Here is a 922,746-nt window from a genome sequence, read left to right as displayed (position 1 = left end):
GCAAACCGCTGTTGACAAAAGCACTGCCAAAGGTTCCAAGTTCAATATAATCAGTCAACAAGTTACTAGGTGAGGTCAAAATACGTGACATTCCTGACCATAAGATCCCTTGTGGTTCACTGAACAATCCAATAACAATTAAAATGAAACAATAGCCTATCAGAAAATAATAGCTAAAATTTTTTTCTTTCAAGTTTGACTGTTTTTTATCTGTATGTAAAAAAAGTGTCTGGCTATCATTTTTAGCCATAAAAAAATACCCCCGTTATCTATCATTAACTTAACTATAGCCTTTATAGCGTTCATTGGTCAATGATATTTCAACAAAGTTTTCAAAATTATCAGCTTTTTTCAAGATAGTGGTAATTATTGAAAAAATAAGGCGTTAAAAGAGTGTAAAATGAGTACTAGTAACCAGTAAAATGGATAAAGGTAACCGATAAAGGAGTGATTTTTTTGGTTAGAAAAAAAGTATACAAAAAACAACATATTTTAGCAGCTGCTCAAGAGCTATTGATTGAACAAGGATTTTCAGCAATCACTGCGCGAAATGTAGCTGAGTATATGGGAATTTCAACTCAACCTATTTATCTTGAATTCAAAAGTATGGAAGAATTAAAATTGACATTATTAAAAACAACTCATAAACATTTGGAAGCCAAATTCTTATCTAAGACGCAAACAGCAAATCAGATTGTTGATTTCGGATTAAATTATATCGATTTAGCAACTTCAAACAGCAAATTGTACATATCTTTATATATAGATCAACATTCGTACGGTCAAGAGTTACGTGAATTATCATTTTTAGCGTTTCAACAATCACTTCAAAAAGAAGAGAGATACGCAACCGCTACCAAAGAGCAACTTGAGCAGCTGCATTTAGATTTATGGATTGTTGTCACCGGAATAGCCTCGTTAAGTCTTTCTGGAATAGTAGATAGAACACCAGAGCAACTAAAGGTGATTTTTGAAACAATTGAACAAAATTGTACTATTTAACTAAAACAGTTGAACTAGATTGCCTTTTGGTTGATTTAGCTCAACTGTTTTTATATTTTTATATAAAGACGATCGCAGTATAACTAGCATCTATTTACAGCGACCGAGAAGTTTCTAAGCCAAAAGTATTAAATGAATGTCATGAATTCGACTGATTTATTTTGTTTCCTTTACTGCTAAAATAAGTTTATTAAATGAAACATGGAGGAAATAATGTGAAAACAATCAAAGCATTCGTTGTACTTATTCTACTTGGAGGAGCTGCTCTTTTCGGAGCAACAGTATATACAAATAATCAATCAGATGAGCTTTCTGGAACAATTGATCAGCTGAACCCACTTGTTAGCAAAGGGGAGGTATATGTTAAAACCAAAAAGGCAGATCAAATTATTGAACATGGCATTACGATCTATACACAAGAAGCTGTAAACAAGGATGGGAAAAAAAGAGCGATCACCTTTAAAGCAGATCATGAATTGATCACCGACCGTTACCTGAAAATATACAATAAAGGTGCGCACGTAGAGACGTACGAAGAGGTTTCTAGAGAAGCAGTTCCAGAGAAAGCATTGCAACTAATAGATTAAATAATAAAAAGACTGCATATATAATCCGACAAATGTCTCGATTATATATGCAGTCTTTTCTGTAATCAATTTGTTCAAATAGCCTGAGGTATAAAGTCAATTGTACATAAATCATTATAATGAAAATGAATCGTTGCCTTAATACGGCCATCTTCAATTAATTTTTGTGCAGTGTCTTTTACGTCTTCTTGGTCAAATTGCTGAAAATTGATTACCTTTGCTACGAAATGAGGAGCTTTCCGACTGGAAGCCTCAAGGATGAGCGTTTCTACTCGTGGATTGAACGTCATTAGCTTTCACCTCTTTTGTTAACAGTAACACTTTATTCGTAAATTGGATAGTCATTTCACTGTAGTATGAGGATATGGAAAGAAATAGTTTCACAATCTGTTTGGCTAATCGTTTGTTCTATAGGATGAAAAAGCATTATAACTTTTTAACACAGTTAGCTTTTTATGAGAAGAATCAGTTAGTTTTTGTAGTTCATAGATATTTTTTTGCTCGAAATGATGATTCCAAATCAACATCTTTTTTAATAAATGGAGAGAAGGTTGGTAATGTGCTTTTTCTTGCTTTGCGATTTGTTTGATATAGCGACTAAGGATTCGGTACACTCGAATAGAATAGGGAGGTAGCAATAAAAAAATAATATCAGCAGAATCTATTGCAGCCTTGATCCAGTCTTTCGTAGTAGTACCTTCGATAATCCAACGATCATTTGTTAAAATTACTTGTAATTTTTTTGAGGATTCTTCTTCAGAATATGGTTTATCTCCTGAGGGGTGTCGATTCCAAATTAAATTGTCTAGTTCATAATAAGGAACAGCAATTTTAGCAGACAATTGCTTGGCAAATGTCGTTTTTCCACTACCAACAGGACCTACAATCATTATTTTATTCAATTTAAACCTTCATGAAGAAAAAAAGAATGGCAACGAAGCACCATTCTTTTAACGTTTTACTTTTTTGCTTCCTGTAAAATGTTGATTTTTTCAATTTTAATATCTTTAACTGGAACGCTCTTTTCAGAACCAGATTCATTCATTTTTGTTTCAGTATCACTGATTTTGTTCACAATATCCATCCCTTTGATGACTTGTCCAAACACGGAGTAGTTAAAATCTAGGGCTGGTGTTCCACCATTTTTATATGCTTCGATAATTTTTTCAGGATACTCGTCTTTAAGCAGACCATCTGATTTATTCTCCTCATTTTGAACAATATAGAATTGACTTCCTTGTGTTTTATCCGTTACAGGACCGCCAGTTCTTGCCATTGCTAAAGCACCATTTAAGTGGTAAAGATTTGGTGAAATTTCTGGAGCAAATTCTTCATTCCAAATGCTCTCGCCACCAGTTCCATCACCTTTTGGATCACCACTTTGAATCATAAAGTCTTTCACGATTCGATGGAATGTTACATTGTCGTAATAACCATCTTTTGCATGTGTCATAAAGTTTTCAACTGCTTTTGGTGCATATTTTGGAAATAATTTGATTTCAATTGTTCCTTCAGTTGTGACCATTTCTACTAAATCTTCATCTTCACCGACAGTTTCTGACAACTGTGGTAAGTCTAATGCATTTAAATCGACCGATTCAGACGTCTTTGTTTCAGTAGCAGAAGAATCCGCTGATTTTTTCTCATTCTTAGGCCCGCAAGCTGCAAATAAGAGTAATGAAGTTACAAGCGCTGTAGCAGCAATGAATTTTTTTGTTTTCATAAGGTTAAGTCTTCCTTTCAAAAATAGGTACAATTCATAATAACAAATCCTTTATAGAACCGCTAGTCAAAACGGAAAATTTTTAAGATTTACAAAAGGTGTAGACCACTTTTTTTTATTCTGCTATAATGAAAATGGATACATTATAATCAATACAAATCTTAGGAGGCAGTAATAATGGGAAAATTAGGTATTTCTATTTATCCAGAACGTTCAACTTTTGAAAAGGACAAAGCATATCTCGATTTAGCACACAAGTATGGATTTAAACGTGTTTTTACAAGTTTACTTCAAATTACAGACGATAAAGAAAAGGTCTTGGCGGAGTTTAAAAAAGTTGTGGATTATGCTAATAGTCTAGGGATGGAAGTGATGGTGGACATTAATCCTGCCTTATTTGAACAATTAGATATCTCTTATGATGATTTGTCATTCTTTGATGATATGGGCGCTTATGGGGTACGTTTAGATGTTGGTTTTACTGGCGCAGAAGAAGCAAAAATGACACGTAATCCATATGGAATCAAAATCGAAATCAACATGAGTACTGGCACTAGCTATGTCGATAATATTATGAGCTATTCACCAAACACGGATAACTTATTGGGATCACATAATTTTTATCCACATCGTTATTCTGGATTGGGATACGATCATTTTGTTTTCTGTTCTGAAAAATTCAGAAAATATAATTTAAATACAATGGCTTTTGTTAATTCACATGACGCTACATTTGGTCCTTGGCCAACTCAAGATGGACTATGCTCTTTAGAAGATCATCGTGATTTAGAAATCGCAACACAAGTGAAACATCTTGTCTTAACTGGTTTGATCGACGATATTTTGATAGGTAATGCCTATGCTTCAGAAGCTGAATTAAAAGCCATGGCGGATGCATTCAACGCAGAATATCCTTCAATAAAAGTGGATACTGCGTCAGATATCACTGCTGATGAAAAAGAAGTATTGTTTACTAGTCTGCATAGCTATCGTGGTGATCGTTCTGAATATATTTTACGTTCTACGATGACACGTATTCACTTTAAAGACCGCGATTTCCCAGCTCATAATACAAAAGATATGACGAAAGGGGACGTATTAATCGATAATGTTGATTATGGACAATATAAAGGCGAAACACAAATTGCCTTAAAGCCAATGAAAAATGATGGACGTGTAAACGTTGTGGGTCGTATTTCAGAAGATGAGCTATTTTTATTAGACTTTTTGAAACCATGGTCTAGTTTTAAATTGATCGAAAATAAAAAATAATAGTAAAAATGAGCACAAGCTGAAATGATCTTCATTTTAACTTAGGCTCATTTTTTCTTTCTTAAGATTTTACCTAAAGTCTACTTTACAACTCTTTTTTCGATAAAATGGAAAGAAACGAGGTGAAACACATGGAAAAAGAATTAAGCATTTTGCTAACCAAGCTTCAAGGGATTGCTCAAACTGGAAAAAGATATGGAAAAGATGTCTTTGATCAAGAACGTTACGAAGAACTGTCTCAAGTAACGAAACAGCTGATGGCATGTCTTTATCCAACTGTCACAAAGCGAGAAATAGAGATTTTAGTTGACCGAGATGAAGGATACGCAACACCAAAAGTTGATGTTCGAGCGGTTGTATTCAATCAAGAAGGAAAGCTATTATTAGTGAAGGAGAAGAGTGATCACTCTTGGGCATTACCCGGCGGCTGGGCCGACATTGGCTACTCACCTAAAGAAATTGCAGAAAAAGAAACGCTGGAAGAAGCTGGAATCACTGTTAAAGCAAAACGCTTAATTGCAGTATTGGATAAAGCTAAACACCCCTATCCGCCATCCTTAACATATGTTTATAAATTTTTTATTCGCTGTGAACCTCTTGCGGGCACTATTCAAACAGGAATCGAAACAAGTGATGTTGGCTATTTTTTACTTTCAGAAATTTACACCCTTTCTTTATCAAAAGAGCGTACGATTATGGAGAATTATCAGATGATTTTTGCTGATTATCAAAAAGAAAAGAATGAAATAGTTTGTGATTAATATTGCGAAAACTCCTATAAAACATTATACTATTAAAGATTTGAAAAAAATCTGCATCATTTGTCAGTGAAATTGATACGAAATAAACGACATAGATGCTTTTTAACAAGGAGTAATTGGATGAATCGTGTAGTAAAAATCTTAATCGCTTTGGTGGTACTAATCGTTATCGTTTTGTTAGGAGCAGGAATGTACTTCTATAATTATGCAGTAGTTCCCTCACAAAAAGATTTTCTGGCTGGAGATACACCAGGAACAGATGTTGAAACGAAAAAGCCAGAAGAAAAATGGTTTCAAAATGAACATAATCGTTCTTATTGGGATTTGACCTCTAAAGACGGCTTAAAACTGAAAGCCATCTATCTACCTGCTGAAGCAAAAACTGATAAAAATGTTATTATGGCACATGGCTATATGGGGAGTGCTGAAACAATGGCAAGTTTTGCAAAAATGTATCACGACTGGGGTTATAACGTGTTAGTGCCAGATGCTCGTGGGCATGGTGAGAGTGAAGGAGATTATATTGGCTTTGGCTGGCCTGAAAGAAAAGATTATCTTCAGTGGATCGATAAAGTTATAACTGAAAATGGTAAAGAAGCCCAAATTACGTTATATGGCATTAGTATGGGTGGTGCTACCGTTATGATGACAAGTGGTGAAACGTTACCTAACAATGTCAAAGCAATCGTCGAGGACTGTGGTTACTCAACGGTCAATAGCGAACTTGCTTATCAATTAAAAGATATGTTTAATTTACCTTCGTTCCCATTAGTGCCAGTTACAAGTATGATCACTAAAATTCGTGCAGGCTATTTCTTTGGTGAAGCCAGTTCTGTTGCACAATTGAAGAAAAATACGCTTCCGATGTTGTTTATTCATGGTGATGCGGATAAGTTTGTTCCGTTTGAAATGCTGGATGACGTCTATAATGCTACAAATGGGCCAAAAGAGAAATATGTTGTTTCAGGTGCTGCACATGCTAAAGCCTTTACAGTCGATCCTAAAACCTATCAAGAAACAGTTGCAGCCTTTTTAAAAAAATATGTAAATTGACAATTATCGTCATTCAGTTGAAAAACTGGATGATGATCTTTTTTAATGCAAAATTTTCCTTATTTTGCCTAAAACTTCATTCTAACAATCTATTCTTATTAATTTTATGATTTTACTATACATAAGCTAGAATTCTTTGATATGATAATAAATAGAAATGAGGTAAAATAGATGGAAGAACAAATCATTGACTACTTGCATTTTTTACAAATAGAACGAGGCCTTTCTCTTAATACTAGGAAGAGCTATGAACGAGACTTAAACAAATATTTGGCATTTTTAAAAAATCAAAAAATCGATACTTGGCAGCTAATTGATCGCTATATAGTCATGGAATACTTACAACAGTTACATAATGAAGATAACTCATCAGCAACTATTATTCGCATGATTTCAAGTTTAAGAGGGTTTCACCAATTCTTAAGACAAGAACGAATCACCGACCATGACCCTATGCAACATATTGATTCTCCTAAAAAAGCGCAAAAACTTCCTAGTACACTTTCGGTCGAAGAAGTTACTTTATTGATTGAAACACCAGATACAACGAAACCTTTAGGAATAAGAAATCGGACGATCCTAGAAGTAATGTATGCAACAGGACTACGTGTCAGTGAATTAGTAGACTTGAAAATAGGTGATTTACACTTATCGATTGGCTTGTTGCAAACGATTGGTAAAGGAGACAAAGAACGCATCATTCCGTTAGGAGATTACGCAATTCAATGGATCGAAAAATACATGGAAGAAGCACGACCTATTTTGATCAAAAAAAATCAAAATGAGACCCGCTTATTTGTGAATCATCATGGGAAACCATTATCACGTCAAGGTGTTTGGAAAAATCTAAATCAAATTGTCCAAACTGCTGGAATCACTAAGAATATCACTCCTCACACACTCCGACATAGCTTTGCAACACATCTATTAGAAAACGGCGCCGATTTGAGAATCGTTCAGGAACTTTTAGGACATGCGGATATCTCGACGACACAAATTTATACTCATATTACGAAACAGCGAATGGCAGATGTTTATAAGCAACATTTCCCTAGAGCTTAATAATCAAAAAGCGAAAAGAAGGTGAGATCATGTTAAACTATTATCGAAAAGAGCAACGGAAGATTGCGCTCGGCTTATTGAGCTTTCATCAAAAAATGACAGAATACCAGTCGCTTTTAAAAGAACTTGATATGTATGAATCAGAAGAGAATTTACATCTACTTTTTTGGGTTCCGACCGGTGAACAAAATATTCAAGGAATCATTGGATTTGAAATAGAAACGTCTGAAGAGATGATAATACATGACATATCGATCAATCCTTCTTTTAGAGGTGAAAAATTTGGATTTGATTTGCTGGACGAAGTGGTAAAATTATATCCTGAAACAAAAGTTTACGGGACTTTGGCCACATCTAATTATTTATCTAAGTGGAAAGAACACAACACTTGATTTTTATGGTAAACTAAAGAGCTGAAAAAGAAAGTTGGATGAACTTGCAGGAAATTAATGTAAAATTAGATGTATTTGAAGGACCGCTGGATCTTCTTTTACATTTGATTCAAAAATTGGAAATCGATATTTATGATATTCCAATCGCTGCCGTAACAGAACAGTATATGACCTATATCCATACAATGAAAACATTGGAGTTAGAAATTGCTGGTGAATATTTAGTGATGGCAGCCACATTGATGGCAATTAAAAGTAAAATGCTCTTACCAAAGCAAGAGTTGGAAATGACAGAAGACGATGAAATTCTCGATGGCGAAGATCCGCGAGATGCTTTAGTTGCCCAGTTATTAGAATATCGTAAATTTAAATATGCGGCTGGTCTATTGCATGAAAAAGAGTCGGAAAGAAGTCTTTATTACACGAAAGAGCCGATGGATATTGATGAATATAAAGAGGACAACCCGTTATTAGAACCAAACCAATTAAATACAATTGATTTATTTTTAGCTTTTCATGCGATGTTGGAAAAGAAAAAAGGTCGCCAACCGGTAGAAACAACTGTTACTGGTGATGATGTGTCAATCGAAGAAAAAATTACAACGATTGCTAATAAAATGGCTCGACTCGACCGAGATACCCCGATAAACTTTGAATCGTTTTTCACAACGTATTCTAAGCAAGAAGTTGTGACCACTTTTATGGCTTTATTGGAATTGATGAAAAAAGGTCGCATTCATGTAGAGCAAGAAGACAATTACAGTACAATTTTATTATACAATAGATCTGAAGAGATTGAATCAAGTACGGAGGAAACAGCGTGACCACAGTTAGTCAAATCGAAGCGATTCTATTTGTTGTTGGTGAAGAAGGAATTGGATTAGAAGAATTATCTTTTCTATTAGGATTATCTACTGCCAAAACATACGAAGCATTGACCGCTTTAAAAGAACGCTATGAATCAGATAAACAAACCGCATTAAATATTTTAGAAGTCGGCAATCACTTTATATTGTCTACTAAAAAAACATTTGCGCCGTTACTCAAAAAATATGCGCAATCACCTATCTCAAATTCTCTATCTCAAGCTGCTCTTGAAACCTTGTCAATCGTGGCGTACAAGCAACCCATTTCAAGAGTAGAAGTAGATGAGATTAGAGGCGTGCAGTCAGCAGGTTCGATGCAAAAACTTGTTGCTCGTCAACTCATTGAAGAAAAAGGCCGGGTGGACGGACCTGGTCGAGCCATTTTGTATGGAACAACTGCTTATTTCATGGATTATTTTGGGTTGAAAAACTTAGAGGAGTTACCGGATATCCAGCAAATGGAAGAAGAAATCGCTGAAGAGTTACCTTTAGACCTCTTTTTCGACCGTTACAAAGAATTAAATGAAGAAGATGCAACAACGGACACAAACGAATCGGAGGAAAAAAACTAGATGGAAAGACTTCAAAAAGTAATTGCGCATGCAGGAATCGCATCACGCAGAAAAGCAGAAGAGTATATCGTCAATGGACGTGTGAAAGTAAATGGTAAAATCGTTCGTGAATTAGGCACGCAAGTCGGAAAAAGCGACAAAGTCGAAGTAGACGATGTGCCGATTTATAAAGAAGAATATGGGTATTATCTTTTTTACAAACCAAAAGGGGTCATTTCTGCTGTTTCTGATGATAAAGGTAGAAAAGTTGTTACAGATTTTTTCTCTCACATCAAAGAACGGATTTATCCTGTCGGTCGATTGGATTATGATACATCGGGCTTGTTATTGTTAACAAATGACGGTGAATTTTCGCAAAAATTAACCCATCCAAGCCATGAAATTGATAAAGTGTATGTTGCAAAAGTAAAGGGATTAGCGAAAAAACATGATTTACTTCCATTAACTAAAGGAATGAAGATCGAAGGCTATAAAACAGCACCCGCGGCTTTTGAGATTATATCTGTTGACCTTAAGACAAATACAAGTATTGTAGAGTTAACAATACACGAGGGACGCAATCACCAAGTGAAAAAAATGTTGCAAGCAGTGGGCTACCCTGTTCAAAAATTAAAAAGAGAAAAATATGGTGATCTCACCTTAAAAGGACTACGTCCAGGTGAATATCGTAATTTGAATAAAAAAGAAATTAGTGTACTCTTGAATCAATCAAAATAAGCATATGTTAAAGAGTATCGGCTAGCAATATAGTCTAATTTAGGCTGAGCAACAAAATGGATCGATTATTTTGTTGTTCAGTTTATTTAATTTTCAGATTCAGCTGAAAAACTAAAAGATTGCTTTTTTGTAATATCATTGTATAATGAACTTGTACAAAAATTTAATAAAGGTTCGTCTTCAGGGGCAGGGTGAAATTCCCGACCGGTGGTTATAGTCCACGACCTACTTCATTTGAAGTGGCTGAATTGGTGAAATTCCAATACCGACAGTAAAGTCTGGATAAAGAAGATAGGGCTTATTTGAATTGGCATTTTTCAGATAAGATAACTCTACTCTATTTTCCCTGTTGGAAAATAGAGTTTTTGCTGTGAATCACTACGACTGGCTTCGCCAGAGTAGATGATGAACAGTACTTGGCGAGCGTAGCCGAGCGAAGTGACCATACAAAAGAATCACAACCAGTTAGCTAACATTTCAAGAAATACGTGTTGAAAGGCATCATCAGAGTAGATGATGAACAGTACTTGCCGAGCGAAGTGACCATACAAAAGAATCACAATCAGTTAGCTAACATCTCAAGAAATACGTGGTTGAAAGGCATCATCAGAGTAGATGATGAACAGTACTTGCCGAGCGAAGTGACCATACAAAAGAATCACAATCAGTTAGCTAACATCTCAAGAAATACGTGGTTGAAAGGCATCATCAGAGTAGATGATGAACAGTACTTCTCAGAGCTAACATTCATACTAAAATACTGAAAAACTAAAAATGAGTGACTCTTTGGCACAATACACGCTCAATGGCTGTTGAACATTAGCCAAACAAACACAGCAAATCAAGAAGAATCAACTGAAAAAGTCAATTTAGAAAAGTTCGTTTGAAGATGGGTCCTTAACAGGAGGATTTCATATGCGGAACAACAAGGTACAAAAAATGGTAAGTGTAGCAATGTTAGCAGCAATCGGTGTCGTTTTACAATTTGTGGCATTTCCGATCATCCCTACTTTCAATTTTTTGAAAATCGATTTTAGTGATATTCCAGTGATGATCAGTATGTTTTTATTTGGACCATTAGCAGGAATTACAACAGCTTTTATTCGATCACTATTGCATCTATTCACTACAGGAGCATCACCGCAAAATTTAGTAGGAGATGTAGCGAGCTTTTTCGCAACAACTGTTTTCACCTTACCAATGTATTATTTTTTCAAGCGGGGAAGTAATAAGCTTTCCAACAAAGTATTAGGGGTTTTAACTGGGATCATCGCTTTGACAGTCTTTATGAGTGTAGCGAATTACTTTGTGATCACACCAATTTACTTAAAATTATTTGGCGCATCTGCTAGTGAGTACTTACAAATGTCTTTAGCGAAATATGTGACAATCGGTATTTTGCCCTTTAATTTGATTAAAGGAGCAATCGTAAGTGCTGTTTTTTTAGTTCTTCATGCCAAACTTTTACCATGGCTTACTAGAAAACAATATCAGCTAGGGAATAAAAATACGCTAATCAAATAACTTAATAATAAAATAAGGAAAGCGAGGCTGAGACAGAAGTGTTTAATCACGAGAAATAAGAAGGGATTCACGAAAATTGATCTTCAAATTTTTGTGAATTTCAGCTTTTTTCCAAAGGGATTGCTTCTGCTCCCACCGTTTATCCGGATTCTGTGTGAGTGGGATATGACTCAAAGAGTTATGTCCCACTCACGTTTTTTTAGGATCAAGTCAAAATCGTCTATCTCTTAGAGCATTTCTGATAAAATAGAAATGACGAAAAATTGGAGGGGAACTAAAAATGAAAAAATGGCAAAAAAGAGTACTTTGGCTAATCGGAGTCATTGCTGCGTTGATTCTAGTTGCACTTTTCTATATTAAAACGATTACCTACACGCCTACGACAGCTGCTATAGAGAGTGCGGAAAAAGCAACTGTCGAAAATGGAACTTTGGCTTTTAAAGGTGATCAAGAAAAGCCAGCTCTGATTTTTTATCAAGGCGCATTGGTTGAAAATACAAGCTACAGTATTTGGGCTAAAAAAGTAGCTGAGGCAGGTTTTTCTGTTTATCTGGTAAAAGAGCCGTTAAACCTTGCTGTTTTAGGTCAAAATAAAGCAGAAACGATCATTCAAAGCAATCATCTGACGAGTTACGTGATAGGTGGACATTCTCTTGGCGGAGTTATGGCTAGTCGCTTCGCAGCCGAACAAATGAAGGATAATGAATTGAAAGGGGTCTTTTTTTTAGCAAGCTATCCAGATGAAAAGGGGAGTTTGAAATCTTTTCAAGGCCAAGTTCTTTCATTAACAGGCTCTAAAGATGGTGTTTTAAATTGGGATGCGTATAACAAAGCTAAAAAATATTTACCTGAACAAACAATGTATCACGAAATTTCAGGAGGCAATCATGCTGGATTCGGTAGTTATGGTGAACAAAAAGGGGATAAATCTGCGCAAGTAAGTAACGATGAGCAACAAGAATGGATAGCGTATCAACTTATTGAATGGCTGAAAACAATCAACTAAAACACTGAGAAGAGAACTTCTGTATCTTAGGAGGTTCTCTTCTCAGTGTTTTATCCCATAAATTATTCGCTTTTCTTTATTTTTCATCGATCTCTATTGCACGAACAGGACATTTGCGGTACGCTGTTAACGCATTGTTTCTTTCTTTTTCAGGAACAAATTCTTGATAAGCAGAATGATCATTTTTTAAAATGACGATACCATCGTCATTATAATCAAAAATTTCTGGTGCATACACTTGGCATAATCCACAGGCAATACACTTTTCAGGTATTATTTTACATAACATATAAGCACATCCTATTCTATCATTGAAAGAGGTGAAGAGATGAAACCCACCTTTATTTTAGCGTTGTTACAACATGGATACAAGGTAAGAACATCAACTTTGTATCACTTATTAAAAGGCAAACGCACAAGTTCAGTGTTACTCTATGGTTTTTTATATGAAAATTTACGTTTTTTTCAATTCACTCCCGACTTGTCTGAAAGTAAATTTAATCAACTAATAACTCGTTTAATCGAGCAAAAACTACTCTACCAAACATCTGACGATAAAGTGCAGATTACGGCGCAGGGTGAGATGCTAGTTCAAGCTGCTGATAAAGATTTTTCACAGATCGATAATTACCGTTTCGGTAAAACCGATGAAGCAATTTGGCGCTTATTACAGTTCACTGTACAGGTCGTTTCTCATCTATCCTATGTAAATAAAGACTACATTCCACTAGAACAATCGCCATTGTATCAAAAGCAAGTGAAAATGTACATAAAATCAATGCCTAAATCACTACTGATCAAAAATGTTAAAGAAGAATGGCATTACATTTTTTCTTGTTTAGGCCGAAAAGATGCCAATTTTTTTGCGCAACAATTTTCTGGCTATGAACGAACAGGTAAAGCTTCTTTTCAATTGATGGAGTCCAGACAGAAAGCGTTTGAACAGTTCTTGATCAAAAAAGCAAAGTTACATCATTTACTATTTGTGATGGAGCAGCTACCAGAACGCAGTTTCCTAAAAAGATTGGTTGCACCGCTGATCAATCAAAATGAAAATAAAAGTATGGCAGAAACTAGGATGTATTTAAAAACAGAAAGTTCACTAGAAATATTAGCGCAACAAAGGGGCATAAAAGTCAGCACGATCAAAGATCATTTAATGGAATTGGCGTTGACCAACGATTTTCCTTTTGAGCGATTTATATCAAATAAGACTGGTCGCATACTAGCTGAGCAGTCAAAGCCTTATCAGGAATGGGAGTATCGAACGATCAAAAATATTTTTCCAGAACTAGACTACTTCGAATTTCGTTTGTATCAAATTCAAAAACTTCGGGAAGAAAGAGAATATAGCTAATGAAGATTGATTTAGAGCAATTATTATATGATAAATTTGGTTTCAGTAGCTTTAAACCAGGGCAAAAAGAAGTAATTGAACATTTGTTGGAAAAACACGACACGCTAGCCGTTTTACCAACAGGTACAGGCAAATCTTTATGTTATCAAATGGTGGGACAACTTGTCCAAGGAACAGTTATTATTGTTTCACCATTGCTGTCTTTGATGGAAGATCAAGTAATTCAATTACAAAAAAAAGGCGAAAACCGTGTGATTGCTTTAAATAGCAGTCTTTCATTTTTAGAAAAGCAATATGTATTGAATCATTTAAGTGAGTATAAATTTATTTTGATCAGTCCAGAAACACTCACACAAAAAGAGGTTCGCAACAAAATAGCGAACGTGAATATTGCCTTATTTGTAATTGATGAAGCCCATTGTGTGTCACAATGGGGAGTCGATTTTAGACCCGAATATACGAAATTGGCTAAAATACAGGAAGAATGCGGTTTTCCATTAACCTTAGCATTGACTGCGACGGCAACACCTAATGTAAAAAAAGAAATCCTCAAACAAGTATTTACTCAGCAAAAGGCTGTTTGTGAAGTGGTTTTCTCTGTGGATCGGCCTAACATTGGATTGATCGTCAATCGAACACTAGAAAAAAATGAGACGCTGCTTTCATACGTAACACAGTTGAAAAGCAAGGGAATCGTTTATTGTGCCACAAGGAAAAACACCGAAAAGATCAATCAACTGATTAATGAACAAACCGATTTGAAGTCTGCTTTTTATCATGGCGGCTTGACAACAAATGAACGGAGTTTGTTACAGCAACAATTTGTATCGAATCAATTAGATGTTCTTTGTGCAACAAATGCTTTTGGCATGGGCATCGATAAACCGGATGTCCGTTTTGTTATCCATTATGATTGTCCTGATAGTCTAGAAAATTATGTTCAGGAAATTGGGCGCGCCGGGCGAGATCAACAACCTAGCATTGCGGTTTTGCTTTATCAAAAAGGGGATGAATCGATTCACTATTATTTCCAGTCAGAAAGTCGGCTTGATCGCACGCTTTTAAATGATTTAGCAGTAAACCAAACAGAAGATACAAAAAAAATAATGCCAGAACTGAATGAAATTCAACAAAAATGGCTGCAGGGATATTTGGAAAAGGAATATACTATTGAGGAACTAGAACAGAGATTATTAAGAAAAGAGAAAGAACGTCAACAGCAGTTAAATGTTATGCTAAACTACATTAAAGAAGAAAAATGCCGTCGCACCTTTATTCAGAGGTATTTTTCTGAGGAGGTCACGAAATCATCACCAGAAAGTTGTTGTGATTGTTGTGGCTTATCCTTTGACAACTTCAAACGACAGATAGTACAATCACCAGAAGAAAAAGAAATCCCCGAACAATGGGAGGACATTTTGATAAGATTATTTAAAGAATAAAAATAATCTTTTTTTAGACTGCAGTTGATAAAAAGCTGTGGTATAATAGCAAACGAGAGAATTTTAGGAGGAACGATACGTGAGTAAAAAAGATAATAGAAAACCATCAGGTGCACGTGAACCTTGGGAGCAGTCAATCTATGATACAGATAAAAATACTGGGGGTTCCCGCTCAGAAAAACGTCAACAAAAAAAAGGGAATACGGTTTTCCTAACAATTTTAGTTATCTTATTACTGTTGATCATTACTCTGCCTGTCGGAACATACCTTTATGTGATGAGAGATAAACCGAGTGATAACAAACAAGCGAGTCAACCATCTTCTTCTGTTGTTGTTCAATCATCAACAAAAGAAAGTTCGGAACAACCATCATCAAGTACGTCACAAGAAGTTTCAGAGTCAAGCAATAGTGGAGTAGAAGAGACAACACCAACAAGTTCAGTAGAAGAGGCAGCAGCCTACACAGAGGTACTCAATGGTGAAGGACCAAATCAAGTTGCGACAAGAAATGGTATCTCAACTGAAGAATTATTACAATTAAATGGCTTGGGCTTGGATTCTGTATTACAACCTGGGCAATCACTACGTGTCAAATAACAATCAAGCAACAGTTGACTGATTACTTTTAAGGGTCTGAAACAAAACAATCAACGTTTTGTACCAGACTCTTTTACTATGTGACAAATAAAGGAGTTCAACATGAAAAAGATAAGCATTGCAATCGATGGACCAGCCTCTTCAGGAAAAAGTACAGTAGCGAAGATATTGGCTAAAAAATTAGGTTATATTTATTGTGATACAGGAGCAATGTATCGGGCATTGACCTATTTAGCAATTACAAAAAATATTGATTTTGAAGATGAAAAAGCACTAGTTGATCTGTGCCTTGAGCATAGGATTTCATTTGAGCAGACGGAAAAAGAACAATTAGTTTTCATTGATGGTGCGCAAGTTACAGAAGCTATCAGACAACCTGATGTGACGAACGCTGTTTCGATCGTTGCAAAACATGGTGCTGTACGAGCAAAAATGGTTGAACTGCAGCAAATGATTGGACGCGCAGGTGGTGTTGTGATGGACGGACGAGATATCGGTACAGCGGTACTGCCGGATGCAGAAGTCAAAATATTCTTAGTCGCTAGTGTGATTGAACGTGCGCAAAGACGTTACAAAGAAAATCAAGAAAAAGGAATCTCAACTGATTTTGAGACCTTAAAGAAAGAAATCGAACAACGTGATTATCTTGATTCAACGAGAAAAGTATCTCCTTTAAAACAAGCAGTTGATGCTGTTAAAATCGATACGACTGGGATGGGCATCGAGGAAGTTGTCAAAGCGATTGAAGAGATTATTTCAACCAAAAACTAAATGCTTTGTTCTAATTAACTTGCAATCAAGAAAGTATGACTCAAGTAAAAGTTATACTTTCTTTGTCTTAAAGCAAGAAAATCTCCTCTTATTTGCAAGAAAAAAAAGAAAATGAGAGAAATCGCTTTATTTTTCTTGCAAAATCCCTTACTATTAAAGGAGTAGGTCAGTTTTTTACGAATTTTTTGGTGGCATAGGAGGATAAGTATTCATGACAGAAGACAAAAAAGTGGAAATCAGCAATGAAACAATGGAAGATGCAATGAACAGTTTTCAAGAAGTGAGTGTTGGCGACATTGTAAAAGGTGAAGTGCTAGCAGTCGAAGACAAACAAGTAATTGTTGGAATTGAAGGTGCTGGCGTTGAAGGTGTGGTACCAGCAAAAGAATTATCTACGACACAAGTTGAAGATATCAATGAATTAGTGAGTGTTGGTGATACTTTAGAATTAGTTGTCATCACTTCAATTGGTAAAGATAAAGAGAATGGCAGCTATTTACTATCTAAACGTCGTTTAGATGCTAAAAAAGTTTGGGAAGAAATCGAAAAAGACTTCCAAGCAGGCAAAATCATCGAAGCGCCCGTTACAAACGTTGTAAAAGGCGGTTTAGTGGTTGATGTTGGTGTCCGCGGATTTGTTCCGGCATCAATGGTAGAAGATCATTTTGTCGCTGATTTTTCTGAATACAAAGGTCAAACCTTGACATTCAAAATCATTGAGATCGAACCTTCAGAAAATCGTTTAATTTTATCTCATAAAGCGGTTGTTGCAGCAGAGAAAAATTCTAAGAAGAAAGATATCTTAGCAACTCTTCATGATGGAGATGTTGTTGACGGAAAAGTTGCTCGCTTAACTGATTTTGGTGCGTTTATTGATCTAGGCGGCATCGATGGGTTAGTTCATGTTTCTGAAATTGCTCATCAACACGTCGGTAAACCAAGTGACGTGTTAACAGTAGGGGATGATGTAAAGGTTAAGATTCTCTCAATCAATCCAGATGAAGAACGTGTTTCTCTATCAATCAAAGAAACTTTAGCTGGTCCATGGGAAGATATCGAAAACAAAGCAGCTGTCGGATCTGTTCTTGATGGAACAGTGAAACGTTTGACTAGCTTTGGGGCATTTGTTGAAGTATTTCCTGGTGTGGAAGGTTTGGTGCACATTTCTCAAATTTCACATAAACACATTGCAACACCACACGAAGTGTTACAAGAAGGCGATGTAGTTCAAGTGAAAGTCTTGGAAGTTAATCCGGATGAACATCGGATTGCATTGAGTATTAAAGCGTTAGAAGCAAAACCTGAATCGCAAGAAGAACCAAAAGATGTGCAAGAATATGAGTTGCCAGAAGAAAATACTGGCTTCACAATGGGCGATATCTTAGGTGAGGCTTTAAAATCACAAGAGTCTGATTCAGAATGATTTGAATGAAATCAAATGGAACGAAGGGGAACCTTCGTTCTTTTTTGTTGCTTAGATAATAGTAAAATGGCTTGACTAAGCAGGTTTAGTCAAGCCATTTTACTCGATGATTAATTATAAATTACGCGCAAATCAGCTGGAGTATGCTCTCCTCGATAATATTTACGAAACTGATGAGGAGATTGTCCTACTTTTTTCTTAAATAATTTACTAAAATAGGTAGAATCAATGTAACCTACTGTTCCAGAAATTTCAGTAATAGATTCCTCAGTTTTCATCAATAGTTGTTTTGCTTTTTCAATTCGATAAGCAGTGAGATAGTCAATAAAATTCATACCAACTGCCTCTTTAAAGAAGCGGCTGACATAATGACGGTTTAAATGCATAATATCCGCTAATGTCGTCAAGTTGATCTCTTCATTATAGTGGTCATGAATATAATCCAAGATCGTATTGATTTGTTCTTTCGCTAAAACAGTTGGTTTATTGCTAAAGACATCCATTAAAGAGACTTGATTAAGAGCTTTCACACAACGATCGATGGCAAATTTTAGTTCATTAAAATCAATTGGCGTTAGTAAATAATCAATCACGCCACATCTTAAGGCTTGATGTATACTTTGAAAGTTATCTCGTTTTGTCAAGATTATCACCTTAATATTTGGCAGGTGCTGTACTATTTTACGTTTAACGACAAAACCATCGATATCTAAATGATCGATTGCTATCAAAAGAATTTCCGGTAGAAGCTTTTCAGAAATAGCCAAAGCTTCTTGTTCCGTTTCAGCAGGAGGTAACACTTTTATATTCATAAATGAATCATTGATAGAACGTTGCAATGTTTCTTGTTCGTTTAAATCATTACTGACAATCAATAATCGGCACATGAGCAAACCCTCTTTTCTTTGATATATAATAGTCTTTTGTTTGTGAAATTTCATCTACTACTCTATAATACCCTGAATAAAATCAGCTTTCAAGTGAAATTGTTTGTGAAAAAAATTCGTGAATAGGTAGATTTTGTCCATAATCTCCTTAAAATATTCCCTAACATATTGAATTAAATAGATTAAACTAGACTTGTAAGCGTTTAAAAAGAAAAATTGCTATCCCGTATACTTTAATAGCAGGTAGCGAAGAGTAACTCACAAAAAATAAAGGAGTGTTTGAAATGACTGAAGACATCAAAGTAAAAGAAATTGAAACACTAGTCACAACAGCAAAGAAAGCCCAAGCAAACTATGAAAACTATACACAAGAGCAGGTAGATGCTATCGTCAAAAATATCTATCAAAAAACACTTGATAATGCAGAAAAATTAGCTGTTTCAGCAAATAAAGAAACTGGTTTTGGTAAAGTTTCGGATAAAATAATTAAAAATACTTTTGCTAGTGAACAAGTATATGACAGTATTAAAGATTTGCCAACGGTTGGAGTGATTAATCGCCGTAAAGAGGATAAAATTATTGAGATTGGTATTCCTTTAGGCGTTGTAGCTGGTCTAATTCCTTCAACGAATCCAACTGCAACGGTTATCTTCAAATCGTTGATTGCGTTGAAAACTAGAAATGCGATTATCTTTTCTCCACACCCAAAGGCTCTAAAATCAATCTTAATGGCAGCAGAAATCATTGAGCAAGCTGCTGTTGAAGCGGGGGCGCCAGCAGGTTTAGTCCAAGTAATTCAGGAGCCTACCTTGGATGCTACAAGTGCGTTGATGAAGCATACAGATGTGTCCTTGATTCTTGCGACAGGTGGTAAAGCGATGGTTCAAGCAGCCTATAGTTCAGGCAACCCAGCCATCGGGGTGGGTCCTGGTAATGTTCCTGTATTGATTGATGCAACAGCGGATATTGCTCAGGCAATTGATTGCGTGGTCAGAAGCAAGACATTCGATAACGGAATCATTTGTGCATCAGAGCAGGCATTGGTTGTTGATGCTTCAATAAAAGCTGAGGTAATTGAGCAGCTGAAAGCGAAGAAAGCGTACTTTATGAATAAAGACGAATCAGCAAAAGTGAGTAAATTTATTTTGAGAGAGACAGGGGCATTAAACCCTGATATTGTCGGGAAAAGTGCATCAGACGTCGCAAAATTAGTTGGAATCTCTGTCCCAGAAGAGACAACTATTTTGATCTCAGAACAAAGTGAAATCGGCCACCATAATCCTTATTCAAGAGAAAAACTAACACCAATTTTGGGATTATTTACTGTAGATTCTTTTGAAGCAGGTGTAGAAACATGTAAAGCGTTACTAGTTAATGAAGGAACCGGGCACACCGCTGTCATCCACACTACATCGGATGTTAATGCCGAAACATTTGGATTAGAGATGAGAGCATCGCGGATTTTAGTCAATACCTTAGGTGCATTAGGCGCGATTGGTGCGACGACAAAATTAGCTCCTTCAATGACACTAGGTTGTGGAGCAATGGGTGGAAGTAGTACAACAGATAATGTAACAGCTCATCATTTAATGAATGTAAAACGCATTGCTTACGGTGTAGAATAAAAACAAACAGATAAACTATTTTGAATTAAATCAACGTATCCTGTAATTGCCGATGATCTGAAGTGGCAATTGCAGGATATTATTGTTGAAGTAAGTGGTTTAATTAACTTATTTCACTAGTTTTTCTTGCATCTTAGACAAGCTTTAGGTAAACTAGTAAAGATTGAAAACTTGTCAAGGAGGTAATTTGAATGGCAAATCCAACAATTGCAATTGTCGGGCGTCCCAATGTAGGCAAATCGACGATTTTTAACCGTATAGCTGGTGAGAGAATCTCAATTGTAGAAGATACACCAGGTGTAACAAGAGACCGTATTTACGCCACGGGAGAGTGGTTAGGGCGTGAATTTAGTATTATTGATACAGGTGGTATCGAACTCAGTGACGAACCATTTATGGAGCAAATCAAACATCAGGCTGAAATCGCAATCGAAGAAGCAGATGTGATCATTTTTGTAGCGAGCGGTAGGGAAGGGGTTACTGATGCAGATGAATTAGTAGCCAGAATTTTATACCGAAGCAACAAACCAGTGATTTTAGCTGTCAATAAAGTGGATAATCCTGAGATGAGAAATGATATTTATGAATTTTATTCTCTAGGGTTAGGCGATCCATTTCCAATTTCCGGAAGCCATGGATTGGGTATCGGAGATGTATTAGATGAAGCAGTTAAACATTTTTCAACCGAAATCGAAGAAGAAGATGACGAGACAATCAAATTTAGTTTGATTGGACGTCCGAATGTTGGTAAATCATCACTGATCAATGCCATTCTAGGTGAAGATCGTGTGATTGTATCAGAAATCGAAGGAACAACTCGTGATGCAATCGATACTCATTTTGAATCTGAAGATGGGCAAAAATTCTTAATGATTGATACGGCTGGTATGCGTAAACGTGGCAAGGTCTATGAATCAACAGAAAAATATAGTGTCATGCGTGCCATGCGCGCTATTGAACGCTCAGATATTGTTTTGATGGTTTTAAATGCCGAAGAAGGCATTCGTGAACAAGACAAGAAAGTTGCTGGATACGCTCATGAAGCAGGGCGTGGTATTATTATCGTAGTCAATAAATGGGATACAGTTGAAAAAGAAACGAACACCATGCGTGATTTTGAAGAAGAAATTCGAGATGAGTTCCAATATCTTGATTATGCGCCAATCATATTTGTATCTGCATTAACGAAACAACGGTTAAATAAATTGCCAGAACTAATTGAATTAGTTAGCATGAATCAAAATCTACGGATACCATCTGCGTTATTGAACGATGTTGTGATGGATGCGATTGCAATCAATCCAACACCGACGGATAAAGGAAAACGCCTAAAAGTCTTTTATGGCACACAGGTAGCAATCAAGCCGCCAACTTTTGTTATTTTTGTGAACGAAGAGGAATTGATGCACTTTTCATATGCTAGATTCTTAGAAAATCAAATTCGAAAAGCGTTCACCTTTGAAGGGACACCAATCAAGATTATCCCAAGAAGACGAAAGTAGAGCATTTTACCATACTTGTTTCAAATGTACAAACAAATTCATTGAGTTATAAAAAAAAATGATATTTTTAGAAAAAACTGGTTAAAACGCATCAAAAACCTTGCTATTACAAGCTTCCTATGATATCGTGATAACAGAATATTGATCCATTTCAATATTTGTACGTGATTTTTTGGACCACTCAAAAATAAACGTAAAGTAGATATCTTTTAGATATCCTATCCCTTGTGGAGGAGGTGAAATAATCCATGGCAAATAAAGCAGAATTAATCGAAAACGTTGCATCTTCAACTGGTTTAACTAAAAAAGACGCAACTGCAGCAGTGGATGCTGTATTTTCAACAATCCAAGAATCTCTTGCTAAAGGTGAAAAAGTTCAATTAATCGGTTTTGGTAACTTCGAAGTTCGCGAACGTGCGGCTCGTAAAGGACGTAACCCACAAACTGGTAAAGAAATTCAAATCGCTGCAAGTAAAGTACCTGCGTTCAAACCAGGTAAAGCCTTGAAAGATGCTGTTAAATAAGACAGTTCTTAGAACCCTTGACTAGTCGAGGGTTCTTTCTTTGTTTAGAAATGAGAAGACGTGATAAAAAGCCAATCTTTTTTAGATTGACTAAATGGATGCAGAATAACGAGCTATGTTAAAAATTGATTGACCTATGAACAATGTAAAATGCTCGTTATTCTGATTTGACTGAATCACTTATGTTTCTTAAAAATAGACAATTTTTAAAAAGTGCGCTATTTTTCTTAAAAATCAGCTATCTCTTGAAACAACCTTATTATACTTGCTAATTAAGTTTTTTTTACATATAAAATTGGAATAATACATATAGAACAGTGAATCAATAATGCCTGTTCTTTAAGAAAATTAAAAGAACAGGCATTATTGATTGACGATGAGTACTTTTTTACGAATAAAGTTCATCACCCTTTTGGTTTTCCTAGAACTAATGGTAAAATAATAAAAAGGAGTGTTGTCAATGGAATGGGTTTACCATAAAAAACAGCTACAAACAAGCATTATCTATGGTGAAACATTTGCTTCACAGCTGAAATCAATTTCAGTTAGCAATAAGCATCTGTTTTTGATTACGAATCAACGATATTATGATCTATTTTCAGACAAATTGATTCAGCTTTTTGATGACAAACTAGAATTAGATTGGTATATTTGTAAGAATGACTCTCGTTGTAATAATTTAAATGAATTGAAAAACTTATTAGACTTTATAACAGAGTTTAATCAGCAAGAGGAGTTCATTTTTTTAGGTGTTGGAAACGAAGGAGTCGTTCAATTGACAACTTTTTTGTATAAAACATCGATGCTACTTTCTGATTGTTGGTTATTACCGTTATCCGTTCAGGCATTGAGCAAAGGCCTAATTACAGAAGCTCAAATAGAATTCAAAAATCAGCCAGTCTTACAAAGTTCCGTACTTGCAGAAAAAATTATTTATGATCATACGTTAATGACTAACCAAGGAGAAGGGAAACTAGTTGATTTTCTTGTGTTTATCAGATGCGGATTAGTATGTAGCCATGATTTTTTACGAATGCTGTTTAAAAATTACAGTGATACAACACGATTAAACCAACAGTCGTTCAATGGTATGTTGGATGAAATGATTCGTTATTACGAAAAAGACGGTGACATGATCGATCAATTTGGACGTCTTTTTGAACAAGGGTTTTTAGAAACTGCGAATGGACATTTATTGTCCGCTCACATGAAACGATTTTTAGGCTGTTTATTACAGCTGCTTTGGTCTCAAGAGGTCAATGAGTTTTCATTTCACTATAAGAACTTTATAATATGGTTGATTCACCTAGGTTTCCCAGTTGATTTTCCTGAGCAGATCTTAGTTAGTGATTATGTAGAAGGTATGGTGAAATGTATCACTCGTGGTGAAACGGCTGCTCTATTAGAAGAAGTGGGGGAAGTTGCTCAGTACCAACAACCTAAAGTAGAAGAATTATTAAAGACCGTAGAAAAATATAAAACTATTTTAAAAGAGATTAGAGGATAAATTATGACAACCTATAGTGAAAAAATGCTACAAGCATTACATGAAGAAGAATTGGCTCAAGCGCAGTTGATGTTGGCAGAAGCGATTAGAAAAGATGACGATGATACGCTGGCTGATTTAGGGGAAGAATTGTTATCCCTCGGCTTTTTAGAGGAAGCTAAATTAGTTTTTGAGCATTTAGTGACGATTTTTCCAGAAGCTGACGGCTTAAATATTCCTTTAGCTGAAATTGCAATCGAAAATAACTTGATCGATGATGCATTCGCTTATCTAGAAAAAGTAGAAAAAGACAGTGATAGTTATGTTCAAAGTTTGCTAGTAACAGCAGACCTATATCAAGTGATCGGGATTCCAGAAGTAAGTGAAGCTAAATTGAAAGAAGCCAAACGTCTGATGCCAGACGAGCCATTGATTTCATTTGCATTAGGAGAGCTGTATTTTTCTAATGGACAGTTCCAAGAGGCCTCAGTTGCCTATCAAGAGCTACTTCTAGCCCAAGTATCAGAAATCTCAAGTGTATCGATCAATGAACGTTTAGGAAGCGCATATAGCATGTCAGGTGATTTTGAAGAGGCAATCTCATTTCTAGAAAAAGCCTTAAAAGAAGGGCAGACAGATGATCGTTTATTCCAATTAGCCTTCACCTATCTTCAATTACATGAAAACCAAAAAGCTATCGCACTTTTGCAACAGCTAAGAGCGTTAAATCCGCATTATCAATCTTTATATTTCTCTTTAGGTGCAGCATTACAAGAAGAAGAACAGCTTGAAGAAGCTAGAATTGTTTTAGCAGAAGGTATCAAGGAGAATCCGTTCCAAGTGGATCTTTATCAACTTGCATCTGAAAATGCCTATCGTTTACATGATACAAAACAAGCGGAGCAATTATTAAAACAAGCCTTAGAGCTTGGAGAAAAAACAGACGAGACAAGACTGACACTAAGTAATTTATATTTGAATGAACAGCGTTTTGACGAAGTGATTGATGTTGTACAACAAATGGAAGAACAAGGACATCCATATGGAGAATGGAACTTAGCACATGCATACAATGAACTGGAAGAATTTGATTTAGCTAAAGTACATTATGAACAGGCGTATCAAGAATTAGCGCATGAACCTGAATTTTTAAAGGAATATGCTGTTTTTCTTCGTGAAGATGGACAATTAGAGAAGGCTAAAGAACTGCTGCAACACTATCTTCAACACGAGCCAGGTGATAATGACGCGCAATCATTGTTAGATGATATTGAAGAAAGATAGGTGATCAAATGTTTGTTAATGTTGCTGATAAAAAGGAATTTTTAGTTTGGTTAGTTAATAATATTTCCTTCAGTCAAAGAGAAATTTTATGGATTTTAAATTATTTAATCAATCATGAAGCCATTTTAAATAATGTGCATTTTATAGAGCAAGCGGATAAAACAGTTCGAGGCTTAAAAATTACCTCAAAAGAAATAGAGAAGGAACCGATCGGATTGTTTTTAGCAGGAAAAAAATTTACGGACACAGATCAGATTTTCCATGAGATTCGTATGAATTGGAAAGAAGCACTTTACGTGGAATGTATTTTTGATGGATCTTGGCAAAACAGTCAATATTTATCGATTTTAGAAGATAATCCCTATGCTAGGTGGAATGAACAGGTTAGTGAAGAGGTGGTCGAAAGTATCAACGATTTCTTTGCACACGAAGAAAAACAGGCCAAAATCGATTTATTGTATAGTCAAATTGATTTAGCTTTAGAAGATAATAATTATGAGGCATTTTTAGAGTTAACAGACGAATTGAATCGTTTAAGCTAATAAAAAAGGGGAAATAGATCAGTAAGAAAGCTGTCTATTTCCCCTTTTTTATTGATTTCTAATTAAGTTTTTTTCTTTTAAAAAGCATTTTTGCTGGTCTAGCATAAGTAAACCCTTCTCCAATAGCTTCATGGACATTAATAACTGAAAGAAATGCCTTCTTATCCAGTTCATGGACGATACGTTTGATCTCTATGATTTCACTAGGGCTGACTACCACATACAGGACTTTTTTATCCACTTGGGAATACCCTCCTTGACCATCTAAATAGGTGACGCCGCGTTCTAATAAGGCCATGATCACTTCGCCAATATCGTCAGAATGATCCGAAATCACCAAAATTCCTTTGGCTGCATATGCGCCATCTAACACTGAATCGACAACTTTACTGAATACAAAAGAAACAATTAAGGTGTACATCATTCGTTTAACATCAATATAACTTAAAGACAAAATCAACACTAAAATATCAAAGATCAGCAAAGAACGCCCCATACTGATACCATAATTTTTTTCTAAAATCCGGGCGATCACATCGGTTCCACCGGTTGTTCCGCCCACACGATAGACTAATCCACTACCAATCCCTGCAGCTAAACCAGCGAGTAAAGATGCGATCAATAAATCATGATCTAAATTGACTTCGATGGGGAATCGCTGCCATAACCATAAAAATACAGATAAAGATACTGTACCTAATATAGTGTAATAAAATGAGTGCTTCCCTAAAACTTTCCCACCAATCAAAATCAAAGGAATATTGATAACTAAGGTTGAATATGCTGGATCAATATAAAAAAGCGCTCGTAAAATCAGAGTGATCCCAGTGACGCCACCTTCTGCTAAATCATTAGCGATATTAAACGTAACTAAACCAAACCCATAAAGACAGGTGCCTGCTAAAATCAATAAGACATCCTTCACATAAAATTTTTTTTCTTCAATCATAATCATCACTCCTAAAACATAGTGGGTCGCTTTTATACCCAAAAACCCATATCCAGTACTCACTCTATCATTCCTATTATGAAACAACAAGTAGAACCTTTTCAGATGGCGTAGTTTTTGATAAGATATGTAATAGAAAGGTTGGGGTAAAATGAAAGACGAAAATCAATCTCTGCATTCTATGCAAGCAGAAGTGGATACGTATATCCAGCAATTTAAAACCGGTTATTTTTCTCCATTAAGCCAAATGGCACGCTTAACAGAAGAAGTTGGTGAACTTGCCAGAGAAATCAATCACTATTATGGTGAAAAGCCTAAAAAAACAGATGAACAACCTAAAACCGTTTCTGAAGAATTAGGAGATGTATTATTTGTCACAATGATCATGGCAAATTCATTAGATATAGATTTAACTGAAGCATTTCAAAAAAATATGGAAAAATTCAATCAAAGGGATAAATATCGATTTGAGCGGAAGGATGGGCAAAGACATGATTAAAATTTTAGTCGCAGGTTTTAAAGGGAAAATGGGGGCTACTGCAACCAAAATGGTTTTAGAACATGATGATTTCGAGCTAGTGGGGGTTTTAGATCCATTTGAAGACAACACAAATCTTAAGCAAATGGCGGAGTATCCAGAAATAGATGTGCCGATTTTTAAACAAAAAGAAGACGTTCTTTCAGTTGAACCGGATGTTTGGATCGATTTCACCATTCCCAAAGTTGCCTATGAAAATACACGCTTCGCTATTGACCATAAAATTGCGCCTGTTGTAGGCACCACGGGTTTAACAGAAGAACAACTAGTTGAGTTAACCGCTCGGTCAGAATCCGTAAAAATTGGCGGCTTGATTGCGCCTAATTTTGCAGTGGGCGCCGTTTTGATGATGCAGTTTGCGCAAAAAGCAGCTGAATATTTCCCTGATGTTGAAATTATCGAACTCCATCATGATAATAAATTAGATGCACCTAGCGGAACAGCAATTAAAACTGCAGAAATGATGAGTGAAGTTCGTACACACAAAAAACAAGGACACCCAGAAGAACAGGAATTGATCAAAGGAGCTCGAGGCGCTGACTTTGAAGGAATGAAAATTCACAGTGTACGCTTACCAGGCATGATCGCACACCAGCAAGTTCAATTTGGCGGTGTCGGTGAAGGGTTAACGATCAGACATGATTCTTATGATCGCAGTTCGTTTATGACCGGCGTTGCCTTGGGCTGTAAAAAAGTTGTCCAATTAGAAAAACTAGTTTATGGACTGGAAAATCTATTATGAAATTAGATACAATACCAGATGAATTTACTAAGGCAGAAAGAGTTTTAAGAGAGATTCAAGCACAAGGATTTGAGGCTTACTTTGTTGGAGGAAGTGTTAGGGATGCCTTATTAAATCAACCGATCCACGATGTCGATATTGCAACAAGTGCTTATCCAGAAGAAATCAAAGAAATTTTCCATCGAACAGTCGATGTTGGAATCGATCATGGGACGGTTCTTGTTTTAATAGGGGAAGAGCAGTATGAAATCACAACTTTTAGAACTGAATCAACGTATCAAGACTTTAGACGTCCAGATACGGTAACATTTGTCCGATCATTGAAAGAAGATTTGAAACGTCGAGACTTTACGATCAATGCCTTAGCAATGAATGTCGATGGAGAAATCATTGACTTATTCGACGGTATAAATGATTTAGAGCACCAAATCATTCGAGCAGTCGGCAACCCTAGAGAACGTTTTCATGAAGATGCTCTGCGAATGATGCGAGGCTTGCGGTTTGCCAGTCAATTAGATTTTTCGATTGAGCCTGAAACACTATCAGCTATTGAAGATTTTCACTCATTATTAGATAAAATCTCGGTTGAACGAATTGCCGTAGAGTTTATAAAATTATTATTAGGAAAAAACAGACGTGCAGCATTACGTCCGTTCATTGAAACCGAATGCTATCAGTATTGCCCAGAGTTAAGAGGAAAAGGTGCAATGTTATTTGATTTTGCTGAACTTCCAAATAAACAAATCGAATCGGAAAGCCAGGCTTGGGCACTATTGATCAAAACAATCGGTCTAAAAGAAAATGCTATTCGCAGTTTTCTAAAATCTTGGAAACAATCTAATCAAATGATCTATGAGGTACAACAACTGGTTTATGGCTTAAATCAGCGTTTATTAGGTGATTGGGAAGTGATTGATTTGTTCAACTTAGGACTGGATGCGGTATTATCCGTAGAAAAACTATTGTTTTATTATGAGCAAAAGAGTAAACTTGAAGAAGCAAAAGAACGTTATTTAAGTTTGCCCATTCATAATAGAAAAGAGTTGGCTATTACTGGGAATGATGTATTAGCTTATTTCGATAAAACACCTGGCAAATGGGTAGGTGAAATGATCGAGATGATTGAAACTGCTGTTGTGAATCGTCAAATTATAAATAATAAGAAAGTGCTGCTTGCGTTTGCAAAGGACATGATTGATAAGGAGTGATAGCCATGGAAGAGTTTTTAAAAGAATTTGTTGTTGGTTCCAAGGATACCGCAAAAGAAATCGGATCTGGTGATTTAGAAGTCTTGGCAACACCGGCAATGCTTGCAATGGTGGAGAACACGGCTAAAGAACATTTACATCAAGAACTAGCACCTGAAGAAACAAGTGTTGGAACGTGGATCGAGGCGAAGCATTTACGTCCTTCTAAAGTTGGGGCGCAGATTGTTGTCAAAATAGAAGTTGAATCACAAGAAAAATCGAAAATTACTTTTTCATTCAACGTTCTGGATAATGAACAAATCATCGCTACTGGTACTCATCAAAGAGCTGTTATCTTAACAGATGTTTTTTTAGATAAATTAGCTCTTCCTAAGTAAAGAGGCGAATAGGATGACCTGGCGAAAAAGTTATGCTAAACTTAACGTTGTAGAAATTATTTTTAGATAAGGAGACTTATATTATGAGTAGAGAAATGACAGGATTAAAATTTTATTTTAGAAATGGTGAAACTTGGACGATTGGTCGTCGTTTTATTGGAGATTTATGGATCAAACAAATCACAACTAGTTTTGGACGTATTCACGGAAGTGAATTTATGGAAATTCATCCGTGTGAAGGGTTTAAAATCGAAATCTTCCAAGAAGGAGATCACGTTCAAACACATGATATCAATCTTGGGGGTCTTGAATTAGGCATGTTCGCCCGCGCTTTAAAATATGAAGATATTGAACGTATGGAAATTTTATACAAAACTGGTACACCTGATTTAGTATACTTCCCATACAAAGATAAGACTGACGAAGGTTTAGATAATGTTTACCAATCTACTAAAGTTAGCGAAAAAACTAAAAGCTTATATATCGTAATTGACCCAACGCAAACTGTTGATGATGTATATGGCGAAGAACTTTAATAAGTAAATTTTGACCGTGGATTTCTTTTAAAAGATTCTACGGTTTTTTATTAGAAATAGAAAGGCGTGGGAAGATGAAAGCAATAGAAAGAATAGTTTTTGATGAGCAAGTACGATTAAAACTGACCCAAGAGACCGAAGTGCCAACTAGAACGGAAAATCAACTGTTGATAAAAGTTGCTGCAGCAGCGATTAATCGGACAGATTTGCTTGCTAAAGAGACGGGCAGACTCCAACAAGGGAATTCTATTTTAGGAGTTGAAGTTTCGGGAATTGTAGTTGAAAGTGATTCTGAGCTTTTTCCATGTGGAAGTCGTGTGATGGGGCTTGTAAATGGTGGCGGTTATGCCGAGTATGCTGTAATGAACTCAGGTAATGCCATGATATTACCAGCTCAATTGACATTTGAAGAAGGAGCTGCGATTCCAGAAGTATTTCTTACCGCTTACCAGACGCTCTTTTGGCTTGGAAAACTGTCTTCTACTCAGAATGTATTGATTCATGCAGGAGCTAGTGGTGTTGGTCTAGCTGCAATTCAATTAGCAAAACAATTAACATCTGCCAAAATATTGGTGACAGCAAGCTCTCCTGAAAAACTTAAACTATGTGAAAATTTAGGTGCGGATGTTCTTATAAACTATAAGAAAGAAGCATTTGAAGAAAAAGTGTTGCAAGCAACATCGGGACAAGGCGCAGATGTTATTTTAGATTTTATTGGTGCTGCTTATTGGGAAAAAAATCTTACTAGTCTAGCTTACGATGGACGATTGATCTTAATCGGTATTTTAGGAGGGTCCGTTGTAGATAAGGTAGATTTGCTGACATTGTTAGAAAAAAGAATAACAATCAAAGGCACATTGTTGACACCGCGAAGTGATTCTTATAAAACGGATTTAACGAAAGAATTTTGGGACAAAACAGCAAACCTATTTGAAGCAGGAATACTAAAACCTGTAGTTGATTCAATCTTTTCACTTGAAAATGTTGAAGAAGCTCATCAATATATGGCTAGTAACAAAAGTAAAGGGAAGATTATTTTAAAAGTTACTCCATAATAAATTTTGACAAAACTGACTAAAGATAATAGTCAGAAATCTTTATTTTCAAGATTTCTCACTAAAAAAGATGATTATTTTAAATTTAAAAGAAAAAAATGGTTGACACTGGGCATTCTTAGAGATATACTGAGAACAATTCTTAAATAAATCAGTTACGGAGTGATTCATATGACAACGATGAAGCATAACCAAATACAACTGAATAATTATTACTTTAGCTATTTTAGATGAGTTTGTATTCATAACATTATGGATGCAAGCTAGCAAGTTTGTATCTATGATGGCTAGGGGATTTTGAGATGACTTTCAGCCGCGTAGATGAGAAAATCTATAGTGGCTTTTATATTACCAATTTTTGTGAGGTGTTCACTGTAGATTTTTCTGAAAATTTACGTGAATACCTTTTTTGTTTGAAGAAAAAAATCTTTGAGGAGGATTTTTAGATGGAAAATAAGATCACAGGTCATACCAAGCTAGCTGCGTTATTTGCTACACCAATCCGTCACAGTGTTTCACCTATGATTCAAAATACAGCCTTTCAAGCGTTAGGAATCGATGCTGTGTACCTTGCTTTTGAGGTAGATACACAAGGATTGGAAAAAGCCATTGATTCAATCAGAAATTTAGAAATGATCGGTGCGAATCTATCGATGCCCAATAAAATCTTAGCGGTTGAATATATGGATGAACTGAGTGAAGCTGCCCGTCTCATTGGAGCTGTCAATACAATCACGAATGAGCAAGGAAAATTAACTGGTCACAACACAGATGGCATTGGTTTTATGAGAAGCTTGCAAGATATAGAGGTTGATATCATTGGGAAAAAAATGACGATCATCGGTGCTGGTGGAGCTGCAACAGCTATTATCGTTCAAGCGGCTTTGGATGGTGTGAAAGAAATTACGGTGTATAATCGAAAAGATGATTTTTATGACAAAATCATGGAAAAACTAGCGTATATCTCTGAAAATACACAATGTATGATCACACTTCATGATTTATCTGATGACCAAGCACTTGCGAGAGATGTTGGTGAGAGTGCCTTATTATTGAATGCAACTGGCGTAGGTATGAAACCATTAGAAACTCAAACGCCGATTCAAGATTTTTCAATCATACGGCCAGATTTAGCGGTTTGCGATGTCATTTACACGCCAAGAGAAACAGAATTTCTCAAACAAGCTCGTCTGCGTGGTGCGAAAACAAATAATGGCTTAGGCATGTTACTTTATCAAGGTGCCGCAGCATTTGAAAAATGGACAGGACAAGAAATGCCAATAGAAATTGTTAAACCAATTATTGAAAATAACTAATTAGTATTTACTGAAGGAGAGCAAAATAATGATCGTAATTATGAAATCAGAAGCAACCAAGGCACAAATTAAATCAGTGATCGAACGAGTAAAAAAAGAAGGGTTGGAAGTGCACCTAAGTGAAGGGAAAGAACAAACCATCATTGGTTTGGTTGGAGACACACGAAAAATGCAGGATGTCGCATTTAATAGTTATGATGGCGTTGAAAATGCAGTGCGAATTTCATTGACATACAAATTAACTAGTCGTGAGTTTCATCCAGAAAATACAGTAGTGAATGTTGATGGTGTCAAAATTGGAGACGGTAGTATGACAATGATGGCAGGCCCCTGTTCAATTGAAAGCTCAGATCAGATCCGCGAATGTGCTAGAATCGCTAAAGCAGGAGGCGCAACAATTTTGCGTGGTGGGGCATTTAAACCAAGAACATCCCCGTATGCTTTTCAAGGATTGGAAGAAGAAGGATTAAAATATATTCGTCAAGCGGCCGATGAATTTGATATGAAAGTCATTACTGAAGTAATGGATGAAGCCCACATCGACATGATCGCTGAATACAGTGATATTTTACAAATTGGTGCTAGAAACATGCAAAATTTCAAATTATTACAAGCTGTCGGAAAAACAGGTAAACCAATTGGTTTGAAACGTGGTATTTCTGGTACAATTGATGAGTGGTTAAATGCAGCTGAATATATCGCTGCCCAAGGGAATTTTAATGTGATATTCATTGAACGTGGTATTCGCACATACGAAACCGCAACCCGGAATACCCTTGACTTAAGTGCTGTTCCACTGATTAAAAAATTAAGCCATTTTCCAATCATTGTTGATCCAAGTCATGGCGTAGGGATTTGGGATTTAGTTCCTTCGATGGCAAGAGCTGGTGTAGCAGCTGGAGCTGATGGATTGATTGTTGAAATCCATCCAAATCCAATCAATGCTTGGTCAGATGGACCTCAATCATTAAATGAAAAAACTTACATGCGTATGATGGAAGAAGTTCATATTATTGAAAAAGCAATGAAAGAAATCAATGCACTCGGCTGATCATATCAATCTGTTAGAATCCTTTTATAAAAAAACAGGAGTTGAAAAAAATGAAACTTACAGTAACTTTACCAAATCATGCTTATGATTTGACGATTGAAAAAGGGTTGTTGTCAGGTATTGGACAGTGGGCCAAAACATTATGGTCTCCGCAGAAAATCGTGATCATTACAGATTCCAATGTTCAACCTTTATACGGAAATAAAGTGAAAAAAAGTTTGGAAGAAGCTGGTTTTGATCCAACGACTTTTGTAATCGATGCAGGAGAACAAAGTAAAAGTTTAAGCGTTGCCGCTGAAATTTATGATTTCCTTGCCGATGAAGGGCTGACAAGAAGTGACGGCATCATCGCTTTAGGCGGCGGTGTTGTTGGTGATTTGGCTGGATTTGTTGCTTCGACATATATGCGTGGCATTCATTTTCTTCAAGTTCCAACGACCTTATTAGCTCAAGTTGATAGCAGTATTGGCGGAAAAACAGCCGTCAATACGAAAAAGGCTAAAAATTTAGTCGGAACCTTTGCGCAACCAGATGGTGTTTTGATTGATCCGGATACATTAAACACATTAGAAGTCAGAAGAGTTCGAGAAGGGATTGCTGAAATCATTAAATCAGCTGCGATTGCCGATGAAGAGTTATGGCAAAAATTAGAGATATTAACGGATGAACATGACTTATTAGTACATGCTACTGAAATCATCGCTGCTTGCTGTAAAATCAAACGGAAAGTTGTAGAAGAAGACGAACTTGATAATGGTGTTCGGCTACTACTGAATTTTGGTCACACAATTGGTCATGCTTTAGAGAATACTGTTGGCTATGGCAATTTAACTCACGGTGAAGGTGTTGCAATCGGGATGAGCCAAATCACAAGAATTGCCGAAAATAAGCAATTAACACCAACAGGTACAACAAAACAATTGAATAAAATGATTCAAAAATTTCAGCTACCGATTCAATCAGATCTTTGGGATCAAGATCAACTGTACTTGGCATTAACACATGATAAAAAAGCACGTGGCGGGAAAATCAATATTATTTTATTAGAAGCGATTGGAAAAGCCAAAATCGTTCGTATTCCAATTGAACAAATGAAGAGTTATTTAGACTAGGAGGAATTTAGATGCGTTTTATTACTGCAGGAGAATCACATGGTCCAGAATTAACAGCCATTATTGAAGGCTTACCAGCGGGCTTACCGTTATCACCAGAAGATATTAATTTAGAATTAGCTAGAAGACAAGGTGGCTATGGTCGTGGCGGGAGAATGTTGATTGAAAAAGATCAAGTAAGAATCACGTCAGGCATTCGCCATGGAAAAACAATCGGTTCACCAGTTACGCTTGTTGTAGAAAATAAAGACTGGAAAAATTGGACGTCTGTTATGTCAATTGAAGAAGTCACTGAAAAAGAGAAGAAAATCCGCCGTGTAAACAAGCCACGTCCAGGCCATGCAGATTTAGTTGGTGGTATCAAATATCAACATGCTGATCTTAGAAATGTATTAGAACGTTCTTCAGCACGTGAAACGACGATGCGTGTTGCAATCGGGGCGGTTGCTAAAAAACTACTAAAAGAACTGGACATTGAGGTTGCTGGGCATGTTGCCATTTTAGGTGGGATTAAGGCGGAGATCCCTGATAATTTAACTGTCGAAGAAATTAAAAAGATTTCTGAAAACTCAGATGTACGTGTACTTGATCCTTCCGTTGAACAAGCTATTCGAGACCTAATTGACAAAACTAAGAAAAATGGGGATACCATCGGCGGGGTTGTTGAAGTGGTGGTCGGAGGCGTACCAATTGGTCTAGGAAGTTATGTTCAATGGGATCGGAAACTAGATGCCAAAATTGCTCAAGCTGTTACCAGTATTAACGCGTTTAAAGGAGTTGAATTTGGGCTTGGTTTTGAAATGGGCTACAGACCCGGCAGTCAAGTTATGGATGAAATTGTTTGGGACAAAGCAACTGGTTATACAAGAACATCTAATAACTTAGGCGGCTTTGAAGGAGGTATGACAAACGGTATGCCAATCGTCGTTAGAGGGGTTATGAAGCCTATTCCAACCTTATATAAACCGCTGCAAAGTGTTAATATTGATACAAAAGAACCTTATAAGGCTAGCGTTGAGCGTTCTGATAGTACAGCAGTACCCGCTGCTAGTGTTGTTTGTGAGGCTGTTGTTGCAACTGAAATTGCCCAAGCAATGCTGGAAAAATTTGGTAGTGATGCCTTTGAACAAATGAAAGAGGAAGTTGAATCATACCGTCGCTATACTCAAATGTTTTAATCAAAAATATAAGATGGAGAGTGACGTGGAATGAATAAAAAGGTATTGATCATCGGTTTAGGCTTGATTGGTAGTTCGTTAGCATTATGCATAAAAAAAGAGCACCCTTTGGTAACAATTATAGGGATAGATAGTCAAAAATCTTCGGAAGATTTTGCCTTAAAACGAAAAATAATTGATGAAAAAGGTACCTCTATAAAAGTAGCTGCGATTGAGGCAGATATTATTATTTTGTGTACTCCTGTTAAAAGCATGTTGAAACAATTAAGCTTACTTGGAACATTGCCATTAAAAAGTGGCGTAATTATATCTGATGTCGGCAGTACTAAATTAGAACTCATTGAAGCTGCTCGAAAAGTTGGCTTAAAATCTTTCATTGGTGGTCATCCAATGGCGGGTTCACATAAATCTGGGGTGACTGCGGCAGATGAAAATTTATTTGAAAATGCCTACTATATTTTAACTTCTTCAGAACCGGAAAAACAAAAGCAAGTCAAGGAATTGCAAAAACTATTACAAGGAACAAGAGCAAAATTTGTGGTTCTTACAGCCAAAGAGCATGATCAAATTACAGGAATGCTTAGTCACTTGCCTCATATTATTGCAGCGGGCTTAGTGAACCAAAGTAAGATTTTTAATGAAGCGCATCCACGCTCACGACAGTTAGCCGCGGGCGGTTTTCGAGATATTACTCGAATTGCTTCTTCTGATCCACAAATGTGGACGGATATTTTATTGAGTAATAAAGAAGCCTTATTAGCATTGATGATATCTTGGCAAAAAGAGATGCAGCAAGTCACAACTTGGCTTCGGACTGAAAACAAGGAAGCGATTTTCCAATTTTTCTATGAAGCGAAAGAAACTAGAAATCAAATGCCTGTGCATAAAGAAGGAGCAATTCCAGCCTTCTATGATTTATTTGTTGACGTACCTGATGTTCCAGGGGTGATTGCAGAGATTACAGGCTTACTGGGTAAGGCAAAACTTTCATTAATTAATTTGAAAATTCTTGAAACTCGGGAAGATATTTATGGTATCTTACAATTAACTTTTAAAAGACAGGACGATTTAGAAAGAGCAAAAGAATTGATTGAAAAGGAAACAACTTATCTAACTTATGAAAAATAAGCTGAATGAGGCAACAAACATTTAAAATTTAGGAGGGATTTTTTGGAATTAGCAATCAATAAAGTGAGTTTAAATGGTAGTATCGATATTCCTAGTGACAAGTCAATTTCTCATAGAAGCATTATGTTCGGAGCCATTGCACAAGGGAAAACGACGATTAAAAACTTTTTACGTGGTGACGACTGTTTAAGCACGTTACAAGCTTTTAAAGATTTAGGAGTGGAAATCGAAGATGATGGGGAAGTTATTACTGTTTATGGAACTGGTTTTTCCGGTTTAAAGCAGTCAAAAAAAGCAATTGATGTCGGAAATTCTGGCACTACGATCCGCTTGATTATGGGGATTTTAGCTGGAACAACCTTTGTTACGGAACTGTTCGGCGATCATTCTATTGCAAAACGTCCAATGAATCGAGTGATGTTACCTATCAATCAGATGGGTGCAAGCTGTACAGGACATGATGGAACAGAATTTCCTCCACTTACAGTCAAAGGAACAGAAAACTTACAACCAATTGAATATCACATGCCAGTTGCCAGCGCACAAGTGAAATCAGCAATTCTATTCGCTGCACTACAAGCCCATGGTGAATCAGTCATTGTAGAAAAAGAAAAAACAAGAGATCACACTGAAGATATGATTCGTCAGTTTGGTGGTGATATTACTGTTTTAGGAAAAGAAATTAGGCTAAAAGGGCCGCAAAAACTAAATGGGCAAGAAGTGATTGTGCCAGGAGATATTTCTTCTGCGGCGTTCTTCTTAGTAGCTGGTTTGATTATTCCAGATAGTCAAATTATTTTGAATAATGTCGGCTTAAATCCGACACGGACAGGTATTATTGATGTTATTCAACAAATGGGTGGGAAATTAACAATCAAAGAAACTGGCAATAAAGCAAACAAAGCTGGTACTTTAACTGTGGAAACGAGTGTATTGAAAGGAATCGAAATCAGTGGAGAAATCATTCCTAGATTGATCGATGAATTACCAATTATTGCTTTATTGGCTACCCAAGCACAGGGGAAAACAATTATTCGCAATGCTGAAGAATTGAAAGTAAAAGAAACAAATCGTATTGATGCTGTTGCAACTGAGCTAAATAAAATGGGTGCCAATATCGAGCCGACGGAAGACGGTTTGATCATTCATGGTAACACCGCTTTACATAACGCAAAAGTTACGAGTTACGGTGATCATCGTATAGGCATGATGCTGCAAATTGCCGCCCTTTTAGTAAAAGACGGCACAGTAGAATTAGAAAAAGCAGAAGCAATTTCTGTTTCTTATCCAAGCTTTTTTGATGACTTGGCTAAACTATATCAATAAATGGAGGCACAAAGATGAAGGGGATTATTTTAATTGGTTTTATGGGAGCAGGAAAAACCACTGTAGGTAAATTACTCTCAAAAGAAACAGGGATGGAGCATATCGACTTTGATGATAAAATCGTTGAAGAAATTGGGATGACCATCCAAGAATATTTTGATTTACATGGTGAAGAAGCCTTTAGAGAAAAAGAAACGAATGTCTTAAAACGCTATTTAGATCATGATCAAGTAGTCTCAACAGGTGGTGGAATCGTGATGAGAGAGGAAAATCGAACCTTACTAAAACAAATGGCGCCTGTTGTTTATTTACAAACCAAGCCAGAAGTGTTCATTCCTAGGTTGAAACAAGATCACACGACAATCAGACCACTGGTTGTATCGAAATCTCCTGAAGAGATCAGAGAAGTGTTTGAACCCAGGATTCCTTTTTATGAAGAAAGTGCTAGCTTAGTAATTGCAACAGATGATCGAACACCAGAAGAAATTGTATCAGAAATTTTAGAGAATATTAAGTAGGTGAGACAATGAAAGTCGGTTTTTTAGGTCCAGAAGCTTCCTTTACACATAACGCCACTAAAACAGCTTTTCCTGATGAAGAGTTGGTATCGTATCATTCAATTCCAGCTTGTATCAAAGGCGTTGAGTTTGGCGAAGTTGATCTTGGGGTTGTCCCAATTGAAAATACAATTGAAGGATCTGTCAATACAACCGTAGACTATCTGTTTCACCAAACAACGATCCCGGTAGGGGCAGAAATTGTTTTACCAATCTATCAACAATTAATGGTGGCCAGAAGTAACAAAGATAGTTGGCAGGATGCAACAAAAATTTTATCTCATCCTCAAGCTTTAGCACAATCACAAGAATTTATCCGTAACGAGTTTCCAATGGCAGAGCTTGAAGCAACACCGTCTACTGCCTATGCTGCCAATTATGTTGCAAGTCATCCCGATCAAAAAATTGCGGCGATTGCACCCAAACTTTCTGCAGAAATGTATGATTTAGCTATTGTTGGCACAGATATTCAGGATGTTGCGATCAATCAAACGCGTTTTTGGGTAATAGGTGCTGAGAAAATTGAATTGCCTATCGGGTCAAATGAAGAAAAATTAACGATTGCCTTAACGATGCCCAATAATATTCCCGGTGCTTTGCATAAGGCATTAGCTGTATTTAGTTGGCGTGAGATTGATTTAAGCAAAATCGAATCTCGACCATTGAAAACAACACTCGGTGAATATTTCTTTTTGATCGATATCAATGTTCAAAAACCGCAACAATTAATAGAAAATGCTTTAGAAGAAATACGTTTGATGGGTGGTAAGGTGAAAATATTCGGAAATTATGCTATTCACCCAATTAACGGAGTATAAAGATCTGAAAAGGTCTTTTTATTTTTTGTTAAATTTCAACTATCTAATAGGAATTTCTAGTAAAATAAGGTATGCTTATAATTGTTGTTAATTTAAAATGAGGTGGACATAATGAGCCGTGTGGATCGCTATAAACATATACATGATAAAGCAAAACCAGTAGAAGAAAAAAATAAATTTAATCCTAGAAAAGAAAAAAATTATACAGAAGAACCTAGAAATAGTCATTATAACGAACAAGAAACATTAAATGAACCAAATCAGCAATTTGAGCAAAATAATAATCCAAATGGGCATCCCAACCCACTGTCTAAAAAAGGAAAGAAACCGAAAAAAATAAGAAAAAAACGACGGTTTAGTTGGCCTAAAAGAATTTTATTATTTTTCGTATTGTTGCTTGTTTTAGCAGTAGGTTTCTTTTTTAAAGGAAAATCATATGCCGAAAATGATAACTCGTTACCTAAAGAAGCACTTGAAACATTTAATGGTGTAAAAAGTGAAAATGGTGCGAATAATATTTTGATTCTAGGTAGTGATACGAGAGGTGAAGATTCTGGTCGAGCAGATACGATCATGGTTTTACAACTAGACGGACCTTCTAAAAAACCTAAGTTGATTTCCTTTATGCGTGATACTTTCGTTGATATTCCTGGATATGATGCCAATAAAATCAACGCTTCCTACGCACTAGGAGGAGCAGATTTAGTTCGTCAAACCTTAGCAGAGAATTTTAATATTCAGTGTAGGTATTATGCAAAAGTTGATTTTCAATCATTTGAAAAGATCATTGATTCAATGTTCCCGAGTGGCGTCAAAATGGATGCGGAAAAAGAGTTGAATTTAGATGGTGTAGATATTTTTAAAGGTGAGCAGAAAATGGATGGGCATACACTTTTACAATATGCTCGTTTTAGAAAAGATGAGGAAGGCGATTTTGGTCGAGTTCGTCGTCAACAACAAGTAATGACGGCTGTGATGAGCCAATTGAAAAATCCTTTAGCACTACTTCGGACTCCTGAGTCATTGGGCCGTTTAGTTGGCTACATGTCAACAGATGTACCTACTAGTTTCATGTTGAAAAATGGACCGTCATTGATCCTAAAAGGTGGTAGCGGGATTGAACGACTAACGATTCCAGTTGAAAATTCTTGGAGCAATGTTGACTATGATTACGCTGGAAGTGTGCTAGAAATTGATTTAGCAACCAATCAAACCGCTGTTCAAAATTTCCTTGGACAATAAGTATTTTATTTAATTCTGGATTGATTTATGCTATATTTAACTATACTGTGCAAAATTACTGAAACGAGGTTACAAAATGAAAATTGCTATTGTGACAGATAGTACAGCTTATTTACCTGAGCGAATCAAGCATTCGCCCAATCTCTTTATTATTCCCATCCCTGTTATTTTAGATGGTAAGATATATAACGAAGGTATCGATATCGAAGCTGATGAATATTACAACTTATTGAATAATAGCAATGAGTTTCCGACAACTTCTCAACCGGCTTTAGGTGAGGTTATTGAATTGTACAAAGATATTGCTGCTAAAGGGTATGATACGATCATTAGTATCCATCTTTCATCAGGTATTTCAGGTTTCGTGAATACATTATTTTCATTAACTGATTCGATTGAAGGGATAACACTTTATCCCTATGATTCGAAAATCACAAGCGTACCGATGGGGCATATGGTTGAAGCTGCGTTAGATTTAGTGAAAGAAAAGGCTAGTTTGGAAGAGATATTTGCTAAATTAGACATTATTCGCGATAACACCTACGCTTATTTGATTGTTGAAGATTTAAATAATCTAGTACGAGGCGGTAGATTAACAAATGGAGCGGCTTTGATTGCTGGATTATTGAAGATTAAGCCGATTTTGACTTTTGAAGATGGTAAGATCGTTCTATTTGAAAAGATTCGTTCAACTAAAAAAGCCTTTGCTCGTGCAGAAGAAATCATTGGCAAACGTGACAAAGAAATCAACAGACCTGTCAAATTATATGTCATTCATGCAAATAATTTAACGGTTGCTGAAGAAGAAAAAATAAAACTTCAAAAAAAATATCCAGATGCAATTATTGAAATTGGTCATTTTAACCCAGTTATCGGGACACATTTAGGTGAAAAAGCGATTGCGTTATGTATTTCAGCACAATAGAAATAAGGATGAAACAAAGTTACTTTTGACTTTTGTTTCATCCTTATTTCTTCTTCATCAAATGAGCAAAACAGAAAGCATGTTCGTAAAATAACCAAAAAAGCAATAATGTGATACAATAACAACTAAATCGGACCTTTTTGGTCGATTATTGTTAAAAATAACGATTCAAATGTCACTTTCTTTTAAAAGTAAGGTATACTTAAAGAAAAGGAGGCGAGTGGATGAGTCTAGCTGAAGAACGCTTACAAAAAGAAAAAATGAAACAAGTTCAACTACTCGCTGCATATTATCAAGTAGTTAATCGTTTACCACTTGGTGTTAAAAGAGATCAGATGATCCGTGATATATTAGCTTGTAAAGACAAAATAAAAAAAATCAATCAGCAATTGACAGAATTAAATAAAAAGGATTAACTAGTTCACCCAGTTATATCTGTTTTGTTTTTAGTGTAAACAAAAAGAGTAAAGTTCATTTTTAAAAGGAGTATATTTTGGTTATAGATTTTTTTACTTTATTACTTGCAGCGTTTGTTGTGATTATGTATATTTATTTGTATTTGGTCAGAGATAGTGTGTTGATTAAAAGTCTTAAAAGAACAATTTTTTATGCTTTAGTGATTGGGTGCAGTGGATTTATCCTAATCATCACAATAATAACAGAGCAGACAATGGATCAAAGAATTCGGGGAATTCTTTCTGGTTTGTTGATGTTGAGTTTTTTATTGGATACAAAAGGTCTTTCTGAAGATCGGCTTATTTTAGGGCCATTCGACAGGAACGGTGTGTTGTATCGAGATATAGATAAGATGGCTTTGTTACTTAAGAAGCAAGAAATCCGTTTAAATTATTTCAAAAATGGGCGTCGTGGACCGATGATGAAATTTTCTATACCCTTAGAAGATTTACTAGCTTTTCTTTCTGAACGCTTGAATGAAGAGACTGAAATCAGTATTTTAGTTGAAGAAGATACTTAAATCAAGACCATAGGAGGAAAATAACAGACAACACAAGAACTTTATTTTCACCTACTGTTTAATTTTTTTAGCAGAAATTCTATTCAAAAAGATTTTTTTAAATAATAGTCAATTTTAGTAGGTATTTCTTAAACTGTTTGTTATAATGTGCAGAGAAATTCTGAAAGGAAGTATTGTTGTGAGTAAAGAAATAGAGCAACGAATTGCTGAATTACGTGAAAAATATAAAGCATTACCCCCAGAGAAAAAAGCAGAATGGGAACGGCATATAAAAAAGAGAAATTTTTTGAACTATAAAAAAATAGAATTGATCAAATCTGAATTATTACGTTTAGAAGCCCGTCGTGCTCAGCTAGAGTTATGTGATAAAGAAAAAGAACTTGGATTAATTGAGAAAAAAATTACCTGTAAAAAAGAAAAATTATTACGGTATTTAGGAAAACAACTCAATCATTAATTTATAAGGGGGATACAAGATGGAGTTTGTTTCTTTAATTATTGTTTTTGTTTTAGCCATTACTTTTTCAAATGTCTTTAATCGAATTGTACCAATTATTCCATTGCCAATCGTACAAATAATTGTTGGCGTTTTGATTGGAGTAACAGATATGGGACGTGAAATAACGTTTGAACCAGAAATATTTTTGGTAATGATCATTGCACCATTATTGTTTCGAGAAGGAGAACGTAATGATATTTCTGCTACGATGAAGAATTTTAGTGTGATATTATTTTTAGCGTTCATAGGGGTTTTGATCACACTTGTAAGTGTGGGGTGGGCATTACATATGGTTATACCTGCTTTGCCGATAGCAGCTTGTTTCGCTTTAGGTGCAGCACTGGGGCCTACAGATGCAGTAGCTGTAGGTTCTTTATCTGGAAAGATTCAGATCCCGCATAAAGCAATGCATATTTTAGAAGGTGAAGGACTGATCAATGATGCTTCTGGCGTTACGGCTTTTCAATTTGCGTTAGCGGCTTTATTAACTGGTAGTTTTTCAGCAGCTGATGCTGGTATCACCTTAATTGTCTCTAGTATTGGCGGTGCGATCGTAGGCGCGATTTTAGTAATGATCAAACGACAAGTCGTGATGATCCTAGAAAAAGCATCTGCAAGAGATGTTACGGGTTACTTACTATTAGAACTATTACTCCCTTTTTTAGCTTATATGGTTGCAGAGCTGTTTCATGTTTCTGGAATTATTGCGGCCGTTGTAGCAGGTGTTATGCAAGCTGCTAGTTTTAAAAAGGTTTCATTATTCGAAGCAGAACTTTCAAATGTTTCAGAAAGTACATGGGGAACGATCACATTTACCTTGAATGCGTTAGTTTTTCTTTTCTTAGGTATTGAACTATCTCAAGTTTTTTCACCTATTTGGAATAGCGAAACATACTCTAATAGTTTCTTGATGGTCGTTATTTTGATTTTAAGTGTCACGTTATTCGCTGCTCGTTTTTTCTCTATTTTCTTGATTTATAGTGTAAAAAACGGCCTAAAGAATGTATGGCAATCAATGAACGAAATGCTGATACTAACATTTGGTGGTGTTAAAGGAACCGTCAGTTTAGCAACGATTTTTATTTTGCCATTGACAATTAATGGTAATGATTTTCCTGAACGTTCTCTGCTATTGTTCATTACTGCTTGTGTGATTTTGGTCACATTAGTTGGCGGTATTCTTGTTTTACCGTTTTTAACAGAATCTGACGAAGTAGAAAGCACGAATGTCCAAGGAATCACATTGTTGCAGGACGTGATTGAACGGCTTAAAAAAATCAACAAGGAAGATCCTCATGTCGAAATGAATGTTGTGATCGAAAACTATCAAGATCGTGTCAAAGAATTATATACCGAGCAATTACCATCGGAACAACGACAAGAAGTCCAAGAATTGCGAGCGCTAATTGTCTCGATTGAACGTGATGGTTTAGAAGAAAGTTTTCGTCAAAAGGAAATCGGAATCGAAGGCTATCGTTTGTATGAGCGCCTAATTTCCAGGATGGAACGTTCGATTGCGAGACAATTGCTCTCTATTATTGGTTTTTGGTTATTGTTTGTACGCCAAATTATAGCATTTTTTGTTCATCCTAAATTATCTTGGGCTAAAAAAGATGAAGAAAATCGGCGAGAATTTCAAATAGAAGAATTGGAAAATGTACGCCAAGTCTTTTTACAAAATACAGAAGTAATCTTAAAAAGTTTAGATAACTTAAAAGGTGTTTATGATGAAGAAATTATTCGTTTCTTCATTGAGGGACGATTACAACTTGCTCATCGATTGGAAGATGGTACCTTTATTGATTCTTTTCTCGTTCGTTCTCAATCCAATTATGTAAAAGAACTTATAATTGGCTATCAAGAGGAGCGGCGAGTGATCGATGAATATGAAATTTCTGAAAAAATTTCTTCTTTTGAAGCAAATGAATATCGAAAAAATGTTAACTTACTTGAATCTTATTCAATCAATGACATTTCTGGTGGCGTTCCATTGAGAAAGTTGACCAGAGAATTAAAAAAAGAAGCGGACTAAGAAAACTAGCTTCTTTTTTTTACATTTTTTTGATACAATAAGCAGGATGAAAAGGGCGTGAGCAGATGAATGAGTTAAAAGTAAATAATTTAACTAAAACATATGGAGAAAAAACATTATTTGATGCTATTTCTTTCTACATCCATGATAAAGATCGTATAGGTTTAATTGGGACAAATGGCACTGGAAAAACTAGCTTGTTGAATATTCTAGCTGGCAAAGATAGTGGTGATGGCGATATTTCTGCCATTCAACAACCAAGTGATTATCAAATCGGCTATCTTTCTCAAGACAAAGAATTTAATCCTGAATTGACAGTAGTAGAAGCTGTTTTCCAAGGTGATACACCGACTATACAGGCGGTAAAAAATTATGAGCTGGCATTGCTGGCACTAGGGGAAGATGGTCTTAGTGAGGCTGCACAAAAGCAATATGCACAAGCAGAAGAACGAATGAACACCGAAGATGCGTGGACAGCTGATACAGATGCTAAAATCATTTTACAAAAATTAGGAATCGAAACATTGCATAAAAAAATCGGCGAGCTATCCGGCGGACAAAAAAAACGGGTCAGTTTAGCCCAAGTTTTGATTGAATCGCCTGATCTATTGCTATTGGATGAACCAACGAACCATTTAGATTATGAGGCGATCAACTGGTTAGAAAGCTTTTTGAATGGCTATCGTGGCGCTATTTTAATGGTGACGCATGATCGTTATTTTTTAGATAGAGTAACCAATCGAATTTTTGAACTTTCTTTTGGAAAGTTACATGAATATAAAGGCAATTACGAAGCTTATATTATTGCTAGAGCAGAACGTGAACGTGTTGGTGTTGAACAAGAGGAAAAAAGAAAACAATTATATAAGCAAGAATTAGAATGGATGCGTGCGGGGGTCAAAGCTCGTGGCACGAAACAACAAGCCCGTCAAGATCGTTTTCATGATCTTAAAGAAAATCTTCACCAAGTACATCAAAAAGGCCAGTTAGAGATAGATATCGCGACACAAAGATTGGGAAAAAAAGTCTTAGAAATCAAAACCGGCAGTTATCAAATTGAACAAAAAACAATTTTAAAAGATTTTGATTTACTAATTCAGGCAAAAGATCGAATAGGCATCACGGGAAAAAATGGCGCAGGTAAATCCACTCTTTTGAATCTATTAGCTGGACGTTTGCTATTAGATAATGGTCTGTACTCTATCGGAGAAACGGTTCGTTTAGCCTATTACACACAGCAAAATGAAGCAATGGATCCAAATCAACGGATGATTTCATACTTACAGGAAGCTGCAGAACAAGTTCGGCGCACAGATGGCACAACAATTAGTGTTGCTGAATTGTTAGAACGCTTTTTATTCCCACGTTTTATGCATGGAACAGTGATTGGGAAACTTTCTGGTGGGGAAAAACGTCGTTTGTATTTATTAAAACTACTGATTGGACAGCCAAATGTGTTATTATTGGACGAACCAACAAATGATCTTGACATAGATACTCTAACGATCCTAGAGGATTATCTCCAAACCTTTAAAGGAGCTGTAATTGCCGTTTCCCATGATCGTTATTTCCTTGATAAAACAATGGACAAATTACTTGTGTTTGAAGGAGACGGTCAAATAGTGACCTATTTCGGTTCTATGAGTGAATACTTACTTGGAAATAAAGAAGAGTCGAAGAAAACTATTAAATATGAAACGAAACCAATTAAAGAAACTGAAAAAAAGAAAAAAAAGAAATTAACTTATATGGAACAAAAAGAGTGGGCAACAATCGAAGCTGATATTGCAGTACTTGAGGATCGAGCTGTTCTGCTTGCAAAAGAGATGAACCATCAAGGGGATGACTTTACTAAATTGCAAGAACTACAATCAGAGTTATCTATTGTAGAACAAGAACTTGAGGAAAAAATGGAACGTTGGGAATACTTGAGTGAATTTGCAGAAAATTAGGAGGCAGTAATTATGGAAGAGGCTTACTTAGCATTAGGTCGCAAAATTTTAACCGATGGTCACTTAAAAGAAGATCGCACAGGGACAGGAACACGAAGTATTTTTGGACATCAAATGCGTTTTGACCTATCAAAAGGGTTTCCTTTATTGACGACGAAACGAGTTCCTTTTGGTTTAATCAAAAGCGAACTTTTGTGGTTTTTAAAAGGCGATACAAATATCCGTTATCTCCTACAGCATAACAACCATATTTGGGACGAGTGGGCTTTTGAGCGTTATATTAAAAGTGATGACTATAATGGGCCGGATATGACTGATTTTGGTCGTCGTGTTTTAACGGATGAAGTATTTAAAGAAAGTTATGAAAAAGAGCACAAAGAATTCTGCAATAATATGTTGTCTGATGATGATTTTGCAGCGAAGTATGGTGAATTAGGTAATATTTATGGAGCTCAGTGGCGTCATTGGGAAACGAAAGAAGGCAACTTTATTGATCAACTTAAAAATGTTATCGATATGATCAAGCAAACACCTGACTCTAGACGCCTGATCGTGTCCGCCTGGAATCCAGAAGATGTCCCTTCCATGGCATTACCACCATGTCACACGATGTTTCAATTTTATGTAAATGATGGGAAATTAAGTTGCCAGTTGTATCAACGTAGTGGAGATGTTTTTTTGGGCGTTCCATTTAATATTGCTAGTTACGCACTATTGACTCACTTGATTGCTCATGAAACTGGTTTGGAAGTGGGCGATTTCGTTCATACTTTGGGGGATGCCCATTTATATACGAATCATATTGACCAAATGAATGAACAACTGACTCGAGACATTCGTTCGTTTCCTACACTAAAATTGAATCAAGATAAAAAATCAGTTTTTGAATTTGAAATGGACGATATTGTAATTGAAGGATATGATCCTCATCCAGCAATCAAGGCACCAATTGCCGTTTAATTCGAAAGGGGTTCTCCAATGTTAGCAGCCATATGGGCACAAGATGAGCAAGGGACAATCGGTAAAGAGAATCGATTACCTTGGCATTTGCCAAATGATTTGAAATTTTTTAAACAAATGACTGAAGACAACACCATTGTTATGGGAAGAAAAACTTTTGAGGGGATGGGCGCTCGGCCGTTACCAAATCGTCAAACGATTGTTCTAACTAGAGACAAAAGCTATCAGGCAAAAGGAGTCATTGTTTTTCATACTGTGGATGAAGTTCTTGATTATGCCAAAACGTTTTCTGGTATTACGTTTATTGCGGGTGGTTCAGCAGTATACGAGGATTTTTTGCAATATTGTGACGTATTGTATAGAACAGTTATCTATCATTCGTTTGATGGAGATACAAAATTTCCTTTTGTAGATTGGGATGATTGGACATTGATTAATTTAAGCGCAGGCGAACAAGACGAAGCAAATGGTTATGCGTATCAGTTTGAAACATATCAACGTAAGGTCACAGCGGATTAAAAGATCTTGTCTAATTCAAACGAAAAGATAACAAAAAAACATACTAATAGTTAGTATGTTTTTTTGTTATTTAAATATGATTGCGGTATAGGCCAACAACTTTGCCTAAAATGCTTACGTTGTTCAAAATAATCGGTTTTAATGCATCATTTTCTGGTTGTAAACGAACATGGTCTGCCTCTTTAAAGAATCGTTTACACGTCGCTTCATCTTCATCTGTCATTGCAATCACTATATCACCATTTGAAGCCGCGCTTTGTTTACGAACAATAACTTGGTCGCCGTCTAAAATACCAGCATTGATCATACTTTCACCTCTGATAGTCAGCATGAACAAAGCATTTTCTTCAGCCATTAAATCAGGTGGAAGAGGAAAAAAATCAGAAGCTTCTTCTACAGCTAAGATTGGCTCACCTGCTGTAACAACTCCAAGCATCGGGATAACTGTCGGTCTCACACCGATTCTTTCAAGTCCGTCTGCGGTCAATTCAATTGCCCTTGGTTTTGTAGGATCACGTAAAATGAGTCCTTTTTTCTCTAATCGTGCTAAATGTCCGTGAACGGTTGAGGTTGAGGAAAGATCAACTGCTTTTCCGATTTCTCTTACGGTCGGGGGATAACCTTTAAGCTCAACCTGTTCATATATATATTTTAATACTTCGATTTGTCTTGTGTCTGTACGTTTCACCACAACCCGCACCTTCTTTCGATTTATATTTTTAGTGTACCATAGTTTTATACAGGAATCAAACAAGCGTTCGTGTTTTTTTTAGAAAGTATATTTCTGTGAATCACAAGGGAAAATATATGAGGTAGGGAATCGGAATTTCTATAAATAAACACAATCGTTTCTGATTTTTAATAAGAATATAGTTGTATTTCTTGTGCTCATCTTATAAGATAGACATGGAAAGTAAACTTGTCTAGCTACAGGGCTAGTCTTTCAAAAAAGCTTGAAATATGCCGATTAAATTTTTAAAATAAGGAGGCCAAAATAGATGTTATCAACAGAAAAAATGAACCGTATCAATGAACTTGCTAAAAAAGCGAAAGAAAAAGAATTAACTGCGAAAGAAAAGGAAGAGCAAAAAGTACTTCGTCAAGAGTATTTGGCTGCTTTTCGTGGTGGGATGCGCCATCATATAGAAGGAATGAAAGTGGTCGATCCTAAAGGAAATGATGTAACACCAGATAAATTGAAAGAGATTCAAAAAGCTAAGGGATTGCATAATAGAAAGTAATTTTAGTTTTTTTTACTAAAGGTAATTGCTTTCATGAGCGAAATGCGATAAAATGTAGTTAATAAAGGTAAAAAAAACCTAAATAGGAGATGATTTTTTTGTTCGACAACACTGATCAGTTAGGCGTTAACACGATTCGTACATTAAGTATTGAAGCAGTACAAAAAGCAAATTCTGGGCATCCAGGATTACCAATGGGTGCTGCACCTATGGCTTATGCACTTTGGACAAAACACTTAAAAGTAAACCCAAAAACTTCAAGAAACTGGGTAGATAGAGACCGTTTTATTCTTTCTGCTGGTCATGGTTCTGCAATGTTATACAGCTTACTTCATTTAGCTGGCTACGATGTGACTATGGATGATCTAAAAAATTTCCGTCAATGGAATAGTAGAACACCAGGGCATCCAGAAGTACATCATACTGATGGTGTTGAAGCAACAACTGGTCCATTAGGTCAAGGTATCGCAATGGCTGTCGGTATGGCGATGGCAGAAGCACATACTGCTGCGACTTATAATCGTGATAGCTTTCCTGTAATAGATCACTATACGTTTGCGTTATGCGGTGATGGTGATTTGATGGAAGGTGTTTCTCAAGAAGCTAGTTCAATGGCTGGACACATGAAATTAGGTAAACTGATCGTGTTATACGATTCAAATGATATCTCTTTAGACGGTCCAACATCAAAAGCGTTTACTGAAAATGTTGGCGCTCGTTATGAAGCATATGGTTGGCAACATATCTTAGTGAAAGACGGTAATGATTTAGAAGAAATTTCTCAAGCGATAGAAGCTGCAAAGGCTGAATCAGATAAACCAACTTTGATCGAAGTAAAAACAGTCATCGGCTACGGCGCACCAAAAGAAGGTACTTCATCTGTACATGGCGCACCTATCGGAGCAGATGGCATTACCGCAGCTAAAGCTGTTTATGGTTGGGAATACCCAGACTTTACTGTTCCAGATGAAGTTGCTGCACGCTTTAAAGAAACGATGATAGAAGAAGGCGAGAAAGCAGAAGATCAATGGAATAAGATGTTTGCAAATTATTCAAAAGAGCATCCTGATTTGGCAAAACAATTTAAACAAGCTTTTTCTGATGAACTTCCTGAAAATTGGGATAGCGAGTTACCAACCTATGAAATAGGTTCGAGTGCAGCTAGTCGTGTGACAAGTAAAGAAACGATTCAAGCAATTTCTAAAACTGTACCAGGTTTCTGGGGCGGTTCAGCTGATTTGTCTGCTTCAAATAATACAATGGTCGCTGCAGAAAAAGATTTTGAGCCTGGTCAATACGAAGGTCGGAATATTTGGTTTGGTGTCCGTGAGTTTGCCATGGCAGCAGCGATGAACGGAATCCAATTACATGGTGGAAGTCGCGTTTACGGCGGAACATTCTTTGTATTTACAGATTATTTGCGCCCAGCAGTCCGCTTAGCTGCAATCCAAAATACTCCTGTGACATATGTATTAACACATGATTCTGTGGCAGTGGGTGAAGATGGACCAACACATGAACCTGTTGAACAATTAGCAAGTATTCGTTGTATGCCTGGTGTACAAGTCATTCGTCCAGCTGATGGTAACGAAACTGTTGCGGCTTGGAAAATTGCGATGACAACAAAAGATGCGCCAACGGTCTTAGTTTTAAGTCGTCAAAATTTACCAGTTATTGAAGGAACTAAAGAACATGCTGATACACTTGTTCAAAAAGGTGCATATGTCATTTCTAAACAAAAAGGCGAAAAACCAGAAGGGATCTTAATTGCAACTGGTTCAGAAGTGAATTTAGCAATTGAAGCCCAAAAAGCATTAGCTGAACAAGGGAAAGATGTTTCTGTCGTTTCGATGCCAAGTTTTGATTTGTTTGAAAAGCAAACAGCAGATTACAAAGAATCTGTTTTACCTAAAGATATAACTAAACGAGTTGCGATTGAAGCTGCTTCACCATTTGGTTGGGAACGTTATGTTGGAACTGCAGGCACAACTGTAACGATTGATCATTTTGGTGCTTCAGCTCCAGGTGATTTAGTCTTGAAAGAATTTGGTTTTACAGTTGATAACGTTGTATCAAAGTATACTAATTTATAAAATAAACTAGTTTTTAATAAAAAAGTAGACATTCACAAACTATGAATGTCTACTTTTTTATTTATGAAAAAATTGCTAAAATCGGATAAATTGTACTTTTATACAAAATAACTGCGTAATAAATGTAATATGATAGAAATATCCAGTAATGTTCTTAAAACGAATACATAAACAACAAAATAAAGGGATTTACCAAAAGAAACAGTTTGAATAACAGACATCATGTAAATTGATTGAAACAAATACAATTTAATTAATAAACCAAAAATTTCAACAGGATTACGCCCACTTTAAAACTTCAAAATTGAGGATCAAATAATTGTTTATAAAAAATTACCCGAGTAGAATGATGATATGATGTTCTATTGAGGAGGAACAAATGAATGAATGAGACAAAAACAAGAAGTAGCAGACACCAACAAAAAGAGTTGAAAAACAATACAAAACGAGTTGCATCTGTTATAGGTACTTCATTAGTACTTCTTCCGGTTGTGGGGAATTTGTTGCCACTAAGTGTTCAAGCCACAGAGACAGTGACCCAAGAAGCTATTTCAGAGCAAGCATTTATTGATTCTATTGGTTATTCAGCGGCTTCTGTAGCAGATGCTAATGATTTATATGCATCTGTAATGATTGCTCAAGCATTATTAGAGAGTAGTTATGGTACATCTGGTTTAGCAGCCGCACCAAATTATAATTTATTTGGCGTCAAAGGAAGTTATGGTGGACAAACAGTCTATATGCCAACTTCTGAATATTTAAATGGGCAATGGGTGACAGTGACTGAACCTTTTAGAAGTTATCCTTCATATACTGAATCTTTCCAGGATCATGCTAACGTACTTAAAACAACCTTAGCATCCAGTGGTGATTATCATTATTCTGGGGTATGGAAAAGCAACACGACTAGTTATATGGACGCTACAGCTGCTTTAGCTGGGCGTTATGCAACAGATCCTAATTATGCCAGTAAATTAAATTGGTTAATTGCAAATTACGGTTTAACTGCTTATGATTGGGAAATGGCAGGAACTGTATCGTCAGAGGAAAATATAACTGCAAATCAATCAACAATTGGTCAAAGTAGTGCGACAACAACTGTAACAGCCCAATCTTATACAGTTGTCTCAGGTGATACTCTTTGGGGGATTGCAGAAAAATTTGGACTTTCGGTTGATCAACTTATGGCTTTAAATGGCATAACAGCTGAATTGATTACTGTAGGACAATCGCTACAGGTTGCATAATAAAACAACGTTCAACGAATTGCCAATCTCATGACAAATCGTTGAACGTTTTTATCTTTTTCCTAAGCGTAATTCTTCTAAACGTCGTTGTCGGTTTTTAGTTAAATCCTTAACCCTAGGTTTAGGCAGAATCGCTTCAGCAGTTGTGGTTGAGCTTTTTTGATATGTTTCGGGATTCGTTGCATCGAATTTTTTTAAATAATCGATCACTTCACGAACGATTTGAGTAGGGGTAGAAGCACCAGCTGTGACAGCGACTTGCTCGACATCCAACAACCAGTTTGGATTTATCTGGGAAACGTCAGAAATACGATGAGCTGCAACACCTGCTTGTTCAATGGAAACTTGAGCTAAACGATTGCTATTATTACTTTTTGGATCTCCCACAACGATTGTTAAGTCACAACCTTGCGCTTGTTCAACGACAGCCTCTTGGCGGACTTGCGTTGCTTTACAGATATCTTTATGAATAATAACCTGAGGGTATTTAGCTACAATCAACTCCATTAGATCGCTGACATCCCATTGACTCATTGTCGTTTGATTCGTAACAAACACCTTATTTGCAGTTAGCGTCAAAGCAGAAATATCAGCTTGATTTGATACTAAATGAACATGGTCAGGTGAAACACCAAGTGCTCCTTCAGGCTCCGGATGATTTTTCTTGCCAATATAGATAATTTCATAACCTTCGGCTACTTTTTTAGCAATCAATTCATGTGTAATCAGAACATCTGGGCACGTTGCATCGATAACAGCTAAACCTTTTTCAATAGCTAATGTTTTAACTTTTGGAGAAGTGCCATGGGCTGTAAAGATCACCGTTCCTCGATCAACTTGGGCTAAAATTTCTTCACGATTTGTTCCGTCTAATGTATGGATCCCGATACTTTCAAAAGCGTCAGTTACATGTTTGTTATGAACGATCATCCCTAAGATATAAATCGGACGCGGTAAATTTTCATCAAGAGATGCATTTCTAGCAATGACCATAGCATCTACAACACCATAACAATACCCACGTGGACTAATATTTATAATTTTCATAAATGAGTAAACTCCTAATAATCAATTTTAAAGTCTCTTATACTATACAATATTTTTATTAAAATTGTGTTAAGAGAGGATAGTCCTTAATGTTCATTCATTTAGACATTGCTAAATAGCTTCTTGACGAGTATGATTAAGAAGCGAAAAAGATAATTGCACTTGCAATTATCTTTATATTGATACAAGTAGCGGGTCACCTAAAAAATTATCCGGTATTTCGATTGTAATTGGATTCCACATAGTGTCACCTTCTTTCCTATTTTAGCCTGATATGTAGTCAATCCGTTTTAATTTTGATTAAGGGAATGAACTTATGCTGTAATCCATTCAATGTAAAACATATAAGCATCTCCCTATTTCAACTATATCATATTTTAATCCCATTTTGTAATTCTGATCTTTCTTTTAGATAAAAATTAAGTGTATTTAATTTTTTTTGACTACTAAAATAACCACTCTTTATTGAGTAGGTATTATAGACAATTTCAAAAAGTACGCCATTAAAATATTTTGCAGCCATTTCTCCATGTTTTTGAATCACAAATCGGAATAAATTATGGTTATTAAGATTGTTTAAAAAGTATCATTGCAAAATGATAGCCAGATGACTTGATATAAGCTATTATAAACACAAGAAAGATTTTGCTTATACGAATACGAAAATGGAGGAATGGATCATGACTCAAATTTATAATTCAGTAACTGAATTAATCGGTAAAACACCGATTGTCAAATTAGGACGCATAATCCCAGATGGAGTAGCTGATGTTTTTGTAAAGCTAGAATTCTTTAATCCAGGTGGCAGCGTGAAGGATCGAATCGCATTAAGTATGATCGAAAAAGCTGAAAAAAATGGACAAATTAAAGTTGGAGATACAATCGTAGAACCAACTAGTGGAAATACTGGAATCGGCTTGGCAATGGTTGGTGCTGCTAAGGGTTATAATGTAATGATTGTTATGCCAGATACCATGAGTGTAGAACGTAGGAAATTGATGCAAGCTTATGGCGCGAAATTATTGTTAACGCCAGGTGCTGAAGGAATGAAAGGCGCTATTGCAAAAGCGACAGAACTATCTGAAAAAGATGGCTATTTTATGCCTATGCAATTTGATAACCCCGCAAATCCAGAGACACATGAAAAAACGACGGGCAAAGAGATCCAAGACATTTTTGGTCCTAGTGGTTTAGACGCTTTTGTCGCTGGAGTAGGCACGGGTGGAACAATTACAGGTGTTGGAAAAGAATTGAAGCGAGTTTATCCAAATATCTCCATCATTGCAGTTGAACCAACGGAGTCCCCAGTTTTAGATGGCGGAGCGCCGGGACCGCATAAAATCCAAGGAATTGGAGCGGGCTTTATCCCTAAAGTCTTAGAGACAGAAATTTACGGACGAGTCATTTCTGTTCCGAGTGAATCTGCTATGGAAACAGCTCGTCAATTAGCAGTAAAAGAAGGGTTGTTAGTCGGAATATCAGCAGGCGCTGCTGTGTATGCTGCGATTGAAGTGGCGAAAGAATTAGGGAAGGGAAAAAAAGTTTTGACAGTTATTCCTGATAATGGCGAACGTTATTTATCAACAGCTCTTTATAATTTTTCTGAATAAGTAGTACACTAAAAAGGAAGTCTAAATTTATGACTTCCTTTTTAGTGTAAACAAGTGAAGTTGTCAAAAAGCATATAATAGTGTCTTGTTTTGTCATAATTATAGATAAACTTACTCTTTTTAGTACTATTTATCTATTTATTCTTGTCAATACACATTAGAAATAGTATCATTTAAGAAAGAAGACTGGGAGGGGAACCAAATGGATAACATATTGGTAAAAAATGCACTTGAAGAATTAAAAGAAGCCAATATTCGTATTACTCCTCAAAGATATGCAATTTTAGAGTATCTAATTGAGAATCACAGCCATCCGACAGCGGATGAGATTTACCGCTCTTTAGAAGATCGTTTTCCGAATATGAGTGTGGCAACTGTTTATAATAATTTACGTTTGTTTACAGATATTGGTTTTGTACAAGAAATGAACTATGGTGATGCATCAAGTCGCTTTGATTTCAGTTCTAAAAAGCATTACCATGCGATCTGTCAAAATTGTGGTAAGATCGTTGATTTCCATTATCCAGGATTAGAAGACGTGGAGATGGCAGCAAGTAAATTGACTGGTTTTGAAATCAATGAGCATCGTTTAGAGCTATATGGTTTATGTCCAGAATGTCAGAAAAACCAAAAAAAAGGAAATGAGTGATCAGATGAAATCGATTCACACAGATAAGGCGCCAAAAGCAATTGGTCCGTATGTACAAGGGAACATTGTGAACGGCTTATTATTTACCTCAGGTCAAGTTCCTTTAAGTCCTGGAACCGGAGAAGTTGTGGGGACAACTATAGAAGAACAGACTTCGCAAGTCATGAAAAACATCGCAGCTATTTTAACTGAGGTTGGAAGTAGTTTCGATCATGTAGTAAAAACAACTTGTTTTTTAAAAAATATGAATGATTTTGCAGCTTTTAATGAAGTCTACGCACAATCATTTACAAATCAATTACCAGCACGATCTGCCGTTGAAGTCGCCCGTTTACCTAAAGATGTTCTGATTGAAATAGAAATTATTGTATCTATAAATGAGCAGTAGTTTAATTTCACAAGCTGAGAAACTAATGTTTCTCAGCTTTATTTATTGTTAAAACAGCATTTTAAAGTGAGAAATCATTAATCAAGATGGGGATATAGTTAAAAATAGAGAAGTTTGTGAAAAAATAAGTTAGTGATTCACAAGCAAAGAACTCGAATATGCTTTCTTACTTTGTTATATTTTTAATATACCAGTAACTTTATTCTAAATTTATTGGTGAAAAATTTAACTTGAAAGAAGGGATTTACAAAATGAAAGTCGTAGTCGTAGGATGTACGCATGCAGGAACAGCTGCAGTCAAAAGTATTTTAACAAATCACCCAAACGCGGAGGTAACCGTTTATGAACGAAATGATAATGTATCATTTTTATCATGCGGAATTGCCCTTTATGTTGGAGGAGTAGTAAAGGAGGCTGACAGTTTATTCTATTCAAGTCCTGAAGAACTAGCGTCTCTAGGTGCTACAGTTAAAATGGAACATGAAGTCGAAACAATCGATGTTAATCATAAAACAGTTACTGCTAAAGATTTGAACACTGGTAAAATTGAAACAAAAGAATACGATAAATTAGTCATGACAACTGGTTCATGGCCAATTGTTCCGCCAATCAAAGGAATAGAAGCTGAAAATATCTTACTATGTAAAAACTTTAATCAAGCAAATGTCATCATTGAACGCGCTAAAGATGCGAAAAAAGTTGTTGTTGTAGGCGGTGGTTATATTGGGATTGAGCTAGTTGAAGCTTTTGTAGAATCTGGAAAAGAAGTGACATTGATTGATGGTTTAGATCGTATTTTAAACAAATACTTAGATAAGCCATTTACAGATGTTCTAGAAAAAGAACTTGTAGATCGTGGTGTTACACTAGCGTTAGGAGAAAATGTTCAAGAGTTTCAGTCAAATGCAAGCGGACATGTGAATAAAGTAATTACACCAAGCCAAGAGTTTGAAGCGGATATGGTTATTATGTGCGTTGGCTTTAGCCCAAATACAGCATTGCTGAAAGATAAAGTAGATATGTTACCAAATGGTGCAATCGTTGTAGATAAATATATGAAATCAAGTAATCCAGACATTTTTGCTGCAGGTGATAGTGCAGTAGTACACTATAATCCAAGTAATACAACTAATTATATTCCTCTAGCAACAAATGCGGTTCGCCAAGGAATGTTGGTAGGTCATAATTTAGCTGAAGATAAATTAGCTTACCGCGGAACACAGGGAACCTCTGGATTGTATTTATTTGGTTGGAAAATCGGTTCAACTGGTGTTACTTTAGAAAGTGCCAAATTGAACAATTTAGATGTGGCAGCAACACAATTTGAAGATAACTATCGTCCAGAATTTATGCCAACTACTGAAAATGTTATGATGGAATTAGTATACGAAAAAGGAACAAATCGCATTGTAGGCGGACAACTAATGTCTAAGTATGATATTACACAATCAGCTAATACACTTTCGTTAGCTGTTCAAAATAAAATGACTGTTGAAGATCTTGCGTTGTCAGATTTCTTTTTCCAACCACACTTTGATCGTCCTTGGAACTACTTGAACTTATTAGCTCAAGCGGCTCTAAAAGATATTGCCCAAAGTAAATAAACAAAAACTAGAGTTGAGTGTAGATTCAACTCTAGTTTTTTTTATACAAAAAGATTTAATATTTTGCTTTTTAAGCATTTATTTGAGATGCTTAATAAGTAAAATTAAATGAGGTGTGAAAAATGAAAAGAAAAAGAACAAAAGAACTGGTCTTTCGCTCTCTTTATGCTTTCATAGGAGTGGCAATTTTAGCATTTGGTGCTGCAACATTACGAATCGGGCAAGTTGGGCTAGATCCGTATACAGCAGCGAATATTGGAATCGGATCTGTTTTAGGGCTATCACTCGGTGTCTATCAATTGATCGTCAACATCATTATTTTGGTGCTCGTTTTTATTTTTGGACGGCAGTATATTGGGATTGGAACAGTAATCAACATGGTGCTGACAGGTTTTTTCATCGATTTTTATACCTGGATTTATACAACGTTTATTCCAATCAAAATCAATGTTTTTTCCCAAAGTTTATTGCTGATAGTCGGGATCATCATCTTTACTTTTGGCGCATCGTTTTACATGTCTGCTAAATTAGGAAATGCCCCCTATGACGCTATTGCACCAATTATAGTCGAGCGGACAAAAGCATCTTATCGAGTGGTGAGGGTAATACAAGATATTATTTTTGTTATACTAGCTTTTATTTTTGGTGGACCAGTAGGAATAGGAACAATAATTAATGCTTTTTTCACAGGTCCTCTGATTGATTTTTGGAATAAAAACGTTAGTGAACCAATAATTGAAAAAAGTATTAAAGACAAAGTGTAAAAAAGTCTATCAGAAACTTTGATTCTGTAGTGGCCTTCAAAAGTTAGACTTGAAAACCTAACTTTTGAAGGCTTTTTTATTCTCTTATAACTCGCTTTGTGTTGAACAGGTCGTTTCATTATCGAAACTCCAATTGGATTGCCGAACCAAAAGAATTACTGTTTACAATTGCAAAAAGATAGTGAGGGTAACCAAAGTGAACCAGCTAACTTTAAACTACCTGCTGATCCTGCTGATGGAACTGGCAACGGCGGAAACTTAGGAAATAATGGAAGTACTGGTTTGCAAAACCTAAACGCTACACAAAAAAATCTTTCTAAGAAGAATAACAATGTAAAAAATAACAAGTTTTCTTTCTAAAAGTTGGAACATGAGGTGGTGGTTATCTCCTGCCTCATGTTTTTTAAGGTAAAATTTTATTATTAAAAGATTACTTATCGTTTTCTCAGAAAGAATCTTCCATTTTACTGTTTTCTATCGTAAAATGAAAGTAGACAAACAGAAAGGGAGGATATACGTATGCCGATTCGCGTTCCAAAAGAGCTACCTGCTATTAAAGTATTAGAGAAAGAGAAAATTTTTGTAATGGACGAAGATCGGGCCATGCATCAAGATATTCGCCCTTTAGAAATTTTAATTTTAAATTTAATGCCAAAAAAAGATGAGACGGAAGTTCAGCTCTTGAGACTCTTAAGTAATACACCATTACAAATCAATGTCGAATTTTTGCATATGAGTAGTCACGAAACAAAAAATACATCTAGCGAGCATTTGAACCGTTTTTACCATCAATTTAAAGAAATTAGAAATGAATTCTACGATGGTTTGATTATTACAGGTGCTCCAATTGAACAGATCCCTTTTGAGCAAGTTGATTATTGGAACGAGTTACAAGAAATTTTTGAATGGAGTAAGTCCCATGTCTTTTCAACATTTCATATTTGTTGGGGAGCACAAGCTGGATTGTATTATCATCATAAGATTGACAAGTATCTGCTAAATCAAAAACTAACAGGAATATTTGAACATGATGTATTGAACCATACGTGGAGTATCTTGAAAGGATTTGATGATATATTTTATGCTCCTCATTCGCGTTATACTGGAATTAAACGAAGTGATGTAGATAGGATAGAAGAACTAGAAATTTTGGTTGAATCAAGAGAAGCTGGAATTTTTTTAATTGGAAATAAAAATAATCGCGCATTTTATGCAACTGGGCATTTAGAATATGATCGTGAAACTTTAGAACAAGAATTTAAACGTGATCAACAAAAAGGGTTAAGTCCTAGGCTCCCTAAAAATTATTTCCCAAATGATAACCTAGCTGATCAACCAAAATTACGATGGCACATGGCTGCTTCATTGTTATTTTCTAATTGGTTAAATTATGCAGTTTATCAAAATACACCTTACGATTTAACTGAATTACTTGAAGAAAAAAATAGGAAATAGGCATAACTGAAACAAGATAGAATTCATATTTTGTTTCAGTTATTTTTTTGCTATTGCTATAAAGGTGAAATAGAAACGTTACCTTTTTTTGATCTTATAAATTATAGAAGCATTCTCGTTCCTTTTTTTTGAAAATGAACGTATTATATGAAGGAGAGAGGAGGCAGTAGCATTTTAATAGTTCTAAAGAAAATAATCTTTATGCAGTATTAATGGTTATTTATTAGAGATACAATTTAAAAAAACTGATTTCAAATGAGCAATTATTACTTGTTAAAAATGAACTGAGCCTAATTAGCCAAAGTTGGAGGAATAATTATGAAAATACCTAAAAGATTTTTAAGTGGGCTATTACTTTCAGCTCTATTTCTTTTTTCATTTGTACCCGCATTTGCACAAGAAATTGGCGAAATTACTGCGCCTACAGGAATAAAAGCTGTGATTGTAGTCATCCCGCTAATTTTAGTTTTGGTCTTATTGTTTATGAAAATAGATATGATCATTGCCGGGTTTGTTGGTGGTGTATTGGCTATGATTATCGGTGGAATCGGATTAGAGCAAGCCAATAAGCAACTATTAGAAACGATTCCTACAATGCTTGGCATTACTGTACCAATTATCAATTCGGCCATTGCAATGGCCGTTTTTAAATCGGGTGGATACTCGGCGGCTTTAACTTTAGCAAAAAGGGGAACAAAAGGAAAAGTTGAGTATGTCTCAGCTTTTATTGTGATTTTACTAGCTGCAGCGACTTATATGTCTGGCATTGGTGGTGGTAGTGCAATGGTGATTGCTCCATTGGCCTTTGTAGCAGTTGGAGCAGTTCCAGAGTTGATCGCTGCCATGTCATTGGCAGCAGCAGTTTCATTTACAACCTCTCCAGCATCATTAGAATCAAGTATTGTTTCCAAATTAGGCGATTTTAGTGTAGCTAAGTACGTTTCGGATATGCGTCCGATCTGGCTGCTATTTTGTGCGTTAGCTATTATTCTAGCATTCTGGGGAACGAAGCGGCGGAAGATTGGTTTTAAAGAAAATACCGACGATGAGTATGGAACTATGAGTAATAGTGCTCTATTTAAATTAACCATACCGGCCATATTTTTACTGTTTGCCGTCATTTTTGGGCCTGTGGTTAATGATTTCGTTGGATTCCCCCTATTAACACCATTAGTCTATATGGTCTTGACACTAGCGTTGATTTTTGTTTGTTCTGATTTCACGCTGAATCAATCAGTGGAAGCGATGGTAGATGGTTCTACTTATATTTTGACAAGATTATTCCAAGTTGGAATTTTCCTAGCCTTTATTAACATCATTGCTCAAACAGGTACATTTGCTGTTATAGCAGGAATTGCTAATGGTGCACCGACAATGATCATGGTACCAGTTGCAATATTAACCGGCATCTTAATTGGAGTGCCAGCTGGCGCATATGTAGGGTCAGTGTTGACTCTTGTGTTACCTGTGGCTGTTTCTTTAGGTTTTTCTTCTATCGGACTGGGATTAGTTGCAGTTGGCGTAGGGTTAGGAAGTCAGATGAGTTTTGTCAACATCACGATGCAAGCGTTATCTTCTGGTTTTCAAATTCCAATTTTAGATGTAGTAAAAGGAAATATTAAATGGATCAGTTTGGCCGCTGTTTTATTAATCGGTATAGGTTTCTTCATTTAATTTAAAAATAGAGAGGGTGCAGCAAGATGGATATTTTGATCAAACAAGCAAGATTAAGTGATAATGAAGAGTTACAGGATTTAGGGATTAAAGACGGAAAAATTGTTGCTATTTCAGGAGATTTAACGGATAAGGCTGTCACAGTAATTGAAGCTCAAGGCCGAGTTCTGATACCTGGTTTAGTAGAAAGTCACATTCACTTAGATAAAGCGCTGATTGCAGATAGAAGACCAAATAAATCAGGGACTTTACAAGAAGCAATCAAAGTGACAGCTGCTTTAAAGCCAACATTTACTGAAACTGATATTTATCATCGAGCAAAAACTGCTTTGGAAATGATTATTTCTCATGGTGTGACCGCTGTTAGAACACACGCAGAATTTGATCCAGCTCAAGGCTTTTCCGGATTTAAAACAATTATGAAACTAAAGGAAGAGTATCGAGATCTAATCGATATGCAAGTTGTCGCTTTTCCGCAAGAAGGAATTTTTAAAGCATCCGGGACAGAAAAAATGATGTATGAAGCAATGGAAATGGGGGCTGATGTTGTCGGCGGCATCCCCTATAATGATGCACCTGCGGATAAACATATCGATTTAGTTTTTGAGATTGCCAAGAAATATGATAAAGATATTGACTTACATCAAGATTTTAGTGACGAAGCCACAGATATTTCAATAGAATACTTGTGCAAGAAAACAATTACTGAAAACTATCAAGGGAGAGTTTCTGTAGGACACTTAACCGCACTTCATGCTTTGAAACCTGAGCGGTTAAAGGACATTTTAGTATTGATGTCTGAAGCACAAATCAGCGTGATGGCCTTACCAGCAACAGATTTACATTTAGGTGCTAGAAATGATGCATACAATGTTAGAAGAGCTGTGACTCCTATCAGAAAACTCCGTGATGCAGGTGTTAACGTTTGCCTTGCAACAAATAATATTCGTAATGCATTTACACCTTATGGAAATGGTGATTTAATGCAAATTGCAATGTTAGCCATTCCTGTAGGACATCTAGGGGGCGCAGATGACTTACCAACCGTTTTACCTATGATCACAGAGAATCCAGCAAAAGCAATTGGACTCTCAAATTATGGTATTCAAGTTGGTAATAATGCGGATTTAGTTTTGTTAGATACGAAAGTCATGGCCGATGCGATCATCGATATTCCTGAACGAAATTATGTAATAAAAAACGGAAAGATCACAGTTGAAGTAAAAAAAGAAGTGACTATTTTTAAATAATCATGAACAAACAACAATCTTATGAGCATTAGAAAAAATTAGCTTTTTGTTTTTCTAAACTTTCATTTAACGAAGTAACAATAATTATATTATGTAAACTAATTTTCGGATACTCCCGATTATTCTCAATTAAAGTATTTAATTGAGAATAATCACTCAAATCACTTGTTATTTCATACCTTTATATGATACTCTTTATTATATAATAAATAATATTGGAGGTATATGAAATGAAAGTTATCGTTTTAGGTTCATCGCATGGAGGTTATGAGGCTGTTGAAGAATTATTAAATCTACACCCAGATGCAGAAATCCAATGGTACGAAAAGGGAGATTTTATTTCATTCTTATCTTGTGGTATGCAGCTTTATCTAGAAGGAAAAGTAAAAGATGTAAACGCAGTTCGATATATGACTGGTGAAAAAATGGAAAGCAGAGGTGTGAATGTTTTTTCAAATACAGAAATCACTGCAATCAAAACAGATGCTCATCAAGTTGTAGTCAAAGATTTATTAACAGATACTGAGCGTATTGAAAACTATGATAAATTAATTATCAGTCCAGGAGCAGTTCCATTCGAATTAGATGTACCTGGTAAAGATCTAGAAAATATTTACTTAATGCGCGGCAGAAAATGGGCAATCAAATTAAAAGCAAAAACAGTTGATCCAACTATCAATAATGTTGTTGTTATCGGAAGTGGCTATATCGGTATTGAAGCGGCCGAATCATTTGCTAAAGCTGGTAAAAACGTAACGGTTATTGATATTTTAGACCGACCGTTAGGCGTTTATTTAGACAAAGAGTTTACTGATGTGTTAACAGAAGAAATGGAAGCGAACAATATCAATGTAGTAACAAATGAAACAGTTCAAAGTTACAAAGGTGAGGGAACAGTCAATAAGGTAGTAACTGATAAAGCCGAGTATGATGCTGATCTTGTCGTTGTAGCAGTGGGTGTCCGCCCTAATACAGGTTGGTTGAAAGATACATTAGACCTACATCCTAATGGACTAATCAAAACAGATGAGTACATGCAAACAAGCGCTCCTGATGTTTTTGCTGTCGGAGATGCAACATTGATAAAATATAATCCAGGTGAAACAGAAGTCAACATTGCTCTAGCAACCAATGCTAGAAAGCAAGGACGATTTGCAGTGAAAAATTTACTGGCGCCAGTAAAACCTTTCCCTGGTATTCAAGGATCATCTGGATTAGCTGTTTTTGACTATAAATTTGCTTCAACAGGAATCAATGAAGAAATGGCTAAGAAGTTAAATAAAACAACTAAATCAACTTTAGTTGTTGAAGATTATTTGATGGATTTCAACCCGGATAAACAAAAGGCTTGGTTTAAATTAGTATATGATCCTGAAACAACCCAAATTCTTGGGGCACAGTTGATGTCAAAAGCTGACTTAACAGCGAACATCAATGCGATTTCACTTGCAATCAAGGCGAAAATGACGATTGAAGACTTAGCTTATGCTGACTTTTTCTTCCAACCCTCATTTGATAAACCTTGGAATATCATTAATACAGCTGCCCTAACAGCTTTGAAAAATGAACAATAAATAATTTGAAAAAGTTTGCAGAGAAGTAATTTTCTGTAGACTTTTTTTATATCTTCAAAAATGGTATGATTTAGAAAATAACTAGAATTGGTGGATAAAATAATGGCAATTAAATTAAAAAAAATGACTGTAACTGATTTTGAAAAATACTTATCATTTGCGATTAAAGACTATGCTCAAGATAAAATCATAGCAGGAACTTGGAATGAAGCCGACGCAATTTCATTAGCCACAAAAAGTTTTAATGAGCTTTTACCAAAAGGCAAGGATACTAATAATGAGTATCTTTATTCGATTGAAGAGAACGCTCTCGATGAAAAAGTTGGTTTTTTGTGGGTTCATATCAATAAAACGTTGCAAGACTCAAAATTCTTTATTTATGATTTCATCATATTTGATGAATTTAGGAATCAAGGTTATGGTAGACAAACCATTGCTTGTCTAGAAGAAAAAGCCAAAGAGATGGACGTTTCACAAATTGATTTACACGTTTTTGCTCATAATGGGGGAGCTATTCATTTATATGAAAAAACAGGGTTTGTAGCAACTGATATCAGCATGTCTAAACAAATAAACTGAAAAGCGTCTGTTTATTTCAAAGGAGTTACAGTTATGAATCAACATCCAAGCCATAAAATCATGAATGAAATAATCAACAGACAATGGAAGGATCACTCCATTTATGCAGCTATAGTAAATGAAAAAATGGAAATCATCACTACTGGAAAAACAACAGTTTCTGAAGATCATGACCCAACAGCTCATGCTGAAATCAATGCAATTAGAAGTGCTTGTAAAATTCTAGAAACAGCCAGTTTACCAAGAGGATACTGGCTATATTCCACTTTCGAACCTTGTCCGCTTTGTTCTGCAGCAGCTGTTTGGGCTGGTCTTGATGGTATCGTTTATGCAAATGATCCAAGATTTAAAGGTTCTTTACCAAACTGGTCGTTTATTAAATGTAGGACTATCCTTAAACAAGGTAGAGACATTCATCACGTTCAACTGATTGAAAATTTTATGCTCGATAAAATAAAAGACTATTTTACAAGGCATTTATAAAAAACTTTTTCAATCTAAAGAAATCACAAAGGTTAGGAGTAGAAAACTCAATGTACTATGCGAATGAAAATATAAAACTTTATTATGAAATTATTGGTGAGGGACATCCTTTACTCATTCTTCACGGTTTTTCAATTGATCACAGGGGTGTGAAGGGAATTGTCGAAGAATCTATCGATCCTAATAAGTATCAGCGAATTTATATTGATTTACCAGGGATGGGACAGTCGCCTACTCCGACTAAAATGATCAATGCTGATGATTTAGTTACTAGTTTATTGGAATTCTTAGATTTTCTTATCGGTAATCAATCATTCTCATTGCTAGGATATTCTTACGGTGGTTATCTGTGCTTGGGGATGATGAAGAAGCTTTCCAATCAAGTAAAAAGTTTAGTCTTATTAGCTCCCGTTATAAAAGCAAATTCAGCAGATCGGACATTGCCAGAGAAACCATCAAAACAACTCCATTCATTTGAGATTGCTAATAACCCTATTTTCGATCAATATAAGCATTCAGTTGTCAATGTAACCGAAGAGGGATATGAAAGGTACATCAATGAAATTTATTGCGGACTCAACATTGGTGATCATGATTTTCAAAAGTCTTTTCAAGAGAGTGGGTATAGCTTAAGTTTCGAAAAAAGTCTTTTAGCTAATGCTATTGAATGTGACAGCTTGATTATTTTAGGAGCACAAGATATGACAGTTGGCTTTCAAGATATTTTAAACTATAGAAGTATGTTTTCAAAAGGTAGCTTTATTATTATTGAAACGGCTGGACATAATTTACAGATAGATGAACGGAAGCAAGTTAAAGAGCAGCTCAAACGTTTTTGGGTTGTAGATTAAATATTTTTGATACCCTGTTTTAAGAACTGAAAACTAGATAGATACTGGCTGCCAGTCGTGCACGTTATGACATAGTTTAACGAACTCAACCGACCTATGACTAAAGTGCTAAAGCACCATTTGGTAATCAGTATCACATAATTGCATCCGTTTCGACAAAACGAACACTGCTGAACTCCTTGGACAATAAAAAGTTCAGCAGTTATTCTTTCTCGTTTTATAGGAAATAAATAAATATACCTAAAAGACTGTTTTCCTATCATAAATATAGTTTTTTTCGAATTTTTTGATAAAAATAAACAGCTTGTTGTGGCAAACTAATCTAATAAAGAGCTATAATTTATCAAAACTAAAGAAAAAAACTGTAGAACAAATCAACAAGCAATTAAATGAAGTGACCCAAACTATAGAATAAAAACTATACTAGCCTATGGGCGTTGCCTTATGGTCTTTTTTAATCTGTAATGATATAAAATAAATTTCAACCTGTATAAGGGGAATCGTATTTTAAAAAAATATTCTTGTTTTTGGAGTTATTCCTATGATTGGAATAAGATGAAAGTGATAAAAGTTTATGGTTACTACATTCTATAGTCTAATCAGTACATCGGAAGATTCTAGGTTAGCATCAGAGGGGATGTTATTACGTATGAATCGAAATACCAGAAAGGCTAAAGAATTAGAACTCTAACTACTTTGTATAATGTATATTATGTCAACTAGAATAGAAAATAATAAAATGAATCCTATCACCTTCACGAACAAAACGAAAAATAACCATCACGTCTATTTTCACAGATGGTTATTTTTCGTTTTAAAATGTTATGACAGAACCGTTAAATATAGACATAAATACATAAATTATCAATAACACGATTATGAAAAGAAGATAATGAATCGTATCTTATTAGCTTTTCATCTCATAAAATTGGGGATAACAATCTTGAAAAGTTTTGTTTAAATCGTAACCAATGAGACTGTTCTTGAATAATTTTATCGGTCAACAAGGTGCTTTTGGCCATATCTTGTTCAACTATTTGAGTTAATTTCCAAGCAATTCGTGTATCGTAAATAAATGTACTCACTTCAAAATTCAATGCATAGCTTCTAATATCTTGATTGGTTGTCCCGACCATGCAGATTTCATTATCAATAATCATCGTTTTAGCATGCAGGAAACCATTCTCGTACATATAAATCTTGATTCCTCGTTTATGCAGATAATTTGCATAATATTGTGTAGCACGATAAATAAATGGATGATCTGGCATGCATGGGATCATAATTCGAACATCAATACCAGAGCGAACGGCAATCAATAAGGCATTGATCATACTATCATCAGGTATCAAATACGGCGTTTGGATCCAAACGGATTTCTCAGCTGATAAAATCATTTTAATAAAACCGCTTTTCAAAATTTCTTCTTCAGAGTCTGGGCCATCTGAAACAACTTGCAATGACAAATCGCCTAATTCATGATCTTCAGCAATCTGAAAATAGTTTTCTAAATAATCCATTTTATCTGTTTGAAGCTGAACCGAAGCATTCCAGTCCATAATGAAAATTTCTTGAAGTGAAAAGACTGAAGTTCCGACTAAGCGAATATGCGTATCACGCCAATAGCCAAATTTTTTACTATCACCTAAATATTGGTCTCCAACGTTGAATCCCCCAGTCCACCCTATTTTACCATCGATCACAACGATTTTTCTATGCAAATGATAGTTTAAGCGAGTTTTACTGATCATATTCTTCGAGGTGATAAAGGGAGTTACTTTACCACCTAAAGCAACAAATGAGGCAAAAAATTTCTTGTTTGCTCCTGGAGATCCCCACGGATCATAGATCAAATGAACAGATACTCCCTCTTTGACTTTCTCTCCTAATATGTCTAAAAACTGATTACCAATGCGATCGTTAAAAAAAGAATAGTATTCAACGTGAACGGTTTCTTTAGCTTGGCGAATATCTTCAAATAAAGCTTCAAATTTTTCTTTGCCATCAGTATAAATGTTTAAACTATTTCGTTTGCTTAGTGGTGATGCATCCATATTTCTAAAATATTTATTCAGGACACGTGCATCGGTTAATAAATTGATATCTAATTTTCCGTCAGACTTTAGATTATCTTGATCAACCATTCTTTTGATTTCAGAAATTTTTTCTTTGTCATGGGCTGTTAGGTTAAAAACTTTTTGCCCATTGATTCCTCTGCCACAAAATATATAAATGATAAAGCCAATCCCAGGTAAAAATAATAACGTCATAATCCACGCTAAAACACTTGAAATACTTCGTGGTTTCCTAAAAACAGTGATCAGTGCTGCTGTTGTATTTAATAACAATAAACCAACAAGTATGAAGATAAAAATTTGCATCAGATTTCATTTCTCCCTTAAATTACGTAATATATTGATTATAGCAAAAACTATTGATTCATCCAACAAATAACGATAGCTAAAAAGTTGGTAATCAGTATTCAACGATTTCATTTAATTTTAGCTTTCCCTATTCTAATTCTTCCAATCTTGTACTATAATATGCTGATACTTGGAAAAGAGGGATTAATAAAAATGGATATCAAAATGCTTCTTACAATATTTGTAGTTAACTTTTCTTATATTACGTTAAATACGATCCGTTTTATGCTGACTATGAAAGGGTATCGTTTGATTGCGCCACTAGTTAGTATGGCTGAAATAACTATTTATGTCTTAGGCCTTAGCATGGTTCTTAATCGTTTAGATAATCCACTAAATTTGGTTGTTTATGCTTTAGGGTACGCTGTTGGGATTAGTGTGGGCATCAAAATCGAAGATTATTTGGCCCTGGGTTATATCATGGTTACAGCCATCCTACCCTCTTCCACTGAGCAACTGAATTTACCGGAAATTTTACGTGATCATGGGTATGGTGTCACACAAAGCTTTGGTGAAGGTCGTGAGGGCGAACGGATGATATTAGAGATTCTTTCACCGCGCAAAAATGAACGTAGCCTTTATAAACTAATCAATGAAAAAGAGCCTAGAGCTTTTATTATCTCGTATGAACCTAAGTTTATTTCCGGTGGTTTTTGGACTAAGAAGGTTCGTAAAAGAAATACCTAATCAACTAACGTCTCTTCACTTTTAATACATCAAGAGACGTTAGTTGAGTTTCAAGTTTAAAGTTTACATAATAAATTTATTGTAACTTAAAACTTGAAATACTGAATAGATTTCTGATCTGGAAAACAAGTAGTAAAGAGAATACTATAGCATTGCATTTTATAATATTCACGTTGATTAACATCTTCAATTGTTCCCCACAATAAGTTCAATTCTACTTTTAGTTTATCCAAAGTATGTTGGGTTTCTCTTAAAATTTCGATAGCATCCAAACAAACTGCTGTTAATGATAATTGCCCATCCGCACCTCTTAGCAGATCTTCCGTTGTTAACAGCGCTTCTTCGAAAATAGTTTGTTTTCTTACTCTAGATGGATTTCGCTTAACGGATCGAATCACTTTTTGAATTTGAGTGATAAAATAATTGATATCCACATCGCCAATGAGACGTTGTAACTGATTAAACTGTTCAGGAAGTACTTGTCTTTTTGAGAGTATGTTGAAATAGTTTGCAAAGTCTAATGGAATCAAGTCGTCTTGGTATATAGAGACAAATTGTAATGCGCTGTTTCCTGCCTCTCTTTTGCGAAAAAGTGGAAAATTATCTGAAGAAGATACAACGCCAAAAAAATATTCTTTTTGTTCTTCTTCAAAAAACAACCTCCATAACCATTGCCCAAAAATAAAATAATTCGTTTGTAAGGTACTTTCATTTGTCAGGATTTGCAATGTATTTATTATTGAATGAGGAATTTGTATATTTTTTTCTGTGGAATAGATAGGAAATGTTAAAGTATATCTTCTATTTTTTCGTTCCACTAGACCATACTTGATTAATTTATCTAAATATAATTCTATGTTGTCATCAGTGGGAATAGTTGCTTTTATTTGGCGTAAAATAATTTCTGTATCTTTATGATCAAAAAGATAACGCACTATTTTTTTGAATAAAGGATCGAAAATAATGTTATCAAACTTGCTATCAAATTTTTTTGCTGAAAAATAATAGGTCGTATTTGTCACGGTCCACTCACTCTTTCTGTACATTAAATAAAATAAAACTACAGCTGGAGTAATTAAGACGCCACCTGTAGTTTTATTTAAAAGGCTAAATCAAATGTAACTTTCTAACTAAATGCTTCAGTTAATTGAGGAACAACTTGTTTTTTACGAGAAACGACACCATTCAAGAATGTGCGGTTGTTGTCTAGTTTCACGTTGAAAGCAGCTTCTACTTTGTCAATTGAATCTCCGATAACTAATAGCTCAGAATCGCTGTTTAAAATATTTGTAATGATCAATACGAACAGGTCATAACCATTTACAGCATTTGCGTTATTAATTGCAGCTTCTAGTTCTGCTTGGCGGTCTAGTACTTCATTTAGGTCAACTGTATTGATTTGAGCGATACGAACGTTTTTATCGCCCATTGGGAAACTTTTAGCATCTAAATCTAATAATGTTTCAGCTGATTTATCACTCAAATTCGTACCAGCTTTTAACATATCTAAACCATAGCCATCCAAATTGATGTCTGCGATGTCTGCTAGCTCATTGGCTGCGTCGATATCTTCTTGAGTACAGGTTGGTGATTTGAATAATAAAGTGTCTGAAATGATTGCTGATACCATCATTCCGGCAATTGGTTTTGGAATAGTAATATTGTTTTCTTTAAACATTTTTAAGACGATCGTACTTGTACAGCCTACTGGCTCGGCACGATAATACAAAGGATCTGCTGTTTCGAAATTTGCAATACGATGATGATCAACGACTGCAAGGATATTTAATTCAGAAATATCTGAAATGCTTTGTTGAAATTCATTGTGATCGACAAGCATTACTTGATTTGTTTCCGCTGCAGCACTTTCTACGATTCTTGGCACATCGACATTGAAGTAGTCTAATGCATATTGTGTTTCTTCGCTAGGTGTACCCAATGCTACTGGTTCTGTATCTTTCCCTAGTTCTTTTTGTAAATATGCAAAGCTAATTGCTGCTCCAATTGCATCTGTATCAGGATTTTGGTGTCCAAAAACAAGAATTTTTGACATAATTTTAATTCACTCCTTATTTTTTCTTCATTACTAATAATAACAAAAAATAGAAAAGAAACAACAATAATTGTCGCTCTTTTCTATTTTTCTAAACTATCTTGCTGCATATCCTTGATAGTCATTGACATGAAGCAGTTTCTTCGCATTTGCTACGCGTTCTTCTTTAGGTGGTTCGATCCCATCTAATGGATACTGTAAACCTAATTCATCCCATTTGTACTTACCCATTGTATGATACGGTAACACTTCAACCTTATCGACATTCTTCAGAGTTTTAATAAAGGTGTCTAAACGAATTAAATAGTCATCATAATCGCTACGCTCTGGAACTAGAACGTGACGAATCCAAACAGGCTTGCCAATTTCAGAAAGATATTGAGCCATTTCGAGAATATTTTCATTACCTAATGAAGTTAGTAACTTGTGCTGTTCATTATCAATATGTTTAATGTCAAATAACAACAAGTCAGTATAGTTCATTAATTCTTCAAATTCACTAAAAAAAGGTTCTTCTCTTGTGAATGGTTTGCCGCAAGTATCGATTGTCGTATGTATACCTTTTTCTTTGGCCTTTTTAAATAAGTCAGTTAAAAACTCTAATTGAAGTAATGGTTCGCCACCACTGACAGTGATCCCACCTTTTTCCCCCCAATAAGAACGATATTTAATTGCTTCATCTAAAACTTCATCAGTTGTGACTTCACGTCCACCAGAACCAATTTTCCAAGTATCTGGGTTATGACAAAATTGGCAGCGCATGCGGCACCCTTGTGTAAATACGATAAATCGAACACCGGGTCCATCAACGGTCCCAAAATTTTCTGTAGAGTGAATTCTACCGATAACTGGAGTTGTCATTGTTCGTTCCTCATTTCTTTTAAAAAAAGGGCTGACACGAGGTCAACCCTTCAATTGTTTGTTTATTATAGTCTGTCGTGTGAAGTTCTTGAAATAACGTCTGCTTGTTGTTCAGGAGTTAAATCACGGAATTTCACGGCATATCCAGATACTCGGATTGTTAAGTTCGGGTATTTTTCCGGATGAGCTTGTGCATCTAACAATAATTCGTTTGTGAATACATTAACGTTCAAGTGATAACCACCTTTATCAAAGTAGCCATCCATTACGTTACGCAAGTTATCGATTCTTGTATCATCGTCTTTACCTAAACCATTAGGATTGATAGTTTGTGTGTTAGAAATTCCATCTAATGCACTTGTATATTCTAATCTAGCAGTTGAGTTAAGTGATGCTAACAGGCCATTTTTCTCACCTAAGAATTTACCATCTTGGTAACTTGGGTTAGCACCAGGAGCTAATGGTTTACCAGCGCGACGTCCGTCTGGTGTGTTACCAGTTGCTTTACCGTAAACAACGTTTGAAGTGATTGTTAATAGTGATGTTGTAGGTTTCGCATTACGGTACGTATGTTGACGTCTGATTTGAGTCATAAAGTATTCAAGAATCCAGTTAGCCATTGCATCTGCTTCTTCATTATCGTTACCATAAGTTGGGAACTCATTTTGAGGAACATAATCAATTGCTAAACCATCTTCGTCACGAATTACTTGTACATTACCATGTTTGATTGCCATTACTGAGTCAGCAGCATGTGAAATCCCTGCAATACCAGTTGCAAATGTGCGTTGTAAGTTGCTTTCCATGAAGGCTAATTGTGCTGCTTCATAAGAATATTTATCATGCATATAGTGGATAACATTTAAAGTATTTACATATAATTCAGCTAACCAATCCATAATATCTTTATAACGATCAATGAATTCGTTATAGTCTAAAGTATCACCTGTCATCGGGCGGAATTTAGGAGCTACTTGCATTTTAGTTTTTTCGTCTACACCACCGTTGATTGCGTAAAGAACCGCTTTTGCTAAGTTCGCACGAGCACCGAAGAATTGCATATCTTTACCCATCACTGTTGCAGACACACAACATGCGATTGCGCAGTCGTCAGATCCCCAGTTAGCGCGTAATAAGTCATCATTTTCGAATTGGATAGATGAACTTTGTTTTGCGATTTTAGAGGCAAACGTTCTAAATCCAACTGGTAAATGTGAAGAATATAACACAGTCAAGTTAGGTTCAGGAGATGGACCCATGTTTGTTAGTGTGTGTAAGATTCGGAAATCATTTTTAGTTACTAATGAACGTCCATCCAAGCCCATACCAGCGATTGATAATGTAGCCCAAATTGGATAACCTGAGAATAATTGGTTGTATTCAGGTGTACGAGCAAATTTAACCATACGTAATTTCATGATTAAGTGATCGATCATTTCTTGTGCTTCAAATTCAGTGATCACACCTGCTTCTAAATCACGTTGAATATAGATATCTAAGAATGCAGAGATACGTCCGATAGACATCGCTGCACCGTTTTGTGATTTGATGGCACCTAAGTAACCAAAGTATAACCATTGAATTGCTTCTTTAGCGTTTGCTGCTGGTTTTGAGATATCGAAACCGTAAGTTGAAGCCATTTCTTTAAGATCGGCCATCGCTCTGATTTGTTCAGAAATTTCTTCTCTTAAGCGAATCACGTCATCTGTCATTACTTTATTACCAGTATTACTTAAGTCTTTTTTCTTCTCAGTAATCAAGAAATCCATACCATATAATGCAATACGACGATAGTCACCGATGATACGGCCACGACCATAAGCATCTGGAAGACCTGTGATGATTTTGTTTTTACGAGCGGATCTCATTTCTGGAGTATAGGCATCAAAAACACCTTGGTTGTGAGTTTTTCTCCATTCAGAAAAGATCTTAGACATTTCTGGGTCTACTTCGTAACCATTTGAAGTCAAAGAGTTGTTAGCCATGTTAATGCCACCAAAAGGCATGAATGCTTGTTTCAATGGTACATCTGTTTGTAAACCTACGATTGTTTCTTCTTCTTTGATTAAATATCCAGGTTCATGAGAAGTTACTGTTGCAGGAATATTTGTGTCCATATCGTACACGCCATTTTTTTCATGTTGTACTTCAAATAATTCCTGTAATTTTGTCCATAACTTGTCTGTGCTAGGTGCGATTGGCTCTAGAAAAGAATCATCACCTGTGTACTCAGTGTAGTTTCTTTGAATAAAGTCACGCGTGTCTACTGATGTTTGCCATTTTTCGCCTTTAAAGCCTTTCCATTGCTCCATTTTGGGGCCTCCTTAGTATGCTGAAATCTATTGTAACAGCTTTATGTGATTAGTATAACACATAGTCGTTTTTATGCAAGCCTTTCCTTAATAATTTTTGAGCTAATTAGCGATTCTTTCATTAAAATCCATCAGAAAAACCTATTTAACAGCGTTTTATCTTTGTGATGTATTTAACTAATTTATTATATAAAAAGATAAATAGTAAGAAATCTGTAATATAAAAAGAGATTTCTGTACTAGTACAGAAACCTCTTTTTGCTAATTCTATAGAACAGCTTACTTGTTTAATTAGAATTTTCTGCTGATTTTTGTTCTAATTCAGCAGTATGCATTTCATGAACTTCTAAAATTTCACCGTCTTGTTTTTCATCAAGCATGAAAGAACCATTGGATGTTCGATCATTAATTGGATACTTTTCAGAATCAAGTGTGTATTGTTTGCCGTTTTGTGTCGTAACTAATAATTCTAACGGGCTACTTTCTGACATAAAGGTTACACGATGGGGATTTTTTTTCAATTCTCTAAGAACCATTAGGCCACGTTTAGCACGACCTAATTGCGGTAATTCTTGGGCAAGCATCCGTTTGATGCTTCCTCGTTGAGTCAAAATCACAATCGGTGTATCTCCGTCTTCATGAACAAGCAATCCATTGACTACATAGTCTTGATCTTTTAGATTCATCGCTTTGACACCTGCTGCTTTTGCGCCCACTACGGGTACTTCGTCTAGTGGATATCGTAAGCCAAAACCACGATGACTAACTAAAAAGACATCTAAAACTTTCTGTTCATTCGTTAGGTAAACATTTACGATTTCATCGGAATCAGATTTCAATTTCATACAGTTAGTTGGACGACTCTTATAGGTTCTCCAAGGTTCAAAATCAGTCATCTTACTTTGCTTGATCATACCTTCTTTTGTCATAAAGACAAACGTTTTCGTTGGTGAAAGTTCTTTGTAAGTATAAACAGCGATGATTGATTCATCTACTGAAAGATTTAAAATGGCTTGAGAAATATGTTCTCCTATTTCCTTCCATCTTAGATCTGGAAGTTCGTGGATTGGTCGATAGATCACATTGGCTTTATTTGTAATTAATAAAATATGATCTAATGTGTTGACTTCACCAGTATAAAGAAGGAAATCTCCTTCTTTCATCCCGACTTCTTCTGGTTTTGATGCACTATAGGAACGTAAGCTACTGCGTTTGATGTATCCTTCATGAGTTACAGTGACAATTACATCTTCTTGGGCAATCAAAACTTTGGTATCAATCTTGATTTCTTGGATCTCATCTTCGATCTTAGTTAAGCGAGGATTGCCATATTGTTTTTTGACTTCACGCAATTCTTTTTTCATTACGTTGAATAATTCTTTTTCATCGCTTAGGATTTTAGTTAATTCAGTAACGAGCTGATTTAGCTCATCAGCTTCTTTTTCAAGTTGAGTGATATCTGTATTGGTTAAACGATACAATTGTAATGTTACAATGGCTTCAGCTTGTTCCTCTGTGAAGGCGTAGGCTTTCACTAAGTTCATCTTCGCATCTTTTTTATCTTTACTACCGCGTATTGTTTCGATCACTTTATCTAAAATTGACAACGCTTTGATTAAGCCTGCAACAATATGCTGCCGTTTTTTGGCTTTGTTCAGTTCAAATTGACTTCGGTTTGTGATCACTTGTTTACGGTGAGCAATATAGCTGTCTAAAATTCGTTTTAACCCAACTTGTTGGGGGGTCATATTATCGATTGCAACCATATTGAAATTATAATTGATTTGAAGCTCGGTATTTTTGAAAAGATAATTTAGAATCCCTTCAGCGTTGGTATCTTTTTTCAATTCGATAGCAATCTGTAAGCCTGTACGGTCACTCTCGTCGCGAACTTCAGCAATACCGTCGATTTTTTTATTTAAGCGAACTTCATCCATCTTTTTAACTAAGGTAGCTTTGTTGACCTCATAAGGAATCTCGGTCACAATAATTTGCTGTTTGCCGCCTTTTAAAGATTCGATTCTGGTTTTTGAGCGCAGAATCACTTTTCCACGACCTGTTTCATAGGCTTTTTTGATTTCTTCTTTTCCTTGTAAGATACCACCTGTTGGGAAATCAGGTCCTGGAATGAATTCCAGTAGTTTATCTAAGGTTGCATTAGGATGATCAATCAAATAAATCGTACCATCGATGATTTCTGCTAAATTATGTGTCGGAATTTCCGTTGCATACCCTGCTGAAATCCCTGTAGAACCATTGACTAGTAGATTAGGATATTTCGCTGGTAAAACAGTAGGTTCTTTTTCCGTATCATCAAAGTTCCAAACAAAATCGACCGTTTCTTTTTCGATGTCTTTCAGTAACTCGCCGCTTAATTCAGATAAACGAGCTTCTGTATAACGCATCGCAGCTGGCGGATCCCCATCCATACTCCCATTATTTCCGTGCATTTCGATCAGAACTTCTCGAAGTTTCCAGTCTTGACTTAAGCGCACCATCGCTTCGTAAATACTGCTATCACCATGGGGATGATAATTCCCCATGATATTTCCGACAGATTTAGCGGATTTTCTAAAGCTTTTTTCAAACGTATTACCATCTTTGTTCATGGAGAATAAAATTCTACGTTGTACTGGTTTTAACCCATCACGAATATCTGGTAGGGCACGTTCTTGAATGATATATTTGGAATATCTTCCAAAACGATCGCCCATTACTTCTTCAAGTGTTAATTCTTGAATATCTTGGCGTTTTTCCAAATTCGTCACTCCCTACTCTAAGTCGAATAAACTGATTTCTGCTGCTGCGTCTGTCTCTGCATTTTTACGTTCAGTTTCTTCTTTTTTTTCTTCATCTAATACTTCATTTGAAATGGATGGAGAAATCTCCGTCTCACCATCTTTTCGATCTAAGATACTACCATCTTCTTCTAGTGTGAATTGTACATGGCGTTCGATCCATTTTCTTCTTGGTTCTACTTTATCGCCCATGAGTGTCGTTACACGGCGTTCTGCTTGTGCAGCATCATCTATTCTAACTCGGATCAACGTACGTGTCTCAGGGTCCATTGTAGTCTCCCACAGCTGATCAGCGTTCATTTCCCCTAGACCTTTGTAGCGTTGAAGCATATAGCCTTTACCGACTTGTTCCGTCACGTTAGATAATTCTTCATCTGTCCAAGCATATTCTGTTACTGCTTTTTTGCCAACTCCTTTTGATACTTTATAAAGTGGCGGTAACGCAATATAGATTTTGCCAGCTTCAATCAGTGGTTTCATATAGCGATAGAAAAAGGTTAACAGTAAGACTTGGATATGTGCTCCATCGGTATCCGCATCGGTCATGATGATGACTTTGTCATAATTACAGTCTTCAATTGAAAATTCTGGACCAACACCCGCACCGATTGTGTAGATCATTGTGTTGATTTCTTCGTTTTTTAAAATATCTTGCATTTTGGCTTTTTCAGTATTTAGCACTTTTCCTCGTAAAGGTAAAATCGCTTGGAATTTTCTGTCGCGTCCTTGTTTAGCTGAACCACCGGCAGAGTCTCCTTCGACTAAATATAATTCATTTCTTTTAGGATTTCGTGATTGAGCCGGTGTTAGTTTTCCAGATAAAAGAGATTCGCCTTTTTTCCGTTTTTTGCCATTTCGACTTTCTTCACGGGCTTTGCGTGCTGCTTCACGCGCTTCACGAGCCTTGATCGCCTTACGGATCAATTGTTGACTCATTTCGCTGTTTTCTTGCAGATAAAAGCCCATTTGCTCTCCAACGACATTATCCACTGCATTACGCGCCATTGGCGTCCCAAGTTTTTCTTTGGTTTGACCTTCAAATTGTAATAAGTTTTCCGGAACGCGAATCGATAATACAGCAGCTAATCCTTCGCGGAAGTCACTACCCTCTAAATTTTTATCTTTTTCTTTTAGCAAACCGACTTTTCTTGCATACTCATTGTAAGCTTTTGTCATTGAAGACTTCATCCCTACTTCATGAGTACCACCATCTTTTGTGCGGACATTATTGACAAATGAAAGGACATTTTCTGAATAGCCATCATTATATTGATAAGAAAGCTCAACTTCGATGCCATCTTTTTCCCCTGAAAAATAAACAACAGGTGTTAATGTATCTTTTTCTTCATTAAGGTAGGCAACAAATTCTTTGATTCCCTCATCATAATGGAAGACTTCCTCTTTTGGTTCTTCTCCTCTAAGATCTGTTAGAGAAATTTTGACACCTTTTAATAGAAATGCAGATTCTCTTAATCGCTCTGCTAATGTATCGTATGAAAAATGGATAGTAGAAAAAATAGTATCATCAGGAAGAAAAATTACAGAAGTCCCATTTTTTTTATTCGTTTTTCCTACTTTTTTTAAAGTTCCAACGGGTTTTCCGCCATTTTCAAAACGTTCCATGTATTCAACACCGTCACGGACGATGCGCACTTCTAACCAACTAGATAACGCATTTACTACGCTGGCACCTACACCATGCAGTCCGCCAGAAGTTTTATAACCGCCTTGGCCGAATTTTCCTCCTGCATGTAAAACGGTAAAGATCACTTCTACGGTTGGGATTCCAGATGCGTGCATTCCAACTGGCATTCCGCGGCCAGAGTCAGTGATTTTGATACTATTGTCTTTTTGGATCGTGACACTGATTTCATTTCCATAACCGGATAATGCTTCATCAACTGCGTTATCAACGATCTCATAGACTAAATGATGTAATCCACGGCTGTCTGTGGAGCCGATATACATTCCTGGTCTTTTTCTTACAGCTTCCAATCCTTCTAAAACCTGGATGGAGGCGTCATTGTATTCATTGTTTACTTTTTTCGCCAAAGAAAAAACTCCTTATACTTGAATTATAGGGCCAAAGGCCACATCATTACAATAATACTCTAAAAGCTCTCAAAAAAAAAGAGCTTTCCTAAACGGCCACTCTTTCTTAAGATTATTTACATCTATTTAGGCATTTCGGCTAATTCAATTTTTATGCAACGATTCATTATAATAGCATTTCTTCCTGCATTTTTCAATATTTCCGAAGCTTCTTCACTTTCCAAACCTAATTGGGCCCAAAAGACTTTTGCATCAGTTTCTATGAAATCATGTGCTACTTCAGGTAAAAATTCACTTCGACGGAAAATATCGACAATGTCAATTTGACCTGGTACATCTTGTAATTTTTCATAGACTTTTTCGCCAAGGACTTCTTGCCCAGCTAAAATCGGATTTACAGGAATGATTTCATAGCCATATTCTTGTAGTAATCTAGCAATTTTATAACTTGTGCGGTCTTCTTTGGCACTTAGTCCAACGACTGCGATTCGTTTGGCTTGTTTTAAGTAATTAAAAATTTGTTTTTGTGATGGGTTTTCTATTGGCATTTTGATCATCCTTTCTAATTTCTCTTACTTTCATTATACAACGAATATTTAATTATTGTTAGCTGTTTCTATTCGTGATAAAATAAATGCTAGTTTGAACAGAAAGAGGTTGCTCAATGAAATTCTTTGTGTTATTGATTATAGCTTATCTACTCGGTTCTATCCCTTCCGGTGTTTGGGTCGGAAAACTATTTTTTAAAAAAGATCTTCGTCAATTTGGTAGTGGCAATACAGGAACGACAAATACATTTAGAGTATTGGGAAAAAAAGCTGGTATTGCAGTTTTGTTTATGGATATCTTAAAAGGCACATTAGCCACTAGTTTACCCTTTCTATTTTCTTTAAATGTCAATCCGTTGGTATTTGGTGTTGCAGCTGTTTTAGGTCACACATTTCCAGTTTTTGCACATTTCAAAGGAGGAAAAGCGGTTGCTACGAGTGCAGGGATGATCTTAGCTTACAATCCAGCATTTTTTGTTTATTCTGCCTTAATTTTTATTATTATGTTATACATTACTAGTATGGTTAGCTTAACTAGCATGATCAGCGCAGTATTGATCACTTTGTCAACAGTCGTTTTACCCTTTGCTATTCCAGCGATATTGCCTAAATTTGATTGGTTATTGACCACGATTGCTTTAGCTTTGACCATTTTTATTTTTATTCGCCATAAGGATAATATAAAACGGATCAAAGATGGCACAGAAAGTCGTGTACCTTTTGGACTAGGCTCTAAGCCTGAAAAAGAAACAAAAAATAAAAAAACTAGAATGTGAGGTTTCGACATCTCACGTTCTAGTTTTTTTATTTTTATTTAGCTGTAAGTGTGTAATGGGTTTTGAATACCTCTGATGCAGCTAATTTATTGATCCCTTTTTTATTCACAATATTTCCTGTTGCATTTACTTCGTCTGCAATACCACACCAAGGTTCAATACACACAAAGGGTGCATCTTTTTGGTAAGGAGACCAAATACCTACATAAGGCATGTCAGTATAGCTTAAGCTAATACTGTGGGAGCTTTCATCAGTTTCAATAGTGATCGCATTGGCCCCTTTGGTTTCGAAGATAATGGCATCCTCTTTAAACAATTCTCTTCGAATATCAAGGCTTGTATTTGTTTGACCCAACGTTTTGTGTTCAAAATCGGCAAACGGTCCAACTAGTGGGATCTGAGTACGAGATTTTTTAGGTGAAAAGCTTAAATAATAATCATCGAATGTTAATCCTTGTTCTAGTGGAACATTGAATGCCGGATGTCCACCGATTGAGAAGTACATATCATTAGATCCTGTATTTTCAACTTGGTAACCAACCACTAGGCTCTCTTCTTCTAAAGCATAAGAAAGAATCAACTCAAAATCAAAAGGATAAACTTTCTTCGTTTCTTTATTACTTTTTAAAGATAACGAGACTAGTTCTGTTCCATGCTCGATTACTTCAAAAAGAGCATCTCTAGCAAATCCATGCTGTCCCATGGGATACGTTTGATTCTCATAAGTATATTGATCATTTTTAAGACGGCCAACGACTGGAAATAAGACAGGTGCATGACGTCCCCAAAAAGCTGGGTCTCCTTGCCAGATGTATTCAATATTATTTTTCTTTGATTTCAAGCTGACTAATTCAGCACCATCTTCTGCGATTGTTGCAATCAGAAATTCATTTTCAATTTGTACAGTCATATTTGCTGCCTCCTATTTGTTATCTTTTTCCAATTCTTTGATAAATTGTTTATTTAAGACTTTCAAATAAGTTCCCTTCATTCCAAGAGATCTTGATTCTATGATACCCGCTGATTCTAATTTTCTTAAGGCATTAACGATAACTGAACGAGTAATCCCTATTTCATCAGCAATACTTGACGCAGTCAAGCGACCTTCTTCTCCGTCCAAGGCTTTAAAGATTGCTTGAACAGCTTTTAATTCGCTGTAAGATAATGTATTGATCGCCATTTGAACAGCAGTTGCGCTGCGAACATTGGCTTCGATGTTTCTAGATTGTTGATAAAGGATTTGCATTCCAACAACTGTTGCGCTATATTCAGCTAAAACTAAATCTTCATCGTCAAAGGATTGTTCTACTCTTGCCAAAATAATCGTGCCTAACCGTTCACCTGCACCAAACATTGGTACGATCGTAGTTAAGCCAAAGGGATATTTTTCACGTAACTCAACTGGAAAAGCAGTTAAGTCGCTGGTGATTGAAATATTCGCTTCTGTTTTAGTTAAATTGTCAGCTGCATCTGTATAGCTTTGGGGAAAACGTTTTTCTTCAAACATGTGTTTAACACGTGCATTATTTACATCTAATTTTTCGTTATACCCTAGCAGAACTCCTTCGTTACTGATGATGTAGGCATTACTGTCTAAGACATCCCCTAAAATGACTGCCATCTTGTCGTAGGGTAACTCTGCTTTTTGATCAAATGTATTTTTCTGTTGTAAAAGCTTATTGATTTGACGCGTTTTTTCTAATAAAGTAGCCATTTTTACTCCTCCTAATTTAAAAGCGTAGCTCGTGTAGCTAGATAACACATGGTAATACCATGACACCTTGCTTCCCCTCTTACCAATTAACATCCACTCATTTCTTCGTTGTGTTTCTCGGCCTATTTCAAAGCAACCACTGAAAGAACTGTCAGATCATCCTACAAAATGTAGCGGCTTAAATCCTCGTTTTGAACAATACTGTTTAATTTTTCATTTACGTATGCTTCTGTGATTGTTATTTCACCCATTTGCATATCTGGTGCTTCAAACAATAAGTCTTCCAATAAACGTTCTAAAATTGTATGCAAACGACGAGCACCGATATTGTCTGTGTCGCGATTGACATTGAAAGCAATATTGGCAATTCGCTCGATGGCTTCTTTAGTAAAGATTACTGTGACATTTTCAGTTCCGATCAATGCAATATATTGTTTGATCAATGCGTTATTTGGCTCAGTTAAAATCCGTATAAAATCTTCAGCTGTCAAATCATCTAATTCCACACGGATTGGGAAACGACCTTGTAATTCTGGAATCAAATCACTAGGTTTAGATAAATGGAACGCACCTGATGCAATGAACAAAATATGATCTGTTTGGATTGGTCCATATTTTGTATTGACCTGTGACCCTTCTACAATCGGCAAAATATCACGTTGAACACCTTCGCGAGAAACTTCACCGGAATTTTGCTGACTTTTTGATGTGATTTTATCAAACTCATCGATAAAAATGATCCCACTACTTTCTGCTAAACGAATAGCTTCGCTATGGATATCCGCATCTTTGACGATTTTTGCCGACTCTTCTTTTACTAATAATTCTTGTGCTTCTTTAACGGTTACTGTTCGCTCTACTTTTTTCTTGGGAGATAACGCACCTAACGTTTCGTTTAAGTCAATACCCATCTGTTCCATCCCGTTATTCATTGCAGGCATTGTCTTTTTTGGTTCTTCTATTTCAATTGTAACTTCGCGATTATTTAATAAGCCTTTTTCTAACTGCTCAAGAATCGTTTTGCGGTTTACTTTGATTTCTTCCGTTATCTCTTCTTGTGCTTCTTGCGGTTGTTGTGCACTATTGAACATTTGCATCATTTGTTCAAATTGATTGTTTGATGCTTGTTTGTGCTCTTTTTTGATACCAGGTACTAACACTTTTACCAAGCGATTGTTCGCTTTTTTCAAAGCTTGTGAATAAACACGGCTATATTGTTGTTTCTCAACGATTTGAATGGCTTGTTCTACAAGATCACGGACCATCGATTCGACATCGCGACCCACATAACCAACTTCGGTAAATTTCGTTGCTTCTACTTTGATAAAAGGAGCATTGACGATTTTAGCTAGTCGTCTAGCAATTTCTGTCTTCCCTACACCAGTAGGTCCGATCATCAACATATTTTTAGGCGTTACATCTTGCTGCATTTTTTCGTCGAGTTGTAGACGACGGTATCTATTTCTCAAGGCTACCGCAACAGATTTTTTCGCTGTTTCTTGTCCAATAATGTAGTCATCTAATTCTTTAACGATTTCTCTTGGTGTTTTATTTAGTTCGTTCATGGTTGTTGTCCCCCATTTATAATTCTTCTACAATGATATTGTGATTGGTAAAGACACAAATATCAGCTGCGATGTTCAATGCATTTTTTGCGATATCTTTGGCTGACATTTCTTTGTCACCATAACGTTTCATTGCTCGTGCCGCAGATAGTGCAAAATTACCACCTGAGCCAATCGCTAAGATGCCATCGTCAGGCGTGATCACTTCACCCGTGCCTGATACTAAAAGCATTTCTTTATCATTCATTACGATCAGCATTGCTTCTAATTTTTGCATAGATTGCTGAGTACGCCACTCTTGAGCTAATTCAACTGCCGCCCGAGTTAAGTTTCCGTTATATTCATTTAGTTTTCCTTCGAACTTTTCTTCGAGTGTAAATGCATCTGCTACACTACCCGCAAAGCCGACAACTACTTCATCGTTATAGATTCTACGAACTTTTTTAGCTGTGCCTTTCATAACAACAGATTCTCCCATCGTTACTTGTCCGTCACCAGCCATCGCAAATTTCCCATTTTTTTCAACAGCGCAAATCGTTGTTGAATGAAATTGTGATTCTACCATTACCATTCCTCCTGATTTCAAAGCGAAACAAATCGATTGTGAAAGATTTGTTTCGCTAGATAATTTAAAAAAATAAAACAAACTCGTTTTCAGATAGCTTGGGTCGCTGATCATTTTTTATGCACGAGGATGAAACGTTCGATAATTTTTTTGTAAACTTTCTTTTGTTACATGAGCGTAAATTTGTGTGGTCGATAAATCTGAATGACCTAATAATTCTTGAACAGTTCGCATATCAGCACCATGATTCAATAAGTGAGTCGCAAATGTATGGCGTAACATATGCGGATGGATATCGCTGGTCAATGAACTTTTTTTTATAAGTTGATTCAAGACATATTCGATTCCAGTTGGTGTGATTTGCTCACCATGATGATTCACAAAAACAAAAGCATGTTCTTGTTGGTACTTCTTCATCAAAACTGCTCGACCATTTTCCAAATACTCTTTAAGCGCATCTTGTGCAAAAGAGCCAAAAGGAACATACCGATCTTTATTACCTTTCCCGTGAATCAGTAATACATTAGCAGAAAAATCAATTGCCTGTAAGGTCAAATTCGTACATTCACTAACACGTATCCCCGTTCCATAAAGAATTTCTAGAAGTGCTTGATTTCTTAGCTCTAAAGGTTTTGTTCCTTTCGCACTTTCAAATAAGGCATCAATTTCCTTTTCATAGAAAAAACGTGGAAGTCGTAATTGCTTTTTCTTCATATGTACATAGGAAAAAGGATTTTCTTTCATTACTTCGTTTTTTAGTAAAAATTGATAGAAAGATCGTAGACTGGCAATTTTTCTACTAATAGAATTTCGACTATATTCTTTGTCATAAAGAAAACTGAGGTACGTCCGAATATCTAAATGATCGACGTTTAAATAGTCTGCTTCACCTGAATCTTTTAGAAAATCAAAGAAATTGAGGATATCTTCTTCGTAAGCAATTTTGGTTTTTTCAGAATAGCCTCGTTCAACGATCAAGTAACTTAAAAATAGTTCAGGCCAGTTTTTTTCTTGCATAGTAGGCATCCTCCAATAAATTACAACGTAACTTTAGCATAACCTTTTTGAAAAGACAAATGAATTGTCAGAATTTAATCAATATTTTCAAATTTGGTAACAATTTATTCATATTTGCCTTTAAATCCTCATAAATTATAGGTGTAATTTAATTTTTTTATCCTCTTATTTGTTACTTAATCAAAAGACCGAAGTAAACAGTTGTGCTTACTTCGGTCTTTTGATTAAGTTGTTTGATCTATAATATTTTGTTCTTCAATGACACGTGCTAATGCCGTTAATGCTCTATTTGCAATGGCTTCATAGCGTTCTTTTTTATCCCGAATTCTTTCAGGCATTTCAGGGAATAGTCCAAAGTTAGCATTCATAGGTTGGAAATGTTTTCCCTCAGCATGGGTAATATAATAAGCCATGCTACCTAAAGTTGTTTCTCTTGGAAAAATGATCGTTTCTTCTCCCTTTGCTAAACGAGCAGCATTCATGCCGGCCAATAAACCACTAGCTGCACTTTCTACATACCCTTCAACACCTGTCATTTGTCCAGCAAAAAATAAATTCTCTCTTTTTTGAGATTGATATGTCGGTTTTAGTAATTCTGGTGAGTTCATAAAACTATTTCGATGCATTACACCAAAACGAACAAACTCAGCGTTTTCTAAACCTGGAATCATTTGGAAAACACGCTTTTGTTCTCCCCATTTTAGATGAGTTTGAAATCCTACAAGATTGTATAGAGAAGCTGCTGCGTTATCTTGACGTAATTGAATCACAGCATAGGGACGTTTACCTGTCTTAGGGTCTTCCAAGCCAACTGGTTTTAAGGGACCAAATAGCATTGTTTTGATTCCACGTTTGGCCATTACTTCAATAGGCATACATCCTTCAAAGAATTTCTCTTTTTCAAAAGACTTGAGTGGTGCAACTTCAGCTGAAATCAAGGCTTCGTAAAATGCTTTAAATTCTGATTCGGTCATTGGACAGTTTAAGTAAGCCGCCTCTCCTTTATTGTAACGAGATTTTAAGTATACTTTATCCATATCGATCGTTGCTTTGTCAACGATCGGTGCCGCTGCATCATAAAAATAGAAACCATCCGAGCCGTTGAACTCCTTGATTTGTTCAGCTAACGCTTCTGAGGTTAGTGGACCTGTTGCGATGATTACGATTCCTTCAGGGATTGTTGTGATTTCTTCATTTTTTACAGTAATTAGTGGATGATTTTTTATCTTCTCAGTGATTTCTTGTGAAAAATCATCACGATCAACAGCTAATGCCCCTCCAGCAGGAACAGCTGTTTTGTCTGCACTATTAATGATGATCGAATTTAAACGTCGCATTTCTTCTTTTAAAACGCCAACCGCGTTCGTTAAATTATTTCCTCGTAGAGAGTTTGAACAAACTAATTCAGCAAAATTTTCTGTTTGATGTGCAGGCGTATTTTTTACTGGTCTCATTTCATAAAGTGTGACTGGCACACCCGCTTGGGCAACTTGCCAAGCGGCTTCACTGCCGGCTAAGCCAGCACCGATAACTGTTACAGGAGTAATCATCTATTTCCTCATTTCTTTAAAAAACCAACGGGTTTGTCCGCTGGTTTTAATTTTATTATTTTTGAACGTTTTCTTCATAATCACCGTTGATACAGACGACTTGTTTTCCACCTTTGACTTTCTTCTCAACAAGATATTGCCCACATTTGGGACACGGACGCCCGATTGGTTTATCCCAAGAGGTGAAATCACAGTCTGGATAGCGACTACAGCCGTAGAATAAGCGATTTTTCTTTGATTTACGTTCAATGACTTGACCTTCCTTACATACGGGACAAGTAACACCAATCTCTTTGACGATTGCTTTAGTATTGCGACACTCTGGGAAATTGCTACATGCATAAAATTTGCCGTAACGTCCTAACTTGATGACCATCGGATGGCCACATAGATCACAATCAAAACCAGCAGGTTCATCTTTGATTTGGATTTTTTCGATTTTTTCTTCTGCGTTCGTCAATTCTTTTTCGAAAGGACGATAAAAACGATCGACTACTTCAACCCATTTTTCTTGTCCAATACCAATTTTGTCCAAATCACCTTCCATTGAAGCAGTAAAATGAACATCTACAATTTGTGGGAAGAATTCAACGATCAATGAATTGACGATTTCACCTAATTCAGTAGGTTCAAATCGTTTATTCGTTAGTTTAACATAATAACGTCTTTGAATCGTTTCTAAAGTCGGCGCATAAGTTGATGGACGACCGACACCATTTTCTTCTAACGAACGAATTAATGTAGCTTCACTAAATCTTGCTGGCGGCTGAGTGAAATGTTGTTTTGGTTCAATATCAAGAGCGTTGACTTTATCGCCTTCAACTAGATCAGGTAAAATATTTTCCTTGTCTTCTTTACCATCATCGCGGCCTTCAACATAAACCTGCATAAATCCTTTAAATTTCACTTTGGCACCATTTGCAATAAAAATCACACCATTTTGTTCCAATGTCACTTTCATTGTATCCAAAACAGCAGGTGTCATTTGACTAGCAACTAAACGTGACCAAATCAACGTATAGAGTTTTAATTGATCTTTGTCCAAGTATTGTTTGATTTCATTTGGTGCACGTAAAACACTAGAAGGACGAATGGCTTCATGGGCATCTTGAGCGCCCTGAGCATTTTTCACTTTCCGTCCGCCGTGTGCTGAAAATTCAGAGCCATAATTTTTTTCAATGTATTCGGCTACTTCTGCTTTCGCTGAATCTGCAATTCTAGTGGAATCTGTACGCATATAGGTAATTAAACCTACAGTTCCTTGCTTGCCTAAAGCAATACCTTCATACAGTTGTTGTGCAACCATCATGGTTTTTCGTGTTCTGAAATTTAATTTTCTGGCTGCTTCTTGTTGTAAACTACTGGTTGTAAAAGGTAACGCAGGATTACGTTTCCGCTCTTTCTTTTCAACTTTTGTCACATCGTATTCTTTGCCATTGATTCGAGTAGTTACTTCTTTTACTGCTTCAGCATTCGGTAATTTTTTCTTTTTACCATCCAGCCCCCAGAAATTAGCCTTAAATTTTTTCTTTGCTTTTTGAAAATTACCATCAATGCTCCAATATTCTTCTGGAATAAATTTGCGAATATCATTTTCACGATCAATGATAATTTTAAGTGCTACAGACTGTACTCGACCAGCACTTAAGCCTTTTTTCACTTTGCGCCAAAGAATTGGACTTAGTGAATAACCTACTAAACGATCTAGAATACGACGTGCTTGCTGTGCATCTACTAAATCTAAATTAATCGTACGTGGTTCTTTAAATGCAGATTTCACTGCTTCTTTTGTAATTTCATTAAAAACAACTCGATTTTTATCATTTAAATCCAAGCCGAGAAGGAAAGACAAATGCCAAGCAATAGCCTCTCCTTCTCGGTCTGGATCGGCTGCGAGATAGACTTTTTCGGCTTTTTTAGCAGCCGTTTTTAAACTTTTAATAACGTCGCCCTTACCACGAATAGAGATATAGTGTGGCTCATAATTATTTTCAGTATCTACACCCATTTTACTTTTTGGTAAATCGCGAATATGCCCAACACTGGCAACAACCTTATAGTTTTTCCCTAAGTATTTTTCAATCGTTTTTGCTTTAGCTGGTGATTCCACAATAACAAGATATTTATACGCCATTCAACGTGTGGCTCCTTTCGGTTTTTGTGTTTCTTCTATTATATATATCAAAATGTAGAGAACTCACAAATCGTACTTCATCATATCTATTCGTTACAGGTTTGTCAAGGATAGATGCAGTTAAATCGAAAAAAGTTGAATTTCTTCTAATATATCTTGAGGACAAATAGTACATTTTGCTCCTTCTTGAATAAGGCGATGGCAGCCGTCAGATTGTGTATCAAATAGATTGCCAGGGACTGCAAATACTTCTCGTCCATACTCTAAAGCTGCCTGTGCGGTGATTAAAGACCCGCTTTTTTTACGTGCTTCAATTACACAGGTACCCAAACTCATACCAGCGATAATTCTATTTCGCATCGGGAAGTGATATTTTCTAGGTCCTGCCCCGTTAGGATATTCACTAATGACTAGCTGCTCTTCCATCATTTTTCGTTGAATATGTGCAGTTTCTTTTGGATAGCAAATATCTAGACCAGTTCCGATGACTCCGATCGTATTGCCACCATTTTGCATTGTGACTTGATGGCTGACACTATCGATTCCTTTAGCTAACCCGCTTACAATTGTCAACTCATTACAGATTATCTCTGGAAGTAGTTTTCGAACAACATTTATTCCATAAATAGAAGCCGCTCTTGCTCCGATAAAGGATAAACAATTTTTTTTTAATAGCTTGATATCTCCTTTATAAAATAATACTACTGGGCAATTATAAATTTGCTTTAAGTGATAGGGGTAATTGGGATCCAAAATCGTAATAAACCTGTGTTGAGATTGATATTTTTTCAACTTATCAGGATTGGTTGTCCAGTAATCCCATGAATCAGAAAATAATTTTTGGTAGGTTGTGATACCAGCAATCTGAATAATTTCTTCTTTCGTTAAATCAGTACAGTCGTTGTACTTCATTGAAAAATCCAAAACTTTTAGTATACCTAAGTTGCCAATACCGTTACAAACTGTCAATTTAAATAGTAGGGTTCGTTGTCTTACATCCATAAAAAAACCTTCTTTCGCAAATACTTGTTATAGTAAGTATCCGCAAAAAAAGGGGTTTTTCATTTTTTAATACATATCTTTGATAGGAGCAAAGGTTTTTCTATGGATCGTACATATTCCGTGTTGCTCTAGTCCTAATAAGTGTTCTTTGGTTCCATAACCAGCATTATTTTCAAAGCCATAGCCTGGATACTTTTTAGCATAGTCTTCCATTAATCGATCACGAATGACTTTAGCAACGATACTTGCTGCTGCAATCGATATGGAACGCGCATCACCTTTAATGATACTTTCTTGTGGGATGTCGACATCTAATTTCATCGCATCGATCAATAAATAATCGGGAATGAAGCAAAGGTCTTCCAATGCAATACCCATAGCTAGTTTTGAGGCTTGATAAATATTGATTTCATCGATTTTAGTGTGATCTACCATACCAATTCCAATTGAAATAGCTTGGTTTTGGATTTCATCATAAAGTTTCGCTCTTTTTTTAGCAGATAACTTTTTAGAATCATTTACGCCAAGTAATTGAAAATTTTCCGGTAAGATCACTGCTGCAGCAACAACCGGTCCCGCCAAAGGACCGCGTCCTACCTCATCTATACCTACAATTAATCGATGGCCGGTTGCACGTGCTCTTTTTTCAAACAGCTGCATTTCTTCAAATAATGCTACTTCTTTTTCGTGTCGTTGTAGCCTTCGATCCCATTGAGCAAGAGCTTGTTGAACCCCACTACGTTCATCAGCTTGCCATAACGATATCCGTACATCATCTCTTTTATCAATAGTGGCCAGTAGAGCTTTGATTTGTTGAATTGATTCAGTTTTCATCTTTTGTAGCTCCTAATTCTTCCCAACGATCTAATGTATAGGGTCCCAATTTGCTGCTGCGGATCTCTTGGATGATCATTTCACTCGCACGATCGTAATCATCACGAAATCCTCGTTTTTGACTGATCAACATCAAAAGTTCAGCTCCGGGTAAAAAGGTATCCTCTTTTGATAACTGATAGCGTTCAACTAAACGCTGTGGATAAAAACGTGAAAAAAAAGTTAATCCGTAAATAGCCAAATCATCTAAGTGAAGCAATTGATCTTTAATCGCACCAGTTAAAGCCAACTTTTTACCGATTTCTTGATCTTCAAATTTAGGCCATAAGATTCCTGGAGTATCAAGTAATTCTAAATCCGTTCCAGATCGAAGCCATTGCTGTCCTTTTGTCACTCCGGGTTTGTTGCCAGTTTGGGCAATTTTTTTACCAACTAAACGATTCATCAATGTGGACTTTCCTACATTAGGAATTCCAATGCACATTGCACGGATTGCACGCGGCTTCAAGCCTTTTGAACGTTCTCGATCGAGTTTTTCTTTTAGGGCTTTTTTCGCTTCGGGTATGATTTTATTGACACCTTTATTTTGTTGAGCGTTGATTACTAAAGTATGGTAGCCTTTTTCTTGAAAATAGTGCTGCCACTTCTGATTTTGTTCTTTGTCAGCTAAATCACCTTTGTTTAACAAGATCAAACGTGGTTTTTGCTGTACGATTTGATCCATCATTGGATTTCTAGAAGAAAGAGGTAATCTAGCATCAATCAACTCAAAAACGATATCAACGTATTTTATTTTTTCAGATACTTCTCTTCGGGCTTTCGCCATGTGCCCTGGAAACCATTGTATTGTCATTCTATCACCTATCTTGGTATAAATTTCATATGTGGTATTGGATAGTAAACGAATTGTGCCTTGCCTAAGATATACTTACTTTCAACAGCGCCAAAAGAGCGGCTGTCTTTTGACATTCGTCGATTGTCGCCCAATACAAAATAACTATCTTGTGGTAAAACATCTTCTGTAACAAGGTTGCTTAAATCAAAATTCGTTGTATAAGGAGCCAGCTCGTGGTCCTTTTTTATATTTTTTTCTAAAAAAGCTTCTTCGATTGGCTTTTCATTTATATAGAGCTGATCATCTTCGTAGCGCACAGCCTCTCCAGGCATTCCAATGACTCGTTTGATATAAATAGCTCCTGTTGGCAACTTAAATACCACGACATCAAAACGCTTGATTGCTGAGAACTTTTCCATCACGATCATGTCACCTTGACTAAGCGTTTTTTCCATTGAATTACCATCAACTTGAACAGGAATCAAAATAAAACCTCTTAATATAAATAAAAAGACTAAGGAAGGAACGAGTAATTTCATGAAAGAAATAAAGCAACCTATATAAAAATTTCGTTTTTCCACTCTTTTTCTCTCCCTTTCTTTCACTGATTCTATTATAAAGGAAACACGATAGAAAAAGCGACTAATTTAAAGGAAAAATTGAATCTGTCTGTGAAAAATTTAAAATTGTCATACACGTGTAACTTTTGCTATATCAATTTTACGAATCTATTTGTTTTCTTTTTTTAGTTCTTTTATACCAGCTTCATAAAAAGCATCGTTATCTTTGATTTTCTGGGCAATTGCTATTTCGATTAGAGTTGCTGTTTCATTGTCTATCTCACCTGTAATTGGCAGTTCACTATTTTTTTGGACGGACTCGACTGCTAATTTCGTTTGTTCAGAAAATTCACTGCTTTGACCATCGACCTCATAATCGAGTGCCTTTAATAAGGCATTGACATTTTTGACAACAGGAGAAGAATCTCCTTGTTTTAAAGTCTTATCTCTAGAAATTGGAGACAGGTATGCATAGTCAGGATAGTCGACTTTAATCGTTGGTTCTAAGCCTTTTTCATGGATCCATTCACCGTTTGGAGTTAGCCATTTTAAAACAGTTAATTTGATTTCACTTTTACCATTAAGATTTTTAACGGTTTGAACCGTTCCTTTACCAAATGTTTTCGTACCAATAATTGTTTTGTCTCCAGATTCCTTTAATGCTGCTGCGAAAATTTCCGAAGCACTGGCACTTCCTTCATCAACTAAGACAACCGTTGGTTCCGTGACTTTGAAGCCATTATCTAATTGAGTAGAGGCAACTTCTTCACTGGTATTGCCATTTTTATCTTCAAATTGGATGATTGGTTTGCCATCTTTAAGGAACATACTAGCCATTTGCTCAACTTGATCTAGTAGTCCGCCGGGATTTTGGCGTAAATCGATTACAAATGAAGTTGCCCCATCTTTTCTTAATGTTTTGATCGTTTTTTGAAGTTCTTTAAACGTATTTTCACCAAAAGAGGTAATTTTGATTGATCCAACTGAGGGATCTGTTTTGTCTAGCTCTCCTTTGACCGTTTCGATCGGAATTGTGTCACGAATTAGTTTTAATTCAAATGTTTCTTCCCCGCGGGCAATTGTCAAGCGGACCTCAGTTCCTTTTTTCCCTCGAATTTTACTGACGACTTGAGTAAGGGTTTTTCCTTGCGTTTCTTCATCATCGACTTTCAAAATTGTATCATTGGTTTTCATACCTGCCTTAGCTGCTGGTGAACCTTCAATCGGTGCTTGTGCTACGGTGGGAAGATCATCTGTCATCGTCATGGTAGCTCCGATTCCTTCGAAACTGCCAGCAAGACTTTGATCTAATTCGTCCGCTTCTGGTTCGTTTAAATAACTAGAATAAGGATCATCCAGCGCTTCGGTCATGCCTTTTAACGCTCCATCGACCAATTTTTTTTCATCGACTTTTCCTACATAATTATTGATGATTTCATTATATAGAGCATCGATCTTTTTTAAGTCCTCATTTTGAGTAGGACTATCCGCAAGCTGTTTTTTATATTGGTAGTCAAAATAAATGTAGCAGCTGCCGCCAGCTAAAAAGGCGACACAAATGATCGAAATAAGGTATTGGCGAAAAGGGACTTGTTGTTTATTTTTCATAAGGTCATCTCTTTCTATAAAATTATCATTGCGTATTTTCCAGTTTACCACGAAAAAAAAAGAAGGAAAAGCTTTCTTCTCCTTTCCTTCTTTTTATTTATTGTTTTCTAGATATTTTTCCCAAATTTCGTCAAAAATATGCATGTTTGTCAAATAATCTGCATTCATTTCTAAATAGCTCGATAATTCATGATAATCCTCAGATTGCTTAGGAAATTGAATATCTTTTGCTGCATCATTTGCGAATTGACTCTCTTCGGTTTTTCTAGGGGCTCTTAACGTCATTAAATAATGATAAAAGCTTCTTCTCATAGTTTCACCAATTCTCTTTTATAAAATTTGCTCGGTTTGCATGTGCGTCTTCATAACGTTCAGGATCTTTTTGATAAAAAGCTTGGTGATACTCTTCTGCTGGATAAAAAACAGTTGCAGGTTCAATGGTTGTGACAATAGGTTCACTGAATCGGCCGCTTTCTTGTAATTTTTGGCGACTCTTTTCAGCAATTTTTTTCTGCTGATCGTTCGAGTAAAAAATAACAGGACGATAGTTATCACCGCGATCCTCAAACTGACCTAATGCATCCGTTGGATCAGTCTGCTGCCAATAAATCTCGACTAATTTTTCATAGGGCATTACTGTTGGGTCGAACTCGATTTCAACCGCTTCTGTATGGCCTGTAGTGTGACTTAAGACTTGTTCATACGTAGGAGCGACAACATGGCCACCTGTGTAACCAGAAGTTATTGCGTGAATGCCAGGTTGTGTATCAAAGGGCTGGATCATACACCAAAAACAACCACCTGCAAATATTGCTTTTTCGCTCAATTTGATTCCTCCTCAGTGTCACTCTTGTTCGTTGCAGCATTGCTATCTTTTGGTAAATAAATGTTCATACGAATATCATCGTCTACTAGGTTGATTTTTTCTGCTCTTATGAATAGACCATTTTGCATTCTGAATTGATCCAAACGCAATAAAATAGTACTATCATCCGGATTTACTTCAACCCAACTAGGTAGCTTATAATCTCTTTGAACGAATTTTAGAATCTCTTTCATGGGCAGCCCTAAAGTTCCAATCGATAGGCTTTTCGCTTTTAGCTGCACATTGCCGTTATCCATGACGTAAGGATCAAAGTAAAGATAAAATTGAATGGGATGGCCTAAAACTTCAAATGTACCATTCAGCATCGCTTCATTTTCCAAATAGAATTTATAAGTGATATCTGATCCTTTTTGAAAATCAGCAAGATAAAAATCAATCAATGCATTGATCTGTTTTTTCTTTGATTGAATCGCGACAACAGGTGTTCCGTCTTTTTCTACTAGTTCCGGAACTGGTTTATAATTTGGCTCACGAACTTGCGTAATCCTTACAAAAACAAATGTAATACTTCCAATAATAAAACCGACTAAAACGATGAAAGCTACTTTCCAACGGTTGACCTTATTTTTCACTTCAGGTGTTTTTTTTCTGCGTTTGTTTATTTTTTGACCTTCTTTTTTTTCTTCTGATTCAGTTGTCATTGACGTCACTCACTTCCTTTTTCGAGCCATTTATCTTGTGTTTTTACTATCTCTTCACGAACAGTACTAGCCATGATTTGGTAGCCTAAGTTATTAGGGTGGAAATGGTCTTCTTCATATAAAGCATTATTTTTGATATCATGTTCGCCACTTGATGTAGTAGCTGCAGCGGTATCTTCGCTACTAACGATCCCCACTTCATCACCAGCACCTTTATAAAGCAAATCATTGATTGGAATAAAATAGGCATTCGAATCTGCATTAACTATTTCTTCTGTTCCCTCATTCCAATTGTCCACTATCTCCTGCATTTCAGTAATATCAGGAAAATAAAGATAAAAAGGATTGTAGATACCTAGAACATAGATCGGTGCATCCGCATTATATTTACGAATTTCTGTAAGTAACTTTTCTACTTCTTTTTGATAGTTTTTCAAAGGTTTTTTAAACGAATCCTTTGTCAGGCGGAAAACATCGCCCTTGATTACCTTCATTAAATCATTTCCGCCTACAGTCAATGTTATAATATCGGCTGAGGCTAAACCTTCTTGAATTTCAGAGTTTTTTTTGATTCTTTTAAGAATTTGATCGCTGCGATCGCCGTTTTTACCGAAATTATCCGTTTGTACCCCATTCAAATGATACTTTTCTTGTAAGTCTTTGGCAACTAATGGAACAAAACCTCCAGAATTTGTTAAATCACCGATGCCTTCAGTCAACGAATCACCAATAGCTGCATAATGAATTACTTCTTTTTTGTCATTTTTTACGGTCTGCGCAGTTCCTGTACCTAAGATTGGCTTAGCTTTAGGAACTGCCACTAACAATAGCAAGAATACACCAATGATTGTGATAAAAAAAAGTGCATAACCTGACCAATTTTTTTGTAAAAATAGTTTCATTGTATCCCTTCCTCTGTTGTAAATCACGAAGCGTTTGATCCCTCAGAGAAAAAACAGGCCTTGGATTTTTTTATTCTAATTAAATTATCTCTATTTTGAGTCTATTTGTACAGTAAAATCTTATTAAAAAAAGCAGATCAGTTTGATCTGCTCAAAACTCAGTCTGTGTAGTACATGATAGCAAAAGCACTTTTGCCTGTATGAGTGGCAATTACTGGATTCGTGTGTAATACTGGGATATCCATCTCTGGAAATAGAGCTTGTAGACCTTCCTTAAATCCGTTGGCTAACTCTAAACCATCTGCATGAGAAATCCCGATTTGTCGTACATTAGGCAAATTGCTCAATTCGTTTTTCAACTCCTCAAACCATTTGTTGAATGTTTTCAAGCCACGGCCTTTAGCAACGGGTATCAATTCTGTATGATCAAAATCCATGACTACTTTCATATTGAAAATGCTAGATAAAAGCCCCGTTGTTCGGCTGATTCTGCCACCTTTAACTAGATTATCTAATGTGGAGATCCCAATGAATAGTTTTGTATTTTCTTTGACATGATTGATCTCAGCTAAAATTTCTGGAACACTTGCACCATTTTTCGCTAATTTAGCTGCTTGGATAACTTGAAAGGATAATCCTTGGTCCGTAAAATCACTGTCAATTACAGTAACATTAGCTGAACTAAGGTTTCCTGCTTGTCTTGCGGCTTCTACTGTACCACTTAAACCTTTAGTCATGTGGATTGAAACGACTTCACTACCGTCAGCTCCCAAACGATCATAGAGCTCTACAAATTCACCGATTGGGGGTTGACTGGTTTTAGGTAAAGCTTTGGCTGTGCTCATCAGTTCCATAAAATGTTCGCCTTCTAAATGATCATCGTCAGCATATACTACACCATCGATCATCACAGATAAAGGCATCATTTGAATATCTAAATCATCGCGTACACTTTTCAGCATTGTGCAAGAAGAATCCGTCACAATTTTAACATTTGTCATAATTTTATCACTCTTTCTTTAAAAACAACCTCAATTCGTGGTAAAATACTTTTGAGGCTTAAATGTCTATTTTTATTATAACAGACAAAGAATTATTTTTCACCAAATTAAAATGAAGGAAGTTGATTTCTTGGAAAAAGCAAAATTCTCGAGAAAATATATGATTGTAAATGAGGTGCTCAATGCAGTGACACATGGGATCGGTGCTGGCTTAAGTATTGCAGGATTAGTAATCTTGCTTGTCAAAGGTGCCCGCCTTGGTTCTGCTGTTCATGTCGTTTCTTATGCGATTTATGGATCAACTTTGATTCTCTTGTTTTTGTCTTCTACCTTATTTCATAGTTTGATTTTTACTAAGGCTAAGAAGGTTTTTCAAGTTTTTGATCATAGTTCGATTTTCTTATTGATTGCTGGAAGTTACACTCCATTTTGCTTATTAAGCATCAAAGGTTGGCTTGGCTGGTTACTGTTTGTTCTTATTTGGGTCATGGCAATTAGTGGTGTGGTGTATAAATCATTAACACTACATAAGCAAGAAACAGTAAAAAATGTTTCAACGGTTATTTATATTATCATGGGTTGGCTTTGTGTGATTGCTGCGAAACCTTTATATGATTCTTTGGGGCCTATCGGTATTGCCTTACTAGTTGCAGGTGGGGTCTCCTATACGTTAGGGGCTGCATTTTATAGTTTAAAAAGTGTTCGCTTTATGCACGTAGTTTGGCATTTGTTCGTTATGCTGGGTGCGGGGTTCATGTTCTTTTCAATTTTATTTTATACTTAGCTCGATGAGTAATTCTTTATTCTAAAGGGTTTTTAGTCCTTCTTTTTGATTCATCAAAAAAGAAGGACTTTTTTTGTATTTATCTCTTTACAAACCGAACAAACATTCGTATAATAACTATACAAACGTTTGTTCGATAAAAATTATGAGGTGATCAAGAATGAAAGCAGTTCGTCGTGGTGGGTTATTATTTGTTGTATTGATTATTGGTATTTTCTTAGGAACATTAGGATTACGATCCGCTTTACTTATTGTCAGCCCTCTGTTTATTATATGGTTTATGTTGTGGGATGAAAAAAGATACTCTCATACACGAAAAAAAAATGAACATCAACATTATGTATATCGTAAGTACCCTTAGATTGAATCTTATATATTTTCCTTAACTAACTAAAAATGATCTTTACTTTAGATGACTCTAAAGTAAAGATCATTTTTTAATATTCCATCAAAGTCACGATTTCATAATCAGTAATTTTATCCCGACCATGTAAATCCATCAATTCAATCAAGAAAGCACATCCTACGACAATCCCGCCCAATGACTCAATCAGTTCGATAGTCGCTTTAATCGTACCACCTGTTGCTAATAAATCATCACAAATCAAGACACGTTGACCTGGTTGAATTGCATCTTTGTGCAACGTTAATGTATCTGTTCCGTATTCTAAGTCATATGTTACTTCAATCGTTTCACGAGGGAGCTTTCCCTTTTTGCGGACTGGCGCAAAACCAACACCTAATTCATATGCAACTGGACATCCAACAATAAATCCGCGTGCTTCTGGTCCTACAACCATATCGATTCTTTTTTCTTTTGCGTAATCTACAATTTGTTTTGTTGCTTCACGATAGGCTTCACCATTGGCCATCAACGGCGATATATCTCTGAAAATAACGCCTTTTTCTGGATAATCTGGAATACTAGCAATATAATTTTTTAAATCCATCTTTTATACTTCCTCCTCTTGCCACAGCCATTGTTGTAATGTCTCACGATCGCTGTATAACAAAAACTCTTCTGTTTTGATTCTTTTTAAGCGAGTTTGATAGACCTTGCTTTCCGTCAAAGGATGATTTTCAGGACTCTCAACTTTTCTTAAAACACCGTTTTCTATTGTAACAAATCCTAGATCAAAAAACACCTGAATCATAAATATTAATAATTTTTCTTGTATCTTGAGATGCTGTGCCACCACATTCAGCTTATAACGAACATCAACTTGCTCTTGTTGTCTGACGAATTTGTATAATTGTGCATATTGTTCTCTTGTTCCTGTTCCATTCAAATAAGCTTCTTCTTGGGAAATTGCCATCAGATAAACACGCTCTATTTTACCACCTTGCGTAATTTGTTTTAATACATTAAGATCATCAGGACAATCCACAAAGACAAGTTGCTGAGGATTAGTACTCTTGATCATTGCTATAGCCTCATCAGCTTGGCTGACAAGCAATTGCTGACTAGCCGGATCATCGATCAATTTTTTGCTCTCAGAATTGAAGTAAACATATAATGTATTTGAAACAGGTATTTCTTTTTGGCGGCCATTTTTCCCTCTAAGGTCAAACAGCTGAACCCCATCAACTGAAAAATCAGTGACCATTAGCTGTGGCTTCTTGTTTCCATTCCATTCGTTGATCGACAACTGACCAACAAGATTCGTCGTCCCTTGACCAAACTCGTCTACTTGATTGCCCATTTGAAAAGCAATAGCATCTAATCTAGTACTGCCTTGACTTAATTGAAATTTAAGATGACTTTTATCTGCGCCAATTTGCCGACTCTGTTCGATAGACACATTTTCAAATAGAAAATTGGGTACTGGATTATCTGTTCCAAAGGGAGCAAGAATTTTTAGTTGTTGAATAAACGTTAGTGTTGCTTCATCGACGTTCAGTGACTCATCAACGAGTAATTCTTGTCCTTGGGATAAGTCGATTTGGTTTATTTCTAGATAATTTGCTAGATGTTTCTTCACTGTATCAAGATTTGCTACAGGGAGTGTCATCCCTGCCGCCATATGATGACCGCCAAAATGAATAAATTCTTCACGAATTTCACTTAACGCATTGAATAAATTCAAAGCTGAAACACTGCGTCCAGACCCTTTAGCTGATTCATTTTTTTCATCAATCGTCAATACGATCGTTGGTTTTCCAGTATCTTGCATGATTCTTCCAGCTACGATTCCAAGAACCCCTTCATGCCATCCTTGTTTTGCGACAATGTGGATTTGATCAATCGGATCAATCAATTCGAACGCTTCTTTAGTAATTGTTGCAACAATCTCTTTCCGCTCATCATTTTGACTATTGATGAATGTTGCGATTCGTTCCGCTTCTTCTTCATCAAATGTTGTCATTAATTCAACACCTGGAGCGGCATCGCCTAATCTACCTAAAGCATTTAAGCGTGGTGCAATCGTAAAACCAATATTCTCTTCACTAATCGCTTCTTTTTTCAACTCAGATAAATGAATCAAAATATCCAATCCGATTCTTTCACCAGTTCGAATCATCTCCAATCCCATTTTTACAAGGACTCGATTTTCATCTGTCAATGAAACTAGATCCGCAATGGTTCCAATCGCAACTAAATCAAGAAATTCAGCAGGTAGTTCTCCCAATAAAGCAGTTGCGACTTTAAAGGCTACGCCAACGCCTGCCAATTCCCCAAAAGGATAGTGTCCTTTGGGATGTTTTGGATGAATGATCGAAAACGCGTTTGGTAGTTCTGGCGGTAATTCATGATGATCTGTAACTATGACATCAATGCCTTGTTCCATCGCATAATTAATAGCTTCATGACCTGCTACACCATTATCTACTGTGACAATCAATTGAACCCCTTTTTCGATCTGCTCTTTAAACACCGCTAAATTTGGACCATAACCATGAATAAAGCGGTTAGGTAAAAAGTAGTCTACTTCTCCACCAATCAACTCGATTGCTTCTTTCATCACAGTTGTACTCGTAATGCCATCAGCATCATAGTCACCGTAAATCAAGATTTTTTCGCCTTGCGCTACGGCATCTTGAATTCTTGTTATGGTCTTTTCCATATCATACAGTAAAAAAGGGTCATAAAGATTTTCTACGGTTGGACGTAAAAATGTTTCTAAGGCCTCTGTTGATTGGATATTGCGATGCCATAATAGTTGGCCTAGCAATGGATTTATTTGTTCTTGCGTTAGTATAGTTGAAAATTCTTCAGGCAACTCTGTTTTTTCACGCAATTGCCATGTATATTTTGCTTTTTTCACGACGTCACTCCTAACCAAGTAATTATAGCAAATAGAATGAGAAAACTAAAGAAAGTATCTTAAAAGAGTTGTAAATGAAAAGTCTTTGTTTGGATTTGAACAATCGGATCAAAATCCGAGGCTGAGACATAACTCTATGAGTTACATCTCAGCCTCAAGGAATCCGAATAAACGGTGTGAGCAGAAGCAGATCATTTGGAAACAAACTGAAATTCACAAAAATTTGAAAAATAATTTTCGTGAATTCCAGCTTATTTTCCGGGGTTAAACACTTCTGTCCCAACCTTGGGTTCGAAGAGCCTGGCTATTTCCACTTTTTAGTTATACTTCTTCATTATTTCTTGGTTTAGTAAAATGATCGATACGACTCCCGACAGGTTCAGTTTCTACAACAGGTTCAATAGGTATTTGAGCCGCTACTTCATCATATTTAGCCTGCAGTTCAGCTAATTGATTTTCATATGCACGTTTAACTTTTTCCACTTCTTCTTTTGCTAAGGTATCGGCATCGTTTTTATAAACTTCGAGTTCTTTGTTTAATTCTTTCACTTGTTTTTTTTGTTTCCACATAGTTGTTGTTGAGGTCAGTAAGCCAATCAAAGCCCCAACAATTGCAGAGCCCAGAATAATCAGAATCAATGGACCTGAAATTTTTGTAAAACCAAAACTGACTGGAACTGTCTGGTTATTCAACACTGCGAAAATGACCACAATCAGGACCAACAAAAGCCCTATAAACACACGCCACTGATTTTTCATGTTTTTTCCTCCAAAGTTAAATTATTTTTTATTCAAAATACCACCAGCTAAAAGATCTCCTATATGTGGAAACAGCGTGTATAAACGAGAAGCACCTTCCATGATTCGTGGACGATTGATCTCACGTTTATGAGTACCCATCACATATACGATTTCTTTGGCAAGTTTATTAGGTTCTAACACAAATACATCTACAGATGCTAAATAATCCCCTGATGGATCAGCTTTGTCAAAGAATTCCGTTTGAATCGGTCCAGGATTAACAGTTGTAACAGAAATTCCTAAAGGTTTTAATTCTAAACGTAAGGCATTTGAGAAACCTAAAACAGCAAATTTGGTTGCGGAATAAACAGTTGATTTTGCTGTAGCCATTTTTCCTGCCATCGAAGCTACATTGATGATGTGCCCTATTCCACGTTCCGCCATTTGTATTGCGACTTTTTGTGTAAAGACCATCATACCTAAAACGTTCACTTCAAACATATTTCTAGCAATAGCTAAATCAATATCCATAAAATTCTCAAAAATACCAAACCCAGCATTGTTAACTAATACATCAATTGGCCCAACTTCTGCCTTGATCTTTTCGAAAACAGTTTCCACATTTTCAGGATCTGCAATATCTAATTGAAAAGAAAATGCATCTTTTCCACTTAAAGCTTCACACGCTTCTTTCACCTTTCCGATCAAATTGATTCGTCTAGCACAAACGACAACGATTGCGCCTTTTTTAGCGGCCTCATAACAAATTTGTTCACCTAAGCCAGCAGAACCGCCTGTTACAACCACTACTTTATCCGTTAAATCTTGTCCAGTATACATTTTGTTGCCCCCTTACTCAGCTCTAAATGGTATTTCGACAATTTCCATGTCTTTCACAATTTTTGTGTTTGGGAAAATTTCTTTCGCTTCATTTTCCAATTGAATAATATCCCCAGTTAAATAACGAGCGCTGATATGAGTTAGTATCAGCTTTTTGGCATTTGCATTTAATGCAACTTGCGCTGCTTGGTGACTAGTGGAATGATAATATGCTTTTGCCATTTTTGCTTCGTCTTTGTTGAATGTACTTTCATGAACCAAAATATCGGCATCTTCCGCAAGTGAGACGCTGTTATTGGATTTTCTCGTATCGCCTAAAATCGTCACAATCCGTCCAAGTTTTTTTTCACCGACAAAATCTTGACCATTGATTATCCGTCCATCTGGTAACTCCACAGATTCACCACGTTTGATTTTTCCGTAAATTGGACCTGAAGGAATATTTAAGGCAGTCAGTTTTTCTACTTGCAACTCGCCTTCATGATCCGCTTCAATGATCCGATAACCAAAGCTCTCAATGCCGTGATCTAAGCGAGAGCAAGTAACTGTAAATTGTTTATCAGAAAATATCGTTCCTTCTTTTGTGATTTCAATAAACTTCAGCTCATATGAAAGTCGTGTTTGCGAAACTTTCAACGCCGTTCGAACATATTCTGCAATGCCGACTGGTCCATAAATTTCTAGTTTTTCATTTCCGCCTTGAAAAGAACGACTGCTCAATAAACCTGGAAGTCCAAAAATGTGATCTCCGTGCAAATGGGTAATGAATATTTTTTCGATTTTTCTTGGGCGAATCGTACTTTTTAGAATTTGTAATTGTGTGCCTTCGCCACAATCAAACAACCAAACGGCATTTCTTTCATCTAATAATTTTAGTGCGATACTACTTACGTTACGATGTTTTGCTGGAACGCCAGCTCCTGTACCTAAAAATTGTAATTCCATGGGCTACCTAACTTTCTTTAAACTTCTTCTATATTTTAGAAGAAAGTTCCCACTTTAGCAAATAATATTTATTTTACAGGAAAATGCAAAATAACGGTCGTTCCTTTAGGTGTGGTATCCGTTAATTCAATTTTCCCCTGATGTTCCTCAACAATCCATTTAGCAATTGCCAACCCAATGCCATACCCGCCTGTTTTACGGTTTCTAGAACTTTCGCCACGATAAAAACGTTCAAACACTGCTGTCTTTTTTTCATCGAGAATGCCAATACCCGTATCGCTGATTTTGATCAACCATTCATTATTTTTAACGCTGGAAAAAACAACAATTTTTTCTCCAGACTTAGTATATTTTAATGCATTATCTAACAAAATGATCAGTAATTGATGAATTCTTTTTTTATCGAAAACAACTTGTTGGTCCTCACCTAGATCGATCATAAACGCTTTATCTTCTGCTAGCGCTAGTTCTTGATATGGCAATAGTACATTATTTAAAAAGCAATTGATCTTTACTGGTGTTTTTTCTAGGGTCAAGGCATTCGAATCTGAGCGTGCTAATAATAACAAATCGCTCGTTAATTGGCTTAGACGTTGAACTTCATCTAACGATAAAGCAATCGTCTCTGATTCTTCTAAAATGGTATGATTGGGGTTTGTAAACAACTTTTCTAATTTAGCTTGGATAATCGTCAATGGTGTTCTTAATTCGTGAGAAGCATTTTCTACGAATTCTTGTTGTTTCTTCCAAGAGATCAAAATGGGTTTCATAAACCATTTAGAAAGAAAATAACTTAATCCGATGGATAACAGCCCAAAAACAACCATACAAATAATTAGGATTTGCTTAAAACGTTCAACCGTCCCTTTGATGGGATCCGTGTTTACCAGTAATTGGATATAAGCTATTTGGTCCTGATTTTCTATCGGTATTGTAATCGAATGAAATTGCAGTGAACGATCATTACTATCTTTCGTTTGAACGCTGGTAACTTTATGTAACTGATCCGTCGATAATTTTAAATTCTGAAAATCATAAAAACGAGAACCTAATTCAGATTCATTAACGATTTCACCATCTTTAGACCAAAGAATTACTTGTTGCTGGAAGTTATTGGGCGGTGGTGTGTCAAATTTACTGAGCTGGGGGGATTTCCCTTGCAGTCTTTCCGTTTGCAAAAGCTGATGTTGTAAAAATTTTTGATCATTAGCTAAACGTTGCAGATCGTTATCGACCGATTGATAAATCGACGTTTGGACTAATTGAAACACAATTAGCCCTAAGACTAGGAAAATACTTGCGAATGAAATCAGGTTGATCATGAAGTAATGGACTCTTTGTTTTTTACTTAGTTGCTTATTCATGAATCACTCTCCTTCTGATGCTTCAAAAAGATACCCTACATTACGTAAAGTTCTAATCCAGCGATCAAGACCAAATGGTTTTAAATTCTTTCGCAAGTTGCTCATATAAACTTCCACAACGGTTAACGTTGTATCTGATTGAAATCCCCAAATGCGGTCAAATAATTGATCTTTTGTGATGATCCGTCCTTGATTTTGCATAAGGTAATGTAGTAGATCAAATTCTTTTCCTTGCAGAGTTAACTCATTTCCTTTGTAGCTTGCGTGACGATTATCAAGGTCCAAACGGAGCTCATTGACGACTAATTCATTGTTTCCATTCATACCAAGTGCTCGTCGCGCTAGCGCCTGAACACGTAGTAATAATTCTTCTCTATGAAACGGCTTCGTCAAATAGTCATCTCCACCATTTTTAAACCCGTTAACTTTATCCTCTAGCCCATCTTTAGCAGTCAAAATTAGAACAGGCGTGTAGATATTCTTTTGTCTCAATGCACTTAAAACTTGTTCACCTGTCATTAATGGCAACATTAAGTCTAGCACTACTAGATCATAAATTCCTCGTTCTGCTTCGTATAGCGCTTCTTCTCCATCATAAACTTGAACGATTTCCCCTACTTCTGACAAAATTTCTAAAATACTGTCTGATAAAATTTCATCGTCTTCAACAAGTAGTATTTTCAACATTTATTTCACATCCTTATAATCAAAAAAGAAGACGAAGAGAAAGAATCTCTTGTTCACGTCTTCTAGTTTAGCCCTTAGTCTTATGATTCGGTCAAGGTAAAGACAATTTCAGTCTTCACCTTGATCTGCTCACTTTACTAATAAATAGCAATTAATTCTCGTTTGCGTTTTGTTTTTTATCTTGCCATGATTTTTCAGCAGAATCTTTTGTTTCTTTTTCTACAGCTTTGGCATCTGTGATTTCTTTTTCCACATCTTCAAAATCTAGACGAGTGATTTCTCCACCTAGTTCATTCATGATCAACTGATTTAACGGACGATTGTCATCTTCGTCTGCGATTAAGATCAAGCCAGTCTCCCCTTCACCGATTTGTTTCGTCACATGTTCGAAGACTGTTTGAGCACCTTGAATTTCTTTAGCATCTTGAGAAGCACCGAATAAGCTTCCTGCAAACCAACCAAGTAAAATTCCTAAAGGACCTCCTAAAATACCAATCAACATTCCGATCATACTATTTTTGGATGTGTGATCATTACCTGTGAAATCTAGGAAATCGTCAATTTTGAATTGATGAACGCCATCATTAATATGGGTCACAACAGCCATTTGTTCCCCTTTGATTTTTTTCTCTACGTACAATTTCTTTATTTCTGAAAATGCTTGGTAAGCTTGACTTTCTACTTCAAAGTGCATAATAATAACTCGTTTAGACATATAACCACCTCGTTCTATTTGATACTCTTATTCTATCAATAAACCAGCTGTTAAAGCAATAAAAATCAATTACCTCGGTGGTTGTCCCCCCCCCATTTGTCCGCCACTGACTTTTGCGCCTGATTGATCAACTGAAGTCATTACATTTTCCAGTGTAATTTTTGCCAATTCAGTTCCACTAGAGTAGTTGCTATTGTTGTATAAACCGTTTTTAACAGTGCCTGAATCTTTGCCATTGATTGATAAGGTAATTGTCTCCCCTACTTTTAAGTCAGGTGAGCTAATGGCAATATGAGAAAACGCCTTTTCAGGTGCAACTGAAGCAATTGTTTTGCCCGATTCATTTTTTAAATTGATCAATGTCCCTGCTGCTTTCGTATCATCAAAGTAAAGACTTAATGTAGCTTGTGCAGAAGAGTCACTACTAGCCATCGCCATCCCCGAACTGCCACTAGAGACTAACATACCACCATCCATAGTAAAGGTTCCATCATAATCTAGGGCCGCATTTCCATTATCGGTCGGTCCATTGACTATTAGTGTACCTGACGTCATCCGGACATCCCCATTGCTGTCAATGCCATCGCCATCTGCATTGACAAAGATATTTCCACCATTGATTTCGATGAAATTGGTGCTATCTCCATCACCGCCAGGTTCACCAAATGCATCTGTACCAAATTGTCCTGCTTGTTCTGACTCACCAGAACTACCCCCAGCAGCGTTGATTCCATCATCCGAAGCCAAAAGAGAGATCGTACCATTGTTAATGGTAACCGAAGCCCCTTCCAATCCTTCATACGAGTTGCTGATTGCTATCGTACCATTATTAATTACTAAATCAGTATCAGCATGTATGCCATCATCCCCACTTGCTAAAGAGAAACGACCATTATTGATGGTTACTGTAGCATTCGAATGAATAGTATCATCAGCGGCATTAAAATCAAAGTTTCCATCATCAATAATGATGTTTCCAGAAGCCTTGAGCCCTTTATAGCTAGCTGTGGTATCAATTGTGTGGTCGTCATAACCATTAGCTGTCTGAACGGTAATATTAGCAGTCGAAATGGATAGGTTCGTTTCAGCTTGAATACCATCATTTCCTGATTGAATGTTAAATTTTCCACCATCGATTGCAATCCAACCTTTATCTGCATCAGTGCTGTTATTCGCTTGGATTGCGTCACCTTCTGTTGTTTTTAAGGAAAAAGTACCACCTGCAATAGAAATCGAATCCTTACCTTTGATCGCGTTATTCTTAGCCGTAACGTTAATGGTGCCATTCGTAATAACTAAGTCGTCTTTACTACGAATACCATTATCATAAGAGCCCGTCACGTCTAGCGTACCTTTCCCATTGATGACTAGGTCATCTTTACTGAAAAAAGTTGCATCGGGTTCCGTTTCATCAGCAGAAGCAAAGGTGTAATTGCTACTATCAATAAGCGTATTTTTAGAGCCATCTGCTAAAGTTGTAATTACTTTTTTTGCTTGTTCTACATAAATTGCAGAGGATGAGGCATTTGTTAGTGACACTTCATTTAAAACTAGATGAACCTGTTCATTATTGGCACTGATTTTTATTTGCCCATCATACGTTCCAGAAATAATATAGGTACCACCTGCGGTAATGGAGATGATGTTATCTTTTTCTGAAGCGCCAGAACCATCAATTTCTGCACTCGTCTTTTTTAACTCAATTTTTGTTGCGGAGCTTTCATCATAACTTTCATCAAAGTCTTCCTCATCATAAGTACCATACTTATTTTCAGTAGATTTTTTTGCATCTTCGACAGTAATAACGTCTTCTGAATTTTTTGAAGATAACGTGTTTGTATTTGGATCTTCTTTCGTGCAGCCCGATAATAAAAAGACGAGCATTGTTAAGACTGTTAAACCTAATTTCGCTTTTTTCATGTTATTCACCTACAATTCTTCTCTATTTGTGGCTACCTTACCTGAAATAATTGTTAAATTTCCATTCCTTATGCGCATGGCATCCATCAACTCTTTTTCTGTTTGACTATCTTTTAATGTAATACGATAACGCAATTCATAAAGACTGCCCATATTCGTTGTTTTGACTGAGTCTAGAGTTGCAGAATAGGTATACTCTTGAAATAGGTCATCAAATAATCCTGGATAATCTAAATCTTCTGGGATCGTGATTTTTATTTCCCGTTCTGTCACCTTTTGCTTTTCACCAAAATGAACTGTGTTTAAAATCAATAAAAATAAAGCAATGATTAAAGAAAATAGTGTGACATAGCCAACATAGCCCATACCTGTGGCCAACCCAATTCCCATCGACCAAAAGATACTAGTGATTTCTCTAGCTCCTCCGGCTACTGAACGAAATCTGATTAAACTAAAGGCACCTAAAACGGCAACACCCGTACCTAAATTCCCATTAACTAACATGATGACTAATTGAACCAAGACAGGTAAGACAGCTAATGTGATCACAAAATTTTTACTATAAACATTTCGATACATATGAACACAAGCAACTAAAAGACCTAATAAAACCGAAGTCATAATACAAATCAAAAGTTCCTTGAACGATACTTCAACTGAACTTTCTACTAAAAGACTAGACAACATATTGAAAATCCTCCTTAATATAAAAAAACATTAAATAGTTCAATTTCTTCTCTTTACCCAAAATTCTTCCAATTAGAATGGGGCTCAAATAAGTAACGTTGATAAGTTTGCGCATATTTTGAAAAAGAGACCGGATAAATTTCTAGTGCTGCTAACATTTCTGAAAACCATAATGGATAAGCGCCCATTGCTTTGACTTCCATTAAAATATCGATTTCTGGTGCTACTCGTTCTCCTTGATCATCTATTGTACAAGTCAATCTATCTTGTCGATAACGGATATTAAAATCAAACGTGATTCGAAAATCTTCATTCTCTAAATCAAATAAGGCCCGCCTATCATACGCAATCATTACTTTTGGTTTTAATCTTTTTCGTGCAAACAACCAATCGATTTCCTGCTTGATTTGTTGTTCTTTAGCTGTTTGCAATTTAAATGAATATGGTTTTTGAACGTAATTTTGAGCCGCTTCATATGTTAGTGCTACTCTTCTTTTATAAACAACACCACTGATTTTCTTTTTTATTTCAAGAAAAACAGTGGATTCTTCTTTTGGAATCCCGTAACTTCTAATTCTAAACTTTTCTTTGTAAACTGGTTTTGTTATAGAGTTACGAATCATTTGATAGTCTTCCGTGTCGAAATAAATTGAAATTATCGTATGTAGCCCGTGCTCATCTTCTTGCAGATAAGGATCTATTTTTTCTCTTAATTGCTGATATATTCTATTCGTCAATATATATTTTTTTTCTTTTCTGTGAAAACTATTTTTTAGTTTAACCATTGTAATTCCTCCTTTAACTAAATTCATTGTATAAGAACAAACATAAATGAAGCTTAAAGTAAAAAAAATCATTTTATTGCATTTACAGCAATAAAATGATTTAATCGTCTATTTCTTAATTAAATGATTTGGAAACAGGTGTACATAGTTTGTTTTGATCTTTTGTGACTGCCTTCATCCTTATGTGCTTTTTATATGTGTTGATTCCAATAGCGATCGTAATAGTGTAGGAAATTGTCCTATTTGTAAAGGTGACAATTGAAGTTCTTTAAGTAGCTTAAACGACTAGTGTCCGCTCATTACTGAAATTTTCATATTTTTTATTTAAAGCAATATCTTCTAATGTTTCTACTAATGTGTACACTTCTTGATAAGTGTTATATAAAGCAATTGGAGCTAAGCGAATCACATTCGGTTCTCGAAAATCTGGGATGATATTTGCTTGTTTTAGTGCTTTACAAATTCTATATGCTTCTTCGTGTTCCAAACAAACATGACCACCACGTCTATTATCTTCTCGTGGGTTTCCTACTGCGTAGCCATATTTGGCAAGTTTTTCATCAATCAAATACATGAGGTACGCTGTAATAGATAACGATTTATTACGAATTTTATCCATCCCAACTTCATTAAAAATCGTTAAAGTTCCTTCCAGTGGAGCCATTGCCAAGAAACTTGGGGAGCCAATTTGCCAGCCGCTTGCATCTCTTTGATGGTCAAATTGATGGTTCAACTCAAATTGAGTATCATCCTTGTTCCCCCACCAACCTGCTAATCCTGGTATTTCTTTGAAATGTTTCTGATTCATGTAAAGACCAGCTATTGAGCCTGGTCCTGCTGATAAATATTTGTACGTACACCAGACAGCAAAATCAGGATCAATCTCTTTAAAATCCATCGGTATTGCGCCTATAGCATGGCATAAGTCCCAACCAATTAGAATTCCTCTTTGATGAGCAGCATCCGTCACTCGTTTCATATCCAATAGTTGAGAACTACGATATAAGACCGTTGGCAAAAGAATGATCGCTACATCATCAGTCATCGCTTCAATCACTGCGGATTCATCAATCAAGCGTCCATCCGCACTTTCCACCACTTTTACAGCGTCTTTGGGATCAAATCCTCGCAATTTTACTTGGCTATCGATAGCATAACGATCTGTAGGGAAATTTAAATCATCAACTAAAATTTTGTACCGCTCTTTTGTAGGTTTGTATAATGTACTGATACATTGATGAATATTGATCGTTGTGCTACCTGTGATCACTACTTCTTCGGGATACGCATTGATCAACGGTGCTGACATTTCACCTAATTTACCAGCATAATGGAACAATCCATCCCATAATTTAATGCCTTCTTTTTTCCAAATGTTCATCATGTTAAGTAAGGCTTCTTCAGCGTCTTTAGAAGCCAAGCCTAGTGAATTACCGTCCATATAGATTTCACCTGGCTGAACATAAAAACGATCTCTGATGCTTCTAAGCGGATCTTTCTTATCCATTTCCGTTGCAAACGCATGATCTGTCTGAAATACTCTTTCCATTATTTGTCACCTTCCAAGTTTTTATTTAAAAGAAGCATATCTAAAAACATGCTACTCTTTCGTGAATAATTTAATTACGATAAAACATTTTCATTATTCAATTTAACAAATCCAACTACTGCTAATAATGCAATGACACCAATACCACTAAGTAAATAGGTACTATTTTGCCATGATTGATCTCCTTCACTTAGTTTTGTAACAATCGGTGTTCCGACAAAAATGCCAACATAATAAAACAAGTTGATAAAAGAAACGCTTGCTCCAATCAAGCGGTCTTGTTTTACCACTTTTGGGGCCAAAATCATCACACAGGAAGAAGACAAACTAGCTCCCGCCGAAAGTGCAAAGAGTTGCATAATAAATGTCACGTTACTTGACAAGTACCCCATCCAAAAGGTTGCGGCTAACATTAACAGAAAAGAACAAAAGATCATTACCTGCCCTTTTTTGGTTCTATCAATCAAATAGCCTGCTAAAGCACCAAAAGGAATGCCAAATAGACCAAAATAGCCAGTGTAGCTATTTGCTAACGATTCTGATAAACCATATTGTTGCCTATATATCTGCGGATAAAGATTGATAAAAGCAAATAGTATAAAAGCCATACAACCTTGAGCAAGAGCTAACAACCAAATCGATTTATTCTCTATCGCCTTTTTAAATGAGCCTGACATTCTTTTTTGCTCAACAATAGATTGATTCTTTGGTTCATCTAATAGAAAGAAAAACAAACACAACAAAAGAACTGACAAACCTGCAATAAGAAACCAAAGTGAACGTAACCCATAGGCTTGTACGAGAGGTTTAAACAAGTTCATCGCTAGCATTGAGCCTAAAGCAGAAAATGTCCCCCAAAGTCCTGTGGGAATACCGCTATTACTTTCTTGAAACCAAAAATGAATGAAGACGATACCCACCATGATAATCATTGAAAAGGAAATCCCTTCGAGCGCTCTTGAAAGCAACAATGAGCAAAACCTAGTTGAAATTGCCCCCCAGATATTCCCAATTGCTAAACAGCCCATCAATCCGATTAGTAATTTTTTGGGACCAAAACGTGTGACTAAAGCGCCACCTGGAACAGCTAGAAAAATCCCGGAAACTGTAAAAATCGACATTAACAACGAAACTGTCGATAGACTTACACCTAATTCTGATCCCAATTCATTTTGGATCGGCACTAATTTCAATTGACTTAAAGAAACAAGCACACCACCTGCATACAGCAATAAAAACTTTAACCACCTGTTTCTCACCATAAAAAATGCTCCTTTGGTAGTCTTTTTAGATAAAAAAACATCTATTCACTAATAAATAACTAAATCCTCTTGAGATAAATTAATGATAACGAATTTTTTTGTTACTTGTATATAAAATTATGAATCAAATGGAAGCATTCGCTTTAAGATTCAGAAAAAGTATGTCATTTTTTTTAACAATATGAAACGCCATTCTCTAAATTAGCCATTTTGACTTTGTAATGATAAAACGGTCAATACCTCTATTTTTTTATGGAAAGCCATCCATTTATCCTCTATAATAAACATATCAAATGGTTTCAAGTGGAAAATAAAGGAGGTAGACTATTGGACAAAACTGACCGTAAACTTTTAGAAATCTTACATGAAAATTCACGAATTTCAATTGTTGAATTGTCTCAAAAAGTCAATTTGAGTCGCCCAAGTGTAAAGGAACGAATCAACAAATTAATTGAAAAAGGCATCATTACAAATTTTACGATTCAAATATCCAGCGAACAGTTCAAAGAGAATATTACTTTTTTCACTGAATTGAGCCAGGTTAGACTTCCCGTCGAAAAAACGTTAAATTTATTGAGAAGTAGTCCTTACGTTAATGAAGTATATATCGTCAGTGGTGAGGTTAATTATTTAGTGAAAGCAACAGTGAGTAATACTACTGAGATGAAAGATGTACTTGCAAAATGGATGCAATTTTCAAACATTAAAAGTTCAATTGTTTTAGAAACTGCGATAGATAACCAACTGAATCTTGATCTAATTGGCTTTTGAGAAATAACAGTTTCTTTCTTTAATTAAATAGCACATTAATTTGTGAAAATAATCACTTTAAAGCTGAAAAAAAGAGCCGATATAACATCAGCTCTTTTCTTATGATTCTTCATCTAATCAACAAATTCAAATTCATACTCACCAATTCGAACAATATCGCCATCTTTCGCTCCACGAGCTCGTAAAGCTTCATCGATACCCATACCGCGTAATTGACGAGCAAAACGCATAACACTTTCATCGTGTTCAAAATTCGTCATTTGGAACAGTTTTTCTAATGATTCTCCAGATAATATCCAAGTTGCATCAGAATCTCGATCAATCGTAAATTCTGGTCCTTCTGGTTGGAATCCATAATGAACTGTATCTTCTATTATTTCTTCCTCATATAATGGAAATTCTGGTGTTACATCAATTAAATCGGCAGTTGCATTAAGTAATGGTTCAATCCCTTTACGCGACACACCAGAAATTGGAAAAATCGGCAAATGATCTGCGTACTCATCAGTCCGTTCTTTTTCAATTTGCGCTTTAAATTTCTTTAAATTCTCTTCCGCTTCTGGCATGTCCATTTTATTTGCTACAATGATTTGGGGACGTTCCATTAAACGCATGTTATGAGATGCTAGTTCCTTATTGATAGCAAGATAATCTTCATAAGGATCGCGGCCTTCCATCCCACTCATATCAATCACATGTAAAATAACTCTGGTACGCTCAATATGACGTAAAAACTGTGTTCCAAGTCCAACACCTTGAGATGCGCCTTCAATCAATCCAGGTAAATCAGCTGCTGCAAAACTTCGTCCGTCACTAGTTGATACCATGCCAAGGTTAGGAACTAATGTCGTAAAATGATAGGCACCAATTTTAGGTCTAGCAGAAGAGATAACAGATAGTAAAGTCGATTTTCCAACAGAAGGGAAACCAACTAAACCAACATCAGCTAGCACTTTTAATTCTAATTCAATTTTTCTTTCTTGACCGGGTTCGCCATTTTCTGCGATTTCAGGAGCTGGATTTTTAGCAGAAGCAAAACGAATATTCCCGCGTCCACCGCGTCCACCTTTGGCTACAGTCAATGTTTGACCATTTTCAATCAAATCTCCGATCAGCGTCCCTGTTTCAGCATCCCGAACGGTTGTACCTGGTGGAACTTTTACAAAGGTATTTTCTGAGCCGCGGCCGTGCATGCCTTTACTCATCCCATTTTCACCAGGTTGTGCTTTAAAATGACGATTAAAACGAAAATCCATCAATGTACGTAATCCTTCTTCTACAACAAGAATCACGTCTCCTCCTTGACCACCATCTCCTCCGGCCGGTCCGCCGTCGGGTACATATTTTTCTCTACGAAAGGCAACCATTCCATCTCCGCCTTTACCAGCTTTGACATCGATTGTTACCTGATCTAAAAACATGGACATCTTTTGTCCTCCTATCTTAAAGACAATGACTAACGTGTTTCGTTTCCAAACATAAAAAGAAGCGATTCGATCTCATCATTGCTTTGGTTTACATTATTTACTGCTCTTTCACTTTTTAATACTGCGATTTCATTGAAAGCCTTTCTTATTGTAAAGGTTAAAGCTGAATTTGTCTAGCCAAACTCGTTTTTATGAACGAGAATCGATAGTCTTTAGAGCTATGACAACAGCACTACTACTTAGCTATCTCGAGCAATCATCCATGTCATCATGAAAAACAGAAATCACTACATTAAATGATTCATATCGTGTAACTGACTCGCTGATAAAACGATTCTCCTTCTGCAATAACTTGTTAATTGGTCTGAAGTACCTCTACAATTTGAGCTCTATTCATAGCCCCGACTCCATTACTTATAAGAAGACAAGATTTTTGACAAAAGTTTGAAAAGCGTTCATGCTATAAGTATAGCGTATTTCATCGTTTTTTTAAACAAACGATTCGATGATGCTGCTCATTTTTTATTACCCAACAATAAGCTTGATTAAGCTTATTATGTATCTAATTTAAGGAGGAAATTTAGTATGACAGTAAAAGTAGGAATCAATGGATTTGGCCGGATTGGTCGTTTAGCTTTTCGTCGCATCAAAGAAGTCTCTGATGATATTGAAGTTGTCGCAATCAATGATTTGACTAGCCCGACCATGTTGGCACAATTATTACAGTTTGACTCGACACATGGTACGTATCCTGGAAAAGTTACCGCGACAGATCATTCAATCGTCGTTGATGGTCAAGAAACTAAAGTGTATGCCGAAGCTGATGCAAGTAAGTTGAAATGGGTCGAAGAAAATGGCGTCGATATTGTTTTAGAGTGTACTGGTTTTTACACGTCAGAAGCTAAAGCTCAAGCGCATATCGATGCTGGAGCAAAGCGAGTTGTAATTTCAGCTCCAGCTGGTGATATGAAAACCATTGTCTATAATGTCAACGATGACACGTTAACATCAGAAGATAAGATCATCTCTGCAGGCTCATGTACAACAAACTGTTTAGCTCCTATGGCTTATTTCTTAAATAATGAATTCGGTATCGAGGTTGGTACCATGACAACCGTTCATGCCTACACCTCTACTCAAATGTTATTAGATGGACCAGTTAAAGGCGGCAATTTACGAGCTGCTCGTTCAGCCGCAGACAATACGATTCCACATTCAACAGGTGCTGCCAAGGCAATTGGCTTAGTTATTCCTGAATTGAATGGAAAATTGCAAGGACATGCGCAACGAGTGCCAGTCGTTGATGGCTCTTTAACAGAATTGGTATCGATTTTAAAAACAAAGGTTACTGCAGATCAAGTAAATGAAGCAATCAAAAAGCATACCATTGATAATCCTTCATTCGGCTATGACGATCGTGAAATCGTCTCTGGCGATGTAATCGGCACAACAGAAGGCTCAATTTTTGACCCAACTCAAACTGAAGTTACGACTTCTGGGGATTATCAATTGGTTAAAACTGTTGCATGGTATGACAATGAGTATGGTTTCACCTGCCAAATGATTCGTTTACTGGAAAAATTTGCTAATTTGTAATATCTGGCATTTTTACATTTAAAGAACAACACAATAAGCTTTTCACGAATGTACAGGTCTTCGTGAAAAGCTTGTTTTATATTGAATCTTCATTTAAAGTCATTAAGCATGTTCCGCAATATATTTCACTAATTCCTCTGTCTCCTCCCAACCTAAACATGGATCGGTAATCGACTTGCCGAATATTTTCCCATCCGCTTCTTGACGACCGCTTTCAAGGAAACTTTCGATCATAAATCCTCGCACCCAATTTTTCATATCAGTATTCCAAGTCCGATTGATTAAGGTTTCTTGGACGATCCTGATTTGTTCGGTATGCTTTTTACCAGAATTGTCATGATTTGTGTCGACGACAATAAAAGGATTTTGATACTTACCCGCTTTATAAAGATCAACTACTTTTACTAAATCTTCATAATGATAATTTGGAATATCCTCACCATATTCATTTAAGCCACCTCTTAATACAACGTGTGCTAAAGGATTTGAACTTGATTCGACTTCAAGACCATTAAAAATAAATTCTTGTTTCTGTTGTGCAGCATACAAAGAATTAAATAAGACCTTCAAATTCCCACTGGTCGGATTTTTCAACCCTGTTGGTTGGTCAATCCCGCTTGCGACAAAACGATGCTGTTGATCCTCAACAGAGCGTGCACCAACAGCGATATAACTCACTAAATCTTGTACAAATTCTAAATTTTCAGGATAAAGCATTTCATCAGCAGTTGTTAAACCAGTTTCACTAATAACACGGTTATGCAAACTACGAACTGCTGCGATTCCTTTGATCAGATTACTTTTTCCTTCGGGATTTTGTTGGTGTAATAAACCTTTGTAGCCGTCGCCATTTGTTCTTGGTTTATTGGTATAGATTCGTGGTACCATAAAGATTTTATCTTGGACTTTTTCTTGTAATTTAGCGAGTCGAGTGACATACTCCATTACAGCTTCTTCGTTGTGAGCAGAACAAGGCCCAATTATTAGCAAGATTTTTTTACTTTTTCCTTCAATGATTTCTTTTAATTCTTGATCTCTAATTGCTTTTAATTGTTCTTGTTCAGGTGTTAATTTAGATAGTGCTTTTACTTGTTCAAAATTGATTGGTTCACTCAATGCTTTAAAACTCATACGATAACTTCCCTTCATTTTATCTGACACTCAAACAATAAAAGACTGATCTAGTAAATAAAAAAGGCCTCGTCTTTTCCATTTCTGAAAAAGGACGAGACCGATCGATCCGTGTTACCACCTTTGTTTACAATTCGTTTGCACTCATTGACTTATCAGGTACAAAATTATACCCTGGCACAATAACGGGTGCACTTAGCCGTCACAGCCTACTTGATTCGGTGTGAAGTTCAAAGAGGAATTCGGATACCTTAGGATCATGCGCCTCTCAACAACCGGCTACTTTCTGTTCACCTGTACTATCTTACTAGTTCTTATCAAAACTTTTATTGTTTATTGAAGTCATTGTAAGAGATTCTTTCAAAATTGTCAATCTTTTTCAGAAAAAAAGTCACTGAGAAAAAGTTTAACGAGTTTTATCTAAGTGACACTTCAATTGGATCAGCATCATGTCATAGGTAATTTTATTATAGAACTATCCAGGATTTAAAGCGCTGATGCCACCTCGTCAGTTGATTGATTCTTTTTCTTTTGTTGGCACTCTTGGCAAATACCATGAAAAGTGAGACGATGATCCTTTACTAAAAAATGATAGCGTTGCTCCACCACTTCTTCCACTTCTCCTAGCAAATCTTCTTCCACCTCTTCGATGTTCCCACATTCTAAACATAACAGATGGTGATGGAAGTGTTTTGCTCCTTCTTTGCGCAAGTCATAACGAGCTAATCCATCATTAAAACTTACTTTGTCAACGACTTTTAAGTCAGTTAAAATTTCTAGTGTACGATAAACAGTTGCTAAACCAATCTCTGGGCTTTTTTGTTTTACTAAAAAGTAAATTTCTTCGGCTGATAAATGATCTTTCTCATTTTCAAGCAATACCAAAACAGTTGCTTCTCGTTGAGGCGTTAGTTTGAAACCAGATTCATGCAATTGTTGTTTTGTTTTTTTTAAAGCAGCAGTAGAATCCATAAATGCAGCCCCTTATTTATAATTATTTTAATCTAGATTTGAATTTCTATAGCACTAAATTATAATAAGTATAAAATAACTCGAATATTTTTGCAAGTGATTCTCAATTAGAATGAAAGATCTATTCTTTTTCTTGTTGTTCTTCTTTTAAAATTGTAAATCCTGCTTCTTGAATAATTTTTCCTTGTTTCAATAAATTACCGATTGCACGTTTGAATTGAGCTTTGCTGATCCCAAAAGTTTGTTTGATCTCTTCTGGATTTGATTTATCTGTAAATGGAATCTTATGCTCAGCAGAGCGTTCTAAGAATGTCAAAATCATTGCAGCATCATCACTAATTGCTTCGTAGCCACGAGGTTTTAAAGAGATATTCACAATACCATCAGGACGTACACCAATCACTCGACCATTGACGCGTTCACCTAATCGAGGTTCTTGATAACGTTCTGAAGGGTGAATAAATGCAATATAAAAGTCATCGGTCAAAACAAATGAACCGATCATCTTTAAGCGATACACGATACCACTGATATTTTCATTTTTCAGCTCTTCTGTTCCTGGTTTTGCCATCGCCTTAAAAATCTTCTCATCGGCTAGTTCTCCCCAAATTCGTTCCTTATTATCAACTTTTAAGGAAACCATCAGCTGGTCGCCTTTTTTAGGCCATAATTCACGCATTACAGGCAGTTCATCTAAAGAGACAACAACATCCTTATCTTTTAATCCAATGTCCACAAAGGCACCTAAATCGCGCCTAGTGCCTGTGACTGTTCCAAACGCATATTGCCCGACTCGAGCAGTTGGAATATTTGTTGTCATTTCAGGTTCTTGTTTTTGGTTCATATAACCAAAGCCTTCTACAGCTTCCCCAATTTCATGCGTTCCTTCTTCCTTAGATAAACGCAAAGTAATCCCATTTTTTTGTAAAAAGTAATGGGTCTCATTTTCATCGATCACTAATGCTGTAAAAATATTCGCTAATAGTTCGTTCATACTATTCTCCTTCTGGCACTTAGCCTAAAAAAATCCGTAATACGGCAATTGTAATGATTCCTACTACAACTGTTTTCATTAAATCTTTTGTACGAATAGCAACAAGTAAAGTAGGAATACAACTTAACGCTTCTAACGTTTTCACTTTAGGAAAGCCTGTCGCCTGAACTTCTAAAATACTCTGAAATAAGAGTGCCGTCAAGATACAAATTGGAATATAAGATAAAAATCGAAGAAACCAATCTGGGAAATCCACACGTTTTGAAATTAGAAAAGGAAGTATCCTCGGTATCCAAGTGACGATCGAACAACCTAAAATTGTTAATAATACATAATTGCTACTCATGATGATTCACCATCCCAACTGTACAACCTAAAAGAGTTGCAAATAAAACGGATAGTTCTGGCGAAAGAAAACCCATTAATAAATAAAGTGATACGCAAACTGTGCCTAAAACGATCAACGTTTCTTTCGTATATTTCTTTATTGGTCCATCTACTTGCAAAACAAATAGTCCAGCAAACATTGCCACCAAAGCAAAATCTAATCCCAATAAATAAGGGTCAGGAATCCATGTACCTAAAACTCCACCAACGATTGTTGAAATAATCCAAGCTAAATAAGCCGTTATATTCAATCCATGCGTCCAAGCTGAACTGACTCGATGTTCGTTACTCAAAGCCCCCATCAGAACACCATATGATTCATCTGTCAATAGTGTACCAATACCAATGCTAGTAATCAGCGGCTCTTTTTTAAAATAGGACGCAACAGACATACTCATTAAGAAATGCCGTAAATTGACTAAAAATGTTGTAAAGATAATAGCTGAAATCGGTGAATGAATCACAAGCATACCACAGATTATAAATTGTGCTCCGCCAGCATAAACCAAAATCGACATTAACGCTATTTCTAAAACCGATAATCCGACGTTTTTACCAACTACACCTGCTGCAATCCCGATGCCCAAATAACCTAAAATGGTTGGTATACAAGCATAGACACCTTCCTTAAACGTTAGATATTCTTTTTTTTCCATACTGTTCTCCTTGCTTCTAAAATCAATCGTCATCGATTTTTCCTTTTATATGCAGTGGAAGAAAAACGAGGGTGAAACAAAAGGAAAAAACACTTTTGTCCCAACCTCACTTTTATTTTCACAAAAATTAAATACTATCTTCCAGCATTTCTTGAAGCATTACCTTTAAACCAACCCGTTTTGGCATTGATCGTCACAAGATATTGATCATCAGCTCCATAGAGATTGTAATAACCTTCACCATTGATGATTCTTGCTGGTTGTAACGAGTAGGCTCCGGCTGTTATATAGCCTCGTTCGATACACGTAGCAATTACTTTCTCCTGAACACCAGGTGCCCAACTCCAAGCAGGATTGCTCAGATCACTGACATCGTTGGCATCCACCGAATAAACTGGAGCCGTATAAACTCCTTGTGCATTAGGAGCAGAAAAAGTATCTGAATCTGGTTGAACACCTGCTGTTGTTTGTGTATTATTTTCTAGATTATCAGAAACTGCTGGTGTTTGCTCTGGCACAACTTGTTGCGTTGGAATAGATGCAGCCTCTGCATCGGCCAATGATTTATCTGCCTTAACTAAAACATCACTCAAGGGCTTCCGTAATTCTACGTTTTTAACTTGATCTACTTCATTTTTTGCCGTTGTATAATTTTCTCTTGTCAAAGCTTCTGTCAATGCATTATCCTTATAAAAAACATCGACCGCTGCTTTCGCTTTTTGTAATTGATCATACTGGCTCACAGCTTGATCAGTCGCTTGATTTAATAATGTATCAAACGCATCTTGCTCTTCACGCTTGGCAAGATCAATTTTTTTGTCTGCTTTGATTGTTGCATCTTTTAGCTTGCTACCATCAATGATTGGCTGAGTAAATAGTTCATTTACTTTTGTGATCGCTGCTTGTTTATCAATGACTTTATTATATGTTTCCTCTAATGCCTTATAATTAGACGTTTCTTTTAATGTATCTAAATTTTCTTTGATCGTTTTTGTGCTAACACTTACCATTTCGGGTTTTAAAAACAATTGTTTATCATCGGTAAAATAGCTATTTAACTCTTTTTCGGTTTGTATTACTAATTTGTCTTTGTTTTGTGTTACCTGCCCTTGGTCAGCAGATTTGTTCTGCATTTGATTATACGCAAACCATGAACCTCCGGCTAAGACAACAGCTGCCGCTAAAACAATAGAGAGTTTCTTATAATTGTTCGTTACGGCTGGAGTAACAGCCTTATTTTTGTTTTCTTCTTGTATTTTATTTGTCTCGGTTTGCTTTTCAAATTGATCTTTTATGGCATTAGACACTTCAGGTTCTTTAAAGAAAATAGGTGCCGCATCCATCTCGATTTCCTCGGGCTTTTTACTTTTTGATGGAATCTCCGCTTGTTTATTCGGTAATGCTTTCGGACCAATCGGTGTTGTTACACCAGTTTCTGCAGGCTTAGTGAATTTTGTGATTTCATCTTTTGGTCTATCTTTTCTTATTTGTTCTGACTTTTCATTCGTTGAGCCATTCGTCTCATTTTCTAGTTCATTTGATTTCACTTCATCTTGTCCTGTATGATTTGATTCTGACGGCTCATCGATTTTAACCAATTGATCACTTGCTAATTCGTTATTAGATTCTTTATTTGTTCGCACTGGGCTGTCTGATTGCTCGTTTTTATGTTCATTGATATATTGATTCAGTGCTGCAGTATTTTCCAGTTCTTCTTTTTTTGAGATCACTGGGCTTGTTTCTTCTTTTGTAGAGGATGACTCCTTTGTGTTTTGTCTAGTATTTTCCTCTGGCGTTTCTGTTTTAGTTTCTGCTATTCCTTCTGTTGCTTTTTCTTCTGTTTTCTCTTCATTGAACATCGTCATTACATGACCGATGCTCATATCTTTCAATTCAGACCATTCGATATTTTCATTTTGTTCTTTATTTAGAAAACTAGAAGTCTCTGCTTTTTTGTCTTGTTTCTGTTGTGTCTGCTCTTCATTAAATGAGTAACCACATTCAGAGCAAGTTTCTGCTTGATTATCTATTTCGGTGCCGCAATTCGGACATTGTTTCGTCATTCATTCCGCCTCACATTCTACTGATTCCTAAATCTAATCTACCATAAAATCTTGTTTCTTCCAATATGTACTTTCTAACTTTTTTGTTACGATTGTTAAAAACAGCCCTTTCCGAAAGAAATCGAAAAGAGCTGTTCAAATTTTAAGAAAAACTTCTTATTCTAGAAAATCTTTTAATTGTTTAGAACGAGAAGGATGACGTAGTTTACGTAGTGCTTTGGCTTCGATTTGACGAATTCGTTCACGAGTTACACCAAAAACTTTCCCCACTTCTTCTAGAGTACGGGTACGTCCATCATCTAAACCAAAACGTAAACGTAAAACATTTTCTTCACGATCAGTCAGTGTATCTAAAACATCTTCTAATTGTTCCTTCAACAATTCATAAGCAGCATGTTCAGCTGGACTAGTTGCATCTTGGTCTTCAATGAAGTCTCCAAGATGAGAGTCATCTTCTTCACCAATTGGCGTTTCTAAAGAAACAGGCTCTTGTGCTATTTTCAAAATTTCGCGGACTTTTTCAGTTGGTAAGTCCATTTCTGCACCGATTTCTTCAGGCGTTGGTTCCCGACCTAAATCTTGTAACAATTGGCGTTGGATACGAATCAATTTATTGATCGTTTCCACCATATGCACAGGAATCCGAATCGTTCTTGCTTGGTCAGCGATAGCACGAGTGATTGCTTGACGAATCCACCAAGTAGCATACGTTGAGAATTTAAACCCTTTACGATAGTCAAATTTCTCAACAGCTTTCATTAGTCCCATATTTCCTTCTTGGATCAAATCCAGGAATTGCATCCCACGACCTACATAACGTTTGGCAATTGAAACAACTAAACGTAAGTTTGCTTCTGCTAAACGTTGTTTTGCTTCTTGGTCGCCTTCTTCGATTTTTAGTGCTAATTCGACTTCTTCCGCTGCAGTTAATAATTGTACACGCCCGATTTCTTTCAGGTACATACGAACAGGGTCATTGATTTTAACACCAGTAGGGGCAGATAAATCTTCCATTTGGGCTTTTTCAGCAACTTTTGCATCTTTTTTTAGACTATGTTCACTTGGATCACCATTCTCATCTACGACACTGATACCAGCATCTTCAACTTTTTGGATCAATTTTTCCATTTCGTCTGCATTCAATGTAAACGGCGTTGCTAATTTGTTTGTTAAATCATCATAAAGAACATTGCCTTTCGGTTTGCTCTCTTTGATAAAGGCCGCCAATGCAGCTGCATATTTTTTTTCTGTTTCTTTTTCCATGAAAGAAGGCCCCCTTCATTTTTCCATTCGATTAAATATATAAATAATAGTCAAATACATTATCTGGACATATTCATTATGACAATGTACGACTTTTTTGCAATTGTCTTACTAAGTTAATCATTTCGATCGCTAGTTCGTCTACCAATTGTTTATTCCCAAGACGTTCAGCTTCTTTTTTTTGCAATTGTTTTTGCTGAATCAAATCGTCTAAACTAGAATTTGCAATCACCCTTATCACATCCGCAATCTCTCTTTCAGAACTTTCTTCTGAAATCGTCTGTAACGAAATATCGATTGCCAATTTTTTTATCGTTTCTTCTTTTAAATAATCGATAAAATCTGCAAGTAAAAAGTCCGAGTGAACACTCATGTAGCTATCTAATAATAGGTAAAGCTCTTGATATTGATCATGTGCGAAATTAAACTCAGGTAATTGAATCAATTGATTTCGAACACTTTGTTCATTCATCAAACGATACAATAATGTACGTTCTGCTTTTTCTACTTGTGTTAACGGTAATTTATTTTGTGTAGAAGGAACAACGACTTCTTCAAACATTTCTGGCGGTTCCATTAGACCCGTCATTTCATCAAACGCTTGAGGCGGCGGTGCGACTTGTTGCTGTCTTTCCCTTCTCTTCGTAGAGCGTTGTTGTGTTTCCAGTTGTTTTAACTGTTCTTCTAAAGAGTGGAAGGACAACTGAAATTCTTGCGCCAACTGATTTAGATAACGATCACGCTCTAGAGGCGATTGAACTAGTAACAATTCCTGTAATAATTCATTGACATAATCAAGCTGCTCTTTTTCATTATTCATGTTTCTAGTCAAACGGTGATACTGCATTTTAAAGCTAAACACCGTTTCTCGACCATGGAGTGCTAACTCCCGAAAAGAGTCGTTGCCGTATTTTCTTAAATAATCATCTGGATCCAATTTTTCAGGAATACTTACGATACTTAATTGAAACCTGCTATGTTCACTTAATAATGAAATTGCTCGATTTGTTGCTTCTACTCCAGCAGTATCTCCATCATAGCAAACAACAAGTTCTTTTGCTACACGTTCAAGCTTACGAATCTGCTCATTAGTCAAACTAGTTCCCATAGAAGCAACGCCACTAGTGATACCAGCCTGCCATGCCGCGATCACATCCATAAAACCTTCAAATAAAAACACGGTATTTTCCTTACGGATTTCTTTGCGCGCTTTATCAAAGTTAAATAATGTCTCTCTTTTATTAAACAAGACGGTTTCCGGACTGTTTAAATATTTAGGCATATCGTCACCTAGAAAATCTTCTGTTTTAAGAAGTCTCCCAGAAAAGGCAATCACGTTTCCGCGATCATCGCTGATTGGAAACATCACTCGTTGATAAAAGCGATCTAAAAATTCACCATTATCTCTTTGGATAAACAATCCAGATTCTTTAGATAAATCTTCAGCGACTTCTTCATTTTGGAATACTTGACTTAAAAAGTCGCGTTTTTGAGGAGCAAAACCGATTTTAAATGTTTCAATGAGTTCTTTTGTTAACCCACGTTCCAATAAATAATTTAACGCCGGTTCACCTATCTGAGTATTCATCAAAACATGATGATATAAATCTGCTGCCTTTTTATGAAGTTCGATCAATTTGCGATTTTGTACGTTTTCCGTTGGGTTAGAATCCATCGTATTAGCCCAATCGATATTCACTGGTATCTGCTCTAACTCAGCAACTCTGCGGACAGATTCGGGGAAATTGATTCCTTCTATTTCCTGCAGAAAATTAAAAACAGTTCCACCTTTTCCGCAGCCAAAACAATGAAAAATTTGCTTGTCTTCTGCTACTGAAAATGAAGGGGAACGTTCTTCATGAAACGGACATAGACCCATATAATTCTTGCCGGATTTTTTCAATTGAACATATTGTCCAACTACATCAACAATATTCGTACGTTGTCTTACTTCCTCAATCACTTCTTGAGGGATTCTTTGTGCCACTGTTCTCACCTCCAAAATAGCGAAAAGCTAATTTATGCGATAGTCAGTAAAAAAGCACTGAAATCTTCAGCGCGACTTTTATAAAGACACAATTACACATATTTCATTGTATCATACTAAACATAATTTTCAAGTAAATTGCATCTTTATTTTCAAAACATTTGATTTCATCTGATTAGGTTTACATAATAATAATATAGTAACCTTTGTGTAATGAAAAAGAAAAAACAGATATACGTTCATCTGTCTTTTCTCTTTAACTTTTTCAACGTCTATCTCAAAATCACACTTTGGTTTGCGTATCTTGTGCAGTCCATAATTCTTTAACAACAGGAATATTTCCTAATTCTGTCATATTACTTGGTAAAATCACTGTGTTTGCATCACTGCTAACAACTTGTTTAAAGGCTTCTATTCCTAGGTAAGCCAACGCTTGTTCATTCAAATCACTATCTTTGATGGCTTGATTCAAAGCCAAAATACGTTGTCTTTCTGCTTCTGTTGTAATACGGATTCGTTCGGCTTCTGCATCAGCATCAATTTTCGTACGTTGCGCACGAGCTTCGGCATCGATTTTTGTTTGTTTTGCACGAGCTTCGGCGTCAATCTGCATCTGCGAAGCATTCGCTTCTGAATCCAAAATAATCGATTGCTTTCTACCTTCTGAAATCGTGATCGTCGATTCTTTATCTCGACTAGCTGTGATTAGTTTATTCATCGAATTGACAATTTCATCCGAAACAGAAATTTCACCAATATTGATTCGGTCGATCGACAAACCATAACCTGCCGTAATATCCTTTACACTTTCAAATAAACTAACATTGATTTCTTCTGTTCCATTCAGCACTTCATTTAAATCCATTTTACCGATGATTCCACGTAAGTTTGACTGACAATCTTGAATCATTGAGGTAACAGAATCTTCGTTATCATAGACAAACGCACGAACATCCGTCACGTGATATTTGATTGCTTCATCAACTTCAACAATTACATTGTCGCGGGTGATTACACTTTGAGATTCAATTTCTAAAGGTGTTTGTTTTAAAGAAACACGACCACGTACCTTATACAAAACAGGAATTAGGAAATGAAGACCTGGATCGATCGTTTTAACATATTTCCCAAAACTTTCAACGATTTTCACTTCACCCTGTTGAACGATAATCACCATTTTTGAAATAAGGACCAAAATCAAAACAAGAACGAGGATAAAAATTAGAATATTAAGGATTATCAATATAATTCACATCACTTTCGAATAAATAATTGTTCACCGTTACAAATAATTCAGTACTGGAAAAATCTACTACTTCCAGCATCGCCCCCTTTTCAGGGATACCATTAATTACACGATACATATAGGGACTACCATATATTCGAATTACGCCATTAAAATTATCTGTAGCAGATCGAAAACATTTTCCGATAGTTTTGCGCATTTGATACTCTCCACTCATAGATACCCCTCCCTATTTCCATACCTTTTATGCCATTTTAAAGATCCTTGATGGTTTTACCAGCTCGTTTCATTTGGAAAAGACCAATCATGATCCGAATCACGATATTAATAAGCATCATTACCGCAAATATCGGTAAGGTTTGCTGAGTTAAAAAGCCTACTTCTAAAATACTGTGGAACAGCATTGCCGCCACATAAATTCCACCTACGGTTGTGACTGCTAAGAAAATACGTAATGGATTGAACGGTAAACATGCCCGAACAACTGCCATACAACTAATTCCAATCAACAAGTAATACATTAGTGTTGTGGTATCCATTTGGCTAAAGCCTTGATTTTGTCCCATCAAATAAACTGTCACAATGTTTAATACAACTAAGACTGCATTAACGGATGCATTTCTTAGTGCAGTCGGTAAAAATTCCCCTTTAACTTTACGTCTGTCGCCTTCAAATGATAAGAAGAAGGCTGGATATCCTTCAATTGCCAAATCGATCAAGGTAATTTGGATTGGTATAAAAGGAAATGCGATTGTTGTAAAGACACAAATCATGGATAAAATAAATGAATAAATCGTTTTGATAAAGAAGACACTAGCAACTTTTGTCACATTGTTGACCACGCGTCGACCTTCAAACAAGACATCTGGCAGTGTTGTAAAATCAGAGTCTAATAATACTAAGTTTGAAATTTGTCTAGTAGCCCCATCACCTTCAGCCATAGCAATACTACAATCTGCTTCTCTCAATGCTAGGACATCATTAACTCCATCACCTGTCATTGCAACCACATGATCGTTATCCTTTAATTCTCTAACAATCGTTCTCTTTTGTTGCGGCGTTACTCGACCAAACACCGTATAGTCATGGACTGCTTGACGCACTTGCGCTTCTGTCTCCATCGTTGACATATCAACATATGATTCATAGCCAAATAATCCAGCACGGCGAGCGATATTAGAAACTGTCACAGGATTGTCACCAGAAATCACTTTCAAGTCAATCCCTTCTTCACGTAAATAGGCTAATGTTTCACTAGCATTTTGACGAATCGGATCATCAATTTCTAAAACTGCTAATGGTTCTAAAAAAGGTATCTTTTCTTCATCTAATGATGTATTTTCTGCAATTCCTAACATTAGCACTCGATATCCCTCTTCTTGCGCTTCAATCACTTCTTTTGGTAAGCGATCGGCAGCAACCAGTTTTTCGGGCGCTCCAAGATAGACTGTTCCTAATTCGTTAAATTCAATTGCCCCCCATTTTCTTTCAGAAGAAAATGGCAGACTCTTTACTGCTCCATAACGATTGGAAAGATCGAAGTGATTCCGAATAGCTTGCATCGTGATATTATTATCTGTACTTTCCGCTAAATAACTACCGATGATTTGCGGAAAGTTTTCATGATAACTTGCATGTAAGACTGCTACTTTTTGAACTTTCATTTTTCCTTCAGTGATTGTTCCTGTCTTATCCAAACACAGTGTATCAACATGAGCTAATGTTTCGATTGAGTACATATCTTGAACTAAAATCCGTTTTTTCGCTAGTTTTACAACACCTGTTGTAAGGGTGATACTGATCAACAAGACCAATCCTTTTGGCAACATGCCCAATAAAGCAGCAGCGGATGCCACTACAGATGCTTCAATTCCAGAGTTACGAATCATGAAACCTTCCACAAATAAAATGATCCCTAAAGGAATAATCACTAAACTTGTGAATTTAGATACTTTGCGAATTGAATTTACTAATTCAGATTGAATTGGTTTATGCACTTTTGCTTCTGCTGTGATTTTAACCGCATAATTATCTGCTCCAACATGAACAACTTTTGCATAAACTTGCCCGCTTGCTAGAAAACTGCCTGATAGTAACACATCGCCAGCTATTTTTTCGATTAAATCAGACTCACCGGTCAATAAGGCTTCATTCGCTTCTGCTTTTCCTTCTATAACTTCCATATCTGAAGGAACTTGCTCACCAGCAGAAATCACAACAATATCATCCAGCACTAATTCTGTTGTATCGATCTCTACTTCTTTTCCTTCACGAATCACATGAACGCTTTCTTTAGAAACAATTGATAACTTCTGAACTAAATTTCTAGCATGAATTTCTTGATAGATCCCCATCCCCATATTGACTAGAATAATAGCTAAAAAAGCTAAGTTAGAATACGCACCCACAAAAAGTAGGCAGAGTGCAATTCCAAAATTTAAAAAGTTGAACAATGTCATGAGGTTATCATAAATAATATCTTTTGTTGATTTAGCCACATTTTCTTCATAATCATTCTGTAAACCTTGTTTTTTTCGTTCTTCTACCTCTATTTGAGTCAATCCTTGTTTCAGGTCAAACTTATTTGTCATGAATTTAATTCCCTACTTTCTCCTTGTTGAAACTATATCTTCTTTAGTTTACTTGTAAATAGAAAGAAGTTCAAGAAAATCCTTAAGAATTCGTACCATTCAATAGACGACATTCTTAAGGATCACTAATTTAGCCTTTAAATTATTTTAACCATTTAATAAATTGCTGGTTCATCTTGACCAGATCAGCATAAAACATGTTCCCGCCATTACTATATAAGAATCCTCCATTATAAATTAGCGCTTGCGGACGATAATACCGATAGGTTTGTTGATTCGTATTTCCAAGTAATGGTGATAACACTTCTTTTGAATATTCTTCTGCCAAGCGAACTGAATTTTTACCTCCCTGCTCTTTAACAAAGGCAATATAATCTAATCCAAAATTATACGCTTGAACAGCTGTCCATATATCACAGCCCGCTTCATTTGATTTTTCGATTGCTTGGGCTAAAAATGCGACCCCCGCATCAAGACTTTCTTCCGTGCTACCGATCATTTGTCTTTTACCGTAAGCACTCTCGCTACTTTGCATCAAATCTTCTGAAAGTCCTTTTGATTCAGTATAAATAATTGCTAACACCAAATTTTTGTATTCAGGAATATTATTTTTCTTTACTACTCGTTCTACTTCTGTTTCATAAGTCATAACCTGTTGAACATTTTGGCGAATTTTAAAACCAAAGTAGCCCAAACCGATGATCAATAACAGAAGAAATAACCAAAGTATTCTTTTTACGATTTTCATCAATTTACTCATCTTATCATCCAAACTTTTTTTGTGTAGTTTTCATAATACGTTATTATTCAAAAAAAATCTAAAAAAAGGTTGATTCTTTATCATTCTTTAATAAAAATTTGCTACTATTCTTCTATCCATTTTAGTTTTAAATATTTTGAAAAACCGCTATACTAAACGAGATGGGTGGTAAGGATATGAAAAAAGAAAAGAAAGTTCTACTAACAACGGATAAAAGCCTCATTTATTATGAAGTTTCAGGTCACGGCACCCCTTTATTCTTACTTCATGGAAATGGAGGAAGTGGGCGCTATTTTGAAAAACAAGTACCTGTATTTAGCCGCTATTTCACAGTCTATACGGTTGACAGTCGTGCCCATGGCCGTTCAACAAACACCAGCATTGATTTAACCTTTGAGCAAATGGCTGACGACCTTTATAATATCATGGTTCAAGAACAACTCCCTCAAGCAGATATTGTCGGTTTTAGCGATGGAGCAAATCTTGCCATGGTTTTTACAAAGAAATATCCTGAATCTGTTCATCGTTTAGTACTGAATGCGGGAAATACAATTGTTCAAGGGGTTCATTTTCCTGTAAGAATTCTGACGGCAATTGAATATATTTATCTTCGATTATTGGCATTATTCAGTCAAAAAGCGAAACAGCGACTGGCGATTGTTCGATTGATGGTACAGGATATCACCATTACTGCTTTAGATTTAAAGCAGATTTCCCAAAAGACTTTAGTACTCGTCGGCAAACATGATATTATCAAGCGTAGCCATTCAATGTATTTAGCCAAAGAAATTCCACATGCTACTTTTGTGCTAATTCCAAGACAAGGACATTCTTTTGCTCGAAAGGACCCCAAAACATTTAACCAAGAAATTCTATCATTTTTAAAAGAAAAGTAGGTGCAATTAAATGAAGAAAATGCTCCAATGGATCAAAGATCATTTTAGCTATTTTAAAACAATTTTTATTTTTTCAGTCATAATCATCGTTTTTCGTGAATTATTATCAATTAGTAAAACAATTTCATTCCAGCAACTTTCGGATATTTTTCAAGATCTTGCGCTCTGGAAAATCGGCTTAATGTTTTTGATTGGGCTAATTGCTGTTGTTCCAATGATTGGTTACGATGTGATTCTTAATAAGATCTTAAAACAACAACTAGATAAGACTTTTCTTATTGAAAGTAGTTGGGTAATCAATACGATTAACAATGTTGCCGGATTTGGTGGTTTAGTCAGTATCGGATTGCGCTCTGAGTTTTATGGAAAAGAGAAAGATGGCAAAGCCGTCGTTCGTGCATTATCTAAAATTTTGATTTTTTTGATGTCCGGACTTTCTATTTATAGCCTTATGGCCTTCTTTCTTGTCATGTTTGTTCACACAAATCAATATTTACAGCAATATTGGATTTGGCTGATTGGCGGCGGTTTGTATTTCCCTGTTGTTTTGATTGTAAGTTTATTTAGAAAAGATGAATATATTGGGGATATTGATCGCCAAACACGCTTTGGGCTTATTCTAACTTCATTTTTAGAGTGGACAGGCGTTATAGGAAGTTTTTTACTGATTGGAATGTTGATGGGCGTTACAATGCATCCATTGCAAGTTGTGCCTCTTTTTATTGCAGCTTCCGTCATTGGAATCGTCTCGATGATTCCAGGTGAGCTGGGTAGTTTTGATATTATGATGATCATTGGTCTCTCAGCTTTAGGGATCAATCGAGAAGTCGTTGTTGCTTGGATATTACTCTATCGTCTTTTTTATTACATTGTTCCTTTTATTATCGGCGTTATATTTTTTATAAAGAATCTAAGTTATCGTCTAAATACACGTTATTCAGGAATCCCACGAGAACTGTCTACAGAAATAGCGCATAAGTTTGTTGTTTTCTTAATGTATTTTTCTGGAATCATGATCGTATTATCTGCTACTATTCCAGAAGCTTTTAGTCAGTTCAACTGGTTAAAGCAGCTAAATCCGCTTTCCTTTCATATTATTACGCAATTTCCGGCTATTTTATTAGGGTTTCTCTTACTCATTACAGGTCGAGGTATTGCCGCAAGGGTCAAGCGTGCTTACTTGCCCACAATTGGGTTGATTCTGGTAACTTTCCTTTATACATTTTTGAAAGATTTCAGCTGGGGTGTCCTTATTTTTCTTAGTTTATTACTTATTATTATTATTTTCTCCAAAAGAGAATTATTTAGAGAACAGTTAGTTTATTCTTGGGAAATGATCACAATTGATGGCATTATTTTCCTGACATTGACCATTTTATATCTTGTGATCGGCGTGTATAATTTACCTACCTTCCCTCATCATAATCGTCATTTTATTTCATTCTTTTTCTTTCCATCAGAAAAAATTTGGTTTTCCGGTTTTATCGGTATTTTATTAGTAACGTTGTTTAGTTATCTGTTTATCCGTTATCTTGAAGGGAAACGATACCAATTGGGCACTCCACTAGATGAAAAACGAGCCTTTACCCTTTTAACAACGTATGGTGGAAATACAGATAGTCAACTTATTTTTCTAAAAGATAAAGAGATGTATATCTATACCAATTCGGAAAACCAAGAGACTGTTTTGTTACAATTTAAGACATTCAATAATAAGTGTATTGTCATGGGTGATCCTTCTGGAAAGAAAGAAGATTTCCCAGAAGCAATTGAACAGTTTATTACCGAAGCAGATCGTTGGGGCTATCTTCCTGTTTTTTACGAGTCATCCGAAGAAGTTGTGATGTATTTACACGAATTTGGCTACGACTTTATCAAAATGGGGGAAGAAGCACATGTTGATTTAGCTAACTTCACTCTCTCTGGAAAGAAAATGAAAAGTGAACGGGCAGTCATGAACCGTTTTAAAAAAGAAAATTATCAATTTGAAGTCCTACAACCTCCATTTTCGAATGAATTAATGTCTGAGCTAAAACAGGTTTCTGATGAATGGCTAGGAAGTCGCAAGGAAAAAGGGTTCTCATTAGGCTTCTTTTCTGAAACTTATCTACAGCGTGGACAAATAGCTGTCGCTAAAAATCAAGAGGGGCGAATCGTTGCCTTTGCAAACATTATACCAACTTATACTACAGAAGAAGGAACGATCGACTTGATGCGTTATAGTAAAGAAGCACCTTCTGGCGTGATGGATTATCTATTCATTTCTTTATTCAACTATATGAACGAGGAAGGTTTTACGTATTTCAATTTAGGAATGGCTCCTTTATCTAATGTTGGTACTTCAAAAAAAAGCTTTATTCAAGAACGAATTGCTTATTTAGTATATGAATTCGGTTCACGTTTTTATTCGTTTCGAGGGTTACGTGATTATAAAGAAAAATATGCGGCGGAGTGGGTTTCACGATATACGTTATACTCTCGGGATAGTTTTATCGCCTACGTTATGATCGCCTTATTGATCATTGACAATGCACCGATTGAAAAACAGAAAAAGATACACGGTGTTCGTCGTATTCTTAGAAACAGATATCAACGTTAAACAAAAAAAGAGCTGAAGTCATTCAGTTCTTTTTTGTTTTATCATCACTTCAAATGAGTGATTCAGACAAGCCGTACCAGAGATACTGATTTCGTGGTCACCATTATTAGCCTTTACAATATGAACCAAAACTTTTCCTTCTCTTTGTACATGTTGTCCTTGGTTAACCTGGATCATTTTGCTATGATCATTTTCATAAACGTGGTTCAGCAAATAAGCTCCCATGACACCTGAAGCTGTTCCTGTCACTGAGTCTTCCGTTGTCCCAGAAAAGGGCGAAGAAAAGTGTCTAGCCGTATAAACCGCTTCATCTTTTGAAACAACAGCAAAAGGATGGATTGAAGATTTAGGGATTTCCTTTAAAATATCTGGAAATACTGTAGGGTTAGGAATCATTTTATCTAAAACTTCTGGCGCAATAACAGGTACTAGTAAAGTCCATGATCCAGTATTGCCATACTGAATCGGCCAATCAGCATGAAGATCTTCTAAGTTAATACCAAGACTTTGGCATAAGGCGGAGCGATCCCCTTTAAAATCGATAAATTGCGGTTGCGCTTGTTTCATTGTGATTCTCTGCGTTTCTTCCTCATAGATGATCGGCAAAATACCTGCACCGGTTTCGATTTCTAATTGACAGCTGCCTTTTTTGTTAAATAAAGCAAAGATGGCCCCGATTGTCGCATGTCCGCAAAGTGGCGTCTCATGACCAGGAGTAAAATACCTTAATTTGATGGCTGCACGATCACTTGAGCATACAAAAACAGTTTCATTAAAACCAACTTCTCTTGCAATTTCCTGCATTTGCTCTACACTATATGAATCACCGTTCAGTACCACACCTGCTGGATTGCCTTTTCCTTGAGTATTTGTAAACGCATCTACTCTTAAAACCGTACTTTTCATTCTCCTTAACTCCCTTTTCTTTTTAACAGATAGTATATCACAAATACTAAAAGTGTACTTTCCGTTGTTAACAAAAAAAGAATCTCTGATATGTTTATCAAAGATTCTCTTTTTGCTATTTTTCAATTTCAGTTACAATACCAGACCCAACAGTACGACCACCTTCACGAATGGAGAATGTTGTTCCTTGTTCTACCGCTATCGGATGTATTAATTCAACATCGATCGTAACGTTATCTCCAGGCATGACCATTTCAACACCATCTGGCAATTCTACTACACCAGTAACATCTGTTGTACGGAAATAGAATTGCGGACGGTAATTTGTAAAGAATGGTGTATGGCGTCCCCCTTCTTCTTTCGTCAAAACATATACTTCTGCAATAAATTTTGTGTGCGGTGTAATAGACTCTGGTTTTGCGATCACTTGGCCACGTTCGATTTCATCCCGAGTGATTCCTCTTAAAAGAACGCCGACGTTGTCACCTGCTTCACCATAATCTAAGGTTTTACGGAACATTTCAATTCCTGTCACTACAGCTTTTTGCGTATCAGGTTTGATTCCGACAATTTCGATTTCATCTCCAACACTTACTTTCCCACGATCAATACGTCCAGAAGCAACAGTTCCGCGACCTGTAATAGAAAAGACATCTTCCACAGGTAATAATAGTGGTTTGTCCGTATCTCTTTCTGGTGTTGGAATATACTCGTCCACAGTATCCATTAATTGCATAATTGCATCTTCAGCCGTAGGATCTCCTTGTAAAGCTTTCAAAGCAGAGCCTTTGATGATTGGTGTATCGTCTCCAGGAAAATTATATTCATTCAGTAACTCACGCACTTCCATTTCAACTAAATCGATCAGTTCTTCATCATCAACTAAATCGATTTTGTTAAGGAAAACGATTAAATATTTTACACCTACTTGACGAGATAACAAAATATGCTCACGTGTTTGTGGCATCGGTCCATCTGTTGCTGATACGACTAAAATCGCACCATCCATTTGTGCTGCCCCTGTAATCATGTTTTTAACGTAATCCGCGTGTCCGGGTGCATCAATATGAGCATAGTGACGAGCTTGAGTTTCATATTCCACATGTGAGGTGTTGATTGTAATACCTCGCTCACGTTCTTCTGGTGCTGCATCAATACTAGCATAGTCTTGAGGGTTTGCTAGGCCTTTTTTTCCTAATACTGTGGTGATTGCAGCGGTCAATGTTGTTTTACCGTGATCGACATGACCAATCGTGCCGATATTTACATGTGGTTTACTTCTGTCATAATGTTGTTTTGCCATAATTTACAAACCTCCTATTTTCTTCTAAAGGTTTCTGAAGAATCAACATGAATTGACCTTCTCTGACCTTCATAGTGTTATTATATTCCTTTTTTTAAAATACACAACTTATTTGCTTACTAATTATAAGTAAATGAAAAAGAGCAGAATTTACTCTACTCTTTTTGATAAGACATTCAACCTGTTACTCTTTCTTTGTAAAACTGATCCATTTTTTCCTCAACTGCCTCACCGCAAAGATTGGCAAATTCGGCGGATAATCGTCTAAGCTTAATTGCATCGTCTAAAGATAAGTCTTCCGTTTGAAATTTTTGGATCAAGCCTAATAATTGTTCAGTCTTCTCCTTCATACCACTACCACCTTTATTCTCCATCAACCACTTGTTCATATACCTTTTTGTCATAAACAGTTAAAATAAACTGTTCTTTGTAAGTCTCTGTTATGGCTTTTATTGATTCTATCAAGTGAGACTCACAATCAATGTAAAGAATAATCGCTTCAAAACGATCTTTCATCTCACTTAAAAAATGGGTTAAATCGTCAAGTGTATTGTGTTTTGTCATTGTTTCATAAGCAGGCATTTGCTTTGCACGAATAAAATTATGCGGAATTTCTCCAGGATACCCAACGATCGCAATTTTATTTCCTGTATGTTTCTTTTTTACTAAATCCCAAATCTTATCAATTTTTCTCGGATTGTTCCCTCTAATAATAATCATGTAATTTTGCTCCTTCATCTTTATCATATTTATTCAATATGACACAAAGAAACCGTATGATCATCAACTGGCACTTCTTTGTGTCCAGCCTTATTCATGCAAGATAATCTCCTCCTAAATTATAAAGTGATAAGAACTTATTCTATATTGTCAAAAAAACAGGAAAAAATGAAGGCGACGTTTGTTGTCACAATCATTTTTTATTTTTTCAAAAGGAAGTCCTTAAAACTTTAAAACATAAAACAAGTACACATTAACCATATCATAGAAAAAAAATAAAGCAATAGTACAAAAAAACTATCTGAGAATAATCTCAGATAGCCATTAATGATTATTTTACTGTTACTTTTCCAATCAAATTATTAGCAGAAACTGTTTGATTTGTTTTTGTTAAATCGTAGTTTTCTACAACATCTTGATTAGTGAAAACAACAATCAAGTCAGTTTTTTTACCAGCATTTGCTAGTGCTGCTAAATCGATTGTCGCTATTTTATCCCCTTGTCTCAGTACTTGACCTTCCTCAACGTGTAAAGTAAATGGTGCCCCTTTTAGCTCGACGGTATCTAAGCCCATGTGTAACAAAACTTCAATGCCAGAATCTGTTTGAATTCCTAAAGCATGTTTTGTTGGGAAAATACTGGTGATCTTACCTGCAACAGGTGTTGATACTTCTCCATCAGTCGGAATAACCGCAAAGCCATCACCCATCATTTTTGCTGAAAAAACATCATCTTGAACTTCTGAAATTGGAATAAGCCTTCCGTTTGCAACAGCATATAATTCCGTTTCTTTTGCAGTTACTTTTGGCGCTTCTGTTTTCACTTCAGGCTTGCTTACAGGTTCACCTGTGACCAAAGCTGCACCATTGTGTATTTTGTTCATTTCATCTGCTACGAATTGAACTTCTGTACCAACGATTACTTGAATATTTGTGCCATCAATTACTTTCACACCTGGAACGCCAGTTGCTTTGATTTTTGCTTGATCAACTTTGCTTGTGTCATTTACAGTTAAACGTAAGCGAGTTGTACAATTATCAATGGAAGTAACATTTGCATCGGCACCTAAACCTTGATAGATTTTATTTGCTAAGACTGCAAATTTGTTATCACCAGTAGTATCTAAATCAGGTGTTTCTTCGCCTTCACCTTCTTCACGTCCTGGAGTCATTAAATTGAATTTAGTGATGGCAAAACGGAACGCAAAGTAATAAATTGCCGCTACGACAACACCTTGAACAACTAACATCAATGGATGATTGGCTACTGGATTTTTTAGACTTAAGAAGAAGTCAACAAACCCTGCACTAAATGCGAACCCTGCTGTCCAATGCATAAAAGCAGAGAATGCTAAAGATAAACCAGTAAGCACAGCATGTACCACATATAACGGCCATGCAACAAACATAAATGAAAATTCTAATGGTTCAGTTACACCTGTAAAGAATGAAGCAAAACCGGCTGCTAACATTAAAGAAGCCGTTACTTTTTTCTTTTCAGGACGAGCACATTGGTAAATTGCGAATGCCCCTGCAGGTAATCCAAACATCATTACTGGGAAAAATCCAGCTTGATACATACCTGTTTGACCAATAATCGCTTTGCCTGAATCTAACGCTTGTTGTCCTGCTAAGAAATTCCCAATGTCATTGATATTGGCAACATCAAACCAAAATACTGAGTTCAAAGCATGGTGCAAGCCTGTTGGAATCAACAAACGGTTGAAGAATCCGTATAAACCAGCTCCAACAAAACCTAAACTAGAAATAGCTTCACCAAAAGCGACTAAGCCATTATAGACAACAGGCCAGATAAACAACAATACAAATGAAATTGCCAACATTGCAATAGCTGACATAATTGGAACTAAACGTTTACCACTGAAGAACGAAAGTGCCATCGGTAATTTCACATTCGAAAAGCGATTGTACATTGCCGCAGCTGTTAAACCAGCAATGATTCCAACAAATACGTTATTGCCCATACTGTTAAATGCTGGATTTACATCCGCAATGTCACTTAATCCCATAATTGCTTGCACAGAAGCTGTTCCTAACACTGTCTTCGGAACTAAATAAGCGACTAAACCAGCAAGAGCTGCTGCTCCATCTTTATCTTTTGACATCCCCAATGCTAAACCAACAGCGAATAATAATGCCAAGTTATCAAGAATAGCTAATCCACCATTCATTAAAAATGTTGTAGCCGCACTAGGACCCACTGTCCCCACGATCCAGTTTGCGATTCCTACCAATAGAGAAGCAGCTGGTAATACTGCTACAGGAAGCATTAACGAGCGTCCCATTCTTTGCATATATGCTTTCATTTTTGTCTCTCCCCTTGACTTTTATTTGATCATCTTCAACCGTTCGATATGAATGGCAAGATAACCTAATTCTTCATTTGGTACTTGATAGTGAAAATTTCTCATTAATAAAACTTGGACTTTTTTTGATACCTCATAACTTTCTGCGTATTTCTTACGCACGACATCCAAAATTTCATCATCCAATACAGCGTACTGGCTTTGCTGAAAGCGGTGAATAAACAAACGTAAATGATTAACCAGCCGCGAATAGCTCAAACTCATCTTTTCATCATGAATATTGATTCCTAATTCTTGCTCGATTAAATGAATAATTTCAGAAACAATTGTGACTTCACGAATACTTTTACTATTATCCGTGCGCCCACTACGAGCACTGTGAATATGGATTGCAATATAACCGGCTTCGTCATAGCTAAATGGAATTCCTAATGTTTGAGTCAAGTAGTCGACTGCCCATTGGGCAATCGAAAATTCTTCACTGTAAAGAATTTCAATTTCATTCAAAAGCTTATTTCTCACAATGATCTTATTTTGAATGTTCTCTGCTGCAAATGCAATATGGTCACTTAAACCAATATTGATATGTTCATTCAGCTTTTCACCAAGAATCGTTTCAGCATGTGCTATGATTTCTTCTGTGACAAAAAAATACTTTTCATCGATTTGCGATAATAAAACTTGAAGTTTTTTTAAGCCCTCTGGTTCCATTACAAACATTCGTTCCACTTGTTGCGGGAATAACAAATCATTTTTCTTCTTGTTAAAACCCACGCCTTTTCCAACTGCCACTTTTTCCTGCCCAGCGTCTATGACGAGTACAGCGTTTTGATTAAGCACCTTTTTGATTTTCATAAACATTCCTCTTCTGCAGAAGTAGATTGTCCGTTTTCTTGCTAAAGGACAACAAAAAAGCATAGAACAATCCCGCCAAAATATGAGTATATCATATTTTAAAGAAATTCTTCCATGCCTAGTATTATCTAGTCACATGAAAACGCTATTTACTTTGTTAACAATCATAGTTTACAAAGATATAGACCATTTGTCAATGATTTTATTTTATAAAAGTTGATTGTCTAAGGCAAAAATCAGAAAATAAAAGAAAATGCTCTCAAATCGAGAACATTCCTTCTATTCAATTACTCTTCTTCAGAATATTCATCTTCATCTTCATCATCAAAGTCATCATCGACATCGTCTTCATCAATGATTGTCAAATCTTCTTCAATTCCAGGTAATTCTTCCTCTTCATCGTCTGAATCTGCTCCGATTTCTTGAAGATCAGAGTTATATGCTTTGATCTCTACATCTTCTTCATCGTCATCATCATCATAAAGAATATCGTCGTCATCGTCCGTTAATTCAGCATCTTCCGGATCATCATCATTATAGTCGATCACGTCTTCGTCATTTGCATCAATAATGAACGCATTGACTTTCTTACGCTTTCTACGACGTGGCTTATCTTCTTCATCTTCCTCTAAGCCGTGCGTTACTTCTTCATTGATAGAATCAAATGGATACCATGAGCGCAAGCCCCAACGGTTATCTCCTAGTGAGATAAAACTGCCATCAATATTTAAGTCAGTATAAAATTGTGCTAAAGAGTCACGAATTTCGCTGTCAGATTTTCCAAGATAATTTTGGATTTGGTTTACTAAATCAGAGAAGTCCATCACATCTTCACGTTGTTCTAAAATTGCGTGCGCAACTTCGATCATGGATAATTCTTCTTTGTTCAACCCGTCAAATACATTAATTTCCAAACGGTACACGTCCTTTCACAGTCTACTCCTTATCATACAAAAACATCAAGAAAAAATCAATTGATTCTTGCATAATTAGGCAGTAAATTCTAGTTCTAAATGATATTCCCCTATTTTTTCGGCTTGAGAATACAAATCATAATCGATCAAAATACTACCTGCAACTGGCTGGTCCTTTAAACTAAAACGCAGATTACGCGTAAAAGTCGTGATTTGAAACAATCCATAAGGCGTTTTATAACTTGTATCCAACCTCTCTTGGTAGGCAAATTTCAAACGCATCCTCATACCACCTGAACGAATCAACTGGATTTTACCATCAGGCTCAACCTTGATCGTAACAGGGACAGGATCTCCTTCTTCTTGTTCTTCTTTATAACGAATGTATAATGTATCACCTATTTTTACGATTTGACCTTCTAGATCAAAATAAAAATTTTTCTTCTCACCTGCTTGATCGACAACAGTTTTTAATTGAATCGATACAGGTGTTCCTTGTGACAAATCCATTTGAAGCACTCTCCTTATTTTAAAAGTGTAACGGGCTTTTTCAGCTCTGTCAGAAAAAAAGGGAAATAACAGAGCGGCACTTTTTGCCACAATCATATTTCTTTATTTTTCTGAGGAACTAGCTTGCAATGCTAGATATGATTAAACACAGAACAAACTCATTTGTATTTTAACTTCATACTAATGCATCAGTCAAGGTTAAACCAAGGCTTCGGCAATTGTCTGATCAATAACTAAAATAGTCAAGCAGTTCCCCAGCAATAACGGCTTGATACTTTCAGCTTTTTCTACCCCACAACCAATGACCATCACATCAGGTATTTCCATTAAATCTTCCACTTTGACACCCAACATTCGTTTGCTTATTTCATTGTTTACTGTTTTGCCATTTTTGTCAAATAAGGAGGCTACTGCATCACCTTTTACCCCAGTTTCTTTTATCACTTGTAGTTCTTCTGTCTCGATATAACCAAGACGCATCCACGTAGAGCTTTCAATAGGATTGCCTACGCCAATGATTGCAAAGTCAACATTCTTTGCTTGTGCCATCGCACGACCAACTAGTTGTGACTTGTTTAGAACATTTGCTAATTCAATACTTTCTGCTAGGGCCGGTGCATAAAAATACTGACAACGGCTATAGATTTTTTCAGCTAATCGGAAGACTAAATGATTGGTGTCAAAATACAGATGCTCACTTGAAATACCTCCTACAAGCGGACAAACATTCATCGTTGGAAATGAGCAATAGGGCATTTCATCGATCATATCTGCTAAGGTCGTTCCCCAAGACAAGCCTACACTCATATCAGCTGTCAAACGGTCTTTAAAATAATATGCAGCTGCCCGACTTACTTCCTTTTGAATGGTTTCAGATTTTTTTTGCTCATTAGTTGGTATCACAATAACGTCACTAAGTTGATATTTTCGCTCTAAGCGTAAAGCCAAAGCAACTGCATAAGCAGATTCATCTTTGATTGAAACTGAAACGATTCCAGATTCCCTTGCCTGGTGTAAAATTTTTGAAACAACAGGTCGAGAAATGCGCATTTCTTTTGCGATCATTGCTTGAGTCAAACCTTGTTCATAGTACATTGTAACGATTTTTAAGATTTTTCTGCGATCTTCACTGATTTTCATCGTTGAAGCCCCGCTTTACTCATACATTGATTTATTGCAGCAACTAATGTATCGACTTGGGGCGTTGCACGCATCTCTAATAATTTTTGAGCAGGCATAGGAACAAACTCACCACCTAAGCGAATAATTGGGCTTTTCAACTTCATAGCAATTTTTGATTCAGCAATTATTGCTGTGATTTCTGCACCAAAGCCACTATTTTTAACCGCTTCAGTTGCAACGATCACTCGTTTTGTTTTTTTAACAGAAGCTAAAATCGCTTCTTTATCAAGTGGAACTAAGGTTCTTGGATCGATAACTTCGATTGAGACTCCTTTTTCTTTTACAATCTCAGCAGCTTGTAACGCTTTATTGACCATTATTCCTGTAGCAACGATCGTCACATCATCCCCAAGGCATTTAACATCTGCTACACCAATCGGAATAGTATAAGGAGTCGCTGGAACACTTCCTACAGTTTGGTATAATAATTTGTGTTCATAAAACATCACAGGGTTATTATCTTTTATGGCGGCATGCAGCAATCCTTTTGCATCGTACGCATTACTTGGCTGAATTACTTTTAGCCCAGGTATATGAGCCATCCAATTTTCTAAACTCTGTGAGTGCTGAGCGGCTGCTCCTGTTCCTGAACCAGCTGCAGTTCGCATCACTAACGGAACTTTGGCTTTTCCGCCATACATATAATGGATTTTAGCCGCTTGATTAACCAGTTGATCCATCGCAATAGTAATAAAATCTGAGAATTGTAATTCTATTACAGGGCGCATTCCTGTCATCGCAGCTCCCACTGCAGCTCCCGCCAGTGCGCTTTCAGAAATTGGCGTATCGCGAACTCGCTGTTTTCCAAATTTTTTCTGAAGGCCTTTGGTAGCACCAAAGCCACCACCATAAATACCGATATCTTCTCCCAAAAGAAAAACATGTTCATCTTGGCTCAACGCTTCATCTAACGCTTCATTGATTGCTTGTAAATAAGAGATTATTCTCATAAGGTATCCTCCGCGTAGACATGCGTCCACAAGTCTTCAACTGTCGGTTCACTATCATGTTTCACAGAAGCAAGTAGGTCTGCAAATTCTTTTCGAATCACCTCTTCCATTTGCCGAATCTCGTTCGCTTCAATTTCTCCATTTTGAATCAGTTTTTTTTCTAATCGTACAATCGGATCATTGTTTTCTTGCCAGTCTCGGCATTCAGCTTCGGATCGGTAAAGTAATTTATCTGATTTAGAATGCCCTTTATGACGATACGTCAGTGCTTCAATCAAGGTTGGTCCACTACCGTTTCGCGCCTTTTCTACGGCTTGCGCAACAGTTCTGGAAACCTCGGTCAGATCATTACCATCGATCGTTATCCCTTCAATACCATAACTTTTACCACGTTGCGAAAGATGGTCAATATTGACCATTTGCTCAATTGAGCTGCTCATTCCATATTGGTTATTTTCAATGAGATAAATCACAGGCAACTTCCAAATAGAAGCTAAATTCAATGCTTCATGAAAACTGCCTTCATTCACAGCGCCATCGCCAGCGTAACAAAGGACTACTTGATCTGTATTTTGCATTTGGGCACTCAGCGCAGCACCGGCGGCAATTGGAAAACCAGCTCCGACAATCCCGTTTGAACCAAGATTTCCTATATTCAAATCAGCGATGTGCATACTACCACCCTTGCCTTCATTCGTTCCAGTTTTTTTCCCTAACATCTCAGCAAACATACTTCGTATATCAGTTCCTTTTGCAATACAATGGCCATGATTTCGATGGGTGGAAACAATCCAATCAGTCTGTTTTAAGCTACCTGCTCCGCCAACTGCCGTAGCCTCTTGTCCGATACACAGATGCATCGTGCCATATAATTCACCTGCATCAAAAAGTTCTTGGATCATTTCTTCAAAAATTCGAATTTCCCACATTCTCTTCAAAGCTTCTGTAGCAACAATCGGTCTAGTCACTGGAATCTTGTCCACTTTTCGCTTCAACTCCTCACTCCTTTTACATTTGTTCTCTCCTGAATCATATGTAAATATTCTATAGTTTTCTTAGCTGGATAGCAAGATTTTCTCTTCAATTTTTTGATTTCCTTAAAAATTGCCTATTTCCTTGTTATTTCTATTCAGATAAGCATGATTTTTCTCATAAATCGTATATAATAGAAAATGGAGGTGGAACAAATGTTATTTCACGATGAAGAAGCGATGTTATTTTGTATGCATTGCCAAAAAGAAACACTCCATGATATTCAATACATGAATGAAATCATTTCTAGCATTGAATGTATCGAGTGCCATAATCAAATGAGCATCGATATTGATGCAATGAATCAATTTTATCATTACCTCTATGAACGCTTAGTCTCAAAACCTGGTCGCCTGACAGAAGAAGCACGGGAAGATTTCAGTAAATTTTTAGCCACCATGCCAATGAGAATTATTAGTAAGCCAATGCGTTTTACAAATGAATATAATCAAATGAATAAAGAAGTGAAGGATTACGTTTCTCGCGTAAAACAGGATGAAGAATACGATGACTAATTTAACGCAATTATTTACAACCAATACAGTCTTTTTATATGATCAGAATTGCTTAACAGCAAAAGACTACTTTTTGCCTTTTGCCTTAACAGATACCTTTACCACATTTTCTGGAATCAATCAGCAACCGTTGATCCATTTTTGGCAACTTGACCAAGCAATGATCTTGGGAATGAAAGATACACGTGTGACTGATCTGAAAAAAGGACTTATTTCTTTAAAGGAAAATGGCTATAAAACTGTGATACGTAATGCAGGTGGATTAGGCGTGATTGCTGATTCTGGTATTTTAAATGTTTCACTGATTCTGCCAAATGCTGGAAGTAAAAAAATCAACATCGATGAAGCGTATCATTATATGTGGCATTGGATCAAACGAGCATTCGGTGACATAACCCACGATATTGAAGCCTTCGAAATAACTGATTCTTATTGTCCCGGGACGTTTGATTTGAGTATTAACGGTAAAAAATTTGCTGGTATCGCGCAACGCCGTGTAAAAGACGGTATTGCAATCATGATTTATTTGAGTATCAATGGTAACCAACAAAAACGCGGTGAAATCGTTCGAGATTTCTATAGAATTAGCTTACAAGATGACTTCGGGAAAAATAGGTATCCTCCTGTTGATCCAACAGTTATGGCGAATTTAGAAGAGTTGCTTAACGAAAAATTAACAATCGAAGTGGTGAAAAAGCGATTGATCAACGTATTAATAGATGACACATCGGTTGTCATAGACAGTCAAGCATTACCAAAATTGCTTAAATCTGATTGCTTTACTGCCGAAATCGACAAACAATTAGAGAAAATGAAACAGCGAAATCAATTATTAGATGAAACGATTACTAAAAAGGAGTGAAAAAATGCCAACCCTGTATAAACATCAAATTTTACCGATTGAAAAGGTTTTTAGAGATCCAGTTCACAATTATATCCACGTTCAGCATCAGGTTATTTTGGATTTAATTAATTCTGCAGAAGTACAAAGACTACGTCGGATCAAGCAATTAGGTACCTCTTCTTTTACCTTTCACGGAGCAGAACATAGCCGTTTTGCCCATTCCCTTGGCGTTTATGAAATAACGCGTCGTATTTGTGATATCTTTCAGCGGAATTATTCAGCCGAACGTTTAGGCGAAGAAGGATGGGATGATAATGAACGTCTCGTTGCTTTGTGCGCTGCCTTACTTCATGATGTTGGTCACGGGCCCTATTCGCACACATTTGAGCACATTTTCCAGACGGATCATGAAGCAATCACAGTAGAAATTATTACATCTCCTGAGACAGAAGTTTTCCAAATATTAAATCGAGTTGCAGCTGATTTTCCAGACAAAGTTGCAAGTGTTATCACAAAAAAGTATCCTAATCCGCAAGTGGTTCAAATGATTTCCAGTCAAATTGACGCCGATCGGATGGATTATTTATTACGAGATGCCTATTTTACAGGGACAGAATATGGAACGTTTGATCTAACTAGGATTTTACGCGTAATCCGACCTTATAAAGACGGATTAGCCTTTGCGATGAACGGCATGCATGCGGTAGAAGATTATATTGTCAGCCGCTACCAAATGTATGTACAGGTGTATTTCCATCCTGTTTCTCGTGGTATGGAAGTTATTTTAGATCACTTACTTCATCGAGCAAAAGAATTATATGAACAGCAGCCTGAGGATTATCAACTGCATTCTCAACTTTTAGTCCCTTTTTTTAAAGGAAACTTCTCATTACAAGAATATTTAAAGCTAGATGACGGTGTCCTGAATACTTATTTTACGCAATGGACTTCCTTGCCAGATCCAATCTTAAACGATTTGGCAAACCGGTTTTTAATACGTAAACCATTAAAATCTGCGACATTTTCTGGAAATCGTGATTCCGTGACGATCCGACATTTACAAGCATTAATCGAGAAAGTCGGTTATAATCCTAAATATTATACAGCGATCAATTCAAGTTATGATTTACCATATGATTTTTACCGTCCAGAAAAAAATAGTCATCGTACCCAGATTGAAATCATGCAAAAAGATGGCACATTGATTGAATTATCAAAAGTCAGCCACTTAGTTGCAGCTCTTGCCGGTCAAACGCAAATCGACGAACGCTTTTATTTCCCAAAAGAAATGGTCGATCCTAAAAGGCAGAATCATTATGATTTGTTTGATGATACCTACCGTGAGTTTGCGTCCTACATTCATAATGGCGCATTGGTTGAAGTTGAAGGAAAAAATAAAGAATAGGTTTACAGGAGGAAATTATGACAGTTAAATTAGTGGCAATCGATATCGATGGAACATTACTTGATTCAAACAGAAAGATCACACCGAAAGTTAAAGAAACACTGCAAAAAGCAAATGCAAATGGTATGTATATCGTGTTATGTACAGGCCGTCCTTTGCCAGGCGTGACAGAACAATTAGTAGAATTAGACTTATACGGAGACAACGATTATGTGATCACTTATAATGGTTCTTTAGTTCAAGCGACAAAGTCAAACGAAATCATCTCTCAATATACCTTAAGCTATGATGACTTTTTAGAAATTGAATTGACCGCTCGAAAAGCTGGTGTGCATTTGCATACAATTGACGATAAAGCAATTTATACGGCAAATCGAGATATTGGTAAATACACAGTGCATGAAGCTTACCTTGTTGACATGCCTTTAAAATACCGTACGGTAGAAGAAATGACACCTGAATTATCAATTATTAAAATGATGATGATTGATGAGCCTGAAGTTTTAGATAAAGCAATCAGCCAACTTTCAGCTGATTTTCTTAATAAATATACAACTGTAAAAAGTACTGATTTTTATTATGAAATTTTAAATAAAAAAGCAAGTAAAGGGAATGCTTTAGCCAAATTAGCGGAACATTTAGGTATCTCCCAAGCAGAAACAATGGCTATCGGAGACAATGAAAATGATCTGTCCATGATCGAATATGCAGGAATTGGTGTTGCTATGGGCAATGCCACAGACAGTGTAAAACGTGCAGCTGATGTTCAGACTACGAGCAATGACGAAGATGGTGTTGCAGAAATTTTATTGAAATATATATAAATCTAAGAATCGCTCATTCACAATAAGAAAATAAGCAGAGATAAAACTCAGATTGGTTTATTCTTTGCTTATTTTTTTGTCTGCCATTTTTTCACTGCCCACTTGTGGCTACCTCTTTTTAGCAAATCAATTCCTGTATCTACTTGGACCCAACTAATCATATTTGTTTTTTCTAACGGAGCACATATTTGCCGCCAACTATCTGCAACAAAGAAATATCCTGGATTATAATAATCTGTATTTCGATGTCTGGAGTGGAAATATTCGTCGGCCTGCCCTAGGTACTGTCCAATGACTACTTCAAAGCCCAGCTCTTCGATCATTTCTCGATGAATCGCAAGTTCTTTCGTCTCACCTTGTTCAATTTCTCCGCCTGGTAAAAAGTATGCCCCATTAGGTGCTTGAACTAAAACTATTTCTGTTGCATTATGTCGTGATATCACAATATAAGCACCCATTCTTTTTTTATAAGTCAGTGTTTCTGATTTTTCACCAAATGACGGTGTTTCCATAAAAACAACTCCTTTTTCGTTTAAACTAATTTTACATGAGAATTTTCTCATGAACAAGTAATATCGTATCATTTCACTCACAATTTCATTAAAGTCTATGCTACTATAAAAATATCAGCAGATGAATTGATTCATTCTGCGATAAGATTCATTTATGAAAGGAAGATGACTCATATGAAAATGGCTCACACTTGTGTTCGTGTCAAAGACTTAGAAGCGTCGCTAGAATTTTATCAAAAGGCATTCAATTTTGAAGAAAGCCGCCGCCGCGATTTTCCAGAACATAAATTTACTTTAGTTTACCTTACTTTACCAGGAGATGGTTATGAACTAGAGTTAACGTATAACTATGATCATGAAGCCTATCACTTAGGAGATGGTTATGGACATATCGCTATAAGTACGGATGAAATCGAAAAATTGCATGAAGAGCAAAAAAACGCAGGATTTACTGTTACCGATATGAAAGGCCTCCCTGGAACACCACCATCGTATTATTTTATTACAGATCCAGATGGTTATAAGATCGAAGTTATTCGCGCTCGCTAAAAGATAGATAGCTACTCGTTTTAGGTTTCCCTAATAAATGAGTAGCTGTTTTTTATTGACATTTTAATCACCAAATCATTTTTACCCTATTTTTTAAAAAAAGTGATACACTGATATTCTACATATTAATTGAGGACGTGATCAGATGACAACCACTATCGGCATAGCCGGAAACCAAATTATTCAATCCGTTGATGTTTTCAACGGTAACCATGTATCTTATACACCACAAGGATTCGTGACAGCGATACAACAAGCAGGAGGCTTACCTATGATTTTACCTATTGGAAAAGCTGAAACTGCTGCAGGATATATTTCGAAAATCGATAAATTATTATTAGCGGGCGGGCAAGATATTTCTCCTGACTTTTTTGGGGAAGAACCTCATCCAAAATTAGAAGAAACTAATCGCAATCGTGATCTTTTTGAAATAGCCTTAATCAAAGAAGCAATCAAACAGCATAAACCTATTTTCGCTGTTTGTCGAGGGATGCAGTTGATTAATATTACTTTAGGAGGAACCTTATTTCAAGATCTTTCATTATACCGTGACTGGACAGTAAAACATGGACAACAACCTACCCAACCACAATTTGCAACACACGATATTCATGTAGAAAGAGACAGTATTTTATATCAACTTTTTGGATCTAATTATCGTGTTAACTCTTATCATCATCAGGCCATCAACCAATTAGCACCCACTTTAAAAATAACAGCAAAAGCATCTGATGGTATTGTAGAAGCTGTTGAATCCGTTACAAAGGAGCAACGGATTCTAGGCGTCCAATGGCATCCTGAGCTGCGTTTTGATATAGATGCTAAGGAATTCAAACTCTTTGACTATTTTGTCAATCAATTTTAAATAATAGTAAAATAGCAGGAGAACGTTTGATACAGTTCTCTTGCTATTTTGCTTTATTCATTTTTAAAAATCAAAGTTTTCTGGATCTGGACCTAAGCGTTCATTAGTATTTAATTGATCAATTTGTTTAATATCTTCTTGCGTTAATGCAAAATCAAAAACATCAAAATTTTGCTCGATTCGTTCTTGATGAACTGATTTTGGAATCACAATGATATCACTTTGCAAATGCCAACGAATGATCACTTGAGCTGCCGTTTTATTATATTTTTTGCCAATCTCAATTAAAGTTGGGTTCGCTAAAATCTTTCCTTGCCCTAAAGGAGACCAGGCTTCAACCGCAATCTTATTTGCAGCTAAAAATTTACGTAACGGTTCTTGTGTCAAAGTAGGATGAATCTCAATTTGATCAACCATTGGAACAATTTTGGCTGTTGTCAATAAATCTTCAATATGATGTTCGTGAAAATTAGATACCCCAATAGCTTTTGCACGACCAATTTGATAAATTTCTTCCATCGCACGCCAAGAATCTTTATATTTACCTTCAACAGGCCAATGAATCAAATACAAATCAACATAGTCTAGTTGAAGTTTGGCTAAGCTCTCGTCAAACGCTTGTAAGGTTGATTCGTAGCCTTGATCAGCATTCCATAGCTTAGTTGTTACAAATATCTCATCTCGCGGAATTCCTGATTGACGAATTCCTTCGCCAACACTCGCTTCATTTTTATACGCGGCAGCAGTATCGATTAAACGATAGCCTGTTTCTAAAGCCCATTTTACAGAATCGACTGCTTCATCTCCATCTTTTACTTGCCAGACACCCAATCCTAACCGTGGGATGCTAGAACCATTGGCCAATTTTTTTGTTTCTTCAAAAGACATTTGTTTCATTCCTTTCCTAAACAATTCCTACATTTATATTATACTCTTTAAAACACCCATTGGAAAACAACTGGCTTATCTCTACTGTGAGTTATAAGCTGATTATTGCATTAGTAGCGCAAAACTTTTAGCACATAAAAAAATAATTTCCTAATTAACTTCGAAACTTGTTGTATAATTCTCCATTTGTGTTTTGCGCCCAACTCAGTATTTATTATCCGCTTTATTGCATTGATTTTTACTGCAACATCTTTAATTGTTATTTCAGTAAAAACGCGCAATTTGCTTAGCACTTCTTGCTGATCAATATCATATTTTGTCAGCTGATAGACTTCGATCAAGCGGTTTAACTTTTCGTCATACTGGGTATCCGTTGCATATTTCCCAGTTAGCGATTTGGTAGCTTCTGGATAATTCTTAGTTTGACTTTTCCAGACACTTTGATAATATAAAGTGTTCCCAGTTACGCCCATTTTTAAAAGCATGGCATAGTCTTCCAAAGACTCCTTATAGGACGAATATTGGCGAAACTTTGAATCAATGGTGAACAAATTTCCTTGACCGTCGTCTTCTTGTGTTTTCATCACAACTGTGGCACCTTTATAATCTCCTTTGATTCCAAATAGATTATAATACGGTGGAATCGATAGAGCACTATTTCCTGCTTCTGATTCTAAAATTGCTTGTGCTATCATGACCGAGGCATACAAATCATGATAACTAGCTATTTTACTAGCTTGCTCTCCTATTTTATTGACAAATTCTTCAATTGATTGGCTTTTATCAGTCATCGTTTCTGAAAAATCAGATACAGTTTCTTCGCTCTTTATTATTTCATGAATATCATCAGAGATTTCTACAGACTGGGCTAAAAATCGTGCGTATTTAGATGATCGATTCTTCCTATCACTGATCGTGTCAGTCTTTATTATTTTGATTGTTTTTAATCCTGTTCTTTCTTTCAGTGTACTGCTAAGTTTTAGAGCTGGTGCAGCAATCATCAAGGTTGGCATTACTAAGCCTAAAATCATTATCAATAATACTTTATTGTTCATCCGCCTCTTCCCTTCGTGATTTTGTTCTCTAAATAACAATACGCAATTCTTTAGCTTTTTGATCATAAAAGGTTATATGCTTTTTTTACTTTTAATGAAAAAAAAAGAAAACAACGAGTTTCGCTCGTCATTTCCTTTTAGTAGTGAAATATATGATTAATTAATCTTCTTCAGGCAATTCTATTTTCTCGATTTTATTAAAATCATCCAATTCTGAATCAATACTAATAACAACCCGTCCTTTTTTATTTTCTCCAACAATTTTGATATTCATTTCTTGGACGTTGAACGTTTTTTTATCCGCACGTATATCCATCTCAATGGTTAAGTCTTCATCGGTATCAAAACCAGTAAATGAAACATTATAATATTTCTTTAATGTTTTAAATAATTTTTTATCATAACCTTCATAAACCAGATGATAATCCTCGTCCGTTGTCTCAAGATCTAATGAATCTGAAACAAGACTTAGTAATCCTAAAGGCACGCTGTAATCAATTTGCTTACTAAATTCTTTAGCATCCACTTTAGCGGTCTTTTTCCAAACCCCTGGGCGATCTTCTAAGTAAGCTTTCCCATCTTTTATAATAATTTCAAGCTCTTCCTCATCTGCATTCAATACATCAATATGGAAACTATCATTTTTGCGGTCAACTTCAGAACTCATTTCAACAGTTGAGCTATTTTTTTGACCTAACGCATTAATTTTTACACTAAGATCCATTTCCAATGAATAGCTATCCACTTTGGCCTCCTGCGTATCCATGCGCTTAAGTACATTTTCTTTTGTAAGTGGTTTATTACAACCTGATAACACAAATAATAAAGCAACGACCAAAACAATTTTTTTCATTTTAACTCTCCAAACTCTCATATTATTAGATTTAACTATATCCCCTAACAACCATTATACTAAAGCTAATTCAAAAATACGAGAGCTTTTATAAAGTTATGCTTTTATCTTTCTGATCCAACCAGCTGGTGCAGCTATATCACCAAACTGAATGCCTGTCAGTTCATCATATAATTTTTGTGTCACTGGTCCGACTTCTTGTTCACTATAAAACACATGGAAATCTTTATACGTTTGTATCCCGCCGATTGGTGAGATCACAGCCGCAGTCCCACAAGCACCAGCTTCTTTAAATCGATCTAAATCATCAATAAAAACATCCTCTTCAACTGCTTCTAGTCCAAGATTATGTTCTGCTAAATGAAGAAGAGAGTATTTAGTAATACTTGGCAAAATAGACGGAGATAGTGGCGTAACAAAGCGATCATCTTTCGTAATACCAAAGAAATTAGCTGACCCAACCTCCTCAATTTTCGTATGCGTAATTGGATCAAGGTAGATACAATCTGAAAAGTGTCTTTCTTTTGCTTCTTCTCCTGGTAGAAAACTTGCTGCATAGTTTCCTCCAACTTTAATCGCTCCGGTTCCTTGAGGTGCTGCACGATCATAATCAGAAAATATAAAGTTTGTCGGCGTTAAACCACCTTTAAAGTAGGCTCCAACAGGCATACAAAAAACAGTAAAAAGATATTCAGGTGCTGGGCTTACTCCTATACCTGCCCCGACACCGATTAATAACGGGCGGATATATAGTGTTCCGCCACTGCCATATGGTGGAACAAATGCTTCATTTGCTTTTACAACTTCTTCTATAGCATGAATGAATTTTTCTTCGGGTACTTCAGCCATCAATAAACGTTTAGCACTTCGATTCATTCGTTTTGAATTTTCATCAACTCTAAATAAATTGATGGAACCATCTTTACATCGATAGGCTTTTAACCCTTCAAAACATTGCTGCCCGTAGTGTAGTGCTGCCGAACCTTCATTGATATGCAACGTACTATCCTCTGTTAATTTACCATCATCCCACTGGCCATCTTTCCACATCGAAATATAGCGAAACGGGGTTTTTATATAATCAAAGCCTAAATTATCCCAATCAATTGTCATATGATCACTCCTTATTTTCAGAATATTGTAACACATTTCCAATGATTTTGTTAAGCTTTTTCCATAAAAGGTGACATCTTTTTTTAATTTCAAGTATAATGATAAAATGAATATAGATTAAAAAGAAAGTTGGGATCTCTTTGTTTATTTTCGGACAAGCACTATCCAGTTCCACCATTGAAAGTACCATGGATTCTACACTGGATATAAAAACGGTCACTGAAAAAAAAGTTAATGCTTTACAACGCTTTTGGAACGGCATCAATTGGGATCAAATTATTGCTACTTTGATTGAAAAAACAATTTATCTTTTATTTTTGATACTTCTTTTTGCCTTTTTAAATCGAGTAGGAAAGTCATTAATTGATCAAGCTTATGGAAATTACAGTAAGAAACAAACACTCAGTGAGAGTCGTTTGAAAACCTTACATACATTGATTAACAACGCTTTTCAATATACACTCTTTTTCTTTTTTGTCTATTCTTTGTTAACGGTAATCGGTGTACCTGTTGGTTCACTTCTTGCTGGAGCAGGGATCGCTGGTGTGGCTATTGGCTTAGGTGCTCAGGGTTTTATGAATGATATTATTACGGGTTTTTTCATTATTTTAGAACAACAAATGGATGTTGGCGATTATATTCGCTTGAGCGCTTTAGGTATTGAAGGAACGGTCACAGCGGTTGGACTTAGAACAACTCAAATGAAAGCTTTAGATGGGACGGTTCATTTTATTCCAAACCGAAATATCACAACCATCAGTAATCTTTCTAGATCAAATATGCAAGTCTTGATCGATGTTCGTATTATACCAGACGAAGGATATGATGCAATTATCGCTGTGATTGATCAAGTAAACGAAGAACTAAAAGAAAAATACACTGAAAGTATTCAATCGGGTCCTACAATTTTTGGAATGGTCGATCTTGGAAATGGAAACTTTGCAATTCGTACCACGATGTATGTTTTAAACGGAAAACAAGCCTTGGTCAGAGAAGAATTTTTAACACAGTATGTAAAAAAATTATCTGAAGCAAACTTCACAATTCCAAATACACCGATTACTATAAAGTAATCATTGAAAATATTCCAATCATACTAGATAAAAACAGACAGAAACTTCACTCATTGAGCGTTGTTTCTGTCTGTTTTGGATTGGCTTATTTTTCTTCAATACTTGCCAATAACTGTTCCATTGTGTCTTGATTTGTTTTTGCTTTGCTCTTGAATGTCCATGAGATACTTTGAACAAAATGTTCTTTACCTTCTAAAATATCAATATCATAGAAAAATTTAATTCCATCAACCGCTTGGTAAAACGTATAATTGGTTCCTTTAAGTCCGTTTCTAGTCACTTCTTTTTCTTGAACCTCATCAGGTTCATCGATCATCTGTTCTATAATTAATTCTTTATAGAAATCAAGGCTCTCGAAGTCCTCTTTATTTTCTCCAATGACAACATAATAAATAGTGTTTTTCATATTACTTAATGCAACGGAGGCATCTTCATGTACCTCTTCAACCTCTAATTCTTTCCAACCCTTGATTAAATCAACTGAGAACATCGCCTCTTCTATTTCAAAAGATATTTTTTTATCAGTTGTTCCATCGTCATTTTTTTGACTCACTCGATCGGTTATCCCTACTTCTTTTTTTCTATTATAAAAATTAGTAGTTGAGCAACCTGTTAATAATAAACTTCCTACAATAATTCCAACGATACTACCCTTTTTCAAATTTCCAACACTCCTAAATTAAAATAGCTATCAGTTACTTATCCAATGATTTCAGAAATTTACTGATATGCGTGACTGCAAATGGAATTGCTTCTTCTTTTGGATCGAATTTTGCCGAATGTAACCCATAAGGACTATCGACTCCCAACCAAAACATCGTTCCTGGAACCTTAGATAATAAATACCCAAAATCTTCACCTGTCATGGCTACTTCTGCCACTTCAAATAAAACATCTGGCTCATTTTCCATATAGGACATGAAGTTTTCTGTTGTCTGCTGGTCGTTGATTACCGGCAGATATCCTTTTTGCTCTAAAGAAACAGCTACTTCACAATTAAAAGATTTAGCGATCCCTGCACCGATTTCCCTGATTCTAATTTGAGTCAGCTGATTCATCGCATCTGTCAACGTTCGAATCGTACCAGAAATCGTCGCTTTTCCAGCAATCACATTTGTCGCAGTTCCTGCATTGAACGTCCCAAAAGTGACTACTGCACCTTCGATGGGGTTGACATTTCGGCTGACAATTGTTTGTGCTTGTTGCACGAAACTCATCCCTGCTATGATCATGTCATTTGATGCCTGAGGGAATGCTGCGTGGCCACCTTTTCCAGTTAAAGTAACTTGAACCTCGCAAGTTGCGGCAAAGAGTGTACCGACTTTCGTTGTAATCTTTCCTACTGGCAAATCAGGGTTGACATGAAGTCCATAAAACTCATCTGGTAACCAAGAACCAAATGCGCCAGCCTCATACATTAGCATACCTCCAGCTTCATTTTCTTCTGCTGGCTGAAAAAGGAATAGATAATTATTTTTTGGCTGATTCATCGTTAGCTGCTCCAACAATCCCAAACCGATTGTCATATGAAAATCATGCCCACATGCATGCATCGATCCTACATGTATAGATTGAAAATCAGAGACAACTTCTTCTGTTATTGGTAAGCCATCAATATCTGCACGCCATCCAATTGTTTTAGTTGGTGCAGTTCCATGCACAAATACTAAAATTCCAGTTTGCCATGTTTTCACTTCGATAAAGTCTTTCTCAATTGATGAAATGATTCTTAGCAAAAATTGTTGTGTCTTTACTTCTTCTAAGCCGATTTCTGGTATTTGATGCAGCTGTCTACGAATCTTGATCAATTGTTCTTGAATCACTACTTATCTGCCTCATTTCTATTTCTCTATGACTTATTGTTGAATAAAAACAGGTTTCTGTCAATCCTTCTTTATAATAAATTTCACAATTTTGCACTATTTTCCCAAAAATTTATATGTACTCGATAAAATTTTTAGCAAATTCACTTATTTTTTCTAAATCGATTCCTTTTAGTTTATTTTCCTCACTGATTGGAACCCATGACGGTTTATATCCACCAAAAGAAGTGATTTCAATCGATGCTTCTCTAACAGCTTTTGGAATACTATCAACAATTACTTGTTCTGTTGTTTTTGGTTTTGAATTACATAAGTAACATGCAACCGTTTTAGACAACAACTCAATTTGATTCTTCTTCAAGAAATCTCTGATTGGTTTATACATTTTATCGTTTCGGACACCAGCGCCAATAATAACATGACTAAATTCAGCTATATTTGGTTGCTGTTGCTCGATATCTAAAAGAGTGGCTCCACTTAACTCCGTACTTAAAAAATAAGCACATTCTTTAGACGCACCCGATTTTGTTCCATATACAATCAATAATTTCATATATTCTATCCTCGATTCTTCCTTTGCTTTACACAAAATACTCTGTTTGTTATGATAAAAATATTAAAATATATTTCGATTAAAAAGAATCTCGTTTAACGAGATATATTAAGCGTAAAGCGAGGAATCTAATTTGTCAAACAATGAAATTTCAAAAAATACTGATGCTATCAACCAACTTACCTCTTTATTACGAGGTTTCGGTTCACGTTCTATTTTACATCAACAAGCTATCATTCAGTCTTTAGGAATCCCCACAAATGATTACATTTCAATTGACTTATTAAATGAATCAGGTCCTATGACAGCTGGTGAACTAGCTGAAAAAACTGGCTTATCTACTGGAACTATCACGGCTTTAATCGACCGATTGGAAAAAATAGGTTATGCCCAGCGAAAAAAGGACCCTAATGATCGAAGACGAGTCATTATTGTACCTACATATGAAGATAAAGAGGAAATAAAAAAAGCTTACCAGCCTTTGGATAGTGCTATGAGAAATCTAGCTCATGAGTACTCCGAAAAAGAGTTGCAATTAATGAATGAATTTTTATCAAAAGCAATCTCAGTATTAGATAGTCAGCTACAACAAAAGTGATTGATCATTGGACCTACAAGCTACTAAAGGACGTATCAAACTTTTTATGTTAAAGCAACGTTTTTATTGTTGTTTCTCTTCGCTTACCTATGCTAGTAACAGTTGCTATTTTAGATAAAAATAAAGTGAGGGGGACATAACTCTTCGAGTCATATCTCACTCACTTAAAATTCGTTTAAACAGCAGAAGTAGAAGTCTTCCTCCATGTTTCTGGGGTTTGAGCATTTACGTGGTATCTAGTTCATTCTTTAACCATTTAAGCAAAAAGCTGTGGTTTATTACTATAATTTGCGTAATTCTTCCATCATATTCGTTTTACTTTTCGTCTTAGCATCGATATCTTTGATTTTTTTAGCTGGCACACCAGCTACAACCGTATAAGGTGCAACATCATCAACTACAATGGCACCAGCTGCAACAACTGCGCCTTCACCAACACGAATACCTTCTAATACAACAGCATTCGCACCAATCAAAACATTGTCTTCGATGATAACTGGCTCTGCACTAGGCGGTTCGATCACACCAGCTAGGACAGTTCCTGCACCAATATGACAGTTTTTCCCAACGGTGGCACGTCCACCTAAGATAGCCCCCATATCGATCATCGTTCCTTCGCCTATCACTGCACCGATATTGATCACAGAACCCATCATGATTACAGCATTGTCACCAATTTCTACTTGATCTCTGATAATGGCGCCGGGTTCAATCCGTGCATTGACCTCTTTAATATCTAACATTGGAATAGCAGAGTTACGCGAATCGTTTTCAATCACGTAATCTATGATATTGTCCTTATTCTCTTCCAAAAATTCTTTGATTATCTTCCATTCACCAAACAAAGTGCCCGTTTTACAATTAGTAAATGCTTGAATCTCTTCTGGAAATGTTACTTCCTTGAGCTTGCCTTTTAACGTGACCTTTACTGGTGTTTTTTTCTCTGCGTTTCCAATATAGTTAATGATTTCATATGCGTCCATAACATAACTCCCTTCAAATTAAGTAACAATGGTGCTACTTATAAGGTATTAGCTTATCAAAAAATCAAAGAAAAGTGAATAGTTATTTATCAATATTTAGATCACTTTCATTTCTATAGATTCATCATCTGATTTTGGTAAGATGATATTTTTTCTTTCTAATTCATGAGCCATGTGATTAATCGCTTTTAATAATTCTTTGCGCGTGATGATTCCTTTAAAACATTGATTATCATCTACAACAGGCAGAAACGCAGCATCTACAAGCAAATGTAGAACATCTTCCAATTCCCATTCTTCCCCGATGATCGGGACGTTGACTTCCATAACATCAGCCACTGTAAAATCTTTTAATTTATCGAAATCAACCGATGTGATATCAAACATTTTATCCACAACATCAGATAAACTGATCAATCCCACAAAACGATCGCCTTTATCTAAAACAGGGATTTTTGAATATTTCACTTGAGATAATACCAATAGAGCGTGACTTAGCGGATTCAAACACATGACGTTTGCAACATTTTCCGCAGGGATCAAAAAGGTATTTTCTTTTTCTAATAATAATTCTTTTACAGCAGTTCCAATCATTGGAGTGCCTCCATTTCATTTTCTTTGCCACATTAACCATTGTACCGAAAACGAATGCAAATGTCTTGGAATTCAAACTTTTTTCATAACTCTTAAAAAAAATTAAGGTTTGACCTTAGTTTCTTCACACTTAGTTTTTAACAACATTATCTAAAAATTGGTTGGCCTATAACTCTTTGAGTTAGTCCAATATTATGCGTATTTCAAATAAGAAGCAGAATTTCCAGCAATCTTCTAAAACCCACGTAATGCATTTTTGCATTGCGCGGGTTTTAGTCTAAACTCTCTTTAAAAAAACTTTTGAAACTATGATTTAGTAAATACAAAATGTAAGTCATTATATGGCTCGTGATTTCGACCATAATATTGAATAATCAACTGATTTTCTGTACTTTCAATGATCGCATAAGATTTCAATTGAATCATCCCTCTAGGTTGGCTGATGCTGCCTGGATTCAAATACAATACATTTGCTCGAATTTCACAGCCAATTTCATGTGTATGACCAAATAATACTATATTTGCCCCATGCTTTTCAGCTTGTAAAGCAAGAGAAGTCAATCCAGAGCGAACATTCGCCAAATGGCCATGGGTCATAAAAATAATGTCCAATCCAGTACGTTCTACGATTGAATCTGGAAACTCAGGATCATAATCACAATTTCCCTTTACAACAATGAAGTCTTTCCATAGTTCATCAGTAGGTTCCAATTCTGAATCACCGCAGTGAAACATTTTATCTACTTTTCCTTGATAGTTTTTTACTAAATCAACTAAAATATCACGATCACCATGATTATCACTTACAACTAGATATTTCATCCAAGACCTCCTAATTCTCCAACCAATTTTTCCATTCTTTTCTCAATTTTGCAACTGCTTTCCCGCGATGACTGATTTCATTTTTACGCTTATCTGATAGTTCAGCAGCTGTTTGTTTTTCTTCCGGAATGAAAAATAAGGGATCATAACCAAACCCGTGCTCACCACGAGGAATCGTCCCTATTTCCCCAGACCAGTCCCCTTCAACAACTAAACTTTCTTTGTTAGGCGCCGCAAAAACTAGGGTACAATGGAATGTTGCCGTTCGTTTGTCCTGCGGGATACCTGTCAATTCATGCAGCAGTTTAGCATTATTTGCAGCGTTATTCGTTGGTTCACCTGCAAAACGAGCTGAAAATATTCCTGGCATACCATCTAAAGCATCAACAATCAAACCAGAATCATCGGCTAAAACAGGTTGTTTTAAGATAGCTGCAATCGTCTCAGCCTTTAGGCGAGCATTTTCTTCAAAGGTTTTGCCAGTTTCCTCTACATCCGGAAGTTTGGGATAATCCAACAAAGTTTTAACCTGATAGCCCTTTTCAGCAAAAATTTTCGTAAATTCTTTTGCTTTGCCTGGATTTCTTGTGGCTATAACAATGGTGTTTTCTTCTGTACCATTCGTTATTTCAGGCGATTGGCTCATCAGGGCTTCTTTTTGATAGGAAATTAAATGTTCGATTCCTGTTTTCCCATAGAATAATAATGAATTTAGCTCATCACCAGAAAAAGTTGACTCTTCTCCAGTTCCTTGAACCTCAACAAAATTACCCGATTCAGTCATCACTAAATTCATATCCACTGCCGCAGCAGAGTCTTCTACATAATCCAGATCAAGCACACAATTTCCCTCATTTAGAATACCTGCACTTACAGCAGCTAGATATTCTTTGATGGGATTCTCTTGCAAGACCCCTGTATTTAATAGCTTATCTACGGCGAGTTTCATTGCTACAAAAGCGCCTGTTATGCTTGCTGTTCGTGTTCCTCCATCAGCTTGAACAACGTCACAATCGACTACGATACTTCGTTCTCCTAGCTTTTGCAAATCAATCACAGCTCTTAAAGAACGGCCAATCAATCGTTGAATTTCCATTGTCCGACCAGTTAGTTTTCCTTTTGCACTTTCTCGGATATTACGCGTATTCGTAGCTCTTGGCAACATACTATATTCCGCAGTCACCCAACCTGTCCCTTCACCTCTTAGAAAGGGCGGAACCTTTTCTTCTACAGTTGCAGAGCAAATCACCTTGGTGTCCCCAAAAGATATAACAACCGAGCCTTCCGGGTGCTTATAAACATTTGTTTCTATTGTGATTTTTCTTAATTCTTTTGCTTGTCTTCCGTCGTGTCTGATCATGCATAACGCCTCCTAAATTTGAAAAAATGTATGACTTTGTCTGGTATTGTTCTGAAAATAAAAACAGGAACATTTATTTTCATCCTATTAATCCTCAAAAGGAGATAGTTTAATTTGTTGAACATTGATTGCTTCTTGTTTTAACCAATCATCTGCTATTGCCTTAAACATTTTTGCTGATCCTGTTGTAAAAAATTCGTTTGGTTCATTTTTGAATTGCGGACTATTTGCAATGTCAAAATAATCTAATAACATACTAACTTCACTTACTGTTTCAGCACCAGAGTCAATTAATTTTACTTTACTTCCCATTACATTTTGAATCAACGGTCGTAGTATCGGATAGTGGGTACAGCCTAAAATCAATGTATCTAATTTCTTCAATTGAAGCTGACCTAAGGTTTCCGATACAACTTTTTTTGCCACAGACGAATGTGACTCATTACTTTCAACGATCGGAACAAATTTAGGACAAGCTAAGCTTGTTATAATTGTGTTTGGGGCTTTTCTTTTGAGTGCCGCTTCATATGCATGACTCTTAATCGTCCCTGCTGTTCCGATGACACCAATCCGATTATTTTCCGTAGCTTTTAAAGCCGCTCTAGTCCCTGGTAAAATGACACCCACTACAGGAATATCTAATTTTGCTTTGATTTCATCTAACGCAACAGCTGTCGCTGTATTACAAGCGATTACTAACATTTTAATATTTTTTTCTAAAAGAAAGTGAGTCATCTCCCATGTAAATTGAATGACTTGTTCACCTGGTCTTGGTCCATAGGGACATCTTGCTGTATCCCCAAGATAAATCAATCGTTCGTTCGGCAATTGCCTTAATGCCTCTTTTATCACCGTAAGTCCACCGACTCCGGAATCTATAAAACCTATTGCTTCATGATTACTCAAATCAATCAAACCTTTACAGTATTTTTTCAACACTCTTATTTTCTACTTTTTACTACTTTATTTCAAGTTTTATTGTCGTACTTCTTCTATTATAACATTTTTTGTTAAAAGTTTTCTTATGTTAGAACCTCTATTATTGTGCTTTTTTGCTCCTTGCTAAAAAAAAACTAGTATTCTCTTTTTTCATATGTTATAATTTCTAACATTAACAAACGAATAGATTTATGATGAATAGATTAAATATAAAAGAAAACTGTTTTTATAAAAAGACAATGTGAAATGGAATGATATTGCTATTAAAGGTTATTATATATATATGTATAATTTCTTAAAAAGACTCTTTCTATTTTCTCAGTTTAAATCAATGCTAGTGATTTTTTAATTTTTGATCTATCCTTCCACCTACTCACCAATCTACATTCATTGAATATGATGTGATAATTTTATACATAAAGGAGAATGACTATGATTTCGTTGGACCATGTTAATAAGTTTTTTGGGGATCATCATGTATTAAAAGATGTTTCCTTAAACGTCAACGAAGGAGAAAAGATTGTAATCATCGGACCTTCCGGTTCCGGTAAAAGCACTTTGATCCGCTGTATCAATCGTTTAGAAAAGGTCAGTGACGGCCACATATTGGTAGACGGTATCGATATTACCGAACCCAAAGCCCCCGTCCAAAAAGTTAGGCAGAAAGTTGCTATGGTTTTTCAAAGTTTCAATTTATACGCACACAAAACAATCATTCAAAATTTGACTCTTGCACCCATAAAGGTCAAAGGAGTCAGTAAAGAAGAAGCAACCAAAACAGGTATGGAATACTTAGAACGAGTCGGTTTAGCTGACAAAGCAAATGCCTATCCTGCTCAATTATCAGGTGGCCAACAACAACGCGTGGCGATTGCAAGAGCTTTGAATATGCATCCAGAAATCATTCTTTTTGACGAACCCACCTCAGCACTTGATCCAGAAATGATTCAAGAAGTATTAGACGTGATGGTCGATTTGTCCAAACAAAACATTACGATGATTTGCGTTACTCACGAAATGGGTTTCGCACGTCAAGTAGCTGACAAAGTTATTTTTATGGATGATGGGCAAATCATTGAAACGGGAACTCCCGAACATTTCTTTACCAATACTAAAAATGAACGCGCTAAAGAGTTTTTAAGTAAGATTATCCATAATTGATTTTTTAAATAGAACAAAACATTACTGAGGAGGAATTTTAAATGAAAAAAACAAAAAAATTATTAGGTGCTTTATCCCTTGCTTTGTTACTCGGTTTAATCGTCGGCTGTGGTGGTAGTGAAGACAAAAAAACGACAGCTTCTGGAACTGATCTTCAAAAAATCAAAGATGCTGGTGTAATTAAAGTTGGTGTTAAAGAAGACGTGCCCAATTTTGGCTATATGAATCCTGATACGAATAAAAATGAAGGGATGGAACCCGACATCGCTCGCTTAATTGCAAAAGAACTAACTGGTAGTGAAGATAATGTAGAGTTTGTCGGTGTAACTGCAAAAACTCGTGGTCCTTTACTGGATAATGGCGAGCTTGATATGGTCATTGCTACATTTACCATTACTGACGAAAGAAAAGAAACCTATAATTTCACCACTCCATATTATAAAGATGAAGTTGGTTTCCTAGTACGAAAAGATGACAAATTCACAGATACCGCAAGTTTAGACGGAAAAACAATCGGCGTTGTTCAATCAGCAACGACAAAAGAAGCCATTGAAAAACAAGCGAAAGAATTAGGTGTCACGTTTAAATACCAAGAACTAGGCTCTTATCCTGAGTTAAAAACAGCCTTAACGTCAAAAAGAATCGATGCGTTTTCAGTGGATAAATCGATTTTAACTGGTTATGTCGATGACAGTACAGAAATTCTTAAAGATGGTTTTTCACCTCAAGAATATGGCATTACTACAAAGAAGGCAAACACAGAACTAAATGAGCAATTAAACAAGTCCATTGAAAAATGGAAACAAGATGGTACTTTAGATAAAATTTACAAAACGTGGAATCTAGACTAACTCTTCTCGTTTCTATGTTATTTTGTTAAGGATTGGGAGGAAACTATATGTTCATTATAGCGAATGCAGGACCTTTTGCACTCTATCGCTGGGAAGCATTATTCAAAGATTGGCGATTATTTGCTGATGCTTTCCTATACACCATTTTATTGGCGATCGGTTCATTGATCGTTGCGATGCTATTAGGTATCTTTTTTGGTAGCTTATCAACAATGCATAATAAACTATTAAATTTAATTAGTCGGATTTACGTGGAATTTTTTCAAAATACCCCTTTATTAATTCAGTTCATCGTTGTCTATTATGGCTTTCCGTTAATTAGTCCGATGCTGACTTTTTCAACGACTACTATTGCAATTATTTGTGTTGGTCTTTATCATGGCGCTTATATTTCTGAGGTCGTGCGTTCTGGTATTGGCGCTGTTCCTAAAGGACAATTTGAAGCCGCTTATTCTCAAGGTTTTTCTTACGGCAAAACAATGCGTTATGTTGTATTACCTCAAGCATGGCGGATCATGTTACCACCATTGACCAACCAAATTGTAAACTTGATCAAAAATACATCCACTGTGGCCATTATCTCAGGAGCAGATGTGATGTTTACAGCAAATAGTTGGTCTTCCATTAATTTAAATTATATCCCAGCCTTTGCAGTAGCAGGATTTCTTTACTTTATCCTGTGCTTTCCTTTGGCTAACTTCGCTCGAAAATTGGAAGAAAATAATAAAAAAGCTTATACCAGATAGGAGGTTCGCAAAATGTCTTTCTCAGACCAAATGAGTCAACTTCTGACCGGCAATAATTTGCGCTTTTTATTTGATGGTTTGAAGCTTACTCTTTATATTTCTTTTGTATCAATTGTTCTAAGTACAATTTTTGGAACAGTATTAGCTGTTTTAAGAAATCAAAAATCAGGTCCTTTAAAATTTTTAGCTAGTTTATATATCGAAATCGTGCGGAATATTCCTAACTTATTGTGGATTTATGTTATTTTTTTGATTTTCAAAATAAAGTCTACTCCCGCAGGGATTGTTAGTTTCACCGTTTTCACTACTGCAGCATTAGCGGAAATCATTCGTGGCGGTTTAAATGGTGTTGATAAAGGACAAAAAGAAGCTGCTCGGTCGCAAGGATTTAGTAATTTCCAAATTCTTCTGTATATTGTTTTACCACAAGCGATTCGAAATGTGTTACCGGCAATTGTTTCTCAATTTGTGACAGTAATTAAAGATACTAGCTTCTTATATTCTGTTATTGCTTTGCAAGAATTATTTGGGAAATCCTATATCTTAATGGGACGTTATGCTCAAACTGGACAGGTTTTTGCAATTTACGGTTTAGTTGCTCTAATGTATTTTGTCATTAATTTTTCCATTTCGCAATTTTCCAGATGGTTATCCCGAAACTGGGCTTAATCAATTGATAGATAAAGAAAGAAGCCAAGCTATTTGTAGTGACCCCAAAGAGTTAGACTTTTTTCGGAGTAGAGAAATCTACTCCGTTTTTTATTCGTTATTAAGCTGCTTTACTTTCGGCTATTCGAAACTGTACAGGACTTTTCCAGTTCAGTTTCTTTTTCATTCGTTCGTTGTTGTAATAATAGATATAGTTATCAATTGCCGTTTTTAGTTCTTCAAAACTAGAATAGGTTTTCCCGTGATAAATTTCTTGTTTTAAAAGACTAAAGAAGTTCTCCATGATTGAGTTATCTAGACAATTGCCTTTTCGAGACATACTTTGAAAAATGTTCTGTTTCTTCAGTTTATAGCTGTAAGCTTTCATTTGATACGCCCAACCTTGATCTGAGTGAAAGGTGCGACGATAAGGACAATCATTCGTCAGTTTGATTGCTTCTTCTAATCCTTCCATTATTGCCAGTGCATTTGGTTTTTCTGAGATACGATAAGAAAGAATTTCACTATTATACATATCCATAAAAGGATCTAAGTATAACTTTCTTTGACGAATGATCCCTTTGGGATCACAATCAAAATACTTTAATTCTGTTGTATCTGTCGTTATTTTTTGATGACAAACACTCGTGTAAAAGCGACGTTGGATTCGGTTCTTGGCAATCGTTCCAACTTTTCCACGATACGAGCTATAGCGACGGGATTTCCGTGTATAAGAGCGGACTTCAATCCTTAGCTTTCGAATTAAGCGTTGAACTTTCTTTTTATTCACGTGGAATCCTCGGCTCCTTAGTTCGTTCGTTATTCGTAAACAGCCGTTATCTTTATGCTTTTGACGAATATGAAGCATCTCTGTTTCAATTTCCTGATTTGGATTTTTTCGGTCAAACCGTTTTTGCCAATACATAAAGGTTGATTTAGAAAAATTCAATGCTTCAAGAAGCTCAACTAATTTGAACTGTCCTCGGAGGCTTGCGATGATTCGCGCGATTGATTCACTCGTCGTTGTTGAGCTTCCTGTTTTCGCAGCTTCCTCAGTTCTTTTAAAAAGGCATTTTCAATTTGAAGAGTACGAACCTGCTTTTCTAATTCTTTGATGCGATTCTGTTCTTCTAGCGTTTCTTTCATTAAATGCTTCTTTGTCTGTTCTTCTTTTTTTGACACGGTAGATAGACGCCCTTTCTCTTTTGAGAGCCCATCGATTCCTTCTTTTCGGAATTTTCGCATCCAATTGGCAATAAGAGTTGGATTATTCATTTCAAGAATATTGGCAACTTCACGATAGGAGAGCTCACTTGTTTGATATAACTCTATCGCATTTAGCTTGAATTGAACAGAATAATTCTGATTTTGACGTTTTCGTAAAAGACCTTCTTCACCGAATTCTTGATAAGCATTGATCCACCTATGGACTTGTTCCGCCGCTTTAACCCCATGCTTATTTGCTAAAGCTTGTATTCCTCCTTTCCCTACCAGATATTCTTGAACAATTTTTAGTTTAAGTTCAAAGCTATATTTAGACATAAAAATACCGACCTCCAAAAAATTAGATTTTTGGTCTAACTTTTTGGGGTCGGTTCAATTTTTAGTTTGGCTTCTTTTTCTGTTATCTAATTATTACGTTAAATGCTTCAACCAAGGCTTTCTCAACTTTTTCCATCGATTGATTGATCTCTTCATCCACTAATGTCGCTTCAGGATTTACAAAAGTCAAACTATAAGCCATTGATTTTTTCCCTTCGGCAATGTTATCTCCTTGATAAACATCAAACAAATGGACAGTCTGTAAGAATTTTCCAGCGTGTTTTGAAATCGTTCCAATTAATTCTTGACTTGTTACCGATTCATCTACAAGTAAGGCAATATCTCTTGAAACTACTGGGAATTTTGAAATTTGTTGATAAACAAATGCATCATTTTCAGCTTCAACAATTGCCTGAAGATTCAATTCAGCAACATACGTTTCTGGTACTTCGTATTCTTTTGCAACTGTCGGATGAACTTGTCCAACAAACCCGATGATCGTCTCATTAAGTTTTATCAACGCTGTTCTTCCAGGATGCATCTCTGGGTTTGCTTTTGTCGCCTCATAAGAGATTTCATCTGCAAGCCCAACAGAATCGAATAAAACTTCCAGCATTCCTTTGATTGTATAAAAATCAACAGGAGTTTCTTTCGTTTCCCAATCCTTGACTTCTCGATTTCCAGTTAAAATAATCCCTAAATGGTTTTCTTCATAAGGTAAGTCTTTCTTGGGATCGTTGTCTTGATAAAAAATACGCCCAATTTCATAAAGAGCAACATTTGTATTTTTACGCGCCACATTATAAGCAACATCATCTAATAAACCTGAAATAAGATTCATTCGTAAAACTGAACGTTCTTCACTCATTGGCCATTGTAGACTTGTCGTTAGACTTTCTCTCATCATGAATTGACGAGATTTTTTCTCTGTTGTCAAAGCATAGCTGATTGCCTCACTAGCACCTGTGCCTTCTAATAAACTTTTTATTTTTCGAACCAACAGTTGTCTACTAGTTAAACTTCCTGCCACAGTTTCACCTTTTGGTAGTGTTGAGGGTAAATTATCATATCCATAGATTCTTGCTACTTCTTCGATTAAATCAGCTTCAATTGTAATATCCCAGCGTCTCGGCGGAACCGTTACAGTATATTTCCCTTGATCTAGTGTATAAGTAAACCCTAATGTATCGAATATTTCGCTAACAGCCGCTTCGTCTAAACTGGTCCCTAAATATTCATTGATACGTGGCACAGTCACACTTACAACAACCTCTTTAACCGTTAATTCAGAACCAATACTTCGACCAGAAACAACCGTTCCACCAGCCAATTTAGCAATCATTGCAGCAGCTACATCGCCTGCCTCTCCAATTGTCGCATGATTGATTCCTTTTTCAAAACGACTAGAAGATTCACTACGTAGATTAAATTTTTTCGATGTTTTACGGACAGCTAGTGAATCAAACAAGGCTGATTCTAGAGCAACAGTTGTTGTCTCCTCTGTAATTTCTGAATCGGCACCACCCATAACGCCAGCCAAAGCAACAGGAACTGTTCCATTGGTAATGACAATATTTTCCTCAGAGATTTTTCTTGTTTCACCATCTAAAGTTACAAGTTCTTCTCCCAATTTTCCACGTCTTACTAGGATATTTTTGCTGTCTAATTTATCATAATCAAAAGCATGTAACGGTTGTCCAAAAAGTAACAGAATGTAGTTTGTTACATCAACAACATTATTGATTGGGCGAATCCCCTCATTCATCAAACGTGTTTGTAACCAAAGAGGGCTTTCAGCAATTTTCACCCCTTTGATCACTCTGATTTGATAAGCGGGAACCTCTTTTTTATCTTCTACTTCTACAGAAATGTAATCAGCTGCACTTTCATTAGTATCTTCTTTTAAGACCTCGTCATTAAAATCAGGTGTTTGTCGATAAATTGCGCCTACTTCATAAGCAACCCCACGCATACTTAAGGCATCAGCCCGATTTGGTGTGATCGATAACTCAATGATAGAATCATCCATATCAAGATAAGAAAAGACAGCATCACCATTGACAGCGTCGTTTGGCATATAATAAATTCCTTCAGAGTAAGCCTTAGGGATCACACTGTCAGAATAACCCAATTCTTGTAAAGAACAAATCATGCCATTAGAAACTTCACCGCGCATTTTTCCTTTTTTTATTTTTTGATTTCCAGTAATTCGTGAGCCAGGTAAGGCTACGATTACTTTAATACCAGCTTTTACATTCGGCGCACCACAAACGATTTGGGACAACTCTTCTTCCCCAATATCTACTTGGCAAATCGATAGATGATCTGAATTAGGATGTGGAATACATTCTTTCACTTCACCAACGACTATTTTTTTTAAGCCTTCCTCAGGTACTTCAACACCTTCAACTTCTATTCCAGTCAAAGACATTTGATCGGACAACTCTTTTGCAGAAATTTTTGAAAGATCTAAATATTCACTTAACCATTTATAAGAAACTAACATCGTCGACTACTCCTTTACCTTGAACTGATTTAAGAAACGTAGATCATTTTGATAGAAATGACGAATATCATTGACGCCATAACGTAACATAGCCACTCTATCTGGCCCTAAGCCAAAAGCAAAGCCAGTATATTCGGTTGGATCAATTCCTGACATTTGTAAAACATCAGGATGAACCATCCCAGCACCAAGAATCTCAATCCAACCTGTTTGCTTACAAACATTACACCCTGCTCCGCCACATTTGAAGCAACTAACATCCACTTCAACGGAAGGTTCAGTAAATGGAAAATAACTTGGGCGCAGACGAATCTTACGGTCTTCACCAAACATTTTTTGCATCACAACTTCTAAGGTTCCTTTAAGATCGCCCATTGTAATATTTTTATCGATAACAAGCCCTTCGATTTGGTGGAATTGATGACTATGCGTGGCGTCATCAGTATCTCTGCGGAATACTTTCCCTGGAGAAATCATACGTAACGCACCTTTTGAAAAATCATGTTTTTCCATAGTTCTAGCTTGTACGGGTGACGTATGAGTTCGAATCAAAATCTCATCAGAAATGTAAAACGTATCTTGCATATCACGAGCTGGATGATCTTTTGGCAAGTTCATCCGTTCAAAATTATAATGATCAGATTCTACTTCATACCCTTCTATTACTTGATAGCCCATCCCAACAAAGATATCTTCGATTTCTTCCATAACTTGAGATAATACATGTCGTGTACCATGTACCATTTGTTTTCCTGGTAATGTTACATCAATTGTTTCATGCTCTAAAGCAGCGTTTAAAGCTTCAGACTCTAAAATTACTTTACGTGATTCAATCGCTTCAGTTAATAAATCACGAATCTCGTTAGCGAAGCTTCCAACAATTGGTCGCTCCTCTGCTGAAAGATCTTTCATTCCTCTTAATACTTCTGTGATTGGCCCTTTTTTACCTAATATTTCTACTCTAATTTGGTTTAGTGCTTTAAGATCCGCAACATGTTCAATGTTTACTAAGGTTTCATCTCTTAGAGCTTCTAACTGAGCTTTTAATGTCATTTTTCTATTCCTTTCTTTGGCTTAATATTAGAATTGCTTACAACGGCTAGGTGAACTAAAAAAACGATAGCCCGCTCCTCTATCAAGGAACGAGCTATCGTGTTACCATCCTACTTCATGAAAAAAAATCATGCACTCAATTCTTATAACGGCTTTCACCGGTCTGAACCTCTAGAACAAACAAACTCCGGAAGTGAACTTCATTTTTCGAATACGTAACCTGTTTACAGTCTAAGACAGGTTTTCCCTTGTTCGTATCAACCAAACTACTCTTTTCCATCATCGCTTTTTATTATTCAATTGACTACAGTTTACAAGAAATCAAGTCTGAGGTCAACCGCATTCTTCAGCTGTGACCCATTTTTCTGCCCATTCTTGGATTTGTTCCATTGCTTGTTGTAGGTCTTTGCCCTTATTTGTGAGGAAATATTCTAGACGACTACTCTCGTCACAGCGCACTGCTTTCGAGATGATTCCTTCTGCCTCTAGTTCTTTCAAGCGTTCTACTAACACTCGATCACTAAGTTCAGGAATCTTCTGTCTTAACTCACCAAATCGTTGAGGGCCATTTTCCAACAAGACGTCAATAATCAAACCATTCCATTTTTTTCCTAAAATCGCAAAAGCTTTCTCAAATTTAGGACATAATAAAAAGTCGGTTGTTTTTACTTGCTCCATTTTCCTCACCTCATGCATTGAGTATAGCACACAACTTACAATTTGTAAGTAGATTTGCTTTTGTTTTAATTCATTTTTTCAATGATCTTTTCCTGATCCATATCAATGATGATCCCAGCAGATAATAAGACTAAAAAGACTTTGGTCACTTCTTTATTCGTCGCTTGAGCTAATGCTTTTCGATATAAATTGAGCTGACCACGGTAACGTTGAATAATTTTTTTGATTTCTTGGGTATTTTCACTATCTTGAACAAAGTCCGTTTTGTAATCATAAAGTATACAATTTTCCTCTTGTTCAATATACCCGTCTATCATACCATGAATCAATAAATCATCTTGTGTTTCTTTTGGATAGTCTTTGATTAGTTCCTCTGCTTTTAACAACATTGAAAAAGGTTGCTCTCGTACTACTTGTGCTGATTGTTCTAGCAATTGCTTTCCTAAAGTTGTTTGATAAAATGATAGAACTTGATCGATATTGATTTGCTTTGCTACATTTTCTTGAATAATATTCGTTTGAATCAATTCTTCGATCAATTGAAGAATGCTGTTTTTCGTTGGTACCTTCTCTAAATCTAAGAGCTGTAATAGATAGTGTGTCGCAGTCCCAATTTCAACAGCAGATGGTTTGCGAATCGTCTCGATAAATCTCGGTTTTCCTAATTCACCATCACTCATTCGATGGATGATCATCGGTGTTGGCTGAATTTTATTTCTTTCATCGACTTCGATTTTCACAATTTCTTTATTATCAGGATCTTCAAATACACGCTTGATTTCTGATACTGACTGATAGTTTGTCGTTTGAGTTGACAGTTCATAAGGATAGGAAAAATTTAAGCGTTCTATTCCTTTTGCCAGTAATTTCGGATCATCATTTTTTATACTCTTTTCTATACTTAAACTTGAATCCACAAATTGAAGCGTAGCAAATTGTTCCTGAATGATTTTTTCAGTTATAAAAGTAATTGAAAAATTGGCTGGGTGTTGTGTAATTCCAGCAATCTTTTCAGTGATAAATTCCGTTTGGAACTCAGTCATTTTCTGGTGACGGATTAAACTCATCCCCACCCAATTCATTAGACTACTTTTTCCCTGCAAACGATTCTCACTTGGTAAAACTTTTGTTTGAACATCACTAACTTTGAGCCATTCTTTAAACGCCGCTTCCTGACTATTGTATGAACCAACGAGGTAAAGTTTTTGTTCTGCACGCGTCAACGCAACATATAATTTACGCATTTCCTCAGAAAGTAATTTTTTCAGCTTTGCTTGTTTGATAGCTAAAAATGGCAATGTTTCATAGAGCATTCGATCAATCTGATCGAGATAGCGGATGCCCACACCTAAACGATCATCAAAAATATAGCGTTCATTCAAATCTCCAAGATTAAACTCTTTCGTCATATCTAAAACGAATACCACTGGAAATTCCAACCCTTTACTAGCGTGAATCGTCATTACTCGAACAGCATCTTCCTCACTTAAAATCACAGGTTCAGCTAAGTCTTTATCTTTCTCCTGCATTTTTTCAATAAATCGGACAAATTGAAATAGTCCTCTGAAGCTTGTCTGTTCATAGCTGGCTGCTCGTTCCACTAAAGCAAATAAATTAGCCTGTCTTTGCTTGCCTGCGGGCATCCCGCCCACATAATCTAAATACGCGGTTTCTTGATAAATAGCCCAAATCAGGACAGCCAATTGATCTCTTCTAGCGATTTCTCGCCATTTATCCAATAGCGCAGCAAACTGAATTGTTTTATCTTGTAGTTTTTGCTGCTCTTTATCTGCAACTTCGGATTGATTAAATGTTAAAAATGCCTCATAGTAGGAACTCTTTTTCCCAGCTAAACGAATAGTCACAAGTTCATTTTCCTTTAACCCAACAATTGGCGATCTCAATACTGCGGCTAAGGGAATGTCTTGATACGGATTATCGATGATTTGCAGTAACGCAACCATCGTTTGAACTTCTGTCGCTTGGAAATAATTTTGAGCATCATTGACTTGAATCGGAATGCCCGCTAGTTTAAATATTTCTAAAATCGTTAGATTATTTTTCTTTGTTGGCGTCAATAATACAATGTCTTTATAAGTAAGAGGTCGATTTTCCTTGGTCGATTTATCATAGATCAAAAACTTTTGATCGATCAATTCTCTGATTTTTAAGGCAGTCATATATAACTCACCTTCTGTTTTATCTTCCATGATGACATGCGACTGGTCAAATTGAAGTGTTTGCTCAAGTTGCTCTGATTTTTTTTCATAAATCAACAGTTCAGTATCATAATTTTCAGCTTCTGAAAATTGATCAAAGCCATGAACTAACTGAGCCGCTTGGTCATAAGCAATTTGTCCTACTCGTTCATCCATTAATTGTTCAAAAATTAAATTTGTAAAGTCTAAAACATTTTTTCTAGAACGAAAATTCTCGGCTAAAACAATTCGTTTCCCCTCTTTATTTTGACCATACTGATTGTATTTTTCAATAAATAATGTTGGATCAGCTAAACGAAATGAATAAATAGATTGTTTTACATCACCAACCATAAATAAATTGCCTTCTTCAGCGGAAGGTCTTCTTAACCAATAGAGAATGGTCTCTTGCAGTCGGTTGATGTCTTGGTATTCATCTACTAAAACTTCATCAAATTTAGTGCGATAATAATTTGACGCTTCTGTAGCAAGCCACTCACCTGCTTCTTTTTTTGCTAAAATAGCTAAAGTGAAATGCTCTAAATCATTGAAGTCAACTAGCCCTTTTTTTAGTTTCTGCTTGCTGTAACGTTCAATAAAAGCCTGACCTACTTTAGCCATTTCTTCCACGACAGGTAGAGAACGTTTTAAGATCTCTTTCATTTCTTCTGGTGACAATGTAAATAAATTCGTCAAGATATCATTTATCGCTTTTTTGTTTTGCTCACGTAAATTTTTCGCTTGTGCTGAGATCTCTTTTAGTTCTTCTAAGCGGACAGTAGGATAGCGTTCAAATTTAACTGTTTTCGAAAGTTCAAATGCTGCTTCCAAATCATTATCAACTACTAGACTACTAAATGTTTCAGCGAATTCTTTTTCATTTCTTGCTAGATCAGCAATTTTTTCTAGTTTTTCTTCGCCTTCTGTTAATCGAATCATTTCTTGATAGCGATCGACACATCGCAATAAGCTTTCCATGATTTGCGGTTTCAAATAGTCTTGAAATAAACTGGAGTTGCCCAATTGTCCCGATATACGATAACTATCAGCTAAATGTGTTAGCCACTCTTCTGGATCTGGATTAGCTCTAGCAAACTCGTAAAGCGAAAAGATCAGCCGAGTTAAGCCATCATCACTGCGATCGTTAGAAAAGTTACTGGTCAGTTGATAAAAAGCTTCTTCATTCTCACTGTAAAATTGCTCCCTAAGCTCATCCCAAACATCTTCTTTTAGCAGTAGCATTTCAGTCTCATCCGTTAATAAACGAAACACTGGATCCATTTCGATCAAATAATAAAAGCGTCGGATCACTGTTAAACAAAACGCATGTAATGTGCTGATATGCGCTGTAGGTAGTAACGTTAACTGGCGAATAAAATGTTGTTTTTTCTCTTGGTCACTTTCGTTAGTGATTGCTTTTTGTAAAGCGACTTGAATTCGTTCTTTCATTTCCTTCGCTGCTGCTTCTGTATAGGTTACGATCAATAAACGATCAATATCAACACCACTTTTAAGCTTTTCAATGACTCTTCGGACAAGAACCGTTGTCTTCCCAGAACCTGCAGAAGCAGAAACTAAAATGTTTTCATCTCCGTCAAAAACAGCTTGCCATTGATTATCTGTAAATTGTTCATTCTCTGGACGTAACGGAATGATTTTACTCATCACCTGCTCCTCCTTCCTGTTCATTTTCAACCAAGCGATCCATCACTTCTTTTTTAGATAATGTTTCAATTCGATTATAGTTATTCTCTTTTAACATCACATCAAAATTACAAACACTTCTAAATGGGCAAAAACGACAAGCAATTCGCTCTTTCCCCTGATACGCTGGATTCAAATCAATTTCTCCACTCGTGACTTTGTTACCTGCTTCGATAAATTTACTACGATTATGGTTCAGTAACGCGTCTAGTTCAGGTTCTGTCACAAATTTATCTTCTTGACGACGTCCTGGTTTAATAATTTCTTTTGCCGATTCTTCAATTGGAAAGATCAATGAACTTTGTTTTGCCTGTAAACTTTTGTCTAGATTTTCAAGTAAAATCGGATCATTCAATAACAGACCGTCATACTGAAATTTCTTTAATAGCTGCTGTTCTTTTTTATCATTTGTCTCGAAGGGAAGAATCGGATTGTGAACATGTAGATAAAATGAACCAGCAGGCTTAGCAGGCTGACCAACTAAATTCACCGCATCCATCAAAGCAACATCCAAATACGTCAGCATCTGCATGGCTAGTCCATAATAAGCTTCTGTAATATTAAATTTTTTATGACTAGACTTATAATCGACTACGCCTAAATAAACAGATTCTGGTGTCACTAGCTGATCCAAACGATCTATTTTCCCTCTAACACTGATATTCCCACCATTTTTTAAAGGTAATTCCAGTCCTTTGATTCCTTTTTGACTAGCGATCTGCCCAAACAATACTTCGGTTTGAACAGCAGACATGCCGCTGCGTTCGCTTTGACGTCTCAAAGCCCAGCTAACTTTTTTGATCGTTTGCCCTAATTGATAGCGAATATAATTCATACGACTAGAAGAGTCTAGAATCGAAAATTTTATTTCACCAAAAACAACATTTAGGATCTGTTCCGTAAATTCACTGACTTCACGATCTGTCAATTCAGATAATTGTTTTTTTTGCATGATTAATAACTTAAAGAATTGATCCAGTGCTTCGTGGAAAAAATCACCTGTAGCAGCTGGAGATAATCCAAAAACATCTCTTTCTTTCAGCCCTAGACCAAAACGAGCAAAATATTGATATTGACAGCGATAAAAGCTTTCCATTCTTGACACAGAGGTATAGATTTGTTTGCCATATAAATCCTCTGCTAAAGAATCTGTTAAATTTTCTGGTAAATTTTGATGGCCTAAGCTTTCAAAAATATGTTGTGCCAATGATGCATAGGAGTGTTCCATTAATTCACGCTCTAACAGTAGCCATAATGGTCGTATGCCTTCATGCGTTTCCTTTTTTTGCCGCTTCAAATTGGTTAAATCACTGATCAAGGTTCTGTAAGTTCCCACATGTTCTAAGGACGCCTGCTCATCATCTGTGATCATAAGTGCATTTTTCGACTGCATTTTCACTCCTAAGTCATTTTGAATATTCACTAAATAACTAGAAACCTTCACATCTTTAGAGGTGTCTTTCACACTTGGATATGAGAAGTATAAACGTTCAGTCGCTGAAGCAAACATGATGTAGGCAATGAACGGTTCCTTGGCTATACTTTTTCGGGTATCATTCAGCAAGAATTGACCTTCCTCTAAATGACCATTGACGAATTGTCGCTCTTCATCTGAAAGTAATGTTTTATTATCAAATTTTTGTGGAAATACTTGGTCCGTTAAACCTATCACAAAAACAACTTTCGCTTGACCTGGCCTAGCTAAATCAATTGCTCTGACTTGAACCTGATCAATTGCTGTTGGTACTTTATTATACCGTAGCCCCTCTAAACCACTGGAAAAAATTTCTTCGAAAGTATCTAAGTCAAATAATTCGGCCCCATAGATCGTTACATACTCATCTAATAAGGTCATCAAAGCTTCCCAAGTTTGTTCATGGTTACGAGCAGCTTCTAATTGCCCACGTTCGATTGCTTGAGTACGCCACATCATCAATTGCTTTTCAACGCCATTACTTACTAAGAAACGATAAAAATAGTCAGCTGCTTCAATCCCCGTTTCAGCACTTTCAAGTTTCTTGAAAAAAGCAGGTATATGATTTTGAATCATCTGACGAACAATATTCGCATCTTTTTCGATAAGCTCAGTATTGTCTTGTTGATCTGCCTCAAAATCATAGCGGATGAAATGCCAGTCCTTATCTGTTTCCCAATGATATCCTTCATAACCATAGGCTAGGACGACATTTTCTGTTACATCAATTTTACGCCGCCATTCATCTCGTTCCGTTTGCCATTCTTCTAGAGAGAGTTGATCGGCAATCGGGAAAAATAATTCTGTTCTTAGAAAACGCAAAACATCCCGATAACGATAGTGATAATTGTGGATTGAAAATACAGATTGAATAAACTCAACTAGTGGATGCTGCTCCATTGCCATATCACGATCTAAATAAACCGGAATCTCGTGGAGCGTAAATAGTGGTTCAATCAACGTTTCATAGCTATCCAATTCTCTTGTCAGCAACTGAATATCTTTATATCGATAATTTTCTTCAACTACTAATCTTCTAATTTCTTTTGCGATGTGATTGATTTCTTCTTTGGGATTTTCAGCACACCAAAATTGTAAATGCTCATCAGTTACTTGTGCTTGTCTTCTTTTCGGATGACTTTCTTGCGCTTCTATCCAATAGTTTCCAAGCGTTTGAAGACTGTTATCGACAACTAAAAAATGATTCTTTTCTATATAATCAGGTAATATCGCTGTCGATGATTTTCTAGCTAATTGATACAGTTTGTGGTATGTCGTACCCGTTTCATAAAACAAATTCATCATCGTTGGTACTTCATTCGGATATTTTTTATCTACTACTAAAGATATCTTAACTTCTCCACCTCGACGCATCAACGTCTCGATCAACTTCAATTCTCTTGCTGAAAAATTATGATAGCCATTAATCACAAATAAAACATTACTAAGGTCTTTAGACTCTAAATATTCAGTTAAGTAATTAATGATCTCTGCAGACTTGATACCATATTGACTCATCATTACTTCAAATTTCGAAAATATTAATTTGATATCTTTGATTTTCAATTGTAAATCTTGCTCTTTACTATCAGAATTTGATCCTGATAACTGGCTAAATAGCTCCTCTAAATCAATATTTCCTTCTTTCATTTCTTGATATAAATCAAACAATTGTTGGATAAAACCAGATTTGTTAACTTCTCCACGGAAAACGTTCAACTCTTCCTCGTTTTCTGATAAAATCTTTCTAAAAACCATTGCCGCTCCAGCTTCGGTCAGAATCTCAGAGCTATAATACTGTGTATGTTGCAAATAATACCAAGCTAAACGATAAAAACTGAACACCTGAAAGCGCATGGTTGCTATCGAATCACTATGATTACTTTGGATATTTTTTAATCGCTTAAGTGCATTGATTTCTTGTTCGAATTTCATGTGGTTTGGGACTAAATAAAAAACTTCATGTTTGTCATCTGCCAATAACCACTTATTAGACGCTTGTAAAAGCTCTTCCTCTAAATCCATTTCAGCTGTTCCACGGATAAATTGTAAACTCACTTCTGTCACATCCTTTATAAATATCTCATACGCTTAGTTTATCATAAATCATTGTTGAATACGGCGCCCACCATCTAACAAAAAAACCCTCTTAATTAAAAGAGAGCTTTCTTAAATTATACTTTTTTAGATCGTACCAAAGCGATCTAGCGGCCATAAAACAAATTTAACATCACCTAATATACTATCTTTACTGATAAAACCAATCATTCGGCCATCTTTAGAATTCCGACGATTATCGCCCATCACAAAATATTCGCCTTCTGGTACTTTAGTTTCACCTGTCACTTCATTCAATGTGAAATCAAACGTCAGAGGCATTCCATCCGTCACTTCATCTTTAAACTGGTCTAAATAAGGTTCTTTTACTTCTTTATCATTGATATATAAAACATCGTTTTTGTACTCAATTGTATCACCTGGTAACCCGATCACTCGTTTGATGTAGTTCTTTTTAGGTTCATCTGGTGCTGGAAATGTGACAATATCAAACCGTTTGATTTCCGTATTTTTTAACGCAATCACTCGTTCACCATCAGCCAATGTTGGGTCCATCGAGTGACCTTTGACCACAACTGGGGTAAACACAAATTGTCTCAATAAAAATAGTAGTGCTGCTAATCCAATAAAAAATAAAATTGTATGTAATAACTCTTTAGATTTCAAATTCATTCCTCCAAAAACTTGCTTTCTATAGTTTACCACAAAGAAGTAAATTCCTACAGGATTCTTTTCTTTTTAAACAAACTTTTAAATTAACTTTTCGATAACCGAACTGATTTCTACCAAAATTAAAAAATTAGGTAACAATCACTTTACTAGCTTCTATGTTTTTCCCTATACTTGATTTTATTCTCAGGTATATTCTAATTTTATTACTAATATCTATGAAAAATAGATGACTGAACAACCAAGATTTGATAAACTGAATAGAAGCAGGATTAATGAAGGAGGATCTACCCCCATGTTTATTACATTTGGCATGTTCATTGGTTTAATTATAGCAACAATCATTATGATTGTGTTGATTATTTATTTAACTTTTACAGGTAGTAAAAATAATAAATCACTTCATAAGAACACTCATCAAGCTGAGGCAGAAGCAGAAGCTAAAGAACGTTTAGCTCAAAACAACAGAGCCATGTCACATCAGACTGATTACTTACATTCTGAAAACATGCCGGACCCAGATGAATTTAAGCAAAAAGAAGAAATCAATGATCCTTACCATCAAGAGCAAACTCAAGAAGAAACAATAGATGATGATTATTCATTAGATATTCTTCCTTACCCTAAAGATGATGACTTTAAGTGAAAGAGAATGATTAGATTTTCTAACTAAATAAAGGAGCCCTCAATTTTGAGAGCTCCTTTATTTCTTGTTTAATCAAAGATTGAGCACAATTCGTTAAATCCAATATTACAGACGTGCATTCAATTCTTTCGCTAAATCTTCAAAGCCAGGTTTACCAAGTAATGCAAACATGTTTTTTTTGTATGCTTCTACACCTTCTTGGTCAAATGGATTCACACCATTCAAATACCCAGAAATTCCCACAGCAATTTCAAAGAAGTACATCACATATCCTAATGAATAAGCATCCATCGCAGGTATTTTCACGATCATGTTTGGCACACCACCATCTGTATGTGCTAACAATGTTCCTTCAAATGCTTTGGTATTTACAAAGTCGATTTCTTTCCCTTGCAAATAGCCTAAACCATCTAAATCTTCTGCTAATTCAGGAATTGATACAACGTGACGCGGCCTTTCAACTTTCACAACAGTTTCAAATAAATTACGCATACCATCTTGAACATATTGTCCCATTGAATGTAAATCTGTTGAAAAATCGGCTGCTGCTGGGAAGATTCCTTTTTGGTCTTTTCCTTCTGATTCGCCGAATAATTGTTTCCACCATTCAGAGAAATAGTGCATTCCTGGTTCGTAGTTGATCAACATTTCAGTGGTTTTCCCTTTACGATATAAAATATTTCTTAATGCAGCATATTGATATGCTTGATTTTTGCTTAAATCTGTCGTTGCAGCATATTCTTTACGTGCATCATTGGCACCCGTCATTAGGGCATCAATATCTGCACCACTAACGGCGATTGGTAGTAAGCCAACTGGTGTTAGTACGGTAAAGCGTCCACCAACATCATCAGGGATCACAAAAGTTTCCCAACCTTCAGCGTCTGCTTCAACTTTAACAGCACCTTTGGCACGATCAGTAGTAGCATAAATACGCTTGTTCGCTTCTTTTTTACCATATTTCTTAATTAATAATTCTTTAAATACTCTAAATGCAATCGCAGGTTCAGTCGTTGTACCTGATTTAGAAATCACATTTACCGAGAAGTCACGCTCACCAATAACATTGATTAAATCAGCTAAATAAGTTGAGCTGATGCTATTTCCAGCGAAGAAAACTTGTGGTGCTTTTCTTTCTTCTGATGGTAATAGGTTATTAAATGAATGATGTAAAAATTCAATCGCTGCTCTTGCACCTAAGTAAGAACCGCCAATACCAATTACAACTAAAACTTCTGAATCAGATTGGATTTTTTCAGCCGCCTTTTTGATGCGGGCAAATTCGTCTTTATCATAATTTTCCGGTAGATCGATCCAACCAGTAAAGTCGCTTCCAGCTCCAGTTCCTTCTCTTAGTGCCTTGTCTACTGCAGTCACTTGAGTCTGCATGTATTCCAATTCATGATCCGCAATAAACGGTGTTAAATTGGAATAATCAAATTGAATGTGTGACATTCCTTCTCCTCCTTGAAATTAAACTTAATACAGTATCTACTTTACGTTCTTTTTATGCTTTTTTCAAGCAAATTATGACTGTCTGTACCAATTTTATTTTATTCCTCTTGAAATAAGGTATTTCTCATTCAAAATTGAAAGATGTCAAATAAAAAAGGGACTAGGACAATAACTCATTGAGTCAGACCTAGTCCCTTTTTAAATCTAAAACCGTTTTAAAAAGAGAATTAAACTAATCCTTGACTAAGCATTGCTTGAGCCACTTTTTCAAATCCTGCAATATTTGCTCCTAAGACAAAATTATTTGGTGCATCAAATTTAGTAGCCGTATCACGACAAGTTTCGTAAATATTTCTCATGATATCATCCAACATACTGTCTACTTTTTCAAATGACCAAGATAAACGCTCTGAATTCTGACTCATTTCTAAAGCAGAAACCGCAACGCCGCCTGCATTTGCTGCTTTACCTGGACAATAGAGAACGCCAGCTTTTTCGAGTACTGCAACGGCCTCCAACGTACAAGGCATATTCGCCCCTTCTGCTACGACTTTTCCACCATTTTTCACTAAAATTTCAGCTTGTTTTTCATTGATTTCATTTTGAGTTGCACAAGGCAGAGCAATATCATATGCTACTTCAAAGTCCCAGACAGATTGACCTTCATAATAAGTCGCATCTAAATGTGTCTCTACATATTTAGCAATACGTTCACGATTTTTTTCTTTCAGTTCTTTGACTAATTCAACATCGATTCCGTTTGGATCATAAACAAATCCACTTGAATCTGAACAAGTTAGAACTGTTGCGCCTAATTCTTTCGCCTTCTCCATTGCGTAGATTGAGACGTTCCCGCTACCTGATACCACAACTTTCTTGCCATCAAATGAATCGTCTGAATCTTTTAATAGATGTTTTACGAAGTACACACAGCCATAGCCAGTAGCTTCTGTACGAGCTTGACTACCCCAATACCCTAATGGTTTACCAGTTAATACACCTGCATCATAATTTCTCAAACGTTTGTACATGCCAAACAAATAACCGATTTCTCTAGCCCCAACACCGATATCACCCGCTGGTACATCTGTACTTGGCCCAATATGTTTCTGTAATTCGGTCATAAAGCTTTGACAAAAACGCATAACTTCAGCATCTGTTTTTCCTTTTGGATCAAAATCGCTACCGCCCTTGCCGCCGCCGATTGGCAGACCTGTCAAACTGTTTTTGAAAATTTGCTCAAATGCTAAAAATTTCATCACACTTAAATTCACGCTAGGGTGAAAACGCAAACCGCCTTTATAAGGTCCGATTGCAGAGTTATACTGCACACGATACCCACGATTAACTTGCCAATTACCAGCGTCATCTTGCCATGGCACTCTAAATTGTAAAATTCTTTCCGGCTCGATTAGGACTCCTAAAATATTGGCTTCAATGAATGCTGGATTTTCTTTCAAAAATACTTCAACCGTTGGTAAAAATTCGTCGACAGCTTGCAAGTATTCTACTTGCCCTCGATCATTCTCATGAATCTTCTTTTGAATCTCTTCCACGTACTGTTTTGCTTCCATCTAATCACCCTCTCATTGTTATAATCCTATTTTAACCTAAATTCAGAAAATTTCCACAACTTTTTACAGTAAAATGCAAAAAACTTAGAAAAAAAATTGAAAATTGTGTTAAACTACCATTGAACTGGAGGAGAATTTATGAAATTATTTGATGTGATTGTCGTTGGAGCTGGTACTAGCGGAATGATGGCAGCCATTGCAGCGGCAAAAGCTGGCAGTAACACATTGTTAGTAGAAAAAAATAAGCGCGTTGGAAAAAAACTATTATTAACTGGCGGTGGTCGCTGTAATGTTACGAACAATCGACCTGCTGAAGAAATCATTGCTCATATTCCTGGTAATGGAAAATTTTTATATAGCGCCTTTTCGCAATTTAACAATTATGATATTATGGATTTTTTTGAATCAAATGGTACTCATCTAAAAGAAGAGGATCATGGTCGGATGTTTCCTGTCACCGATCGTTCAAAAACAATTGTGGAAACCTTATTCCATCAATTGGAAACACTTGGCGTTACAATTTATACAGAAGCCAAAGTCGAAAAAGTTTTACGGAAAGAAGATCAAATTATCGGAGTCGCTCTAGAGCACGAAAAAATCTACGCTCCTTGTGTCATTTTAACAACAGGCGGTCGAACTTATCCATCCACTGGCTCGACTGGTGATGGTTATAAAATAGCGAAACGAGTAGGTCACACGATCAGTCCCTTGTATCCAACAGAATCTCCTATTATTTCAAATGATCTGTTTATTCAAAATAAAACTTTACAAGGGCTCTCCCTACAGGATATTTCTCTTTCTGTTTTAAATAGCAAAGGAAAAGTCGTGGTAGAACATCAGATGGATCTCTTGTTCACTCATTTTGGGATTTCTGGACCAGCTGCTTTAAGATGTTCTAGTTTTGTAAATCAAGAATTAGTCAAAAATGAGCAACAACCAGTTGTTCTGCTCTTAGATATTTTTCCTTCAAAAACAATAGCCGAATTAAAGGACGAGCTTAAAAGAAAAATTTCAGAGCAACCCGACAAATCAATCAAAAATGCTTTAAAAAATTTGGTTCCTGAACGCTTACTAGATTTCATTTTAAGTCAAACTGGCATTTCTGATCAACAAGCCAAACAAGTTTCTGCCCAACAACTAGATCAACTGTTGCTACAGTTAAAGACTTTTAAAATAAATGCTGAGAAAACATTACCCATCGAAAAGTCTTTTGTAACTGGCGGCGGTGTTTCCTTAAAAGAGATCCAACCCAAGTCAATGGAAAGTAAACTAGTCAAAGGGCTATTTTTTGCTGGTGAATTACTTGATATTAATGGGTATACTGGTGGCTATAACGTCACAGCTGCATTTGTCACTGGGCACGTTGCCGGAATAAACGCTTCGGCTATTGCGGAATATACCTACTTACCACCGTTAGATTAAGTATATCTCCTATTCTTCTATAATAATTAAAACTCTGGAGTCTAAGTTGGCACTCTCAGAGTTTTTTTACTATCTAACGTTATTTGTATTTCCAACTAAGACCTTAGCAGGATAAAAAGACTGAATTAAATCAGCCTTTTGCTTGATTTTTATTTTCTTAAAATATGTGAAAATAGCTTTAGGAGGTAATAATCATGAAAATAAAGTTGAAACGACAAACTACATGGGGCTGTGTCCGTCATTTTTCTGTATATAAAAATGGCACTTATCAAGGAAAACTATTTAATAATATTTCAACTGAACTAGAAGTCGCTGTTGGGGATACACTTGAATTCAGAGAAGGTATTTTCCGATTCTCACAAAAAATCAAGGTTACTTCGGAAACAGAAGAAGTTACTATCACAAATACAAATCATCTTCAGCAATTATTTACTCTATTCCTTATGCTATTTTTAGTCATATCATTAGCCAGTCTTACAATTGATTCTTTAAAGATTTTTCTACTGATTGAATTTATAACTTTTATTATACTAAACCAGCTCTTTCGTTACCGCTCTTATCAATTTAATGTGGAGACTCACCGCTCATTTTTTAAAGAGGTCGCGCCTACGAAAATTAGTTGAATTATCGCATTTGTACTGCCTACAAAAAACCTGATTTTGCCATTCTTGACAAAATCAGGTTTTTTTAATTTTAATTGCTCTTCATCAATTCTGTTACATAGGCAACTGTATCCGGTTGTTCTTTTTCGATTTTAGTGATTGCTTCAGTAAAGTTTGGTAAATGGTTCTTGTGCGCAATCAATAATTCATCTAACAAGGTTTTAGCCATGGAACCGCCTGGCACTAAAGGATTGATTGTAAATGCATGTAAGGCTGCGCCATAATCACCATCGATCGCTGCGCGAATCACAGTTTCTTCCATTCCTTTCATCACTTGAATAATGCCACGGGCAGCTGGAGGAAATGCTCCCCAGTTATAAGGTTCGTGTCCATGTGCTGTTACAGGTCCAGAAACTTCCACAACGCAATCATAAGGAAGGTCTGTGATCGTACCATTATTTTCTGTTGAAACAACCATATCCGTGCGCTTATCATTATGAATCGATGCAATCAATTCACAAGCTGCGTCGCTGTAATGCGTGCCGCCACGTTGTTCTAATTCTTTTGGTTTGTAATCTAAATTAGGATCTTTGTATAATTCAAACAAACGAGCTTCGGTTTCTTTTACTACTTGAGCTCTTGTTTCTCCTTTTTCAAATTCTTCAATTGAATGCTTCAACATTTCGTCTTCAATATAGTAATAACGATGGTAGCCACATGGCAACATACCTAAATCTTTGATTTGCTCATAATGAAATGGTGCGTTATGAATATTTTTCAAATGACTTTCAGAATCTTCTTGTGGACCATAGATTAAGTCGATCAATTCATGCGTTCTTTCATTTCCTTGTTTGTCCCAAACACGATGCCAATGAAAATGATTGATTCCCGCAAACTTGAAGAATAGATCATCTTCAGGAATCCCTAATTTTTCTGCTGCTTGTTTTCTGTGACCAATTGGCACATTACATAAGCCAGCCGTTTTTTTCCAACCACCGTGCTTAATTGCAGCTTCGGTAACCATTCCAGCTGGATTGGTAAAGTTAACTAACCAAGCATCTGGGCATAATTCTTTCATGTCTTCAATAATTCCAAGAATCACAGGAATTGTACGGAATGCTTTAAACATACCACCAGCTCCATTTGTTTCTTGACCTAAAACACCATGTGATAGCGGAATACGTTCATCCTTAATACGAGCGTCAAGTAAGCCTACGCGAAATTGTGTTGATACAAAGTCAGCATCTTTTAACGCTGCTCGACGATCTAAGGTTAAATGGACTTCCCAATCTAAACCAGCTGCTTTGACCATTCGTTTAGCCATAGCTCCTACTGTTTCTAACTTTTCTTTTCCTGCTTCAATATCGACTAACCAAATTTCTTTGATTGGCAGTTCATCTTTTCTTTTAATATATCCTTCGATCAATTCTGGTGTATAACTTGAACCTCCACCGATTGTTGCGATTTTCAGTGCTTCTCTAGTCATGTGTTTCCCTCCTGATTATTTTGTTCAGAATATGTTCTGACATCGTTTACATTCTTATCATAGTTTGTGGGAATGTTCCCATGTCAAGCTCTTTTTTTCGATTTTTTATGTTATACTTTATAAGGAAAGAAATTGTCACTCTACTCTGTCCATTTTAATTAGTGAGGTGTTGAAATGACTACAATTATTGATGTCGCTAAACAAGCGCAAGTTTCTAAATCAACAGTTTCTAGAGTGATTTCTGGTAATGGATATGTTAGCCAAGAAAGTCGAGAAAAAGTACTAGACGCAATGGAAGCGCTAGCATATTCTCCTAATTTGATTGCTCGAAATCTACAAAGCGGTGAAACCAAAACCATCGGCTTTCTCGCACATGGTTTTATCGATCCTTTAGGCATTTTTCTCGAAAGTTTTATTTCCATTGCTAAAAAATATAACTATTATGTAACCTTATACTTTACTGGTGGTGATAAGAAGAAAGAAATCGAAGCGTTGAATCAAATGAAATACAAACAACTCGATGGCCTTTTTATATTAACCAGAGCAAACAAGTGGGAAATAATCGAACCATACAGCATTTATGGGCCGATTGCTACCTGGCACCGCATCGATTCGGAAAGAATCTACTCTTCTTACGTTGATCATTATTCTGGCTATCTACGCTCTTTAGATTATCTTTTTCAAAGAGGATATCGCTCAATTGGTCACGTCTTAGGCAATTACGAAAATCTAAATACAAAAGCACGCATAAAAGCAATTGATGATTTCCATCAAACGAAAAATCTTTCTTTCAACGATGAATGGATTTTTTATGATAAATCAAGATTGGACAATGGCCTAAGCATTGCTCAACGCTGGCATAACATGACTGAAAAAACAGATGCTATGGCCTTTTATACGGATTCAGTCGCCGCAGGTTTTATTTCCGAGCTTCAAAACTTAGGCTACTCAGTTCCAGAAGATGTCGCTGTAATTGGCTTTGATAATAGTGAAATCAGTCGTCTGATGCATATCACAACAGTAGATTATTCGATAAAACGACAAGCTGAAAATTCGTTTATTTATATTCATAATCAATTGAATCAGGAGAAAATTCCCGAACAAGAAATGAATGTTAAGTTAATTGAGCGGCAAACCGTTCCTTTACGTAAACTGTAAAAAATGCTCTGAAACATAACTTTGTGTGTTATGTTTCAGAGCATTTTAGTTTAGCTAAATGATCCTAAAAAATCTCTACTTTTCTAAGTTAAGCTTTTTATTCAACTATATTTATTTTTTACGTTCATTTCTTAAAATCGAAATAGATTGTTTCAATGATTTAAGTACGCCGCCTTCACTATAAACCAGTACGTTAGATTTATACAGCTTCGCTGAAAACATTGTTAGTAACAGTCCGAAAACAACTAAAATCACTACAGAAATCATAGCTCCTGCTGTCGTGACTGTTTCACTTGCTAAACGAATTGGCATAATGAAAGAAGAAATCAATGGGATATAAGACGATACTTTAATCACAATATTTTGCGGATCTGTCGTTCCTAATGAAATCCCGATAAAATACCCGATCATTGCGATATAAATGATTGGCTGAACAGCTTTGGCTGTATCTTCGGGCTTGGATACCAATGACCCACATAAAGCTGCTAAAACTGAATAAACTAAGATTCCTAGCACGAAAAATGCTAAAGTGAAGTACAAGAAGCTTCCTAATATATTAGCGGATGAAAGTCCATCTAATAACCCTTTGACCATATCTAAATTCTTTAATTGCGTGTAACCAAGACCAATTGCCGCAGCATAAATTACAATTTGAGTAAGAGCCACTAAAATAACCCCTGTCAATTTGCCATAAAAATGAGTTTGGGCTTTGGTACTTGATAAGATGACTTCCATAATACGCGTTCCTTTTTCAGATGCGATCTCTTGGGCAATAATCGAAGCGTAGGTAATGATGATCACCCAAAGAATAATCGTTATCACAAAAGACATTGCCGACTGAATAGCTGTATTATCTTGTCCTGTCGTCATTTTTCCATCTTCATCAAAGCTAACTTTCGTTTTTTCAAAATTAGCAGGCTGGCTTAGGCTTGTCAATTGTTCGGGAGTCAAATTTAGCTTACTTGCATTCAATGAAGACTGAAGTCCATTGAGCATTTGTCCCATCATCAATTCAGTTGTTGTGCCTAAAGAAGATTCTGCATATAATTTCCCTTGAATCTGTTCTGTTTCAGTGTCTAATACCAGAAAAGCATCCAGCTCTTTGTTCTTCAATTGTTTTTCAGCCTCTTTTTGAGACGTAACAACTTTGAATGTATAATCATCAGTTTTTGATTTCGCTAACTGTTTAGATAATTCTTGATTATCTGAAACAAGACCAACTTTTGTATCTTCAGAAAAACCACCGGCTACCGAACCTGCAATATAAATAATGCCCATCACAATAAATGGTACCAAAATCATAACGACAAAAGAAACTGATTTAACATTCTTTTTATAAACATCACTTGCTATAATCCAAAATTTACTCATTTGGCTCACCTGCTTTCATCTTGAATATTTCTTCTAAGGTTGGTGGCTGTTGATTAAACATTGGAATATAACCAAATTGTGTTGCACGTGCAAAAATTTCTCCACCCGCTTTAGGGTCATTTAAAGTAATTTCAACAACACCGTCACTACGTTTTACTGCTGATTCTACACCGTTGATTCCTAAAATATCTTCTGGTGGTAATGGTGACTCCAAGAAAACTTTCGTACGTCCAAAGCTTTCCCGAATTTCATGGACTTTGCCGTTAAGAACCATTTTACCACTTCTCAACATTACAAGGTGATCACAAATCTTTTCAACATTGTCCATATTATGACTAGAAAAAATAACACATGAACCTTTTTCTTTCAATGCTATGATTCCATCTTTTAAAAGCTCTGCATTAACAGGGTCTAATCCACTGAATGGTTCATCTAATATGACTAATTTTGGTTCATGGATTAGTGTTGCAATCAATTGGACTTTCTGCTGATTCCCTTTAGAAAGTGATTTGACTTTATCCGTTTTTTTCCCTTTGACTTTGAACTTTTCCATCCATTCATCAATTTTAGGCTCGATCTCCTTTTTGCTCTTTCCCCTTAGTTGAGCAAAATAGAGCAGTTGTTCTTGAATCGAAACTTTCGGATATAAGCCGCGTTCTTCAGGTAAATAGCCGATGTCATTATAATCCTTCCCGCTTAACTGATGACCATTCCAAAGTACAACGCCGCTATCTTGTGTTAAAAAATCCAAAATCAAACGAAAAGTTGTTGTTTTACCTGCGCCATTTTGGCCAATCAACCCAAGTATTTTGCCATCTGGAATTTCAAACGACATATTATCTACGGCTGTATAATTCCCAAATGTTTTAACCAAATTCTTTACTTCTAACATTTTTTCTCCTCCTGTTATTCAATTTAAATCGACTTTTTTATATAAAAAGTAATTTACCTCTTTTATAGATCAATGTTTATTTTGATCTTTATCGAATCTTACCATGCCTCAGTATTTCTAAAAAGAATTCTTCAGCAAGATACTGATCAACACACCTATTATAAAACCGATCATTGCCAGAAACAGAGAATCTCTAACTATTTTTTGTCGTTTGGCAAATCGTTCTGGTTGATTGTAATATTTTGTACGATCACTATAAATAATTATTGAAAAAGCAACATTGATTGCCACTCCGATCGGTAATGCAATACATAACATCCCTATAAAAGCAAGTAAAGTCCGAATACCTAAGCTAGATAAAAAATGCTCCTGTAATGTTTTCGTTAAAAATAGTAAAATAAGCAAACCTATCCCTAGTGGGAAATAAAAAAGTGAACGAATTGATAACCAAATCCATTCTTTTTTCATACGAAGCCAATAACTTTCAGAATCCGAATAAATGGTTGGTGTATCACAATCAGCTTTAAAATAGAAATACTTTTTTTTATAATTTGCAATGTTTTCCCAACCAGCTTCTTGATAAATCACTAAATATTCAGACAATTCTTCTGGTAATCCATCAAAAAAATCAACTGAGAATGCTTTGTCTTCTGGCGTTCCCTTTTCAAACACAAGAAACCCGATATGACTCATTTTCTTGAAGTGCCATCCCTTACTTGCTTGTTTTTTCAAAAGCTGCATTTCCTTTTCAGGATAGAAGGCAATTCCCCTAGAAAAAATATATTTCTTCCCCTTAAACATGTTCATTCATTTCTCCTTTTTCAGCTAACAGACAGTTTCCAGCTTGATAAAGAAGTTTGCGGCGCTCGATATCTATCTTTAAGATATGAAGCCCTTTGTCTGTAATCAAATACGTCTTCTTTCGTTCACTACTCTCCTTTAATGTAATAAACTCGTTTTTTTGTAATTTTTTTAAAATAGTATACATACTTGCCGGACCAATATTTACCTGTCCCTTTGTTAAAGCGTTGACTTCTTTCATGATAGCATAACCATGTTGAGGTTTTAATAGTGCTAGCAGAATCAAATAAGTGGAATCTGTCAGTGAATCTTCCATGATAACTTACCCCTTTATATCAGCTGGTGATATATCATCTAATGATATAGTATCGTGAGTTCTGGACCATGTCAAATTTTTTTTTGCAAACCGAGTCTTTTTACTTGACAAATAATATATGATTAAAATTAAATAAAAAGAAAAAAGCTAAAATTAATCATGATTTTTTAGCTTTTTATTCCTATTTATCTAGTTATTTTAATTAATATCCGTTTCTTCTTGATGTAAGTGATCATAGACATTTTTCGCGACATTTTTGGGTAACCCTGATGCTTTCAATTCGTCAATTGAAGCTGCTGAAATATTTTTCAGCGACTTAAATTGTCTCAAAAGCTCCTTCTTACGCTTTGGACCTAAGCCTTCAATGTCATCTAATCGGGAAGAAAAACTATTTTTACTTCGCAATTGTCGATGGAATGTAATCGCAAACCGGTGAACTTCATCTTGAATACGTTGGAGTAAAAAGAATTCTTGCGAGTTCCTTTCCAAAGGAACAATGTTCAAATCAGAACCGAAAAGCAATTCACTCGTCTTATGCTTATCATTTTTTGCTAAACCAGCGATAGGAATATCTAAGCCTAACTGGTTGTCTAACACTTCTTTAGCTGCATCAACTTGGCCTTTCCCACCATCGATGACAATCAAATCTGGAAAGGGTAAATTCTCTTTAAGCACACGTGAATAACGGCGATAGATTACCTCACGCATCGAAGCATAGTCATCAGGTCCTTTAACAGTCTTGATTTTATATTTTCGATATTCTTTTTTATCTGGACGCCCATCGATGAAAACAACCATTGCTGAAACCGGATCTGTTCCCATAATATTCGAGTTATCAAATGCTTCGATTCTAACAGGGGCAGGAATATTCATAGCATTCCCTAGTTTTTCAACAGCGCCGATCGTTCGCTCTTGTTTGCGCACGATTAAATCAAATTTTTCCTGCAAAGCAACTGTAGCATTTTTTCCAGCCAACTTTACTAGTTTCTTTTTTTCTCCTCGTTGAGGCTGTAACACTTTTGTCGAAAGCATGGCTTCCACACTCACTTTATCGATATTATCTGGAATCAACACTTCTCTAGGAATAAAGTGTTCATTTTCTTGATAGAATTGTCCGATAAATGTTAAAAAATCTTCTTCTTCTTCATTGTAAAAAGGGAAGATAGAAACATCTCTTTCGATTAGCTTTCCTTGACGAATAAAAAATACTTGTACACACATCCAGCCTTTATCGACTGCATAACCGAAAACATCTCGGTCAACCAAGTCTGCATTTGTCATTTTTTGACGAGTCATTACCGTTTCAATCGCTTTGATTTGATCACGGTATTCTGCAGCTTTTTCAAATTCCATCTTTTCAGCCGCTTCATCCATTTTTCTTTGAATTTCTTCTTGTATCACTGGATGTCCACCATTTAGAAAACGTTTGATTTCCGCTACCATTTCAGTATAAGTTGATTTTGGAATATCAAATACGCAAGGCGCCAAACATTGCCCCATGTGATAATATAGACAGACCTCTTTCGGCAAAACACGGCATTTTCTTAAAGGAAAAAGTCGATCTAACAAGCGTTTGGTTTCATTTGCTGCTCCTACATCTGGGTATGGTCCAAAATATAAGGCTCTATCTTTTGATACTTTTCGAGTAATCAATAACCGTGGATAATCTTCATTTGTAATTTTAATAAAAGGATAGCTCTTATCATCTTTCAACATGATATTATATTTCGGATCGTTTTTATGAATCAAATTGATTTCTAAAAGTAACGCCTCAATATTTGATTCAGTCACAATATATTCAAAATCCTCTATTTCACTAACTAACCTTTCCGTTTTTGTATCATGGCTACCTGTAAAATAGGAACGTACACGATTTTTTAGAACTTTAGCTTTTCCAACATAAATGATCGTTCCATTTTTGTCCTTCATTAAATAACAACCTGGTTGGTCAGGAAGCAATGCTAATTTATTTTTGATTCTTTCGTTCATAATACTTCCTTTCATGTTCTTTAATAGATTCCATTATACCATCTTCTCTATCCTTAGGCATAAAAAATAGGATGAAGAAGGACTTCATCCTAAGAATTTACTACATATGTTTTTCAATTAAGGCACGTAATTGTTCTTTTGAGTGAACGCCTACCGCTTTTTCTACAACTTCTCCGTCTTTTTTCAAAAGAAGTGTTGGAATACTCATGATGCCAAATGAAGCTGGTGTTTCCGGATTTTCATCTACATCCATTTTAGCAATTTTCACTTCACTCTCATCATATTCTTCACTTAATTGTTCCAAAATTGGCGATTGCATGCGACAAGGACCACACCATGTTGCCCAAAAATCGATCAAAACAAGACCACTATCTGTTTCAGTTGAAAAATCTTTATCTGTAATTACTTGTGTCATCTTATAGACCTCCTACTTCTTATATCTGAATTAATTATATCACTTGATAGCTTATTCGACTAGTTTTCTGCTTACTAAAGGTAAGCAACCTATTTAAATTTAACGATCGTAGCTCCGTTGCCTCCTTGGTTTCCTGGAGCAAACTCATAACTACTCACACTACGATGATTCTTCAAATAATCAGTGATACCAGTTCGTAAAGCTCCAGTTCCCTTACCATGAACGATTGTTACTTGAGGATAACCGGCTAAAATTGCAGCATCTAAGTACTGGTCTACTTCTGCTAACGCTTCTTCATAACGCTTTCCACGTAAATCTAATTGATTCGCTACATGGCTACTTTCACTAGAACGAATAGCCGTCACTCGTTGCAGTGGCTCCTTTTCTGGAGCAACAGGTGTCATATCACTTTCAGCAACAGACATTTTTAAAATACCTAATTGTACTTGCCATTCATGGTCACTAGACTTACGAATCAAGGTTCCACGTTGACCAAAAGTATTGACGATCACTTCATCACCTGATTTTAATTTCTTTTGTTCTTTGGCTTTTTTCAACACTTTATTTTTTTCTAAATGGTTTTCTTCTTGATGAAGCTGTGACAATTTTGACTTGGCATCGATCAGTTGATGTTCTTTCACACCACCTTGATTTCCACCTGCCAACTGCATTTTACGAATATCAGAGATGATGTCACTGGCTTTTTCTTCTGCTTGGGAAACAAGTTCATTCGCTTTTTGACGTGCTTTGGCCATTTCTTTTTCACGTTCATCAAAAAAGTATCCGTAAGCTTCTTTTAGTTCTCTATATAGTCGCTCAGCTTCGTCAACATAATGACGCACTTCTAAATATTCCGTTTCCGCCATCTTACGGCGATTTTCCAAATCAGCAATCATTTCATTGAGATCTTGACTCTCACCATCCATAATATGTTTTGCTTCATAAATAATTGATGTATCCAAGCCTAAGCGTTTAGAAATTTCAAAGGCGTTACTTCTCCCTGGAACACCAATCAATAAGCGATACGTTGGACTTAATGTATCCACATCAAATTCCATACTAGCATTGATTGTACCTGCACGATTATACCCATATACTTTTAATTCAGGATAATGCGTAGTTGCCATCACGTAGGCACTTTTACTACCTAACGCGTCTAAAATTGAAATTGCTAATGCCGCTCCTTCTTGAGGATCAGTTCCTGCACCTAATTCATCAAACAACACTAAACTGTGGCTATCAACTTTTTTCAATACATCAACAATATTCGTCATGTGAGAAGAAAAGGTACTTAAACTTTGCTCAATAGATTGCTCATCGCCAATATCAGCAAAAACTTCAGAAAATATGCCCATTTGACTTTCTTCCCCCGCTGGTATTGGTAAACCCGATTGTCCCATCAACTGAAGCAGACCTAGTGTTTTAAGCGTAATTGTCTTACCACCTGTATTAGGTCCTGTAATGACGACAGCCTGATAATCCTTTCCAATAGTGATATCATTTGGAACAGCTTTGTCTTGATCTAAAAGGGGATGTCTCGCTTGTTTGAAATAGATCTGATTCTCTTCACTGATTTTCGGAACAACGGCTTTCAATTCCTTACCAAAACGGGCTTTGGCATTTATAAAATCTAATTTTCCTATAACATTTGCATTGTGCAGAATATCATTGCGATGAGGTACTAATTCAGCTGATAACTCAGATAAAATACGCTCGATTTCATTTCGTTCAGCAATTTGATGTTGACGTAAACGATTGTTTAAATCCACAATTTGTTTTGGCTCAACGAAAAGCGTTTGACCAGAAGCACTTTGATCATGGATTACGCCGCCAAAAACACTTTTATATTCTTGTTTAACAGGTATAACGTAGCGTTCGTTTCGCATAGTCACGATCGCGTCACTTAGATATTTAGCATTTTTCCCTCTAACTATCCCATCCAATTGCTCACGGATTGTCTGTTCACTTCTACGAATATTATTACGAATTATTTTTAATTCTGGAGAAGCTTCATCCGTTACACGGCCATCTTCATCGATCGACTCTTTCAATCTGCGACTAAGCTCTGGTAGCACAATCAATTGTTCAATCCAAGCATAGAGTCTCAGTAATTCAATTTCGCTATCCTCTAAATCGTTAAAGAAACCAATAACCTCAGAAGTCGTTGATAGTACACGACCAATCTGAGCAAGCTCAACACCATTCAAATCAGCGCCAATTTCAATTCGTTTCATGTGAGGACGAATATTCTCCAACTTAGGAATAGGGATTCCACCACGTAAACGTTGGAGTGTCAAGCCGTCTTCTGTTTCCTCCAGCCATGCTTGAATACGAGTAGCATCATTTATTGGCACTAACTGCTCAATTTCTTCTAAGCCTTGAGCTGTAACAATATATTGAGAGAGCAACTGTTTGACCTTGTCAAAGCCTAATGTTGTTAAAATACGTGTATTCATTTTTTCACCTTCTGTTCTTGTAAGACTTGGAACGAGTCATTACGGCTCAACTGTTTTGTCTGCTGAGCTGATATCTTTTTACTTAATCATCTGCTCGATCCATAGATGATAGATTTGTTTAGAAAAAATCGGCGTGTCTTTGATAATATATCGAGCTAATCCGCTATTTTTGAATTGATTTTGGATTGCATCAACGGGTAACATTGACAACGTACTTAAAACTAAAAAAATACCAACATAAATAACGATCAAACTAATAACGCCACCTGCGAGCCAGTTTGCCTGCTTTAATACTGGCACAAAAACTAGCCCATGAGCAAAAATAGCCAAAAAGCGTACAACTAACCAGCCTACCGCTAAAATAAGTAAAAATGCGACTGCTCCATAAAATGCTTGATCCAAATCAAGCGTAAGTTCTTGATTGAAAAAGACCAATTTAGTATCAGCTGTTGGTGAAGGATATGGGATGAATAATTCTAATTGGGCAGCTAGTGTCTTATAATAGGATCTAGCGATAAAATAAGAACAAAGATACCCCAATGTATATAAAACTTGTAGAATCAATCCGCGTCTAGCACCTGTGTAAAATCCAATCGCTAGTAATAGTAAAATGAGTAATGTTAACATCCTGTCATCCTCTCAGATTATTGGTCTTGAGTGCTTTTACTCTGAATTTGTTGTTTACGATTTTCGTTTAAAATTTGTTGTGCTTCCATATGATTATGGATTTCGACATCTTCTTGACCATTTTTTTTCAAGACATCTCTTGCTTCTTCTTCAATTGTTTCAATTCGTTTGATGCGATTTTCAAGTTCTGCTAAGCGGATCGTCCGTTTTTTTAGTTCGGCAACTTCCTGTTCTAGTTTAAGCACTTTTTCTTGTTTTTTGAGTTGATCTGAAATTGCATTGATCGCTAATAAAACAGAGGCTTGTTCGTCATTTGTTTGTGGTGAAATGTGTTTGATCTCAGCCAATTGTTCATTAACTAATTTTGTTACTAAATCCATATGTTGTTTGCTTTCTTGTCCGATAATCGTGTATGTATGATCGGCAATCACCGCTTTATATCTTGTTTTTTCTTTAACCATGATAGTGTTCCCTCCTGTAATGATCCATCACTTGTTATTGTACCATGAAAATCATTATTGTGTGTTTTCAATAACCCTTTCTTATTATATGCTACTGAACTCAAAAATTAAAGGTTTAGTGTTATTATTACGATTTTCATTAGACTTTTCTATTAAAAATCAACATGAACCTCTTGGCAAATAAACGAAGGTGACACAAAAGTACCCAGTACTTTTACATCACCTTCGATCCATCTATTTGACGAACTTCAATTTTATAACATATCAAATAATGATAATTGATTTTCATCTGGTAAATCTTTTAACACACCATTTTCAGTCATATACTCGATCAACGTTTTCGATACTTTACCTCTACTTGCAAGGTCTTCTTTAGATAAGAACGGCTCGTTTCTTGCCTCAACAATTGATTTAGCCACGTTAAGACCTAAACTTGGTACGGCTCTAAAAGGCGCAATCAATGTATCACCATCAATTACAAAGTTTTCAGCATCTGATTTATACAAATCGATCATACCAAATTTAAAGCCGCGTTCGATCATTTCATTGGCAAGTTCTAACACAGTCAAAAGATTTTTTTCTTTTGTCGAAGCTTCGAGCCCCTTATCTTGAATCTCTTTCATTCGAGCTTTTACAGCTTCTTTTCCTTGTGACATCGCAACCAAATCAAAATCATCGGCACGAACTGAAAAGTAAGCACAGTAATAAAGAATCGGGAAATAAACTTTAAAGTATGCAACGCGTAAAGCCATTAAAACATATGCCGCTGCATGGGCTTTTGGAAACATGTATTTGATTTTCGAACAAGAATCAATATACCAATCTGGCACATTGTTCTCTTTCATAGCGGTTAAATATTCGTCCCTAAGCTCATCAGGAATTTTATTCCAAAGTCCTTTACGTACAGTTTCCATGATTTTAAAAGCCATACCACTATCTAAACCAGCATGAATCAAATAAACCATGATATCATCTCGACAACCGATTACTTCTGCCAGAGTTGCTTCTCCTCTGCGAATCAGTTCTTCCGCATTGCCTAACCAAACATCGGTCCCATGTGATAATCCAGATATCTGTAGTAATTCAGCAAATGTAGACGGGTGTGTTTCTTCCAACATACCGCGTACAAATCGCGTTCCGAATTCTGGAATACCCAGCGTTCCTGTTTTGGAATAGATTTGTTCTGGTGTGACACCCAATACTTCTGGTCCTGCAAAAATACGCATCATCTCAGGATCATCTGTTGGAATCGTTTTAGGATCGATCCCAGATAAATCTTGTAGCATCCGAATCACAGTAGGGTCATCGTGACCTAGAATATCCAGTTTCAAAATATTGTCATGAATTGAATGGAAATCAAAATGGGTCGTTTTCCATTCTGAATTTTGATCATCAGCAGGGTATTGGATCGGTGTAAAATCGTAAACATCCATGTAATCAGGAATAACAATTATTCCTCCAGGATGTTGTCCGGTCGTTCGTTTCACTCCAGTCGAGCCTTTTGCTAAACGATCGATCTCAGCTCCTCTAAAATGTAGATTGTGATCTCGTTCATAGCCTTTTACGTACCCATAGGCCGTCTTATCTGCAACGGTCCCGATCGTCCCAGCACGATAAACATATTCTTCACCGAACAAAACTTTCGTATAATTATGTGCTTCCGCTTGGTAATCACCCGAAAAGTTCAAATCGATATCGGGCACTTTATCCCCGTGGAATCCTAAAAAGGTTTCAAATGGAATGTCGTGTCCGTCCTTAAACAATCGCTGACCACAATTGGGACAATTTTTCTCGGGCATATCAAAGCCAGAACCATAAGATCCATCATCGAAAAATTCAGAATGCTTACAGTTGATACAATGATAATGCGGCGCCAAAGGATTAACTTCCGTAATTCCAGTCATAGTTGCAACAAAACTTGAACCTACAGAGCCGCGTGAACCAACTAAGTAACCGTCTTCCATGCTTTTATGCACCAATTTTTGTGAAATCAAATAGATAACCGAAAAACCATTTCCGATAATACTATCGAGTTCTTTTTTCAAACGCTTCTCAACGATATCAGGCAGTGGATCACCGTACAATTCTTTCGCACGAGTATAACTCAAATTTCTGATTTCATCTTCTGAACCAGGAATTTTCGGCGTGTATAAGTCATCTTTAACTGGCGTGATTTCCTCACACATATCTGCAATCGCATTGGGATTTTCAACAACTAGTCGATGTGCTGTTTCTTCTCCTAAAAATTGGAAAGCCGTCAGCATTTCATCGGTTGTTCTAAAATGAACAGCAGGTAAACTATGACGATTCAATGGATTAGCGCCACCCATCGAACCCACTAAAATTTTGCGATAAATACTATCTTCTTCGTTTAGATAATGAACATTGCCAGTCGCTACAACAGGTTTTTCTAACTCATCTCCGATTTTAACTAAATTGGTGATGATTTCTTCTAGATCTGCTTCACTTTTCACTAACTCTTGTTCAAGTAAAGGTGCATAAACTTCTTTTGGCATAACTTCTATATAATCATAAAATTTTGCTCGATTTTTTGCTTCTTCAACGCCTTTTTGCATCATTGCCTCAAAAATTTCACCATTTGAACAAGCAGAACCGATAATCAATCCTTCTCGCAACTTACTTAACTGTGAACGCGGGATACGAGGAATTCTGAAAAAATAATTTATATTAGACATTGAAATCAACTTGAAGAGGTTCTTTAAACCAGCTTGAGTAGTTGCTAAGATAGTTGCATGGAACGGTCTTGCTCGTTTATATGAATCGCCTTCTCCAATATGCATATTTAGCTCATCATGATAGTTCATATTATGATTTTCTTTAGCATCTTTTAAGAAAATCCAACATAAATGCCCTGTCGATTCTGAATCGTAGATTGCTCGGTGATGTTGTTCTAAATTGACACCGAATTTTTTAGATAACGTATTAAGTCGGTGACTTTTAAATGTTGGGTTTAGGTATCGGGACAATTCCAATGTATCAATGACTGGATTTTCGGCTTCTGGGATATTATATTTTCCATAACTAGTATTTAAAAATCCCATATCAAAGGAGGCATTGTGGGCTACAAGTATGGTATCTTTCGAGAATTCTCTAAATAAGCGTAAAACTTCTTCTTCTGATTTTGAGCCCCGCACCATTTCGTCAGTGATCCCAGTTAAATTAATCGTCGTTTGCGATAATGGGTGTCCTGGATCGATAAATTGTTCAAATGTATCAATGATATTCCCTTTATGCATTTTAACTGCCGCAAGCTCAATGATCGTATCATAAACAGCTGATAAGCCAGTGGTCTCCACGTCAAATACTACATAAGTTGCTTCGCTCAATTCAATGTGGGCTTCATTATAAGCGATTGGCACACCGTCATCTACTACATTGGCTTCAACACCGTACAAAATTTTGACGCCTGCTTTTTTACCAGCGCTATGAGCATCGGGAAACCCTTGAGCCCCACCATGATCTGTAATAGCAATTGCTTTATGTCCCCACTTCCCTGCTTGGGCAACATAGTCAGCAACGTTATTTGTAGCATCCATTGTACTCATATTACTATGCAAATGTAGTTCCACACGCTTATCGCCTTCTGGTGCATAATCTTTACGAGGCGCATGTTTTACTTCCATTAAATCCTGACAGTTCATTACTAGATCCCGCATGAACGTATCTTCTTGAATACTTCCGCGAACTCGAATCCAACTATTTTTTTGAATAGCATCAAAAACTTGCTCATCTTTTTCACCATTTGAGAATTTTTTGACGATAAATGATGATGTATAATCGGTAATTTTCAAAATCAAAATTTTCCGTTTAGAACGTAACTCACGAACTTCTACATCAAAGACAAAACCTTCGATCGTCACTCGGCGTTCTTCTTCTAGAATGTTGCCCATCGGCATGATTGGTTCATCATTTGGAATATTTCGACCTAAACGGATTGGACCTTCAAGTGCTGGCCCTTGTTGTTGCTGTTGTTTTTTCTTTTGTTCATGTTTCACAAGAGATTCAGCGGCTTGTTGTTGAAAAGCAGCATCTTGCTCTTGTTTGCGTTCTTCAAATAGTGCCAATACTCGTTTAGCTTGTTGTTCATCCATTTTAGGTTCAATATGAAATTTTTGAAAACCGTAATGGCTATATAGTTCTTCAATAATTGGTAAATATTGTTGTTTCAAATAAGGAATCACTGCTTCGTTATCGACAGGTAAAATGATTTTTTTATCTTCTATGATTGGCGTTTGCGTTTTTATCACGCGTTGTACCAATGGTGTGTCACATTGACTATTTAATAATGCTAACTGCCAATAATCAGTTAATTGTTCAGCTGTAAATTCATTTTTATCTGCTGAAATCTTTACAGTGACACCTGCGATTTGCTGAAAAGCAAGTTCTAATTGCTGTATAAATGACTGATAAAGCATCACAGGTAAAATTTCAGAAAATCCAAGATGAAATTCCCATAAGCGGCTTTGTTGATGGACAACTACTTTGTCAATTCTCCCTTGCTGAATAAGCGGATGTTGCCGCTCTTGTTCATTTAATTGAATTTGATCAATCAACTTTGCAAATAACTCTTGTGCTTTTTCTGCCACTAAATGAACCTCCTTAAATTAAAAGTGCAGCGGACTTTATCCAATAGAAACACGCTAACTGTAAACATAATGTTTTCTGATACGATCAGATTTTTTCTCTTGACGATTAGCCACACCACAACTGAAGAATCGCTCACTATTCTCAGTCCGAATCCTTATATAACTGTCTATAGTTTAATCATTTGATAAGAAAGAGGCCCTTAGACATTTCTGCCAAGTGCCTCGCCACATTTAAGTATACTATTTTTTTATCTGAAATACAATGTAAACAAAATTACTATTAGTTATAATACGTCTATAATATTTGTTTGTTTGCTAAGAGAAAACATCTACGAAAACCGATCGATGATCTCTTTCGTAGACGTCTCCAATTTATTCTTTATCAGCATTCAGCAAGATAGATAATGTGCTTTCCAGTTCTTCTTTACGAACCTCAACCATTTCTCCAGTTCGTTTGATTTTTACTTCTACAATACCATCAACCGCTTTTTTACCGACCGTGATCCGAATTGGACAACCGATCAAATCAGCATCAGCAAATTTAACACCAGCCCGCTCGTTACGGTCATCAACCAATACCTCATAACCCGCCACTGACATTACTTCTTCAACTTCTTGTGCAAGTTTTGTTTGGTATTCGTCTTTTATGTTCATTTGAACGACATGTAAATCAAATGGAGAAATACCCGCTGGCCAATTGATGCCATTTTCATCAATATTTTGTTCAACGATCGCTGAAAGTAAACGACTAACCCCGATTCCATAGCATCCCATGATCACATGCTTTTCTCTACCATTTTCATCTAAGACAGTTGCCCCCATCGCTTCACTATAGCGAGTGCCAAGCTTAAAGATATGACCAATCTCAATGCCTTTAGTAAATTCTAATACACCATTACCATCTGGAGAAGGATCGCCTTCTTGAACAAAGCGTAAATCTTCGTAGCTAATTGGTGTAAAATCACGTCCTGGATTAACATTAGTTAGATGGAATCCTGTTTCATTGGCTCCAGTAATTGCATTTGCTAAATCTTGGACATGGAAGTCTGCAAATAATCTTACCTCTTCAGACAATTCAACTGGACCAACGGAACCAAAATCGGCACCTAAATAGGTACGAGCATCTATGTCAGTTGCTTCTTCTAAAAAGTCAACGCCTAAGAAATTTTTCAATTTAACATCATTTACTTCATGATCTCCGCGAACTAAAACCACTACAGGTTGCTCGTCCGCCATAAATAAAACAGATTTGATGATGCGCTGTGGCTCAACATTGAAGAAGGCCGCAACTTGTTCAATCGATCCAACATTTGGAGTAGCTACTTTTTCAATATCTAATTGAGTTTCATGTGACTTTTTAGGTGTATATAGGCTAGTTGCCATCTCTAGATTTGCTGCATAATCGCCATCTGTTGAGAAACAAATCGTATCTTCCCCGATATCAGAAATTGCCATAAACTCTTTAGAATCTTTTCCTCCCATGGCACCGCCATCACCAATGATCGCTCTAAAATCTAATCCGCAACGTTCAAAAATAGCGGAATAAGCTTTTTCATAATCACGATAAGATTGATCTAGACTTTCTTCATCAGCATGGAAAGAGTAGCCATCTTTCATAATAAATTCTCGGCCTCTTAACAAACCAAAACGCGGACGTTTTTCATCACGGTATTTTGTTTGGATTTGGTATAGATTTAAAGGTAAACGCTTATATGAATTGATTTCGTCCCGTATCAATTCGGTAAAAGTCTCTTCATGTGTTGGTCCAAGAATATAATCACGTTCATTGCGGTCTTTTAAGCGATAAAGATTCGGTCCATATGTTTCGTAACGTCCAGATTCTTTCCATAATTCTGCTGGTAGTAATGCTGGCATCAACATTTCGATGGCATCGATTTTATCGAATTCTTCACGCATGATTTTTTTCAGTTTTTCAAGTACCCGATTCGCTAATGGTAAATATGAGTAGATTCCAGCTGAGACTTGACGAATATACCCTGCTCTCAGCAACATCTGATGACTTAAGACTTCAGCATCATTAGGCACCTCACGTAAAGTTGGGATTAACATTTTTGACTGTTTCATTAGAACTCTCCTTTGTTTAAACGAATAATTAGAACTCCTCGAATGATTCGTTATGAAATCAAATTAATTAAAAGAAAAAACGTTGAATATCATTCCAAGTGACTAACACCATTAATAACATGATGAACCCAAAACCAATCAGTGTCAGTACACCTTCTTTTTCTTGACTCAAAGGTTTCCCTCTAAGTCCTTCAAAAATATTTAATAAAATTTTACCGCCATCTAACGCAGGAATTGGTAATAAATTAATGATCCCAAGATTGACTGATAACATTGCCATCAACCAAATAACGGTATTTAATCCTGCTTTTGATGCTTCAGCAGACATTTGGAACATCATCACTGGACCACCCAATTTATCTAAACTAAATCCAGTAAACAATGATTTTAGTGCTTTAAAAATTTGCATAGAGCTGCTTAATGTTGTTTGAATCCCACCGATCAGTTTATCTGCCAATCCAGTTTTTTTAGGCGGTAAGATTCCGATCACACCAATTTCTTTATTTTCAGATTTTTGACTTTCTGGTGTGATATCAACTTCTCTCGTTTTCCCGTCTGAATCAACCATTAAACTCAATTCTTTGTTCGGACTCTCTTTAATGATTTTGGTAAAATCATTCCAATCAGAAACAGCTTTTCCATCAATTGAAATAATTCTATCCTCTGCTTTTAAACTAGCTTTTTCTGCAGGGCTACCTGGTTGAGTTCCACCAATCAAATTCGTATTTGTATACGTTACACCACCTTGCATAAAGACATAAACTGTGAATAATACTAAAGCAAGGATAAAGTTATTCATCGGACCTGCAAAATTGGTCAGCATTCGTTGCCAAAGTTTTGCAGATTGAAACTGAACATCGATTGGTGCAATTCTAACCTCCGTTCCATCTTGTTCAATGATCGTTGCATCGTGATTTACTTGGTAAGTCATTTCTTGTAACTCATCACCATTGATGTAGCCTTTAATAAAGAGTTCTTTCTCCAAATCCGCCTCCAACATTTCCATTGGAATACTGTTTGTCAATTGAACCTTTTTGCTTGTATTGATTTTTACAACTTCTTCCTGTTCATTCAATTCAACAGAAAGAGTCATTCCGGGAGCTAACTCTGTTTCATCTTCACCCATACCAGCCATGCGTACATAACCACCAATTGGTAAGATCCGAATTGTATATGCCGTGCCATCTTTTCCTTGATGAGCAAAAATCTTTGGTCCCATACCGATTGCAAACTCCCGTACTAAAATTCCTGAGCGTTTTGCGAAGAAAAAATGTCCAAATTCATGCACTAAGACAAGAATTCCAAAGACAATAATAAAAGTAATAATTGTTTTCATAACCGACCTTCTTCCTTTATCCATCTTTCTACGATAGTTCTTGTTTGTTTATCAATTGCGATCACTTCTGCTAAAGTGATTTCAGTAGTTTCTTGGTAATGATCGACTGCTTTTTGAACGAATTGTTCAATTTTGAGATAGGAAATTTTTCCATCTATAAAAGCTGTTGCAGCAATTTCATTAGCTGCATTATAAACAGTCGGATATGCGCCGCCTTTTTTACCCACAGTATAAGCTAATGCCAACATTGGAAAACGGTCAAAATCCATCGGTTCAAAATTTAATTGAGCGATCTGCGTTAAATCAAACATTTTTTCATTTTTGATTGGTAAACGATCAGGATACGTCAATGCAAATTGAATCGGTTCTCGCATGTCGCTAGGTCCAAGTTGAGCCAAATATGCACCGTCCTCTAAGACGATCATTGAATGTACAATACTTTCCTTATGTAAAACAACTTTTATTTTATCATAATCTGTACCAAATAACCAATGGGCTTCAATAACTTCTAACCCTTTGTTCATCATTGTCGAAGAATCGATCGTGATTTTTTTGCCCATTGACCAGTTTGGATGTTGCAAAGCTTGTTCCAAGCTGACTGTTTTTAACTCATCTCGTGTTAAGTCTCTAAAGCTACCTCCAGATGCTGTAATGACTAATTCGCGCAAGTTCTCAACTTTTTGACCTTCTAAACATTGAAAAATAGCTGAATGTTCACTGTCCACGGGTAATACCTTAACGTTATTTTTTGCAGCAGCTTCCATGACCCATTGACCTGCCATAACGAGCGTTTCTTTATTGGCTAAAGCAATATCTTTGCCTGACTCGATTGCTTTCATCGTTGGCGCTAAACCCACGCTACCTGATATAGCTGTCAATACAACGTCAACCTCTTCAAGCGTTGCAGCTTTTATCAAACCTGATTCGCCAACTCCAAATTCTACTGTTGGAAAACGTTTTGATAGTTCTGCTTTAAGTTTTTGCGAACCCACACCAACAAATTTTGGATTCAATTGCTCAATCAACGCTGTGCCTTTTTCTTCATTAGAATGAAAAGTTAATGATGTTATCTGAAATAACTCTGGATATGCTGTAACAACCTCCACAGTATTTGTACCGATGGAACCCGTAGCACCTAATAATGCAATTTTCTTCATAGTAAAAAGAAAAACCCTGAACATTCAGAGTTTTCCACCTTCCCTTCTTGTCTAGAAATTAAAATAGTCCGAATAAATGCATGATTGGAAAAACAAAAAGTAAGCTGTCAAAACGATCTAATATGCCCCCATGTCCTGGCAAAATAGTACCGGAATCTTTGACATCGTAGTGTCGTTTAATCGATGATTCCACTAAGTCTCCAAATTGGCCCACAATTGAAAAGACCACTGTAATGAGTAACATAATTGGTAAATTATACGTAAACAATTCTTTGTTTGGTGTTAAGCTTAAAAATAAAAACGCTACAACCACTGCACATAAAATCCCACCTAATGAACCCTCTATTGTTTTGTTTGGTGAAACCTCTGGCCATAGTTTTCTTTTTCCAAAACGTTTTCCAATAAAATAAGCACCAATATCTGTTGACCAGACAACAAACAACGCATAAAGCAAGACGACTAAACCAGTTTGTCTAGCACTCACAAAATTTTGAAAGCCAACGCCTACATACAAACTTGTAATCACTGGAAAACCAGCTTGAGAGATGGTATACATATTTTTTGAGGCAACTAAGCCACCTAATAAGATCATAACGGTCAGGTAAAATAGAATAAAATTATCAGCTTTGTCTGGTAAGAAGAAAAACCAATGATCTTTTGGCAAAACTAAAAATACTGCACCTAACGCAGACAGCACTCCCTCAAAACTAGCGATTTCTAATCCTTTCATTCTAAATAGTTCATATACTCCCACAACAGCTAAAAGAGCTGCTGCTAACTCGATCACAAAACCTCCGTACCAGATGATTGGTATAAAAACGACTAATGCTACGGCGGCTGTAATAATGCGCTGTCTCATTTTTCTTCCTCCTTAGTTTCTTTTAAGCCGCCGAAACGGCGATTTCTATTTTGAAACGACGCTAAAGCAGTTTCTAATAATTCATCACTAAAATCCGGCCAAAGTGCTTCCGTGAAAAACAATTCACTATACGCGATTTGCCATAGCAAAAAATTGCTGATTCGCTCTTCACCACTAGTCCGAATCAATAATTCAGGATCTCTTAGATTTTCCGGTAAAAATCCTGTCATTAAATGCTCGGCAATTATTGCTTCCGTGATGTCTTCAGGCGAAAGTTCAGCTGCCGCCGTTTTTTGAGCAATCTCTTTTACAGCAGTGATGATCTCAGCTCTTGATCCATAGTTTAAGGCAAAGTTTAAAACCATCCCAGTATTATTCTTAGTTTGTGCAATTGCACGCTTCACCGCATCTTGGGTATGTTCAGGTAAAAATTCCTGATAGCCCATCACATGTACTTTAACGTTTTCTTTGATCAACTCTGGCACAAAGGTATCAAAGAAGTCAACAGGTAACTGCATTAAAAAACTCACTTCATCTGTTGGCCTTTTCCAATTTTCGGTTGAAAAAGCATATAAAGTCAAGACTTTGATTCCTAATTTACTGGCATGCTTCGTTATTTTCTTAACAGTGTTCATTCCTTCTTTATGTCCAGCAATTCTTGGCAATCGACGATTTTGTGCCCAGCGTCCATTCCCATCCATAATCACTGCAACATGCTTCGGTATTGGTCCTTCACTATTAAAAGTAAAAGAACTCTCTTCTTGTATGTATTTATTCTTTTGTGGAAAAAAACGTAACATATTTTTCCCTCCATTCCAAAAATCTATCTAGACTATTATAGCAATATCTTTCAGAAATGCCTATGCAAATGAAAAGATTTCGACATTATTTAATAAATTTTTTGCTGATTTGTTGTAATCTAACCAAAACCGAGGTGTTTTAATACTCATTTTCTGTGCCAAATACTCTAAAACGCTGAAAAAAGAAAAGACTAGGACATAACTCCATGAGTCATGTCCTAGTCTAGTCCCTTGTCATCCTAATCCAATAAAGTACAAAAGTTCATCACTCCGCTGCTTTATCGGCTGATTTATTTTCTTCTGGTTTCAAATTCCCTTTACTGATCCCAATTTGAACAACAGAATTAATTGGGATAAACTCATTATATTGACTCATTTTAACCACCGTTCCTTTGGTTACTGTAGAATCAACATAATAAACTTGATACGTGATATTCGCTCCTTTAGACTGATACTCATCATAGAAAATCTTTTGAAGATCACCTTCCAATGTATTATCACGCAAGTCTTTAATATAAGGTTTTCCAATCGAATAACTAACCTGAATCACCGGTTTTTCGTCTTTTTCAGTATATTTTTTGCCAATTTCTACTGATTGGCTGATGAAACGTCCATATGGTATTTCATCGCTAAAGAATTGTTTCACTTGGACTTGCAAGCCATTTGCTTTGCTTTCAGCTTCTTCTGCTGTATATTGAGAAAAATCTGGGACTATTAAAGCCTTGCCCGTTGAAACCGTAACGGCCATAGAATCCCTTTTGGCAACTTTCGTATCTTTTCCGATACTCTGTGAAATAATCTTTCCATTTTCAATGTTATCTGAATCAGATTCATTTACTTTTAGCGTGATTTCATTCTTTTTGGCCCATTCCGTTGTTTCTTCTTTTGTTTTACCTACAAAATCAGGCATTGCAATATCTTTTTCGAAAACTTCTTTTCCTTTAGAGTAATAAACTTTTGCTTTATCTTTGCGTTTGTAGTTTTCAGCTTTTACATCTTTGTTTGTAATTTCAAACTTGATATAATCCTCAGCTGCTAGTTTATCATTATATTCTTCAATGATAGCCAGATTATCCGCTTTTTGTTCATTGATCCATTTTTTTGCCTCTTTAAGTTTCATCGATTTGAAATCTGGTAGTGAAATAGCTTCTTCAGGATCTGCACCCAAGCTCGCATCAACAACTAATTCGTGCCCTTTTTTGATTTTTTTGTTTTTCACCGTTTGATGAATAATCACATTTGCTTCTTTATCAAAATCGTATTTTTGATCCACCTTAAGCTTCACACCATTATCTGCTGTCCATTCACGAACCTCTGATAATTCTTTTCCTTCAAAATTTGGTACTTTAACATGGCTCATTTGAAAATAAGCAAAGTATAATAGTGCTATTGTTAAGATACTTCCTAGAGCGATTAAACTATACTTTCTAATCTTCTTTTGTTGATAGGTTGGATCCGTTTCAATCACTTCATTTGGATTCTTAGTCTGGTTTTCAGAAACAATAGCTACTGGTACAGACTTTTTTTCGGATGTTCTTTTTTGTTCATTTTTTTTCTTTTTTACGCGTTTTTTGGTATAAATTAGGTCTTCTGGGTGTTTTTTTTCAGTCATCGATTCGTTCTGACTAACTTTTTCAGACATATTATCTGGACTGTTTTTAGGCCCCCATACTAATTCTGCAGAAGGCTCATTTTTCTCTACTACGGGAGATTCTTTATTTATTGAATTCTTGTCAAATTTTAGTTTCTTTTTTATGCTTTGATGATCAGTCTTGCTTTGTTGTTCATTTTTTTCTTGGCGGGTTTTTTCATAGTTTTCACCGCTGAAATTTGATAAGAAATCACTCATACTTTTTTAACACACCTTTTTTTAGGTAATAGGTTTCATCAGACTGGTCTGCAATATCATTTGAGTGAGTTACTACAATAACACATTTATTATGAACCTTGGCAAGATTTTGAAAGATGTCGACAATTTCTTGTTCCATCCCTTCATCTAGATTACCTGTTGGTTCATCTGCTAAAATAATGTCTACATTAGTCGCTAAGGCACGAGCAATCGCTACACGTTGTTGCTCTCCACCAGAAAGCTGATTGACAAGTCGATCTGCTTTCTCACTTGTAATACCAATATAATCTAGAAGATTATAGGCTACTTCTCTTTGGTTAGGTGGCAATTCATTATCCGTAATTGACATTGCGACCAACACATTTTCTAAAGCCGTCAAGTAAGGCACTAAATTGTAACTCTGAAAAATAATACTGATATCGTCACGACGATACTTTTCATAACCAATCGTTTTGATATCTTTGCCTTCCAGTAAAACTTGCCCTTCTTTTGGTGTATCTAAAGCACTAATCAAAGAAAGAAACGTTGTTTTTCCTGACCCTGATTGCCCTAAAATAGTGTAAAATTTTCCTTTTTCAAATGAAACATTAGTATCTTTCAAAATGAACCGACGTTGATCACCATCTTGATAGAAATAGCTAAGATTTTTTGTTTCTAAAATCGCCATTTATCTTACCTCCTACATCATAATTTTCTTTGGATTCAAGCGAACAATATACAACAGTGGTAAAATGGCTGCAAATAATACAGTACCTAACCCAACGACTAAATAAGTGACGATATAGCCTACTGAGAATTTCACTTCATATGCATTCATGATGTCATCTGCCGTAAGCTCAGTAGGACTTAAACTCTCCAAGCCCATAAGCATACCTGCTTGATCATTCGTAGTACTTAGGATATCGCTATTCAATAGGGACTCTGAGACTAGTTTTCCTAAAAAATTACCTGTGATCAATGACAGAATCAGCGCTATACCACTGATTATCAGCATTTCGATGATAATTTGACCCATAACATGACTTCGTTTATCCCCCAATGACAGATAAATACCTAATTCATGCTTACGATCACGCATAAACAATAAAACTACAAGAGAAATAATAAGCAAGGTTGCAATCACAGCAATCATGACAACATAACCTGAAATTTGCGACATTTTCTTCATGCTTCCGCCAATTTTTTCATATTGATCCGTTGAAGCTCTGACTGTATATAATTTTGGCAAAAGTGGTTCTGTTTCTTGTTTGAAAGCCTCTACATCATCTGGGCTTTTCAATACATAGATTGGTGTATAATATTCACCACTATCTTCGTCTGAACCTTCAAAATAGTGGCTGTCTGGAGCTACTTTTTTCATTTTTTCAAGATAATTTTTATTTGATTCGACGACCGTTTTATTGGGTAAATAAATCGTGTTGATTTGTTGCATCGACATAAATTGCTGATTTATAGTTTGATCTTCTGATTTTTTGTCATCAGTATCTTTCATTTCAATTGTGGTCGGTTCAAATATACCAATAATTTGAATTGGTACATCTAATTTAAATAATTCTTTAGTCCCGCCCTCTTCACCATAATCATTTCCACGCATATCTATAACCATCTGATCCCCTACCGACAACCCATTTTCATCGGCAACTTTAGATGAAATCAAGCCGACGTTCTTGCCATTATCGATGTCTTCTTGCGTAAATACTTTCCCATCCACTAATTTAATTTTCTTTTCTTCAACATCTGAAATTTTAGGATAATTTGATCCTTTTAATGAGAAGCCTTCCATCCCACCGAATTCCTCTGAATCTGAAATAACACTTTTCAAATCCTTTGTTTCGGCCCAGCCAGCTGCATTATAATCAAAATATTTTACATACGGTGATTTACCGATTTCCTTGATCAAATCAACTTTTAGTTGTTCAATTTCACTGCCAGCATTCATGATCTCTTCTTGATTGTTTTCATAATCAATTTCAACCGTTGCCATGGCTCCAAGCTGTTTCTTAACACTTTTTTCAACATTTTGTGTTGACTGTTGGATCGCAATCGATCCTGCAATAACATTACCTAACACAAATATCACTGCAAATAAAATCAGTGATTTCCCCTTTTTTCTAGTAACACTACATAATGCACGTTTAATAAAATTCACTTTCTCATCTCCCTTTAAGAAAAATATAGCTAGTATCATTATTCCATAACGCATAAGGTTTAACAAGATGTTTTTTCTAATCTCACTCAACCTTACAATTTCTATAGATTATAATTTTATAATTATATTTTTTTCATTTTAAATAACAAAATTCTTTAATAAAATAAAAAAAGAAACCCCTACTCGTTAAAGTATGATTTCTTCTTTTGGATTCCTATTGTTAAACTTCTAAAAGTTCTTTCTCTTTTTCAGAAGTGATAGTATCTATATTCTTAACACTATCATCTGTTAATTTTTGTGCTTCTTTTTCTAAACTACGTAACTCATCTTCTGTGATATCATTGCTCTTTTGCTGTTTTTTTAATTCATCAATCGCATCACGACGAATATTACGAACGGCAATCTTTGCATTTTCCGCAGCTTTTTTCACGTCTTTTGCTAATTCTTTGCGACGTTCTTCTGTTAATTGCGGAATTACTAAACGAATCACTGTTCCGTCATTCGTAGGGCTGATACCAATATCACTAGCCTGGATTGCTTTCTCGATATCTTCAAGTGAGTTTTTATCAAAAGGTGTGATCATTAAAACTCGTGCTTCTGGAATGTTGATTCCTGCTAATTGGTTAACTGGTGTAAGTGCGCCATAGTAATCTACTTGAATCCGATCTAACAAACTAGCATTGGCACGTCCTGCACGGATTTGACCAAGTTCACGTTGTAAACTTTGTTCTGCTTTACCCATCTTCTCTTTTGCTGTTGCTAATACAGTTCCACTCATTATTTATTTCCCCCTTACGGTTGTTCCAATATTTTCACCAAGACATGCTCGGCGGATGTTGCCTGTTTCGTTTAGATTGAATACCACTAATGGAATGTCGTTATCCATACTAAGAGAACTTGCAGTTGAATCCATTACTTGTAGACCTTTTGAGATAACATCCAAATGCGTTAATTCTTCAAATTTGACAGCATTCGCATCTAATTTAGGATCGGCAGAGTAAACACCATCAACATTATTTTTAGCCATCAAGATCACATCAGCATCGATTTCTGCTGCACGCAAAGCTGCAGTTGTATCCGTTGAAAAATAAGGATTACCTGTTCCACCAGCAAAAATAACAATACGTCCTTTTTCTAAATGACGCTCTGCACGACGACGAATATAAGGTTCTGCGATTTGGCGCATTTCAATAGATGTCTGAACGCGTGTTGGAACACCTAAATTTTCCAATGTATCTTGTAGTGCTAACGCATTCATTACAGTTGCTAACATTCCCATGTAATCTGCTTGTGCACGTTCCATACCCATTTGAGCACCGATTTGTCCACGCCAGATATTGCCACCACCAACGACGATTGCCATTTCAATTCCTAATTCATGAACTTCTTTGATTTCTTCTACAATCTCTTTGATTGTTGGAGGTTTAATTCCAAACCCTTCTTCTCCGGCCAAAGCTTCGCCACTTAACTTTAATACAACACGTTGATATTTAGGTTTTACCATTTTTGTTTTCCCTCCACCATTTGTCTAAGAACATTTTAACATACTCTAGGTATTCTGCCAGTCTATTTCTTTTGTTTTGCCTAAAAAAAGGGAGCGCATCTCAATGCGTTCCCAACTGTTACACAAGTAACAGATTTATTTTTTAATTTGGCTCATTACTTCATCAGCAAAGTTATCTTCACGTTTTTCGATTCCTTCGCCAACTTCAAAGCGGATAAATGATTTAACAGTTGCACCTTTAGAAGCAACATATTTTTCAACAGTCATATCAGGATCTTTTACGAATGGTTGATCCACTAATGAAATTTCAGCTTTGAATTTGTTTAAACGTCCGACAACCATTTTTTCAACGATATTCGCTGGTTTGCCTTCGTTTAGTGCTTGTTCAGAAAGAATCGCTTTTTCGTGCTCTAATTCTTCTTGAGGAATTTGAGATTCGTTTACATAACGAGGATTGATGGCAGCTACGTGCATTGCTACGTCTTTTGCAACTTCTTCGTCAGTTGTGCCTTCTAATACAGTCAATACTGCAATACGTCCGCCCATGTGTAAATAAGCACCAAATGCTGCATTATCATCTTTTTCAACCAATTCGAAACGACGGAAACTGATTTTTTCACCAATAACAGTTGTAGCTTCGATCAATTCAGTTTCTAAAGTTCCTTTATCTGTTTTAAGCGCTAATGCTTCTTCCATGTTCGCTGGTTTGTTCGTCGCAATTTCAGTTGCAATTTTTTTAACTAAGTCTTGGAACATTTCGTTTTTAGAAACAAAGTCAGTTTCAGAGTTTACTTCAACGATTGCTGCAAAGTTACCGTTTGAAGCAACGTTTGCTAAACCTTCAGCTGCTACACGGTCATTTTTCTTAGCGGCTTTAGCCATACCTTTTTCACGTAGGTAATCAACAGCTGCTTCCATGTTACCTTCTACTTCTACTAATGCTCTTTTTGCATCCATCATACCGACACCAGTCATGTCGCGTAGTTCTTTTACTAATTTTGCTGAAATATCTGCCATTTTTTGTTCCTCCTAAGTTTTGAAAGCTGAATAAGCTCGTCCAGTCTTTTTCCCGAAAGGCTAGCTCATGAAGCTAGACGATTTAAATTCTAAAATCCGTTTAAAAAAAGCTATCTCAAAGGAGAATCAGGCTTTTTTCGCCTAGCCTTCGAGACAGCTCCGTTATTTTAAATTATTCTGCTGAATCGTTGCTGCCTTCAACAACATCAACGATTTCTTCGATTGAAGTTGCAGCTTCAGGAGCTTCTTCAACAAAGATTTCTTCTACAGCTTGATCTTCACCTTGGTTTCCTTCGATGAAAGCATCAGCCATTTTAGCAGTGATCAATTTAACCGCACGAATTGCATCATCATTCGATGGAATTACTACATCGATTTCATCTGGATCACAGTTAGTATCAACCATCGCTACGATTGGGATGTTCAATTTTTGAGCTTCTTGAACCGCAATGCGTTCTTTACGCGGGTCAACGATGTACATTACATCTGGAATTCTGGGCATATCTTGGATACCACCTAAGAATTTTTCAAGACGTTCACGTTGTTTGTTTAAACCAACAACTTCTTTTTTAGGAAGGACTTCAAAAGTTCCGTCTTCTTCCATTTTATTGATATCTTTCAAACGTTTGATACGTTTTTGGATTGTATCCCAGTTTGTTAAGGTTCCACCTAACCAACGGTGGTTTACGAAATATTGACCTGAACGAATCGCTTCGTCTTTGATCGCTTCTTGTGCTTGCTTTTTAGTTCCTACGAATAATGCAACGCCGCCGTCTTCAGCAACATTTTTCATGTAATCGTAAGCAGCATCTACTAATTTAACTGTTTTTTGCAAGTCAATGATGTAGATTCCGTTTCTTTCTGTGAAGATGTATTTCTTCATTTTTGGGTTCCAGCGACGAGTTTGGTGTCCAAAGTGTACGCCGGCTTCTAGTAATTGTTTCATAGAAATTACTGCCATGGGTTGTTTCCTCCAATTTGGTTTTTATTTGTTCCCTCTCCAGTTCTCGTTTTTATAAGGAACTACTAACAGTAGCACCGCCTTACAAATCAAATCTGGATGTGGATTTAGTGTTTTCACACCGTTAACTAGTATAACTTACTCTAAGAAATAATTCAACAATAAAAAAGTCTTTTTTTTGATTCCGTTATTTTTTTCACACTCGCTATGATGCGCAACGAAAAAGAAAGGGGCAGAATACTAAAATTGTTCCGACAATTTCTAAAAATCCACTAGCAGTCTATCTATAGTAATAGTAATTTTTATTATCAGGAAACATGGTTTGAATATCAGTGATTTCATCGTCAGTTTGATTTTTCACGTCATCTAAAACTTCTTAAAAACCTTTATTTTCCTTACTTTATTCAAAAAAACACCAATTACAACAATGCGCCCATCTTGGGCCTGATTAACAAAGTACGCTGATTGATGAGAGCAGTACCAGAGTTAGTAAGTTGGATACTATATCATTTTTTTACTTTTGTGATTTACGAATTGTACTCTAGAATGATGTTTCCTTGATCAATCATGTCTTATGCTACTGATGCTGGAATATCAATTAGGTACCGCATTTTTTCTGTAACTTGTTCCCATTCTTCATGCGCATCGTAATCAGAGTGACTTGCTTCTTTTTTTGCACTTTCTTATGTGTGTGAAGTGTTTTCGCTTGTCTTAGTTTCTGTTTGCTGGCTTCAAGCTGTTACAATTAACAATGATGGCAACACCCATAACATTAGCAATGTTTTTTTCATATTGTTTCTTTCAACTTTAACGTATTTGATTTAAGTCATGTTTCAGTATAATAACCTAGCAGCGATGCTCTGATTATTCTTTACCGATTGCAGTATTATAAGGCTTTCGATCACATTTTTTATTCAATTTTATTGTGTAAAAAATGATACATTAAAATACCTGCCGCAATCGCAACATTTAACGATTCAGCTTCTCCGATAATTGGAATGTAAATCGATTGGTCCACCATTGTTAATAGCTCTGCTGAAACACCTTTTCCTTCATTTCCCATGATCAAAGCATACTGTTTCTGGCCTGGTAATGTTTGGTAGCTTACTGCACGTTTATTCAGTTCCGTCCCAAAAACTGGAACGTCATGTTGCTTAAATTGATCCACAATTGTTTTAAGAGGTAACTGGAAAATTGGTAGATGGTAATTACTTCCCTGCATGGCCCGTAACACTTTTGTATTATAAATATCAGCACTCCCATCACCTAAAATGACACCTGTCATTCCAGCTGCGTCTGCTGTTCGAATCATCGTTCCTACATTGCCTGGATCTTGAACATTATCCAACAGCAACCAGCGACCAGAATAGCCTAATGTCGTTTCTACATTAGGCATTTTTACTACCGCCATCATCCCCTGTGGTGTTGGGACTTCAGAAAGTGACGATAGTATCTCCTCAGTAACAAGTAAAAAGCGTTCATCCTCATGTGTAAAAACCCACTTAGACCATTCTTCTATCCCCCGCCGACTACACAATATCCATTCAATCTCAGCGTCCGCCTTGACTGCTTCTTCAACTAAATGAAATCCTTCAATTAGATAGCGCTTTTGTGCTTCTCGATGTTTTTTTATTTTTAATTTTTTGAGTTCTTTCACTATTGTATTTTTAGTAGACAGAATTTCTTTCATTATTACACCTCACTTGCCTATTATATCACGACTTTTGACCATCAAACAATGACTAGTTTTACTTGCCAGATGATCAAAAAATCGCTATTATTGATTTAATTAAAAGCGAGGTGTACGAACAATGAGAAAAGTGCGCATGAATGTGCAAGGACGAGTTCAAGGAGTTGGTTTTCGCTATATGACTAAAATGGTTGCGGATGAGTTAGGTATTTATGGTACTGTTTGCAATGAAGAAGATGGTTCCGTTTCTATCGAATCTATGGGTGAAGATGCTTCTATGATTACGTTTATCCAAAAAATTAAAGATTCTCCAAGCCCAGCCGGTCGAGTGACTTATGTAGACATTCAAGAAGTCCCAATGATGGAAGACTATACTAGCTTCAAAGTAACAAATTGATTTCGATGAAGAAGAATCTTACTCAGTCTTGAGACGGATTCTTCTGATTTTTATTGAAAAAAAACGCTTTTTCAAGTATAGTTAACCTTGTGCAAATTTTTTAGAAAAGGAAAGAATAAAATGAGAAAATTAAATAAGTGGCTTCTCGGTTCCGGTCTATTCACTTTAGCTCTATTTTTATCTGGATGTGTAAAAACAGGATCAGATGGTCAGCCAACAGGTGAAGGAATCATCTATAATTTTTTAGTAAAACCAATGAGTAATATGATTACATACCTCGTTGATAATTTCGATTGGAATTATGGCTGGGCAATCATCTTTATCACGATCATTGTGCGCTTGATCATCATGCCTTTAGGATTGAATCAATCCAAGAAAAGTATGATCCAAACAGAAAAAATGCAAGCCATCAAACCTCAAATTGATGCGGCCCAAGCAAAAGTGAAAGAAGCAACGACTCGTGAAGAACAAATGCAAGCTCAGGCTGAAATGCAGCAAGTTTACAAAGAAAACAACATGAGTATGATGGGCGGAATTGGCTGTCTACCATTATTAATTCAAATGCCTATTTTCTCTGCCTTATTCTTTGCAGCTCGTTATACTCAAGGAATTAGTGACGCTTCCTTTTTAGGTGTCAATCTTGGGCAACCGAGTATTATATTTGTCGTTTTAGCTGGTGTTGCTTATTTGATTCAAGGATATCTTTCGACTATTGGCATTCCTGAAGAACAAAAGAAAACAATGAAATCAATGTTGATTGTATCTCCATTAATGATTGTCTTCATGTCAATCAGTTCTCCAGCTGGTGTCACTTTGTATTGGGTAGTCGGCGGGATTTTCAGTAGTATCCAAACATTGATCACAAATCAATTCTTGAAGCCAAGAATTAAAGCCCAAGTAGCGGAAGAATTAAAACAAAATCCGCCGAAACAAGTGATTACACCTCGTAAAGATGTAACACCTACAGAAAGAAAAACAGTTGAAAATAGCGCAACGAAAAAAAATACATCAAAAAAAGGCAGAAATGCTGGAAAACAACAAAATAGATAAACTAAAAGCAGAAACGATCACTGATAGCATATGTGATCGTTTCTGCTTTTAGTTACTTTTTGATGAGACGCCATAAATAAAAAAATCTACAACTTGAGCAATAGACAACGCATGATTGCGTTGCTCTGTTTTAATATAGGGAGACAATGTATTAAGAAAATGTGTTGTTATCATTTCTGTTGATAATCCTCTTCGGATCGAAAAATCACTTTCTTCAAACAGTTGTAACAACGGAGCTTTATAAGATTTGTTCCACAGTACAAACAATTTAAGTTGAGTATCTTCCGTTAATTTAGTTTTAAAATCATGCATCATCAAGTCAAAATCAAAGGGATGTTTTGTTTTTAAACACTCGGCAAATTCGGTTAATTTACTAATAGTATCCAGTGCCTGATTTCCAACAATTTCCACTAATTCTTTATTCACATCACTTAATAACGCTTCAATAACCCCCACGTATACCTCTTCCTTATTTTTAAAATGATGATATAAATTGGGTTGCGTTACCTCAGCTAATTGCGCAATTTGTCTTGTTGAAGTACTTTGATACCCATTATCCATAAATAATCGTGTTGCTACTTGAATAATCTTAGTTCGCGTATTTTTCGTTTCTTTCTCCATTACCTAGCCACCTATAGTTGATTTCTTCACTATTTTAACAGAAATAGTAGCAGAAACATATATCAGATAACATTCTTTTGATTTTTTATTTCTTGCACTACTTCGTACAAACAAACAACTACTATGATCACCAAACTGATAATAACTGTTGTGATGATCATTGGGTATTTACTATTCCAGCCATCTGCTGCCTGATGTTTTAGCAAAATACCATAATAAGCCCACAGAGTTGCTAAGCCATAAGCTATATTATGATTACGAAGGATTGTTGTACTAATAATGACTAATCCGACAAGTAAAATAATGACTGTCCACAACACTTGATTATTTTGAAAAAGCGGTATTTCTTTATCAACTAAAAAGGCTGTGATATTTGCAATTGTTGCAATGGTGATCCAGCCAAAATAAATACCAAACGGCACTCTTACACAAATAAAACCAATTACTTTGAAAGACATTTTAGCCAATAAATGATTGATGTAAATCAATACACCCAAAAGTCCTAACATAATGATAACTGACAAGTCAATTTGAAGATACTGCCACGCAAATAGCCAAAGACTATTTAATATGGAAGAAAGAATAAATGTCAGTCTTAACGTTTTACGGTTCTTTTGATCTGAAAAAAATGAGCCAGCAGCTGGTTTTAACCATTGATACACCACAAAAGCACCTAAGAATAAGTAAATGACTGACCAAATTGCAAAGGTTAATCCTGCTGGTGCAAATAAGTTCGGATATGTGTCTGATACCTCTTGCGTTGTTAAGCCATTCAATGGTAATAAAACAGCCGCTGCATTTGTACCCAGCATAATAATATAGCTGAGTGTAACCAACCATTTTGCAATACTAGAATCTTCTTTGTTCATTATCTATTCCTCCTTTTATAAACCTTTTTTTTCAATAAATGGAACAACCTTTAGTGTTTTACTTGCATAGTCAATAAAATCAGGACGGTTCTTGTACTTTTTCTCTAATAACGGAACCCCTGATACAAACAACAGTAACAATGTGATTGTAATTGGTCCAATAATTCCCCACAAATTACGCAATTCATTCAGGCTTATAAGAAAAATGCCCCACCAACTAAATGCTTCACCAAAATAATTTGGATTTCTCGTGACAGACCACACACCTGTCGTTAAAAGTTTGCCTTGATTTCGATGATCTTTTTTAAACTGTGTCAACTCATAATCGCCAATCGTTTCAAAACCAAAACCAATGAACCAAACTATAACTCCCATACTATTCCACCAATAAAAATTTGTAGCTGAACTAGTCATTGTAAAAAGAATCGGCATTGAAACAACAAGTAAAAGAACCCCTTGTAGCACAAATACATTTAGATAGGCTTTTAGCCTTGCAAAATGTTTGCCCCAACGCTTTCTCATATTTACATATCGAAAATCCTCTGGTTTGCCAATATTTCGTTTCGCTAAATGTAAAAATAAACGGATACCCCAGATTGCTACTAAAACTAAAATAATCATACTTGTTAAAGTCTTGTCAGGCATCAGTAAATACCCTGTTATAGCTACGATAACAAAACCCAGGCCTCATGCTAAATCGACTATAGAATTGTTGTGAAGATACTGTGCTAAAAAAATAATGTCGTAAAATAAATTAAAACAACTCATTGGCATTCATTACTAGTAGCCCTTGTGCAGCAAAATTTTGCTTAGAATCAATCACCTCTACCTTTGTATTTTTTTTAGAGATTTTTCTAGCAACTTCTTTGACCATTTGAAAAGTACCACTTAGTTTTTGAGCTACTGTAATCACTAAAATCGACTCGTATTTTGTTTCTAAAAAAGAAAAAGATTCTCTACTGTTTTCATTGTTGGCTGAGAACTCGTTGCTCTTGCTCCTTGTTTTTTGTTCATTTAAAAAACTGACTACTTTGAATCGTTATTTTATCAATGTACCTTGTATCCTCAAGTAAGATATTCATCGGTAAGTCATGAATTTGATTGTCCAATAAATAATCAGCTGGCAAGTCTGCAACTGAATCTGTAACTAAAGCGATAGAAGCTTTTTTATGTTGATTGACTTGATATTGTAACAACATATCATCTGCTTTTTGCTGAATAGGTTGCCCAATCTGGCTTAAATAATTTAATACTTGATCAGGTTCATTGGAATGGATATGGATTCTAGCTTTCTCACGATTGACAGCAATAATGAGTGAATCACCATACACACTTAATCCTTTTTGTATTTCTTGTTTTGTTTGAGTAACATTCTCTAATAAAACTTCTGTACAAAAACTATAAGCAGGTTCTGAGTTATATATGTGTTCTGTTTTAGAAATGCTTATATTTATTGCATCATTTGAACCTATTGTTGATTGAGGAACTGTCGTATGATCGACAAAAGCACTAGTAAATCCTTCAATAAAAAGATAAAATCCTTTTGCTCCAGCATCCACTACTTGATTTTTTTGTAGAATTTTTAATTGTCCAGTTGTGCTGTCAAGCGCTATTTTGGCTTCAGCGAGCGCCGTTGGTAGGCTATTCTCCAAACTTGTCATCTGTTCGCTTCTATCAAGCGCTTCAGCCCAAGACCTAATAACCGTGATGATCGTTCCTTCAACTGGATTTTCAATTGCCTGATAGGCTTCATTAACAGCTGATTTTACACTTTTTATGAAACTGCGAACAGAATTTTTCTCCTCTAAAAGCAATAGATGATTATAAATCCCATTAAAATACTGCGCAAAAATAATGCCAGAATTTCCTTGAGCACCTAATAAAGAGGCTTCAGCAATTTTTTCAAAAACATCCGTCATCGAAGTTGAACGCGCTTTTGTTTCTTCAATGATCGTTTGCATCAAAGAAGCTAAATTGCTTCCAGTATCTCCATCTGATACTGGATAAACATTGATTTGGTTTAATTCTTGCTTTCCATTTGTCAACTGGATCGCACCTTGATGTACCGCAAACAACAACTTATCGTAATCAATCATCTGCTCCTTATTCGCTTGCATAAAGCACTTACCTCCAATTAAAAGTTTGTGCTGTAAAAAAGGTGATCCCACTTGTAGCAGCAGTCACGAATGCTCCCCAGACTAGGTCAATACTTGTGATTAAATATGGCAATCTTTGATTGTTGCAAGATTCGTTAAATCGTAGGTGCCATAACATAATAGCCCTAAAAAAGCGCCCGCCGACAACGCATATGACAAACTATTTTTTTCAAGTGCGGGATAAACAATGAAAAAGAGTATCCCGATAAGATACAAAATTTAGAACAGGGCTGCTGGAATTAGTTTTGTTTGACCTAACAAACCACCTAAATGCTCTTGATACATTTTTTTGGCAATCAAAAGTAACCAAGCAAAATCAAGTACTAACAAAGAAACTGCTGCAATGCTAAATAATTTCAAATAATTAATCATAGTATTCCCTCCAACTAAAAATATGGCACGATCACCTTATCAATCGATAAGGTAATCGTACCATGATTTAAAGAATGATGAAAAGATCTTGCTTGAGGTTTATTTAGACTACTATCTTCTGAGTATGAAAAAGGGCGAGTTCGCTACTTCTAACCGTGGAACTCCCCCTTCCCCTTTTTTTATTATTTTACAATCAACAGATCAAGACTTGCTAATGATAAAGCCATTTTAGCAATTCGATTGAGTTCTTTCAAACGATTCACCTTTATCTGTTCATCTTCGACCATCACCATCGTCTCTTCGAAATATCGTTCAATCAATGGACGTAACTCGACTAACGCTTGATAATTTTCTGACATTGTATTTTCAGTAAATTTTGCTTCAATTTCATTAACTGCCTGATGTAAAGCTTGCTCAACCTCATTTTCAAATAATGATGTATCAACAGGATTATCTTGGTTTACTAGCTCACGACCCTTTTTAGCTAAGTTGATCACTCGTGTCAAGGCTTCCATCGAAGGTCTAAAATCGTCATCCAACAGATGATTTTTCAGAATCGTCGCAGAAGAGAATAATTTTGCCAAATCTTTTTGCTCAGAAGAAATGACAGCATCAATTACATCATGACGTACATTTTTGGTCATTAATAATTGACGTAATCGTGCTTTTACAAAATCTATTACCTCCTCTTGTCCGCTAGTCAATTGAATTCCGTATTTTTGATTGTCTGCATTAACTGCTGCATCAATGTCCATTTGTAGCTGCACTAATGGGAACTGCCATCCTTTATTTTCGATGATTCTAATTACGCCATAGGTTTGACGACGTAGTGCATATGGGTCATTCGAACCGCTAGGAATCATACCTACTGCAAAAAATGCAAAGACGCTATCTAATTTATCAGCTAATGCCAATACCGATCCAATTACAGAAATCGGAAGCTCACCGTCACTTGATACTGGTAAATAATGTTCACGAATCGCTTGTGCTACAGCAGGCTTTTCTCCTTGCAGCAATGCATACGTTTCCCCCATGATGCCTTGTAATTCTGGAAATTCACCAACCATATTTGTAACTAAATCAAATTTATAAATTTCAGAAGCACGTGCTAAATCAGTCAATTCACTTTCTGATAAACCAACTTCTTTTCCAATAATTTGTCCAATGATTCCTACACGTTGCATTTTTTCATAAATAGTTCCGATTTTTTCGTGAAAAGTAACTTGTTTCAGTTTTTCAACACATTCATCAATCGTTAATTTTTTATCTTCACTGTAGAAAAATTCCGCATCTTCTAAACGGGCAATTAAAACTTTTTCATTGCCTTTAATGACATTTTCAATGTGAACACTGTCTCCATTTCTTACAGAGATAAAATAAGGAAGCAATAGTCCTTGATCATTTCGAACCTCAAAATAGCGTTGATGTTCCTTCATCGAAGTGACTAATACTTCATCTGGAACAGACAAATATTTCTCATCAAATGCACCGACAAACGCGGTTGGATATTCCACTAAGTTATTGACTTCTTCTAACAAATTAGCATCCAAATCTAGTTTCCAATTATTCTTTCCTGCCAGTTGATTGGCTTGATCGATGATCATTGTTTTTCTTTCGTTTGGATCAACAATCACAAATTGTTCTTTCAATTTTTCTTCGTATTCTTTTGAATGGTCCAAAACCACATCATCACCTAAGAAGCGATGACCGCGAATGCTTTTACCTGTTTTCACATCTAAAATAGAAAACGGAATGACTTCCTCATCAAGTAAAGCAACGATCCAATGAATGGGACGTATATATTCAAAATCATAATCAGCCCAATGCATGGTAACTGGAAAAGTTAAACTTGTAATTACATCTTTTAATCCGGCTAATACATCAATCGTTTTTTGCCCTTGATTATGTTTTGTTACATAAACATATTCGACCCCATTCAATTCTTTAAACGAGATTGCATCCGTCGTTAATCCTTGACCTCTAACAAATCCCTCAGCTGCTTTACTCCAATTTCCTTCAGCATCTTGTGCAATTTTTTTTGCAGGTCCTTTGACTTCTTCTTGAGTATCTGCCTGTTGGTCTGGTAATTGTGTCACACGAATCGCTAGACGACGTGGTGTCGAAAAGCTTTGGACTGTTTCATAGCTTAAATTATTTTCATCTAAAAATGCGATTACTTTATTTTCTAATTGTAAACGACTTGGGCTGACAATATGGGCTGGCATTTCTTCCAATCCAATTTCAAGTAATAGGTCTTTTGCCATGTTAGTTTGCCTCCTCAGTAGTTTGATTTTCTTTGTTTAGTAGTGGGAATCCAAGTTTTTCACGTTCTGCTACGAAAATTTTAGCGACAGCTTTCGCCAAATTTCTGATACGCGCTAAATATCCAGCACGTTCTGTTACAGATACCGCACCACGTGCATCCAATAAATTAAAGGTATGACTACATTTCAAAATATAGTCATAAGCTGGATGTACCAAATTTTCGTCAATACAGCGCTTCGCTTCTTTTTCAAATTTATCAAAATTTTCCAGTAACATTTCTTGATTGCTTATTTCAAACGAATATTTAGAATGCTCGTATTCAGGTTGATTAAAAATCTCTCCATATTTGACCCCATGCGTCCATTCTAAATCATATACACTTTCAACTTCTTGAATATAAGAAGCTAGTCTCTCGATCCCATAAGTGATTTCTGACGTCACAGGATAACAAGCTAGACCACCAACTTGTTGGAAATACGTAAATTGGGTGATTTCCATCCCATCAAGCCAGACTTCCCATCCCAGACCAGCACAGCCCATAGAAGGATTTTCCCAGTTGTCTTCAACAAAACGAATATCATGAGCTAATGGATCAATGCCTAATAACACCAAACTCTCCAAGTATAATTCCTGAATATTTTCAGGAGAAGGTTTCATAACCACTTGGAATTGATGATGTTGATACAACCGATTTGGGTTTTCGCCGTAGCGGCCGTCTGCTGGACGTCTTGAAGGTTCTACATAAGCTGCATTCCAGGGTTCAGGTCCGATAGCTCGTAAAAAAGTGTACGGGCTCATTGTTCCTGCTCCTTTTTCTGTGTCATAAGATTGCATTAGCATGCAACCATTTGATGACCAGAATTTTTGTAATGTTAAAATCATTTCTTGTACAGTAAGTTTCTTTTCCATTGTGATCCTCCTTATGTTAAAAGCGCAATGTTTTTTAAAAACAAAAAAGTCCCTATGTCTCTAAGAGACATAGGGACGAATAATCGCGGTTCCACCCTACTTCCGATATCAACTATCGGCAGCTTCGTTCAATCATACTCAAAAGCGCCTTTCAAAAGTTGCTTGTATCTGGCTCTCACTATTCCAGACTCGCTCTGACTGCCTCACTTTTTACTCTTCTTTTTCAACGTATTTATTTAATTCTTCTTTATGATAATCTTTGCAGCGTAAGTTGTCAAATCTTTTTCAGTTATTTTAGTGATCTAGAAGTTTTATTTGTTACTATCTCATTATTTCAAGTTAAATTATTGTCTTCAATTTCAGATTTTTTCTCTCTAATTGGTAATTTCAATGTATCTTCCCAACTTTTCATCTGGTCAATAAATTTTTTGCTCTTCAGCTGAATTCCAACATATTCATCGTATAATTCATCAATTGTTTTTCTAATAGCCGCTTTGGTCTCTGATTTAACATTGATATCTTCCACTTTATCATAGGAGACAGATGAGAAAAGTCGAATAAAATGAATAGCTCTAGGATCAGCATGGTATCGGTGATCATCAAGTGACCAATGACGTTCACACAACACACCACTATATTTTGACGAATAATCAAATTTCCCCTGCGTTTGTTGGCAAACACTACAATGTCTCCACTCGGGAGAAATGCCAAAACGACTTAGCAATTGGATTTCAAAAATATTGGTAACAATCTCTGCATCTTTATTCTCATTTAATAATTTGAGTGCTTGTTGTACAAATTGGTACAAATTAGGATCGTACGTTCGATCTTCAATTGCCGCATCAACTAAATTTAAAATATACGTCGCATATGCATTTATAAAGATATCCTCTTGAATGATTCTCAGTGGATAGACCTCTTTACTTCCATTCAAAAAAGATAACCCATCTTCCCTAAAATCACCGATGTAAACCGCTTCAGTAAAGGGTAAAATGGCGGAACTAATTGGATTGTTTTTGCGATGAGCTCCTTTGACAAAAAACATTAGTTTACCAAAAGATTCAGTAAAAATCTTGACAAGTTTATCTTTTTCCTTGTAGTCTTTCGTAAATAAAATAATTCCTTTTGTTTCTCCTAAGGCCATAGGCTCACCTCCTTGATGTTTACTTTTAGTTTACCAGAGATGGAAATAAAAGAACAATTCTACAATGATGCAGAATTGTTCCTTACTAACTCATTTAATAATCATCTTTACGATAGCCAAAATCCTGTAAATGAACTTTTTTATCACGCCAATCTTTTTGAACTTTTACCCAAAGCTCTAAATAGACTTTGTCATCTAATAAATGCTCAATGTCTTGTCTTGCTTTCGTACCGATCATTTTAAGCATCTTTCCGCCTTTTCCAATGATGATTCCTTTTTGACTGTCGCGTTCAACTATGATCGTTGCTTGAATATGCACTTTGTCATTTTCATTGCGCTTCATTGAATCAACCACTACCGCAACAGAATGAGGGATCTCATCGCGTGTAAGCAATAATACTTTTTCACGAACTAATTCAGAAACAATAAAATACTCAGGGTGATCTGTTACTTGATCATCTGGGAAATATTGCGGACCTTCTGGCATTTGATCAACCAACACATCCATCAAACGATCTACATTGTTTCCTTCAGTCGCTGAAATTGGTACAACCTCAGCAAACTCCATCTGACTAGCATAATCGTCGATAATTCCCAAAAGTTGATCTGGATGAACGGTATCTATTTTGTTGATCACTAAGTAGACTGGACTATTCATTGTTTTTAAACGTTCGATAATGAAATCGTCTCCCTTACCTCTTTTTTGATCAGCACTAATCATAAATAATGTCGCATCGACTTCACGTAATGCGCTGTATGCCGTTTCCACCATAAAATCTCCTAGACGATGTTTTGGTTTATGAATACCAGGTGTATCAATAAACACAATTTGCGCCTGTGGTACAGTATAAATCCCTTGGATTTTATTCCTTGTTGTTTGTGCTTTATCACTCATGATCGCAATCTTTTGTCCGACGATACGGTTTAATAATGTAGATTTCCCTACATTCGGTCTGCCTACGATTGCTACAAATCCGGATTTATGTTCTTCTGTCATCGTGTCTCTCCTCTATAAAAAATCTTGTAGTATTTGCCAAATTTTTGGAACAAACAGTAGCAAGCCAACAACGACAGCAAATCCTGTCGTTAAAAGTACTGCGCCGGCCGCCATATCTTTGACTTTTTTACCTATCGGATGAAAATGAAAATCTGTTACCATATCGACAACATTTTCAAATACTGTATTAATGATCTCCATGACTAATACCAGAAAAATCGCCAAGAGTAACCATAACCATTCCCAAGTAGCCAAATGGAAAACAAAGCCAATAATCACAGCGACTATCCCCATAACAACATGCGTCCGCATATTGTGTTCCTCTTTAAACACCGTTTTGATCCCTTGTATAGCGAATTCCAACGATGCTACGAAGTGCTTGTTTTTTTCAGTCCGTTTATCTTTTGAGTCCATAGGCGTCTAAAATCTCTTTCTGTAATCCAAACATTTCCTTCTCATCTTCTGTTTCCATATGATCGTAACCGTTTAAATGTAAAAATCCATGTACCGCTAAAAAACCAAGCTCACGCTCAAAAGAATGCCCGTATTCTTGAGCTTGCTCTGCCGCCCGTTCAGTAGAAATCATGATATCTCCAAGATTTCGTGGGAAGGCCGCATCTTCATCTTCAAAAATAATCGGCACCTCATCCTCCCCTTCTTCTTCCAAAGCAAAACTAATGACATCTGTAGGGACATCTTTTCCGCGATACTCTTTATTTATCACTTGAATACCTGAATTGTCCATAAAAGTCACAGACATTTCAGTATCATCTGATATTTTCAAATGACTCGCTGCAAACTGCAGCAAGTTTTCTACTTCTTCTAAATTATCCTGCGATAGGTTATTTGTTTCATCAATGAATGAAATATCCATTAGTCATCTCTCTTTTCTTGTTCATCTTTCATTTCTTCAGCTTCTGATTTCATTTTTGGATACTTGATTCTTGAATGGAACGTACTGCACAATCCATTGATAAGTGACTTTTCAATAATCCGAATCTCTTTCATTGTTAAACCACAATCGTCCAATTGACCATCAGAAATCCGATCTTGGATCACATTATGAACAAATTCATGAATTTTTTCGTTTGTAGGATTATCCATTGCTCGGACAGCTGCTTCACATGTATCAGCAATACTGACAATTCCAGCTTCTCTTGTTTGAGGTTTTGGTCCTGGATAGCGAAAATCACTCTCTGAGATATCCGAGTTTCGTTCCTTAGCTTTAACGTAGAAAAACTTCATTAAAGTCGTACCATGATGTTGACGACAAATATCGATCACCACTTCAGGCATATGATAGTCTTCTAAAATTTTAGCTCCATCTATTACATGACCAAAAATAATTTGTTTGCTATCTTCTGGCAACAAGAAATTATGTGGATTCTCCGCACCAGCTGGTAAATTCTCAACAAAAAAATTAGCATGTTTAATTTTGCCGATGTCGTGATAGTAACAGGCAACTCGTGTTAATAATGAGCGTCCACCGATTTCAGCTACTGCATTTGCACTTAAACTCGCTACCATCATACTATGATGGTAGGTTCCAGGCGCTTCTTCAAGTAATTGCTTCAAAAGTGGATGATTGGGATTACTCAATTCATTGAGAATAATCACACTGTCATCTGTTACGAGCAATTCTATATAAGGATGCAGTCCCATTGTTGCTAGGAAAGACAATATCGTTCCAGCTAACGCACAAATCATCATTGTCCATGATTTACCATCAAAAAAGTTCATGCCTTGATAAATCATTAAAACAAAGTCCAAACTCACTGGGAAGATGATCACCCAAAAAACAGCAATCAAACCTTGTTCACCAATCCGTGTTCGTTTCACAACTGTTGCTAGTAGACCAGAAAACATATAACTCACGAGAATGATCGTCAACGAGTTCGTTCCTATCGAATTATAAAAAACGAAAAGCGAAAAAATCACTTGGAAGACCGCTGCCAGAACTCCTGCTCTTCTACTGACAAAGTAATTTAAAACAAGCGGTGTAAATGCTGCTGGGAAGAACAACGAGATATACAGCATTTGTTCGCTCTGGAAAATTTGGAAAAACTTCATTAAAACCACACTTAACGACATGGCAACTACATAAAATAAAACAAAGTGTCTACGTCTGCCCTCTTCGGTTACTTGCTTAGTAAAAAACAATAAGACGAAAATTTGTAATACGATAGCTAGAGCTAAAGCAACCATTGGAAATAAGGATGTACTCTGATTTGTCATTCCTAATAATTCAAGTTTTTCCATTGCTTTGCTATCAATTTGTGTGCCTTCCCGAACAATGATTTCACCTTGATAGATCATTGAAGGAGGTACAGCATCCATTGCATTTTGGCGCATTTCTTTGGTTTTTTTATCATTGGCAAAATCGTTAGCCACAATTCCTTCATTGACAATATAGCGAATTTCTTGTTGCATCGTGCTAGTAACATCTAAAAATTGAATTTTTTCGATTGCATTTTGGCGAATCGAATCCAAATCAGCTTCCCGAACATGATCTTTCATCTTTTCATCGACGATTTTTAAGCTCTCTGTCTTCACTTGCTGAATTTGATTAGCATCTAAAGAAAATATATTTTGATAGAAAACATTGGGAAATTTTTGATAAAAAGAAACCTCATCTTGATCCAATGATTCGAATTGAGCTTTTAAATTGGCTACTCTTTCTTCGATTGTTGGTTTAGGGATTGTTTCATCTTTTTTGGCTTTGGCTTTTTTTTCTTCATACTCTTTATCTGTTTTTTCGTTTGCAGTGGTAATCAATTTAAATAATTTTTCAATTCTTTTATGTTGAATGTCTGCCGTGTCTTCTTGATAAATGTATTCAGGTGTGACCGCTTCAGCGGCTAGCTTTTTCTTTTGTGCTGTTTCGTAAGTATTTTCAATATTTTTATTTGCTCGAATCGTATTTTCAGCAAGTTGCCCTTCCTTGATTTCGACTCTTTTTTGGTGAACACTGCCAAACATGATCACAAATAAAAAACAAGAGAAAACGAGTAAAAGTATCGGAATATAAGCTTTCCCTAACCTATCGCGTAATTTCAATAATGAGTATTTCAACGGAATTTTCACTCCTTTCCGCAAATCTAAGACTATTGTTGATTTTCTTTTTCGTAAGCTCGAATAATTTGAGCGACTACTGGATGTCTTACCACATCACTAGCATCAAAATGAACAAAAGAAATTTTTTCGATGGACTGTAACGTTCTTTCGGCATGAATTAAGCCACTCGCTACACCCTTAGGTAAATCGACTTGACTTGTATCACCATTGACAATCATCCTTGAGTTAAAACCTAATCTGGTCAAAAACATCTTCATCTGAGCAACCGTTGTATTTTGTGCTTCATCTAAAATGACAAATGCATCGTCTAATGTTCGTCCCCGCATATAGGCTAATGGAGCAATTTCGATCACACCACGTTCCATCAATCGATTTGTATGTTCCATACCAAAAACTTGGTACAATGCATCGTAAACAGGACGTAAATACGGATCAACCTTCTCTTTCAAATCACCAGGTAAAAAGCCTAGACTTTCACCTGCTTCAACAGCTGGACGAGTCAAAATAATTTTTTGAACTTCGCCTTTTTTTAATGCAGAAACAGCCATAACAACTGCTAAAAATGTTTTACCGGTTCCCGCAGGGCCGATTCCAAAAATAATATCACGTTTTCGAACTGCATCGATATATCTTTTTTGACCGATATTTTTAATCCGAATTGCTCTACCGTGATGATCCTTAAGAATTTCTTCTTCATACATCACAATAAAGGCATCCAAATCATTACTTTTCGCCATTTTCAAAGCTGACACAACATCTGGCGTACTAATTTTGATGCCACGTTTAATCAACACCTGTAATGTACGTAAAACAGAAGCCACCAATTGTACTTCGTTTTCTTCACCTAACAATTGGATTGTTTCACCACGTGTGTTGATTGTGACCGCTGTATTTTCTTCTAAATATTTTATATGTTTATCGTGGTTTCCTAAAAGCATACTCACATCATCAGAATCATTTAGTTTTAATTCCAAAGATATTGGCTGATTTTCTGTCAAAAAATGCCCATCTCCTTTATTTTTTCATTCCTTATAATCATACCATATTATTTATTTATTAAAAAGAGAGTGGATTAAAACAACTATTTCTATCTAAACTTCTCAGGCTGTTATTTAGACAAAAAAACCAACGGAAATCCGTTGGTTTTTTCCTTTGACTAATTCTCTTGTAGTAATTCTTTTGCAATTGCATTGACTTGATTGCCGTCTGCTTTACCTTTTACTTTAGGCATTACAGCACCCATTACTTTACCAAATTCATTTGGTGAAGTTGCTCCAGTCTGATCAATTGCCGTCTGAACAATCTGACGAATTTCTTCTTCTGAAAGTTGTTTTGGCATATATTTTTCAACAATTGCGATTTCGATTTTTACTTTGTCAGCAAGATCGTCACGTCCCGCTTTTTCAAACTCTGACAAAGAGTCTCTACGCTGTTTCATCTCACGAGATAAAACTGTTAACTCTTCTTCTCCGTCCAAATCACGGCCAGCTTTAATCTGCTCATTTTGAATGGCTGCCTTCAGCATACGAAGAACGGATAAAGTCTCTTTATCTTTGGCCTTCATTGCTACCTTGATATCGTCATTCAATGTTGTTAGTAATGACATACAACCAGCTCCAATTCATCGAAAACTAGAATTTTTTACGTTTTCTAGCTGCTTCAGATTTTTTCTTACGCTTTACACTTGGTTTTTCGTAGAATTCACGTTTACGAGATTCTTGTAAAGTACCCGCTTTTGAAACGGAACGTTTGAAGCGACGAAGAGCATCGTCAAGAGATTCGTTTTTACGAACGACAGTTTTTGACATGTTAATTCCCTCCCTCCGAGCTTAAAAAGTAACCGTTTTTTATATTTATGAGTTATTCAACATAAATAAAATACCGTTCTTTTTACATTATATCGAATGGTTATTTTAACGTCAACCATTGTATTGAAAAAATGCATAAAAAAGTGCCAAAATGAGTAAAGTTTTACACACATTTGTAATATTCATGATTTTTTCTGAAAAAAAGGATCATTTACACTCTTCACAACGACCAAAAATCTCAAATCGATGGCCTTCTATTTCACATCCGCTTAATTGTTCTTTAAAAAAATCCATCGGACACATGTGGATTTCTTTTGTTTTTCCACAAACCGTACAAATAAAATGATGATGATGTCCCACTTCTTGACAGCAATGAAAACGAAACTTTTTTTCCCCATTCAAATCAGTGGTTTCTAACAGGTCTAAATTTTCAAAATCATGTAAATTTCGGTAGATCGTATCGTAGCTGACCCCTTGATATTCTTGATTCATGAATTCATATACTTCTCGCGCTGAAATATATCGGTTTCTTCTAATTAGATATGTAATCATTGCTTCTCTTTTTTTTGTGTATTTTAAGCCATGTTCCTTCATCACACTCAGTGATTGCTCTACTTTAGAGTTTGATTGTGCCATTTTATAGCCTCCACCCTTCAAATCAGAATCATTACGAATAAGATCGATGAAGATATGGTATAATAAGTAGATAAAAAAAGCAAGAGAGGAATCACTTTATGACAACTAATGAGCAAAAAAAATGTGTAACGATCTTTGTTATATCAGATTCAGCAGGAGAAACAGCTTCAAAACTAGCCGCAGCTTCGATGGCGCAATATCCCACCGTAGATTTTTCATTATTTAGACGAACCTTTGCTAAAGAGGAAGATAAGTTAAGAAAAGCACTCGAAGATGCAAAACGTGAAAACGCCATGGTTTTACATACTATCGTCAATGAACGGTTAGTAAAAATCGCAAATGATTTTTTTGATGAGCACGATTTATATCACTTCGATATATTAACACCACCTGTTGCAGAGATTGAACGATTGACTGGAATTGCACCTACTAGAGAACCTGGGGCACTCCATCACTTGAATGAAAATTACTTTAAACGAATCGAAGCAATGGAATTTGCTGTAAAATATGATGATGGAAAAGACCCTAGAGGATTTTTGGAAGCAGATGTTCTTTTGCTCGGTGTTTCAAGAACTTCAAAAACGCCTCTTAGTTTGTTTTTAGCCAACAAAAATTTGAAGGTTGCAAATTTACCTTTGATTCCAGAAGCACATTTACCAAAGCAACTATGGGAAACAAACCCTAAAAAAATCGTCGGCTTAACGAATGATCCTGACATCTTGAATGGTATCCGCAAGGAACGAATGAGAACTTACGGATTGCCAGCTGATACATCGTATTCAGACATTGAGAAAATTAGAAAAGAATTAGCTTTCGCAAGTGATTTATATACAAAACTAGGATGTGTTGTCATCAATGTTGCTTCTTTGTCTATTGAAGAAACTGCTTCAATGATTTTAAATGCCTTAAACTTAGAAGACCACAGCTATTATGCTACTGAGTCACCTGAAGCTTAAAAATAAAAAAACTAAAAGTGTTGAGATAATCATTCTCATTACTTTTAGTTTTTTATTCTTTAAAAGACTTGAATGCCTTCTTGATCGATCGATAACACGTGAATCGTTGCAGAAATAGATAATTTTCCTAATTTGCGAACCATTTCATCCGTCTTTTCTTCTGGTGACAAAATTAAAACAGTTGGTCCCGCACCACTCAAGAATGCTCCATACAAGCCCATTTCATGACTGAGCAAACGAATTTGTTCCAAGTGAGGAACTAGATTTTTGCGATATGCTTCGTGCCAACGATCCTTTTCCATCATCCGTCCAGCTAGCGGTAAATTGCCGTTTAAGATTGCCGCAATCATAACATTTGCAATCGAGCTTGCTTGTACTGCTTCTTTATACGGAATCGAAGTTGGTAAAACGCTACGACTCTCACTAGTCAAAAGTTGCATATCTGGGATAAAAGCTATTACATCACACATAGGAAAATGGTGTTTCACTGAATGAACTTCTCCATCAACATAGCTTGCAACAACGAAATCTCCGCATATAGCAGGCGCTACATTATCTGGATGTCCCTCCATCTCAGTTGCGATTTGCACCTTGTCTTTTTGGGATAAATTCAGATTTCCTAAACGATTGGCTAATTCAATACCACCAACGATTACACTGGAACTACTGCCTAATCCTCTAGCCAAAGGGATATCTGAGGTCATTTTCAACACTTTTGGTGAGAGATCAGGCGCTACTTTAAGAGCAGTCTGAATAAGTAAATTTGTTGCATCACTTGGAATATCTGAGCCTAAAGAATGAATGATTTTCCATTCTGCAGCATTTTCTAGTACTTCTATGCTCAAATATTGCGACAAGGCTATGCCACATGAGTCAAAACCCGGACCTAAATTTGCACTGGTAGCGGGGATCCTTATTTTCATAGTTCTGACACTCCATTACGTAAATGAATCCGCATTTCTTCTAAATCACTCATTTTAGATATTTTTACATCTGTTGCATTAATTGCTGTATCAGGATCTTTCAATCCATTACCAGTGAAAACAGCTACTACCGTTTCACCTTGTTTGATTTTACCGCTTTTGACATGTTGAATGATACCAGCTAAGGAAGCCGCTGATCCAGGTTCAACAAAAACGCCGTCTTGTGCTGCTACTTTGCGGTACCCATTTAATATTTCTTCATCAGTTACAGAGTCAATATATCCATTTGACTCGTCTCGTGCTGCTTCTGCTAACTTCCAGCTAGCTGGGTTTCCGATCCGAATAGCTGTTGCAATTGTTTCAGGCTGTTCAATTACTTCACCTTTTACGATTGCCGCAGCGCCTTCCGCTTCAAAGCCATGCATTCTAGGTAAAAGTGTTCCTTTCTTATCGTGCCATTCTTTAAAGCCTTTCCAATAAGCAGAAATATTTCCAGCATTTCCTACTGGAATCGCTAGGACATCTGGCGCTTTCCCAAGTTGCTCGCATACCTCAAAAGCAGCTGTTTTTTGCCCTTCTAAGCGATAGGGATTTACGGAATTTACTAATGCTACGGCTTCTGTTTTAGCAATATCACGAACAGCTTTCAAGGCTTCATCAAAATTCCCAGGAATTGAAATGATATCTGCTCCGTAAATAATAGCTTGCGCTAACTTACCCATTGCGATTTTGCCATCAGGAATAACAACATAGGCCTTAACACCTGCTCTTGTAGCGTAGGCCGCAGCTGCAGCACTCGTATTACCAGTTGAAGCACAAACGATCGCTTTTGCGCCTTCTTCTACTGCTTTAGCTACAGCCATGACCATTCCACGATCTTTAAATGAACCAGTAGGATTCAATCCTTCATATTTTCCATATAAATTAATCCCCAACTCTTTTGATAGGCTGTGTAGCGGGATTAAGGGGGTGTTCCCTTCTGCCAGTGAAATCATCGGTGTTTGGTCAGTGATTGGTAAATACTCTCGATATTGTTTTAGTAGTCCTTCATACATAGATTTAGTCCTCCAATACTTTAAATGTGTTTAATAGTTCGAATTCATCGGTCGATTCGATTTTTTTGGTTACTTGCTTCATTTGGTGTTTGGTGATCATGTGTGTAATTGCGACGATTCTAGCTCTCGTTCCATCAGATTTTTGCTGAACTAGTTGATCGAAGCTGACGTCTGCTTCTGTCATTATTTGCGTTAGTTTTAAAATTTGACCATGTCGATCTGGTACTTCGATCGAGAAATAATATTTCCCAGAAATCGTCTCGTCTTCTGCTAGCTTCGTATCATGTTGATATGCATTGAACATGTGTCCCGTTGTTCCTAAACGAATATTTTTAGCAATTGTGATCAAATCACTAACCACACTCGTTGCAGTTGGCTTAGCTCCTGCACCTGGACCGTAATACATCGACTCTCCTACACCTGAACTTTCAATGAAAACAGCATTAAATTCATTACGAACTGAAGCAATCGGGTGAGATTTTGCCACAAGCATTGGTCCCACTTCGACAGCAATACTGCCATTTTGATTTTCAGAAGAGCCAATCAGTTTCACTTCATAACCTAACTGAGCAGCCATTTCAACATCATCCAACGATAATCCACGAATCCCACGTGTATCTACTTGGTCTAACCGAATATTCATACCAAATGCAAACTGGCTTAAAATAACCATTTTGTAAGCCGCATCGATACCATCCACATCATTAGTTGGATCAGATTCAGCAAATCCTAAGTCTTGCGCTTCTTTCAAAGCCTGATCGTAAGATTTCTTCTCAGAAACCATTTGAGTCAGCATATAGTTAGTCGTGCCATTCACGATCCCTAAAACTTTCTGAATGTTATCTGCTGCTAAACTATTTGCAATCGTCCGCAAAATGGGGATACCACCCGCAACACTTGCCTCATAATATAGATCACAATGATTTTTTTGAGCTAATGCAACTAGTTCACTACCATGCTGTGCCAAGAGATCTTTATTTGCTGTTACAATATGTTTACCATTTTCTAGTGCTTTGGTAATGAAGGTTTTTGCTGGTTCGACTTTTCCTATTAATTCTACAATAATTTTGATTTCATCATCATTGATAATATCTTCAATATTGGTCGTGAGTTGAATATCAAACTTCTCAGCTAAGCGTCTTTTTTCTGCTTCATCACGTACTAATGCTTTTGAAATGATGATTTCCATCCCTGTCACTTGAGAAATTTTTTCTTGATGTTCTTGTAAAATTGTCGGTACACCTGATCCGACTGTACCCAGTCCAAGCAAACCAATCTTTAGTTTTTCCTTCATTCTTCTTCCTCCAACTATAAAATTAGAAACATTTCATTTTTCTCTAATAAAACATGTTTCTAGTATAACGAACTGTCGAAAAAAAAACTACCCTTTTCTGTGAATTTCCCAGAGGAACCATAGAAAAAGGTGAATTATTGGTGTTTGATATGTTCGAACGTTTGATTAAGGATATCAATAACATGATGATCATCCAATGTGTAATAAATTGTTTTACCCTCGCGTCGTGATCTCACTACATGACTGTCACGCAATAACTTTAATTGGTGGGAAACAGCTGATTGTTCCATTGTAAGTTTTTCTCCTATTGCAGTTACATTTAATTCTCCTTTTTTTAATAACAGTAAAATACGCAATCTTGTTGGATCACTCAACACTTTATATAACTGGCTAACTTTTTGAATCTCATCCATTTCTTTCATCGCTGAGCTCCCTTTCCATTGTTCCTCTTGCTTATTATAGCAAATTTTTTTTAAAAATGAATCATTTCTTTCATTAAAATTAAAGAAAGACGACTAGGAGATAAAAGCGTTCCCTACTCGTCTTTCCGTCATTTTAATTAACTATTGGCTTGGTTAACAGCATCGATCACAGCATATCTAAAACCATTTTTCTCTAAAGCTGCAACACCTTTGATTGTGCTGCCTCCTGGTGATGTTACACCATCTTTTAGTTCTCCTGGGTGTTTTTGTGTTTCAAGTGCTAACGTTGCAGATCCTAGCATCATCTGTGCGATCACCTCATAAGAAAGAGCACGAGGCATCCCTTGTGACACAGCACCATCAGCTAATGCTTCCATAAATATATCAACAAATGCAGGACTACACCCTGCAACAGTTCCAAACGTTCCAAGAATATGTTCATTGACCTCTTTTACTTTTCCTAATGATTCTAAAACGTTCAGAGCGTCCGCTTTTAACGCACCCGGCATATCATTGGCGAAAACCGCTCCAATCATACCAGCGTTAACACTTACAGGAGTATTTGGAATAGCATGAACCACATGGATTTCTTCACCTAACACAGCTTGTGCTTCTTCTACTGTATGTCCTGTTGCAACGGAGATAAGAATTGTATTTTTTGCCATAAAAGGAGCTGCTTGTTTTAAAATTTCTAAAACAATTTTGGCTCCTGTAGCAATAAAAATAACCTGACACTCTTTTAATGAAGTGTAGTCTTTGATCAATCGAAACCCCAATTTTTCTTGCAGAGCCTCAGCTGTACCGCTCGAACCACCTTTTACAAATAAGTTCTCTGGGGCTACTGTGTTAGCCTTTAAAAGTCCTTCGATCATTGCACTGCCCATATGCCCTGCTCCGATAAATCCAATATTCATAGTATCACTCCTTATGATTTTCGCAAACGAAGGGACTGAAATAAACTTTTTATTTAGTTTTCAGCCCCAGGTATTGCTATTCAGTTAATGCATTAATTGCTCGTTCAAAATTTTTAATTTTTTGGTCTGCTTCATTTCGTGAAACAGCCTTAGTTGCTAAATAGAACTTGATTTTTGGTTCTGTTCCAGATGGACGGATTGCAATCCAGCTGCCATCTTCCAAGAAGTATTTTAATACATCTGCAGGTGGTGTCGTTAAAGCTTCGACTTCCTTTTCAGCGGATGTTCTCGTTTGTTCTTTGAAATCTTCTGTTTGTATTACTTTGAAACCAGCAAATGATGTTGGTGCTTCTTCACGGAATTTTTTCATTAATGCTTTAATCTTTTCACTGCCTTCGATCCCACTTAATGTCACTGAAATCGTCTTTTCTTCAAAATAGCCGTACTCTTCAAAAATACCTTGTAGACCATCATATAAAGTTTTCCCTTGTTTCTTGTAGAAAGCTGCAACTTCTGCTAACAAAACAAGTGCTTGGATTGCATCTTTATCACGAACAAAGGACTTAACTAAATAGCCATAACTTTCTTCAAAACCAAACATAAATGTTTGAGAATGATCTTCTTCATATTGCTCGATTTTTTCAGCAATGAATTTAAATCCAGTTAAGACATCAACCATTTTGGTATTGTATTTAGTTGTGATTGCTGTAGCTAATTCACTGGACACGATTGATTTCAAGACAACTGCATTTTCAGGTAAGGTTCCTGCTTGCTTGTGTGCTTCTAAAATGTATTGGATCATGATTGACCCCAATTGATTACCCGTTAATACTTGATAAGTACCATTTGGTAAACGCACAGCCGCACCTAGACGATCTGCATCAGGATCAGTTGCGATCAATAAATCGGCTCCTTCTTTTTCGCCTAAACGAATCGCATATTCAAATGCAGAATGCTCTTCCGGGTTAGGAGACTTAACCGTTGTAAAGTCAGGATCAGGAATTGCTTGTTCTGGAACTAAAATAAATTTCTCAAAGCCCGCCTGTTTTAATGCTTTTTCACCTAGCATTTTGCCTGTGCCATGGAGTGGTGTATAAACTAGTTTTAATTCTTTACCCATTTCATTGATCAATTCTTGGTTGATAGTAACCGATCGAATTTCTTTCAAATATGCATCATCGACCTCTGCTCCAATGATTGTAATCAAATCACTAGATTTTGCTTGATCATCTGCTAAAACTTCAACTTTCAATGGGTTCTCAACTTCTCGCACAAATCGTGTCAAAGCATCTGCATCCGCCGGTGGCATTTGTCCGCCATCTGCGCCATATACTTTGTAACCATTGTACGCAGCCGGATTGTGGGATGCTGTGATCATAATCCCTGAAAATGCATTCAAATAGCGAACTGCAAATGATAGTTCTGGTGTTGGCCGTAAACTTTCAAAGACAAATGCTGGAATGCCATGCTGTGCTAACGTTTTAGCAGCCTCCATGGCAAATTCTGGTGACATGTGGCGAGAATCATAAGCAATCGCAACACCACGTTTTTTAGTATCCGCTCCTTCAGCATCCATGAAACGTGCTAAGCCTTCTGTTGCTTGGCGAATCGTAAAAATATTCATACGATTGATCCCCGCACCTAAGATACCACGCATTCCAGCAGTACCAAACTCTAGCGGCGCATAAAAAGCATCTTCACATTTCGCTGGATCTTCTTTGAGATCGTTTAATTCTTTTTTTAAATTTTCTGGTATATTTTCTTCATTTATCCACTGTTCATAGACTTGTTCCCAAGACATGTTCGCACCTCTTTTATCATTTGTTTTCTTACCCACTAGTAAGTATATCATTCCAAAGCTTTTGAGGAAAGTAATCCCTCAAATAAAGCCATGGGTATTTATTTTAATAGGTTTTGGTATCGCAATAACTGATCAGTAAGCATGGTTGGTTCAGTTGCAAAGTAATCAGCAAACTTTTGGCTCCAACGTTTTGTTTCCCTCGCTTCGCCAAACATATCCATTATTTTATTATATTGTTCAATCACCGTGTACTCATACGGCAAATATCTATCATAGTGAACAACAGCAGCTTCTGGTAAGCGTGGCTTGACCTTCATCTCAACGATTGGTTTTCCAATACTCAACCCAAATAAAGGGAATGTACTATCAGGTAACCCTAGTAATTGACTGATCTCTTGACCATGCTTGCGAATACTACCAACAACGACTGTCCCTAATCCCAAACTTTCTGCAGCAATCACAGCATTTTCAAGCGCTAAAGCGGCATCTGTTGTGGCTAACAGGATTGGTTCGATACTTTCGTTAATTGGATAAACACTGCCATGAGCTTCACTAACCATTTTCGTCCGATGAAGATCACCAACAAAAAGTAAAAAAGCTGAACTCTTCAACATATGGGGATTTCCAGGATTCCACTCAACGAGCTGTCCACGAATCTGCTCATCTTGGATCACAATAATACTGTAAAATTGCCCATTCATCCAACTTGGTGCTTGTCTAGAAGAATCCAATATCGCTTGTAGGTCTTGCTTTGGCAGAATGTAATTCTCGTCAAAATCGCGATAGCTTCGGCGGTTCTTCAATAGTTCGATTGTTTTGTTCATATTGATCTCCTCCATTTCCTTCTATTTTATCATAGTGTAACAGAATCCAAAGTAATTTTTTTAGTGATCGTCTTCAATTTGGTTTCAAAGTTAGGTATTTGCTCATGATCGATTCTAGAAAAATTAATCCTAATACTGTCTTGTTTTTCACTAAAAAAGAAACTTGGAGCGATCAATAATCCCTCCTGTAAAAAACACGCCCAATCTTTTTGTTTAAGCCTTCCTTGTTTCCATTTTGCCCATATGTAAAAACCACCTTTAGGCATACTTACTTCCCATTCCGGCATCTTAGCGAGTATATCGAACACCGCTTTGCCTCTTTGTTCCAAACATTGTGTTAAGTTTGAAACTTTTTTAGAAAAGTCTTCATCGGTCAGTGCTAAATTTGCTAATAATTGTGGAAAAATACTTAACGAAAAATCCATCATCTTTCTAGCTTCCGCTAATTGTCGAATCACAGTTGTTGGTGCACTTAACCAACCAATTTTTGTCGTAGAACCAAGAATTTTCGAGAGCGAACCAATGTACAAGACATTTTCAGGATCTATTTTTTTTAATGGTTGGATTTGTTCTGAAGGAATGAAGTTTAATTTTGCAAATACGTCATCTTCCAAAATCGGTATTTGATAATTTTGACAAAGTTTTACTAACGCTTTTCGTCGTTTCATCGACATTGTTTTCCCTGTAGGATTTTGAAATGATGGATTAACCATGACCATTTTCACTCGATGTTGACGGATCACTTTTTCAAGTGAGGTCAAATCGATTCCTTCTTGATCCATGTTCACGCCATACAAGCGAATTCCTGCTGCTTGAAAGATGGGCAGAGCATAAAGAAAAGATGGATCTTCGATTGCAACACTATCTCCAGATTGCAACAATACTTGTAAAATCAAAAATAATGCTTGTTGTGCACCAGAAGTGATCAATAAACTTTCAGAAGGCAAGGAAAAACCGGATTCTTTTTCGGCTTTTTGACTAATTGATTGCCGTAAAGGGAAATAACCTAAATCATCTTGCTGTTCTTCTTCTAAAAAATGTTTCCAAGTCAATGGTGGAAATGAAAAGCTTGGGATTAAATCTAGCGGTAGTTCTCCCGTATATAAATCTAGTGTCTCGTCACTTGCTTGTTTGATCATTTGTTCGATTTGTTCCATAAAAGGATCTACCTTTGCAAAAGCATTTTGTTCCAAATAACGCCGCCAATCTGTTCTTGGCGTCGTACTAATTCCCCATTTCCCTTCATTGACCATCGTTCCACTGCCCTGTTTTCTAACGATCCAGCCTAAAGCAACAAGCTCATCTAATGCATGAACAACGGTAGAGCGATTCACTTGAAAGTAATCTGCTAGTTTTCTCTCCGATGGTAAACGTTCTCCTGGAAGAAGCATTCCATTTTTGATGTGAGCTAGAATCAGCTCAATAATACTTACATAAATTGGAACGCCTTTTTCTTTATTTAGTGACCACATATATTCCCTCCTGTTTGCTGATGTTTTCTTTTGGTTAGTTCTTTTGAGCACCTCTGACTTTGCTCGTCTTGTACTGCTCAACATCAAATCTCTTCGTTCTTTGTGTTTCAAATAACGGAACAACTCTCGCTTTGCTCGTCTTGTACTGCTCAACATCAAATCTCTTCGTTCTTTGTGTTTCAAATATCGGAACAACTCTCGCTTTGCTCGTCTTGTACTGCTCAACATCAAATCTCTTCGTTCTTTGTGTTTCAAATAACGGAACAACCCTCGCTTTGCTCGTCTTGTACTGCTCAACATCAAATCTCTTCGTTCTTTGTGTTTCGCAGCAATTGGATGACCTGAAAATAACCCAATTGGCTGTTTTTGTCAACTGATGTTTGTTTTACAATACAGATATCAAAATATTTTTGAATAGAGGTTGGACAATGATTAAAAAAGTATTGACAGTTGCAGGTTCTGATTCAAGTGGGGGTGCGGGGATTCAAGCTGATTTAAAAACTTTTGAAGAATATGGCACTTTTGGGTTTTCTGCTTTGACTAGTATCGTGACGATGGATCCTGATGAGGGTTGGAGTCATTTGGTTACTCCAATTGCGGCTGAATTAGTAGAAAAACAATTGAAAACCATTTTTGCCGGTGGCGCGCTTGATGCGATGAAAACAGGTATGCTTGGTACTATCGAGGCGATTGAAATTACAAGAGCTTATATTGACAAGTTTGCCATGAACAACATTGTGATCGATCCCGTAATGGCTTGTAAAGGAACCAGTGAACTCCTGCAGCCTGAAAATGTCGCTGCAATGACTCGTTTACTTTTACCGAAAGCGACAATTACAACACCTAACTTAGTCGAGGCTGGGATTCTATCAGGCCTTGGAGATTTAACTTCTGTGAATCAAATGAAGGAAGCTGCAAAAAAAATCATAGATTTAGGCCCTAAAAATGTCGTGATCAAAGGTGGCCACCGCTTAAAAGCAGATAAAGCAATCGATCTTTTTTATGATGGAAATAAATTTACCATTTTTGAAGATGAGTTGTTTTCAACTGATTATAATCATGGGGCAGGATGTACTTTCGCAGCAGCTGTAACTGCTGGTCTCGCTAAAGGCTATTCAGTCGTTGAAGCTGTTGCTCTCGCTAAGCAATTTGTATCAGCCGCTATTAAAAACGGTCAAAAAATCAATCCATTTCTCGGTCATGTTTGGCATGGTGCTTATAATCACGCTGAGAGTCGAATGAACAATAAATAAGGAGTGATTCAATGAATCAGAAAAGTTCAACAAATTCAATTGTTTTCATTGGACTATTTGCAGCTTTAACTGTTTTAGGTACAATGATTAAAATTCCAATGCCGACTGGCGCTTTTGCTCATTTAGGGAATTCAGTTTTATTATTAGCCGTACTTTTGATTGGTTACAAAAAAGGCGCTTTAGCTGGAGGGTTGGGGTTTGCAATTTTTGATGTCTTAAACGGATTTGCTGCTGAGGCTCCTTACTTTATTTTGGAAAGCTTTATTGTTGGTGGAGCGGCAGCCTTAGCGATTTTGTTTTTCCGTCAAAATATTGATACTATTTGGAAAGTTGTAGTGGTCGCTATCGCAACTGGTATTGCTAAAATAGTGATGACTCAATTAAAGAATACTGTCATGGGTCTGCTTGCGGGCGCTGACTTTAACGTAGCTTTTGCAAGTGCTCTATCTAAATTACCAGCAACTCTGATTAATGTTGTTACAACTATTATCATTGTGACACTAGTTTATTTTCCACTAAAAAAAGCAATGACTATTATTTTTTCAAAGCAATCATTTTAACTTTTGATTAAAGAAACTCCGCTCATCTTGGTTATTTTCCAAAATAAGCGGAGCTTTTTTTATTCATCTTTGCTAAAGATACTTTCTAGTATCCAAAAGACGATTCCTGCTATAGGAAAAATCGTCCAGTTTGTTCCCCAATTTCCTAAGATAAATCCTTGGACTAAAAAGATTGCCACAACGATTGGCCAATAAATCTTTTCAAGCGCTTGGAACCAAGCTGGTCTCTTACTATCACGCTCAGCTTTTGCTCTAGGACCAGGCTCATCTTCATCAGAAATAAAATAAGTCTGATCGATCATTTTGGTGAAACTTCCCATAATAACACCACCAAAAATGAAGAAGAAAACCCCCAAAGACACTACTGCTAATAAAAAAGCGATACTAAACACTTCGGATGCTTCTGAACGATATAATTCTGAAAACACAATCAGAGGAATCACTGAAAGAATACACAATGCCACTCCAGTAACAATACAAAAGACAAACGATCGCTGAAAAAGTTCTTTTCTTTTTTTCATCTCATTTTTCACTTCTATTAAAATAAATCTGTCGTTGAGTTTTTTATTTTCATTCGACATACTTGTTCCAGCAATAATAAAGAGTGGTACACCAATCGCCGCCCCCAACAATACGAATGGTAATCCAAATATCCCACCTATATTTTCACCATAAAAACCCATTGTTGCAAAAAAAAGTGCAACACCTATCATAATTGCCATAACACCTAACCCTATTTGAGTAGCTCCTTTTCGGCGTTTATTAAGAAAAGCAACTGCCTCATCTACCTTAATCGCATCTATTTCAACTCCTTTTTCATCGATAAATTCTTGTTTTATATTCATTTCATCGACTAACTCATCGATAGATCCAAACTCTGAAATCACTCCACCAATGGCTTCATTTTCAGATTTCCCTTGGCTTTTTAAATCTTCGTATCGATCTTCTGCACTTGCTAATAAATCTTCTTTCAATTGTTTTGTTTGATTCGTTTCAGTTACCCCTAAAAATAAACTATCGATATAATTTTTGATGGTTTTCATTATCTTTCCTCCTTGATAAAACGTTCAACAACTTTTTTCGTAAGTGTCCATTCTGCTATTTTTTCTTTCAAATAAGAATCGCCAGAAGCTGTTATTTTATAATAAGTTCTTTTTTTTCCATGAGTAATCTGACCAGGAAATGATTCGATAAACCCATTTTTTTCTAAACGATTAAAGGCTGAGTATAATGTTGTTTCTTTAATTGAATAATTATTTTCAGAAATCTCTGTGATTCGTTTGGAAATTGCATACCCATAAGAATCCCCTTCTTGTAATACAGATAAAATGAACGTATCATTGTAGCCTCTTATTGCATCACTACCGATCATTAAAACACCTCCGATTACTCCATCTAACGTACTACGTCTATCGTTGTAATTATCATACCATGATTACCACGACAGGTAAAGTAAAAATCGAAATAAAAAAAGTCTGAGATATAACTCGTAGAGTTATATCTCAGACTCAAGGGATCCGAATAAACAGTGGAAGCAAAAGCAACTTATTTGGAAACAAGTTGAAATTGTTGCATAACACAACAACGAATGAGTTGATGTTGCACAGTACCTACTTGGTCACAAAAATTTGGAGAGCATCAATTAGAAATCATTCAACATCGATAGTAGAAATTTCATGTTTCTTGTCATTTTAGTAAATTCCCTCTTATTTCTCAGAGTTACTACACTTCTATCCCAGCTTCCTTTTTACAATTAAATTGTATCACCATTAAATATAGAATTCTTAACAATCACATAATCAACTTTGCGAATCGCTTCAAGATCGCGACCGCCTGCATAAGAAATCGAAGATTGTAAATCCTGCTGCATTTCAACTAGTGTATCCGCTAAGCTACCTTTATGCTGAATCCAAATTTTCTTTCCTTCGACGTTTTTCTTTTCACCTTTTTGAAATTCTGAGGCACTTCCAAAGTATTCTTTATAGACAATGCCATTTTCTACTTTTGTTTCACCAGGCGATTCTTCATGTCCTGCAAATAATGAACCGATCATCACCATTGTGGCACCAAAACGAACTGATTTAGCTACATCTCCTGGTGTTCGAATCCCACCGTCTGCAATAATTGGTTTTCTAGCGGCTTTAGCACACCAACGCAGCGCTGCTAGTTGCCAACCGCCTGTTCCAAAACCAGTTTTTATTTTCGTAATACATACTTTACCCGGGCCGATGCCGACTTTTGTCGCATCTGCTCCAGCATTTTCTAATTCACGGACAGCTTCAGGTGTCCCAACATTTCCAGCAATAACAAAGGTGTCTGGTAACAGTTGTTTTAAATGCTGAATCATATTAATCACAGCATTAGAATGGCCATGTGCAATATCGATTGTTACATAATCTGGTACTAGATTGCGCTCTGCCAGCTCTTCTACAAATCCATACTCGGCTTCTTTTACGCCTACACTGATAGATGTGATCAATCCTTTGGCATTCATCTTTTCAATAAAGGGGATTCTAGCCTTTTCATCAAAACGATGCATGATGTAAAAATACTCATTTTTTGCTAAAAACTCCGCAATGTCTTCATCAATAATCGTCTGCATATTTGCTGGTACGACTGGCATTTTAAAGGTATGCTTCCCTAATTTCACGACCGTATCACATTCAGAACGACTGTTCACGATACATTTATTGGGAATCAACTGGACATCTTCGTAATCAAAAACTTTCATACTTTATTGCCTCCTACTAATTTCTATTAAAACACGCAAAAAACGAACATTAAATAAAAAATAGTTCGTATTTTCGAACACCTATGCTAATTTACACTATTCATTTAGAAAAGTCAAAGGTAAATAACGAAAAAACAGCTAATTATTGTTAATAGTTCGTGTTTTCAACAAGAAATCTTTTTTTTATTTTTTATACTGTATTCATTTTCATTCACTTTCTCGCTAGGAAGCAAGCGATTCAATAGTATGGCCGCAATTGATGCGGTTGCAACAGATGAACTGAATAGATACTGCATAAATTGAGGTAATGATTGAATAAACTCTTTCGGAATCAAGGTTAGAGCTAATGTTAAAATCATCGGAATCGCAATCACATACATTTCCTTTTCACTGATTTCTACCTCTTTCATTACTTTGATGCCGCTGATTGAGATAATGCCGCAAACGATAACAAAGACACCACCAATTACGGGAGCTGGAATAGAAGAGATCAATGTTGATAATTTCCCTGACAAACCAAAAACGATAAACCAAGCACCAGCGGCTACAAATACTTTTTTACTAGCAACTCCAGTAATGGAAATGATGCCAGCATTTGTTGAATAGCCAGTGACCGGTGTTGTCCCTAGCATAGACGAAATAAGACAACCGATTCCTTCTCCGACAACACCTTTATTAATATTATCATCGGTCAATGGTGTTTCACAGACATTACTGACTGCAAACCAAGTCCCTGTTGTCTCTGCCATTAATACAACATAGATAATCATCATCGTTAAAATAGACGACCAATCAAATGAAAAATGAACATTCACAAACGGTAATTGCGGAACACTGATTAAAGAAGCATTACTAACTTGAGATAAATCAAGAATCCCCATAAATTGTGCTGCTAAACACCCAATAACTAACGCTAGAATAACCGATGAAATTCGAAAAATCCGACCTTTTCCTGGAAAACGTGAACCGATCATCGCGAATAATACAAGGGATGATGCTGCGATCATTGCTAATAAAATATTTTGTCCTAAATCGCCTGAAGCTGAAAAGATATTGTCATTCAATGCAACTGGCATTAGTGATAAACCAACAATAAAAATAATCGTACCTCCAACAACAGGAGGCACAAAAGCTTTGATCAACCGGTTAAAAATACCCGTTACCCCTAAAATAATAACCAAGATTGCACCAATCAAACTGGCGCCTAGAACTGTCGACCAGCCATTGCCGCTTTGATTATTCGCAAAATAAATACCGGCAATTGCACCAATCGGAATAAATGACGGACCTTGTGCCACAGGTAGCTTCATACAAAAATAAGATTGAATGATTGTTGCAATACCTGCTGCTATAAAAGTTGATTGAATCAAGACTGAGGATTCCTTCGTCGTCAAGCCAATAATTGAAGCAATAATAAATGGAACGACATAAACATCCATCGCTAAGACATGTTGAATGCCTAAAAAAAGAGACTGCGCATTTGATAAATCATCATTTGGACCTACTGTTAATTTTGATTTTTCCGCTTGAGTATTAGACATTTTACATTTGCACCTCTAATTCTTTCATAGATTTATCATGGACTTTTCTTCCTTGAACCCAGACTTCAACAATATTATCAGGTCGTGATAAATAGAGGAGTTTTTGAAAAATAGCCATTAACGGTTCTTCTTTTGAAAAAATAGGAAGTTCACTACTATCAATAATTTGGACATCCCAAGCGTAATCAACCGCTAATCTGCCAATGGGTAAACTCAGCGCTTGACCGCCACCGGCTGTGGCGAGATAAAAGGCCTCATTTAAGCTGATTCTAGAGTTTGATACACCACGTTTTTCGCTGCAACATTCTTTATCGACGCCATCTTCCAACATTCTTGATGACATGACAGCTTGCTTGATATTGTCAAACAAGCTTGGAGAGAAGCCACCAGAAATGTCACTGCCTAATCCTATTTCTACTTGATATTGATTTAACAGTTTAGCAATTGGCGTGACTGCATTACCAAAGTAGGCGTTCGAAATAGGGCAATGCGCCACTGCTGTCCCTGTTTCGGCAAATAATTTCATATCTTGATCTGATAGAAAACCACAATGAGCCATAACAGATTTTTCGGTCATCAAACCAAAATCATCTAAGGCAAAAGCATCATTTTTACCAAATCGTTTCCGAACAAAATCGTGTGCCCAATCACTTTCACTACAATGAGATTGGATATGGATGTCATATTTCGCGGCTAACGCGCCCAAGCCTTTTAATGAAGCGTCTGTACAACTTGGAATAAAGCGAGGTGTCACAACCGGATACACGCCTTGTGGTGTCCGTTTATTTAATTCAATTATTTCTTGAATGAATAACTCTGTTTCTGCAAGCGCTGTGCTCGGGGACTCATCACGATAATATTCAGGATTTTGTTCAGGATCGTCCATTACAACTTTTCCTACTAAACCTCTTTGGCCTTTTTCACTACATATTTCAGCTAATCTTCGGCTTGCTTGCCGATGAACTGTAGCAAAATACATAGCGGTCGTTGTGCCATTTTTTATTAATTGCGAAACTAAATCTGAATAGACTTGCTCCGCAAATACCAAGTCAGAAAATTTTGCTTCTAGTGGAAATGTATAGGTATTAAGCCACTCATACAAAGGCAAATCTAATGCCGTTCCTGCTTGCGCCCACTGCGGTGCATGAATATGAAGATCAATAAAACCAGGCAAAATGAATTGTCCTTTTTTAAGATTTTGAAATTGATTCTTCATAGAATAAGCTTGGATCGTTGATTGGTATTCTTCGTCCTCTGGTAAAATCACTTTAGCGATTGTTCCGGACTCTGAGATACAAAATAGAGCCTCTTCAAAGATTTCAACATTTTTTGGATCTACACTTGAAAAACCAGTTCCTTTTACAACAAATTTAAACAAAATAACGACTCCTTTCATAACAACTCAAGGACATTATATATAATAATTCGTATTTAATCTATATTTTTATTAAATAAAATAAAAAAACATTCCGAAATAAATCAAAACACGAACTTTATTCGAAAGAACCCCTTAACCAAAAAGATTTTACCTTTCTGTTCAAGGGGTTGCGTTTAAATAAACCGTATATTAATTTCCTATTGCCAAATGCTCTTTTGGATAATTTTGTTTTGGCTGGCTTCTTTTGATAATTTCACCTCAGAAATTTTTGCCTGTACAAACTGTTTTCTTCCGTTCAGAGTTCTAGAATAAATCAAATCACCTCGAACGGAAAAATAATCTTCGATCGCTTTTTGATATAATAACGCTGACTTTTTGTTTTTAGCAAAGACTTCTGGAACACTAAAAAAGCCAGCTTTTTGGGTATAGATAAAATAGCGTGGATTTTTTATTTCAGAAAGTGCTTCCGCCATTGCAGTATAAAATAACCGTTCCTCTTGGTAACTCGCTTGTGCTAGATAACAACTACATTCCTTTTCTGATACTGCCATACTTAATCGGTCCAACGCATCTGAAGCAACCATATTAAGTTTTATCATTGTCTCTGTAATACTAAATGCTAATTGACGAACATGTTTTATTTCTTTTTGCCAGGCTTTTTTTCTATTATACTTACTATATGCTTTAGAAACCTTCTTCTGATTTAATGTAAATAAAAGTGCTGCTCCATCAAGTCCTAGTAACATACTGCCTAAAGTTAAATTGAAGTATGCAACGACTAGACTAGCAGTAGTAAAAATCGAAGCGACAATCCATGGATTTCGTTTTCGTTTAATAGAATTTGGTGCTACTTCAGCTTTCACCACGAAATTCCAGCCTTCAATTGGACCAAGCCGCGATTCTTTCCGAACAATTAGCGGCATAGTTAAATGACTGCCTTTTTTAAGTGCTTGTTGCCAAAATGCTGCGAGTTGGCTACGTTGCCCGCTCCAATAAAGCATTTCTTGATTGTATACCGCTATCTCTTTCCCTGAATAAACACTTAACAAATCGAAACGTTCGATACCACTTTCAATGCTTGGATCTGTTTCAAAAGTCAATCCACAGACATAACTCATTCGCTGTATAATTCGATTGACATTAACTTGCTTTGAATAATCAACTCTTGGAATCACAACCGCCAAATGCCAAATATTGGTTGTCTTTCCTTCTTCATTGATTCGCAATCCCCGCCCTCTTAGTTGTTGCGTTTGAACAAAGGAAGCAGAGTGATTGGCTAATACCACAGTGTTTATCGCAGGACAATTCCACCCTTCACCAAGCAAACTGCTTGTTCCAATTAATAATTGAATTGTTTTTTCATTCACTAATTGAGTTAAAATAGTCAAAGCTTCCGACTGTTTTTTCTCATTTGGGTAAACAATAGCATACCCAGAGAAATAAGGGTGTTCGTCTATTTTGATAGAAATTGGTAAAAAATGCTCTTGCAATGTTTTAGGAATAATCAAAAATTCACCACAAATCACTCCCATTGCTATTTCTTCTTTAAAAAACGGCATTAAACTATCAAAGATAGGAATCAATCCATACTCCAATTCACCATTCTTTCCTAATAGGACCTCTTTTTTTATAAAATCTGTTAAGACCAATCCTGATAGCTCTCTGCCTAATTTCTCATACTCACAAAGTAAAATCTGAGAAATCGCAGTCTTCTTTTCAATTGGCGCTTGATTTAGTATATTTTCAGAAAAATCTGGAAATAATTGTAATTGATTTTGAGCTACCCAGCCTTGTGTTTCTAAGTAATTAAAAATTAGTAAATTAGGGGCTTTATCATATAAGTAAACTAACAAATCACTCATATGCTGTTTTTCAAACGTTGGAAATGAAATTTTTTCGCCTTGTGCTTTCGTTAGCCCAAGCAACAACCAATGTTCCTCGGTCAATTGATAGCCATGTAATTGCAAAAATAATAGCGCACTTAAATAAACCTCAAAGGATTGATAAATAAAGGCTGCTTGATTTTTTGGATCTTGTATAAAGGCTTGTGCTAATAAATAATCTGCTATTTCTACACTGGCTACAATTGCTTCGACCACGTTCGCTTGCTTTTGCAAAAAATTTTCATAACAATTAGTAATCTCACTAGGAGCAGAAACTAGATAGAGGTAATCCTGATGAGGCGCTAGCACTTGCTCTTTAATCAACTCAGGAATCGTGATTTCTTCATCGATTGGACCGTTTAACAATTGGTATTGTTGCCATTCCTGCACATTTGCATCATACGGAGGTGTTGCGGTTAGTGAAACAGTCAGTAGTTGCGGTACTGATGCCTTTAACTTTAGTAAAAATTCACCCCAGCTTTTCTTTAAATGATGTGCTTCATCCAGTACTAACACGTCAATTTTTTTTCTTTCCAAAAAACCTATATCGTCAGCTAGCCGACTGTACACGGTTTGGTATGTTTCAATCGTAATTTCTTTTATTGACTCGATTGAAGTGGATATCTGAATTCTATCAGACTTATTTTTCAAAAAAGCTGTCTGAATCGTATCTGTCCATTGTTGCTTTAATACTAAAGACGGAACTAATATCAACGTTTTCCTATTTAATTGTCGAACTATTTCTATCCCTAAATACGTTTTACCAGAGCCTGGTGGAGCTACTAGATGGATAGATAGGTTCTCTTTATATTTTGGTATTCTAGCAAGCAGCTTTTTTTGATATTCATGCCACTCAATGTTTTCATCTGTTAAAATCGTCATCTTTTGAATCTTAATCCTTTCCCTGACTTGACTGGTCTAAACGATCGATTTTTGCATGAAGTTCCGCAATCGTTTTTTGCATCTCTTCATGCATTGTATCATGTTTTTTATGCAAAGTTGATAGGCTATGGTGAATCAGTGTCCCGCTTCCTGCCGCTAAAGATGCACCTAGAGCACTTAAAACATTGGTATAATTTCCTAAGATTAATTGTACATTCGCAGATGGCTGAACATTTTTTAATGACGGAAGCCACATTGTCAGCACGGCAAAGACTACAAGATAGAAAAAAAGAAATAGATAAATAAAAATGGAGATTTTGCTAGCAAGCAAGGCTGGGATCTGCTCTAAAAACTGATTGATTTTTTTCATTTATGACCAACTCCTTTTCAGATCGATTCTTACTGAGAATCTCTCTTTATTATGAGTGATAGGAAAATAAAAGTAAAACATCCGTAATTTTAACTAACTCCACCTTTTGATTCTACTCTAAATTAGGTTATACTTAGAGAAGAATCTTATTTACTAGGAGGCAAATTATTTTGTTAAAAATCGAACGTATCCCAACTGGTACAATCCAGGAAAATTGTTACTTAATTTACAATGAAACAAGCCTTTTGATTATTGATCCTGGTGCTGAAGCAAAAAAGATTACGGAAATGATCGAGAAAACCGACACTACACCTGTCGCTATTTTACTGACGCATACTCATTATGATCATATTGGTGCAGTTGAAGAACTACGTCATCACTATTCGATTCCTGTATATGTCAGCCCACTTGAACAGGACTGGTTATCTAACCCAATTTTGAATTTATCTGGTTTAGGTCGGCATGATGATATTGCGGATATCATTGTGCAGCCCGCCGACGTAGAATTTGAATTGATTGATTATGATTTAGGCGGTATTCGTTTTTCCGTTGTTCCAACTCCTGGGCATTCGATAGGAAGTGTAAGCTTTATTTTTGACGACTTTGTTGTCACAGGCGATGCGTTGTTTAAAGGAAGTATCGGCCGTACCGATCTTCATACTGGTGATATGCAACAGCTTCTCCACAGTATCACTACGTATCTTTTTACTTTACCCGATGAATTTCCAGCCTACCCTGGCCATGGAGATGCTACAACCATCGAGCATGAGAAAAAGACAAATCCTTTTTTTAACTAAATTCAGACTATTATCAACGAACTTAAATTATTTAAGATGGTAAAAAAGCAAGTTGAAAAGAAGGAATCCTTGTTCTATTTATACTATCATGCTTAAAGGCTGATAGAATTTCTCAGCCTTGAGATTTAGGAGGAAAAATTATGAAACCGACAACACTATATATCATTCGCCATGGAAAAACGATGTTCAATACAATTGGCAGAACACAAGGTTGGTCCGATACCCCTTTAACAAAAGAAGGCGAAGAAATCATTCGCTATTTGGGGTTAGGTTTAAAAGATACGGTATTCCAAGAAGCATATTCCAGTGACAGTGGCCGTGCCATGCAAACTGCAAGGATCATTTTGCAAGAACATGAAAATGGTGCTGCCATTCCATACGGAACCGACAGTCGTATCCGCGAGTGGTGTTTTGGCTCTTTAGATGGTGGTTATGATGGTGAATTGTGGGGAGTTGTTCCTAGAATTCTAGCATTTAAAGATTATGAAGATATGATGACCAACAGAATAAGTTATAAAGACTTAGCAGATGCGATTATTGCGGCAGATACTGCAAATTGGGCTGAACCTTATGACAAAATTCGTGAACGTGTTTGGAGTGGCTTTGAAGACATTGCTCATCACCGAGAAAAAAATGGGGGTGGTAATGTCATGATCGTTTCTCATGGCTTGACGATTTCGTTTTTACTATCACTGATCGATAATCGTTTACCAATGCAAATTGGACTGGAAAATGGTAGCGTAACTAAACTCACCTATGAAAATGGGTCATTCACTATTGATATAGTCAACGATACTCATTTTATTGACAATGGACGTGGTATTGCTTCCGCTCATTAAACTCAAAAGAAGCATCTAGAAGAGAACGTAGCTGTTTTCTTCTAGATGTTTTTTGAATGGTTGAACAATAGTCTAGTTTAAATCGTTTTTTACGATCTGAACAGCTCGATTATGTGATTGCGGCTATAAGCTTTATCTTGATCACTGAACATTGGGTCGCTAAGATATAAACTCCTTCTCTTCTAAGCTCAAATAGTATATTTGAAACATGATTTCAAGTATGCTGTCATAAAAAGAAAAAAGGTAAGAAATAACCGTTGAAGTTATCTCTCACACTTTTTAAATCCAGATAGTCGATGGAATCATTGGCAAGAATTTCCTTTTTTAAAGTTACAACTTCACTTGAACAGAATGGGACGTCACCTGATTTCGTCCTAATTAGGCGTTAGCAATACCAATTTCATCTCCTGCACTGACATTACCTATCTTAGTAAGTTCAAAGCTTTTCACCGCATCCATATTCGTAATCACAACAACCATATCGATTGCTTTATCAGCTGACGTTATTGCTTCCAAATCAACTTCCGCAATTAAAGTTTCTTGAGTCACTTTGGCTCCTTCGCTTACTTTTATATTAAAAGGCTCTCCATTAAGTTCGACTGTATCAATCCCCATATGAAGCAAAATTTCTAACCCATTTGCCATTTTCATCCCAACTGCATGTTTTGTTTGAAAAACACTTAAGACTTCTCCAACAATAGGTGAATAAATATCACCTGTCTCAGGAATTACGGCAAATCCATCTCCCATCATTTTTTGAGAAAAAACGGGATCATTGACTTCACTAATAGGAATTAGCTTCCCAGTTGCCACAGCATAAAGCGTTTCATTTAATTGAATTGTTTCTTTCTTTTTTAAAAATCCAAACATTTCTTTTCTCCTCCAATTTTTATGAATAATAATAGTATAGAAAATTCTCAGAATAATTACAACAAAGAATTCATTGTAACTAAATTTTTCTAACACTGATGAAAAGTTAGTTGGTTTTTTTTATATGAAACGGTATACTATTAGTGATTTATTATTTTATTCTAGAAAGGATTGAACCTATGCTTTTATCAAATTTATGGAAAGCAATTATTCTAGGGATTATCGAGGGAATAACTGAATGGCTACCAATCAGCAGTACAGGGCATTTAATTTTAGTGGATGAATTTATTAAAATGAATCTCAGCAAAGATTTCATGGAAATGTTCAATGTGGTGATCCAACTTGGTGCGATTATGGCAGTTGTTGTGCTCTATTTTCATAAGCTGAACCCCTTTTCACCACAAAAAGATGCGACTGAAAAAAAGGATACTTGGATTCTTTGGTCAAAAGTTGTTGTTGCCTGCGCACCGGCTGCGATCATTGGGATACCGTTAGATGACTGGTTGGAGGCAAAATTCCACAACTTTTTTACAGTCTCTTTGATGTTGATTGTTTATGGGATTGCTTTTGTTGTGATTGAAAAACGTAATCGAAATCACATACCAAAATGTACAGATTTACGTAATTTTACTTATAAAGCTGCTGCTATCGTTGGTTTTTTCCAAGTACTCTCATTGATTCCAGGAACTTCCCGTTCTGGCGCAACCATTTTGGGTGCAATCATTATTGGTGCCTCTCGCTTTGTTGCAACAGAATTTTCATTTTTCCTTGGCATTCCTGTCATGTTCGGTGCAAGCTTTCTGAAAATAGGTAAGTTTATTATGAAAGGTAATTCATTTGGGTTCACCGAAACGTTTATTTTATTAGTCGGTTCGATTGTCGCTTTCGTTGTTTCGATCATTGTAATCAAGTTCTTACTAAACTATTTAAAACGAAACGATTTTACTGCATTTGGATGGTATCGAATTGTACTGGGTGTTTTACTGATTAGTTATTGGTTATTTTCATAGTTTATTTAGAACCGATTTTATCGGTTCTTTTTTTATTCTTCGTGTAGTCCAGTTGTTGGCTTATTTCTATTTCCAATGATAATGATTATCATTACTAATTAGAATAAATATACTTTCAAAAAAACATGAAAGCTTATTTAATAACATTAATGCCAATTGATAATTACTATCGTTCTCATTTAGACATTTCCATTATCATTTAAGATTTATTTATGCTATGCTCTATTTGAGGAGTGATAAAATGAAAATTTCAGAAGAAAAAAAAGCACTACTAGCCACCATACTTTGTCTAATATTTATGGTGATTGGATTTATTTTAGAAAAATCAGGTACAATTTTTTACCCTATTAGTTTTATAGTAGCTATCATTTTTGGCGGGTTTAAACAAACCAAAGCAGGTCTACTAGAAACTCTTGAAAATAAACGTCTCAATGTTGATTTACTTATGGCCTTAGCTGCTATCGGTGCCTGCATTATTGGTAATTGGTTTGAAGGAGCTATGTTGACGTTTATCTTTTGTCTTAGTGGTGCATTAGAAGAATATACGACAAATAAAAGTAAAAAAGAAATCTCCAGTCTAATGAATCTACAACCTGAAATGGCTTTGCTATTAAATGAGCTAGGTAAAACAACTGAAACGCCTGTGAAACAATTAAAAATCGGTGATTTACTGCTTGTTCCTAAAGGAGCACGCATTCCCATTGATGGTATTTTGACCAGAGGTTGTTCAACGATAGATGAGGCTGCGGTCACTGGTGAGTCTATCCCAACTGAAAAATCAATTAATGATCCCTTGTTTGGCGGAACAATCAATCTAGGCGAAGCAATTACAATGACAGTGAATACTACGAGCGAAAATACGCTATTTTCAAAAATCATTCGTTTAGTGGATGAAGCACAAAATACCCCTTCACAGACCGCAAGTTTTATCGAAAAACTAGAAAATACCTATGTAAAAATCGTTTTGATTGCAATTCCTATGATGATTTTAATTCCTTATCTATTTTTAGATTGGTCTTGGAATGAAAGCTTTTATAGAGGAATGGTATTGTTGGTCGTTGCATCTCCTTGCGCATTAGTCGCTTCTGCAACTCCCGCTACATTGGCAGCAATTTCCAATGGGGCAAGAAATGGTGTGTTATTTAAAGGCGGAATTTACTTAGAAAATTTAGCTTCTTTAAAAGCAATCGCTTTTGACAAGACTGGAACTTTAACTCGTGGTATTCCAGTTGTTACGGATAGTGTCTTTTTAAAAAATAAACAGGAAGGTTTAAATGTCCTTTTAGCAATGGAAAGACAATCCACACATCCCTTAGCTCAGGCAATAATAACCAGATTCGACAATGAGACAACTACACTCTATGATCAGATAGAAGTAAAGAATATCACTGGATTTGGAATGGAAACCACGATTGACTCAATAACGTGGCGGGTGGGGAAAAATACCTTCAACACACAAATAGGCGAAAAAAAGGAATTGGAAAACGAAGTTGCTCGGTTACAAAATGCAGGAAAAACGGTTGTTTATCTATTTCAAGAACAAGAAATCGTCGCTTATTTTGGACTTTTGGACATTCCTAAACCTGAAGCATATAAGGTGATTGCTTATTTTAAACGATCTGGGATTCATACTACAATGATTACTGGCGATCATGAAAAAACTGCCCTTGCTGTAGCATCACAACTTGAAATTGATGAAGTTCATGCTGATTGTTTGCCACAAGACAAAACAACAATCATCAAGCATCAAAAAGAAACTTATGGTGTCAACGGAATGATCGGTGACGGGATCAATGACGCACCCGCTCTTGCTAATGCAGCTATTGGCGTTGCAATGGGTGAAGGGACAGATATAGCGATGGATGTAGCTGATATAATCTTAATACAGAATGACCTAGAAAAGCTACAAATGAGTCATCTTCTTTCTAAAAAATTAAAACGAATCGTCACGCAAAATATTCTGTTTTCTTCTAGTGTCATCCTATTCTTGATTCTATCAAACTTCTTTCAAATCATCAATTTGCCACTGGGTGTTATCGGTCATGAAGGAAGCACAATTCTTGTTATCTTAAACGGATTGCGGATGCTAAAAACGATTCCTCTTGAAAAAACAACTATGTCTGAAAACAAATATTCTTCGCAAACAGCAGACTTTGTCCAATAATAAAAAAGACTGCAGCCCATGAAGTGAGCCCCCTAAGTTAGACCAGAAAATCTAACTTAGGGGGCTTTTTATAGTGGCTAAATATGATTATGACTTTAAAAAATCAGTAGTTGAAGCGTATCAGAGGGGAGAAGGTGGGTATGTGGATCTAGCTCGCCGATACGGTATTCCAGCTGATTCAACAGTAAGAAAATGGGTAAAGATTGTAGAAAAATTGGACTTTAATGCCTTAAACCGACGTAAAAATAAACAAACTTATTCTTCCCAATTCAAGCAAGATGTCATACACTATTATTTGACTAGCGGTGACTCTTACCTTAATGTCGCATTGAAATATGGATTGCCATCTGGAAATCTACTCCAACATTGGCACCAACTATTTCTGCGTGAAGGCATTGAAGGTCTCTTACCGAAACTGAAAGGAAGGCCTTCAATGACTAAGAAAAAGAAGAAACAAATACCAAAAAGGCCGTTAACGCGTGAACAAGAACTGGAACGAGAAAATGAACTGCTTCGTGCAGAACTGGCCTTCGTAAAAAAGCTCCGAGCTTTAGGGATGAATATCCCAGATCGACTCAAGAACGAGATGCACGAATCATCCACGAACTCCGAAAGGAGTTCCGATTAACGATTCTTCTTGAAGCGACAAAATTTCCTAAAGCGACATACATGTATTGGCAAAAGCGATTGAATCGTGGGAATCCAGATGCCAAGCTAGAGGAAACCATTCAAGAAATCTTCGAAGAAAACGATGGGAACTATGGGTATCGTCGGATTCAAATCGCCCTGAACGAACAGGGAGTAAAGGTAAATCAAAAGAAAATCCGTCGAATCATGCGTAAGCTTGGGCTGAAGAGCGTAAAGTTTACACGCAAATCACGTAAGTACAATTCCTACAAAGGGACTGTTGGACGAGTGGCAAAGAATCGGATTCACAGACGATTTGTTACCTCGGTTCCTCATCAAAAGATTACAACTGATACTTCTGAATTTAAGTATTATGAACAAGATACGAACGGAAAACCTGTCATCAAGAAGCTGTATTTAGACCCATTCCTAGATCTGTTTAACGGGGAAATTCTGTCCTATCGAATATCAGAAAAACCAAATGCAAAGGCCGTTCTTGATGCTCAAAAAGAAGCCATAGAACAAACCGCGGACTGCCCCTATCGTCGGACTTTCCATTCTGACCAAGGCTGGGCTTACCAGATGAATGGTTATAGAAAGCCTTTAGCGGAGAAAAAAATATTCCAGAGCATGTCCCGAAAAGGGAATTGTCTTGACAATTCACCGATGGAAAGCTTCTTTGGTCTATTAAAGCAAGAAATTTATTATGGTGTGATTTATACAAGCTTTAAAAGGTTGAAGAGGGCAATTAAAGAGTGGATTAATTACTATAATCATCACCGAATCAAAACAAGGCTCGGCTGCAGTCCCGTTCAATATCGCAAACGGATGACCGCATAAAAACCCGACCAAATTTCTTCGGTCGGGTTATGGTCTAACTATTGGGTCTCACTTCACCCATAATCTTTTGGCTGCAGTCTTTTTTTTACTCATTCCACTCTTTCATAAACTCTTTTAAAAATTCTTCTAAAAATACTTGGCGTTTTTGCCCAATTTTTTTTGCGTAATTTGTATTTAGTCCTGTATTTAGCCGTATGATCTTCTCGTAAAAATGGTTGATGACCGTGCTATCTTTTCGATATTCACTTTTTGATTGAAGTGTTCTAGGTAAAATTTTTGGATCATAGATAGGATTTCCTTTATGGCCGCCATAATAGATTGTTCGAGTAATGCCAATGGCTCCCATAGCATCTAAACGATCAGCATCTTGTACAATTTGGCCTTCAATGCTAAGCTTTTCTCTTGTTCCTGTCAGTGTTTGACTAAAAGAAATGTTTTCCACTATATGAATGATTCGTTCAACTACACTAACAGAAATGGTAAGACTAGCCAAAAACTCACTTAGTTGTTTATAAGCATCTTCTGGATCAGAAACTAATTTATCATCCACTGTATCATGAAGATAAGCCGCCGCGATAACAACAAAGTGATCACATTGTTCTGTATCAGCAATTTTATTTGCTAAGCGGACCACTCTATTGATATGATCCATGCCATGTCCCGTTTGGTCTTTTAGCATAATTGCCTTTGTATAGTTTTTGATTGCCTCTATATTTTGATCGCGCATTCTATTCCTCCAAACGATATACCTGTAGGGATGTCGAAACTTTTACCTCGAATTATCATCATTCTATGATTAATAACTCTTGGTTAACTATTTTTAATGACTAGTCCACCAATTACATTGACTACAGATTCACTTGCATTTAATAATTCTTCTAATTGATCATAGACATTTTTCCAGCGAATAACCTCAACTGGATTTTGCTCGTTAGTGAATAATTCTTTAAGAGATTCACTATATAATTTATCCGCTTTTCCCTCAATCTCACTTACCTCATTAATCATTGTATGCAGTGTTTTGGAATTCTTAAATTTTGCAAATTCTTTTGTAGCAGTTAAAACACCCGCCGTTGCCTCTACTCCGTAAGTAATAAATACCATGGCGTTATCATTTAATTCTTTCACAACTAAGCTACTTAACAAATAGGCAATACTGTTGATTGTATCCAAGACATCATCTAAGCGTTGTGTTATTTCAACAATATCTTCTCTATCAATCGGTGTAATAAACGAAATATATAATTCACTTAGAATTTTTTGAACAATTGATCTCCTTCTTTTTCCAATACGTGAATTTTTTCAGCTTCTTCCTCTAATTTTTCAAGTGAATAATCCATTGCAATCATTTCTAAAAGCTCTGCCGCTTGATGTGCGTTCATTGCCAAACGTTCTAATTCACCAAAATAATCGAATTGCTTTTTTCTAGCCATCTTATTCTCTCCTTAAAATACCGCCATAAATAGTTTCGCCATAACAAAGGCAATGATCCCACAACCTGGAAAAGTCAAAATCCAAGCAATCAGCATCTCTTTTACAATGCGCCAATCGACACTAGATACACGTTTCGAGGCACCGACCCCCATAATTGCAGTTGTCTTTGTATGTGTGGTAGATACAGGAATTCCAAAAATAGATGCTGCAAACAAACAGACTGCTGTACTTAAATCCGCCGCAAATCCTTGATAAAGTTCCAATTTCACCATATCCATTCCAACTGATTTAATAATCCTCATGCCGCCCACTGACGTACCAAATCCCATTGTGACTGAACACAAGACCATGACCCAAATTGGAATAATAAAGCCTGAACCTGACTTTTCTGCTAGATTATTATAATAAAGCCCTAACATAAAGACTCCCATAAATTTTTGACCATCTTGAGCACCATGTAAGAAGGCATTAGCCGCCGCACCGAACGCTTGACCATAGGTAAATACTTTATTAGCAGTTCTTCTAGCTACACCTCTGAAAAGGATTACAATTAGCTTCGTAACAAGAAATCCTCCACCAAATCCCATTACCGTAGAAACCACTAGTCCAACTAATACTTTGGCCCATTCAGTTCCATTGACAGCTCCAAGTCCTCCTAAAGCCATTGCTGATCCCGTCAGACCAGCGATCAATGCATGACTCTCACTTGTTGGAATTCCAAAATACCACGCTGCAACAGACCAAACTACGATCGAAAATAATGCAGCGGCTAACGCTACTTGCAATGCATTTCCATGCGCATCAAAGCTCACGATATTACTAATTGTTTCAGCAACTTGTGCATTAAAGTATGTCATCACCAACGCACCAAAAAAATTCATGACAACAGCCATCCAGATCGCAACATTTGGTTTTAAAACCCGTGTCGAGACAGCGGTTGCAATTGCATTTGGCGCATCTGTCCAGCCATTGACAAAAATAACGCCCATAACAAGAGTGACCGTTATAATTAAAGCAATATTCACATTGACACCACCATTTCATTTTTCCCCTGCTATGATAGCATATTTTTTATAAAAAGTATCTAGTTTTCTGATCAAACTTAAAGTCATTAAAGTTTTTCACATAAAGAAAACCGTAATTTCACTGTTAAGGAAAAAAACTTGTCATCTTTTATTGCAATGCCTGTTTGGATTAGGTATAATGATTAGTGTTGAATTACATATGGATTTTCCTGTGTAAGACCTTAATTTATCGGAGGTGAAAGAAATGCCAAATATTGAATCTGCAATTAAACGTGTACGTACTAACGCTAATAAGAATGCTCAAAATTCATCTCAAAAAAATGCTATGCGTACAGCTATCAAGAAATTTGAAGATGCTGTAGCTGCTGGTGCTGACAATGTTGATGCGTTATATACAGAAGCTATCAAAGCTGTTGATATGGCTGAAACAAAAGGATTAATCCATAAAAACAAAGCAGGCCGTGACAAATCTCGTTTAAGCAAAAAATTAGCAAAATAATGATTTGTAGAAGTTAACATTCGTGTTAACTTCTTTTTTATTAAAAAAAGACTGAATTATAAAGCTTAGCATTTTATCATCCAGTCCTTTAAAGCCGAAATTCACAATGGTGCGCACTTTTGTTTCAGTCACATTTCTATAAATTAAAACAGGTCAAAATTTCGTTTGACTCGTTTAAACTACTGCTACTCAATTAGATAAACCGCACTAGCTGATTGAATGATTGTTTCGTTTTTACTTGTTTGACCTGTCTGTCCCCATCTAACGTAAACCTTTTGATCGTCAGCCAGAATTTCTTGCATTTCTAATCCAAATTGTCCATAAAGTTCAAGTATATCCTTTACATGTTCAATATAATCTTGAGGAGATTTTGTTATGATATACTCATTTTCCGATTGAACTTGATGTGCAATAACCTGTACACGCATAAGATCATACACCACTTAAAGATTGCTCCCTGATCGAACCTCTCTGAAAAATATTTCAATGATTTTCTTCGATTCATTCATAATAAATCCTCCTATTTTAGCGAGTCACTTGCCCAGATAATTTGAGAATAAACAATTCAAAGAGCAACTCTTTGTCCATCTGACCTGTTTTCATTCTAAAATCATTTTCTACTAATTCGTCATAAATTGCTTGTAGACGATCTAACTCAAAGCGTCGCACTTGCTGTAAAGCAAGTTTAATACGATAAGGGTGAATTTTTAAGGTTTCCGCAATATTTGCTTGTTGATACCCTAATTTAGCTAAGATTTTTGTTTGTAAAAATAGGCGGATTTGATTTAATAAAATAGCATTTAATTTAATGGTCTCTTCCCCCTGAAGAAGTAGATCTTCATACAATTGAATTGCTTTCTCACTAGATCCAGATAAGACCTCGTTTGTTAAATCAAAGACATTATGTTCTAAAGATTTTGGTACGAGTTCTTTGACTCCATATAAAGAAATTATTTTATTTTCAGAAGCATATAAAAATAACTTTTGCAATTCACCCATTATTTTTGAAAGATTTAGATCTGTCAGCTGTACTAATAAATCAAATGCTTCAGGTCGTATTTCATACCCCTCACTTTGAATTGTTTGTTCTACATACTGCCTTACTTCACGCTCTCCCATGGGATTTACATCAATGACTTCTGCCTGTTTTTTGATTGCTTTCGTTATTTTTTTACGTTCGTCTAATTTTTCGACATTTGCAATAAAAACTAAGATAGTTGTTGGTGAAGGCTGTTCCAAATACTTAAGCAAACTCTCGATATCATGATCAAGTCCGTTCGTTCTTCTTTCCGCCGTTAAAAAATAAGGATTTTCTATAAATACCAAGCGATAGTCTCCAAAAAAAGGAATCGTCTCAGCTTCCTCTATGGCTATAGATAGGGGAACCTCCTCCATATCAAAAGAAGAATAATTGAACTGATCATCTTCTGTTTTGATTAATTGATCCATCAATTCTGTCTTAAATAACTCGCCCAAATAACTCTCTGTTCCTTGAATTAAATAGACAGAAGCAAACTGCTGTTGTCTTACCTGTTTCAATGCCTCTTGTAAATTCATAAATTCCCTCATTTCTCTTTTCAATCCTATCATGTCATTTTAAGAATTGCTAGTCTTCTTTCAGGATTGTTTTAGCTGGAGACATATCTGAAAACGGAGTCCATTCATAATAAATCATGCCATTTTTATTTGTTTGAAACTGTTTGATTTTAAATTGCTTTAATGTTTCTATAGTTTCTTTATGAGGATGATTAAATCTATTATTACGCCCGCAAGAAATAATGCTCTCCTTTGGCTCAATACTTTGAATAAACAAAGGAGTAGATGACGTTTTACTGCCATGATGTCCAACTTTAAGTACATCAACCTTCAAGGCTGGAAATTGTTTTACTAACTGTTCCTCTCCCTCTTTTTCTAAATCTCCTGTAAATAGGAAACCTCGCCCAGCAACTTTTGTATAAACTACAATTGAGTCTTTATTTTCTCCAGTGCCTAAATGATCTGGGGCAAGGGTTTTCAGTGGAATATGATCACTAACTGAATCTCCAATTAAAATTGGATAACATTTCGTTCCACTCTTTTTTAAGTACTCAATCATAGAGAAAAAAGCTATTTTCTTATCTGTGCCAACAGGAAAATAAATGGAACGAATTGGAATTTTCTCATTAATTGCTACTAAATCACCAAAATGATCGATGTGTCCATGAGTAATCAATACTTTATCTAGATACTTAACACCTTTACTTTTCAAATACGGAATTACTGAATAATCTGCATTGCTTGTTTGCTTTGTTTTAGTCGCCCACTTTTCCTTTTTATAGTCCAATTTCCCACCAGTATCAATCAATATATTTTCTTGATGAAAGGGGGTCTGTATAAATATGCTGTCTCCTTGTCCAACATCAATAAAGGCAATTGTACCATTTGGTGATACATATTTGCTATACATCAACAAGAATAGCGCAATTCCAACCAAATATACTTGTTTGGATTGGTTTAACAACATATGCAAAAATAGAAGCATCAGCGAAAGCATTACGAGAAAAAGTATAGGTGAAAATACCCCTGTAACAATGGTGTGAGTAGTATTTTGACTTAACCATTCAAAAAATGATTGTTGGACAGAAAAATAAATTTCCAAGGTATCAATGATAAAAGTAGCTTTCAGTAGGAATGAACTAAGTAAACTAATACTTAATACTGGCAACATAAATCGTTCAAAAACAGGCACTAATAAAAATGTATATACACTGCTCGTTACCTGCCATTCAAAAAATGTTAACCCCACCAACGGAATGATCGTCAGATTTAACAATAGAGAAAAATAATACGTTTGCAAATAACGATTGCTGACTTTTCTTACAATAGGATAGACAAATAAAATAAAAAAAGATAAACCATAACTTAATTGACCAGCTGCGGAAAAAAGAAGATACGGTTGAAAAAATAAACATAGCATCAAGGTTAAACTCCAACAATCCAATGCAGATAGCTGCCATTTAAATTCTCGATTACTCAAAACCAGCATACACTGAAGCAATGCTCTAACAACACTAGTTGAAAAGCCAGTGAAGCCTGCATACACAATTGAAAATAGTAATTGTAACCAAAATAATTGTTCTAAGGTAAGTCCACATTTTAAAAATATATACCGAAAACGTCCAATAAAAAAAGTTACATGCATTCCAGATAAACTGAATAAATGAAGAATACCTAAATTTGAAAACATTCCTTCTTTTTGAGAAAATTCACTTGATTTAAACCCAAAAATCAATGTTTTAAGATATAAGGTCGTCTCTTTTAAAAATGTTTTATCACAGTGATCGATTCCTTTTTTTCGATAGCTACTTAACCAAGCTAAGAGTTCATAAAATTTTGGTCTCTCTTCTTGAATTTTATGTATCTTCTCAATCGTCAATGTTTGATAGATCCCATTTTCTTTTAAATAGTTTCGATAATCAAACCCATTCAAATTTGTTTTTGACATAGGGGTTTCAAATTCACCTGAAATATTGACTTTCAATGGCTGATTTACTTTTTGCCAACTTTGCTTTTCTTGTTCAGAGGTCAATCGATAAAATGCGACAATCTTCCGCTTTTCTTTATTAGATATCGTAATATTCCCCTCTAATTGGAGGCGATCACCATCGATTTTAACTTGATCGGGTAATACAGATAAGTCTCCAATTATTTGGTGTGTTTCTGGAAATTTCTCTAGTTCTTCTTTTCTCAAAATCCTTACACAGGAAACGATCATAATACACATACATAAAAAACTAGCACCAATAATCCATTTGTTTCCAGTATAGAGGACTCGACTAATTATATAAAACCAAACAATTCCTGTTAATAGAGTTGGTTCTAAAACTAAAAAAACAGTTCCTATTATTACTAAGACTGGAAAAATCCAGTAATTATTGATCAGCTTGAGGTGCTTCTTCCACTGAAGCAATCTCATCTTCTCCTAATTGTAATTCAGCAAAATACTTCTTAGATAAACTGACTTGATCTACTGTAGCTCCTACTTGTTTGATCAAAGCTAAAGCATATTCATCATTGCGATAATCCTTTAAGTAATGAATTTTTTTGATTCCTGCTTGTAAAATCATCTTAGTGCATTGTAGACAAGGAAAATGCGTTACATAAATCTCAGCTCCCTCTGTCGGGATACCAAATTTAGCACACTGTAAAACGGCATTCATCTCTGCATGGATTGTCCTGACACAATGGCCATCAACAATATAACAGCCATCATCGATACAATGAACATCACCACTAACTGAACCATTATATCCGCCAGCAATAATTCGTTTATCTCTAACAATGGTTGCGCCTACTTCTAATCTTGTGCACGTACTTCTTAACGACAACAAAACACTTTGTGCCATAAAATATTGATCCCAAGGGATTCTCTCTAATGTCATATTTTACTCCTTTTTAATGATTATTTATTTTCTAAAATTCATTTTGCTGATTTCAATTTAATATTAGGTTATACAAATAGTAAATTATAGAAAAAGTCTCGTCAAGAACCTATACATGATATTTGTAAAATAATTATTTTCTCTTTTTTGAAAATCGTCATCAATTTTTATAAAGTAATCAAATCTTTTAGTTTTTCAAACGTTTTTTCACCAAAACCTGAAATGTTTTTTAAATCTTCGATCTTTTTAAAACCTCCATTTTCTTCCCGATAGCGAATGATTTCCTGCGCTTTTTTTTGACCAATACCTGGTAAATTTTGTAGTTCACTTTCGCTAGCTTGATTAAGATTGACTTTGCTTGTATCGTTCATTGCTCCATTTTGAGAGTCAGCTTTGCTTGTACTACTTTGAACTTCTTCCCCTACTTTTGGAACGTAAATCACCATCTGGTCAACAACCCGTTCAGAAAAATTGACGTACTTTGTATCAGCTTCATCACTGACCCCTCCTGCAAGCATTACCGCGTCCCAGACTCGCATATTTGCGTTCCCTTCGTACATCCCTGGTTTTTTAACAGCGCCCTTTATATCGACGTATAGTTGCTGAGAAGACGATTCAGCTTCTGATGAATGAGTTGAAATTATTGAGGTCATGGTTCGTTCAGCTTCGGAAACTTCTTTTTGATTTTTTTGAACAAACAAAAATAAAAAAACAACGCTAACAATAATAACAATCATGCTAACAGCAATTGTATAATACTTATCTTTATCTAATAACCTACGAAAATCCATCATTTCCTCCCTTCAAAATTAATATACGCGTTATTTCTATTTTTTCATGATAGAAAAGAACAAATTTGATCGTATAATAGAGTAAGAAGGTGATAAAGAGATGGAGAAGGAAATTGTAGCGTTATTAATTGGTAAAGATTTTTTGGGGTTAGAAAAATTGATTGATCTTTTAGGTACAGATATCGTTAAATGCATCCGCGCAATTTTGAATCATTCTGATGAGATAACTTATCGTAAAGAAGTTGAAAATGAGGTGTTTTATCGTATTTGGCAAAAAATTGATCACTATGACGCACAAAAAAGTAGTCTAAAAACATGGTGTCTGACCCTAACACGCAACATTTGTTTAGATAAAAAACGTGTGATCATCCGTGAACGAAATATTATTCCGATGGATCAGCTACCAGAAAACACTTTAGTCGAAGACTATTTTGAGAAAGAAAATTTCTTAGATTTATTAAAACATCTAACGGAAGAGGATCAATTGATTTTTCTAAAATACTATTATTATCAAGATAGTCCTAATGATATTGCCAAAGATTTAAAAATGGAGGTTTCACAGGTTTATAATCATCTGTCACGTGGGAGAAAAAAGATTAAAGAATTATTTTGATCCGCCCATCGGACTATCTGGCTTAAAAAAAGATAAAATCCGATTGTGGCAAAAGCACCTGCTACACTTTTATTTTAAGGAGGAATTTAAAATGGTTAATCCATTCAAAACAGTCATTAATCAGTTTAATAATGAAATAAATAATCGTTCAACAAAGGAACTTAATGCTCAACAAAAAAGGAATTTATTCAATCAAACCAAAATGTATATATTTCTTCAAAGCTTTATTGAGAAAATCAAGCCCTACCTTGAGGAAGGAGAGGAAATCCATGCGTACTTGCCAATGACAAATGATGGACAAAATGCTTCTGTCGTAGGCCTGGGTCTAATGGGAATGTATCATCCTGAATCGCCCGAAGCAAAAGCGTATGTAAAAGATTTTAATGATCTTAGGGGCAACAGGTTGTTGATTTTTACGAATAAAAAAATGATTTTTACAACAATCATTGAATTTTTAGATCAACGAACTTTTTTTAGCTATCCCTATTCAACGATCAAAGCCATCACACTTAAAGAAAATAAAATGACCTATTTTGATTGGGACGAGTCTTTTCCACCTAAACGTGTTGCTCTTTATACCTACACTTTCGACTTTGAATCTGAAAACCATATTTTTTCAGAGTTGTTAGGCCAACGTGATGCAGATATTTTAAAACGGCAATTGCTGGAAATTCCAGCACTGCAAACCATTCTGGTTACGGAGAAAATATATCGCAAACGAACATTTGATAGAGTTGTTAACAACCCTATCTTGGCGTATAAAGTCACTTTTTACTTTTTTAACATTTTAGCTGCAATCGTTTTACTGCTCTTTGCTTTAGGTGGCTTTTTTCATATTGGTCCGTTTAAATTTATCTTTGACCTTTCCACAGCTATTGTTATAAAAAGTAGCATGTTGTTTCATTTAATCTCATAGGCTAGTGTCAACATAAAAATAAGTAGTATTAGCTAGAATAGATTCTAGCTAATACTACTTATTTATTTTTCTTTTAATGTGGCTAGGTAATCTAGTGCATCTTGTACATTTTTTACAGGAACGATTTTCATTTTTGTGCCAATTTTCTCAGCAGCAGCTTTCGCCTCTTCATAGTTCGTTTTGATACCTGGTTCTGCTTTTTTCATTTCTTTAGTAATTTCATCGTCTGGAGCAAAGAAGATTTCTGTCTCGTTTTTGCTAGCAGTGACTACTTTCTTATCAATGCCACCAATCCGTCCGACAACGCCGTCAGTATTAATTGTGCCGGTTCCAGCAATCTTGTGTCCCTTACGAATTCCTTTTTGCGTTAGTTGCTCATATGTTTCCAAAGTGAACATCAGACCAGCTGAAGGACCGCCAATATCCCCAGCATCGATTTCAACCGGAATAGAAGAATTGATCTCAGTATGATCTGTCAAGCCAATGCCGATTCCAGCTTTTTTATCTGTCGACAGTTCGATCAATTTTCCTGTTGCTTCTTTAGACACACCATCTTGCGAATAGTTTACAGTAACTTCTTGCCCGATTTTCTGTTTCTTTACGTAATCGACAAACTCTTCACTGCTTTTAAATGTTTTTCCATCGATTCCTGTGACTGTATCTCCGACAGAAATTTTTCCTTTAAAACTTGAATTGTCATCAACTGCTAAAACATAAACTCCTTTAAATGCCATTTCATAAGGAACTTTAGCAAGTTTCAACGCTTGCTCGATTGCCGCATTTTTAGAAGAGTCCATATAATATTGCTGAATTCGTTCATATTCACTATTTGTACTTGATCCCATCAATTCCTCTTTACTGACCAGCTCTTGAAAATCTGAAAACTTTGCTTTTAAGGCAGAAGCCAACGTTGCTTTACGAACCCCAACGGTCGTTAAATAAAACGCACCCGGTTCTGAATCTTTTTTATTATCCACCGTCACAAACTCTTTTAAATTCTCAGTTGTACCAGGTCCTTCAATATAATAAGGAATTGGGAAAATCATAACAATAATTAATAAAATGATTGCTACAAAAGGTAGCATCGACTTGATTGATAATTTTTTTTCATGCGTATTATTCATCTAGGTTCATCTCACGATTCTTTTGATTTAGTGCTTGATTAACAGACTTAGGTAGATACTGCGAAACATCTCCACCAAATTTCAGCACTTCTTTGATTAAGCTTGAGCTCACGTGTGCATAGGGTTCATCTGCTAACAAAAAAACAGTCTCCAATTCAGGGGCTAAGTGACGGTTCATTATAGCAATATCTTTCTCATATTCATAATCTTTCACATTTCTTATCCCTCGAATTAAAAAAGCCGCGCCTAATTCGGTAGCACTTTCAACAGTGAGTTTGCTTTCTTGGACGATCACTTCAACATTTTTTAAATGTGCTACTGCTTCTTTTATCAGAATCAATTTTTCATCTAATGTAAACAGCGCTGTTTTATTTGTGTTGACAAAAACACCAACAATGACCTTATCAAACATCTTAGTACTGCGTTCAATCATATTGAGATGACCATTTGTCAAAGGATCAAAGCTTCCAGGAAAAAGAGCAATTCTAGTCATGTCTTACCTCCTGTTTGTAAATCGTTATCTGAGTAATCCCATAGGTTGTTTCTCGTGCTTTTTTCAGTATACTGATTCTTTCAGGAAGCTCAATAGATTTATCTGTCTCACATACAATGACTGCCTCTTGCTTTAGTAATCCACCGACAATCATTCGATCAATTTGTTTTTCAATTTCTTGTTTAGCATATGGTGGGTCTAGCAAAACTAAATCAAACGTTATTTTTTCTTCTTTCAAAAAATCTATTGCCTTATTCGCATCCATCTTTTTGACCATAAATTTTTCAGGTTCCTTTGTTACTTCAATGTTTTCTTTAATGATTTTAAGCGCCGCAAAGTTTTTTTCAATACAAACCCCTAGGTCCATTCCTCTGGATACAGCTTCAATTGCAAGTCCACCACTCCCTGCATACAAATCTAAGACTGTTCCACCCTCAAAATATGGTCCTATCATGTTAAAAATTGATTCTTTTACCTTATCAGTTGTTGGACGAGTGTTGTCACCATCTAACGCTTTTAAGCGTCGTCCGCCATATTCTCCAGAAATAACTCGCATCTTTTAACGCCCCTTCACTTGTTTCAATCTATTTTAACCATATAACAAATATACAGAAAAAAGATGAAAAATGTTTGAAGTTCGTTCACATTTTCCATCTCAATTTACACATTTTCAGCTAAACGAATTTTAGTACTTAATTCTTCTACTTCAAAACCTTCTTCTTTTTCATACTGATAGGCTTCTTTTGTACCGATCTTTTCAGCAAAGTTCATTTCTACATCTGGACGATACGAGCGTTCTACCTTACGAACAAAATGCAAGCCATTTATTTTAGCTTCTGAGCTTTCGATTGCTTCTTCATCCATATATATCACAACATATTTCATTCGACGAGAAACATAATGTATCAGTCCATAACGCTTTAATGTTTTTAATTGTTTTAGGCTGTATACCCAGACAATTAAACAACGACGTTTTTGGATGGTGAGTTCTTTTTCTTCACTAACTTGCATGACAACTACCCCCACATCCTGAATGTTTTCCTTTTTCAAAGAAAGGATTTCCAGCATCTACTTTGATATCATCTGAGATTGTTTTAGCGACAGCCATACCAACTAAATCAAGAATTGTCTGAATCTCTGTTTCAGCAAATCGAAACTCAGCAACTTCTTCGCTCATATCCAATGCTCTTTTAGCTTGGCGAACTGCTCGTTGCTTTGTTCGAAAATCCGGTGCATGATTACCATAGGCTTCAATCCGTTCAAAAGAATCTTTTGCATCTAAAAAAGCCTTTTGCTTTTCTCGAACATCTTTTGACTCGTACATTGACATACGATTCTTTTTATAAGAATCCATACTCTCACTTGTTAAAATCGCTTGAACAAGCTTTTCTGTCTGATCTTCTATTTCAAATAGTTTTTCTGTCACTATCATACTTATTCACTTTCCTCTGTTTGAGATATTTCTTTTTCAGTTTCTTGCATTAAGACTAACATACTTGCTTTAGAGAATGCAACGCCAATATTTTCCTTCTCTTCATGAGAAAACCTAGAGTGGTACAAAGAATCTGAAAACCAAGAAAGTACTGTGAATGTTGGATCATAGATGGGTTCAGCATACATACCTGTAGCCTTTTTCTTGTCTAATTGTCCAACTTTCAATAATTTTTGATACTCCTCATTTGTTAGTGTAAAAATAGCCGTTGTGGCCATTTGTTCTTTGCTGAATTGCCAACTTTCTGCTCTCTCAGATGATAGAATATTTTTCTGATTTTTGTTTAAAACTTCAAAAAGTTTTTGAGCATTTTTTTGACTTTCAGTGTTCACTCGATAGGTTGGCAGGCCTTCTTTGATTCTTAATAAATTGATGATTCGAATCACTTGATTGCTTTTAACTGCATCAAATCCCATTATTTGTTCCTCTGTAGAAAATGGGATTACTTCACCTTCAAGTAATTGATATGGCATCAAGGTCAATAAAGTTTCTTTATTTAAATAAGTCACTGCTGCAAGCTTACTTGTGCCATGGTTAAAAAATAATAATGCAAAAGTTTTATTATCAAAAGCAATCAATGGACGATAGTTCATATCTTCTTCCATCAGTTCAATGTTATACTTATTTTCTTTATATGTAAATGCAAAATTTGAATAGATCGTCATTAATTCTGATACATCTGATAATTTCATCCCAATTGAGAATGGTGCCGTTTCTTTTGAGTCATTGAAGGCTTTGATCATAGAAATTTTTTCATCTTTTACAGTTATCTCTAGATAGTCAGCATCTTTTTTTCCATATATCAGTACTTCATAACCCATACCAGATTTTTGTTGCTCAATTGGTTCCCCAAAATCAGCTGTAAAATCAACAGCCTTCTTACCTATGTATTCAGCATATCCTGATGTTGGAATTTCTTCATAAGGTAAAGCAGTATGGGAGACAGCATGCCTCCCACCCTCTACTTCTTGCCGTGTTTTTTCAGCAGGGAAAAAGACCGGTTGTAAATAACCAACTAGTAAGACTACTAAGAAAACACCTAGAAAAGCTAATACTCGCTTCATCTTCTTCCCCACTTTTCGTTTAATTTTCTTTAACTTCGATCAAGAGATCGCCTGACCGAATTGGCTCCTCTTCAAAAACATAAATATGTTCAACGATTCCATCAAAGCGCGCCTCAATCGTTGTTTCCATCTTCATTGCTTCTGTTACTAATAATGCATCCCCTTTTTTAACTTTATCTCCTTTATTCACTAACACTTGGAGAACAGAGCCCGACATTGTTGCACCAATTTGCTCTTTGTTTGTTGGTTCTGCTTTACGTTTAGCTTGAACAGATGATTTGATAGAAGTATCTTTGATAACAATTTCTCGACGTTGCCCATTTAAATTAAAGAACAATACTCTGTTCCCTTCAATATCAGGATCACCAACTTCATCTAAACGAATAATCAAAGTCTTTCCTTTTTCAATTTGGACTTCAACCGACTCGCCTTGACGAATCCCTTGGAAGAATGTTGGGGTATCTAATAATGTAACATCCCCAAAATTTTGATAAGATTGGCGGTAATCTAGAAAGACTTGTGGATACATCAAGTAGCTTAGTATTTCTTCAAGTTTCGGCTCATAGCCGATTTTTTCAGCTAATTCTACTTTTACTTTATCAAATTTTACTGGCGCTGCCAAACTTCCAGGTCTTTCGGTAAATGCTGGACGTCCTTTCAAGATGATTCTTTGCAAGTCTTTTGGAAATCCGCCAACTGGTTGACCCAAATCACCTTGGAAAAATGTCACAACAGATTCAGGGAAACTTAATTCGTCTCCCTTCTCATAGATGTCTGCTTCAGTTAAATTATTTTGGACCATAAAGAGTGCCATATCACCAACGACTTTTGAAGAAGGCGTTACTTTTACGATATCTCCAAACATCAAGTTTACTGTATGATACATTTTTTTGATGTCATCCCATTGGTGTCCTAAACCTACAGCTTTCGCTTGTTGTTGTAAGTTGGAATACTGACCACCTGGCATTTCATGCATGTAGACTTCTGTCTGAGGTGCGTTCAATCCATTTTCAAATGGTTGGTAATACATACGAACATCTTCCCAATAATGATTGATTTTTTGCGTATTATCAATATTAACATCCGGTGTACGATCACCATTAACTAGTGCATAATACAAACTACTCATACTAGGTTGGCTTGTCGCACCACTCATTGCACTGGTTGCTACGTCTACGATATCAACCCCCGCTTTTGTAGCAGCAGAGTAAGTAATGATGCCGTTTCCGCTAGTATCATGTGTATGCAGATGAATCGGTAAATCAATTGTATCTTTTAATTCACTGATCAATCGATAGGCTGCTTGGGGTTTTAATAACCCCGCCATATCTTTGATTGCAATGATATGCGCACCCATTTTTTCAAGCTCTTTGGCCATATTTTTATAGTATTCGACATTGTATTTTGCTCTTGAAGGATCATTGATATCTGCTGTGTAACAAATCGCGGCCTCTGCAATTTTCCCAGTATCTCGAACTGTTTGAATACTCTTTTCCATCTGTGGTAACCAGTTCAAGCTATCGAAAATACGGAAAACATCAATTCCTTGCCTTGCTGATTCTTTGATGAATTCCTCAATGACATTATCCGGATAATTTTGGTACCCAACAGCATTTGAGCCTCTAAATAACATCTGTAGTAAAGTATTTGGCATCAATTTACGAATTTTGCGAAGTCTTTGCCATGGATCTTCATTTAAGAAGCGATAGGCAACATCAAACGTTGCGCCACCCCACATTTCACTAGAGAATAACTCAGGTAATCCTTCGCCTGTTAAACGAGCGATTTCTTTGAAATCTTGTGTTCTGACACGAGTTGCTAATAAACTCTGATGGGCATCACGGAAAGTCGTGTCAGTCAGTAGAACATTTTCTTGTTTTTTGACCCAATCAACTACGCCGTGAGCTCCGTCTTTATCTAGAATATTTTTTGCCGTCACATACTCACTACGTAATTCTAAATCGGTTGGAATACGTGGTGCATCAAAATATTTTTTCGTTGATTTTTCAATACCTGGAAACCCATTAACGGTTACTTCCCCAATATATTTCATGGTTTTATTGCCGCGGTCTCTTAATTTTGGAAATTCAAATAATTGCGGTGTATTGTCAATAAACGTTGTTTTCGCTTCACCTGATTGAAATTCAGGATGACCGATTACTTTGTGTAGAAATGGAATATTGGTTTTTACTCCACGTATTCTAAATTCTCTCAAGCTACGTTCCATTTTTTGGATTGCTTTTTCGAAAGTAAAGCCATGCGTACAAACTTTTACTAATAGCGAATCAAAATAAGGAGTGACAACAGCCCCAGAGTACGCATTCCCTACATCAAGACGTACACCAAAACCACCTGGTGAACGATAAGTATCAATTTTTCCTGTATCTGGCATAAAATTGTTCAAAGGATCTTCAGTGGTGATCCGACACTGAATCGCAGCACCGTTCAATGCAATATTCTCCTGTTGTGGGATCTTCATATCTTTATGTAGATCAAGGCCTTGAGCAATTTGCAATTGTGATACGACAATATCGATATCTGTGATCATTTCAGTAATGGTATGTTCTACTTGAACACGTGGATTCACTTCAATAAAGTAGAAGTTTTCTCCTTCAACTAAAAATTCAACTGTTCCCGCATTAATGTATTTAACATGTTTCATTAATTGAACTGCAGCCTCACAAATTTCTTTACGTTTTCCATCATTCATTGATACACAAGGTGCTACTTCGACTACTTTTTGGTGACGGCGTTGAACAGAGCAATCTCTTTCGAATAAATGAATAACATTTCCATGTGTATCTCCTAATACTTGTACTTCAATATGTTTCGGATTAGAAATATATTTTTCGACATAAACTTCATCAGAACCAAAGGCCGCTTTTGCCTCACTTTTTGCGCGGTCATACCCTTCTTTCGCTTCTTTTTCATCATGGGCTACTCGCATTCCGCGACCACCGCCGCCAAGAGCTGCTTTGATCATGATTGGAAAACCATGTGTCCGGCCAAATTCTAAAACGCCTTCGACAGAGTCGACCGGACCATCAGAACCCGGTATTGAAGCAATACCTGCAGCAACAGCAGCTTCTTTAGCTTTGATCTTGTCTCCAAAAATATCCAAATGGTGTAGCGAAGGTCCCACAAAAATAAGTCCTTCTTCTTCACATAGACGGGCAAATTCTAAATTTTCTGAAAGAAACCCATAGCCAGGATGAATGGCATCAGCACCAGATTTTTTAGCGATTCGAATAATATCCTCCATATCAAGGTAAGCTTCGATCGGCTTTTTCCCTTTACCAACTAAATAGGCTTCATCTGCTTTAAAACGATGAACCGAATACTCATCTTCTGCTGCATAGATTGCCACTGTCCCGATGTGCATCTCTGTACAGGCTCTAAAAATTCGAATTGCAATTTCTCCACGATTTGCTACTAAAACTTTTTTCATTTTTTCACTCCTACCTGTTTATTAAAATTCTGTTTGATCGATTGTTCCCCTTCATTTATCGATTAATTACCAAGTACTTGGTATTCTTGGTCCATTTTTTGTTTCTTCTCATCTGCGCTGATATTCAATACAAATGCTACAGAGATTGAAATAATCAAAACACTATTTCCTCCTTGACTTAGAAATGGAAACGTTACGCCAGTCAAAGGAATGACCCCAGTAATTCCACCCAAATTGATAAACACTTGTAATAACAACATTGAACCAATTCCAATACACATTAATGAGTTGAATGGTTTCTTCGAGCGTACCCCGACTAAGATGATCCTAGCAATCATAAACATTAAAATCGCCAATATGATCAATGATACCAATAACCCTAATTCTTCAATGGTAATCGCAAAAATAAAATCTGAATGGGCTTCGGGTAAAAAACCTTTTTTCTGAATACTATTACCCAATCCTTTTCCAAACCAGCCACCATTGTTGATTGCGTAGTAAGAATTTGCTAATTGGTGCCCAGCATTTCGCTCATCTTTAAATGGGTTCAAAAAAATAGCAAAACGTTGATAAACATATTGATATCTTTCTGGGATGAAGCTGCCACCCGTTAAAAGTAACGCTTGGATAACTGCTATACTTCCTAAAATCCCAGCACCACCAACTAAATAGGTATACATATAATTAACGCCACTAGCAAGTACCATGATAATCACTAATAAAGTCAAAATTGCTGCATTCCCCAAGTCGGGCTGAATTGCTACAAGAAAAATTAAAAAACCAACCAAAAGCATTGGTCTAAATACAGCTTTCTTAAATTCTTTATCAATATATTTCTGTCTTCGTCCTAAAATATACGCCAAATACCAAATCACCATGATCTTTAGGTATTCCGCTGGCTGCATTGAAAAAGAACCGATTTGGATCCAGCCCTTTGCACCATTGATTTCTGCTCCTAATTTTGTGAATCTAACAGCTAAAAGTAGCACGGAAATGACAACGATCGCAAACATAATAAATCCTTTGATTTGAAACACGGATGTTTTCATCTTATAGATGAAAAACATTGCTACTAAACTCAAAAGCCAAAATTGTAGCTGTGTGATGACCATGCCTGTTGGCGGTTCACCTTTTGATACGAGCAAAGAAGAGGTTGAGCTGTACACCATGATCAAACCCACCGCACTAAGGACTAAGTAGGGGATCAAAATACTATAGTCTAACAAATGCCTCTTTTTTATCTTGTTCGGCAAAGTTTAAACCTCCTTGCCAATCTCTTTTTTTTCTTGAGTTTCCTCATAAACGTCACTATATAATTGATTGAGTTCTTTTTCTAGATCGCTTAACAATTGATGTCCTTGTTTTGAACTTAAAATGCCTAGACGAATAGCATAAGTCACTTGGCGAGAAAAACCATACATTTGTGTATCTACGACTTCCTCAAAAGCCTTACACTGGGAAATACATAGGCTATTTTTTTGATTGCGGATCAACATCATGATCCGTTGTGCATCATCGTTTAACAGCTGAACGGCAAAATCTTTTGAAATGGATTCCATTTGCACTAAACCTCCCATCTTAATTATGTAATTATAGCATAATTTGTCCAGTTATTAACAGAAATTTTCTGAAAATCTATTGTTTAAAATTTTTTTTAATTTTCAATAAACAGGAATGAATAAAAATCTCATTATTATAGCTCTAATCTCAAAAAAATATTCTTCTGGTTCCAGAGGCATGCCTTGTAAATTATAATCAAAGATCAATTGTTCTTTAACTTAAGCCATAGACAATCACGTAATAAATCACATAAACCCAACTTAGGACTCCATGAAATACTGCCCAAAGAATACTATGCCAATTCACATACGAAATGACTAATGCTAATGCACACCCAAATGAAATTCCTGCTTTTGCACTTTCTTTCATCACGTTTCCTCCTAAATAAATCTAAATCACGCTACGATTGTTGCTATTTTAATATTAATAGTAACAGAATCCATTTTAAGAAGCTATCAAAGCACTTATTCAAAATTCTAAAAATATTTATTATAAAAAAAGACCCTTAAAAAGTTAGATTCTGAGCCGACCCCCAAAAGTTAGACCCAAAAATCTAACTTTTGGAGGTCTTTTTGTATGGCAAAATATCGTTTAGAATTCAAATTAAAAATTGTTCAAGAGCATCTTGAAGAAAAAAGAGGAATAAATTGCTTAGCAAAAAAATATGGATTTAATTCTAACACTCAAATAAGAAAGTGGATCCATGCGTATAATGAATTAGGCGAAGAAGGACTACTTCGTAGTCGGAAATGTAGGAATTACTCTGTTCAATTTAAGTTAGATGCGATAGAGTTGTATTTAACTACAGAGTTGTCCTACCAAGAAGTAGCCAATCTTCTCAAAATGAACAATCCATCATTGATTGCGAATTGGCTTAAAACCTATCGTAAGATTGGTATAGATGGACTCTCTAAACAGAAAGGACGTCCACCTACAATGTTTAAGAAGAAACGAAATGAAATCCAACCATTACCAAGTGAACAATCTCAATTAGATAAACTAGAAAAAGAAAATAGAATGTTAAAAATTGAGAATGCCTATTTAAAAGAATTGAGGAGGCTGCGTATAGAGGACGAACAAAAAATGAACGAATCGCGCGAATCATTCACAGCCTCCGAGGATACTTTCGATTAAAAGATATTCTGGAAACCCTAAGGTTTCCAAAATCCACTTACATGTACTGGCAAAAACGCCTCGACAGAACAACTTCAACACAAATGATTGAAGAAGAAATTCAAGCAATTCGTAAAGAACATCAACATTATGGCTATAGAAGAATGACACAAGAATTAAAACGACGTGGATACCAAGTAAATAAAAAGAAAGTACAGCGATTAATTCAAAAGCTACAGTTACAAGTCAACGCATTTACCAAGAAATCTAGGAAATATAATTCATATAAGGGAACCGTTGGGAAAGTAGCTAAAAACTTGATTCATCGAAGATTCAACACTTCGGTCTCTCATCAAAAAATCACGACGGATACAACTGAATTTAAATACTATGAAACAGATGACGCGGGCATTCTTCGACTGAAAAAACTATATTTAGATCCGTTTATGGATATGTATAACAGTGAAATTCTAAGCTACAGCCTTTCTACTCAACCAAACGGTAAAACAGTTATGGCAGGGTTAGCAGAAGCAATTTCTCAAACAAATGATTGTCCTTATCGCCGCACCTTCCACTCTGATCAAGGCTGGGCTTATCAAATGAATACCTATGTACAGACATTAAAGGACAACCGTATCTTTCAAAGTATGTCTCGGAAAGGAACCTGTTTAGATAATTCTCCTATGGAGAATTTCTTCAGTATTCTAAAGCAAGAATTGTATTATGGCAAAGTCTATCGGAGTCAAAATGAGTTAAGACGAGCAATTGAAAACTATATTTATTATTATAATAATCATCGAATCAAAGAAAAACTTAACTGGAAAAGTCCAGTAGAGTTTCGACAGTTCGATCAAAAAACTGCATAAAAAATAGAGTAGAAAAATCCACTCTATAAAAAGTCTAACTTTTTGGGGTCACTACATTCACGCTTCCTTTTAAGGGTCTGTTCTATTTAATTTATTTTCACTTCATACTAACTTTATTTTTTTAGATCGACAACCATTCTGCCTTTGATTTTTCCTTGTTCCATTTCTTCAAAAATATCATTGACTTCATGTAAACAGCGTGTTTCTACGACAGGTACTACTTTTCCTTCTGCTCCAAATTGGAATGCTTCTTCTAAATCTTTACGTGTTCCAACTAAGGAACCAACGATTTGAATGCCATCTAAAACAGTCTTTACAATTGCTAAATCCATCGTTTCTGGCGGCAGACCAACTGCAACCACTTTTCCAGCAGCTCTCACTGAATCAACGGCTTGATTAAAGGCAACTTTTGACACTGCTGTAACGACTGCTGCATGTGCACCACCTACTTTTTCTTGAATCCAAGCGCCTGCATCACCATCAGTTAACGGGTTACAAACTAAATCAGCTCCTAATTCCTTAGCAAACGCTAACTTATCATCATTGATATCAACTGCAATTACTTTCGCATTAAAAACATTTTTAGCATATTGAATCGCTAGATTACCTAATCCGCCGATACCGTAGATAGCAACCCATTGCCCAGGTTTTACTTCTGAAACCTTGATTGCTTTATAACAAGTAACACCGGCACATGAGATACTGCTTGCTTGCGCTGGGTCTAATCCCTCTGGCACTTTAACAGCATAATCCGCTTTGACAATACATTGTTCAGCCATCGCACCATCTACTGAAAAGCCAGCATTTTTCACTTGACGGCAGAACGTTTCACGACCAGTAATACAATACTCACATGTTCCACAGCCCTCAAAAAACCAAGCAATGCTAACACGATCTCCTACTTTTAAACTCTCAACACCTGGAGCGATTTCTTTAACAATTCCGATGCCTTCATGACCAATCACACGCCCAGGAACTTCACCAAAATCGCCATGAGCAACATGTAAATCTGTATGACAAACACCACAGTATTCAACATCTACTAAAGCTTCACCAGCCTCAAGTGGTCTAATATCTACATCCTTAATTTCTACTTTTCCGTTATTTTCATTTGTTACAACAGCTGCTTTCATTCTATCACTCCTGTATTCAATATAATTTGGTAACATTTACATTCTACCATGTACGAAATCGTTTTGATAGCCCTTTCAGATAAATCGTTCTTAAATAAAGAAATTTTGTTCACATTCTATAAAAAAGAGTAGAAATGAATCACTTTGCATGATTCATTTCTACTCTCTTAACTGTATAATTAGTTGTTTTAGATTGCTGTTGTGGCACCACGATAAACAATGCCGCGACGAGGATCAACAGTAATTAGCTCATCATTGGTAATCAAGTTTGTTGCATCAGCTGCACCAACAATTACTGGAATATCTTTGGCAATTGCAACGACTGCTGCATGTGAAGTCAACCCGCCTTCTTCAACGACCAAAGCAATTGCTTTATCGATTGCAGGCATATAATCTTTATCCGTTGTTTTAACAACTAAGATAGAACCTTCCGTTGCGTTGGCAACTGCTTCTTCAGCTGTATTCGCTACAACTGCTTTAGCAATTACTGAAGCTTCACCAATCCCTTGACCTTGAACTAATTTTGAACCGATCATTTGGATCTTCATTAGGTTCGTTGTTCCTTTTTCGCCGACTGGTACACCTGCTGTAATGATGATCAAATCACCTTCACTTGCAAACCCTTCTTCTTGAGAAGTGTGTGTTGCTAAATTGAACATTTCATCTGTGCTTGATGGTTTCTCAGCAACTGTTGCATAAACACCCCAAGATAATGATAAGCTACGCGCTTTTTGTTCGGTGAACGTAATAGCAACGATGTGTGATTTTGGACGATATTTAGAAATCATACGTGCAGTGTGTCCAGATTCAGTTGCTGCAACAATAGTTTGGATACCCAAGTTACGAGCAGTGTGCCCAACTGATTGACCAATTGCTTCGGCCATATCTGTTTTGCTGTATAATTTCAATGCAAATGAATCTTGGTTGATCAATGCTTCTTCAGTACGAACAGCAATGCGAGCCATTGTTTGAACCGCTTCTAATGGGTAATCTCCAGCAGCTGTTTCACCAGAAAGCATTACTGCATCTGTTCCGTCATAGATTGCATTGGCAACGTCATTTGCTTCCGCACGTGTTGGACGTGGGTTGCGTTGCATAGAATCTAGCATTTGAGTTGCAGTGATTACTGGTTTTCCTAAAGCGTTACATTTTTTGATCAATTCTTTTTGAACAACAGGAACATCTTCAGTTGGAATTTCAACACCCATGTCGCCACGAGCAACCATCAAACCATCAGAAACTTTTAGGATCTCGTCAATATTGTCGATTCCTTCTTGGTTTTCAATTTTAGGAATGATTTGGATATGTGTTGCGTTTTCTTCTTCTAAAATTCTAGTAATTTCTAAAACGTCAGTTGCACGACGAACGAAACTTGCAGCGATGAAATCGACACCTTGTTCAATCCCAAAACGGATATCAGCAGCATCTTTATCAGTGATACCAGGAAGATTGACAGAGACACCTGGAACGTTTACGCCTTTTTTATTTTTTAATACGCCTTCGTTTTTCACTTCAGTAACGATTTCGTTAGCCTTGCGGTCAATATCTGTTACTTCTAAATCAATCAAGCCATCATCTAAAAGAATATGAGAACCAACGTTTACATCGTTAATTAATTCTGGGTAAGTAATTGAAAATTTTTCGTTTGTTCCTAAAACTTCTGTCATAGAAAGACGTACTGAATCACCCGTTCTTAAAGTAATTGCGCCATTTTCCATCTCATTAGTTCGGATTTCAGGACCTTTCGTATCAAGCAAGATCGCTACACGTTTACCTGTAATTTTTGCAGCTTCGCGAATATTTTTGATGCGGTTGCCATGTTCTTCAAAATCACCATGTGAGAAGTTCAAACGGCAAACATTCATTCCTGCATTCATTAAGTTTACTAGCATATCTACCGTTTCGCTAGCTGGTCCGATCGTACATACGATTTTCGTTTTTTTCATTACCAAACGCTCCTATTCCATTTTTGTTTATACGTCATGAAGATTATCTATTTTCCTCAAGAGCTTCTTTAAATAACACTCAATTTCAAGTGTATTCTTAAAAAGAAATCTCTTGATTTAAATCATAAAGTGATAAATCTGGTTTGTGTTTGTGGTTTTCTAATGTATCAACGATATCAGCTGAAACGACTTGATTGTCAAGCATCCCAATACATTGTCCACCTTTTCCAGCTTTTAATAATTCGACAGCATAAGAACCAAATTTACTTGCCAATACACGGTCACGGGCACTTGGTGAGCCACCGCGGACAACATGTCCTAAGATAGAAACACGTGTATGGAAGTCGCCATGTTCAGAAAGTTTATCGGCAAACTCGTTTCCACCCATAACACCTTCGGCTAAAATGATCAAACAATGTTTTTTACCGCGATCACGGCCTTCTCTAATTCGTTGTGCTACATTGACCATATCAAAATCATGCTCTGGAATGATGATTTCATCCGCACCACCTGCTACACCAGACCAAAGAGCAATATCGCCTGCTCCACGTCCCATTACTTCAATAACGAATGTACGTACATGTGAAGTAGCAGTATCACGAATACGGTCAATTGATTCTAATACGGTATTGATCGCTGTATCAAAACCGATAGTAAAATCAGTCCCTGGGATATCATTATCGATTGTTCCTGGAATACCTACGGCTGGAAATCCACGTTTAGTAAGTGCCATTGCGCCATGGTAAGAACCATCACCGCCAATAACAACTAAGCCTTCGATACCAAATTTTTTCAATTGTTCGATTCCTTTTAATTGTCCTTCTTCTGTTGCGAATTCTGGATAACGGGCAGAGTATAAGAAAGTTCCTCCACGTTGAATTTTGTCGCCAACATCTGCAATGTCTAAACGGCGGATATCGCCTGCTACTAGACCTGCAAAACCGTAGTTAATGCCGTACACTTCGATTCCGTCAAAAATCCCTTTACGTACCACTGCACGAATAGCAGCGTTCATTCCTGGGGCGTCTCCCCCACTGGTTAAAATACCGATACGTTTCATTCGTTCTTTCACCTCATAATAATATACTTTTAAGCTGCAACAAGATTTGCTACAGTTATTCATTACTCAAAAATATTACGTCACTCATTTTACCATTAATAGTGCAAAATGTCTTGATTTAAGAAGAAATAATTGAAAAAAGATGAAAACAATTAGTAGTTTTTACCGTAAATCATTTGAAAACAACATTTTGACTACCCAATATTGCCTCTAATTGTTCTTTTACATCTATTGTTTCACTTAACCAGTTCTCTTCACCTAAGACTAATTTCTTGTTGCTTTTTTCAAAGTAAATGATTACTGGCGTATTTCCTTTATGCTTTTGCAGCACTTCATGAATACTGTGTAAAACTTCTTTTTGGTCTCTTGCTTCTGAAATTTTTAAGTAACACGTTGTTGCACTAATACTAGTTTCAATGTCACTCGCTTTTTCTATTTGATTGACTAGTAATTGCAACTCTTGATTATAGTTACTTTTTTCTACTTTACCTTCGACGAAATAAACCTGATTTTTTTCAACAGTTTGACGAAGTGTTCTGAAAACTGCTGGAAAAAGTGTCAAAGATAACGAACCTGTTAGATCATCCCCTTCTACGAAGGCCATTTGTTCTCCTTTTTTGGTACGAATCACTCGGACATCTTTCACATAAATTAATAAACGCGCCGTTTGATTTTCAACCACATCGCTGACTAACATTACTTGTTTAGCTAAACGAGTTTTCTTAAACTCTTCAGTCGGATGCCCAGATAAATAGACACCTAAATATTGCTCTTCCTGTTCTAATTTCTCTTCTAACGAATAATCAGCTACCTCTACTTCTTTTAGTTTCAAAGTATCTTCTAAAAGGTTCATACTACCACCACTGTAAATAATGTTTTGAATCTCACTATCTAAACCGACTGCTAATTGCCGGCGATTCGCTTGTAATTCATCGAAAGCACCGATGGCGATTAGTGGCTGAATATTTTCTGCTTTTAACCATTTGCGGTCAATACGCAATAAAAATTGATTGAACGTTTTAAACGGACCATGTTCTCTACGTTCATCTAAAATATTCTGGATAAAATCTCTACGTATTCCTTTCAACGAGCTAAAGCCAAACATGATTTGATCATCATTATTTAGGTAAAAACTATACTGACTAGAATTGATCGCAGGTTGCATGATTACCATCTTACTTTTGCGAGCTTCACCGATGTATTCCTTGATTTTAGTAGGATTATGTCGAACAGAATGGAGTATAGCAGCATAAAAAGCTCCTGGGAAATGAACTTTTAGATAGGCCATTTGGAATCCAATAAAAGAATAGGCAAATGCATGTGAACGGTTAAAACCATAATTCGCAAAGCGTTCGATATAATCGTAGATCGTGGTTGCGACTTCCTCACTATGCCCTTGTTTCATTGCTCCCTCAACAAAGTGTTTACGTTCTTCATCTAGCACATCTTTTTTCTTTTTACTGACGGCTCGTCTTAAAATATCTGCTTGCCCTAAGCTAAAGCCTGCCATCGTTGAAGCAACTTGAATGATTTGTTCCTGATAGACAATAACGCCGTAGGTATTGTTTAAAATTGGTTCTAAAACAGCATCTGGATACTCAATTGGTTCTTGTCCTTTTTTTCTACGAATAAACAAATCAATATTTTGCATAGGTCCTGGTCGATACAATGCATTGACTGCTGCGATATCTTCAATACTAGTTGGACCTAATTTTCTTAAAACATTTCTGATGCCCGCCGATTCAAACTGGAAAACACCGCTTGTTTCACCTCTTCTAAATAAAGCCAATGTTTGTTCATCACCTAGTGGAATTTGGTTTAAAATCACTTCTTTTTTATAGACTCGTTTAACCGATTTGATCGTATCATCAATAATTGATAAATTTCTCAAACCTAGAAAATCCATCTTCAACAAACCGATTTTTTCAACATCATTCATCGTAAATTGCGTAAGAAAGATATCATTTGATCCAGGTTGCAACGGAACAATATCAATCAAATCAAGATCACTAATCACCACACCTGCTGCATGTGTCGATACGTGACGTGGCAATCCTTCTAGGCGAACTGCTGTATCATATAATAAACGGTTAGTATCAGAAGAGTTTACTAATTCAACGAGTTTTTTCGAATCGTTATAAGCCGTTTCCAGTGTCATTTTCAGAGCACTTGGTACCGAATTTGACCATCGATTGGATTCACTTTGTGATAATCCAAAGACTCTTGCCACGTCTCTTAGAACCATTTTAGCTGCCATCGTTCCAAATGTCGCAATTTGAGCCATATGATAATGACCATATTTCTCTCGAACATACTGCAATACTTCTTCTCGGCGATTATCAGGAATATCTAAATCGATATCAGGCATCGAATGTCTTTCGGGATTTAAAAAACGTTCGAAAAGCAAATCATACTTAATTGGATCGACATCAGTGATTGACAAGACATAAGAAACTAATGAACCTGCAGCAGAACCACGACCAGCGCCTGTCACGATTTTTCGATCATGAGCAAATGCCATCACATCCCAAACAATCAAAAAATAATCGTCAAAGCCCATCGTATGGATAATCGTGAGTTCCTTTTCCAGTCGTTGCTCATACTCAATTGAAGCATCAGGTATTCGCTCAGGTAATTTCTGCAGACACAGTTCTTTTAAGAATACCCCTGCTTGCTTCCCATCTGGAATGGGAAAATGCGGCAACAGACGCTGATGTAAGGGGATTTCTACAGTACAAGCAGCAGCCATATTTTCTGCATTTGAAATAGCTTGTTGGCTGACCTTTACTGTTAGTTGATCGACAGCATCATTTTGACTTCTTAGATAAAAAGGGCCTTCGATCTCCGTTTCTTCAGCATTCAAAGTCATCTGCTGGCCTTCATCGATATGTCTTAGCACTTTCAACGCAAAACCATCTTGTCGATTTAAATAACGTGTTTCTTGTAATGCAATCAATGGTTGGTTTTGGCTTTCATAAAATTGAAAAAGTAATGGATCTGTTTCTTGATTACAGGTAAAAGAAGCACTGGCAAAAAAGGAAGCTGGATCAAAATAATCGGTTAAGCGGTTTAAGCTCTCTGACGCTTCCTCCACACTTCTTTTCAAGGCAAAAGTAACTTCTCCTTTGTCAGAAGGCATTACAGCGAACAAATGACTCAAGTAGTTTTTCACTTCATCTAGATAGAAAATTTTTTCACTATTCATCTTAGCCGTTGAAATTCGCATCAAGTTTTGGTACCCTTCTAAATCTTTTGCATACAACAATAGTTGAGCAGATTGTTCAGACTTGTGAGGTGTATATTCTACTGTTAAGCCAATAATCGGTTTGAGCCCTTCCTTCATACAGGTTTCAAAAAACTCGATTGCGCCATGAAGTACGTTGATATCCGTGATTCCAACGGTTTGGTAGCCCAGCTTTTTAGCTTGCTGAACAAATTGTTGAATTCGTATTGTACTGGAAAGTAACGAGTAGGAAGTGATTGTATATAATTGTGGAAAAGACATAGGACATCTCCTTACTTACATAATGGTTTTAAATCAAAAAATGTAACTTTCAATTCCTTTACATTTAGAAAAATTGTGCTAAACTATAGCTAGAAAAGAGGTGCAATCCATGCGTTACATTCTTGTATTGTTGTGGTCTTTTTTACTTGGACAAGTCGTTGGCTATATCGGTGGTGCCTTAAATGGCGGAACTTATGATTTTATGCTGACAACCGTTATATCATTGATTACCGGCGTGATTATCTTATTGATTGGTCAATTTGCATTACCAAAAAAAGAAACCACTAAAAGTGTTCAATAACTAAAAGTAGTATTTAGCTTTTAACCTTAAAAAGCATCATTATAAAAAAACCAGTTACTACAAACATTGTAACTGGTTTTTTTATGTTTTCAACCGTTTAAAGTCTTTTATTTAAAATTTTGCGGAAATTAAACAACGATAAACAGATATTTCCTAGTACAAAACAAGCTGTCACAATAAATACAGCACTATAGCCCATTCCGTGTGCGACAGTTGAGCCAATCATAGGACCTAAAACTTGTCCGAAATTGCTAAACATCTGATTATAACTGTATATTCGGCTGACGCCTTCGGTTGGCGTGATCTTACTGATCAATGTATTAATCGAAGGCATTAAAGCACCTGTTGAAAAACCTAGGAAGAAACGTAATAGTCCTAATTGAAACGGTGTTTTAACAAAAGCCATCGGAATATAACAAATCATCGATAAAATCAATCCCGCTAGTAACACTTTATGATTGCCAATTCGATCTCCAAGTTTTCCTAGTATCGGAGAAGAGATCACTGCTGAAACCCCTGCAACAGAAACAATCAACCCACTAATAAATAATATATTTCCCGTATCTTGACTCAATGAGCGGATATACAACGTTAGAATTGGACTAATACTTGTCACACCAATTTGTAAAATCAACGTGGTTACAAATAAACCAATGAGAATTGAGACATGTTCCATTTTTGAAAAAATCTCTTTGGTACTTAATAAGTCTTTTTTCTCAACAGGCTGAAAATCTTCTTTCACCATAAAAATGGTCAATAATGTTGTGATCAGCAAGACGATTCCCGTAATAATGAAAACATTCTCCATGCCAAACCATTGAGCTAGGGCACCGCCGATCGAAGGTCCAATCAAATTTCCTGCAATAGCCCCTGTTGATAACGTACCTAATGCCCAACCACTTTTTTCCTTAGGTGCTTGTGAGGCGATCATTGCTGTTGCATTCGGAATATATCCTGAAAGAATTCCATTAAAAAAACGCATGATTAACAACCAGTATACATTAGGCACAAAAGCCAATGAACCCATCGTGATCGTCATTCCGGCAGCAGCCCGGATCATCATGACTTTGCGTCCTTTCCTATCTGCTAAATTCCCCCAGATTGGTGCTACGATCGCCGCTGCAAATGCAGTAACCGCGATTGCAAGACCTGAAAACAGCTCAACTTGACTTTTTGGCGTTCCTAATTGTTCAACATAAACAGGAATAAACGGCATCACCAAGCTAATACTGGCTCCTGTGAAGAAACAACCTAACCAAGCAACCATCAAATTCTTTTTCCAATCAATTTTCATTTTCACGCACACCTCACAAATTCTTCACTATTAACTATACTCCAAAATATGCAATCTCTCAAAAAATAATTGTCAAAAATGAAAAAAGCTCAACTATCAATCGATAGTCAAGCTTTAAAATCAAGTCATTTTATAAAATTGCTAAAATAATAAAGTTTAAAATAAACAAAGCATTGACCACCCAGAGAATCGGCGAAACTTCTTTGATTTTTCCTTTTGCAACTTTAACTACTGCGTAAAAAATAAATCCTGCAGCAATTCCGTATGAAATACTATAGCATAATCCCATAAAGATCGATGCAAAAAATGCTGGTACTGCTTCTTCTAGATTAGTCCAGTCAATATCTTTGAACGATGCTAACATCATCACACCAACTAAAATCAGTGCAGGAGCTGTTGCTTGTGCCGGGACAATTGCAATCAGCGGAGACAACAAACTGCTCAATGCGAATAAGGCAGCAACAATAACAGACGTTAAACCAGTCCGACCACCAGCACCAATCCCTGCAGCACTTTCTACATAAGTCGTGGTATTAGATGTTCCAAATACCGCACCGATCGATGTTGCAATCGCATCTGCAAATAATGCCTTATCCATTTTTGTAGAAAAACCTTTACTATCCTCTAAAGCCAATTCATCTTCTTTCGAGAAGATCCCCGTGCGACGGCCAGTACCAATAAATGTACCGATCGTATCAAATGTATCGGATAAACTAAAGGCAATGACTGTCATCAACACCTGAGGGATTTTCGAAGCATCACTAAACAGTGATTGCATACCATCAGCACCAAAAGCGGCACCAAAAGTCGTTCCTAAAGCACCAATAGAGTTTCCTAAAGAATTTTCCTGCCAGTTAATCGATGAAACATTGACCACACCCATTGGGATTGCAATGATTGTCGTTACAACGATACCGATTAGAATCGCTCCGCGAATATTTAAAACGACTAAAATCGTTGTAATCACTAAACCTATCACCGCTAATATAATTTCAGGATTATTAAAATTCCCCAAAGCAGGAACAATACTATCCCCATTAACAGCGCCATTTTTTGGCTCAGCTTGAACTGTAAAATCTAATAATTTTGCATTTTTGATCCCCACATACGCAACAAAAATACCGATACCTCCGCCGATGGCATGCTGCATACTCTCAGGTATTGCATTAATGATCAATTTACGAATTTTTGTAACAGTAATCAAAACATTGATCAAACCACAGATAAAGACCATTGCTAATGCCTGTTGCCATGTATAACCCAAACCAAAAACTACTGTAAAAGTGAAAAAAGCATTTAGTCCCATTCCTGGAGCTTGTGCATAAGGAACATTTGCAAAAAGTCCCATAATCAATGTTCCAATGATCGATGCGATAATCGTTGCTAGAAATACTGCTTGAAAAGGCATTCCTGTTTGAGATAAAATTGATGGATTAACGAATAAAATGTAGCTCATCGCAAAAAATGTGGTTACCCCTGCCATCATTTCAGTTGAGACGTTTGTTTTGTTTTCCTTTAATTTGAAAAACTTTTCCATGAAATTGTTTCGCTCCTCTTTACTAAAATTTCATCAGAATACTAACACGTTCGTTAAAATAATAAGTGCATCTTGCTTTTCCTGATGAATACTTTTAAAGTATAAGTTAGAGTTTAGTCTATTTCAACAAAATATTAACTTTAATCTCATTAATTGTTATTAATGTTCGTGTTTGTGTCTGTAGATGTAAAAAAAGCGATACAATCGCCAGTTCTCTCCAACGACTATAACGCTTTTTACTATTATAAAATTTTTCTTTTTATTAGATGAGTCCCACATATTCCCAAAATCACTATACCACTTAACATAATAGAAGCGGCTTCTTTTTCACCAGTCTTCGGTAATTCTTTTCCAGTGCTCGTTTTGGCAAGCTCTTTAGTGTTCGTTGTCTCTAGAGTCACTTCTCTTTTTGGTAAAATAGCTAATGAGAAAATTGCTTTATTTTGTTCTTCATCTAACACTATTACAGTCAATTTCTTTTTATCTTTGATTTTTAACGAAGTAACGTTGAGCTTGATCCGTCCTTCTGAATCCGCTTGTCCAACTAAATCACCTTCAGGCAGTGCGATGGTTCTAGTTTTTGTCTCTGGAAGTTCGCCAACATAAAGAACGATTTTTGCATTCGGCAACGTCACGCCTCTTAAAAGCTCATCATCTTCGTACAAAGGATCGAAAATCGTTGCTTTCTTGATTCTTTCTTCCGCCTCATTGGGCTCAATAATTGGTGGATCAACTGGATCTGTGGGATCAGCTAATTTTTTTCGATTTTCAATCGATGCTGCAATCAATTCCCCTGTAGCTTCCTGACTTTCAATATATCCAATAAAAGTCTCTGTATCTGGTTGCATCGCATTGACTAACGTTGCTTGTGTAAACCCAGCAAAACCGTCTCCTCCACCATATAAAAAGTCATTGATTACGACCTGATACGCTTGTTCTGCTTGCATTCGTGTACCGTCTTTTTCATACATTTCTTGTACTTTGAACGGTTGTTCCTTGTTATCAGTTGCTACATAGGTATACGTTAAACCAGAAATCTGTAAGAAGTAGCGTTCCTCTTCATCATATTGCTCATTTAAGACTTGTTCAATCTGAGAACCAGTCATTTCAACGACTTGCAGGATATTCCCAAATGGCTGAACAGCTTGAGCAGCGCCCCAAGTAATTGTGCGATCTTCGCCAACCACTAAATCAGCACGAATTCCGCCATTATTAGTCATGGCAAAATCAGCATTGATCCCTTGTGCATGAGCCATTGCAACTTGACTGTCCGTAATCAGATTTCCCAAAGGAGATTCTTTCGATCCATTAACCTCTCGTGTAATTGCAGAAGCTTCTTTCGCCGTTCCAATTTTTTTATTTGTTACCATGGCAACACGTTCTTCCGCATCTTTCACCACAGCATCTACTTTTTTATCTATTTTCGGAGCCGTTTTATTAGCTGGATCAACTGGTAAAACTCTCGCATTCGGTGTCTCTACAAAATCATTAGTCTTTGGATCAAGTGTTCCTTGTAAATCGATATATCCTTTTCCTTGAGAGGTGGACTGGACTACTCTCGTTTTATTGACTACACCGTTTGTATACTGGTGATTATGTCCCGCAAAAAAAGCATCTACACTGTTATCAGGATATAATTTATCGACTTGTTTGATGATTTCAGCTGCTTCACCATCAACCTTATTAGCCTTACTTGTTGCAGGTACATGAGCTAAAACAACAATGGCATTCACGCCAAGCTTCCTTAATTGACTTGAGTAATAAGCAATTGTTTCAGCTTCATCTAAAAAATCATACGCTTCATAATGTTCTTTTAAAACTAGGTTAGGAATTTCAGTTGTTACCACACCAATAAAGCCAACCTTCACCTTATTATTTGCTGTCCCTACCTCTTTGATCGCATATGGTTTCCACCCAAAAGGAATTTCTTCTGTTCCTTTTTTAACAACATTGCCAATCACGATCTGGGTTTTGGATTCTTCTCTTGGATACGCTGTCAGAATACCATACGGATCATTTTGCGGATTTTCTCCAAGCATAATTCGATTAAACTCTTGTAAACCTTCATCAAATTCATGATTACCTAATGTTCCTATGGAAAAATCCATTTGGTTCAATACCTTTATCGTTGGCTCATCTTGAAGCAGACCTGAACTTGCAGGACTTGCACCAACCATATCTCCTGCTTGCACGCGTATAGTTTGTCCCCCAGTATTTGCTATAGAAAATTGTTCCTGTGCATGATTCAAATAGGCAGCTAGTAACGGAGCGGTTCCTGTGTTTACCGTTTTTTTACCTTCATCGTCAAAAAACGAACCTGATGTATTCAAAGCACCATGAAAATCATTGATACCCAAAATTTGAAAGGGAATTTCTTCAGTTTGCGTCGGTTGTTGTTGCATCGATGTATTTGTTCCATTTTCTGTTTGGGCAACAGCAACTTCAGCCCCAACTGTAGTACTGCTAACGATACCAATCATCAATAAACTAGTTAATAAAGAGCTTTGCCACTTTTTCATGTATGTAACTCCTCTTCAATTATTTCCAAATATACTTAGTTAAAGAGTAACAATTTCCAAACACACTGTCAATATAGCTTTTCACCATCTACTTCTGAGTCTAACGCTCTTACTCCAATAATAGAAGCGAATAAAATAAGCTGCAATCCTGTCAATAAAATAATGAATAACCCTTTATCCACCGACCACTGAAGAAAAATAATTTGGATTGTTTGAATAGGTTTCGTCAATAAATGGACACTGTGCAAACGATCAAAACGTCCAACAAATATAGCCAAGCTAGATAATGCATTAATAACTATGACAAAAATAACACCGTGCCATCGGCTTTTAATTAGCCCTCTGCGATAACATTCCTTTATTATTGTAATCAATGTCGCCATACCTAAATAACCGTACACACAAATTCCGATAGTCAGCAAACTGAAAGATAACCACGCCGACAATGATTGCCCGAACAACTGATTCATCCCATGGTAAATAGGTAATTGTTCTAAATGAAAAAAATCAGTAAATAAGTATGGTGCATTGGGATAAAATAATAGCCAGAACATTCCTAACAGAAAAAAGAGTTGCTTGGTCGCTTTTTTAAAATGAAAGCTTAGTTCTAATGGAATATAGGCTAACAAAACATTCAGCGCCATAAAATGATACACCTTAGCAAAGAACAGCATATACAAGCAGTAGAACACCGTCCCTATTCTTACTAACCAACGATATCTTTGATTCAAATGATTCACCGTCCTTTTTTATCTAGTGTATCATATAGACATTATTTTCAAAAATTTTCTTGAAAACTTGTCATTCTGCTATTTTGTGCTAGACTAAGTGAAAGAAAACTTTCCGGGAGGAACGACTTTGAAAAAATTAATTGCAATCGATTTAGATGGTACAACGTTAAATGGACAGTCACTGATTAGTGACACGACTGAACAAGCCTTAAAAAACGCAATGCAACACGGGCACTATGTCAGCATTGTTACTGGTCGCCCTTATCGAATGAGCGGTCAATTCTATCGTCAACTGGGGTTAGCAACTCCGATGGTCAATTTCAACGGTGCTCTTGTTCATATGCCAGAAAAACAATGGTCTGACGAAAAAGAAACTGGAATCCAAAGAGATTTAGTTTTTGATATTTTAGCTCAAAAGAAAGCCTTAAATCTTGATTTTGTAGCGGCAGAAAATAAAGAAACATTTTATATTGATAGCTTAGATTACTTTGATTCAGGTTTCTTCGCCTCAGAAGCAACGCCTAGTAACCTTTTGACAACTAAAAATTTACTGACAGATCCAACTTCAATGATGGTTCGGACTTCCAAAGAGCAAGCAGAGCATGTTTCTGACTCTTTAATGAAACAATATGGTGATTATGTAGATGTTCGAACTTGGGGTGGACCCACACCGATTTTAGAAATCGTTTCAAAAGGCATCCAAAAAGCGAAAGGGGTCGAACAAGTCGCAAATTACTTAAACGTGAAACGTTCTGACATCATCGCATTTGGTGATGAACACAACGATGAAGAAATGCTCGATTACGTTGGTTGGGGTGTTGCAATGAAAAATGCAACAGATAAGATCAAATCTGTAGCCAATGATGTTACGGATAAAACGAATGATGAAGATGGTTTAGCTGATTATCTTGAACGATATCTAGACTTAAAAAAACAATAAAAAACGTGAGTGGAATGAAACTGATTTTTTAGTTTTATTCCACTCATATTTTTTATTTTCAGTTTTGACAAAATCAATACTTCTTGCTAAATTAGGAACATATGTTCCGTAAATTTTAGAGATGAGGGCTTGTAATGGATTTATCTAGAAAAATAGAAATTCTTGCTGAATCAGCAAAATACGACGTATCTTGTTCCAGTAGCGGGGTTACTGATAACTCGCGAAAAGGAACTGTAGGTAGTACTGCAACAGCTGGAATTTGTCATTCTTTCACGAGCGATGGCCGGTGCGTCTCGCTTTTAAAACTACTTTTTACAAATGCTTGTATTTTTGATTGTCATTATTGTATCAACAGAAAATCTAATACGATCCCTCGGGCCACCTTCACGCCAAAAGAAGTGGCTGATTTAACGATGGACTTTTACATGAGAAATTATATTGAGGGGCTTTTTCTAAGTTCGGCTATTATAAAAAATGTCGATTATACGAGTGAATTATTGATTAAAACATTGAAGATCTTACGCTACGAAAAAGGATTTAAAGGGTATATCCACGTGAAGGCCATTCCAGGTGCAGATGAAAAATTAATTGAAGAATTAGGCTTTTTAGCTGATCGTATGAGTGTGAATGTCGAATTGCCTTCAAAAGAAAGCCTGAAATTATTAGCACCTGACAAAGATCCTTTTGCTTTATATAAACCTATGAAACAAATCACGCATAAGAAGAAAGAACTTGTCCAAGTACCCGCTTTAAAAAAACAGTCCCCATTTGTTCCTGCTGGTCAATCGACACAAATGATTATCGGTGCTTCTCCCGAAAGCGATCATGCAATTGTTAAGATTGCCGAAAATTTATATAAAAAATATGAATTAAAAAGAGTTTATTATTCTGCATATATCCCTGTAAATCAAGATTCTTTACTACCAGCGATTACAACTGACCCCCCCTTATTAAGAGAGCATCGATTGTACCAAGCAGATTGGCTGTTACGCTTTTATCGATTTTCTGCCGATGAAATTTTATCCGAAGATAAACCGAATTTTAATTTATACTTAGACCCTAAAGCCAACTGGGCAGTCCAAAACTATGAGCAGTTTCCAATCGATGTACAATCGGCTTCTTATGAGCGTTTGCTAAGAATCCCTGGAATCGGACCAAAAAGTGCACAAAATATTTTAAAAGCTAGAAAGTATTATCAATTACATTTATCAGATTTAAAAAAATTAGGCGTTGTGATTAAGCGAGCGCAATATTTTATCAGTTGCAATGGTGTTCGCCAACCTGGATTGAACGACGATCCTGAATGGATCATTTCTTCTTTGATTTCTTCTCGCCAATACGAAACATTAAAAAAGAGCAACAGTCAATCGCAGCAAGAACAATTATCCCTGTTTGATGTTGAACGTTTTGAGACAACCAAACGAAAGGAATCCCGTTATGCACATTGAAGAAACCACAGAAACTTGGGAATATGATGGTAGTTTTTATGGTTTTTTAACGATTATTTATCATGCCTTTAAAAAACGAGTATTTCCTGAAATCATTGTAACGTCAGATAATGCGATCGAAAATTTATTTGCTAGTCATTGGATCGCAACAGACGAAGTACTGGCTCAAAGAATTCAAGCTCGCCTGACCGAACGATTACGAAAAGAAAATTGGCAATTTATTATTGATGGTTTTTATTGTTCATTGAGAGATAAAGAACGCTGTTTGCTAGACGCTGTTAAAATCAGCTTGACAACTGATAGTTTATTGACTAATCACTTAGGACACCCGTCCATTTTAGCTCTTCAAAATGCTTTAAACGCTTTATTTAGTGAAGTCCATGCATTAACTGGTTTTATTCGATTTGAGTATGTAGGTGATTCACTTTACAGTACTATTGCTCCTAAACACTTTTCATTACCGTACCTTTGTCCCCATTTTGCCAAAAGGTACCCCAAAGAGACACTTATAATTTATGATGAAACACACCGCTTACTGGGAATTATCGAAAATGGACAAATTAAATTTATTGAAAATAGTGCGCCACCAACATTTGATTCCAACGAAACTGAACAAGGGATTCAAGAAAACTGGCGTTTCTTTCTTAAAGCCGTTACGATTGAAGAAAGAAAAAATGAACGAGCTCAACTTTCTCATTTACCAAAACGCTATCGTGGCCATATGGTTGATTTCCAATAGCTTGTTCTACATATTTGAAAATAAAAGGAAAACGTACAAACAGTGGGAGCAGAAGCAATCGCTTCTGTCCCACCTTGGTTTTTTCTGATTCATTTGTACAATCTGAATATTTGATTAATCCACTCTAAGATGAATTTTTTTCACAATTAATTTATCTGATAAATGAGATTGATTACTTTGTTCCCCAATCACTTCAGCTAAAATGCTTGTACGATCTTCTTTTTTCTGAAAATGATAGTCAATTTTACCAGTTTCATTTAATTCATTCATCATTTCACTATAATCTTCTATTTCAATTTTCTTCGTAATAAATCCTAATGAGACCAAATGGTCATCTAAAATTTTAGTTGATGTTAAGGAGCCAAAAGCAATTTTTTGGCGAATTGCTTGATTCAATTCTGCCACTTTTACGTCCTGTCCTTGCTCTTGCGTTTTTTGCTTAATTAGCGCTTCATATTGTTCAGCCGTTAACATCACTCCGGCGATTTTTTTTCTATTGTAAATGTAAACACCTGTATTTTTCTCTTTTGCTGTTTCAAAAATGCTCATTGGTGATTGTTTTACATCTGTAATAGAAACTGATACATGTTTATTTAGTTTATCTTCCATTAGTCAACTTCCCTTCAAACTGATTATATCACACAGCTCAGCGGTGTGAAGGGGCTTTTAAGAAAACAAATCAAAAAGATCGAGTCTAAAACAACGGATAGACAACTAAAAGAGGAGGAAAAATCCCTCTTCTTTTAGTTGAACGTCACACCCTTAAAACCAATATCTCTACGGTAAAAAGTTCCTTCTGTATTGACCATATTTAGAATGCCATAAACAGCATTCTGTGCTGCTTTCAAGGTTTCCCCGCTAGCTTCTATAAGATAGATACGACCACCATCTGAAACTAATTGTCCAGCTTGCTCTTTTACACTTGCATAGTAAACTTGTCCTGTTTGTATCCGCGAAAAATCTGGAATTGGATAGTTTAATTCACTATTGCTTGGATAACCTTTCGCTGCAACAACTACTCCTAAGCTATAGCCATCTTTTTTCCACAGAACGGTTGGTTGTGTGCCTGTTAGTAAATCATCAATAATTTGAGCAAAATCACTTTCTAAACGTTGCAAGACAACCTGAGTTTCTGGATCCCCGAATCGTGCATTAAATTCAATTACTTTAGGACCTGTTTCTGTGGCAATCACCCCAGCATACAAAATCCCTGTGAACGGTCTGCCTTCATCCACTAGTCCTTGGGCAGCTGGTTTGATGATCGTCTCTATTGCTTCTTTGACGATTGCATCAGAAATTTGCGGAACTGGGGCATATGCGCCCATACCACCTGTGTTCGGACCTGTATCTCCTTCATATGCACGTTTATGGTCTTGTGAAATCACCATAGGAAAAACTTCATGATCACGAACAAACGCTAGTAACGAAAACTCTTCTCCGGAAAGGAATTCTTCCACCACGACTTTCGCACCGCTCAAGCCAAATTTATTTTCTTCCAGCATTGCTTTTAAAGCTTCTATTGCTTGTGCCTCACTATCTGCTACTACAACACCTTTTCCAGCCGCTAAACCATCTGCCTTAATCACAATAGGTGCACCTTTTTCTAATACATATGTTTTTGCCAATTCAAAATCAGCAAAGGTTTGATAATCGGCTGTTGGTATTTGATATTTATCCATAATTTTTTTTGCAAAATTTTTAGAACCTTCAATAAGTGCCGCAGCTTTAGTAGGACCAAACACTAGTAAACCCGCAGCGGTAAAATCATCAACTAAACCATTCAATAAAGGGACTTCTGGTCCAACGAAAGTCCAACTCACCTTCTTTTTCTTGGCAAATTGGATCAATTGTACATGATCATCTTCCGCAATATCGACTAATTGAATACCATCATTTATCATTCCAGCATTTCCCTTAGCACAATAAACTGTTGTAACTCTAGGACTTTGAATCAATTTTTGAGCAATCACATGTTCTCTGCCGCCACTTCCAATCACTAAAATAGTTAATCCCATCTGCTTCTCCTTTTAATGTCTAAAATGTCTATTATCAGTAAACACCATCGCAATACCATACTTGTCTGCCATGTCGATTGATTCTTGGTCTTTGATACTACCACCCGGCTGAATAATTGCTTTGATTCCCTGTTTGCCAGCATACTCTATGCTATCAGACATTGGGAAAAATGCATCACTCGCTAAAACAGCTTCCTCCACTTTTTCTCCTGCTTGTTTGATGGCTATTTGGACAGAACCAACGCGATTCATTTGGCCTGCACCAATCCCAAGCGTTTGCTGACTGTTGGCAACAACGATTGCATTGCTTTTAACATGTTTGACCGTTTTCCATGCAAATTCCAGCGCTGTTCGTTCAGCACTTGTTGGGTTTCTTTTCGTTACAACTTGCCATTTTTCGACATCTTCTTTCATAATATCTTGATCTTGGATTAGTAGTCCACCCAAGACTGAAACTTTTTCATCTTCTATCGCTTGAGATTTCTTAGAAAAATCAAGCGTCAACAATCGTAGATTTTTTTTACTACTTAAAATTGTAAGTGCTTCATCCGAGAAACTTGGGGCAATAATAATTTCTAGAAACAATTGGTGCAACTTTTCAGCTACTTTTAGATCAACTTCACGGTTTAAAACAACGATCCCACCGAAAATTGAGAGTGGATCTGCTTGATAAGCATATTGATACGCTTCATCAAGCGTCTCACCAATTCCCACTCCACAAGGATTCATATGTTTAACAGCTACTACTGCAGGTTGGTCAAACTCCCTAGAGATACGAATAGCTGCATCTGCATCTTTGATGTTATTATAAGATAATTCTTTCCCATGCAATTGTTTCGCACTGGCAATCGAAAATGAAAGTGGCAGAGCATTTTGATAAAATGCCGCTTTTTGATGGCTATTTTCCCCATAACGCAAGCTCTGTTTTAAATCATATGTCAAAGTTAGTGTTTCTGGTTCTTTTTCTCCTACTGCTTCAGTTAAATATTCTGCAATCAAAGCATCATAAGCAGCTGTATGTCGAAAGACTTTTGCAGCCAACCTCTGTCTTGTAAGAAGGGTTGTTTCTCCTGCGCTGGCTAGTTCCGATAATACCTCATCATAATCTTTTGGATCAACGACGACAGTGACAGATTGGTAATTTTTAGCGGCACTGCGTAACATACTTGGACCACCAATATCAATGTTTTCAATTGCTTCTTCTCGGGTGACATGCTCTTTTAAGATTGTTTTCTTAAACGGATAGAGATTGACACAAACAAAATCAATCGGCTGAATGTTATGTCTTTCCATAGCCTCCATATGCTCACTCAAATCACGACGACCAAGTAAACCACCATGAATCTTTGGATGTAAGGTTTTAACACGACCGTCCATCATTTCTGGAAAATCAGTCACTTCTTCAATCGAAATTGTTTGAATACCTGCTTGTTCAAGCATCGCTTTTGTACCACCTGTTGAAATAATTTCGATTCCCTGTTTCGCCAAGCCCTTGGCAAAATCTGCTACGCCTGTTTTATCTGACACACTGATTAATGCTCTTTTTTTTATCATTCAGATTTCTCTCCCTGTTTTGTTTGAATAAGCTGTGCTAGGACACTCGGATATAGCCTGTGCTCTACATTATGAATTTTTCTTTCTAAAGAATCGAGCGTGTCAGTTGGTTCAATCAAGATTTTTTCTTGTGCTATGATCGGACCTGTATCAACACCATCATCCACATAATGAATCGTCACACCTGTTTCAGAAACATTACCACAAAAAGCATCTTTGATCCCATGAAGACCAGGAAAACGAGGTAATAGTGAAGGGTGTATATTGATCAAGCGATTTGAAAAAGTTTCTAACAAAGTTGGGCCAATGATCCTCATGTAACCTGCTAAAACAACTAAATCGATTTGCTCTTCTTCAAGTAAATGAAGGATTTCAGCTTCATATAGTGCTTTTGATTCAAAATCGTTTGGTGAAAATGAAATAACTGGAATCAATAATTCTCTAGCTCTCTGAATCACATAAGCATCTTTTTTATCACAAAATAATAACGTAATTTCAGCAGCAATCAAGCCAGCTCTTGACGCTTCAACAATTGCTTGAAAGTTGCTGCCATTTCCTGAAGCAAATATTGCTAACTTCATTTTTACACCTCTTTAAACACAATCGATTGTTTCGATTTAGCCGTTATCTTGCCGAGAATATAACTTGGTTCATCGCATTTAGTTAACATCATTTGAACGGCATCAATTTTTTCTGGGGAAATAGCTAAAACCATGCCTATTCCCATATTGAAAATCTCATACATTTCCATAGCTGGAATTTCTCCGTATGTTTCCAATGCAGTAAAAATCGGCAACTGCGGCCAACTTCCTAATTTCACTTCTGCCGACAAATGATCTGGAAGCATTCTTGGAATATTTTCTATAAAACCGCCTCCTGTAATATGGGCGATTCCATTCACTAGTTCCTGTTTGATCAGTGGGAGTAATGATTTTACATAAATTTTAGTTGGGATCAGTAATTCCTCTCCTAATACTTTCCCCATGAGTTCTGGTAGTGCGCTCTCTCCAGTCAATCGATGGCTTTCAAAGAAAATTTTACGTACAAGTGAATAACCGTTTGAATGAAGCCCACTTGAAGGTAATCCTAGAAGAACGTCTCCTTCTTGAATCTTGTTTCCCGTGATTAATTGACTTTTTTCAGCAACCCCTACAGCAAAACCAGCTAAATCATAATGATCATCCTGATACATCCCTGGCATTTCAGCTGTTTCACCGCCAATCAGCGCTGCACCTGCTTGGATGCATCCTTCAGAAATGCCTGCAACCACAGATTCCAAACGCTCTGGTACATTTTTTCCTGTCGCAATATAATCTAAAAAATAGAGCGGTTCCGCGCCCTGAGCAACGATGTCATTTACACACATTGCCACACAATCGATCCCAATCGTCTCATGTTTATTTTCTTGGATCGCAATCATTAATTTGGTTCCCACACCATCTGTTCCTGAAATCAATACGGGCTCCTTCACATCTACCACACTTAAATCAAAACAACCGCCAAAACCGCCAAGCGCGCCCATCATACCCGCACGTTCCGTTCGTTCGACATGTTTTTTGATTCTTTCCACCACTTCATAACCAGCTTGTACATCAACTCCAGCTTTTGCATAGGCATTTGCCATCATAGTTCCTCCTTATTTAGAAAACTGAGCAGGCTCGTTTTATCTTGATAAAGAATAGTTTTCAATCGTTTTTCTGACTAGACAAAACTGATCTTCTCTTTAAAAGATGCTTGGTATTTCTCCTCATAATCATATAATGGCGTTGGATAGTCTCCATTGAAATAAGCCATACACAGTCCTGAATAAGGCGCATCATAGTTCAATCCAATCGCCTCAATCAAGCCTTGTTCACTTAAAAACTTTAATGAATCAGCAGTAATCAGCTTCTTGATTTCAGCTACCGAGTGATTAGCTGCAATCAATTCTTTTCTTGTCTGGATGTCGATACCATAAAAACAGGGAAACCTCAACGGCGGAGACGCAATTCGTACATGAACTTCTTTTGCTCCTGCATCTTTAAGTAACTGCACAATACGACGGCTTGTCGTGCCACGAACAATTGAATCATCTACCATGATCACTCTTTTACCTTCTACTACACCACGAACTGCAGATAGTTTCATCCTAACGCCTTGTTCTCTCAACTCCTGAGTAGGTTGGATAAAGGTGCGTGCAATGTATTGATTTTTCACTAAGCCCATCTCATAAGGAATACCGCTTGCCTCAGCGTAACCACTCGCAGCTGATAATGATGAGTTCGGTACTCCAACCACCATATCGGCTTCGATCGGTGCTTCTTTAGCCAAGCGTTTCCCCATATTTTTACGTGCTGTATGCACATTTATTCCGGCAATATTTGAATCTGGTCTAGCAAAATAAATATATTCCATTGAGCAAATCGCATACTGAGTATCATCTGTGTATTTCTCTATTTTATAACCCGTATCGTCGATAATGACCACTTCACCTGGTCCAACATCACAGACAAAGGCTGCCCCGCTAACTTCTAATGCACAAGTCTCACTAGCAATCACGTACGCTCCATTCTTCATTTGTCCGAGAGATAACGGTCGAAAAGCATTAGGGTCAAGCGCTGCGATCATAGCTGTTTCAGTCATCAGCAGGTAGGCAAAACCGCCTTTAACCGTTCGTAAACTTTCCTTTAGTTGTTCAATAAATGTTATTTGTTTGCTACGACGAATGAGATGCATCAAAATTTCGGTATCTGAGTTAGAATGAAAAATCGCACCTTCTTTTTCTAATTCTTTACGAAGGCTTTTCGCATTGGTCAGATTACCATTATGAGCTAAACCACATGCACCATCATAAAATTTAAACAAAAATGGTTGAATATTATCCACGCTTCCATTTCCAGAAGTTGCATATCGAACATGACCAATTGCAGAATTTCCGCTTAACGAAGCGAATGAACGATCATCTTTAAAAACATCTGAAAGCAATCCTAGCCCTCGATAGCCATTCAATTTCCCTTCATTATTAGAAACAATTCCCGCACCTTCTTGGCCTCGATGCTGTAAACTATGCAAACCAAAGTATGTCACCCGTGCGGCATCTGGATGTCCCCAAATGCCAAAAATTCCGCATTCTTCATTTAAACTTTTCATTTCATAAGACATGGAATTGCTTCCTCCCATAGTTCTTTGGCCATTTGCGTCATGATACTGATTTTTTGATCATTTGTTTGAATTTCAATTACGCCTGTATCTGTTACTTTTCCAAGGAACTGTGCATTTCTTTGACTCATTTCTTCAAGCAACGCTTGATTATCCGGCCTGATCGATACAATAAATCTTGACTGCGTTTCAGAAAATAGTAGTGCTGTTGGCGTATCTACAGCAACATCCATACCAAATTCATTTTTAAAGGCCGATTCAACTAATGCGATTGCTAAACCGCCTTCTGAACAATCATGGGCACTTTCAATCACTCCAGCTTTGATTGCCGTTAATACAAACTGCTGAATATCTTTTTCAATCGATAAGTCAAAATCCATCAATTTACCTTCTATAAAACCCAACATCATTTTTTGTAGCTCACTGCCATTGAAATCGGCTTTTGTCTCACCTATCAGATAGATCAAATCACCTGCATGTTTAAATTCTTGCGTTGTTATATGTGATAAATCTGTGATCAAACCAACCATGCCAATTACTGGTGTTGGGTAAATAGCCTTACCATTGGTCTCATTGTATAAAGAAACATTTCCTGAAATTACTGGTGTTTCCAATACTTCACAAGCCTTAGCAATGCCATCAGCTGAAGTCCAAAGCTCCCAGAAACCTTCTGGCTTATCCGGTGATCCATAATTTAGACAGTCTGTGATAGCTAAGGGTTGTCCACCGCTAGCTACAATATTTCTTGCGGCTTCCGCCACAGCAATTTGCCCGCCGATTTCTGGATTTAAATAAAGGTATCTAGCATTACAATCCGTTGTCATCGCAAGCGCCTTTTTCGTTCCACGTACGCGTAAAACAGCTGCATCACTCCCTGGTAATACAACAGTATTGGTGCGTACTTGGGCATCGTAGGTTTCGTAGATCATTTTTTTAGACGCGATCGTCGGCTGCTGTAATAAACGTAATAATGTTTCTGTACCATTGAGAATGTTTGGATGAAAATCAGCCTGTTTCTCAAAATTTTCAATTCTTGCTGGTACTTTTCGCTCCTTATTGTACACAGGGGCATCCTCTGCTAATGCATCGACTGGTAAATTTGCGACTTCAACACCGTTATGATTTAAGCGATATAATCCATCATCTGTAACGATGCCAATTGAGACAGCATCTAATTCATATTTTTTAAAAAGCGCAACGACTTCTGCTTCATGTCCTTTTTCTACACAAATCAACATCCGTTCTTGTGATTCTGATAACATCATTTCATAAGGCGTCATTCCTGTTTCACGCTGAGGCACATTATCCAACTCTAAAATCAAACCAGAACCTGCTTTAGAAGCCATTTCCGCACTTGATGAGACTAATCCTGCAGCCCCCATATCTTGAATGCCCACCAAAATATCCGCATGCTCTAAGATCAACTCTAAGCATGCTTCAAGCAATAGTTTTTCCATAAACGGATCACCGACTTGAACAGCCGAGCGCTGTTGTTCTTCGCCTGCTACAAATTCCTCTGAAGCGAATGTTGCGCCATGAATGCCGTCGCGTCCTGTTTTCGCACCAACATACATAACCACATTTCCAACTCCTTTGGCTTGGCCTTTTTGGATGTCTTTATGATCGATCAACCCGACACACATTGCATTTACCAAAGGATTATCTTCATAGCATGGATCAAAAGCTATTTCACCGCCCACTGTGGGAATGCCAATACAATTGCCATACCCACTGATCCCTGCTACAATTTCTTCTAAAAGATAGTTGGTTCGCTGGTTGGTTAGCTCACCAAAACGTAGCGAATCTAAAATGGCAATCGGTCTAGCGCCCATACTAAAGATATCTCTGATTATACCGCCAACACCCGTTGCTGCTCCTTCATACGGTTCAACAGCTGAAGGATGATTATGACTTTCCGCTTTGAAAACAACTGCTTGACCATCGCCAATATCTACAATTCCAGCACCTTCGCCAGGTCCTTGTATGACTTGAGGACCTGATGTAGGAAATTTTCTTAACACGGGCTTTGAGTTTTTATAGGAACAGTGTTCACTCCACATGACAGAAAAGAGTCCTGTTTCCGTATAATTTGGCATACGTTTTAAAATATCTTGTTCAATCATTCGATATTCTTCATCGGTCAATCCCCATTCAGCATAAATGCGTTGTTCTTTAATTTCTTGTGGTGTTGGCTCTTTTCCTTTCATCATGCATCTGCCCTACTCTTTCCATAATTTTTTACAATTGATTTGAAAAAGCGTAGCCCGTCATCCGATCCTAACAAACGTTCGACTGCGCGCTCTGGATGCGGCATCATCCCTAAAACATTCCCTTTTTCATTAATGATGCCTGCGATATTTGCAAGACTGCCATTAGGATTTTCATCCGCATAAGTAAAAACGATTTGCTGATTCTCTTTTAATTGCTTCAAAGTTGCGTCATCACAATAATAATTCCCTTCTCCATGAGCCACAGGGAGTTCAATCACTTCATTTTCTTGGTATTCTGAGGTAAAGTTTGTTTGATTATTTGCGACTTTTAGACGCGTTGTCTTACAAACAAAATGAAGCGATTCATTGCGAAGTAAAGCTCCAGGTAAAAGTCCTGCTTCTGTCAATATTTGAAAGCCATTACAGGTACCAAAAATTGGTTTTCCTTCATCTGCTAAACGGATCACTTCACTAATGACTTTTGAGAATCGAGCAATCGCACCACATCTAAGATAATCTCCATACGAAAATCCACCTGGAATCAGCACGCCATCAAATCCAGCCAAGCTGTCTGCATCATGACGAACATATTCAGCCTCTTCACCTAAAATATCCTTGACCGCCCATAGTAGATCCATGTCACAATTTGATCCTGGGAAAACGAGTACTGCAAATCTCATCTTATCTTTCCTCCTGGATTTCATATCGATAGGTTTCCATATTGACATTGGCCAACAACTTATCACAAATGGCTTCAATGACGCCTTCAATCGGTTGATCTGTTTTCATTACCTTCATTTCAAAATACTTACCAATCCGAACAGCATCAATCTCATCAAATCCTAGTCGATGAATAGCTCCTTTGACTGCTTCACCCTGTGGATCTAGTACTGAATCTTTGTACGTAACATAAATTTTCACATCATACATCATCGTCGATTCTCCTTTATTTTTAATCAAACCTTTTGTTTAAACGATTAAGAACTTCTTGATAGACTGGAACAAGATCTCCTAAATTTCTGCGATAAACGTCTTTGTCTAGATGTTCATCTGTTTGTTTATCCCACAAACGACAAGTATCAGGTGTAATTTCATCTGCCAATAAAACTGTCCCATCTGCTCGTCTGCCAAACTCTATTTTAAAGTCCACCAAACGGATATCAATTGCTTCAAACAAAATGCTCAGTGCTTTATTTATCTTATAAGCTTCATTTTTTATTCTCTCAATTTCTTGATTCGATGCAAGGTTCAAAATTTTAACGTGGTCGTCATTGATAAATGGGTCATCTAAATCATCATCTTTGTAATAAAATTCTAAGACTGGAAATTCAAGAGGCTTACCTTCTGGTATTGCCAAACGTTTCGCAAAGCTGCCTGCGGAAATATTTCGAATTACCACTTCTAAAGGAATTATTTCTAGTTTCTCCACTAATTGTTCGCATTTTGATATTTTCTTAATAAAATGATTTTGAAGATTTGCTCGCTTTAGCTGTTCGAAAATGAGAGCGGTAATTTCATTATTCAAACTGGCTTTTCCATCCATAGCATCTTTTCTAGCGCCATTCAAAGCCGTTGCTTGATTTAGATATTCTACCCATAAAATCTGTGGATCATCTGTTTCAAACAATCGTTTCGCTTTCCCTTCGTATAACAAAGACTTTGGTTTCACGGTACACAACGCTCCTTACGTACATTTTTTAAAATAAAACTAAAATAGTTCGTATTTAACTTGTTTACAGTTTAACAAGAGTTAAACTATCAGTCAACTTTTCGTTAACATTAATTTGCATAAAAATAAAGAACGTTCGTATTTAGACCTTTTTTGGAAATCAGCTAACGAATGTGGAAAACAGAAAAAGCTTGTAAGCATTTACAACTATCAAGAAAAATGATATGCTAAACAAAAATAGATTAAAAAAACTATTTTAATTTTTCCAGTAACGATTTTTGGGAGGGAATACAAGGATGACTAGCGATTATGACAATTTGGCGCAGGAATTTTTGGCAGGACTGGTACCGGAAGAAAGAACAAAATTATATAACGATTTACTAGCATTAGAAGAAGTCCACAAATTAAATCAGTATAGTTCTTATTACACATTTAAAAATTTGAAACGAGCGCTACATCGACATTCAGAAAGACGGAAACGAACTTTCCGCTATCTGAATAAGTTTAATAACGAATTAGTGATCCACCAAATACATGAGCAACATTTTTTCAAAAACAATTACTGTATCCATGTCTATTTCAACTCACAAGAATGTAATTATCTTTTTATTGATCACTTACTTTCTATGTTGAAAGCTCCAGTAAAAGCACCAATGCGAAATTTTCAAGAACTTACAGTTTGATAATACTAGAAGTTATCTAGAGCAATGGCTAAAACGCTTAACGTTTTAGTCATTTTTCAACTAAAAAAAGGAAAACACTATGGAGAAATTAAAAGTTAACGTAACAATTGACCGACCAATCGGCTACAAAGATTCATTCGGGACGATCTATCCAATCAACTATGGCTATATTGCTGGTGTGATCGGCGGAGAGGAGGAGGAACAAGATGCCTATATTCTGAACGCAACGTCCGATCCATTGAGTCATTTTATCGGTGTGATAACAGCCGTGATTCATAGAAATGACAATAATGAAACAAAATGGGTCGTAATTCCTGAAAAATCATCAATCACTGAAAAAGAAATACTTGAGCAAACTCATTTTATAGAACAATATTTTGACAGCTACATAGAGATGCTTTGAGCAAAAAAATAGCAGCAGGATCACACTAATGTGACTCCGCTGCTATTTTTCAGTTTACGATAGACCAACGCGATCAAAAATAATATCAACATTCTTTAAATGATAATTATAGTCAAATGCGTCGTCTAATTCTTCTTTTGATAAAATTGACGTGATCTTTTCATCGGCTTCTAAAAGTGGTCGAAATGCTGTTTGATGATCCCAAGCATACGCCGTTTTCGGCTGAACTAGGTCATATGCCGCTTCTCTTGTCATGCCATGATCGATTAACTTCAACAAAACACGTTGGCTGTAAATCAAGCCATAGGTCGCTTCCATATTTCGTTTCATATTATCTGGAAATACGGTTAAATGTTTAACAATGTTCGAAAAACGGTTCAACATATAATCCAATAAGATCGTTGTATCAGGGATAATGATTCGCTCTGCAGAAGAATGAGAGATATCACGTTCATGCCACAACGTCACATTTTCATAGGCTGTCATCATATGCCCGCGAATTACACGAGCAAGACCAGTCATATTTTCTGAACCAATCGGGTTGCGCTTATGAGGCATCGCTGACGAGCCTTTTTGCCCTTTAGCAAAGAATTCTTCCACTTCGCGAGTTTCTGATTTTTGCAGTCCACGAATTTCAGTCGCAAATTTCTCAATACTTGTCGCCACTAAAGCCATAGCAGATAGATATTCTGCATGGAGGTCTCGTGGTAACACCTGGGTAGAAATTTCTTGCGCCCGAATCCCTAGATGTTCACAAACATACTCTTCTACAAACGGCGAGATGTTTGCAAATGTTCCTACTGCACCACTAATTTTCCCAGCTTCTACACCTTTGGCGGCATGTTCAAAACGTTCTACATTTCGTTTCATTTCAGAATACCATAAAGCTAATTTCAACCCAAAAGTTGTTGGCTCAGCATGAACACCATGAGTTCTTCCCATCATTACAGTATGTTTATGCTCTCTCGCTTTTTCACCTATAATTGCAGTAAACTTGTTTAAATCTTCTCGCAATATATCATTCGCTTGTTTTAATAAATAACCATAAGCAGTATCCACTACATCAGTGCTAGTTAGACCATAATGGACCCATTTGCGTTCTTCACCTAACGTTTCTGACACTGCACGAGTAAAGGCCACTACATCGTGTCTCGTTTCTGCTTCTATTTCTACTATGCGCGCTACATCAAAAGAGGCATTGTCACGGATTTTTTGAACATCCTCTTTCGGAATATCCCCTAATTCAGCCCAGGCTTCATCTGCTAATATTTCTACTTCTAGCCAAGCATTGTAGCGATTCTCATCTGTCCAAATAGCACCCATTTCAGGTCGTGTATAACGATCGATCATTCGATTTTTTGCTCCTTTTTAATCCCAAATATTGGTTTGATATACCTCTTCTAGTGTTTCAAAAATATCCTCGGTCAAAATAGTGATATGTCCCATTTTTCGCCCTTTTTTCGCCTCTGCTTTGCCGTAATAATGAAAATGCCAATCCGGCTTTTCAGAAATCACATCCATCGTTTCATAAATCTCATTGCCTAAAATATTGACCATCACTGCCTCAGACAATAGCTCAACTTCTGGTAACGGCCAACCGCAAATCCCACGAATATGGGCATCAAATTGACTCATAGAACAAGCTTCAATCGAGTAATGTCCCGAGTTATGTGGTCTTGGTGCTAACTCATTTACATATATACCGCCGTTACTTGTCAGAAACATTTCGACAGCCAATGTACCAGCTAAATCGATCGACTCTGCAATCACACGTGCAATTCGTTGAGCTTCCTCAATAACTTCTTCATCGACTCTTGCCGGAGCAATCGTTTCATGTAGAATATTATTCCGATGAATATTTTCAACAACAGGAAATACAGTATACTCTCCAAGGCCATTTCCGCTAACTAAAACTGAAATTTCCTTTTCAAAAGGAATCCAAGCTTCTAATACACAAGTCCCTTCTCTAAGAATATTCATCGAAGGGGCCAAGTCAGAAGTGCTATATAAAACAAACTGCCCTTTACCATCATACCCACCACGAGTTGTTTTCAACACACAAGGATAGCCAATACCATCAATGGCATCTTGGATATCTGTCGGACTTACAATTGTAGCAAATGGTGCAATAACGATGTTGTTTGATTCTAAAAAAGATTTTTCTAGTAAGCGATCTTGTGTAATAGCCAAAAGATCCGTCCCTTGAGGAATGCTTACTAGATCCTGAACATGAACTAATGCTCCTACATCAACATTTTCAAATTCATACGTTAAGACTTGGGAACGATTAGCCAGCTCTTCTAAAGCCTCGATGTCATCATAATCAGCTAATAAATGCCAATCAGCGACTTGAGCAGCAGGACAGTCGACAGTTGGATCTAAGACGCCCACACGAAAACCCATTTCTCGTGCACTTAAAGCCATCATTCTACCTAATTGTCCGCCACCGATAATACCGATCATTTGTCCCGGTAGTAAAGGTTTATTCAAGTTCATCACTACTTTCCATCACAGTTTCTTCAAGAAATTGACGTTTTGCATCTAATTTCCCTGCTAACTCTACATCATACATGGAAAGCATCTGAACTGCAAGTAGTCCGCTATTAAGTGCCCCAGCTTTTCCTATCGCAGTCGTTGCAACAGGTACTCCACCTGGCATTTGAACGATCGACAGTAATGAATCTAATCCATTCAATGTTTTAGATTGAATTGGAACACCAATTACTGGTAAAGTTGTTTTAGCTGCAATCATTCCAGGCAAATGTGCCGCACCGCCAGCACCTGCAATGACCACTTTAACACCTCGTCCACGTGCCTGTTCAGCAAATTTAAACATATAATCTGGTGTACGGTGTGCCGATATTACTTTCTTTTCATAAGGAATACCAAACTCTTCTAAACAATCACAGGCATATTTCATTGTTGGCCAATCAGAAGTACTTCCCATAACAACTGAAACTATGACAGACATACTATTCCCCTCTCTTATTCTATTCTTCTTTATTTTAGCAATGGAATAAGAGCGTGTCAAAATAAAATCGAATATTAAATTTATTTTTAATATAAACGTTCGGAATAGAGCGACAAAAAAGAAAAACCGAAACAAACTCCGGTTTTTCTCTACACTCATTACTCGACTCACGTTTCACTTTTTAGACCGTTGAACAATAAATTTAAAATAATTGCTGTCAAACTACTCATCACGATCCCATTTCCAGTAAACATTCTTACCGTTTCTGGCATATGTTGGAATAATGTCGGTATCATATTAAAGCCTAGTCCAAAACCAATTGAAATCGCAATGATCAATAAATTTTTGTCGTTATTATAATCTACCTTCGATAACATCCGCATCCCCTGAACGGCTACCATACCGAACATCACTAACATTCCGCCACCCAATACTGGTTCTGGGATGATTTGAGCAACTGCGCCAACCTTAGGCAGCAACCCTAAAGCGATCAGAAAAAATGCCGAATAGTAGATGGGGCGTCGTGTTTTGATTCCTGAAAGCTGTACTAATCCAACATTCTGAGAAAATCCGGTATAAGGGAACGTGTTAAAGATACCGCCTAAAATAACAGCTAAACCTTCTGCACGATAGCCTTTTTTCAATTCTTCTTCCCCGATTCGCTTGCCGGTGATATCACCTAAAGCAAAATAGACACCTGTTGATTCCACCATGCTAACAATCGAAATAATGATCATCAAGATGATTGAAGAAATATCAAAAGTCGGTGTACCAAAATAAAAAGGTTGAGGGAAATGAAACCATGTTGCTTCTCCAACTGGTGCTAAATCAACTTGACCTAAAATTGCCGCAAGGACAGTCCCAGCAACTAAACCAACTAAAACCGCAATTGATTTGATGAAGCCTTTACCCCAAACCTGAATCACAATGATCAAAGCAATTGTTACAAAAGCTAAAAGTAAGCTCGTACTATCTCCAAAAGCAGGATCAGTAGCTAATCCTCCCCCCATCTTTTCAACAGCAACAGGTATCAGCGTTAAACCGATAACAGTAATCACAGTTCCAGTTACTAAAGGCGGAAACAATTTTTTGATTTTTGAAAATATACCTGATACTAAGACCACAAAAATACCAGAAGCAATGATCGAGCCGTAAATCGCTCCAATTCCTTTATCGCTACCGATCATGATCAATGGCGCTACTGCTTGTATAGCACAACCAAGCACTACTGGTAAGCCGATACCGAAGAATTTATTTACAGTCAGCTGCAGCAATGTTGCAATACCACACATAAAAATATCGATTGAAATCAAATAGGTCATTTGTTCGGAATTAAAATTTAAACCTGTTCCAATCAATAACGGTACTGCTACGGCTCCAGCATACATGGCTAATAAATGCTGCAATCCTAAAACAGCTGCTTTTCCATTTCCAGTTTCACTTTGCTGGATTTGTCCTTTTTGATTCTCTTTACTTTCCAAGTTTATGCATCCCCTTCAAGAAATTCAACTGCACCATTATTCAATGAGGCAATACGTGCTAACGACACAACACGTAAGTCCATTTTTTCTAATAAATCTCGTCCATCTTGGAAAGATTTCTCAATGACAATCCCGATCCCATCAACTGTTGCACCAGCTTGTTGGCACAATTCGACTAAGCCCTTCGCCGCTTGACCGTTCGCTAAAAAGTCATCAATGATCAACACATTATCTTCGCTTGATAAAAATTTTCTTGAAATAGAAATTTGGCTAGTTACTTGTTTAGTAAACGAATAAACAGAAGAAGTCAATAATTCTTCATCCATTGTTAAGCTTTTTGCTTTGCGGGCAAAAATCATTGGCACTTCTAATTTTTTAGCTGCAAAAAGCGCAGGTGCAATCCCCGATGCTTCGATCGTCACAACTTTTGTAATACCCGATTTTGCAAATACCTCTGCAAAGCGATAGCCGATTGCTTCCATTAGATTAGGATCGACTTGATGGGTAACAAAACTATCTACCTTTAAGACACCTTCTCCTAAAACTCGACCATCTTCTTTGATTCGTTGTACTAATTCTTCCACTTTTTCCGACTCCTTCATCAATTTTTATAGGGTTGATGCTTATAAAAAAACAAAAAGACCTTTTCTGCATAAGCAAAAAAGGTCAAAGACTCTTTTTCACTTATAGACCAACGTTTACGGTGTTGGGTAGAAACGGTCAACCATATTATGACCATATATAAGCTTCTTGTATTAGTATACAATAGTACAAAACTCTGAAAATTTCAATGAAAAAAATGAATTCCGTTGAAATTCTCAGAGTATCTATCGAATCCTTATTTGTAATCAATTTCATTTCCTACATTTTTATCACAATACGAACAATCTTAATGATCATTCTTTTTTTCCAAACTGCGATATTTGTCCATTTTATGACTGAAAAGCTCACCATTACTAGGCGGCGTATATGTAATTGCATTCGCTCCGGCAGCAATTGTTTCAGTGATTGATTCATCTGTTGGCCCGCCTGTTGCAATAATTGGTAATTCAGGATATTTATCTCGGAAAAACTTAACTGTTTTAGCAGTGTCTTTACCAGCACTAATATTGATCATCGTAACACCCGCTGTTATTTTTTCATCAATAGGCGTATGAATCGAAGTGACTGTACTGACCACCGGAATATCTACGACCTCACAAACCATCTCTACGGTCTCAATAGGTGTGGGGCCGTTTAACACGACGCCGATCGATCCTTGTGCTTCTGCAAACAAGCTCATATATGCAGAGCGTTGTCCTTGTGTCAGTCCACCACCTACACCTGAAAAAACAGGGATGTCTGCGGCTTCAATAATACTTTTAGTAATCGCTGGATGCGGTGTAAAAGGATACACAGCGATTACTGCGTTTGCATCTGTGTTTCGAATAATAGCAATATCAGTCGTAAAAATAATTGATTTGATTTTTTTCCCAAAAATCCGAATACCACTGGCCTTTTTGATTACTTTCGGTACTTGTACAATGTCTTGTTTCAAAGGTGTAACAATTTCTGGTACCCACTTTTCATCCATTCCCACCACTCCTTTTTACTTCATTGATCAATGATCATATTGATTGAGATCATAACTCTCGATCACGTGAATCACCTTATCTGCATACGTAGGATCTGTTGCATAGCCGGCCTCTTGTAATGCGCGTGCAGCCTGTTTATAGTTTTTCGCTAAAAGGACATTTTCATACAGTCGGGGATTCCATGTCACACCATTAACAAATAAACGCGTGTGATCGTCCATTGATTCTTCCCAGGTATTGTAAACTCTAAAATCTCCCTGAATCACAATCCATTCTTCATTGATGTATTCTCTAGTCTCAAGATTGATTTTTTTTTGGTCACCATACGCTTTGATCCCAAATAAGTTGTTATACTTTGAAGCAAGAGTACTCTGTCCCCAATTTGATTCTAAAATGCCTTGACCTATAATAATACTGGGTAAAACACCATAAGACGCTTGCAATTCTTTCGCATGAGGGCTTATTCGATCGATAAACTGTTCTTTTGATACTTCTTCTTTTTGCTGAGCAGTTTCTTCTATTGTTTTTGAGCTGTCTGATAATACATTGATTGAAAAAACAAACGCTATACCAACGATCAGTAATCCTGCAAAAAGCATTGGTAAATTAGTTTTTCTTATTTTTTTCTTCTTATACCTTTGACTATTCATACATTCCCTACTTTGTTTTGTATTCGTTTCCGTATTAATCCTTCTTAGTTTAGGATAATGGCTGACTGATTATATCAGTTTTTTTTCATACAATCAATCAATAGCTGTTGTAGTCATAGTTGTCGATGTTTTCATTTGTATTTCAGACGTAGATATACTGGTTGAAACGGTTGTACTTGTTTCTTCGGTGCTCTCATTTGTATTATTATTTTTATCTTTTGAGGCTGGATGACCAAATAAGACAAAAATTACAGCACCTAGTACTATGATAACCGATAAAATACCTAAAATTTGTTTCAAAAAAAAACTCCCTTACTTCCTTATTCACCAACGTAAGTACCCATCAAATTTTCATTTACCCAATCAAGCAATTCTACTTTTGAGCCTTCTAATTGTCCTTGTAAGGTAGCTGGCAATCGGAAAGTGACAATATCATCAAATCCCCATTCACCGTAAGACAGCGTGACTTTTAAATCAATAAATGCTTGTTCTTTTTCTTCATGGTTTGCTTTTGATGGAATCAACTCAGCAATACCAGCTCCTGATTGCAGCCATTTTTTAGCGATTAGTGTTTTTAAACGTTTGTATTCTGAAACAGCAATATTTCTTTTTTCTGGGAACAGAACGGTTTGACGTAATATTTTTTGTGTCAACATCCATTCATAATCAGAAAATAAGTTTTTTACTTTTTGCATTTGCTCACTCGTTAAATTGACTCTACCTTTTTTCCAGTTATCCCAATTTTCTTTTGAGGTTTGGAGATAGTCTGTATAAAATTTTTCTTCTGTTTCAAATTGCTCAATAATTGCATCAATAAGAATATCTATATACATTTGGTGCATGACTTTCGCCTCCTTTCCTTATTTTACTGAAAATATCCGAAAAATGCATCTCTTTGGATCACTTATTTCTATTTTTTTAAGAAACATTCAATTTTTCCCGATAAATAATCAAACATCTTCAGACTTCTAATCAAAATATCCCTTCATTTCCAACTTCTCATGTATAATAAAATTACTGAGTTTCCCAACCTGATACGTTTGTTCAGCATCAACCAAAAATTACTTTACTCAGTAGCTGGATTAAACCATCCGCTTCTAAAATTAGGAGGAATCATTATGAAACAATACAACTGGGGCATCATTGGACTTGGAGATATCGCAGCCAGCTTTGCGAATAGTTTCCACCAAGAGAACAGCCGTATCGCTGCGGTTGCATCTAGAACCTTAACAAAAGCGCAAACATTTGCTAAGGAACATGCTATTTCTACAGCCTATGGATCATTTGAAGAATTATTAGCTGACGACTTGATCGATATTATCTATATTGCTGTACCTAATCGACAACATATTTCACATATTTTAAAAGCATTGGAAGCTGGTAAACACGTTCTTTGCGAGAAAGCCATCACGATGAACAGTGAAGAATTGACCGTAGCAATAAGATTGGCTGAAGAAAAAGGGTTGATACTGGCCGAGGCGATGACGATTTTCAATATGCCTTTATATCACGAATTGAAAAGCCTGATTGATGCGAATCGTTTTGGTAAATTAAAAATGATTCAAGCACCTTTTGGTAGCTATAAAGAGCCTGACCCTAACAATCGCTTCTTTAATCCAGATTTAGCTGGCGGTGCTCTTTTGGATATTGGAACATATGCAGTATCTTTTGTTCGTTGGTTCTTTACTGCTCAGCCTAAGGTCATAGCTTCAGTTATGCAGCCATTTTCAACTGGTGTAGATGAGCAATCAGCAACGATTCTACAAAATGACGTACAGGAAATGGCAACTGTTTCCTTAAGTTTTCAAGCAAAAATGCCTAAGCAAGGGATTGTAGCTTTTGAAGAAGCGTATATTGTGATCAACGAATACCCACGCGCAGATGAAGCAAAAGTCTATTTTAATGATGGAACGGTGGAAACAATCATTTCAGGTGATACTAACGAAGCATTGAATTATGAAATTACAAACATGATCAAAATGATCGAAGGAACATTACCGAATCAATCACTTTTTTTAACAAAAGACGTCATCGATCTATTAGATCAAATGCAACAAACTTGGATAAATTAATATAATCGCCTCTAATTGTTGTATTCATTTACGACAATTAGAGGCGATTATTCTTAAATCAATCTTTAATCAATAGATCAGATTACATTTCATTTGGCGCATGTAAACCAAGCAATCTTAAATCTTCCTTGATAATTGTTGCCATGGCATAAACTAAAGCTAAACGTGATTCTTTTTGTTCATCGTCAGCTAAAATTTTAACATGAGCATAGTATTTGTTAAAGGCTTGTGCAACTTGGATCGCATGTTTTGCAATCACTGATGGTTCATATTTATCAGCTGCTTGGATAACAACTTCTGGGAATTTTTGCAATAACTTGATCACTTCCCAGCTCTCTTTATCATCTAAGGCATATTCTTTTGTCTCATCAATCGTAAAATCAGCTTTCCTTAATATACTCATTGCACGTGCATGAGTATATTGCACATAGGGGCCTGTTTCCCCTTCAAAACGAACAACTTCCTCTAAGGCGAAGTCAAAATTATTCAAGCGATCATTTTTCAAATCATGGAAAATAACTGAACCGATCCCCACTTGTCTAGCCACTTCTTCGCGATTTGGCAAATCAGGATTTTTTTCCATAATTTGCTGATTTGCTAGTTCAACTGCTTCGTTTAATACCTCTTCTAATAAAACAATTTTCCCTTTACGAGTTGATAATTTTTTACCACCTTGAGTAATCAATCCAAATGGAATATGATGCATATCTTTAGACCAATCAAATCCAAGTTCGTTTAAAACAGCTTTCAATTGTTTGAAGTGATTACTTTGCTCATTCCCTACAACGTAGACTGCTTTTGCAAAATCATATGTCCGTTTGCGATAAACAGCCGCAGCTAAATCCCGTGTAATATAAAGCGTGGCCCCATCTGATTTTTTGATCAATGCTGGATTCAAATCATAAGCAGATAAATCAACGATTTCTGCTCCTTGATTTTCTTGTAATAAATGTTTTTCTTCTAACATTGTAACGATTTCAGTCATTTTATCATTGTAGAAAGCTTCTCCATTATAAGAATCAAACGAAACTTCCAGCATTGCATATATTTTGTCAAACTCTTTCAACGATTCTGTACGGAACCATTGCCATAGTTCTGTTGCTTGTGCATCGCCTTCTTCTAGTCGTTTAAACCAAGCACGAGCTTGTTCATCTAGTTCAGGTTGTGTTTCAGCTTCTTCATGAAAGTGCACATATAGACGTAATAATTCAGTGATAGGTGCCGTTCTAACAGCCTCTTCAGAACCCCATTTTTTGTAAGCCACGATCAACTTACCAAATTGAGTGCCCCAATCGCCTAAGTGATTGATGCGAATCGGGGTGTAGCCGATTTTTTCAAGAATAAAAGCAATCGAATTCCCAATAACAGTCGAGCGCAGATGTCCCATCGAAATTGGTTTAGCGATATTAGGTGACGACATATCAATCGGGACGTTTCCCTTTTCACCGATCGAACTATCTCCGTAATGTCCTTTTTCTTTTGCAATTTGGCCGATGACTGTTTGACTGACCATTTTTTTATTCATGAAAAAGTTCAAATAAGGTCCAACTACTTCAATTTTTTCAAAGTCTGTTCCACCAATTTTCTCTGCTAGATCAGCCGCAATTTGTTGCGGTGCTTTGCGGTATACTTTAGCTAATGAAAAGGCTGGAAAAGCAACGTCTCCATGATCGGCAGATTTAGGATTTTCCAATAATTCTGTAACTGTTTCTAATGATAGGTCTTCTTTTACCACTTCAAAAATGGCTTTTGCTACGATTTCTTTGTTGTTCATAAATATCCTCCTGATGGTTGATTATATTGTTTAAAAGGTAACTTCTCTCACTTTATTTTTCAACTATTCTTCATCCTCCACTCTAGCTATGCCAATCGTACTCCTTCGATTTTTAGAGCTTTAGCTCTTATAAATTGATGAGATCACACAAAGTGGAGTGATGAACAACAAAAAAGTCTCTAGTGTTAAAAAACACCAGAGACGAGATTTTCCCGCGGTACCACTCTAATTGTTCATTCTTTGCAAAAGATGAACCCTCTTAATCTAGTAACGGTAGATAACCGTCTGCCTATGCAGATTCTCCAAAGTGCGTTTCCTTCATTTGATTATCTTCGGCTTTCACCCTCCCGAAATCGCTTGGTTAATTCTAATGAAGTACTCTCTTTTTCAATGAATCAATATGAAACTGGATTTATTATAGCAAATATTTATCGCTATGCCTAGTGTTTGGTTGTTGATTTTTACTCTTTAATAGTCATAAAGGTCAAACTAGGATCAGCATTTAATTGATAATCGGCAAAATGACCCTTTTCTGCTTCAACAAAAGCCGCAGCTCCGACCATCGCCGCATTGTCACCACATAATCTAAGCGGTGGCACAATAAAGGTTACTCCTGGTAGTTTTTTTGTAACTTCTGCTCTTAGCCGATCACGTAAGCCTTGATTCGCTGCGACACCACCGGCCATCACTAGCTGCTTAATTGGATACTCTTGGCAAGCACGAATTGTTTTGGCTACTAAAACGTCAATGACACTCTCCTGAAAACTTGCCGCTAAGTCTTGAATCACTAATTCCTCATCTCGTTGCTGCGCATTATGAACTGTATTGATGAAGGAACTTTTCAACCCGCTAAAACTAAAATCATAATTATCTTCCTTAATCATTGCTCGTGGAAATTGATAAGTATCTTGACCTTGATGCGCTAAGTTATCGATTTCTTTCCCACTCGGATAGCTTAATCCTAAAACTCTACCCACTTTATCATACGCTTCACCAGCTGCATCATCTCGTGTTTCGCCGACGATTTCAAATGAGCCTGTTTCTTTCATGTAAACCAGTTCTGTATGACCGCCACTCACTAATAGTGCCATTAAGGGAAATTGCAACGGTTCTACAAATTGGGCTGCATAAATATGGCCAGCCATATGATTCACTGGAATCAACGGTAAATCGTGTGCCCAAGCAAATGCTTTAGCAGCCGAAATCCCAATCAATAACGCCCCAACCAAGCCTGGGCCATAAGTAACACCAACCCCACTCAATTCACTGGGTTTGACATCCGCTGTTGTCAAAGCGTCTTCAATACATAATGTAATCTCTTCCACATGATGACGACTAGCCACCTCTGGCACCACACCGCCAAAACGCTGATGACTTTTGACTTGAGAAGCTACGACATTCGACAATATCAGGGAACCATCTTCAATAATGGCAACACTCGTCTCATCACAACTACTTTCAATAGCGAGTATTAATTTTCTTTCCTTATTAAAAAAAGTCATTGACTCATTTTCACTTCCTTAACAGTTAAACACATGACCACTCCGTCTTCTTTAGGATGACTATAATAATTTTTTCGACGGTTGATGGGTTTGAATCCTTTTTTTTCATATAATTTTTGTGCGTTTGAATTAGACACACGTACTTCTAAAAAAGCCTGAGAAACGTTTTGTTCAACAAAGCGTTGGATCAGTTGATCGATTAATCGACTACCATACCCTTGGTGTTGAAAATCTTTGTTGATCACAACATGAGTGATCTCCACTTCATCTAAAACCAAGTGATAACTGACAAAACCAAGCCATTGTTCTTGGTCGATCAGCACAAGATAATCACTCGTTTTTTGAGTTAAGTCAAGGCTAAATTGTTCTAGGGACCACGGCGAACCATCACTGTATGACTGATTGCTTAAAGTCCAAAGTTTTTCCGCCGCCTGATTTACTGATAATTGTTCTTTTGAATAATACATCTTTCACTCTTCTTTTAAGTGTAACATCATTTCTAATGCATCTTCTTTATTTTCCGAATAATAGGCTGGTTTGATCGTATTCGAAACAAAACCCAGTTTCCGATATACACGTTGAGCATTTTTATTGCTGATCCTTACTTCTAAAGAAATTGTTTGACAATCGTTGACTCTTGCAAATTCCTGGACCTCTCTGATCAAAAAACTACCAATTCCATTTCCTTGATATTGAGTCAAAACAGCGACATTTGTAATGTGCGCATCTTTACCAAATATCCGACATCCAACAAAACCAATCGTTTGCTCATCCTTTTGAATAAGTAAATATAAGTGCGGCTCTGCTGCTTGAAGTTCCATCAAAAATGCTGTTTTTGTCCAAGGTAATTCCCCAGCATAGACTTCTCTTTCAATCGAAAGAAGATCTTTGATATCATCAAGTACAATTGCACGTATAAAATATTCTTGCTTTGAAATTTCGACCGTTCTGGCATCATAGGGTCGATTTTTAAAGAATTTTCCTAGAATACTATGAAAAAGATTAAATTTTTTCAACATAATTTTCTACCTCTGATGTATGTTCTTTTAGCCAATTTTCTTCTGCTTCCACACGTTTTAAATAATTAGGCAAAAAGTGGTGAATTTCTGGTTCTGGCTCCGCTTCTCCACCAATTTCCGCAAGAGTCACACCACTGGGAATTTGCCACTGAGTAATTGGATTGATCTGTGCATGGGGTAATACTGATTCGATTTGAACACGGAATTTTTCAACATCTTCTCCAACGAAATAAACTTGTTCAAATTCTTTTAATTCTTTTAACCACACGTCTATTGCAATATGGCGATCTGCTTTGATCATCTTCAGCTTGCCATCAACATATTCATAAGCCCCAGTATAAACATTATTTCTTCGGGCATCAAATACTGGAATAATGGGGCCTTCAATCCGCACACAATTGGCAGCTAAGGTCTTTAAACTTGAAACACCAACTAATTCTTTCTTTAGTGTATACGCAAGTGTTTTCGCTGTCGTTACACCGATTCGTAAGCCTGTATAAGAACCTGGTCCTTGAGCCACAACGATTCGATCAATGTCAGTAGGTGTCAACCCAATATCTTTTACTAATCGTGTGATCGTAGGCATCAAGGTTAAGCTATGGTTTTGTTTTACGGTGATTGTATATTGTCCTAATAGTTTCTTCTCTTCACAAACTGCAACTGCCAACGTTTGATTCGAGGTATCGATTGCTAAAATCCGCACAAAAAAGTCCCTTTCTTTCATCATCTAGTTGGTCTATTGTAGCATATTTTTATTCTTTCGTAAAAACACGAAGGATTAAAAGCAAAAAGAGGCAAAATCGCTTGTTGCGCTTTACCTCTCGCTTGATTGATTAGTTGTTATTCGCTTCTAAATAATCAATCAACGGTTTGCTGATATTGGTTGCCGTATCATTTTTTCGAGAATCTTCTACCATGATCATCGCAGAGAATTTATTATTACTGCGATCCATCGCTAAAAGAAAGCTATTTTCTTTCCCGACTGTATCTTGCTTCTCTTTGATTTCGGCAGTTCCAGTTTTGGCTGCTAAGGAGAAATCTGGATTATACATATTATGAACGTATCCCGTTTCATCTTCTACGCTACCTAACAAATCAGTCACAATTGTATTCGCTGCATTTGCACTGATCACATTTTCTTTCACTTTTGTTTCTTTATTCAGTTCAATTTTCGGATAAACAAGTTTCCCTTCATTTTGGAAAACAGTATACATAGCAGCCTGTTGAATCGGTGTCACTAACAGTTGTCCTTGACCATATCCTGTATCTGCCAATAAAATTTCCGAATTAAATTTATCTTCATTTGAGATTTGTGCTGGATTCATCGGGATCGACAAATCTAGTTTTTCGCCAAAGATAAATTTGTCCAGACCTGTTCTAAATGTTTCTTCACCCATCCGTAAGGTTTGTTCTGCAAAATAAATATTATCAGAATTGACTAATGCTGTTCTTAAATTTACTGGGCTAGCTTCTTTAACTCGGGTCACGAAGTAATCCCCCCAAGATGCATCTTTTTGCCATTTCAAGCCATTGATTGCAATTTCTTCTTCTGGTTTTAAGGTGCCGGCATCTAAGCCAATTCCGCCGGTGATTGTCTTAAAGGTCGATCCAGGCGCATATCCTGTCGCAAATCGGGCAGTAAATGGTAAGTTTTCATTGGTTGCATATGCATCATAATCCGTTTGAGAAATGCCATTCGCCATCTTATTTGGATCAAAGGATGGTGAACTAGCTGCTGCTAATAAATCGCCTTGTTGAGGGGCCATGATCACAGCACTTCCTGGACGATTATTGAAAATGTTATAGGCTTGAGATTGTACATTCTTATCAATCGTCAACTGGATTTTTTCGCCATCCTTTTTATCCACTTGCTGAAGGACACTTTTTGGTGTACCGTCTTCCTGAGTAATCGTGATACTACCGCCGTCTTGTCCTCTTAATTGTTTATCATAAGCCTGCTCTAAACCAACTTTCCCAACAACGCCATTACTACTTAAAGTTGGGTCTTTCTCAATGTCCTCTGCTGTGATTGTGCCAACATAGCCAACCAATTGCGCAGCTGCTTCCTTCAATGGATAATAACGAACAGTCGCATCCTGAGAGGCAGCTCCTTTAGGCAAAGTCGTAACTGGTTCAAAAGAGACTGTTAACGGTACGAAAGAATCCGCTTGGACCCATGATTGCTTGAGTTTTTGTTCGATTTCATCTACAGAAATCTTGAACTGATCACTAAATGCTTTGATATTATTCGTTTTTTCTTGTCCGTCTCCTAGTTTCCCAGGTACAATGCCCACTTGATCAAAAGCTTGGTTGACAGCTAAGCCTTCTCCATTGCGATCGATGATTTCTCCTCGGTTTGCTGCATCTACCCCAATCGAAATTTTGTCTTGTCCTGTCATTTCAGGGAAAATCAGATTAGGCGCCCAGTTGATTTTATATGTGTCAGTATCCTTTTGGATCGTTGTTTTATAGGATAAATCTGTCAGATTGCCAAGTGGCGTAGTCATCTCTAAATTGTAAGTAAATGTGTATTTTCCTTCTTTTTCTTGGGTGACTTTGATGTTTTTGCTCTTGATTCCTTGCGCTTGAATACCAGAAAAAATCGTTTGGTATTTTTCTACAACTTTGGCATCATCATAACCACTTTCTTTTACAGAAGTTTCATTTAGTAATTCAGGTAATTGCTCAAATTCTTGTTTTGAAAGATAGTTTAAAAAAGACTTCGCCGATTTTTCTGCTTTATTCAACTCTTGATTTTTCTGCCACGAACTATAAGCAAAATAACCTCCCGCCAAAACTATTACAGCTGCGGCAGCGCTAATCACTATGATAACTGGTTTATTTCCTTTTTTTTTGGTTACTCTTTCCATTTTCCAATCCCCCAAATCTTGTTTCTTTCTATCTATTCATTATACCTTATTCATCTAAACCTATGATAGAAAAAAGAAGTATTTATCAAAATTATAAATAATTCGACTTTTTTTGCGCTGATAATTATTATAAGTACAATTTTATTTATAGTCAGCGATACAATAATGTTTTCATCTATTCATTTGCAGGTATAGTCAAAAAAATTATGGTAGCAAAAAACTTTATGAAAGCCATAGCTTTTAACCCTAAAAAAGGAAAGCCTCGTATTTTACGAATGACTTTCCTTGTATATTTTAAATTCTATTAAAATTCTTTAGTACATATTCTTCTGCTTCTTTACTCCAAATACCATCAGTCTTGTGAAGGATATCAGCTAATTGAGCATTATGGTTTTCCATTTCCGCTAATGGAAGTAATTTAGAAGACAAATGTGTGTAAACTAACTTCTTCCCTCCACCAATTTCTGGTTGATGCAAGGTTGTCTCGGCTACCGCATCCAACCCTAAAATATGCGTGACGACATTGGCAACTTTTACTTGTTTTGTTTCAATCAGTTCAACAGCCTTGCGCATGTCCTCTGTATTTCCACCTGAAGTTCCAACATAATGAGTGAATGAATAATGTACATCATAGAAATTGATTGGCGCTGAAAATGATTTGTCTTGCGGCCCTGCAAAGAAGTTCAGACAGCCATCTGGGTTCAGTAATTTAGAAGCATCCGCGACAACGTCCGAAACAGGAACCATTACAAAAATATCATCAAATCCTCCAGAAACCGTTTGTTTTAGCACCTCAACTTGATTTTCTAACTCTTTTACATTGAGATATGTCACTTCAATACCATTTTGACTTGGATATAATTTTTCAGCACGTTTTAATTTTTCGTCACTCATATCCGTGATCACAATTTTTTTAGGTGTGGTCGGCCCATGCAAGGCATAATCGATTGCTAATAAGCCCATTGGACCGGTACCGCCCATAATTAGTAGATGACCATCTGATTTGATTCCCATTCTATGTTCATAAGAGCCTTCAATCAAATGATAATTTGCTTCAAATGCGCCAATCACACATGATAAAGGTTCGATCAATGAGCCTTCAAAGTAAGTCTCTCCTTTATATGGAATTAAGCAGTCCTGCTCCATAACATCTCGCGATAAAATGATGTACGTTGCATCTCCTCCTGTATAGGCATAGGAATATCCTGGACAATCTGGACGATCTGGCAATTGAAGGTTTGCTTGTACTACGTAGCGCTCTCCTGCTTGGTATTTCCCTTGCCATTTACTACCCACTTCTAAGATCTCACCGCAAAACTCATGTCCAATAATAATTGGGTTGTTCTCTAAATCTTGCGGTGCCTTTTTGTGTTCTTGACCTTGATTAGCCAGTTTCCATGTAGACATGCAAATACTATCTGTCACAACAGAGGCCAAAATTTCATCCTCTTTAATTTCAGGTAATTCAAACGCTTCTAAGCGCAAATCTTTTTTTCCATATAAACGGACTGCTTTTGTTTCCATCCTAAAATACCTCCAACTATTTTAATTTAAAAGACCTAATCCATACCCTACAATTCCCACTGCGAATAAAACAAAAATCAATACAATCGGACTTACCTTTTTCTTCAATAATTTCATCATTAATAAGGTCAATCCTAAGGCTAACAGCCCAGGAACTAAATCATCCAACACATTTTGAACTGTCGTAACAATCATTTTTCCATCTTGTCCAGGTGTTTTTGACACAACTAAAGGGATATTGATCGTTGTCCACTTAGTCACAAGGACACCCATGATAAATAGCCCTAAAATGGTCGCACCTTCCGTCAATTTCTGCAAAAGATTACCTGACAGATCTTTAACGATGTCTAAACCTTTTCTGAATCCATAAGTTAAACCAAACCATTTCATGCTCAGACGAACGGCATTAAAAGCTATAAAAAAGAGAATAGGACCCAAAATATTCCCAGACAAAGCAAGTGAGGCACCGATTGCTGCTGCAATCGGACGCAGAGTCCCCCAAACTAAGGGATCGCCCACACCTGCTAACGGACCCATCAAGCCCACTTTTAAACTATTGATCGTACCATCATCGATATCAGCGCCACTTGCTTTGGCTTCTTCCATCGCAATCGTTACACCAATCACAGGACCACAGACAGCTGGTGTTGTATTAAAGAATGTTAAATGTCGTTTTAGCGCTTCTGACTGTTCTTCTTTTGTATAGTAAATTCTCTTGATTGTCGGAATCATGTCCACGCAAAAAGCAAGTGCGTGAATCCGTTCATAATTAAAAGATGCTTGTTGAAAGTTTGAAAAAACAAACGTCATCATTAAATCTTTTTTTGTGATGACGGATTGTAAGGGCTGCTCCTCAATCGTTTCGCTCACTATTGTCTCCATTTTTTTCCTCCCTAATCATCTAATTCATCGTCTGCAACAATTGCTCCTGAATAAACCATCTGTTCGTTTGGTTGTAAGGTGAGTGACTTAGTAAAATTAGGATTCAATTGAACATAAATCAATGCAATGATTAAACCAATCACACCAAATGAAAGCAAACTAAATTCCAAATAGCCACCTAAAACAAACCCTAAATAGAAAAATGGCATCAAGTATTTTACACTCATCATATTTAGAACCATGGCATACCCGACTACCACAATAAAGCCGCCAGCAACTGCCAGCCCACCTGTAACGACTTCTGGAATCATTGCCAACATTTTATTGACCATTTCCGCACTAACAAATATGGCAACAATCGTCGCAGGAATCGCTACACGTAGCGCTTGAACAAATAATGCACTAAAATGAAGAAAAATAATTTTGTTAAAAGCTGCCGTCTCGGCTTCTTTATCCGCAGCGTGTTGAAAAGCGACCGTAATCGTCCGAGCAATTACTGTTAAAACTTGGCCTGCTGCGGCCACTGGCAAAGCAATTGCAATACCGGCTTGAATGTCCTGATGCCCGACTACTACTAAGATTGTCGCAATCACACTTGCCAAAGCAGAGTCTGGTGATTGTGCCGCGCCAATATTCATCCAACCTAAAGCAATCAGCTCTAATGTTCCACCTAAAATAATTCCTGTTGTCAGGTCACCTAAAATCAATCCAACAATGGTACATGCAATTAAAGGGCGATGGGTTTGAAATTCATCTAAAACACTCCCCATACCCGCAACACATGAAAAGATAAAAATCAGTACAATTTGAATTATCGATAACGCCATTTTGCTCCTCCTTAATTCGTAACTGCTTCTTTTAATTTCCCTTCAAAATCGATTTTAGGATCTGTTGCAACAACACGGCAATCTAACGTAACTGCTAATTCTTTCAGCTCATAGAATGCCTCTATATCTCTTTGACTAACAGAGATGGCTTTCGTGATCTGTGTTTTACCATTTCTAAATTGCATACCGCCGATATTGATTGTCTTTAATGGGACCCCACCTTTAACTAATGCTACAACTTCGCTAGGATTCGTAAATAAATAGAACACTGTTTCTGTTTTGTATTTAGGATTTTGATACACTTTGATGGCTTTTTCTACGTCAACAATATTGACTTTGATCCCTGGAGGTGCGGCTTGTTTAACTAAGGTTTTGCGGATCTCATCTTCATTTACTTCTTTGCTAACAACGATGATTCGTTGAGCTCCTGCTTCTTTAGCCCAAACAGTTGCTACTTGTCCATGGATCAATCGATCATCGATTCTTGCTAATTTTATTTCCATCTCAAAATTTCTCCTCGTCTTTAATAACTTGTTCTTTAAATGATTTTACAGTTTCAGCCGCAGCTTCTTTCACTATGTTAACGACTTGACTGAGCGGTGTTGCATCAATCATAGCCGCTACTTCCAACACCATTGGTAATGACATACCTGAAATCACTTCGATCTGCAGTGTTGGTTCTTTCATACAAATACTACAGCTAGCATTGTAAGGTGTGCCGCAGAAAAGATCCGTAATAAGCAGCGTTTCTTCATTTGATTTTTTAAGGTCTTTCATTATTTTTTCAGACAAGCTTTCTAATCCATCATGCTTGGAAAATTCAATCGCAGAAAAATGAGATAATTGACCAAAAATCATTTCAGCAGAGTTTTTCATCTCTAAAGCAAGTTTTCCGTGCGCTACTAGCACTACTTTTGTCATTCAAGTTACCCCCTCGTCTTCCCACCAGCAACATTGATTGTCACCCCACTGAGATAACTAGAACGATCTGATATTAAATAAACGACTAAATCTGCCACCTCAACCAATTTTCCACTTCTCCCCAGTGGAATTGTACTTATTTGACTGTAGCCCGCTCTGATTTCGTCCACTGTCTTTCCTCTCGTATAAGCTAAAGCGGATTCATAACTTGCTGTCCGTAAGCCCGTTTCCTCCATAATACCTGGTGCAATCCCTACTACTCGAATGCCTAATTTGCCTAATTCTTTTGACCAAGAACGAGTAAAGCTATTGATTGCCGCTTTAGTTGCAGCATAACAACTTTGTCCTTCTGAACCCTCAAGTCCACTTTCAGAAGACATATTGATAATCACACCAGCTCCTTCTTTGATTAAGTATCGACTAACAGCTTGACTCATTAGATAAACGCCTTTTTGATTAATATTCACCATCTTTTCAAAAAGTGCGTCATTTAATTCATAGGGACTATCCAATTGATTTGTATCTGCCAACAGCGCTGGAATGTTAATTCCCGCATTATTTACCAAGGCATCAATTTTTCCAAACATATCTATAGTAGATTTAACAGCTTGTTCCACAGATACACGTGTCGTTACATCCGTTTGAATAAAAGAAAGGTTTTCATGCTCAAAAGTCCCTTCTTGCAAATCTGTATTTACTACTTTGACGCCTAAATGACACAATTCCTTGACTATCGCCGCACCGATACCTGAAGATCCACCTGTTACGATAACCGTTTTTTTCTCTACTTCTAACCAGCTCATCAGAACACTCCTCACATTCGTGATTTAATATTAACTTATGTGATATCACAAACTCATTATATGTATGTGCTTTCACAATGTCAAGCACTTTTTCACATTTGTTATTCCTAAATCACAAATAACGTCCTAGAGAACTAAGTTTTTTAGTTTTCTAGAACGTTATAAAGTTAGGGTTTCAACTTGATTGAACCAAATTTAATGAATTATTTTTTTCTTGATTGTGCCAAGATTTCTTTTGCTGTTTCTTCAGTAGTTACAAGGGTCGTCAAGAGTTGTCCTTTTAATGCAGCCACAATGCTTTGCGCTTTTTCTTTTGACTCAGCTATACCAATCTTTATTGGCGTTTCTCTCAACTGATTAATGGTGATGCCAATGATGCGATCATCTAATTCACTAGCTATTGGTAATCCTGCACTATTAAAAAAATGAGAAACAATATCTCCTGCGATATCTCTTTCTGCCAATTCACTAAGTATATCTTTACCATAAAATGCTTGCCAAATATCCTTTTTGCTTAAATGAGGGCTTCCAATACCGAAAACCGCTATATCCAATTGTTCCCATAACTGAAGCAATTTCTGATTAAAGGCATTTTTCATCAAAGCCTCTTTAAGTTCCAATGTTTCAGGAATAGCAGGTGCATCAATCATCAATGCTTTAGCCCCCATTTTTTTTGATGCAGTGTATGCAATAGTATTGACATGATACTCACTAGCTAATTTTCCTGATGGGCCGCCAATCATAGGCAGACAAACAATATCTTTTGATTCAGTATGCCCCATTTCGTTCACCATTGAAGCTAAAGAATGTCCCCATGAAAAACCAACATTCATCCCCGTTTCTAATTGCTCAAATAAATAATCGGCAGCAGCTTTTCCAATCACTTGTTCTTTTTGCTGTGTACTTGCCTCAATGGCAATTGGTACAACAATAGCTTTATGTAATCCAAATTGTTGCTCTAAGGCTTGCTCCAACGAATACGTCTCCGAAAGATCATAATTGATCGAAATTTTAACGATCCCTTCCTCTCTTGATCGTTTTAATAATCGACTGATTGTTGTACGGTGAATATTTAATTCTTTTGAGATCTGACTCTGATTTTTATCTTCTTGATAATACATTTCTGCTATCCTGATTAATAATTTTTCTTCATCCATGCAATTACTCCTTTTTCCCTTTTTAACAAAATATATCATAGGTATCACATTTGTGAAAGATAAAAGAACAATCATCGTACTTTTAATAAAGATAACTAACTATAAAATGGAACAAACAATAGACCGAAACATCAGCATTTTTTCAATTCTCACATTACTAGTAAAAGTCACCTTGTTATTTAACAAGATACAAGGTAGTATAGAATAAAATGTCCCTATAAAAAAGAACATCGCTTTTATTTTATAGGGTCTTCTGTAACTATTATTTGATAAAGTGAGGATATAAGAATGAAAAAATTGGTGAGTATAGGAGTCTTAACTCTATGTTGTGCAACCTTGGTTGCTTGTGGTGGAAATACAGCATCAACAGAGGATAAAAAAGCAGATAATTCTTCAAGTTCTGAAAAAAATATGGAAAAAGTCTATTTTAAAGATGACACTTTAAAAATCGATATGGCTACTCTTAAAATATTATCCACTGAAGTTTTACCTGCTGACGAAAATTTACTTAGAGAAAAACCGCAACTGGCCATTACCTATGAAGTAACAAACGATAGTAAGGATTTAATTTCAGCTTCAACTGTTTGGATTGCTTGTATGTCATTAACTCAAGAAGCTGAAGAAGTTCTCAATAAATTAACTGTTGGAATGACTCCACAAGATGAAAAATTTGCGCAATACACCGAACATCAACTAGACGACATTAAACCTGGCGGTACAGCCAAAGCACTTATTTCTTATGATCTAGATGATTCACAAACACCTGTCATTTTGAAAGCGACGCAAGGAATGGCTGGAGAAGAGCTTGGTGAAAAAACAATCAATTTGAAATAGCAAGTGCCTCCAAGTCGTTTTCTAGATTCAAAAAAAGAGCATCAGTCATTGAATCATGGCTGATGCTCTTTTTTTGTATAAAAACTTTCACGTATTTTTCAAAATAGTTTCATCTGTAAAAAACTATTTTCTTTCAAAAAATTAATTGACCTGAGGAAACAATCGTTTTAAATCAATATACGCGTATAAAGTAACTTCACTCATCCACACTTCTTCTGAAATAAAATGCCCTGAATCAGCCAGATCAGTAAATAAATCATAAGCCATACATTCCAGTTCTTTATTTGTTTCCCCTACTGGCTCGTTATAAAAGGAATGACTTTTGTAACCTGTTCTAATTCAACAACATCTTCTGCACTCAATTTTAACACGTCTATTCCCTGATCACACTCGTTATATTTTTCACTTTCAGACAAAAAAAAGGCCTATAAGCCTTGATAAATCGATCATCTAATCAGACACATGGCGACACCTACTTAATTTTAAATAACAAGTACATATAATTGCAAATCCTTAGAAAATCTGCCTTCCTTCGTCTTACCTATCTTAATAAAAAGAATATAATTACATATGGTTACAAATTTCTTAATTCTTTTATGCTTCCTAATTTCATTTTTAAAATAACGATATTATAGTTCAAATCCACTCTCTTAATATTTTATCTTTTTAACATATTTACTAATCATTTTACAACTGGTTAAGTATCTCACGCTAGACAAACGAGAACAAACGTTTGTATAATATACTTAGGTGATGATAATGAGATATGTAAAAACTGTACATTTAAAAGAGCATATACGACCAGCGCAATATTTTTACTCGTTGCACCTGGTCCCATTTCGAAAAGTATCCTCTAAACGCTTAAACATAGAGGGAACGATTTATAATCTATGGTCCTTTCCTAAGATAAAGAAAAAAGACTATTTAGCTGCTTTCACGCTTGAGAAGATCGACCACTTTATTGTTTTAGAATATACTGACCCCTATCAATATTTGACTTTATCAAGTAAAAAAGTTTATAACCTGGATGATTTTAAAATGGAAACAAGGCGTATGGAATATATATTTGACCAGTGGAATTATAGTGAGATGGAGTGATCTTGTGAATATAATCGATGAATACGAATCCGGTCTACTGACCTACCAAGAATTTCAAAAGTACATATGGGGTTGTGGTCAGAGGCTAATTAATGAGGTTGGGTTGGATGAATTTATATTTTACTTAAATGCTGAGGAGGGTGAATATCATGAACAAGAATAGCTATGTTGCAGTAGTAGATAAGATTAGGGTAATAAAGTTGTTCCCCGATATGCTAGTGCGTTTTACGTTGCATACCGCTTTCGCTGATGTCAATTGCCTTGTCAGTAAGAAAGAACTCGCTAACCTTATTCTTTTACTTGAGGACGGGAAGTTCGAGGTTGCTACCTTTGGTCATTATAATAATCGTCAGAAATTTGTGATCGAGAAATTTGCAGTAAAAAACCCTGATAGCTTTATACGCGAGTTTGTCTTAAAACCATTAAAATCAATTGCATAAAATAATTTCCTCCCCTCTTTGCGTATCTTAACGTAAGGAGGTTTTTATATGGATCAGATAAGTTTGCTATAATTTTCCCGAACACAATAAAAGACCCTTGCAAACACTAGGGTCTTTTCGCTTAAATTTTTATTTACTAAGTTCTTTTCTCACCTTGTTCGGAACTTCATTTTCCGAAATTTGAGTTGGATTATTTACTCTTTCTTTGCTTATTTCTGCTCTAATATATGCCCCTGATTCGAATGGTTTTGGGGTTTTCCCAGACAACTCAAAATCCATCTCTTGTTTGTCTCCGTTTTCTTTCACGAACGTGACTTTGTACTTATAAGAGTAAGTATCTTTTACCTTTTTACCATCAATATCCAAAGTATCTGACATTTCAGGAACCTCAGTTGGAACCTTCGCATACGCTACCGTAGTATTATATGTTTGATTGTAGTAATCAAAAGCAAAGTAACCAATAGCGCACAATGCAATAAGTCCGATCAATCCAAGTATTTTCTTCATAGTGATTCACCTCGTATAATTTAATTTAGTATAGTTTAGCACTACGGAAACAATTTTAACCATGTATTCTTCTAACAATTTTGTAACTTTATTCTATAAATAGCCTCACTATAGGTGTATCAAATTATAAATTTTTTACAAAAAACCGCCTCGATGAAAGGGCGGCATGATGATTGTAACAAACGCATAGATAGGTGTTCTGTTTTAGTTTTTAGTGGGTGGATGGAGTTGTCAAAAATACTGACCGGTTAGGGTCGGTATTTTCGCTATCCCATAAATAATTTTAAAGCCCCGATCATCACACTAGCCAAAGCAATAGTGGTGCGGCTCGTTGGGAGTTTGAGAGTTTAGAGGATGCTGCGGAGTTGTATAGGTTGCTGGTGCTTAGTGTGGATGTTGAGGATAGGATTGCCGATTTAGTAGGAAATAGTATATAATTAGTAAAAAAGGATATGATAAAATTGCAAAAATTAAAATCGTTATACTTTAAGGTTAAAAATAAACTTTCGGACGGTAGCATAGACAGCTATCATTACCAGATAATTTTTTATTGTATGTTTCCCTTCGCACTATTACTATTTCTTGCTCTGGAAGTATTTATTTTTAATAATATTTTAAATAATTTTCACTCTACAATACTTACAGTTTTTGAACTCTTCAGCGGAGTTATATTCTTTATAATTAATATTTACTTACTCTTTTTTTTTACAAGAAAAATAGTTTCTTTTTTCAAACATAAATATATACTATTGTTACTCTCGATTCTTCCAACATCTTTATTTCTTTTAATAGCTACTCTATTTTGGTTTAGCGTTGTACTTGTAGGTATTCAAAAAATTTTTACCCTTACTTTTAATTTTAATATGCCAGTTTTATCTCCATATGTATTTTTAAAACTTGTTGCTAACTTTTCAACTATAATTGCTCCAATCACGATCTTATTTCTTTTACCTATAGCTATTTCACTTTCACTGAATTCACTTTTACCTAGACCATTACAAAAAAAAGACATTTCAACAAAACAGAAATTAACTCGAATGAGTATAAAATTATCTTTTATACTTATCGCAATCTTTATTTCATATATATTTTCAATAATTAGTATAGAAACTTTTGCTTCTATATCTATGCTTACAACATTATTTACTTTTATATGTACTCCAAAAACAATTCTCCGTATTTTTTCTACTCAAAAAAATATAGAAGGTAAAAAAATTACTGATGATGTTCTTACAAAATTCGAGATGATAAAATTTGTTTATTATGAATTTGTTTTTGCATGGTCAATTTCTATTTATATTTTTAATCCTGAAAAAACCGAAGATAGAATTAAAATATTTTTTATTTCGTTCTTTATTTTAATAATTACATCGGCGGCTATTCAATGGTATCTAAAAAAAGAAAAAAGTGATTTTTTTTCAAAATGGATAGTTGATAACGAAGATGATGAGATTGAAAAGTCGAATGGTGAAAATATAAAATCTAATAAAGAAGTGAGTAAAATGATCGAAGCCATAAAACAATACTTAAACAAGGAAATCTTTATTGACGGATGTTATGCTAAAATTATAGATGCTTTGATATGTTCTGATGGTGATTTTTTTGATGTTAAATTTACTTCTGGTGATAAAAACGGGACTAAAAAAAGATATTCTGCTTCAGATGCTAATTTCATAAAAAGTTTACCAGACTTAAACAAGCCCCCGCAATCGTGAGGGCTTTTTCTTTGCACAAAAATACCGACCGATTAGGGTCGGTGTAAGTATTATGTATTTAACTTTTTTTGATTTTTTTATAATTATTCCTACGAAGAGGCTTGGGAAACAAATAGGAAAATGCGTTTCTATCCTTAAATCCAAGCAAAACAGCACCTTGATCACTACTGAAACTATTATTGACAACGACCTACCAATATTTTCGTAATTATAGTTTTCATTTATACTCTTTATAAAATGCTTAGTAATAAAGAACATCACAGCAATTCTATTGGAATAAGTATTCCTATTTTCAAACTGAAATAAATAGGGTTTCCACTCGTTACGTATTTTAGGTGTTGTAGTTAATTTCAAATCAATTACATTAGAATTATGCGCACAAATATTTCTAATAAATTTTAAACCTTACAGCCACGACATGAGTTCTTCTGCTGTGTAGCCATAGTAAGAAGCTAATTTCCTGAGGTTATTTTTAGACATCAATTGAAGCAAAACTAAAATATCCCCAAAAGTCAGCACATCCACCGTTAACCAAATAGTAGGAAATCCGTTTGCATTTAAATTTTTCTTGTCTTTAATATCATGGGAGCTTGATAATCTAATTTTCTCTTTTAAGTAATACTTGCAGTATTCTTCACGATTGCACCAACTACTAAAGTTAAGATAACCATATGCTTTATAATTTTTCCCTAAAATATAAGCAACTTTAGTTTTCAAGGAAACTTCTATTTTTTCAATGGCATGCATTAGGTACACTCTTAAATTTTTATCTTGGTAATATCTGGTTAATACATTATCGAACTCGACATTTTCGTACTGTCGTTCTTTTTCTCCATTTTCCAGAGTTACTACTTTTGATAATGGGAAAGCAAATTCTTTGAATTTATAATAACTAATCTTTTCAAGTTTTTAACTGCTTTTTCTCTGTTAGTAACTAACATTCCTCTACTCTCAAATAACGATAATTGATTTTCAAAACTTAGATGTTCCTGAACTTTATCCATGTTATTCTCCCTATAAAAAGAGCTCCCACATCAGAACGTATCTGGCCAATCGGCAGTGAGAGCATTGTCGTCTTATAAGTTAATAATAACAGAATTGTTACCGTAGTCAACAGAAAAGATTGAAATTCTTTACTTTTCTATCTCAACTCATATTTAAATTATAATAAACTTTAACAAGTATAATCAACCACTATTCTGTCAAATCCTTGTCACAACTCTCCCGTAATTCTATGTACAAGCCCTCCTTGATAGGAGGGCTATTTTAACATAAAAAACGCTAAAACAAATCAATCATTCTATCATATAAATTAAATTATTCAAAAGGAAAACTCTCATGAGCTTTGTATATGAAAAATTATTGTTTATAGCTTATACTTAAAAATATTAAAGAAGGAGGAATATATATGAAAGCTTTAGATTCTGTTGCATTAGCGTTGGTTATTGTCGGGGGATTAAACTGGTTATTAGTCGGACTTTTTGAATTTGATTTAGTAGCAACTATCTTCGGAGGATCAACTACAATACTTGCAAAAATCATTTATGTCTTAGTAGGTCTATCTGCGATTTATTGTTTAAAATTATTTCCATTGATTGCTAATAAAGATAGAATAGATACAATGTAAATATCAATCACTCTGCAGCAACTGCCAATAAAGGTAGTTGCTTTTTTATTTTCCAGAAAACAAAAAATCCCACCTCAAAAGAGATGGGAAAAGGAGTTTAGTACTCTGGGGAGTGAGTACCTTGAAAAAATGTTAGGGTCAGAAATTGGTAATTTCAATTTACTACTTCTTCTGATATTTTGCAAATAATATAATTATTTAATTAAAAAATCCTCTACCCAATGTCGTATCAATCTGTCCGTCATCAGGACCAACAGCAACATAACGGCGACTGTCACCGTAATCAATGTAACTGATCCGAACGTAGTTAGCAGATTGTACATAACTATCATAAACAATTGATTCGTACGGATCATACCAAGCTAATGCTGCACTATCAACTGTAGTATGTCTAGATACAGGCAAGCTTTGATTTGTTGTAAACACGCCTGACATCGCAACTCGTTGTCCTGTTTGAGGTTTTGTTGGTGCTGGTTTAGTTGGATTGGTCGTACCATTCTCTGTCAATCCATTAAACAAATCATGTTGCAACTGCACTTTACTAATACCCCAACTTGCCAAATAGCTATAAGGATCAGTGTGATCGCCCAACCAATTTTGAGTAACCCACAAGTGAGTTTTGATCCCATAAGGTGTACTATCATCTAAATCAAATGTAAATCCAGTCTAACTAGCAACTATATCTTTGTAGGTAAAACCGGCAAACTTATACAGGTCAATTCATTAAATAGATCTTTAAAAACAATGAATGCTAATTTAGGTAAGTATAGAATTAAGAATAAACAACTTTCTAGCCATATTTTTAGGCACTCTCATATCTTTTTACTTACTGAGTTAAACGTACCAATAAAAGCTATTATGGAACGTGTAGGCCACAGTGATGAAAAGACAACTTTACAGATTTATACTCACGTTACGACAAAGCAAAAAACTGACATTGTAGAGAAATTAAATAACATAGGTTTATAGCACAAAAGAAGCATTCTAGCAATGCTTCTTTTGTGCTTCCTAAGTATATTTTTTAATAAAAAAACGTCTCTAGCATCGCTAGAAACGTTGATATAATCACATTCAATTCAGACACATGGCGGCACCTACTTAGTGCTGCTTCCTTCCGGATCTGACACGCTTCGTAAGCCCACCATTGTCCTAGCCTTTCGGCAAGATTTAGTATACCGCATTTTTGGTTACTTGGCTAGTCTTTCTGTTGATTTTTTAAAAGTTTCTTTTCCTCCCGTAATTTTTTAAAAAAATTTGAAAGAAGTTGCCCGCATTCTTGCTTTAAAATGCCTGATTCTACATAAGCTACGTGATTAAAGCGTTCATCTTCTAACAAGTTCATTAATGTTCCCGCTGTTCCGCCTTTTGGGTCTACGGCTCCATAATAAACTTCGTTGACTCTAGAAAGGATCATCGCACCACTACACATCGGGCAAGGTTCTAAGGTGACAAATAACTGCGCTCGCTCTAAACGCCAATTATCAATTGCCTCACAAGCTTGCTTGATGGCAAACATTTCTGCATGAGCAGTAGCATCTTGACTTTCTTCACGAAGATTATGTCCACGACCTATGATTTGTCCATCCAATACAACAATCGCCCCGATAGGTACTTCTTTAATGGCTCCTGCCTTTTTTGCTTCACTGATGGCTTCTTGCATAAATCGTTCTTTTTCTGCTATCGTTAGACTGCTCGTCTTCTCACTCAAGTCATTTCCACCTTTCATTCACTTTAATCATTAAACCTTTTTCTCTTGTTCATGGTACAATAAAGTTGTGAGGTGTGTCTATGACTATTGAAGATTTAATCGAATTATATCCTACCGGAAGAATCCAGCAAACAAAAGCTTCTAGCGAATGGCTTTCACTACCGATTGCTGGAAGCTATTTTATCCTTGCTAAAGAAGCATTACAAGAAACAGAAATTCGTTTGTTAGAAACAATTTTCCCTTCAAAAGAATCAATTGTTGATCACAAAAAACATCCTTGGTATGACTATTTATTTAATCAAACAGCTCTAGAAAGTGACGGAACATTCCGCATCATTCAATTCCAAATCAAAAAGCCCAAAGATTTTTTACAGTCAGAATGGGAAAACAGTATACAAGAAATCTTTTCCAATTTTGAAGATTTTTTCTTTACTACCGAAAATGATGGCGCTTTAATTGAAAAATACTATAAAAATCATTACACTCTAGAAGATATTCAAAGTATCTTTTTAACTTTGGATGCTGACTTTGATTCATCCACAACTGCATTTGTTGGAAATTTTTTCCAAGCTAACGAACATTTGCCAAATTTATTTCAAGAAGAGCAGTATATTTTTAAACAAGAAGCACAAAACCTTCGGGGAAAATCTGCATTCTCATTACCCGATGTGGCTCTACATTATTTTACTAAAGAGGCCATGAACCAAAGCAAAATCATTACAACTTTTGCTAGCCAACTGGTTTTGACTAGTGAGATTCGACAAATCATTCTTGCTCTTTGGCATAACCAAGGAAATATTAGTTCTACTGCTAAAGATTTGTATATGCATCGCAATACCCTCCACTATCGCTTGGAAAAATTTTATGAACAAACTGGTCTTTCTTTAAAACGTATGGATGATCTTGTATTTTGCTATTTATTAATCACAAAATAAAAACACAAAAGGACTGAGATATATCTCAGTCCTTAATATCCATATACTCTCTGCTTTTTTACATCATTTCTTCTACAAAGGTAACCAAGCGATCTTTTAAATTCTCAGTATTGCCTTTTAATGATTCCCCGTAAGAAGAGATTTTCTTTCTGCCGTCTTTGACTTTGCCTAAAATATTCATCATAGAATCAAGCTCATCATCAGATAAATCATCTACAATTCCTAGCAATTTTTCATTTCCACCAAATTTATCGTTCACGAATTTTTTTGCCTTGAAACGATTCGATACATGGTAAACTTTTTTGACGATTTTCTCAGATGCGATCACGGCAACTGAAACACTTGCTACTGCTGCAATGCCTAAGCCAATACTAATTTTTGTTGATGTTTTCATTCTTTTCAGCTCCTTCTTACTATCTATCATAATGATAACACACTCTTAAAAATTGCGGTAATAAAACAAAATCGTCTACTATTTAGTTCCTACGATTGTTTCCTCCAAATAAAATAATCAGACGAAGCAGTTGTAAAAATGTAGCTAAGGCCGCGGCTACATAGGTTAAAGCTGCGGCAAATAGAACTTTCCTTGCCATCGGTACTTCTTCTTCTGTCAAAATATTTCCATCTGACAGAATCTTTAGCGCTCGTCTTGACGCATTAAATTCTACCGGCAATGTAACTAATTGAAAAAGTAACGCCAACGAAAAAGCGAAGATTCCAATATTGATCAACGTCTGATTCCAGCTAAACAAGACACCAATTAAAATAATTGGAAAAGATAACGAAGAACCAAAATTAGCTACAGGAACAATCGCCGCACGTATTTTTAACGGACTATAGCCAGTATGATCTTGTACCGCATGTCCACATTCATGGGCTGCAACACCAATTGCTGCAACAGAAGTTGACTGGGCTGTTGCTTCTGATAAACTTAAAGTCTTATTCCCAGAATTATAATTATCAGTTAAATTACCATTAATTTGTTGAACGCCAACATCGTTGATCCGTTCTTTTTGCAAAATATATTGAGCCGCTTTTGTACCCGTCACTTTATTTCGACTTTGGATTTTATCGTATTTTTTAAATGTACTATTTACATAAGCAGATGCAGCCATTGAGATCAGTAACCCAACAATAACTAGAATATAGGTTGGATCAAACATTGCATAAAAAGGCATCATATTCTCATTCCCCCTGTCTTTCTTCTATTGTATCACGAGTTTCTAAAAAAAGTGTAACTATACCTTGACGAATTTATGAACTCTCACAATTGCCACTCTAACAAAATTGTCACATTATTATAAGCCAATTCTATGGCATCTTGATTAAAAAAAAGGCATACTACATAATAAGAGGTGACGATAATGAAAAAAATACTACTTTTCATCCTACCATTCGTACTTTTGTCAGTTGCGGTTGGGTTTGGCTATAATTATTATTACGGTGGTAAAGACTACTATACTCGAGTGGGAACACCTGATGAAATAAAAACAGGGAAATTCGACAATGGCGAGAAATATACAGAATATGATTATACTCAAATTGCGTTTAATAAACAAGGTGAAAAAGACGTCCAAGTACTAAGAGAAATTCGTGAGAAACCCTTACGAATAAATGCTTATTTAAAATTGAAAGTCAATCCTAAAAAAGGTGTACTAAGCTGGGAAGAAGTGCCTGAAAACACAATCCCTAAAAAAGCACTTGAGCAACTAACTGATTGAACCCTATTGAATCATTAAGAAAGCACTTCATCACAAAGAATGAAGTGCTTTTTAGCTATAACTGATTACTGATTTTTTCGATATTTTTCAAAACGATCGAAACTGTTCCGTCTGGGTTATTTACAAATTCAATCAAATCCCCATTACGATAAACCTCAATTGGAACAATCAACTCAATACCATTACTCATTTTTAATTTTTGCTTCCCAAATTTTTTCTCTGAAATCTCTCTTGCTTCTCGAACTGGCGGTGTCTTATCAACAAATTTTGACTCATTGACTTCATCTTGGTAAGCCATCCGAGCTGAAATATTTTCTTTAAACACTAATTCAGCTATTTGTTCATTATCAATTGTGCCAGTTTCTTCAATACTTTCATACACAGCCTCTTTGACGGACGCAATTAGTTCAAACTCATCTTCATTAAATTTTTTTCCAATTCGTTTTACCGCTTTTTTTATTTCTTTCATGTTTTCTTCTATAGAAGGTGCTGGTTGTGATTCAATTACTTTTTCTGAAAAATACCAAATTTTTTCGCCAGAAAATTCATAACGCTTTTCTAGTAACTCATATGCTAAAGTATCTAGATTAACCGTCATACCTTCATCTGGTTTTTGTGATTTTGAAGGTAAAATCGCTCGATTAATGATCAATTTATTGAAGACAGCTTCATCTTCATAATCCACATAATGCGTGTAACTTTCTTTATAGTTCAATTTGATCATAGCTAAATGCATCACAGTATCCAACTCGTATAAAATAAACAGAACATCGGCACTTGGTGCATCTTCACTGCCTGAGTATACATCATACCAGTGTTGCGCTAATAGCTGACTTTTTTGAACAAAATCATTGGGAATTCCTCTCATCTTATCCACAAACATACTTTCTTCAGCTAAAATACCCGTTTTTGTTTGGGCAGTTGATAATTTTGTTATTTTACTCGTTAGATAGACCCGAATATACTCTGTTGTTAAATCTAATTCCTTTGCTGAAAATACCGGAGTTCCGGTTTCACGATCAATAATATGCAAAATAGCACTTTTTAAATAAATATCCATCTGACATTCTCCCTTTTCTTAAACCCTATTTAGTCTACCTGAAAGAAGAAAAAAAGCCAACTATTTTCTTAAAAGAAAAAAGAGATAACAAAAAAAGTAAGACAGTCAGACACCGTCTTACTTTTTAAATAAAAATAATTTTATTTCATTGACTAACTTTCTTTCACAAATAATTTACCTGTCACTTCATCCACAGGATCAAGCTTATTAAAAATACCTTTTCTTCTAAAAATATACGTTAAAATAAATGGAACAACAACGGCAATTATCATGGCACCAAAAAATGCTAGGTAATACTGTGGTACGATTGACAGAATTCCTGGTAGCCCACCAACACCGATACTGATTGCTTTAACATTCAAAAGAGTAGCGAATAGTCCGGCACAAGCAGAACCAATCATTCCAGCCACAAAGGGGTATACATATTTTAAGTTGATTCCAAACATTGCAGGTTCCGTCACACCAAGGTAGCAAGAAATCATCGCTGGAATCGACACTTGCTCTTCCTCTTTATTTCCTCTATGCATGAATACAACAGCCAATACGGCAGACCCTTGAGCAATATTTGATAGTGCGATCATTGGCCATAAATTGGTAGATTGAAAATCAGCAATCAATTGCAAATCGATCGCATTTGTCATGTGATGCAGCCCCGTAATGACTAATGGCGCATACATGAAACCAAATACGGCACCGAATAACCAGTTCAATGACGAAGTTAAACCTGCATTTACGATATCTGATATCCAACTACCGATGGCCCAACCAATTGGTCCTAAAATGACATGAGCTGCCATAACAGTTGGAACTAAAGCAAATAACGGTACGAAAATCATAGAGACTGCTTGTGGAATAACTTTTCTAAAAAATAGTTCTAAATAAGCGAGTAAAAATCCAGCTAGCATAGCTGGAATAACTTGCGCTTGATAACCGATCATACTCACTTGGGCAAATCCAAAGTCCCAAAACGGAATATCAGCAGCAGCTGTACTTGCTACGTCATAAGCATTTAATAATTGCGGTGATACTAATGTAATCCCCAAGACAATTCCCAAAATCTGCGTTGTTCCCATTTTTTTAGTAATACTCCAAGTAATACCAACCGGCAAGAATTGAAAAATTGCTTCACCAATCAGCCATAAAAACGAATTGACACCACTCCAAAATTGTGAAACCTCAACTATTTTCTGTCCATCTAAAAAGCTAAATGGAATCCCTTCCAACACATTACGAAAGCCTAAAATCAGCCCACCGATCACTAATGCTGGAATCAAAGGTGTAAAAATTTCAGCTAAAACAGAAATTGCTCGCTGAATCGGATTAAGATTTTGTTTAGCCGCAGCTTTTCCTTGTTCCTTGGAAACGCCTTCAAGTCCGGATATAGTTGAAAACTCATTATAAAATTGCGGTACCTCGTTTCCGATGATCACTTGAAATTGTCCAGCATTTGTAAACGTCCCTTTTACCGAAGGAATTTTCTCAATCGCCACAGTATCTGCTTTACTAGGATCATTTAACACAAAACGCATTCGAGTTGCACAATGTGAAACAGCAGCGATGTTTTCTTTGCCCCCTACATTCTCTAACAGTTTTTTTGCATCTTCTTGAAACTTACCCATTTCCTTTGCTCCTCTCAAGTAACTTGTATATACAATTAACTTTATGTTTGTATAATACTTTATAATTCAAATTTTTACAAGCGTTTTCTTTTGAAAAAATACTTTCTGTTGCCCCTCATTGCTATAGAATAGAAAAAGAATTTTCTTATTACTGGAAAATATTCCGTAAAATGGTACACTTGGATTTATCAAATAAAATAAAAAATACTGTACGATCATAGTATTTTTCCCGAGGAAAAGATGAAAAAAAATAAAATTGTGATTAAAGTAAAGAAACGTTTATCAGCGGTTCAAATTATAGCTCTGGGGTTTATTGTGTTAGTTTTTGTTGGCGGAACGCTGCTATCTTTGCCGATATTTTCACGTAGCGGCCAATCAACACCTTTTATCGACGCCTTATTTACTGCTGTTTCGGCTGTTTGTGTAACTGGTCTAACTACTCTCAATACAGCTTTGCATTGGAATGCTTACGGACAACTACTTATTATGATCTTGATTGAAATTGGCGGCTTAGGCTTTATGACAATGCCCGTCATTTTATATTTTATTCTGCGTAAAAAGATTACGCTGAGTACACGTATATTATTGCGCGAGGCTCTTAATTTAGACGATATGTCTGGTGCCTTCCGTTTGATGATGTATGTGGTTAAATTAGCTACTGTCATTCAATTAGCCGGGGCTGCGCTACTTGCAATTGAATTTGTGCCAGAATTCGGCTGGAAAAAGGGGTTGTTTTTTGGACTTTTCCATTCGATATCTAGCTTTTGCAACGCTGGTTTTGATTTATTAGGGGATAGCTTGACGCCTTATCAAGCGAAGCCTTATGTTTTATTCGTGATTGGTTTCTTGATTATTTCTGGCGGACTTGGTTTTATTGTTTGGCAAGATCTATTGCAGTTTAAAAAGAAACGAAAATTCTCTTTACACACGAAAATTGCACTCATTACGACTGGATCATTGTTGCTTGGAGCATTTGCCATCTTTTTCCTAACTGAACATAATGCCAGTCAGTTAACAACTGGAACAAATTTTTTTGATCGACTGGCCAATACTTTTTTTATGTCTGTCACCCCAAGAACTGCTGGTTATTATTCGATCGATTATATGCAGATGACTAACGCCGGATTGATTACGACAATCTTTTTGATGTATGTCGGCGGGACATCCGGCTCGACAGCTGGTGGTCTAAAAACAACAACATTTGCTGTATTGGTCATTCAGATCGTCTCTATTTTTAAAGGTAGAACACGAGCAGAATTTCAAGGACGAACAATCCGAAACAGTACCGTATTTCGCGCACTGACACTATTCTTTATCACATTGACTTTGTGTGTACTTTCAATCATGCTTTTAACAATCACCGAACACATCCCAGAAACTTCTGGGATTGAATATGTTGCCTTTGAAGTCTTTTCAGCTTTTGGTACAGTGGGTTTGACTATGGGGCTGACACCTGAACTTACTGGTATTGGAAAAGTGATTATCATGTTATTAATGTACATCGGACGTGTGGGTATCTATACTGTTGGCTTCTCACTATTAACGAAAGGACAAAAACAACAAGCGAAATTTAAATATCCAGATGAAAGTGTTATGATCGGATAAAAAAGATAAAATCCCAAAAAGAAATGCACTCAATTGATAAATTTTCTAGCGCATTTCTTTTTGAGTTTTTTTATTTCTTTTTCCAATTATTATAAATATATAAATAAAAAAATCCCACCTTCAAAAGAAGGTGGGAAAAGGAGTTTTACTCTAAAGAGTAAAATGAAAAAATAAAAAGGGTTGTTGTTGGTATGTATTTATAATACTATCCTTTAAAAAAAATATCAACTAATATCCCTCGATGAATTAACATTTTTTTTAAATAAAAAAAGTACTTTTTTTTTCTTACTAATGAAATAGAAAGTAGTTAGCCTAATCCACATCATTAATCCATTTTTTCATTTGTTGTTTTTCTCTAAAATATAATAATAATCAAAAAAATCCCATCTTAAAAATAAGATGGGAAAAGGAGTTTTACTCTAAAGAGTAAAATGAAAAAATAAAAAGGGTTGTTGTTGGTATGAATTCATAATAACTTCAAATAAATGAAAGTTCAAGCAATAAGACTCGAAGACAAAATTATTCAAAAGCAAAAAAAGAACGATTCAATTTAAATTGAATCGTTCTGAAATTTTAAATTAGTTTTTTACAATGTTTACTGCTTGTGGTCCACGTTGACCTTCTTCAATATCAAATGATACGCTTTGGCCTTCGTCTAAAGATTTAAATCCGTCACCTTGGATTGCTGAAAAATGAGCGAATAAATCTGTTCCGTTATCTTGAGTAATAAAACCAAAACCTTTGTCTGCGTTAAACCATTTCACTGTACCTGTATTCATAAATGTGTTCCTCCTAGTGCTTTTAGCACGATTAATTTTTGCAATACCTTTGTGATAAAAAAAGAGGAATTAAAACACCCTTACGAATGAAATGACCTATTAATTTAAATTACAATTATACTACATTTCCTATTATATGACCTTACTGTCTGAAAGTCTACATAATTCTTCAATTATGAGAAAAAACTCATTTTTATCCGTCACTCAATAGAAAATCCCATTTCATTTGAAATGGGATAAGGATAGTTATTTGTTAAGGTATTGATTTTTCAGACTTGTTAAGTCTACTATATAACAGCTATACATGCAAACATATTTTTCAAAAATCTATTTTTTTGTGTAATAAATACGATCTAACGCAATCGTTGTCAATAAGAAAGCTCTATGGTTTTGTGTGTCATCAATTTCAATATGGTACTCATCTCCACCTAACGTTAACTTTCTTTTATCAATATCGCAAAGAATTTTATCTTGCATAGAAATAATGTTTAATCTGTTGACATATTCCCACGTCAGCATACTAAGCACTTGTTCTATTGTTTCACGACTCCAATTTAAAACTATAGGGAGAATTTAAATCGCTCATCTATAGCTATCCTTGGAATTTGAACCCGAGTAGAGATCATTACATAAATTTTCTTAATTTTTTTAAATATTCTTTATTTCACCGACTCACTATATTAAGATTAAATGAAGCAACCAATTCAGAACGATAAAAATCAGTTATTTTAAACAGTAACTTTATTTAACGAAGGAGAGTTTCAGATGATTAAAAATATTGTTTTTGATATGGGAAATGTTTTGATTTCATACAAGCCTAAGGACATGCTAAAAAAAAAACTAGCGGATGAAGATGATCAAGAAATATTGTGCAATGAGCTATTTCATTCTGTTGACTGGCTTAAATTTGATAGAGGTACTATAAGAAAAGAAGCATTCAAGGTTAACGTTTCTCAACGTGTACCTGCCCATCTAAAAGAAGTAGCATTTGATCTTTTAGATAATTGGTATAAAGAGATTCATCCTATTAACGAAATGGAGTCTATCATACATGCTCTAAAAGAAGAGGATTTCAACCTATATATTTTATCCAATGCGTCTTCAGATTTTCATTATTTTAAAACTAAAATTCCAAATTTTAATCAATTTGATGGAGTGTTCTTATCATCAGACTGGAAAATGCTTAAACCGGAAAAAGAAATATATCAAGCATTTTATTCCCATTTCAACTTGAATCCATCAGAATGTTTTTTTATTGATGACATGCCTGCCAATATTGAGAGTGCTTCAAATACTGGTATGAATGGGTACGTTTTTAAAAATGATTTCCAGCAATTAACCGCTACTCTTAACGCTTTAAATCAATAACCAGAGACTTTAATCAAGTAATCAAAGACAAATAAAACGACCGAAAATCACAACAACTATTTTCGATCGTTTTATTTAATTTTATCGGAATTATTATCTTTATTTCTTCGGTTCGTCCTCGTCCATTTTCAGAACTGCCATGAACGCTTCTTGCGGAACTTCCACAGATCCAACTTGTTTCATACGCTTTTTCCCATCTTTTTGTTTTTCCAACAACTTACGTTTACGTGAAATATCTCCACCATAACATTTAGCCAAAACATTTTTCCGCAACGCTTTGATTGTTGAGCGAGCAGTGATTTTTTGACCGATTGCAGCTTGAACTGGCACTTCAAATTGCTGGCGTGGAATTAATTTTTTCAACTTCTCAACGATTACTTTGCCACGTTCAAAAGCAAAATCTTTATGCACAATAAAACTCAATGCATCGACTTTCTCTGAATTCAACAGAATATCCATCTTAGACAGATTACTCTTGCGGTAACCAATCATCTCATAGTCTAATGAAGCATAGCCTTTTGTACCAGATTTCAAACGGTCAAAGAAATCATATACGATTTCTGATAAAGGCATATCGTAAATAACGTTCACTCGGTATTCATCTAAATAATCCATCGTCACAAATTCACCACGTTTGCGTTGTGAGATTTCCATTACAGCACCTACATATTCATTAGGCACCATGATCGTTGCTTTAACGTATGGTTCTTCTACAAAATCAACACTGCTTTGATCCGGAAATTCAGCTGGATTATCTACTACGATTTTCGTCCCGTCTGTTTTAGTCACATGATAAATTACGGACGGTGCTGTCGTAATCAAATCAAGATTAAATTCTCGTTCTAACCGTTCTTGAATAACATCCATATGCAGCAAGCCTAAAAATCCGCAACGATACCCGAAGCCTAAGGCCTGAGAAGACTCCGCTTCAAATTGCAACGCAGCATCATTTAATTGTAACTTTTCTAACGCTTCACGCAATTCAACATAACGCGAATTGTCGATTGGGTACAATCCGCAATAAACCATTGGATTCATTTTACGATAACCAGCTAATGCCTCTTTTGCAGGATTATTGGCTAAAGTAACCGTATCCCCAACTTGCGTATCGCGAACTGTTTTGATAGCGGCAGTAATATAACCCACGTCACCAACCATTAGAAAATCACGACTGATTGGTTTTGGTGAAAAGATCCCTACATCTGTTACTTCAAACGTTTTGTTATTATTCATCATCATGATCTTATCACCAGGCTTGACAACGCCATCCATGATCCGTACATTCAAAATAACCCCACGATAGCTGTCATAAACAGAATCAAAAATCAACGCTTTCAAAGGTGCTTCAAGATCACCTGTCGGCGCTGGAACCAAATCAACGATTTGTTCTAAAATATCCTCAATCCCAATCCCCGCTTTTGCACTAGCTAAAACTGCATCACTGGCATCGATCCCGATTACATCCTCGATTTCTGTGCGAACACGCTCTGGATCTGCTGCAGGTAAATCGATTTTATTGATCACTGGAATAATTTCCAAATCATTATCCAAGGCTAAATAAACATTTGCCAACGTTTGCGCTTCGATACCTTGCGCTGCATCAACGACTAAAATCGCACCTTCACAAGCTGCTAAACTTCTTGATACTTCATACGTAAAATCCACATGTCCAGGAGTGTCAATCAAATGAAAGATATAATCTTCCCCATCTTTTGCTGTGTACGTTAATTCAACAGCATTCAATTTGATTGTAATCCCACGTTCTCTTTCTAAATCCATCGCATCGAGTAATTGGTCCTGCATTTCACGATCCGAAACAGTTTCAGTTTTTTGTAAAATCCGATCAGCTAGTGTGGATTTTCCATGGTCAATATGAGCAATAATGGAAAAATTACGAATTTTCTCTTGTCGTTGCTTCATTTCATTTATATTCATTAATAGTCCTCATTTCTTTTATGAAAAGCTGTATGAGCTTGTGATTTCATTCAATGATTTATTCGCTCATCGCTCAGATCATTTTCAATCAGCACTACCCATTATAGCAAGATTTCCACTAGAATTAAAGAACTTTCCTGTGCTTCCATGTGGCTTTTAATTATCTCATGATCTCTTTCATCATTTTACAACAAAGCAAATGAATCCATAATAGACAAACATTTAATCGCTCTTTACCATTTTTTAGTAAGTAATACTCTATTTATTCGACTTTTTTTGATATACTAGTCTTAGAAAAACTAATTGGAGATGGAAAAATGGACCAAAAAGAGTTCAAAGATAATTTAGAATTAAAAGTTGTCGACGAAAAATATGTTGATCAATTCAATGAATTGTTAAGCTATGTCTTTCAATTTACTGAAGCTGATTTAGAAGAAAGTGGCTATGAAAGTAAAAAGGAACTGATCAAATCAAAACAGCCGATTTTAGAACAGTCAAAAGTTTTTGGTTGGTTTTATGATAATCAACTCATTTCTCAAATAGCAATTTATCCTTGTGAGGTCAATATTCACGGTTCACTTTTCAAAATGGGCGGAATTACCGGTGTTGGAACTTATCCAGAATATGCCAATCATGGCTTGATGCAGGATTTGATTCATCTCGCACTAAAAAATATGCGAGAAGATAAACAATGGATTTCTTATTTGTATCCTTATAATATTCCTTATTATCGTCGAAAAGGCTGGGAAATCATGTCTGATAAGTTGTCTTTCAGAATTCGTGATACGCAGTTACCAAGACAAGTTAACATGCCAGGGATGGTAGAACGTGTAAGTGTCAGTCATGAAGATGTCTTTACTGTCTATGCAAAATTTGCCCGGCAAAATCATGGTGCCTTGATTCGCAGCGAATTTAACTGGGAAGAATACTGGCGCTTTGAAAATGAAGATGAACGAACTGCCGCCGTCTATTATGGTGCAAACCAAGAACCCTTAGGCGTCCTTTTTTACTGGGTCGCTGAAGATGTTTTTCACATCAAAGAAATGTTTGCCATCAATCAGGAAGCACGCAAAGGTTTATGGAATTTCATTGCAGCTCATTTTTCAATGATCGATTGGGTTGAAGGCGATATTTACAAAAATGAACCATTAGCCTTTTTATTAGAAGACAGTCAAATCAAAGAAACGATTGAACCCTACTACATGGCTAGGATCGTTGATGTAAAGGAAATGTTATTGGCTTACCCTTATAGCAGTACGGCAAAACCTTTTCATTTTGTAGTGAATGATCCCATTGCGGAATGGAATAACGGTGTCTTTAGTTTATTATGGGATGAAGATGATCAGGTTTCTATAACAGACGAACCGCTAGGACAAGCTGTGCATATCGATATCCAAACTTTGACTTGTTTATTGATGAATTATCGGAGACCTTCTTACTTGCATCGTATCGAGCGCCTAGTGACAGATAAAGAAACCTTGAATTCTTTGGAACGGATTTTACCCGATCAAGAAGCTTACTTTAGTGATTATTTTTGATTGGTCTCATTAACTCAATAATGTGAAAAAAATTTTGCTGGAGGAAATTGAACATGAAAATCTATTTTGCTGGACCGATGTTTGCAAAAGCAGACTTACTTTATAACGAATACTTGGTTAAAAAAATTCGTGACTTAGCTGATTCAATTGAGGTCTACTTACCACAAGAAAATGGTGCGATCAATGATAAGACAGCTTATGCTGATAGTAAGATGATTGCACTAGCCGATACTGAAAAAGTACTAGAAAGTGACCTACTGATAGCCGTTTTAGATGGGCTTACGATCGATGCAGGCGTTGCTTCTGAAATTGGTGTTGCATATGCCAAAAACATTCCAATGATTGGTCTATATACAGATACTCGCCAACAAGGTGCTGACAATCAAAAAAAATTGCAAGCTTTAGGGGATATAGCTGAAAATCAATTTCATTATCTTAATTTATATACAGTCGGCTTAATAAAATTAAATGGTTCCGTTGTAACTAATGAGCAAGATTTCTTAGACTTAATAAAAAAACAATTAGCCAAATAATTGAACGACATGATTTAAAATACAAATAGCGGAGGCTTTTATATGAAATTAGACTTTGAGGATAAACAAGAAAAAAGTGCTTTTTATTTTTTATTAGCATTTGGTTTTATTACATTACTCGTCAACATCGTCAAAACTTTTATAGTGCAACCAACAGAACAATATGTGCTATTGACTGTTGAAATGATTGCCGGAATTGCGGTAATTTTCTTACCCTTTGTGTTTACAAAATTTACTGGACTGGTTTTCCCAAAAATGGTCCGTCTTTATTATTGGTTTTTCATTTGGATCGCAGTTTTTCTTGGGACTGGTTTACGTTTGATTATTATTGTCCCCTTTTGGGATAAAATATTGCACGCCGTCAGTCCGATTCTACTAGTAGCTGTGGGGTATGCTATCATTGGTTATTGCCTTCGTGATGCCGATTTTACTAAAGTCAGTCCTTGGTTATTTATTATTATGGGCTTTGCTTTTGCTGGTCTAGCTGGTGTTTTTTGGGAGTTTTGGGAGTTTCTTTGTGATTCACTTGGAAATATGAATTTACAACGTTATATGACAGAAGCTGGTCAACCTTACATCGGACGAGAAGCGTTGATGGATACGATGGGTGATTTATTCACAAATACGATTGGGGCATTGATTTTAACCGTTTATAGCTTTACACAACGTCACAAGCCAGAGTATTTTAAAGCTTATGCTTTCAGAAAAGTGAAGAAATAAAGTGAAAAAGGGGGCTGAGATATAACTTTTCGAGTTATATCTCAGCCCCAAGTAATCCGTATAAACGGTGGGAGCAGAAGCAATCTCTACACTTCGCTTCGATCACATCAAATTCTAAGTGCTAAAGCACTAAGATTTGAAGGTTTCGGAAATAAGCTGAAATTCACAAAAATTTGAAGAGCAATTTCCGTGAATTTCAGCTTATTTCTCGGGATTAAACACTCCTGTCCCAACCTCTCCTAAAATTCGACTTAAGAGTGGTCAAAAAGCAGCCCTTACAGTTATTCTACTTCTAACTCAACAGAAATATTACCTCTAGTTGCTTTTGAATAGGGACACACTTCATGAGCCGCTTTGACTAATTCTTCAGCTGTTTCACGATCAACATCATCGATTTTTACTGATAACACGACGCCAACTTGAAACCCAGATTGTTCATCACTAAATAGTGAGACAGTCGCCTTCACAGTACTTTTAGAGGTGATCTGTTTTTGTGCCATTACAAGTTCCAATGCACTATTGAAGCAAGAACTGTAAGCTGCTGCAAATAATTGTTCCGGATTTGTTTTATTTTCTTGGTGTGGACCAGGAGATGTCACTTGATAACTAAAAGATTTGTCTGGTGAGAAAACTTCCCCTTCTCTTCCGCCTGTATTGATGATTGTTGTTGAATAGATTTTTTTCATGATTTTTTCCTCCAATTCCTATTATCATAACCGCATCGTACAATTAAATTGTACACAACATTTATAACGATGTACAATAGTTTGCTTCAAAAAAATTACAGTTACTAAAAACTTCAAAAAGTTGGCATTGGAACAATCCACTCTTTTTGAAGCCTTTTGGTTCATATACTAATGATTGATTTCACCAATTTGTTTACTTAGAGAGTTGATTTGTTCAATCAATAAAAAATAATCTTTTTCATCAAAATCAAGTTGATTTAAACACCCTTCTACTTGATCATAAATCTCCATTTCTAATAGACTCGCTTTTTCTGAAAGCGAAATGATCACGATTCGCTCATCTTCTGGCAATCGATCGCGATGAATGTACCCATTTTTTTCCATTCTTTTCAGCATGGGCGTCAATGTTCCTGTATCAAGCGCTAGTTTTTCACCAATATCCGAGATTCTTTGATCTGAGTATTCCCACAAAACGAGCAATACTAAATATTGGGGATAGGTTAAATGAAATGGCTTCAACGCCTTTGCATACATTCTATTGAATTGTTTTGAGGCTGTTTGTAAAGAAAAACACAGCTGTTCTTCTAATCTTCTACTTTTTTTATCCACTGGATCCCTCTTTTAAATTGTTGATATAATAGTTAGATTCTACACAATATCGGTTTTAAAATCAATTTTTTGTACTTTAAAAAAATTGAGATAGCTTTACAAAAAGCTACCTCAATTTCCAATTTATTCTTCTATCGGTTCATTTTTAAACACCAATTGTTCATTCAATAAACTAATCGTTACTTTTGTTTTTGGCAATACTCGTCCTGAAACGATTTCTTTTGCTAAAGGTGTTTCAACTTCTTTTGTAATGAACCGTTTCAATGGGCGTGCACCATATGCTGGATCATAACCACTCTCTGCGATCCAGGTTTTTGCCTCATCAGAAATGACTAATTCAATTTCTTGATGCTCTAAACGTTTCGCTAATTGAGCTGTCATTTTGCCGATAATGCCTTTGACATTTTCTAAGCTTAGCGGTGTGAATAAGATTGTATCATCGATTCTATTTAAAAATTCTGGTTTAAAGTTGCCTCTTAAAATCGTCATTACTTGTTCTTCAACTTCTTCTGGTATTGTCCCTTCTGACGTTACACCTTCAAGTAATAGTTGCGAGCCAATGTTACTTGTCATAATCAAAACAGTATTCTTGAAATCAACGACCCGTCCCTTAGAATCAGTCAGGCGACCATCATCTAATACTTGGAGTAAAATGTTGAACACATCTGGATGTGCTTTTTCGATTTCATCTAATAAAACAATTGTATAAGGGTTTCGACGAACGGCTTCTGTTAATTGACCGCCTTCTTCGTAACCGATGTAGCCTGGAGGTGCTCCGACTAAACGAGATACACTGTGTTTTTCCATATACTCACTCATATCGATTCGAACCATATGATCTTCCGAATCGAACAGATCTTCTGCTAAAGCTTTAGCAAGTTCTGTTTTCCCAACACCTGTTGGTCCTAAGAATAAGAAGGAACCTAATGGCCGATTCGGATCTTGTAAACCAGCACGTGAACGAATCACAGCATCGCTAACAGCATCTACTGCTTCATCTTGCCCAATAACACGTTTATGAAGGGTTTCATTTAATTTCATTAGTTTTTCACGTTCGCCTTCAACTAGTTTTGTTACCGGAATACCTGTTAAACGGCCAACCACTTGAGCAATTTCATTTTCAGTCACCGCTTCTTGTACCATGCGTACATTGTCTTTCGCATTTTTAGCTTCAAGTACTTTTAGTTCCTCTTCTAATTGAGGAATCGTTCCATGGCGGAGTACAGCTGCTCTTTCTAAGTCATAATTGTTTTCGGCATCTTCAAGTTCATGTTTAGCTTTATCAATTTCGCCACGCTTGTTGCTGACAGCATTGACTTCTTCTTTTTCAGTCTCCCATTGCATCTTCATCGCATTGGCTTCTTCACGAAGATCTGCTAATTCTTCTTGCAATGCGTTCAATCGTTTTTTGCTAGCATCATCGGATTCTTTTTTCAAAGCTGCTTCTTCGATCTCTAATTGCATCAATCGACGTGTTACTTGGTCGAGTTCAGTTGGCATAGAATTCATTTCAACCCGGATCGTTGCACTCGCTTCATCAACTAAATCAATGGCTTTATCTGGTAAAAAGCGATCCGTGATATAACGATCTGACAAAGTTGCAGCTGCGACTAAGGCATTATCGTGGATATTTACGCTATGATGGATTTCAAAACGTTCTTTTAAGCCACGTAAAATACTAATTGTGTCTTCAACAGTTGGTTCTTTTACTAGAACTTTTTGGAAACGACGTTCTAATGCTTTATCTTTTTCCATGTATTGACGATATTCATCTAATGTTGTGGCACCAATCAAATGTAGTTCTCCACGAGCCAACATTGGTTTTAATAAATTACCAGCGTCCATACTACCCTCTGTTTTACCAGCACCAACAATATTATGAATTTCATCGATGAATAGGATAATGCGTCCTTCACTTTTCTTCACTTCTTTTAAGACTGCTTTTAGACGTTCTTCAAATTCACCACGGAATTTAGCGCCAGCGATCAATGCCCCCATATCTAAAGAAAAGATTGTTTTGTCTTTTAAATTTTCAGGCACATCTTTACGGACGATTCGTTGTGCCAATCCTTCTACGATTGCTGTTTTACCCACACCTGGTTCACCGATCAAAACAGGGTTATTTTTTGTTTTACGAGAAAGAATCCGAACGACATCACGAATTTCTTCGTCACGACCGATAATAGGATCTTGATTGCCGCTTTTCACTTGTTGGACTAAATCTACCCCATATTTTTCTAATGCTTTGTATTGTTCTTCTTGATTTTGAGAAGTCACACGATCTCCCCCTCTCATGTCTTCGATATTTTTGTGTAGTTCTTTTTCAGTGATTCCTTGACTTGTTAGATATTTAGTCAAACGATAATTTTTTAGTTTCATCAATGCTAAAATCACGATTTCTGTTGCTAAAAATTCATCTTGAAATGATTCACGTAGCTTATCTGCTTCAGCTAATAAGTTGAACAGATTTTGACTCATACTTTGACCATATTGAACATTGCTGCCTTGTATACTTGGATATTCGTCGATTGCTTGATCTATTTCACGTTCAAAAGCTTCTACATCAACGCCAGCATCTGTATAAAAATTACGACCAAAATGATTTGGCTGTAAAAAAATCTTCCATAAATGAGCAATATCGATTTCCTGATGATGACGAGTAACCGCAACCTGTTGCGCCTCAGCAATAGCCTCTTGTAATGTCGTTGTCATTTTTTCGATGTTCATAGAATTACCTCCTAAATTTAAAAGCTGAACAGGCTCACTTAGCTCCGACTGAAAAATAGGAAAAATCGACTGTGACGTTTTTTGTCACATTCTATTTTTATCTTTTTTCTGAGGAGCTAGCCTGCGAAGCTAGATAGCGTTAAAAGCGGAACAAATCGGTTAATCCTGTAGAAAATTAGGAAATTAACATTGAAACGTTCTTTGTTTCACTGGTAATTTGTCTATTTTCATAGGAACTGATTTGTGCAGCTAGATAATGTTAAAGCGCAGCGAGCTCATCCAGCTCTGACAGAAAAATAGGAAAATATAACTGAGGTGCTTTTTGCCTCATTTATATTTTATCTTTTTTCCGAAGAGCTAGCCCGCGCAGCTAGATAATGTAAAGTGGAACAAGCTTGTCCAGCTTTGACAGGAAAAAATATCTATCAATCTCCACTCTCTAAATAGTATCCCTAATTTATCAAAAAGACAGTAGGTCTTTTGTACTATTTATTCAAAGTCTAAAGTCTGATTAATTTTGACCTTATGAATTTATTATACTCGATTGGTCAATAAAGGTCAAATAAAAACCATTGAATTTTGATCAATGTTTCTACTTAATTTTATAATACAACTTATTCATTTTTTCACAACTATTATTATCGCTCAAACAAAAGAAGAAGGTATAAAGTCTAACACGCTTTACTCCTTCTTCATCTATTAATATGATCTTTTTTATTTAATAAAAAAACCTTCTATTTTTTCTTTTTCATTGATCGAGATTGTAAAGACTCTTTTCTCTTTTTCATATTTGGCAACTAAAACAACCACATAAAAATTGTCTTTCTTTTCAACAGTACTTTTATCAATTGTTTCAAACGGTCCTGATTTTTCAAGAACTGGTGCAATAGCTTTCTCAAAATCCGCTCTATTCAATTGTTCTAGCATTTTATCAGAAAAGGATTCACTAGCTTTATCATAATTCCCATCATTGATCAATGTTACAATTTCCTCAGCTTTAGCTGTCATTTTATTTGAAGTCTCTTGATCGACTTTTTCTCCGCAAGCGGTTAAGATCGTCATTCCAATAAGGATCGTGATTACTGATGATAAGACTTTTTTCATTTTAGGACACTCCACTCTTTTTTTAATTTTCTAACATAAAAACCTAAGCCTATCACAATGATGCCAAAAAGGCTTTCCGTTAAGATGAGTGATAGACTCCCAGAATATTGTGCAATCGCAATCACTGAATCAATCAGTCCGTGTAAAACTATTGCAAACCAAAGATAGTGAAGCTTTTGTTCTTCAACACTTTTCATTACAATTATTGATAATTCTACATGGAAAGTTATTGCAATTATTCTTTCTAAACTCCCCCACAAAAAGTCACTAGTTGCAATCTCTGGATGCACTGGACTTATTAAATAAATGAGAGCGTTCATCCCTAAAAATAAAAACGCTTCAATTCCGCCATGCCCTAGACCAAAAAATACAGCTGTTTGAAAAGAAGCATACGCTTTTAAACAATAGTTCATCATGACATATCGACCCACTTCTTCAAAAAGTCCAGCAGTAAAAGCTAGAAAAAGAAGGTAAACAATTGGATGCATCGTTTGAAAAAGATTGAATTCTAAACTATTCTTTGACAAAAATTGTAATAAAGGAAGCCTAAGGACTAATTGGAAAATTATGAATGTCAAAACACCTAAAAGAAACGCTTTTACATAGCTACGTTTGACTAAACAATAGCTCAAGATAACTATTGGAAGAATCCCACCCACACTTAACGCTATCACAGCACTAAACAGTTCACTCACCTCTTTTCATGTACTTCTTCAATAAAAGTATACATCTTGGTGCGCATTCTGTAATAGTTCTGTTCACAAGTGGTTCTTTTTCGTTCACAAGTGGTTTTTATTGAGTTTCAATGTTTGAATCAAATAAGGGTGCTCTATACATGTTTCTATCATTAAATTTGGCGAGTGATTAACTATTTGCTCTAAGGAAAATAGTCCATAACCTCTTTGATTCCACTTACTTTCTTTGCTGGATTTAGATTTGCGAAACATTTGATCAATCGGCAGAATATTTTTTGGACAACTATTTTTTGCGACAAAAATCTGATTGTCTTCTACTTCAAAAAACGCAATGATCAATTCTCTCTCATCAGATGCTTCTGCGGCTTCGATAGCATTGTCCACTACGATTGAAATACTTCTGATAAAATCAAGCAGATCAATATAAATTTCTGTTATTTCTTCTGGTATATCCACTGTGACATTCAAGTTTTTTTGACAAGCATCTATAACTTTGACACTCAACACACTTTTGATTTCAACAATTTTTATTTTCGTTAATTTAGTCAATTCAAGTTCTTTATTAGAAATAATCTTTGAAGTTGGTTTGATTACTTCATAATACACCTGCTGAATCGAATCTAAATCTTTTGAACGGATACTTTCCTCTAGAGAAAGAAGCACGTTCGAATAATCGTGACGAAAAGTCGCCAATTCTTCGTGTAAGATTTCCAACTTCTCTGTATATTGCTTCATCTCATAATATTCAGATTCTTTTTGCTTTGCTAAGAGTTTCTTATTTGTTAATTTAAAACTATAATAAAAGAAAAAAAGTGCCAATCCAAACGCAACAAACAACAAAGGATAGGCTAATGGCTCAAACTGCCAAAAATAATGCTGGAAAAAAAATGATGCAGGATTGAATGCCATAAAAAGAAAAAAATTACAAATCAGGATGCAAACAATACTTAAATACAGCATTGGGCTTTCAACCAAATAAGCAAATACTCGGCTGATTTTCTTTCGGAGTATCATGATTAAGCAAAACATAAACAAAGCAACAACCAATGGGAGGACTATAAAACTTGAAAAATAGGTTGGAAATTGAGAATAGATTAATAACCACGTAAAGATTTTATTCAATTCACTTTGTAAAAAAGTAATCAAAAAGACCGTTACCCCAGAAAAATATATATTTTCAACGATAGATAGTTTATGTTGCTTTTGCCTTACCCCTAAGTAAAACAATAGTAAAAAAATAGTAACGACTGAATAGATATTGTATCCACTACTATTAAAAAAGCCTGTTACAATTGTCAAAATAGTATTCAAGATAAACAGTCTGCTCCAAGCTATTTTGCTATTGATCAACTCTAAATAAAATATAAAATAAACGAATCCTATTACTAAACTTGTACTTATTATTATCCCCATAACCATTGACCAACCATTCTCGATTTTTTACAAACCTGTTATCCAGTGATCACACACTGATTTCAACATTCGTCTTGAAACTGGAATTTTCATTCCATTAGATAAAATCAATTCCCGTTGAGTATGATCTATTTCCCCAATTTTATCTAAATTAACAACATAAGATTGATGACAACGCATAAATTGACTCTTGCTGGTTTCGATTTCTTTCAGTTCACCATAAAAGCGCAGCGATCGTTGTTGGGTGAAAAGGGCTAAGCGATGCGCATCTGTCGTCATTGCGTAATAGAAATCTGAAACAGGTACTTTTATTGTTGCATGACTGTTACTAACGATCAAATAATCATCGATCACTTGTTTTTGATTCAACTCCTGATATTTAATCAGACATTTTTCGATTTCTTCTTTCAAAATTGCTGGTTCAGTCATTTTTTCTATAAAGGCCAAGGCAGAAACCATATATTGATAGGATATCGGAGCAAATTCTGAATGTGTCGTTATAAAAACAATTAATCCTGTATCATCAATCATACGAATTTTCTTAGCAACCTCAAATCCATTATATACAGACTTTTTGATCTCGATATCGAGAAAATAAATGTTTGGCGATATTGAGTTGGGGATCTGTTCTAAGATTTGTTCGCCTTTTTTGGTAACAAATATAAACTCATAACTAACATTTTTTTCCTCACAAATGTCGGTTATGATGCGCTTTAACGCTTGTGCCTGAATAACATCATCTTCCAAAACAAAAATACTCATCTATTCTCACCCCTCGATCAATCAACGCTATAATTTTTTCAAACTAATTCAATTATACTAGCTTTTTTATAAAAAAACAGCGCAAGATAAACAAAATAAAAACAGAGAGGAAAATTTAGTAACCATTTCCTCCCTGCATTTATTTAGCAAAAATCTTCACTCATAAAATCGTTCTTACTATAATAATTCCCCAAAACGCTTCACATAGATTTTTTTTACGACCATAACCAATAGCAAATAACTTACTATTGTTAAACCTAGCCAAGCGAAATAATTTAATGGCAATCCTGTTAAGCCTAAACTTTCTCCAAAGCCTGTAAAGGGCAAAATTGTCCCGACCGCAATCCCTAATGAAGTAATTGTCGTTAGAATAAATGATGCGCGACTTTGTAAAAATGGAATCTTAGGTGTACGCAAGGTATGAATCACCAATGTTTGTGACCAAAGTGATTCAACAAACCACCCTGCATGGAAAATGGCAATAAAGGTTGCTTGTTGGGCTGGTGCTAAATCATGATAATTTCCGCCAACTAATTGGGGACAGATAACGAAATACATTAATAAGTAAGTCGTAATGTCAAAGACTGAACTAGTTGGTCCTAACCATTTCATGAAGGAACCGATTTTCGATGCATCCCATTTTTTGGGTTTTTCTAAATAGTCATCATCAACGTGATCCCAAGGAATCGACATACAAGAAATATCATAAATCAAATTCAAAAACAGCAATTGTAACGGTAGCATTGGTAAAAATGGTAAAAAGATACTAGCAACTACCACCGAAAACATATTACCAAAGTTTGAACTAGCTGTCATTTTAACATATTTCATGATGTTTCCAAATGTAGTTCTCCCTGCTAATAAACCACGTTCAAGGATCATCAAATCCTTTTCTAGCAAGATGACATCTGCCGATTCTTTTGCAATATCAACAGCCGTATCAACAGAGATGCCAACATCTGCTTCTTTCATTGCTGGTGCATCATTAATCCCATCTCCCATGAACCCAACAGTATGACCTGACTCTCTTAGAACTTGAACGATTCTTGTTTTTTGTTGCGGGGTTAATTTCACAAAAATATTATATTTTTCTGCAATCATTTTTAGTTCAGAATCATTCATTCGTGCGATTTCGCTTCCAGAGATCAACTCTTCATGGGCTAATCCAACCTGCTTACTCACTGATTTTGTTACTAATGCATTATCACCGGTTAAGACTTTGACCCCTACTCCGTGATTTTTTAGTGCTTCTAATGCAACTTTAGTCGTCTCTTTGGGTGGATCAAGAAAGGCAAGATAGCCGATCAAAACCATTTCATTTTCATCTGAGACAGAAAATTCATCGATTGTTGCAGGATTTGTTTTTTGGGAAACAGCAAGTACACGTAAACCGTCCTCGTTTAATTCTTCAACTGTTTTTAATAGCTCTTTTTTCAGCTCTTCTGTTAAAGGTGTTACTACGCCTTGATAGTCAACATAGCTAGAAATTTCCAGCATTTCTTCAACAGCACCCTTTGTGATCATTTGCGTTTTTCCAGTATTGTCTTCAATCACGACACTCATACGACGACGTTTAAAATCAAAAGGAATTTCATCTACTTTTCGATACTCAGAGGAATCGATTGAAAGTTCAGTTTTTGCTGCATCAATAATAGCGACATCCATTAAATTTTTCAATCCAGTTTGATAATAACTATTAAAAAAAGCATGGCGTAATACGCGATTGTCTTCTTTTCCATCACAATCTAAATGATATTCTAAGATAATTTTATCTTGCGTTAATGTTCCTGTTTTATCTGTACACAAAACATCGATTGCACCAAAATTTTGAATAGCATTTAGATTTTTTATGATCGTTCCTTTTTTGGCCATTCTTGAAGCCCCTTTGACAAGATTGGTTGTCACGATCATTGGCAACATTTCAGGTGTTAGTCCAACTGCTACTGATAACCCGAAAAGAAAGGCTTCAAACCAATCTCCTTTTGTTAAACCATTGATTAAAAAAACAGCTGGTGCCATGACTAACATAAAACGAATCAATAACCACGAAGTTTTACTAATGCCTAATTCAAAATTCGTTTGAGGATTTTTATCAGAAACATCTTGCGCCACTTTACCAAAAAGTGTATCATCTCCCACAGAAACAACTATGCCTTCAGCACTACCACTAATTACATTACTGCCCATAAATACAATATTTTCATATTCTGTTTCTGAACTGCCTGCTTTTAGTTTATAGTCTGCTCTTTTTTCTACAGGGTAACTTTCCCCTGTCATAGCTGATTGTGAAACGAATAAATCTTTCGTTTTCGTTAAACGAATATCGGCTGGAATCATATCTCCTGCTGATAATTTTATGATATCACCGCAAACAATTTCTTCGATTGGAAGCTCTACTGTCTGTTTTCTACGAACAACAGTGGCTGTAACCTTGACCAAATTGTTCAATTTTTCAGCCGCTTGATTTGATTTAACCGATTGAATTAGTGTCATTGTACCACTGATCAAAACCATTGCTAAAATAATCAAGACACCGATGAGATCCCGATCTTCAGGTGGTGCAATCACATAATCAGTGATAAATGAGATGATTGCCAACGTGAGTAAAACAATTGTGAAGGGTGTAAAATAAGCTTTGATTATTTGAACAATCAGAGGCGTTTTTTTACCATGTGAGATAATGTTTTCCCCAAACGTTTCTCTCGATAAGACTGCTTGTTGATGTGTTAGTCCTCGCTTTGAAGAATTGAAATAGGTTACGATATTTTCTGCTGAATTTCTTGCAAAATATTCATAAGATTGGTTCTTTTCTTTAGTTAATGTTATTCTTTTTTCCATTTGTTTTTCCTTCTTTCTAAACTCTTACCAATGAGATAATAGATGATCGCATAGCGATTTAAGTTATCTCAATGATCAGATATTCAATCTTTTAAGAATCGGACCAATGGAAAAAGAGGTATGCTTATCGGAGTAAGTTTCTGAACTGCCCTAGAAACAAATAGACAATAATAAACTTATCTTCTTTAAAAACAGGGTTCTTTTTACAAAGGTCCTTGATCATCTGACTACTGTCATCCATTTGTTTCCATCTCCTTTAGCGTTATATATCTAATAAATTTAAATGATTCGATTTTCTTATTAGTGTAGATTCTTTTCTCAAATGTTTTTAAGACGACATTTCCGTCATTATAGGCTTGTCCTATACTTTGATATCCAAAATGTTCATAAAAACCCCAAGCCTGCATACGCCCGTTTAGAATTATGATTTGGCACCCCATAAGTTCTGCTACTTTTTCAGCAAATTCAAGTAATTTTTTTCCAATACCAAAGCCTTGATGCACTTCATTAATAGCTACTTGTTTGATTTGTCCTATTGTTCTACTCTTTTTTGAAAGAATTAATGTTCCCACAACATTTCCTTCGATCATAGCTGTCATATGAATATCTTTTTCTTCGTTCAAAGGCAACTCTTTGATCCATTCTTTACCAGCACTAGACTTAAGCAATTCGTTTCTTAATTGGACTCCTGCCCAATAGGCTTCACTATTCCAATTGATAATTTTAACCATCACTGTTTTACCATCTTGATTCCTCCGTTCTTTTAGTTAGTCATTTGATTGATTTCTATAACTTCTGAAAGCTGAGACAACTCAGAAATAATCGTATTGATTACTAGACTACCATTTCTTGTAGCCTCAATTTCCAAAAACAACCGGACTTTTTTTCCAGCTAAATCTGTACAAGAAAATTTAGTGAATGTTAGACAGTACTTATCTAACAACTGGATAATCTCAGTTCTAAGCATGACTTCACTGCTGTTACTAGCAATAACAGAAAGATAATGAATTGTCTCTGTTTGATCGTCTTCTCTTTGAACTGTATAATCATCTATTTTGAAAGATAAATTTCTCAACAGGATGTTCACTAACATTAAGATAACAGCACAAACTACGCCTTCTGTTACAAATCCAGCACCAATCATACTGCCCACAGCTGCTGAACACCATAATGTTGCTGCGGTATTGATGCCAGTTACGCTAAATCCTTCTCGTAAAATCACTCCCCCGGCAAGAAACCCAATACCACTGACGACTTGAGCCGCAATTCGTGTTGGACTATTGTCATCTTGAATCAGCGATGATAGCGAAACGAACTGACATGAACCAAACGTTACCAAAGTCATCGTTCTCATACCAGCCAACTTTTTTCGCCATTGTCTTTCCGCACCGATGATCATTCCTGCAAAGATACTCGCAACAATATTAATTAAAAATGCATAGGCTTTCCCCTTTCTTCGATTTGTTTGTTTTCAGCTCGTTACGTCTCTCTCTTCGATCAACAAGTACTGTTCAACATCTGCTCTGCCAATGGCAATCGTTGGGTTTCAGTACGTCGGGCACTTCTCTCTCTTCGATCGACAAGTACTGTTCAACATCTGCTCTGCCAATGGCAATCGTTGGGTTTCAGTACGTCGGGCACTTCTCTCTCTTCGATCGACAAGTACTGTTCAACATCTGCTCTGCCAATGGCAATCGCAGTGTTTCACAGCAAAAAACCTTCCGCCAAAAACTCAGCGGAAGGTCATAAATAGGCGTACAAAAAAAAGCCTGCATGATCTAATCGTTGAGTTTTGGCACTATACAACGTAAAAAGCAGAGCTTTTAGCTACCTTATGAAAAGCCTTGTAATCGACAATCCCTGTTCTACCCATTGGCATCTCTCGATGTTTTTGGGCAGTAGCCTGTGTTTGTATAGGAGCCTCACCTAACAAATCTATTTAGTTGTCTTACAGAAAGAACTATACCACCATCACAAAACAAATGTCAATGTTTTTCCGTTTATTTTTTGAATAAGCAATAATCGTTTCACTACAAAATCAAAAAATCACTGTCAAAAAATACTTGAATAGAGCGTTTTTTACAGTGATTTTTGATAGATTAATTTTTTTCAACTTTGACTACTGAATTACCAACTACTTGAGGTGGGATCGACATTGTCATGGCAGGTAAACCAACTAAGGTAAATTGAATTTTATCTCCCTTTTTCAAATCATTTTCAGTAATACCATCTGCCAATTGTTCATTTGATACATTTAAGATTACGCCATCATTTTTCATCATACCGATTATTTTTTCTGGATCTTCAATTACTTCAACTTCATTTAAAACCAAACGTAGAGATTTGTCTACCGTCTCGTTTCTCCTAGCATCTTCCATTAAAGTGGCTATAAATACTGATTTTGCTTGTTCTTGTTCCACGTTATGAGATGTTTCATCTGTCACTTGATTTTGTTTACTACTCATAGATGTTTCTTCACTTCCTTTTGCAGAATCATGGCTATTTTTCGTACATGCTCCTAAAGAAATCAATGTAATGATAGTTAGCACTGCCAATGTGATTTTTTTCATAGGATATCCCTCCATTATTGATATCTAATTATAAGCTATATTTTTGATTCCAGTCTAATATCATCCTTAGTTCTCTTAAAAAAGTAAAAAATGATTGAGACAGAACTCTTCGAGTTACATCTCAACCACATGGCTTCCATAAAAGCTGTAGTAGTCTGACCACCTTTAACCATTTCTCCGGTCATTGCCTGACATCGTAATTTCTTGTGCTAAATAACGAATCCGCTCCATGATTCGACGAGCCTTCAACGGCTCTTGTTCCCCACGCTGAGTCACGGTCAAGTGCTTTTCTAAATCCTTTAAATTTAGATTCGATGAAAAAAAAGTCACTAATTGTTCTTGCATCCGATATTGTAAAATCACACTAAGCACATCATCTCGAATCCAAGACGTCATTGATTCCGCACCTAAATCATCAATCATCAAAACAGGGGACTTTTTAACGGTATCCAATTTTGGGCCTACCATATCTTTGCCGATTGCTTGTTTCATTTCGACAGTAAAGGTTGGAAAATGAACAATCGTTGTAACGAATCCCCGTTCAGCTAAGCTGTTGGCAATTGCACCTAGTAGAAAAGATTTCCCTACACCAAATGTCCCTTGTAAATAAAGTCCTTTATGAAATTCTTTTGGATTAGAAGTGTATTCATTTAGAAATTTCATTGTTTCGGCCATCGCTTGAGCACGACCTTGAGATGCTGTATCAAATCTACTTAGGTTCGCTTCTCGCACATCTTTTGGCATATCCATGGCCCGAACTCGTTTACGAATTTCATCTTCTTTTTGCTTAGCAATCAGAGCTTCTGTCGGCACATAAGTGACATCGATATAATGGAAATTCAAGGTTAGTTTTGGCTCATATCCGGGTGCGATCATTGTTGGATCATTCAAATTATATTTACGTTTTTCTTGAACAAATTCATATAGTTTTGAATAACTTTTTCGAATATCATCATCTGACAAACGTTCACGGTTTTCCTGAATAAATTGTTGAACATCCGTATCTTTCAATACAACTTCAACTAACTCATTGTACCGTTCGTTCATGTCTCTGTTTTGAATGATTTTTGACATTTCTTTCCCTACATCTTCCATTAATTATCGCCTCCTTTGCTTAAGAAATCTTGTATTTCTTTATCCAATCGCGCCTGCTCTTCTTTAGATAATTTTTGCTCCTCAACTGGATTGTCAACCCAATCTGGTAATGTTTCTTGGCGAATTGGTCGATTATTTTGACCATAGCGCTGTCTTGTTTGCTTTTGTTCTTTGCCTTTTTTAGCAATTTCTCGTACATGATCAATTGCTTTTTCTGGAGAAAAAATGCCACTTTGAGCCCATTCGTTTGCGATTCGATTCACATAATCGGCTTTCAATGTTGGTTGCTTTTGAATATTATAAACATAGTTGATCAAGACATTGATCACACTGTTTGGCAAGCCTGATTTGCTGACTAAATATTTAACTAAAGAGCGTTCTTGTGGAGTCGTATAGCCGCCACGCTCATTTTTCAATGCTTCCAAATAGTTTAGCGGAAAATTGTTCTCACTGTCCATGATCATCTGAATATCTTGCATTGAAAAGCCATTCATTTTTAATGAATTGTAACGGTATGTTTGTTGATCTTCAGCTGATAAATCAACTGTCTCATTTTTTTGAAACTGACTTGTTTTTTGTTTTTTATCAGGATCATAGGTCCTATAGACCGCACGCTCAAATTCTTTTGTGTCAATTTTTCCTGTATAATAGTCAAATGATTTAGAACAGAAATCGATCATGTCTAGTTCTGTAATTCCAAATAAATTATGAAAAACAAAAACTTCTTCTTTAAAACCAACATGATTATCTGGTAATTTGATACCCAGTTTTTCGATTCCTTGTATAAAATAGGACCAATCAAATTGTTCACTGACTGCACTTATTTTCTGTGCTGGACGTGGATCCTCAAAAGCTTGCTCCATTTGACTTAATTGGTTGCTTTGTGCCACAATTTGTTCTTCTTTAAATAGATAAGCATCTTTAAAGCCTACCGAAATTTCTTCAAAACCGTTCAAATTAATGAACTTTGGTTTGAACCGATCAAATAATTTATCTAATTTCCGCTGACCTACACTGTTTAAAAGTGTTAGCGATAATACTTCATCTTTAAAAAAACGTTCTGCTGTTTCAGGATGGTTCAAACGATATAAAAACAAAGTCCCCAGTTCAGCATCATTTTTTACAAAAGTACTTAATAAACCAATGCCTTCTAATTTCTTTCTAGCCAATTGAATTTGTTTAATACTCTTATCCATTATCGTAATCAATTCTGCGTGAAACAGCGACTCACTAATCCCAGTTTTTTCAGCTTCAGATAACAGTGTTAGATATAAACCAAAGGCATCCACACCGATAATAGGTTGGTATAAAAGGGTCAATATCTCTTGTTCCTGATTAGAAAGCGGACAAGCAATCGCCGCTTGAAATATACTTTTAGGATGGACTTCTTTCCAATTGTCTTTCAAGGAAAGACCTCCTTATTCATTTGTTGCATCGTCACTTGATGATTTCGCTTTGTCTACGATATCCTGCAATTCTTTTAGGAATACACTCATATCTTTGAACTGACGGTAAACACTGGCAAATCGAATATAAGCAATCTCATCTAGATTAACTAAATCTTCCATAACATATTCTCCGACTAACGTCGTTGAGACTTCGTTTTCACCTAAACTACGTACTCGATTTTCAACATTATCGACGATTTGCTCCATTTGTTCCATAGCAACAGGTCGTTTTTCAGCAGAGCGAATCAATCCGCGTAAAACTTTCTCTCTATTAAATTCTTCTCGATCCCCATTTTTCTTGATGACTAACAATGGCGCCGCTTCAATTCGTTCGAAGGTTGTAAAACGGTAATTGCAATTTTCACATTCTCTGCGACGACGAATTGCACGTCCATCATCTGCTTGACGACTATCGATCACTCGAGAATTATTATGATGACATCTTGGACAACGCATAGTGTTCACCTCGTTTATCTTATATTTTATAATATACATTATTTACGTATCTATATTATAACATGAAATGCTTGAGAAGCCATACATCTAGTAATAGTTCCACGATAAATTAATGCTCATTTAATCCTGGTATTCAAAAAGAAAGAGTTGGAATAAATAATGAAAATTCCAATATAAAACATATTCATTTTTCTTTTTTTATTAAAAAAATCAAAAAAAGCGACAATAAGATTTATTCATCGCTTTATAATTACTGCTATTTAAAAAAACATAAAATAGATAGAGAACTTATCATCTACTTAAAAGTTTTTTTCAGAAACCCATGCTTCAATTAACTTTTTTGTTTTTTCAATATTTTCTTGATTATCAAAAACAATATCCGCATTTTTTTTCTTTTCTTCAATCGATAATTGGCTTTGGATTCGTTGCAAAGCTTCATTTTCACTTAGATGATCTCTTTTCATCAAGCGAAGTAACTGGAGCTTTTCTGGAATATACACGACAGCCACTTGATCGACAAATTTGTCATAACCGCCTTCATAAAGTAATGGTATATCAACGATTATTAACGATGCTTTATCTTTTTTTGATTCGATTTCAGCTAAGATTCTTTCTTTTATAAATGGAGACAGAATTTTATTGAGTATTTTTCTTTTTTGTGCATCGGAAAATATAAGTACACCTAGCTTTTTTCTGTTTAATGAACCATCAGAATTGATAATATTTGTTCCGAAAACCGAAACAATCTCAGCCAGTCCGATGCTTCCAGGCTCAACAACTTCTCTTGCTATAATATCCGCATCCACGATGGGGAAACCTAAATTTTTAAATACATTAACAACCGTACTTTTCCCTGTAGCAATACCTCCAGTTAAACCTAATATCAGACCCATCCATCAATTCCTCACTTTCAAGGTTTGACATTTTGGACAAAAATGCGTTCCTCGTTGAGAAACCTTGATTTTTTTAATCGGTGTCCCACATCTCGAGCAAGGCTTTTCTGTTTGACCGTAAACATTTAAAGAAATTTGAAACGTTCCAGCTTCTCCGAGAGCATTTAGATAGCTTCGAATTGTTGTTCCACCAGCCTCAACCGCACGACCGAGAACGTCAATGATCGCATGATATAAGCGCTCAATTTCTTTGGCTTTTAAGGTGTCTGCTGGCTGCTCAGGATGGACCTTCGATTCCCACAGTGCCTCATCTACATAAATATTGCCCAACCCTGTCACTAGACGCTGATCCAATAATAATGGCTTGATTGCCTTATGATGCTTCTTTAGACCTGTGCGGAATTCTGATAATTTAAATTGAGAAGGGACAGGCTCAGGACCTAGAGCTAAAATCCCTTTATATAGCCCTGCTTGATTTTTTTCTACTAAAGTCATCCTACCAAATTTACGCACATCTAAGTATCTTAATTCTGTTTCATCAGTGAATGTAAAAATAACGTGAGTATGCTTATTTCGGTCATTCTGCGGATCATGGGTTTCATACTTTCCTTCCATTCGCAAATGAGAGATCAAATCATAGTTTGTTAATTTAAAAATCAAAAACTTGCCACGACGCTCCATGTTTTCAATTGTTTGCCCGATCAATTGTTGTGCAAAAACATCAACTTCTGGTGTTTCGATGATCCTTGGCCATAAAACAGTTACTTCTTTGATGGTTTTTCCAACGACTAATTTTTCTAACCCTTTTCTGACTGTTTCAACTTCTGGTAATTCAGGCACCTTTCATCGCTCCTTTAGAAAAAAAGACTGAAACCAACACAGCAATGTTTTTAACATTGTCGTTTAGTCAGTCTTTTCCACTTATTTTATTGCCTTATCTATTTAGCGTCATACCATGTTTTGCCCCAACTACTATCCGTTAGCAACGGTACGTGTAAAGCAACAGCATTTTCCATCACATCTTTAACTAAGTCATTTAATTTTTCTAACTCAGATTCAGGTGCTTCAAAAACAAGTTCATCATGTACTTGCAATAGCATTGTTGCTTGCATATTTTCTTCTTTCAAACGTTTTTGCATGTTGATCATTGCAATTTTCAAAATATCCGCAGCACTTCCCTGAATCGGTGTATTAATCGCTGTCCGCTCTGCAAATGAACGTAAATTAAAATTACGTGAATTGATATCTGGTAAATAACGGCGGCGATTATATAACGTTTCTACAAATCCTTTATCTTTAGCATCCCGAACAATAGCTTCCATATACTTTTTCACACCAGGATATTTTTCAAAATACGTGTCAATATATTCTTGTGCTTGCTTTCTAGTAATACCAAGGTTTTGCGACAACCCATAATCACTGATTCCGTAAACTATGCCAAAATTTACAGCTTTTGCTTGGCGACGCATATTCGGTGTTACATCTTCCGGTTTTTCAATACCAAAAACACGCATAGCTGTGCTAGAGTGAATATCTTGACCTTCAATAAAAGCTTCTTTCAAATGTTGATCATCTGAAATGTGTGCTAAAACACGTAGTTCAATTTGAGAATAATCGGATGAAAAAATCAACCAATCATTTTCTCTCGGTACAAAAGCTTGACGAATTTTCCGTCCTTCTTCTAAACGGATTGGAATATTTTGTAAGTTAGGATCAACTGAACTCAAACGTCCTGTTTGAGTCAATGTTTGAACATAGCGTGTGTGGATCTTGTCATCAGGTTGAATCACTTTTAATAGCCCCTCAACATAGGTTGATTGGATTTTGGCGATTTGACGATAGACCAAAATATCTTCGACGATCGGTGCTTGCTCTTTTAATTGTTCCAGCACGTCAACTGCGGTTGAATAGCCAGTCTTTGTTTTTTTAATAACAGGTAGACCCATTTTTTCAAATAAAATCACGCCCAATTGTTTAGGTGAATTCAAATTGAATTCTTCGCCAGCTTCTGCATATATTTTTTGTTCGATTTCACGTAGTCGATCTGAAAATTCGATACGCATTTCTTTCAATCGATTCGCATCCACACGAATACCTGTGATTTCCATATCACCCAATATTTTTGAGAGCGGTAGTTCCATTTTATAGAATAGGTCAGCTTGATTCTTTTCAACTAATTCTGCATCTAGTTTTTCAGATAGAAAATGAATAGCGTTGACTTTCCGTGCAAGATGGCTGAAAAAAGCCTCATCATCTTGTGGTAAGCCTTTTTTCGCACCTTTTCCATAAACTGATTCATCCGAGTGGATATCAGTATAACCATAGTGCTGCGCTACACCCTCAATATCCGCATTGTTATCATTTGTATCTAATAAATAAGCAGCTAATAAGACATCAAACGTAATACCTTGAGGTTTCCCAACGTAGCGGTTAAGAGACACATAGGTACGTTTTGCATCGTACACTATTTTTTTATATTTTTCTGATAACAGCCAATCAACAAATGGTTTGCTTTCAAATAATTCTAAACTGTTTGTTGTGTATACTTTGTTCCTTGTTCCCCACGCAACACCTACAATCGGTGAAGTATGGTAATTATCTTCCAACATTTCAACATATAAGGCCATATCATCGGTAAACATTTCTTCTGTGAATGTATCTACCACATCAAAATGAACATCTTCTAGCTCAACTACTTCTTCTTCAACATTCAATTTGCTTAGCATTTGTTTGAATTCCATTTCTTTATAGAAAGGAATCAATTTTTCTAAGTCTTTTCCTTCATATTTTAGTTCATCAATATTGATTTCAACTGGAGAATCGATATTGATCGTCGCTAAGCGCTTTGACATAAAAGCTTGTTCTTTGTCGTTAATCAAATTCTCTTTCATTTTGCTTTGCTTCAAGCTATCGATGTTTTCATAAACGCCCTCAACTGAACCGAATTCTTTTAACAATTTAATAGCTGTCTTCTCACCAATTTTTGTTACCCCAGGGATATTATCTGAAGTATCTCCGGCTAAACCTTTCATATCGATAATTTGACTGGGGGTCAACCCATCATATTTTTCAGCTACATGCTCTGGTGTATAGGATTCTAAATCACTGACACCTTTGATCGTAATATCTACTTTTACTGAATCTGTTGCTAACTGAGTCAAATCTCGATCACCTGATAAGACGACCACATCAAATTGGTCCTTAGGTACTTTAGTCGCTAATGTTCCAATGATGTCATCTGCTTCATAATTATCTAATTCATAATATTTTACACCTAAACCAGTTAACAATTCACGAATGTAAGGCATCTGCTCTTTAAATTCTCCAGGTGTTTTTGAACGTCCTGCTTTATATTCTGGGTAAAATTCGGTCCGAAATGTGGTTTTCCCTGCATCAAATGCGACTAAAACATGAGTTGGTTTTTCTTTTGTCATAACATTTTCAAACATATTATTAAACGCATAAACCGCATTTGTATGTAACCCATTTTTATTTTTAAAACGTTCTAAGGAATTGTGTAAAGCAAAAAATGCTCGAAACGCCACGCTGTTTCCATCAACTAATAATAATTTATTTTTTGTCATTCTTTTATCTCCTCATCTTAAGCAAACTGGTTTCCTATCTATTCTAACAAAAATTTGGTAACTTTGCAGTAGGAAGGAACTAAAGTTCGTAAAGTCTATTAGAATTATTAAATTAAGTGCAACACGCTCTTAAATACTTTAAAAATAAGAACATTTTAGTTAAGTTAATCGCCTTGAATTTATTTTTATAGTAGGTCAATCTTTCTGTTGGACATTTTTTAATGCTCTTTTCTTTCATTAGCTTCTTTGATAAAATAAAAAATGTATTTGACTATAACGATTCAATACAATGGAGAGCAGGAATAATTTTGAAAAAATTAGGTCAAGACTTAACTCAAAGACGAACAAGTGTAATTTTATTTACGTTTTTTTGTGTACAATTATCAATATATTCTTACAGAAGACTCTAACAGTGTCTGATTTAATTGGTATCTTTGTGGAGACAACAGTCATTGCCTTTGGTATATGGCAAGTGAGAAAAATGAAACATTACGTTAGGTAATATTTCTTTCTTTAATAGTTAGAATAGACTTGTTATTTTTGATTCCTTTCATTTGGTTAAAGCTAACAATTTATCATAAAATACCTTAGACTAGTAATTAAAACAAAAAGAAAACCCTCTCTGCACACTCAGAGGGGGTCAATTAGGAGTTCACACAAATGAAATTGATTTTTTGTAACTATTGTCTCTTTCTTCTATGTCTTTATACTACAAGGTAAATGTGAAAAATATATGAACGAAACATTTCTAAAGTGTAACTTTTTTAATGACCATCATCTTAATTCTTTATTATTCAACAGAATCAGTAACTGCTGATTTGTTCAAAAACATTCTCATCAAGGTAAAATATTTCCAGCTGCACAATAGATTTCATACCATTCTTCTCTGTTTAATACAATCTCAGAAGCTTTTGCAATTTCTTTAATTCGCTCTTTATTCATACTTCCAGCAATAACTTGCATGTTTGCAGGATGTCTTAAAATCCAAGCAGTAGCTAAGCCAGTGGCTGTGCAATTATGATTTGCCGCAATTCGATCTAAAACGCTGTTTAATTCTGAGAATTTCTCATTTCCAATGAATACCCCTTCAAAGAAACCATATTGATAAGGCGACCATGCTTGAATTGTCATCTGATTCAATCGTGAATAATCTAAGAGACTTCCATCTCTGTCAGTACTCGGTTCATCTGTCATGTTCACATGGATTCCTTGATCAATCATTCCTGTATGTTTGATCCCAAATTGCAATTGATTCACTTGTAGTGGCTGCTTCACTGTCTTTTTCAATAAATCGATTTGCATGGGTTTTTGATTGCTAACACCAAAATATTTTACTTTTCCTTGTGCTTCTAACTGGTCAAAAGCTGCTGCAACTTCTTCAGGTTCTACTAGTGTGTCTGGTCTGTGTAATAATAAGGCATCTACATACTCAACATCTAAACGCTTCAAACTGTTTTCAACTGACCCTACGATATGCTCTTTGGAAAAGTCGAACATTCCTTTACGAATACCACATTTTGTCTGGATAATGATATCTTCTCTTTTAATCGATGTTTCTTTCAACGCTTTTCCAAAAATAGTTTCGCATTCTCCTCCACCATAAATATCTGCATGATCAAAAAAATCGATCCCATTTTCATATGCAGTTTCTATAATCTCTCTAGGATTTTCAGCGCCATTCATTCTCATACAGCCGAGAATAACCGATGCTACTTGTAAATCGCTTGTTCCAAATTGAATTTTTTTCACTAGAAAACCTCCTCAAATTATATTGACTATTTTAGTTTAACACATTTTTATGAAAGGGTTTCATTTTCTAACTTTTTTTAATATCTTTTCAATTTTAATAAATCCCTCCTCAGAAAATTCTGGCTCAATAAGTAAGGTTGGTAAATTGTACTTTTGCTCCACTTCCTGACAAAGGACTGTTGTTAAAATGATATCTGAGTATGAGATGTTTCTAGAAATTCTGGCATAAATAACAGCTAAATTGAATTTGTTAAGAAAAAAAGTATTAATTCTCTTTCCTAGTTGCGTTTCGATTTCAAGTGGTAAATCCGTCATCAAACAGACCACAATTTTTTTCTCATTATAAACAGGTGGAATACGAGAACTTAAAATCATAAAATACCGATGGAATAAAGATTCTTTTGGTATATTGCGATAACACGGGGACTCTTTTACCAACTCACTTATCCCTTCTTCAAGTTTACTTGAAAAGCTAGGATAGCATTCTTGGAGAGCTTTAATTGGCTGATTCCTTTCAAATGAAATATTTGAAACTAATTCATAATGTAAATGGAATCCTAAAAATGCATTAACGCTTTCCATTGAATAGGTGAAATTATTATTCCAAAAGACTCGTCTAAATTTGTGTGCTGCAATCAATGTTTTATAAAAACAAGATGTCTGCCTTAAATAATGCTCTTCAATAATATAGGCCTGTATGCGTGATTCATAGTACTGAAAAAAATATGCTTGAGAAATTAAATACAAATAAGCTAATTCTTCAAAAGGCAAGTGCTTCGTCATTTGTTCCATTCTCATTGCCTTCATAAATTTCAAGAAAATAGAACTATTTTCAATATATTGCTTCCAGTTAGTTCTTATCTGAACTTTGTTCCCTTTTTGATAACGCCAGCTTGCAATTTGAATCATTCGATAAAGACCTTTTTTTTGAAGATCATTTATTTGTATTTGAAAAAATAAAATGAATTGTTCTGTTAGGCATTTGCTTCGATTTTTCCCATTAAGTAAAAACTTCGTTTCCGTCCCTTGATAAACAAACCAGTAAAAATGGAAAATCATCGCTCTTATCTGTTCCTCATTTCCTTTAAATTCGTACGTTCCTCGTGTCAACTGAATATTAAATTTTTTAAGCCACTCGTTGATCTTTTTCATACGTTTTCTCATACTTGACTCACCAATCAGCGATCTTTCTGCTAATTGTTTCATTAAAATATTCTCCTCTTCGATAATTGCTTTCAGAAAAACAATCTCAGGTAGATTGCTTAAATAGCGAACTAAAAACGTTTCTACATAATGTGCATTGTCTTTTTTTAAGTAAATATATTTTTTTGAATTAGCACAAATGGTTAAATGCTGATCCAATTGATATCGTTTGAATAATTTTTGTAATTTGACCAATGATCTTTGGATCGTTTTTGAATTGATTCCTACTTCATTTGAAAGTTGTTTTAATGAACAACTATTCTCATTTGATTTGAGTACATTAAACAGGTTAAGTAACTTGATTGATTCAAAATCAAGGATTTCTTTAAAGTCCATTCCAAACCTCCGCCATAAAAATGAGCCTCTATTCTATCACTCATTTTCACAAAAAAAGTAATGAATAGGCATATTAAATATACGCACTATTCATTACTTTTCATTTTTTTAATTATGGATACGTAAAGTCATAGCATTTGCTGCAACTATTATAGTGCTCAGAGACATCAAGATTGCTCCAACTGCTGGGTTTAGTATTATTCCCCATGGTGCTAGAATCCCTGCCGCTAGTGGAATCGCAATAATATTATAACCAGCGCCCCACCAAAGATTTTGAATCATTTTGCGTCGTGTTTGTTTGGCTAAATCTAGGAAACGGAGAATATCTTTTGGATCACTATCTGTCAAGACTACATCAGCTGAATCAATTGCAACATCAGTTCCCGCCCCAATCGCAACACCGATTGTCGCTCTAACTAAACTTGGTGCATCATTAATTCCGTCTCCAACCATCATTACTTTTTTGCCTTCGCTTATATATGTTTGAATGATTTTCTCCTTATCTTCTGGCAATAACTCTCCATGAAATTCATCAATCCCTAGGTAATGAGCGACTGATTCTGCTGCTTTTTTATTATCACCTGTTAACATTATAGGAACGATTCCTTGTATTTTTAACTCAGTAATAAATTGCTTTGCTTCTGATTTTACCACGTCTCCTAATGCAATCAACGCCACAAGTTGCTCCTCAACAATCAAATAACTTAAGGTATTTCCCTGTTCTTGATAGCTTTGTTTTAATAAACGGTCAAAGGTAAAATTTAATCGATCCACTTCTTTTTCATTCACAATTTTTACGGATTGTCCGTTGACCATCCCTGTTAAACCAATGCCGGAAATACTTTGAAGGTTCTCTGCCTTGTCTGGTATAATTCCTTGTTCTTTTATATACTTCATGATGCCTATCGCTAATGGGTGATTCGCATTATTTTCCAAGGCACCGATCAATTTTAGGGCCTTTTGTGTAGTCATCTCTTTGCTGAGCATTTCAACCCCAGTTACAGTAAATTTGCCTTCAGTCAGTGTTCCTGTCTTATCTAACATAACATATTGAATGTCATTTGCTTGTTCAAGGGCATTACGGTTTTTCAATAATAATCCATGTTTTGCTGCAATTGAAGTGGAACGTGCCACAACCAAAGGAATAGCTAAACCTAGCGCATGGGGACAAGCAATAATAAGGACCGTCACCATTCGTTCAAAGGCAATGCTTACATCTCTATCGATGATCAGCCAAGTAAAAAATGCGAACAGTCCCGCAGCGAATGCTATATAGAACAACCACTTTGCCACTCGATCTGATAACGATTCAAGTTTTGATTTTTCGCTCTGAGCTTTTTTTACCATCCCCATAACTTTTGAAAGATAGCCTGTTTCGCCAGTTCCTGTTACTCTTATTTCAATTGTTCCACTTCCGTTAACCGAACCTCCGATAACCTTATCCTCTTTATTTTTTGTCACAGTTTTTGACTCACCTGTAACCATTGATTCGTCCACTGATGTTTGACCGTTAATGATTACACCATCAGCTGGTATTTTATCGCCCGCCCGGACTACTAAATGATCATTTTCTTTTACTTGCTGCAATGCCACCTCTTCCTCGTTGCCGTCTTTGTTTAATCGTTTCACTGTGTTAGGTAACAGTTCAGCCATCTTTTGCAAAGCATCACTTGCATTGGAAATAGCATTCATCTCGATCCAATGACCCAACAACATAATAACAATCAAGGTGGCCAACTCCCAGAAAAAATCCATCATATGATTTTGCGGCATTAACTTATTCATTATGAATGCGTACACGCTATAAAAATAAGAGACAGAAATACCCATAGCGATCAAGGTCATCATCGCTGGACTTTTTTGTTTCAGCTCCATCTTAGCACCATTTAAAAAAGGTTCCCCTCCATAAAAAAATAAAATTGATGCTAAAACCAAGACGAGCCAATCAGAACCAGGGAAAGTAAACTGAAAAGACAAATCCACACCCATCATTGGTGAAATAAAAATAATCGGTATAGCAAGAATTAAAGAAAACCAGAACTTTTGTTTAAAATTCCCCATATGCATAGAATGATCCATACTAGACATATGTTCATGCGACTGATGCCCAAATGTACTGTGATCCATACTTTCCAAGTTATGCATTTGATGATCACTATGTTCTTCATCGTTCCTCTTCATTAAAATTCCTTCTTTCCTTCTTTTCAATTCATTTATGTCAGAGCCAATCTCTCATTTTAAGCATAGCACAATCTAGCATTTGGAAAAAATAAAGTAACTCATTTCATATAAACAAAAATTTCTTGCGTATTTTATATTAAGTCACTCTGATTAATGCCAAGTATAACTCTTAAAAAGCCAAATTGCATAATCTCTTTTTTCTTTAATCCTACTATATTTTCTTACACAAGATTCCTTAAAATATTTATACACGTTTTTTTCAGATTCTCGTTTTATTTCACTATACATTTGTTGGATTGCTTTTCGATTTGCTTTATATTTTTTACGGTTTCCACCAGTAAATCCATAAAAAATATCAATTCCTTCTGACTCTTTAGTAATGGGAGAATGACGAAATAATTCATTTTGAGTTTTTTTGAGCTTTTTTAGTATGTCTTCTGTTACACTTTGCTCAAAGCCTTCTTTGATGATCATCTTGCACAATCGTGTATATTCGATCTTTGCCACATGATTATATACATGGCTTGCATAATCTAAGCCTTTATATAAAACATTTGCGCTAAACGACATGTTGACTAGTAGCTTGTACTGTTGAATACACGTCTCTTCCATTCTTTCTTTATTTTCTTGGTAAGGAATCTCATTATTCAGTCTAACCAAGAATTGATATAAAAGATGATTTTTTTGCTCCTCAATTTTAGCTATTTTTTTCATGTGTACTTTTCCTCCTTAAATAATGAATGTTTTTCGGTATTTTTAAAAAAAGAAATTAATGGACTAAAGTAAATTTATTGGGTCTTATTTTTTTATTTTCTTAGTGGTAAAATTTACTTATACTCTCATTTTATAAAACAAAGAAAAATAATTGAATATATTTCGGTATAAAAATCATATCACTCCAAACGATTTATTGCAACAACAAATTGAAATAAATACGGTACATTTATTCTTAAATAATGATATAGTAAAAGAAAGAAATTTTAGTCAGCTTTACGACGAGCGTAGAGTATTCATACCAAGGAGGTATTATTTTGGAGATAGATTTAAAAGCAGCTGGTAAAAGAATCAAAGAAATTCGAGATCAACATAAGTACTCAATGGCTCTTTTTGCTAATTTAGTAGGAAATGCAAGTGCCAGCACAGTAAATAACTGGGAAAAAGGAAATAATCTACCTAAACCAGAAAGATTAGAAAAAATTGCGATTCTTGGCAACACAACAATCGATTGGATTCGCTATGGAGCGTTCAAAGATTATGTGAAACAATTATTGAGTGAAGCGAATTTACAACATCAACTTGAGAATGAACAGCTTGAACTATTAATACACTCACTAAAAAAACAGAAGATCAGCTATAGCCAAGATTTAAAGATACTGACTACTGCAAACGAGCTATTCCCAGATTTATTTGAAATAAATTATCAATCAGAACTTTCCGAACAATTCTCCCTTATTTCTGAAGATTCCACACTTTACAGAATCGAACAAAACGATCGTTATAGAACAGACTTTTTACCAATGATCGAAGAATTATTGTATCATTCTAACCAAAAAGAGATTAACGCTTCTGTCTTATTTTTAGTCTTTGATTTATTAAAACGATCAGAATCATGTAAACTTTTTCCAGAGGTTCCACAAATTTTTGCTTTATTATCAGAAGTTATCACTAACGATATAGTTTATAGAACGAAACACACAATGAAATCCATTGATTATAACAGTTCTATTAAAAAACCTAAGCAAGGTAAACTATTAACTGAGAAAACAGTGACAAAAAAATATGCTCAGGTAAAAAAAGAACTCATCTATTTACTTGATGAATTTTATGCTGATTATAATATTTAAAACGAAAATAAGCTTTTTTTTAACTATTACAATTATTTTTTCTTATTAATAGTAAGTTTCGCATATTACAATTAGATGTTACCATTATTGCCATATTTTAAATTTCATTTTTTTGATTGATCTGATAGTTTAAGCCTAATTATTCTTAAAAAATTATGGTATACTTTGTCTTGTATCATAAACGATGATGAACGGAGACAATATCTAAGCTGTCAAACGTTTAAAATAATCAATAAAAAAGCGAGGAACATCACTTGAAGAAAAAACTACTGATTACACTGTCATTTATTTTATTAGTACACGCTGCACCAATGAGCGTATCAGCAGAAGATATCGATCAAAAAATCCAAAATCAAACAAAGAAAATAGACGAAATTATTAAGACCGAAAAAGATGCGAAAGATTATCTAACTACTTTAGAAAAAGAGATTACGACGATCGAAACAGAATATCAGGCTGTTCTTTCTGAAAAACAAAAGCATGAAAAAGAAATGAATCAGTTAAATACTGATATTGCGAATTTAGAAACAAAAATTCAAAAAAGAAATGAGCAATTACAAGCTCAAGCTAGAGTAACACAAACAAACCATGAACAAGAATCTATGTTGACTGTGTTACTAAGTGCTGAATCTTTTTCTGATGCTATTTCAAAAGCCATCGCTGTGAATACATTAGTTACAGCAAATAATGACATCTTAACGGCTCAAAAAGAGGATAAAAAGGAACTGGATACTCTGAAAGTTTCATTAACTGAAACCCTAACAACTCTTGAGAAAAAAACAGAAGAACTTGAAGAAAAAGAAACTGCTTTGGCCGAAGCGAAGCTTGAGCAAAACGTAAAAATCAACGAAATTGCTGCAAGTCTTGCTACTGAAACAGCTGAAAAGGATAAATTTGTCAAACAAAAAGATGAAGCTGTAAAAAGAAAAGAAGTCCAATTAAAAGCAATTGCTGAAGAAAAGAAAAAAGAAGCTGCGGCTAAAGTTGTTGCTGAAAAGCAAGCTGCCGAACAAGCAAAAAGAGACGAAACAACTGTTCAATCGGCTCCTGTACAAACAACTGAAGAAGCTGTTACAGTTCCCGATACAACGACGAATACGAATAATACTCAACAAGCACCTACTCCTTCATTATCATCTGGCGGTTGGTCTGCTCCTGTAGCTGGTATGAGCATTACTAGTGGATTTGGTGGTCGTGAAGACCCTACCGGAATTTCTGGCTCATTCCATGATGGTATTGATTTTGGCGGAGCAAGTGGCACGCCAATTATGGCCGCTCGATCTGGTGAAGTGGTTAGTGCAAATTATGGTGGTATGGCTGGCAACCATGTTGTAATCAAACATGATAATGGCTACTACTCTTACTATTTACACATGAGTAGCTTAAGTGTAGCCGCTGGTCAAAACGTTAGTGCTGGTCAAACATTAGGCGGTATGGGCACTACTGGAAATTCTACAGGAGTTCATTTGCACTTTAGTATTTCAACCAGTTTATGGGGTGGATTTGTTAATCCGGCTCCCTTCCTTGGATTATAAATAATGTGAAACGATAAGAAAGTCAGAGCGATTCTGCTTTCTTATCGTTTTTTTCATCTAGTCAAGCTAGTCGTCACTTTTATCAATTTGTTTAACCTTTACTAGGGAACATGTTATAATAAAGGTAGATAAAGAAAGGTGCTGATTAAAATGATCAATAACTATTCTACTATTTTAGTTGCTGTTGATGGATCTAAAAATGCTGAGTTAGCGTTGCAACATGGTGTTGCTATTGCTAAAGAAAAAAATGCTACCTTATATTTATTATCTGTTGTTGACGAAAATGCAATCAGTCATAGTTCTTATGCTTATTCAAAAGTACTTGCACAAGAAAAAGAAGCTATTGAAAAAGAGTTACTAAAAAACATTTATTATGCCACTGAACAAGGTCTAGATGAGGTCATTCCAATAGTCGAAATCGGCAATCCTAAAGAAATGATTGCTACCACTGTACCTACGAATCAGGCAATTGATTTAATCGTTGTAGGTGCAACTGGTAAAGGGATGATCCAATCAAGCCAGCTTGGCACGACAACAAGTTATGTTGTACAGTTCGCTCCTTGTAATGTACTCGTTGTAAAATAATCAATGCTTTAAAAGCATGTGGTCCACTCGTATTCGGTGAACCACACGCTTTTTTTTCTACAAATCCATTAATTTTCCAACTAAAATAAACCGATGCTGCTGATTAGAAATGAACCCTTTTTCACATAATTCTTTTTGTCTATCGAGTAACGCTTCAAAATGAGTTTCTACAGAAAAATTTGGGTATTCCCATGGAATTCTTTTGATATAGTAAATGAGTCCCTCCATATCTAGGAAATGTTGTGCTAGAAAAGATTCCGCAGCAAACAAAATATCAAAATTTTCTTTTAGCAGCGCTTTTTTCGCTGTTTCTAAAGACCAGTCAATCCGTTGTCGTTGAACATTGTTGAATAGCTTTTGTGAAAGGGCACGTCCATTTTGATCGCCAACTTGCTGTGTAATAAATAACCCGCCCGGCCTCAATACTCTGCTCACTTCAGTCAAATCATAAGATTCATGACTATTTAAGACAATATCAAAAGAATCCTTTGGAAATTTCAATTGATCATCTTCCGCTACAAATACGACTTTTACGCCTAATGGTTGTAATGTTTCTTTTAATAAACGATAGTTGGGCTGCCAGCCTTCGGTTACGGTAGTTTGATGATACGGATGCTCAAATGTCAGCAGTAATTCTCCCCCACCAGTTCCCATATCTAATAAGTCCATTTCCTTAGATAAGTGTTCACGAACAAGCCTTGAATAACTCCAAGGTAATTCATCTTGACGCCAACGATTGCACATATAAGAAAAATCCCAGCCATTAAATGGCAATTGCTCAATCGTTTGCCAATATTTTTTTAAGTCTTCATTGTTCATAACTAACTCTCCCTTACACTGTCTAATTCTTCATTGTAAGTTGGATACAGTTATAAAGGTTGTCCTGATAGCAATCATCTTACTCTATACAGTTTCTATCAGCCCTCTAACTGTATCGAGTTGTTACTTCGTTGCATTTCACTCAACTCCTATCATTTTTTCACAAGACTTAATCCGTCCTAAACTTATAATCAAGCAAAAGTGATTCACTTAAATTCCATCTATACCAAAGATAATGCCAGTTAATGTACATACAAGCACTTTATCAAATTAGGCCATTTCGATCAACCACTTCTTTAAACCAATGTCCACTCTGTTTTAGAGTACGTTGGTCATTTTCCAAGTCTAATCGGTAAAAACCATAACGATTTTTATATCCGTTCAGCCAAGACCAACAATCAATAAATGTCCATGAATGATAACCAAAACAATTACTTCCTGCTTCAATCCCTTTATGCAGTTGCGCTAAATGTTCTTGCATAAATTCAATTCGGTAATCATCTTGAATCATTCCTGTTTGGTCCATGAATCGCTCTTCATCTGCCACACCCATGCCATTTTCAGAAACATACCAGGCAATATTTTTATATTCATTTTTAATCATCAGTGCCACATCATATAAAGCCTCAGGATAAATTTCCCACCCGCGATAGGGGTTGATTTTTTTACCTGACCAATCGTAATGCTCATAAAAATCAGCCGGGGAAAGAGCAGGCTGATTGATTTTTGTAGGTGCTTGAACCCGACGAGGTTGATAATAATTCATGCCAATAAAATCAACAGTATTTTTTTTGATCGTGTTTAAATCGTTTGTTTCTACTTTTGGCAGTAACTCATTCGCTGCTAAAAGTTCAATCAAATTTTCAGGAATTGTTCCTAAGACTGTTGGGTCTAAAAAGCTTTTTGTGTTTAATAAATCAGCCAGTTGAGCTGCTTCTAAATCTTCTTTGCTCTGACTTTTTGGGTAGCAGGGGGAAACATTTAATATAATACCAATTTGGCCAGAGTATTTGCCTTCTTTAAATGATTTGACCGCTAAAGTATGCGCCATCAACGTATGAAAACCTACTTGAATGGCCTTTTTCAAATCATGTATAGCTGGATAATGATAGCCATATAAATAGCCACATTCAACATGAACCATCGGCTCATTAAAGGTCGTCCACAGTTCGACTAAATCACCAAATAATTCAAAGCAAGTGTTGGCATAAAAGGCAAACGCTTCAACTGATTCTCGCGCTTCCCAGCCCCCTTTTTTCATTAACCACCAAGGCATGTCAAAATGAAATAAGTTAATGATTGGTTTAACACCATTTGAACGCAACTCATTAAAATAGCTCCGGTAAAACGCAACAGCTTCTGAATTCACTGTTTTACCATCCGGCAATAATCGCGTCCAAGCAATTGACGTTCTGAAAGAATTTAGGTGAATAGCGTTCATTCGTTTGGCATCCTCACAATAGGTTTCATACATATTTGAGGTATGTTCAGGCCCTTGATTTTTCGAGAATTTTTCTGGATTCATTTCATACCACTTATCCCAAGTTGAGGGTGATTTTCCGTTTAAAGAACCATGGCCTTCTGATTGTGGAGCGGATGTAGCTGCGCCCCACAAAAAATCTTTAGGAAATGTTTTCATTCTCTCTTCTCCTAGTTGGTTATTTTTAAATAATCTAAAAGTAACGTACAAAACATCATATTTGCCCAAGAAAACCATTCACGTGTATATTGAGCAGGATCATTCACATTGATCCCTTCGTGCATATGATTCGTACCTGCATCAGTTTGAACTAAGGTATTTAAAAGCTCGACTTTTTCCGTTTGATCTTCAGTTGTCAGCCCTTGAATACATAAAGCAATCGGCCAAACATATTCTTTTGGCGTATGCTCACTTCCGATTCCCTTTAACTTATTTCCTTCAAAGTAGTAGGGATTTGTATCGGATAAAATCAAGTCTCGTGTATTTAGATAAACTTCGTCCTCCATCGAACAATAGCCTAAATATGGTGCGGCTAACAAACTAGGGACATTGGCATCATCCATTAAAAGATAATTACCCAAACCGTCAACCTCATAAGCATAAACTTTTTTCCCTTGATATTCAACAACTCCCCATTCTATAATCCCCTGCTCAATTTCGTTTTTTAATTGTCTAGCCTTTTCAGCTAAAATAACATCATTATACATTGTCTCAAGAATCTCTGCCAGATAATCTAAGATAACTACCGCAAACATATTGGCTGGGATAAGATAATGGTAGGTACAACTATCATCACTAGGACGAAAGCCAGACCACGTCATACCAGTATAACCACAAGGTTCGCCTAATCCATTATTAGACAGAGTATCTTCTGGTCTTTCACCGAATCGTTCAAAGCGATAGCTTGAATTTTCATGATTCTGCTCTATTTTAAAAACATTGATGATTGTTTCAGCCGCTTGTTTAAAGTTTTTAGTGAAATGGGTTGTTTCCCCCGTTTTTTTCCATAATAAATAAGCAAGCTCAATAGGATAACACAAGGAATCTACTTCGTATTTTCGTTCCCAAATCCAGCCGTTCATTTCGGTGCTATCGTGATGATAACAATGCCCGTTTTCCGATTCATTAAAAGCATTCGCATAAGGATCTATCAAAATACACTTGATTTGGCGGTTAATTAATCCTCTAATCAATTGTTTGACCTGTTCATCTTCAGTGGCTATAGCGAGATACGGTTTGATCTGTGCGGACGAGTCTCTTAACCACATAGCAGGAATGTCTCCGGTAATCACAAATGTATCATCTGCGGTTGTTTTAACAGTTGTCTCTAATGTATTATCAAAACAATTTGCGAACACTTCACTCCATCTGGGATTGTCAACTTTCTCAGCGACTTGTTTTTTTAAATTTTTAATTATTTTTTTTGAATAACTGACCGTCATAAATAGGCTCCTCTTTATTTTCCTTTTAAAATCACTTCTGATTTTATCCAAGATTTGATTGTATCTTCATGATACATCGCTAATATCTCAGTATATAAAATATCGATTACTGTTAACACTGGAATTTGTGGAGAAATCCCGCCCATATCTTTTTTCCCCATGGAACTAGTTAAGCAAAATGCCTCAGAAAGCTTTTTATACGGACTTTTTTCATTCGCTGTAATAACGATTACTTTGGCATTTTTTTCAGAAACAACTCTGATTGCCTCCAAAATCGTTTCATTGTCACCAGAAATTGAGGACATGATCACAAGGTCTCCTGATTGAACGCCGTGAGCCATCATTGCAATTGAATGCTCGTCTTTGATCACATTAACAATTTTACCTAAACGAGAAAATTTAAACTGAAAATCTTCACCACAAAAAGCATTATAGCCCGTGCCCCAGTAATGAATGATTCGCCCTTTGTCAATCATCAGCGCAGCTTTTTTCACTTGTTCCTTATCTAGTTTCTCGATAATGTCATTGAGAAGCAAAGAATAATTTAAATTTACATAGTTGATGCTTGAATCCGTTTGCTTCTTAGTTCCTTTACTAGAATATTTATACAAATAAATCAGTTCTTTATAATTCGCTAAACCAATTTTTTTACAAAAGCGAGTAATCGAAGAATTGGAAACACTCAATTTTTGGGCAAGCTCTTGGATACCCAGCTCCTTATTTCCATCAAGAAAATAGTGCGCAATCACCCGCTCAACATCCGTAAATTTCTTTTCGTTTGCTTGAATGATCAGTTCAATATAACTTTCCATAATCAAGCCCTCCTTTCACAATCTGGAAACAAAATAAGAGATATTTGGATTGAAAATACGGTTGGGTCAAAAGTATTTAACTTCGAGAAATCAACAGAAAAGAACAAAAATGACAAGAAAAGTAGGATTTTTAGCTTTGATGTAGAATGGTTCCTACTGATTGCTCTTCAAATTCCTATGACCAAGTAGGTACTATTCTGCATCCGTTCGTATCCCATTTTATTTCACAATAATTTCAGCTTATTTCCGATGGAATTGCTTTTGTTTCCACCTTTTGATCAAAACCTAGAACTAATTTTGCGCGTTAAGTAATTGGCTTTCATCAAATTTCATATTCATCCGTACAAATGGTGCGTAGATGAAAATATCCAGTACAACTAACACGGCTGTTAAAATTACAGGACTAAGATGGAACGCACCTAAAATCCAAGTACTGATAAATATCGGCTCATTTCCAGAATTTAGAACGACCAACGGAACGACCCAACCAATTTTGGTTACAATATATGCGACAATTGCATTAAATACTGGTACAAATACAAATGGTATAAACATCAATGGATTTAGTACGATTGGAAAGCCAAAAATAATTGGCTCATTGATTCCGAATAATCCAGGAATAAATGAAAGTTTGGCTACTTCACGACCACTATAGGTTTTTGGTGTGAAAATCAAAATGGCTAAAATCAACCCAAATGTTGCACCTGATCCACCAATCATTGCGTAAACATTTGTCATTGTGTTCGGGGCAACAGAAATGTCCGCAAAACTTTTTGTTTCAGCAAATTTTGCCACGTTTTCTAAGAAGATCGGCAACCATAATGCTGACACAACGCCCCACACAATATTAAAGCCATGAAGTCCTAAGAACCACAAGATTTGCTCTAATAAAATAACTACAATAATTGCGGGCAAGCCTGTTCCAACTGAGGTCAATGGTTGCACAAATAATTGACTAACCATGTCCATGAAGGAATTAAAATCAAAGGCTTCAATCAAAACTTTCAAAATAGAACAAACCAATAAAACTATCGAAATTGGAATTAAGGCAAAAAAGGAATCAAACACGTTTGGTGGTACATTTCCGGGTAGTTTGATGGCAATTTTGTGTTTTGCCAGTACTGAATATAAGAAAACTGCTAGCAATCCGACGATCAAAGCTGTAAACATTCCTTCATAACTAAAGAAATTATTTGCATAACCTTGAACGATTTCAGCGGAATCATCTGCAAAGTTCACATTATTTGGTACCATAACAAAGTAGGCTGCAAAGGCAAGTAACGTTGCTAATAGCGGGTTGATATTGGCCTCAGGATGTTTTTTCATCAACTCTTTTGCATAATTATATGCAGTAGAAAATACAATCAATAACGCGACGATTCCCAGTGTTCCTAGATAAACATTGCCGAATATTGCAGAAGCTGTTTGACCGATTGCCGTTTCCCCAAAGAATGCATCAATCTGCATTTTGATCAAATTCGAAAATGAGCCAACTACAGTAAAGGGAATACTGCTAATAAATGCATTCTTAATTGCTTGTAAAACGCTGTTATTATCTACTTTATTTGCAATTTTTAATAATGGATCTTGAATCTTTTCGATATTTATTTTCATCTTAATTCGACCTTTCTACTGCGTTCTTTCTATTGCAACTGTTTTAATTTCACCTGGTTTAAATTTCCCTAATTGAATTTCATGCAGCTTTCCTAATGTTTCAATTGTATTACCATTTAAATCAACAAAATGGGTGTTGGATTTATTTTTCAACATTATTTTTTCGTTTTCAACACTCGACGCTAGCGATGGATTATACAAACGAATCTGGACCCATTTTTGATCTCTACTCAATTCTAATGCACTATATACCAAATTTGAGTCACTTAAATCAATAAGCGTGTTCAATCCATTTAATTGGTCTACTTTATTACTCTGGAAATATTGAATCGGATTGGTAAAACGATTCAATGTTTGGATTTGATAATACGGACTTTCGTTTGAATACAACTGATATTCTTTTTGCACCATCACTGGGTCAAACACTTCACTAATAATTAGTGATATATCCATCTCTAACTCACCTAACAGCTGACTGTCAGGCGTTGGAATATAGCGGTATTGATTCCCAGAAGCATCTCCTGGCCTCCTTAACAATTCGGGTCTGCCTAAGAATCCTACACCTCTGAATAAAGTAATATATAAATCACTATCAATTACTTGATATTCTTTGATTCCTCTACTTAAAATCGTCCAACTAGTCGTTGCATCATGAATAGTTGAATAGTGAATCATTGGATAGATTTCTGTTGGTTCTTCTTTCCAACCAAGCTTTTTCCAATCATGGATATGTGGGTCTTGATTCTTTCTTTCTACGATTCCAAATAACGTATCCGCATAACTGACTTGACTTTTTACTGGTGTTTTCACAACTAAACGCATCCGGTGGTCCAACACTTGATTATCGATTTTTAATTTCATATCAATACGTTTTGATTCTTTACTTAAGGTCACAACAAAGGTATAGTTGACTTTAGCGTTTAATTGCTCTTCTTTTCTAGATTGTAAATCTTTCGGCAAGGACCAGCTACCTTTTAAAGTCATAGTTGAAAGAAATGGCCCTGCCTGAACAACAACGTTACTCGTATCAAAGTTTAAATGATGAACTTTATCATGGTAGGCTGGTGAATAATCATAAGTATCTCCTTCATCACCGGATTCTTCCACATACAGGCAATTTTCATATGTTTTTTCTTGTCTTTTATCTAAAATACAGAACTGTCCGTCTGAAAAAGAAAGTTTGTACGCTTCATTTTCGATAACCGCTCGCTCATTGGTTATCATTTTATTATGAACCAGTTCAGCTTGCTCTTCTATTGTAACGATTGTGTATGCTAATGGATCTGTTTCCTTTATGAAACTAATTTTATGGATATAGTAGTATTTTGCTTCATCATAGTCACGTTCTAAACGTCTGACTTCACCTGCATAAACTTTTTCTGATGATAAAATTTGATGCTCTAATTCTTGATGATTGTCATCAAATAATTTGATATGTTTCAATTTTGTACTCACTTCAACTATATAAGGATCGCATCTTTTATATGGCAAAGTATTAAAGAGAATCAAATCATTTGGTTTAATTTCAGCTATTGATTCAGAAATTTTCCGTACGAGATAGTCAACTGTTGAGTATGACAGCTGATCTGCTTCTTTGTATCTAGCTAAAATCATTTCGTTTGTTTTGTCCGTATTACAACCGCCAATACTATCGTGAGCATGATTTTTTAATAATAGTTTCCAAATGTAATCCAGCAATTCTCGTTTAAACGGAATCCCTAAATCATCCGCCATCAGCATCAATGGTTCTAACTGAAAAATCAAACGGTTTTCGACCTTATCATTTAACTGTTTCAAGTCATATCTTGATGAATAAATAGAGCGGTGAATTTTTGAAACGCTACCACTCATAAATTCACCTTGAACAGTCGGTAAATTTTTGGTTTGTTTTCTTAATAAATTAAAAATATGAGGATAATTGCTTTCTTCAATGGTATATTCTTTTCCAAATTGCTCGTTCACTTCTTGAATAATCTCTTTTAGGTTTCGATCGACCGCTCGCTGATCTCCACCCACTGGTAATGTCACTACATCTGTTGAGCTATCTTGTGAGACAATATCAAGGATCTCTTTTTTCTGGTACAGCTCACCTTCAACAAGTGCTACTCCTGCATAGTAGCCATTGCGAATATTGATCGTCAATACTTTTGAACCATCTTCGGCTGTCCAATAGAATTCTCGACTTTTTGTAACTTCGTTTGGCATCCCCCGCCAAAATACAGCATCTTCAATGCCAAAACCATTATAAATTTTAGGCATATCTTTCCCTTGACCAAATGAATCTGGTAAATACCCTAATGAAGTATGACCACCCAAACGTTTTGACATTTCAATGCCGATTTGCAAATTTTTTACAACTGATTCACCGGCTACTACAAATTCATCCATCTGTGTATACCAAGGTCCAATAAATAGTTTGTTTACTTCCACTAATTTTTTAAGTGTTGCTTCTTGATTTGGATATACTTTTAGATAGTCATCTAGAATACTTAATTGCCCATCCAAATAATAGTAGTCGAGTTCCTTATTTTCTAATGAGTAAATCACCTCATCCATATGGTAAGAAAATTGAATAAATGCTTCATTATCACTAAAATACCACTCACGATCCCAATGGGTGTGAGCGACGATGTGTACCTTCTTCATCATCTTTTCTCCTTTCATCTCACTTCTCATTAAATATACTCTGGATTGTTTGAAAAGAAAACGATTTCGGTAATATTTTCAAGCATTTTCTTGAATCTAGAAATATCATGAAAATATTACCAAAAAAATACGCCGATTTTCTTTTTGGCAACTTCCTTTTTCCACTTTATTTTCTTTTGTTTGTCATACTAAATAAGAAGAAGATTCCTATCTATTATGCTAGACAGAAATCTTCTTCTTGATTAAACTATGTCAATACTTCGTATTCAGCGATCGTACTTGAAATAATCCCAGGACGTTTCTTTTCTTCAGCTACATCCTGTTTTGGTTCCTTTCTTTGATGCATATTTTTAAACGACTGGCTTTGTACCCAATTTTTTTGATGCTCTTTTGAGCTCCAACGGCTTAAAACAACAAGCTCGGTTATTTCTGGATCATGAGGCAATGTACGGTGCATTAATTGAAAATTTAAGAATCCATTGACTGCCTCCATGCTTTCCTTTGTATGAGCGGCTGTAAACTGTTGAATAATTCTTTGAGAATGAGCTGTTTCTGTTTGGATCGTATTTGTGACTATATACATAGTTGTTCCTCCATTTCTTTTTAGTGTGTTTCAATAAAGTAGTCTTCAATAATTTGTCCTTGATCAAAATGAAGAACTCGTTGACAGGTTTGATTCAGAAATTCTTTATCATGGGTGATTACCAATACTAAAATATTTGCCTGAAGCAGCCAACGAATTGTATTGCTGACTTCTTCCATATGCAATAAATCCAACCCACTGGTCGGTTCATCAAAAATAAGTAACTTTTTACCAGATAAAACAGCACTAGCAATTGCTACGCGCTGCTTCTCACCTCCCGATAGTGTTTGGGGATGTCTCGTCAAAAGAGATTCTAGGTTAAGCATTTTCACAACTTTATCAACGTCATGTATATTTTTGGCATTTAAACGAATTTCTTTTTCTACTGTTTCAAAAAACAACTGTAAATTGACATCTTGCATCACAACAAAACTTTCCTTGATCAAATCTTTGGCTGACATTACAGAGCCATTCAACTGGATCATTCCCTGTTTTACCTTGACCAATCCTGATAAAATCTTAGAAAATGTCGATTTTCCTGCTCCATTATGACCAATAATTCCTGTAATAGAACCACTTGTCAATCTTAGTGAAGGAATGTTCAACACAGAAGCTTGCTTGCGGTAATGAAAATCAAGACCTTCGCAGGTTAACACAACTTCCCCAATCTCTTTTGTTTCTACCGTACACTTTGTGAAATACGTCTGCTCAAGGGATCTTAATCCCATTGCCCGGATATCAGCTGGGGATTTTCTGTCCATTTCTTGTCTAGAATAACTTTTGATGATTTCACCTTTATCCATCACTAAATATCGGTCTGCAAGCTCGGTTAAATAATACAGCCGATGTTCAGAAACAATGATCGTCATTCCTTGCTCTTTTAATACTTGTAAGTAGGTTTTCAAGCGATCAATTGTTGCTTCATCTAAATTGCTTGAAGGTTCATCCAATAAAAATAGCCGATGCTTCAACATGCTAGCTGATGCAAAAGCGATCAATTGTTTTTCTCCACCAGACAAATGAAACATACTTCGCTCTAAAAATTCCTCTAATGAAAACAAACGAGTTATTTCCTTGATTCGTGCAATCATTTCATTTTGAGGAACACCATAATTTTCCATAGCAAAAGCCAGTTCAGAATACACATCACTCGTAAAAAATTGGGTCTTAGGATTTTGGAACACCACGCCGATTTCTCGAACATATGCGTTGAATTCTTTCGTCAATAGATCTTGCTCTAAGACAGTTCCTGTTCCCGTTAGATCACCAGCATACAATTCAGGTATCAAGCCGTTTAAAATCCTTAATAACGTCGATTTACCACAACCGCTTTTACCACATAATACAATAAATTCACCCGCTTTGACCTCTAAATCCACTTGTTGGATGATCTTAGCTTGGTCCTCATAAGCGAACCCCACATTATGCAAGTCAATCATTCAATCAACCTCCCAATAATTCCAGATAACACTAAAATACCGATCAAAACGTAATCTTGTATTTTCAAACGAATCTCATAAATACTTGTATGAGTCGTCGGATTAGCTAAGCCTCTTACTAAAGCGGCAGAAGATAAGTCTAGTGAAGTATTTTCAGCAGACATTAAAATTGGAACAATGATATACTCCATCGTTTGAAATGGATGAAGAAACAAATCCACAGTAGAAACTGCAATCCCTCTATATTTCATAGCATTACGAATACTTCTAAAATCTTGAAAAAGAGTGGGAAAAAAACGGAACAACACGGTTAATGGAATAATTAAACTAAACGGTATGTGACATTTCTTCAAAGCGGCGATCCACTCACTGATTTTAGTTCGATTCATTGCAAAAGCGGCTGCCATAATGGTGGGCAGCATCCGTCGATTGCCAACAAACAAGAAGTCAAAAAAAGCGGCAAAAGAGTTGTCGATATAGGGGAAAAGTAAATAGTCGCCTAAAACGAGCAACCAAAAAATACTATAAAAAATTGTTCCTTTTTTTAGGCTGCCATTTAAAATAAATAGGCTATATAACAGTGACACAAATAAGATCTCGGCTTTAAAAGGCAATGGGAACATCAACAAAAAACTGGCAAACAAAATCGTACATAATTTACTTCTGGGATCAAACGTTACGTATGTTTTTTCCATAATTTTTTCCTTTAGTTTTATCAAAGTGCTTTTCATAAATTTTTTGGCCAATCAATAGCCCTACAATACTACACAGAATTACAGAGACAACACACACATAAAAGGTCGTTGTTGTGATCGGCGCAAAAACTTTATCGATATAAACAGTATCTTTACCACGTGCTACCAGTGAATCAACATATGCATTTTTCATGAACCATAGGGGTAAAACTGGCCCCATTAAACCAAAACTAAAAACCGTATAACTAAGTAGCGTTCGGATTTTTTCCGATAATTTTGTACGATATTGAATCCAATCAGCTGCTACCGCACACACTATATTGGGCAAAAAGGATAACGGAAAGTGACCGGAAACTAAGAAGAACAGCCCCATTACACTACCCATGATTGTAATTGCCCCAAAACGAGGAATTCGATGGAGCACTAATAGATACACGATTCCAGCAAAAAGAGCAGTGGCACTTGGGATTAACACTGAATTAAATGCGGGAATCGTAAAACGTAAAATAACCATTGCAATTGTTACGACTAAAAAATAAATTGCTGTATAAATGCCAACTGAAATAAAATCTTGAATTTTTAACTTTTTCATTTTTGTATTGACCCTTCTTGTTTTAATGTGAATAAAAATAATAGCTGTCCATATGTTTCACTAATAATTTTTAACTGATAACGTCCCGCTTTTTCAAACTGCGCACTAGATAGTAAAAGTTCCTCTTCAAGTAACTCAAAGTCTAAAGAATAGCCGTTTTCAGAAATTTTCTTTGATTTGACTAATTCAAAACGAGCAGTTTGCTGTTCTAATTCTTTCACCAAGCCATTGTCGATCGATAGAGAAATCGTCTCGCCAAGTATATAGTCAGATTTAGATAGGTGTGGCGAGAATCGCATGGGTTGCTTTAAACGAGTCCTAAAATGAACATCTTCAAAGCCCTCCGCTAGGATATCGAGGCTCACTTCTTCCTCTTTTTCCCATTTGTCAAACAGTTGATACCTTAGTTGATTTGAATTCGCTAAAAGACCAAACTCTAAATGATTTTCTGGTTTGTGATACAAATAATCAGGCCATAAAAGTGGGACAGTCTTACCATTTTTAGTTATTGTAACACTATATATATATTTACCATAAGCTTCATGAAACTGATCATAAGTTGTTATCTCATATTCTGGTAAAAATTGAACCATTGCAGCATAACTATAATGAGAAAAATAATACATTTCATTCACATATTCAAGTTGACTTTGAATAGCTTTGCCATTTTTTTCCTGACTATTTTCAAGTAACTCTCTTGCCCCATAGGTACCATCCAGAAATAGCCGTTTTCTTTTATAGCTGCTGACAAATGTTTGTTCATCGTCATTCACAGGTTTTAACGAGTGAATCGTTTCTAGCTTTTCTTTGAACTCTGGATAAGCTTCAGGAGAATTACTGGCTAAGATATAGTCAGTAACCGTGATATAAACTGGTACATTTTTAATGCTATAGCTATTGTCATCAGTCAAAAGTATTTTTTGTTGATTTGTATGCGGAAATCTACTGATAATTTGCTGAAATTTTTCAGACAACGTATAATCGCTTTCTACAAAACCTGAGCAATCTGCTTGATAAAAATCAAAAAACGACAATGTTGATTCACCAAATAAATAACTTGGTAGCTGTTTATCCTCAATGTAGGTGTGCTCATCAAGCTTCACCGAACAACGCTCTGTTGCTTGTTTATCATATTTAAGTGAAAATGTTGCCAGATTTATTTCTTTCATTGAATCACTCCTTTCCTATTTCGTTAGTATAGCACAACAAAATGATAATGAGAATCATTATCATTGAAATATAATCATTTATACATTCTTACGTTTCATAATGAAAAAGGAAGAACAAAACAAGTGTTTTGTTCTTCCATGTTTGATCAGCAATGTCTCTAATGTGTTGTTCCAGTATTCTCTTCAATATCTTCTTTCGTTATTACTGCTGCTTCAATTGCATAGAGCAATGAATCGGCAATTGTTTGAATTGGCATTGAAGGTGTTCCAACCGGTCGATCGATGACTTGAGTCGGTTCAAACGGCACATGGATAAAACCACCTTTGATTTTTGGGAATTCTTTGTCGATCATATACAATAAACGATACATGATATCATTGCAAACGAAAGTACCAGCTGTATATGAAATGTAGGCAGGCAACCCGTGATTTTGAACATTCTTCATCATCGCTTTGATTGGTAAAGTCGTAAAGTAAGCAGTTTGACCATCCTCTTCAAGTTTTGCTCCAATTGGTTGATTTCCTTTATTGTCAGGAATTCTTGCTTCAGCTAAATTGATGGCTACTCGTTCAAAGGAAACAGCACTGCGCCCGCCAGCTTGCCCAACACAAATAACGATATCAGGTTGATGTTCTTTGATTGCAACTTCCAATACTTCTCCACTCTCTTTAAAAACCGTGGGAATCTCTAATTTGATTATTTTTGCTCCTGCGACTTCATCAGGAATCATTTTTACCGCCTCATACGCTGGATTGACAGAATCCCCGCCAAAAGGATCAAAACCCGTTACTAATACTTTCATAATAAAAACCTCCTAAAATTTAAAAGCTTAACAGGCTCGTTTTGCTTCGACTGAAAAATAGGAAAAATCTAAAGTGACGCTTTTTTTGTCACATTCTATTTTTATCTTTTTTCCGAGAAGCTAGCCTGTGAAGAGTTGTTTGACTTATTATTTAAATAAGATCATATAAATAACTTGAAAAACAAACATAAATAATGCGATAAACCATTGATTTTTAATTACACCATATTTATCCTTCATTTCTAACATTGCTACTGGTACGATATTAAAGTTTGCAGCCATTGGTGTCAATAATGTGCCGCAATAGCCACATGTCAAAGCTAGCATACCAATCAATGCTGTATTTGCTCCATAGGCTAAGACAAATGGTGCACCGATGCCAACCGTCATCACTGTAATTGCAGCAAATGCGTTTCCCATAATAATCGTAAACAACATCATGCCAAAAGCGTAGATGATAATCCCAACAGTGACATTTCCTTGCGGTACAATCGTACCCACCGCAGATGAAATCACTGTACCTACCCCAGCACTAGTAAACACCGCCCCGAGTGATGCCAGTAGCATCGGTAACATACTTAATGGCCCAACTGTGCCAAGCATATCTGCTGCATCATCCAAAAATGTAGTAGGTTTATTGTTTTTAGAATAAAGCATCAGGATCATAATTGCTACTAAAACACCCACGCCCACACCAACAAGTGCGCCAAGTTTTGTAAACAATGCAAATATAATGGCAAAAACCCCAATACTTAAAGCTGGAATAAAGATTTTCATTCCCAACTTATCAGACATTTGCTGCATATATTCTTTAGAAGGTAGTTTACTTTGCCCCTTACTAACTTTTTTCAAAATAGCTGGAATCGTCATTGAAAAAATTAGGATACCGCTGATCAAAGATGGGATAAAACGTCCACCACCAATTACGATCCCCAAAGCACACCAAAAATAACCTGTTCCATAACGATGAGGATTACTTTTATCTACTAAATTCTTCACGCCTGTGTATATCAAAATTAAGCCCATTAAAATATATAAAACTTCTAATAACTTCTCACCAAGCAAAATATCTGAGTTCATAAAATAATTCATGATAGCCCTCCTTTTTGTTTGGTAGTACCATAATATTTTTTCATCAAGCGACGATCCTTGGTATAGAAATAAATGCTTGCCGTAACTAATGCTACTAAGGCTACAGGAATTTCAACAGCTGCGAGTTGCACTAAGCTGACTTCATACCCTAATTCTTTTAAAGTTGATTGAACCAACAGTCCTCCAGAACCACCGATAAATAATACTTGACCAAAGAACCAGCAAATATTTTCCATTGCTGAGGCCATTCCTTTTAACTCTTCTTCATACTCTTTATTTAATTCTAAATTTTGAGATTCAACTGCTCCCAGCGACATTGGTAAGATAATTGGTCGAACAAATCCTGCCACTCCACCAAAACTAACGTTGAAAGCGGCAAAAATCATTCGAAAAACGCCATAAATATCAATGATCAATCCAGCTGAAACTTTTTTGAATCGTCTGATCAAAGAAGCTGCTGATTCTTTTAAGCCGTTTCTTTCTAAGGTTCCTGTTGCTAACATAATAATAATAAAAATAGCCATTCCTCTGTTACTTACAAAACTTGTACCTAGAATATCTAGCATCCCTTCCAAACCAATGCCGCCCACCAAAGCGGTAACAACTAAAGCAATCATTACAATCAAAATTGAGTCTAGTTTCATAGTAAAGCCAACTATGACAATTAGTACACCTAATAAACTAAGAATATTTTCCACTCGTCACACTTCTTTCTTCATTTGATAGTTTGGTTCATTTTTTGAAAGGTATCAGAGTTATCAACTCAATCTGATTCCCATACAAAGAATGACTTCTTTATTATACACATTTTTTGATTATTTTTTAATTTTTACCATAATAATGAAATAAAAAAGTTACTCTGAAATCAAGAGATGTTCAGATGTAACTTTCTTTCAATCTATATTCAATTAAAAAAGTTTATTATCTCTTCCTCAATGCTCTATCAGTAAACCCCCACTTCTTCTTCGGCTTTATCGTAAATCAGCTTGGTTTTATTCGCATCTAATTTTTCCCAGTTTTCTCCATAAATATGTTCCAAGCGTCCATAGGTGTCATAGGAGAGAATATAACGATGGTCGTGTTTTTCATCATTGATGATTGTGTATAGTTTGTCCTCATCATCTTGGCTGATCTGCCAAGTCCCCCCTTCGAACTCATCTGCTTTAGGCCTTTTACTATTTTTCTCCAACAATTGTTTGACATTATCTGTAACATATTCTGAATGATCTTTTAAATTTTGATCACGTTCATCAGATAATAAATAATAAACAACAAAAAACTTTTGCGACATTATTGGCCGAACTTGAATATCCGCCCACAATTCCTCGAATTTATCTTGTGGTAATAATTCCCAACCCTCTCCATAAACATTTTCGATTTTTTCATCATTTGTTTCTTGAAGAATGATGAACGGTTCCTCTTCATCTAGTAAATTCAATGCTGTGACAAAGCCATATTCTGAAACGTTATCTGGTGAAGAATAGAAATCATATTTGGATTCGATCGTTATTTTGGGTAACTCTGAAACTACCATTTGCTTAGCTTGTTCCTTGGCTTTTCCAACTAAATGTTCTTCTACAAACGTATCACGATCCGTATCTTCTCGATTGATAAAAAAGTAATAAAGAAATTGATCATACAAATTCTCACTTTCTTTTAAATCTGATACTTCATCTGTAAAATAGCTAGCTTTGGATTCACTTTCTCCACTGACAAAGGATTGAATATCAGAAGGAGTGGTATAAGAATTCCGTTCTTCAAGTCGAAACAAACTATTGCCAATTTTAAACAGTGCAAAGAGGATCAAACAAACAGCCCATATATTTCTGCCCACACCCTTTTCTTTTTTGAGAGGACCTTGGGGCGGTTCCATAACTTGTAACATAGCCAATTCTTTTGATTGAAATAATGCCGGGTCTTTTTTGGCTAATTCTGCCCAGCATTCTTTTACACGAGAATGACGTTTTAAGCGAAAATAAACATAGCCCGTTAATAAATCAATCGTTGTCGTTGGAATGGTTACTTCGCTTTTATCATAAATCAAGACAGCGTTGGCAGATCCTTCATTTTTGACCCATTCATAATAGGTTCTAAAAAAACCACTCGTATTCGTCTCATTCAAGGCAAGGACTTCAGCCAATAATTCATTCAATGAGCTGACCGTATGTTCCTGTTCTAGTCTAAAATCATTCATCAAAAGATGCGCAATTTGCAAATTGATGACATCTTGATCTTTTGTCATCACAGCGTGACATGAATTCAAACGCTCTTGCCAAAGAGCTTGATCTGGAAGACCATTGTCGAAAAGGTGAAAAAGTTCATACCGATCCGTAAAATAGGCAATCCGCTGTTCTAATTGAATATTCTGATAGATGTCAAATGAAAAAGATGGAACTTCCTTGATCGCTGCCCATGTATAACAAAAATAATCGCCAGATTTATAATCTTTTATCAACGAATCAAAATCAAAAAATTCACCAATATACTCAATAACTTGCTTGGATAATACACGATAATTTGCCAGTAAAAATCCCTTCATTATATCTGAAATGTCACGATGTTCATCAATTGACCACTCCAGATCATCTGAAAATAGCAACGTCCATTTTTCTACTTCAGAAAAGAACGCCATTTCGTTATAAAGTGCTGCTAATTTATGGTCAAAGTGTTCAACGTTGTTCGTTTGGCTTTGAGTGATTGTCTCTGGTTTCGTTATGCTTTGATTATTTCCCTTGAGCTCAAACGAGTCTTGTTCGAATGTTATTTCTTCATTTTTTTGAACAGTCTGTTGTGTCTTTTCATGTTCTAACTTACTTGTCTTTAGCTCGACTTTTTGTTCTATATCGTTCGGTGGCTCTTCATCTGCTGCTTCAATTGCGGCTATAGTTGTTGTTTTTTCGATAGGTCGACCACTTTCAATAATCGTTCCTGCTAGAAAAATAGCCGAATCAAAGGCTTCTTTTAGCTTTTGAAACGCAATCGCCTCATCTTCTACATTTATTGTTTTTAGTTTTGCAGCATAGGCCCGCTTTATCTTTTTTTTATCTGAAGTTGGTTCCAACCCCAATATTTCCCAACAATTCATAACCCAACGCACCTTCTCTTTCTCCAGAACCTGCTTCTATTTAGCTTATCTACCATTATGACAAAGAAAGAATGGAATAACAATACTAGAAATCCTTGAGATCAAGGTTAATTCAACATTTTTCCAGATAAAAAAACACGAATCAAAGAAAAACTTAACTGGAAAAGTCCAGTAGAGTTTCGACAGTTCGATCAAAAAACTGCATAAAAAATAGAGTAGAAAAATCCACTCTATAAAAAGTCTAACTTTTTGGGGTCACTACAGCAGACTCAAAATTATAAAGTGGAACTTCCTTCACTCCTGAAAAAAATCCTGTCTTATTAGTTGAACTCCCTAATTTTGCAACAAGGTAATCTAGTTCTTTTTTAGCCATTTTTTCATACACATTTTCAACTGCCGGATTATTATTTGAAACAATTGCAACAGATTTTTTATTCACTAAAATATTTGCAATGATATTTGAAATAGTTTGTGTTTTTCCCGTGACAGGAGGACCTTCAATAATACTAATTTGAGAGGAAAAGGCATTTTCAACAGCTTCTAATTGGCTCTCATTCAACCCAAATGGAAAAATAAAATGCTCTAAAGAATCTCTAGCTTCATTTTTACCATAGCAATAAGAGTGTAAAGCTGTTCCTTTATAAAGAGTAATTTTTTTCAATTGCCTCTCTATATTTTCGGCCATAGGTTTATTTGTTGGACTAGCATGACGAACACGTTCTTTTGCAATTTCAGTAAAATAAGAAAATATATTCTCATTTTTCAAACCAGAACTCGCAATAATTCTTACATTTCCCGACTTCATGACATACTTTTTTTGATCATTTGGATAGTTTACAACAACATACTTATTCCCATATTCAGTGGATTTATCTATTTGTTGATAAACGTTTTCTTCTCTAGATAAAAGACCTGCTTGTATTTCTTTTTGTGGTGTAATCTTGCAAAAGACTAACGGTTTTGTAAATAACTTACCTGATGGAAAACCTACAGTCACCATCATTTGATTTTCTTTACTCCAAAGTCTCCAATCTGTTATTTGGTTCGTTTTGTCCTGTCCATTCATGAATATCGAAAACATTGCATACCGTCCTAGTTTCAATTTTTTTTAGTTTATATATTATACTAAAGAACCTTACTACCAATTAAATTCAACTGTTTTAATACTAAAGAGCTTGTTTATTTCCGTTAAAAATCATCTAAAAAAATAAATTTCTAAATGATTAACACCTTAAAAATAAATATCTAATTCACTAATATGAATAAAAAGCATCATATAGATAAGAATGTAGGATTACATGATGCTACTCCACATCCTCAGAGATTCCATCCCTTTAACTTTCAGGACTATCATAGGCTATGTCTAAAATATCAGGATCAAGGCTTTTTATTTCTTCAAAAATCACACTTATATTTTGTCTTTCATTTTGTTGTAAATCTTCTGAAATATATATAATATACAGTTTTTTCCGCGCTCTTGAGCAAGCAACATATAGCAGATTTCTAACGCTATTAAATCTAAGGCTCTCTTCCTCCGTGAAATTTAAATTACCATAATTTTCAAAGAAAAATTGAATATAATCTTTCTTATTTGCAAAAGTATTTTCAAGAACAATAACTACATTATCAAATTCCAGACCTTTTGATCCGTGCAATGTATAGTAGTTTATACCTGTTTCTTTTTTATCAGTCTGAACATATTCATACCAACAAAGAAATTCTTTTAGCTCTAAATCAAAGAAGGAATTTATAATACTCATATCTCTTTCAGATTCATTGCTATCGTCATCTTCAAAAGTATCGCTTGAAGTAAAGTAAAAATAATCATATGCTCGTTTTTTTATTTGTTCTATATAATTGTTAGTAGAATCAATTGAAAATATATTTTTCAAAATCGATTCTACCTCAAAATTAGTATTAGTCTCCTTATTATTACTAATACTAATTTTGCCTAATTCATTTATATAGCCACCAATTTTTGTAGATTTAATAGAATTAACTTTTTTAATAAATTGAATAAAAACATCGTAAGTAATCTGTGTGGAGCCTTCTATAAAATTTGTAACCATCCTTACAGTGGAGTCCTCATTTTTCACCTTTGCTATAAAATCAATAAAGTTTAAAACTTCTCTTAAAAACCATCCCATATTTTGTAGATTATTTGACAAAAACTCTGAACCAACATTATTGTAATTCCCACCACTAAATCTTGGAAACTCTCTAATTTTGTTTAATAAATTCTCAAATTCTCTTTCCTTAGCTATTTTATCGTTCTTTAAAAGTAAAACTGCACAATCTTTATCAATTTCTTTTTGTGACAAAAAACTAGATAGACTTTCCAATTCAAGACTCGAATGATAAAACTGAATTTTACCGTCCTTGAAATTTTTATAGATACTTTTTTGTCCAAATCCGTCATTTCTTATTCTTTCAATGAGTTCTACTATCTGTGAAGATGATCTACGATTAAAAACCTTTTTTATTGGTATAAAGTCTTCAACAATAGTATCTAATTTGCCAACTCCTTTATCATAAATATTTTGCATGTAGTCACCAAAATACCCTATCAGAAAGTTCGTCTCTCTTTCTCTTGAATAATCTAGAATACTGTTAAAGATCTCAACAACCTTTCTATCCGTATCTTGATATTCATCAATTAGAACATAAGGATACTTGTCAAAAAATAATCTTTTTACTATATTGTTATTTATGATAATTGAGTAAGCATAGTCTAATAACGTATCATGACTAATAATAAATAAACTAAGATTGTCTCTATTACGAGTAGGATTGTAACGTACTTTACATTTTCTTTTATTAGAGTTACTTAATGCTTCTTTCAGTTTTTGCTCACTTCTTAACGCTGATACAACTTTTTTAAAATTTGAAACATTACTCAATAATTTTTCATCAATCTTCCCAGTGTTCTTTATTGCATCTCTAAAATCTGTTGCAGATTCACTGTAATATTGATAAAACAAATCAAGAAATTCTTGATTTAAAACTATCTGTTTAAAGCTTTCTTGATCATCACATTCGTTATAAAATTTTATCTCGGATAAAGTATCATCTATCTTTCCCAACTCTTCTTCTATCTTTTTTTTATGTTCATTAATTAGTAATGGCTGTTGATGCGCAATAAAACCCCATAAAAACTCATGAATAGTCGATACAACAACAAGTGAGTTCTGTCCTATTCTTTCCAAAATTTCATTTTTTGCGGCATTGGTATATGTTATGCACAATATTTTCTGCTTTACACTTAATAACTCATCTGTTCTGTTTTCTAAGATATATTCAATAGATTTTTGTAATGAATATGTTTTTCCGGCACCAGCACCCGCATCAAAATAAAAACATTTAAAATCCTTTATACTTTCATTTATTTGATTTTGTATCTTTCTCTCATTTTTTATGTTTTCTTCACTAATCAATTGAGTCATTTGTCTCCTCCGAAAAATGCGTCTTCAGTTCTTGTAATCCAATTTCAATATATTTTGGAATTCGCATTTCAAACTCTGATTCTGTTGTATTTAGAAAAACTAATCCTGTCGAAAATTTAGATTTTCCATCAGATAATTTAACTTGATACATATAAGAATAATCTACCATCTCGAATTCTCTATCAATACCTCTAAAGTATTTCATTTGTGGATGAACATATTGTAAAAGCTTTATTAACGACTCCTTATTTTCAAATTGGTCATCATTATCCTTACAATTAGTCAATACTATTGCTTCTTCAAAACTTGTTGCATAGTTCCCATTAATCTTTCCTTGAGTGAAAAGCGATATATTGCAACGAGATATTTTCAATGATTCCGTTTCACCGATACAATCTATGATAAAGCGATTAATTATTTCCGTTTCATCAGTAGCCTTCTCTTTTTTTATAAATGCTAGTAGCGACTGATTAGTAGTAATACAGGAATTAGGGGAAATCCTATTGTTTAAATCTGTTATTGGTTTAGGGATGATATCTTCTTCATCAACTTTACTCAATTTCACTGTTTTTTCTTCCTCAGACCTTTTCAAATCTAAGTCAGTAAAAATGATTGTTTTTATCTTCAATAAAGTCAATAAGGTTATAAATTGATGTGCATAAGCACCATCAATTCTATAAACTTTTAGATGATGTTTATTTAAAACTTCATCATTATCAATAAGATATCTTATATACGTTTCCTCAGATACCCCTTCAACTAACACTATTGCATCTGTGAAAAAAATATCCGAGGCTTCTAGCCTTAAATATTTTTTTATATATTCAAAAATTCCAGAATCAATTTTTCCTGTTGAGGTCAACTCTTCATCTTTTATATTTTGTACAATAATCTCGTTTTTACTATCACATCCTAAGTAGACAATATTGTTTAGCGTATTCCCAGAGTGAATTTTACTATTCAAAATAGCCGAAGAATGGGTTGTTATAATTATTTGAAAGGTCTCTAATTTATTCTTTCCCTTATTTCCTATTAGTTTAGCGATTGCCTTAGAAATATTTTTAATAAAGAGTTCTTGCATTTGAGGATGCATAAATGATTCAGGCTCTTCAATACATAAAATGTTGATTGCACCATTTATATCTTCTTTTCCGTACAACTCAATATAATCAACAATCTCAGAGATTATAACCATTAGATTTGTATATCCTAGACCAAATTGATTTTCTGGAATATAGTTTCCGTTTTCTTGGTATTCGTAAATGATCCCGTGATTGAAGATTGTTGGCAAATTAATATCTGGTTTTAAGTTCATTTTTAGATTTTTAGCCGATTCTATACTTGTAACAGCATCTTGTAAGATTTTTGTAATGTTATCATCAACAGTTTTTTTTGTTTGATAATTTAACTGGTACATAAAATTATCTAAATCTTCAGTTTCGTGATTTTTTATGTAAGTTGTTACGATTTTATTGTATGCATTGGTTAACGTCTTACCATCTTTTACTGTATTTGCATCAATCGTTTTTACTTTTAACAACGAAGATAGAGAAAAATCCTTAGCTGGCTCATCACTGCCCTCTGCATAGAAGTTTAGAATATAATATTTACCACAAAAATGCTGTAAATAAGCTCTAAAATTTTCTTCTTCAAAAAATTCAATAAATCTTTTTATTTTTTCACTACTACTAATTTTCTCTCTTAATTTAGCTATTGAAGTTTCGACACTATCTGTTGGAAAATTTTTTTCAATCTCCTCCATAGATAAGTCTAATTGAGACAATTTTACTGTTACATTTTTATTTAATTTAGACAATGAATCCAAGAACTTAATTTTATTATTAACTTCATATTTTATTTGTATATTTACATCCGCCACATCTTCCTTTTGTTGATCGGCTTCTTTTTTTATATCCCTTACGATTAAAATATCTTCAAATTTTCCAATTACATCATCTTTATCATTAATACCTATTTCTAGATTAAATTCCAACACTGGTAAATTTTGACCTGCGATGTCTTTAATATACTTCTGATCTTTCATCCAGATATTATCCTCATACCATTTACGTAAATAGTTTAAGTTAAAATCAGTATATTTAAAAACGTCTAATGAGCCACATTTTTTGTCTTTCAAACATTTCATTAAAGACAATACTGTTGTTTTCCCTGAATTATTTTTACCAACCATTAATGTAGAGCTTTTAGAAATATATTTTTCTGCAACCTCTTCACTCTCATCCTTCTTTACAGTATCCAGTTTGGTGTCTTCCTCCCAAGTTTCATGCGCAAACTCAATTCTTTGTAGCTTATCACCAAATTTCCTATAATTTCTAACAGATAACTTTTTTAGGTACATTTTTCTTCCTCCTTATAATTTGTTTTCCCAATATTTTCAATCTATTTTTACCTTTAATATATTTAAGTATTAACTAATGTATACATAGCTTATAATATATAGATATTTTAGTGCTGATATTTTTAAACAATAATAATTCAGAGAGACATTACCATTTAAATTTATTCCTTATATAATCATGATTAATTAGAGATTTCTGAAGATTTAGTTAACTCTCATTATATCCAAAAAACTACCTGTCTCCATATTCAAATAGAAATCCTCTTACAAACTATCCTAATTTGAATATACATCAACAAAATAGGTTAGTTTCTCTGCATACGAGTATCGATTCAATCTTTTTTCCGAATACGAAACAATTAATAACATTATTTTTGTGCATATTGATAACTGCCTCATTTATATAATACCATAATTAATATATTTTAAACATTATGAAATATACCATTATAAAAGATTTGTTCTAAAAAATGCTCATTGGTGCTAGTATTGATTCTACTTTTATTTTCAGACATCAAAAAAGCTAGGAATGCCTATATAAAAGCGTTCCTAACTTATAAATGACAAGCATCATCTTTCAACAGGTTTTTCCTTACTTATTCAGCGTAATAATTTGGGTGGCTATTTTTTTTAAGAAGACTTGATCGTGTTCCACTAAAAGCATGCTTGGTTTTATCGACAAAATCAATTGCTCTAATTGTTCTTGATTAAAGACATCCAAATAATTTAATGGTTCATCCCAAATATAAAGTTCAGCCGGCTGGGCCAATGATTTAGCGAGTTCAACTTTTTTCCGTTGTCCCATACTCATTTGTTCAATTCGATTTTGAAAGACTTCTCGTTCCATTCCTAGTTTATGCAAGTTATTGAGAAATTCTTGATGATCGAGGTTTTGTTCTTCAGAAAATTCCAGTAGCGTTCCTCGATTGTCTTCATAGTTTTGACGAACATAACTGATTTTTAATCGCTCTGGACGAATCACTGTTCCTTGACGCCCACCATCAAATTGATTCAATAAAAAGCGAATGATCGATGATTTCCCTGAACCATTTGGACCAGCTAAAGCGATTCTTTGGCTTTGGTTTAACTCAAATGATATTGCTCGAAACAAGGATTGTTCTTGATAATTTAACTGTAAATTCTCAACTGTCAATAATCGTTTGAGATGTCCTGGTTGATAATTCATCGTTAATAAATCGATATATTCAATATCTTTAAGTAGATTTTCTTTTGCCGTCAGCTTTGTTTCCATCCGATGTTCGATTGTTTTTGCACGTTTCATCGTACGAGCTGCACGTGCACCGATTGCACCAGTATCATAAATTGCTCCACTCCCCTTTTCAGAGGCTCTACCATATTTATCTTGTTCTTTAGAACGCGACCATTCTGCTTTTTCAGCAGCTGTTTTTTTCAAGCGGCTGACTTCTTTTTTTAATTTTTCATTTTGCGCCAGCTCAAACTCATCTTTGATTTTTTTCTGTTCTTCATAAACCGAAAAATTTCCGTGGTAAAGCTCTATCTGGCTTTTCTCAATAGATAATACATGATCTACCACTTCATCCACAAAGGAACGATCATGACTGATCACAATGAATCCTTGACGTTTCTTTTTCAGATAGTCCGCTACTTGTTTACGTCCAACAATATCTAAATGATTCGTTGGTTCGTCAATCAAGGGAAAGTAATGAGCATCAATAAACAATAAAGCTAATAAAACTTTTGTCTGTTCACCGCCAGAAAGGCTTTCAAACTCACGCCATAAGATTGCAGGATCTACTTGGAGAAGATTTAACTCACGTTCGATTTCCCATTGCTCAAACTCACTGATTTCTTGCAATACATAGTAAGTCAATTGCTTACTATCTTTAATTGGTTGAGGAAAATACAGAAATTCTAATTGATGAATAATTTTTCCACTATACACCAATTGATCCTGTAGAATTTTTAGTAAGGTTGTTTTTCCTCGACCGTTTCTGCCAATCAACCCTAATTTCCACTGAGTATCAACGTTTAAATTTGCTTGATCGAATAGTAGTGTTCCTTGAGTGTCATACCCGAATGTTATATTTTTTAGTTCAATTTTTGACATCGTCTCACCTCGTTTATGAAAAGCTGAAGGAAGTTCAATGATTCCTTCTGCACTTTTCAGAACTAGCAACGGGATTTCGAGTACACAAAAAATCCGTACCTTGAAAAATCATGCCAATTCTGAAAATCTGCACACTGCTCCCCTGAGATAGCTCAAGTTACAGTCTGAATGCAGCTTCAACAAATTGACTTAATTTTTCAATGCACGGATCCCTCACTTCGTCTTTTTATGCTTTTACTATATCATGATCTTTTTCTCTCTGTCAACAATGCTTGGTTCTCTATTCTAAAAGAAACTACTAAAATGAAGAAAGTAACGTATACTATGAAGTATAGTAGCTATTATTTATGATTATTCGCTGGGAGGTAAACACTTGAAAATAATAATTTGTATTCACGCTCATTCTTCTAACATCCCCTATTTGACTCAACTATTTCAAGATAAAGAAAATGTTATTTTAGAGCATTATGTCATGACAGATTTTTTTGAGATCATCACAAAAGAAAGACTCACTCAATTTATTGAAGGTAAAATAATAAAAAATGTCTGCAACGTCATTATTACTTGCACTATGTATTCCAACTTGATTCAACAGGAATCGATCAAAGGTGTGCCAATTATTCGTGTAGAGCATCCATTACTCGAACACATTACAACGAATCCTCATCAAAAACACTTGATTTTTTCAAATCCTAAAACAGTCGCTGAAACGGTTAAAAAAGTCGAAGCGTTCTACAAAAAAAAGCAGTTGGTTCCTGACTTTACTATCTCTGTTATTCCTGACGTTTTCGATTTAATCTTAACCAATCAAAAAGCAGCTTACCGGCAGTCCTTGATTAACTATTTGACCTTACATAAAGAAACATGGTCAGGTGATATTTATTTAATGCAACTTTCTATGGCAATCGTTTCAAAAAAAGATCTTGTCCCTCTGACTAATTCTGTATTCACGATTCTTGAAACTTTAGATAGAGCCATCAATGAGGAATTATCAAAAAATCTTGAATGAAAATTATCATATTTAGTCTTTAAGAACGAGCAATCTTGAGAAGATTCTTTCAACCTTCTAGAAAGTCTGCTTTTTGATTTCGTTTTCCTATATACTATACTCACAACTAACGATTAAAGGAGACTTTACAATGAAAATTGAACATATTGGCTTATGGGTAGCTGACTTGGAGAAGATGCGGACGTTTTATGAAACCTATTTTAATGCGCACTCTTCAGCTCTTTATCATAATAAAAAAACGAGCTTTCAATCCTATTTTCTGACATTTACGGATGGTGCAAGACTTGAAATCATGAGAAGAGATGATGTTGTTCAACACCTTTCTGAGAATGAGGGTTTAGGATTTGCTCATTTAGCAATCTCTTTAGGGAGCAAAGATAGTGTTGATAATCTAACCAATATCTTGGTTACGGAAGGATATGAACTATTAAGCCCTGCTCGTACAACTGGTGATGGCTATTATGAATCGGTCGTTGCCGATCCTGAAGGAAATCGTCTAGAATTAACAATTTAAAACTATATAATCGATGCTTATTGGAGGAAATAAAATGGACATAAAAGCAATTGTACTAGATATTGATGGCACACTCTTAAATGATGACAAAAAATTGATGAAAAAAACGAAAGAAGCGTTGATCAAGGCTCAAGAAAAGGGAATCAAAGTCATCTTAGCTTCTGGTCGACCTACTCCTGGAATGTTAAAATACGTGGATGAACTGCAAATGAACCAATACGACGGGATGATTGTATCCTATAATGGCGCTCACGTTCTTGATGTCTGTAGCCAAAAAGAACTTTTTAGTCAACCTCTTTCAATCGAAAATAGCAAGAAAATTTTAGAGCATCTAAAATCATTCGATGTAAAGCCGATGATTGCTAAAGATGAATATATGTACGTCAATAATGTGTTCGACGGCATGTTAGACTTAGGGGCTACTGACGGGCTATTTAATATTATTGAATATGAATCACGTGGCGGTAATTTCCAGTTGTGTGAAAAAGAAGATTTAGCAGCTTTTGTTGATTTCCCACTACACAAAATCCTAGTTGCTGCTCAGCCAGAATATTTAGAAGAACACTGGGAAGAAATACTTGCACCATTTAAGCAATCCGTTAGCGGCATGTTCTCTGCACCGATGTACTTTGAATTCACTGACCAAGGTATTGATAAGGCGAATGCTTTGGAGCAAACCTTGAAGCCTCTGGGCATTCATAGAGAGCACATCGTTTCATTTGGTGATGGGCATAATGATCTCTCTTTAATCAATTACGCAGGCCTGGGGATTGCAATGGGCAATGCGGTTGATGAATTAAAAGATGTAGCGGATAAGGTCACAACATCAAACAATGAAGATGGCATAGCAACGGCTTTAGCTGAATTACTTTAATCTGTTAGAAGTAGATCTGAATCAAAAAAACGGAGCTATCTTTTTATGATTCACACATTCAGTCATATTCAGGTATAATTCACTTATACAGACTGAATTGAAAGGTGTCTATCCCATGAATCTTATGCTTAAACTAAAAAATTTAGATAAACTCACAACGAGTGAACAAGTTCTTGTTGACTATATTCTTGATGCTCCTGAAAAAGTGATCCATTTTTCTCCAAAAGAATTAGCAGTACATTCTTATGTATCGATTTCGACGATCTACCGATTGATCAATAAACTTGATCTTGATGGCTTGAATGATCTTAAATTTGCACTAGTTACCTATCTGAATGAACACGGTACAGAGCCAATGATTGATATTGACTACCCCATTTCTGCTGAGGATAATCACTATGCTATGACCCAAAAACTCAAAACAGTTTATGAACAAACTATTCAGTCGACAATTGATACCAATGATGTTGAGATGTTAGCACTTAGTAGCGCTTTACTTGAAGAAGCAAATATTGTCGATATCTATGCATCATCAGCAAATATTTACTTTGCTCAAAATTTTCAATTTCAAATGCAGGAAATCGGTCGCAACATCAATGTACCAATTGATGATTATCGGCAAAACCTAACGGCTGCAAATAGCACACCTAATCATTTAGCCATTGTAGTCTCTTACGAAGGGCGTGGCTCAAGTGTCAAAAAAATTCTTAAAATCTTAAAAAAGAATCAGTGTAAAATTTTATTGATTACCTCATTGCATAGTCCATTGTTACAGGAAAAAGTGGACGGTGTCTTTTATTTTTCATCAATGGAAAATCATTACAATAAAATTTCATCTTTTTCCACTCGAATGTCTTTGATGTCCATCTTTGATCGTTTATATCTTAGTTTCTTCAACCAAGACTATGACAAAAATTTGGCTTATAAACTCGCTAACTATCAAAAAATGAACCCAAATTTAATCTAAGATGATTCTGCACAAAAGACAGCTCACTTTTTACACTGAGCTGTCTTGATTTTCGTTTATCCAAACAAGTTAAAGAGAACAATCGTAATCAACTGCGAATCACCTAATAATAAACAGGAAAAAGAAAGTACGATAAAAGAAAATAATAATAACAACAATGTCAAACTAAATCGTCCCAAAGCTCCCTCTCTTTTCCAAATATTATCTGTAAAAGATAAACTGACGATTAAAGCAGATAGGAAAAATAGCCCTGCAACAATCTGGAAAGAATTAGTTACTAGAAAAGCAATCAACACTGAAAATAGACTAACATATACCGCCAAACTTGCTGGACTAAAAAGCCACCCAAACGCAGTTAGGAACGATACATCCTTTTTCAGGAGCTTATTCATTATTAGGAAAAAGAGTAAGATAAAAACAAAAAAATAAGCAGTTAACAACAATACTATTTCTTTAGAATAACGAATTTCAGCAACACTTCGACTGATCGCAATACTATTAAGAACAATCAATAATAAAAAATTAACTACGCCAAAAATTGGTATTGTTTTTATTTGTACCGTGTTTTCCCCTTTTATCTGGGCATTTAACCAACGGAAATAATTTTTGCTCTCTTTTTTTAGCTGTTGAACAGTTTGATTCTTTTTTAATTGTTCATTTAGATTTTGTTGTAATTGAACGCTTTTTTCCAACACTGTTTCTCCAGACTTTGTTACACCAGATTCTGTTATTTGGCTTTGACCACAGGCTGGACAAAACTTAGCTTCCTTTTTAACTTCTTTTCCGCAACGATTACAATTATTCATTTTTTACACCTCTACCCTTTTATTAATCCTATCTCCATTTTCATTTTTAATACTCGATAAATGGACTGATCCAGCTCTTTCATCGTATAAGTACCTTGTTCGATTCCTTGTAAAACAAAAGGGATTTGTTCTTGAAACGAAGAAGATAAAATCAAATCATTCCCTGCCTTTAAAGCAGCTAAACCCGCTTCTTCTTGAGAAATAAAATTAGCTAAACCTGCCATATCCATATCATCTGTCATGATCACACCTTGAAAACCTAACTCATTTCGCAAAATGTCATGAATAGGCTGAGAAATTGATGCTGGCATAGTTGCATCAATACTCGTAATGATATTATGAGAAACAAGAACACTATCCGCACCCGCAGCAATACCTGCTTTAAATGGTAAAAAGTCATTTGTTCTTAATTCTTCCAACGTACGATCATCATAGACGATTTCTATATGAGAATCACGATTATTCCCATAACCTGGAAAATGCTTTAACGTTGATACTAATTTTCCCTTTTTTAATTCTTCTACACTAATTCTTACATATTCACTTGTTTGTTGGGCATCCAACCCTAAAGTTCGATCATAAATAAAGGCTTGGGGATCAGTTGCTACATCAGCATCTGGAAACAAGCCACCTTGAATACCATATGAGTGTAAAACTTCTGCTTTCTTCTGAATTTCTGAACGAATCCCTTCCCAACCTGCTTGTTGGTAGATTTCTTGGGGTGATTTAAACGCCTCCGGAATTAAATCGATTCCTCCACTTAAACGTGAAACTGTTCCACCTTCTTCGTCAGAAGCTATAAATAGTGGGAGTTTACTTACAGATTGGTAAGAAGCAATTTTTTCTTTTAATGATACTGGCGTTTCAGTCTCCATATCTCGACCAAATAAAAGATAACCACCTAAATGATAATTTTGAATGTTTTCCAACTGGTCTTCCATTGGGACACGAGCTAAAAATAATTGTCCAACTTTTTCTTCCACACTCATCGAAGCGATCATTTCTTCAATTACTTTATCTTGATTATTTTCAAGAATAATTTTACTTTCTTTAGTTGTATTCGTTGTTTCTTCAATCGTTTTAGTTAAAGAGCTTTCTTGATGATTTGTTCCTTCTTTTTGACTAAACAATAAAATCACCGCTAAACTAATGCCAATAATCACTAATAAAATGACTACTGCACTGATAATCGTCTTTTTATGATTGATAATTGTCCCTCCTAAAATTAAACGCTTTACACAAAAGCTGACAAAAATAGCCTGTAAGTCGTACTAATAAATCGTTAATCTGTTCATTCAATTCCACCATTATCAACGATTTCAAAGTTTTCTTTTCCGCCTGAACTTTGAATATTGAACTGCTTTTCTGTGTCATTATACCTCAGCGTTGCCTTTTGATAGCGAAAAATTTGTGTCACATCGTTTTGTTTATACTCTTTGTAATGGGTCTTATACTTGATCAAGTATTGCACATCATAACAATCTTTACCATTCATTTTAACAGATTCCACCGTAGGAGTTCCACTTACTGAACTCTTGCTTTTACTATCACGCACAGATTGAATGAATGTATCAAAGTCTTGGTACTCAACATTGCTTTTAGTATCTGTAAAGTAAGTAGAAAATGTTTGCTTGGTTGTTTCATCATACGTTGAATAAGATCCTGTATAACTAGAGACGTCTCCATAGAAATGGGACAAAAAGGCTTCAACCTCTGATTTTCCTTTGATTCCTGAGAAATCCAGCTCAATGATCGATGCATACGATTCGGGATCATATTCGCTAGCTTCAAAAGATAGCCCATCAATCGTGTGTTGTTTTGTTTCGATAATGCTTTTATCTGCTAATGTTTTTTTTAATCGAACAGTCATTCCCTGATTCCAAATTTGATTTTTTACTTCATATTCCCCATTAGAAAGTTGACCAATTTTTTTGTCATTGATAAACACTTCTGCATCAGAGATATTGGTTTTTACTTTAAATGAAAGCTTGCGAAAGTCAAGATCAACTTGATTCATTTTAATTAAGCCAGTATGGTGAGCTTGAATTAAATCAACTGTTGTTTCACTTTGCTCACCTAATAATTCTCCCTTGATAGTATATTCTGTCGGCGTTAAGGGGCCCCAGACTGTCTGAAATAGATCCTGATCGGTTCGTTCTTTTTCTTGGTCATCCAAAAATAACTGCATATCCTTCTGGTTTGCTGTAATGGTGATATACCCAGGTTTTAGTTCCCATTGATAGGCATCAAAAAGCAAAAACTTCCTGCCACTTCTTAATAATGATAACTCACCTGTCTGCTTATCCCCAGTTTCTAACTGCAGAATTAATTTAGAAAAGGCTTCTTTATGCTCGTTGTGTTCATAATAAGCGAAATATCTTTTTAATTCATTTTTTGTTATTTGATAATTAGGATCTGTTGAAACGGTCAATTTTTCCATCTGATTGATATCTTTATTCCTCACGATCTCTATCATTCGTTTTAGCTGGTTCTCTTTACTGTAATAATTTTTTGCTGTAAAATAGCTTCCTATAACTAAACAGAAAAGGATTGCAATGATTGCTAAGAAAACTCTTTGACTTTTTTTCATTCGCACTTTATTCTTACTCGTTTTACTTCCTTCTGATTGCAGTGAATTTGTGTGCGATACTGATTCACCACAGGCAGGACAAAATCGAGCCTCTTCTTCTATCAATGAACCACATGAACAAACTATTTTGCTGTCCTCTTCTACTTTTTGGCTTACTTCAAATTGTAGTCCACAGTTTTCACAATAGACTGCATCCTCGTAATTTTCATGCTGACATGACTGACAACTTTTCATGTTTATCTCCTATTTCTACAATTTTTACTCCCTACCTTATCATTCTATTTCGCAAACAAAAAGTCAACTATTTTTGTGATTAAATTGGAAATAAATGAAGATTTATAAAAAAAGAAAGCCTATGCCATCGATTTAAATAACAGTTTTCATTTAATCCGTTATTTTTGACAAAAAAATAAACACATGAGATGCTCTAGTCGTAATCAACAAAAAATGAGAGAAGGTTGGATCTTATGGCAACAATGGTTTTTGTAAATTTCCCAGTCACTGACGTAAAACGTTCTACTGAGTTTTATGAAAAATTAGGGTTTAAAAAGAATCAAGACTTTTCTACAGACGAAACAAGTTCGATGGTGTGGGATGATAACTTTTGGATCATGCTCTTAAATCATGCGTTTTACAGTAAGTTTATTAAGGATAAAACAATTGCAGATACTAAAACAACTAGTGCTACATTGATCGCTTTTAGTTTGGATAGTGCTGAAGCGGTGAAAAAATTTGGTGAAACTGCAAAGGCCAACGGCGGTGACTTTTACAAAGTTGATATGGGGATTCCAGACGATCAAATGTTTGGTCTTGAAGTACAAGATCCTGATGGCAACTCTCTAGAACCAACTTGGATGCAGATGTAAAAGGGAACGAATAAACTTGATTTTTACAGAGTAGATTTGTCTACTCTGTTTTTATTTTCTAACTAGTAACCAGCCTTATTATTTGGTAGAAGCAACTTCTAAGGTATCATTTAAGCGAGTAATGCAAAGTTAGGCTTAAATCTTAGTTGCAGGAGGAATAGTTAATGAAAAATTTTATAAAAAATCACTTGATGTTATGCCTAACCATTGTGATTGGAACCTTTTTAGTGTTTGTTCCAATTATCCATCAAACCGTTTCACCACATTGGATGCTTTATCAATCGATTTAATGGACAAAACATGGAATGAAATACAAGAGTTAGATAAGTTGAGTAAAATTAATTGATTTTCATCATAGAATATATTCAAGTACAGCAAAAATTGTAGCGATTATCCAACTAGGCTGGATAATCGCTACAATTTTTCATTACGTAAGACTTTAAGGTAATTTAACTAACGCTATGAACTCTTCTCAATCAAAAAAACGATTCTTACTCTTCGGACGAAAAGTGGTTTTTACATCCCTCTCCCCAAAATCAAATCGAACAACTGTTGTCTGTCTTTTATTCCTGTCTTTGATTGTATCCTGCATGTTAATAATGACTGATTTTACAACCTCTTGCAATTTAAGTATTGACGTACGATTCGTTGCATAACCTATTCTGATACTAAATATCGTTTCCGCTAGATCTTCATCCGAAAAATCATTTTCAATGATCTCTTTATAAATTGGTTTCAATTCATAAACCTGTTCTAAATCAACGTTGAAAATAGCTACTTTTAAACAACTAGACGTCACCTTTTCCAGTTCCTCAGGCAATCCATTTAACAACTGCTCATAACTCTTATTTGCAATCATATTTTCAACTAAATAGTCTGCTTGTTCTTGTTTTTTTACTATGACCTCTTTTGCTTCTTCATACAGACTCAGTTTATATTTTGGTATCAGCGAACACTTTGATTCTAAGACCTCGTCATCGATATCATATTCAGAAACAAACTGACTTAAACGACTAAGAAGGTTCTCAGCATAAGCGTCTGATACTTTTTGAGCATCTGTTATCATTAAGTTAAACATCAGGAAGGTAAATTGTTCATTTTCAAAATAATTAGCAAAAAGATTGTCTCCAATCTCTTGATTTGTTATCATCCTTTTTAGTATGTTCTTTCGTTGATCAGAGATAGTTCCTAACTGATTGATTTTTTTTGGAAAAAAATAATACATACAATAGTATTTTAACGCTCTGAGCGCTTCATTTTTATTAGAATATCTATTATAAACATTCCGACTGCTTTTTAACCAATGATCAAAGTCTTTTTGATTAAACAGTGCATCTTTCACTAATCTATTGGGCAGTATCTTGTGTAAGTAAAACTGTCTTTTCACACCGTTGTTCTTGTAGCGCAAATAGATGATATACGCCATCCCAATAAGAAAAACCACTGCGGCCACTATGATGATCCGTTTCATGTTCGCAAATTCTTTTTGCTTTTTTTTATCTGCTCTGATTTTATCACTGTCTTGCGTGATTTTTGCTAGTCCCTTTTCCGCATAAGCTTTTTTTACATCGGCGTAGACACGATCACTTGCTTCGATGACTGCTTCGTTATAGTTATCTGCTTTGATCAATTCTAATAATTGATGTTTCAGTTTTTCATCTTCATTCAACGGCTCAAATATTGAAGTAAGTTTTTCACCATGCGCAAAGTATACCTCGTCTTGCGCTAAAACAAAGATGAGAAGACTATTTACAGGAGCATTTCTAGTTTGAAAATCAAAATTTCTAAATTTATTGCCTAAATGTAATTCCAGGCTATTTCCTTGAGGTTCCACATCATGAGTGATGACAACACCATATTCCGGCTTACCATCTAGAACTGAAAATTTTTCTTGATTTAAGTTAGAAACATACTCTTTAGTTTCTTGATTGATTTTTCCAGTTTGATCTTCAATATAAGATTCTGCAGACACATGTTTGCCACCAATAATTAAAAAAAGCCCAACTATACAAATAAATAACAACCCATACCTAATTCTTTTCATTTACTCCCTGATCCTTTTTTATTTTTATTGTAACATAGACTAACGGGCTCTATAAAAAAATTTAATGAAAATAAGGTCAAGACAAATAAAAATCGAGCCAAAACGTACACGTTCTAGCTCGGACTATTCACTCAACTTTATTTTTAGCTCTTTTCAAATCGAGACATACTCGTAGGAACAAACAGCTTAGGATTGATCTTAAGCACCAATAGCAGAACTACTGATGTTGCAATTGCAGTAGCCAACCCGCTTAAGCCATTCATTATAAATGAAAACAACCAAGGATTCATCCCCCACAAAGCAAAACTGCCCCAGAAAATAACTCCAGCAAGAAAATGCCAAAAATAACGCATTGCCGTACCTAAAAATGTTGCATAAAGAATAATGCGACTGCTCTTTCTAAAGTCTCCTGCTTTGATCGTTTGTTGTAATTTCCCACTATAAAGCCCAGCAAAACCGGCAAAACCAAAAGCTAAGATATATTCAATTATGACTTGAAGTGGCGTTAAATAGTACACTTGGGCTGATGGAAAATGAAGTAATCCCCAAATGAAAGCAGAAAAAAATCCTGCTTTGGCTCCTCTTCGCAAAGCATATAATGTGATTGGAATCATGCCTAACGATATGGAAAAGCTACTACCAATGTTCATTGGAATAAATGACAAAACCATTGCGATTGCAGCAACTATCGTTCCTTCAATCCAAATTTGTAACGCTGCTTTTCTTTGCATAAAAAAATCCTCCCTGTAGAACGACCAATTCACAAAGGAGGAGTAAACGAATTTATTTACTCCATCACAATTCCTACGCTCGTACTAACGAACAGGTTCAAGGGTTTAGAGTGGTTACTCATTCTCAGCCATGGGCTCCCCTTTGTGATGGGTTCTATTTAATTTTTTGTGTTTATCTTCTTTTGAGATAACACTAGAACTTTAACATGATATCCTGAAAAAGTAAAGATGCACGTATGTTTCTATTTTAAGTGGAAAAATTCTTTGAGCTTAGCACATACATCCCAAGCTCAAATTTTATCATAAGTATTGTTTTACTTAATCTTATAAAATACCAAAATAGGTAGCGATCACTTTAGCAATCAAAAGAAAGATTATCGTTGCTGCCGTGTATTTTCCTGGGGTCTTTATATGTAAGGAAATAAGGATTGATAAATAATAGAACAGACGAAATAAAGTTTTAATCTAATTGTCTCATTCTAATCTAGAAAAAAGTTGTAAACTTGGTTATTCTTTATTATAGTTAGAATAAGAATGAGGCAAAATGCACCTCACTCTTCGTTTCCTATTTTTCTGTCAGAGCTAAACGAGTTCACTCCACTTTTAGTTTAGGGAGGTTTTAAGTTTGAAGATCCTTTATATATCAATATCTGGCAACACGCGTTCTTTTGTTAAGCGTCTTGCTGAATACGCTTCTAAGCAGTATGCTATACAAATTGACGTACAAGAAATTCATGAAAACTCTGTTTTTGAAGATGAGGAAAGTTCTTTTTTCACTTTTGTTCCAACTTATTTAGTTGGAGGAAATGGCTTAGATAATGGTGATACGGAAATTTTAACAGACACAATGCGAGAGTATTTGGACTTTCATGAAAACTTTCGTTATTGTTTGGGAGTTGTCGGTAGTGGTAATAAAAATTTTAATCATCAATATTGTCTAACTGCTAAACAATATGCTCAAAAATTTAATTTTCCTTTTTTAGCAGATTATGAACTTCGTGGCACACAGGAAGACATAGAGTACGTTTTAAATACGTTGATTGAGGCAACCGATAAGCATTAACTATTTTTAATTCGATTACACAAAAAACAGAGAATCTTATAAATAAGAATTCTCTGTTTTTGGCTGATTTCTACAATAATTCTTTCCGTAATTCCTCGTCTGTTCGAGGTGATAAATACTTCGGCGGAATATCCAAAACAGTATATGCACCAAATTGTTTTTCTTTTGCTAAGCGAACACACGCTCTCGCATAGGCTACCAATACACTCGCAGTAAATTCTGGGTTACTTTGTAAGTCCAAATTGTATTCGATAACTTGTTTGGTATTTTTATGTGTTATTCCAGTGTGAAGAACCGTTCCGCCATGAGGCATTGCTTTGTGTTCTTGGTCTAGTTCACTCTGTGAAATAAAATGAACTTCTGTATCATAATCAGCAAAATAATTTGGCATCGAGATGATTTCCTCACGAATTTTTTCTTCCTCAGCACCCACTTCCAATACCACAAAACATTCTCTAAAATGTTTATCACGAGTCGTTAAAGTCAATTGTTCTCCAGCTTTTAGTTTTTTAATAACTTCACTATTTGGAATGGTATATTGAACAGCATCTATTACGCCTTCGATTCGTCTTAAAGCGTCTGAATGTCCCTGACTAACACCTTTTCCCCAAAATGTGTTTGTCTCTCCAACTGGTAAAATACTTTGCGCATATAAACGATTTAAGCTAAATAAACCAGGATCCCAACCAGTCGAAATGATTGAAGTCGTTTGATTTTCTTTTGCGACTTGATCCACCTTGGTAAAATGTTCTGGTATTTTCGCATGTGTATCGAAACTGTCAATGGTATTGAATAAATGCGTCCATTCTGGCGTTTGTGTGGGTAAGTCTGTTGCTGAACCTCCGCACAAAATACAGACATCAATGTCCCCTTTTTTTAATGTTAGTTGATCCATTGTAAAGGCTTTTGCGCCTTCTGTTTGAACACTTTCCGGAGTTCTTCTTGTGTAAACACCTACCAGTTCCATATCATCATTTTGTTTGATTGCGCGCTCAACCCCACGCCCTAGGTTCCCATACCCGATGATAGCTACTTTTATCATACTTACATTCCTCCACTTCTATAGAATGAATTATACCAAAATAAAAGATTCCCTGACAATAACCCTTAAGAAATTTGATCAGCTTTTCCGCTTACTCTTGTTAAAATACTTTTTTTTTGCTTATACGGATTAAAATCTTATTCAGCTTCTGCAATAACCAAAAAGAACAAGTGTAACCTTTAGCTGAAGGTACCCGTTTATAGTAAATATACTCTGGAAAATATTCAGCCCCTCTTGAAAGCTTAAAGGGCCCCACTCCTGAACTCATATGAAATATCTGCTGGTCATTCACACGAAGGAGCGTAAAATACGTTAATAATCGATAAATACCAGCCTCCTTTGGATAACTCAAATCATAGCCTAAAATGGGAACGGTCAAGACGCCGTCAAAAGACCAACTCATCGTGACTCCAATCAGTTTTTCATCATCAAAAATGCCTATAAATTGAGTATTTTGAGCATCTGTCATCGCTTCAATAAACACAGTTGTATACAGCGGATTGATCTTAGAGTATTTTGAAATATACAATTGCGAGTATAGTTCGATAATCCGTTCAGTATAGTTTTCTACATCAAAGTCTATTCGTATATCAAACATTGTGTCCTTTGCCAATTTACAGTCTTTTTTGAAACTCTTTTTGCGTTTGATTACTTGGGCTTGATGTGCAATGAAAACCTGTCGTGATATAAAGGGTTGATAGTCTAATACATCCAGATGTTCCATTAGTTCTTGATTTAGAAAGCTATTTTGTGAACGATAAACAATCGTTTTATTTGGGAAATGTTTATTCAAAAGAAGCTCGATTGCCTGTACTTCTTCCAGCGTAAAATTTGGAAAAAGGTTTGTCGATACTAAATAGTTTCCTACATAAACGGCTTCATCTATTTTTTGAGGTACAATCGTCTTTAATAGTCGGAAAGCCCCTGACAATAGTTTTTGCCCTTTTATCTCAGTCAACGCTAATTCTTCTTGGGCATAATCTAAATATTGCGCTCTTAAGGATGTCGGATATGTTTGTCCTGCCTGAAACTGTGCATCCACAACCAAAATAAGCTCTTTACCAAATTCGATTGCGTAGCAAGTGGCATTCCTACAGTTTTCTATTAGACTGGAAACATCATGGGTTAGAAAGGTTCGAATATAACTATATAATGGGTGCTGAGTCAATTGACATTTAGAAAAATCGGTTTTTGAATACAAACGAACGTCATTCATCCGATCCCTCCGTTCCCTCATTTTTATCTACTTGATACGAAATATCCTGTACAACAAAATCGGTTATGCTTAATTTTTGTTTTTTTGCTTTAAGAAAATATTGAGCTAAGACCCATGGCAGCATCAGCCAGGTCTGCCAAACAAAGGCTTCCGCCAAGACATCTTGTGTTTTAAGATAAGTCGGATATGTTTTTCGCCAGTTTTTTTGTGTGATTATTTTACCTAGCCAAAGCAGTTTGATTCCATAAGATGTCGTTATCCTTTTGTTTATTTCTTTGACAGGCGTATCTAAAAGGCCTGCAATGATCCGTTCATTATCCAAAACAGCACCAAACGTTAGACGTGGGTTACATTCAATCGGATAAAAGGTTGTGCCATCAAACATAAAATCAAAGCTAAAAAAACCATTTTGGCTTAAATGTTGACTCAAAATTTCAATGATCTGCGTTAATTTAGGATGCTCAAACGGTACATACGTAATGCTGGCAAAGTTTTCGATTCCTAGATTTGTATCATAGGCACAAGCAGAAATCAGTTGACCGTTTTTGAGCATCAGTGAGAGACAGATTTGCTGTCCTTCAATTTTTTCCTGTACGATATAGTTTTCAGAATCTATCGTAGTAATAGCTTCTTCAGAAAAGAACACAGATTGACCAAAGCGCGAATAGATAGGCTTGACTAATTGCTTAGAAAAATCAACAGCCTGTGCCACATACAACTCACTTTTTGGTACTAACAATCCAATCGCTTCACACCAAGTGATAAACGTCAATTTATTGTGTAGTGTATTTAGTAATTCTTGTTCACCAATCAAAAAGCTAGTCCCCCTATGTTGGATCTCTTCTTGAAGTAATCCATAGTAAAGGGTTTCTTCATTTATCGGTAAAAGAAGATCGATGGCATTTCTCTCTATAAAAGATAGAACTTCTTTTCTAAAAGTTTCAAACTGTTGCGCGGGTGGTGCAATCACTTCAATTTTTGTGAAAATATTTGTATAATTGGCAAATGTTGGACTAAAGTGTTCCAGCATATACATTTCATGACCCATCTGCTTTAATTTCTGCCCAAAAAACAGCGCCAAAGGGGAACGCCCCCCTGTTAAAACTATACGCATCCATTAGTCACTCCTTTTTACGTATGAGATAACACGCCGCATTTTCTTACCATACTCATTGGTCAGGTTACCAATGCTTACATTTATGTTGATCCGAGTCTGTAAGCTTGATGGAAATACTTTGTTTAACTGATCTATAACGATTGGAATAATCGTTTGCTCAGAACTAGCTGATGATAACTCTAATTTAAGATCAATACGTTCTTTTGTTTGCTGAATGCATTGAAATTGTAGAATTTTATCACTACTCCGTGCTATTGCATAGCGGATGAAGTCTGGAAAAACAATCTGCGCTTCATTCTCAACATAGAAAATAAAGCAATCATCTTCTCTGCCTTCAATTTTCTCTAGTGCAATAAATGAGCTACCACAAGGACATGGTGTTTTACGCTCAATCAGGATATCAGTATGACGATAACGGATCAATGGTTGTGTGGTTCGGTATAAATCCGTTATGATTGGAATAAATCGATTAGATGTTTCAGAGAGATATTCTTTTTCAATAAACACAATGTCCTCATTTAAGTGTAATGTTCCATGATGACAACTGATGCCTAGGAATCCTTCTGTTGCTTGATAAATTTCTTTTAGACGACAGGATAAGCTTGTTTCAATGTATACTCGATCCATTTCTTCTAGTACTTCTGCAATACTGAATACTTCTTTTAGCTTGTATTCTAATGAATGATCTCCATAAAAAGCAGCGATCAAGCGCAACATAGAAGGTTGCGCTACAATAACGTTTGGCTTCAGTTGATCAAGTCTAGCTAAATTTTCATCGATAGGATTCATCAAGTCAAAAAAATGCAGCCGAATTTTGCCCTGATTGATTGTTTCATATAAATTATTATTGGCTCGCATGAAAAATGCAATGACAATCGTTTCTCCTCGAAATTTCCGTCGATCAATCGCTTTTTTCATCATCGCTGCTGACCATTGGATTGTTTCTTGATCACTCACTAAAAAAACGCCTTGGTTTCCTGTCGTACCAGAAGAAAGGCCAACGGAAATCGTTCCGATTTTCGGTGCAAAATCTCGATTTTCTTCTGCCTTTAGAGCCACTTGCTTCGCCTGTTTTAATGAGATTCGTTTCGTGTTCAATGTATCGAATTCATTCATCATCACGTCCTTGTTGATTATCGGAAACTGATCGTAAACAATTTTACCAGATTCATTTACAAAACGACTATAAAATGGGGATTTAGGAACAATTTTTTCTAAATGTTTTTGTAATCGTTTCTTTTGATAATGATGAAATTTTTTTGGGCGCTTTTTGCTTAAATAATCCTGATAAGAAAGGTCAATATACGTCCTCAAAAATGGTTTAAATTTCTTGATATCCAACGATTGCGCCTCCTCGTTTTTGGTTCCATTCAAGTAGCTGAGAAAGCGACGTTTCACAATGAGATAAGAAAATGGGCAGCTCTGGCTGTTGTTCATGGATCTGAGCTAAACAGGTTATATCTTGTTTCATCTGAGCAAAATTATGAACAATTACTTTTGTTAATCTATTTGGCAGCCGACCTTCGGTAATTGATTCTAAGTGCCAAGCAACATCGATTGCTAACAATACTGGCCCTTGAATCGTTTGTAGATAAAAAATAAATTGTCCTAAAGCATGTCCAGGCATGTTAATTGCACAAATACTTTGATCACCAAAAAGATCATGCGCATTCAGTTTTAACTCAAAAAGTTCTATCAACGGAGCTGCTTCAAAATAGTTCATTTGCTCAAAGTATTGCGGTAATAATTCCCGAAAAAAACCTTGACGTAATTGCATAATACGCGGCTTTTTTTTTAATTGCTCAATAGCAGATGATATCTTTAGTTTACGATAGTTTACTTCACAGATACCGCCAAGGTGATCCGGATGAAAATGGGACAAGAATAGCCAATCATACTCTGATTTTAAAAACATTTGTTGTTCCACTTTTTCCTGCTCTTTTTCTATGAATAATTTTCCGTAAACAGCTTGGGGCAGTTTTTTTAATCGAGATAAAAAGTGGGTTCCATAGCCGGTATCAATCAAGATTTTCCCTTTGGTTTCATGTTCCAGCTCAATACAGTAAATGGGGTATTCTTTTTTTTGGAAAGAACCACCTGCCATTGTCAAAAATGGCCGTTGTCTGGCAGATCCTGTTTTTATTATGTTGATATGACGGATCATCGGCGATTCACCTTCAATAATTGTCCCCCAATTGACATCCCCGCACCTGTTCCTAATAAAAGTACCAACTTATCTTGAAATTGGTCTTCTCGTTTTAATAAATGTTCGAATGTAAACGGGATTGATGCCGCAATTGTATTTCCAGTTTCTTCAATAATATCAACCATTTGTGTGTGCGAAAATTTAGCCATTCGCGCAGCAATTTTCATACCAGGACCACTAGCTTGGTGAGGCACAACAAAATCAATTTCTGAGACTTCTGTACTGCCTTCTGATAAAAGTTCGCCAAGAAATTCTGGCAATTTACGGCGCATTGCTTTAATTAATTCAAAACCATCCATATGAAAATAGCGGTCTTGTTCATGCTCAGGAATAAAATCAGCACTCCCACCCGCTTTGATCTCGGCACTATGGGCATATTCGGGATATGTCATGAATTTTGCACTCAACACTTCTACGTCATATTGTGCCTTTGGTTGTTCAGCCGTAGAAAAAATGAAAGCGGCACTAGCATTTCCAATCAAAGCGCTACTTTCAAATTCAGTTGGATCAAGTGCATCATCCCCAGCTTCAGCTGAAACAACTAAAATCGTTTTATATTTACCTGTTTCAATAAAAGCTTGTGCGATTTCGCAAGCACTAATAAAACTCAAGCAGGTTGCATTCACATCAAAGCAGGGAATCTGATGATTCTCTGCTAAAAAATGCTCTGCAATCAAGCTAGCCGTACACGGAATTGGCTGTTCAAATGTACCTGAAGCACAAATCATAATATCTAACTCTTGGTAATTCATTTGTGCATCCTTTAGGGCCGCTCTGACAGATTTTGCCGCCAATTTGGATGTTCCCTCATCGTAAAAATGACGTTTGGCAATGCCTGTTCTTCGTTTTGTTTCTCCTGGTTCCAGCCCAAACTGCTGATCGATTTCATTTGATAAAACAACTCTTTCAGGCAAATAACTGCCTGACCCAACGATTGTAAAGTTCATTTTTTTCACCCATCCAGTTTCATTTTATAATCCGTAATATATTTTTGGATTCCTTCATCGATCGTCATGATCGGTTGATACCCTAATTTCTCTTTTGCAAAACGAATATCCAATGTTTGGCTATAAGCCAAAATACTGACCGTATAACGTGTCAATAGCGGTTCTTTTTTTAGTTTGAATAAATAATGGAATTTTTCTAATAAATGTGCAATTTTATAAATAAACTGTTCATTAAATTGACGATAATGGACCTCTTCACCCAAAAGCTGAAAAATTCGATCAATCAGTCGTTTGAAAGAAATAGGCTCATCATTCGTGATATTAAAAATGCAGCCATTTATTCCATTTGCCTCAACACATAGTCTGAGGGCATAGGCAACGTTTTCTACACATGTTAGGTCCATGATATTGCCTTGCCCATTACGAAATAATGGGATGCCAATTTTTTGATTGACTGCCATCAATCTAGGAAAGATACTGGTGTCACCAATTCCAAACAAGCCTCTAGGGCGAACGATTACGAGTTCAATCTCTTCTTGATAGTGATGAAGTAGCCTTTCCGCTTCGATTTTTGTTTGAATATAATTATTTAAATACGGCGGATCGAAGGCTTTATTCGTTAAATCTACTTCTTTAATGTTAAAGTCGTCATTGCATTTAGCGTAAATACTAGGAGATGACACAAACACCAAGCGTTTTACTTGTTTGGCAATTGAAGCCTCGATTACGTTTTTTGTTACTGCTACATTTGCTTCGTAAAAATCTTCATATGGTCCATAAACTGTTGACAGCGCAGCACAATGTAGACACGCTGATACCTCTTTAGGCCACAATCTAAAAACTTCACTTCTATGATTTAAATCTAGCATTAAAGGTGTAATAGTATATTCTTCCTCTAAAAAGTCCAACTGAGCTTTATTTCTACCAACTGCAATCACATCATAATGTTGTGCAACTAATTCTTGAATAACGTACTGACCTAAAAAGCCTGTTGCACCCGTGACAATTATTTTTTCTTTCACATGCTCCCCCTTAAGCTTTTTTCTCTTATACACTATTGATCAGGTGATACACGTTCTATTTTATCATAGATAAAACACTATAATCTATAAACAAAAAGCCAGAAATGACGGTAGGAAGTCATTTCTAGCTATTTATCTTATTTTATTCATCCAACTCTTCAAATTGTGAATTGTAAAGTGATGCATAATAGCCACCTTGAGCAAGTAATTCCTCATGAGTTCCTTGTTCTTTGATATCACCATCTTGCATATAAAGAATTTTATCTGCATCTTTGATGGTTGACAATCGGTGAGCAATAACGAATGATGTACGCCCCGCCATTAAGTTGTTCATGGCGCCTTGTATCAATCCTTCCGTTCTTGTATCTACAGAAGAAGTCGCTTCATCAAGAATCAAGATTGGTTTATCTGCTAAAATTGCACGAGCTATTGTTAATAATTGTTTTTGCCCTTGAGAAATATTGGAAGATTCCTCATTTAATTCCATGTTGTAGCCACCAGGTAATGTTTGGATAAAGTGATGAACATGAGCGGCTTTGGCTGCTTCATATACTTCTTCATCCGTTGCATCTAAACGACCGTAACGCAAGTTTTCCATGATCGTTCCTTTGAATAACCAAGTGTCTTGTAAAACCATTCCAATATTTTTACGTAAATCTGCACGGTTAAAGTCTTTAATATTATGACCATCGATTTTAATCGCACCAGATGTCACATCGTAAAAACGCATTAATAATTTGACCATTGTGGTCTTACCAGCGCCTGTTGGACCAACAATTGCCACGGTTTGACCTGGATCAACATGTGAACTAAAATCGTTGATAATGATTTTATCTGGTGTATAACCAAAACGAACATGGTCAAAATCGACCATTCCTTTGGCTTTATCGATCTTAACAGGATTTGGTACAGTTTGTGCTTCCTCATCTTCTTCAAGAAATTCAAAAACACGTTCAGCAGCGGCAGCCATTGACTGAAGTAAGTTAGAGACTTGAGCCAATTGAGCAATAGGTTGTGTCAAGTTACGAACATATTGGATAAAAGCTTGAATGTCCCCAACGGTAATGGTTCCGTTATAGGCCAAGATCCCACCAAAAATTGCCACTGCAACATATCCGAGGTTTCCTACAAAGTTCATGATTGGTTGCATCAAACCAGAAAGAAATTGAGATTTCCAGGCTGATTTGAATAGGATATTATTTTGTTCTTCAAATTCATTCAAGGAATTTTCTTCATCATTGAATAAACGTACGATATTGTAGCCGCCAATTGTTTCTTCCACTTTACCATTGATCACCCCAAGATATTCTTGTTGGGTTTTAAAGTATTTTTGCGAATTTTTCACAACAATCATAATTAAAATCATTGAAATTGGCACAATCAAAATGGCAATACCAGTCATTTGCACAGAAATCGAGAGCATCATGACGATAACCCCAATAATGGTAAAGACGGATGTAATCAATTGTGTGATTGATTGGTTCAATGATTGTCCTAAGGTATCCACGTCATTGGTAATGCGAGACAAGACTTCTCCTGTTGTACGACTTTCAAAGTAATTCATTGGCATGCGATTGATTTTTTCTGAAATTTCTTTACGCATCCGATAGGTTATTTTTTGCGAAATCGTTGACATGATCCAACCTTGGATGATCCCAAAGGCTGAAGCTGCTAAGTAAAGACCTAACATGAATAGTAAAATCCCGCCGATTTTACTAAAATCAATCCCGCCAGTCCCTTGATATTTTTTAATCAAACCATTGAATAATTCTGTGATCGCTTGTGATAAGATTTTTGGGCCCCAGATATTAAAGATGGTTGACGCAATTGCAAAGATCATTACAAAGAAAACAGGTATTTTATAAGCACCAATATAGGAGATTAATTTTTTTAGTGTTCCTTTAAAATCTTTAGCTTTTTCCACTGGAGCGCCATTTCCAGGTCCGCGTCCGCCACGAGGGCGATTTTGTGTTTGTTCTGCCATTATTTTTCGCTCCTCCCTACTCAGCTTCTTCTATGCCTAATTCAGCATTGCTCAATTGTGATTGGGCAATTTCTTGATAGACAGTGGATGATTTCATCAATTCATCGTGTGTTCCATGATCTACAATGCGACCTTCATTTAATACAATAATGTTATCTGCATGAAGAATTGTTGAGATTTTTTGGGCAACGATGATTTGTGTGGCGCCTTTGATATTTTCAGATAAAGCTTTACGTAATGCCACATCAGTTTTATTATCGAGTGCAGAGAATGAATCATCAAAGATCAAAATTTTAGGATTTTTCGCTAAGGCACGAGCAATTGATAGACGTTGTTTTTGACCACCAGAAACATTCGTTCCTCCTTGAGAAATTTCGCGATCATAGCCTTTTTCATTTGAATCAATAAATTCTTCTGCTTGTGCAATTTCAGCTGCTTTTCTCATTTGTTCATCTGTTATGTCTGCATCACCAAATTTAATATTAGAAGCAATGTCACCAGAGAATAGAATCCCTTTTTGAGGCACAAATCCAATAATTTCATGAAGCTTATGCAAACTCATTTCGCGAATGTCGATTCCATCAATCGTGATTCGTCCGCCAGTTACATCGAACAAACGTGGAATCAAGTTAACGATAGTTGATTTACCTGAACCAGTGGAGCCAATCAAAGCAGTTGTTTGACCTGGTTTAGCAGTAAAGTTGATATGATGCAAGACATCTTCATCCGCATCTCCATATCGGAATTCTACCGCTTCAAATTTCACTTCACCTTTAAAGTCATGGTCATCTTTAGGGTGTTCAGGATCTTTGATAGTTGGTTCTGTTTCAAGTACTTCTTCCACACGTCCAGCAGCAACGTTGGCACGAGGTAAAATAATTGAAACCATTGATAACATCATAAAGGCCATCACAATTTGCATTGTATAGGTGATAAAGGCCATCATATCCCCCACTTGGAGTTGACCGTTATTCATATTATGTCCACCGACCCACACGATCAAAACAGAAATACCATTCATCAATAACATCATGACAGGCATCATGATAGACATTGCACGGTTAACAAATAATTGAGTTTTCATTAAATCAGTGTTCGCACGATCAAAACGTTTTTCTTCGAATTTTTCACGAGAAAACGCACGGATAACAGGCAAACCAGTAATGATTTCACGAGAAACCAAGTTTACTCTATCGACTAATTTTTGTAATGCTTTAAACTTAGGCATTGTTGTTAATAGTAGGCTACCTACCAAAACTAACACAGCGGCAACTGCCACTCCGACGATCCAGCCCATGCCTGTTCCTGTTTGATAGACGTTGTAGATCCCACCAATACCTAAGATCGGAGCATATAACACAATGCGCATGATCATCACGATCCCCATTTGCATTTGTTGGATGTCGTTCGTATTACGTGTGATCAATGAAGCAGGAGAAAATTTCTCCATCTCAGTATTCGAAAATTGTAGTGTGCGTTTGTATTGTCCTACCCGTAAATTTCGACCAACTGATGCAGCAACTAATGAAGCAATCAATCCTACAATGATCGCAGCTATAGCTGATACAAGAGTTAAAAGAACCATTTTTGTTCCGGTTTTGACCATATAATCTGTTTGAATTTGTTGGGTATTCATATCTAGTGCTTTATATTCAGCTAATGTTAGTTGAATGCCCACAGTTTTCATTGAATCTGCACCGAGATCACCTAAACTTTTTTCTGTTGCTTTACGAGCGGCTTCAACTTTTGCTGGCATAGCTGCTGTCTTTGTTTTGATTGAATCTGCTAGGTCTTTTGCTGCTTCACCTTTTGCCTGTGCTTGGGCAGCTAATTCTTGTGCTTGCGTTCCTTCTTGGGTTGCTGTAGCAATATCTGTTGCAGAGGCAGCTGCTTCACCTGCCGCTTTTGCCTGTTCTCCTAAAGCTGTTGCTTCTTCCCCAAGTTGTTTTGCCTTAGCTGCATCTTCTCCAATCGCCTTATAGTCTTCAATGATCGCTTTGGCTTCACTTCCACTAGAAGAATCTTTTGATTGAGATGTTCCTAACATCATCATTGGCAGGTTAAAAATATCTGCAAGCTTTGCTTTTGTCATATTGTCTTGAAGATTTAATTGATACACTTCAACTTCTTTGCCATCGATTTTTTCAGTTGTTTGTTTATAATTGTCTTCAATCGTTTTCTTCTCATCATCCGTCATAAACATTTCAATTCCCTGAAGAGTTGTTTTTCTAATCTTTTCAGGTGTGGAGTATTCAAGCCCTCCTTGTTGAATTCCGACATCAACGATTCCCGATGTTAACTTTGGTAAGCTTAAATCACTATTTGCCTGTACAACTAAAAGCACAAGAACTGCGATGACCGCATACCAGTATTTGCCGAGATATTTAAAAATCTTCACTATTGGTCACCTTCCTCTTTCCGGGAAATTTGTTGGGAGTAGTCTACGAATTTCGCAGTTAGCTCGATGAACTGTTTTGTGTCCGGCTCTCCCATCAATTTAAAAATTTTAACAATCTTATCGCGCATTTCTTTTTTTTGCAACTTGGCTGCTTTTTTGCCACAATCCGTTAAAGTGACATTAATACGGCGACGATCATTTGGGTCCATATTGCGCTCAATTTGACCTTTTTTTTCTAAACTACCTAAAACAACTGCAATACGAGCGCTAGACAAATTAAGCGATTCAGCTAGATGTTTTGGGCTAGTCGGTTTGCCATGACGAGCAAGAAATTTGATGACAATACTCTCACCTTGATTACTCTTTTCCAGTCTACTAAATGCGCTATGTCGATTTTGAACCATTAAGCGCATCAGCTCTTGTTCGGCCTCTTCTGCGAATGACATATGACTCCTCCTTCTTTCAAAATAATTACTTTCACAACTAATAGCTAACAGTGTTAGTAACTAATGCTATTTGATATTAATGCAAATACCTTTCGATGTCAATAGAGTTGATTTAAAAAATAAAATAAATACGGTTTCATTAAAAAAAACTAAAAATTCACGATATTTTCGATAGAAATACTCCTTGTTTCAGAGAAAAATAGAACCGCCGATAATCAGCGGTTCTAGACTAAATTCTTCAATTTCTGATAATTTTACCGATGCTACACCTTACTCGTAATTCATTAGACAGGCCCGTTACGGTATAAAACAATTATTTTGCATTTAAAGCAGCCATCGTAATATAATTGTAGGGTTGATTAAAATGTGGTAAAAAGAATAAATCTAGCAGTTTTAGTTCATCAATAGTCATGCTCTTTTGGATCGCAAGAGAGAATAGATGAATCGCCATCGAAATATCTGTACGTGACGACATTTGCGCCCCGATAATACGACGACTTCCTTTTTCATAAACAATTCGGATCGAAACCGAATCATTATCATTCATAAATGCTGGTTTTTGCAAATCAGTATAATCTGTATACAAAACTTCTATCTGATATTTTTTTGCAGCTTCTAATGAAAGACCAGTAGAAACCATGTTCAAGCCAAAAATAGAAATTCCATTTGAACCTTGAACCCCGATGGATGCAAGTGAAGTGCCACCAACATTATGGCCTGCGACAATGCCCGATCTTACAGCATTTGTTGCTAAAGCAATATAAGTAGTTTTCCCTAACGCATTAGAGTAGAGAGTCGCACAATCTCCCACTGCATAAACAGATGGATCACTTGTTTGCTGGTATTCATCAACAAGATAAGCGCCATTTCCAAACAACTCTAGATGATTTTTACCTAAGTCATTATTTGGTAAAAAGCCAATAGCATTAATCACTAAATCAACAGCATATTCCCCTTTGTTCGTTACAATTGCTTCAACTTTCTCTGATCCTTTGTAGGCAGTGGCGATTTCATCAAAGTGTAGTTCGATCCCATTTTCGGATAAATTAAGATCCATTTCAGCTGTAAAATCTGGATCATAATAGCTGGACAAAGAACGTGGTGCGCCATCGAAAAGTAAAACGTCTTTTCCACGTCTTTTAATGGCCTCAGCAATTTCAACACCTATATAACCTGCGCCTATAACCGCAACTTTTCTAATGGAAGCCATACCAACTAATTGATCCACTATTTGACCATCTTGAAACTTTTTCAAAAAGTGAATATTTTCTAAAGTATTCCCAGGTATCTGCGGTGTAATTGGGATTGAACCTGTTGCTAAAATCAACGTATCATAGTTTTTACAAAAATGAGAGCCATCACTTGCTTTGCAAAAAACTTTTTTATCGTAAAAATCGATTTGCTCAACAGCGGTTTCTAAATAAACATTTGCTCCTTTTGCTTCAAATTCTTCTTTATTTGTATAAAACAATTGTTCATATGATTCGATTTGCCGACCTACCCAGAGTGCTGTTCCACAGCCTAAATAACTAAGATTAGAGTTTTTATCGATCATGGTCACTTCTTGATCTGGATAATTTTCCAACAGTGCATTGGCTGCAGCAATACCTGCATGGTTTGCGCCAATTATAATTGTCTTTTTCATGTAATGTCTCCTTTTATTGAATAAAAAAGACGAAACACATAAATTTTTGCTGTGTTTCGCCTTTTTCAGAATTTTATTTGTTACGCTTGCGTAATAGGCAAGATATTTTCAACTTCTGAGTGTGGACGAGGAATTACGTGGACTGATAATAGTTCACCAACACGTTGGGCTGCTGCTGCACCTGCATCTGTGGCAGCTTTGACAGCACCGACATCGCCACGTACCATCACGGTCACAATGCCACCTCCAACTAATTCTTTTCCTACTAATGATACGTTAGCTGCTTTGACCATTGCATCTGCCGCCTCAATTGAACCAATTAATCCTTTTGTCTCGATCATTCCTAGTGCATCTGATTTCATTATAATTTCCTCCTAAGATTCTATATGTTATTTTTTTTGATCACAATTTCAGTATTTGGCGTTATTCCTAATGCATTGGCTTCTTCCGTATCAATGTGGCATTCTAAGCCAGAGTTCTCAACTGCGCGGATAATGACATTTGCTAAGGTCCCGCCTCGTTCTCCTGAAAACTCGATTGTTACGGGTTCACCATCACGAACACCAAATTGAGTAGCTTCATGTGGCAGCATGTGAATATGACGTTTTGCAACAATCGTACCTTCAACAATTTCTGCCGATCCTTTAGGACCAATAAGTGTGACATTACCTGATTCAGCTAAATCTCCGGATAAACGCAACGGGGCTTTCACTCCTAATTTAAACGAATCGCTTTGTAAAATTTCAACTTGTGTTTTTTTTCTTACTGGCCCTAAAATGCGAACCTTTTCAATCGCCCCTCTTGGCCCACAAACCATTACGGTTTCTTTACAAGCAAATTGTCCTGGCTGAGAAAGATCCTTTAATTTCGTTAATTGATAGCCATAACCAAATAATTTTTCTACATCTATTTGGGATAAGTGGATATGTCGATTTGAAATTCCTACTGGAATCTTTTGAGCGCTTGATAATATTGGAGGTTGTGTTTGGTTTGGTTCAGCCAATTTTTCCATCAATTTACCAAGTAGCTCTTCATAATTGTCCAACTTTATCACTCCTTTTTTCAATTAGTTCATGTTAGCTAAAACTTGGCGGACGACATTTGCCAATGTTTCTATATCTGCTTCGTTCGTTTTATTCGTATCGATAGGCGTTGAGATTGCTTTTTTGACTTCAGCCATTTCTTGTACTTCTGTTTTTTCATAAGTAAAGGTTGGATCATCCTCTATTAAACTCGTGACATCCTTTAACCCATACGCAACTTTTTTGATGTTTAGTAAATGTTTTGGTCCAACATTTTCTGAAACTGAACTGCCGCCAAAAGTGCCGCAGCCTAAGGTAAATGAAATTGGTAATCCTGTACTGATCCCGGTTCCTCCTTGGCTTCCACCTGTATTTACTAAAATTCGTGACGCAGGCTTAGCTGCAAATTTCAACACGATATCACGATTGTTAGTGTGCAAGCTCATCGTATGTCCAATGCCATTTTGTAACAATTCAATACTTAAATCACATGCTTCTTCCCAGTCATTTACAACATAAAAAGCTAAAACAGTCGTTAGTTTTTCAAATGATAAAGGATAGCCTTCACCAACGCCACCTTGGGGACCAATCAATACTTTGGTTCCTACTGGAACAGTGATTCCTGCTGCTTGTGCAATCACGTTCGCACTACGACCAACAAATTTAGCATTCATGGCATAACCATTTTTAAAAAGTAATTTACATACTTTTTCGGTTTCTACTTCTGACATAAAGTAGCCACCTTGTGCTTTTAATTCTTGCATAACAGCTTCTTTATTGATTTCTTCGCAGATGATTGATTGTTCTGATGCACAAATTGTCCCATTGTCAAACGTTTTTGACGCTATGATTTTTGCTACAGCACTTTTTATATCGGCCGTCCGCTCAATATAAGCGGGAGAATTACCAGCGCCAACACCCAATGCTGGTTTTCCCGAACTATAAGCGGCTTTCACCATTCCAGGACCACCTGTTGCGATGATTAGACTCACTTCTTTTGCATGTAATAATTCATTTGTTCCTGCCATCGTTGGAACAGCTAAGCAACTGATAATCCCTTCTGGCGCTCCAGCCGCTACAGCAGCACGGTTCAATAGATCTGCTGCTTTTTTGGTACAGTTGACTGCCGTTGGATGTGGCGAAAATACAATTGCATTTCTTGATTTCAACGCAATCATTGCTTTAAAAATAACTGTAGAGGTTGGATTAGTTGACGGGATGATACCGAGAACAAGCCCCACTGGTTCTGCTACATCAAATGTACCTTTTTCAGTATTTTCTGCAATGATTCCGATAGTTTTCTCATGTTTGATCTCTTCATATAGTAATTGAGATGCCGCATGATTTTTATAGGTTTTATCCATTACTTTGCCGAAACCAGTCTCTTCTACTGCCCTTTCAGCTAAACAAATAGCATATTTACTTGCTGCATTCTTCATGTTTTGTAAAATTTGATCAATTTGTTCTTCTGAAAAAGTTGCAATTTGATTTGCCGCTGCTTTTCCTTTACGTGTCAAATCACGTGCTTCTTGAACAGAACGTAGATCTTTATCAAACATTTCCATTTGTATTCCTCTATTCGTCTATTATTAAAATGTCACTTAGCGCTTTTACTAATTTTTCCTTATTTGTACGGTGAATATTTTTTTGTGGGATACTAAAATTAGGTTGCTCTTTCGCTAACTTTCTCAACTCTGTTACTTTCATTTGTTGGAGTTTGTAACGGACTATTTTTTTTTTATCTGTTTCAACAATTTCGGTGTTTTCTATTTGATCACTTGTTTCTACTACAACTTCTTCTCGTTCATTTGGTTTTGACTCTGCTACCTTTTGAATTTCGTCTACAAAAGTTGTCGCTTCTATATGTGGTCGGGCAATGACATGGGAAGCCGTTAAAAGATCTTCACCCAAACGTTGTACGCTTGCATCGCCTGCTTGTACAGCTGTTTCCACAGCTGCCACATCACCAGAAATCAAAACCGTATTTAAACCGCCACCAACCTGTTTTTTACCTAAACAACGAACTTCAGAAGCTTTTAGCATTGTATCTGTTGCCTCAATCAAGGCTATTAGTCCTTTGGTTTCAATCATGCCAATCGCTTGCTTCATATGTTACCCCTCACTTTTAAATTTTCCAGATAGAATGGTGACTTTGCTTGTTGTCGACCAGCAAATAGCGGAATGTTTCGGAGTAAAAACAATGTCGCCTTGATATGCATCATACGTTATGCCGTCAATGGTTACATGAAGTTCGCCATTTACCACGTAGTTTACTGACTCTAGCCTATCTTCTTGATAAAACTGACTATTTTCGATTTCTAAAATTCCAAGCTCGAAATTATTTTCTTCTGATGTTAAAATTTCTTGATAACGTAGCCCGTTATTCTCATTATTTAATGGCGACAATTTAACTGTAGAACCGCGAATAATTTTTAAACCACCACTATGTTCTTGGTATTCAAAGGGCGACTCAGTAAAATCTGTTATTCCGGCTTCCTTCAATAGTTTTTTTAATAACGTCACTAAATACTCTTTTGAGACTTCTTGTGTGTTTGCTAAGAGATTTTTATTTTCAGACACACCCATTTTAAAGCTCATCTGATAATCTTCTGCTAAATCTTTAGCTGAAGGTGTGATTATGGTCTCTTTGTCTATACAAATAACTTGTTCTTTTTTGCTGTGGAGTTTTTCAATATCTTTTGCACATATCAATTTTTTCATTTTGTCACACTTTCTTTAAACAGATTCACAACTTTCATCAATGATTCCAATAACTGCTGCGTCTACGGGGATAGAATCATCTTCTAACATGCGTCTGGCTGCTGATCCTGTAGCAATGATTACTCGGTCACCGATACCCGCACCAATCACATCACAGACAATCATTCGCTCCCCTTCTCTAGAGCCACCAGTGACTTCTGCAAGCATTAGTTTTAATCCATTTAATTTTTCTGATTTTCGAGTTGCCCAAATTGTGTCCATCAATTTTGCAGTTACCATAAGCGATTATTTTCTTTCTTTTTAATCTCTTCCATTGCTGCAATAACCGAAGCTGTATCCCCAAAAATAGCCAACAAAATCATATTTTGAGGGCAACTCCCTCGAATATCCTCAACTGTAACACCCACTGCTTTTTCGGCAATATCTGCAGCACAAACCATTTCAATCAACTTCCCTTGAACTAGTCCTACAGCATCAGGAACGCCTAAATTATCTTTTGAGCCCTTGCGACGATTTAAAATAGCTAATGTTCCTTCACTTGGCGACTTAATAATGCGACAATCCATTTAGATTCCTCCTTATTTTAAAAGCAAAACAAATCGCTTAATCCTGTAGAAAATTAGGAAATTGGCATTGAAACGTTCTTTGTTTCACTGACGATTTGTCTATTTTCATAAGGATTGATTTGTGTAGCTAGCTATGTTAAAACTTGATTGGTACAACTCATAGCAATCCCAAGCGGCGTCACAAACATTGGATTCATTGGTTTATATGTTGGGATTCCTGTTGTCTTTTCAATAATCGTCTCTATATTCTTAAGACAGGCTGTACCGCCAACCAAATAGATTCCTTCTACTTTGTATCCTTGCGTTTGCTGAATAATAATTGAAGAGATCTTCTCAATTACCGGCTTTAAGCTAGTCAATAATTCATCATGATTTTTCCCATTTCGTTTATACTTTTCAGCTGCTTCAAAAGTAAGCTTATATGCTCCAGCAATTACTAAGGATAAATGTGTACCACCTGTTGCTTCATCCGCTACTTTAACGACTTGCCCATTTTCTACAATAGAAATACCTGTTGTCCCTCCACCAATATCAACGACTGCACCATCAGTTATTTCTAATAATTGATTAGCTGCTGTTGGTTCATCCAATAAGTTTGTTAATTCAAATCCAGCGCTTTGAACAACGTTTTTAATGACCCCGCCATCCAACTCATCTGTACCAGGCGGTAATGAAGCAGCAGCATACACTAATTCTGTCTTCAATGTTTGTTCTATTTCCTCTTTAAGTTCTCGAACAAGTTCAACTGCACCAATATAATCAATGACCATCCCATCGCGGACCACATCTGCGTATCGATAAGCTCCTGCTACAGGCACATGATTTTCATCTAACACAGCAAGTACAACACAAGCAGTTCCTAGATCGATTCCCGTATAGTAAGTTTTTGACCGTTTTTTTTTCGGCTTTTTTATGACTTCTTCAAACGCTGCAACAAATTGATTACACGTTCTCATTGAATGTTTTTTCATTTGTTTCTCCTACTAATTGTTTCTTTAGATCATTTATTTTTTGATTTGCTTCTATTAGTATCTTGCTGTATTGAGGATATTCAGCTTGGATCAAATGGATCATGCCATAAATTTTCTTTAGTTTGATTAATAATAACCCTCGTTCACTAAAAATATAAACTGCATCCAATTGAAATTCTTCTGTTTTTTCTAGACTAGCTTCTTCATCTGACACTACTTTTTCTAGTGCCGGAAGCAGCGTTTTTTCTATGTCGATGATTTTTTGACTCACATTCAACTGCTGATCTATCGCTAAACGAGCGGCTTCAAAAAGTTCTGAAGATAAAATTTCTTTATAGCCAGTCAATGAGTTTAATTGACGTTCAGTAGCGTTATCTTTCTTTCTTAGTTCTGCCTCAGACATTATTTTAATTCTCTTATCTAAAAGAAATTGCTTCGCTCCAGGTGTTAGGCGTAACTGATTATTTAAGTAAAATTGTGTAAATGGTTCTTTTTGAAAATCCATTCTAAGTTCACTTTCTGTCACAAAATGCATTCATAACCACCTCTTAGCAACCTCTTATATAATTGTTCTAATTCCTTATGGGTCGGTTTTCTTGGATTAGTCATCGTACATTTATCTTCCATAGCTTTTGTTGCCATTTCTGGAATCGCCGCTAAATATTCTTCTCGATCAATGCCATATTCTGTAATTACATTGGCTACATTTAACTGTTTCAACTGACGATTCAAGCCGTTGATCATTGCATGAACGGTTGCTTTCGGGGTTCCTGCTTGAAATCCTAAGATACCTGCAATTCTTTGATAAACTGCTAAGCTAGGAATTTCTTTTTCTAATTCTAAACCGGCATTGTAACGAATAACATGTGGTAATAATAAGGCATTTGCTCGACCATGAGCGATATGAAACTTTCCGCCTAACGCATGCGCTAAACTGTGACAAATTCCTAATGACGCTTCACTAAAAGCGATACCAGCTAAACAAGAGGCATTATGAACACGTTCTCGAAGTATTAAATTTTCCCCATCATTGACTACAGCTACTAAGTCATTCCAAATGATCTTCATGGCTTTTTCGCTTGCTGCATCCGTAAAATCGGTTGCAGCTGTTGATGCCAAAGCTTCTATACAATGGGTGAACACATCGATACCTGTATCAGCTGTCACATTTTTAGGTACGCTAATGGTTAATTCTGGATCTAAGATTGCCAAATCAGGAATCATTTGATCTGCTACAAGTGCATATTTGCTATCATTTTTAGGATCTGAGATAACTGCAAAAGAGGTTACTTCGCTACCTGTTCCGCTTGTTGTTGGAATACAAATCAGCCGAACCGTTGCCTTTTTCTCTGCGCTGGTATAGATATGACGAATCACCTTAGCCGCATCCATCGCTGAACCGCCACCTATCGCAATTAAACCATCCGGTTGTAATTGAATCGCTGCCAGCAAGCCTTTAGTGACAACCTCAATTGTTGGGTCAGGTACAATCTCTGAGAAAACACTACAACAAATATTCTTCTCTTGTAGTAACTGTTCGATCTGATTAACCGTACCATTTTCTTCCATAAATGGATCACAAATAATCAATACTCGTTTAAGAGCAAGAGTTTGTACTGTTGCCAACGCATCAACACCTGTCACAATTTTAGTAGCCATTTTAAATTGCTTTAACATTTACGCTCCTCCTTTCATCTAATTTCTTCAACAAATGCCCTGATCTCTTCCTTATTTATATGCAGCCAATATTGTTGTTTTATACAACCAATTTCTTCTAACATTTTTTTTGTAATTATTTTTTCATTTACTGTATGTTCTTTTTCCTTATACATTACAACACCTATTACAGGAACTCGAAGTGCGTGAGCAAAGTTTGGAGGGTAACTTTTTTTTATGCTAGGAATCGGAACTAAAAATAACGCCTTGCTCGCTTTTTGTTGTAATGAAATAATATGTTTATGCATCCAGGGACTTTCTAAATAGGAATTTGGAACAATGATTGTTTCATTGGTATATAAGATATTTGCTACTTTGCGAATTGGTTGCTCAGAATCTTCAATCGCTTGTGCAATTATGTGATTATGTTGCTGATTTAGTCCGATAATCAAAATACGTTTCTTCATGTTCTACTCACTGGAACGATATCGTAATTTAATTTTTCTTTCAAAATAGTTACAACAGCTTTTAAAGCTACTTCAACACTTTGAACATCCCCATTGATCAATACCGAGCCTGTAAAGCGATCTAAGAAACCAACATTAATACCAGCGCTTTTTCCTGCTACATCTGCCGCAATAATGGCAGCTTCAACGGGGGAAATTGTCAAGATGCCAATTGCCCCCTCCGCTTCAATGCCTAGTGATTCATAGACTTCTGGAATTGGTGAAGCAATAACATGCGCTAAGGTTACTTGTTTTCCTGGAACGGATTCTTCAATAACTCGCTTTGGCGCGTTTTCTTCCATAATGATTACGCCACCCTTTCTAATGACGGACAACTCGAACTGGGAACTCATACTCTTTGATCCATCCTTCAATCCGATCTAAATCTTCTTCTGATAATGATGGGTCTCCAGCTACTGGATATTCCATGCCTAGTTGGCCATATTTATTGACGCCTAATTTATGATAAGGTAATAAATCGATACCTAAAAAATTGGGATATTCTTTATATGGAAGTAAAAAATCAATAATTTGTTGAATCTCATCATGGCTATCATTGATCATTTTCAACATTGGCATCCGAATCTGAACTTGGTGTCCAGCCTTTAAAACTTCTTGTAGATTTTCTAAAATCTTTTCATTACTGATACCTGTTAATTCATTATGTCGAACTGGATTCATATGCTTTAAATCAAATAAGAATAAATTGACATATTCAGCTAATGCCAATAATCGCTCCATCCTTGAATGACCACATGTTTCTATCGCAGTATGGATTCCATCAGCTCGACATGCTTGTAATAAGGCTAGTGCTGCTTCTGGCTGTGCTGTACATTCACCGCCGCTAAGGGTTACCCCACCACCAGATTGTTCATAAAAAGCATCATCTTCATGAATGACTTCCATTAATTCAGAAATTGTTTTGATTTCACCAGTAATATTTAGAGCAGCCATTGGGCAAACATCAACGCACGCGCGACAGCCATTACAGGCAATATCGCGTCGTACTTGATGATGATCGTTTTCATCCATGTAATGAATCCCCATCGGACAGACTTCTACACACGCACGACAATCACTACAGACGCTTTCCTTATACATTACTTCGAATTTTCGTTCTAGTCCTTCAGGATTGGCGCACCACTGGCATCTTAAGGGACAGCCTTTGAAAAAGACGATCGTGCGAATCCCTGGACCATCGTACAAACTATATTTTTGTACATTAAAGATCATCGCTTGTCGTTCAATTGTCGTTGTGTTTTGAGTCATCATCTATTCATCTCCTGCTCTTAAAACTTCGTTAACATTGTTCGGCTGATGATTTCATCTTGAACATCCTGACATAATTCAACAAAGAAGGCACTATAACCTGCTACTCGAACAATTAAATCACGATATTGTTCTGGATGTCGTTGTGCTTCCAACAATGTCTCGTTATCTAAATAGTTAAACTGCATTTCACCATTTCCTAAAATACTCGCAGTTTTTAATAAAGTAATTAAACTTTCTTCACCTTCTGGTGTATCCAGTAATCCATTCATGATCTTGAAGTTATGCACCATTCCCATATTCATCGTATCATTTGCCATTTTAGAAATAGATTTCACAATAGCTGTTGGACCTTTAAAGTCAGCTCCTTGAGATGGACTAATACCATCTGATAATGGAATCCAAGCTTTTCGTCCATTTGCTGAAGCACCAGTCATTTGACCTAGTGGCGTATTGTTTGAAATCGACAATGTTCCATGACAAAGCTCTGAATAAAGTGTTTTGTATTGGCGATGCTCCGCTTCTGTAAAATGAATCAATTCGGCCGCAATTAAGTCTGCATAGTCATCATCATTGCCGTACTTAGGCGCATTCAAGCAATCCGTGCGGATTTGGTCATAGCCGACAAAATCAGCTTTTAACGCACGATTCAATTCTTCTAAGGTATATTTTTTGTCATCGAAAACCAGCTTTTTGATTGCTGCCATCGAGTCTGCATAGGTTGCTAAACCTGACCAAACAACTCCTGGTCCAAAATTATACATTGCCCCACCACTCGAAACATCTTTCCCACTTTCCATACAGCCTTCATACATCAAAGACATCAACGGTTTTGGTGCTAGATCGCGGTGGACTCTTTGGGTGATAACTGTTGCAACCGACGACCACTTCGTAATATATTTAATTTGTTCTTTAACAGCTTTTTCAAATTGTTCATAGGTTTTAAATTGAGAAATATCGCCCAAGTCTGGACAAACCTCTTTGCCATACCATAACGGTACACCTCGGTTTAAAACAAGTTCGATACAAATTGGCCATTGTGTATAGGCTGTTGAAGTCCATTGATATAAACGACCAGATTTTTGCGGTTCAACACACCCCATTAAACAATAGTCTCGTGCGTCCTCGATCGACACACCTTTAGCCAACATCATTTTGATATGGGTATCGTCAAAGTGACAGGCGGGAAAACCAATACCTGCCCGAACAACATCCACTATTTTTTTCAAGTATTCACGCGGTGAGCGATTATGAATCCGACAAGCTAAAGATGGTTGGTACACTTTTACGTGACGGACGGCATCCATTAATAGATAGGTTAATTCATTGGTTGCATCGTGGCCTTCACGTGTCACTCCGCCAACGCACATATTCACGAATGGTTGATAGCCCGCGAAGAACTTAGATCCGCCTTCACTTGTGATCCACATCATTTCAGACATTTTAATCAACATACAACCCGCTAATTCAAAGGCTTCAAACTCATTCATCTTGCCTTTATCTAAATCATTTTTGAAAAAAGGATACATGTATTGATCCACACGTCCAATTGACATTCCAGTTTGATTTTCTTCTACAACAAGCAAGGATTCAATTGTCCATATTGCTTGGATGGCTTCCCAAAAGGTTTCTGGTTTATTTGCAGGAACTTTTGCATTGATTTCTGAGATTTTTTGTAATTCTGCTTTACGTTTGGGATTCGTTTCCCGTTGCGCTAACTGTGCTGCATATTCAGACAGACGACGAGCGTAGATCATGACGCCCTCCGTTGTATCGATCAATGATTTGTAAAAGTAGATTTTTTGAATATCATCAGGGTTTTGATAATCTAATTTTTCTAAATGCTCTTTTGCCTCTTTTTGAATATCCAACATCCCTTTTTTCATTAAAATGACATCATAGCCTGGATTAGAATCACCACCGCCATTTAGTTGATGATAAGAACAGTCTGAAACAAAAGATTCGCCAGATAGTTTCCAAACTCCGGCTTCACGGAATTGATCTTCACAATACTCATCGATCGATCTGCCCTTCCAAAACGGGAATAATTCTTCACGCATAATCTTTTTGTCTTCATCCGAAATAAAGAAAGGATCTTGCGGACGGCTTGAAATTGTATCGATTTCGTCTTCCATCCAACGCCACGCAATATCTGGAGAAAAAGCGCCGGCGCGTGGTGCGCCATTTGGTGCGCCTACGATCAACTCATTGTCTTGAATTACAAGTGGTGCAGTTTCACAACAACGTTTGAATGACTTTGCTCTTAAAATATTTTTAGGCATTCCTGGATTTTCTTTTGCAAGTTCAGTGATCACTCTAGCTCGATGAGTTGTGATAGTCGGTTTTTGTTTTAAATAATTTACTTTTAAAGCATCTAATCGAGCAGTTGACCCATTTGGAATACTTGATTGATCATCAGAAGCAAAACCGCCACTTGTGGATGTTTCATCGGCAACTGTCGCAAACATCTTCATCAATGCGTTACGTTCTTCTGAACTTAACTCTTTTGTTGCTTCGGCTAATTTTGCCGAAAATTCTTTAATGTCCATTTTATTCCCTCACTTTACAACAATTTATTTTTCCATTATTTTTTTTAAGATTTTTTCTAAAATGTCTGTTTCTACATCACTTTTCGTTTCTGATTGTTTATTCTCTGATAATGATTCAACAGGATAGCTAATCTCTCGAACATAAGTTAAATCTTTTGCAGTAATATTTTTGGCACTTATGCCTCGTCCAGTTGTAAATCCCCCTAAAATGACGGACACTGGTAAAGTCGATTGCAAGCCCATACTTGCCATACTCGCTGGGGCATTAACAATCATGCGACCAACTGGTTTTTTTAACGCAAATTCTTTCAACACTAACTTATTGTGAGAATGAATTGCGAGTGTATGACCATTATTTTTTTCTTTTAACAAACGGATCGATTTCTCACAAGCATGCATCCAATCCGGTTCTAAATAAAATGCTAAAACTGGGCACTTCATTTCATTGGCAAAAGGATCTTCGTCATACATGTAATCCTGTTCTGAAACTAGCACTTTGGTTGTTGAAGTAACACGTATATTTGCCTCTTTGGCCAGCCATTGGGCATTCTTGCCCACACAAGATGGATTAATTTGGTTATTTTTAGGCTGTAAAAGTGCTAGTAAGTTTTTTTCTTCTTCTTTTGATAAAAAGTGTGCACCATATTCTTGTAACAACGCTCTAACCTCAGAAGCGATGACTCCTTCAGCTATTAGGTACTGTTCTGTAGCTGGAAGTAAACCACAATCATAAGAACGACTATCCACGATTGCCTTCACTGCTTTTTTAACATCTGCTGAACGCTCGATAAAAACAGGTGTAGCACCTGTTCCACCATAAATGATCGGCCGTTGGTAATTGGCTGCGTTGATATAGTTTTGATTACCAATAGCTAAAATCATTGCACTATCCTGACTGGTTAAAATCTCTTTTACACCTTTATCGGTTAAAGAGCTAACACATCCTAAACAGCCTTTTGGTAAGCCATTTGCTTCACAAATCTCTCTAATTTTTTGAAAAACAAGATATGTTGTCTTTTGTGCTTTTGGATGTGGAATAAGCACCATAGCATTGCCTGATTTTATCCCAATAGTTAGACTGTACAGAACATTTAATGTTGTATTTTCTGCTGGTAATAGGATTGGAATGACGCCCAATGGAACGCCAACTTGTAAAACATTCCCCGCTGAATCTTCTACAATATTCCCCACACAAAGCTGTTGATCCAGCTCTTTAGATAACGCTTTCAATAAGCGTTCCATCAATATTTCTTTATCTTTATAACATCCTAGATTTGTTTCTTTTATTTCAGTTGCTAAAAATCTACTTATATCTGGTTTGATCTCTGCCAACAGTTTTTCCACTATTGCATCGAGATTTTTTTGCTCATATTCTTTTACTAGGTGCTGTGCATCTCGTGCTGTTTCTACTAAAATCCGCGCTTCTTGAATAGATAATAAATCTTCATCTACTTGTTGCATGTATTATGCATCTCCCTCCTCAACAGGTAAAAAATCACCTAATTGATAACGATCAATCATTTTATTTAAATCGCCATGTGGGCTTGCAATCACGACCGAGCTGTAGATGTTTGCACCCATTTTTTCAACAGCTGCAATACCTGCTTCAACTGCTGATTGGCACGCCGCAACGTCTCCTTGTACAATCACAGAAATATATCCTGAGGCAACATTTTCATATCCTACCAACTCAACATTGGCCGCCTTACACATTGCATCACACGCCTCCAAAATAAAAACTAATCCGAATGTTTCAATTGCACCAATTGCTTCGTATGTTCTCACTCTTTCTCCTCCTTGCACTACCGATCAATATCATGAACGGAAACAATGTCTCCAACGTATGAAATTGGTCGAGGCATCACATTGTGTGCAGTCAATTTGCCAATTGCTTCGGCAGCCTTAGCTCCTGCTACAACAGAAGCTTCAACAGCGGCAATGTCTCCTTTAATCATGACCGTTACTAAAGTAGACCCAATATTTTCATATGAGATCAGTTCAACATTTGCAGCTTTCAACATTTCATCAGCAGCCTTTAGTGCTGGAACTAAGCCAATCGTTTCTACTAACCCTAAAGCTTCTTCGCCACGATATCTCAATGTATCTCCTCCTTACGCTGAACGATATTTTTTATCAACATATTTATCGACGGTTGCTCTACCTTCATCGGTAATTTTGTAATAAATAACTAGGTTCTCGTTTTTATCTAAATCATATGTTGCTAGCTCGACTAATCCATTTGCTTCTAGCGCCATCATATGCTCCAGATACAATTTTTCATTGAATTGTTTCTCTTGCCCATATTGTGGTTTTAACGCCTTCATGATTTGGGCAACATCTATTTCTCTTTGGTCATACATTTGATTTAAAACAGCTGTTCGACTAGGCAAAAGCATCTCACTCTTCCCCCTTTTTAAATAAATCTAACGGATTCATCGTAACTAAAATCGCGCCGATCACGATAATCACTGAGCCTATAACCATTGTTGGTGTTAAGGTTTGACCAAGGAAAATAACACTGAATAAGACACCCCAAAATGCATAGGTAACATTTAAAGACATGCCGATCGCAGTTCCAACCATAGCGTTCGCTTTGTACCAGGTCAAAAATGAAACCGCAGCGCTTAATCCGGACAAAACTAACCATAGAACTGGTGTTACTGCAGCCAATGTACCGAATAATAAATTAAATGCCCCCACAGCTGGAACAACAATGATCAGAACAACTAGACCAGAAATCAATTGACGTAAGTTTACCGCCACATCTGTATCGATCATCGCACCACCAAAGCTTGAAAATACACCTTCTAAACCCCAAGCAATTGCAGCAATCAATGCACAGACGATTCCTAGCGTAAAGTTAGGCGCTCCTTCTGGCTTCACCATGTTAATCGTAATAGCTCCGACAACGACAACGACCATACCTAATACAATTCGAGCAGTTGGCTTTTGCTTTAAGAATATCCAAGAAAATAATGCGCCAAACAAGCTACATGTCGCTGAAATGGGGATCGCATACGCACCCGCCATAGCTAACCCAACAAGATAAGCCCCGTTAGCAATTGGTCCACCTAGGAGAAATCCGATTACTAATAATTTTCCTGGTTTTGTATGCAATGTTCTGACTAATTCTTTTAATCTTCCTTGCTTTGCGTTATAGAATAAAAGTAAAATACCTGCAAAAAAATCATTTAAACCTGAACAAACAAAAGGTGCTGCCAAGAAGCCAGCCGCACTAACTAACGGGTCATAACCACTTGCTACAACGACTAGTGTTGAATAAATTCCATAAGTGATACCTGAAATAATCCCATTGCTGATTCCTTTCACTCGGAACCCTTTTTTGGCTTGTTCCATTTGAACGTCAGCACTAGTACAAGAAATATTTTTTCCACTTTCCATGTCTATTTCTCCTCAATTGTTATTTTTCAATTATCTATTTGGCAGAATATTTTCAACTTCACTGTGCGGGCGTGGAATAACATGTACGGATAATAACTCTCCAACGCGTTCAGCTGCAGCTGCACCAGCATCCGTGGCAGCTTTTACCGCACCTACATCACCTCTGACCATCACGGTTACAATCCCACCACCAACAAATTCTTTACCAATTAGTGAAACATTAGCAGCTTTTACCATTGCATCTGCTGCTTCGATCGAACCAATCATTCCTTTAGTTTCTACCATTCCTAATGCATCATGTTTCATTTCTTTCTTCCTCTCATTTTCAAATTAAAAAACGCTTTCTTTATTGACAAATCCATCATATTGGATGACCTTAAGGGCGTAGTCAATCTATTTTTTTATTTCTTTTCTGTATATAACACAGAACTATCTGTACTAATACAAATACTATTCTCAATTAGCTTTTTTAATTAAGAATAATCTTTACTATTAGCGCTATAATATTTACTTAATCGGCAGTGATAATTATTCTAATTCTAATTCTTGATTTTAATAACAGGATTTGAATTGATACACCTCATGATCATTTTTTCACATAAAAAAATAGTAGCTCGTTACAAATAATTTCCAATTGCTTTTAATTTCTATCATCATAATCATTTAATAACTTCAAAATAGACAAAAACACTATATTATGAACGAATAAAATATATTTAATAACAAAAACAAAAGGTTCCCCTAAGGGGGAACCTTTTGTTTTTGCATTCACAATAAAGAGGAACATTAGTGATCTACTCTTCAGTCCACTTGTTCCTCTCACTACCTATGTTCTAATTTTCTCTGCGGGAATCAGTAACTCAACAACAAAATTATCCACATTCATAGTTGACCAATAATCAATGACATAGCGTTGATATACCTCATTTTTACATTGATAGTTATTTTCTTTTGCCCAAGTTTTCATCTTTTTGTATTGATATGAAAGTTTAGCCAGATCACCAATATGATAACTAGACAAAAACATTTGGCCACCTATCATTCTTTTTGGTATCTTAGGGTTTGGTATACCAATTGGTTTTTGCATTATCATCATTTTTGAACCTTGAAAATTACTAGATTCACAATCTTCAAATCGAAGAATAACCGGCCCTGTGATTGCACAGTTGTGTTCTTCTAAATAGTTAACCCAAGGAATATTGATTACCGCATCCATGTAGTTATGACAAAACTCTTGCTCCAAAAATACGTAGTTTTCTTGCTCAAAATACTTGACGTTCACACTTTGAATGCTGTTTTCACTGGCTAACGTTCCTTCTCTGATTAAGCCTAACCAATCTGAAACTGCAGTATAGCTATTGCGAATTCTTCTTTCTTCAAGCTTTAATTCCTCTAATTTTGTTAAGAATATATTTTCTTGATAGAAATAATCTCCTGTTTGCTGAACCCCTTTCATTTCCTGCAACTTAAAGCCCATCTGTTTATAGTATTTGATTACAGGAATACTATTCATTGTTTCTTCGGTGTAATACCGATAACCATTTTCGTTACTTACATGATCTGGTTTTAATAATCCTAATTGCTCATAAAAGCGTAATGTTTTGCGGGAAACATTACACAATTTCGCAACTTCACCAATAGAGTACATTTGATTAGTCTTTTTGCCTATTTTTGTATTATTCATTAGACATCTCCATTACTCGCAGCCACTTATATTATTGAGAATATCTACACAATTGTCAAGTAAATTTCGAGGTTATTGGTGTTTTATTTTTCGTCAAATAACAATCACTATCGTTAATTGTAAAGATACTTCTCACTATACATTTTACTGGTATAATTTGTGAAACAAGCCTATTTAGTTAACATAAAAAAAGGTATAAATATTGACGATCCAATATCTATACCTTCTTTCACTTCTTTTAAATACGTAATGTACTTCTAATAAAAAATCAATCGGTATTAATCGCTGAATGATTCATCAATCGATTGATATGGACACCTAAGTAGACAATTTCATTTTCTGGTATCCGCGTGTGGTAGGTTTGATCAACATATTTTTTTACTTTTGTTGCACTTTCCATTGCAACAGGGTAAAGTGACCACATTTGGCGATACAATTCATCTTCTTTCTCTTGGAGCAGAGCATTGGAAAAAAATCGATCAACGAAAAAACGAACATGCGTGATAAAACGAGAATAATGAACCGAATTCGTATCGATTTCTTGTCCCAACGAATACCTCACCATATTAACGATTGTCCCTACTAATTTTGCTTTTTTTAAGCCATCTTGGTCCTCGTGATTTCCTGATTGCGCATTAATCAAGTGAAAAGCAATATTAGATGCTTCTTCATTTGGTAGTTCGATTTGATAATTTGCCTTCATTTGCTCAAGCGCAATCTCGCCAATATGAAATTCTTTTGGATAGTAATTTTTGATTTCCCAGTATAAACGATTGGAACTATTTAATCCTTTTTCACTCCGTTCAACCGCAAAATGCAAATGATCTGACAGAGTTAAATAAATACTGGTATTCAATTTATAATCTAGCGCTCCTTCTGCAATTGAGACAACTTCTTTCGTTATTTCAAAAAATTTCATTGGAATTTCAGCCACTAACTCAGCAAATTGAGAAGACTTTTTCTCTTCGATTGGCAAGAAAATTTTATCAACAGAAGAGTCAGAAATAACGTCACCGATTTTCTTGTCATAACCAATCCCTTTTCCTAATGCAATCATCTCTTGCCCTTCTTTTTCAACAAGGACAACGCTTGTATTCAGCACTTTTTTCACCAAAATCATCGAAACCAACTCCTTGCTTCCTACTCCACTAAACTTGCTCCATTAGTTGCTATCACTTCTTGATACCAATCAAAAGAATCTTTTTTTGAACGGTCATATGTGCCATTCCCTTCATCATCCGCATCAACATAAATAAAGCCATAACGTTTTGACATTTGCGATGTTCCTGCACTTACTAAATCGATTGGTGCCCAGCTAGTGTAGCCTATTAAATCGACCCCTTCATCGATTGCTTCTTTCATTTGCTTAAAATGTTCTTTAAAATATTCAACTCGATAAGGATCATGAATGGCACCATCTTCCACGATATCCACTGATCCCATGCCATTTTCTACGATCATTAAGGGTACATTGTAGCGATCATACAATTCGATCAATGCAATTTTCAATCCTTTTGGATCAATTTGCCAGCCCCAGTCAGTTGATGGTAGATAAGGATTTTTAACGCCTAAAACCGTATTTCCAGGTGTTCTTTCAGCATTTGGGTCACCAGATTCTGCCATTGACATATAATAACTAAATGACAGAAAATCAACTGTATTTTCTTTTAAAATTTGCCGTTCTTCATCAGTTATTTCAATATTGATCCCATTATTTTTCAATGCTGTTTCGATCATTTTAGGATATTCACCTTTAACTTGGACATCTGTATAAAAATTATTTTCAAGATTTTTCTTTAATGTTAATTCTACATCGATTGGCGCACAAGTTAAGGGATAGGTCATTAATTTTGTCAGCATACACCCAATTTTGTTGTTGGGATTTTTTTCATGTGCAACTTTGGTAACCAAAGCACTGGCAACAAATTGATGATGCAGGGCTTGATAAATCTCTTGTTCTTCTTTTCCAGGTGTACACTTATCCGGCACAATTCCAGCCGTTGTAAACGGGTGCCGGTGAATACTATCGATCTCATTGAATGTTAACCAATACTCTACATACTCTCCAAATTCTTCAAAACAAACTGTCGCAAATCGGACAAAATCATCAATTACTCGACGGTTGACCCAGCCATTATAATTTAAACTAAGTGCTAATGGCATCTCGTAGTGTGACAATGTAACGATTGGTATAATCCCGAGACGTTTCATCTCTTTAAATACCGCTTGATAAAATACAATTCCTTTTTCATTTGGATATTCTTCTTCTCCTGTGGGAAAAAGTCTAGTCCAAGCAATCGATAAGCGTAATGTCTTAAAGCCCAGCTCACTAAATAAAGCCAAATCTTCTTTATAACGGTGATAAAAATCAATACCACGACGTTTAGGATACCATTTATCCGTTTCATCTGCCATCGCAGCTTCTATTGTTGCAGTAGAAATATCCATATGAGCCGCATAGTCTTTATTATCAACATCTGGTTTATAACTTGCGATATCCGCTACAGATAAGCCCTTACCATCGAGGTTCCAGCCTCCTTCTACCTGATTTGCAGCGATTGCACCGCCCCATAAAAAATCGTTTGGAAATGTCTTCTTATTTTGCATAATATCCTCCTAATTTTAGAGTTGAAAGAACTCAATCGACTTCGACTAAAAAAAAACTGTTCATCTACCTAAGTGGGGCAATAGACAATACGTTTGTCTGATTTGTCACCCTTTCTAAATGATGCAATAATTTCATATGATAGGCTTCTTTATTCGTTACAACACACACGACCGTCGGATCAAGTCCGGCAGACTTGATTTTAGCTAAATCAAAAGTAATCAGCTTCTGTCCTTTGACAACCTTATCGCCAACTTTGACAAACGTTTCAAAACCCTCACCGCCTAATTGAACTGTGTTTAAACCAATATGAAATAGAATTTCTGCTCCATTATTTGTTTTCAAGCCTAATGCATGCTTTGTTTCGAATACCATCGTAACCTCACCTGATTCTGGTGCTACTAAACAATTGTCTTCTGGAATAATTGCAAGTCCTTCACCAATTAATCCACTTGAAAAAACATCATCCTTCACTTCCGACAAAGAAATTACTTTGCCAGAAACTGGACTAATCAGCTGTTCCGTATCGGATTCAGACACAACTTCCATCCCATCTGCCTTTTCTAAAGCCACTTCATCCCTATAAATAAATAATACCGATAAGAATCCAACAATAAACGAAATCCCCAATGTAACAAATGCCCAAATTAAATTCATTGAATTTGCTTTGTCTACAAACATTGTAATACTAGCTAATCCCGGACCAACTAACGCAAATCCTTTGATTGCCATAATTCCGGCAAAACCGCCACCAACTAAACTGGCAAACATTACGCTATACAATACGCGCTTATTTAAGATCGTCACACCATACAATGCTGGTTCCGTAATACCGAACAACGCAGATATTCCTGCTGATATTGCAGTAGAACGCAATTTTTGATCCTTCGTCTTGATACTCACAGCAAAACAAGCACCAGATTCAGCAATGTTATGCGCTAAAGAAGCAGGTAAATAGAGTAATTCAGCACCAATTTCGCTCATAGAAGATACAGCATAAGGAATCATAGCCTTGTGCATACCTGTCACAACCATGAAAGGTAAAACAGCAGCTAAGACACCAGTCGCTACCCACCCAAAATGAGTATACAACCAAACAATCACCGTTGAAAAAACAGTTCCTACATTGTATCCTAATGGGCCTAAAATAAGTAACGCAATTGGAACTGTAATCAATAGACTCATCATTGGAACAAAGAATATTCGAATCGGTTTTGGCGAATATCTTGTAAATAATTTTTCAATTTGCGCATAAAACAACACTGTTAAAATTGCTGGGAAGACCTGTGACGCATACGCAATATTCGTTACATCAAAGCCAAGAAAATCGGTGCCTCCTGCTAACATCGTAGACATATCTGGCAAAATCAAGGCACCCACTGCCGATACAGCAACCAGTTGATTCACTTTCAATTTATTTGCTGTTGTCATTGCAACTAAAATAGGTAGAAAATATAATGGCGCACCGCCAATTAAATTAAGAATTTGATACGATTGGCTTTGATCACTCATTAATCCCGTCACAGAGGCAAGCAATAATAATGATTTTAGAACACCTCCACCTGCGATGGCAGGAACTAAGGGTTGAAAAATAGAGATGATAAAATCAAGTATTACAGATCCTATTTTTTGTTTTCTCTTCTGACTATCATCTGCTGGCAATTCCCCAAGAAGAGCTTTCATTTCATCATAAACTTCTACAACATCATTCCCGATAATGACTTGACACTGAACATTTTGACGTACGCCGATCACCCCCTCGACCTTTTCGAGTTTTTCAACATCTACAAGAGAATCATCTTTTAAGGTAAAACGTAACCGTGTTGAGCAATGTTCAAGATGAGAGACATTTTCTTTCCCGCCGATCCATTTTAAGATCGATACAGCAGTTTCTTTATAGTTCATCACTTTTTCTCCTTCATAATTAGTTACGCAAAATTGGCCAAATTTTACGCAAAAAACAGACAGAAACTAAATAAAACACTCACCAGAATCAAACTCAATCTGTTGAAAAATGCTTTATTTAGGTCCTGCCTGCATTACCAGTCACATGCCTGTTATTAATTGACTTTATGTTAGCACAGATTTTTTGAAAACGCAACCACAAAAAAATCTCAGGATTTTTGAGTGGTTGAAGGAGGAATCAAACTGTTACTTAAAAGAATCCACCCAAAAAAGGGGAACTTGATTTAGATTGTTATCGAGAACTGTCAGAACACTTTATCAGGTTGGTACTCACTTTTAAGGTAAAATTATAATTAATATCTACATGTGTCAAAACAGTAGCTTTTTAGTACCTGTAGATTCTTAAGTACCCAATAGATTCAAATTTATAGCTAATTCATTTCATATTCCTAAATTTATTAAACCACCAATCCTATTAGTTTTAAAATTAATAGGATTGGTGGTCAGTATGATTTGAACAACTATCCTAAGTAAAATTGCATTCCAAAGTTTTAATATTTTAGTGTGTTACTGCTATGCTTGCTTCGAAGGTAAAATTGTCATTTCAGTAATACCGACTGATTCTGGCTGAGATATCGCAAATAGAACAGTTTGCGCCACTGCATCTGGAGTAATTGCAATTTGATAGAATTGTTCCATCCCGCTTTTTACTTCTGGTGTGGAAATCGTTTCTAGCAATTCAGTTGCAATTGCTCTGGATAAAGAGTGGTTGTGCGAATATTCGTTCCTTCCATTGCAGATTCCATGCGAAAACCATCCATAATAGCACGTACTGCATGTTTCGTTCCAGTATACACACTGTTACCAGGGAAAACCTTAAGTCCCGCAATCGAACTTGTTGTAATCACGTGACCTGACTTTTAGGCTGTGAATTCTGGTAACACTGCTGCTAATGAATTAAGCATCCCATTGATGTTAATATCAACCATGTCATACCACTCGTTTGTTTTCAATTCACTCATATTTGAAGCAGGCATAATCCCAGCATTTGCAAATAAAACATCAACCTTACCAAATTTTTCTTTAGCAACTTGCACAAGTGTTTCTACCTCTTTTAGGTTACGAACATCTGTCACAGCATAAACACTATTATCACCAAATTTTTTCACGAGTTTTTTCAACCGTTCTTCTCTCCTAGCACCTAAAACCACCTTTGCACCATTCTCAATCAATAGTTGAGCTGTTGCTTCTCCGATTCCAGATGAGGCACCTGTGATAACTATAACTTTATCTTTTATATTGTTATTCATAAAGTTGACTCCTTTTTATTTTTTTATTTACACACGCTATATCTCAACCATAGCGTATCTTCTTCGATGATATCGACTGATTTTAATTTAAACCCAACTGGTGCTATTTCGGGCAGGCTATCTGCTCTTTCAAAAATTGTATTGGTATCTGTTCGTCCATCAGTTGCTGGTGTCATCACAATACTCACTTCATCAATCAATCCCTCTTGTAAAAATGACCAATTGATATAAGCACCACCTGATACCATTAATGTTTTGATCCCAAATAAAACCAATAATTTTTCTGAAGCAAGTGTACAATCAATCAATTCTTGTCCAGCAAAAATATAAGAGATTTGTCGCTCTCGAAGATAAGCAATATACTCATCACTAGCTTTATCCGTTAAAATTTCAATAACGTGGGCTTCTGGACGATTTTCGTATTGAACGGTGTTTTCAATCCAGCCAACTTTACCAGAAGGATCAGCTGAAACAATATACATTTGGTCCTTTGCTTGTGCAACATAATCCGTTCTAGGATAAGGTGTTTTTATTTCTTTCAACTCAGGTTTATTGAAATTAGTAAAATTCTTTTCCATCGTAACTCTTCCACATAACCACGCTTGGCTAAGGTAGCTGTCATTGGTTGTTTCATAAGTTTCACCACCAGCAATGGCATATTTTGAACTCATATAACCACCGCTAATTTTTCCATTGATAGAAGTCAACATATGGCAAATAATTTTTGGTTTTTTCATCATTTTTACTTGCCTCCATTGATTTTTTGTTTTTTTGTTATGGTGCTGATTACAGTACAAAAAGCTAGCAACATCATGATCATACCTTCTACCATAAAAATGTCCGTGTTTTCGTTAGAAGGAAGGATATTGCCTAATAGAGAAATCGAAATTGGAGAAAAAGCCGCGCCAATATTGAAGCCTATCAATAGCAAAGATGTACTCTTTTCTGACTGGCCATTCGTATCTTGATTCACCTCATTAAACAAATATGGGATAAAGGTGCGGAAAGAAAAACCGCACAATACTACAGCAATTGAAATTGACACTAAATTTTGAGAAGAGGCAATCACAAACATTGATAAACTTAAGACAAAAAAGGATAGTGGTAATGTCCATTTTTTTGTTATTGTAACAATTGACCCAAATAATGCACCGGCGGTCATGGCACCTAAACCTACCAAGGCAATTAAATTACTACCATCTGTTGCATTTCCAAAACCTTTTTCAAGAAGCAAAGAGGTGATTTTGACGGTAACAGACATATAAATTGTTACAACTAGAATCAATAAAGCGATGTAGCCATATTTTGAAGGATTGATTGTCTGATTCTTTGTTTTGCTCTTATTCTCCTCATTTTCAAGAGCAACATCTGGTACAAAAGATGAAAATAGAAGTAAAATCGGTAAAGCTAACAGATAAGCTAAAAACGAACTCCGCCAGTTCATTACCAGCAATTGACCTACTGTAAACGTAATGACCATACCGCCAATTCCTTCGAATGCACTTTGAAAGCCAATCACAGATGAACGTTCTTTTCCTTGGTACATTTTTCCAGCTAGAGAAAAGAGTAGCGGATTAAATAATCCAATCCCAATCCCAAATAATATTCTGCTGAAAAATAAAAACCAAAAGGACTGTACAAAGACAGGTATAATCCCTGTACCTAAAACAATACCAATACCAATCTGTACAGATAACTTGTACCCAAATTTCTTAGCGAATATATGGCTAAATGGCACGGTTAAGATAATAAACAAAGAAGGGATTGTGGTAATTAATTCTACTAAAGTAGGATTGATCGTCGGATAAGCTGTCATAATCGCTGGAATATTCGCAGCGATTGCGCCACCCGATACCACAAGTAATGACACAGATAATAATGAAAACTTGGTTAGTTTATTCACTAAGTTGTCTCCTTTAAAATACGCAAAATATAGTCCGTATTTTTATTCACCAAAAATTTCTTTTGCTAGAGCAAACGCGGACCATGCTTTTGGCCATCCTGTATAAAAAGCTAAATGAGTGATTAATTCCACCATTTCTTCTTTTGTCACCCCATTTTGTTTGGCGATGTTCATATGGGCTTCTAATTGGGGTACGTCTTGCGTTAATAAGCTTGCACAAGTAATCAAGCTACGATCACGCGGCGAAAGTTGTTCTTCTCTAGACCAAACTTCACCAAATAATAAATCATCATTTAATTCTGCAAATTTTGGTGCAAATGCACCTAATTGATCTCTTCCTGCTGTTTGTTTTTTCATTAGGTAGGACTCCCATCTTTTATTCATTTTTATAATTGATTGTATAATTCATCTGAAACAGATTCTAACCATTCTGGCGTACCAGCTGTAATTGCTAAATGTTCAAACCAGCTATTTTTTGCGGCACCATGCCAATGTTTCACGCCATCATGAGTAACAATCACATCTCCAGCAGTTAAAAATTGCGCTGGCTTCCCCTCTTCTTGATACCAGCCTTCGCCACCCGTTACTAATAACAGTTGGAAACCATCATGGTGAATATGCCAGTTATTGCGACAACCAGGTTCGAATGTGACATTTCCTACTCCTACATTAACTTCGGGATCTGCAATTAAATTCTTTAAATAGCTTTGACCAATAAAGTATTGCGCATATGCGTCATTTTTTTCTCCCACTGGAAAAATCACACCATTTTTTACTTCTTCAAATTTTGCCATTTGTTATTCCTCCAATTCCTTTGTTTTCTGATGGTTCATGTTGTAACCAATTTTTGATTGCGGTATCTGATTTTTCAACTCTAGAACCACGAATAGGTAACCCAATATGGATGGTTGAATTAGGACATAATTTCTTTAGATCAGTGATACTATTGCCCATTCCACTGCCTTCATGGGTGCAAAAAGGATAAATATTTTTTTCTGATACATCATTTTCCTCTAAAAAAGTTGCGACGATCATCGGAAAAGTCCCCCACCAATTTGGATACCCTAGATAAATCGTTTGATGTTTTGCTAAGTTAAGGGAGACAGGTTGATATTTGGGTCGCTCGTTTGTTATTTTTTCCTGTTCCGCTTGAGCTACCACTGCTTGATACGCTTTTGAATAGGCTATTTCTGGAATGAGTTCAAAATCATCAACATCGAGTATCTCGGCAATTTTTTGTGCAGCAACTTTTGTATTTCCAACAGACAGCTGTTCCTTCTTTCCATCAACCAAATTTTCAAAAGGTCGAGAAAAATAAATGATAGCAGTCATTTGATCACCTTCTTTTATCTTTTACTTATGCAAAAACAGGCTGCATCATCTACTTACAAGTAAATGATACAACCTGCTTCTCTACACGTCTAATGCCTAAATCCACTAGTTGCTATGCCTTAAAAGTATCGTTAAATCGTTGGATAAATTCTTTAACTGCCGGTGTTTGAATTCGATTTTTTTTCCAAACAAGGACACAATTTGTTTTAACCTCAGGAACTAATGGGACAAATGTCAGCCCCTCATGTTGCCCATTGGTCGTTGCGCCTTCAATCGTTAAAGCAGAGCCCACACGATTTTCCACTAAAGAAAAAACATTAAAAATCAAATTAAACGTGCCAACCACATTTAAAGATTTTAACGGCTTATCAAGCCAGCTTTCAAGCATCAACTGAACTTCTGAACGATTAGAACTTAATAGTGGAATTCCTTCTAAATCATTGGGACAGATAGCTTTTTTTTGTGCAAGAAAAGAGTCATTAGATACTAACAAACCCCATTTTTCTTCTCTGGGCAAAATAATTTTTTCAAAGTTAAGCGTAGCAATCGGTTCTAATAAAATAGCGAGGTCCAAAATGCCCTTTTCCAGTTTATCGCTAATATCATCGCTAGTCCCCGAAACAATATTAAAGGTCACTTGAGGATAATCGCTCACCAATTCCTCCAACATCATGGCCATCGTATCTGAATTATCTGCTTCAACACACCCAATTGAAAAATGTCCACTTAAAAAGCCTTTACTCTGTTCTTCAAATTCACGTTCTGTTTGGTCAGCTAAGGTTAATATCTCAGCAGCTCGCTCTTTCAGAAAATATCCTTCTTCTGTTAAAGTCAATTGCCTTTTTTCTCGGATAAAAAGCGGTGTGCCTAATTTCTCTTCAAATTCTTTGATTTGTCGACTTAAAGTTGGTTGCGTAATATGCAAAACTTGTGCTGCTTTAGAAAAATTCCTTTCTTCTGCAACGGTCCAAAAATAACGTAGTTCTCTTAATTCCATTGTGGTTCTCCTTTTTAAGTTCACATGTTTATTTTACAATAAAACAGAACGAATTTCTAAAAGAACCGTTTTATACCTTATAAGGTTTCCATATCAATCACAACGCGGTAGTTGCTATAGGCTCTTTGGCTGGTATACAAGACTTCTTTCGCTAATAGCACTGTTGACTTTCTTTATAGTGTTTTCACAAATATAAACGGATCTTTTTTTTAGATTGAGAAAGAATTTTTTTTAGATTTATTTCGCTACTATTCGTCTTTGAAGTTCAGCCTTTGCTGCTTCTAGTCGATTGATTTGTTCTTGCAACTCATTTTTTTGTTCAGTCAGTAGTTCTTTTCTAGCTTGGACTGTTCTTTCTGGTTGATTCGATAATGTTACATATTCGATCAATCCTTCGACAGAAAGACCAACCTCCCTCATTTGCTTGATGAAACAAATCCAACCCGCATCATCTTCAGTAAACTCTCTTAATCCATCATGATTTTTCTTTACCTGTGGAATCAAGCCAATTCGCTCAAAATAACGAATGGTATTGATTGGCGTATTGGTTTGCTTGCTCATTTCTTTACTATTCATATGCAGTGCACCCTTAATAAAAAGAAGGTTTTGCCCAATCAGTATTAGGCTCGCTCACACCTAAACTGGTCTTCGCGTACTGAACTGGCTCATGAATAATCGTCATAATCAGTCTAGCTACAGCTTCTCTTGTTACTTGAGCACCAATGAATGGTTCACCTTTTTGGGTCAAGTCATAGTCTTCATTGCCTTTTTGATTGTATAACCAAGTTAATCTTAAAATGACATAATCTAACGAAGACTGCTCTAGCGCTTCTGCTGCTGCTAAATAGCTATGGGTAGCTGATCCAACCATATTAGCATTCCAGCGCCCAAATGCCCCCGCAACTTCATTGTAAATGCCTAAAACATTCGCTCCTATTAGATAATTTACCCCTGAATCTTCCATTGCTTTCACAATTGATTGGGTTACAGCTGGCGAACTCATATCATTCAAATACGCAATATCCACTCCAATTAAGGCTTTTTTCAATTTGTCTTGATCATTAAAATCACCTTCAATAATGACTTCTCTCGTTGGATCTTTCACAGAAATCCGACTTGAAAGATTGCGACCATATAAAACAAGATCATGATCTGTTTCTGTTAAAATCAATTCTGTAACCATTTTTGAAATTTGACCTGCTGCACCTAAAATTAGTATTTTTATCTTAAATCCCTCTTTCTAAATCACTCTCTTTTTTATTTATGACCAACAATGACATGAGGAACATAAGGTTCTTCTAGATAGTGCACTTCTTCTTCCGTCAAAATTAAATCCAATGCAGGAATCGCATTCGTCATATGACTTTCTTTTGTTGCGCCAATAATCGGTGCGACAACTGGCCCTTTTTGAAGCAACCAAGCAAGTGCCACTTGGACACGTTCCACTCCACGTTTTTCCGCAATTTCAGCAACTCTTTCAACGATGATACGATCTTGATCTGCTGTTGTATCATATTTTGACCTCGCTGTTTTATCTGTTTCAAAACGTTTGGTTTGCGCGCTCCAATCACGGGTTAAGCGACCTGAGGCCAATGGACTATAAGGTGTCACCGCAATTTTTTGATCTTCACACAACGGTAGCATTTCTCTTTCTTCTTCACGATATAGCAAATTCAAATGATCTTGCATGGAAACGAATTTTGTCCAACCATTTTTTTCAGCTACTGCTTGGGCTTTAGCAAACTGCCACGCAAACATCGCAGAAGCACCAATATAACGGGCTTTTCCAGATTTCACGACATCATGTAAAGCTTCCATCGTCTCTTCAATTTGGGTGTTGTAATCCCAACGATGAATAATGTATAAATCAACATAATCCATCCCTAAACGTTCTAAACTCGCATCAATTTGATGGAAAATTTCTTTTCTTGAAAGTCCACCACTGTTTGGAACGTCTTTTTTCATGGTAGTAAATAATTTGGTCGCCACCACGATTTCATCACGATTCGCATATTCATTCAGTGCCTTACCAAGAATTCGTTCACTTGCACCATATGAATAAACATTGGCAGTATCAAAGAAATTAATCCCTAAATCTAACGCTTTTTTGATAACTTTTTTACTTTCTTCCTCTTCTAAAACCCACTCGTGAAAGCCACTATTCGGGTCACCAAAGCCCATTGCCCCTAAACAAATTCTTGAAACTTCCATTCCTGTATTGCCAAATTTTACATATTCCATTGTATTTCCTCCTCTATTTTATTTTTCGTTTTCTTCGGGTAATATTTCATTGATACAATTTAATGCCGTTAATGTTCTTGGATAGCCGATAAATGGTAGTAGAACGGTAATCGTTTCGATCAATAGTGGCTTTTCATTGCCAACACGCTGATTGTTGCGAATATGCCCTTTTAGTTGTGCATCCGCTCCACCCATTGAAGCCAGCATTGTGAAAATCAGTAATTCACGTTCTTTCGATGTTAGCCCATTTCTTGTAAAATAGTCACCAAAACAATTATCAGCTAAAAATGTAGCAAAATGTTTTTGATTTTCCGGCATCGTTGTGAGCATCTGATCCACAGTATCTCCAGCAACTTCCCGTACAACTTCCATGCCTTTTTCATAACGATTTTCATTGGTGGTTGTTCCTTGTTTTTCCAAAGGAAGTGAAATGCCTCTTTCGGTCAGCACTTCATTGGTCGCGTGTAAGAAATCGAACACCTTCCCTAAACCGGCATATGGCACTGCTTGATAGACAATTTCTTTTATCTCAACTGCTGAAACACCCACATTTAAAGCTGCATTCATCATTGCTTTGTACTCATTAACACATTGCATTGCGATTAAAGAGGCCAGCGTTACTTTCATACGTAACCTTACATCTAGGTTTGAATACTGAAACACTTCATCGAACGTAAAATTGTCAAAAATTTCAATAAATTCTGGATCCGTTTTAGCTAAGGCTGACTCATGGTTTGGAAATAATTCATCATGATTCTTCTGTGCAGTTTGACTGATTAACATAGCATTCCTCCTCGATTTAAAAGCAGTATCATAAATGAGCACTTTTTCTTACTAACAACAACAGTTTAGCTCTTGGAGTTCACTCCAAGTCAAGGGATTTGTTAAAATAAACAAAAAACTTCTAAATCAGACTTCCTCTATAAAATTTAGAAGAAAGACACGATTTAGAAGCCATTCATTTGCTATTATCTATTCATATTAAAATCTCTTAAGGCATTTTCAGCTGGGATCATATGCTCATCATAGTTGGCTAATTTAAACTCTAACCGTTCAATAGCTGTATTTAATTCCGAGGCTTTTTCTTTCAATTCCTCAATTTGATCTGCAATAATTTCTTTACGAGCAGGCACTGTTTCACTGCCCACTTGAAATAAGGTTAAATATTCCACTAACGATTCAATAGATAAGCCCGCATTTCTCATTTGTCTACTAAAAACAATCCAACGCAAATCTTCTTCATCAAAATTACGAATCCCATTATCATTACGTTTGACAGGTGGAATTAACCCAATTCGCTCATAATACCTGATGGTATCTGCAGACACCCCACTTAGTTCACTTACTTTCTTTATATTCATGCCCCATTCCTCCTCCACGCATTCCTTAGCTCGTCTACTTCATTTTCATTATAAAACAAATTTAGCCTCTTTTACAAACTTTCTTATTGACTTAGAGTCTACTTAAAGAGATAAACTAGCCCCAGAATGAACAATTGGAGGAATGCAATATGAAAAAACAATCTTTGCTAATACTGGTATCAGCAGTGGATTTGGCTTAGAATTGACAAAGCAATTATTGGCGAATGGACAAACTGTTATCGGGACGGTACGCAAGGATACAACTGTACAAGACTTAATGGCACAATATCCAGAAACCTTTGATCGAGAATTTTTAGATGTAACCGATGCAACTGGTATCAAAAAATTAGTGGATAAAGTCTATGAAAAATATGGCGCAATCGATGTGCTGGTAAATAATGCTGGTTACGGCTTATTTGGAGCGGCGGAAGAATTAACGGATCAAGAGGCAGCTAAAATTATCGCAACTAATTTAACAGGTTCTATTCAAATGATACGTGCTGTGACTCCTTTTATGCGTGAGCAACAAGCTGGTCGCATCATTCAAATTTCTTCATATGGTGGACAAGTCGCTTTTGCTGGAAATTCTATGTATCATGCGACTAAATGGGGAATCGAAGGTTTTTGCGAGTCTGTCGCTCAAGAATTAGCGCCATTTAATATTGGCGTAACCATTGTTGAACCTGGTAATGCACGTACAGAATTCCACTCTGGCAGTGCACAAGTTACTGAATTGATGCCTGAATATGACAATAATCCAGCGCATGCCTTTTTAACTATGTTAGACCCAGTAAATGGATTGGCCGCTGGTGATCCAGAAAGAATGGCAACAAAAATTATTGAAAGTGCGGCGATTGAACCTGCTCCATTACGGATGGTTCTAGGATCACAAGCCTTGGATAGTACAATTCAAACCTTGGAAAAACGCGTGGCAGATTTTAAAAAGCAAACTGAATTGGCCGCTTCGACTGATTTTTAATGTTTATTATAAAAGAATCATCAATTGATGGATAGATTACGTATTTTTATAGTGTAGAAAAGTAAAAAAGATGGTGGCTAACTCTCTGATAAAGGGGTGATGCCTATGGTTTTTGGCTTTATCCCTAGAAAGGAATAAGCATGTCCGTTTTTGAAGCATTGACACTAATGATTGCTTTTGCAACTTTAGTTGTGCTGATAATGGATAAAAACAAACCAAAAAAATAACCATCTAATTTCACTTTGACCAGTAATTAGATGGTAATCAACATTTAATGACAGTCACCGTCTTTTAAACGGTTCTACAAGAGAGGCGGGGTTTCCTGCCTCTTTTCATTTATTATCGTAACACAATTTTTTTTGATTGTCAGTATTTTTGAAGCAAAAAAATAAATAGCTAAAGATTCATCAAATTCTGTATTTTTTGCGTATTTTTATAGTGTAGAAAAGTAAAAAGTATGTTTAATATAAAACTGATTGAGTCTGGTTACAATCTTTTACAGGACATTTGGTCCAACGTTTCACGATTCACTCAATTTGTTCTTTTTTAGTGAAATAAAGTGAAGCGAATGAGATCAAAATTTTAAACTTGTTATTTTATATTGACTTTCAATTTATTTTACCGTATAAGAAGACTATAGAAAGGACGTTGAACACAATGAAACTGCTCCAACGAATCGAAGAATATACGGTGAATCAAAATGATTCAAAAAGACAAATCGCTGAATTTATTTTAGATCATAAAAATGATATTTATAGAATTTCTATGGAACGAATTGCTGAACAGACTTTTTCATCTAAATCTGTATTAGTTCGTTTTGGTAAATCACTTGGCTTTAATGGTTGGAAAGATTTTACTTTGGATTTGATTGAAGAAATCCGCTACGAACAAGCTCATTACTCAGATATTAATCCGAATATCCCTTTTGAAAGTAACGATTCCTATGCTGATATCATTCATAAAATAGCGACAATTCAAGTAGAAAGTATTCAAGATACCGCTGATCAAATTGATGAAGAGGTTTTGAATAAGCTGTCAACATGTTACTTAATGCAAGACGAATTGTCATTTTAGGGGTCAGTCCGAATAACCTGATTGGTAAAATTTTTAGACGTAAGATGGGGATCTTGGGAGATCAGTAGAAGTTATTTCCAGTGGAGAAATCGGGATGACCGCTCATTCTCTCACTAAAAATGATGTTGCGATTATTATTTCATACTCAGGCAATGATGTTTCCAGAGAACCAATGAAGTTTATTCCAATAATGAAGGAGCACGGCGTGAAGTTGATTGGCTTAACCAGTGATGGTGGCAATTATATGGACACAATCCTTACCATTTCTTCAAGAGAGCGCCCATATAAAAAATCAGCAACTTCTCTACTGAAGAATCGATTTTATTTCTTTTAAATGTTTTATATGCAGTCAATTTTTCAAAAGACTATATTAGCAATTACAATTACAAAGTAAAAAACTCAATCTTGTTAGAAGAAACAAGACGAGTCAAACAAACAGATATAAAAGAATAAAATTATGGCCTAATAAAAAAGCTACTGCCAAACTTAATTAAGTAAAGTTTAGCAGTAGCTTTCATATAGACAGAATTTATTCATCATAAATAACAAAATCAAAACCATCTTCTGGCTCCCCAACCTGATAGCCCATTATTTCTGTTGCTTTCTCCTTAAACAAATCGAACCATTGATTCCATTCATCCTGTGGTAGCTTCGCATAAAAACTTAAACCACTTGGTTCAACAGAAACCTCAATTAATTTTTCGTTATCCCCTCCATACCAACAAGGCTTACCATTATCTCCCCCATTCCAATGAGGCATCTGCTTATATAAGTATCCTAATTCATCCCAAATAGGATCTGGTGCTGAGTAATGAATATTTAAATTACAATTATGTACGTCCATCCTTCTACTCCTTTATGATGATATTTTTGTTTAAAGTAAAGATTTTAACTAACTTCTGTTGGGTATATCATTGCGCGAGATACTTAAGAAATTACTGGTCTCAATTGAGGCCTCTTTACTTAATTTCACCACCGTTTTAACGGTTCCAGCTAAGCCACTTCATCCATAAATTGAGAATGGAATAATCGTTTTACTAGCTAAATCGTTCTTCTCAAAAAAGCTATACATTGCTATTAGAAAAATAAAGAACAATAGCTTTACTATTTTGATTAACTTTTGTACTATCCGATTGAAAACAACCAGATAATACAAACAGTAATGACGAAATTAAGAACAATATCTTTTTCATTATTTCTCTGTCTCTTTCATCCGATTCATAAACCATTCCACTTGTTGCGGTGCGTCATGATCGAAAAATGCCGATTCTTTCATATCTAAACTTGCAATTTTTTTAATATCTTCTTTCGATAATTCAAAATCAAAGATATCAATATTTTCAACCATTCGTTCTGGACGAACAGATTTTGCCAAAGCGATAATTCCACGTTGCATTAACCAACGAAGTACCACTTGACCAACCGTTTTACCATATTGTGCCCCAATTTCAGTCAAAACTGGATTTGTAAACAAATCATGTCGTCCCTCTGCAAACGGTGCCCAAGCTTCTACTTGTACATCATACTTCTCATGCCATTCTTGGTCTTTGATTCGCTGATTCCAAGGATTCACCTCAATTTGATTGATCTGCGGTTTCACTTCATTCAATCCTACAAATTCAATTATTTTAGCTGATTTAAAGTTTGAGATACCAATCGCTCGTAGCTTCCCTGCTTTTTGAGCTGCACACATGGCTCTCCATGCGCCATAAATATCTCCGTAAGGTTGATGAATCAGATAAAGATCTAGAGAATCCAATCCCATAGTTGTAAGTGATTGCTCAATTGTTTCAGTAGCTTTAGCTTCCGGGGCTTGCAAAATAAAAAGTTTTGACGTAACAAATAGTTCTTCACGCGTCACAAGTTTTTCATCAATTGCACGTTTGATGCCTTCCCCTGTCTCTTTTTCATTTCCATAAATAGACGCCGTATCAATCAAACGATATCCTGCCTTGATTGCTTGGTAAACGGCCTCCGCTGTTTCATTTAACGGGATTTGATACACTCCGAATCCAAGTTGCGGCATTTCTACACCATTGTTTAATTTGACTGTTTTCATCTCAATTTCCTCCTCTATTTTTCTTTACATGATCTATCTTAAACCATGAAGTGAACTCCAGCGCAAGTAGAACATTCTATTTTTTTGTTCCCATAGTTTTTCAATCTTATCAGGTTCCATCTCGTCTGCTTTAAATTTTGCTAGATAATTTCTTCGACTTTCTGTAATTCTCGTAATTGGCAAATTCAATCAAGAATCCAACAGATAATCCAGTATGTCGTAAACTTTTAGATAAACAACCCCAATTGAAATCATTTGTTCCGTAATCACGATATCCATTTGAATTCTGAATAACTGATTGAATTACTTCTACGCGATGAAGTGTAGTATTCTCAAAATGTATGCCTCTTTGTCTATTGAAGATAACCATCATTTTCACCGAAGATAATTGTTTTTATATTCTCATTCCTTTTTCTTTCTGCTTTGATACGCGCCCATTTATTTATATTTAGCGTGTAGAATGTCAATAAAAAAGCTGAGTAGGTTCTGATTTAGAACGTTACTCAACTTTATGTTTTATTCACTTTTTTACATTATTAGAAGTATTCACACTGCTATTTACGAAAAATAAATTCTTAATTTTTTTACAAAATATTGATTTATTCTAATCAACTAATTCGTTATTTTTCTTATTATTTTATGAAGTTCATCCCGATCAATTAGATAGACACCTGTTTTATGAGCTAATTCTTTTGCGGACTTTGTGAAATAGCTGTTTGTAACCACGTATACATCAGCCAAGTCATAGTAACTTTTCCCAGCATGCGCTTCTTGAACAGCCTTATTTCCGACATTTTTCTTATATCTTTTGCATTGATAACCTATTTTTCGATTTTCACTATATGCTAAAACATCAATTCCTTGGTCACCTTGGTATTTTGTCACTCTTACTTTTTTATAATTTGATTTTCTTAATACGTTAGCGAAATAATGTTCGAATTTTTCTCCAGTCATTTGGTCAATATCTTTTAATTCATAGTTTTTGTTTCTTTCGATGAAAAGTAAAATGATTTTGTGTAGATAGTTTAGGATCACAATCCCTACTACCAACCAAATTGCTTTATTTTCTATTAAAGGTTTCAATAATGCTAACCAGTCACTTGTATTCATGTGCTCTCCTATAAACATGTTCTTTTAGTATAAACTAAAGCTCACCTTGAATTAACTTAATTGATTCATTCTCTTGCCAAAGCTCTCGGTCACCAATCACATATAAACGATACTTGGCTCTTGTCACAGCAACGTTTACAATATTATCGTTTACCCAGCGAACGGCTCCTTTAGCAGTCGAATCACAGCCAAGTAAAAATATCACTTCGTTTGCTTCTTTCCCTTGAAAACGATGAACTGTTCCACAATTTTCTTCCAACCAATAATCTAAATAATCGCCTGCAATTCTTTTTAATGCTTCAGATTGTCCTGCTATCTTTTTGAAACCATTGATCACACTCGTAAATGGTGAAATGACATATAGACTAGGCAAGTCAGGTACTCGCCTAAATGCTTCTTCTACATAAGATAATGCGACTTTAGCTTGTTCTAGAACATGATGATCTTTATCTCCCATTTCTTTTCCAGACACATCTTCCCATTTTGATTCAAGTTTAATAAAGGACTGACTCACTATATCTTTTGGTTTGTTTGTACAGCTTATCATCGTGTTGTTGTATGATAATGCATTAGAAATCGTAAACATTGGCTCTAAACATCTTCTATGAACAATCAACGGACTTCCAACCCACTCTTCTTCTTTTTCGCCATTAAGCAATGTCGTACCAATAACATTGATACTATCGGCAAAACTTTGCACAGAGATTTTTTTATCTTGATAATCGGATAATTCTTTTGTAACAAACAAGCGCATTAAAGCATCAACATCATCTGTAACAATTGGTTCTACTTGTTTTGGGTCTCCTACAATAATTGACTTCTTAAATCGCCATAATGCTCCAACAGCCATTTGTGGTGTTGCTTGCCCAGCTTCATCAATAATTAATTGTCCTAAACTTTTCGGTGTTTCAATTCCATCTAAAAATCTAGCTACTGAGGCAAATGTTGTGGAAATAACAGGTGTAATCAGAAAGACTGTATTTAATAAATGCTCATATGCTGCTCGTTTATCTTTAGTAGAAAAGTGACACATTTCTTGCTCACTATTTTTTCTAAACTTCCATAAGCACCCTAAATTAATTAAATTATGTCTAACATATTTCGACGATAAAACAAAATATTTATTGACTTGTAGTGCCAAATAAAATAGTTTTTCTCTTTCACGATTGTATTCTTCTGTCGTCCAAGGATTCGACAATTGTTCTTTTTCATTATTAGAATGTAGCTGTCTAAAGAATTGCTCATCAATAACCGTAATTCCATCAGCCTTTAAAGTACGTACTTGTTCGATATAATCATTTGTGATCACTTCTTTCACTCTATCAAGAAGAAGGATTTTTTGCTTATTATCGTTAATTGATTCTTCCAAATAAGCAGTTTCATTTTTTATAATTTGAGCATTTTTATTGACCTTTTTATATTCTTTTTCAATCTTTACTTCTTCATTTATAATTACTTTCAATTGTTCTTCAAGTGGATTTCTCGATTTTAAAATCAAACTTTTCTGATTTATAAGTTCATCTCGCTTCATTTTCTCTTCTTCAATTTCTGTCAATCGTTGTGTTGTTAGCCATTTGCCTAAAATGATTTCGATAAATTTCCGATTATCTTCTAATTCTGTGATTCGTTCTTTACAATTTTTAAGCTCACTTTTCAGACTCTCTAAATGATTGTTTACTTCTTCCACGTTTAGTTCTGAAGACTTTCGTTCAGTGTTTTTTTCTAGTAATATACGTTGTATTTCTTTCATTTTTATTTCAAATACACGTATTCTTTCTTGCTCAGTTTTAAGTTGTTTTTCCTTATGAATGATCTGCTTTTTTAATTCATTTTGCTGTAAGTCTGCCGTATATAGCTTTGAATCTCTGACATTCATTATTTTACTAGTTTCAGAAAGCTTTTGTTGAATTCTCATGACTTTTTCTAACTGCTTTTTAAATATAGATTTAGCATTGGCAAATTCTTTTTTATTATCAAATGAATGAGCTCCAATGTTTTTTATGATGGGATCAACAACTTTGTAGTAATAATCTTTCAAATTTTTTCTCTTTCCAAGTGGAGCAGATATCAACCCCCATTCAGAAAATAAATCTACATTTTCCATTTCTTCGTTATTCTTCAGGTCATGTGCTAAAGCTGAAAAATAGATATCTTTTTGCACTAAATCAACTGTTTTTCGTTTATTGTCTTTCGTAAAACTTGAAAATGAAAATTCAAGTGTGTTTTGTTCTTTAGTTAAATCGAATAATTGTTTAATTTCTTTGCACTGTTCTGATGCTAGTGAGTCATGTAAGCTTTCGTACTCTGGTAAATCTTTGGTTATGTTTTCAACAGCTGCATTATTCGATGAAGCAACTAACATACCATATTTTGAAATTTCGTCATTTTTAAATGCATAATAATTTCCAAACTTCTTATCATAACCATTTTCTTTTTTTGTCCCATCACTAAATGTTCTTTTTACAAATGCATCATCTGCTTGGTCATATTCAGATAATAAAGAAGCTACTTTTACCACATTATGTGCAACAATCTCTTTTAGTAGTGTTGTTTTTCCAGTACCCGGAGGACCATTGACTGAAAAATAATCATCTTTATTCGTCAAATAAGCATTAATCGCCACTTGCTGCATCAATGCTGGCTGATGATCTGATGGCCATTTACCTATGGGTGCATTCGCAGGATCTAATAATTCTTTCAAGAAATTATCTTCAGTACGAATGTTTATTTTTCTAGATTTTTCCTTATCAAAAGAATGAGCCATTAAACTTGTCACATAATTCGTAAAGTCTTTTGATGGTAATATCTCCTGCTTTAATTGATCAATTACCATCTCAAAGTCTTTCTGAAAAAAACCTGTCATTAGATCGCTATAATCTTCAAGAGAATCGTTTAATCGTTCCAATTCATCTTTCGTTTTGAATCTAGTATAAATCAATGAGCCCTCAAAAGTCGCTTGAATATTTTTCACCCAACGTTTAACAAATATCTCATAAATATAATCATACATTGATTTTAATAATGTATCGTCAACAAATAATTCATCCTGTTCTTTCATAAAATACTTCTCGATATTATCCATGGTTTGGTCATATTCCGAAAGTGACATTTTATTTTTAATATTGTCTGGATAATGGAAACAAATAGCCGTTCCCCAAAGTAAAGGAGAAACTTTAAGCGATCCTTTAATATATGTTCCTTCTTTTGTTACTTTCAAGGCGTACATACAAATTTTTTCACGATTTTTCTCTACGATTTCTTTTTCTTTTATTAGCGAGAACAGTGCTTCAATTATACTGTTTCGAGCAACTTTCCCAACCATAATATGAATTGCCGCCCCCTCAAAAGGAAACACCTTTATTACTTCTTCTCTTTTGCTTATTGTTTCTTTCACAGTTGTATTTAAAGGGATATTTTCAAAAATAGTTAAAGAATTTGAATACACTTTTCGTTTTGATAAAACATCTTTTATCTGTTTTACTTGTAATTTAGAAGGGTATGGAAACTTATTCTGATCAAGAAACTCAACCATTCTCCAATATTCGATAATATCCGTCACTAATTTAGTATTTTCCATTTCAAAAAAACCACTTTTCGTTTTATTTTTAAAACTAATTGTACCATATTATCTTTTACTTTTTGTATTTATTATCCATTTGAAACAAATTTTATTCACAGTGTGTCTTCATTCTCTCCATCATTTCCAATACTAAAAAAGTTAAGCAGTTTTTTGATACAGAAACTCACTCAACTCCCTTACTTTTATAAAACCAATTTTTTAAAGTTTTCTTCAAATCATTCCTTCTTAATCATCTAGTTTGTTGTCCTTCTAGAATTGGCAGATAGACGTCTTTGCCCCAAATTTCAGGATGATAGTTTTAGTATGATTATAAATTCCGAATTTTTGTTCGCTTTTTTCTCTGTTCGCCTTGATTCTCGCTGTCGATTTATTTATACTTAGTGTATAGAATGGAAATAAAAAAGCTGAGTAAGTCCTGATTCAGAACATCACTCAACTTTATGACAATTTAATCCTTGGCACCTTTTTGTTTGGCTGGCACTGAACGGAAATGGTCTTGAAAACAGCAACCACTGCCCACACAAGTATGCCGATAGTAAATGAATCACTAGCTTTTTTGTTGTGTCTCTTTTTGAGCTACCACTAGAAAGGATTGCTAGGTTTCTTTAATGTACTATTGACTTATTCAGGTATTGGACATTGCGCCAATGCCTTTTTTGTTTCTATTCTAGGTCTGATTTTATTGATGGTGGTGATAACGAAACGTAACGATGTACAAGTTTAAAAATAGAAAAATAAAAAACGGCACCTTACAACCTGACTGGCATCACGTTGCAAGGCCCCGAATAAACAGCAACCACTGCTTATCCGAGTTGCCGATAGCGCGTACCGAAGTACTCGCATGTTTTATTGTACTTAATTTTGATTGATTTTACTAGTCTCTTTGTTAGATTCTTTCATCTTTTTGGCGATTTCATGTGTTCTTTGACGAACTATTGCACACGATGAGGCACAGATAGGTCTGATCGTTTTTTATTTTCCTGTTGGTTTTTCAAAAAAAAGGAATGGATGTGTAGTGATGAGTAAAGAACAGAATTTGAAAGCGGTACCTTATCAGGATATTTTGGATGTGAGGAGTGAGTTGATCAAGCTTCGGTCTTGGCAGAAGTCGTTGGTTTATTTGGATGAGTTTTTTGACGGGAAGGTTACGAGGAATAAGAAGGATATGCGGATGCGGTATTATTCTTGTCAGCAGTTGTATCAGGTTTTTTCTGGGGATTTTGAGGGGGTATTGAAGGAGAGTGAGGAGATTGTAGCGAGGATGGTTCAGAGAGGGAAAGTGTAAATTTAACCCACATATATATAATAGAGAGTAAATAAAAACAGCTTGTTTTCTTTACTCTCTATAAATTATCTGCCCCTTAAAATTTGGAATTTTTTGTTAAATAGATGACATCAAAATTAGCTTCCAATCCAAGATAGGTGTACATGATTTTAAACAAATTCCCCAATTTTTCTCGTTCAAATCCAATGCGTTGGTCCATTGCAAACTCAAACTCTTTTAGTGCATCTAATACTTCTTTTGATTCAGAAAAAATCAAAGGAATTGAATTTAACGCTTTTTGAAACTCTTTTAATCGAGGAAAATCTCGATGTTCCACCAATCTTTCTAATAGTTGTTTCTGTTTTTCTTTCTTTTCATCACGCTTCTTACTATAGTTGCTCCATGCATATAGAGCAATAGGACAAACAACAACACTAATACTTACTAACTGTTCCATAATCTTTCCTCCTTTAATATTTACCATCTAAAATTTTATAATAATTTTTAATTTGTTGTTCAATACGAATAATTTCACTATCTACTTTAGAAATTTCATCTTCTAATTTTTTCAGATTCAATTCCTTCGATTCTTCAAAACGATCAACATACTTTGATAAACTCAAATCATAATCCTTAGAAGCAATTTCTTCACGTGTTGCTAAATGACTAAATTTATTTTCTCTCTTCCTATCATGATATGTTTCAATTATATGTTCTATATGCTCACTATTTAAAAAGTTTTTACTCCTACCCTTTTCGAATTCATTAGATGCATCAATAAATACGATCTTATCTTCCCTCTTACGATTTTTTCTAGCAATTAATATACACGTAGAAATAGATGTTCCAAAAAATATATTTTCTGGCAATTGAATGACTGCATCTAAATAGTTTAATTCATCAATCAATTGTTTTCTAATTTGTTGTTCTCTGCCACCTCTAAACAAAGCACCTAGAGGTAACACAACTGCCATTGTTCCATTTTCATTTAAATGATAAAGCATTTGTTGAACAAATGCGTAATCAGCTTTACTTTTTGGTGCCAACGTGTGAAACGGCTCAAATTGTTTTTCCCATTCTCCAGACCAACTTATACTGTATGGCGGGTTTGCGATAATCCTATCAAACTGTCCTTGCGAAAAAACATCTTCATCAAGTGCATTGCCCAATTTTAGGTCAAAGTCGGCTACATCATTAACTATCAAATTCATCATAGCTAAACGGTATTGCGTAAGATTTGCTTCCTGACCATATACCATTACTCCAGGATAACTTTGAGCAGCCGAAACCAAAAAATTTCCGGAACCGCATGATGGATCATAAATATTCTCTATCTGTTGCGCATTTTTTGTAATCATTCTAGTGAGTAATTCTGTAATTTTACTTGGCGCATAAGCACCAGTTTTGATGAGATCATTCTCCATATAGAAATTTAGTAATTGATTAAACACTTGCTGAATTTCTACTAGTCCCTCATTACTATAGATATACTCTATGAGTAACGCTGCTTCAAAAAGTTTATTCCCTCTATCGACATCTTTTAAATCCGTTCTAAATAACGATGAATATTTTTTATTTAATTTATTTGAACGAAAATTTTTAAAAGCATCATCAAATTGTTTTGACAAGTCATTCCTATTTATTTTCCAATCGTTAACCAATGTATTGAAACGATATTCTTGTTCTATATAATAATCAACTTGTTCAGTAATTTTTTGATCTACAACATCTAAATTTTTCCTACTCGAACTCTGTAGCTTAGCCGACATTACACAATAACAAAATAACTCTAAAATAAATTCAGTATATGCAAGTTTATCAATACTACTATTTATTAATTCAACAAATCTTTCATAATTAGCTTTCATATTAAAGCTCCTCTCTTTCAAATATTTTTATTTTTTCTTTTGTTAAAAGTTCAGTAAGACGAATCCTTTTTTTGTAAAGGTTACTTGCTGTCTTTTGAGAATGATACAAATAACCAATAATCTCTTGCTTTTCTTTGCTCGGTAATGAAATGTCCATTTTTTTTAATTTTGCAATACTTATTTTTTTCATAACCGATCCTTGAACCGATTGTAATAATTGCTTTTTGCTTTCTTCGCTTTCATTAAACCAATAGAGAAAAAAATCTGGATTTAATAGCTCCTTGTTTTTAGGAATAGCTTTAACAAAATTGGCATTGATTACATAACCATTAAATTCGTCTCTAACTTTTGTACAATCTCCTTTATACAAATTAATAATAATATCATTTGTTTCTATTTGTTGAATCGTTTTGGACGTTTGAACATATTTTGTCTTAATTTCATTCAATGTAACCGAATCATCCATATAAAATTGCTCATTTTCATAAACCGGATACAAAATCCCTTGTGGTTCATTCTCGATACGAGTTAATAACGTACCTGATTCAAAAGTCATAACCTCTTCTAATAACATTTCAGAACCTCCGCGTAATATTTCTATATTACATATATTACTACAAAGCAAAACAAGTTGCAACACTTTTTCGTAATATTTTTATATTACAAAAAAACAAAAAGAACGAATTCCTGTCAAAAGACATTCATCCGTTCTTTAATAGAATAAATTAGACATCCATCTAACCCTATTCAACAAGTAAGCAACTATTTAAATTGTTGTTTCACTTCAGCCATCCAATCTGGAAGAAGCTTTGTTAATACCATAATATGTTTTAATCTATTCCCCGCAGTTTGATTTTCAGCTTTAGTCAAGTCAACATGCTTCGTTAAATCATCAATATAAGGGATTAGATCTGGTTGAGAGATAGAATATGCCTCTACAGAGTTTGCAAGCACTGTACTATCTATTCCCCATTCTTTAGAAAATTGTTCAATTTTATTTTGAATTTTCTCTTGTTTCCATTTACCAAAAGAGTCATCAAAATTTTCATTTCCTGGTAGATGTCCTGGAACTAACTCAGTATCTACAAATTCCTTTAACAACTGGGCTTGTTTGTCTTCACCCATGTCACTTAATTCTTGAATTTGTTCATGAATGATTCTAAGTGTCTCAGTGTTCACTGTTTGGATACCATCAACCGTACTCACTTTTGAACCAATTAAACCAAGTATATGAGCCGCACTAATTACCTGAGTGCCTGCTAATTTAGTTTTTCCAACTAATGGAATAATCGTGGTGTTCGGGGATGGTGTCCCTGGCTTATCAATTAGATTCTTATAAGCACCTACATATTTCAACCACGTATGTTCATCTAGCCCAAATAAGCGATCATCCCATTTAAATTCATAATATTGTTCAACTAAATTCAATTCTTCTGCGGCTTCTTTGAAAGCTAAAATGAAATTCTCTTTTTCTTCTTCTTGATCTTTAAGTGTCTGCCATTCGGTTGGATCTGGTAAAGTTGGAATCATATCAGAAATAGTTATTTCTAGCTTCTGAACAGCTGTACTGTAAGTATCAACGATCGCTCGACTACTCTTTCCACCACTACCATATAGTTTTAATGCTATATCTACCGTTTCTTCTGTCCAACTAGGATACTGAAAATTAACGACTGTACCAAATTCTTTTGATGAACCGAACACACGGTTTGTACGTGAATAGGCTTGAATTAATCCCTGTAGTTCCAATGAACGATCTACATAAAGTGTGTTTAGTCGTTTTGAATCATAACCTGTCAGCAATTGATCGGCTACAATAATCAGGTCAATATTTTTAGGGTTACGTCCACTTCCTCCACGTGGTGCTCGATCAATAATATCTTCAAAGTAAGCATCTTCTCCACGCTTTTTATCACCAGCGATATATTCAATTCCAGTATAGGCTGAATAGTCTTTAAACATTTTTTTGACTAGTTTAGGATCTAAATTATCCGGATCATTTTCATTTCCAAAACTAAACGTCATTGCGATATTTAACTTCTCATTTCGCTCATTTAATTGTTTTTCAAATTCGTCATAATAAGCAATCACTCGCTCTTTATAAGCAGCTGTCAGTATCGCATTAAATTCTTTCCCCTGTGACTGTGAGTCCCAATTATTTAAAATTTCTTCTACCACTCGTGGGATATGTGTTTCGTCTTGATACTGTAGAATTTTTCTTTTCTTAGCTTGTTGCTCGACTTTTGCATTGGACCATTGTTGTACAAAGCGTTCCGCTTCTCGATCGTTTAGTTCAGGTTTCTCTTCTTTTACAAATGGTAAAAGTTGCTCACGTAAGTCATCATGACTTTTAAACTCACCTGTGTTGATATAATCAACATGAAATCCTAAGACATTTCCATCAGAAATCGCTTCATCAATCGTATATTGATGTAATTTTTTCCCGAATAGCTTTTCTGTCGTATTGATGACTTCACTTTTCTCGTTAATCTTTCCTTTGATTTTATTCTCATCAAATAAAGGAGTACCCGTAAAGCCAAAAAACAAACTGTTCTTTTTAAAATATTTCGTGATCGTTCCCATCATTTGTCCCATCGTTGTACGATGAGCTTCATCAATAATAAAGACAATCCTCTTATTAGACAAACGGTCATCTTGGACATCTTCTAATTCGTTTACTAAGGAATTTAATTTAAAGGTGGTTGTTACGACAATTCCTCTGTTCACAGAAAGTAAATGCTTTCTAAGTTGGGAGGTATATTTTGTACTATCCACTGTAACAGATTCATATTTTGCATAGGCTTTAAAGTTTTCACTTGTCCTATTATCTAGCTCTCTCCGATCAACTAAAAATACGACTTTATCAAATCCAGCTCGAGTCGAAAGGAATAAGGCTGTTTTAAAGCTAGTAATGGTCTTTCCTGATCCAGTCGTGTGCCACACAAAGCCACCATGGGGAATCCCATCATTATCCCAGCCAAAAGCTGCTCCTTCAATGGCTTGTAAGGCATATACCTGATATGGACGCATTAACATATGTCGTCTATTTTCTTCTTCACTTGCCTCATCAATGACTAAATAATCACCAACCATTTGATGAGCCATTGGAATACTTAAAAAGTACTCCACCACTTTTTGCCAGTCATTAATCGCATGATTCTTTTTATCCGACCAATGGAAAACAAAACTTGGATTAAAGCTATCAACTGTTTTTGGGGTAGCAAAATATCTAGTTTCGATTTCAGTTGCAATAACCATCATTTGGGAAAAAGCCATAAAATTATTGGTGTATTCACCGTCTTGATAATAACGAATAAATTGACCGAATGCTTCGTCTAGCGTTTTGTCTGTGCGTTTTTGTTCAATATTGATAAGGGGTAAGCCATTGATTAATAAGATTATATCAAAACGATTTCCATTATCTGATTCCACTTCTCTAGCTATCTTATAACTCGAATCACCACCAGTGATTGCAGCCTTTTTAAAAATGGTTAACGTTATTTGATTTTTAGTAACACCAGGTTGCTTATCACGATAAATCCCATCAATCTTTCCTTTAGATTCTTCAATCGCTAGAAGTTTGGCCGCTTCATAGCTGTTACTAATTTGAGTGACTTTTGTCATTACTTGATTGAATTCATTATCTGTTAAAGGGATATTCTCAAGCTGATCTGCATTCATTCGATTTAGTTTTCCACGCCAATGATTGATTAAATCTGTGACTGTTACTTTTTGTTTATTTCCGTTTAATTTGTCTGGAGCTTTCCATTGATACTTTTGAAGTTCTTTCACGAAATTTTCCTGAAACGCCTTTTCTGAAGCATCTTTTGGTGCATTACTCATTTTTTCACCTCCTGTTTATACAAACATTTCGTTTAGGTATGCTTTTTTTAGGTTTTGTAGTTTATCAAGTTTGTATTGCTGAAGAGCGATAGTTTTGTCAAGTGTTTTAAAAAATAGACCAATTTTTATTTGTTCATCCATACTGGGCAACATTATCGGGGTCTCGTTTACTTGCTGAATAGTATAATGGGATATAGTTCCAATATGTGATATGGTACTTATATATTTTCGGAAAAATGGCGTGATAAAAAAAGTATATAAGAAATACCCATTAATAATTTCTGAATTTTTCAGCCAAATTAAATCAGCATCTTTAAAATACAGTGGTTCAGTATCACTTACTAAGTAAGGAATGCCCACTGATCCACCACCTGTCACAAGAACATCATCCAATTTTACTTTCCCAGATATTAAAGCTAACTTTTCATATAAATCTGGGGAGATAAAAGCTTTCTGATTTACAGTCCCATTATATGCAGCCATTATATCACTAGACCTAAAAAATCTAACTCCCGAAATAGTCCATTCGTTTTTATGAACTCGAGCAGCAGATGATATATCTATTAGTTTTCCTAATTTATAGCGCTCCCAATCACCTGTATATTCTTTGAAGCGACGCTTCGGTTTTTTATTACTTTCGTCAGGAAACATTTCTGAAAGGTATGCTACTTTCAACGACTTCATCTTTTTTAACTCACATTTATGAAGATTGATATTTTCATCTAATATTTTGAAGAATACCCCAATTTTTTTCTGTTCTTGAGTTTTTGAAATTGTAATTTTAAATTCTTCTAAGAAATCTTTTTGCACGTGAGGAATATTTGGTGTTCGGTATTTTTTATAAATCAATTCTTGTTGTCGCTTTAAAGATTGATAAACGAAATTACTATCAGCAGATGTCCTGTATGCCTTTAAAGTAGAGCCTAAAGCTCCAGTAAATCCTGTATAGACGGTTCCAGCTTTGGAACCATCCCACAATATTACGATATCCTGCTCATTGACATCTACAGTTCCATTAGTCAAAAGCGGAGAACCACCATTTAATCTTGAAGTATCCAAGTACTCTACATTTCCTTCACCTAACTCACTTAACTTTGCTTTACCTTTTATTTGTTTCTCAACAATTTCACCTAACTTACATCGTTCCCAAGCATCTGTATTTTTAAATTCCTTAAAGCGTCGTTTAGGTACTAGCTTGTTTTCATTCATTATTCTCCACCACCAAATCATTTAACATCAATTCTAATGATTTTTCGAGTTCGCCTATTTCTTCATCTATTGAAGATAAAGTTTCTGAATATTGTTCACTTAATAATTTCACAGTGTTTAACTCTTTCTTTAATGGCATTTCTATCAATTGTACAATTAAATTCTGAGTTTTTCCAAACCATTTTTCATAAATCAATTGATCAATTTCCTCATCAGATAATGATAAAATCCGTTCCTGAACCGCATCTTTTAGCGCTTTCTCTTCTGTTTTTATCTCTCTATTCAAGATTGATTTTTCAGAAAGTAATTTATCAACTTTTTTCAATAAATTAAACTCTGTTGTTCCTTTTGTTGCATTTTTCAGTTCTATTTTTAATGTTTTTGCTTCAAAAGAATCACCTGGTTCATCTTCCTCATTCTTCTTCAAAGCATCATATAAAACATTATTTTCATCCGTATCTTCTACTTTAGCCGCTTCAACAAGTTCTGTTAATTCCACTTCAATCTCATTCATTCTTGACTTCTTTCGATTGATTGCTTCTACTTCGTCAGAATATAGATATTTTTCAATCAAATAATTAGGAACGATACTACCTAACCAACCATCTTGTTCTTCACGTCTTTTCTTACCAGTTCCTTTTGTTACCATGTTCGGTTCACGAGTACGAGAAATCGTGTAAAACTCGCTGTTTGCGATTAACTCGGTATCATGAGTAAGTGATTGTTTCCAGATTTCTGCTATAATTTGATACCCACTATAGACATCTACATATTCAAATTCTGATAACATCCATTTAATTTCCGAAAGCATCTCATCAGATAATTGTTTTAAGTTGGTATCTTTATCAACCGTTCGGAGAATATCCCAATACTTAGCAAGATAATCCGCTATTTTTAATTTAAGTGTATTAGATAAATCAGTAATACGTTTATTACTTAATACTTCACGAGATACCTCTTCAATATCTTTTGTCAGTGCAACATAACCTGGACGAATCGTTTTTAAAGACTGATTTAAGCTATCAGGTGTCAGTGATTGCAATACGTTCAACCTTTCAATATCCTTTTGAGGAATCCCACCAAATAAATGTGCATCCACATCTTGAGGAAATTCATCCTCTTTTGCTTCCACATAACGTGGAATATTTAAGTTGTACTCATTTTTTAATATTTCTTCACGAGTTGCCAAGTGGCTATAACCATCAATTTCTAATTTTTCAACGTAGGTATCGACGATCTTCGCTATATCTTTTTCTTGTAGAACATTTTGCTTCCCAACTTTGATAAAATCATGCGAACCATCAATCATTAAAACAGGATCTCCAAGATCTCTATTTTTCTTCAAGATAATAACTGCAACAGGAATCCCAGTATTGGTAAATAAATTACTTGGCAGTCCAATCACTGCATCAATATTATTTTTTTCAATCAATCGTTCTCGGATATGACCTTCTGCAGCTCCTCGGAAAAGAACCCCATGAGGTAAGACAATTGCCATTGTCCCATTCTGACCTAAATGGTATAAACCATGTAAAAGAAACGCATAATCTCCTTTCGAGTCTGGTGGCAATACACCAGCCGCTTCAAAACGAGGATCACTTACTTTTAACTCTGATCGGTTCCAATTTTTAGCCGAATAAGGAGGGTTCATCACGACCGCATCAAATTGTACCCCTTCACTCGGACGATTAGGATCTTCAGGCCAGTCATGTGAAAGTGTATCCGCATTTCGAATCGTCATCTTTTCAGGACGAACACCGTGTAACAATAAATTCATTCGCGTTAAGTTATAAGTTGCAGTATTCTTTTCTTGACCATAATAATTCAGACTTTTTTGCGCTTCTTCACTTAAATGTTTTTTTACAGTTAATAGTAAAGAACCTGAACCAACTGTAGGATCATACATGGATTGAATTTCATTTGACTTTGCAACGATCTGAGCCATGACTTCACTAACCTGTTGTGGCGTATAGAATTCGCCAGCCTTTTTACCAGATTCCATCGCAAATTGACCAATTAAATACTCGTAAGCATCTCCAAGAACATCACCCTTTTGCAACGCAACCATGTTCAAGTCAGCAAATAATAAAATTAAGGCTTTGATATTTTTACTTCGTTCATTTAAATCGCTTCCTAGAGCAGAGTCTGACAAATCAATTGTTGAGTTTGAGAATAAACCTTTAAAATCGTTTGCCGTAGTATCTCCAGAAATGGCAATTGTTCGCTCAAAATTATTCAAACTATCCGTTACTTTTTGAACTTCAAAATCACCTGTCTCAATATCAATCAACCACGTTTGATAGAGATATTCCGGCGTAACATAATAGCCTAAAACATTTTGAATCATTTGATCTAATTCAGCACCATATTCAGCTCTGGCATTCGCATATTCCTTAACTAGATCCTTTTCACTTATTTCTCCCAGTCCTGCAGTAGATTTAAATGTTTCTAGGGTCTTATCACTTAAAAATTTATAGAACATAAGTCCTAACATATAATCTTTATAACGACTTGCATCCATTGAACCTCTGAGTTCATTGGCTCCATCCCAAAGTCTACGTTTGATTTCATCTGATGTAATCACAGTTATTCCTCCATATATATTTTCAAGTAGTTATACACATTCTTAATATTTTAAATTGTGCAATTTGATGAATATTTTTATACTTTTTGAAAATCACTTCATTTTAAACATACAACAACACTATTATAGCACGATATACTAAAATTAATGAATAACATCGAAGTAAATAAGGCTGATTAGAAATAAGCTTACTTATATATTTTTTAGCATTTTTCACTTCAAAATAATTATATTTTTATAATTATATGTCTTATAATTGAATTAGAACCATTAACCTCGCAAGTCATTTTTAACGAGTATAAATTAGTATATCCAAGCTCCATTTCTTGAATATCAGAAATTTTATTATCAAAATGTTCGTTTGCAATAAATTCTTTATATTTTAGTACAAATTGTGACAAATTCGTTCCGGTATAATATATAATAAGATAATTTTCTTTGTTTCCAGCAGTATCATATTTCCAAAGTTTATTGATGTGCATGCTAATATATTTCTTATTAACACAGTTTACAATCAGTGCTTCGATAACCGACATGGGACATCCATTTTTTTCAATATATATATCTAGTTCTCCTGACTTTCTCCCACCATTTGACTCTCCTCTTAATGTCTGATCTTTAATGGTCAACTCTCTTCTACTACTTTTTATTAATCCAGATAAATAGGTATTATATTCATTTTCTCCCTCTTTTACTACTTGCTTCGCTTGCGCTTGAAACTCGTAGCAGCAAGTCAATATAGTATTATACAAAGCCTCTTCATCACATTTGATTCTATCAATTGATTTTAAACTATTAAAAAAAATTGTAATGACTTCATTCTTAGAGTCATTTACACTAATCAAAAATTGAGCTATTTGGCTTGGGGTTGGCTGAATATTTAAATCAGAAAATAAATTACACAATTTAGAGAATGAACTGAAATTTTGAGAGTTAGTAGTTATTAACTTTTCTCCATATTTAAATATAATTCTCCACAATTCGTTTCTCATACTACAAGATATTTCCGAAAGCTTATCTACATCTGGTGGCGTAATGACATATTCAAGAATATAATCACGATAAAAATGTTCCTTAATGTTCAATAAATTACTTAATAATATTCTAATATCGTGTAAATCAAAACTCATTTCAAAATCTAAATCATCCTCATTAGAACTTAAGTCAATTTCTCCGTAAACCTCATCACCAAAATATTGAAGACCATTTCCATCTATGGTCATATATACATTATGGTATTTTATTTCACCACTTTGATGCCATAAAATTCTGAATCCTTTTGCTCTATAAATATAGTTGAACCTTCCGAATGAAGAACCGTAAATACCATCATGAAACAAAACAACTCCTTCTTGAAAATATTCGATATTTTCGTCATGCATAATTCCATTATTAAAATCTGTCATTCCTTTTATTAATTTGTCCTCTATATCTATTTCTTTAATTATTGGCTCACAAATTACTTGTGGAAACTTTCCATAAGTTTTGCAATACAAGTTAGAGAATAAAATAGAGTGTATTTTTTGTAAATCACTCTTTTGGACAATTAAGCATGACTCACTTTTCATATACTTATCCAATAAACCACTCAAGACCCCGTCGGTAATTTTATCCTTTTCAAGTAACATAAGTTAATCCCACCTTTTTATTTATATATATACTATTTTAACATTTTTGTATAAATTTTAGTGCTAATAATACAGACTTACTTAAAAAACAATTCTGACCAAAAGAATGAATAGAAAACTCATAAAGTATACTGCTTGTAAATAATTGCCTTAAACTTTTCACGAGATTATTCATTAAAGCCTTCCACTTTTTATTTCTCACTACGTTTATTTTTGAAGCAATACTTTTTGCTACGTTAATATTATTTAAGACACTGGCAGCTTTACTAAAAAAAGCAGATACATCACCTACTATAGACAAACAAATTCCTATCCTATTTCTTATTTTTTTATCATCAAATACTCCTTTTTTCTAAATAATACTAAAAGTAAGTATAAATCTCATATAGATTTTTTATAGAATCTCTTTCCTTAGGACTTCCCTTTAAATTGTCTGTCTATTATCTTTTCAAGATGAATAGAAATAAACTAGTTAGTCTTGTCCATCATTTTTGATTATCTAAAAGTCTGAATAAAAGGAGTTTTCTGTGTAGATAACTCGTGCTCTTTCTCTATAAAACATTCTATATAGGAAGGTACACTCAGTAAGAAAAAATCTCCGCTAGTTGGCGGCGCACTTTTGCACTCTCATCATCGTATCTATACAACTATGAATATTTAGCACTATTTATGCAAAAACCAGAAATCTTGTTAATATAAGATTTCTGGTTTTTTCTATTTAAATTCTGTTCTATTATTAGTGGCAGAACTGTTGTTAAAAGTTACATAACATCAATAACTTCTACTTGCTCTGCTAAAACCCATCCATTCATTCCGTATGAAGAATATAAAACTTGATAAGCTACATGTGCATTTCTGATTTCATTTTCCAGTTCTTCGAAGGAATCATACATTATGGGCCACGCCCTTTTTTCTCCTTGCTGCAATAACTCTTCATTTTCTGAGAAAAAATTATCAAGTGATCTTTCCTCTAAATCTAAAATCACACTATATGGCATTTCATCATAGAATTTATAAGTAAAAATATTATGAAATACTACTTGTTTTTCCTTTATTTTATTGCTTACTTCTAAAGTTATCTTTTTATCTTCAAAGTTTACAGTATAACTTTTTATTATATAATCATGCACATTGTTCATATCTGTCATTGTCCTTTTCCAACTAAACTTTTTCCCAGTTTACTAAAAATAGAGATATTGGAAGGCTTAACAATTCTAAACTAGTATAAACATACCAGTAAAGATACATAATCTGGTATAACTAATGTAAAACAATGATATCATACGGATACAAAATAGCTTTCAGTTTGATCAAATGTGCTGATGGTGGCTTTTATTGTCTTGTTATTCAATAAAATTCTCATTGGTGATAGCCTCTTTTTTTAATGCTCCAATTCATAATAATACACTTTATCATTTATTCAAAATTGTAATATCAGGATCCATAACACTTATGACTTCAATGACAAAATTAAGAGTGATTATTATATAGTGTTTCATATTTAAGTGCTCATATAAGCCTCCACTGGTTTTTCTTATAAGATTTCCGAAGTCTCCATCTTGCATCTCATAAATAACACTTTCAAATCCTTGCCCCTTAAATTTTTCAATTTCCTCATCACAGAAGATTCCTCTGAGGTACATGCCCTCATCAGCAACTCGCATAGCTTTAGTGGCGAAAAAATCAATTACAACCTTTTCCTTTTCATCTTTTCCGTATTCTAATTCTAGAAGCAAACCATCCATGTCACCACTTTTAATACTTACTAAATAGTCATGACCACAATGTGGTATCACTCCAGAAAATCTATCTATCCATTTTTCCATAATGTTTGAGTCTCCTTATTTGTACCTAATTTTGATTGTCGACTTCCCATTTGGCCTTTGTATCTCAATTGTTGCTCCACCAGATTTACTTGTAGGTCTAACAATTACCGTTCGACCATCTTTTAAAGTTCCACTCATCCCATCCCCATTACTCAGATTTGACACATCATCTAAGTCTAACGAATTGAAATCATCAACGGCATCTGCATAATCTCCAGATTTTTCAAAATTTTTAGGGTTATTTCTTTTATTTGTAGTTGTATCCTTTGCATCTTTCAAAACATTATCAATTGCCTTTTCTGCAGCTAAATTGATAGTAGGTGCATTATTTATTATGTCTGCAATAGACTGTCCTACTTTGAGCGTTCCTGTACCTTTTCTAACAATATCTGCTATTTTGCCAGCATTTCCGAGATTACCTAAAATCCCTCCAAACCCAGGAGCAAGAGGCATTTCATTTTTTACGATTTTTATTTCTTCAAATCTGTACTGGTCTTCATTTAAGGAATCCTTACATAGTTCCAATTGTGTATACAGTTCTGGATGGTTATCCGGCGAGACGATTTTGCCATTTTTTATTAGGTACCAATAACCCAATTCAGTTTTAACGATTTCATACCCATCTAGTTTACCAATTGCTTGTTTTACTTGTGCATCTTTCACCTGTTGTTTCATTTTTTCACGTTGCTTCCAACGTGTATGGATTGGCTTTGCCCACGTCATGTCTAAACGTTTTAGATCAAATGTTCCTGTCGCAGGATTCCATGCTTTAGAATTGGCAACTTGTGCCAAACCTGTATTGAATTCTTGCTGACTCGCTTCATAATCTGAAAAGAAACCGGCTGATTGACCATCATATGCATGAAACTTTTCTAATTTCTCTCGACGTTTATCAATACTTTCACAGGCATTGATATATCTCCGTTCTAAGTCTGGTTGTGGTGTTTTAGCAGTACTCATTTGATGATCTAAACGCTGCTTTAACTGCTCAAACTGATTGATCTCTTCTAGGATCAAATCTTCATCCGTATCAATTCCACTAACAGCTCCTTGATATTCACTAAGAAACTTTTTATGCGCACTTTCCAACGCTTCACCTGTCATTATAGCAGACTGGCACAACGGTGTATAAGCGATCATGAAATAATTTTTAGCCGAATCATATGCCTTACTTGAAAGTGGTGCGGATAAAAACAGTTGGATACTCGCTTGTAACGATGTGATTGCTTGATTCGCTTGATTGGTCAATTGAGAAGCTTGTGCTGATCGTGCCTGTGCTTCACTCACATAAAATTTAAGCCCCATTATCTTTTTCCTCCGCCTTCTTCCAAAAAGTTTGTTGCTCGACCTTTAGATTTTCTTCTTGTTCAAACAAACTACGTTCCTCTTTTTTTAGCTGAAGGAGTTGTTCATCAAATTCTCGTTGGGCTTTTTTGGCGAGATGAAGGCTCTCATCTCCTCTTTCTTCAAAAAAAGCTCGTTCTTCTACTTCACAGTTTCCTAAGACAAAATTATAGGCCGCCTGTTCTTGTTGTTGTAGCTGGAAAAATTCTTCTTGTTGCTCTTCTATGTAGCGCTGCTCTTTTCTAATGGCTAACTGATCTTCTTGCAGTTGTTCCAAACGAATCCTAAACTGAACATTTTTTTGATCAAATTCTTGCTGTTTTTGAATCTCACTCATGAAAAACCTCCTGGAAGGTTAAATTTTGTCAATTGCGCAATATTTTGATCTATTTGGTCGAACTCTTTTGCTACTGAATGAATATTATCACCAGCTGAAACAACACTGGTCGACAACGCTGCTAATCCTTGTTGATAATGATTAATTGATTGTACTGCTGGGGCGTTACCTGCAACATTGGTGCTAGAAGCTGATACAGAAACACTTATACTATTTAACGCGCTAGCAGACTGACTAAAAGAAGCCGAAATACCACCAGCAACACTTGAATTACTATTAATAGCCATTTTGTCCCTCCTTATTTATCATATTGTCTAATTTAGTTTATCATATAACAGACAAATTATAAATATGATAAATGGATTAAAAAGGAACTATAAATGAATACTTATATATAAATAAAGAAATTATAACTAATCATACACATAAAATATTAAATGATATCAGTTTTCAGATAAAGGGACAAGATCAAGGACAACGGAACAAAAGCAACAGAAAAGGGGACATGAAGACACTGTATTACCAGCGCATCCATATCCCTTATTATTGATTATCCAACAGACCCTTCCATCTCATAAGATATCAGCCTATTAAGTTCAACCGCATACTCCATCGGTAATTCCTTCGTAAACGGCTCCACAAATCCCATAACGATCATCTCAGTCGCTTCAACCTCAGTCAACCCACGACTCATCAAATAATAAAGCTGCTCTTCCGAAATCTTCGAAACCTTCGCCTCATGCTCCAACGCCACTTGACTGTTATGAATCTCATTAAACGGAATCGTATCAGATTTCGACTTATCATCCATAATAATCGTATCACACTCAATATGTGAAATCGAGCCAGCACTATCTTTTCCAAACGTTACTTGACCACGGTAATTCACTTCGCCGCCGTCTTTCGCAATTGATTTAGAAACAATCGAACTTGACGTGTTTGGCGCATTATGAATCATTTTCGCCCCTGTATCTTGAATTTGTCCTTCCCCAGCAAATGCAATCGAAAGCATTGTACCACGAGCACCTTTTCCATCAAGATACACACTTGGATATTTCATCGTTGTTTTGGCACCTAAGTTTCCATCGATCCACTCGACAGTGGCACCTTCATAAGCTTTGGCACGTTTTGTTACCAAGTTATAAACATTATCAGACCAGTTTTGAATAGTTGTATAACGTGTATAGGCATCTTTATGGGTAAAGATCTCAACGATCGCTGCGTGTAAGCTATTGCTTGTATACGTAGGTGCTGTACAGCCTTCTACGTAGTGAACACTTGCGCCTTCATCCACAATGATCAGCGTACGTTCAAATTGTCCTGTGTTTTCCGCATTGATTCGGAAATATGTTTGTAATGGCACATCCACACGAACCCCTTTTGGCACATAGATAAACGTTCCACCAGACCAAACTGCTGAGTTTAGGGCTGCTAATTTGTTATCTGTTGGTGGAACTAATTTTGCAAAATATTTTTTGAATATATCTGGGTATTCTTTCAATGCTGAATCTGTATCAGTAAAGATGATTCCTAATTTTTGGAATTCTTCTTTCATATTGTGGTAAACCACTTCTGATTCATATTGCGCTGAAGCTCCCGCTAAATACGCACGTTCTGCTTCTGGAATTCCGATTCTTTCAAAAGTTTCTTTGATTTTATCTGGCACATCATCCCAGTCACGAGCGGGTTTATCGCTGGCTCTTTGGAAATATTTGATTTTTTCAAAATCAATATCAGATAAATCTGGTCCCCATTCTTGCATGGCCATTTTGTTGAATTGTTCCAATGATTTCAAACGGAACTCCAACATCCATTCTGGTTCTTCTTTTTTGCGTGAAATTTCTCTAACAACTTCCTCTGTTAGTCCATTTCCCGTACTGAAAATTGGTTTCACATCATCATGAAAACCAAATTGATATTCTTCTAACTCAGGTACAGTACTCAAATTATCTCACGTTCCTTTCTTAGGTTGAGAAACAAGCGGTTAGGTTCGAGCTGTTGGACTAAAATAAGCACAATCCGTTTTTTGGATTTTGATTATTTTGGGAAACAGCCGAGAACCTGCTTGACTTCTCACTGATTGGTTTAGGTTGAGAATCAGGCGGTTTGATTTGAGTAACTGGACCTAGCAGCTTTAAATCCGCTTTTTGGATTAAAGATGATAGGGAAGTTACCGAAAATCAGCCTGACTTCTCACCGATTCAATTTATTTCTATTCTTCGCAGTGTAATTGTCCTGCGGTTCCTTGTCCGTCATTTTCAACTGCTTGTTCTAATGCTTTCCAAGCAAGTGTTGCACATTTAATCCGTGCGGGGAATTTGGCCACACCGCTAAGCATCGCTGCATCACCTAATTTTTCTTCTTCTGGTACATCATTTCCTTGTACCAATTGAGAAAAATCTTCAGCTAACTGTTCTGCTTCAGCTAATGTCTTCCCAATCACCGCATCTGTCATCATACTAGCACTCGCCGTACTAATCGAACACCCACTTCCGCTAAAGGCAATATCTTTAATAACATTGTCTTGGATAGCCACTTGCAATTCGATCACATCGCCACAAGTTGGGTTATTCATTTCGATTTTCTTGCTTGATTCTGCCAATGTTCCATGATGATGAGGATGACTTGAATGATCCAAAATCACTTGACGGTATAAATTATCTAATCTAGATAGAGCCATGTTGGAAAAACTCCTTTGTCGCTAAAATTGCTTCGATCAATCGATCAGCATCTGCCTTGGTATTATATAGATAGAAACTCGCTCTCGCTGTCGCTGGAACGTCTAAATAGTTCAGTAATGGCTGCGCACAATGATGTCCTGCACGAACTGCCACTCCTTCCATATCCAACGCTGTCGCCGTGTCATGTGGGTGTAAGCCATCTAAATTAAACGCCAAAACACCTGTATGATGAGCTGGATCTTGTGGTCCGTAAACCGTCAGACCTTCGATAGCCAATAGTTTTGGTAACACATAAGCGACTAATTCTGCTTCATGTTGATGAATTTCTTCTAATCCGATCTCTGTTAGAAAATCGATGGCCGCACCTAGAGCAATTGCTCCAGCAATATTGGGGGTACCTGCCTCAAATTTCCAAGGCAGTTCTTTCCAAGTACTATCATATAAATTCACGAAATCAATCATTTCCCCACCAAATTCTACGGGTTCCATTTGATCTAGTAATTCACGTTTTCCATATAATACACCAATTCCAGTTGGACCACACATTTTATGCCCACTGAATGCGTAAAAATCAGCATCGATTGCTTGAACATCCACCGGCATATGCGGTACAGCTTGGGCACCATCGACAACTAAAACAGCACCGTGACTATGAGCAAGCTCTGCTAACTCTGCTAGTGGATTGATCACGCCTAAAACATTCGATACATGCGCGATAGAAACAATCTTGGTTTTATCCGTGATTTGTTGTTTCGCACTTTCCATATCTAAAAAACCATCTGCTGTGATTTCGATATATTTTAACGTTGCGCCTTTGCGTTCAGCTAATTGTTGCCAAGGAATGATATTAGAATGATGTTCCATGTAGGAAATAACAATTTCATCCCCTGCTTCAACGGCTAAATCGCCATAGCTTTTTGCGACCCAATTTAGACTCGTCGTTGTACCTCTAGTGAATAACGTTTCCGCTGTTTCTTTGGCATTGATAAAGGCTCTAACTTTTTCACGAGCTTCTTCATACTCTTTTGTGGCACGTTCTGCCAAGGTATGCACGCCACGGTGGACATTGGCGTTATCATGCTCGTAATAATAAGTCAGATTATCTAAAACTGCTTTAGGTTTTTGAGTTGTTGCTGCATTATCCAGATAAACAAGCGGCTCGTCATTTACTTCTTGAAACAAGATGGGAAACTGCTGCCGAATCTTATCTGCGTTTATCATGCATTCAACTTCCCTTCAATTACGTCTACAAATTCTTTTTGTACGTCTTTTACAGGAATCGCTGTGATCACGGAACCTAAGAAGCCGCGGATAACCAAACGTTCCGCATCATCTTTACGTAACCCACGACTCATTAAATAGTACATTTCTTCTGGATCGACACGACCAACACTGGCTGCATGTCCTGCGGTTACTTCATTTTCATCAATCAATAAAATCGGGTTCGCATCACCACGGGCTTTATCAGAAAGCATTAAGACACGACTTTCTTGTTGGGCATCTGCCCCTTTAGCGCCTTTTAGAATATGACCAATTCCGTTGAATGTTAGAGTTCCACGTTCTCGGATAACCCCGTGTTGTAAAATGTGTCCCACTGAGTGAGAGGCTTTATTGGTTACACGAGTGTCAATACCTTGTGTTTGTTTGCCAGCACTGATTGCCACAACTTTGACTTCTGAATGAGAGCCTTCGCCTACTAAGTCAGAATCAAAATCAGCAACCACGTCACCATCGTTCATCACGCCAAGCGCCCAATCAATAGATGCATCACGCATGATATGTCCACGACGATTCATGTAAGTTGAAACATTTTCGCCTAATTGATCCACAGCTGAATATTTCACTTTTGCACCAGCTTTTGCAATCACTTCAACCACGATATTCGCTGACACTTTAACTTTTTGCTCGCCAATTGTTTGGAATCGTTCTAGGTAGCTGAACTCGCTATGTTCGTCCGCTACAATCAAGACATGTTTGAAGAATGATTCTTCACTCGCCGAATCTTGGATAAAGATTGCTTCGATCGGTTCTTCAATAACAACATTTTTCGGTACGTATAAGAACACTCCACTATTCATAAAGGCTGTATGGAACGCTGTTAATTTATCTTCATCCATTTCAACCGCTTTATTCATATAATATTCTTTGACTAAATCACCATGCTCTTGCAATGCTGTGAACATGTCAGTGAAAATCACCCCTTGATCGGCTAATTTTGCTGAAAGTTGTTCAAACGCTGTGATCGACCCTTGCTGCACAATCACCGGGTTGTCTCTCATTGCATCAAAGCTTGGAATGTTCATTGTTTCAGGTGCATACTCTTCAGTATTCACATTAAACAAAGGCCAACGGTGAAATTTCACGCGTTCGATCTTTGGTAATTCTAAGTTTTCAGCTTTTTCTAAAGCCGCTACACGTAAGTCGGTCATCCAAGTAGGTTCTTCGTTACGGGCTGAAAAAGCGTTGATGTCGTCAAGATAATTCGCTGTTGTTATTTCCTTCATTTATCTTGTCCTCCTTATGCTTCTTCTTTGTATTCGATACCTAATTCTTGGCTGATGCCAGCATAGCCTTCTGCTTCTAAACGTTTCGCAAGTTCAGCACCGCCAGTTTTCACCACACGGCCTTCCATCATGATATGCACCACATCTGGTGTGATGTAGTTCAATAGACGTTGGTAGTGAGTGATGATCAACGCGCCAAAGTTTTCGCCACGCATTTCGTTTACACCTTTTGAAACAACTTTTAACGCATCGATATCTAGACCAGAATCGATTTCATCTAAGATTGCAAATGTTGGTTCTAACATCAATAATTGTAGGATTTCGTTCCGTTTCTTTTCCCCACCAGAAAAACCTTCATTTAAGTAACGTTCAGCCATTTCTTCGGGCATGTTTAGTAGATCCATTTTTTTGTCTAATTTTTTGATGAATTCAATCACTGAAATTTTATCGTCTTCATCACGTTTGGCGTTGATTGCCGCACGCATGAATTCAGCATTGGTGATTCCTGGAATTTCACTTGGGTATTGCATGGCAAGGAATAAACCTAAACGAGCACGTTCGTCCACTTCAAGATCTAAGACATTTTCGCCGTCAAACAAGATTTCACCTTCTGTAACTTCGTAATTAGGATTTCCCATGATCGCCGCAGATAAAGTTGATTTACCTGTTCCGTTTGGCCCCATGATTGCGTGGATTTCACCTGTTTTCATCGTCAGGTTAACCCCTTTTAAAATCTTTTTATCTTCGATTGATACGTGTAAATTTTTAATTTCTAAAACGGACATGTACAATTCCCTCCAACTTAAAATAATTATTTTATCGTTCTCATTCATTTTATCCTAATTGAGAATGATAAGCAATCTCTTTACTAGAATAATTCTTATTTAGTCTAGGTTTTCTTTGTGAAAAAGTGGACTTAATTAGAATCTTTCTAAAATGGTTATTCTTTTCCTTTCTCATTTTTATAGTCTTTTCTCGGCTATACTTGATGAACTATTGACTACTAACAACCTAAAAAGTTTTGATTTCCCTCAACCTTTGTGAGATAATTTACAACGATTTCAGGAAATTTTTAACTAGAACAAAAATTATTTTGTTCCAGCCATTTGAAGGAAGGTTTTTCAATGTCTAAAAAAGGAATCATTATCGTTAATCTTGGTACACCAGGTAAACCAGAAACCAAGGAAGTTCGAGCTTATCTTAAACGCTTTTTAGGAGATAAACGTGTTATTGACATGAACCGTTTGATCTGGCTACCGGTTTTATATGGGATCATTCTACGAACGAGACCAAAAAAATCAGCTGCTTTATACCAACAAATTTGGCAAGAAGCGGGTTCTCCTTTACTTATCTTTACTCGATCACAGACCAATCAATTGCAAGCGCGTTTTCCAGATCGTATTGTGCGGTATGCAATGTCTTACAGTAAGCCTTTGATCCCAGAAGTACTAAAAGAAATGCACGATCTTGGTGTTACTGATTTAACGATCATTCCATTATATCCACAATATTCAACCACTACCACAGCACCTATTTTTGATGAAGTTGCTAAATTTTATTTGAAAGCTCAAGCAATTCCTACTTTGCATTTTATTCAGTCTTTTTATGATGAGCCTTTATATATTGAAGCTTTAGCGAATCTAATCAAACAAGCGTTATCTAAAAAAAAGATTGATAAGATTGTTTTCTCTTATCATGGCATTCCGGTGTCTTATATTGAAAAAGGCGACCATTATTTAGAACACTGTGAACAGACAACTCAAGCTGTAATGAAACTGGTTGGCGATGTTCCTTTTATCAGTACATTTCAATCAAAATTTGGACCAGCTGAATGGCTGACACCAGCGACAGACCAAACGTTAAAAGAACTTCCTAAACAAGGTGCTAAAAATATTTTGATCCTGACTCCTGGTTTTGTTTCTGATTGTTTAGAAACAGTCGAAGAAATCGAAGAGGAAAATTATGGTTATTTTATGGCGCATGGCGGAGAGTATTTCCATTATATCCATCCATTTAATGCCGATCCAACGTTTGCAGATATTCTGGAAAAACTTGTAAAACAACGCTAAATATTACTCAAATCAAAATAATCTCTTATTGTTTGCCATGTTAAAATAAGTAGAATTGTCTTCTATTGAGAGTCAGTTCTACTTTTCTATTTATTAAACTTTATTTAACTTCAACATAAATTAATAGAATTTCAAATCAGCAGATAATTAAAATACAAAAAAAGTGAGTGGGACATAACTCTTCGAGTCATATCCCGCTCACGTGGAATCCGGATAAACGGTGGGAGCAGACGCAACCCCTTCGGAAATAAGCTGAAATTCACAAAAATTTGAAGAACAATTTTCGTGAATTCCCTCTTATTTCTTGGGGTTTAACACTTCTGTCCCATCCTCTTTCAATAGTTTATTTTTCAACAGGTTTTACTGATCCATCCCATTTTTCAAGGATCCAATCTTGGATTTCTTTACTGTGTAATGCATCAACTAATTTTTTGATTTTATCACTCTCTTTATCTTCGGAACGAACAGCCACGATATTGACATATGGTGAATTATCTTTTTCCAACAATACAGAGTCTTTCAACGGATTTAAACCTGCACTATAGGCAAAGTTAGCATTAATCGCTACAAGATCAGCTTCATCGTTATTATACGTTGTGGTTAACACCTCTGGATTAATATTATGAATAAATTTCAAATTTTTAGGATTCTTGTCAATATCTTCAAAGGTTGCAGTTTCTAAATCAACGCCATCTTTCACAGTTACTAAATCAGCATCTTGTAAAATTGTGATAATTCGACCCCAATCAGATTCTGAATTTGATGTAATGATTGTTGCACCATCTTTCAAATCCTTGATATCTTTAATCCGTTTTGAATATAAGCCCATTGGTTCAATATGGATACCGCCAGCATTCGCAAAATCATAGTTGTTTTCTTTCACTTGTAAATTAAAGTAAGGGATATGCTGAAAATAGTTGGCATCGATATCCCCTTCCGCTAAATTTTTGTTAGGTAAGATGTAATCATCGAATTGAACGATTTCTAAATCAATACCTTCTTTTTTTAGAATTGGTTTTACTTGTTCCAAAATTTCCGCATGAGGTGATGCAGATGCGCCTACCTTTAGAACAGAAGAATCTTTGTCAGCACCTGAGACTTTGCTATCATCTGTTTTACTATTTCCACCACCACATGCAACTAATCCTAAAGTGACAACTGCTAGCGCTGCTAAACCGAATAATTTCTTTTTCATACTTACTTCCTCCAATATTTTCTATTTGATTGTTTATCGTTTGTCAGAACGTTTCACTAGTTGATCCCCAACAAATTGAATAATAAACACAATAACCAAGATTAAAACTGTAGCAACCAATGTAACTGTATTATTGTTGCGGCTAAAGCCTTCTTGGTAAGCTAAACCACCAAGACCGCCGCCGCCGATGATCCCCGCCATAGCGGTAAAACCGATCATCGTGATTGTTGTAAGCGTCACACCCGATAGTAACGCTGGGGTACTTTCAGGAATGAGCACTTTAAAGATTTTCTGAATTCTAGAAGCACCCATGGCGTCTGCTGCTTCCAACACACCACTGTCAACTTCACGAAATGCAATTTCAACTAAACGAGCATAAAAAGGGGCTGCCGATACGATCAACGAAGGAATCGCTGCTTTGGCACCAATCCCCGTACCAACCAGTTTTCTTGAAAAGTCCATCAATAAAATGATCAATACGATATAAGGAATCGAACGAAATATATTGCTGACCACTGATAAAATACTATAACAAACTTTAGCATAAGGTGATGAATTTCGACTTAAACTATAAAGCAGTAACCCTAATAAAAAACCAATAATAATAACAAAAATCATTGCAACGATTGTCATGAATAACGTATCGATCGCCGCCTGTTGCATTGATTCTGGATTCACTCGACTAAAGTCTAAATACTTCTCAACAAAGGTTTCATTTGCCATCGTGAATCACCTCAAAAACTACTTCTTTTTCTGTAAAGAAGGTCAATGTTTTTTCCACTTCATCTTTTGTGCCAATGATCATCACAGTCAAAGAACCAAAAGCACCTTCTTTGGCTTGTTGAACCTGTCCTTGAACGACATTGATATCCACATCAAACTTACGAATTGCTTGAGAGATAACTGGCTCATTGGCATTATCCCCACTAAATTGAAGAGTTGCTACAAGACCTGCTGGATTTTCCTTGATCAATTCTTGCAATAGTTCTTCTGTATCTTCTTTCGGCTCTAACTCTTGTTGAACAAAACGCTTTGTAACCGCCTGTTTTGGCTGTCTAAAGACTTCTAAAACGTCTCCTTCTTCAACGATTTGACCAAGTTCCATTACAGCTACTTTGTTACAGATTTTACGGATCACATGCATTTCATGAGTGATCAAAACAATTGTTAGATTTAGGGTTTGATTGATTTCTAAAAGTAAATCTAACACTTCATCAGTCGTCTGCGGATCAAGTGCACTGGTCGCTTCGTCACATAACAGAATTTCTGGATTATTGGCTAATGCTCTAGCAATCCCCACACGCTGCTTTTGTCCTCCAGATAGTTGGCTAGGATAGGCATCTCCACGTCCTTTTAAGCCAACTAAATCTAAAAGTTCTTGTGCCCGTTCTTTTCTAACTTGTTTTGGCACATTGGCTAACTCTAACGGTAACATAATATTTTCTAAAATAGTTCTTGACCATAATAAATTGAAATGCTGAAAAATCATCCCAATTTTTTTACGAAACTGGCGCAGACCTTTATTCGTCAGTTGCGCAATGTTTTTTCCTTGAATAATCACTTCACCTTGAGTAGGTAATTCTAAACCGTTTAATAAACGAACTAAGGTACTCTTACCAGCTCCAGAATACCCAACGATGCCGTAGATATCACCTTGTTCGACAGATAGAGAAACATCTTTCACCGCTGTAACTTGTCCATTTTTACCGGAAAATTGTTTTTGTACTTGTTGCAATTCGATTAGAGGCATTTTTTCCCCTCCGCTTTCTTTGGTTTTACTTCATTTTTATTATACTACATGGTTTGCACTATGTTGTATGATAATCCGCAGGTTCATTCTTTTATTTTGCCAACTGCGTCGATCATTTCTTGTGCTACTCTTCTACCCTTTATTGACGTGATAACTTGATGGTGATTCACTAATACGGAAACTTCTCTCACTTCGTTCACCAAGTACTGTTCAACATCAGTATACTTTGTAAACTGATGTTGAACATGCAAAAAGCCTCCGCCCTTCGTCACTAAACTGACAAAGGACGAAAGCCTGTCTTTCGTGTTACCACCTTGATTTACCATTATCTCACAATAATAGCCTTATACAGTACAAAATTTCAAATACTGTGGTGCTGTAACGGGCACTCCCGTAATAAGTTCACATCCGCTCGCTTATTCCGCTCAAAGACCATCTTCCATTTCAATCATGTTGCCCATTTTCAGCGAACAGGGCTCTCTTAAAACACTTTTGATACGTACTCTTCTTTTCAAAGCTTTTACTTTATATTGATGAAATTATAGCAACATCCAAATCGCTTGTCAATCATTTTTAATCTTATTGCAACTCTGTTCCATCTACATCTGTTAAAACAGCGATCCATGCTTTGGTTTGATCTGCGTCGTCTAGGACACTTGGGTCTTGTTCAGCAGCCACATTGATTGCTGAAATCGTACCACTGATTGGTGAACTAAATTCACTGACCGCCTTTTCAGCTTCTAACTCTATTAAAGAGTCCCCTTTTACAAGGCGTTGACCAACTTTAGGCATTGTAGCAAAGGTGATCGTACCTAAATCTTCTTGCGCATCATTCGTTAAACCGATTTTATACCCTTCAGCTGTTTTTAAAACCCATAAACTATCAATAATCTTGATTTCTTCAGACATTATTTAATAGCTCCTTCATAATCAGATTCTTTAAATCCGTTTGCTAAAAATTGATCACCTTTAACAAAAATCGGACGTTTGATCAACATGCCATCAGTTGCTAATAACTCACTAGCTTCTTTGATCGAAAACTCATTGACCTTATCTTTTAAGCCTTGCTCTCTATAACGAATTCCACTTGTATTAAAGAAACGGCGAATCGGTAAATCACTTTGCTCCATCCAGCTTGCCAATTGTTTTGCAGTGGGTGGATTTTCGATCATATCGATCGTTTCATAGGGTACTTGACGCTCATCTAACCAGACCTTTGCTTTCTTACAAGTTGAACATTTTGGATACCAGAAAAATGTGTACATTTTACCGCCTTCTTTCATTTAATATTCTTCAATAGTTGCTTCTTTTTGATATTTCATCGACATGATCAGGCCTACACCTATCATATTCCCTAAAATCGAGGAGCCACCTTGGCTAATAAATGGTAATGGAATCCCTGTTAATGGTAGAAGTCCAATATTCGCTCCTATATTTTCAAATACGTGGAATAGAATCATCATGATGATCCCAGTTGCAATGTAGGCATAAAACTCATTGTTGGTCTCAAAGCAAACACGAATCATACGGTAAATCAAAATAAAGTATAACAGAATGATAAAGCAGCCGCCAATAAAACCAAAGTTTTCGCCAACCACTGTGAAAATCATATCTGATTCTCTAACAGGAACGTAAACATCACTGACATTGAATCCTTTTCCAAGCAGACCGCCGGAACCGATAGCAGTAATGGCCAATGCCGGTTGGAAGGAGCGGTCTGGATCATGATGAAACGGGTTCATCCACAAATCGATCCGGTCAAACTGATACGGTTTAAATCCCACAGAATACAAGAATTCACGACCAGTAGTAGTTGTTACCAAGTAAATAGTCCCAGCGCCTATCAAAATAGCAGCTAGAAAGGTTGGTAAAATAATCTTCCAAGAAATTCCAGACATTAAAAATACGCCGCCAAAAATAGCTAAAAAGACTAACATCGTCCCAAAATCATCTTGTAGTAAAATGAGGATGATCACCGGTAGTGTAACTAGCATCATTTTACCAATCAACCAAAAATCAGATTTTATCGTCCGATTGACGTTTTTTACATTATGCATCGTTACCACATAGGCCAACATCAAAATAAAAGCGACCTTCATCAATTCCGAAGGCTGGAAAGTTGTTCCGCCGATACTGATCCAGTTTTTAGAACCTGTTTGGGATTCTAGAAAGGGATCATAAAATTTCAAAAGCAAGCCCATCATGATCAGACCTATCACATAAAAAATCGGAGTCAATCGCCAAAGTAATTTAGAACTAAAATTCATCACAATCACAATACTAACACCGCCGACTAAATACCATAACCCTTGTTTCATCAGCATATTGCCGATCTCTGGTCGATTTGGATCGTTACTCAACGCTACATAAAGTGACAGTATCCCAATGATTGAAAGAAGGAATACTGGTAAGATCACACCATAATCAATTCTATTATCTAAATTACGCATTAGTTTATTTTTATTCATTCGTCATCCCTTTTCCTTAAATCATACGCCTTTTATTATAACTTTCTATAGGAAGAAAAGAAAGTATAGACTTGATGATTTTGGAAAAACTTTAAGGAAAAGCAATGAACCGAAACGAGTATGACAAGCATACCTTTATTTCATTCTTTTCTCTTCTTATCGATTGATTCTTATTCTTGTGAATGTAGCTAATTTTAGTTATTTCTTAAGAAAATATTAAGAAGTTGCTTTTCTATGTTACGAAAAAAAATTTTATATTACAATTATTACATAAACATTACAGATAGGAGTAAAACTGAAAAATTGTTTTGATTCATCAGCTATTATTTGGTTAGGCAAACAAAAATAAATTTATGAAAGGTGTAAAAAAATGAAAAAGTCCGTTGTATTACTATTAATGGTCCTATTTACAGTTGGATGTTCAAAGCAACCAACTAGTACAGCAAAAAAAGAGGCAAGTGATTCTTCAACAAGTACCGCACAAACTACCGCTTCTTCTGAAAAAATAAAAACAGAAAAGAGTAAAATTTCATCAGTAAAAACAAGTATTTCTAGTGATACCACAACTTCTCAAACAACTGACATGGATGCAACTGTAAATTTACCAGAGCAAGCATCTGAAATGGAGAATAGTCCAGAAAATACGCCCTCTGCAGCTCAAACATTTGACCTTACAAGCTATCTTACTGCCAACTATCCAATAACAGGTGCTCACTACACCATTTCAAACGATTCATTTAATAATGATACTGGCCGCTATGAATATTCGGTTACGATATTACCAGATACAATTGAGAGTGACAAAATCATTACTGGCGCGTTTCAAGGTTCTCCTGAAGGAAGTGAAACTACAGCAATTGTAGTCGATGCTGCGAAAAGGTTGGTGACTGATTTGCCAAAAATTGATTCTTCACTGCATATTCATCATGTATCTTTTATTTCATATGATGGCAGTTACGATCTAATGCTGATTCAAGATCGCGCTCAGGAAACGCTTAAATAACGAATTCATGCATTGATTAATGCTAATTAAATTGAATGGGAGAATTAAATAAAATGAAAAAAACAATTATGCTTATCACACTTTTACTAGTTACAGTTGGTTGTACTAAGCAAACTACTGATTCTACAAAAAAATCATCGGAACATTCAACAACAAAAAATAGCTCTATTGTTTCTTCTACTATAGTTTCGACTGACAAAGTATCTGAAGCACCTGAAGCCTCAGAACAATCTAGCGAAGAATCAGAACCATCAGAAATAACAGCAACCACTCCACAAAATTTAAGAGGGTCTTGGATAGGGAACAATGGGGAACAAGATCTTGAAGTAACGATTACAGAAAATACTATTATTACCAACGGACAAACATATAAAGTAACAAGTTATACTGAAAGCAACAATACCTTTACCATATTATGGGATATAGATAGCGTAACTGTCCCTGGAAACCCTCAACCATTTATTTATACGTATGTTCCAGAGACAGATCAGATGACAAATGGTATTACTTTTCATAAAAAATAGACAAGTATTCTATAAAAAAATAATGAAAGAAAAGAAAACATACTTAGTTTCCTTTTCTTTCATTATTTCTAATTGTTTTGACTATCGTTACGTTGTTAAGTCATTATTTTACAATATCCAAAACTTCTTCAAAAGCTTCGATTTGAGCATATAAACGTTGGATTTGCAATTCATTTTCAATATAATTGATTGAGTTACCAAGATTTGTTTGACGTTTATCTTCTAAACGTTCGACTTCTTTTTTCGCTTCATTCGCTAGTTTTGTAATTTTATCAACTTTTTCTGACATGATGCATTCCTCCTATATCCTTAGTTATAAGTTAAGTGTAGGCTCTTTTTTGTAAATACACAAAAATTATGTCTTTGTTTCACAAATTATTAGTTAAAACTATTAAAGCATTGAACCTTCAAAATTAGTTTATTCAATGATTCCAGAAGTATTCTCACTAGGTTCTAATTCTTTTGAATATACATTGTATTGATAAAATTTCATAATATTGTAAACTGAAAGTTTGTCATTTAGCTTCGCTTTCTTGAATTTATTATTCACTACATCTATTATTATAGAATCTATCTTAGGATCCGTTGGTTCATGATTGGAAAAAAATTCTTCACAAACCTTATATAATTGTCTACTGTCTTCTTCACTAAACTTTTGGACTTCGAAACTTTTAGAATTATTACTTTTTAATTTTTGAAGCTCATCTAATATTTGTTGGAATTTCAACTCAGTATTATCTACTTCTAACTCTTCGTTAGAATATTCTGTATTTTTGGAGACATCCATTACCTCTTTTTCTATTTTCGGCCATATTAAATCAAATGAGCTTTTGAGCCTTTCAGGATCAATTTTTTCACTACTTGACATATTATTGATTACCTCAAAGATAGAAAATACTTCTTCCTTATTGTATACCCCTGCTTGAAGATTAGTAATCGGTCCCTTTAATAAATCTTTGTCTCCATCAAATAGCAATGGCATAACCCTGTTTTTTCTAACACCTTTATAAAGTGCTCCAGCCTCAAAATTTAACCACGACTCTTGTATATTATTTGGTGTCAAAAATAATATACCCACTCCAGTTTCTGAAAGAGTATCAAATATTTTTGATGTACCATTATCCCCTTTCTCTATACTATGTGTTGACATAAAGGTGTTAACATGTTGGAGTGCTATCGGTAAAAATTTGTGAAACACTTCTGCGTATTGCTGGCTAGGTTTTTTAGACCAACTTAAAAAAACTTCCATTTGAAATCTCCTTAATTTTTATTTACTTTAAGGATAACCTAATCAACATTAAGTATCTAGCTTTTTTATAAATGTTTTTAATTTTAACCTATTTTTTCTTGATTTAGTTTTAATACTATAAAACCTAACCGTATTCGTTAACTAGACTCGTAGCATAATAGAATAGAAAAGGTTGGGATTATGATGTGCGCCCTAAAAGTTGTACGTAGATTAACCTGTCATTCGACTGGTATGAATTCGGTATTGAACCGGACTCATACCAGTCAATTTTGCTTTTATCCGATGATGATTGTAATAATCAATATAATTTGTAACTGCTCGTTTTAATTCCTCAAAGCTAGAAAAACTACGGCCATAATACATTTCTTGTTTCATTAGACCAAAGAAATTTTCCATTAATGCATTGTCCAAACAATTTCCTTTTCGTGACATACTCTGGTATAACTTTGCTTGCTTCAATTGTCTAACATACTGTTGATTTTGGTAATGCCACCCTTGATCGGAATGGATTGTTGTTCGAAAGTTGGTCTTTTTACTTTCTTTAATGGCTGTTTTTAAAGGAATCAATACACAATCCAACGTTGGTTTTTGCTGAAATTGATAGGCAATGATTTCTCCATTAAAACCATCAAGAAAAGGACTGAGATAGGCTTTTCTTTTTAGTTTAATTCCTTCGGAATTTCGTTCAGTATAGTGGAATTCTGAAATATCTGTAAAGATTTTTTGTTTTGGAATCGTGCTAAAGAAGCGGCGATTCACCTTGTTTTTAGCCAAGGTTCCCACCAAACCTTTGTAAGATCGATACCTTCTTGAACGACGTGTAAAACTTATACATACTAAGTTATATTTCTTCATAATTCGTCTGATTTTCTTATGATTGATTTGATAGCCCATATTCACTAAAGCCAACTTGATTCGACGATAGCCATAATTGCGATCATTCTCTTCAAAAATTGTTTGAATCAATTTCTCTATGTGAGTCATTTTTTCTTCGCTCATTATCTTTTTCCAGTAATTGAAGGTAGAACGCGGTAGCTTAATCGCTTGTAATACATGATCTTGACGATACTTTCCAATAAGTTCTATGGCTATTCTGGTTTGAACTCGTCTTTTCGCTTCGCCATAATAGTCTGTTGGAAAGTCCGTAGCTTTTTTAAATACTCGACCTCGATTCGCAAACGTTCATTCTCACGCTCTAATTCCTTTTCACGAGATAGTTTGCTTGTTTCTTGCTGTTTTTTTGTTGGTTTGTTCATCCTTTTTTTGGGTCTCCCTTTTTGATTAGACAGAGCAGTTTGACCACCAGCGATATATTTCTTTTGCCAACGAGAAATCATCGACCCACTAGGCAGCTTGAATTGCCTTGCTGCTTCACCGAAAGAAGCATCTGTCGTTTCTATAAAGTGTAATACATCTCGCTTAAATTCACTAGTATATTTTGTCAATGAACGGTGTCTTTTGAGCCCTTCTTTCCCAAATAATTGATAGGAGTGTTTCCAATTGTAAATTAAGGCATTTGATGGGAGTCCGTATTTTTTAGCCAAGGCTCGTCCGCCCAGAGGGCCTTCTAGGTACTCTTTCACTAGCTTTAATTTGAATTCTACCTCATAATAGCTCATAAAAAATAACCTCCAAAAATTGTATTTTCCACGTACAACTTTTGGGGGTCACATCATTAAGTCCCAACCTCTCATTCTGGTGTTCCTATCAAAGCAATATAGCTATCTATGTTCACGATGCGCATATGTTTTACATCAAATTGTCCTCTGCTATTATAGTTTCCTTTTACCTCAATTTCATATTGGTGCATCGGTAGCGATAGGACATACGTGGCAAACGGTCTATTTTTGATGACGCAATTAATACAGATATCGTTTTCCCAAATTAGCATGCCTGTTATAGCATATGGCTTTTCTTTAAACACCTTGATGTGGGTTAAAAGTCCTGTATGAGTTTCCATATCTTTATGATACACGAAATCGCTTCAATGTCCACTCTCATGTTCTATCAAGAAAATATGCCAGCTGTAGGAATCGAACCTACGACCTACGCGTTACGAGTTTGTTTTATACGTTATTTATTAATAAAGAAACGAGTATTTCCGACTATTCAAAGCTTTATAAAATCGTATTTAATCGTCATTATTTTGATGTACTGCCCACGTCCGTGCCCACGAATAAATTGAAATCACGTTATTTAATCAAAATGAAAACTATCTTATTCTCGACAAAAAGAACTAACGTTCGTATAATAAAAGCATATAAAAGGATGGTGTTTATCATGACAGATCACATTGACTTATCAGATCCTTATTTTTTGCAATACCATGATCGAGGCATGAAAAAGTGGCAAGGATTTATTATATCAGAGCATGCAACTAGCGTGAATGAAGAAAACGAGCGAGTCCATAAAATAGTCCCCCAAAAAAGGAAAATGACCTTTGGAGAGATTGGGCAAATACTTGAATTTGCTTTTAATAATAACCGACAGGTTGTTATTCAGCTGGAAATCAAGGATGCCGAAGGTCAATATTTTGATGATACTATAGGATTTATCGAAGGATTCGATGAGTTAGGTTATATCGTCAATGACACAAAAGTGCATTATGATGAGATTCGGAATGTAGAACTGTTTGATTTCAGGAAATGGTACAACGTATGAATTTAATTGAAGAATACGAATCCGGTCTACTGACCTACAAAGAATTTCAAGCGTACATATGGGGTTGTGGTCAGAAGCTAATTAATGAGGTTGGGTTGGACAAATTTATATTTTACTTAAATGCTGAGGAGGGCGAATATTATGAACAAAAATAGTTATGTAGGTGTAATTGATAAGATTAGAGTCATAAAGTCATTCCCTGGTATGCTAGTGCGTTTTACACTACACACTCCTTCTGCTGACATAAATTGCTTAGTCAGCAAGAAAGAACTAGCTAACCTTATTCTTTTTCTAGAGGATGGAAAGTTTGAACTTGCTACCTTTGGCCATTACAATGATCGTAAGCAATTCGTGATCGAAAAATTCGCTGTTAAAAATCCTGATAGCTTTGTCCGTGAGTTTGTTTTAAAGCCTATGGCAAGCATAGCTTGATCCCTACTTTTATAGTAGGGATTTTTATTTTCAAAAAGTTTTAATTATTTCACATAAAACACTTTACGAACCACCCATTAGGTGGTATACTAAGTATGTAATCAAGTAAGAGAGAAAAAGGAGATCATCAAAATGACTAAATCAGAAATTTTTACAGCAGCATGGGAATTAGCAGAAAGAGGAGCGACTGACTTCGGCGGTTCAAAAAAAGAATACTTTGCAGAAGCGCTTAAAATTGTACACGCCGACAACGCTAAAATGGCATCTGTAGAAGAAGGCCAAGAAAGAGCGGCTTTACTAAACAGTATCCATACAAACGCTAGCAAAGCTTTGGAAAATGGTGCAAACATCGACATGGCGAAAATTCATTACTTTGTACGTCAAGCTAGAAGCAATAAAGAATACGCTAGTATGGATTATATCAAAAAAATGGCTAATCACTTCAAAAATAAAGTTGCATAATAAGAAAGAAGGAAATTAAAATGACAAAACAAGTATTTTTAGCAGACAATGGAGTTGCGATCAGCGAAGGGTATAACAGTCTAGATGAGTTGTTAGAAGTGGTAACATCAGAACAAACATACAACTTTATCGAAGTAGTCTGGGAAGACGGAGCAACTCGACGTCTGACTCATGGTGTTGATTACTAATTAGAGGGGTCTCCTCCCCTCTCTTACTTAAATCAGAAAGAGGTAATAATATGAAATATGAACTATTTGCAACGCTTTATCAAGAAGCACTTGAATACAACGATGTCGAAATGTATATCGCTGAACGCGGTTGGCAAGACTGGATGGATAGCTTTGATAATGACAAGCTAGGCGTTGTCCTGACAGCTGTTTACAGTCTAGCTAACATGACTATTAAAGAAATGCGTGAAAGTAAAAAAATGAGTCGCGCTCAATTTTCTAGAGTCTATAACATCCCAATCCGAACTCTAGAGAATTGGGATGCTGAAACAAGAAAAATGACTAGCTATGATAAAATGCTGATTGCTTATACATTTTTCATGGATGGCTTTTTAGATAAGGGTGGTGAAAGAAATGAATAGATTGTTAAGCATGCAAATTCCTGTTAAATATGTTATTATCACTATTTTCTTGTGCTTACTTTTGTCTTTGTTTTACAAAGATGCATCGTACAATAAAAGAGAACTCTTGACATATGCTCTCGGTGTTGCTATCTTAATCAAAATTGTTTTTATGGGCGGGAATTAGAAATGGATAGGACAATTACTAATTTAGCTAAAATGAGACGCAAAGCTAGTCTGACAATTGACGACTTAGCACGATTAGTTAGCACTAGCAAACAAACGATAATGAAACTTGAATCAGGCGCAGGAGTACAATTAAATATTATGCTCCGAATATCAGTAATCTTTGATGTGCCGGTAGAAGAATTGCTACAACCGTCAACAATTGACGAGAAAAAACAGAAGCCACTAAATGACACAATCACAGTTAATATCGTAAAAGAAATGAGAGCCGCTCGCAAACTCTCTCAACCTCAACTTGCTGAAAAAATAGGTATTAGTAAACAAGCTATTATCAACGTGGAAAAAAGATTCAACACTCATGAGGTGAGTTATTCTATAGCCAAAAAAATCGCTAACGGACTTGGCTTTAATATAAGCGACTTGTTTTTTATCGTTGACAAAGACTTGCCATCAGAGCAATTAGAAACAATTGTGAATCATCGTACCTCGAATTTACTTGAAAAATTAAAATAATTTCCTCCCCTCTTTGCGTATCTTAACGTAAGGAGGTTTTTATGTGGATCAGATAATTATATTGGATGGTAACGTAGTAGGATTGGTTAGTGATGGCGGATCAGCTCGTTGGGAGTTTGAGCGTTTAGAGGATGCTGCAGAGTTGTACAGGTTGCTGGTATTGAGTGTGGATGTTGAGGATAGGATTGAATTCTTAGTACAAAATAGTTTATAATATTTTAAAAAGGATAAAATTATATGGCTAAAAATAAGAAAAATGAGCACCTGATAAATAAAGAAGAATTAGTTGAGTTACTAAATAACTATAGTTCAACATTCCATCGCATTGAAAAAAGTATTGAGAAAAAAGAAGATAGTAAACTAACTAAATTTAGGAAAAATGTACTTCCCTATTTTGTTTTTCTATCACTCATTTTATCTGGACTTTCACTTTGGTGGTCATTCAAAATATATAATTTAGGAGAACAGTATAAAAAATCTTTAAATCCGATAACTTTTAAGCTAGAAACACTTATGAATAAAAAAGTGAGTTCCGGAGATAACTATCTGCGACTAGATCCCTATGATAGATATCCAATTTCTTTTGATCAAAATACCGGAGAAATTAATGAAAAATATCTTTTTAAGTATAACGTAGAGTCAAAAAATAGTGAGCCAATAAAATTAGAACAGCGAGTAGATGATGATACAAAAATTGATTTAAATACATCAAAAAATTCTAAAACAAAAGATTTACAAGCTTATATCCAAATTAGAAATAATTCAAATAATTTTAATGGATCTTTTTATGATAAGCTTTATTCAAACTTAGATAATAAATATTTGGAAAATAAAGATGAAATATTATGTATTTTAGATCCTTCTACTGTTGACCCTACACATAAATATATTGGAATTTATGTTTTAGCAATGGTTGGTAAAAATGATAAATTATATTTGTATACCTTCATGAAAAAGCAATCTGATAATTTTGATAAGGAAGACATTTTCTATTACTTTGATGGGTTAAACTTATTTGATGAGCACGCTTGGAAAACAATACTTCAAGACCATCCGGAATTCAACGAATCTAAAGAAATGGCATATAATACTTATAATAAATCTTTAGAATTTTTGAAAAATAATAGATAGAATTTTCATAACAAATAGAATAATGCTCTCTTGACTAATCAAGAGAGCATATCATTTTAATTAAAGAACCCTCTACCCCATGTCGTATCAATCCGCCCATCATCAGGACCAACAGCAACATAACGGCGAGTACCACTACTAGCAACGTAACTAATCCACGCAAAACCGTTAATCATAATATAGCTATCATATGAGATTGCCATGCCTGCATTGTAATAGTCTAATGCTGGACTTACTGCATCATCGGGATTTGTGTCTGCGCTGACTGCTAACTGTCTATCAGGGTAAAATACACCACTCATATCGATTCTTTTATTAGGATCTTGTGGTGTTGGCTCGATCGGTTTTGGCGTACTTGGTTTTGGATTGCCACCAGTATTGCCAGTATAACGATAAATAGTGATTGCCGGCTGTCCGTTGTATCCCCAGATATAATCATGATCATTGACTGATATACCGTTAAATCCAAAATTACAATGGATAATATTGTCGTTATCATCAATAAAGATACCTGTGTGACCTGCAGCACCTAGCGTGTGGCCTCGAGTACCCCAGATAAAAATATCTCCCTTTTTAGCTGGATAGTTGCCGTTTACTGGTTGGACTTGTTGCCAGCCGTTACGCTCTAAGTCGTTAAACAAAGTCTCTGTGTTGCCCATCGATCCAGCTTTTAAAAATCCGCCAGCAATCAGTGCATTGTATACAGCACTTGAGCAGTCGTAGCTACTAGGACCTAGACGAGCTGACATGCTGTATCTGACTTTGCCCTGTCTATCCGACATCCACTTGATCATCGCATTAATATTAGCCATCTTGATCATCCTTTCCGCTTTTAATACTCTTGATAAAATCTTCGAAAAGTTCTGTGCCAATTCCCATTTTCTTATAATTCTCAAGAATTGATTTTAGTTCCATTAATAGATACCCAACATATAAAACATAAATAAGCCCTACCCCCGCTCCACCAGGGATCAACGGAGCCAAAGGGATGAAAAACATCAGTAGGACCATGCTTGCTACTTTACGCAAGATACCATTAATCCCTACCTTACTCAAAAACTCAATATCGGGATTAATCTTAGCAGCTATAGTGCCACTAAGGAAATCAATCCCCATTGCAATACAAATTAACATCAAGACATAAATTGCCTTGTGATCCGCATCAGCCACAAACTGATCTAAATATTTAAACACTATCATAATTACCACCTTTTCATTATTTTAAAAACTATATAAATCAAAACTAACTAAAAAGGAATGACCATCAAACAGTCATTCCTAAAAACTTTGATTAAATTCATATTTCACCTCTGAAAATACTTGTGACACTGTTAGCTAAGTATCGGCCGATTTGTTGGTGACCTTGTAATGTAGGATGTAAATCTGGGAGTTTATCATATACCCATGTAGAAACATCTACATAATAAACCCCTTCAACTTTAACTGCAGCATTTTGACAAGCGGTAGTATATTTTTTTAACCAATCATTCATTAACACTATCGGACTTCCTGGGTGACGTTGCTTTAGGTGTGTTAAAAATTCGATCATAACAGATTCGTATTTTTCTAATGACACTGCACTAGGCGTGTCATTAGTGCCTATATTAATAAACACAATATTTGCTTGTTGAGGTCTTGCTCTTTTGCCAACTGATGAATGAAACGCAAATTCCGGTAAGGTTGGAACCCACAGTCTATCAGATCGCTCAACCAAAGCTGCACCACCTTGAGCTATTCGTATAGCTTGCGCTCCTAAATAGTCTGAACAAAACGTTGCATAGCTTTGAGCTAAGTTAGCGCCACCTCCGGCCGTGAAACTATCTCCGTAAAAATAAAAAACATTATCTGTGCCTGGTGTAAATATCGGATAAGTATCTTGTACAAAACCTTGTACATTTATACATCCTTTATAATTATAAAAACTATGTTTATCTGTCATAGATTTACCAAACCAAGGATCTTGATAAATCTCGACAACATGTTCTTCTGATGTCAAATTTTCAGCTATGAGCGTAGGGGTGTTGTCGTCGTTTATCCACATCTCAAACGGTTCACCGTTATCGATTCTGACTGTAATTTTTATACCGTTTGTTTCTTTGTAAAATAAGCCTTCTAATTTTTGACCATAAAAACCAAGCATCATACCACATGACGGCAATGTCGAGGACATCACATCCAAATCTCTAATTTTACGTTTTTCCCAATTTCCGAGAAAATAAGCATAATTTGGAAAATTTGTGTTGTCATTTTTTGTCGGATATAACGTTTTGGGGAGTACCTTACTTGTTGCACTAGCAACTGTACACCGCTTGTCAAAAATTAAGATATCACCATTAACATTTGTACCAAATAAATCACCATCATTTAGCTTTGACCAATCGATCAAAATTTCTGAGATGAACGTACCTTCGTAAATCGTTGTTGATAATTTTAACCTTTCGATGTCGGCACTTGGTACGTAATTTGTGGTATTAAACTCGGAAACTAAGTTTCCTAATTTAGCTGTTGCTTTATCATACTCAAATACTAACAAGCGCCATCTGCTATTGCTGTTTTTGAATAAACCACCTATAGCGTAATCTTTATTTACATCAGCCCCTATTAACTTTACATCTAGCAACGCTTGTTTTAGTCTATCTGTTCCAACAATAGCATCGTTTGCAAAAGGGAATTTTTGCACATCCTCAAACTTATCGATATATCTTAATTTATGAATCAATAATTTTGCGCCGTGAACGCCCGTTCCTAATACATCACCATCAAGTAATTTTGACCAATCAATTGTTATTTCTGCATCAAATCCACCAGCTGCCTTGTTTAGTTCAATTGTCTCGATATTACTCTGAGGGATATAGTTAGTTACTTGCCACAATGCCACATTGTCGCCGACTATCCCTGTTTTTTGGTCAAAGGTATTTAAAAAGATACGCCATACTCCTTTGTCGTTGTTTTTAAACAGTCCAGCAATACAATAATCTTTGTTTATATCTGCATCATACAATTTTATATCCAAAATTGCTGCTTGGTGTCTCTCAAACTCAAAAGAAGAGTTAGGAGAAAACGGATAGTTTTTCATGTTTATCGCATCGGATATTTTAGCTGACGAAACCGATTTATCTGCTAACCCTTGAGCTTGATACAAAGCTCCTTTCTGCCAGCTGCTTCCATCCCACAAATAAACATAACCGGTTTTCCCATCTGCTTCTAAAACCACCATCGCAAAATTAGAACCGCTTGGATACTTAGTCTGCAAAGCATTAAGCGAACTGAAGGTTTCTTTTGGCGTAGCACTTCCCAGATTGTTTACTTTATTCTCCACATTTAGTAATTCGGATTTTTCAGCTTTTTTATATTCAAGTTTTTCTATTTTATCGTTTACTTTATTCTCTGTATTAACTAAATCTTTTTTTTCTGCCTTGTTGTATTCCAAATCTCCTATTTTACCATCATATTTATTTACGGTTCCTAATGCTTCTTGTAATGCAGTAAAAGAGTTTTCGCTCTCAACAGCTTTACTGTCAAACGGCGTTCTCTCGACTTTTATTTTAAACGGCTTGCTTCTGGTGTCGGAATACGAACTTATAATTTGTATGACGGCAGTGATTTGCCCTGGTTGAACCATACTGGCAGGATAGTCTAAACGAAACAGTCCTTTTGTTTTATCTATCGCCTGAAAAGCATCTAATCCTTGCAACTTTTCACCATCGTTGTTTTTAACCGTATCGTGCGACCACCCAAGATTGACTGATATGCCTGCTTGATTTTCAATCTTCCCACCGTTGGCAATTTGTAAGGTCATTGATCTCCCTGATCGTTCTCCTTGTACTACTAATTGTTGAGGTATATAATCCTCATTAATATTTGTAATAACAACGTCTACTGTCTTGAACTGGTCTATTGCCATATGTTCATTTCTCCCTTCCTACCATTCGACATTATAATACCTAGCGACTGTTCCATCTGAATTAATCTCGATCGGTAATTTTAACGAGCCTAGTCCAAACTTTACCTTTGCAAAACCGAAGTTATGAGTTCCGTAATGATTCATTTTCGGATTAGATACTGTTGAGTCAGTTGGAATTTGCATAAGTGTACCGATATTGTTTCCTTCTTCAGTACCGATCACCATTTGTTTTCCTTTATTGTTTGCAATAGTCATATCGTTACCGAATAAGGAAGCTGTTCCGACTCTTCCTAAAGTAGATCCATTTGATCCTACAATATACATTGTTCCAGATTGAATTTGTATTCCACTAGATTTGCCGTACGTGTAGCTTCTAATAATTGGACCTTCTATAATACCTTCTGTGATATCGATTTTTAAGTTTCCATTCTTTGACTTAATAAATCCTTTTGCAAAGAAAACTTCACCTGTATCCAAATCCAAGAATACCTGTTCTCCGCCTAATCTACCAACTTGGATAAACCTAGCATTTAAAACCCCATCAATTGTCCATGCTGTATGAAAGTTATCTAAATTAAAATCACCATCAATAAATCCAATCCCTTCGCTATTCGCAACCAAGAAATGATTGCTTGTTTCAAGAGATTTACCGTTCATCCAAACTGAGCAATATGGGATCCTTTCATCGGAAATTCCTAGATCAGCTTCAGTGAGAACAACATAAGATCCACCTTTGAGCCCTCGAATGATATCCGTTTGCCATTGCGCGATTTGCTCAGCTGTGTAAAAAGAAGGCTTGGTATCTTCTACACGTTTTAAGTCTAGTTTCAAATCAGAAGAAGTTTTAATAGAAGATTTTTTTATTAAGTTATCTCCAATATCAGAGTTAACCTTACCTGTTAGCCGGTCAATGACCACACTAAAAATTCTAGCTCTGTAATGGTAATCTCTATCGTATCGGTGGACTTGAATAGTATTTCCAATTTCATCACCACTAATTACCTCTGTTTTGAATTGGATTAACGGACGACTCATTTCTATTAATGCGTTGTATGTATTAAGTAATAGTTCCTCAGCATCTTCAATATCCTCAAAAACAACAACGCCTTCTCTTTTTCTCATTTTCCCATTTTTTAAAGGTATACCGTATTTTTCTGTCATTTCAGATAATTCGATCCAATTTTGATCTTTAGGTTTGTTTACTGGCTTGTTTGCAGTTGTTTTCCACTCTATTCCAGCAAATTCTAACCGTCTCCCATAGCCATCACCCACTTCTTCGCCTTTACCACGACCAATGAGAGAGGTATATATTTCGGACCTGTCCTGTTCTTTGACCACAGATAATGCGGTACTACCATAAACAAATCTTTTATTTGATGCACTACCAATTTCGTCATAGATTTCTATATATTTATCAGTGATTTTGTTGTTTTCAATTTTGCATTTAAAAAGAATCTCGCAACCATGAGTTTGGAGTTGCTTCAAAGCATCTTTTACAGACAAATAATAGAATGTATCAGTAATGATTGGCAAATTCGGTTTCGCATAGCCAACTCTCCATTCGCCATCCGTAGCATTCATTATTTGACTGGCAACAACTGATATTGGTTTTTTTTGCGGTCTAATATCTTTGACAATAAATCCTTCCAATTCTTTGACCGCAAAATTAATACCTACAAAATGATTCCTGTTATTCTCATCTCCAGAATTTATGATCGAATATAAAGAAAATGTACCATCGTTTTCCTTTACAGCCATATAAGCTGCTTCTTCAATTCCTTTATCAAAAACAACTGAAACCGTCAATTTATCATTAAGCAATTCAGATTTATCTGAAGTGATTTCTTTTTCCTGTATATTTTGTGTCAAAAATTTTTTAGTCACCATACGAATAAATCGTTGTCTGTCGTCGAAAAAATAGACCGAACTGGTTATTTTCATAGATACACCTCATTTGCATATATTGTCATTACTCCGTTATTACAAATTATTTCGTCTCCACGATGGATATAGAAATTTTCGAAGTCACTATCTAGATCTAAAATAGCTGTTCTGTCTGCTCCGTTTACAAACACTTTCCCGTGTTCAAAATCAAATTCAACTAAATTATCACTATAAATGGCTGCGCTTGTAATTTTGATTTTAGCTCCTGATCTTTTGTTTGTTATTTTTATACTTGAATTAGTTGATAATTTTACTATGATTTTTTTGGGAGTTGTCTCAATAGGGCTATCCATTGTAATAACATTACTAAATTCTTTTATTCTTGAATGCTTTAAAGGATTTTGACAGAAAAGTTCAATCTTTCCAGTTGCAAATTCATTTGTGTGATAAGTCGGTTGTTGCATTAGGGACAGTCTTCCGTAAAACAATATCCCGTTTTCATCATTAAATACGATCGGAACATCCTCTCTTCTAAACAAAAACTGTTTAATCTTGTTAAATTTGAATTGTGAGTCCTCATAGTTTTCGAACGTCAATCCGTACTCAACAATTAACGTTTTGCTTTTAAGCTTCTGGTTAGAAATGATTGATCCAACATGGATTTCATCTGTCTGTATGTCGGTGTCTAAAGATTCGCGTCCAGCAACATCTAATGTCAGATAGCCAGGTATTTGATTTTCTAAGTATTTACCGTCATAAGTCATCGCCTTTTGAGGTAACTCCATAATTTCTAAAATAGATTTAAAATCATACAAATTATCGCCTCCTAAAAACTCGATTGAATATCAATTTCTTTTCCTTGGACTACTGATATGTCCTGGATAAACATATTGTAGTCTCTTTCTCCTAGCCTCAAATTTATATTCATAGGTTTTTCCGAATTATTCTTATTTAAAATCACATCTTTTAAACTATTAATCGCCAGAATCAAATCTGATTTATTATCTTTTACGATTACTTGTTCTTTTCCCCCTGTGAAATAACTTAAATTTTGTACCATTGTTGAATTTCTAGGCACACCAACTCCTTCAGCGTAATGTGGAATATCCGATCTTTTCATTATCGATTTAGTTTGGCTTGCCCTGTATACTTTTGTACCTCTTTTAGCATTTGGAATTAGAACGTTACGCCCTGTTGGAATATAAGGTTCTTTCCCCGGTTCATGGACAATCTCCTTGTACAATGGTCCGACCTGGTCGTTAACGATCATATCTCCACCCTTGTGGAAATTAGTACCTTTGGCATAACCAAATGCTTTCATCGCTTGACCAACAGATGCTCCAGCTGTTTCAGCAGCAACCCTGAGAGTTTTAGTAATTACGTCTGGTTGATTTTTGAAACTTTCTACGGCTGAATTTGCATTCCACGCTGGTCCACTTGCTTGATCAATAGCTGTAAGGTATTTGTCAGCAGGATTGTTCAATCCGTAAATATTTAAAGCACTTCCACCAGAACTAGTTGCATTTAATACACCTAACGGATCGCCTAGTAATTTTTTGGTTGCAGCATTATTTTTGTCATAAACATTTATAGAATTTACACCTGTAGCTGCCGCTTGGTCAACACTATATGAGTCACCTAACAAAGATTTCAATAACGGCTCTATTTTGTTAAATTGATCCAAACTGATAGTACCATCTGCTAGTTTAGTTTTTAAATCTACATTATCAACCAACATCTTTTTTACATTGTCAGGAAGTTGAATCCATCCGTTATAAGACTCTTCAGATGCAAAAACTTTGTTCAATAAATCGGAATTATCCCCCAAGATTTTTTTCTGTTCCACGGGAAGCTGATTCCATCTGTTCATATTCGTCGTTGAAGTCAATATTTTTGATAAAAAATCCGTGTCATCAGCTAGTAGCTTTTTCTCATCATTAGGCAATTCTTTCCAACGATTAAAAGAAGCATCAGATTGATATATCTTTTGAAGAAAATCGTAATTATCCCCCAGGATTTCTTTAACTTCAGAAGAAACCTCATTCCAATGATTCAGTTTTACTTCTGATTTAGATAGTACTTCAACGAAATCGTAGTTTTTAGCTTTTAATTCTTTTACATCAGGTTTGAAATCTTTCCATAAGCCAAGGTTTAACATAGTTTCAGTCATAACTTCTGGCGTATTTGAGTATAAAATTGCTGTTTTTTGTTCCAAGCTCATTTTATTCCATTGTCCAGAGTCTTCTAAAGCTTTGTACATTGTTTGGCTGTATTCATCTTTTAAAACGGCTTGCTTATCTTCCCAAGCCATACCATCCCACCAATTATTGGCGATTGCCGCTTCACCAATAATCAATTTTGCATTTGAATCAAGATCGGCATTTTGAAGCTGAAATCTCATTTGATTCCATGTCGCAGAATCTTTCGCAGCATCTTTCACGACTTCCCGAACATTCGACTTGACTTCACCTGTCTTTTCATCGAACACAAGATTATTCCACATTTGAGCTGCTTTTTTTCCGTTTTTAACACTTTCGTCAGCAGTCCATGCTATTTTTTTCGCGTTTTTTTCTGCGTTTTCAGCTACTTTATCTGCCATTGAGTTCGCGCTGGATATAATATCTTTATTAGTTGATATAGCAGCATCTTTTGCATTACCCATTGAGCTGACTAGCTGACCGTTGGCTAAAAATACCTCGTTTATTAATTCAGGATATTTTTCAGTAATTGTCGCCATCTGAGAATCAAAACCATCAACTGTTGTTTTATTTATTTCATCCCAAGCTTTTAAAAACTTCTGTGCAAATTCGCCATCTAGATTATATCCTAGGTCTTGAAGATATTTCTCTTTTTCTTGCCGTCTCTTAGTCGCATGTTCTTGTGCCGCTTGTCTTTGTTTTCCTAGTGACTGCAGCCATAGTTTTGCTTCTTTTTCAGTAGCATTAGCAACATCAGCATTCATAGCAGCTAAGATTTTCTTCTTTTCCTCGGCCGAAACATCTAAAGTTTCAACATAAGCAGTTGTCGTTCCTTTCGCCAAATCTTTAATGATCTTGGCTTCTGCTGCACTTATTTCAACACCTCTATTAGAGGCATTTTGTTTTATTTCTGTAATTCTCGCTGTGTTCTCTTGAACAATTTTTAAAGAGTCTTCTGTGTTCTTCTTTTCTTGTTGAAGCATCTCTTTTAAACCAATATCAACAGAAGCAGGTAATTCTTTAATTAATTTATCCAAACCGTCTATTTTGTTAATAAGGCTTTGCTCAATTGTCTGACCTATTTTTTCAAAATTGGCAACCATAGAACCGGAATCTGCTTCGAAACCTTGCGCCATAATTCCGAATTGACCTGATGCTTTTTGAGTATCATCTTGAATTTTTCCTAACGTCTTATCTGTTGCCGCTCCTACATCAGTACCCCAACGTTCAACACGCTGAGAAGAATTCCAAGCCTCTTCACCAAACAGCTTCCATGCTCCGTAACCGACAGCCAATGCACCGCCTACACCAACAATACCTAAAATTGCAGGTCCTAACGGTCCTAGAGCGGCTGTCATTGCTCCTATGCCTGAAGCTCCGCCAGCACTTGCAGCAGCACTTCCGAACTTAGTTACATTACCGACGCCGCCTGCCATAGCTGAACTGAATTCTTTAGTAGAAATTGCTCCGTTTGCTAATGCTTCTGTAGCTTCCGCGATTGCTCTTTTCTTCGCCATAGATGCAGATAATTCAACAAAACTTTTACCTAACGAACCGATACCGCCAGTTAATTTACCTGTAATCTTAAACAAGGGGCCAGCAGCAGCCGTAGTAGCTAAAAGCTTAACAACTAATTGTTGTGTTTTAGGATCTGCATCACTAAAGGCTTTCGCCAAGTCTCCTAACATTTTTACAAGAGGTTTGGAAGCTTGAAGTCCATCCCTCAAAGCATCAACGAAAGGGCCACCTAATTCAATAGCTGAATCTATAACTTCATTTTTCAGCATTTTCAGTTTAGATTCGGTAGTTTCGTACCGCTTATTAGCTTCTTCAGTTAAGGCTGTATTTTCTCCCCACGCTTTATTACCCATTTCAATTGCTCCCGAGAACACGTTTGAAGCATTTGAAGCACGTAGTAACGAATCACGCAAACGAACTTCTTTAATGTCCATATCATCTAACACTTTGATTGCAGACGTACCTTGACTCTCAGCATTCTTTAAACCTTCAATGAATTTAATGATAGCTTGAGAAGGGTCCTCTTTAAACGCTTTTGAAAATTGTTCCCCAGTCATCCCAGCAACTTGAGCAAAATTTTCTAAAGAAGTTTTTGATTTGTCGGCCTCTTTATACATTTTTTTCAAACTTTTAGCATCAGTACCTAACGCCTCAGCAAGTTCTTTAGCATTTTTGCCACCCTTGAGGATAATTTCGCCAAATTCCCCAATACTCATACCGGCTTGATTGGCTGTCTCTTCAACTTCTGAAAATGCTCCAGTCCCTTTTTCTACGGCCAATTGCATTTGCACCATAACTTTACTAAAGGCAGAACCTCCGGCTTCAGCTTCGATACCTACAGAACTCAAGGCGGCAGCAAACCCAAGAATTTCACTTTGTGACATTCCGATCTGCTTACCTGCACCAGCAAGTCTCAATCCCATTTCAGTGATTTCCGACTCAGTAGTTGCAAAGTTATTCCCTAAGTCAACAATGACTGAACCCAATTTACCAAAATCACTCTGAGACATTTGAGTAATGTTTGCAAATCTAGCTAAAGCAGTAGCGGCAGTTTCAGCGCTCATGTTAGTAGATTCTCCCAAATCGATCATCGTTTTGGTGAAGCTTACGACATTAGGTGTTTCAATCCCTAACTGACCTGCTGCTTCTGCTACAGCTGCAATCTCTTGATGGCTTGAAGGTAATTCTTTAGCTAATCCTCGTAGTCCATCTTCTAAGTCTTTATATGAATAAACGACTTTTCCTGTAGAATCGATTACTTCATCATTTGTTTTCTTTACTCCTGCAAAAGCTGACTCCCAAGAAATAGCCGCCGTCGTAACTGCCGCTGCTCCTGCTAAAATAGGAACGGTCAAACCTTTGGTCATACTTCCGCCAACTGATTCCATTCGTTTGCCAGCACTTATCATTTTTTCACTACCAGCATAAATGGCGCCAGTGGCGCCAGTGGTTTTAACTTCAAGCTCTGCTAAAGAACCTGCTGTCACAACGAGTTGCTGTTTATAACCAGCTAATTTTCCGTTTGCGTCTTGTAGTTGTGCTGCGAGCCTTTTTGTTGAATCAGTGGCTTTACCATCTACAAACGATTCTTCGTATGCTTTTTTCAATGACGATACTTGCTTTTCTTGTGCACTGATTATATTTGTAAGACCATTATACCTAGCACCTAATTTATCCATCTGGTTGCCAGCCATATCAGCGATTTTCATATTGGCTTGCATTTCTTTAGCTAAATATCTAACTTGTTTCTTTGAGTTTTCAACTCCACGACCAAAGTCGGAATCATCAAGCCCAAGTTTTATAACCATATTTCCTATCGGTGTACCTGCCGCTCCCATGATTACCCTCCTTTTGATCCATTTACTAAATCTGATAATGGTCTAATTTCTTTTTTCTTATTATTTTTTTCTTTTTTATCGGATTTCAACAATATTTCGTCAATATCTATGCAATCTGTTTTCATTAGATCTGTGATTGTCCAACCCGGTAAATTCTTGATAACGTCACGGACGAAATTTAATTGGAGTTCGTAGAAGTCGCTCCACTTAAGATTTCCTCCGTCATCGCTTTTTTTGCTGCTTCATCGTCCGCTTGGCTGAATCCTAAAACGCGGTATCGAATAATTTCGTAAATCTTATGTCTATCTGCAGTATCAAGACCGCCTAGAATCAAATCCTTAGTAACTTCTTCGGATTCAAACAAGTCAGCAACAAATTGAATTTGTAATTGATCGTACTCAGTTTCTTCAACTAATCTCTCTTGTACAGCCGCTTCTTTTTCTAGATCTTTTTCTAAACGAATATAGTCATAACGTTTTCGAAATGGAATGAACTCTTGGGTAAATGTTCGGAATTTATTGTCTGGCATCCGTAACTCTAATTCGATTTTTCTTTCCATTGTTTTTCCTCCTCAAAAAAAGGCTAGCCGTATAGGTTAACCTTTTCATTTCGTGATTGTAGCTGCACAGTTGGCAGTCTTACCGTTATTTGTTTTCGCTGTTATATTTGCTGTACCTAAAGCAATCGCCGTTACTTTCCCTTGCTTTGGAGTGGCCGTGGCAATGGACGTGTTGTCCGAAGCGAAGTCTACTGATTTGTCTTTAGCATTTTCAGGTAAGGCAGTTGAAACCAAAGTTGCTTCTTCCCCCATTTTTAATGCAAGTTTTGATTTATCTAATACAACACTCTCGGGGGTTATTACTTCCCCGATGCAGGTCCTAAAACTGCTGTTTTTAGTTTTTCAACTCCTGCTACCGTTGATGCACGTAATACTTTCAATGTTTTTGTATTTTCGCCAATTGTAATTTTTCTTGACATAGCAGTATAAACATACTCACCAGCTTCTGGTGTAAAATCTTCATCTGTTTTCGTTGCTAATGAAAATCCGTCACGAGAGAAGCTACCGGCAACTAAAGCAAACGCCACAGGTACTCCATACAAATCTTCCGACTCTGCAACTGCTGCAACGTATGGTGGTTCTGTTTCTTCACCTAAACCATCGATGTTTTCGTCCATTGTAATAAAACCTAAAATATCCGCTTCGATTTTTGCTGGTACGTCTAACAAGCCAAAGTTAGCTGCTACATTGCCAGTCCCTTTACGTGAGATAAAATATTCTACGTTTCCAGCAAATACTTTAATTGCTTCTTTTGTTAATCCGGTAAGATCAAAACTTGTAGGTCCACCTTCTTTTTGAATTCCTTCAAGTACAACGATTTCCGAAGTAGTGTCGGGAGTTAAGTCTCCTTTAAGCTTTCTGATTGATAATTTATCAAATCCATATGTTTCCATGTGTTATTCCTCCTAGTAATCCGTATCGTGGATTCTTGTATTTTTTCTATATCTTCGTGCATCTACAAATCTCTTTGTTTCCCTAAAGTACGTGTCTAAACCACCATTCAACTGACCGTAACCCATTTCCCACATAACATCTTTTACAGCTTTTGCGATTTCTTTTGTTAGTAAACGATTTTGAGTTTCAACGTTTATTTGAAAGTTGAACGTTAATGAAACTGGCTTATTAGCCATGTGATATGCGTTTGTTTGTGGACCTGAGAAAGTATCAATAACTATAAAAGGTTTGGATACGTCTAAAGTTTCTGGCGCTTCGTAAAATTTTATTTGATAAGTAATCTCTTTTTCGTATGGGCTAGGCTTGATCGCTAAATGCTTTGCTATGACTGGATTTACAATCAATGCATTGTATACGTCCATCCACATGTCTTTCATCGGCCTAATTCCTCCATTTCACGTCTGACAGTTTCCGTTGACGTTTTTTGAATCTTGTCGGCAGCTGCTTGTAATTTCCCCATACCTTGAGGACGAACGTATTTACCATAACGTGTATAGCCGAACTCATTTAAATGAACAATAGGAGCTCTTTCTTTTGAAGCCCACCCTGTTTCAACTCGTTTTGGGTTACTTTTAACACCGCTAGTAACAACTAAATCATGAGTTTTGCCAGTATCTTGGTAAGTAGAAACAGCTTCTTTTACAATCTTTTGATTCTGTTCGCCAGCTTTTCTAAGAGCCTTATTAATAACTCTAGTAGCTTTATTTTTCCCTAACTTAGCTTCAATGTTCTTAATTATTTCAGCTTCACCAGTGATCGTTACACTCACGAACTCACCCCCAAAATGATTTTTACAAAATCGTTGTTTTCTAAATCCGGTGAGACATCAACTATTTCCCAAACTTTACCGAGATAGCGATAATCTTCAATTTCCACCTTTTGTTTGTTGGTAGGTAAGTAATCTGTATAAGGATCGCGTATCTTGATAGTTACTGCCTCTTTAGTACCTGCAACGTTCAAAATATCTCGGTCTTTCATTGAAGGGTTATAGACAAGAGCTGTACATTTATACAACTCTTTCTTTTTTGCTTCTCCTGGCTCAGGTCCCTTAGTTGGTTTAAATTCAAAAAAAGTAACTGGAGTATTTAAGTCTCCAGCTACAATTTGAGGTCTTTTATAATTTGAATTAATCGGCAATTTCTAGCTCACCCGCCAATTCTATGGAAGCATCCATGATCATTGTCTGAAAATTACTATAAAAGTATTCGAGCGCCTCGTTTCGTAAATAACGAGTACGCTCATACACAAGTTCCTTACCTTTTGGAAATTTATCAGCTTCAAAAAATCCGATTAATGATTTGATATCATTAAACGAATCTTCTAATTGTGTACCAATATCTTCATCTTCGGAAGAATGAAAAATACGAAAACGAGATTTAAATTCAGTTATGAACTTTGCATCATCCATACTATCACCCTTCCAATAGATCAATTAATTCTTGTTTCTTAGCGTTGCTTGGATACACTTTCCCCCGCTCGCCTAACAACGCTTTAAGTTGTAGCACATTCAAGCTAGAATAGTCTAACGGCGCCTTACGAGCGTTAGGCGTAATTACTCCCCCGAACCACCGTCAACAGATACTTCAGAAAAATCAAGATCATATACTTGTGCAGCATCGTTATTCGTTGGATATCCATTCCCTAACATGTCGACAGCATAAAGTGTCGCCCGTTTCATGGCGAATGTTTCTTTGTAAACGTAGACTCTTTCCGCTCTGGATTGCGTTGCGTCATATTCTTTTCCGACATAGGAGATAAGCTTGCCTTCCGGTACATCTACAGATTCGATGATGTGATCCAAACTGATGAACGGCATCGTAGTTCCGTACACATTATTCAAGTTTGCTAAAGTGACACGCACAATGATGTCCCAGTAGTTAACCGGGTTAACAATCAAATATACATTTCCAGCAACAGAACGATATTTTGTTTCGCCTTCATCATCAGCATCAATTTTATAGGTGTATTTTGATAGAACTTTCATTACCTCGCCTAACTCACTGACAATCTTATCCTTAGCAAATGTCAAAGTTCCAGCACTTTTTTTCTCTGGGTACACACCGCCTGTTACGGCGCCATCTAAATCTTTTGTTAAACCGATTGGTTCATTGTTACCTGTTCCCACAATAACTTTTTTTGCCCAAACGTCACGAACAGCTTCGCTCAAAGAAAGGTTGATAAATCGATCGATCCATCGAGGTCCTAAGTCAAGCGTATCATTTGAAATCAGGAAGAATGCAGTCAATGCAAGTTGTACAAACTCAGTTGCGCCAAACTCAGAATCTAATTGCCCTTCAAGGTCTTTATGCAATGGTCCGAAAACCGCAACACCTTTACGACGAGCGCGAATAACTTTAACTCGGCCAACAGTTGGAGTGAAGTTGATAATTTTTAAAATCGGGTGATCATTTTGTAAGTTTTCAAATACACGTTCTAGAATCGTTTCTGGCCAAACTAATTCTTGATCAAATCCACCTGTTTTAACTGCTTCATTGTAAAATTTCGTTTCTTCTGCAGTCAGAGTCGGAATCCCACGAGCTTCTAAAACACGATTATCAGTTACATTTTTCAGCTCTTCATATTCAGCACGAACTTGTGCACCTGCATCTTCTGCGATAGCAGTGACATAAGCTTCTAAAGCAGCATTTACTTGTTCAGGCGTTGCATCTTCTTTTGCAGAAATAGAGTTAAAGATTTTCTTCGCATCTGCTGTTTTGTCTGTAATTTTTAACATAATTTATTCTCCTTTTCGCAATTGCGCGATTAATGATTTTTGTTTTAGTTCTTGTCCCTCTTTATTTATTTCATTTTGTTTCATATTAGCTACTGCAATAGCAACAGCATTTTGTACGATAGCAGCAATATCTTGCGGTTCTTCTTGCAAATTCTCGCGCTTAACAGAATTAGCAAACCCAAATTCTACAGCCTCATCTGCTGCAAACCATTTTTCTTCATTCATCCATTCGCGTAGCTGTTCAGCCGATTGTCCTGTCTTATCTGAATAAATCGCTAAGATTGAATCATCGATTGTTTCCAATGCGTTTAACGTTTTTTGGATATCCTGTTTATTTCCCCAAGCGAAAGTTGAAGCTTCATGAATCATTAAAGACGTTCCTACGTTCATAATCACATTGTCGGCACCGGCAATAATAAATGTTGCGGCACTTGCTGCTAAGCCAGTTACTTCTACAGTTATATTTGACGGATGATCTTTCAGATAATTGTAAATTTCAATCCCTTCGAACACATCGCCGCCAGGGCTATTCAGTTTAATCACGATATCGTCTGTGACAGTATCAAGTGATTCTCGAATATCTTTCGCATTAATGACATCATCATCACGCCAGTATTTCTTTTGTACATTTCCACTCAGAGTGAGAATGTGCTTACCATTTTGGATCTCGTTGGTAAATTGAAACGGTACTTTTTTAACTTTCGGCATTTTCTTTCTCACCCCCTTTCAATACTTTTTGATAGTTCTTAGTCATGATTAATTGTTGACCTTCTCCGTTCGGTAAAGCATCATAATCAACTTCTTCACGAACTTCATCACGTAAGAAAGTTCCGGAAGAAACAACTTTATCGATTTGTGTCGCGTTATCTAAAATACTGATTGGTAAAACTTTAGATACTTTAATCCTTTCACCTTTACCATATTCTTGACGGGTAATTATCTTTGCTGTCAATTCATCTTGTAATTTCTTGACTAAAGGTGCGATACATAATTTCCTAAAAGCTTTGATATTGGAATCCAGCTCTGCTTTCTCACCATAAATAAGCGCCGTAGGAACTCCTATGGCGTTGGCTATATCATCAATCAGTGACGTTTTCATTTTGTTTAACTCATCAAGGGATTGATTGGAAACCCCTTGCTTATTAGTATATTCTTCGTAATCAAACCCTTTTATCTTTGCTACAATTGCTACTGATTTTGTTTTAAAAGCGTTGTATACCTTGTCAATGTATTCTTGGAGACGTTCTGATCGGGTTTTACCGTCTTTTCCTTTTTCCTCGTTTATATTTCCAGTTGTATCAATAGATACTGAACCTCGAATTTGATTATTTCGCATAGCAATTTCTAAAATACGACCAAATAGTTCTGAGTAATCATCAAATAGTCCTTTTGTAAATCGTTCAAGTTTATCGTTGTTATATTCGATGTAAATCACATCGGACATACTAAAACTTTTTTGAAATACATAGTTTTTCACAGTAACACCAATAAACACGTCATCATATACCGCATATTCCGTGCGCGAAAAATCATCTGCTATCAAAAGCTGATTGTCTTCAGTAAATATAACTAAGACTTCGTTGTCATCTAACAAACGATAAAAAAACTTTTCCCAAAACGTAGCAGCGGACATGTCAGAATTAGGTCGTACATTCAAAATATAATCCCAATCAGCTGTATCATTCTTGTTCTTAAATTTAACCTCTAGTGTTGACATTGTTCTCGCTACAAAATCAAGCACTGTGTTTTTGGCCATAATTTTCAGATATGAACGAGCAGACTCTTCATCACCGAATACAAAATCAGGTATCCAGTCAGAAGGTTCTTCATTTTTTATTGATGTTTTAAAGATATCAAATAAACTCACATATTTTCACCACCTTTCAATCAAAATAGATATCTTGATCACCTGCACTTTCTAGCAAATTGTCTACCAGATTTGTTTTCTTTTTTCTCTGGTGGTTTCTTTTTGTATCCGGTTTGTATTGACGTAACTTTCGAATAGTATATGCAATTCCCACTATATAAATTTTGAACTTCTCTTTCTACGTTTAAATACTGTGGTCTGTAAATGTTGATCACTCGCTTTCTTAAAAGTCTAATTCATCTAACATGTCAAAGGCTTCGTCATAATCAATCTGGTCTTCTAGTTCATTTGCTTTATATAAAGCATGAATAAAAGCTTGAAATCCATCTGTTTTACGTTTCACTTCCTCTTTTTTTAGGAACTGTTTTCCATCTTTTGTTTCTTTGACAAAAACATTATTAGTAAACCACCTCATTAACGGATTATCCCCAAATATAAATTTTTTATTAGCAAATCCATCTTCTACTCGCGGAGCTAGCAACGGATGTAAACTTGATGGTCTTCTAAGTCGTACGACTTCGAAACCTTCTTTTTCTAGCATTGGTCCTAAAATATCTGCCTTATAGTTATCCATCACAATCACTCTCACTCCGTATTTCTCTCTGGCATTAATAAACCAATTAACAATATGCTTAGGATTCAATGAAGGTTCATCTACTACTTTCATCAACCCCATTTTTTCCCATTTCTTTATTGGAGCGCGTTTTTCACTACCGACAAGTTGTTCTTTTAAAGAATAACCATAATGAACATCACAAAATTGTTTCATAGCAAAGGTAAAACTTTTGAATGCATATTCTTCTTTTTTCTTGAAGAGTAAGCCACACGTCGCAAAATCTCGAACACTCCCAAAGTCAAGAGAACCAATAGGAACTGTATTTAGTTCAAAAAACGGTCTGTTGGTTGCCATCATTTCTTCTCTTGTAGCCACGGAATTTTCCATATTGTCTTCTAAATAATCCATTCGCTTCGTCACGAAAGCTGTTCTTCCTGAAGGTTCGGTCGCTAAAGTCACATACTCTTTCATGATACGGTTGAATAATCTTTTTCCACGTTTATTCAAAGGTTCTTGTAAAGCCGGATTAGCTTTTGGCCAATTCTCTGGATTATCCATTTCTTCAATCTCGTCTAACTCGCAAATATAAGGAAAGACACCTTTGAACTCGGTTAATCCATTCAAAATATCTTCACATTGTCGATATTTAATATCAAAATAACCTTCACGCACAAATCCCTTTGTTCCAATGAAAAATTGTCGCCCGTGATCTACTTTTCCGAGTCCGCCAGAAAAAACATCAACAATATCTGTATTTTCCATTTCATGATACTCATCATAGATGACCGCTCCTTCACGACCACCATCTTGAGAGCTAGCATTGCTCGTTTTGTATTCAAAAACAGATTGAGTTTCCAAACCAGTTAAACTACTTTTAAATGCTTCGAATTCTTCTTTTAAATCATCGTTACCTTTTTTATTTATCACTCGATAACATTCTTGGAAACTTCTTTTAGCTTGTTTTTCGCTATTAGCTACAATCGAAACATCATAATAATCAATACCATGCAATGAACTAACGAAATAATTTGCCAAGGTAGAAATAAATCCATTCTTACCTCCACCACGTCCCATGTTTATAACGAATTCATCAAAGACAACTTCATCGTCTTCTTTATAAAATAAAAAAATGAATGCGGAAATAAATTTTTCCCATTCATCTAATTCGAAATACCATACCTGGCTAAATTCAATATAATTATCGATTTGCTCTTCATTGAAATAATACAAATCATCATAAGGCAAAATTTCTTTTTCAACTAACTTTAACAACTGGATTCTTTTTTCGTTAAGGACCAACTCACCAGACTTCCATTTACGAATATAATTATCAACGTGCTTATTACTTAGCATCGCTAACCTCTTCCAAGAAGTTTGCTTCTTTTATCTGGTTTCGTTGCTTGTGGCAATAAATCAGTGAGTTGTTTCATTATTGCTCGATACGTTTTATCTCGGTTATCATAATTTTCAACAATCGGTCTTTTTCTGTCGTAGGCTGTCTGACTCTCACTTTGTTTAAATTTTTCATACTCCCCATTTTCTAAAATATCTTTCCAGTTATCATCTAATAGAATTCTTAGTCGTGCTGCTTGAATGATTAGTCCTTCAACCAAATTTAGACTGTCACGAGGAATTTTATTAAAAATTTTTTCAAGACGGTCTTTTTCTAAGGTTACACGATTTTCCATATCGTCCATGCGATCATTCAGTAAGAAATGTAAACTGCATCCTAGCACTTTTGAGATAGCATTCAGCTTTTCAATGCTAGGTGAATTTTTCCCATTTTCAATACTTCCATAGTACTTACTAGAAATACCGCTTTTTGTTGCTACATCAAGCTGAGTCATCTTTTTTTCTATTCGTTTTTTCTTCATTCTCGAGCCAACTAATTTAGAATCCAAACCAATCACCTTCCTTCTATTTTAGACATATACTAGGGGGAGGGGGGAGGGGGTAAAAAAGTTTGTTGCATTTACAGAATTGACCCCATCCACCGGTTCCCACGATTGGGATTTGACCCTAAAATAATTCGACCGGGGGCATATCATCCCCCACTTCCATTTGCATTACTGTGAAATTTTGGGATTTAGCTTGACTATGTAATCAATATCAATATTCATGTTGAACAGCCCAACAACTTCATCAGCTTCGCTTCTCAAGCGTTGGTTGATAGAGATACCTTCAGCTACAACCGTTCCGTCAATCATTTGACTTCTGAATTCATTTAGTTTCTCTATTGCTTTGTCTACCATAGTGATAGACTCTGCTCGTTTAACATCTACACTCATTGTTCAAACACCTTTCCTAGATTATTAATTGATCTGATTCTTTATCAGGTTGCATTTCAAATGCAGTTCCTTTTTCTGCTCGTTGTATATCAGTAGAAGTTAACTTACCTTCTAATAGATAAAACATTGAAACTTTACCAATTTCAGAGATACGCTTTAATCTGTCATTATTGGGTTTACTGACTCCTTTTTCCCATCTAGATACTAGACTTTTATCAGCTTTTGGATCAAATTTTTTTCCAAATTCTTCCATGTTTAAACCAAGTGAAATACGAATAGATTTTATTCTAGCGCCTACTTCTTTTTTGTTCATTTGAATAAACCCGATCAAAAGATAATCTGTAGTCACATTTAGTTTTTGAGATATCCTGACAATTTCATCAAGACTAGGCTCTCTGTTTCCATATTCGTAATTACAGTATGTCGAATAGGTTGTATCCAACAATTCCGCCATCCCTTTCTTTGATAACATTTTTTCTTGTCTGATTAATTTAAGTTGGCTTGATACTCTGTTGGAACTTCTCTTGTCTTCTACCACCATTCATCATCCCACTTTCTTTTTCTTTTGTTCCCACGGTAGTTCATACGATCATGTCGCTTGTTGTGACAGTCTTTGCATAACGTTCTCAGATTGTCTATGTCTAATGCCAGCTCTGGATACTTTTCTAACTCTTTGATATGATCTATCTCCAATACAGAATCGTATTGAGTAGTTAGCTTACCTTCGGCTTTACACCATTGACATTCATAATGATCGCGTTCCAAACATAGTTGTCTTAACTTTCTCCAAGAAGAAGAACCGTAAAACTTTGCCCTGTCTGCTTTAGTCTTGACCGCTGGAATCATTTCTTATTAGTTAACTCGCTGACGTAAACTTTCAGCAATGCTTCTTGAACTTTCAATATCCCTTCTGGTCCCAAGTCGTTTACATCTAGATTAAGTTTCTCTTTTAAGAAGTCAGCATTGTGTTTCGATTTTATTGTCCGCTCAGTAATGTAATAGTTTAATGCTGCTACTTCATTCATCTTCAACCCATAGATTGATATGACTTGGAGAAACAATTCAGCAATTTGATCTAAGTCTTTTGCTTCCCTCATTTGTTTTAACAGTTCGACAAAGTCTTGTTGTTGCTTCTTATTTTTTTTGCTGCTCATACTTAATACTCCTCTCTTAAAAGAAAACAACCGCCACAAATGACGGTTAGTTGATTATGTTATACTAATATTGCATTGACTCGGCGACCTCGTAAGGAGGTATCGCCATATTAGATTTACTGTTTAAAACTTTATCCATGGTTAAAATACTGCATGATATCTATCACCGTCACAGGGATAAGCAGTATAAACCTAAGCACAGAAAAAGGAGATAGCCGTTGAGCTGTCTCCTTGTTTATTTCAACTAACCGCCACAAATGACGGTTAGTTGAAATATAAATTTACTAAATCATTGGCAACTTTGAACTTGCGACCAACGATTACTTTATTTCCTTTTGGGTCTCGTTGTTCCTCTAACCTCTCAAATGATGTACATTTCTTAGTCTTCTCCAACACTGAGATAAGTTCGCCTTTTAAACAATAAGTTAATCCGTTAAGCACTAATGACACTTTAGCCTTCATGTGCATCCTCCTTAATTTTATGTAATATAAAAAGCCACCGCATATGCGATGACTCTGCAGGCGCAAAGCACCCGGATATTAATTTACTCGATTTTTAATAAACCGTTTTTAGTAAGTAAATCAATAATTTCTTCTTTAGAAATAGATTCGTCTCTGTACTTTTCCAATAATTTTAGCAGTTCACTTGTTTCTATAATTAGTGAAGTATACTTATTTTCCGCTAGCTCTATTTGCTTATGATCAATTGGATCTCTTTCGCTTACCGGTCTTTTTCTTTGATGATTTACTATTAGTAATTTATAGATACTTTCTTCAGGAATCTCAGGGTGTTCTTCAACGAAATTAGTATAGTGATTGTCTAACTGAGATAAGTTGGGCGTTTTTACGTTACTTGTAATTCCTTTGATTTCTCCGATAAAGGTCATATCACCAATAGAAAATGAAATATCCTCTATCTTTTTATCTTCAAATTCAGAAAGATCCACATCTAAAATTTCTTCAAATATATCAAAAACTACTTCCACCAATGAATCTGATTGAGTATACAAAATTGATTTTAAACGTTCATTTTTGCTCAATATTTCTTGAGCTGTGGTTATTTTGTTTTTAATTTCTTGTATTTGTTGCTCTTTAATTTTGATAGAATCCAATTGTTGTTTATCGTCAAACATTATTACTCCCTCCATCCATTCTGGTATTTCATCGCTATTTGTCAAAACGAGATTAGTCTCAATCATGAAACCATTTAATTCATCCGAATTATTTATCATAAGCGTTGTTATCATAACGTTCTCATAACTAATAGTTGTCGCTTTTTTCCCTTTTACAGATGTAGTTACTTTATCTATAGAGTCCTTAATTACATTAAAAGTAAAATCAGATTTTAGCAACATATCCTTAACTTTTGTTTTAGTTGTACCGAAAACTAAATTTATAGGTATGTTTGTCACCATTTCAAATCCTCTATAAAACTTACTTAAGAAATCCTTAAGTCCATATTGATACAAACCATTTTGTGGCAATATAATAACAATTTTTTTATTTGTATTATTTATCATTTGAGAAATAGTATCAAAGTCACTTTCATATTCTGTACCAGTCGAAGAATATGTAGTTGGGAGTTTACTCCATAATGCTTCGTAACTCAGGTCTATAATGTTGACGTTGAAATCATCAAAATCTTTAGGAGATTTAATTGATGAACTTATTATATTTTCTCCTTTAATTTCAGACCCCTTCAAACCGATGTATTGTATATCCATTCCTATTTTCCTCATTTCTTTTTATATACAGAATACTATAAAAATAGAACAAAATGAAGTGCAGAAAAGTCACAGTCGCTAAACTTTACAATTATAAATCGATTCGCTATGTACCCACCCACAGTCTGTAAACTAGGTATTTACCTGTGAGTGACCTCTCAGTCAACGGTTGGTTTAAGAATGGCACTATGTGAGTAGTCTATTCTTAGATTCTCCATCAACTTAACGGAAACAATCCAAACATCAATACTGAAAAGTTGGTTTTAGCTTTTTATTTTTGTGCAGTTGTCTTTCGTTTGATGTTTGGTTTAATTCCACGATATCATTATACAATGGAAAATGTAACGTTGTGGCAAGTGCTTTGCAACCGAAATGCAACTAGTCACTTAATCTCTAACGCTTCAACGCCGTATAACAATATAGAAAAATCGTTAATCGCCTCTTTGATTTGACTATTGACTGCTTGCCTCGAAATATCGTAGTAGCTTGCAATCATCTCGTCGCTAAGTTTAGGACCAAAATACTTTTGTTGTAACAACTTATATCCTCTGCTATGAGATTCATTACATATTCTTTCATATTCGTCTAAACAATTCCTCACATGATGCATAATCTTGACCGTCTTAGCTCTGTTCTGCATCAAAGCACTAAGAGTTAAATACTTGTGATTCCAGAAGGTTTCTTGATCTCCAATCAATTGATCTTCCACCGTTTGAACATGAGCTTTTAACTTGTCGTAATTTTTTAAAAGCAATCTTGTATTGTGAAAGGCGTACTGTCTCATTTTTTCAAATTCGTTTTGTTGCTCTCGTGTTATTCTAACGGTAATTTTATCCGCTAGTATATCCAGTTGTTCATCTGACAATTCAGTAATTTTACTCAATCCGCTATCCCTCCTATGTTATAATTACTCCATAAAGGAGTTGTTTTTTTGAAAAAATATTTTGATCCAAAAACACTAATCATCTTTTTACTTTTGCTTAGTACGACAATTTTGTTTGATATTCATCTATATAGGCTTGGATATCAAGGTATTCTGTACTTTAAAGGAATTTCAGGAGACTTTGAAAAGCCTCGTACAGGTATTTTCTTATTAATTGGTATTATTTTAATTTATTTACCCAGCGTGTTTATCATATCTGAGATACTGCATACGAAATTTCAGAAAATATCAAATACTATAGTTCTAATTTTAGGAATAACTATTTGTATCGTTGCTTTTTTAGATTTAATCCCAGCTTTATCATATGTTTTAAGATTTTCTTGATTGGTTAAGCGTCAAGAAACGCCTGCTGCCTGCTCATGGTGCCGTTGCGTTTGTCGCCTTTTGTTTTTAAGTCTGGCTGCTTGGGTAACTCATGCCATTGGACCTGATCAACAGTTCCACTGCTTAACATCTGAGCTACCCTATCACTCGTTTGTGTTGCTGTCATACCTGTATATATTAGATTGCTCATTATTGCTGGATATCTATCTGGACATGGTCCGTACATCAGCTATCACCTACTTTCATAACAATGTCATCTGTCCAGATGGTTCATAATTCATCCAAAGAACCTCTGTTCTAGATTGCCCAGCTTCTGCTTGTGCATTGATATACATCTTGTAACAATCACTCAGGATATCATCATATAGTTGGTTATCATAACCTGATAAAATGAATTTCCCTTTAAAGCTCTTTAATACATCTAAAAGATCAGGTTGCTGATTGTCCTCCATATCCGTTTCATAATATCGACCTTTTCTGGTGCTTAATAAATATGGTGGGTCAATATATGCAAAAACTTCTTCTCTGTTATATCGCTGTAGCAACTTAACGGCATCCTGATTTTCAATTTGTGCATCTTTCAAACGATCAGCTACTTCTAAAACTCTTTCTGGTATCTCATTCCATTCATGGAGTTTTCCGCCTATTTTGTCAATATTAGATCGCCATCCTGTTTTGTGTCTTTGAACGCCACCTATACTTTGCCATGATTGTGTCAAAAACCTTCTGGCATTTTCCAATGGATCTCGAGTATCTTGCACACTCAAATTTTGTTCTTGCCTACTCATTGGTGTAAGGTAAGCAACCCTAGCTAACTGTTCTGGTTGGTCTCTGCAGATTTTGAAAAAGTTGTATACTCGTTCATCCAGATCGTTTATCGTTTCAATTCGTGACGGATCCTTAGAAAAAAATATAGCGCCACTTCCGAAAAATGGTTCCAAATAGGTTGTATGCTCTGGTATATTTTTGATGATTATGTCAGCGATCCGCCACTTACTACCTGGATAGTTTAGTATCCGTTTCATTGGTCACCATCCAATCTGATAAGCCGTTCAATCGACTTATCAAAGTATTCTTTTTCCTTTTCCATGCAGATATATTGGCGATTAGTATTAATTGCAGCTACTGCAGTAGTACCTGAGCCACTACATCCGTCAAATACTAAATCTCCCTCGTTAGTGTACGTCTTGATAAGGTACTCAAACAAAGCAACTGGCTTTTGGGTTGGATGTATTTTTGATTTTTGAACATCCTTTTTAAAAGTAAGTACTGACCTGGGATAACGTTCTCCAGTTAGATTTTCAGTAGGGAAACTAGAATCGAATTTTCCGTAGTTTTTCGATGTAGTTCTCCCTGATTTATTAACATAAGGTTTCCCAGGTAGCATCTGTGGATTATACACAGGTAGTTTTTTGTAGAACACTAATACATTTTCATGCGCCTTCATCGGCATCTTATTGGCATTTAAATGACCAGTAGCTGAAGTCTTTTCCCAAATCCACTCATAACGTAATAATTTTAAGTTACTTGCCGCAAGCACTTTATCAAAAGGTGCCTGAGCTGTTAAAACAATAGCGCCGTTGTCTTTGATGATCCTCTCATACTGTTGCCATAGTTGCTCCAGAGGAATAATGCTATCCCATTTGTTTTGAGTAGTCCCATAAGGCAAATCACACAAAATCATATCAATGCTTTTATCTGGTATCTGCTGCATACCAACAATGCAATCCATGTTGTATATTTTGTTTAGTTCTAGCATCAACTATCACCATCCAATCTAACAGCAACCGTCCTCTTGCCTTTGTATACAACCAATGCTGACGGAAACGGCGCTGGCTCTTTAGATTTCACGCCATTAACCTCAAACTTCAACCGCCCGGCGATAAACTCTATTTCAGCTTTGCCAAAAATATATTGATGCCAACGCTTAGTCTCTACTCTTGCAGGTATTAACAACACAATGGTGTTTCCGTGTTTTTGATGGGTCTCGTACGCTTTCTTGATAAATTCTTTTTGCAATTTTGTTTCGTACGGCGGGTTGCAGTAAATACTTTGATACAATCCCCAATCTTGGCTCAATGCATCGTCCTCAGCGGTAAAATACTTTGGTAGTTTGGCATTACCGTGGCTGGCTGCTGCGTCTAAATCAAAATGATATTTATTGTTTAATTGATCAAATAATTCTTGCGGTGTTTCCCAATCCTGCTTATCGCTTGTAAATAATGCTTTGTTTTTCATATAATCACAAAGGAGTAAAAAGCTTTTTAGTGTCGGCCGACAAACCTCCACTCCTTTCGTTTAGTTAGTTTAATTTATACTTTCCGCATTTCATGCAACCATATACTTTATATTGATTATCAATGCCTAAATAAACAAAATCATGTTTGCATCTACATTGCTTAATAAATGATAGGCACTTAACCTTGCTGAATTTTTCTCTATCCTTAGTAAGCCTATCTTTCATCCCTACTCATTCCTTTCAATCCATCGCTCTAAACTAAATCCATTTTTACTACTATGGTAAATTGCAGAACCGTTAATCTCATTCCATAAATACCATGCTTTCGCAAAATCAAGTTCATTATCTTCTTGCTCTTCTCGACAAGCTTGGATAAATTTCTTTTTATCCAGTCCTAACAATCCGCAATGTTTTTCGATCATTAAGCGACTGTATCCATTGTCTTCAACTAAAATATACAAAACACCTTCTGTTTCATAATCAGAATCTATTACTTGAATCTCATTTAAAATATCCAATGCTTTTTTTAGTCGTTTCTTTTGTTGTCGTTTATTCATTGTTCTCTACCTCCTGCAGTTCTTCGGCTGTTTGGAAGAGGGTAACGGTAGGTCCTCCCAACGATGAAATACTGTAAGAATTCCCTGATTCTGTCGTTCCACTAATAGCGCCACCTCTTAAAGCCTCGATCCTAACTATCTCATCTGTTCCGTGTAAGGAAACCCTATCCCCCACCCGAAACTCATCTAACTTACGCCCTTTACTGGCAAAGTGTTCCGCTCGTCGGAAAGTTGCTATCTGTTCGGCGGTGGCTGGATTCCATTTTTCAAAATAATCCTCTAAATTGTAAAGCACACTTCTTAATAATTTGCCGTCAGACAAATATACAATTTCTGTATAACCAGTTTCATGATTTTCTATTTTTACAATCCTGTTTACATCTTTATCAAGGTAATACTCCCCGACCGCAAGCGTTGGTTGCCGGTCTTTTTTTGATGCCAACTGAAATAATTCTTCAACCTTTTCGATCTCGTCATCAATATTGACAAATTCTGATCCTGATTCTTTCAGGCTGTGTAAATAGCTGCCGTGTTTATACAGCTCATGCTTTAACGTTTTTCCACTCATTTTCAGTCCTCCTGTGGTATAATCAAAAATAAAAAGGTTGTGATTATTTTGTCTAAAAAGTTTGCTTCTTTATCCGTTGTGTTTTGCGCATTAAACATATATTTTTTAACTCACACTATGTTCAAACCGTTTTTTATAGTAATGGTTTTATGGTTAATCGCATGGGTTTTCGTAGCTAAAGAACAGTTGCAGTCAAAACAATAATCATTCCGCTTCCTCCTCTAAAAATCTATTTGTAATCACGCTATATTTTTGATACACTATTTACGAGCGATCACCGCTCGGACCTAGAGTTCTTAAGCGTGGTGCCTAGAGTTCTGGCTCTAGGCTTTTTTGTTGTCTAAAACTCCTTGCACTTCCAAAATACGGTCAATAAGGTCTTTATGTTGTTGTGGCATCCTTTTTTTGACATTATCAGGATTTGAGTCATAGTATTTGGCAACATATCCATTAAACCAATCTGTAATTGTTAACAAATCCGCTTGATTTAAATCTAGGTTACCCTCTACTGGTGCAATCCCCATCACTACATAATTACCTGGCAACGGAAAATCAGGAATGTATGTGACTAAAACCTCTACCTCATTGCCTGTATATTCTCCATCCTCAAATTCTTTCAGTACTAAGTGATCGCCTTCTAAAAAATTCCGATCATTGACACGGATTTCAAATTTCTTTTTTCCTGAAATTACATCTCGATAAAACACTGGTGCGATTTTTAGATGATGGTATACAAATGTTCCGTTCATTGTGATCCCTCCTCTACTGGTACAATTTCGCCGCCTAGTTTAGATATATGCTCTCTAGCGACGTTCCAACTTTTAAACTGATAAGCATATTCTCGATTCCATGTCATTTTTATGGTGTAGTCTGATGTATCAGCTAAAGGCTCTTTAAGATACATTCCGCCTATTTCTACAACATACAACTGCTCTTTTTCCACGGTGTAGTCACCAGTAGCATACGCAACAGCAATTTTTCTTCTTTCTTCTTCTGTCCAAAAAACATAATCAGCATCGTGACATCTAGCTCCACCAATTACTTCTAAAAGAGTTTTATTATTTCTTTCACACCATTTTAGATAATCTATAATGTGTCTAGGCAACTCTGGCACCACAACCTTGTCCTGTTGGGTTGGTAGTGATGATTTGAGTTGTTGCTTAATTTCACCTACGAAATACAGCAAACTTGATTTGTCCGCCCATACTCTGTCACGTTTAACGCTCCATCCCCATGTATCAACTGGGTTCAAGCTTTCAACATATTCCTCTAATTCCTCAATTCCCATGTGTTGTGTCCTCCTTAATATCTAAAATGCACTTAACATCTGACAAATTACTTGCTGTTTGTTCAGCTTGTTTTTCCGTAAACGCTTGTATTTTCGTAGTTTTGACCTTGTGTGACCAGCTTAGATATTTAACTTTCCACATCTACTCCACCTCGTTTAGTAATTCTGGGTTTGTGTAGATGTTACCTAATACTTTGATAAGCCTCACGTTAGGAAATAAATATCCTGATAAATTAAAGCTCCCCTGTCTGTATTCAACGACTGAAGCGTAACGGATCATTGCATCCGGTTCTGGTCTGCCCATATCAGGAATATGCCATTCGCATACATCCCCCTCATAAATCTCCACACCATTCTTGTCTTTTAGTCCTGTGTATTGCATAGGGATAGGGTACTCATAAGATTTAGGACCTTCTTTTCCAAATCCACCATCATATCCTCCAAATAAATAACCAATATCACAATAATTAATTAGATGCTCCCATTCAATCATTTTTTTGTCACTTTCATCCCACGCTCTAAACTTCGGTTTATTCATTCGGTTCAGTCCTTTCAAACGTAATAATCAGTGGTTCTGGATAAATATGTCCTTCTTTGTATCCTTGCAGTGATTTCTTGCTTGTAGTTGATTTATATTTATATCTACGGCTTAATCTCAGCATCAGTGTTGGTTTGCTATTGCTAATCATGTAGATTTCACCAGTTTTAAATCCTTTCGCTGCATACATTTCTCTTACCTCCTAAAACGGCAAATCATCATCTGCTATGTCGATTGTTTGCCCTGTGCCGCTGAACGGATCAGCTTTTGTATTAAATCCATGCTCTGACATTCCGTCAATCGTTTGTTGACTATTATCTTGCGATTTAAACGTGTTGTTTTGATTCTGTTGCGAATTATCGCTACTCGCACGACTTTCTAACAGTTGGAAGTTCTCACATACAACTTCTGTCACGTAAATTCGTTGACCTTGTTGATTCTCGTAATTTCTAGTTTGAATGCGTCCAATTACACCTAGTAATGTGCCTTTCTTGGCATAGTTCGCCATTGTCTCTGCTGGTTTACGCCAAATCACACAGTTAATAAAATCTGCTTCACGATTTCCATTTGCATTCGTAAAGTTACGGTTAACAGCTAGGGTAAATGTTGCGACTGCTGAACCACTGCTTGTATATCTGAGGTCAGGATCTTTTGTAAGACGCCCGACTAGTACAACGTTGTTAATCATCGTTTACCTCCGTATAAGCTCCGCCGAACTCATCGTTTAATATTTTTGTAATCTCGTCATATCTTTTGTTAAACGCCACTTCCACCAACCCTAAAATGTTATCGTTTAATCCCTCGAAATTATCTGGATATATGTTTGTCAAGTTCGTTCCATTCGGGGTGCATACAGAAATTACAATTTTTCTGTCTTGCTCGCTTTGTCTCTGTCTAAAGCGATCCATTGATTTCATTTCGTCCACTAGTTTCCGTAATTTATTTGCTTTCTTTTCGGTTGTATTCGTTAATTCTCCCATCTCTTTTTCCTCCTATGCCGTTACCTCGGCAAAATTTCTATTTTTATAATCATAAATCGCTAACTTAATTGGCACACCGTACCTCTTAGCAAACATCTTAGCTTTTATATTAAAGTCCGCTGTACGTTTGCCTTTGACATCTATCACCTTGACCAACTGATCGCCTTCGTAAAATGTAAAATCAGGTTTGTACTTGATAGCCTGATACCTCTTACCGTTTAGGCTAAAAGCATCATGGATCACAAACGATTCTTGCATCTTAAAGTTAGTGATACCTTGCTGCTTTAGCTGATAGTAATAAGCAGCTTCTGCTTTAGAATCAAACGTGATACCGTCAACGATCGTCTTTTTATTTTTATACTTGTTTTGCTTCTGTTGTTGCTTTAGCTTGGTTGGACGTCTTACGCCTATTGGGTAGTTCATTTCCCTTTACCTAAAAACGCTGCGATCTCCGCATCCAGTTTGGCTTGTTCCTCTGCTGATAGTTTTTCCTCCGGCGTTGGATTATCTACCCAATCTGGCATAGTCTCTTGTCTGACTGGTTGGCGTTGGTAGGTGCCTGTTTGCGGTCTATCCTTATCCTTCTTAGCCCAAGCTCTGATAGTCGCTAAAAAGTTAGTGTACTTTTTGCCGGTAGAAGCACAATAAATTGAAACTCTTTCAACCCTGTCTTTCCAATCGTTCGGGAACTCCGATTTTAGTTTCTCCATGTCTTGGTCTGACAAAAGAACATTTTCATATTCACCATATTTGTGACGGATGGGTTTAGGCTTCGGTTTTTTCGGAGCCTTTTTTTCTTTCTCTATATCTATACTCTTATCTCTTATCTCTAACTCTTTCTCTAACTCTATACTCTGGGCGACATTTTCAAGACATCCGCTAGACAACGTCTGGACATTGTCCGTTTTTGCTCTTTGTAACCTCTTTTGTTTTGCATATTCTGTTTCCGATCCAACAAGTTCATTCAACTGATTTATATAAATTTCGCCACCATCTAAAATCTGAATTAAACCGATTTTTTTGAATATATCCATTGCTACTTTGATAGTATCGACAGTAGAATTTGTTATCTTGGATAGTGTTTCTGCATCATAAGGAATTAGCATATTTCCCACGTTTCTTGCTAGGATTCCGTCAGTTTTTAAGGACTTTAGACATAACTTTAGGTAGATTAAGCAATACTCTTTTCCGTTCGTTTGTTCTTCTAACCATTCGATAGTATCTTCTTCAAAAAAATTTTCTTTTAGTTTAAGCCAGTAATAACGTTTTTTTTGTTTATCTGACAACGTACATTCCCCCGTTATTAATCTTCGATAAAATCAAACAATGTTTCCTCTTGTGTTTGTCCAGCTCCGTAACTGTAAAACTTGTCACTTTCGCCATCTTCTTCAATAGTTTCTAATTGTTCTTGTAGCTCGCTTAGTTCATTTTCCATTTCTTCTAAGTATTTAAGTTCATCATCCAAATCTACCTCTGCAACTTCAAGTTGGTTTTGTAAATCATCTACTTCAGATTCAGCTCGTCCTACACTTAAATGTTGCTCCACTATTTGACCTTCAAGTTTACATATTTTGTCTTTTATTTCTTCAATCATTGAAAGGTCACCCTCCTATCGCTTTCTTGTATAGTTCTTCATCTTTATATTTTTCATCAAACTTCATAATTTGAGCATTTGAGGTTATACCAATTTTTATTAATGTGTCTTTATCAAGAAAAACTGGCGTAACTTCATATTTAGATAGAAATTCTTTTTCGCCTAATGAATGTGCAATATTATGATGTTCTAAGCAAACACAAGCGAATGGGAAAAGCCTGTGGTCAACATTGTTTCTCTTTCTGTTGCCCACTGCTGTAACATGGTGTATTTGACCACGTTCTTTCGCACAAACACAGCACTTCCTGTGCTTACAGGCGAAATAAAAGAATTTGTCATAGTCTAATAGATAGGTATACCTTTTAGGCAATTCCACACCATTCATCAAAATGAATTCAATTAGAAATTCAATCCATTTTGTCGCTTCATCCATAGTTGCATCTGAGTGCGAAAATCCATAAATTTCTCTGTAGCTGTATTGATATTTAAGACTGATCTCCATCTCTTGAGCATCCACAAAATAATGATTTGCTATATCTCTAATCAATGTATGAGACACTGCATTTTGAGCAGAGGACATTTTTTCATTGTCTAGTAGTTTAGTTAATACATAGTTTGATTTTCCTCTGCTCAAAAGTTTTAGATACTCAGGATTGATATCTTCGTCAAACTCAATTATTAATTTGTTTTTGTCGTGAGATATAATTTTTCCAATCATTTAAATCACTTCCACTTTGATTCCTTCAATTACCATAAATTTGTTTAATGCTGATAACTGTTCGTGTGTTCCTGTTACTTTAAGAGTGTATGTTTGAGTGTCCTCAATTTCTTGTCTAGTAAGTTCTGTGTCTTCCTGGATAATTTCGCCTGTTTCGGTGTCGATTACTTTGTCGTCAACTGTCCGTTCACGTAATTTTTTCATCTCTTGCTCGTATTCTTCTTTTGCTTTGCGATCAGCTACTTCTTGCGCTAAACGTTTTTCCTCAGCTATTTTTTCCTGTTCTTCACGAGCTTTCTTGTCTTTGACTGCTTGATCGATTTCTTTCATAATTTCGACTAGAGAGTGTCCTTTATCAATCCATGCTGACCAGCCGTCACCATCTAAGCCAACTGCTTTGGCATAGTTAAATACAGATACTTTATCCTCTTTAATGCGTTGATTTTCTTTGGCGATTAATGTCATGATGCTAGCGATTTCTTCCAATACTTTTTTAGTCAGTTCACCTTTAGTGGTAAATGATCCCTTATTAAGCCATGCAGGTTTGATTTCCACTGCAGCAATATCTATTTCGTAGTTTGGTGCCATTTCATCTATAGTTTGCTTAATTTTTTCTTCACGTAATTGTTTTTGTTTTTCCTCATATTTTGAGACACCTAAATTAATATTGTCAGAAACGTCTTGAATCCGATCTCTTAAACCGTTGATTTTTGATTCAAAATCTGTTAATGGTTTGCTGTATTTTTTTTTCACTTCTTTTCGTTGGTCATCAAGTAACTTGGAAATGCCGTTTAACTTGGCTTTTGCTTCTTTGGCTTCCGGAATATTATCATCCGTAAAAACTAAAGTAGAGTAATGTGTAACTGTTGCAGCTACTAATGATTCGAGTTGTTTTTCATTTTGGATAGTGATTTCTGACGGTTTAAAATCTACGTTAAATTTGATATCTGTTGTTAGTTCGTTCATTGTTTTTGCCCCCATGGAATATCTATATTATTTTGAACAGCGTTGTTATTCTGTATGTCCGGCTGCTTTGCTTGTTCATTATCGTTTTTGTGACTATTTTTTTCGTAGCTACGTTCCCAATTGACTAACTTAGCCATAGCTTGACTAAAACTTTTGTATGCTAACTGGTCTATTGATTTAATTTTAAAAAGCTCACATAGTTTATTTAAAAAGTCATCTGGTTGAATACCCGTAATGTCAGTTATCTCGCTAGCTTTCTTTCTTAATAATGAAAGTTGCTTACCATCAATTAACTGAACGTAACTAGTATTATCTTGTCTATCAGGATCACTCTTACCATCATCTATCATTAACAAATCCTGTAATGCATATTTCTTCGCATAAGAACCAGCTGAACCAGATACTTGAGGTTCGCTCATTTTTGGTAGTATATTGGGTTCTCTTGCATAAGCTACTGATTCTTCTGTATGTTCCCCATCAGTTATTGAAGCAGTTGCTTCTGTATAAAAACGATCATCAATTTTTACAATTTTTTTCGTTGTTTTTATATAAAGTCCTAGTTCTATTGCTGATGGTTTAACTGCACGCATGATCGCTTCAGCATCTCTAAAATTAAAATCGCCGAACTCGTTCTTCTTATCTTTCGGTACACTAAACTGTGCTATCAACTTCATTAATTTTTGATAGAATCCATCATCTTTACTATCAGTCATTTATTTTTCAACCACTCTTTCCCACTTATAATTTCTAGCTTTTCTTTTATTAATCTATCTGCACCTTTGTCTTCTACGAGGTCTAAAAATCCGTTTTGCTCCACTACATATTTCTCATAGACTTCAGTTGACCATTTATCCGTTTCGACTACATACTTTTTAAAGTAAGCAACAAATACCCAATCATTATCAGAGATAACGGTCCCTTTATCGTCTTTATTCCAGTTTTCTGTCTCGTCTACTTCATCTACTTCTTTGTAAAACTCTTCTGGCGGAGTAGTCAAGTAATGGTCCAATGCATCTGCTTCTTGTGGTGTCATTGTCAAAATCCACCTTTCCGTGTTATACTTTTGTTAAGTTTAATTTTGTATGTGACTGACAGGACTGCCATCCTATCGGTCTATTTTTATGCACTTTCATCTACTTCTAAATCAATTTGCGGATAATATCCTGAATCCTTCAAATAGTTGTATAAGAAGATCCTTCCTTTTTGTGTCCATTTGGTATTCATTACAATTTTCATACCGCCATCAGCTTTTGGAATTTCATTTGTATGCGATTTTGTGTAACCTTTTCTCATGTGCTTTTTGTATAAAATCCACTGACCGCCTACTTTATGTTGGATACCTAGCTTGTGTAAAACTTTGTTCATTTCTCTTGCGCTCATTCCATAATCAGCAGCAATCTGCGTGATCGTCACGGTGTCCTTAGATGAAAGGATAATATCCAAGTAGTTTAACTTCGGCTGTACTTTTAGCAGCTGTTGCTCTAATACTTGATTTTTTTCTTCTAGATCAGCCGCTAAACGCAAGGCTTGTGCAAACGTCTGAGGTACACTTGAATAGCTTCCAGTTTTTCTTATTTGTGGTAAAACCTCATTCGTCACCCATCGTTTAAACTTTTTAGCATTAGGAAGTTTACTCCCGATCACTAATGAATAAAATCCCGATTCGTTTATTCCGATTAACCCACGATTTGGCATATTTTCTAAAGTAACGATTTGTGACGTTAGGATTATCTTATCTTCTGGATCAACATGATCATTTAACGCTTTTCTGGAATTTGAATAACCTAAAATTTCAGTTATGTCCATCCCTACAAAAATCGGTTCATCGTTAATCAAGACTGTTCGAACTTCATTTTGTTCAAAGTTGAAAATTTGTGGTGTGTTCATATACTATTCCCCTCCAATTCTCGGAAACACTTCTTCAGTACGACAATCCAATGCGCCTGAAATTTCATAAGCTAATTCCAGTGATAATTTGTGCTTCCCTAGCTCAATACTCCGAATAGTTTCTTTGGACACTCCGACTGTTTTAGCTAAGGTTTGAACGGTGAATCCTTTAGCAAGTCTGATAGTACCGAGACGGCTTAAATATACTGGTTCTTTCTTTTTAAACATGATCGGTTCCTCCTATCCTTTAATCCATGACAACAAAATACATAGTGTTAAAATCCCTAGTGACGTTAAACTGACATAGCTGATTAACTGCAGCCGTCTAATCTTGTAAATGTCTTTTTTAGCGATTGCCGCCAGTCCTTTTTTCATTTCAGTTGCTCCTTTCTCAAAGTTTCTTGTTAATCTTAACCAAACATATCAATGTACCTATCCCACCTAATAACGCAGCTATATTGAAGATAGCAGTTAGAACGATTACTATTTTTTCCGAGTTTGAGTAATGATCCATTTCGGTTAATCCTCCTTTTCTATATTTAGAATCTAAATAGCTTTCATAATCTCTGCTATGGCTGCAACCATAGCGGGGGTTTTATTTTCAAACGCAAATTTTAAATTTCTCTCTGCTTGCTCTAAAATAGAATGTTTTAGTCTTAATAAATCTTTTTCCAAATCTTGCCTTGTCATTTCTCTTTCTGTGTTTTCCTCAATAAACTTTTCTAATTTTTCTTTGTTAATTTTTTGCATCTTCTTCTCCTCCTGATTTCTGTATTCTAGCTACTACCCAACAGGTATACATCACCACTAAAAACGCATAGCCTTGCACCGTCTCGCCTGCTGTAAAACAGATGATCGATACTGCTAGTAGGATTAGGTTTGCTGTGGCGATCATCTGTTGAGCTTCCTGTTAGCTATAAGTTCAAACAATGCAATAGAGCTAAACTTCCATTCTGATCCAATTTTCACCGCTGGTATCTTCCCTTCCGTAGCTTCTTTTTTGCATGTACTAATACTAATTTCTAAGAAATCAGCAGCCTGTTTAGTTCCCCATGTTTCATTGGGAATTGCCTGTTCTGCCATCAAAACTTTTAAATCATCTAGATTTACTAGTGCTAGATTTGTCATTTGTTCTTCTCCTTTCTATGCTGTTTGTTTTTGTTCCAATAGTTTCTCAATTGTGATACCCAAAAATTTTGCAACCTTTTGGATCTTATCGACCGAAGGTACAGAATCGTTCCACTTAGAAATGGAGCCATTACTGAACTCAAGTTCTTGCTCAATTTTCCGAATTGAAATTCCCTTTTTTGCTGCTTCAACCTTAACGTTTTCATATAACAAAACATTCACCTCCGAAAATATTCTTAGAAATTATCACTAACCTATTGACCTTTCGCAGAAAATTTTCTATAATAAGTGTATGCGAAATAAGCATTATCCTGCAAAATTACATTTTACATTAAGATAATAAGATCAGTGGTTTTCTAGACATGTACTATTTTCAGCCGCCAAGCTAAGTACATCTGTATAATACCACAGTATATTTTCTGATGTCAATAGTTTTGTTAGAAAATTTACGGAGGAAATAGCATAATGGGATTATACGAAAATATAAAAGATGTAGCACAAACGAAAAATATTAGCATTGCTCAAATTGAGAGAGAAACAAAAATGTCAAACGGTTCTATATCAAAGTGGAGTAAAAACGCACCTGCTGCCGACAAACTATCAACAGTAGCAAAGTATTTAAATGTGTCTACAGACTATTTATTAGGTGTAACAAACTTAACGAATAAAGAGATTGACAAAGGAGAAATGCTTCGCGGGTTAATGCAAGGAGATAATAAATCTATTAATTTTTTAAAAAAAATATCAAAATTGAATACTGAGGAATATGAAACAATTGAAAAGTTCGTTGATTTATTAATTGCAAAAAAGTAAGACTCGGAGTTATTCCTCCTGAGTCTTACTACCTTCTTTTCTTGTTTCTACAATAAGTATGGTTGATAAGGTATTAAGAAAAACGATATCAATGACTTTGTCAACCATGGTCTTGATTTCGGTTTGGTACTGCAAAACAGTTTTTTCATCCATGAGCAATATCTCCTTACAGAACAAACGTTCCTTATTTAATAGAATCATATCATAGCTTTTACGCTAATTCAATAGTTTTCACGCTAATGAATATTTTTTGGTTTATGTTCATGGATAAACTATAATATAACTTTTAGTTATTGTCAATATTAAAAAACATTTGATATATAACTTTCCCTTGTATTAGCTAACCATCTGTTATACTATAGTTATAAAGTTATTACTGGAGGTATGGGATATTGGAAGAAAATGTAATAGGCTCTCAGATCCAAAAGCTCAGATCATCAAGGAATCTGACCCAAGAGGAACTTGCTGAAAAAATAGGTGTATCTAAACAAACAATATCTAACTGGGAAACAGGTTTAAAAAGCCCAAGACCAAATGCAATCAGAAAATTGTCTGAGTTTTTTAATGTATCAATAAGTTATTCTGTGGACAATATCCAATCACAAGATATCGTTAAGGAAGATTACTCTATATATAAGGTATCTAATTTTATTCACGAAGTGGAAAAAGCTACAAAAGGCTTTACTGAAGATGAAAAAGATGAAGTTTTAAACCTTATCTATGATATAAAATCTGGTAAAAGCAGGCACCGATTAAGTAATACGGAAAGTCTGTCGATTTACGATCTAGCCAAAAGCTTGTCCAATACCGATATCCAGTCAATTGATAACTTATCTAATTATATTATTAGAGTTATTAATGGTAGCGGTCAAGTCTATAAAGAGGCCGAGGAACTACTCAAAGACTGTAAGATCGCAATCGACGCAAATAAAACAGCAACTATCGAATTTATGAATACTAAAAGAAAAATTTATGACTTGTTGATGCCATTAGCCAGCTTAACCAATGCCTTCGAACAAAATATCAATACATTAAAAGGGCTTGCGGATGCGTTGAAATTTAGTCGAGAGTTTGTGCTAGAAGCAATAAGCTATCACGCTAGTTCAAAAGGATCAATTATAGAATATGACGGATTTATTATTGATTTTAGCGATGTACCAGTAGAGTATGAAGATATCGATAATCTAGATAATTTCGAAATATCGATCTCAGATACCAATAAAAGAAGATCAGAATCTAGAAACAAACAAAATAGAAAACTATTCAAAAAAACTAGGTAGAGAATGACTACCTAGTCCATTATAAATATTTTTTCAACATGTGTATCCAGAGCTTCAGCTATTAGCATACCTAATTTTAAACTAGGAACATACTTATCATTTTCAATCGATCGTATTGTTTTCCAATGAATGTTTCTTTTAGTTCCATACTTCTCAATTGAAATATTGTTCACTTTTTCAGCAAGTTTTTGCTGACTGATTAACAATTGATCTCGTCTTTCTTTGATTAAGTTTCCTTTTTGCTTTTTCTTTTCGAACATATTTAACTCCTCTAAGTTTAATAAGTGATTACTATGTAAAAACAAATCTATACACATACTATAAGAAAATACAAAAAAAATATATATTTAACGTTCATTTCTTAAAATTTCGAACGTTATTGAAAGTAGTAGTTATCAATAAGTTTTACATAAATAATTTAATGTCAGTATGGATATCCAATTTATTCTAATAATTGTCATGGATAAGTTACTTTTACAATGATATAATCAGAATTATCAAAGATAAAGGAGTTTTTAAAATGAAAAAGTATGTAGTTAGCTTGATTCTAGTTGGTTTATTTTTATTCGGTTGTGGTAAAGGGAACACAACATTCGATGATTTAAAAAGCTTAGATGTTGGAATAAGCACTGATAAAGTAATTGAGTACATTGGAGAACCTAAAAGTAAAACAATAGATAAAGATGAAATATATAATTGGGCACCTGATTCGTTAATAAAACAAGACTCTTTCTCCGAACTAGAAATGTACGTTTATAAAATGGATGATGGGAAAGAAGCTCATCTTTTTTTTAGCAAAGGACAACTCATTTATAAAAAACCTCTAGGACTTAATAATATTTCTTAACGATGAACAAAAAACGTACCCTCTCCGACCAAGAAGTAAGTACGTAAAAACAAAACCGCAATAGGCTTATTTAATTATGTTTATTGTATCAAATTTTAAGGAGTGATACAACAATGGCAGAAAAAATGAAAGGGTCAGTTGAGCAGCTACCTAGTGGCAAATACCGCTTGCGAGTAACGGTTGGACGCAATGCGAATGGCAATCCAAAACGACTAAGTAAGACCGTAGAAGCCACAAACATAAGGAAAGCATATGTAGAGCTCGATAAATGGATTGACTACCTAGAAGAAAATGGCTATGAAGATTTAAGCAGCATCACGTTTAAAAATTTTTATGATAATATGTGGAAGGATCAGGCGAAACATAATTTAGAGCTTAGAACTTATCATGAATACATATCGATCATTGATACCCGTTTTTTGAAAAAGTTAGGCGATAAGAAAATGATTGAGATCAAACCATATCAGATTAAGGACATTGTGATAAACACAAAAAGACTTGATGGTAAAGACGGTGACTTATCAAGGAAAACTAGAAAACGATTTTTAGCAGCTTTGAGTAATCTTTTCTCTGTGGCACATAACGATTATAGGCTTCTAGAAAGAAATCCAGTCAGTGATGTTAAGTTACCCAAAGTTAAAGCTCCTAAGAAGAACATTGAGCAACCCTATTCGATTACTGAAATAAATCAGATGTTAACTGCTTTAGACTACGATTCAACGTCAGACAAGACAAAAGCTATTATTTTAACAGCTTTTATTACTGGAGCGCGAGAAGGAGAAATTGCCGCACTAGAAGAAAAACACTTTGACTTTAAAAATAATAAAATATACTTTGAACAACGAATTGTTTTAAACGATAAAAGCTATATGAGAGTTGATGGTTTAAAAGTTGGTGACCAACGTATTTTAGATGTTCCTAGCGATTATTTAGAGTTTATGTATAATTATATTCAGACTAATGTAAAAGCTCGTGAGCAGCTTAATATTGACCCAAACCATAAATATATTTTTGGATCAGTAGATGGGAATTTTGAAAGGCCGACTTCACTTTATCGTAATTTCAGAAGATTTTTAGAAAAGAACAATTTACGACTCATTAGGTTTCACGACCTAAGACATACAACTGCATCTTTTCTTCTAAGTGATCCGAATATCACCATTAAAACAGTCCAGGAACACCTAGGCCATCAAGACTACAGAACAACAGCGAACATCTACTCCCACGCTTTAGAAGAATCAAAAAAAGCAGCCAGTGACAAATTCGGCTCCTTACTAAACAAAAACGATTAATTGTTATTTTATATTTTTTTACGTATTTTGTGCCCACGAACGTGCCCACGAAAAATCAAACTAAGCTAGATAAAAAACAAAAACCCTTTAATATAAAGGGTTAAACCAATGCCAGCTGTAGGGATCGAACCTACGACCTACGCGTTACGAGTGCGTTGCTCTACCGACTGAGCTAAGCTGGCAGTATAGTCAAAATTATAAAACTAAACCTACCTTTTGTAAAGTCAAAGACAGTTCTTTTTTTTAATAAATTTAGTTTTCTGAAATTTCCCTTCATATGTGGTATAATAGAAGAAGTTAAGAAAGGAAGTTTTTTTGAATGTCAAATTTCGGTAACTTTAATCGTCCTGTTGAGCCTTCTGCAGAAGGGGATTTATTCACTGTTGATACCCAGGTCACTTTCTTGATGCATGGTCAGCCGCAAACAGGAATTATCACGAAACAATTAAATAATTCCGCTGTTGTAGAAATTGATGAAAACTCTGATAATACTGATTTAATGGTTAAAAGTAACGGCGTCATCGTCATCAATTACAAAAAACTTAAAAAAGTATAGATCCTTCCATCCATTATTATTGGATGGATTTTTTATTTGTAAAAAATAGCTACTTGAAACATTGAAATGTTTCAAGTAGCTATTTTAGTTCAATTACTTAGTACCAAATAAACGATCACCAGCATCGCCAAGACCTGGAACAATATAGCCATCTTTATCTAAATACTCATCTAACGCTGCAGTATAAATATCGATATCTGGATGTGCTTCTTGTAAAGCTTTCACGCCTTCTGGTGCTGCAACGAGACATACAAATTTAATATTGCTGCCGCCGCGTGCTTTCAATGCATCGATTGCCATGATTGCTGAACCACCTGTAGCTAACATCGGATCAACGACAAATAATTGACGTGCATCAATATCTTCAGGCATTTTCACAAAGTATTCAACTGGCTCTAATGTATCATGATCACGGTATAAACCGATATGTCCAACTTTTGCTGCTGGAATCAATTCCAAAATACCATCTACCATTCCAATACCTGCGCGTAAAATAGGTACGATTGCGACCTTTTTACCAGATAATGTTTTTTGTGTTGTTTCACCGATCGGTGTCTCGATCACAACATCTTCTAAAGGCATATCTCTTGAAACTTCATATGCCATAAGCATTGCGATTTCATTTACGACTTCACGAAAAACCTTTGTTCCACAATCCTTATCTCTAATGATTGTTAATTTGTGTTGGATCAGTGGATGATCAATAACTTGGAATTTTCCCATGCTCATTCTCCTTCAATAATTTATTCCTTCCTATTGTAAAACAAAATCGAGCGATTGACTAGTCAATCACTCGAAACTTTTACTTATAAAGTGGATATTTTTTTGTAAGCTCACTAACAGACGCTTTAACTTCTGACAGAACCACTTCATTTTCATGATCTTTTAAGACTTTTACGATTAATTTTGCCACTTCTACACAGTCGTCTTCTTTAAAGCCTCGTGTTGTGATCGCAGGTGTACCAATACGAATCCCACTTGTTTTAAAGGGACTAAGTTGTTCAAATGGAATGGCATTTTTATTTGCTGTAATATTGACAGTATCTAAAATGGCTTCTGCTTCTTTTCCATTCAAGCCAAAGCCACTAACATCGATCAATAATAAATGATTATCCGTTGAACCACTTACTAAACGAGCTTCTGGGGTTTGGTTGAATATTTTTGTCATCGCTTTCGCATTTTCAATAACTTGTTCGCTGTATTCTTTAAACGAAATATCTAATGCTTCTTTAAAAGCAACTGCTTTGCCGGCAATCACATGCTCTAATGGTCCGCCCTGAATCCCAGGAAAAATATTGCTATTGATTTTTTTAGCTAATGCTTCATCATTTGTCAAAATAAGTCCGCCACGAGGTCCGCGTAATGTTTTATGTGTAGTTGATGTTGTGATATCAGCGTATGGTACTGGATTTGGATGTAAGCCTGCTGCTACAAGACCTGCAATATGAGCCATATCCACCATTAATTTGGCACCCACTTCATCCGCTATTTCACGGAATTTTTCAAAGTCGATCGTACGCGAATAAGCACTGGCACCTGCCACGATCAATTTTGGTTGATGTTCACGAGCTAAAATACGCACAACATTATAATCGATCACTTCTGTTGTAGGATCAACACCGTAACTTACAAAGTTATAGGTTTTTCCACTAAAGTTTACTGGTGAGCCATGAGTTAAATGTCCTCCCGCAGACAAATCCATCCCTAAAACAGTATCTCCAGGTTCGATCAATGAAAGATAAGCTGCTGTATTCGCTTGTGAACCTGAATGAGGTTGGACATTCGCAAATTTTGCACCAAATAATTCTTTGGCGCGATCAATCGCCAAATCTTCAACGATATCGATAAACTCACAACCACCATAGTAGCGTTTACCTGGATATCCTTCCGCATATTTATTTGTCAAAATACTACCTTGTGCTGCCATTACCCCTTTTGAAACAACGTTCTCTGATGCAATCAGCTCCAAGTTGTTTTCTTGACGGTCGTTCTCTTTGGCAATTGCATCCCATAAATCCGGATCAAATGTTTTATAATCCATTAAACAAGCCTCCATTTCATTTGTTTGTACCGATTGTATCATACTTAAATGCTCTCTACTCGAAAATCGAATCAATTTTTAGAATTTTTTGATTTGCTGCTTTTTTCAGCCGATTCATGTAAGCGATCCCTAAATCTACTTCTGGGAAAGCTTGGGCAAAAATCACATCGATACTTTGTTCATCTAAATTTCTGAGACCAGCAAATAATAACTTAGTTGCCTGGTCAACTGACTCTTCTCCAAAAGAAAAAACAGCCTCTACTTCATCCGAAAAAATCTCGATAACTCGATCGTCTGCAAATAAACCAATCCGTTGATTTTTACTTTTAGCTGATTCGATTGCTTTTCTAAACGTCTCCTGATCGCCATCTACAATCCAAACAGGGACATCTGGTGCATAATGTTTGTATTTCATTCCAGGCGCTTTAGGCGCTTCTTTTTCGCTGATTAAATGCTGATCGACTAATATCTGTCCAACAACTTGTTCCAAACGTTCTTTGGTGACAGCTCCTGGTCTTAAAATTACAGGGATGCCATCTTTTGCCGTTAAATCTAATACCGTTGATTCTACTCCGATTTGTGTTGGACCGTCATCTAAAATGCCAGCGATTTTGCCATGAAGGTCATGATACACATGTTGCGCTGTTGTTGGGCTAGGCTTACCCGAAGTATTCGCACTGGGTCCTACTAAAGGAACACCCGCTGCTTTAATCAATTCTATTGTTTTCTGATTATTTGGCATCCGAAAAGCGACAGTTTTTAAACCACCTGTTACTGTGGTAGAAAATGTTTGTGGTTTCACCTCAAATATCAACGTCAAAGGTCCTGGCCAAAAGGATTCAACTAAAGCTTTCGTATGTGCTGGAAAGTCTGTTACGTATTGTTTGACCATCTCAAAATCACTGACATGAACAATCAACGGATTATCACTAGGTCGTCCCTTGACGGCATATACTTGCTTCACTGCTGCCTCATCCAAAGCATTTGCGCCAAGTCCGTATACAGTTTCAGTGGGAAAGGCAATTAGTGCTCCTTGACGAAGTAACGCCGCAGCTTGGTCAAGATCAATTGCTGTAAATTGTTTGGTTTTCACTCTTTATCCCTCCTCTTCTTTAGATGAAATAATCACCATTCGATCGTTTCCAGATAAGTCTTGGGCGATTTGTATTTGTTTATTCGGGAAAGCTTGCTGAAAAAGCTGTTTTACAGATTCACCTTGCTGAAAACCGATTTCTAAATAGATTTTTCCATTCGGATTTAGTCGGTCTTTTGCTTCTTCAGCCAATTGCTGATAAATGGCTAAGCCATCATTTTTAGCAAATAGTGCTGTTTTCGGTTCAAAGGTTCGAACACTTTCATCCATCAAGTCCCATTCAGCGTTACTGATGTATGGAGGGTTTGAAATTAGGATGTCGATTTTGGTATCGCCTATCGGTTTTAAGCCATCGCCATGAATAAAAGCAATCGGTGCATCTAAGCATTTCGCATTTTGTTTTGCAATCTTCAATGCTTCTTCTGAAATATCGATTGCCGTAACGTGCCAATTTGGTCGAGCTAATTTTAAACTGATTCCAATCACACCTGTTCCAGTACCAACATCAACAACGGTTAAAGGCTTATTTAGATTTTCTTTTAAGCAACGATCGACTAGCTCTTCTGTTTCTGGTCTGGGGATCAATGTATGCTCATTCACTAAAAAACGATGATCGTAAAAATCGCTATACCCTAATAAATAGTGCGGTGGATAGTTTTCTGTAAGTTTTTTTAGATCTTCAGCGATTTGCTGCTCCTCTTCTGGCAATATCTCTTCTTTCAAATGAAGTAGCCAGTCTGTTTTACTCCAGCCTTTTCTTTCCAGAAAAACGAAAAGAATACTGTATCCTTCTATCCCTTGTTTTTCTAAAAAAGAAGAAGCCCGTTCAAGGACTTCAAAATAACGGTTACCCATTTTGCATCTCTTCTAATTTTGATGTTTGATCGTATAACACTAAAGCATCGACGATTTCATCTAATTTACCAGCTAAAATTTGATCTAGTTTTTGAATCGTTAAACCAATACGATGATCGGTCACACGGTTTTGAGGAAAGTTATACGTACGAATTCGTTCAGAACGGTCTCCTGTACCCACAGCAGATTTACGATTTGCATCGTATTCGCTTTGTGCTTCTTGTTGCATTTGGTCATAAACCCTTGCACGTAAAATTTTCATCGCTTTTTCGCGGTTTTTGATTTGAGAACGTTCATCTTGCATAGCAACCGCAATCCCAGTTGGAATATGGGTCAAACGAACAGCAGATGCCGTTTTGTTGACGTGCTGACCACCAGCGCCACTTGCATGGTAGATATCTGTACGGATGTCTTTATCTGCAAGGTCCAACTCCACTTCTTCTGCTTCTGGTAAAACGACAACCGTTGCTGTTGATGTATGAATACGGCCTTGTGATTCAGTTGATGGAACACGTTGTACACGATGTGCCCCACTTTCGTATTTTAGTTTAGAAAAGACATTGTCTCCTGAAATCATCATAATGACTTCTTTGTAGCCACCGATCCCAGTGATGTTGGCTTCCATGACATCTGTCTTCCAGCCTTGTGACTCCGCATATTTTTGATACATCCCGAATAAGTCACCCGCAAATAAGGCCGCCTCATCGCCTCCAGCCGCACCACGGATTTCCATAATGATGTTTTTATCGTCATTTGGATCTGTCGGCAATAGTAAAATTTTGATTCGCTCTTCTAATGCTTCTTTTTCTTTTTTTAATTCTGATAGTTCTTCCTTCGCCATTTCAGCCATTTCGGCATCTAGTTTTTCACCTAGTAATTCTTCCGTATCACTGATTCCTTCAACTACTTCTTTATATCGGCGGTAAACATCAACTGTTTCACGAGTGTTCGCCTCTTCTTTAGATAATTGCATAAAGCGTTTCGTATCACTAATCACTTCTGGGTCGCTTAATAATTCGCCCAGCTCTTCATAGCGATCTTCGATTGATTGTAACTGATCGTACATAGTTGGTTGCTCCTTTTTATTTAAGTAAGTGTCTTTTATTTGTCATTTTTTACTTGTTCACCATCGATTGGCGGATGAAAATAGTGATTTCGGCATACTGGATAATAAGCTTCATTACCACCGATCTGGACTTGAGTTCCTTCGTAAACGGGCTGACCGTCGATATAATGAAGATTCATTGTGGCTTTTTTGTGGCAGAACCAGCAAATTGTTTTTAGTTCTTCCAATTTATCTGCGTACAACAGTAAGTATTTTGAGCCTTCAAATAACTCATTACGAAAATCATTCTTCAAACCAAACGCCATGACAGGAATATTCAGTTCATCTACGACCCTAGCAAATTCGATTACGTGCTTTTTCCCTAGAAATTGGGATTCGTCCACTAAAATGCAATACGGTTTATAATCTAGTTTTTCGATTAATTCATAGACATTCGTTTCTTTAAAAATTGGGATTGCTTCTCGTCTAAGTCCGATACGACTTGAAACGACACCTACACCATCTCTAGTATCAAGTCCGCTTGTCATAATCACAACAGGTTTGTCCTGTTCTTCATAGTTATGTGCTACTTTTAAGATCTCAATGGTTTTGCCACTGTTCATTGCGCCATATTTAAAAAATAATTGTGCCATTCCTTCGTCGTCACCTCTCGTTTAGTTCCTCTCGTATTTTACTATAAAACCGAAATTTTTTACAGTGGTAAATTTAAGGTGGATGTATTAAGGGGGTCTCTTTGATAACAACTTCTATATTTGTAGTCCCACTTGCTTTTATTTTAAGAGAATAAAAGAGAGTTGCCCACTTTCATCAGTGCACATTTATGTCATCTGCTTTATCAGTTATTTCAACTATGTAATTTGAACTTGTATGTTTATAACTAAATAATAACTCCTTGCAAAGTAATGTTCAGTGTCTTTATTTTTTTGAAAAAGTTAAGCATTGTAAAATAGCCAAAATTCTTCAACTTTATCTTTAAACTCTTTTGTAGGAAATGTTCCTCGTAAATTAAACTCGTGCTCTGTTGCATCGGCAAACTTTATCTGATATTTATAAAGGATTTTCACGTTATTATCTTGTTGTTTAAAACAGCCAACATCAATAATATCTCTCCATTTTTTTGTGCGTAATTGTTTATTATCGTAATAAGTTAGTCCATTTTCGTTCATTAAATAGATTACACCTTGATATTTCAGCAATATTCTTACGTCATAGATTCCTGATATGATTAGCATAAAGGAAAAACTTATAGCTAAGTAAGCTAAATAAAAAACGCCACTTATGAGAGCAAAAATTACTAACACAAATAAGAAAAAACGATTGAACACATCAAAATTTTTAAATACAGGAAGTAAGAACCAAAGTATTATACCTAAAGTTATAAAAAATATGAAAAAACCAGCTAATATTTCTATGCAGGTATCTTTCCAAGTAATTCGAAGTTCAAAATGTTTATTTTCCATAGAATTGCTTCTCCAATATCAATTATTTTTTGACTTGCTACAATTTCTAGTTCAATTTTATCAAAAGTGTATTGAAATTGATAGTGCGGTTTTATGGATCTAAAAGGCATCAATCGTAAATTAATAGAAGAAAAGACATACAACAGGCTGCTGATAACAACGTTTTAGCTTTGTCCTATTTTGTTATCTGGACTTCGATATCTTGGGTAGATTATTAGAGATTTCTCCTTACGTTTCCTCTTAAAACAATATTTCCTATGCTATCTTCTTCATAACTTATCAGAGGTTCTTATAAAAAGGGCTCTATACTTTCTGATGTTGGTGAGAAATCACCGGCATCTTTTTAATGCAAAATAATAGAAAAGACACCCTGATATCCTTTAGAATTAAGTCGTCTAAAACCATTCAAAAAGGAGGAAATCAAGATGTCCTACACCAATCTTATCAAAGAAACCTTAGATATTCTAGACTTAAACATTACTTTTAATGAAAATGGCTTAAAAAAAGAACGAATCAAAGGTAGAATCTGTCAGGTCTTCTCAGGTACGCTCGATTATGCTGCTCATGTTTGTCCTCATTGTGAATCGAAAGAGAATGCCGCCATTATACGTTGGGGCTTTACAACTTGTCTGATTTTACTGAATGATGTTTCGGAGTATCAAACGTATTTACGCTTGAAGAAACGCCGTTTCTTCTGTTACTCCTGTAATCGATCGTTCGTTGCTAAAACGAGTCTTGTTGAAAAACATTGTTCGATTTCAACTAAAGTGAAGCTATCCATTGCCGATAGGCTCAGAAAAACCACTTCTATGAGTGAAATTGCGCGTCAAAAGAAGGTCTCTGTCTCTTCTGTTTATCGTGTCCTAAAACGATTTTATGAACCTAAAAAAATTAACCGACTCACTTTACCTGAAGTCCTTTGTTTTGATGAATTTAAATCAGTTAAGCAAGTCACCGCTTCTATGAGTTTTATCATGATGGATGGTCAAACAAAGCAGTTAATTGATGTCGTTGAAAATCGTCAGCTCCCTTTTCTAGAGCGGTATTTTTCACGTTTTCCTTTGGCTGTTCGTAAAACGGTTAAGTATATTGTTTGCGATATGTATGCTCCTTATTTTTCTCTCGTTAAAAAGTTATTTCCGACGGCTCAGATTATTCTTGATCGCTTTCATATTGTCCAACTAATCAGCCGAACCTTTTTAAAGCACCGTATTCAGAGAATGAATACATTTCTTCATCAGGGAAATACAGAAGCAAAAAAATATCGACACTTGAAGAAATACTGGAAACTTCTTCAAAAAAATCAGTCGAAGCTTGATTTTGAAAAACGCCTTTGGCGTTCTTCCTTCCGCACCTATTTAACTGAAACAGAAGTCGTGGATCGATTACTTGCGTATGATAACGAGCTGAAGACTAGCTACACGTATTATCAGGACTTTCTTTATGCCGTACAGACAAGAGATTTTGCTCGGTTTTATGCACTATTAGACGAAGATTTTTGTCGTCTTCCTACCTATTACCAAACGACTATTGGTACTTTTAAGAAGTACAAAAATGAAATTAAAAATGCGCTAGAATTGCCTTATTCTAATGGACCATTGGAATGTTTAAACAACCATATTAAAGTGTTGAAGAGAAATGCTTATGGGTTTCGTAACTTTTACAATTTTAAGTTGAGAATTTCTTTATGTTTTGGCACTATTCTTTTTCAAGAAAATAGAAAAACCTAGAGGAAATTTCCTCTAGGAATCATATTAATCGATTTAATTCTTTAGATTTTCTTCACCAACATTAGTTGACAAAGAGCCATAAAAAGAAGTAGCAAAGTTTTAAATTTGCTACTTCTATAAATTCTAATCTATTTTGTATATGGGAGTACTATCCTCATCTTCTTTAAAATTATTAATATTTGCCTGTATTAATTTTTTATTTAATTCTTCTATCTGTTTTAAAGAATCTTCTAAATCTTCTGGTGCTAAAGTCGCGACATCTTCTAATTCTGTTCCTAAATGTATCGCTTCTCCCAATTTCGGAAATTTTTTTTCTAATTTATCTATATTAAATGGTTGGTACAACAGTGCCATCGCATCATCAAAATCAAGTATATCTTCCTCTAGACACTTTAATATACCTATAGACAAAACAGACAAATATATTTCAAATGTATTTTTGTTCTTTAAATTTATTAGCATCTTGTATCTCTATTTCCTTCATTCATTAATTATTTATCCAACCATTTTTTTACTTCATATGGGTCTTCTGATGGTGAAGTTTCCTTTAACAGCTCACTTGCTTGCATTTTTAAATCTTTTATTCCTTTTTTTAATTTGTCGGGCATCAATGTTTGAATATCTTCTAACTCACAGCCTAGTTCTATAATCTCAATAATTTTTTCATTGATACCTTTTTCTTCCAAGATACTTACAGAGTATGGACTAAACAAATAGTGCTCACAATCCTCAATTGTTAACAAATCTTTACCCAATGAATCCAACAAACCAATAACACTTACTAGTACTAGTCTTTCTGCTTCATTTTCTTTAATAACAGATAAATTTAATTTCATATGTCTATTATTCTTCTTCATCTTCTTCATAACTAATAATATCAAAACTTATTTCAGCATTGATATCACTTAGAAAATGAAGCATTGGTATGTCTACTACCATTGCTGGAAAATCTCCATTATAACAATCTATTGATAACACTACAGCATATTTAATTTGTTCATCATTAGCCATTTTTTTCAGAATACTAGTTTTAGGTTTAAATTTACTTAGTATCTCCTGATATGCTAAAGTAAAATCATACATTTCTTCGAACGTTTTACTATAGCACCAATTATGTCTTGGTTTATATTCATCGGGTAGATTAGGATTATTTTTTATTGCATCCGGCCAATCATCTTTAGTTCTAACTTTTGTTGGTTGTATCTCTAGTTTTTGTGTCATATTTTCTAAGTTAAAATCTTTACCATCAGCAACTAAGCTAATTTTTATTTTTGGTAATTTCATAAGTTCCTCCATCTATTTTATAAAGAAATGTCCAGTTTCTATAATTACATTCCCTCGCTGTGATTTTAAAAGAATTTGTCCTGTAACCGTATCATATAAAATATCAAATTTTGAGACTGCATTTTCACCCACAAACGATTCCTTAAAATCATGAGCATCATCATATCCTTGTTTTTTTGCTTGTTTATTAGCAGCTTTATTTCCATCTATTTTCTTTAAACTACGTTGCTCTCCTGCCCCTCCTTTAGAAGCAAAATTACTCGTAGTTAACCCATTAATACCATCGACAGTTAAAGTAACACCAGCGGTCGTAACAACTACACCTTCTGTCACTATCACACCATCCACAAGGATTCCCACACCACCTGTAGCTAATGTTACAACGGCACAACCGCCAATCGTTCCAATTATACCAGTGATTGTTGTTACCACACCCAAAGTTGTTTTAACAACATTCCCTACAATATCCAAAAATTGAGCAACCGCATCTATGCTTCGATCAAGCCAGCTTTCTTTCATCGCTTCTGTTAGTTGAGCTGTTAGCTTCTCATCTTTTACACCATTTGTATAGACAATATTTCCAGCATCATCTAATTCTGTCACAGTTTCAACACAAGCTTTTGGCTGCTTATTATTATAACCTTTTAGATTTTTAAACCATTGTTGATTACCATAGTCAACAATTCTATATCCGTCTCTTGGATTAAGAAAATTTGCTGGATTGCCTAATTGTGCTAATCCTGTGTTTACATCACTGATTAAACTAGATAATTCCGAATACTGAGAGGTGTGCCTAGATTCAAAAGCTTGATATTTTTATAAAATCTCAATATCTTCTTTAATAGAATCAATACTTGTTGTTTGAAAAAATCAAGTAATACTGATACATTTCTGAAACAACCCTTTTTTCCCTTTCTGCAGTAAATTAATAGAAGAAAAGGTAGCAAGCTTCTCTACTACTACCATGTATATTTGTACTTTATCACGCTAGACTTTGATAACCATTTTTAGCATTTTATTTTTTAGTTTTCATGTTAGTTAAATACAAATTATTTCCGAATAATCAACAGAATAATTTTTTACTTCTGAATAATTGAATAAACATTAAAGGGTATTTTTTCTTCTCTCAACAACTCGATAAATTTTTTAAAAGGTATTACACCTTGAACAATTTCATTGTCTGGACTTTGATATCTTGGATAGATTATTAATGATTTTGTTGGCGAAGATTCAATCATTTCATCTAAGATTTTTTCTAAGTCAATTTGATATTTTTCTTTTACAATTACTCTAGAGAAAGCTTCACAATCTGCTACATCTGTTAACCATGGCGCTGCAATTGTTAATGTGTTATCAAAATTTGTATCGATCAATCCTAACGCCCACCAAACTTCCCCCTCTTCTTCTTTACCGAGCGTATACCACTTACCATTAATATTTTCGTAAAATGGATAAGAGACATCATCAATGATTTTTCCTGATTTTTTTAATTCCTCATGTGCTTCTAAAATATCCTCTTCTGTTAATTCATATTGCTTTTCAGCGCAAAATGAATTTGTCTTATAATATTTATTTTCTTCTACTTGACCTACAATAAATACCTCTAATGAGAATCCCATTTGATTCCTCCTATTGCAAATAGGTACCACTCTAAATTTAAATTGGTTACTTAAAAAAATTATTTCACTCCGTTTGTTAATCTTAAAACAAGGTTTTCTAATCTATCTATCCCTGTATCTGGTTTTTCACCACATTTTAATAGCCACCCACTTAACTCTGTATTTACTTTTAAGTTCTAACGAATCATTATATCTGTATAAAAAAATTCTTAGTCAATAAAAGATCTTAATTATCATAGCCAAGTTTCTATATAGCATCTCTCAAGTATAATCTCTACATTATTTATTGAGAATAATGTCTATAGCTCCTTATAATTATTAACAATTTACCTTTGTACCATTGTATATACATTAAATGGAATTTTTTCTTCTACTAACAACTTAAAATATTTTTCTAATGGAATAGGACCTTGAATTATTTTTACATCGCCACTCTGATATCTTGGATGGACTAAAAGAGTTTTATTCGGAGAAGTATCTAGCATCTCACTTAATAAAACAAATAAATCTTCTTGAAATTCTTTTTTTACCCTTACAGGAGTAAACGCTTCAAAATCATCTTCATCGTCTATCCATGGAGCTGATATAGACAAGGGGTTGCCAAAATCTGTATCAATCAAGCCAAATGCCCAAACAAGCCCATCATCATTTTTCCCTAATGTATACCACTTACCTTTCATACTATCATAAAAATAATCAGGTTCAGTTTCGGGAATAAAAAGTCTTTGTCCATATTCTTCATACAATTCCTCAATATCTTTTTCCGTTGATTCATGATATGCTTTTGCTCTGAAAGATTTTGTTATAGTATATTCTTGAATTTCTTCTTGATACAAAACAAGTACATCTATTGAAAATGACATTATTTTCCTCCTTAATTATGGTAACAAATACCATTCTAACTTTAAATTTGTTATAAGCTCTGCGAATGGTTTCTTCCCATTGGTTGCTCTTAAAACAATATTTCCCAAACTGTCTATGCCTATATCAGGATTATCTCCAAATTGGTTCAACCACTTCTTAAACTTTGGATCAGTTTTTAAGTCTTTTTTGATTTCTGGTTTAATCTTGTCATGGAATGTATTTTTGTCAGTACCAAAAGTCTTTTTAAATTCCTTGTTTCCTTTTGGAAATTTTTTATTATAACTTCCTCCACCATCACTTGAAGTAAAGTTACTTGTTGTTAATCCATTTATACCATCAACTGTAATAGCTATTCCTTCTGCTGTTACAGCTACTCCATCTAGAATGACTTCTCCACCAACTAGAATACCAACACCATTCGTGGTCGAAACTATTGCCAAGCCTCCAATTGTTCCAATTATACCTGTAATTGTTGTCGCGATTCCTAGAGAAGTCCACACAACGTTTCCTACAATATCCAAAAATTTAGCAACTGCATCTATACTTCTGTCAAGCCAACTGCCTTTCATCGCTTCGGTTAGTTGAGTTGTTAACTTTTCATCCCTTACTCCATTTCTATAAACCACATAAACGACATTCCCTACATCATCCAGTTCCGTTACAGTTTCAACACGACTTTTTGGTTGTTTATCATTATAGCCTTTTAGATTTTTGTACCATTTTTGGTTGTTAAAATTGATAATTTTATAACCGTCTCTTGGATTAAGAAAATTTGCTGGATTGCCTAGTTGTGCTAATCCTGTGTTTACATCACTAATCAAACTAGATAATTCCGAATAATGAGAGGCATGACTAGATTCGAAAGCTTGATATTTCTGTAAAATCTCAATATCTTCTTTAATAGGGTCAATGCTCTGTTGTTTAAAAAAATCACCTAATACAGGAACATTCTTCATCGATTTAGCCAAATCACTCATTAAATTAGTGTACTCATTTTGAGCGGTTTGTAGGTCTCTAAGCAAGCCTGCCAAATCTTCTGTGTTTAACACCTCATCTGTCTTTCCAACTTCACCAACAAAATCTGTTAGATAGCTATTTAAGCTGTTGTCCATCTCATAATAAACGTTGAATAGCGCTTTGTCTATCTCCTGATACGCTTGAAGGTGGCTCACCGTTGAAACCCAGCCACCACCTAATAAATTTCTATTTCCTGCTAATCCATCTATTGAACTTGTTACAGAATTAAAACTACTTACAGCATTTAACCGTTCAGAGCTAATACTGCTTTTTACATCACTTAGTTCCTCATACATTATTTTCATCAGCGTCCTCCTTTCTAGTTTCTTCATAGAGTAATTCAGCTTTTTCGTAAACTGCTTTTCTATCCGTCAGTTCGTCTTCAATTTCTTCATCGGCAATAGAAAAAATCTGTGCAAATTCTCTTTGCTTTTCTTCCAATTCATCTAATTTTTGATAGACTTGTTTTTCTGAATCTGTCCCTTTAGAATAATGTAGGATACGTTCCCATATCTCTTTTTGTCGGTTGATTGCTTTTTGACAATCTTCGTAGGCAAAAGGAATCTCTCCAGTTTTCTTTTTTAAGCTGTTGAAATTTTCTTCTGCTTCCTCTACTTTCATACGCATGCTAAATAAATTTTTGTCCATCTATTCCACCTCATGCTTGCATCGTTGTTGCTATGCTATCTTTTATTTTTTTGTCCGTTTCTTCAATTGCATTATGTACGGCTTGAACATTTTTTACTTCGGTAGCGATACAAGTTTTATACGAACTAATTGTTTGCTGAAAAGAAGAAATTAATGTTTTTAATTCATCCGTTGCTGGACTTGTAGAGGTATTAATACTATTTGTAGGTTTAAAATCTATATTGCTAGTTGCACTTAAAACATCAGATGTAAATTTTAGCACTGCATTACCATCTGTACTTATTGTTTCCCACATTTGTTTGTACTCCAATCATATTTTTGTAAATAAAGCAAGAAATTCATTTTATGATTAATTTTACCAAAAGACTAATAAAATTGATAGTATGTTTTTATATCTGTTATTTCTGTTGCACATGTTTTTTACTAAATCAACAAAAAGATAGTAAGACTTATTTCTGAACCGACCCCAAAAAGTTAGACCAAAAATCTAATTTTTTGGAGGTCGGTATTTTTATGTCTAAATATAGCTTTGAACTTAAACTAAAAATTGTTCAAGAATATCTGGTAGGGAAAGGAGGAATACAAGCTTTAGCAAATAAGCATGGGGTTAAAGCGGCGGAACAAGTCCATAGGTGGATCAATGCTTATCAAGAATTCGGTGAAGAAGGTCTTTTACGAAAACGTCAAAATCAGAATTATTCTGTTCAATTCAAGCTAAATGCGATAGAGTTATATCAAACAAGTGAGCTCTCCTATCGTGAAGTTGCCAATATTCTTGAAATGAATAATCCAACTCTTATTGCCAATTGGATGCGAAAATTCCGAAAAGAAGGAATCGATGGGCTCTCAAAAGAGAAAGGGCGTCTATCTACCGTGCCAAAAAAAGAAGAACAGACAAAGAAGCATTTAATGAAAGAAACGCTAGAAGAACAGAATCGCATCAAAGAATTAGAAAAGCAGGTTCGTACTCTTCAAATTGAAAATGCCTTTTTAAAAGAACTGAGGAAGCTGCGAAAACAGGAAGCTCAACAACGACGAGTGAATCAATCGCGCGAATCATCGCAAGCCTCCGAGGACAGTTCAAATTAGTTGAGCTTCTTGAAGCATTGAATTTTTCTAAATCAACCTTTATGTATTGGCAAAAACGGTTTGACCGAAAAAATCCAAATCAGGAAATTGAAACAGAGATGCTTCATATTCGTCAAAAGCATAAAGATTACGGCTGTTTACGAATGACGAACGAACTAAGGAGCCGAGGATTCCACATGAATAAAAAGAAAGTTCAACGCTTAATTCGAAAGCTAAGGATTGAAGTCCGCTCTTATACACGGAAATCCCGTCGCTATAGCTCGTATCGTGGAAAAGTTGGAACGATTGCCAAGAACCGAATCCAACGTCGCTTTTACACGAGTGTTTGTCATCAAAAAATAACGACAGATACAACAGAATTAAAGTATTTTGATTGTGATCCCAAAGGGATCATTCGTCAAAGAAAGTTATACTTAGATCCTTTTATGGATATGTATAATAGTGAAATTCTTTCTTATCGTATCTCAGAAAAACCAAATGCACTGGCAATAATGGAAGGATTAGAAGAAGCAATCAAACTGACGAATGATTGTCCTTATCGTCGCACCTTTCACTCAGATCAAGGTTGGGCGTATCAAATGAAAGCTTACAGCTATAAACTGAAGAAACAGAACATTTTTCAAAGTATGTCTCGAAAAGGCAATTGTCTAGATAACTCAATCATGGAGAACTTCTTTAGTCTTTTAAAACAAGAAATTTATCACGGGAAAACCTATTCTAGTTTTGAAGAACTAAAAACGGCAATTGATAACTATATCTATTATTACAACAACGAACGAATGAAAAAGAAACTGAACTGGAAAAGTCCTGTACAGTTTCGAATAGCCGAAAGTAAAGCAGCTTAATAACGAATAAAAAACGGAGTAGATTTCTCTACTCCGAAAAAAGTCTAACTCTTTGGGGTCACTACATTCTCACTATCTCTTTATTGTAAATTAGATTAAATTATTTAAAGCATTTATCAAATCTTGCATTGTTTTGTCAACGTCATCTCAATTTGATTCTTATACTAAAGCTATATAATACGGCTCAATAAACAGAACCAGTCGACAAACGCGAGCGTTTTATTCGACTGGCTCTTTTTGACTTATTTATTTTTGTGCTGAAGCAAAGTTTGCCGCTTCTGTTCCTGATTGACGTCCAAAGATAATGATGTCGGCTACAGCGTTTCCGCCGATCCGGTTTGCACCGTGTAGTCCGCCCGTTACTTCACCAGCTGCATATAAGCCTTTGATTGGTGCACCGTCTTCTTTCAATACTTCTGTCTTTGTATTGATTTTCACTCCACCCATCGTGTGATGGATGCCTGGTGCGATTTTGATTGCATAGTAAGGACCAGTGGACAAATCATGATCCATACCTGTTGCACGATTAAATTGTGTATCTGATTTTGCTTGGACCTCTTTGTTCCATTGCGCTACTGTTTCTTTTAATGCTGCTTCTGGCATATCGATTTTTTTCGCAAGTTCTTCAATTGTTGCACCTTCTACAACAAAGCCTTGTTCATCATAAAAATCGATTGCTTTAGCACGATCACGAACACCTTGATCGAAAACTAAGTAAGCAGATTTTTCTGGTAAGGCTGTGATTGCTGCCGAAACTTTATCACGTGTATCCATTTCATTCACAAAACGTGTTCCTTCTTGTGAGGCTAAAATAGCTCCTTCACCACGAACTACTTCACCAATCAAGAATGATTTGTCTTGTTGGACTGTTGGATGGATTTGAATTTCTTTCATATCCACTGTAGCACCACCAAGTTTTTCGATCATCTTGATTCCATCACCTGTTGTCCCTTCTTGGTTTGTCGTGACATAATCTTTTAATTTTGGATCGTATTGTTCTAGCATTTCTTTATTCGCACCAAAACCACCTGTTGTCACAATAACAGCATTTGATTTGATTTCTTTGGTTTCTTTGTCATTTAGTTTGACTTTGACACCGTTGACTTGACCGTCTTTTTCAGTGATTTCAGTGACGTTGGCATTTACAAATAGCGGAATTTTTTCTTCTTTGACATTGCGAACGAGTCCGTCTACTAAGTAGCCGCCGATTGCAGAACCATCAGCTGGACGGTGAGTGCGTTTTTCGCTCATTCCACCAGTAATCGTTAAGTTGCTTAGTTCAATTCCTTTCGTATCTAACCAATCGATCGCATCTGCTGAATGATCGACGAAAAAGCGTAATAGTTCTTTGTCATTCGTTCCTTTTCCACCTTTAAGTGTTTCTTCAAAGAATTTATCGTTGCTGTCGGTAATCCCTTCTGCTTTTTGGTATTTGGTTTCAGAAGCATTCATACCTGATGACGATTTGATCGTATTCCCACCTGCAACGGGCATTTTTTCTAGAATGGCTGGATTCATTCCAGCTTCTTTGGCTTGTAAAGCGGCCGTCATTCCAGCTCCACCTGCACCAATGATCACGATATCGTATTGATCTTCTAATTCACTTAAATCTGTATAGCCGTTGGCTGATGCGCCAGAAGTAACTTCTGTGCTTTCTTTGGATTCTTTACTTTTCTTAGCTGTCTTATCTTGATCGCTGGTACACCCCACAGCAATTCCAGCAAATAAGCTCAATGATAGTAAACTCATGATGACTTTTTTCATTTTTTCCCCACCTCAGTAATTTTTGACCAGTCAACCTTGATTACTCAATTTTTTGATAAGCTTTTTTGCAATGTGATTGTATTCACATTGCAAAAAAGCTTAATTAACAAACAAAAAAATTGATTTTGCTCCTTTTTAAAAAGAATAAACATATGAATGTTACTTCTCTCACAATAAAAATAGCATGTTCTGGTGAATTTGTGTTATATTCTGATTTTTTTTAATCAATTTCTTATTTCTTCTAAGTCTTTATTCTTTGTTTGCCCATCATTTATTTTCTGCTATACTTGTTTTAACGATGTTCAGGAGGTCCATTATGAATCGATTTCGGCTTTTATGGCTGGCTCAACGCAAGGGAAGGCGTTTTATTTCCAATCATTTTTCATCTATTCAAATTATTGTTTCTTATTATATTATTATGACGATCGTCTCTTATATCTTGTTTTGCCTACCATTTTTTAGAGAACCAGGCTCTCATGTCGGTTTTATCGACATGCTATTTATGGCGATCAGTACCGTGAGTGTCACAGGGTTGTCTACCTTTGATATTAATTCTGTTTTTAATGATCGTGGCGTGTTGCTTCTAGAAGTTCTCTTTCAGGTCGGTGGTTTGGGGATCATGATGATTTCTACGGCCTTTATTATTTTATCCAAACGGAGGATTTCCTTAAAACAGCGACAATTGATCATGACGGATATGAATCAACCAAAATTAAGCGGGATCGTTCGCTTGATTCGAATTACCTTTACAATCATTTTATGGTTTCAAATGATTTTTGGTACATTTTTTTCTATTTACTTTTATTTTTCCGGCTATTATAAAACCTGGTCAAAAGCGATTTTCTTTGGTTTTTATCAATCGATTTCGGCAGTGACTAACTCTGGCTTTGATGTGACTGGCGATTCGATCATCCCTTTTGCCAATGACTATCTTTTTTTGATTGTCATCATGTTCTTGATTTTTGTTGGAGGAATTGGTTTTCCAGTATTGATGGAATTTCGTGAATGGCTATTCTTTAAGAAGAAAAAACGAGGTTTACCTTTCCGTTTCTCATTGTTTAGTAAAATTGCTGTTTTGGCCTTCGTGATTCTATTTGTCGGCGGAACGGTTTTGATTTATTTATTGGAAAAAGATCATTTATTTGTGGGAATGGGTGAAGTACAACGCTGGATCACGTCTATGTTTTATTCGATGACCACACGAAATGCTGGTCTGCAGATCAACGATTTAGGTGATTTTCAGGTGACAACATTGATTGTCTTTTCTCTATTGATGTTTATTGGCTGTAGTCCTAGTTCTGTGGGTGGTGGGATTCGGACAACAACTGTTGCGATCATTGGTTTGTACTTATACGCTTTTTTGAAAAGTGAGGACAAAATCAATGTATTCGGACGTCGGATTGATGACGATGATGTCAAAAAATCGATTGTGGTCTTTATGCTTTCGTTGATAATGTGCTTTTTCGCCGTTTTATTTTTGACTGCAACTGAAGATCACCCGCTGATCGCAATAATCGTTGAAGTCGCATCTGCTTTTGGTACAACTGGTTTATCTTTGGGTATCACTTCTGATTTAACAACTGTCGGAAAATTGATGATCGCTCTATTGATGTTTATCGGACGAATCGGTATGTTATATACTTTGATGTTGTTCGTACCAAAAGAAACGCGAGATATCGGATATGAATATCCATCTGAAAAAATTATTATAGGCTAAAAAATGACTCACCACGTCTCAATTGTGGTGAGTCATTTTTTACTAAATCAATACATTTACAATCAAATACGTCAAAAATAAGCCCGAAATCAACCACATTGGTAATGAAAGTTCTGTTTTTTTCCTAGCAAACAATTTTGTTACTGGATATGCTACAAACCCAAAGGCCATGCCATCAGAAATGTTCATTGTAAATGGAATCAATACAATCATCAGCATTGCTGGAAAATAATCACTGAAATCAGCAAAATGCAGCGTTTTGATTTGTTGGATCATCAAGAAACCCGTTATAATGATTGCTGGTGCTAATGCCGAATCTGGAATGTAAGACAGCAACGGCAGAGCGAATAAAGCGAAAATAAAGCAAATCCCGCTAGTGATCGAAGTAAGCCCAGTTTTCCCCCCTTCTTCAATTCCGGTTGCACTTTCAGCAGCAGCTACAGTTGGGCTTGTACCCAAAATGCTGGATAGCAGGGTAATAAATCCTGTCACACGATAGGCTTGTAAATATTTTTTTTCATCTGCTTCTGGCATCAAGCCTTTAAGTAATCCCATTGACTCAAAAATCAAAATCATCGATAAGGCAAAAACTCCGAGTAAAAAGCTTTTAGAAAAAATAGTGCTGAAATCTAGCTTTGCAAAGATTTGAGCATAATTTCCTAATGCGCTTAAAGAAAAATGTTCTGTTGGCGTTACCATGCCAAAAATATTTGCAATCAGAGTGACAACCACAATTCCAATAAAAAAACTGCCTTGAATCCCTTTAATAAAAAGAAATACAGTCAAAAGCAATGAAAATAATGTTAATAATGTCAAAGGATTATCTAACGAAGCCAGTTGTAAAAAAGTATGTTCACCGCCAATAATCAAGTGTCCTTTTTCCAACCCAATCAGCACAAGGAAAAATCCGATTCCCACTGTGATTCCAGTCTTTAAGGTTTCAGGCACAACTTCCGCAAATAATTTACTCAACCGTGTAAAGGCGACGAATAAATAAACAATCCCTGCACAAAAACTGACTGCTAATGCCTGCTGCCAGGTCAATCCTAATGATAAAACTAAGGTATAAGTGAAGAATGAATTGACACCCATTCCGGTGGTTAAAACAATTGGCGCATCTGCAACAAATCCCATCAAAATCGATCCAATAATTGAAATGAAAATTGTACCAAAAATCGTCAATTCTTTTGGCATCCCTGCCTCAGCTAAGATTACTGTATTTACCATAATAATATAGGAGATGGCAAAAAATGAAGTTGTTCCTGCTAATATTTCTCGTTTAACATCGCCTTTTTTTAACTTTTTCCAATTAGACATAAAAATCCTCCTTATTTTTAAAAGTGTAATGCGCTCGTTTTGATTAGAGAGAAAATATATAAATTTTTTTAATAAAATTATTTTTTACTGAAATTATATCACTGTAAGGATACCACATTGTAAACGCTTTTTAAAATTTCTGAACACTTTTTCTTTTAATGATTTCCGCAAAAAAAAAACTGGATCAAACTCAGTTTCAGTTTGATCTCAGTTGCCTTTTTCTCATTTTTTAACCTGACTCACTAATTTAACATAATTTTCTGAGCGATCTTCTGCATCATCTTTTGTTTTAGTTAAAAGATCTTCAACGATTTCTTGGTTACCTTTGATGGTATGCAGTGCAGAAAAACGTGTTTGTTTTTCAAGGAAATCACGCATTTTAGTAAAATCTGCTTTTTTATAGTCAATCACCATCGGATCTTTGCCTTTTTCAATAAGTTGTGGATTATAGCGATACAGTTGCCAATAACCAGACTCTACTGCTTCTTTGGCTAATGACAATGTTTCGATCATACCACCTTTGACTCCGTGATTGATACAAGGCGTATACCCAATGATCAGTGACGGTCCAGGATAGCGCTCGGCTTCGTCAATTGCTTTGATTGTTTGCATTGAATTCGCTCCTAAAGCAATTTGTGCTACGTAAACATTGCCATATGTCATTGCCATCATACCCAAATCTTTTTTAGAAGTCTGTTTCCCTCCTGCAGAGAATTTAGCAATAGCCGCAGCTGGTGTTGCTTTGGATGTTTGACCGCCGGTATTGGCGTATACTTCATTATCCATAACAAAGATATTCACATCGGCTCCACTAGCTAAGACATGATCGATTCCACTAAAACCAATGTCATAGGCCCAGCCATCACCACCAACGATCCATTGGCTGGTTTTTACAAGTAAGTCACTTTGTTTGTAGATTTTTTCTAAGCGTGGATCGATTTGACATTCTTCACTCAAAGCCGCAGCAAGTTTGGTTGCGCGTTGTTGTGTACCATCCCCTTCTAGGTAATGGTCTAGCCAATCCTGCAATAGCGCTTGAAGTTCATCTGAGCCTAAATCGTTATCGATTGCTTCTTGTACTTGGTCTGCTAAATATTGTCGTTTTGTTCTATTAGCTACATACATACCGTAACCGTATTCAGCGTTATCTTCAAATAATGAATTGCTCCATGCAGGCCCTTGACCACATTCATTCGTCGTATATGGAGTTACTGGGGATGAACCACCCCAAATAGAAGAACATCCTGTAGCATTAGCCATCATCATGCGATCACCAAATAACTGCGTTAAAAGCTTGATATAAGGTGTTTCCCCGCATCCTTCGCATGCTCCTGAAAATTCCATCAATGGTTGATTGAATTGAGAGCCTTTAACAGATAATTTTCTGACTGGGTTTTCTTTTTGTTGTAAAGTCATCGCAAATGCCCAGTTGATTGCTTGTTCTTTTTGTTCTTCATAAGGCTTCATCAAAATGGCTTTTTCTTTGACTGGACAAGCTTGCACGCAAAGACCGCAACCTGTACAATCCTCTAATGATACTTGGATTCGATACATCAAGCCATCAGCACCGCGCATTTCTCTAGCTACAAAGCCTGCTGGTGCTTCTTCCATTTCTTTTTCATCTGCTAAAAACGGTCGAATAGCCGCATGAGGACAGACAAAAGCACATTCGTTACACATTGTACATTTATCCATCTGCCACTCAGGAACTTCTAAGGCGATTCCCCGCTTTTCATAGGCTGCAGTTCCCATGGGCATTTCTCCGGTTTTCATTCCATTGTCGATTAGATCACCAACGGTCAACGCATTGCCTTCTTGGCGATTGATTGGTTGTAAAATATTGGTAATATATTTAGGCAATGTCGTATCTTTCTTTTCTGGCTCGATAACGATCATTGCCCATTCAGAAGGAACATCAATCTTTTGAAGAGAATCAAAGGTTCCGTCGATAGCTTGGAAATTTTTCTCTACGATTTCTTTTGATTTCTTTCCATACGTTTTTTGGACTTCTGCTTTTAGTAGGGGCATATATTCGTCACGCGTCATAATATCCGTCACTTCAAAGAAGGCAGTAGACATAACTGTGTTGATTCTGCGACCTAACCCTACTTCTCGCGCTAATTCAACCGCATTGATAATGTAAAATTGAATATCATGCTCAGCCATGTATTTTTTTAGTTTTGCAGGTAAGAGGCGATAGACCTTTTCTTTGTCCCAAATTGTATTTAATAAAAATGTTCCGCCATCTTTCAGTCCGTTTAACAAATTATAATTGTGAATGTAAGAAGCGTTATGGCAGGCGATAAAATCAGCTTGTTCTACTAAATAAGTTGATGTGATCGGTTCTTCACCAAATCGTAAATGAGAAAGTGTCAAGCCGCCAGACTTTTTAGAATCGTAGCTAAAATAAGCTTGGGCATATAAATCAGTGTTATCACCGATAATTTTAATCGCTTGTTTATTTGCACCAACGGTTCCATCCGAGCCAAATCCCCAAAACTTAGCTTGGAAGGTTGAATTTGGCGTTAAGTCCAAAACATCTCCTTGCGGCAATGAACGATACGTCACATCATCGACAATTCCAATTGTAAAACGTTGTTTTAATTCGCCCAAAGGTAATAATAAATGATCGTAGACCGCTTTGATCTGATTCGGTGTCACGTCTTTGGAACCTAGTCCATAACGTCCGCCTATCACGATTGGACGATTCTCGTGTTGATATAACGCACTCTGGACGTCCAAAAGTAATGGTTCTCCATCAGCTCCGGCTTCTTTGGTTCTATCTAAGACAGCAACTTTTTCTACTGTTTTTGGTAATTTTTCTAATAGATTTTCTGTTGGAAACGGACGGTATAAATGAATGTTGATCAACCCAACTTTTCGACCTTGTTCATTTAAATAATCCACCGTTTGTTGAATAACTGGCGATGCAGATCCCATAGAAATAATAATTTCTGTTGCATCTTCGGCACCATAATAATCGGTTAAATCATAATTAGTACCGCGTATATCATTGATTTGTTTCATATATTTTTGAACGATTCTTGGCATAGCTTCGTAATTGGCGTTGACCGTTTCTCTTTGTTGGAAATGGATGTCCGGATTTTGAGCCGTTCCTGAGACAGTTGGATGATTCGGATTCATGCCTCTCTTTCTGAAACGATCCACAGCGTTTTGATCAAGCATTCCTTTTAAATCAGTGTAATCGAGTACTTCGATTTTTTGGAGTTCGTGACTTGTTCTGAAGCCATCAAAAAAATTGACAAACGGTAAACTGCCTTCAATACTAGCTAAGTGTGCAACTGCTGAAAGATCCATCACTTCTTGTACGCTGGATTCTGCCAACATACAAAAACCAGTTTGACGAGTTGCCATAACATCGCCATGATCGCCAAATATGCTCAAAGCGCTTGTTGTGATTGCTCTCGCAGCGACGTGGAAAACTGCTGGTAAAAGTTCTCCAGCAATTTTATACATATTTGGAATCATCAACAGCAACCCTTGGGAGGCAGTGTAGGTGGTTGTTAAAGCACCTGTTTTTAAAGAGCCATGGACAACGCCAGCGGCTCCTGCTTCTGACTGCATTTCAATTACTTGGACTTTCTGTCCGTAAATATTCTTCAGTCCAGTTTCCGCCCACTCATCTACCAATTCGGCCATTGTTGAGCTAGGGGTGATTGGATAGATTGCCGCTACTTCTGTAAAAGCGTAGGAAATGTAGGCCGCTGCTGTATTTCCGTCCATTGTCTTTGTTTTTTTCATTTTTCTCACCTTTTATCTTTCCTCAGACTTTTGTTGTTACAGGCGTTTTCATCTTTTCTTGTACATAGTTGTCGATTTGTACTGCTGCGACTTTTTCGGCACCCATTGCTAAAATCACTGTTGCAGCACCTGTCACGATATCTCCGCCGGCAAAGACGCCTGGAATCGATGTTTCTCCCGTTTTTGGATCCGCCTCAATGTAGCCCCATTTTGTCAATTTAAGTTCTGGGAAAGTGGATAATAAGACTTTATTGGACCCTTGACCGATGGCTTCGATCACTGTGTCAGCTTCGATAATAAATTCACTATTTTTAATTGGAACAGGGCTGCGTCGACCAGATTCGTCTGATTCACCAAGTTCCATTTTGATACATTTTACACCACTCAAGTCACCATTTCCGTTATCTATATATTCGATTGGATTTGTTAGCCAATGATACTCAATGCCTTCTTCAACAGAGTGATGGTACTCTTCTATGCGTGCTGGTAATTCTTCTAAAGACCTTCGGTAAACGATACTGACGTGTTCTGCACCTAGTCGTTTAGCACAACGGGCTGCATCCATCGCTACATTTCCGCCACCAATCACCACTACCTGTTGCGAGCGTTTGATTGGCGTATCATATTTAGGAAATTCATAACTATGCATTAAGTTGATTCGTGTCAGGTATTCACTAGATGAATAGACGCCATTTAAAGCAGTTCCAGAAATTCCCATAAAATTTGGTGCCCCTGCACCCACAGAAATATAACAGGCATCAAATTCTGACCTGAGCTCATCCATAGTGATCGTTTTTCCAACTACAACATTGGTTTCAATTGTCACACCTAAGGCTTTAATACTTTCGATTTCTTTTTTGACGATTCGTTTTGGCAATCTAAATTCTGGAATTCCGTATGTTAGCACACCACCTGAATCATGTAATGCTTCATAGACAATCACTTCATAATTTAATTTAGCCAAATCACCAGCTACTGTTAACCCAGAAGGACCAGAGCCAATTACTGCAACTCTGCCAATTTTAGGCTGATCACTTTGAGATAATTTAGAAAAGTCTTGATTTTCTAATGCCCAATCTGCGACTAATCGCTCTAACTTGCCTATTGCAACAGGTTCAAAATTTTTAGCCATCCCTAATTTGCAGACTTGCTCACATTGTTTCTCTTGCGGGCATACCCTACCGCAAATAGCTGGTAGATTCGTGTAACTACTTAAAATTTCAGCAGCTTCCTGCATATTTCCTTCTTTGATAGCTAGGATAAATCCAGGAATATCGATCATGACAGGACAACTTTTGATACAAGGAGCATCTTTACATTGCAAACAGCGGATTGCTTCTGCTTGTCCTTCTTCGATCGTGTAACCTAGACAAACTTCATTAAAATTTGAGTTACGAACTTCGGGTTTTTGTTCAGCAATTGGTGTTTTCGTTCTACTTCTTCTAGCCATTATGGATCACCTGCGCTTTTTGATAATCTGCCAAACATGCGTCTTCCTCATCTGTGTATTGCTTCATTCGGCTGATAAATTCATCCCAATTGACTTGTGTTCCTTTAAATTCAGGTCCATCCACGCAAGCAAACTTGATATTGCCATCTATCGTGACCCGACAACCACCGCACATACCCGTTCCATCGATCATAATCGGATTCAGCGAAACATTGATTGGTAAATCATAGTTGGAGGCCGTCTCTGTACAAAATTTCATCATAATACTCGGTCCAATCGCCCAACTATAATTGATTGGTTCTCTAGCTATCACTTGTTCCATTGCCTCAGTCACAAGGCCTTTCATTCCTAGCGATCCATCGTCTGTTGTAATAATCAATTCATCGGAATACTCTTGACATTCTTTTGCAAGAATCACTAATTCAGCAGTTTTTGCGCCAAGAATCGTAATCACTCGATTACCAGCATTTTTTAATCCTTTGACGATTGGAAAAATCGCGGCGATTCCGACACCGCCTCCTACGATCAATACCGTACCATAATCTTTAATTTCCGTCGGCATCCCAAGTGGTCCTGTTAAATCCAAGATAAACTCTCCTACATTGAGCTGAGCAAGCTCAGCCGTCGTTTTACCGATCACCTGAAAAACAAGTCGAATCGTGCCTTTTGTAGCACTAGACTCAGCAATCGTCAATGGGATGCGCTCGCCACTATCATTAATTCTCAAAATGATAAATTGTCCTGGTTGTGCTTTAGTCGCAATTCGAGGTGCTTCGATCAAAAAATCATATTCGTTTTGCGAAAGCTGTGTGCGTTTGGTTATTTTATACATAGGGCGTACCATTAATGAATGAACTCATTCATTTTTTCCTTCTTTCGTATAATTTCAGCGTTATTCTATAAACCAGCTGTCAACTCTTTAACAAATTTTTTCAATGCTTCGATATCATCAGCTTCTGCATTGTTCTCGATTTCTACTGTTTCAGCAACTTTCTTAGCACCTGACTTTTCTAAAGCTGTAACGAAGTCGTGAGCAGATTTACAGAACAAATCGCCATATTCACGATCTCCTGAACCGACAACACCAAAATTTTTCCCTGTTAATTCTTTTTCTTCTAACTCGTCATAAAAATCTTCAAACTCAAAAGGCAATTCTCCATCCCCATAAGTATAGGTAGCAATAATACAGGCATCTGCATCATCAAAAAAGTCAACATCTACTTCTGAACATTCTTCTCTTTCTACCTCAAAGCCAGCTTCTTGTACAGTGTTTTCTAAAATTTCTGAAATCTCTTCTGTGTTTCCTGTCATACTTGCATATACGATTTTTACTAGTGCCATGTTTTACTCATCCTCTCATCTTTTTTACAAAATATTTTAAAGTACAAAAAGTTTTTGTAACCCTTTTCATTCCTCTCGTACTTACTAGCACAAATTGATACAGTTCTAGACTAGTTACGTAACTTCCTCTTTCAAATTACTTTTTTCACATATTAGAACCTTTCTTTAAAACGCTTTCTTTTCTTGGTATACAATAGGTTAAAACTTCACTTACACTATAACATAAACGCATCGTTTAAAACAATAATTTTTAGGTAAAAAAAATATTTTTTAGCATACGCTGCTGTTTAAGCATTTGTAGAAGGATTCATTGTTTTTTCTTTTAAAATAACCCTCTTTGGCACCCTAACCAAAGTACAGCTTCCAAAACAGCTCCACCTAAGGCTCGCGCTTTATCTGATATCGTAAAACAATCCACTTGTTCCACCGAACGTGGATCGACATCAGCACATTTCAGTCCTTTTTGGCACAACACTTTGTCTGAAATCAGTCCTCGCAACACACCATCTAAGGGGGAAACTACAGCTATTTGATCAATATAAAAGAGTACTTCTCCTTTTTTCACAATCGCGCCAATCGTTTTCACATGCTTTACCTTACCTGAAGCTGGCGCATGAATCACTCGCTCCGCATTTTTACCGTTAATTTCTCCTGGGATACCAGTATTTGGGATTGCACTGCCTTTAAAGTAGAGCTTGCCTAAATAGTGCCCTCTCATGGTTTCCACTACTGCATTGACCTCATTAGACGCTGTGAATCCTGGTCCTAACGCAATAGTGATGGGGGCCATTTCTTTATTTGTGCCTAAATTTTTTTTTGCTAAAATTGCATCCACAAGTACTGTCGGTTTTAATTCTTTCAATGATTCTGCTTTTGAATCAATTAGTATTGGAATTTGATGATTGTTCCAGATTACGGAACATTCTGATACAGAAGAAACCAAGACTGCTTCTAAATCTTCTACCTGCTGTCTGCCTTGAAAAACGGCATTACAGAATGCTACAGTTCGACGAATAGCTAGTGGTTTAGCTGTTTCTAAAATGATTACTTTAAACCCTGCATGAACTAATTTTTGGACGACTCCTGTCGCAAGATCACCGCCACCGCGTACAGCAACGATTGTTTCAGAAATCGGTCTTTTTATTTTTCCCATAAAATGATTCCTTCCTTTGATTGGATATTGCAGGCTATTACTTTACTCAACCGTTTCAATAGCATATTTGGCAATAAAGATACGATTTTTTTAGCTTGGAGCAATTGTTCAGAAGATTCTACCTGATTGATACACAGAATTCGCTGACCTTGACTTTTTGACCACAATCCAGTTGGACTGGTGATGATTTCAGCTAATGTCTCTTCTTTGATTTTTACTCCCTGAACCGTATCCGTTGCACGCAAAAAAAGAGGCAGACGATGTACAGTCGTTTGATCTACAGTTTTGCCTAAAACAGAAATTGGAATCAAGCCGATTGTTGTCGTTGTTTCAGGTAAAATAACAGGTTCAAATGTTTCCCACCCTTTTAGCGGACGCTGCTTTGATCCATCTGCTTCTAATAAGACTTTATCAAAATGCTGTAAAGACTCCTCAAAAACGTGTACTGGTGGTGAACTAAGCTTATATCCATTGCACATGACGTTTCCTGCTAATGTGATTCCTATCCCATCTTTTCCTAAATTCGAAAATTCTTCACTATAAAAAAAATCATAATTACGCTCTGTAGGATAGCCGATCTTAGTCGTTGTACTGACTAACACACGTTGATCATGATAACAATTCGCTAGATACCACATCAGGCTTGTTTTCCCACCACTACCGATCAGTGAAATCACTTGTCGCCCTTGAAAGTCGAAGCACTCGATCAGGGAATCCATCTTTTATACGTCCTTTCTTTATTCACTCCTTCTATTGTAAAAATTCCTTCTATCGGTATCTCGGCCTTGTTCAAATACACTCTTCCTTTGTCTAAATCTTGTGCAGCTATCCTTAAACAGATTCCACAAAAATCCCCAAGACTTGTAGGAAGAGCCATCACTGAAACAGGCAAGTTATTTTTGATGAATATTTTTTCACTATGAACTGCATAATGAGTATTTTGAAATGTTAAAAGATAGGCCATATCTTCACCTCGTCCATTAGATATTAATGACTTTTTTTGCTTGTGCCATAACTTCTGTAATGCCATACATATTTGTGATTTCACCGACTGCCAAGGTATCTTTGATTTGATAAAAGTCTAGACAAGCACCGCAAGTGCTAATTTGAGTCCCTTGTTCTGCCAATGTTTGTAAATCTTTTAACGCTCCTGAATTTTGATTCGTCAAAAACGCGCCAGCATTGAAAAAAAGTAAATGCTCAGGCGGTGTATCTAATTCAGTTAGAGAATAAATATAACTTTTCAATAATATTTCTCCTAAATCTGCGTCTCCTTCTCCCATTGTTCTTTTTCCAAAAGCAATCACCAATTCACTATTTGATATTTCTGATTTTGTTTGTTCCTGTTCTTTAGGAACGTCGATCGACATGATGAATTTATCTTTTTCCAATTGAATTTGCGTCATTTCCAAGCCAAGACCTACAGCCATTTTTTTGATATTTTGGACCGCTATTTCATTATCAACACTGATTTCTATTTGGCCTCCGTCACTTTTCATTTCTCTAACTGCTTTTTTAGTCTCGATGACGGGAATTGGACAAGGCTTACCAATCGCATTGATTTTCTTCATCAAAGCCCCTTCTTTCTTATAAAATAATAATTGCTTGATCTTCTTCTCTTTCACAGACTTCACCAATGATCCTTGCTACTGGATCGTTTTTTTGGATTGCTTCAAGACATTTCGCAGCATTTTGAGCCGAAATACTGAGCAGTAAACCACCTGATGTTTGCGGGTCAAATAAAATCTCTTGAAAAGCTGGTGTAACTGAAGTCAGATCAATTCTTTCTCCTATAAATTCTCGATTTCTTTGTCCAGCAGCAGTTGCTAGAAATTCTTCGGCATAATGATAAGCATCAGGCAACAGGGGCAATTGTTCTGAATCAATCACTAAGGTAGTCTTGTCACCAGCCATCTCTAATGCATGGACTAACAATCCAAATCCTGTTACATCAGTACAAGCATTGACTGAAAAATCAGCCATTGTTTCTGCTGCATATTTATTTAAGCGTTCCATAGAAGCAATGGCTACTTTTTCTGTTTCCTCTGATGCCATACCTCCTCTTACAGCAGATTGGATCAAACCAACCCCTAATGCTTTGGTAAGAATTAAGCTATCGCCTATTTTGGGTGTGTTGTTATGAATTATTTTATTAGGATCAACTTGTCCAGTTACTGCTAATCCATATTTAGGCTCGTGATCATAAATCGAATGCCCTCCTGCCAATGACGCCTTGGCCTCTTTAAGCTTCTCTGCCCCACCAATCAGAATTTCTGAAAGCACTTGTTTCTCCATTTTTTCAGGAAAGCAAACTAAATTCAATGCAAACAAAACTTGCCCGCCCATAGCGTAAACATCGCTTAGCGCATTTGCGACGGCAATTCGACCAAATGTACGAGGGTCTTCTACCATTGGTGAAAAAAAATCGACTGTTGAGATCAGCGCAAGCTGTTCTGATATTTGATAGACAGCAGCATCATCCGATGTATCAAAACCTACTACTAATTTTTCATCTGAAAACTTAGGTAAATTACTTAACAATCCAGCTAAATCATTCGGACCAATTTTGGCGCCACAACCACCAGATGTACATTGCGATAAAAAATTCATTATTTTTCTCCTTAAGCTGATAAAATTTCTTTGATTGCTTGCAAGGTGTAATCAATTTCTTCAACACTCGTATTCCACCCAAAACTAAAACGAACAGCTCCGCTTTTTAAAGTTCCTGCCGTTTGATGAGCAAGGGGGGCACAATGTAAGCCAGAACGCGTAATGATTTGATAACAGTCAAATAACCGTTGAGAAAATTCCCCTGCATTAAGCCGCGCTACTGTAATGGAAACAACTGGAACTCTGCTAAATGGATCGGAGGTTCCTAAAACAGTGACTGGTAACTTTTCTAATCCTTCTAGAAATCGTTTCGTTAACAGTTGTTCGTGAGCGGCTATATTGTTTAACCCAATTCGCTCAATTGATTGGATTGCACTTTTTAAACTTAGAATGCCCAACATATTTAACGTACCAGGCTCAAATTTGTCTGGTAAAAAAACAGGCTGTTCAAAAGACAAGGATGCACTCCCAGTTCCACCAGTCAACCAAGGATCAATCATGGGTTCTCTATTTTTAGCTAGCGCAAATCCGCCAATTCCAGACAACCCCATCAAGCCTTTGTGACCTGTAAAAGCAAGTACATCGATGGACATTTCCGTCATATCAATTGGTAAAAAACCTGCTGTTTGGGCACTGTCCAAAACAGTGATCACCCCATGATTTCTTGCGATTTTAAAGCAGTCGCTCACAGGAAGTATCGTTCCTAAAACATTTGAGGCGTGCGTCATCACTAACACTTTGGTCTCAGGTCTTATCATTGATTTGAGTTGATCAGGATCAAGCTGGCCTTTTTGATCACAACACAAGCGTGTAACAGAGATTTGCCCCTCTACCTCCAACCTATGAAGTGGTCTGGCCACTGCATTATGCTCTACTGCAGTGGTTATGACATGATCTCCTGTTTTTAACAACCCATTAAGAATCATATTCAGTGAAGTTGTTGCATTTGCTGTAAAGATAATATGCGCAGGATCAGGTGCCTGAAAGAAATTTGCCAAAACTTGGCGCGCATCAAAAATCAATTCAAGTTCGTCGATGTTTTGAGATCCACGATTTGTGTTCAAATTATTATTTTCTGTTAGATAGTGACACAATTCTTCAACAGTTGCAGCAAATTTATGGTTTGAGGTAGCTGCATGATTCAGATACACTGGCTGTTTCATCTTTTTGTTTCCTTTCTGACACATAAAAATTTTGATTCACTAGTTTTATATAATCAGTTGGCGTATCGATATCGATCAATCGCTGTGGATCCGCCACTTGAATTTTATGCCAGGCCTCTGGGTGTCTATTGCGAACAGCACGTCCACCGTTTTTCCCAGTAACCTTCAATAATTCGGTTCGAAATTTATTTCCAAAGAATATCGGACTACATGGCGCTAGCATTTTATCAACTGGGAAGACAATTGCTTCTTTGGAGTAGGCAGGCAACAAAGACTCGATCAAGGTACGATTTAGTAATGGTTGATCAACTGTCAAATAGAGATACCCCCCGCCAGATGCAGCCTTTGTTCCTAAACGAACACTTGTACTTTGACCTTTCTCAGCTTCTAGATTTTGAATTATTTTCAGGTCTTTTGGTAATTTTAAGCCATGAAGATTCTCTGGGGAAATAACTAAAATACGCTCAAAAAAAGGAATTTCACTTGAGAGACTCAACGAATGTTCTAAAAAAGTTTTCCCCTGATAGTCGAGAAATAACTTGTTAACCCCCATTCTAGACGATTTTCCCGAAGCCATAATAATTGCACTGATCTTTAGCACTCCAGTCGCTCCTTTAAATTTATTCTGCCAAAAAAGAAACACCTCCAATTTTACTTATCGGATGTGTTCCTTTCGCTATTCGTGCGTCGCTTTCAAGCACATCACAGAATCATTTATTCATTTTTTCTTTTTTGATAAAAAGTATCTTCCATCGGCAATGTGGGTCTTAATTTTCCATCTAAGGCATAATATGCGCCAACTAATGCTGGAGCCGTTGGGATCGTTGCCAGTTCACCAACTCCTTTGATGCCATAAGCCAAGCCATCATGAATATTCTTTGCTTGCACTAAAATCGTTTCGATTGGCGGAACCTGTGTTGCATTTAATAAGCCTAATGTTGCATATTTTGCTTTTACATAGCCTTCTTCCATAACAAATTTTTCTGTTAAAGCATAGCCCATTCCCATCACGATACCACCTTCAATTTGACCTTGAGCGGCTTTGGGATTCACGACTTGTCCCATATCATAGGCAGCTACAAATTTTTCAACTTTTCCTTTCTCATCCAACACTGCGACTTCTGAGGCGTAGCCATAACCTGCATGACTGACAGGATTCTTTTTGTCATTGATCAAAGGATCTGTTTTGGCTGAGTATTCTCCATAAAATTCTTGCCCTTCTAGGTCAGACAAAGCACGTCCCATATCTAACTCATAACGTAATTGCATCGCTGCTCTCCTTGTTGCTTCTCCTGTAAATAAGGATTGGCGAGAAGCTGTTGTTGTACCAGAATCCGGCGTTCGGTGAGTATCCGGCGCTTCTGCAATGATCATTTCTGGTGGTAAATCTAACGTTTCACAGGCAACTTGCGTTGTTACAGTGGCCATCCCTTGGCCAATACAAGCTGCACTCGTTCTAACATGAACTTTCCCTTCTTCTACAGAAACAATACAACGCCCCACATCGGATAAGCCTACACCAATCCCACTATTTTTAAAGAAACAAGAAATGCCAGCGATTTCGGCTGTTTCGTATGCTTCTTTAACAGCGAGTAAGGTTTCTTTTAGTGCTGCATTTTTAGACACTAACTGACCATTTGGTAGTGAGTCACCTTGTTCAACTGCATTTTTATATCGGATCTCCCATTGTGAAATCCCCACTTTTTCGGCTAATAAGTTCAGGTTGCTCTCTATAGCAAAGGCTGTTTGACAGACACCAAATCCCCTAAAAGCACCAGCTGGTGGATTATTCGTATACACTGCAAATCCTTCGACATCTATATGCTGATATTTGTATGGTCCTGCCGCATGTGTACAGGCTCGTTGCAAAACTGGCCCTCCTAATGAAGCATATGCACCAGTATCAGCATAAATCACCGCTTTCATAGCAGTTAAATGACCTTCTTCATCACAACCTGTAGTGAAATCCATTTCCATTCCATGTCGTTTGGGATGGATCATTAAGCTTTCTTGTCGACTAAGCAACACTTTCACTGGCTTTTGTAAACACCAAGCTGCAAGTGAAGCATGGTGTTGGACACTCATATCTTCTTTACCACCAAAACCTCCGCCAACTAGTTTTGCTTGAACATGGATTTTTTCTTTGTCAACTCCTAACATACGGGCAACCTCTCGTTGCTCATCATAAATACTTTGACCCGCACTATAAAGTAAAATTCCAGCTTCACCTTCTGGCATAGCGATGGCACATTCTGGTTCCATGAATGCGTGTTCATTAATAGGAACTGAATAATGCTGGGTTACGACATACTTAGACTTTGCTAACTGCTCATCAGCATGACCACGAATAAGGTGCTCATGTGATAAAATATTTCCTTTTTCATGAATCTGAGGAGCACCTTCTGCTAACGCTTCTTCACAAGTGATCATTGGTATCAATTCCTCATAAGTTACATCTACTAACGCTCTGATTTCTTCCAAGGATTCTCTATTTTTTGAAACCACTAGTGCAACCGCATCTCCAACATAGCGTGTGATTTCACCTTCTGGGATCAAAACATCCCAATCGGAAATAAATTCTAAATGTCCTATTTTATTATTTCCTGGGACGTCTTTTGCAGTCAAAACAGACACACAATCCGGATGTTCCAATGCTTTTGCAGAATTGATCGTGACCACTTTAGCCCTAGGATATTGACTGCGAACAGCAGAGGCATGAAGCATATCAGGCAGTGTAATATCATCTACATATAAACCTGTCCCCAACGTTTTTTCAACAGCATCCACTCGTTTAAGATCTTCTCCCAATTTTCCAGATGATTGTTCTGCTGGGATGCTCAGTTCTTCACGAAACAGTTTAGCAGCTAGCTGAATTGCTTCAATAATTTTGACATAGCCTGTACAGCGGCAAATATTACCTCGAATCGCTTTTCTCACTTCTTCATCACTAGGTTCAGCTTTTTTATTCAATAATCCTTGAGCCGAAATGACGATTCCTGGTATACAATAGCCGCATTGAACTGCACCCGTTTTGGCAAAGGCATAAGCATAAACTTCTTTTTGCCGTGGTTCTAAGCCTTCGATTGTGACAATTTCTTTACCAGTTAACTTCTCTAATGTGAATAAGCACGATTTGGAAACCCTTCCATTTATAAGCACTGAACATGCACCGCAAGAGCCTTGATTACAACCATCTTTTGTTCCAGTCAAACGTAAATCTTCCCGAAGAAAATCCATTAATTTCTTATTTTTACTACAGGTTTCCGTCTTGCCATTTACTACTAATGAATACATTTTTTCTTTACACCTCAATTTCTGTTATAAATATAGCTTTTATTCACTATGATTATACCACAAATCTTTGGTCTAAAAAATTTTTTTTAGCAAAAAAACTTTTTTTGTTTACGTTTTCTGAATTCCAATCATTGCAGACCCAATGGCACCAGTATATTGTGAGAATGCTTGGTCATAGTATACTTCTTTTTTTGTCTATTCAGCAACTAATTCTACGGAAGAAAGAAATCGTGAATACAAGAAAAAATAGTAGCATTAAACCGCCTATAATGATTTTTTCTGATTAATTGTTGATCGTTTCTCTGTCACTAAACTCACGCCTATTTTCGCCTGATTTCTTATTTCGATAGAGCTGCTCTTTTCTCGATTAATTCCCCTGCGACACTAATCGCAAGTTCTGCTGGCGTTTCAGCATTTATTTTTAAGCCGATTGGCATATTGATTCGATCAATTTCCGCCATTGAAAAACCGCTCTCTTTGAGTCGCTTGATTTGTACAGCAATTTTTTGTTTACTACCCATCACACCAATATAATAGGCGTTTGTTTTTAATAATTGTCGTGCTAATTCAAAATCGAATTGATGACCACGTGTCATAACCACCGCATAATCTGCTTCAGAGATGTGGATTTTTTCTGCAATATTTCCTAGATCAGCTATGATCCGTTCATCTGCATCTGGGAAAAACTCTTTTGTAACTAATGCTTTGCGATCATCCAAAACAACACAGTAAAATCCTAACATTTTTAATACTGGTACTACAGCTTGTCCAACATGACCGGCACCAAATATAAACACTTTTCCGACTTCCAACAAAGACTCGATTAAATACGTCGCTCCATCCACCACTACTTGAACCTGACCTTGCTTAAATATTCTCTTTTGAAGCTCAACTGTTAAACGACCGATCAAACCTGTATCTAGACTATAAAAACCAACTGCCCCAACTGCTGTAGTAGTGATTTCTGTAATCAGCCAACATTGTTGATTTGTTGCAAAATGCTTGTTGATTTCCTCGCAAATAATTGCAATGACAGGATCTTTATAGGACAAGTATTGAAAAAAAACAGCCACATTACCTCCACAGATCATCCCTAAATCTGCACTATTATTTGGTGTCAAAATGAATTGTTCTGCTCTTCCTTTCTTACTCTTTAAAACTTCTTTAGCAAGCTTCTCAGCACGAAATTCAACCGCACCACCACCAATCGTTCCAGCCAAACGACCATTATTTGATACCAACATCCTGGCTCCTGCTCCTCTTGGTGTTGAACCTGAACTTGCGGTCACAGTCACTAAAACAGTGTCTTCCCTCTGCTTGATTGCTTCACCTAAACGTAGAAAAAGTTTCCTCATTCTCTTTCCTCCAACTCCAAATCGTCTCTAAAAATTTCTGTAAAATATTGGTTTGTGATTTGGTAGGTCTTTTTTTGAAATAATAAAAACTTTGTTGTTAATCGTTTTCCATGAATTGTCACAGTAGAACCTCCACCATTGCTTCCTCCCACACTTTTGACAATCAAAGGATAGCCCAGCTCTGCTTCTGCTTTTTGGATCATTCGCCAGGCTTTGTTATAGGACATCCTCATTTGCTTCGCTGCAGTATTTAATGAGCCAGTTTGAGAAATTCGTTGAAGTAACTCTACAATACCTGGACCAAAAAATATTTTATTTGTCCGTAATTTCAAATTCAATGTATAGTCAAATGCTGCTTGCTCCTTCATTTCATGTTCTCCTTTCGTTATACTTTAAAAAGATAACGCTTGTAAAAAAAATTATTTTTTTAGAAAAGTGACTAATTCTTTTTTTGATCAGATGCAAATTATTTTCCTTCAACTCTACTAATTGCCCTTGATTTCTATAAATTTCTCGTTTTAACAGCACTCTTTGTTCGTTTACCTCTAGCTTTTCAATTGTAAGCTGTTTTTAGTGTTGGTAATTGCGCTCTGATTTAAATACACCTACTATTTTATTCGAATGACGAACGACTGCTAATAATTCCGCTAAAAATGGTTCTCATAATAACTCAATTCCACCAATTTCATCAAGCAAAACCACATCTGCTGGCACTTTTTTTATTTCCTTTAATAACTCTATACCAAAAGTTTCAAAGACAAACAAATTTCTTATTCGTTTCCCTTCTCGCGTCTGAATAAAACAGTGCTCCGTAATTGTTTTCATTTCAGCTTTTTGCTGTAATAACTCTTTGGCTGCTCTGAGCTCAAAAGCAATGATTTGTCCTCCATCATTGATTATGCGGTTAACATAAAAACCATTGACAGATGAACCGGTCAAGCGAAGCACCTTTTGGAGCAATGTAGATTTTCCGATAAATTTGTTTCCTTTTAAAAATAAACTATTCACGCGACATTTTCCTTTACTAAACTTATTTCATTAAAATAATGCAAAAGACAAATCCCTTTATTCATTTATCTTTTGCATCTTTTTAAGGAGACAATCTTTACTGTCACTCGATTGCGACTTGTTTATGCTCTTTCAACAAGACATTCAAAATAACGGCAACAATTGTTGTTAAAATAACTTCTGAATTACCAAAAATAGTTGTCACCCACGGTGGGAAACCGCTCAAACAACCAACAGACAATGTAACACCAATTCCAAAAGCTAAGGAAATCCCGACAACTCCTGTATTTCTAGGCGTTAATTCTTGTGATGAAATCATCCGCACTCCTGTCATTGAAATCGAGGCAAAAACGGAAACCGTCGCGCCGCCAATTACAGCATAAGGTATTGTCGTCAAAATCGAAGCAACTTTTGGTACAAAACCTGCTACTAACAAAATGACTGAAGCAAAAACCATCACATATTTATTTATCACTTTCGTCACGGTCACCAATCCCACATTTTGACCAAATGTTGCGACTGGTACTGATCCAAAAAAGCTCCCAATAAAATTGGAGAAACCGCTTCCCATAATACCACCAGACAGTTCCTTATCTGTAGGCTCCCGATCCATTGCACCAACAGTTGTTGCAGTGAACTGACCAATTGCTTGGACTGCATCTACGACAAACATCACAACTAAAGTCAAAATCGGTACAATTTGAAAGTCCAGTCCAAAATAAAGTGGTGTAATCACTTGAAATACTGACGCTTCTTTTACAGGGGTGAAATTGACCATCCCCAAAACAAGAGAAACAACATAGCCAACAATCATCCCATTTAAAATAGAGGATAATTTAAGAAATCCTTTTGAAAAATAGTTAAAATAAAAGACTACGGCAAATGTCAGCAACGCGACCAGCCAATTTTGTGCTGATCCAAAATCTGGACTACCTGCTCCTCCAGCCATATATTTGATTGCAACTGGGAATAAGGACAAGCCAATACTCAAAATAACAGTACCAGTAACTAATGGTGGAAATAATATTCGAATTTTTTTTATCGATAATCCGACTAAAATGACTAAAATACTGCCAACTAGCTGTGCACCAAAAATTGCTGCAATCCCAAAATCTCCTCCAATCGCCATTAAAATCGGTACATAAGCAAAACTTGCACCCATCATTACTGGCAATCTTGAGCCAACTTTTCCAAAAATCGGAAATAATTGGATCATCGTTGCTATAGCAGAGAAAATCAGTGACGTTTGAATCATGATCGTTGTATCACCAGAACTTAGGTTACAAACTTTTGCAATCATGATTCCTGGGGTAACAATTCCAACTACTGCTGCGACTACGTGCTGTAAGCCCATAGGAACAGCTTCTTTGATCGACAACTTAGCATCATAATCAAACAATGCTTGTTCTTCTTTTTCACTCATAGGCAAGTTTCCTTCTTCGCTTTTTATTTTAAAAAGGACTGCACTTATCCGAGTCTTAAAATTCGCAACCCTTTTCTTTGATCAGAATTGTTTCAAAAATTAATTTTTGACTGCGATTGCTTCTACTTCAAAAAGCCCATTTTTAGGTAATTCACATACTTCAACACATGAGCGGGCCGGCAGTGTGTTTGAGAAGTATTTACCATAAATATCGTTGATTTTTGCGAAATCTGACATGTTTTTTAGAAAAACCGTTGTTTTGACAACATTGTCATAGCTCATATTTGTTTCTTTTAGAATTGCCCCTAAATTGATCAACGCTTGTTCCGCTTGTTGCTCAACCGTTTCTTTCATTGCCCCACTTACTGGATCTAAACCTAATTGACCAGAGATGTATTGGGTTTGTCCAGCTAATACTGAGTGCGAATACGGTCCCACAGCCGCTGGGGCATTGCTTGAATTAATCATTTTGTTTGACATCAACTCACTCCTTCTCATGCTTGTGTTGCTTTTATTGTTCAATAATAGTTCCCGTTTTGCCAACGATTCCATCTTTTGCTTTTTCCAATAACGTGATCAAGGTTTTGCGTCCTGGTTTTGATTCAGCAAATTGAATCGCTGCCTCAACTTTTGGAAGCATTGATCCTGGTGCAAACTGTCCAGCTGCAGCATGTTTCTTCATTTCAGCTGTTGAAACTTGACTTAATTCTTTTTGCGTTGGTTTGCCGAAATCAATACAAACTTTTTCAACTGCTGTTAAAATGATCAATAGATCGGCATCAACCATTTCCGCCAATAATTCACTACAAAAATCTTTGTCGATCACAGCTGCGATACCACTTAAACGATTGTCTTCTTTGACTACTGGAATACCGCCACCACCACAAGCGATGACTGTTTGACCTGCATCAATCAAAGAAGTAATTGTTTGGATTTCAATAATTTCTTTTGGTTTTGGTGAAGCTACAACTTGGCGATAGCCACGACCAGAATCTTCAACGACTGTTACTTGTTTTTCTTTTACCAATGTATCAGCTTCTTCTTTTGACATAAAGCGGCCGATCGGCTTGGCTGGATGAGCAAAGGCTGGGTCTTTTGGATCAACAGCCACCTGAGTGATCACTGTGCCAACTGCTTGGTCTAGATTACGACTCAATAGCTCTTCTCGTAACGCATTTTGTAGATCATAGCCAATGTAACTTTGACTCATCGCTACGCAAACGGATAAAGGGATCGTCGGATATTTGCTTGGATCACTTAACGAAAGTTCTTCCATCGCCAATTGAATCATGCCCACTTGAGGACCATTTCCGTGAGACAAAATAACTTCATATCCTGCTTCAATCAAATCTGCAATAGCTTTCGACGTTTCTTTTACTGCCGTCATTTGTTCTGTTAAATTATCGCCTAGCGCATTTCCGCCAAGTGCGACTACAACTCGTTTTACCATTCAACGATTCACCTCGTTTTCAACTTTATTGTTCGATTTATATATTATTTTAAAAGTAAGATGCTTTCTTCCCCAATAAATCACCTGATGATTGCTAAGTAAACACTGGATTTTGCATGAAGTAGTCAGAATCTGTGGACAACAGATTCGTTTTAACCCAGCTTTATTCTTAACCGACAGTCTACATACATGGACTTGGAAAGGTCTTATAATCACATAAATCAATTTTTTGATACTATCATCATCAATCAAGAAAGCATCTCACTTCATGCCAGTAATTCGTTGTTGCTTATTTCACTTCTCTAGGTGTAGCTTTCTTTTCAAGTTCTTTCAATGTCGATTGCGGACTTTTCACCTTACTTAAGAAGATCATGGCTGCAATAATATATGGTTTATAACTTGCTTCTTTGTATAATTCCACACGGTAACGATCAAAGACAGAGGCTTCAACTTCTCCTTCTTCACAGCTTACGCCCGTGATATCAGCAGGTAAACAGTGCATGTACAATGCTTTGCCATCTTTGGTTGTTTTCATTAATTCTTCTGTACATTCCCAATCCTTATGATTGGTATTTTGAGCAAGTAATTCTTTTTCTAATTTATCGATTCCTGCTTGATCGCCTTCTCCATATAGTTGTGTACGTTTTTCCATGGCAGCAAACGGTGCCCAACTCTTCGGATAAACAACATCTGCATCTTTGAACGCTTCTTCCATGCTGTTTGTTTTGATAAATGAACCACCGGCTTCAGCGGCATTTTTCTTCGCCACTTCTTCAACTTCCGGCATGATTTCATAGCCTTCTGGATGTGCTAAGACAACATCCATACCAAGACGCGTCATTAATCCAACGATTCCTTGCGGCACTGACAATGGTTTACCGTAAGATGGCGAATACGCCCAAGTCATCGCTACTTTTTTCCCTTTTAAATTTTCAACTCCGCCAAATTCATGGATCAAATGCAGTGCATCTGCCATCGCTTGCGTTGGGTGATCAATATCACATTGTAGATTGACTAAAGTTGGACGTTGTTCTAGCACACCATCTTTATGTCCTTCTTGAACAGACTCTGAAACTTCACGCATATAGGTATTCCCTTTGCCAATATACATATCGTCACGAATCCCGATGATATCCGCCATAAATGAGATCATGTTGGCTGTTTCACGAACGGTTTCACCATGAGAAATTTGACTTTTTCCTTCATCCAGATCTTGCACTTCTAAGCCTAAGAGATTACAAGCAGAAGCAAAACTAAAACGAGTTCTCGTTGAGTTATCGCGGAATAATGAAATGCCTAAACCGCTGTCAAAAATTTTCGTTGAAATGTTATTTTCACGCAAATATCGTAACGTATCTGCTACTGTGAAAACTGCTTCTAATTCATCACGTGTTTTTTCCCATGTTAAGAAAAAGTCATTTTCATACATTTTATCAAATTCTAATTTGTCCAATTTTGCAATGTAGTCGTTAAAAGTTTCCATGTCATTTCTCCTCTATATAAGTAATTCGATAGCCGATATTCTAACGTCCTTTACTCATCAGAATATCGGTTCGTTTTTCCCTTGTATTTTTAATTAGTTATTTTCGCAGTATACCGTTGGTAATGCCGCATACACTGCAGCACAACGTACTAAATCGTCTTTCCAAGTTTTCTCATTTGGCGCATGAGCTTGCGCTTCGGCGCCTGGGCCAAAGCCAATACAAGGAATTCCGTTTCGTCCCATGATCGACACGCCGTTGGTTGAGAATGTCCATTTATCTAATAGTGGACGAGCTTTCCGCATCTCAATGGTTTCTTTTGAGCCTTCACGTTCTTCTCCATATAGATTTCTGTGTGTTTCCATCAACGCTTTTGTTACACCATGCTCTTCTGGAATTACCCAAGTTGGGAAGTAACATTCTATTGGATAAGTTAAACCTGTATAAGATGGACGATCGTAGTCATACATTGAAACAACGACATCATCGCCATATTTTTTAACCGCTGGTAGGTTGCGAATTTCTTCTAAACAACTTTCCCATGTTTCGCCCGCAGTCATTCGACGATCTAATGAAACTGTACAACCATCTGCTACTGCGCAACGGCTTGGTGATGAATGGAAGATTTGCGATGCTGTAACGGTACCTTTGCCTAAGAAACGAGCTTCTTTCCATTCAGGATTGTATTTTTCGTCAAGCATTCGTACTAAGCCTCTAATAACCGTACTTTCTGTGTCTCCATTATTGTTCAATGCGCGCACATCTTGTAAAATATCGGCCATTTTATAGATCGCATTATCGCCACGTTCAGGAGCTGATCCATGACACGATACACCTTTGACTTCAACTTTGATTTCCATCCGACCACGTTGACCGCGATAAATCCCACCATCCGTCGGTTCAGTTGAAACAACAAATTCTGGGCGAATACCATCTTCTTTAATAATATATTGCCAACATAAACCATCACAATCTTCTTCTTGTACTGTAACGGTTACTAAAGCCGTATATTTTTCGTTTAGTAGCCCTAAATCTTTCATGATTTTAGCACCGTAAACAGCTGAAACGATTCCGCCTTCTTGGTCAGAAGTACCACGTCCGCCAATTTCTGTATCTGTTTCATAGCCATCGTATGGATCAAATTCCCAGTTACTCATCTCACCGATACCCACTGTATCCATATGACCGTCAAATGCGATCAATTTTTTACCAGTTCCCATATAGCCAAGAAGATTCCCTTGAGGGTCGACTTCGATTTTGTCAAAACCTAATTTTTGCATTTCGGCTTTAGCACGATCCATTTTTGCGCCTTCTTCAGCACTTTCTCCAGGAATTTTGACTAAATCGCGTAAGAATTTGATCATGTCCTCTCTATAACCTTCTGCTGCTGCGTTGATTTTTTTGAAATCCATTTATATTACCTCCATAAGATTTTTTTATAATTATCTGGATCTGTGTCGCCTTCTGTTGAAAACATTAAAACAGTTGAATTTTCGTCAAGTTTCAATGTATCCCGTAATTCTTTATATTCAGGATCTTGCATCGCAGTTGCAACTAAGCCCATAGCCACGGCTCCTGATTCTCCTGAAATCACTTGTGAATCACCTTTTAATGGTGCCCCAAGCATTCTCATTCCTTTTTCTGAAACCCAGTCTGGTGCTGATACAAAGACTGAGGTATGATTTTCTAAAATATCGAATGAAATTGTATTTGGTTCACCACAAGCAAGTCCTGCCATGATTGTTTGAAGGTCACCTTCGACAAATCGAATTTGACCATCTTTTTCAATAGCCGATTTGTACAAGCAATCCGCCGCTTGCGCTTCGACTACTACCATTTTTGGAGGATTATCAGGATAAAGATTGGCAAAATAGCCCACAACTGCTCCAGCTAAACTACCTACGCCTGCCTGAACAAAAACATGTGTCGGACGTTTATTTCCCGCTTCCTCTAATTGCTTAGAAGCTTCTAAGGCCATCGTCCCATAGCCTTGCATGATCCAGGTTGGAATTTTTTCATATCCGTCCCAAGCAGTATCTTGCACCATGACACCGTTCTCAGTTTCTTCTGCCATTTTATTAGCCATTCGAACACATTCATCATAATTGACTTCTTCAATCGTAACGGTTGCGCCTTCTTTTTCGATATTTTCCTTGCGCGTTTGCGTTGAGCCTTTCGGCATTAAAACAACTGATTTCTGTCCTAATTTATTCGCTGCCCAAGCAACACCGCGCCCATGATTGCCATCCGTTGCTGTGAAGAAAGTTGCTTGACCAAATTCAGCCCGAAGTTTGTCGGAAGTTAAAACATCATAGGTCAAATCAGCAACATCTTTCCCTAATTTTTCTGCCATATAATTTGCCATGGCAAATGAGCCGCCCAGCACCTTAAAAGCATTTAAGCCGAAACGATAGGATTCATCTTTGACAAAAAAATCCTTTAACCCTAAATATTCTGCCATATTTTTTAATTCAGCTAATGGTGTCTGATTGTATTGAGGAAAACTCCGATGAAACGCTAAGGCTTTTTCGATTGCTTCCTTTGACATCAGTGATAAATACTGATCATCTGTTTTAGGCATTTCATTTGCCGTCCATTTTATTTTTTCCAAAAAATTACCCCTCCGTCTATTTATTTAAATCAACACAAGTTGATTGATTCCACTATGATTTATTTTTAATTGTTCGATAGATAAATGCTCCTTGTTTTTCTTGAATAACCTGACCTTGTTCAGCTACTTTTTGGCCTCTTAGATAAACTGATCTGGCGCTTCCTTTCGTCTGCATTCCTTCATAAGGTGTATAATCTGCTTTTTGCAGCTGAGTTGTTGCTGATAGTACCCCAATTGTCTCGGGATCCCAAACGACGATGTCAGCATCACTGCCAGATTGAATGACCCCTTTTTGAGGATACAATGAAAACTGTTTGGCAATGTCTTCTGATAATAACCCTATCATACGTTCTAAACTGATTTTGCCAGTCGTCACGCCATAGGTATAAATCAATTCTGGGCGAGACTCTACACCAGGCATCCCATTAGGAATTTTGCTAAAATCATGTTTTCCAATTGTTTTTTGCCCTTCAAAATTAAAACTGCAATGATCCGTTGAGATTGTATTGATCTGACCATCCATCACACCTGCCCATAGTGCGTTTTGATCATTGATGCTGCGCAATGGTGGTGAGCAAACATATTTTGCTCCTTCAAAATCAGGTCCATCGTATAAATGATCATCCAAAACTAAATATTGTGGGCAGGTCTCTACATATACGGTTTGCCCCCGAGCTCTTGCTCGTTCTACCGCTTCTAACGAGGCCTTCGTGCTTAAATGAACAATATTCACTGGTAAATCAGCCAGCTCAGCAATCATTAAGTAACGCTCTACCGCTTCGGCTTCTACTGAATCCGGTCTAGTCAATGGGTGATAATGAGGTGACAATTTCCTCTCCTCAATAAATCTTGCGATCATCTCATTGACCATATCCCCATTTTCACAATGGACACCTAGCATTCCTTGATACTTACGAATTTCTCTCATTGCTTCATACAGTTCAGCATCAGTCGTTCTTAAATTGTCATACGCCATATACATCTTAAAGGAAGTGATGCCTGCATCAATTATTTCGTTGATTTCTGCTTTAATACTAGGATTCCATTCAATGATCGACATATGATAGGTATAATCGCAGGAACTATTGTCATTTGCTAAATGATTCCAAGCGTTAAGACAGTCTTTTAATGAACTCCCCTTACTTGGTGTAGCCATATCAATCACAGTCGTTGTTCCCTTAGCGACAGCCGCCTTACTCCCCGTGTAAAAATCATCTGCTGTTCCCAATGATCCTTTTCCATTATTCAACTCTAAATGTGTATGAGCATCAATAAAACCCGGCAGTAAAAAACAACCAGAAACATCCTCTACTATAGAACCTTCTGCTTTTAAGTTTGTGCCCATTTCAACGATTTTCTCGTCAATAATTCTTACATCTACTTGCCGACGCCCTTTTGCGGACACTACAGTACCGCCTTTTAAAAGAATAGACATTTTTTAACCTCCATTGATCAGAAGTTGTTTTTGCGCAACTCATGTCTTTTTACATTTGCATACAATAGTCATACTCTTCAATCATCGTATCCATCAACTCGATAATATCTGTCGGAATAGCTAATTCTTGAGAGTTTAAGTTAACGAGTGATGTATTCCCCCATAATCTGACTATACAGCTTTTTTCTCTTGGATCGATTACATAGAAACCAGAATTCGTACTATTTTCAAAATCTGCTTCTGTATTAAACAACGTAAATTTATCTTTATACGGTGCACTTGCATATGGACAGAATGTTTCACAGTTCCCGCACTCATTACACATTCGATCTACATGAACGATTTGTGGTTGTCCTTTGACGTTAACTACGATATTCGCTCGATTGGGACATACATCCATGCACGATTCACAAATCGTTGAACATTCTAGACAATTACTTGCTTGGCCACAAAGAGCTTCGTTTGTTTCAAGTATTCCTCGTTTATTTCGAACGAAGACAACGTCATCATTAAGGTTTGTTTGTTCATAGTGCTTATTATGGAGCTGGCAAATATTTCCAGCAGCTTTGGTAGCATCAGCAATGGCTTCTACGATCGTTGCTGGTCCTAAATTTGCATCACCGATTACATAAACATCTTTTAAATTGGTTTCTAATGTGTCTTGATTCGAGACAACTTTGCCATATTGGTCAGTTAGAATACCGATTGATTGATAGAAGTCGGTATCCACTTTCTCTCCCACTGCTGCAATCACTGTATCCGCTAAAACTTCAGTAAATTCACCAGTGGCTACAGGTTTTCGGCGTCCAGAACTATCGCGTGTACCTAAGCGCATTTTTTCACAAGTAAGTAGACCATCAGCCAATTTAATAGGCGATAATAATTCTAAAAATTCTACGCCATCTCCTAAAGCAAAATACAATTCTTCCTCATCCGCAGGCATATTCCGTTTATCCCGACGATAAACCACGGAAACTTTTTTCACACCCGGTAAAGTAGTAGCCGCTCTAGCGCAATCCATCGCGGTATTACCACCCCCAACAACGACGATTTGCTCCCCGTAAGGGTTGATCATTGGGTTTTCTCGATTCGCTTTTAAAAATTCTAACGAATTAAGTGTTTTCCCTGTTTCTAATCTCAACTTGCCATGTTTCCACGCACCAATAGCATAAATTACGTTAGTATACCCTTGTTCACGTAGTTCTTCGATGCTCGGAGCAGCTTGTCCAGTTATAAATTCAGCCCCCATAAACTTAGCCATTTCCACGTCATTTTGAACTGATTTCATCGAAATTCTAAATTCTGGTACGATTTGACTGCACACACCGCCAATCGTATCGGCTTTTTCAAATACGGTTACAGGCATTCCTTCACGCGCTAATAAATATCCTGCAGATATTCCAGCAGGACCGCCTCCGATAACGGCTGTTTTAGCTGCATTTATTTTACGAATCGGTTTTTTCATCGTTGCCATCAATTCATCATATGCATGCTCGGCTGCTTCTAATTTTGCTTCACGGATTTTGATCGAGCCTTCATAAAACTGACGAGTACATTTCGTCATACATGGATGAGCACAAATTGTTCCAGTAATAAACGGCAACGGATTTTTATCAACGATTACTCTTAATGCATCTAAATAGTTTTCTTCGCTGACGTAGCGAAGATACGCTGGAATATCCTGGTCGATCGGACAGCCACCATCACTACGACAAGGTGCTGTATAACAATCGGTTAATGGGACTGTTTTACGTAGTTTAGGACTTTCGGGTAATTTAATTGATTTTTTATAACGTGCTTGCGTTCTTGCTTTTTCTACAATTCTAGTCAATTTCTCAAGGTTCACTTGAACTTGACTTGGATAGTCTGATTCTCCTAATAAGTTTGCGACTTGATTCATTCGTTGATACCCACCTGGTTTTAACAACGTTGTTGCCATAGTGATCGGCCAAATTCCCGCATCAAAGATTTCTTTGATATTAAAGACATCTGCTCCGCCTGAATAAGAAATTTGTAATTTTCCTTCAAATGCATCCGACAGTTTTTTAGCTAACGAAATACTTAACGGGAACAAGGAACGTCCTGACATATACATTTCGTCACCTGGCAGTTCATCTTCTGCAATACCCACAGGGAATGTATTGGTGATTTTTACGCCAAAGTTTAAGCCTTTACTATCAGCTAATCGTTGTAGACGGTTTAACATAGGAACTGCGTCTTCAAATTGCAAATCCTCGATAAAATGATGATCATCAAAAACCATATAGTCGAAACCTAGCTCATCCATTGTTTGACGTGTATATTCATAGCCTAGCATCGTTGGATTACATTTAATGAATGAATTTAGCCTTTTGCTTTCTAATAGATAGGTTGTGATTCGTTCGATTTCATCTGATGGACAACCATGCAGTGTGGACAGGGTAATTGAACGACAAACCTTTGAACTAATGGCATCAATATATGCTTTATCGATATTTTTAAATTGAGGTAAGTATTTATAGGCAACTTCTATACATTCCTGCCAAATCGCTGTTTCTTTTGCCTCTTGCATATCTGTGATATATTGATCAACTTTTGGTGACTGAATCCCTGCTAAATCATAGCCAACACTCATATTGAAAATAAAGCCATCTGGATCGCCTAAATTTAATTCTTTACTGAGCAATTTTAAAATGAACCACCCTTTCACGTATTCGTCAAAGGCTTGAGGAACACGTAATTCAGTTGACCATTCCACGTTATAGCATTCATCTGCTGCTGTAATACAGGGTTTGCTGACAGGTAAATCTTCTCCATCAATGATTTGAACTGTTTTGACTTCAAAAAAACGTGATCCTGTTAAATACGACGCAATAATATTTTGAGCTAATTGTGTATGGGGACCCGCTGCCGGACCACACGGTGTTTCCATTTTTTCACCGAATAAAGACAATGTTTTACTTGGATCCGCTTTGTAAAATTTCCTTACACCAAAAATAGTTGATTCATTTTTGTATTCATTCAAAATCCAATTCAATAACCCATCGATTGAAATCGGGTGCATGATGTCGCTCATGTCTGTCACTCCTTTTTTATTTTTCTAGGCTAGGCCCTATGCTTGATTGATTCTTGTCCAAAGAGATTGCGCTTGAGCCTGAGCATCATGCCAAATTTTTGCTTCATCAACTCCTTGCACTTCTCGATTACGCATACGAATCTCGCCATTGATGATCGTATCTGTAACTGCTCCGCCGTTCATGCCAAATAGAATATGAGAATTGTAATTATCTTTTGTCATCGGTGTTGGTCCCTTGTAATCTAAAATAATTACATCTGCCGCAGCTTCTGGTTCCAATACTCCTAATTTATTTTCAAAGTAGCGATTAGCCATTTTCGGATTATTATTGAACAACATTTCAGGAATTTCAGCCCAAGCGGCATTCGGATCGGCTAAATGATGCTTATGAATGATATTCCCTACTTTATATGATTCAGTCACATCATTGGTATACCCATCTGTACCCAGCCCCATCAAAAGACCATACTCATTCAACATCCGCATTGCTGGCGGACATCCAACTGCATTTCCCATATTTGATTCTGGATTTGTAACAACCATGGTATTGCTATCACGTAATAGTTCCATCTCATGGGGACCAATATGGATACAATGCCCTGCCATCGTTTGTTTTCCTAAAATTCCTAAATCATACAAACGATTGACGATTGGTTTTCCATATTTTGCCAATGAATCATAAACGTCAGCGATATCTTCTGCAATATGGATATGATACCCCACACCATCTGGCGTATGAGCTGCACAATATTCCAAAGATGTATCAGACAACGTAAACGCTGCATGCATGCCCATCATTGCTTTTTGCATATCGTCACTACGGTCCTTACTGATTCTGATAAAATCCGTATTTTCTTTAACAGCTGTTTTCATTTTTTCTGCCCCGTCTCGATCTGAAACTTCATAGCATAAACAAGTACGAACGCCTAACTCGTCAGCTGCGTTAGAAAGTTGTGTCAAACTACCTTCGATTGCGCCATAACTAGCATGATGATCAAATACTGTTGTTACACCATTTTTAATACTATCTAGATAAGCTATTTTTGCACTATGATAAGAATCTTGTAGATTTAGCGTCCGATCGATCCGCCACCACTGTCCTTCCAAAATGTCCATGAAGTTTTTAGGGTGGTAACCATTGATATTCAATCCTCTTGCAAACGTACTATAAATGTGGTTGTGCATATTGATAAAACCAGGCATGATCACTCCACCTTTGGCATCAATGAACTCAGCAGAAGGAAACTCTTTACGTATATCCTTTGTTGTTCCTACTTTTCTAATTTTCTGACCTTCAATCGCGACACAGCCATCTTCAAAAAATGTTCCTTCCCTATCTCTGGTGATCAGTCGCCCATTTCCTATTACTAACATGATAACCCTCCTATAAATTCATTTATTTTGCTCTCTAAATAGAAATCGCTTACAATTGTATAGTTCAATTATTCACTAATCTAACGATCTTTATAATCAGATAATTTCTTAGCCTTATAGAATCTTAAAAAAACGTTTGCATTTTACTTCAAAAATGTATGATTTCCTCTAACTCGAGTAAATTATACCACCTAACCTAAAAAAAAACAATGCTACCTAAAAAATATTTTTTAGTGCTCTGTGCTCATTGTCTTGTATTATGATTTACCGCATGATATCATTACACACGAAGATCTTTATAATTAGTAATTTTTTCTATCTATGCACTGTTATAGCTGTTTTTTTGTAGAATATCAAAAGGCTGGTTATAAATAACATTGTGTACTACATATTTTTTGACTTAACTTGTTTTAGAAAGGAGCAAAACCATGCTTTCTGATGAAAAATTAAATTTTCTCACTCAAGTCGCAAAGGCTTTAGCTGGTCAGTTCGGTGATAATTGTGAAATCGTCATTCATAAAATCAATGAAAATAATGTGAATAATACAATTGTTTCAATTGAAAATGGTCATGTTTCTTCTCGTCAGCTTGGAGATGGACCTTCTCAAGTTGTCTTAGAAGCCTTAAAAAAGGATCCCGCTGATTTGATCGATCATATCAATTACTTAACAAGAACACATGATGGACGGATTTTAAAATCAAGTACTGTTTATTTCAAAGATAAATCTGGCAGTTTAGATGGGATTTTTGCAATCAATTATGATATCACTGCCCTGATAGCTGCTGAATCAACGCTAAAATCACTTGTTGCGATCGATGAACAAGATGATGATAAAGAGCCAGACTATATCCCTCAAGATATCAATGAACTTTTAGATGATTTGATTGAAGAATCTGTAAAACTTGTCGGCAAACCGGTCCCATTAATGACAAAAGATGACAAAATCAAATGTATTCAGTTCCTAAATAGTAAGGGTGCATTTCTCGTAACAAAATCTGGTGATAAAGTAGCAGGATTTTTCAATATTTCTAAATATACTTTATATAGCTATATTGATGCGAAGTAAGTAAGTAAACGACGAAAAAAAGTGGGAAACAAAACTAAACATTAGTTTTTGTTTTCCACTCTTTTTTTCTTCTTTAATCAAGTTCGTTTAAAGATTGATGATAATAGTAAGAAAGAGTAAAAGGAATTAATTTTTTTTTTTAATTGTGTTATTATAGATTGAGTTTATTTGTTGTCTTTAACAACGACAATCAAGGCAAATTGGAGGGCACTTTATGGGAATCAGAAGTCATATGGCAATAGCCGCTGGAAAAACTTCTCAATGGGTATTACAAACTTTTTTCAAGGGCGGCAGCAGCTATCCTGGAAAGTTAGCATTAAAGATCGATCCAAAAATTTTGGACACACTAGCAAAAGAGTATGAAATAGTTGTTGTCACTGGTACGAACGGCAAAACACTGACAACGGCTTTAACAGTAAATATACTAAGACAAGAATTCGATCACGTGTTGACGAATCCGACTGGTGCGAATATGGAACAGGGAATCGTTTCAACCTTTTTATCTGCTAAAAACAAAGGCGCAAAGAAGAAATTTGCAGTGTTAGAAATCGACGAAGCAAGTCTAAGTCGGGTGACCAAATATATTGAACCAAAGCTATTTTTGTTTACAAATATTTTCCGTGATCAAATGGACCGCTATGGTGAAATTTATACCACATACAAATTGATCGTTGATGGTGCCTCAGCCGCTCCTAACGCACCAATTCTATGTAATGGTGATTCTCCGATCTTCAATTCAGTTGAAACGGTCAATCCAAGAAAGTATTATGGTTTCAATCATTTGCCAGATAAAGAGCAGATGGCTCATTACAATACAGATGGCTTATTGTGTCCAAAATGCCACCATATTTTACAGTATAAAATGATTACTTATGCTAATCTTGGCAAATATTATTGTCCAAATTGCGGCTTCCACCGTCCAGAACTTGATGTTCAGTTAACTGAAATGGTCAAAATGGATAACACTTCTGCTAATTTTGTGATCGATGGCTCACAATACAGTATCGCTGTTGGCGGAATGTACAACGTTTATAATGCCCTTGCAGCAACAGCAGTAGCTGAGCACTATGGCGTGGCACCTGAGAAAATCAGAGCGGGTTTAAGCTATGATGAAAAAGTATTTGGACGTCAAGAAACAATCAACATCAACGGGAAATTATGTACGCTAGTTTTAGTGAAAAACCCAGTTGGTTTAAACCAGGTAATTGATATGATGGGCCTTGCCCCTTATTCCTTTTCACTTGTCTCTTTATTAAATGCTAATTATGCAGATGGGATCGATGTAAGCTGGATCTGGGATGGCGATCATGAAGCCTTCAGTCAAATGGATATTCCAGAAGTGATTGCTGGTGGTGACCGCCATCAAGATATGGCTTTGCGATTGAAAGTTGCCGGTATTTCTGAGGATAAGTTGAAAGAAATTCCAGACCTAGATGATGTTATCACAGCGATCAAGGCATTGCCGACAGAACATGTCTATATTTTAGCCACGTATACAGCGGTTTTACAATTACGTAAGTCACTTGCTGCTCAAGGTTATATTCAAGGAGGAATGAATGGTGCCTAAAGAACTTGTTGTATGTCATTTATACGGTAATTTGCTAAATACTTATGGTGATAACGGCAACTTACTCATGTTGAAATATCTTGCTGAAAAGATGGATGTTACCTTCCATTCCGAAATCGTCAGCATCTATGAACCATTTGACCCGAATAAGTATGATTTAGTCTTTGTTGGTGGTGGTCAAGATTTTGAACAACTGATCATTTCAGACGATATTCAAACAAAAAAAGAAACTTTAACTGAATATATTGAAAATGATGGCGTAATGCTAGCCATTTGTGGAGGATTTCAGCTTTTAGGTCATTATTATATGGGGGCTAAAGGGGAAAAAATTCACGGTATAGGCGCTTTGGATCATTACACGTTAAGTCAAGATAATAACCGTTATATTGGAGACATTGTCATTCATAATGAGGAGTTCAACGAAACCTATTATGGTTTTGAAAATCATAACGGCCGCACCTTCTTAGGAAAAGGTGAACGGCCTTTAGGGAACGTTATCCAAGGTAAAGGCAACAACAGTGAAGATGGTTCCGAAGGTGTGATTTACAAAAATGTCTTTGGCTCCTATTTCCATGGACCGATTCTTGCTCGTAATAAAAACCTTGGTATTCGCCTGATCAAAACAGCGTTAGAAAAAAAATACAATGAACCATTACTTGTCCCAAAGGACATGTATGCAACTAAATAAGCAAAAAGTGTTAGGAATTTTGAACCGACCCCAAAAAGTTAGACCAAAAATCTAATTTTTTGGAGGTCGGTATTTTTATGTCTAAATATAGCTTTGAACTTAAACTAAAAATTGTTCAAGAATATCTGGTAGGGAAAGGAGGAATACAAGCTTTAGCAAATAAGCATGGGGTTAAAGCGGCGGAACAAGTCCATAGGTGGATCAATGCTTATCAAGAATTTGGTGAAGAAGGTCTTTTACGAAAACGTCAAAATCAGAATTATTCTGTTCAATTCAAGCTAAATGCGATAGAGTTATATCAAACAAGTGAGCTCTCCTATCGTGAAGTTGCCAATATTCTTGAAATGAATAATCCAACTCTTATTGCCAACTGGATGCGAAAATTCCGAAAAGAAGGAATCGATGGGCTCTCAAAAGAGAAAGGGCGTCTATCTACCGTGCAAAAAAAAGAAGAACAGACAAAGAAGCATTTAATGAAAGAAACGCTAGAAGAACAGAATCGCATCAAAGAATTAGAAAAGCAGGTTCGTACTCTTCAAATTGAAAATGCCTTTTTAAAAGAACTGAGGAAGCTGCGAAAACAGGAAGCTCAACAACGACGAGTGAATCAATCGCGCGAATCATCGCAAGCCTCCGAGGACAGTTCAAATTAGTTGAGCTTCTTGAAGCATTGAATTTTTCTAAATCAACCTTTATGTATTGGCAAAAACGGTTTGACCGAAAAAATCCAAATCAGGAAATTGAAACAGAGATGCTTCATATTCGTCAAAAGCATAAAGATTACGGCTGTTTACGAATGACGAACGAACTAAGGAGCCGAGGATTCCACGTGAATAAAAAGAAAGTTCAACGCTTAATTCGAAAGCTAAGGATTGAAGTCCGCTCTTATACACGGAAATCCCGTCGCTATAGCTCGTATCGTGGAAAAGTTGGAACGATTGCCAAGAACCGAATCCAACGTCGCTTTTACACGAGTGTTTGTCATCAAAAAATAACAACAGACACAACAGAATTAAAGTATTTTGATTGTGATCCCAAAGGAATCATTCGTCAAAGAAAGTTATACTTAGATCCTTTTATGGATATGTATAATAGTGAAATTCTTTCTTATCGTATCTCAGAAAAACCAAATGCACTGGCAATAATGGAAGGATTAGAAGAAGCAATCAGACTGACGAATGATTGTCCTTATCGTCGCACCTTTCACTCAGATCAAGGTTGGGCGTATCAAATGAAAGCTTACAGCTATAAACTGAAGAAACAGAACATTTTTCAAAGTATGTCTCGAAAAGGCAATTGTCTAGATAACTCAATCATGGAGAACTTCTTTAGTCTTTTAAAACAAGAAATTTATCACGGGAAAACCTATTCTAGTTTTGAAGAACTAAAAATGGCAATTGATAACTATATCTATTATTACAACAACGAACGAATGAAAAAGAAACTGAACTGGAAAAGTCCTGTACAGTTTCGAATAGCCGAAAGTAAAGCAGCTTAATAACGAATAAAAAACGGAGTAGATTTCTCTACTCCGAAAAAAGTCTAACTTTTTGGGGTCACTACATTTTCCCTAACACTTTTTGTTTATTTTAGGCATCTACTCCTGGTTCTGAGGCGATGATCGTCAACTCACCTTCGAATCGCCATTTAGCGATATCAGTTGGTAAAATAAAGCTTGTTCCTTTACTTAATTCGTAGCGTTCTTCTTTGAGTGAATCTATCTCTTCAATAATCAAACTGCCAACACCATCGATTACTGTGGCTAAGGTATACGGCGCATTTTTCTTTAGCTTCAGTAGTCCTTTAACTTGCCATTCATATACAATGAAAAATGGTGTTTTCAAATACGTAATAATACTTGATTGACCTTGATTTTGTTGTTGGATTGATAGTTCAGCCGCTTTTGCGGGAACAGTTGTTACGTCTACGGATTGTTGGATGTGCAGTTCTCTTGCCTGACCTTGATCATCTTTTCTATCATAGTCATAAACGCGATAAGTCGTATCACTACTTTGTTGCGTTTCTAAAATCATGATTCCTTTACCGATTGCGTGGATTGTACCACTTGGTACATAGAAAAAATCGCCTTTTTTAACAGGCACTTTTTTCAATAAGTCATCCCAACGTTCTTCCTTGATCATTGTTTCAAGTTCTTCACGAGTGTTAGCATTGTGCCCATAAATAATTGTTGAACCTGGCTCGGCGTCAATAATGTACCAACACTCCGTTTTTCCAAGCTCACCTTCATGAGCTAAGCCATACGTATCATCTGGATGAACTTGGACAGATAAATCATCCTCTGCATCCAAGATTTTCGTTAATAAAGGAAAGACATCCCCCTTAGCACCGCCAAATAACTCACGATGGTTTGCCCAAAGTTCATCTAGCTTTTGACCAGAAAATTCACCATTTTCTACTGTGCTAACTCCATGTGGATGAGCACTGATCGCCCAGTCTTCACCTATTTTATTGCTTGGTAAATCAAAACCGAATACGGTATGTAATCGATTACCACCCCAAATTTTTTCTTGAAATACTGGTTTTAGAAATAAAGGTTGCTGCATAGTTTAGAGACTCCCTTCTATTTATACTCGTCAATTATACCACTAAAAAGAAAGCGATTCATCTTTGTTTGTTCTTTTTTCATATAAGTAAAGTTGAATTAGTTCATCTCTTTTTTCAATATATTGTGCTCTATTATCAACTGGATGAATCCGATTGGAAAGAAAGATGAAAGCGTTTTTTTGAATCGGATCGATCAATAAAAAAGTACCAGTATAACCTGTATGAAATAATAAAGGATGTCCTGTCGCATCTTTTTTCAAGTCCCACCCAATGGAACGTTGTCCCCTTTTATTTGGTGTTTGATCTGTAAGCAACAATTCGATTGTCGTTTTTTCCAATAATCTATTCTCCATATACTTTCCATCATTCAAATACATTTCTGTAAATTTTTTAAGATCTGTCAAGTTAGTAAATAAGCCTGCATTCCCCGCATGTTCAGCTAAAACAAAGGCTTTTGGATCATGTGTTTGACCACGAATCACGCCTCTTGTTGGATGATTTTCAGTTGGCACGATCTGCGAAGAGTTACTAGGTAAAAAGACACTGGCTGTCATATCTAGTGGTTCTAAAACGCGCTCTTTAAAAATCTCGATCAGCACGTTGTCAAATAACTCTTCCAACATGAATCCAAGTAAAATAGTTCCAGTATCTGTGTAAGCAACTTTTTCACCTAAATTCTCCCCCGATCTAACCTGTAAATAAGCAAGACGCAACGCTTCTTTCGTCAAGCTATCACGATTTTCAATATAGCTTTGAATATCAGAGGTATGGGTTAAAAGATGACGAATCGTTAGTCGTTGATCAGCAATTGCGGGGTAATACTTGTGCACTGGTACATCCATCTTCAGCACGCCAGTTTCTATTAATTGTAGTACGACTGTTGTAGTACAGATGACCTTCGTTAAAGAAGCTACATCAAAAAGCAGCGGTCGCTCTAGCGGTTCGACTGTAGGTAGTATTTGAGCGTTTCCCCAAGTATGATCCTCAGATTTGTCTTCACTTATAAAAGAAAAGCTGACGCCTGAGAATATTCCCTCATTCATCAATTCTTTGATTTTTTGCTTCGTTTTTTTATACATCATTCGATTTCCTCATTGTTTTAATTTCTTACAAACCACCATTCAATATCACTAGGGTCGTAAATTGTTAAAATCGTTAATTTTTTATCAACAAAAAACTCTTGCTTTTGTTCCTCTAAGTGATTTTTTAATTGTTTCATTTCTGCTTCATGTTCCACTGTTAGCACAAAAAAATCTACACCTAATCCTTCATTATCAGTAGTTTTTTGAGCTTTTGTCTTTATCATATCAGTCAAATACACAGAAAAGTCACCGTCATTTATCGATAATTTTTCCTTTACTCTATCTTCTGAGGTCATTCCTAAAATATTTTGATAAAAAGAATGATGTTCTGATCTATTTTCCACTCGTAGTTTGATCCGATCAAATCGAACACCTGCTGAAAGGCTTGAATAGAGGACATTACTTTGTTGGACCAAGGCTTCAATATCAACTGTTTCTATGTTTTCATCTTGTTGCGCGAGTATCCTTTGACAGTTCACTTCTAATTCATTTCCCTCTGGGTCTTCCAAAAAGATACTTTGTCGATTTCCTACTTGCTTAGAGTAATTGATTGGATATTTATGTGCTGTGATTCTTCTTAAAATACTGCTAAACTCTTCTTCTGTCGGAATCAGTAATGACAAACAGACTTTTTTTTCAAATGATTCTAGTCGTTCTTGTTCACAATCTGTTTCCTCTAATATTAGCAATCGACTATCTTTTTCTTGTGAACCAAATATTGATAAATTATTTTCTTCCAGCTTTAAAATAAAGCCCAACACATTTTTATAAAAGTTGACCATTCGCTCTACATCTTTCGCACGCAAGGCAACCGTTTTCACATATACATCTTTTGATAGATTAAACTTTTCCATTCGTCTTCCCCCTCCGAATGTCTCCCACTATTTATTTTAAACATCTCTAGTGATTTCAGCAAGCAAATACTCTTTTCAAAAAAAGGCAAATTGTCTAAATTTTCGAGAAAATACAGATGAATCTTCCTAGACCAATAGACTTTTTCACTCTATTTTTTCAACTCTAATTCAATCTATACCAATAATTAAATAAAAATGAAACGATGACATAATTATTTCTTGAATAATAATTATACCAAAAAAAAGATGTTGAATCTCTCATTCAAACATCTTTTTCTATTTTCTATCCTACCATTTTATTAATTATAGATTGCTTTGATTGGATCCATTCTTGAAGCACTGATAGCAGGAATGATCCCAAATACGATACCAGTTAAAATAGATACCAATGTGGATATGGCAAAAATCGAAGGTGTCATGACTGGTACAATATCTACAAAACTACCGACAGCTGTAGAAAGCAGATAGCCTAACCCAACACCGAACAATCCACCAAGCAACGTGATAAATGCTGCTTCTAATAAAAACTGCATCAAAATCATCCGTGGTTTTGCACCGATTGCTCTGCGAATCCCAATCTCACGTTTTCGTTCTGTTACAGAGACATACATGATATTCATCACGCCAATTCCCCCAACTAACAATGAGATTGCTGTGACCGCCATTAAGAACATAGTAATACCACCAATTGCATCTTCCATTTGTTTTTGATTTTTTTGTTCCTGATCGTTTTCTTTAAAGATCCCTTTAACATCTGGGTGGCTTTCACTTAAAGTAGAAACAGCTTGCGAAATGATCGCTTGCTTATCTGCTCCTTCTTTTAATTTGAAATTGATACCACTGATCGCTTTTGATGTCGCTAATTTATTATATGAAGCTCTTGAGACAAAACTGCTGTAGACGATATTCCAATCCAGCGCCATCGCTTCAGTGTTATCTAATGCTTCATAATCAAATGGTTCTAAGATTCCAATGACTTTGTACATATAGTCATTGATCGAAACAGCTTTTCCAATCAATTCACCTGGATCATCCATTTTCAAACTCGTATCAAAAACATCATGATTTAAGATAATCACATCTTTATTAATATCTCGATCGTCAAAATCACGACCGTATTTGATTTTATTTTGACCACGATTGGATGTGACCATTATATTAGCCTTAGCACCAAAATAGTCCAATTGTATATTTAGGTTATCTCCCATCATGCCATCACCATACTGCGGATAGATTGTCTCAACGCCGTCGATATCTCTGACTTTTTTTAGATCAACTCTAGAAAAACTATAGTCTGGTTCTTCATAAATCATCATACCAGTAGAACTTTCATCCTGCATTGTATAATGTAGTTTAACGACATTCGTATTAGCACTAGTTGCCGACATTACTTGCTTTTTCATTCCTTCACCTAGTGTTGAAATAGTCACAACTGAAGTAATCCCAATAATGATTCCGATCATTGTCAGAAATACTCGTAGTTTATGTGCACGCAAACTCAATAAAGTACTGATCAGTAGATTTGAAATCATCGAATCACCTCTTCTTCAAGAAAACGGCCATCTTTCATATGAATCACTCGTGTGGCATATTTTTTCATATCTGCATCATGTGTCACCATGACGATAGTTTTACCTTGACGATTCAATTCCGTCAGTAACTCCATAATTTCGATTCCCGTTTCACTATCTAATGCGCCAGTTGGTTCATCTGCCATGATCAATAGCGGATCATTGACTAAAGAACGAGCAATTGCCACACGCTGTTGTTGTCCACCAGATAATTCATTTACTTTTGCTTTTGTTTTTTCACCTAAACCAACCAACTCTAAATACTTTTCAGCAATTTTTCGTTTTTCATCATTGCTTTTCTTCCCCTCATAAACACAAGGTAACTGTACGTTTTGACTAACATTCAATGAGTTGATCAAAAAGAACTGCTGGAAAATAAAACCAAGATATTCATTTCTAAACTCAGACTTTTTATTCTCAGAAAGCTTGGAAACATCTTCACCTTTGAAAAGATAATTACCGTCAGATACGCGATCAAGAAAACCGATGATATTCATCAGTGTCGTTTTTCCACTCCCAGATTTTCCCATGATCATGATGAATTCACCTTCATTGATCGTTAAATCTAATGATTTTAAAACGTGCAACTTTTCTTTCCCGACAGGAAAATATTTATTGATTGCTTGCATCTGAATGAGAGGTTGCGGGCTTTGTTCTTGTTGTATCATGAATGCTCCTCCTATTCTTTAGCTGCTGGCGCTGCTTCTCCTGATCCTTGATTATCTTCTTCGATCAAGTCTCCTTCTTTAACGTCTTTCTTAGAAGAAACAATGATTCGATCAGCTGACTCTAAACCAGAATTTATAACCATACTACCTTCTTTTTCTTCACCTACTTGAACATCTCTGCGGATCACAGAACCAAAATCATTGACTAATACATATTTTTTACCATCTTGCTCATGGATTGCTTTTTTAGGTACTTCGATTGGTTTATTATCACCTATATTGATTGTTGCTTGCATATGATAACCATTTTTGATGCCCTCTAAACTGTCAAGTGCTAATTTTACATTATAAGTCGACATTGTTCCTTCTCCGCTAGTATTTTCCCCTTGATCAGCTTTGGCTTCTGGCGGATTGTCATCGATATATGAAATTTTCCCAGTTACCGTTGTTCCACTTGAAACCACAGAGAGATTTGCTTTTTGATCTACTGCAATTTTCATTAGATCCTTTTCATTTACTTTCCCAGCAACATACAATCCATCTGAAGTTAAACGAAGAACAGGAGCATTTTCATCTTTGACCTCTGGGATCGAGACACGTCCTTTGAATTTTGCTTTTGTTGAAATAAATTGTTTTGTTGTTAAATCAGCAATCGTTTCGTTTGAAAAGAGGATTTCTTCATCTACTCCATCAATTTCGGCTTGATGTTGCTCATTAATTGCTGCACCAGTTGTGTTGCGTTCTTCTTCTTTGGCTTTATTAAAATTATCGATTGCTCGATTCCATTTATTATAAATATTTTGTTTTTTAGTCGCTAATTTACTTAACGTATTGTTCTGAGCTTCAATTTCTTTCGTTACTTCTTTGTCTTCATATGTGAACAATTCTGTTTCTGGTTCGACAACATCACCATTTTTCACCTTGATTTCAGGTGTGCTTGTCATTTTTGAATCTTTTGCAAAAGCTTCGGCTTGCTCAGGTTGAATAACACCGTTGATATACACTTGTTCAATATCTGGAACGTCGAAATATTCAATCCCTAAATCTTCGGAAACTGTTTTCTTTTCAGATCCAGCTTCCTTATTTCCTCCCAACAGACTTGGAAGAACGAAGATCCCTATACATACAACTGCAATTACCCCTACAATGATCATTGTTCTTTTCTTCATAATCCTTCTCCTCATCTCCTTCAATTATTCTACTCTTTCATTTAACCATTCTTGCTTCTGTCATACAAGTGACATTTTTGTAATTGTATGAAAATTCTTAATTTTCCGTATAATTTAATCTATAATAAGAATGTGAGGTGAAAACTAATAATCAGCTTTACCTCACACTTTAAAATAACTTTTCAAATAAAATAGGACCTTGTTCATCTCAGTCTAGTAACAGGTTTCGTGCCATGATAACACTTTTCAGTTCATCGATAACTGTCTCAAAAGGTTGATCCGCATTGATTATACAGTGATTTGGATATGTTATGACCTTTTCTATATTCTGAGCTTCTACATCATACAATGCACTGCGTTCTTTTACCGTCTCATTATCGTCTTCTCTAGTTTGTAATCTCGCTAAGATATTTTTCTTTGAAACTTTAAAAAAAATGGGGATTACTTTATTCACAAATTGCCTTTCTATCTGTTGAAAGCCGTCTATTGTCAAAACATCATAGGCAAAGTGACTAGTTGTTTTTCGAATCAATTCTTCGATTCCTACACCATATTGATAACCATGATACTGATCATTCTCTGCTAGAGCATCGGTATCGACTAATTTTTTGAATTGTTCTTTCGTTTCAAAATAGTAATCTATTCCATCTTTCTCTTCTTTTCGGATAGGGCGCGTTGTATGCGAGATCACTTTAAACTCTGCCGGAAAAACTGCCTCTGCAACACTAGTTTTCCCAGAACCACTAGGACCGATGATCACAAAAAAAGGATACTTTAATCTTTTTCGTTTCATTGTATGAACCTCCTGTAAACTGACTATACAACAATGATATGAGTACTTCAATGAAAAAAGTAGACCAGCTCAAATGAAATTTCAAGCTGGTCTACATATTATGTTTCATAAATGACTTGTAAAAATAGACACTATTTTCTTATAGTATACGCTCGTTACTTGCTATTAGAAACCTTATCTAACACTCAATACTCCATTATTTTGCTTTTACAAGTTTCTTCACTAAAAAATAAATCAATAAAATAGTAAATAATAACTAGCAATTTGTCGTTTTTGTGATATAATTACATAAATGATATTTAATTTAAATATTGTTTATGCATCTTCTGACAGCACTAAACTTCCCCAAGCTCAAATATGTTAGAAGATGCATCTATTTTTTATGGGGCTACAACTATTGCAAATAGCCCAACAGCAACTGCTAGAATCATTTCTTCCCCTCCATTCAACTAATATTAGAAAAGATACTTTCCTATAAATATCTCCTACAAGAAAATTGTAACAAACTATTAGAATTAAATAAATAACTTTTTGCTTTTATTGCATATAGAACAAGAATTTGAATGTTTTTATATAAATAATTAGAATTTAGAAAAAAATTCTTCTTCTTCTTTGCGATATTTGCAAATAAAAGGAGTGTAACACTTGAATATAGGAGAATCACTGCGTTTTTTTAGAAAAAATTTGAATATCACGCAAAAGGAAATGCTAGATAACTATTTAGCCCCTTCAACCTATTCTCGAATCGAACATGGCAAACAGGTCATCAAAATAGACGCTCTTGCAGAAGCTTTAAAAAAGTTATCACTCTCTTCAGAAGAATTTTTTGCCCGAGTCCCTTTGGATAACGAACAAAAAAACTTTCAAGAACTCTTCTATTTTTGTGCTTCTCACATAGATAATCAGGCAAAAAAACAAGAACTGATTCATTACTATAATAAGATTCAATACAAACAGAGAGATTTGAAAGAATTTTCAAATTACATTGTTATAAAATCTTACTTTTCTCAGTTTTGGCCCGAAATCGAGCCGATTTCAGCTCAAGAGAGTCAGCAAGCTGCTAGATATTTGTTAAAAAAAGACTATTATCAGCACTATGATTATGTTCTCATCTGTAATATGATCAGTCTTTTTACTTTTAGCCAACAGGATGCTATCGTTGCTCGAGCTATTCCTATTGCCGATGAAAATCAAAGAGATTATAGTACAAAAAAGTTTGCTTACACAACTATTACAAATTTGATAACAGCTAGAATCTATGAAAAAGACTACAGTGGTGCACAAAAATATATAATTTTTGCAAATAAGCAAGATGTGACAGGGTCAAATTATAATTATCGTATGAATTTACAATATTTACATAATTTACTGCAATATCTATTAACTGGCAATCATCAATATATGGAGCATATTTATGATTTTATACGACTTTTAGAAAATATTGGCGATAGACTTCAGGCAGAAAATTTAAAAAAAGAAATAAAATTTTTGACCTATGACTACTTTCCAGAGATTGATCGAACAGATTACCCTATTGGTCTATTCAAATATTAAAATTGTTTCAAAAGAAGGGCAGTCACTCAGCATGTGAATCTGAGTGATTACCCTTCTTTTTGTTTTCTATTTCAACTCTTTTCCGTTTGTTTCAATAACTTGTTTGTACCAGTTAAATGATTTCTTCTCATAACGATTCATGGTACCTTCACCGTTATCATCTAAATCAACATAGATGAAACCATAACGCTTGCTCATTTCACCAGTTGATGCACTAACTAAGTCAATACAGCCCCATGGCGTATAGCCCATTAAATCAACACCATCTTTAATCGCATCTGACATTGCTTCAATATGACGGCGTAAATAATCGATCCGATAATCATCTTCTACATAAAAGTTTTCATCCACTTTATCGATTGCTCCTAAACCATTTTCAACAATGAATAGTGGCTTTTGGTAACGATCGTATAATTCGTTCAAAGCAATTCTCAACCCTTCAGGATCGATTTGCCAACCCCACTCACTTGCTTCTAAGAATGGATTACGAACACCACCTAATAAGTTTCCAACTACTGTATCCTCTTCTTCTGCTGTTTCGTTGACAGCAGAAGACATATAATAACTAAAACCAATATAATCTACTGCATATTTTCTCATTAATTCTAAATCATCTGCACCCATTTCTAATTCAGATACACCATATTTATCAAACATGCGTTGTTGATATGCTGGATATTCACCGCGAACTTGCGCATCTGTACAGTAGAAATTAAATTCTTGATTTTGAGCTAATGTTGCCATTTGATTGACAGGATTTGCGTCAATACTATATGTTGTTGCATAAATGATCATACAGCCAATTTGCATATCAGGGTTGATTTCATGCCCGATTTTCACAGCTTTTGCACTTGCGACAAATTGATTATGCCATGCTTGGAAAACATTTTGATAATCGCCCGCACCAGTTGCTTTGACCATGCCTTGACTCAACGCAGGAAAATGGAATGCTGAATTTATTTCATTGAAAGTCATCCAATATTTCACTTTTTTTCCATAACGCGTTAAAACAACAGTTGCATAATTTTCGAAGAAATCAATCATTTTACGATTCTTCCAGCCGCCATATTCTTTAGCTAAATGTAACGGCATTTCATAGTGAGAAATTGTAATAACAGGTTCGATTCCGTGTTTTAAACATTCATCAATGACTTGGTCATAAAATTTCAACCCAGCTTCATTTGGTGTTACTTCATCACCTTTTGGAAAAATTCTTGCCCACGCAAGTGAAAAACGATAACACTTGAAACCCATTTTTGCGAATAATGCAATATCTTCTTTAAAACGGTGATAATGATCGATCCCACGATGGTTAGGATAAATAAATTTGTCTTCATCGATTTCCCAATTAAACGTATCACTACCTAAAATTTGAAAACGTTGTTTGCCGCCCGGCATTGCATCCGCTACTGACAAACCTTTACCGTCTGAACGGTAGGCTCCTTCTAATTGGTTAGCAGCTGTTGCGCCTCCCCATAAAAAACCGTCTGGAAATACTGTTGTTTTATTTGACATACTCGTTCCTCCTATTTAAAAATATTGTAAATTTATTAGGTCTTTACTAAATTATCTATTCAATTAACGCACGATCGCAAGAAAATCTTCTCCATGTAATACATCTGTTTGATCCATATCCAAGACATCTAAATAATCCCCACTATTTGTAACAACAATAGGAGTAACGATTGGATGACCAGCCGCTTTAATTTTTTCAGTATCAAACTTAACAAGTAAATCGCCTTGTTTTATTTGATCTCCTTGCTTCACAAGGATCTCAAATCCATCGCCATCCATCTCAACCGTATCCATACCGATATGCATCAACACTTCTGCACCATCTTCTGTTGTGATACCAACGGCATGGCCTGTTGGAAATAATGTTGTGATTTCACCATTAGCTGGCGCATAAAGTTCACCTACTGTTGGTTCGATTGCGATGCCCTTACCTAATGCACCAGATGAAAAGACTTGATCTTCCACTTTGTCTAACGCAACGATCGTACCTGTAAGTGGGCTTGTTAAAACAATTTTATCATTTTTATTGCTATTTTGCGCTTCTGAGCTCGTATTTGTATTTTTTGTAGTCACTTCACTACCTGCTTCTGGTTTATCTTCAAATTTCAAAATGAATGTTAAGACAAACGCAATGACAAACGCAATCGCTGTTCCGATGACTGCTGCAACCAATCCAGAAGTATCTTTTGTGTCTTGTGGAATAAAACCTGGTAAACTTAACAAACTGATTAAACCAAAGACATAGTTTTGAACGTGACTGAAACCGATGAATGCTCCACCGACAGCTCCACCGATACAAGCTGCAATAAATGGTTTTTTAAGTGGTAATGTCACGCCATATACCGTTGGCTCTGTAATCCCAAATACTGAAGTCATCGCAGAAGATAAAGCCAAACCTTTTAGTTTTACATTTTTTGTCATGAAGAAAACTGCTAACGCTGCACCACCTTGAGCTAATACAGCTGGTAATAACATTGGTGCCATTGTATCTACGCCACCGCCTGCTTGAGAAAGGTTTAACATCATGATCGGCACAAAGCCCCAATGCATCCCAAACATAACGAATACTTGCCATAAACCACCCATCACAGCACCTGCAATAATTGGGCTAAAGCCATAAATTCCATTGTAGCCTTTACCTAACAAATCACCTAGAATTGTACCGATAGGCCCAATGGCTATAAAAGTAACTGGTGCCATTACAAGAAAAACAGCTAAAGGAACACAGATAATTTGCAAGAATGTTGGAATAACTTTCTTGAAGAAACGTTCTACATAGCTTTGCACATATACTGCTAAAATAATTGGAATAACAGATGATGTATATGCACTTGCACCAATGATCACTGGAATTCCTGCAAAGCTTAACTGCTGACCAGCTAAAGCAGTGATACTAGGATGAACAAGTGCCATTGCTAAACAGACTGCCAAAAATTGATTTGTTTTGAATTTTTTTGCCGCAGTAAACGCCAATAGAATCGGTAGGAAGGTGAATATACCATCTGCTATTGCAAACAGCACAACATAGACACCTGATTCAACCGTTAGCCAGTTTAATGTAACTGCCAATGTTAAAAATCCTTTTAAAACCCCAGCTCCTGCCATCGCACCTAAGAACGGTGTAAAGATAGAAGAAATAATATCAATCAATTGATTAAAAATGTTCCCTTTAGGACCTTCATCTTTTTGTGAATCATCGTCTCCTAGACCACTATGTGCCATTAATTCTTTATACACATCACTAACATGACTGCCGATCACGACTTGGTATTGACCGCCGCTTTGAACGACTTGAATTACATCTGGATCTTGGTTAAGCTTATCAGTAGCCGCTTTTCCCTCATCTTTCAATTTAAAACGTAAACGTGTTGCACAATGAACAACACTATTCACATTGCCTTCTCCGCCAACTAGCGTTAAGACGCGCTCTGCTATTTCTTGATTTTTGCTCATTTTATAAGCCTCTTTTCTTTAATTTTTTATATAAAAAAACCTAAACTGAAAAAACAATGATTTTACTATACTTAAAAAAACTAAATATAGATGAATCGTTTGTTTTTTCAATCTAGGTTTTGCCTGCTAAACAGTAACAATCCGCTTCGATTGAAAGTTAAATTTTTTAATAAAATAAATGCTACGCTTTTTTATCTCCAGCTACTCGCTGGATATGAATGGTCAAATAAATTTGTTCAGCCTTATCGATTGGCTTTTGATATTTCTTAACTAGATAATCATTGATTCTTTGAACGGACTGAAATGCTTTCGGATACTTGCTTTGAATCAACTCATAAAGAAAATCATCTTCCTCATCGTGCGCTTCATTTTGCAAATAACGTTGCGCAAAATATTGCAAGTGTGTAACGATTCTTTGATAATTCAAGGAATCTTCATCAAAGGGTTTCCCAAAATAGCGACTGATGATCGTTAAAATATCTCGAACCATTTCGGTTGCGGACATTGTGACTTCCATGTTTCCGTTTGCTTGCTCACTATTTACGATGTGAAATGCAATAAATCCTGCTTCACTTTCAGAAAAATCAATATTTAATTTTTCTTTGATTAGTTGTACACCTTTGCGAGCTATGGCGAATTCTTTTGGATAAAACTTTTTTGTTTCAAACATCAAGGGATTGGGCATCTCGAGACCTTCTTTTGCTCTCATGATGGCATAATGTACGTGATCCGTTAATGTTAGGTAGATATTGGATGACAGTTCGATCCCTAACTCTTCTTCCGCTATATCCACGATTTTTTTAACGATTTCTACTTCTTCTAATGGAATATCTGCAAATAATTGCTGAAACTGTCCAGAAGTGATGGAATCTTTAAGAACAAATTCCTTTTCAATAAAAGTTGGGTCAATAACGTCACCAATTTTTTTCTGAAATGCTAGTCCTCGACCCATGCAGACAATTTCTTCACCTGATTCATTTTTTGTCATGACGACATTGTTGTTTAAAATTTTTTCGATATTCATGATGAACCTCACTTTTACAAATACAAATGAAAAAAACCTAGAATCCGCCCAAATAAGTCACTATGGAAGATTCAGGTTTTGCCTGCCGAACAGTAACAATCCTTATTACATGCACAGCATAACATTATTTCTATTCATTTGCAACCCTTTACAAAGAAACAATAAAAAATTTTTTTGACTCTCATTTGCAAAGCCCGATTGCAAACAAATAGCACTAAAAATGAACCTTATCAGCTATTAGTTCTCTAAAGTTTCATCATCATAATGGTGGAATGTACTTTTCAAATAATTAGCTTTCATTCCTATTTATGAAAAGAACGTTTTTTTCAGATAATTTACACAAAAACATTGCTTTTCTTACTTTTTATTAGTAAAATAGTTTTTGTTTAGAAATAATGATACTTATGTATTCAAAGGAGATTTTATATGTCAAAATTACTTGTTGTGAAAGCACACCCACTTACTAAAGAAGAATCTCGTTCTGTCCGAGCATTGGAAACTTTTTTAGCTAGTTATCAAGCTCAAAATCCAACTGACGAAATCGATGTTCTTGATGTTTATGCTGATTCTGTCCCAGAAATCGACGAAGAATTGCTTTCTGGTTGGGGTGCATTACGCACTGGTACTGAATTTACTGCATTAAATGAGAGCCAACAAACAAAAGTGGCACGTTTCAACGAATTAACCGACCAATTCTTAGGCGCTGACAAAGTGGTTATTGCCAATGCTTTATGGAATTTAAATGTACCAACTCGCTTAAAAGCTTGGGTGGATACAATCAACGTCGCTGGTAAAACCTTTAAATATACCGATGAAGGACCTAAACCTTTAACTAACGGTAAAAAAGCTTTGCACATTCAATCAAATGGCGGCTTTTATGAAGGGCAAGATTTCGCTTCTCAATACGTAAAAGGGATTTTAAACTTTATCGGTATTGAAAAAGTGGAGCAATTATTTATTGAGGGAATCGATCATCATCCCGAAAAAGCAGAAGAATTATTAGGTGCTGCAATGGATCAAGCAACTACATTAGGAAAAACGTTTTAAGCTTAAAGAGAGGCTGGGACAGAAGCTTATTTCCGAAGGGATTGCTTCTGCTCCCACCGTTTATTCGCATTTAGGGTGTGATACAAAAGTGATTTTTACTTTTGTCCCACACCCTCTTTTTATTATTCGATATTTTTGAATTCTTCCTCTTCATGATACAAACTCGAAACATCTTTATACCATTCGAATACATGGGTAATGATGACCTTAGCAGCAGCGTAGACAGGTATTCCTAAAATAACACCCACTACTCCAAATAACTTCCCAGACGTCAACAAGACCACTAAAATCGTCACTGGATGGATATCTAGCTGACTCCCTAAGACAAGAGGTGAAATCACTCGCCCTTCAATTGTCTGCTCAATCACAAAAACCACTAAGACTTTTACAAGTAAGATCGGACCTCCAACGATTCCTAGAAAGATAGCGGGTACCATCGCTAAGAATGAACCTAGATAAGGAATCAAATTCAGAAAACCTGCAGTGATTCCTAAAGTGATCGCATAATCCAACCCAATAAATGAAAATCCTATGATAAACATGACTGCTACAGCAAAAGCAACGGTCAGCTGACCTCGAATATAAGAAGAAACTTGAGAATTAACTTCTCCTAATACTTTCAATGTAGGTTGACGCATTTTATTAGGTAAAAACTTCATTAAATAGGGCGCTAATTGTTTTCCATCTTTTAAAAGATAAAATAGAATGAATGGCATTGTAATAATCGCCACAACAATTGTGGCAACTGCTCCAACAAAGCTACCCAAACCTTGAACAGTAAATGTAGAAATATTGCGGATAATATCTCCTAAAGAACTGATCAGCTTATCTCCCATATCTTCTAACTGCGTACGAAATTGTGCAAAGAAAGGATCACCTAAAATCTCTTGCATCTTTTGATCGATCGTATCGATATATTGAGGAAAATGATTGCCAAAGCTAATCGTCTGTTCCTGAATTTTAGGAACGATTACGACAAGCCCCCAAATGATCAACGCCACAACAATAATAAATAAACCAATAATACTCCAAATACGTGGAATTTTTTTCTTTTCCAAATAATCAACAACAGGATTCATTAAATAATATAATATTCCAGCCATGATCAGTGGCAGGCCAACAACACCAATAAACTGCCAGACTGGTTTAAATAAATACGAAACCTTTGTAAAAACTAATAAAATCAATAATATCAACAATACGATCAACAGTGCAGTGACGACCTGGTTATTTAAAAACCAGCGCCAAAACCATGAAAATCGCTTGTCTTTTTCTCTCTCTTGTCCCACTCAATCACACTCCAAGCGTTCTATACTCTATTATTGTTCCAACATTAATGGTTGGAAGCTTGCTTGGCGCAAGATATAAACCGTTAACAATTGCATCTTCTTTTGGCACCTCAGAAAAAACCAATGTTACATGGGCAATACTGTTTAAGTTTTTATTTGCAAAAGGTCCAACATATTGGATTGTATATTCTTGTTCATCGATCTTTAATAGATCGCCTGTTTTCATTTCTAAAGATTGTGACTCTTCAAATTTTTGAATCACCGAATACTCTTTTAAACTATCTGTGGCATTTTCACCAAAAAGTATGATGATCGGTTCTTTTTCATCCAGCGCTCGAACACCAATTTCAGTAACTACAGCTTTCATAATAACTATCGCTCCTCTTCCAATTAATCAATCTTTATTATAACATATAACCTTTTTTCTTATTCAATAAATTAAGCTCGATTGAACACAAAAAGGACAAACAAGGATTTAAATACCTCATTTGTCGTTTTCATGATCAATTTGTCGTTTAAACGCATTAAACAATTATGATATAATCGTTACTTCTACTTGTCTTCTGCCCCAATCAATGCATTGTGAAACATCAGAGAAATGAAGATCGATAATATTGCCTTTGATTGCCCCACCTGTATCACTAGCAATAGCCTCTCCGTAACCTTCAACATATAATTTTGTACCTAAGGGAATTACACTTGGATCAACAGCAATTGCCATTGGATCTATTCTTAAGTCTTGACCCATCGCTGTTAGATTCCCTCCACCAATAAAACCTTCGTTACAAGAGTATGCTGTAGCTTCCATCATCATTTTTGCTCCTGATGGTTCTTTATTTTCAGTTTTTTGCTTTTCTAATGCTACTTGGCTGTCCACCGCTTCTAATTTTTGTTTTTCAGCTATTTTCTTCTTTTCAGCTTCAATCCTAGCTTTTTTAACGCTCTCTTGTTCCATTTTTTCTTTATTCAAAATATCACTTTTCACAAGTTGAAATGCCTGTCCTTCTGTCAAAGAATGAATCATCGAACGAGATAGATTTTTTGCTGATTGTTCTGATACAACTGGGTAACTAGTTAAACTTTTTATTTCACTCTCTTTATTTTCAGTTGCATAGACAGGAATTACTGATCCTGTAATAAAACAACTCATAATAATTAAAATAGGTAACCATCTTTGCTTAATCAAAAAATTTCCTCCTCAAATACATACGAAAGCTATCATAGCATGTCCGGCAAAGGTGATGGTTACTATTTAATTAAGGCTAAGTTACAGGATAGTAAATAACGCTTTCAATGCGTTATATTAGAAATATTTTATTTATAGAAGCCCTCTATCCCAGGCTTTATTTCTTTATTATTAGAATGTTTAAAAAAATAAATCTTTTTAATTTGTTATTTTAAGGCAATTAAATACTATTATAAACGCTGAAATCTATGTATATTACGGAAACTTTACAAAAAATGATTGCTTTAATAAGAAACGGTTGTTATTTAACGATAAAAAAACAACTCTAACTATTTTCAGTTAGAGTTATCTATTAACTTCTATTTAAAAAAGTCTAGGATATGAGTCCAAATTTCTTCTTTGAACACATCTTTTGGATTTCCTCCACCAATCACTCCGTAACCGATCATCGTGCCGGCAACAAATAAAATGATCACTAAGGCTATCACTACTAAAACTTTCAACAAAGTCACTATAATATAGCGTGTCGAACTCATATCTATTTCCCCTTTTAATTAACAGTAGACATTTTCTTTTCTACAATTTTTTCGTCATTTACTCGTTCCACTTTGGCTCCTAATTTTTGAAGCTTTTCATGGAATTTATAGTAACCACGATCCAAATATTCTAAATGCGATACACGAGTGATGCCATTTGCTTTTAGACCTACTAAGATCAATGCAGCAGCAGCACGTAGATCTGTTGCTTCTACAGCAGCCCCTTGTAGTGATTGGCCGCCATTGATGATTGCAACATTTCCATCGATTTTCACGTCAGCATTCATCCGTTGCATTTCTTCTAAATGTTGGAAACGATTTTCAAAAACAGTCTCAGTTACGACGCTTGATCCATCTGCTACCATTTGCATCGCAGTCATTTGCGCTTGCATATCCGTTGGGAAGCCAGGATGAGGCAACGTCTTGATATCTGTTGGTTTGATCACTTTAGGACCAATAACGCGTAAACCGCCTCTTTCTTCACGAATAACCGCACCCATCTCAGTTAATTTGGAGATAAGCGGACGATTATGCTCTGGAATTGCTTCTTCAATTAAAACATCGCCTTCAGTCATTGCAGCTGCAACCATGAAGGTGCCTGCTTCGATACGGTCTTGGACAATTGAATGTTCGACAGCATGTAGTTGATCCACACCTTCGATACGCATCATTTCAGTTCCTGCACCAACGATTTTAGCACCCATCTTGTTCAATACATTCGCTAAGTCAACGATTTCAGGTTCTCTGGCTACATTCTCAATGATTGTCATGCCTTTGGCTTTAACAGCTGCCATCATGATATTTTGAGTTGCACCTACGCTTGGGAAATCCAAATAAATCGTATTACCGATCAACTCGTCGGCAATGGCTTCGATATAGCCATTTTTTTGGATGATCTTAGCACCTAACGCTTGAAATCCTTTTAAGTGTAAATCAATCGGTCGTTTACCAATTGCACACCCACCAGGCATCGCAACTTTCGCATGACCGTTACGCGCTAATAATGGCCCCATTACAACAATTGACGCTCTCATTTGACTCACATATTCGTAATTGGCTTCGATGCCTAGAGGTTTAGTAGCATCTATTATAACTTGATTTTCTTGTTCATTAAATTCAATATCTACATTTAAGTGTCTGATAACTTGGTTCATTGTAAACACATCCGAAAGAATTGGTACATTATTTAATGTTGTTGTTCCTTCTTCCGCTAATAAGGTCGCTGCTAAAATTGGCAATACTGCATTTTTAGCTCCTTCGATTTTCACAGTTCCTTTTAATTGGTTACCACCATGAACAATAATCTGTTCCATTTTGTTCCCCCCAAAAAAGTTAGAATTGGATGCTTTGATCCAAAATCTTTTCTATTATACCATTATTTACCAACAATTAGTATCTTTTCTTTTTATTTGTCCATTTTTATGGAAAAAACACAATAAATAAATTACGGCATAACGCGAGAAACTCTAAGAAAAATGAGCTGACAGTATAGCCGATAACGATTGAAAATAACACGATCAGTAAACGTACTTGAGAGGTTTGGTGCGCTCTAAAAAACTGTTCAATTCTGATAGACTGCATCGCCCAAAAACTCACATAAATAAACATCATATGGCAGATGATTCGAATCACTGCATCAAGACCAAAAAATTGCATAACTTTCTCCTTAATTTAAAAGCTGAATGAGCTCGTTTAATCTCAACTGAAAAAAGAAAATCAGTCGGTGATGCTTTTTATCTTACAGATTTTTTCTTTTTCGAGAGATTATCCCGTAAAGCTTCGGTACATGATATAGATTAGTTTAGCACAAATAAATTAAAAGCCAAAATAAAGATTCTTAATTCTTAACAAAAGAATAGATATATGTATTTTATTAGTAAAAAAACGAACTGAGACAACTAACTTGTCTCAGCCGCTCTTACTATGTTACGTATGTTTTGACACATTGATTCGATTGATCGCACGATGAAGGGCAACTGTTGCACGGCGTAATTCATCTGTATTTGCATGTTCTTTGGCTTTTTCGATCATCCGTTCAGCACGTTGTTTTGCACGTTCTGCGCGACTGACATCAATATCTCTTTCACGTTCAGCACTATCAGCAATAATTGAAACAACATTGTCTCGGACTTCCATAATACCACCATTGACAGCGATCCAATCCACGTGTGTATCTGAATCTGTTCTTTTTACGCGAACCTCATCGATCGCTAATGGAACGATAATCGGTGCATGTTTCGGTAAAATACCGATTTCGCCATCCGTTGTTTTTGCAACGACGATCATTGCGCGATGGTCATAAACCAAACCATTTGGAGTCACCACATTGACAGTTAAACAATCCATTTCTGTGTCGCCTCCTTTTAGTAGTTCAACGTTTTAGCTTTTTCAATAACGTCTTCGATTCTACCAACACTACGGAACGCTTCTTCCGGTAAGTCATCATATTTTCCGTCAAGAATTTCTCTAAAGCCTTTAACTGTATCGGCAACTGGAACGTACGAACCTGGTTGTCCTGTAAATTGTTCTGCTACATTAAAGTTTTGAGATAAGAAGAACTGAATACGACGGGCACGACCAACCAAGATTTTTTCTTGATCAGATAACTCATCCATTCCTAAAATTGCAATGATATCTTGTAACTCACGGTAACGTTGCAATACGTGTTGTACTTCTGTTGCTACAGCATAATGTTCATCTCCGACAACTTCAGGCGCTAAAGCACTAGAAGAGGAAGCTAATGGATCAACAGCTGGATAAATACCCATTTCAGTTAAACGACGTTCTAAGTTGGTCGTTGCATCTAAATGGGCGAATGCTGTTGCAGGCGCTGGGTCAGTATAGTCATCGGCCGGTACATAGATTGCTTGAATTGATGTAATCGAGCCTTTTTTAGTAGAAGTGATACGTTCTTGTAATTGACCCATTTCAGTGGCAAGAGTTGGTTGATAACCAACCGCTGAAGGCATCCGACCTAATAAGGCAGAAACTTCTGATCCAGCTTGTGTGAAGCGGAAAATATTATCAATAAATAATAACACATCTTGACCTTCAACATCACGAAAATACTCCGCAATTGTCAAACCAGTCAATGCTACACGCATTCGCGCACCTGGGGGTTCATTCATTTGGCCGAAAACCATAGCTGTTTTTTCGATAACGCCAGAGTCTTTCATTTCAAAATAAAGATCGTTCCCTTCACGCGTTCGTTCACCAACACCAGTAAATACAGAAATGCCGCCATGTTCTTGGGCAATATTATGAATCAATTCTTGGATTAAAACGGTTTTACCGACACCGGCACCACCGAATAGTCCAACTTTACCCCCTTTTAAATAAGGGGCTAATAAGTCAATCACTTTGATCCCTGTTTCTAAAATTTCATTACTTGTACTTAAATCGGCAAAATCAGGGGCTTTTTTATGAATACCGCTACGTATTGCATCTTCTGGGAAAGGTTCTTCCAAGTCGATGGTATCGCCCAAAACATTGAATACACGACCCAATGTTTCTTTCCCAACAGGAACAGAAATTGGTTTTCCAGTATCAATAACTTCCATTCCGCGTTGCAGGCCATCTGTAGATTCCATCGCGATCGAACGGATAACACCGTCTCCTAATTCTAATGCTACTTCTAAAACGACTTTTTGTTTTTTTTCGCCATTTTTATAAACGACTAATGCATTATTTATATCTGGTAAGGATTGATCTAGTGAAAATTCCACGTCAACAACGGGACCGATTACTTCAACAATCTTTCCTGAACTCATATTTCTTTCCTCCGTTTCGTTTGAAGAGGTCATAAAACTATCGAAGGCTCGATAGTTTTATACCCTAACGAGGTCGTGATAAAACCTGTCTTCTTTAGTACTTAGTAAAAATCTTGAGCATTCTCAGCCCGCTTCTTTGATGATTACTCTAGTGCAGCTGCACCAGCCACAATTTCAGTAATTTCTTGGGTAATGGCTCCCTGACGAGCGCGATTATATGAAATCGTCAAATCACTAATAATGTTTTGCGCATTGTCAGTGGCTGTTTTCATTGCTGTCATTCCTGCTGCATGTTCAGCCGTCTTGGCATCGATGATTGCCCCGTAAATCAAACTTTCAGCATATTGAGGTAATAAATTATCTAAGATTGCTTCTTCTGACGGTTCTAAGATATATTCTTGCTCATAAGTTGTTGCTTCATCAGGATCTAAATCCGAGATTGGCAACATTTTTTCGACACGAAATTGACTTGTTAACGAATTGATATGATGATTATAACAAACATATAACTCGTCAAAGACTTCGTTTTCATACATTGTCGTTGCAGTAGAAACAATTTTTCTTACTTCATCAAAGCTAGGTTGATCAGTCAGGCCACGCAACTCATACGCAACATTGATACCACGCGCTTTAAAGAAGTCAGCTCCAGTTCCGCCAATTGCGATCAACACATATTCCTCTTGAGATTCGTGATCATCTAACATCATTTTCATAGTTTGTTTTAAAATTGAACTGTTGTATCCGCCAACTAACCCTTTATCAGAGGTTATTACGATATACCCTGTTTTTTTTACTGGTCGTGATGTCAGCATCATATGATAATTACCAGTTTCTGATGCTTCTTGACTATCATAAGAATCTAGTTCTGCTAGATCGCTTAATTGAGCTGCAACAAGATGCGTAACGATAGAACGGATTTTTGATGCATATTCTTGAAAGCTTCTAGAAGCAGTTTCTGATTTTGTCAGTTTAGCACCCGAAACCATCTGCATAGCATTGGTGATTTGACTGGTTTTTTTCGTTGAAGCAATGCGTTGTTTGATTTCATTTAATGAAGCACCCAATTCTTGTCACCTCTCTTACGCATTTTGAATTGATTCAAATGTGTCTTTAGCTGTCAATCCTTCTGAATTAGCAGCATCAAAAATTTCTTTAAATTCTTTGATTGCAGCATCTAGATCTTCTGATTTTGGCAAGTCTTTCGTTGTCCGGATCGTTTCAAATAATTCTGGATGTTTGCCATCTAAAAAATCGAATAATTCTGATTCGAAATCTAGGATTTTTGCTACACTGATACTATCTAAAAATCCATGCGTCAATGCATATAAAATAACAACTTGTTTTTCAACAGCTAGTGGTGCATGTAATTTTTGTTTTAGAATTTCAACGGTACGACGGCCACGATTTAATTTTGCTTGTGTTGCCGCATCTAAATCAGAACCAAACTGAGTGAAGGCTTCTAATTCACGGTAACTTGCTAAATCTAAACGAAGGGTACCCGCAACTTTTTTCATTGCTTTGATTTGTGCTGAGCCACCAACACGTGATACAGAAAGACCGGCATCAACGGCTGGACGAGTGCCCGCATAGAACAAATCACTTTCTAAGAAGATTTGGCCATCTGTGATTGAAATAACGTTTGTTGGGATATAGGCAGAAATGTCTCCTGCTTGCGTTTCAACAAATGGTAAGGCAGTCATTGAACCGCCGCCTAATTCATCACTTAATTTTGCCGCACGTTCTAATAAGCGTGAGTGTAGATAGAACACATCACCTGGGTATGCTTCCCGACCTGGAGGACGGCGCAATAATAATGAAAGTTCACGATAAGCAACGGCTTGTTTTGATAAGTCATCAAAGATGATCAAAACGTGCTTGCCGTTATACATGAATTCTTCTCCCATCGCAGCTCCTGCATAAGGCGCAATATAAAGTAATGGCGCTGGTTGAGAGGCTCCTGCATTCACAATAATCGTATAATCAAGTGCACCATAGGCTCTCAATGTTTCAACTTGGTTACGAACAGTTGATTCTTTTTGACCGATCGCAACATAGATACAAATGACATCTTGCCCTTTTTGGTTGATGATCGTATCAATAGCAATTGATGTTTTACCTGTTTTACGGTCACCAATGACTAGTTCACGTTGGCCACGACCGATTGGTACAAGTGCATCAATTGCTTTAAGACCAGTCTGCATCGGTTGATCCACTGATTTTCTTTGCATAACACCTGGAGCTGCTGCTTCTACTGGACGTGTTTTATCTGTTTTGATTTCGCCTAAGCCATCAATTGGTTGACCTAATGGATTAACGACGCGTCCGATCAATGCTTCACCAACAGGAACTTCCATGATTTTACCAGTACGTTTTACTTTGTCGCCTTCTCTAATAGTTTCAAAATCCCCTAGAATGATAATACCGACATCATTGGTTTCTAAATTTTGCGCCATTCCATATGAGCCATTAGAAAATTCAAGTAATTCTCCGCTCATTGCGTTTTCTAATCCATGGGCACGAGCGATTCCATCCCCAACATATGTGACAGTCCCAATTTCTTCGACTGCTAATTCTTGTTGATAATTTTTGATTTGTTCCTTAATCAAGGCACTGATTTCTTCTGCTTTGATAGCCATTCAATTCACCTCTTTATTGTGCTGAACGTTATTTTAATAACAATTCTTGGATTCGTTCTAATTGCTTATGGATACTACCGTCGATCACTTTATAATTGGCCTCTATAATTACTCCACCAACAATATCCGGATCAATCAAATTGATCAAGTTTGCTTGTTCATAGCCTAAAAGTTTTGCTGCTTTTTCTTCCATTAATTGGTGTTGTTCTTTTGTCAAAGGAACGGCTGTTAATGCTGTTCCTAAAAGCAAGCTTTTGTGCTCATCATAACGTCTTTCGTATTCATCGATCATTAATAATAAATCAATCATACGTGAGTAGTTATAAACAACATATAAGAAGTTTTTTATCGTTCCATCAAAGCCAGTAACTAGTTGTTTCATGATTTCGTCTTTTTCGTAAGGTTCGAGACGTACATCACTTAAAATGTCTCCTAATTCTGGAACTTCGTGAAAAATCTCTCTAAGTTTTAACAAGTCTTGATAAACACTATCGGCTTCTTGCTTTTCAATCGCCAGCTCAAACAAAGCTTTACCGTAGCGTTTCCCTACCGTGTATTTATCTAACTTCATTTGACTTACCTAAACCTTCGATATAAGAATTGATTAATGAATCATGTGCATCTGGCGTCAATTCTTTGTTTAAAATTTTCTCTGCAATTTGTAAAGATAGACTTGCTACCTCATCTTTAACAGATGCCAACGCTTCTTCATGTTCTTGAGAAATATCTTGACGTGCTTTTTCTCGTAAACGTGAAACCTCATCATTGGTTTCTGATAAGATTTTTTGACGGTTTTGGTCTCCATTCTCTTTCGCATGTTTGATGATTTCTGCGGCTTCTGATTTAGAAGATAGTAACTTTTGTTGACGTTCTTCTTGTAGCTTAGCAGCTGCGATTCGAGATTGTTCTGCAGAATCTAAATCGTTGGCAATTTTATCTTCACGTTTTTTTAACATATCAGTGATTGCTTCCCAAGCAAATTTCTTGATTAGAAGCATTAAAATTAGAAAAGCGCCACTTACAACAATCATTGTGCCAATTGTTGTACTTGGTCCTGCTTCACCGATTACTAAATGATCTAGCATGAAGTTTCAACTTCCTTTCTCTGCAATTCTCTGTGGTGGTTGGTTACTATTTTTTGTATAGCATAGTTTAGTCCACCTTATTTTTAGTGAAAATTGGTATTTCTTTTAAAATAGGTTACTGTTCATCATCAGCTCTTCCTTTTGGTTAGAACTTTGAAGTAAGACTGATGTTTTTGGCGGTCTTCTTTGTTTCTGGAAAAACTTGGTGTTTCTTTTTTATAGGTTACTTCTCTCACTTCGTTCGCCAAGTACTGCTCATCATCAGCTCTGCCTTTTGGTTAGAACTTTGAAGTAAGACTGATGTTTTTGGCGGTCTTCTTTGTTTCTGGAAAAACTTGGTGTTTCTTTTTTTATAGGTTACTTCTCTCACTTCGTTCGCCAAGTACTGCTCATCATCAGCTCTGCCGAAGTCAGTCGCTGTGATTCGCAGCAAAGAAAGCAGTAACGCGTGGCGTTTAAAAACTCAGCGTCCTGCCTTCTAAAGGGATTATTTAAGCACTAATAACAATGCAATAACTACACCTAGAATAGGAACCGCTTCAATCAAGGCAACCCCGATAAACATTGTTGTTCTTAGTTGTCCAGCCATTTCTGGTTGGCGTGTCATTGATTCGATTGTTTTTGAGATAACTTTTCCGTTACCGTATGCTGCCCCGATGGCTGCTCCGAAAACTGCGATTGCTGCTGCGATATAATTTAATCCGTCCATTATTGTTTTCCTCCTAAGAAATAATTGTTTTTATTTATTATTTATTCTTCGACTTCAACTTTATGAGCCATGTAAACCATTGATAATGTTACAAAAATAAATGCTTGGATTGCGCCGATAAATAATGAAAAGGCTAACCAGATCATTTCTAGCGGTATTGCGAGTGGAATCGTCCAAAGTCCGACACTTGATACCAGTCCTGCAATCAGTCCAAGTAATACTTCACCAGCAAAGATATTTCCGTATAAACGTAGTGCTAAAGTAAGCAAATTCGTAAATTCTTCCATCAACTTGATCGGCATTAGGAAAGATACTGGACTTAAAAAGCTATTTTTGAAATATCCTTTCAAGCCAAAACGACTAACACTAAAGAAATGTGTTAAAGCAATCATGATCAAGGCTAATGTCAAGGTAACCATTGGATCAGCTGTAGGGCTCTTCCAATACGTATAATCTCCGATCGCCACCTTGGTTACTAAACCAATAATGTTAGCAACTAAAACGAACATGAACATCGTGAATGCTAGCAGGTGAAAATTTGTTACTTCTTTACTCGGCATATTGTCGGTAATGATACTTCGAACAAAATCAATAAGATACTCAATAACATTTTGTTTGCCTTTAGGTTTCATTTGAATATTCCTTGTGCAGTAATATACTATCCCAAAGACAATGACACACGTTAACAGAACCATTAAGCAAATCGTTCCATCAAACCAAATTGGCCCAATCTTGAAGAGTAGTGTCTTCTCTTCCAAATTTTTTCACCTCTTTTCTAACAAACTTACGAGAAGCTTAAAAAGGCTTCTATATTCTTAACCACACGTATCATACCACCAACGATGAATAATTTCAAAAGAATTTCATGAAAATAAGACACTTCTTTTAATATGACAAAAATTTATCAGAACAAGGTCTTACTAGTATTCGGCAGTACAATAGTTGGTTACTGAAAAAATGATGAAAATCCATCAGTTTCTTTACACTCTACCAAATTTTTCACATAAGATAAAGCAAAGAAAACAAATATGCGAAAAAGAATAAAATAACCATTAAAAAACATTATTTTCATTAAAAAACACCTAACTTTTGACAAACTAGCGCAAATTATTTTTAAGTGTCCGGCTGATTTCACGATTGATTTCTTTTCGTTTCAAATCTTCTCGTTTATCATATTGTTTTTTTCCTTTAGCAAGTCCAATCAACACTTTTGCATAGCCATTTCGAATATAGACTTTTAATGGAATAATCGTGATCCCTGTATTTTTTGTTTCAGCGATCAATTTAGCGATTTGCTTTTTGTGTAGAAGTAATTTTCTCGTCCGTAAAGGATCGTGATTAAAAATATTCCCCTGCTCATAAGGACTAATATGCACATTGAGCAGGTAAGCTTCCCCATTTCTGATTCTAGCAAAGCCGTCCTTTAAGTTGATTCGACCATTACGGATCGATTTGATTTCTGTTCCTTGTAACACGATACCCGCTTCCATCGTATCAACAACGGTATAGTCATGCCTCGCTTTACGATTTTGGGCAATCAGTTTTCCTTCCCCTTTTGGCATACCCATTCCTCCATTTTCTATTTTTTCTTTTGTTTCTTTATTTTTTTCTTTTTAACCACTTCTTTATAAAATGGCTTTTTGCCTTTTTTCTTGTTTTTCTTTTGTGTAAAAGGTCTCTTATCTGTCTCTTTACGATCTGAGACGTTTCTGCGACGGTTATCTTGACGTTTTTTTGGTTTTGGTGCTTCGATTCTTTCTACTTCTTCCGCTTCTAGAAATTCGAAATCGATTTCTCTCGTTTCAGGATCGGCTTTGTCTACTTTGACTTTGACTTTTTGGCCGATTTTTAGGGTCATTCCTGTTCTTTCCCCAACAAGTGCCATATGATTTTCAATAAAATGGAAATAGTCTTGTTTCAAATTATTGACATGGATCAGACCTTCGATTGTATTTGGTAATTCAACAAAGAGACCAAATCGCGTTACAGAACTAATGATACCGTCGTACTCTTCCCCAATTTTATCTGCCATAAATTCAGCTTTCTTCATTGAATCAACTTCACGTTCTGTTTCAACAGCTCTTCGTTCCATTCTTGAACTATGATCTGCAATATCAGGTAAATTCTGTTCCCATTTCTCTTTTAGTTTTTCAGAAATCTTCCCTTCATAGCTACGGATCAGTCGATGAACGATCAAATCTGGGTAACGACGGATGGGGGAGGTGAAATGGGTATAATATTCTGCTGCCAAACCATAATGTCCATAGTTATCTTCTGAGTATCTGGCTTGTTGCATGCTACGCAATAGCATCGTATTGATGACTGCTTCTTCCGGTTTATCAGCTACTTGCTCCAAAACCTTTTGTAAGTCTTTTGGCGTAATATCTGCCTTTGTGCCTTTAACTAAAATACCTAATACAGCAGCAAAATCAAAGAAACGCTGCATTTTTTCTTCTTTTGGTTGTTCATGTATACGATAAATAAAGGGTAATTTCAACTCATTAAAGTGTTTAGCTACGGTTTCATTTGCTGCTAGCATAAACGATTCGATCAAACGTTCACCCACGCCACGTGTCCGCAATAAGATATCGTGTGGATGTCCTTCAGCATCAACTAATACTTTTGCTTCGCGGTCTTCAAAAGAAATCGCACCGCGGTTCTCCCGCATTTGTTCAAGAATACGATGAAGCTCGCCCATTTCTTTGAACATAGTCACTAATTTTTTATAACGTTTCATTGTTTCCGGCTTTTGCTCTTCTAAAATTTCATTGACAGCCGTATAAGTCATTCGTTCCGTTGTTTGGATGACACTTTGGAAAATATCATGTTTGACTACATAACCTTCTGGTGTTATCTCCATTTCACAACTCATCGTCAATCTAGGAACATTGGGGTTTAATGAACAAATCCCATTAGATAGGCGTTGTGGAATCATCGGCACAACACGATCAGTCAAATAGACACTTGTTCCTCGTTCATACGCTTCTTGATCCAACTCACTGCCTTCTGTTACATAATAAGAAACATCAGCAATATGCACGCCTAAAAAGTAGTTGCCATTTGCTAATTTATGGACAGTTACAGCATCGTCTAAATCTTTGGCATCTTCTCCATCGATTGTTACGATTATTTGATCACGCAAATCCCTGCGACCCTTGATATCTGTTTCTGAAATTGCATCTAGCACTTTGTCAGCTGCTGCAATAACTTCATCTGGAAAGCTTGTTGGAATACCATGAGCTACGACGATCGATAAAATGTCCATCCCTGGATCATTTTTATGACCAACTACTTTTTTAACTAACCCTTCTAAGCTTCTTGGGTATTCTTTATCTGGATAATGGGTGATTTCCACGATTACGATACTACCATCGACTGGCTTGATTCCTTGTGCAGCAATGTTAAACGTCAATCCTGTCATTTTTTTATCTTTGGGAATAGCATAACCGTATAAATCAGTTTCGTTCACTTCATTATCCTCATAAGCGATAAATTCACCAACCACTTGAGTGATTGCACGTTTTTTTATCTCCACGATTTTCCCTTCAGCACCACGATCTGAAAAAGCATCTGCTGGCTGTACGATATCAATTGCGACAAGATCCCCATCCATCGCAAAATTCACGGCTTCTTTCGGAATATAGACATCTGCTTCTTCCGGATCGATCGTTACAAAGCCAAAACCTCGTTCGTTTGCTCGAAAAGTGCCTTCAATATCTCCATTTTTCTGTGGTAAACGGATTTTCCCTTTTTTGGTGAATTCTATTAATTTTTCGCGTTCCATCGTTGCAACTGTTTGAACGAGCAACTTAAAATCTGAGCTCTTTTGTAATTGCAATCCCTCTGCGATTTCTTCCATAGAAAAACTTTTTTTCGTATGATTTTCCATGAAGGTTAGGATTTTCTCCTTGATTGTTTGTTTTGTCATTCTTTCTCCTCATTCCAAGACAATGTATTTAAAAATGCTAATACGTCTTGTTCTAATTGTTTATGATCTGGTCCTACGGTCAACACATGATCGCTATTTGGGTACCAGTTTAATGTAGATCGTGTCTGGGTTAGTGCTTGTGCCGTCTGATAAACGCCCATTGGATCGATCATTTCATCTTTTCCAGCTTGAGCCATAAACACTGGCACCTCGATTTGGGCTAGTTTATTTGCTGTTTGTTTGGAAAATACTTCGATATCACTTAGTTGCTCATAAGAAGCTGTTTTGATATTCACCATTCGCTCAGCTCGTTCTTGTGTTGAAACTCCGGCCATTTTTAACACTTTATCCGCATAAAGGGCAAAGTTTTCTGGTACTTTATTTTTTACTGGAACAATTGGTGAACAAAAAAAACCACCACCAATGACTCCTTCCAGTTGATCTGTCAGGGCACTCATTGTAAAAATACCGCCCATCGAAAGGCCAAAAATCGCAAGTTCTTTATAGCCATGCTCTTTTAAAAACTGAATTGCTTCTATCGTATCCTGCCACCAATCACTTGTTGACTTTGCTAAAATATCTTCTGGTGCAACAGTTGCATGACCAGAGAAATTTGGTGAATAAACGGTATAATTCTCTTTTTCTAAATAACGACTCATCATTCGAACATCATTACTACTGCCTGAATAAGCGTGCAAAAGTAAAACCGCACGGGAACCATTTTGGGTAAATAATGGTTTAGGTAGACTTATTTTTTTCACTTTTCAATTCACCTCGTCTCCATTTTAGCACATTATCTAGTGAAAACCTTGTGAAAAGAAAGATGTTTCAAGAACTTTTCGTTTACCAATAATCATTTTTTCTAAAGAAAAAAGTCCCTCAGTAAATGAAGGACTTCAAAGGTCTTACTTTGATGATAACAATACTAAAATAAATAATAGTAACATCCAAACAGCACCAATAATTGCTGTTGCGCGTTGCATTACAGCTTCAAATCCACGTGCTTTTTGTTTGCCGAACAATTTATCTGCACCGCCCGTAAATGCACTTGCTGCACTGTTTTGTTTACTAGGCTGCATCATAACGGCAATAACCATCACTACTGAAAGGATGATCACAAGTGTTAAAATAAAATTATACATAGTCTAATTCTCCCTTATTCACAAAATACATCTATTATACTTTAGCATATTTCTTGCATAAATACCAGTTGTATTTAACAGCAGAAGAACAAAATACGATACATTGGGTCTATTTTTCTTATAATATTTTTATCAAGTTCTTAAAACATCGCCATATTCTGGCTTTCTATCGAACTCTTTTTTAGCAAATGGACAGAGTGGAATGATTTTTTTTCCTTCGCGACGGGCTTTTTCCACACCGCTATACACTAGTTTTTCGGCCAGCTTTTGTCCTCGGTAGGTTGGTTCCACAAAGGTATGATCAATGATCATCATTTTTTCTCCTGCATTTGACCAAGTCATTTCACCGATTTCTTGATTTTCATCATTTAATAATACAAAACGATCTTGTTCTTCTTTTATTTCCATAATTATTTTCCATCCTTTCGAATGTATTTTAAGGCTCCACTTGGACATGTGTTGATGACACGGATATCCTCTTCAACACCGCCATTATCAGTGATGATCCATGGACGGCGACCTACTTCAAAAACATCAGGATTACCGCGAACACAATTTCCAATATGAGCGCAAATGTCTTTACTATAATAAATATCTAGCTTTTCACCGGAATATTTACGATAGCCTTCTTCCAAAAGTAATTCTTCTGTTACATTTTTATCATTGATTTTACTTCCATCCATCTTATTGAATTCCTCCTCGGATCATAAAAAAACAATTATCTTCCTGTTCTTCAATAACTTGATTCTAACAATTTAAACAGATCGTTGCAACTATCTGTTCTCTTAAAAAAACTTCAATCATTTTTAGCGCGTAAAGAAGATAAAATTGAAACAGTATCCACTACCTCTTGTAAAACGGCACCTAATAACGCTGGGATGATTCCTGTACTTGCGATTAACATCAAGACCGTACAAATCATAATACCAATCAACACAGATTGCTTGGCGATCTTCATCGTATCTTTAGAAATTTCCACAGCTTTACTGACTTTTTCCAAATCATCTTTTAAGATTACCACATCCGCCGTTTCACTGGCCGCTGTCGCACCATGTGCGCCCATGGCGATTCCTACATCAGCAATCGCCAAAGATGGTGCATCATTGACACCGTCGCCTACCATGATCACTGGATGTTGAGAGTGAGGTAATTGTTTCAATACAGCAATTTTATCTTGCGGTAAACATTCCGCATGAACTTCGCTAATGCCAATTTTTTTTGCGATAGCAACAGCAATTGATTTCTGATCGCCTGTTATCATCAGCAAATGATCAATATGAAGTTTTTTCAACTGAATCATGGTTGCTTTGGCTTCTGGACGAATCCGGTCGGTAAAGGTGATGTAGCCTAGATATTGGTCATTTTCTGAGACATAAATAGCTGTTTGGTCAGTTTCTTTTTCAATTTTTTGCGCTGTAACATAGGTTGCTTTGCCAACACGAATTACATTTCCTGCAATCACCGCTTTAATTCCCATGCCTGTTATCTCATCTAAAGCAGAAACTCGTTTCAATTTTGTTTTAGAGGATATGGCCGATAGCAAAGAACGTGCTAATATGTGACTTGATTCTTGTTCTGCACTTGCTGCTAACAACAAGAGTTCCTCCGCCGTAATTCCACTTTCAGAAACGATTTTATCGACTGATACTGTCCCTTTCGTGATCGTTCCAGTCTTATCAAAGGCAACAGATTTTGTTTCGGACATCTGCTCAATAGTAGTCCCTGTTTTCACAATGATTCCATTTCTACTTGAACGATTCATGCCAGCAACTAACGCAATCGGAGCTGCTAAAATCAATGGACATGGTGAAGCTACAACTAAAACTTCTGCGAATCTGGTTGGATCCTTTGAAATAAACCAAGCAACTCCAGCAATTACATAAGCTGTAATTGTGAATGGCACTGCATAACGGTCAGCCATCCGCACAAAACGAGCGGGATTTTCCTCTGATTCTTTGACAAGTTTCACAATGGTTTGATACTGACTATCTGCTGCAGTCTTTTTGGCTTTCATGGTCAATGAGCTATCACCATTGATTGAACCAGATAGTACAGAATCGCCTACTTTTTTATTTACAGGACGAGATTCTCCTGTCAAAGAAGATTCATCAACCGTCGAGATGCCATTCATGACATAACCGTCAACAGGAACTATTTCTCCTGGTTTTACAATAAGCTCATCGTCAACTTGAACTTTTTCAGCCAAAATATCTACTAGCGAACCATTAACCAACTGATGTGCCTTTTGTGGTGAGTGATCGAGTAAAGATTTTAATTCTTTGTTAGCACGTTTAGCGGCATAATCTTCTAGCGAATCGCCTCCAGTCAACATCACCAATATCATCAAACTCGCCCAATATTCTTTAACAGCTAATGTGGCGATGATTGCTGTGATCGCTAAAATATCTACACCATATCTGCCGGATTTCAACGTTTTTACCATTTCAATCAGCATTGACAGTGCCATTATAGATCCAGTCACAGCAATCAGGGCAAATGCCCATGTCGATTGTTCCAACACAAATTCAAATAGCAATGCGAAAACGCCAGTCATTATAGTAATGATCAGTTTTGTCAAATGTTTCATTTTTATCTACCCCTTTAAGGCTTTCCTTTTCTAACTTAAGACTACGCTTTGCGAAAGAAATAACAAAGTCAAAGGGCTTAAATGAAAATGATTGTCATTCTTTATTAGAAATATTTATTAAAAAAGCCAGGACATTAATTCGTCCTGGCTTTTATCGTATTAAATCACTCGTTTAGTTTTTTTGTTTTTTCTATGCTCTTTTCTTTTTTCAACTTCATAGATCGCTCTTGTCATAAACAAAGAGATATAGTTAAAGATCGAGCGACTTCCCAGAATCAATGGCAAGTAGAAGAAAACATTTCTTGTAAATAAAGGTGTCAGCATAAAGAAGTCTCCGAAGAATAAGAAACAAGCAATAAAAGCGATTAAAAGCATACCGATCATTAATTGCTTTTTCAAATCTAATGGTCTAGCAGCTCTCAGTAATACTTGGAATCCTACACAACCTGTAAGCAGCACGCACATTGTCGACACCTCTTGATGTGATAGTTCAAACAAAATACCTGCCAATTGTAACACTAAAATATTGAAGACCACCGTCAAAGCTCCTGGCACTGAAATACGCAAGATATTTGTTAAAAAATGACCTTTTATTCGTTGATAATTAGGCTCTAATGCCAAAATAAAGGAAGGAATACCAACTGTTAGTGTATTGATCGGCGTTAATTGTAGTGGCGCAAATGGATAAGGCAAAAATAAAAAGATGAATGTGACCGCCAATATAGCTGAGTAAATTGTTTTTACCATGTACATCGACGCCACCCGTTCAATATTATTGATCACTCTTCGACCTTCATTCAAAACTTGGATCATCGAACTAAAGTCAGAATTAAGCAGCACAACATCGGATACCGCTCGAGCCGCATCGCTTCCGCTAGCCATTGCGACACTTACATCCGCTTCTCGTAGTGAAAGAATATCATTAACTCCGTCTCCTGTCATACAAGTTGTATGGCCATTTTGTTTTAAAGCTTGAATCAATTCTCTTTTTTGATAAGGAGTCACTCGACCAAAGACGGTTGTTTTTTCAACTAATTCTTTGAAATCAGCGTCTTCTGAAATTTTGCTCATATCGACAAAATTTTCTGCCCCAGCGATTCCCGCTTGTTTAGCTATTTGTGATACCGTAATAGGGTTATCACCCGAAATAACTTTTAAAGTGACATCTTGCTTTGCAAAATACGAAAATGTGTCCACAGCATTTTCACGAATCGTATCGGCAATAATGAAGATCGCAACCGTCTCTTTTTTTGTTGGCAACACAGGACTCGTTAATTCGTCAGAAAAATGAACTAAAATTAAGACGCGGTCTCCTTGTTCGTTATAAGGAGCCAACTTCTCTTTTAAGTCTTGCGGAACATCAGAATAGATGAATTCTGGTGCGCCCATTACAAATGAACCTTTTTCCTCAAACGTGACACCACTCCATTTCCGATCAGAAGAAAATGGAATCACTTCTTTGACTTTCCAATTAGATTGCGTTAATGGAAATCGAGTTCTTAAAACTTTAGCTGTTGCATTTTGATCAGATAGGCCTGCCATCATTTCACTCATCGCCCGCTCGATTTCACTAGCTGGAAAACCTGCTTGAGGAATCAATTCTTTAAACGTTAAACTACCATCTGTAATAGTTCCAGTCTTATCTAAACAAATTGTGTCGACACGAGCAAGTGTTTCAATACAAGATAAACGCTGAATCAACGTTTGTTTTCTGGCTAAATTCGCAGCACCTACAGCAAAGGCTACACTGGTCAACAGCATCAAGCCTTCTGGAATCATACTGATCAAGGCCCCTGAAACACCTAAAACAGTTTTCGGAAAGGACTGCGTTGATTGATATTGGGACCAAAATAATAGCAAACCAATTGGGACAATTGCAAAAGTCAGTCCTTTAATCAACAAATTAAGAGAATTCATCAATTCAGAAGTTGATGGCTTTTCAGTTTTTGCTTCTTTCGATAACTTAGAGACAAAGTTATCTTCCCCAACAGCTGTGATTTGAACAAAACCTAAACCTGAGGTAATAAAACTACCACTCATGATTTTGTCACCATTTTGCTTTGTGATTTTATCAGACTCACCCGTTAAAAGAGATTCATCAACCTCCATCCCTTCCGCTTGGAGCACAATACCATCAGAAGGAACTTGATTTCCTAAAGTTAGAACTAAAACATCGCCTAAAACAATTTCATCTTGAAAAATTTTTGTCACTTGATTTTCTCTGACTGCCATTACTTCATTTTTATTGACGATCGATAATTTATCGATTGTTTTCTTTGCATGAATTTCTTGAATCACACCAATTGCTGTATTGATGATAATGATCCAGAAGAATAAAGCATTTTTAGGATAACCTACAGCAAAAACAGCTGCCGCTAAAAACAAGTTGATGAAATTAAACAGTGTTAAAGAATTATCTAAAATAATCTGTTTTGTAGTTCTAGAAAGATCTTCCCCTTCCTTATTGTATTTTCCTTCAGCATACAGCTGTTGCACTTCTTGATTAGATAGTCCTTTTATAGTTGGTGGAATCCGAATATCATTATTATTTAGTGATTGTGGCTTTATTTCAGATGAAAGAAACTCCTCGCTATCAATATCTCTTTTTCGTTTTAACAATTTTCTCATACTTTCGTTCACCTTTTTCTTGCTAATATTACTTCAATTGTAGAGTATTTTAGCGTATTTTTCTGGCACCTGATTTAAGTTTACACTTTTTTTAACCATTTGAACAAAATGAAGGTGCTTTGATTAGTAATGGAATATAAAAAAAGAAAGGCTAAAATTCTAGTCTTTCCTTTTTATCATTTTTTGCTTGTCTGTGTTCGAGCAATGTCCATGCTACAGATTACAGTATAGTGAAAAATAGTTCGATCCACTCACTCCTTATTGGAGTGAGACATCGTGCGGTCAAGTATAAATGTCTGACTGCATGCATTTCAATGAAAAATTTGCTAATCATCCCTTTTTTCTCTATTATTTTGGTGCGGATCTCCCAATGTTTTCATGGTCACTTAGGGTCCGCACCTAGAATTATCTATTCATTCGCCTGCTAGCTTAAGAGCTTACTTCCAAAAAGTATCAAAAATCGAAATCGGCATATGACGCTTATGCTGAGTTTTTTTATACCAACCTTCTATCGTTTCTCGCGCTTTATCCGACACCGTTTTTCCTTCAACATAGTCATCAATATCATCATACGTCACACCAAGGGCTACTTCATCAGCCACTAAAGGTTTGTCATCTTCTAAGTCAGCAGTCGGTATCTTAGTATACAGTTCAGCTGGTGAACCTAATTCTTTCAGCAACGCTTTCCCTTGACGTTTATTTAAGCGGAATAGTGGTAAAATATCCGCTCCGCCGTCCCCATATTTTGTGTAAAAACCAGTAATATTTTCTGCTGCATGATCCGTTCCGATTACAGCACCGGATTTTTCTCCAGCAATTGCATATTGAACGATCATTCTTTGGCGAGCTTTCATATTCCCTTTATTAAAATCTGTGATTGAAACCTCTGATTCTTCCAAGGAACTAACACAAGCATCAATCGCTGGTTTGATATTTACTCGCAAAGAATTATCTGGTTGAATAAACTCTAACGCTTTTTTAGCATCCGCTTCATCTGCCTGCTCACCATAAGGTAAACGAACAGCTACAAATTGATAGGCTTCATCTTGTGTTTCTCTTCGCATTTCTTCCATTGTTAATTGAGCTAATCGTCCAGCTAAGGTAGAATCTTGCCCTCCACTGATTCCTAGTACAAAGGTCTTTAAAAAAGGGTATTTATATAAATAACTTTTCATGAATTCAATGCTTTTTCGAATCTCTTCTTGCGGATCTATTTGTGGCTTTACACCTAATTCTTCAATAATTGCCTTTTGCAATGACGCCATAAAAATCCCTCCTATTATTTACCTTGACTTAACGCTTTTACATCTACTCGAACTTTTTCCAGTAAACGCATTTTATGGTTCCAGCACTCAGTTGATAAATCTACTGGATATTTTTGAGGATTTAGGTCCCGTTTGTATTCTTCCCAAAGTGAATCAAGATTTTCTTTTGCGTAACTTTTGATTTCTTCCAGAGTAGGCATTTCGTAGACACGTTTACCAGCAACAAAAATATCTTGTAAAACTGCTCTTGCTTCGAAATCTCTAACGGTTTTATTGATGAAGGTATGCACTGGATGGAACATATAGATTTCCTCTTGCTCACGAGGATCTTCATCCCATAAAGTTACATAATCCCCTTCAGATTTTTTATCTGATTTACGTGTGATGCGCCACACCTGTTTTTTGCCAGGTGTTGTGACTTTTTCAGCATTGCTAGAAAGTTTGATCGTATCTTCCATTTGTCCATTTTCGTCTTCAATCGAAACAAGTTTAAATACCGCACCCAATGCTGGTTGATCATAGGCTGTAATCAATTTTGTACCAACGCCCCAAACATCAATTTTAGCTTTTTGCATTTTTAAACTTAATATCGTATTTTCGTCTAGATCATTTGAGGCGTAGATTTTTGCCTCTGTATATCCTGCTTCATCTAGTTGTTCACGAACTCTTTTTGAAATATAGGCCATATCACCACTATCAAGACGAACACCAAGAAAGTTGATCTTATCTCCCATTTCATTCGCGACACGAATAGCACTCGGTACCCCTGATTTCAAGGTATCATAGGTATCCACTAAAAAGACGCATTCTTTATGCGTTTTAGCATAAGCTGTAAAGGCATCGTAATCATTGCCATATGACTGCACTAATGAATGAGCATGTGTGCCGCTCACTGGGATACCAAAAACCTTTCCTGCACGTACATTACTGGTAGCGTCTGCTCCACCAATATAAGCCGCACGAGTCCCCCAAACAGCTGCATCTAATTCTTGTGCACGACGCGTACCAAATTCCATCAACGGATCTTCTCCAATTACTGATTTGATACGAGCGGCTTTTGTTGCAATCAGCGTTTGAAAATTGACCATATTCAGTAAAGCAGTTTCAATCAACTGACATTGTGCTAAAGGACCCTCTACTTGAATCAATGGTTCATTATTAAAGACTAAATCCCCTTCTAATGCAGAGCGAACCGTGCATTTAAATTCAAATTCTTTGAGATAGGTTAAAAAGTCCTCAGGGTACGCTTCAACCTCTCTAAGATAAGCAATATCTGTCTCCGTAAAAGTTAGATTCTCTAAATAGTCCACTAATCGTTCTAAACCAGCAAAAATGGCATAGCCATGATTAAACGGCATCTCACGAAAATAACATTCAAAGACTGAATGCAAATCCGCTCTACCTAATTGCCAGTAGGTTTGCATCATGTTAATTTGATATAAATCCGTATGTAATGTTAATCCGTCATCATCGTAAACTTTTGTCATCTCAGTGTACCACCTTTTATTTTTCTAGAATTTTAATTTCTATTATACCAAAAAACTATTTTTTTAACTAAAAACTACTTTTAAGATGTTTTCTTATTAAAAATAAAAAACTTGCTGAAAAAGTAATTCAACACGACTACTGCCACTTGAGTCGCCATTTTTGACCAAAAATCCGAAATATTTAAAACTTCTATCATTAAAATCATCAATGCCATATCGATAACAAAAGACAAAATACGATACCAGTAAAAAAGCAGTATTTCCCTAACAAAAGAACCTAGATCATCATGCTTACTGCCAAAGACAAAATACTTGTTTGTAAAAAAGGCGAATAATACAGATAAAAACCAACTGATTGCATTACTGATTTTATAATCGATTCCTAACATGTCTTTACAAATAAAAAACACCACAAAGTTAACAATTGTCGTTGCCACGCCAAACGCTATATAAGAAATCACTTCCTTATATTTATAAATCAATTCTTTCAACACATACGCTCCCTTTCATTGCTCTTTTTATTTTATCAAAGATAGAAGAGAAATCCTACTGCTTTTCAATTTCCGTATCATCAACTATAGCGATTAAGTTTATTTCACATAGATATTTTTATAGTAGAAAACAGCTAGCTGGGTTCGATCTCTTAATGCTAACTTTTCTAATAAACTACTGATATAATTTCTGATAGTTCCCTCACTTAAATGTATTTTTTCAGCGATTTCTTTATTGTTCAATCCTTCTGCAATTAACGAGAGGATCGATAAATCTTTTTCATTCAATTTAAGTTCTTCTAAACAACCATTTTTTTCAGTTTTTAATAATTGTGGCAATCGATCCATGATTGTATGCCCAAAAACGGATTGGCCATTTTTAACTGCTTTGATTGATGGCACAATAGCTTCTAAGTCCTGTTTTAACAAATATCCTTTCACACCGATTCTAAGAGCTTCGACGATATATTCATCGTCTGAAAACGTCGTTAACAGTAAAATAGAAGCTTGTTCTTCTTTTGCTAATATCTCTGTAGCAGCCTCTATTCCAGTTGACTCACCCATCCGAATATCCATCAATAAAATATCTGGATGCAGTGTTTCATACAATTCAACCGCTTGTGTCGCATTGTTTCCTATCCCTATTACACTAATTTCACCACTCGCTTCAACAATTGTTTTGAGTGAAGTGGTCACTAATAAATCATCATCTACAATCAATAATCGAATCATTTCTTAAACCCCTTATTTTGGCAAGACCGCTAGTACTGAAAAGCCAATTTCTTTTCGACGATAGCTTAATCTTCCTCCTAATTTTTTAATTCTTTCTTGCATACCAATCAAACCGATCCCTATTTCATTTGGATTTTTACTTTGATTCTGAGTGCCATTATCCTCTATTGTTAATTTATAAAAACCTGGATGATCTTGAAATTCAATGACTACTTTGTCCGCATTACTATGTTTCATTACATTAGCCAGTGATTCTTTGATTAGCATTAAACAGGCCAATTTATATTCTTTGCTGATACGTTCAGAGAAGGCCCCAATTAATTGTACCTCGCAAAAAGTAAAGTTTTGCACTATATTTTGACATGCTAATGCCAAGCTCAGTGACTCATCATGTAAATCATGAACACTTTCTCGAATACTATTCATTCCTTCAGTGATTGTTTTTTGAAGCTGATCTAATGGTTGTTTTAGCTTGTCTTCTTGGTTGATTGCTTTAAGCGCTCCTGTCTGCAATAATGCGCTTGAAAGTAAGTGCCCTACATTATCATGGATATCTCGAGCAATTCTATTTCGTTCATTTGAAAGCTCCAAATCAATCTTTATTTCTTGTTGTTTGATCAAGTCAGAATTTTGTGCTTCAAATGAAAAATTATTTTCGTAGTTCTCTTCTTCTAATAAAATATAATTATTTCGTAGCGTATACTCTTTCGTAGTAAGAACAGCCAAATATCCAGCTAGCCCGCATAAAAGTAAAAGATACATCTTTAAACTACTTGAGTACTCATTGCTATATAGCAGAAAAGCTACAATCAAGCCACTATTTAAAAGAGATACTTTTTTTCCCTCTTCCAACATTCCATCATAAAAAAGAATCGGAATAAAATACGCATATTCTAACCACCAAGCTGCACTAATCATCAAGGTCAAAAGACCGAAAAAAGAAAATTTTGGTTTTTTAATGACCCAAAGAAAAATATCTAGCATCATCGTGACTAAAATAAAAAGGACCATTTCAGTTTGATACGTTTGATTGATCAGGATGATTGTACATAAACCTAACAAAAAAACTTTATCCACTATATTGCGCATTTTAAATTTATCCATCATTCTCTCCAAATTCGTTTATTGTATGACAAATGTCACATCGATATAGGAAAATATTCACTTATATCTTTATATAGTATAGGTTATAGTTCTATTATAAAGAAAAAAAGGAGAATTTCATATGATAATCGAAATAAATGATCTTGTAAAAAGGTATGGAAAATTAACCGCCCTAAATCACTTTAACCTAAAAGTAAAGCAAGGAGATATATTAGGCCTGCTTGGTCCTAATGGTTGCGGGAAATCAACCGCAATCAACTGTATACTTTCATTGCTATCTTACGACAAAGGTGACATCAAACTCTTTGGAGAAAAGATGTCTCCAACTCGATACGATATCAAAAAAAGAATCGGCATCGTCCCACAAGAAGTGGCTGTTTTTGACGAGTTGACTGTAATTGAGAATATCGATTATTATTGTGGACTATATATTACCGATAAAAAAACTAGAAAACAGTATATTACAGAAGTTATTGCACTAGTTGGTCTGGAAGATTTTATCACCTTTCTCCCTTCAAAATTAAGTGGTGGCTTAAAACGCAGGCTGAATATTGCCTGTGGCATCGTGCATAAACCTGAACTTATTTTTTTGGATGAACCCACAGTAGCAGTCGATCCTCAAAGCCGAAATAAAATTTTAGACAGTATCAAAGAACTGAACCGTCAGGGTGCCACAATCGTCTATACAACCCACTATATGGAAGAAGTCGAACAATTATGCAATAACATCGTAATCGTCGAAAAAGGACAAGTGATAGCAGAAGGCACTAAAGAACAGTTAAAAAGTATGATCAAGGTCAACGAAAAAATTGTGATCGAAATCCCTGATTTTCCTACAGCGGTAAAAGAAAAATTATTACAGCTTCCAGGTATTATCGAGATTACGTATGACAACGTTTTTGCAACCTTGAATACAGAAGAAAATAAAGCAGTGTTTGCTCAAGTACTGCACTTACTAGAAGAAAATCAAATTTCATTTGGTAACTTTTATACCCAACAACCAACCCTTAATGACGTCTTTTTAGAAATAACTGGCAGAGAATTAAGAGATTAGAAAGGAGCCCTCCTATGTTTTGGCATTTATATCATTATCGTTTAAAGATTCAAGCAAAAAATAAAGTGCTACTATTTTGGTCACTCATCTTCCCGCTACTCTTAGGCCTTTTTTTTACTGCGGCATTTAGTAACTTAGATACATTGAATACAGTGAAAAAAATCCCTGTTGGAATTGTCATTAGTGATAATAACGATTCTCAAAATACGGAATTTTTTATCAAAACAGTCGAAGAAATCAAATCGAATGATCAAAAAATGTTTGCGTCAGTCGTATTATCAAAAGAAACAGCTGCTCAGCACTTACTTGATGAAAAAATAGCTGGTTACTATACTTTGTCAGCTGAAAATCTCTCGCTGACAATCAATAAACAATCAATTCAACAAAATGTTTTGAACTCATTTATGAATCAATTTATTCAAAGTAAATCAATATTGAGAACCTTAGAAAAAGAAAACCCTGCGCTCTTAGCTTCATCAATTACAGAAAAAATAGGTCAAACCAATAATTATATTTCAGTAAAAAATGCAACAGCTTCAAAAGGAAGCCAAAAAAGCTTCTTCTTCTTTACCTTGATTGGCATGAGTTGTATGTTCGGTATGTTCTGGGGGATCGTTACCGCCAATGATGAGCAAGCTAACCAATCTGCTAATGGCATTCGCATTAGTATGACTCCAAAAAACAAACTGTTTATTGTCCTAACTAACTTAGCTTCTTCCTTTACCATATTTGTCACTGAATTGTTTTTTATCCTAGGATTCAGTCATTTCGTTTACGGAGTAGATTTTGGTGACCGCTGGCTTTTGATTTTACTGACTTGTTCGCTAACAGCTGTTACCGCCATCTCATTAGGTGTTTTGTTAGGTAATCTTTTAAAAGTGCCACTCAATCAAAAAATTTCACTTGCAGTAACTTTTCAAATGACCTGTAGCTTTTTAGCTGGTATGATGTCTCCAGATATCAAACTTTTAGTCAATCAACATCTTCCTTGGTTAAATGCTATTAACCCAGTAAACCTTGTTAGTGAGGCGTTATATAAGCTTTATTATTATCAAAATATCGACAGCTTCTACAATAATATTCTCAACCTAAGCATACTGACAGCAGTCTTTATCACACTTAGTGTTATTTATGAAAGGAGAGTGCAATATGTCAGTCTTTAAAGCTACGTTTAGTATTATGAAAAAGAACTTAGGTACTCTGGTTCTTGCATTGGCGATCAGTTTAGGGATATCATTTGCTTATTCAAGTTCTTTTTCAACAGATTCTAAGGAAACTGAACTTGCTAAAATGAATGTTGTCATTTTCAATAAAGATCAAGGTAGTATAGCGAAACAATTAGAAAACTACCTAAATGAAACGATGAATGTCGTCTCATTAAAAGATACGCAAGAAACGATCGATGACGCTTTATTTTTTGGAAAAGTTGATTATGTCCTGACAATTCCAAAAACATTCTCTCACTCGCTCAACCAAGGCCAATTATCAGATTTGATGATTCAAGTTAAACCAGATAACTTCAGTCAGGTTTATGTAGATTCAGTCATTAATAATTACCTATCAACATATCAATTTTATCAAGAAGCCTTTCCTGAAAAATCTGAGACAGACCTTATAAAATTGACTACAAAAAACGTTAAAACTGCTGGAAAAATCAACTTTGACTCTTCTTTTAATCAATTGAAAAAGAATCGGGCTTCAAGTAAAGTGTTTGGTGTACTAGCCTATACGATGTTTATGACTATTTTTAGTGCGATTACGCTAGTAAGTTTAGCCTTCAACCGAAAAGAGATCAAGCAGCGAAACAACTGCTCTCCTTTTTCAAAACGAAAGTTTTCACGGCAACAGTTTCTTGTACAATTTGGATTTTGTTTGATCATCTGGGTACTATTTGTCAGTCTCGTACTGTTTGTTACAAAGAGTAGTTTTGATTATTACACCTTTTACTTTATTTTGAATACGCTCCTATTATTTATCTTAGCGGTCTCTTTCAGTAACCTCATTGGCGGAATCATTGGCAATCCAGATATGGTTTCTGGGATCAATAACGTATTTATTTTAGGGAGTGCTTTTGTCAGTGGCATATTTGTGCCTGCTGAGATTTTACCGGATATCGTAACGAAAATAGCTTCTTTTACCCCAAGTTATTGGTATATGAGGAACTGTACTTTGATTGGAAATACTAGCCAATTCAATAATGATTTTCGTACAAGCTTTCTATTCAATTCGCTTATTCTGATTATTTTTGCCTTCATCTTTTTCCTACTAGCAATGATAACAAGAAAAGAGCAACTTAATTTGAAGCTTGCTTTGAAAAAAACAACTACTGAAAATTAAAAATGACTCCTTGTAGAGCGCTGTGTGTTAAGCTTTCTACAGGGAGTCTTTTTTATGATGGATCAACCGTCTTCTGGATGACAATGATATCTTTTCTAGGAGCACTAAAAGTATAGCCTTTTTTCTGCATTTCATTTTTAATACCAATATGAACAGTCACCGCTTCTCTATTCGTATTCAGCAGTTTTTTGATGACATAATCCACTTCATTTTTAGTAATTTTCTTTTTGGTATTGATCATGATGATATCGATTTTATCAAATGCATCGGCATAGACAATCTGAGTTCGATCTAATGCATACAATTTAAAAAATTTAATCGCTTTGGACCCAAAAACAAATTTTGTGATGTTAGGATAAAAATACTCCAAATCTAAATTCTTCTTGATTGGTGTTTCAATTAGTTTCATTTGCTCACTTCCTTTTTTATCTTGATCACTTTACATAAAATTTTACTCTTTCATGCGTACTTTGTAAATCTAAAATTATGTATCGTTTAAAAAAACTTGACCTTCACGTTAAGTAAAGGTTTATGCTAGATTCATACAGGAGGGAAACAGATGGAATACACAATAAAAAAAATAGCTGAACTATCTGGAATCAGCACTCGCACGTTGCGTTATTATGATGAGATCGATCTACTAAAACCAGCTCGTATCAATTCTTCTGGTTATCGTATCTACGGCAAAAAAGAAGTCGATAAGCTGCAGCAGATTCTTTTTTACCGATCGTTAGAGATGAAACTAGAAGAGATTCAAAAAATACTGGCCGCACCCGACTATGATCCTAAACACGCACTACAGGTTCATCATCAGCAATTATTGGATAAGCGTCGACAACTCGATCATCTGATCCTGACTGTAGAAAAAACACTACGTTATCAAAAAGGAGAAATAAGCATGACTGACAACGAAAAATTTGTAGGTTTCAAGCAAGAAAAACTACAAGAAAATGAACAAACCCATGGGAAGGAAATCCGAGAGAAGTATGGTGAAAATACAGTGACAGCGTCTAATCAAAAATGGTTAAATTTAAGCGAAGATGATTTCATTGGTATGGAAATAGCTGAAAAAGAACTTATTATTGCTTTAAAAATCGTGATGGAAACGAAAAATTATGGCTCTCAAGAAGCGGAGGCTGTTTTCTTGAAACATAAAGAATGGCTGAATTATACATCACCAAGCTATTCGCCTGAAATGCATCGAGGTCTAGGTCAGATGTATGTGGAAGACGAACGGTTCGCGACTTATTATAATGAACGAGCAGGCGCACAAGCTGCAGAAACCTTAAATAAAATCATTCAGCACTTTGTGAAATAGCCCCTTGGGTTTGTCTTGTAAAAGCAAAAAAAGTGTTTGGGACTCCCAAGCACTTTTTTTGCTTTATCTTGATCAATCAAACTCACTATTCCATCTACCTATAAGCTACTCAATTAGGATATCGCTATCAAGGTGTTCCAGAAAAATAAACGAGAATTCCTATTATCGCTAAAACAATAAACATTGTGATTGCAGATTTGATTCTTCTTTTATTTCGTTTCATTATGAAATTAGTATTCTTTAGCATTTCCTTCTTATAGTTATCTGAGTGCTTGATTTGTGTAATATCATAATAAAAAAAATGTAATGGCTGTTCCAACATTTTTTCATCGAATTCCAATTCATCAGTAAACCCAACTAATAATGTATATTGTCTAATTTTCGATGGAAAATTTCTGGCATTTTTCTTTTTTAGTTTAACAAACGACTCTTGACCGTTCAGAAAGTAATATGCCTGATCATCTTCCTGAATTTCGATTGCTTCTATTTTGTGAAATTCTGTTGGTAATTGTGCTTTGATCTGTTGAAAATATGTTTCAAAAGTGTCCGTACGTAAAAAACGCAGTAAATAAAAGGCTAAGCCCGCCTCGATAAAAAATAATACAACCAACAACCATCGAACAATCGATTCAGATAAAACAAGACCCGTTGATGTCACTAGCATCACCGCAAGCAGAATGAAAAAATACTTTTGATAATTTTTCATATATAGCTGTTTAATCCCTGATTGATAATACTCTAAATCATGTTCAATATTCTCTTTTGTTTCTTTCATTACTACTCCCCCAAGTATAAATCTATTTACTAATTAGTTTGCACCCTTTTATTTTATTACAAAAAAGTTGACTCGTCATTATTTAATAGAACAGACTGTTTTACTTAATGATTTCATTAAAAATAAATTGCCCAACACCACCGTCTAAACAGTCTCCAACAACATGCTGACATTGTTGTTTAACGATTTCTTTAGCATTTCCAACAGCCACTGGGACGTCAACAACGTCTAACATGGCTAGATCATTTTCACCATCGCCTATGCCGTAACTTCGCGCATTCGGGTAATTTGTCATAAATTCTTTGATTGCATTCCCTTTGCTACTTTTTGTATCCACAACTTCCAAACATTGAGTAAATGAAGAAAAAACATCGACTGATTCACCACGTAACAACTCACGTAATTTTTCATGTTCTTGATCACTAGCTTCCATCAATTCAATTTTCATCACTTTCAGTTCTGGGTGTTCCATTAAATGATGAAGCGGATCTTCTACATGTTGACATTGTTCTTTAAAAAAGGCTTCTTTAAAATCCATGATCTGTTTTCCAGTTTCTCCCATAGATTCAAGCTTTTCTCTTAGCGCTAAGATATTCGTTGTGTAGTTTTCAACATCTTTTAAAATAATTCCTTCATTTGTATGAATATGATAAAAAATGTTTCGTGCTTCTAAAATAGTTAGTACCTGCTCACATACACTTAATGGTAAACAGTGATTATATTCAACAGGCTCACCGACCAACTTGCGACCACCACCGTTACTAAAGATAACATCACATTCGCTGTCTAATTCAACCATCAATTCTGACAACTGTGCATACCCTCTTCCACTGATAAAAACAAAATGATCTCCCTGTCTTTGTAGGGCATAAATTGCATCATAATTGATTTGTGGTACTTCACCACCGAGATCCTGAAATGTTCCGTCTATATCACAAAAAACAACATTCATCTGTTAAACTCCTTTTTCTTATCGGCCTATTTCTTTTGATTATTCTGTAATAGGAGGCCTTTTTATTTCAACTATATGAGTATATCATAATTTATCTTTCATTTTTTTTAAATTTATGGATCCTCACCTTCAAAAATGCAATGGTAAATTGTTTGCTGCCTAAAGTGCGCCTGTTCAAGTAACGAATCAAAATCAGTTACTTGTACAGGCGCACTTCGTTACGTATTCATAAAATTCTTTGTTTTATAATGGTTTAAGCACTGCTTATTATAATTTCCCTAGCAAACATACTACCATTTTGTTAACGTGAGGTTGGTACAGAAAGAGTTGTTTTGATTCGTTTATTCTGTATAGTCAACGATTGTTGCATAAATTTCCTTTAATTCCTTATTGCTGTCAAACCCACCTAATAATTCTTGTGACACTTTTTTCTTCTCCACAGCTTCTTTATCATTACTGTAAATAACAGCTTTTGCCGCAATTGGACGCTTATCGATTTCCTGATAATCTGTTTTAAAATTTTTAATGGCACGTTTGGTTTTTTCTTCTGAAAGATCAATCATTGCGGCACTTTTAGCTAATAACTCATCAAAATTATCTTTAGGATAAGTCACTTTTTCGCCATAGGTCGTCATAGAAAAGCTTTGAGCATTTAAACGAACTTCTTGTTGCTCTTTATTATAGGTATATTTTAAGTCAACTAAGGCAAAAACTCTTAGTTCTTCCCCTTCATTCAAGGGAAAGTAGGCGCGTATTTTCAGCTCATCGCCAGTAGCATACATTGTATATTCTGGTTCGCCAGTTTGCATCCCTTCAGTGGCAACCTCTTCTTTCAGTAACACTTTCACTTGCGACATAAGTTTTGGACTGTTCACTTTGAATTTATTTTCTAATAAATCTGTCGCTTCTTTTTCCGTTATTTTAGGATAATCAAAAGTTCCAAAAGGCTTTTCTCTTTTATTGTGCCATAATAATTGTTGATGTTCGACCTCGGTTTCGGTTGTCTGTTTTTTTGCGAAACAACCGCTGATACTTAGAAAACAAACAATTGTTACAAACAGAAGAACGGTTTTCTTCATTATTCTTCCCCCGCTTTCTCGCTGGCACTGAGTACCGCAATAGGGACATCATCGGCCGTTTTAAACGTCTCTTTATTCGGTATCAATAAAACATCACTGTCATCTTTCAACTCGTATAAAGAAACACCTTCAAGTGAATTACCAGCAGGAATTTCTTTCGTTTTTTGCTCGATCAATTTGGGAATATCTAAAATCGAATTATCATTTGCTAGTTTTCCTTCCACTAACTGTTTTCCGTTTTGTGTTGCTTGAATCAGTGAATCCCATTTATCTGCTTTTATTGCTTGATCTTTTGTTTTATTCACGACTGTATATCTAAGTGCTAAGAGTTTCTGCCCAGTCTCCCCAGTCACATTCATCACACCTGTCAGGGTTAAAGAAAAATCATCATTTTGAAAAACAATTTCATCTTCTGTTTCAGACTCAGCACCATTATCTTTTTTTTCTTTAACAGAACGAGCTGAGTCATCGATGATTTCTGCTCGTTTTTCATAATTGCCATCTTTTGCTGAATAATAATTCAATTGCACCATTCCGTGCGCCGTTTCAATATAATACAAATGCAACCAAGATTCACGTTTATCGAATGTTGTATCTAAGGTATACTTGTAGCCTTTATATTTGCCAACGTTAAATTCTTTCATAAAAATATCTGCTTCATCTTTGTAATTATATTGCTTTTTCAACTCTTTTCTAATTCGATTGCCAAAATCTGTTAAATCCATCGATTCTTTTCTTTCAGCCATCACAACTAAGGTTGAATTACTTTTTGTATCTTTTGCACCAAAAATTGCTTCATTACTGTATGTTACTTTGTAGTCTAACGATTTTTCCCACGTACTTGGTAATTGAAAGGTATACTCGATTCCTTTGCCCTCGAATGATTCCTTTTTTTTCGATAATTTTGCAGAACAACCACTAATAAAAATCAGTAGCACTAGAATTAAATACAGCTTTTTTTTATGCATCATATGCTCCTTTTCTTTTTAAAAGATACTCTTTGCACTGTTACGTTTTCCTATCCTCTTTCGTTAACCACCAGTTGAAAAATATAAAAAGAATGAGACAACTAATCAATAAACTAAACCCTATTTTAAAACCCTGAGGCAAAAAAACAAATTTGATCGTATGTGCTCCTTTAGGTACAGGTAAAGCTAAAAACGCATCTTTAAATGTTGGGATTTCAACTTTTTTGCCATCAATATACGCACTCCAGCCTTTATCATAAGGAATCGTTGTCAACACGACTTGCTCTTTAGCTAAATTTACATCGGCTTCCGCCGTTCTACCCTTCGTTTCAAAAGAGACCCCTTGCTTTTGAATCGTTCGAATCGAGTCTTCAAATACCTCAACATTCATAAACATAGCGGTCGGTTTAACTAAATGAACGACACCTTCACCAGTAAAACTAACTTCTACTTCGATTTTTTCGACCTTTTCATAATACCCTAAATTATAATACTGCCCATTTTCTTCAAGACCTGAGCGCTGTTCAATTCCGTTTACCTTCGTGATTGCTTCAACCTCCATTCCTCTGCCATACAAACTTAGATAGGCTTGTGAATGTGCGGGAACATCAATTGAGTAGGTCAGTTTTCGTAATTTATTTGGAACTGTTTTTGAGTAGAAGAGGACGGAGCCTTGATCTTCGATTTGAACATTTTCCTCTTTGATCATTTCAGCTTCTGAGAAATAAAATAATGGTTCTTTTTGATTAGACAAATAGGCAATCAGCTCTGACTGATTTTTCACGGCATCTTTCTTGTAAATTCCTTGATCTGTTAAAATTCCTAAAGGAAGCGCCAAACGATTTTCATATAATTTATGTTTACCTGCAGTCTCTTTGAGCTCATATCCATATTTTTTTGGATCATTTTCAGAAATATTATATTTTATCCCCAACAAAGCATCCATTACTAACGTATTATTTGCGTATTGTATCGTTAAATTCGTACCATTAGATCGAAAACCTAATTCATTTAAATACATAGAAGAATGACGATTTCGAATAGATGAAAACATTGATACCCCGCTATAACCATAAAGAAAACTTTCATTTCTAGAAATACTGTTCAAATTTGCCAAACGATATAAGGTACTATTTTCTTCCTTGGTCGTTGCCACTAATTGTTGGACATCTTGATAGTCACGATCAAATGCAACTCGATCAGGATAATGCCATTCAGCGTTAATTCCTGTTACCATTCGCTGTGTGTTAAACGTTATTTCACCCAGAAAAACGAGAAATAATAACACCCACCAGATGGTCATTTTTTGCTGCCATTTATGACTGACTAACCAAATTGAAAGATAAACTAATAGTAAAATCACCGTAGTAGCAATCGTTGTTTTATCTAAAAAATCATATCTTTTACGATTAGCCAAAAAAATAATCGCAAGATATAACAAAATCAGCCCAAGAACAATATTGACCAGTCGATTGGTATCTTCCCTCGTTACTTTTTCCAAACCAAAGCCTGCTAATAATAAGCCTAAAAAGGAAAAAAGAAAGCTAAAGCGAAATAAAAACATATTTGGCGAATGAAAACCATGCCAAAATAAATTCAGCGGTTCAATATAGACACTTGCAATCAATAATAGAAACAAACTGCCATAAATAAGTTTATTCTTCAAGGGAAATTTAGGGCTCACAAAGTAAAAGAGACAAAAAATCAAGCCTAATAGACCAAAATAAAGAAATGGCGAGCTGCCAAATTTGCTTGTATCATAAACTCCCACCATTGTTTTCGCCGGAAGATCCCAAATATCAGTTCCTTTTGTAAAAAAATCCTGTATCTTAGTTAGACTTTCTCCGTTATTTTTTAAATCCAATAGCGTAGGTAAAATAGTCACCATTGAGGCACCACCTGCTAACAGTGAAGTGGTTAAATAGGGCAGCAGACTTTTTTTATACTTGGCTGGATCAATTAAAAAGCGACAAATAACGTAGAGAAATGAAAATACTCCGATCATAAAAGCCATATAAAAATTAGATAAAAATAATAACAAATAGCTAATAAATAAAACAGCAGGTCTTTTTTTGTCCATCAAACGATGAATACCTAAAATCACTAATGGCAGATAGATCAACCCATCTAGCCACATTTGTTGAGGTGAATACGCAACAGCAAATCCGCTTAATGCATAACTAATACTTAGCATCAGTTTGACCCATTGAGGCACTTTGAACGTTTGATCACTCATGATCCAAAAGGTCCCGCCGATCGCACCGAATTTTAGTAAGATAATTAGATAAAGTGCATCTGGCACTTGACTATTATCAAAAAAATAAATCAACGGACTAAAAATACCATTTAAGTAGTAAGCCATAAATGACCAATAATTTAATCCTAAAGAACCATGCCATGAATAAAAGAAGCTTTGTTTTCCATGAAGCGTATTATTTAAACTCGCAAAAAAATTAGACGTTTGCGACAAAGCATCACTGGCTAAAATAGTTTTTTCACTTCCCGGATAAATACCTAGAAGTGCATAGACAAAACACATGATTCCTATAGGCAAAAAAATGCTCAATAAAAAAGCCCAGCCTTTTTGTTTCATCCAATTCATTCTTCTCATATAGTCGTTCCTCCTATAAATTCAAAATTCACTTCACTTCTCCTATCTTATTCAACGGAAAATAGCGATACGTCACAACACCTTCCACTTGTTTTTCAGTGATCAAGCCCATTGTGCGGCTATCCTTTGAAGCACTCCGATTATCCCCTAAGACAAAATAACTGCCTTCAGGAATTTTGTGAATATCTCTTAATTCTTGGAAAATTTCTTCACTGACAATAACTTTTAATGTGCTATCTGGTAGCTCTTCTGCCGGCATTGGACTAGCCGTATTTAACACTCCTTTACCAGCTTTTTGAGGTCTAAGATAAATCGCGTTTGCCTCTGCCCATAATTGATCTCCAGGAAGACCAATCACTCGTTTTACGTAACTAGTTTCATCGGGGATTTCTGGATCAAAAGTAATCAGTTCATACCGTTCAGGTAGGCGACCTTTTCGAACAATAATACGATCATTATTTTCCAATGTAGGTAACATCGAAGAACCAGACACTTGATGAGTGCTATTTTGCCATAAAAAGACCAAACAGCAGCCAAAAAACAGTAAAAAGATCATATCTCTACTTTTGAGTGTCTTTCTCATTCTTTGACTTTGTTCATTCAGTTTCTGGCTTCTTTTTTCTTTTGAATAATAGCGGTGTTTCTTTTTCGTTGAATGGCCTTTTTTGGCTGTCGAGACTTGTTTCTGATATGTAGACACCGATTGCCCTCCTACTATGTAGTGATTCCCTACTGTTTTTTAAAATTGAGTCATATGATGAAATGGTGTTATTCTTGCTTTTACCACACCTAAGATGTCTTTTTTTTCGATCCAGCCAAATTGACGACTATCTGCCGCATAATGGCGATTATCACCTAAAACGAAATAACTCTCTTTTGGCAATAGTGTTGAACCTGTTAAACCAGCTAAAGTAAAATCCTCGGTTAAACGTCGTTTTTCTTGTGCGGCTTCACTGATTTCTTTTTTTAAAAACCGTTCTACAACTGGTGCTTTATTGATCATCAATTCATCGTTTACATACGCTATCTCTTCGCCTGGTAAACCAATCACTCGCCTAATCATTACTTGTTTTGTTTCAGGATTTTTAAAATAGACGAGATCAAAGCGCTTGATTGCGCTACGTTTGCTGACAAATAAGCGATCTCCATCATCTAATGTCGTAGTCATACCATAACCGTCGACTTTTGGCATACTGAAAAATACCCATTGTAGAGCAAAAAAAAGAAGGATGAGGAGAAAAAAGCTGACACCGATTTCTTTATAAAATTGGTGTCTTTGTTTTCTCTTTTTTTTTAGAGTCCTTTTTATTTTTTTCGATTTAAGTGATTTTGATTGAACCTTTCTATTTTTTTTAGCTAATTCTTTTTTTCCTTGATTTAAGTGTACCGCCTTCTGCTTACTTTGATTTTTATGCAGCTTTTGACGACTGATACCTTTGCTCTTTTGCTTGTTGCTTACTACAGCCTTTTTAGAAGTTTTATTTGTCTGTTTCATCTTGATCTTGAGTCTCCTAATTTTTCTGTTTTAGTGCCGACTCGTTGACTTTAAAGTACTTGAAAACTGCTTTTTGCCGTTCATTTATTCGTTCGATATCTTTTAAATAGCCATCGATCGTCTCTTGTTTTTCTAATTGCTCTTGGCTTAAAGTAGACAGATTTAACCCAACATTTTTCATAGATACATAATAACGAGTTAATAATTTTGCCCCTTCTGTTGACAAACCACCTGATACTGGGCGATTCCCGTACGAGACTAATAGAGCACTTACTTCTTGGAATTGCGGATAAACTTTTTCAGCACTGCCGCCTGCTTTGACTGTTTCCATCTGTTTTTTTAGATCTTCTGTTAACAGATACCCCTGAACAACAACTTTTGCATCTTCTGACGTTAGATTGGTCAACTGATAATATCGTGCATAAAAGGCGCTGCCTGCCGTAATGAGCATCACAACGAATAAAAGAAAAACATTCGTAAGATAACGTTTTCGTCTTTTTTCCAATGATTTTCTTACATGTAACCATTTTTTTCGTTTTTCTTTATTTTTAGGACGTTTACGCCACTGCTTCTTTTTTAATTCTTTCGTGATCGAAAAGAAGTAAAATAGACAAAAAATCAGAAGTAGTAAACAAAGTATTGCAAAAGAAAGTAAACCAATAAAAAACCAATCTAATACCATCACTTTTTTGATCTCCTTTCTTACTTACGCTTTTTCTTCCCTCTCTTTTTGGGTTTCTTTTTCTTATTAAGGGTACGAACAATAAAGAAAATAGCTAAGAAAGCAATGAAAACGCCACCTACGATCATGGCGATCAATTTCCAATCGATCCCTCTTTCTTGGATCAAGGTAACATCTTGCGCATTATATTTATCTGCCTCTTCATTTGTGATTTTGAATTCTTTATCCCACGTCCAGTTTTGTTCACCACTCGTGACAACGATGTGCGCTTTGTAATCTCCTGCTTCCATCTGATCGCCATTCATCGCTAGCGGAAAATCAATCATCGAATTGGGTGCCATCCGCATATCTGCTCGTTTGATATCATATAAAACAGCTTCTGACCCCTTTTTTGTAACTTCCATTTCAACGGTCATATTATTGACAAAATCAGCACTTATATTGGAAAAATTAGCAAAAATACTATTACGATAATTGGATAAACCAGCATAAACCGTATTCAGCTTCAGCTCTGGTTTTACCGCAGTATCTGATTCACTTAACACCATACCGATAACAAAAGCATACTCATTGATAACGCCTGTTGCTTTTTTATTTTCTTCTTCTTCTTTTTTGGTAGGCTTAGATTTCAAGTGAATGCCACCAACAATTTTCCCCTCATAACTCGCTTCTGGCATCGTTATTTCCATTTTTAGCGGTTGTGTTTCTTTTGGGGCTAAGGTTATTTCTTTGGGGCCTTTTACCAAATCTTTAAAATCGTATTTCAAAGATTTGTCATTTTTTATTGCGCTGGGTCCAAATTCCAAAACACCATTAGAGTTTGTTTTAGCACCATTCAACCCAACCTCGATCGTTTGTTCTTCATCTGCACGATTTGTCAATAGAACTTCTACCGTCTGTTTTTGACCCGGTTGCATAAGTAAATTAAAATACTCGAAAGCACCTTGCTGATTTTCTGGTTTTACCGTTTCATATGTAAACTGTAGATTCGCATATACGGGTGTAGAAAATCCAATAAGTGCTACTATGTATAGACTTAAAAGTAGTCCTAAGCTGATTCTTTTTTTCATCTGATTGATTTATCCTTTCTTATTCCATCAATAAATAGTTCACCAGTTTTACAACTGGCGAACCTATTTAAATTGTGTTTTATGGTTTTGGTGTTGCTTCAAGTGTCCAAGTGATTTTAGCCACATATTTACCATTCATGATTTCTTCTGCTTGGTTCGCTGGAAGATCTAATTTAACAGACTCTTCTGGTTTTTGAGTAGCATCTTCTGCGTCACCAAAGTAAACAGCGTAACGACCGCGCCCTTTATTTTCTTCTTGGTTTTTGAAGATTAATTCTGATCCAGTTTCGTTAACAGTAGTCGCTCTGTTAAGACCAGTAGATGAAGGTTTTAACGCTTCATTATCTTTATCCGCTACTAAGTTTGCATTACCATAAGTGATTTGAGCCCCTTTGATATTTCTGATTTTTCCTTTTGCAGTATCGTTAAATTGGAAGTTTTGAGAAATAACAGCTTTTAATTCATACCCATGGTCGTCTACTTGACGATCATCTTTAAATTGTACCCAGTTTGCACGACCATCGACTTTATCTGTCGCACCGCTTGTGTTCGCATTTGCTGTCGTTGGTTTCGCCCATGAAGTAACGGCTCCAGTTGTTGCTGATTGAGAGTTAAAGACTAGTTTAGACATTCCTTGTACTAAAAATGGTCCATCTAACAGTGCTGTACTATCTGTATCAACTGTTGATTGACTAGTATAGTTTGGTGGCACAACCCCTGTAGTATCATACGTGCCGTATGTTTTACTTGTGAATTCAATTTCTCCTTCTCCAACTCCTGGTGCGGCTGGATCTGCTGCTTTTGTTACTCCTGGTGCTGTAGCTGCTACTGCGATTGCTGCTAGTAACGCTGTACCAGCTAGTTTGTGTGTTAATTTCATTTGTATTTCCTCCTAGTTTTTGTATAATATCTATGGTAACTCGGCTAATATCCAAGTTAGCACCGTTGAATAAGCACCAGTTTGTTTTTCTGTTTCTTTTGGAACAGAAAGCGTAATCGCCTGATTACTATAAACTGGTTTTTTAAAAATTGGATCTTCTATTGATTTGCCAGAAGAATCCAGTCTTGGTTCTAATGAATTTGGGCGCTCATTTTTATTTTCTTTTGATGCGCCAAAGATAATGCTCCATGTTCCGGAGCCTTTGTCAGGTTGTGCTTGCGCCAAATTATAGGTGTCGCCAATATTACTCATGTGAATAACTTCTTTGGAAACACTTGGTGAAAGGGCAGCATCTTTAGTTGAATTGGTCCATATTTGGTCTAAAGAAATCACTGCGCCTTTTAATTCGGCACCCGCTTTTGTCCTATGTTTAAATTGTTGTTCTTGCCTGACTTGTAATGTCCAGCCAGTTGAATCATCGCGATAATCTGATACTTGAACAAAATTTCCTCTAGCCTTGGTATCGCCATGAAACAATTGGGCATTGACTGGGAATACAGCAGTTTTATCAGAAATCATGACTGTGCTAAAATTTAATTTTGGTACAAAATCGATTCGTAAATCACCTTCTGTTTGCGGCGTTTCACCTGGATCAACTTGTACTTCTGGATTTTCAGGGTCACGAATAATAGAATCAGTCTCTTTAAATCGTTTAAGATCGATTTCAGCTCCACCTTCACGGGCGCTTTCGGCCTGTACTTGGTCAAACTGACCGTAAAGAAATAGTACGGTGCCAAATAACGCAACCAAAAATGTTCTTTTTTTCATTCGCTTTGCCCGTCCTTTCCATCTGCTGATTTTTTTCTTTTAAATAGATAAAAAATCAACGCAAACAAGACGATAGCTACTCCACTCACTGATAGACTTTTTGCTACTAATTCTCCAGTTGAAGGAAACTTACCTGCAGGCTTTTTTATCAGCTCATTACTAGACTCAGTCGACGACTCACTTGTTGCAGAAGTTGTTTGGGTACTTTCTTGCGTAAATACAATTTCCCCATCCGTTTGCACCGCTGCTTCTACTCCATAAGCCGGAATAGTTTTTACAGTAAACATACTGCCCACAAAAACAAGGAAAACAAGAACAACACTAGCTCGTAATTTTTTCATGATCAATTGATTGTCTCTCCTTTGCTTTTAAGGCGTTGCATTTACCGTAAACTCTATTTTTGCTTGGTACTTCCCTAATGTTTTAACAGCATCTCCTGGTACATCCAATTTAAAGCCTTTGCCTTTTGAGTTCCAAGTTTGGCTGACATCATACTCATTACTACTGGTATGTTCGTCAATCAGCAGATCACGATTTTCAGCAAGATTGAATTTTTTTTCTTCATCCGTACCGTCGTTATAGCGTAAGATGTCTGGAATAACTTTTTTAGCACCGTTTGTTTCAGTTAAAGTAAAGTCTTGTATCAATTTTGCTGACAGTGTCCATTTTTGTTTGACTGCTCGCGTATCTTTGATGATCAACGCTTTATCAAGTTTTGCTTCATTTACACGAATCGCTTTATAACTTGACTCTTCAATCCCAAAATCAAGTAAACTTGGGCTAGATGATAAGAATAAGGTCCCCTCAAATTCATACTCAACCGTATTACCTGTACCAGCAAGATTAAATTCTTCTGTTACCGTATTCGTCTGTTTATAACCCGCTTCTTTGATCGCCGCGACCGTATCAACAACTGACTTAATATTTTTTAAATTAATCGGCGCGCCAATCATTTGTGTTGAATCAACATAATCTGGGTATTTATCCGTCATATAGTTGCCATTGATTTTGTACTTGACCCTTAATTCGGCCGCAATCGGTACAACTGTTACTTTCACTTCAATATCTTTCGTGACATTTTTAGCTGTTGTTAATGTTAGCCATAACGATTTTTCTCCTAATACAGATGTATCAGGTAAAGAGTGATTTGTGCTATACGCAACTTTTATAGGCTTATCAATTTTATTATCTGTATCAACAGAAATGTTTTTCAAGAAATAGTTTTCAGTATCCGTTGGTAATGGATTCGTATTGAATGGATAATCTGTTTCAAAATCAGTATTCAGTGGAATCTTAATATCTGATTTTGCTTGTGCAGTTGGTATTCCCTCATATAACACTTTAGCTTGGGAATCACTACCATTCACATTTTTTGCCACTTCAGATTCTAATGGTTTATTATCAATGTTTAAAAAACTATTGATATAACTATAATACGCAACTGTTTTAGGTCCCGCTTGTTCAAAAATCATATAGCCGTTATCTTCATTTGTAGAATCTTTTGCATTAACATATCCGTATGGCGAAGTTGCTGTTGCATCAAACTGAAATTTAGCATTAGGAACAGCCACTACTTTGATATCAAATAAACTACCATTAAATGCATCAGAAGTAGGATCCTTTGCTGTCATTGTTACTTTTGATCGCTCTGTTCCTTCATAAGTAATAGTAAAAAGATCACTCTTTTTGATCGTTGTTCCATATTCATAAATATCGATCGATTGGATATCATAAAAATCTGGTACTTGTGTTTCAAGTCTAAATTTAGTATTTCTATTTTCTTTCGAATTATCAGCAATTCCCTGAAGGATTGAATATTTCAATGATCTGTATTCTGGATCTGTGTGTACAGCTTTGTTTCGTTCACCAGAGACAATAGGTGTTGCTGGAGCAATTCGTGCTAAAGATTCGGTAGAGTATAAAACAGCCATTTGTCCTGGATAGGGATTAGGTTGATTGTAATCCCACCCTTGATATTCCATAGTCATTTCATATTTTTGTTTTTCAAATAAATTCGTTAATCTTCCGCTTGGTTGATCTACTTCTTCATCATCACTTGTCATTTCAAAAGTGTTATTTTCTATTTTGTAACCTATGTTTGAATCATCTCTAACGTACATATCACTAAAACTAGCGGTTGGAAACGGAAAAGCTACTTTTTTATTGATGTTAACATTACTGAAATTCCACGAACCTTTTAAATCAAAACTTTCTTTTGAGTCATTATAATAAAATTCGTAATGGTATCGAACTTTATCGCCTAACTGAAATTCTTCATAGTGATTATACAAACCTGATCCAATCATTAGATAGTAGCTTCCCCAAGATGTGGCAATTGGTGTATTTGTCATACTATCCCGCTCTGAAGCATCTACCGCAAAGAAACGGAAAGAAGGATATTTGCCATTACTTTTCTTTGCAAAGTCCATTTCATCAATGACAAATTTTAAATCTACACTGCGACCATTATAGAGTCCTGCATTTCGAACCCAAACACCTTTTTCGGCACTCGGATTCTCTGGATTAAACTGATACACTTTTGTTTTACTTCCAGAAAATCCTGAATCTATTATTGGTTCACCGATAGGCTCATATGAAACGTTATCTGTGAGTTTGAACATAAAACCAAAATCACCAGATATCTCCGTATTTGATCCACTTTTAGCGACTAAATTTATCCCATTAGCTGTCTTTATATCTTGATAACCAGGTAACGGTGCGGCAAAGATTTTATTCTCATTAGAAATATGAAACTGAACATAACCAGAAACTAGGGCAATTAGCCCTAGTCCTAGAAAGAGAAAAATCTTAATATGTTTCTTCATTATTTTCCTCCTCTCTTTTAAAATTCAAAACCAAATACTGTCTTTTTACAAAGCTTAGATGCTTCCACCAGCTAAAGTAAGTTTCCCATAATTTTCAAGTTTGAATTCTTGATCACCTGTTAAACTACCAGTAACTGATAACGTTTTGCTGTTGCAAATTTTACCAAAGTTCACTGCAAATTCTTGACCGCCTCTAAATGTTTCTGTAGCAGGAGTTGTATAATCTCCACCTAATTGACCCCAAGTTGAGATACGACCAACATTTGTACCATTGATAGTTGTATTAGTGGCATAGAATAATTTTGAATTTGCACGTTTATTCGCTACTTCGAAGTTTCTTGGCGCATTTAAATTGATTACAGCACCTTTATATTCACTTTCGATAACTGATTTTGAGCTGTCACCAGTAACAACTAATTCAGCTGCACGATCTACGTTTACGACTGTTCCATAATACTGTAATTTCATTGTTGAGTAGTTTCCGCCTCCACGACCATTGAATTTCACTTTACTTCTTGAAGCTAAATTCAACGTTGGTACTTTATTTACATAGTCAGCACGCGGAATAAATTGGAATGCAACACCTGCAGCATCAACATCAAAAGTTGCACCAGTACCTACATCCACTTTTTGAACTTTGTCGTAAAATACTGGGTAATAGTGATTCACATTACTTTGTGGTCCAATTTTTACATTTACATTAGCATTATCACCAATAATCGCTTCTCCAGTTGCTTTTCCTTTGATCAAGGCACCATTGAAGTAGAATGCTGAGAATTGACCGTGATCTTTATTTGCAGCAATTCCGTTGTAAGTAGAGCCTGCTTTAAATTCAAGATCATGAACCCACGCATTTTCAGCACGAGTTGTGATTGTATTTGTGCCATCAAATGTTAATTTACCTTCACTAAGGTGAACGAAACGAGCACCTGTATATGTCACATTTGTTGCTAAAACATCCCAGCCGTAGCTTGAAGGTCCGTTACCAGCTCCACCAGTGAAGAAACGGCCGTCGCTATCAGCACCAACGATGTTAGCATTTGTGATGGTAACAAGGTTTTTGCCTTTAGTATTTTGTTTACCATAAATTGAGTTGTGGGCTGAATTGATTACTACTCCTTTATCTGCATTACCATTGATTGTTAAGTCGCGATTTGGAATATTAGTAATGTTCTTTTTAAATTGGATACTTTGGTTTACGTTGATCACAGTGATTGTTGGATTTTTCAACGCTGCATCAAATTCGTCAATCGTTGATACTTCAGCTGTCCCTTCAGCTGCATAAGCCACGATTGATTCTCCTGAAAATGGAGCTGGTACTGCTAACACTACTGCACCTAATGCAACAGTTGCAGCTAATGTTAGTAGACTTCTTTTTAATACTTGTGTTTTTTTCAATTCTTTTTCCTCCTAAAGTGTGTGTTTGTCGAAACTTTTTACTCCCCTCCTTTCCAGAAAACGAGTCATGATTTACTTACTCATATTCCTAACCAGTTTCGCAAATGATTTTTTTGACTGAAATCAAATATACAAGCATGTCTTTTCCTCCCGTTTCGTTAAAAATCAAGTGGTTTCTATATTTTTACTGAGCCTGTGTTCCATCAGCCGATTCTCAGTCTTTTATTTTTTCAGTGGCTAAATATTCAACATATAGCCTTTTGATCGGATCGTTTTGATATATTTCGGTTTATCAATATCAAGTTCAAGTTTTTGTCTTAAATGAAATACTAAATTGGATACCCGATACTTTCGATTTTGATACGTATCGTTCCAAACATTTTGATAGATTTCTTCATATGTCTTTGTTTTACGAGCATGTTTATGTAAGTATTCGATTGTAAGAAACTCTAATTTCGTTAAATTGACTTCTTTTCCATTCTCAACACAGACACTTAAGTTTTGAGGTACCAATTTAAAATCAGCAACTCCATTGATTAATGATGGTTCAACAACGGCTTGTTTATTCTCTCTTTGTTTAAAACGTTTTAGTAAGTTTCTCATCATCAGCAACGATTCATCCATATCTTGACCATGATCAATAATGCCATCTGCCCCTAGTTGCAAATAAACAATTCGTTTCGTTCGATTAGCTTTTTCTGATGAGGCGATGATCCAAAGTGGTAGTGTCGTTTGTTTCCGTATAGACATGATCAATTCACAAACCCAATTGAGATTGTTTAAGTTATAATCTTCAATAATTAAAGTATCTAGTTGCTGTAATAGATTATTATTATTTGCAAATAGTTGAGTGGTTCTTTCTTTATCGATCATTTCAATATGGCATTGAAGTGATTTTAACTCTTTCTCATACTGCTCACCTAATTCGTTGTTAAGTGATATGTACCCAATTTTGTACATTATTGATGCCCTCCTCTATCATCATTTGTCATCATTTGTCTATGCTTGCGGCTGAATTTTTCTTTTTGATCATTACTTCTATTTATTTGAAGTCTTTAGAGTATGGAAATTTCTGATTTACGATTATAATAGTTGTAAGTCTATTCATTAAGGTCTTGTAAATAGACATCGACGGTCTATCAAAAATAGGATAGTTGACCCAACTGTTTTTCTTGAATGTAGCAGTTATAAGAAAACACACTAATTTTGCTTATTTACAAACATTAGTTACTTCTATTGACCATTTTATGACGGCTTAAAAGTTCATTTCAACGCTATCTTTTCCAGTATATTTTTGCTTTAAAATAAAAAAAAGTACCTGAGAAAACTAAAAATTAGTTTTTTCAAGTACTTTTTATTAGTCCACTACGACGGAACTACAGGCCCAATTTACTATCAATAACTGAAACAGCAGCTTTTCTATTTTCCCAAAGAGAATCTGTGTATGTATCTAAGGTCAGTTTTATAGAAGCATGTCCCATAAGTTTACTTAGGGTAGCAATATCAATGCCTTGCTCCACACATCGTGTAGCGAAAGTATGCCGTAAAACATGAAAATGAATGTTTCTAATACCAGCTTCTTCTATATTTTTTCTAAATCGATAACTAATAACTCGTGGTTCAGCATAACTATTTTTACAGAAAATTACATATTCAGAAGAATCATTGTTTTGTTTTTCTAATAGATAATTTTTCAAATTTTTTGCTAATGGGATCGATCGCTTCGAACTTTTTGTTTTAGGTTCTGCCATAATAACTTCTGTTTTTTTGCTATTCGTTGTATTCTGAATTCTATAGAGCGTTCTTCTTACATAGATAATATTTTTATCAAAGTCTATATCCGTCCATTTTAAGCCACTGATTTCTCCGATTCTCAGACCAGTATACAAAGCTAAAATGACAGCTGAACAGTTTTCTTCCTTTAAAGCGACTTTCTCTAATCTATCTTGTTCTTTCATCGTTAGAACAGAGATCTCGTTTATTGCAGCTGCCGATAACGACAAGTTGTTACATGGATTAGAAATAATATAATTTTCAACTACTGCTTTATTCATAGCACTTTTCAATACTGTCACAATAGAATGGACGGTTGAAGCTGATAAATTTAAAAGAGTTAAATAATTAACGAATTCCTCAACCTCCCTACTATTTAAATGAGTCAATTGTTTTTTTCCTAGAAACGGAATAATATATTTATCCATACGCAAACGATAACTCGAATAAGTAGACAACTTAATTTTTTTACGCATCAGTACATTTAACCAATGATTTAGCCAATCTTGAACCGTACCTTCGTATATGTGAATGTTCTTGTGAGTAAAAGAGTATTGAACTTTCAATTCAGCTAATCTTTCTTTTACATATTTATAACGTTTCCCATAAATATAGCCGTAAACAATTTTTCCGTACTCATTTCTCGCTTTCATATATCGGCCTTCCCAACGGCCATCCTTTCTTTTATAGATGTTTTCACCTTTTCTACTCACTACATGACACCCTTTCCCAAAAAATTGACGGCTTATTTGACGGCTTAAAAATATAAATCTATTTTTTCTGTCTAGGTAACTACCATTCCCTGTTTAGAATAAAAGATGATACTAAATTAAAATTGGATATTTTCAATTAAAACAAACTACAGCTAAGCATTTCCATAAAATCCCCTTTAATTATTCTCAATTTTTTCTCGTTTTATTGAAAAATATGATAAAAAAAAGATATTTTAATTATAGACTGCTTCCTTACTTTGATATAGAATGGACTAGTAGTCTAAATTATATTACGGTTAACATTTATTAGATTTATATTTTCTTATAACTGCTACATTCAAGAAAAAATTTTACTACTCAGCAATAATCTCATTATAACAATATATCTTATTTTTTTCACCATTTAATATAAATTATATCTTTTTAAAAAAAGAAAAAAACTATTTTGGACAACTTCTTCTGAATTTCATCTCATTACCTAAAAATCTACTACTTCTATAATGATCCCTTTCCTAATTATAAATTCAAGCAAAAAAACTATTCCTTTTCATTTAAGTCTAATTCTAGAAATAATATGGTAAAATAATGTATCTATATAACTTACTAAAAGGAGTACGATTATTGGAATCAAGAGCTTTTTTTTCAGGTAGTCAATTAAAATGGCTTGCCGTTTTTGCCATGCTGCTTGACCACACAGCAAAAATTATTTCTTTTCAACCTTCGCTAACATTAGCTGTTCCATATGGAACGGAACCTAATAAGCTAGTAGAAATCAGTCAACGGCTAGTTCCTTTATTTATCTTATTTGGAAGATTAGCATTTCCACTATTCTGTTTTTTACTCGTAGAAGGCTTTATCCATACTTCAAATGTTAAAAAATATGCATTACGTTTGTTTTTATTTGCGTTAGTTTCCGAGATACCTTATGACTTAGCTTTTTCACATCGCTTTATTGATTTGGAGAATCAGAATGTATTTTTCACCTTATTAATTGGCTTGATTGTTATTATTGGATTAGAAAAATTACGAACCCTCACAAAAATCAAGTATTTTTGTGCTCCTCTATTGATTTTGGTGGGTATTTTTTTTGCTGAGTGGTTACGGACAGATTACGGTGGTTGGATTGGTGTTTTACTGATTGTGAGTCTCTATCTATTTCGAGACTCAACTTTATTCAACTGTATTCTAGGAGGGTTGATTCTTTTACAGAATAGCTGGTTTGGACCACTGGCTTTTGTACCGATCTATTTTTACAATGATCAACGTGGCAGACAGTGGAAATACTTTTTTTATTGGTTTTATCCAGTTCATTTGTTGGTTTTGCTTACTATTCAGCAGTTTTTGATTGCGCTTAAGATGAATTGATTTAAGCATACAAAAGAGCCCGAGAAGAAAAGTTTATTTCCAATACAGCTGCTTTTTTCTCGCCGTTTATTCAGATTTAGAGCGCGAAGCAAAACTGACCTTTGGTTTTGTCTCGCGCTCTTTCTTACGATTAGTCAAGTGGAAAATAAAGAAAAAAATATTCTAACGGCGATATCCTTTTAAAAAATGCTTAGGAAATTTTACTTAGCTAAGGGATTAATGTGAAATGTGCGATTCCTTTTTGTGAAATTAAGTTAATTCTACTGACTTTTGAGCTGAATTCTAAAAGTAAGGTTTGATCATATTAGTTGAAGTATGATAGCTACTTAATAGCTTCCGCCATATAAAAATTAGAGAAATGAATAGAATATTCAATGTCACATCATATTTATATTTGTAACTAATAAAATTATCGTTTTAGAAATATTAAACTAACCAGAAATTCAAGTTTCAAAAATTGATTTGAATAAGATACGGTATAAAAAACATATTTCTCAACAACATTGATTAATAGAGCGTTCAAAAACTTCTAATGCTCTAGAAAAACTAAAACATAAGTACCATTGTTACTTCAAACTCTGGTAATACACAATACTAATGAAATAGAATAAACTAAACATAGAGAAAAATGATTTTCATGTATCTTTACGCTCTATGTTACTAAAATAAAACTGTCTAATCTAATTAAAAAATATTTCTTTGGAACTTTCTAAAAATCCTATTTAATAAAAAAAGAACCTTGAAATATCAAGGTTCTTCATTCATTCTTACATCATGCCGCCCATACCCATTGATGGATCCATTGGAGGCATACTTGCTCCTGCTGGTTCAGGTTTATCAGCAACAACTGCTTCTGTCGTTAATAGTAAAGCTGAAACAGAAGCCGCATTTTGTAATGCTGAACGCGTTACTTTAGTTGGGTCAACGATTCCTGCTTCAACCATGTTTACCCATTCACCGTTCGCAGCATTGAAGCCAATTCCTAAATCAATATTTTTTAATTTATCGACAATTACTGAACCTTCGTAGCCAGCATTTTCTGCAATTTGACGGATTGGTTCTTCTAAGGCACGGATAACAATTTTCACACCTGTTGCTACGTCACCTTCAGCTTCTAATGCAGCAACTTTGCCGATTACGTTGACTAGAGCAGTACCACCACCAGAAACCATTCCTTCTTCTACTGCGGCACGAGTTGCATTCAATGCATCTTCGATACGTAATTTTAATTCTTTTAATTCAGTTTCTGTCGCAGCACCGACTTTAACCACTGCCACACCGCCAGCTAATTTAGCTAAACGTTCTTGTAATTTTTCACGATCAAAATCAGATGTTGTTTCAGCGATTTGATTTTTAATTAATTGAATACGTGCATCGATTCCAGCTTTTTCACCTGAACCTTCTACAATTGTCGTATTGTCTTTATCAACAACCACTTTGCTTGCATTTCCAAGATTTTCAATCGTTGTATCTTTTAATTCTAAACCTAAATCATCTGTAATCACAGTTCCGCCTGTTAGAATTGCAATATCTTCAAGCATCGCTTTACGACGATCGCCAAAACCAGGAGCTTTCACTGCAACAACGTTAAATGTTCCACGAATTTTATTTAACACTAACGTAGGTAAAGCTTCACCGTCAACGTCATCAGCGATGATCAATAATGGACGACTTTGTTGTAAAATTTGTTCCAATAACGGTAAAATATCTTGTATATTAGAGATTTTTTTATCTGTGATCAAGATATATGGATTTTCTAGAACAGCTTCCATTTTATCGTTATCCGTTACCATGTATTGTGATAAGTAGCCACGGTCAAATTGCATACCTTCAACGACATCTAATTCTGTTTCGATTCCTTTAGATTCTTCGATCGTGATGACACCGTCGTTGCCTACTTTTTCCATTGCATCCGCAATCAATTGACCAACGCGCTCATCACCAGATGAAACAGCTGCAACTTGTGCGATTGCTTCTTTCGAATCTACGACTGTTGAGATATTGTGTAATTCTTCAACAGCTGTTTTTGTTGCCAATTCGATGCCTCGACGGATACCTAATGGATTAGCACCCGCAGTTACGTTCTTTAATCCTTCACGAACGATTGCTTGCGTTAATACCGTAGCTGTTGTTGTTCCATCTCCTGCGATATCATTTGTTTTAGATGCAACTTCTGAAACCAGTTTAGCACCCATATTTTCAAAATGATCTTCTAATTCGATTTCTTTAGCAATTGTTACACCGTCATTTGTAATTAGTGGTGAACCAAAAGATTTTTCTAAAACAACGTTACGGCCTTTAGGACCTAATGTTACTTTTACTGTATCCGCTAAAATATCTACTCCACGAAGCATCGCTGCACGTGCATCTTCTGCAAATTTGATTTCTTTTGCCATAATTCCTTCACCTCAAAAGTTTTATTTTTTTATTTAAATGTTTTTTTATGCGTTAAACAGTTTATTCAACGATTGCAATGATGTCTTTACCTGAAACGATCAAATAGTCATTACCTTCATATTTTACTTCTGTACCAGAATATTTTTCAAACATCACTGTGTCGCCTACTTTTACATCGGCAGGAACTTTTGTACCGTTTTCTAGTACACGGCCTTCACCTACTGCGATAACGTTTCCTGTTTGGGGCTTTTCTTGAGCTGCTGATGCTAAGACGATACCACCTACTGTTTTTTCTTCTTCTTTCGCGACTTCAATAACGACGCGATCGCTTAATGGTTTTAACACAATAAATCCCTCCATAAAAAATATTTATCTTTTTTAGCACTCTTAGTTATCGAGTGCTAACTCACACTATTTATAATACTCATTTCACTTTCATTTTGCAAGTCTTTTGACTAACTTTTAAAAATAATTCTTTCTTTTCCACCAATCTCAAATCATTTCTACAAACTATTTTTTTACAAACTCATTATAATTCTTTGTTCTCATTCATTTCATGGTAAAATAAGAATAGAAAGCGAGGCGATTGAAATGAAACAACGAATCACAGGAGCTTTGATTGCTACTGGTCTTTATTTGATCATTGCCAATGTTGGTAACTTCTTTTTTGGTGTCACTAGGCGTTTTGATTGGACCACTACTTTATGGGAAGCAGCCTTCTTTTTCGTATTTATCTTCCTATTGCTAGGCTATCGCAATAATCATAAGAAATAAAAGTTCCATTATGGTATATTTTTTTAGGCTACAAACGATGAAAGGAGTTTTTTATTTTATGTCTACTAATTTATCGCTAAAAAAAATTAGTCTGATCACGATTCTTTTATACGGACTCGTATTCTTTTCCCCTTACTTATTTCAACCATTTTCAGCAGATATCGTGATTGCTGGCACAACCTTCACTTATATTCTCGGTGCAATTTTGATGATTTGGTTGTATTTTAAAAATAGAAAGACAGCTGTCACTATAGTGGAAGAGAAAGCCAAACTAACTTCACCTGTCTTCACTATGTTACTTGGTTTTAGTGGGATATTTATAGCGATGATCATTCAAGCAATTGTTTTTAGTATTGAAACAGCAATCACGGGAGCTCAGCCTAGTTCACAAAACACCCAAAATATTATTGCCGTAATTTTAGCTAATCCACTCTTTATATTGGCTACAACGATTGGTGGACCAATTATGGAAGAATTTGTTTTTCGCCGTTCACTGATCGGGTTAACAGAGTCTTACACCGGCTTTTGGTTTGCTGCGATCATTAGTTCTTCTTTATTTTCAATTATCCATCAAGATGGTCATTTTTTTGTCTATTTTTTCATGGGCTTCTTTTTTGCTCTATTGTATAAAATGACTGGTAAAATCTGGACTTCGATCATTGCCCACTGCGGCATGAACACGCTCGTAGTAATTGCTCAACTTGTGCTTCATTATGCAAATATTGAACTACCAAAATAAAAAACTCCCTATGCTTGCATCTTTTAAACAATGTGCAAACATAGGGGGTTTGTATTATTCTTTTTCGTCTTCGATTTCAGCATCCGCCAATTCATTGTCATGATGCAAAAAGTAAATCAACGTCTGTAATTCGTTTGTTAAGTCAACGTTTTGAATCAAAACATCTGTTGGAGCAACTAATCTAGCAGCCGTAAAGTTTAAAATACCTTTTACACCAGCATCTGCTAACTGACTTACAACTTCTTGGGCTTTTCTAGCTGGTAAAGTCAAAATAGCTACTTCGATTTGTTGTACACGAATCTGCTCCATCATATCCGTCATTGGATATACTGGAATTCCATCTACGATTCTGCCAACAATATCATCATTGACATCAAATGCGCAGCTCACACGAATACTATTACTTTGATGGAATTTATACTTTAATAAGGCACTTCCTAAGTTCCCTACACCAATCAAAGCTACATTGGTTAGCTCATCATCATTCAAAGTTTTTGCAAAGAAATTCATTAAATTCTCTACATCATAACCATAACCACGTTTGCCTAATTCTCCGAAATAAGAAAAATCTCGTCGAATCGTTGCACTATCTACTTGCACTGCATCACTGAGCTCTGTAGATGACACTTTATTTTTTCCTGCATCATGCAGGATTCTCAAATAACGATAATATAGGGGAAGGCGTCTAGCCGTTGCTTTTGGAATAATTTGGTCTTTCACAATCGTACCTCCAATACTCTAAATATAGACAAATATCCATCTCTCATAATAGCAGTTGTTCTAGTTAAAAAGCAATCTTACAGCTCAAGAAAAGAACAATTTTTCAAACTTTCTTTAATTGTCCAGATAAATTTCACTCCCCATCATTTGTATAGGTGCTATTTTCGATCGATTTATGCTACACTAAAGGCATTGAAATAGAAATGAGGATGTCCCATGATTTTACTCCAAGCAAACCAAATCGCCCGCTATTTTGGCGCAGACACTTTGTTTGAAAACATACAAATGGAGATTAGCACCAATAGTCGGATCGCTTTAGTCGGCCGCAATGGCGCTGGTAAATCTACCCTACTAAAAATAATCGCTGGTATCGATGCACCAGATGCCGGTACGATTGCAAAAAATAAAACAGCTAGCTTAGGCTATCTTGCACAAGATACTGGACTTGATTCTGATAAAACGGTTTGGGATGAAATGCTTGAAGCTTTTGTTGATGTAATCACAATGGAAAAACGAATGCGTGAACTAGAATTGATCATTAGTGAACTGCTGCCTGATGCTGTAAATTATGAGGCCGTAATGAAAGAATACGATCGACTACAACATGACTTTTCAGAAAAAAATGGTTACGGCTATGAAAATGAAATTCGTTCTGTCCTACATGGTTTTGGCTTTAAGGAAGAGTTCTATTCAAAACGGATCAGTACCTTATCGGGTGGTCAAAAAACGCGTTTAGCTTTAGCTCGTATGCTATTACAAAAACCAGATATCTTGATTCTTGATGAACCGACCAACCATTTAGATATTGATACTCTTTCTTGGTTAGAAAATTACTTACCGAGTTATTCTGGTGCGCTTTTGATCGTCTCTCATGATCGATACTTTTTAGATAAAGTGGTTAGTGAAGTATATGAAATCAGCCGTCATAAAATGCGCTATTATAAAGGAAATTATTCAAAATATTTAGAATTAAAAGCCGAACAATTGACTAGCGAGTGGAAAGCTTATGAAAAGCAACAAACAGAAATCAACAAACTTGAAGATTTTGTTGCCCGCAATTTAGTCAGAGCATCAACAACTAAGCGAGCTCAAAGCCGAAGAAAAACTTTAGAAAAAATAGAACGTTTAGATCGGCCCCAAGGTGATGAAAAATCCGCTAATTTCCTATTTGCCATTGAAAAAGCGTCTGGAAATGTTGTTTTACAAGTGGAAGATGCGGCAATTGGATATGACGCTCATATTTTATCAGAACCTGTCTCTTTAGATATTCGTCGCCAAGAAGCGATTGCTTTAGTTGGTCCTAACGGAATTGGTAAATCAACGCTATTAAAATCGATTATCGGAACGATTCCTTTCATTAAAGGTGAAGCAAATATTGGAACAAATGTTCAGATCGGTTATTATGACCAAGAACAAGCAGATTTACATGGAACAAAAACCGTATTAGCTGAACTGTGGGATGAACATCCGACAACTCCTGAAAAAGATATACGAAATATTTTAGGCAGCTTTTTATTTAGTGGTAATGATGTAGAAAAAACAATTCCACTTTTAAGTGGTGGTGAAAAAGCGCGTGTCGCTTTAGCAAAATTATCCATGGATAAAGAAAACTTTTTAATTTTAGATGAACCGACCAACCATTTAGATATCGATAACAAAGAAGTCTTAGAAAATGCTCTGATTGATTATGAAGGGACACTTTTATTTGTTTCTCATGACCGTTACTTCATTAATCGCATCGCAACGAAAGTCATTGAACTTTCCGAAACTGGCAGTAAACTCTATTTAGGTGATTACGATTATTATCTAGAAAAGAAAAAAGAAGAAGAAGAATTAGCGACATTATTAGCTGAAGAGTCTACGACTAAATATACGGAAACCGCAAAACCTAAAAATGATTTTTACCAAAACAAAGAACAACAGAAAGTCCTACGTAATTTAAACCGTAAAATTACACAAATTGAAGAAAACCTTACAACGCTTGAGACAACGATCAACCAACTTGAACAATCAATGAGCGATCCAACATTGGTTGATGACCATATGCAGCTAATGGCTTTAAATGAAGAATTAGAAACGAAACGAATTGAACAGGAAGAGTTGCTGACAGAATGGGAAAATCTTAGTTTAGAACTGGAAGAATTAGAAGAAAATAATCAATGAAAGGCGGTCAAACATGACTTCAAAACGTATGAATGTGACAAATCCTAAGTATCAGCAAATTGCTGTTGATGTAGCCGCTAAAATCGCTGATCAGACCTTTCCAGTTGGCGATAAAATTCATGCCCGCTCGACGCTTGCAAATAAGTACAGCGTTTCTCCTGAAACGGCGCGTAAAGCCATCAGCGTGTTAGTTGATTTAGAAATCGTCAAAGCAAAACATGGCAGTGGATTCTATGTTCATTCAATTGAAAAAGCTAAACTCTTCATCGAGCAATATCAGGATGTTCAATCCATCCATGATTTGAAAGATGATCTAATTGATAGTGTCAAAAAACAAAAAGAAGAATTAAGTCACTTCTCAGAAATTTTAGACAAACTTGTTGATCAGACCAAGCGCTTTGACTCATTCAACCCGTTGAATCCAGTAACCTTTACACTAACCAGTGATGCCTCGCATCTTGAAATGACGATCAGCGAGTTAAATTTATGGCAAAGTACTTCTGCTACTTTGATTGCGATCAAACATGGTGACGAGCTTCTTGTGTCCCCTGGTCCCTATGCAAAACTGACTTCAGGTGATACGATTTATTTTGTTGGTCATGAATCAACACTACAACGAGTTCAGAATTTTTTCTATCCAAACTCTTAATTTATTTATAATCGTTTATCTTTACTTTAAAAGAAATAGCGACAATTCTTGTACAAGAATTGTCGCTATTTCTCTTCAAATCTTTGCTATTATTTTGTCATGTGGAGGAATAAAAATGAATTTTTCAGATTCAATGGAAAAAGTACTGAACTATATTGAAAATAATCTAAAAAGCACAATTGAATTAGAAACACTAGCTACATACATGCATTGTTCCGCTAATGATCTTCAACGGCTATTTTCATTAGTCTTTGGACTATCGCTCAAACAATATATCCGCAAACGCAGATTATCAGAAGCAGGAGCAGAACTTCAAAATAGTTCAAAAACAATCCTTTCCCTTGCCTTAGACTATCAATACGAATCATCTACCTCTTTTACGAGAGCTTTTAAATCAATGCATGGAATAACTCCTTCAAATGCCCGTAAAGAAAAGAATAAGTTAGTTTTATTTTCCAAAATAAGATTCAATATGTCAGTCACTGGGTACCAAATACTGCATTATACGATTGTATCTAAAGATTCCTTTAAGCTTATCGGACAAAAAGAGCGTGTCACCCGTGATCAAATTCCTAAAGTTTCTCAAGCTATTATTCAAAACTTGAAATCAAAATTTTCGAACGAATTTAGTACTCCCTTAGAGATTTATCAAGGATGTAGCGCTATTCACTCAGATATCTTTGATTTTTTTGTCGCTTTAAAAGTGTCTGAGCACTATCAACTACAAAAAAACTGTCAACTAGAAGAGTTCATCATTTCAAGTGCAAGATGGGCGATTTTTTCTTTTGAATTAGACGAATTAAATCAGCTTCGGTATGTATGGGAAAAATTGCTTACTACCCACTCTTCACTTAAATTTTTACCATCTGGCTTACCAGAACTTGAACGCTTTACTAAAAAAAACGAGTCTTCAAAATTCATTGGAGAAATCCATATTCCACTAAACATAATCTAATCTTACAGGAGGAAAATACAATATGGATATAACTTTTACTACAATACCACCTAAAAAAATAATTGGTCTAGCCATTACAACATGTCTAGAAAAGGATTCAGAAGTAACTAGCCAACTCTGGAGAAATTTTATAAATAGAAAAGCAACAATACAAAATCAATTAAATCAAAATAGCTTGTCCGTAAAAGTAACGGATACGCAATTTTCTTTTAAGGATTCAAAAAGCTCTTATCAAAAATGGGCCGCTGTAGAAGTATTTGATTTTTACAACATAGAAAAACCATTAGCATCAACTACTTTAGCCGGTGGACAATATGCTGTATTTACATTTAAAGGACCTGTTCAGAACTTTCCAACCGTATTTTTCAAAGTTATCAACGACAGTTTGCCCCAATCAGGTTACCAAATTGATTTAAATAGAGAACAATTTGAAGTTTTGGATGTAAATTATCATCCTTATGATATAAACGCTCAAGAAGAAGTTTGGATTCCAATAAAATAAAAATAACTACTTTTACTTAAACTATATATAAAACCGTTATGACTACTCTTGTTAGAGTGTAATTATATCGGTTTTTTACATGGTTTATCTTTAAATCTATGCTTCTTTTAGTAACTAATTGGATTAATTCCTTTGCCAATATAAGTTCCTAATTTGACAAAGTGACTACACGATGTTAATCTAGAATGGTCACTTTTTTTACAGAAAAGAAAATGATTTTCATTACATGTAAATCATGTTGTAGCATTATCTAGCTTCACATGTTAGTCTTTCGGGAAAAAGATAAAAACTGAATGAGATAACAAACGTCTCAGCCTATTTTTTACTATTTTCCTGTCAAGGCTAAATAAGCTCGTTTAGCTTTTAAAATAAGGAGGAATTTTGTTTTGCCCAAAGTAAAAGTATCGCATTTAACAAAAATATTCGGTAAGAAATCAAAGCAAGCACTGGATATGATCAAAGAAAACAAAGATAAAACCGAGATCTTGAAAAAAACGGGCGCTACCGTTGGGGTTTACGATGTGAACTTCGAAGTAGAAGAAGGAGAAATTTTCGTGATCATGGGTCTTTCTGGTAGTGGTAAATCAACGTTGATTCGTCTTTTGAATCGTTTGATCGAACCAACTTCAGGAAATATTTTTATCGACAATCAAGACATCTCAAAATTAGACAAAGAAGGACTTAGAGAAGTTCGTCGCAATAAAATGAGTATGGTCTTCCAAAATTTTGGTCTCTTCCCTCACCGCACCATCTTAGAAAATACTGAATATGGTTTAGAAGTTCGTGGTGTTCCAAAAGAGGAACGAACAGCAAAAGCCGAACAAGCTTTAGAAAACTCAAGCTTACTCGCTTTTAAAGATCAGTTTCCTAATCAGCTATCTGGTGGCATGCAACAACGTGTCGGCTTAGCTAGAGCTTTAGCTAACGATCCAGAAATTTTATTGATGGACGAAGCCTTTTCTGCTCTTGATCCATTGATTCGTCGGGAAATGCAAGATGAGCTAGTCGATTTACAAGAAAATGTGAAAAAAACGATCATCTTTATCACCCACGATTTAAATGAAGCTTTACGCATCGGTGATCGAATTGCTTTAATGAAAGATGGTCAGATCATGCAAATCGGTACTGGTGAAGAAATCTTAACGAACCCAGCTAACGATTATGTACGAACCTTCGTTGAAGATGTCGATCGTTCAAAAGTCTTGACTGCTCAAAATATCATGGTTCCAGCACTAACGACCAATATTGAAATTGACGGTCCAACCGTTGCGCTAACACGGATGCGCCAAGAAGAAGTTAGTATGCTTTTAGCTGTTGATAAAAAACGTCAACTAAAAGGTGTTGTCCGAGCTGAACGCGCTCTAGAAGCACGTAAAACAGGTAAACCATTAACTGACTATGTGGATACAGATATTACTTCTATCGACAAAGATATGCTTGTCAACGATATTTTCCCAATCATCTATGATTCACCTACACCAGTTGCTGTAACGGACAACAATAAATTGCTTGGTGTCGTCATCAGAGGTAGCGTTCTTGAAGCATTAGCAGAAACAGAGGTGAATATCAATGAATAATTATCAATTACCAGTAGCAGATTGGGTCGAAACAATTACAGAATGGATGACGAATACTTTTTCTGGCGTTTTCAGTTTCTTCCAATCAACAGGTCAAGGCTTAATGGACGGAATCACTTCCCTATTAGTTGCCATTCCTCCTGTACTATTTATTATCATTTTAACTGCCATTGCATTCTTTATTTCAAATAAGAAAATTGGTTTAAGTTTATTTACTCTGATCGGTTTGTTTTTCATTTATAATCAAAATCTATGGACAGATTTAATGAGTACTGTGACTTTAGTTTTACTTTCCAGTGTGGTTTCGATCGTCATTGGTGTGCCACTTGGAATTTTAATGGCTAAAAGTAACAAAGCACAAAGTATTATTACCCCTATTTTAGATTTCATGCAAACAATGCCGGGATTTGTTTATTTGATTCCTGCCGTTGCCTTTTTCGGAATTGGGATGGTTCCTGGAGTATTTGCCTCAGTGATTTTTGCTTTACCACCGACTGTTCGTTTTACGAATCTTGGAATACGTCAAGTACCGAAAGAACTGGTTGAAGCTTCTGATTCATTTGGTAGTACGGGTTGGCAAAAATTATTCAAACTGGAATTACCATTAGCTAAAAATACCATTATGGCGGGTGTCAATCAAACAACCATGCTAGCACTTTCTATGGTAGTTATCGCATCAATGATCGGAGCGCCTGGTCTTGGTCGTGGCGTTCTTTCTGCCTTACAACGTGCTCAAGTCGGAAATGGTTTTGTTAATGGGGTTGCTTTAGTTATCCTAGCCATTATCATTGATCGTTTTACTCAAAACTTGAATAAGAAAAAAACAACTCCAGCTAAGTCAAAATTATCTAAAAAACAAAAAATTGGTGGGACTGCTGTTGCTATTGTAGCGATTATCGCTTTGATCGCGGGCTCTACTCTTTTCTCTTCTGCAAAAAATGGAGAAAAAAACATTTCTCTTTCTTATGTAGAATGGGATACAGAAGTTGCCTCAACTCATGTTGTAGGCGAAGTATTAAAAGACGTTGGTTACAATGTCTCACTAACACCGTTGGATAATGCCATTATGTGGGAATCAATCTCGAAAGGAGAGACAGATGCAATGGTTGCCGCTTGGTTACCCGGAACTCACGGTGAGCAATACAAACAATACAAAGATAAAGTGGATGATTTAGGTGAAAATCTAAAAGGTGCTAAACTTGGTATCGTTGTTCCACAATATATGGATGTCGACTCGATCGAAGACTTAAAAGATCAAGCTGGTAAAAAAATAACTGGGATCGAACCTGGTGCAGGTGTTGTTGCAGCGGCTGAAAAAACACAAAAAGCTTATAACAACTTATCTGATTGGTCAGTTGAAACTTCTTCTTCAGGTGCCATGACTGTTGCATTAGGACAAGCCATCAAAAACAAAGAAGAAATCGTGATTACTGGTTGGTCCCCTCATTGGATGTTTGCTAAATATGACCTTAAATATTTAGAAGATCCAAAAAGCACGATGGGCAAAGAAGAAACGATTCACACAATGGCTAGAAAAGGATTGGAAAAAGAAAATCCTGAAGCCTATAACATCTTGAAAAATTTCCATTGGACAAAAGAAGATATGGAATCTGTGATGTTAGAAATCAACAATGGAACTGACCCAACACAAGCTGCTAGAAATTGGATTGATAGTCATGAAAAAGAAGTAGCTGAGTGGAAAAAATAATAAAAAGTGCTGACCATAATTTCTATGGTCAGCACTTTTTTATGTATATCTAAAGAACTAATTGGATAGATTAGACTTTTATAGTTTTAGAATATGAACCACTTCACTCACTTTCGTTCGACAAGTATTGTTCAGCATCTGCTCAGGCTTTGCCAGATTTAATACTTTTTTTCTACTTTCCCCTTTAGAACTTATCTTCCATCTTTTACTCTTGGTGACGAGATAATATGGTAACTTCGCTCACTTTCGCTCGCCAAGTATTGTTCAGCATCTGCTCTGGTTTTGCCAGTCGCAGTGATGAACATATAAATACCGCTCGGCTGGGTGACCGAGCGGAAAGGAGTTCTTTTTACTTGAGGAGTAAAAATGAAAAAGTGTTTTGTTTGGATTTGTTATTGGGTATGAATAGATAATAACCGGAAAATTTGAAGAAACTATGCCTAAATCATTTAGGTTTTCTATAGAATAGTTAAGAAAACGTTAATAGCTATCCACACCAAAGAAAATCAATGATCATACTTAGCTTTTCAGCCGAATATGATCATTGATTTTTTATTTTGCTTATTTAGGTGTTACATAAGCTAGAATATTTGCTGTATCTTTGTCGATTACTCTAAATGAAACCACGCCTAAGCCTGCAACGTTCATTTCTGAGATCAAAATCGAGCCATCCTCATAAACATGTTCTACAAATGCCACATGTCCATAAGTACCATCTGCACCAGCCACTGTTGGTTGGAAGCTTACGGCAGTTCCTGCTTTAGGTTTGCTAGATACTTCATAGCCATTCGCTTTTCCTGTAACGCCCCAGTCCATTCCGTTACCCATAGTTGTTTCAACGTAACCGTCTAATTGAACGATACGGTTATAAACGTATTGCGTACAGTTTCCTGCGGCATAGGCTTCTGAACCAGAATAAGTTTCCCCTGAATATTCTCTAAAGTCGCTATCTGGATGACTGTCAGAAACAATGATACCACTTGTTGATGTGGATGGTTTCTCTTTGTCATATTCAGTTAAGTCATATTCTTCGATAAAAGCATTCAGTTTTTGATCATAGCTAGTATCCGTTGCGTAGACACCCGTTAAAGCTTTCGTCGCTTCACGATAGCTCACAGCGTTTGATTTCCATGTACCAGAATAAATCGTTTCGTTTGAATCAATGCCTTCTTTCATTAGCTTGGCATAATCTTCAAATGACTCTTTATACCCCGGATACTTCTTGAACGCGGCATCAATCGTATACCAGTTACCTGAGCCATCATCTTCTTGTGTAGAAAAGACAACTTTCTCACCTTTATACTCTCCTTTGATTCCAAAGAGATTATGATAAGGTTCTTGGCTTAAATCACTATTGCCAGAACCAGTTTCCAAAATTGCCTGAGCAATCATTACTGAAGCATATAAATCATTTTTCTGACCCACTGCTCGTGCTTTTTCACCAATTCTGCGAATAAAAGTTTCTGTCGGTTCATTTTTTACAATTTTAATTGCTTGATCCAATTGCTCTTGTGTAGGAGCATGGTCGACAGTTGACTGAACAGGTTGTTCTGGTACAGTTTCAACAGGAGCATCTGTTTGAGGTGCTACTGGTATCGCTTCATGACTATTTGAAGGCGTTACTTCTGTTGAAGACTCTGTCGTTGCACTTGTTGAATCAGTCGTTTCAGAAGTCGCCGAATCAGTCGTCGTAGTTGTCTCTTCGGTCGAAGAGCTTTCAGTTGTTTCCGATGTCCCTTCTTCAACAGTACCTGACCCAGACTGAACTAATTCATCTGCATGTCCAATGACTGGTACTAAATTCACACTAAGTAGTACACAAATCATCTGGAGCGATAATAATTTTCTTTTCATTCATTTTAGTTCCTCTCACATGTATTAAAGATCCCATCACTTGCGTCAATAGAACCCAGCACTCATTTGTTAGGTTTATTTGTTCCCTTTAGGCTATCGAGATACTTTGCCTTCAGATCAACTTCTTGTAATTTTTAAAGGACTGCATCACATGTTCAGTGGTTCCAGCTAGTAAAGCATTTGGAATGTGAATTTGATGTTTTTCCATAAAGCCACCTGCCTCTTATCTCTAAAAATCGTTTTTAACCTTCTATAAGTTGAGTTTATTTTACCATAAGTATAACGGAAAATCTGCTACTTGACTCGAAAGTTTCAAAAGTTTCGAAAAAAGTTCATGTTTCAGACAAAAAATGAGAAATTATCCGTATGAAATAGCATTTTGAACCAAAATTTTTGTTGGGTAAGATAAAATTTGCTGATAAACGTTTTATTTATTTCCGATACATCTTAAATTCAAGAAACAAGTCATTATAAATCCCCAAATATTTCGCCCCTAAATCTTCATAAACTTCTAAATGCTTGATCACTTCATCATTTGGATAAAACTGTTCATCACTAGAAATTTCCTTAGGCAATAATTTCTTTGCTGCTTTATTCGGGGTTGAATAACCAATATACTCTGCATTTTGAGCAGCATTTTCAGGTCTTAGCATGAAATTGATAAATTCATAGGAACCTTTAATATTTTTCGCTGTTTTAGGAATCACAATATTATCAAACCAAAGATTAGAACCTTCTGATGGAATCACATAATGCAAGTGCTCATTATTATCCAACATTTCAGCCGCTTCACCAGAAAACGTTACAGCTGCAGCACTTTCTTCGTTGATCATATACATTTTGATTTCATCAGCTACGATCGCCTTGACATTTGTAGTAAGTTTGTTTAGCTTATCAGTTGCTTTACGTAGTTCTTGATTGTTTTTACTGTTTAAAGAATAGCCTAAACTATTCAATGAAAGACCCAATACTTCACGTGCCCCATCAATCAACATCACGTTATCTTTTAATTCTGGTTTCCATAAATCATCCCAATGCTGAATTTGACCTTCATCAACAAATTTATCATTGTAAATGATACCTAACGTTCCCCAAAAATAAGGAATCGAATATTTATTTTGCGGATCAAAATCAAGATTTAGAAATCGTTCATCAATATTTTCCATGCCCTTTAATTTAGAGTGATCGATTGGCAGCAACATTTTTTCTTTCATCATTTTTTGAATCATATATTCAGAAGGAATCGTAATATCATAGGCTGTACCACCTTGCTGGATTTTCGTAAACATCGCTTCATTGGAATCAAATGTTTCATAATTGACCTTGTAGCCTGACTCTTTTTCGAATTTACGTAATAAATCAGGATCAATGTAATCACCCCAGTTGTATATTGTTAAGGTATCAGCTCCTGCCATACCGCTGGCTTTTTCCAATTGACGAACTCCTAAAAATAAAATCAGAATGATCGCTAAAATGCCAATAAGCAAAGATTGTAGTTTTTTCATTTAAGATTCGCCACCTCACTTTGTTCACGGCGCAGTTTTTTCAGTCGTTTTGACGTATTATCTTGGCTGATAAAATAGTAGCCGATCACTAAAATCATAGAGAAAATGAAAACTAAAGCACTTAACGCATTGATCTCTAAACTAATGCCTTGTCTTGCTCTAGAATAAATCTCAACTGAAAGTGTTGAGAATCCGTTTCCTGTAACGAAAAAGGTCACAGCAAAGTCATCCAACGAATAGGTAAACGCCATAAAATAGCCTGCGATAATACCTGGTGATAAAAACGGTAAAATGATATTCTTGATGACCTGGAGATTATTCGCCCCCAGATCACGAGCTGCATCTACCATCGAGTCATTCATTTCTTGTAATTTTGGTAGCACCATCAAGACGACGATCGGAATACTAAAAGCAATATGAGACAATAACACACTGGCAAAGCCCAAACTAATAAATCCAATAGCCGTAAAAAAGATCAAGAAACTAGCACCAATAATGACATCAGGGGATACCAGTAAAATATTATTAAAACTCATTAAAGCTGTTCTCGTTTTTCTTCGTCTTGTATAATAGATCCCCATTGCACCAAATGTTCCAATGATCGTTGCTAGTAAAGCAGATAAAAAGGCCAACAAGAAAGTATTTAGCACAATGATCAATAAACGGGTATCTTCAAAAACCGCTGTATAATTGGCAAGCGTAAAACCAGTAAATTTATTCATTGTATCAGTATCATTGAATGAGTAGAAAATGAGATAAAAAATCGGCGCATACAATAAAGCAAAAACGATGATCAGATACATGTAAGACCACTTAAACTTTTTCTTTGTCATTTCGCCCGCCCCTTTTTCTTCTTCTCACCTGTCAACAACATCACGATAAACATCGCCACAATCAAAATCACACCGATTGTTGAACCCATACCCCAGTTTTGTGTCACCATAAAATGCTCTTCAATGGCCGTTCCAAGCGTAATCACTCGATTTCCGCCGATCAAACGGGTCAACATGAACAATGAAAGTGATGGAATAAACACTGCTTGAACCCCACTTTTCACACCATTTAATGAAAGTGGAAAGATCACCCGTTGAAAAGTCTCAACACTATTGGCACCAAGATCACGACTAGCACTGATCAAAGAAGGATTTAGTTCCTCTAATGCGTTAAAAATCGGTAAGATCATAAAGGGAATTTCAATATAGGTCGCAACAAATAGAAAACTAAAATCCGTAAATAAAATTTGGTGTGGTCCAATCCCAAGAAAACTTAAAAACTGGTTCACATTCCCATGGATACTAAAAATCCCAATAAAAGCATAAGCTTTCAACAACAGATTCACCCATGTAGGCAAAATCACCAACATCAACCACAATTGTTTATGCTTTAACTTTGTTAAAAAGTAGGCTGTCGGATAACTGATCAAAAACGTAAATAACGTGATCAAAAAAGCATACCAGACCGAGTTTAAGGTCATACTCAAGTATGTGCCAGAAGTAAAATACGTTTGATAATTCTCTAACGTAAAATGCCCATTCATATCAAAAAAAGATTGGTAAATAATCATTAACACCGGAGTGATCACAAACAGCAAAAGCCACATTGTATAAGGAATCGAGTAGATTCGACGCATTGTTTTCAAGATGATTCCTCCTATTCTTCGTAGCTTTCTAGACGAGCGTCAAAGTCTTCCTCTGACTCATTGAAACGCATCACATGAATATCTTCTGGTTCAAAAAAGAGTCCGACTTTTGCACCTTCTTGCGCTTTTTTCGTTGAATGGACCATCCATTCATTATGGTCTTCATCATGACAGATGATTTCATAGTGAACCCCACGGAATAATTGTGTATCCACTGTTACAACTAATTTGCCCTTATCCGCTGTCGTGATCGTCAAATCTTCTGGACGCAACATTATTTCAACAGGTTCCGCCTGACGCATTCCGCCATCCACACATTCAAAACGTTTGCCGACAAATTCAACTAAATTATCTTCGATCATCGTACCATTAACGATATTACTTTCTCCCACAAAATCTGCCACGAAATGATTGATCGGTTCATCATAAATATCTACAGGCGTACCACTTTGCACGATGTGTCCTTTGTTCATGACAAAGATTTCATCACTCATTGCCAAAGCTTCTTCTTGATCGTGGGTGACAAAAATAAAGGTGATCCCTAAACGTTGTTGCAATTCACGCAGTTCATACTGCATATCCGTCCTCAGCTTCAAATCCAAAGCAGATAACGGCTCGTCTAATAGCAATACTTTGGGTTCATTGACGATGGCGCGCGCAATCGCTACACGTTGGCGTTGACCGCCAGACATTTCACTGATTTCTCGTGTTTCATACCCTGGTAATTGAACCATCCGCAAGGCATCTTTCACTTTCTTTTCAATTTCCTGCTTCTGTATTTTTTTGATTTTCAACCCAAATGCCACGTTATCAAACACATTCATATGAGGAAACAGGGCATAATCTTGAAATACGGTATTCACTTGGCGTTTATTCGCAGGAATATCATTGATCCGTTGTCCATCAAAATAAATATCCCCTTCGGTTGCATCCACAAATCCTGCTAAAATTCGTAAAATCGTTGTCTTACCACAACCTGAAGGGCCCAAAAGAGTGTAAAACTTCCCTTGTTCAATTTCAAAACTAACATTTTTCAACACTTTCTCATCATCATATTGTTTGACTACATTTTCGAATGTAATAATCTTTTTTTTCATCCGCTGATGCCTCCTCTATTAAAATTGAACTGGGTTTATTTAACACAGTAACAACGTTCTGTTTGCTATATCTTGTTTTTCTTAACATCAGCCCATTTTACTTTGATTAACGTATCATTATAAATAAGATTCTGTTGCTACGATCAATACTCGACTTTTTCCTTTTGAATGATTGATCAATTGATGGGGTTCTGCTGCTTGATAATACATTGCTTCCCCTTTTTTAGCTGAGTAAGTTGTTTCACCTAGTATTAATGATACAGAACCATCGATCACATAAATGAACGTTTCAGATAAAGAAGGCTCAAACGTTTTATACTGACCATCCTTATCAAAAGTTAAAACAATGGGTTCCATCTCTTTTTCATTTGATTCAGGTATCAACCATTTTAACTCATAGCCATTTTCTTCATCATAATACAGTGTACTATCTTCGTCTCGATAAATGATTTTTTGTTCCAGTGTTTGTTCACTGAAAAATTGTTCAGGTGTGATGCCCAACACTTCTAAAATATTAAAAAAAGTTTCCATTGAAGGGGAGCTCAAATCACGTTCTAATTGAGAAATATAGCCTTTGGTTAAGTCAGTTCGCTCGCCTAGCTCTTCTTGTGTTAAATTTTTTTGCACACGTAAATTACGCAGTTTCTCACCAATTTCCATCTGACCACCTCATTTCTATTATTTAAAATATATAAAAAGTTTGCTAATACTAAACTACAAGTTTAATTTTACCTTTTCTAGTATACGAATTTTTTGAAAAATAGCAACAATTTTTGCAAATAAATTGTTACTTTTTTAATTTTATCTCATTCTTTTATACTAGCATCGATCAAGCAATTTTTAACAAAATAAAAAAGCATCTGTTATCCAGACACTTTCTTACTTTCTACATGCTTGGTAAATCGCTTATTTCCTATTTTCAGTGGAATGAAATAATTCACTAATAATGCGATCCCCATACCAATGAAGCTATCGACCACTCTAGCAAATGCATAACCATATGAGCGGTCTGCTGGAATCATAAAGACAATTGTTAACAACGTAGCACATGCTCCAACTGTTCCTTCGTGGTACCCTAAACTCGCTAACAAGGCGATCATCAAGGTAATAATCAGTGGAATGAAAATCAACTGCACTAACTCTGTTCTACCCAGCCAATTGAACACGGCAATGACTGCTACTGACATGATTGCACCTAGCACATTACCGATAATTCGATGCTTACCGTACTTCAATGTATTTTCCATATCTTCTCTTAAAGTAAAAACCGTTGTGATTGCTGCAACCACATATGTTTCTCGCCTTAATAAGATACTGACCAAAATACAAAAAAAGACACTTAATCCTGTTTTAAATGTTCGCATACCAATTTTAAATTTCAACAAACTGAATTCCTTTCACTTTTTAGCAAAAAAATGGCTAATTATTTTCTTCTTATTGTCCAATAAAAGACATCATCTTCTATTTTAACTCATTTCTCTGCTATTAAGAAGAGGGCTTCAAGAAGAATTTGCTAAAGAAAAAAAGAGAATATGTTATGATAGTAACAATAATAATAAATTTACCTTCTTAGAAAACTGTTTTTTATCATTAGGCTAAGGGGTAGGGCAAGAGGATGATTTTATTGGTAAATCATCAATTGTTAATCAAGGAGGATCTATATGGAAAAGTTTTCTGGTTATATGGTAAAAAAGGAGTCTGAGACTGTCTTTGCAGCGTTAGAAAAATTGGAACTTAGTGAACTATCTGAAGGAAACGTCACAATTAGAACGGCGTACTCTTCAGTTAATTATAAAGACTCACTTGCAGCCAAACAAAACGGTGGTGTTATTCGCGATTATCCGATGATACCAGGTATTGATTTAAGCGGAACCGTTATCACCTCTCAAGACGCACGCTTTAAAAAAGGACAAGAGGTTTTAGTAACTGGTTATGGTTTAGGGGTAACACATACAGGTGGTTTTTCAGAAATTGCTCGTGTCCCAGCAGATTGGATTGTCCCAGTACCCGATGGCCTAAGTTTAAAAGACACAATGGTTTTTGGTACAGCTGGCTTTACGGCCGCCTTGTCTGTTCAGGCGCTTGAGGAACATGGCGCTACTCAAGATAAAGACGCTGCGATTTTGATAACCGGTGCTTCAGGTGGCGTAGGAAGTTTAGCAATCGCAATGTTACACAAGTTGGGCTATCGGAATATCTATGCATTAAGTCGCAAACCATCAGCAATTGATTCTTTAAAAAAGATCGGTGCTACCAAAGTGCTTTTGCTAGATGAATGGATGCCTGAAAAAATCAAGCCTTTAGCCAAACAAACCTTTGACTTTGTAATTGATACCGTTGGTGGTGAGATTACTGCTGCTTTGTTATCACAACTTAAATACGGCGGCAGCATTGCTATTTGCGGAAATGCCGCTGGAATCAAATTGACTGCCTCTGTTTTGCCTTTCATCCTAAGAGGAATCAATCTCTTAGGTATCGATTCAGTTAATGTACCTATGACACAACGATTAGTCATTTGGCAACGTTTAGCAACTGATTTGAATGTGAGCACTCATGAACTCATGAATGAAATTACTCTAAAAGAACTTCCTCAAACCTTGAATCAACTACAAGCAGGAACACACATTGGCCGCACAATCATTAAAATGAAATAAAAGGAGCTATTTATAGATGAATATCTTAATTACAGCTGGTGGAACGTCTGAAAGAATCGATAATGTCCGCTCAATTACAAATCACTCTACTGGTCGGCTAGGAAAAGCAATCGGTGAACGTTTTTTAGTCCAAGGACATCATGTTACTTATGTGACAACCCCTCAAGCTGTTCGACCTGTTAACCAAGCTAACCTATCTATTATTGAAATCGAAACAACCAAGGAATTAGTATCAACCCTACTTAATCAGTTTGAGCAACAAAGTTTTGATGGTATTATTCATGGCATGGCCGTTAGTGACTTTACAACTGAAACTACCTTATCAGAAGATATTTTTATTGAAAAACTCGCTGCTAAATTAACTAATGATAATACTTTAAATGATCTAACTAGCCTTACGGAAGCTCTTTACCATAGTTTAGATGAAATTGGGCAAACAGTTCAACAAGCAAAAAAAATTCCTTCTGGAACAGATCGTCTCTTGCTTTTTTTGAAAAAAAACCCTAAAATAATTGCTATGTTGCGCGACCACCAACCGCAAGCAGTTTTGGTTGGTTTTAAATTGCTAGTAGGCGTTTCCTTCGAGGAATTAGTTCATGTTGGAAGTGCACTACTCACCAAAAATAACTGCGATTTTATTTTGGCAAATGACCTTGAACAAATTCACGATAAGCAACATGTTGGAATCTTGATCGATGCTACAGGACAAACAACAACCGCACAAACAAAATCTGAAATTGCTCAATTAATTGTAAATAAGGTTGAAGAAAAATGGAGGAGCCTATAATGAAAACAATATTATTAGGGATTTCCGGCAGTATATCCGCTTATAAAGCTGCCGATATCACAAGCCAATTCACTAAATTAGGCTATAATGTTGACGTGATCATGACCCACAATAGTACAAGGTTCATCACACCGTTAACCTTACAATCATTATCTAAAAATCCAGTTCATACTGACGTCATGGAAGAGATTACTCCAGAAAAGATCAATCATATTGAATTAGCAAAAAAAGCAGATCTCTTCTTAGTGGCACCAGCGTCTGCCAATATAATAGCCAAACTCGCTAACGGGATTGCAGATGACATGCTTTCAACTGTGGCACTAGCCTTAAAAGAAGAAGTTCCAAAATATATTGCCCCAGCAATGAATACCTATATGTATCAAAATCCGATTACCCAACGGAATTTAACAACTTTAAAAGAAGTGGGCTACCATGAAATCGATCCCCGAGAAGCTTTACTAGCCTGTGGGGACTTCGGTCGAGGTGCTCTTGCAACGGTTGAGAGCATTGTCGCTACTATCAATGAAAGTTTAGCGAAATAATTTTGAGGAGTCATTTATGAAAAATACAAAAACATTTACGTTAACTGCTATGTTTTTAGCAATCCTAATCCTATTATCAGCCGTTCCATTCCTAGGATTTATTCCAATTGGACCTATCAATGCCACAACAATGCACATTCCTGTCATTATTGCATCCATTGTGTTAGGCCCAAAAATCGGGGCCTTTTTAGGCGGCGTTTTTGGGATCATCAGTATGATTCGTAGCACTGTAGTCTTGTCCCCTTTATCTTTTGTTTTTTCTCCTTTTATACCAGTGATTGGGACAGATCAAGGGAGCTGGAAAGCGATTATTGTTGCAATGGTTCCTCGAATTTTAATTGGTATCGTTCCTTATTTCGTTTTTATGGCGTTGAAAAAACTGACGAAAAACAACCCTACTTCTCAATCATTTAGTTTGTTTATTGCGGGTTTCCTAGGCTCTGCTACCAATACAATTCTCGTGATGAACTTGATTTACTTTTTATTTAAAGATTCCTATGCTCAAAGCATCGGCGCTAGTGGTGCAGCAATTTATACAGCAATTTTGACTGTAATTTTTACTAGTGGCGTTGTTGAGGCAATCGTTGCTGCTATAGCTACGGTTGGAGTTGCTTCGGTGTTGTTGCGTTTGGTGAAGAATAATGCGACACAGAAATTATAAAAAAAGATTGAGATAGTCTTCTAGGCTATCTCAATCTTTTTCTATTTCTTTTGTTTTTTTAGTTTGTAGGCATACTCACTAGCTTTGAAAAGTAAGCCATTAACAGGTAAATCAAATTCACCAATAAATTCATTCACAGTCGGGTTAAAGTTCGATTTAAATTTGATCAAACCATCATTCAAACTGCCTTCTAACCCCCCCATATTACACGATGTACAACCACGTTCAAAACATTCATTGATTGCATCAAACCACGTTGGATAAGCTGGCATATATCGTTTATAGCGATCGTCCATCCCAGCATAAAGAATCTCACTAGTCGAGCCAAACGTAATGGCTAAAGCACCTGCTACCACTGCAACATCACCAGAATGAGCAATATTTTCTTCAAGCTCAGTCATTTCACGTGTTAAAGAAAAATCAAGCTCTTCTAAATTATGACGTTTCTTCACTTGATTTTCTTTTAGATTCGCTAAGTCTTCTTTATTTTTATCAAAGCGCTGTTTAGTTTCTTCAAAGCGTTTCTTCAAATCAACCTGAGCTAACATGATAAACGAATTTTCAGGATAGATCGTTAATAGTTTTTCAAAATAATCGCTATTTCTTAGAGAGATATTTTGGCGCTCAGTCGTTAGTTCGATTACTTTAGCAAAATCGTTTACTAACTCTTTGTGTCCCATTTTTACAGTAACACCTTTTTTCTGCGCTTGTTTCATCATTTTTTTCGTGCTTTTTGATAGTTGCTCTTCACTAAAATCTTCTTTGTAAATATTCGCTTGAAAGCGTGGTTGGATCGTCGCATCCATCGCCATTGTTAAGCCTTGATGTTTTGCACCACTTGCAATCATAATATCGATGATTGGTTGGGCCGTTGGATCGATCATTTGTTCTTCTCCTAGATGGAAATCTTTATAATGGATCGTTGGGTCCATTTTTACAAATAAAGCACGTTTTTTCTTACCGAATTGCTTTAACTCTTTGAAAAAGAACGCAACAAGCTCTGAATTAGTGTAATCCATGATGGGACCTCGTGGTGTATAAAGCATTGAAAATTTCATTGGTAACGGTCTGATCAATACCAAGCTAGAGGCTACTAAAGTCCCATTTTCGTAAACACCAACAATTTCTGATCCCCAGTTATCCTTTACTTTGGCCCAAGCAGACGATTGTAATAAGTTGCATAAGGGATGGCTTTCTACAAATTTATCATGCTCTTTGGCATCGATGCCAATTTTAAATTCAAACATTATATAAAACTCCTCTACATTTTTGCTTCTGTATTACCATATCATAATTTATTAAACAGGAACAGTAAATTATTTCATGAAATTGGTTAGAAAACTTTAAGAGACTGACCCAAAACTTTTTTAGCCTCGAACCAGTCTCATATTGATAATTTCCTATTGCTTAACCTCTTTTTTCAAAATGAACGGATTTATCGATCCAGTACATCACTGGTGCGGCTAAAGCCATTGTTGCAAATTCGCTGAGTGCTAAAGTTGCATAGTTGCCCCAAAAAGCTGCTCCGCCGTTTGGCGCCAACATAAAGGCGATGATGCACATTGTCGCTGTAAAGAATAGTGTATTCAAGGCTAAACGAGCAATCACATTTGGAACTCTTTTTTGCAGCAAAGCAGTTAAGCCCAATGCAATAAACGATTGCGTGCCGCCGTATAAAGCATCAATGGCACCAAAGCCAAAGAAAAAGTTATACACAACTACTCCACCTAAAACGCCCCACATCAATTTCCGGTTGAAAACCACTAGGTGATTTAAACTTTCAGAAATTCTAAATTGAATGGGTCCTGACGAAACAGGTGCAACTAAAATCGTTAGCCCTAGATATAACGCCATCACAATGCCATTCATAGTAATTGCTTTTACACTACTGTTTGTTGTAACAGTTTTTTTCATAGTTTTCCCCACTTTCTCCGAGTTTTTTTACAAGGGATGGTTGATGAACCTTGTTGAGGATTCGTTTTCCTCAAAAAAATGATACGTAGGCATTATATCTCATAATCAATCGTTGTACAACGAAAAATAGTATTAGACAATTTTTTCATTTTTCAAGCATCCAGCATTCTTAATTTTTCTGTTGTCTGTTATAATAAGACTTTGTACAAGGAGGAAACAAATGAAGAAACATTTTTATCTCGTTATCAATGAAAATGCCGGTAGCGGTACTGGGAGGAAAGCTGCTGAAAAGATCATCAAACAGATGCAGACTGCCAACATTGATTACACGACTTATTATACAGATCATGCTGGTCATGAAATAGAAATCGCACAAAAATTAGCTGAAGACACGTTGATTCCGTGGTCAGATGATTTGGAAATCGACTGTTTCCCACTTTTGGTCATTTTTGGTGGTGATGGTACCTTGCATAGTGCGCTCAATGCTTTGCAAACGTTTGATCCTAATATCCCGATTGGCTATATTCCTTGTGGCTCTGGTAACGATTTTTCCCGTGGCGTTGGTATTCCTAGACAAACAGAAAAAGCTTTTCTGCACCTACTAAAAGCAGATGTTCCAAAAGAAATTCAAGTGATCACATATACTGAATCAATCCAAGATGAGATAGGACTTGCAGTAAATAATATTGGCATTGGTCTAGATGCAGCAATTGTCAACGCAGCAAATACGTCAACATCCAAAAGGACATTGAACAAGTTTAATATGGGCTCTTTTTCTTATATTTTTTCTATTTTAAAGGTATTATTCACTCAAAAAGGCTTTCCGATTCTTGTTGAAGTTAATGGGCAAACACTCGAATTTGATCGCGCTTTTTTATGCACCATAACTAAACATCCTTATTTTGGCGGTGGTGTTTCAATCGCGCCCATGGCTGACCCACGTAAGCCTATCTTAGATTTTGTTTTAGTGGAACGGGTCAATATGTTTAAGATTTTTTGGCTGATTTGTTTATTGATTCAACAAAAACACATACATTCAAAATACTTTCATCATTTTCAATCTAGTAAATTTCGAATCGTTTCTACTGTTCCTCAATACGTTCATGCAGACGGTGAAATTTTAGGAAAAAGAAGTACTGACCTTTCATTCGGAACAGCAACAAGATTATTTTGGTTTTAACTGTAAAAAATAAGGTTGAAAAAGGAGGTCCTTTTTCAACCTTATTTTTTATTCTAACGATGCTAAGGCCTGTTGCAAATCTGCTATCAAATCTTCACTCGCTTCAATGCCTGTCGAAATCCTTAACAAATCCGCAGTTAATCCATAAGATTCTCTTAGTTCCTCCGGAATATCCGCATGTGTTTGAGTCGTTGGGTACGTAATTAAGCTTTCTACTCCGCCTAGACTTTCTGCAAAGGTAAAAATCGATAAATTTCGCAGAAATGCTTTGATTGATTCTTGCTTCTTGATTTTAAAACTCAACATTCCCCCACGCCCAGGATACAGAACCTCTTTAATCTGTTTATGCGTTGTTAAAAAAGCAACAACAGCTTGAGCATTTTTTTCATGTCTTTCCATTCGCAATGATAAGGTCTTCATTCCTCTAATCAACAACCAACAATCAAAAGGGGATAATACGGCCCCTGTAGTATTTAAACTATACGCTAGTTTTTCTCCCACTGCTTTTGAGCGCGTGATAACCGCTCCAGCCAGCAAATCATTATGTCCGCCTAAATATTTTGTGGCACTGTGCACAACCACATCTGCCCCTAACTCTAAAGGACGTTGAATCAATGGCGTATAAAAAGTGTTATCAACAATCAACTGCGCTGCATAAGCCTTTGTTAAACGAGCGACTTTTTCTATCGAAACCTCATTCATCAGTGGATTCGTTGGCGTTTCAATGAAAACAGCAGCCGTTCGATCTGTAATGGCTTTTTCAAAGCCAATTTCATCCTCAACATAAGTAAATTGATACAGTCCTTGTTTTTCTAATTCTTTAAAATAACGATAACTACCGCCATACAAATCTCTAGATGCAACGATCTGACTTCCAACAGGAAATTGACTAAAAACTAATTGGATCGCACTCATCCCTGAACTCGTTGCCAAACCAACTGCACCATTTTCTAGAATAGCCAATGCTGATTCCACAATTTCTCGTGTTGGATTTTTCGTTCTAGTATAATCATAGCCCGTCGACTCACCTAGTGTTGGGTGCTCGTACGTCGTTGAAAAATAAATCGGCGTATTGATCGAGCCTGTTACTGGGTTTTGATGATTACCAATTTGTGCCAAAAATGTATCTGTTTGAACATCTCTTGCTTGTCCCTTTTCTTCCATTAACTTCCCTCTTTTCTACCAAAATTACGTACCTTCTTTTGTATAACAACACCTGTTGTGTTCTTTCAATTATATACATCGACCGATTCTTAAAGCAAGCAATAGTTATAGAAAGTAAAAAACTAGTTGAAAAATAAAGAGTCCAGGTAAACGGTATGAAAAAGTCAGGTGCTTCGCCACTATAAAAAACCCGTGCAATGTAGTAAAAACATTGTGCGAGTTTTAGTTCAATTGCTCAATCATAAGCAACTTTTGTCACTTCCTAGTTAGTAAATATTACATAAATTCATAAGGCGTTGTTTGATTCATACCGATCATTGGATCGATCGTTTGGGCAATGACAAGTTGCGGTGTTAATAGGCGCTCAATTTCATTTTCAATTTGCTCTGTTGTTTCTTGATCTGTTTCATTAAATAAGGAAATTGCCTCAGCTTTAGGTTTGTCTGGTATCGGCTGTACGGATTCTTCTACCACTGGATTTTTCGCTTCCTTAACGGACTCATACAAAGCAGGTTTGTTTTCTGTTTTATCCGAGAATGGAGATTCCTTATTTAAATCTTCTTCATAGGCTTCTAACTGTAATCGTATCGTTAGATTCATCTCATCTGCACTAGTGATTCTTTCTTTCAACATTGTCAAACGACTAGCAGATTCATGTGCAACACACGTATTGAAAGCTTGTACCTCACCTAATAAAATTAAAATATCTTTACTTCTTGTGACTGCTGTATACAGTAAGTTACGCTGCAACATGCGATGATATTGATGGACCATCGGTAAAATCACCATCTTAAACTCGCTACCTTGCGCCTTATGGATTGAACAGCAATAAGAAAGCGTGATTTTATTCCATTCATTCCGTTTGTAACTCACTTCGTTGTTATCAAATTGAATGACTAATTCATCTACTTTATCTTCTGAATCTTTCGCTAAAATGATTCCAACGATTTCTCCCATATCGCCGTTAAACACGTTAAGCTCAGGTGTGTTAACTAGATGAAGGACCTTATCACCAATTCGATAAACGGATTCATTCCATTTAACTTCTTTTTTTGAACCATCATTAGGGTTAAAAATTTCCTGCATCATTTTATTCAATGCATCGATCCCTGCAGCACCTCGATACATTGGGGCCAATAACTGAATATCTTGTGGTGAAAACCCTTTGGCTTTAGCTTTCGTTACGATTTGGCGGACGTAGGTCTCAATATGATAGACATCACTTGGAAAAAACGAGCGATCTTTTTGATTAACAGTGAAATCTTGTGGCAGTTTTCCTTGCTTGATTTCATGAGCTAAAGGAATGATACTTGAACCATCCCCTTGTCGATAGATTTCTGTTAATTCTTTTTGAGGAATCTCATTGATTTGAAGTAGATCATGTAAAACTTGACCTGGGCCGACAGAAGGTAATTGATCTTTATCGCCAACAAATATTACTTGCATATTAGTTGGGATTGCTTTAAATAAGGTATTGGCCAACCAAGTATCCACCATAGACATTTCATCAACGATCAATAATCCGCCTTCTAATTCTTTGGCTGTCATACTCGGATTCTTTTCACGCCCTGTCAATCCTAATAAACGATGAATTGTACTTGCTGGCAGTCCTGTCGTTTCATTCATACGCTTCGCTGCACGACCGGTTGGAGCTGCTAATAAAATTGGAAACATTTCCTGCGTATAATCCTTTACATCTAAAGAAAGACCATTTAATTCTGCAAATAATGAAACGATACCATTGATCACTGTTGTCTTTCCAGTACCCGGACCACCAGTTAAAATGAACAACGGCGCTTTAATCGCTTCTTCGATTGCGGCTTGCTGGGAGTCACCATATAAAATGCCCAAACGTTTTTCGATCCCACGAATATTTTTTTCAATTTCTTTTTTATCATACTTGATTTCTTTTTTCCGCGACAGTAAACGTTGAATTGAGGTTCCGATTCCCCATTCGGAAAAATACAAACTATTCTCAAAAAGTTTGGTGCCTTCTTGCTGGATTTTTCCTTCTTCCACCAAATGAATAATTTGTTCTGCTACCTGATCCAACGAAATTTCAACTGGTCGACTAGCTTCTAGAGTATTGATTGTTTCTCTTAACAACATCTCGGCTTCAACATAGGTATTACCAGAACGAACAGAATGCTGGAAAATTTCGTGCGTGATTGCCGCTCGCACGCGTTTATCTGAATCAGCTCCAATGCCCAGTTGCTCCGCAATATTATCTGCTCGTTTAAATCCAATTCCTTCAATATCCTCTACTAATTGATAAGGATTTTCATGTATGATATCCAACGTTTCTTCTTTATACGTTTGATAGATCGCAAATGAAAGCTGACTCCCAAAACCATAGCGATTCAATCCAACGATTACTTGCTCCATACCGTGATTCAAACGAATGGTTTCAATGATGGTCTGTCGTTTTTTTTCATTTAGTTGAGGCACTTCTTCTAAGACGTCAGGTGCTGCAATAATTCGATCAATTGCATCTTCACCTAAAATTTCAACGATTTTTTCAGCAGTTCGTTTGCCAATCCCTGGAAACTTTTCACTGGAAAGATAATTGACAACGCCACTAGCAGATGTTGGACGCTCTTGTTGATAACTGTCGACTTGAAATTGTTTGCCATAACGAGGATGATCAACGAAATGCCCAAAAAAACGATACACTTCTTCCTCTTGAATTTGACCAAAGCTGCCAGTCGTTACGATTTCTTTCTCTAAATAATCAGTATTTGTATCCGTGATTTTCACTAATAATACTTTATAAAAATTGCTAGGGTTTTGGAAAAAAATCGCTTGGACTTGACCGACGACATATTCCTTTTCCGCTTCTCCAAACAATGTCTCCATTGATGTCACCTCGCTTCTTTCTTACCATTGTCTGCTATTGTAAAAATGAATCGTCATTCCATAATTTTAATTTATATCTTTGATTGGGCGTATCAGCTGTCTCTAAAATCGATAAACTATTATTTTTTAGTCCGCCCATACTGCGTAGCTCAGCTAAGTCTTTTCCAGAAAGAGCTTGGATTGCTGCGGTCAATGATGCACCATGTCCAACAAAGAGATACGGTCCATCCCCTTTTTCTACAGCTTTTTCTACAACTGATGAAATACGTGAAATGGCTTGTTCGATTGGTTCCCCTTGAAATACTTCTGGGTTATAGCGATCCAAACGATAGCGCATATGATCCATTTCTTCACTATATATTTTTCTCATTTCGGCGATAGATTGACCTTCTAATTTTCCTAAGCCCAATTCTTTTAATTCATCTGTGTAGCAAATATCAACTGGCTGCTTTAATTCCTGATTGATACCTTCTGCCGTTTTTTTAGCCCGAAGAGATGTACTTGAAAATATTTTTTCAAAAGGAACATCCTTGATTGTTTGACCTAATAACTTTATTTCATCATAGCTTGTTGGAAGTAACGGCGAATCTCCGGTCATTCCTTGAAAACGAAGCTCTTGATTCCATTCCGTTTTTCCGTGACGAGTAAAATATAATTTCATGTTTATGCTCCTCTGATTCTGAATTATTCCTGGCTCATTTTCATTATTTATCTTATCTAGTGTATCATTTTCACTATGAAAATTCCATTTAACGACAAATCTATCATTAGAAAATTAAAACAGTCTGATTGCGCTTCTAAAAAAAAGTACGGTATAATGAATCAGAAAGAAAATCTATCAAAGGAGGCCGCTCGCTTTGTTTTTTAAAACGATTCATCATGTGGCTATCAACTGTTCTGATTATCAAAAAACGAAAGAATTTTATGTTGAGAAGCTGGGGTTTGAAATTATTAGAGAGAACCCGCGAACGACGAGAAAAGATATCAAACTGGATCTGAGATTAGGTAGCCATGAATTAGAAATTTTTATTTTTTCCGATGCTCCAAAACGTCCAACTTATCCTGAAGCGCTTGGGCTGCGTCATTTGGCCTTTAAGGTTGACAATATTGAAGAAGCCATCTCCTTTTTAAATTCTAAAGGGATTCCCTGTGAAGATATTCGGACTGACACATTTACAGGTGAAAAAATGACATTTTTCTTTGATCCTGATGGCTTACCTTTAGAACTACACGAGTGATCAATGAAGCAATCCAGCTATCACATAAAAAAACTGTTTTCTTTAAATAATAAAGGAAACAGTTTTTTTATGATTAGGTTCAATCTATTTTGTCATTTTCATAATGATGCTTTAATTCCAACGCCGGAAAATCTTGTTGTCGTAATGCTTCATATACGACTAAAGCCACTGTATTTGACAAATTCAATGAACGAACATGCTCGTCGTTCATCGGAATACGCAGACACTTTTCTTCATTTTCACGCATGAATGTTTCTGGTAAACCCGTTGTTTCTTTACCAAACATAAAATAATGGTCCTGATTGTCTGTATAATCGATTTGACTGTATGTTTTATTCGCAAATTTAGTAATCAGGTGTAATGGACGATCTTCTAGATAGGTTAAAAAAGCTGCCAAATCTTTATGATACATGATATTGACATCATTCCAATAATCTAATCCAGCTCGTTTCAAATGTTTGTCATCCGTTTCAAAACCTAACGGCTCAATGAGATGTAAGGGCGAATTCGTTGCCGCACAAGTACGAGCAATGTTTCCCGTATTCGCAGGAATTTGAGGTTCAAATAATACAATATGATTTGTCATGGTTACAGTTTCCTTTCAATTGAATGACACAACTATTTATTCTTTGTTCATCAAAAAGCATAAAAAAAAAACGTATCGCCTCGGTGTCAATCACTGCGAGTCGCTACGTTAGTGAAGCTCTTTTCACTAACTTTTATCAGAACAGGAACCTGATAAAAACCAACGAAAAAACAACTTGTATGTAATATAACACCATTACCGTAGCTTTGCAATACCTTTTAGCAAATTAACTGTTTGTAAGCGCTATTTCACTTTTCCTTTTAACATGCGAACGTCAATTGTAATGTCTGTTAATGGATTTTTTTGTAATTTTTCTTTGATCTGTTCTGTTGCTCCCCACTCTAACGGAGACATCTCCAATAAATCGAGTTGATTCTCTTTTGGAATAGCAAAAGTAAAGGTCACACGTTCATTAACTAAAATATCCATTTCGTTAGAAAACTTCGTTAAAACTTTTTCATTAGAATAATGTTGTTTTGCTTCATCTTCAGGATAAAACGCAGCTCTCAGCTCTTTTAAATAATTTGTTTCTGGAATAACTTTGATCACAGTACCCTCTTTCTTTAAAACACGTTGAAATTCTTGATAATGAGATGGCGAAAAAATATTTAAGATCGTATCCATCGATTGATCTGCAAAGGGCAAATTCGTTAAGTCAGCTACACACCAAAAAGCTTCAACTTCCTGATTACTAGCTAAGTAAATTCCATCTTTTGAAATGTCAAAACCTATTTTTGAACCTGATAGCCCTAATTTAGAAAGTTCTAATAGGAAACTGCCTTCTCCACAGCCAACATCCAACGTATTTCCCATAAGCGGTATTATCCCGATCATCTTTTCTAATAATTCTTGATACATTCCGCTTTGAATCATATTTCCTCGATGAACTAACATTTTTTTATTATATTCCGTCTGAATACTATGAGAAAGAAAATAAATAGTTCCTTTTTTTGATAAATCAAACTGATGATTATTTTGGCAAATTAAACTGTAATCCTTCAACTGAACTACTTCTCTACACACTGGGCAATGAAATTGGTCTTGATGTTTTTCTAAAAAACTACGAGCAAAATCAATTTTTTTCAACATACTATTACTTCCTATTCATTATAAATTCTAAAGTTCAACAAATAAACTATCGTTATTTATCTTACAACGGGAAGAAGACTTTAGCAACTGTCAAAATTATGGTACAATGCCTGTGAAGAAAAAACAAGGAGTGGAACGAATGATTAAAGAATTTTGCGCTGAAAATTTCACCAATATTCCCACTGCCATCCGCAATGGTGCAGGACGAATCGAATTATGCGACAATCTGGCTGTAGGCGGCACAACACCTAGCACTGGTGTTATTGAAGAAGTCGTTTCCTATGCTGGTGAAAAATCAATTCCTGTAATGACAATCATCAGACCTCGTGGCGGCGATTTTGTTTATAATGATATTGAACTAAAAATCATGCATACAGACTTAATAGAAGCAAAAAAAATAGGGACAGATGGTGTGGTTTTGGGCTGCTTGACAACTGATGGCAAGCTCGATGAGGAGGCGCTAGAATTACTGATCGACACAGCTGAAGGCTTGCAGATCACTTTCCACATGGCCTTTGACGTATTAAGTAAAGAAGAGCAATTAAAAGCGATCGATTGGCTAGCTGAACACGATGTTCATCGTATTTTAACCCATGGTGGACCAGCTGGAACAAAAATCGAAGATAATTTCGATCATTTAAAAGAATTAATTGACTATGCCGATAACCGAATCATTATCTTACCTGGCGGTGGTATTTCTGATAAAAATGTAGCTGCAGTAGTCGAAGCACTACAGGTCAAGGAAGTTCATGGAACAAAAATTGTAGGATAATCAGTAAAAAAGAAACGATCAACCTTGAAATAACTCAGGCTGATCGTTTCTTTATTATTTTTCAAATATAAAGTCACTCGTGTTATTGATTGGAGCAATACTCTCCCTCAAACAAAATACTGCATAAAAAGACTGGCAATATTAAAATAAATCAAAACACTAGTCAAATCACTCAAGGTGGTAATGAATGGACCACTGGCGACAGCTGGGTCAAAGCCCAATTTATCCATCAGCATTGGAATCAAACTACCTGCCAGATTAGCGACAGTAATCGCACAGAGCATCGCCATGCCAATGACAAATCCAAGCGGGAAATTATGCTGCCAAATTCCCACAACAATAAAAATTGCCACACCTGTTACGGCACCTGTTACCAAACCAGTCAATACCTCACTGATAATCAAACGGCCAAAGTTGTTATCCTTTTCATCCGTTACCGCTAGACGTCGAACCGCAACAGCTAATGATTGTGTACCAGCATTTCCAGCAGTCCCTGTGATCAATGAAATAAATACAGCCAAAATACTTGCTTCACTTACTAATTCTTCATAATGGCTAATTAAAGTAGCTGTAGACATTCCCAAAAATAATAATGTAATCAACCAAGGCAAACGCTTGGATGCTGCTTTGATTGGATTTTCACTGACTTCTTCTACATTGACCCCAGCTAATCCAGAATAATCACTAGCTGCCTCATCATCGATAACATCAATAATATCGTCAACTGTCACAATTCCTAATAAATGGTCATCATAATCGGTAACTGGCAGTGCTAGAAAGTCATAGTCACGAATTGTTTGGGCAACATCTTCCTGATCATCACCTACATGAACCGAAATCACCCGCTCACTCAGTACATCGGAAATCATTGTATCATCGTCGTTTATAATCAAATCCCGTAACGAGATAACTCCTACTAGATGGTTTTCCTGATCTACCACATACACGTAATATATTGTTTCGGCCACATCAGCCTGATTCTTCAAGACATACATAGCAGAACGAACCGTTTGATTGGCCACAATAGAGACAAACTCTGTAGTCATGATCGATCCAGCAGTATCGTCTTCATAATGCAGCAACTCTTTGATTTCACCAGCGTCTTCTGTACTCATCAAACTCAAGTATTTGGCTTTTTGACTTTTGTCCAGCATATTCAACAAATCAACTGCGTTATCCGTGTACATTTCTGATAACATTTCAGCAGCATAACTTGGCCGCATTTCAGCAATATAATCTTTCATATTCTCATTATCTTCTTCGATAACATCAAACATATCTGCCAACTCTTTTGGCGATAAATAACTGTAAATTTGTTTTCTATCTGCTTCATCAATTGATTGATAAAATTGTCCCTGTTCATAAATATGAAGTGCTAAAAATAACTCTCTAAATTCAGCCATTTGCTGTTCTTTCAACTTGTCTAACAGTAACGAGAAATGCTCTTCCATTTCTTGCCCTTCATTCACCCAAACCACTCCTTTCAATCTAAAGTTGATCTACGATTTTCTTCATATCTTCTGCTAAAGGAGAAGTTAATTCTAAACGTTGCTTTGTAAATGGATGGATAAAACTCAATTGACAGCAGTGTAATGCCTGACGCTCAATCCCTTTATTCATTTTACCACCATACATGTCATCACCCAATAGAGGACACCCAATCGCTTCAAAATGGACTCTGATCTGATGTGTTCTTCCAGTATGTAGTTGAATATTCACTAAGGCTACATCATCCTTGCCTTTCATCAACCAATATTCTGTTTTAGCTTGTTGACCTGTTTTGACGATTGTTCTTTTTATGATAGAAGATAAATCTCGGCCAATCGGTAATTGGATTGTCTCGTGTTCTTTCAAATCAGACACCCTTCCGCCAACCAAGGCCTGATAAATCTTGATCACTTCTTTTTTACGTAGTTCCTGATCTAGCATTGCATGTGCAAAACCATGTTTAGCAAACAACATTAGACCTGTAGTGTCACGATCTAAACGCGTGACCACATGAATGACCTGATCTTGATAGTTTTGTGCTTTAAGATACGCTTTTACCCGATTAGCCATGGTCCCATTGGGGTGATACTGAGCTGGAATTGATGCAATGCCGGCCGGTTTATTGACTACTAAATAATGCTCATCTTCAAAAATAATTTCGATTGGCACATCATCGACAAGCAAGGTCTCATGTTCCTTTTCATCTGGAATCGTAATTTTGACTTGATCGCCAAAGGCTAATTTATATAACACATTCTCAACCGAATGATTAACTTCGATCTTTCCACCTTGAAACTTGATTTTTGCTAAAAGACCTTTTGAAACTCCTTGCTCTTTTAAAAAAGTTTTTACTTGCTGCGGCTCTTTTTTTTCAACTGTCCAACTAAATTCCATTTTTTACTAATCCTCACTAATAAAGGCATCTTTTACGCGATGCCAAAAATGCATATGCCGATATGAGGCAAAATGAATACGCTCATCTGCAATTCGGTAATAAATTGCCTTGATATCATCTTGGTAGATGTCTAATTGATCGACTGTAATCAAATAATCATTACTTTCTTGAAGCTTAATTTCAACCCACTCTGTATGCGCAATGACGATTGGCGAACCTAACGTCCTGAAAACTCGATTATTTAGCGAAGCAATTTCCGCTAGTTGAAAGGCATTGATACTTGGATGAAGTACAGCACCACCAATACTTTTGTTGTATGCTGTTGATCCTGTTGGTGTAGATACAGATAATCCGTCTCCTCGAAATCGTTCAAATAATTCATCTTTGATGAAAACATCTGCAACCATGGTACGATTCGCCCTTTTGATCGTTGATTCATTCAATGCTAAAAAATGCTTATCTGGTTTAGTTCCGTGGAAACTTATTTTTACATCCAACAAAGGATAACTGATACTTTTTTCTTGATGAACTAATAAACTTTGGACTAATTCTTCAAGCTCATAATCACGCCAATCTGTATAAAAACCAAGATGTCCCGTATGAACACCTAAAAAACTAACTTCGTCCAATCGATGACTGAAACGATGGAACGCTGATAACAATGTACCATCTCCACCTACAGAAATCACAAGATCTGGTTGATGGTCATCAATTTCGATTTTATTTTTCTTCAAAAGCAGGAGTAAACGGCGTGTAACTTCATTTGATTTGTGTTCATGATTATGAACGATCGCAACTTTCATCCTACTCCTCCTAATCTTTATCTAACGTCTCTTTATTATCATTGAGTTTTTGATAGTAATTATCTTTCGACTTACCTCGTCCATGCGAAAACAGATGTTGCGCTTCTTGAATTTCTTCTCGAATGGTGGACATTTCTTCGTCTAATTGGTAGGCCGCTTCAGCTGCACGTTGCAACCGTTCTTTCATTTCTTCTGGAAAAGCGCCTTGATACTTATAATTCAATGAATGTTCGATCGTAGCCCAAAAATTCATGGCTAATGTTCGAATTTGAATTTCAGCCAAAATCTTTTTTTCACCAGTTATTAATTGGACCGGATATTCAATCACCAAATGATAGGAACGATAACCGCTCTCTTTTTTATTTGTAATGTAATCTCTCTCTTGAATGATTTTCAAATCTTTACGATTACGAATGATATCTACTACTTGCCGAATGTCTTCAACAAATTGGCACATAATCCTAAGTCCTGCAATATCTTGCATTTCTTCTTCCAAACGATCAACAGAAATATTCCGCAAGGCAGCCTTTGTTAAAATACTATCAACAGGTTTCACTCGCCCTGTTACAAACTCAATAGGTGTATGTTTATTTTGTTCTCGAAACTGCTTACGGATACCGCGCAGCTTAACTTTCATTTCTCCAACAGCCTGTTCATACGGTGCCAGAAAAAGCTCCCACTCTTTCTCCATCCTAATCCCTCTATTTCTTTGAATTTGATTCACAGCTTATTTTACCATAGAGCTGTCAAAAATAGGGTAATTTGAGAAATTGTCTATAATTTTTCGACAATAGCGAATTTTTTAACTTATAGTTCACTTTTCTTGACGTAAATAGGTAAAGTATGCAAAAATTGAATTAAATTAAAGAAAGTGGGTCAAAAACAAGTGAGCGAGAATTTAGAAATAGAATTTAAAACGTTACTCTCTATTGAAGAGTTTTCACGAGCTGTTGACTACTTTCAGCTAAAAAAAGAACATTTCTTTACACAGACCAATTATTATTTTGATTCTACCGATTTCCAATTAAGAAAACAGTACATGGGTCTGAGAGTTCGAATACTATCAAATCATGCAGAGATCACTTTGAAAATACCTGAAAAAGTTGGCTTGTTGGAAATCAACGATGCGCTTTCAATCAAGGAAGCACACTCTATCGTTGAGTCAGCGACTCTTCCAAGTTTTGGAAATGTATACAACAAGTTGAACTCTTTAGGCATCGACCAAAATGATTTGCGTTTAATCGGCGATCTAACAACTAAACGAGCAGAAAAAAAACTTCCCCAAGGTTTACTCGCGCTAGATGAAAGTTGGTACAATGAGCAGCACGATTTTGAGTTGGAATTAGAAGTAAGTGATGCAGATAAAGGAAGAAAAGATTTTCTTGTCTTATTGGATACTTTGACTATCAAAGAATCCCCTGCACCAAACAAAATCCAACGAATGATGCTAAGCTCAAAAGCAAAAGATTAAGAAGTTATTATAGGAAAAACATATCATTTCATTTTTACCTGATTTTCTGATAGATTAGGGACACTTAGTTGAGAAATGATGTCTAGTTGCAAAAGGGTCAAATTGGAGGAAGTATGAATGATTGAAATCTATCTGTTCGTTAATCCTTTGGGGGGCATTTGTCTCAACGTAGAAAAGGATATTTTAAAACTGGTTGAAACTGAGAATAAAAAAATTCAATTTCGTTTCATTCCGTTAGTTAACATGCGGACCATAAACCATCTTATAAAATTATTTGAGATTCCATCACATGATATTGAACGACGCAATCAATTGTTTGAAGATATCTATTCCGCTGCATTAGATTATAAGGCGGCTCAATTACAAGGAAAGAAAAAAGGCAGACATTTACTACTCGGTTTACAACAGGCAGTAGCAGTAGATAACATTCCTTATTCTTCAGAATTAGCTGAAAAATTAGTTGTAGAAGCTGGTGGTGACATTGATATGTTCAAAGCTGACCGACAATCTGATTTTGTAAAAGAATCTTTCCAAACAGATCAACAAATTGCACGTGAAATGGGGATTGAGAAACATCCCTCTGCTGTGGTTTACAATTATACATGTGACCGCGATTTTGGGGTACTTGTAGAAGATTGTGACTCAATGGATGAAATCAAAAGACTCTGTGAAACTTCTGAAGATAGTCTTCAATACTTTCATGAGCAATTTGAATTAAATCATTACAATGAGCCTCGTGTTCCACATGGACATTTACACTTGTTATAATCACACAATCAAGAACCTCATCTTCTAACGAATCAGAAGATGAGGTTTTTTTTCTGTTTATTATGACTCTAAAGACAGCACAAGTTGCTCTAGTTCATTTAGTCTTGCTTCAAAAATAGTCATCGCATCTTCGATATATTGCGGCTGGGTCATATCTACTCCTGCTTTTCTCATGACTGCTATCGGATAATCACTACTACCTGATTTTAAATAGGCCAAATAATTTTGCAATGCTAAAGGTTCATTCGCTAATATTTTATTTGCTAATGCGGATGCTGCTGAAAATCCTGTAGCATACTGATAAACATAATAATTGTAATAAAAATGAGGGATTCGGGACCATTCTAATGAGATTTCCGGGTCTTTTTTCACTTGCGGACCATAGTATTTCTGATTTAGTTTTCCATAATACTCACTTAAATATTCACTCGTTAAAGGAATTCCTTTAGCATCCTCAGTATGAATAAAATGTTCAAATTCGGCAAATTGAGTTTGACGGAAAATCGTTCCTTTAAAACCGTCTAGATAATGATTCAATACATATGCTCTGATTCGCGGGTCTGTTTCCGTTTCTAGTAAATATTCTGTTAAAAGATTTTCGTTCGTTGTTGAAGCTATTTCAGCTAAGAAAATTGAGTAGTCTCCATAGACATACGGTTGATTACTTCTAGTGAAATAACTGTGAACACTATGTCCCATTTCGTGAACTAATGTGTAGAGTTGATCTAAGCTATCATGCCAGTTCATCAAAATATACGGAACTGTATCATAGGCTCCAGATGAATAGGCGCCACTGCGTTTGCCTTGATTTTCAACTACATCGATCCAACGATCTGTAAACGCCGTTTGAACTATATTTAAATATTCGTCTCCCATTGGCTTCAATGCTTCAATAGCTTTCTCTTTTGCCTCTTCATAGGAATACTTGATTGAGGCTTCTCCTAAAATCGGTGTGTACATGTCATACATATGAAGTTCATCTAGTTTTAACAAACGTTTCCTTAGAGACACATAGCGATGAAGCAACGGTAAGTTTTGATTGACTACATCCAATAAAGTATCATAAACACTTTCTGGGATATGGTTATTGCTTAAAGCGGCTTCTCGTGCCGAAGAGTATTTACGAATCTTGGACTTATAATTGTGTGCTTTGACGTGCGAACTCAAGGTTTGAGCAAATGTATTTTTGAATTGTTCGTATACCGTGTATAACCCTTTAAATGCTTCTTCACGAACACTTCGATGCGTATTTTCCATTAATTGTCCGTAAACACCATGAGTCAACTGAATCTTTTCTCCCTGCTCATTTTCAATCACCGGAAATTTCAAATCTGCATTATTCAAAATTGAAAAGGTATTACTAGATGCTTCAAAGATTTCACCTGCGCCAGCCAACAAAGCTTCTTGATCAGCAGATAATATATGCGGCCTGTCGCTCAAAATATTTTCTATAAAATGGCGGTAGATTTCAAGCTGGCTGTTTTCGTTAAAGTACTCCCATATTTTATCGTCACTTAACGATAGTACTTCAGGTTCAAACCATGCTACCGCTTCACTTGTTTGAGCTAATAGAGAGCTTGCTCGCGCATACAAAGCTTGATAAGCCGTATTCGTCGTATCTTGATCATTTTTTAAATGAGCATATACATAAATTACTTCAATTTTACGATAGATATTTAATAGCATTTCAATACTATTTAAAAATGTATCACTATCTTTGTCTAATCTACCTTTGAAGTGCTCAACTTCTTTTAATTCATCAACTAACACTTGATACGCTTCATCAAACGCTTCATCATTTTCAAAAATTTTTGTTAAGTCCCATGTCTTTTCAATAGGTAAGCTGGAACGTTCTGGTAGTTGTTTTGCTTCACTCATTACATCTGCCCCTTTTCAAATTATTCTTATATAGATTTATCTTATCACATTTCTAATTGGAGTAGCAGTGATTATACGTTTATTTTTAATTATTTGCAGCCATGCTTTAATACTTATTGGGCTTTGATCCGAATTTCCAGCTCTCACTTCCCAACCATTTTGTACTTTGGTTAAATGCCCACACGAAATCAAATAGATAAATAGTTGATTCAAACAAATAGCTTGAATTGATTTCATCGGTACATTAGGTAACTCATAAAACAGTTCAGATGATTCTTCCAATTCTTTTGCCAAAACATTTATTAAGGCTAGATGTCCAATAACATTCTGATCAAAAAACTGTACCCATTTCCAGATTTTAACTTTTAAAAGTATGTCTGATCCTCTGCAACAAAATATACGGAGACCTGGATAATAAAACCAATTAGGTAGTTGAAGTAGATGAAAATGATTGTTATATAATGCAGCCTGGACTACTCTGATCCTTTCATCACGTACTAATAATCCTTTGTTCAACTCATAATAATAGTTCTGTATTAATTCTCCAATTTTGATTTCTCTTTGAATATAAATTTTAGATTCCTTTGGAAAATCGAAAATTTGCTTTAATGAATGACGATAAAATGACCATGTCTTTTTTGAAGAATAAAGTCTTTTTTTCCAATCCTCTTCTATATGAAAATGTAATGACAATTCTTCTTGCTCCCAGTCTACTGCCCATAAATAAAATCCAATTTTATCAGAATAATAACATAAATTTTTAGCTAGTTCGCTTAATACTTGGTGATTTGAAAATATTTTTTTTCCGCAAATCCAAATAGGGATATAGCCGTTCTTTTGATAGTTTTTAGTTCGTTCTACCAATCTTTGAATACTCAACGGACTGCACTGAATTTCCAAAGCAATATTTCCTATTAAAAGGTCTGGACGTTGATTTAAGTCTGGTAAATATTTTTCTAATTCATAACAGATAGACTGCCTCTCACACCATTTAGTAAACATTTTTTTTAAAGTTAAATGCTCAAGGGTCTCTCCTTCAGAATGAATAGTACAAGCACTGTGACTATAATGAGAAAAATGTGGTAATTTAACTTTGCCATTTTTTATTCGAACCGGATGCTTACAGGCAGGGCAAAAATACGGCTGATCTCGCAACTGTTCTACTTCTGCTCTAGATAAATGTAATAAGGTTACAATTTTATCGTCTTTTGAATATGCATTCAACATCTTAATCACCTCATAATTAAGATACGCGTAAAATTAAAAAAATCATCAAAAAAACTGAGCTAAAACGATCATCGCTCTAGCTCAGTTTTCCAACTATTCAAAGTAATATCTTGTTAATTCTAATGCGTTACGTTCCATAATACAGGTCCCATATTCATTCAATGTTTCAGGTGTCACAGCAGATAAATTAGCATATTCCAATAATTGAGCCATTTCATTTTCTACATTGTTTTTCCCTAATTCATCCAACAAGAAAATAGTTTGGAGATAATATGTTCCTTTAAATGTATATAAATTCGCTATTACAGATTGTAGGAATACTTCATTTGCCAGTTGAACCATCGTGTCAAAATCGTTAAGCTCAAAGACTAAATTTTTTACTGTGTTATCAGAAAATTCCTGTGTTTCATCAGCAAAATCCTCTTCAATTTGTTTACGAATTATATTACTTACTTCTTCTGAATTTAAATCGTTGAAGCCTTCAAAATTAGACACTTCATCGATTGATGCATTCTTACTAATAAATAGTTCTAACCCATCGCTTTTTGGCAGAACCTGAAAGGTAACAGCTTCACTGCCTTGAAATTCATCTTCCACATCAACTTCTTCTAAAATACTATAGAAAAAATTTTCTACTTCTTTATGGTTGCCTAGCAAATCTAAAAATGTGATTCCTCTATCAGCTAAATCTTCATTGCCAATCAACACACGTATGGTATTTTCATTGATATGTTCCATTTCCATGTCGCTACACCTCACTTTTGCTAATCAGGAAACTTATTCTTACGTACATTGTAGCGGAATCACGCCAAATGTAAAGGGAAAAGTCACAATCTTCCTAAATAATCTGTTGTCTTAGGATATTCCTTAAATTTCGATTCTTATACATATATGTTCTTTTTTTATAATATCCTATAAAAAAAGCAATAACTTACTATGTAGGGATTAATAGAAAAAGAAAACCTCTGTCACAAGGACAAAGGTTCTCCTCTTACCTTTTATAAACCTGCCATCAATTGCGCTTGACGTAATTCCAACTGCCGAACTCCTCTTGGCAAGAAGCGTCGAATTTCATCCTCATTAAAACCAACTTGTAATCTTTTTTCATCAATCATTATTGGTCGACGCAACAATCCCGGATTCTCTTTAACTAACTCTAACAAGTCCTGCAACGGAAGTTCATCCAAATCCATATTAAGTTTTTGGAAAACCTTAGAACGAGTGGAAATAATTTCCTCTGTTCCATCTTCTGTCATTCGCAAAATTGCTTTCAATTCAGAAATATTCAATGGTTCTGAAAAAATATTTCTTTCCTTGAATGGAATCTCGTGTTCTTGCAACCATGCACGAGCCTTACGGCAAGACGTACAACTTGGGGAAGTATAAAGTGTCAACATGTGCACCACTCCTTTTTGTGACTTGGGTCACTTTTTTGAAACAGGAAATCTAACTGTTTTCCTATTTAATTTAAGTATACCCAACTTCTAATAAAAATACTAGTTCTTTTTCCAAAAAATTATATAGTTTTTCGTTATTTTACGTGTTTTTTTTAAAAAATAAAATAAAACTTGTCTTTTTACAACATAAAATTATAACGTTTTCAAAACGAATAAAACTGATACAGCTTCCATAAAATTCTACAACTGTATTAGTCTAAAAATTCTGACATTTTATTTTTTTTTAGTAATCCTGTTTTTTTTTACTTTTAGCTGTATAATGATAGCAATGAGTTTTTTATTAATTGATTAAGGTGGTTACTTTATGGAAACTATATTTTCTGGCATTCAACCCAGTGGGACACCAACGATTGGAAATTATATTGGTGCGATGAAACAATTTATTGATTTACAAAATCATTATAACTGTTATTTTTGTATTGTAGATGAACACGCTATAACAGTCCCTCAAGATCCATTGAAGTTACGGCAACAGACACGTAGTTTAGCTGCCTTATACCTAGCTGTTGGACTAGACCCTGAAAAAGCGACGATCTTCATCCAATCAGAGGTTTCCGCACATGCTGAAGCGGCTTGGATCATTCAATGCAACACAACAATTGGTGAATTAGAACGGATGACTCAATTCAAAGATAAATCACAAAAAAATGGACGGACAGGAGTTAGTGCTGGGCTTTTAACGTATCCACCTTTAATGGTTGGTGATATTGTTTTATATAATGCAAACCTTGTGCCTGTTGGCGATGACCAAAAACAACACTTAGAATTGACTAGGGATTTTGTTGAACGCTTCAATAAACGCTATGGTCAAGCGAATCAAGAAATTCTGGTCCTTCCAGAAGTAAAAATCGCCAAACAAGGCGGACGTGTGATGAGCTTACAAGATCCAACTAAAAAAATGAGTAAATCTGATTCAAATACTAAAGGCTTTATCTCTATGCTAGATGAACCTGCTGTTATACGTAAAAAGATTAAATCAGCTGTCACAGATTCAACAGGTATTATTGAGTACGATCCTGAGAATAAGCCTGGTATTTCAAATCTACTAAGTATATTTTCTTCCGCTACGGATCGTCCAGTCGAGGAAATCGCTCAAGCCTATGAAGGAAAAGGCTATGGAGAATTTAAGACTGACCTGGGGGAAGCTGTTGTGGCACTATTGGCCCCAATCCAAGAGCGTTATCATGAACTATTAGCTTCTGATGAGCTAGATAACATCCTTGATCAAGGAGCTGAACAAGCACGCCTAGTAGCAAATAAAACCTTACAACGCATGAAAAATGCGATCGGTTTAGGAAGAAAACCGCGCAAAAGAAACTAATAAAAAAACCAAGCTGAACAAATCAGCTTGGCTTTTTTACTCTCTAAACTGAGCATCATGCAAACGACGATAGTGTCCACCTTTTGCAAGTAATTCTGCATGCGTCCCTTCTTCTAATATTCCTTTATCACTAACAACAATGATTCGCGTTGCATGTTTGATTGTTGCCAAACGATGAGCGATAATCAGCGTTGTTCGACCTTTTGCTAAAGAATTTAAAGATTCTTGGATCACTTGTTCAGTCTCCGTATCCAATGCAGAAGTCGCTTCATCAAGGATTAGAATCGGTGGATTTTTTAGGAACATTCGAGCAATTACCACTCGTTGTTTTTGCCCACCTGAAATTTTCACACCTCGTTCACCAATTATCGTATCTAAACCTTCAGACATTTGATCGACTACTTTTTCCAAATGAGCCAACTGAACAGCTTTTTGAATTTCCGCTTCTGTTGCATCTAATTTACCATAAGCAATATTTTCTCGAATTGTTCCCGGAAATAAGAACACGTCCTGTTGAACGATACCAATTTGACTTCTTAGAGAAGCCAGTGTCATTTCTTGAATATTGATCCCGTCAATGGTAATTTTGCCTTCGGTTACTTCATAAAATCTTGGCAACAAGTTACATAATGTCGTTTTACCTGAACCACTTTGACCGACAAAGGCAACTGTTTCACCTGGTACAATAGATAAATCAATATGATTTAATACTTTTGTAGAATCCGCATAAGAAAATGAAACATCATCATAGACAATATCCCCATGTAAATGTTCAACAGCTACAGCATCGGGCTTATCTTGAATGGTTGGTTTTTTATCGATTTCTTCTGTAAACCGCTTAAATCCTGCAATTCCTTTCGGATAACTTTCGATCATGTTGTTGACTTTTTCAATTGGACGGACAAAAACATTCGATAATAAAATAAAGCCAACGAATTGCCCATCTGTAATCTCACCTCTAATTGTATAATAAGCTCCGAAAATCAACGCAAATAGATTGATCAATCGAATCAAAAAGTAATTATACGCTGAGCTGATGCCCATTACTTTATAAAACAAAATCTTTGATTGACGATACGCTTGATTCAATCCTTCAAAACGTTGACGCTCAAAAGGTTCATTAGCAAACGATTGCGTCACCCGGATACCACTAACAGATGCTTCAACACCTGCATTAAAGTCACCCAAATTATCATAAATTTTTGTATTGACCTTGGTCATCTTTTTATTGAAGAAAACTAGTGCAATCGTAATAAATGGCAACACAATAAAAGTAGCTAGCGCTAACTGCACATGGATTCTTAGCATCAAATAAAATGAACCAATTATTGTCATTACTGTGATAAACACATCTTCTGGTCCATGATGAGCTACTTCAGAGATTTCAAATAAATCAGTTGTCAAACGACTCATCAATTTCCCTGTTTTTTGATTATCATAATATTCAAATGGCTGCGTTTGTAAGTGTCCATATAATTCACGACGCATATCCGTTTCAATATTTACCCCTAACTTATGACCAAAAAATACAACGATATACTGTAAAATTGTATTGAGTATATAAAATAATAGCAAACCTGCACAGGCTAACCCGATCAAACGAAAATTTCCTTTAGGCATGATTTTATCAATCACTTGATTCACAACAACTGGAAAGGCTAATTCCAACAAGCCAGCGAGAACTGCACAACCAAAATCTAAAATAAATAGGTACTTATACGGCCGATAGTAACTAAAAAATCGCTTTAACATAAACTCCCTCTTTCTTTGGACACTGTTACCATTATACGCAAAGTAAGGGAAGGATGCAAAATTGAAAACTGGTAAAAAATCGATAAAACAAGAAGCTATCACATTAGATTTCCACCGTTCATGTCTTGAAAAAATAGACACTAACTAAAATTTTATGTAAAAAACTATTCAAACAGCATGACAGAAATCTTAAAATACTTCCTATAAAGTTGCTTTTGGTGGCCAATAAGAACATCCGGTAATGATAGTTTTTTATAATAAGTGAATTTTATCTTGTATGTGGCGTTATCAGATTATTATTTTTAAGATGTTACGAAGCTTTGTCTATTGTATATGTATTATCGATTATTTTTCGAAATAATTTTTGATATTGTGGAGACCTAAAAAGAAGTAAATATTTAATTTAATTAAAAATCAATCAAATTTCAAACTTTGTTCAAGACATTCAATTCAGTTTTTTATACATTTTGAAAGTTCTAAATGCTGTTATATCAATCACTTGAAAAGATTAAAGCAATTTGTTAAATTATACATATACATGTACATCATAAAAAACACCGATGAGTTGCTTATGTCTTGGGGAAGATAGGCCTGATCGGTGTTTCTGTTTTTTATTATACTAAAAGTTATTTTTTTTACTACTTCAAAATTTTACTTTCGATCGTACTTTTTTGAAGAATAAACTAGCTAAATATGTTTTTTTATTCGCTTTCTGATTCATAAATTTCACGGTAGATGTCAAAATACTTCTAAAAATATTACTTCATATTTTTCTTATCTATTTGATGTTTTCTTATGCTAACAATATTTTAATTTCTACAAGTTACCTTATCGTTTTCTAACGGACTATATTTGAAAAATTTAAGTGTGACATCTATTCATACAACAAATTAGGCATGAATAGTTTCAACTTCAAAATAATTAGATAATACAAGTTAATATTTTGCCGATGGAATAGAAATTATCTCTGAATATCAATTTCTATCAACTTTTAATCGTCATCCCGTTGCATTAAAACTTACTTAATGTTAAAATTAAATTACTAAAAAGGAGTGATCAATTTTATGTTAAAAAAAACTTTATTAATTCTAAGTTGTTTTATGGGAATCGGGGTATTTGTGGGAAATAGCTCAGCTAACGCACAAGATTTAGAAACCCTCTCACCTATTACTTCTAATTTGTTACGAGGGGAACCGGTAAAAAAAGAAGCAGTCATTTCAAGTGGTCAAAAAATTGAAATTCAAGTCGGAAGCTTAAGAGCAAATGAACTTGTCTCAAAATACGTCATTAAATTTAAAGCTGAATCTGATAACAAAGAGAGTTTCCTCCTTGAAGAAGTATTTGACCATGGTTATCATTGGCAAGCTGGCCCTAAAAGATTTTTTTATACAAACACTACCGAAACAGTTAACTATAATTTGTTGGATGAGCCCGTAAAAGGCTGGACAAGCGGAACTAGAATCTTTAGACTATATAATTATTCTGCTAAACCTTTAAAAATTACCTTTGCTCTGAATTCGTCAATACATCCTAGAAGTATTGAATGTGTAAACTACAGCGACATTGATTTTACTTTATAAACTAGTTGGTGAAGATTATTCTCTCTATTGAGTTCAATTCAATATTCAGAATGATAGTTCAGCATTCTATCCAAATAATTAATAATTACTGTAAAAGTTGATTAGCGATTAGGTCGATCATTTATTGATGATCTTTTCTAAATAATCTTGAGAGTATAACTAGTTCATTCTATTTATTTACCCCAATCATTTGATCATAGGACCTGACTACAAAAAAATGGTTTTAGAAAAGGATGTAGTGACCCCAAAAAGTTAGACTTTTGGTCTAACTTTTTGGGGTCGGTTCACTTGGGGTATCTCCTTTTCTTGTATAATTATAAATCAAAATTAATGTCACTATAATCCACAATTTCTTGTGATCTCACATGTATGCCTGACGATAAGCCTATCTTTAAATTCACAGTAGTTGCAGAGGCGTTGATTACCTTGATACTCTCTTTACTAATAAAATTATTTCTAGTAGATAAATTATCATCTAGGTTTGTAAAAGTCACCGTTCCATAGGCACCATACGCTACGTAAGAACTATATCTGTTTTAATTTATTCTTGGATAGTAGCCGACTCTGTCAACAACGATTGTTTCAGGTTCACAGGTGTCCAATTTAAATTTCACTACAAATTTAGAAACCAGTGCATCACTATAGAAGCCTCCAGCATTAAATTCTAAAAACTCTCCTGATTTTAGTGTAACTTCTTGAATGTTTGGTAGCGCCCTTGTTGATAGATAATTCGAAGGACTGACAGATATTGCTTCTGCATTGCCTACATTATTTCCAGCAAATACTCCTAGAGCTATCAAACTTCCGGCTACTAATAATTTCATCTTCATAAAAAATATCTTCCTAACTTTGAGTAATTTAATAATAACATAAAGGTAAATAAAATGAAATAGATATCAAAAGTTACTTTCTCTACAAAAACTAGAGAAAAAATTTAACCATACTGATAAAAGAGGCCAATTTTGAAAACTCCTATGATAAAACTCCCTCCTATTATGCACCCACAACCTGTCAATGTCAGCATTCTAATCTAAATTAAAATTTTCTTTCTGTTATTTTGTGAAAAAGTTCGCTACAATGAAAAAGGATATTGAAAAATTTCCTGAAAATTATTAAGGGGTGCAATTGTTTAAATGAAAACCATTGTTTTTGATGTGGATGATACGATTTATGACCAGCAACAACCGTTTAGAAATGCGATCAAAACAGTCTTTCCTTGTGTAAAATCGGAGGACATGCATGCGTTATATATTCGCTTTCGTGTGCATAGTGATGAAACCTTTCCAAAAGTGATGTCAGATGAATGGACGCTAGAATTTATGCGTTTTTATCGCATCAATGAATCACTAAAAGACCTAAATTATCCAAGTGTTTCACAAGAAGACGGCTTGTCTTTTCAAAAAACGTACGAAGATGAATTAGATAATATTGTAATGCATCCAGAAGTAACCAAGGTATTTGATTTCTTAAAAGAAAATAATATTCCTATGGGAATCATTACAAACGGTCCTACAGACCATCAATTTAAAAAAGTAAAACAACTTCAATTAGAAAACTGGGTTCCAACAGACAATATTATTATTTCTCAAAGCACTGGTTTCCAAAAACCAGAACGAGAAATTTTTGACCTTGCCGCTAAAGAGTTTAATATGGATTGCGAATGTACTTTGTATGTAGGTGATAGTTTTGAAAATGATATTGTAGGTGCCAAAAACGGCGGATGGCATTCGCTGTGGTTCAATCATCGATTAAGACAAATGCCTAGGGATGAAAAACCGCATCACATGGAAGAAGTAACTTCTTTTGAAGAGTTGCTTCCGACGATTCAATCAATATTTTCATAAAAGATACAAAAAATGCTGTACATTCCTTAATGAGAACATAAGGATGCACAGCATTTTCTTTATTCACCGATACTTAAAATCGTTCGGATATCCTCTTCAGTCATTTTGGCTAATTGTTCTTCATTTCCTTGGATTACTTTTTGGAACAACTCACGTTTTTCTTGTTGTAAGGAGTCCATCTTTTCTTCAACCGTTCCTTCTGCGATCATCCGCCAAACTTCCACAACATTTTTTTGACCAATTCGATGTGCACGTCCTGCTGCCTGTTCTTCCACCGCTGGATTCCACCATAAGTCATAAAGAATCACAGTATCTGCACCTGTCAAATTGAGACCTGTCCCCCCAGCTTTTAAAGAAATCAAAAAGACATCTTTTTCCCCGGAGTTAAACGCATCTGCCATTTCCATACGCTCTTTAGGCTTCGTGCTTCCTCTTAAATAAAATGTTGTTAAGCCAAGCTCGTGTAACTCTTTTTCAATGATTGATAACATACTTGTGAACTGAGAAAAAAGTAAGACACGTCGATTATTTTCTTTGGCAGCTACTAATAAGTCTTTGACTTGCTCTAATTTTCCTGATCCCCCTGTATAATCATCAATAAATAAACTTGGGTCACAACAAATTTGGCGCAATCGCGTTAAACCGGCCAAAATACTTAAGCGATTTTTCTTAAAGGTATCTTGATCCATTTGACTGACATCTTCTTGCATTTGTTTTAGATACGCTAGATAAACAGTCTTTTGCTCTTCAGTAAGAACACTGTACAAATTACTTTCGATCTTATCTGGTAAATCAGCCAATACTGTTTTCTTGTCTCGTCTTAAAATAAATGGTTGGATCATTTTTGCAATTTCTTCAGGTTTCATCGATCTAAATAAAGTTTTTGCCGGGAATAATCCTGGTAAAATCATTTGAAAGATCGACCATAACTCATCGATATTATTTTCGATCGGAGTACCACTCAAAGCAAAGCGTTGAGGAACCGTCAAACTTTTAAGCGCTTGAGCTGTTTTAGTACCGCTATTTTTCACCATTTGTGCTTCGTCTAAAATCAAATAACCCAAATTTAGTCCTTGGTACATATCAATATCTTGTCTTAAACTAGCATATGACGTGATCACAATATCTAGATCAGCTTGATTTGCTAATTTTTCACGTTCTGCTTTATTGCCTGCCACAACTTCTGCCTGTAACGCTGGAGCAAACTTTTTAATTTCAGCTGCCCAGTTATAAATCAAACTAGCTGGTGCAACAATCAAAGCCGCTCCTTTTTGAATCTGTTCTTCTTTTTCAGATAATAAATAGGTGATCGTTTGAAGGGTTTTTCCTAATCCCATTTCATCCGCTAAAATACCGCCAAATTGATAATAACTAAGCATTTTTAACCATTTAAATCCATCAATTTGATAACTTCTAAGCGTTGCTTGAATGTTTGCAGGTAATTGCGCTTCAAATTTTTCTGGATGGGTCAAATTATCCACCATTTCTTTAAAAGAATCAGAAAAATGCGCACGGTGATTATTTCCCAACATATTTTCGATCATCAAACCTTGATTTCTTGGAACCTGTATCGTTCCTTGAACGTTTTTCATATTTTTTCTTAGCATAGTTAAGACTTCACTGGTTTGTTGAAATTCTTCTGAATCTAGTGAGAGAACCTCACCAGTTTCCAAAGTATAAAAACGATCATTGCGCAATAAACTGGCTAAAACAGCATCAATTTCTTGTTCGGCGATTCCTGTGATATCAAAACGGACATCTAGCCAGGAATCAGAGTCTGAAACTTCAATCATCGGTTGGTGATGCGCGGCATCTAAATACAGCTCCCGCAGCTTCTTGCCCATACGAACTTCTCCTAATCGACGAAACGTTGGAATTTCTGCTTTAAAAAAATAATATAAACGTTCACCTGCTGGTAATGTCTTTTCATAGCCAATTGACTCTTTTTGATAGCCAAATGCCGTTAGTTGTTCCAAAATCATTTGTTCCTTCTTAGCATCACGAACGACTTCTTGATTCGCTCCTGAGGCAATAGAATGTTCTTGATCCGTCGAAAATACAACTTCTCCATACATAAAGTCTACACGAACTTTGATCATCCCTTTGATTTTGCGAAAAATAAAGATTGTTTCTAAAGGATGATACACAACTTCCTGTGTCACCTCTTCACTAACAGTTACTGTTCCTATTTTTTTCAATAAAGGAATAACAGAGCCGAATAAGTCAGATAACTCATTTTTTTCATAGACAATCTCAGGTTTTTCCACGCGTTTTAGTAACTGTAATAATGTTGTATAGATTCCAGCTTGCTCTTGAGTAACCGTAAAAATTTTGTCTTTGCTAAAGGCCCACTGGTAATGAGATAAAAATGTTGTGAGCTGATCTGTGATCAGCAATATATAACGATTATCCGGTTGTTTACTAATATCGAAAAAGATAGGTAAGATACCTTTTGTGAACAATAAATGCCGGTATTTCTTTCCTTCATCATTTAGTTGAAAATAAGGAATTTTGTTCATTTTTTCAATTAATGATCGACCTTGATCAATCGGTAACACCAGATAGCGCTTATCAATTTTACCTTTTACTTGAATACCATTAGCTCCTAACAATTGACTCGTTTGATAAATTGCTGCTAATTGCTCTAATAATTCTTGGTTCTCAATTGTAAACGCTTCTTTTACTAAATCAAAGTGATGTTGCTTATTGATCAAGAAGCTCCCCTGCTTTTGAAAAGTTTGAAAAAATTCTCCGATATTTTTAATGATATAGGTTTTAGGTTTGACTCCTTGATAGCCCAATCGTAAAGAAACACCTAAAACAGCTAATTCAGGATAATAACTATTGGTTTCAATCACATCAACAATATACTCCACAGTTAGCGGTGTAATCGTACTTTTCCCCTCTGCTTGGTTCAGTTTGGCAAACCCTTTTGTAAACATTTCAGAGATAGATAAAGAACGTTTTTCAAATGTAATTGATTGATCTTCTTTTATGATGCGCGAGGTGCCTTTTTGTCTTAAAGATAGCTCCACTGCAACAGTATGCTTACAATAACCATGATCCTTCCAATAAGGACATTCACAAATATCATTTTCTTTTGCGGTCCCATCTAATTGGACCCGATACAGTTCATTACCTAAAACCTCGGCATGCCACATTTTCTTTTCTGGATCTTGAATGATGGACAATACCCGGCCTTCTCTCATATACTCTCTACCGCGTTCAACGATTCGTTCTGGAATACTCCATTTCATTCTCTCACCTCCTAGGCTTACGCCGTTTGATAGGTCACTTGGCTCTGACCATTTCCATTTGTTTGGATTTGTAGTTGTTGCGGGATTCTTGCTTTTAATTCACTTACATGGCTAATAATACCGATCATTCTTCCTTCGTTTTCGATTACTTCTAAAGCTTCCATTGCCATTTCTAAGGCTTCTTCATCTAGGGAACCAAATCCTTCATCGATGAATAAGGCTTCAATCAAAACACCACCTGCTTGCTCTTGAATCACTTCCGCTAGAGACAGCGCCAAGGCTAATGCGGCAATGAAACTTTCACCGCCTGATAACGTATGTGCACTGCGAGTACTGCCTGCATTATCATCGTAAACATTGATTTCAAGTCCTGTTTGATTCTTGTAACTCCCAGAATCTTGATTCAGTTCAAATTGGTAGCGATTGTTTGTCAGTAAGCCCAAACGTTGATTGGCTACCTTTAAAACTTCCTCCAAATAAGTCTGTAAAACGTATCTTTCCAAACTAGTTTTCCTTGGATTATCACCGTTGACTGTCGCAGCCAATTGGTGCAATGCGGTAACTTCTGACCACTGTTGTTCAACTGAGGTAATCAATTCTTTGACTTGTTTTTGAATGCTTTCATTGGCTTGGATTTTTTCAAGTTGTTGGTAATATCTGGCTTCTTTCGTTTGAAGTGAAATTGTCAATTGTTCAATTTCATCCGTCAAGCTGTTTGTCTCAGGTTGCTCTTTATTTTCTAACTTTTGCTCCAGTTCAGTCAACTGAAATGCTAGCTGATCCTGTTTTTTGTCGAAAGTTGTTAGTTCTTCTTTGATTGCGTCTAGTCTTGTCACTTCTTTTAACAACATTCGCACACTATTCTCATCCAGCTCGAAACTCGATTCTTGAATTGCTTTCATCAATTGCTGTTCTAATGACATTTTCTCTGTTAAATTTGTATCTTGCTCTTTCACAAGATGCTTTTCACTATTTTTTAACAATAATCGACTCTCTTTCACTTTCGCCATTTGTTCGTCGAGCTCTTGTTTTTGTTTTTCCCAGTTTATGATCTGTTGTTCAAGCTGTTGTTTTGTTGCAGTTATTTCAGCCAGGGAAAGTTGTTCATCGATCAATTGTTCAGAAATTGTTTTTAGTTTTGTCTCATTTGCTGTTTGTTCTAGTTGCTTTTCAGTGACGATTTTTTCTTGTTCCTGTACCTCTAATTGTTGCTCTTTCAATACTTTTTCTAGTTCAGTTATCTTGTTTTGGGCTATTTCAATTCGTTCTAATTCATGTTCAAGCTTAGCCGCTGTTGCCTGTAAATTCGCTGTTACTGATTCGATACCGTCAGAAGTGATTGGTGCTTTTAGAGTAATAATTTGTTTTTCTTGTAACTGTTCAAACAACGAATCAACTTTGTGTGTTTGTTCTGCCAGTTCTTGCTGCAGTTCTCGTTCAGTAAGCTTTACTTGGGTATACTGAGCTTGTAGTTTGGCAACTGTTACCTCTTGTTTTTGAGCCCTTTTTTCGATTTCATTCAGCTGATTTTCGATAGCTTGAATTTCCTCTAAAGTAAATTCTTGGTGCTCATTTTGTTTAGGATGCTCCACAGAACCGCAAACAGGACAAGGTTCACCAGCGACTAAAAATAAACTTAATCGACTAATTTGCATCTTTGCCCATTGGCTTTTTTGTTGCGCAACTTGTTCATAAATCGTCTCTTTTTCGACTGATGCTTCCTTTAGTTCAGCATCCTTAACAACTAGTTGCTCCACAATGCTATTTTTTTTGGTTTCAAGTTGTTCTTTCTTTGCCCAATTATCTATAAAAATCAGCCATTGTTCTCGATGCCGTTCTAATGTCAGTTGTTCTTTTTCGATTTGGGATTTTCCTTCTATCACGACAAGCTTTTGTTGATAGGCTTGCTCCGCATTCTGCTGCTTTTCTTTTGTCTCTGTAAGTTTCTTTGTTAAACTTTCTAACAGTAAATGATTTTTTTCAATCGTACTGTCTATACTTTCCTTTTCTTCATATAAAGGAATTTGAAATTGCAGCCTTGTTACTTGTTCTTTGGCTATTAGCATCTCAGCAGATCGTTGTTCATTTTCACTTTGTGTTTGTTCCAATTGTTGAAATAATTCTTGCTGTGTTTTTTGTTGTGATCGATTGCTTTTCAGCTCTTGCTCATAGGTAGAAATCAATTTAACTTTTTCATCGATCTTTTCAATCAAGCCTTGATGCTTTTGTACCCATTGCAGTTGCTGTTCTTCTGCTCTTAGCTCTTCGATCATCACGGCTGCTTGATCAAGTTCTTCCTTTTGTTTTTTGAGTTGATTTTGCTTGGTAAATTCATTTGCTAGCTCTTCTAAAGCAAACTTTTCTTGCTCCTTTTGTTGTTTTTGTTTTTGTAATACAGCTAATGCTGATTTTTCTATTGCTTGCTGTTTTTGCATCGTTTCTTGTTGCTGATCTAGTAACACTAATTGCTGCTCTACAACCAGTTCTTTTTGCAACGGCTCTTGCCAATAGAGTTGATCTAATTTAGCTTGGATCATTTGTTGCGTTGCCTCGATTCCTTTATTGACCGTCTTTAATTGAACTTTTAGTTGTTCATTTAAGGTTTGATATAGTTGAGTGCCAAACAGGTTTCTAAGAACTTTTTCTTTATCATTACTATTTGCAATCAAAAACGTTCTAAATTCCCCTTGAGGTAAAAGAACAATCTGAGCAAATTGATTAGCATCTAAGTGCAATAATTCTTGAATAAACGTGTCAACTTCACGGCGTTTCGTATATTCTCTAAGCTCTTTTCCGGTATGATCTTTCACAATCAATGAAATCTTAGCACTTTGAGTACGCGTTCCCTCACCCCGTTTTTTGTAAAGTTCTTGTTCTGGTTTTCTTGTGATCTCATAAAAATAGTCTCCATGAGAAAAAGTTAAATGGACTTCTGTAGGCTCCGAAGGATCAGCAAATGTCGAGCGCATTTCCTTTCCTTGACGCAACTTCCCCGAACTTTCACCAAATAAAGCATAGCTCATCCCATCAAAAATCGTCGTTTTACCTGAACCCGTCTTTCCACTTATCAAAAAGAGAGACGAATCTGCAAACTTGTTGAAGTCGATTGTTTCAGCAATATAAGGGCCAAAGTTTTTCAATGCTAATGTTAAAGGTTTCAACTTATTTCCCTCTTTCTGCTTGATAGATTTCTGCTAGATTTTCTTTGATCCACACTTGTTGTTGTCTCGTCAGTTCCTCTCCTGTTACATCAGAAAAAAATTGAGCGACTAATTCGTTTGGTGCTAACGTTTTGATTTCCTTTTTTGTTTCATTGTGTTTTTGTTGCACTTCTCTTCCAAATAAACGTTCGACACCGATTACTCGTGGATAAATTTTCCTTAGTTGATTCATCATGTTAGGAATCACTGCACGATCCGTTAATTGAATATGTAAATAATTCTCACGATCGATCGACTCGTAAAATTCTTGTGTTGTTAGTTCTTTGAAGCTACCTTCGATTTGTATCACATTTCTTAATGGTGTGATTTCTTTAAATTCAAAGGTCGTTTCGTTCGCTTTGGTATCGACGATCCAAACCCCTTTTTTCTGATTCATTTCAGATAAAGAAAATTTCAGCGGTGAACCACTATAGCGAGCATTTTCAGCTTGTAAGGCATTTTTCCCGTGTAAATGACCTAACGCTACATAATCGAATGATTCTAGTAACGATAAGGGTACTGTATCCAATCCGCCTACCATTAATTTTGTTTCTGAATCAGATTTTTCACTGCCAGCTACAAAAAAATGACTGACTAAAACGTGTTTCATATCAGGTTTGAATTGTTTTTTCATTTCAGTTACAACTTCTTTCATCGCCTGTTCGATCGTCCGAATTTCTTCATTATCAAAATATAAACGAGCTGAAATTGGTTCAAAATACGGCAATAAGAAAAACTGAGTATTCTCCATCTCTACTGGCTGAAAAGCTTGATCCAAGCGAGTATTCAAATGAAAATTTGATTGAATAAACCATGGACCACCGGTTTCCAAACGTGTACTACTATCATGATTACCAGAAATCGCTAATACTGGGAATTTTTCCTGTAGATTCATTTCTATAATCATTTTATTGAAGACTTCGATCGCTTCAACTGAGGGAACTGAGCGATCATATAGATCACCTGCCACGACGATTGCATCCACTTGTTCTTTTTTTGCAATAGTCAAAATCTGCTGAAATGCATCCACTTGTTCCTCTAGTAAATCATACCCATGTAATTTTTTACCGATATGCCAATCGGCTGTATGTAAAAAACGCATTTTTCCACCACCTAAAAAAGTCCTTCTTACTATTATACCAAATTTAGGGAGAAATATATGGTTCAAACGTACAGAAATTTTCTGAAAGAAAAAAAAAGCCTGAAATATAACTCTTCGAGTTACATCCAAGCTAAAAAAATCAAAATACTTATGCGATTTCTATTCTTTCACTTCATATTTAAAATTTGGATCGATTTCTTGATCCAAGCTGTCAAAAGCCGCCTGCATTCTAAGCTCAACCTCAGCAATGCCTTCTTTATCCATCTTAGCAATATCACTGACGTCGATCGGTTCACCGAATCGAACAGTCACCCGACGCCGTTTAAATAAATCCTTTAACGTTAGTGGACCTTGATAAACAGCTGGAACAATTTTAACTTTAGCCATTTTTGCAATCAAGGCCACGCCGCCTTTTAACTCAGATGAATGACGGGTTCCGCTTGGAAACATAACTAAACTTAAATCTGTATTTTTTAACGTTTTGACAGGCGTTTTGATTGCACTTGGACCAGGTTTTTCCCGATCGACTGGAAAAGCATTGGCATGTTTTAAAATAAAACTTAAGAATGGATTTTTGAATAATTCCTTTTTCGCCATAAAACTAAATTTTTTCGGTGATCCACCGACAGCAAGGTACAAAGGCTCCCACCAGGTTCTATGAGGTGCTACTAAAATATAATTTTCATTTTGAGGAATGCGGTCTTTCTTTTCATAGTGAGCATTGCCGTTGATAATAAATAAAACGACCCGAACAACGCCACGCATAAATGTAAAAAACATGGTTTTTCTTCCTTTCTTTTCACTAGCTATAAGTATGCCGAAAACTGTTGCTTTTGACAAGTCTTTTTCACAGGTTTCTTCTAATCCTAATTGTAGTATAATATAAGGATATCTTCTGTTCCATCAAAGAGCTTTACTGTATAATTTTAGAAAATCGGAGGTTTTGTACATGATTGAGTATAAAAAACTGAATCAAGCCCAAAATGAAACACATTTGATTGCGCTACTTTCTGAAAAACAAGAAGAAGAGAAAAATATCCCCGCAGAAGAAAATACACCATTCTCTTTAGCTTTATATGATAATGATTTTTATATCGGAGGTATCACTGCCAATAAATGGATGAATGAGACACATATTTCATTACTTGCAATTAACAAAGAATATCGCGGCAAAGGCTATGGCACTGAACTACTCAAAAAAGCAGAAGACTTTGCGAGTGCATCAGGTACTAAATTAATCACAATCAATACCCAAGACTATCAAGCAAAAACGTTCTATGAACAATATGGCTATCAAGTATTTGGTCAATTAAAGGACACACCTTTCATAGGTACTACAAAATATTTTTTAGTCAAACGAATCTGAAAAAAAGGAATGAATGACACATGCTATTAAAAGGGGAACGAATCGATCAATTATTTGCAAATGATATTCAAATCATCCAAAGTAAAGAGGTATTTTCTTTTTCGATCGACGCTGTCTTGCTAGCAAATTTCCCAGCCTATCCAAAAAAAGGCAAGATTGTTGACCTTTGTGCTGGCAATGGGGCTGTTGGTTTATTTGCCAGTCGTAAAACGAACGCTCATATCACCCAAATCGAACTACAAGAACGCTTAGCAGATATGGGCAGACGAAGTATTCAATTAAATCATTTGGAAGAACAAATGACTATGCTTGAACTAGATTTAAAACTAGCAACAACTGCTGTAAAACCTGATTCTGTTGATTTAGTGTTATGTAATCCACCTTATTTCAAAGAATTACCAACAAGCCAAAAAAATCCGAATCCGCACTTAGCTATTGCTCGCCATGAAATATATACAACACTAACAGAAGTCATTGGGGTTTCTGCAAAACTGTTAAAAACTAATGGACGTTTGGCCATGGTTCATCGGCCTGACCGTTTTTTAGACATTCTACACGCAATGGAATCTGCCGATGTCGCACCCAAACGTGTTCGTTTTATTTATCCTAAAGCCGGAAAAGAAGCGAATACTTTATTGATTGAAGGGATCAAGCAAGGGAAAAAAGAAGGATTTCGTGTCTTGCCGCCATTGTTTACTTATGATGACCAAAACAATTATTTACCTGAAGTGAAGGCGATGTTATATGGAAACTAATCATTATTTTTATGTACTCCACTGCAAAGATGAGACTTTTTACGGCGGTTATACCACAGATCCAAAAAGACGTTTAAAGGAACATAATAGTGGCGTTGGGGCAAAGTACACTCGACTTCCCTCTAGACTCCCAGCAAAAATAATCCATGTTGAAAAATTTAGTAGTCGTAGTGACGCAACCAAAGCAGAGTACGCATTTAAAAAATTAACAAGAAAACAGAAAATCATTTATTTAAGAGAAATGGGGCAGATCAATGAATGGAGTGATCCGAAAATTTGATTCTGCTGATGTCACACAGGTCGTATTACTCATAGCAGTACAGATTATCCAATGGGCCAGATGGTCAAAATACACGACAGAAAAAATTTCACGGCTAAGGCATCAGTTCTGCAATTATGAAAAAAATAGAACGACAAACTCTTGTAAAAATAACTTGATAATTGTTTGTATACAACAATAATGTCACTCTTGAAGCTACCTTATAAGAGAATTCAAAAAAAGAGCTGTAAAAAAACTCATTAAGTCTTTCACAGCTCTTATAAATCAAGTTATTCAATTACTGTCGCACCTAATACTTGTTTAAAATGATTCAATGCCCATTCGTGTCCAACAGGATCGAAACTGGCAACTGCATTTTTATGAATAACAATCTTGTACCCTAAATTATACGCATCCACTGCGGTGTGAAGGACACAGATATCCGTACAAACTCCGACTAGATGAAGCTCCGTAATGCCTCTTTCACGCAGACGGATATCTAAATCAGTTCCACTAAAAGCAGAATAATGACGTTTATCAATCCAGTAAACATTGACTTTGTTTCGACTCTTTTCATAAACTTCTGCTAGTTTCCCGTAGAGTTTGCGACCGTTCGTACCAACAATGTTATGGGGTGGAAATAAATCATTTTCTGGATGCTTTGGATCATTATGATCATGGCGATCAATCGCATAAACTACAAAATCATTATTTTCAATAAACGCTTGAGTTATAGCAAGTAAAGAAGACTCGATTGCTTGCCCTGCGCCACCTGTTGTCAATGCACCATCTGCTGCAACAAAATCATTCGTATAATCAATTGAAATCAATGCTTTCATTCAAAAACCTCCATTTAAAAAGTAAGACAGATTAAACAAGATGCTCCACAAAATGGATAACCATCTGTGCTGACTTTTCTCCTGCTTCTTCAATAAATTCATCAAAAGTTTGAGATGCTTCATGATCAGCCGTATCACTGATTGCTCTAACAACTAAAAATGGAATATTAAATTGTGCAGCTGCTTGAGCGATTGCAGCACCTTCCATTTCACAGGCCAATGCTTCTGGAAATTCTGAAAGAATGTTACTCACTTTTTCCTTGTCATTGACAAAAGAATCTCCAGTTACGATCAGACCATGATGAATCGACATCCCTGTCTTCTCAGCTGCTTTTTTCATTTCAATTTTTAGATAATCACTTGATTCATAATATAACGGCATACCAGGCAATTGTCCCGGCTGATAACCAAATCCAGTAACATCTACATCAAAATAAGCTAATTTGTCTGCAATCACTACGTCACCAACAGCTAGTCCTTGTCCAATGCCGCCAGCCGATCCAGTGTTGATCACCATATTTACACCATACTGATGGATCAATAAGGTTGTCGTAACAGCTGACAATACTTTCCCGATTCCAGAACGAACAACAATCACTTCATGTCGGCCTAGCGAACCTGAGACAAATAATGCTCCAGCTCTTTCCCAAGATCGTGTATCAGATAATTTTTCTTTTAAGATTTTCACTTCTTGATCCATTGCTCCGATAATTCCAATTTTCATAGTGACTTCCTCTTCTCTATAAATTCAATACGATAAATATAACAATAGCCAACAAAATCGCAACAATAATAATCGCTTTAGTCAGCGTACTACTGCGCTCTCGGATTTTTGTTTGCTCATTTGAACGTGATTTGGTAATTTCTTTTTGCTTCTTATGTTCTTTTCGATAAAAGTTTGAGATTTCTTTTTCTTTTTTACGGTATGCTTTGTCAGCTGATTTTTGCTCTTGCGCAAATAATTTTTGTGCCTCTTTGTCAGCCTCTTCTTTTCGTCTCCGTAATTCTGTCCGAGTGACCAACGGACCTTTGCTCATTGTTTATCCTCCTTCAGCTGCTGTTTTAGCTGCTGTAGTTCCCAATACTGCACAGCAAAGATGGTTTTTGCATCACAAATCAGCCCACTAGCAATTTCTGCTTTCGCTTCATCTAATGTGATTGTATATAATTCTAAAATCTCATCATCGTCTTGCGGACGGGGATTAGGAACCTTTACTAAATCTTGCGCAAAATAAATATGAAGAAGTTCATTTGCAAAACCAGGAGAAACATACATAGACGTCACAAAAGTAAATTCATTTGCTCGATAGCCGGTCTCTTCTTCTAATTCTCGCTCTGCCGTTTCTTTTGGATTGTCCTGTTCACCAGGGTCGATTTTTCCAGCAGGAATTTCTAAAAGAACTTTTTCCATCGGTTTTCTGAATTGTTTGACCATGATCATTTTATTGTCTGCTGTTATTGGAATAATCGCAACTGCTCCAGGATGAAAAACAAGTTCACGTGTACTAGTTTCACCATTAGGTAATTGGACTTCGTCCAAAACAACCTCAATCATATGTCCTTTAAATATTTCTTTTCTGGAAATCGTCTTTTCCTCAAACTCTTCAAAGTTCATCATGCAAGTTCACCAATCTTTCTATGGATATCATACCTTAATTTTGAAATTTTATCACTTATCACTCTTTTTGTGAATCCTTTATTCACAGTATCTGGGAATTTTTGAGGTTATTTAACTATTTCTACAAAAAATGTAGCATGCTCTCATCAAAAAAGAGAGGAATAAAACTATGGCACTAGTTTTACTTCTCTCTACTATCTACAGCTTTTATCCTGCTCATCATTTAAAACTATTTATTTTCTAATTCAGCTAGAGAGTTCATGACTTTAATTAAATCTGATTCATTACTACTTTTCTTGCTATTTAAGGTCCAACTGATACATTGCAAATAATGATCTTTACCTTCTACTAAATCGTAGATGTAATAAACCTCTACTCCATCTTTACTTGCTGTAAAAGTACGGCGTTCACCTTTTAGTCCATTATAGTTGATTGCAGCTTTTTTTTCATTTGTAATCTCACCTAAATCAGACAAATCCACAGACTGTTTAAATACATCAAAACTATCAAAATCTTTTTTTGCTTCACTTAACACCATATAGTATTCTTCATTTGTAGTATTTTTTAAACTGACATCCGCATTATCACTTAATTCTTTTGCTTCAACAGATTGCCACCCGTCTGTCATTTCTATTTTAAAGTTTCCATTCTTGGTTTTGATTACTTCGATTTTATTTTTTGAATCACTCGGTTGCTCTTTTGTCTCATCCGTTGCTACTTGGTTTTCATCTACAGTAGTGCTTGTTGTTGAGCGATCACGAGGTTCATAAAATACCTCATCATCTCCATAAGAACTTAATTCTTCCACACTCGAACTTGTTTCTTTTAAATAAGCATCGTCATCCTCTTCTTCTACGACACTACGTCCAGAACAACCCGTGACGACCAACCCCACTAATAATATAGTTATGATTTTAAATTTCTTCACAATGTTTCTCCTTTTATCCAGATCGTTGTCTTCTATTATACCTTACGTTTCTATTTTTTTCTCATCTTTCTTTTGACTTTTTTGTGAACAATTTAGCTGATTCTACATCTAAAGTAGTAAAAAACCCCTTTTTCCCCTTGCCATTTCTTACATTTTCACTAAATATCAAAATCAACCTTTGGACTGATATTATTTATAGCCCAGAATGTGCTAAAATAACTTATGTAGCGGAGGTTAACAACTTTCGATGGAATGAATGATTGGAGGGAACTTAAATGAGAAAAGGAAAGCTTATCAAAATAGTTGCTTATTTATTTTTAGCAGGTTTAGTTCTACGTTTTATTACTGGTGTTCACATACCAGCAGTTGTCGTGATTCTTTTGCTTCTTGTCGTTCTGCTTTTTAATGGATCAAAAAAGAAAACTGGAAAAAAAGAAGAAGCATTGCCTAATCTTACAAAAACAAAAGAGGAACATTATGCAAATTTAGGTATGACGGATCAGGAAATCAATTTTTTCCGTGATACAATGAATACGACTAAAAAGCAAATCGTTCAGTTGCAGGAAAATATGAATGCCTCTACTAAATTAAGAGCGGTCGACTTGCGCAACGATACGTTACGAGTATCCAAAGCTCTCTTTAAAGAGTTAGTGAAAGAGCCTAAAAAACTGCATTTAGCGAATCACTTTTTATATACTCACTTACCTAATTTAGTCGATTTAACGAGTAAATACTTAGAAATCGATGACCATGAGATCAAAAATAAACAAACATATGAAAAATTGGAAGAAAGTGCTCAAATTATTGACCAAGTCTCTAAATTAATCAAAAAAGATTATGAACAGTTTGTAGCTGATGATTTAGAAGACTTAGATATTGAGATATCCGTTGCTAAAAATAGTTTAAAAAGAGATAATAGCAGTAATGAACGTAACGATGAATTTTAATTATTGTTTCACTTGATCACTCTACTTTGACTCATGTTTTATACTGTGTACTTGCATGAGCTGAAGTCTCGGTACACTTTCAAATTTAGGAGGAAATAAAATGGAAGATAAACCAAAAGATATCACCCCTGTCAATGATACTTTAGATGACTTATTGAATAACCCTTTTTCAACACCTATTGATTCATTAACAGCAACCCAACAAAGTGAGATCTCTGCTTTACAGGATCAGCAGGTTGCAACTCGATTAGTGGATAAATTGCCAGAAGATCGTCAAGCCCAAGCACGCGAGTTAGCATCTAAAATCGATGTACAAGACTCTCAAGCTGTGATCACCTATGGTTCAGCAGCGCAAACAAAGCTAGGCGAATTTTCTCAATCGATGTTAAATCACGTACAATCTCAAGATATCGGTCCTGTTGGTGATTCCTTAACAGATTTGATGTATCGATTAAATGAAGCGAACCCTGATGAATTACGAGCGGGCGAAGGGAATATTTTTCAAAAAATGTTTGGTAAAGTAAAACAATCGATTTTTGAGATCACTGCGAAATATCAAAAAATTGGTGCTCAAATTGATAAAATTGCGGTCAAACTAGAAAAAGAAAAAAATGGTCTTTTAAAAGATAATCTAATGTTAGAACAACTTTACAATAAAAACAAAGATTACTTTGATGCCTTAAATATCTATATTGCAGCCGGTGAGTTAAAGACTGAAGAACTGCAAATGAAGATCATTCCTGAAGCTATGAAGAAAGCTGAAGAAACTGGTGATCAAATGGACGTACAAATTGCGAATGACTATACGCAATTTTTAGATCGCTTAGATAAACGAACACACGATTTGCGTTTAGCACGTCAAATCACGATCCAACAAGCACCTCAAATTCGTTTGATTCAAAATACCAATCAGGCTTTAGCAGAAAAAATTCAAGCATCGATCAACACAGCGATTCCGCTTTGGAAAAACCAGGTAGTGATTGCATTGACTTTATTACGTCAAAAAGATGCTGTAACAGCCCAACGTCAAGTATCTGAAACAACTAATGATTTATTGAAGAAAAATTCTGAAATGCTTAAGATTTCTGCAATTGAAACGGCAAAAGAAAATGAACGTGGTATCGTTGATATCGATACATTACAAAAAACGCAAAACGATTTAGTTGAAACAATCCAAGAAACATTAAGGATTCAGCAAGAAGGAAAAGAAAAACGTCGTGCGGCTGAAATCGAATTAGGTCATATGGAAGAAGATTTAAAAACAAAATTATTAGAATTGACACAATAACAAAAAATACTTAACCAAGCTTTTCTCGCTTGGTTAAGTATTTTTTAGACTAACTCATGATAAGAAGTGCGAATCTTCTCAAACAATTTTGTATACGGTTTTAACCCTGTATATTGTTCAATCGTCTGATCTAAGCCTTGCTCTTTAATTGCTTTTTGAAGCGCACAAGCTTCTTCATCCGTCGGTTCTTCAAATTTCATCGCTGCAGCAATCGCAATTGCCAAAGCCTTAGGCGTTTCATTAAATGCTTCCACAAATTGTCTAGCAGGTTGAATAAATCGATCATTTTCACCTATTTTTCGGATCGGTGAGCGACCAACACGTGTTACATAATCTGAAACGTAAGGATTCTTAAAGCGCTCAATGATTTTATCAATGTAGGCTTGATGCTCGTGGTGAGAAAATTGAAACTTTTTTTCCAATAACGCTCCTGTTTCCTCTAGAGCACTTCGTACGATAAAGAGAACCTTCTCATTATGAATCGCATCTTCAATTGATTTTATATTTCTCATATGACCAAAATAAGCTGTGACTGCGTGACCTGTATTTACTGTAAATAATTTACGTTCAATGTAGGGCGTTAGGTCGGGTACATAATTTAACCCAGCAATTTCAGGTGCATTTTCTTCATTTAAAGGCTCCTCGACAACCCATTCATAAAATGGTTCTACAGTCACAGTCAACAGATTTTCATGATTTTGATTTGGAACAATGCGATCGACTGCTGAATTGGGAAAGGCTACAAATTTCTTAGCGTATTCTTTGGCTTCAACTGTTAACAATGGCAAGACAGCTGCTTGAAGAATTTCAGAACCACCAATCATATTCTCACAAGCAATAACGGTCAAGTATTCAGCAGAACCTACTCTTAGCTCAATTCCTTTAGCGATAACTTCTGCTACTCTTGGTAAAATTGTTGGTCCTACAGCAGTTGTAACTATTTTTGCTTTACTGATATATTTTGCTAATCGCTCCACTTCTTTACTGCTGTTGACAGCCTGTACCCCTTCAATCATAAATCGCTCTTGCTCTTCGTTAGCCAAAATAACTTCATATTCGCCTTGCGTGTTGATTGCCTCAACAATTTTTTCGTCAACATCGGCAAATATCACTTGGTACCCTGCTTGAACTAATAACCAGCCAATAAAGCCACGTCCAATATTTCCTGCGCCAAAATGAACTGCAATTTTTTTCATACAGTCACCTCTTCATTAAACAATTCAATAATCTGTTCTTGTGAGTCAGCTGCTACTAATTTTTCTACATTTTCTAAATCTGAACAAACTAAAGCAATCGCTGATAACAAGTCTAAATGCTCATCGTCAATTCCTGCAATCCCAATAATCAATTTCACTTCATTGCCATCAAAATCTACCCCTTCAGGTACTTGTAAAATAACGATACCTGATTTCTTGATTAGATGTTTCGATTCATCCGTGCCATGTGGAATCGCAACTAGATTTCCAATATAAGTCGTAGTTAATTGGTCTCGTTCGACCATCTTTTCAATATACTCTGGTGCTACGTAGCCCAAACTGGTCAACTGTTTTCCAGCTGCTTGGATAGCTGTTTTTTTATCAAAAAATTGCTGATTTAACGCGATATCTTCTTTCTTTAAACTAATCATTTTATCTCCTCATCTCTAAGTAATTTAATAATTTCTGAACAAAATAGGCGGATACTTCTTCATTTGTTCCATATTCTAAAATTTCAATGACTTGTCTATTATCAACAAAAAGCGTACTGATATAACTAATGATTTCCAAACCTTCTTGTGAAAATTTTTCTGGAACCAATAGTAACGCGATTCGATTGATCGCCATTTTTGTATGATCCATGGTTTCGATAAAAATCGATTTTTCTAACGAAAAAAGTTGAAAAAACGGTTCTTTTATTGATTCGTTACGTGCATGAAACAGTCCAATTTGTGTATTTGGAATACCAAAGGCTTTCTTATCCTCGTCGTTCAAAAAGATACTAACGACTGCCTCGATATCTAACTCTGCATCTTTCTCCAAAAGCTGTGTACAAATGACCCGAACCGTGTCTTCGATCGTTCCAAGATTTTCATTTAACTTAGAGTAGTTGAAATTTTTTAAAATTGCTAAAACAATCGATGTAAATCGTTGCTTTTGCTCTAAAAAATGTGTTGCTTCTAACAAAGTCAACTGAACTGCTTGTTCTTCATAGGTAATTTTTTTATGGTATTCACTATGCAGACTTTTCAAAAAGACACTGATTTGTGAAAGCTCTCTTTCTGTCAACATAGGAGATACCAAAAAATAATCAAAATCCACTGATCCTAGATCAATAGTCGAAATGATAACATGGTAATGTCCTTCTGCTTTTTTTCTACTCAGCTCAAATAAAGAGACTGTTTCTAATTTTTCTAATTGAGGAATTCGCTGACGCAAGCGAGTAACCAACATTCTAGATGTTCCTATCCCACTTGCACAGACAACTAATCCAGAAAAACGATTTTCACTCTCTAATTGTAAAAGGACCGCACCAAAGTGTAAAACTAGGTAACCGATTTCTTCATCAGGTACGTGACTTTTTTGATACACTTGGTCAAACGCTTGTCTGATAACTACAAATAAATCGGCATAATCTTGCTTGATAGAGTGAATTAAGGGATTGTAAATTCGCATTCCTTGTTGGAGGCGCCTTAATGTAGGTCGTAGATGTGCAATCAGCCCTTTGGTTAACAACTCTTTAGGTAACTCTTGTCCTAGTTTAGATTCAACTTGTTCAATCAGTTGCTTAACTAAAACCAAGACTTCTAATTCTTCATTTTCCATGAAGCCCATGTTACTTTTTGTAGTCTTCACACCTCTAAGATGTGTTGTGACATAGGCAGCTTCTCCATCTGGGACAACTTCTACTTCCATTTCAAGAATATCTGCTAACATTTGTTTTGCCACAACAAATTCTGGATAATTGATCATTTTATCATTATCTGTGTGTGCTTGAATAAAGTTTCCTGCAATCATTCGTTCTATTGAAATGGAAATATGCACAATTAAATTAGCATAAGCCTCATCACTGATTTCTTCTAGATTTTGTTTGCGCCAATTACGGACACTAAATTCTACTTTCTTCAATAATGTTTCATTGACTAAATCTAGCAAACGCCCTTCTACTCGATCATTAGTGGCTACTTCACGGGATTTTTCTTGAAAGAACTGTAATAATTGATAGTCTGGAAACTGTTGGCCAAAGAGCTCGCTCATTAAGCTTCTTTTTTGTGCTTCATCAGCTTGTAAAGAGACACCTGTGCCTCGTCTTCTTTCAATTTTTACTGTTTTAGGTAGCCGCTCTTCGATTTTAGTTAGATCATTACTAATCGTTGAAATCGTAACATTTAAATCATTTGCTAGTCCGGCAAGTTTTAAGCTTTCTTCTTTCAACAAAGTTTTGAGAATTTTCTGCTGCCGCTCTTCTGGACTAAATTCGTTATAAGACAGATCCATCAATTGCCATCGAAAATGTTGTTTATCTAAATCAACGCCTTCTAAAGATAAAATCCCTTGCTCCTTCACCAATTTAAGCTGATAAGTAGATAACGTTTCCTCTACTTCTTTTAAATCGCGTCGAATCGTCCGTTTACTAACATTTAAATCCTCTGCTAACTCATGAACAAAAACGGGACGATTATTAGTCAACAGCTGCTCCAAAATAAGTCTAACTCTTGCTGAAAGATACATGAGATTCTCCTCTCTAGAAAATGATTATTTTTATTTAAACAGATGTTTTAACAGCCAATAATTTTTCTACTAATTCATCATATTTATTACTACTTAGAAAATTATCAACTGAAACGTGATAGGCTTTTGGTAATCGCTCTTTTGCTCTCGAAGTTAAATCTTGATGTGTCACAACAATATCAGCATCATTAGGGAGTTGAGCTATGGCCGAATTGACTACTTCAATCGTTAATCCTGCTTTTTTTACTTTATTTCGTAAAACAGAAGCTCCCATGGCACTTGATCCCATTCCAGCATCACAAGCAAAAATGATTTTCTTAGTATTTGCAAGAATTTCTACTGCATTATTCATCTTTTCAGACGCAGAAAAACTTGTTACCACATCTGGATTAACTGTTTTTCGTCCTTTTAAAGCATTTGCTTTTTCAGACGCTGCTTCAATCGTTGTCTCAGTTTCTTTAGACGTTTTTAACACTACAGCTGAAATCGCAAATGATACCGCAGTTGCGACAATAATTCCCGCAAAAACACCTAAATAGCCATTTCGAGGAGTCATCGCTAAAATAGCAAAGATACTACCCGGCGATGCTGGCGCTACTAAACCAGCATTAAATAGTGAGAACGTCATAACACCAGCCATGCCACCACCAATGGCTGATAGAATCAAAATTGGTTTCATCAAAATATAAGGAAAATAAATTTCATGAATTCCACCTAAAAAATGGATAATAATTGCACCTGGTGCTGTTTGTTTTGCACTTCCGCGTCCAAAAATCGTATAGGCTAGTAAGATACCTAATCCAGGTCCTGGATTGGACTCTAATAAAAACAATACAGAACGGCCTGTTTCAGCGGCTTGTTCGATTGCAATCGGACTGATCACACCATGGTTGATGGCATTATTTAAAAACAATACCTTAGCAGGTTCAACAAAAACGCTTGCTAGCGGTAGTAGTGAGTTTTTAACTAAAAATCCTACACCTGTTGCTAAAAGATTATTTAAACCTTCTACCGCAGGACCGACGATCAAATAGGCAATGATTGCTAATATCGATGCTAAAATTCCAGAAGAAAAATTGTTGACTAGCATTTCAAAACCTGGTTTGATTTTGCCGTCTACTAATTGATCAAATTTTTTAATGCAGTATGCTCCTGCAGGTCCAACCATCATGGCGCCTAGAAACATAGGGATATCTGCTCCAGTAATCACGCCCATTGTAACCATTGCACCCACGACCCCACCGCGAATATCATAAACCAAACGCCCCCCAGTAAAACCAATCAGAATCGGTAATAAGTAAGTAATCGTTGGTCCTGTTATCTCATTTAATTGTTCATTTGGAAACCAGCCTGTAGGAATAAATAAGGCTGTTAAAATTCCCCACGCGATAAATGCTCCAATATTCGGCATAATCATTCCGCTAAGAAAGCTTCCGAACTGTTGAACTTTCACTTTTAGATCCCCTTGTGTTTGTTCCATTGTTTTCCTCCTTCTATTTAAAACAAGAAAAATTTTGAGTCATTCAATCTGCGCAGATCAATTCTCAGACAACCGCTTGGATGTCTTCTTTATTGTAATCGCTCACTTGTCACCATACAAGTGAATGAAAGCGCAAATTTGTCCAAACAATTTGGACAAATTATGAAGAAGGTTTTATTCACTTGACTTGATGCTTTTAAAATGTAAAAGAGTTGGAAGTAAAACTAAAGACTAGTTTTACTTCCAACTCTAAATTCTATTAAATCGTTTTCTACCATTCATTTTCTAAGCAAATTTATCTAACTAAAATAGATGTCACTATGTTTAGAACAGTTCGAATTAAATAACCGTCCGCAGTTCAAGCATTGTGCTTTTTTTTGATAGTCACTTACCGTCATTTCTAACTGACAAGCTCCGCAAAGAACTACTTTCGCATCCGGTTCAGTGGCAACCGGCCATGCTTCAAAATGATGTAATTCTTGTTCATCATGACATTGGTAACAAGCATAATATTTTTTACAAAGATAACATTTATTCGCAATGATATCCACAAGAGAGCTATAATGAGTACATCTACCTTCTTTATCAACCATTGAACCAAATATTTTTACCAACTCAAGACCCCCTTTTAGCAAGAGATTTCGAGATTCTTTTTGCAATAAATACTGTTAAAAATGCTTTAATGGTATCTCCAGGAATAAAAGCCAGACTGGCAAGCAAACTGTTTGATAAAGAGACATCGGATAATAGACTTACCCCAACAGCTCCACAGAAATCAATAAACAATGCCCCAAAAAGGAAAGTAATGCCAAAGCCATACATACTATTTTGATTATTTGGGTTGAATCTTTCAGTCAGCCAGCCAATCATAAATGTTGCAATAGGATAAGCAAAAAGATAACCTGCTGTGACACTAAAAAAGACGGTCATCCCTCCTCTACCACCTGCCAACAATGGAAAACCAACTGCTACAAGTAATAGAAATAACAAGGTTGCAATTGTCCCATTCTTTTTGCCGAGAAGTAAACCACTGAGCATAAACCCAGCGTTTTGAATAACAATTGGTACAGGTAAAAGGCTAATTGGAATTGGTGGAAAAAAACCTAAAACAATAATAATGCTGATCATAATGGCAATTTTAGTGATATCTTTTGTTTTCATGTGTTCCCTCCAAATGTTTAAACAAGATTTATATATTTAAAATACTATTTCAACCCACCTTTGTCAACCTTAATATAAAACAGGTTGACTTAAAAACAATAAATAAACATCTTAATGAGAAATAGACTTCTAACCGATTGATGATTAAACGATTTTTCACCATAGATCCCTTAACTTCATTCTAATCTTTTGATTAACATTCTAGTTTGAAAGAATTCAAGTAACGACTTGTAAAAATAAAGGGCGTAAGTTTATTTTTCTTATACTAAAGCTATGTCTTTAGTTGTTTTTCTTGATGAGAATGATACAATAAAGTAAAAAGTACTTTTATCTAACTTTAGGGGAGATGACTAATTTGACACGCTTTAGTTCAAAGGAAGAAGAAAAACAATATTATGAGCAACAAGCTACTGAAACTGACTTTTTAAAATGGTACCATCAACAAGAACTTCCTGAATATGAAAAACCTTCTCTGACTGTAGATATTGTTTTGATGTGCTATAACAAAGAAGAAGATCAACTGAAAATCTTGCTGATCAAAAGAAAAGGCCATCCTTATAGAAATTCTTGGGCATTACCAGGTGGTTTTGTAAATAGAAGCGAATCTACTGGGGAAAGTGTTTTGCGGGAAACACAAGAAGAAACTGGTGTCATCATTTCTAAAGATAACATCGAACAGCTTCATAGCTTCAGTCGACCTGATCGAGATCCTCGTGGCTGGGTAGTAACGGTTAGTTATCTCGCTTTCATTGGTGAAGAACCTTTGATTGCAGGAGATGATGCAAAGGAAGTTCGCTGGTTTACAATGAAGCGTAAAGAAAGCCTGCTTTCTCTTAATAACGGCGATGTGAATATTATTTTAGATTTAGATACAGGTGTTTCAACGGGAAAAGACACATTAGCTTTTGATCATAGTGAAATCATTCTAAAAGCTTTTAATCGTGTGGCGAACAAGATGGAACATGATCCACAAGTGCTGCAAGTCTTAGGAAAAGATTTTACAATCACTGAAGCCAGAAAGGTCTTTGCTAAATTTTCTGGAATCGATTATAAGACAATCGATCACTCCAATTTTAAAAAAGCTATGCTTCATCATTTTGAAGAAATTGGTGAACGTCCTGTGGGCATTGGTCGACCTTCAAAGATTTATCAGTTGAAACACGAAAATTCAAATAAAAAATAATCGTCAACAATAACTTAAACGGTAAGAAAGGCGGAGAACATGGTCGTTTATTTAAGAAGAGCTGTACCAGATGATCTTAGCACTATTATTGAAATCATTACCTACGCGCAAAAACTTCTGTATGATCAAAATATCCCTCAGTGGCAAAATAACGACGGCCCAAATCAAAAACTGTTAGAGTACGATATCAAGCTTCAGAGATGTTACGTACTCATTGTTGATCAAGCTATTGCTGGCCTAGGAGTGCTTTCATCAGAGATCGAAGAGCCCTACGAACAAATCAAAAATGGGCAATGGCAACTGACTTATGGGCATTACATGACGATCCATCGTGTTGCGTTAGCACCATTTTACCAAGGGAAAGGATTTGCATCACTTTTGATGAACTATCTCATTACCACTGCTAGATTGAATGACTTTCGAGATATTCGGATCGATACCCATCCGCAAAATACTGCGATGCAACGCCTAATAGAAAAAGTAGGTTTTAGCTATCAAGGGGAAATTTTACTACCAATTAGCAATGGGGCACGTTTCGCTTACCAAATGATCTTAACTTAAATAAAAACACGGAAACAAGTAACGCTTCAAAGCGTTTATTTGTTTCCATGTTTTTATTTAACTTCATAAATTCATTTTTCTACAATCTGCTTAGCAATAAAACTTGAGTATTTTACCTGACCGTCCACATTTGGATGAACCCGATCCTCGTAAAACCATTCTTCATGCTCATTACTATATCCATACCAGTCAATTACCACTAGATTTTTATATTTCTTTTTCATTGTTTCTAGCATCGTATTCACTTCATTTTGCCATCGACGAGTTGGTACACGAACATTGATCCAAAAGACTTTACGGTTGGAACCAATTGCTGTCATAAATTCATCGAATTGTGCTTCAGTAAACGAACCGTTCGTCCCAAGTCCCACTAATACGTTATCTTTCAATAATTTTTCTTTATCCAACTTTTCAATATTAGGCGTACTAGTATACAATTGTCTGCCGACTTCACCATCAACGATCATCTTCGGAAAAATTTCTTGGAGACCTGCTGCTGCGTCTAAAATAACTGAATCACCGAAAGCAGTGACTTCCATATTCTTGGCTTTCTTACTTTCTGCCTCAGTCAAATCAAAGTTCGTTTCGGGCGCTACATTTGTTTGATTGTTCGAATCAGTTGTTTTCCCTTCATTTTTGGCTTTTTCTTCTGCTTTTCTTTGTTCAGCTTGCTTTTTATTCGCTGCAATATTTTCTTGAAGTTGTTGTTGCTCTGCCGTAATTTCATTTGATGGTGCTACAGCCAAAGCAAAAAGTGCAAAACAAGTAAATACGACACTGATCAAAGCAGTCACTTTTGGAATCGTTAGCCAAGGTTTTCGGAAAAAATCTTTAATTGCAAACCATGTATATTGATAATAGAATTTGCCTAGCGGTTTTTCAATAAAACGATAAGAGAGCTCACTGATTCCAAGAATCAACGCAATCTCAATCAATGAGTGCAAAAATATATGATCACTTAAATTCTGAATTTTTGCTTCATAAAAAATCATGACTGGAAATTGATACAAATAAATACCATAGCTTCTTTTACCAAACCATGTAAAAACAGGATTCGTTAGCCATCGATTCAGATCAGCACCAGGATGCGCGGTCACAGCAACTAAGATCGTTGCAAATATACTGACAATAAACATCCCGCCATAGTACACAAATGCTAAATGATCAGCTAAAAATAAAAAGGAGCACACTAAGATTACTAATGAAGCAATTCCGACACCGTTCAGTAAATTTTTGGCTTTTATCGGAATCTCTTCCTTTAAACGAAAACTTGGCCAAACAAATGCTAGACTGCTACCCATCAATATTGAAAACAGTCTTGTATCTGTCCCATAATACACTCTAGTAGGATCTGCTCCAGGGGTGTATAAAACAGCCATCAAAATACCTGACCCCATAGCGAGCGCCATAATGATTCCAAAGATCTTACCACTATGTTTAACGTATTTTTTTAAAATAATAAATAACAATGGCCAAATCAAATAATTCTGTGCCTCGACAGCGAGAGACCAAATATGTGTAAATGGAGACTGTGTTGTGAATCGATCAAAATAAGAGAAACCCCTAAAAATTTGCCACCAGTTATTATAATATAGGACACTGCTGGCAACGACACTGCGTAAGTTATTTAGTAAATCTTTTTGAAAGAACACGATATATGCAGAGGATGTAATCAGCATTGCAACCAAGCCTGGATACAGCCGCTTCATCCTTCGAATATAAAAACCTTTAACATCGATTGTTTCCGTCTGAAGCCATTCTTGCCTCAGTAAGTCAGTAATCAAATAGCCTGAAACTGCAAAAAAAATAGGGACGCCTAAATAGCCCCCATGCATTATATTAGGGAACAAGTGATACAGAATCACACCAATGACCGATATTGTTCGAATCCCATCGAACCCGGTAATATAACGGCGATTTTCTAATCTTTTTTTATTATTCATTTATATTTTCCAACTTTACTAATATTCTTTTTTATATTTCGAGTAATTTTTAACAAAGGAAACATGATTTAAAAAATGACGATCGATAGAAAAAATAAGTCGCGTTTGACCAAAAAAAGGTGGCCTGTTGAAGTGTAAAAAAATTCCTATCTTGCTCATGTTCATTGACGGTCGTTGTTTTTTGACCGATTTAAAGTAGTAACTTAAATATACGTTCTTTCTACACAAATGGCAAGAACTCTCTCTTCAATTTTCGACTTTTTAAGTAAATTTTAGATATTCTTTGAGAATACAAAAATTGAGCTGAAAATCAGATTTTTTTCTGACTGACAACTCATTTTTTTTGATTTAATTTTAGACAGCTTTCAACGTAAATAGTTATTATACGAGTAGTGCATATAATGATGGATTATCACTTAAATCAATATATTTAGGATCAAATTCCGCCATTTTTGCTAATAAATTAGGAAGTTCCTCTTTTTCCTTTAATAAAATACCTAGAATAACAGGTCCTGTTCCACGATTAACTTTTTTGGTATATTCAAAACGTGTTATGTCATCATTTGGTCCTAGAATATCCGTTACAAATTCTCTTAAAGCTCCTGGTCTTTGCGGAAAATTAATAACAAAATAATGTTTTAATCCTTCAAAAATCAATGAGCGTTCTTCGATTTCTTCCATTCGATTAATATCATTATTACCACCGCTAATGATGCAAACAACATTTTTTCCTTTAATATCCTCTTTGACTAATTCTAAAGCTGATACACTCAATGCACCCGCCGGTTCGACAACGATAGCCTGTTTTGTATATAACTCTAGTATGGTTGAACAGACTTGACCTTCATCAACAGCTAACAATTCGTCGACATATTCAAGAGCATGTTCATACGTTAACGCACCTACTTGTTTTACAGCAGCTCCATCTACAAATTTTTCTACGCTATCTAGCATTACTGGTTTTCCCTCATCAAAAGCAGCCCGCATAGATTGAGCGCCAAGCGGTTCTACACCAAGGACCGCAGTTGTCGGACTACTATTTTTGGTATATGTCGCAACTCCACTGACAAGTCCACCACCACCAATAGCGGCAAGTAGATAATCCACTTGAAATTCAGATTTCTTAGCTTCTTGTAATATTTCTACTGCTACGGTTCCCTGTCCGGCCATAATATTTAAATCATTAAAAGGATCAATAAAGGCTTGATTATTTGTTTTGGCAAAGTTTTTTGCTGCTTCGGCAGAGGCGTCAAAAGTATCTCCAAACAATTTTACTGTTACTTTCTCCCCACCAAAAAATTTTACTTGAGATATTTTTTGCTGAGGAGTTGTTGTTGGCATAAAAATCGTGGCTGCTACATCCATTTCTTGACAAGTAAAAGCCACCCCTTGCGCATGATTTCCAGCGCTAGCACAGACAACACCGTTTTTTAACATCTCAACAGGTGTTTGCTTGATAGCATAGTACGCTCCTCTTAATTTGAATGAGCGGACTTTTTGCAGGTCTTCTCTTTTTAAATAAACATTACATTGATATTTTTGTGATAAATATAGATCATATTGTAGTGGTGTTTTTGTCACGACCTCTTTTAATACATCATACGCTTCTTCAACATTTTCCTTCGTAAGTTTTAACAAATACTCCCCACCTTTCTTATGTAAGTAAAAGAAGCTGAGATAAATGGTGCACTCCCATTATTGATTGAAGAAGGAATACAGCTCTTTTCTCAGCCTCTAGTTACTGAACGTATCTTTTAGTCTTCTCTTGATACAAAAGGCATCATTTTACGTAACTCTGCGCCAACTTTTTCAATTGGATGTCCAGCGTTCTCTTTACGCATTTGATTGAATTCTTTAAAGCCATTTTTATTATCATCGATGAATCCTTTAGCAAATTTGCCATTTTGGATATCAGTCAACACTTCTTTCATATTAGCTTTAGCTTCTGAGGTAACAACACGTGGTCCTGATACATAATCTCCATACTCTGCAGTATTTGAGATAGAGTTACGCATTTTTTCAAATCCTCCTTCATAAATAAGGTCAACGATCAATTTCAATTCGTGACATACTTCAAAGTAAGCTAATTCCGGTTGGTAGCCAGCTTCTGTTAAGGTTTCAAAACCTGCTTCGATCAAGCTAGTTAAACCACCACATAATACGGCTTGTTCCCCGAATAGATCTGTTTCAGTTTCTTCTTTAAAGGTAGTCTCCAGTACTCCGACACGCGTAGCACCGATTCCTTTGGCATAAGACAAAGCAACATCGCTTGCTTTTCCTGTTGCATCTTGATATACCGCAAATAATGCAGGTACTGCAAAACCTTCTGTAAACGTACGACGAACAAGGTGTCCTGGTCCTTTAGGAGCAACTAAGAAAACATCCACATCTTTTGGTGGGTTGATTACATCAAAATGAATATTGAAGCCATGACCGAATGCTAATGCATTGCCTGCTTCTAAGTTTGGTGCAATTTCATTGTCATAAAGCTCTCCTTGGATTTCATCTGGAGCTAAAATCATGACTACATCTGCTTTTTTAGATGCTTCTTCAACGGTCAATACGTCAAAACCATCGTTACGAGCTGCTTCTGCTGATTTTCCTTCACGAATTCCGATGATTACTTGATTGCCATTATCTCGTAAGTTTTGAGCGTGGGCATGTCCTTGCGAACCATAACCGATGATTGCAATTGTTTTTCCTTCTAATTGATTGTTTTCTACTGAATTATCATAATATACTTTTGCCATTTTTGAACCCTCCAAATTTTTTTATGCTTATAAGCGTATGCTTTAAGACCCTTTTTTAGTTATTGCCTCTTGTAAATCCAGTAACACCTGTTCGTGCTAATTGTTTAATGCCATATGGCGCTACAACATCGACAAAGGCACTGATTTTTTCACTAGTGCCTGTGACTTGAATCACGACGGTACGTGTACCGACATCGATCACGTTCGCTCTAAATGGATCGATCACTGAGAACAATTCAGCTCTAACAGTAGCTGGCGCATTAAGCTTGACCAACGCTAGTTCTCTTTCCAAATGTGGTTCATCTGTAATATCAGAAACTTTGATCACGTCGATTTGTTTATTCAGTTGTTTGGTCACTTGCTCTGCTTCATTTAAATCTGCTACTTGAACGATGATCGTTATTCTTGAAACATTCTCTAACTCCGTTGCCCCAACAGATATACTGTCGATATTGACTTGTCTGCGTGTCAACACACCACTAAACCGGTTTAAGACACCCGAATTATTATTGACTGTTGCGGTAATGATCCGTCTCATTTTAATCCACCCCCAGCATTTGATAGTTTGCTTTTCCAGCTGGAACCATAGGTAATACATGTTCCGTTGGTGAAACCATCACTTCAATCAATAATGGTCCTGTTTCTTTAAAGGCTTCAGTTAAATCTGCCTCGACAGTATTCGGGTCCTCTATTCTGATTCCTCTAATATGATAGGCTTCTGCCATTTTTACAAAATCTGGTTGTGTAGCAAAAACTGATTCTGAGCAGCGACCGTTGAAAAAGCTTTCCTGCCACTGACGGACCATTCCTAATGACTGATTATTCAAAATCACGATTTTGATTGGAATATTGTATTCATTTAAAATTGCTAACTCTTGATTTGTCATTTGGAAGCCACCATCACCGACAAAGAGAACAACTTCTTTATCTGGACAACCCAATTTTGCACCGATTGCAGCTGGAACACCGTAGCCCATTGTTCCTAGACCACCGCTTGTTATAAGCTGTTTTTCATTTTTAAATGGATAAAACTGTGCAGCCCACATTTGATGCTGACCAACATCCGTTGCAACGATGGCTTCACCCTCTGTCAATTCACCAATGAATTCAATGACCTTTTGCGGCTTGATTTCGGTCTTTTGTTCTTTATCATATTTGAATGGGTGTAGTTTTTTTCGTGAAAGATTTAGTTTCTTCCAATCGCTCCAATCATTGCATTTTACTTCTGTTTTCAACATTTCTTTTAACGTTTCTTTCGCATCTGCTACGATTGGGATCTGAGTATCGATGATTTTTCCGATTTCAGCAGGATCAATATCAACATGAGCAATCACTGCGTTTGAAGCAAATTCTTTTGGTGCACTAGCCAAACGGTCGTCAAAGCGAGAGCCAATATTGATCAGCAAGTCGCAATCAGTCAATGCCATATTCGCTGCAAACGAGCCATGCATACCGCCCATGCCTAAGAACAGCTCGTTTTCTGTTGGAATTGCTCCAAGTCCTAACAGTGAACTTAGCGCTGGAACTTGATATTTATTGACTAACTCAACTAATTCTTGCCCTGCATCTGCGTGTAGTACACCTGCTCCGACTAATACCAATGGTTTTTTAGCTGTCGACAAGGCTTCCATAAGTTTTTTGATTTGTAGTTTATTTGGTTTCACAGTTGGTTGATAACTTGGTAAGTCTAGTTTTACCTCAATGTCTGCCTCAGCTTCCATAATGGTCATGTCTTTTGGTAAATCGATCACAACCGGGCCTTTTCTGCCAGTTGTCGCAATATGAAAGGCTTCTTCAATAATTCTTGGTAATTCTTTTGTTTCTCGAACTTGGTAATTATTTTTAGTGATCGGCATCGTTAATCCAATTATATCTGCCTCTTGAAAGGCGTCTTTTCCAATACCATCTGTGACTACTTGCCCTGTAAAGACAACTAAAGGAATTGAATCACTCATTGCATCCGCAATTCCAGTGATCGCATTTGTTGCACCTGGACCACTAGTTACGATAACAACACCTGGTTTACCAGTTGCTTTCGCATACCCTTCAGCTGCATGGACGGCTCCTTGTTCATGTCTCGTTAAAATATGCGGAATGTCTCCATCATATAACGCATCGTATAGAGGGAGGACTGCTCCACCAGGATATCCAAAAATCATTTCTACCTTTTGCTTCAATAACGAGTCAATTAAAAGCTTTGAACCATTTTTCATTTTTCTCTGTTTTTCTGCCATGAGCTTCCCTCCTCTAGTCTAGCAAATCTGCTGGAATCTGCATGATTCCACCTGTATGAGCTGAAGTGACCAACGCTGTATATCGAGCTAAGTATCCTGTTTTTACTTTTGCTTTGAATGTCGGCAGTTGATCATTTCTTTTCGCCAGCTCTTCTTCAGAAACATGTAATTCCAATGTCCGATTGGTTAAATCAATCTCAATTTCATCCCCATCTTCGATTAATGCAATGGGTCCGCCTGCTGCAGCTTCTGGAGAAATATGACCAACAGCGATTCCTCGAGTAGCACCCGAAAAACGCCCATCTGTGATCAATGCTACATCTTTGCCTAAACCTCGTCCTACAATACTTGATGTCGGTGCCAACATTTCCGGCATACCTGGTCCGCCTTTTGGTCCTTCGTAACGAATCACGACAACATGACCTTTTTTTACCGTATGATCATCGATTGCTGCCACAGCTTCATCATGAGAGCCAAAACATATTGCTTTCCCTACAAATTTTTTGATTGATGGATCAACCCCGCCGACTTTGATCACACTGCCTTTTGGCGCAATATTTCCATACAAAATCGATAGACCACCAACCGGACTGTATGGATTTTCCTTTGGATGGATAACTTCTTCATTTTTGATTACTGCATCTTGAACGTTTTCACGAATCGTTTTTCCTGTAACTGTGATACGATCTGGATGAATTGCATCGCCTAGATCGACCAACTCTTTCATAATTGCTGGAACACCACCTGCTTCATGGACATCGTGCATCGAATAGGCAGATGAAGGAGCGATTTTTGATAAATATGGAACACGCTCAGCAATCGCATTGACTTCTTCCAAGTTATAGTCGATTTCGGCTTCATTTGCGATTGCCAATGTATGCAAAACTGTATTAGTAGAACCGCCCATTGCCATGTCTAAAGCAAATGCATCATCGATTGCTTCTTTTGTGATGATATCTCTTGGTTTAATCTGTTTTTTGACTAGATCCATCAAATGAAAAGCAGACTGTCTAACTAATTCTCTCCGTTCATCTGATACAGCTAAAATCGTCCCATTTCCAGGTAAAGCCATTCCTAACACTTCCATCAAACAATTCATCGAATTTGCCGTAAACATTCCTGCACAGGAACCACAGGTTGGGCAAGCATTTTGCTCCATAAAATTGAATTCTTCTTCTGTCATTTTGCCTTCTTTAAATGTTCCAACTGCTTCAAACATATTCGAGAGCGTTGTAGTATGACCTCTTGGATCAACACCTGCCTTCATCGGACCACCTGAACAAAAAATTGCAGGAACATTTGTACGTACACTTGCCATCAACATACCTGGAGTGATTTTGTCACAGTTTGGAATATAGAAAACACCATCGAACCAATGCGCATTGATCACCGTTTCAGCAGCATCTGCAATAATTTCTCTACTAGGTAAAGAATAACGCATGCCGATATGCCCCATCGCAATCCCATCATCTACACCGATCGTATTGAATTCGAAAGGAATTCCTCCCGCTTCCCGAATCGCTTCTTTTGCAACATCGGCTAACTCTCTTAAATGTACATGACCCGGAACAATATCAATATAAGAATTACAAATTGCTATAAACGGCTTTTGCATGTCCTTAGCATTTTTCACTTGTCCCGTTGCATAAAGTAAACTTCTGGCGGGTGCAGCTTCAATCCCTTTTTTTATTTGATCACTACGCATTTTTCATCCACTCCAATTCAGTTATCGTCAGTAGCTTTTATTTTGCTGCTTCTGATTCAATTTTTTATTTACTCTGCTTCCTTACATTTTTTTTGAAAAAAAAGACATCCCATTGAATAATGGGATGTCTTAGTAAGAATCCCATCTACGAAAGACAAACAGGACTCAAACATCTGCGAAATTTCTCAGTGTTCTAAGTCCTACACGGTAAAATAATGACTAATACGTGATTGTTTTTTGTCTTTTCCATAGTAACGGTCTCCTCATTTTTAAAAATCTATCGTAAAGATTAAAATAGCATGTGATAAATAAAAGCTTTTGTTAACTATAAACCTATTAAATGAGAATGTCAATAAAATTTGATAAAAAGATTCAGAAAATTCTAAAAACATAAGTTCTCTTTTTCTTACTTATGGTTTTTTTCTATCTAACGAATGGAAATTCAATGCTTTTGTTTTTTTCCCGTCGTTTATATTTATAGAATAATCGCTGCCACTCTTGATTTCAAATGAATGGTTAGAGCTTAATCTGGTCGAAGTAGTGTCCTTACTTTTATTTCATTGTTCATCTCATTTTAGGACATGAAAAATCCAATATACGTCTTATCATTTGCAAAAAAAAGACACTTGAAATCCTTCAAGTGTCTACTCTATTATCCTCTTTGAAAATAGTATAAAGGTTTATGTGTCAACCGTTTCATTTGTCTTTTCTTATCTTCAATGATTGAAAGTAGCTCTTCTGAAAAGCTTTCTAAAATCACACGCCCGCCTTTATAAGTACTACCACCCATTGAGATCACTTCATCTGGTGTTAAGATGACTTTTCTATGGGCGATTTTTTTGAAAAATTCTTCAATCAAATATGTTGGTAAGTAAAAATTATTTTGGGCCGAAAAAGATTCTAAATAAATAAAATCATCGATGCTGATATAACAATCGTCCATTGATATAAAATTCACCGACTTGTCTACATAGATATCTCTTTTTTGTAGAATCTCATTGATCTTCTTGTTTAGAAGGTTCAGTGTTTCTATTTCTTTAACAAAATTTTCTAATTCTCGGTAACGGACTGCCTTGCGTTCATCATAAGTGACACGAAGTGCCACGCCTATTGATACAATTACTGCACCAATTAGCACACCAGTCATACCTGCAATAAAAACCACCATTTGGATTCCCTCACTCTTTTCATTCTTGTTTTTTTAGTATAACATACTCTTTCACAAGGACAAAAAAATATGAAAAAAAATATTTATCTTACTAAACTTTTTATTTTTTTTTTAGCATTTTGTTTATTTCCTTTATTTATAGGTCTAGATTACTCATTCAATTGATGATATAATATAGCGGTAGTAATATTATTTGGAGAATTGGGGAAGTTGATATGGGGAAAAAAGTTATTAAGTTAGATTTTGATGATGTTGTTATTGCTAATGAAGATGGAAGCACAACTCGTGCTTTGTATGAGTGGTTTCATTTTAAGCCAGAAGTTGGGGATCAAGTTGATGTATTTGAAGATGGTGACGAATTGATCATCCACAAAGCAGAACAAGCTACAAATACAATAGACAATTTACAAGATAAGATCAATATTAACATTGTGAATGAAAATAACAATACACAGTCCGTTGGCGGCTATGTACAGCATGGTAGAGTTGTTAATAAATGGATTTATTTTATATTAGCCTTTTTCTTAGGTTGGATAGGCATTCATAAGTTTTATTCTGGTTTCACTGGAAAAGGCATTATGTACCTAGTATTCTCTTGGACAGCGATTCCTGCAGTTATTGCATTTTTCACTTCAATCATGACTTTACTTAAACCAGCTGATCAAAATGGAAATATTGTAGTCACTTCATAATACTCAAAAAAGCCTTAGTTTTCTAAGGTTTTTTTATTTAATTTAGTGCATTAAAGTTGACCTTTATTGACCAATACAGTATACTTTTTTTAAGCATTAAGTCTTGCTTTGTGATAAAATGATTTGAAGAGCTTTATTATAGGAGGAATATACTATGAATTTAATACCAACAGTTATTGAACAATCATCTCGTGGAGAAAGAGCATATGATATTTATTCACGATTATTAAAAGATAGAATCATTATGTTAAGTGGTCCAATTGATGATAATGTAGCAAACTCGGTCATTGCTCAGTTATTATTTTTGGATGCACAAGACTCTGAAAAAGATATCTATATTTACATCAACTCACCAGGTGGAAGTGTTTCTGCTGGATTAGCCATCTTTGATACAATGAATTTTGTTAAAGCGGATGTCCAAACTATCGTTCTTGGTATGGCAGCTTCTATGGGCAGTTTCTTATTGACTGCTGGTACAAAAGGCAAACGATTCGCATTACCTAATGCAGAAATCATGATCCACCAACCATTAGGTGGCGCTCAAGGTCAAGCAACTGAAATTGAGATCGCAGCGAAACATATTCTTGATACACGTGATCGCCTAAATAAAATTTTGGCTGAACGTACTGGTCAACCACTTGAAGTCATCGAACGCGACACCGACCGTGACAACTTTATGACAGCTACACAAGCGAAAGAATATGGTTTGATCGATGAAGTAATGGAAAATAGCAGCTCATTAAGTAAATAATGAAAAATGCCCAGAATTTTGGGCATTTTTATTTAAATTGATGATTAAAAGCGCTACACTTATAAGTATAAGAAATGAAAGGATGTTTGTAAAATGGATATTTCAGTTATTGATGCAACAAAAGTTACTACAAAAAATGGTTTAGCTATTGGAAAAGACTCGGCTCCAGTAAAGATGGTAGAATTTATGAATGTTCGTTGCCCTTATTGTAAAAAATGGTTTGAGGAATCCTTTGATTTCCTAAATGAGTATGTCAAACAAGGAAAAGTCCAACGAATTATCAAGCTATTAGACAAAGAAAAAGAAAGCCTACAACGAGGCAATGTCATGCATCATCATATCAATTATGACTTACCTGAAAAAGGGTTGGCTGATTTGAAACAAATGTATGATACCCAAGACCAATGGGGAAATCTTTCTTTAGAAGATGTCGCTGTTTTTGCACAAGATAATTTACAATTGTCTAAAAAAGAAGAACCTGCGATCATTCAAGCAGTAATTCTGGAAGCTGAAGCTGCCAATATCAAATTTGTACCAACAATTATTATTGGTGAGCATATTTTTGATGAATCGATTACTAAAGAAGAATTGATTGGTTATATAGAAGGGAAATAAAAAACGAGACCAAGCTATTTATTTAGGCTTGGTCTCGTTTTCTTTAGAGCTACGGTCAATACTCGATTCCTTAGCTGTTGCAGAATCTTGAATCTCTTTTTCAGCGTCTTCTCCAAAACTCAAAATCTTATCTACATCCTCCTTGCCAAGAAAATTTCCTAGACCTTCTCCGAGTTGCTTGATTTGCCTCATGATAAAATCTTTATCTTCTACGCCCATCATTTCCACCCAACTTTCTGCTATTCTCTCATAGCAATCCATAAAAGGTTACGCACTTTTTTCTCTTAGTTTATCTGCAAATTCATTGATTTTACGAATTCGATGATTGATTCCTGACTTTGAAATAGCACCTGATGGGATCATCTCGCCTAATTCTTTTAAACTTACTTCCGGATACTCTAATCTTAATTCAGCAATCTCTTGTAATTTCCCTGGTAAAGCCGATAAGCCAACTACACTTTCAATATACTGGATATTTTCAATTTGCTTCGAAGCTGCATCGATCGTTTTATTGAGATTCGCTGTTTCACAATTGACTAACCGATTGACTGAATTACGCATATCACGAACGATCCGAACATCTTCAAATTTTAACATTGAATTGGTCGCACCGATCAACGTTAGAAAATCAGCAATTCGTTCAGCACCTTTTAAATAAGAAATATACCCGTTGCGCCGTTCTAACGTTCGAGCATTCAAGTCATAATAGTTCAGCATCTGACAAATATCATCATTATGTTCTTCATAAATAGAAAATATTTCCAAATGATATCGGCTAGTTTCCGGGTTATTAACTGATCCAGAAGCCATAAAAGCTCCTCTTAAATAAGACCTCATTTTTTGTGCATTTCCTATAATTTCGTCCGACACATGAGTGTTAAACATCATACCATCTAAAATGTCTAAATCAGCTAATACACTTTTCGTATCTTGTTTTAATCTTACGATATAGACATTGTTCTTCTTTAGTTTCATCTTTTTTCGTACCAATAATTCCGAACGCACCTCATAATGATCTTTTAAAAGAGAATAGATTCGTCTGGCAATCGCTGCATTTTCTGTTTGAACATTCAAGACGAATTGCTGATTCACGATACTTAGTGAACCATTCATCCGAATCAACGCAGCTAATTCTGATCGAGCATGTTCCCGATGAACTTCTAAGGTCGTTAGTTCTTTTTTTACATCCGCTGCAAAAGACAATCTACCTTCCTCCTTTCTTCTTACTTTTTAATATCTTGGGCCAAATACGATACGGAATAATTCATCTACAACCTTATCCCCGTCATGAAAAACACCGCCGTCACGTAATTTCAAGAAATCTGTCGAAATCACACGACAGCCTTCATCTCTCAAACGCTGAAAATCATGCTCCACCTGAACTAGATATTCATCATAAATCTCCGGATCCATATACCCATCAGGAACATTTTCAGTATTGACCAAAACAGTATCAACAAATTTACTTTTTAAGTGTTCATGTAAAACACAAACATGATCAGCATCAGTAAAATGTTCCGTTTCGCCCTTTTGAGTCATAATATTACAGATATAAACGACTTCTCCTTTTGCATTAATGATCGCATCTCCAATTTCATTGATCACTAAGTTAGGCAAAATACTTGTAAACATGCTACCTGGTCCTAACACGATCATATCTGCCTCTTCGATAGCCTTAACGACTTTCCTAGCAGCTTTTGGTTGCTCATTATCATTCGTGTTAGTCACAAAAACATGATCGATTGTTTTTCGATCAACTGCAATACTTGATTCTCCAACTGCGATAGTACCATCTTTGAAAACGGCATGAAGCGTCAATGGTCTTTCTGATGAAGGATAAATATGCCCGTCAACATGCATCATTTTTGAAAGTAGCTGAATCGCTTCATAGGTACTCCCCCGCATTTCTGAAACAGCCGCAATGATTAAATTGCCAATTGCATGATTAGCAAAATATTTATCTGATTGATCGAAACGATATTGAAAAATATCTTCATAAAGCTGAGGCATATCTGATAATGCGACCAAAACATTACGCAAATCACCAGGAGGCGTCATGTTCATCGATTCTCGGATTTCACCGCTGCTTCCTCCATCATCCGCTACAGTTACAACTGCTGTAATATCCGCACTTTGATTTCGTAGACTTTTTAAAATAACCGGTAAGCCTGTCCCTCCGCCAACAACAACAATCTTGGGTTTTCTAATCCGATAAGTTTTCATTTTCATGAGCGATTTACCGTCTCTTTCCGTTTTCCTTTATCACGATGGGTAATATTCACATGATATTCTTGCCCTAACTCCTTACCGACACGTTCAGTCAGTGCGACTGATCGATGTTGTCCACCAGTACATCCAATGGCAATCGTAATGCTTGATTTTCCTTCTTTTTCATAGCCTGGCATCACGTTTTTCAATAAGTCGATAAAACGAGTATAGAAGCTCTCTGTTTCAGGAAAACTCATCACATAATCATAGACAGATGAATCTTGTCCGGTCAATGGTTTTAATTCTGGAATATAATGAGGATTCGGTAAAAAACGGACATCCATCACAATATCTGCATCGATCGGTAAACCGTATTTGAATCCAAAAGAAACCAACTCTACACGGAATTCGTGCGTATCTCTAGATTTAAATTCACTATTGATTCTTTCACGTAGTTGTCTAGGAGATAAGCTGGTCGTATCTATTACAACTTGAGCATCGCCTTTGATTTCTTCAAGAATTGCCCGCTCTTTCCTGATTCCTTCGGTGATTAAACCATCCATCGCTAATGGGTGCGCACGACGAGTTTCTTTGTACCTAGAAACAAGCTCTTCATCCGTCGCATCTAGAAACATGATCGTAGTATCTATTAAATTCGTATTTTCTAATTCAACCAACATATCTTGAATCTCTCTAAAGAAATTACGGGAACGTAAATCAATCACAAGCGCAATTTTCGTTACTTTTCCAGATTCTTTGATCAACTCCCAAAACTTTGGAATCAAACTTGGTGGCATATTGTCGATACAAAAATACCCCATATCTTCAAAACTTTGAATAGCAACAGTTTTTCCTGCACCACTCATTCCAGTGATTATTACTAATTGTAGATTATCGACCATTTTTAGCACTCCTTAGGAAACATTTTATTAATTATAACATCCCGGGCGTATCAAAGAAAGCTTTTCATAACATTCTTATCTGTGATTCAGACTTTCTTACGAATTAATTGGTAGGCTATATTTTATTAAATTTCAACTTTTTTTCAAAAAATTCTTCTCTTCATTCATTTTCTTTTGTATCAATAATATTCATAACAAATATTTTTTAAATATATTTATAAACTACAAAAAAAGCGTAGAAGAAAACTAATCACTAGTTATCCTTCATACGCCAAATTGAAATGTGAAATAAAAAAATGATGCACTATCTTTAAAATTGTGAAACTTTAGAACTCTGCTTATATCTCAGTGTTCATCTATTTTTTGATATATATGATTACTTATTAGAAGCAATTTAATAAGAACAAACTTAAATTTGGAAAGATCAAAATTACGCGTCTTCAATGACATTAAAGTAGTCTAGGTTTAAAATGGGATCATCACAATTTATGACTGGACGATCTGTTGGGTGACATTTTATCACTCTTACTTGTACATCATCATCTTCTTTAGAGATGGCTTCTCCTACAAAAAACCAAGAAAAATCTGATCCATGACAAACATAATGTGCGCCAATTTTTACTTCTCTTTTTTCCAAGAAAAAATCATCCTTCCATACACTTTTTGTATTTATAGGATATCATGATTTTCAATAAATAATCATTCAACTTACGTATAGATTTTTCCTTTTTTTGACTATTTTTAGATTAAGATTATTAAAAAACATATTTTTTCTTTTGTTTTATTATTTTTCACTCATTTTTATTTATTTAATTGTTTTCTTTACCCTTTATACTTATTGAAATTTATTCTTTTGATAAAAAAAAACAACCTTAAATAATTCAGGCTGTTTTCTTTTGAACGGATTATTTATAGAAGGAAAGATATATACCAATTTGGTTGAACAATATATCTATCTGAGTGTGATTCTACTTCAAGGAACGAAAAAAATCAATAGCAACAGATAATTTTACTCTAATCTTCAAACTTTCTTAAAAAAGTGTTATTCCTTTCAGATAGAGTATACCATTTTATAAAACTCGTTTGAGGTATTTTCCAGTATAACTCGTTTTGACTTTAGCAATTTCTTCTGGTGTTCCTGTAGCAACGATTGTTCCACCACCGTCTCCACCTTCAGGACCTAAATCGATCACATGATCTGCCGATTTGATTACATCTAAGTTATGTTCAATAACAAGAACAGTATTTCCCGCTTCTACAAGTCTTTCTAGTACGACTAATAAACGAGCGATGTCATCTGTATGCAATCCTGTAGTTGGTTCATCTAAAATATAGAAATTTTTACCATTTGAATTTTTGTGAAGTTCACTTGCAAGCTTCATCCTCTGCGCCTCGCCACCCGACAATGTAGTTGCTGGTTGCCCTAATGTGACATAGCCTAATCCAACATCAACGATTGTTTTCAATTTCCGATGAATTTTAGGGATATGTTGAAAGAATTCTACTGCATCTTCAACTGTCAGCTCTAGAATATCAGAGATATTTTTCCCTTTATAATGAACTTCTAATGTTTCCGAATTGTAACGTTTTCCATGACAAACTTCACAGGGAACGTACACGTCAGGTAAAAAGTGCATTTCAATTTTAATAATTCCATCCCCGCGACACGCTTCGCAACGTCCACCTTTCACATTAAAACTAAAGCGCCCTTTTTTATAACCGCGAACTTTTGCTTCGTTCGTTTTTGCAAACAAATCACGAATATCATCAAACACACTTGTATATGTGGCTGGGTTACTTCGCGGTGTTCGTCCAATTGGGCTCTGATCAATATCAATGATTTTTTCGATATGCTTATAGCCTGTGATACTTTTATGTTTTCCAGGTTTATTGGAGTTCCGATTAATTTTTTGTGCTAGAGCCTTTTTTAGGATTTGATTTACTAAGGTACTTTTCCCAGATCCTGAAACCCCAGTGACTGCGATAAATTCCCCCAAAGGAAATTCTACTGTCACATTTTTTAAGTTATTTTCAGAAGCACCGGTAACTTTTATTTTCTTGCCATTCCCTTTACGACGTTCTTTCGGGACAGGAATAACTTTATTACCCGAAAGATATTGACCAGTTAGGGAATTGGGATTTTTAGCTACTTCATCTGGCGTACCAGAAGCTACGATTTCTCCCCCTAAATGTCCAGCACCTGGTCCGACATCAATCAAATAATCCGATGCACGCATTGTATCTTCATCATGTTCAACAACAATCAGCGTATTTCCCAAATCACGCATTTTTTTGAGTGATTCAATCAATCGATCATTGTCTCTTTGATGTAATCCAATCGAAGGTTCATCTAGAATATACAATACACCTGATAAATTGGAACCAATTTGTGTTGCTAAACGAATACGTTGCGCCTCACCACCAGACAATGTTCCAGCTGCCCTACTTAGAGTTAAATAATCCAACCCAACATTTTCCAAAAAGTTCAACCGATCTTTCACTTCTTTTAAGATTGGTTTAGCAATTATTTGCTCTTGATCAGATAGAGTAAGTGTTTCAAAAAACGCCACAGCATTTTTGATTGCCAACCCTGTAACTTGACCGATATTCGTGTTGTCGATTTTAACAGATAACGCTTGAGGATTTAAACGGTAACCAGAGCAGGTTTGACACATTAGTTCAGTCATATATAGCCGCATTTGTTCGCGAGTAAAATCACTATTGGTTTCGTGATAACGACGTTTGATATTTGTTAAGACCCCTTCAAAGGGGACTTCTACATCTCGTACTCCACCAAAATCATTTTCATAATGGAAATGAAACGGTTCCCCCTTTGACCCATTTAAAATAATATCTTGGTGTTCTTCGGGTAATTCACTAAATGGTGTATCCATATCTATATTAAAACTATCCGCTGCTTGTTCCAACATTTGCGGATAGTATTGAGAACTGATAGGGTTCCAAGGTGCAATTGCCCCTTCACGCAATGTTTTTGTTGGATCTGGAATGACTAAATCTCGATCGACTTCTAATTTTATCCCTAATCCATCACAGTCAGGGCAAGCGCCAAATGGAGCATTGAATGAAAATAATCTAGGTTCTAATTCACCTACTGTAAAGCCACAATAGGGACACGCATAGTGTTCGCTGAAAAGCATCTCTTCGCCATCAATCACATCTACCAAAGCATAACCATCCGCCAGACGCAGTGCTGCTTCAAAAGAATCAAATAAACGAGACCTGATCCCTTCTTTTACAACGATTCGGTCTATGACGATCGCAATGTCATGTTTTTTATTTTTTTCAAGTTCAGGAGCTTCTGTTACATCGTAGGTTTCTCCATCAACACGCATCCGAACATACCCTTCACGCTGAATCATTTCAAAAATCTTCTTATGTTGACCTTTTTTCTTAACGATCACAGGAGCCAATACCTGGAGTTTAGTTTTCTCAGGCAATTCTAAGACTTTATCGACCATTTGTTCAACAGATTGACTGGTGATTTCCGTTCCATCGTTAGGGCAAATGGGATGACCCACTCGAGCAAATAAGAGCCTTAAGTAATCATTGATTTCCGTTACAGTTCCTACTGTCGAACGGGGATTTTTACTGGTAGTTTTTTGATCAATCGAAATAGCGGGACTCAATCCATCAATACTATCTACATCAGGCTTATCCATTTGACCTAAAAATTGTCTGGCATATGCTGACAGACTCTCTACATATCGACGTTGACCTTCTGCATACAAGGTATCAAATGCCAATGAACTTTTCCCTGAACCAGATAAGCCAGTCACTACGACCATTTTATCACGAGGAATCGTAACATCTATGTCCTTTAAATTATGTGCGCGTGCGCCATGAATGACGATTTTATCATTTGCCATTACTACTCTCCTTTGCTGTGAAACACAGCGAGTATTATTTTGAGCGGATCTTGAACAGTGCGCTGAAAAAAAATCTGTTAATCCGCTCTCGTTCCTAATCCATGTTTTTTACCAATCAAATGAAGCAGTCACTATACTTTAATCTCCTGCTTTTAGTTCTAAGATCGTATCTCTTAGAGTCGCTGCTGTTTCAAAGTCTAAAGCTTTCGCAGCATCTCTCATTTCTTTCTCTAGCTTCATTAATAGATCGGCTTTTTCTTGACGAGTCAACTCGTGATAGGACTTGTCAATCTTGAATGTTTCACCTTTTTCATTTGTCTTAGAAATAGAGATCAACTCACGAATTTCTTTAATGATTGTTTTTGGTACAATACCATGTTCTTCATTGTATTTTTCTTGGATCGAACGGCGACGTGCTGTCTCATCCATTGCTTTTTGCATCGAATCAGTGATTTTGTCAGCATACATAATGACACGTCCATCTGAGTTACGAGCTGCTCGTCCGATTGTTTGGATCAATGAGCGCTCACTCCTTAAGAATCCTTCTTTATCTGCATCTAAAATCGCAATTAAAGAGACCTCAGGCACATCTAGTCCTTCACGAAGTAAATTGATCCCAATCAATACATCAAATTCTCCTAAACGTAAATCACGAATAATCTCCGTTCGTTCAAGCGTCTTGATATCACTGTGAAGATATTTTACTTTGATTCCTAACTCTTTTAGGTAATCGGTCAAATCTTCAGACATTTTCTTGGTTAGCGTTGTGATAAACACTCGTTGATCTTTTGCTACTCGCTCATGGATTTCACCAACTAAATCATCAATTTGTCCCATGATCGGACGTACTTCAATTAACGGATCTAAGAGCCCAGTCGGTCGGATGATCTGTGGAATCACCGTATCTGTCTGTTCATATTCGTACGGTCCAGGAGTGGCAGAAACATATACCACTTGATGGACATGTTTTTCAAATTCTTCTAATCGTAAAGGCCGATTATCCAAAGCACTAGGCAAACGGAAACCATAGTCCACCAACATTTGTTTTCTAGCACGGTCCCCATTGTACATCCCACGGATTTGCGGCATTGATACATGGGATTCATCAATCACAAGTAGAAAATCATCAGGGAAGAAGTCAATCAATGTGTACGGTGGCTCTCCCTCTGAGCGGCCATCCATATGACGAGAATAATTTTCGATACCAGATGTATAGCCCATTTCTCTCATCATCTCAATGTCATAATTTGTCCGTTGTTCCAAACGTTGTGCTTCCAATAATTTATTTTCGCTATGCAGTACCTTTAAACGAGCATCTAATTCTTCTTGGATTTGAGAAATCGCATGCTCCATATGATCTTCATTGGTAACAAAGTGAGTTGCTGGGAAAATCGCTACATGCTCCGTCTCGCCAATCACTTCACCTGTCAATGCATCAACTTCTCTAATACGCTCGATCTCATCTCCAAAAAATTCAACTCTTAAGGCATGATCATCTCTTGAAGCAGGAAAAATTTCCACCACGTCCCCTCGAACGCGAAAGCGACCACGTTGAAAATCAATATCGTTTCGCTCAAATTGAATATTAACGAGATCTGTTAATAACTGGCTTCGGTCCATTTCCATTCCAACTCGAATAGACACCACTTGCTCACTATATTCTTTAGGATCACCTAACCCAAAAATACATGAAACAGACGCCACCACGATTACATCATTTCTTTCTAACAATGAACTAGTTGCAGAATGACGCAATTTATCGATTTCATCATTGATGCTTGCATCTTTTTCTATATATGTATCACTTGAAGGAACATAGGCCTCTGGTTGGTAGTAGTCATAATAACTAACAAAATACTCGACCGCATTATTAGGGAAGAATTCTTTAAATTCTCCATAAAGCTGTCCAGCTAAGGTCTTATTATGGGCAATAACCAATGTTGGCTTGTTCACTTCCGTTATAACATTGGAGATCGTAAATGTTTTCCCGGTTCCTGTAGCACCTAACAAAATTTGTGCTTTTTCTCCGCCTTCGATACCTTCGACCAACTTCTTAATTGCTTCTGGTTGATCTCCATCCGGCTTATATTTTGATACTAAGTCAAATGTATTGGAGGTCTCTCTTTCTATCATTTAACATCCTCCTTTTATTTAATTATTGTTCTTTTTCTATAAAAATCTCACTTTAATATAAGCTAGTGATCCAGATAAGTGATAGTCTCGGGAGCTTATCAATTCAAAGCTTCGTTTTAAACAATAAGGATTTCACAAGGTACATTTAAAAAGAAACTCTTAAAATTATTTTAACATACCGAACATATTTTCGCTAGTTATAGAGCAGTTTGCGTATACGCATTTTTTGCTAATTTACATTTTATTTAATATTTTGTTTGCCTTTAAAGGATTATCTAGAACTAGAGCTTATTAGCCATTTATATTTATTTTCTACCGCAAAATGTCATATTTCATCACATCAGATGTGAGAAAATGAGTTTTTTTTGATTTTATCATAGTGAATGACTTGTGCTTTTGCCTTTTTTTACTATATAATTATCAAATATGCAAATATAGGAGGTATTTTATGAAAAGGAAACACTTTTTACTTTCATTCATTGTAATGATGGCAAGTCTACTGATATTCTCACTTGGGCAAAATGCTCAGGCTGAAGAAAAAACATATACTATAGGAACAGATTTGACTTTTGCTCCCTTTGAATTTCAAGATTCCAAAGGAGAATATGTGGGGATCGATGTTGATTTACTTCAAGCCATTGCGGATGATCAAGATTTTAAGGTGGATTTAAAACCGTTGGGCTTTGACAGTGCAATCCAAGCCGTACAATCGAAGCAAGTTGATGGTATGATTGCCGGAATGAGTATTACAGATGAACGCAAAAAATCTTTTGATTTTTCTGAACCTTATTTTGATAGTGGCTTACAAATGGCGGTCAAAAAAGGGAACAATACTATCAAAGATTATAACGACTTAAAAGGAAAGACTGTGGCTGCTAAAGTAGGAACAGAGAGTGCAACTTTCCTAGAAAAGAATCAAGAAAAATATGACTACACGATCAAAAACTTTGACGATGCTACCGGGCTTTATCAAGCACTTGAAAATGGTGAAGCTGATGCCATTTTTGATGACTACCCTGTTTTAGGCTATGCTATCACTAATGGGCAAAAACTTCAGCTAGTTGGTGAAAAAGAAAAAGGGAGTTCTTACGGTTTTGCTGTTAAGAAAGGACAAAATAAAGAATTAATTGAACAATTCAATGCTGGTCTCAAAGAGTTAAAAAATTCAGGTAAATACGATGAAATTGTAAGCAAGTATATTTCTACTGGAGCTGAATCTGATACAACAATGAAAAAGATCCAGCCAAAAAAAAAGTCATACGTGATTGCTAGTGATTCTACCTTCGCTCCATTCGAGTTTCAAAATGCAGATGGAAAATATGAAGGAATCGATGTTGATTTAGTAAATCGGATCGCTGAATTGCAAGATTTCAATATTGAATTTAAATTTATTGGCTTTAGCTCAGCTGTTCAAGCTGTTGAATCTGGGCAAGCAGATGCAATGATTGCAGGAATGACCATCACAGATGAACGTGAAAAATCATTTGACTTCTCAACGCCTTATTTCAATAGCGGTATTCAAATCGCTGTAAAAAAAGGCAATGACTCGATCCATTCTTATGAAGATTTAAAAGATAAAAAAGTTGGCGCAAAAATTGGAACAGAAAGTGCTGATTTCTTAGAAGCAAATAAAGATAAATATGATTATTCGATCAAATACCTTGATACAACTGACGCTTTATATAGTGCTCTTGAGATTGGTGAAATCGATGCTATGATGGATGATTATCCAGTAATCGGTTATGGTGTGGCACAAAAGCAACCACTGGAAACACCGATTCCTCGTGAAGAAGGCGGAAAGTACGGCTTCGCTGTTAAAAAAGATAAAAATCCAGAATTAATCGAAATGTTCAACGAAGGGTTGGCTGAGTTAAAACGAACTGGTGAATACGATGAAATTATCGGAAAATATGTAAAAGATGGTTCTTCAGAAAGTAAAGTCGATGAATCAACCTTTATGGGTATGATCCAAAACAATTGGAAACGTCTGTTGAGTGGTTTATGGATGACGATTCAATTGACCTTGATTTCATTTATTCTTGCATTGATCGTTGGTGTGATTTTGGGATTATTCAGTGCTTCACCCTCAAAAGCGTTACGTATCCTTTCAACGATTTATGTGGATATTATCCGAGGAATTCCTTTGATGGTCTTGGCGTTCTTCATTTACTTTGGCTTACCAGGAATCTTAGGTTTCAATATTCCAGTATTCTTAGCTGGGATCATTACGTTGACCTTAAATGCTAGTGCTTATATCTCTGAAATTGTACGAGGCGGGATCAATGCTGTACCTGTTGGTCAAATGGAAGCTTCACGTAGCTTAGGTCTTTCCTATAATCGGACAATGCAAAAAATCATTTTACCACAAGCAATCAAAATCATGATCCCATCGTTCGTCAATCAATTCGTTATCTCATTAAAAGATACAACGATACTTTCGGCAATCGGTTTGATTGAATTATTGCAAACTGGTAAAATCATCGTTGCAAGAAACTTACAAAGTACGATGGTTTACTTCGTCATCGCAATGATGTACTTGATTTTAATTACTGCCTTAACGAAATTAGCTAAAGTTTTGGAAAAGAAGGTGAAATAATATGGCGGAAAAAATTCTAGTAGAACATTTAGTAAAAAAATACGGTGATAATACCGTTTTAAATGATATTAATGTATCCATTCAAGAAGGCGATGTGGTTTGTGTAATTGGTCCTTCTGGTTCTGGTAAAAGTACTTTTCTTCGTTGTTTAAATCAATTGGAAGAAGCAACAAGCGGTGACATTATCATTGATGGTGCGAATCTAACAGACAAAAATACAAATATTAATAAAATTCGTCAACATATCGGAATGGTTTTCCAGCATTTTAATCTGTTCCCTCATTTATCTATCATGGAAAATATTACCTTAGCTCCAACAGATTTAGGACGCCTTTCTAAAAAAGAAGCCGAAGAAAAAGCCCTCAAGCTTTTAGATACAGTTGGCCTAGCTGATAAAAAAGATAGTTATCCTGAATCATTATCTGGCGGTCAAAAACAACGTGTCGCAATTGCTCGAGCTTTAGCAATGAATCCAGACATCATGCTGTTTGACGAACCTACTTCAGCACTTGATCCAGAAATGGTTGGTGATGTGCTAAATGTGATGAAAAAACTTGCTAAACAAGGAATGACAATGGTCATTGTGACACACGAAATGGGCTTCGCTAAAGAAGTGGCCAATCGCGTGATGTTTATCGATGGTGGGAATTTCTTAGAAGATGGAACGCCTCAACAAATCTTTGAAAATCCGCAAAATGAACGGACCAAAGATTTCTTGGATAAAGTTCTTAATATTTGATCACTTATGCTAAAATGGATCACTCAGACTATTGAGTGATCCATTTTGTTGCTAGAGAGGTTGCTTTGTTCTTGATATTTTAGATTTTTTGAAGTAAATTTGAACAGACTATCGAAAGGAGCATTGTTGAATGAAACGAATGATTACTTTTTTTACCGATGATTTATTATTTACGATTTCTTTTGTGATTGCGATTATTAGTCTTTATTTCGGTGCGTTTTCATTGAAAACAATCGATTTTAAAGTCATTTTTTGTTTATTTGGTTTGATGCTTTTTGTAAAGAATGTTGAGAATCTTGGCATTTTAACTTTTTTTGCAGAAAAAATGATTGATTTCTCGGCGACAACTCGTAGCCTGATCAGAAATATCGTCCTATTATCGTTCTTTAGTTCAATGCTTCTAACAAACGATGTCGCGATACTGACCTTGATGCCTATTTATTTAACGATCATCAAAAAATTTCCAACAATGACAGATAAAATTGCCGGTGCTGTATTGCTAATTGTTGCTGCTAATTTAGGGAGTAGTTTTTTTCCTTTTGGAAATCCGCAAAATCTTTTCTTGTTCTCTTACTACTCGCTTTCAACGGCTGAATTTTTTGTATGGGCATCTGTGCTGCTCGTTTCTTCGCTTTTATTTCTATTGCTCTCATTTCTATTTATAAAAAAAACAACGATTTCTAATCAAAATAGTTTCCTTCCAATCATCAATAAGAAAAAAACATTTTTTTTAAGTTTGATCGGTCTATTTATTCTTTTAGGTGTATTTAATATTTTTCCTTATTTCATTATCATTCCTATTGCTACACTCATCCTTATTTTCTATGATAAAAAGACGTTTAGCAGTGTTGACTATAAATTATTGGGGACGTTTGTTTTTTTCTTCATTGCTGTGGGAAACTTTTCTCAAGTAGAAATGATTTCAACTTTTATAAAAGAGCAATTTACAACGAATACGCGTACTTTTTTTGGAAGTATCCTCGTTAGTCAAATGATCAGTAATGTTCCAGCAGCTATTCTAATAGCGCCATTCACCGTTCAATCTCAAGCACTCTTTTGGGGCGTGAATGTAGGTGGCTTAGGTACGATCATTGCTTCATTAGCTAATTTAATTGGGTTCAAATTATATAAAAAGTACTATCCTTCTCAATCAAAGCAGTTTATTTTACAGTTTACTTTAATCAACTTCGTTTTCTTGTTGTTCTTTATGCTATTTTTTATTTTTTTATTGTAAAAAAAAGTCTAAGGAAAATGAATCAATCATTTTCCTTAGACTTTATAATAGTTGTTTAATTGGCAATTGCTTCAAGCCTAGCCTTCACGTCTTGTTCTGAAAGTTCATTTCTCATCACATAACGATTCGCAGGATGATGGCGACATTCGTCTGAACAACTACCAAGATATTTTGCTTCGTTTTCTTCTGAAGCTAATATTTGTTTATTACAGAATGGGTTGGCACAATTAATGTAACGCTCACAAGGGCTACCATCAAACCAATCTTTTCCAATGATTTTTTTATCAACATGATTGATTTCAACACTAATACGTTCATCAAATACGTACATTTTACCATCCCAAAGCTCACCTCTTGTCTCGGGATCTTTTCCGTAGACCGCAATCCCACCATGAAGTTGTGCAACATCTTCAAAGCCTTCTTTTAATAACCAACCCGAAAATTTCTCACAACGAATGCCACCCGTGCAATAAGTCACAACTTTTTTATCCATAAATTGTTCTTTGTTTTCTCTGATCCATTGTGGTAATTCTCTAAAATTACGAATATCTGGGCGAACTGCACCTCTAAAGTGACCTAAGTCATATTCATAATCATTTCTAGCATCGATCACAACTGTATCTTCATCAAGTAATGCTTCTTTAAATTCAGCTGGTTCTAAATATTTCCCAGTTATTTCTAAAGGATTGACATCTTCCTCTAAGTTCAAAGAAACTAATTCTTTTCTAGGACGGACAAACATTTTATGAAAGGCATTTTCTGGCACTTCATCAATTTTGAAGTACGTATCTTTAAAACGCTCATCTGCTAACATCGCTTCCATATATGCATCTGTATCAGCAATCGTTCCTGAAAGTGTGCCATTGATTCCTTCTGTTGCGACTAGAATTCTGCCTTTTAGATTTAGCGATTTACAAAAATCTAAATGCTCCTTTGCAAATTCTTCAGGGTTTTCAATCGTCGTATATTTATAATAAAGTAATACGCGGTAATCCATTTTATCTTTCTCCTTTTTCTAAGAAACTGTTTTGCTATCTCCATAATAACTGTACAATCCCTGTTTTTTTCTTCATACATATTTAGTATATAAAAAAACAAATAAAAAAAGCGAGCTATTTGCTTGTGGAGTAATGCACATATAGAGGTGAACTTTTTTACTTCGCACTATCACCTCTTAAATTCATTATGTTTCAAAATAAAACGACCTAAGCTTTCTAAAAAAAGAAAAGCTCAGGTCGTTCATTTAAATAGGTTCCTTATTGTCCAGACACCGCAAAATAATTCTCATCATTATCAGCAAAGTTAAAAACTAATCCAGTAGGTAATTGCACTAATTCCCCTACTCGCACACCAGCATCTTTCATTTTTTTGTATAATTCTATTACATTATCCGCAAAAAACATCAATGATGGTGTATTCCCAGCAACCTCAGGTGAGTGCTGTTGAATAAATTCTAAATCGTATAAGACAATCATTGTTTCTGCCGTTTCACTTGGTGCAATCTCTACAACTAAGGTACCGTCAACTGCATCTCTTTCTTTTTCTACAAAACCAATTTTTTGCCAAAATCTACTTGATTCCTCTACATTGGTTACATATAACATAATTTTGATTTGATTTGTAAACATTATTTGACTCCTCTTCTTAGGTCATAGTTCTATCTTTCTATTATATACTTTCCATCATAGCTTATGGTATGATTTATGAAAATAATTTTGCTTCAAGAAGGAGAAAAAATGAAATTAACTGTTTTGGTGGATAATAATGTTTACATCGATCATTATTACTATGGAGAACCTGCTCTATCATTTTACATCGAAGATGGTGAGGACAAAATTCTTTTCGATACTGGTTATAGTGACATCTTTTTGAAAAATGCAGCTGGATTAGGAATTGACTTGAGTCAAGTAACAAAGTTGGCTCTCTCACATGGGCACAATGATCATACTGGCGGTCTAAGCATCATTTCTGATATCTTCACAAAACAAAAACCTGAAATTGTTGCACACCCACTAGCTTTTTTCCCGAAAAAAGAAGAAGATGTAGTAATTGGATCAGCGGTTACGTTAAGCGAACTCAAAGAAAACTATCGCGTGCGTCTTACAAAAGAACCAATAAAAATTTCTAAAAACATCACATTCTTGGGAGAAATACCCGAACTTGTCAACTTTGAACCGCGCAAACAAGTGGGGGAAACAAAAATCTCACAGAGCTATACACCTGATTATGTTTTAGATGATTCTGCTTTGGTTTTTGAAGGACAAGACGGAATTTTTGTTATTACTGGATGCTCTCACAGTGGAATTAGTAATATCTGTGAATATGCGAAACAAGTTACTGGGACTCAAACAATTAAAGGTGTGATTGGCGGTTTTCATTTGTTTGACATCAATGAACAACTAGAACAAACGATTCGTTATTTCCAGGAAAATCATATTACTTCTCTCTACCCCTGTCACTGTGTTTCTTTCCATGCTAAAGCGAAAATACAGTCTCAACTGCCGATCGAAGAAGTCGGTGTTGGTCTACATATCGAATGGTATTAAAAAAGAAGGTAAGAGCTCTATAGCTTTTACCTTCTTTTTATTTTAAACTCTATTGGGGAAGAGAAGTGGATCACTCTTTAAACATTTTCTTCAATGACTAAACTGCTATCATTCAAGACATCACGGTCTAACTCTTTGATTCGTGAACTCGTCACGATTCCTGCTACCATACTGTCGCTGACATTAACAGCCGTTCTAGCCATATCGATCAATGGTTCTACAGAAATCACCAAACCAACGATCGCTACAGGTAAGTTCATTGCGCCTAATACGATCAACGAAGCAAACGTTGCCCCGCCACCGACACCTGCTACACCAAACGAACTAATCGTTACAATTGCAACTAGCATCAAGATAAATTCTAAACTAAAGACATTAATTCCCACAGTTGGTGCAACTATAGTAGCCAGCATAGCAGGATAAACGCCTGCACAGCCGTTTTGACCAATTGACATACCAAAACTTGCAGCGAAATTCGCTGTGGCATCATCAACACCTAAAGCTTTTGTTTGTGTTTCAATATTTAAAGGCATTGCTCCTGCACTTGATCTTGATGTAAAAGCAAAACTCAACACTGGAAACGATTTTTTCAAATAGTTTACAGGGTTTACTTTGACTGCCATTAAGATTATTAAGTGAACCAACATTACAATGATTAATGCGGTGTAGGAAGCTAATACAAATTTTCCTAAATTAAGGATTGCATTATAGTCACTTGTCGCAACAACATTGGTCATCAATGCTAAAACCCCATAAGGTGTTAAACGTAAAACCAATGTCACGATTCGCATCGTGATTTTATAAAGACTGTCGATCAAGTTTGCAAAAAATTCTGCTTCTTTTGGTGCTTTTCTTTTAATACCTAAATAGGCAATCCCAACGAATGCGGCAAAAATAACCACGCCAATCGTACTTGTTGGACGGGTGCCAGCAAAATCCGCGAAAATATTTTTAGGAATAAAAGATAAAATTTGTTGAGGAATCGATAGGTTTTCAACGGTTTCCTGTCGAGTTGCAAGTTCTGCGATCCGTGCCGTTTCTACCGTTCCTTCTGTAAATTTTGCGCCTTGTAGCCCAAATAATAAGGTTGTTCCGATTCCAACTAAAGCGGCTATAGCTGTTGTCCCTAACAAGGTTGCTAGGACGGTAAAGCTAATTTTCCCAACTTGCTTGGATTCTTTCATTTTAGTAAATGCTCCTACGATCGAAACAAAAACTAAGGGGATTACGAGCATTTGTAAAAATGCTACATATCCATTACCTACAATACTGATCCATTCCATTGCTTGCGTTGTGATTTTATCTTGTGTACCGAATGCGAATTGAATAATTGCACCTAATACAATACCAACACCTAATGCGGCAAAAACACGCGTTGAAAATTTATAGTGTTTTTTCTGCATCCGATAAAAGACGTATAACACTGCAAGAAAAGTAAGGACCACTAAAACAGTGATGAGTGTTGTCATTTTTTTCCCTCCTGTAATTTAGTTTAAATGACAAGTCCATCAAAGGAAGTAAAGGTTCCCGGAAATCATTCTTCAATGATTCCCCTAAAAATAAAGAAGCTCATTTTCAGTGATGTTCTTATTGTAACTGATTTAATGGGCCAAGGGGTATTATTTTGTTTCTATAATGATAGAAAAAAGAGTTTGTGATAGTTTAAAACTATCACAAACTCTTTTCGCTATTTTGTTATTCAGCTGCTGATTGGAAATTTAACTGGATTCCTGGTTTATCAAGGGCAATTTCAGTAATTTCATATGCCATACGTTGCACAATGCTAAATAATGGGCTTACTAACTCGTCTACTTCTTCTTGAGAGATATCTTCTTGGTTTTCAATTTTATGATTGATCACATGATTGATTTGGCTAACTGAACCTGACAAAATATATTCCTCAAAAATTAAGCGAAACTCTAAGCGCGCTGCAATGATCGAGTTTTCTTTTGGATAGTTTTCATCCGTTGATTCAATTGGTGAAAAACCAACTCTAAGATCTGTTTCTACCTCTCCCATATCTTCTGTACGCATGTCGTAATGAAAAGCTTCTACGACTTCTTGTTGACGTTTTATTTCCATTAATTAAAATCTCCTTTTTTAAGTCCAATAATTATTTTTTCTATTTTGTTATGTCTGAAAACACAATAATCAAGCTACTGTTTTATTATACCATACATCTTTTTATCACCAATACTTAGATACTCATTTTAATCTAATTTTTAAACGAGTGGATTGGAGCTGGTATTCTTCCCCCACGTAAAATGAAGTCTGTCGAAGCATAGTCATTCACTTTCATAACGGGTGCTCGACCTAATAAACCGCCAAATTCTACCATGTCACCAACTTTTGTTCCTTTTGCCGGTATGATTCGCACTGCTGTCGTTTTGTGGTTGATCACACCAATTGCTGCTTCATCAGCGATCATTGCGGCAATTGTCTCAGCAGACGTTTCTCCTGGTATAGCAATCATATCTAGACCAACAGAGCAGATTGCTGTCATCGCTTCTAATTTTTCCAAATTTAATGCGCCATTATTGACCGCATCGATCATTCCAGCATCTTCTGAAACCGGTATAAAGGCACCAGATAGCCCTCCAACATGGTTACAAGCCATTACACCGCCTTTTTTCACTGCGTCATTCAATAAAGCTAATGCTGCAGTTGTTCCATGCGTTCCCACACTTTCTAAACCCATCTCTTCTAAAATATAGGCTACACTATCCCCCACTGCAGGCGTTGGTGCCAAAGATAAATCTACGATTCCAAATGGAACATTTAAACGTTCGGATGCTATTTTCCCAACTAGTTGACCCATTCTAGTAATTTTAAAGGCCGTTTGTTTTACAACTTCAGCAACAATATCAAATGGTTCCCCTTTGACCTTTTCTAGCGCTCTTTTGACTACACCAGGTCCACTAACACCGACATTGATTACGCAATCAGCCTCACCAACACCATGAAATGCCCCTGCCATAAATGGATTATCTTCTACTGCATTTGCAAAAACAACTAATTTTGCGCAGCCCATATCAGATTTTGCTGCCGTTTCTTTGATGACATAGCCCATATGACGAACTGCATCCATATTGATTCCGGCTTTCGTTGAGCCAATATTAACTGAAGAACAGACAAACTCTGTTTCAGCTAATGCTTGAGGAATTGAATTGATTAAAATGTCATCACCGTGTTGGTAGCCTTTTTCAACTAGCGCACTAAATCCCCCAATAAAGTTCACACCAACTGCTTGAGACGCTTTATCGAGTGCTTTAGCATATTTAACGTAATCAGTATCTGAACTAGCAGCTGCAACGATTCCGATTGGTGTTACGGAAATGCGTTTGTTGATGATTGGAATGCCATATTCCGATTCGATTTCTTCTCCAACTTTAACTAAATTTTTAGCTAAACGGGTGATTTTATCATAAATCTTTTGGCAAGCTCGATCACTGTCACTGTCAATACAATCTAACAACGAAATACCCATTGTGATCGTTCTGATATCCAAATTTTCTTCTTCAATCATACGAATTGTTTCTAAAATTTGATTTGTTTCCAAAGTAGTTCCTCCCGAATTTGAAAGCTACACAGGCTCGTTTAGAGAATAATCTGTGTAGCCATAGTTTAGTATGAAACACTGAACAAGTTCGCTCAGCCTTGCCTGACGACAATCAGCTTTTAGCTTTTTTTAAATGGTCAGACGGAAAATTAGAGAATACAATATTCTATATTATAGTTTGTGCATTACATTGAAAATTTCTTCATTTTGAATACTGATTGTCACACCTAACTTTTCCCCTAATGCATTTAGTTCAGCCCGAATCTTTTCTAAGTTATTATTCTCTTTTGAAATTTCTAATACCATCATCATCGTAAAATAACTATCCATGATTGTTTGACTAACATCAATGATGTTCATATCCAGTTCTGCTAATTTTTGACTAACACCAGCAATGATTCCTACCTTATCCTTACCGATAACTGTTAAAACTGCACGCATGTAATTTCCTCCTAATTTAAACGCTTGATAACAAAAAAGCCATAAATTCAGCTTTTAAAGCAGCATAAGTTTTTCCTATTATATCATAATTAGTTCAATTATTAACGGAAAATCAGAACAAAATACTTTAGAAATATCTTATTGTTCGCTTTTCAAAATAAATGAAAAGAACCCCTGAGATTTAACAAAAACTCTCAGAAGTTATTTTTAAACTATTCTATTGAATTGTTCTTTACACGTTGAACATGTGACTTTTATTTTCCCTTTTCCTTTCGGTGCTCGTAATTGTTGTTTACACTTTGGACACTTAAAAAAGGTATAGATTTTACGCTCTTTGAATTTTTCTTTGACAGTCGCAAATCGAGATTTTAACTGTTGCATTTTTAAAACATAACGAGTATTTTCATTTGAACGTTGATAAATTCTTTTTGAGAAAAATCGATAGTTTAGCCACAGTAAAAGACCAGCTGCCAACCAACTTGCTATTGAAGTCGGTAAAAATAAGTTAAGCAGTATTAAGACGAAGCTTCCCTTCATCAAGGTACTATTCAGTTGATCCATGCGCGCATATCTGCCCTTTAATAACTTTTGAAGCTGTGCATTCCAACGAAGTAATCGCTCAAGCCAAATTTGTCTCATATGATCCCTCTTTCCCTTGCTATTATCTCAAGCAATAGTCATTGTTTCAAGAGGAATAATGAACTATTTAAAACAAATTTCTTAAAAATAGAGCTGATTGATTCTTTTGATTTCCACCTTGATTTTTTCTTTTAACTCAATTGATTTTATTATTTCAACAGCTGCACCAAGCTACTTCATCTTCTCATCCACAAGTTGAAAAATCAATATCGATATACGGTTTTACTTGCTTTTTAAATAGAGAGGGTAACTTATTAACAAGTGATGCAACACTCGCAAAATAAGCTGATCCTGTTCTTTATCGTCGACAAAAGTAACTGATAAATGGTGTGTATTCAATAAACAACTACCAGCAGCTCGTCCACTTTGAGTATATACTGGAAAAACCAAGCGTAGATAAAATATCGTTATTATGCTTGGAAAACTACAACTGAGATGCTAATAAGCTAGCTTTCGCTTTATTATGCCCTGTTAGATAATGTATAATCTGGATAAACTATTTATTGTCCTTAAAATCCAGAATCAGCTTACTATTTTCGCCGACAAAATCATATTGATAAGAACCCGTCAAGCTGTGTAATTCTCCAGTACCTTGAATAAGCATTCCTGGTGAATCAAGGGAGCCTTTATCGAAAATACCTTTTTCAGCCGCTGTAAAGGTTCCTGTTTTTCCTTTATATTGGCCTTCAAAATGAAGAAATCCTGTTATTCTTGCTGTTGCTAGATGACCATCTTCTGACTGACTTTCTAAATAATAAAGAAGATACTCGATCCACGCTTTCCCTTGTAAATCACCTTCAAGCTCATATTCTGCTTGGACTCGATTCACTGGAAACGCTATTTTTGATTCATCGACGGGTTGTTCATCCCATTTGGTTACACTAAAGGTTGCACTCATACTTATCCCTCCCTATGAATAACAGAATAGCAAACATACGTTCTTTTTACAAGCGAACAGCGTTTATTTTCTTCATTTCATTTTTTATTAATTTAATAAAAATTCTCTGATTCTCCGACTAAATACAGTGATATTTTCCGTTTTAGACACAGCAGTTGTAACATCCAGATATCCAGGGTCTTTTGACCAAGTGCCTGAATCGGCTGTCAAATATATACTTAATTTTTCTTCATTTTTGTGCTTGTTGATATAATCTAAAACTGCTTTTGGAGGATCGCTTGATTGAACGGTGGATAGTATAATCACTTTATCCCATTCTTCGATTTTACTTTCACCAAGATCTTCGACAGGCTCGACTTTTAAGTAAATATTTTCATCAACTAGATTTTTTTTAAGTTCATTGATTACTTCATTTTTAAAGGCACGATCTTGTGTGTAGATAACAGCTTTATACGAATTTGCTTTTTCTTTTAACGCTTCGTTGATCTCATAACTTGAAATAACACCTTGAACTCTTGCCATGCGGTAGTAGCCTAAAAATCCAGCGGCTCCAAGAATAAGTAACACCACACTGATCACTCCATATCTAACCAGTTTATTCTCCCATAATTTTTTCATTTTTCTTCCTTCTTTCGTTTTTATTCGTAGCGTAAGGCAGTGCTTGGGTCCAGTTTGGCTACTTGATATAGTGCAAAAAAAATTCCTAATACAGCAGTGATTCCTAATGTAGCTATAGCGTTAAGTAGTGCTATTTAAATGACTTCTTTAAAACCAATCCTTGATTCGATCAGCGGATTTGCTAAAAATTGAATCAAATAGGCAAAAGTAATTGAAATAACGTTAGATAGGAACATAATATAGATTTCTTCCATAAAATTGTCTTGCCACTACCACTTGTTCCTAAAATTAGGGCGAAATCCATCGCTTTGGTTATTGCTATGATTTCATGTAAAACAGGGTCTGATTTGTTATCGATCATCGTTCGTTTGATTTCTTTCTAACCATAAATAAACAAATACGAACGTTGCTGACAAGCATGCATTTAAAATAAACGTACTTGGATAAAACTTTCCATGATTGATTGGCAAAGCAATCGTCACACTTTGAGGAAAATAGTAACGCGCAATATCATTCAAAAGTACGACCAAGCCCCACCCAATGGCTATGACAAACGTTTTTGAGAAATTTGGCAGCCATAGTTTTGCTACAACCCCTCTAAATAACACTAAGTAACTGATTATACCCGCAAGGTAAACCGCTAATTCTAAAGCTAAAAGTACTAACTCACTCAGGTTCAAAGAGATTGTTGAAAAATTAAAAATAAGATTTACTCCACCAATTAAAATCACTTGCAGATAGGACAATAAATATTTTGCAACCATCTTTTCAAAGGTCGATTGAGTAACCGTACTGGCTAATGTGCGGTGATTTGACTGAATATCCAGTTGATTGATCCGCCAAGTCAAAACGATTGCTGCAATAACTGAAAGAATGATCGGCAAACGATTCCATTGAGATTCTGGCATAGTTAGTTGAAAAACATATTTAGCAAAATAGCTGGTCAAAGTCAACAGTAGGCTACTTAAAAAGAATTTTTTGCTTTTTTCATGGTAAAAATTAAATAAACGTATCATCAGCTTCCTCCTCATAGATTTCTTTCAGCGACATACTTTTGCGTTCGCGTAAATCTTCTAAATCGATCACTTCGCAGAATCGATTGGGATTCATGAATAACACATCCGTAAATAATGTATCCATCTCTTCAATAAAATTCGTCGAAACAATAATTACTTTATTTTCTCCACTGGCTTTTCTCAACAACTGTTTCACTTGAATCCGTGATGAATAATCCAAGTAAGCAAATGGTTCATCTAATAGGAAAATGCTTGTTTCTTTGCCATATTCACAAGCTATTTTCACTTTGACTTTGGTGCCTTCAGAAAGTTCCTGCCACTTTTGTTTTGGAGAAATATGCCAAATTTCTAATTGCTCCATTGCTTTTTCTAAATGAAAACCAGGAAATAAGGTCGTATACTCCAGCAGAATTTGCCGAACGGTTTCGGTAGCTTCAAAATAATCAATTGTTGAAACATAAGCTATATTTGTTTTAAATGCTGGACTGCTTTGTATTTGGTCATTATAGAGAATCGTCCCGGAGCTTATTTTCCGTTGCCCTGAAATACAGTCTAATAATGTTGTTTTGCCAGTTCCATTTTTCCCGAGAATTCCTAGAATTTGACCGTTTTCTAACGTAAAAGACAGCTCTTGAAAAATAGTTTTTTTGTATCGTTTGCTACCATTTTTTACCTGTAATTTATTCATTTGCAGTCCTCACAATCCGTTCAATGATATGGTCTCGTTCACTTTGTGTTAACTCAAACTTTTGTAATTGAATAATAAACGCTGTCAAGTGTGCCTCAATCAATCGAAAGCGTAGATCTGTAATTTTACCGACATTATGTGTCACGAATTTCCCAATTCCTCTCTGACTGATCAATATTTCTTCTTGTTCTAAAATACTGTACGCTCGTTGAACTGTGGTTGGATTTACTGCTAAATCTTCTGCTAATTGTCTGACAGACGGTACTTTTTCATTTTGCTGCCAATGACCGTTAACAATCCATTGTTCAACCTGTTCGATGATTTGTTGATAAATAGGTCTGTTGCCGTCATAATTCACCTGCATCCTCCCTTTCTTAGATAGATACTGTACTGCACAAGCCATACAGTTAGCTGGTAAACCTTATTTTAGAGGAAACAAAAAAAACAATTTATATCAATGATATAAATTGCTCTGGCTTTGGTATAAATTAGGTAAATCAAGAATAGACTCTTTTATTCCCCCTAAAAATTATGCTATACTTTTTCCACTGACTATGAATTCTCTAACTGACTGAGCTACTTGTTCAGCTTTTAAAATAAGGAGCCATGACTTATCGAATTATATAAAGAAAATACGCGCTTGATCAACTACTTGAAAAAAAAGAGACCCTTTGACTGGACAGAAAAACACTATGTAAAAAGCAATTTGATCATCGATGAATATGATAAAGCCAAAACCTTGTATTACGTTGTTTCAGGGGTAATCTGTGTCGAAATATTGAACGATGACAAACGCTATATCTCATCTTTCATTTTTCAAAATGATTTTTTTGGGTTAGATAGTTTTTCTACATTTAACCAAAAAACTCACTCCGTTCGAGTTATTAGTGAAGAGTCCACTATTTTTAGTATCCCGAAAACGATTCTCTTAAATACATTGAATGAAGTGCCAAACTATTATGAGTTGCTATTGACTAATTTTGCCGATATTTTTCAACGACATTATAGCTACTTTGAGTTCTTACATTTGCCAACTGCAGCCCGAATCAAACAAGCTCTAAGCTATTTAAGTGATCATATCGGGCATTTGACAGAAACAGAGCAAATCGAACTGCCGACATTTGTCACACAAGAAATTTTATCAAAGTTTTGTCGGACATCTCAATCTAGAGTTTCTATTTCTTTAAATGAATTAGAAAAAACCGGTTGGCTATTAAAAAAGAAAGTGCCTATCACAATAAATTCAGAAGAAGTAGAACTGGAATGAAATCTCTAATAAGCCAACTTTCATACAAAATAAAATACTTAAAGTTTACTTTTTCTTCCTTTAGATATATACTATCATTAGTTACTTATTTCTTTGGATAGTTATTGTTTTTACTGACAAGCTAAACCGAAATTACTCATTTATTTGAGTAATTTCGGATTTTTTGTATAAGAAGACAATTATCCAACTGTTTTTTAGTAACGAAATAACGCTAAAAGGAGAAAAAAGATGAGAAAAAAAGGTTATTTATTGTTTAGTATTGTTGCTACTATGATGATGGGTTGTTCAAACACAACGCCTAGTAAACAAAATACAAGTGAAACCGGTCACCAAGAGAAAGAGGAACTAATTGTCGGAACATTTAACATTGATATTAAAGCCCCAGACAATGATGTGAATGACCAAAGAAAGCTACTTTCAGATAAAGATGTTGAGATTTTTGGCATCCAAGAAGTAGACAAAAATACAATCCGTTACGAACAAAGAGCCAACTATGATCCCTTCACTGATTTTACAAAAGGACCCTATAAAGATTCTTTCTTTGGACAGTCTATTGAATTTGGTGGCGGTGGTTATGGTAATGGTATCGTTTCTAAATATCCTTTAAAAGAGACGAAAGTTGTCGAATTATACGGTATGAAAGAAGCTCCTGGAGCTGAACAAAAACAATTTTATGAGATCTACAAACATTTTGACTATAAGGATAAAACAAGCTCAGATCGTTTGATGGATATTTGGGGAGAAGGTGGTTTAGTCACAAAAGGAGCCTTGGAACCGCGTTCTTATTCTCGGGCCATTTTTGAAAAAGATAAGAAAAAAATTGCCTTTTATTCTACCCATTTAAGTGTTGAGTCATTTGAGGTGCGAACGAAACAATTAGAACAACTAAAAAAAGTTTTAGATGAGGACCCTACAGAATATAAAATTTTAGTTGGTGACTTTAATACCGATCATGGTATTAATGAATTCAATGTTTTCTCTAAAGATTACCAAATTTCTAATGGACATAACGGTGTCTGGTTGGAAACGATGGCAGAAAAAGATGTTGCAAGAGCTTCTTTAGAGACGAGTATGGCAGTAAAATTTTTAGATAATATTATTGTTTCTAAAAATTTTGAAATCACAGATGTCGACGTAATCAAAACAGATTTATCCGATCACTATCCTTTGATTACGACCTTAAAATTTAAATAGACAGCGAGAAAAATCATTTTTTGAAGATTTTCATTAACTAAGAGGGACAATTAAGCCGATTCGCCTACTGTCCCTCTTAGCTATTTTCAATGACGCATCCTTGATAGTATTTCATCTAAGTGATTCAATAGTAAAAATCATCTCGTTTTGACGATCATCTCCAGTGCTTTTGCCAATTCTTCACCCGTCAGGTCAATGTCTTTATCCTCCATACATTGTTTCAAATTTTCCGTCACCACCAGCCCAATCACTTTGTCTATACTAGAGCGAACTGCCATCAATTGGGTCACAACTTCCCGGCAATCTTTTCCTTCATCCATCATTTTTAAAATCCCTCGAATTTGTCCTTCTGAACGTTTCAAACGATTCGCTAGTTTAGGATCACAAGCCATCCACAACATCTCCTCTCCAGGCGGACATACCACCCATCACATTTGTAGCGTCATACCCTAATGAAGCAACATATTCACTCGCCATTTGTGAACGTCCGCCAGCTTGGCAAATAATATAATAAGGTTGCGTTTTATCCAATGATTCAGCTGTTTCTTGCAACGTGCTTAATGGCAAGTTTTTTGCCCCTTTAATGTGTCCTGAAAGATACTCGTCTTCCTCACGCACATCTATGATAGCTAATTGATTTCTTTTTTCTACTTGTTCAAATTCATCGATCATGATTGATTTATACATTATTAATAACCTCCTGAGGGTAAATTGTACTATATAGTTGAAAAGCACCATCTAAATTTTTCACATTAAAGCCATTATTTTTTAAGATTCGTTCGGCTAAATAGCTACGTTGCCCACTTTGACAACTTACAATGATTTCTTTATCCGTTGGAAGATCAGTTAAATGCTCTCTTAATTCATCCAATGGAATATTTTTAGCTTGAGGTAATGCACCGCTATTCGTTAGTTCTCCTGGATTCCTCACATCTAGTAAAAAAGCTCCATTTTCTATTGCTTCTTTCAATTCGTAATATTGAATAGTGTCAGAGAAGCCTTCAACAATATTGGTCGCAGCATAACCCACCATATTTACAGGATCTTTCGCTGAGCCAAATGGCGGTGCATAAGTAAATTCTAACTCTGGCAAATCCATAACGGTCAGATCTGCTTTGATTGCAGTGGCGATGATGTCAATTCGTTTATCCACACCATCTTGTCCAATCGCTTGTGCGCCATAGATTTTACCTGATACAGGATGAAATAGCAACTTCATCACAATCGGATAACTTCCAGGAAAATACCCCGCATGGCTTTTTGAAGTTGTATGCACTGCTTTAAATTCTAGATGACTATTGCGTAACTGGCGTTCACTTAAACCAGTACTGGCTGCCGCAAGATCAAACACTCGCACGATTGCAGTTCCTATACTTCCTTGGTTTTTCCGAGCTACGCCTGCGATCACATCTGCTACTTGGCGCCCTTGGCGATTTGCAGGAGATGCGAGCGCGATCAGAGCATCTTCTTCTGTGACTTGCTGTTTAACAACGATTGCATCACCAACAGCATAAATATCTGGATCATTCGTTTGGTAAGTTTCATCTACAACGATCCCTCCACGTAAGCCTATTTTCAAATCAGCTGCAACAGCTAGATCGCTAGATGGTTTGACGCCAATCGATAGCACTGTAAAATCACTTGAAATTGTTTCACCTGAACTTAATTTGATTTTCTTTCCAGCCTCTTTAAATGCCGTTGCCCCAACCTCTGTATAGACAGTAATTCCTTTTGCCTTTAATTCTTTTTCAACAAAGGCGGCCATTTCCTCATCTAAAGGTGGTAAAATTTGCGGCGCTGCTTCTACGATTGTGACATCAAGGCCAAGGTGACTTAAATTCTCTGCCATTTCTAGACCAATAAATCCTGCCCCAATCACAACGGCTTGTTTAGGTTGCTCATTTTTGACAGTTGCTACGATCTTATCGATATCTGGAACGTTTCTTAAGGTATAAATATTTGTTGCTTCGGCCAACCCTTCAATTGTCGGTATCACTGGTTGTGCCCCTGGTGAAAGAATCAATTTATCATAACTGATTGTGTTCTCTTTACCATTCGCATTCGTTAAAACTGTTTTATTTTTTCGATCGATTTTAACTGCTTCTGTTTCTGCATAAACATCAATATTAAATCTTTTTTTCAACTGTTCAGGAGTTTGTAAGATCAATTCTGAACGTTCACTGATTTCTCCCGATACATAATAGGGCAATCCACAGTTTGCAAATGAAACATAGGGGCCTTTTTCTAAAACGATGATTTCGATCTCTTCAGATAACCTTCTTAATCTAGTCGCAGCTGACATGCCACCTGCTACACCGCCAATAATCACTACTCGCATTATAATGTCCCTCCTCTGACTTCTCCACGCCAAGCACTCATACCGCCTTTAACGTTGATTGCATCGATTCCTCTAGCTTTTAATTTTTTAACAGCTTGACGACTTCTCATTCCAGATTGACAAATCACATAGACTGGTTCTTTATCTTTTTTTACATAAGAATTAATTTTACTAAGGGGTATATTTTTTGCACCCGATATATGTCCAGATGCAAATTCTGTCTTTTCTCGAACATCGATTACTTCGGGCTTTGTTGCTAATTTTTGTCGAAGTTCGCTTGTACTTACTGAATTTCCTTTAAAAAATGAAAACATTTGCTTCTCCTTTATACCCTATAGGGTATTTACATTAAATAGCATAAAGGATATTGGGAGACTTGTAAAGAAGTTTGTTTCAAAAAAATTTATCGATCATTCCATAAAAAGAAGTATATTCTTAATCAAACTGAAGTATTTCTTAAGAAAGCCAAACAAATATTAACTTCTTTGGCATATTTTTGTAACATTTAACCTCTATACTGTTTGTAACACTTAAAGAAAAGAGGTTATTACATGAATCAAGGAATTCTAAGAAGACAAAATATTTTACCCTTACTATTGATTCTACTTCTTTCATTTGCTAGTCTTTTCCTTATTTTTAATAAAGAAGAACAACCAATCCAAGATGAAGCCACTGCGTATCAGCAGATTTTTATTGATGAAATAGCATCTGAAGCGAAACTTTTACAAAAACAAACCCATCTATTTGCTAGTATTACCATAGCCCAAGCGATTTTAGAATCTGACTGGGGTCGTAGTGAACTAGCGGTCGAAGCAAAAAATTTATTTGGGATCAAGGGTGCTTTTAATGAAGAATCTAGCATTATGCCCACGGATGAGTTTATTGATGGTGAACGAATCACGATCGATGATTCGTTTAAAAAATACGAGACGATCCAAGAATCCATGGTCGATCATATGGAATTTTTAAAAGGCGGTACCTATGATGCAATTAAAACAAGTAAAAATTATCAAGAGGCAGCTGTTGCTTTGCAAAATGGCGGCTATGCAACCGATCCAGACTATGCCGAAAAATTGATTCAATTGATTGAGGAATTTAAACTTTATAAGTATGATAAATAATAAAAGCATATCATGAACGGTTCTTATCTAAACCTGCTATGCAATACGTTGATTGAATTTTGTACTAATTTATCAACTTTTCTGCCAAAAGAATAATCGATTTTTAAAAGGAGTCTTGAACATGTTTATTTTAGTTGCCGATGATAGTCCCGAAATGGTTAAGATCGTTAGTGCCTATTTAAAAAAAGACGGATTTACAGTCTATACTGCACTTGATGGTGAAGAGGCCTTAGATATTTTTTATCAAAAAAAATTAGATTTAGCTATTATTGATTGGATGATGCCTAAAATTGATGGCATTGAGGTCATTAAAACGATCAAAGCCGAAAGCTCATTAAAGGTCTTGATGCTCACAGCTAAATCAACTGGTGAAGACGAATTTCTTTCTTTATCTAGTGGTGCAGATGACTATATTACCAAACCATTTCATCCACAAGTGCTATCATTACGTGTCAAAAAATTGCTTGGTTTAACGCGTTCATTATATGTGAGAGACTTATTGATCGATCCAGCGAATTTAAAAGTTTGGAAAGAGGAACAAGCATTGGATTTAACAAAAAAAGAATTTGATTTGCTGATGATGCTGGTTAAAAATCGTGGCAGTATTTTATCAAGAGAACAATTGTTAGTCGGTGTTTGGGGTATGGATTATGATGGTGTAGCACGAACTGTGGACACACATATTAGAAGGCTTCGTGAAAAAATTGGCGATGAGATTATCACCACCAAACGAGGAGTGGGCTATCTCATTGAACAAGAAAACTAGAAAAATCAGTACAACACTCACATTGACCTTTTCACTGATTATTGTAGGTAGCTTTATCATCATGTTTCTTTTCAATAGTCTGATTGTTCCTTATTACTATTTTTCTAAAATGGATCATAAAGTCACCTCCGTTATGACAGATATTCAACAAAATACCCGATCTGAACAACAACTAGCTGAATTAGAAGAGAACAATCAAGTCACAATCATCTCACGAAGTTTAGATGGCACCTCTCTTGATGATTTTAATGAAGCCTTGAATGTAGAGTTGAATCGAAAAAAGGTCGCATTAAATCGCTTTTGGATTACACAAGAAACATTGGATCAACTACAAAATACATCTCAATCTGTCCAACGAAATTTTGACCAAGGGAAGCAGAAATCCAGTTTCTTAGTTGAGATGAGAGTAATTGATAATACTTTTTACTTAGTGGGGGTTTCTACTGTTAATTTTTCAGAAACAGCGAATCTGATCAATACTTTCAACTTTATTTCTATGAGCCTGACATTGGGACTGATTATTGTCTTAATTTATATTTCTGTTCGGAAAATAACGGATCCTTTAGTCAACTTAAAAAAAGTGGCAGAAGAAATCACCAGACTAACATTTGTAACGACCGATGACATTCCAGCCAATGAAATTGGTGAATTAGCACTTAGCATCAACAAAATGAGTTATGCTTTAGCTACTTACCAAAAAAATTTATTAGCTAAAAATGAACAACTTAAACAATTTACAGCAGACTTGACCCATGAATTAAAAACACCGATTGCTTTGATAAAAGCATATGGCTCTGGTATTGAAGATAATTTAGACGACGGAACGTATCTTGAGGTGATTTTACAACAAACCCAACGATTGAATGATATCGTTGATCAAATGTTGGACTATGCAAAATTAGAACAGCAACAGCCAATCAATAAAGTCCTGTTGCAATTGTCAGATACTTGGAGACAAACAGTAGCAGAACTTCAACCTACGATGGAAAAAGAAGACATTTTATTGCTAGAAGCAGACACAGATACTCCTCTTTCATTGATTGAAGCAGATCCGATTTTGCTCAAAAGAGTTTTTGATAATTTATTAACTAACAGTATTAAATACACCACGGACAAAGAGATCCAAGCCAATTGGCGTGAAACGGAAGAATTTATCGAATTTACGATCAGTAATCAAACCTCTCTAAATTCGGATTTTGATGTAAATAAGCTTTGGGAAGCCTTTTATGTCCATGAAAAATCACGGAATAAAAACCTTTCTGGCACAGGACTAGGCTTATCGATCGTTCAATCGATCATGCAGGAACATGGATTTACAATCGAAGCTAGATTAGTTCATCAGACATTAATTTTTATTTTACATTTCTATAAATCGGAAAAACAAGCGTAATATTTTGCGCTTGTTTTTTTAATGTTAGATTTTGGCATTTTTCTGTAACACTTGCTTGGTAAACTTTGGATATGCTATTGAGTTGAGCAAGTTTGCTCCTCGGAAAAAAGATGAACTATACTTGAGGCAAAAAACACCTCAGTCATACTTCCCTATTTTTCTGTCGAAGCAGGACAAGCCTGCTCAGCTTTTGTATTATCTAGCTTCACAGGCTTGCTCCTCGGAAAAAAGATGAACTATGTTTGAGGCAAAAAACACCTCAGTCATACTTCCCTATTTTTCTGTCGGAGCAGGACGAGCCTGCTCAGCTTTTAAATTAGGAGGAACCTATGAAAAAAATGTCTATCTATCTTAGCTTAGCCGTAATCACACTATCCTTATCTGGATGTAATTTCAACCAAACTACTGCAACAAATAAATCAGAAAAGTTGATCGTCAACAACGAAATCGAAAAAAACAATAGTTATGCTAAAACTGATTTCTCCTTTGATGTCGATCCAGCAACTTTCACTGTCTCCATTACTGAAAATGGAGAAAGAGCAGAAGTCTCAAAACCTCAAGAAACAAAAGAAGTCTCTGACCTAAAGAAAAGCAAAGAAGAGATCAGTTGGACTTATCCGAATGAACAAATCAAGGTCAAATTAAAAAAAGAAAATAATCATCTAGCTGTGGCACTCACAAGTTTATCCGCTGAAGATATCTCTTTTATCTGGCCTAAATTAGACGCTGAAAACTATGTACTACCGATTGCTGAAGGAAAAACAATTCCTAATGATCAAAAAGAGTGGCTTGCCTACTTTAAACAAAATGAAGAATTATCAATAAGTGAAGCTTTCTCAATGAGCTTTTTTACAACAAATCAAGAAACTTTTGCTACAACCTTTGTAATGGATAACACTTTTAACAGTGATCTTTTAACAAAAACCGAGCCTCACTTAACTTTGGAAGCCAAGCATAATTTCATTGGCTTTGACAAAAATAAAACCTTGAATTACCGACTTTATGTTACCGATAATGATCCTGTCGCAATCGCCAAAACCTACCAAAGGGATCGAATCGATCTAGGGGAGTTCAAGACACTTGATGAAAAGGAAAAAGAAAATCCAGAAATTAAAAAAATGCGTGGTGCGATTCAAATTTATTACTGGAACAGCCGCATTTTAACAACAGAAGATATTAAATGGGGTAAGCTACCTCAAATGGTGGATGAACCAATTTTCCAGTGGATTGCTGAATTGTTGACTCAATATGGTGAAGATGGTTCTGAGGAATACTTAAAGGCTTTAGAAGCGTTTAAAAAAAATGAAGGCTATAACTATGAAAAAAACACCTTCTTAACATCCATCAATTATGTTCTGCTTTATCCACAATTTTATACTAAAGATATTTTCAAAAACCCGGATGCAGACGCACAAAAATTGATTGATAAAGGCATCGACAAACTAAGTGAACAGGAACGCTATACTTTGAATAAACACCTATTAGCTGGTATTTTAGGTGATCTAACCCCACCACTTGAGCAATGGGGAGCAACATCATCTGATGTCTTTAGAGAGATGAAAGACTCAGGTGTTGAAAATGCCTGGATTGGTCTGCCAAACTGGGTTAATGGCTTAATGAATCCCGAGATGGTCAAAACAGCAGCTGATCAAGGCTATCTGATTGGTCCTTATGATTCTTATCAGTCGATTCAAGAAAAAGCTAGCATCGATTGGAACACAGCTTCCTTCCCAAACAAAAACCTATACGAAAACGCAACAGTCACGAAAAAAAATGGTGAAAAAGTTGCTGGTTTCTTAGGCAAAGGACGCAAACTTAATCCAACACAAATTTTTCCTGACGTCGAAGAAAGGTTTACAGGAATTATGCAGAATAAGATTCCTTTTAATTCTTGGTTCTTAGATACTGATGCTGCTGGTGAAATTTATAATGACTATAGTTCTGATCACTTAACTACCCAAAGTGAAGATGTTGCCGGCCGATTAAAACGAATGGATTATTTCAATCAAAATGGTCTAGTTGTCGGTTCTGAAGGTGGGAATGACTTTGCTTCAAAAGATATGGTTTTTGCTCACGGAATCGAAACACCTGTCATTATGTGGTCTGATCCTGATATGCGAGAAAACAAAGAAAGTGAATACTATGTAGGAAGTTATGCTACATTAGACGGCGGTATTCCAACAAAGTACAAAAAAGTCGTACCAATCAAGGAAGAGTACAAAGCGATTTATACTGATCCTGTTTATTCTCTTCCGCTTTACAAGCTTGTTTACAACCGTTCGGTGATTACTTCTCATCAATGGGAATGGGATAGCTACAAAATCAAAGATCAAGTCGGTGAACGTCGCATGAAAGAGTATTTGTATAACACTCCGCCAATGATGCATATAGACAAAGCTTCTTGGCAGGAACATAAACTAGATATTTCAAAAAATGCTAAAATTTGGGTACCTTTCCAAAAAGAAGCTTTACAACATGAAATGACTGGTTTTAAAGTATTGACAGATAATCGTTTAGTTCAAAAAACTGAATTTGGTGATACCTTATCTGTGCTTGCTAATTTCTCTGATACTGATTATGATGCAGATGGTGTTAAAGTTGTTAGTCATACTGCTTTGATCATTCATGATGGGAAAGAAACGATTGTAAAAGCGGAAAGTTAATAAAAAGAGGTTGGGACAGGAGTGTTTAATCCCGAGAAATAAGAAGGAATTCACGAAAATTGCTCTTCAAATTTTTGTGAATTTCAGCTTATTTCCGAAGCCTTCAAATCTTAATGCTTTAGCACTTAGAATTTGATGTGATCGAAGCGAAGCGTAGTGATTGCTTCTGCTCCCACCGTTTATACGGATTCCTTGAGTCTGAGAGATAATGATGTGACCCCCAAAAGTTGTACGTGAAAAATACAATTTTTGGAGGTTATTTTTTATGAGTTATTATGAGGTAGAATTCAAATTAAAGCTAGTGAAAGAGTACCTAGAAGGGCCTCTGGGCGGACGAGCCTTGGCTAAAAAATACGGACTCCCATCAAATGCCTTAATTTACAATTGGAAACACTCCTATCAATTATTTGGGAAAGAAGGGCTCAAAAGACACCGTTCGCTGACAAAATATACTAGTGAATTTAAGCGAGATGTATTACACTTTATAGAAACGACAGATGCTTCTTTCGGTGAAGTAGCAAGACAATTCAAGCTACCTAATGGGTCGATGATTTCTCGTTGGCAAAAGAAATACATCGCTGGTGGTCAAACTGCTCTGTCCAATCAAAAAGGGAGACCCAAAAAAAGGATGAACAAACCAACAAAAAAACAGCAAGAAACAAGCAAACTATCTCGTGAAAAGGAATTAGAGCGTGAGAATGAACGTTTGCGAATCGAGGTCGAGTATTTAAAAAAGCTACGGACTTTCCAACAAACTATTATGGCGAAGCGAAAAGACGAGTTCAAACCAGAATAGCCATAGAACTTATTGGAAAGTATCGTCAAGATCATGTATTACAAGCGATTAAGCTACCGCGTTCTACTTTCAATTACTGGAAAAAGATAATGAGCGAAGAAAAAATGACTCACATAGAGAAATTGATTCAAACAATTTTTGAAGAGAATGATCGCAATTATGGCTATCGTCGAATCAAGTTGGCTTTAGTGAATAGGGGCTATCAAATCAATCATAAGAAAATCAGACGAATTATGAAGAAATATAACTTAGTATGTATAAGCTTTACACGTCGTTCAAGAAGGTATCGATCTTACAAAGGTTTGGTGGGAACCTTGGCTAAAAACAAGGTGAATCGCCGCTTCTTTAGCACGATTCCAAAACAAAAAATCTTTACAGATATTTCAGAATTCCACTATACTGAACGAAATTCCGAAGGAATTAAACTAAAAAGAAAAGCCTATCTCAGTCCTTTTCTTGATGGTTTTAATGGAGAAATCATTGCCTATCAATTTCAGCAAAAACCAACGTTGGATTGCGTATTGATTCCTTTAAAAACAGCCATTAAAGAAAGTAAAAAGACCAACGTTCGAACAACAATCCATTCCGATCAAGGGTGGCATTACCAAAATCAACAGTATGTTAGACAATTGAAGCAAGCAAAGTTATACCAGAGTATGTCACGAAAAGGAAATTGTTTGGACAATGCATTAATGGAAAATTTCTTTGGTCTAATGAAACAAGAAATGTATTATGGCCGTAGTTTTTCTAGCTTTGAGGAATTAAAACGAGCAGTTACAAATTATATTGATTATTACAATCATCATCGGATAAAAGCAAAATTGACTGGTATGAGTCCGGTTCAATACCGAATTCATACCAGTCGAATGACAGGTTAATCTACGTACAACTTTTAGGGCGCACATCATAACTCGTAGAGCTATGTCCCAGACTCTTTTTTGTTACTTTTTCAACTTAAACGTCATCTCAACTGGATTATGATCTGAGTTTTTAAATTCAGCATCTATTACTTTCCCATCAATGTTTTCGACATTATCTGAAATGATAAATCCATCAATCAACGCTACAAATGACTCTCCTTTTTTATAAGGTTTATCTAAATTACGAACAGATGGTACTGGCGTTTTTCTTTCACTTAATGCCGCGACTTGTAAATTTTCTGGTAGTTCTTTTTTAGGAAAAGGTTGTAGCCATGTGTATTCTGCTGTTGTGTCATTTTTAAATGTCTCACTCGAAGAATTTAGTAGATCATGATTAAAATCGCCACCACAAACGACATAATTTCCTTTTTTGTATTCATTTTCCATATGATCGAATAATTTATGCACTTGCTCATTTTGGATTTTTTCGTCTTTGATGTAGGCCGATAAATGAACATTATACAGCATTAGATATTTACCGTTCTCAACTGGAATCTTTGAAACAGTAAACGCACGATCTAAATCAAAAAATTTATTGAAATTCGTCTCGATTGGTAAACTATAGCGTGTGCTTGTTTCAATTTTGTTATTGCTTAAAGTCAAAATACCTGATTTGGATTTACCAATTGGATCTAGCACGGGATACATTAAGAAAGCTGAATCATAATTTGTCGCAAATACGCTAGAATAATTGGGAAACGCTTGATTGATTTGTAGTACTTCATCAACACTGTGACTGCGAGTCGCTTGTTTATCAACTTCTTGAAATAAGGCAAAATCTGGCGCTAGCTTTTTTGTCAGTTCATTCACACCGGAAATATTATCGATAACACTCTCTTTGCTCACAGCTTTTGACTGCTTACCGCCGTCCATGAAGAAAGTATAGTCTGGTGTATAAGAACCATAACCAACATTAAAGGTTGTAATTTTGTATGCTTTATTGGTAGATGCTTGATTTATTTCTGCCTTTTGAACGATTTTGACAGCTAACTCATCAGTGATTCTAGAATAACTAAAATAAACATACCCCACGTACGCTAAAATAATGATCATCAATATAGATAACATACTCAGTAAAATCTTGATTTTTCTCTTCATTCTTTCTTTTCCTCTTTCTTTTACGATAATCATTAACTAGAAAATAGACTGTACTCATTATACAATAAAATGAGTATCAGTCTATTTTTTAATGTGTTACTTTTTTTCGTGTTCTCTATTCATCTTATTGATCATTGCTGTTGTTTGAGGCAATAATTCATTGTAATAATCATCTAGCTTCCTATCGATTGTGGTCAATCGTTCCTGAAGTGATTCAATCTTTGCTGTGATTCTTTCCTGTTCTTCTTTCAACAAACATTTTCTGGCTTCGATCGTACTATCACCCAGATTCGCTAAACGGACGTACTCGATGATCATTTCTAATGTCATACCTGATGCCTTTAGTTTTAAAATCGACTGGACCCACTCAAGATCGATTGCGTCATAATTGCGAACGCCATGGATCGTTCGCGTCACAGAAGGAATCACACCGATTCTTTCATAATATCTTAACGTGTCCGCAGAAACACCTACTAATTCTGCCATTTCTTTAATCGTCATATTATTTCCTCATTTTTTTAAAATCAACTGATTTTGATAATTCTTTATATTTTTCTGTTATCTGAATTTTTTGATTCGACATATTTAATGCTAATTCATATGCATCACTTCCAACCATCAACTCTAAAGGCGGCTCCTCCATTGCAACAATTTCCATATATAAGTCAGCAACTTTTTCTGGATTTCCCGCTTGATGTCCATTCATAGCAGCAACAAATCCAAGACGCTCTTCTACAGATTTTTTATAAGGTTCGCTGATTTCTTGAGATATTGAATAGGAATTATCAGATAGAAACTCAGTGCGTAAATAGCCTGGTGCAGCATTGATTACATGAATACCAAAAGGTTTGATTTCTTCTGCAAATGCTTGAGTGATCCCATTGATTGCAAATTTCGTTCCAGCATATGTTGATTCAAAAGCCCCTGCGTAAAGCCCTGATATTGATGAGGTATTGATAATATACCCTGATTTTTGCCTTCTCATAATGGGCGCAACCGCTCTGAGCATGTTCAATGTACCAAATACATTAATATCAAAACAGGCGCGAACTTCTAAATCTGTTAAATCTTCAACAGCTCCCGCTACCATATAACCAGCATTGTTTACCAAAACATCGATTTTGCCAAACTTTTTGACAGCTAATCGAATTACCCGTTCAATATCTGCTTCATCTGTCAATGATAAATCAACTGGTAAAAATGATGCACTTTCAACTCCTATTTTTTGGATCAATAGTTCCTTTGTTCGACTCGTTGTGACTACCTGATGGCCGTTTTCCAAAAGTTTTCTTGTCAAAGTCAACCCTAAGCCTTTAGAGCCACCTGTTACGAACCAGACCTTTTTATCCTGCATACTTACTTTACTTCCTCTCTGTTTTCTGTTGTTTGATCGATCAACAAGGAAAGTATAAACCTTGGAGGTACCTCCAAGACAAGCATTTTTTCAATTATATTTCTTTATTAATTCTGCTAACTTATTGACCGTATTCGCATTTCTGATTGTCACTCTTTCATGATACGCAACTTTTTCATATTCCACTTTAGCTTCGCTTACAGATACAAAGACTTCCTCTTTAACGTCTCCTAATTAACCTGTTTACATAGATTATACCGTACTAAAAAGCTATAAAGAAAAGAATAGAACACTGAACACACACCTTATCTAATTTCTCTAAAGTAAATAGTTTCTTCAAAGGTCATCCTATATTATACTAAAGAAAATTGCAGCAATCACTTGCAGGAAAGAGGCAGTAAAATGAAAGATCTCAATGAATTTTTCTCAAGTACCAGTAAGCCTGAACATCGGTTTCGTTTAGAAGATCTCTTTGAATGGACTAAGCAAAATTATCCCCAATTCAACGTCGTGATCAAATGGAATCAACCGATGTTTACAGATCATGATACCTTTATTATCGCTTATAGTTCATCTAAAAAACATCTTTCCGTTGCTCCTGAGACTGTAGCGATTAGTGCGTTCAAAGAAGCTATTGAAAAAGCTGGCTATCAGCATACGGAGAATATCATAAAAATAACCTGGGACCAAGCTATTGATTTCGAGCTATTAAAAAAGATTATTGATTACAATGTTCAAGAAAAAATTGCCTATACAAAATTTTGGCGTGAATAGTCTGGAGTAGTTCACTAACCATTCAAAAAAGTACTATCGATAAGAGTTTATTGAAGTAGCATTTTTAGACTAAATCTATTATGATTTAGTCATAAGAGTAATGTGTTTATCTTCCCCAAAGATAAATCAAAAATTGATCCCACCTCAGTTGAGGTGGGATTTTTTAGACAAGACATTTTTTATGGATTAAATTTTTCTATCATTACAACCATCAATTCATTGGCAATATTCCCTGTGTTTAATACATCAACTGACTCTTGGTTTTCAATTTCAAATCTTAGCTTGCCCTTCTACTTCTCATCTTTTTATTGAAGTTTATTTTAGTTCATAATCATTTTAAAACAGATAACGATATATTTATGTGCTTCACTTAGAATTGATGAGCCTCTTTCTAAAATACGAACACTTTATTCTAAAATCGTTGTATATACAGGAATCATGTAAGAGAAACGATTTCTGAAAAACGAACAAAAGATTAAGAATTTCTTTAGTGTCAAATTAAAAAGGCTCCTAACTATCAGCTTTCCTTTTTACTCACTTCACATTTTTTTTACTATTTCTAAAATCCCATTGACTGTACTCCTATCTTTAAGTTAAGATAATATTACAAAATCAAATAAAAAAAGGCGCTCTGCAGGAGGACAGCAAATCATCCCGCAGAGCCCTGTATTATCAGCCAGAACTAATAATACAAGTGCCTCCGTCAATAGTTTATTGACTATTTTCATTGTACTAAAAGTAAGAAAAGATTACCAGTCTTTTTTGTGCAATAAATGAATTTAGTGAATATTTATTTAGCGAACGCTCATGGTATTAGTTGCTGACTAATACCATTTTTTGATTTTCACATTGCTATTGGTAATTAGAACGAAAAACAAAATAAACAGGCACTCTGTAAGAAGACAGCAAATCCTCTAACAGAGCCCTGTATCGTCAGCCAGAACTGACAATACAAGTTGCCTGAGTCAATGTACATTGACTTATTCATTTTACCTAAAAATTGTAAGAAATACTAGTGTTTTCTACAATTTTTAGTAATTTAGATAGTTGATGGGTATTTATTGCACTCTTGCGCGGTATTGGTTGGTGACTAATACCGCATTTTTTCGTTCTTTTTATAAATAGTAAATACCAAGTTCTCCTTTTTTCTTGACACGATTTTTCTAAAATCACTTGGTATTTACGAGCTGACATTACTAGCATCAATCACTCACCAGTTTTTTCATTCAGTCTAAAAAGGTTGCCGAGTCAATGCGTACAAAAACAAATAATTTCTTAGATCTACAACACTGAATGTTAAAAACAATGAAAGATGCCGTGTGTGTCAGTAATAGTTAGAATTTATCTGGCGGAGGAGAATTCTAACTTCCTAAAAAATAACAGGTTAGCAGAGTCTGTTATTTCAATCAGCTATTTATCAATCATGCTATTCCTTTTTAGTAAATAACCAACCCAACCATTTTACCAACATAATGATAAATAGCTGGTTGTTTTATACTTATACTCATATTTATAGCTCCTCTATAAAATGTTCAGGATAGTTTTCCCAATAGTCTTGATAGACTCTTTCTTGATCATCATCGAAATTTAATTGGTACAATCTAAATGTGACACTGATATTTTTGGGTTGCCATTGTTCTACGTAGGAATACTTGTAGCTCATTCCAATTTTTCCCATGACCTTACCACTGGCGATGTTATGAATATCGTGGGTAGCCGTAACATACTGCCATCCCTTTTCTTTTAAAAAGTGAACAACTGCAAGACTAGCTTCTGTTATCAGCCCATTTCCCCAATACTCTTTTAACAAACCACAACCAAAATCGTGACTGTCATCCTCGCTCACAGAGATATAACCAATTGTATGATTGTGTTCTTTAAGAATAATCATAAAATGATACCCATTATTTTTTTGCCATTAAGATTAATCTTAGCTTTGTAAAACTTTTTGGTCTCTTCTATATTTTTTACTGGATACCATGGAAGATACTTATTAACCGTTTCATCAGATAATATCTTGTACAATGCTATCATATTAACTTCAGTTTCTCTAATCTTTCGGATAGCCAAACGCTTGGTTTCTATCATAAATATTCTCCTCGTTTACGATTTCTCTGTTCTAATCAGCAAATAATTTGTTTACGCTTGATACCTAATCGATTATGATCTTTAAGCTTCTGTATTTTTGTGGCAGGATTAGGTAAACGACATCCTCTTGTTGCCAGGGTTATTTCGATCTCTTTTATATCTGCAGCAGTTTCTAATGCTATGTCTGTTAAGTTTGTATAGTAGCTGCCTACGTAAATAATAAATTGATTCATACTGTATCTAATCTCATTAGGAGCCATATGGATTTCTTTTTTTAACCGTTGCAAAAGTTGTTCAATCTCCACTTGAGCAATTTGATCATCGGACTGGATGGAAAGGTATTTTCCAAATGTCAGCCAACCAACATTTTGCGATTTTGAATCCGACATAGCTAACCATTCTCGCGCAAGCTCCAGGGCAAAAGGGCTTTCTGCAGCAACGCCAGCTACAATTGTCTCATCAATTGCTGACCAGCTACTTTGCCTTAACCATGAAGTGATTTCCACCTTTGTCATTTTTTTTGAATCAATTGCAAGGCCGGCTAAATATTGCGCATCTGAATTTCCAGTAGCGAAAAGTTCTAAGCAAAGTTCATGATGATCCTTTACTTTTTTTAGCAAATATTTCTTAAGATCACCAATTTTAACGCCGTAGCAATTGGTAGGTGCACCATGTGTTCTGAACGTTTTACGTGTTTGGGCCGTTCCAAGTTTTTCTAATTCACCCATTATTTCAACCAAAGACATTTTCTATCATCTCCATTATTCATTTTTCAAGAGTGTAATTACTCCAAATTTTCCTTCAAATAATCAATCATTCATATTTACTCTCTTCAGTGTCACCAAAATTCTTCTGAATTTTTGGTTAATTTAACTTTTTCCATTAATGTGATACTAGACTTCCTGATTATTATATCAATTTTTCTGAGTAATCGCTTTTTCTTGCTCCAAGATGAAATGATTCCCTCTGTATGGTTGTATTCATTGGTTTGATAATGAATCAAAAGTCAGGTTTATCTAACTGTAGATAAACGCATATTATTTAAACTAAAGTAACAGCTTGTCTTTATAAAAAATTTTCATATACTCGTTTCAAGTAAACAATTGCTTCCATCTGATCTTGCTGATTCGTTCCTAAGACTATTGAATAAGGATCCGCACGTTTAAAAGACAGCTTTTTATGGTAAAACGTTTCATAAAGAATATCTTTTCTTTGTGTTTCATTAAATACTTTAACCTGTAGAACATTTTCTAAACTACTAAACTTAGCAACCTCGACAAATTTGCTTTCTTTATGATAATACTGGTATTCTTTGACCGTTTGATCAATGCAACTGATCTCAATTCGGTCCTCATAATACAAAGCAATCGGGTGTTTTGTATAGCTGCACAACTGGATTACATCTTTTAATTCCTCTTTAGGAAGGTAACTATTTCGGAGTATCTTATCTTGTAAAATTATTTGTTGTCCATTTAAACAGATGAATGTGTCCAATCTTAAATCAATTGATTCTTTTAAGAGCACATAAGGTAATTTACTAATAACTACTGGTAATGATTGTTGTTGCTCGAATAAATGATCAATTTGCACTTCTCGTTTGAATAGAATAGATTCATCGATAAAAATAAGTTGTTTGTTCACTAAAGTCCCACCCTTCTTGTTCTTTCAAGTTACGATAGCATTTGAAGTGCACTCCAAGTCAACTGAAATTGAACATAGCATTAATTTTCTATTTGACCTTGAGTCGACTCTAAGTGGTAAAATAAAGGAAATAATAATCAGAGAGGATTTTTTTATGACGTACAAAATCCACGAATTTTCAAAAATGACTGGCCTGACACCTTATACTTTGCGCTTTTATGAAAAAGAAGGCTTGATCACAGTGAATCGCGATCAGAATAATATTCGGATTTATGATGATCGAAACAAAGAGTGGATCGACTTTTTTCTTCATTTGAAAAAAACTGGAATGACGATCGAAGACTTGAAACAATATTTAACTTGGTGGTATGAGGGAGATTCTACGAATCAGAATCGATTAGATTTACTACAAAAGCAAAAGGAACTTGCTCTGAAAGAGATGGAACAAATCCAACAAGGAATTGAGGTTCTTGATTATAAAATCGAGGTCTATAAAAAAAGAGTAGCCGACCAAAAGAAATAACTTCAAATCACTTTAAATACAAAAAGAACCCGAAACAAAATGATTATTTCATTTTGTTTCGGGTAATAGTTCGTATAGAGCTAAAAAAAGCTCCTTCAGTTAGAATCAGTTCGTTATTTATTATAAATTTTTGGACCTTTACGCATATTTTTACGGTCATTTTTTGGCGTCTCCATTTGTTTCGAACGACCACCGCTTTGTTTTTTCTTGATTAGTTCAAGCATTTTCTTTTTTGTATCCATTTTACACCGTCCTTGTTAACAAAGTGACTGACTCGATATGAGTTGTTTGCGGGAAATTATCCACTGGTTGGACTTCTTTGACTTCAAAGCCGCCTTCAACAAGTAGGGCAAGATCACGTGCTAATGTTGCTGGATTACAGCTTACATAAACGATCCGTTTGGGCTTCGTTTCGATCAACGTTTCTACCAAACTTGCTTCTAACCCTTTACGTGGAGGATCAACGATGACAACATCTGGTTTGATGTCATTTTCGATCATTCGCGGTAAGGCTTCTTCAGCTAACCCTGCTGTAAATGTCGCATTTGTGATGTTGTTTAGTTTTGCATTGCTTTCAGCGTTTTTTGCAGCTTCTTCAATGACTTCCACACCATAAACATGTTTAGCATCTTTCGCTAAAGTTAGTCCAATCGTACCAATTCCACAATAAGCATCAACCACTACTTCTTCACCCGTTAATGCTGCGTATTCTTTGACTTTATTGTACATCACTTCTGTTTGTTGGGGATTGACTTGGTAGAATGAACGAGAAGAGATTTCAAATTTCAAATCAAAAATCGTATCGATCATCTTGTCTTCTCCGTGTAACAGAATCGTCTCATCTCCAAAAATCACATTTGTCTTTTTGGAATTGACATTTTGAACAATGCTGACAACTTCTGGCAAGGCTTCTAAAATATCAGGAATGATTTTACTTGTTGGGAATAATTTAGCGGTTCTCGTAATTAAAACGATCATCATTTCTCCCGTATGGTACCCACGACGAACAACGATATGACGCAAGTTACCAGTGTTATCAGATTCGTTGTAAGGTTTAATACTATAACGTCTCATGATATCACGAATCTTGATGACTGCTTCATCAATGCTAGGATCTTGGATGTAGAAATGTTCTAAGGGAATCAAATCATGGCTATTTTTTCTGAAGAAACCAGTTTGCAGCTTGTCATCGATTTTTCTGACTGGAATTTGTGCTTTATTACGGTAACCCCATGGATTATTCATACCTAATGCATCCAATACTGGAACGTCTGGTAATTTTGCTACACGTTGCATCACGTTTTTCACTTGGTCTGTTTTAAATGTCAATTGAGCACCATAGGCTAAATGCTGTAATGGACTGATCCCAACTTTAGTAAAATTTGCGTCTTTAACTGGTACACGATCTTCACTTGATTTTAAGATAGTCAAGACTTTCCCGTAGCCGAAACTTTTACCGACTTTCAAGACTTTGATTTCGATTTTTTCACCTGGCAAAGCATTTTCTATAAAAAGCGGGTAGCCATCAACTTTGGCAACACCCATTCCTTCATGTGTCAGATCAATAATATCAACTTCGATTGTTTCATTTTTGTTCACTGGAAAATTATTCATAAGTCGCTCCTTCTTTAATGCACTTCTCTCATTCTAATGAAAAAATGCTAGAAAAGCAATAGAGAGATTGTTTCTACAATGAAAAGAGTTAAAAATTAATCTTTCCATTTAATTGATTTCAAGAAGTTTATTTTCGATAAGCTGGATCACCTGTTTTTTGGCTGTTTCACTCTCGATAAAATCATACTTATCTCCATCAATTTGGATTTTTGGGCTCTCATTGTATTCTTCAAACCATTTTTCATAACGGGTATTTAATTCTTTATAGTAATCATATAAAGCGGGATCTTGTTCAACTTGCTCATAGGGACGTCCACGTCTTTGAATTCGCTCCAACATTTTAGGAAACGATATTTTAATGTGCACTAATAAATCAGGACGTTTTTTATTTGCTGCATAAGGTAATTCTTGTAACATATTCTCTAATAAGGAATCGTAAACTTTTACTTCTGTTTCATTTGCTCTACCTAAATCAGCATTTAAATGAAATAATAAAGAATCTTCGTAGATTGAACGATCTAATACATTATTTTTATGAGAAAGTGCTTGTTTAATACTATCAAACCGTTTATTTAAAAAATAAATTTGTAATAAAAAAGCATATTTTTTAGGATCTGCATAAAATAGAGGTAATACTTCATTATCATCAACTGATTCATAAAAAGCCTCTGATCCTAAATGTTCTGAAATGATTTCTGTTAAACTAGATTTTCCTGCACCAATGGTACCTGCTAAAACGATCACTGCCATCGAACTCCCTACCTATTGTTAATTATTTTCAGCCAATAAATCGTAACTCCTATCAAATGAAAAACCTGCTTACCTTGTTTATCATTTTTTGAGAGATGCGACTTATTTAATTTACTCTTATTTCAATTACAAGTCAATGTGAATACATCTCATTAATCGATTATGAGACATTTTTTATACAACATATCGTTTTTTTTTGATTACTAAACACTATATACAGTGTTTAGTATTTCATTTCATGATTCTTCTAACAAAAATATACGTAACCCTACTACAACAAAAAAGTATCTAAGACGCGTGTCTAGATACTTTTTTGCAGTTATCATGAATCAACCGATTTTTCCATTATTATCAATGTCTTCTTCGGTCAAACGTTCTACTTCTTTGACGAATTCTTTACTAGTTTCATGATATTCGTCCTCTTCATCTGAAGTCCCATCATAATCATCCAAGACAGAACCCATGATTGCATTAGACGGAATCGCATCAGCATTGGCAAACATTTCAATATGCTGATGTAAATTAGTGAATTCCATTGGTGCGTCTCCACCATATTCACCATCTAAATTGATCATCATACGACTATTTTCTTCAAGCGTCTGAGCATTCAGATGACTGGTTTTTGTATAGATCAAGCGATTGTCTTCTATGTGTTTTCCACCGTTAAGCATCAAGGCAGCTAAATGGAGAATTTCAAAAACATTCGCAGTTTTCACAATAATCAAAGAAAATTTTCCGTCATCTAGCTTGGCATCTGGCGCGATTTGTTCGAAACCGCCAACAGAATTCGTCAAACCTAAGAAAAACATTGATGCATTGCCTTCATAGACACCTTCATCATATTCCATTCGCATTTTGATTGGTTTGACCCGCGGCAGCATTTCAGCACCTTTTGCCAAGTATGCAAGATACCCAAAGATACTCTTCAGCTCTGAAGGAACCTCATATGTCAGTTCAGTTAAATGGCCCCCGGCAGCTATGTTGATAAAGTAACTATCTTTTGCTTTACCGATATCCATTTTAACTGTTTGATTTTTTTTGATTACTTCTGCCGCTTTGACGATGTTATCTCTAGGGATTTTTAATGCTCGTGCATAATCATTGGTTGTTCCAGCTGGTATAATCGCCATAGACGGTCTTTTTTCTAAAGGAGCAATACCATTTACGACTTCATTGATGGTCCCGTCACCACCGGCGGCAACAATTAGCTCAAAACCTAATTTTGCCACTCGACGGGCTTCATTCTTAGCGGAATTTTCAGCTGGAGTTGTCGCAAAAGCACTCGCTTCATATCCGCACTCTTCTAATACAGAAAGAATATCAGCTAGATTCTTTTTGACTAGCTCTTTACCTGAAGTTGGATTATAAATCACTCTTGCTTTTTTCATCATCATCTGCCGCTTTCTAACGTTTTGCCAATTCTTCTTGTAATAATTTATTCACAACGCCTGGGTTGGCTTGGCCTTTCGTTGCTTTCATGATTTGACCGACTAAAAAGCCAACAGCGCGGTCTTTCCCGTTTTTAAAATCATCGACAGATTGTTGATTATTATCCAATACTTCATTGATGATCGGTAATAATTGTGATGGATCTGATAATTGAACTAAGCCTTTTGATTCAACGACTTCTTTGGCATCTCCACCATTTTCGATCAGCTCTTTAAAGACCTTTTTAGCGATTTTAGAACTGATTGTACCATCTGCAACTAATGTAATCATGCCAGCTAAATTGGCAGGGGTCAATTTAGTATCTGGTAATTCGATTTTTTCACTGTTCAAATAAGCAGAAACTTCACCCATCAACCAGTTAGATACTTGTTTAGCATCTGCTCCTTCATTTAGAGCGGCTTCAAAGAAATCAGACATTTCTTTTGTCAGTGTTAGAACCATCGCATCGTATTCTGGTAAACCGAGTTCTTTGATATAACGAGCACGACGAGACGCTGGCATTTCTGGCAAGCTGTGACGAACACGTTCGATCCATTCATCATCGATCGCAAAACGAGGAACATCAGGCTCTGGGAAGTAGCGGTAGTCACTTGAACCTTCTTTAACACGCATCAATAATGTTTTATTTGTCGTTTCATCAAAGCGACGTGTTTCTTGTTGGATTTCGCCACCAGATAACAACACTTTCGCTTGACGTTTTTCTTCAAAAGCAAGACCTTTTTTGACAAAACTCATTGAGTTTAAGTTTTTAAGTTCAGCTTTTGTTCCAAATTCTTCTTGCCCATATGGACGTAAAGAGATATTGGCATCACAACGCATTGAACCTTCTTCCATTTTCACATCAGAAACGCCTGTAAATAAAATGATTGAGCGGATTGCTTCTAAATAAGCATAGGCTTCTTCTGGTGAACGCATATCTGCTTCTGAAACGATTTCGATCAGAGGTGTTCCTTGACGGTTCAAATCAACGTATGAATAACCACCATCACCGTGGATATTTTTTCCAGCATCTTCTTCTAAATGTACACGTTCGATACGGATGCGTTTTGTTTTGCCTTCCACTTCAATATCGATCCAGCCATCATGACCAATTGGTTGATCAAATTGAGAAATTTGGTACGCTTTCGGATTATCTGGGTAGAAATAGTTTTTACGGTCAAAATGCGTATCTTTCGAGATTTCACAATTTAACGCCAGTGCTGCTTTCATCCCAAATTCAAGAGCTTGTTTATTCATAACTGGTAATACGCCTGGATAACCCCAATCAATCACGTTTGTATTGCTGTTTGGTTCTGCTCCAAAGTGCGCTGGTGCAGGTGAAAAGATTTTAGAGTTTGTTTTTAATTCTACATGGACCTCAAGTCCGATGACAGTTTCAAAGTTCATTAGTCATTCCCCCCTAAGATCACAGGTTTTTTCGTATGGAAATCCGTTGCTTGTTCAAATGCATAAGCCGCTTTGTACATCGTACTCTCATCAAATGGTTTTCCGATGATTTGCAAGCCGACAGGCAATCCTTCTGAAAATCCAGCTGGTACTGACATACCAGGTAATCCAGCTAAGTTAACTGGAATTGTTAATAGATCGTTCATATACATCGTGATTGGATCGTTGATGTTTTCACCTAAACCAAATGCGACAGTTGGTGAAGCAGGACCAATGATAATATCATATTTCTCAAAAACAGCATCAAAGTCTCGCTTGATCAAGGTTCTAACTTGTCCTGCTTTTTTAAAGTGTGCATCATAATGTCCAGCACTTAAAGAAAATGTCCCAAGCATAATACGGCGTTTTACTTCTAAACCAAATCCTTCTGAACGTGAATTTACATACACATCTTCAAGATTTTTCACGTTTTCAGAGCGATAGCCATAACGAATACCATCAAAACGTTGTAAGTTTGAACTTGCTTCTGATGAAGCGATGATATAATACACAGCTACACCATATTTAGAATGCGGTAAACTAACTTCTTCTACGGTTGCTCCAAGTGCTTTAAAGGTTTCAGCAGCTTTAAGAACAGCTTCTTTAACGCCAGCATCTACCCCTTCCCCTAAATATTCTTTAGGTAAAGCGACTTTCATTCCTTTGATATCCCCAGTCAAACCAGCAGTAAAATCAGGAACTGAAGCCCCAGCCGACGTGCCATCTTTTTCATCAAAGCCACTGATTGCATTCAAAGCTAACGCATTGTCTTGTACATTTCTTGTCATTGGTCCAATTTGATCTAAACTTGAAGAGAATGCAATCAACCCAAAACGAGATACACGTCCATAAGTCGGTTTCATCCCAACGATTCCGTTAAAAGAAGCAGGTTGACGAATACTTCCGCCAGTATCACTTCCTAGAGAAACCGGAATTTGTCCTGCTGCTACAGCTGCTGCCGAGCCGCCAGAAGAGCCACCAGGTACTTTAGTGTGATCCCACGCATTTTTTGTTTTCTTGAAGTATGATGTTTCTGTACTTGCGCCCATCGCAAACTCATCCATATTCAATTTCCCAACAGGAATCATGTCTGCTTGATAGACTTTATCCATAACGGTTGCATCGTAAATTGGATTAAAATTGTGCAACATTTTTGATGCAGCTGTTGTTAAAATATCTTTGGTGACGATATTATCTTTGATCCCAATTGGAATACCCGCTAACGGATTAGATTCAGTGATTCCTTTCAGGTCGATTGCTTTTGCCAACTCTAGCGCTTTCTCTTCACGGATTGTAATAAATGAATCTACATCTTTTTCTGTTTCTTTGATCCGGTTTAAGGTTGCATGTGTTAAATCAGTTGCTGTGATTTCCTTTGAGACAAGTAAATCATGCAGCTCGGTTAAGGACTTATCATATAATTTTTCCATTATGCACCAGCCTCCCCATTGTCGATAATCGCTGGCACTTTAATATAGCCATTTTCTGATTCAGGTACGTTTTTCATTAATTCATCGCGATCCATACCTGGTGTCACAACATCTTCTCTCATTACATTGATCGATTGTGCAACATTAGAGGTAAACGGAACGCCTTCTGTATCTACCTCTTCTAATAATTCTACCATGTCGATGATTTTGCCTAATTGAGCGGTAAAGTCTTTTAATTCCTCATCGGAAAAAGACAATTTGGACAATTTGGCTACATGTTTTGCTTTTTCTTCACTGATTGCCATGGATACCCTTCTTTCCTTTAGAAAAACTCAGACAAGCTGTAGCCCTTTCAGTTGATCGTTTAAACAACCAAAAGACAGCTTAGATGAGTTCACTAGTTCATTTTTATACTGTTAAACGATATTTCTCGTTAAGAAAACAGCTTTTTTCTTATTCTATCATAAAATTCTAAGAAATTATGATAGAGATGAAAGAAAATAGTCTGTAAATGTAAAATTTGTGCTGAAAGTTCTAGATTGTTTCATTTTCAGTTGCTTCAATGGTCGTACTATTGTCTAATGCTGTGACCATTTGTTGTTCATCCCAGACTTCAATACCAAGGTCTTGAGCTTTCGTTAACTTACTGCCAGCTTCTTCACCAGCCACGACAATATCCGTCTTTTTAGAAACGCTCCCTGTTACTTTTCCACCTAGATTTTCGATCTTTTCTTTGGCTTCTTCTCTATTATAATGGGTTAGTTTCCCTGTTAAAACGACCGTTTTATCTTTGAATGGCGATTCAACGGCTGCTAATTGAGCGGTGCGGATTCCTTTGTATTCAAAATTCACGCCCGCTTTTGTCAATTCATCCATCAATTCATGGACTTCTTCATTTTCAAAGTAAGTGACCAAACTGTCCGCAATAATTTCTCCCATTGAATCCAGCGCCACAACCTCATCTTTCGTTGCTTTACTGATTGCATTTAGGTCACCAAAATGTTCAGCTAAAACTTTAGCTGCCTTAGACCCAACATGACGAATCCCTAAACCAAAAAGCAAACGTTCAACAGAATTATCACGACTAGCAGCAATCGCTTTGTATATATTATTTGCTGACTTTTCTTTGACTTTATCTAGCGTCATTAACTGTTCCTCTGTTAAAAAATACAAATCAGCGACATCAGCGACTAACTCCTTATCGAACATTTGCTCTAAGACACGAGGTCCTAAACCATCGATATTCATCGCATTTCTAGAGACAAAGTGATTTAACCCTTCTTTGATTTGCGCCGGACATTTTGGATTGATACAGCGCAAAGCAACTTCTTCATCTAAATGAACAAGCTCACTATCACAAACAGGACAATGGGTCGGGATTTCATATGGTTGACTGCTTTCATCTCGTTTTTCCGTCAAGACTTGAGCAACTTCAGGAATGATATCGCCTGCTTTATAGATAATCACGGTATCATTCAAGCGAATATCCTTCATTGCAATAAAATCAGCATTGTGCAAACTTGCCCGACTAACAGTCGTTCCTGCTACACGAACTGGTTGCATGACAGCCGTTGGTGTCACTACACCTGTCCGACCAATCGTCCATTCGATTTCTTCTACCACTGTTTGTGCTTCTTCGGGTGGAAACTTGTATGCAATCGCCCAGCGAGGTGCCTTAACTGTAAAACCTAATTCATCTTGAATCGTAAACTCATTCGCTTTGATGACAATACCATCGATTTCGTAAGGTAAATCTGTACGCTTTTCATGATACTCTTCGATATACGCCCAAACTTCATCGATAGTTTGACATAATTGCTTTTCAGGATTCGTTCTAAAGCCAATTTCAGAAAGTTCATTTAAAGCATCAAACTGCGTCTGCGCCGTCATTGGACCAAAATCAGCTACTGTATACAAAAAGGTGCTAAGATTTCGTTTTGCAACCATACTGGTGTCCAATTGTCGTAGGCTACCTGCTGCTGCATTTCTTGGGTTAGCAAAAACATCTTGTCCAGCTTCTTCTCGCTCTTTATTCAAGTTAACAAATGACTGCTTAGGCATGTAGCACTCGCCACGCACTTCAACTGAAATCGGCTTTTTCAATTCTAAAGGAATTGATTTAACTGTTTTTAGGTTTTCTGTGATATTTTCACCCACAGTACCATCACCGCGCGTTGCACCTTGAACAAATTTTCCGTTTTCATATTTCAACGAAATCGCTAGTCCGTCAATTTTCAACTCACAACAATAACCAACAGGCTTACCTGCTAATTTTTGAACACGTTCATCAAAATCATAAATATCTTCTTTACTGAAACCATCATTTAGACTGTACATCTGCACTTCATGCGTGACTTTTTCAAATCCTTGTAAAATCTTACCGCCAACACGTTGGGTGGGTGAGTCAGAAGTAATCAAATCTGGATATTCAGTTTCTATGTCGACTAATTCTTTGTACAAGCGATCATATACATAATCTTCTACAGTGGGTTGATCCGCCACGTAATATTCATGAGAATATTGGTTTAACTGCGTCCGTAGTTCTTTCGCTTTGTCTGTCGCTGCGGCTAATGTTAATGGTATTTCCGACATGATACCCCTCCTAAATTAAAAGTTGAAAGAGCTCTCTCATTTTTTATATTTTTTCTATCGGAGCAAATGCTGCTAATAAGCGTTTGATGCCTTTTTCAGGGAAAGCAACGTCTAGCTCTAAATCCTTGGCAGTACCGCCAACTCGGACGACTGTTCCTGTTCCCCACGCTTTATGTCTGACTTTATCGCCTGCTTGCCAAGCCATCGATTCACCACCGCTAGCCACTTTATCCGTAACTGGCTGTTTAGTCGGCTGGGAATAAGCAGGTTTAAATACTTTTGGCTCAAAAGTTTTACTTGGCGCTTTCGGTGCCGCGATTGAACCTTGTAAATCTAACAATTCTTCGTCTATTTCGTCTAAAAAACGACTCGGACGGTTATATTGTGTTCTACCATATAAGGTTCGAGAAAATGCGTTAGTAATAAATAGAATTTCCTCTGCACGAGTGATTCCTACATAAGCTAAACGACGTTCTTCTTCTAATTCGCTTTCTTCCAACATTGCACGAGACAATGGAAAAACGCCTTCTTCCATCCCAATCAAAAAGACAACAGGAAATTCTAGTCCTTTAGCTGCATGGAGTGTCATCAAAGTAACTTGAGAAGTGCTTTCTTCTAAATTATCTAAATCTGAAACAAGGGCTAGATCGTTTAGGAATACTGCTAACTTTTCTTCTGGTGCATCAGCCTCTTCTTCTCCCTGACGTTCATATCGTTTGTCGAATTCTTGTGTAACCGTTAAAAATTCATCCAAGTTCTCTAAACGCGCTTGAGATTCCAAATTATTTTGTCTCACTAATTCATCTCGGTAACCGCTACGTTCTAGTACTTCTTTCACTAATTCAGTAATTGTCAGATATGGAATCATCTGAGATAGGTCTTGGATCATCATGCCAAAACTGCCTAACTCTTTGCCAGCTTTACCTGAAATATTAGCTAAGTCTACATTTTTTGAAGCTTCTAATAAAGACCAGTCGTGTATCTGAGAAAAGCTTCTTAATTTCTCGATCGAGCTTTTACCGATTCCACGTTTTGGTTCATTGACAACACGCTCAAAACTAAGCGAATCCATGGGATTTGAAATAATATTCAAATAGCCTAAGATGTCTTTAATTTCTTTACGATCATAGAATTTGTGTCCGCCAACCATCGTATAAGGAATATTGGATTTCAGCAACATTTCTTCCATTACCCGTGACTGAGCATTGGTACGATATAATACAGCGAAATCGCCATAAATTCGATCTTTTTCTCGAATTTCTTTTTGAATCTGTCCCACAATAAATTGCGTTTCGTCTCGCTCATTATCGCCCCGATAATATACAATTTTTTCTCCATCTGTATTTTCAGTCCATAATTGCTTATCACGACGATTGCTATTATTTTTGATCACATTGTTCGCCGCGTCCAAGATTTTTTTTGTTGAGCGGTAATTTTGTTCCAACAGGATCACAGCAGCATCTGGATAATCCTTTTCGAAGTCCAAAATGTTCTGCATATCTGCTCCACGCCAACCATAGATACTTTGGTCAGCATCCCCTACAACACATAAATTTTTAAAACGCGCTGCTAACATATTTACTAATGTATACTGCGCATGGTTAGTATCTTGATACTCATCTACATGAATATAGTGAAATTTATTTTGATAATAGGTCAACGAATCAGGATGTTCATTAAACAATCGAATTGTATTCATAATCAAATCATCAAAATCCATACATTGGTTATTTCTTAATTCTTTCTGGTACATCTTATAGCATTTCGCAACAACTTCTTCATAAGGAGTTCCCTGTAATTCTTCGACTTTTGCTGGCGTCTGCAACTCATTTTTGGCGTTACTGATTGTTCCTAAAATCGAGCGAGGATCATATTTTTTCGCATCGATATTCAGTTCATTCAAAATTCGTTTCATCAATGTCCGTTGTTCAGAAGTATCAATGATCGTAAAATTACGATTATAACCGATCTGATCGACATCACGGCGTAAAATTCGCACACACATTGAATGAAATGTTGAAACCCAAACATCATTTCCGCCAACTTCTAGTAATTTCCCAACCCGCTCTCTCATTTCTTTTGCGGCTTTATTGGTAAAAGTGATTGCTAAAATATTCCATGGATTAACATCTTTTTCTTCAATTAGATAGGCAATGCGGTGTGTTAATACTCTTGTTTTCCCACTACCTGCGCCCGCCATAACCAGTAAAGGCCCTTCTGTATGTAAAACGGCTTCCTTTTGTCGTGGGTTCATACCTTGGATCAAGGCGTTTTCTTGTGCCATCATCAACGTCCTCTCTCTTTTTTCAATCTTATACATTATACCAAATATAGCTGGAAAATTCTTTAATAATGATGGAATTTATAGAACATATTTTCTTTTTTTAAGTTCGTATTTTAAGAGAATAAAATGATCGTGTGTTGCTTTTTTCTTTAGTGATAGACGCGTAAGTTAAATAAAAAAACTCACTCAATAAAGAGTGAGACAACATCGAAAATGATGGATTCAACCGTGCGATTCTTATTTCAATCCACTCACTCAATAAAGAGTGAGACCCTGTGGCCACACCACTAGGCGTGTTGATTGTTATTTCAATCCACTCACTCAATAAAGAGTGAGACATTTAGATGGATTCGTGATGATCGGTTCAACGATATTTCAATCCACTCACTCAATAAAGAGTGAGACCTTATAAGATTTCAAATGCTTTAAATTGTCGTATTATTTCAATCCACTCACTCAATAAAGAGTGAGACAATAATCATAGCAGAATATTTACCCTCAAAACTTATTTCAATCCACTCACTCAATAAAGAGTGAGACCGTGAAAAGACAGCAAATTTGTACCTATTTGCTCTTTTACACATTATAAATCACATTAAAATGTGATTTCGATGAGAAAAAACAACTATTTATATTGTTTTCCTCTCTAAATTTGGTGCGAATCTCCCAGAGATTTCATGCGCACTTATGGTTCGCACCGAATCTCAATGCGAACAAATGGCTTTTCACTTATATATAGTATAATCACAATCTTGTCATAAGTCACGCTCTATTTGGCTCCTAGCACCTTGATACTTATATAGATTCTTCCTTCCGATTAATCCCATTATCATACCCATTACGTAATCGTTCTACAATAGCTTCATTTACATAAATAGAAATTTCTCCACCATTCACTGGAAAATCCCCCGCACCTGCCTCATCTAAAATAACTTTTGTTGTATTATTTCCCAAAATATCAACAAATATCTTTCCAGCATGTACAGCGCTGATCGTCATCTTTTTTACACCTGCTTGCGCATTTGTCATAACAACCGCATAACCAGATTTTTCTCGGTCAAACGTACCTGTCCTAATCCAACCGATAATAGCAGGATCGTCAAAATAATCCATTTCACTCCCATATGCTAATTGTTCTCTAATTTTTAATAACAAGTCCAAATCTTCACCTACTGGCTCAACATTTTGAGAGGGAATCCCAAATAAATCGCCCCAAAAAACAATCGGTGTTCCAGCTTTACGAAGTAAGATCAGTGCGTAAGCATGAACTTTGAACCAGCCATCGACCCAGGATTCCAAGCTTTGTCCTTTTTGCGTATCATGATTATCAACAAACGTCACTGCCCATTCAGACCGTTCTTTCGCTAATGTTCCTTCAAATATATTTCGCATATCATATTGACCGTCAGAACTAGCAGCCTCGTAAAAATGATAATGTAGAGGAACATCAAATAAAGAAATCAATGTTCCAGAACTATCAATGTAATTGGTCAGTTTTTCAAGTTCCCCATTCCAATATTCACCAACGACAAACAACTCTCTTCCTTTTTCTTTTCTTCTATTTAATAACCATTCAACAAAGTAATTAAATTGAATATGTTTAACTGCATCTAAACGGTATCCATCAATATCTGTTAATTCTTGGTACCATTTTCCCCATTTATTTAACTGCTCAACGGTTTCAGGATACTCCATGTCCAAATTGCAACCCATTAAATAATCATAATTGCCATTTTCATTATCAACTTCTTGATCCCAGCCTTTTCCTTCAAAATTGAAAATACCATGATCCTTTCGTCGATTATCAAAATCAACCCCTGAAAAATTTTTCCAAGTCCAAATATAGTCATTATACTTCTGCTTTCTTCCTGGAAAAGTAAATTTTGTCCAAGCTGAAATTTCTTCTTTACCACTTAATGTTTCATTTCGGTTCTCTGGACGAGATTTAAAAGCTACAACTGTTTCTTCTTCATCGGCGCCCATGAAATGATCAAAAACAATATCTCCATATACCTCTATTCCAGCTTTCTTAAATGCTTGAATACAATTAAGATAATCAGTTTTTGTCCCATATTTAGTAGGGATCGTGCCTTTTTGATCAAATTCGCCTAAATCATACAAATCATAAGGAGCATACCCCACATCTTCCAATCCGTTTGCACCTTTATATGCTGGTGGAAGCCAGATGCCATTGATTCCTTTGTCGTGTAGTGCGACAGCCAATTTTGTCAGCCGTTGCCAATGTTTCCCATCAGCTGGCAGATACCATTCAAATCCTTGTAATATTGTACGATTATTCATGCAGATCCCTCCGATTTTACCTACCTACATTAAGCCAAAAATTAAACAACTTTGCAAATAATAAAATTTGGAAGATCGGCTGCTCAAAAATGAACGGTTAAAAACGTTAATGATCGTTTATGAACGTTTTTGATTGCATAGTGAAATAAGATGTGCTATTATATTCAATGAAAAGAGGGTTGAAAATGCTTACAGAAGAAAGACATCAAGCAATTTTACATTTATTAGACCAACAATCAGTTGTGAAATCTCAAGAATTAGCTTCACTTCTAAACGCTTCTGAATCGACGATTCGCCGTGATTTACAAGATTTGGAAGATGCAGAATTACTTGAGCGAGTTCATGGCGGAGCAAAACGAATTCTAAATTTAGGCTTTGAACAAAATATGACCGAAAAATCAAGCAAAAACACGCAAGAAAAACAAGCAATTGCTTCATTAGCCGCTCAATTTGTTCACCATGGGGATGTTATTTACTTGGATGCTGGATCAACTACTTTAGAAATGCTGCCATTCCTATCAGGTAAAAATGTTACTGTTGTCACCAATTCTGTGCATCATGCTGCAAAGCTTGGTGACCTTAATATCAACACTATGATTCTCGGTGGGGCTTTAAAGTTATCGACAAAAGCAATTATCGGTGCAACAAGTATGGAACAACTGAGTCATTTTCGCTTCAACAAAGTTTTCATGGGGATGAATGGAGCACATCTTGAGTTTGGGTTAACAACACCTGATCCAGAAGAAGCAGCATTAAAACGTTTGGCCATTACCCAAGCTGAAGAAGCTTATGTTCTGATTGATCAAAGCAAGTTGAACAAAGTAACCTTTACAAAAGTTACAGATCTTGAAGATGTCATACTTCTCACCAACCATTGTTTACCAGAATTACTTGAACAATTCCAGAAAAAAACAACTATCAAGGAGGCAGCGCAATGATTTACACTGTAACACTAAATCCTTCAATCGACTATATCGTTCATGTTGAAGAATTAAAATTAGGAAACTTGAATCGGATGACCAACGATTTTAAGTTACCTGGTGGTAAAGGCATCAATGTTTCCCGGATCTTAAAACGAATCCAAACAGAATCTACGGCTCTTGGTTTTTTGGGCGGTTTTACTGGCTCATTCATTTCTGACTGGCTAACCCAAGAACGGATTCAAACTAATTTTACTAAGGTCCGCGAAGACACACGAATCAATATCAAACTGAAATCTAAAAATGAAACAGAAATTAACGGTTTAGGTCCTGCGCTCAGCAATGAAGAACTGCAAGAATTAAAACAAGCACTAAGTTTGGTTTCAGCTGGTGACATCGTTGTTTTATCTGGAAGTACTCCAGCAACATTGCGAGAAGGCTTTTATGAAGAGCTGATTCAAATTATTAAAGATAAACAAGCTGAATTTGTGATTGATACCACTGGAAAAGATTTACTCAATGCTCTTCAAAACAAACCATTGCTTATCAAACCGAACAATCATGAATTAGCTGAATTATTTGATGTACGTTTCCAAACAGTGGATGATATTCTACCATTTGGCAACCGTTTATTAGAAGATGGTGCTCAACATGTGATCATTTCCATGGCAGGTGATGGCGCATTATTGTTTACCAAAAATGGTGTTTATCGTTCGAATGTTTTAAAACGACCATTGAAAAATTCAGTTGGTGCAGGAGACTCGATGATTGCCGGATTTGTTGGGACATTTTCTAAAAGCAATGATCCTGTAGAAGCGTTTAAATGGGGCGTTGCTTGCGGCAGTGCAACAGCATTTTCAGATGACTTGGCAACCGCTGATTTGATCAATGAATTAATTGCAGAAGTCATTATAGAAAAAATCAGCTAACTTTACAGACTTGCTTTTCAATAAAAGAGCAAAAAGTCTACACAGCTTTAAATTAGGAGGAAAAACAATGAATATCAAAGACTTATTAGTCAAAGACGTTATGATCATGGATTTGCAGGCTACCGATAAAAAAGGGGCAATCGATGAAATGGTTCAAAAAATGTATGATGGCGGTAGAATTTCCGATATAGATACTTATAAGAATGGTATATTAGCTCGCGAGGCACAAACTTCAACTGGTTTGGGTGATGGCATTGCTATGCCACATGCTAAAAATAGTGCAGTTAAAGAAGCAACGGTTCTATTTGCCAAAAGTAATTCTGGTGTCGATTATGAAGCGTTAGATGGCCAACCAACCTACTTATTCTTTATGATTGCAGCCCCAGAAGGCGCAAACGATACGCATTTACACGCGTTAGCGGCCCTTTCTCGTTTATTGATCGATCCTGATTTTGTCGCCAAGTTAAAAGAAACTACAACCCCTGAAGCTGTTCAAAATCTTTTTCAATCAGCTGAAGAGGCAAAAGAAGCAGAAGAAAAGAAGGAACAGCAGGAGCAAGCCGCTGTAAATACTCAAGATAGCACCCGAAAATTTGTAGTAGCTGTTACCGCTTGTCCAACAGGAATTGCCCACACTTATATGGCCGAAGACGCTTTAAAGAAAAAGGCCAAAGAGCTGGGGATCGATATCAAAGTAGAAACAAATGGTTCTGAAGGAATCAAAAATCGTTTAACAGCTGAAGATATTGCTCGCGCTGATGGCGTAATCGTTGCAGCGGATAAAAAAGTAGAAATGAACCGATTTGATGGCAAAGAGCTTGTTAACCGCCCAGTTAGTGATGGGATTCGTAAAACAGAAGAATTGATTCAGTTGGCCACAAGTGGAAAGGCTCCGATTTTCCATAGTTCTGAATCAGATAATAGTGAAGAAGATGCTTCAGCGGATGGTTCTATCGGTTCAAGAATCTATAAAGATTTAATGAATGGTGTGTCACACATGCTACCATTTGTTATCGGCGGTGGTATCGCGATTGCTCTGTCCTTTATGATCGACCAATTTATCGGCGTTCCAGAAGATCAATTAAGTATGCTTGGAAATTATAATGAAGCCGCTTCTTGGTTCAATCAAATCGGCAGTGCAGCATTCGGATTTATGTTACCCGTTTTAGCCGGCTTTATTGCTTCAAGTATCGCTGATCGTCCAGGTTTGATCGTTGGTTTTGCAGCTGGTGCTTTAGCGAGTACAGGTGGTGCAGGTTTCTTAGGGGCACTGATTGGTGGTTTCTTAGCTGGCTACGTCATTGTTTTCTTGAAAAAACTTTTCAAAGGCTTACCTAAATCACTAGATGGTATCAAAACTATTCTATTTTATCCTGTTTTCGGATTGTTGATTACTGGCGGGCTGATGCTTTTAGTCAATGTTCCGATGAAAGTTATCAATGATGGGTTAAATAATTTCTTGTTAGGTTTAGATGGTACAAACGCTGCACTTTTAGGCGCCCTACTTGGCGGAATGATGGCGATCGATTTAGGTGGTCCGATCAATAAAGCTGCTTATGTTTTTGGTACTGCCTCTATTGCAGCAACCGTGACAGAAGGCGGAAGCATCATTATGGCTTCTGTTATGGCAGGTGGTATGGTTCCTCCTTTAGCAATTTTTATTGCAACATTACTGTTTAAAAATAAATTTACTCAAGACCAAAAAGATGCTGGTTTGACCAACTTAGTAATGGGTCTCTCCTTTGTAACAGAAGGTGCAATTCCTTTTGCAGCAGCTGATCCATTACGTACGATTCCAAGTTTTGTTGTCGGTTCAGCCTTAGCTGGCGGTTTAGTTGGCGGCTTTGGAATTCGTCTATTAGCGCCTCACGGTGGAATCTTCGTTGCTTTATTATTAAGTCATCCACTTCTCTATTTAGTCTTTATCGCACTTGGTGCAATTGTTTCAGCTGTAATTTTAGGTATTGTAAAAAAACCAATTGCACAATAACTGGCTTTATCTAACCTCAAATGATCGAGATTTCTTCTTGATTATTTGAGGTTTTTTCTATACAATAATATTTTTGGTCTATATCATTAGCGTAAAAAAAATATCTATATTAAACTACTATATAAGAGATACCTATTTTTTACAGGTTTAATATGTCTTTACTAGAAAGGATAAGGATAACGATTATGACATTTCATTGTAGCAGGTTTTTGTATGAATAGACTATTAGGTAAGGTAGTGTTGGTCACTGAAGCTCAAAGCAGTATTGGCGCTGCAACAGCTAGACTTGCTTCAAATAATGGAGCGATCGTTGTTTGTACCGGCAAAAGTTTAGATAAACTTGCCACTATTGTTTCAGAAATCACCCAAAAAGGGGGGACTGCTGTCTCGTTTGAACATGATATAAGTTCGTTTAAAAGTTGGCAAAAAGTAATTGCTAGGACTATCAAAAAATATGCCAAAATTGATGTTTTAGTCAATAATGCCGGGATCTCTTCTCCAAAGATACTTTTAGAGTTGTCAGCTGAAGACTGGTACAAAATCCAAACGATCGATTTAAATAGTTTTACATACGTTTTAAAAGAAGTTCTCCCGATTATGAAGAAAAATGGTGGTGGATCGATTGTCACTGTTTCTTCACTTCAAGGATTAGTAGGACTTCCAGAAAGTAGCCCTTATGTCGCAGCCAAAGATGTACTTCGCTCTCAGACCCTTGATGCAGCATTTGAATACGCTAAAGATAACATTCGCATCAATTCAATTTGTCCAGGTGTTATTCATACACCGTTAATAGAAACAAGTTTCCCAAATATCAAACCTTTGTATAAAAAATTCGTACAATTTCCTTATTTAGGAAAACCCGAAGATATCGCAAATGGAATCATTTATCTCGCTTGTGATGAAGCTAGTTTTGTTACTGGTGCTGAAATTGTGATCCATGGCGACCGAATCACTAAGTAATGAGCAATCATTTTCCACTTGACTAATCGTAGGAAGGCGTGGGACAAAACTAAAGTTCAGTTTTGTTTCACGCTCTAAATCCAAATAAACATTAAAACAAAAGCGTTTAGCTTCTTCTCATTTCTCGGAGCTAAACGCTTTTGTCGCGACTTCTTAATTATACCTCTATTCGCTAATATCTATCGTCTGATTGACATTCTCTAAATAACTAGCATCTAAAAAAACAACACGTAAATGATTCTTGGCCTTTTTCAAGTCAAACCGCGTAGATGATTCTTTCTGTTTCAAATTACTAATATTGACATCAAATAGCTTATCCCATAATGCTTCTAAAGGAATTTGCTTGATTGCTTCTTTTGGCAGATAAAAACGCAACACCGAAACAAACTCATCATATTTTTGATCTAAAACTTCAATTTCTAAAAATTGCCGGATGTAAAACTCATACGCCAAAAGTCCTTCATCAATCGCCATTTCAGGATCCACTACACGATAATTCATCATTTTTTGGCTCTTCTCATCGATCCAAGGGAAATACGCTTGTGCATTCAAGATGCCTCTAGTCCGCTTCACAATATTTTTTTGTCGAAGATTGTCATAGCTTCTAGTCACGAAATACGTTGCCTGTTTCTTTTCAACAGGTTGATAATAACTATTTTGGTATTGAACAGTTTGAACCACCTCTTCAACAAATGCATACTCAATAAATGGCGGCCTCAATACCCCAGTTCCATTGTTCCAAACCAATTGGTCATAGCCCATCTGATCTCTGAACAAACGCTGATATTTTTTATTTATAGGCAAATCCCAATTAGAAGGGTGATTGAACAAGGTTATTTTGATCAGTTGATTATCCAACTCCTCTACAGACTGCACCTGCTGTACTTCCAAAAAAATCGGTTTTGGAATAAATTGATAATACAAACTGGAATAATACATTTTCCAACAGGAAGTCAAGCATAAACCTTTAAAATAAATATCATAGCCAGCTAATTGATTACAATCAACGATCACGGTTTTATCGCTATTATATCGCTTAGGTAATTGAGCAATTTCACTCTCTGTCTCAAAGTTTCTTTTTTCAATCGTTTCAACATTATTATACAAGTACTCATCTAAGGAACGAATATATCCATAGATACCATTTTTAACCATTCGAGTATCACAATAATTTTCAATCATTTTTTGCTGTGATAAAAAAATAGAGCTATCTAAAATCGTTCGTTCGTGTATGCTTAATTTTGAGATATGGAGTTGGAATTCTCCACCTTGAGCATTCACTTTGATCCATATATTTTCTTTTTCAGTAAGCATTTGGATTCGTTGTGTGAACGTCAATAAGTCAAATACCTCTGCTACTTCATCGCCAAAGCAACAGCTTTCAGGTATTGTCAGTATCCGTAAAAAACTTAACCAATCAAAAATAGCTTGCTTCAACTCTTCTAAAGAAAAATCAGTCCGAGCAGCAACTATATACATTTTATTTGTTTTTTCCATTTGCCCACCTCGTTCCTTAAGATAAGTATAACGAAAATAAAGTCAGACTTCATCTAATATACTTCTAGAATAGAAAAAACAGGGATTCTTAGACTTATTCTAAGGAAATGGAGGCTCTATTTTAGTAAAATAATAGAAAAAAAGATTTTTCAATACTATAATGACAATTACATCATCGAACCGAATCAAGTGACTAAAATGCCTCGCACAAAAAAGACAGGAAAATTGCGATTTCCTGCCCTCAGCTTATTCTAAAACTAGTTATTCATATGCTCACTTTTTGATAAACTCACCGATAAAATCCTTTGAAACGCCTGATTCTTTACTATAAATCACATGTCCTCTTAAAATTGTTTGGATTACTTGGGCACCAATCTTACGGCCAATATATGGGCTGATTTTATTACGATATTCCAATTCTTCCGCTTTTAAGGTATAAGGAGCATTTGGTTTGATCAGAACAAAATCGGCATCTTTACCAAGACTGATCCGCCCCTTTTGCGCCAAATCATAACGAGCTGCTGGATTTGTCGCAATAATATCTGCAAATTGTCGCAATGACATCCCTCTTTTTTGAACCCCTTCATCAAAAAGAACATCCACGTTATTTTGCACACCAGAAATTCCGCCCCATGCTTCAAAAGCATTGTCTTTGTCTTTTAAATCAGGTGTACATGGAGAATGATCCGATGTTACAAAATCGATCTCACCTGCTAAAAGTTTTTCCCACATCCCATTTTGATTTGCTTTGTCACGAATCGGCGGTGAACATTTGACTACTGGACCGATTGTATCTAGTTCGTCAGTATCAAAATAAAGATAATGCGTACATGTTTCACACGTAACATCAACTCCTGATTTTCTTGCCTTAGTAACTTCTGCCACGCCTTCTGGACAAGCAATATGGCAAATATGAATCCGACAACCCGTTTCTTTAGCAAATAGAATTGCTCTTCGAATCGGTTCAACTTCAGTGAAAACTGGTCGGCTAGCTACATAAGCTTTCAAAGTCGTTTCGCCATTTTTATAGGCAATTTCTCCTAATTTATCTGTAATTGCGGCATTCTCCGCATGTATAGCTAACACTTTTCCAGTCTTAGCCACTTGTCTCATTCCTTCATAAAGGGAATAATCATCTACGTTCATAAAATCGCCATCAATACTGCGATCACCGCACGTTGCCATGAAACACTTGTACGCCGCAACGCCGCCTGTATGTAGTTCTTGAATTCCACCACTTAAATTAAACGGAACTACTCCTCCAAATGATCCAACATCTGATTTTAGCTTGCCGACTCCTGCATGATACTTTATTTCTAATGATTGACCATCGACAGTTGCTGGTACTTGATTTAAAGGCATCTCCATAAACGACGTTACACCACCTTTAGCACAAGATGCCGTTCCAGTAACATATCCTTCCCATTCATCTCGATAACCGCCCCCTGGATCAGTGATATGCACATGAGCGTCCACCATACCAGGACTAACAACTAAACCTGACGCATCAATAACCTTTTCAGCCTCTCCAAGTTCACTGCCGATTGCCACGATCACACCATCTTTGACCGCAACATCTGTTTCAACCTCCCCTGAATCGAGAATAACTAAACCATTTTTGATTATTAAATCATAACTCATTTACTTTCCTCCTAAATAAAAAATGTGCGAGCTCATTCATTCTTTTTTCGCTATTTAACAAAAAAATTTCTTAATAATAAATAGGCTCCAAAAGCTGATATAAACCCGGAAATCCAAGAAATATCGGAAATTACTTTTAATGCTGGAATAAAGTTACCACTTAAACAAATGACTAAAGCTAAAACAGTCGCAACATAAGCTGGTTTATTTAACCCTTTATAGATATTATGACGATTATCTGCCTGTTGATCCATATATAACTGATCCAAATCAATCGTTTGATGCTCAACAAAATAGTAGTGTGCAATCATCGTCCCTGCAACAGGACCGAGTACAGCGCCGATCGTATTTAGAAAAATAAAAATACTATTTGCATTTTCCATCAATTTCCACGGCATGATCATGAAACTGATGACACTCGCAAGTAAGACACCTTTTTTATAATCGATCCGTTTAGGAAACAATGCGCTCAACTGATACGCTGCTGGAATGATATTTCCAGTAGCATTTGTTGAAACCGTCGTTAATAAGAATACTAGCATTGCAACAACAATTGCAAATGAATTATCCCAGCGATCCACAATATTCAAAATATTCCATTCTTGAATACCATAACGAATCGAACCACCGATCAAAATGACAACACTTGAAAATGCGAAAATCCCATAACCAACTAAAAAACTAGCTGTTTGACCAATTGTTTGATCCTTAGTTGATTTTGCATTTTGAGTAAAATCCGCCACACTTGCACCAGGTGCAGCCCACACAGCTAAAACAGAATTAATAATCATAAAATAAACAAAGACTGGCGAAATATTATGGACAGCACCGGCAACGTCATAGGATAAAATTGCTCCTAAACCGCCTGCAGCACTGATCGCCCAAATAGCCATCCCACCAAAAACTATGTAAATCAGTGGACTTAGAATCGCTGTGAACTTATTTAAAATCTCACCACCACCAAAACCAATCAGCACATTTACTACCCAAAAAATTGTAAATGCGATTAAACCTGGCATAGAAATCCCTAAAATCATTGTATTTCCGCCTAAGGTCAAAAACTGCGGCCAAATTTTACCAATTAAAATCAGTAAAGCTAATGAACCAGTATAATTCTGCAAACCAAACCACGCAATGGCCGCGACGCATCCTCTAAGAAAGCCTGGTAACTTCGCACCCATGACGCCATAAGTTGAACGTAAATGTAGTGCAAATGGAATGCCATATTTTGAGCCAGCACGACCATTAAGTGTCATAAACAAAGCCACAGCCGTTGCACTTAACATCAATGCCAACATTATATTAATAGGAGATAGTCCTAAAAATAAAAATCCTCCTACAGCAGTATAATTCGGAATATTGTGAACTGAACCCATCCACAGTGTAAAATAATTCAATTTTCCCATCATTCTCTTTGATAGTGGCTTTGGAAGTAACGCTTCATTGTACCCACGCTCTCGAAAAGATTGAAGCTCTTCTTCTGTAATTTGATAATCTTGATTTTCCATTCATTCGCCTCCTTTAATTGGTTTTACTGCTTAAACTTAAATATTGAAAGAATCTTTTCTACTAGTATAAAATAACCCTTGAAAATTGGCTATTAACTCTAACTTTCAAGGGTTTATTTCATTTTTAGTACTATTGATCTTGTCTTTTTAAAGGTTACGAGTTAAAGATCTCATAATCTAATTCTTTCTCATCAGCTGCAATGATCAACGCGACGGTTGTATCTGCATCAACATTCAGCAATGTCCTAAACATTCCAGAAAACCAGTCAATTCCTGCAAGTAGTGCAATACTTTCAGTTGGTAATCCTAGCATCGGCATAACTGTAGCTAGTGCCACTAAACCACCACCAGGCACCACCACTGTACCTAAACAAGCTAAAGTTGATAATAGAACAGCCTTAATTAATTCCCCAATCCCCATTTGAATATTATAGAATTGAGCAAATGTTACGATAGCTAGCGATAAAAACATTGCCAGACCATTACTATTCAAAGTCATCCCTAAAGGCAGAACTAATTTTGAAATTCGATCACTAATTCCCAATTTGTCTCTACCGTCTTCGATCTGAATAGGTAAAGTAATCGCTGAAGATGTTGTTGTAAACGCAACAATTGACATTCTCCACATATTTTGTGCTAATTTTTTCACACTAACTTTACAATAGAAAGCTGTTATTAATAACCAAACGATTAAAAATAATAATGCGCTGACTGCCAGTGTTAGTAAAAATTTCATCAAGGTTATCAAAACACCTGTGCCAATCGTCCCTATCACTGGAGCAATCAAGCAAAAAATACCAATTGGGGCAAGTTTCATGATCAATGTTACCATTTTCAAAATAACATTGTTAAATGCTGAAACACCATCCAGTAGAATTGAATTTTTATCTTTGTCTTTGATTAGACTCAATGCTAATCCAAATAATAAAGAAAAAATGATTACTTGGATCATATTCGCTTGTGCCATTGCTTCAATAATGTTTTTGGGAATAAAATCAATAATGATTTCTTGTAAACTCTCCGTACTCGCCTTGATTGATCCTGCTTCAAAACCACTAACTTCTAACCCTTTTCCAGGTTGAATCAATAAGCCAAACAAAACACCAATAATTGCGGCCAAAATAGTCGAACCCATAAACCAGACAAATACTTTCAAGCCAATTTTTCCAAGTTCTTTTGCTTCTAAACTACCAACTGCTTCAATAACTGCGCCCATGATCAAAACGACCACAGACATCTGAATCAATCGTAGAAACACATCCCCGATGACTTTGAATGATTCGACTTTTTCTTGAAAGATGATCCCCACTATAACCCCTAATATAGTGGCGATCATCACTTGATTTGTCATACTTATGTTGCGAATTTTTTTCATAACTAGGTTCCTCACTTTTAAGATACCAACTGATGACTTAAGACATAACTAGTTATTAGACATCATTTCGAGTTAAATTTTTTGTTTCTTATTTAAATTTGCTAATAAGAATAGAATTGTCCCAACTACCAATAGGATAACTGAAATATAAAAGCCCATTACTTTTGAACCAGTTGCATCTGAAATAGAACCTGTTAATGTTGGTGCAATAACGGATGACATCATTCCGAAAAAGTTGAATACGCCAAGTGTTGTACCAATACCGACTTTAGGTGCATTCTCACCAAGCCATGAAATGATAATTGGTTCTACTGCAAGTTTTCCTAAAAATCCGTATAAAATCAAACTAATCAATAAAAACGTTGAATTAGTCGCTTGAACTGTAAATAGTAACATTGCAGCAGCTAAAAGTTCTAAAATTACAATAAATTGAACTTTTTTATGCATGTATTTATCTGCTAAACGACTAAAGAATAAAGCGCCAGGAATTGAGGCAAACGCCACTAATGAGGCAGAAAAACCAATTGCGGCACCTTCAAACCCACGTTCTGTACCTAAGAAATTTGGTAACCAAGTAACAGTCATATAGTAACCATAACAAGTTGCAAAGTATAAAATATAAGCAAATAACATTTTTGGTGCAAATAATTTTTTAATCGATACATTTTCTTTTTCTACAACAGCTGCTTCTTCTGTCACTTTAGCAACTTCTGCCGCTTCTGCTGCTTCTGATTGTGCTAAAAATTCAGCATCTTCTTTATTATTACGAATAATTGCAATAAACGCTACTAACATCACAGCAATCAAGGCTACTGAAATATACATCATTGTTTGCCAAGGGAACTGTAATTGAACAACTAAGAAACTAGATAAAATCAATCCTAATCCTGAACCAACTGCTGAACCACTGTTTACAATAGCAGTAGAAAAGCTTCTTTTTTCTTTAGGAATATTTTGAGATGTTAATGAATAAGCTGAACCATAAAATGATCCACAACCTAAACCAGCTAAAACACTCCCAACATATATCATTGAAATGCTTGTCGCTTGCGAAATCAACAAAGCGGCTAGTCCAAAAACAATAAAGCCTGGAATTAAGACTTTTTTCTTTCCAATCTTATCAACTAAAAATCCTGCTGGAATTTGCATTGCAACATACCCGAAGAAGTAACAAGTTGAAATAAAGCCTAGTGCTGTATCCGAGATACCTCCACCAAGTGACGCATTGATTTGTGGATAGGCAGGTGATAAAGCTGAACGATATACCCAGATCGTTACCCAACCAGCACATAATAAAATGACGATTTTTTTCCAATAATCCATTCCCGAACTCTTAACTTTTGCATCCATGTCTTTTCCTCCATTTGTTATTTTTTATATAGGCAACGATAAAAATGTTTGTGCATTTTATTCTAAACTATATAAACAAACAACTTCTTAATTCATTTCAATTGTAAGCGGTAGCAAACTTTCAAGCATCATTGTTTTTCACAAACTTGTCAAAAAGTTTGTGCAAAACGAACAATCACTTGTTCTTTTACACAAACAATTTACATTTATTTCTAATTTTTATAAATCATTAATGCAGCTTTAACGGCTTCACCTTTAACAATATCCGCACCATAATAATTAAGCGCACCTTCTAAAGCCGATAATACATGAAGTACATTCGCTTTTCTGCTGCTATAGCCCATATTGCCGATACGCCAAACTTTCCCTTGAAGCGCACCAAAAGACGATGCAATTTCTACTTCGAATTCATCTAGCATCAATGAACGAACTTTTTCACCATCGATTCCTTCTGGAATCATGATTGGTGTAACTGTAGGCATTTTTGTGGATAAATCTCCATAAAAACCTAAACCCATAGCTTTGATCCCCGCAATAATTGCTTGATCATTCTGAGCATGACGAGCGTATACCTGATCCATTCCTTCCTGAATCATCATTCTCAATCCTTCATGTAAGCCGTAAATCATGCTTGTCGCTTCAGTATGATGATTGATTCGTTCTTCACTCCAATAGCGTTGTAATTGACTTAAATCAAGGTAATTACTGCTGATATGATTATCATTGCGGATGTCTTTACTTAAACCTAATTCTTTTTGATAGCGACTAGTCAATACTTTTTCTACGCGGTCGTTATAAGTGATCAAAGACAAACCAGAAGGCACACTCACACATTTTTGCGTTCCTGCAATTGCGATATCAACGCCCCACGCATCCACTTCAATAGGAACGCCACCGTATGTTGCCACCATATCTACAACGAAGAAAACTTCGTTTGCTTGGCAATATTGTCCGATTTTTTCCATTGCTTGCATTTGTCCATTTGCAGTTTCTCCATGAACCATTGCAACAATTTTTGGTTGGAATTTTTCAATTTCCTTAATCACCGTCTCTTGATCGAATGGTGCATCCCATTCTTTTTCAAGATAATGGATTTCAGCCTGAGCTCGCTCACAAATTTCTCCTAAAAGATAAGCAAATCGTCCATAAACTGGAATCAAAACCTTATCTCCTGGTTCGATCAATGCAATCAAAGCAGCTTCTAATCCAGAACGTGACGTGCCATCAACTGCAAAAGCTTGCTTATTTTTAGTACCGAAAGGAATTTTGATCATTTCTTTCACTTCATCCATAATTTTTAGAAAAGCTGGATCAAACTGTCCTAAAATCGATGCAGACATTGCTCTTAATGCCACAGGATGAGCCTCGACTGGTCCTGGTGTCATGATTGTTCTATTTGGTACTGATATTTCTGAAAACATAACTATTCCTCTTTTCCGTTTTAATTTCATCCTACCTTTATATCAAAAAAAGTCATTGGCACATTTGAATAAAAAAATTGAATTTTCGGTCATTTCGTACAAACCTTTCTTGAATCTGCATACGCTATCATTTAGAATAAAGATAGACTAAAAATACAATACGATATAAACTGATAGTTAACGTAATTTATTGATGTCATATCTAGCTTCAAGAATCACTCTATCGAAAAAAGATGAAATCCACTTGTGTCAAAAATCGACACATTCGTTTTTCCCTATTTTTCAGTCGAGTCTTTACGAGCTCATTCAGCTTTTATTATTAGGAGGAAATCCATTGACTACTTTAGAAGATTTATTGAAAATACCAAGATTTTCCGATCTAAAATTATTAACACATCCGACAAAAGCTAATACGATTGTTGAAAGTATCGAAATTTCTGAAACGCCTGATGTGGCAGGTTTTATTCCTAAGAAAATTTTTCTTTTAACAACTGCAATGGTCTATAAAGAGAATCAAAAAGAATTGATCACCTTGATTGATTCTTTAAAAGAACAGGAAGCCGCTGGGATTGGTATTAAAGTCGGTCGCTTTATCGAAACAATTGATCCTGAGGTGGTCGCTTATGCAAATGAAGTTGATTTTCCAATTGTTCAAGTTCCAAGCACTCAGCCTTTAGGTGGTCTATTACATCAATTGCTAAACTATTTGTGGGATACAAAGACAGAGCAATTAAGCTACGCTTTAGATATCCAAAAACGCTTTTCTAATCTATTGATTCATGATGTAAGCATCGCACGTTTTGTCGCAGATTTTGGAAAAATGATCAATACACCAGTGATTTTACTTAGTCCTTATCGTAAAGTTATCGCTCATTCGAAGCACTTTACGCAAACATCAAAACCTGCAGAGTATTATGTTGAACAGCTTATTAACAAATATGATTGCTGGAGCGAGGATAGTCATGCTTCATTTGTGATCAAAGATTTAAACCAGTCTACCTTGCAGATTGCTGGATTTCCAGTGACTGTAAATAGTTATTTCCCGCACTATCTGCTCGTTCTAAACCCCGAACAAGTGCCCTATCCAATGTCAGAATTTGCAGTAGAACAAGCTGGTCTCGTTTTATCCTTTATGCTGTACAAAAACCAAAAAATCCAAGAATCGCTTGATTTTCTTAAAAGTGATTTTCTAGCTCAGCTGGTTGAATACCAACAGACACCTCATCAAACCAGACGTGATTGGCTTGATCTTGGAGCAAATTATGGTTTAAAGAAAAGTACGCAATATCAAATTGTATATGCAGTTTGTAGTCAAACCACAACAACTGCTACCAAAATCAAATACCAACAAGAAGAAAGCGATGTGGCTTTTCAATGGTTGCAAGAGACATTACCATTAAGAATCAAACATATTAGTATTTTCAAAGTAAAAAATACGAACCATCTCGCGATTCTAATTCAAAGTAGAGTGGATGATTTAGAGAAAATTTTACAAGAATTGTCTTTAGAATTATCTGAAAAATTGCCCATTACTTTAACATTTGCTTTAGGAAATTTATATGAAACGATTGAACAGATCGCTAGTTCCTTTATCGAAGCAAAAACAGCCTATGAAGAAATGCTGACGATGACAAGTAGCATACTAACGCACCGCTATCATCCCAAGGGAATGAAAAGCTTATTTGAAAAAATGAGTTTAGAAGATATTCATTATTTCTGTGAGAGTACTTTAAAAGAACTGGCCTATCCTGTTGAGGATTCGTTCATTGAACTTCGTAAAACATTACAATGTTACTTGAGTTTTCAATGCGAGATTTCAAAAACGGCGAAAGAAATGTATTTACACCGTAATACCATCAAATACAGAATCGATCACTGTGCTAAACTCCTAGGTAAAAGTATTCAAGATCCAACAAATAGCTTGAATCTACGCTTAGCGTTAGAATTGTCCGAACGATCAAATCAGCATCAATAACGAAAATAGAAGTTGGAAGAAACCAGATGATTTCTTCCAACTTCTATTTATATTTTCTTATCCTGTGATTCTTGTTCCCGCTCTACCTAATAACGCTTGATCAGCCTCTTCCAATGAGCAAATAATCGCAGTTTTTCCTTGTGCAGCAAAACCAATTGCAGCTTCCATTTTTGGTCCCATGCTGCCATCAGCAAAATGACCTTCATCCATATATTGTTGTGCTTGTTTGACAGAAATCGTTTCTAGTTTTTCTTGATTTTCTTTACCGTAATTGATATAAACATTACTCACGTCTGTTAGCATCATAAAGACATTGGCATCAACTTGTTCTGCTAGTTTTTTACCTGTACGATCTTTATCAATCACCGCTTCGATTCCTTTTAACAACCCATCTTGATCACGAACAACGGGAATTCCACCGCCACCACCTGCAATCACGATTGTATTTCGGCTTAATAAATGAACGATTGCATCTACACCATGAATCGCTTTTGGTTGCGGTGAAGGAACGACACGACGATAGCCGCGACCAGCATCTTCCATCATTACCCAGTTTTTTTCTTGTTCCATTTTTTTCGCTTCTGCTTCTGAATAAAAAATTCCGATTGGTTTGTTCGGATTATTAAAAGCTTCATCTTCAGCTGAAACCTCAGTTTGAGTAAGTAATGAGATGACGTTACTTGTTAATCCTTTTGTTTCCAACGAATTTTTCAAACTTTGTTCTAACATATAACCGATAAACCCTTGTGATTCTGCATTACAAACGTCTAAAGGAAACGGTGGAACGATATCTTTGGCTTCTTCATTTTGTCTTAAAATATTCCCAACCTGTGGACCATTCCCATGTGTTAAAACGATTTCATAATCAATTTCTTCTATTTTTGCTACCAGCTCAGCGCTGACTTTAACATTCTCTAATTGTACCTCAAGTGTTGCCTCTTGATTTGGTTTTAAAATTGCATTGCCTCCCAATGCGATCACGACACGATTTGCCATAAAAATCCTCCTTCAATTAATGCTTAGTAATTTGATTGTAGTGATTAAGCCTGCTAATAAATCAACACCAGACGTGTGTCCGACTGACAGAATTGCTTTAACGTTCTTTTCAATTTGTTCTTCGCTGCTATCGATCGTTAACGAGCCAACTAAATGAAGAACAGGTTCACTAAAACGAGCTGATAATGCGCATAACAAATAGTGCTTGCTGATATCTGTTGTTAAAGACTGTTCTGACAACAGTTCAGTAAGTAATAGATTATTCAAACTATCATTTTCTTGTTCTAATAAAAATCTTGCAGCAAGGTGGCCAACAATCATATCATCGCCAGAAGGCGTTAAGCCCATCCCTCTACCCAAAAGAAATTCTAATCCTAACTTTTGTTGTGAATCTGCTTTTGAACACAGCTGTTTTACAGCCTGGCTAAATGGCTCTTTTGCTGCTATAAACGCAACTAAAGTATTTTGACTGCCCGTTTTTTCTTCTAATTTATCTACACATGAAAATAGCTTTTCTTGACTTTCAATTCGCATATCTGCTGATTTTTGCATAACAGAAGAATAGCGCTTAGCATGCATCAAGAATAAATGATTGCGGGAAAATTGAAGTGTATTTTGACGCCAACTTATTCCTTCTCCAATGTCAATCGCTGCCAATAACGCTAAAAAGTCAGTTTTTTCTATATAAATACCATTTGGCATAAAAGGATAGTCAGTGGTCGTAATGACCACTAACTGTTTTTTCCTTTCGTCTTGTATATTGAAGCTATTTTTGTATTTACTGTGAACCTGCCATTTTTCTTGTTCAGCGTCACCTGTCACCAAGAGCGCTTGATCTATAAAACTAGCATTAATAAACAATTGTTTTCACCTTTTATTCTGTAAAACCTAATTTTTTCGCATAGGCTAAAACTGCTTTTTCAAAACAGTCGATTGGCGGCGTTACAGTGCCTGCTCCGATTTGACCTAAGCCTGCTTTTTTATTGGCGATCCCTGTATTGATTACGGGAAGAATTCCTGTTTCTACCACTTTTCGTGCATCGATTCCTAAACAAATTCCTTTAAAGTCCCATGTTGGAACTGGGAAATTTGGATTTGTATCAATACAAATTTCTGTCATCTCATTACTAGTATTCAATGCATCGTAGAATCCGCCTGAACCTACAAAACGAGTTACAGCAGGTGCTGCGATCATCGCCATACCACCAACACCAAACGTTTCAGTGATAGCACTGTCTCCCATATCAGGAGCCGCATCTGCTTCACTAAATCCAGAGAAATATAAGCCTTGAGGTGTATTGACTGGTCCTGTAAACCATTCATCCCCCATACCAGCAATACGAATACCAAACTCATATCCATTTCTACACATTGCCGTTACGATTGTTCCTTCTTGAATTTGTCTTGCACCATCCATGACAGCTTTCGCTGATGCCATCATGATGTTTAAGAAGAATTGATCGGTATCTGCTAAAAATTGAACAACTTCTTCACGCTTCGTTTGGTCAATTTCAGTCAACCCAACGATGATTGGGGCCATTTCTTTCAAGAATGCTAATGATGCCGCAATGTTACGTTGATGGAACTCATCTCCCATAGCAATTGCTTTGGCAACTAATACATTGATGTTTAAGCCATCTTCTTTTGTTTTCAATGCTGCACTTAAAACAGGAGCTAAAGTATCTCTCATCCATCTTAAACGAGTGATTACTTCGTCAGAATATGCACCAAAACGTAGTACCGCGCCGATTCCTTCGTTCATTGTACAAAAAGCACGGTTACCGTCAGTTTTATTTTCAACAACTAAGACTGCCATGTTTCCTGAAGTGATACCACCCATTGGTCCAACCGCATTTACGTGATGACACGGAATTAATTTTACTTCACCAGATTCTAGCAATTTTCTGGCTTCTTCTTCTGTTTCACACCATTCTTCAAATAAAACTGCACCTACACAAGCGCCTTGAATTGGATCGACCATTTTATCGTAAGTAATTGGAGGACCTGCATGTAATAGGACTTTTCCTTCATTCAATTCTTCGATCACTGAATTTGCTGGGACTACATCTAATAAGAAAGGAGAACCAGCAACGATTTTTGCTGCTACCGCTTGGTTTGCCTCATCGATTGTTTTATATGCCATTTTGATTTTCCTCCGTTAAAAGCTGAATGAGCTTGATCAGCTCCGACTGAAAAATAGGAAAAATAGAATGTGGTGCTTTTTACCACAATCTATTTTTATCTTTTTTCTGAGGAGCTAGCTCAGTAAGCTGGATAATTTATTTTGCTAATGCTACTTTATTTAAGAATTGTAATGCTTTTTGCAGTGTAATGTTTCCGCCTGCAACTGGTTGCCAATCATATTGAACCACTTTACCACCATGATTGATGATGGCTTCTGAGAAGCTACGTAGGCCAACGTTGATAAATCCTTGATTTGTTAATAAAGCTAACATCGCTTCTGTTGGTTCAATTGCAACTGGATTCACTGCCGGTGCTGATTCAATTGCTTTATCTGTTTGAGTCAAGGGATGATCTAAAATAGCTAATGCTAAACGCACTGCTTGTGCATTACTATCGCAAAGGATCACACCAGCCTCTTTCATGATCGTTTCTTGTTCATGAATATTTTGGGGATCTTCGTCTGTCCCTACAATCGTACCGATCATAAATAATTCTCTTCCATCAGATGCCGCTTGAGCTTTGATCTCTTTGATGGTTGGTGCTAGTTCTTGCGCCATGTTGGCATGAGAACCATAACCTAATACAACATCTAAAAGAATGATTGCCGTTTCAGGATCTTGGCCCGCTTCTTCTAACATTTCTTTGCGTTTTGTTGGATCGATCATTGGATGAGGTTTTCCTTGTGTATAAACATCGTCACCTAAGTCAATGATTTCATGACCTTGATTTTGTAAGATAAAGCCTTCTGGTGCATGTTCGTCACCTGTTAATGCTAAACCTTCTTTGATCAACATTGCCGCTTCATAAGCAAGCGTTCCGCCAGAATATAAACCTTTAACATATTTTTGTTCAGGTTTGAAAGAATGAGCAGGAACAGTTAGTGTTTCTTTTACAGTTGTAACCGTTTCTTTATTTAATAATTGAACAGCTGTTTGAGCGGCTTCTTCTAATGTATAGGCACGATAAAGATTTTCTTCATGAGATGTTGGTTTTTCGCCTAGAAAAATCGTTACAGCAGGTTTTGAGATGCTTCTTAGAAGATTTAAGACTTCATCACGAACTTCTGGTGCAGGTGGTTTAGAGATCACAACAACCACTTCTGTATTAGGGTCTTTCTCTAATGTCATAATACTGTCTTTTAAAGTGATTCCGCCAATTTCAGCTTTTAAATCACGTCCGCCAGTCCCGATTGCATTCGTCACACCGCCACCTAATTTGTGGATGATCGTTGTTACTTCTTGAATCCCTGTTCCAGAAGCACCAACAACACCGATTTTCCCTTTACGAACAGCATTTGTAAAGGCTACAGGAATACCATTGATAATCCCAGTTCCGCAATCTGGTCCCATTAATAAAAGACCTGCATCATGTGCTTTTTCTTTTAGACGTTTTTCATCTTCAATAGCAACATTATCACTGAAGCAAAAAACATGTTTGCCTTCATCCAAAGCTTTTTCAATTTCAAGTGCTGCATGTGTTCCTGGAATAGAGAAGACAACCACGCCTGCATCTTTCCCAAGCTCAAAAGCTTTGTCCCAAGTTTTAACAACTTCTTCACCTGAGGCATCGCCGCCACCTTTTGTTTGTTCTTCTAAAAATACATCGATTTCAGTTAAAACTTGGTCGATCAATGAATCATCTTCAATATCTAACACGATTACCATGTCATTTGAAGAAGCTTTTTCTAGCTCATCTGTGTATAAACCACCTGTTTTAAAGATGTCTTTATTTGCAGGTGTCCCCATCATAACAGAAACATTGTGAACACCATCGATTGTATTTAATTTGTTGGTTAATAGCATCAATACGATTGAATCTTGATAGCTATTTGCTTTAATAATTGTATGCAGCATTGAAATTCCTCCATTTGATTAAAAGTGTAACGGACTTACTATGTTTCGACTGAAAAATAAGAAAAATCGACTATGCCGTTTTTTGTCTCATTCGGTTGCTATCTTTTTTTGCAAAAAGATTATTCCGCAAACTTATTTTTGTGATCATAACGATCATAATGAATGTCATCACTGACTAGATATTCGTAAATATCATCTACGATTTCAATTCCATTTTCTTCATAATTTTTTTCACGTGCGCGCCCTCGTTCACCTGGATAATTAACCTCAGTAAAACCAGGACTCGGGCTGATTTCTTTTAATTCATCTAACATTGTTGAAATATTCTTTTTAAATACATCTAAACCAATGAAGAAATCTGGATTGATCACAATATGAAGCTGGCCTAGTTCACGACCTTTCGATAAATCATGATACATGGAAGAAACGTGTTTGCCAAATGGCACGCCCAGTAGAATACCAGATAAAACATCTACCATCATCATCAAACCATAGCCTTTAGGTCCCGCAATTGGTAATAAAGCATTCACAGCTGTCGAATCTGTTGTCGGATTCCCTTTAGCATCTACTGCCCATGTATCTGGTATAGCTTCTTTTTTAGAACGAGCATGTAAAATTTTCCCCCATGCTTGAACAGTTGTGGCCATATCGAACGTTATGACACGGTCATCATTGCTAGGTGCTGCAAAGGCAATTGGATTTGTGCCAAAGTAAGGTTCACTTCCTCCAAACGGCACAACCATTGGGTCAGATTGGCAAACAGAAAGGGCGACCATATCTTGTGCTGCGGCCCTTTCTACATAATAGGCAAGCGCTCCGCTATGAGAGATGTTACGAACTCCTACAACAGCGACACCATTTTTCTTGGCCATTTCAATCGCTAAATCCATTGCTTTTTCTGCTGCTACAAAACCAGAACCGTTATCGCCTTCAAACATACCACAGCTAGGAGCTGTTTGGTTAAAAGAAAAAGTAGGATCATTCGTGATACCGCCTTTTGCTATTCTTTCCGAATAATATTCCACGCGCATTGCACCGTGGGAATGAATTCCTCTAGCATCTGCAAAGGTTAACACATCACTTACGATTCCTGCATGTTCCTCTGATAAACCAGCTTTCTGTATTTTATCTTTGATTAGTTGATGTAAATCCGCTTTTTTTACTCTCATTTTAAAACGCCTCCTTTTATTATCGGTAACAACGTTGCGCTTCGCTACACCTTGTACTTTTTAACATCAGTTCATTTCATTCACTGTGTTTCAAAGCAAAAGCGAAGCGGGCTCGTTCAGCTTCGACAGAAAAATAGGAAAAATTGACTGAGGTGCTTTGGGCCTCATTCAATTTTTATCTTTTTTCCGAGAAGCTAGCCCGCGTAGCTAGATACCATACGACAACAATTCTTCGCTTCGCTAATACTTATACAAACCAAACAACATTTTCGTGAAGCATCATAGTTCAACAAATTTTATTTTTTCTCACCAAATGCATTTGTATTTTCATATCGATCAAAATGAAGAGTATCACTCTTTAAATAGTCGTAGATATCCTTAACGATGTCGATACCATCTGTCATTGATTTTTCATAATTGAGTTGATTGATTTCTCCTGGATAATAGACTTGTTCAAATCCATCAGCTGCGGGAATTTCATGTAACTCTTCTACCATACCGTTCACAGATTCTTTGAACATCTCTAAATCAGTGAAACGTTTTGGATCAATCAAAATATACATTTGACCCACATTACGTCCTTTGCTTATATCGTCATACATTGAAGAAACGTGTTTGCCAAATGGTAAGCCTAAAAGCATACCAGATAAAATATCTACCATCATCATCAAACCGTAGCCCTTTGGTCCAGCAATCGGTAATAAGCCATTGACTTTGTGAGGATCAGTTGTTGGTTTACCGTCTTTATCAACTGCCCAGGTGTTTGGAATATCTTTATTTTTAGAACGGGCATCTAAAACTTTTCCCCATGCTTGAACAGTTGTTGCCATATCGAAAACAACTGGATCATGACCTTGCCTAGGTGCTGCAAAGGCGATTGGGTTTGTCCCAAAGTAATTTTCTTTGCCGCCAAATGGGACAACCATCGGATCAGATTGGCACATTGCAATAGCTATCAAATCTTGTTGCGCTGCTTTTTTTACATAATAAGACAGTGCTCCGCTATGGCTGATTTTAGAAATCCCAACAGCCGCAACGCCAGATTTTTTTGCCATATCAATCGCATAGCCAAGTCCCACATCCGCAACAAATTGCCCTGCACCATTTTTTCCATGAACGATTCCTGAACTTGGTCCAGTTTCTTCAAACTCAATCTTAGGATCAAGCGTTACGCCGCCTTTATCGATTTGTTCTGCATAGTATTCTACCCTAACGGCGCCATGTGAGTGGATACCGCATGCATCTGCAAATACCAAATGTGTCGCCACTTCATCTGCATGTTCTGGCTTTAAGCCAGCTGTCATTAATTTTTTTTCAATCAAATCATGCAATTCTTCTGGTTTCACTACAACAGTTTCATTCATTCTTAAACTTCCTCTTCATCAAATTAAATTTCTGGATCACGGTTGCAATCTTTTGAATAAACATACATTAAAGGTTCATCACGTCCTACTGCGTAAGCTGCTTGTTGCACGTATGAACTCATAAAGATATAATCTCCTTTTTCGACTGGCATCCACTCATTATCTAAGTTATACATGCCTTGTCCAGAAAGTAAATAGGCGCCATGTTCTTGATAATGCGTTTCGATATAGCCGTGACTTGCTCCTGGTTCAAATGAAAGGATGTGGAAGTTCATATCAAAACCTAGATCTTTCGGTAAGAAATCCCATAAAAGAACGTCTTTCATGCCTTCGTATTCGATTGGCTCCATGTCATTTACATTGCCGACTACTTTGTGTGCTTCATAACCTTCTAATGGTTGGTAACGTTTTTTGTATAAGAAAATTTCTGTATCAGCATCTTGACCATTTTCTAGATACATTAACGTGCTGGCTGGTAAATATGCATAGCCGCCTTTTGTTAGTTTGTGTGTTTCAGTACCATCATTGACATTTAAAACACCGTCGATCACATAAACAATTGTTTCAACACCTTCGCCACCGAAGCCACGTTGATTGTTGCCATCTTTGTGCATTGTAATGATATAATCAACAAAATTGGCTCCTAATTGTTTTGACCCTAAAATCGAACAATCACAATTTTCAAAGCCAGGAATCACATTATTTACTAACCCATCATGTGGAATCAATGCATAATTATTTTTTTTGATAACGGCTCTAGATGATAATAATCCATCAAGATAGCCCGTTTGATTATTTTTATAACCCATTTCTATTTCTCCTACTTTCTCTTATTTATAAGCTAATTCATATAATGTGCTAGCCAATACTTTTACACCATTGACTAAATCATCAATGTCAGTAGCTTCAGCTGGATTATGGCTGATACCATTGATACTTGGTACAAAAATCATTGCTGTCGGAAAGTTTGGCGCGATGATTTGAGAATCATGTCCAGCTCCACTATGCATTACTTTGTATTTCATATTTTCAGCTTTAGCTGCCGTTTCGATTGCCGTTACGATTTCTTCATTCATTGGAACTGGCGCTTCATCCATCCATAAGTCAATGTCGATTTCTAAACCGTGTTGCGCTGCAATGTCTTTCATCAATTGTTCAATTTCTTGGGTAAAGGCGTGTAGCTCACCGCTGTCTGTATGGCGGCAATCCATTGTAAATAACACTTCACCTGGAACCACATTTACTGTATTTGGTTTGGGTTCAACCTTACCGAAGGTCAATACTAACGGATCCCCCACTTCTAAAGCACGATCGATTGCTTGTGAACAGATCTTCGCAAAAGCATACACTGCATCTTTACGATACCCCATTGGTGTTGTACCAGCATGGTTTGCTTCACCTTTTAGAACGATCGTATAACGTCTTTGACCCGCGATGTTATTAACAACACCGATTTGTAATTGTTCTTTTTCAAGGACAGTTCCTTGTTCAATGTGGATTTCTACAAAAGCTTTGATATCATCTCTAGCTGCTTTGCTTTCATCTCTAAAGTCAAAACCGTGACGTTGCATTTCTTCTACAAATTTCAACCCTTCAAAATCAGCGATTTCAATAACGTCTTCTTTTTTCGCTTCTCCGACAAAGTTTTTACTACCCCAGAATACTGTTGGGAAACGACTGCCTTCTTCTTCAGCCATTGAAATGACTTCTAAAGAACGTTTCGGTTTACCATGTGTTTCTAATAAATATTGGATTGCAACGTACGCTGCAATGACCCCAAATTGACCATCTAAGTTACCACCGTTCACAACGGTATCAATATGTGAACCTGATAAAATGGTTTCTTCTGGATGCTCTGTACCTTCTACTCTACCAAAGAGGTTACCGATCTCATCAAATGAAGCGGTCATGCCGATAGCTTCCAATGTTTCTTTCACAGATTTTTGTGCTTCCAACCAGGAATCAGAATACAATAAACGGGTCATTCCGCCTGTTGGGTCGTTGCCAATACTAGATAAGTGATCGATATTTTCTTGTAAAACTTTTTTTAAATCCATTTGATACATCTCCCTCTTTTATTATCATAACCATTGTAAGCGGTTGCCAGTTTTCATACACTATCCACATTTCACAAATCAGCTCCTATCTTTGTGCGCTTTAAACATAAAGACTAGAGCTATTTGGGTTAAAATAGAAATAAGTTCGTGAAATTTTTAAAATTTACAGGTTAATTCTTTGAAAAAATGATAAAATGCCCTTAAGAAAAAATACCTATTGCTGCAAAACAAACCTGACCAATTTTTAAATGAGGAGGATCATTATGTTAAAACAAGAACTTTGTTATAGTCAATTCGATAATTTGAAATTATTTATGACCTATTACTCAGCTCAAAACAATTGTCAAACAAAAGCTACATTACTTTACTTCCACGGTGGTGGCTTGCTTTATGGACAACGAGATGATTTACCAGAAGTTTATTGTCAGCTTTTAACAGAAAATGGTTACAGCGTATTGACCATTGATTATCCATTAGCACCTGAAGTCAAACTGCCAACTATTGTTAGTTATTTAAAAGAAGCAATTGATTGGTTCTTGAAGCATTATCAAACGACACTAGGTCTAGAACATTCGGATTATTTCTTGTTTGGACGTTCGGCTGGTGGTTTTCTGTCCTATCTATTATCTGCTCGTTATCCTTTCCCAGAACAAAAAGGACTGATTAGTTTTTATGGCTATTATGATCTGATGAATCCTTCATTTAGTCAGCCTAGCAGTTATTACAATCAATTTCCTAAAATAGCCCCTTTGGCTGCCCAAGAGTTGATCTATCCTAACCCAATCGCAGCAGTTTCAATTAATGAACGTTTTTCACTTTATTTATCTGGTCGGCAATTTGGTAACTGGTTAAGTTATCTCGTCAGCTCACCTAGTGAAAAAGAAACATTCAGTTTAACTGATACTGAGCTTGCTGAACTTCCACCGGTATTTTTGGCTCATAGTTCAGCGGACCAAGATGTCCCAGTTGAACTATCACGTATTGCTAGCAGCAAAATCCCTAATGCCACTTATGAAGAAATTGAAGCTCTTCCTCATGATTTTGATGGAGACATTACTAAAAACGAAGGACTGCAAGCTTATCAAGCGTTAATCCTATGGCTAGATAAAACATTGAGCACTACTTGATTTTAACATAATCGTTTCATTCTTTAACTTAAAAAAAGACATTCCCGATCATTCAGGAATGTCTTTTATTGTACATTTATTTTTCAGTTGCAGTTTCAGTGATTACTTCTACTGCACGTTTCATGCGAATATCATGTTTTAACATGTCTTCTGTTAAGACTTTTTTCACTTGATCGATCGGCATGTTGTATTGTTCTGATAAATCTTTGATTTCGTTATCCATATCTTCTTGAGATACTTCAATATCTTCTGCTTTAGCGATCGCTTCGATTACAAGGTTTGTTTTCGTACGAACTTCTGCTTCTGCTTCAAATTGTTTGTGCAAGTCAGCTTCTGTTGTTCCAGTTAATTGATAGTACATATCTGGAGCGATTCCTTGACGTTGCATGTTGTTTAGGAATTCATCCATTGAACGGTGAACTTCGTCATGTACCATTACATGTGGAAGGTCAACGATTTCTGCATTATCAACAGCTTGACGGATTGCAGCTTCGTCTTTTGCTTCTGTTGCAGCCGCTTCTTTAGATTCTGTTAATTCTTTACGGTATTTTTCTTTTAATTCGTCTAATGATTCTACTGAGTCATCAACGTCTTTTGCGAATTCATCATCTAAAGTTGGTAATTCTTTTGCTTTTACTTCATGAACTTTCACTTGGAAAACAGCTTCTTTACCAGCTAGATCTTCTGCTTGGTAATCTTCTGGGAATGTTACTTTTACTTCAACTTCTTCGCCAGCTTTTTTGCCAACTAATTGTTCTTCAAAGCCTGGGATGAAAGAGTTAGAACCTAATTCAAGAGAATAGTTTTCACCTTTTCCGCCTTCAAAAGCTTCTCCGTCTTTGAAACCTTCAAAGTCAATAACAACAGTATCGCCATCAACAGCTGCTTCGTCTTCTTTGATGACTAGTTCAGCTTGGGCTTCTAATTCATTTTGGATGCGTGCATCTACGTCTTCGTCTGTAACTTCACGGTCTTGTTTTTCAACTGTTAAGTTTTTGTATTCGCCTAATTTAACTTCAGGTTTTACAGTCACTTCAGCAGTTACGACCCAATCTTCCCCTTTATTCATGCTTTCAACATCAATTTTAGGTTGTGATACAGGATCGATTCCAGCTTCTTTAACAGCTGCTTCGTAGACTTCTGGTAACACTGCGTTCAAAGCATCTTCATATAATGCTTCTTCGCCGTACATACGGTTGAATACTTGACGTGACACTTTTCCTTTACGGAATCCTGGTACGTTAAGATTTTTTTTAACTTTATCGAATGCTTGTTTCAAGCCTTTTTCAATTAGAGTTTGATCAACTGAAAAAGTTAACACACCATCATTGGTGCCTTTTTTTTCAAATTTCGCAGACATTTGTTTCCCTCCGAATAACTTAATTTTATACATGAATTTATGTTATGCATACCTTTAAATAGTACACTATCACTGGATAAATGTAAACATTTTAGGTGAGAAGATGGAAAATAAAGCCATTTTATAGACTATTTGAAGCGTCTCTTTTTAATTTTAACCACTTTTAAGTTCTGTTCATTGGTTTCTATGCTCTTTAGATGTGCTTTCTATATTTCAAGATAGTAACATGTTGACATTTAAAAGCAAATAAGGCCGAGACAAATAAAGATGTTCAGCTATTAAAAGCTCAAACATCTTTACCATCTACTAATTATCTTCTACCAATACACGAATTAAGCGTTTCGTTTCTTGAAATGCATGAAGTGCAGCTGTATCTAAATGTGTATCAAAAGACTCAGCAGCTTCAATCCCTGCAATGTCGGAAATACCGCGAATATTTATTACAGGAATAGCATAAAAACTCGCAACTTGTGCGATTGCTGTGCTTTCCATATCAGAGGCTTTCGCTTCTGGAAAACGCTCTTTCACCTGTGTTACAAACTCCGACTCACTCATAAAGGAATCGGAAGTGACGATCAATCCATTATGCAAACCATAATCTCTAGTTTTTTCCAAAGAATCAACAATTTCTAACCATTTTTGACTTAACTGGTAGTCTTTTGGCATTTGTGGCACTTGCCCAAATGCGTAATCAAAACTAGTCGCATCCACATCACTATAAGTGAGCCTTGTGCCATAAATAACATCACCAATTTCAACCTCACCTAAAAAGCCACCCGCAGAACCTGTATTAATGATCACATCTGGTCGAACTGTTTCACAAACTAAACTAGCTGAAGCTGCTGCATTGGCTTTACCGATCCCGGTTTCCACTAAAAATAAGGAATAGTCTGGCTGATCTAATACTTTCTCGATCACAGTTTTCCCTCGTTTTAAAATAGAGTGCAATTGATAAGAACCACGAAATGGTTCTAACTCTTCTTGCATTGCTGCTGCTATGACGATTTTCATTTATCTGCCTCCCACAGCTTGCCAACATCTTCTTGCACATCGACTTTTGTCCCACCAAAATGTTCTTGGATATAGTCTTTGACTGCTTGACTATGATATAGATCTGCTAGTTTTTTTAACGCTTGATCCTGTTGGCGGTCTGCTGTTGTGACTAAAACATTGATGCTTTGCTGCGTATGTTCATCGATTTCTTCTTTAAACAAAGCATCTTTCAAAACATTTAAACCACCTTCAAACGCAATTGTATTACTGATCAAAGCTAGGTCAACATCTTGCAATACTCTTGGTCCCGTCGTATCATCGATCATTTTAAACTCTAAGTTTTTAGGATTTTCAATAATATCAGACGGCGTTCCTGTTCCGTTGTCAAAATTCTTGGCTAGTTTGATCAAACCAGCAGTTTCCATCAATCTTAAGCCACGCGCCGTATTTGCTGGATTATCAGCGATTGCAACGACAGCTCCCTCTTTAATCTCCCCGACTGATTTGTATTTATCTGAATAAAGCCCCATCGGCTCCATATAGGTTGTTGCAATTGGTACTAATTTTTGGTCGCTATCTTGATTGAAACTACTTAAATACCCCAATGATTGAAAAGCATTCACATCGACCTGTTCTTCAACCGTTGCATTATTTAGCTGAGGACCGCCATTGATCTCTTTGACCTCTATGGCTAATCCCGCTTCCTTAGCTAACTCTGAGTCTGCAATAAAGCGCCAAATATCGGCATCACTGTCAACTGAACCTAAAACGATTTTGGTCGCTTTATGCTGTTCTTCATTTGCCTCCGCTTTATTTTGACTGTTACAACCCGTCACTAAAAATAAAGCCCCTAAAATGCCAAATCCAATCCACTTTTTCATAACAGCCTCCTTCAAATATTACTATGATTCGCCCTAGATTATTTCTCGCTCAAAAGCAGAGGTACTGATTCCTTGATTTAACACTACTTTCGCCCATTCTTTTGCGGAAAAAAGAGAGTGATCTTTATAATTCCCACAGCTTTTTGCATCTGTTCCCTGAACATCAGTCCATTGAATTTCTTCTACGATCTGAACCAATGTTTCTTTCAGAGCTTGAGCAACCTCTTGGGCTGGATAATTCCCCCAAACAATCAAATGAAAGCCTGTTCGACAACCAAATGGCGAAATATCAATAATATCGTCCAAACGATCCCGCAATAAATCAGCTAATAAATGTTCTAACGTATGAAGCGCAGCTGTTGGAATTTCTGCCTGATTCGGTTGGGCAAAACGCAAGTCATAATTCGTGATTTCGTCCCCTTTTTTCCCAACTTCTGTTGTAATTACTCGAACGTACGGCGCAATCACTTGATTATGATCTAATGTAAAACTTTCGACTTCTGCCATGATTACACACATCCTTCCAACTAATTATTTTGTTGAACCCCAAACCTCATTTGCTACATCAATAACTAACGCCAACTTTTTCCACTGGTCTTCCTCGGTCAAAACATTGCCTTCTTCTGTCGAAGCAAAACCACATTGAGGACTCAAACTCAAGCGATCTAATGGGACAAACTTACTTGCTTCTTTAATTCGCTTCACTAATGTTTCCTTCTCTTCTAACGTGCCGTCCTTACTTGTAACTAAGCCCAAAACCACTTGTTTATCTTCTGGAACAAAACGTAACGGCTCAAAATCACCTGAACGCTCATCATCAAACTCCAAGAAAAAGGCTTCGACATTTTGATTGCCTAACAACGTATCAGCAACAGGCTCATAGCCGCCAGAAGTGGCCCACGTTGAATGATAATTGCCACGACAGACATGCGTCGTTACATGTAAATCTTCAGGTAGATCAACGATTGCATCATTATTTAAACGTAAATATAACGCTTGTAATGCCTTGGTATCATATTCGCCATTAGTCATCGTGGTCCAAAAGTTCTTATCCACTAACATCCCCCACGTGCAATCATCCAATTTAATATCCCGACAACCTAAATCATATAAGGCTAAAATTGTTTCCCGATACGCCTTCGCAATATCTTGATATAATAATTCCCGATCAGGATAAAATTCATTAACCTTGTCTTCATTAGAACTGCGAACCAACTCCGCTAATAACTGGGCAGGTGCAGGAATACTTTGGCGAACAGGCGTTCCGTCTGCAATTTCCGTTAAAAATGTGTACTCTTCAAAGACCGGATGTTCTGGATTAAAGCTTATTTTTCCTGTTAAACGTGCTGAATCCGCTCTTGTTTCTTCTCCGTGAAATAAATAGCCTTGATCCATTACATTATGCTCAATTCCATTGAAGCCCCAGAAAAAATCAAGATGCCAGTAACTACGGCGAAACTCCCCATCACTGATAACGTTTAAGCCAATTTCTTTTTGTTTAGCAACTAAATCCCGAATGGCTTGATCCTCAACTGCTTTTAATTCATCTCCAGAAATCGTACCAGCTGCAAACTCTTCCCGCGCTTCTTTCAGCGCTTCCGGACGTAAAAAACTGCCGACGATTTCATAATGATGTACTGAATTTTGACACATAATTAATTTCCCCCTCATTTTTTAAATAGAAAACAAAAAAATCCCTAGAAAAGTCAAAGACTCTTCTAAGGATGTAATAAACATACATGGTACCACCTTAATTTACAAAAATCTTGCGATTTCTGCCTCTACTCTAATACGCCACTACCGCTTGATATTAGGATTCTTGCTAACGGGAATAACCGTGCATCTCTAAAATAATTTTTCGAAATGCCCACTCAAAAGCCATTTTCAAATTCGTTTTCTTCCGCCTCTTTTCAGCTACCAAGGCTCTCTTTTAGAAATTCCACAGAATTTTACTTTCTTTTTCTACGTGTTTTTTTATTTATTTTTAATCATAATAGCAGATGAGACGGTGGGTGTCAAATGGATAGGTGAAAAATTTTTTACGTTAGCGAACTTTTATAGACTTTCTCACGATTAATCTTATAAACTATCTAATTCTTGTTCAGCCTTTAAAGTCATCGTTTTGTCAAAGCAACTGCCAAAAATGCTGTATTTAGATTCAATGACTTGGATCATCTGGCCCTTTTCTAAAATCTCAAAAAGATCGTATGGTACAGTCAGTTTATGCATTTTTTTATCCCCATCAATTTCTAGATTTAGATTACACTCTTCAACAATCACGTTAGGGCCTCCACCAGGAGGACGATATGAAGCAACCACTTTGTCACTAATTCGAGCTTCTAATTCCTGCTCTTGGACATGACAAAGCCTTGTTCGTACTAATATGAATCTAAGTACATACTCAATCCCCCAATAAATGAAAAACATCCCTGTTACGCCAAGTGCAGCCAAGGAAACCACAATTAAAGTCACAATAGCAAGCTCAAACTTATCTTCGTAGTAAGACCATTCCGTAAAATGAGTGGTCACTACTTGCCACGAATCATTTAGAAATTCAATTTTACTGATTAGCAGCCAGCTTATTAACAATGTAAATAGTAAAATTACTAGCTTGTATAGATAGAAAATTAGATAATCCCTTAGTTTATTTTTCCTTTTCAACATCATTTTTCTCCTTTTTTTATTAATACTTCTCTATTATTTTATCAGAAAAATGAACTGTTAAAGAATTTTTTGTGTTTTTAAATTTGATCAGGTCATAGCGGTTTAGCGGTCTCTATTTGCTTGTAAAGATTCCGTTTGGCTTCTTCAAAACGAGTAACTCTTTTTAAAATCTCCTCTTCGATTATATGTATTTCACAAATCAAGCGTTTCTCCTGTCATCGTAGTAACTTGACACATTTCACAATATATAAAAAACGACGTCAGTGCTCATTTACTCACTAATACATAATTTAATACAAATAACGAGAAATAATATTAATAAGAGAAGCGAATGAGAAGATTTAGAAAAAATTTTTTGTTATTTTACCTTATATATAAGGGAGAGGTTTTATAGTATTATTTAATCGAAGAATGTCAGATTTTTTATTGCGAACTGCTATTTATTTCGGTATACTAATAGCCATAGGATAGAAATAATTAACAAGGAGAACAGCAAACTTTCACTTAGCCAGAAATGAGTGGAGTAGAGGTTGTCCCTCCTAACGATAAAAATAAATCAACGGCACTTCCTGACCTGGCTACCAACCAAACTAGAGAAGTTTTGATTAAACAGCATAACCTGCTTAAGCAAATCGCCAATAGTGTACGTCATGTTCTTATTTTTGCATTCAGTTGTCTACCAGAAGACTTTAACCCTTCTCCTTCCAAGTATAACTGAGTAAAGATAGAGATCTTTGACTTGCCTATTGCCACGATTGCAGGGAATCTGTAATCGTTTTTTTGTTTCTATCCTATAAAATTTGAGAAAAAGAAATGATAATACGGTGACAACATTCATTTTATTCACCTTGTACTTTCATCACCTGCTCTGTCTTATTGCCAATCGCAGTCCTTCAATTCTTAGAGTTTTAGCTCTTAGAAATTGATGGGACCTAAGCAACAGCGCAGTGATTCAAAACAAAATAGGCACTTCATTCACCGGTACCACCCAGTAAATGAAGCCCTGAATAGAAAGCATAACCTATCTATCCAAGTTGCCTGATTACTAGTACCGTAGCACTAGCTTCTTTATTGTACCTAATTTTTGTAAGAATTTCTAGACACTTTTGGAAATTTTTTTAAATAGGTAAAGAAACTTGCTACAGTCTGTTAGTCACCCCAACGATAGAGGCGGCCATCTCTATCGTTTTTTCTTTTTCTCAATTGTTGAATGTTGCTTGAAACTAACTTTAAAATTTCTAGAATCGCGTATTCGTCCTGCAAAAAAAGAAAAAATTCAAGATAAAAGTACAAAATCACCAAATCTATAATAATAAAAAGGACTATATGAGTCAGCCTCCAATTATAATTACTGTTTCTGCTACCTATTATTTCTCAATCAAACCTCTAAAAACGTGATCATACTTATTCATAAAAAAATCGATATCATCAGAAAATTCTTTTAGAGATAGCATTTGGATAACTTCATTAGGTAATGACTTACTATTTGTATTGTCCAGTTTTCTCAGATTTTTAGATTTGCTTATTTTATCAGTCATATTTTATTCCTCCTTGTCCTTATTTCGTATAACACTAAAAAATAGCTGTCTATTAAAACTACACTCTTCCAAGTTTCCTGACTTCAAAAAAACGTTTCCCTTCATGATATAATAACCTTAAATAGTCTAAAACAAGAAGGTGATCTATCATGAAACTAAACAGAATGTTCGAAATCGTCTATCTGCTACTCGAAAGAAAAAAGCTTACCGCAAACGAATTAGCGAACCATTTCGAAGTCTCAAAAAGAACGATTCTCCGTGATATAGAAGCCTTATCTATCGCAGGAATCCCAATCTACACCTCTAAAGGAAAAGGCGGCGGCATTTCACTACTTGAGAACTATGTATTAGACAAAACCATTATTTCAGCAGATGAACAAGACCAAATTCTCTTTGCCCTTCAAAGCTTAGCTGCCACACATCACTTACATTCTGAGCCTATTTTATCTAAACTGCAAGCTCTATTTAGTAAAACAGACACAAGCTGGATTGAAGTGGATTTTTCTCGTTGGGGTAAAACTGATCCAGACAATAAAAGATTTGAACAGTTGAAAACAGCTATTCTTACCGAAAAAGTCATTTCTTTTACTTATGCAAATTCTTATGGAGCAACAAGCTTGAAAACAGTTTATCCACTAAAATTACTTTTCAAATCGAAAGCCTGGTATCTTCAAGCATATTGCCCCTCTAATCAAGCGTATAGAACCTATAAACTCAATCGAATGACCGACTTGGCTATAGATACTGACATTTTTTCTAAGAAAGATTTTACAGTCCCAGCGATTGAAGGAACAGACAGTCCAGCTCTATTAGACTTAACTCTTTTAATCTCAAAAGAGCGTGCTTATAGAGCATACGATGAGTTTGATATCCATAATAGTCAAAAAAATGAAGATGGTTCCCTTCTTGTAGATACACAATTACCAGAAGATGAATGGTTGTATTCCTTTCTCCTATCTCTAGGCGCTTCAGTAAAAGTTATCTCACCGCCACATGTGGAAAAAACGTTACTCACTTATATTGAAGAAATGAAAAAGAATTATATGGAGCCATAAGGTGACAGATAGTTGTCACCTTAACTGTGCTATTATAAAGTTACCACTATGAAGGAGCGTGAACACTATGCCTAGACCTACAACAAAAATAGATTTGATCACAACCGCAGACGAGCAGTTTTCAAAGTTATGGCAACTGATTGATTCGATGGATGATCAAAAACAGAATGCACCATTTGCTTTTAGTGAAGCATTTTTACAAAAAAGAACAGAAGCCCACTGGCAACGAGATCAAAATTTACGAGATGTCTTGATCCATTTATATGAATGGCATCAGTTACTCTTAAACTGGGTAACATCGAATCAAAAAGGAGAAGCCCAGCCCTTTCTACCTGCTCCATATAATTGGCGAACTTATGGAAAACTGAATGAAGAATTTATCGAAAAACACCAAAATACCTCTTTAGACGAAGCAAAGCAACTTCTTAACAATAGCCATGCTGACGTTTTAAACATGATTGAAGCTTTTACAAATGAAGAGTTATTCGCTAAAAATACACTCTCTTGGACTGGAACCTCTACACTGGGAAGCTATTGTGTTTCCGCAACGTCTAGTCATTATGAATGGGCGATTAAAAAAATGAAGCAGCATATCAAATCGTTAGAATAATCATTGGATAAAAATAAACTACGCTTCAAGAGTAGCATCATTCGTTGATGAATTTACCCTTGAAGCTTAATTCTATTGTCTGCTCATTTTCTTTTGATTGAAGGCGCCGCTTTTAATACTTTATCTACTGAATAAATTGCTTGGTCATTCGTAATTAGAACGACTATTTTAAAGAAACACTTCAATTCTCTTTCTTATCCTATTTCAATGACACACTCAATTTATAATCAACTAAAGAGAATACGAGGCTTCGATTCCAATAACTAAAATTGCTCTAACAACTTTAACCTATTGTTTTTTAGCTGGTGCAAGCTTCATAAGTTTTTTGACTGCATAAATCGCTTGATCGTTCGTAAAATGAAATTTCCCAATTGTAGTGTAAATAATCAGCTTAGTATTTTCAACTTTACCGCCACGACGTAATTTATTTGTCACTGCCTTCGCTTTGACTTTTTTTATTTGCTCTTTTTTGATCTGTATTTCTTTTCCATTTATCCAAATGGTTAAATCATTATGCCCTTGAAAAATTTTGACTCGTTTAGAAAATAGTTTTTTGTATAGTTTTCTCAATAAATAATCAAAAATAACCCAACTTATCAAAAAGCTTATAGAAAAAGCAACTGCCTCATACCCGGTGTTTAGAAAGAAATACGCTGTTTTAATTCCTATGGAAAAAATCAATATGGCCCAACACACTACAAACAAAACAATCGCTGCTTTCTTCACAATACTATATTTCGAATAATTAAAATCAGCTTCTAAAACAAATTTCATCTGCTTGCCCATCTTCATTTCTCCTTTATCTCGTGTCCAAATTTTCACTCACCGATCTGAGGTTCAACGAATAACTTTCCATCCTCTAAATAAAAGTATAAATGTCGATTACTGTTTTTATCAACCTTGTACTCATATTCTGTTGTTTCGTCATCGAATAAGGATTTTTTTGAGGTGTTGATAAATGAAGGAATCCCTATATTTTCTAATACTTTTTCTGAAACCTTCTCATCAAGCGTCATTTTATTTGTCCGTTCAATGATCGACTCTTCTGCATAAACTGTGGGATCATTGAAAATAATATACTTAGATGTAATTTTTCTTTTTGTATACTCAAAAGATAACTGAGCTAGCTTCTTTTTCCCGCGAGTTATCTCCCACCGTAGCGTTTTGACATCAGAGGGTTTGACTAATAACTTTCGTGAATCTAAATTGGGTTCTCCAAATTCGGCCGTAAATTCCTTTTCAAGATCTGGTACAATTTTGTTTAATAACCGAATTTTCTCATAATAAACCATACAATATTCATAATCGTTCAGTGCTTTTGTCTCTACTTTTGCTTCTGGTTTCACAGTAAAGTACAATACTATACCTAACACAATACACATAAATCCACCTAACAACATTCCTTTTTTCACTTTCACTCGTAGCTACCCCTTTTTTCCTATTTATTTTAGATATACATTAAGTTTACAGGAAAAATACATAAAAAAAAGAGGATTTAGCTAAAATATGTAACTATTTTTAGCTAAACCCACTTTATTATTTGCATATAAGTAAACTTATCCTAGACTAGCTTATTTACCAGTAATAGAATCCCAAATTCCGCTAAAGAATCCTTTGATATTTTCCCAAAGACCCTTAGATTTTTCCTCGATTTGTTCTTTTGTTTTAGACAAATCGAGTTGTCCAACAAAGTCCTCAAAGATATTTTTATCTTTCATATCGCTCATCAAAGTCGTCAATTCTTTCACTTGATCTGATGACATCACATCTTTGATTCCTTGACTTTGTAATGCACCTTCAACAGTTTTTTGAATATCTGCTTGGGTCAAATTTTTGCCATCAGCAGTTTTGGCAGCCAATTCTTTTTTCGCTTGCTCTTGCGCTGCATTTAAGGCTTCGTCAGTATAACCATCTTTATCTTTATTCTCTTCTGTGATCTTAGATAGTACATCCATTTCGTCTTGAGCGACACCTACACGGTCTCGATTGATAATGCCGCCAGATTCTTCAACGATTTTATAGACACCTGCTAACGCTCCTGAACCATCGATCGGAACAGCTGATGCAACAGTCAACTTCGCATCTGTAATCCCAGCTGTTAACGCCGCATTTTGGTACTGGGCTTCTGTGATTTTCGTAATATTTTTAGGTGTAGCAATATCTACAGAGATTCCTGCACCTTTTTTCTGTGTTTCCATTCGAACTGAACTATAAACAGCCCATTCTGGTGTGAAGCCACCATCAGGGATAAAACTCATCAAATCTTGTCCTGTTGTTGTATATTGTGGTGTTTCACCTTTGATACCTAATTCTTTTAAAGTAAAGTCCTTTTGCTCTTGGGTCAGTGCATTGCCTAAAGCGACAGCGTTTATTTGTAGATTCTCCTCAGAACTTTGAGTTGTTTCTGTATTACTAGCATTTACTGAAGTACTTTCAACCGTGCTACTTTGTGTAGCAAATGCTGTTTTTCCATTTGATAAACCTGTAGAAACCAAAAGAACTGTCATTGCTACAGCGAGTGTTGTCTTTGTCTGTTTCATAGTAACCTCCTAAAGATTTACTTGTTCATTACTATACAACAATACTTTTAGTTAGTCCCTAAGTATGATCCGTTTTAAGAAAATTTTAGTATCTTGACCTTTTAAAAAATACGTTTCCTTTCCTAAGTGAATCAACTCTATACTCAGTTTTTCCAATAAAAAAGAACAAAAGCAACCACTTTTAGCGGTTGAATGCTTTTGTCCTAATTTTCTACAAACTATATACTCGTAATGACTCATTTTAGTTAGTACTGGATTCGAATACGTTTCTATCAAATTCACCTGTTTTAATTCCAACAATAATTGATGAGTAAACATTCCCCATTACGTTCAATGGTGCTCGTGTTAAAGAATAAAAATAATCCAAACCTGCAAAAATAGCTACTCCTTCAACTGGAATACCAATCATTTGAAAAACAATCGCCATAGATACAATTCCGCCACCTGGAACACCTGGATTCCCAAAAGATGCAACAACTGAGAATACGCCTAATAAAATAAGATTTTGTAATGTAAATTGGATGTCAAATACAGATGCACAAGCCACAGCCGAAACAATATTTGAAATTGGCGAGCCATTTGTATTTAATGCATTTCCTAAAGGTAAAACAAAATCAGATATTCGTTCTTTAACGCCCATCTTTTTAGGCACATCCTCTAGAGATACTGGTAAAGTTATCGCTGAGGAAGTAGTCGTTACAGCTATAACCATAATATTTAGACTATTTTTAAGAAGCGTAACAATGCTTAATCGATATCTGATAGCTACATAAAGTGTATAGAGCACAAAGAAAATAATATCGAGTATACTCACGATTACAATGACCTGAACAAGTGATTTCAATGCATCTACTCCACTTGTGCCAATAACACCAGCAAGCATCGCTGAAATCCCAATTGGTGCATAGACCATCACAATAGAGACGATTTTCATTATTACTTTTCTTAAACCTAATATTAACTCATAGAGTGCGTTTACACTTTCAAAACTATCCTTCATAATATTTACAGAAATACCAAACAATGCTGCAAAAACAATGATTTGGACAATAACTCCTTCTGCAAGTGCCCCAACTGCGTTATCTGGAATAAAATTTACAATAGTTTCTTGTATATTACCACCCGCAACCGTTCCTTTATATGCATCTGATCCAGGAGCAGTCAACGTTAAATTGATTGGAATGATTTTTACTGCAATAATTGACAAAACTGCCGCCAAAGACGTACTAACAAAAAATACCCCCAATGTTTTCAGTCCAACAGTTTTTAATTCTTTTAACGGTAAAGAGGCCGTTGCTTCAACAATAGAACAAAAAATTAATAAGGGGACGCACATCTTTACTGATCTTAAAAAGATATCACCTAAAAACTTTAAACTTTCAGCATTTTCTCCTAGCACAAAACCTATGATCAACCCTATAATAGATCCTACGACAATCCTCATAGATAAACTAGAGTTCTTCACTTTATTTAAAATCATTCTGCTCGTACTCCTTTTCAGTCAACAAAATAGTCGCTTATTTTTTGTGGTGGATAATTAAATTTCCCAATCTTACTCTGTGATAGATGACACTCTACAAATAATTTAGCTAATTTTACGGATACTGAAACAGGGTCTATAACTGGAACACCTATTTCTTCACTTAATGAATCCGCATACATCGCAAATCTAGCACCACCTAATACAATTGCCTCAGCACCGTCTTCTTCAATCATCTTGATGATTGTGTTTTTTAGCGATTCTTTTACGGAACTGTTTTGGTTCACATTCTCCGTATCCATTTCAATCCCTCGTACTGAGGCAAGTTTTCCTTCTAAACGTAGTAAATGTGTAAGATCTTCTTGATAAGGTATATTTTGTTTGAAAACAGTTAGAATTGAATACTTATGTCCTAACATGGTCGCAATAACTTGAGATCCTTCTGCTATTGATATGACTGGAATATCTAATGCCTCTTTTAAAGCAAAAAAACCAAAATTCCCGAATCCAGCTAATACAATCGCATCTGGGTTCACTTCTTCTGTAAAATCAAGTAACCCTCGCACAAACGACCAAACAGATTGATAATCGCCAAAAGTACAATCTATATGTTTAGAGCCTTTAGGATTGGTATATGGGATCAATTCTGTAGATGAATCATTAAATCCTTTTTCTGCTGATTTCATTAAAACTTTTGTTAATTCTGTATTACTATTTGGATTAGCAACAATAATTTTCATTTGAATCTCCTTTTTCATAAAATTAATTTATTTTAGAATATAGATATGGCCGATTATCGACTAATTTGTCGTATGCTATTTTTCTGTCTAATACATCTCCTAGTATTAAATAATCTTGCCAACGATCAACCTCTTGGGACTCAATATTTATAGTCGGAGTCCACATTCCCTCTTTTATAAACAGATCAATTGTTTTAATACCGTCTTCTACGGAAATTGTCGGCCAATTATTTTTAATAATCGAGCTGCAGGCTTTTCCTCCATGTTCTAATAAATATGACGTCCCTTTTTGAAGACCTACGGCGAATTTTTCAAATTCAACTAATTTATCTTCTATTATTTCAGGCAAACTATAGTAAACACTCCAGGGTATATTGCTTCCCTTTCTGGTTAAATCACAGAAGTTAAAACCTACTTGTCGATCGATCATGGAATGAGCTGTATCTGGTTGGACTACTATAAAGTCACCAAACCCTTTTTCAAAAAGATCGCAAATCATAGCTGTTGAAAAATCATGGATAAACCGAATTTTATTTGGATCAGCACCACCTTCTCGCGCGCTGCCAACCGTCATTAAATAATGACCTGCTCCATCGCCTCCTGATACAAGTACTCTTTTTCCTTCTAAATTTTTCCAATCAAATGATCCTGATATTTTTTCTCTTGAAAGAATAACTAATGGGCATTTGGACGCTATTTTTGCAACTGACGTGTATTTTTGAATATTCTGACAATAAATCATAGGCAGCCACATTCCACCTAACACAACATCTGCTTGACCATTTTCTAAATCATCAAGTCCTTTTGTCCAAGGATCAGGTAAATACGAACATAATTTTAGCTTTTGTTCATCAAAAAAACCTTGTTCTTCTGCGATGTATTGTGGCATGTAGTTCATTGATAATCCTGTTGCAGCAATTGTAAATGTAGTCAATTTAGAAAATCTCCTTTTTGATTATATTTAGGTTTTGATAACAATATATGCTATATAGTCTCCTATGACCTTTTATCACGAGAATGCTCTACTTGATTCGTGTGATTATTGTTTGTAGACTCAGAATCAATGATTGCTAATCTTGCTTACATGTAATCAACGTAGTTTCTTGAGTTTCACTACTTTTGAATCTTTTTGAACTATCATAAATCATATTGTAAGCGGTATCCATGTCCTTTTCATTGAACTTTTTAACATTTTATTTATATTTTTTGTTTAAAATAACTATTTATTACAAACTTTATATTAAAAACGATATAATAGATGAATAAAAATAAAGGAGTAGCAAATATACTTAAACCATTTCATTGTAAACGCCACCATATTAGTATTCATTCTAGACTTAATTACCAAACATTCACTAAAAAAAAGCCTTCACCACTCAGAACAGAATCTGAATGATAAAGACTTTAGTACTTATTTATTTCGTATAATCCTTAACCAAGTCAATAACTTCTTCCATTGTATCGCAGTCATTCAACGCACGATCCGCAAGTTCAGCCATTTTCTTAGTATCTAGACGTTTCATCAAGCTACGAGTTTGAAGAATAGATGTCGCACTCATTGAGAACTCATCTAAGCCCATTCCTACCAATAATGGTACAGCCATTTGATCGCCACCCATTTCTCCACACATACCAGTCCATTTACCTTCTGCATGAGATGCGTCAATCACGTTTTTAATCAAACGTAGGATTGATGGGTTATATGGTTGGTAAAGGTAAGAAACGCGTTCGTTCATACGGTCTGCTGCCATTGTGTATTGAATCAAGTCATTTGTTCCAATACTGAAGAAATCAACTTCTTTGGCGAATTTATCCGCAATTACAGCGGCTGCAGGAATTTCGATCATGATACCAACTTGAATCGTATCAGAAACTTTTGTTCCTTCAGAAACTAATTTAGCTTTTTCTTCTTCAAAGATGCTCTTCGCTGCTCTGAATTCTTTTAACGTTGCAACCATCGGGAACATGATACGTAAGTTACCGTGAACAGAAGCACGTAATAATGCGCGCATTTGTGTACGGAACATTTCGTCACCACGTTCAGATAAGCTGATACGTAAAGCACGGTAACCTAAGAACGGGTTCATTTCATGCGGTAATTGAAGATAAGGTAATTCTTTATCTCCACCGATATCCATTGTACGAACCACGACAGGCTTGCCGTTCATGCCTTCAAGAACTGCTGTGTAAGCTGTGTATTGTTCATCTTCTGTTGGGAAATCTGGAGAATCCATGTAAAGGAATTCTGTACGATATAGACCAACAGCTTCAGCACCATTGTTGTGTACGCCTTCTAAATCTTTAGGAGTACCAATGTTGGCAGCTAACTCGATATGTTTACCATCAGCAGTCACTGTTTCAGCATTTTTTAGTTTTTCCCATTCAACTTTAAGGTCAGCGTATTCTTTGCCTTTTGCTTCAAAATCAGCTTTTTCAACATCAGTTGGGTGGATGATGACATCGCCATCGATTCCGTTAACAGCTAAGATATCGCCTTCTTTGACTTTGGCAGTGATTTCTTTTGTTCCTACAATTGCAGGAATTTCAAGAGAGCGAGCCATAATCGCTGAATGTGATGTACGTCCGCCAATATCCGTTACGAATGCTTTCACATACGTACGATCTAATTGAGCAGTATCACTTGGTGTTAAGTCATGGGCAACCACAACTACCTCTTCGTTGATCATTGAAGGATTAGGAAGAGTAACACCTAATAAATGAGCTAAAATGCGTTTTGCAACGTCACGAATATCTGCTGCACGTTCTTGCATATAGGCATTATCATCCATTGCTTCGAACATACCGATATACATATCTGTTACTTCTTTTAACGCAGATTCAGCATTTACTTTATTATCTTGAATGTTTTGTTTAATTTGACCGATCATTTCTGGGTCAGCTAAAACCATTAAATGTGCGTCAAATACTTGTGCTTCTTCTTCACCAAGGCTTTGCGCTGCTTTTTCTCTGATTGCTTGCAACTCAGTCGTAGATTTTGCTAAAGCATCGTCTAAACGGCTTTCTTCAGCAGTTGTATCCTCTACAGACTTTTTATCGAAAGACAAATCAGGTTGAACTAACAGGTAAGCTTTAGCAATAGCGACACCATCACTTGCGGCAATTCCCTTTAGCATTTCAGACATTATTCTGACAATCCTTCTTTTTGCATTGTGTCTACGATAGCTGCTAATGCATCTGCTTCGTCAACACCGTCAACAGAGATTGTTACGTCTGAACCTTGGCCAACGCCTAAAGACATAACGCCCATGATTGATTTAAGGTTAACAGATTTACCTTTGTATTCTAAGTTAATATCTGAGTTAAATTTACTTGCAGTTTGTACTAATAATGTAGCTGGACGAGCGTGAATCCCTGTTTCTGCTACGATGTGAAATTCTTTCTTTTCCATATAAATCGGTCTCCTTCGTAAGTAAAATAATTTTTTATGTTAGGGTTTTCCTTTCATGATACGTTTCAAAAGAAACTAGAATCTGGATAATACCCTTTCAATTTTTAAGATTACCATTTTTTGTGAGTAGTTACAACACTTTTCACCTATTTTTTATTGAATCAAAACATCGATTACTCTTCTTCCTTCATATAACGATATATAATTCGTCCATTTAATCCAGCTTCTCCGACAAAAGACATTCTATCAGGCAGATTTTTCCAGACTTCTCTAAAAGCGGTAAAATCCTGCGGTTCAACTGTAAATTCAGAAATTTCTCCCTCTTTCAAGGCGTTGATTTGTTCTTTAAACGAATTTTCGTTCATTAATCGATCACAGCTTTCATTTTTATTTTTAACCTGTGGTCATTGTATGACAAAATTAGATATTTGTCTAAATTCCACTGATTTCACTATAAATAAACCGGATTATTTTTATAAAAATAGAATAAATTTCATTATTGTAGATTATTACGCATAATTGATTGGAATTTCTTCTTTATTCTCTTCACTAAATCTAGAGTTCAATTGCTTGATTCTTACTAAAAAGATGCTATAATAATCTCAAAGGTCAAAAATGGTCAACAGACTACTTGACTTTATCTAAAGGACTTTGATACAAAATTAGTCTTATTTTGAAAGGACGTGTTTTATCCTATGATTTGTCAAAATTGTCAACAAAATCCAGCAACGATTCATTTATATGCCAATGTTAATGGTCAAAGAAAACAATTGGATTACTGTCAAAGTTGCTATCAAAAACTAAAAGCACAAGCAAATGATAATCAACCAACAATGTCTCAACAAGATCCATTTGGTTTTGGAAGTTTAGATGATTTATATCGCTCTTTATCCCGTCAAATGCAAGAACAACAAGGGAATCCTAATGGTCAAACACCGCCAACTCAATTTGGCGACGGTAATGGCTTTAATGGTGGTCAGCCACCAAGAGGCGGAGCTGGTCAATCAAATGGGCTCTTGGGCGAATATGGTATCAACATCACTGAAGCTGCTAGAAATGGCGATATCGATCCAGTAGTTGGTCGTGATGAAGAAATCAAACGAGTGATTGAAATCTTGAACCGCCGAACTAAAAATAATCCCGTTTTAATCGGTGAACCTGGTGTTGGTAAAACAGCAGTTGTTGAAGGTTTAGCTCAAAAAATCATTGATGGTGATGTACCGCAAAAACTATTGGACAAAGAAGTCATTCGCTTAGATGTGGTTTCACTTGTTCAAGGTACTGGTATTCGTGGACAGTTTGAAGAACGGATGCAAAAGCTGATCGAAGAAATCAAACAAGCAGAAAATATTATTTTATTCATTGATGAAGTTCATGAAATCGTAGGGGCTGGTGCTGCTGGTGACGGTAATATGGATGCTGGCAATATTTTAAAACCAGCACTTGCTCGTGGTGAATTACAGATGGTCGGTGCAACTACTTTGAATGAGTACCGTATCATCGAAAAAGATGCTGCTTTAGAACGTCGGATGCAGCCAGTTCGTGTTGATGAACCAACCGTAGATGAAACGATTGCCATCCTTAAAGGGCTACAAAAACGTTACGAAGATTACCATCATGTAAAATACACAGACGAAGCAATCAAAGCAGCAGCAACTTTATCCAACCGGTACATTCAAGACCGTTTTTTACCGGATAAAGCAATCGACCTATTAGATGAATCAGGTTCTAAAATGAACTTAACGATCCAAATCGTCGATCCCAAAACAATTGAAAAAAAACTAGCAGATGCTGAAAAACAAAAACAACAGGCTTCTGCAGAAGAAGATTTTGAAAAAGCGGCCTACTACCGTGATCAAATCAATAAATTACAAGCTATGAAAGAAAAACAGATCAGTGACGAAGAAACACCAGTGATCGATGAAAAAAATATCGAAGCCATTGTTGAACAAAAAACAGGTATCCCCGTTGGTGATTTGAAAGAAAAAGAACAAACACAATTGAAAAACTTAGCAGTCGACTTAAAAGCTCATGTTGTTGGACAAGACGATGCCGTTGATCGTGTTTCAAAAGCGATTCGCCGTAACCGTGTTGGTCTAGGCAAACAAAACCGACCAATTGGTTCTTTCTTATTTGTGGGACCAACAGGTGTTGGGAAAACCGAATTGGCTAAACAATTAGCTTACGAGTTATTTGGTTCAGAAGATTCGATGATCCGTTTTGATATGAGTGAATACATGGAAAAACACAGTGTCTCTAAATTGATCGGTTCACCCCCTGGTTATGTGGGCTATGATGAAGCAGGACAATTAACTGAAAAAGTCCGTCGTAATCCATACAGCTTGATCTTATTAGATGAAATTGAAAAAGCTCATCCTGATGTATTGCACATGTTCTTACAAATTCTGGATGATGGTCGATTAACAGATGCCCAAGGTAGAACAGTCAGCTTCAAAGATACAATCATTATCATGACAAGTAACGCTGGAACTGGTAATGTCGAAGCCAATGTTGGGTTTGGCGCTGCTCGTGACGGTCTAACAAAATCTGTTTTAGGACAGTTGAATAATTTCTTTACACCTGAATTCTTGAACCGTTTTGATGGGATCATTGAGTTTAAAGCATTGAGTAAAGAAAACTTGATGAACATCGTTAGCCTCATGTTAGATGATGTCAACGACTTACTTGCTCATCAAAAAATTCACATTGATGTCCCAATAGATGTGAAAGAAAAACTTGTAGATTTAGGCTACGATCCTGCAATGGGCGCTCGCCCATTACGTCGCACGATCCAAGAACAAATCGAAGATGGTATCGCCGAATACTTCTTAGACCATCCTGAAGAGCATCAATTGCTGGCTAAACTAGACGATGATGGTAAGATCATTGTGACAGGTGAGATAACATCAGATCCTAGTGATATCAGCACAGAAACTACTGAAACAGAATAAAAAGTGAAGTCAATCAGGCAAACTGATTGACTTTTTTGTGCTTTTTAAGACAAATTTCTTTTTATTTAAGCTAAAAAAATTTATAATTAAGATGAATAAGGATTATATCAAATTTGAAAAAGACTATTTCAGCTTTTTTGAGCTGTGAATATTCTGTTTTTTATTATCAAAGTCAAAAATAAAGAATCGAATGAGGTGAAAAACATGAAACTAGTCAACGTAACTAATAGTTATAAACGGTTAGTCAATAAACAACTAGAAAATACCGATGCATACTTTGTTAAAGTTTATTCAGCGGGTAATACGACCGTCGTTTATACAGAAGCTACCCAACATGCCGAAATATTGATTGTGAACAAAAAACGTGCTGTTCGAAAAACGGAAATCAATGAAATTCTAAAGTATCTATTAAAACGGATTCCTAAGGATAAATATGACCACGATCAAATTTCAATCATTGAGTTAAAAGATGTCATTGAAATTTCGATCCCAATCTCTTCCGCACTTGTGGAGAATTAAACAAAAGGAGGTTGGGACAGGAGTGTTTAATCCCGAGAAATAAGAAGGAATTCACGAAAATTGCTCTTCAAATTTTTGTGAATTTCGGCTTATTTCCGAAGGGATTGCTTCTGCTCCCACCGTTTATACGGATTTTTTGAGTCTGAGATATAATGATGTGCGCCCTAAAAGTTGTACGTAGATTAACCTGTCATTCGACTGGTATGAATTCGGTATTGAACCGGACTCATACCAGTCAATTTTGCTTTTATCCGATGATGATTGTAATAATCAATATAATTTGTAACTGCTCGTTTTAATTCCTCAAAGCTAGAAAAACTACGGCCATAATACATTTCTTGTTTCATTAGACCAAAGAAATTTTCCATTAATGCATTGTCCAAACAATTTCCTTTTCGTGACATACTTTGGTATAACTTTGCTTGCTTCAATTGTCTAACATACTGTTGATTTTGGTAATGCCACCCTTGATCGGAATGGATTGTTGTTCGAAAGTTGGTCTTTTTACTTTCTTTAATGGCTGTTTTTAAAGGAATCAATACGCAATCCAACGTTGGTTTTTGCTGAAATTGATAGGCAATGATTTCTCCATTAAAACCATCAAGAAAAGGACTGAGATAGGCTTTTCTTTTTAGTTTAATTCCTTCGGAATTTCGTTCAGTATAGTGGAATTCTGAAATATCTGTAAAGATTTTTTGTTTTGGAATCGTGCTAAAGAAGCGGCGATTCACCTTGTTTTTAGCCAAGGTTCCCACCAAACCTTTGTAAGATCGATACCTTCTTGAACGACGTGTAAAGCTTATACATACTAAGTTATATTTCTTCATAATTCGTCTGATTTTCTTATGATTGATTTGATAGCCCATATTCACTAAAGCCAACTTGATTCGACGATAGCCATAATTGCGATCATTCTCTTCAAAAATTGTTTGAATCAATTTCTCTATGTGAGTCATTTTTTCTTCGCTCATTATCTTTTTCCAGTAATTGAAAGTAGAACGCGGTAGCTTAATCGCTTGTAATACATGATCTTGACGATACTTTCCAATAAGTTCTATGGCTATTCTGGTTTGAACTCGTCTTTTCGCTTCGCCATAATAGTTTGTTGGAAAGTCCGTAGCTTTTTTAAATACTCGACCTCGATTCGCAAACGTTCATTCTCACGCTCTAATTCCTTTTCACGAGATAGTTTGCTTGTTTCTTGCTGTTTTTTTGTTGGTTTGTTCATCCTTTTTTTGGGTCTCCCTTTTTGATTGGACAGAGCAGTTTGACCACCAGCGATGTATTTCCTTTGCCAACGAGAAATCATCGACCCATTAGGTAGCTTGAATTGTCTTGCTGCTTCACCGAAAGAAGCATCTGTCGTTTCTATAAAGTGTAATACATCTCGCTTAAATTCACTAGTATATTTTGTCAATGAACGGTGTCTTTTGAGCCCTTCTTTCCCAAATAATTGATAGGAGTGTTTCCAATTGTAAATTAAGGCATTTGATGGGAGTCCGTATTTTTTAGCCAAGGCTCGTCCGCCCAGAGGGCCTTCTAGGTACTCTTTCACTAGCTTTAATTTGAATTCTACCTCACAATAACTCATAAAAAATAACCTCCAAAAATTGTATTTTCCACGTACAACTTTTGGGGGTCACATCATTATGTCCCAGACTCCTTTCATTTGCTTTATTCCAAAATCTTTTTTTGTATTTCTACCAAACAATTGATTTATTTTCCCCAAAAACCACAATTCTAATCTGCAACTCTTCAATTAGTTAGTTTTTGTACAAAATAAAAAGTTCTTTTCCACCAAAAATACTTGACAAAGAGCCTTTTTAAATTACCTAGATATGCTTTTTATCCCATCCCAAAAAACACCCTGACTCTCTTTGATACTAAGTCACCAAAACCTAGTACAAAAGGAGATTCAAGGTGTCTCTCTCTCATAATAATGGATTAAAACTACCTATTTTAATCCATTATTTTCGATAACTTGGCGATACCAAGCAAAAGAATCTTTTTTATAGCGCTGCATTGTACCGTTTCCTGCATTATCACGATCTACATAAATCATTCCATAGCGCTTTTTCATTTCTCCAGTTGTAAATGAAACTAAATCAATAATTCCCCAAGGCGTATAACCTAAAAGTTCTACACCATCATAATCAACTGCTTTTTCTAACGCCTCAATATGTTTGCTTAAATACTCAATTCTAGTTTCGTCATGTACTTTTCCGTTTTCCAACTCGTCAATTGCACCAAACCCATTTTCTACGATAAATAGAGGTAGTTGATAACGATCATATAAACGATTCAATGTAAAACGTAGTCCTTCTGGATCAATCGCCCAACCCCAATCAGTTGATTGGATATGCGGGTTTTCAACACCATTAGCAAGGCCACCATTGACGATATTATTGTCGACATCATTTCTAGCATCTGCTTTTACTACTGTCGACATATAGTAGCTAAATCCAACATAATCGACTGTTCCAGCTTTCAAAACGGCTAAATCTTCTAAACGTATGTCTATATTGTATCCTTCCCGTTCAAACTCTTTTAACGCATAGTTTGGATATTTTCCGCGAACATGTACATCAGCAAAGAAAAACCTTTGACGATTCGCTTCTTCAGCTGCCATAATATCGGCTGGATTACATGAATAAGGATAGATAGGTACATGAGAAACCATACAGCCAATTTGAAACGCCGGATTAATTTCTTTCCCGATCATCACAGCTTTAGCACTGGCAACTAGTTCGTTGTGAGCCACTTGATACATCACTTCTTTAGCATTTTCGCCTTCTTCAACCAAAACACCTGAATTCGTCCATAAGAAAATCGGATTATTAACATCCATTTGATTATTGATTTCGTTAAACGTCATCCAGTATTTCACTTTGTCTTGGTACCGTTCAAACACTACTTTGGCAAACTTAGCAAAAAAATCAATCACTTGACGATTGCGAAAACCACCGTATTCACGCGCTAAATGTAAAGGCATTTCAAAGTGAGATAATGTAATGACTGGCTCAATGCCGTTTTTCAGCAATTCATCAAAAACATCATCATAAAATTTCAATCCCGCTTCATTCGGTTTAGCTTCATCACCTTTAGGAAAAATCCGCGTCCACGCAATCGAGGTACGTAAACACTTCAAACCCATTTCTGCAAACAGTGCAATATCTTTCTTATATTCATGATAAAAATCAATCGCAACTTGATTTGGATAAAATTTATCCGCTTCAATTGTTGACGTAATCTCTCTTGCAACGCCATGTTCTCCTGCAGTCATTACATCGATTACGCTTGGGCCTTTACCACCAGCATCCCAACCACCTTCAAATTGATGGGCAGCTAAAGCGCCACCCCATAAAAAATCTTTTTGTACCATTTTCTTATTCCTCCAATTGTTTAATTGTGTTTAGTTAAAGTCTAAAATTATATCGTTTCGATCTACATGAGTCTTTTCTGTAATTAACATGTCTGTTAATTCATTACTATTCGGTACCACAACAATCGTTGTTGCTACATAACCTGCAGCTTGAATTTTTTCACTGTCAAAACTTAACAGTAGCTCTCCGACATGAATTTCTTGATCCTGTTTCACAAAATAGTCAAAGCCTTCACCATGCATATTCACTGTGTCCAACCCAACATGAATCAGTAACTCTACACCTTCCTTAGATGTTAAGCCCACAGCATGTTTTGAATCAAAAACAGCGCTAACCGTTCCCGAAAATGGTGCATAAATTTTGTTATCGCTCGGTTCAATGGCAACTCCATTGCCCATAACACCGCTAGCAAACACTTCATCTGGCACTTGACTCAACGGTACAACGTCCCCTGCTAAGGGTGCTAAAATAGGAGTTTTTGGTCCATCTACTGTCATCATAGGTTCTCCAGTCGCTAGCTCCTGGGTTAATTCTTGATCATCTGCTCTGGTTTCACCAGTGCCAAAAACCTGAGCTAGGACAACTGGTCCTACTAATGCAATTAATGACCCGATTACAATCCCGATAAACGAACTTGGATTATCCTTACTAATCGCATTAACGGTTGTTAAGACACCCGGTAACCCTGCATAAGCATAGTAATACGGATTAAAGAAACTAGCTACAATGGCTCCGATACCACCAGAAATGCAACCGTAAATGAACGGTTTTTTCAAACGTAAAGTGACACCGTAAATAGCTGGCTCAGTAATCCCAAAAATCCCAGTGATAAAAGCTGATAAAGAAACACCTTTCATTTCTTTATTACGTGTTTTTAAGAAAACAGCTAAAGCAGCTCCGACTTGCGCAATCACAGCAATAGTTTGAAATGCTTGGAAAGAGTCCCGACCATACAAATCAAAGTTAGCTAGAACCATCGGCGTAACACCCCAATGAACCCCAAAAATTACAATGACTTGCCAGATACTCCCAATAATTCCAGCTGCTAAAAACGGCACATTTTCCGCTAAGAAGTTATAGCCATTTGCAATCGCTGTTGCTGCACCTGATGAAATCGGTCCGATGATCAAAATAGTTAAAGGTACCATAATGATTAGACAGATCAATGGTACAAACAATGAACGTACTACACTTGGAATTCTTTTTTCAATAAAATGCTCCAAATAAGATAAGAGCCAAACCAAAATCAGTGGCGGTAAAACTGAAGATGTATAAACAGTTTCAGATAAAGGAATGTTAAAAAAAGTAATTGCTTGACCTGAAGCAATCGTACCTGCCATCTCAGCCCAAGTCGGCGAAACTAATGCCGCACAACAGGCAATGGCTATATACATATTTGACTTAAAATGGCGAGAAGCTGTTACTGCAATAAAGATAGGTAGAAAGGTAAATGGAGCCCAAGAGATAAAACTAAATACTTGATACGTACCTGTTTCCGCAAACGTTGGAAATGCCAAATTCACTAAAATCAAAATCCCTTGTAAAATTCCTGCTGCCGCTAAAACATAAATGAACGGGGCAAAAACAGCTGACATTGTCGCAACAAGGCGATTTAAAATGGATCCTTTCGGCGCATCATCACTTGATAGATTTTCCACCTCTCCTAGCTTAATAAACGCATCGTAAACCTCCCCAACATGAGTACCGATTACAATTTGCATTTGACCACCAGACTCAACCGCAGTAATCACACCTGTTAATTGAGATAATTGCTCTTTCATCTCAGGTGTACTCGCTTTCAATACAAGTCGAAGACGCGTGGCACAACGAGCAACACTCACAATATTATCCGCTTTTACGATAGTCAAAATATCACTTGCTAATTTTGAATAATCCCTGACTTTTCCGCTCAACATTAAAAACTCCCTTTTTTTATAAATTATACATTTACATTTAAATTGTATGGGTATAATATAAATGTAACCAAACAATTTGTCAATAACTATTTTTATTTACAAATATTCTTTTACTGATAAACTTAACTAGAAAACCTTTTAAAATTAACTGATCTATTGAAATCAGAAAATCTTTATCGGAGGAACTTATGCTGAAATATCAAGAAGTCGCACAACAAATTGAATCTAAAATCCAAACTGAAAATCTTCCTCAAGGAACAAAATTACCTAGTGTTAGTGAATTAGTCACCGAATATCAGGTTAGCAAAAATACAATTTTACAAACATTAAAAGTGTTGGAATCACGTAGCGTCATTTATCAAGTTCAAGGTAGCGGTATTTTCGTGCGCCGAAGAAAGCGCAAAGGCTATATCACTTTGTTAGAAAATCAAGGATTTTCAGGAGATTTGACTTATTTTGATGTTGTTTCAAAAGTAATTAACGTGACAATTGTCAAAGCAACGGAAGAAGTGGCAAATAATTTGCATTGCACGCTTGATGATGATGTATACCTAGTAAAACGTGTTCAATCGATTCGGGGACAAATATTATGTGTAGAAGAATCTTATTACAAAATGAGTGTTGTCACTTTTTTGAATGAATCGATTGCAGAGGACTCAATATTCCACTATTTAGAAAAAGCCTTAAATATTCATATAGGCTTTTCTGATAAATATTTAAGTGTTCATAAAACAAAGGGGGAAATCTCCCGGTATTTAGAACTACCAGAAGATTCCCCCGTGCTATTAGTAGAAGAAATATATTATACAAATACTGGCGATCCCTTTGATTTCGCCAAAAATTACTATCATTATGAACACTCTCAATTCTTCTTACAAGGCTAAGTGATCAGAATATCTCTCAAAATTTTACGAATTATTCTGCAACAAGATCCTAATTAAAAAAAGGCAAAAAAACTCTTGAATTTTCCTAACATTTAAAACAGCAAAAAAGGGCTCTATACTTTCTGATGTTTGAGAGCTCACCAGCATCTTTTTAATACAAAATAATAGAAAAGACACCCTGATATCCTTTAGAATTAAGTCGTCTAAAACCATTCAAAAAGGAGAAATCAAGATGTCCTATACAAATCTTATCAAAAATACCTTAGATATTCTAGACTTAAATATTACTTTTAATGAAAATTCTTTAAAAAAGGAACGAATCAAAGGACGAATCTGCCACGTATTTTCTGGTACATTGGATTATTTTGCTCACCCCTATCATCATTGTGGTGCCAAAGAAAACGGTTCGATTATTCTTTGGAGCTTTACAACGTGTCTGATTTTACTGAATGATGTCTCTAAGGTTCAAACGTATTCACGCTTATAGAAACAACCTTTCTTCTGCCATTCTTGTGATAGAACGTTTGTTGCTGAAACTAGTCATATCGAAAAGTGTTGCTCGACCTCGAAGAAAGTCAAGCTTTCGATTGCCGAGCGTCTACGAAACACTACGTCTATAAGCGAAATTGCCTGTCAAAAGAAGGTCTCTGTTTCCTCTTTTTATCGCATATTGAAACAGTTTTACGAACCAAAAAAAATCAATCGGCTCACATTGCCAGAAGTTCTTTGTTTTGATGAATTTAAATCAGTGAAACAAGTCGCTGCTTCTATGAGCTTTATCATGATGGACGGGCAAAAAGGCAATTAATTGATGTCATTGAAAATCGGCAGCTTTCTTTTTTAGAACGTTATTTCTCACGATTTCCTTTGGCAGTTCGTGAAGGTGTAAAATACATTGTTTGCGATATGTATACGCCTTATTTTTCTTTAATTAAGAAACTATTTCCAAAGGCTCAGATTATTCTTGACCGCTTCCATATTGTGCAACACATTGGGCGAACGTTCTTAAAACACCGAATTCAACGAATGAATACCTTTCTTCATAAGGGAAATGGAGAGGCAAAAAAATATCGTCATCTAAAGAAATACTGGAAACTGCTTCAAAAGAATCAATCGAAGCTCAATTTTGAAAAACGCCAGTGGCGTCCTTCTTTCCGTGCCTATTTAACAGAAATAGAACTCGTGGATCGGTTACTTGCTTATGATGAAGAATTGAGAGCTGGCTATACCTGTTATCAGAAGTTTCTCTATGCCATACAAACAAGAGATTACGTACAGTTTCATGCGTTATTAGAATAAGATTATTCTAGGCTTCCAGCTTATTATCAAACGACCATTAATACCTTTAAAAAAGTTCAAACGGGCATTAAAAATGCGTTGGATTTGCCTTATTCCAACGGACCGTTAGAATGCTTGAATAACCATATCAAAGTATTAAAGAGAACTACGGCTTCCGTAACTTCTATAATTTTAAATTGAGAATTACTTTATGTTTTGGTTCTGTTCTTTTTCAACCACAGAGAAAAACCTAGAGGAATTTCCCTCTAGGCTTCGTCATTGATTTAATTCTTTGGATTTTCTTCACCAACATTAGTTGACAAAGAATCACTTTTTTTATAACTTCATTTAATAATCAATAGTTTTAGCAACAACTCAAAACCATTGTCATTTCCTATTGGTCACCCTACATCAAACTCTTCAATTCAACATCAGGATACTTATCTGCAAACCAACGCATAGCAAATTGATTTTCAAATAAGAACAGCGGCTGATCAAAGCGATCTCTAGCTAAGATATTCCGACTAGAGCTCATTCGTTCATCAAGATCGGCTGGATCGATCCATCGAGCTATTTTTGAACCCATTGGAGTCATGATCACTTCAGCATTATATTCATTCAGCATACGATGTTGGAACACTTCAAATTGTAATTGCCCAACGGCCCCAATGATATACTCTTCCGTTAAATACGTTTTATATAACTGGATCGCACCTTCTTGAACCAACTGATAAATGCCTTTATGGAATGATTTTTGTTTCATCACATTTTTGGCACTGACTTTCATAAACAACTCTGGTGTAAATGAGGGTAATTCTTCGTACTGAACTTTTAATTTCCCTTCAAATAACGTGTCTCCAATTTGATAATTCCCTGTATCATAGATCCCGATAATATCACCAGCTACAGCTTCTTCGACATTTTCTCTAGCATCAGCCATAAATTGTGTTACATTACTTAACTTGATTTTTTTACCGGTTCTTCCAAGTGTAACGTCCATGCCACGCTCAAAGGTTCCTGAACAGATACGAACAAAAGCAATACGATCTCGGTGAGCTGGATTCATATTTGCTTGGATTTTAAACACAAAGCCTGAAAATTCTTCTTCATAAGGGCTGACTTCTTGCCCTTCTTCTGTCTTATGTCCATATGGTGATGGTGCAAATTGCAAGAAAGTTTCCAACATTGTTTGGACTCCAAAGTTAGTTAATGCTGAACCAAAGAAGACTGGTGTTTGATCACCGCGAGCAATTTTCTCCGTATCAAACTCGTCACCTGCTTCAACTAACAATTCAACTTCTTCTAATACTTGTTGGTAAACACTATCCTTATGCAATGGCAAATCACTTGGAATGTCACCATCCACTAATGGAATGAAACGTTCGCCATTATTGGTTTCGGGACGGTAAACTTCTACACGCTTATTGTAGATATCATATAATCCTTCCAACCCTTTTCCCATACCAATCGGCCAATTCATTGGATATGATTCAATATCTAGCAACTCTTCTAATTCTTCAAGTAACTCTAACGGTTCTCGACCATCTCTATCTAATTTATTGATAAACGTAAAAATTGGAATCCCACGTTTCTTTACAACTTGAAATAATTTTTTGGTTTGGGCTTCGATCCCTTTGGCACTATCGATTACCATAACAGCGCTATCCACAGCCATCAAAGTCCGGTACGTGTCTTCTGAAAAATCCTCGTGTCCAGGTGTGTCCAAGATATTTACGCGTTTCCCATCATAGTCAAATTGCATCACTGAACTGGTTACAGAAATTCCTCTTTGTTTTTCGATTTCCATCCAGTCAGATTTCGCAAAATTTCCTGTTTTCTTTCCTTTTACAGTTCCAGCTTGGCGGATTGCGCCTCCAAATAGTAAAAGCTGTTCTGTAATCGTTGTTTTACCAGCATCCGGATGGGAAATAATGGCAAACGTGCGGCGGCTATCTACTTGTTCTTTTAAATGCGGATTATTCATTCGTTGCTCCAATCTATCATTTTTTCTTGAAAAGACTTCATTTATTTATCTTGGTTTATTTAAAGGCTATTTACATTGGAAAATTCTCCCTGCTCTTTATTCTTCAACTAATGTAGTATATCATGGAATTACCCTAGTTTTCAAAGTCTTTAACTAAGTTTCTAAAAAAATTGCAGAGACTAAATGAACACGCAACGAATTTAAGTCTCACTCCTAACTAGATGTAATAAAGCCTTAATATTCGCTTTTGATTATTTATCCGTTCATAAAATCATTGAAACGTTCTCTTACGTTGATTTTTCCTATATAACAGTTTACAGTGAGTTAAATAAAAGAAGGAACATGAGTAGCTTTCACTACTTCTGTTCCTTCTTTTGGTTTATCTTCTTGGCTCGTCATCTTCCATTTCTTTACGGAAAAAACGACGGTATTCTTCAGGTTCTTCATCAACGATTTCTTCGTCATGGAAAACAACTTTTAATGCTAAAACTCTCGTTCCTTCCATTTCTTCAGAAGTCAGTGTAATGTTGCCAACATCAAATGACAATTTCTCCCCTTCATCAGGAATCGTACCTAAAGCGGTTATCAGATAACCTGCCATTGTATCGACATCACTCATGTGCAAATCTGTGCCAAATGCTTCGTTGAATTCATCAATCAGCATTCTACCTTGAACTAAATACTCATGCTCACTGAGCTTATCATACAAGTTCTCTACTTCATCCGTCTCATCATCGATTTCTCCAACAATTTCTTCTAATAAATCTTCTAACGTAGCCAAACCAACGACACCACCATATTCATCCAATAGGATCGCCATCTGATTTTGAGTTCGTTTTAGTTCATATAATAAATCATCAATAAAAATCGTTTCTGGGACAAATAATGGTTCTTGGATAATATTTTTTAATTCAATTTTGTCAAAGCCTAATTTATGGGCTGCTTTTAATAAATTTTTAGTATGAAGAACACCGATAATTTTATCTTTGTCTTCGTTATAAACTGGGATTCTCGAATAGTTTTCGGATAAAATAGCATTAATATTCTCTTGAATATCATCTTCAATATTGATCATAAAAGCATCGGTTCGTGGAACCATAACTTCACGAGCAACTTTCGTATCTAATGAGAAGACACCTTGAAGCATTTCTAATTCATCATTATCTAAAACACCTTCTGATTCCAACATATAACGCATTTCGTCACGTGTCATTTTTGAATCAGCATCATCAAATGTCATTGGTGTAATTTTTGAAAGTAAGTCTGTTGAAGCAGATAACAACCACACAAATGGTCGAGCAATTACGCCTAATACTCGCACGAATCCAGAAGTTGCTTGCGCTACTTCTTCTGATTTGTTCATGGCGATTCGTTTTGGATATAATTCACCAAAAACAATGGAAACATAGGTCAACATAGCTAAAATAATAATATTTGCTATGCTTTTTGCAGCAGCTCCGCCACCAAGAACAGGTGCCAATCTTGCTGATAAAGTATCAGCTAAAGATGCTCCAGACAAGATATTAACTAACGTGATACCGACTTGAATCGTTGATAAAAAGCTCGTAGGATCTTGTAGAATCTTTAATAACTTCTTCGCTTTCGCGTCTCCTTCTTCTGCTTTTTGTTCGATACGATTCTTGTTGACTGAAACTACTGCTATCTCCGCTGCAGCAAGAAACGCATTGATCAATGTTAAAACGATCAATAATAAAATTTGCGCGATAAGCGACTGACTCTCGGGGTCAGCATTCATAATGTGCACTCTCTCCTCTTAAAATTATTCGAAAAACGTTGTATTTCGTTTTCCAATTTCATTTAGTAATAAACTGTTTACTAATCCATTTGATAAAAAACGTGACCACTATAAGTAGTCACGCTAAAATCGTATCACAAACATCGATTAATTTCAATAATCGATGTCATTTTTCTTTCATTGTTATCTCATTTCCTTCACCAGACAATACAATTTTTTCACTTCTGCTTTCCCGAATCATTCCCATTACATGAATCACTACGGTTTTTACAATCGCATAAAATGGAACGCCTAAGAAAATGCCCAATAGTCCTGCGATGTTTCCAGCAACTAGTAAAACAATGATGATCGTTAATGGATGGATCTGTAAAGATTTTCCAATTACATTCGGATAAATGATATTGCCATCGATTTGTTGGACAATTAAAACAACAACACAACAAAATACGGCTTTGATCGGTTCATCAAAAACAGTTACAAAAACAGCTGGCGCCAGTCCTAGATAAGGACCAAGATACGGGATCAGATTGGTGAACCCTGCAATTACACCGAATAAAAAGGCATAACGAACGCCAATCAAAGAATAACCAATTGCAGTAAAAGTACCGACAAATAAACATTCAATCGCTTGCCCGCTAATATAATTTGCCAATGTTTTGTTGATTTTGTTTAACAAATCAGCGATGCTTTCTTGGCGTTTTTCAGGTAAAAAACGCTCGATCGATGGTACTAATCGGTCCCCATCTTTTAACATATAAAATAAAATAAACGGTGCTGTGAAAATAACGATTGTCGTCGAAGCCACTGTGGACACAACTGAACCTAAGCTATTTGATAAGCCACTTAAAAACTGTTGAATAATCGTTCCATATGATATATCCAATTTCTCTATATAACTTGTTAAATCAACCTCTTTAAATAATGGTAGCTCAGCCATTCGGTAGACCCAAGCTTCTACATTACTGAAAACAGTCGGCATACTTGAAGCTAAACTAGCAAGCTGAGAAGCTAACTTAGGAATCACACTGACTAGTATCAACACAATAGCTACTACTAATATCAATAAAACAAGAAGAACTGCAAAAATTCTTTTCATTTTCGTTTTCATTAGTAAATTGACAATTGGATTTAAGATATAATACAAAAATCCTGCTACTAATACTGGTGCAAATAAGGTTGAGAAAAATGTTCCGATTGGTGCAAATACAAAATTGATTTTACTTGAGACAAAAATCAACGTTGCAATTACTAGTAATTCTGCTGACCAAAAAAATAATTTTGACTGTCTTAATTTTTCAAACAAAGAAGATCCTCCCTTAACATTAAAAATTGTGCTTTTTTATTTTATTCATGAAATAATAATTGCTTCTTAATAGATTTTAGCATAACCTCTCCTAAATAACATAGCAATACTTCTTTGTACCTATTTTTATTTAAAGTATTGAATCAAATTTACAGAAGATTATTTTTATGCTCTTCAAAATAATATTTGGCTTTTTCTAAGTTCCCTTTACCGATTACGTCTTTGATTTTTTATACGATTTCATCTGTAATCCTTGTAAACATGACCTTTCGAATTTTTTATTTATACTGCAAACTGCTTACGCCATAAAAAAAATAACCTTTCATTTTTAGTAATGTTCTACTGTCTGCTTATTTGATGTATAATAAATAAAATAATTATAATTGAGGTGCTATATGAAAATCGTCCACACTAGAGATACTATGAGTACTATCTATTTAGATGCAGTGAAAATTCGCCGTCACGTTTTTATGTTGGAGCAAGGCGTTCCTGGTGAGATTGAACTCGATAAATATGAAGCAGCTTGTATTCATTTTGTTTTATATGATGATGATAATGAAGCAATTGCAACTTGCCGTTTATTACCCCTTGAACAGAATCTTATAAAATTACAACGAATGGCTGTCAAAAAAGGCTACAGAGGGAAAGATTACGGGCGGTTGATCGTAAAAAATGCTGAGCAGTTCTCTAAAGAACAAGGATATAATACTATGACTTTAGGCGCTCAAATAACTGCGCTTGGTTTTTACGAACGTATGGGTTATGTCAAAGAAGGGGACATGTTCCTAGATGCGAATATCGAGCATTATCAAATGACTAAATCTTTGTAATTATGAAAAATCTTGGGGTCGATACATCCTTCAGGTATATTTTCAATTCATTGACAAAGGGTAAACTCAATATTTTTCTAACTGAAATTAATACCTATATAGGAAATAACTTAGATTTTTGTATACCTTTTAAATATAAGAAAATCCAGATGCCAATCGAATTGACTGGTATCTGGATTTTCTTTTAGAACGTATGCCCCACGTCAATTGAGTAACTAGACTATCTCATTTTAGCGGCGTTTGTTCCGTAAATATAACCCACTAGCCAACATCAGCACTACAATTCCAAAAAGTATTGACCCTATCGTCGTGACTTCTCCTAATGAAGGTATTATTGTGCCAATCTTCTTCGTCGGTTTAGTTGGTATTTCTTTCTCTGGCGAATCTGGGGTAGGAGGATCTGATTGATACGTATTAGTCAAAAGGATTCCATGCTTGGTCGCATCATTCATTGTCGCAGTATACCCTTCAGGAATATCCACTTCTTTGATTGTGTAGTCAATTTCTTTTCCTGCTACTTTTTCATCTAATTCCGTCCAAGAATACTGCCAGTTATTTGCGGAAGAAAGTGTTACAATTTCTCCGTGTTTTTCTCCATTCGCATATAGCTGAACGCTAATTTTTTCTGGTCTTTTTTTCGCTTGATCATCAGCATCGTCCCAAGCTTTATTTACTGTTACACTTGTTTTCCCAGGAGTATAACGGTTTATTAAATCGATGCCGACAATTTCAGTTGAATACTCAGGCACTTGATTTTCCATTACCGTATAAATAATTTCTTTTCCATTATTATACTTAGGTAAGTTCGTAAACGTGTATTGCCAATTGTTTGCCGCGGTTACGTCTTGCTCATTTACTGGCACCCCATTTGCCAATAAGAGAACTGTAATGGACTCTGGACGTTTACCGTCTTGGTTATCTTTATCTTCCCATGTTTTTGTACCTGTCAGCTCAATTGTTTCGGGTACGTGAGAGTTTGTAATGATGACATTGCCAAGATCTTCACTGTCGATTGTTATTCCATACTCTTCATCTATTGAAGTTTCTTTTACAGAATAAATAATATCTTGTCCATTGGCTTTTTCATCTAATTCTGTCCATGTGTGTTGCCATAAATTTTTGTCGCTCAAGCTAACAGGCTCTCCCTGTTTCTTCTCATTGGCATACAATTGAACCGTAATATTTTCTGGTCGTTTGCCATCTTGATTGTCAGCATCATTCCACGCTTTCGTCACAGTTACACTAGTTTGGCCCGGTGTATAATGATTGATCAAATTGGTGCCGTCGATTTCTACAGAATATTCTGGTACATGATTCTCTGTCACAGTATACTGTATTTCTTTCCCCTCTTTATATTTAGGGAGGTCTGAAAAAGCATATTCCCAATTGTCCGCTTCTGTCACCACTTTTTCGGCTACCTTTTCTCCATCAGCCAGTAAGTTTACCGTTACTTCCTTAGGACGAATGCCATCTTGATTATTTTTATCCTCCCAGGTCTTTGTTCCGGTGATCACTATTTTTTCTGGTACATGCGTATTTTTTATGATGATATTTCCTATGTCGCTTGTATCCACCGCCATATCATAGCCATCAATCACATCTAATTCTTTCACAGAATAAATGATTTCTTTTCCATTTGCTTTTTCATCTAGCTCTGCCCAAGTATGTTGCCATTGATTTGCAGTATTCAATTGAACAGGAGCTCCGAGTGCTTTTCCATCAGCATAAAGTTGAACCATGATGCCATTCGGCCGTTTACCATCTTGGTTATTTGCATCATCCCATGCTTTTGTTACTGTTACACTAGTTTGTCCTGGAGTATAACTATTTTTTATCGAAGTCCCATTGATCTCTGTGGAATAATCTGGCACATGGTCTTCTGTCACTGTATAGTGAATCAATTTACCCTCTTTATATTTTGGTAAGTTTGTAAATTCGTAGTTCCATTTATTATCTGCAGTTACTGTTTTTTGATCAATTTCTATGCCATCCGCTAATAGATTTACGATTATTTTTTCCGGTCGTTTGCCATCTTGATTATTTTTGTCATCCCACGTTTTTGTGCCTGAAACCTTTGTCGTCTCAGGTGTATGTGTATTTGTTAAAACGATTGTACCCTCTTTATCTACCTTTGTAGTTGTTTGGTATCCTGAAACATTAGATATTTCTTTAACCGTATAAGAAACTAATTGTCCATTAGCTTTTTCATCCAAGTCAACCCATTCATACTTCCACTGATTAGAGTCATTTAATATAACAGGATCACCAACAGCTATATTATTACCATACAATTGAACAGTGATACTTTGTGGTCTTTTACCATCCTGATTATTTTGGTCGTCCCAGACTTTGTTTACCGAAACAGCTGTTTTTGTCATTTCTGGTTCGTTTTTAAATGCTCCAATATTTTTGTAAGTAATGGATTGGTTTGGTTCCATTAAATCTTTTGATTCAATGGTAAAATATAAGTTATCTTTTGATTGTTCATATCCTGACGGAGCCTGTATTTCACTAAAATAATAATCACCGGTTGTTAAATTGTCTACTTTGACTTTACCATCTGTACCAGAGGTGATGTTACTTTTTACCTTAGTATAATTCCCAGTGATATTTTTTTTATACAAATCAAAAACTGCTGACCCCAATCCCTGATTAGTGGTTCCATCAACTTTTTGAAATTCAACTCCTGCTGTTTTCCCGGTAATGGTCCCCTCAGCCACGTTGTACATTTGAGACTCAGATAATTTCCAAACTTTTTCAGAATTATCATTATATACAATGGTAATAGTCGCATCATTTGTAAATTCTGTGTCTTCCAATACTTCATTCAATGGTGTCGTATAATATTCTAATTTATATTGTTTAAATTCAGAATTGTTGTCTTGTGCAAGTTTTTCATATTTTTGAACAGTTGGTAAAATATCTGTTTTAAATCCAGAATAATATGTATTCAGTGGATCACGCATCAATCCCATTTTTTCTTGACTTACACCACCATATTCCCACGGTAGAGAGGTGAAAAATCCTCCTTCAAAAGCATACGAACCAGCCCACCCTGGTGAAATGTCTCCGAAAGAAACCATTTTTTGATCGTAGGGTGTATCTTCAATATAAATATGTTTAATTTCATCAAAAGAGCTTGCTTTGCCTAATAGCGTATTTCTTCCCAAACCAATATTCCAATTGAACACTGTACTGGTCTCATTCGGACTTTCTGGCAAATTCGCTAAAATAGCATCCCCTTCTTTTTTGTTCCAGTTTGTATCTCCCGCTCCTACACCAGAGCCACCACCAGGAGTTCCTTCATCCGGTTTAGGTACATGGACCACTATTTCTTTGTCCGGTAAAACAATTGTATTATCTCCATCTGTTTGGATGTATTTCTCATTTAATACATAACTCAAATTAAATGTTCCAGAAACTTCTGAATGCGTTTCAACATAATTCGTAGTAAACTGCATCTTGATATAATATCCAGCATCTTCGTTCCCTAAAATAGTGACGCGAGCCACTTCATTTCCATCCTTATACAAATTAAATTTAAAATTTTGTACAATTTTAAATTCTTTTGGAATAGAAAATTCTAAAATATCTCCATTTTTATACGTATTATCCGGAATACGCCACTCGTAATCTAAGTTATAAATTTCATTTATTTCCATAGTACCATTATTTCCAATAATGGTACTTGAACTATCGGTGATTTGCGTATTTATCACATACTTGTCTCCGTTGTATTCACTCTTAGCAAAAATTGCTGATGTATTAAAGAAATAACACGTAACGGATAATAAGATTGATAGTAAGCTTATTGTAGAAAGTACATATTTTTTTTTGCTCATTTTGTTAATCCTCCTCTTTCCTACTATAGTTTTTCGCTAGAATAATTGTGGAAAAGTTAATTTACTCATTTAGTTTTTTATAACAATATTCTAAAATGATACTTGACAACAATTGTTATTAAAATTCTCAACACTTCAGAGTAAACAAACTTAATGTTTTTTTAAATTAACTAAATATATTTATAATATTAATATGATACATTCTTTTAATTTTTTCATTCCAAAGATTACAAAATGGAGCCGTATTTTATAGAAGATTTGTCTGTTAGGTTAAGAAGAAATTATAAGACTTATGTAATTGAAAATAGATATTTTACGAACAAATTAAGAAAACGACTGAGAATGTCCTTATAACATATCTCTTCAAGTCGATTTTTCAGAACTAAATATCCTTTTTAAAGCAGTTTATCAAATGATCACTATAGCTTATTAAACTGATTTCTCATCCTGAATTTTTAATTGATTTCAAAAAAAAACTGCTAAATTCATTTTTACTTGAATTTAGCAAGAAGTGCTCTTTGATTGAAATATTAGGTTGCATATACATAGATAAAATCGTCTTTAGTATCATTTTTTGAAAAAAAAGATATCTTGATAGTGAAAAGTAAAAGAGCACTAATCTGAAAAAATCTGAATAAGCTCATTTAGAATGATCGCCCTACTTTTTCGAACTGATAGCTAACGTTTTAAAGAAGAAAAACGTGGTTCATCATATAATTTTAACTAAAAAAACATGCTTGTTTATTTTTGTAGTTCCTTTTATTTTAACAAGAGGTTCTATTTTTGTATAAGAAAAATCCAGATGATAATCAATTTGACTAACATCTGGATTTATCTAGGACTTACGTCCCAAGCTCTTTTTTGACTTCACATCTCACAATGGCTATTTCTTTGATAGCTCTTGGTAACGCTGATACCAGATATCTACATAGGCTTCAGAGAATGGGCCTTTTTCGTTATTAATCCAATCTACTAACGTCTTAACATTTTCTTTTAGAATAAAATCAATATCTTCTGGATAATCCATAATTTTACTGTGAAATTCGTATTCGTCCACATCCAATAACCGTTTTTCACCATCAGGAAAAACTTTGATATCCAGATCATAATCAATGTACTTCAATGCTTCATCATCTAAAAGATACGGTGACGCCAGATTGCAGTAATAAGAAACCCCCTTTTCTCTAATCATCGCTATTATGTTGAACCAGTATTTTTTATGGAAATAAACTATAGCTGGTTCACGAGTAACCCAACGACGCCCGTCAGACTCTGTTACCAATGTATGATCGTTGACACCGATTAAAGAATACTCGCTCGTTTTTAATACCATAGTATCTCGCCATGTTCGATGCAAATGCCCATCGTGTTTGTAACTTTGAATTGTTACAAATTCACCTTCTTTTGGAATTGCCATAGTCCCCCAACTTTCCCTAGTACGAAAAATCGCTTCTAAAAGCTACTAATTTCTCGTTTGGGTGTTCATTACACCGATATCAACATAATTATATCATAATTTTCAACTTTGCATACTAAGTAGTTTGGTTTCTTACAGTAATGAGAACTATCTTTTAAAATAAATCGTTCGATTTTAGTTTTTGGAGGCTGACATTGGAATAGATTTTAAGAAGGTCTAGCTCTAAACAGAGCTAGACAGTGTAAAACGTTTGTAGGTCGTTGGGTTTTTCAATTTCAATCCACTAGCTCTAAACAGAGCTAGACATCAATCAAGTGTATAAATCTTTTGTTGCTGATATTTCAATCCACTAGCTCTAAACAGAGCTAGACTGCAAATAACAATAAACAAGAATTTGATTCTTTAAATTTCAATCCACTAGCTCTAAACAGAGCTAGACTATTCGCACCGATTCCTTGTTCTAATCCTTGAGATTTCAATCCACTAGCTCTAAACAGAGCTAGACATAGTAGCTCTTTTTGATTATTGGCTAAATACTCATTTCAATCCACTAGCTCTAAACAGAGCTAGACCAAACATAGTTGTCTTAACTTTCTCCAAGAAGAAATTTCAATCCACTAGCTCTAAACAGAGCTAGACTCTTCACGAACTTCATCACGTAAGAAAGTTCCGATTTCAATCCACTAGCTCTAAACAGAGCTAGAAATATCGTTAGGTTTTGGGAGACTTTTGAAAGAGACTTATTTCAATCCACTAGCTCTAAACAGAGCTAGACCCAAGTCAACCACCACAACAAGACAATACGATAATATTTCAATCCACTAGCTCTAAACAGAGCTAGACCTTCTTGCGGATTTGCGGAAATCGCAATTCCGTTATATTTCAATCCACTAGCTCTAAACAGAGCTAGACGGATAAATTCATTAAATAATAAAAATTGATCATTTATTTCAATCCACTAGCTCTAAACAGAGCTAGACAACGATATTTTAAAAACTACTACTAAAAAATATGTATTTCAATCCACTAGCTCTAAACAGAGCTAGACTCTAAAATGTGCTTATCCTGATAATTACGAAATGATTTCAATCCACTAGCTCTAAACAGAGCTAGACTGGAAAAATTCTTATTTCATTTTCATGACCATAAATTATTTCAATCCACTAGCTCTAAACAGAGCTAGACTAAATGGAGACGGCGGGAGTAAAAAGAAGGGTATATTTCAATCCACTAGCTCTAAACAGAGCTAGACCTTTGGCCGTGATAAAGATAATAATATTGTCTTAATTTCAATCCACTAGCTCTAAACAGAGCTAGACAAGTTGACGGAGCGGCAAGTAAAGTTACTATTCCAATTTCAATCCACTAGCTCTAAACAGAGCTAGACACTTCCTTTAAACTTTTTTGATTTAGGTGATACTATTTCAATCCACTAGCTCTAAACAGAGCTAGACTTAAGCCAGTTGTAACCGTGCTTGCTTTACCGTGATTTCAATCCACTAGCTCTAAACAGAGCTAGACCGTCAATGTTTGCAGGCAAAGTGCCCGAGGGCAGCATTTCAATCCACTAGCTCTAAACAGAGCTAGACTATATGATCGTGAAACTGCAAACGTGCGTATCTCTATTTCAATCCACTAGCTCTAAACAGAGCTAGACTAATGGGGTATGAACTATCGACTATATCGAACAAGATTTCAATCCACTAGCTCTAAACAGAGCTAGACCCCGATAAATTTGACTACTTACGCCAGTCACTCATTTCAATCCACTAGCTCTAAACAGAGCTAGACCGTGAAAATAGTGGAAATACATGACATATTTCCACTATTCCATCACTAAACACAGTATAACATTAAATTAAAATGAGAAAAAGTCTATTTCTTAACTAAAATCAGTAAAATTTTGGTGCGGTTCCCCTAGAGATTTTATGTCCACTTGGGGTTCGCACCAAAAATTATTCTGTAGTTCCAAATTCTTCTTTATATAGTTCTACCATTTTTTGTTGTGGTTTTGGAAAAACATAATTTGAAAATTCGTCTTTTGTTGCCCAAGCTTGATTTTCATCAGTAATAGTTTCTCCTATTTTTCGTCCATAGAAAACTAAAATATGCCATTTTAAATGGCTGAAAATATGTGTTACTTCTCCTAATACTCGTTTTTGCCAAACTACATGAGAGTATTGGTCAAAAATTTCTGGATTTTCTTCCGCAACTAACAGTGATTCCTCAAAATCAAGTGATAATTGCTTTTCTTCTTTCACACCAGTTTTTTGCAGAAATTCAAAACGTTCTTTGCTGACTTCTTCTATCGGAAATAGCCACATATTTGCTAACAGCCCTTTGGCATTACGTTGCTGTAATAAAAATTCCTGCTGTTTATTTTCAATGATGCCACCGATATAGTAAACATCTTTAGGTTTTAACTTTTTAGATTTGACTGGATAATTCGTCATTGTATTGTTTTTATAACTTAAACAATATGATTGAATCGGACACTGTTCACATTTTGGAGATGTTGGTGTACAAATCGAAGACCCAAGATCCATCATCGCTTGATTAAAGTCTCCAGGACGATGTTGATCGATGATTTTATACATTGCTGTTTCAAAAACCTTACGACTACTAGGCTTGGCAATGTCATCACTGATTTCAAACAAACGGCTGACAACTCGCATCACATTACCATCAATCGCAGGTTCAGGAATATGAAAAGCGATGCTTCCGATTGCACCTGCCGTGTATGGACCAATCCCTTTTAATTGACGAATTTCTTCAATTGTTTCTGGCATCTGACCATCAAATTCTGTCATGATCTGCTGCGCGGCAACTTTTAAATTTCTTGCTCTGGAATAATAGCCTAAACCTTCCCACGCTTTTAATAACTTATCATCTGGCGCTTCAGCCAAATCCTTGATTGTCGGAAACCACTCCATAAAACGATAGTAATAATCGATCACCGTATCAACACGAGTTTGTTGTAGCATGATTTCTGAAATCCAGATACGGTAGGGATCTAGATTAACACGCCAGGGTAAATTTCGTTTCTCTTTTTCATACCAAGCAAGAAACTCTTCTTGAAAAGCTTGAAGCTGTGCTTCACTCCAAGTCTCCCAATATTTTTCATTCTTCATCCTCTAATTCCTTTTCGTCGAAATATTGCTGAATCAAATCTGAGTCAAATCGTTTTTGGAATAGTCCTTGTTTGACTTTCATCAAGCGTTTATAAGGATCTAGCTTACGGTGTTTCTCCCATAGCTTATCACCCTCTTTTTTGATCACATCTAATTCTTGTTCTTCATCTTTTTCAAACGATAACTCATCAAGAGCTAAATCGATCACTTCTCTATTAAAGCCTTTTTGCATCAAGTGCATTTGAACTTTTTGGACAGCCTCTTTGAAACTTTTCGTCCGATACCGTCTCATCGCTTTTTCAGCCGTTGCTTTTGCTACTTCTACTTGATCATCCATTGTATAAAAAGTTAACCCATGTTGAATGTCTTCATCATTCAAGCCTTTTCGTTTTAGTTGTTGTTCGATCATCTTGGGCCCTTTATCACTTGTCCGCATCAGTGTTCGAACATAGCTTTCACTAAAAATTTTATCATCCAAAAGGTTCATTTCTTTTAAGCGGATCACGATTGTTTTGCGATCTTCGGGTAGAATTTCTTTTTCTTTCAAATAATCTAAAATTTCTTTTTTTGAACGTAATTGATAGCTTAGATAATTCAATGACATCTGTAAGCCAACATCATATGAACCCGATTTTTTAATTTGCTCGATTTCAGCTGTCGTTACTTCTTGTCCTTTTAACAAGCGTTGGCGAACTAACGTATCCTCAGACACACGCAGTTTTTCTCCTGAAGAGAGCCAGATAAGATAAAACTGTCCTTTGTCTTTAGTGATTTTTGTGATTGTTTCCATCTCTCTCCGCCTTTCTAGTGAGAACATATATTCTACTATAACATATATTTAGCAGAAGCTAAACCAACCAAATTGTGCTAAAATAAGAAATGACAAAACAGTGGGACAACATTTGAACAAGTCCCAGCATATTTATAAATCTACGGATCAAAAGGATGGAATTATGACCACACAACAATTAAAAGAAGGACAAACGATTCCTTTAAAAATAAAACGCCTAGGGATCAATGGTGAAGGCATCGGTTATTATAAAAAAACGATTGTTTTTGTGCCTGGTGCTTTACCAAAAGAAGATATTTCAGTCGAAATCACAAAAGTTTCCCCTCGTTTTCTGGAAGGTCAATTGAAAAAAATTGTCAAAGCAGCACCAGAACGAGTTATTCCACCATGCCCAGTTTATGAAGCATGTGGCGGCTGTCAACTGCAGCATCTTGCTTATCCTGCTCAGCTACTCTTTAAAAAAGACTTATTAAAGCAATCGTTAAATAAATTCAGACCAAGAAACTTCGAAAACTATTCATTACTTAAAACAATTGGGATGAAAAATCCTTGGAATTATCGGAATAAGGCCCAATTTCAATTACGTAAAATCGATGACGAGGTTGAAGCAGGTCTATATCAAGCGGACTCTCATCGTTTAGTGCCGATTGATGATTGCCTTGTTCAACAACCAGCCACAACAAAAGTCATGAATGCTTTAGTTGAACTGCTAAACAAATATCAGCTACCTATTTACAACGAACGAAAAAATAGTGGGATCTTTCGAACACTAATGGTTCGTGTTGGCGTAAAAACAAATGAAGTCCAAGTTGTTTTTATTACCCAATCTGTAAAATTTCCGCAAAAAAAAGCCTTAGTTGACGAAATCACACAACAATTACCTGAAGTGGTTTCCATCATGCAAAACGTTCAAAACAAACGAACCTCCATCGTTATGGGGGATGAAACGATCCATGTATGGGGCAAAGAAAGCATTGAAGAGCAAATCAATGAAGTCACCTTCGATTTGTCGCCTAGAGCCTTCTTTCAGCTGAATCCAGAACAAACAGAAGTTTTATATAGCGAAGCTTTAAAGGCCTTAGATATACAACCAAATGAAACTGTCGTTGATGCTTATTGTGGTGTTGGTACAATTGGTTTAAGTATTGCCAAACAAGCGAAAGAAGTTCGTGGCATGGACATCATCCCTGCTGCAATCGAGGATGCTAAAAATAATGCGGAACGCTTAGGTGTAAGTAATACGCATTACGAAGTAGGAACGGCAGAAGAACTGTTGCCTAAATGGCTTCAAAGCGGTTTTAAACCCGATGCTATCATTGTTGATCCTCCTAGAACCGGATTGGATCAAAAACTACTGAAAGCAATCTTAAAACAGCCACCGAAAAAGATGGTGTACATCTCTTGCAATGTATCAACATTGGCAAAAGATTTAGTTGATTTAGCGAAAGTATTTGATGTTCAATACTTACAATCAGTCGATATGTTTCCCCAAACTGCGCGATGTGAAGTCGTCGTGAAATTGACCAAAAGATGATACTAAAGCAAAAGAATCCAGCAGCTAGTTTCCATCCTAGTTACTGGGTTCTTTTTATACAAAAAAATTGTTATAAATCTTCACCATTGCTTGCAATAACCTGCTTCATCCAATGATAACTATCTTTTAGATATCGTTTTTGACTCCCTTGACCATAATCGTCTTGATCGACATAAATAAAACCATAGCGCTTGCTCATCTCAGATGAAGAACAACTGATAATATCGATTGGTCCCCAAGCACAATAACCTCTTAGGTCCACACCATCTTTGATTGCCTCTTTCATTTGCTCAATATGAGCCTTATAATAATCAATACGATAATCATCATGCACAGTTCCATCCTCTTCCAAGCGATCATAACAACCAATCCCATTTTCCGTAATATAAATTGGGCATTGGTAGCGATCATAAAATGAATTCAATAATGTTCGTAGCCCCAACGGATCGATCGTCCAGCCCCAAGGATTTGCGGGTAATGATTTATTCCGATAGGGTTCCGTGTGCCCAGCATCACAAATTCGTGTGTAATAGTAAGAGAATGACAGATAATCAGCTGTATTTTTCAAAATTTCCTCATCGTCTCTTGCAAATTCCAACTTAATATCATGTTCTTCGAAATAACGAAATGCATAACCTGGATAATACCCTCTTAGTAATACGTCAGCAAAAAAATACTCCATCTGATTGATTTTCAGGGTTGCTAATACATCTTCAGGTTTGCACGTTGCTGCATATTCTGGACCACCGCAAAGCATCATCCCTATTCTATACTGTTCATCTACTTGATGAGCATACTCCGTTGCTAAGGCCGATGCTATCATCATATGATGAACTCCTTGATATTTTGCTTCTTGCAGATTATCCACTTTATCTTCTGCAATACCTAAATGATTGAATGATTCATGTCCGATCAAATTGATTTGGTTGATCACGATCCAATAGTTGACTTTGCCTTGATAACGGTCAAAAAGAACCTTGCAATAATGAACAAAGAAATCAACGACTTCTCTTGAATACCACCCTTTATACTTCAAAGTCAAATTTAGTGGCATCTCATAATGAGAGAGCGTGATCATCGGTTCCATGCCGTTTGCGATGATTTCATCGATCAATTTATCATAAAATAGCAATCCTGCTTCGTTTGGTTCAAGCTCATCTCCATTTGGGAAGATTCGCGACCAGTCGATGGATGTTCTAAAAAGTTTTAAGCCCATATCTCCTAATAATTTTAAATCTGCTGGATATGTTTCTTTAAAATTAATGCCCCATCTTTTTGGAAATACTCCTGTTTTACTATTTAGCGCTTCTTCAATGTAATCAGTAGAAATCTCCGCATTCGCTCTCTTTTCTAGAGGCAGATCAGCTCGGAACTCATTGATGTCCGCAATGCTTGTACCTTTCCCTTCATATTCAAATGCCCCTTCACACTGATTAGCGGCAACTGCTCCGCCCCATAAAAAATCCTTTGAAAACCCATTTGGTACTTGATACATTTACTTGCCCTCTTTTCTTATTTTTCTATATTTTTTAAACGTTCATCTAGTTGTTTGGCTATTTTAATTAAATGATTCGCAATATTTATTTCGCTATAGATCGTCATCAACGTATCTTGTGCGTGAGTGAATAGTAATGAGTGGGGCTTTGATTTTGAGTCTTCGCCCATCTCATTTTGAATGGCTTCTGTTTGAACTTTGTGTGCTTCTGTGATATTTTTCTTCGCCGCTTTCATTTCTGCTGTAGCTTTTTCAAAATCATTTTTTTCAGTTGCCGTAAGTGCATTTTTACAATTAACTCTGGCATCTCCTGCAAATAAAATAATTTTCATTGCGTTTTGTGCCAATAAATCATCCATATCATTAAGCCTCCTTCAATAGTTGGTTTTCTGCTTTTGTTTCTTGGTCATCATAGGCTTTGAAAAATGGATACCAAATAGCAGTCGACAGCGCAAAAATAATGAGCATCAAAAGAATGCCAGTAATGGTTCCTGTTGTAAACCAAGTAGCAAATGGGAACGGACAGTACCACAACTCAAACTGAACTTTTGGAATTGGAGCAAATGGAATTACCTTCGTAAAAATATAAATCACAGCAGGTAAAATAATTCCTTGCAACCACATTGGAATCATCAATAATGGATTCCAAGCAACAGCACCAAAAATCACAGGTTCATTGATATTAAAAACCGACGGCACGATACAGGCTTTACCTAAAGCACTGATTTTCTTGGAACGTGCTCGCATCATCATCAATACAAGCGGCATAGTACAACCAATCCCACCAATCCAAAGATACGCAGAATATAACGTACTACTCGTCACCAAGTTCAGCGTTTCTACAGAAGCTGTGCCATTTTGGACAAGGGCAATATTTTCAGCAATCGCTTTCAATAAGACTGGCTGAACCACTGGCGTCAAAACCCAAGTCGAAATGCCCATTGAATAGAGAAAACAAATCAAGAACATCATGCCGATAAAACCGCCTGGTGATTCCATAAAACTAGACAATGGCATAAAAATACTTAAAACAATATTGTATAAGTCCACTTTCATGATCAACACGACAACCCAGCCAAAAATAATAATCAGACCAATCGGCAGCATTGAATCAAACCAAGCTCTTACAAAGTCAGGAATAACTGATTCTTCTTTGAAGAAAGAAAATTTTCCTAATGTAACAAGAACAAAACCTGCAATCAAGCCTGCTACAATCGCAACAAACATTCCACCAGCACCTAATGCATCATGACCAAATCCGATTACTTTATCTTTTTCGATTTGAGGCGAAATAATCATCAAAAATAAGACTAATCCGCTCATTCCAGCAACGATCCTTTGCTTCCGTAATCGTTTTTTCTCCATTAAATTAAACGGAATCAAGAAAGCAACAAATAGTGAAATCTTCCCCATAGTCCAACCGAACGGTACCCAAAAACTTGGTAATGTGGGAAAATATTCATTTAAAATCGCTAACATCGAAAAAATTGAACCTAAGAAAATAAACGGCAAGGTCTGCATGATCGAGTCTTTGATACTAACGATCCAAGGGTTATTATTTACTTTATTCATTTTGGGTGAGAAGCTATTTTCCAACCAAAAGATTAGCTTATTCATCTTTTCATCTCCTTTTTTCCTTATCCTGCTTCATTGAATTCGCTTAGTAAATGGTCGATGGCAGCATCTCCATCCAGTGTTGCATAATACTCTTTTTTCATTAAAATGACCTTTACTGGAAACCCATGAATGATTTCATCAATCTCGTCAAGGATATACTCCAGATGGGGCCCTACCATTAAAGCATCGATCTCCTCAATATAATTTTCGATTTCAGATTCGCTTCTCGCTACGATACTCATGTCCAAATTTTTCGTTTTTGCGGCTTTGCGCATATTAGCGGCCATAAAACCACTACTGGCACCTGATCCACAGACTAATAGTACGTTTAATTCACTCATATTTCTTCTCCTCTCTATTAAAAAACATTATAGGCTAGTCAATCAAATCTGATTTGCCCGCCCAATTAGTACACTCTTATCTTCTATATTTTGGAGCCCTTTATCAAATACGTTTCTTTCCTCATCTTGTTAGGTTGGCGGAAAAAAATGTACTTGCTTTGTTTTTCAAAAGAACGAATAATAAAAGCTATAAAAAGTGGAGAGGAGCGGAAAATGTGTCCTTAAATAAGAAAGAAACTGGATTGATCAAGTTATTGATGCGCGAAGATAACTGGCTATCTGCAAAAGATCTAGCGAAAGCGTTATCTACATCGACCAGAACGATTCGTAATTATGTCGCTAGGATCAATCAAGATACTAAACTTGAAATAATCCAATCTTCTAGACAAGGATATAAGATCGACAGTAATACCCGCATCGAAGATTTCGTTTCCCATAATAAACAAGAACTGAATACACCAAAAGATCGCATAAATCACCTGATGAATTTATTGATTAAGCATAAAAATATTGATTATTTTGATGTCGCTGATACCTTATTTGTCAGTATTCCAACGATCGAAAAAGATATTCTTCGACTACGCAAAAAAATGACCAAGTATGAATTAAAAATCGTTAAGACTGGAAATACTCTAAGCCTAGAAGGAGAGGAAACCAATTTCAGAAAACTTACCGGTGACATGCTTCAGGATGAAACTTTACAAAACTTCCAATCTGTAGATTATATTCAAACGATCTTCCCAGATATCTCAATTGAAACCATCCAACAAATCGTCATCGATCGATTAAGTAGTCAACACCTGTATATCAATGGTTATGCGATCAATAGCTTATTGCTCCATATTGCAATTGCGATTAATCGTCTCTTGCATCATCAGCGTTCTGAATTGAACCTTGTAACCGAATTATTCTCAAAAAATCAAATTGAATACAAGCTAGCTACTCAAATCGGAAAGGATATCGATCAGTCTTTTGCCGTGGAAATGGATCTCTATGAAATCAATAATTTAACTCTCTTACTAATGACTAAAATTTCCCCATCAAATGATGCTTTTTTAAAAAATTATATGGGAAGTTCAATCTACACATTTATTTCAACTATGATGGAAACTGTTGCTGAAAAATATTTCATTACCCATATATCGAACGAATTAGTATTAAATTTAGCCCTGCATGTTTCCAATTTGATTGCTCGTGCTAAAAATGCGAAACAAGTCTACAATCCTTTATCCGATGAAATCAAACAATCCTACCCCTTTATTTATGAAGTCGCAGTTTTTATTGCCAAGCACATTCAAAAACAAATTAATATTCCGATTTCAGACGATGAAATTACATTCATTGCGTTACATATTGGTTCATATTTTGAGGAAAAATTTGAAACAGAAAATAAATTAAATTGCGTGATCTATACGCCTGAATATTATGACATGCATAAACGTTTGATTTATAAAATTGGTGATACATTCAAATCTAACTTGAATATTTCAGGAAGCTTTTATCAATTGAATAGTGAAAGTTTAGCCGAAATGGAACAAGCTGATCTTGTTTTATCCACGATTGAAATGAAAGATTTCGACCATATGATTCAGATTTCTCCATTTTTATCAGTCAAAGATATTGAAAAGATTCAAAAAATGATCCAAGTCGTTAAGCAAGAAAAATTAGTAAAAACTTTAAAGGAAAGCGTTCAAACTTATCTAACACCTGAACACTTTAAACGAAATATTTATTTGAATTCACCTAGTTTATACATTGAGCATTTAGGCAGACAGCTAGTTGAAGCAGATTATATTGATCCTCATTTTATTGAATTGATCAAAGAACGTGAAAAAATGTCAGCGACTTCCTTTAACAACTCGGTGGCTCTGCCTCATGCTATTGAAATGAGCGCGAAGAAAACAGGCATTGCTATTGTCTTAAATGATCGACCTATAAAATGGGAAAATCAAGATGTTCAGGTTATTATTATGATTGTTATGAATCAAAAAGACATGAAAAAATTTCGGCAATTATTTGATTTTATGATTGATACTTTTTCAAATCGAGCAAAATTGAATAGGCTTTTGAATGTTACACATTATGAAGGATTTATTGAGGAATTATTTACATGAAATTGTGACTTATAAGTCTAATCTAGCAAAAAAGAGCTTGGAGATTTAGTGTAGTGACCCCAAAAAGTTAGACTTTTTATAGAGTGGATTTTTCTACTCTATTTTTTATGCAGTTTTTTGATCGAACTGTCGAAACTCTACTGGACTTTTCCAGTTAAGTTTTTCTTTGATTCGATGATTATTATAATAATAAATATAGTTTTCAATTGCTCGTCTTAACTCATTTTGACTCCGATAGACTTTGCCATAATACAATTCTTGCTTTAGAATACTGAAGAAATTCTCCATAGGAGAATTATCTAAACAGGTTCCTTTCCGAGACATACTTTGAAAGATACGGTTGTCCTTTAATGTCTGTACATAGGTATTCATTTGATAAGCCCAGCCTTGATCAGAGTGGAAGGTGCGGCGATAAGGACAATCATTTGTTTGAGAAATTGCTTCTGCTAACCCTGCCATAACTGTTTTACCGTTTGGTTGAGTAGAAAGGCTGTAGCTAAGAATTTCACTGTTATACATATCCATAAACGGATCTAAATATAGTTTTTTCAGTCGAAGAATGCCCGCGTCATCTGTTTCATAGTATTTAAATTCAGTTGTATCCGTCGTGATTTTTTGATGAGAGACCGAAGTGTTGAATCTTCGATGAATCAAGTTTTTAGCTACTTTCCCAACGGTTCCCTTATATGAATTATATTTCCTAGATTTCTTGGTAAATGCTTTGACTTGTAACTGTAGCTTTTGAATTAATCGCTGTACTTTCTTTTTATTTACTTGGTATCCACGTCGTTTTAATTCTTGTGTCATTCTTCTATAGCCATAATGTTGATGTTCTTTACGAATTGCTTGAATTTCTTCTTCAATCATTTGTGTTGAAGTTGTTCTGTCGAGGCGTTTTTGCCAGTACATGTAAGTGGATTTTGGAAACCTTAGGGTTTCCAGAATATCTTTTAATCGAAAGTATCCTCGGAGGCTGTGAATGATTCGCGCGATTCGTTCATTTTTTGTTCGTCCTCTATACGCAGCCTCCTCAATTCTTTTAAATAGGCATTCTCAATTTTTAACATTCTATTTTCTTTTTCTAGTTTATCTAATTGAGATTGTTCACTTGGTAATGGTTGGATTTCATTTCGTTTCTTCTTAAACATTGTAGGTGGACGTCCTTTCTGTTTAGAGAGTCCATCTATACCAAGCTTACGATAGGTTTTAAGCCAATTCGCAATCAATGATGGATTGTTCATTTTGAGAAGATTGGCTACTTCTTGGTAGGACAACTCTGTAGTTAAATACAACTCTATCGCATCTAACTTAAATTGAACAGAGTAATTCCTACATTTCCGACTACGAAGTAGTCCTTCTTCGCCTAATTCATTATACGCATGGATCCACTTTCTTATTTGAGTGTTAGAATTAAATCCATATTTTTTTGCTAAGCAATTTATTCCTCTTTTTTCTTCAAGATGCTCTTGAACAATTTTTAATTTGAATTCTAAACGATATTTTGCCATACAAAAAGACCTCCAAAAGTTAGATTTTTGGGTCTAACTTTTGGGGGTCGGCTCATAGCTCTCCAAGCTCTTTTTTTTAAGATATTAATTTTTACCAACAAAAAATGATACTACTGCGACTAAAATTACAGCGCCGATAATTGAAGGAAATAGTGCCATTCCAGCAACTTGCGGTCCCCAACTTCCTAAAAGTGATTGACCGATCGATGAGCCGACAAGACCTGCAATAATATTGAAGATCCAACCCATTGATTTTCCTTTACTTGTGATTGCACCAGCGATTGCGCCGATAACACCACCTACGATTAAAACCCATAACCAATGCATAATGTAACCTCCTTGATTTGATGCTGAACAAGCTTATTGACTCCAACTGAAGAATAAAAAAGTGTGCGAATTTTCTATTTTTCACAAGCCGTAAGCTCGTAAAGCTAAATAGAATAAATGTAATAATGATTACTTGATTATGCTAACAGATTATTTGTTTTCATGCGAAATAAATGCTTATAAAGTCTATTTTATATTATTTAATTTTCATTTTTATCTCATTTCTTCTGTCACTAGGATAACCACATGATTTTTAGTTTGGCAATTCTCACATACATAGTGTAGGTTTATTTCCTCTCCAACTATGGTATCCTCGCAAATCAATTCAATTTCATGTTCTGAAAGCTTTAATTCACCTAAGGGAATATTGACTCTTTGCTGATTTGATTTATCAGTTCTTGTATTTAATAAGAATTTCCCTAACTCTTCTTTTCCACATTTCTTACATGTTACAGCAACGCTGATTTCTCTTTCCATTGTCATTGCTCCTTCATATCATGATCGATTACTATATATGTATAATTTTAAACGCATAGCACAAAAAATTCGATTGATATGCTTTTAAATTTTATGGCAATAAAAAAGCTAGAGTCCAAATGGATTCTAGCTTGAAATTTAATCTTAAAAAGATTATTTTACTGTTACTGAAGCGCCAACTTCTTCTAAAGCAGCTTTTAAAGCTTCTGCTTCATCTTTAGAAACGCCTTCTTTAACTGGTGCAGGAGCGCCATCAACTACTGCTTTAGCTTCTTTCAAGCCAAGGCCAGTTGCTTCACGAACTGCTTTGATAACTTTAACTTTTTGGTCTCCAGCTGCAGTTAATTCTACAGTGAATTCAGTTTGTTCTTCGCCAGCTGCTGCTGGTCCTGCTGCTGCTGCTACAGGAGCTGCTGCAGATACGTCAAATTTTTCTTCAATAGCTTTTACTAAATCGTTTAATTCTAAAATAGTTGCGCCTTCTAATTCTGCAACAATGTTTTCAATGTTCAATGCCATTATGGTTTCCTCCGTTTTAATAATTCATTATTTTTTTAGTTTAGTTTGTTACTAGGCTGCAATTATGCAACTTCGTCTTCTTTTTCTGCCACTGCTTTGACAGCGTAAGCCACTTGTCTGACTGGCGCTTGTAATACAGATAATAGCATAGAAAGTAGTCCATCGCGACTTGGAAGTTTTGCTAAAGATGTCATTTCTTCTACTGAAGATACTTTACCTTCAATAACGCCACCTTTAATTTCCAATGCTTTGGCAGTACTTGCAAATTCGTCGATGATTTTAGCAGGTGCTACTACATCGTCGTTACTGAAAGCGACTGCTGTAGGGCCTGTAAATACTTCATCTAAACCTTCTAGTCCAGCTTTTTTGGCTGCACGTGAAAGAATAGAGTTTTTGATAACTTTCATTTCAACATTTGCATCACGCAATTGTTTACGTAAGTTCGTCACTTCTTCTACAGTTAAACCACGGTAGTCAACGATGACTACAGAAGCTGCTGCTTGGAATTTAGCTGTTGCTTCTTCGACTAGGGTTTCTTTTTTAGCGATTGCTGCTTCACTCATTTATTTTCACCTCCTGATGATTGATGGTGGAGTTTGGTTTACCATATGTTAGTTAAAAGCTTCTAAAGAAACTTCGCTCACTTTGTTCGCCAAGTATTGTTTTACATCGTCTTTTTTTCAAAAAGTCGTGTAAAACAACAAAACTCCATGCCACCGTTGACATAGAGGGACGTAATTGTATGTATCAACAATTGTCCTCGGTAGGAAATTAAGACTTACGTCACCTACTGTCTTCGGTACAGTTAATTATTAACCTCAACTACCTTACCATGGGAAAGGTAGTTGAGTCAAGTAAAATTTCTAATTGTCTAGTTTCATGAACTAGCTTTGCTAATTAAAATGAAGCTTGGTCAACGTGGATTCCAGGTCCAAATGTAGTTGTTACTGAAATATTTTTGATATATTGACCTTTTGCTGCTGATGGTTTAGCTTTCAACAATACATCGTTGATTGTGTTGAAGTTTTCTAGTAATTTTTCATTATCAAATGAAACTTTACCGATTGGTACATGGATGTTTCCAGCTTTATCAACACGGTACGTTACTTTACCAGCTTTTACTTCATTAACAGCTTTTGTTACGTCCATTGTTACAGTACCAGTTTTAGGGTTGGGCATAAGGCCTTTAGGACCTAAGACACGACCTAATTTACCAACTTCAGCCATCATGTCTGGAGTTGCTACTACTACGTCAAATCCAAACCATCCACCTTGGATTTTTTGAACCATGTCAGCGTCACCTACGTAATCAGCACCAGCTGCTTCAGCTTCTTTGGCTTTATCGCCTTTAGCGAAAACTAAAACGCTTTGTGTTTTACCAGTTCCGTTTGGTAATACTACTGCACCACGGATTTGTTGGTCTGCTTTTTTAGGGTCTACATTTAGACGGTAAGCAACTTCAACAGTTGCGTCAAATTTTGCAATATTTGTATCTTTAGCCAAAGCGATCGCTTCTGCTACAGGGTAAACTTTTGTTGCTTCAACTTTTTTTAATGCATCTTGCATTTTTTTGCTTTTTTTAGCCATTTTGTTTCCTCCTTGATTGTGGTTATAACGGTCGAACCTCCCACGTAATTCATATCTTTGAATATGAAATAAACTGAGAAGCTACTTCTTTGGGTTCCTTAGAATAAAAAATTATCCTACAGTGATTCCCATGCTTCTTGCAGTTCCTTCAACCATGCGCATAGCCGCTTCAACGTCTGCTGCGTTTAGGTCTGCCATTTTAAGTTCAGCGATTTCTTTCACTTGTTCTTTAGAAACATTCGCTACTTTATTTTTGTTTGGCTCACCAGAACCTTTTTCGATTTTTGCAGCTTTTTTCAATAATACTGCAGCTGGTGGTGTTTTCGTAATAAATGTAAATGAACGGTCTTCATATACAGAAATTACTACTGGAATGATTAAACCAGCTTGATCAGCTGTACGAGCGTTGAATTCTTTAGTGAATCCCATAATGTTGATACCCGCTTGACCTAATGCTGGACCTACTGGTGGAGCTGGTGTTGCTTTACCTGCAGGAATTTGCAATTTAACTAATTTTTCTACTTTTTTTGCCACGAGACATACCTCCTTGGGTCCGTGATGTGGTTAATTGGAGATGAAGATTTCTCCTCCCACGTCATTCTTTGACGAATCAAAGAAATTCTGCATGCAAAAATGCACACTTAATTATTATACTCTCTCTCTTTTGATTTTTCAAGTATTCTATTATGAAATAGTATTTTTGTTATTCAACTCAAATAAACCTTGCAAATGAGAACAAAAAAAGCCAAAGGAATTTCTCCTTCAGCTTTTTCTATGGTTGTTACGCTTATTGGATGTGCCCACTATATTTAGCATACCACTCAGTAGCACCTGGTAATTTATGATATTCTTTTCTAGTTAAGAAGCCAGTTTTGCCACCTTTGGTATGTTGAATGATCAGCGGCGGAACTCCTGTCGTAGTCGTTTCATGAATAACATATTCTGGCTCTTTATTACCGCTCGCCCAACCTGGAATTTCAATCGATCCTTCAATATCGAAAATATTCCAGCGACTTGCTGCCTGTGCTGTTTTTGGTACTGCGAAAAGACTGACTAGCGTTGCACTTACAAATAGCGATCCAATTATTTTTTTCATTTAAACATCTCCTTCTTATATCAATATTATTTATTCTAACATATTGTAATTTAAAAGGCAATTAACGTTAGCTTTTTATTTTTCGATTCGTCAACTCTAAAAAAATGTTCGCTTACTTTCTCTCTTCAACTTTTCTGTAGTTTCTTATAGGCAATTGTGATAGACTTTTGTTAGTTTCAAATAAGAAAATAGGTGAAATAGATAATGGAAAGTTTACGTTATAAAAGTGTTTTTGACATCATCGGTCCAGTTATGATCGGACCAAGCAGTTCTCATACGGCTGGCGCTGCTCGCATCGGAAAAATCGTCCGGAGTATTTTTGGGGAGCAGCCTGACACGGTTGACATTTATTTATATGAGTCCTTTGCAAAAACGTATCGTGGTCATGGGACAGATATTGCCTTAGTTGGCGGTTTACTGGATATGGAACCTGATGATGAGCGTTTGGCTGATTCTTTGAAAATTGCGCATGAACAACATATGGAAGTTCTCTTTGTTCCCTTAAAAGAAAAAGCGGAGCATCCAAATTTAGTTAAGCTGCTTGTTTCTAAAGGTGAGCGTAAGCTTTCTGTCACGGGGATTTCTATTGGCGGCGGTAATATTCAAATTTCTGAGCTGAATGGTTTTAAAATTTCTCTGACAATGGGTACGCCAACATTCATTATCGTTCATCAAGATGTACCTGGTATGATCGCTAAAGTCACAAATTTATTATCTGACACAAACATCAATATTGGAACCATGACAGTCACTCGGGAATCTAAAGGAGAAAAAGCAATCATGATCATTGAGATCGATCATGCTGATATTGGTGATATTACAATGAAATTGGTGCAGATTCCCCATATTTATAGTGTAAATTATTTTGATTAATCTACTTAAAGGAGCAAACTTGTTATGTTTCTATCCATAGAAGAATTAGTAAAACAAGCCGCAGATTTTCCTTCAGTTGCTGAATTAATGATTGCAACAGAAATTGAAAACCATGGGCATAGTCGAGAGCGAATCCTCGAAACAATGGAACGAAACCTTGCTGTGATGAAACAATCCATCGAAGAAGGTGTGAACGGTGTGACTTCAGTTACTGGAATTACAGGTGGTGACGCCACTCGTATGAATCACTATATTCAAGCGGGTAATTTTTTGAGCGGTGAAACGATTCTGACGGCTGTTAGAAATGCTGTCGCTGTCAATGAAGTCAACGCAAATATGGGATTGATTTGTGCCACACCAACAGCAGGCAGTGCTGGAGTGGTTCCAGGTGTTTTAATGGCAGCTATCGAAAAACTACAGTTAACCCATGAACAACAACTTGATTTCCTATTTAGTGCTGGTGCTTTTGGTTTAGTGATCGCTAATAATTCTTCAATCAGTGGTGCTGAGGGCGGTTGTCAAGCAGAAGTCGGCTCGGCTAGTGCGATGGCCAGTGCTGCTTTAGTTTGTGCAGCAGGTGGTTCAGCAGATCAAGCCGCTCAAGCTATTGCGATTACGTTGAAAAATATGATGGGGTTGATTTGTGATCCTGTTGCCGGACTTGTGGAAGTTCCTTGTGTGAAACGTAATGCCTTGGGCTCTTCCCAAGCATTCATTTCTGCTGATATGGCCTTAGCTGGAATTCGCAGCGTGATTCCACCAGATGAAGTGGTAGCCGCAATGTACCAGGTTGGTCGTCAAATGCCACAGATTTTCAAAGAAACGGCAGAAGGCGGTTTGGCCGTATCACCAACTGCTAAAAGACTAGCTAAAGAGTTAGCCAGTCAGCAAAATTAAAAAAATGCACCCGTCTAGCTCAACAGTCAGACAGGTGTATTTTTTAATATGTTGTTCCTCCTAATCCTACAATCCCAACGATACCATTCATTATATCTTTCATTGATTCACCAGAAAATTCAACTACTCTGCCATCAATACGCTTCACAGTTGGGAGCATTTCGATTCTATCTGCCTGAGCCGTAGTAACACATTGTAACTGAACAACAGCTGGTGTAGCGATTTTATATTTTTTTAATTGATCAAAATCACTATTCATAACAGTTATTGTTTCTTGGATAATCTCCGCTTTAACTTTTTTTATGGGATAATTTTTGATTGCATAACGACCTAGTGATTGTTTAGTCGTAACATATGAAACCCAGGGCAACATCCCTTCATCATGAAGTTGTTCTTTTAAGCCAGACTCTCCAATAATCAAGCCTACTGGAACACCACGTTCGCTTGCATAAGCTGCATTGATTGTCGTTTCATTCATATATTGACCATTAATTTTCAAATCATACGCAACACTTGCACTGTACCCATGATCCATATTTCCATGCAACTTTCCAATTCCCGCATGATAGCCTAAAAACATAACTAAATCATAACTTTCATCTAAACCGCTCATCATATAGTCTTCACGAGGAAATCCACTGATCAAAGAAATCCGATCGTCAATTTCAGCAAGTCGACTAAAAGAAAGGTTAACACCACGACTATGAGAATCGGAAATAGTAATTTCTTCAATTTCAGACTGCCGTTCACTTTTTTGAATCCCTTCAATCAACCAAGCAACATGGTTATGATATAATTCTCTAAAAAGCAGTGTGTCTTCTTTTTCCATATCAAAAGTAGCAATGCCTGCCAATCCTTCAATATCACATGAAATATAAATTTTCATTTTATTCCTCCTCATTTATAACGGATGAGTCAATGCTTCTATTTTTTGCCAGTCCAATGATTTTATAATTTCCACCACTAAATCCTTTGCATGTTGATAATCTTGATAATCAACATAGCCATGATGTGTGTGAGCATATCGAACTGGAATTCCAACGATGATAGTCGGAGCTCCTTTTACTTGGTTTATCACAGCACCATTCGTTCCACCACCGCTTCTAACAGAAACTTGAACGGGTATATTGTGCTCCTTGGCGATTTCTAGCGCATATTGTTGAAATTCAGGACTTGTAATCATTGATACATCAAAATACCTAAGCATTGGTCCTTTTCCTAAAGCTGTTTGGATTAAGTAATTTGGTGCAGCAGTATCATCCGCTGGACATCCCTCAAATACAATTGCTAAATCGGGATTCACTTGTTTGGCTGCGACAAGCGCTCCTCTCAGACCAACTTCTTCTTGTGAGGTCAATGTCGCAACTAGGTCAACTTCAAGTTTTTCTTTATTTAGTTCATCTAAAACATCCACCATGCAAGCACAACCAATGCGGCAGTCAAAAGCTTTTCCTAAGAATTTATTCGTTTTTTCATCATATTCACAAGTTACAGCTGGTACAACTGGTGCTCCTATATCAATTTTGTAAATTTCATTAATTTCAGCTTCTGAAATAGCACCCACATCAATGAATAAATCTTCTACTTTCAAAGTTTTATTGCGTTCTGCTTCTGACATAAAATGTGGTGGCTTACTTGTAACAGTCCCTGTAATGTATTCACCAAAACGATTTCTCACTCTAACTTTTTGAGCAGCAATATTACTTGGAATCCAACCGCCTAATGGTAAAAATTTTAGTAATCCATTTGTTTGGACTGCTTGTATTATAAATCCAACTTCGTCACTATGGGCATCAAATTGAACTAGGTGTCTTTCACCAGTATTATTCTGACTTTCTATATAAAGATTTTTCATGCCATCAGTTTTTTGAGAGCCAAGCTCTTTGGTGGCTTTTTGAACAATCTTGACAACTTCATTTTCAAAGCCAGATACTCCATTTGCGTCTGAAAGTTGGGTAATTAATTTTACGGCTTGATCTTTTTTCACTTATTTCCCACCTACTCTTCAATGTAAACATTTTTATAATAAACAGAACCTAGAGGTCCAAACGGTAACTCTTTCACTCGATCATTGATCAAATATGCTTCTGATAATTGATACAAAGAAACCAATGGCACTTCTTCTGCAATCAATTGGTCTGCTTTTTTCATTACATCCCATCGTTTTTCATAATCATTTGCATAAGTTTTGTTCGCCTCGCTTAATAACTGATCATACTCTGTACTTGACCATTTCCCAAAATTGTTAGAATTTTCAGTTTGTAATAAACTTAAAAAATCAATGGGATCAGCATAAACAGGTGTCCAACCACCAAGTACAATATCAAAATCTCCGCTACGACTCTTTTCTAAACGATTATTGAATGGCACTGCTGAAACATTAACAGTCAATCCATCAAGCGTTTTATCCAGAGAACCTTGAATGTATTCACTAATTTTTTTAGCGTTTTCTGAATCAGAGCACAAAATCGTTACCTCAGTTTTTTCAATTCCTAACTCTTTCTTTGCCGATGCCCACAGTTCTTTTGCTTTCGCTTCGTCTGTAGGATTAATATCTCCGACCTCTTCTGCAAAATCTTTTTCAGATGCTTGATTGATAAAGCCCGTTGGAACAAATCCTAATGCTTTTTTTGATCCGTCATTTAATACATTTTCTGCTAGTTTTTTTGAATCTAATGACAAGGCAATAGCTTTTCTTGCGTTTAAATTAGCAAAAATATCTTTTTTTGTGTTTAATTGGATATAATAAGTTCCTGGTACTTCTCTTATTTTAAGAGCCTCATTGCCTTTTTCTTGCGCAACGATTTCTCCAGTGATTTTTACTTCGTCCAGTTGGCCGTCATCAAATAGGTTTTTGGCCGTCGTGATTTCTTTGATAACTTGAGCTTCAACTTTGTCAAGTTTGACTGCGTCTTTATCCCAATACTCTTTGTTTTTGACATATGACCATGTATTATTAGTGCCATCCCAACCTTCCATTGTAAAGGGGCCATTATACAAGGTATCTTCTGCAGTTGTCCCATACTCTTTGCCCGTTTTCTCTACAAACTTTTCATTTAATGGAAAAAAGGCAGGAACCGCTAATAATTGTTGGAAATAACTCATCGGATATTCTAAATTAACTTCTAACGTTAGATCATCAACAGCTTTGACCCCAAGTTCGCTTTTATTTTTTTCCCCATTGGCAATTGCTTTATAATTCTTGATTCCTTCGAAATAATAGGCTTGTGGTGACGCTGTTTCAGGATCCACGGTTCTTTTCCATGAGTATTCAAAATCTTTCGCTTTGATTGGATCCCCGTTGCTCCATTTTGCATTATCTCGTATGGTAAAGGTATAGGTTAAACCGTCTTTAGATGGCTCTACTTTATCCGTTGCTAATGCTGGAACTGCTTCTCCCTTTTCGTCAAAAGAAAACAAGCCTTCTCCAACTTGACTCATCACACTGCAAGCGGTATTATCCATTGTCAATGAAACATCCGCTGTTGATAATTCTGAATCGATACCCACTCGAAGCACTTGTTCTTCTTTTGTTGCCGCATCTTTTCCACCTGAACATCCCGCTAAAGTTAAAAGTACCGCACTTACTAATAAAATCTTACTTTTTCTGATTTTCATTTTAAAACACCTCATTTTTTTGATTTATCAACACAAAACACTTTTTTCTGCTAAAATTATTTATATTCTTATTAAGGGGGTTACACCATGAATTTACATTACCTGAAAGAAATGTACAATTTAACCAAAACAGAACTTCAAATTCTTGTATACTTAGATGAACAATGCGGAAATACACGTGATCTCAGTATTCGTAAAGTAGCTAAAGATTGTTTTACCTCCCCTACCTCTATTGTTCGTTTAGCTAAAAAATTAAATTTATCTGGATACAACGAACTAGTATATAAAATTAAAGAATCGCATTTACCAACTCCTATCGTAAATGAAATACTGCCTTCTACAACTGAAATCGATCAATTTTGCATGCTAATTGAAAAAAATCGTAAAAACTTAGTAGTCGTTCTCGGTGAAGGATTTTCTTCTCACATTTCTAGTTATATTAGTGAGGTTTTGAATTTCCACTCGATTCCTAACATTACTACCTCTCACACTCAATTAATAAATAATCAGAATAATCAAAACATTCTTTTTATAGTTGTTTCTCATTCCGGTGAAGAAGAGTCATTAAGAAAAACAGTAGAACTAGCTAGAAAAAAAAATAACACGATTATTGCTTTTTTAGGTAACAAAAACACGGCTATCGCTGTTGCTGCTGACTTAATATTTTCTACTGATTCATATAGTCCCTTTTCAATAAATATTGCTCAGCCACAACTGTTTTTCGGAAGAACCCTGGTAATATTTGAGTCATTGATATCCGCATGTATCAACTCAAAAAGAAATTAAATAATTTAAGTCATTATATCTGATAAAAAAGGAATGTCTAGCCTAAAAATATCAAATGGTACGTATTCCTCTTTTTAAGGAACACGTACCATTTTACTTTTTATTTTTTTAGTATTTAAAAACAGCTCTTTCTATCAGTCTATGTTTCTATTTTCAAGATTAGGAACAACAACCCCTATGGTTTGTGAAGCATTTTTAGCAAGACGTTGGCCGCTATATTTGTGATATAGTTAAATTCTTTTGCGATTGCTTTTATTTTCTGCTTCTTTTTTCCGGAATTCTAGATGGTTTATCATTTAATACCAAAGAAACCGCAGCTTCAGATACATTAGCCATTTTCGTAATGTCTTTCATTCTGACTTTCATCGTTCCATCCACTTGACTTAATCCTTTATTGCCATAAAAAATCTGCAACAAGTTGATCTACTTCCGTATTTTCATGTAATTTACTATGCTGGGCAGCTTTTCCGTAGAATATTTTTTCTTGTACCTCATTCCCATGTGTTTGAAATAGCGCGACAACACTTACTGCATCCGCAACAGGAACTGCTTCATCACTTAAACTGCCATCTTCTACATCTCCTGCAACAATCATGACTTTCATCCCTTTGGACACTTTGTCGATTCCATTGACATAATCTGAATAGCGCTCACTTTGAATTGCAGGACCATTTTGTAAAACATCGTCAAGCGTCTCTCCATTAGATAATTCTACGAAATCATTGAATGGTGCCGCTATGCCTACAAATTTGTTGATTTTCGGTAAATTGTTATCCTCCCCAAATGTTGTCAAATAACGTAAAGTGCTAGCGCCACCCATAGAATGTCCTACCAAGTTGACTTGGGTGATTCCATAATTGCTCCCAACGAATTCCAGACAATTCTTGATCCACTCTGCTTGATTCCATTCATTATTTTTATTATCTTCAAAAAGCACTTGAACACTAGGATTATTTTCTTTGCCAGTAAGTTCGCCTTTAGCTTGGACTTTTCCAGCCACACTAACAGTCAAAATTAACTCTTTTTTGGTACGGTGGTTTCCTTCCAATCGTTTGATCATACGACCAAAGGAATTATTTCCACCACCATAGCCATGGATAAATAGTGTCGGAACAGATGTCTTTTGTACATTCTCGCTAGTGTCTGTTTGTTTACCGATCTGCTGCTTTTCATTATCCGCTCCTTTTTTATTCGCGCAACCAGCAAAAAATAACACGATACAGACTATTAGAATGACGTAATCCTTCTTATTTTTCATTTTATCACCTTTTCAATTATCGCTATAGTAAGAAGAGAGCAGGACAAAACTATGATTAGTTTTGTTCCACTCTCTCCATGCCAAAACCATTATGCCTCAGCTCTTTATTTTTTTAGATTGAATCTACTTGTTCAAAATCTAACTCGGTACTTGTTTCACGACCGAACATGTCGATGTTCACTTTTAATTTTTGGCGCTCTTCATCAACTTCTGTTACTTCACCTTCAAGGCCAGAAAAGGCCCCTTCAATAATACGAACGGTGTCACCTAGTGCAACATCCAAATCAGATTGACGTGTGCTCATACCGATTGAACGCAAGATGTGATTGATTTCTTCTTGCAATAACGGCGCTGGCTTGCTTCCCGCACCATGTGAACCAACAAACCCAGTAACACCTGGTGTATTACGCACTACATACCAAGAATCATCGGTCATTGTCATTTCAACTAAGACATAACCAGGGAACGTTTTATGCACGATTTCTTTTGATTTGCCATTTTTTACTTCTGTTTCTGTTTCTTCTGGAACGACTACTCGGAAAATAAAATCTCCCATGCCCATACTTTGTGCTCGCGATTCAATATTCGCTTTCACTTTGTTTTCGTACCCTGAATAGGTATGCAGTACATACCAATTTTTTTCAAATGATTCCATTTCTGCTTCGGCTCCTTTAGGTTTATATAGTGATCATACAATACATTAAGAGTAACAACTATTTCTTGAAACTGCTTTTTTTCGTCTGAAAATAAAAAAACCTCAGTTCCCCGAAGTTTTTCCTCACAAGTTATTATAGCACCATTTTTAATGAAATACTAGTTTGAATTACTTAAGAATCCAGCCAAATGCAGTTTGGATCGCTGTATCCATCACAAAGAATAATGCTGCAAAAATGATCGATGTTTCGATAACCACCAACGTGTCTTTGCGTAATTGCTTTTTAGATGGCCATGTAACTTGCTTCATCTCATCTTTAACACTACGTAAAAATTTCATTTGAACTCCTCCAATATCTACTTCGTCTCTTTATGTAACGTGTATTTTTGACAGTATTTACAGAATTTTTTGATTTCTAACCGTTCTCCACGTTTTCCTTCACTGACGGCTTTAGAATAGTTTCTGGAGCCACAATCTGAACAAGCAAGTGCTGATTTTTTTGTTGCCATTGTTCAACCTCCTCTATTCACAAATTTACTCAATAACATTATCATTCTTTTAATAAAATGTCAATGGATACTCAATAAACTATGGTTTTCTTTCAAATTATGTTATCATTACCCTGTTAGAAGAATTTAACCTACGGGAGGATTAACATGTTATTAAAATCCGTTGTTATCAAAAAGAAAAATCTTACAACCGTCAATGAATCTTGTACTCTGGAAGAAGCACTGACGATCCTTGAAGATTCAGGATATCGTTGTGTACCGATCCTAGATGAATCGGAAAAGATTTTTAGAGGAAATATCTATAAAATGCACATCTACCGCCACAAAGCAAACGGCGGAGACATGAGTCTACCAGTGACCTATTTGTTGAAAAATGCAACAAAATTTATTTTTGTGAACACGTCATTCTTCAAAGTCTTTTTTACAATCAAAGAATTACCGTATATCGCTGTGTTGGATGAAAATAATCATTTCTATGGTATTTTAACTCATAGTACATTATTGAATATCCTTGCTCAGTCTTGGAATATAGAACGTGGCAGCTATGTATTAACAATTGCTACGACTGGTAAACAGGGTGACCTTGCTGCAATGACAAAAATCATTGCCAAACATAGCAGTATCGCCAGCTGTATTACCTTGGATATCGGGGAAGATGAATTCATTCGTCGTACTTTGATTACATTACCAGCAGAAACTACTGAAGAAACTTGTGCTTTGATCGTTGAAAATTTAGAGCGTAAGAATCTTAAAGTTGTTGAAATTGAAGATTTACAAGCGAACGCTGAATAAGAAGAAAAAGAAGCCTTCCTGCTGAAAGGCTTCTTTTTAACGTTCTTCTCCAATAATGCGGACTTCTGTTTCTAATACAACATCAAATTTTTCTTTGATCACTTGCTGGATATGCGCAATCAATTCTACATAATCAGTAGCCGTAGCATGATCGATATTCACAATAAACCCTGCATGCTTTTCTGAGATTTGAGCGCCGCCCCATTGTAATCCTTGTAAGCCAGCATCTTGAATCAATTTCCCAGTAAAATGTCCTTCTGGTCGTTTAAAGACACTGCCACAAGATGGGTACTCCAATGGTTGCTTCGATTCTCTTAGTGCAGTCAACTCAACCATCTGATCTTTGATTACGCTATTTTCCCCTTCTTTTAAAGAAAAAGTCGCTTCTAATACAATACAGTGCATATCTTGAATCGCACTATGACGATAAGAAAATGCCATCTCTTCATTTGTAAAGGTTTGAATCGTCCCGTCTTCCAACAACACATCAACACTTGTGAAAACGTCTTTAATCTCTCCACCGTAAGCACCCGCATTCATATAGACAGCGCCGCCGATACTTCCAGGAATCCCACAAGCAAATTCAAAACCAGTCAAATCATGCTCCAAAGCAACATAGGTTGTATCGATCAATTTTGCTCCTGCTTCCACAATGATCTGGTTTTTAGAAACAGAGATTTGTTTCATATTTTCCAACATAATTACCATTCCGCGAATACCGCCATCTCGGACAATCAAGTTACTGGCATTTCCTAGGACAAGCCAAGGGATTTCATGACTTTTGCAATATTCGACTAATGTCGCCACTTCCGCTTTTGATTTTGGAAAAGCTAGAACATCCACAGGTCCACCTGTTTTAGTAAACGTAAAATTCATCAAAGGTTCATCAAATAGTAAGGTTATATCTGTTAATTCATTCATCATTTCAATTTTATTCATCGAAAGTCGTTCCTTTCTTTCAAACATCCTTTTTATTCTAGCATGTCAAAGAGAAACTTTCTAGTCTGACTCTATAAAATATGTTCTTGATGCTTACGCAACATTTGCGCACATAGTTCATGACTTGTAAAGACTTTTTCTTGTTTTAAATACGTGCCATCATTAGTTTGAACTGCTTTGATAAATTCCTCCACCATTTGTTGAAAGCCACGTTTTTCTACTGTTGTTGTCCAATCGCCAAATTTTTTTTGTTGTGTCCCTAACGAGTTTTGGCTAGTTAAATCTGTTAGATTTTCCAATACTAACGTTCCTTCTGGACTTGTTACTTGGTAAGTTTCTGTATTTGCTCCTGCGTAGAGATTCATTGAAGCAATGGCTGTCGTAGTTTCTGTTTCTACGTGAAGAATCGCTCTTTTTAGTAAGCCATCTTCCTCAATGATTTTGGTTTGAACCTGGCGGATATCATCATCAAGGAGATAGACAAGTGTATCAGCTACATGTAAGAATAAATCGTAGATTACAAAATTAGCTGTAGATTCCGATGCTATTCGATTTTTTTGGATTAGCAACATATTTTTATTATCAACTGCTTTTAATTCGTCTACAAATGGTGCAAAACGGCGATTGAAGCCTACCATCAAAATCAGCTTTTTTTCTGCTGCTAGAGCTTGGATTTCTTTGACTTCTGCTAGGTTTTCACTTAACGGTTTATCAACGAAAACATGGATGCCCGCTTCTAGTAGTTGTTTTACTAGTTGACCGTGCACTTTGGTTGCCGCATGAACAAAACAAGCTGCTATTCCAGTCTGAATCAATTCTTCTGTTGAAGCAACCATTTCGTTGAAGCCGTATTTTTCACTGATTTCTTTTCGGGTTTGTTCATTTCGGGTGGATAATATAAACGTTGCTTGGTCTCTTAGTTGAGAGTACACAGGTAGATATGCTTTTTGCGCGATATTTCCTAAGCCGATGATTCCGATTTTCATATGAATTCCTCACGATCAATAGTTGATACGATTATTATACTATTGATTGGGAGGAAATGTCTGAAATTGAAGGACTTTATAATAAAACTGAATTGAAATCATGATTCTATTTCTGTATTCTCCTAGTTCTGATTAAAAATTAAGTTCTTTATTCTCAATTCAGAAAATCCAGTTGCTTTTTGTTTTTTCATATCTTTAATTTCAGTGTAATACATCTCATCAAATACATTTTTGACTTGCAGATACTCCAAACCCTTACAAACGGTCCAAATGGTTATCAAGAGTATAAAACCACGATTAATTTTTTCTTCGTCTATTTTAATAACTGATCTCTTTCAATAGTAACTTCACCTATATCCGTTACTGTATATGAGCTATCATAACTTTCCACCCAATTTTTTATCACAGTGTTATATAAAATTTCATTAGATTTATCCTTTAAAAAATCTTTTGATATCTGATGTTTATCAAGATATCTTTCTATCTCTTTATTATTAGTTGGATCTAATTCATCTACACCCGATAAGGTAACGTTCACTTTCTCTTTTAACAACTTTTCTTTTACAAAATAACTATAGCCCATTTGCAAAAAAATACCGTTATCTATCTTCTTTGTATACACAAAAGATAATATTTTGTCTGTATATCCAAAATGAAACGTCAGATTTTCGTCCTGTTTCAAAAACTCCTTCTTATATTGTTCATTTATTATGGTTAAATCATCAAATGTTTGTACTTTTTTTCTATCCCAGCTTTTGATTTGTTTCATTTTAGGAAATCCGTTTGCTGTCTGCTTTTTCATATCTTTAATTTCAGTGTAATACATCTCATCGAATACATTTTTAATTTTCAAATACTCCAAACTCTTGTACCCGACCCAAATAGTTATCAAGAGTATGAAAACAATGATTAATCTTTTCTTCATCTACTTCAAAAACTCATCTTTTTCAATGTCAACTTCGCCTATATCTTTTAGAGAAAAATGATTAGGATAAGTATTTAACCAATCTTTGATTACAGTGCGATATAAAACCTCATTAGATTTATCCTTTAAAAAATCTTTTGATATCTGGTATTTATCAAGGTATTTTTCTATTTCCCGAGGATTAGTTATTGTGTATGTATCTTTTGTCTCATCAAATATAACAACATTTTGTTTTAATAGTTTCTCTGAAATAGAGTAAGAGAAATCGATTCTGTATAAAAGCTCCGATGTTATGGTCTTCGCAAAACTAATTAATAATCTCTTTTCAGAGAAATCAAACCCAAATGTAAGCGACTCATTTTTTCCTAAAAAATTACTTTTATACCTTTCAATAACAGGTCCTACACTATTTTTTAAATCAGCATTTTTTCTATCCCAATGTTCGATTTGCTTCATATTGGGTAATCCCTTGCTCTCTGAATAATTTAGTTCTTTCCATTCTGAATAATACATCTCATCAAAAACATTTTTAACTTGCATTGATTCTTTCAATTTTATTCCTCCTAAAATACAAACCATAATAATTACAGAACTTATAACAATTGTTGCTATCGTTTTCTTTTTCATTAAAATGCCCCTAATATATTGGTCTTATTTTCAAGATTTTTAATAAATTGATATGCATCTGGTTGCTTTTGCTTTAATTCTTCCACTGTGTTTATATTTAAATCAGCTAGTATTTGTTGTTTTACATCTGCTAAATTTTCGTATTTCGAGAAGAATTCTGATTGAGAACTCTTTTTTCTTACTTCTGATTACTATTTATTACGCGCCTGACCATAAGGTAATTTTCTTCTCATTACATAACCGATATCGCCATCGCTATCTTTTTTTACATTCATAAGAAGCCACAGATTCATTAAAATTGAAGATATAGCTATCCTAACCATCATTACAAATCTGAAAAAAGTTCATCCTTAATAATTAATTCTCCTAGATTTTAAAAAAAAAAAACGACTTTTATGAACTGAAAACCAATCTTTAAGAAGAATATCATCCATACCTTTCTTATAAAATTGTTCAAGTATGTCTTTATCGATATTATATTTGTCTAAGTATTCTTTTATCTTATTTTTTTCACTAATCTTATTTTGTTCGTCTACAAAATATATACTTCTAACTAATTCACTTTTCCCCACATAATATTGATTGTAGAATCTAATAGAAACAGACTCGGATAAGACATAACCAAAACTAATATTCAGTCTTTTTTCAGAAAAGAAAAAACTAAGAGACATATTTGTCATGTTGGTTGGCAATGACTTTTCATCATATTTTTCGCTAACAGGAAATTTCTCGTCAAAAGCGTCTGCTCTATTCCAGCTCTCTATACCATCAACTTTCCCTAAGGAAACATTTCCTCTACCCAAAAAAGACGTATTAATAGCTCCACGTTCATCATAAACATTTTTTATTGTTAAATATTGACTGATTCTGAAATATACAGGGACAATTATAAGAATACATAAAATTACAGTAAACACTAACCTGATTCTTCTTTGTTTCACCCATCAATTTCCTTTACTTTACATAATTTTGATAATTATTTTGGCTATCTTCAAGACTCCTAATGAAGTTATATGATGCTGGATAGTGTTCCTTTAAATAACTCATCGAAATAGAATTAAAAAAACAGCATATTCTCCAAGATCTTTTTCCAATTAGACATTGCTTTATGTCACTACCTAAAAATTAAAATTTCACACTTATTTAAAGTTTTTACCTAATCTAATGAACTAAATTTAATTTTCAGTAAAAATCCCTTTTTATCAATATTATAAGAGGTTACTTCATAGCTTATTTCATCAATACCCTGATTGAATGTGTAAAATGTTGCATGCGAATATTCGATAAACAGCATTAACTGAAAAAAAAGCTGCTTGACTGCTATTTTATTTAAATTAGCTAAAGTTATATCTAGAGAAAAATACTCTTCGTTTTCACTAAAACATAACTGATAATCATTTATGTTTTCTTTTTGATATGTCATAAAGGAATTAATCTCTGCACCAATTCCGGGTTCGTATCCATGATCTATTTCTTTCACGATTTTCTTAAAAATCCGATCCATTTTTTTAGCTCCTTTTACTATTTGGGTATATATACTCCTCCTGGAGCCGGTGAGTGAACTGAGATTATCCCCCCCCATTCATTAGTTACAACTTTATTCCCCCTAGGATCTATATATTCCCATGTTTTCCTACCAAGCTCGTCTATTCTAGATGATCTAGTCTTCATATTATTTCAATGATAGAATCAATTGTTTCTGGAGTAAAACCTCTTTCGTTAGCTCGCTCTGCTCCATGTGTTGACAATGATCTACCTCCGGGAGTCAAATCACCTGTACTCAGTTCGCCAAAAGCATTAACAGTTATTCCAGTAACTACCTGTGCTACACCCGCCGACACAGATTGAATCACTTCAGAGATAACCAATCCATCACTTCTGACAAGCACAGGAATCATTTGCCCTGTTGCCGCATCCATTCCATATGCCATGGCTAGACCATTCCCTAAATCTACAATTCCCTTAACAATAAATTTGGCTCCGCCATAGAAGAAGACCATTCCTACAACAGCTGTATAAAATTTTCCAATCGGACTGTTCAAGAAATTGTCTAACTCTCTTAACCGAAGCTCTGCCATCAATGCAATATACTCTAAGGTTGCCTCAGAATAATGTCTGTACTTTTTTTATCCCAGCTTTTGATTTGTTTCATTTTAGGAAATCCGTTTGCTGTCTGCTTTTTCATATCTTTAATTTCAGTGTAATACATCTCATCGAAAACATTTTTAATTTTCAAATACTCCAAACCTTTATATCCAAAAAGATATAACTATACATAGTACAACAAGCTTTGGTTTCTTCTTCATTTTTTTACTCATTTCAATTTATTCTAAAAATGGATCTTTCTTGATTATCACTTTTCCAATATTCTTTGCAGAGAAGCGACTAGGATAAGTATTGATCCAATCCTTGATAACTTTATTGTATAAGACGTTATCCGCTACTATTTGTACTTCTTTCTTTGAAATATTGTATTTATCAAAATATTTTTGGATTTCGTTCGCTTTTTCTATATCCCATTTTTCTATGTTGTCATCTATAATACTGATGTCTTCATTTAAAATTTTTGTTTCACTATCATATCTATATCCAATATCATAAGAGATATTGGAATCTATTTTTTTAGTATATCCTATATAAAACTCTTTTTTTGAAAACATAAAACTAATTGATAAAGACTCACCGTTCTCCAAATATTCTTCTTTATAACTCTCAATTATTGGACCTGCAACATTATTAGTATCTGCTGTTTTTCTGTCCCACCGTTCAATCTGTTTCATCTTTGGAAACCCTTTTGGATTTAAAACATAACCAAGATCATCATATTCTGAGTAATATATTTCATCAAAAATATTTTTAACTTTTAGATATCCCCAACCTTTATAAACCCCAAAGACAATCAGTATCAGTAATATAATAAAAAAGATTTTTTTTTTCATTCTAATAATCCTTCAATTCATTATTTTTATCCTTTAAGTTACATAAAAATCGATACGAATCATAGTATTTTTCTTTTAATTCTTTCATAGAATTGACTTTTAGACTATCAAATATAGTTTTTTTCACTTCGTTATACGATGTATGTTCAGTAAAAATTTGTGCTCGGCTTTGTCCTGATCGCAAACGATTGTGATAATAATTCATTGCATCCATGTAAGACCATTTATTTTTGTTCATTAAATATGTTATATTTTCTGAATCCAAATCCGCTTTATAATCATCTGGACCTAAGCTCGGTTTTGCTTCAGCCGCTTTTGTTGCATCACCTTTCCAACCAGATAAACGATTAGCATTTTCACGACCACCATTTCCAGCTGCTGCTGGAATACCCGGATTTAAAATGGTAGCTTGTGTAATAGACTGATGTGCAAAGTCTCCTTTCCCTCTCATCTGATTATATTGGTTATTCCATAATTTTTCAAAATCTTCCATTGATAAATCATGTCCCAAAGCTTGCCCCATAGTATTTTTGAATTTTTGTCGTTGATCTTTGTTTAGATCACTAAAAGATATATTGCCGGATGATGAAATCATATTTTGTATTCTCACTTTATAACGTAATAAATCATAGTCTCTATCGCTTAAGCCAAGTAATTTCTTTAACTGATCCTCAATTGACAGAGCATCACCACCGCCATCAGTAATTCCCAAACCCGCCGTATTAGCCCACATAGCAGCTTGTTTTAAGCTTCCTTCACCATATACCAAACCACCAAGTAAACGATTCAAAATATAATCTCGTTCTCTCTGTGAAAGATTAGGATAATTTTTATCAATATTTTCTTTCATTTTCAAAATAATTTGTGCTGTCTCATCATCAAATCCATACTGCTCTTTCAAGTTTCGCACAAATTTCTGCTCACTGGTTTGATGGCGATCATTCCAACGTTTATTCACGTCTTTCATCCAAGATGTATCCTTCAAAGAAAATCCTTTACCGTTCCAACTCCCAGGACCAATACTACCGTTACCGTTAACACCTAAAGCTTGCATTCCTTTTGAAAGCAAATTCCCTGTATCACTCAACCCATCAAAATAACTGGTAGACTGGTCACAAAATGCAAGGAATTTTTGAAGTTTTCCCTCTATTTTGGCTTTTTTCGCTTGATTACGTGTGATTCCTGCATCCATGATAGTGATTGCGGCTTGGAAAATCATGCCCATTAATTTATCTTTGTCGTCTGATAAATTTTGTTTGGCTTGAGTATAACTGTCTTTTGACGATTGAAACCCTTGTATCAACTTATCCGCTTCATTGATTTGCTCTTGTAATTCTTCTGAATCTAAATCTTCGCTACCGCATTGAGAGATGTAGGCTTCCACATATTGTTCATTGGCTTGTACAACCGCCTCACTATGAAGAATCGCTGCTTTACATAGGGCTGGATAAACGCTTGAAAGATAGGATTTTATGGCATCCATTCCTTCTCCGCTCATTCCTACCGCTAACTGAATCCCTTGCGTTGCGGTTGAAACAGATTCCAATGCCTGACTATACGTTTTAGCATATGATTTTATTTGTTCTGTTTGAGTTTGGACTTCACCAATCACCATTTTGACCACGGTCATCTTCCTCCTCTCTGAGCGCTTGTAATTCTGCTTCATACTATGAAAAAGACGGTACTAGCAATTTTACACTAGCACCGCTTAAATAATTCATATTCTTTACTTTGTAATGAACATTTACCATCTATACTAACTCCATAATAAGCTTCATCACGTCCACCATTTCCTTATTCAGAATTTAGAAATCTGAATAAGGAAATTCCTCTAAATCAATGGCCTCGATGCTTTCACAATAAAAACTAATATAGTTATATCCTGCCTTTTCACCATAACCACTATCATCATGTACATGAAAACGCATATCCTCAGAATAGTCACACCCAGTATCTTTCATATCCTCTATAATAAGACTATCAATGGGAGAATAGTTAACTTCTTTTAAAGATAAATTCCTCACATTTACAAATCTCAACTTTTCCAGCAAAATTTGATTGTTAGTCTTATTAGCAATTTTAGTATCTAAATTCAAGATTGTACGTTTTTCATTAAAAATATTCTCTTCTATAAAAAAGTCTATTCGCATAATTTGTTTATCATACCAGCCTAATTCAATGTCTCTTTTATTTTGTACCTTGTCATAGTTTTTGATATATTTTTTCATTATTTTGCTCCCTTACATATTTAATCTAAAAATTGAATGGTATTAGTATCTTTATTTATTGTCCCAGACATAAATAGACCATTTTCATCTAAGAAATATTTTGTTTCATTCGCTGCTCTTCCTCTATCAAACCAATTATATTCGTGAATATGTGGATTTGTATGATGCAGAGAATTACCATGATCTGAAAAATCTATTCTCATACTTTGTTTCCCTTGACTGTCATATATTACAATAGATTTTTCAATACTACCACTAGAACCTAATCTATTAAATTCCATTCTACTATTAGGAATGCCCTCCATAGGTGAATAATTATTTTTATAATACTCATCTGGTAAAAATACTTCTGTAGCAAAATCATTTGTATTTTTATTATTCAGTTTGGGTCCACTAATTTTATTACCATAAATCTGCGCATTCCTCACTGCAGCTCCAGTCAATCCAAGCGCCCACATCGCATCCCACAGACCTGATTCTTGTGCTTTCCCCATAAAATCTTGTCCATGGGCTAAAGCACCAAAACCTGGTATTCCAACTTTATCACCGCTAAAATAATCTCGCCCACTCTTCTGGAAATCATTAACTCGTTTTGACATCTCTGTTGGACTTAATTCTAACACATCTAAGCCGTATTTTTTGATTAATTTCTTTAAATCTGCTGATAAATCATCTTCATTCAAGGTGTAATGATACCCATCTTTTTCAAACATGTAAACGTCTTTACCATATTTTTCATCAAAAACATGAATAATCTTACAACCATCTAATAATTTTTTATCCCGTCTTTCAATTCGATCATTCCAATTCTTATTTACATCGTTGATCCAAGATGTATCCTTCAATGAAAACCCTTTACCGTTCCAACTCCTAGGACCAATACTGCCGTTACCGTTAACACCTAAAGCTTGCATTCCTTTTGAAAGCAAATTCCCTGTATCACTCAACCCATCAAAATAACTGGTAGACTGGTCACAAAATGCAAGGAATTTTTGAAGTTTTTCCTCTATTTTGGATTTTTTCGCTTGATTACGTGTGATGCCTGCATCCATGATAGTGATTGCGGCTTGGAAAATCATGCCCATTAATTTATCTTTGTCGTCTGATAAATTTTGTTTGGCTTGAGTATAGCTGTCTTTTGACGATTGAAACCCTTGGATCAGTTTGTCAGCTTCATTGATTTGCTCTTGTAATTCTTCTGAATCTAAATCTTCGCTACCGCATTGAGAGATGTAGGCTTCCACATATTGTTCATTCGCTTGTACAACCGCCTCACTATGAAGAATCGCTGCTTTACATAGGGCTGGATAAACGCTTGAAAGATAGGATTTTATGGCGTCCATTCCTTCTCCGCTCATTCCTACCGCTAACTGAATCCCTTGCGTTGCGGTTGAAACAGATTCCAATGCCTGACTATACGTTTTAGCATATGATTTTATTTGTTCTGTTTGAGTTTGGACTTCACCAATCACCATTTTGACCACGGGCATCTTCCTCCTCTCTCAGCGCTTGTAATTCTACTTCATACAAGGTTTCGGAATACTCTTCTAATTGTCGTTTTTCCTTGTTTACTATTTCCTGACCTTCGTTCATTTCATCAAAAAATCGGTGTTCTTCTATACGAGCTTCTTCAACAATATCTTCAAAAAAAGAAAATTCTTCTTGTCCATGAAAATAGGCTAATATCCGTTCATTTTGTATCCGTTCCCTCGTAGCTAGCTGTCCATATTCTTCCATTTGACGTTCTAGTAATAGGCTAATCTGAACAGTCTCTTCTTGCTTTTCTTCGTTTTCAATTCGCTTCTTTCTAATGTCGTCCTCTTTCATATCATCCACTCCTTAAGTTAAACGCTTCAATCCCTCGCTATTTCATCAAACCTGTAAAGGGTCTATCAAATAACTGTTTCGTCTGGGAATCTGCTCGTTCAAACGCTGCAATAGCACTGTGAATATTCGCTACGTCACGGTTTAACAATTGTTGGATTGTTGTGGAAGAGGTTTTAAATTCTTCAAAAGTAGTAGTTGCTGTGGCATTTCCTGGCACCGTTGTCCCAGAAGAAAAGGTCACGGTTTGGGAAATCGTTAATTTATCGTTAGCTTGACCAATCTTGGTCGCCTGATTCTGTGCTTCTGCACCGTTAACATCAATCATTTTTTCATACTCCTTTATATTTTTTCAACCCTAATATAAAGTATATCTTAATAAAATATCGAAGTAAATCACATATTTATAGCTATCTCTAACATGAATTTCTTTATCAAACAAAAAATTGCAAGTCAAAAACTTCCAATTTGG

881 protein-coding genes, 1 tRNA gene, 1 other RNA gene, 10 pseudogenes, 2 CRISPR repeat arrays, 4 riboswitches and 4 other annotated features (1 of these 903 running past the window's edge) are annotated in these 922,746 nt (G+C 35.9%); of the genes and pseudogenes, 230 read left to right on the top strand and 663 right to left on the bottom strand.

Annotated elements, in window-relative coordinates:
* Positions 1–250, bottom strand: partial view of a DUF1576 domain-containing protein gene (locus tag IGJ50_RS08485; RefSeq protein WP_429949869.1) — the beginning only. 1,079 nt of this gene lie to the left of the window's left edge; only the first 250 of its 1,329 coding nucleotides appear in the window; its start codon is at positions 248–250; the stop codon falls past the left edge of the window.
* 206 nt (positions 251–456) lie between these two features.
* On the opposite strand from IGJ50_RS08485, the gene IGJ50_RS08480 reads away from it, so the two are divergent.
* On the top strand, positions 457–1,002 hold the full coding sequence (locus IGJ50_RS08480) for a TetR/AcrR family transcriptional regulator (protein ID WP_429949868.1): 546 nt from the start codon (positions 457–459) through the stop codon (positions 1,000–1,002).
* Positions 1,003–1,217: 215 nt separating this feature from the next.
* Entirely contained in the window at positions 1,218–1,589 is a 372-nt protein-coding gene (locus tag IGJ50_RS08475) for a YxeA family protein (RefSeq protein WP_429949867.1), read from the top strand.
* A gap of 74 nt (positions 1,590–1,663) precedes the next feature.
* Here the strand turns inward: IGJ50_RS08475 and IGJ50_RS08470 are convergent, their stop codons facing one another.
* The 3 genes from IGJ50_RS08470 to IGJ50_RS08460 all read right to left on the bottom strand — a co-directional run bounded on the left by IGJ50_RS08470 (position 1,664) and on the right by IGJ50_RS08460 (position 3,312).
* On the bottom strand, positions 1,664–1,879 hold the full coding sequence (locus tag IGJ50_RS08470; RefSeq protein ID WP_069641324.1) for a hypothetical protein: 216 nt from the start codon (positions 1,877–1,879) through the stop codon (positions 1,664–1,666).
* Between the two features lie 105 nt (positions 1,880–1,984).
* Positions 1,985–2,491, bottom strand: a complete 507-nt coding sequence (locus IGJ50_RS08465; RefSeq protein WP_429949865.1) for a hypothetical protein — start codon at positions 2,489–2,491, stop codon at positions 1,985–1,987.
* A gap of 56 nt (positions 2,492–2,547) precedes the next feature.
* The gene (locus IGJ50_RS08460) at positions 2,548–3,312 is read right to left on the bottom strand and encodes a peptidylprolyl isomerase (RefSeq protein WP_069641326.1); all 765 of its coding nucleotides are present in this window, start codon (positions 3,310–3,312) and stop codon (positions 2,548–2,550) included.
* Between the two features lie 177 nt (positions 3,313–3,489).
* On the opposite strand from IGJ50_RS08460, the gene IGJ50_RS08455 reads away from it, so the two are divergent.
* The 11 genes from IGJ50_RS08455 (at position 3,490) to IGJ50_RS08405 (ending at position 12,537) form a co-directional block, all read left to right on the top strand.
* On the top strand, positions 3,490–4,584 hold the full coding sequence (locus tag IGJ50_RS08455) for a DUF871 domain-containing protein (RefSeq protein WP_429949864.1): 1,095 nt from the start codon (positions 3,490–3,492) through the stop codon (positions 4,582–4,584).
* 131 nt (positions 4,585–4,715) lie between these two features.
* Positions 4,716–5,345, top strand: a complete 630-nt coding sequence (locus IGJ50_RS08450; RefSeq protein WP_429949863.1) for an NUDIX hydrolase N-terminal domain-containing protein — start codon at positions 4,716–4,718, stop codon at positions 5,343–5,345.
* A gap of 120 nt (positions 5,346–5,465) precedes the next feature.
* Entirely contained in the window at positions 5,466–6,398 is a 933-nt protein-coding gene (locus IGJ50_RS08445; RefSeq protein ID WP_429949861.1) for an alpha/beta hydrolase, read from the top strand.
* Between the two features lie 171 nt (positions 6,399–6,569).
* Positions 6,570–7,460, top strand: coding sequence for a site-specific tyrosine recombinase XerD (xerD, locus tag IGJ50_RS08440; RefSeq protein WP_069641330.1), 891 nt, complete (start codon positions 6,570–6,572; stop codon positions 7,458–7,460).
* Between the two features lie 29 nt (positions 7,461–7,489).
* On the top strand, positions 7,490–7,852 hold the full coding sequence (locus IGJ50_RS08435; protein WP_069641331.1) for a GNAT family N-acetyltransferase: 363 nt from the start codon (positions 7,490–7,492) through the stop codon (positions 7,850–7,852).
* Positions 7,853–7,896: 44 nt separating this feature from the next.
* The gene (locus tag IGJ50_RS08430) at positions 7,897–8,676 is read left to right on the top strand and encodes a segregation/condensation protein A (RefSeq protein ID WP_069641429.1); all 780 of its coding nucleotides are present in this window, start codon (positions 7,897–7,899) and stop codon (positions 8,674–8,676) included.
* On the top strand, positions 8,673–9,290 hold the full coding sequence (scpB, locus tag IGJ50_RS08425) for an SMC-Scp complex subunit ScpB (RefSeq protein ID WP_069641332.1): 618 nt from the start codon (positions 8,673–8,675) through the stop codon (positions 9,288–9,290). The genes IGJ50_RS08430 and scpB overlap by 4 nt, the downstream gene beginning before the upstream one ends.
* Positions 9,291–10,007 (top strand): pseudouridine synthase, encoded by a 717-nt coding sequence (locus IGJ50_RS08420; protein ID WP_429949859.1) that lies wholly within the window; start codon positions 9,291–9,293, stop codon positions 10,005–10,007.
* A gap of 172 nt (positions 10,008–10,179) precedes the next feature.
* Positions 10,180–10,304, top strand: a riboswitch (FMN riboswitch).
* 191 nt (positions 10,305–10,495) lie between these two features.
* Entirely contained in the window at positions 10,496–10,771 is a 276-nt protein-coding gene (locus tag IGJ50_RS08415) for a hypothetical protein (RefSeq protein ID WP_429949858.1), read from the top strand.
* A 151-nt stretch (positions 10,772–10,922) separates the two neighbouring features.
* Positions 10,923–11,531 (top strand): ECF transporter S component, encoded by a 609-nt coding sequence (locus IGJ50_RS08410; RefSeq protein ID WP_069641334.1) that lies wholly within the window; start codon positions 10,923–10,925, stop codon positions 11,529–11,531.
* A gap of 280 nt (positions 11,532–11,811) precedes the next feature.
* Positions 11,812–12,537, top strand: coding sequence for an alpha/beta hydrolase (locus IGJ50_RS08405; RefSeq protein WP_429949856.1), 726 nt, complete (start codon positions 11,812–11,814; stop codon positions 12,535–12,537).
* Positions 12,538–12,613: 76 nt separating this feature from the next.
* Here the strand turns inward: IGJ50_RS08405 and IGJ50_RS08400 are convergent, their stop codons facing one another.
* Positions 12,614–12,826, bottom strand: coding sequence for a ferredoxin (locus IGJ50_RS08400; protein ID WP_069641336.1), 213 nt, complete (start codon positions 12,824–12,826; stop codon positions 12,614–12,616).
* Between the two features lie 39 nt (positions 12,827–12,865).
* Between IGJ50_RS08400 and IGJ50_RS08395 the strand changes: the two genes are divergently transcribed.
* From IGJ50_RS08395 to rpsA, 5 genes are all read left to right on the top strand, one after another.
* The gene (locus IGJ50_RS08395; protein ID WP_429949854.1) at positions 12,866–13,894 is read left to right on the top strand and encodes a helix-turn-helix domain-containing protein; all 1,029 of its coding nucleotides are present in this window, start codon (positions 12,866–12,868) and stop codon (positions 13,892–13,894) included.
* Positions 13,894–15,336, top strand: a complete 1,443-nt coding sequence (locus IGJ50_RS08390; RefSeq protein WP_429949853.1) for a RecQ family ATP-dependent DNA helicase — start codon at positions 13,894–13,896, stop codon at positions 15,334–15,336. Before IGJ50_RS08395 ends, IGJ50_RS08390 begins: the two co-directional genes overlap by 1 nt.
* A gap of 79 nt (positions 15,337–15,415) precedes the next feature.
* A complete protein-coding gene (locus IGJ50_RS08385; protein WP_069641339.1) occupies positions 15,416–15,934 on the top strand; it encodes an SAG1386/EF1546 family surface-associated protein in 519 nt (172 codons plus the stop codon).
* A 102-nt stretch (positions 15,935–16,036) separates the two neighbouring features.
* Positions 16,037–16,705: a (d)CMP kinase gene (cmk, locus tag IGJ50_RS08380; RefSeq protein WP_207121434.1), complete on the top strand. Its 669-nt coding sequence runs from the start codon at positions 16,037–16,039 to the stop codon at positions 16,703–16,705.
* 211 nt (positions 16,706–16,916) lie between these two features.
* Positions 16,917–18,128 (top strand): 30S ribosomal protein S1, encoded by a 1,212-nt coding sequence (gene rpsA / locus IGJ50_RS08375; protein ID WP_429949850.1) that lies wholly within the window; start codon positions 16,917–16,919, stop codon positions 18,126–18,128.
* A gap of 110 nt (positions 18,129–18,238) precedes the next feature.
* Here the strand turns inward: rpsA and IGJ50_RS08370 are convergent, their stop codons facing one another.
* Positions 18,239–19,015 (bottom strand): helix-turn-helix transcriptional regulator, encoded by a 777-nt coding sequence (locus IGJ50_RS08370; RefSeq protein ID WP_069641342.1) that lies wholly within the window; start codon positions 19,013–19,015, stop codon positions 18,239–18,241.
* A gap of 284 nt (positions 19,016–19,299) precedes the next feature.
* Here IGJ50_RS08370 and IGJ50_RS08365 point away from each other — a divergent pair, with 284 nt between their 5' ends.
* The 6 genes from IGJ50_RS08365 (at position 19,300) to IGJ50_RS08340 (ending at position 25,978) form a co-directional block, all read left to right on the top strand.
* Entirely contained in the window at positions 19,300–20,640 is a 1,341-nt protein-coding gene (locus IGJ50_RS08365; RefSeq protein WP_069641343.1) for an aldehyde dehydrogenase family protein, read from the top strand.
* A 191-nt stretch (positions 20,641–20,831) separates the two neighbouring features.
* Positions 20,832–22,142 carry a ribosome biogenesis GTPase Der gene (der, locus tag IGJ50_RS08360; RefSeq protein WP_069641344.1) on the top strand — a complete coding sequence of 437 codons (1,311 nt, stop codon included), beginning with the start codon at positions 20,832–20,834 and terminating at the stop codon, positions 22,140–22,142.
* Positions 22,143–22,390: 248 nt separating this feature from the next.
* On the top strand, positions 22,391–22,666 hold the full coding sequence (locus tag IGJ50_RS08355) for an HU family DNA-binding protein (protein WP_010761417.1): 276 nt from the start codon (positions 22,391–22,393) through the stop codon (positions 22,664–22,666).
* Positions 22,667–23,126: 460 nt separating this feature from the next.
* Positions 23,127–24,173 (top strand): hypothetical protein, encoded by a 1,047-nt coding sequence (locus IGJ50_RS08350; RefSeq protein WP_429949847.1) that lies wholly within the window; start codon positions 23,127–23,129, stop codon positions 24,171–24,173.
* A 3-nt stretch (positions 24,174–24,176) separates the two neighbouring features.
* On the top strand, positions 24,177–25,436 hold the full coding sequence (locus tag IGJ50_RS08345) for a tetratricopeptide repeat protein (protein ID WP_429949845.1): 1,260 nt from the start codon (positions 24,177–24,179) through the stop codon (positions 25,434–25,436).
* 8 nt (positions 25,437–25,444) lie between these two features.
* Entirely contained in the window at positions 25,445–25,978 is a 534-nt protein-coding gene (locus IGJ50_RS08340) for a ReoY family proteolytic degradation factor (protein ID WP_069641347.1), read from the top strand.
* A 58-nt stretch (positions 25,979–26,036) separates the two neighbouring features.
* Here IGJ50_RS08340 and IGJ50_RS08335 read toward each other — a convergent pair whose 3' ends face one another.
* Positions 26,037–26,927: a YitT family protein gene (locus tag IGJ50_RS08335; RefSeq protein WP_204638598.1), complete on the bottom strand. Its 891-nt coding sequence runs from the start codon at positions 26,925–26,927 to the stop codon at positions 26,037–26,039.
* Positions 26,928–27,078: 151 nt separating this feature from the next.
* Here IGJ50_RS08335 and IGJ50_RS08330 point away from each other — a divergent pair, with 151 nt between their 5' ends.
* The 23 genes from IGJ50_RS08330 (at position 27,079) to IGJ50_RS08220 (ending at position 48,974) form a co-directional block, all read left to right on the top strand.
* Positions 27,079–27,426, top strand: coding sequence for a nucleotide pyrophosphohydrolase (locus IGJ50_RS08330; protein WP_069641348.1), 348 nt, complete (start codon positions 27,079–27,081; stop codon positions 27,424–27,426).
* Positions 27,419–28,207, top strand: coding sequence for a 4-hydroxy-tetrahydrodipicolinate reductase (dapB, locus tag IGJ50_RS08325; protein ID WP_207121438.1), 789 nt, complete (start codon positions 27,419–27,421; stop codon positions 28,205–28,207). The genes IGJ50_RS08330 and dapB overlap by 8 nt, the downstream gene beginning before the upstream one ends.
* A complete protein-coding gene (locus tag IGJ50_RS08320) occupies positions 28,204–29,415 on the top strand; it encodes a CCA tRNA nucleotidyltransferase (RefSeq protein ID WP_069641350.1) in 1,212 nt (403 codons plus the stop codon). Before dapB ends, IGJ50_RS08320 begins: the two co-directional genes overlap by 4 nt.
* Before the next feature lie 5 nt (positions 29,416–29,420).
* Complete coding sequence (locus IGJ50_RS08315; RefSeq protein WP_069641351.1) at positions 29,421–29,792, top strand: thioesterase family protein; 372 nt, start codon at positions 29,421–29,423, stop codon at positions 29,790–29,792.
* An 83-nt stretch (positions 29,793–29,875) separates the two neighbouring features.
* A complete protein-coding gene (locus tag IGJ50_RS08310; protein ID WP_010772458.1) occupies positions 29,876–30,328 on the top strand; it encodes a hypothetical protein in 453 nt (150 codons plus the stop codon).
* A 74-nt stretch (positions 30,329–30,402) separates the two neighbouring features.
* Entirely contained in the window at positions 30,403–31,383 is a 981-nt protein-coding gene (locus IGJ50_RS08305; protein ID WP_429949841.1) for an NAD(P)H-quinone oxidoreductase, read from the top strand.
* Between the two features lie 446 nt (positions 31,384–31,829).
* Positions 31,830–32,699: a shikimate dehydrogenase gene (gene aroE, locus IGJ50_RS08300; RefSeq protein WP_207121440.1), complete on the top strand. Its 870-nt coding sequence runs from the start codon at positions 31,830–31,832 to the stop codon at positions 32,697–32,699.
* Between the two features lie 28 nt (positions 32,700–32,727).
* Complete coding sequence (gene aroF / locus IGJ50_RS08295; protein WP_429949839.1) at positions 32,728–33,750, top strand: 3-deoxy-7-phosphoheptulonate synthase; 1,023 nt, start codon at positions 32,728–32,730, stop codon at positions 33,748–33,750.
* Positions 33,751–33,800: 50 nt separating this feature from the next.
* Positions 33,801–34,862 (top strand): 3-dehydroquinate synthase, encoded by a 1,062-nt coding sequence (aroB, locus tag IGJ50_RS08290; protein ID WP_207121442.1) that lies wholly within the window; start codon positions 33,801–33,803, stop codon positions 34,860–34,862.
* Positions 34,863–34,873: 11 nt separating this feature from the next.
* Complete coding sequence (gene aroC, locus IGJ50_RS08285; protein ID WP_429949837.1) at positions 34,874–36,040, top strand: chorismate synthase; 1,167 nt, start codon at positions 34,874–34,876, stop codon at positions 36,038–36,040.
* Between the two features lie 30 nt (positions 36,041–36,070).
* Positions 36,071–37,168, top strand: coding sequence for a prephenate dehydrogenase (locus tag IGJ50_RS08280; RefSeq protein WP_429949835.1), 1,098 nt, complete (start codon positions 36,071–36,073; stop codon positions 37,166–37,168).
* 42 nt (positions 37,169–37,210) lie between these two features.
* Entirely contained in the window at positions 37,211–38,494 is a 1,284-nt protein-coding gene (gene aroA / locus IGJ50_RS08275) for a 3-phosphoshikimate 1-carboxyvinyltransferase (RefSeq protein ID WP_069641359.1), read from the top strand.
* Between the two features lie 14 nt (positions 38,495–38,508).
* Positions 38,509–39,012: a shikimate kinase gene (locus IGJ50_RS08270; RefSeq protein ID WP_069641360.1), complete on the top strand. Its 504-nt coding sequence runs from the start codon at positions 38,509–38,511 to the stop codon at positions 39,010–39,012.
* Between the two features lie 8 nt (positions 39,013–39,020).
* On the top strand, positions 39,021–39,869 hold the full coding sequence (gene pheA, locus IGJ50_RS08265) for a prephenate dehydratase (protein WP_069641361.1): 849 nt from the start codon (positions 39,021–39,023) through the stop codon (positions 39,867–39,869).
* Positions 39,870–39,980: 111 nt separating this feature from the next.
* Positions 39,981–41,111 carry an LCP family protein gene (locus tag IGJ50_RS08260; protein WP_069641362.1) on the top strand — a complete coding sequence of 377 codons (1,131 nt, stop codon included), beginning with the start codon at positions 39,981–39,983 and terminating at the stop codon, positions 41,109–41,111.
* Between the two features lie 76 nt (positions 41,112–41,187).
* Complete coding sequence (locus tag IGJ50_RS08255) at positions 41,188–42,036, top strand: DegV family protein (protein ID WP_429949832.1); 849 nt, start codon at positions 41,188–41,190, stop codon at positions 42,034–42,036.
* 224 nt (positions 42,037–42,260) lie between these two features.
* On the top strand, positions 42,261–42,452 hold the full coding sequence (locus IGJ50_RS08250; RefSeq protein ID WP_025868968.1) for a hypothetical protein: 192 nt from the start codon (positions 42,261–42,263) through the stop codon (positions 42,450–42,452).
* 77 nt (positions 42,453–42,529) lie between these two features.
* The gene (locus IGJ50_RS08245; RefSeq protein ID WP_429949830.1) at positions 42,530–43,012 is read left to right on the top strand and encodes a hypothetical protein; all 483 of its coding nucleotides are present in this window, start codon (positions 42,530–42,532) and stop codon (positions 43,010–43,012) included.
* Positions 43,013–43,190: 178 nt separating this feature from the next.
* A complete protein-coding gene (locus IGJ50_RS08240; protein ID WP_069641364.1) occupies positions 43,191–43,469 on the top strand; it encodes a hypothetical protein in 279 nt (92 codons plus the stop codon).
* A 19-nt stretch (positions 43,470–43,488) separates the two neighbouring features.
* On the top strand, positions 43,489–45,543 hold the full coding sequence (locus IGJ50_RS08235) for a cation:proton antiporter (RefSeq protein WP_069641365.1): 2,055 nt from the start codon (positions 43,489–43,491) through the stop codon (positions 45,541–45,543).
* 65 nt (positions 45,544–45,608) lie between these two features.
* Positions 45,609–47,495, top strand: coding sequence for an ABC-F family ATP-binding cassette domain-containing protein (locus tag IGJ50_RS08230; protein WP_429949828.1), 1,887 nt, complete (start codon positions 45,609–45,611; stop codon positions 47,493–47,495).
* Positions 47,496–47,507: 12 nt separating this feature from the next.
* Positions 47,508–48,455 (top strand): thymidylate synthase, encoded by a 948-nt coding sequence (locus IGJ50_RS08225; protein WP_069641367.1) that lies wholly within the window; start codon positions 47,508–47,510, stop codon positions 48,453–48,455.
* Positions 48,456–48,473: 18 nt separating this feature from the next.
* The gene (locus IGJ50_RS08220) at positions 48,474–48,974 is read left to right on the top strand and encodes a dihydrofolate reductase (protein ID WP_069641368.1); all 501 of its coding nucleotides are present in this window, start codon (positions 48,474–48,476) and stop codon (positions 48,972–48,974) included.
* A gap of 70 nt (positions 48,975–49,044) precedes the next feature.
* On the opposite strand, the gene lexA is transcribed toward IGJ50_RS08220, so the two are convergent.
* A complete protein-coding gene (gene lexA / locus IGJ50_RS08215) occupies positions 49,045–49,674 on the bottom strand; it encodes a transcriptional repressor LexA (RefSeq protein ID WP_100630371.1) in 630 nt (209 codons plus the stop codon).
* Between the two features lie 298 nt (positions 49,675–49,972).
* On the opposite strand from lexA, the gene IGJ50_RS08210 reads away from it, so the two are divergent.
* From IGJ50_RS08210 to IGJ50_RS08200, 3 genes are all read left to right on the top strand, one after another.
* Positions 49,973–50,215 carry a DUF896 family protein gene (locus IGJ50_RS08210; protein ID WP_069641370.1) on the top strand — a complete coding sequence of 81 codons (243 nt, stop codon included), beginning with the start codon at positions 49,973–49,975 and terminating at the stop codon, positions 50,213–50,215.
* A 98-nt stretch (positions 50,216–50,313) separates the two neighbouring features.
* Entirely contained in the window at positions 50,314–52,308 is a 1,995-nt protein-coding gene (gene tkt / locus IGJ50_RS08205) for a transketolase (RefSeq protein WP_429949825.1), read from the top strand.
* Between the two features lie 383 nt (positions 52,309–52,691).
* Positions 52,692–53,555 carry a glucosaminidase domain-containing protein gene (locus IGJ50_RS08200; protein WP_069641372.1) on the top strand — a complete coding sequence of 288 codons (864 nt, stop codon included), beginning with the start codon at positions 52,692–52,694 and terminating at the stop codon, positions 53,553–53,555.
* Between the two features lie 51 nt (positions 53,556–53,606).
* Here IGJ50_RS08200 and IGJ50_RS08195 read toward each other — a convergent pair whose 3' ends face one another.
* Complete coding sequence (locus IGJ50_RS08195) at positions 53,607–54,602, bottom strand: 4-hydroxy-3-methylbut-2-enyl diphosphate reductase (protein ID WP_429949823.1); 996 nt, start codon at positions 54,600–54,602, stop codon at positions 53,607–53,609.
* Between the two features lie 680 nt (positions 54,603–55,282).
* Here IGJ50_RS08195 and cysK point away from each other — a divergent pair.
* From cysK to IGJ50_RS08135, 12 genes are all read left to right on the top strand, one after another.
* Positions 55,283–56,212 carry a cysteine synthase A gene (cysK, locus tag IGJ50_RS08190; protein ID WP_069641374.1) on the top strand — a complete coding sequence of 310 codons (930 nt, stop codon included), beginning with the start codon at positions 55,283–55,285 and terminating at the stop codon, positions 56,210–56,212.
* A gap of 202 nt (positions 56,213–56,414) precedes the next feature.
* A complete protein-coding gene (gene perR / locus IGJ50_RS08185; RefSeq protein ID WP_429949821.1) occupies positions 56,415–56,861 on the top strand; it encodes a peroxide-responsive transcriptional repressor PerR in 447 nt (148 codons plus the stop codon).
* Positions 56,862–56,865: 4 nt separating this feature from the next.
* Positions 56,866–57,249, top strand: coding sequence for a RidA family protein (locus IGJ50_RS08180; protein WP_069641432.1), 384 nt, complete (start codon positions 56,866–56,868; stop codon positions 57,247–57,249).
* Positions 57,250–57,500: 251 nt separating this feature from the next.
* Positions 57,501–58,853, top strand: a complete 1,353-nt coding sequence (locus IGJ50_RS08175; RefSeq protein WP_069641376.1) for an NADH oxidase — start codon at positions 57,501–57,503, stop codon at positions 58,851–58,853.
* A gap of 122 nt (positions 58,854–58,975) precedes the next feature.
* Positions 58,976–59,617 carry a YczE/YyaS/YitT family protein gene (locus IGJ50_RS08170; protein ID WP_069641377.1) on the top strand — a complete coding sequence of 214 codons (642 nt, stop codon included), beginning with the start codon at positions 58,976–58,978 and terminating at the stop codon, positions 59,615–59,617.
* 519 nt (positions 59,618–60,136) lie between these two features.
* Positions 60,137–61,072, top strand: a complete 936-nt coding sequence (gene metA / locus IGJ50_RS08165) for a homoserine O-acetyltransferase MetA (protein ID WP_429949819.1) — start codon at positions 60,137–60,139, stop codon at positions 61,070–61,072.
* Between the two features lie 318 nt (positions 61,073–61,390).
* Positions 61,391–62,746, top strand: coding sequence for a citrate transporter (locus IGJ50_RS08160; RefSeq protein WP_429949818.1), 1,356 nt, complete (start codon positions 61,391–61,393; stop codon positions 62,744–62,746).
* A gap of 26 nt (positions 62,747–62,772) precedes the next feature.
* Complete coding sequence (locus IGJ50_RS08155; protein WP_429949816.1) at positions 62,773–63,996, top strand: amidohydrolase family protein; 1,224 nt, start codon at positions 62,773–62,775, stop codon at positions 63,994–63,996.
* Positions 63,997–64,226: 230 nt separating this feature from the next.
* Positions 64,227–65,570 carry an FAD-dependent oxidoreductase gene (locus IGJ50_RS08150; RefSeq protein ID WP_069641382.1) on the top strand — a complete coding sequence of 448 codons (1,344 nt, stop codon included), beginning with the start codon at positions 64,227–64,229 and terminating at the stop codon, positions 65,568–65,570.
* A 102-nt stretch (positions 65,571–65,672) separates the two neighbouring features.
* Positions 65,673–66,149, top strand: coding sequence for a GNAT family N-acetyltransferase (locus tag IGJ50_RS08145; protein ID WP_429949814.1), 477 nt, complete (start codon positions 65,673–65,675; stop codon positions 66,147–66,149).
* A gap of 33 nt (positions 66,150–66,182) precedes the next feature.
* The gene (locus IGJ50_RS08140) at positions 66,183–66,632 is read left to right on the top strand and encodes a nucleoside deaminase (protein ID WP_429949812.1); all 450 of its coding nucleotides are present in this window, start codon (positions 66,183–66,185) and stop codon (positions 66,630–66,632) included.
* A gap of 50 nt (positions 66,633–66,682) precedes the next feature.
* Positions 66,683–67,483: an alpha/beta fold hydrolase gene (locus IGJ50_RS08135; RefSeq protein WP_429949810.1), complete on the top strand. Its 801-nt coding sequence runs from the start codon at positions 66,683–66,685 to the stop codon at positions 67,481–67,483.
* 920 nt (positions 67,484–68,403) lie between these two features.
* Here IGJ50_RS08135 and cls read toward each other — a convergent pair.
* Complete coding sequence (cls, locus tag IGJ50_RS08130; protein WP_069641384.1) at positions 68,404–69,864, bottom strand: cardiolipin synthase; 1,461 nt, start codon at positions 69,862–69,864, stop codon at positions 68,404–68,406.
* Between the two features lie 189 nt (positions 69,865–70,053).
* Between cls and IGJ50_RS08125 the strand changes: the two genes are divergently transcribed.
* Positions 70,054–70,593, top strand: a complete 540-nt coding sequence (locus IGJ50_RS08125; protein WP_100630374.1) for a DUF2179 domain-containing protein — start codon at positions 70,054–70,056, stop codon at positions 70,591–70,593.
* A gap of 86 nt (positions 70,594–70,679) precedes the next feature.
* Here the strand turns inward: IGJ50_RS08125 and IGJ50_RS08120 are convergent, their stop codons facing one another.
* The 7 genes from IGJ50_RS08120 to IGJ50_RS08090 form a co-directional block, all read right to left on the bottom strand.
* Positions 70,680–71,615, bottom strand: coding sequence for a DUF1803 domain-containing protein (locus IGJ50_RS08120; protein WP_429949808.1), 936 nt, complete (start codon positions 71,613–71,615; stop codon positions 70,680–70,682).
* A gap of 104 nt (positions 71,616–71,719) precedes the next feature.
* A complete protein-coding gene (locus IGJ50_RS08115; RefSeq protein ID WP_429949806.1) occupies positions 71,720–72,646 on the bottom strand; it encodes a manganese-dependent inorganic pyrophosphatase in 927 nt (308 codons plus the stop codon).
* A gap of 96 nt (positions 72,647–72,742) precedes the next feature.
* On the bottom strand, positions 72,743–73,507 hold the full coding sequence (gene pflA, locus IGJ50_RS08110) for a pyruvate formate-lyase-activating protein (RefSeq protein ID WP_207120344.1): 765 nt from the start codon (positions 73,505–73,507) through the stop codon (positions 72,743–72,745).
* A 65-nt stretch (positions 73,508–73,572) separates the two neighbouring features.
* Positions 73,573–75,819: a formate C-acetyltransferase gene (pflB, locus tag IGJ50_RS08105; protein WP_069641389.1), complete on the bottom strand. Its 2,247-nt coding sequence runs from the start codon at positions 75,817–75,819 to the stop codon at positions 73,573–73,575.
* Positions 75,820–76,106: 287 nt separating this feature from the next.
* Positions 76,107–78,578 (bottom strand): DNA topoisomerase IV subunit A, encoded by a 2,472-nt coding sequence (gene parC / locus IGJ50_RS08100; protein ID WP_429949804.1) that lies wholly within the window; start codon positions 78,576–78,578, stop codon positions 76,107–76,109.
* Between the two features lie 12 nt (positions 78,579–78,590).
* Entirely contained in the window at positions 78,591–80,669 is a 2,079-nt protein-coding gene (gene parE, locus IGJ50_RS08095) for a DNA topoisomerase IV subunit B (RefSeq protein WP_069641391.1), read from the bottom strand.
* A 122-nt stretch (positions 80,670–80,791) separates the two neighbouring features.
* A complete protein-coding gene (locus tag IGJ50_RS08090) occupies positions 80,792–81,217 on the bottom strand; it encodes a CoA-binding protein (RefSeq protein WP_069641392.1) in 426 nt (141 codons plus the stop codon).
* 116 nt (positions 81,218–81,333) lie between these two features.
* On the opposite strand from IGJ50_RS08090, the gene plsY reads away from it, so the two are divergent.
* Positions 81,334–81,993: a glycerol-3-phosphate 1-O-acyltransferase PlsY gene (gene plsY / locus IGJ50_RS08085; RefSeq protein ID WP_069641393.1), complete on the top strand. Its 660-nt coding sequence runs from the start codon at positions 81,334–81,336 to the stop codon at positions 81,991–81,993.
* A 34-nt stretch (positions 81,994–82,027) separates the two neighbouring features.
* Here the strand turns inward: plsY and IGJ50_RS08080 are convergent, their stop codons facing one another.
* From IGJ50_RS08080 to IGJ50_RS08000, 17 genes are all read right to left on the bottom strand, one after another.
* Positions 82,028–82,903 (bottom strand): aldose 1-epimerase family protein, encoded by an 876-nt coding sequence (locus IGJ50_RS08080; RefSeq protein ID WP_429949802.1) that lies wholly within the window; start codon positions 82,901–82,903, stop codon positions 82,028–82,030.
* 12 nt (positions 82,904–82,915) lie between these two features.
* Positions 82,916–83,707 carry a GTP-sensing pleiotropic transcriptional regulator CodY gene (codY, locus tag IGJ50_RS08075; protein WP_069641395.1) on the bottom strand — a complete coding sequence of 264 codons (792 nt, stop codon included), beginning with the start codon at positions 83,705–83,707 and terminating at the stop codon, positions 82,916–82,918.
* A gap of 161 nt (positions 83,708–83,868) precedes the next feature.
* Positions 83,869–85,272, bottom strand: coding sequence for an ATP-dependent protease ATPase subunit HslU (gene hslU, locus IGJ50_RS08070; protein ID WP_429949800.1), 1,404 nt, complete (start codon positions 85,270–85,272; stop codon positions 83,869–83,871).
* Between the two features lie 16 nt (positions 85,273–85,288).
* Positions 85,289–85,837 (bottom strand): ATP-dependent protease subunit HslV, encoded by a 549-nt coding sequence (gene hslV, locus IGJ50_RS08065; RefSeq protein WP_429949798.1) that lies wholly within the window; start codon positions 85,835–85,837, stop codon positions 85,289–85,291.
* 117 nt (positions 85,838–85,954) lie between these two features.
* The gene (gene xerC, locus IGJ50_RS08060; protein ID WP_429949797.1) at positions 85,955–86,854 is read right to left on the bottom strand and encodes a tyrosine recombinase XerC; all 900 of its coding nucleotides are present in this window, start codon (positions 86,852–86,854) and stop codon (positions 85,955–85,957) included.
* A gap of 224 nt (positions 86,855–87,078) precedes the next feature.
* Positions 87,079–88,404 carry an FADH(2)-oxidizing methylenetetrahydrofolate--tRNA-(uracil(54)-C(5))-methyltransferase TrmFO gene (gene trmFO / locus IGJ50_RS08055; RefSeq protein WP_429949795.1) on the bottom strand — a complete coding sequence of 442 codons (1,326 nt, stop codon included), beginning with the start codon at positions 88,402–88,404 and terminating at the stop codon, positions 87,079–87,081.
* A gap of 55 nt (positions 88,405–88,459) precedes the next feature.
* Entirely contained in the window at positions 88,460–90,538 is a 2,079-nt protein-coding gene (gene topA / locus IGJ50_RS08050) for a type I DNA topoisomerase (RefSeq protein WP_069641400.1), read from the bottom strand.
* A gap of 120 nt (positions 90,539–90,658) precedes the next feature.
* Positions 90,659–91,540 (bottom strand): DNA-processing protein DprA, encoded by an 882-nt coding sequence (gene dprA, locus IGJ50_RS08045; protein WP_429949794.1) that lies wholly within the window; start codon positions 91,538–91,540, stop codon positions 90,659–90,661.
* 66 nt (positions 91,541–91,606) lie between these two features.
* Positions 91,607–92,374: a ribonuclease HII gene (locus IGJ50_RS08040; protein ID WP_429949793.1), complete on the bottom strand. Its 768-nt coding sequence runs from the start codon at positions 92,372–92,374 to the stop codon at positions 91,607–91,609.
* On the bottom strand, positions 92,364–93,227 hold the full coding sequence (gene ylqF, locus IGJ50_RS08035; protein WP_069641403.1) for a ribosome biogenesis GTPase YlqF: 864 nt from the start codon (positions 93,225–93,227) through the stop codon (positions 92,364–92,366). Before ylqF ends, IGJ50_RS08040 begins: the two co-directional genes overlap by 11 nt.
* A gap of 8 nt (positions 93,228–93,235) precedes the next feature.
* Positions 93,236–93,790 (bottom strand): signal peptidase I, encoded by a 555-nt coding sequence (gene lepB, locus IGJ50_RS08030; protein ID WP_429949791.1) that lies wholly within the window; start codon positions 93,788–93,790, stop codon positions 93,236–93,238.
* A 147-nt stretch (positions 93,791–93,937) separates the two neighbouring features.
* Positions 93,938–95,377, bottom strand: coding sequence for a S41 family peptidase (locus IGJ50_RS08025; protein WP_429949790.1), 1,440 nt, complete (start codon positions 95,375–95,377; stop codon positions 93,938–93,940).
* Between the two features lie 93 nt (positions 95,378–95,470).
* Positions 95,471–95,689 (bottom strand): YozE family protein, encoded by a 219-nt coding sequence (locus tag IGJ50_RS08020; protein ID WP_069641406.1) that lies wholly within the window; start codon positions 95,687–95,689, stop codon positions 95,471–95,473.
* 4 nt (positions 95,690–95,693) lie between these two features.
* Positions 95,694–96,203 carry a peptide-methionine (S)-S-oxide reductase MsrA gene (gene msrA / locus IGJ50_RS08015; protein WP_083244427.1) on the bottom strand — a complete coding sequence of 170 codons (510 nt, stop codon included), beginning with the start codon at positions 96,201–96,203 and terminating at the stop codon, positions 95,694–95,696.
* Complete coding sequence (locus tag IGJ50_RS08010; protein WP_069641407.1) at positions 96,200–96,904, bottom strand: YpmS family protein; 705 nt, start codon at positions 96,902–96,904, stop codon at positions 96,200–96,202. Before IGJ50_RS08010 ends, msrA begins: the two co-directional genes overlap by 4 nt.
* A gap of 5 nt (positions 96,905–96,909) precedes the next feature.
* A complete protein-coding gene (locus IGJ50_RS08005) occupies positions 96,910–97,806 on the bottom strand; it encodes an SGNH/GDSL hydrolase family protein (RefSeq protein WP_069641408.1) in 897 nt (298 codons plus the stop codon).
* Positions 97,807–97,964: 158 nt separating this feature from the next.
* Positions 97,965–98,807 carry a DegV family protein gene (locus IGJ50_RS08000; protein WP_069641409.1) on the bottom strand — a complete coding sequence of 281 codons (843 nt, stop codon included), beginning with the start codon at positions 98,805–98,807 and terminating at the stop codon, positions 97,965–97,967.
* Positions 98,808–98,937: 130 nt separating this feature from the next.
* Here IGJ50_RS08000 and trhA point away from each other — a divergent pair, with 130 nt between their 5' ends.
* Positions 98,938–99,591 carry a PAQR family membrane homeostasis protein TrhA gene (trhA, locus tag IGJ50_RS07995; protein WP_069641410.1) on the top strand — a complete coding sequence of 218 codons (654 nt, stop codon included), beginning with the start codon at positions 98,938–98,940 and terminating at the stop codon, positions 99,589–99,591.
* A 160-nt stretch (positions 99,592–99,751) separates the two neighbouring features.
* On the top strand, positions 99,752–99,952 hold the full coding sequence (locus tag IGJ50_RS07990) for a hypothetical protein (RefSeq protein ID WP_069641411.1): 201 nt from the start codon (positions 99,752–99,754) through the stop codon (positions 99,950–99,952).
* Between the two features lie 76 nt (positions 99,953–100,028).
* On the opposite strand, the gene IGJ50_RS07985 is transcribed toward IGJ50_RS07990, so the two are convergent.
* The 13 genes from IGJ50_RS07985 to IGJ50_RS07925 all read right to left on the bottom strand — a co-directional run bounded on the left by IGJ50_RS07985 (position 100,029) and on the right by IGJ50_RS07925 (position 114,352).
* Positions 100,029–100,541: an adenine phosphoribosyltransferase gene (locus tag IGJ50_RS07985; protein ID WP_069641412.1), complete on the bottom strand. Its 513-nt coding sequence runs from the start codon at positions 100,539–100,541 to the stop codon at positions 100,029–100,031.
* 3 nt (positions 100,542–100,544) lie between these two features.
* Positions 100,545–102,857 (bottom strand): single-stranded-DNA-specific exonuclease RecJ, encoded by a 2,313-nt coding sequence (gene recJ / locus IGJ50_RS07980; RefSeq protein ID WP_429949786.1) that lies wholly within the window; start codon positions 102,855–102,857, stop codon positions 100,545–100,547.
* Positions 102,858–103,178: 321 nt separating this feature from the next.
* Positions 103,179–103,616 (bottom strand): LapA family protein, encoded by a 438-nt coding sequence (locus IGJ50_RS07975; protein ID WP_069641414.1) that lies wholly within the window; start codon positions 103,614–103,616, stop codon positions 103,179–103,181.
* Between the two features lie 21 nt (positions 103,617–103,637).
* On the bottom strand, positions 103,638–104,438 hold the full coding sequence (locus tag IGJ50_RS07970; protein WP_069641415.1) for an SDR family NAD(P)-dependent oxidoreductase: 801 nt from the start codon (positions 104,436–104,438) through the stop codon (positions 103,638–103,640).
* A 12-nt stretch (positions 104,439–104,450) separates the two neighbouring features.
* Entirely contained in the window at positions 104,451–105,383 is a 933-nt protein-coding gene (gene rnz / locus IGJ50_RS07965) for a ribonuclease Z (protein WP_069641416.1), read from the bottom strand.
* A 68-nt stretch (positions 105,384–105,451) separates the two neighbouring features.
* The gene (locus IGJ50_RS07960; protein WP_069641417.1) at positions 105,452–106,747 is read right to left on the bottom strand and encodes a sensor histidine kinase; all 1,296 of its coding nucleotides are present in this window, start codon (positions 106,745–106,747) and stop codon (positions 105,452–105,454) included.
* A 3-nt stretch (positions 106,748–106,750) separates the two neighbouring features.
* Positions 106,751–107,434, bottom strand: a complete 684-nt coding sequence (locus tag IGJ50_RS07955; protein WP_069641418.1) for a response regulator transcription factor — start codon at positions 107,432–107,434, stop codon at positions 106,751–106,753.
* A gap of 151 nt (positions 107,435–107,585) precedes the next feature.
* Positions 107,586–108,149 carry a DUF1269 domain-containing protein gene (locus IGJ50_RS07950; protein ID WP_069641419.1) on the bottom strand — a complete coding sequence of 188 codons (564 nt, stop codon included), beginning with the start codon at positions 108,147–108,149 and terminating at the stop codon, positions 107,586–107,588.
* A 69-nt stretch (positions 108,150–108,218) separates the two neighbouring features.
* Positions 108,219–110,069, bottom strand: a complete 1,851-nt coding sequence (locus tag IGJ50_RS07945; protein ID WP_429949784.1) for a carbohydrate-binding domain-containing protein — start codon at positions 110,067–110,069, stop codon at positions 108,219–108,221.
* Between the two features lie 9 nt (positions 110,070–110,078).
* Entirely contained in the window at positions 110,079–110,756 is a 678-nt protein-coding gene (locus tag IGJ50_RS07940) for a DUF4956 domain-containing protein (RefSeq protein ID WP_069641420.1), read from the bottom strand.
* Between the two features lie 53 nt (positions 110,757–110,809).
* The gene (locus tag IGJ50_RS07935) at positions 110,810–111,541 is read right to left on the bottom strand and encodes a polyphosphate polymerase domain-containing protein (RefSeq protein ID WP_429949782.1); all 732 of its coding nucleotides are present in this window, start codon (positions 111,539–111,541) and stop codon (positions 110,810–110,812) included.
* Between the two features lie 277 nt (positions 111,542–111,818).
* Positions 111,819–113,090: a kynureninase gene (gene kynU, locus IGJ50_RS07930; protein WP_429949780.1), complete on the bottom strand. Its 1,272-nt coding sequence runs from the start codon at positions 113,088–113,090 to the stop codon at positions 111,819–111,821.
* Positions 113,091–113,164: 74 nt separating this feature from the next.
* Positions 113,165–114,352 (bottom strand): MFS transporter, encoded by a 1,188-nt coding sequence (locus IGJ50_RS07925; RefSeq protein ID WP_429949778.1) that lies wholly within the window; start codon positions 114,350–114,352, stop codon positions 113,165–113,167.
* Between the two features lie 327 nt (positions 114,353–114,679).
* Between IGJ50_RS07925 and IGJ50_RS07920 the strand changes: the two genes are divergently transcribed.
* On the top strand, positions 114,680–115,123 hold the full coding sequence (locus IGJ50_RS07920; protein WP_069641424.1) for an Lrp/AsnC family transcriptional regulator: 444 nt from the start codon (positions 114,680–114,682) through the stop codon (positions 115,121–115,123).
* Between the two features lie 113 nt (positions 115,124–115,236).
* Here IGJ50_RS07920 and obgE read toward each other — a convergent pair whose 3' ends face one another.
* Positions 115,237–116,550, bottom strand: coding sequence for a GTPase ObgE (gene obgE, locus IGJ50_RS07915; RefSeq protein ID WP_069640678.1), 1,314 nt, complete (start codon positions 116,548–116,550; stop codon positions 115,237–115,239).
* A gap of 585 nt (positions 116,551–117,135) precedes the next feature.
* Between obgE and gap the strand changes: the two genes are divergently transcribed.
* Complete coding sequence (gap, locus tag IGJ50_RS07910; protein WP_069640679.1) at positions 117,136–118,146, top strand: type I glyceraldehyde-3-phosphate dehydrogenase; 1,011 nt, start codon at positions 117,136–117,138, stop codon at positions 118,144–118,146.
* Positions 118,147–118,248: 102 nt separating this feature from the next.
* On the opposite strand, the gene IGJ50_RS07905 is transcribed toward gap, so the two are convergent.
* From IGJ50_RS07905 to IGJ50_RS07850, 12 genes are all read right to left on the bottom strand, one after another.
* Entirely contained in the window at positions 118,249–119,277 is a 1,029-nt protein-coding gene (locus tag IGJ50_RS07905; RefSeq protein WP_429949776.1) for a 3-deoxy-7-phosphoheptulonate synthase, read from the bottom strand.
* 486 nt (positions 119,278–119,763) lie between these two features.
* Positions 119,764–120,249: a Fur family transcriptional regulator gene (locus IGJ50_RS07900; RefSeq protein ID WP_069640681.1), complete on the bottom strand. Its 486-nt coding sequence runs from the start codon at positions 120,247–120,249 to the stop codon at positions 119,764–119,766.
* A gap of 121 nt (positions 120,250–120,370) precedes the next feature.
* Positions 120,371–121,243, bottom strand: a complete 873-nt coding sequence (locus tag IGJ50_RS07895) for a CvfB family protein (RefSeq protein WP_429949774.1) — start codon at positions 121,241–121,243, stop codon at positions 120,371–120,373.
* A 19-nt stretch (positions 121,244–121,262) separates the two neighbouring features.
* A complete protein-coding gene (locus tag IGJ50_RS07890; RefSeq protein ID WP_069640683.1) occupies positions 121,263–121,589 on the bottom strand; it encodes an AzlD domain-containing protein in 327 nt (108 codons plus the stop codon).
* Entirely contained in the window at positions 121,582–122,286 is a 705-nt protein-coding gene (locus tag IGJ50_RS07885) for an AzlC family ABC transporter permease (RefSeq protein WP_069640684.1), read from the bottom strand. The genes IGJ50_RS07890 and IGJ50_RS07885 overlap by 8 nt, the downstream gene beginning before the upstream one ends.
* A gap of 134 nt (positions 122,287–122,420) precedes the next feature.
* A complete protein-coding gene (locus IGJ50_RS07880; protein WP_429949771.1) occupies positions 122,421–124,349 on the bottom strand; it encodes a cell division site-positioning protein MapZ family protein in 1,929 nt (642 codons plus the stop codon).
* A 156-nt stretch (positions 124,350–124,505) separates the two neighbouring features.
* The gene (gene rpoD / locus IGJ50_RS07875; protein WP_025868903.1) at positions 124,506–125,612 is read right to left on the bottom strand and encodes an RNA polymerase sigma factor RpoD; all 1,107 of its coding nucleotides are present in this window, start codon (positions 125,610–125,612) and stop codon (positions 124,506–124,508) included.
* 76 nt (positions 125,613–125,688) lie between these two features.
* Positions 125,689–127,599, bottom strand: coding sequence for a DNA primase (gene dnaG / locus IGJ50_RS07870; protein ID WP_429949769.1), 1,911 nt, complete (start codon positions 127,597–127,599; stop codon positions 125,689–125,691).
* A gap of 283 nt (positions 127,600–127,882) precedes the next feature.
* The gene (locus tag IGJ50_RS07865) at positions 127,883–128,776 is read right to left on the bottom strand and encodes an SPFH domain-containing protein (RefSeq protein WP_379896854.1); all 894 of its coding nucleotides are present in this window, start codon (positions 128,774–128,776) and stop codon (positions 127,883–127,885) included.
* A 52-nt stretch (positions 128,777–128,828) separates the two neighbouring features.
* Positions 128,829–129,062: a hypothetical protein gene (locus IGJ50_RS07860; RefSeq protein WP_083244395.1), complete on the bottom strand. Its 234-nt coding sequence runs from the start codon at positions 129,060–129,062 to the stop codon at positions 128,829–128,831.
* 37 nt (positions 129,063–129,099) lie between these two features.
* Positions 129,100–131,436 carry a cation-translocating P-type ATPase gene (locus IGJ50_RS07855; RefSeq protein ID WP_429949767.1) on the bottom strand — a complete coding sequence of 779 codons (2,337 nt, stop codon included), beginning with the start codon at positions 131,434–131,436 and terminating at the stop codon, positions 129,100–129,102.
* 142 nt (positions 131,437–131,578) lie between these two features.
* Positions 131,579–132,196 carry a lysozyme family protein gene (locus IGJ50_RS07850; protein WP_207120318.1) on the bottom strand — a complete coding sequence of 206 codons (618 nt, stop codon included), beginning with the start codon at positions 132,194–132,196 and terminating at the stop codon, positions 131,579–131,581.
* Positions 132,197–132,372: 176 nt separating this feature from the next.
* Between IGJ50_RS07850 and IGJ50_RS07845 the strand changes: the two genes are divergently transcribed.
* Positions 132,373–133,092, top strand: coding sequence for an alpha/beta fold hydrolase (locus IGJ50_RS07845; protein ID WP_207120317.1), 720 nt, complete (start codon positions 132,373–132,375; stop codon positions 133,090–133,092).
* Between the two features lie 10 nt (positions 133,093–133,102).
* Positions 133,103–135,691, top strand: coding sequence for a bifunctional lysylphosphatidylglycerol flippase/synthetase MprF (gene mprF / locus IGJ50_RS07840; protein ID WP_069640691.1), 2,589 nt, complete (start codon positions 133,103–133,105; stop codon positions 135,689–135,691).
* An 18-nt stretch (positions 135,692–135,709) separates the two neighbouring features.
* On the opposite strand, the gene IGJ50_RS07835 is transcribed toward mprF, so the two are convergent.
* The 11 genes from IGJ50_RS07835 to IGJ50_RS07785 all read right to left on the bottom strand — a co-directional run bounded on the left by IGJ50_RS07835 (position 135,710) and on the right by IGJ50_RS07785 (position 146,352).
* On the bottom strand, positions 135,710–136,597 hold the full coding sequence (locus IGJ50_RS07835) for a PhzF family phenazine biosynthesis isomerase (protein WP_429949765.1): 888 nt from the start codon (positions 136,595–136,597) through the stop codon (positions 135,710–135,712).
* A 115-nt stretch (positions 136,598–136,712) separates the two neighbouring features.
* A complete protein-coding gene (tuf, locus tag IGJ50_RS07830; protein ID WP_069640693.1) occupies positions 136,713–137,900 on the bottom strand; it encodes an elongation factor Tu in 1,188 nt (395 codons plus the stop codon).
* Positions 137,901–138,076: 176 nt separating this feature from the next.
* Entirely contained in the window at positions 138,077–138,250 is a 174-nt protein-coding gene (locus IGJ50_RS07825) for a hypothetical protein (protein WP_167351680.1), read from the bottom strand.
* Positions 138,251–138,263: 13 nt separating this feature from the next.
* Entirely contained in the window at positions 138,264–138,620 is a 357-nt protein-coding gene (locus tag IGJ50_RS07820) for a hypothetical protein (protein ID WP_429949763.1), read from the bottom strand.
* Positions 138,621–138,951: 331 nt separating this feature from the next.
* Positions 138,952–140,946: an N-acetylglucosamine-specific PTS transporter subunit IIBC gene (gene nagE / locus IGJ50_RS07815; protein WP_207120316.1), complete on the bottom strand. Its 1,995-nt coding sequence runs from the start codon at positions 140,944–140,946 to the stop codon at positions 138,952–138,954.
* Positions 140,947–140,967: 21 nt separating this feature from the next.
* Positions 140,968–141,801, bottom strand: a complete 834-nt coding sequence (locus tag IGJ50_RS07810) for a PRD domain-containing protein (protein ID WP_069640696.1) — start codon at positions 141,799–141,801, stop codon at positions 140,968–140,970.
* Between the two features lie 287 nt (positions 141,802–142,088).
* Positions 142,089–142,715, bottom strand: coding sequence for a DNA-directed RNA polymerase subunit delta (gene rpoE / locus IGJ50_RS07805; protein WP_429949762.1), 627 nt, complete (start codon positions 142,713–142,715; stop codon positions 142,089–142,091).
* Positions 142,716–142,790: 75 nt separating this feature from the next.
* Positions 142,791–143,225, bottom strand: coding sequence for a DUF1934 domain-containing protein (locus IGJ50_RS07800; protein WP_429949761.1), 435 nt, complete (start codon positions 143,223–143,225; stop codon positions 142,791–142,793).
* 198 nt (positions 143,226–143,423) lie between these two features.
* Positions 143,424–144,365 (bottom strand): sugar-binding transcriptional regulator, encoded by a 942-nt coding sequence (locus IGJ50_RS07795; protein WP_069640699.1) that lies wholly within the window; start codon positions 144,363–144,365, stop codon positions 143,424–143,426.
* Positions 144,362–145,357, bottom strand: a complete 996-nt coding sequence (locus IGJ50_RS07790) for an alpha-ketoacid dehydrogenase subunit beta (protein ID WP_429949759.1) — start codon at positions 145,355–145,357, stop codon at positions 144,362–144,364. The genes IGJ50_RS07795 and IGJ50_RS07790 overlap by 4 nt, the downstream gene beginning before the upstream one ends.
* On the bottom strand, positions 145,354–146,352 hold the full coding sequence (locus IGJ50_RS07785) for a thiamine pyrophosphate-dependent dehydrogenase E1 component subunit alpha (protein WP_069640701.1): 999 nt from the start codon (positions 146,350–146,352) through the stop codon (positions 145,354–145,356). The genes IGJ50_RS07790 and IGJ50_RS07785 overlap by 4 nt, the downstream gene beginning before the upstream one ends.
* Positions 146,353–146,544: 192 nt before the next feature.
* On the opposite strand from IGJ50_RS07785, the gene IGJ50_RS07780 reads away from it, so the two are divergent.
* The 4 genes from IGJ50_RS07780 to yidA are packed head-to-tail and all read left to right on the top strand — an operon-like array spanning position 146,545 to position 149,977.
* A complete protein-coding gene (locus tag IGJ50_RS07780) occupies positions 146,545–146,904 on the top strand; it encodes a hypothetical protein (RefSeq protein WP_069640702.1) in 360 nt (119 codons plus the stop codon).
* A complete protein-coding gene (locus IGJ50_RS07775; protein ID WP_429949757.1) occupies positions 146,897–147,766 on the top strand; it encodes a lipoate--protein ligase family protein in 870 nt (289 codons plus the stop codon). The genes IGJ50_RS07780 and IGJ50_RS07775 overlap by 8 nt, the downstream gene beginning before the upstream one ends.
* A 4-nt stretch (positions 147,767–147,770) precedes the next feature.
* Complete coding sequence (locus IGJ50_RS07770; protein ID WP_069640704.1) at positions 147,771–149,153, top strand: HD domain-containing protein; 1,383 nt, start codon at positions 147,771–147,773, stop codon at positions 149,151–149,153.
* Between the two features lie 17 nt (positions 149,154–149,170).
* Positions 149,171–149,977: a sugar-phosphatase gene (gene yidA, locus IGJ50_RS07765; protein WP_069640705.1), complete on the top strand. Its 807-nt coding sequence runs from the start codon at positions 149,171–149,173 to the stop codon at positions 149,975–149,977.
* A gap of 68 nt (positions 149,978–150,045) precedes the next feature.
* Here yidA and IGJ50_RS07760 read toward each other — a convergent pair whose 3' ends face one another.
* Entirely contained in the window at positions 150,046–150,489 is a 444-nt protein-coding gene (locus IGJ50_RS07760) for an NUDIX hydrolase (RefSeq protein WP_429949755.1), read from the bottom strand.
* A gap of 174 nt (positions 150,490–150,663) precedes the next feature.
* Here IGJ50_RS07760 and gloA point away from each other — a divergent pair, with 174 nt between their 5' ends.
* Positions 150,664–151,038 carry a lactoylglutathione lyase gene (gloA, locus tag IGJ50_RS07755; RefSeq protein WP_069640707.1) on the top strand — a complete coding sequence of 125 codons (375 nt, stop codon included), beginning with the start codon at positions 150,664–150,666 and terminating at the stop codon, positions 151,036–151,038.
* Between the two features lie 145 nt (positions 151,039–151,183).
* A complete protein-coding gene (locus IGJ50_RS07750; protein ID WP_207120313.1) occupies positions 151,184–151,903 on the top strand; it encodes a gamma-glutamyl-gamma-aminobutyrate hydrolase family protein in 720 nt (239 codons plus the stop codon).
* A gap of 63 nt (positions 151,904–151,966) precedes the next feature.
* Here IGJ50_RS07750 and IGJ50_RS07745 read toward each other — a convergent pair whose 3' ends face one another.
* The 4 genes from IGJ50_RS07745 to IGJ50_RS07730 all read right to left on the bottom strand — a co-directional run bounded on the left by IGJ50_RS07745 (position 151,967) and on the right by IGJ50_RS07730 (position 155,812).
* The gene (locus IGJ50_RS07745; RefSeq protein WP_429949753.1) at positions 151,967–152,791 is read right to left on the bottom strand and encodes an aldo/keto reductase; all 825 of its coding nucleotides are present in this window, start codon (positions 152,789–152,791) and stop codon (positions 151,967–151,969) included.
* A 110-nt stretch (positions 152,792–152,901) separates the two neighbouring features.
* Complete coding sequence (locus tag IGJ50_RS07740; RefSeq protein WP_429949751.1) at positions 152,902–153,846, bottom strand: glucosaminidase domain-containing protein; 945 nt, start codon at positions 153,844–153,846, stop codon at positions 152,902–152,904.
* Positions 153,847–154,006: 160 nt separating this feature from the next.
* Positions 154,007–154,699 (bottom strand): DUF6612 family protein, encoded by a 693-nt coding sequence (locus tag IGJ50_RS07735; RefSeq protein WP_429949749.1) that lies wholly within the window; start codon positions 154,697–154,699, stop codon positions 154,007–154,009.
* A 96-nt stretch (positions 154,700–154,795) separates the two neighbouring features.
* Positions 154,796–155,812 carry a branched-chain amino acid aminotransferase gene (locus IGJ50_RS07730; protein WP_207120309.1) on the bottom strand — a complete coding sequence of 339 codons (1,017 nt, stop codon included), beginning with the start codon at positions 155,810–155,812 and terminating at the stop codon, positions 154,796–154,798.
* Positions 155,813–155,952: 140 nt separating this feature from the next.
* On the opposite strand from IGJ50_RS07730, the gene IGJ50_RS07725 reads away from it, so the two are divergent.
* The gene (locus IGJ50_RS07725) at positions 155,953–156,885 is read left to right on the top strand and encodes a mechanosensitive ion channel family protein (RefSeq protein ID WP_069640713.1); all 933 of its coding nucleotides are present in this window, start codon (positions 155,953–155,955) and stop codon (positions 156,883–156,885) included.
* A gap of 85 nt (positions 156,886–156,970) precedes the next feature.
* Here IGJ50_RS07725 and IGJ50_RS07720 read toward each other — a convergent pair whose 3' ends face one another.
* The 3 genes from IGJ50_RS07720 to IGJ50_RS07710 form a co-directional block, all read right to left on the bottom strand.
* On the bottom strand, positions 156,971–157,546 hold the full coding sequence (locus IGJ50_RS07720) for a hypothetical protein (RefSeq protein ID WP_207120308.1): 576 nt from the start codon (positions 157,544–157,546) through the stop codon (positions 156,971–156,973).
* 34 nt (positions 157,547–157,580) lie between these two features.
* On the bottom strand, positions 157,581–158,708 hold the full coding sequence (locus IGJ50_RS07715) for an amidohydrolase (protein ID WP_207120307.1): 1,128 nt from the start codon (positions 158,706–158,708) through the stop codon (positions 157,581–157,583).
* Positions 158,709–158,820: 112 nt separating this feature from the next.
* Positions 158,821–159,261 carry a flavodoxin domain-containing protein gene (locus tag IGJ50_RS07710; protein ID WP_429949746.1) on the bottom strand — a complete coding sequence of 147 codons (441 nt, stop codon included), beginning with the start codon at positions 159,259–159,261 and terminating at the stop codon, positions 158,821–158,823.
* Positions 159,262–159,394: 133 nt separating this feature from the next.
* On the opposite strand from IGJ50_RS07710, the gene IGJ50_RS07705 reads away from it, so the two are divergent.
* The gene (locus IGJ50_RS07705) at positions 159,395–159,859 is read left to right on the top strand and encodes a MarR family winged helix-turn-helix transcriptional regulator (RefSeq protein ID WP_429949745.1); all 465 of its coding nucleotides are present in this window, start codon (positions 159,395–159,397) and stop codon (positions 159,857–159,859) included.
* A gap of 281 nt (positions 159,860–160,140) precedes the next feature.
* Here the strand turns inward: IGJ50_RS07705 and dapD are convergent, their stop codons facing one another.
* The 5 genes from dapD to racE form a co-directional block, all read right to left on the bottom strand.
* Entirely contained in the window at positions 160,141–160,842 is a 702-nt protein-coding gene (gene dapD, locus IGJ50_RS07700; protein WP_429949743.1) for a 2,3,4,5-tetrahydropyridine-2,6-dicarboxylate N-acetyltransferase, read from the bottom strand.
* Between the two features lie 96 nt (positions 160,843–160,938).
* Positions 160,939–161,436: a cyclic-di-AMP-binding protein CbpB gene (gene cbpB, locus IGJ50_RS07695; protein WP_069640719.1), complete on the bottom strand. Its 498-nt coding sequence runs from the start codon at positions 161,434–161,436 to the stop codon at positions 160,939–160,941.
* Positions 161,437–161,742: 306 nt separating this feature from the next.
* Positions 161,743–162,258 (bottom strand): metallophosphoesterase, encoded by a 516-nt coding sequence (locus IGJ50_RS07690; protein WP_069640720.1) that lies wholly within the window; start codon positions 162,256–162,258, stop codon positions 161,743–161,745.
* A 10-nt stretch (positions 162,259–162,268) separates the two neighbouring features.
* Complete coding sequence (rph, locus tag IGJ50_RS07685) at positions 162,269–163,618, bottom strand: ribonuclease PH (RefSeq protein ID WP_069640721.1); 1,350 nt, start codon at positions 163,616–163,618, stop codon at positions 162,269–162,271.
* An 87-nt stretch (positions 163,619–163,705) separates the two neighbouring features.
* The gene (gene racE, locus IGJ50_RS07680; RefSeq protein ID WP_429950057.1) at positions 163,706–164,530 is read right to left on the bottom strand and encodes a glutamate racemase; all 825 of its coding nucleotides are present in this window, start codon (positions 164,528–164,530) and stop codon (positions 163,706–163,708) included.
* A 459-nt stretch (positions 164,531–164,989) separates the two neighbouring features.
* Here racE and IGJ50_RS07675 point away from each other — a divergent pair, with 459 nt between their 5' ends.
* From IGJ50_RS07675 to IGJ50_RS07660, 4 genes are read left to right on the top strand one after another with little or no spacing between them, the layout of a single operon-like run.
* On the top strand, positions 164,990–165,718 hold the full coding sequence (locus IGJ50_RS07675; protein ID WP_069640722.1) for an amino acid ABC transporter ATP-binding protein: 729 nt from the start codon (positions 164,990–164,992) through the stop codon (positions 165,716–165,718).
* Between the two features lie 41 nt (positions 165,719–165,759).
* Positions 165,760–166,569: a transporter substrate-binding domain-containing protein gene (locus IGJ50_RS07670; RefSeq protein WP_069640723.1), complete on the top strand. Its 810-nt coding sequence runs from the start codon at positions 165,760–165,762 to the stop codon at positions 166,567–166,569.
* Between the two features lie 47 nt (positions 166,570–166,616).
* The gene (locus IGJ50_RS07665; protein WP_069640724.1) at positions 166,617–167,315 is read left to right on the top strand and encodes an amino acid ABC transporter permease; all 699 of its coding nucleotides are present in this window, start codon (positions 166,617–166,619) and stop codon (positions 167,313–167,315) included.
* 30 nt (positions 167,316–167,345) lie between these two features.
* On the top strand, positions 167,346–167,984 hold the full coding sequence (locus IGJ50_RS07660) for an amino acid ABC transporter permease (protein ID WP_207120350.1): 639 nt from the start codon (positions 167,346–167,348) through the stop codon (positions 167,982–167,984).
* A gap of 100 nt (positions 167,985–168,084) precedes the next feature.
* On the opposite strand, the gene IGJ50_RS07655 is transcribed toward IGJ50_RS07660, so the two are convergent.
* From IGJ50_RS07655 to lepB (IGJ50_RS07625), 7 genes are all read right to left on the bottom strand, one after another.
* Positions 168,085–169,505 (bottom strand): IS3 family transposase gene (locus IGJ50_RS07655; protein WP_429949740.1). Its coding sequence is split into 2 segments (ribosomal slippage): positions 168,085–169,028 and positions 169,028–169,505, totalling 1,422 coding nucleotides; the frame shifts between segments, so codons are not numbered across the junction.
* A gap of 82 nt (positions 169,506–169,587) precedes the next feature.
* Entirely contained in the window at positions 169,588–172,011 is a 2,424-nt protein-coding gene (gene pheT / locus IGJ50_RS07650; RefSeq protein WP_429949738.1) for a phenylalanine--tRNA ligase subunit beta, read from the bottom strand.
* A 6-nt stretch (positions 172,012–172,017) separates the two neighbouring features.
* Entirely contained in the window at positions 172,018–173,064 is a 1,047-nt protein-coding gene (gene pheS / locus IGJ50_RS07645; RefSeq protein WP_207120301.1) for a phenylalanine--tRNA ligase subunit alpha, read from the bottom strand.
* Between the two features lie 333 nt (positions 173,065–173,397).
* A complete protein-coding gene (locus IGJ50_RS07640; protein ID WP_069640727.1) occupies positions 173,398–173,742 on the bottom strand; it encodes a winged helix-turn-helix transcriptional regulator in 345 nt (114 codons plus the stop codon).
* Between the two features lie 65 nt (positions 173,743–173,807).
* Positions 173,808–177,605 carry a helicase-exonuclease AddAB subunit AddA gene (addA, locus tag IGJ50_RS07635; protein WP_429949736.1) on the bottom strand — a complete coding sequence of 1,266 codons (3,798 nt, stop codon included), beginning with the start codon at positions 177,603–177,605 and terminating at the stop codon, positions 173,808–173,810.
* Positions 177,598–181,176: a PD-(D/E)XK nuclease family protein gene (locus IGJ50_RS07630; RefSeq protein WP_429949734.1), complete on the bottom strand. Its 3,579-nt coding sequence runs from the start codon at positions 181,174–181,176 to the stop codon at positions 177,598–177,600. The genes addA and IGJ50_RS07630 overlap by 8 nt, the downstream gene beginning before the upstream one ends.
* 126 nt (positions 181,177–181,302) lie before the next feature.
* Positions 181,303–181,848 carry a signal peptidase I gene (gene lepB, locus IGJ50_RS07625; protein ID WP_069640730.1) on the bottom strand — a complete coding sequence of 182 codons (546 nt, stop codon included), beginning with the start codon at positions 181,846–181,848 and terminating at the stop codon, positions 181,303–181,305.
* 292 nt (positions 181,849–182,140) lie between these two features.
* On the opposite strand from lepB (IGJ50_RS07625), the gene IGJ50_RS07620 reads away from it, so the two are divergent.
* Positions 182,141–182,491, top strand: coding sequence for a hypothetical protein (locus IGJ50_RS07620; protein ID WP_429949732.1), 351 nt, complete (start codon positions 182,141–182,143; stop codon positions 182,489–182,491).
* A 105-nt stretch (positions 182,492–182,596) separates the two neighbouring features.
* On the opposite strand, the gene IGJ50_RS07615 is transcribed toward IGJ50_RS07620, so the two are convergent.
* Both IGJ50_RS07615 and gdhA read right to left on the bottom strand, forming a co-directional pair.
* Positions 182,597–183,946, bottom strand: a complete 1,350-nt coding sequence (locus tag IGJ50_RS07615) for a glucose-6-phosphate isomerase (RefSeq protein WP_429949730.1) — start codon at positions 183,944–183,946, stop codon at positions 182,597–182,599.
* A 227-nt stretch (positions 183,947–184,173) separates the two neighbouring features.
* Positions 184,174–185,520: an NADP-specific glutamate dehydrogenase gene (gene gdhA / locus IGJ50_RS07610; RefSeq protein ID WP_069640733.1), complete on the bottom strand. Its 1,347-nt coding sequence runs from the start codon at positions 185,518–185,520 to the stop codon at positions 184,174–184,176.
* A 138-nt stretch (positions 185,521–185,658) separates the two neighbouring features.
* Between gdhA and IGJ50_RS07605 the strand changes: the two genes are divergently transcribed.
* Together IGJ50_RS07605 and IGJ50_RS07600 are read left to right on the top strand one after the other, a co-directional pair.
* On the top strand, positions 185,659–186,942 hold the full coding sequence (locus tag IGJ50_RS07605) for an NAD(P)/FAD-dependent oxidoreductase (RefSeq protein ID WP_429949728.1): 1,284 nt from the start codon (positions 185,659–185,661) through the stop codon (positions 186,940–186,942).
* Between the two features lie 194 nt (positions 186,943–187,136).
* Positions 187,137–187,565, top strand: a complete 429-nt coding sequence (locus IGJ50_RS07600; protein ID WP_429949726.1) for a hypothetical protein — start codon at positions 187,137–187,139, stop codon at positions 187,563–187,565.
* 70 nt (positions 187,566–187,635) lie between these two features.
* Here the strand turns inward: IGJ50_RS07600 and IGJ50_RS07595 are convergent, their stop codons facing one another.
* Positions 187,636–189,030: a 6-phospho-beta-glucosidase gene (locus IGJ50_RS07595; RefSeq protein ID WP_429949725.1), complete on the bottom strand. Its 1,395-nt coding sequence runs from the start codon at positions 189,028–189,030 to the stop codon at positions 187,636–187,638.
* Between the two features lie 174 nt (positions 189,031–189,204).
* On the opposite strand from IGJ50_RS07595, the gene IGJ50_RS07590 reads away from it, so the two are divergent.
* Positions 189,205–190,188 (top strand): LacI family DNA-binding transcriptional regulator, encoded by a 984-nt coding sequence (locus IGJ50_RS07590; RefSeq protein WP_429949723.1) that lies wholly within the window; start codon positions 189,205–189,207, stop codon positions 190,186–190,188.
* 111 nt (positions 190,189–190,299) lie between these two features.
* Here IGJ50_RS07590 and IGJ50_RS07585 read toward each other — a convergent pair whose 3' ends face one another.
* The 23 genes from IGJ50_RS07585 to IGJ50_RS07475 all read right to left on the bottom strand — a co-directional run bounded on the left by IGJ50_RS07585 (position 190,300) and on the right by IGJ50_RS07475 (position 219,530).
* Positions 190,300–191,559 carry an ABC transporter permease gene (locus IGJ50_RS07585; protein ID WP_069640738.1) on the bottom strand — a complete coding sequence of 420 codons (1,260 nt, stop codon included), beginning with the start codon at positions 191,557–191,559 and terminating at the stop codon, positions 190,300–190,302.
* Positions 191,552–192,451, bottom strand: a complete 900-nt coding sequence (locus tag IGJ50_RS07580) for an ABC transporter ATP-binding protein (RefSeq protein WP_429949721.1) — start codon at positions 192,449–192,451, stop codon at positions 191,552–191,554. Before IGJ50_RS07580 ends, IGJ50_RS07585 begins: the two co-directional genes overlap by 8 nt.
* A 117-nt stretch (positions 192,452–192,568) precedes the next feature.
* A complete protein-coding gene (locus IGJ50_RS07575) occupies positions 192,569–193,258 on the bottom strand; it encodes a DUF2812 domain-containing protein (RefSeq protein WP_083244397.1) in 690 nt (229 codons plus the stop codon).
* Positions 193,245–193,568, bottom strand: a complete 324-nt coding sequence (locus IGJ50_RS07570) for a PadR family transcriptional regulator (RefSeq protein WP_069640741.1) — start codon at positions 193,566–193,568, stop codon at positions 193,245–193,247. Before IGJ50_RS07570 ends, IGJ50_RS07575 begins: the two co-directional genes overlap by 14 nt.
* A gap of 198 nt (positions 193,569–193,766) precedes the next feature.
* Complete coding sequence (uvrC, locus tag IGJ50_RS07565) at positions 193,767–195,557, bottom strand: excinuclease ABC subunit UvrC (RefSeq protein WP_069640742.1); 1,791 nt, start codon at positions 195,555–195,557, stop codon at positions 193,767–193,769.
* A 100-nt stretch (positions 195,558–195,657) separates the two neighbouring features.
* Entirely contained in the window at positions 195,658–195,972 is a 315-nt protein-coding gene (trxA, locus tag IGJ50_RS07560; RefSeq protein WP_069640743.1) for a thioredoxin, read from the bottom strand.
* Positions 195,973–196,061: 89 nt separating this feature from the next.
* A complete protein-coding gene (locus IGJ50_RS07555) occupies positions 196,062–198,428 on the bottom strand; it encodes an endonuclease MutS2 (protein WP_429949718.1) in 2,367 nt (788 codons plus the stop codon).
* Between the two features lie 78 nt (positions 198,429–198,506).
* Positions 198,507–199,055 (bottom strand): CvpA family protein, encoded by a 549-nt coding sequence (locus IGJ50_RS07550; RefSeq protein ID WP_429949716.1) that lies wholly within the window; start codon positions 199,053–199,055, stop codon positions 198,507–198,509.
* A 17-nt stretch (positions 199,056–199,072) separates the two neighbouring features.
* A complete protein-coding gene (gene zapA, locus IGJ50_RS07545) occupies positions 199,073–199,516 on the bottom strand; it encodes a cell division protein ZapA (protein WP_069640746.1) in 444 nt (147 codons plus the stop codon).
* Positions 199,517–199,770: 254 nt separating this feature from the next.
* Entirely contained in the window at positions 199,771–204,123 is a 4,353-nt protein-coding gene (locus IGJ50_RS07540) for a PolC-type DNA polymerase III (RefSeq protein WP_429949714.1), read from the bottom strand.
* Positions 204,124–204,495: 372 nt separating this feature from the next.
* Positions 204,496–206,208, bottom strand: coding sequence for a proline--tRNA ligase (locus IGJ50_RS07535; protein ID WP_429949713.1), 1,713 nt, complete (start codon positions 206,206–206,208; stop codon positions 204,496–204,498).
* Between the two features lie 67 nt (positions 206,209–206,275).
* On the bottom strand, positions 206,276–207,544 hold the full coding sequence (gene rseP / locus IGJ50_RS07530) for an RIP metalloprotease RseP (protein WP_429949711.1): 1,269 nt from the start codon (positions 207,542–207,544) through the stop codon (positions 206,276–206,278).
* On the bottom strand, positions 207,541–208,725 hold the full coding sequence (locus IGJ50_RS07525) for a 1-deoxy-D-xylulose-5-phosphate reductoisomerase (RefSeq protein ID WP_429949710.1): 1,185 nt from the start codon (positions 208,723–208,725) through the stop codon (positions 207,541–207,543). The genes rseP and IGJ50_RS07525 overlap by 4 nt, the downstream gene beginning before the upstream one ends.
* 34 nt (positions 208,726–208,759) lie before the next feature.
* Entirely contained in the window at positions 208,760–209,560 is an 801-nt protein-coding gene (locus IGJ50_RS07520) for a phosphatidate cytidylyltransferase (RefSeq protein ID WP_069640750.1), read from the bottom strand.
* Complete coding sequence (locus IGJ50_RS07515) at positions 209,557–210,360, bottom strand: isoprenyl transferase (RefSeq protein WP_429949708.1); 804 nt, start codon at positions 210,358–210,360, stop codon at positions 209,557–209,559. Before IGJ50_RS07515 ends, IGJ50_RS07520 begins: the two co-directional genes overlap by 4 nt.
* A 265-nt stretch (positions 210,361–210,625) precedes the next feature.
* Positions 210,626–212,209 (bottom strand): PASTA domain-containing protein, encoded by a 1,584-nt coding sequence (locus IGJ50_RS07510; protein WP_069640752.1) that lies wholly within the window; start codon positions 212,207–212,209, stop codon positions 210,626–210,628.
* The gene (locus tag IGJ50_RS07505) at positions 212,202–212,876 is read right to left on the bottom strand and encodes an ABC transporter ATP-binding protein (protein ID WP_069640753.1); all 675 of its coding nucleotides are present in this window, start codon (positions 212,874–212,876) and stop codon (positions 212,202–212,204) included. Before IGJ50_RS07505 ends, IGJ50_RS07510 begins: the two co-directional genes overlap by 8 nt.
* A gap of 12 nt (positions 212,877–212,888) precedes the next feature.
* Positions 212,889–214,358, bottom strand: coding sequence for an ABC transporter permease (locus IGJ50_RS07500; protein WP_429949706.1), 1,470 nt, complete (start codon positions 214,356–214,358; stop codon positions 212,889–212,891).
* Between the two features lie 220 nt (positions 214,359–214,578).
* Positions 214,579–215,136, bottom strand: coding sequence for a ribosome recycling factor (gene frr / locus IGJ50_RS07495; RefSeq protein ID WP_069640755.1), 558 nt, complete (start codon positions 215,134–215,136; stop codon positions 214,579–214,581).
* A 3-nt stretch (positions 215,137–215,139) separates the two neighbouring features.
* Positions 215,140–215,862: a UMP kinase gene (pyrH, locus tag IGJ50_RS07490; RefSeq protein ID WP_010761216.1), complete on the bottom strand. Its 723-nt coding sequence runs from the start codon at positions 215,860–215,862 to the stop codon at positions 215,140–215,142.
* A 135-nt stretch (positions 215,863–215,997) separates the two neighbouring features.
* Complete coding sequence (gene tsf, locus IGJ50_RS07485) at positions 215,998–216,879, bottom strand: translation elongation factor Ts (protein WP_069640756.1); 882 nt, start codon at positions 216,877–216,879, stop codon at positions 215,998–216,000.
* A 172-nt stretch (positions 216,880–217,051) separates the two neighbouring features.
* A complete protein-coding gene (gene rpsB, locus IGJ50_RS07480; protein ID WP_069640757.1) occupies positions 217,052–217,840 on the bottom strand; it encodes a 30S ribosomal protein S2 in 789 nt (262 codons plus the stop codon).
* A gap of 910 nt (positions 217,841–218,750) precedes the next feature.
* Positions 218,751–219,530 (bottom strand): TrmH family RNA methyltransferase, encoded by a 780-nt coding sequence (locus IGJ50_RS07475; RefSeq protein WP_429949704.1) that lies wholly within the window; start codon positions 219,528–219,530, stop codon positions 218,751–218,753.
* A gap of 121 nt (positions 219,531–219,651) precedes the next feature.
* On the opposite strand from IGJ50_RS07475, the gene IGJ50_RS07470 reads away from it, so the two are divergent.
* Entirely contained in the window at positions 219,652–219,927 is a 276-nt protein-coding gene (locus tag IGJ50_RS07470; RefSeq protein WP_069640759.1) for an acylphosphatase, read from the top strand.
* A gap of 120 nt (positions 219,928–220,047) precedes the next feature.
* Entirely contained in the window at positions 220,048–220,977 is a 930-nt protein-coding gene (gene yidC, locus IGJ50_RS07465) for a membrane protein insertase YidC (RefSeq protein WP_207120285.1), read from the top strand.
* Between the two features lie 48 nt (positions 220,978–221,025).
* Here yidC and IGJ50_RS07460 read toward each other — a convergent pair whose 3' ends face one another.
* From IGJ50_RS07460 to IGJ50_RS07380, 17 genes and pseudogenes are all read right to left on the bottom strand, one after another.
* Entirely contained in the window at positions 221,026–221,598 is a 573-nt protein-coding gene (locus IGJ50_RS07460) for a TetR/AcrR family transcriptional regulator (protein ID WP_207121824.1), read from the bottom strand.
* Positions 221,599–221,660: 62 nt separating this feature from the next.
* Entirely contained in the window at positions 221,661–222,467 is an 807-nt protein-coding gene (locus tag IGJ50_RS07455; RefSeq protein ID WP_207121823.1) for a tryptophan-rich sensory protein, read from the bottom strand.
* 15 nt (positions 222,468–222,482) lie between these two features.
* Complete coding sequence (locus tag IGJ50_RS07450) at positions 222,483–223,112, bottom strand: DUF1295 domain-containing protein (protein ID WP_429949701.1); 630 nt, start codon at positions 223,110–223,112, stop codon at positions 222,483–222,485.
* A 109-nt stretch (positions 223,113–223,221) separates the two neighbouring features.
* Positions 223,222–223,380 carry a DegV family protein gene (locus IGJ50_RS07445; protein WP_340689707.1) on the bottom strand — a complete coding sequence of 53 codons (159 nt, stop codon included), beginning with the start codon at positions 223,378–223,380 and terminating at the stop codon, positions 223,222–223,224.
* Between the two features lie 97 nt (positions 223,381–223,477).
* Positions 223,478–224,584, bottom strand: coding sequence for a DegV family protein (locus IGJ50_RS07440; RefSeq protein ID WP_429949700.1), 1,107 nt, complete (start codon positions 224,582–224,584; stop codon positions 223,478–223,480).
* Positions 224,585–224,591: 7 nt separating this feature from the next.
* Positions 224,592–224,995: pseudogene (locus IGJ50_RS07435) on the bottom strand (DUF2177 family protein).
* Between the two features lie 182 nt (positions 224,996–225,177).
* A complete protein-coding gene (glyS, locus tag IGJ50_RS07430) occupies positions 225,178–227,259 on the bottom strand; it encodes a glycine--tRNA ligase subunit beta (protein WP_429949698.1) in 2,082 nt (693 codons plus the stop codon).
* Position 227,260: 1 nt separating this feature from the next.
* Complete coding sequence (gene glyQ / locus IGJ50_RS07425; protein WP_207121821.1) at positions 227,261–228,169, bottom strand: glycine--tRNA ligase subunit alpha; 909 nt, start codon at positions 228,167–228,169, stop codon at positions 227,261–227,263.
* Positions 228,170–228,503: 334 nt separating this feature from the next.
* Complete coding sequence (recO, locus tag IGJ50_RS07420; protein WP_429949696.1) at positions 228,504–229,313, bottom strand: DNA repair protein RecO; 810 nt, start codon at positions 229,311–229,313, stop codon at positions 228,504–228,506.
* Between the two features lie 94 nt (positions 229,314–229,407).
* Positions 229,408–230,310, bottom strand: a complete 903-nt coding sequence (era, locus tag IGJ50_RS07415; protein ID WP_207121819.1) for a GTPase Era — start codon at positions 230,308–230,310, stop codon at positions 229,408–229,410.
* Between the two features lie 12 nt (positions 230,311–230,322).
* The gene (locus tag IGJ50_RS07410) at positions 230,323–230,724 is read right to left on the bottom strand and encodes a diacylglycerol kinase family protein (protein WP_204638592.1); all 402 of its coding nucleotides are present in this window, start codon (positions 230,722–230,724) and stop codon (positions 230,323–230,325) included.
* Positions 230,708–231,184 (bottom strand): rRNA maturation RNase YbeY, encoded by a 477-nt coding sequence (ybeY, locus tag IGJ50_RS07405; RefSeq protein ID WP_429949694.1) that lies wholly within the window; start codon positions 231,182–231,184, stop codon positions 230,708–230,710. The genes IGJ50_RS07410 and ybeY overlap by 17 nt, the downstream gene beginning before the upstream one ends.
* A complete protein-coding gene (locus IGJ50_RS07400; protein WP_069640771.1) occupies positions 231,184–233,382 on the bottom strand; it encodes an HD family phosphohydrolase in 2,199 nt (732 codons plus the stop codon). The genes ybeY and IGJ50_RS07400 overlap by 1 nt, the downstream gene beginning before the upstream one ends.
* A gap of 32 nt (positions 233,383–233,414) precedes the next feature.
* Positions 233,415–234,323 (bottom strand): PhoH family protein, encoded by a 909-nt coding sequence (locus IGJ50_RS07395; RefSeq protein WP_429950055.1) that lies wholly within the window; start codon positions 234,321–234,323, stop codon positions 233,415–233,417.
* A gap of 218 nt (positions 234,324–234,541) precedes the next feature.
* Positions 234,542–234,991 (bottom strand): GatB/YqeY domain-containing protein, encoded by a 450-nt coding sequence (locus IGJ50_RS07390; protein WP_429949692.1) that lies wholly within the window; start codon positions 234,989–234,991, stop codon positions 234,542–234,544.
* 25 nt (positions 234,992–235,016) lie between these two features.
* Positions 235,017–235,193: a 30S ribosomal protein S21 gene (gene rpsU / locus IGJ50_RS07385; RefSeq protein ID WP_002356740.1), complete on the bottom strand. Its 177-nt coding sequence runs from the start codon at positions 235,191–235,193 to the stop codon at positions 235,017–235,019.
* 207 nt (positions 235,194–235,400) lie between these two features.
* Complete coding sequence (locus IGJ50_RS07380; protein WP_069640774.1) at positions 235,401–235,829, bottom strand: Fur family transcriptional regulator; 429 nt, start codon at positions 235,827–235,829, stop codon at positions 235,401–235,403.
* A 98-nt stretch (positions 235,830–235,927) separates the two neighbouring features.
* Between IGJ50_RS07380 and IGJ50_RS07375 the strand changes: the two genes are divergently transcribed.
* Positions 235,928–236,785: a pyruvate, water dikinase regulatory protein gene (locus tag IGJ50_RS07375; RefSeq protein WP_069640775.1), complete on the top strand. Its 858-nt coding sequence runs from the start codon at positions 235,928–235,930 to the stop codon at positions 236,783–236,785.
* A 59-nt stretch (positions 236,786–236,844) separates the two neighbouring features.
* Here the strand turns inward: IGJ50_RS07375 and thrB are convergent, their stop codons facing one another.
* The 8 genes from thrB to IGJ50_RS07335 all read right to left on the bottom strand — a co-directional run bounded on the left by thrB (position 236,845) and on the right by IGJ50_RS07335 (position 245,490).
* A complete protein-coding gene (thrB, locus tag IGJ50_RS07370; RefSeq protein WP_069640776.1) occupies positions 236,845–237,708 on the bottom strand; it encodes a homoserine kinase in 864 nt (287 codons plus the stop codon).
* A complete protein-coding gene (thrC, locus tag IGJ50_RS07365) occupies positions 237,705–238,763 on the bottom strand; it encodes a threonine synthase (protein WP_429949689.1) in 1,059 nt (352 codons plus the stop codon). The genes thrB and thrC overlap by 4 nt, the downstream gene beginning before the upstream one ends.
* Positions 238,764–238,767: 4 nt before the next feature.
* Complete coding sequence (locus tag IGJ50_RS07360) at positions 238,768–240,057, bottom strand: homoserine dehydrogenase (protein ID WP_069640778.1); 1,290 nt, start codon at positions 240,055–240,057, stop codon at positions 238,768–238,770.
* 134 nt (positions 240,058–240,191) lie between these two features.
* Entirely contained in the window at positions 240,192–240,479 is a 288-nt protein-coding gene (locus IGJ50_RS07355) for an ArsR/SmtB family transcription factor (protein WP_069640779.1), read from the bottom strand.
* A gap of 137 nt (positions 240,480–240,616) precedes the next feature.
* Entirely contained in the window at positions 240,617–241,393 is a 777-nt protein-coding gene (gene proC / locus IGJ50_RS07350; RefSeq protein WP_069640780.1) for a pyrroline-5-carboxylate reductase, read from the bottom strand.
* A gap of 76 nt (positions 241,394–241,469) precedes the next feature.
* Positions 241,470–243,194, bottom strand: coding sequence for a phospho-sugar mutase (locus IGJ50_RS07345; protein ID WP_429949686.1), 1,725 nt, complete (start codon positions 243,192–243,194; stop codon positions 241,470–241,472).
* Between the two features lie 98 nt (positions 243,195–243,292).
* Positions 243,293–244,018 (bottom strand): nitroreductase family protein, encoded by a 726-nt coding sequence (locus IGJ50_RS07340; protein WP_069640782.1) that lies wholly within the window; start codon positions 244,016–244,018, stop codon positions 243,293–243,295.
* Positions 244,019–244,047: 29 nt separating this feature from the next.
* The gene (locus IGJ50_RS07335; RefSeq protein WP_069640783.1) at positions 244,048–245,490 is read right to left on the bottom strand and encodes a PLP-dependent aminotransferase family protein; all 1,443 of its coding nucleotides are present in this window, start codon (positions 245,488–245,490) and stop codon (positions 244,048–244,050) included.
* A gap of 428 nt (positions 245,491–245,918) precedes the next feature.
* On the opposite strand from IGJ50_RS07335, the gene thiD reads away from it, so the two are divergent.
* Positions 245,919–246,743, top strand: coding sequence for a bifunctional hydroxymethylpyrimidine kinase/phosphomethylpyrimidine kinase (gene thiD, locus IGJ50_RS07330; protein WP_429949684.1), 825 nt, complete (start codon positions 245,919–245,921; stop codon positions 246,741–246,743).
* A gap of 11 nt (positions 246,744–246,754) precedes the next feature.
* Positions 246,755–247,303, top strand: coding sequence for an ECF transporter S component (locus IGJ50_RS07325; protein ID WP_069640785.1), 549 nt, complete (start codon positions 246,755–246,757; stop codon positions 247,301–247,303).
* Positions 247,304–247,362: 59 nt separating this feature from the next.
* Here IGJ50_RS07325 and IGJ50_RS07320 read toward each other — a convergent pair whose 3' ends face one another.
* From IGJ50_RS07320 to IGJ50_RS07290, 7 genes are all read right to left on the bottom strand, one after another.
* The gene (locus IGJ50_RS07320) at positions 247,363–248,346 is read right to left on the bottom strand and encodes a permease prefix domain 1-containing protein (RefSeq protein ID WP_207121625.1); all 984 of its coding nucleotides are present in this window, start codon (positions 248,344–248,346) and stop codon (positions 247,363–247,365) included.
* Positions 248,346–248,675 carry a PadR family transcriptional regulator gene (locus IGJ50_RS07315; RefSeq protein WP_069640787.1) on the bottom strand — a complete coding sequence of 110 codons (330 nt, stop codon included), beginning with the start codon at positions 248,673–248,675 and terminating at the stop codon, positions 248,346–248,348. The genes IGJ50_RS07320 and IGJ50_RS07315 overlap by 1 nt, the downstream gene beginning before the upstream one ends.
* Positions 248,676–249,056: 381 nt before the next feature.
* Positions 249,057–250,034 carry a GMP reductase gene (gene guaC / locus IGJ50_RS07310; RefSeq protein ID WP_069640788.1) on the bottom strand — a complete coding sequence of 326 codons (978 nt, stop codon included), beginning with the start codon at positions 250,032–250,034 and terminating at the stop codon, positions 249,057–249,059.
* 164 nt (positions 250,035–250,198) lie between these two features.
* Positions 250,199–251,575: a uracil-xanthine permease family protein gene (locus IGJ50_RS07305; RefSeq protein WP_429949681.1), complete on the bottom strand. Its 1,377-nt coding sequence runs from the start codon at positions 251,573–251,575 to the stop codon at positions 250,199–250,201.
* A 1-nt stretch (position 251,576) separates the two neighbouring features.
* Entirely contained in the window at positions 251,577–252,953 is a 1,377-nt protein-coding gene (gene guaD, locus IGJ50_RS07300; RefSeq protein WP_429949679.1) for a guanine deaminase, read from the bottom strand.
* 197 nt (positions 252,954–253,150) lie between these two features.
* Positions 253,151–255,718, bottom strand: coding sequence for a DEAD/DEAH box helicase family protein (locus IGJ50_RS07295; protein ID WP_429949678.1), 2,568 nt, complete (start codon positions 255,716–255,718; stop codon positions 253,151–253,153).
* A 10-nt stretch (positions 255,719–255,728) separates the two neighbouring features.
* Positions 255,729–256,088: a hypothetical protein gene (locus IGJ50_RS07290; protein ID WP_069640792.1), complete on the bottom strand. Its 360-nt coding sequence runs from the start codon at positions 256,086–256,088 to the stop codon at positions 255,729–255,731.
* Between the two features lie 170 nt (positions 256,089–256,258).
* Here IGJ50_RS07290 and IGJ50_RS07285 point away from each other — a divergent pair, with 170 nt between their 5' ends.
* On the top strand, positions 256,259–256,885 hold the full coding sequence (locus IGJ50_RS07285) for an MBL fold metallo-hydrolase (RefSeq protein ID WP_340689702.1): 627 nt from the start codon (positions 256,259–256,261) through the stop codon (positions 256,883–256,885).
* Positions 256,886–257,022: 137 nt separating this feature from the next.
* A complete protein-coding gene (locus IGJ50_RS07280; protein ID WP_429950053.1) occupies positions 257,023–257,724 on the top strand; it encodes a histidine phosphatase family protein in 702 nt (233 codons plus the stop codon).
* 378 nt (positions 257,725–258,102) lie between these two features.
* On the opposite strand, the gene IGJ50_RS07275 is transcribed toward IGJ50_RS07280, so the two are convergent.
* A complete protein-coding gene (locus tag IGJ50_RS07275; RefSeq protein WP_429949676.1) occupies positions 258,103–258,594 on the bottom strand; it encodes a PTS sugar transporter subunit IIA in 492 nt (163 codons plus the stop codon).
* A gap of 179 nt (positions 258,595–258,773) precedes the next feature.
* On the opposite strand from IGJ50_RS07275, the gene IGJ50_RS07270 reads away from it, so the two are divergent.
* From IGJ50_RS07270 to IGJ50_RS07260, 3 genes are all read left to right on the top strand, one after another.
* Positions 258,774–259,604 (top strand): undecaprenyl-diphosphate phosphatase, encoded by an 831-nt coding sequence (locus tag IGJ50_RS07270; protein ID WP_429949674.1) that lies wholly within the window; start codon positions 258,774–258,776, stop codon positions 259,602–259,604.
* A gap of 241 nt (positions 259,605–259,845) precedes the next feature.
* The gene (locus tag IGJ50_RS07265; protein WP_429949673.1) at positions 259,846–261,768 is read left to right on the top strand and encodes a heavy metal translocating P-type ATPase; all 1,923 of its coding nucleotides are present in this window, start codon (positions 259,846–259,848) and stop codon (positions 261,766–261,768) included.
* A gap of 73 nt (positions 261,769–261,841) precedes the next feature.
* A protein-coding gene (locus tag IGJ50_RS07260; protein ID WP_429949671.1) for an IS3 family transposase occupies positions 261,842–263,235 on the top strand; the annotation gives its coding sequence in 2 pieces (ribosomal slippage) (positions 261,842–262,382 and positions 262,382–263,235; 1,395 coding nt in all).
* Positions 263,236–263,320: 85 nt separating this feature from the next.
* On the opposite strand, the gene IGJ50_RS07255 is transcribed toward IGJ50_RS07260, so the two are convergent.
* The 3 genes and pseudogenes from IGJ50_RS07255 to IGJ50_RS07245 form a co-directional block, all read right to left on the bottom strand.
* The gene (locus IGJ50_RS07255; protein ID WP_429949669.1) at positions 263,321–263,962 is read right to left on the bottom strand and encodes an HD domain-containing protein; all 642 of its coding nucleotides are present in this window, start codon (positions 263,960–263,962) and stop codon (positions 263,321–263,323) included.
* An 83-nt stretch (positions 263,963–264,045) separates the two neighbouring features.
* Positions 264,046–264,668, bottom strand: a pseudogene (locus tag IGJ50_RS07250) (DUF47 domain-containing protein).
* Positions 264,669–264,680: 12 nt separating this feature from the next.
* Complete coding sequence (locus IGJ50_RS07245; RefSeq protein WP_429950051.1) at positions 264,681–265,658, bottom strand: inorganic phosphate transporter; 978 nt, start codon at positions 265,656–265,658, stop codon at positions 264,681–264,683.
* Between the two features lie 280 nt (positions 265,659–265,938).
* On the opposite strand from IGJ50_RS07245, the gene rpsT reads away from it, so the two are divergent.
* Positions 265,939–266,193, top strand: a complete 255-nt coding sequence (rpsT, locus tag IGJ50_RS07240) for a 30S ribosomal protein S20 (RefSeq protein ID WP_010764753.1) — start codon at positions 265,939–265,941, stop codon at positions 266,191–266,193.
* A gap of 185 nt (positions 266,194–266,378) precedes the next feature.
* On the opposite strand, the gene IGJ50_RS07235 is transcribed toward rpsT, so the two are convergent.
* The 5 genes from IGJ50_RS07235 to IGJ50_RS07215 all read right to left on the bottom strand — a co-directional run bounded on the left by IGJ50_RS07235 (position 266,379) and on the right by IGJ50_RS07215 (position 271,408).
* Positions 266,379–266,636 (bottom strand): hypothetical protein, encoded by a 258-nt coding sequence (locus IGJ50_RS07235; RefSeq protein ID WP_429949667.1) that lies wholly within the window; start codon positions 266,634–266,636, stop codon positions 266,379–266,381.
* 82 nt (positions 266,637–266,718) lie between these two features.
* A complete protein-coding gene (gene holA, locus IGJ50_RS07230; RefSeq protein ID WP_429949665.1) occupies positions 266,719–267,750 on the bottom strand; it encodes a DNA polymerase III subunit delta in 1,032 nt (343 codons plus the stop codon).
* Between the two features lie 49 nt (positions 267,751–267,799).
* Entirely contained in the window at positions 267,800–270,142 is a 2,343-nt protein-coding gene (locus IGJ50_RS07225; protein ID WP_429949663.1) for a DNA internalization-related competence protein ComEC/Rec2, read from the bottom strand.
* On the bottom strand, positions 270,105–270,614 hold the full coding sequence (locus tag IGJ50_RS07220; RefSeq protein WP_207121586.1) for a ComE operon protein 2: 510 nt from the start codon (positions 270,612–270,614) through the stop codon (positions 270,105–270,107). Before IGJ50_RS07220 ends, IGJ50_RS07225 begins: the two co-directional genes overlap by 38 nt.
* 167 nt (positions 270,615–270,781) lie before the next feature.
* Positions 270,782–271,408, bottom strand: a complete 627-nt coding sequence (locus IGJ50_RS07215) for a helix-hairpin-helix domain-containing protein (protein ID WP_340689701.1) — start codon at positions 271,406–271,408, stop codon at positions 270,782–270,784.
* A gap of 97 nt (positions 271,409–271,505) precedes the next feature.
* Between IGJ50_RS07215 and IGJ50_RS07210 the strand changes: the two genes are divergently transcribed.
* Complete coding sequence (locus IGJ50_RS07210; protein ID WP_207121587.1) at positions 271,506–272,018, top strand: sigma-70 family RNA polymerase sigma factor; 513 nt, start codon at positions 271,506–271,508, stop codon at positions 272,016–272,018.
* A 91-nt stretch (positions 272,019–272,109) separates the two neighbouring features.
* Positions 272,110–272,934 (top strand): hypothetical protein, encoded by an 825-nt coding sequence (locus IGJ50_RS07205; protein WP_069640806.1) that lies wholly within the window; start codon positions 272,110–272,112, stop codon positions 272,932–272,934.
* 62 nt (positions 272,935–272,996) lie between these two features.
* On the opposite strand, the gene IGJ50_RS07200 is transcribed toward IGJ50_RS07205, so the two are convergent.
* The 10 genes from IGJ50_RS07200 to IGJ50_RS07155 all read right to left on the bottom strand — a co-directional run bounded on the left by IGJ50_RS07200 (position 272,997) and on the right by IGJ50_RS07155 (position 282,484).
* Positions 272,997–274,058, bottom strand: coding sequence for a SepM family pheromone-processing serine protease (locus IGJ50_RS07200; RefSeq protein WP_429949660.1), 1,062 nt, complete (start codon positions 274,056–274,058; stop codon positions 272,997–272,999).
* Positions 274,051–274,551, bottom strand: a complete 501-nt coding sequence (gene coaD, locus IGJ50_RS07195) for a pantetheine-phosphate adenylyltransferase (protein WP_069640808.1) — start codon at positions 274,549–274,551, stop codon at positions 274,051–274,053. Before coaD ends, IGJ50_RS07200 begins: the two co-directional genes overlap by 8 nt.
* Positions 274,544–275,107: a 16S rRNA (guanine(966)-N(2))-methyltransferase RsmD gene (gene rsmD / locus IGJ50_RS07190; protein ID WP_429949658.1), complete on the bottom strand. Its 564-nt coding sequence runs from the start codon at positions 275,105–275,107 to the stop codon at positions 274,544–274,546. Before rsmD ends, coaD begins: the two co-directional genes overlap by 8 nt.
* A gap of 104 nt (positions 275,108–275,211) precedes the next feature.
* Positions 275,212–275,562, bottom strand: coding sequence for a YlbG family protein (locus tag IGJ50_RS07185; protein ID WP_429949656.1), 351 nt, complete (start codon positions 275,560–275,562; stop codon positions 275,212–275,214).
* Complete coding sequence (locus IGJ50_RS07180) at positions 275,552–275,983, bottom strand: YlbF family regulator (RefSeq protein ID WP_069640811.1); 432 nt, start codon at positions 275,981–275,983, stop codon at positions 275,552–275,554. Before IGJ50_RS07180 ends, IGJ50_RS07185 begins: the two co-directional genes overlap by 11 nt.
* A 2-nt stretch (positions 275,984–275,985) precedes the next feature.
* The gene (locus IGJ50_RS07175; protein ID WP_429949654.1) at positions 275,986–277,107 is read right to left on the bottom strand and encodes a CAP-associated domain-containing protein; all 1,122 of its coding nucleotides are present in this window, start codon (positions 277,105–277,107) and stop codon (positions 275,986–275,988) included.
* 19 nt (positions 277,108–277,126) lie between these two features.
* Positions 277,127–280,555, bottom strand: coding sequence for a pyruvate carboxylase (locus tag IGJ50_RS07170; protein ID WP_207121870.1), 3,429 nt, complete (start codon positions 280,553–280,555; stop codon positions 277,127–277,129).
* 62 nt (positions 280,556–280,617) lie between these two features.
* The gene (locus IGJ50_RS07165) at positions 280,618–281,808 is read right to left on the bottom strand and encodes an FtsW/RodA/SpoVE family cell cycle protein (RefSeq protein ID WP_069640814.1); all 1,191 of its coding nucleotides are present in this window, start codon (positions 281,806–281,808) and stop codon (positions 280,618–280,620) included.
* A 3-nt stretch (positions 281,809–281,811) separates the two neighbouring features.
* Positions 281,812–282,114, bottom strand: coding sequence for a YlaN family protein (locus IGJ50_RS07160; RefSeq protein WP_010772713.1), 303 nt, complete (start codon positions 282,112–282,114; stop codon positions 281,812–281,814).
* A gap of 214 nt (positions 282,115–282,328) precedes the next feature.
* Entirely contained in the window at positions 282,329–282,484 is a 156-nt protein-coding gene (locus tag IGJ50_RS07155; RefSeq protein WP_167351682.1) for a hypothetical protein, read from the bottom strand.
* 207 nt (positions 282,485–282,691) lie between these two features.
* Between IGJ50_RS07155 and IGJ50_RS07150 the strand changes: the two genes are divergently transcribed.
* A protein-coding gene (locus tag IGJ50_RS07150; protein WP_429949650.1) for an IS3 family transposase occupies positions 282,692–284,094 on the top strand; the annotation gives its coding sequence in 2 pieces (ribosomal slippage) (positions 282,692–283,238 and positions 283,238–284,094; 1,404 coding nt in all).
* 113 nt (positions 284,095–284,207) lie between these two features.
* On the opposite strand, the gene adhP is transcribed toward IGJ50_RS07150, so the two are convergent.
* The 4 genes from adhP to dnaE form a co-directional block, all read right to left on the bottom strand.
* Complete coding sequence (gene adhP, locus IGJ50_RS07145) at positions 284,208–285,227, bottom strand: alcohol dehydrogenase AdhP (protein WP_207120520.1); 1,020 nt, start codon at positions 285,225–285,227, stop codon at positions 284,208–284,210.
* Positions 285,228–285,415: 188 nt separating this feature from the next.
* The gene (gene pyk / locus IGJ50_RS07140; protein WP_069640816.1) at positions 285,416–287,173 is read right to left on the bottom strand and encodes a pyruvate kinase; all 1,758 of its coding nucleotides are present in this window, start codon (positions 287,171–287,173) and stop codon (positions 285,416–285,418) included.
* A gap of 97 nt (positions 287,174–287,270) precedes the next feature.
* Positions 287,271–288,233 (bottom strand): 6-phosphofructokinase, encoded by a 963-nt coding sequence (gene pfkA / locus IGJ50_RS07135; protein WP_010772717.1) that lies wholly within the window; start codon positions 288,231–288,233, stop codon positions 287,271–287,273.
* A gap of 172 nt (positions 288,234–288,405) precedes the next feature.
* A complete protein-coding gene (gene dnaE, locus IGJ50_RS07130; protein WP_429949647.1) occupies positions 288,406–291,738 on the bottom strand; it encodes a DNA polymerase III subunit alpha in 3,333 nt (1,110 codons plus the stop codon).
* A gap of 109 nt (positions 291,739–291,847) precedes the next feature.
* On the opposite strand from dnaE, the gene IGJ50_RS07125 reads away from it, so the two are divergent.
* Entirely contained in the window at positions 291,848–292,039 is a 192-nt protein-coding gene (locus IGJ50_RS07125; RefSeq protein WP_069640818.1) for a YjzD family protein, read from the top strand.
* Positions 292,040–292,136: 97 nt separating this feature from the next.
* Here the strand turns inward: IGJ50_RS07125 and IGJ50_RS07120 are convergent, their stop codons facing one another.
* The 4 genes from IGJ50_RS07120 to IGJ50_RS07105 all read right to left on the bottom strand — a co-directional run bounded on the left by IGJ50_RS07120 (position 292,137) and on the right by IGJ50_RS07105 (position 298,063).
* Positions 292,137–293,333, bottom strand: coding sequence for a multidrug efflux MFS transporter (locus IGJ50_RS07120; protein WP_069640819.1), 1,197 nt, complete (start codon positions 293,331–293,333; stop codon positions 292,137–292,139).
* 130 nt (positions 293,334–293,463) lie between these two features.
* A complete protein-coding gene (locus IGJ50_RS07115; protein WP_429949644.1) occupies positions 293,464–294,870 on the bottom strand; it encodes an NCS2 family permease in 1,407 nt (468 codons plus the stop codon).
* A gap of 242 nt (positions 294,871–295,112) precedes the next feature.
* The gene (locus IGJ50_RS07110) at positions 295,113–297,389 is read right to left on the bottom strand and encodes a 5'-nucleotidase C-terminal domain-containing protein (RefSeq protein WP_429949642.1); all 2,277 of its coding nucleotides are present in this window, start codon (positions 297,387–297,389) and stop codon (positions 295,113–295,115) included.
* A gap of 68 nt (positions 297,390–297,457) precedes the next feature.
* On the bottom strand, positions 297,458–298,063 hold the full coding sequence (locus tag IGJ50_RS07105) for a DUF1361 domain-containing protein (RefSeq protein WP_429950049.1): 606 nt from the start codon (positions 298,061–298,063) through the stop codon (positions 297,458–297,460).
* Between the two features lie 184 nt (positions 298,064–298,247).
* On the opposite strand from IGJ50_RS07105, the gene IGJ50_RS07100 reads away from it, so the two are divergent.
* The 3 genes from IGJ50_RS07100 (at position 298,248) to IGJ50_RS07090 (ending at position 301,247) form a co-directional block, all read left to right on the top strand.
* Complete coding sequence (locus tag IGJ50_RS07100) at positions 298,248–299,060, top strand: Cof-type HAD-IIB family hydrolase (protein ID WP_429949641.1); 813 nt, start codon at positions 298,248–298,250, stop codon at positions 299,058–299,060.
* A gap of 134 nt (positions 299,061–299,194) precedes the next feature.
* Positions 299,195–300,508 carry a putative DNA modification/repair radical SAM protein gene (locus IGJ50_RS07095; RefSeq protein ID WP_429949639.1) on the top strand — a complete coding sequence of 438 codons (1,314 nt, stop codon included), beginning with the start codon at positions 299,195–299,197 and terminating at the stop codon, positions 300,506–300,508.
* A complete protein-coding gene (locus tag IGJ50_RS07090) occupies positions 300,498–301,247 on the top strand; it encodes a TIGR03915 family putative DNA repair protein (protein WP_069640825.1) in 750 nt (249 codons plus the stop codon). Before IGJ50_RS07095 ends, IGJ50_RS07090 begins: the two co-directional genes overlap by 11 nt.
* 114 nt (positions 301,248–301,361) lie before the next feature.
* Here IGJ50_RS07090 and IGJ50_RS07085 read toward each other — a convergent pair whose 3' ends face one another.
* The 10 genes from IGJ50_RS07085 to purC form a co-directional block, all read right to left on the bottom strand.
* Complete coding sequence (locus tag IGJ50_RS07085) at positions 301,362–301,856, bottom strand: prevent-host-death protein (protein WP_069640826.1); 495 nt, start codon at positions 301,854–301,856, stop codon at positions 301,362–301,364.
* A 134-nt stretch (positions 301,857–301,990) separates the two neighbouring features.
* Positions 301,991–303,262: a phosphoribosylamine--glycine ligase gene (gene purD / locus IGJ50_RS07080; protein ID WP_207120526.1), complete on the bottom strand. Its 1,272-nt coding sequence runs from the start codon at positions 303,260–303,262 to the stop codon at positions 301,991–301,993.
* Between the two features lie 12 nt (positions 303,263–303,274).
* Positions 303,275–304,816 carry a bifunctional phosphoribosylaminoimidazolecarboxamide formyltransferase/IMP cyclohydrolase gene (gene purH / locus IGJ50_RS07075; protein ID WP_429949636.1) on the bottom strand — a complete coding sequence of 514 codons (1,542 nt, stop codon included), beginning with the start codon at positions 304,814–304,816 and terminating at the stop codon, positions 303,275–303,277.
* Positions 304,813–305,397, bottom strand: a complete 585-nt coding sequence (gene purN / locus IGJ50_RS07070) for a phosphoribosylglycinamide formyltransferase (protein WP_207120528.1) — start codon at positions 305,395–305,397, stop codon at positions 304,813–304,815. The genes purH and purN overlap by 4 nt, the downstream gene beginning before the upstream one ends.
* Before the next feature lie 2 nt (positions 305,398–305,399).
* A complete protein-coding gene (purM, locus tag IGJ50_RS07065) occupies positions 305,400–306,440 on the bottom strand; it encodes a phosphoribosylformylglycinamidine cyclo-ligase (protein WP_069640830.1) in 1,041 nt (346 codons plus the stop codon).
* Between the two features lie 77 nt (positions 306,441–306,517).
* The gene (gene purF, locus IGJ50_RS07060) at positions 306,518–307,957 is read right to left on the bottom strand and encodes an amidophosphoribosyltransferase (RefSeq protein ID WP_429949633.1); all 1,440 of its coding nucleotides are present in this window, start codon (positions 307,955–307,957) and stop codon (positions 306,518–306,520) included.
* The gene (purL, locus tag IGJ50_RS07055) at positions 307,942–310,164 is read right to left on the bottom strand and encodes a phosphoribosylformylglycinamidine synthase subunit PurL (protein WP_429949631.1); all 2,223 of its coding nucleotides are present in this window, start codon (positions 310,162–310,164) and stop codon (positions 307,942–307,944) included. Before purL ends, purF begins: the two co-directional genes overlap by 16 nt.
* Positions 310,161–310,844 carry a phosphoribosylformylglycinamidine synthase subunit PurQ gene (purQ, locus tag IGJ50_RS07050; RefSeq protein WP_207120532.1) on the bottom strand — a complete coding sequence of 228 codons (684 nt, stop codon included), beginning with the start codon at positions 310,842–310,844 and terminating at the stop codon, positions 310,161–310,163. The genes purL and purQ overlap by 4 nt, the downstream gene beginning before the upstream one ends.
* Position 310,845: 1 nt before the next feature.
* Positions 310,846–311,094 (bottom strand): phosphoribosylformylglycinamidine synthase subunit PurS, encoded by a 249-nt coding sequence (gene purS, locus IGJ50_RS07045; protein ID WP_207120555.1) that lies wholly within the window; start codon positions 311,092–311,094, stop codon positions 310,846–310,848.
* 22 nt (positions 311,095–311,116) lie between these two features.
* Entirely contained in the window at positions 311,117–311,833 is a 717-nt protein-coding gene (purC, locus tag IGJ50_RS07040; protein WP_069640834.1) for a phosphoribosylaminoimidazolesuccinocarboxamide synthase, read from the bottom strand.
* Between the two features lie 296 nt (positions 311,834–312,129).
* On the opposite strand from purC, the gene IGJ50_RS07035 reads away from it, so the two are divergent.
* Together IGJ50_RS07035 and IGJ50_RS07030 are read left to right on the top strand one after the other, a co-directional pair.
* Positions 312,130–312,516 (top strand): hypothetical protein, encoded by a 387-nt coding sequence (locus tag IGJ50_RS07035; protein ID WP_069640835.1) that lies wholly within the window; start codon positions 312,130–312,132, stop codon positions 312,514–312,516.
* Positions 312,517–312,595: 79 nt separating this feature from the next.
* Complete coding sequence (locus IGJ50_RS07030) at positions 312,596–312,919, top strand: inorganic pyrophosphatase (RefSeq protein ID WP_069640836.1); 324 nt, start codon at positions 312,596–312,598, stop codon at positions 312,917–312,919.
* 54 nt (positions 312,920–312,973) lie between these two features.
* On the opposite strand, the gene purB is transcribed toward IGJ50_RS07030, so the two are convergent.
* The 9 genes from purB to IGJ50_RS06985 all read right to left on the bottom strand — a co-directional run bounded on the left by purB (position 312,974) and on the right by IGJ50_RS06985 (position 320,437).
* Positions 312,974–314,269, bottom strand: a complete 1,296-nt coding sequence (gene purB / locus IGJ50_RS07025) for an adenylosuccinate lyase (protein ID WP_069640837.1) — start codon at positions 314,267–314,269, stop codon at positions 312,974–312,976.
* Between the two features lie 18 nt (positions 314,270–314,287).
* The gene (purK, locus tag IGJ50_RS07020; RefSeq protein WP_069640838.1) at positions 314,288–315,418 is read right to left on the bottom strand and encodes a 5-(carboxyamino)imidazole ribonucleotide synthase; all 1,131 of its coding nucleotides are present in this window, start codon (positions 315,416–315,418) and stop codon (positions 314,288–314,290) included.
* Positions 315,402–315,890 carry a 5-(carboxyamino)imidazole ribonucleotide mutase gene (purE, locus tag IGJ50_RS07015; RefSeq protein WP_069640839.1) on the bottom strand — a complete coding sequence of 163 codons (489 nt, stop codon included), beginning with the start codon at positions 315,888–315,890 and terminating at the stop codon, positions 315,402–315,404. The genes purK and purE overlap by 17 nt, the downstream gene beginning before the upstream one ends.
* 167 nt (positions 315,891–316,057) lie before the next feature.
* Positions 316,058–317,371, bottom strand: a complete 1,314-nt coding sequence (locus IGJ50_RS07010) for a nucleobase:cation symporter-2 family protein (RefSeq protein WP_429949627.1) — start codon at positions 317,369–317,371, stop codon at positions 316,058–316,060.
* Positions 317,372–317,373: 2 nt separating this feature from the next.
* Positions 317,374–317,955: a xanthine phosphoribosyltransferase gene (locus tag IGJ50_RS07005; protein ID WP_069640841.1), complete on the bottom strand. Its 582-nt coding sequence runs from the start codon at positions 317,953–317,955 to the stop codon at positions 317,374–317,376.
* An 83-nt stretch (positions 317,956–318,038) separates the two neighbouring features.
* Positions 318,039–318,136: riboswitch (purine riboswitch) on the bottom strand.
* A gap of 124 nt (positions 318,137–318,260) precedes the next feature.
* Positions 318,261–318,944, bottom strand: a complete 684-nt coding sequence (locus tag IGJ50_RS07000; protein ID WP_069640842.1) for a hydrolase — start codon at positions 318,942–318,944, stop codon at positions 318,261–318,263.
* 27 nt (positions 318,945–318,971) lie between these two features.
* A complete protein-coding gene (locus IGJ50_RS06995; RefSeq protein ID WP_069640843.1) occupies positions 318,972–319,595 on the bottom strand; it encodes a glycoside hydrolase family 73 protein in 624 nt (207 codons plus the stop codon).
* A gap of 93 nt (positions 319,596–319,688) precedes the next feature.
* On the bottom strand, positions 319,689–319,895 hold the full coding sequence (locus tag IGJ50_RS06990) for a hypothetical protein (RefSeq protein WP_069640844.1): 207 nt from the start codon (positions 319,893–319,895) through the stop codon (positions 319,689–319,691).
* A 20-nt stretch (positions 319,896–319,915) separates the two neighbouring features.
* Positions 319,916–320,437 (bottom strand): hypothetical protein, encoded by a 522-nt coding sequence (locus tag IGJ50_RS06985; RefSeq protein ID WP_069640845.1) that lies wholly within the window; start codon positions 320,435–320,437, stop codon positions 319,916–319,918.
* Positions 320,438–320,713: 276 nt separating this feature from the next.
* On the opposite strand from IGJ50_RS06985, the gene IGJ50_RS06980 reads away from it, so the two are divergent.
* Positions 320,714–321,667 carry a Gfo/Idh/MocA family protein gene (locus tag IGJ50_RS06980; RefSeq protein ID WP_207120535.1) on the top strand — a complete coding sequence of 318 codons (954 nt, stop codon included), beginning with the start codon at positions 320,714–320,716 and terminating at the stop codon, positions 321,665–321,667.
* Positions 321,668–321,749: 82 nt separating this feature from the next.
* On the opposite strand, the gene argS is transcribed toward IGJ50_RS06980, so the two are convergent.
* The 13 genes from argS to IGJ50_RS06915 all read right to left on the bottom strand — a co-directional run bounded on the left by argS (position 321,750) and on the right by IGJ50_RS06915 (position 334,946).
* Entirely contained in the window at positions 321,750–323,441 is a 1,692-nt protein-coding gene (gene argS / locus IGJ50_RS06975; protein WP_069640847.1) for an arginine--tRNA ligase, read from the bottom strand.
* Positions 323,442–323,635: 194 nt separating this feature from the next.
* Positions 323,636–323,841: a binding site (T-box leader), on the bottom strand.
* A 61-nt stretch (positions 323,842–323,902) separates the two neighbouring features.
* The gene (gene tsaD, locus IGJ50_RS06970; RefSeq protein WP_069640848.1) at positions 323,903–324,943 is read right to left on the bottom strand and encodes a tRNA (adenosine(37)-N6)-threonylcarbamoyltransferase complex transferase subunit TsaD; all 1,041 of its coding nucleotides are present in this window, start codon (positions 324,941–324,943) and stop codon (positions 323,903–323,905) included.
* Entirely contained in the window at positions 324,940–325,410 is a 471-nt protein-coding gene (rimI, locus tag IGJ50_RS06965; protein ID WP_207120537.1) for a ribosomal protein S18-alanine N-acetyltransferase, read from the bottom strand. The genes tsaD and rimI (IGJ50_RS06965) overlap by 4 nt, the downstream gene beginning before the upstream one ends.
* A gap of 3 nt (positions 325,411–325,413) precedes the next feature.
* The gene (gene rimI / locus IGJ50_RS06960; protein WP_069640850.1) at positions 325,414–325,962 is read right to left on the bottom strand and encodes a ribosomal protein S18-alanine N-acetyltransferase; all 549 of its coding nucleotides are present in this window, start codon (positions 325,960–325,962) and stop codon (positions 325,414–325,416) included.
* Complete coding sequence (gene tsaB / locus IGJ50_RS06955; RefSeq protein ID WP_207120557.1) at positions 325,946–326,665, bottom strand: tRNA (adenosine(37)-N6)-threonylcarbamoyltransferase complex dimerization subunit type 1 TsaB; 720 nt, start codon at positions 326,663–326,665, stop codon at positions 325,946–325,948. Before tsaB ends, rimI (IGJ50_RS06960) begins: the two co-directional genes overlap by 17 nt.
* Positions 326,666–326,795: 130 nt before the next feature.
* A complete protein-coding gene (locus IGJ50_RS06950) occupies positions 326,796–328,832 on the bottom strand; it encodes a penicillin-binding transpeptidase domain-containing protein (RefSeq protein WP_207120538.1) in 2,037 nt (678 codons plus the stop codon).
* 294 nt (positions 328,833–329,126) lie between these two features.
* Positions 329,127–330,356, bottom strand: a complete 1,230-nt coding sequence (locus IGJ50_RS06945; protein WP_429949621.1) for a zinc-binding dehydrogenase — start codon at positions 330,354–330,356, stop codon at positions 329,127–329,129.
* A gap of 21 nt (positions 330,357–330,377) precedes the next feature.
* Positions 330,378–331,238 carry a mannose/fructose/sorbose PTS transporter subunit IID gene (locus IGJ50_RS06940; protein ID WP_069640854.1) on the bottom strand — a complete coding sequence of 287 codons (861 nt, stop codon included), beginning with the start codon at positions 331,236–331,238 and terminating at the stop codon, positions 330,378–330,380.
* A gap of 11 nt (positions 331,239–331,249) precedes the next feature.
* On the bottom strand, positions 331,250–332,065 hold the full coding sequence (locus tag IGJ50_RS06935) for a PTS mannose/fructose/sorbose transporter subunit IIC (RefSeq protein WP_069640855.1): 816 nt from the start codon (positions 332,063–332,065) through the stop codon (positions 331,250–331,252).
* An 11-nt stretch (positions 332,066–332,076) separates the two neighbouring features.
* Positions 332,077–332,568: a mannose/fructose/sorbose PTS transporter subunit IIB gene (locus IGJ50_RS06930; RefSeq protein ID WP_069640856.1), complete on the bottom strand. Its 492-nt coding sequence runs from the start codon at positions 332,566–332,568 to the stop codon at positions 332,077–332,079.
* Position 332,569: 1 nt separating this feature from the next.
* Positions 332,570–332,986, bottom strand: a complete 417-nt coding sequence (locus IGJ50_RS06925; protein ID WP_429949618.1) for a PTS sugar transporter subunit IIA — start codon at positions 332,984–332,986, stop codon at positions 332,570–332,572.
* A gap of 5 nt (positions 332,987–332,991) precedes the next feature.
* A complete protein-coding gene (locus tag IGJ50_RS06920; protein ID WP_429949616.1) occupies positions 332,992–333,789 on the bottom strand; it encodes an SDR family oxidoreductase in 798 nt (265 codons plus the stop codon).
* A gap of 203 nt (positions 333,790–333,992) precedes the next feature.
* Positions 333,993–334,946 (bottom strand): sugar-binding transcriptional regulator, encoded by a 954-nt coding sequence (locus IGJ50_RS06915; RefSeq protein ID WP_429949614.1) that lies wholly within the window; start codon positions 334,944–334,946, stop codon positions 333,993–333,995.
* A gap of 288 nt (positions 334,947–335,234) precedes the next feature.
* On the opposite strand from IGJ50_RS06915, the gene IGJ50_RS06910 reads away from it, so the two are divergent.
* The 3 genes from IGJ50_RS06910 to IGJ50_RS06900 all read left to right on the top strand — a co-directional run bounded on the left by IGJ50_RS06910 (position 335,235) and on the right by IGJ50_RS06900 (position 337,318).
* Entirely contained in the window at positions 335,235–335,780 is a 546-nt protein-coding gene (locus IGJ50_RS06910; RefSeq protein ID WP_207120541.1) for a DUF5067 domain-containing protein, read from the top strand.
* 1,084 nt (positions 335,781–336,864) lie between these two features.
* On the top strand, positions 336,865–337,041 hold the full coding sequence (locus IGJ50_RS06905) for a hypothetical protein (RefSeq protein WP_429949612.1): 177 nt from the start codon (positions 336,865–336,867) through the stop codon (positions 337,039–337,041).
* The gene (locus IGJ50_RS06900; protein ID WP_429949611.1) at positions 337,028–337,318 is read left to right on the top strand and encodes a hypothetical protein; all 291 of its coding nucleotides are present in this window, start codon (positions 337,028–337,030) and stop codon (positions 337,316–337,318) included. The genes IGJ50_RS06905 and IGJ50_RS06900 overlap by 14 nt, the downstream gene beginning before the upstream one ends.
* A 129-nt stretch (positions 337,319–337,447) precedes the next feature.
* On the opposite strand, the gene IGJ50_RS06895 is transcribed toward IGJ50_RS06900, so the two are convergent.
* Positions 337,448–337,825 carry a YxeA family protein gene (locus IGJ50_RS06895; RefSeq protein WP_207120544.1) on the bottom strand — a complete coding sequence of 126 codons (378 nt, stop codon included), beginning with the start codon at positions 337,823–337,825 and terminating at the stop codon, positions 337,448–337,450.
* Positions 337,826–338,286: 461 nt separating this feature from the next.
* Between IGJ50_RS06895 and IGJ50_RS06890 the strand changes: the two genes are divergently transcribed.
* Positions 338,287–339,540, top strand: a complete 1,254-nt coding sequence (locus IGJ50_RS06890) for a hypothetical protein (RefSeq protein WP_429949610.1) — start codon at positions 338,287–338,289, stop codon at positions 339,538–339,540.
* Between the two features lie 405 nt (positions 339,541–339,945).
* On the opposite strand, the gene IGJ50_RS06885 is transcribed toward IGJ50_RS06890, so the two are convergent.
* Both IGJ50_RS06885 and IGJ50_RS06880 read right to left on the bottom strand, forming a co-directional pair.
* Positions 339,946–340,437, bottom strand: coding sequence for an Abi family protein (locus tag IGJ50_RS06885; RefSeq protein WP_429950047.1), 492 nt, complete (start codon positions 340,435–340,437; stop codon positions 339,946–339,948).
* Complete coding sequence (locus IGJ50_RS06880; protein ID WP_429949608.1) at positions 340,389–340,544, bottom strand: hypothetical protein; 156 nt, start codon at positions 340,542–340,544, stop codon at positions 340,389–340,391. The genes IGJ50_RS06885 and IGJ50_RS06880 overlap by 49 nt, the downstream gene beginning before the upstream one ends.
* Before the next feature lie 404 nt (positions 340,545–340,948).
* Here IGJ50_RS06880 and IGJ50_RS06875 point away from each other — a divergent pair, with 404 nt between their 5' ends.
* Positions 340,949–341,167 carry a DUF378 domain-containing protein gene (locus IGJ50_RS06875; protein ID WP_069640864.1) on the top strand — a complete coding sequence of 73 codons (219 nt, stop codon included), beginning with the start codon at positions 340,949–340,951 and terminating at the stop codon, positions 341,165–341,167.
* 198 nt (positions 341,168–341,365) lie between these two features.
* Here IGJ50_RS06875 and IGJ50_RS06870 read toward each other — a convergent pair whose 3' ends face one another.
* Entirely contained in the window at positions 341,366–341,779 is a 414-nt protein-coding gene (locus tag IGJ50_RS06870) for an SH3 domain-containing protein (RefSeq protein ID WP_069640865.1), read from the bottom strand.
* Positions 341,780–341,815: 36 nt separating this feature from the next.
* Between IGJ50_RS06870 and IGJ50_RS06865 the strand changes: the two genes are divergently transcribed.
* Positions 341,816–342,136, top strand: coding sequence for a tyrosine-type recombinase/integrase (locus IGJ50_RS06865; RefSeq protein WP_429950046.1), 321 nt, complete (start codon positions 341,816–341,818; stop codon positions 342,134–342,136).
* 101 nt (positions 342,137–342,237) lie between these two features.
* Here IGJ50_RS06865 and ffs read toward each other — a convergent pair.
* Both ffs and tadA read right to left on the bottom strand, forming a co-directional pair.
* An RNA gene (gene ffs, locus IGJ50_RS06860) (signal recognition particle sRNA small type) lies at positions 342,238–342,322 on the bottom strand.
* 40 nt (positions 342,323–342,362) lie between these two features.
* Positions 342,363–342,893: a tRNA adenosine(34) deaminase TadA gene (tadA, locus tag IGJ50_RS06855; RefSeq protein WP_069640867.1), complete on the bottom strand. Its 531-nt coding sequence runs from the start codon at positions 342,891–342,893 to the stop codon at positions 342,363–342,365.
* Positions 342,894–342,955: 62 nt separating this feature from the next.
* Here tadA and IGJ50_RS06850 point away from each other — a divergent pair, with 62 nt between their 5' ends.
* Positions 342,956–343,810, top strand: a complete 855-nt coding sequence (locus IGJ50_RS06850) for a helix-turn-helix domain-containing protein (protein ID WP_429949605.1) — start codon at positions 342,956–342,958, stop codon at positions 343,808–343,810.
* Positions 343,811–343,868: 58 nt separating this feature from the next.
* Here the strand turns inward: IGJ50_RS06850 and IGJ50_RS06845 are convergent, their stop codons facing one another.
* Together IGJ50_RS06845 and IGJ50_RS06840 are read right to left on the bottom strand one after the other, a co-directional pair.
* Positions 343,869–344,204 (bottom strand): hypothetical protein, encoded by a 336-nt coding sequence (locus IGJ50_RS06845; RefSeq protein WP_069640869.1) that lies wholly within the window; start codon positions 344,202–344,204, stop codon positions 343,869–343,871.
* Between the two features lie 82 nt (positions 344,205–344,286).
* The gene (locus IGJ50_RS06840) at positions 344,287–344,991 is read right to left on the bottom strand and encodes a zinc metallopeptidase (RefSeq protein ID WP_429949603.1); all 705 of its coding nucleotides are present in this window, start codon (positions 344,989–344,991) and stop codon (positions 344,287–344,289) included.
* 183 nt (positions 344,992–345,174) lie between these two features.
* On the opposite strand from IGJ50_RS06840, the gene IGJ50_RS06835 reads away from it, so the two are divergent.
* Positions 345,175–345,531, top strand: coding sequence for a YxeA family protein (locus IGJ50_RS06835; protein ID WP_069640870.1), 357 nt, complete (start codon positions 345,175–345,177; stop codon positions 345,529–345,531).
* Positions 345,532–345,586: 55 nt separating this feature from the next.
* Here IGJ50_RS06835 and IGJ50_RS06830 read toward each other — a convergent pair whose 3' ends face one another.
* Entirely contained in the window at positions 345,587–346,591 is a 1,005-nt protein-coding gene (locus IGJ50_RS06830) for a nucleoid-associated protein (protein WP_429949601.1), read from the bottom strand.
* Between the two features lie 152 nt (positions 346,592–346,743).
* Complete coding sequence (gene treP, locus IGJ50_RS06825; protein ID WP_069640872.1) at positions 346,744–348,210, bottom strand: PTS system trehalose-specific EIIBC component; 1,467 nt, start codon at positions 348,208–348,210, stop codon at positions 346,744–346,746.
* 240 nt (positions 348,211–348,450) lie between these two features.
* On the opposite strand from treP, the gene IGJ50_RS06820 reads away from it, so the two are divergent.
* Positions 348,451–349,815 carry a TrkH family potassium uptake protein gene (locus IGJ50_RS06820; protein WP_069640873.1) on the top strand — a complete coding sequence of 455 codons (1,365 nt, stop codon included), beginning with the start codon at positions 348,451–348,453 and terminating at the stop codon, positions 349,813–349,815.
* A gap of 578 nt (positions 349,816–350,393) precedes the next feature.
* Here IGJ50_RS06820 and IGJ50_RS06815 read toward each other — a convergent pair.
* Both IGJ50_RS06815 and IGJ50_RS06810 read right to left on the bottom strand, forming a co-directional pair.
* Positions 350,394–350,594: a cold-shock protein gene (locus IGJ50_RS06815; RefSeq protein WP_010761095.1), complete on the bottom strand. Its 201-nt coding sequence runs from the start codon at positions 350,592–350,594 to the stop codon at positions 350,394–350,396.
* Between the two features lie 327 nt (positions 350,595–350,921).
* Positions 350,922–351,113, bottom strand: a complete 192-nt coding sequence (locus IGJ50_RS06810) for a hypothetical protein (protein ID WP_207120551.1) — start codon at positions 351,111–351,113, stop codon at positions 350,922–350,924.
* 246 nt (positions 351,114–351,359) lie between these two features.
* On the opposite strand from IGJ50_RS06810, the gene IGJ50_RS06805 reads away from it, so the two are divergent.
* Positions 351,360–351,962 (top strand): HAD family hydrolase, encoded by a 603-nt coding sequence (locus tag IGJ50_RS06805; protein WP_207120552.1) that lies wholly within the window; start codon positions 351,360–351,362, stop codon positions 351,960–351,962.
* A gap of 99 nt (positions 351,963–352,061) precedes the next feature.
* Here the strand turns inward: IGJ50_RS06805 and lepA are convergent, their stop codons facing one another.
* Positions 352,062–353,897: a translation elongation factor 4 gene (gene lepA / locus IGJ50_RS06800; RefSeq protein ID WP_069639994.1), complete on the bottom strand. Its 1,836-nt coding sequence runs from the start codon at positions 353,895–353,897 to the stop codon at positions 352,062–352,064.
* A gap of 317 nt (positions 353,898–354,214) precedes the next feature.
* On the opposite strand from lepA, the gene IGJ50_RS06795 reads away from it, so the two are divergent.
* From IGJ50_RS06795 to IGJ50_RS06785, 3 genes are read left to right on the top strand one after another with little or no spacing between them, the layout of a single operon-like run.
* On the top strand, positions 354,215–355,435 hold the full coding sequence (locus IGJ50_RS06795; protein ID WP_429949597.1) for a GNAT family N-acetyltransferase: 1,221 nt from the start codon (positions 354,215–354,217) through the stop codon (positions 355,433–355,435).
* 53 nt (positions 355,436–355,488) lie between these two features.
* A complete protein-coding gene (locus tag IGJ50_RS06790) occupies positions 355,489–355,968 on the top strand; it encodes a nucleoside 2-deoxyribosyltransferase (protein WP_069639992.1) in 480 nt (159 codons plus the stop codon).
* 42 nt (positions 355,969–356,010) lie between these two features.
* The gene (locus IGJ50_RS06785; protein WP_069639991.1) at positions 356,011–356,688 is read left to right on the top strand and encodes a hypothetical protein; all 678 of its coding nucleotides are present in this window, start codon (positions 356,011–356,013) and stop codon (positions 356,686–356,688) included.
* A gap of 281 nt (positions 356,689–356,969) precedes the next feature.
* On the opposite strand, the gene IGJ50_RS06780 is transcribed toward IGJ50_RS06785, so the two are convergent.
* The 21 genes from IGJ50_RS06780 to IGJ50_RS06680 all read right to left on the bottom strand — a co-directional run bounded on the left by IGJ50_RS06780 (position 356,970) and on the right by IGJ50_RS06680 (position 383,751).
* On the bottom strand, positions 356,970–357,374 hold the full coding sequence (locus IGJ50_RS06780) for an organic hydroperoxide resistance protein (RefSeq protein ID WP_069639990.1): 405 nt from the start codon (positions 357,372–357,374) through the stop codon (positions 356,970–356,972).
* 168 nt (positions 357,375–357,542) lie between these two features.
* Positions 357,543–357,983, bottom strand: a complete 441-nt coding sequence (locus tag IGJ50_RS06775) for a MarR family transcriptional regulator (protein WP_207120553.1) — start codon at positions 357,981–357,983, stop codon at positions 357,543–357,545.
* A gap of 123 nt (positions 357,984–358,106) precedes the next feature.
* Positions 358,107–360,710 (bottom strand): ATP-dependent chaperone ClpB, encoded by a 2,604-nt coding sequence (gene clpB, locus IGJ50_RS06770; RefSeq protein WP_429949593.1) that lies wholly within the window; start codon positions 360,708–360,710, stop codon positions 358,107–358,109.
* Between the two features lie 714 nt (positions 360,711–361,424).
* Complete coding sequence (locus IGJ50_RS06765) at positions 361,425–361,814, bottom strand: DUF3887 domain-containing protein (RefSeq protein ID WP_429949591.1); 390 nt, start codon at positions 361,812–361,814, stop codon at positions 361,425–361,427.
* Positions 361,811–362,509 (bottom strand): YhfC family glutamic-type intramembrane protease, encoded by a 699-nt coding sequence (locus IGJ50_RS06760; protein ID WP_069639986.1) that lies wholly within the window; start codon positions 362,507–362,509, stop codon positions 361,811–361,813. Before IGJ50_RS06760 ends, IGJ50_RS06765 begins: the two co-directional genes overlap by 4 nt.
* Positions 362,510–362,593: 84 nt before the next feature.
* Positions 362,594–363,820: a GHKL domain-containing protein gene (locus IGJ50_RS06755; RefSeq protein ID WP_069639985.1), complete on the bottom strand. Its 1,227-nt coding sequence runs from the start codon at positions 363,818–363,820 to the stop codon at positions 362,594–362,596.
* A 129-nt stretch (positions 363,821–363,949) separates the two neighbouring features.
* Positions 363,950–364,684: a LytR/AlgR family response regulator transcription factor gene (locus tag IGJ50_RS06750; RefSeq protein ID WP_069639984.1), complete on the bottom strand. Its 735-nt coding sequence runs from the start codon at positions 364,682–364,684 to the stop codon at positions 363,950–363,952.
* Positions 364,685–364,861: 177 nt separating this feature from the next.
* Positions 364,862–367,522, bottom strand: coding sequence for a magnesium-translocating P-type ATPase (gene mgtA, locus IGJ50_RS06745; protein ID WP_069639983.1), 2,661 nt, complete (start codon positions 367,520–367,522; stop codon positions 364,862–364,864).
* A 233-nt stretch (positions 367,523–367,755) separates the two neighbouring features.
* On the bottom strand, positions 367,756–368,253 hold the full coding sequence (locus tag IGJ50_RS06740; protein ID WP_429950044.1) for a GNAT family N-acetyltransferase: 498 nt from the start codon (positions 368,251–368,253) through the stop codon (positions 367,756–367,758).
* Between the two features lie 32 nt (positions 368,254–368,285).
* Positions 368,286–368,933: an MgtC/SapB family protein gene (locus IGJ50_RS06735; RefSeq protein WP_429950042.1), complete on the bottom strand. Its 648-nt coding sequence runs from the start codon at positions 368,931–368,933 to the stop codon at positions 368,286–368,288.
* A gap of 359 nt (positions 368,934–369,292) precedes the next feature.
* Positions 369,293–369,463, bottom strand: a riboswitch (M-box (ykoK) riboswitch).
* Between the two features lie 158 nt (positions 369,464–369,621).
* Positions 369,622–370,092, bottom strand: coding sequence for a hypothetical protein (locus IGJ50_RS06730; protein ID WP_429949587.1), 471 nt, complete (start codon positions 370,090–370,092; stop codon positions 369,622–369,624).
* A gap of 165 nt (positions 370,093–370,257) precedes the next feature.
* Positions 370,258–371,187, bottom strand: coding sequence for a primosomal protein DnaI (dnaI, locus tag IGJ50_RS06725; protein ID WP_429949585.1), 930 nt, complete (start codon positions 371,185–371,187; stop codon positions 370,258–370,260).
* A complete protein-coding gene (locus IGJ50_RS06720; protein WP_429949583.1) occupies positions 371,187–372,593 on the bottom strand; it encodes a replication initiation and membrane attachment family protein in 1,407 nt (468 codons plus the stop codon). Before IGJ50_RS06720 ends, dnaI begins: the two co-directional genes overlap by 1 nt.
* Positions 372,594–372,605: 12 nt before the next feature.
* Positions 372,606–373,091, bottom strand: coding sequence for a transcriptional regulator NrdR (gene nrdR / locus IGJ50_RS06715; protein WP_069639977.1), 486 nt, complete (start codon positions 373,089–373,091; stop codon positions 372,606–372,608).
* A 299-nt stretch (positions 373,092–373,390) separates the two neighbouring features.
* A complete protein-coding gene (gene coaE, locus IGJ50_RS06710) occupies positions 373,391–373,984 on the bottom strand; it encodes a dephospho-CoA kinase (RefSeq protein WP_069639976.1) in 594 nt (197 codons plus the stop codon).
* A 3-nt stretch (positions 373,985–373,987) separates the two neighbouring features.
* On the bottom strand, positions 373,988–374,824 hold the full coding sequence (gene mutM / locus IGJ50_RS06705) for a DNA-formamidopyrimidine glycosylase (RefSeq protein ID WP_429949580.1): 837 nt from the start codon (positions 374,822–374,824) through the stop codon (positions 373,988–373,990).
* 98 nt (positions 374,825–374,922) lie between these two features.
* Complete coding sequence (gene polA, locus IGJ50_RS06700; RefSeq protein WP_429949578.1) at positions 374,923–377,568, bottom strand: DNA polymerase I; 2,646 nt, start codon at positions 377,566–377,568, stop codon at positions 374,923–374,925.
* An 837-nt stretch (positions 377,569–378,405) separates the two neighbouring features.
* Positions 378,406–379,317: an aldo/keto reductase gene (locus IGJ50_RS06695; RefSeq protein ID WP_429949576.1), complete on the bottom strand. Its 912-nt coding sequence runs from the start codon at positions 379,315–379,317 to the stop codon at positions 378,406–378,408.
* Between the two features lie 60 nt (positions 379,318–379,377).
* Positions 379,378–380,856, bottom strand: a complete 1,479-nt coding sequence (locus IGJ50_RS06690; protein ID WP_069639971.1) for a helix-turn-helix domain-containing protein — start codon at positions 380,854–380,856, stop codon at positions 379,378–379,380.
* Between the two features lie 108 nt (positions 380,857–380,964).
* Positions 380,965–383,001, bottom strand: a complete 2,037-nt coding sequence (locus tag IGJ50_RS06685; protein ID WP_429950040.1) for a heavy metal translocating P-type ATPase — start codon at positions 382,999–383,001, stop codon at positions 380,965–380,967.
* A 186-nt stretch (positions 383,002–383,187) separates the two neighbouring features.
* Complete coding sequence (locus tag IGJ50_RS06680; protein ID WP_207121312.1) at positions 383,188–383,751, bottom strand: hypothetical protein; 564 nt, start codon at positions 383,749–383,751, stop codon at positions 383,188–383,190.
* Between the two features lie 317 nt (positions 383,752–384,068).
* Between IGJ50_RS06680 and IGJ50_RS06675 the strand changes: the two genes are divergently transcribed.
* The 3 genes from IGJ50_RS06675 to IGJ50_RS06665 all read left to right on the top strand — a co-directional run bounded on the left by IGJ50_RS06675 (position 384,069) and on the right by IGJ50_RS06665 (position 387,001).
* On the top strand, positions 384,069–384,881 hold the full coding sequence (locus IGJ50_RS06675; RefSeq protein ID WP_429949573.1) for a helix-turn-helix domain-containing protein: 813 nt from the start codon (positions 384,069–384,071) through the stop codon (positions 384,879–384,881).
* Positions 384,882–385,135: 254 nt separating this feature from the next.
* The gene (locus IGJ50_RS06670) at positions 385,136–386,416 is read left to right on the top strand and encodes a murein hydrolase activator EnvC family protein (protein ID WP_429949571.1); all 1,281 of its coding nucleotides are present in this window, start codon (positions 385,136–385,138) and stop codon (positions 386,414–386,416) included.
* Positions 386,417–386,566: 150 nt separating this feature from the next.
* Positions 386,567–387,001 carry a universal stress protein gene (locus tag IGJ50_RS06665; RefSeq protein WP_069639966.1) on the top strand — a complete coding sequence of 145 codons (435 nt, stop codon included), beginning with the start codon at positions 386,567–386,569 and terminating at the stop codon, positions 386,999–387,001.
* A gap of 57 nt (positions 387,002–387,058) precedes the next feature.
* Here IGJ50_RS06665 and IGJ50_RS06660 read toward each other — a convergent pair whose 3' ends face one another.
* The 19 genes from IGJ50_RS06660 to IGJ50_RS06570 all read right to left on the bottom strand — a co-directional run bounded on the left by IGJ50_RS06660 (position 387,059) and on the right by IGJ50_RS06570 (position 413,163).
* Entirely contained in the window at positions 387,059–387,820 is a 762-nt protein-coding gene (locus IGJ50_RS06660; protein ID WP_429949568.1) for a class I SAM-dependent methyltransferase, read from the bottom strand.
* A 265-nt stretch (positions 387,821–388,085) separates the two neighbouring features.
* Entirely contained in the window at positions 388,086–389,459 is a 1,374-nt protein-coding gene (locus IGJ50_RS06655; protein ID WP_207121315.1) for a glycoside hydrolase family 1 protein, read from the bottom strand.
* Positions 389,460–389,470: 11 nt separating this feature from the next.
* Positions 389,471–390,742 (bottom strand): glycoside hydrolase family 125 protein, encoded by a 1,272-nt coding sequence (locus IGJ50_RS06650; RefSeq protein WP_207121316.1) that lies wholly within the window; start codon positions 390,740–390,742, stop codon positions 389,471–389,473.
* 14 nt (positions 390,743–390,756) lie between these two features.
* On the bottom strand, positions 390,757–391,554 hold the full coding sequence (locus IGJ50_RS06645) for a MurR/RpiR family transcriptional regulator (protein WP_069639962.1): 798 nt from the start codon (positions 391,552–391,554) through the stop codon (positions 390,757–390,759).
* Positions 391,555–391,845: 291 nt separating this feature from the next.
* Positions 391,846–393,168 (bottom strand): PTS sugar transporter subunit IIC, encoded by a 1,323-nt coding sequence (locus tag IGJ50_RS06640; RefSeq protein ID WP_069639961.1) that lies wholly within the window; start codon positions 393,166–393,168, stop codon positions 391,846–391,848.
* Positions 393,169–393,183: 15 nt separating this feature from the next.
* Positions 393,184–395,814, bottom strand: coding sequence for a glycoside hydrolase family 38 C-terminal domain-containing protein (locus IGJ50_RS06635; RefSeq protein ID WP_429949564.1), 2,631 nt, complete (start codon positions 395,812–395,814; stop codon positions 393,184–393,186).
* A 247-nt stretch (positions 395,815–396,061) separates the two neighbouring features.
* Positions 396,062–396,397, bottom strand: a complete 336-nt coding sequence (locus IGJ50_RS06630) for an antibiotic biosynthesis monooxygenase (RefSeq protein WP_207121319.1) — start codon at positions 396,395–396,397, stop codon at positions 396,062–396,064.
* Between the two features lie 20 nt (positions 396,398–396,417).
* Positions 396,418–397,836, bottom strand: coding sequence for an ABC transporter ATP-binding protein (locus IGJ50_RS06625; RefSeq protein ID WP_429949561.1), 1,419 nt, complete (start codon positions 397,834–397,836; stop codon positions 396,418–396,420).
* The gene (locus IGJ50_RS06620; RefSeq protein ID WP_207121321.1) at positions 397,833–398,531 is read right to left on the bottom strand and encodes an energy-coupling factor transporter transmembrane component T; all 699 of its coding nucleotides are present in this window, start codon (positions 398,529–398,531) and stop codon (positions 397,833–397,835) included. Before IGJ50_RS06620 ends, IGJ50_RS06625 begins: the two co-directional genes overlap by 4 nt.
* Positions 398,506–399,123 carry an MptD family putative ECF transporter S component gene (locus tag IGJ50_RS06615; protein ID WP_069639956.1) on the bottom strand — a complete coding sequence of 206 codons (618 nt, stop codon included), beginning with the start codon at positions 399,121–399,123 and terminating at the stop codon, positions 398,506–398,508. The genes IGJ50_RS06620 and IGJ50_RS06615 overlap by 26 nt, the downstream gene beginning before the upstream one ends.
* Positions 399,120–400,292: a hypothetical protein gene (locus IGJ50_RS06610; protein ID WP_429949558.1), complete on the bottom strand. Its 1,173-nt coding sequence runs from the start codon at positions 400,290–400,292 to the stop codon at positions 399,120–399,122. Before IGJ50_RS06610 ends, IGJ50_RS06615 begins: the two co-directional genes overlap by 4 nt.
* A gap of 158 nt (positions 400,293–400,450) precedes the next feature.
* Positions 400,451–401,095, bottom strand: coding sequence for a pyroglutamyl-peptidase I (gene pcp / locus IGJ50_RS06605; RefSeq protein WP_069639954.1), 645 nt, complete (start codon positions 401,093–401,095; stop codon positions 400,451–400,453).
* Positions 401,096–401,242: 147 nt separating this feature from the next.
* Positions 401,243–402,187, bottom strand: coding sequence for a DUF979 domain-containing protein (locus tag IGJ50_RS06600; protein WP_429949555.1), 945 nt, complete (start codon positions 402,185–402,187; stop codon positions 401,243–401,245).
* Entirely contained in the window at positions 402,184–402,885 is a 702-nt protein-coding gene (locus tag IGJ50_RS06595; RefSeq protein WP_069639952.1) for a DUF969 domain-containing protein, read from the bottom strand. The genes IGJ50_RS06600 and IGJ50_RS06595 overlap by 4 nt, the downstream gene beginning before the upstream one ends.
* Positions 402,886–403,130: 245 nt before the next feature.
* Entirely contained in the window at positions 403,131–405,284 is a 2,154-nt protein-coding gene (locus tag IGJ50_RS06590) for a hypothetical protein (protein ID WP_429949552.1), read from the bottom strand.
* Positions 405,285–405,513: 229 nt separating this feature from the next.
* Positions 405,514–406,353, bottom strand: coding sequence for an AAA domain-containing protein (locus IGJ50_RS06585; RefSeq protein WP_429949550.1), 840 nt, complete (start codon positions 406,351–406,353; stop codon positions 405,514–405,516).
* A 253-nt stretch (positions 406,354–406,606) separates the two neighbouring features.
* Positions 406,607–408,715: a UvrD-helicase domain-containing protein gene (locus tag IGJ50_RS06580; protein ID WP_429949548.1), complete on the bottom strand. Its 2,109-nt coding sequence runs from the start codon at positions 408,713–408,715 to the stop codon at positions 406,607–406,609.
* Entirely contained in the window at positions 408,699–411,074 is a 2,376-nt protein-coding gene (locus tag IGJ50_RS06575; protein WP_207121325.1) for an AAA family ATPase, read from the bottom strand. Before IGJ50_RS06575 ends, IGJ50_RS06580 begins: the two co-directional genes overlap by 17 nt.
* A 592-nt stretch (positions 411,075–411,666) precedes the next feature.
* Entirely contained in the window at positions 411,667–413,163 is a 1,497-nt protein-coding gene (locus IGJ50_RS06570) for an Lsa family ABC-F type ribosomal protection protein (protein WP_429949545.1), read from the bottom strand.
* A 373-nt stretch (positions 413,164–413,536) separates the two neighbouring features.
* On the opposite strand from IGJ50_RS06570, the gene IGJ50_RS06565 reads away from it, so the two are divergent.
* The 4 genes from IGJ50_RS06565 to IGJ50_RS06550 all read left to right on the top strand — a co-directional run bounded on the left by IGJ50_RS06565 (position 413,537) and on the right by IGJ50_RS06550 (position 416,527).
* On the top strand, positions 413,537–414,172 hold the full coding sequence (locus tag IGJ50_RS06565; RefSeq protein WP_429949543.1) for a hypothetical protein: 636 nt from the start codon (positions 413,537–413,539) through the stop codon (positions 414,170–414,172).
* 130 nt (positions 414,173–414,302) lie between these two features.
* Positions 414,303–414,686: a VOC family protein gene (locus tag IGJ50_RS06560; protein ID WP_429949541.1), complete on the top strand. Its 384-nt coding sequence runs from the start codon at positions 414,303–414,305 to the stop codon at positions 414,684–414,686.
* 34 nt (positions 414,687–414,720) lie between these two features.
* The gene (locus IGJ50_RS06555; protein ID WP_429949539.1) at positions 414,721–415,560 is read left to right on the top strand and encodes a Cof-type HAD-IIB family hydrolase; all 840 of its coding nucleotides are present in this window, start codon (positions 414,721–414,723) and stop codon (positions 415,558–415,560) included.
* 115 nt (positions 415,561–415,675) lie between these two features.
* Positions 415,676–416,527, top strand: a complete 852-nt coding sequence (locus tag IGJ50_RS06550) for a MurR/RpiR family transcriptional regulator (RefSeq protein WP_069639945.1) — start codon at positions 415,676–415,678, stop codon at positions 416,525–416,527.
* Between the two features lie 56 nt (positions 416,528–416,583).
* Here the strand turns inward: IGJ50_RS06550 and IGJ50_RS06545 are convergent, their stop codons facing one another.
* From IGJ50_RS06545 to IGJ50_RS06535, 3 genes are all read right to left on the bottom strand, one after another.
* Positions 416,584–417,333 carry a zinc-ribbon domain-containing protein gene (locus IGJ50_RS06545; protein ID WP_429949537.1) on the bottom strand — a complete coding sequence of 250 codons (750 nt, stop codon included), beginning with the start codon at positions 417,331–417,333 and terminating at the stop codon, positions 416,584–416,586.
* An 11-nt stretch (positions 417,334–417,344) separates the two neighbouring features.
* Positions 417,345–418,496 carry a glycoside hydrolase family 3 protein gene (locus IGJ50_RS06540; protein ID WP_429949536.1) on the bottom strand — a complete coding sequence of 384 codons (1,152 nt, stop codon included), beginning with the start codon at positions 418,494–418,496 and terminating at the stop codon, positions 417,345–417,347.
* Positions 418,497–418,624: 128 nt separating this feature from the next.
* Positions 418,625–420,157 carry a zinc ribbon domain-containing protein gene (locus tag IGJ50_RS06535; protein WP_429949534.1) on the bottom strand — a complete coding sequence of 511 codons (1,533 nt, stop codon included), beginning with the start codon at positions 420,155–420,157 and terminating at the stop codon, positions 418,625–418,627.
* Between the two features lie 233 nt (positions 420,158–420,390).
* Here IGJ50_RS06535 and IGJ50_RS06530 point away from each other — a divergent pair, with 233 nt between their 5' ends.
* A complete protein-coding gene (locus IGJ50_RS06530; protein WP_207121331.1) occupies positions 420,391–420,789 on the top strand; it encodes a VOC family protein in 399 nt (132 codons plus the stop codon).
* Positions 420,790–420,953: 164 nt separating this feature from the next.
* A complete protein-coding gene (locus IGJ50_RS06525) occupies positions 420,954–421,079 on the top strand; it encodes a hypothetical protein (protein ID WP_429949532.1) in 126 nt (41 codons plus the stop codon).
* A gap of 182 nt (positions 421,080–421,261) precedes the next feature.
* Here IGJ50_RS06525 and IGJ50_RS06520 read toward each other — a convergent pair whose 3' ends face one another.
* Complete coding sequence (locus tag IGJ50_RS06520) at positions 421,262–422,833, bottom strand: hypothetical protein (protein WP_429949530.1); 1,572 nt, start codon at positions 422,831–422,833, stop codon at positions 421,262–421,264.
* A 143-nt stretch (positions 422,834–422,976) separates the two neighbouring features.
* Positions 422,977–423,564: an energy-coupled thiamine transporter ThiT gene (thiT, locus tag IGJ50_RS06515; RefSeq protein WP_069639939.1), complete on the bottom strand. Its 588-nt coding sequence runs from the start codon at positions 423,562–423,564 to the stop codon at positions 422,977–422,979.
* A gap of 53 nt (positions 423,565–423,617) precedes the next feature.
* Positions 423,618–423,716, bottom strand: a riboswitch (TPP riboswitch).
* 473 nt (positions 423,717–424,189) lie between these two features.
* On the opposite strand from thiT, the gene nrdI reads away from it, so the two are divergent.
* Positions 424,190–424,627: a class Ib ribonucleoside-diphosphate reductase assembly flavoprotein NrdI gene (nrdI, locus tag IGJ50_RS06510; protein WP_429949528.1), complete on the top strand. Its 438-nt coding sequence runs from the start codon at positions 424,190–424,192 to the stop codon at positions 424,625–424,627.
* Positions 424,628–424,697: 70 nt separating this feature from the next.
* On the opposite strand, the gene IGJ50_RS06505 is transcribed toward nrdI, so the two are convergent.
* From IGJ50_RS06505 to IGJ50_RS06275, 47 genes and pseudogenes are all read right to left on the bottom strand, one after another.
* The gene (locus IGJ50_RS06505) at positions 424,698–425,669 is read right to left on the bottom strand and encodes a diaminopimelate dehydrogenase (RefSeq protein WP_429949526.1); all 972 of its coding nucleotides are present in this window, start codon (positions 425,667–425,669) and stop codon (positions 424,698–424,700) included.
* Between the two features lie 100 nt (positions 425,670–425,769).
* Positions 425,770–426,885 (bottom strand): hypothetical protein, encoded by a 1,116-nt coding sequence (locus IGJ50_RS06500; protein WP_429949525.1) that lies wholly within the window; start codon positions 426,883–426,885, stop codon positions 425,770–425,772.
* On the bottom strand, positions 426,878–427,999 hold the full coding sequence (locus IGJ50_RS06495) for an ATP-grasp domain-containing protein (RefSeq protein ID WP_069639935.1): 1,122 nt from the start codon (positions 427,997–427,999) through the stop codon (positions 426,878–426,880). The genes IGJ50_RS06500 and IGJ50_RS06495 overlap by 8 nt, the downstream gene beginning before the upstream one ends.
* Before the next feature lie 3 nt (positions 428,000–428,002).
* Positions 428,003–429,343 (bottom strand): F390 synthetase-related protein, encoded by a 1,341-nt coding sequence (locus IGJ50_RS06490; RefSeq protein WP_429949523.1) that lies wholly within the window; start codon positions 429,341–429,343, stop codon positions 428,003–428,005.
* The gene (locus tag IGJ50_RS06485) at positions 429,324–430,166 is read right to left on the bottom strand and encodes an MBL fold metallo-hydrolase (RefSeq protein WP_429949521.1); all 843 of its coding nucleotides are present in this window, start codon (positions 430,164–430,166) and stop codon (positions 429,324–429,326) included. The genes IGJ50_RS06490 and IGJ50_RS06485 overlap by 20 nt, the downstream gene beginning before the upstream one ends.
* Positions 430,163–431,155 (bottom strand): 3-oxoacyl-[acyl-carrier-protein] synthase III C-terminal domain-containing protein, encoded by a 993-nt coding sequence (locus IGJ50_RS06480; protein ID WP_069639933.1) that lies wholly within the window; start codon positions 431,153–431,155, stop codon positions 430,163–430,165. The genes IGJ50_RS06485 and IGJ50_RS06480 overlap by 4 nt, the downstream gene beginning before the upstream one ends.
* A 5-nt stretch (positions 431,156–431,160) precedes the next feature.
* Positions 431,161–432,177, bottom strand: a complete 1,017-nt coding sequence (locus tag IGJ50_RS06475; RefSeq protein ID WP_429949519.1) for an NAD-dependent epimerase/dehydratase family protein — start codon at positions 432,175–432,177, stop codon at positions 431,161–431,163.
* 142 nt (positions 432,178–432,319) lie between these two features.
* The gene (locus tag IGJ50_RS06470; RefSeq protein ID WP_207121339.1) at positions 432,320–434,161 is read right to left on the bottom strand and encodes an ABC transporter ATP-binding protein; all 1,842 of its coding nucleotides are present in this window, start codon (positions 434,159–434,161) and stop codon (positions 432,320–432,322) included.
* Between the two features lie 16 nt (positions 434,162–434,177).
* Entirely contained in the window at positions 434,178–436,559 is a 2,382-nt protein-coding gene (locus IGJ50_RS06465; RefSeq protein WP_429949517.1) for an ABC transporter ATP-binding protein, read from the bottom strand.
* Positions 436,559–437,005 (bottom strand): MarR family winged helix-turn-helix transcriptional regulator, encoded by a 447-nt coding sequence (locus IGJ50_RS06460; RefSeq protein WP_429949515.1) that lies wholly within the window; start codon positions 437,003–437,005, stop codon positions 436,559–436,561. Before IGJ50_RS06460 ends, IGJ50_RS06465 begins: the two co-directional genes overlap by 1 nt.
* A 313-nt stretch (positions 437,006–437,318) precedes the next feature.
* A complete protein-coding gene (gene nox, locus IGJ50_RS06455; protein WP_429949513.1) occupies positions 437,319–438,650 on the bottom strand; it encodes a H2O-forming NADH oxidase in 1,332 nt (443 codons plus the stop codon).
* An 80-nt stretch (positions 438,651–438,730) separates the two neighbouring features.
* On the bottom strand, positions 438,731–439,012 hold the full coding sequence (gene eutM, locus IGJ50_RS06450; RefSeq protein WP_025868624.1) for an ethanolamine utilization microcompartment protein EutM: 282 nt from the start codon (positions 439,010–439,012) through the stop codon (positions 438,731–438,733).
* Positions 439,013–439,032: 20 nt separating this feature from the next.
* Positions 439,033–439,695 carry a phosphate propanoyltransferase gene (locus IGJ50_RS06445; protein WP_429949511.1) on the bottom strand — a complete coding sequence of 221 codons (663 nt, stop codon included), beginning with the start codon at positions 439,693–439,695 and terminating at the stop codon, positions 439,033–439,035.
* 21 nt (positions 439,696–439,716) lie between these two features.
* A complete protein-coding gene (locus IGJ50_RS06440; RefSeq protein WP_429949509.1) occupies positions 439,717–441,237 on the bottom strand; it encodes an acetaldehyde dehydrogenase (acetylating) in 1,521 nt (506 codons plus the stop codon).
* A 10-nt stretch (positions 441,238–441,247) separates the two neighbouring features.
* Positions 441,248–441,781, bottom strand: a complete 534-nt coding sequence (locus tag IGJ50_RS06435) for a BMC domain-containing protein (RefSeq protein WP_429949507.1) — start codon at positions 441,779–441,781, stop codon at positions 441,248–441,250.
* A 3-nt stretch (positions 441,782–441,784) separates the two neighbouring features.
* On the bottom strand, positions 441,785–442,393 hold the full coding sequence (locus IGJ50_RS06430) for a cupin domain-containing protein (RefSeq protein ID WP_429949505.1): 609 nt from the start codon (positions 442,391–442,393) through the stop codon (positions 441,785–441,787).
* A gap of 15 nt (positions 442,394–442,408) precedes the next feature.
* The gene (locus IGJ50_RS06425) at positions 442,409–442,672 is read right to left on the bottom strand and encodes a EutN/CcmL family microcompartment protein (RefSeq protein WP_207121344.1); all 264 of its coding nucleotides are present in this window, start codon (positions 442,670–442,672) and stop codon (positions 442,409–442,411) included.
* On the bottom strand, positions 442,666–442,959 hold the full coding sequence (locus IGJ50_RS06420) for a BMC domain-containing protein (RefSeq protein ID WP_069639923.1): 294 nt from the start codon (positions 442,957–442,959) through the stop codon (positions 442,666–442,668). Before IGJ50_RS06420 ends, IGJ50_RS06425 begins: the two co-directional genes overlap by 7 nt.
* Before the next feature lie 131 nt (positions 442,960–443,090).
* Positions 443,091–443,930 (bottom strand): ethanolamine utilization protein EutJ, encoded by an 840-nt coding sequence (eutJ, locus tag IGJ50_RS06415; protein ID WP_429949503.1) that lies wholly within the window; start codon positions 443,928–443,930, stop codon positions 443,091–443,093.
* Complete coding sequence (locus tag IGJ50_RS06410; RefSeq protein WP_429949501.1) at positions 443,902–444,465, bottom strand: hypothetical protein; 564 nt, start codon at positions 444,463–444,465, stop codon at positions 443,902–443,904. The genes eutJ and IGJ50_RS06410 overlap by 29 nt, the downstream gene beginning before the upstream one ends.
* Positions 444,453–445,607: a 1-propanol dehydrogenase PduQ gene (locus IGJ50_RS06405; RefSeq protein ID WP_069639920.1), complete on the bottom strand. Its 1,155-nt coding sequence runs from the start codon at positions 445,605–445,607 to the stop codon at positions 444,453–444,455. The genes IGJ50_RS06410 and IGJ50_RS06405 overlap by 13 nt, the downstream gene beginning before the upstream one ends.
* A gap of 14 nt (positions 445,608–445,621) precedes the next feature.
* Positions 445,622–446,053, bottom strand: coding sequence for a EutP/PduV family microcompartment system protein (locus tag IGJ50_RS06400; RefSeq protein WP_429949499.1), 432 nt, complete (start codon positions 446,051–446,053; stop codon positions 445,622–445,624).
* Complete coding sequence (locus tag IGJ50_RS06395; protein ID WP_069639918.1) at positions 446,050–446,394, bottom strand: BMC domain-containing protein; 345 nt, start codon at positions 446,392–446,394, stop codon at positions 446,050–446,052. The genes IGJ50_RS06400 and IGJ50_RS06395 overlap by 4 nt, the downstream gene beginning before the upstream one ends.
* A 19-nt stretch (positions 446,395–446,413) precedes the next feature.
* On the bottom strand, positions 446,414–447,364 hold the full coding sequence (gene cutD, locus IGJ50_RS06390; RefSeq protein ID WP_069639917.1) for a choline TMA-lyase-activating enzyme: 951 nt from the start codon (positions 447,362–447,364) through the stop codon (positions 446,414–446,416).
* Between the two features lie 17 nt (positions 447,365–447,381).
* Positions 447,382–449,910, bottom strand: coding sequence for a choline trimethylamine-lyase (gene cutC / locus IGJ50_RS06385; RefSeq protein ID WP_429949497.1), 2,529 nt, complete (start codon positions 449,908–449,910; stop codon positions 447,382–447,384).
* Positions 449,911–449,934: 24 nt separating this feature from the next.
* Positions 449,935–451,371, bottom strand: coding sequence for an aldehyde dehydrogenase family protein (locus IGJ50_RS06380; RefSeq protein ID WP_429949496.1), 1,437 nt, complete (start codon positions 451,369–451,371; stop codon positions 449,935–449,937).
* 3 nt (positions 451,372–451,374) lie between these two features.
* The gene (locus tag IGJ50_RS06375) at positions 451,375–451,695 is read right to left on the bottom strand and encodes a BMC domain-containing protein (protein ID WP_069639914.1); all 321 of its coding nucleotides are present in this window, start codon (positions 451,693–451,695) and stop codon (positions 451,375–451,377) included.
* A 17-nt stretch (positions 451,696–451,712) separates the two neighbouring features.
* Positions 451,713–452,009: a BMC domain-containing protein gene (locus IGJ50_RS06370; RefSeq protein ID WP_429949494.1), complete on the bottom strand. Its 297-nt coding sequence runs from the start codon at positions 452,007–452,009 to the stop codon at positions 451,713–451,715.
* Between the two features lie 12 nt (positions 452,010–452,021).
* A complete protein-coding gene (locus tag IGJ50_RS06365; RefSeq protein ID WP_069639912.1) occupies positions 452,022–452,306 on the bottom strand; it encodes a hypothetical protein in 285 nt (94 codons plus the stop codon).
* 1 nt (position 452,307) lies between these two features.
* Positions 452,308–453,312, bottom strand: coding sequence for a DMT family transporter (locus tag IGJ50_RS06360; protein WP_069639911.1), 1,005 nt, complete (start codon positions 453,310–453,312; stop codon positions 452,308–452,310).
* A gap of 30 nt (positions 453,313–453,342) precedes the next feature.
* Positions 453,343–453,618 carry a BMC domain-containing protein gene (locus IGJ50_RS06355; RefSeq protein ID WP_069639910.1) on the bottom strand — a complete coding sequence of 92 codons (276 nt, stop codon included), beginning with the start codon at positions 453,616–453,618 and terminating at the stop codon, positions 453,343–453,345.
* A gap of 520 nt (positions 453,619–454,138) precedes the next feature.
* Complete coding sequence (locus tag IGJ50_RS06350; RefSeq protein ID WP_429949491.1) at positions 454,139–454,996, bottom strand: MerR family transcriptional regulator; 858 nt, start codon at positions 454,994–454,996, stop codon at positions 454,139–454,141.
* Positions 454,997–455,264: 268 nt separating this feature from the next.
* Positions 455,265–456,116: a PRD domain-containing protein gene (locus IGJ50_RS06345; RefSeq protein WP_207121352.1), complete on the bottom strand. Its 852-nt coding sequence runs from the start codon at positions 456,114–456,116 to the stop codon at positions 455,265–455,267.
* 20 nt (positions 456,117–456,136) lie between these two features.
* Entirely contained in the window at positions 456,137–457,603 is a 1,467-nt protein-coding gene (locus tag IGJ50_RS06340) for a glycoside hydrolase family 1 protein (protein WP_429949489.1), read from the bottom strand.
* A gap of 64 nt (positions 457,604–457,667) precedes the next feature.
* A complete protein-coding gene (locus IGJ50_RS06335) occupies positions 457,668–459,506 on the bottom strand; it encodes a beta-glucoside-specific PTS transporter subunit IIABC (RefSeq protein WP_429949487.1) in 1,839 nt (612 codons plus the stop codon).
* Between the two features lie 573 nt (positions 459,507–460,079).
* A pseudogene (locus IGJ50_RS06330) lies at positions 460,080–460,816 on the bottom strand (SDR family oxidoreductase).
* Positions 460,817–460,839: 23 nt separating this feature from the next.
* The gene (locus tag IGJ50_RS06325; protein ID WP_429949485.1) at positions 460,840–461,556 is read right to left on the bottom strand and encodes a dihydrofolate reductase family protein; all 717 of its coding nucleotides are present in this window, start codon (positions 461,554–461,556) and stop codon (positions 460,840–460,842) included.
* A 2-nt stretch (positions 461,557–461,558) separates the two neighbouring features.
* Complete coding sequence (locus IGJ50_RS06320) at positions 461,559–462,719, bottom strand: MFS transporter (RefSeq protein ID WP_429949483.1); 1,161 nt, start codon at positions 462,717–462,719, stop codon at positions 461,559–461,561.
* Between the two features lie 42 nt (positions 462,720–462,761).
* Positions 462,762–463,076: a carboxymuconolactone decarboxylase family protein gene (locus IGJ50_RS06315; protein WP_429949481.1), complete on the bottom strand. Its 315-nt coding sequence runs from the start codon at positions 463,074–463,076 to the stop codon at positions 462,762–462,764.
* Positions 463,077–463,105: 29 nt separating this feature from the next.
* On the bottom strand, positions 463,106–463,513 hold the full coding sequence (locus tag IGJ50_RS06310) for a cupin domain-containing protein (RefSeq protein WP_429949480.1): 408 nt from the start codon (positions 463,511–463,513) through the stop codon (positions 463,106–463,108).
* Positions 463,500–464,051, bottom strand: a complete 552-nt coding sequence (locus IGJ50_RS06305; protein WP_429949478.1) for a flavodoxin — start codon at positions 464,049–464,051, stop codon at positions 463,500–463,502. The genes IGJ50_RS06310 and IGJ50_RS06305 overlap by 14 nt, the downstream gene beginning before the upstream one ends.
* 112 nt (positions 464,052–464,163) lie before the next feature.
* On the bottom strand, positions 464,164–465,048 hold the full coding sequence (locus IGJ50_RS06300; protein ID WP_429949477.1) for a LysR family transcriptional regulator: 885 nt from the start codon (positions 465,046–465,048) through the stop codon (positions 464,164–464,166).
* A gap of 237 nt (positions 465,049–465,285) precedes the next feature.
* Positions 465,286–465,624, bottom strand: coding sequence for a MerR family transcriptional regulator (locus IGJ50_RS06295; protein ID WP_069639900.1), 339 nt, complete (start codon positions 465,622–465,624; stop codon positions 465,286–465,288).
* A 13-nt stretch (positions 465,625–465,637) separates the two neighbouring features.
* Complete coding sequence (locus IGJ50_RS06290; protein WP_429950038.1) at positions 465,638–466,261, bottom strand: NAD(P)H-binding protein; 624 nt, start codon at positions 466,259–466,261, stop codon at positions 465,638–465,640.
* A gap of 44 nt (positions 466,262–466,305) precedes the next feature.
* Positions 466,306–467,289, bottom strand: coding sequence for an aldo/keto reductase (locus IGJ50_RS06285; protein ID WP_429949475.1), 984 nt, complete (start codon positions 467,287–467,289; stop codon positions 466,306–466,308).
* 18 nt (positions 467,290–467,307) lie between these two features.
* Entirely contained in the window at positions 467,308–468,072 is a 765-nt protein-coding gene (locus IGJ50_RS06280) for a carboxymuconolactone decarboxylase family protein (RefSeq protein ID WP_429949474.1), read from the bottom strand.
* A 185-nt stretch (positions 468,073–468,257) separates the two neighbouring features.
* On the bottom strand, positions 468,258–468,650 hold the full coding sequence (locus IGJ50_RS06275) for a MerR family transcriptional regulator (RefSeq protein ID WP_429949472.1): 393 nt from the start codon (positions 468,648–468,650) through the stop codon (positions 468,258–468,260).
* Positions 468,651–468,792: 142 nt separating this feature from the next.
* Between IGJ50_RS06275 and IGJ50_RS06270 the strand changes: the two genes are divergently transcribed.
* From IGJ50_RS06270 to IGJ50_RS06255, 4 genes are all read left to right on the top strand, one after another.
* Entirely contained in the window at positions 468,793–469,629 is an 837-nt protein-coding gene (locus tag IGJ50_RS06270) for an SDR family oxidoreductase (protein WP_429949470.1), read from the top strand.
* A 140-nt stretch (positions 469,630–469,769) separates the two neighbouring features.
* Positions 469,770–469,856, top strand: a complete 87-nt coding sequence (locus IGJ50_RS06265; RefSeq protein WP_429950036.1) for a putative holin-like toxin — start codon at positions 469,770–469,772, stop codon at positions 469,854–469,856.
* A 430-nt stretch (positions 469,857–470,286) separates the two neighbouring features.
* Positions 470,287–470,703: a MurR/RpiR family transcriptional regulator gene (locus IGJ50_RS06260; RefSeq protein WP_429949468.1), complete on the top strand. Its 417-nt coding sequence runs from the start codon at positions 470,287–470,289 to the stop codon at positions 470,701–470,703.
* A 94-nt stretch (positions 470,704–470,797) separates the two neighbouring features.
* Positions 470,798–471,037 (top strand): hypothetical protein, encoded by a 240-nt coding sequence (locus tag IGJ50_RS06255; RefSeq protein WP_429949467.1) that lies wholly within the window; start codon positions 470,798–470,800, stop codon positions 471,035–471,037.
* Positions 471,038–471,232: 195 nt separating this feature from the next.
* Here the strand turns inward: IGJ50_RS06255 and IGJ50_RS06250 are convergent, their stop codons facing one another.
* The 4 genes from IGJ50_RS06250 to IGJ50_RS06235 form a co-directional block, all read right to left on the bottom strand.
* Entirely contained in the window at positions 471,233–471,547 is a 315-nt protein-coding gene (locus IGJ50_RS06250) for a hypothetical protein (protein WP_429949466.1), read from the bottom strand.
* Positions 471,548–471,895: 348 nt separating this feature from the next.
* The gene (locus IGJ50_RS06245; protein WP_429949464.1) at positions 471,896–472,762 is read right to left on the bottom strand and encodes an aldo/keto reductase; all 867 of its coding nucleotides are present in this window, start codon (positions 472,760–472,762) and stop codon (positions 471,896–471,898) included.
* Between the two features lie 612 nt (positions 472,763–473,374).
* Positions 473,375–473,872, bottom strand: coding sequence for a restriction endonuclease (locus tag IGJ50_RS06240; RefSeq protein ID WP_429949462.1), 498 nt, complete (start codon positions 473,870–473,872; stop codon positions 473,375–473,377).
* 34 nt (positions 473,873–473,906) lie between these two features.
* Entirely contained in the window at positions 473,907–477,449 is a 3,543-nt protein-coding gene (locus IGJ50_RS06235) for an AAA domain-containing protein (protein ID WP_429949461.1), read from the bottom strand.
* A 1,021-nt stretch (positions 477,450–478,470) separates the two neighbouring features.
* Between IGJ50_RS06235 and IGJ50_RS06230 the strand changes: the two genes are divergently transcribed.
* A complete protein-coding gene (locus IGJ50_RS06230; RefSeq protein ID WP_429949460.1) occupies positions 478,471–478,737 on the top strand; it encodes a hypothetical protein in 267 nt (88 codons plus the stop codon).
* A gap of 76 nt (positions 478,738–478,813) precedes the next feature.
* Here the strand turns inward: IGJ50_RS06230 and IGJ50_RS06225 are convergent, their stop codons facing one another.
* From IGJ50_RS06225 to sufC, 17 genes are all read right to left on the bottom strand, one after another.
* On the bottom strand, positions 478,814–479,173 hold the full coding sequence (locus IGJ50_RS06225; RefSeq protein WP_429949458.1) for a DUF6680 family protein: 360 nt from the start codon (positions 479,171–479,173) through the stop codon (positions 478,814–478,816).
* A gap of 13 nt (positions 479,174–479,186) precedes the next feature.
* On the bottom strand, positions 479,187–480,584 hold the full coding sequence (locus IGJ50_RS06220; protein WP_429949457.1) for a type I restriction-modification system subunit M: 1,398 nt from the start codon (positions 480,582–480,584) through the stop codon (positions 479,187–479,189).
* Position 480,585: 1 nt separating this feature from the next.
* Positions 480,586–481,158 carry a restriction endonuclease subunit S gene (locus tag IGJ50_RS06215; RefSeq protein ID WP_429949456.1) on the bottom strand — a complete coding sequence of 191 codons (573 nt, stop codon included), beginning with the start codon at positions 481,156–481,158 and terminating at the stop codon, positions 480,586–480,588.
* A 188-nt stretch (positions 481,159–481,346) separates the two neighbouring features.
* Complete coding sequence (locus IGJ50_RS06210) at positions 481,347–484,427, bottom strand: type I restriction endonuclease subunit R, EcoR124 family (RefSeq protein WP_429949454.1); 3,081 nt, start codon at positions 484,425–484,427, stop codon at positions 481,347–481,349.
* 15 nt (positions 484,428–484,442) lie between these two features.
* Positions 484,443–485,636 carry a restriction endonuclease subunit S gene (locus tag IGJ50_RS06205; protein WP_429949452.1) on the bottom strand — a complete coding sequence of 398 codons (1,194 nt, stop codon included), beginning with the start codon at positions 485,634–485,636 and terminating at the stop codon, positions 484,443–484,445.
* Complete coding sequence (locus IGJ50_RS06200) at positions 485,629–488,220, bottom strand: type I restriction-modification system subunit M (RefSeq protein WP_429949451.1); 2,592 nt, start codon at positions 488,218–488,220, stop codon at positions 485,629–485,631. Before IGJ50_RS06200 ends, IGJ50_RS06205 begins: the two co-directional genes overlap by 8 nt.
* A 227-nt stretch (positions 488,221–488,447) precedes the next feature.
* Entirely contained in the window at positions 488,448–489,848 is a 1,401-nt protein-coding gene (locus IGJ50_RS06195) for a hypothetical protein (protein ID WP_429949450.1), read from the bottom strand.
* Between the two features lie 761 nt (positions 489,849–490,609).
* On the bottom strand, positions 490,610–490,996 hold the full coding sequence (locus IGJ50_RS06190) for a hypothetical protein (protein WP_429949448.1): 387 nt from the start codon (positions 490,994–490,996) through the stop codon (positions 490,610–490,612).
* A 264-nt stretch (positions 490,997–491,260) separates the two neighbouring features.
* Positions 491,261–491,674: a hypothetical protein gene (locus tag IGJ50_RS06185; protein ID WP_429949447.1), complete on the bottom strand. Its 414-nt coding sequence runs from the start codon at positions 491,672–491,674 to the stop codon at positions 491,261–491,263.
* A 15-nt stretch (positions 491,675–491,689) separates the two neighbouring features.
* Positions 491,690–492,979 (bottom strand): hypothetical protein, encoded by a 1,290-nt coding sequence (locus IGJ50_RS06180; protein WP_429949445.1) that lies wholly within the window; start codon positions 492,977–492,979, stop codon positions 491,690–491,692.
* Positions 492,969–493,355 carry a hypothetical protein gene (locus IGJ50_RS06175; RefSeq protein ID WP_429949443.1) on the bottom strand — a complete coding sequence of 129 codons (387 nt, stop codon included), beginning with the start codon at positions 493,353–493,355 and terminating at the stop codon, positions 492,969–492,971. The genes IGJ50_RS06180 and IGJ50_RS06175 overlap by 11 nt, the downstream gene beginning before the upstream one ends.
* A complete protein-coding gene (locus IGJ50_RS06170) occupies positions 493,352–493,642 on the bottom strand; it encodes a TIGR04197 family type VII secretion effector (RefSeq protein WP_429949441.1) in 291 nt (96 codons plus the stop codon). The genes IGJ50_RS06175 and IGJ50_RS06170 overlap by 4 nt, the downstream gene beginning before the upstream one ends.
* Positions 493,643–493,905: 263 nt before the next feature.
* Positions 493,906–495,300 carry a Fe-S cluster assembly protein SufB gene (gene sufB, locus IGJ50_RS06165; RefSeq protein WP_429949439.1) on the bottom strand — a complete coding sequence of 465 codons (1,395 nt, stop codon included), beginning with the start codon at positions 495,298–495,300 and terminating at the stop codon, positions 493,906–493,908.
* A gap of 267 nt (positions 495,301–495,567) precedes the next feature.
* Positions 495,568–496,035: a Fe-S cluster assembly sulfur transfer protein SufU gene (sufU, locus tag IGJ50_RS06160; RefSeq protein ID WP_069634821.1), complete on the bottom strand. Its 468-nt coding sequence runs from the start codon at positions 496,033–496,035 to the stop codon at positions 495,568–495,570.
* Positions 496,022–497,257 carry a cysteine desulfurase gene (locus tag IGJ50_RS06155; protein ID WP_429949437.1) on the bottom strand — a complete coding sequence of 412 codons (1,236 nt, stop codon included), beginning with the start codon at positions 497,255–497,257 and terminating at the stop codon, positions 496,022–496,024. Before IGJ50_RS06155 ends, sufU begins: the two co-directional genes overlap by 14 nt.
* Positions 497,254–498,540, bottom strand: coding sequence for a Fe-S cluster assembly protein SufD (gene sufD, locus IGJ50_RS06150; RefSeq protein WP_429949436.1), 1,287 nt, complete (start codon positions 498,538–498,540; stop codon positions 497,254–497,256). Before sufD ends, IGJ50_RS06155 begins: the two co-directional genes overlap by 4 nt.
* Before the next feature lie 14 nt (positions 498,541–498,554).
* A complete protein-coding gene (gene sufC, locus IGJ50_RS06145; protein ID WP_429949434.1) occupies positions 498,555–499,325 on the bottom strand; it encodes a Fe-S cluster assembly ATPase SufC in 771 nt (256 codons plus the stop codon).
* Between the two features lie 339 nt (positions 499,326–499,664).
* Between sufC and hemH the strand changes: the two genes are divergently transcribed.
* Positions 499,665–500,609 carry a ferrochelatase gene (hemH, locus tag IGJ50_RS06140; RefSeq protein ID WP_429949433.1) on the top strand — a complete coding sequence of 315 codons (945 nt, stop codon included), beginning with the start codon at positions 499,665–499,667 and terminating at the stop codon, positions 500,607–500,609.
* Between the two features lie 206 nt (positions 500,610–500,815).
* Here hemH and IGJ50_RS06135 read toward each other — a convergent pair.
* The 8 genes and pseudogenes from IGJ50_RS06135 to IGJ50_RS06100 all read right to left on the bottom strand — a co-directional run.
* Positions 500,816–500,938: pseudogene (locus IGJ50_RS06135) on the bottom strand (DUF3788 family protein); the annotation flags it as partial.
* 14 nt (positions 500,939–500,952) lie between these two features.
* Entirely contained in the window at positions 500,953–501,804 is an 852-nt protein-coding gene (locus IGJ50_RS06130; protein WP_069639881.1) for a MetQ/NlpA family ABC transporter substrate-binding protein, read from the bottom strand.
* 33 nt (positions 501,805–501,837) lie between these two features.
* Positions 501,838–502,527: a methionine ABC transporter permease gene (locus IGJ50_RS06125; protein WP_277990881.1), complete on the bottom strand. Its 690-nt coding sequence runs from the start codon at positions 502,525–502,527 to the stop codon at positions 501,838–501,840.
* Positions 502,517–503,554: a methionine ABC transporter ATP-binding protein gene (locus tag IGJ50_RS06120; protein WP_429949432.1), complete on the bottom strand. Its 1,038-nt coding sequence runs from the start codon at positions 503,552–503,554 to the stop codon at positions 502,517–502,519. Before IGJ50_RS06120 ends, IGJ50_RS06125 begins: the two co-directional genes overlap by 11 nt.
* Before the next feature lie 83 nt (positions 503,555–503,637).
* The gene (locus IGJ50_RS06115; protein ID WP_429949430.1) at positions 503,638–503,805 is read right to left on the bottom strand and encodes a hypothetical protein; all 168 of its coding nucleotides are present in this window, start codon (positions 503,803–503,805) and stop codon (positions 503,638–503,640) included.
* Positions 503,806–503,833: 28 nt separating this feature from the next.
* Positions 503,834–504,078: a binding site (T-box leader), on the bottom strand.
* A gap of 55 nt (positions 504,079–504,133) precedes the next feature.
* Entirely contained in the window at positions 504,134–504,463 is a 330-nt protein-coding gene (locus IGJ50_RS06110; RefSeq protein WP_069639877.1) for a glycine cleavage system protein H, read from the bottom strand.
* On the bottom strand, positions 504,463–504,819 hold the full coding sequence (locus IGJ50_RS06105) for an arsenate reductase family protein (RefSeq protein WP_207121413.1): 357 nt from the start codon (positions 504,817–504,819) through the stop codon (positions 504,463–504,465). Before IGJ50_RS06105 ends, IGJ50_RS06110 begins: the two co-directional genes overlap by 1 nt.
* Before the next feature lie 18 nt (positions 504,820–504,837).
* Positions 504,838–506,022, bottom strand: a complete 1,185-nt coding sequence (locus IGJ50_RS06100; RefSeq protein WP_069639876.1) for an FtsW/RodA/SpoVE family cell cycle protein — start codon at positions 506,020–506,022, stop codon at positions 504,838–504,840.
* A gap of 370 nt (positions 506,023–506,392) precedes the next feature.
* On the opposite strand from IGJ50_RS06100, the gene IGJ50_RS06095 reads away from it, so the two are divergent.
* Entirely contained in the window at positions 506,393–507,025 is a 633-nt protein-coding gene (locus IGJ50_RS06095) for a hypothetical protein (RefSeq protein ID WP_429949427.1), read from the top strand.
* A gap of 53 nt (positions 507,026–507,078) precedes the next feature.
* Positions 507,079–507,549, top strand: a complete 471-nt coding sequence (locus IGJ50_RS06090; protein WP_429949425.1) for a hypothetical protein — start codon at positions 507,079–507,081, stop codon at positions 507,547–507,549.
* A 103-nt stretch (positions 507,550–507,652) separates the two neighbouring features.
* Here IGJ50_RS06090 and IGJ50_RS06085 read toward each other — a convergent pair whose 3' ends face one another.
* The 5 genes and pseudogenes from IGJ50_RS06085 to IGJ50_RS06065 form a co-directional block, all read right to left on the bottom strand.
* Positions 507,653–507,838, bottom strand: coding sequence for a hypothetical protein (locus tag IGJ50_RS06085; protein ID WP_207121379.1), 186 nt, complete (start codon positions 507,836–507,838; stop codon positions 507,653–507,655).
* Between the two features lie 129 nt (positions 507,839–507,967).
* Positions 507,968–508,798, bottom strand: a complete 831-nt coding sequence (locus IGJ50_RS06080; RefSeq protein ID WP_429949424.1) for a hypothetical protein — start codon at positions 508,796–508,798, stop codon at positions 507,968–507,970.
* A 210-nt stretch (positions 508,799–509,008) separates the two neighbouring features.
* Positions 509,009–509,899 (bottom strand): annotated as a pseudogene (locus tag IGJ50_RS06075) (IS3 family transposase); the annotation flags it as partial.
* Positions 509,887–510,417, bottom strand: coding sequence for a helix-turn-helix domain-containing protein (locus IGJ50_RS06070; protein WP_429949422.1), 531 nt, complete (start codon positions 510,415–510,417; stop codon positions 509,887–509,889). The pseudogene IGJ50_RS06075 and the gene IGJ50_RS06070, both read right to left, overlap by 13 nt.
* Before the next feature lie 71 nt (positions 510,418–510,488).
* On the bottom strand, positions 510,489–510,773 hold the full coding sequence (locus IGJ50_RS06065; RefSeq protein WP_240604479.1) for a hypothetical protein: 285 nt from the start codon (positions 510,771–510,773) through the stop codon (positions 510,489–510,491).
* Between the two features lie 305 nt (positions 510,774–511,078).
* On the opposite strand from IGJ50_RS06065, the gene IGJ50_RS06060 reads away from it, so the two are divergent.
* From IGJ50_RS06060 to IGJ50_RS06025, 8 genes are all read left to right on the top strand, one after another.
* Positions 511,079–511,459 carry a hypothetical protein gene (locus IGJ50_RS06060; RefSeq protein ID WP_429949420.1) on the top strand — a complete coding sequence of 127 codons (381 nt, stop codon included), beginning with the start codon at positions 511,079–511,081 and terminating at the stop codon, positions 511,457–511,459.
* 141 nt (positions 511,460–511,600) lie between these two features.
* Positions 511,601–511,891, top strand: a complete 291-nt coding sequence (locus tag IGJ50_RS06055) for a hypothetical protein (protein WP_429949418.1) — start codon at positions 511,601–511,603, stop codon at positions 511,889–511,891.
* 132 nt (positions 511,892–512,023) lie between these two features.
* Positions 512,024–512,353, top strand: coding sequence for a hypothetical protein (locus IGJ50_RS06050; protein ID WP_429949417.1), 330 nt, complete (start codon positions 512,024–512,026; stop codon positions 512,351–512,353).
* Positions 512,354–512,373: 20 nt separating this feature from the next.
* Positions 512,374–512,541, top strand: a complete 168-nt coding sequence (locus IGJ50_RS06045) for a hypothetical protein (RefSeq protein ID WP_429949416.1) — start codon at positions 512,374–512,376, stop codon at positions 512,539–512,541.
* A gap of 50 nt (positions 512,542–512,591) precedes the next feature.
* A complete protein-coding gene (locus IGJ50_RS06040) occupies positions 512,592–512,942 on the top strand; it encodes a helix-turn-helix domain-containing protein (protein WP_429949414.1) in 351 nt (116 codons plus the stop codon).
* Between the two features lie 168 nt (positions 512,943–513,110).
* Positions 513,111–513,620 carry a helix-turn-helix transcriptional regulator gene (locus tag IGJ50_RS06035; protein WP_429949413.1) on the top strand — a complete coding sequence of 170 codons (510 nt, stop codon included), beginning with the start codon at positions 513,111–513,113 and terminating at the stop codon, positions 513,618–513,620.
* Positions 513,621–513,663: 43 nt separating this feature from the next.
* Positions 513,664–513,834 (top strand): hypothetical protein, encoded by a 171-nt coding sequence (locus IGJ50_RS06030; RefSeq protein WP_429949411.1) that lies wholly within the window; start codon positions 513,664–513,666, stop codon positions 513,832–513,834.
* A gap of 23 nt (positions 513,835–513,857) precedes the next feature.
* Positions 513,858–514,751, top strand: a complete 894-nt coding sequence (locus IGJ50_RS06025) for a hypothetical protein (protein WP_429949410.1) — start codon at positions 513,858–513,860, stop codon at positions 514,749–514,751.
* A gap of 56 nt (positions 514,752–514,807) precedes the next feature.
* Here the strand turns inward: IGJ50_RS06025 and IGJ50_RS06020 are convergent, their stop codons facing one another.
* From IGJ50_RS06020 to IGJ50_RS05895, 26 genes are all read right to left on the bottom strand, one after another.
* On the bottom strand, positions 514,808–515,563 hold the full coding sequence (locus IGJ50_RS06020; protein WP_429949408.1) for a peptidoglycan amidohydrolase family protein: 756 nt from the start codon (positions 515,561–515,563) through the stop codon (positions 514,808–514,810).
* Positions 515,556–515,951 carry a phage holin family protein gene (locus IGJ50_RS06015; protein WP_429949406.1) on the bottom strand — a complete coding sequence of 132 codons (396 nt, stop codon included), beginning with the start codon at positions 515,949–515,951 and terminating at the stop codon, positions 515,556–515,558. Before IGJ50_RS06015 ends, IGJ50_RS06020 begins: the two co-directional genes overlap by 8 nt.
* Before the next feature lie 97 nt (positions 515,952–516,048).
* Positions 516,049–518,655: an SGNH/GDSL hydrolase family protein gene (locus IGJ50_RS06010; protein ID WP_429949404.1), complete on the bottom strand. Its 2,607-nt coding sequence runs from the start codon at positions 518,653–518,655 to the stop codon at positions 516,049–516,051.
* Between the two features lie 18 nt (positions 518,656–518,673).
* Positions 518,674–520,596 carry a phage tail spike protein gene (locus IGJ50_RS06005; protein ID WP_429949402.1) on the bottom strand — a complete coding sequence of 641 codons (1,923 nt, stop codon included), beginning with the start codon at positions 520,594–520,596 and terminating at the stop codon, positions 518,674–518,676.
* Positions 520,593–521,354, bottom strand: a complete 762-nt coding sequence (locus IGJ50_RS06000) for a distal tail protein Dit (protein ID WP_429949400.1) — start codon at positions 521,352–521,354, stop codon at positions 520,593–520,595. The genes IGJ50_RS06005 and IGJ50_RS06000 overlap by 4 nt, the downstream gene beginning before the upstream one ends.
* 11 nt (positions 521,355–521,365) lie before the next feature.
* Positions 521,366–526,093 (bottom strand): phage tail tape measure protein, encoded by a 4,728-nt coding sequence (locus tag IGJ50_RS05995; protein ID WP_429949398.1) that lies wholly within the window; start codon positions 526,091–526,093, stop codon positions 521,366–521,368.
* A gap of 178 nt (positions 526,094–526,271) precedes the next feature.
* The gene (gene gpG, locus IGJ50_RS05990; protein WP_429949396.1) at positions 526,272–526,652 is read right to left on the bottom strand and encodes a phage tail assembly chaperone G; all 381 of its coding nucleotides are present in this window, start codon (positions 526,650–526,652) and stop codon (positions 526,272–526,274) included.
* 45 nt (positions 526,653–526,697) lie between these two features.
* Positions 526,698–526,952, bottom strand: coding sequence for an Ig-like domain-containing protein (locus IGJ50_RS05985; RefSeq protein ID WP_429950034.1), 255 nt, complete (start codon positions 526,950–526,952; stop codon positions 526,698–526,700).
* Positions 526,952–527,545, bottom strand: a complete 594-nt coding sequence (locus IGJ50_RS05980; RefSeq protein ID WP_429949394.1) for a phage tail protein — start codon at positions 527,543–527,545, stop codon at positions 526,952–526,954. Before IGJ50_RS05980 ends, IGJ50_RS05985 begins: the two co-directional genes overlap by 1 nt.
* Positions 527,546–527,557: 12 nt before the next feature.
* On the bottom strand, positions 527,558–527,983 hold the full coding sequence (locus IGJ50_RS05975) for a hypothetical protein (protein WP_429949392.1): 426 nt from the start codon (positions 527,981–527,983) through the stop codon (positions 527,558–527,560).
* Positions 527,980–528,375 carry a hypothetical protein gene (locus IGJ50_RS05970; RefSeq protein WP_207120598.1) on the bottom strand — a complete coding sequence of 132 codons (396 nt, stop codon included), beginning with the start codon at positions 528,373–528,375 and terminating at the stop codon, positions 527,980–527,982. The genes IGJ50_RS05975 and IGJ50_RS05970 overlap by 4 nt, the downstream gene beginning before the upstream one ends.
* The gene (locus IGJ50_RS05965; protein WP_429949391.1) at positions 528,372–528,743 is read right to left on the bottom strand and encodes a phage head-tail adapter protein; all 372 of its coding nucleotides are present in this window, start codon (positions 528,741–528,743) and stop codon (positions 528,372–528,374) included. The genes IGJ50_RS05970 and IGJ50_RS05965 overlap by 4 nt, the downstream gene beginning before the upstream one ends.
* Complete coding sequence (locus tag IGJ50_RS05960; RefSeq protein WP_429949389.1) at positions 528,733–529,014, bottom strand: phage gp6-like head-tail connector protein; 282 nt, start codon at positions 529,012–529,014, stop codon at positions 528,733–528,735. The genes IGJ50_RS05965 and IGJ50_RS05960 overlap by 11 nt, the downstream gene beginning before the upstream one ends.
* A gap of 4 nt (positions 529,015–529,018) precedes the next feature.
* On the bottom strand, positions 529,019–529,111 hold the full coding sequence (locus IGJ50_RS05955) for a HeH/LEM domain-containing protein (RefSeq protein ID WP_207120601.1): 93 nt from the start codon (positions 529,109–529,111) through the stop codon (positions 529,019–529,021).
* Between the two features lie 47 nt (positions 529,112–529,158).
* Positions 529,159–530,340, bottom strand: a complete 1,182-nt coding sequence (locus IGJ50_RS05950; protein WP_429949387.1) for a phage major capsid protein — start codon at positions 530,338–530,340, stop codon at positions 529,159–529,161.
* Positions 530,341–530,343: 3 nt separating this feature from the next.
* On the bottom strand, positions 530,344–531,048 hold the full coding sequence (locus IGJ50_RS05945; protein WP_429949385.1) for a head maturation protease, ClpP-related: 705 nt from the start codon (positions 531,046–531,048) through the stop codon (positions 530,344–530,346).
* Complete coding sequence (locus IGJ50_RS05940; protein ID WP_429949383.1) at positions 531,035–532,207, bottom strand: phage portal protein; 1,173 nt, start codon at positions 532,205–532,207, stop codon at positions 531,035–531,037. The genes IGJ50_RS05945 and IGJ50_RS05940 overlap by 14 nt, the downstream gene beginning before the upstream one ends.
* 223 nt (positions 532,208–532,430) lie before the next feature.
* Positions 532,431–534,116: a terminase large subunit domain-containing protein gene (locus IGJ50_RS05935; protein WP_207120605.1), complete on the bottom strand. Its 1,686-nt coding sequence runs from the start codon at positions 534,114–534,116 to the stop codon at positions 532,431–532,433.
* 2 nt (positions 534,117–534,118) lie between these two features.
* Positions 534,119–534,673, bottom strand: a complete 555-nt coding sequence (locus IGJ50_RS05930) for a helix-turn-helix domain-containing protein (protein ID WP_429949381.1) — start codon at positions 534,671–534,673, stop codon at positions 534,119–534,121.
* 156 nt (positions 534,674–534,829) lie between these two features.
* Positions 534,830–535,051, bottom strand: a complete 222-nt coding sequence (locus IGJ50_RS05925) for a hypothetical protein (protein WP_429949380.1) — start codon at positions 535,049–535,051, stop codon at positions 534,830–534,832.
* Positions 535,052–535,067: 16 nt separating this feature from the next.
* Complete coding sequence (locus IGJ50_RS05920) at positions 535,068–535,592, bottom strand: helix-turn-helix domain-containing protein (protein ID WP_429949378.1); 525 nt, start codon at positions 535,590–535,592, stop codon at positions 535,068–535,070.
* Positions 535,583–535,897 carry an HNH endonuclease gene (locus IGJ50_RS05915; RefSeq protein ID WP_429949377.1) on the bottom strand — a complete coding sequence of 105 codons (315 nt, stop codon included), beginning with the start codon at positions 535,895–535,897 and terminating at the stop codon, positions 535,583–535,585. The genes IGJ50_RS05920 and IGJ50_RS05915 overlap by 10 nt, the downstream gene beginning before the upstream one ends.
* Positions 535,894–536,205: a hypothetical protein gene (locus IGJ50_RS05910; protein ID WP_429949375.1), complete on the bottom strand. Its 312-nt coding sequence runs from the start codon at positions 536,203–536,205 to the stop codon at positions 535,894–535,896. The genes IGJ50_RS05915 and IGJ50_RS05910 overlap by 4 nt, the downstream gene beginning before the upstream one ends.
* Positions 536,206–536,469: 264 nt before the next feature.
* The gene (locus tag IGJ50_RS05905; RefSeq protein ID WP_429949374.1) at positions 536,470–536,667 is read right to left on the bottom strand and encodes a hypothetical protein; all 198 of its coding nucleotides are present in this window, start codon (positions 536,665–536,667) and stop codon (positions 536,470–536,472) included.
* A gap of 83 nt (positions 536,668–536,750) precedes the next feature.
* A complete protein-coding gene (locus tag IGJ50_RS05900) occupies positions 536,751–537,929 on the bottom strand; it encodes a hypothetical protein (RefSeq protein ID WP_429949373.1) in 1,179 nt (392 codons plus the stop codon).
* A gap of 382 nt (positions 537,930–538,311) precedes the next feature.
* The gene (locus tag IGJ50_RS05895) at positions 538,312–538,812 is read right to left on the bottom strand and encodes a hypothetical protein (protein ID WP_429949372.1); all 501 of its coding nucleotides are present in this window, start codon (positions 538,810–538,812) and stop codon (positions 538,312–538,314) included.
* Between the two features lie 48 nt (positions 538,813–538,860).
* Here IGJ50_RS05895 and IGJ50_RS05890 point away from each other — a divergent pair, with 48 nt between their 5' ends.
* Positions 538,861–539,196, top strand: coding sequence for a hypothetical protein (locus IGJ50_RS05890; RefSeq protein WP_429949370.1), 336 nt, complete (start codon positions 538,861–538,863; stop codon positions 539,194–539,196).
* A 242-nt stretch (positions 539,197–539,438) separates the two neighbouring features.
* Here IGJ50_RS05890 and IGJ50_RS05885 read toward each other — a convergent pair whose 3' ends face one another.
* The 26 genes from IGJ50_RS05885 to IGJ50_RS05760 all read right to left on the bottom strand — a co-directional run bounded on the left by IGJ50_RS05885 (position 539,439) and on the right by IGJ50_RS05760 (position 551,872).
* Positions 539,439–540,221, bottom strand: a complete 783-nt coding sequence (locus IGJ50_RS05885; RefSeq protein WP_429949369.1) for a DNA adenine methylase — start codon at positions 540,219–540,221, stop codon at positions 539,439–539,441.
* Complete coding sequence (locus IGJ50_RS05880; protein ID WP_429950031.1) at positions 540,218–540,955, bottom strand: DNA-methyltransferase; 738 nt, start codon at positions 540,953–540,955, stop codon at positions 540,218–540,220. Before IGJ50_RS05880 ends, IGJ50_RS05885 begins: the two co-directional genes overlap by 4 nt.
* Positions 540,955–541,434 (bottom strand): DNA N-6-adenine-methyltransferase, encoded by a 480-nt coding sequence (locus tag IGJ50_RS05875; protein WP_429949367.1) that lies wholly within the window; start codon positions 541,432–541,434, stop codon positions 540,955–540,957. The genes IGJ50_RS05880 and IGJ50_RS05875 overlap by 1 nt, the downstream gene beginning before the upstream one ends.
* A 228-nt stretch (positions 541,435–541,662) precedes the next feature.
* Positions 541,663–541,992: a hypothetical protein gene (locus tag IGJ50_RS05870; protein ID WP_429949365.1), complete on the bottom strand. Its 330-nt coding sequence runs from the start codon at positions 541,990–541,992 to the stop codon at positions 541,663–541,665.
* Entirely contained in the window at positions 541,985–542,560 is a 576-nt protein-coding gene (locus tag IGJ50_RS05865) for a hypothetical protein (protein WP_429949363.1), read from the bottom strand. The genes IGJ50_RS05870 and IGJ50_RS05865 overlap by 8 nt, the downstream gene beginning before the upstream one ends.
* Positions 542,561–542,883: 323 nt before the next feature.
* Positions 542,884–543,309: a DUF3850 domain-containing protein gene (locus IGJ50_RS05860; protein ID WP_429949361.1), complete on the bottom strand. Its 426-nt coding sequence runs from the start codon at positions 543,307–543,309 to the stop codon at positions 542,884–542,886.
* Positions 543,306–543,848, bottom strand: a complete 543-nt coding sequence (locus tag IGJ50_RS05855; protein WP_429949359.1) for a DUF1642 domain-containing protein — start codon at positions 543,846–543,848, stop codon at positions 543,306–543,308. Before IGJ50_RS05855 ends, IGJ50_RS05860 begins: the two co-directional genes overlap by 4 nt.
* Positions 543,838–543,990, bottom strand: coding sequence for a hypothetical protein (locus IGJ50_RS05850; RefSeq protein WP_429949357.1), 153 nt, complete (start codon positions 543,988–543,990; stop codon positions 543,838–543,840). Before IGJ50_RS05850 ends, IGJ50_RS05855 begins: the two co-directional genes overlap by 11 nt.
* On the bottom strand, positions 543,991–544,386 hold the full coding sequence (locus IGJ50_RS05845; RefSeq protein ID WP_429949355.1) for a YopX family protein: 396 nt from the start codon (positions 544,384–544,386) through the stop codon (positions 543,991–543,993). It abuts the gene before it with no gap.
* Positions 544,379–544,576: a hypothetical protein gene (locus tag IGJ50_RS05840; protein WP_429949353.1), complete on the bottom strand. Its 198-nt coding sequence runs from the start codon at positions 544,574–544,576 to the stop codon at positions 544,379–544,381. The genes IGJ50_RS05845 and IGJ50_RS05840 overlap by 8 nt, the downstream gene beginning before the upstream one ends.
* Positions 544,577–544,588: 12 nt before the next feature.
* Positions 544,589–545,074 carry a single-stranded DNA-binding protein gene (ssb, locus tag IGJ50_RS05835; RefSeq protein ID WP_429949351.1) on the bottom strand — a complete coding sequence of 162 codons (486 nt, stop codon included), beginning with the start codon at positions 545,072–545,074 and terminating at the stop codon, positions 544,589–544,591.
* Positions 545,067–545,366 (bottom strand): hypothetical protein, encoded by a 300-nt coding sequence (locus IGJ50_RS05830; protein WP_429949349.1) that lies wholly within the window; start codon positions 545,364–545,366, stop codon positions 545,067–545,069. Before IGJ50_RS05830 ends, ssb begins: the two co-directional genes overlap by 8 nt.
* A 12-nt stretch (positions 545,367–545,378) precedes the next feature.
* A complete protein-coding gene (locus IGJ50_RS05825) occupies positions 545,379–545,789 on the bottom strand; it encodes a DUF1064 domain-containing protein (RefSeq protein ID WP_429949348.1) in 411 nt (136 codons plus the stop codon).
* On the bottom strand, positions 545,786–546,652 hold the full coding sequence (locus IGJ50_RS05820; RefSeq protein WP_429949346.1) for a phage replisome organizer N-terminal domain-containing protein: 867 nt from the start codon (positions 546,650–546,652) through the stop codon (positions 545,786–545,788). The genes IGJ50_RS05825 and IGJ50_RS05820 overlap by 4 nt, the downstream gene beginning before the upstream one ends.
* 17 nt (positions 546,653–546,669) lie before the next feature.
* Positions 546,670–546,960 (bottom strand): hypothetical protein, encoded by a 291-nt coding sequence (locus IGJ50_RS05815; protein ID WP_429949345.1) that lies wholly within the window; start codon positions 546,958–546,960, stop codon positions 546,670–546,672.
* A 7-nt stretch (positions 546,961–546,967) separates the two neighbouring features.
* Positions 546,968–547,678: a putative HNHc nuclease gene (locus tag IGJ50_RS05810; protein ID WP_429949343.1), complete on the bottom strand. Its 711-nt coding sequence runs from the start codon at positions 547,676–547,678 to the stop codon at positions 546,968–546,970.
* Complete coding sequence (locus tag IGJ50_RS05805; RefSeq protein WP_429949342.1) at positions 547,679–548,659, bottom strand: DUF1351 domain-containing protein; 981 nt, start codon at positions 548,657–548,659, stop codon at positions 547,679–547,681.
* Complete coding sequence (locus IGJ50_RS05800; protein ID WP_429949341.1) at positions 548,641–549,357, bottom strand: ERF family protein; 717 nt, start codon at positions 549,355–549,357, stop codon at positions 548,641–548,643. Before IGJ50_RS05800 ends, IGJ50_RS05805 begins: the two co-directional genes overlap by 19 nt.
* Positions 549,354–549,677 carry a hypothetical protein gene (locus tag IGJ50_RS05795; RefSeq protein ID WP_429949340.1) on the bottom strand — a complete coding sequence of 108 codons (324 nt, stop codon included), beginning with the start codon at positions 549,675–549,677 and terminating at the stop codon, positions 549,354–549,356. Before IGJ50_RS05795 ends, IGJ50_RS05800 begins: the two co-directional genes overlap by 4 nt.
* A gap of 86 nt (positions 549,678–549,763) precedes the next feature.
* Positions 549,764–550,531, bottom strand: coding sequence for a phage antirepressor KilAC domain-containing protein (locus IGJ50_RS05790; protein WP_429949338.1), 768 nt, complete (start codon positions 550,529–550,531; stop codon positions 549,764–549,766).
* Positions 550,532–550,534: 3 nt separating this feature from the next.
* Positions 550,535–550,759, bottom strand: coding sequence for a helix-turn-helix transcriptional regulator (locus IGJ50_RS05785; RefSeq protein WP_429949336.1), 225 nt, complete (start codon positions 550,757–550,759; stop codon positions 550,535–550,537).
* Between the two features lie 12 nt (positions 550,760–550,771).
* Positions 550,772–550,906: a hypothetical protein gene (locus IGJ50_RS05780; protein WP_258379366.1), complete on the bottom strand. Its 135-nt coding sequence runs from the start codon at positions 550,904–550,906 to the stop codon at positions 550,772–550,774.
* Positions 550,907–551,077: 171 nt separating this feature from the next.
* Complete coding sequence (locus IGJ50_RS05775) at positions 551,078–551,281, bottom strand: hypothetical protein (protein ID WP_429949335.1); 204 nt, start codon at positions 551,279–551,281, stop codon at positions 551,078–551,080.
* Positions 551,268–551,426, bottom strand: coding sequence for a hypothetical protein (locus IGJ50_RS05770; RefSeq protein WP_429949333.1), 159 nt, complete (start codon positions 551,424–551,426; stop codon positions 551,268–551,270). The genes IGJ50_RS05775 and IGJ50_RS05770 overlap by 14 nt, the downstream gene beginning before the upstream one ends.
* On the bottom strand, positions 551,423–551,659 hold the full coding sequence (locus IGJ50_RS05765) for a helix-turn-helix domain-containing protein (protein WP_429949332.1): 237 nt from the start codon (positions 551,657–551,659) through the stop codon (positions 551,423–551,425). Before IGJ50_RS05765 ends, IGJ50_RS05770 begins: the two co-directional genes overlap by 4 nt.
* 15 nt (positions 551,660–551,674) lie before the next feature.
* Positions 551,675–551,872 carry a helix-turn-helix domain-containing protein gene (locus IGJ50_RS05760; protein WP_429949330.1) on the bottom strand — a complete coding sequence of 66 codons (198 nt, stop codon included), beginning with the start codon at positions 551,870–551,872 and terminating at the stop codon, positions 551,675–551,677.
* A gap of 252 nt (positions 551,873–552,124) precedes the next feature.
* Here IGJ50_RS05760 and IGJ50_RS05755 point away from each other — a divergent pair, with 252 nt between their 5' ends.
* Positions 552,125–552,472 (top strand): helix-turn-helix domain-containing protein, encoded by a 348-nt coding sequence (locus tag IGJ50_RS05755; protein ID WP_429949328.1) that lies wholly within the window; start codon positions 552,125–552,127, stop codon positions 552,470–552,472.
* Between the two features lie 9 nt (positions 552,473–552,481).
* Here the strand turns inward: IGJ50_RS05755 and IGJ50_RS05750 are convergent, their stop codons facing one another.
* On the bottom strand, positions 552,482–552,625 hold the full coding sequence (locus tag IGJ50_RS05750; protein ID WP_429949326.1) for a hypothetical protein: 144 nt from the start codon (positions 552,623–552,625) through the stop codon (positions 552,482–552,484).
* 239 nt (positions 552,626–552,864) lie between these two features.
* Here IGJ50_RS05750 and IGJ50_RS05745 point away from each other — a divergent pair, with 239 nt between their 5' ends.
* Complete coding sequence (locus IGJ50_RS05745; RefSeq protein ID WP_429949324.1) at positions 552,865–553,752, top strand: helix-turn-helix domain-containing protein; 888 nt, start codon at positions 552,865–552,867, stop codon at positions 553,750–553,752.
* 11 nt (positions 553,753–553,763) lie between these two features.
* Here IGJ50_RS05745 and IGJ50_RS05740 read toward each other — a convergent pair whose 3' ends face one another.
* On the bottom strand, positions 553,764–554,012 hold the full coding sequence (locus tag IGJ50_RS05740; protein WP_429949323.1) for a helix-turn-helix transcriptional regulator: 249 nt from the start codon (positions 554,010–554,012) through the stop codon (positions 553,764–553,766).
* Between the two features lie 260 nt (positions 554,013–554,272).
* Here IGJ50_RS05740 and IGJ50_RS05735 point away from each other — a divergent pair, with 260 nt between their 5' ends.
* The gene (locus IGJ50_RS05735) at positions 554,273–554,599 is read left to right on the top strand and encodes a hypothetical protein (protein WP_429949322.1); all 327 of its coding nucleotides are present in this window, start codon (positions 554,273–554,275) and stop codon (positions 554,597–554,599) included.
* A gap of 113 nt (positions 554,600–554,712) precedes the next feature.
* A complete protein-coding gene (locus IGJ50_RS05730) occupies positions 554,713–555,891 on the top strand; it encodes a tyrosine-type recombinase/integrase (protein WP_429949321.1) in 1,179 nt (392 codons plus the stop codon).
* Positions 555,892–556,000: 109 nt separating this feature from the next.
* Here IGJ50_RS05730 and IGJ50_RS05725 read toward each other — a convergent pair.
* Positions 556,001–556,073, bottom strand: a tRNA-Thr gene (locus IGJ50_RS05725).
* Between the two features lie 137 nt (positions 556,074–556,210).
* On the opposite strand from IGJ50_RS05725, the gene IGJ50_RS05720 reads away from it, so the two are divergent.
* On the top strand, positions 556,211–556,447 hold the full coding sequence (locus IGJ50_RS05720) for a hypothetical protein (protein WP_010763354.1): 237 nt from the start codon (positions 556,211–556,213) through the stop codon (positions 556,445–556,447).
* A 93-nt stretch (positions 556,448–556,540) separates the two neighbouring features.
* Here the strand turns inward: IGJ50_RS05720 and upp are convergent, their stop codons facing one another.
* The 7 genes from upp to IGJ50_RS05685 form a co-directional block, all read right to left on the bottom strand.
* On the bottom strand, positions 556,541–557,170 hold the full coding sequence (upp, locus tag IGJ50_RS05715; RefSeq protein WP_025868560.1) for a uracil phosphoribosyltransferase: 630 nt from the start codon (positions 557,168–557,170) through the stop codon (positions 556,541–556,543).
* 79 nt (positions 557,171–557,249) lie between these two features.
* Positions 557,250–558,488: a serine hydroxymethyltransferase gene (gene glyA, locus IGJ50_RS05710; RefSeq protein ID WP_429949318.1), complete on the bottom strand. Its 1,239-nt coding sequence runs from the start codon at positions 558,486–558,488 to the stop codon at positions 557,250–557,252.
* A gap of 55 nt (positions 558,489–558,543) precedes the next feature.
* A complete protein-coding gene (locus tag IGJ50_RS05705; RefSeq protein ID WP_429949316.1) occupies positions 558,544–559,581 on the bottom strand; it encodes an L-threonylcarbamoyladenylate synthase in 1,038 nt (345 codons plus the stop codon).
* A gap of 3 nt (positions 559,582–559,584) precedes the next feature.
* Entirely contained in the window at positions 559,585–560,436 is an 852-nt protein-coding gene (gene prmC / locus IGJ50_RS05700) for a peptide chain release factor N(5)-glutamine methyltransferase (RefSeq protein WP_429949314.1), read from the bottom strand.
* On the bottom strand, positions 560,429–561,502 hold the full coding sequence (gene prfA, locus IGJ50_RS05695) for a peptide chain release factor 1 (RefSeq protein ID WP_429949312.1): 1,074 nt from the start codon (positions 561,500–561,502) through the stop codon (positions 560,429–560,431). Before prfA ends, prmC begins: the two co-directional genes overlap by 8 nt.
* A 35-nt stretch (positions 561,503–561,537) precedes the next feature.
* On the bottom strand, positions 561,538–562,134 hold the full coding sequence (locus tag IGJ50_RS05690; protein ID WP_429949310.1) for a thymidine kinase: 597 nt from the start codon (positions 562,132–562,134) through the stop codon (positions 561,538–561,540).
* Positions 562,135–562,434: 300 nt separating this feature from the next.
* On the bottom strand, positions 562,435–562,962 hold the full coding sequence (locus IGJ50_RS05685) for a hypothetical protein (protein WP_207121383.1): 528 nt from the start codon (positions 562,960–562,962) through the stop codon (positions 562,435–562,437).
* A 425-nt stretch (positions 562,963–563,387) separates the two neighbouring features.
* On the opposite strand from IGJ50_RS05685, the gene IGJ50_RS05680 reads away from it, so the two are divergent.
* Entirely contained in the window at positions 563,388–564,692 is a 1,305-nt protein-coding gene (locus tag IGJ50_RS05680; protein ID WP_429948457.1) for an ISL3 family transposase, read from the top strand.
* Between the two features lie 123 nt (positions 564,693–564,815).
* On the opposite strand, the gene IGJ50_RS05675 is transcribed toward IGJ50_RS05680, so the two are convergent.
* From IGJ50_RS05675 to IGJ50_RS05635, 9 genes are all read right to left on the bottom strand, one after another.
* Positions 564,816–565,154 carry a DUF3969 family protein gene (locus IGJ50_RS05675; protein WP_207121384.1) on the bottom strand — a complete coding sequence of 113 codons (339 nt, stop codon included), beginning with the start codon at positions 565,152–565,154 and terminating at the stop codon, positions 564,816–564,818.
* 29 nt (positions 565,155–565,183) lie between these two features.
* Complete coding sequence (locus tag IGJ50_RS05670) at positions 565,184–565,528, bottom strand: DUF3969 family protein (protein ID WP_207121385.1); 345 nt, start codon at positions 565,526–565,528, stop codon at positions 565,184–565,186.
* Between the two features lie 7 nt (positions 565,529–565,535).
* On the bottom strand, positions 565,536–565,976 hold the full coding sequence (locus IGJ50_RS05665) for a DUF4279 domain-containing protein (protein WP_429949307.1): 441 nt from the start codon (positions 565,974–565,976) through the stop codon (positions 565,536–565,538).
* Between the two features lie 12 nt (positions 565,977–565,988).
* Positions 565,989–566,579, bottom strand: coding sequence for a hypothetical protein (locus IGJ50_RS05660; RefSeq protein WP_429949305.1), 591 nt, complete (start codon positions 566,577–566,579; stop codon positions 565,989–565,991).
* Positions 566,580–567,055: 476 nt separating this feature from the next.
* Positions 567,056–567,595, bottom strand: a complete 540-nt coding sequence (locus IGJ50_RS05655; protein WP_429949303.1) for a hypothetical protein — start codon at positions 567,593–567,595, stop codon at positions 567,056–567,058.
* A 326-nt stretch (positions 567,596–567,921) separates the two neighbouring features.
* Positions 567,922–568,458, bottom strand: coding sequence for a hypothetical protein (locus IGJ50_RS05650; protein ID WP_429949301.1), 537 nt, complete (start codon positions 568,456–568,458; stop codon positions 567,922–567,924).
* 15 nt (positions 568,459–568,473) lie between these two features.
* Complete coding sequence (locus IGJ50_RS05645; RefSeq protein ID WP_429949299.1) at positions 568,474–569,781, bottom strand: T7SS effector LXG polymorphic toxin; 1,308 nt, start codon at positions 569,779–569,781, stop codon at positions 568,474–568,476.
* Positions 569,765–570,124, bottom strand: coding sequence for a hypothetical protein (locus IGJ50_RS05640; RefSeq protein ID WP_207121391.1), 360 nt, complete (start codon positions 570,122–570,124; stop codon positions 569,765–569,767). Before IGJ50_RS05640 ends, IGJ50_RS05645 begins: the two co-directional genes overlap by 17 nt.
* Before the next feature lie 10 nt (positions 570,125–570,134).
* Entirely contained in the window at positions 570,135–570,419 is a 285-nt protein-coding gene (locus tag IGJ50_RS05635) for a TIGR04197 family type VII secretion effector (protein ID WP_207121392.1), read from the bottom strand.
* Positions 570,420–570,637: 218 nt separating this feature from the next.
* On the opposite strand from IGJ50_RS05635, the gene IGJ50_RS05630 reads away from it, so the two are divergent.
* Positions 570,638–572,058 (top strand): IS3 family transposase gene (locus IGJ50_RS05630; protein ID WP_429949297.1). Its coding sequence is split into 2 segments (ribosomal slippage): positions 570,638–571,115 and positions 571,115–572,058, totalling 1,422 coding nucleotides; the frame shifts between segments, so codons are not numbered across the junction.
* 246 nt (positions 572,059–572,304) lie between these two features.
* Here IGJ50_RS05630 and IGJ50_RS05625 read toward each other — a convergent pair.
* Positions 572,305–573,822, bottom strand: coding sequence for a flavocytochrome c (locus tag IGJ50_RS05625; protein WP_429949295.1), 1,518 nt, complete (start codon positions 573,820–573,822; stop codon positions 572,305–572,307).
* 316 nt (positions 573,823–574,138) lie between these two features.
* On the opposite strand from IGJ50_RS05625, the gene IGJ50_RS05620 reads away from it, so the two are divergent.
* Positions 574,139–575,539: a TrkH family potassium uptake protein gene (locus IGJ50_RS05620; protein WP_069639865.1), complete on the top strand. Its 1,401-nt coding sequence runs from the start codon at positions 574,139–574,141 to the stop codon at positions 575,537–575,539.
* Between the two features lie 42 nt (positions 575,540–575,581).
* Here IGJ50_RS05620 and IGJ50_RS05615 read toward each other — a convergent pair whose 3' ends face one another.
* From IGJ50_RS05615 to ssnA, 25 genes are all read right to left on the bottom strand, one after another.
* A complete protein-coding gene (locus IGJ50_RS05615) occupies positions 575,582–576,856 on the bottom strand; it encodes an NCS2 family permease (protein ID WP_429949293.1) in 1,275 nt (424 codons plus the stop codon).
* A gap of 222 nt (positions 576,857–577,078) precedes the next feature.
* Entirely contained in the window at positions 577,079–580,618 is a 3,540-nt protein-coding gene (nifJ, locus tag IGJ50_RS05610) for a pyruvate:ferredoxin (flavodoxin) oxidoreductase (protein WP_429949291.1), read from the bottom strand.
* A 22-nt stretch (positions 580,619–580,640) separates the two neighbouring features.
* Positions 580,641–582,068, bottom strand: coding sequence for an NADPH-dependent glutamate synthase (gltA, locus tag IGJ50_RS05605; RefSeq protein ID WP_429949289.1), 1,428 nt, complete (start codon positions 582,066–582,068; stop codon positions 580,641–580,643).
* Positions 582,061–582,900 (bottom strand): sulfide/dihydroorotate dehydrogenase-like FAD/NAD-binding protein, encoded by an 840-nt coding sequence (locus IGJ50_RS05600; protein WP_083244350.1) that lies wholly within the window; start codon positions 582,898–582,900, stop codon positions 582,061–582,063. Before IGJ50_RS05600 ends, gltA begins: the two co-directional genes overlap by 8 nt.
* Before the next feature lie 65 nt (positions 582,901–582,965).
* A complete protein-coding gene (locus IGJ50_RS05595) occupies positions 582,966–583,409 on the bottom strand; it encodes a flavodoxin (protein ID WP_429949287.1) in 444 nt (147 codons plus the stop codon).
* Between the two features lie 322 nt (positions 583,410–583,731).
* Positions 583,732–584,562 carry a selenium-dependent molybdenum cofactor biosynthesis protein YqeB gene (gene yqeB / locus IGJ50_RS05590; protein WP_429949285.1) on the bottom strand — a complete coding sequence of 277 codons (831 nt, stop codon included), beginning with the start codon at positions 584,560–584,562 and terminating at the stop codon, positions 583,732–583,734.
* Positions 584,550–585,281 (bottom strand): selenium cofactor biosynthesis protein YqeC, encoded by a 732-nt coding sequence (yqeC, locus tag IGJ50_RS05585; protein WP_429949283.1) that lies wholly within the window; start codon positions 585,279–585,281, stop codon positions 584,550–584,552. Before yqeC ends, yqeB begins: the two co-directional genes overlap by 13 nt.
* Positions 585,269–585,526 (bottom strand): DUF3343 domain-containing protein, encoded by a 258-nt coding sequence (locus IGJ50_RS05580; RefSeq protein WP_069639857.1) that lies wholly within the window; start codon positions 585,524–585,526, stop codon positions 585,269–585,271. The genes yqeC and IGJ50_RS05580 overlap by 13 nt, the downstream gene beginning before the upstream one ends.
* A 16-nt stretch (positions 585,527–585,542) precedes the next feature.
* Positions 585,543–586,133 (bottom strand): sulfurtransferase-like selenium metabolism protein YedF, encoded by a 591-nt coding sequence (gene yedF / locus IGJ50_RS05575; RefSeq protein ID WP_429949280.1) that lies wholly within the window; start codon positions 586,131–586,133, stop codon positions 585,543–585,545.
* 16 nt (positions 586,134–586,149) lie between these two features.
* A complete protein-coding gene (gene selD / locus IGJ50_RS05570) occupies positions 586,150–587,172 on the bottom strand; it encodes a selenide, water dikinase SelD (RefSeq protein WP_429949278.1) in 1,023 nt (340 codons plus the stop codon).
* A gap of 11 nt (positions 587,173–587,183) precedes the next feature.
* Positions 587,184–588,335 (bottom strand): selenocysteine lyase SclA, encoded by a 1,152-nt coding sequence (gene sclA, locus IGJ50_RS05565; protein ID WP_429949276.1) that lies wholly within the window; start codon positions 588,333–588,335, stop codon positions 587,184–587,186.
* Complete coding sequence (locus tag IGJ50_RS05560) at positions 588,289–588,936, bottom strand: NTP transferase domain-containing protein (RefSeq protein ID WP_429949274.1); 648 nt, start codon at positions 588,934–588,936, stop codon at positions 588,289–588,291. The genes sclA and IGJ50_RS05560 overlap by 47 nt, the downstream gene beginning before the upstream one ends.
* A 113-nt stretch (positions 588,937–589,049) precedes the next feature.
* Complete coding sequence (gene xdh / locus IGJ50_RS05555; RefSeq protein WP_429949272.1) at positions 589,050–591,629, bottom strand: selenium-dependent xanthine dehydrogenase; 2,580 nt, start codon at positions 591,627–591,629, stop codon at positions 589,050–589,052.
* Positions 591,630–591,967: 338 nt separating this feature from the next.
* On the bottom strand, positions 591,968–592,984 hold the full coding sequence (xdhC, locus tag IGJ50_RS05550; protein ID WP_429949270.1) for a xanthine dehydrogenase accessory protein XdhC: 1,017 nt from the start codon (positions 592,982–592,984) through the stop codon (positions 591,968–591,970).
* Positions 592,981–593,352: a winged helix-turn-helix domain-containing protein gene (locus IGJ50_RS05545; RefSeq protein ID WP_069639852.1), complete on the bottom strand. Its 372-nt coding sequence runs from the start codon at positions 593,350–593,352 to the stop codon at positions 592,981–592,983. The genes xdhC and IGJ50_RS05545 overlap by 4 nt, the downstream gene beginning before the upstream one ends.
* Before the next feature lie 292 nt (positions 593,353–593,644).
* Positions 593,645–593,992, bottom strand: coding sequence for a nucleoside-triphosphatase (locus IGJ50_RS05540; RefSeq protein ID WP_429949268.1), 348 nt, complete (start codon positions 593,990–593,992; stop codon positions 593,645–593,647).
* 103 nt (positions 593,993–594,095) lie between these two features.
* Positions 594,096–595,415 carry a nucleobase:cation symporter-2 family protein gene (locus tag IGJ50_RS05535; protein WP_429949266.1) on the bottom strand — a complete coding sequence of 440 codons (1,320 nt, stop codon included), beginning with the start codon at positions 595,413–595,415 and terminating at the stop codon, positions 594,096–594,098.
* Between the two features lie 99 nt (positions 595,416–595,514).
* Entirely contained in the window at positions 595,515–595,895 is a 381-nt protein-coding gene (locus IGJ50_RS05530; RefSeq protein ID WP_069639849.1) for a RidA family protein, read from the bottom strand.
* Between the two features lie 31 nt (positions 595,896–595,926).
* Positions 595,927–596,865 (bottom strand): carbamate kinase, encoded by a 939-nt coding sequence (gene arcC, locus IGJ50_RS05525; protein WP_207121396.1) that lies wholly within the window; start codon positions 596,863–596,865, stop codon positions 595,927–595,929.
* A gap of 289 nt (positions 596,866–597,154) precedes the next feature.
* Positions 597,155–598,348: a knotted carbamoyltransferase YgeW gene (ygeW, locus tag IGJ50_RS05520; protein WP_429949263.1), complete on the bottom strand. Its 1,194-nt coding sequence runs from the start codon at positions 598,346–598,348 to the stop codon at positions 597,155–597,157.
* A 93-nt stretch (positions 598,349–598,441) separates the two neighbouring features.
* Entirely contained in the window at positions 598,442–599,758 is a 1,317-nt protein-coding gene (locus tag IGJ50_RS05515) for a YgeY family selenium metabolism-linked hydrolase (protein ID WP_207121398.1), read from the bottom strand.
* A gap of 5 nt (positions 599,759–599,763) precedes the next feature.
* Complete coding sequence (dpaL, locus tag IGJ50_RS05510; RefSeq protein ID WP_207121399.1) at positions 599,764–600,957, bottom strand: diaminopropionate ammonia-lyase; 1,194 nt, start codon at positions 600,955–600,957, stop codon at positions 599,764–599,766.
* 52 nt (positions 600,958–601,009) lie between these two features.
* Positions 601,010–602,392 (bottom strand): dihydropyrimidinase, encoded by a 1,383-nt coding sequence (gene hydA / locus IGJ50_RS05505; RefSeq protein ID WP_429949260.1) that lies wholly within the window; start codon positions 602,390–602,392, stop codon positions 601,010–601,012.
* A gap of 49 nt (positions 602,393–602,441) precedes the next feature.
* Positions 602,442–605,447, bottom strand: a complete 3,006-nt coding sequence (gene ygfK, locus IGJ50_RS05500) for a putative selenate reductase subunit YgfK (RefSeq protein ID WP_429949258.1) — start codon at positions 605,445–605,447, stop codon at positions 602,442–602,444.
* Between the two features lie 36 nt (positions 605,448–605,483).
* A complete protein-coding gene (gene ssnA, locus IGJ50_RS05495; RefSeq protein ID WP_069639842.1) occupies positions 605,484–606,821 on the bottom strand; it encodes a putative aminohydrolase SsnA in 1,338 nt (445 codons plus the stop codon).
* 428 nt (positions 606,822–607,249) lie between these two features.
* On the opposite strand from ssnA, the gene IGJ50_RS05490 reads away from it, so the two are divergent.
* The 5 genes from IGJ50_RS05490 to IGJ50_RS05470 all read left to right on the top strand — a co-directional run bounded on the left by IGJ50_RS05490 (position 607,250) and on the right by IGJ50_RS05470 (position 611,641).
* On the top strand, positions 607,250–607,888 hold the full coding sequence (locus IGJ50_RS05490) for a helix-turn-helix transcriptional regulator (RefSeq protein ID WP_069639841.1): 639 nt from the start codon (positions 607,250–607,252) through the stop codon (positions 607,886–607,888).
* Between the two features lie 214 nt (positions 607,889–608,102).
* Positions 608,103–609,455 carry a Mur ligase family protein gene (locus tag IGJ50_RS05485; protein ID WP_069639840.1) on the top strand — a complete coding sequence of 451 codons (1,353 nt, stop codon included), beginning with the start codon at positions 608,103–608,105 and terminating at the stop codon, positions 609,453–609,455.
* The gene (locus IGJ50_RS05480) at positions 609,445–610,143 is read left to right on the top strand and encodes a type 1 glutamine amidotransferase (RefSeq protein WP_069639839.1); all 699 of its coding nucleotides are present in this window, start codon (positions 609,445–609,447) and stop codon (positions 610,141–610,143) included. The genes IGJ50_RS05485 and IGJ50_RS05480 overlap by 11 nt, the downstream gene beginning before the upstream one ends.
* A gap of 77 nt (positions 610,144–610,220) precedes the next feature.
* Entirely contained in the window at positions 610,221–610,796 is a 576-nt protein-coding gene (locus IGJ50_RS05475) for a transposase (RefSeq protein ID WP_429949255.1), read from the top strand.
* A complete protein-coding gene (locus tag IGJ50_RS05470; RefSeq protein WP_429950029.1) occupies positions 610,754–611,641 on the top strand; it encodes an IS3 family transposase in 888 nt (295 codons plus the stop codon). Before IGJ50_RS05475 ends, IGJ50_RS05470 begins: the two co-directional genes overlap by 43 nt.
* Positions 611,642–611,732: 91 nt before the next feature.
* On the opposite strand, the gene manA is transcribed toward IGJ50_RS05470, so the two are convergent.
* The 7 genes from manA to IGJ50_RS05435 all read right to left on the bottom strand — a co-directional run bounded on the left by manA (position 611,733) and on the right by IGJ50_RS05435 (position 618,845).
* A complete protein-coding gene (gene manA, locus IGJ50_RS05465; RefSeq protein WP_429949253.1) occupies positions 611,733–612,707 on the bottom strand; it encodes a mannose-6-phosphate isomerase, class I in 975 nt (324 codons plus the stop codon).
* Positions 612,708–612,749: 42 nt separating this feature from the next.
* Positions 612,750–613,787, bottom strand: a complete 1,038-nt coding sequence (locus IGJ50_RS05460; protein WP_069640003.1) for a serine hydrolase domain-containing protein — start codon at positions 613,785–613,787, stop codon at positions 612,750–612,752.
* A 20-nt stretch (positions 613,788–613,807) separates the two neighbouring features.
* Positions 613,808–614,644: a VOC family protein gene (locus IGJ50_RS05455; RefSeq protein ID WP_069639837.1), complete on the bottom strand. Its 837-nt coding sequence runs from the start codon at positions 614,642–614,644 to the stop codon at positions 613,808–613,810.
* Between the two features lie 299 nt (positions 614,645–614,943).
* A complete protein-coding gene (locus IGJ50_RS05450) occupies positions 614,944–616,176 on the bottom strand; it encodes an ABC transporter permease (RefSeq protein ID WP_069639836.1) in 1,233 nt (410 codons plus the stop codon).
* Positions 616,173–616,883 carry an ABC transporter ATP-binding protein gene (locus IGJ50_RS05445; protein ID WP_069639835.1) on the bottom strand — a complete coding sequence of 237 codons (711 nt, stop codon included), beginning with the start codon at positions 616,881–616,883 and terminating at the stop codon, positions 616,173–616,175. Before IGJ50_RS05445 ends, IGJ50_RS05450 begins: the two co-directional genes overlap by 4 nt.
* Positions 616,884–616,894: 11 nt before the next feature.
* Positions 616,895–618,052 carry an efflux RND transporter periplasmic adaptor subunit gene (locus IGJ50_RS05440; RefSeq protein WP_429949250.1) on the bottom strand — a complete coding sequence of 386 codons (1,158 nt, stop codon included), beginning with the start codon at positions 618,050–618,052 and terminating at the stop codon, positions 616,895–616,897.
* Positions 618,053–618,260: 208 nt separating this feature from the next.
* Positions 618,261–618,845, bottom strand: a complete 585-nt coding sequence (locus IGJ50_RS05435; RefSeq protein ID WP_429949248.1) for a guanylate kinase — start codon at positions 618,843–618,845, stop codon at positions 618,261–618,263.
* 645 nt (positions 618,846–619,490) lie between these two features.
* Here IGJ50_RS05435 and IGJ50_RS05430 point away from each other — a divergent pair.
* On the top strand, positions 619,491–620,399 hold the full coding sequence (locus IGJ50_RS05430; RefSeq protein ID WP_429949246.1) for a helix-turn-helix domain-containing protein: 909 nt from the start codon (positions 619,491–619,493) through the stop codon (positions 620,397–620,399).
* A gap of 66 nt (positions 620,400–620,465) precedes the next feature.
* Here the strand turns inward: IGJ50_RS05430 and IGJ50_RS05425 are convergent, their stop codons facing one another.
* From IGJ50_RS05425 to licT, 3 genes are all read right to left on the bottom strand, one after another.
* Positions 620,466–621,914 (bottom strand): glycoside hydrolase family 1 protein, encoded by a 1,449-nt coding sequence (locus IGJ50_RS05425; protein WP_207121404.1) that lies wholly within the window; start codon positions 621,912–621,914, stop codon positions 620,466–620,468.
* A gap of 63 nt (positions 621,915–621,977) precedes the next feature.
* Entirely contained in the window at positions 621,978–623,867 is a 1,890-nt protein-coding gene (locus tag IGJ50_RS05420; protein WP_429949244.1) for a beta-glucoside-specific PTS transporter subunit IIABC, read from the bottom strand.
* A 181-nt stretch (positions 623,868–624,048) separates the two neighbouring features.
* Entirely contained in the window at positions 624,049–624,891 is an 843-nt protein-coding gene (gene licT, locus IGJ50_RS05415; protein WP_069639829.1) for a BglG family transcription antiterminator LicT, read from the bottom strand.
* A 426-nt stretch (positions 624,892–625,317) separates the two neighbouring features.
* Here licT and IGJ50_RS05410 point away from each other — a divergent pair, with 426 nt between their 5' ends.
* Positions 625,318–625,938 (top strand): FMN-dependent NADH-azoreductase, encoded by a 621-nt coding sequence (locus tag IGJ50_RS05410; protein WP_429949242.1) that lies wholly within the window; start codon positions 625,318–625,320, stop codon positions 625,936–625,938.
* Between the two features lie 122 nt (positions 625,939–626,060).
* Here IGJ50_RS05410 and IGJ50_RS05405 read toward each other — a convergent pair whose 3' ends face one another.
* From IGJ50_RS05405 to IGJ50_RS05275, 27 genes are all read right to left on the bottom strand, one after another.
* A complete protein-coding gene (locus IGJ50_RS05405; protein ID WP_069639827.1) occupies positions 626,061–627,227 on the bottom strand; it encodes an AI-2E family transporter in 1,167 nt (388 codons plus the stop codon).
* A 4-nt stretch (positions 627,228–627,231) separates the two neighbouring features.
* Positions 627,232–627,594: a PTS glucitol/sorbitol transporter subunit IIA gene (locus IGJ50_RS05400; RefSeq protein ID WP_069639826.1), complete on the bottom strand. Its 363-nt coding sequence runs from the start codon at positions 627,592–627,594 to the stop codon at positions 627,232–627,234.
* A 165-nt stretch (positions 627,595–627,759) separates the two neighbouring features.
* Positions 627,760–628,413: a 3D domain-containing protein gene (locus tag IGJ50_RS05395; RefSeq protein ID WP_429949239.1), complete on the bottom strand. Its 654-nt coding sequence runs from the start codon at positions 628,411–628,413 to the stop codon at positions 627,760–627,762.
* A gap of 359 nt (positions 628,414–628,772) precedes the next feature.
* Positions 628,773–628,949, bottom strand: coding sequence for a DNA-directed RNA polymerase subunit beta (locus IGJ50_RS05390; protein WP_069639825.1), 177 nt, complete (start codon positions 628,947–628,949; stop codon positions 628,773–628,775).
* A 14-nt stretch (positions 628,950–628,963) separates the two neighbouring features.
* Positions 628,964–630,262 carry a UDP-N-acetylglucosamine 1-carboxyvinyltransferase gene (gene murA, locus IGJ50_RS05385; protein ID WP_429949237.1) on the bottom strand — a complete coding sequence of 433 codons (1,299 nt, stop codon included), beginning with the start codon at positions 630,260–630,262 and terminating at the stop codon, positions 628,964–628,966.
* A gap of 106 nt (positions 630,263–630,368) precedes the next feature.
* Positions 630,369–630,605, bottom strand: a complete 237-nt coding sequence (locus IGJ50_RS05380; protein ID WP_069639823.1) for a DUF1146 family protein — start codon at positions 630,603–630,605, stop codon at positions 630,369–630,371.
* A gap of 270 nt (positions 630,606–630,875) precedes the next feature.
* A complete protein-coding gene (locus IGJ50_RS05375) occupies positions 630,876–631,295 on the bottom strand; it encodes a F0F1 ATP synthase subunit epsilon (protein ID WP_069639822.1) in 420 nt (139 codons plus the stop codon).
* A 17-nt stretch (positions 631,296–631,312) separates the two neighbouring features.
* Positions 631,313–632,719, bottom strand: a complete 1,407-nt coding sequence (gene atpD / locus IGJ50_RS05370; RefSeq protein ID WP_069639821.1) for a F0F1 ATP synthase subunit beta — start codon at positions 632,717–632,719, stop codon at positions 631,313–631,315.
* A 143-nt stretch (positions 632,720–632,862) separates the two neighbouring features.
* Complete coding sequence (locus IGJ50_RS05365; RefSeq protein WP_429949235.1) at positions 632,863–633,783, bottom strand: F0F1 ATP synthase subunit gamma; 921 nt, start codon at positions 633,781–633,783, stop codon at positions 632,863–632,865.
* A gap of 15 nt (positions 633,784–633,798) precedes the next feature.
* Positions 633,799–635,355, bottom strand: a complete 1,557-nt coding sequence (gene atpA / locus IGJ50_RS05360) for a F0F1 ATP synthase subunit alpha (protein ID WP_429949233.1) — start codon at positions 635,353–635,355, stop codon at positions 633,799–633,801.
* Positions 635,356–635,383: 28 nt separating this feature from the next.
* Positions 635,384–635,926, bottom strand: coding sequence for an ATP synthase F1 subunit delta (gene atpH, locus IGJ50_RS05355; RefSeq protein ID WP_069639818.1), 543 nt, complete (start codon positions 635,924–635,926; stop codon positions 635,384–635,386).
* The gene (atpF, locus tag IGJ50_RS05350) at positions 635,913–636,440 is read right to left on the bottom strand and encodes a F0F1 ATP synthase subunit B (RefSeq protein ID WP_069639817.1); all 528 of its coding nucleotides are present in this window, start codon (positions 636,438–636,440) and stop codon (positions 635,913–635,915) included. Before atpF ends, atpH begins: the two co-directional genes overlap by 14 nt.
* Before the next feature lie 487 nt (positions 636,441–636,927).
* Entirely contained in the window at positions 636,928–637,149 is a 222-nt protein-coding gene (atpE, locus tag IGJ50_RS05345) for a F0F1 ATP synthase subunit C (protein ID WP_069639816.1), read from the bottom strand.
* 41 nt (positions 637,150–637,190) lie between these two features.
* Positions 637,191–637,907, bottom strand: a complete 717-nt coding sequence (gene atpB / locus IGJ50_RS05340; protein ID WP_069639815.1) for a F0F1 ATP synthase subunit A — start codon at positions 637,905–637,907, stop codon at positions 637,191–637,193.
* A gap of 339 nt (positions 637,908–638,246) precedes the next feature.
* Positions 638,247–638,711: an SsrA-binding protein SmpB gene (gene smpB, locus IGJ50_RS05335; RefSeq protein WP_069639814.1), complete on the bottom strand. Its 465-nt coding sequence runs from the start codon at positions 638,709–638,711 to the stop codon at positions 638,247–638,249.
* A gap of 17 nt (positions 638,712–638,728) precedes the next feature.
* Positions 638,729–641,077, bottom strand: a complete 2,349-nt coding sequence (rnr, locus tag IGJ50_RS05330; protein WP_429949231.1) for a ribonuclease R — start codon at positions 641,075–641,077, stop codon at positions 638,729–638,731.
* Positions 641,074–641,838, bottom strand: coding sequence for a serine aminopeptidase domain-containing protein (locus tag IGJ50_RS05325; protein ID WP_207121225.1), 765 nt, complete (start codon positions 641,836–641,838; stop codon positions 641,074–641,076). The genes rnr and IGJ50_RS05325 overlap by 4 nt, the downstream gene beginning before the upstream one ends.
* Positions 641,839–641,982: 144 nt before the next feature.
* On the bottom strand, positions 641,983–642,219 hold the full coding sequence (gene secG / locus IGJ50_RS05320; protein WP_010765524.1) for a preprotein translocase subunit SecG: 237 nt from the start codon (positions 642,217–642,219) through the stop codon (positions 641,983–641,985).
* A gap of 132 nt (positions 642,220–642,351) precedes the next feature.
* Entirely contained in the window at positions 642,352–642,627 is a 276-nt protein-coding gene (locus IGJ50_RS05315) for a GNAT family N-acetyltransferase (protein ID WP_069639811.1), read from the bottom strand.
* A gap of 2 nt (positions 642,628–642,629) precedes the next feature.
* Positions 642,630–642,902 carry a (4Fe-4S)-binding protein gene (locus IGJ50_RS05310; protein WP_429949229.1) on the bottom strand — a complete coding sequence of 91 codons (273 nt, stop codon included), beginning with the start codon at positions 642,900–642,902 and terminating at the stop codon, positions 642,630–642,632.
* A 113-nt stretch (positions 642,903–643,015) separates the two neighbouring features.
* Positions 643,016–644,806: a heavy metal translocating P-type ATPase gene (locus IGJ50_RS05305; RefSeq protein ID WP_429949228.1), complete on the bottom strand. Its 1,791-nt coding sequence runs from the start codon at positions 644,804–644,806 to the stop codon at positions 643,016–643,018.
* Positions 644,807–644,965: 159 nt separating this feature from the next.
* Positions 644,966–647,434 carry an HAD-IC family P-type ATPase gene (locus IGJ50_RS05300; protein ID WP_429949226.1) on the bottom strand — a complete coding sequence of 823 codons (2,469 nt, stop codon included), beginning with the start codon at positions 647,432–647,434 and terminating at the stop codon, positions 644,966–644,968.
* Positions 647,435–647,871: 437 nt separating this feature from the next.
* A complete protein-coding gene (gene nadE / locus IGJ50_RS05295; protein ID WP_069639807.1) occupies positions 647,872–648,699 on the bottom strand; it encodes an ammonia-dependent NAD(+) synthetase in 828 nt (275 codons plus the stop codon).
* A 14-nt stretch (positions 648,700–648,713) separates the two neighbouring features.
* Positions 648,714–650,186, bottom strand: a complete 1,473-nt coding sequence (locus tag IGJ50_RS05290) for a nicotinate phosphoribosyltransferase (RefSeq protein ID WP_069639806.1) — start codon at positions 650,184–650,186, stop codon at positions 648,714–648,716.
* 80 nt (positions 650,187–650,266) lie between these two features.
* Positions 650,267–650,677 carry a GtrA family protein gene (locus IGJ50_RS05285; RefSeq protein ID WP_069639805.1) on the bottom strand — a complete coding sequence of 137 codons (411 nt, stop codon included), beginning with the start codon at positions 650,675–650,677 and terminating at the stop codon, positions 650,267–650,269.
* A 99-nt stretch (positions 650,678–650,776) separates the two neighbouring features.
* Positions 650,777–651,409, bottom strand: a complete 633-nt coding sequence (locus IGJ50_RS05280; RefSeq protein WP_204638579.1) for a response regulator — start codon at positions 651,407–651,409, stop codon at positions 650,777–650,779.
* 12 nt (positions 651,410–651,421) lie between these two features.
* The gene (locus tag IGJ50_RS05275; RefSeq protein WP_207121231.1) at positions 651,422–652,513 is read right to left on the bottom strand and encodes a sensor histidine kinase; all 1,092 of its coding nucleotides are present in this window, start codon (positions 652,511–652,513) and stop codon (positions 651,422–651,424) included.
* A gap of 121 nt (positions 652,514–652,634) precedes the next feature.
* Between IGJ50_RS05275 and IGJ50_RS05270 the strand changes: the two genes are divergently transcribed.
* Genes IGJ50_RS05270 through IGJ50_RS05260 form a run of 3 tightly spaced genes read left to right on the top strand, consistent with a single transcriptional unit; the run spans position 652,635 to position 655,904 of the window.
* Complete coding sequence (locus IGJ50_RS05270) at positions 652,635–653,567, top strand: ABC transporter ATP-binding protein (RefSeq protein WP_069639803.1); 933 nt, start codon at positions 652,635–652,637, stop codon at positions 653,565–653,567.
* Between the two features lie 14 nt (positions 653,568–653,581).
* Entirely contained in the window at positions 653,582–654,730 is a 1,149-nt protein-coding gene (locus IGJ50_RS05265) for an ABC transporter permease (RefSeq protein WP_429949223.1), read from the top strand.
* On the top strand, positions 654,717–655,904 hold the full coding sequence (locus tag IGJ50_RS05260; protein WP_429949221.1) for an ABC transporter permease: 1,188 nt from the start codon (positions 654,717–654,719) through the stop codon (positions 655,902–655,904). Before IGJ50_RS05265 ends, IGJ50_RS05260 begins: the two co-directional genes overlap by 14 nt.
* Positions 655,905–655,956: 52 nt before the next feature.
* Here IGJ50_RS05260 and IGJ50_RS05255 read toward each other — a convergent pair whose 3' ends face one another.
* On the bottom strand, positions 655,957–656,313 hold the full coding sequence (locus IGJ50_RS05255; RefSeq protein ID WP_429949220.1) for a DUF1827 family protein: 357 nt from the start codon (positions 656,311–656,313) through the stop codon (positions 655,957–655,959).
* A 150-nt stretch (positions 656,314–656,463) separates the two neighbouring features.
* On the opposite strand from IGJ50_RS05255, the gene IGJ50_RS05250 reads away from it, so the two are divergent.
* Positions 656,464–657,222, top strand: a complete 759-nt coding sequence (locus IGJ50_RS05250) for a MerR family transcriptional regulator (protein WP_429949218.1) — start codon at positions 656,464–656,466, stop codon at positions 657,220–657,222.
* A gap of 127 nt (positions 657,223–657,349) precedes the next feature.
* Here the strand turns inward: IGJ50_RS05250 and IGJ50_RS05245 are convergent, their stop codons facing one another.
* The 16 genes from IGJ50_RS05245 to IGJ50_RS05170 form a co-directional block, all read right to left on the bottom strand.
* Positions 657,350–657,997: a hypothetical protein gene (locus IGJ50_RS05245; protein ID WP_207121235.1), complete on the bottom strand. Its 648-nt coding sequence runs from the start codon at positions 657,995–657,997 to the stop codon at positions 657,350–657,352.
* 100 nt (positions 657,998–658,097) lie between these two features.
* Positions 658,098–658,949 carry an HAD family hydrolase gene (locus tag IGJ50_RS05240; RefSeq protein WP_207121236.1) on the bottom strand — a complete coding sequence of 284 codons (852 nt, stop codon included), beginning with the start codon at positions 658,947–658,949 and terminating at the stop codon, positions 658,098–658,100.
* Between the two features lie 341 nt (positions 658,950–659,290).
* Complete coding sequence (locus IGJ50_RS05235) at positions 659,291–660,028, bottom strand: hypothetical protein (RefSeq protein WP_069639797.1); 738 nt, start codon at positions 660,026–660,028, stop codon at positions 659,291–659,293.
* Positions 660,028–660,996 carry a DUF5067 domain-containing protein gene (locus IGJ50_RS05230; protein WP_207121237.1) on the bottom strand — a complete coding sequence of 323 codons (969 nt, stop codon included), beginning with the start codon at positions 660,994–660,996 and terminating at the stop codon, positions 660,028–660,030. The genes IGJ50_RS05235 and IGJ50_RS05230 overlap by 1 nt, the downstream gene beginning before the upstream one ends.
* 40 nt (positions 660,997–661,036) lie before the next feature.
* Positions 661,037–663,607: a YfhO family protein gene (locus tag IGJ50_RS05225; RefSeq protein WP_429949216.1), complete on the bottom strand. Its 2,571-nt coding sequence runs from the start codon at positions 663,605–663,607 to the stop codon at positions 661,037–661,039.
* Positions 663,608–663,635: 28 nt separating this feature from the next.
* Entirely contained in the window at positions 663,636–664,307 is a 672-nt protein-coding gene (lepB, locus tag IGJ50_RS05220; protein ID WP_429949214.1) for a signal peptidase I, read from the bottom strand.
* A 39-nt stretch (positions 664,308–664,346) separates the two neighbouring features.
* Positions 664,347–665,102, bottom strand: a complete 756-nt coding sequence (gene lepB, locus IGJ50_RS05215) for a signal peptidase I (RefSeq protein ID WP_429949212.1) — start codon at positions 665,100–665,102, stop codon at positions 664,347–664,349.
* A gap of 16 nt (positions 665,103–665,118) precedes the next feature.
* Positions 665,119–665,784: a hypothetical protein gene (locus IGJ50_RS05210; RefSeq protein ID WP_239574064.1), complete on the bottom strand. Its 666-nt coding sequence runs from the start codon at positions 665,782–665,784 to the stop codon at positions 665,119–665,121.
* A gap of 20 nt (positions 665,785–665,804) precedes the next feature.
* A complete protein-coding gene (locus IGJ50_RS05205; protein ID WP_069639792.1) occupies positions 665,805–666,854 on the bottom strand; it encodes a DUF916 and DUF3324 domain-containing protein in 1,050 nt (349 codons plus the stop codon).
* 79 nt (positions 666,855–666,933) lie between these two features.
* Complete coding sequence (locus IGJ50_RS05200; RefSeq protein ID WP_069639791.1) at positions 666,934–667,734, bottom strand: WxL domain-containing protein; 801 nt, start codon at positions 667,732–667,734, stop codon at positions 666,934–666,936.
* A gap of 30 nt (positions 667,735–667,764) precedes the next feature.
* Positions 667,765–668,562, bottom strand: a complete 798-nt coding sequence (locus IGJ50_RS05195; RefSeq protein ID WP_429949209.1) for a WxL domain-containing protein — start codon at positions 668,560–668,562, stop codon at positions 667,765–667,767.
* Positions 668,559–668,903 carry an LPXTG cell wall anchor domain-containing protein gene (locus tag IGJ50_RS05190; protein WP_167351671.1) on the bottom strand — a complete coding sequence of 115 codons (345 nt, stop codon included), beginning with the start codon at positions 668,901–668,903 and terminating at the stop codon, positions 668,559–668,561. The genes IGJ50_RS05195 and IGJ50_RS05190 overlap by 4 nt, the downstream gene beginning before the upstream one ends.
* Before the next feature lie 27 nt (positions 668,904–668,930).
* Entirely contained in the window at positions 668,931–671,387 is a 2,457-nt protein-coding gene (locus IGJ50_RS05185; protein ID WP_069639789.1) for a hypothetical protein, read from the bottom strand.
* A gap of 54 nt (positions 671,388–671,441) precedes the next feature.
* Positions 671,442–672,785: a pectate lyase-like adhesive domain-containing protein gene (locus IGJ50_RS05180; protein WP_069639788.1), complete on the bottom strand. Its 1,344-nt coding sequence runs from the start codon at positions 672,783–672,785 to the stop codon at positions 671,442–671,444.
* Between the two features lie 237 nt (positions 672,786–673,022).
* Entirely contained in the window at positions 673,023–673,745 is a 723-nt protein-coding gene (locus IGJ50_RS05175; RefSeq protein ID WP_429949207.1) for a winged helix-turn-helix domain-containing protein, read from the bottom strand.
* 416 nt (positions 673,746–674,161) lie between these two features.
* The gene (locus IGJ50_RS05170) at positions 674,162–675,211 is read right to left on the bottom strand and encodes a tyrosine-type recombinase/integrase (protein WP_429949206.1); all 1,050 of its coding nucleotides are present in this window, start codon (positions 675,209–675,211) and stop codon (positions 674,162–674,164) included.
* Between the two features lie 681 nt (positions 675,212–675,892).
* Between IGJ50_RS05170 and IGJ50_RS05165 the strand changes: the two genes are divergently transcribed.
* On the top strand, positions 675,893–676,636 hold the full coding sequence (locus IGJ50_RS05165; protein ID WP_207121244.1) for a TraX family protein: 744 nt from the start codon (positions 675,893–675,895) through the stop codon (positions 676,634–676,636).
* Between the two features lie 767 nt (positions 676,637–677,403).
* Here the strand turns inward: IGJ50_RS05165 and groL are convergent.
* Together groL and groES are read right to left on the bottom strand one after the other, a co-directional pair.
* Positions 677,404–679,032: a chaperonin GroEL gene (gene groL / locus IGJ50_RS05160; RefSeq protein WP_069639784.1), complete on the bottom strand. Its 1,629-nt coding sequence runs from the start codon at positions 679,030–679,032 to the stop codon at positions 677,404–677,406.
* Positions 679,033–679,093: 61 nt separating this feature from the next.
* A complete protein-coding gene (groES, locus tag IGJ50_RS05155; protein ID WP_069639783.1) occupies positions 679,094–679,378 on the bottom strand; it encodes a co-chaperone GroES in 285 nt (94 codons plus the stop codon).
* A gap of 246 nt (positions 679,379–679,624) precedes the next feature.
* Between groES and IGJ50_RS05150 the strand changes: the two genes are divergently transcribed.
* Positions 679,625–679,807, top strand: coding sequence for a hypothetical protein (locus IGJ50_RS05150; RefSeq protein ID WP_069639782.1), 183 nt, complete (start codon positions 679,625–679,627; stop codon positions 679,805–679,807).
* A 58-nt stretch (positions 679,808–679,865) separates the two neighbouring features.
* Complete coding sequence (locus IGJ50_RS05145; RefSeq protein WP_069639781.1) at positions 679,866–680,546, top strand: CPBP family intramembrane glutamic endopeptidase; 681 nt, start codon at positions 679,866–679,868, stop codon at positions 680,544–680,546.
* 54 nt (positions 680,547–680,600) lie between these two features.
* On the opposite strand, the gene IGJ50_RS05140 is transcribed toward IGJ50_RS05145, so the two are convergent.
* Complete coding sequence (locus IGJ50_RS05140; protein ID WP_069639780.1) at positions 680,601–681,266, bottom strand: redox-sensing transcriptional repressor Rex; 666 nt, start codon at positions 681,264–681,266, stop codon at positions 680,601–680,603.
* Positions 681,267–681,482: 216 nt separating this feature from the next.
* On the opposite strand from IGJ50_RS05140, the gene IGJ50_RS05135 reads away from it, so the two are divergent.
* From IGJ50_RS05135 to IGJ50_RS05110, 6 genes are all read left to right on the top strand, one after another.
* A complete protein-coding gene (locus IGJ50_RS05135; protein WP_429949203.1) occupies positions 681,483–683,429 on the top strand; it encodes an ABC-F family ATP-binding cassette domain-containing protein in 1,947 nt (648 codons plus the stop codon).
* A gap of 13 nt (positions 683,430–683,442) precedes the next feature.
* Positions 683,443–684,078: a TrkA C-terminal domain-containing protein gene (locus IGJ50_RS05130; protein ID WP_069639778.1), complete on the top strand. Its 636-nt coding sequence runs from the start codon at positions 683,443–683,445 to the stop codon at positions 684,076–684,078.
* Between the two features lie 115 nt (positions 684,079–684,193).
* On the top strand, positions 684,194–685,033 hold the full coding sequence (locus IGJ50_RS05125; RefSeq protein WP_429949200.1) for an AraC family transcriptional regulator: 840 nt from the start codon (positions 684,194–684,196) through the stop codon (positions 685,031–685,033).
* Between the two features lie 22 nt (positions 685,034–685,055).
* On the top strand, positions 685,056–685,535 hold the full coding sequence (locus IGJ50_RS05120; RefSeq protein ID WP_207121247.1) for a GyrI-like domain-containing protein: 480 nt from the start codon (positions 685,056–685,058) through the stop codon (positions 685,533–685,535).
* Between the two features lie 386 nt (positions 685,536–685,921).
* Positions 685,922–687,112 (top strand): quaternary amine ABC transporter ATP-binding protein, encoded by a 1,191-nt coding sequence (locus IGJ50_RS05115; RefSeq protein ID WP_069639775.1) that lies wholly within the window; start codon positions 685,922–685,924, stop codon positions 687,110–687,112.
* Positions 687,105–688,820 carry an ABC transporter permease/substrate binding protein gene (locus tag IGJ50_RS05110; protein ID WP_429949197.1) on the top strand — a complete coding sequence of 572 codons (1,716 nt, stop codon included), beginning with the start codon at positions 687,105–687,107 and terminating at the stop codon, positions 688,818–688,820. The genes IGJ50_RS05115 and IGJ50_RS05110 overlap by 8 nt, the downstream gene beginning before the upstream one ends.
* A 561-nt stretch (positions 688,821–689,381) precedes the next feature.
* Here IGJ50_RS05110 and IGJ50_RS05105 read toward each other — a convergent pair.
* The 7 genes from IGJ50_RS05105 to IGJ50_RS05075 all read right to left on the bottom strand — a co-directional run bounded on the left by IGJ50_RS05105 (position 689,382) and on the right by IGJ50_RS05075 (position 696,297).
* Entirely contained in the window at positions 689,382–690,674 is a 1,293-nt protein-coding gene (locus IGJ50_RS05105) for a glucosaminidase domain-containing protein (RefSeq protein WP_429949195.1), read from the bottom strand.
* Between the two features lie 431 nt (positions 690,675–691,105).
* Positions 691,106–692,179, bottom strand: coding sequence for an ABC transporter substrate-binding protein (locus IGJ50_RS05100; protein WP_069639773.1), 1,074 nt, complete (start codon positions 692,177–692,179; stop codon positions 691,106–691,108).
* A complete protein-coding gene (locus IGJ50_RS05095) occupies positions 692,176–693,012 on the bottom strand; it encodes an ABC transporter permease (protein WP_069639772.1) in 837 nt (278 codons plus the stop codon). Before IGJ50_RS05095 ends, IGJ50_RS05100 begins: the two co-directional genes overlap by 4 nt.
* Positions 693,009–693,818, bottom strand: a complete 810-nt coding sequence (locus IGJ50_RS05090; protein WP_069639771.1) for an ABC transporter permease — start codon at positions 693,816–693,818, stop codon at positions 693,009–693,011. Before IGJ50_RS05090 ends, IGJ50_RS05095 begins: the two co-directional genes overlap by 4 nt.
* An 11-nt stretch (positions 693,819–693,829) precedes the next feature.
* On the bottom strand, positions 693,830–694,915 hold the full coding sequence (locus IGJ50_RS05085; protein WP_069639770.1) for an ABC transporter ATP-binding protein: 1,086 nt from the start codon (positions 694,913–694,915) through the stop codon (positions 693,830–693,832).
* A 117-nt stretch (positions 694,916–695,032) separates the two neighbouring features.
* A complete protein-coding gene (locus IGJ50_RS05080; protein ID WP_069639769.1) occupies positions 695,033–695,575 on the bottom strand; it encodes a helix-turn-helix domain-containing protein in 543 nt (180 codons plus the stop codon).
* A 203-nt stretch (positions 695,576–695,778) separates the two neighbouring features.
* Positions 695,779–696,297: an FUSC family protein gene (locus IGJ50_RS05075; protein WP_429949193.1), complete on the bottom strand. Its 519-nt coding sequence runs from the start codon at positions 696,295–696,297 to the stop codon at positions 695,779–695,781.
* A gap of 279 nt (positions 696,298–696,576) precedes the next feature.
* Here IGJ50_RS05075 and IGJ50_RS05070 point away from each other — a divergent pair, with 279 nt between their 5' ends.
* From IGJ50_RS05070 to IGJ50_RS05055, 4 genes are read left to right on the top strand one after another with little or no spacing between them, the layout of a single operon-like run.
* Positions 696,577–697,569 (top strand): oxidoreductase, encoded by a 993-nt coding sequence (locus IGJ50_RS05070; protein WP_429949191.1) that lies wholly within the window; start codon positions 696,577–696,579, stop codon positions 697,567–697,569.
* Between the two features lie 16 nt (positions 697,570–697,585).
* Positions 697,586–698,356 carry a phosphopantothenate--cysteine ligase gene (gene coaB / locus IGJ50_RS05065; RefSeq protein ID WP_429949189.1) on the top strand — a complete coding sequence of 257 codons (771 nt, stop codon included), beginning with the start codon at positions 697,586–697,588 and terminating at the stop codon, positions 698,354–698,356.
* Positions 698,356–698,898 carry a phosphopantothenoylcysteine decarboxylase gene (gene coaC, locus IGJ50_RS05060; protein WP_069639766.1) on the top strand — a complete coding sequence of 181 codons (543 nt, stop codon included), beginning with the start codon at positions 698,356–698,358 and terminating at the stop codon, positions 698,896–698,898. The genes coaB and coaC overlap by 1 nt, the downstream gene beginning before the upstream one ends.
* Positions 698,899–698,914: 16 nt before the next feature.
* Entirely contained in the window at positions 698,915–699,559 is a 645-nt protein-coding gene (locus IGJ50_RS05055; RefSeq protein ID WP_429949187.1) for an ECF transporter S component, read from the top strand.
* Positions 699,560–699,600: 41 nt separating this feature from the next.
* On the opposite strand, the gene IGJ50_RS05050 is transcribed toward IGJ50_RS05055, so the two are convergent.
* Together IGJ50_RS05050 and IGJ50_RS05045 are read right to left on the bottom strand one after the other, a co-directional pair.
* Positions 699,601–700,806, bottom strand: a complete 1,206-nt coding sequence (locus IGJ50_RS05050) for an aminoacyltransferase (protein WP_069639764.1) — start codon at positions 700,804–700,806, stop codon at positions 699,601–699,603.
* A 160-nt stretch (positions 700,807–700,966) separates the two neighbouring features.
* A complete protein-coding gene (locus IGJ50_RS05045) occupies positions 700,967–701,473 on the bottom strand; it encodes a QueT transporter family protein (protein ID WP_429949186.1) in 507 nt (168 codons plus the stop codon).
* 220 nt (positions 701,474–701,693) lie between these two features.
* Here IGJ50_RS05045 and IGJ50_RS05040 point away from each other — a divergent pair, with 220 nt between their 5' ends.
* Positions 701,694–702,653 carry a diacylglycerol/lipid kinase family protein gene (locus tag IGJ50_RS05040; protein WP_429949184.1) on the top strand — a complete coding sequence of 320 codons (960 nt, stop codon included), beginning with the start codon at positions 701,694–701,696 and terminating at the stop codon, positions 702,651–702,653.
* A gap of 48 nt (positions 702,654–702,701) precedes the next feature.
* Here the strand turns inward: IGJ50_RS05040 and IGJ50_RS05035 are convergent, their stop codons facing one another.
* From IGJ50_RS05035 to IGJ50_RS05025, 3 genes are all read right to left on the bottom strand, one after another.
* Positions 702,702–703,817, bottom strand: a complete 1,116-nt coding sequence (locus IGJ50_RS05035) for a PLP-dependent transferase (RefSeq protein WP_069639761.1) — start codon at positions 703,815–703,817, stop codon at positions 702,702–702,704.
* Positions 703,818–704,093: 276 nt separating this feature from the next.
* Complete coding sequence (recD2, locus tag IGJ50_RS05030; protein ID WP_069639760.1) at positions 704,094–706,673, bottom strand: SF1B family DNA helicase RecD2; 2,580 nt, start codon at positions 706,671–706,673, stop codon at positions 704,094–704,096.
* A gap of 34 nt (positions 706,674–706,707) precedes the next feature.
* Positions 706,708–707,334 carry a histidine phosphatase family protein gene (locus tag IGJ50_RS05025; RefSeq protein WP_429949182.1) on the bottom strand — a complete coding sequence of 209 codons (627 nt, stop codon included), beginning with the start codon at positions 707,332–707,334 and terminating at the stop codon, positions 706,708–706,710.
* A gap of 196 nt (positions 707,335–707,530) precedes the next feature.
* On the opposite strand from IGJ50_RS05025, the gene gloA2 reads away from it, so the two are divergent.
* A complete protein-coding gene (gene gloA2 / locus IGJ50_RS05020; RefSeq protein ID WP_429949180.1) occupies positions 707,531–707,911 on the top strand; it encodes an SMU1112c/YaeR family gloxylase I-like metalloprotein in 381 nt (126 codons plus the stop codon).
* Between the two features lie 79 nt (positions 707,912–707,990).
* On the opposite strand, the gene trmL is transcribed toward gloA2, so the two are convergent.
* Complete coding sequence (gene trmL / locus IGJ50_RS05015) at positions 707,991–708,497, bottom strand: tRNA (uridine(34)/cytosine(34)/5-carboxymethylaminomethyluridine(34)-2'-O)-methyltransferase TrmL (protein WP_429949178.1); 507 nt, start codon at positions 708,495–708,497, stop codon at positions 707,991–707,993.
* A gap of 243 nt (positions 708,498–708,740) precedes the next feature.
* Positions 708,741–709,586, bottom strand: a complete 846-nt coding sequence (locus IGJ50_RS05010; protein ID WP_069639756.1) for a methyltransferase domain-containing protein — start codon at positions 709,584–709,586, stop codon at positions 708,741–708,743.
* 139 nt (positions 709,587–709,725) lie between these two features.
* Here IGJ50_RS05010 and IGJ50_RS05005 point away from each other — a divergent pair, with 139 nt between their 5' ends.
* A complete protein-coding gene (locus tag IGJ50_RS05005) occupies positions 709,726–710,358 on the top strand; it encodes a copper homeostasis protein CutC (RefSeq protein WP_429949176.1) in 633 nt (210 codons plus the stop codon).
* Between the two features lie 107 nt (positions 710,359–710,465).
* On the opposite strand, the gene mgtE is transcribed toward IGJ50_RS05005, so the two are convergent.
* Genes mgtE through IGJ50_RS04985 form a run of 4 tightly spaced genes read right to left on the bottom strand, consistent with a single transcriptional unit; the run spans position 710,466 to position 714,235 of the window.
* Complete coding sequence (mgtE, locus tag IGJ50_RS05000; RefSeq protein ID WP_069639754.1) at positions 710,466–711,827, bottom strand: magnesium transporter; 1,362 nt, start codon at positions 711,825–711,827, stop codon at positions 710,466–710,468.
* 19 nt (positions 711,828–711,846) lie between these two features.
* On the bottom strand, positions 711,847–712,740 hold the full coding sequence (locus tag IGJ50_RS04995; RefSeq protein ID WP_069639753.1) for an RluA family pseudouridine synthase: 894 nt from the start codon (positions 712,738–712,740) through the stop codon (positions 711,847–711,849).
* A gap of 6 nt (positions 712,741–712,746) precedes the next feature.
* Positions 712,747–713,544 (bottom strand): NAD kinase, encoded by a 798-nt coding sequence (locus IGJ50_RS04990; protein WP_429949173.1) that lies wholly within the window; start codon positions 713,542–713,544, stop codon positions 712,747–712,749.
* Between the two features lie 10 nt (positions 713,545–713,554).
* A complete protein-coding gene (locus IGJ50_RS04985) occupies positions 713,555–714,235 on the bottom strand; it encodes a GTP pyrophosphokinase (protein WP_069639751.1) in 681 nt (226 codons plus the stop codon).
* A 195-nt stretch (positions 714,236–714,430) separates the two neighbouring features.
* Here IGJ50_RS04985 and IGJ50_RS04980 point away from each other — a divergent pair, with 195 nt between their 5' ends.
* Together IGJ50_RS04980 and IGJ50_RS04975 are read left to right on the top strand one after the other, a co-directional pair.
* Positions 714,431–715,015, top strand: coding sequence for a CYTH domain-containing protein (locus IGJ50_RS04980; protein ID WP_429949171.1), 585 nt, complete (start codon positions 714,431–714,433; stop codon positions 715,013–715,015).
* A 117-nt stretch (positions 715,016–715,132) separates the two neighbouring features.
* A complete protein-coding gene (locus tag IGJ50_RS04975) occupies positions 715,133–715,783 on the top strand; it encodes a ClpXP adapter SpxH family protein (RefSeq protein ID WP_069639749.1) in 651 nt (216 codons plus the stop codon).
* A gap of 60 nt (positions 715,784–715,843) precedes the next feature.
* Here the strand turns inward: IGJ50_RS04975 and pepF are convergent, their stop codons facing one another.
* The 4 genes from pepF to spxA form a co-directional block, all read right to left on the bottom strand.
* The gene (gene pepF, locus IGJ50_RS04970) at positions 715,844–717,661 is read right to left on the bottom strand and encodes an oligoendopeptidase F (protein WP_429949170.1); all 1,818 of its coding nucleotides are present in this window, start codon (positions 717,659–717,661) and stop codon (positions 715,844–715,846) included.
* Between the two features lie 36 nt (positions 717,662–717,697).
* The gene (locus IGJ50_RS04965) at positions 717,698–718,888 is read right to left on the bottom strand and encodes a competence protein CoiA (RefSeq protein ID WP_429949168.1); all 1,191 of its coding nucleotides are present in this window, start codon (positions 718,886–718,888) and stop codon (positions 717,698–717,700) included.
* A gap of 93 nt (positions 718,889–718,981) precedes the next feature.
* Positions 718,982–719,632 (bottom strand): adaptor protein MecA, encoded by a 651-nt coding sequence (locus IGJ50_RS04960; protein WP_069639654.1) that lies wholly within the window; start codon positions 719,630–719,632, stop codon positions 718,982–718,984.
* A 254-nt stretch (positions 719,633–719,886) separates the two neighbouring features.
* Positions 719,887–720,285, bottom strand: coding sequence for a transcriptional regulator SpxA (gene spxA, locus IGJ50_RS04955; RefSeq protein WP_010760718.1), 399 nt, complete (start codon positions 720,283–720,285; stop codon positions 719,887–719,889).
* A gap of 364 nt (positions 720,286–720,649) precedes the next feature.
* On the opposite strand from spxA, the gene trpS reads away from it, so the two are divergent.
* Positions 720,650–721,666 carry a tryptophan--tRNA ligase gene (trpS, locus tag IGJ50_RS04950; RefSeq protein WP_207120834.1) on the top strand — a complete coding sequence of 339 codons (1,017 nt, stop codon included), beginning with the start codon at positions 720,650–720,652 and terminating at the stop codon, positions 721,664–721,666.
* Between the two features lie 36 nt (positions 721,667–721,702).
* Here the strand turns inward: trpS and IGJ50_RS04945 are convergent, their stop codons facing one another.
* Positions 721,703–723,418 carry an ABC transporter ATP-binding protein gene (locus IGJ50_RS04945; RefSeq protein ID WP_429949166.1) on the bottom strand — a complete coding sequence of 572 codons (1,716 nt, stop codon included), beginning with the start codon at positions 723,416–723,418 and terminating at the stop codon, positions 721,703–721,705.
* 1,064 nt (positions 723,419–724,482) lie between these two features.
* On the opposite strand from IGJ50_RS04945, the gene IGJ50_RS04940 reads away from it, so the two are divergent.
* Entirely contained in the window at positions 724,483–724,998 is a 516-nt protein-coding gene (locus IGJ50_RS04940) for a hypothetical protein (protein WP_429949165.1), read from the top strand.
* A gap of 536 nt (positions 724,999–725,534) precedes the next feature.
* Here IGJ50_RS04940 and IGJ50_RS04935 read toward each other — a convergent pair.
* Entirely contained in the window at positions 725,535–725,828 is a 294-nt protein-coding gene (locus IGJ50_RS04935; RefSeq protein WP_429949164.1) for a hypothetical protein, read from the bottom strand.
* A 303-nt stretch (positions 725,829–726,131) separates the two neighbouring features.
* Here IGJ50_RS04935 and IGJ50_RS04930 point away from each other — a divergent pair, with 303 nt between their 5' ends.
* Positions 726,132–726,842, top strand: a complete 711-nt coding sequence (locus IGJ50_RS04930) for an HAD family hydrolase (protein WP_207120833.1) — start codon at positions 726,132–726,134, stop codon at positions 726,840–726,842.
* A 59-nt stretch (positions 726,843–726,901) separates the two neighbouring features.
* On the opposite strand, the gene IGJ50_RS04925 is transcribed toward IGJ50_RS04930, so the two are convergent.
* The 4 genes from IGJ50_RS04925 to IGJ50_RS04910 form a co-directional block, all read right to left on the bottom strand.
* Positions 726,902–730,099 (bottom strand): SNF2 helicase associated domain-containing protein, encoded by a 3,198-nt coding sequence (locus IGJ50_RS04925; RefSeq protein WP_429949162.1) that lies wholly within the window; start codon positions 730,097–730,099, stop codon positions 726,902–726,904.
* A 17-nt stretch (positions 730,100–730,116) separates the two neighbouring features.
* Entirely contained in the window at positions 730,117–733,260 is a 3,144-nt protein-coding gene (locus IGJ50_RS04920) for an AAA family ATPase (RefSeq protein WP_429949160.1), read from the bottom strand.
* A 1-nt stretch (position 733,261) separates the two neighbouring features.
* Positions 733,262–734,401, bottom strand: coding sequence for an exonuclease SbcCD subunit D (locus IGJ50_RS04915; RefSeq protein ID WP_069639648.1), 1,140 nt, complete (start codon positions 734,399–734,401; stop codon positions 733,262–733,264).
* A gap of 159 nt (positions 734,402–734,560) precedes the next feature.
* Positions 734,561–735,181 carry a lysophospholipid acyltransferase family protein gene (locus IGJ50_RS04910; protein WP_429949158.1) on the bottom strand — a complete coding sequence of 207 codons (621 nt, stop codon included), beginning with the start codon at positions 735,179–735,181 and terminating at the stop codon, positions 734,561–734,563.
* A 169-nt stretch (positions 735,182–735,350) separates the two neighbouring features.
* Here IGJ50_RS04910 and IGJ50_RS04905 point away from each other — a divergent pair, with 169 nt between their 5' ends.
* From IGJ50_RS04905 to IGJ50_RS04895, 3 genes are read left to right on the top strand one after another with little or no spacing between them, the layout of a single operon-like run.
* Positions 735,351–735,767, top strand: a complete 417-nt coding sequence (locus tag IGJ50_RS04905; RefSeq protein ID WP_083244328.1) for a GNAT family N-acetyltransferase — start codon at positions 735,351–735,353, stop codon at positions 735,765–735,767.
* Between the two features lie 20 nt (positions 735,768–735,787).
* Entirely contained in the window at positions 735,788–736,522 is a 735-nt protein-coding gene (locus IGJ50_RS04900) for a tRNA1(Val) (adenine(37)-N6)-methyltransferase (protein WP_429949155.1), read from the top strand.
* Complete coding sequence (locus tag IGJ50_RS04895; protein WP_069639644.1) at positions 736,512–736,802, top strand: GIY-YIG nuclease family protein; 291 nt, start codon at positions 736,512–736,514, stop codon at positions 736,800–736,802. Before IGJ50_RS04900 ends, IGJ50_RS04895 begins: the two co-directional genes overlap by 11 nt.
* Positions 736,803–737,071: 269 nt before the next feature.
* Here the strand turns inward: IGJ50_RS04895 and IGJ50_RS04890 are convergent, their stop codons facing one another.
* The 5 genes from IGJ50_RS04890 to IGJ50_RS04870 all read right to left on the bottom strand — a co-directional run bounded on the left by IGJ50_RS04890 (position 737,072) and on the right by IGJ50_RS04870 (position 740,166).
* Positions 737,072–737,620 (bottom strand): cysteine hydrolase family protein, encoded by a 549-nt coding sequence (locus IGJ50_RS04890; RefSeq protein WP_429949154.1) that lies wholly within the window; start codon positions 737,618–737,620, stop codon positions 737,072–737,074.
* A 31-nt stretch (positions 737,621–737,651) separates the two neighbouring features.
* On the bottom strand, positions 737,652–738,344 hold the full coding sequence (locus IGJ50_RS04885) for a 5'-methylthioadenosine/adenosylhomocysteine nucleosidase (RefSeq protein WP_429949152.1): 693 nt from the start codon (positions 738,342–738,344) through the stop codon (positions 737,652–737,654).
* 16 nt (positions 738,345–738,360) lie between these two features.
* Positions 738,361–738,657, bottom strand: coding sequence for a cell wall synthase accessory phosphoprotein MacP (gene macP, locus IGJ50_RS04880; RefSeq protein ID WP_069639641.1), 297 nt, complete (start codon positions 738,655–738,657; stop codon positions 738,361–738,363).
* Positions 738,654–739,238 (bottom strand): NUDIX domain-containing protein, encoded by a 585-nt coding sequence (locus tag IGJ50_RS04875; protein ID WP_069639640.1) that lies wholly within the window; start codon positions 739,236–739,238, stop codon positions 738,654–738,656. Before IGJ50_RS04875 ends, macP begins: the two co-directional genes overlap by 4 nt.
* A gap of 229 nt (positions 739,239–739,467) precedes the next feature.
* Positions 739,468–740,166, bottom strand: a complete 699-nt coding sequence (locus IGJ50_RS04870; protein ID WP_429949150.1) for a hypothetical protein — start codon at positions 740,164–740,166, stop codon at positions 739,468–739,470.
* 275 nt (positions 740,167–740,441) lie between these two features.
* On the opposite strand from IGJ50_RS04870, the gene IGJ50_RS04865 reads away from it, so the two are divergent.
* Positions 740,442–741,113, top strand: a complete 672-nt coding sequence (locus IGJ50_RS04865) for a 5-bromo-4-chloroindolyl phosphate hydrolysis family protein (RefSeq protein WP_207120825.1) — start codon at positions 740,442–740,444, stop codon at positions 741,111–741,113.
* Positions 741,114–741,213: 100 nt separating this feature from the next.
* The gene (locus IGJ50_RS04860; protein WP_207120824.1) at positions 741,214–742,401 is read left to right on the top strand and encodes a toxic anion resistance protein; all 1,188 of its coding nucleotides are present in this window, start codon (positions 741,214–741,216) and stop codon (positions 742,399–742,401) included.
* Positions 742,402–742,445: 44 nt separating this feature from the next.
* On the opposite strand, the gene IGJ50_RS04855 is transcribed toward IGJ50_RS04860, so the two are convergent.
* The 6 genes from IGJ50_RS04855 to IGJ50_RS04830 all read right to left on the bottom strand — a co-directional run bounded on the left by IGJ50_RS04855 (position 742,446) and on the right by IGJ50_RS04830 (position 748,749).
* Entirely contained in the window at positions 742,446–743,597 is a 1,152-nt protein-coding gene (locus IGJ50_RS04855; protein WP_429949148.1) for a mannitol-1-phosphate 5-dehydrogenase, read from the bottom strand.
* Positions 743,594–744,028, bottom strand: a complete 435-nt coding sequence (locus IGJ50_RS04850; RefSeq protein WP_429949146.1) for a PTS sugar transporter subunit IIA — start codon at positions 744,026–744,028, stop codon at positions 743,594–743,596. The genes IGJ50_RS04855 and IGJ50_RS04850 overlap by 4 nt, the downstream gene beginning before the upstream one ends.
* Before the next feature lies 1 nt (position 744,029).
* Positions 744,030–746,108, bottom strand: a complete 2,079-nt coding sequence (locus tag IGJ50_RS04845) for a BglG family transcription antiterminator (protein WP_207120822.1) — start codon at positions 746,106–746,108, stop codon at positions 744,030–744,032.
* Positions 746,109–746,142: 34 nt separating this feature from the next.
* The gene (locus IGJ50_RS04840) at positions 746,143–747,588 is read right to left on the bottom strand and encodes a PTS mannitol transporter subunit IICB (RefSeq protein WP_429949144.1); all 1,446 of its coding nucleotides are present in this window, start codon (positions 747,586–747,588) and stop codon (positions 746,143–746,145) included.
* Between the two features lie 299 nt (positions 747,589–747,887).
* Positions 747,888–748,202, bottom strand: a complete 315-nt coding sequence (locus IGJ50_RS04835) for a CHY zinc finger protein (RefSeq protein WP_239574239.1) — start codon at positions 748,200–748,202, stop codon at positions 747,888–747,890.
* 1 nt (position 748,203) lies between these two features.
* Positions 748,204–748,749: a biotin transporter BioY gene (locus IGJ50_RS04830; protein WP_207120820.1), complete on the bottom strand. Its 546-nt coding sequence runs from the start codon at positions 748,747–748,749 to the stop codon at positions 748,204–748,206.
* Between the two features lie 355 nt (positions 748,750–749,104).
* Between IGJ50_RS04830 and IGJ50_RS04825 the strand changes: the two genes are divergently transcribed.
* Entirely contained in the window at positions 749,105–749,932 is an 828-nt protein-coding gene (locus IGJ50_RS04825) for an NUDIX domain-containing protein (RefSeq protein ID WP_069639631.1), read from the top strand.
* Positions 749,933–749,971: 39 nt separating this feature from the next.
* Positions 749,972–750,493 carry a GNAT family N-acetyltransferase gene (locus IGJ50_RS04820; protein ID WP_069639630.1) on the top strand — a complete coding sequence of 174 codons (522 nt, stop codon included), beginning with the start codon at positions 749,972–749,974 and terminating at the stop codon, positions 750,491–750,493.
* A 71-nt stretch (positions 750,494–750,564) separates the two neighbouring features.
* Here the strand turns inward: IGJ50_RS04820 and IGJ50_RS04815 are convergent, their stop codons facing one another.
* The 7 genes from IGJ50_RS04815 to IGJ50_RS04785 form a co-directional block, all read right to left on the bottom strand.
* Positions 750,565–752,436 (bottom strand): acyltransferase family protein, encoded by a 1,872-nt coding sequence (locus tag IGJ50_RS04815; RefSeq protein ID WP_429949142.1) that lies wholly within the window; start codon positions 752,434–752,436, stop codon positions 750,565–750,567.
* 381 nt (positions 752,437–752,817) lie between these two features.
* Positions 752,818–754,074, bottom strand: coding sequence for a threonine ammonia-lyase IlvA (gene ilvA, locus IGJ50_RS04810; protein ID WP_069639628.1), 1,257 nt, complete (start codon positions 754,072–754,074; stop codon positions 752,818–752,820).
* A gap of 116 nt (positions 754,075–754,190) precedes the next feature.
* Positions 754,191–755,186, bottom strand: coding sequence for a ketol-acid reductoisomerase (ilvC, locus tag IGJ50_RS04805; RefSeq protein WP_207120817.1), 996 nt, complete (start codon positions 755,184–755,186; stop codon positions 754,191–754,193).
* A gap of 55 nt (positions 755,187–755,241) precedes the next feature.
* A complete protein-coding gene (ilvN, locus tag IGJ50_RS04800) occupies positions 755,242–755,724 on the bottom strand; it encodes an acetolactate synthase small subunit (protein WP_069639626.1) in 483 nt (160 codons plus the stop codon).
* A gap of 1 nt (position 755,725) precedes the next feature.
* A complete protein-coding gene (gene ilvB, locus IGJ50_RS04795) occupies positions 755,726–757,420 on the bottom strand; it encodes a biosynthetic-type acetolactate synthase large subunit (RefSeq protein ID WP_207120816.1) in 1,695 nt (564 codons plus the stop codon).
* Positions 757,421–757,433: 13 nt separating this feature from the next.
* A complete protein-coding gene (gene ilvD / locus IGJ50_RS04790) occupies positions 757,434–759,125 on the bottom strand; it encodes a dihydroxy-acid dehydratase (RefSeq protein WP_429949139.1) in 1,692 nt (563 codons plus the stop codon).
* 652 nt (positions 759,126–759,777) lie between these two features.
* Positions 759,778–760,293 carry a hypothetical protein gene (locus tag IGJ50_RS04785; RefSeq protein WP_069639623.1) on the bottom strand — a complete coding sequence of 172 codons (516 nt, stop codon included), beginning with the start codon at positions 760,291–760,293 and terminating at the stop codon, positions 759,778–759,780.
* Between the two features lie 215 nt (positions 760,294–760,508).
* Here IGJ50_RS04785 and IGJ50_RS04780 point away from each other — a divergent pair, with 215 nt between their 5' ends.
* From IGJ50_RS04780 to IGJ50_RS04770, 3 genes are all read left to right on the top strand, one after another.
* Positions 760,509–760,985 (top strand): TM2 domain-containing protein, encoded by a 477-nt coding sequence (locus tag IGJ50_RS04780; protein ID WP_069639622.1) that lies wholly within the window; start codon positions 760,509–760,511, stop codon positions 760,983–760,985.
* Between the two features lie 154 nt (positions 760,986–761,139).
* Positions 761,140–761,736, top strand: coding sequence for an ATP-dependent Clp endopeptidase proteolytic subunit ClpP (clpP, locus tag IGJ50_RS04775; protein WP_069639621.1), 597 nt, complete (start codon positions 761,140–761,142; stop codon positions 761,734–761,736).
* A 93-nt stretch (positions 761,737–761,829) separates the two neighbouring features.
* Positions 761,830–762,351: a DsbA family protein gene (locus tag IGJ50_RS04770; protein ID WP_429949137.1), complete on the top strand. Its 522-nt coding sequence runs from the start codon at positions 761,830–761,832 to the stop codon at positions 762,349–762,351.
* Positions 762,352–762,369: 18 nt separating this feature from the next.
* On the opposite strand, the gene IGJ50_RS04765 is transcribed toward IGJ50_RS04770, so the two are convergent.
* From IGJ50_RS04765 to uvrB, 7 genes are all read right to left on the bottom strand, one after another.
* Entirely contained in the window at positions 762,370–762,612 is a 243-nt protein-coding gene (locus tag IGJ50_RS04765; protein ID WP_429949135.1) for a hypothetical protein, read from the bottom strand.
* Positions 762,613–762,618: 6 nt separating this feature from the next.
* Entirely contained in the window at positions 762,619–763,554 is a 936-nt protein-coding gene (whiA, locus tag IGJ50_RS04760; protein WP_069639618.1) for a DNA-binding protein WhiA, read from the bottom strand.
* A 27-nt stretch (positions 763,555–763,581) separates the two neighbouring features.
* On the bottom strand, positions 763,582–764,580 hold the full coding sequence (locus tag IGJ50_RS04755; RefSeq protein ID WP_429949133.1) for a gluconeogenesis factor YvcK family protein: 999 nt from the start codon (positions 764,578–764,580) through the stop codon (positions 763,582–763,584).
* Positions 764,577–765,461 carry an RNase adapter RapZ gene (gene rapZ, locus IGJ50_RS04750; RefSeq protein WP_429949132.1) on the bottom strand — a complete coding sequence of 295 codons (885 nt, stop codon included), beginning with the start codon at positions 765,459–765,461 and terminating at the stop codon, positions 764,577–764,579. Before rapZ ends, IGJ50_RS04755 begins: the two co-directional genes overlap by 4 nt.
* A 430-nt stretch (positions 765,462–765,891) precedes the next feature.
* Positions 765,892–766,098: a hypothetical protein gene (locus tag IGJ50_RS04745; protein WP_069639615.1), complete on the bottom strand. Its 207-nt coding sequence runs from the start codon at positions 766,096–766,098 to the stop codon at positions 765,892–765,894.
* A 433-nt stretch (positions 766,099–766,531) separates the two neighbouring features.
* Positions 766,532–769,348: an excinuclease ABC subunit UvrA gene (gene uvrA / locus IGJ50_RS04740; RefSeq protein ID WP_429949130.1), complete on the bottom strand. Its 2,817-nt coding sequence runs from the start codon at positions 769,346–769,348 to the stop codon at positions 766,532–766,534.
* A gap of 138 nt (positions 769,349–769,486) precedes the next feature.
* Positions 769,487–771,481, bottom strand: a complete 1,995-nt coding sequence (gene uvrB, locus IGJ50_RS04735; protein WP_069639613.1) for an excinuclease ABC subunit UvrB — start codon at positions 771,479–771,481, stop codon at positions 769,487–769,489.
* Between the two features lie 448 nt (positions 771,482–771,929).
* Here uvrB and IGJ50_RS04730 point away from each other — a divergent pair, with 448 nt between their 5' ends.
* The 3 genes from IGJ50_RS04730 (at position 771,930) to IGJ50_RS04720 (ending at position 776,050) form a co-directional block, all read left to right on the top strand.
* Positions 771,930–774,077 carry an amino acid ABC transporter substrate-binding protein/permease gene (locus IGJ50_RS04730; RefSeq protein WP_429949128.1) on the top strand — a complete coding sequence of 716 codons (2,148 nt, stop codon included), beginning with the start codon at positions 771,930–771,932 and terminating at the stop codon, positions 774,075–774,077.
* A 1-nt stretch (position 774,078) separates the two neighbouring features.
* A complete protein-coding gene (locus tag IGJ50_RS04725) occupies positions 774,079–774,816 on the top strand; it encodes an amino acid ABC transporter ATP-binding protein (RefSeq protein ID WP_069639611.1) in 738 nt (245 codons plus the stop codon).
* Between the two features lie 130 nt (positions 774,817–774,946).
* Complete coding sequence (locus tag IGJ50_RS04720) at positions 774,947–776,050, top strand: SLC13 family permease (RefSeq protein WP_429949126.1); 1,104 nt, start codon at positions 774,947–774,949, stop codon at positions 776,048–776,050.
* 55 nt (positions 776,051–776,105) lie between these two features.
* Here IGJ50_RS04720 and IGJ50_RS04715 read toward each other — a convergent pair whose 3' ends face one another.
* The gene (locus tag IGJ50_RS04715) at positions 776,106–777,047 is read right to left on the bottom strand and encodes a rhodanese-related sulfurtransferase (protein WP_069639609.1); all 942 of its coding nucleotides are present in this window, start codon (positions 777,045–777,047) and stop codon (positions 776,106–776,108) included.
* A 259-nt stretch (positions 777,048–777,306) separates the two neighbouring features.
* Complete coding sequence (locus IGJ50_RS04710) at positions 777,307–777,678, bottom strand: VOC family protein (RefSeq protein WP_207120810.1); 372 nt, start codon at positions 777,676–777,678, stop codon at positions 777,307–777,309.
* Between the two features lie 108 nt (positions 777,679–777,786).
* Here IGJ50_RS04710 and IGJ50_RS04705 point away from each other — a divergent pair, with 108 nt between their 5' ends.
* Positions 777,787–778,596, top strand: coding sequence for an MBL fold metallo-hydrolase (locus IGJ50_RS04705; RefSeq protein ID WP_069639607.1), 810 nt, complete (start codon positions 777,787–777,789; stop codon positions 778,594–778,596).
* A gap of 77 nt (positions 778,597–778,673) precedes the next feature.
* On the opposite strand, the gene IGJ50_RS04700 is transcribed toward IGJ50_RS04705, so the two are convergent.
* The 10 genes from IGJ50_RS04700 to IGJ50_RS04655 all read right to left on the bottom strand — a co-directional run bounded on the left by IGJ50_RS04700 (position 778,674) and on the right by IGJ50_RS04655 (position 786,819).
* Positions 778,674–780,065: an L-cystine transporter gene (locus IGJ50_RS04700; RefSeq protein ID WP_069639606.1), complete on the bottom strand. Its 1,392-nt coding sequence runs from the start codon at positions 780,063–780,065 to the stop codon at positions 778,674–778,676.
* A gap of 226 nt (positions 780,066–780,291) precedes the next feature.
* Complete coding sequence (locus IGJ50_RS04695; protein WP_069639605.1) at positions 780,292–780,678, bottom strand: DUF1149 family protein; 387 nt, start codon at positions 780,676–780,678, stop codon at positions 780,292–780,294.
* 133 nt (positions 780,679–780,811) lie between these two features.
* Positions 780,812–782,155 (bottom strand): PFL family protein, encoded by a 1,344-nt coding sequence (locus IGJ50_RS04690; protein ID WP_429949124.1) that lies wholly within the window; start codon positions 782,153–782,155, stop codon positions 780,812–780,814.
* A 171-nt stretch (positions 782,156–782,326) separates the two neighbouring features.
* Positions 782,327–782,596: an ACT domain-containing protein gene (locus IGJ50_RS04685; protein WP_069639603.1), complete on the bottom strand. Its 270-nt coding sequence runs from the start codon at positions 782,594–782,596 to the stop codon at positions 782,327–782,329.
* A gap of 207 nt (positions 782,597–782,803) precedes the next feature.
* Positions 782,804–783,235 (bottom strand): hypothetical protein, encoded by a 432-nt coding sequence (locus IGJ50_RS04680; protein WP_069639602.1) that lies wholly within the window; start codon positions 783,233–783,235, stop codon positions 782,804–782,806.
* A 496-nt stretch (positions 783,236–783,731) separates the two neighbouring features.
* On the bottom strand, positions 783,732–784,133 hold the full coding sequence (locus IGJ50_RS04675) for a DUF3224 domain-containing protein (RefSeq protein ID WP_429949121.1): 402 nt from the start codon (positions 784,131–784,133) through the stop codon (positions 783,732–783,734).
* Between the two features lie 87 nt (positions 784,134–784,220).
* The gene (locus IGJ50_RS04670) at positions 784,221–784,751 is read right to left on the bottom strand and encodes a hypothetical protein (protein WP_429949120.1); all 531 of its coding nucleotides are present in this window, start codon (positions 784,749–784,751) and stop codon (positions 784,221–784,223) included.
* A gap of 350 nt (positions 784,752–785,101) precedes the next feature.
* Positions 785,102–785,767: a hypothetical protein gene (locus tag IGJ50_RS04665; RefSeq protein ID WP_429949118.1), complete on the bottom strand. Its 666-nt coding sequence runs from the start codon at positions 785,765–785,767 to the stop codon at positions 785,102–785,104.
* Positions 785,751–786,455: an ATP-binding cassette domain-containing protein gene (locus IGJ50_RS04660; protein ID WP_429949116.1), complete on the bottom strand. Its 705-nt coding sequence runs from the start codon at positions 786,453–786,455 to the stop codon at positions 785,751–785,753. Before IGJ50_RS04660 ends, IGJ50_RS04665 begins: the two co-directional genes overlap by 17 nt.
* Positions 786,448–786,819 carry a GntR family transcriptional regulator gene (locus IGJ50_RS04655; RefSeq protein ID WP_083244365.1) on the bottom strand — a complete coding sequence of 124 codons (372 nt, stop codon included), beginning with the start codon at positions 786,817–786,819 and terminating at the stop codon, positions 786,448–786,450. The genes IGJ50_RS04660 and IGJ50_RS04655 overlap by 8 nt, the downstream gene beginning before the upstream one ends.
* A gap of 288 nt (positions 786,820–787,107) precedes the next feature.
* On the opposite strand from IGJ50_RS04655, the gene IGJ50_RS04650 reads away from it, so the two are divergent.
* Both IGJ50_RS04650 and IGJ50_RS04645 read left to right on the top strand, forming a co-directional pair.
* The gene (locus IGJ50_RS04650) at positions 787,108–787,722 is read left to right on the top strand and encodes a Crp/Fnr family transcriptional regulator (protein ID WP_429949114.1); all 615 of its coding nucleotides are present in this window, start codon (positions 787,108–787,110) and stop codon (positions 787,720–787,722) included.
* Between the two features lie 228 nt (positions 787,723–787,950).
* On the top strand, positions 787,951–788,916 hold the full coding sequence (locus tag IGJ50_RS04645) for an endonuclease/exonuclease/phosphatase family protein (RefSeq protein ID WP_429949112.1): 966 nt from the start codon (positions 787,951–787,953) through the stop codon (positions 788,914–788,916).
* 137 nt (positions 788,917–789,053) lie between these two features.
* Here IGJ50_RS04645 and IGJ50_RS04640 read toward each other — a convergent pair whose 3' ends face one another.
* From IGJ50_RS04640 to IGJ50_RS04625, 4 genes are read right to left on the bottom strand one after another with little or no spacing between them, the layout of a single operon-like run.
* Positions 789,054–789,308, bottom strand: coding sequence for a metal-sensitive transcriptional regulator (locus tag IGJ50_RS04640; protein ID WP_069640224.1), 255 nt, complete (start codon positions 789,306–789,308; stop codon positions 789,054–789,056).
* A complete protein-coding gene (locus tag IGJ50_RS04635) occupies positions 789,298–789,603 on the bottom strand; it encodes a rhodanese-like domain-containing protein (protein WP_207120801.1) in 306 nt (101 codons plus the stop codon). The genes IGJ50_RS04640 and IGJ50_RS04635 overlap by 11 nt, the downstream gene beginning before the upstream one ends.
* The gene (locus IGJ50_RS04630; protein ID WP_429949109.1) at positions 789,596–791,254 is read right to left on the bottom strand and encodes an FAD-dependent oxidoreductase; all 1,659 of its coding nucleotides are present in this window, start codon (positions 791,252–791,254) and stop codon (positions 789,596–789,598) included. The genes IGJ50_RS04635 and IGJ50_RS04630 overlap by 8 nt, the downstream gene beginning before the upstream one ends.
* On the bottom strand, positions 791,254–791,568 hold the full coding sequence (locus IGJ50_RS04625; protein ID WP_069640221.1) for a rhodanese-like domain-containing protein: 315 nt from the start codon (positions 791,566–791,568) through the stop codon (positions 791,254–791,256). The genes IGJ50_RS04630 and IGJ50_RS04625 overlap by 1 nt, the downstream gene beginning before the upstream one ends.
* A gap of 237 nt (positions 791,569–791,805) precedes the next feature.
* Between IGJ50_RS04625 and IGJ50_RS04620 the strand changes: the two genes are divergently transcribed.
* From IGJ50_RS04620 to IGJ50_RS04595, 6 genes and pseudogenes are all read left to right on the top strand, one after another.
* A complete protein-coding gene (locus tag IGJ50_RS04620) occupies positions 791,806–792,375 on the top strand; it encodes a glycoside hydrolase family 73 protein (RefSeq protein ID WP_207120799.1) in 570 nt (189 codons plus the stop codon).
* 121 nt (positions 792,376–792,496) lie between these two features.
* Entirely contained in the window at positions 792,497–793,141 is a 645-nt protein-coding gene (locus IGJ50_RS04615) for a response regulator transcription factor (RefSeq protein WP_069640219.1), read from the top strand.
* Positions 793,125–794,531 (top strand): sensor histidine kinase, encoded by a 1,407-nt coding sequence (locus IGJ50_RS04610; RefSeq protein ID WP_429949106.1) that lies wholly within the window; start codon positions 793,125–793,127, stop codon positions 794,529–794,531. Before IGJ50_RS04615 ends, IGJ50_RS04610 begins: the two co-directional genes overlap by 17 nt.
* Before the next feature lie 329 nt (positions 794,532–794,860).
* Positions 794,861–797,194, top strand: coding sequence for a glycoside hydrolase (locus IGJ50_RS04605; protein ID WP_429949104.1), 2,334 nt, complete (start codon positions 794,861–794,863; stop codon positions 797,192–797,194).
* Positions 797,195–797,459: 265 nt separating this feature from the next.
* Entirely contained in the window at positions 797,460–797,990 is a 531-nt protein-coding gene (locus tag IGJ50_RS04600) for a helix-turn-helix domain-containing protein (protein WP_429949103.1), read from the top strand.
* Positions 797,978–798,868: pseudogene (locus tag IGJ50_RS04595) on the top strand (IS3 family transposase); the annotation flags it as partial. The gene IGJ50_RS04600 and the pseudogene IGJ50_RS04595, both read left to right, overlap by 13 nt.
* A 63-nt stretch (positions 798,869–798,931) precedes the next feature.
* Here the strand turns inward: IGJ50_RS04595 and IGJ50_RS04590 are convergent.
* From IGJ50_RS04590 to IGJ50_RS04580, 3 genes are all read right to left on the bottom strand, one after another.
* Positions 798,932–800,008, bottom strand: coding sequence for a hydrolase (locus tag IGJ50_RS04590; protein WP_069641067.1), 1,077 nt, complete (start codon positions 800,006–800,008; stop codon positions 798,932–798,934).
* Between the two features lie 96 nt (positions 800,009–800,104).
* On the bottom strand, positions 800,105–800,509 hold the full coding sequence (locus IGJ50_RS04585) for a MerR family transcriptional regulator (protein ID WP_429949101.1): 405 nt from the start codon (positions 800,507–800,509) through the stop codon (positions 800,105–800,107).
* 1 nt (position 800,510) lies between these two features.
* Positions 800,511–801,362 (bottom strand): SDR family oxidoreductase, encoded by an 852-nt coding sequence (locus tag IGJ50_RS04580; RefSeq protein WP_429949100.1) that lies wholly within the window; start codon positions 801,360–801,362, stop codon positions 800,511–800,513.
* 402 nt (positions 801,363–801,764) lie between these two features.
* Between IGJ50_RS04580 and IGJ50_RS04575 the strand changes: the two genes are divergently transcribed.
* Positions 801,765–802,136, top strand: coding sequence for an iron chaperone (locus tag IGJ50_RS04575; RefSeq protein WP_069641064.1), 372 nt, complete (start codon positions 801,765–801,767; stop codon positions 802,134–802,136).
* Between the two features lie 1,510 nt (positions 802,137–803,646).
* Here IGJ50_RS04575 and IGJ50_RS04570 read toward each other — a convergent pair.
* From IGJ50_RS04570 to IGJ50_RS04555, 4 genes are all read right to left on the bottom strand, one after another.
* The gene (locus IGJ50_RS04570; RefSeq protein WP_429949098.1) at positions 803,647–804,027 is read right to left on the bottom strand and encodes a GNAT family N-acetyltransferase; all 381 of its coding nucleotides are present in this window, start codon (positions 804,025–804,027) and stop codon (positions 803,647–803,649) included.
* Positions 804,024–804,224, bottom strand: coding sequence for a hypothetical protein (locus tag IGJ50_RS04565; RefSeq protein WP_242551059.1), 201 nt, complete (start codon positions 804,222–804,224; stop codon positions 804,024–804,026). The genes IGJ50_RS04570 and IGJ50_RS04565 overlap by 4 nt, the downstream gene beginning before the upstream one ends.
* 35 nt (positions 804,225–804,259) lie before the next feature.
* Complete coding sequence (locus tag IGJ50_RS04560) at positions 804,260–804,970, bottom strand: DNA alkylation repair protein (RefSeq protein ID WP_429949097.1); 711 nt, start codon at positions 804,968–804,970, stop codon at positions 804,260–804,262.
* A 319-nt stretch (positions 804,971–805,289) separates the two neighbouring features.
* Entirely contained in the window at positions 805,290–805,865 is a 576-nt protein-coding gene (locus IGJ50_RS04555) for an HAD hydrolase family protein (protein ID WP_207121549.1), read from the bottom strand.
* Positions 805,866–806,019: 154 nt separating this feature from the next.
* Between IGJ50_RS04555 and IGJ50_RS04550 the strand changes: the two genes are divergently transcribed.
* On the top strand, positions 806,020–806,388 hold the full coding sequence (locus tag IGJ50_RS04550; RefSeq protein ID WP_069641061.1) for a MerR family transcriptional regulator: 369 nt from the start codon (positions 806,020–806,022) through the stop codon (positions 806,386–806,388).
* A gap of 113 nt (positions 806,389–806,501) precedes the next feature.
* Here the strand turns inward: IGJ50_RS04550 and IGJ50_RS04545 are convergent, their stop codons facing one another.
* The 10 genes from IGJ50_RS04545 to IGJ50_RS04500 form a co-directional block, all read right to left on the bottom strand.
* Positions 806,502–806,630 (bottom strand): hypothetical protein, encoded by a 129-nt coding sequence (locus IGJ50_RS04545; RefSeq protein ID WP_010765698.1) that lies wholly within the window; start codon positions 806,628–806,630, stop codon positions 806,502–806,504.
* Between the two features lies 1 nt (position 806,631).
* Positions 806,632–808,002, bottom strand: a complete 1,371-nt coding sequence (gene rlmD / locus IGJ50_RS04540; RefSeq protein WP_069641060.1) for a 23S rRNA (uracil(1939)-C(5))-methyltransferase RlmD — start codon at positions 808,000–808,002, stop codon at positions 806,632–806,634.
* Positions 808,003–808,110: 108 nt separating this feature from the next.
* A complete protein-coding gene (locus IGJ50_RS04535) occupies positions 808,111–808,752 on the bottom strand; it encodes a deoxynucleoside kinase (RefSeq protein WP_429949094.1) in 642 nt (213 codons plus the stop codon).
* A 329-nt stretch (positions 808,753–809,081) separates the two neighbouring features.
* Positions 809,082–810,140 carry a diacylglycerol kinase gene (locus IGJ50_RS04530; protein ID WP_429950027.1) on the bottom strand — a complete coding sequence of 353 codons (1,059 nt, stop codon included), beginning with the start codon at positions 810,138–810,140 and terminating at the stop codon, positions 809,082–809,084.
* A gap of 16 nt (positions 810,141–810,156) precedes the next feature.
* Positions 810,157–811,587, bottom strand: coding sequence for an Asp-tRNA(Asn)/Glu-tRNA(Gln) amidotransferase subunit GatB (gatB, locus tag IGJ50_RS04525; protein WP_429949092.1), 1,431 nt, complete (start codon positions 811,585–811,587; stop codon positions 810,157–810,159).
* Positions 811,587–813,056, bottom strand: coding sequence for an Asp-tRNA(Asn)/Glu-tRNA(Gln) amidotransferase subunit GatA (gene gatA, locus IGJ50_RS04520; protein WP_429949090.1), 1,470 nt, complete (start codon positions 813,054–813,056; stop codon positions 811,587–811,589). The genes gatB and gatA overlap by 1 nt, the downstream gene beginning before the upstream one ends.
* Positions 813,056–813,361, bottom strand: a complete 306-nt coding sequence (gatC, locus tag IGJ50_RS04515; RefSeq protein ID WP_069641056.1) for an Asp-tRNA(Asn)/Glu-tRNA(Gln) amidotransferase subunit GatC — start codon at positions 813,359–813,361, stop codon at positions 813,056–813,058. The genes gatA and gatC overlap by 1 nt, the downstream gene beginning before the upstream one ends.
* 229 nt (positions 813,362–813,590) lie before the next feature.
* A complete protein-coding gene (gene ligA / locus IGJ50_RS04510) occupies positions 813,591–815,648 on the bottom strand; it encodes an NAD-dependent DNA ligase LigA (protein WP_069641055.1) in 2,058 nt (685 codons plus the stop codon).
* A gap of 43 nt (positions 815,649–815,691) precedes the next feature.
* Entirely contained in the window at positions 815,692–817,932 is a 2,241-nt protein-coding gene (pcrA, locus tag IGJ50_RS04505; protein ID WP_429950025.1) for a DNA helicase PcrA, read from the bottom strand.
* A 169-nt stretch (positions 817,933–818,101) separates the two neighbouring features.
* A CRISPR array of direct repeats spans positions 818,102–818,472; the repeat unit is 34 nt; unit sequence TATTTCAATCCACTCACTCAATAAAGAGTGAGAC.
* Positions 818,473–818,727: 255 nt separating this feature from the next.
* Positions 818,728–820,233, bottom strand: a complete 1,506-nt coding sequence (locus tag IGJ50_RS04500; RefSeq protein ID WP_429949087.1) for an alpha-amylase — start codon at positions 820,231–820,233, stop codon at positions 818,728–818,730.
* Positions 820,234–820,418: 185 nt separating this feature from the next.
* Here IGJ50_RS04500 and IGJ50_RS04495 point away from each other — a divergent pair, with 185 nt between their 5' ends.
* The 4 genes from IGJ50_RS04495 (at position 820,419) to IGJ50_RS04480 (ending at position 825,032) form a co-directional block, all read left to right on the top strand.
* Positions 820,419–821,171, top strand: a complete 753-nt coding sequence (locus IGJ50_RS04495) for a DeoR/GlpR family DNA-binding transcription regulator (RefSeq protein WP_069641053.1) — start codon at positions 820,419–820,421, stop codon at positions 821,169–821,171.
* Positions 821,168–822,082, top strand: coding sequence for a 1-phosphofructokinase (gene pfkB, locus IGJ50_RS04490; RefSeq protein WP_069641052.1), 915 nt, complete (start codon positions 821,168–821,170; stop codon positions 822,080–822,082). The genes IGJ50_RS04495 and pfkB overlap by 4 nt, the downstream gene beginning before the upstream one ends.
* 67 nt (positions 822,083–822,149) lie before the next feature.
* A complete protein-coding gene (locus tag IGJ50_RS04485; RefSeq protein WP_429949085.1) occupies positions 822,150–824,072 on the top strand; it encodes a PTS fructose transporter subunit IIABC in 1,923 nt (640 codons plus the stop codon).
* Positions 824,073–824,285: 213 nt separating this feature from the next.
* A complete protein-coding gene (locus IGJ50_RS04480; RefSeq protein ID WP_069641050.1) occupies positions 824,286–825,032 on the top strand; it encodes an SDR family NAD(P)-dependent oxidoreductase in 747 nt (248 codons plus the stop codon).
* A 165-nt stretch (positions 825,033–825,197) separates the two neighbouring features.
* Here IGJ50_RS04480 and IGJ50_RS04475 read toward each other — a convergent pair whose 3' ends face one another.
* The 6 genes from IGJ50_RS04475 to IGJ50_RS04450 all read right to left on the bottom strand — a co-directional run bounded on the left by IGJ50_RS04475 (position 825,198) and on the right by IGJ50_RS04450 (position 833,824).
* A complete protein-coding gene (locus IGJ50_RS04475) occupies positions 825,198–826,529 on the bottom strand; it encodes a hypothetical protein (protein WP_429949082.1) in 1,332 nt (443 codons plus the stop codon).
* A gap of 273 nt (positions 826,530–826,802) precedes the next feature.
* Positions 826,803–828,170: an allantoinase AllB gene (gene allB, locus IGJ50_RS04470; protein ID WP_429949080.1), complete on the bottom strand. Its 1,368-nt coding sequence runs from the start codon at positions 828,168–828,170 to the stop codon at positions 826,803–826,805.
* Positions 828,171–828,220: 50 nt separating this feature from the next.
* The gene (allW, locus tag IGJ50_RS04465; protein WP_069641047.1) at positions 828,221–829,678 is read right to left on the bottom strand and encodes an allantoin permease; all 1,458 of its coding nucleotides are present in this window, start codon (positions 829,676–829,678) and stop codon (positions 828,221–828,223) included.
* Between the two features lie 154 nt (positions 829,679–829,832).
* Positions 829,833–831,053, bottom strand: coding sequence for a dicarboxylate/amino acid:cation symporter (locus IGJ50_RS04460; RefSeq protein ID WP_083244411.1), 1,221 nt, complete (start codon positions 831,051–831,053; stop codon positions 829,833–829,835).
* A gap of 72 nt (positions 831,054–831,125) precedes the next feature.
* Positions 831,126–832,403: an MFS transporter gene (locus tag IGJ50_RS04455; RefSeq protein ID WP_207121560.1), complete on the bottom strand. Its 1,278-nt coding sequence runs from the start codon at positions 832,401–832,403 to the stop codon at positions 831,126–831,128.
* Positions 832,404–832,615: 212 nt separating this feature from the next.
* Positions 832,616–833,824 carry a pyridoxal-phosphate-dependent aminotransferase family protein gene (locus IGJ50_RS04450; RefSeq protein WP_069641045.1) on the bottom strand — a complete coding sequence of 403 codons (1,209 nt, stop codon included), beginning with the start codon at positions 833,822–833,824 and terminating at the stop codon, positions 832,616–832,618.
* A gap of 334 nt (positions 833,825–834,158) precedes the next feature.
* On the opposite strand from IGJ50_RS04450, the gene IGJ50_RS04445 reads away from it, so the two are divergent.
* Positions 834,159–835,799 carry a PucR family transcriptional regulator gene (locus IGJ50_RS04445; protein WP_429949077.1) on the top strand — a complete coding sequence of 547 codons (1,641 nt, stop codon included), beginning with the start codon at positions 834,159–834,161 and terminating at the stop codon, positions 835,797–835,799.
* 57 nt (positions 835,800–835,856) lie between these two features.
* Here IGJ50_RS04445 and arcC (IGJ50_RS04440) read toward each other — a convergent pair whose 3' ends face one another.
* From arcC (IGJ50_RS04440) to allC, 8 genes are all read right to left on the bottom strand, one after another.
* Complete coding sequence (gene arcC, locus IGJ50_RS04440; protein WP_069641043.1) at positions 835,857–836,795, bottom strand: carbamate kinase; 939 nt, start codon at positions 836,793–836,795, stop codon at positions 835,857–835,859.
* Between the two features lie 12 nt (positions 836,796–836,807).
* The gene (locus IGJ50_RS04435) at positions 836,808–837,656 is read right to left on the bottom strand and encodes a DUF2877 domain-containing protein (RefSeq protein WP_429949075.1); all 849 of its coding nucleotides are present in this window, start codon (positions 837,654–837,656) and stop codon (positions 836,808–836,810) included.
* A gap of 13 nt (positions 837,657–837,669) precedes the next feature.
* The gene (locus IGJ50_RS04430; RefSeq protein WP_010765722.1) at positions 837,670–838,938 is read right to left on the bottom strand and encodes a DUF1116 domain-containing protein; all 1,269 of its coding nucleotides are present in this window, start codon (positions 838,936–838,938) and stop codon (positions 837,670–837,672) included.
* Between the two features lie 136 nt (positions 838,939–839,074).
* On the bottom strand, positions 839,075–840,832 hold the full coding sequence (gene fdrA, locus IGJ50_RS04425) for an acyl-CoA synthetase FdrA (RefSeq protein ID WP_429949073.1): 1,758 nt from the start codon (positions 840,830–840,832) through the stop codon (positions 839,075–839,077).
* Between the two features lie 119 nt (positions 840,833–840,951).
* Positions 840,952–842,001, bottom strand: coding sequence for an ureidoglycolate dehydrogenase (gene allD, locus IGJ50_RS04420; protein WP_069641040.1), 1,050 nt, complete (start codon positions 841,999–842,001; stop codon positions 840,952–840,954).
* Between the two features lie 296 nt (positions 842,002–842,297).
* Positions 842,298–843,365 carry an ureidoglycolate dehydrogenase gene (gene allD, locus IGJ50_RS04415; RefSeq protein ID WP_069641039.1) on the bottom strand — a complete coding sequence of 356 codons (1,068 nt, stop codon included), beginning with the start codon at positions 843,363–843,365 and terminating at the stop codon, positions 842,298–842,300.
* Between the two features lie 23 nt (positions 843,366–843,388).
* Positions 843,389–844,174, bottom strand: coding sequence for a (S)-ureidoglycine aminohydrolase (gene allE / locus IGJ50_RS04410; RefSeq protein ID WP_429949072.1), 786 nt, complete (start codon positions 844,172–844,174; stop codon positions 843,389–843,391).
* A gap of 21 nt (positions 844,175–844,195) precedes the next feature.
* Positions 844,196–845,422 (bottom strand): allantoate deiminase, encoded by a 1,227-nt coding sequence (gene allC / locus IGJ50_RS04405; RefSeq protein ID WP_069641037.1) that lies wholly within the window; start codon positions 845,420–845,422, stop codon positions 844,196–844,198.
* A 263-nt stretch (positions 845,423–845,685) separates the two neighbouring features.
* On the opposite strand from allC, the gene IGJ50_RS04400 reads away from it, so the two are divergent.
* Positions 845,686–846,549: an alpha/beta hydrolase gene (locus IGJ50_RS04400; RefSeq protein WP_429949070.1), complete on the top strand. Its 864-nt coding sequence runs from the start codon at positions 845,686–845,688 to the stop codon at positions 846,547–846,549.
* Between the two features lie 76 nt (positions 846,550–846,625).
* On the opposite strand, the gene tig is transcribed toward IGJ50_RS04400, so the two are convergent.
* The 7 genes from tig to IGJ50_RS04365 all read right to left on the bottom strand — a co-directional run bounded on the left by tig (position 846,626) and on the right by IGJ50_RS04365 (position 853,985).
* Positions 846,626–847,909, bottom strand: coding sequence for a trigger factor (gene tig, locus IGJ50_RS04395; RefSeq protein WP_069641035.1), 1,284 nt, complete (start codon positions 847,907–847,909; stop codon positions 846,626–846,628).
* 306 nt (positions 847,910–848,215) lie between these two features.
* Positions 848,216–848,920 carry a 5'-methylthioadenosine/adenosylhomocysteine nucleosidase gene (locus tag IGJ50_RS04390; RefSeq protein WP_207121565.1) on the bottom strand — a complete coding sequence of 235 codons (705 nt, stop codon included), beginning with the start codon at positions 848,918–848,920 and terminating at the stop codon, positions 848,216–848,218.
* The gene (locus tag IGJ50_RS04385) at positions 848,917–849,783 is read right to left on the bottom strand and encodes a MetQ/NlpA family ABC transporter substrate-binding protein (protein WP_069641033.1); all 867 of its coding nucleotides are present in this window, start codon (positions 849,781–849,783) and stop codon (positions 848,917–848,919) included. Before IGJ50_RS04385 ends, IGJ50_RS04390 begins: the two co-directional genes overlap by 4 nt.
* A gap of 33 nt (positions 849,784–849,816) precedes the next feature.
* Positions 849,817–850,290, bottom strand: coding sequence for an S-ribosylhomocysteine lyase (locus IGJ50_RS04380; protein ID WP_429949067.1), 474 nt, complete (start codon positions 850,288–850,290; stop codon positions 849,817–849,819).
* Positions 850,291–850,314: 24 nt separating this feature from the next.
* The gene (locus IGJ50_RS04375; RefSeq protein WP_429949065.1) at positions 850,315–851,436 is read right to left on the bottom strand and encodes a 5-methyltetrahydropteroyltriglutamate--homocysteine S-methyltransferase; all 1,122 of its coding nucleotides are present in this window, start codon (positions 851,434–851,436) and stop codon (positions 850,315–850,317) included.
* Between the two features lie 64 nt (positions 851,437–851,500).
* Positions 851,501–851,757, bottom strand: a binding site (T-box leader).
* 105 nt (positions 851,758–851,862) lie between these two features.
* Positions 851,863–852,447, bottom strand: a complete 585-nt coding sequence (locus IGJ50_RS04370) for a hypothetical protein (protein WP_429949063.1) — start codon at positions 852,445–852,447, stop codon at positions 851,863–851,865.
* 1,367 nt (positions 852,448–853,814) lie between these two features.
* Positions 853,815–853,985: a hypothetical protein gene (locus IGJ50_RS04365; protein WP_429949061.1), complete on the bottom strand. Its 171-nt coding sequence runs from the start codon at positions 853,983–853,985 to the stop codon at positions 853,815–853,817.
* Positions 853,986–854,134: 149 nt separating this feature from the next.
* On the opposite strand from IGJ50_RS04365, the gene IGJ50_RS04360 reads away from it, so the two are divergent.
* Both IGJ50_RS04360 and IGJ50_RS04355 read left to right on the top strand, forming a co-directional pair.
* The gene (locus IGJ50_RS04360) at positions 854,135–855,040 is read left to right on the top strand and encodes a helix-turn-helix transcriptional regulator (RefSeq protein ID WP_429949059.1); all 906 of its coding nucleotides are present in this window, start codon (positions 854,135–854,137) and stop codon (positions 855,038–855,040) included.
* 67 nt (positions 855,041–855,107) lie between these two features.
* Positions 855,108–855,650 carry a ClbS/DfsB family four-helix bundle protein gene (locus IGJ50_RS04355; protein ID WP_069641027.1) on the top strand — a complete coding sequence of 181 codons (543 nt, stop codon included), beginning with the start codon at positions 855,108–855,110 and terminating at the stop codon, positions 855,648–855,650.
* A gap of 288 nt (positions 855,651–855,938) precedes the next feature.
* On the opposite strand, the gene IGJ50_RS04350 is transcribed toward IGJ50_RS04355, so the two are convergent.
* The 9 genes from IGJ50_RS04350 to IGJ50_RS04310 form a co-directional block, all read right to left on the bottom strand.
* On the bottom strand, positions 855,939–856,436 hold the full coding sequence (locus tag IGJ50_RS04350; RefSeq protein ID WP_429949057.1) for a hypothetical protein: 498 nt from the start codon (positions 856,434–856,436) through the stop codon (positions 855,939–855,941).
* Positions 856,437–856,468: 32 nt separating this feature from the next.
* Positions 856,469–857,068 carry a hypothetical protein gene (locus tag IGJ50_RS04345; protein ID WP_429949056.1) on the bottom strand — a complete coding sequence of 200 codons (600 nt, stop codon included), beginning with the start codon at positions 857,066–857,068 and terminating at the stop codon, positions 856,469–856,471.
* Positions 857,069–857,221: 153 nt separating this feature from the next.
* Positions 857,222–858,190, bottom strand: coding sequence for a DUF1002 domain-containing protein (locus IGJ50_RS04340; protein WP_429949054.1), 969 nt, complete (start codon positions 858,188–858,190; stop codon positions 857,222–857,224).
* A 241-nt stretch (positions 858,191–858,431) separates the two neighbouring features.
* Positions 858,432–859,670 (bottom strand): dicarboxylate/amino acid:cation symporter, encoded by a 1,239-nt coding sequence (locus IGJ50_RS04335; protein ID WP_069641023.1) that lies wholly within the window; start codon positions 859,668–859,670, stop codon positions 858,432–858,434.
* 17 nt (positions 859,671–859,687) lie between these two features.
* Positions 859,688–860,410, bottom strand: coding sequence for an aspartate/glutamate racemase family protein (locus IGJ50_RS04330; protein WP_069641022.1), 723 nt, complete (start codon positions 860,408–860,410; stop codon positions 859,688–859,690).
* A gap of 22 nt (positions 860,411–860,432) precedes the next feature.
* Entirely contained in the window at positions 860,433–861,344 is a 912-nt protein-coding gene (locus tag IGJ50_RS04325; RefSeq protein WP_069641021.1) for an ABC transporter substrate-binding protein, read from the bottom strand.
* Positions 861,345–861,825: 481 nt separating this feature from the next.
* Positions 861,826–863,553: a phosphoenolpyruvate--protein phosphotransferase gene (gene ptsP / locus IGJ50_RS04320; RefSeq protein ID WP_069641020.1), complete on the bottom strand. Its 1,728-nt coding sequence runs from the start codon at positions 863,551–863,553 to the stop codon at positions 861,826–861,828.
* The gene (locus IGJ50_RS04315) at positions 863,553–863,819 is read right to left on the bottom strand and encodes a phosphocarrier protein HPr (protein ID WP_010760596.1); all 267 of its coding nucleotides are present in this window, start codon (positions 863,817–863,819) and stop codon (positions 863,553–863,555) included. Before IGJ50_RS04315 ends, ptsP begins: the two co-directional genes overlap by 1 nt.
* A 173-nt stretch (positions 863,820–863,992) precedes the next feature.
* Positions 863,993–864,184 carry a hypothetical protein gene (locus IGJ50_RS04310; protein WP_069641019.1) on the bottom strand — a complete coding sequence of 64 codons (192 nt, stop codon included), beginning with the start codon at positions 864,182–864,184 and terminating at the stop codon, positions 863,993–863,995.
* A gap of 330 nt (positions 864,185–864,514) precedes the next feature.
* Between IGJ50_RS04310 and IGJ50_RS04305 the strand changes: the two genes are divergently transcribed.
* Together IGJ50_RS04305 and IGJ50_RS04300 are read left to right on the top strand one after the other, a co-directional pair.
* Positions 864,515–866,770: an ATP-dependent Clp protease ATP-binding subunit gene (locus tag IGJ50_RS04305; protein ID WP_069641018.1), complete on the top strand. Its 2,256-nt coding sequence runs from the start codon at positions 864,515–864,517 to the stop codon at positions 866,768–866,770.
* A gap of 204 nt (positions 866,771–866,974) precedes the next feature.
* Complete coding sequence (locus IGJ50_RS04300; RefSeq protein ID WP_069641017.1) at positions 866,975–867,289, top strand: DUF1827 family protein; 315 nt, start codon at positions 866,975–866,977, stop codon at positions 867,287–867,289.
* Between the two features lie 182 nt (positions 867,290–867,471).
* On the opposite strand, the pseudogene IGJ50_RS04295 reads toward IGJ50_RS04300, so the two are convergent.
* From IGJ50_RS04295 to IGJ50_RS04280, 4 genes and pseudogenes are all read right to left on the bottom strand, one after another.
* Positions 867,472–868,362, bottom strand: a pseudogene (locus IGJ50_RS04295) (IS3 family transposase); the annotation flags it as partial.
* Positions 868,350–868,880 (bottom strand): helix-turn-helix domain-containing protein, encoded by a 531-nt coding sequence (locus tag IGJ50_RS04290; protein WP_429949051.1) that lies wholly within the window; start codon positions 868,878–868,880, stop codon positions 868,350–868,352. The pseudogene IGJ50_RS04295 and the gene IGJ50_RS04290, both read right to left, overlap by 13 nt.
* Positions 868,881–869,243: 363 nt before the next feature.
* On the bottom strand, positions 869,244–870,671 hold the full coding sequence (locus tag IGJ50_RS04285; RefSeq protein ID WP_069641015.1) for a 6-phospho-beta-glucosidase: 1,428 nt from the start codon (positions 870,669–870,671) through the stop codon (positions 869,244–869,246).
* 30 nt (positions 870,672–870,701) lie between these two features.
* Positions 870,702–872,588, bottom strand: a complete 1,887-nt coding sequence (locus IGJ50_RS04280; RefSeq protein WP_242550994.1) for a beta-glucoside-specific PTS transporter subunit IIABC — start codon at positions 872,586–872,588, stop codon at positions 870,702–870,704.
* 188 nt (positions 872,589–872,776) lie between these two features.
* Between IGJ50_RS04280 and IGJ50_RS04275 the strand changes: the two genes are divergently transcribed.
* On the top strand, positions 872,777–873,472 hold the full coding sequence (locus tag IGJ50_RS04275) for a GntR family transcriptional regulator (RefSeq protein WP_069655535.1): 696 nt from the start codon (positions 872,777–872,779) through the stop codon (positions 873,470–873,472).
* 232 nt (positions 873,473–873,704) lie between these two features.
* Positions 873,705–875,004: pseudogene (locus tag IGJ50_RS04270) on the top strand (ISL3 family transposase).
* 152 nt (positions 875,005–875,156) lie between these two features.
* Here the strand turns inward: IGJ50_RS04270 and IGJ50_RS04265 are convergent.
* From IGJ50_RS04265 to IGJ50_RS04255, 3 genes are all read right to left on the bottom strand, one after another.
* Entirely contained in the window at positions 875,157–876,734 is a 1,578-nt protein-coding gene (locus tag IGJ50_RS04265; RefSeq protein WP_111247004.1) for a peptide chain release factor 3, read from the bottom strand.
* Between the two features lie 379 nt (positions 876,735–877,113).
* Positions 877,114–878,490 (bottom strand): hemolysin family protein, encoded by a 1,377-nt coding sequence (locus IGJ50_RS04260; RefSeq protein ID WP_069641009.1) that lies wholly within the window; start codon positions 878,488–878,490, stop codon positions 877,114–877,116.
* Between the two features lie 166 nt (positions 878,491–878,656).
* The gene (locus IGJ50_RS04255; protein ID WP_069641008.1) at positions 878,657–879,793 is read right to left on the bottom strand and encodes an AI-2E family transporter; all 1,137 of its coding nucleotides are present in this window, start codon (positions 879,791–879,793) and stop codon (positions 878,657–878,659) included.
* Positions 879,794–880,188: 395 nt separating this feature from the next.
* Between IGJ50_RS04255 and IGJ50_RS04250 the strand changes: the two genes are divergently transcribed.
* Positions 880,189–880,623, top strand: coding sequence for a GNAT family N-acetyltransferase (locus IGJ50_RS04250; protein ID WP_069641007.1), 435 nt, complete (start codon positions 880,189–880,191; stop codon positions 880,621–880,623).
* 230 nt (positions 880,624–880,853) lie between these two features.
* Here IGJ50_RS04250 and IGJ50_RS04245 read toward each other — a convergent pair whose 3' ends face one another.
* From IGJ50_RS04245 to recX, 6 genes and pseudogenes are all read right to left on the bottom strand, one after another.
* Entirely contained in the window at positions 880,854–882,734 is a 1,881-nt protein-coding gene (locus IGJ50_RS04245; protein ID WP_429950024.1) for a Cna B-type domain-containing protein, read from the bottom strand.
* Positions 882,729–882,983: pseudogene (locus IGJ50_RS04240) on the bottom strand (Cna B-type domain-containing protein); the annotation flags it as partial. The gene IGJ50_RS04245 and the pseudogene IGJ50_RS04240, both read right to left, overlap by 6 nt.
* Positions 882,984–883,079: 96 nt before the next feature.
* Positions 883,080–884,285, bottom strand: a pseudogene (locus IGJ50_RS04235) (SpaA isopeptide-forming pilin-related protein); the annotation flags it as partial.
* Between the two features lie 1,063 nt (positions 884,286–885,348).
* Positions 885,349–885,882, bottom strand: coding sequence for a biofilm phosphatase Bph (bph, locus tag IGJ50_RS04230; RefSeq protein WP_010773241.1), 534 nt, complete (start codon positions 885,880–885,882; stop codon positions 885,349–885,351).
* A gap of 272 nt (positions 885,883–886,154) precedes the next feature.
* Positions 886,155–887,673: a CRISPR direct-repeat array (repeat unit 33 nt; unit sequence ATTTCAATCCACTAGCTCTAAACAGAGCTAGAC).
* Positions 887,674–887,837: 164 nt separating this feature from the next.
* Positions 887,838–889,013 carry an A/G-specific adenine glycosylase gene (gene mutY / locus IGJ50_RS04225; RefSeq protein WP_429949048.1) on the bottom strand — a complete coding sequence of 392 codons (1,176 nt, stop codon included), beginning with the start codon at positions 889,011–889,013 and terminating at the stop codon, positions 887,838–887,840.
* Positions 889,003–889,803 carry a recombination regulator RecX gene (gene recX, locus IGJ50_RS04220; RefSeq protein ID WP_429949047.1) on the bottom strand — a complete coding sequence of 267 codons (801 nt, stop codon included), beginning with the start codon at positions 889,801–889,803 and terminating at the stop codon, positions 889,003–889,005. Before recX ends, mutY begins: the two co-directional genes overlap by 11 nt.
* A gap of 163 nt (positions 889,804–889,966) precedes the next feature.
* Here recX and rlmD (IGJ50_RS04215) point away from each other — a divergent pair, with 163 nt between their 5' ends.
* Complete coding sequence (rlmD, locus tag IGJ50_RS04215; RefSeq protein WP_429949045.1) at positions 889,967–891,337, top strand: 23S rRNA (uracil(1939)-C(5))-methyltransferase RlmD; 1,371 nt, start codon at positions 889,967–889,969, stop codon at positions 891,335–891,337.
* Positions 891,338–891,407: 70 nt separating this feature from the next.
* Here rlmD (IGJ50_RS04215) and IGJ50_RS04210 read toward each other — a convergent pair whose 3' ends face one another.
* From IGJ50_RS04210 to IGJ50_RS04195, 4 genes are read right to left on the bottom strand one after another with little or no spacing between them, the layout of a single operon-like run.
* Positions 891,408–892,832, bottom strand: a complete 1,425-nt coding sequence (locus IGJ50_RS04210) for a glycoside hydrolase family 1 protein (RefSeq protein WP_429949043.1) — start codon at positions 892,830–892,832, stop codon at positions 891,408–891,410.
* Positions 892,833–892,849: 17 nt separating this feature from the next.
* Positions 892,850–893,191 carry a PTS lactose/cellobiose transporter subunit IIA gene (locus IGJ50_RS04205; RefSeq protein WP_069641001.1) on the bottom strand — a complete coding sequence of 114 codons (342 nt, stop codon included), beginning with the start codon at positions 893,189–893,191 and terminating at the stop codon, positions 892,850–892,852.
* 4 nt (positions 893,192–893,195) lie between these two features.
* Complete coding sequence (locus tag IGJ50_RS04200) at positions 893,196–894,449, bottom strand: PTS sugar transporter subunit IIC (RefSeq protein ID WP_429949041.1); 1,254 nt, start codon at positions 894,447–894,449, stop codon at positions 893,196–893,198.
* 20 nt (positions 894,450–894,469) lie between these two features.
* Positions 894,470–894,790: a PTS sugar transporter subunit IIB gene (locus IGJ50_RS04195; protein WP_069640999.1), complete on the bottom strand. Its 321-nt coding sequence runs from the start codon at positions 894,788–894,790 to the stop codon at positions 894,470–894,472.
* 215 nt (positions 894,791–895,005) lie between these two features.
* On the opposite strand from IGJ50_RS04195, the gene IGJ50_RS04190 reads away from it, so the two are divergent.
* Positions 895,006–896,904: a BglG family transcription antiterminator gene (locus IGJ50_RS04190; RefSeq protein WP_429949039.1), complete on the top strand. Its 1,899-nt coding sequence runs from the start codon at positions 895,006–895,008 to the stop codon at positions 896,902–896,904.
* Between the two features lie 105 nt (positions 896,905–897,009).
* Here IGJ50_RS04190 and IGJ50_RS04185 read toward each other — a convergent pair.
* The 8 genes from IGJ50_RS04185 to IGJ50_RS04150 form a co-directional block, all read right to left on the bottom strand.
* Positions 897,010–898,412, bottom strand: a protein-coding gene (locus IGJ50_RS04185; protein ID WP_429949037.1) for an IS3 family transposase whose coding sequence is annotated in 2 segments (ribosomal slippage) — positions 897,010–897,866 and positions 897,866–898,412 — 1,404 coding nt in all. Because the reading frame shifts where the segments join, the coding sequence is not laid out codon by codon here.
* Between the two features lie 84 nt (positions 898,413–898,496).
* Entirely contained in the window at positions 898,497–898,739 is a 243-nt protein-coding gene (locus IGJ50_RS04180; RefSeq protein WP_010765775.1) for a GlsB/YeaQ/YmgE family stress response membrane protein, read from the bottom strand.
* Positions 898,740–898,952: 213 nt separating this feature from the next.
* Positions 898,953–899,216, bottom strand: a complete 264-nt coding sequence (locus tag IGJ50_RS04175) for a hypothetical protein (protein ID WP_069640997.1) — start codon at positions 899,214–899,216, stop codon at positions 898,953–898,955.
* Between the two features lie 153 nt (positions 899,217–899,369).
* Positions 899,370–899,735 carry a 50S ribosomal protein L7/L12 gene (rplL, locus tag IGJ50_RS04170; protein WP_025872833.1) on the bottom strand — a complete coding sequence of 122 codons (366 nt, stop codon included), beginning with the start codon at positions 899,733–899,735 and terminating at the stop codon, positions 899,370–899,372.
* A gap of 62 nt (positions 899,736–899,797) precedes the next feature.
* Positions 899,798–900,298, bottom strand: coding sequence for a 50S ribosomal protein L10 (gene rplJ, locus IGJ50_RS04165; RefSeq protein WP_069640996.1), 501 nt, complete (start codon positions 900,296–900,298; stop codon positions 899,798–899,800).
* A gap of 127 nt (positions 900,299–900,425) precedes the next feature.
* Positions 900,426–900,553, bottom strand: a sequence feature (ribosomal protein L10 leader region).
* A gap of 79 nt (positions 900,554–900,632) precedes the next feature.
* Positions 900,633–901,322, bottom strand: coding sequence for a 50S ribosomal protein L1 (gene rplA / locus IGJ50_RS04160; protein ID WP_069640995.1), 690 nt, complete (start codon positions 901,320–901,322; stop codon positions 900,633–900,635).
* Positions 901,323–901,433: 111 nt separating this feature from the next.
* Positions 901,434–901,856: a 50S ribosomal protein L11 gene (gene rplK / locus IGJ50_RS04155; RefSeq protein WP_010760576.1), complete on the bottom strand. Its 423-nt coding sequence runs from the start codon at positions 901,854–901,856 to the stop codon at positions 901,434–901,436.
* A gap of 253 nt (positions 901,857–902,109) precedes the next feature.
* On the bottom strand, positions 902,110–902,418 hold the full coding sequence (locus IGJ50_RS04150; RefSeq protein ID WP_069640994.1) for a hypothetical protein: 309 nt from the start codon (positions 902,416–902,418) through the stop codon (positions 902,110–902,112).
* A 204-nt stretch (positions 902,419–902,622) separates the two neighbouring features.
* Between IGJ50_RS04150 and sdaAB the strand changes: the two genes are divergently transcribed.
* Positions 902,623–903,291 (top strand): L-serine ammonia-lyase, iron-sulfur-dependent subunit beta, encoded by a 669-nt coding sequence (gene sdaAB, locus IGJ50_RS04145; RefSeq protein WP_069640993.1) that lies wholly within the window; start codon positions 902,623–902,625, stop codon positions 903,289–903,291.
* Positions 903,292–903,315: 24 nt separating this feature from the next.
* Complete coding sequence (sdaAA, locus tag IGJ50_RS04140) at positions 903,316–904,188, top strand: L-serine ammonia-lyase, iron-sulfur-dependent, subunit alpha (protein WP_429949033.1); 873 nt, start codon at positions 903,316–903,318, stop codon at positions 904,186–904,188.
* Between the two features lie 43 nt (positions 904,189–904,231).
* On the opposite strand, the gene IGJ50_RS04135 is transcribed toward sdaAA, so the two are convergent.
* The 3 genes from IGJ50_RS04135 to IGJ50_RS04125 are packed head-to-tail and all read right to left on the bottom strand — an operon-like array spanning position 904,232 to position 907,806.
* Positions 904,232–905,074: a M55 family metallopeptidase gene (locus IGJ50_RS04135; protein WP_069640991.1), complete on the bottom strand. Its 843-nt coding sequence runs from the start codon at positions 905,072–905,074 to the stop codon at positions 904,232–904,234.
* A 15-nt stretch (positions 905,075–905,089) separates the two neighbouring features.
* On the bottom strand, positions 905,090–906,175 hold the full coding sequence (locus tag IGJ50_RS04130) for a M20/M25/M40 family metallo-hydrolase (RefSeq protein ID WP_207120666.1): 1,086 nt from the start codon (positions 906,173–906,175) through the stop codon (positions 905,090–905,092).
* An 11-nt stretch (positions 906,176–906,186) separates the two neighbouring features.
* Positions 906,187–907,806 (bottom strand): peptide ABC transporter substrate-binding protein, encoded by a 1,620-nt coding sequence (locus IGJ50_RS04125; protein WP_429949031.1) that lies wholly within the window; start codon positions 907,804–907,806, stop codon positions 906,187–906,189.
* Positions 907,807–907,893: 87 nt separating this feature from the next.
* Between IGJ50_RS04125 and IGJ50_RS04120 the strand changes: the two genes are divergently transcribed.
* Positions 907,894–908,592: a MurR/RpiR family transcriptional regulator gene (locus IGJ50_RS04120; RefSeq protein WP_429949029.1), complete on the top strand. Its 699-nt coding sequence runs from the start codon at positions 907,894–907,896 to the stop codon at positions 908,590–908,592.
* Between the two features lie 252 nt (positions 908,593–908,844).
* Here the strand turns inward: IGJ50_RS04120 and IGJ50_RS04115 are convergent, their stop codons facing one another.
* From IGJ50_RS04115 to rpmG, 5 genes are all read right to left on the bottom strand, one after another.
* Positions 908,845–909,009, bottom strand: coding sequence for a LacI family DNA-binding transcriptional regulator (locus IGJ50_RS04115; RefSeq protein ID WP_239574115.1), 165 nt, complete (start codon positions 909,007–909,009; stop codon positions 908,845–908,847).
* Positions 908,984–909,850, bottom strand: a complete 867-nt coding sequence (locus tag IGJ50_RS04110) for an alpha/beta fold hydrolase (RefSeq protein WP_429949027.1) — start codon at positions 909,848–909,850, stop codon at positions 908,984–908,986. Before IGJ50_RS04110 ends, IGJ50_RS04115 begins: the two co-directional genes overlap by 26 nt.
* Positions 909,851–909,962: 112 nt before the next feature.
* Positions 909,963–910,505, bottom strand: coding sequence for a transcription termination/antitermination protein NusG (gene nusG / locus IGJ50_RS04105; RefSeq protein ID WP_010773265.1), 543 nt, complete (start codon positions 910,503–910,505; stop codon positions 909,963–909,965).
* A gap of 168 nt (positions 910,506–910,673) precedes the next feature.
* Positions 910,674–910,844, bottom strand: a complete 171-nt coding sequence (gene secE / locus IGJ50_RS04100) for a preprotein translocase subunit SecE (protein ID WP_069640986.1) — start codon at positions 910,842–910,844, stop codon at positions 910,674–910,676.
* Between the two features lie 17 nt (positions 910,845–910,861).
* A complete protein-coding gene (gene rpmG, locus IGJ50_RS04095; protein ID WP_010760564.1) occupies positions 910,862–911,014 on the bottom strand; it encodes a 50S ribosomal protein L33 in 153 nt (50 codons plus the stop codon).
* 147 nt (positions 911,015–911,161) lie between these two features.
* Here rpmG and cbpA point away from each other — a divergent pair, with 147 nt between their 5' ends.
* Positions 911,162–911,806: a cyclic di-AMP binding protein CbpA gene (cbpA, locus tag IGJ50_RS04090; protein ID WP_069640985.1), complete on the top strand. Its 645-nt coding sequence runs from the start codon at positions 911,162–911,164 to the stop codon at positions 911,804–911,806.
* A 36-nt stretch (positions 911,807–911,842) separates the two neighbouring features.
* On the opposite strand, the gene murB is transcribed toward cbpA, so the two are convergent.
* The 13 genes from murB to IGJ50_RS04025 form a co-directional block, all read right to left on the bottom strand.
* A complete protein-coding gene (gene murB / locus IGJ50_RS04085; protein ID WP_207120663.1) occupies positions 911,843–912,745 on the bottom strand; it encodes a UDP-N-acetylmuramate dehydrogenase in 903 nt (300 codons plus the stop codon).
* Between the two features lie 71 nt (positions 912,746–912,816).
* A complete protein-coding gene (locus IGJ50_RS04080; RefSeq protein WP_429949024.1) occupies positions 912,817–913,731 on the bottom strand; it encodes a Gfo/Idh/MocA family protein in 915 nt (304 codons plus the stop codon).
* Between the two features lie 313 nt (positions 913,732–914,044).
* Positions 914,045–914,656, bottom strand: coding sequence for a TipC family immunity protein (locus tag IGJ50_RS04075; RefSeq protein WP_429949022.1), 612 nt, complete (start codon positions 914,654–914,656; stop codon positions 914,045–914,047).
* The gene (locus IGJ50_RS04070; protein WP_429949020.1) at positions 914,657–915,283 is read right to left on the bottom strand and encodes a TipC family immunity protein; all 627 of its coding nucleotides are present in this window, start codon (positions 915,281–915,283) and stop codon (positions 914,657–914,659) included.
* Between the two features lie 350 nt (positions 915,284–915,633).
* A complete protein-coding gene (locus IGJ50_RS04065; protein WP_429949018.1) occupies positions 915,634–916,224 on the bottom strand; it encodes a TipC family immunity protein in 591 nt (196 codons plus the stop codon).
* Positions 916,225–916,439: 215 nt separating this feature from the next.
* Positions 916,440–916,787 carry a hypothetical protein gene (locus tag IGJ50_RS04060; protein ID WP_429949016.1) on the bottom strand — a complete coding sequence of 116 codons (348 nt, stop codon included), beginning with the start codon at positions 916,785–916,787 and terminating at the stop codon, positions 916,440–916,442.
* A 163-nt stretch (positions 916,788–916,950) separates the two neighbouring features.
* Positions 916,951–917,361, bottom strand: a complete 411-nt coding sequence (locus IGJ50_RS04055) for a hypothetical protein (RefSeq protein ID WP_429949014.1) — start codon at positions 917,359–917,361, stop codon at positions 916,951–916,953.
* Between the two features lie 246 nt (positions 917,362–917,607).
* Positions 917,608–918,222: a TipC family immunity protein gene (locus tag IGJ50_RS04050; RefSeq protein ID WP_429949012.1), complete on the bottom strand. Its 615-nt coding sequence runs from the start codon at positions 918,220–918,222 to the stop codon at positions 917,608–917,610.
* A 1-nt stretch (position 918,223) separates the two neighbouring features.
* Entirely contained in the window at positions 918,224–919,852 is a 1,629-nt protein-coding gene (locus tag IGJ50_RS04045; RefSeq protein WP_429949010.1) for a T7SS effector LXG polymorphic toxin, read from the bottom strand.
* Positions 919,853–920,027: 175 nt separating this feature from the next.
* Positions 920,028–920,450 carry a hypothetical protein gene (locus IGJ50_RS04040; RefSeq protein WP_206837881.1) on the bottom strand — a complete coding sequence of 141 codons (423 nt, stop codon included), beginning with the start codon at positions 920,448–920,450 and terminating at the stop codon, positions 920,028–920,030.
* Between the two features lie 20 nt (positions 920,451–920,470).
* Positions 920,471–921,940, bottom strand: a complete 1,470-nt coding sequence (locus IGJ50_RS04035) for a T7SS effector LXG polymorphic toxin (protein ID WP_429949008.1) — start codon at positions 921,938–921,940, stop codon at positions 920,471–920,473.
* Positions 921,912–922,277 (bottom strand): hypothetical protein, encoded by a 366-nt coding sequence (locus tag IGJ50_RS04030; protein ID WP_206838252.1) that lies wholly within the window; start codon positions 922,275–922,277, stop codon positions 921,912–921,914. The genes IGJ50_RS04035 and IGJ50_RS04030 overlap by 29 nt, the downstream gene beginning before the upstream one ends.
* A gap of 37 nt (positions 922,278–922,314) precedes the next feature.
* A complete protein-coding gene (locus IGJ50_RS04025) occupies positions 922,315–922,602 on the bottom strand; it encodes a TIGR04197 family type VII secretion effector (protein WP_206838250.1) in 288 nt (95 codons plus the stop codon).
* Positions 922,603–922,746 lie beyond the last annotated feature (144 nt).

The organism is Enterococcus sp. AZ101, from assembly GCF_050499005.1.
Lineage (GTDB): Bacteria > Bacillota > Bacilli > Lactobacillales > Enterococcaceae > Enterococcus_L > Enterococcus_L ureilyticus.
The sequence above is the reverse complement of the archived record's forward strand: the minus strand, read 5'-3'. Positions and strand labels throughout refer to the sequence as shown.

Bases quoted from the DNA above. Each gene is read 5' to 3' on its own strand.
- IGJ50_RS05305 (WP_429949228.1), bottom strand. From the start codon at position 644,806: ATGAAACATTTGACAAAACTGATCATTACTATAATGACTGGCGTTTTC.
- uvrA (WP_429949130.1), bottom strand. From the start codon at position 769,348: ATGGCAAATGATAAAATCGTCATTCATGGCGCACGCGCACATAATTTA.
- IGJ50_RS07170 (WP_207121870.1), bottom strand. From the start codon at position 280,555: ATGAAAAAAGTTTTAGTAGCAAATCGTGGAGAAATTGCAATTCGAATT.
- IGJ50_RS04615 (WP_069640219.1), top strand. From the start codon at position 792,497: ATGTTTATTTTAGTTGCCGATGATAGTCCCGAAATGGTTAAGATCGTT.
- IGJ50_RS07865 (WP_379896854.1), bottom strand. From the start codon at position 128,776: ATGGTGATTATCGTTCAACAGGGTGAAGTGAAAATCGTTGAAAGTTTT.
- IGJ50_RS07825 (WP_167351680.1), bottom strand. From the start codon at position 138,250: ATGAAGGAGAAGACTGAACAATTATTAGGCTTGATCCAAAAATTTCAA.
- dnaE (WP_429949647.1), bottom strand. From the start codon at position 291,738: ATGTCTTTTCCACAATTATATACAATCACTTCCTACTCGTTACTTTCC.
- cysK (WP_069641374.1), top strand. From the start codon at position 55,283: ATGACTCAAATTTATAATTCAGTAACTGAATTAATCGGTAAAACACCG.
- IGJ50_RS07175 (WP_429949654.1), bottom strand. From the start codon at position 277,107: ATGAAGCGAGTATTAGCTTTTCTAGGTGTTTTCTTAGTAGTCTTACTA.
- IGJ50_RS08180 (WP_069641432.1), top strand. From the start codon at position 56,866: ATGAAATCGATTCACACAGATAAGGCGCCAAAAGCAATTGGTCCGTAT.
- yqeC (WP_429949283.1), bottom strand. From the start codon at position 585,281: ATGGATTCCCTGATCGAGTGCTTCGACTTTCAAGGGCGACAAGTGATT.
- IGJ50_RS04210 (WP_429949043.1), bottom strand. From the start codon at position 892,832: ATGTATCAAGTACCAAATGGGTTTTCAAAGGATTTTTTATGGGGCGGA.
- IGJ50_RS07845 (WP_207120317.1), top strand. From the start codon at position 132,373: ATGAAAAAAGAAAAGAAAGTTCTACTAACAACGGATAAAAGCCTCATT.
- IGJ50_RS05400 (WP_069639826.1), bottom strand. From the start codon at position 627,594: ATGAAAGCTGTAGTTACTGAAATTGGTGTTCGAGCGCTGGATGAAAAA.
- IGJ50_RS04560 (WP_429949097.1), bottom strand. From the start codon at position 804,970: ATGTCTTTGGTTGAAATAATGGGTGAATTAGAAAAACTTGGAACGGCC.
- aroC (WP_429949837.1), top strand. From the start codon at position 34,874: ATGCGTTTTATTACTGCAGGAGAATCACATGGTCCAGAATTAACAGCC.
- IGJ50_RS06795 (WP_429949597.1), top strand. From the start codon at position 354,215: ATGGACCAAAAAGAGTTCAAAGATAATTTAGAATTAAAAGTTGTCGAC.
- IGJ50_RS04995 (WP_069639753.1), bottom strand. From the start codon at position 712,740: ATGGAATTTAGTTGGACAGTTGAAAAAAAAGAGCCGCAGCAAGTAAAA.
- gatA (WP_429949090.1), bottom strand. From the start codon at position 813,056: ATGGAAAAATTATATGATAAGTCCTTAACCGAGCTGCATGATTTACTT.
- IGJ50_RS04500 (WP_429949087.1), bottom strand. From the start codon at position 820,233: ATGAATAATCGTACAATATTACAAGGATTTGAATGGTATCTGCCAGCT.
- IGJ50_RS08010 (WP_069641407.1), bottom strand. From the start codon at position 96,904: ATGACAACTGAATCAGAAGAAAAAAAAGAAGGTCAAAAAATAAACAAA.
- atpE (WP_069639816.1), bottom strand. From the start codon at position 637,149: ATGGACGGATTAAATTATATCGCAGCAGCAATCGCAGTTTTCGGAGCA.
- IGJ50_RS04050 (WP_429949012.1), bottom strand. From the start codon at position 918,222: ATGAAAAAAAAAATCTTTTTTATTATATTACTGATACTGATTGTCTTT.
- IGJ50_RS07905 (WP_429949776.1), bottom strand. From the start codon at position 119,277: ATGAGTTTTAAAGCATTGAGTGAACCAATCAATTTTGAACAAGTAAAA.
- IGJ50_RS05260 (WP_429949221.1), top strand. From the start codon at position 654,717: ATGTCAGTCTTTAAAGCTACGTTTAGTATTATGAAAAAGAACTTAGGT.
- ylqF (WP_069641403.1), bottom strand. From the start codon at position 93,227: ATGACAATACAATGGTTTCCAGGGCACATGGCGAAAGCCCGAAGAGAA.
- IGJ50_RS05975 (WP_429949392.1), bottom strand. From the start codon at position 527,983: ATGAAAGACATGTGGATGGACGTATACAATGCATTGATTGTAAATCCA.
- gpG (WP_429949396.1), bottom strand. From the start codon at position 526,652: ATGGAAAGAAAAATCGAATTAGAGTTACGGATGCCAGACAATAAATTC.
- hemH (WP_429949433.1), top strand. From the start codon at position 499,665: ATGTCTAAAAAAGGAATCATTATCGTTAATCTTGGTACACCAGGTAAA.
- IGJ50_RS06945 (WP_429949621.1), bottom strand. From the start codon at position 330,356: ATGGAAACAAAAGCAGTCCGTTTATATGGAAAAAAAGATTTGCGCTTA.
- IGJ50_RS04375 (WP_429949065.1), bottom strand. From the start codon at position 851,436: ATGTGTCAAAATTCAGTACATCATTATGAAATCGTCGGCAGTTTTTTA.
- IGJ50_RS04450 (WP_069641045.1), bottom strand. From the start codon at position 833,824: ATGTTTTCAGAAATATCAGTACCAAATAGAACAATCATGACACCAGGA.
- IGJ50_RS04180 (WP_010765775.1), bottom strand. From the start codon at position 898,739: ATGCATTGGTTATGGGTTTTAATCGTAGGTGGTGTTATCGGCGCAATC.
- IGJ50_RS06875 (WP_069640864.1), top strand. From the start codon at position 340,949: ATGAAAGCTTTAGATTCTGTTGCATTAGCGTTGGTTATTGTCGGGGGA.
- IGJ50_RS07665 (WP_069640724.1), top strand. From the start codon at position 166,617: ATGTTCATTATAGCGAATGCAGGACCTTTTGCACTCTATCGCTGGGAA.
- lepB (WP_069640730.1), bottom strand. From the start codon at position 181,848: ATGAATTTGAAATCTAAAGAGTTATTACATACAATTTTATTTTTTATT.
- IGJ50_RS07595 (WP_429949725.1), bottom strand. From the start codon at position 189,030: ATGACTAGAGAAGCACTGAAAATCGCAACAATCGGTGGAGGTTCAAGT.
- IGJ50_RS07390 (WP_429949692.1), bottom strand. From the start codon at position 234,991: ATGTCATTACTAACAACATTGAATGACGATATCAAGGTAGCAATGAAG.
- IGJ50_RS06585 (WP_429949550.1), bottom strand. From the start codon at position 406,353: ATGTTTTCGATATTCATGAATGGACAGGACAAAACGAACCAAATAACA.
- prmC (WP_429949314.1), bottom strand. From the start codon at position 560,436: ATGGGTAACCGTTATTTTGAAGTCCTTGAACGGGCTTCTTCTTTTTTA.
- IGJ50_RS05055 (WP_429949187.1), top strand. From the start codon at position 698,915: ATGAAAAATACAAAAACATTTACGTTAACTGCTATGTTTTTAGCAATC.
- IGJ50_RS07325 (WP_069640785.1), top strand. From the start codon at position 246,755: ATGAATCAGAAAAGTTCAACAAATTCAATTGTTTTCATTGGACTATTT.
- IGJ50_RS06285 (WP_429949475.1), bottom strand. From the start codon at position 467,289: ATGGAATATGTAAAATTTGGCAATACAGGAATGGAAGTTTCAAGAATT.
- perR (WP_429949821.1), top strand. From the start codon at position 56,415: ATGGATAACATATTGGTAAAAAATGCACTTGAAGAATTAAAAGAAGCC.
- IGJ50_RS06930 (WP_069640856.1), bottom strand. From the start codon at position 332,568: ATGGAAATAAAATTAGCAAGAATCGATGATCGATTGATCCATGGACAA.
- rpsU (WP_002356740.1), bottom strand. From the start codon at position 235,193: ATGTCAAAAACTGTCGTTCGTAAAAACGAATCTCTTGACGATGCTCTT.
- IGJ50_RS04045 (WP_429949010.1), bottom strand. From the start codon at position 919,852: ATGACCGTGGTCAAAATGGTGATTGGTGAAGTCCAAACTCAAACAGAA.
- IGJ50_RS07575 (WP_083244397.1), bottom strand. From the start codon at position 193,258: ATGAACATGTTTAAGGGGAAGAAATATATTTTTTCTAGGGGAATTGCC.
- IGJ50_RS06190 (WP_429949448.1), bottom strand. From the start codon at position 490,996: ATGACAGATATGAACAATGTGCATGATTATATAATAAAAAGTTATACT.
- IGJ50_RS04890 (WP_429949154.1), bottom strand. From the start codon at position 737,620: ATGAAAGCATTGATTTCAATTGATTATACGAATGATTTTGTTGCAGCA.
- IGJ50_RS05135 (WP_429949203.1), top strand. From the start codon at position 681,483: ATGATTTTACTCCAAGCAAACCAAATCGCCCGCTATTTTGGCGCAGAC.
- IGJ50_RS08145 (WP_429949814.1), top strand. From the start codon at position 65,673: ATGGCAATTAAATTAAAAAAAATGACTGTAACTGATTTTGAAAAATAC.
- IGJ50_RS06215 (WP_429949456.1), bottom strand. From the start codon at position 481,158: ATGTTATTAGAAGAGGTTATGACTTTTGAATCAGGTACGTTATTAACT.
- glyS (WP_429949698.1), bottom strand. From the start codon at position 227,259: ATGGCAAAAGACCTATTACTTGAAATTGGATTGGAAGAAATGCCAGCC.
- purB (WP_069640837.1), bottom strand. From the start codon at position 314,269: ATGATCGATCGTTATACACGACCTGAAATGGGTGCTATTTGGACAGAT.
- IGJ50_RS06155 (WP_429949437.1), bottom strand. From the start codon at position 497,257: ATGATAAACGCAGATAAGATTCGGCAGCAGTTTCCCATCTTGTTTCAA.
- plsY (WP_069641393.1), top strand. From the start codon at position 81,334: ATGAAATTCTTTGTGTTATTGATTATAGCTTATCTACTCGGTTCTATC.
- IGJ50_RS07275 (WP_429949676.1), bottom strand. From the start codon at position 258,594: ATGTTTGGATTTTTAAAAAAGAAAGAAACAATTCAATTAAATGAAACG.
- IGJ50_RS07460 (WP_207121824.1), bottom strand. From the start codon at position 221,598: ATGGAGAAAGAAACGAAAAATACGCGAACTAAGATTATTCAAGTAGCA.
- IGJ50_RS04035 (WP_429949008.1), bottom strand. From the start codon at position 921,940: ATGCCCGTGGTCAAAATGGTGATTGGTGAAGTCCAAACTCAAACAGAA.
- IGJ50_RS05045 (WP_429949186.1), bottom strand. From the start codon at position 701,473: ATGAAAAAAACTGTTACAACAAACAGTAGTGTAAAAGCAATTACTATG.
- IGJ50_RS05780 (WP_258379366.1), bottom strand. From the start codon at position 550,906: ATGAAAAAAGGACTGGCGGCAATCGCTAAAAAAGACATTTACAAGATT.
- manA (WP_429949253.1), bottom strand. From the start codon at position 612,707: ATGCAGCAACCTTTATTTCTAAAACCAGTATTTCAAGAAAAAATTTGG.
- IGJ50_RS06425 (WP_207121344.1), bottom strand. From the start codon at position 442,672: ATGGTAACTGCAAAATTGATGGACACAATTTGGGCAACTCGAAAATCA.
- IGJ50_RS06195 (WP_429949450.1), bottom strand. From the start codon at position 489,848: ATGTTACTTGAAAAGGATAAAATTACCGACGGGGTCTTGAGTGGTTTA.
- IGJ50_RS06785 (WP_069639991.1), top strand. From the start codon at position 356,011: ATGAAATTAGACTTTGAGGATAAACAAGAAAAAAGTGCTTTTTATTTT.
- purE (WP_069640839.1), bottom strand. From the start codon at position 315,890: ATGTCTGTCATAGTTTCAGTTGTTATGGGAAGTACTTCTGATTGGCCA.
- IGJ50_RS04280 (WP_242550994.1), bottom strand. From the start codon at position 872,588: ATGTTGAGCGGAAAAGTCAGGGATTATTCAAAATTAGCAAGTGATATT.
- IGJ50_RS07220 (WP_207121586.1), bottom strand. From the start codon at position 270,614: ATGACATTAGAGAGAATCCCTTGGGATCAATATTTTATGGCACAAAGT.
- IGJ50_RS07775 (WP_429949757.1), top strand. From the start codon at position 146,897: ATGACTAATTTAACGCAATTATTTACAACCAATACAGTCTTTTTATAT.
- IGJ50_RS07880 (WP_429949771.1), bottom strand. From the start codon at position 124,349: ATGACGAAACAATGTCCGAATTGCGGCACCGAAATAGATAATCAAGCA.
- IGJ50_RS07735 (WP_429949749.1), bottom strand. From the start codon at position 154,699: ATGAAAAAAATTGTTTTGGTCGTTGCTTTATTATTTGTGTTATCAGGT.
- thrC (WP_429949689.1), bottom strand. From the start codon at position 238,763: ATGTATGAAGGACTACTAAAACAATATCGAGAGTATTTACCAATCACT.
- IGJ50_RS07185 (WP_429949656.1), bottom strand. From the start codon at position 275,562: ATGCAAGTTAGTGAAGAAAAAGAACTCACCATCCAAAAACGTCGTTGT.
- ilvB (WP_207120816.1), bottom strand. From the start codon at position 757,420: ATGGCAGAAAAACAGAGAAAAATGAAAAATGGTTCAAAGCTTTTAATT.
- IGJ50_RS04925 (WP_429949162.1), bottom strand. From the start codon at position 730,099: ATGAAATGGAGTATTCCAGAACGAATCGTTGAACGCGGTAGAGAGTAT.
- IGJ50_RS07795 (WP_069640699.1), bottom strand. From the start codon at position 144,365: ATGAAAATCAGTGAAGATCGCAGAAAAATCTTAAAAATCGTTACAATG.
- IGJ50_RS07475 (WP_429949704.1), bottom strand. From the start codon at position 219,530: ATGAAAGAAATTCTGTCTACTAAAAATACAATAGTGAAAGAACTCAAA.
- arcC (WP_069641043.1), bottom strand. From the start codon at position 836,795: ATGGCAAATCGTGTCGTGATCGCATTGGGAGGCAATGCAATTTTAAAA.
- IGJ50_RS06655 (WP_207121315.1), bottom strand. From the start codon at position 389,459: ATGAAAACATTTCCTAAAGATTTTTTGTGGGGCGCAGCTACATCCGCT.
- gloA (WP_069640707.1), top strand. From the start codon at position 150,664: ATGAAAATGGCTCACACTTGTGTTCGTGTCAAAGACTTAGAAGCGTCG.
- IGJ50_RS04150 (WP_069640994.1), bottom strand. From the start codon at position 902,418: ATGAAAAAAATAATTGGATCGCTATTTGTAAGTGCAACGCTAGTCAGT.
- pflB (WP_069641389.1), bottom strand. From the start codon at position 75,819: ATGGAGCAATGGAAAGGCTTTAAAGGCGAAAAATGGCAAACATCAGTA.
- IGJ50_RS05675 (WP_207121384.1), bottom strand. From the start codon at position 565,154: ATGCTAATAAATTTAAAGAACAAAAATACATTTGAAATATATTTGTCT.
- IGJ50_RS04860 (WP_207120824.1), top strand. From the start codon at position 741,214: ATGGAAGATAAACCAAAAGATATCACCCCTGTCAATGATACTTTAGAT.
- IGJ50_RS07315 (WP_069640787.1), bottom strand. From the start codon at position 248,675: ATGATCGGTAGTGATGCAATAAGAGGCTACAATGATACGTTCATTTTA.
- IGJ50_RS04030 (WP_206838252.1), bottom strand. From the start codon at position 922,277: ATGAAAGAGGACGACATTAGAAAGAAGCGAATTGAAAACGAAGAAAAG.
- IGJ50_RS06440 (WP_429949509.1), bottom strand. From the start codon at position 441,237: ATGGAAATGTTTGATAAAGATCTACGTTCTGTTCAAGAAGCACGTGAT.
- IGJ50_RS04815 (WP_429949142.1), bottom strand. From the start codon at position 752,436: ATGAATAATAAAAAAAGATTAGAAAATCGCCGTTATATTACCGGGTTC.
- IGJ50_RS04590 (WP_069641067.1), bottom strand. From the start codon at position 800,008: ATGAAGAGAAAAATCAAGATTTTACTGAGTATGTTATCTATATTGATG.
- ilvD (WP_429949139.1), bottom strand. From the start codon at position 759,125: ATGCGTAGTGATCAAATAAAAAAAGGGATTGAAGCTGCACCCGCCAGA.
- cbpB (WP_069640719.1), bottom strand. From the start codon at position 161,436: ATGATTGGAACTGCTGTAAAAGAATTATTATTAGAAAAAGAAAATACC.
- cutC (WP_429949497.1), bottom strand. From the start codon at position 449,910: ATGGACATTAAAGAATTTTCGGCAAAATTAGCCGAAGCAACAAAAGAG.
- IGJ50_RS04935 (WP_429949164.1), bottom strand. From the start codon at position 725,828: ATGAAGATGAAATTATTAGTAGCCGGAAGTTTGATAGCTCTAGGAGTA.
- IGJ50_RS05130 (WP_069639778.1), top strand. From the start codon at position 683,443: ATGACTTCAAAACGTATGAATGTGACAAATCCTAAGTATCAGCAAATT.
- IGJ50_RS08355 (WP_010761417.1), top strand. From the start codon at position 22,391: ATGGCAAATAAAGCAGAATTAATCGAAAACGTTGCATCTTCAACTGGT.
- thiT (WP_069639939.1), bottom strand. From the start codon at position 423,564: ATGCAAAGAAAAGCAGCGTTACAAATTTGGATTGAAGGAACGATAGTT.
- IGJ50_RS04855 (WP_429949148.1), bottom strand. From the start codon at position 743,597: ATGAAAAAAATTGCAGTTCATTTTGGCGCAGGAAATATTGGACGTGGC.
- nagE (WP_207120316.1), bottom strand. From the start codon at position 140,946: ATGAAAGCATATATGCAAAGAATGGGACGCTCGTTAATGCTTCCTGTA.
- IGJ50_RS07885 (WP_069640684.1), bottom strand. From the start codon at position 122,286: ATGGAAAAAAAAGAATATCTAACGTTTAAGGAAGGTGTCTATGCTTGT.
- IGJ50_RS05915 (WP_429949377.1), bottom strand. From the start codon at position 535,897: ATGATTCCAGCGGTCAAGACTAAAGCAGACAGGGCAAAGTTTTACGGT.
- IGJ50_RS07340 (WP_069640782.1), bottom strand. From the start codon at position 244,018: ATGAACAAAACAATCGAACTATTGAAGAACCGCCGAAGCTATCGCGAT.
- cbpA (WP_069640985.1), top strand. From the start codon at position 911,162: ATGTTATTAAAATCCGTTGTTATCAAAAAGAAAAATCTTACAACCGTC.
- IGJ50_RS08335 (WP_204638598.1), bottom strand. From the start codon at position 26,927: ATGATTGAAGAAAAAAAATTTTATGTGAAGGATGTCTTATTGATTTTA.
- IGJ50_RS05070 (WP_429949191.1), top strand. From the start codon at position 696,577: ATGGAAAAGTTTTCTGGTTATATGGTAAAAAAGGAGTCTGAGACTGTC.
- allD (WP_069641039.1), bottom strand. From the start codon at position 843,365: ATGAATGAAACTGTTGTAGTGAAACCAGAAGAATTGCATGATTTGATT.
- trmFO (WP_429949795.1), bottom strand. From the start codon at position 88,404: ATGATTACTCCTGTAACAGTTATCGGTGCTGGCTTAGCCGGCAGTGAA.
- IGJ50_RS05195 (WP_429949209.1), bottom strand. From the start codon at position 668,562: ATGAAAAAAAGAACATTTTTGGTTGCGTTATTTGGCACCGTACTATTT.
- IGJ50_RS06895 (WP_207120544.1), bottom strand. From the start codon at position 337,825: ATGAAGAAAATACTTGGATTGATCGGACTTATTGCATTGTGCGCTATT.
- IGJ50_RS05680 (WP_429948457.1), top strand. From the start codon at position 563,388: ATGTCCTACACCAATCTTATCAAAGAAACCTTAGATATTCTAGACTTA.
- IGJ50_RS05580 (WP_069639857.1), bottom strand. From the start codon at position 585,526: ATGGCCTATCTTTTAACATTTCAAAATACTCATTATGCAGTTCATAGT.
- IGJ50_RS05490 (WP_069639841.1), top strand. From the start codon at position 607,250: ATGCTTTCTGATGAAAAATTAAATTTTCTCACTCAAGTCGCAAAGGCT.
- IGJ50_RS07375 (WP_069640775.1), top strand. From the start codon at position 235,928: ATGACAACTAATGAGCAAAAAAAATGTGTAACGATCTTTGTTATATCA.
- IGJ50_RS05275 (WP_207121231.1), bottom strand. From the start codon at position 652,513: ATGGATAAATTTAAAATGCGCAATATAGTGGATAAAGTTTTTTTGTTA.
- IGJ50_RS08350 (WP_429949847.1), top strand. From the start codon at position 23,127: ATGGAATGGGTTTACCATAAAAAACAGCTACAAACAAGCATTATCTAT.
- IGJ50_RS08005 (WP_069641408.1), bottom strand. From the start codon at position 97,806: ATGAAACTATTTTTACAAAAAAATTGGTCAGGTTATGCACTTTTTTTT.
- mprF (WP_069640691.1), top strand. From the start codon at position 133,103: ATGAAGAAAATGCTCCAATGGATCAAAGATCATTTTAGCTATTTTAAA.
- glyQ (WP_207121821.1), bottom strand. From the start codon at position 228,169: ATGGAAAAGAAACTTACTGTACAAGAAATGATTTTAACATTACAAAAA.
- IGJ50_RS06095 (WP_429949427.1), top strand. From the start codon at position 506,393: ATGAAAAAGTCCGTTGTATTACTATTAATGGTCCTATTTACAGTTGGA.
- IGJ50_RS06350 (WP_429949491.1), bottom strand. From the start codon at position 454,996: ATGAATAATACAAAAATAGGCAAAAAGACTAATCAAATGTACTCTATT.
- IGJ50_RS06830 (WP_429949601.1), bottom strand. From the start codon at position 346,591: ATGGATATTTATTTAAAAAGTGCTATTTTGCATATTATTGATCGTGAA.
- IGJ50_RS06005 (WP_429949402.1), bottom strand. From the start codon at position 520,596: ATGAAAATAACCAGTTCGGTCTATTTTTTCGACGACAGACAACGATTT.
- IGJ50_RS08200 (WP_069641372.1), top strand. From the start codon at position 52,692: ATGAATGAGACAAAAACAAGAAGTAGCAGACACCAACAAAAAGAGTTG.
- IGJ50_RS08235 (WP_069641365.1), top strand. From the start codon at position 43,489: ATGGAGTTTGTTTCTTTAATTATTGTTTTTGTTTTAGCCATTACTTTT.
- IGJ50_RS06260 (WP_429949468.1), top strand. From the start codon at position 470,287: ATGAAACTGCTCCAACGAATCGAAGAATATACGGTGAATCAAAATGAT.
- IGJ50_RS04700 (WP_069639606.1), bottom strand. From the start codon at position 780,065: ATGACAACACTCATCACTGTTTTAGTGGTCCTTACTTTTCTTGCAGTG.
- IGJ50_RS07510 (WP_069640752.1), bottom strand. From the start codon at position 212,209: ATGAGTGATTTCTTATCAAATTTCAGCGGTGAAAACTATGAAAAAACC.
- purH (WP_429949636.1), bottom strand. From the start codon at position 304,816: ATGATAAAAAAAAGAGCATTAATCAGTGTGTCAGATAAAACAGGCGTA.
- IGJ50_RS07895 (WP_429949774.1), bottom strand. From the start codon at position 121,243: ATGAACGAACTATTAGCGAATATTTTTACAGCATTAGTGATCGATGAA.
- IGJ50_RS05230 (WP_207121237.1), bottom strand. From the start codon at position 660,996: ATGCATAAAAAAAAGCTGTATTTAATTCTAGTGCTACTGATTTTTATT.
- eutM (WP_025868624.1), bottom strand. From the start codon at position 439,012: ATGAAATCAGATGCACTAGGAATGATCGAGACAAAAGGATTAATTGGT.
- IGJ50_RS04695 (WP_069639605.1), bottom strand. From the start codon at position 780,678: ATGGAAATAAAACGTCAACAAGAAGTCGTAGAAGCTTTTCATTACGAC.
- IGJ50_RS05440 (WP_429949250.1), bottom strand. From the start codon at position 618,052: ATGAAGAAAAGAACAATGATCATTGTAGGGGTAATTGCAGTTGTATGT.
- IGJ50_RS05315 (WP_069639811.1), bottom strand. From the start codon at position 642,627: ATGGAAATAAAAGAAGAACAAGATCGTTTTGTATTATTAAATGATGAA.
- tuf (WP_069640693.1), bottom strand. From the start codon at position 137,900: ATGGCAAAACAACATTATGACAGAAGTAAACCACATGTAAATATCGGC.
- IGJ50_RS08320 (WP_069641350.1), top strand. From the start codon at position 28,204: ATGAAATTAGATACAATACCAGATGAATTTACTAAGGCAGAAAGAGTT.
- IGJ50_RS06730 (WP_429949587.1), bottom strand. From the start codon at position 370,092: ATGAAAAAAATCACATTGGCAGTGCTAACTATCATTACATTGATTTCT.
- IGJ50_RS05800 (WP_429949341.1), bottom strand. From the start codon at position 549,357: ATGACTGATAGTAAAGATGATGGATTCTATCAAAAATTAATGAAGTTG.
- ilvN (WP_069639626.1), bottom strand. From the start codon at position 755,724: ATGAGACGGATCATTACCGCAACAGTCAATAATAATTCGGGTGTCTTA.
- IGJ50_RS04620 (WP_207120799.1), top strand. From the start codon at position 791,806: ATGAATCAAGGAATTCTAAGAAGACAAAATATTTTACCCTTACTATTG.
- IGJ50_RS07580 (WP_429949721.1), bottom strand. From the start codon at position 192,451: ATGTTAGAAGTAAAGAATTTGGTTAAAACATTTGGGAATTATACAGCC.
- IGJ50_RS04975 (WP_069639749.1), top strand. From the start codon at position 715,133: ATGATTGAAATCTATCTGTTCGTTAATCCTTTGGGGGGCATTTGTCTC.
- IGJ50_RS05765 (WP_429949332.1), bottom strand. From the start codon at position 551,659: ATGACAAATCTAGCACTAGTAAATCTAGATGATTTAAAAGTTTTGATG.
- IGJ50_RS04780 (WP_069639622.1), top strand. From the start codon at position 760,509: ATGGGGAAAAAAGTTATTAAGTTAGATTTTGATGATGTTGTTATTGCT.
- IGJ50_RS04675 (WP_429949121.1), bottom strand. From the start codon at position 784,133: ATGAGTGCAACCTTTAGTGTAACCAAATGGGATGAACAACCCGTCGAT.
- IGJ50_RS07750 (WP_207120313.1), top strand. From the start codon at position 151,184: ATGACAACCACTATCGGCATAGCCGGAAACCAAATTATTCAATCCGTT.
- IGJ50_RS07110 (WP_429949642.1), bottom strand. From the start codon at position 297,389: ATGAAAAAGTGGCAAAGCTCTTTATTAACTAGTTTATTGATGATTGGT.
- IGJ50_RS05515 (WP_207121398.1), bottom strand. From the start codon at position 599,758: ATGGATTTCAAAAAAATCAACGCAGCAGCAGAAGGTTATAGAGAGGAC.
- IGJ50_RS05880 (WP_429950031.1), bottom strand. From the start codon at position 540,955: ATGCTAGAACTAAACAAAATATACAACATGGATTGCATTGTTGGTATG.
- atpD (WP_069639821.1), bottom strand. From the start codon at position 632,719: ATGAGTTCAGGAAAGATTGTTGAAGTAATCGGTCCCGTTGTTGACGTG.
- IGJ50_RS05050 (WP_069639764.1), bottom strand. From the start codon at position 700,806: ATGTTTGAATTTAAAATTGGCATCGATGCCAAAGAGCATGATAAATTT.
- gltA (WP_429949289.1), bottom strand. From the start codon at position 582,068: ATGGCTAGAAGAAGTAGAACGAAAACACCAATTGCTGAACAAAAACCC.
- IGJ50_RS05080 (WP_069639769.1), bottom strand. From the start codon at position 695,575: ATGGAAATTGGTGAGAAACTGCGTAATTTACGTGTGCAAAAAAATTTA.
- IGJ50_RS07740 (WP_429949751.1), bottom strand. From the start codon at position 153,846: ATGAACAATAAAGTATTATTGATAATGATTTTAGGCTTAGTAATGCCA.
- pflA (WP_207120344.1), bottom strand. From the start codon at position 73,507: ATGACAACTCCAGTTATCGGTAGAATTCACTCTACAGAAAATTTTGGG.
- sufU (WP_069634821.1), bottom strand. From the start codon at position 496,035: ATGGCTCTATCTAGATTAGATAATTTATACCGTCAAGTGATTTTGGAT.
- IGJ50_RS06525 (WP_429949532.1), top strand. From the start codon at position 420,954: ATGAAAAATTTTATAAAAAATCACTTGATGTTATGCCTAACCATTGTG.
- IGJ50_RS06630 (WP_207121319.1), bottom strand. From the start codon at position 396,397: ATGTATATAGTCACAAATACGATCCAAACAGAAACAGCTCATTCTCAA.
- rseP (WP_429949711.1), bottom strand. From the start codon at position 207,544: ATGAAAACAATTATTACTTTTATTATTGTCTTTGGAATTCTTGTCTTA.
- IGJ50_RS05645 (WP_429949299.1), bottom strand. From the start codon at position 569,781: ATGAAAATAATGTATGAGGAACTAAGTGATGTAAAAAGCAGTATTAGC.
- IGJ50_RS06340 (WP_429949489.1), bottom strand. From the start codon at position 457,603: ATGCAAAATAAGAAGACATTTCCAAACGATTTTTTATGGGGCGGTGCA.
- IGJ50_RS04535 (WP_429949094.1), bottom strand. From the start codon at position 808,752: ATGGCAGTGATCGTTTTAGCAGGTACCATTGGTGCAGGAAAATCTAGT.
- IGJ50_RS08310 (WP_010772458.1), top strand. From the start codon at position 29,876: ATGAGTAGAGAAATGACAGGATTAAAATTTTATTTTAGAAATGGTGAA.
- recX (WP_429949047.1), bottom strand. From the start codon at position 889,803: ATGGAAACAATCACAAAAATCACTAAAGACAAAGGACAGTTTTATCTT.
- IGJ50_RS07890 (WP_069640683.1), bottom strand. From the start codon at position 121,589: ATGAGTAGCAATTATGTATTATTAACAATTTTAGGTTGTTCGATCGTC.
- IGJ50_RS07205 (WP_069640806.1), top strand. From the start codon at position 272,110: ATGGTTAATCCATTCAAAACAGTCATTAATCAGTTTAATAATGAAATA.
- IGJ50_RS05785 (WP_429949336.1), bottom strand. From the start codon at position 550,759: ATGTTTAAAAAGAAAGAACCAGTATATTTAAGCCGTCTCGGTACTATC.
- IGJ50_RS05595 (WP_429949287.1), bottom strand. From the start codon at position 583,409: ATGGCACTAGTAAAAATCGTATATGCAAGTATGACAGGAAACACAGAA.
- IGJ50_RS05270 (WP_069639803.1), top strand. From the start codon at position 652,635: ATGATAATCGAAATAAATGATCTTGTAAAAAGGTATGGAAAATTAACC.
- IGJ50_RS05420 (WP_429949244.1), bottom strand. From the start codon at position 623,867: ATGAGCAAAAATCAAGAAATAGCAGAGCGCGTCTTAACGCTAGTTGGC.
- IGJ50_RS07255 (WP_429949669.1), bottom strand. From the start codon at position 263,962: ATGCGCGATCAAAATATAGAGGCAATCAAAAACTATACAAAGGCAATT.
- IGJ50_RS06180 (WP_429949445.1), bottom strand. From the start codon at position 492,979: ATGGGGCTTAAATTTTATGTGAGTGAAGCACAGGCACGATCAGCACAA.
- IGJ50_RS05665 (WP_429949307.1), bottom strand. From the start codon at position 565,976: ATGAAATTACCAAAAATAAAAATTAGCTTAGTTGCTGATGGTAAAGAT.
- IGJ50_RS08115 (WP_429949806.1), bottom strand. From the start codon at position 72,646: ATGTCAAAAATTCTTGTTTTTGGACACCAAAATCCTGATACAGATGCA.
- IGJ50_RS07525 (WP_429949710.1), bottom strand. From the start codon at position 208,725: ATGTTCAGGGTTTTTCTTTTTACTATGAAGAAAATTGCATTATTAGGT.
- IGJ50_RS04340 (WP_429949054.1), bottom strand. From the start codon at position 858,190: ATGAAACAGACAAAGACAACACTCGCTGTAGCAATGACAGTTCTTTTG.
- IGJ50_RS04480 (WP_069641050.1), top strand. From the start codon at position 824,286: ATGAATAGACTATTAGGTAAGGTAGTGTTGGTCACTGAAGCTCAAAGC.
- IGJ50_RS05460 (WP_069640003.1), bottom strand. From the start codon at position 613,787: ATGTATAAAAAAACGAAGCAAAAAATCAAAGAATTGATGAATGAGGGA.
- IGJ50_RS05085 (WP_069639770.1), bottom strand. From the start codon at position 694,915: ATGAAAAAAAAGATTATTACATTCGAAAATGTAGTCAAACAATATGAT.
- IGJ50_RS06880 (WP_429949608.1), bottom strand. From the start codon at position 340,544: ATGGATAAAGTTCAGGAACATCTAAGTTTTGAAAATCAATTATCGTTA.
- IGJ50_RS08175 (WP_069641376.1), top strand. From the start codon at position 57,501: ATGAAAGTCGTAGTCGTAGGATGTACGCATGCAGGAACAGCTGCAGTC.
- atpH (WP_069639818.1), bottom strand. From the start codon at position 635,926: ATGAAGTTAGATAAATACACGGTAGGGAAACGCTACGGTAAAGCTTTG.
- IGJ50_RS04250 (WP_069641007.1), top strand. From the start codon at position 880,189: ATGAAAATCGTCCACACTAGAGATACTATGAGTACTATCTATTTAGAT.
- IGJ50_RS05310 (WP_429949229.1), bottom strand. From the start codon at position 642,902: ATGGATGGAAGTAAAATCAATGATAAAAATGTAACAGAAGAATTACTT.
- era (WP_207121819.1), bottom strand. From the start codon at position 230,310: ATGACAGAAGAACATAAATCCGGATTTGTAGCAATCGTAGGCAGACCG.
- IGJ50_RS07335 (WP_069640783.1), bottom strand. From the start codon at position 245,490: ATGTGGTCACTAAATAAAGAAAAAGGCGTTCCAATTTATGTAAGTATT.
- IGJ50_RS04025 (WP_206838250.1), bottom strand. From the start codon at position 922,602: ATGATTGATGTTAACGGTGCAGAAGCACAGAATCAGGCGACCAAGATT.
- IGJ50_RS06460 (WP_429949515.1), bottom strand. From the start codon at position 437,005: ATGTCATTCGCAGAAGAGGCCGAACAAGAGCTGATGCGCTTAATGGTT.
- IGJ50_RS06500 (WP_429949525.1), bottom strand. From the start codon at position 426,885: ATGAATGACGTTCGTTTGTATTCAAAAACCGATTTTTCTAAATGTCAA.
- IGJ50_RS06120 (WP_429949432.1), bottom strand. From the start codon at position 503,554: ATGCCTCTAATCGAATTGCAACAAGTACAAAAACAATTTTCCGGTAAA.
- lepB (WP_429949212.1), bottom strand. From the start codon at position 665,102: ATGAAACAGACAAATAAAACTTCTAAAAAGGCTGTAGTAAGCAACAAG.
- IGJ50_RS07640 (WP_069640727.1), bottom strand. From the start codon at position 173,742: ATGGAGCAAGTAAAAACAACCGACTTTTTATTATGTCCTAAATTTGAG.
- IGJ50_RS07440 (WP_429949700.1), bottom strand. From the start codon at position 224,584: ATGCAAGCGAATAAGGAGCAGATGATTGATTACGATAAGTTGTTGTTT.
- IGJ50_RS06570 (WP_429949545.1), bottom strand. From the start codon at position 413,163: ATGTCAAAAATTGAACTAAAAAATATAACATTCGGGTATGACACTCAA.
- IGJ50_RS06325 (WP_429949485.1), bottom strand. From the start codon at position 461,556: ATGATGAAAAAACCAAAAATTATTTGCCATATGTTGACTTCTATCAAT.
- addA (WP_429949736.1), bottom strand. From the start codon at position 177,605: ATGAGTAAAATCATTCCGTTACGTCCAGAGAATGAACAATTTACAGAT.
- ssnA (WP_069639842.1), bottom strand. From the start codon at position 606,821: ATGTTAGTAATAGGAAATGGGCGACTGATCACCAGAGATAGGGAAGGA.
- IGJ50_RS06835 (WP_069640870.1), top strand. From the start codon at position 345,175: ATGAAAAAAATACTACTTTTCATCCTACCATTCGTACTTTTGTCAGTT.
- IGJ50_RS07160 (WP_010772713.1), bottom strand. From the start codon at position 282,114: ATGGAATCCATTTCAAAAGATTTTGCCGTTCAGCTGTTAAACGATGAT.
- IGJ50_RS07410 (WP_204638592.1), bottom strand. From the start codon at position 230,724: ATGGACTCAAAAGATAAACGGACTGAAAAAAACAAGCACTTCGTAGCA.
- IGJ50_RS05730 (WP_429949321.1), top strand. From the start codon at position 554,713: ATGGCAGAAAAAATGAAAGGGTCAGTTGAGCAGCTACCTAGTGGCAAA.
- coaC (WP_069639766.1), top strand. From the start codon at position 698,356: ATGAAAACAATATTATTAGGGATTTCCGGCAGTATATCCGCTTATAAA.
- IGJ50_RS07820 (WP_429949763.1), bottom strand. From the start codon at position 138,620: ATGATTATTATTAGAGGGAACAATCCGAGAAAAATTGATAAGATTTGG.
- IGJ50_RS07570 (WP_069640741.1), bottom strand. From the start codon at position 193,568: ATGGAAGATTCACTGACAGATTCCACTTATTTGATTCTGCTAGCACTA.
- IGJ50_RS04850 (WP_429949146.1), bottom strand. From the start codon at position 744,028: ATGATTAGTTTAAAGAAAGAAGATATCGCGTTAAATCAGCAATTTTTT.
- IGJ50_RS05620 (WP_069639865.1), top strand. From the start codon at position 574,139: ATGAATCGATTTCGGCTTTTATGGCTGGCTCAACGCAAGGGAAGGCGT.
- nox (WP_429949513.1), bottom strand. From the start codon at position 438,650: ATGAAAAAGACAATTATAATTGGCGCAAACCATGCAGGTATTGCTGCA.
- IGJ50_RS06100 (WP_069639876.1), bottom strand. From the start codon at position 506,022: ATGAATAAAAATAAACTAATGCGTAATTTAGATAATAGAATTGATTAT.
- IGJ50_RS05390 (WP_069639825.1), bottom strand. From the start codon at position 628,949: ATGAGTTCGACACGCTATATTATAGTGACTTTGTTGAAAGTTTTAGTA.
- IGJ50_RS08365 (WP_069641343.1), top strand. From the start codon at position 19,300: ATGACTGAAGACATCAAAGTAAAAGAAATTGAAACACTAGTCACAACA.
- IGJ50_RS07730 (WP_207120309.1), bottom strand. From the start codon at position 155,812: ATGACAATTGATTGGGATAATTTAGGCTTTGATTATATAAAAACCCCG.
- IGJ50_RS07155 (WP_167351682.1), bottom strand. From the start codon at position 282,484: ATGAAAGAAAGTGCAAAAGCAGGAATTTCATTTGGGTGTGCATTAGCA.
- hydA (WP_429949260.1), bottom strand. From the start codon at position 602,392: ATGTCTATTCTTTTAAAAGGCGGTACTGTAGTGTCCGCAAAAGGGCGT.
- rlmD (WP_429949045.1), top strand. From the start codon at position 889,967: ATGACCACACAACAATTAAAAGAAGGACAAACGATTCCTTTAAAAATA.
- IGJ50_RS05640 (WP_207121391.1), bottom strand. From the start codon at position 570,124: ATGGACAAAAATTTATTTAGCATGCGTATGAAAGTAGAGGAAGCAGAA.
- IGJ50_RS05625 (WP_429949295.1), bottom strand. From the start codon at position 573,822: ATGAAAAAAGTCATCATGAGTTTACTATCATTGAGCTTATTTGCTGGA.
- pheT (WP_429949738.1), bottom strand. From the start codon at position 172,011: ATGTTAGTTTCTTATAAATGGTTAAGTGAATATTTAGATCTTTCAAAA.
- IGJ50_RS07215 (WP_340689701.1), bottom strand. From the start codon at position 271,408: ATGATGGATTTTCGTAGGTTATTAGATAAAGATAAGTATTATACAATT.
- IGJ50_RS05870 (WP_429949365.1), bottom strand. From the start codon at position 541,992: ATGAATAAACGACAACAAAAGAAACGACTAAAAAAAGCATTGGATATT.
- IGJ50_RS06435 (WP_429949507.1), bottom strand. From the start codon at position 441,781: ATGAAGCAAGCGATTGGCATGATTGAAACCAAAGGACTAATAGCCTTG.
- IGJ50_RS05790 (WP_429949338.1), bottom strand. From the start codon at position 550,531: ATGAACACACCACAAATTTTCAACTTTGAACAAAATGAAGTTCGAACA.
- IGJ50_RS06335 (WP_429949487.1), bottom strand. From the start codon at position 459,506: ATGAACTATAAAGAAACTGCTGTATCGATCTTAAAATGGATCGGCGGG.
- IGJ50_RS07295 (WP_429949678.1), bottom strand. From the start codon at position 255,718: ATGACGATTTTAACAGATGAAAACATTGAGTGGCATGAATATCAAAAA.
- IGJ50_RS08455 (WP_429949864.1), top strand. From the start codon at position 3,490: ATGGGAAAATTAGGTATTTCTATTTATCCAGAACGTTCAACTTTTGAA.
- recO (WP_429949696.1), bottom strand. From the start codon at position 229,313: ATGGCCTTAGGAGAAACAAAAGGAATTATTTTATTTACGAAAGACTAC.
- IGJ50_RS07970 (WP_069641415.1), bottom strand. From the start codon at position 104,438: ATGTATACTGGACAAGATTTAACGGATAAAGTAGTGGTTGTAACAGGC.
- IGJ50_RS08025 (WP_429949790.1), bottom strand. From the start codon at position 95,377: ATGAAAAATAAACAACAAGTCCCTTTTCGCCAATACCTTATTTCGATC.
- IGJ50_RS06935 (WP_069640855.1), bottom strand. From the start codon at position 332,065: ATGGCGTTATCGATAATTCAAATTGTACTGATTTTTATCTTTTCATGT.
- cls (WP_069641384.1), bottom strand. From the start codon at position 69,864: ATGCAAATTTTTATCTTCATACTTGTTGGTTTATTGTTATTAAATACA.
- IGJ50_RS07660 (WP_207120350.1), top strand. From the start codon at position 167,346: ATGAGTCAACTTCTGACCGGCAATAATTTGCGCTTTTTATTTGATGGT.
- IGJ50_RS06130 (WP_069639881.1), bottom strand. From the start codon at position 501,804: ATGAAAAAGAAATTATTCGGTTTAGCAGCGCTAGCAGTTGTCACTTTA.
- IGJ50_RS06740 (WP_429950044.1), bottom strand. From the start codon at position 368,253: ATGGTTAAAATTATCAATTGGAATAGTGAAGCCTATTGGGCAGGAGTC.
- IGJ50_RS05690 (WP_429949310.1), bottom strand. From the start codon at position 562,134: ATGGCACAATTATTTTTTAAATATGGCGCAATGAACAGTGGCAAAACC.
- IGJ50_RS07985 (WP_069641412.1), bottom strand. From the start codon at position 100,541: ATGGATTTAAAAAATTATATTGCTAGTATTCCAGATTATCCAGAAAAA.
- IGJ50_RS07125 (WP_069640818.1), top strand. From the start codon at position 291,848: ATGCGTTACATTCTTGTATTGTTGTGGTCTTTTTTACTTGGACAAGTC.
- IGJ50_RS05850 (WP_429949357.1), bottom strand. From the start codon at position 543,990: ATGTGGAAAGTTAAATATCTAAGCTGGTCACACAAGGTCAAAACTACG.
- IGJ50_RS04265 (WP_111247004.1), bottom strand. From the start codon at position 876,734: ATGAATAATCCGCATTTAAAAGAACAAGTAGATAGCCGCCGCACGTTT.
- ptsP (WP_069641020.1), bottom strand. From the start codon at position 863,553: ATGTCTGAAATGCTAAAGGGAATTGCCGCAAGTGATGGTGTCGCTATT.
- tadA (WP_069640867.1), bottom strand. From the start codon at position 342,893: ATGAAAGGTGGAAATGACTTGAGTGAGAAGACGAGCAGTCTAACGATA.
- IGJ50_RS06640 (WP_069639961.1), bottom strand. From the start codon at position 393,168: ATGAAAATAAATATCGAAAAGATTCAAGATCCATTATTAAAAATTGCA.
- rimI (WP_069640850.1), bottom strand. From the start codon at position 325,962: ATGTTGAAAAAATTTAATCTTTTTCATAGTATTCTAGGAAAATTCTTT.
- IGJ50_RS05885 (WP_429949369.1), bottom strand. From the start codon at position 540,221: ATGAAACGGATACTAAACTATCCAGGTAGTAAGTGGCGGATCGCTGAC.
- IGJ50_RS04785 (WP_069639623.1), bottom strand. From the start codon at position 760,293: ATGGTGGTTTTTATTGCAGGTATGACTGGTGTGCTAATTGGTGCAGTA.
- IGJ50_RS05040 (WP_429949184.1), top strand. From the start codon at position 701,694: ATGAAGAAACATTTTTATCTCGTTATCAATGAAAATGCCGGTAGCGGT.
- purM (WP_069640830.1), bottom strand. From the start codon at position 306,440: ATGGCAAATGCCTATGCAAAAGCTGGAGTTGATGTACAAGCTGGTTAT.
- IGJ50_RS08135 (WP_429949810.1), top strand. From the start codon at position 66,683: ATGTACTATGCGAATGAAAATATAAAACTTTATTATGAAATTATTGGT.
- IGJ50_RS06750 (WP_069639984.1), bottom strand. From the start codon at position 364,684: ATGAGTATTTTTGTTTTGGAAGATGATGTTATTCAGGCACAAGCGTTA.
- IGJ50_RS04360 (WP_429949059.1), top strand. From the start codon at position 854,135: ATGAAACTAAACAGAATGTTCGAAATCGTCTATCTGCTACTCGAAAGA.
- IGJ50_RS05170 (WP_429949206.1), bottom strand. From the start codon at position 675,211: ATGAAAGCGAGAAATGAGTACGGAAAAATTGTTTACGGCTATATTTAT.
- xdhC (WP_429949270.1), bottom strand. From the start codon at position 592,984: ATGAGGAAACTTTTTCTACGTTTAGGTGAAGCAATCAAGCAGAGGGAA.
- IGJ50_RS04495 (WP_069641053.1), top strand. From the start codon at position 820,419: ATGCTTACAGAAGAAAGACATCAAGCAATTTTACATTTATTAGACCAA.
- IGJ50_RS06635 (WP_429949564.1), bottom strand. From the start codon at position 395,814: ATGAAGAAGGTACACATCGTCGCTCACACCCATTGGGATCGTGAGTGG.
- IGJ50_RS05035 (WP_069639761.1), bottom strand. From the start codon at position 703,817: ATGGAAGAAAAGGGACAAGCAAGAGATGTTCAAACAGATACATTTTTG.
- IGJ50_RS05235 (WP_069639797.1), bottom strand. From the start codon at position 660,028: ATGAAGAAAACCGTTCTTCTGTTTGTAACAATTGTTTGTTTTCTAAGT.
- uvrB (WP_069639613.1), bottom strand. From the start codon at position 771,481: ATGATAGAAAGAGAGACCTCCAATACATTTGACTTAGTATCAAAATAT.
- IGJ50_RS04680 (WP_069639602.1), bottom strand. From the start codon at position 783,235: ATGAGACAAATTTGGCTTGAGCGATTACTTCGTTGGAATGCACAGCTT.
- IGJ50_RS05095 (WP_069639772.1), bottom strand. From the start codon at position 693,012: ATGACAAAGAAAAAGTTTAAGTGGTCTTACATGTATCTGATCATCGTT.
- IGJ50_RS06235 (WP_429949461.1), bottom strand. From the start codon at position 477,449: ATGGAAAATACTAAATTAGTGACGGATATTATCGAATATTGGAGAATG.
- IGJ50_RS05945 (WP_429949385.1), bottom strand. From the start codon at position 531,048: ATGCCGAAAGTTAAAAAAGTACCGTTTCAATTTACCAACGAGATCCAA.
- IGJ50_RS08315 (WP_069641351.1), top strand. From the start codon at position 29,421: ATGGAAGAGTTTTTAAAAGAATTTGTTGTTGGTTCCAAGGATACCGCA.
- IGJ50_RS07555 (WP_429949718.1), bottom strand. From the start codon at position 198,428: ATGAATACACGTATTTTAACAACATTAGGCTTTGACAAGGTCAAACAG.
- IGJ50_RS06210 (WP_429949454.1), bottom strand. From the start codon at position 484,427: ATGAGTAATGCACCAAAAGATGCTTCAGAAAAGGCGTTTCAGGAAAAT.
- purN (WP_207120528.1), bottom strand. From the start codon at position 305,397: ATGAAGTTAGCAATATTTGCTTCAGGAAATGGCAGCAACTTTCAAGCA.
- IGJ50_RS08445 (WP_429949861.1), top strand. From the start codon at position 5,466: ATGAATCGTGTAGTAAAAATCTTAATCGCTTTGGTGGTACTAATCGTT.
- polA (WP_429949578.1), bottom strand. From the start codon at position 377,568: ATGACAAAAAATAAATTATTATTAGTTGATGGAAACAGCGTGGCGTTT.
- IGJ50_RS04335 (WP_069641023.1), bottom strand. From the start codon at position 859,670: ATGATTTTAAATAAAGTGAAGAACTCTAGTTTATCTATGAGGATTGTC.
- rpsB (WP_069640757.1), bottom strand. From the start codon at position 217,840: ATGGCAGTAATTTCTATGAAACAATTACTAGAAGCCGGCGTACACTTT.
- IGJ50_RS08000 (WP_069641409.1), bottom strand. From the start codon at position 98,807: ATGACAAATGTTAAAATTGTGACGGATTCTTCTTGCACAATGCTGAAA.
- IGJ50_RS08340 (WP_069641347.1), top strand. From the start codon at position 25,445: ATGTTTGTTAATGTTGCTGATAAAAAGGAATTTTTAGTTTGGTTAGTT.
- mgtA (WP_069639983.1), bottom strand. From the start codon at position 367,522: ATGGAAAAAAGAATAACATTAACTAAAGAAAAGAACCAATCTTATGAA.
- IGJ50_RS04730 (WP_429949128.1), top strand. From the start codon at position 771,930: ATGAAAAGGAAACACTTTTTACTTTCATTCATTGTAATGATGGCAAGT.
- IGJ50_RS06690 (WP_069639971.1), bottom strand. From the start codon at position 380,856: ATGGACTTTAAAGAAATCCTTGATTTTGAATCAATCAAGTTACTTAAC.
- allW (WP_069641047.1), bottom strand. From the start codon at position 829,678: ATGGAAAATCAAGATTATCAAATTACAGAAGAAGAGCTTCAATCTTTT.
- IGJ50_RS05805 (WP_429949342.1), bottom strand. From the start codon at position 548,659: ATGGGGGCAAAAACAATGAACGAACTAACAACAGATATCAAATTTAAC.
- purQ (WP_207120532.1), bottom strand. From the start codon at position 310,844: ATGAGATTTGCAGTACTCGTTTTCCCAGGATCAAATTGTGACATGGAT.
- IGJ50_RS05110 (WP_429949197.1), top strand. From the start codon at position 687,105: ATGAATAATTATCAATTACCAGTAGCAGATTGGGTCGAAACAATTACA.
- atpA (WP_429949233.1), bottom strand. From the start codon at position 635,355: ATGGCTATCAAAGCAGAAGAAATCAGTGCCTTGATTAAGGAACAAATC.
- IGJ50_RS05840 (WP_429949353.1), bottom strand. From the start codon at position 544,576: ATGTATGCAGCGAAAGGATTTAAAACTGGTGAAATCTACATGATTAGC.
- IGJ50_RS06530 (WP_207121331.1), top strand. From the start codon at position 420,391: ATGGCAACAATGGTTTTTGTAAATTTCCCAGTCACTGACGTAAAACGT.
- pcp (WP_069639954.1), bottom strand. From the start codon at position 401,095: ATGAAAGTATTAGTAACGGGTTTTGATCCTTTTGGCGGGGATTCTGTC.
- IGJ50_RS05545 (WP_069639852.1), bottom strand. From the start codon at position 593,352: ATGAAGGAGCAAGCAGCATTTGACTATACATTGAATTTGAAATTACGG.
- allB (WP_429949080.1), bottom strand. From the start codon at position 828,170: ATGAGTTATGATTTAATAATCAAAAATGGTTTAGTTATTCTCGATTCA.
- IGJ50_RS08225 (WP_069641367.1), top strand. From the start codon at position 47,508: ATGGAAGAGGCTTACTTAGCATTAGGTCGCAAAATTTTAACCGATGGT.
- IGJ50_RS06395 (WP_069639918.1), bottom strand. From the start codon at position 446,394: ATGGAAGAAAACGCGCCAAAGCGAGTTATTGAAGAATCCGTTCCAGGA.
- IGJ50_RS06430 (WP_429949505.1), bottom strand. From the start codon at position 442,393: ATGAAAAAATTGATATGTGCAAAAGATATTGAAAAACTCCACAGCAAA.
- IGJ50_RS07585 (WP_069640738.1), bottom strand. From the start codon at position 191,559: ATGAGTAAATTTTGGATTATAGCAAGTGATGTTTATAAAAAGAATGTT.
- IGJ50_RS05905 (WP_429949374.1), bottom strand. From the start codon at position 536,667: ATGAAGGCTAAAGTGTCATTAGTGCTTAACGGATTAACTTATTGTTTA.
- trxA (WP_069640743.1), bottom strand. From the start codon at position 195,972: ATGACACAAGTAATTACAGATAAAGATTTTTCAACTGAAACAGATAGT.
- IGJ50_RS05825 (WP_429949348.1), bottom strand. From the start codon at position 545,789: ATGAACTACCCAATAGGCGTAAGACGTCCAACCAAGCTAAAGCAACAA.
- rpmG (WP_010760564.1), bottom strand. From the start codon at position 911,014: ATGGCAACAAAAAAATCAGCACTTGCTTGTTCAGATTGTGGCTCCAGA.
- IGJ50_RS05960 (WP_429949389.1), bottom strand. From the start codon at position 529,014: ATGGATGATGCAAAGTTCATAACTGAATTTAAATCTCGTTTTCGTATT.
- IGJ50_RS04135 (WP_069640991.1), bottom strand. From the start codon at position 905,074: ATGAAAATTTATATTTCATGTGATATTGAAGGATTGGCAGGCATTGCT.
- IGJ50_RS04205 (WP_069641001.1), bottom strand. From the start codon at position 893,191: ATGGATGATTTATTGGCACAAAACGCAATGAAAATTATTTTATTTGCA.
- licT (WP_069639829.1), bottom strand. From the start codon at position 624,891: ATGAATATCGAAAAAATTTTAAACAACAATGTCGTCATGACAAAAAAT.
- IGJ50_RS06790 (WP_069639992.1), top strand. From the start codon at position 355,489: ATGAAAATCTATTTTGCTGGACCGATGTTTGCAAAAGCAGACTTACTT.
- IGJ50_RS07960 (WP_069641417.1), bottom strand. From the start codon at position 106,747: ATGAATAAGCAACTAAGTAAAAAACAAAGAGTCCATTACTTCATGATC.
- IGJ50_RS05860 (WP_429949361.1), bottom strand. From the start codon at position 543,309: ATGAACGGAACATTTGTATACCATCATCTAAAAATCGCACCAGTGTTT.
- IGJ50_RS07945 (WP_429949784.1), bottom strand. From the start codon at position 110,069: ATGAAAAAAGCGAAATTAGGTTTAACAGTCTTAACAATGCTCGTCTTT.
- IGJ50_RS05855 (WP_429949359.1), bottom strand. From the start codon at position 543,848: ATGGGAATTGAGGAATTAGAGGAATATGTTGAAAGCTTGAACCCAGTT.
- IGJ50_RS07955 (WP_069641418.1), bottom strand. From the start codon at position 107,434: ATGTTGAAAATACTACTTGTTGAAGACGATGAAATTTTATCAGACAGT.
- IGJ50_RS06470 (WP_207121339.1), bottom strand. From the start codon at position 434,161: ATGGCAGAACAAACACAAAATCGCCCTCGTGGCGGACGCGGACCTGGA.
- zapA (WP_069640746.1), bottom strand. From the start codon at position 199,516: ATGGTTAAAGAAAAAACAAGATATAAAGCGGTGATTGCCGATCATACA.
- codY (WP_069641395.1), bottom strand. From the start codon at position 83,707: ATGGCTACTTTATTAGAAAAAACGCGTCAAATCAATAAGCTTTTACAA.
- nrdR (WP_069639977.1), bottom strand. From the start codon at position 373,091: ATGCGTTGTCCAAGATGTCATCATAATAATTCTCGAGTGATCGATAGT.
- IGJ50_RS05225 (WP_429949216.1), bottom strand. From the start codon at position 663,607: ATGAGAAGAATGAATTGGATGAAACAAAAAGGCTGGGCTTTTTTATTG.
- pcrA (WP_429950025.1), bottom strand. From the start codon at position 817,932: ATGGCACAAGAAAACGCCTTGATCCAAGGTATGAACCCACGACAAAAG.
- IGJ50_RS05755 (WP_429949328.1), top strand. From the start codon at position 552,125: ATGGGATTATACGAAAATATAAAAGATGTAGCACAAACGAAAAATATT.
- IGJ50_RS05740 (WP_429949323.1), bottom strand. From the start codon at position 554,012: ATGTTCGAAAAGAAAAAGCAAAAAGGAAACTTAATCAAAGAAAGACGA.
- sdaAB (WP_069640993.1), top strand. From the start codon at position 902,623: ATGGAAAGTTTACGTTATAAAAGTGTTTTTGACATCATCGGTCCAGTT.
- IGJ50_RS08255 (WP_429949832.1), top strand. From the start codon at position 41,188: ATGAAAATTGCTATTGTGACAGATAGTACAGCTTATTTACCTGAGCGA.
- IGJ50_RS05935 (WP_207120605.1), bottom strand. From the start codon at position 534,116: ATGCTAAGTAATAAGCACGTTGATAATTATATTCGTAAATGGAAGTCT.
- nifJ (WP_429949291.1), bottom strand. From the start codon at position 580,618: ATGAAAAAAACAAAGACAATGGACGGAAATACAGCAGCGGCCTACATT.
- bph (WP_010773241.1), bottom strand. From the start codon at position 885,882: ATGGCAATTCCAAAAGAAGGTGAATTTGTAACAATTCAAAGTTACAAA.
- IGJ50_RS07940 (WP_069641420.1), bottom strand. From the start codon at position 110,756: ATGTTGTCTAGTCTTTTAGTAGAAAGTTCAGTTGAAGTATCGTTCAAG.
- IGJ50_RS04840 (WP_429949144.1), bottom strand. From the start codon at position 747,588: ATGGAACAAACACAAGGGGATCTAAAAGTGAAAGTTCAACAGTTCGGA.
- IGJ50_RS06050 (WP_429949417.1), top strand. From the start codon at position 512,024: ATGACTAAATCAGAAATTTTTACAGCAGCATGGGAATTAGCAGAAAGA.
- IGJ50_RS06305 (WP_429949478.1), bottom strand. From the start codon at position 464,051: ATGACTGCTATCATTTATTTTTCTCGACCTTTTGAAAATTTGGTTGAT.
- dapB (WP_207121438.1), top strand. From the start codon at position 27,419: ATGATTAAAATTTTAGTCGCAGGTTTTAAAGGGAAAATGGGGGCTACT.
- IGJ50_RS07305 (WP_429949681.1), bottom strand. From the start codon at position 251,575: ATGTCTAATACTCAAGCGGAAAAATCAAAATTAACAGTAGGTCCAAAT.
- IGJ50_RS08450 (WP_429949863.1), top strand. From the start codon at position 4,716: ATGGAAAAAGAATTAAGCATTTTGCTAACCAAGCTTCAAGGGATTGCT.
- IGJ50_RS04055 (WP_429949014.1), bottom strand. From the start codon at position 917,361: ATGGCAGAGCTTCGGTTAAGAGAGTTAGACAATTTCTTGAACAGTCCG.
- IGJ50_RS05980 (WP_429949394.1), bottom strand. From the start codon at position 527,545: ATGGAAACATATGGATTTGATAAATTATCAATCAGAAAGCTTAAAGGA.
- IGJ50_RS04460 (WP_083244411.1), bottom strand. From the start codon at position 831,053: ATGAAAAAAATTCGCAACATAAGTATGACAAATCAAGTGATGATCGCC.
- IGJ50_RS06365 (WP_069639912.1), bottom strand. From the start codon at position 452,306: ATGCTTTTGCCTAGTCGAACAGCTGTTTTAAATCAAATGTATGACCAA.
- IGJ50_RS04900 (WP_429949155.1), top strand. From the start codon at position 735,788: ATGCTATTAAAAGGGGAACGAATCGATCAATTATTTGCAAATGATATT.
- pyrH (WP_010761216.1), bottom strand. From the start codon at position 215,862: ATGGTAAAACCTAAATATCAACGTGTTGTATTAAAGTTAAGTGGCGAA.
- gatC (WP_069641056.1), bottom strand. From the start codon at position 813,361: ATGGCAATCAGTGAAGAAAAAGCAAAACATGTAGCCAAATTGTCCAAA.
- IGJ50_RS06020 (WP_429949408.1), bottom strand. From the start codon at position 515,563: ATGGCTAATATTAATGCGATGATCAAGTGGATGTCGGATAGACAGGGC.
- groL (WP_069639784.1), bottom strand. From the start codon at position 679,032: ATGGCAAAAGAAATCAAATTTGCAGAAGATGCACGTGCAGCGATGCTT.
- IGJ50_RS06545 (WP_429949537.1), bottom strand. From the start codon at position 417,333: ATGAATAATTGTAATCGTTGCGGAAAAGAAGTTAAAAAGGAAGCTAAG.
- purS (WP_207120555.1), bottom strand. From the start codon at position 311,094: ATGTATGATGTGAAAATTTATGTTACGTACAAAGATTCAGTACTAGAT.
- IGJ50_RS08305 (WP_429949841.1), top strand. From the start codon at position 30,403: ATGAAAGCAATAGAAAGAATAGTTTTTGATGAGCAAGTACGATTAAAA.
- IGJ50_RS06295 (WP_069639900.1), bottom strand. From the start codon at position 465,624: ATGAATAGTAAAGAAATGAGCAAGCAAACCAATACGCCAATCAATACC.
- upp (WP_025868560.1), bottom strand. From the start codon at position 557,170: ATGGGAAAATTCCAAGTTATTGATCATCCACTGATCCAACACAAATTA.
- IGJ50_RS06010 (WP_429949404.1), bottom strand. From the start codon at position 518,655: ATGGCAATAGACCAGTTCAAGACAGTAGACGTTGTTATTACAAATATT.
- IGJ50_RS07770 (WP_069640704.1), top strand. From the start codon at position 147,771: ATGCCAACCCTGTATAAACATCAAATTTTACCGATTGAAAAGGTTTTT.
- IGJ50_RS06665 (WP_069639966.1), top strand. From the start codon at position 386,567: ATGATCAATAACTATTCTACTATTTTAGTTGCTGTTGATGGATCTAAA.
- IGJ50_RS07935 (WP_429949782.1), bottom strand. From the start codon at position 111,541: ATGGTTAAACTAAAAAATAGTTTTCACAGAAAAGAAAAAAAATATATA.
- IGJ50_RS07245 (WP_429950051.1), bottom strand. From the start codon at position 265,658: ATGGGCGTTATTTTTGTCAATGGCTGGACAGATGCGCCAAATGCAATT.
- rpsA (WP_429949850.1), top strand. From the start codon at position 16,917: ATGACAGAAGACAAAAAAGTGGAAATCAGCAATGAAACAATGGAAGAT.
- IGJ50_RS05865 (WP_429949363.1), bottom strand. From the start codon at position 542,560: ATGAGTGGAAAAACGTTAAAGCATGAGCTGTATAAACACGGCAGCTAT.
- IGJ50_RS04990 (WP_429949173.1), bottom strand. From the start codon at position 713,544: ATGAAAGTTGCGATCGTTCATAATCATGAACACAAATCAAATGAAGTT.
- IGJ50_RS04080 (WP_429949024.1), bottom strand. From the start codon at position 913,731: ATGAAAATCGGAATCATCGGCTTAGGAAATATCGCGCAAAAAGCATAT.
- IGJ50_RS08250 (WP_025868968.1), top strand. From the start codon at position 42,261: ATGAGTCTAGCTGAAGAACGCTTACAAAAAGAAAAAATGAAACAAGTT.
- IGJ50_RS05250 (WP_429949218.1), top strand. From the start codon at position 656,464: ATGGAATACACAATAAAAAAAATAGCTGAACTATCTGGAATCAGCACT.
- IGJ50_RS05685 (WP_207121383.1), bottom strand. From the start codon at position 562,962: ATGGAAAATAAACATTTTGAACTTCGAATTACTTGGAAAGATACCTGC.
- IGJ50_RS06915 (WP_429949614.1), bottom strand. From the start codon at position 334,946: ATGGATGAAGAAAAATTATTAATCAGGATAGCAGAAATGTATTATCAA.
- IGJ50_RS04545 (WP_010765698.1), bottom strand. From the start codon at position 806,630: ATGGATACAAAAAAGAAAATGCTTGAACTAATCAAGAAAAAACAAAGC.
- pheA (WP_069641361.1), top strand. From the start codon at position 39,021: ATGAAAGTCGGTTTTTTAGGTCCAGAAGCTTCCTTTACACATAACGCC.
- gap (WP_069640679.1), top strand. From the start codon at position 117,136: ATGACAGTAAAAGTAGGAATCAATGGATTTGGCCGGATTGGTCGTTTA.
- allC (WP_069641037.1), bottom strand. From the start codon at position 845,422: ATGGATTTAAAAAAAGTTTTACAAGAAAATATCGATCACTTATCTAGT.
- IGJ50_RS06280 (WP_429949474.1), bottom strand. From the start codon at position 468,072: ATGTTAATCAGTCAAACTGCACAGAAGAATCATGATGAATTATTTCCA.
- IGJ50_RS04765 (WP_429949135.1), bottom strand. From the start codon at position 762,612: ATGGATTGCTATGAGAGAATAGCAGAAAGTTGGGTGGAAATGATGGGC.
- IGJ50_RS08195 (WP_429949823.1), bottom strand. From the start codon at position 54,602: ATGAAAATTATAAATATTAGTCCACGTGGGTATTGTTATGGTGTTGTA.
- IGJ50_RS04725 (WP_069639611.1), top strand. From the start codon at position 774,079: ATGGCGGAAAAAATTCTAGTAGAACATTTAGTAAAAAAATACGGTGAT.
- IGJ50_RS06125 (WP_277990881.1), bottom strand. From the start codon at position 502,527: ATGGCAAATGAAACCTTTGTTGAGAAGTATTTAGACTTTAGTCGAGTG.
- rnz (WP_069641416.1), bottom strand. From the start codon at position 105,383: ATGGAATTACAATTTTTAGGTACAGGAGCTGGCGTTCCAGCAAAACAT.
- coaE (WP_069639976.1), bottom strand. From the start codon at position 373,984: ATGGGTCTGATATTAGGTTTAACTGGAGGTATTGCTACAGGGAAAAGT.
- IGJ50_RS07780 (WP_069640702.1), top strand. From the start codon at position 146,545: ATGTTATTTCACGATGAAGAAGCGATGTTATTTTGTATGCATTGCCAA.
- rsmD (WP_429949658.1), bottom strand. From the start codon at position 275,107: ATGCGAGTTATTTCTGGAGAATATGGCGGACGACGCTTAAAAGCGTTA.
- IGJ50_RS04285 (WP_069641015.1), bottom strand. From the start codon at position 870,671: ATGGTACAAAAAGATTTTTTATGGGGTGGCGCTTTAGCTGCCCATCAA.
- nusG (WP_010773265.1), bottom strand. From the start codon at position 910,505: ATGGAATCATTTGAAAAAAATTGGTATGTACTGCATACCTATTCAGGG.
- IGJ50_RS07105 (WP_429950049.1), bottom strand. From the start codon at position 298,063: ATGCTGTTCTTTGCTAAGGTGTATCATTTTATGGCGCTGAATGTTTTG.
- IGJ50_RS05920 (WP_429949378.1), bottom strand. From the start codon at position 535,592: ATGGTGGTAGAAGACAAGAGAAGTTCCAACAGAGTATCAAGCCAACTT.
- IGJ50_RS04370 (WP_429949063.1), bottom strand. From the start codon at position 852,447: ATGTTGAAAAGGAAAAATAAACTAAGGGATTATCTAATTTTCTATCTA.
- IGJ50_RS05100 (WP_069639773.1), bottom strand. From the start codon at position 692,179: ATGAAAAAACTACAATCTTTGCTTATTGGCATTTTAGCGATCATTCTG.
- IGJ50_RS05795 (WP_429949340.1), bottom strand. From the start codon at position 549,677: ATGACACCACAAGAAGCAGATGCATTGGACCATTACTTGACTACTCCG.
- IGJ50_RS08020 (WP_069641406.1), bottom strand. From the start codon at position 95,689: ATGAGAAGAAGCTTTTATCATTATTTAATGACGTTAAGAGCCCCTAGA.
- IGJ50_RS08170 (WP_069641377.1), top strand. From the start codon at position 58,976: ATGAAAAGAAAAAGAACAAAAGAACTGGTCTTTCGCTCTCTTTATGCT.
- pfkA (WP_010772717.1), bottom strand. From the start codon at position 288,233: ATGAAACGTATCGGTATTTTAACCAGTGGGGGAGACGCCCCAGGAATG.
- IGJ50_RS06505 (WP_429949526.1), bottom strand. From the start codon at position 425,669: ATGATAAAAGTAGCTATCATCGGGTATGGGAACCTAGGGCGTGGGGTT.
- IGJ50_RS04670 (WP_429949120.1), bottom strand. From the start codon at position 784,751: ATGAAAAAATTATGGGAGAATAAACTGGTTAGATATGGAGTGATCAGT.
- xerD (WP_069641330.1), top strand. From the start codon at position 6,570: ATGGAAGAACAAATCATTGACTACTTGCATTTTTTACAAATAGAACGA.
- IGJ50_RS04865 (WP_207120825.1), top strand. From the start codon at position 740,442: ATGAGAAAAGGAAAGCTTATCAAAATAGTTGCTTATTTATTTTTAGCA.
- IGJ50_RS07990 (WP_069641411.1), top strand. From the start codon at position 99,752: ATGAAAGCAGTTCGTCGTGGTGGGTTATTATTTGTTGTATTGATTATT.
- IGJ50_RS05005 (WP_429949176.1), top strand. From the start codon at position 709,726: ATGATTAAAGAATTTTGCGCTGAAAATTTCACCAATATTCCCACTGCC.
- rph (WP_069640721.1), bottom strand. From the start codon at position 163,618: ATGATCAGACACGACGGAAGACAAGCAAAAGAATTAAGAAAAATCACA.
- IGJ50_RS06355 (WP_069639910.1), bottom strand. From the start codon at position 453,618: ATGAAACATGATGCATTAGGAATGGTAGAAACTAAAGGAATGATTGGT.
- IGJ50_RS04845 (WP_207120822.1), bottom strand. From the start codon at position 746,108: ATGTATCTTTCAGCAAGAGTTAGACTTATTTTGGAGCAGCTGTTGACT.
- IGJ50_RS04120 (WP_429949029.1), top strand. From the start codon at position 907,894: ATGAATTTACATTACCTGAAAGAAATGTACAATTTAACCAAAACAGAA.
- IGJ50_RS07515 (WP_429949708.1), bottom strand. From the start codon at position 210,360: ATGTTACGTTTTTTTCCACAAAAGAATAAATACATACAAGAAGAGAGT.
- IGJ50_RS07810 (WP_069640696.1), bottom strand. From the start codon at position 141,801: ATGAAAATCAAAAAGGTGCTTAATCAAAACGCTGTACTCGTCATAGAC.
- frr (WP_069640755.1), bottom strand. From the start codon at position 215,136: ATGAGTGGAACTGTATTAGCAACAGCAAAAGAGAAGATGGGTAAAGCA.
- IGJ50_RS08405 (WP_429949856.1), top strand. From the start codon at position 11,812: ATGAAAAAATGGCAAAAAAGAGTACTTTGGCTAATCGGAGTCATTGCT.
- IGJ50_RS04720 (WP_429949126.1), top strand. From the start codon at position 774,947: ATGAAACGAATGATTACTTTTTTTACCGATGATTTATTATTTACGATT.
- adhP (WP_207120520.1), bottom strand. From the start codon at position 285,227: ATGAAAGCAGCTGTTGTAACAAATGAAAATAACGGAAAAGTAGAAATT.
- IGJ50_RS06070 (WP_429949422.1), bottom strand. From the start codon at position 510,417: ATGAGCTATTATGAGGTAGAATTCAAATTAAAGCTAGTGAAAGAGTAC.
- IGJ50_RS05175 (WP_429949207.1), bottom strand. From the start codon at position 673,745: ATGTACAAAATTGGGTACATATCACTTAACAACGAATTAGGTGAGCAG.
- cutD (WP_069639917.1), bottom strand. From the start codon at position 447,364: ATGATGACTCAAAACACAACGACAATTGAACGACAAGCGATGATCTTT.
- IGJ50_RS04365 (WP_429949061.1), bottom strand. From the start codon at position 853,985: ATGACTGATAAAATAAGCAAATCTAAAAATCTGAGAAAACTGGACAAT.
- obgE (WP_069640678.1), bottom strand. From the start codon at position 116,550: ATGTCCATGTTTTTAGATCAGGTAACAATCGATGTCAAAGCTGGTAAA.
- sufC (WP_429949434.1), bottom strand. From the start codon at position 499,325: ATGTCCGTTTTAGAAATTAAAAATTTACACGTATCAATCGAAGATAAA.
- yqeB (WP_429949285.1), bottom strand. From the start codon at position 584,562: ATGGGAAAAATAAAAAGACCGATTTCTGAAACAATCGTTGCTGTACGC.
- fdrA (WP_429949073.1), bottom strand. From the start codon at position 840,832: ATGCTGCATACAATTATTAAAGCAAATAGCTATCAAGATTCAATCGTA.
- metA (WP_429949819.1), top strand. From the start codon at position 60,137: ATGCCGATTCGCGTTCCAAAAGAGCTACCTGCTATTAAAGTATTAGAG.
- IGJ50_RS07790 (WP_429949759.1), bottom strand. From the start codon at position 145,357: ATGAGAATAATCTCTTATTTACAAGCAATCAATGAAGCGTTAGATGAA.
- IGJ50_RS05770 (WP_429949333.1), bottom strand. From the start codon at position 551,426: ATGATCGCCACAGCAAACCTAATCCTACTAGCAGTATCGATCATCTGT.
- secG (WP_010765524.1), bottom strand. From the start codon at position 642,219: ATGTATAATTTTATTTTAACACTTGTGATCATCCTTTCAGTAGTGATG.
- IGJ50_RS04640 (WP_069640224.1), bottom strand. From the start codon at position 789,308: ATGGCTTGTGATCCTAAACTAGCGAATCGTTTGAAACGTTCAGAAGGA.
- IGJ50_RS08370 (WP_069641342.1), bottom strand. From the start codon at position 19,015: ATGTGCCGATTATTGATTGTCAGTAATGATTTAAACGAACAAGAAACA.
- IGJ50_RS04060 (WP_429949016.1), bottom strand. From the start codon at position 916,787: ATGGATCGGATTTTTAAGAAAATCGTGAAAGAAATAGATCATGGATAC.
- IGJ50_RS04945 (WP_429949166.1), bottom strand. From the start codon at position 723,418: ATGTTAAAGCGATTTTTTAGTTACTATCGGCCGTATAAGTACCTATTT.
- IGJ50_RS04755 (WP_429949133.1), bottom strand. From the start codon at position 764,580: ATGAAAATGAAAACTTATCGGATTAGAAAACCCAAGATTGTTGTTGTT.
- IGJ50_RS06840 (WP_429949603.1), bottom strand. From the start codon at position 344,991: ATGATGCCTTTTTATGCAATGTTTGATCCAACCTATATTCTAGTTATT.
- IGJ50_RS04565 (WP_242551059.1), bottom strand. From the start codon at position 804,224: ATGATAGAAACCAAGCGTTTGGCTATCCGAAAGATTAGAGAAACTGAA.
- IGJ50_RS06900 (WP_429949611.1), top strand. From the start codon at position 337,028: ATGAACAAGAATAGCTATGTTGCAGTAGTAGATAAGATTAGGGTAATA.
- IGJ50_RS06265 (WP_429950036.1), top strand. From the start codon at position 469,770: ATGTCCGTTTTTGAAGCATTGACACTAATGATTGCTTTTGCAACTTTA.
- IGJ50_RS04200 (WP_429949041.1), bottom strand. From the start codon at position 894,449: ATGAATAAGCTAATCTTTTGGTTGGAAAATAGCTTCTCACCCAAAATG.
- IGJ50_RS07270 (WP_429949674.1), top strand. From the start codon at position 258,774: ATGCTTTTATCAAATTTATGGAAAGCAATTATTCTAGGGATTATCGAG.
- IGJ50_RS04315 (WP_010760596.1), bottom strand. From the start codon at position 863,819: ATGGAAAAGAAAGAATTTCACATCGTAGCAGAAACAGGGATTCACGCT.
- IGJ50_RS04355 (WP_069641027.1), top strand. From the start codon at position 855,108: ATGCCTAGACCTACAACAAAAATAGATTTGATCACAACCGCAGACGAG.
- IGJ50_RS06250 (WP_429949466.1), bottom strand. From the start codon at position 471,547: ATGGACGTACATAATTGTAATTTAAATATTCATTACTCAGCACCAGAT.
- smpB (WP_069639814.1), bottom strand. From the start codon at position 638,711: ATGCCAAAAGGGGAAGGAAAACTGATTGCCCAAAATCGTAAAGCGAGG.
- IGJ50_RS06110 (WP_069639877.1), bottom strand. From the start codon at position 504,463: ATGTCTGAAGAAATCAAGATTATTGATAGTTTATGGGTTTTAAAAACA.
- IGJ50_RS08400 (WP_069641336.1), bottom strand. From the start codon at position 12,826: ATGTTATGTAAAATAATACCTGAAAAGTGTATTGCCTGTGGATTATGC.
- IGJ50_RS07395 (WP_429950055.1), bottom strand. From the start codon at position 234,323: ATGCTTTTAGGAAACCACGATAAACATATAAAATATTTAGAAGAAAAT.
- IGJ50_RS05635 (WP_207121392.1), bottom strand. From the start codon at position 570,419: ATGTGGGAAACAATAAGTACAGATGGTAATGCAGTGCTAAAATTTACA.
- IGJ50_RS04430 (WP_010765722.1), bottom strand. From the start codon at position 838,938: ATGGCATATAAAACAATCGATGAGGCAAACCAAGCGGTAGCAGCAAAA.
- IGJ50_RS06810 (WP_207120551.1), bottom strand. From the start codon at position 351,113: ATGCTGACGTGGGAATATGTCAACAGATTAAACATTATTTCTATGCAA.
- proC (WP_069640780.1), bottom strand. From the start codon at position 241,393: ATGAATATTGGATTTATCGGAGCAGGGCATATGGGCAGTGCAATGATC.
- arcC (WP_207121396.1), bottom strand. From the start codon at position 596,865: ATGGTAAAACGAGTTGTAGTCGCACTTGGCGGAAATGCGCTAGGCGAT.
- IGJ50_RS04770 (WP_429949137.1), top strand. From the start codon at position 761,830: ATGGATATTTCAGTTATTGATGCAACAAAAGTTACTACAAAAAATGGT.
- IGJ50_RS04350 (WP_429949057.1), bottom strand. From the start codon at position 856,436: ATGGGCAAGCAGATGAAATTTGTTTTAGAAGCTGATTTTAATTATTCG.
- ygfK (WP_429949258.1), bottom strand. From the start codon at position 605,447: ATGAGCGACATCATGCACCCGATTTCAATCGATGGGTTATTGAATTGG.
- IGJ50_RS06950 (WP_207120538.1), bottom strand. From the start codon at position 328,832: ATGGAAAGAGTAACCAAAAAAAAAGGAAATAAACCAGTTATCATAGTG.
- IGJ50_RS05535 (WP_429949266.1), bottom strand. From the start codon at position 595,415: ATGAGTGAAAAAGAAGAACAAGCATTGTTTGATTATGATGCTAAGTTG.
- IGJ50_RS04110 (WP_429949027.1), bottom strand. From the start codon at position 909,850: ATGAAAAATAAGAAGGATTACGTCATTCTAATAGTCTGTATCGTGTTA.
- macP (WP_069639641.1), bottom strand. From the start codon at position 738,657: ATGAGCAAAGGTCCGTTGGTCACTCGGACAGAATTACGGAGACGAAAA.
- IGJ50_RS08390 (WP_429949853.1), top strand. From the start codon at position 13,894: ATGAAGATTGATTTAGAGCAATTATTATATGATAAATTTGGTTTCAGT.
- rpsT (WP_010764753.1), top strand. From the start codon at position 265,939: ATGCCAAATATTGAATCTGCAATTAAACGTGTACGTACTAACGCTAAT.
- IGJ50_RS04300 (WP_069641017.1), top strand. From the start codon at position 866,975: ATGAAACTAGTCAACGTAACTAATAGTTATAAACGGTTAGTCAATAAA.
- rapZ (WP_429949132.1), bottom strand. From the start codon at position 765,461: ATGGTCGATAATCTACAATTAGTAATAATCACTGGAATGAGTGGTGCA.
- IGJ50_RS04710 (WP_207120810.1), bottom strand. From the start codon at position 777,678: ATGTTTACAAATCAAATCAAAATTATGTTATATGTAACCAATGTAGAG.
- IGJ50_RS05105 (WP_429949195.1), bottom strand. From the start codon at position 690,674: ATGAAAAGAAAATTATTATCGCTCCAGATGATTTGTGTACTACTTAGT.
- IGJ50_RS07535 (WP_429949713.1), bottom strand. From the start codon at position 206,208: ATGAAACAGTCAAAAATGTTAATCCCAACTTTACGTGAGGTGCCTAAT.
- IGJ50_RS07690 (WP_069640720.1), bottom strand. From the start codon at position 162,258: ATGAAATATCTAGTTGTAAGTGATAATCATGGTGATCGTGATATTTTA.
- IGJ50_RS06520 (WP_429949530.1), bottom strand. From the start codon at position 422,833: ATGAAAAGAATTAGGTATGGGTTGTTATTTATTTGTATAGTTGGGCTT.
- IGJ50_RS04070 (WP_429949020.1), bottom strand. From the start codon at position 915,283: ATGAAAAAGAAAACGATAGCAACAATTGTTATAAGTTCTGTAATTATT.
- glyA (WP_429949318.1), bottom strand. From the start codon at position 558,488: ATGGATTATAAAACATTTGATCCGGATTTATGGGATGCAATTGCCAAA.
- rplJ (WP_069640996.1), bottom strand. From the start codon at position 900,298: ATGAGTGAAGCAGCAATCGCTAAAAAAGAAACCCTAGTCGAAGAAGCA.
- yidA (WP_069640705.1), top strand. From the start codon at position 149,171: ATGACAGTTAAATTAGTGGCAATCGATATCGATGGAACATTACTTGAT.
- IGJ50_RS07800 (WP_429949761.1), bottom strand. From the start codon at position 143,225: ATGGATTTGTCACAAGGAACACCTGTATCGATTCAATTAAAAACTGTT.
- IGJ50_RS06910 (WP_207120541.1), top strand. From the start codon at position 335,235: ATGAAAAAATTGGTGAGTATAGGAGTCTTAACTCTATGTTGTGCAACC.
- kynU (WP_429949780.1), bottom strand. From the start codon at position 113,090: ATGGAAAGAGTATTTCAGACAGATCATGCGTTTGCAACGGAAATGGAT.
- nadE (WP_069639807.1), bottom strand. From the start codon at position 648,699: ATGGCGTCATTGCAAAAGGCAATTATTGAAGAATTAGGTGTAAAGCCA.
- IGJ50_RS06170 (WP_429949441.1), bottom strand. From the start codon at position 493,642: ATGGCTATTAATAGTAATTCAAGTGTTGCTGGTGGTATTTCGGCTTCT.
- IGJ50_RS06230 (WP_429949460.1), top strand. From the start codon at position 478,471: ATGAGTAAAGAACAGAATTTGAAAGCGGTACCTTATCAGGATATTTTG.
- IGJ50_RS04380 (WP_429949067.1), bottom strand. From the start codon at position 850,290: ATGGCAGAAGTCGAAAGTTTTACATTAGATCATAATCAAGTGATTGCG.
- IGJ50_RS04075 (WP_429949022.1), bottom strand. From the start codon at position 914,656: ATGAAGAAAAGATTAATCATTGTTTTCATACTCTTGATAACTATTTGG.
- IGJ50_RS07835 (WP_429949765.1), bottom strand. From the start codon at position 136,597: ATGAAAAGTACGGTTTTAAGAGTAGATGCGTTTACAAATACTCAAGGA.
- xerC (WP_429949797.1), bottom strand. From the start codon at position 86,854: ATGCAAGAAAAAAACTGGCCTGAACTATTTTTAAGTTACTTGATCGTT.
- IGJ50_RS05145 (WP_069639781.1), top strand. From the start codon at position 679,866: ATGTCTACTAATTTATCGCTAAAAAAAATTAGTCTGATCACGATTCTT.
- IGJ50_RS05445 (WP_069639835.1), bottom strand. From the start codon at position 616,883: ATGATACAACAAGAACAAAGCCCGCAACCTCTCATTCAGATGCAAGCA.
- IGJ50_RS06555 (WP_429949539.1), top strand. From the start codon at position 414,721: ATGGACATAAAAGCAATTGTACTAGATATTGATGGCACACTCTTAAAT.
- IGJ50_RS06205 (WP_429949452.1), bottom strand. From the start codon at position 485,636: ATGAATGAAAACAAGCTAGTACCTAAACGACGCTTTAAGGAATTTAAA.
- prfA (WP_429949312.1), bottom strand. From the start codon at position 561,502: ATGTACGATCAGTTACAATCAATCGAAGATCGCTATGAAGAGCTGGGC.
- IGJ50_RS04290 (WP_429949051.1), bottom strand. From the start codon at position 868,880: ATGAGTTATTGTGAGGTAGAATTCAAATTAAAGCTAGTGAAAGAGTAC.
- IGJ50_RS06105 (WP_207121413.1), bottom strand. From the start codon at position 504,819: ATGTACACATTTTTCTGGTATCCAAAATGTTCAACTTGTAAGAAAGCA.
- IGJ50_RS06485 (WP_429949521.1), bottom strand. From the start codon at position 430,166: ATGATCCGTCATATCAACATAATAAAAACAGGATCTGCCAGACAACGG.
- IGJ50_RS07745 (WP_429949753.1), bottom strand. From the start codon at position 152,791: ATGTCTTTTGAAGAAACAAAAAAATTGGCCAATGGTTCTAGCATCCCA.
- IGJ50_RS06410 (WP_429949501.1), bottom strand. From the start codon at position 444,465: ATGCATTTTGTGACAGAAAGTGAACTTAGAATGGATTTTCAAAAAGAA.
- IGJ50_RS06850 (WP_429949605.1), top strand. From the start codon at position 342,956: ATGACTATTGAAGATTTAATCGAATTATATCCTACCGGAAGAATCCAG.
- coaB (WP_429949189.1), top strand. From the start codon at position 697,586: ATGAATATCTTAATTACAGCTGGTGGAACGTCTGAAAGAATCGATAAT.
- guaC (WP_069640788.1), bottom strand. From the start codon at position 250,034: ATGAAAGTTTTTGATTACGAAGATGTCCAGTTGATTCCCAATAAATGT.
- IGJ50_RS07550 (WP_429949716.1), bottom strand. From the start codon at position 199,055: ATGTTAACATTACTCATTTTACTATTACTAGCGATTGGATTTTACACA.
- IGJ50_RS05845 (WP_429949355.1), bottom strand. From the start codon at position 544,386: ATGAATAAACCGAAGTTTAGAGCGTGGGATGAAAGTGACAAAAAAATG.
- IGJ50_RS06560 (WP_429949541.1), top strand. From the start codon at position 414,303: ATGAAAATTGAACATATTGGCTTATGGGTAGCTGACTTGGAGAAGATG.
- purD (WP_207120526.1), bottom strand. From the start codon at position 303,262: ATGGGATTAACTATTTTAGTGATTGGAAGTGGCGGCAGAGAACATGTG.
- IGJ50_RS04655 (WP_083244365.1), bottom strand. From the start codon at position 786,819: ATGCAGGTGAATTATGACGGCAACAGACCTATTTATCAACAAATCATC.
- atpF (WP_069639817.1), bottom strand. From the start codon at position 636,440: ATGCTAGATCATTTAGTAATCGGTGAAGCAGGACCAAGTACAACAATT.
- tsaD (WP_069640848.1), bottom strand. From the start codon at position 324,943: ATGACTTTTTTTAATAAGGAAAGAAAATTAATACTCGCTATTGAAAGT.
- IGJ50_RS04040 (WP_206837881.1), bottom strand. From the start codon at position 920,450: ATGAAAAAATATATCAAAAACTATGACAAGGTACAAAATAAAAGAGAC.
- IGJ50_RS08260 (WP_069641362.1), top strand. From the start codon at position 39,981: ATGAGCCGTGTGGATCGCTATAAACATATACATGATAAAGCAAAACCA.
- IGJ50_RS05010 (WP_069639756.1), bottom strand. From the start codon at position 709,586: ATGTTGAAAAAAATTGATTTTGCTCGTAGTTTTTTAGAAAAACATCAA.
- IGJ50_RS05190 (WP_167351671.1), bottom strand. From the start codon at position 668,903: ATGAAAAAATTACGAGCTAGTGTTGTTCTTGTTTTCCTTGTTTTTGTG.
- IGJ50_RS05240 (WP_207121236.1), bottom strand. From the start codon at position 658,949: ATGAATGTTGTTTTTTGTGATATAGACGGAACATTTCAGGATCTCGGT.
- IGJ50_RS05530 (WP_069639849.1), bottom strand. From the start codon at position 595,895: ATGTCAAACAAAATGATTAATTCAAGCAATGCCCCAGCGGCTGTGGGA.
- IGJ50_RS07925 (WP_429949778.1), bottom strand. From the start codon at position 114,352: ATGGTGAGAAACAGGTGGTTAAAGTTTTTATTGCTGTATGCAGGTGGT.
- IGJ50_RS04570 (WP_429949098.1), bottom strand. From the start codon at position 804,027: ATGATTATTCTTAAAGAACACAATCATACAATTGGTTATATCTCTGTG.
- eutJ (WP_429949503.1), bottom strand. From the start codon at position 443,930: ATGAAAAAACATTCAATGAGAACGTGTAATCAATTTGTTGCAGCGTTT.
- IGJ50_RS08040 (WP_429949793.1), bottom strand. From the start codon at position 92,374: ATGAAAACTGAATCAATTCAACAAATCAAAGCTCTACTGGCCACTATT.
- IGJ50_RS04985 (WP_069639751.1), bottom strand. From the start codon at position 714,235: ATGGAGAAAGAGTGGGAGCTTTTTCTGGCACCGTATGAACAGGCTGTT.
- spxA (WP_010760718.1), bottom strand. From the start codon at position 720,285: ATGTTGACACTTTATACTTCCCCAAGTTGTACGTCTTGCCGTAAGGCT.
- IGJ50_RS04875 (WP_069639640.1), bottom strand. From the start codon at position 739,238: ATGATGAACTTTGAAGAGTTTGAGGAAAAGACGATTTCCAGAAAAGAA.
- IGJ50_RS08420 (WP_429949859.1), top strand. From the start codon at position 9,291: ATGGAAAGACTTCAAAAAGTAATTGCGCATGCAGGAATCGCATCACGC.
- IGJ50_RS05750 (WP_429949326.1), bottom strand. From the start codon at position 552,625: ATGGATGAAAAAACTGTTTTGCAGTACCAAACCGAAATCAAGACCATG.
- IGJ50_RS06550 (WP_069639945.1), top strand. From the start codon at position 415,676: ATGAATCTTATGCTTAAACTAAAAAATTTAGATAAACTCACAACGAGT.
- IGJ50_RS06575 (WP_207121325.1), bottom strand. From the start codon at position 411,074: ATGTACCTAAAAAAGTTATCTGTTAGAAATTATAGGAAATTTGGTGAT.
- IGJ50_RS05670 (WP_207121385.1), bottom strand. From the start codon at position 565,528: ATGAAATTAAATTTATCTGTTATTAAAGAAAATGAAGCAGAAAGACTA.
- IGJ50_RS04665 (WP_429949118.1), bottom strand. From the start codon at position 785,767: ATGATACGTTTATTTAATTTTTACCATGAAAAAAGCAAAAAATTCTTT.
- IGJ50_RS05425 (WP_207121404.1), bottom strand. From the start codon at position 621,914: ATGTCAAATAAAACAACAGTATTTCCAGACGGTTTTTTATGGGGAGGC.
- IGJ50_RS05875 (WP_429949367.1), bottom strand. From the start codon at position 541,434: ATGAAAAACAAAGCATTATTTACAAGCGATAAGCAGGATTGGGAAACA.
- yidC (WP_207120285.1), top strand. From the start codon at position 220,048: ATGAGAAAATTAAATAAGTGGCTTCTCGGTTCCGGTCTATTCACTTTA.
- IGJ50_RS06090 (WP_429949425.1), top strand. From the start codon at position 507,079: ATGAAAAAAACAATTATGCTTATCACACTTTTACTAGTTACAGTTGGT.
- hslV (WP_429949798.1), bottom strand. From the start codon at position 85,837: ATGGTAGAATCACAATTTCATTCAACAACGATTTGCGCTGTTGAAAAA.
- IGJ50_RS05995 (WP_429949398.1), bottom strand. From the start codon at position 526,093: ATGGGAGCGGCAGGTACACCGATAGGAAATATGGTTATAAAACTTGGG.
- IGJ50_RS07115 (WP_429949644.1), bottom strand. From the start codon at position 294,870: ATGGAAAAGTTTTTCAAATTAAAGGAAAACAAAACAAACGTCTCAACT.
- IGJ50_RS07320 (WP_207121625.1), bottom strand. From the start codon at position 248,346: ATGAAAACCATCAAAAATTATATCGATAGTTTATTTTTAGGGGTAACT.
- der (WP_069641344.1), top strand. From the start codon at position 20,832: ATGGCAAATCCAACAATTGCAATTGTCGGGCGTCCCAATGTAGGCAAA.
- IGJ50_RS07345 (WP_429949686.1), bottom strand. From the start codon at position 243,194: ATGTCTTGGGAACAAGTCTATGAACAGTGGATAAATGAAGAAAATATA.
- IGJ50_RS05455 (WP_069639837.1), bottom strand. From the start codon at position 614,644: ATGGAAAAGTTTAATCTATCAAAAGATGTATATGTGAAAACGGTTGCC.
- IGJ50_RS06185 (WP_429949447.1), bottom strand. From the start codon at position 491,674: ATGGAAAAATGGATAGATAGATTTTCTGGAGTGATACCACATTGTGGT.
- IGJ50_RS08090 (WP_069641392.1), bottom strand. From the start codon at position 81,217: ATGCCAATAGAAAACCCATCACAAAAACAAATTTTTAATTACTTAAAA.
- IGJ50_RS06275 (WP_429949472.1), bottom strand. From the start codon at position 468,650: ATGAATATAAAGAAAGTAAGTGAACTAAGTGGGGTGTCTGCAGATACC.
- IGJ50_RS07760 (WP_429949755.1), bottom strand. From the start codon at position 150,489: ATGGAAACACCGTCATTTGGTGAAAAATCAGAAACACTGACTTATAAA.
- IGJ50_RS07950 (WP_069641419.1), bottom strand. From the start codon at position 108,149: ATGTCTAAACGAGTTATTATTATGCACTTTGAAGTAGAAAGTCAAGCT.
- IGJ50_RS08140 (WP_429949812.1), top strand. From the start codon at position 66,183: ATGAATCAACATCCAAGCCATAAAATCATGAATGAAATAATCAACAGA.
- rlmD (WP_069641060.1), bottom strand. From the start codon at position 808,002: ATGAATAATTTTCCAGTGAACAAAAATGAAACAATCGAAGTTGATATT.
- IGJ50_RS06610 (WP_429949558.1), bottom strand. From the start codon at position 400,292: ATGAAAGAAATAAATCTGGCAACATTTTCACTTAAATATGATAAACAA.
- IGJ50_RS04645 (WP_429949112.1), top strand. From the start codon at position 787,951: ATGAGAAAAAAAGGTTATTTATTGTTTAGTATTGTTGCTACTATGATG.
- allD (WP_069641040.1), bottom strand. From the start codon at position 842,001: ATGAGAGTAAAAAAAGCGGATTTACATCAACTAATCAAAGATAAAATA.
- IGJ50_RS05475 (WP_429949255.1), top strand. From the start codon at position 610,221: ATGTCTAAATATAGCTTTGAACTTAAACTAAAAATTGTTCAAGAATAT.
- IGJ50_RS07355 (WP_069640779.1), bottom strand. From the start codon at position 240,479: ATGAAAGAAATGGATGAGATTCAAAAAGTTAGCCAGTTATATAAAGTG.
- IGJ50_RS04820 (WP_069639630.1), top strand. From the start codon at position 749,972: ATGGTCGTTTATTTAAGAAGAGCTGTACCAGATGATCTTAGCACTATT.
- IGJ50_RS06805 (WP_207120552.1), top strand. From the start codon at position 351,360: ATGATTAAAAATATTGTTTTTGATATGGGAAATGTTTTGATTTCATAC.
- IGJ50_RS05735 (WP_429949322.1), top strand. From the start codon at position 554,273: ATGAAAAAGTATGTAGTTAGCTTGATTCTAGTTGGTTTATTTTTATTC.
- IGJ50_RS04885 (WP_429949152.1), bottom strand. From the start codon at position 738,344: ATGAAAATTGGAATTATCGGAGCAATGGATCAAGAAGTGAAAATCTTA.
- IGJ50_RS05450 (WP_069639836.1), bottom strand. From the start codon at position 616,176: ATGATTTCAAATCTACTGATCAGTACTTTATTGAGTTTGCGTGCACAT.
- ligA (WP_069641055.1), bottom strand. From the start codon at position 815,648: ATGTCGGAAATACCATTAACATTAGCCGCAGCGACAGACAAAGCGAAA.
- uvrC (WP_069640742.1), bottom strand. From the start codon at position 195,557: ATGAACGAAAGAATCAAAAATAAATTAGCATTGCTTCCTGACCAACCA.
- IGJ50_RS08220 (WP_069641368.1), top strand. From the start codon at position 48,474: ATGTTAGCAGCCATATGGGCACAAGATGAGCAAGGGACAATCGGTAAA.
- IGJ50_RS04905 (WP_083244328.1), top strand. From the start codon at position 735,351: ATGATTGAGTATAAAAAACTGAATCAAGCCCAAAATGAAACACATTTG.
- IGJ50_RS06085 (WP_207121379.1), bottom strand. From the start codon at position 507,838: ATGTCAGAAAAAGTTGATAAAATTACAAAACTAGCGAATGAAGCGAAA.
- lepA (WP_069639994.1), bottom strand. From the start codon at position 353,897: ATGAATATAAATGAAATGAAGCAACGACAAGAGAAAATTCGTAATTTT.
- IGJ50_RS06040 (WP_429949414.1), top strand. From the start codon at position 512,592: ATGAAATATGAACTATTTGCAACGCTTTATCAAGAAGCACTTGAATAC.
- aroB (WP_207121442.1), top strand. From the start codon at position 33,801: ATGAAACTTACAGTAACTTTACCAAATCATGCTTATGATTTGACGATT.
- rplL (WP_025872833.1), bottom strand. From the start codon at position 899,735: ATGGCATTGAACATTGAAAACATTGTTGCAGAATTAGAAGGCGCAACT.
- dprA (WP_429949794.1), bottom strand. From the start codon at position 91,540: ATGGATGTAAGACAACGAACCCTACTATTTAAATTGACAGTTTGTAAC.
- tig (WP_069641035.1), bottom strand. From the start codon at position 847,909: ATGTCTGCGAAATTTGAAAAAAAAGGCACCAATGATGGTGTGTTAACT.
- IGJ50_RS05120 (WP_207121247.1), top strand. From the start codon at position 685,056: ATGGATATAACTTTTACTACAATACCACCTAAAAAAATAATTGGTCTA.
- IGJ50_RS07505 (WP_069640753.1), bottom strand. From the start codon at position 212,876: ATGGCGATTTTAGAAACAAAAAATCTTAGCTATTTCTATCAAGATGGT.
- IGJ50_RS07900 (WP_069640681.1), bottom strand. From the start codon at position 120,249: ATGGATTCTACTGCTGCTTTAAAAAAAACAAAACAACAATTGCATGAA.
- IGJ50_RS04910 (WP_429949158.1), bottom strand. From the start codon at position 735,181: ATGTTTTTTACATTTATGCGTGGCGTTGTTCGGGTCGTTTTATTTATT.
- IGJ50_RS06400 (WP_429949499.1), bottom strand. From the start codon at position 446,053: ATGAAGAAACGTATTTTGATTATCGGACTAAATCAGCAACATAATCAC.
- IGJ50_RS04685 (WP_069639603.1), bottom strand. From the start codon at position 782,596: ATGCGTGCAGTTTTAACAGTTATCGGTAAGGATAAGGTAGGAATCATT.
- IGJ50_RS04580 (WP_429949100.1), bottom strand. From the start codon at position 801,362: ATGCAGGATAAAAAGGTCTGGTTCGTAACAGGTGGCTCTAAAGGCTTA.
- IGJ50_RS06060 (WP_429949420.1), top strand. From the start codon at position 511,079: ATGACAGATCACATTGACTTATCAGATCCTTATTTTTTGCAATACCAT.
- IGJ50_RS06300 (WP_429949477.1), bottom strand. From the start codon at position 465,048: ATGGAATTAAGAGAACTACGTTATTTTTGGACCGTTGCAGAAGAAAGG.
- clpB (WP_429949593.1), bottom strand. From the start codon at position 360,710: ATGAACATCGAAAAAATGACAACGACATTACAAGAGGCTATTGCTGAG.
- ybeY (WP_429949694.1), bottom strand. From the start codon at position 231,184: ATGGATATTTCATTCATTGATGAAACAAATAACCTATCGCAGGATAAT.
- IGJ50_RS05600 (WP_083244350.1), bottom strand. From the start codon at position 582,900: ATGTATAAAATAACCAAACGCACACAGCTTTCGCAAAACGAATATGAT.
- IGJ50_RS05245 (WP_207121235.1), bottom strand. From the start codon at position 657,997: ATGAAAGAAACAAAAGAGAATATTGAACATGATTTAGAGTATTATCAA.
- IGJ50_RS05615 (WP_429949293.1), bottom strand. From the start codon at position 576,856: ATGTCTAATTGGAAAAAGTTAAAAAAAGGCGATGTTAAACGAGAAATA.
- IGJ50_RS06480 (WP_069639933.1), bottom strand. From the start codon at position 431,155: ATGAACTTTACAATCGTTGGGTCAGGCAGTTATTTGCCTGAAAGAGTT.
- IGJ50_RS05300 (WP_429949226.1), bottom strand. From the start codon at position 647,434: ATGAGAAAATTGTTAAAACGAAAAAGAGATATTGATAGCGAGGAGTTT.
- aroF (WP_429949839.1), top strand. From the start codon at position 32,728: ATGATCGTAATTATGAAATCAGAAGCAACCAAGGCACAAATTAAATCA.
- IGJ50_RS07085 (WP_069640826.1), bottom strand. From the start codon at position 301,856: ATGGAAGATAAACTAAATAAACATGTATCAGTTTCTATTACAGATGTA.
- purL (WP_429949631.1), bottom strand. From the start codon at position 310,164: ATGATGAAAGGAAAAGAGCCAACACCACAAGAAATTAAAGAACAACGC.
- IGJ50_RS07590 (WP_429949723.1), top strand. From the start codon at position 189,205: ATGACTACAATTATTGATGTCGCTAAACAAGCGCAAGTTTCTAAATCA.
- IGJ50_RS06015 (WP_429949406.1), bottom strand. From the start codon at position 515,951: ATGATAGTGTTTAAATATTTAGATCAGTTTGTGGCTGATGCGGATCAC.
- rpoD (WP_025868903.1), bottom strand. From the start codon at position 125,612: ATGGAAAAAGAAACAGAAAAAAAATATGCAGCTGCATTGGCGGCCTTT.
- topA (WP_069641400.1), bottom strand. From the start codon at position 90,538: ATGGCGTATAAATATCTTGTTATTGTGGAATCACCAGCTAAAGCAAAA.
- IGJ50_RS05925 (WP_429949380.1), bottom strand. From the start codon at position 535,051: ATGAGTGTAGATGTTAAACGAGCAGAGTCTATCACTATGGTAGACAAA.
- IGJ50_RS06615 (WP_069639956.1), bottom strand. From the start codon at position 399,123: ATGAAAAAGTTAAAAATTCAAGATTTTATTTCAGTTGGCATTTATACA.
- selD (WP_429949278.1), bottom strand. From the start codon at position 587,172: ATGAATTTTTTATCGCAATGTACATCTGGTGGTTGTGGCGCCAAAATT.
- IGJ50_RS04390 (WP_207121565.1), bottom strand. From the start codon at position 848,920: ATGAAAATCGTCATAGCAGCAGCAATGCAAGAAGAGTTAGAACCATTT.
- IGJ50_RS06925 (WP_429949618.1), bottom strand. From the start codon at position 332,986: ATGACAAAAGTAGTGCTAGTAGCGCACGGAAAACTTGCTTTAGAGATG.
- IGJ50_RS05265 (WP_429949223.1), top strand. From the start codon at position 653,582: ATGTTTTGGCATTTATATCATTATCGTTTAAAGATTCAAGCAAAAAAT.
- IGJ50_RS07180 (WP_069640811.1), bottom strand. From the start codon at position 275,983: ATGATAGTGACAGAAAAACTATTTGAAATAGAAGATCAGACAGAAAAG.
- IGJ50_RS06035 (WP_429949413.1), top strand. From the start codon at position 513,111: ATGGATAGGACAATTACTAATTTAGCTAAAATGAGACGCAAAGCTAGT.
- IGJ50_RS04550 (WP_069641061.1), top strand. From the start codon at position 806,020: ATGACGTACAAAATCCACGAATTTTCAAAAATGACTGGCCTGACACCT.
- rplA (WP_069640995.1), bottom strand. From the start codon at position 901,322: ATGGCTAAAAAAAGCAAAAAAATGCAAGATGCATTAAAAAAAGTTGAA.
- IGJ50_RS05775 (WP_429949335.1), bottom strand. From the start codon at position 551,281: ATGCAAAAAATTAACAAAGAAAAATTAGAAAAGTTTATTGAGGAAAAC.
- IGJ50_RS06645 (WP_069639962.1), bottom strand. From the start codon at position 391,554: ATGGAAAGTTATATTGAACTGATCATTCAAGCAAACGAAAAGAAATTT.
- IGJ50_RS05720 (WP_010763354.1), top strand. From the start codon at position 556,211: ATGTCAAATTTCGGTAACTTTAATCGTCCTGTTGAGCCTTCTGCAGAA.
- sdaAA (WP_429949033.1), top strand. From the start codon at position 903,316: ATGTTTCTATCCATAGAAGAATTAGTAAAACAAGCCGCAGATTTTCCT.
- ilvC (WP_207120817.1), bottom strand. From the start codon at position 755,186: ATGGCAAAAGTATATTATGATAATTCAGTAGAAAACAATCAATTAGAA.
- IGJ50_RS08470 (WP_069641324.1), bottom strand. From the start codon at position 1,879: ATGACGTTCAATCCACGAGTAGAAACGCTCATCCTTGAGGCTTCCAGT.
- IGJ50_RS07450 (WP_429949701.1), bottom strand. From the start codon at position 223,112: ATGCCTGACAAGACTTTAACAAGTATGATTATTTTAGTTTTAGTAGCA.
- IGJ50_RS05255 (WP_429949220.1), bottom strand. From the start codon at position 656,313: ATGAAACTAATTGAAACACCAATCAAGAAGAATTTAGATTTGGAGTAT.
- IGJ50_RS05125 (WP_429949200.1), top strand. From the start codon at position 684,194: ATGAATTTTTCAGATTCAATGGAAAAAGTACTGAACTATATTGAAAAT.
- IGJ50_RS04195 (WP_069640999.1), bottom strand. From the start codon at position 894,790: ATGAGTGAATTAAACGTACTATTAGTCTGTGGATCAGGTGCCAGTAGT.
- IGJ50_RS04625 (WP_069640221.1), bottom strand. From the start codon at position 791,568: ATGTTTTCATTTTTTAAAGGAAATTCAGTAAGTACAAGCGAACTTCGA.
- mutY (WP_429949048.1), bottom strand. From the start codon at position 889,013: ATGAAGAATGAAAAATATTGGGAGACTTGGAGTGAAGCACAGCTTCAA.
- argS (WP_069640847.1), bottom strand. From the start codon at position 323,441: ATGAACAACAAAGAAATCGTAGCAAAAGCCATTTTTGAAGTGGTAAAA.
- IGJ50_RS04260 (WP_069641009.1), bottom strand. From the start codon at position 878,490: ATGAATGCTGACCCCGAGAGTCAGTCGCTTATCGCGCAAATTTTATTA.
- IGJ50_RS06940 (WP_069640854.1), bottom strand. From the start codon at position 331,238: ATGGAGACAATAGTGAGCGAAACGATTGAGGAGCAGCCCTTACAATCC.
- IGJ50_RS04310 (WP_069641019.1), bottom strand. From the start codon at position 864,184: ATGAACGAAAATTCGTTTAAAGAACAAATCAACGCCTTGAAAGAGGGA.
- rimI (WP_207120537.1), bottom strand. From the start codon at position 325,410: ATGTATTATTCAAAAGAACAATTATCAGTAAATCAGGCGGCGGAAAAA.
- thrB (WP_069640776.1), bottom strand. From the start codon at position 237,708: ATGAAAATAAGGATCCCCGCTACCAGTGCAAATTTAGGTCCGGGTTTT.
- treP (WP_069640872.1), bottom strand. From the start codon at position 348,210: ATGGGTAAGTTTCAAGAAGATGCAAAAAAACTGTTAGAGAATGTAGGG.
- IGJ50_RS06245 (WP_429949464.1), bottom strand. From the start codon at position 472,762: ATGAAAACAGTCAAATTAAACAATGGTGTAGAAATGCCGCAACTTGGA.
- IGJ50_RS06600 (WP_429949555.1), bottom strand. From the start codon at position 402,187: ATGAATTATTTTATGAACTCAGATATTTTGCTTGGTGAGAAGTTATTA.
- IGJ50_RS07380 (WP_069640774.1), bottom strand. From the start codon at position 235,829: ATGGCACAATCAAACTCTAAAGTAGAGCAATCACTGAGTGTGATGAAG.
- IGJ50_RS07470 (WP_069640759.1), top strand. From the start codon at position 219,652: ATGAGAAAAGTGCGCATGAATGTGCAAGGACGAGTTCAAGGAGTTGGT.
- IGJ50_RS05435 (WP_429949248.1), bottom strand. From the start codon at position 618,845: ATGAAACGAAAAAGATTAAAGTATCCTTTTTTTGTGATCATCGGTCCT.
- IGJ50_RS07095 (WP_429949639.1), top strand. From the start codon at position 299,195: ATGGATTTATCTAGAAAAATAGAAATTCTTGCTGAATCAGCAAAATAC.
- IGJ50_RS04575 (WP_069641064.1), top strand. From the start codon at position 801,765: ATGAAAGATCTCAATGAATTTTTCTCAAGTACCAGTAAGCCTGAACAT.
- IGJ50_RS08080 (WP_429949802.1), bottom strand. From the start codon at position 82,903: ATGACTGTACAAATTGAAAATGAATTTCTGATTGCAACAATCGCAGAA.
- IGJ50_RS08210 (WP_069641370.1), top strand. From the start codon at position 49,973: ATGTTATCAACAGAAAAAATGAACCGTATCAATGAACTTGCTAAAAAA.
- tsf (WP_069640756.1), bottom strand. From the start codon at position 216,879: ATGGCAGATATTTCAGCAAAATTAGTAAAAGAACTACGCGACATGACT.
- thiD (WP_429949684.1), top strand. From the start codon at position 245,919: ATGATTAAAAAAGTATTGACAGTTGCAGGTTCTGATTCAAGTGGGGGT.
- IGJ50_RS06815 (WP_010761095.1), bottom strand. From the start codon at position 350,594: ATGAATACAGGTACAGTGAAATGGTTTAACGCAGACAAAGGTTTTGGT.
- IGJ50_RS06380 (WP_429949496.1), bottom strand. From the start codon at position 451,371: ATGCAACAAGTAGATGAAGATTTATTATCTATTCAAGAAGCGCGGATT.
- IGJ50_RS06405 (WP_069639920.1), bottom strand. From the start codon at position 445,607: ATGTTAAAGCAATTTAAAATGGCTACTAAAATTGTGACAGGTGTTGAT.
- IGJ50_RS06270 (WP_429949470.1), top strand. From the start codon at position 468,793: ATGCAATATGAAAAAACAATCTTTGCTAATACTGGTATCAGCAGTGGA.
- pyk (WP_069640816.1), bottom strand. From the start codon at position 287,173: ATGAAAAAAACGAAAATCGTATGTACGATCGGACCAGCTAGCGAAACG.
- IGJ50_RS08345 (WP_429949845.1), top strand. From the start codon at position 24,177: ATGACAACCTATAGTGAAAAAATGCTACAAGCATTACATGAAGAAGAA.
- dnaI (WP_429949585.1), bottom strand. From the start codon at position 371,187: ATGGAAGATGTAGGGAAAGAAATGTCAAAAATCATTCAAAACAGAGAC.
- IGJ50_RS06025 (WP_429949410.1), top strand. From the start codon at position 513,858: ATGGCTAAAAATAAGAAAAATGAGCACCTGATAAATAAAGAAGAATTA.
- IGJ50_RS06535 (WP_429949534.1), bottom strand. From the start codon at position 420,157: ATGAAAAGTTGTCAGTCATGTCAGCATGAAAATTACGAGGATGCAGTC.
- IGJ50_RS05025 (WP_429949182.1), bottom strand. From the start codon at position 707,334: ATGAAATTATATTTTACTCGTCACGGAAAAACGGAATGGAATCAAGAG.
- IGJ50_RS05815 (WP_429949345.1), bottom strand. From the start codon at position 546,960: ATGATTGAAGAAATAAAAGACAAAATATGTAAACTTGAAGGTCAAATA.
- pheS (WP_207120301.1), bottom strand. From the start codon at position 173,064: ATGACATTAAAAGCTCAGTTAGAAGCTCTAAGAGATGAAACCTTAGTA.
- IGJ50_RS07520 (WP_069640750.1), bottom strand. From the start codon at position 209,560: ATGAGACAGCGCATTATTACAGCCGCCGTAGCATTAGTCGTTTTTATA.
- IGJ50_RS05910 (WP_429949375.1), bottom strand. From the start codon at position 536,205: ATGAGCAGCAAAAAAAATAAGAAGCAACAACAAGACTTTGTCGAACTG.
- pepF (WP_429949170.1), bottom strand. From the start codon at position 717,661: ATGAGTGAAGCAAAACAACTACCAGAACGTTCCAGCTTACCTATTGAA.
- IGJ50_RS04530 (WP_429950027.1), bottom strand. From the start codon at position 810,140: ATGAAAAAAGCAAGAGTGATTTATAATCCAACTTCAGGTAAAGAGCTA.
- IGJ50_RS06650 (WP_207121316.1), bottom strand. From the start codon at position 390,742: ATGACGGTCAGTTATTCAAAAAAAATAATTAAAAATTTAAAAAAACAA.
- IGJ50_RS05280 (WP_204638579.1), bottom strand. From the start codon at position 651,409: ATGATTCGATTATTGATTGTAGATGATGATTTATTAGTGACCACTTCA.
- cmk (WP_207121434.1), top strand. From the start codon at position 16,037: ATGAAAAAGATAAGCATTGCAATCGATGGACCAGCCTCTTCAGGAAAA.
- IGJ50_RS05150 (WP_069639782.1), top strand. From the start codon at position 679,625: ATGAAACAACGAATCACAGGAGCTTTGATTGCTACTGGTCTTTATTTG.
- hslU (WP_429949800.1), bottom strand. From the start codon at position 85,272: ATGAACGAACTAAATAAAACACCAAGAGAAATCGTTAAAGAATTAGAT.
- IGJ50_RS07670 (WP_069640723.1), top strand. From the start codon at position 165,760: ATGAAAAAAACAAAAAAATTATTAGGTGCTTTATCCCTTGCTTTGTTA.
- IGJ50_RS04455 (WP_207121560.1), bottom strand. From the start codon at position 832,403: ATGGATGCAAAAGTTAAGAGTTCGGGAATGGATTATTGGAAAAAAATC.
- IGJ50_RS04600 (WP_429949103.1), top strand. From the start codon at position 797,460: ATGAGTTATTATGAGGTAGAATTCAAATTAAAGCTAGTGAAAGAGTAC.
- IGJ50_RS05900 (WP_429949373.1), bottom strand. From the start codon at position 537,929: ATGGATATACAATACATCGGTTTGAAGGGGTCTGAAATTAAAGGAGAA.
- IGJ50_RS06625 (WP_429949561.1), bottom strand. From the start codon at position 397,836: ATGATTGACTTGCATAATGTGGGGTTCGCTTATGAGGACCAAGCTAAG.
- coaD (WP_069640808.1), bottom strand. From the start codon at position 274,551: ATGACTAGAATTGCTCTTTTTCCTGGAAGCTTTGATCCTTTGACAAAT.
- rnr (WP_429949231.1), bottom strand. From the start codon at position 641,077: ATGACAAAACAAACAATCAAGGAGAAAATCCTAACCTTCATGGAAAAT.
- murB (WP_207120663.1), bottom strand. From the start codon at position 912,745: ATGAATAAAATTGAAATGATGAATGAATTAACAGATATAACCTTACTA.
- gatB (WP_429949092.1), bottom strand. From the start codon at position 811,587: ATGAACTTTGAAACTGTCATCGGACTTGAGGTCCATGTAGAATTAAAA.
- IGJ50_RS05210 (WP_239574064.1), bottom strand. From the start codon at position 665,784: ATGGTATTAGATTGGTTTTTTATTGGTTTACTTTCTTTTGCAATACTT.
- IGJ50_RS04940 (WP_429949165.1), top strand. From the start codon at position 724,483: ATGTTAAAAAAAACTTTATTAATTCTAAGTTGTTTTATGGGAATCGGG.
- sufD (WP_429949436.1), bottom strand. From the start codon at position 498,540: ATGAAGGAAATAACAACAGCGAATTATCTTGACGACATCAACGCTTTT.
- IGJ50_RS06055 (WP_429949418.1), top strand. From the start codon at position 511,601: ATGAACAAAAATAGTTATGTAGGTGTAATTGATAAGATTAGAGTCATA.
- IGJ50_RS07000 (WP_069640842.1), bottom strand. From the start codon at position 318,944: ATGGATGAAAAGTGGGTACCAGAAATTGTTACACCTTTGAAACAAGAC.
- IGJ50_RS06660 (WP_429949568.1), bottom strand. From the start codon at position 387,820: ATGAACAATGAAGACTTAAAAAAATATTGGCAAACGATTGAGCAATTG.
- IGJ50_RS06225 (WP_429949458.1), bottom strand. From the start codon at position 479,173: ATGGAACAGTTAGTAAGTATTAGTGTTGTTGTTTGTCCTATTGCTCTA.
- IGJ50_RS04965 (WP_429949168.1), bottom strand. From the start codon at position 718,888: ATGTTGAATGCATATTCAAAAGACGATAAAATTGTAACCTTATTACAT.
- IGJ50_RS05650 (WP_429949301.1), bottom strand. From the start codon at position 568,458: ATGTCATTTTCAATAGATGTACTTGTTTTGTATCAAGAAGAAATTCAA.
- IGJ50_RS07455 (WP_207121823.1), bottom strand. From the start codon at position 222,467: ATGAACAAAGAAGATTCTAGTATTGCAAAATGGTTGGTTACACTCAGC.
- IGJ50_RS05485 (WP_069639840.1), top strand. From the start codon at position 608,103: ATGGGAATCAGAAGTCATATGGCAATAGCCGCTGGAAAAACTTCTCAA.
- IGJ50_RS06780 (WP_069639990.1), bottom strand. From the start codon at position 357,374: ATGAAAAAAATCTATTCAACAACAATCATCAATACAGGCGGAAGAGAA.
- IGJ50_RS06495 (WP_069639935.1), bottom strand. From the start codon at position 427,999: ATGCGTATAGTTTTAACAGGGGGGCGTTCCCCTTTGGCGCTGTTTTTT.
- IGJ50_RS07675 (WP_069640722.1), top strand. From the start codon at position 164,990: ATGATTTCGTTGGACCATGTTAATAAGTTTTTTGGGGATCATCATGTA.
- IGJ50_RS06080 (WP_429949424.1), bottom strand. From the start codon at position 508,798: ATGGAAGTTTTTTTAAGTTGGTCTAAAAAACCTAGCCAGCAATACGCA.
- IGJ50_RS04705 (WP_069639607.1), top strand. From the start codon at position 777,787: ATGAAATTAACTGTTTTGGTGGATAATAATGTTTACATCGATCATTAT.
- gdhA (WP_069640733.1), bottom strand. From the start codon at position 185,520: ATGGAAGCAAAACAGTACGTGGAAGAGATTCAAAAGAAGATTCATGAG.
- trpS (WP_207120834.1), top strand. From the start codon at position 720,650: ATGGAAACTATATTTTCTGGCATTCAACCCAGTGGGACACCAACGATT.
- IGJ50_RS07265 (WP_429949673.1), top strand. From the start codon at position 259,846: ATGAAAATTTCAGAAGAAAAAAAAGCACTACTAGCCACCATACTTTGT.
- IGJ50_RS06995 (WP_069640843.1), bottom strand. From the start codon at position 319,595: ATGAATAGTCAAAGGTATAAGAAGAAAAAAATAAGAAAAACTAATTTA.
- IGJ50_RS06620 (WP_207121321.1), bottom strand. From the start codon at position 398,531: ATGGAAAAAACATACGTAACGTTTGATCCCAGAAGTAAATTATGTACG.
- IGJ50_RS07035 (WP_069640835.1), top strand. From the start codon at position 312,130: ATGACTAGCGATTATGACAATTTGGCGCAGGAATTTTTGGCAGGACTG.
- IGJ50_RS06240 (WP_429949462.1), bottom strand. From the start codon at position 473,872: ATGAATACAAGTGACTGGTTAGCATTATTGAAACCTTTAATAGAAAAT.
- IGJ50_RS08410 (WP_069641334.1), top strand. From the start codon at position 10,923: ATGCGGAACAACAAGGTACAAAAAATGGTAAGTGTAGCAATGTTAGCA.
- IGJ50_RS05185 (WP_069639789.1), bottom strand. From the start codon at position 671,387: ATGAAGAAACATATTAAGATTTTTCTCTTTCTAGGACTAGGGCTAATT.
- ygeW (WP_429949263.1), bottom strand. From the start codon at position 598,348: ATGGAAACTTTTAACGACTACATTGCAAAATTGGACAAATTAGAATTT.
- IGJ50_RS06345 (WP_207121352.1), bottom strand. From the start codon at position 456,116: ATGATTTTGGTGAAAAAAGTGCTGAATACAAGCGTTGTCCTTGTTGAA.
- IGJ50_RS04305 (WP_069641018.1), top strand. From the start codon at position 864,515: ATGATTTGTCAAAATTGTCAACAAAATCCAGCAACGATTCATTTATAT.
- recD2 (WP_069639760.1), bottom strand. From the start codon at position 706,673: ATGGAGACATTGTTTGGAGAAGCGGAAAAGGAATATGTCGTCGGTCAA.
- IGJ50_RS05380 (WP_069639823.1), bottom strand. From the start codon at position 630,605: ATGCAATTTTTTGGTCTTGATGCAGTGATTCGAATCATCTGCCATATG.
- IGJ50_RS04175 (WP_069640997.1), bottom strand. From the start codon at position 899,216: ATGGAAAGAGAAATCAGCGTTGCTGTAACATGTAAGAAATGTGGAAAA.
- IGJ50_RS06580 (WP_429949548.1), bottom strand. From the start codon at position 408,715: ATGACTCAATTGATTAGTGAAGAAAACATAAAAAATGAGAGAAAGATA.
- IGJ50_RS04605 (WP_429949104.1), top strand. From the start codon at position 794,861: ATGAAAAAAATGTCTATCTATCTTAGCTTAGCCGTAATCACACTATCC.
- allE (WP_429949072.1), bottom strand. From the start codon at position 844,174: ATGGGTTATAAAAATAATCAAACGGGCTATCTTGATGGATTATTATCA.
- IGJ50_RS08460 (WP_069641326.1), bottom strand. From the start codon at position 3,312: ATGAAAACAAAAAAATTCATTGCTGCTACAGCGCTTGTAACTTCATTA.
- IGJ50_RS04275 (WP_069655535.1), top strand. From the start codon at position 872,777: ATGCTGAAATATCAAGAAGTCGCACAACAAATTGAATCTAAAATCCAA.
- IGJ50_RS07615 (WP_429949730.1), bottom strand. From the start codon at position 183,946: ATGTCACACATTCAATTTGATTATTCCAATTTAACACCGTTTATTGCG.
- IGJ50_RS07855 (WP_429949767.1), bottom strand. From the start codon at position 131,436: ATGACAAATAAGTTTGACCTGAAACAAGGATTGACTCAAATAGAGGTA.
- ssb (WP_429949351.1), bottom strand. From the start codon at position 545,074: ATGATTAACAACGTTGTACTAGTCGGGCGTCTTACAAAAGATCCTGAC.
- IGJ50_RS06685 (WP_429950040.1), bottom strand. From the start codon at position 383,001: ATGCATAACTTGGAAAGTATGGATCACAGTACATTTGGGCATCAGTCG.
- dapD (WP_429949743.1), bottom strand. From the start codon at position 160,842: ATGGACGCATATGAAATCATTAACTATATTGGAAACGCAGAGAAAAAA.
- IGJ50_RS07210 (WP_207121587.1), top strand. From the start codon at position 271,506: ATGGAGAAGGAAATTGTAGCGTTATTAATTGGTAAAGATTTTTTGGGG.
- IGJ50_RS08160 (WP_429949818.1), top strand. From the start codon at position 61,391: ATGAAAATACCTAAAAGATTTTTAAGTGGGCTATTACTTTCAGCTCTA.
- IGJ50_RS07090 (WP_069640825.1), top strand. From the start codon at position 300,498: ATGCACATTGAAGAAACCACAGAAACTTGGGAATATGATGGTAGTTTT.
- yedF (WP_429949280.1), bottom strand. From the start codon at position 586,133: ATGAAGAAAATCAATGCGATTGGTAAGCCTTGTCCAATTCCCGTCATC.
- IGJ50_RS07200 (WP_429949660.1), bottom strand. From the start codon at position 274,058: ATGAATAATACGCATGAAAAAAAATTATCAATCAAGTCGATGCTACCT.
- IGJ50_RS08150 (WP_069641382.1), top strand. From the start codon at position 64,227: ATGAAAGTTATCGTTTTAGGTTCATCGCATGGAGGTTATGAGGCTGTT.
- IGJ50_RS07975 (WP_069641414.1), bottom strand. From the start codon at position 103,616: ATGAAAAATCAGTGGCGTGTGTTTATAGGGCTTTTGTTGGTCCTGATT.
- IGJ50_RS06765 (WP_429949591.1), bottom strand. From the start codon at position 361,814: ATGAAAAAAGTCTTATCATCAGTAATCACGATCCTTATTGGAATGACG.
- xdh (WP_429949272.1), bottom strand. From the start codon at position 591,629: ATGTATTCATTAGTAGTAAATGGCAAGACGGAAACCTGTAGTAAAAAT.
- IGJ50_RS07360 (WP_069640778.1), bottom strand. From the start codon at position 240,057: ATGAAGGAAAAACTAAAGATTGGTTTGCTTGGACTGGGTACAGTCGGA.
- IGJ50_RS04400 (WP_429949070.1), top strand. From the start codon at position 845,686: ATGTTAAAACAAGAACTTTGTTATAGTCAATTCGATAATTTGAAATTA.
- secE (WP_069640986.1), bottom strand. From the start codon at position 910,844: ATGAAATTTTTACGTAGTGTTAAAGATGAGATGAAGCAAGTTACATGG.
- IGJ50_RS08395 (WP_429949854.1), top strand. From the start codon at position 12,866: ATGAAACCCACCTTTATTTTAGCGTTGTTACAACATGGATACAAGGTA.
- IGJ50_RS08270 (WP_069641360.1), top strand. From the start codon at position 38,509: ATGAAGGGGATTATTTTAATTGGTTTTATGGGAGCAGGAAAAACCACT.
- IGJ50_RS06420 (WP_069639923.1), bottom strand. From the start codon at position 442,959: ATGGATTGTCGCATTATTAAGTCGCCAAGTGAAGGAACATTAGCTATT.
- IGJ50_RS05200 (WP_069639791.1), bottom strand. From the start codon at position 667,734: ATGAAATTAACACACAAACTAGCTGGTACAGCGTTACTAGCAGCAATC.
- IGJ50_RS04895 (WP_069639644.1), top strand. From the start codon at position 736,512: ATGGAAACTAATCATTATTTTTATGTACTCCACTGCAAAGATGAGACT.
- IGJ50_RS07120 (WP_069640819.1), bottom strand. From the start codon at position 293,333: ATGAAAATTGATTGGAAAAAGAATTTGATGGTTGCTTGGTTAGGTTGT.
- IGJ50_RS06360 (WP_069639911.1), bottom strand. From the start codon at position 453,312: ATGGAAAGTGGAAAAAATATTTCTTGTACTAGTGCTGACGTTCAAATG.
- IGJ50_RS06980 (WP_207120535.1), top strand. From the start codon at position 320,714: ATGAAACAATACAACTGGGGCATCATTGGACTTGGAGATATCGCAGCC.
- IGJ50_RS05290 (WP_069639806.1), bottom strand. From the start codon at position 650,186: ATGACAAAAGTTTACGATGATGACGGATTAACATTACATACGGATTTA.
- IGJ50_RS06845 (WP_069640869.1), bottom strand. From the start codon at position 344,204: ATGAAAACATCAACAAAAATTAGTATTGGCTTAGGCATTGCAGCAGTA.
- IGJ50_RS06220 (WP_429949457.1), bottom strand. From the start codon at position 480,584: ATGAAAGCTAATTATGAAAGATTTGTTGAATTAATAAATAGTAGTATT.
- pfkB (WP_069641052.1), top strand. From the start codon at position 821,168: ATGATTTACACTGTAACACTAAATCCTTCAATCGACTATATCGTTCAT.
- IGJ50_RS04960 (WP_069639654.1), bottom strand. From the start codon at position 719,632: ATGGAAATGGAACATATCAATGAAAATACCATACGTGTGTTGATTGGC.
- IGJ50_RS04715 (WP_069639609.1), bottom strand. From the start codon at position 777,047: ATGGATTACCGCGTATTACTTTATTATAAATATACGACGATTGAAAAC.
- IGJ50_RS04475 (WP_429949082.1), bottom strand. From the start codon at position 826,529: ATGGAAAAAACAAATAAAATGTATATAGTTGCTGCTCGGACTGATTTT.
- IGJ50_RS04930 (WP_207120833.1), top strand. From the start codon at position 726,132: ATGAAAACCATTGTTTTTGATGTGGATGATACGATTTATGACCAGCAA.
- IGJ50_RS05410 (WP_429949242.1), top strand. From the start codon at position 625,318: ATGTCAAAATTACTTGTTGTGAAAGCACACCCACTTACTAAAGAAGAA.
- IGJ50_RS07605 (WP_429949728.1), top strand. From the start codon at position 185,659: ATGAAATTATTTGATGTGATTGTCGTTGGAGCTGGTACTAGCGGAATG.
- IGJ50_RS07850 (WP_207120318.1), bottom strand. From the start codon at position 132,196: ATGAGTAAATTGATGAAAATCGTAAAAAGAATACTTTGGTTATTTCTT.
- IGJ50_RS04635 (WP_207120801.1), bottom strand. From the start codon at position 789,603: ATGTATAAATCAATCATGATCGATGAATTTGAACAAGTAGAAAAAAGA.
- IGJ50_RS06820 (WP_069640873.1), top strand. From the start codon at position 348,451: ATGAAAAAAAATAAAATTGTGATTAAAGTAAAGAAACGTTTATCAGCG.
- IGJ50_RS07600 (WP_429949726.1), top strand. From the start codon at position 187,137: ATGAAAATAAAGTTGAAACGACAAACTACATGGGGCTGTGTCCGTCAT.
- IGJ50_RS05655 (WP_429949303.1), bottom strand. From the start codon at position 567,595: ATGGGATTCTCATTAGAGGTATTTATTGTAGGTCAAGTAGAAGAAAAT.
- IGJ50_RS04630 (WP_429949109.1), bottom strand. From the start codon at position 791,254: ATGCGAGTAGTGATTATTGGCGGTGTAGCAGGTGGCATGTCAGCTGCG.
- IGJ50_RS07290 (WP_069640792.1), bottom strand. From the start codon at position 256,088: ATGAAAAAAATCAATCAGTTTTTAGAGCAGATCCCAGCCTTGCTTGCT.
- IGJ50_RS06310 (WP_429949480.1), bottom strand. From the start codon at position 463,513: ATGGCAAAATTTGAAGAAGTAAAAAATGGTGTGATTTTTCCAGTGGGA.
- IGJ50_RS07710 (WP_429949746.1), bottom strand. From the start codon at position 159,261: ATGAAATTATTGATTGTATATGGAACAAAATCGGGTGCGTCTAAAGAA.
- IGJ50_RS04830 (WP_207120820.1), bottom strand. From the start codon at position 748,749: ATGAAAACAAAAGATATCACTAAAATTGCCATTATGATCAGCATTATT.
- IGJ50_RS05830 (WP_429949349.1), bottom strand. From the start codon at position 545,366: ATGGGAGAATTAACGAATACAACCGAAAAGAAAGCAAATAAATTACGG.
- IGJ50_RS08155 (WP_429949816.1), top strand. From the start codon at position 62,773: ATGGATATTTTGATCAAACAAGCAAGATTAAGTGATAATGAAGAGTTA.
- IGJ50_RS07620 (WP_429949732.1), top strand. From the start codon at position 182,141: ATGTTTATTACATTTGGCATGTTCATTGGTTTAATTATAGCAACAATC.
- trmL (WP_429949178.1), bottom strand. From the start codon at position 708,497: ATGACAAATCATATTGTATTATTTGAACCTCAAATTCCTGCGAATACG.
- clpP (WP_069639621.1), top strand. From the start codon at position 761,140: ATGAATTTAATACCAACAGTTATTGAACAATCATCTCGTGGAGAAAGA.
- IGJ50_RS08330 (WP_069641348.1), top strand. From the start codon at position 27,079: ATGAAAGACGAAAATCAATCTCTGCATTCTATGCAAGCAGAAGTGGAT.
- IGJ50_RS04125 (WP_429949031.1), bottom strand. From the start codon at position 907,806: ATGAAAATCAGAAAAAGTAAGATTTTATTAGTAAGTGCGGTACTTTTA.
- IGJ50_RS04660 (WP_429949116.1), bottom strand. From the start codon at position 786,455: ATGAATAAATTACAGGTAAAAAATGGTAGCAAACGATACAAAAAAACT.
- IGJ50_RS08280 (WP_429949835.1), top strand. From the start codon at position 36,071: ATGAATAAAAAGGTATTGATCATCGGTTTAGGCTTGATTGGTAGTTCG.
- IGJ50_RS08230 (WP_429949828.1), top strand. From the start codon at position 45,609: ATGAATGAGTTAAAAGTAAATAATTTAACTAAAACATATGGAGAAAAA.
- IGJ50_RS08435 (WP_069641331.1), top strand. From the start codon at position 7,490: ATGTTAAACTATTATCGAAAAGAGCAACGGAAGATTGCGCTCGGCTTA.
- IGJ50_RS06315 (WP_429949481.1), bottom strand. From the start codon at position 463,076: ATGAAAAAACAAACAGCAGGAAGAGATCAATTAGGTGCATTTGCACCA.
- IGJ50_RS05480 (WP_069639839.1), top strand. From the start codon at position 609,445: ATGGTGCCTAAAGAACTTGTTGTATGTCATTTATACGGTAATTTGCTA.
- IGJ50_RS04330 (WP_069641022.1), bottom strand. From the start codon at position 860,410: ATGAAAATTATTGTTGCTAATCCAAATAGTAATACAGAATTAACAAAA.
- IGJ50_RS04915 (WP_069639648.1), bottom strand. From the start codon at position 734,401: ATGCGTTTTTTACATACAGCCGATTGGCATATCGGTAAAAAATTACAT.
- IGJ50_RS05375 (WP_069639822.1), bottom strand. From the start codon at position 631,295: ATGGATTGTTTAACTGTCAATGTGGTGACTCCAAATGGTTTGGTTTAT.
- IGJ50_RS06175 (WP_429949443.1), bottom strand. From the start codon at position 493,355: ATGAGTGAGATTCAAAAACAGCAAGAATTTGATCAAAAAAATGTTCAG.
- IGJ50_RS04485 (WP_429949085.1), top strand. From the start codon at position 822,150: ATGAATATCAAAGACTTATTAGTCAAAGACGTTATGATCATGGATTTG.
- IGJ50_RS07860 (WP_083244395.1), bottom strand. From the start codon at position 129,062: ATGAGTGGAGAGTATCAAATGCGCAAAACTATCGGAAAATGTTTTCGA.
- IGJ50_RS04385 (WP_069641033.1), bottom strand. From the start codon at position 849,783: ATGAAAAAGTGGATTGGATTTGGCATTTTAGGGGCTTTATTTTTAGTG.
- IGJ50_RS06255 (WP_429949467.1), top strand. From the start codon at position 470,798: ATGACCGCTCATTCTCTCACTAAAAATGATGTTGCGATTATTATTTCA.
- aroE (WP_207121440.1), top strand. From the start codon at position 31,830: ATGGAAAATAAGATCACAGGTCATACCAAGCTAGCTGCGTTATTTGCT.
- IGJ50_RS05950 (WP_429949387.1), bottom strand. From the start codon at position 530,340: ATGTTAAAAATTACAGACAAAACAGCAGATGCGAAGAAAATCTTTAAC.
- IGJ50_RS06045 (WP_429949416.1), top strand. From the start codon at position 512,374: ATGACAAAACAAGTATTTTTAGCAGACAATGGAGTTGCGATCAGCGAA.
- IGJ50_RS06985 (WP_069640845.1), bottom strand. From the start codon at position 320,437: ATGCACCAAATGTATATAGATATTCTTATTGATGCAATTATTGAGCAA.
- IGJ50_RS06920 (WP_429949616.1), bottom strand. From the start codon at position 333,789: ATGAGCTGGTTAGAAGTAGAGAAAAAAACGGTTATCGTAACAGGTGGA.
- holA (WP_429949665.1), bottom strand. From the start codon at position 267,750: ATGAATTTACAAGAGGCATTGAAACAGGTAAGACAACAGCAGTTTGCT.
- sclA (WP_429949276.1), bottom strand. From the start codon at position 588,335: ATGAAACAGCCAGTGTATCTGAATCATGCAGCTACCTCAAACCATAAA.
- IGJ50_RS04585 (WP_429949101.1), bottom strand. From the start codon at position 800,509: ATGACGATTAAAGAAATGGCAGAATTAGTAGGTGTTTCTGCGGACACG.
- IGJ50_RS06680 (WP_207121312.1), bottom strand. From the start codon at position 383,751: ATGAAAAAAATAGCTAAAATTGAGGAGCAAAAAAATCATCTTTTATAT.
- IGJ50_RS05810 (WP_429949343.1), bottom strand. From the start codon at position 547,678: ATGATTGGAAAAATTATATCTCACGACAAAAACAAATTAATAATTGAG.
- purF (WP_429949633.1), bottom strand. From the start codon at position 307,957: ATGTCTTATGAAATGAAAAGTTTAAATGAAGAATGCGGAATTTTTGGC.
- IGJ50_RS07030 (WP_069640836.1), top strand. From the start codon at position 312,596: ATGGAGAAATTAAAAGTTAACGTAACAATTGACCGACCAATCGGCTAC.
- murA (WP_429949237.1), bottom strand. From the start codon at position 630,262: ATGGAACAGATTATTGTTCATGGTGGTAACCAATTAAAAGGAACTGTG.
- IGJ50_RS05205 (WP_069639792.1), bottom strand. From the start codon at position 666,854: ATGAAAAAAAGAATCAGCTTAGGACTACTTTTAAGTCTATACATAGTA.